The 922,746-nt window shown below is 61.7% G+C and carries 717 protein-coding genes, 17 tRNA genes, 48 other RNA genes, 93 pseudogenes, 1 riboswitch and 13 other annotated features (2 of these 889 running past the window's edge); of the genes and pseudogenes, 456 read left to right on the top strand and 419 right to left on the bottom strand.

The features are described from left to right. The 3 genes in view from minD to J5I97_RS05270 are tightly spaced (at most 36 nt apart) and all read right to left on the bottom strand, a layout consistent with a single transcriptional unit that may run on beyond the window. Nucleotides 1-65, bottom strand: partial view of a septum site-determining protein MinD gene (gene minD / locus J5I97_RS05260; protein ID WP_046964730.1) — the start only. The gene continues 745 nt to the left of window position 1, outside the view; 65 of the gene's 810 nt are visible here — the first part of the coding sequence; the start codon lies at nucleotides 63-65; its stop codon lies beyond the left edge, outside the window. Between the two features lie 36 nt (nucleotides 66-101). After that, nucleotides 102-836 (bottom strand): septum site-determining protein MinC, encoded by a 735-nt coding sequence (minC, locus tag J5I97_RS05265; RefSeq protein WP_208589760.1) that lies wholly within the window; start codon nucleotides 834-836, stop codon nucleotides 102-104. 3 nt (nucleotides 837-839) lie between these two features. After that, on the bottom strand, nucleotides 840-1,439 hold the full coding sequence (locus J5I97_RS05270) for a GNAT family N-acetyltransferase (RefSeq protein WP_208589767.1): 600 nt from the start codon (nucleotides 1,437-1,439) through the stop codon (nucleotides 840-842). A 310-nt stretch (nucleotides 1,440-1,749) separates the two neighbouring features. Here J5I97_RS05270 and J5I97_RS05275 point away from each other — a divergent pair. The 6 genes from J5I97_RS05275 (at nucleotide 1,750) to J5I97_RS05300 (ending at nucleotide 6,372) form a co-directional block, all read left to right on the top strand. Beyond that, nucleotides 1,750-1,828, top strand: a non-coding RNA gene (locus J5I97_RS05275) — sX9 sRNA. 16 nt (nucleotides 1,829-1,844) lie between these two features. Beyond that, the gene (locus J5I97_RS05280) at nucleotides 1,845-3,041 is read left to right on the top strand and encodes a sensor histidine kinase (RefSeq protein ID WP_208589769.1); all 1,197 of its coding nucleotides are present in this window, start codon (nucleotides 1,845-1,847) and stop codon (nucleotides 3,039-3,041) included. After that, a complete protein-coding gene (locus tag J5I97_RS05285; RefSeq protein WP_002807809.1) occupies nucleotides 3,041-3,682 on the top strand; it encodes a response regulator in 642 nt (213 codons plus the stop codon). Before J5I97_RS05280 ends, J5I97_RS05285 begins: the two co-directional genes overlap by 1 nt. 364 nt (nucleotides 3,683-4,046) lie before the next feature. After that, entirely contained in the window at nucleotides 4,047-5,228 is a 1,182-nt protein-coding gene (locus J5I97_RS05290; RefSeq protein WP_208589771.1) for a polyketide cyclase, read from the top strand. Nucleotides 5,229-5,308: 80 nt separating this feature from the next. Next, nucleotides 5,309-5,695, top strand: coding sequence for a DUF423 domain-containing protein (locus J5I97_RS05295; RefSeq protein WP_208589773.1), 387 nt, complete (start codon nucleotides 5,309-5,311; stop codon nucleotides 5,693-5,695). Nucleotides 5,696-5,697: 2 nt separating this feature from the next. Further along, on the top strand, nucleotides 5,698-6,372 hold the full coding sequence (locus J5I97_RS05300) for a DNA-3-methyladenine glycosylase family protein (protein WP_208589774.1): 675 nt from the start codon (nucleotides 5,698-5,700) through the stop codon (nucleotides 6,370-6,372). 37 nt (nucleotides 6,373-6,409) lie between these two features. On the opposite strand, the gene J5I97_RS05305 is transcribed toward J5I97_RS05300, so the two are convergent. The 4 genes from J5I97_RS05305 to J5I97_RS05320 all read right to left on the bottom strand — a co-directional run bounded on the left by J5I97_RS05305 (nucleotide 6,410) and on the right by J5I97_RS05320 (nucleotide 8,829). Continuing rightward, nucleotides 6,410-7,207 carry a M15 family metallopeptidase gene (locus J5I97_RS05305; RefSeq protein WP_208589781.1) on the bottom strand — a complete coding sequence of 266 codons (798 nt, stop codon included), beginning with the start codon at nucleotides 7,205-7,207 and terminating at the stop codon, nucleotides 6,410-6,412. Nucleotides 7,208-7,489: 282 nt separating this feature from the next. Further along, on the bottom strand, nucleotides 7,490-7,669 hold the full coding sequence (locus J5I97_RS05310) for an Arc family DNA binding domain-containing protein (protein WP_208589783.1): 180 nt from the start codon (nucleotides 7,667-7,669) through the stop codon (nucleotides 7,490-7,492). A 3-nt stretch (nucleotides 7,670-7,672) separates the two neighbouring features. Continuing rightward, the gene (locus J5I97_RS05315; RefSeq protein WP_208589790.1) at nucleotides 7,673-7,951 is read right to left on the bottom strand and encodes a hypothetical protein; all 279 of its coding nucleotides are present in this window, start codon (nucleotides 7,949-7,951) and stop codon (nucleotides 7,673-7,675) included. Between the two features lie 8 nt (nucleotides 7,952-7,959). Then, complete coding sequence (locus tag J5I97_RS05320) at nucleotides 7,960-8,829, bottom strand: SPFH domain-containing protein (RefSeq protein ID WP_208589792.1); 870 nt, start codon at nucleotides 8,827-8,829, stop codon at nucleotides 7,960-7,962. Nucleotides 8,830-8,958: 129 nt separating this feature from the next. On the opposite strand from J5I97_RS05320, the gene purT reads away from it, so the two are divergent. Beyond that, nucleotides 8,959-10,161, top strand: coding sequence for a formate-dependent phosphoribosylglycinamide formyltransferase (purT, locus tag J5I97_RS05325; RefSeq protein ID WP_208589793.1), 1,203 nt, complete (start codon nucleotides 8,959-8,961; stop codon nucleotides 10,159-10,161). A 315-nt stretch (nucleotides 10,162-10,476) separates the two neighbouring features. On the opposite strand, the gene J5I97_RS05330 is transcribed toward purT, so the two are convergent. The 6 genes and pseudogenes from J5I97_RS05330 to J5I97_RS05355 all read right to left on the bottom strand — a co-directional run bounded on the left by J5I97_RS05330 (nucleotide 10,477) and on the right by J5I97_RS05355 (nucleotide 17,555). Further along, entirely contained in the window at nucleotides 10,477-10,869 is a 393-nt protein-coding gene (locus J5I97_RS05330) for a hypothetical protein (RefSeq protein ID WP_208589799.1), read from the bottom strand. After that, on the bottom strand, nucleotides 10,850-12,547 hold the full coding sequence (locus tag J5I97_RS05335; protein ID WP_208589801.1) for a type IV secretory system conjugative DNA transfer family protein: 1,698 nt from the start codon (nucleotides 12,545-12,547) through the stop codon (nucleotides 10,850-10,852). Before J5I97_RS05335 ends, J5I97_RS05330 begins: the two co-directional genes overlap by 20 nt. 135 nt (nucleotides 12,548-12,682) lie before the next feature. Then, on the bottom strand, nucleotides 12,683-15,202 hold the full coding sequence (locus J5I97_RS19810) for a phospholipase effector Tle1 domain-containing protein (protein WP_238135646.1): 2,520 nt from the start codon (nucleotides 15,200-15,202) through the stop codon (nucleotides 12,683-12,685). Between the two features lie 25 nt (nucleotides 15,203-15,227). Further along, nucleotides 15,228-15,803, bottom strand: a complete 576-nt coding sequence (locus J5I97_RS05345; RefSeq protein WP_208591568.1) for a hypothetical protein — start codon at nucleotides 15,801-15,803, stop codon at nucleotides 15,228-15,230. A gap of 483 nt (nucleotides 15,804-16,286) precedes the next feature. Further along, nucleotides 16,287-16,684 (bottom strand): annotated as a pseudogene (locus tag J5I97_RS05350) (endonuclease/exonuclease/phosphatase family protein); the annotation flags it as partial. A 52-nt stretch (nucleotides 16,685-16,736) separates the two neighbouring features. Further along, a complete protein-coding gene (locus J5I97_RS05355; RefSeq protein WP_301951929.1) occupies nucleotides 16,737-17,555 on the bottom strand; it encodes an arginyltransferase in 819 nt (272 codons plus the stop codon). Between the two features lie 136 nt (nucleotides 17,556-17,691). Here J5I97_RS05355 and J5I97_RS05360 point away from each other — a divergent pair, with 136 nt between their 5' ends. Next, on the top strand, nucleotides 17,692-18,288 hold the full coding sequence (locus J5I97_RS05360; protein WP_208589804.1) for an EF-hand domain-containing protein: 597 nt from the start codon (nucleotides 17,692-17,694) through the stop codon (nucleotides 18,286-18,288). Nucleotides 18,289-18,477: 189 nt separating this feature from the next. Here J5I97_RS05360 and J5I97_RS20335 read toward each other — a convergent pair. From J5I97_RS20335 to J5I97_RS05375, 4 genes and pseudogenes are all read right to left on the bottom strand, one after another. Continuing rightward, nucleotides 18,478-18,617 (bottom strand): annotated as a pseudogene (locus J5I97_RS20335) (RNA polymerase subunit sigma-70); the annotation flags it as partial. A gap of 149 nt (nucleotides 18,618-18,766) precedes the next feature. Further along, nucleotides 18,767-19,279 carry a DUF2007 domain-containing protein gene (locus J5I97_RS05365; protein WP_208589806.1) on the bottom strand — a complete coding sequence of 171 codons (513 nt, stop codon included), beginning with the start codon at nucleotides 19,277-19,279 and terminating at the stop codon, nucleotides 18,767-18,769. 94 nt (nucleotides 19,280-19,373) lie between these two features. Further along, complete coding sequence (gene tesB / locus J5I97_RS05370; protein ID WP_208589808.1) at nucleotides 19,374-20,279, bottom strand: acyl-CoA thioesterase II; 906 nt, start codon at nucleotides 20,277-20,279, stop codon at nucleotides 19,374-19,376. Nucleotides 20,280-20,351: 72 nt separating this feature from the next. Further along, nucleotides 20,352-21,122 carry an enoyl-CoA hydratase/isomerase family protein gene (locus J5I97_RS05375; protein ID WP_208589810.1) on the bottom strand — a complete coding sequence of 257 codons (771 nt, stop codon included), beginning with the start codon at nucleotides 21,120-21,122 and terminating at the stop codon, nucleotides 20,352-20,354. Between the two features lie 65 nt (nucleotides 21,123-21,187). Between J5I97_RS05375 and J5I97_RS05380 the strand changes: the two genes are divergently transcribed. After that, the gene (locus J5I97_RS05380) at nucleotides 21,188-21,616 is read left to right on the top strand and encodes a copper chaperone PCu(A)C (RefSeq protein WP_208591569.1); all 429 of its coding nucleotides are present in this window, start codon (nucleotides 21,188-21,190) and stop codon (nucleotides 21,614-21,616) included. A 231-nt stretch (nucleotides 21,617-21,847) separates the two neighbouring features. Here the strand turns inward: J5I97_RS05380 and J5I97_RS05385 are convergent, their stop codons facing one another. Both J5I97_RS05385 and uvrA read right to left on the bottom strand, forming a co-directional pair. Next, nucleotides 21,848-22,252 (bottom strand): acyl-CoA thioesterase, encoded by a 405-nt coding sequence (locus tag J5I97_RS05385; RefSeq protein WP_208589812.1) that lies wholly within the window; start codon nucleotides 22,250-22,252, stop codon nucleotides 21,848-21,850. Next, on the bottom strand, nucleotides 22,252-25,218 hold the full coding sequence (uvrA, locus tag J5I97_RS05390) for an excinuclease ABC subunit UvrA (RefSeq protein WP_208589813.1): 2,967 nt from the start codon (nucleotides 25,216-25,218) through the stop codon (nucleotides 22,252-22,254). The genes J5I97_RS05385 and uvrA overlap by 1 nt, the downstream gene beginning before the upstream one ends. A 293-nt stretch (nucleotides 25,219-25,511) precedes the next feature. Between uvrA and rplU the strand changes: the two genes are divergently transcribed. The 3 genes from rplU to obgE all read left to right on the top strand — a co-directional run bounded on the left by rplU (nucleotide 25,512) and on the right by obgE (nucleotide 27,405). Further along, entirely contained in the window at nucleotides 25,512-25,832 is a 321-nt protein-coding gene (gene rplU, locus J5I97_RS05395; RefSeq protein ID WP_208589815.1) for a 50S ribosomal protein L21, read from the top strand. 12 nt (nucleotides 25,833-25,844) lie between these two features. Further along, nucleotides 25,845-26,105, top strand: coding sequence for a 50S ribosomal protein L27 (gene rpmA / locus J5I97_RS05400; RefSeq protein WP_104614141.1), 261 nt, complete (start codon nucleotides 25,845-25,847; stop codon nucleotides 26,103-26,105). A gap of 250 nt (nucleotides 26,106-26,355) precedes the next feature. Continuing rightward, on the top strand, nucleotides 26,356-27,405 hold the full coding sequence (obgE, locus tag J5I97_RS05405) for a GTPase ObgE (RefSeq protein ID WP_208589817.1): 1,050 nt from the start codon (nucleotides 26,356-26,358) through the stop codon (nucleotides 27,403-27,405). Nucleotides 27,406-27,496: 91 nt separating this feature from the next. Here the strand turns inward: obgE and rpsT are convergent, their stop codons facing one another. Continuing rightward, a complete protein-coding gene (gene rpsT, locus J5I97_RS05410; protein WP_002807888.1) occupies nucleotides 27,497-27,766 on the bottom strand; it encodes a 30S ribosomal protein S20 in 270 nt (89 codons plus the stop codon). A gap of 116 nt (nucleotides 27,767-27,882) precedes the next feature. Between rpsT and murJ the strand changes: the two genes are divergently transcribed. The 14 genes and pseudogenes from murJ (at nucleotide 27,883) to J5I97_RS05480 (ending at nucleotide 44,369) form a co-directional block, all read left to right on the top strand. Then, nucleotides 27,883-29,475 (top strand): murein biosynthesis integral membrane protein MurJ, encoded by a 1,593-nt coding sequence (murJ, locus tag J5I97_RS05415; protein WP_208591570.1) that lies wholly within the window; start codon nucleotides 27,883-27,885, stop codon nucleotides 29,473-29,475. A 218-nt stretch (nucleotides 29,476-29,693) separates the two neighbouring features. Continuing rightward, nucleotides 29,694-30,716, top strand: a complete 1,023-nt coding sequence (locus tag J5I97_RS05420) for a bifunctional riboflavin kinase/FAD synthetase (protein ID WP_208589819.1) — start codon at nucleotides 29,694-29,696, stop codon at nucleotides 30,714-30,716. A 6-nt stretch (nucleotides 30,717-30,722) separates the two neighbouring features. Next, complete coding sequence (ileS, locus tag J5I97_RS05425) at nucleotides 30,723-33,554, top strand: isoleucine--tRNA ligase (protein ID WP_208589825.1); 2,832 nt, start codon at nucleotides 30,723-30,725, stop codon at nucleotides 33,552-33,554. A gap of 145 nt (nucleotides 33,555-33,699) precedes the next feature. Continuing rightward, nucleotides 33,700-34,212, top strand: coding sequence for a signal peptidase II (gene lspA / locus J5I97_RS05430; RefSeq protein WP_208589826.1), 513 nt, complete (start codon nucleotides 33,700-33,702; stop codon nucleotides 34,210-34,212). A gap of 79 nt (nucleotides 34,213-34,291) precedes the next feature. Next, nucleotides 34,292-35,242: a 4-hydroxy-3-methylbut-2-enyl diphosphate reductase gene (gene ispH, locus J5I97_RS05435; RefSeq protein ID WP_208589828.1), complete on the top strand. Its 951-nt coding sequence runs from the start codon at nucleotides 34,292-34,294 to the stop codon at nucleotides 35,240-35,242. A 179-nt stretch (nucleotides 35,243-35,421) separates the two neighbouring features. Continuing rightward, a tRNA-Thr gene (locus J5I97_RS05440) sits at nucleotides 35,422-35,497 on the top strand. Nucleotides 35,498-35,862: 365 nt separating this feature from the next. Next, nucleotides 35,863-36,816 (top strand): ubiquinol oxidase subunit II, encoded by a 954-nt coding sequence (gene cyoA / locus J5I97_RS05445; protein WP_208591571.1) that lies wholly within the window; start codon nucleotides 35,863-35,865, stop codon nucleotides 36,814-36,816. Further along, on the top strand, nucleotides 36,816-38,816 hold the full coding sequence (cyoB, locus tag J5I97_RS05450; protein ID WP_208589830.1) for a cytochrome o ubiquinol oxidase subunit I: 2,001 nt from the start codon (nucleotides 36,816-36,818) through the stop codon (nucleotides 38,814-38,816). Before cyoA ends, cyoB begins: the two co-directional genes overlap by 1 nt. Next, a complete protein-coding gene (gene cyoC, locus J5I97_RS05455; RefSeq protein WP_208589831.1) occupies nucleotides 38,813-39,445 on the top strand; it encodes a cytochrome o ubiquinol oxidase subunit III in 633 nt (210 codons plus the stop codon). Before cyoB ends, cyoC begins: the two co-directional genes overlap by 4 nt. Continuing rightward, nucleotides 39,445-39,780 carry a cytochrome o ubiquinol oxidase subunit IV gene (gene cyoD / locus J5I97_RS05460; RefSeq protein WP_208589833.1) on the top strand — a complete coding sequence of 112 codons (336 nt, stop codon included), beginning with the start codon at nucleotides 39,445-39,447 and terminating at the stop codon, nucleotides 39,778-39,780. The genes cyoC and cyoD overlap by 1 nt, the downstream gene beginning before the upstream one ends. Before the next feature lie 77 nt (nucleotides 39,781-39,857). Beyond that, nucleotides 39,858-39,934, top strand: a non-coding RNA gene (locus J5I97_RS05465) — sX9 sRNA. A 158-nt stretch (nucleotides 39,935-40,092) separates the two neighbouring features. Continuing rightward, nucleotides 40,093-41,973, top strand: a complete 1,881-nt coding sequence (locus tag J5I97_RS05470; RefSeq protein WP_208589835.1) for a M61 family metallopeptidase — start codon at nucleotides 40,093-40,095, stop codon at nucleotides 41,971-41,973. Nucleotides 41,974-42,285: 312 nt separating this feature from the next. Further along, nucleotides 42,286-43,677, top strand: a complete 1,392-nt coding sequence (gene radA, locus J5I97_RS05475; RefSeq protein ID WP_208589842.1) for a DNA repair protein RadA — start codon at nucleotides 42,286-42,288, stop codon at nucleotides 43,675-43,677. Between the two features lie 361 nt (nucleotides 43,678-44,038). Beyond that, nucleotides 44,039-44,369: pseudogene (locus J5I97_RS05480) on the top strand (DUF805 domain-containing protein). 106 nt (nucleotides 44,370-44,475) lie between these two features. On the opposite strand, the gene J5I97_RS05485 reads toward J5I97_RS05480, so the two are convergent. The 3 genes from J5I97_RS05485 to J5I97_RS05495 form a co-directional block, all read right to left on the bottom strand. Then, a non-coding RNA gene (locus tag J5I97_RS05485) (sX9 sRNA) lies at nucleotides 44,476-44,551 on the bottom strand. 69 nt (nucleotides 44,552-44,620) lie between these two features. Continuing rightward, nucleotides 44,621-44,696: non-coding RNA, sX9 sRNA (locus tag J5I97_RS05490), on the bottom strand. Between the two features lie 344 nt (nucleotides 44,697-45,040). Further along, complete coding sequence (locus tag J5I97_RS05495) at nucleotides 45,041-45,826, bottom strand: response regulator transcription factor (RefSeq protein ID WP_208591573.1); 786 nt, start codon at nucleotides 45,824-45,826, stop codon at nucleotides 45,041-45,043. A 1,072-nt stretch (nucleotides 45,827-46,898) separates the two neighbouring features. On the opposite strand from J5I97_RS05495, the gene J5I97_RS05500 reads away from it, so the two are divergent. The 3 genes and pseudogenes from J5I97_RS05500 (at nucleotide 46,899) to J5I97_RS05510 (ending at nucleotide 52,250) form a co-directional block, all read left to right on the top strand. After that, complete coding sequence (locus J5I97_RS05500) at nucleotides 46,899-48,254, top strand: helix-turn-helix transcriptional regulator (RefSeq protein ID WP_208591575.1); 1,356 nt, start codon at nucleotides 46,899-46,901, stop codon at nucleotides 48,252-48,254. Between the two features lie 212 nt (nucleotides 48,255-48,466). Beyond that, nucleotides 48,467-49,554: pseudogene (locus tag J5I97_RS05505) on the top strand (ATP-binding protein); the annotation flags it as partial. Between the two features lie 332 nt (nucleotides 49,555-49,886). Next, nucleotides 49,887-52,250 carry a TonB-dependent receptor gene (locus J5I97_RS05510; protein WP_208589850.1) on the top strand — a complete coding sequence of 788 codons (2,364 nt, stop codon included), beginning with the start codon at nucleotides 49,887-49,889 and terminating at the stop codon, nucleotides 52,248-52,250. A 75-nt stretch (nucleotides 52,251-52,325) separates the two neighbouring features. Here J5I97_RS05510 and J5I97_RS05515 read toward each other — a convergent pair. The 3 genes and pseudogenes from J5I97_RS05515 to J5I97_RS05525 all read right to left on the bottom strand — a co-directional run. Further along, nucleotides 52,326-52,421, bottom strand: a pseudogene (locus tag J5I97_RS05515) (thiol reductase thioredoxin); the annotation flags it as partial. A gap of 174 nt (nucleotides 52,422-52,595) precedes the next feature. Continuing rightward, nucleotides 52,596-53,120 (bottom strand): annotated as a pseudogene (locus J5I97_RS05520) (histidine kinase); the annotation flags it as partial. Between the two features lie 25 nt (nucleotides 53,121-53,145). After that, a non-coding RNA gene (locus J5I97_RS05525) (sX9 sRNA) lies at nucleotides 53,146-53,223 on the bottom strand. Between the two features lie 203 nt (nucleotides 53,224-53,426). Between J5I97_RS05525 and J5I97_RS05530 the strand changes: the two genes are divergently transcribed. From J5I97_RS05530 to J5I97_RS05540, 3 genes are all read left to right on the top strand, one after another. After that, nucleotides 53,427-54,590 carry a PAS domain S-box protein gene (locus J5I97_RS05530; protein WP_208589852.1) on the top strand — a complete coding sequence of 388 codons (1,164 nt, stop codon included), beginning with the start codon at nucleotides 53,427-53,429 and terminating at the stop codon, nucleotides 54,588-54,590. Continuing rightward, a complete protein-coding gene (locus J5I97_RS05535) occupies nucleotides 54,583-54,951 on the top strand; it encodes a response regulator (RefSeq protein WP_208589854.1) in 369 nt (122 codons plus the stop codon). The genes J5I97_RS05530 and J5I97_RS05535 overlap by 8 nt, the downstream gene beginning before the upstream one ends. A 157-nt stretch (nucleotides 54,952-55,108) precedes the next feature. Continuing rightward, a protein-coding gene (locus J5I97_RS05540; RefSeq protein WP_208589860.1) for an IS5 family transposase occupies nucleotides 55,109-55,914 on the top strand; the annotation gives its coding sequence in 2 pieces (ribosomal slippage) (nucleotides 55,109-55,439 and nucleotides 55,439-55,914; 807 coding nt in all). 7 nt (nucleotides 55,915-55,921) lie between these two features. Here J5I97_RS05540 and J5I97_RS05545 read toward each other — a convergent pair. Beyond that, nucleotides 55,922-56,395: pseudogene (locus J5I97_RS05545) on the bottom strand (alpha-L-arabinofuranosidase C-terminal domain-containing protein); the annotation flags it as partial. 396 nt (nucleotides 56,396-56,791) lie between these two features. Here J5I97_RS05545 and J5I97_RS05550 point away from each other — a divergent pair. Together J5I97_RS05550 and J5I97_RS05555 are read left to right on the top strand one after the other, a co-directional pair. Beyond that, nucleotides 56,792-57,700 (top strand): annotated as a pseudogene (locus J5I97_RS05550) (ATP-binding response regulator); the annotation flags it as partial. Nucleotides 57,701-57,975: 275 nt separating this feature from the next. Beyond that, nucleotides 57,976-61,509, top strand: a complete 3,534-nt coding sequence (locus tag J5I97_RS05555) for a hybrid sensor histidine kinase/response regulator (protein ID WP_208591577.1) — start codon at nucleotides 57,976-57,978, stop codon at nucleotides 61,507-61,509. Nucleotides 61,510-61,800: 291 nt separating this feature from the next. Here J5I97_RS05555 and J5I97_RS05560 read toward each other — a convergent pair. The 6 genes and pseudogenes from J5I97_RS05560 to J5I97_RS05585 form a co-directional block, all read right to left on the bottom strand. Further along, a pseudogene (locus tag J5I97_RS05560) lies at nucleotides 61,801-62,421 on the bottom strand (MFS transporter); the annotation flags it as partial. A 51-nt stretch (nucleotides 62,422-62,472) separates the two neighbouring features. Continuing rightward, nucleotides 62,473-63,537, bottom strand: a complete 1,065-nt coding sequence (gene hemE / locus J5I97_RS05565; RefSeq protein ID WP_208589862.1) for a uroporphyrinogen decarboxylase — start codon at nucleotides 63,535-63,537, stop codon at nucleotides 62,473-62,475. Between the two features lie 9 nt (nucleotides 63,538-63,546). After that, nucleotides 63,547-63,798, bottom strand: coding sequence for a WGR domain-containing protein (locus J5I97_RS05570; protein ID WP_208589865.1), 252 nt, complete (start codon nucleotides 63,796-63,798; stop codon nucleotides 63,547-63,549). A gap of 194 nt (nucleotides 63,799-63,992) precedes the next feature. After that, nucleotides 63,993-65,120 (bottom strand): 3-dehydroquinate synthase, encoded by a 1,128-nt coding sequence (gene aroB / locus J5I97_RS05575; protein WP_208589867.1) that lies wholly within the window; start codon nucleotides 65,118-65,120, stop codon nucleotides 63,993-63,995. Continuing rightward, entirely contained in the window at nucleotides 65,117-65,659 is a 543-nt protein-coding gene (locus tag J5I97_RS05580; RefSeq protein ID WP_208589869.1) for a shikimate kinase, read from the bottom strand. Before J5I97_RS05580 ends, aroB begins: the two co-directional genes overlap by 4 nt. 152 nt (nucleotides 65,660-65,811) lie before the next feature. Next, nucleotides 65,812-65,888: non-coding RNA, sX9 sRNA (locus tag J5I97_RS05585), on the bottom strand. A 149-nt stretch (nucleotides 65,889-66,037) separates the two neighbouring features. On the opposite strand from J5I97_RS05585, the gene pdxH reads away from it, so the two are divergent. The 16 genes and pseudogenes from pdxH (at nucleotide 66,038) to J5I97_RS05665 (ending at nucleotide 83,100) form a co-directional block, all read left to right on the top strand. Further along, complete coding sequence (gene pdxH, locus J5I97_RS05590) at nucleotides 66,038-66,637, top strand: pyridoxamine 5'-phosphate oxidase (protein ID WP_208589871.1); 600 nt, start codon at nucleotides 66,038-66,040, stop codon at nucleotides 66,635-66,637. 286 nt (nucleotides 66,638-66,923) lie between these two features. Continuing rightward, nucleotides 66,924-67,340, top strand: coding sequence for a YjfI family protein (locus J5I97_RS05595; protein WP_208589878.1), 417 nt, complete (start codon nucleotides 66,924-66,926; stop codon nucleotides 67,338-67,340). A 12-nt stretch (nucleotides 67,341-67,352) separates the two neighbouring features. Then, nucleotides 67,353-68,126 carry a PspA/IM30 family protein gene (locus J5I97_RS05600; protein ID WP_208589885.1) on the top strand — a complete coding sequence of 258 codons (774 nt, stop codon included), beginning with the start codon at nucleotides 67,353-67,355 and terminating at the stop codon, nucleotides 68,124-68,126. 58 nt (nucleotides 68,127-68,184) lie between these two features. After that, nucleotides 68,185-68,474 (top strand): annotated as a pseudogene (locus J5I97_RS20340) (ion channel); the annotation flags it as partial. Nucleotides 68,475-68,650: 176 nt separating this feature from the next. Continuing rightward, the gene (locus J5I97_RS05610; RefSeq protein WP_208589887.1) at nucleotides 68,651-69,328 is read left to right on the top strand and encodes a YjfK family protein; all 678 of its coding nucleotides are present in this window, start codon (nucleotides 68,651-68,653) and stop codon (nucleotides 69,326-69,328) included. A gap of 38 nt (nucleotides 69,329-69,366) precedes the next feature. Further along, on the top strand, nucleotides 69,367-69,771 hold the full coding sequence (locus J5I97_RS05615) for a DUF350 domain-containing protein (protein WP_208589890.1): 405 nt from the start codon (nucleotides 69,367-69,369) through the stop codon (nucleotides 69,769-69,771). 12 nt (nucleotides 69,772-69,783) lie between these two features. Next, entirely contained in the window at nucleotides 69,784-70,353 is a 570-nt protein-coding gene (locus tag J5I97_RS05620) for a DUF1190 domain-containing protein (RefSeq protein WP_208589891.1), read from the top strand. A 1-nt stretch (nucleotide 70,354) separates the two neighbouring features. After that, the gene (locus J5I97_RS05625; protein WP_208589893.1) at nucleotides 70,355-71,521 is read left to right on the top strand and encodes a glutathionylspermidine synthase family protein; all 1,167 of its coding nucleotides are present in this window, start codon (nucleotides 70,355-70,357) and stop codon (nucleotides 71,519-71,521) included. Between the two features lie 143 nt (nucleotides 71,522-71,664). Then, nucleotides 71,665-72,276: a hypothetical protein gene (locus tag J5I97_RS05630; protein WP_208589894.1), complete on the top strand. Its 612-nt coding sequence runs from the start codon at nucleotides 71,665-71,667 to the stop codon at nucleotides 72,274-72,276. 141 nt (nucleotides 72,277-72,417) lie between these two features. Continuing rightward, a protein-coding gene (locus J5I97_RS05635) for an IS5 family transposase (protein ID WP_208589896.1) occupies nucleotides 72,418-73,223 on the top strand; the annotation gives its coding sequence in 2 pieces (ribosomal slippage) (nucleotides 72,418-72,748 and nucleotides 72,748-73,223; 807 coding nt in all). A gap of 16 nt (nucleotides 73,224-73,239) precedes the next feature. Then, a pseudogene (locus J5I97_RS05640) lies at nucleotides 73,240-75,081 on the top strand (zeta toxin family protein); the annotation flags it as partial. Nucleotides 75,082-75,218: 137 nt separating this feature from the next. Further along, on the top strand, nucleotides 75,219-75,863 hold the full coding sequence (locus tag J5I97_RS05645; protein ID WP_208589898.1) for a hypothetical protein: 645 nt from the start codon (nucleotides 75,219-75,221) through the stop codon (nucleotides 75,861-75,863). After that, nucleotides 75,860-77,695, top strand: coding sequence for a zeta toxin family protein (locus J5I97_RS05650; protein WP_208589899.1), 1,836 nt, complete (start codon nucleotides 75,860-75,862; stop codon nucleotides 77,693-77,695). Before J5I97_RS05645 ends, J5I97_RS05650 begins: the two co-directional genes overlap by 4 nt. Nucleotides 77,696-77,699: 4 nt before the next feature. Continuing rightward, on the top strand, nucleotides 77,700-78,332 hold the full coding sequence (locus J5I97_RS05655; RefSeq protein ID WP_208589901.1) for a hypothetical protein: 633 nt from the start codon (nucleotides 77,700-77,702) through the stop codon (nucleotides 78,330-78,332). A gap of 82 nt (nucleotides 78,333-78,414) precedes the next feature. Beyond that, nucleotides 78,415-81,288, top strand: a complete 2,874-nt coding sequence (locus J5I97_RS05660; RefSeq protein WP_208589909.1) for a zeta toxin family protein — start codon at nucleotides 78,415-78,417, stop codon at nucleotides 81,286-81,288. Between the two features lie 78 nt (nucleotides 81,289-81,366). Further along, nucleotides 81,367-83,100: a type IV secretory system conjugative DNA transfer family protein gene (locus J5I97_RS05665; protein WP_208589911.1), complete on the top strand. Its 1,734-nt coding sequence runs from the start codon at nucleotides 81,367-81,369 to the stop codon at nucleotides 83,098-83,100. A 105-nt stretch (nucleotides 83,101-83,205) separates the two neighbouring features. Here J5I97_RS05665 and J5I97_RS05670 read toward each other — a convergent pair. Then, nucleotides 83,206-83,501, bottom strand: a pseudogene (locus tag J5I97_RS05670) (hypothetical protein); the annotation flags it as partial. Nucleotides 83,502-83,528: 27 nt separating this feature from the next. After that, a complete protein-coding gene (locus J5I97_RS05675; RefSeq protein WP_208589919.1) occupies nucleotides 83,529-84,911 on the bottom strand; it encodes an APC family permease in 1,383 nt (460 codons plus the stop codon). Between the two features lie 193 nt (nucleotides 84,912-85,104). Here J5I97_RS05675 and J5I97_RS05680 point away from each other — a divergent pair, with 193 nt between their 5' ends. The 4 genes from J5I97_RS05680 (at nucleotide 85,105) to J5I97_RS05695 (ending at nucleotide 89,870) form a co-directional block, all read left to right on the top strand. After that, nucleotides 85,105-85,869: a LuxR family transcriptional regulator gene (locus J5I97_RS05680; protein ID WP_208589921.1), complete on the top strand. Its 765-nt coding sequence runs from the start codon at nucleotides 85,105-85,107 to the stop codon at nucleotides 85,867-85,869. A 241-nt stretch (nucleotides 85,870-86,110) separates the two neighbouring features. Beyond that, nucleotides 86,111-87,052, top strand: coding sequence for a proline iminopeptidase-family hydrolase (locus tag J5I97_RS05685; RefSeq protein WP_208589927.1), 942 nt, complete (start codon nucleotides 86,111-86,113; stop codon nucleotides 87,050-87,052). A 388-nt stretch (nucleotides 87,053-87,440) separates the two neighbouring features. After that, nucleotides 87,441-87,516, top strand: a non-coding RNA gene (locus J5I97_RS05690) — sX9 sRNA. 968 nt (nucleotides 87,517-88,484) lie between these two features. Beyond that, complete coding sequence (locus J5I97_RS05695; RefSeq protein WP_208589929.1) at nucleotides 88,485-89,870, top strand: amino acid permease; 1,386 nt, start codon at nucleotides 88,485-88,487, stop codon at nucleotides 89,868-89,870. 18 nt (nucleotides 89,871-89,888) lie between these two features. Here the strand turns inward: J5I97_RS05695 and J5I97_RS05700 are convergent. After that, nucleotides 89,889-89,964, bottom strand: a non-coding RNA gene (locus J5I97_RS05700) — sX9 sRNA. Nucleotides 89,965-90,536: 572 nt separating this feature from the next. Here J5I97_RS05700 and J5I97_RS05705 point away from each other — a divergent pair. Next, complete coding sequence (locus J5I97_RS05705; protein WP_208589930.1) at nucleotides 90,537-91,766, top strand: membrane dipeptidase; 1,230 nt, start codon at nucleotides 90,537-90,539, stop codon at nucleotides 91,764-91,766. 252 nt (nucleotides 91,767-92,018) lie between these two features. Next, nucleotides 92,019-92,085, top strand: a non-coding RNA gene (locus J5I97_RS05710) — sX9 sRNA. Between the two features lie 133 nt (nucleotides 92,086-92,218). Here J5I97_RS05710 and J5I97_RS05715 read toward each other — a convergent pair. The 17 genes and pseudogenes from J5I97_RS05715 to J5I97_RS05795 form a co-directional block, all read right to left on the bottom strand. After that, complete coding sequence (locus J5I97_RS05715; RefSeq protein ID WP_208589933.1) at nucleotides 92,219-94,099, bottom strand: hypothetical protein; 1,881 nt, start codon at nucleotides 94,097-94,099, stop codon at nucleotides 92,219-92,221. Nucleotides 94,100-94,300: 201 nt separating this feature from the next. Beyond that, entirely contained in the window at nucleotides 94,301-96,244 is a 1,944-nt protein-coding gene (locus J5I97_RS05720) for a hypothetical protein (protein ID WP_208589934.1), read from the bottom strand. Nucleotides 96,245-96,471: 227 nt separating this feature from the next. Continuing rightward, nucleotides 96,472-96,676, bottom strand: a pseudogene (locus J5I97_RS05725) (phospholipase); the annotation flags it as partial. 17 nt (nucleotides 96,677-96,693) lie between these two features. Further along, on the bottom strand, nucleotides 96,694-98,055 hold the full coding sequence (mgtE, locus tag J5I97_RS05730; protein WP_208589938.1) for a magnesium transporter: 1,362 nt from the start codon (nucleotides 98,053-98,055) through the stop codon (nucleotides 96,694-96,696). Nucleotides 98,056-98,197: 142 nt separating this feature from the next. Next, nucleotides 98,198-99,928, bottom strand: coding sequence for a phosphoenolpyruvate--protein phosphotransferase (ptsP, locus tag J5I97_RS05735; protein WP_208589940.1), 1,731 nt, complete (start codon nucleotides 99,926-99,928; stop codon nucleotides 98,198-98,200). Between the two features lie 58 nt (nucleotides 99,929-99,986). Beyond that, nucleotides 99,987-100,256: an HPr family phosphocarrier protein gene (locus J5I97_RS05740; RefSeq protein WP_005913389.1), complete on the bottom strand. Its 270-nt coding sequence runs from the start codon at nucleotides 100,254-100,256 to the stop codon at nucleotides 99,987-99,989. Next, a complete protein-coding gene (locus J5I97_RS05745) occupies nucleotides 100,249-100,641 on the bottom strand; it encodes a PTS sugar transporter subunit IIA (protein ID WP_208589942.1) in 393 nt (130 codons plus the stop codon). Before J5I97_RS05745 ends, J5I97_RS05740 begins: the two co-directional genes overlap by 8 nt. Before the next feature lie 171 nt (nucleotides 100,642-100,812). Continuing rightward, a complete protein-coding gene (gene rapZ, locus J5I97_RS05750; RefSeq protein ID WP_208589950.1) occupies nucleotides 100,813-101,685 on the bottom strand; it encodes an RNase adapter RapZ in 873 nt (290 codons plus the stop codon). Continuing rightward, nucleotides 101,682-102,632 carry an HPr(Ser) kinase/phosphatase gene (hprK, locus tag J5I97_RS05755; protein WP_208589952.1) on the bottom strand — a complete coding sequence of 317 codons (951 nt, stop codon included), beginning with the start codon at nucleotides 102,630-102,632 and terminating at the stop codon, nucleotides 101,682-101,684. The genes rapZ and hprK overlap by 4 nt, the downstream gene beginning before the upstream one ends. Continuing rightward, nucleotides 102,629-103,087, bottom strand: coding sequence for a PTS sugar transporter subunit IIA (locus tag J5I97_RS05760; protein ID WP_208589954.1), 459 nt, complete (start codon nucleotides 103,085-103,087; stop codon nucleotides 102,629-102,631). The genes hprK and J5I97_RS05760 overlap by 4 nt, the downstream gene beginning before the upstream one ends. A gap of 21 nt (nucleotides 103,088-103,108) precedes the next feature. Continuing rightward, on the bottom strand, nucleotides 103,109-103,426 hold the full coding sequence (gene hpf / locus J5I97_RS05765; protein WP_002802131.1) for a ribosome hibernation-promoting factor, HPF/YfiA family: 318 nt from the start codon (nucleotides 103,424-103,426) through the stop codon (nucleotides 103,109-103,111). A gap of 87 nt (nucleotides 103,427-103,513) precedes the next feature. Further along, entirely contained in the window at nucleotides 103,514-104,911 is a 1,398-nt protein-coding gene (locus J5I97_RS05770) for an RNA polymerase factor sigma-54 (RefSeq protein ID WP_238135721.1), read from the bottom strand. An 82-nt stretch (nucleotides 104,912-104,993) separates the two neighbouring features. Next, entirely contained in the window at nucleotides 104,994-105,713 is a 720-nt protein-coding gene (lptB, locus tag J5I97_RS05775) for an LPS export ABC transporter ATP-binding protein (RefSeq protein ID WP_208589967.1), read from the bottom strand. Continuing rightward, entirely contained in the window at nucleotides 105,713-106,273 is a 561-nt protein-coding gene (gene lptA / locus J5I97_RS05780) for a lipopolysaccharide transport periplasmic protein LptA (RefSeq protein ID WP_208589974.1), read from the bottom strand. The genes lptB and lptA overlap by 1 nt, the downstream gene beginning before the upstream one ends. Then, complete coding sequence (lptC, locus tag J5I97_RS05785; protein WP_088061755.1) at nucleotides 106,251-106,826, bottom strand: LPS export ABC transporter periplasmic protein LptC; 576 nt, start codon at nucleotides 106,824-106,826, stop codon at nucleotides 106,251-106,253. Before lptC ends, lptA begins: the two co-directional genes overlap by 23 nt. Continuing rightward, nucleotides 106,823-107,371: a KdsC family phosphatase gene (locus J5I97_RS05790; protein WP_208589976.1), complete on the bottom strand. Its 549-nt coding sequence runs from the start codon at nucleotides 107,369-107,371 to the stop codon at nucleotides 106,823-106,825. The genes lptC and J5I97_RS05790 overlap by 4 nt, the downstream gene beginning before the upstream one ends. A 48-nt stretch (nucleotides 107,372-107,419) precedes the next feature. Continuing rightward, a complete protein-coding gene (locus J5I97_RS05795) occupies nucleotides 107,420-108,421 on the bottom strand; it encodes a KpsF/GutQ family sugar-phosphate isomerase (protein ID WP_208589983.1) in 1,002 nt (333 codons plus the stop codon). Nucleotides 108,422-108,474: 53 nt separating this feature from the next. On the opposite strand from J5I97_RS05795, the gene J5I97_RS05800 reads away from it, so the two are divergent. The 5 genes and pseudogenes from J5I97_RS05800 to J5I97_RS05820 all read left to right on the top strand — a co-directional run bounded on the left by J5I97_RS05800 (nucleotide 108,475) and on the right by J5I97_RS05820 (nucleotide 111,581). After that, nucleotides 108,475-108,702: a BolA family protein gene (locus tag J5I97_RS05800; RefSeq protein ID WP_002802122.1), complete on the top strand. Its 228-nt coding sequence runs from the start codon at nucleotides 108,475-108,477 to the stop codon at nucleotides 108,700-108,702. A gap of 119 nt (nucleotides 108,703-108,821) precedes the next feature. Further along, nucleotides 108,822-110,096 carry a UDP-N-acetylglucosamine 1-carboxyvinyltransferase gene (gene murA, locus J5I97_RS05805; RefSeq protein WP_208589990.1) on the top strand — a complete coding sequence of 425 codons (1,275 nt, stop codon included), beginning with the start codon at nucleotides 108,822-108,824 and terminating at the stop codon, nucleotides 110,094-110,096. Beyond that, nucleotides 110,093-110,416 (top strand): EF-hand domain-containing protein, encoded by a 324-nt coding sequence (locus J5I97_RS05810; protein WP_208589992.1) that lies wholly within the window; start codon nucleotides 110,093-110,095, stop codon nucleotides 110,414-110,416. Before murA ends, J5I97_RS05810 begins: the two co-directional genes overlap by 4 nt. A 68-nt stretch (nucleotides 110,417-110,484) precedes the next feature. After that, nucleotides 110,485-110,561: non-coding RNA, sX9 sRNA (locus J5I97_RS05815), on the top strand. A 98-nt stretch (nucleotides 110,562-110,659) separates the two neighbouring features. Then, nucleotides 110,660-111,581: pseudogene (locus J5I97_RS05820) on the top strand (transposase domain-containing protein). A gap of 184 nt (nucleotides 111,582-111,765) precedes the next feature. Here J5I97_RS05820 and J5I97_RS05825 read toward each other — a convergent pair. The 4 genes from J5I97_RS05825 to purM all read right to left on the bottom strand — a co-directional run bounded on the left by J5I97_RS05825 (nucleotide 111,766) and on the right by purM (nucleotide 115,114). Further along, entirely contained in the window at nucleotides 111,766-112,449 is a 684-nt protein-coding gene (locus tag J5I97_RS05825; protein WP_208589993.1) for a DUF3108 domain-containing protein, read from the bottom strand. 3 nt (nucleotides 112,450-112,452) lie between these two features. Then, nucleotides 112,453-113,250 carry a DUF3108 domain-containing protein gene (locus J5I97_RS05830; RefSeq protein ID WP_208589995.1) on the bottom strand — a complete coding sequence of 266 codons (798 nt, stop codon included), beginning with the start codon at nucleotides 113,248-113,250 and terminating at the stop codon, nucleotides 112,453-112,455. A 65-nt stretch (nucleotides 113,251-113,315) separates the two neighbouring features. Continuing rightward, nucleotides 113,316-113,984 (bottom strand): phosphoribosylglycinamide formyltransferase, encoded by a 669-nt coding sequence (gene purN / locus J5I97_RS05835; protein WP_208589996.1) that lies wholly within the window; start codon nucleotides 113,982-113,984, stop codon nucleotides 113,316-113,318. A gap of 104 nt (nucleotides 113,985-114,088) precedes the next feature. Next, nucleotides 114,089-115,114 (bottom strand): phosphoribosylformylglycinamidine cyclo-ligase, encoded by a 1,026-nt coding sequence (purM, locus tag J5I97_RS05840; RefSeq protein WP_208589999.1) that lies wholly within the window; start codon nucleotides 115,112-115,114, stop codon nucleotides 114,089-114,091. Between the two features lie 129 nt (nucleotides 115,115-115,243). Here purM and J5I97_RS05845 point away from each other — a divergent pair, with 129 nt between their 5' ends. From J5I97_RS05845 to hda, 3 genes are read left to right on the top strand one after another with little or no spacing between them, the layout of a single operon-like run. Then, nucleotides 115,244-116,356, top strand: coding sequence for a DUF2066 domain-containing protein (locus J5I97_RS05845; RefSeq protein WP_208590001.1), 1,113 nt, complete (start codon nucleotides 115,244-115,246; stop codon nucleotides 116,354-116,356). Further along, nucleotides 116,353-117,519: an AI-2E family transporter gene (locus J5I97_RS05850; RefSeq protein ID WP_208590003.1), complete on the top strand. Its 1,167-nt coding sequence runs from the start codon at nucleotides 116,353-116,355 to the stop codon at nucleotides 117,517-117,519. Before J5I97_RS05845 ends, J5I97_RS05850 begins: the two co-directional genes overlap by 4 nt. After that, complete coding sequence (gene hda, locus J5I97_RS05855; protein WP_208590005.1) at nucleotides 117,516-118,217, top strand: DnaA regulatory inactivator Hda; 702 nt, start codon at nucleotides 117,516-117,518, stop codon at nucleotides 118,215-118,217. The genes J5I97_RS05850 and hda overlap by 4 nt, the downstream gene beginning before the upstream one ends. Nucleotides 118,218-118,221: 4 nt before the next feature. On the opposite strand, the gene J5I97_RS05860 is transcribed toward hda, so the two are convergent. The 5 genes and pseudogenes from J5I97_RS05860 to J5I97_RS05880 form a co-directional block, all read right to left on the bottom strand. After that, nucleotides 118,222-118,297, bottom strand: a non-coding RNA gene (locus J5I97_RS05860) — sX9 sRNA. A 248-nt stretch (nucleotides 118,298-118,545) separates the two neighbouring features. After that, nucleotides 118,546-119,256, bottom strand: coding sequence for an N-acetylmuramate alpha-1-phosphate uridylyltransferase MurU (gene murU, locus J5I97_RS05865; RefSeq protein WP_208590007.1), 711 nt, complete (start codon nucleotides 119,254-119,256; stop codon nucleotides 118,546-118,548). Further along, entirely contained in the window at nucleotides 119,253-120,272 is a 1,020-nt protein-coding gene (locus J5I97_RS05870) for an aminoglycoside phosphotransferase family protein (protein ID WP_208590019.1), read from the bottom strand. The genes murU and J5I97_RS05870 overlap by 4 nt, the downstream gene beginning before the upstream one ends. Before the next feature lie 57 nt (nucleotides 120,273-120,329). Further along, nucleotides 120,330-120,602, bottom strand: a complete 273-nt coding sequence (locus J5I97_RS05875; protein WP_208590021.1) for a GlsB/YeaQ/YmgE family stress response membrane protein — start codon at nucleotides 120,600-120,602, stop codon at nucleotides 120,330-120,332. Nucleotides 120,603-120,779: 177 nt separating this feature from the next. Beyond that, nucleotides 120,780-122,274, bottom strand: a pseudogene (locus J5I97_RS05880) (M20 family metallopeptidase). 157 nt (nucleotides 122,275-122,431) lie between these two features. Here J5I97_RS05880 and J5I97_RS05885 point away from each other — a divergent pair. Next, on the top strand, nucleotides 122,432-122,806 hold the full coding sequence (locus tag J5I97_RS05885; protein WP_345776698.1) for a ComEA family DNA-binding protein: 375 nt from the start codon (nucleotides 122,432-122,434) through the stop codon (nucleotides 122,804-122,806). Between the two features lie 286 nt (nucleotides 122,807-123,092). After that, complete coding sequence (locus J5I97_RS05890; protein WP_208590025.1) at nucleotides 123,093-123,770, top strand: HutD/Ves family protein; 678 nt, start codon at nucleotides 123,093-123,095, stop codon at nucleotides 123,768-123,770. A 129-nt stretch (nucleotides 123,771-123,899) separates the two neighbouring features. On the opposite strand, the gene J5I97_RS05895 is transcribed toward J5I97_RS05890, so the two are convergent. The 17 genes from J5I97_RS05895 to J5I97_RS05975 form a co-directional block, all read right to left on the bottom strand. Further along, nucleotides 123,900-123,975, bottom strand: a non-coding RNA gene (locus tag J5I97_RS05895) — sX9 sRNA. Nucleotides 123,976-124,238: 263 nt separating this feature from the next. Continuing rightward, nucleotides 124,239-125,891, bottom strand: a complete 1,653-nt coding sequence (locus J5I97_RS05900) for a sulfite reductase subunit alpha (RefSeq protein ID WP_208590032.1) — start codon at nucleotides 125,889-125,891, stop codon at nucleotides 124,239-124,241. Beyond that, on the bottom strand, nucleotides 125,888-126,862 hold the full coding sequence (locus J5I97_RS05905) for an FAD:protein FMN transferase (RefSeq protein WP_208590035.1): 975 nt from the start codon (nucleotides 126,860-126,862) through the stop codon (nucleotides 125,888-125,890). Before J5I97_RS05905 ends, J5I97_RS05900 begins: the two co-directional genes overlap by 4 nt. 68 nt (nucleotides 126,863-126,930) lie before the next feature. Next, nucleotides 126,931-127,734, bottom strand: coding sequence for a DUF4198 domain-containing protein (locus J5I97_RS05910; protein WP_208590037.1), 804 nt, complete (start codon nucleotides 127,732-127,734; stop codon nucleotides 126,931-126,933). 173 nt (nucleotides 127,735-127,907) lie between these two features. Beyond that, nucleotides 127,908-128,423, bottom strand: coding sequence for a DUF2271 domain-containing protein (locus J5I97_RS05915; protein WP_208590039.1), 516 nt, complete (start codon nucleotides 128,421-128,423; stop codon nucleotides 127,908-127,910). A gap of 21 nt (nucleotides 128,424-128,444) precedes the next feature. Then, on the bottom strand, nucleotides 128,445-129,086 hold the full coding sequence (locus J5I97_RS05920; protein ID WP_371885852.1) for a PepSY-associated TM helix domain-containing protein: 642 nt from the start codon (nucleotides 129,084-129,086) through the stop codon (nucleotides 128,445-128,447). 7 nt (nucleotides 129,087-129,093) lie between these two features. Next, nucleotides 129,094-129,861 (bottom strand): tetratricopeptide repeat protein, encoded by a 768-nt coding sequence (locus J5I97_RS05925; RefSeq protein ID WP_208590041.1) that lies wholly within the window; start codon nucleotides 129,859-129,861, stop codon nucleotides 129,094-129,096. Continuing rightward, entirely contained in the window at nucleotides 129,854-130,540 is a 687-nt protein-coding gene (locus tag J5I97_RS05930; protein ID WP_208590043.1) for a Fe2+-dependent dioxygenase, read from the bottom strand. Before J5I97_RS05930 ends, J5I97_RS05925 begins: the two co-directional genes overlap by 8 nt. Before the next feature lie 48 nt (nucleotides 130,541-130,588). Then, the gene (locus J5I97_RS05935) at nucleotides 130,589-132,907 is read right to left on the bottom strand and encodes a TonB-dependent receptor (protein WP_208590045.1); all 2,319 of its coding nucleotides are present in this window, start codon (nucleotides 132,905-132,907) and stop codon (nucleotides 130,589-130,591) included. A gap of 399 nt (nucleotides 132,908-133,306) precedes the next feature. Beyond that, nucleotides 133,307-133,636, bottom strand: a complete 330-nt coding sequence (locus tag J5I97_RS05940) for a non-heme iron oxygenase ferredoxin subunit (protein ID WP_208590047.1) — start codon at nucleotides 133,634-133,636, stop codon at nucleotides 133,307-133,309. After that, the gene (locus J5I97_RS05945; protein ID WP_208590049.1) at nucleotides 133,633-134,172 is read right to left on the bottom strand and encodes a GNAT family N-acetyltransferase; all 540 of its coding nucleotides are present in this window, start codon (nucleotides 134,170-134,172) and stop codon (nucleotides 133,633-133,635) included. The genes J5I97_RS05940 and J5I97_RS05945 overlap by 4 nt, the downstream gene beginning before the upstream one ends. A gap of 75 nt (nucleotides 134,173-134,247) precedes the next feature. Beyond that, nucleotides 134,248-134,323, bottom strand: a non-coding RNA gene (locus J5I97_RS05950) — sX9 sRNA. 290 nt (nucleotides 134,324-134,613) lie between these two features. After that, nucleotides 134,614-135,858, bottom strand: coding sequence for a cysteine desulfurase (locus J5I97_RS05955; RefSeq protein ID WP_208590051.1), 1,245 nt, complete (start codon nucleotides 135,856-135,858; stop codon nucleotides 134,614-134,616). Next, complete coding sequence (sufD, locus tag J5I97_RS05960; protein WP_208590058.1) at nucleotides 135,855-137,117, bottom strand: Fe-S cluster assembly protein SufD; 1,263 nt, start codon at nucleotides 137,115-137,117, stop codon at nucleotides 135,855-135,857. Before sufD ends, J5I97_RS05955 begins: the two co-directional genes overlap by 4 nt. Next, the gene (sufC, locus tag J5I97_RS05965) at nucleotides 137,117-137,881 is read right to left on the bottom strand and encodes a Fe-S cluster assembly ATPase SufC (RefSeq protein WP_208590060.1); all 765 of its coding nucleotides are present in this window, start codon (nucleotides 137,879-137,881) and stop codon (nucleotides 137,117-137,119) included. Before sufC ends, sufD begins: the two co-directional genes overlap by 1 nt. A gap of 111 nt (nucleotides 137,882-137,992) precedes the next feature. Next, entirely contained in the window at nucleotides 137,993-139,450 is a 1,458-nt protein-coding gene (gene sufB, locus J5I97_RS05970) for a Fe-S cluster assembly protein SufB (protein ID WP_208590062.1), read from the bottom strand. Between the two features lie 15 nt (nucleotides 139,451-139,465). Next, the gene (locus J5I97_RS05975) at nucleotides 139,466-139,924 is read right to left on the bottom strand and encodes an SUF system Fe-S cluster assembly regulator (RefSeq protein ID WP_208590064.1); all 459 of its coding nucleotides are present in this window, start codon (nucleotides 139,922-139,924) and stop codon (nucleotides 139,466-139,468) included. Nucleotides 139,925-140,097: 173 nt separating this feature from the next. Between J5I97_RS05975 and J5I97_RS05980 the strand changes: the two genes are divergently transcribed. After that, complete coding sequence (locus J5I97_RS05980) at nucleotides 140,098-140,565, top strand: SET domain-containing protein (RefSeq protein ID WP_002802070.1); 468 nt, start codon at nucleotides 140,098-140,100, stop codon at nucleotides 140,563-140,565. A 111-nt stretch (nucleotides 140,566-140,676) separates the two neighbouring features. Further along, nucleotides 140,677-140,832: pseudogene (locus tag J5I97_RS05985) on the top strand (DJ-1/PfpI family protein); the annotation flags it as partial. Nucleotides 140,833-140,950: 118 nt separating this feature from the next. On the opposite strand, the gene J5I97_RS05990 reads toward J5I97_RS05985, so the two are convergent. From J5I97_RS05990 to J5I97_RS06015, 6 genes and pseudogenes are all read right to left on the bottom strand, one after another. Then, nucleotides 140,951-141,547 (bottom strand): DUF1439 domain-containing protein, encoded by a 597-nt coding sequence (locus J5I97_RS05990; protein ID WP_208590066.1) that lies wholly within the window; start codon nucleotides 141,545-141,547, stop codon nucleotides 140,951-140,953. A gap of 112 nt (nucleotides 141,548-141,659) precedes the next feature. Beyond that, nucleotides 141,660-141,972: pseudogene (locus tag J5I97_RS05995) on the bottom strand (DUF3861 family protein). A 91-nt stretch (nucleotides 141,973-142,063) separates the two neighbouring features. Next, the gene (locus J5I97_RS06000) at nucleotides 142,064-142,705 is read right to left on the bottom strand and encodes a M23 family metallopeptidase (RefSeq protein ID WP_208591579.1); all 642 of its coding nucleotides are present in this window, start codon (nucleotides 142,703-142,705) and stop codon (nucleotides 142,064-142,066) included. 106 nt (nucleotides 142,706-142,811) lie between these two features. Further along, nucleotides 142,812-143,237, bottom strand: a complete 426-nt coding sequence (locus tag J5I97_RS06005; RefSeq protein WP_208590068.1) for an HU family DNA-binding protein — start codon at nucleotides 143,235-143,237, stop codon at nucleotides 142,812-142,814. Nucleotides 143,238-143,808: 571 nt separating this feature from the next. Further along, nucleotides 143,809-144,678, bottom strand: coding sequence for a pyrroline-5-carboxylate reductase (proC, locus tag J5I97_RS06010; protein ID WP_208590069.1), 870 nt, complete (start codon nucleotides 144,676-144,678; stop codon nucleotides 143,809-143,811). A 57-nt stretch (nucleotides 144,679-144,735) separates the two neighbouring features. After that, nucleotides 144,736-145,428, bottom strand: coding sequence for a YggS family pyridoxal phosphate-dependent enzyme (locus tag J5I97_RS06015; protein WP_208590076.1), 693 nt, complete (start codon nucleotides 145,426-145,428; stop codon nucleotides 144,736-144,738). A gap of 354 nt (nucleotides 145,429-145,782) precedes the next feature. Here J5I97_RS06015 and J5I97_RS06020 point away from each other — a divergent pair, with 354 nt between their 5' ends. Both J5I97_RS06020 and J5I97_RS06025 read left to right on the top strand, forming a co-directional pair. Beyond that, nucleotides 145,783-146,820, top strand: a complete 1,038-nt coding sequence (locus tag J5I97_RS06020) for a type IV pilus twitching motility protein PilT (RefSeq protein WP_208590078.1) — start codon at nucleotides 145,783-145,785, stop codon at nucleotides 146,818-146,820. Between the two features lie 121 nt (nucleotides 146,821-146,941). Further along, nucleotides 146,942-148,072, top strand: a complete 1,131-nt coding sequence (locus tag J5I97_RS06025; protein ID WP_208590080.1) for a PilT/PilU family type 4a pilus ATPase — start codon at nucleotides 146,942-146,944, stop codon at nucleotides 148,070-148,072. Nucleotides 148,073-148,341: 269 nt separating this feature from the next. Here the strand turns inward: J5I97_RS06025 and J5I97_RS06030 are convergent, their stop codons facing one another. Beyond that, nucleotides 148,342-148,899 (bottom strand): DNA-3-methyladenine glycosylase I, encoded by a 558-nt coding sequence (locus J5I97_RS06030; protein WP_208590082.1) that lies wholly within the window; start codon nucleotides 148,897-148,899, stop codon nucleotides 148,342-148,344. 294 nt (nucleotides 148,900-149,193) lie between these two features. Between J5I97_RS06030 and J5I97_RS06035 the strand changes: the two genes are divergently transcribed. From J5I97_RS06035 to J5I97_RS06060, 6 genes are all read left to right on the top strand, one after another. Continuing rightward, complete coding sequence (locus J5I97_RS06035) at nucleotides 149,194-149,760, top strand: YqgE/AlgH family protein (RefSeq protein WP_208590089.1); 567 nt, start codon at nucleotides 149,194-149,196, stop codon at nucleotides 149,758-149,760. Further along, nucleotides 149,753-150,220: a Holliday junction resolvase RuvX gene (ruvX, locus tag J5I97_RS06040; protein ID WP_208590097.1), complete on the top strand. Its 468-nt coding sequence runs from the start codon at nucleotides 149,753-149,755 to the stop codon at nucleotides 150,218-150,220. The genes J5I97_RS06035 and ruvX overlap by 8 nt, the downstream gene beginning before the upstream one ends. Nucleotides 150,221-150,233: 13 nt before the next feature. After that, complete coding sequence (locus J5I97_RS06045) at nucleotides 150,234-151,181, top strand: aspartate carbamoyltransferase catalytic subunit (RefSeq protein WP_208590099.1); 948 nt, start codon at nucleotides 150,234-150,236, stop codon at nucleotides 151,179-151,181. Nucleotides 151,182-151,415: 234 nt separating this feature from the next. Next, nucleotides 151,416-151,850: an OsmC family protein gene (locus J5I97_RS06050; RefSeq protein WP_208590101.1), complete on the top strand. Its 435-nt coding sequence runs from the start codon at nucleotides 151,416-151,418 to the stop codon at nucleotides 151,848-151,850. A 152-nt stretch (nucleotides 151,851-152,002) separates the two neighbouring features. Further along, nucleotides 152,003-152,605, top strand: a complete 603-nt coding sequence (locus tag J5I97_RS06055; RefSeq protein WP_208590108.1) for a glycine zipper 2TM domain-containing protein — start codon at nucleotides 152,003-152,005, stop codon at nucleotides 152,603-152,605. A gap of 177 nt (nucleotides 152,606-152,782) precedes the next feature. Next, a complete protein-coding gene (locus tag J5I97_RS06060) occupies nucleotides 152,783-153,799 on the top strand; it encodes an IS30 family transposase (RefSeq protein ID WP_208586408.1) in 1,017 nt (338 codons plus the stop codon). A 180-nt stretch (nucleotides 153,800-153,979) separates the two neighbouring features. On the opposite strand, the gene J5I97_RS06065 is transcribed toward J5I97_RS06060, so the two are convergent. Continuing rightward, entirely contained in the window at nucleotides 153,980-154,861 is an 882-nt protein-coding gene (locus tag J5I97_RS06065; protein ID WP_208590113.1) for a PhzF family phenazine biosynthesis protein, read from the bottom strand. Between the two features lie 31 nt (nucleotides 154,862-154,892). Continuing rightward, a pseudogene (locus tag J5I97_RS06070) lies at nucleotides 154,893-155,078 on the bottom strand (PhzF family phenazine biosynthesis protein); the annotation flags it as partial. Nucleotides 155,079-155,378: 300 nt separating this feature from the next. On the opposite strand from J5I97_RS06070, the gene J5I97_RS06075 reads away from it, so the two are divergent. The 5 genes from J5I97_RS06075 to J5I97_RS06095 all read left to right on the top strand — a co-directional run bounded on the left by J5I97_RS06075 (nucleotide 155,379) and on the right by J5I97_RS06095 (nucleotide 162,138). Next, a complete protein-coding gene (locus J5I97_RS06075) occupies nucleotides 155,379-157,988 on the top strand; it encodes a bifunctional aspartate kinase/diaminopimelate decarboxylase (RefSeq protein WP_208590115.1) in 2,610 nt (869 codons plus the stop codon). Then, nucleotides 157,972-158,430, top strand: coding sequence for a hypothetical protein (locus tag J5I97_RS06080; RefSeq protein ID WP_208590117.1), 459 nt, complete (start codon nucleotides 157,972-157,974; stop codon nucleotides 158,428-158,430). Before J5I97_RS06075 ends, J5I97_RS06080 begins: the two co-directional genes overlap by 17 nt. Further along, the gene (murL, locus tag J5I97_RS06085) at nucleotides 158,427-159,782 is read left to right on the top strand and encodes a UDP-N-acetyl-alpha-D-muramoyl-L-alanyl-L-glutamate epimerase (RefSeq protein ID WP_208590119.1); all 1,356 of its coding nucleotides are present in this window, start codon (nucleotides 158,427-158,429) and stop codon (nucleotides 159,780-159,782) included. Before J5I97_RS06080 ends, murL begins: the two co-directional genes overlap by 4 nt. Next, nucleotides 159,763-161,172 carry a UDP-N-acetylmuramoyl-L-alanine--D-glutamate ligase gene (murD, locus tag J5I97_RS06090; RefSeq protein ID WP_208590121.1) on the top strand — a complete coding sequence of 470 codons (1,410 nt, stop codon included), beginning with the start codon at nucleotides 159,763-159,765 and terminating at the stop codon, nucleotides 161,170-161,172. Before murL ends, murD begins: the two co-directional genes overlap by 20 nt. Before the next feature lie 165 nt (nucleotides 161,173-161,337). Beyond that, nucleotides 161,338-162,138, top strand: a complete 801-nt coding sequence (locus J5I97_RS06095; protein WP_208590123.1) for a dienelactone hydrolase family protein — start codon at nucleotides 161,338-161,340, stop codon at nucleotides 162,136-162,138. Nucleotides 162,139-162,326: 188 nt separating this feature from the next. Here J5I97_RS06095 and J5I97_RS06100 read toward each other — a convergent pair whose 3' ends face one another. Then, nucleotides 162,327-163,325 carry a polyprenyl synthetase family protein gene (locus J5I97_RS06100; protein ID WP_208590125.1) on the bottom strand — a complete coding sequence of 333 codons (999 nt, stop codon included), beginning with the start codon at nucleotides 163,323-163,325 and terminating at the stop codon, nucleotides 162,327-162,329. Between the two features lie 274 nt (nucleotides 163,326-163,599). On the opposite strand from J5I97_RS06100, the gene J5I97_RS06105 reads away from it, so the two are divergent. Beyond that, nucleotides 163,600-164,118, top strand: a complete 519-nt coding sequence (locus J5I97_RS06105; protein WP_208590127.1) for a single-stranded DNA-binding protein — start codon at nucleotides 163,600-163,602, stop codon at nucleotides 164,116-164,118. Nucleotides 164,119-164,273: 155 nt separating this feature from the next. Here the strand turns inward: J5I97_RS06105 and J5I97_RS06110 are convergent, their stop codons facing one another. Then, complete coding sequence (locus J5I97_RS06110; protein ID WP_371885836.1) at nucleotides 164,274-165,683, bottom strand: sensor domain-containing diguanylate cyclase; 1,410 nt, start codon at nucleotides 165,681-165,683, stop codon at nucleotides 164,274-164,276. Between the two features lie 370 nt (nucleotides 165,684-166,053). Between J5I97_RS06110 and J5I97_RS20345 the strand changes: the two are divergent. From J5I97_RS20345 to J5I97_RS06120, 3 genes and pseudogenes are all read left to right on the top strand, one after another. Further along, a pseudogene (locus tag J5I97_RS20345) lies at nucleotides 166,054-166,335 on the top strand (alcohol dehydrogenase catalytic domain-containing protein); the annotation flags it as partial. Beyond that, nucleotides 166,309-166,680, top strand: coding sequence for a hypothetical protein (locus J5I97_RS06115; protein WP_345776699.1), 372 nt, complete (start codon nucleotides 166,309-166,311; stop codon nucleotides 166,678-166,680). The pseudogene J5I97_RS20345 and the gene J5I97_RS06115, both read left to right, overlap by 27 nt. After that, nucleotides 166,677-167,726: an XdhC family protein gene (locus J5I97_RS06120; protein WP_208590130.1), complete on the top strand. Its 1,050-nt coding sequence runs from the start codon at nucleotides 166,677-166,679 to the stop codon at nucleotides 167,724-167,726. Before J5I97_RS06115 ends, J5I97_RS06120 begins: the two co-directional genes overlap by 4 nt. A gap of 188 nt (nucleotides 167,727-167,914) precedes the next feature. Here the strand turns inward: J5I97_RS06120 and J5I97_RS06125 are convergent, their stop codons facing one another. Further along, on the bottom strand, nucleotides 167,915-168,163 hold the full coding sequence (locus tag J5I97_RS06125; RefSeq protein WP_208590132.1) for a hypothetical protein: 249 nt from the start codon (nucleotides 168,161-168,163) through the stop codon (nucleotides 167,915-167,917). Between the two features lie 146 nt (nucleotides 168,164-168,309). On the opposite strand from J5I97_RS06125, the gene J5I97_RS06130 reads away from it, so the two are divergent. From J5I97_RS06130 to J5I97_RS06140, 3 genes are all read left to right on the top strand, one after another. Then, nucleotides 168,310-168,918: a nucleotidyltransferase family protein gene (locus tag J5I97_RS06130; protein ID WP_208590134.1), complete on the top strand. Its 609-nt coding sequence runs from the start codon at nucleotides 168,310-168,312 to the stop codon at nucleotides 168,916-168,918. A gap of 281 nt (nucleotides 168,919-169,199) precedes the next feature. Continuing rightward, nucleotides 169,200-170,447 carry a DUF819 domain-containing protein gene (locus J5I97_RS06135; protein WP_208590141.1) on the top strand — a complete coding sequence of 416 codons (1,248 nt, stop codon included), beginning with the start codon at nucleotides 169,200-169,202 and terminating at the stop codon, nucleotides 170,445-170,447. A 66-nt stretch (nucleotides 170,448-170,513) separates the two neighbouring features. After that, nucleotides 170,514-171,194, top strand: a complete 681-nt coding sequence (locus J5I97_RS06140) for an HAD family hydrolase (RefSeq protein ID WP_208590143.1) — start codon at nucleotides 170,514-170,516, stop codon at nucleotides 171,192-171,194. A 240-nt stretch (nucleotides 171,195-171,434) separates the two neighbouring features. On the opposite strand, the gene J5I97_RS06145 is transcribed toward J5I97_RS06140, so the two are convergent. From J5I97_RS06145 to J5I97_RS06155, 3 genes are all read right to left on the bottom strand, one after another. Further along, on the bottom strand, nucleotides 171,435-171,659 hold the full coding sequence (locus J5I97_RS06145) for a YbdD/YjiX family protein (RefSeq protein ID WP_208590150.1): 225 nt from the start codon (nucleotides 171,657-171,659) through the stop codon (nucleotides 171,435-171,437). Then, nucleotides 171,659-173,731 carry a carbon starvation CstA family protein gene (locus J5I97_RS06150; protein WP_208590152.1) on the bottom strand — a complete coding sequence of 691 codons (2,073 nt, stop codon included), beginning with the start codon at nucleotides 173,729-173,731 and terminating at the stop codon, nucleotides 171,659-171,661. Before J5I97_RS06150 ends, J5I97_RS06145 begins: the two co-directional genes overlap by 1 nt. Nucleotides 173,732-174,824: 1,093 nt before the next feature. Beyond that, a complete protein-coding gene (locus J5I97_RS06155; protein ID WP_208590154.1) occupies nucleotides 174,825-175,286 on the bottom strand; it encodes a hypothetical protein in 462 nt (153 codons plus the stop codon). Between the two features lie 253 nt (nucleotides 175,287-175,539). Here J5I97_RS06155 and J5I97_RS06160 point away from each other — a divergent pair. After that, nucleotides 175,540-175,687 (top strand): annotated as a pseudogene (locus J5I97_RS06160) (transposase); the annotation flags it as partial. 1 nt (nucleotide 175,688) lies between these two features. Here J5I97_RS06160 and J5I97_RS06165 read toward each other — a convergent pair. Further along, nucleotides 175,689-176,255 (bottom strand): annotated as a pseudogene (locus tag J5I97_RS06165) (pirin family protein); the annotation flags it as partial. A gap of 63 nt (nucleotides 176,256-176,318) precedes the next feature. On the opposite strand from J5I97_RS06165, the gene gpmA reads away from it, so the two are divergent. Next, nucleotides 176,319-177,068: a 2,3-diphosphoglycerate-dependent phosphoglycerate mutase gene (gene gpmA, locus J5I97_RS06170; protein ID WP_208590162.1), complete on the top strand. Its 750-nt coding sequence runs from the start codon at nucleotides 176,319-176,321 to the stop codon at nucleotides 177,066-177,068. Between the two features lie 657 nt (nucleotides 177,069-177,725). Further along, nucleotides 177,726-177,801: non-coding RNA, sX9 sRNA (locus J5I97_RS06175), on the top strand. Here J5I97_RS06175 and J5I97_RS06180 read toward each other — a convergent pair. Both J5I97_RS06180 and J5I97_RS06185 read right to left on the bottom strand, forming a co-directional pair. Continuing rightward, nucleotides 177,802-178,338: pseudogene (locus J5I97_RS06180) on the bottom strand (IS5 family transposase); the annotation flags it as partial. A gap of 48 nt (nucleotides 178,339-178,386) precedes the next feature. Next, nucleotides 178,387-179,334, bottom strand: a complete 948-nt coding sequence (locus tag J5I97_RS06185; protein ID WP_238135651.1) for a GGDEF domain-containing protein — start codon at nucleotides 179,332-179,334, stop codon at nucleotides 178,387-178,389. On the opposite strand from J5I97_RS06185, the gene J5I97_RS19820 reads away from it, so the two are divergent. Continuing rightward, nucleotides 179,296-179,454, top strand: a complete 159-nt coding sequence (locus J5I97_RS19820) for a hypothetical protein (protein WP_238135750.1) — start codon at nucleotides 179,296-179,298, stop codon at nucleotides 179,452-179,454. The two genes, J5I97_RS06185 and J5I97_RS19820, sit on opposite strands and share 39 nt — an antisense overlap. 19 nt (nucleotides 179,455-179,473) lie before the next feature. After that, nucleotides 179,474-179,680, top strand: a pseudogene (locus tag J5I97_RS06190) (hypothetical protein); the annotation flags it as partial. A 148-nt stretch (nucleotides 179,681-179,828) separates the two neighbouring features. On the opposite strand, the pseudogene J5I97_RS06195 reads toward J5I97_RS06190, so the two are convergent. Continuing rightward, nucleotides 179,829-180,806 (bottom strand): annotated as a pseudogene (locus J5I97_RS06195) (GGDEF domain-containing protein); the annotation flags it as partial. Between J5I97_RS06195 and J5I97_RS06200 the strand changes: the two are divergent. The 25 genes and pseudogenes from J5I97_RS06200 (at nucleotide 180,742) to J5I97_RS06320 (ending at nucleotide 205,412) form a co-directional block, all read left to right on the top strand. Next, the gene (locus J5I97_RS06200) at nucleotides 180,742-181,050 is read left to right on the top strand and encodes a hypothetical protein (protein WP_208590166.1); all 309 of its coding nucleotides are present in this window, start codon (nucleotides 180,742-180,744) and stop codon (nucleotides 181,048-181,050) included. The pseudogene J5I97_RS06195 and the gene J5I97_RS06200 overlap by 65 nt on opposite strands. Nucleotides 181,051-181,294: 244 nt before the next feature. After that, nucleotides 181,295-183,199: a threonine--tRNA ligase gene (gene thrS / locus J5I97_RS06205; RefSeq protein ID WP_208590176.1), complete on the top strand. Its 1,905-nt coding sequence runs from the start codon at nucleotides 181,295-181,297 to the stop codon at nucleotides 183,197-183,199. 51 nt (nucleotides 183,200-183,250) lie between these two features. After that, nucleotides 183,251-183,793 (top strand): translation initiation factor IF-3, encoded by a 543-nt coding sequence (infC, locus tag J5I97_RS06210; RefSeq protein ID WP_208591580.1) that lies wholly within the window; start codon nucleotides 183,251-183,253, stop codon nucleotides 183,791-183,793. Between the two features lie 240 nt (nucleotides 183,794-184,033). Next, the gene (gene rpmI, locus J5I97_RS06215) at nucleotides 184,034-184,231 is read left to right on the top strand and encodes a 50S ribosomal protein L35 (protein ID WP_002811096.1); all 198 of its coding nucleotides are present in this window, start codon (nucleotides 184,034-184,036) and stop codon (nucleotides 184,229-184,231) included. 10 nt (nucleotides 184,232-184,241) lie between these two features. Next, entirely contained in the window at nucleotides 184,242-184,601 is a 360-nt protein-coding gene (rplT, locus tag J5I97_RS06220) for a 50S ribosomal protein L20 (protein WP_002811081.1), read from the top strand. A gap of 296 nt (nucleotides 184,602-184,897) precedes the next feature. After that, entirely contained in the window at nucleotides 184,898-185,893 is a 996-nt protein-coding gene (gene pheS / locus J5I97_RS06225) for a phenylalanine--tRNA ligase subunit alpha (protein WP_208590183.1), read from the top strand. A 126-nt stretch (nucleotides 185,894-186,019) separates the two neighbouring features. Beyond that, nucleotides 186,020-188,398, top strand: a complete 2,379-nt coding sequence (gene pheT, locus J5I97_RS06230) for a phenylalanine--tRNA ligase subunit beta (RefSeq protein WP_208590195.1) — start codon at nucleotides 186,020-186,022, stop codon at nucleotides 188,396-188,398. Between the two features lie 21 nt (nucleotides 188,399-188,419). Next, on the top strand, nucleotides 188,420-188,719 hold the full coding sequence (locus J5I97_RS06235; protein ID WP_002811076.1) for an integration host factor subunit alpha: 300 nt from the start codon (nucleotides 188,420-188,422) through the stop codon (nucleotides 188,717-188,719). Further along, the gene (locus J5I97_RS06240; RefSeq protein ID WP_002811053.1) at nucleotides 188,700-189,056 is read left to right on the top strand and encodes a MerR family transcriptional regulator; all 357 of its coding nucleotides are present in this window, start codon (nucleotides 188,700-188,702) and stop codon (nucleotides 189,054-189,056) included. Before J5I97_RS06235 ends, J5I97_RS06240 begins: the two co-directional genes overlap by 20 nt. Nucleotides 189,057-189,117: 61 nt before the next feature. Further along, nucleotides 189,118-189,194 (top strand) — tRNA-Pro (locus J5I97_RS06245). Nucleotides 189,195-189,662: 468 nt separating this feature from the next. Beyond that, nucleotides 189,663-190,361 carry a polysaccharide biosynthesis/export family protein gene (locus J5I97_RS06250; protein ID WP_208590197.1) on the top strand — a complete coding sequence of 233 codons (699 nt, stop codon included), beginning with the start codon at nucleotides 189,663-189,665 and terminating at the stop codon, nucleotides 190,359-190,361. Next, nucleotides 190,343-191,782, top strand: a complete 1,440-nt coding sequence (locus tag J5I97_RS06255; RefSeq protein ID WP_208590199.1) for a GumC family protein — start codon at nucleotides 190,343-190,345, stop codon at nucleotides 191,780-191,782. The genes J5I97_RS06250 and J5I97_RS06255 overlap by 19 nt, the downstream gene beginning before the upstream one ends. 243 nt (nucleotides 191,783-192,025) lie before the next feature. Then, complete coding sequence (locus J5I97_RS06260; protein WP_208590206.1) at nucleotides 192,026-193,480, top strand: undecaprenyl-phosphate glucose phosphotransferase; 1,455 nt, start codon at nucleotides 192,026-192,028, stop codon at nucleotides 193,478-193,480. 94 nt (nucleotides 193,481-193,574) lie between these two features. Then, on the top strand, nucleotides 193,575-194,864 hold the full coding sequence (locus tag J5I97_RS06265) for a polysaccharide biosynthesis protein GumE (protein WP_208591581.1): 1,290 nt from the start codon (nucleotides 193,575-193,577) through the stop codon (nucleotides 194,862-194,864). Next, nucleotides 194,861-195,949: an acyltransferase family protein gene (locus J5I97_RS06270; RefSeq protein ID WP_208590212.1), complete on the top strand. Its 1,089-nt coding sequence runs from the start codon at nucleotides 194,861-194,863 to the stop codon at nucleotides 195,947-195,949. The genes J5I97_RS06265 and J5I97_RS06270 overlap by 4 nt, the downstream gene beginning before the upstream one ends. Before the next feature lie 13 nt (nucleotides 195,950-195,962). Next, complete coding sequence (locus J5I97_RS06275; RefSeq protein WP_208590214.1) at nucleotides 195,963-197,051, top strand: acyltransferase family protein; 1,089 nt, start codon at nucleotides 195,963-195,965, stop codon at nucleotides 197,049-197,051. A 67-nt stretch (nucleotides 197,052-197,118) separates the two neighbouring features. Continuing rightward, complete coding sequence (locus J5I97_RS06280) at nucleotides 197,119-198,261, top strand: glycosyltransferase family 4 protein (RefSeq protein ID WP_208590216.1); 1,143 nt, start codon at nucleotides 197,119-197,121, stop codon at nucleotides 198,259-198,261. Beyond that, nucleotides 198,258-199,307 carry a glycosyltransferase gene (locus J5I97_RS06285; protein WP_208590218.1) on the top strand — a complete coding sequence of 350 codons (1,050 nt, stop codon included), beginning with the start codon at nucleotides 198,258-198,260 and terminating at the stop codon, nucleotides 199,305-199,307. The genes J5I97_RS06280 and J5I97_RS06285 overlap by 4 nt, the downstream gene beginning before the upstream one ends. 17 nt (nucleotides 199,308-199,324) lie before the next feature. Further along, entirely contained in the window at nucleotides 199,325-200,809 is a 1,485-nt protein-coding gene (locus tag J5I97_RS06290; RefSeq protein ID WP_208590220.1) for a lipopolysaccharide biosynthesis protein, read from the top strand. A gap of 64 nt (nucleotides 200,810-200,873) precedes the next feature. Next, nucleotides 200,874-202,070: a glycosyltransferase gene (locus tag J5I97_RS06295; protein ID WP_208590222.1), complete on the top strand. Its 1,197-nt coding sequence runs from the start codon at nucleotides 200,874-200,876 to the stop codon at nucleotides 202,068-202,070. A 34-nt stretch (nucleotides 202,071-202,104) separates the two neighbouring features. Further along, nucleotides 202,105-202,899 (top strand): polysaccharide pyruvyl transferase family protein, encoded by a 795-nt coding sequence (locus tag J5I97_RS06300; protein WP_208590223.1) that lies wholly within the window; start codon nucleotides 202,105-202,107, stop codon nucleotides 202,897-202,899. 4 nt (nucleotides 202,900-202,903) lie between these two features. Beyond that, nucleotides 202,904-203,698: a WecB/TagA/CpsF family glycosyltransferase gene (locus tag J5I97_RS06305; RefSeq protein WP_208590225.1), complete on the top strand. Its 795-nt coding sequence runs from the start codon at nucleotides 202,904-202,906 to the stop codon at nucleotides 203,696-203,698. Between the two features lie 34 nt (nucleotides 203,699-203,732). Then, entirely contained in the window at nucleotides 203,733-204,194 is a 462-nt protein-coding gene (locus tag J5I97_RS06310; RefSeq protein ID WP_208590227.1) for a cupin domain-containing protein, read from the top strand. A gap of 143 nt (nucleotides 204,195-204,337) precedes the next feature. Continuing rightward, a pseudogene (locus J5I97_RS06315) lies at nucleotides 204,338-205,150 on the top strand (TraB/GumN family protein); the annotation flags it as partial. 186 nt (nucleotides 205,151-205,336) lie between these two features. Beyond that, nucleotides 205,337-205,412, top strand: a non-coding RNA gene (locus J5I97_RS06320) — sX9 sRNA. 4 nt (nucleotides 205,413-205,416) lie between these two features. Here J5I97_RS06320 and dxs read toward each other — a convergent pair. From dxs to J5I97_RS06345, 5 genes are all read right to left on the bottom strand, one after another. Beyond that, on the bottom strand, nucleotides 205,417-207,333 hold the full coding sequence (gene dxs, locus J5I97_RS06325; RefSeq protein WP_208591582.1) for a 1-deoxy-D-xylulose-5-phosphate synthase: 1,917 nt from the start codon (nucleotides 207,331-207,333) through the stop codon (nucleotides 205,417-205,419). Nucleotides 207,334-207,677: 344 nt separating this feature from the next. Beyond that, nucleotides 207,678-208,334, bottom strand: a complete 657-nt coding sequence (locus J5I97_RS06330) for an HNH endonuclease (RefSeq protein WP_208590229.1) — start codon at nucleotides 208,332-208,334, stop codon at nucleotides 207,678-207,680. Between the two features lie 174 nt (nucleotides 208,335-208,508). After that, nucleotides 208,509-210,302: an acyl-CoA dehydrogenase C-terminal domain-containing protein gene (locus J5I97_RS06335; protein WP_208590236.1), complete on the bottom strand. Its 1,794-nt coding sequence runs from the start codon at nucleotides 210,300-210,302 to the stop codon at nucleotides 208,509-208,511. A 39-nt stretch (nucleotides 210,303-210,341) separates the two neighbouring features. Further along, nucleotides 210,342-210,818, bottom strand: a complete 477-nt coding sequence (locus tag J5I97_RS06340; protein ID WP_208590238.1) for an LEA type 2 family protein — start codon at nucleotides 210,816-210,818, stop codon at nucleotides 210,342-210,344. A gap of 104 nt (nucleotides 210,819-210,922) precedes the next feature. Then, nucleotides 210,923-211,459: a lipocalin family protein gene (locus J5I97_RS06345; protein WP_208590240.1), complete on the bottom strand. Its 537-nt coding sequence runs from the start codon at nucleotides 211,457-211,459 to the stop codon at nucleotides 210,923-210,925. 182 nt (nucleotides 211,460-211,641) lie between these two features. Here J5I97_RS06345 and J5I97_RS06350 point away from each other — a divergent pair. Then, nucleotides 211,642-211,717 (top strand) — tRNA-Phe (locus J5I97_RS06350). Nucleotides 211,718-211,962: 245 nt separating this feature from the next. Then, nucleotides 211,963-212,238 carry a hypothetical protein gene (locus J5I97_RS06355; RefSeq protein WP_208590242.1) on the top strand — a complete coding sequence of 92 codons (276 nt, stop codon included), beginning with the start codon at nucleotides 211,963-211,965 and terminating at the stop codon, nucleotides 212,236-212,238. A gap of 452 nt (nucleotides 212,239-212,690) precedes the next feature. On the opposite strand, the gene J5I97_RS06360 is transcribed toward J5I97_RS06355, so the two are convergent. From J5I97_RS06360 to J5I97_RS06370, 3 genes and pseudogenes are all read right to left on the bottom strand, one after another. After that, nucleotides 212,691-213,662: an IS5 family transposase gene (locus J5I97_RS06360; protein ID WP_208590244.1), complete on the bottom strand. Its 972-nt coding sequence runs from the start codon at nucleotides 213,660-213,662 to the stop codon at nucleotides 212,691-212,693. A gap of 64 nt (nucleotides 213,663-213,726) precedes the next feature. Continuing rightward, nucleotides 213,727-213,894 (bottom strand): annotated as a pseudogene (locus tag J5I97_RS06365) (endonuclease); the annotation flags it as partial. A 74-nt stretch (nucleotides 213,895-213,968) separates the two neighbouring features. Further along, a non-coding RNA gene (locus tag J5I97_RS06370) (sX9 sRNA) lies at nucleotides 213,969-214,043 on the bottom strand. A gap of 93 nt (nucleotides 214,044-214,136) precedes the next feature. Between J5I97_RS06370 and J5I97_RS06375 the strand changes: the two genes are divergently transcribed. Next, a non-coding RNA gene (locus J5I97_RS06375) (sX9 sRNA) lies at nucleotides 214,137-214,212 on the top strand. A 310-nt stretch (nucleotides 214,213-214,522) separates the two neighbouring features. Here J5I97_RS06375 and J5I97_RS06380 read toward each other — a convergent pair. The 3 genes and pseudogenes from J5I97_RS06380 to J5I97_RS06390 all read right to left on the bottom strand — a co-directional run bounded on the left by J5I97_RS06380 (nucleotide 214,523) and on the right by J5I97_RS06390 (nucleotide 217,560). Next, nucleotides 214,523-214,723: a KGG domain-containing protein gene (locus J5I97_RS06380; RefSeq protein WP_208591583.1), complete on the bottom strand. Its 201-nt coding sequence runs from the start codon at nucleotides 214,721-214,723 to the stop codon at nucleotides 214,523-214,525. A 528-nt stretch (nucleotides 214,724-215,251) separates the two neighbouring features. Beyond that, nucleotides 215,252-215,911 carry a class I SAM-dependent methyltransferase gene (locus J5I97_RS06385; RefSeq protein WP_208590246.1) on the bottom strand — a complete coding sequence of 220 codons (660 nt, stop codon included), beginning with the start codon at nucleotides 215,909-215,911 and terminating at the stop codon, nucleotides 215,252-215,254. A gap of 295 nt (nucleotides 215,912-216,206) precedes the next feature. Then, nucleotides 216,207-217,560, bottom strand: a pseudogene (locus J5I97_RS06390) (IS701 family transposase). Between the two features lie 46 nt (nucleotides 217,561-217,606). On the opposite strand from J5I97_RS06390, the pseudogene J5I97_RS20510 reads away from it, so the two are divergent. The 3 genes and pseudogenes from J5I97_RS20510 to J5I97_RS06400 all read left to right on the top strand — a co-directional run. After that, a pseudogene (locus J5I97_RS20510) lies at nucleotides 217,607-217,748 on the top strand (IS1595 family transposase); the annotation flags it as partial. 5 nt (nucleotides 217,749-217,753) lie between these two features. Then, nucleotides 217,754-217,829: non-coding RNA, sX9 sRNA (locus tag J5I97_RS06395), on the top strand. Nucleotides 217,830-217,837: 8 nt separating this feature from the next. Continuing rightward, a pseudogene (locus tag J5I97_RS06400) lies at nucleotides 217,838-218,206 on the top strand (transposase); the annotation flags it as partial. A 110-nt stretch (nucleotides 218,207-218,316) separates the two neighbouring features. On the opposite strand, the gene htpG reads toward J5I97_RS06400, so the two are convergent. Beyond that, nucleotides 218,317-220,221: a molecular chaperone HtpG gene (htpG, locus tag J5I97_RS06405; RefSeq protein WP_208590248.1), complete on the bottom strand. Its 1,905-nt coding sequence runs from the start codon at nucleotides 220,219-220,221 to the stop codon at nucleotides 218,317-218,319. A 242-nt stretch (nucleotides 220,222-220,463) separates the two neighbouring features. Here htpG and rsmD point away from each other — a divergent pair, with 242 nt between their 5' ends. From rsmD to J5I97_RS06435, 6 genes are all read left to right on the top strand, one after another. Further along, on the top strand, nucleotides 220,464-221,087 hold the full coding sequence (gene rsmD, locus J5I97_RS06410; protein ID WP_208590257.1) for a 16S rRNA (guanine(966)-N(2))-methyltransferase RsmD: 624 nt from the start codon (nucleotides 220,464-220,466) through the stop codon (nucleotides 221,085-221,087). After that, nucleotides 221,084-221,590, top strand: coding sequence for a pantetheine-phosphate adenylyltransferase (coaD, locus tag J5I97_RS06415; RefSeq protein ID WP_208590264.1), 507 nt, complete (start codon nucleotides 221,084-221,086; stop codon nucleotides 221,588-221,590). Before rsmD ends, coaD begins: the two co-directional genes overlap by 4 nt. A 50-nt stretch (nucleotides 221,591-221,640) precedes the next feature. After that, nucleotides 221,641-222,138 carry a hypothetical protein gene (locus J5I97_RS06420; protein ID WP_208590267.1) on the top strand — a complete coding sequence of 166 codons (498 nt, stop codon included), beginning with the start codon at nucleotides 221,641-221,643 and terminating at the stop codon, nucleotides 222,136-222,138. 150 nt (nucleotides 222,139-222,288) lie between these two features. Further along, a complete protein-coding gene (locus tag J5I97_RS06425; RefSeq protein ID WP_238135653.1) occupies nucleotides 222,289-222,654 on the top strand; it encodes a YfhL family 4Fe-4S dicluster ferredoxin in 366 nt (121 codons plus the stop codon). After that, a complete protein-coding gene (gene ggt, locus J5I97_RS06430) occupies nucleotides 222,651-224,429 on the top strand; it encodes a gamma-glutamyltransferase (RefSeq protein WP_208590270.1) in 1,779 nt (592 codons plus the stop codon). The genes J5I97_RS06425 and ggt overlap by 4 nt, the downstream gene beginning before the upstream one ends. A 321-nt stretch (nucleotides 224,430-224,750) precedes the next feature. After that, entirely contained in the window at nucleotides 224,751-226,508 is a 1,758-nt protein-coding gene (locus tag J5I97_RS06435; RefSeq protein ID WP_208590272.1) for a glycoside hydrolase family 9 protein, read from the top strand. A gap of 127 nt (nucleotides 226,509-226,635) precedes the next feature. Here J5I97_RS06435 and upp read toward each other — a convergent pair whose 3' ends face one another. After that, nucleotides 226,636-227,268: a uracil phosphoribosyltransferase gene (gene upp / locus J5I97_RS06440; protein ID WP_208590274.1), complete on the bottom strand. Its 633-nt coding sequence runs from the start codon at nucleotides 227,266-227,268 to the stop codon at nucleotides 226,636-226,638. A 345-nt stretch (nucleotides 227,269-227,613) separates the two neighbouring features. Between upp and J5I97_RS19830 the strand changes: the two are divergent. Together J5I97_RS19830 and J5I97_RS06455 are read left to right on the top strand one after the other, a co-directional pair. After that, nucleotides 227,614-228,077, top strand: a pseudogene (locus J5I97_RS19830) (phosphoesterase); the annotation flags it as partial. Between the two features lie 135 nt (nucleotides 228,078-228,212). Then, nucleotides 228,213-228,920, top strand: a complete 708-nt coding sequence (locus J5I97_RS06455) for a glycosyltransferase family 32 protein (protein ID WP_208590286.1) — start codon at nucleotides 228,213-228,215, stop codon at nucleotides 228,918-228,920. 96 nt (nucleotides 228,921-229,016) lie between these two features. On the opposite strand, the gene J5I97_RS06460 is transcribed toward J5I97_RS06455, so the two are convergent. Next, nucleotides 229,017-230,513 carry an aminotransferase class III-fold pyridoxal phosphate-dependent enzyme gene (locus J5I97_RS06460; protein ID WP_208590293.1) on the bottom strand — a complete coding sequence of 499 codons (1,497 nt, stop codon included), beginning with the start codon at nucleotides 230,511-230,513 and terminating at the stop codon, nucleotides 229,017-229,019. Between the two features lie 121 nt (nucleotides 230,514-230,634). Between J5I97_RS06460 and J5I97_RS06465 the strand changes: the two genes are divergently transcribed. The 5 genes and pseudogenes from J5I97_RS06465 to J5I97_RS06485 form a co-directional block, all read left to right on the top strand. Next, nucleotides 230,635-231,066 carry an Lrp/AsnC family transcriptional regulator gene (locus tag J5I97_RS06465; RefSeq protein ID WP_208590296.1) on the top strand — a complete coding sequence of 144 codons (432 nt, stop codon included), beginning with the start codon at nucleotides 230,635-230,637 and terminating at the stop codon, nucleotides 231,064-231,066. Nucleotides 231,067-231,184: 118 nt separating this feature from the next. Beyond that, nucleotides 231,185-232,398, top strand: a protein-coding gene (locus J5I97_RS06470; RefSeq protein ID WP_208590298.1) for an IS3 family transposase whose coding sequence is annotated in 2 segments (ribosomal slippage) — nucleotides 231,185-231,470 and nucleotides 231,470-232,398 — 1,215 coding nt in all. Because the reading frame shifts where the segments join, the coding sequence is not laid out codon by codon here. Beyond that, nucleotides 231,460-231,576, top strand: a sequence feature (AL1L pseudoknot). (Overlaps the previous gene by 117 nt.) A gap of 267 nt (nucleotides 232,399-232,665) precedes the next feature. After that, nucleotides 232,666-232,950 (top strand): hypothetical protein, encoded by a 285-nt coding sequence (locus tag J5I97_RS06475; RefSeq protein ID WP_208590300.1) that lies wholly within the window; start codon nucleotides 232,666-232,668, stop codon nucleotides 232,948-232,950. A 50-nt stretch (nucleotides 232,951-233,000) separates the two neighbouring features. Next, nucleotides 233,001-233,972 (top strand): IS5 family transposase, encoded by a 972-nt coding sequence (locus J5I97_RS06480; RefSeq protein ID WP_208590244.1) that lies wholly within the window; start codon nucleotides 233,001-233,003, stop codon nucleotides 233,970-233,972. Nucleotides 233,973-234,158: 186 nt separating this feature from the next. Continuing rightward, nucleotides 234,159-235,211, top strand: a pseudogene (locus J5I97_RS06485) (IS701 family transposase); the annotation flags it as partial. Between the two features lie 121 nt (nucleotides 235,212-235,332). Here the strand turns inward: J5I97_RS06485 and J5I97_RS06490 are convergent. Beyond that, a non-coding RNA gene (locus J5I97_RS06490) (sX9 sRNA) lies at nucleotides 235,333-235,410 on the bottom strand. A gap of 116 nt (nucleotides 235,411-235,526) precedes the next feature. Here J5I97_RS06490 and J5I97_RS06495 point away from each other — a divergent pair. Next, nucleotides 235,527-236,261: a hypothetical protein gene (locus J5I97_RS06495; protein ID WP_238135654.1), complete on the top strand. Its 735-nt coding sequence runs from the start codon at nucleotides 235,527-235,529 to the stop codon at nucleotides 236,259-236,261. A gap of 156 nt (nucleotides 236,262-236,417) precedes the next feature. On the opposite strand, the gene J5I97_RS06500 is transcribed toward J5I97_RS06495, so the two are convergent. After that, nucleotides 236,418-237,631 (bottom strand): IS3 family transposase gene (locus J5I97_RS06500; protein WP_208586298.1). Its coding sequence is split into 2 segments (ribosomal slippage): nucleotides 236,418-237,349 and nucleotides 237,349-237,631, totalling 1,215 coding nucleotides; the frame shifts between segments, so codons are not numbered across the junction. Further along, nucleotides 237,240-237,356 (bottom strand) — a sequence feature (AL1L pseudoknot). Its footprint overlaps the gene before it by 117 nt. Before the next feature lie 308 nt (nucleotides 237,632-237,939). After that, nucleotides 237,940-238,230 carry a hypothetical protein gene (locus J5I97_RS19835; RefSeq protein ID WP_238135655.1) on the bottom strand — a complete coding sequence of 97 codons (291 nt, stop codon included), beginning with the start codon at nucleotides 238,228-238,230 and terminating at the stop codon, nucleotides 237,940-237,942. A gap of 435 nt (nucleotides 238,231-238,665) precedes the next feature. On the opposite strand from J5I97_RS19835, the gene J5I97_RS06510 reads away from it, so the two are divergent. From J5I97_RS06510 to J5I97_RS06520, 3 genes are all read left to right on the top strand, one after another. Continuing rightward, nucleotides 238,666-239,471, top strand: a protein-coding gene (locus J5I97_RS06510; protein WP_208591587.1) for an IS5 family transposase whose coding sequence is annotated in 2 segments (ribosomal slippage) — nucleotides 238,666-238,996 and nucleotides 238,996-239,471 — 807 coding nt in all. Because the reading frame shifts where the segments join, the coding sequence is not laid out codon by codon here. 24 nt (nucleotides 239,472-239,495) lie between these two features. Continuing rightward, on the top strand, nucleotides 239,496-239,810 hold the full coding sequence (locus J5I97_RS06515; RefSeq protein ID WP_238135656.1) for a hypothetical protein: 315 nt from the start codon (nucleotides 239,496-239,498) through the stop codon (nucleotides 239,808-239,810). Nucleotides 239,811-240,137: 327 nt separating this feature from the next. Beyond that, nucleotides 240,138-241,625, top strand: coding sequence for a site-specific integrase (locus tag J5I97_RS06520; RefSeq protein WP_208590304.1), 1,488 nt, complete (start codon nucleotides 240,138-240,140; stop codon nucleotides 241,623-241,625). 45 nt (nucleotides 241,626-241,670) lie between these two features. Here J5I97_RS06520 and J5I97_RS06525 read toward each other — a convergent pair whose 3' ends face one another. From J5I97_RS06525 to J5I97_RS06535, 3 genes are all read right to left on the bottom strand, one after another. After that, a complete protein-coding gene (locus J5I97_RS06525; RefSeq protein WP_208590306.1) occupies nucleotides 241,671-241,988 on the bottom strand; it encodes a helix-turn-helix domain-containing protein in 318 nt (105 codons plus the stop codon). Then, nucleotides 241,988-242,350: a type II toxin-antitoxin system RelE/ParE family toxin gene (locus J5I97_RS06530; RefSeq protein WP_208590308.1), complete on the bottom strand. Its 363-nt coding sequence runs from the start codon at nucleotides 242,348-242,350 to the stop codon at nucleotides 241,988-241,990. The genes J5I97_RS06525 and J5I97_RS06530 overlap by 1 nt, the downstream gene beginning before the upstream one ends. A 356-nt stretch (nucleotides 242,351-242,706) precedes the next feature. Continuing rightward, nucleotides 242,707-243,920, bottom strand: a protein-coding gene (locus tag J5I97_RS06535; RefSeq protein WP_208590310.1) for an IS3 family transposase whose coding sequence is annotated in 2 segments (ribosomal slippage) — nucleotides 242,707-243,635 and nucleotides 243,635-243,920 — 1,215 coding nt in all. Because the reading frame shifts where the segments join, the coding sequence is not laid out codon by codon here. Continuing rightward, nucleotides 243,529-243,645: a sequence feature (AL1L pseudoknot), on the bottom strand. It overlaps the preceding gene by 117 nt. Nucleotides 243,921-244,172: 252 nt before the next feature. On the opposite strand from J5I97_RS06535, the gene J5I97_RS06540 reads away from it, so the two are divergent. From J5I97_RS06540 to J5I97_RS19840, 6 genes are all read left to right on the top strand, one after another. Then, on the top strand, nucleotides 244,173-246,338 hold the full coding sequence (locus J5I97_RS06540; protein WP_208587611.1) for a type I secretion system permease/ATPase: 2,166 nt from the start codon (nucleotides 244,173-244,175) through the stop codon (nucleotides 246,336-246,338). Further along, nucleotides 246,335-247,756 (top strand): HlyD family type I secretion periplasmic adaptor subunit, encoded by a 1,422-nt coding sequence (locus J5I97_RS06545; protein ID WP_208590313.1) that lies wholly within the window; start codon nucleotides 246,335-246,337, stop codon nucleotides 247,754-247,756. Before J5I97_RS06540 ends, J5I97_RS06545 begins: the two co-directional genes overlap by 4 nt. A gap of 345 nt (nucleotides 247,757-248,101) precedes the next feature. Next, on the top strand, nucleotides 248,102-248,785 hold the full coding sequence (locus J5I97_RS06550) for a hypothetical protein (protein ID WP_208590314.1): 684 nt from the start codon (nucleotides 248,102-248,104) through the stop codon (nucleotides 248,783-248,785). Beyond that, on the top strand, nucleotides 248,778-248,996 hold the full coding sequence (locus tag J5I97_RS06555) for a hypothetical protein (protein ID WP_208590316.1): 219 nt from the start codon (nucleotides 248,778-248,780) through the stop codon (nucleotides 248,994-248,996). The genes J5I97_RS06550 and J5I97_RS06555 overlap by 8 nt, the downstream gene beginning before the upstream one ends. Before the next feature lie 37 nt (nucleotides 248,997-249,033). Then, nucleotides 249,034-249,861, top strand: a complete 828-nt coding sequence (locus tag J5I97_RS06560) for a hypothetical protein (RefSeq protein WP_208590318.1) — start codon at nucleotides 249,034-249,036, stop codon at nucleotides 249,859-249,861. Between the two features lie 232 nt (nucleotides 249,862-250,093). Beyond that, nucleotides 250,094-258,253 carry a putative Ig domain-containing protein gene (locus J5I97_RS19840; protein ID WP_238135658.1) on the top strand — a complete coding sequence of 2,720 codons (8,160 nt, stop codon included), beginning with the start codon at nucleotides 250,094-250,096 and terminating at the stop codon, nucleotides 258,251-258,253. Nucleotides 258,254-258,534: 281 nt separating this feature from the next. On the opposite strand, the pseudogene J5I97_RS20515 reads toward J5I97_RS19840, so the two are convergent. After that, nucleotides 258,535-258,624, bottom strand: a pseudogene (locus J5I97_RS20515) (transposase); the annotation flags it as partial. A 355-nt stretch (nucleotides 258,625-258,979) separates the two neighbouring features. Next, a protein-coding gene (locus J5I97_RS06640) for an IS5 family transposase (protein ID WP_208586475.1) occupies nucleotides 258,980-259,785 on the bottom strand; the annotation gives its coding sequence in 2 pieces (ribosomal slippage) (nucleotides 258,980-259,455 and nucleotides 259,455-259,785; 807 coding nt in all). Between the two features lie 378 nt (nucleotides 259,786-260,163). On the opposite strand from J5I97_RS06640, the gene J5I97_RS06645 reads away from it, so the two are divergent. Continuing rightward, on the top strand, nucleotides 260,164-260,328 hold the full coding sequence (locus tag J5I97_RS06645) for a hypothetical protein (RefSeq protein WP_208590327.1): 165 nt from the start codon (nucleotides 260,164-260,166) through the stop codon (nucleotides 260,326-260,328). Here J5I97_RS06645 and J5I97_RS06650 read toward each other — a convergent pair. The 5 genes and pseudogenes from J5I97_RS06650 to J5I97_RS06670 all read right to left on the bottom strand — a co-directional run. Continuing rightward, a protein-coding gene (locus J5I97_RS06650) for an IS3 family transposase (protein ID WP_208586298.1) occupies nucleotides 260,310-261,523 on the bottom strand; the annotation gives its coding sequence in 2 pieces (ribosomal slippage) (nucleotides 260,310-261,241 and nucleotides 261,241-261,523; 1,215 coding nt in all). The genes J5I97_RS06645 and J5I97_RS06650 overlap by 19 nt on opposite strands. After that, nucleotides 261,132-261,248: a sequence feature (AL1L pseudoknot), on the bottom strand. (Overlaps the previous gene by 117 nt.) Nucleotides 261,524-261,660: 137 nt before the next feature. After that, nucleotides 261,661-262,653: an HD-GYP domain-containing protein gene (locus J5I97_RS06655; protein WP_208590335.1), complete on the bottom strand. Its 993-nt coding sequence runs from the start codon at nucleotides 262,651-262,653 to the stop codon at nucleotides 261,661-261,663. A gap of 35 nt (nucleotides 262,654-262,688) precedes the next feature. After that, the gene (locus J5I97_RS06660; RefSeq protein WP_208590343.1) at nucleotides 262,689-266,783 is read right to left on the bottom strand and encodes a CHASE domain-containing hybrid sensor histidine kinase/response regulator; all 4,095 of its coding nucleotides are present in this window, start codon (nucleotides 266,781-266,783) and stop codon (nucleotides 262,689-262,691) included. Nucleotides 266,784-266,932: 149 nt separating this feature from the next. Further along, nucleotides 266,933-268,237: a DUF445 domain-containing protein gene (locus J5I97_RS06665; RefSeq protein ID WP_208590345.1), complete on the bottom strand. Its 1,305-nt coding sequence runs from the start codon at nucleotides 268,235-268,237 to the stop codon at nucleotides 266,933-266,935. A 187-nt stretch (nucleotides 268,238-268,424) separates the two neighbouring features. Beyond that, a pseudogene (locus J5I97_RS06670) lies at nucleotides 268,425-268,559 on the bottom strand (plasmid replication/partition related protein); the annotation flags it as partial. A gap of 244 nt (nucleotides 268,560-268,803) precedes the next feature. On the opposite strand from J5I97_RS06670, the gene J5I97_RS06675 reads away from it, so the two are divergent. Then, nucleotides 268,804-271,935, top strand: a complete 3,132-nt coding sequence (locus J5I97_RS06675) for an AAA domain-containing protein (RefSeq protein ID WP_208590347.1) — start codon at nucleotides 268,804-268,806, stop codon at nucleotides 271,933-271,935. Nucleotides 271,936-271,994: 59 nt separating this feature from the next. On the opposite strand, the gene J5I97_RS06680 is transcribed toward J5I97_RS06675, so the two are convergent. After that, nucleotides 271,995-273,359 carry an aspartate aminotransferase family protein gene (locus J5I97_RS06680; protein WP_208590354.1) on the bottom strand — a complete coding sequence of 455 codons (1,365 nt, stop codon included), beginning with the start codon at nucleotides 273,357-273,359 and terminating at the stop codon, nucleotides 271,995-271,997. A 458-nt stretch (nucleotides 273,360-273,817) separates the two neighbouring features. Here J5I97_RS06680 and J5I97_RS06685 point away from each other — a divergent pair. The 6 genes from J5I97_RS06685 (at nucleotide 273,818) to J5I97_RS06710 (ending at nucleotide 280,430) form a co-directional block, all read left to right on the top strand. After that, nucleotides 273,818-273,893: non-coding RNA, sX9 sRNA (locus tag J5I97_RS06685), on the top strand. 27 nt (nucleotides 273,894-273,920) lie between these two features. Then, entirely contained in the window at nucleotides 273,921-275,600 is a 1,680-nt protein-coding gene (locus tag J5I97_RS06690; protein WP_208590356.1) for an OFA family MFS transporter, read from the top strand. A gap of 1 nt (nucleotide 275,601) precedes the next feature. Then, a complete protein-coding gene (gene fdhD / locus J5I97_RS06695) occupies nucleotides 275,602-276,447 on the top strand; it encodes a formate dehydrogenase accessory sulfurtransferase FdhD (protein WP_208590358.1) in 846 nt (281 codons plus the stop codon). Then, nucleotides 276,444-278,792, top strand: a complete 2,349-nt coding sequence (locus J5I97_RS06700) for an FdhF/YdeP family oxidoreductase (RefSeq protein WP_208590364.1) — start codon at nucleotides 276,444-276,446, stop codon at nucleotides 278,790-278,792. Before fdhD ends, J5I97_RS06700 begins: the two co-directional genes overlap by 4 nt. Then, nucleotides 278,782-279,060, top strand: coding sequence for a hypothetical protein (locus J5I97_RS06705; RefSeq protein WP_208590365.1), 279 nt, complete (start codon nucleotides 278,782-278,784; stop codon nucleotides 279,058-279,060). The genes J5I97_RS06700 and J5I97_RS06705 overlap by 11 nt, the downstream gene beginning before the upstream one ends. 86 nt (nucleotides 279,061-279,146) lie before the next feature. Further along, complete coding sequence (locus J5I97_RS06710; protein WP_208590367.1) at nucleotides 279,147-280,430, top strand: MFS transporter; 1,284 nt, start codon at nucleotides 279,147-279,149, stop codon at nucleotides 280,428-280,430. A 333-nt stretch (nucleotides 280,431-280,763) separates the two neighbouring features. Here J5I97_RS06710 and J5I97_RS06715 read toward each other — a convergent pair whose 3' ends face one another. The 3 genes from J5I97_RS06715 to J5I97_RS06725 form a co-directional block, all read right to left on the bottom strand. Beyond that, nucleotides 280,764-282,062, bottom strand: coding sequence for a diguanylate cyclase (locus J5I97_RS06715; protein WP_208590376.1), 1,299 nt, complete (start codon nucleotides 282,060-282,062; stop codon nucleotides 280,764-280,766). A gap of 95 nt (nucleotides 282,063-282,157) precedes the next feature. After that, nucleotides 282,158-283,474: an NAD(P)/FAD-dependent oxidoreductase gene (locus J5I97_RS06720; protein WP_208590379.1), complete on the bottom strand. Its 1,317-nt coding sequence runs from the start codon at nucleotides 283,472-283,474 to the stop codon at nucleotides 282,158-282,160. Continuing rightward, on the bottom strand, nucleotides 283,474-284,853 hold the full coding sequence (locus J5I97_RS06725; protein WP_208590381.1) for a glutamine synthetase family protein: 1,380 nt from the start codon (nucleotides 284,851-284,853) through the stop codon (nucleotides 283,474-283,476). The genes J5I97_RS06720 and J5I97_RS06725 overlap by 1 nt, the downstream gene beginning before the upstream one ends. A gap of 188 nt (nucleotides 284,854-285,041) precedes the next feature. On the opposite strand from J5I97_RS06725, the pseudogene J5I97_RS06730 reads away from it, so the two are divergent. The 12 genes and pseudogenes from J5I97_RS06730 to J5I97_RS06785 form a co-directional block, all read left to right on the top strand. After that, a pseudogene (locus tag J5I97_RS06730) lies at nucleotides 285,042-285,197 on the top strand (gamma-glutamyl-gamma-aminobutyrate hydrolase family protein); the annotation flags it as partial. Nucleotides 285,198-285,227: 30 nt separating this feature from the next. Continuing rightward, complete coding sequence (locus J5I97_RS06735) at nucleotides 285,228-286,613, top strand: glutamine synthetase family protein (protein ID WP_208590383.1); 1,386 nt, start codon at nucleotides 285,228-285,230, stop codon at nucleotides 286,611-286,613. 225 nt (nucleotides 286,614-286,838) lie between these two features. After that, complete coding sequence (locus J5I97_RS06740; protein ID WP_208590385.1) at nucleotides 286,839-288,206, top strand: aspartate aminotransferase family protein; 1,368 nt, start codon at nucleotides 286,839-286,841, stop codon at nucleotides 288,204-288,206. Nucleotides 288,207-288,303: 97 nt separating this feature from the next. Next, complete coding sequence (locus J5I97_RS06745) at nucleotides 288,304-289,419, top strand: polyamine ABC transporter substrate-binding protein (protein ID WP_208590387.1); 1,116 nt, start codon at nucleotides 288,304-288,306, stop codon at nucleotides 289,417-289,419. Between the two features lie 215 nt (nucleotides 289,420-289,634). After that, on the top strand, nucleotides 289,635-290,837 hold the full coding sequence (locus J5I97_RS06750) for an HlyD family secretion protein (RefSeq protein ID WP_208590395.1): 1,203 nt from the start codon (nucleotides 289,635-289,637) through the stop codon (nucleotides 290,835-290,837). Continuing rightward, on the top strand, nucleotides 290,834-292,420 hold the full coding sequence (locus tag J5I97_RS06755; protein WP_208590404.1) for an MDR family MFS transporter: 1,587 nt from the start codon (nucleotides 290,834-290,836) through the stop codon (nucleotides 292,418-292,420). The genes J5I97_RS06750 and J5I97_RS06755 overlap by 4 nt, the downstream gene beginning before the upstream one ends. A gap of 4 nt (nucleotides 292,421-292,424) precedes the next feature. Further along, nucleotides 292,425-293,915: an efflux transporter outer membrane subunit gene (locus tag J5I97_RS06760; RefSeq protein WP_208590406.1), complete on the top strand. Its 1,491-nt coding sequence runs from the start codon at nucleotides 292,425-292,427 to the stop codon at nucleotides 293,913-293,915. A 256-nt stretch (nucleotides 293,916-294,171) separates the two neighbouring features. Further along, on the top strand, nucleotides 294,172-295,302 hold the full coding sequence (locus J5I97_RS06765; RefSeq protein ID WP_208590408.1) for an ABC transporter ATP-binding protein: 1,131 nt from the start codon (nucleotides 294,172-294,174) through the stop codon (nucleotides 295,300-295,302). Then, nucleotides 295,299-296,210: an ABC transporter permease subunit gene (locus J5I97_RS06770; protein WP_208590410.1), complete on the top strand. Its 912-nt coding sequence runs from the start codon at nucleotides 295,299-295,301 to the stop codon at nucleotides 296,208-296,210. The genes J5I97_RS06765 and J5I97_RS06770 overlap by 4 nt, the downstream gene beginning before the upstream one ends. Further along, a complete protein-coding gene (locus J5I97_RS06775; protein WP_208590411.1) occupies nucleotides 296,207-297,055 on the top strand; it encodes an ABC transporter permease subunit in 849 nt (282 codons plus the stop codon). Before J5I97_RS06770 ends, J5I97_RS06775 begins: the two co-directional genes overlap by 4 nt. Before the next feature lie 389 nt (nucleotides 297,056-297,444). Then, nucleotides 297,445-298,809, top strand: coding sequence for an NAD-dependent succinate-semialdehyde dehydrogenase (locus J5I97_RS06780; RefSeq protein WP_208590413.1), 1,365 nt, complete (start codon nucleotides 297,445-297,447; stop codon nucleotides 298,807-298,809). A gap of 26 nt (nucleotides 298,810-298,835) precedes the next feature. After that, nucleotides 298,836-299,588: a hypothetical protein gene (locus J5I97_RS06785; RefSeq protein WP_238135660.1), complete on the top strand. Its 753-nt coding sequence runs from the start codon at nucleotides 298,836-298,838 to the stop codon at nucleotides 299,586-299,588. Between the two features lie 332 nt (nucleotides 299,589-299,920). Here the strand turns inward: J5I97_RS06785 and J5I97_RS06790 are convergent. Continuing rightward, nucleotides 299,921-300,151, bottom strand: a pseudogene (locus J5I97_RS06790) (CorA family divalent cation transporter); the annotation flags it as partial. An 87-nt stretch (nucleotides 300,152-300,238) separates the two neighbouring features. Here J5I97_RS06790 and J5I97_RS06795 point away from each other — a divergent pair. Beyond that, nucleotides 300,239-300,314: non-coding RNA, sX9 sRNA (locus J5I97_RS06795), on the top strand. A gap of 60 nt (nucleotides 300,315-300,374) precedes the next feature. Here J5I97_RS06795 and J5I97_RS06800 read toward each other — a convergent pair. The 3 genes from J5I97_RS06800 to J5I97_RS06810 are packed head-to-tail and all read right to left on the bottom strand — an operon-like array spanning nucleotide 300,375 to nucleotide 305,500. Next, nucleotides 300,375-303,545: a multidrug efflux RND transporter permease subunit gene (locus J5I97_RS06800; protein ID WP_208590415.1), complete on the bottom strand. Its 3,171-nt coding sequence runs from the start codon at nucleotides 303,543-303,545 to the stop codon at nucleotides 300,375-300,377. Between the two features lie 12 nt (nucleotides 303,546-303,557). Beyond that, a complete protein-coding gene (locus tag J5I97_RS06805) occupies nucleotides 303,558-304,826 on the bottom strand; it encodes an efflux RND transporter periplasmic adaptor subunit (protein WP_208590417.1) in 1,269 nt (422 codons plus the stop codon). A gap of 14 nt (nucleotides 304,827-304,840) precedes the next feature. Then, on the bottom strand, nucleotides 304,841-305,500 hold the full coding sequence (locus J5I97_RS06810) for a TetR/AcrR family transcriptional regulator (RefSeq protein WP_208590419.1): 660 nt from the start codon (nucleotides 305,498-305,500) through the stop codon (nucleotides 304,841-304,843). Between the two features lie 274 nt (nucleotides 305,501-305,774). Here J5I97_RS06810 and J5I97_RS06815 point away from each other — a divergent pair, with 274 nt between their 5' ends. The 13 genes and pseudogenes from J5I97_RS06815 to J5I97_RS06875 form a co-directional block, all read left to right on the top strand. After that, complete coding sequence (locus J5I97_RS06815; protein ID WP_208590433.1) at nucleotides 305,775-310,784, top strand: NAD-glutamate dehydrogenase; 5,010 nt, start codon at nucleotides 305,775-305,777, stop codon at nucleotides 310,782-310,784. Between the two features lie 135 nt (nucleotides 310,785-310,919). Continuing rightward, nucleotides 310,920-311,534: pseudogene (locus tag J5I97_RS06820) on the top strand (hypothetical protein); the annotation flags it as partial. 76 nt (nucleotides 311,535-311,610) lie between these two features. Continuing rightward, nucleotides 311,611-312,240, top strand: a complete 630-nt coding sequence (locus tag J5I97_RS06825; protein WP_208590435.1) for an imm11 family protein — start codon at nucleotides 311,611-311,613, stop codon at nucleotides 312,238-312,240. 321 nt (nucleotides 312,241-312,561) lie between these two features. Further along, a complete protein-coding gene (locus J5I97_RS19845) occupies nucleotides 312,562-316,038 on the top strand; it encodes a hypothetical protein (protein WP_238135723.1) in 3,477 nt (1,158 codons plus the stop codon). Nucleotides 316,039-316,165: 127 nt separating this feature from the next. Further along, a complete protein-coding gene (locus tag J5I97_RS06835; RefSeq protein ID WP_208591590.1) occupies nucleotides 316,166-316,810 on the top strand; it encodes an imm11 family protein in 645 nt (214 codons plus the stop codon). Nucleotides 316,811-317,076: 266 nt separating this feature from the next. Beyond that, nucleotides 317,077-318,780: pseudogene (locus J5I97_RS06840) on the top strand (hypothetical protein); the annotation flags it as partial. A gap of 99 nt (nucleotides 318,781-318,879) precedes the next feature. After that, nucleotides 318,880-319,518 carry a DUF1629 domain-containing protein gene (locus J5I97_RS06845; protein ID WP_208590437.1) on the top strand — a complete coding sequence of 213 codons (639 nt, stop codon included), beginning with the start codon at nucleotides 318,880-318,882 and terminating at the stop codon, nucleotides 319,516-319,518. 32 nt (nucleotides 319,519-319,550) lie between these two features. Continuing rightward, nucleotides 319,551-321,128, top strand: a pseudogene (locus J5I97_RS06850) (AHH domain-containing protein); the annotation flags it as partial. A gap of 74 nt (nucleotides 321,129-321,202) precedes the next feature. Continuing rightward, the gene (locus J5I97_RS06855; protein ID WP_208590441.1) at nucleotides 321,203-321,832 is read left to right on the top strand and encodes an imm11 family protein; all 630 of its coding nucleotides are present in this window, start codon (nucleotides 321,203-321,205) and stop codon (nucleotides 321,830-321,832) included. A 321-nt stretch (nucleotides 321,833-322,153) separates the two neighbouring features. After that, on the top strand, nucleotides 322,154-325,939 hold the full coding sequence (locus J5I97_RS06860; protein ID WP_208591591.1) for a hypothetical protein: 3,786 nt from the start codon (nucleotides 322,154-322,156) through the stop codon (nucleotides 325,937-325,939). Beyond that, nucleotides 325,863-326,629 (top strand): annotated as a pseudogene (locus J5I97_RS06865) (hypothetical protein). Before J5I97_RS06860 ends, J5I97_RS06865 begins: the two are co-directional and overlap by 77 nt. Before the next feature lie 62 nt (nucleotides 326,630-326,691). Next, a complete protein-coding gene (locus J5I97_RS06870) occupies nucleotides 326,692-327,060 on the top strand; it encodes a hypothetical protein (RefSeq protein WP_208590444.1) in 369 nt (122 codons plus the stop codon). 268 nt (nucleotides 327,061-327,328) lie between these two features. Next, nucleotides 327,329-327,691: pseudogene (locus tag J5I97_RS06875) on the top strand (hypothetical protein); the annotation flags it as partial. Nucleotides 327,692-327,917: 226 nt separating this feature from the next. Here J5I97_RS06875 and J5I97_RS06880 read toward each other — a convergent pair. Both J5I97_RS06880 and metX read right to left on the bottom strand, forming a co-directional pair. Beyond that, nucleotides 327,918-330,314: an HrpF/NolX family T3SS translocon protein gene (locus tag J5I97_RS06880; RefSeq protein WP_208590446.1), complete on the bottom strand. Its 2,397-nt coding sequence runs from the start codon at nucleotides 330,312-330,314 to the stop codon at nucleotides 327,918-327,920. A 407-nt stretch (nucleotides 330,315-330,721) separates the two neighbouring features. Then, nucleotides 330,722-331,924, bottom strand: a complete 1,203-nt coding sequence (gene metX, locus J5I97_RS06885) for a homoserine O-acetyltransferase MetX (protein ID WP_208590460.1) — start codon at nucleotides 331,922-331,924, stop codon at nucleotides 330,722-330,724. 352 nt (nucleotides 331,925-332,276) lie between these two features. On the opposite strand from metX, the gene J5I97_RS06890 reads away from it, so the two are divergent. Further along, a non-coding RNA gene (locus tag J5I97_RS06890) (sX9 sRNA) lies at nucleotides 332,277-332,352 on the top strand. Nucleotides 332,353-332,517: 165 nt separating this feature from the next. On the opposite strand, the gene J5I97_RS06895 is transcribed toward J5I97_RS06890, so the two are convergent. The 9 genes from J5I97_RS06895 to ccmA all read right to left on the bottom strand — a co-directional run bounded on the left by J5I97_RS06895 (nucleotide 332,518) and on the right by ccmA (nucleotide 339,504). Further along, entirely contained in the window at nucleotides 332,518-333,531 is a 1,014-nt protein-coding gene (locus J5I97_RS06895) for a tetratricopeptide repeat protein (RefSeq protein WP_208590462.1), read from the bottom strand. Then, a complete protein-coding gene (locus tag J5I97_RS06900; RefSeq protein ID WP_208591592.1) occupies nucleotides 333,531-333,965 on the bottom strand; it encodes a cytochrome c-type biogenesis protein in 435 nt (144 codons plus the stop codon). The genes J5I97_RS06895 and J5I97_RS06900 overlap by 1 nt, the downstream gene beginning before the upstream one ends. Next, a complete protein-coding gene (locus tag J5I97_RS06905) occupies nucleotides 333,962-334,564 on the bottom strand; it encodes a DsbE family thiol:disulfide interchange protein (protein WP_208590464.1) in 603 nt (200 codons plus the stop codon). The genes J5I97_RS06900 and J5I97_RS06905 overlap by 4 nt, the downstream gene beginning before the upstream one ends. Continuing rightward, nucleotides 334,557-336,494 carry a heme lyase CcmF/NrfE family subunit gene (locus tag J5I97_RS06910; protein WP_208590466.1) on the bottom strand — a complete coding sequence of 646 codons (1,938 nt, stop codon included), beginning with the start codon at nucleotides 336,492-336,494 and terminating at the stop codon, nucleotides 334,557-334,559. The genes J5I97_RS06905 and J5I97_RS06910 overlap by 8 nt, the downstream gene beginning before the upstream one ends. A gap of 213 nt (nucleotides 336,495-336,707) precedes the next feature. Beyond that, on the bottom strand, nucleotides 336,708-337,157 hold the full coding sequence (ccmE, locus tag J5I97_RS06915) for a cytochrome c maturation protein CcmE (RefSeq protein ID WP_208590468.1): 450 nt from the start codon (nucleotides 337,155-337,157) through the stop codon (nucleotides 336,708-336,710). Further along, a complete protein-coding gene (gene ccmD, locus J5I97_RS06920; protein ID WP_208590470.1) occupies nucleotides 337,154-337,324 on the bottom strand; it encodes a heme exporter protein CcmD in 171 nt (56 codons plus the stop codon). Before ccmD ends, ccmE begins: the two co-directional genes overlap by 4 nt. Further along, the gene (ccmC, locus tag J5I97_RS06925; RefSeq protein ID WP_208590479.1) at nucleotides 337,321-338,073 is read right to left on the bottom strand and encodes a heme ABC transporter permease CcmC; all 753 of its coding nucleotides are present in this window, start codon (nucleotides 338,071-338,073) and stop codon (nucleotides 337,321-337,323) included. Before ccmC ends, ccmD begins: the two co-directional genes overlap by 4 nt. Nucleotides 338,074-338,167: 94 nt before the next feature. Next, nucleotides 338,168-338,863: a heme exporter protein CcmB gene (ccmB, locus tag J5I97_RS06930; RefSeq protein ID WP_208590482.1), complete on the bottom strand. Its 696-nt coding sequence runs from the start codon at nucleotides 338,861-338,863 to the stop codon at nucleotides 338,168-338,170. Then, entirely contained in the window at nucleotides 338,860-339,504 is a 645-nt protein-coding gene (gene ccmA / locus J5I97_RS06935; RefSeq protein ID WP_208590484.1) for a heme ABC exporter ATP-binding protein CcmA, read from the bottom strand. The genes ccmB and ccmA overlap by 4 nt, the downstream gene beginning before the upstream one ends. A 218-nt stretch (nucleotides 339,505-339,722) precedes the next feature. Between ccmA and J5I97_RS06940 the strand changes: the two genes are divergently transcribed. Together J5I97_RS06940 and J5I97_RS06945 are read left to right on the top strand one after the other, a co-directional pair. Beyond that, nucleotides 339,723-340,871, top strand: a complete 1,149-nt coding sequence (locus tag J5I97_RS06940) for a pyridoxal phosphate-dependent aminotransferase (protein WP_208590486.1) — start codon at nucleotides 339,723-339,725, stop codon at nucleotides 340,869-340,871. A gap of 150 nt (nucleotides 340,872-341,021) precedes the next feature. Then, nucleotides 341,022-341,822 (top strand): amidohydrolase, encoded by an 801-nt coding sequence (locus tag J5I97_RS06945; protein WP_208590488.1) that lies wholly within the window; start codon nucleotides 341,022-341,024, stop codon nucleotides 341,820-341,822. Nucleotides 341,823-341,826: 4 nt separating this feature from the next. Here J5I97_RS06945 and J5I97_RS06950 read toward each other — a convergent pair. Together J5I97_RS06950 and J5I97_RS06955 are read right to left on the bottom strand one after the other, a co-directional pair. Continuing rightward, a non-coding RNA gene (locus tag J5I97_RS06950) (sX9 sRNA) lies at nucleotides 341,827-341,902 on the bottom strand. 148 nt (nucleotides 341,903-342,050) lie between these two features. Continuing rightward, on the bottom strand, nucleotides 342,051-342,854 hold the full coding sequence (locus J5I97_RS06955; RefSeq protein WP_208590490.1) for a glutaminyl-peptide cyclotransferase: 804 nt from the start codon (nucleotides 342,852-342,854) through the stop codon (nucleotides 342,051-342,053). Between the two features lie 165 nt (nucleotides 342,855-343,019). Between J5I97_RS06955 and J5I97_RS06960 the strand changes: the two genes are divergently transcribed. Further along, nucleotides 343,020-343,457, top strand: coding sequence for a hypothetical protein (locus tag J5I97_RS06960; protein ID WP_208590492.1), 438 nt, complete (start codon nucleotides 343,020-343,022; stop codon nucleotides 343,455-343,457). A 203-nt stretch (nucleotides 343,458-343,660) separates the two neighbouring features. Here J5I97_RS06960 and J5I97_RS06965 read toward each other — a convergent pair whose 3' ends face one another. Genes J5I97_RS06965 through J5I97_RS06975 form a run of 3 tightly spaced genes read right to left on the bottom strand, consistent with a single transcriptional unit; the run spans nucleotide 343,661 to nucleotide 347,343 of the window. Beyond that, the gene (locus J5I97_RS06965; protein ID WP_208590494.1) at nucleotides 343,661-345,292 is read right to left on the bottom strand and encodes a pseudouridine synthase; all 1,632 of its coding nucleotides are present in this window, start codon (nucleotides 345,290-345,292) and stop codon (nucleotides 343,661-343,663) included. Continuing rightward, nucleotides 345,285-346,460: an SMC-Scp complex subunit ScpB gene (gene scpB, locus J5I97_RS06970; RefSeq protein WP_208590496.1), complete on the bottom strand. Its 1,176-nt coding sequence runs from the start codon at nucleotides 346,458-346,460 to the stop codon at nucleotides 345,285-345,287. Before scpB ends, J5I97_RS06965 begins: the two co-directional genes overlap by 8 nt. After that, complete coding sequence (locus tag J5I97_RS06975) at nucleotides 346,438-347,343, bottom strand: segregation and condensation protein A (protein WP_208590497.1); 906 nt, start codon at nucleotides 347,341-347,343, stop codon at nucleotides 346,438-346,440. The genes scpB and J5I97_RS06975 overlap by 23 nt, the downstream gene beginning before the upstream one ends. Before the next feature lie 352 nt (nucleotides 347,344-347,695). Between J5I97_RS06975 and J5I97_RS06980 the strand changes: the two genes are divergently transcribed. The 11 genes and pseudogenes from J5I97_RS06980 to J5I97_RS07030 all read left to right on the top strand — a co-directional run bounded on the left by J5I97_RS06980 (nucleotide 347,696) and on the right by J5I97_RS07030 (nucleotide 362,000). Then, entirely contained in the window at nucleotides 347,696-347,995 is a 300-nt protein-coding gene (locus J5I97_RS06980; protein ID WP_208590505.1) for a YciI family protein, read from the top strand. Further along, nucleotides 347,992-348,261, top strand: coding sequence for a BolA family protein (locus tag J5I97_RS06985; RefSeq protein ID WP_208590507.1), 270 nt, complete (start codon nucleotides 347,992-347,994; stop codon nucleotides 348,259-348,261). Before J5I97_RS06980 ends, J5I97_RS06985 begins: the two co-directional genes overlap by 4 nt. A 258-nt stretch (nucleotides 348,262-348,519) precedes the next feature. Further along, nucleotides 348,520-348,595: non-coding RNA, sX9 sRNA (locus tag J5I97_RS06990), on the top strand. A 501-nt stretch (nucleotides 348,596-349,096) separates the two neighbouring features. After that, a complete protein-coding gene (locus J5I97_RS06995; RefSeq protein ID WP_208590509.1) occupies nucleotides 349,097-350,119 on the top strand; it encodes a LacI family DNA-binding transcriptional regulator in 1,023 nt (340 codons plus the stop codon). A 112-nt stretch (nucleotides 350,120-350,231) separates the two neighbouring features. Next, nucleotides 350,232-353,209, top strand: a pseudogene (locus J5I97_RS07000) (TonB-dependent receptor). A 103-nt stretch (nucleotides 353,210-353,312) separates the two neighbouring features. Continuing rightward, a complete protein-coding gene (locus J5I97_RS07005; RefSeq protein ID WP_208591594.1) occupies nucleotides 353,313-354,932 on the top strand; it encodes a glucoamylase family protein in 1,620 nt (539 codons plus the stop codon). A gap of 3 nt (nucleotides 354,933-354,935) precedes the next feature. Next, entirely contained in the window at nucleotides 354,936-356,294 is a 1,359-nt protein-coding gene (locus J5I97_RS07010) for a sugar ABC transporter substrate-binding protein (protein WP_208590511.1), read from the top strand. Next, nucleotides 356,291-357,175, top strand: coding sequence for a carbohydrate ABC transporter permease (locus J5I97_RS07015; protein WP_208590513.1), 885 nt, complete (start codon nucleotides 356,291-356,293; stop codon nucleotides 357,173-357,175). Before J5I97_RS07010 ends, J5I97_RS07015 begins: the two co-directional genes overlap by 4 nt. Further along, nucleotides 357,172-358,008, top strand: coding sequence for a carbohydrate ABC transporter permease (locus J5I97_RS07020; RefSeq protein WP_208590515.1), 837 nt, complete (start codon nucleotides 357,172-357,174; stop codon nucleotides 358,006-358,008). The genes J5I97_RS07015 and J5I97_RS07020 overlap by 4 nt, the downstream gene beginning before the upstream one ends. A gap of 26 nt (nucleotides 358,009-358,034) precedes the next feature. Continuing rightward, nucleotides 358,035-361,178: a discoidin domain-containing protein gene (locus J5I97_RS07025; protein WP_208591596.1), complete on the top strand. Its 3,144-nt coding sequence runs from the start codon at nucleotides 358,035-358,037 to the stop codon at nucleotides 361,176-361,178. A gap of 45 nt (nucleotides 361,179-361,223) precedes the next feature. Beyond that, nucleotides 361,224-362,000 (top strand): annotated as a pseudogene (locus J5I97_RS07030) (transposase). A 10-nt stretch (nucleotides 362,001-362,010) separates the two neighbouring features. Here the strand turns inward: J5I97_RS07030 and J5I97_RS07035 are convergent. From J5I97_RS07035 to ykgO, 6 genes are all read right to left on the bottom strand, one after another. Further along, a complete protein-coding gene (locus J5I97_RS07035) occupies nucleotides 362,011-363,243 on the bottom strand; it encodes a TraB/GumN family protein (RefSeq protein WP_371885837.1) in 1,233 nt (410 codons plus the stop codon). After that, nucleotides 363,236-363,763, bottom strand: a complete 528-nt coding sequence (locus J5I97_RS07040) for a GNAT family N-acetyltransferase (RefSeq protein WP_208590518.1) — start codon at nucleotides 363,761-363,763, stop codon at nucleotides 363,236-363,238. Before J5I97_RS07040 ends, J5I97_RS07035 begins: the two co-directional genes overlap by 8 nt. 4 nt (nucleotides 363,764-363,767) lie before the next feature. Then, nucleotides 363,768-364,652: a carbon-nitrogen hydrolase gene (locus J5I97_RS07045; protein ID WP_208590527.1), complete on the bottom strand. Its 885-nt coding sequence runs from the start codon at nucleotides 364,650-364,652 to the stop codon at nucleotides 363,768-363,770. Between the two features lie 77 nt (nucleotides 364,653-364,729). Beyond that, nucleotides 364,730-365,764, bottom strand: a complete 1,035-nt coding sequence (locus J5I97_RS07050; RefSeq protein ID WP_208590529.1) for an agmatine deiminase family protein — start codon at nucleotides 365,762-365,764, stop codon at nucleotides 364,730-364,732. 198 nt (nucleotides 365,765-365,962) lie between these two features. Then, a complete protein-coding gene (locus J5I97_RS07055) occupies nucleotides 365,963-366,292 on the bottom strand; it encodes a hypothetical protein (RefSeq protein WP_208590531.1) in 330 nt (109 codons plus the stop codon). A gap of 248 nt (nucleotides 366,293-366,540) precedes the next feature. Beyond that, nucleotides 366,541-366,666: a type B 50S ribosomal protein L36 gene (ykgO, locus tag J5I97_RS07060; protein WP_208590546.1), complete on the bottom strand. Its 126-nt coding sequence runs from the start codon at nucleotides 366,664-366,666 to the stop codon at nucleotides 366,541-366,543. 181 nt (nucleotides 366,667-366,847) lie between these two features. Between ykgO and cmk the strand changes: the two genes are divergently transcribed. The 9 genes and pseudogenes from cmk to J5I97_RS07105 form a co-directional block, all read left to right on the top strand. Next, a complete protein-coding gene (cmk, locus tag J5I97_RS07065; protein WP_208590548.1) occupies nucleotides 366,848-367,531 on the top strand; it encodes a (d)CMP kinase in 684 nt (227 codons plus the stop codon). Nucleotides 367,532-367,715: 184 nt separating this feature from the next. Continuing rightward, complete coding sequence (gene rpsA, locus J5I97_RS07070; RefSeq protein WP_088061411.1) at nucleotides 367,716-369,401, top strand: 30S ribosomal protein S1; 1,686 nt, start codon at nucleotides 367,716-367,718, stop codon at nucleotides 369,399-369,401. An 88-nt stretch (nucleotides 369,402-369,489) separates the two neighbouring features. Continuing rightward, nucleotides 369,490-369,801, top strand: coding sequence for an integration host factor subunit beta (locus J5I97_RS07075; RefSeq protein ID WP_002805779.1), 312 nt, complete (start codon nucleotides 369,490-369,492; stop codon nucleotides 369,799-369,801). Nucleotides 369,802-369,869: 68 nt separating this feature from the next. After that, nucleotides 369,870-370,175, top strand: a complete 306-nt coding sequence (locus J5I97_RS07080; RefSeq protein ID WP_208590550.1) for a lipopolysaccharide assembly protein LapA domain-containing protein — start codon at nucleotides 369,870-369,872, stop codon at nucleotides 370,173-370,175. Between the two features lie 6 nt (nucleotides 370,176-370,181). Next, a complete protein-coding gene (gene lapB, locus J5I97_RS07085; protein ID WP_208590552.1) occupies nucleotides 370,182-371,360 on the top strand; it encodes a lipopolysaccharide assembly protein LapB in 1,179 nt (392 codons plus the stop codon). Then, the gene (locus J5I97_RS07090; protein ID WP_208590554.1) at nucleotides 371,360-372,328 is read left to right on the top strand and encodes an MraY family glycosyltransferase; all 969 of its coding nucleotides are present in this window, start codon (nucleotides 371,360-371,362) and stop codon (nucleotides 372,326-372,328) included. Before lapB ends, J5I97_RS07090 begins: the two co-directional genes overlap by 1 nt. A gap of 13 nt (nucleotides 372,329-372,341) precedes the next feature. Then, nucleotides 372,342-374,249 (top strand): polysaccharide biosynthesis protein, encoded by a 1,908-nt coding sequence (locus J5I97_RS07095; protein ID WP_208590555.1) that lies wholly within the window; start codon nucleotides 372,342-372,344, stop codon nucleotides 374,247-374,249. Beyond that, a complete protein-coding gene (galU, locus tag J5I97_RS07100; RefSeq protein ID WP_208590557.1) occupies nucleotides 374,249-375,142 on the top strand; it encodes a UTP--glucose-1-phosphate uridylyltransferase GalU in 894 nt (297 codons plus the stop codon). Before J5I97_RS07095 ends, galU begins: the two co-directional genes overlap by 1 nt. A 174-nt stretch (nucleotides 375,143-375,316) precedes the next feature. Next, nucleotides 375,317-376,390, top strand: a pseudogene (locus tag J5I97_RS07105) (cation:proton antiporter); the annotation flags it as partial. Between the two features lie 465 nt (nucleotides 376,391-376,855). Here J5I97_RS07105 and J5I97_RS07110 read toward each other — a convergent pair. Then, nucleotides 376,856-377,176 carry a DUF1244 domain-containing protein gene (locus tag J5I97_RS07110; RefSeq protein WP_208590559.1) on the bottom strand — a complete coding sequence of 107 codons (321 nt, stop codon included), beginning with the start codon at nucleotides 377,174-377,176 and terminating at the stop codon, nucleotides 376,856-376,858. Nucleotides 377,177-377,225: 49 nt separating this feature from the next. Between J5I97_RS07110 and folD the strand changes: the two genes are divergently transcribed. The 5 genes and pseudogenes from folD (at nucleotide 377,226) to J5I97_RS07135 (ending at nucleotide 384,353) form a co-directional block, all read left to right on the top strand. Next, nucleotides 377,226-378,110 (top strand): bifunctional methylenetetrahydrofolate dehydrogenase/methenyltetrahydrofolate cyclohydrolase FolD, encoded by an 885-nt coding sequence (gene folD, locus J5I97_RS07115; RefSeq protein ID WP_208590561.1) that lies wholly within the window; start codon nucleotides 377,226-377,228, stop codon nucleotides 378,108-378,110. Nucleotides 378,111-378,214: 104 nt separating this feature from the next. Beyond that, the gene (gene guaB / locus J5I97_RS07120; RefSeq protein ID WP_208591598.1) at nucleotides 378,215-379,672 is read left to right on the top strand and encodes an IMP dehydrogenase; all 1,458 of its coding nucleotides are present in this window, start codon (nucleotides 378,215-378,217) and stop codon (nucleotides 379,670-379,672) included. A 125-nt stretch (nucleotides 379,673-379,797) separates the two neighbouring features. Further along, entirely contained in the window at nucleotides 379,798-381,363 is a 1,566-nt protein-coding gene (guaA, locus tag J5I97_RS07125; protein ID WP_208590565.1) for a glutamine-hydrolyzing GMP synthase, read from the top strand. Nucleotides 381,364-381,669: 306 nt separating this feature from the next. Then, nucleotides 381,670-382,871: pseudogene (locus tag J5I97_RS07130) on the top strand (tyrosine-type recombinase/integrase). Nucleotides 382,872-383,139: 268 nt separating this feature from the next. Further along, a protein-coding gene (locus J5I97_RS07135; protein ID WP_208590567.1) for an IS3 family transposase occupies nucleotides 383,140-384,353 on the top strand; the annotation gives its coding sequence in 2 pieces (ribosomal slippage) (nucleotides 383,140-383,425 and nucleotides 383,425-384,353; 1,215 coding nt in all). Next, nucleotides 383,415-383,531: a sequence feature (AL1L pseudoknot), on the top strand. (Overlaps the previous gene by 117 nt.) Before the next feature lie 58 nt (nucleotides 384,354-384,411). On the opposite strand, the pseudogene J5I97_RS07140 reads toward J5I97_RS07135, so the two are convergent. Next, nucleotides 384,412-385,523 (bottom strand): annotated as a pseudogene (locus tag J5I97_RS07140) (IS3 family transposase). A 45-nt stretch (nucleotides 385,524-385,568) separates the two neighbouring features. Then, nucleotides 385,569-386,716 (bottom strand): IS3 family transposase gene (locus J5I97_RS07145; RefSeq protein ID WP_430541824.1). Its coding sequence is split into 2 segments (ribosomal slippage): nucleotides 385,569-386,470 and nucleotides 386,470-386,716, totalling 1,149 coding nucleotides; the frame shifts between segments, so codons are not numbered across the junction. A 51-nt stretch (nucleotides 386,717-386,767) separates the two neighbouring features. Here J5I97_RS07145 and J5I97_RS07150 point away from each other — a divergent pair. After that, nucleotides 386,768-387,310 (top strand): annotated as a pseudogene (locus J5I97_RS07150) (transposase); the annotation flags it as partial. An 83-nt stretch (nucleotides 387,311-387,393) separates the two neighbouring features. On the opposite strand, the gene J5I97_RS07155 reads toward J5I97_RS07150, so the two are convergent. Then, a complete protein-coding gene (locus tag J5I97_RS07155) occupies nucleotides 387,394-387,888 on the bottom strand; it encodes a hypothetical protein (protein ID WP_208590579.1) in 495 nt (164 codons plus the stop codon). 569 nt (nucleotides 387,889-388,457) lie between these two features. Here J5I97_RS07155 and J5I97_RS07160 point away from each other — a divergent pair. The 7 genes and pseudogenes from J5I97_RS07160 to J5I97_RS07190 all read left to right on the top strand — a co-directional run. After that, nucleotides 388,458-388,739 carry a TraK family protein gene (locus J5I97_RS07160; RefSeq protein WP_002805735.1) on the top strand — a complete coding sequence of 94 codons (282 nt, stop codon included), beginning with the start codon at nucleotides 388,458-388,460 and terminating at the stop codon, nucleotides 388,737-388,739. A 411-nt stretch (nucleotides 388,740-389,150) separates the two neighbouring features. Beyond that, on the top strand, nucleotides 389,151-389,405 hold the full coding sequence (locus J5I97_RS07165) for a FitA-like ribbon-helix-helix domain-containing protein (protein ID WP_208590581.1): 255 nt from the start codon (nucleotides 389,151-389,153) through the stop codon (nucleotides 389,403-389,405). Continuing rightward, nucleotides 389,402-389,821: a type II toxin-antitoxin system VapC family toxin gene (locus J5I97_RS07170; RefSeq protein ID WP_208590583.1), complete on the top strand. Its 420-nt coding sequence runs from the start codon at nucleotides 389,402-389,404 to the stop codon at nucleotides 389,819-389,821. Before J5I97_RS07165 ends, J5I97_RS07170 begins: the two co-directional genes overlap by 4 nt. A gap of 332 nt (nucleotides 389,822-390,153) precedes the next feature. Continuing rightward, nucleotides 390,154-390,710 (top strand): annotated as a pseudogene (locus J5I97_RS20520) (transposase). Between the two features lie 34 nt (nucleotides 390,711-390,744). Next, nucleotides 390,745-390,975, top strand: a pseudogene (locus J5I97_RS07180) (transposase); the annotation flags it as partial. Nucleotides 390,976-391,039: 64 nt separating this feature from the next. Continuing rightward, on the top strand, nucleotides 391,040-392,011 hold the full coding sequence (locus J5I97_RS07185) for an IS5 family transposase (protein WP_208590244.1): 972 nt from the start codon (nucleotides 391,040-391,042) through the stop codon (nucleotides 392,009-392,011). Between the two features lie 128 nt (nucleotides 392,012-392,139). Next, nucleotides 392,140-392,666, top strand: a pseudogene (locus tag J5I97_RS07190) (IS5-like element IS1478 family transposase); the annotation flags it as partial. A 146-nt stretch (nucleotides 392,667-392,812) separates the two neighbouring features. Here the strand turns inward: J5I97_RS07190 and J5I97_RS07195 are convergent. Both J5I97_RS07195 and yhbY read right to left on the bottom strand, forming a co-directional pair. Continuing rightward, entirely contained in the window at nucleotides 392,813-393,187 is a 375-nt protein-coding gene (locus J5I97_RS07195; RefSeq protein ID WP_208590590.1) for an Mth938-like domain-containing protein, read from the bottom strand. 16 nt (nucleotides 393,188-393,203) lie between these two features. Further along, a complete protein-coding gene (gene yhbY, locus J5I97_RS07200) occupies nucleotides 393,204-393,509 on the bottom strand; it encodes a ribosome assembly RNA-binding protein YhbY (RefSeq protein ID WP_208590591.1) in 306 nt (101 codons plus the stop codon). Between the two features lie 66 nt (nucleotides 393,510-393,575). Between yhbY and rlmE the strand changes: the two genes are divergently transcribed. The 12 genes and pseudogenes from rlmE to recA all read left to right on the top strand — a co-directional run bounded on the left by rlmE (nucleotide 393,576) and on the right by recA (nucleotide 405,634). Continuing rightward, on the top strand, nucleotides 393,576-394,208 hold the full coding sequence (gene rlmE, locus J5I97_RS07205) for a 23S rRNA (uridine(2552)-2'-O)-methyltransferase RlmE (protein WP_208590599.1): 633 nt from the start codon (nucleotides 393,576-393,578) through the stop codon (nucleotides 394,206-394,208). A gap of 61 nt (nucleotides 394,209-394,269) precedes the next feature. Continuing rightward, complete coding sequence (gene ftsH, locus J5I97_RS07210; protein ID WP_208590606.1) at nucleotides 394,270-396,210, top strand: ATP-dependent zinc metalloprotease FtsH; 1,941 nt, start codon at nucleotides 394,270-394,272, stop codon at nucleotides 396,208-396,210. 421 nt (nucleotides 396,211-396,631) lie between these two features. After that, nucleotides 396,632-397,534, top strand: coding sequence for a dihydropteroate synthase (gene folP, locus J5I97_RS07215; protein WP_208590608.1), 903 nt, complete (start codon nucleotides 396,632-396,634; stop codon nucleotides 397,532-397,534). Then, the gene (gene miaA, locus J5I97_RS07220; protein ID WP_208590610.1) at nucleotides 397,534-398,502 is read left to right on the top strand and encodes a tRNA (adenosine(37)-N6)-dimethylallyltransferase MiaA; all 969 of its coding nucleotides are present in this window, start codon (nucleotides 397,534-397,536) and stop codon (nucleotides 398,500-398,502) included. The genes folP and miaA overlap by 1 nt, the downstream gene beginning before the upstream one ends. Before the next feature lie 93 nt (nucleotides 398,503-398,595). After that, nucleotides 398,596-398,874, top strand: coding sequence for an RNA chaperone Hfq (hfq, locus tag J5I97_RS07225; protein ID WP_208590619.1), 279 nt, complete (start codon nucleotides 398,596-398,598; stop codon nucleotides 398,872-398,874). Nucleotides 398,875-398,885: 11 nt separating this feature from the next. Beyond that, nucleotides 398,886-400,205 carry a ribosome rescue GTPase HflX gene (hflX, locus tag J5I97_RS07230; protein ID WP_208590631.1) on the top strand — a complete coding sequence of 440 codons (1,320 nt, stop codon included), beginning with the start codon at nucleotides 398,886-398,888 and terminating at the stop codon, nucleotides 400,203-400,205. 373 nt (nucleotides 400,206-400,578) lie between these two features. Then, nucleotides 400,579-401,067, top strand: a complete 489-nt coding sequence (locus tag J5I97_RS07235; protein WP_208590633.1) for a CinA family protein — start codon at nucleotides 400,579-400,581, stop codon at nucleotides 401,065-401,067. A 142-nt stretch (nucleotides 401,068-401,209) separates the two neighbouring features. Next, nucleotides 401,210-401,524, top strand: a pseudogene (locus J5I97_RS07240) (TonB-dependent receptor domain-containing protein); the annotation flags it as partial. 212 nt (nucleotides 401,525-401,736) lie between these two features. Then, nucleotides 401,737-401,812, top strand: a non-coding RNA gene (locus J5I97_RS07245) — sX9 sRNA. Between the two features lie 191 nt (nucleotides 401,813-402,003). Further along, complete coding sequence (ubiB, locus tag J5I97_RS07250; RefSeq protein ID WP_208590638.1) at nucleotides 402,004-403,680, top strand: 2-polyprenylphenol 6-hydroxylase; 1,677 nt, start codon at nucleotides 402,004-402,006, stop codon at nucleotides 403,678-403,680. Nucleotides 403,681-403,775: 95 nt separating this feature from the next. After that, the gene (gene lexA / locus J5I97_RS07255) at nucleotides 403,776-404,417 is read left to right on the top strand and encodes a transcriptional repressor LexA (RefSeq protein WP_208590639.1); all 642 of its coding nucleotides are present in this window, start codon (nucleotides 403,776-403,778) and stop codon (nucleotides 404,415-404,417) included. A gap of 185 nt (nucleotides 404,418-404,602) precedes the next feature. Next, complete coding sequence (recA, locus tag J5I97_RS07260; protein ID WP_002813818.1) at nucleotides 404,603-405,634, top strand: recombinase RecA; 1,032 nt, start codon at nucleotides 404,603-404,605, stop codon at nucleotides 405,632-405,634. A 4-nt stretch (nucleotides 405,635-405,638) separates the two neighbouring features. Here the strand turns inward: recA and J5I97_RS07265 are convergent. Beyond that, a non-coding RNA gene (locus J5I97_RS07265) (sX9 sRNA) lies at nucleotides 405,639-405,714 on the bottom strand. A 366-nt stretch (nucleotides 405,715-406,080) separates the two neighbouring features. On the opposite strand from J5I97_RS07265, the gene recX reads away from it, so the two are divergent. From recX to J5I97_RS07290, 5 genes and pseudogenes are all read left to right on the top strand, one after another. Beyond that, nucleotides 406,081-406,569, top strand: a complete 489-nt coding sequence (gene recX, locus J5I97_RS07270) for a recombination regulator RecX (protein WP_208590640.1) — start codon at nucleotides 406,081-406,083, stop codon at nucleotides 406,567-406,569. A 101-nt stretch (nucleotides 406,570-406,670) separates the two neighbouring features. Beyond that, nucleotides 406,671-409,319 (top strand): alanine--tRNA ligase, encoded by a 2,649-nt coding sequence (gene alaS, locus J5I97_RS07275; RefSeq protein ID WP_208590647.1) that lies wholly within the window; start codon nucleotides 406,671-406,673, stop codon nucleotides 409,317-409,319. A 140-nt stretch (nucleotides 409,320-409,459) separates the two neighbouring features. Beyond that, nucleotides 409,460-409,672, top strand: a complete 213-nt coding sequence (csrA, locus tag J5I97_RS07280) for a carbon storage regulator CsrA (protein ID WP_002813814.1) — start codon at nucleotides 409,460-409,462, stop codon at nucleotides 409,670-409,672. Between the two features lie 83 nt (nucleotides 409,673-409,755). Beyond that, a tRNA-Ser gene (locus tag J5I97_RS07285) sits at nucleotides 409,756-409,848 on the top strand. Nucleotides 409,849-410,493: 645 nt separating this feature from the next. Then, a pseudogene (locus J5I97_RS07290) lies at nucleotides 410,494-411,439 on the top strand (PAS domain-containing protein); the annotation flags it as partial. Nucleotides 411,440-411,624: 185 nt separating this feature from the next. On the opposite strand, the gene J5I97_RS07295 reads toward J5I97_RS07290, so the two are convergent. Then, nucleotides 411,625-412,326, bottom strand: a complete 702-nt coding sequence (locus J5I97_RS07295; RefSeq protein WP_208590649.1) for a pirin family protein — start codon at nucleotides 412,324-412,326, stop codon at nucleotides 411,625-411,627. Nucleotides 412,327-412,462: 136 nt separating this feature from the next. On the opposite strand from J5I97_RS07295, the gene J5I97_RS07300 reads away from it, so the two are divergent. Together J5I97_RS07300 and J5I97_RS07305 are read left to right on the top strand one after the other, a co-directional pair. Next, nucleotides 412,463-413,407: a LysR family transcriptional regulator gene (locus tag J5I97_RS07300; RefSeq protein WP_208590650.1), complete on the top strand. Its 945-nt coding sequence runs from the start codon at nucleotides 412,463-412,465 to the stop codon at nucleotides 413,405-413,407. A 95-nt stretch (nucleotides 413,408-413,502) separates the two neighbouring features. Further along, nucleotides 413,503-413,918 (top strand): annotated as a pseudogene (locus J5I97_RS07305) (hypothetical protein); the annotation flags it as partial. Nucleotides 413,919-413,999: 81 nt separating this feature from the next. On the opposite strand, the gene J5I97_RS07310 reads toward J5I97_RS07305, so the two are convergent. The 9 genes from J5I97_RS07310 to J5I97_RS07350 all read right to left on the bottom strand — a co-directional run bounded on the left by J5I97_RS07310 (nucleotide 414,000) and on the right by J5I97_RS07350 (nucleotide 418,758). Beyond that, nucleotides 414,000-414,076: transfer RNA gene (locus tag J5I97_RS07310), tRNA-Arg, on the bottom strand. A 96-nt stretch (nucleotides 414,077-414,172) separates the two neighbouring features. Continuing rightward, a tRNA-Arg gene (locus tag J5I97_RS07315) sits at nucleotides 414,173-414,249 on the bottom strand. A 49-nt stretch (nucleotides 414,250-414,298) separates the two neighbouring features. Continuing rightward, a complete protein-coding gene (locus J5I97_RS07320; protein WP_208590652.1) occupies nucleotides 414,299-414,460 on the bottom strand; it encodes a hypothetical protein in 162 nt (53 codons plus the stop codon). Then, nucleotides 414,457-415,266, bottom strand: a complete 810-nt coding sequence (thiD, locus tag J5I97_RS07325) for a bifunctional hydroxymethylpyrimidine kinase/phosphomethylpyrimidine kinase (protein WP_208590660.1) — start codon at nucleotides 415,264-415,266, stop codon at nucleotides 414,457-414,459. Before thiD ends, J5I97_RS07320 begins: the two co-directional genes overlap by 4 nt. A 71-nt stretch (nucleotides 415,267-415,337) precedes the next feature. Continuing rightward, a complete protein-coding gene (locus tag J5I97_RS07330) occupies nucleotides 415,338-415,820 on the bottom strand; it encodes a hypothetical protein (RefSeq protein WP_208590662.1) in 483 nt (160 codons plus the stop codon). Then, nucleotides 415,820-417,217, bottom strand: coding sequence for a PhoH family protein (locus tag J5I97_RS07335; protein WP_208590664.1), 1,398 nt, complete (start codon nucleotides 417,215-417,217; stop codon nucleotides 415,820-415,822). Before J5I97_RS07335 ends, J5I97_RS07330 begins: the two co-directional genes overlap by 1 nt. An 81-nt stretch (nucleotides 417,218-417,298) precedes the next feature. Beyond that, entirely contained in the window at nucleotides 417,299-417,781 is a 483-nt protein-coding gene (locus J5I97_RS07340; protein ID WP_208590666.1) for a peroxiredoxin, read from the bottom strand. A 37-nt stretch (nucleotides 417,782-417,818) separates the two neighbouring features. Further along, nucleotides 417,819-418,169, bottom strand: a complete 351-nt coding sequence (locus tag J5I97_RS07345; RefSeq protein WP_208590668.1) for a ribonuclease E inhibitor RraB — start codon at nucleotides 418,167-418,169, stop codon at nucleotides 417,819-417,821. Between the two features lie 13 nt (nucleotides 418,170-418,182). Then, nucleotides 418,183-418,758: a glycine cleavage system protein R gene (locus J5I97_RS07350; protein ID WP_017118075.1), complete on the bottom strand. Its 576-nt coding sequence runs from the start codon at nucleotides 418,756-418,758 to the stop codon at nucleotides 418,183-418,185. A 161-nt stretch (nucleotides 418,759-418,919) separates the two neighbouring features. Here J5I97_RS07350 and dapA point away from each other — a divergent pair, with 161 nt between their 5' ends. Together dapA and J5I97_RS07360 are read left to right on the top strand one after the other, a co-directional pair. Further along, a complete protein-coding gene (gene dapA / locus J5I97_RS07355; protein ID WP_208590676.1) occupies nucleotides 418,920-419,828 on the top strand; it encodes a 4-hydroxy-tetrahydrodipicolinate synthase in 909 nt (302 codons plus the stop codon). A gap of 16 nt (nucleotides 419,829-419,844) precedes the next feature. Further along, nucleotides 419,845-420,360 carry a hypothetical protein gene (locus J5I97_RS07360; protein ID WP_208590678.1) on the top strand — a complete coding sequence of 172 codons (516 nt, stop codon included), beginning with the start codon at nucleotides 419,845-419,847 and terminating at the stop codon, nucleotides 420,358-420,360. A 122-nt stretch (nucleotides 420,361-420,482) separates the two neighbouring features. Here the strand turns inward: J5I97_RS07360 and fdxA are convergent, their stop codons facing one another. The 5 genes from fdxA to J5I97_RS07385 all read right to left on the bottom strand — a co-directional run bounded on the left by fdxA (nucleotide 420,483) and on the right by J5I97_RS07385 (nucleotide 424,532). Beyond that, on the bottom strand, nucleotides 420,483-420,806 hold the full coding sequence (fdxA, locus tag J5I97_RS07365; protein WP_002813779.1) for a ferredoxin FdxA: 324 nt from the start codon (nucleotides 420,804-420,806) through the stop codon (nucleotides 420,483-420,485). A gap of 168 nt (nucleotides 420,807-420,974) precedes the next feature. Continuing rightward, the gene (locus tag J5I97_RS07370) at nucleotides 420,975-421,853 is read right to left on the bottom strand and encodes a 2-dehydro-3-deoxygalactonokinase (RefSeq protein WP_208590680.1); all 879 of its coding nucleotides are present in this window, start codon (nucleotides 421,851-421,853) and stop codon (nucleotides 420,975-420,977) included. Continuing rightward, nucleotides 421,850-422,761 carry an SMP-30/gluconolactonase/LRE family protein gene (locus tag J5I97_RS07375; protein WP_208590682.1) on the bottom strand — a complete coding sequence of 304 codons (912 nt, stop codon included), beginning with the start codon at nucleotides 422,759-422,761 and terminating at the stop codon, nucleotides 421,850-421,852. The genes J5I97_RS07370 and J5I97_RS07375 overlap by 4 nt, the downstream gene beginning before the upstream one ends. Then, a complete protein-coding gene (gene dgoD, locus J5I97_RS07380) occupies nucleotides 422,755-423,903 on the bottom strand; it encodes a galactonate dehydratase (RefSeq protein WP_208590684.1) in 1,149 nt (382 codons plus the stop codon). Before dgoD ends, J5I97_RS07375 begins: the two co-directional genes overlap by 7 nt. Next, nucleotides 423,900-424,532 (bottom strand): 2-dehydro-3-deoxy-6-phosphogalactonate aldolase, encoded by a 633-nt coding sequence (locus J5I97_RS07385; RefSeq protein ID WP_208590686.1) that lies wholly within the window; start codon nucleotides 424,530-424,532, stop codon nucleotides 423,900-423,902. Before J5I97_RS07385 ends, dgoD begins: the two co-directional genes overlap by 4 nt. A gap of 181 nt (nucleotides 424,533-424,713) precedes the next feature. On the opposite strand from J5I97_RS07385, the gene J5I97_RS07390 reads away from it, so the two are divergent. Then, nucleotides 424,714-425,685 carry a LysR family transcriptional regulator gene (locus J5I97_RS07390; RefSeq protein ID WP_208590690.1) on the top strand — a complete coding sequence of 324 codons (972 nt, stop codon included), beginning with the start codon at nucleotides 424,714-424,716 and terminating at the stop codon, nucleotides 425,683-425,685. 204 nt (nucleotides 425,686-425,889) lie between these two features. On the opposite strand, the gene J5I97_RS07395 is transcribed toward J5I97_RS07390, so the two are convergent. Genes J5I97_RS07395 through J5I97_RS07405 form a run of 3 tightly spaced genes read right to left on the bottom strand, consistent with a single transcriptional unit; the run spans nucleotide 425,890 to nucleotide 428,664 of the window. Next, entirely contained in the window at nucleotides 425,890-426,459 is a 570-nt protein-coding gene (locus J5I97_RS07395) for a relaxation protein (protein ID WP_208590692.1), read from the bottom strand. A 29-nt stretch (nucleotides 426,460-426,488) separates the two neighbouring features. Then, complete coding sequence (locus J5I97_RS07400) at nucleotides 426,489-428,063, bottom strand: T6SS phospholipase effector Tle1-like catalytic domain-containing protein (RefSeq protein WP_238135663.1); 1,575 nt, start codon at nucleotides 428,061-428,063, stop codon at nucleotides 426,489-426,491. A gap of 25 nt (nucleotides 428,064-428,088) precedes the next feature. Beyond that, nucleotides 428,089-428,664, bottom strand: a complete 576-nt coding sequence (locus tag J5I97_RS07405) for a hypothetical protein (protein ID WP_208590694.1) — start codon at nucleotides 428,662-428,664, stop codon at nucleotides 428,089-428,091. Nucleotides 428,665-428,992: 328 nt separating this feature from the next. Between J5I97_RS07405 and J5I97_RS07410 the strand changes: the two are divergent. Beyond that, nucleotides 428,993-430,337 (top strand): annotated as a pseudogene (locus J5I97_RS07410) (IS701 family transposase). A 213-nt stretch (nucleotides 430,338-430,550) separates the two neighbouring features. Here J5I97_RS07410 and J5I97_RS07420 read toward each other — a convergent pair. Next, a pseudogene (locus J5I97_RS07420) lies at nucleotides 430,551-431,343 on the bottom strand (transposase); the annotation flags it as partial. Nucleotides 431,344-431,822: 479 nt separating this feature from the next. Between J5I97_RS07420 and J5I97_RS07425 the strand changes: the two are divergent. From J5I97_RS07425 to J5I97_RS07460, 8 genes are all read left to right on the top strand, one after another. Then, on the top strand, nucleotides 431,823-434,564 hold the full coding sequence (locus tag J5I97_RS07425; protein ID WP_208590696.1) for a TonB-dependent receptor: 2,742 nt from the start codon (nucleotides 431,823-431,825) through the stop codon (nucleotides 434,562-434,564). Between the two features lie 92 nt (nucleotides 434,565-434,656). After that, on the top strand, nucleotides 434,657-436,573 hold the full coding sequence (locus J5I97_RS07430; RefSeq protein ID WP_208590705.1) for a sialate O-acetylesterase: 1,917 nt from the start codon (nucleotides 434,657-434,659) through the stop codon (nucleotides 436,571-436,573). A gap of 11 nt (nucleotides 436,574-436,584) precedes the next feature. Next, nucleotides 436,585-438,327 (top strand): GH35 family beta-galactosidase GalD, encoded by a 1,743-nt coding sequence (gene galD / locus J5I97_RS07435; protein ID WP_208590712.1) that lies wholly within the window; start codon nucleotides 436,585-436,587, stop codon nucleotides 438,325-438,327. A 123-nt stretch (nucleotides 438,328-438,450) separates the two neighbouring features. Further along, entirely contained in the window at nucleotides 438,451-441,354 is a 2,904-nt protein-coding gene (locus J5I97_RS07440; protein ID WP_208590720.1) for a TIM-barrel domain-containing protein, read from the top strand. A 91-nt stretch (nucleotides 441,355-441,445) separates the two neighbouring features. Continuing rightward, the gene (locus J5I97_RS07445) at nucleotides 441,446-443,833 is read left to right on the top strand and encodes a glycoside hydrolase family 95 protein (protein WP_208590722.1); all 2,388 of its coding nucleotides are present in this window, start codon (nucleotides 441,446-441,448) and stop codon (nucleotides 443,831-443,833) included. Beyond that, complete coding sequence (gene xylB, locus J5I97_RS07450) at nucleotides 443,830-445,323, top strand: xylulokinase (RefSeq protein WP_208590730.1); 1,494 nt, start codon at nucleotides 443,830-443,832, stop codon at nucleotides 445,321-445,323. Before J5I97_RS07445 ends, xylB begins: the two co-directional genes overlap by 4 nt. 35 nt (nucleotides 445,324-445,358) lie before the next feature. Further along, the gene (xylA, locus tag J5I97_RS07455) at nucleotides 445,359-446,699 is read left to right on the top strand and encodes a xylose isomerase (protein WP_208590732.1); all 1,341 of its coding nucleotides are present in this window, start codon (nucleotides 445,359-445,361) and stop codon (nucleotides 446,697-446,699) included. A gap of 84 nt (nucleotides 446,700-446,783) precedes the next feature. Further along, nucleotides 446,784-448,211 carry a sugar porter family MFS transporter gene (locus tag J5I97_RS07460; protein WP_208590734.1) on the top strand — a complete coding sequence of 476 codons (1,428 nt, stop codon included), beginning with the start codon at nucleotides 446,784-446,786 and terminating at the stop codon, nucleotides 448,209-448,211. Nucleotides 448,212-448,276: 65 nt separating this feature from the next. On the opposite strand, the pseudogene J5I97_RS07465 reads toward J5I97_RS07460, so the two are convergent. Both J5I97_RS07465 and J5I97_RS07470 read right to left on the bottom strand, forming a co-directional pair. After that, nucleotides 448,277-449,467 (bottom strand): annotated as a pseudogene (locus tag J5I97_RS07465) (IS4 family transposase). A 113-nt stretch (nucleotides 449,468-449,580) separates the two neighbouring features. Continuing rightward, a tRNA-Glu gene (locus tag J5I97_RS07470) sits at nucleotides 449,581-449,655 on the bottom strand. Nucleotides 449,656-449,702: 47 nt separating this feature from the next. On the opposite strand from J5I97_RS07470, the gene pcnB reads away from it, so the two are divergent. From pcnB to pgi, 6 genes are all read left to right on the top strand, one after another. Then, nucleotides 449,703-451,067 carry a polynucleotide adenylyltransferase PcnB gene (pcnB, locus tag J5I97_RS07475; RefSeq protein WP_208590742.1) on the top strand — a complete coding sequence of 455 codons (1,365 nt, stop codon included), beginning with the start codon at nucleotides 449,703-449,705 and terminating at the stop codon, nucleotides 451,065-451,067. A gap of 3 nt (nucleotides 451,068-451,070) precedes the next feature. Beyond that, nucleotides 451,071-451,556, top strand: a complete 486-nt coding sequence (folK, locus tag J5I97_RS07480; protein WP_208590744.1) for a 2-amino-4-hydroxy-6-hydroxymethyldihydropteridine diphosphokinase — start codon at nucleotides 451,071-451,073, stop codon at nucleotides 451,554-451,556. A gap of 33 nt (nucleotides 451,557-451,589) precedes the next feature. Next, nucleotides 451,590-452,405, top strand: a complete 816-nt coding sequence (gene panB, locus J5I97_RS07485) for a 3-methyl-2-oxobutanoate hydroxymethyltransferase (protein WP_208590746.1) — start codon at nucleotides 451,590-451,592, stop codon at nucleotides 452,403-452,405. Continuing rightward, entirely contained in the window at nucleotides 452,402-453,244 is an 843-nt protein-coding gene (gene panC, locus J5I97_RS07490; RefSeq protein ID WP_208590754.1) for a pantoate--beta-alanine ligase, read from the top strand. Before panB ends, panC begins: the two co-directional genes overlap by 4 nt. A gap of 109 nt (nucleotides 453,245-453,353) precedes the next feature. Beyond that, a complete protein-coding gene (gene panD, locus J5I97_RS07495) occupies nucleotides 453,354-453,734 on the top strand; it encodes an aspartate 1-decarboxylase (protein ID WP_208590762.1) in 381 nt (126 codons plus the stop codon). Then, the gene (gene pgi / locus J5I97_RS07500; protein ID WP_208590770.1) at nucleotides 453,731-455,245 is read left to right on the top strand and encodes a glucose-6-phosphate isomerase; all 1,515 of its coding nucleotides are present in this window, start codon (nucleotides 453,731-453,733) and stop codon (nucleotides 455,243-455,245) included. Before panD ends, pgi begins: the two co-directional genes overlap by 4 nt. Before the next feature lie 117 nt (nucleotides 455,246-455,362). On the opposite strand, the gene J5I97_RS07505 is transcribed toward pgi, so the two are convergent. From J5I97_RS07505 to J5I97_RS07540, 8 genes are all read right to left on the bottom strand, one after another. Further along, entirely contained in the window at nucleotides 455,363-456,217 is an 855-nt protein-coding gene (locus tag J5I97_RS07505; protein WP_208588516.1) for a hypothetical protein, read from the bottom strand. Nucleotides 456,218-456,267: 50 nt separating this feature from the next. Continuing rightward, complete coding sequence (locus tag J5I97_RS07510) at nucleotides 456,268-458,460, bottom strand: peptidoglycan-binding domain-containing protein (RefSeq protein WP_208590772.1); 2,193 nt, start codon at nucleotides 458,458-458,460, stop codon at nucleotides 456,268-456,270. 9 nt (nucleotides 458,461-458,469) lie between these two features. Then, the gene (locus tag J5I97_RS07515) at nucleotides 458,470-459,315 is read right to left on the bottom strand and encodes a hypothetical protein (RefSeq protein WP_208590774.1); all 846 of its coding nucleotides are present in this window, start codon (nucleotides 459,313-459,315) and stop codon (nucleotides 458,470-458,472) included. Nucleotides 459,316-459,382: 67 nt separating this feature from the next. Continuing rightward, entirely contained in the window at nucleotides 459,383-461,188 is a 1,806-nt protein-coding gene (locus J5I97_RS07520) for a type IV secretory system conjugative DNA transfer family protein (protein ID WP_345776689.1), read from the bottom strand. Nucleotides 461,189-461,390: 202 nt separating this feature from the next. Continuing rightward, nucleotides 461,391-463,583, bottom strand: a complete 2,193-nt coding sequence (locus J5I97_RS07525; protein WP_208590776.1) for a peptidoglycan-binding domain-containing protein — start codon at nucleotides 463,581-463,583, stop codon at nucleotides 461,391-461,393. Nucleotides 463,584-463,586: 3 nt separating this feature from the next. Continuing rightward, a complete protein-coding gene (locus tag J5I97_RS07530) occupies nucleotides 463,587-464,441 on the bottom strand; it encodes a hypothetical protein (RefSeq protein WP_208590785.1) in 855 nt (284 codons plus the stop codon). A 67-nt stretch (nucleotides 464,442-464,508) separates the two neighbouring features. Beyond that, entirely contained in the window at nucleotides 464,509-466,314 is a 1,806-nt protein-coding gene (locus J5I97_RS07535) for a type IV secretory system conjugative DNA transfer family protein (protein ID WP_345776689.1), read from the bottom strand. A 335-nt stretch (nucleotides 466,315-466,649) separates the two neighbouring features. Beyond that, the gene (locus J5I97_RS07540; RefSeq protein WP_208590793.1) at nucleotides 466,650-468,605 is read right to left on the bottom strand and encodes a PhoX family protein; all 1,956 of its coding nucleotides are present in this window, start codon (nucleotides 468,603-468,605) and stop codon (nucleotides 466,650-466,652) included. 428 nt (nucleotides 468,606-469,033) lie between these two features. Between J5I97_RS07540 and J5I97_RS07545 the strand changes: the two genes are divergently transcribed. Together J5I97_RS07545 and J5I97_RS07550 are read left to right on the top strand one after the other, a co-directional pair. After that, nucleotides 469,034-471,646, top strand: coding sequence for a glycoside hydrolase family 3 protein (locus J5I97_RS07545; RefSeq protein ID WP_208590795.1), 2,613 nt, complete (start codon nucleotides 469,034-469,036; stop codon nucleotides 471,644-471,646). Nucleotides 471,647-471,903: 257 nt separating this feature from the next. Beyond that, nucleotides 471,904-473,466 (top strand): sodium/sugar symporter, encoded by a 1,563-nt coding sequence (locus J5I97_RS07550; RefSeq protein ID WP_208590797.1) that lies wholly within the window; start codon nucleotides 471,904-471,906, stop codon nucleotides 473,464-473,466. Between the two features lie 103 nt (nucleotides 473,467-473,569). Here the strand turns inward: J5I97_RS07550 and J5I97_RS07555 are convergent, their stop codons facing one another. Next, the gene (locus tag J5I97_RS07555; RefSeq protein WP_208590799.1) at nucleotides 473,570-473,824 is read right to left on the bottom strand and encodes a hypothetical protein; all 255 of its coding nucleotides are present in this window, start codon (nucleotides 473,822-473,824) and stop codon (nucleotides 473,570-473,572) included. A gap of 356 nt (nucleotides 473,825-474,180) precedes the next feature. Here J5I97_RS07555 and J5I97_RS07560 point away from each other — a divergent pair. From J5I97_RS07560 to J5I97_RS07580, 5 genes are all read left to right on the top strand, one after another. Further along, nucleotides 474,181-474,258, top strand: a non-coding RNA gene (locus J5I97_RS07560) — sX9 sRNA. A 19-nt stretch (nucleotides 474,259-474,277) separates the two neighbouring features. Continuing rightward, nucleotides 474,278-474,679, top strand: coding sequence for a hypothetical protein (locus J5I97_RS07565; protein WP_208590801.1), 402 nt, complete (start codon nucleotides 474,278-474,280; stop codon nucleotides 474,677-474,679). Nucleotides 474,680-474,700: 21 nt separating this feature from the next. Continuing rightward, nucleotides 474,701-475,549 (top strand): hypothetical protein, encoded by an 849-nt coding sequence (locus J5I97_RS19875; RefSeq protein WP_238135666.1) that lies wholly within the window; start codon nucleotides 474,701-474,703, stop codon nucleotides 475,547-475,549. A 21-nt stretch (nucleotides 475,550-475,570) separates the two neighbouring features. After that, nucleotides 475,571-477,538 carry an XVIPCD domain-containing protein gene (locus tag J5I97_RS19880; protein WP_238135667.1) on the top strand — a complete coding sequence of 656 codons (1,968 nt, stop codon included), beginning with the start codon at nucleotides 475,571-475,573 and terminating at the stop codon, nucleotides 477,536-477,538. Then, nucleotides 477,538-478,065, top strand: a complete 528-nt coding sequence (locus tag J5I97_RS07580) for a hypothetical protein (RefSeq protein ID WP_208591603.1) — start codon at nucleotides 477,538-477,540, stop codon at nucleotides 478,063-478,065. The genes J5I97_RS19880 and J5I97_RS07580 overlap by 1 nt, the downstream gene beginning before the upstream one ends. A 103-nt stretch (nucleotides 478,066-478,168) precedes the next feature. Here J5I97_RS07580 and J5I97_RS07585 read toward each other — a convergent pair whose 3' ends face one another. From J5I97_RS07585 to J5I97_RS07600, 4 genes are all read right to left on the bottom strand, one after another. After that, nucleotides 478,169-480,025, bottom strand: a complete 1,857-nt coding sequence (locus tag J5I97_RS07585; RefSeq protein WP_208590809.1) for a putative bifunctional diguanylate cyclase/phosphodiesterase — start codon at nucleotides 480,023-480,025, stop codon at nucleotides 478,169-478,171. 318 nt (nucleotides 480,026-480,343) lie between these two features. After that, a non-coding RNA gene (locus J5I97_RS07590) (sX9 sRNA) lies at nucleotides 480,344-480,410 on the bottom strand. 72 nt (nucleotides 480,411-480,482) lie between these two features. Next, nucleotides 480,483-481,061, bottom strand: a complete 579-nt coding sequence (locus J5I97_RS07595; RefSeq protein WP_208590811.1) for a response regulator transcription factor — start codon at nucleotides 481,059-481,061, stop codon at nucleotides 480,483-480,485. Then, a complete protein-coding gene (locus tag J5I97_RS07600) occupies nucleotides 481,058-482,287 on the bottom strand; it encodes an ATP-binding protein (protein WP_208590812.1) in 1,230 nt (409 codons plus the stop codon). The genes J5I97_RS07595 and J5I97_RS07600 overlap by 4 nt, the downstream gene beginning before the upstream one ends. Nucleotides 482,288-482,407: 120 nt before the next feature. Here J5I97_RS07600 and ispG point away from each other — a divergent pair, with 120 nt between their 5' ends. Both ispG and J5I97_RS07610 read left to right on the top strand, forming a co-directional pair. Next, nucleotides 482,408-483,673 carry a flavodoxin-dependent (E)-4-hydroxy-3-methylbut-2-enyl-diphosphate synthase gene (gene ispG, locus J5I97_RS07605; RefSeq protein WP_208590815.1) on the top strand — a complete coding sequence of 422 codons (1,266 nt, stop codon included), beginning with the start codon at nucleotides 482,408-482,410 and terminating at the stop codon, nucleotides 483,671-483,673. Beyond that, nucleotides 483,654-484,385: a phosphatase PAP2 family protein gene (locus J5I97_RS07610; RefSeq protein WP_208590816.1), complete on the top strand. Its 732-nt coding sequence runs from the start codon at nucleotides 483,654-483,656 to the stop codon at nucleotides 484,383-484,385. Before ispG ends, J5I97_RS07610 begins: the two co-directional genes overlap by 20 nt. 168 nt (nucleotides 484,386-484,553) lie before the next feature. Here J5I97_RS07610 and J5I97_RS07615 read toward each other — a convergent pair. The 7 genes from J5I97_RS07615 to amaB form a co-directional block, all read right to left on the bottom strand. Next, nucleotides 484,554-484,627: non-coding RNA, sX9 sRNA (locus tag J5I97_RS07615), on the bottom strand. A gap of 207 nt (nucleotides 484,628-484,834) precedes the next feature. Beyond that, complete coding sequence (locus J5I97_RS07620) at nucleotides 484,835-485,746, bottom strand: DMT family transporter (RefSeq protein ID WP_208590817.1); 912 nt, start codon at nucleotides 485,744-485,746, stop codon at nucleotides 484,835-484,837. Continuing rightward, on the bottom strand, nucleotides 485,740-486,792 hold the full coding sequence (gene murB / locus J5I97_RS07625; RefSeq protein ID WP_208590818.1) for a UDP-N-acetylmuramate dehydrogenase: 1,053 nt from the start codon (nucleotides 486,790-486,792) through the stop codon (nucleotides 485,740-485,742). Before murB ends, J5I97_RS07620 begins: the two co-directional genes overlap by 7 nt. Beyond that, nucleotides 486,789-487,844 carry a quinone-dependent dihydroorotate dehydrogenase gene (locus tag J5I97_RS07630; RefSeq protein ID WP_208590819.1) on the bottom strand — a complete coding sequence of 352 codons (1,056 nt, stop codon included), beginning with the start codon at nucleotides 487,842-487,844 and terminating at the stop codon, nucleotides 486,789-486,791. The genes murB and J5I97_RS07630 overlap by 4 nt, the downstream gene beginning before the upstream one ends. A gap of 5 nt (nucleotides 487,845-487,849) precedes the next feature. Beyond that, nucleotides 487,850-488,617, bottom strand: coding sequence for a class I SAM-dependent methyltransferase (locus J5I97_RS07635; protein WP_208590821.1), 768 nt, complete (start codon nucleotides 488,615-488,617; stop codon nucleotides 487,850-487,852). Nucleotides 488,618-488,619: 2 nt separating this feature from the next. Next, nucleotides 488,620-488,904: a DUF4190 domain-containing protein gene (locus J5I97_RS07640; protein WP_208590823.1), complete on the bottom strand. Its 285-nt coding sequence runs from the start codon at nucleotides 488,902-488,904 to the stop codon at nucleotides 488,620-488,622. 295 nt (nucleotides 488,905-489,199) lie between these two features. Further along, nucleotides 489,200-490,732, bottom strand: a complete 1,533-nt coding sequence (gene amaB, locus J5I97_RS07645; protein WP_208590825.1) for an L-piperidine-6-carboxylate dehydrogenase — start codon at nucleotides 490,730-490,732, stop codon at nucleotides 489,200-489,202. A 400-nt stretch (nucleotides 490,733-491,132) separates the two neighbouring features. On the opposite strand from amaB, the gene J5I97_RS07650 reads away from it, so the two are divergent. Next, a complete protein-coding gene (locus J5I97_RS07650; protein ID WP_208590826.1) occupies nucleotides 491,133-491,600 on the top strand; it encodes a hypothetical protein in 468 nt (155 codons plus the stop codon). Between the two features lie 231 nt (nucleotides 491,601-491,831). Here the strand turns inward: J5I97_RS07650 and J5I97_RS07655 are convergent, their stop codons facing one another. Next, complete coding sequence (locus J5I97_RS07655) at nucleotides 491,832-492,023, bottom strand: hypothetical protein (RefSeq protein WP_208590827.1); 192 nt, start codon at nucleotides 492,021-492,023, stop codon at nucleotides 491,832-491,834. A gap of 396 nt (nucleotides 492,024-492,419) precedes the next feature. Here J5I97_RS07655 and J5I97_RS07660 point away from each other — a divergent pair, with 396 nt between their 5' ends. Then, nucleotides 492,420-493,619 (top strand): lanthionine synthetase LanC family protein, encoded by a 1,200-nt coding sequence (locus J5I97_RS07660; protein ID WP_208590828.1) that lies wholly within the window; start codon nucleotides 492,420-492,422, stop codon nucleotides 493,617-493,619. A gap of 431 nt (nucleotides 493,620-494,050) precedes the next feature. Beyond that, on the top strand, nucleotides 494,051-494,827 hold the full coding sequence (locus tag J5I97_RS07665; protein ID WP_208590833.1) for a biotin/lipoyl-binding protein: 777 nt from the start codon (nucleotides 494,051-494,053) through the stop codon (nucleotides 494,825-494,827). Here J5I97_RS07665 and J5I97_RS07670 read toward each other — a convergent pair. Continuing rightward, a protein-coding gene (locus tag J5I97_RS07670; RefSeq protein ID WP_208586475.1) for an IS5 family transposase occupies nucleotides 494,824-495,629 on the bottom strand; the annotation gives its coding sequence in 2 pieces (ribosomal slippage) (nucleotides 494,824-495,299 and nucleotides 495,299-495,629; 807 coding nt in all). The two genes, J5I97_RS07665 and J5I97_RS07670, sit on opposite strands and share 4 nt — an antisense overlap. Here J5I97_RS07670 and J5I97_RS07675 point away from each other — a divergent pair. Both J5I97_RS07675 and J5I97_RS07680 read left to right on the top strand, forming a co-directional pair. Next, nucleotides 495,628-496,053 carry a hypothetical protein gene (locus J5I97_RS07675; protein WP_208590835.1) on the top strand — a complete coding sequence of 142 codons (426 nt, stop codon included), beginning with the start codon at nucleotides 495,628-495,630 and terminating at the stop codon, nucleotides 496,051-496,053. The genes J5I97_RS07670 and J5I97_RS07675 overlap by 2 nt on opposite strands. Beyond that, nucleotides 496,046-496,336, top strand: a complete 291-nt coding sequence (locus J5I97_RS07680; RefSeq protein WP_208590837.1) for a cysteine peptidase family C39 domain-containing protein — start codon at nucleotides 496,046-496,048, stop codon at nucleotides 496,334-496,336. The genes J5I97_RS07675 and J5I97_RS07680 overlap by 8 nt, the downstream gene beginning before the upstream one ends. On the opposite strand, the gene J5I97_RS07685 is transcribed toward J5I97_RS07680, so the two are convergent. Further along, nucleotides 496,318-497,531, bottom strand: a protein-coding gene (locus tag J5I97_RS07685) for an IS3 family transposase (protein ID WP_208586298.1) whose coding sequence is annotated in 2 segments (ribosomal slippage) — nucleotides 496,318-497,249 and nucleotides 497,249-497,531 — 1,215 coding nt in all. Because the reading frame shifts where the segments join, the coding sequence is not laid out codon by codon here. The two genes, J5I97_RS07680 and J5I97_RS07685, sit on opposite strands and share 19 nt — an antisense overlap. Further along, nucleotides 497,140-497,256: a sequence feature (AL1L pseudoknot), on the bottom strand. It overlaps the preceding gene by 117 nt. Here J5I97_RS07685 and J5I97_RS07690 point away from each other — a divergent pair. From J5I97_RS07690 to J5I97_RS07730, 9 genes are all read left to right on the top strand, one after another. After that, nucleotides 497,524-499,557 (top strand): peptidase domain-containing ABC transporter, encoded by a 2,034-nt coding sequence (locus J5I97_RS07690; protein WP_208590839.1) that lies wholly within the window; start codon nucleotides 497,524-497,526, stop codon nucleotides 499,555-499,557. The genes J5I97_RS07685 and J5I97_RS07690 overlap by 8 nt on opposite strands. Beyond that, a complete protein-coding gene (locus tag J5I97_RS07695; protein WP_208590844.1) occupies nucleotides 499,541-502,678 on the top strand; it encodes a lantibiotic dehydratase in 3,138 nt (1,045 codons plus the stop codon). The genes J5I97_RS07690 and J5I97_RS07695 overlap by 17 nt, the downstream gene beginning before the upstream one ends. After that, nucleotides 502,671-504,059 (top strand): S41 family peptidase, encoded by a 1,389-nt coding sequence (locus J5I97_RS07700; protein ID WP_208590845.1) that lies wholly within the window; start codon nucleotides 502,671-502,673, stop codon nucleotides 504,057-504,059. The genes J5I97_RS07695 and J5I97_RS07700 overlap by 8 nt, the downstream gene beginning before the upstream one ends. A gap of 20 nt (nucleotides 504,060-504,079) precedes the next feature. Then, nucleotides 504,080-504,832, top strand: a complete 753-nt coding sequence (locus tag J5I97_RS07705) for a Fic family protein (protein ID WP_208590846.1) — start codon at nucleotides 504,080-504,082, stop codon at nucleotides 504,830-504,832. A 723-nt stretch (nucleotides 504,833-505,555) separates the two neighbouring features. Continuing rightward, on the top strand, nucleotides 505,556-506,035 hold the full coding sequence (locus J5I97_RS07710) for a JAB domain-containing protein (RefSeq protein ID WP_208590847.1): 480 nt from the start codon (nucleotides 505,556-505,558) through the stop codon (nucleotides 506,033-506,035). A 234-nt stretch (nucleotides 506,036-506,269) separates the two neighbouring features. Next, a complete protein-coding gene (locus J5I97_RS07715; RefSeq protein WP_208591604.1) occupies nucleotides 506,270-506,908 on the top strand; it encodes a DUF6988 family protein in 639 nt (212 codons plus the stop codon). A 102-nt stretch (nucleotides 506,909-507,010) separates the two neighbouring features. Continuing rightward, nucleotides 507,011-507,661: a hypothetical protein gene (locus J5I97_RS07720; protein WP_208590848.1), complete on the top strand. Its 651-nt coding sequence runs from the start codon at nucleotides 507,011-507,013 to the stop codon at nucleotides 507,659-507,661. Nucleotides 507,662-507,824: 163 nt separating this feature from the next. After that, nucleotides 507,825-508,058 carry a hypothetical protein gene (locus J5I97_RS07725; protein ID WP_029996120.1) on the top strand — a complete coding sequence of 78 codons (234 nt, stop codon included), beginning with the start codon at nucleotides 507,825-507,827 and terminating at the stop codon, nucleotides 508,056-508,058. A 92-nt stretch (nucleotides 508,059-508,150) separates the two neighbouring features. After that, entirely contained in the window at nucleotides 508,151-509,218 is a 1,068-nt protein-coding gene (locus J5I97_RS07730; protein WP_208590850.1) for an ankyrin repeat domain-containing protein, read from the top strand. A 53-nt stretch (nucleotides 509,219-509,271) separates the two neighbouring features. Here J5I97_RS07730 and J5I97_RS07735 read toward each other — a convergent pair whose 3' ends face one another. The 4 genes from J5I97_RS07735 to J5I97_RS07750 form a co-directional block, all read right to left on the bottom strand. Further along, nucleotides 509,272-510,003 (bottom strand): hypothetical protein, encoded by a 732-nt coding sequence (locus tag J5I97_RS07735; protein ID WP_238135669.1) that lies wholly within the window; start codon nucleotides 510,001-510,003, stop codon nucleotides 509,272-509,274. A 23-nt stretch (nucleotides 510,004-510,026) separates the two neighbouring features. Next, nucleotides 510,027-510,626, bottom strand: a complete 600-nt coding sequence (locus tag J5I97_RS07740) for a hypothetical protein (protein ID WP_238135670.1) — start codon at nucleotides 510,624-510,626, stop codon at nucleotides 510,027-510,029. Between the two features lie 403 nt (nucleotides 510,627-511,029). Next, nucleotides 511,030-511,692 (bottom strand): DarT1-associated NADAR antitoxin family protein, encoded by a 663-nt coding sequence (locus J5I97_RS07745; RefSeq protein ID WP_200866425.1) that lies wholly within the window; start codon nucleotides 511,690-511,692, stop codon nucleotides 511,030-511,032. 44 nt (nucleotides 511,693-511,736) lie between these two features. Continuing rightward, nucleotides 511,737-512,378: a DarT ssDNA thymidine ADP-ribosyltransferase family protein gene (locus J5I97_RS07750; RefSeq protein WP_208590851.1), complete on the bottom strand. Its 642-nt coding sequence runs from the start codon at nucleotides 512,376-512,378 to the stop codon at nucleotides 511,737-511,739. Between J5I97_RS07750 and J5I97_RS07755 the strand changes: the two genes are divergently transcribed. Then, a protein-coding gene (locus tag J5I97_RS07755) for an IS5 family transposase (RefSeq protein WP_208586475.1) occupies nucleotides 512,377-513,182 on the top strand; the annotation gives its coding sequence in 2 pieces (ribosomal slippage) (nucleotides 512,377-512,707 and nucleotides 512,707-513,182; 807 coding nt in all). The two genes, J5I97_RS07750 and J5I97_RS07755, sit on opposite strands and share 2 nt — an antisense overlap. A gap of 234 nt (nucleotides 513,183-513,416) precedes the next feature. Then, complete coding sequence (locus tag J5I97_RS07760; protein WP_238135671.1) at nucleotides 513,417-515,162, top strand: ATP-dependent nuclease; 1,746 nt, start codon at nucleotides 513,417-513,419, stop codon at nucleotides 515,160-515,162. Between the two features lies 1 nt (nucleotide 515,163). Here J5I97_RS07760 and J5I97_RS07765 read toward each other — a convergent pair. Continuing rightward, nucleotides 515,164-516,377, bottom strand: a protein-coding gene (locus J5I97_RS07765) for an IS3 family transposase (RefSeq protein ID WP_208586298.1) whose coding sequence is annotated in 2 segments (ribosomal slippage) — nucleotides 515,164-516,095 and nucleotides 516,095-516,377 — 1,215 coding nt in all. Because the reading frame shifts where the segments join, the coding sequence is not laid out codon by codon here. Beyond that, nucleotides 515,986-516,102: a sequence feature (AL1L pseudoknot), on the bottom strand. (Overlaps the previous gene by 117 nt.) Nucleotides 516,378-516,439: 62 nt before the next feature. Here J5I97_RS07765 and J5I97_RS07770 point away from each other — a divergent pair. The 3 genes from J5I97_RS07770 (at nucleotide 516,440) to J5I97_RS07780 (ending at nucleotide 518,548) form a co-directional block, all read left to right on the top strand. Then, nucleotides 516,440-516,994 carry a 3'-5' exonuclease gene (locus tag J5I97_RS07770; protein WP_238135672.1) on the top strand — a complete coding sequence of 185 codons (555 nt, stop codon included), beginning with the start codon at nucleotides 516,440-516,442 and terminating at the stop codon, nucleotides 516,992-516,994. Nucleotides 516,995-517,256: 262 nt separating this feature from the next. Then, nucleotides 517,257-517,925, top strand: a complete 669-nt coding sequence (locus tag J5I97_RS07775) for a hypothetical protein (RefSeq protein WP_208590853.1) — start codon at nucleotides 517,257-517,259, stop codon at nucleotides 517,923-517,925. Nucleotides 517,926-518,047: 122 nt separating this feature from the next. Beyond that, nucleotides 518,048-518,548 carry a hypothetical protein gene (locus J5I97_RS07780; protein WP_208590855.1) on the top strand — a complete coding sequence of 167 codons (501 nt, stop codon included), beginning with the start codon at nucleotides 518,048-518,050 and terminating at the stop codon, nucleotides 518,546-518,548. Nucleotides 518,549-518,888: 340 nt separating this feature from the next. On the opposite strand, the gene J5I97_RS07785 is transcribed toward J5I97_RS07780, so the two are convergent. Continuing rightward, the gene (locus J5I97_RS07785) at nucleotides 518,889-520,280 is read right to left on the bottom strand and encodes a site-specific integrase (RefSeq protein WP_238135673.1); all 1,392 of its coding nucleotides are present in this window, start codon (nucleotides 520,278-520,280) and stop codon (nucleotides 518,889-518,891) included. Between the two features lie 82 nt (nucleotides 520,281-520,362). Here J5I97_RS07785 and J5I97_RS07790 point away from each other — a divergent pair. From J5I97_RS07790 to J5I97_RS07800, 3 genes are all read left to right on the top strand, one after another. Then, nucleotides 520,363-521,576 (top strand): IS3 family transposase gene (locus tag J5I97_RS07790; protein WP_208586298.1). Its coding sequence is split into 2 segments (ribosomal slippage): nucleotides 520,363-520,645 and nucleotides 520,645-521,576, totalling 1,215 coding nucleotides; the frame shifts between segments, so codons are not numbered across the junction. Continuing rightward, nucleotides 520,638-520,754: a sequence feature (AL1L pseudoknot), on the top strand. (Overlaps the previous gene by 117 nt.) Before the next feature lie 146 nt (nucleotides 521,577-521,722). After that, nucleotides 521,723-522,541, top strand: coding sequence for a pesticin C-terminus-like muramidase (locus J5I97_RS07795; protein WP_208590857.1), 819 nt, complete (start codon nucleotides 521,723-521,725; stop codon nucleotides 522,539-522,541). Nucleotides 522,542-522,570: 29 nt separating this feature from the next. Then, on the top strand, nucleotides 522,571-523,065 hold the full coding sequence (locus J5I97_RS07800; protein ID WP_208590859.1) for a hypothetical protein: 495 nt from the start codon (nucleotides 522,571-522,573) through the stop codon (nucleotides 523,063-523,065). 479 nt (nucleotides 523,066-523,544) lie between these two features. Here the strand turns inward: J5I97_RS07800 and J5I97_RS07805 are convergent. Continuing rightward, a protein-coding gene (locus J5I97_RS07805; RefSeq protein WP_208586298.1) for an IS3 family transposase occupies nucleotides 523,545-524,758 on the bottom strand; the annotation gives its coding sequence in 2 pieces (ribosomal slippage) (nucleotides 523,545-524,476 and nucleotides 524,476-524,758; 1,215 coding nt in all). Continuing rightward, nucleotides 524,367-524,483, bottom strand: a sequence feature (AL1L pseudoknot). (Overlaps the previous gene by 117 nt.) On the opposite strand from J5I97_RS07805, the gene J5I97_RS07810 reads away from it, so the two are divergent. Next, nucleotides 524,751-525,335, top strand: a complete 585-nt coding sequence (locus J5I97_RS07810; RefSeq protein ID WP_238135674.1) for a hypothetical protein — start codon at nucleotides 524,751-524,753, stop codon at nucleotides 525,333-525,335. The genes J5I97_RS07805 and J5I97_RS07810 overlap by 8 nt on opposite strands. Before the next feature lie 30 nt (nucleotides 525,336-525,365). Next, a complete protein-coding gene (locus J5I97_RS07815; protein WP_208590861.1) occupies nucleotides 525,366-526,040 on the top strand; it encodes a hypothetical protein in 675 nt (224 codons plus the stop codon). 141 nt (nucleotides 526,041-526,181) lie between these two features. On the opposite strand, the gene J5I97_RS07820 is transcribed toward J5I97_RS07815, so the two are convergent. From J5I97_RS07820 to J5I97_RS07835, 4 genes are all read right to left on the bottom strand, one after another. Continuing rightward, a protein-coding gene (locus J5I97_RS07820) for an IS3 family transposase (protein ID WP_208586298.1) occupies nucleotides 526,182-527,395 on the bottom strand; the annotation gives its coding sequence in 2 pieces (ribosomal slippage) (nucleotides 526,182-527,113 and nucleotides 527,113-527,395; 1,215 coding nt in all). Continuing rightward, nucleotides 527,004-527,120 (bottom strand) — a sequence feature (AL1L pseudoknot). Its footprint overlaps the gene before it by 117 nt. Nucleotides 527,396-527,660: 265 nt before the next feature. After that, nucleotides 527,661-528,938 carry an MFS transporter gene (locus J5I97_RS07825; protein ID WP_208590863.1) on the bottom strand — a complete coding sequence of 426 codons (1,278 nt, stop codon included), beginning with the start codon at nucleotides 528,936-528,938 and terminating at the stop codon, nucleotides 527,661-527,663. Between the two features lie 62 nt (nucleotides 528,939-529,000). Continuing rightward, the gene (locus J5I97_RS07830; protein WP_208590871.1) at nucleotides 529,001-529,432 is read right to left on the bottom strand and encodes a toxin-activating lysine-acyltransferase; all 432 of its coding nucleotides are present in this window, start codon (nucleotides 529,430-529,432) and stop codon (nucleotides 529,001-529,003) included. After that, nucleotides 529,422-531,236 carry a protein adenylyltransferase SelO family protein gene (locus J5I97_RS07835; protein ID WP_208590873.1) on the bottom strand — a complete coding sequence of 605 codons (1,815 nt, stop codon included), beginning with the start codon at nucleotides 531,234-531,236 and terminating at the stop codon, nucleotides 529,422-529,424. The genes J5I97_RS07830 and J5I97_RS07835 overlap by 11 nt, the downstream gene beginning before the upstream one ends. A 496-nt stretch (nucleotides 531,237-531,732) precedes the next feature. Here J5I97_RS07835 and J5I97_RS20525 point away from each other — a divergent pair, with 496 nt between their 5' ends. The 4 genes from J5I97_RS20525 (at nucleotide 531,733) to J5I97_RS07855 (ending at nucleotide 535,820) form a co-directional block, all read left to right on the top strand. Continuing rightward, on the top strand, nucleotides 531,733-533,376 hold the full coding sequence (locus J5I97_RS20525; RefSeq protein WP_208590875.1) for a MobA/MobL family protein: 1,644 nt from the start codon (nucleotides 531,733-531,735) through the stop codon (nucleotides 533,374-533,376). A gap of 448 nt (nucleotides 533,377-533,824) precedes the next feature. Beyond that, nucleotides 533,825-534,238 carry a hypothetical protein gene (locus J5I97_RS07845; protein ID WP_238135675.1) on the top strand — a complete coding sequence of 138 codons (414 nt, stop codon included), beginning with the start codon at nucleotides 533,825-533,827 and terminating at the stop codon, nucleotides 534,236-534,238. Nucleotides 534,239-534,250: 12 nt separating this feature from the next. Continuing rightward, nucleotides 534,251-535,464 (top strand): IS3 family transposase gene (locus J5I97_RS07850; RefSeq protein ID WP_208586298.1). Its coding sequence is split into 2 segments (ribosomal slippage): nucleotides 534,251-534,533 and nucleotides 534,533-535,464, totalling 1,215 coding nucleotides; the frame shifts between segments, so codons are not numbered across the junction. Further along, nucleotides 534,526-534,642: a sequence feature (AL1L pseudoknot), on the top strand. Its footprint overlaps the gene before it by 117 nt. Beyond that, complete coding sequence (locus tag J5I97_RS07855; RefSeq protein WP_238135676.1) at nucleotides 535,461-535,820, top strand: hypothetical protein; 360 nt, start codon at nucleotides 535,461-535,463, stop codon at nucleotides 535,818-535,820. Before J5I97_RS07850 ends, J5I97_RS07855 begins: the two co-directional genes overlap by 4 nt. Before the next feature lie 147 nt (nucleotides 535,821-535,967). Here J5I97_RS07855 and J5I97_RS07860 read toward each other — a convergent pair whose 3' ends face one another. Continuing rightward, nucleotides 535,968-537,323, bottom strand: a complete 1,356-nt coding sequence (locus J5I97_RS07860) for a hypothetical protein (protein ID WP_208590878.1) — start codon at nucleotides 537,321-537,323, stop codon at nucleotides 535,968-535,970. A gap of 367 nt (nucleotides 537,324-537,690) precedes the next feature. Next, entirely contained in the window at nucleotides 537,691-539,100 is a 1,410-nt protein-coding gene (locus J5I97_RS07865) for a site-specific integrase (protein ID WP_208590880.1), read from the bottom strand. Between the two features lie 29 nt (nucleotides 539,101-539,129). On the opposite strand from J5I97_RS07865, the gene J5I97_RS07870 reads away from it, so the two are divergent. From J5I97_RS07870 to J5I97_RS07910, 9 genes and pseudogenes are all read left to right on the top strand, one after another. Next, nucleotides 539,130-539,206 (top strand) — tRNA-Arg (locus J5I97_RS07870). 536 nt (nucleotides 539,207-539,742) lie between these two features. After that, nucleotides 539,743-540,691, top strand: a pseudogene (locus tag J5I97_RS07875) (IS3 family transposase). A gap of 43 nt (nucleotides 540,692-540,734) precedes the next feature. After that, nucleotides 540,735-540,950, top strand: a complete 216-nt coding sequence (locus J5I97_RS07880) for a primosomal replication protein PriB/PriC domain protein (RefSeq protein WP_208590888.1) — start codon at nucleotides 540,735-540,737, stop codon at nucleotides 540,948-540,950. Between the two features lie 615 nt (nucleotides 540,951-541,565). Continuing rightward, a complete protein-coding gene (gene thrA, locus J5I97_RS07885; protein WP_208590896.1) occupies nucleotides 541,566-544,073 on the top strand; it encodes a bifunctional aspartate kinase/homoserine dehydrogenase I in 2,508 nt (835 codons plus the stop codon). 14 nt (nucleotides 544,074-544,087) lie between these two features. After that, nucleotides 544,088-545,029 carry a homoserine kinase gene (locus tag J5I97_RS07890; protein WP_371885809.1) on the top strand — a complete coding sequence of 314 codons (942 nt, stop codon included), beginning with the start codon at nucleotides 544,088-544,090 and terminating at the stop codon, nucleotides 545,027-545,029. A gap of 46 nt (nucleotides 545,030-545,075) precedes the next feature. Next, nucleotides 545,076-545,420: pseudogene (locus J5I97_RS07895) on the top strand (tannase/feruloyl esterase family alpha/beta hydrolase); the annotation flags it as partial. A gap of 843 nt (nucleotides 545,421-546,263) precedes the next feature. After that, nucleotides 546,264-547,571, top strand: coding sequence for a threonine synthase (gene thrC / locus J5I97_RS07900; RefSeq protein WP_208590905.1), 1,308 nt, complete (start codon nucleotides 546,264-546,266; stop codon nucleotides 547,569-547,571). A 101-nt stretch (nucleotides 547,572-547,672) separates the two neighbouring features. After that, on the top strand, nucleotides 547,673-548,425 hold the full coding sequence (locus J5I97_RS07905) for a murein L,D-transpeptidase catalytic domain family protein (protein ID WP_208590908.1): 753 nt from the start codon (nucleotides 547,673-547,675) through the stop codon (nucleotides 548,423-548,425). 631 nt (nucleotides 548,426-549,056) lie between these two features. Then, complete coding sequence (locus tag J5I97_RS07910) at nucleotides 549,057-549,473, top strand: hypothetical protein (RefSeq protein ID WP_208590910.1); 417 nt, start codon at nucleotides 549,057-549,059, stop codon at nucleotides 549,471-549,473. 402 nt (nucleotides 549,474-549,875) lie between these two features. Here J5I97_RS07910 and J5I97_RS07915 read toward each other — a convergent pair. Continuing rightward, a pseudogene (locus J5I97_RS07915) lies at nucleotides 549,876-550,267 on the bottom strand (Crp/Fnr family transcriptional regulator); the annotation flags it as partial. A 178-nt stretch (nucleotides 550,268-550,445) separates the two neighbouring features. On the opposite strand from J5I97_RS07915, the gene hisS reads away from it, so the two are divergent. From hisS to J5I97_RS07970, 11 genes are all read left to right on the top strand, one after another. Beyond that, a complete protein-coding gene (gene hisS / locus J5I97_RS07920; RefSeq protein WP_208590917.1) occupies nucleotides 550,446-551,870 on the top strand; it encodes a histidine--tRNA ligase in 1,425 nt (474 codons plus the stop codon). A 222-nt stretch (nucleotides 551,871-552,092) separates the two neighbouring features. Beyond that, nucleotides 552,093-552,419 carry a YerC/YecD family TrpR-related protein gene (locus tag J5I97_RS07925; RefSeq protein WP_208590920.1) on the top strand — a complete coding sequence of 109 codons (327 nt, stop codon included), beginning with the start codon at nucleotides 552,093-552,095 and terminating at the stop codon, nucleotides 552,417-552,419. Between the two features lie 9 nt (nucleotides 552,420-552,428). Further along, nucleotides 552,429-553,343 (top strand): ATP phosphoribosyltransferase, encoded by a 915-nt coding sequence (gene hisG / locus J5I97_RS07930; protein ID WP_208590922.1) that lies wholly within the window; start codon nucleotides 552,429-552,431, stop codon nucleotides 553,341-553,343. Then, the gene (gene hisD, locus J5I97_RS07935) at nucleotides 553,340-554,635 is read left to right on the top strand and encodes a histidinol dehydrogenase (protein ID WP_208590924.1); all 1,296 of its coding nucleotides are present in this window, start codon (nucleotides 553,340-553,342) and stop codon (nucleotides 554,633-554,635) included. The genes hisG and hisD overlap by 4 nt, the downstream gene beginning before the upstream one ends. Continuing rightward, a complete protein-coding gene (gene hisC, locus J5I97_RS07940) occupies nucleotides 554,632-555,723 on the top strand; it encodes a histidinol-phosphate transaminase (RefSeq protein ID WP_208590926.1) in 1,092 nt (363 codons plus the stop codon). The genes hisD and hisC overlap by 4 nt, the downstream gene beginning before the upstream one ends. Further along, a complete protein-coding gene (hisB, locus tag J5I97_RS07945) occupies nucleotides 555,720-556,847 on the top strand; it encodes a bifunctional histidinol-phosphatase/imidazoleglycerol-phosphate dehydratase HisB (protein WP_208590928.1) in 1,128 nt (375 codons plus the stop codon). The genes hisC and hisB overlap by 4 nt, the downstream gene beginning before the upstream one ends. Beyond that, nucleotides 556,844-557,446, top strand: coding sequence for an imidazole glycerol phosphate synthase subunit HisH (gene hisH / locus J5I97_RS07950; RefSeq protein WP_208590930.1), 603 nt, complete (start codon nucleotides 556,844-556,846; stop codon nucleotides 557,444-557,446). The genes hisB and hisH overlap by 4 nt, the downstream gene beginning before the upstream one ends. Then, nucleotides 557,443-558,177, top strand: a complete 735-nt coding sequence (gene hisA / locus J5I97_RS07955) for a 1-(5-phosphoribosyl)-5-[(5-phosphoribosylamino)methylideneamino]imidazole-4-carboxamide isomerase (protein WP_208590938.1) — start codon at nucleotides 557,443-557,445, stop codon at nucleotides 558,175-558,177. Before hisH ends, hisA begins: the two co-directional genes overlap by 4 nt. After that, nucleotides 558,171-558,947, top strand: coding sequence for an imidazole glycerol phosphate synthase subunit HisF (gene hisF, locus J5I97_RS07960; RefSeq protein WP_208590940.1), 777 nt, complete (start codon nucleotides 558,171-558,173; stop codon nucleotides 558,945-558,947). Before hisA ends, hisF begins: the two co-directional genes overlap by 7 nt. Beyond that, a complete protein-coding gene (hisIE, locus tag J5I97_RS07965) occupies nucleotides 558,937-559,557 on the top strand; it encodes a bifunctional phosphoribosyl-AMP cyclohydrolase/phosphoribosyl-ATP diphosphatase HisIE (protein WP_208590949.1) in 621 nt (206 codons plus the stop codon). Before hisF ends, hisIE begins: the two co-directional genes overlap by 11 nt. A 184-nt stretch (nucleotides 559,558-559,741) precedes the next feature. After that, nucleotides 559,742-561,328, top strand: coding sequence for a calcineurin-like phosphoesterase C-terminal domain-containing protein (locus J5I97_RS07970; protein ID WP_208590951.1), 1,587 nt, complete (start codon nucleotides 559,742-559,744; stop codon nucleotides 561,326-561,328). Between the two features lie 159 nt (nucleotides 561,329-561,487). On the opposite strand, the pseudogene J5I97_RS07975 reads toward J5I97_RS07970, so the two are convergent. Next, nucleotides 561,488-561,796, bottom strand: a pseudogene (locus tag J5I97_RS07975) (transposase); the annotation flags it as partial. 44 nt (nucleotides 561,797-561,840) lie between these two features. Here J5I97_RS07975 and J5I97_RS07980 point away from each other — a divergent pair. From J5I97_RS07980 to J5I97_RS19885, 3 genes and pseudogenes are all read left to right on the top strand, one after another. Continuing rightward, entirely contained in the window at nucleotides 561,841-562,272 is a 432-nt protein-coding gene (locus J5I97_RS07980) for a hypothetical protein (protein ID WP_208590953.1), read from the top strand. Then, the gene (locus J5I97_RS07985; RefSeq protein ID WP_208590960.1) at nucleotides 562,269-563,759 is read left to right on the top strand and encodes a hypothetical protein; all 1,491 of its coding nucleotides are present in this window, start codon (nucleotides 562,269-562,271) and stop codon (nucleotides 563,757-563,759) included. The genes J5I97_RS07980 and J5I97_RS07985 overlap by 4 nt, the downstream gene beginning before the upstream one ends. 506 nt (nucleotides 563,760-564,265) lie before the next feature. Continuing rightward, a pseudogene (locus J5I97_RS19885) lies at nucleotides 564,266-564,742 on the top strand (XVIPCD domain-containing protein); the annotation flags it as partial. Nucleotides 564,743-565,036: 294 nt separating this feature from the next. Here J5I97_RS19885 and J5I97_RS07995 read toward each other — a convergent pair. The 6 genes from J5I97_RS07995 to J5I97_RS08020 all read right to left on the bottom strand — a co-directional run bounded on the left by J5I97_RS07995 (nucleotide 565,037) and on the right by J5I97_RS08020 (nucleotide 571,386). After that, nucleotides 565,037-566,113, bottom strand: coding sequence for a C13 family peptidase (locus J5I97_RS07995; RefSeq protein ID WP_208590965.1), 1,077 nt, complete (start codon nucleotides 566,111-566,113; stop codon nucleotides 565,037-565,039). 269 nt (nucleotides 566,114-566,382) lie between these two features. Beyond that, complete coding sequence (mtnC, locus tag J5I97_RS08000; protein WP_208590967.1) at nucleotides 566,383-567,081, bottom strand: acireductone synthase; 699 nt, start codon at nucleotides 567,079-567,081, stop codon at nucleotides 566,383-566,385. A gap of 2 nt (nucleotides 567,082-567,083) precedes the next feature. After that, entirely contained in the window at nucleotides 567,084-567,650 is a 567-nt protein-coding gene (locus J5I97_RS08005; RefSeq protein WP_208590975.1) for a 1,2-dihydroxy-3-keto-5-methylthiopentene dioxygenase, read from the bottom strand. Between the two features lie 34 nt (nucleotides 567,651-567,684). Next, on the bottom strand, nucleotides 567,685-568,338 hold the full coding sequence (locus J5I97_RS08010; RefSeq protein WP_208590977.1) for a methylthioribulose 1-phosphate dehydratase: 654 nt from the start codon (nucleotides 568,336-568,338) through the stop codon (nucleotides 567,685-567,687). A gap of 74 nt (nucleotides 568,339-568,412) precedes the next feature. Next, the gene (locus J5I97_RS08015) at nucleotides 568,413-569,843 is read right to left on the bottom strand and encodes an amino acid permease (RefSeq protein ID WP_208590979.1); all 1,431 of its coding nucleotides are present in this window, start codon (nucleotides 569,841-569,843) and stop codon (nucleotides 568,413-568,415) included. Between the two features lie 73 nt (nucleotides 569,844-569,916). Beyond that, complete coding sequence (locus tag J5I97_RS08020) at nucleotides 569,917-571,386, bottom strand: amino acid permease (protein WP_208590981.1); 1,470 nt, start codon at nucleotides 571,384-571,386, stop codon at nucleotides 569,917-569,919. Between the two features lie 180 nt (nucleotides 571,387-571,566). Between J5I97_RS08020 and J5I97_RS08025 the strand changes: the two genes are divergently transcribed. Next, complete coding sequence (locus J5I97_RS08025) at nucleotides 571,567-572,142, top strand: NUDIX hydrolase (protein ID WP_208590983.1); 576 nt, start codon at nucleotides 571,567-571,569, stop codon at nucleotides 572,140-572,142. 129 nt (nucleotides 572,143-572,271) lie between these two features. Here the strand turns inward: J5I97_RS08025 and serA are convergent, their stop codons facing one another. After that, complete coding sequence (serA, locus tag J5I97_RS08030) at nucleotides 572,272-573,513, bottom strand: phosphoglycerate dehydrogenase (protein WP_208590985.1); 1,242 nt, start codon at nucleotides 573,511-573,513, stop codon at nucleotides 572,272-572,274. 209 nt (nucleotides 573,514-573,722) lie between these two features. On the opposite strand from serA, the gene J5I97_RS08035 reads away from it, so the two are divergent. Genes J5I97_RS08035 through J5I97_RS08045 form a run of 3 tightly spaced genes read left to right on the top strand, consistent with a single transcriptional unit; the run spans nucleotide 573,723 to nucleotide 577,337 of the window. Further along, nucleotides 573,723-575,141 carry an FAD-binding oxidoreductase gene (locus J5I97_RS08035; RefSeq protein WP_208590987.1) on the top strand — a complete coding sequence of 473 codons (1,419 nt, stop codon included), beginning with the start codon at nucleotides 573,723-573,725 and terminating at the stop codon, nucleotides 575,139-575,141. A gap of 46 nt (nucleotides 575,142-575,187) precedes the next feature. After that, complete coding sequence (locus tag J5I97_RS08040) at nucleotides 575,188-575,481, top strand: DUF2388 domain-containing protein (protein WP_208590989.1); 294 nt, start codon at nucleotides 575,188-575,190, stop codon at nucleotides 575,479-575,481. Then, nucleotides 575,478-577,337, top strand: a complete 1,860-nt coding sequence (locus tag J5I97_RS08045) for a DUF4105 domain-containing protein (protein ID WP_208590998.1) — start codon at nucleotides 575,478-575,480, stop codon at nucleotides 577,335-577,337. The genes J5I97_RS08040 and J5I97_RS08045 overlap by 4 nt, the downstream gene beginning before the upstream one ends. A gap of 52 nt (nucleotides 577,338-577,389) precedes the next feature. Here J5I97_RS08045 and yeiP read toward each other — a convergent pair whose 3' ends face one another. The 4 genes from yeiP to J5I97_RS08065 form a co-directional block, all read right to left on the bottom strand. Further along, entirely contained in the window at nucleotides 577,390-577,956 is a 567-nt protein-coding gene (gene yeiP / locus J5I97_RS08050) for an elongation factor P-like protein YeiP (RefSeq protein ID WP_208591000.1), read from the bottom strand. 116 nt (nucleotides 577,957-578,072) lie between these two features. Continuing rightward, nucleotides 578,073-578,843, bottom strand: coding sequence for an SDR family oxidoreductase (locus tag J5I97_RS08055; RefSeq protein WP_208591002.1), 771 nt, complete (start codon nucleotides 578,841-578,843; stop codon nucleotides 578,073-578,075). 138 nt (nucleotides 578,844-578,981) lie between these two features. Further along, nucleotides 578,982-579,878: a hydroxymethylglutaryl-CoA lyase gene (locus tag J5I97_RS08060; RefSeq protein ID WP_208591004.1), complete on the bottom strand. Its 897-nt coding sequence runs from the start codon at nucleotides 579,876-579,878 to the stop codon at nucleotides 578,982-578,984. Next, nucleotides 579,875-580,672 carry an enoyl-CoA hydratase-related protein gene (locus tag J5I97_RS08065; RefSeq protein WP_208591610.1) on the bottom strand — a complete coding sequence of 266 codons (798 nt, stop codon included), beginning with the start codon at nucleotides 580,670-580,672 and terminating at the stop codon, nucleotides 579,875-579,877. Before J5I97_RS08065 ends, J5I97_RS08060 begins: the two co-directional genes overlap by 4 nt. Before the next feature lie 116 nt (nucleotides 580,673-580,788). Here J5I97_RS08065 and J5I97_RS08070 point away from each other — a divergent pair, with 116 nt between their 5' ends. From J5I97_RS08070 to J5I97_RS08090, 5 genes and pseudogenes are all read left to right on the top strand, one after another. Then, nucleotides 580,789-581,037: a FeoA family protein gene (locus J5I97_RS08070; protein WP_208591612.1), complete on the top strand. Its 249-nt coding sequence runs from the start codon at nucleotides 580,789-580,791 to the stop codon at nucleotides 581,035-581,037. Next, nucleotides 581,034-582,893, top strand: coding sequence for a ferrous iron transport protein B (feoB, locus tag J5I97_RS08075; RefSeq protein WP_208591006.1), 1,860 nt, complete (start codon nucleotides 581,034-581,036; stop codon nucleotides 582,891-582,893). Before J5I97_RS08070 ends, feoB begins: the two co-directional genes overlap by 4 nt. 1 nt (nucleotide 582,894) lies before the next feature. Then, nucleotides 582,895-583,149, top strand: coding sequence for a DUF6587 family protein (locus J5I97_RS08080; RefSeq protein WP_208591008.1), 255 nt, complete (start codon nucleotides 582,895-582,897; stop codon nucleotides 583,147-583,149). 67 nt (nucleotides 583,150-583,216) lie between these two features. Then, nucleotides 583,217-583,456 (top strand): annotated as a pseudogene (locus tag J5I97_RS19890) (nuclear transport factor 2 family protein); the annotation flags it as partial. Nucleotides 583,457-583,560: 104 nt separating this feature from the next. After that, nucleotides 583,561-583,718, top strand: a pseudogene (locus J5I97_RS08090) (PLP-dependent aminotransferase family protein); the annotation flags it as partial. A 75-nt stretch (nucleotides 583,719-583,793) separates the two neighbouring features. Here the strand turns inward: J5I97_RS08090 and J5I97_RS20530 are convergent. Beyond that, a complete protein-coding gene (locus J5I97_RS20530) occupies nucleotides 583,794-583,934 on the bottom strand; it encodes a hypothetical protein (protein WP_208591010.1) in 141 nt (46 codons plus the stop codon). Nucleotides 583,935-584,138: 204 nt separating this feature from the next. Here J5I97_RS20530 and dapB point away from each other — a divergent pair, with 204 nt between their 5' ends. The 15 genes from dapB (at nucleotide 584,139) to J5I97_RS08170 (ending at nucleotide 601,793) form a co-directional block, all read left to right on the top strand. Further along, nucleotides 584,139-584,855, top strand: coding sequence for a 4-hydroxy-tetrahydrodipicolinate reductase (dapB, locus tag J5I97_RS08100; protein WP_208591012.1), 717 nt, complete (start codon nucleotides 584,139-584,141; stop codon nucleotides 584,853-584,855). 239 nt (nucleotides 584,856-585,094) lie between these two features. Continuing rightward, nucleotides 585,095-586,273, top strand: a complete 1,179-nt coding sequence (carA, locus tag J5I97_RS08105; protein WP_208591027.1) for a glutamine-hydrolyzing carbamoyl-phosphate synthase small subunit — start codon at nucleotides 585,095-585,097, stop codon at nucleotides 586,271-586,273. Nucleotides 586,274-586,341: 68 nt separating this feature from the next. Continuing rightward, complete coding sequence (locus J5I97_RS19900; protein ID WP_238135679.1) at nucleotides 586,342-587,490, top strand: AAA family ATPase; 1,149 nt, start codon at nucleotides 586,342-586,344, stop codon at nucleotides 587,488-587,490. Beyond that, nucleotides 587,487-587,894 (top strand): PIN domain-containing protein, encoded by a 408-nt coding sequence (locus J5I97_RS08115; RefSeq protein ID WP_208591036.1) that lies wholly within the window; start codon nucleotides 587,487-587,489, stop codon nucleotides 587,892-587,894. Before J5I97_RS19900 ends, J5I97_RS08115 begins: the two co-directional genes overlap by 4 nt. Before the next feature lie 8 nt (nucleotides 587,895-587,902). After that, entirely contained in the window at nucleotides 587,903-591,145 is a 3,243-nt protein-coding gene (gene carB, locus J5I97_RS08120; RefSeq protein ID WP_208591043.1) for a carbamoyl-phosphate synthase large subunit, read from the top strand. Between the two features lie 8 nt (nucleotides 591,146-591,153). Beyond that, the gene (gene greA / locus J5I97_RS08125; RefSeq protein WP_208591616.1) at nucleotides 591,154-591,618 is read left to right on the top strand and encodes a transcription elongation factor GreA; all 465 of its coding nucleotides are present in this window, start codon (nucleotides 591,154-591,156) and stop codon (nucleotides 591,616-591,618) included. Between the two features lie 16 nt (nucleotides 591,619-591,634). Continuing rightward, the gene (locus J5I97_RS08130) at nucleotides 591,635-592,555 is read left to right on the top strand and encodes a phosphoglycerate mutase (protein ID WP_208591050.1); all 921 of its coding nucleotides are present in this window, start codon (nucleotides 591,635-591,637) and stop codon (nucleotides 592,553-592,555) included. Next, complete coding sequence (recJ, locus tag J5I97_RS08135) at nucleotides 592,552-594,291, top strand: single-stranded-DNA-specific exonuclease RecJ (RefSeq protein ID WP_208591052.1); 1,740 nt, start codon at nucleotides 592,552-592,554, stop codon at nucleotides 594,289-594,291. Before J5I97_RS08130 ends, recJ begins: the two co-directional genes overlap by 4 nt. A gap of 274 nt (nucleotides 594,292-594,565) precedes the next feature. Then, nucleotides 594,566-594,641: non-coding RNA, sX9 sRNA (locus J5I97_RS08140), on the top strand. A gap of 74 nt (nucleotides 594,642-594,715) precedes the next feature. Next, a protein-coding gene (gene prfB, locus J5I97_RS08145; RefSeq protein ID WP_208591054.1) for a peptide chain release factor 2 occupies nucleotides 594,716-595,841 on the top strand; the annotation gives its coding sequence in 2 pieces (ribosomal slippage) (nucleotides 594,716-594,790 and nucleotides 594,792-595,841; 1,125 coding nt in all). A gap of 61 nt (nucleotides 595,842-595,902) precedes the next feature. Next, a non-coding RNA gene (locus J5I97_RS08150) (sX9 sRNA) lies at nucleotides 595,903-595,978 on the top strand. A 216-nt stretch (nucleotides 595,979-596,194) separates the two neighbouring features. Further along, nucleotides 596,195-597,712 carry a lysine--tRNA ligase gene (lysS, locus tag J5I97_RS08155; protein WP_208591056.1) on the top strand — a complete coding sequence of 506 codons (1,518 nt, stop codon included), beginning with the start codon at nucleotides 596,195-596,197 and terminating at the stop codon, nucleotides 597,710-597,712. Between the two features lie 139 nt (nucleotides 597,713-597,851). Beyond that, complete coding sequence (locus tag J5I97_RS08160; protein ID WP_208591058.1) at nucleotides 597,852-598,988, top strand: HD-GYP domain-containing protein; 1,137 nt, start codon at nucleotides 597,852-597,854, stop codon at nucleotides 598,986-598,988. Next, entirely contained in the window at nucleotides 598,921-599,607 is a 687-nt protein-coding gene (locus tag J5I97_RS08165; protein WP_244241851.1) for an RpfH protein, read from the top strand. The genes J5I97_RS08160 and J5I97_RS08165 overlap by 68 nt, the downstream gene beginning before the upstream one ends. Continuing rightward, a complete protein-coding gene (locus J5I97_RS08170; RefSeq protein WP_208591059.1) occupies nucleotides 599,604-601,793 on the top strand; it encodes an ATP-binding protein in 2,190 nt (729 codons plus the stop codon). The genes J5I97_RS08165 and J5I97_RS08170 overlap by 4 nt, the downstream gene beginning before the upstream one ends. A gap of 13 nt (nucleotides 601,794-601,806) precedes the next feature. On the opposite strand, the gene J5I97_RS08175 is transcribed toward J5I97_RS08170, so the two are convergent. Next, nucleotides 601,807-602,676 (bottom strand): crotonase/enoyl-CoA hydratase family protein, encoded by an 870-nt coding sequence (locus J5I97_RS08175; RefSeq protein ID WP_208591061.1) that lies wholly within the window; start codon nucleotides 602,674-602,676, stop codon nucleotides 601,807-601,809. 244 nt (nucleotides 602,677-602,920) lie between these two features. On the opposite strand from J5I97_RS08175, the gene J5I97_RS08180 reads away from it, so the two are divergent. Beyond that, nucleotides 602,921-602,996: non-coding RNA, sX9 sRNA (locus J5I97_RS08180), on the top strand. A 4-nt stretch (nucleotides 602,997-603,000) separates the two neighbouring features. On the opposite strand, the gene J5I97_RS08185 is transcribed toward J5I97_RS08180, so the two are convergent. Next, on the bottom strand, nucleotides 603,001-604,686 hold the full coding sequence (locus tag J5I97_RS08185) for a long-chain fatty acid--CoA ligase (protein WP_208591063.1): 1,686 nt from the start codon (nucleotides 604,684-604,686) through the stop codon (nucleotides 603,001-603,003). A gap of 97 nt (nucleotides 604,687-604,783) precedes the next feature. Between J5I97_RS08185 and J5I97_RS08190 the strand changes: the two are divergent. Beyond that, nucleotides 604,784-605,009: pseudogene (locus tag J5I97_RS08190) on the top strand (hypothetical protein); the annotation flags it as partial. Between the two features lie 264 nt (nucleotides 605,010-605,273). Here J5I97_RS08190 and acnA read toward each other — a convergent pair. Further along, nucleotides 605,274-608,042, bottom strand: a complete 2,769-nt coding sequence (gene acnA / locus J5I97_RS08195) for an aconitate hydratase AcnA (RefSeq protein WP_208591087.1) — start codon at nucleotides 608,040-608,042, stop codon at nucleotides 605,274-605,276. Between the two features lie 152 nt (nucleotides 608,043-608,194). On the opposite strand from acnA, the gene J5I97_RS08200 reads away from it, so the two are divergent. From J5I97_RS08200 to J5I97_RS08215, 4 genes are all read left to right on the top strand, one after another. Then, nucleotides 608,195-608,443 (top strand): AbrB/MazE/SpoVT family DNA-binding domain-containing protein, encoded by a 249-nt coding sequence (locus J5I97_RS08200; protein WP_208591089.1) that lies wholly within the window; start codon nucleotides 608,195-608,197, stop codon nucleotides 608,441-608,443. Next, entirely contained in the window at nucleotides 608,440-608,850 is a 411-nt protein-coding gene (locus J5I97_RS08205; protein WP_002806475.1) for a type II toxin-antitoxin system VapC family toxin, read from the top strand. The genes J5I97_RS08200 and J5I97_RS08205 overlap by 4 nt, the downstream gene beginning before the upstream one ends. 49 nt (nucleotides 608,851-608,899) lie before the next feature. Next, complete coding sequence (locus tag J5I97_RS08210) at nucleotides 608,900-611,491, top strand: bifunctional aconitate hydratase 2/2-methylisocitrate dehydratase (RefSeq protein WP_208591090.1); 2,592 nt, start codon at nucleotides 608,900-608,902, stop codon at nucleotides 611,489-611,491. A 197-nt stretch (nucleotides 611,492-611,688) separates the two neighbouring features. After that, on the top strand, nucleotides 611,689-612,504 hold the full coding sequence (locus J5I97_RS08215) for an alpha/beta fold hydrolase (RefSeq protein WP_208591098.1): 816 nt from the start codon (nucleotides 611,689-611,691) through the stop codon (nucleotides 612,502-612,504). Between the two features lie 186 nt (nucleotides 612,505-612,690). Here the strand turns inward: J5I97_RS08215 and J5I97_RS08220 are convergent, their stop codons facing one another. From J5I97_RS08220 to J5I97_RS08235, 4 genes are read right to left on the bottom strand one after another with little or no spacing between them, the layout of a single operon-like run. Then, the gene (locus tag J5I97_RS08220; RefSeq protein ID WP_238135681.1) at nucleotides 612,691-615,051 is read right to left on the bottom strand and encodes an EAL domain-containing protein; all 2,361 of its coding nucleotides are present in this window, start codon (nucleotides 615,049-615,051) and stop codon (nucleotides 612,691-612,693) included. A gap of 6 nt (nucleotides 615,052-615,057) precedes the next feature. Further along, a complete protein-coding gene (locus J5I97_RS08225) occupies nucleotides 615,058-616,134 on the bottom strand; it encodes a protein-glutamate methylesterase/protein-glutamine glutaminase (RefSeq protein WP_208591100.1) in 1,077 nt (358 codons plus the stop codon). After that, a complete protein-coding gene (gene cheD / locus J5I97_RS08230) occupies nucleotides 616,131-616,721 on the bottom strand; it encodes a chemoreceptor glutamine deamidase CheD (RefSeq protein ID WP_208591102.1) in 591 nt (196 codons plus the stop codon). The genes J5I97_RS08225 and cheD overlap by 4 nt, the downstream gene beginning before the upstream one ends. After that, nucleotides 616,718-617,578: a CheR family methyltransferase gene (locus J5I97_RS08235; RefSeq protein ID WP_208591104.1), complete on the bottom strand. Its 861-nt coding sequence runs from the start codon at nucleotides 617,576-617,578 to the stop codon at nucleotides 616,718-616,720. The genes cheD and J5I97_RS08235 overlap by 4 nt, the downstream gene beginning before the upstream one ends. Before the next feature lie 441 nt (nucleotides 617,579-618,019). Between J5I97_RS08235 and J5I97_RS08240 the strand changes: the two genes are divergently transcribed. Continuing rightward, nucleotides 618,020-618,095, top strand: a non-coding RNA gene (locus J5I97_RS08240) — sX9 sRNA. 138 nt (nucleotides 618,096-618,233) lie between these two features. Here the strand turns inward: J5I97_RS08240 and J5I97_RS08245 are convergent. Continuing rightward, a complete protein-coding gene (locus tag J5I97_RS08245) occupies nucleotides 618,234-618,716 on the bottom strand; it encodes a chemotaxis protein CheW (RefSeq protein WP_002806488.1) in 483 nt (160 codons plus the stop codon). A gap of 129 nt (nucleotides 618,717-618,845) precedes the next feature. After that, a complete protein-coding gene (locus J5I97_RS08250) occupies nucleotides 618,846-619,625 on the bottom strand; it encodes a flagellar brake protein (protein ID WP_208591105.1) in 780 nt (259 codons plus the stop codon). Nucleotides 619,626-619,772: 147 nt separating this feature from the next. On the opposite strand from J5I97_RS08250, the gene J5I97_RS08255 reads away from it, so the two are divergent. Then, a non-coding RNA gene (locus J5I97_RS08255) (sX9 sRNA) lies at nucleotides 619,773-619,850 on the top strand. A 356-nt stretch (nucleotides 619,851-620,206) separates the two neighbouring features. Here J5I97_RS08255 and J5I97_RS08260 read toward each other — a convergent pair. The 5 genes and pseudogenes from J5I97_RS08260 to J5I97_RS08280 form a co-directional block, all read right to left on the bottom strand. Continuing rightward, nucleotides 620,207-622,468, bottom strand: coding sequence for a methyl-accepting chemotaxis protein (locus J5I97_RS08260; protein WP_208591113.1), 2,262 nt, complete (start codon nucleotides 622,466-622,468; stop codon nucleotides 620,207-620,209). 147 nt (nucleotides 622,469-622,615) lie between these two features. Then, nucleotides 622,616-622,885 carry a hypothetical protein gene (locus tag J5I97_RS08265; RefSeq protein WP_208591120.1) on the bottom strand — a complete coding sequence of 90 codons (270 nt, stop codon included), beginning with the start codon at nucleotides 622,883-622,885 and terminating at the stop codon, nucleotides 622,616-622,618. 121 nt (nucleotides 622,886-623,006) lie between these two features. Further along, complete coding sequence (locus tag J5I97_RS08270) at nucleotides 623,007-625,265, bottom strand: methyl-accepting chemotaxis protein (protein ID WP_208591122.1); 2,259 nt, start codon at nucleotides 625,263-625,265, stop codon at nucleotides 623,007-623,009. Nucleotides 625,266-625,827: 562 nt separating this feature from the next. Next, nucleotides 625,828-626,025 (bottom strand): annotated as a pseudogene (locus J5I97_RS08275) (hypothetical protein); the annotation flags it as partial. Nucleotides 626,026-626,140: 115 nt separating this feature from the next. Further along, nucleotides 626,141-628,390: a methyl-accepting chemotaxis protein gene (locus tag J5I97_RS08280; RefSeq protein WP_208591123.1), complete on the bottom strand. Its 2,250-nt coding sequence runs from the start codon at nucleotides 628,388-628,390 to the stop codon at nucleotides 626,141-626,143. Nucleotides 628,391-628,642: 252 nt separating this feature from the next. Here J5I97_RS08280 and J5I97_RS08285 point away from each other — a divergent pair. After that, nucleotides 628,643-628,718, top strand: a non-coding RNA gene (locus J5I97_RS08285) — sX9 sRNA. A 4-nt stretch (nucleotides 628,719-628,722) separates the two neighbouring features. Here J5I97_RS08285 and J5I97_RS08290 read toward each other — a convergent pair. The 4 genes from J5I97_RS08290 to J5I97_RS08305 form a co-directional block, all read right to left on the bottom strand. Beyond that, entirely contained in the window at nucleotides 628,723-630,978 is a 2,256-nt protein-coding gene (locus J5I97_RS08290; RefSeq protein WP_208591125.1) for a methyl-accepting chemotaxis protein, read from the bottom strand. A gap of 215 nt (nucleotides 630,979-631,193) precedes the next feature. Next, a complete protein-coding gene (locus tag J5I97_RS08295) occupies nucleotides 631,194-633,566 on the bottom strand; it encodes a methyl-accepting chemotaxis protein (protein ID WP_208591127.1) in 2,373 nt (790 codons plus the stop codon). 13 nt (nucleotides 633,567-633,579) lie between these two features. Then, complete coding sequence (locus J5I97_RS08300) at nucleotides 633,580-634,341, bottom strand: transporter (protein WP_208591129.1); 762 nt, start codon at nucleotides 634,339-634,341, stop codon at nucleotides 633,580-633,582. A 325-nt stretch (nucleotides 634,342-634,666) separates the two neighbouring features. Further along, on the bottom strand, nucleotides 634,667-635,200 hold the full coding sequence (locus J5I97_RS08305) for a hypothetical protein (protein WP_208591622.1): 534 nt from the start codon (nucleotides 635,198-635,200) through the stop codon (nucleotides 634,667-634,669). A gap of 426 nt (nucleotides 635,201-635,626) precedes the next feature. Between J5I97_RS08305 and J5I97_RS19905 the strand changes: the two are divergent. Continuing rightward, nucleotides 635,627-636,278: pseudogene (locus J5I97_RS19905) on the top strand (hypothetical protein). Next, a complete protein-coding gene (locus J5I97_RS08320; RefSeq protein WP_208591130.1) occupies nucleotides 636,278-636,874 on the top strand; it encodes a hypothetical protein in 597 nt (198 codons plus the stop codon). The pseudogene J5I97_RS19905 and the gene J5I97_RS08320 overlap by 1 nt, the downstream one beginning before the upstream one ends. 290 nt (nucleotides 636,875-637,164) lie before the next feature. Here J5I97_RS08320 and J5I97_RS08325 read toward each other — a convergent pair whose 3' ends face one another. The 7 genes from J5I97_RS08325 to J5I97_RS08355 form a co-directional block, all read right to left on the bottom strand. Further along, on the bottom strand, nucleotides 637,165-639,147 hold the full coding sequence (locus J5I97_RS08325) for a chemotaxis protein CheA (RefSeq protein ID WP_208591132.1): 1,983 nt from the start codon (nucleotides 639,145-639,147) through the stop codon (nucleotides 637,165-637,167). A 33-nt stretch (nucleotides 639,148-639,180) separates the two neighbouring features. Beyond that, the gene (locus tag J5I97_RS08330; RefSeq protein ID WP_002806565.1) at nucleotides 639,181-639,546 is read right to left on the bottom strand and encodes a response regulator; all 366 of its coding nucleotides are present in this window, start codon (nucleotides 639,544-639,546) and stop codon (nucleotides 639,181-639,183) included. Beyond that, nucleotides 639,543-639,851, bottom strand: coding sequence for an STAS domain-containing protein (locus J5I97_RS08335; protein WP_208591134.1), 309 nt, complete (start codon nucleotides 639,849-639,851; stop codon nucleotides 639,543-639,545). The genes J5I97_RS08330 and J5I97_RS08335 overlap by 4 nt, the downstream gene beginning before the upstream one ends. 98 nt (nucleotides 639,852-639,949) lie before the next feature. Next, a complete protein-coding gene (locus J5I97_RS08340) occupies nucleotides 639,950-641,110 on the bottom strand; it encodes a chemotaxis protein CheW (RefSeq protein ID WP_208591142.1) in 1,161 nt (386 codons plus the stop codon). Next, nucleotides 641,107-641,889 (bottom strand): ParA family protein, encoded by a 783-nt coding sequence (locus tag J5I97_RS08345; protein ID WP_208591144.1) that lies wholly within the window; start codon nucleotides 641,887-641,889, stop codon nucleotides 641,107-641,109. Before J5I97_RS08345 ends, J5I97_RS08340 begins: the two co-directional genes overlap by 4 nt. Nucleotide 641,890: 1 nt before the next feature. Further along, nucleotides 641,891-642,865: a flagellar motor protein MotD gene (motD, locus tag J5I97_RS08350; RefSeq protein ID WP_208591146.1), complete on the bottom strand. Its 975-nt coding sequence runs from the start codon at nucleotides 642,863-642,865 to the stop codon at nucleotides 641,891-641,893. Nucleotides 642,866-642,871: 6 nt separating this feature from the next. Further along, nucleotides 642,872-643,612 (bottom strand): flagellar motor protein, encoded by a 741-nt coding sequence (locus tag J5I97_RS08355; protein ID WP_208591148.1) that lies wholly within the window; start codon nucleotides 643,610-643,612, stop codon nucleotides 642,872-642,874. Nucleotides 643,613-643,793: 181 nt separating this feature from the next. Here J5I97_RS08355 and J5I97_RS08360 point away from each other — a divergent pair, with 181 nt between their 5' ends. From J5I97_RS08360 to J5I97_RS19910, 4 genes are read left to right on the top strand one after another with little or no spacing between them, the layout of a single operon-like run. Then, nucleotides 643,794-643,949 carry a hypothetical protein gene (locus J5I97_RS08360; RefSeq protein ID WP_208591150.1) on the top strand — a complete coding sequence of 52 codons (156 nt, stop codon included), beginning with the start codon at nucleotides 643,794-643,796 and terminating at the stop codon, nucleotides 643,947-643,949. A 49-nt stretch (nucleotides 643,950-643,998) separates the two neighbouring features. Next, the gene (locus J5I97_RS08365; protein WP_208591152.1) at nucleotides 643,999-644,964 is read left to right on the top strand and encodes a hypothetical protein; all 966 of its coding nucleotides are present in this window, start codon (nucleotides 643,999-644,001) and stop codon (nucleotides 644,962-644,964) included. 26 nt (nucleotides 644,965-644,990) lie between these two features. After that, nucleotides 644,991-646,868, top strand: coding sequence for a hypothetical protein (locus J5I97_RS08370; RefSeq protein WP_238135682.1), 1,878 nt, complete (start codon nucleotides 644,991-644,993; stop codon nucleotides 646,866-646,868). Beyond that, a complete protein-coding gene (locus J5I97_RS19910; protein WP_238135683.1) occupies nucleotides 646,795-647,178 on the top strand; it encodes an XVIPCD domain-containing protein in 384 nt (127 codons plus the stop codon). Before J5I97_RS08370 ends, J5I97_RS19910 begins: the two co-directional genes overlap by 74 nt. A gap of 91 nt (nucleotides 647,179-647,269) precedes the next feature. Here J5I97_RS19910 and J5I97_RS08375 read toward each other — a convergent pair whose 3' ends face one another. From J5I97_RS08375 to flhF, 6 genes are read right to left on the bottom strand one after another with little or no spacing between them, the layout of a single operon-like run. Further along, nucleotides 647,270-648,925, bottom strand: coding sequence for a chemotaxis protein CheA (locus J5I97_RS08375; protein ID WP_208591154.1), 1,656 nt, complete (start codon nucleotides 648,923-648,925; stop codon nucleotides 647,270-647,272). 2 nt (nucleotides 648,926-648,927) lie between these two features. Continuing rightward, a complete protein-coding gene (locus tag J5I97_RS08380) occupies nucleotides 648,928-649,554 on the bottom strand; it encodes a protein phosphatase CheZ (RefSeq protein WP_208591626.1) in 627 nt (208 codons plus the stop codon). After that, complete coding sequence (gene cheY / locus J5I97_RS08385; RefSeq protein ID WP_002813536.1) at nucleotides 649,554-649,946, bottom strand: chemotaxis response regulator CheY; 393 nt, start codon at nucleotides 649,944-649,946, stop codon at nucleotides 649,554-649,556. Before cheY ends, J5I97_RS08380 begins: the two co-directional genes overlap by 1 nt. Nucleotides 649,947-649,970: 24 nt before the next feature. Beyond that, nucleotides 649,971-650,738 (bottom strand): RNA polymerase sigma factor FliA, encoded by a 768-nt coding sequence (locus tag J5I97_RS08390; protein WP_002813531.1) that lies wholly within the window; start codon nucleotides 650,736-650,738, stop codon nucleotides 649,971-649,973. After that, nucleotides 650,735-651,619, bottom strand: a complete 885-nt coding sequence (locus J5I97_RS08395) for a MinD/ParA family protein (protein WP_208591155.1) — start codon at nucleotides 651,617-651,619, stop codon at nucleotides 650,735-650,737. The genes J5I97_RS08390 and J5I97_RS08395 overlap by 4 nt, the downstream gene beginning before the upstream one ends. Further along, nucleotides 651,606-653,249, bottom strand: coding sequence for a flagellar biosynthesis protein FlhF (gene flhF, locus J5I97_RS08400; protein ID WP_208591157.1), 1,644 nt, complete (start codon nucleotides 653,247-653,249; stop codon nucleotides 651,606-651,608). Before flhF ends, J5I97_RS08395 begins: the two co-directional genes overlap by 14 nt. Before the next feature lie 736 nt (nucleotides 653,250-653,985). Here flhF and J5I97_RS08405 point away from each other — a divergent pair. Then, nucleotides 653,986-654,264 carry a transposase family protein gene (locus J5I97_RS08405; RefSeq protein ID WP_208591159.1) on the top strand — a complete coding sequence of 93 codons (279 nt, stop codon included), beginning with the start codon at nucleotides 653,986-653,988 and terminating at the stop codon, nucleotides 654,262-654,264. A 98-nt stretch (nucleotides 654,265-654,362) separates the two neighbouring features. Here the strand turns inward: J5I97_RS08405 and J5I97_RS08410 are convergent, their stop codons facing one another. The 17 genes and pseudogenes from J5I97_RS08410 to J5I97_RS08485 all read right to left on the bottom strand — a co-directional run bounded on the left by J5I97_RS08410 (nucleotide 654,363) and on the right by J5I97_RS08485 (nucleotide 671,967). Further along, entirely contained in the window at nucleotides 654,363-654,605 is a 243-nt protein-coding gene (locus tag J5I97_RS08410) for a hypothetical protein (protein WP_238135685.1), read from the bottom strand. 618 nt (nucleotides 654,606-655,223) lie between these two features. Next, a pseudogene (locus tag J5I97_RS08415) lies at nucleotides 655,224-656,570 on the bottom strand (zeta toxin family protein); the annotation flags it as partial. A gap of 8 nt (nucleotides 656,571-656,578) precedes the next feature. After that, entirely contained in the window at nucleotides 656,579-657,595 is a 1,017-nt protein-coding gene (locus J5I97_RS08420; protein ID WP_208586408.1) for an IS30 family transposase, read from the bottom strand. A 50-nt stretch (nucleotides 657,596-657,645) separates the two neighbouring features. Beyond that, nucleotides 657,646-658,749 (bottom strand): annotated as a pseudogene (locus J5I97_RS08425) (zeta toxin family protein); the annotation flags it as partial. Beyond that, nucleotides 658,746-659,387 carry a hypothetical protein gene (locus J5I97_RS08430; RefSeq protein WP_208591161.1) on the bottom strand — a complete coding sequence of 214 codons (642 nt, stop codon included), beginning with the start codon at nucleotides 659,385-659,387 and terminating at the stop codon, nucleotides 658,746-658,748. The pseudogene J5I97_RS08425 and the gene J5I97_RS08430, both read right to left, overlap by 4 nt. A gap of 239 nt (nucleotides 659,388-659,626) precedes the next feature. Continuing rightward, nucleotides 659,627-661,357 (bottom strand): annotated as a pseudogene (locus tag J5I97_RS19915) (peptidoglycan-binding protein); the annotation flags it as partial. Beyond that, on the bottom strand, nucleotides 661,354-661,812 hold the full coding sequence (locus J5I97_RS08440) for a hypothetical protein (protein ID WP_208591163.1): 459 nt from the start codon (nucleotides 661,810-661,812) through the stop codon (nucleotides 661,354-661,356). The pseudogene J5I97_RS19915 and the gene J5I97_RS08440, both read right to left, overlap by 4 nt. Before the next feature lie 17 nt (nucleotides 661,813-661,829). Beyond that, nucleotides 661,830-662,051, bottom strand: a complete 222-nt coding sequence (locus J5I97_RS19920; protein WP_238135725.1) for a zeta toxin family protein — start codon at nucleotides 662,049-662,051, stop codon at nucleotides 661,830-661,832. After that, nucleotides 662,025-662,975 (bottom strand): annotated as a pseudogene (locus tag J5I97_RS08445) (zeta toxin family protein); the annotation flags it as partial. The gene J5I97_RS19920 and the pseudogene J5I97_RS08445, both read right to left, overlap by 27 nt. 5 nt (nucleotides 662,976-662,980) lie before the next feature. Then, a complete protein-coding gene (locus J5I97_RS08450) occupies nucleotides 662,981-663,601 on the bottom strand; it encodes a hypothetical protein (protein WP_208591166.1) in 621 nt (206 codons plus the stop codon). Between the two features lie 4 nt (nucleotides 663,602-663,605). Further along, nucleotides 663,606-663,899 carry a peptidoglycan-binding domain-containing protein gene (locus J5I97_RS08455; RefSeq protein ID WP_208591168.1) on the bottom strand — a complete coding sequence of 98 codons (294 nt, stop codon included), beginning with the start codon at nucleotides 663,897-663,899 and terminating at the stop codon, nucleotides 663,606-663,608. A gap of 51 nt (nucleotides 663,900-663,950) precedes the next feature. Beyond that, nucleotides 663,951-666,044 (bottom strand): flagellar biosynthesis protein FlhA, encoded by a 2,094-nt coding sequence (gene flhA / locus J5I97_RS08460; protein ID WP_208591170.1) that lies wholly within the window; start codon nucleotides 666,042-666,044, stop codon nucleotides 663,951-663,953. Beyond that, the gene (gene flhB / locus J5I97_RS08465; protein ID WP_208591172.1) at nucleotides 666,041-667,171 is read right to left on the bottom strand and encodes a flagellar biosynthesis protein FlhB; all 1,131 of its coding nucleotides are present in this window, start codon (nucleotides 667,169-667,171) and stop codon (nucleotides 666,041-666,043) included. The genes flhA and flhB overlap by 4 nt, the downstream gene beginning before the upstream one ends. Nucleotides 667,172-667,523: 352 nt before the next feature. Then, the gene (locus tag J5I97_RS08470) at nucleotides 667,524-670,445 is read right to left on the bottom strand and encodes a ligand-binding sensor domain-containing diguanylate cyclase (protein WP_208591184.1); all 2,922 of its coding nucleotides are present in this window, start codon (nucleotides 670,443-670,445) and stop codon (nucleotides 667,524-667,526) included. A gap of 215 nt (nucleotides 670,446-670,660) precedes the next feature. Then, nucleotides 670,661-670,801 (bottom strand): hypothetical protein, encoded by a 141-nt coding sequence (locus J5I97_RS08475; protein ID WP_208591186.1) that lies wholly within the window; start codon nucleotides 670,799-670,801, stop codon nucleotides 670,661-670,663. 91 nt (nucleotides 670,802-670,892) lie between these two features. After that, a complete protein-coding gene (gene fliR / locus J5I97_RS08480; RefSeq protein ID WP_208591188.1) occupies nucleotides 670,893-671,684 on the bottom strand; it encodes a flagellar biosynthetic protein FliR in 792 nt (263 codons plus the stop codon). Between the two features lie 13 nt (nucleotides 671,685-671,697). Beyond that, a complete protein-coding gene (locus J5I97_RS08485) occupies nucleotides 671,698-671,967 on the bottom strand; it encodes a flagellar biosynthetic protein FliQ (RefSeq protein ID WP_002813521.1) in 270 nt (89 codons plus the stop codon). A gap of 286 nt (nucleotides 671,968-672,253) precedes the next feature. On the opposite strand from J5I97_RS08485, the gene J5I97_RS08490 reads away from it, so the two are divergent. Further along, nucleotides 672,254-672,329, top strand: a non-coding RNA gene (locus J5I97_RS08490) — sX9 sRNA. A 75-nt stretch (nucleotides 672,330-672,404) separates the two neighbouring features. Next, nucleotides 672,405-672,482, top strand: a non-coding RNA gene (locus J5I97_RS08495) — sX9 sRNA. Nucleotides 672,483-672,551: 69 nt separating this feature from the next. Here the strand turns inward: J5I97_RS08495 and fliP are convergent. From fliP to fliE, 12 genes are all read right to left on the bottom strand, one after another. After that, nucleotides 672,552-673,385 (bottom strand): flagellar type III secretion system pore protein FliP, encoded by an 834-nt coding sequence (gene fliP, locus J5I97_RS08500; protein WP_208591195.1) that lies wholly within the window; start codon nucleotides 673,383-673,385, stop codon nucleotides 672,552-672,554. Nucleotide 673,386: 1 nt separating this feature from the next. Then, a complete protein-coding gene (fliO, locus tag J5I97_RS08505; RefSeq protein WP_208591197.1) occupies nucleotides 673,387-673,794 on the bottom strand; it encodes a flagellar biosynthetic protein FliO in 408 nt (135 codons plus the stop codon). After that, a complete protein-coding gene (gene fliN, locus J5I97_RS08510) occupies nucleotides 673,791-674,129 on the bottom strand; it encodes a flagellar motor switch protein FliN (protein ID WP_208591199.1) in 339 nt (112 codons plus the stop codon). The genes fliO and fliN overlap by 4 nt, the downstream gene beginning before the upstream one ends. After that, on the bottom strand, nucleotides 674,126-675,139 hold the full coding sequence (gene fliM / locus J5I97_RS08515) for a flagellar motor switch protein FliM (RefSeq protein WP_208591201.1): 1,014 nt from the start codon (nucleotides 675,137-675,139) through the stop codon (nucleotides 674,126-674,128). The genes fliN and fliM overlap by 4 nt, the downstream gene beginning before the upstream one ends. Nucleotides 675,140-675,149: 10 nt before the next feature. After that, nucleotides 675,150-675,698 carry a flagellar basal body-associated FliL family protein gene (locus tag J5I97_RS08520; RefSeq protein ID WP_208591203.1) on the bottom strand — a complete coding sequence of 183 codons (549 nt, stop codon included), beginning with the start codon at nucleotides 675,696-675,698 and terminating at the stop codon, nucleotides 675,150-675,152. Nucleotides 675,699-675,863: 165 nt separating this feature from the next. After that, nucleotides 675,864-677,168, bottom strand: a complete 1,305-nt coding sequence (locus tag J5I97_RS08525) for a flagellar hook-length control protein FliK (RefSeq protein ID WP_208591205.1) — start codon at nucleotides 677,166-677,168, stop codon at nucleotides 675,864-675,866. Then, nucleotides 677,165-677,620: a flagellar export protein FliJ gene (gene fliJ / locus J5I97_RS08530; protein WP_208591206.1), complete on the bottom strand. Its 456-nt coding sequence runs from the start codon at nucleotides 677,618-677,620 to the stop codon at nucleotides 677,165-677,167. The genes J5I97_RS08525 and fliJ overlap by 4 nt, the downstream gene beginning before the upstream one ends. Nucleotides 677,621-677,623: 3 nt before the next feature. Further along, a complete protein-coding gene (gene fliI, locus J5I97_RS08535; protein WP_208591208.1) occupies nucleotides 677,624-679,000 on the bottom strand; it encodes a flagellar protein export ATPase FliI in 1,377 nt (458 codons plus the stop codon). Next, nucleotides 678,997-679,617: a FliH/SctL family protein gene (locus tag J5I97_RS08540; RefSeq protein ID WP_208591210.1), complete on the bottom strand. Its 621-nt coding sequence runs from the start codon at nucleotides 679,615-679,617 to the stop codon at nucleotides 678,997-678,999. Before J5I97_RS08540 ends, fliI begins: the two co-directional genes overlap by 4 nt. Further along, on the bottom strand, nucleotides 679,614-680,603 hold the full coding sequence (gene fliG / locus J5I97_RS08545) for a flagellar motor switch protein FliG (protein WP_208591211.1): 990 nt from the start codon (nucleotides 680,601-680,603) through the stop codon (nucleotides 679,614-679,616). The genes J5I97_RS08540 and fliG overlap by 4 nt, the downstream gene beginning before the upstream one ends. A gap of 10 nt (nucleotides 680,604-680,613) precedes the next feature. Further along, on the bottom strand, nucleotides 680,614-682,347 hold the full coding sequence (gene fliF, locus J5I97_RS08550; RefSeq protein ID WP_208591213.1) for a flagellar basal-body MS-ring/collar protein FliF: 1,734 nt from the start codon (nucleotides 682,345-682,347) through the stop codon (nucleotides 680,614-680,616). A 16-nt stretch (nucleotides 682,348-682,363) separates the two neighbouring features. After that, nucleotides 682,364-682,735 carry a flagellar hook-basal body complex protein FliE gene (gene fliE / locus J5I97_RS08555; RefSeq protein ID WP_002813490.1) on the bottom strand — a complete coding sequence of 124 codons (372 nt, stop codon included), beginning with the start codon at nucleotides 682,733-682,735 and terminating at the stop codon, nucleotides 682,364-682,366. Between the two features lie 352 nt (nucleotides 682,736-683,087). Between fliE and J5I97_RS08560 the strand changes: the two genes are divergently transcribed. Next, nucleotides 683,088-683,163: non-coding RNA, sX9 sRNA (locus J5I97_RS08560), on the top strand. 7 nt (nucleotides 683,164-683,170) lie between these two features. On the opposite strand, the gene J5I97_RS08565 is transcribed toward J5I97_RS08560, so the two are convergent. The 22 genes and pseudogenes from J5I97_RS08565 to flgB all read right to left on the bottom strand — a co-directional run bounded on the left by J5I97_RS08565 (nucleotide 683,171) and on the right by flgB (nucleotide 706,887). Next, a complete protein-coding gene (locus tag J5I97_RS08565; RefSeq protein ID WP_208591215.1) occupies nucleotides 683,171-686,671 on the bottom strand; it encodes a glycosyltransferase family 2 protein in 3,501 nt (1,166 codons plus the stop codon). Between the two features lie 175 nt (nucleotides 686,672-686,846). Further along, a pseudogene (locus J5I97_RS19925) lies at nucleotides 686,847-686,945 on the bottom strand (DegT/DnrJ/EryC1/StrS family aminotransferase); the annotation flags it as partial. Nucleotides 686,946-687,079: 134 nt separating this feature from the next. Next, nucleotides 687,080-688,567, bottom strand: coding sequence for a sigma-54 dependent transcriptional regulator (locus J5I97_RS08575; RefSeq protein ID WP_208591217.1), 1,488 nt, complete (start codon nucleotides 688,565-688,567; stop codon nucleotides 687,080-687,082). Next, nucleotides 688,560-688,943: a response regulator gene (locus tag J5I97_RS08580; protein WP_208591218.1), complete on the bottom strand. Its 384-nt coding sequence runs from the start codon at nucleotides 688,941-688,943 to the stop codon at nucleotides 688,560-688,562. Before J5I97_RS08580 ends, J5I97_RS08575 begins: the two co-directional genes overlap by 8 nt. Nucleotides 688,944-688,951: 8 nt before the next feature. Beyond that, on the bottom strand, nucleotides 688,952-690,355 hold the full coding sequence (gene rpoN, locus J5I97_RS08585) for an RNA polymerase factor sigma-54 (protein ID WP_208591220.1): 1,404 nt from the start codon (nucleotides 690,353-690,355) through the stop codon (nucleotides 688,952-688,954). Between the two features lie 223 nt (nucleotides 690,356-690,578). After that, the gene (locus tag J5I97_RS08590) at nucleotides 690,579-691,211 is read right to left on the bottom strand and encodes a response regulator transcription factor (protein ID WP_002813484.1); all 633 of its coding nucleotides are present in this window, start codon (nucleotides 691,209-691,211) and stop codon (nucleotides 690,579-690,581) included. A gap of 69 nt (nucleotides 691,212-691,280) precedes the next feature. Then, nucleotides 691,281-691,847, bottom strand: a complete 567-nt coding sequence (locus J5I97_RS08595; RefSeq protein ID WP_208591227.1) for a PilZ domain-containing protein — start codon at nucleotides 691,845-691,847, stop codon at nucleotides 691,281-691,283. Continuing rightward, entirely contained in the window at nucleotides 691,847-692,140 is a 294-nt protein-coding gene (locus J5I97_RS08600; protein ID WP_208591228.1) for a hypothetical protein, read from the bottom strand. The genes J5I97_RS08595 and J5I97_RS08600 overlap by 1 nt, the downstream gene beginning before the upstream one ends. An 8-nt stretch (nucleotides 692,141-692,148) precedes the next feature. Next, the gene (fliS, locus tag J5I97_RS08605) at nucleotides 692,149-692,562 is read right to left on the bottom strand and encodes a flagellar export chaperone FliS (RefSeq protein WP_208591229.1); all 414 of its coding nucleotides are present in this window, start codon (nucleotides 692,560-692,562) and stop codon (nucleotides 692,149-692,151) included. A 149-nt stretch (nucleotides 692,563-692,711) separates the two neighbouring features. Beyond that, nucleotides 692,712-694,037, bottom strand: coding sequence for a flagellar filament capping protein FliD (fliD, locus tag J5I97_RS08610; RefSeq protein WP_208591232.1), 1,326 nt, complete (start codon nucleotides 694,035-694,037; stop codon nucleotides 692,712-692,714). 252 nt (nucleotides 694,038-694,289) lie between these two features. Next, a complete protein-coding gene (locus J5I97_RS08615; protein ID WP_208591234.1) occupies nucleotides 694,290-695,489 on the bottom strand; it encodes a flagellin in 1,200 nt (399 codons plus the stop codon). A gap of 318 nt (nucleotides 695,490-695,807) precedes the next feature. Next, nucleotides 695,808-697,013 carry a flagellar hook-associated protein FlgL gene (gene flgL, locus J5I97_RS08620; RefSeq protein ID WP_208591236.1) on the bottom strand — a complete coding sequence of 402 codons (1,206 nt, stop codon included), beginning with the start codon at nucleotides 697,011-697,013 and terminating at the stop codon, nucleotides 695,808-695,810. Next, on the bottom strand, nucleotides 697,013-698,887 hold the full coding sequence (gene flgK / locus J5I97_RS08625; RefSeq protein WP_208591238.1) for a flagellar hook-associated protein FlgK: 1,875 nt from the start codon (nucleotides 698,885-698,887) through the stop codon (nucleotides 697,013-697,015). The genes flgL and flgK overlap by 1 nt, the downstream gene beginning before the upstream one ends. A gap of 11 nt (nucleotides 698,888-698,898) precedes the next feature. Continuing rightward, complete coding sequence (gene flgJ / locus J5I97_RS08630; RefSeq protein WP_208591241.1) at nucleotides 698,899-700,083, bottom strand: flagellar assembly peptidoglycan hydrolase FlgJ; 1,185 nt, start codon at nucleotides 700,081-700,083, stop codon at nucleotides 698,899-698,901. A gap of 1 nt (nucleotide 700,084) precedes the next feature. Then, nucleotides 700,085-701,203 carry a flagellar basal body P-ring protein FlgI gene (locus J5I97_RS08635; RefSeq protein WP_208591242.1) on the bottom strand — a complete coding sequence of 373 codons (1,119 nt, stop codon included), beginning with the start codon at nucleotides 701,201-701,203 and terminating at the stop codon, nucleotides 700,085-700,087. Between the two features lie 10 nt (nucleotides 701,204-701,213). Then, entirely contained in the window at nucleotides 701,214-701,906 is a 693-nt protein-coding gene (gene flgH / locus J5I97_RS08640) for a flagellar basal body L-ring protein FlgH (RefSeq protein ID WP_208591243.1), read from the bottom strand. Nucleotides 701,907-701,944: 38 nt separating this feature from the next. Continuing rightward, nucleotides 701,945-702,730, bottom strand: coding sequence for a flagellar basal-body rod protein FlgG (flgG, locus tag J5I97_RS08645; RefSeq protein WP_116905582.1), 786 nt, complete (start codon nucleotides 702,728-702,730; stop codon nucleotides 701,945-701,947). Nucleotides 702,731-703,205: 475 nt separating this feature from the next. Further along, the gene (gene flgF, locus J5I97_RS08650; RefSeq protein WP_208591245.1) at nucleotides 703,206-703,961 is read right to left on the bottom strand and encodes a flagellar basal-body rod protein FlgF; all 756 of its coding nucleotides are present in this window, start codon (nucleotides 703,959-703,961) and stop codon (nucleotides 703,206-703,208) included. A 144-nt stretch (nucleotides 703,962-704,105) separates the two neighbouring features. Further along, nucleotides 704,106-705,329, bottom strand: a complete 1,224-nt coding sequence (gene flgE, locus J5I97_RS08655; protein ID WP_208591247.1) for a flagellar hook protein FlgE — start codon at nucleotides 705,327-705,329, stop codon at nucleotides 704,106-704,108. 31 nt (nucleotides 705,330-705,360) lie between these two features. Beyond that, nucleotides 705,361-706,026, bottom strand: a complete 666-nt coding sequence (locus tag J5I97_RS08660) for a flagellar hook capping FlgD N-terminal domain-containing protein (RefSeq protein ID WP_208591251.1) — start codon at nucleotides 706,024-706,026, stop codon at nucleotides 705,361-705,363. A 48-nt stretch (nucleotides 706,027-706,074) separates the two neighbouring features. Next, complete coding sequence (flgC, locus tag J5I97_RS08665; protein WP_023903962.1) at nucleotides 706,075-706,482, bottom strand: flagellar basal body rod protein FlgC; 408 nt, start codon at nucleotides 706,480-706,482, stop codon at nucleotides 706,075-706,077. 3 nt (nucleotides 706,483-706,485) lie between these two features. After that, on the bottom strand, nucleotides 706,486-706,887 hold the full coding sequence (gene flgB / locus J5I97_RS08670) for a flagellar basal body rod protein FlgB (RefSeq protein ID WP_208591252.1): 402 nt from the start codon (nucleotides 706,885-706,887) through the stop codon (nucleotides 706,486-706,488). Between the two features lie 311 nt (nucleotides 706,888-707,198). Between flgB and J5I97_RS08675 the strand changes: the two genes are divergently transcribed. Then, a protein-coding gene (locus J5I97_RS08675) for an IS5 family transposase (RefSeq protein WP_208586475.1) occupies nucleotides 707,199-708,004 on the top strand; the annotation gives its coding sequence in 2 pieces (ribosomal slippage) (nucleotides 707,199-707,529 and nucleotides 707,529-708,004; 807 coding nt in all). An 83-nt stretch (nucleotides 708,005-708,087) separates the two neighbouring features. Here J5I97_RS08675 and J5I97_RS08680 read toward each other — a convergent pair. Continuing rightward, entirely contained in the window at nucleotides 708,088-709,032 is a 945-nt protein-coding gene (locus tag J5I97_RS08680; RefSeq protein ID WP_208591254.1) for a chemotaxis protein CheV, read from the bottom strand. A gap of 302 nt (nucleotides 709,033-709,334) precedes the next feature. Between J5I97_RS08680 and flgA the strand changes: the two genes are divergently transcribed. From flgA to J5I97_RS08705, 5 genes are all read left to right on the top strand, one after another. Further along, nucleotides 709,335-709,979, top strand: a complete 645-nt coding sequence (gene flgA / locus J5I97_RS08685; RefSeq protein ID WP_208591630.1) for a flagellar basal body P-ring formation chaperone FlgA — start codon at nucleotides 709,335-709,337, stop codon at nucleotides 709,977-709,979. A gap of 66 nt (nucleotides 709,980-710,045) precedes the next feature. Next, nucleotides 710,046-710,357: a flagellar biosynthesis anti-sigma factor FlgM gene (flgM, locus tag J5I97_RS08690; RefSeq protein WP_208591262.1), complete on the top strand. Its 312-nt coding sequence runs from the start codon at nucleotides 710,046-710,048 to the stop codon at nucleotides 710,355-710,357. 13 nt (nucleotides 710,358-710,370) lie between these two features. Beyond that, nucleotides 710,371-710,703 (top strand): flagellar protein FlgN, encoded by a 333-nt coding sequence (locus J5I97_RS08695; RefSeq protein ID WP_208591264.1) that lies wholly within the window; start codon nucleotides 710,371-710,373, stop codon nucleotides 710,701-710,703. A gap of 164 nt (nucleotides 710,704-710,867) precedes the next feature. Further along, entirely contained in the window at nucleotides 710,868-712,094 is a 1,227-nt protein-coding gene (locus J5I97_RS08700; protein ID WP_208591265.1) for an ATP-binding protein, read from the top strand. A gap of 167 nt (nucleotides 712,095-712,261) precedes the next feature. Then, nucleotides 712,262-712,337, top strand: a non-coding RNA gene (locus tag J5I97_RS08705) — sX9 sRNA. A 29-nt stretch (nucleotides 712,338-712,366) separates the two neighbouring features. Here J5I97_RS08705 and J5I97_RS08710 read toward each other — a convergent pair. Both J5I97_RS08710 and J5I97_RS08715 read right to left on the bottom strand, forming a co-directional pair. After that, entirely contained in the window at nucleotides 712,367-714,088 is a 1,722-nt protein-coding gene (locus J5I97_RS08710) for an EAL domain-containing protein (RefSeq protein ID WP_208591267.1), read from the bottom strand. 3 nt (nucleotides 714,089-714,091) lie between these two features. Continuing rightward, nucleotides 714,092-716,221 carry a PAS domain S-box protein gene (locus J5I97_RS08715; protein ID WP_208591269.1) on the bottom strand — a complete coding sequence of 710 codons (2,130 nt, stop codon included), beginning with the start codon at nucleotides 716,219-716,221 and terminating at the stop codon, nucleotides 714,092-714,094. Between the two features lie 121 nt (nucleotides 716,222-716,342). Between J5I97_RS08715 and J5I97_RS08720 the strand changes: the two are divergent. Together J5I97_RS08720 and J5I97_RS08725 are read left to right on the top strand one after the other, a co-directional pair. Next, nucleotides 716,343-717,265 (top strand): annotated as a pseudogene (locus J5I97_RS08720) (PAS domain-containing protein); the annotation flags it as partial. 12 nt (nucleotides 717,266-717,277) lie between these two features. Then, nucleotides 717,278-717,354: non-coding RNA, sX9 sRNA (locus J5I97_RS08725), on the top strand. Between the two features lie 527 nt (nucleotides 717,355-717,881). Here J5I97_RS08725 and J5I97_RS08730 read toward each other — a convergent pair. The 6 genes from J5I97_RS08730 to J5I97_RS08755 form a co-directional block, all read right to left on the bottom strand. Beyond that, nucleotides 717,882-718,166, bottom strand: coding sequence for a hypothetical protein (locus J5I97_RS08730; RefSeq protein ID WP_208591271.1), 285 nt, complete (start codon nucleotides 718,164-718,166; stop codon nucleotides 717,882-717,884). A gap of 85 nt (nucleotides 718,167-718,251) precedes the next feature. Continuing rightward, nucleotides 718,252-719,529, bottom strand: coding sequence for a methyl-accepting chemotaxis protein (locus tag J5I97_RS08735; protein WP_208591631.1), 1,278 nt, complete (start codon nucleotides 719,527-719,529; stop codon nucleotides 718,252-718,254). 60 nt (nucleotides 719,530-719,589) lie between these two features. Beyond that, on the bottom strand, nucleotides 719,590-720,204 hold the full coding sequence (gene hflD, locus J5I97_RS08740; protein ID WP_208591273.1) for a high frequency lysogenization protein HflD: 615 nt from the start codon (nucleotides 720,202-720,204) through the stop codon (nucleotides 719,590-719,592). Beyond that, nucleotides 720,204-721,340 carry a tRNA 2-thiouridine(34) synthase MnmA gene (mnmA, locus tag J5I97_RS08745; protein WP_208591275.1) on the bottom strand — a complete coding sequence of 379 codons (1,137 nt, stop codon included), beginning with the start codon at nucleotides 721,338-721,340 and terminating at the stop codon, nucleotides 720,204-720,206. The genes hflD and mnmA overlap by 1 nt, the downstream gene beginning before the upstream one ends. Beyond that, a complete protein-coding gene (locus tag J5I97_RS08750; protein ID WP_208591277.1) occupies nucleotides 721,337-721,795 on the bottom strand; it encodes an NUDIX hydrolase in 459 nt (152 codons plus the stop codon). The genes mnmA and J5I97_RS08750 overlap by 4 nt, the downstream gene beginning before the upstream one ends. After that, entirely contained in the window at nucleotides 721,792-721,956 is a 165-nt protein-coding gene (locus J5I97_RS08755) for a hypothetical protein (RefSeq protein WP_208591278.1), read from the bottom strand. Before J5I97_RS08755 ends, J5I97_RS08750 begins: the two co-directional genes overlap by 4 nt. An 89-nt stretch (nucleotides 721,957-722,045) precedes the next feature. Between J5I97_RS08755 and clpS the strand changes: the two genes are divergently transcribed. Next, entirely contained in the window at nucleotides 722,046-722,366 is a 321-nt protein-coding gene (gene clpS / locus J5I97_RS08760) for an ATP-dependent Clp protease adapter ClpS (RefSeq protein ID WP_208591280.1), read from the top strand. A gap of 143 nt (nucleotides 722,367-722,509) precedes the next feature. After that, nucleotides 722,510-724,792, top strand: a complete 2,283-nt coding sequence (gene clpA, locus J5I97_RS08765; RefSeq protein WP_208591281.1) for an ATP-dependent Clp protease ATP-binding subunit ClpA — start codon at nucleotides 722,510-722,512, stop codon at nucleotides 724,790-724,792. Nucleotides 724,793-725,060: 268 nt separating this feature from the next. Here clpA and infA read toward each other — a convergent pair whose 3' ends face one another. The 4 genes from infA to trxB form a co-directional block, all read right to left on the bottom strand. Next, complete coding sequence (gene infA / locus J5I97_RS08770; protein ID WP_002813418.1) at nucleotides 725,061-725,279, bottom strand: translation initiation factor IF-1; 219 nt, start codon at nucleotides 725,277-725,279, stop codon at nucleotides 725,061-725,063. An 89-nt stretch (nucleotides 725,280-725,368) separates the two neighbouring features. Beyond that, nucleotides 725,369-726,118, bottom strand: a complete 750-nt coding sequence (aat, locus tag J5I97_RS08775; RefSeq protein ID WP_208591283.1) for a leucyl/phenylalanyl-tRNA--protein transferase — start codon at nucleotides 726,116-726,118, stop codon at nucleotides 725,369-725,371. 246 nt (nucleotides 726,119-726,364) lie between these two features. Beyond that, on the bottom strand, nucleotides 726,365-727,483 hold the full coding sequence (locus J5I97_RS08780; protein WP_208591285.1) for a GNAT family N-acetyltransferase: 1,119 nt from the start codon (nucleotides 727,481-727,483) through the stop codon (nucleotides 726,365-726,367). Between the two features lie 57 nt (nucleotides 727,484-727,540). Beyond that, nucleotides 727,541-728,509, bottom strand: coding sequence for a thioredoxin-disulfide reductase (gene trxB, locus J5I97_RS08785; protein WP_208591287.1), 969 nt, complete (start codon nucleotides 728,507-728,509; stop codon nucleotides 727,541-727,543). 284 nt (nucleotides 728,510-728,793) lie between these two features. Between trxB and J5I97_RS08790 the strand changes: the two genes are divergently transcribed. From J5I97_RS08790 to J5I97_RS08805, 4 genes are all read left to right on the top strand, one after another. Next, on the top strand, nucleotides 728,794-731,148 hold the full coding sequence (locus tag J5I97_RS08790; RefSeq protein WP_208591291.1) for a DNA translocase FtsK: 2,355 nt from the start codon (nucleotides 728,794-728,796) through the stop codon (nucleotides 731,146-731,148). 201 nt (nucleotides 731,149-731,349) lie between these two features. Then, complete coding sequence (locus J5I97_RS08795; protein ID WP_208591292.1) at nucleotides 731,350-733,275, top strand: DUF3857 domain-containing transglutaminase family protein; 1,926 nt, start codon at nucleotides 731,350-731,352, stop codon at nucleotides 733,273-733,275. A gap of 106 nt (nucleotides 733,276-733,381) precedes the next feature. Then, nucleotides 733,382-734,011: an outer membrane lipoprotein chaperone LolA gene (lolA, locus tag J5I97_RS08800; protein WP_371885843.1), complete on the top strand. Its 630-nt coding sequence runs from the start codon at nucleotides 733,382-733,384 to the stop codon at nucleotides 734,009-734,011. A gap of 160 nt (nucleotides 734,012-734,171) precedes the next feature. Continuing rightward, entirely contained in the window at nucleotides 734,172-735,464 is a 1,293-nt protein-coding gene (locus tag J5I97_RS08805; protein ID WP_238135726.1) for a replication-associated recombination protein A, read from the top strand. A 151-nt stretch (nucleotides 735,465-735,615) separates the two neighbouring features. Here the strand turns inward: J5I97_RS08805 and J5I97_RS08810 are convergent. From J5I97_RS08810 to J5I97_RS08825, 4 genes and pseudogenes are all read right to left on the bottom strand, one after another. After that, a pseudogene (locus J5I97_RS08810) lies at nucleotides 735,616-736,903 on the bottom strand (voltage-gated chloride channel family protein). An 85-nt stretch (nucleotides 736,904-736,988) separates the two neighbouring features. Then, a riboswitch (Fluoride riboswitch) is annotated at nucleotides 736,989-737,064 on the bottom strand. Nucleotides 737,065-737,209: 145 nt separating this feature from the next. Further along, a complete protein-coding gene (locus J5I97_RS08815) occupies nucleotides 737,210-738,415 on the bottom strand; it encodes an acetyl-CoA C-acyltransferase (protein WP_208591297.1) in 1,206 nt (401 codons plus the stop codon). A 228-nt stretch (nucleotides 738,416-738,643) separates the two neighbouring features. Beyond that, the gene (locus J5I97_RS08820) at nucleotides 738,644-741,016 is read right to left on the bottom strand and encodes a 3-hydroxyacyl-CoA dehydrogenase/enoyl-CoA hydratase family protein (RefSeq protein WP_208591299.1); all 2,373 of its coding nucleotides are present in this window, start codon (nucleotides 741,014-741,016) and stop codon (nucleotides 738,644-738,646) included. Nucleotides 741,017-741,042: 26 nt separating this feature from the next. Then, nucleotides 741,043-741,675, bottom strand: coding sequence for a TetR/AcrR family transcriptional regulator (locus J5I97_RS08825; protein WP_208591301.1), 633 nt, complete (start codon nucleotides 741,673-741,675; stop codon nucleotides 741,043-741,045). A gap of 219 nt (nucleotides 741,676-741,894) precedes the next feature. Here J5I97_RS08825 and ndk point away from each other — a divergent pair, with 219 nt between their 5' ends. The 8 genes from ndk to J5I97_RS08865 all read left to right on the top strand — a co-directional run bounded on the left by ndk (nucleotide 741,895) and on the right by J5I97_RS08865 (nucleotide 749,922). Continuing rightward, complete coding sequence (ndk, locus tag J5I97_RS08830; RefSeq protein WP_208591302.1) at nucleotides 741,895-742,320, top strand: nucleoside-diphosphate kinase; 426 nt, start codon at nucleotides 741,895-741,897, stop codon at nucleotides 742,318-742,320. An 18-nt stretch (nucleotides 742,321-742,338) separates the two neighbouring features. Further along, nucleotides 742,339-743,544, top strand: a complete 1,206-nt coding sequence (gene rlmN, locus J5I97_RS08835) for a 23S rRNA (adenine(2503)-C(2))-methyltransferase RlmN (RefSeq protein WP_371885844.1) — start codon at nucleotides 742,339-742,341, stop codon at nucleotides 743,542-743,544. Nucleotides 743,545-743,554: 10 nt separating this feature from the next. Continuing rightward, nucleotides 743,555-744,343, top strand: a complete 789-nt coding sequence (gene pilW / locus J5I97_RS08840) for a type IV pilus biogenesis/stability protein PilW (RefSeq protein ID WP_208591637.1) — start codon at nucleotides 743,555-743,557, stop codon at nucleotides 744,341-744,343. Beyond that, on the top strand, nucleotides 744,340-745,203 hold the full coding sequence (locus tag J5I97_RS08845) for a helix-turn-helix domain-containing protein (protein ID WP_208591304.1): 864 nt from the start codon (nucleotides 744,340-744,342) through the stop codon (nucleotides 745,201-745,203). Before pilW ends, J5I97_RS08845 begins: the two co-directional genes overlap by 4 nt. A gap of 70 nt (nucleotides 745,204-745,273) precedes the next feature. Continuing rightward, the gene (locus tag J5I97_RS08850) at nucleotides 745,274-745,912 is read left to right on the top strand and encodes a YfgM family protein (protein WP_208591306.1); all 639 of its coding nucleotides are present in this window, start codon (nucleotides 745,274-745,276) and stop codon (nucleotides 745,910-745,912) included. After that, entirely contained in the window at nucleotides 745,912-747,129 is a 1,218-nt protein-coding gene (bamB, locus tag J5I97_RS08855) for an outer membrane protein assembly factor BamB (protein WP_208591308.1), read from the top strand. Before J5I97_RS08850 ends, bamB begins: the two co-directional genes overlap by 1 nt. Before the next feature lie 10 nt (nucleotides 747,130-747,139). Beyond that, complete coding sequence (gene der, locus J5I97_RS08860; RefSeq protein ID WP_208591312.1) at nucleotides 747,140-748,537, top strand: ribosome biogenesis GTPase Der; 1,398 nt, start codon at nucleotides 747,140-747,142, stop codon at nucleotides 748,535-748,537. Between the two features lie 164 nt (nucleotides 748,538-748,701). Further along, nucleotides 748,702-749,922, top strand: coding sequence for a molybdopterin molybdotransferase MoeA (locus J5I97_RS08865; RefSeq protein WP_208591313.1), 1,221 nt, complete (start codon nucleotides 748,702-748,704; stop codon nucleotides 749,920-749,922). A gap of 171 nt (nucleotides 749,923-750,093) precedes the next feature. On the opposite strand, the gene moeB is transcribed toward J5I97_RS08865, so the two are convergent. Further along, nucleotides 750,094-751,236, bottom strand: coding sequence for a molybdopterin-synthase adenylyltransferase MoeB (gene moeB / locus J5I97_RS08870; RefSeq protein ID WP_345776692.1), 1,143 nt, complete (start codon nucleotides 751,234-751,236; stop codon nucleotides 750,094-750,096). A gap of 253 nt (nucleotides 751,237-751,489) precedes the next feature. Between moeB and J5I97_RS08875 the strand changes: the two genes are divergently transcribed. Further along, on the top strand, nucleotides 751,490-754,198 hold the full coding sequence (locus J5I97_RS08875; protein ID WP_208591315.1) for a TonB-dependent receptor: 2,709 nt from the start codon (nucleotides 751,490-751,492) through the stop codon (nucleotides 754,196-754,198). Between the two features lie 291 nt (nucleotides 754,199-754,489). On the opposite strand, the gene J5I97_RS08880 is transcribed toward J5I97_RS08875, so the two are convergent. Continuing rightward, entirely contained in the window at nucleotides 754,490-755,260 is a 771-nt protein-coding gene (locus J5I97_RS08880; protein ID WP_208591316.1) for an OBAP family protein, read from the bottom strand. Nucleotides 755,261-755,331: 71 nt separating this feature from the next. Then, nucleotides 755,332-755,505, bottom strand: a complete 174-nt coding sequence (locus J5I97_RS08885; RefSeq protein WP_208591870.1) for a hypothetical protein — start codon at nucleotides 755,503-755,505, stop codon at nucleotides 755,332-755,334. Between the two features lie 192 nt (nucleotides 755,506-755,697). Between J5I97_RS08885 and J5I97_RS08890 the strand changes: the two genes are divergently transcribed. The 3 genes from J5I97_RS08890 to J5I97_RS08900 are packed head-to-tail and all read left to right on the top strand — an operon-like array spanning nucleotide 755,698 to nucleotide 757,909. After that, nucleotides 755,698-756,951 (top strand): molybdopterin molybdotransferase MoeA, encoded by a 1,254-nt coding sequence (locus J5I97_RS08890; RefSeq protein WP_208591317.1) that lies wholly within the window; start codon nucleotides 755,698-755,700, stop codon nucleotides 756,949-756,951. Between the two features lie 42 nt (nucleotides 756,952-756,993). After that, complete coding sequence (mobA, locus tag J5I97_RS08895; RefSeq protein WP_208591319.1) at nucleotides 756,994-757,563, top strand: molybdenum cofactor guanylyltransferase; 570 nt, start codon at nucleotides 756,994-756,996, stop codon at nucleotides 757,561-757,563. Then, nucleotides 757,547-757,909 carry a hypothetical protein gene (locus J5I97_RS08900; RefSeq protein WP_208591321.1) on the top strand — a complete coding sequence of 121 codons (363 nt, stop codon included), beginning with the start codon at nucleotides 757,547-757,549 and terminating at the stop codon, nucleotides 757,907-757,909. The genes mobA and J5I97_RS08900 overlap by 17 nt, the downstream gene beginning before the upstream one ends. 27 nt (nucleotides 757,910-757,936) lie before the next feature. Here J5I97_RS08900 and J5I97_RS08905 read toward each other — a convergent pair whose 3' ends face one another. Both J5I97_RS08905 and J5I97_RS08910 read right to left on the bottom strand, forming a co-directional pair. Beyond that, nucleotides 757,937-758,935, bottom strand: coding sequence for an NAD(P)-dependent oxidoreductase (locus tag J5I97_RS08905; protein WP_208591322.1), 999 nt, complete (start codon nucleotides 758,933-758,935; stop codon nucleotides 757,937-757,939). 281 nt (nucleotides 758,936-759,216) lie between these two features. Continuing rightward, nucleotides 759,217-759,291, bottom strand: a non-coding RNA gene (locus J5I97_RS08910) — sX9 sRNA. 127 nt (nucleotides 759,292-759,418) lie between these two features. Here J5I97_RS08910 and J5I97_RS08915 point away from each other — a divergent pair. After that, a protein-coding gene (locus J5I97_RS08915) for an IS5 family transposase (protein ID WP_208591324.1) occupies nucleotides 759,419-760,223 on the top strand; the annotation gives its coding sequence in 2 pieces (ribosomal slippage) (nucleotides 759,419-759,750 and nucleotides 759,749-760,223; 807 coding nt in all). A gap of 167 nt (nucleotides 760,224-760,390) precedes the next feature. Here J5I97_RS08915 and J5I97_RS08920 read toward each other — a convergent pair. The 3 genes from J5I97_RS08920 to J5I97_RS08930 form a co-directional block, all read right to left on the bottom strand. Beyond that, the gene (locus J5I97_RS08920) at nucleotides 760,391-760,900 is read right to left on the bottom strand and encodes a ferritin-like domain-containing protein (RefSeq protein WP_208591326.1); all 510 of its coding nucleotides are present in this window, start codon (nucleotides 760,898-760,900) and stop codon (nucleotides 760,391-760,393) included. Nucleotides 760,901-761,164: 264 nt separating this feature from the next. Next, a non-coding RNA gene (locus J5I97_RS08925) (sX9 sRNA) lies at nucleotides 761,165-761,240 on the bottom strand. A gap of 455 nt (nucleotides 761,241-761,695) precedes the next feature. Next, nucleotides 761,696-761,953, bottom strand: coding sequence for a KGG domain-containing protein (locus tag J5I97_RS08930; RefSeq protein ID WP_002812907.1), 258 nt, complete (start codon nucleotides 761,951-761,953; stop codon nucleotides 761,696-761,698). Nucleotides 761,954-762,284: 331 nt separating this feature from the next. On the opposite strand from J5I97_RS08930, the pseudogene J5I97_RS08935 reads away from it, so the two are divergent. Further along, nucleotides 762,285-762,549: pseudogene (locus J5I97_RS08935) on the top strand (peptidase); the annotation flags it as partial. On the opposite strand, the pseudogene J5I97_RS08940 reads toward J5I97_RS08935, so the two are convergent. After that, nucleotides 762,529-762,726, bottom strand: a pseudogene (locus J5I97_RS08940) (EAL domain-containing protein); the annotation flags it as partial. The pseudogenes J5I97_RS08935 and J5I97_RS08940 sit on opposite strands and share 21 nt — an antisense overlap. A gap of 178 nt (nucleotides 762,727-762,904) precedes the next feature. Here J5I97_RS08940 and J5I97_RS08945 point away from each other — a divergent pair. From J5I97_RS08945 to J5I97_RS08955, 3 genes and pseudogenes are all read left to right on the top strand, one after another. Beyond that, nucleotides 762,905-762,980, top strand: a non-coding RNA gene (locus J5I97_RS08945) — sX9 sRNA. Between the two features lie 645 nt (nucleotides 762,981-763,625). Next, nucleotides 763,626-773,822, top strand: a complete 10,197-nt coding sequence (locus J5I97_RS08950) for an autotransporter-associated beta strand repeat-containing protein (protein ID WP_208591328.1) — start codon at nucleotides 763,626-763,628, stop codon at nucleotides 773,820-773,822. 57 nt (nucleotides 773,823-773,879) lie between these two features. Continuing rightward, nucleotides 773,880-774,801: pseudogene (locus tag J5I97_RS08955) on the top strand (transposase domain-containing protein). 196 nt (nucleotides 774,802-774,997) lie between these two features. Here the strand turns inward: J5I97_RS08955 and J5I97_RS08960 are convergent. From J5I97_RS08960 to xopAD, 3 genes are all read right to left on the bottom strand, one after another. Next, the gene (locus tag J5I97_RS08960) at nucleotides 774,998-777,742 is read right to left on the bottom strand and encodes a S8 family serine peptidase (protein ID WP_208591330.1); all 2,745 of its coding nucleotides are present in this window, start codon (nucleotides 777,740-777,742) and stop codon (nucleotides 774,998-775,000) included. A 908-nt stretch (nucleotides 777,743-778,650) separates the two neighbouring features. After that, the gene (locus J5I97_RS08965) at nucleotides 778,651-778,938 is read right to left on the bottom strand and encodes a hypothetical protein (protein ID WP_208591331.1); all 288 of its coding nucleotides are present in this window, start codon (nucleotides 778,936-778,938) and stop codon (nucleotides 778,651-778,653) included. A gap of 88 nt (nucleotides 778,939-779,026) precedes the next feature. Next, nucleotides 779,027-788,275: a XopAD/skwp family type III secretion system effector gene (gene xopAD / locus J5I97_RS08970; RefSeq protein WP_208591333.1), complete on the bottom strand. Its 9,249-nt coding sequence runs from the start codon at nucleotides 788,273-788,275 to the stop codon at nucleotides 779,027-779,029. Nucleotides 788,276-788,531: 256 nt separating this feature from the next. On the opposite strand from xopAD, the pseudogene J5I97_RS20535 reads away from it, so the two are divergent. From J5I97_RS20535 to J5I97_RS08990, 3 genes and pseudogenes are all read left to right on the top strand, one after another. Continuing rightward, a pseudogene (locus J5I97_RS20535) lies at nucleotides 788,532-789,464 on the top strand (alcohol dehydrogenase catalytic domain-containing protein). A gap of 22 nt (nucleotides 789,465-789,486) precedes the next feature. Then, nucleotides 789,487-789,903 (top strand): hypothetical protein, encoded by a 417-nt coding sequence (locus tag J5I97_RS08985; protein WP_208591641.1) that lies wholly within the window; start codon nucleotides 789,487-789,489, stop codon nucleotides 789,901-789,903. After that, complete coding sequence (locus J5I97_RS08990) at nucleotides 789,900-791,213, top strand: PQQ-dependent sugar dehydrogenase (protein ID WP_208591337.1); 1,314 nt, start codon at nucleotides 789,900-789,902, stop codon at nucleotides 791,211-791,213. The genes J5I97_RS08985 and J5I97_RS08990 overlap by 4 nt, the downstream gene beginning before the upstream one ends. Before the next feature lie 268 nt (nucleotides 791,214-791,481). Here J5I97_RS08990 and J5I97_RS08995 read toward each other — a convergent pair. The 3 genes and pseudogenes from J5I97_RS08995 to J5I97_RS09005 all read right to left on the bottom strand — a co-directional run bounded on the left by J5I97_RS08995 (nucleotide 791,482) and on the right by J5I97_RS09005 (nucleotide 793,498). After that, nucleotides 791,482-792,695, bottom strand: a protein-coding gene (locus tag J5I97_RS08995) for an IS3 family transposase (RefSeq protein ID WP_208586298.1) whose coding sequence is annotated in 2 segments (ribosomal slippage) — nucleotides 791,482-792,413 and nucleotides 792,413-792,695 — 1,215 coding nt in all. Because the reading frame shifts where the segments join, the coding sequence is not laid out codon by codon here. Further along, nucleotides 792,304-792,420, bottom strand: a sequence feature (AL1L pseudoknot). (Overlaps the previous gene by 117 nt.) A 198-nt stretch (nucleotides 792,696-792,893) precedes the next feature. Further along, a pseudogene (locus tag J5I97_RS09000) lies at nucleotides 792,894-793,128 on the bottom strand (hypothetical protein); the annotation flags it as partial. Then, a complete protein-coding gene (locus J5I97_RS09005; RefSeq protein WP_208591339.1) occupies nucleotides 793,058-793,498 on the bottom strand; it encodes a DUF3693 domain-containing protein in 441 nt (146 codons plus the stop codon). The pseudogene J5I97_RS09000 and the gene J5I97_RS09005, both read right to left, overlap by 71 nt. 126 nt (nucleotides 793,499-793,624) lie before the next feature. Here J5I97_RS09005 and J5I97_RS09010 point away from each other — a divergent pair, with 126 nt between their 5' ends. The 8 genes and pseudogenes from J5I97_RS09010 to J5I97_RS09045 form a co-directional block, all read left to right on the top strand. Then, nucleotides 793,625-793,849: a hypothetical protein gene (locus tag J5I97_RS09010; protein ID WP_208591341.1), complete on the top strand. Its 225-nt coding sequence runs from the start codon at nucleotides 793,625-793,627 to the stop codon at nucleotides 793,847-793,849. Further along, nucleotides 793,846-794,028 (top strand): hypothetical protein, encoded by a 183-nt coding sequence (locus tag J5I97_RS09015; RefSeq protein ID WP_208591342.1) that lies wholly within the window; start codon nucleotides 793,846-793,848, stop codon nucleotides 794,026-794,028. The genes J5I97_RS09010 and J5I97_RS09015 overlap by 4 nt, the downstream gene beginning before the upstream one ends. Further along, a complete protein-coding gene (locus J5I97_RS09020) occupies nucleotides 794,021-795,127 on the top strand; it encodes a replication initiation factor domain-containing protein (RefSeq protein WP_208591345.1) in 1,107 nt (368 codons plus the stop codon). Before J5I97_RS09015 ends, J5I97_RS09020 begins: the two co-directional genes overlap by 8 nt. Next, complete coding sequence (locus J5I97_RS09025; RefSeq protein ID WP_208591347.1) at nucleotides 795,124-795,420, top strand: single-stranded DNA-binding protein; 297 nt, start codon at nucleotides 795,124-795,126, stop codon at nucleotides 795,418-795,420. Before J5I97_RS09020 ends, J5I97_RS09025 begins: the two co-directional genes overlap by 4 nt. A gap of 3 nt (nucleotides 795,421-795,423) precedes the next feature. Continuing rightward, on the top strand, nucleotides 795,424-795,675 hold the full coding sequence (locus J5I97_RS09030) for a hypothetical protein (RefSeq protein ID WP_208591349.1): 252 nt from the start codon (nucleotides 795,424-795,426) through the stop codon (nucleotides 795,673-795,675). A gap of 30 nt (nucleotides 795,676-795,705) precedes the next feature. After that, entirely contained in the window at nucleotides 795,706-795,834 is a 129-nt protein-coding gene (locus J5I97_RS09035; RefSeq protein WP_208591350.1) for a capsid protein, read from the top strand. Nucleotides 795,835-796,301: 467 nt separating this feature from the next. Continuing rightward, the gene (locus J5I97_RS09040) at nucleotides 796,302-797,123 is read left to right on the top strand and encodes a hypothetical protein (protein WP_208591643.1); all 822 of its coding nucleotides are present in this window, start codon (nucleotides 796,302-796,304) and stop codon (nucleotides 797,121-797,123) included. A gap of 10 nt (nucleotides 797,124-797,133) precedes the next feature. Beyond that, nucleotides 797,134-797,307, top strand: a pseudogene (locus J5I97_RS09045) (phage coat protein); the annotation flags it as partial. A 39-nt stretch (nucleotides 797,308-797,346) separates the two neighbouring features. On the opposite strand, the gene J5I97_RS09050 reads toward J5I97_RS09045, so the two are convergent. After that, a protein-coding gene (locus J5I97_RS09050) for an IS3 family transposase (RefSeq protein WP_208586298.1) occupies nucleotides 797,347-798,560 on the bottom strand; the annotation gives its coding sequence in 2 pieces (ribosomal slippage) (nucleotides 797,347-798,278 and nucleotides 798,278-798,560; 1,215 coding nt in all). Continuing rightward, nucleotides 798,169-798,285, bottom strand: a sequence feature (AL1L pseudoknot). (Overlaps the previous gene by 117 nt.) 50 nt (nucleotides 798,561-798,610) lie before the next feature. Between J5I97_RS09050 and J5I97_RS09055 the strand changes: the two are divergent. Together J5I97_RS09055 and J5I97_RS09060 are read left to right on the top strand one after the other, a co-directional pair. After that, a pseudogene (locus J5I97_RS09055) lies at nucleotides 798,611-798,760 on the top strand (phage coat protein); the annotation flags it as partial. A gap of 1 nt (nucleotide 798,761) precedes the next feature. Continuing rightward, nucleotides 798,762-800,096, top strand: a complete 1,335-nt coding sequence (locus J5I97_RS09060) for a zonular occludens toxin family protein (RefSeq protein ID WP_208591351.1) — start codon at nucleotides 798,762-798,764, stop codon at nucleotides 800,094-800,096. Nucleotides 800,097-800,182: 86 nt separating this feature from the next. Here the strand turns inward: J5I97_RS09060 and J5I97_RS09065 are convergent, their stop codons facing one another. The 4 genes from J5I97_RS09065 to J5I97_RS20540 all read right to left on the bottom strand — a co-directional run bounded on the left by J5I97_RS09065 (nucleotide 800,183) and on the right by J5I97_RS20540 (nucleotide 803,014). Continuing rightward, nucleotides 800,183-800,494 carry a chloride channel protein gene (locus tag J5I97_RS09065; RefSeq protein ID WP_208591353.1) on the bottom strand — a complete coding sequence of 104 codons (312 nt, stop codon included), beginning with the start codon at nucleotides 800,492-800,494 and terminating at the stop codon, nucleotides 800,183-800,185. A gap of 208 nt (nucleotides 800,495-800,702) precedes the next feature. Further along, the gene (locus J5I97_RS09070) at nucleotides 800,703-801,311 is read right to left on the bottom strand and encodes a hypothetical protein (RefSeq protein WP_208591645.1); all 609 of its coding nucleotides are present in this window, start codon (nucleotides 801,309-801,311) and stop codon (nucleotides 800,703-800,705) included. Nucleotides 801,312-801,971: 660 nt separating this feature from the next. After that, the gene (locus J5I97_RS09075; protein WP_208591354.1) at nucleotides 801,972-802,355 is read right to left on the bottom strand and encodes a DUF3653 domain-containing protein; all 384 of its coding nucleotides are present in this window, start codon (nucleotides 802,353-802,355) and stop codon (nucleotides 801,972-801,974) included. Next, entirely contained in the window at nucleotides 802,352-803,014 is a 663-nt protein-coding gene (locus tag J5I97_RS20540) for a DUF3693 domain-containing protein (protein ID WP_371888331.1), read from the bottom strand. Before J5I97_RS20540 ends, J5I97_RS09075 begins: the two co-directional genes overlap by 4 nt. Between J5I97_RS20540 and J5I97_RS09085 the strand changes: the two genes are divergently transcribed. The 12 genes and pseudogenes from J5I97_RS09085 to J5I97_RS09135 all read left to right on the top strand — a co-directional run bounded on the left by J5I97_RS09085 (nucleotide 803,006) and on the right by J5I97_RS09135 (nucleotide 808,756). Then, a complete protein-coding gene (locus J5I97_RS09085) occupies nucleotides 803,006-803,179 on the top strand; it encodes a hypothetical protein (RefSeq protein WP_208591357.1) in 174 nt (57 codons plus the stop codon). The genes J5I97_RS20540 and J5I97_RS09085 overlap by 9 nt on opposite strands. Further along, a complete protein-coding gene (locus tag J5I97_RS09090) occupies nucleotides 803,172-803,324 on the top strand; it encodes a hypothetical protein (RefSeq protein ID WP_208591871.1) in 153 nt (50 codons plus the stop codon). The genes J5I97_RS09085 and J5I97_RS09090 overlap by 8 nt, the downstream gene beginning before the upstream one ends. Beyond that, a complete protein-coding gene (locus J5I97_RS09095) occupies nucleotides 803,321-804,379 on the top strand; it encodes a replication initiation factor domain-containing protein (RefSeq protein ID WP_208591364.1) in 1,059 nt (352 codons plus the stop codon). Before J5I97_RS09090 ends, J5I97_RS09095 begins: the two co-directional genes overlap by 4 nt. A gap of 41 nt (nucleotides 804,380-804,420) precedes the next feature. Then, nucleotides 804,421-804,531, top strand: a pseudogene (locus J5I97_RS20545) (replication initiation factor domain-containing protein); the annotation flags it as partial. Next, nucleotides 804,528-804,821 carry a single-stranded DNA-binding protein gene (locus J5I97_RS09100; protein ID WP_208591365.1) on the top strand — a complete coding sequence of 98 codons (294 nt, stop codon included), beginning with the start codon at nucleotides 804,528-804,530 and terminating at the stop codon, nucleotides 804,819-804,821. The pseudogene J5I97_RS20545 and the gene J5I97_RS09100, both read left to right, overlap by 4 nt. Before the next feature lie 3 nt (nucleotides 804,822-804,824). Continuing rightward, nucleotides 804,825-805,076 carry a hypothetical protein gene (locus J5I97_RS09105; protein WP_208591366.1) on the top strand — a complete coding sequence of 84 codons (252 nt, stop codon included), beginning with the start codon at nucleotides 804,825-804,827 and terminating at the stop codon, nucleotides 805,074-805,076. A gap of 30 nt (nucleotides 805,077-805,106) precedes the next feature. After that, nucleotides 805,107-805,235: a capsid protein gene (locus J5I97_RS09110; protein WP_208591368.1), complete on the top strand. Its 129-nt coding sequence runs from the start codon at nucleotides 805,107-805,109 to the stop codon at nucleotides 805,233-805,235. Nucleotides 805,236-805,702: 467 nt separating this feature from the next. Next, a complete protein-coding gene (locus J5I97_RS09115; protein ID WP_208591647.1) occupies nucleotides 805,703-806,533 on the top strand; it encodes a hypothetical protein in 831 nt (276 codons plus the stop codon). A gap of 10 nt (nucleotides 806,534-806,543) precedes the next feature. Continuing rightward, a complete protein-coding gene (locus tag J5I97_RS09120) occupies nucleotides 806,544-806,864 on the top strand; it encodes a phage coat protein (RefSeq protein ID WP_208591370.1) in 321 nt (106 codons plus the stop codon). A 1-nt stretch (nucleotide 806,865) separates the two neighbouring features. Beyond that, nucleotides 806,866-808,200: a zonular occludens toxin family protein gene (locus J5I97_RS09125; protein ID WP_208591372.1), complete on the top strand. Its 1,335-nt coding sequence runs from the start codon at nucleotides 806,866-806,868 to the stop codon at nucleotides 808,198-808,200. A gap of 88 nt (nucleotides 808,201-808,288) precedes the next feature. Continuing rightward, nucleotides 808,289-808,567 (top strand): hypothetical protein, encoded by a 279-nt coding sequence (locus J5I97_RS09130; protein ID WP_208591373.1) that lies wholly within the window; start codon nucleotides 808,289-808,291, stop codon nucleotides 808,565-808,567. Between the two features lie 27 nt (nucleotides 808,568-808,594). Then, nucleotides 808,595-808,756 carry a hypothetical protein gene (locus J5I97_RS09135; protein WP_208591374.1) on the top strand — a complete coding sequence of 54 codons (162 nt, stop codon included), beginning with the start codon at nucleotides 808,595-808,597 and terminating at the stop codon, nucleotides 808,754-808,756. Between the two features lie 256 nt (nucleotides 808,757-809,012). Here J5I97_RS09135 and J5I97_RS09140 read toward each other — a convergent pair whose 3' ends face one another. The 4 genes from J5I97_RS09140 to J5I97_RS09155 form a co-directional block, all read right to left on the bottom strand. Then, a complete protein-coding gene (locus J5I97_RS09140) occupies nucleotides 809,013-809,621 on the bottom strand; it encodes a hypothetical protein (protein WP_208591649.1) in 609 nt (202 codons plus the stop codon). A gap of 659 nt (nucleotides 809,622-810,280) precedes the next feature. Then, nucleotides 810,281-810,664 carry a DUF3653 domain-containing protein gene (locus J5I97_RS09145; protein WP_208591375.1) on the bottom strand — a complete coding sequence of 128 codons (384 nt, stop codon included), beginning with the start codon at nucleotides 810,662-810,664 and terminating at the stop codon, nucleotides 810,281-810,283. A 143-nt stretch (nucleotides 810,665-810,807) separates the two neighbouring features. Then, the gene (locus J5I97_RS09150) at nucleotides 810,808-812,574 is read right to left on the bottom strand and encodes a transmembrane repetitive protein (RefSeq protein WP_208591376.1); all 1,767 of its coding nucleotides are present in this window, start codon (nucleotides 812,572-812,574) and stop codon (nucleotides 810,808-810,810) included. A 13-nt stretch (nucleotides 812,575-812,587) separates the two neighbouring features. Further along, complete coding sequence (locus tag J5I97_RS09155; RefSeq protein WP_208591377.1) at nucleotides 812,588-813,187, bottom strand: NfuA family Fe-S biogenesis protein; 600 nt, start codon at nucleotides 813,185-813,187, stop codon at nucleotides 812,588-812,590. A 93-nt stretch (nucleotides 813,188-813,280) separates the two neighbouring features. Here J5I97_RS09155 and J5I97_RS09160 point away from each other — a divergent pair, with 93 nt between their 5' ends. The 4 genes and pseudogenes from J5I97_RS09160 to J5I97_RS20360 form a co-directional block, all read left to right on the top strand. After that, the gene (locus J5I97_RS09160; RefSeq protein ID WP_208591378.1) at nucleotides 813,281-813,637 is read left to right on the top strand and encodes a 4a-hydroxytetrahydrobiopterin dehydratase; all 357 of its coding nucleotides are present in this window, start codon (nucleotides 813,281-813,283) and stop codon (nucleotides 813,635-813,637) included. Then, the gene (locus J5I97_RS09165) at nucleotides 813,634-814,062 is read left to right on the top strand and encodes an energy transducer TonB (RefSeq protein WP_208591379.1); all 429 of its coding nucleotides are present in this window, start codon (nucleotides 813,634-813,636) and stop codon (nucleotides 814,060-814,062) included. Before J5I97_RS09160 ends, J5I97_RS09165 begins: the two co-directional genes overlap by 4 nt. A 58-nt stretch (nucleotides 814,063-814,120) precedes the next feature. Beyond that, a non-coding RNA gene (locus J5I97_RS09170) (sX9 sRNA) lies at nucleotides 814,121-814,196 on the top strand. A gap of 390 nt (nucleotides 814,197-814,586) precedes the next feature. Continuing rightward, nucleotides 814,587-814,790 (top strand): annotated as a pseudogene (locus tag J5I97_RS20360) (zinc transporter ZupT); the annotation flags it as partial. Nucleotide 814,791: 1 nt separating this feature from the next. Here J5I97_RS20360 and J5I97_RS09180 read toward each other — a convergent pair. Then, nucleotides 814,792-815,778, bottom strand: coding sequence for an RluA family pseudouridine synthase (locus J5I97_RS09180; RefSeq protein ID WP_208591380.1), 987 nt, complete (start codon nucleotides 815,776-815,778; stop codon nucleotides 814,792-814,794). A 411-nt stretch (nucleotides 815,779-816,189) separates the two neighbouring features. Here J5I97_RS09180 and J5I97_RS09185 point away from each other — a divergent pair, with 411 nt between their 5' ends. The 4 genes and pseudogenes from J5I97_RS09185 to J5I97_RS09200 all read left to right on the top strand — a co-directional run bounded on the left by J5I97_RS09185 (nucleotide 816,190) and on the right by J5I97_RS09200 (nucleotide 822,570). Further along, entirely contained in the window at nucleotides 816,190-819,774 is a 3,585-nt protein-coding gene (locus J5I97_RS09185; protein ID WP_208591651.1) for an Rne/Rng family ribonuclease, read from the top strand. A gap of 317 nt (nucleotides 819,775-820,091) precedes the next feature. Next, nucleotides 820,092-821,237: pseudogene (locus J5I97_RS09190) on the top strand (IS3 family transposase). Further along, nucleotides 821,238-821,756, top strand: coding sequence for a hypothetical protein (locus J5I97_RS09195; protein ID WP_208591381.1), 519 nt, complete (start codon nucleotides 821,238-821,240; stop codon nucleotides 821,754-821,756). Nucleotide 821,757: 1 nt separating this feature from the next. Beyond that, nucleotides 821,758-822,570, top strand: coding sequence for a hypothetical protein (locus J5I97_RS09200; protein WP_208591384.1), 813 nt, complete (start codon nucleotides 821,758-821,760; stop codon nucleotides 822,568-822,570). An 848-nt stretch (nucleotides 822,571-823,418) separates the two neighbouring features. On the opposite strand, the gene fni is transcribed toward J5I97_RS09200, so the two are convergent. The 12 genes and pseudogenes from fni to J5I97_RS09260 form a co-directional block, all read right to left on the bottom strand. Next, complete coding sequence (fni, locus tag J5I97_RS09205) at nucleotides 823,419-824,525, bottom strand: type 2 isopentenyl-diphosphate Delta-isomerase (RefSeq protein WP_208591386.1); 1,107 nt, start codon at nucleotides 824,523-824,525, stop codon at nucleotides 823,419-823,421. Then, nucleotides 824,512-825,414, bottom strand: a complete 903-nt coding sequence (locus J5I97_RS09210; RefSeq protein WP_208591387.1) for a terpene synthase family protein — start codon at nucleotides 825,412-825,414, stop codon at nucleotides 824,512-824,514. The genes fni and J5I97_RS09210 overlap by 14 nt, the downstream gene beginning before the upstream one ends. Further along, a complete protein-coding gene (locus J5I97_RS09215) occupies nucleotides 825,411-826,970 on the bottom strand; it encodes a prenyltransferase/squalene oxidase repeat-containing protein (protein WP_208591388.1) in 1,560 nt (519 codons plus the stop codon). Before J5I97_RS09215 ends, J5I97_RS09210 begins: the two co-directional genes overlap by 4 nt. After that, complete coding sequence (locus J5I97_RS09220) at nucleotides 826,967-827,881, bottom strand: polyprenyl synthetase family protein (protein ID WP_208591653.1); 915 nt, start codon at nucleotides 827,879-827,881, stop codon at nucleotides 826,967-826,969. The genes J5I97_RS09215 and J5I97_RS09220 overlap by 4 nt, the downstream gene beginning before the upstream one ends. 190 nt (nucleotides 827,882-828,071) lie before the next feature. Then, nucleotides 828,072-829,415, bottom strand: a complete 1,344-nt coding sequence (locus J5I97_RS09225) for a cytochrome P450 (protein ID WP_208591391.1) — start codon at nucleotides 829,413-829,415, stop codon at nucleotides 828,072-828,074. After that, nucleotides 829,415-830,260, bottom strand: coding sequence for a glucose 1-dehydrogenase (locus J5I97_RS09230; protein ID WP_208591392.1), 846 nt, complete (start codon nucleotides 830,258-830,260; stop codon nucleotides 829,415-829,417). Before J5I97_RS09230 ends, J5I97_RS09225 begins: the two co-directional genes overlap by 1 nt. Continuing rightward, a complete protein-coding gene (locus J5I97_RS09235; RefSeq protein WP_208591655.1) occupies nucleotides 830,247-830,552 on the bottom strand; it encodes a ferredoxin in 306 nt (101 codons plus the stop codon). Before J5I97_RS09235 ends, J5I97_RS09230 begins: the two co-directional genes overlap by 14 nt. 1 nt (nucleotide 830,553) lies before the next feature. Continuing rightward, nucleotides 830,554-831,759, bottom strand: coding sequence for a cytochrome P450 (locus J5I97_RS09240; RefSeq protein WP_244241854.1), 1,206 nt, complete (start codon nucleotides 831,757-831,759; stop codon nucleotides 830,554-830,556). Between the two features lie 181 nt (nucleotides 831,760-831,940). Then, entirely contained in the window at nucleotides 831,941-833,128 is a 1,188-nt protein-coding gene (locus J5I97_RS09245) for a cytochrome P450 (RefSeq protein WP_238135703.1), read from the bottom strand. A gap of 27 nt (nucleotides 833,129-833,155) precedes the next feature. Further along, entirely contained in the window at nucleotides 833,156-834,385 is a 1,230-nt protein-coding gene (locus J5I97_RS09250) for a cytochrome P450 family protein (RefSeq protein WP_244241855.1), read from the bottom strand. A gap of 101 nt (nucleotides 834,386-834,486) precedes the next feature. Then, nucleotides 834,487-834,603: pseudogene (locus tag J5I97_RS20550) on the bottom strand (XopE/AvrPphe family type III secretion system effector); the annotation flags it as partial. Nucleotides 834,604-834,710: 107 nt separating this feature from the next. Further along, nucleotides 834,711-834,983, bottom strand: a pseudogene (locus J5I97_RS09260) (integrase); the annotation flags it as partial. 67 nt (nucleotides 834,984-835,050) lie between these two features. On the opposite strand from J5I97_RS09260, the gene J5I97_RS09265 reads away from it, so the two are divergent. Together J5I97_RS09265 and J5I97_RS09270 are read left to right on the top strand one after the other, a co-directional pair. Then, nucleotides 835,051-836,328, top strand: a complete 1,278-nt coding sequence (locus J5I97_RS09265) for a lytic murein transglycosylase (protein ID WP_208591395.1) — start codon at nucleotides 835,051-835,053, stop codon at nucleotides 836,326-836,328. A 194-nt stretch (nucleotides 836,329-836,522) separates the two neighbouring features. After that, nucleotides 836,523-837,479 (top strand): avirulence protein, encoded by a 957-nt coding sequence (locus tag J5I97_RS09270; protein WP_238135705.1) that lies wholly within the window; start codon nucleotides 836,523-836,525, stop codon nucleotides 837,477-837,479. A 205-nt stretch (nucleotides 837,480-837,684) separates the two neighbouring features. Here the strand turns inward: J5I97_RS09270 and J5I97_RS09275 are convergent, their stop codons facing one another. The 3 genes from J5I97_RS09275 to J5I97_RS09285 all read right to left on the bottom strand — a co-directional run bounded on the left by J5I97_RS09275 (nucleotide 837,685) and on the right by J5I97_RS09285 (nucleotide 839,842). Further along, nucleotides 837,685-838,332: a response regulator gene (locus tag J5I97_RS09275; RefSeq protein ID WP_208591399.1), complete on the bottom strand. Its 648-nt coding sequence runs from the start codon at nucleotides 838,330-838,332 to the stop codon at nucleotides 837,685-837,687. Between the two features lie 211 nt (nucleotides 838,333-838,543). Then, a complete protein-coding gene (locus J5I97_RS09280; protein ID WP_208591401.1) occupies nucleotides 838,544-839,305 on the bottom strand; it encodes a sulfurtransferase in 762 nt (253 codons plus the stop codon). A 171-nt stretch (nucleotides 839,306-839,476) separates the two neighbouring features. After that, nucleotides 839,477-839,842: a DUF6164 family protein gene (locus J5I97_RS09285; protein WP_208591403.1), complete on the bottom strand. Its 366-nt coding sequence runs from the start codon at nucleotides 839,840-839,842 to the stop codon at nucleotides 839,477-839,479. A gap of 110 nt (nucleotides 839,843-839,952) precedes the next feature. Here J5I97_RS09285 and J5I97_RS09290 point away from each other — a divergent pair. The 3 genes from J5I97_RS09290 (at nucleotide 839,953) to J5I97_RS09300 (ending at nucleotide 841,753) form a co-directional block, all read left to right on the top strand. After that, nucleotides 839,953-840,028: non-coding RNA, sX9 sRNA (locus tag J5I97_RS09290), on the top strand. A gap of 19 nt (nucleotides 840,029-840,047) precedes the next feature. Further along, nucleotides 840,048-840,479 (top strand): FKBP-type peptidyl-prolyl cis-trans isomerase, encoded by a 432-nt coding sequence (locus J5I97_RS09295; protein ID WP_208591405.1) that lies wholly within the window; start codon nucleotides 840,048-840,050, stop codon nucleotides 840,477-840,479. Between the two features lie 11 nt (nucleotides 840,480-840,490). Continuing rightward, nucleotides 840,491-841,753, top strand: coding sequence for a TIGR03862 family flavoprotein (locus J5I97_RS09300; RefSeq protein ID WP_208591406.1), 1,263 nt, complete (start codon nucleotides 840,491-840,493; stop codon nucleotides 841,751-841,753). Here the strand turns inward: J5I97_RS09300 and J5I97_RS09305 are convergent. After that, nucleotides 841,737-843,029 carry a nucleotide sugar dehydrogenase gene (locus tag J5I97_RS09305; RefSeq protein WP_208591409.1) on the bottom strand — a complete coding sequence of 431 codons (1,293 nt, stop codon included), beginning with the start codon at nucleotides 843,027-843,029 and terminating at the stop codon, nucleotides 841,737-841,739. The genes J5I97_RS09300 and J5I97_RS09305 overlap by 17 nt on opposite strands. Nucleotides 843,030-843,169: 140 nt before the next feature. Between J5I97_RS09305 and J5I97_RS09310 the strand changes: the two genes are divergently transcribed. After that, nucleotides 843,170-843,253: transfer RNA gene (locus J5I97_RS09310), tRNA-Leu, on the top strand. A 90-nt stretch (nucleotides 843,254-843,343) separates the two neighbouring features. Further along, complete coding sequence (locus J5I97_RS19930; protein ID WP_238135706.1) at nucleotides 843,344-844,183, top strand: 4'-phosphopantetheinyl transferase family protein; 840 nt, start codon at nucleotides 843,344-843,346, stop codon at nucleotides 844,181-844,183. Between the two features lie 213 nt (nucleotides 844,184-844,396). On the opposite strand, the gene J5I97_RS09320 is transcribed toward J5I97_RS19930, so the two are convergent. The 4 genes from J5I97_RS09320 to J5I97_RS09335 form a co-directional block, all read right to left on the bottom strand. Continuing rightward, nucleotides 844,397-852,823: a non-ribosomal peptide synthetase gene (locus tag J5I97_RS09320; RefSeq protein ID WP_208591411.1), complete on the bottom strand. Its 8,427-nt coding sequence runs from the start codon at nucleotides 852,821-852,823 to the stop codon at nucleotides 844,397-844,399. Continuing rightward, nucleotides 852,820-862,446: a non-ribosomal peptide synthetase gene (locus tag J5I97_RS09325; protein WP_345776693.1), complete on the bottom strand. Its 9,627-nt coding sequence runs from the start codon at nucleotides 862,444-862,446 to the stop codon at nucleotides 852,820-852,822. Before J5I97_RS09325 ends, J5I97_RS09320 begins: the two co-directional genes overlap by 4 nt. Nucleotides 862,447-862,731: 285 nt before the next feature. Further along, a non-coding RNA gene (locus tag J5I97_RS09330) (sX9 sRNA) lies at nucleotides 862,732-862,807 on the bottom strand. Between the two features lie 357 nt (nucleotides 862,808-863,164). After that, a non-coding RNA gene (locus J5I97_RS09335) (sX9 sRNA) lies at nucleotides 863,165-863,239 on the bottom strand. 277 nt (nucleotides 863,240-863,516) lie between these two features. Between J5I97_RS09335 and J5I97_RS09340 the strand changes: the two are divergent. Then, nucleotides 863,517-864,224, top strand: a pseudogene (locus tag J5I97_RS09340) (transposase); the annotation flags it as partial. Between the two features lie 65 nt (nucleotides 864,225-864,289). Here J5I97_RS09340 and J5I97_RS09345 read toward each other — a convergent pair. The 13 genes and pseudogenes from J5I97_RS09345 to J5I97_RS09405 form a co-directional block, all read right to left on the bottom strand. After that, nucleotides 864,290-864,365: transfer RNA gene (locus J5I97_RS09345), tRNA-Gly, on the bottom strand. 82 nt (nucleotides 864,366-864,447) lie between these two features. Then, a tRNA-Cys gene (locus J5I97_RS09350) sits at nucleotides 864,448-864,521 on the bottom strand. A gap of 69 nt (nucleotides 864,522-864,590) precedes the next feature. Then, nucleotides 864,591-864,666 (bottom strand) — tRNA-Gly (locus J5I97_RS09355). Between the two features lie 46 nt (nucleotides 864,667-864,712). Then, nucleotides 864,713-865,345: a CDP-diacylglycerol--glycerol-3-phosphate 3-phosphatidyltransferase gene (pgsA, locus tag J5I97_RS09360; protein ID WP_208591412.1), complete on the bottom strand. Its 633-nt coding sequence runs from the start codon at nucleotides 865,343-865,345 to the stop codon at nucleotides 864,713-864,715. Next, the gene (gene uvrC / locus J5I97_RS09365) at nucleotides 865,345-867,201 is read right to left on the bottom strand and encodes an excinuclease ABC subunit UvrC (RefSeq protein WP_208591414.1); all 1,857 of its coding nucleotides are present in this window, start codon (nucleotides 867,199-867,201) and stop codon (nucleotides 865,345-865,347) included. The genes pgsA and uvrC overlap by 1 nt, the downstream gene beginning before the upstream one ends. Next, nucleotides 867,198-868,616, bottom strand: a complete 1,419-nt coding sequence (locus tag J5I97_RS09370; RefSeq protein WP_208591416.1) for a hypothetical protein — start codon at nucleotides 868,614-868,616, stop codon at nucleotides 867,198-867,200. The genes uvrC and J5I97_RS09370 overlap by 4 nt, the downstream gene beginning before the upstream one ends. 23 nt (nucleotides 868,617-868,639) lie before the next feature. Then, on the bottom strand, nucleotides 868,640-869,104 hold the full coding sequence (locus J5I97_RS09375) for a low molecular weight protein-tyrosine-phosphatase (RefSeq protein WP_208591418.1): 465 nt from the start codon (nucleotides 869,102-869,104) through the stop codon (nucleotides 868,640-868,642). Further along, entirely contained in the window at nucleotides 869,101-869,880 is a 780-nt protein-coding gene (gene kdsB, locus J5I97_RS09380; protein WP_208591419.1) for a 3-deoxy-manno-octulosonate cytidylyltransferase, read from the bottom strand. The genes J5I97_RS09375 and kdsB overlap by 4 nt, the downstream gene beginning before the upstream one ends. Nucleotides 869,881-870,228: 348 nt before the next feature. Beyond that, the gene (gene lpxK / locus J5I97_RS09385) at nucleotides 870,229-871,266 is read right to left on the bottom strand and encodes a tetraacyldisaccharide 4'-kinase (RefSeq protein WP_208591421.1); all 1,038 of its coding nucleotides are present in this window, start codon (nucleotides 871,264-871,266) and stop codon (nucleotides 870,229-870,231) included. Then, the gene (gene msbA, locus J5I97_RS09390) at nucleotides 871,263-873,032 is read right to left on the bottom strand and encodes a lipid A export permease/ATP-binding protein MsbA (RefSeq protein WP_208591423.1); all 1,770 of its coding nucleotides are present in this window, start codon (nucleotides 873,030-873,032) and stop codon (nucleotides 871,263-871,265) included. The genes lpxK and msbA overlap by 4 nt, the downstream gene beginning before the upstream one ends. Next, nucleotides 873,029-873,502 (bottom strand): ExbD/TolR family protein, encoded by a 474-nt coding sequence (locus tag J5I97_RS09395; RefSeq protein WP_208591426.1) that lies wholly within the window; start codon nucleotides 873,500-873,502, stop codon nucleotides 873,029-873,031. The genes msbA and J5I97_RS09395 overlap by 4 nt, the downstream gene beginning before the upstream one ends. A 3-nt stretch (nucleotides 873,503-873,505) precedes the next feature. Then, nucleotides 873,506-874,153: a MotA/TolQ/ExbB proton channel family protein gene (locus J5I97_RS09400; protein WP_208591428.1), complete on the bottom strand. Its 648-nt coding sequence runs from the start codon at nucleotides 874,151-874,153 to the stop codon at nucleotides 873,506-873,508. Further along, nucleotides 874,047-876,593, bottom strand: a pseudogene (locus tag J5I97_RS09405) (DNA internalization-related competence protein ComEC/Rec2); the annotation flags it as partial. The gene J5I97_RS09400 and the pseudogene J5I97_RS09405, both read right to left, overlap by 107 nt. 283 nt (nucleotides 876,594-876,876) lie before the next feature. Between J5I97_RS09405 and J5I97_RS09410 the strand changes: the two are divergent. Next, on the top strand, nucleotides 876,877-877,941 hold the full coding sequence (locus J5I97_RS09410; protein WP_208591432.1) for an SDR family oxidoreductase: 1,065 nt from the start codon (nucleotides 876,877-876,879) through the stop codon (nucleotides 877,939-877,941). A gap of 215 nt (nucleotides 877,942-878,156) precedes the next feature. Here the strand turns inward: J5I97_RS09410 and lolD are convergent, their stop codons facing one another. From lolD to J5I97_RS19940, 10 genes are all read right to left on the bottom strand, one after another. Continuing rightward, the gene (gene lolD, locus J5I97_RS09415; protein WP_208591434.1) at nucleotides 878,157-878,912 is read right to left on the bottom strand and encodes a lipoprotein-releasing ABC transporter ATP-binding protein LolD; all 756 of its coding nucleotides are present in this window, start codon (nucleotides 878,910-878,912) and stop codon (nucleotides 878,157-878,159) included. After that, nucleotides 878,905-880,146 (bottom strand): lipoprotein-releasing ABC transporter permease subunit, encoded by a 1,242-nt coding sequence (locus J5I97_RS09420; protein ID WP_208591445.1) that lies wholly within the window; start codon nucleotides 880,144-880,146, stop codon nucleotides 878,905-878,907. The genes lolD and J5I97_RS09420 overlap by 8 nt, the downstream gene beginning before the upstream one ends. A gap of 23 nt (nucleotides 880,147-880,169) precedes the next feature. Then, nucleotides 880,170-880,622: a hypothetical protein gene (locus J5I97_RS09425; RefSeq protein ID WP_208591447.1), complete on the bottom strand. Its 453-nt coding sequence runs from the start codon at nucleotides 880,620-880,622 to the stop codon at nucleotides 880,170-880,172. Beyond that, nucleotides 880,573-880,821 carry a succinate dehydrogenase assembly factor 2 gene (locus J5I97_RS09430; RefSeq protein WP_208591448.1) on the bottom strand — a complete coding sequence of 83 codons (249 nt, stop codon included), beginning with the start codon at nucleotides 880,819-880,821 and terminating at the stop codon, nucleotides 880,573-880,575. The genes J5I97_RS09425 and J5I97_RS09430 overlap by 50 nt, the downstream gene beginning before the upstream one ends. Before the next feature lie 112 nt (nucleotides 880,822-880,933). Beyond that, a complete protein-coding gene (locus J5I97_RS09435) occupies nucleotides 880,934-881,716 on the bottom strand; it encodes a succinate dehydrogenase iron-sulfur subunit (protein ID WP_002802217.1) in 783 nt (260 codons plus the stop codon). Between the two features lie 16 nt (nucleotides 881,717-881,732). Beyond that, nucleotides 881,733-881,936 carry a hypothetical protein gene (locus J5I97_RS19935; protein WP_238135707.1) on the bottom strand — a complete coding sequence of 68 codons (204 nt, stop codon included), beginning with the start codon at nucleotides 881,934-881,936 and terminating at the stop codon, nucleotides 881,733-881,735. A 9-nt stretch (nucleotides 881,937-881,945) separates the two neighbouring features. Then, nucleotides 881,946-883,736, bottom strand: coding sequence for a succinate dehydrogenase flavoprotein subunit (gene sdhA / locus J5I97_RS09440; protein ID WP_208591450.1), 1,791 nt, complete (start codon nucleotides 883,734-883,736; stop codon nucleotides 881,946-881,948). Nucleotides 883,737-883,770: 34 nt separating this feature from the next. Continuing rightward, nucleotides 883,771-884,157 (bottom strand): succinate dehydrogenase, hydrophobic membrane anchor protein, encoded by a 387-nt coding sequence (sdhD, locus tag J5I97_RS09445; RefSeq protein WP_208591452.1) that lies wholly within the window; start codon nucleotides 884,155-884,157, stop codon nucleotides 883,771-883,773. After that, nucleotides 884,154-884,549, bottom strand: coding sequence for a succinate dehydrogenase, cytochrome b556 subunit (gene sdhC, locus J5I97_RS09450; RefSeq protein WP_208591454.1), 396 nt, complete (start codon nucleotides 884,547-884,549; stop codon nucleotides 884,154-884,156). Before sdhC ends, sdhD begins: the two co-directional genes overlap by 4 nt. Nucleotides 884,550-884,605: 56 nt before the next feature. Further along, the gene (locus J5I97_RS19940; RefSeq protein ID WP_238135708.1) at nucleotides 884,606-884,776 is read right to left on the bottom strand and encodes a DUF1674 domain-containing protein; all 171 of its coding nucleotides are present in this window, start codon (nucleotides 884,774-884,776) and stop codon (nucleotides 884,606-884,608) included. 39 nt (nucleotides 884,777-884,815) lie between these two features. On the opposite strand from J5I97_RS19940, the gene J5I97_RS09460 reads away from it, so the two are divergent. After that, nucleotides 884,816-885,688 (top strand): YgfZ/GcvT domain-containing protein, encoded by an 873-nt coding sequence (locus J5I97_RS09460; protein WP_208591458.1) that lies wholly within the window; start codon nucleotides 884,816-884,818, stop codon nucleotides 885,686-885,688. On the opposite strand, the gene J5I97_RS09465 is transcribed toward J5I97_RS09460, so the two are convergent. Further along, nucleotides 885,685-886,773: an ABC transporter ATP-binding protein gene (locus tag J5I97_RS09465; RefSeq protein WP_208591459.1), complete on the bottom strand. Its 1,089-nt coding sequence runs from the start codon at nucleotides 886,771-886,773 to the stop codon at nucleotides 885,685-885,687. The genes J5I97_RS09460 and J5I97_RS09465 overlap by 4 nt on opposite strands. A 423-nt stretch (nucleotides 886,774-887,196) precedes the next feature. Between J5I97_RS09465 and zwf the strand changes: the two genes are divergently transcribed. The 5 genes from zwf (at nucleotide 887,197) to J5I97_RS09490 (ending at nucleotide 893,141) form a co-directional block, all read left to right on the top strand. Further along, nucleotides 887,197-888,627, top strand: coding sequence for a glucose-6-phosphate dehydrogenase (gene zwf, locus J5I97_RS09470; RefSeq protein WP_208591460.1), 1,431 nt, complete (start codon nucleotides 887,197-887,199; stop codon nucleotides 888,625-888,627). Then, the gene (gene glk / locus J5I97_RS09475; protein WP_208591461.1) at nucleotides 888,624-889,631 is read left to right on the top strand and encodes a glucokinase; all 1,008 of its coding nucleotides are present in this window, start codon (nucleotides 888,624-888,626) and stop codon (nucleotides 889,629-889,631) included. The genes zwf and glk overlap by 4 nt, the downstream gene beginning before the upstream one ends. After that, nucleotides 889,628-890,347: a 6-phosphogluconolactonase gene (gene pgl / locus J5I97_RS09480; RefSeq protein ID WP_208591466.1), complete on the top strand. Its 720-nt coding sequence runs from the start codon at nucleotides 889,628-889,630 to the stop codon at nucleotides 890,345-890,347. The genes glk and pgl overlap by 4 nt, the downstream gene beginning before the upstream one ends. Nucleotides 890,348-890,511: 164 nt before the next feature. Next, on the top strand, nucleotides 890,512-892,428 hold the full coding sequence (gene edd, locus J5I97_RS09485) for a phosphogluconate dehydratase (protein ID WP_208591467.1): 1,917 nt from the start codon (nucleotides 890,512-890,514) through the stop codon (nucleotides 892,426-892,428). A gap of 53 nt (nucleotides 892,429-892,481) precedes the next feature. After that, nucleotides 892,482-893,141 (top strand): bifunctional 4-hydroxy-2-oxoglutarate aldolase/2-dehydro-3-deoxy-phosphogluconate aldolase, encoded by a 660-nt coding sequence (locus J5I97_RS09490; RefSeq protein ID WP_208591468.1) that lies wholly within the window; start codon nucleotides 892,482-892,484, stop codon nucleotides 893,139-893,141. Nucleotides 893,142-893,360: 219 nt separating this feature from the next. Here the strand turns inward: J5I97_RS09490 and J5I97_RS09495 are convergent. Then, nucleotides 893,361-893,568: pseudogene (locus J5I97_RS09495) on the bottom strand (efflux RND transporter periplasmic adaptor subunit); the annotation flags it as partial. A 206-nt stretch (nucleotides 893,569-893,774) separates the two neighbouring features. Between J5I97_RS09495 and J5I97_RS09500 the strand changes: the two are divergent. The 4 genes from J5I97_RS09500 to J5I97_RS09515 all read left to right on the top strand — a co-directional run bounded on the left by J5I97_RS09500 (nucleotide 893,775) and on the right by J5I97_RS09515 (nucleotide 894,926). After that, the gene (locus tag J5I97_RS09500; RefSeq protein WP_208591469.1) at nucleotides 893,775-894,167 is read left to right on the top strand and encodes a c-type cytochrome; all 393 of its coding nucleotides are present in this window, start codon (nucleotides 893,775-893,777) and stop codon (nucleotides 894,165-894,167) included. An 8-nt stretch (nucleotides 894,168-894,175) separates the two neighbouring features. Further along, a complete protein-coding gene (locus tag J5I97_RS09505; RefSeq protein WP_208591470.1) occupies nucleotides 894,176-894,637 on the top strand; it encodes a c-type cytochrome in 462 nt (153 codons plus the stop codon). A 92-nt stretch (nucleotides 894,638-894,729) separates the two neighbouring features. Next, nucleotides 894,730-894,805, top strand: a tRNA-Ala gene (locus J5I97_RS09510). A gap of 45 nt (nucleotides 894,806-894,850) precedes the next feature. Then, nucleotides 894,851-894,926 (top strand) — tRNA-Glu (locus J5I97_RS09515). Between the two features lies 1 nt (nucleotide 894,927). Here the strand turns inward: J5I97_RS09515 and J5I97_RS20290 are convergent. After that, on the bottom strand, nucleotides 894,928-895,059 hold the full coding sequence (locus J5I97_RS20290; RefSeq protein ID WP_279631230.1) for a hypothetical protein: 132 nt from the start codon (nucleotides 895,057-895,059) through the stop codon (nucleotides 894,928-894,930). A gap of 277 nt (nucleotides 895,060-895,336) precedes the next feature. Between J5I97_RS20290 and J5I97_RS09520 the strand changes: the two genes are divergently transcribed. Together J5I97_RS09520 and J5I97_RS09525 are read left to right on the top strand one after the other, a co-directional pair. Next, a tRNA-Ala gene (locus tag J5I97_RS09520) sits at nucleotides 895,337-895,412 on the top strand. A 48-nt stretch (nucleotides 895,413-895,460) separates the two neighbouring features. After that, nucleotides 895,461-895,536, top strand: a tRNA-Glu gene (locus J5I97_RS09525). Nucleotides 895,537-895,558: 22 nt separating this feature from the next. Here J5I97_RS09525 and J5I97_RS09530 read toward each other — a convergent pair. Further along, nucleotides 895,559-896,251, bottom strand: a pseudogene (locus tag J5I97_RS09530) (hypothetical protein); the annotation flags it as partial. Nucleotides 896,252-896,301: 50 nt separating this feature from the next. Here J5I97_RS09530 and J5I97_RS09535 point away from each other — a divergent pair. Next, nucleotides 896,302-896,544 carry a hypothetical protein gene (locus J5I97_RS09535; protein ID WP_208591873.1) on the top strand — a complete coding sequence of 81 codons (243 nt, stop codon included), beginning with the start codon at nucleotides 896,302-896,304 and terminating at the stop codon, nucleotides 896,542-896,544. A 72-nt stretch (nucleotides 896,545-896,616) separates the two neighbouring features. After that, a non-coding RNA gene (locus J5I97_RS09540) (sX9 sRNA) lies at nucleotides 896,617-896,692 on the top strand. A 273-nt stretch (nucleotides 896,693-896,965) separates the two neighbouring features. Here J5I97_RS09540 and J5I97_RS09545 read toward each other — a convergent pair. Then, nucleotides 896,966-897,052 (bottom strand) — tRNA-Leu (locus tag J5I97_RS09545). 137 nt (nucleotides 897,053-897,189) lie between these two features. Here J5I97_RS09545 and J5I97_RS09550 point away from each other — a divergent pair. Then, nucleotides 897,190-897,570, top strand: a complete 381-nt coding sequence (locus tag J5I97_RS09550) for a response regulator (RefSeq protein WP_208591471.1) — start codon at nucleotides 897,190-897,192, stop codon at nucleotides 897,568-897,570. Between the two features lie 248 nt (nucleotides 897,571-897,818). Next, nucleotides 897,819-901,523: a PAS domain S-box protein gene (locus J5I97_RS09555; RefSeq protein WP_430542135.1), complete on the top strand. Its 3,705-nt coding sequence runs from the start codon at nucleotides 897,819-897,821 to the stop codon at nucleotides 901,521-901,523. A gap of 273 nt (nucleotides 901,524-901,796) precedes the next feature. On the opposite strand, the gene J5I97_RS09560 is transcribed toward J5I97_RS09555, so the two are convergent. Next, nucleotides 901,797-904,160 (bottom strand): Tex family protein, encoded by a 2,364-nt coding sequence (locus tag J5I97_RS09560; RefSeq protein WP_208586179.1) that lies wholly within the window; start codon nucleotides 904,158-904,160, stop codon nucleotides 901,797-901,799. A gap of 103 nt (nucleotides 904,161-904,263) precedes the next feature. Next, nucleotides 904,264-904,491, bottom strand: coding sequence for a hypothetical protein (locus tag J5I97_RS09565; RefSeq protein ID WP_208586181.1), 228 nt, complete (start codon nucleotides 904,489-904,491; stop codon nucleotides 904,264-904,266). Between the two features lie 185 nt (nucleotides 904,492-904,676). On the opposite strand from J5I97_RS09565, the pseudogene J5I97_RS09570 reads away from it, so the two are divergent. Further along, nucleotides 904,677-905,274: pseudogene (locus tag J5I97_RS09570) on the top strand (hypothetical protein). Here the strand turns inward: J5I97_RS09570 and J5I97_RS09575 are convergent. The 8 genes and pseudogenes from J5I97_RS09575 to ppsR all read right to left on the bottom strand — a co-directional run bounded on the left by J5I97_RS09575 (nucleotide 905,232) and on the right by ppsR (nucleotide 911,131). Then, the gene (locus J5I97_RS09575; protein WP_208591664.1) at nucleotides 905,232-905,720 is read right to left on the bottom strand and encodes a hypothetical protein; all 489 of its coding nucleotides are present in this window, start codon (nucleotides 905,718-905,720) and stop codon (nucleotides 905,232-905,234) included. The pseudogene J5I97_RS09570 and the gene J5I97_RS09575 overlap by 43 nt on opposite strands. Then, nucleotides 905,717-905,914: a PspC domain-containing protein gene (locus tag J5I97_RS09580; protein ID WP_208586182.1), complete on the bottom strand. Its 198-nt coding sequence runs from the start codon at nucleotides 905,912-905,914 to the stop codon at nucleotides 905,717-905,719. The genes J5I97_RS09575 and J5I97_RS09580 overlap by 4 nt, the downstream gene beginning before the upstream one ends. 115 nt (nucleotides 905,915-906,029) lie before the next feature. Beyond that, nucleotides 906,030-907,106 (bottom strand): class III poly(R)-hydroxyalkanoic acid synthase subunit PhaC, encoded by a 1,077-nt coding sequence (locus tag J5I97_RS09585; RefSeq protein WP_208586185.1) that lies wholly within the window; start codon nucleotides 907,104-907,106, stop codon nucleotides 906,030-906,032. After that, a complete protein-coding gene (gene phaE, locus J5I97_RS09590; protein WP_208586187.1) occupies nucleotides 907,103-908,290 on the bottom strand; it encodes a class III poly(R)-hydroxyalkanoic acid synthase subunit PhaE in 1,188 nt (395 codons plus the stop codon). The genes J5I97_RS09585 and phaE overlap by 4 nt, the downstream gene beginning before the upstream one ends. 55 nt (nucleotides 908,291-908,345) lie before the next feature. Next, nucleotides 908,346-908,959: pseudogene (locus tag J5I97_RS09595) on the bottom strand (CDP-alcohol phosphatidyltransferase family protein). 69 nt (nucleotides 908,960-909,028) lie between these two features. Then, nucleotides 909,029-909,517 (bottom strand): NUDIX hydrolase, encoded by a 489-nt coding sequence (locus J5I97_RS09600; RefSeq protein ID WP_208586189.1) that lies wholly within the window; start codon nucleotides 909,515-909,517, stop codon nucleotides 909,029-909,031. A gap of 70 nt (nucleotides 909,518-909,587) precedes the next feature. Next, complete coding sequence (locus J5I97_RS09605; protein WP_208586191.1) at nucleotides 909,588-910,097, bottom strand: DUF1249 domain-containing protein; 510 nt, start codon at nucleotides 910,095-910,097, stop codon at nucleotides 909,588-909,590. 212 nt (nucleotides 910,098-910,309) lie between these two features. Next, a complete protein-coding gene (gene ppsR / locus J5I97_RS09610; RefSeq protein WP_208586193.1) occupies nucleotides 910,310-911,131 on the bottom strand; it encodes a posphoenolpyruvate synthetase regulatory kinase/phosphorylase PpsR in 822 nt (273 codons plus the stop codon). A 143-nt stretch (nucleotides 911,132-911,274) separates the two neighbouring features. Here ppsR and ppsA point away from each other — a divergent pair, with 143 nt between their 5' ends. After that, entirely contained in the window at nucleotides 911,275-913,653 is a 2,379-nt protein-coding gene (gene ppsA / locus J5I97_RS09615) for a phosphoenolpyruvate synthase (protein WP_208586195.1), read from the top strand. A gap of 4 nt (nucleotides 913,654-913,657) precedes the next feature. After that, the gene (locus J5I97_RS09620; RefSeq protein WP_208586196.1) at nucleotides 913,658-914,617 is read left to right on the top strand and encodes a mechanosensitive ion channel family protein; all 960 of its coding nucleotides are present in this window, start codon (nucleotides 913,658-913,660) and stop codon (nucleotides 914,615-914,617) included. A gap of 185 nt (nucleotides 914,618-914,802) precedes the next feature. Here the strand turns inward: J5I97_RS09620 and orn are convergent, their stop codons facing one another. The 3 genes from orn to mntR form a co-directional block, all read right to left on the bottom strand. Further along, entirely contained in the window at nucleotides 914,803-915,387 is a 585-nt protein-coding gene (gene orn, locus J5I97_RS09625) for an oligoribonuclease (protein ID WP_208591665.1), read from the bottom strand. A gap of 70 nt (nucleotides 915,388-915,457) precedes the next feature. Next, on the bottom strand, nucleotides 915,458-915,973 hold the full coding sequence (gene tadA / locus J5I97_RS09630) for a tRNA adenosine(34) deaminase TadA (RefSeq protein ID WP_208586198.1): 516 nt from the start codon (nucleotides 915,971-915,973) through the stop codon (nucleotides 915,458-915,460). After that, entirely contained in the window at nucleotides 915,970-916,437 is a 468-nt protein-coding gene (gene mntR / locus J5I97_RS09635; protein ID WP_208586200.1) for a manganese-binding transcriptional regulator MntR, read from the bottom strand. Before mntR ends, tadA begins: the two co-directional genes overlap by 4 nt. A 145-nt stretch (nucleotides 916,438-916,582) precedes the next feature. Between mntR and J5I97_RS09640 the strand changes: the two genes are divergently transcribed. Further along, on the top strand, nucleotides 916,583-917,917 hold the full coding sequence (locus J5I97_RS09640; RefSeq protein ID WP_208586202.1) for an Nramp family divalent metal transporter: 1,335 nt from the start codon (nucleotides 916,583-916,585) through the stop codon (nucleotides 917,915-917,917). A 168-nt stretch (nucleotides 917,918-918,085) separates the two neighbouring features. After that, nucleotides 918,086-918,910 carry an alpha/beta fold hydrolase gene (locus tag J5I97_RS09645; RefSeq protein WP_208586204.1) on the top strand — a complete coding sequence of 275 codons (825 nt, stop codon included), beginning with the start codon at nucleotides 918,086-918,088 and terminating at the stop codon, nucleotides 918,908-918,910. 327 nt (nucleotides 918,911-919,237) lie between these two features. Here J5I97_RS09645 and J5I97_RS09650 read toward each other — a convergent pair. Further along, nucleotides 919,238-919,445 (bottom strand): annotated as a pseudogene (locus tag J5I97_RS09650) (xapx domain-containing protein). 151 nt (nucleotides 919,446-919,596) lie between these two features. Between J5I97_RS09650 and J5I97_RS09655 the strand changes: the two are divergent. The 4 genes and pseudogenes from J5I97_RS09655 to J5I97_RS09670 form a co-directional block, all read left to right on the top strand. Next, nucleotides 919,597-920,499, top strand: a pseudogene (locus J5I97_RS09655) (sensor histidine kinase); the annotation flags it as partial. Then, nucleotides 920,492-921,080 (top strand): annotated as a pseudogene (locus J5I97_RS09660) (response regulator transcription factor). The pseudogenes J5I97_RS09655 and J5I97_RS09660, both read left to right, overlap by 8 nt. Before the next feature lie 85 nt (nucleotides 921,081-921,165). Then, nucleotides 921,166-922,293 carry a Cache 3/Cache 2 fusion domain-containing protein gene (locus J5I97_RS09665; RefSeq protein WP_208586206.1) on the top strand — a complete coding sequence of 376 codons (1,128 nt, stop codon included), beginning with the start codon at nucleotides 921,166-921,168 and terminating at the stop codon, nucleotides 922,291-922,293. 43 nt (nucleotides 922,294-922,336) lie between these two features. Next, nucleotides 922,337-922,746, top strand: partial view of a hypothetical protein gene (locus tag J5I97_RS09670; protein WP_208586208.1) — the 5' portion only. 211 nt of this gene lie beyond the right edge of the window; the window shows 410 of its 621 coding nt (coding positions 1-410); the start codon lies at nucleotides 922,337-922,339; its stop codon lies beyond the right edge, outside the window.

Here is a 922,746-nt window from a genome sequence, read left to right on the forward strand (position 1 = left end):
CTAGCGCTGGTGGTGGTCTTGCCGACGCCGCCCTTGCCGGAGGTGACTACGATGATTTCAGCCAAAGGATTTCTCCGAAATATTTCTGTGGTTGGGCTGCGTCAGTCCAGCGCAGCGATCTTGATCTGATCCTGCTCCAGCCAGACCTGGACGGCCTTGCCACGCAGGTCCATGGGAACATCGTCCAGCACCTTGTAGTGGCCAGCGATGGCGACCAGTTCGGCGTGGAAGTCGCGGCAGAAGATGCGCGCGTCAGAGTTGCCCTGAGCGCCGGCCAAAGCGCGGCCGCGCAGAGTACCGTAGATATGGATGCTGCCGTCGGCGATGACCTCCGCCCCGGCACCTACCGTACTAAGTACGGTCAGGTCGCAGTTCTCCGCATACAGCTGCTGGCCCGAGCGCACCGCGTTGCGTTGCATGCGGCCAGGTGCCGGCCGCGCGGCCGGCGCTGCAGGTTCGGCAGGCGCGGGCGGCTGCGGGCTAACTGCAACCGGCTCGTATTGCGCACGGAACTTGGCCAGCAACGGCAGGCCGAGCTGCTGCGACAGCAGATCGATCTCGCTGGTGCCGTAGGCCAGTGCCACCGGCAGCAGACCGGCATCGCGCAGGCCATCCAGCAGTGCCTTGGCCGTGGCCACGTCCGGCACTTGCACCAGCCCGCCAAAGTCCAGGATCACCGCCGCACGTCCGAACAACTTCGGCGCGCGGGTCACGCGCTCGCGCATTTCGCGCACCAGGCGCGGCACGTCCAGCGTGCGCACACGCAGATTGGCGATGCCCACCTGGCCGATCTTCAGTTCGCCGGCCTGTTCAAAATCCACATTCACGCTTGACACTGCTCAGGTCCCCGTCGATGGGTGGTTGGTGGCGGAGGCATGGCGCGGCCTGCCAACCCACGGCAAGTATTCGGGCAACTTGCCGCCATAGGTCTCCTTGACCCACGGATAGCTGCACATGTCTTTCATCAGCATGCTAGCGCGCACTTCCGCGTCGGCCATGGTGTTCTGGCCAACCTCGCGGAAGCCGAAGCTGCCATGGAACAGCAACGCCGCATCGGCGCCGTGGTCCAGGAACACCTCGCAGGCCAACTGCGGGTAGCGCAGCTCGGTGTAGCTCTGCACATCGGCATAGAACGCACGTCCGACGCCACCGCCGCGACGGCGGCTGGCGACCACGATGCGGTCGATATAGAAGAATTCCGGATAACGGTCCCGGAACCAGGCGAAATTGCTGCTGTCATGGTCACTGCCACTACCGAACCCGACCAGAAACCCGGCCAGATTGCCGTCGCGCTCGGCGACGCGGAAATACTCGGCCTGCTCGTAGAAACGCTGCAGTTTGGTTGAATCCAGCGGCAGGATCGCCAGTCCGGCATTGTTGTTCAGGGCCAGGACGGAATCTAGCTCGTGCTCGCGCACGTCGCGGATGACGATCGACATTAGGACTCCGTGGGGGTAAAGCTTTCGATCCGAAATCGGATCTGCGTCGGATTATTACACGCGTGGCCCGAAGCGGCGACCTGAGGCGCGCGATCCCGGTGGCCACAGAGGCAAGCGAGCTGCCGACGCAGTGGCACACAACGCGGCTCCGCCGGGGTGGCGGGCGAACGCCCGGGCATGCAGGTAAGCAGGTAACAAGTCGCATGCATGACTTCCGGCAAGAGGGCCGCTGCGCGGGTTACGCCTAAGAGCGGCTAACAAAACGACTGCACTCACCGCCAGGCGGGCGCGGCCGGTGCTCGGAATCGGCATGTACCACGCGTACACTGCCGTTCCTGTGCTGCGCCGTCCGCACCCACCTGACGACTGCTCGCTACGTTTTGTTAGCCGCTCTAAGATGCCTCCATGTTGGGATACCTCAGTCATACGCGCGTCCTGCGCTTTGCCGGCCTGTTCACCTGGGCGATGATCGCCATGCCGTTGATTTATACCTACTGGCCGCCGGCCGAGGAGGGCGACCGCCGCAGCGTGACTGAAGCGCTGATGATGTCGGCCTTCTTCATCGGCTTCGGCGCCAGCTACTTCTGGCTGACCCGCGGTTTGAACAGTGGCGGCCATGCGTACTGGTACGACCGGCTGATCCTGTTGTTGCTGACCCTCTGCGCACTGGCGGTCAGCTATCTGAGCGGAACTGGGCTGGGCAGCATCCTGATGATGGTGGCGGCCGGAGTAATCCCGTGGTTGCTGCCGCTGCGTGTCGGTGTGGCTTGGCTGGTGCTCAGCCAGCTGGCGGTGCTGCCGGTGTTCTACTACCTGCGCCGGGACTTCACCCTGTTCGCTGCGCTGATGCAGTCGCTGTTGTACGGCGGCTTTTCGATGTTCATCTTCGTGACCAGCTTGGTCGCGCGCCAGCAGACCGATGCGCGCGAGGAGCAGCGCCGGCTCAATGCCGAACTGCGCGCCACCCGCGCGCTGCTGGCCGACAGCGCGCGCATCAACGAGCGCACCCGCATTTCGCGCGAGCTGCACGATCTGCTCGGCCACCACCTGACCGCACTGAGCCTCAACCTGGAAGTGGCCGGGCATATCACTGAAGGCCAGGCCCAGGAGCACGTGCGTCAGGCGCATAGCTTGGCCAAGTTGCTGCTCACCGACGTGCGCGAGGCGGTCAGCCAGTTGCGCGACAGCGGCGCGATCGATCTGGAAGCGGCGTTGCGCCCGCTGGTCACCCAGGTGCCATCGCTGGACATCCATCTGGACATCGCCCAGCCGCTGACCCTGGACGACCCCGAGCGCGCTCACGTGCTGCTGCGCTGTACCCAGGAAATCATCACTAATGCGGTGCGCCACGCCGGCGCGCGCAATCTATGGATTCAGGTCCGCCGCGATGCCCAGACCGTGCTGCTCGACGCGCGCGACGACGGCCACGGCGCCAATGCGGTGGCGCCCGGCAACGGGCTACGTGGCATGCGTGAACGGCTCAACCAGTATGGTGGCCAGCTCGAGATTCAAACCCGGCGGGGGGGCGGCTTCGGCCTGCGCATCGCCGTTCCAGGCGCGCCGGCATTGATGCCTGCGGCCGTTACTCAAGGAGTGTCGTGATGATCCGTGTGTGCCTGGTCGATGATCAAACCCTGGTACGTCAGGGCATCCGCTCGCTCTTGGCGCTGGATAACGGGATCGAAGTGGTGGCAGAGTCCGCGGATGGCAAGCAGGCGGTCGAGCAGATTCCGCAGATCCAGCCGGATGTTGTGCTGATGGATATGCGCATGCCGGTGATGTCCGGCCTGGAGGCGCTGCAGATGCTTTCGCGCAATGGCACGCTGCCGCCGACGATCATCCTGACCACCTTCGACGACGACCAGCTGGTGTTGGCCGGCCTCAAGGCTGGCGCCAAGGGCTACCTGCTTAAGGATGTCTCGCTGGAACAATTGGTCGGCGCGATCCGCACCGTCGCCGACGGCGGCTCGCTGGTGCAGCCGGCGGTCACCCAGCGTCTGCTGTCGGGCCTGGAACACATGCGCAACGCGTTCGTCAGCCTGGACCGGCCCGATCCGCTGACCGACCGTGAGACCGAAATCCTGCGGCTGATGGCCAGCGGTTTTTCGAACAAGGAGATCGCCAATTCGCTGGGCGTGGCCGAGGGCACCATCAAGAATCATGTCTCCAACATTCTGTCCAAGCTTGGCGTACGCGATCGCACCCGCGCGGTGCTGAAGGCCTTCGAATTGCAACTGGTTTGATCGGCATCGCCCGGCAGCGTGCAGGTTCGGGTGCGCTCCGCTACACCGGTGTGCGGGATTCGATTCACTGCGGCGCGGTCCGGGCGCCCCCACGCGATGGAGTCGTGGAAAACAGCGCAAGCGGCTCTTGCAGCAATCGCATCACACACACGCAGCGCGCGTAGCGCATGATAGCGGCGCGAAATCCGCTCAAACTCTTGTGCAGGTAGGGATTGCGCAGTCCCCCAACGCCGTGTTGCGCGCTGAATGACACTGTCAGACCGCGCTACCCGTCCCACAACTGACCATCTTTCTCGAAGCCTGCTACGATGACGGCTTGGCTTCACTCAACCCGGCCGTGGGATCGGCCCCGGAGACCTTCTGAATGACCCGTATTATCGAGTTCCTGATCGCCTTAGGGATTGTGGCTGGCCTGTTTGTCGTGGTGGGCTTGGTGTTGCCCTCGGAGCGGCAAATGTCCGAGAGTGTTGAGACAAACCGCAGAATGACGATTGTTTACGATACCGTGAACAGCTTCCGTCGTTTCAAGGATTGGAACCCGCTTGTACTGCGTGACCCGAAGATCCAGTTGAAGCTGGCCGGCCCGGAAGAGGGCAAGGGTGCACGCGTGGAATACAGTTCCGAAGAGGGCTATATCGGCAAGGGCAGCTGGGCAATCAAAAACACCGTCAAGAATCAGCGTGTCGAGATCGCGATCGAAGACCCCACCAAGGGCTACGACAAGGTCACCAATTTCACCCTGGCACCGACCGGCAAGAATAACAAGAACGTCAAGATCACCCAGGACTACAGCGTCAAGTACGGCTGGAACCTGCTCGGTCGCTATGCCGGCTTGTACGTCAGCCGCCACGTGGGCGACGACCTGAAGTTGGGTCTGGCGCGCCTGGCAACTGCACTGGCCACCGTGCCGAATTTCGATTACCGCGCCGAACTGGATGGCAAGCCGGTGTTGAGCGGTCTCAAGATCGTCGATGTGCCGGCCGAAGACCTGTTGGTCGTCACCGCAGGCAACATCGATCGTGACAACGAGACGATCAAGAAGTCGATCAAGGACAATCAGGAGTGGATCAAGCGTGTGATGGACTCCAACGGCCTTGAGGCTGCGGGTCCGGTTCGCATCGTGACCACCGACTTCGCCAGCGACAAGTACGCCTTCGACGTCGTGCAGCCGGTCCGCAAGCGTGCCGGTGGCGCGCCGAAGGCCGGTGGCAAGGCCGATACCGCCAAGGCTGACGCCAAGAAGGACGACGCAGCTGCTGTCGCACCCGTGGATGCGACCCCGGTGGCTGCAACGGGTGAAGAGTTGAAGTTAAACATCCCGTCCGAAGCACCGGTGAAGTACGAGCGGACCAAGGCACACCGTTCCGCCTTTGCGAGCTACGCAGGCCACATGGCCGGCCTGGATGCAGTGCGTAACTCCCTGCGCGCCTGGGCTGCCACCAGTGGCAACGATGTGACCGAGCGTCCGTACGAGTCGTGGAAGGGTGGCGTGGACAAGGCGTTTACGCCGGAAGGTACCTACGACGTCTACTGGGCCATCAAGTAATCGTTCCACAACGATGATGTGATCCAGACGAAAACGCGCCGCAGTCTTGCGGCGCGTTTTTTTTGCGCCGCTGCGCTGCAATGGAACCCGCCTTCATGCCTCTGCTCGAACGTCGTAAGAAACATCCCTCGCTGCTGGCATTCTGTGGCGCATTGCTGGCCGCCATCGCAGTGGGGTTGTCGGCCTATGCCTCGCATGGCGTGGCCGATGCGGTGATGCAATCGCGCCTGCAACTGGCGTCGCTGTACGCATTCGGGCATGGCGCCGTGTTGGCGATTGTCGGCACCACTGAAACGCGTGTGCTCGGTCGGATTGGTCTGTATCTGCTGTTGCTCGGCACGCTGCTGTTTGCCGGCAGTCTGGTTGGCGGCGCCTTGCTGCAGTGGCCGACCAGCCTGGCGCCGATCGGAGGGTTCAGCCTGATGCTGGGCTGGGTGGTGCTGGCGATCGGCGCATTGAGGCGTTGAGCATGCCGCGCCACGCCCGCGGATTCGATGTAGAGGCAGCATTCGCGCATCTGAACCGGCGCGATCGTGCACTGGGTGCGTGGATGAAACGCATCGGCCCGATCGCCCCGCAATCGGGCTGGCGCAAACCGTTCGACCCGGTGGATGCGCTGGCACGCGCGGTTTTGTTTCAGCAACTCAACGGCAAGGCGGCGTCGACGATCGTGGCGCGGGTGGAAGTGGCAATCGATGCGCAGCGGTTGCATGCCGACACGCTCGGCCGTATCGACGACGTGGCGTTGCGTGCGTGCGGCGTCTCAGGCAACAAAGCGCTTGCACTGCGCGATCTTGCGCGCCGCGCGCTGGAAGGAAAAATTCCCTCGTTGCGCAGACTTGCCTTCATGGAAGACGAGGCCATCGTCGATGCGCTGGTGCCGGTGCGCGGCATCGGTCGCTGGACGGTGGAAATGATGCTGATGTTTCGCCTGGGCCGCCCGGATCTGCTGCCCATCGACGACCTGGGCGTGCGCAAGGGTGCCCAACGCGTGGACAAGCAGGAACAGATGCCCACACCGAAGGAGCTGGCCGTGCGTGGCGAACGCTGGGGACCGTATCGCACCTACGCCGCATTCTATCTGTGGAAGATCGCCGACTTCAGCGTGGCGACCAAGGTGCCGACACCCCGCTCGCAAGAGTAGCCATTCGTGCCGATGTGCATGTGGGTTGCCACACGCATTATGCCGCCGACCAACGCCAATGCCACGGTTCGTAGATGATGCCGTACGGGTTGTCGCGTGGATAACTCAGGCGATAGCCGAATCGCTGCGCATTGGCGCTCAGCCAGGCAAAAGCGGGCGTGGCTTCGAACGATTCCTCCACCGGTGGCTGCCCCGGCGTGCCGATATCCAGCGCATCGCCGCTATGGTGTTCGCTGAAACCGGGCGCGGTGTTGACTGCCACTATCTGCGCCACCGTCATACCGCGCGCGAGCTTGCGTTCGAAGATCGCCAGTTGGTAATCGTGGCTGCGATAACCGGACAATGCATCGAGCAGGATGCTGGCGCGCGCGGCATCGGCGCGCATGTTTCGCCACGCACGGCTTGCGCCAGCGCTGAGCCACAGCGGCCGTGCGAAGCGATCGCGCCCGGCAAAGTGCAAGGCAGCAGGTTCGGGTACCAGGCTCAGTCCGGTCTGACGCGGATACGCGTCCATGTCGATAGCCAGTTGCGCCAATCGGTGTTGCACGCCATTGACGGGCAGCAGCGTATTCGCGCGATCCGGCCCACGCCTGTGGAGCGTCTCCAACAGCGTCAGGGCCTCATCCAGCCCAGACTCGTGCGCCAATCGCGGGATCAGCGGCATCATGCCCTGGGGCAGATGTGCAGCCAGATAGCGCCCGTCGCGCTTGCGTCGCAGCATCCAATCGGACTGCGCCAACACGCGCGCATCCGCGTTGCCACGCGCACGCAGCAGATCCGCGGGCCACAGTTCGATGTCGCGGGTATTGAACAGCAGGCGTGGTGAATTGCGCATGCATGCAGCTTAGCGGGCGCTGCGTGAGGGCTGCCAGTGCGGTGAGACGCGAATGCTTGCGTGCGCCTAGATGTCTTATGCACTTCGCATTCCCCCCAACGGACATAACACGCTCTAAGAGTGGCTAACAAAACCACTGCGCACCCACCTGGCGAATGCTCGCTACGTTTGTTAGCCATTCTAAATAGGCGACATGTTGATCAGCAATGGCGCGAACATATGCAAAACGATAATGGAACGGGCGCAGAGCCGTTCCGGCGATCAATCACACCTGCTTGTTGTTCAAGCATCTGGCTCTTTGTCTCCCTGAGGTTTCTGCAAGCGCCCTGCCTTGCGCAGTGCATCGCGCAAAACGTATTCGATCTGCGCGTTGAGGCTGCGCAGTTCGTCGTCGGCCCAACGTTGCGCGGCGGCCAGAACATCGGCGTTGATGCGCAGCGGGTAAGCCTTCTTCTCGCTCACGCGTTATTCCCCACGGCCGCTGTGGCCGCGCAGGTGCATGACCACCGAGACGATCAACACGTTGACGCCGATGATCATGCCACTCACCACCGCATAGATGCCGGCGCGGTTGTCGCCGGCCCAATACAGGCATGCGGCGCCGACTAGAATCACCAGGCTGATCAAGGCCCAGCGCAGGCCCAGGCCGCGTGCGCGGTCGTGATCGTCGGCCCCAATGGCGGCCGCGATCGCCAGCGCGGGCAAACCGGAAAGAGCGACGACCAGCGGCACCATGGCATTCATTGCTAGCCTCAATACAGCGAGCCGGCGTTGACCACCGGTTGAGTACCACGATCAGAACACAACACGGTGAGCAGGTTTGAGACCATGTGCGCTTTGCGCTCTTCGTCCAGTTGCACAACACCGTTCTTTTGCAGCTCGGCCAGCGCCATCTCGACCATGCCGACCGCACCGGCGACGATGCGCGTGCGTGCGGCGATCACCGCATTGGCCTGTTGACGTTGCAGCATGGCCTGGGCGATTTCCGGTGCATAGGCGAGGTGGCTGATGCGCGCTTCGATCACATCCACACCGGCCTGGGTCAGGCGCTCGTCCAGATGCCGCTTGAGCTGCTCACTGATTTCGACCGGATGGCTGCGCAGCGAGATCTGATCGTCCTTGTGCTGGTCGTAGGGGTAGCTGGTGGCCATCGCGCGCAGCGCCGCTTCGGACTGGATGTGCACGAAGCTTTCGTAATCGTCCACGTTGTACACGGCCTCCGAGGCATCCAACACCTGCCACACGATCACCGCAGCGATCTCGATCGGGCTGCCATCGAGTTCGTTGACCTTGAGCCGGCCACTTTCGAAATTACGTACGCGCTGGCTGACGCGGCGCTTGGCGTAGAAGGGGCTGTTCCAGCGCAGGCCCGGGTCCTTGACCGTGCCGACATACTTGCCGAACAGGCTCAGCACCGCGGCCTGATTCGGTTCCAGCGTGTACAGGCCGGCCAGCATAAAAATGCCCAGTGCCACCACCAGCAGCGAAGTGAGGAACCCACTCGGCGTCAAACTGATGGCGGCCATTGTGGCAAGCATGAACCAAGCTGTGACCGCGAACGCCGCGCCGGCGGCAAGAATGACAGGGATGCCCCGCAGTGAGCTGATCGGCTTCTCTTTCATGATGCGAGTGTCCTTGGGTAGGTTCAAAAAAGATATCAAAGTGATATCGGTTTTTGCAAGGCCTTTGGTCGGTGGTTGTGGAGAGGGCCCGTTAGAATGGCCGCCCCTTTCCGATCTGGACCGCGCTCAATGACTACTCTCGGCACGCCGTTGTCGCCTTCGGCCACTCGCGTGTTGTTGCTGGGCTCGGGAGAACTGGGCAAGGAAGTGGCGATCGAACTGCAGCGCTTCGGCGTGGAAGTGATCGCCGCCGATCGCTACGCCAACGCACCGGCAATGCAGGTCGCGCACCGCTCGCATGTGCTGGACATGCTCGACCCCGAGGCGTTGCGTGCGCTGATCGCCAAGGAACAGCCGCATCTGATCGTGCCGGAGATCGAGGCGATCCATACCCAGACCCTGGTTGCGCTGGAGCGTGAGCAGGGTCAGAAGGTCATCCCGACCGCACGCGCCACGCGCTTGACCATGGACCGCGAAGGCATCCGTCGCCTGGCTGCCGAAACGCTGGGCTTGCCGACCTCGCCGTATCGCTTTGTCGATAGTGCAGCCGAGTACCGCGATGCGATCGCCGCAGTCGGTCTGCCGTGCGTGGTCAAGCCGGTGATGTCGTCCTCGGGCAAGGGCCAGAGCACTTTGCGTAACGAAGCGGACATCGATGCGGCGTGGGAATATGCGCAGACCGGCGGGCGCGCCGGTGCGGGGCGCTGCATCGTCGAAGGCTTCATCGATTTCGAGTACGAAATCACCTTGCTGACCGTGCGGCATGCCGGCGGCACCTCCTTCTGCGACCCGATCGGGCATTGGCAAAAGGACGGCGACTACCGCGAGAGCTGGCAGCCGCAGCCGATGTCGCTGGCTGCATTGCAGGGTTCGCAAGAGATCGCGCAGGCCATCACCGATGAACTCGGCGGCTGGGGCTTGTTCGGTGTGGAGTTATTCGTCAAAGGCGACGAGGTGTGGTTCAGCGAGGTCTCGCCGCGCCCGCACGACACCGGCCTGGTCACGCTAGTGTCGCAGGAATTAAGCGAATTCGCGCTGCATGCCCGCGCTATTCTCGGCCTGCCGGTTGGCGCCGAACACGGTGGCGTGATTGGTCAGAGCGGCCCGTCCGCATCATGTGCGCTGCTCGCGCATGGTCACGGCGTCCCAGTGTTCGACAACGTCGCCGACGCATTGCGCGACCCGGACACCGCACTGCGATTGTTCGGCAAACCGCGCGTGGACGGTCACCGCCGTGTCGGCGTCACGCTGGCGCGCGCCGACAGCATCGATGCCGCGCGCGCGAAGGCGCGCATGGCCGCTGCGGCATTGCAGATTCAACTGAGCGCCTGAGCACAGCGATCGACATGGGTGCGCCCTAGGAGACAAACATGAACTCCCACTCCAGCGACATGGGCTTTGACGATGCACCTTCAGTCATGTGGCCGAACCGCACGACGGGGAGCCTGACTCTTTGCAGGACGCTTAGCTGGCCGGTGTGGGTAGATCATTTCGGCGACCAGGCAACAAACGAGTCGATGATCGTCAACATGAAAGAGCGTCGGATCGGTCTGGTCCTGCTTTCCAATGAAGAACAGCCAACCCTTCTAGCTCGCCAACGGATTCGATCATGTGTCGCAGCCATCAAGCTACTGCGGTGCCGCCGTTTCAGTCGTCACCTTCATGGCGTTGCGCATAGAAGTCTGCCGCCGCCTCGATCAGGTAGGTATAGCGCTTCACCATCCCTTGCCAGGCCAGCGCCTCCATTTGGTGTTCGGCGGGTAGATCGGGCGGCACCTCGCTGACCTCATCGATCAGCTGGGGCACTTCCTGATTCCACCAGCGCAGCATCAGGTCCGGCCGCGGATGGGTGCGAATCAAGGACTCCACCAGCGATTGCATGGCCGCGAACTGCCGCACCGTGCGGATGCGCTGGCCTTCCAGAAACTGCATGCTCTTCTGTTGCTCGGCCAGCGCCTTTTCCAGCCGAGCCAGCCGCTGGCCGAGGTCCGTGCGTCCTCTGCCGAAAAACCTCATGCGCTTAAGCCACGCCCAGCGCAAGCCGGGGCACTTGCGGCGCTTTCAGCAAGCGCTTTTTGAAGTAGCGGTCCTTGTAGTAAAAAATCTTGTCCGCCAGGATCGGATAGCCCACGCCTTCGATGAAAACGATGGCTTTGTCCGGCGCCAGCCCCTTGACCTCATCCGGATTCATCAACGGGCGCCGATCGAGCACCTCGGTATGGCTGCGGCTGTTGCCTTGGCCGTAGGACTGCGTGCGCTGCCGGCGGCGCACCGTGGTCTCGCCCAGCATCTTCGAATATTCCTCCGCATCGCGCTGTTCGCGCGGGGTGAACACGATTCGCACGCCAAGATTGGTAATCAAGCCGCGCGCCGTGTCGGCGCCATAGACCGATTCTAACTGCGTGATCGACTGGATCACGATCACGATGCGGATGCCGTAGCCGGCCACCCAGCCCACGGCCACCGGTACGATCTCCACCCGGCCCAGCGCCGTGAACTCATCGAGCATGAACATGCACTGGTATTTCAATTCCTTGTTGTGCTCGGGCAATTCGCGGCCATTGAGCTTGATCGCCTGCTCGATGAATAGATTCAACACCTCTTTGGCTTCGATCAGCTTGGCCGGGCTGACCCCCACGTAGATGGACTGGATGGTCTTGCGCAACTTGCTCAGGTCGAAATCGTTGCCGCTGGTGGCCGCGTCCACGATGGGGTTGCTGAAAATATTCAATGGCGCCAGCGCCGTTTCGATGGCGGAGGTGAAGGTCTCCGGCGCCAGGCCGACCAGATTGTTCAGGCTGGTACGCGCATGCGTCCCGAGCATGGACTGCTTGAGCAGTTCGCTCAAGTACTGTTGCAGCGACTGGCCGTGCTTGAGGTGTGCGCCGGCGAGCAGGCGATAGACGCTGCCCAGCGTAGGCAAGCCTGTGTCGAATCCCACGCTCTGATCGGCCACATACTTGTCGAACAGGCACTCACAGGCGGCGACAAAGGTCTTGCGGGCAATTGCCGGCCAGAATGGATTGTCGCCGCTCATGTCCTTGTAAAGCGTGGCAGCGATGGCGACGATGTCGCCGTTGCGGTGGTTCGGGTCCAGCCGCACGTACCACAGCGGATTCCAGCGGTGCGTGCTGCCGTCGTCGCTGAAGGGATCGAACAGATACACCGGGCCGTAGGTGGCACGCTGGCCGGCGGTCTCTTCCCACGCCTCGCGCTTGACGTCCAGGATCACCGCCGATTCCCGCCATTCCAGCAAATTGGGAATGACCACGCTCACGCCTTTGCCGCCACGGGTACTGGCCGCCAGCAACAAGTGCTTGGACTTGCCGATGCGGATGAAGCGGCGGCCGAAGCGACAGGCAATCAGACCATGCGGATCGTCCTTGAGCACATCGTGCCGGGACAAATCGCCGCTGTGCGCCCAGCGTGCATTGCCGTACAACGCCGGCACCTTCGTCCGCAACAGGGCATACACCAGCATGAAGTAGAGCAGGGCAGGCAGGCCGAAGCCGCCGATGCCCGCCAGCTTGATCTTCAGCGCATACGGATGCCATGCGGGCTGATCGACAACCTGCCAATAGCGCCAATAGGTCAGCAATTGGGCCTGCGTGTGTTCTCCGAGCAGGGCCAGCACCAGAAAGCCGGACAGAGACAGCCCGGCCACGGCAACGGGCAGCAACGCGACGACGGCAACAACGAATTTGGTGCGTGAATTCATAGGGAGGGTCTTCCTTGGGAAAGAGGGTGTGCGGGATGCTGCAACGCCTCGCGGTGGTGAACTCGTCGGGCGTGATGCGGTTCGGCGCATGGCTGTCCATGCGGTATTGCCTGGATGATCGTGGGTAACCGGTTACTACGCCATGGCCTGCCCCTGCATCTGCCCTTGCATTTGCGCGGCGCGTTGGGCCTGCATGGCCTGTTCGGCGAGGTTCTGCTGCTCCACCGTTTGCAATTGCTGGCTGGCCTGGGCGACGTCCGGCGCTTGCGTCAGTTGCGGCGCAGCGACTCTCGCCCATAGCTCCCCGTTGGATTGCACCCCGTAGTGCGGCGTTTGGGTCGCGTGGCCCTGCGGCATCCCCAGGTAGATCTTTTCCACTTCGGTCTGGCCCAACTTGCGTGTCTCCACAACGACTTGTGCGGCATGACGGTCCAACTGCGCCGCATCGGGCACGGGCCGGCCCCAGCGTTCATGGACATCGGCGATGGCCTCGCGGGCCTGTGCGAACAGCGCATGGCGCGGATGCGCGGGATGGCGCATGTCCTGGGCCGTGATCGCGACCGGGGCGATGGCGCGGCTTGGCGGCGCCGGTGCATGGGTCGCTTCGCGCGCTCGCCACGTGGCGGCATGTTGCTCGGGCGATTGCGCTAATGCGTGCTGGGGATCGATCCTGAGCACCTTGCCCTTTTGGTCGAACGAGGGCGGCTGCTCATAGGCCAGCAGTTGGCCTTGGTGCTGCTTGAACCCCCTGATGTCGTGGTTGAATCTCATCTCGGCGCCGAGCGCGTCGGTGAACCCGGCCGCCAGCCGTTCCTGCTGCGCGGGGCCGTAGGGCAATGTGTCGCCATTCCTGGGCAGGGTATGGGACTGTTCCAGCGCATTCTTGAACAGGGTATAGCGCCTGTGCAGCGGATGGTCCGGGTGACGGAAGTCGGTGAGGTGCTCGTCCGAACCCGGCGGACGCGTCGGCGGGGTGTAGAGCATCGGCTCGGCGGCTTGAGGTTGTGTGTGGGGGTGCGGCCGGGTGTCCTGGGTGTGGCGCTGTGCGTCGTCGCGTTGCTGCGCCTCCATGGCCTGACGGTGCAGCTGGGCATGCTGCTGCGCGAGGTGGTGTTGCTGCGCGCGCGCGGCCTGCGTGTGCGGTTCCTGCTGCTGCGGTTGCGCCATCCGCGTCTGTTGCTGCCTGTCCACGCTGGCCGGTTTTTCCGTGGCCGGGGCGGTATGGGAGGGCTGCGCCATTGTCTGCCGGTGAGAGGGCGCCAGTTGCGGTGCGTGCTGCTGCGCCTGTTGGATGCGCTGCTGGTGCTGTTGGGCGGCGTGGTCTTGCTGCATGCGCGTGTGCGCATCGACAGCCAGGGGCGGCGTGGAGGCGGCAGCGGAGGAAGAGGACGACGAAGACGTGTCGGCGTGTGTCGATCCGGTGTGGGTGGACGGTGCCGCCGGCAGCGGCGGTGCCACCACGGCATGAGGCGCATGAGGCGCTTGCCGGAAGAACGCTGGCAGCGTGGGGTCGGTCTGTTCGGCCGACACGTGCACCGGGCGCAGCGGATAATGCGCGCGCAGCGCCGCATCACCCAGCTCGGCGCCGGTGCGGCCTTCGCGCATCGCGATGCCGGCCAATGCATCCACATGCACGCGATGCCCAAGCGCCGCCGCCACGGCGGTGGTGTAGAAGGCCTGGTGCTGTTCGGAGCGGTGGATGACGTTCATTGCCGGTGCGCTGTGCACCGTGCGCGGTTGCAGGAAGGGTGTGTCGCTGAGGGTGTTGATGTAATCGGTGAGCAGGTTGCCGTTGCGCACGGCCAGGCCATCGAGCAGGTAGGAACCGCCGATGTCCGAATGCGCGCCGGGATGGACCAGATGGAGCAGGCGCCCGTCGTGCGATTGACCGGGGGGCACGATGTCCTTGACCGGGAACGTATCGCGACGCTCATCGCGGGCGGTGAGTTGCAAGCCCGACACCACCGAAGGCGGCAGGCGGACATCGTGCAGATTCATGTCGCCGGTGGCGACCGGGTCCAGCAAGCCGACGGTCTGCGCGGTGCGGCCGGGCGGCACCAGCGGGGGATGGGTGGGGGTGAGTTTGAGGATTTCGTGGTGCGGGCCCTGTGCGATTTTCATGTCAGTCGGATTCTGGATACCGCGCTCGTGGACCATGCGGGTGAACATGGCCGCAGTGACCGCGCCACGGCTGAAGCCTGTGGACACGATGCTGATTTCGGCCTGCGGGTCTTGTATCTTCCATTTGTTTGCCTGATTGATGAACTCCCAGTACATCTTTTCCATCCGTGGGCCATAGCTATAGCCCAAGGCGCCGTCGAGATTGCGTGTGAAAGCATCGTCCTGGGTGCCCACGCCGGGGACGTAGTAGCCTCTGATGTTGCGAACATTTGCTCTGTTAGCAGCGTACAACTGATCGCTCAAGATCCCGATATTGGTAATGTGCGTAGGGTCTTTGTACTTGTCGTTACCTGTGCCATCAAAACAAGCCACGAACAAACGTGTGTGCGGGTTGTGTTGACCAACCAGCAAGGGCACCTGGAACTGCGCCAACACATGGCGACTATGTGCATATGCGGCCAAGTCTTGCGCAGTCGCCGGGTAGGTTTCCACGTCATCCGGCCACGTCCTTCCATCGTTATGCTCGCTGCCCATTACATGCTCCCTGGCGAAAACGCCATCAGTAGGTTTTGGTGTATGCGAGGATCAGATCATCGCGGAAATTACTATATTCGTTGCCAGGCTTCTGCAACACAGTCGTCTGCACCATCGCCCGCATATACACATTAATGGTGCGGTCGTTCACTTCCAAAATAATGTGGGGGGAGACGTCTGCATGCAGGATCGGTGGCAACTGATCCTGCGGCACATGATGCAGGATCACCTTGTCCTTGAAGATGGCGTCGAGATCGACCAGGGCATGGTGTGCCTGGCCGTCCTTGGAGCGCCACGTCACCTCGGCGGAGGACGGAAAGTGCGGGAAATTGCGGATGCCGATCGTATGGGAATCAAGGTTGTCAGGATAACCATCACCTAGCGACGCCGAGGAGATTTGTTTGACATCGTCGGGATCGTGGGCCTCGTATCTCCCGTCGTACAGCACCTTGCAGCCATAGGTGTCATAACAAACTGCCCCGAACGCATGGTCGGCAAACGGTATCGGCTTGCGTGTATCGATATGCACGGTGTTATGGGCATCGACGGGCATATTGCCGATCAGGTGAATGCCGGACGGATCATTGCCAGGTGTATTCATGCGCGAACATCCAGTGAGAGAGTGGGCGAAGACGGCGGTCAGCAGGACAGGGAGCGCTGCACGGGACGGCGTAAAAAAAGAAAATCGCAAAGCCATGTTTCCACCTGTGGGAAGGGAAAGGCAGCCTACTGCCTGCGAGGTGATCAGGGTGGCGCGGTGCCGGCGTGGCGCCGCTCAAACGCCCTAGCCCGTGAGCGGCCGTTGGCGCCTCGCACAGGGTCGCCATCGTCGCGCATGCCGTTGGCCGTGGGCTTCGGTAATCTGCCCATTGTTTTGTAGGATTTTTCCTACCCTGCCGCGATGCAATCCGGCATCCAGCGCTTGGGCATCGTTGGAAACATGGGTCTCGACCATGCCAGACAGGGGATGCCATGCACGCGATGCCCAAGCGCCGCCGCCACGGCGGTGGTGTAGAAGGCCTGGTGCTGTTCGGAGCGGTGGATGACGTTCATTGCCGGTGCGCTGTGCACCGTGCGCGGTTGCAGGAACGGTGTGTCGCTGAGGGTGTTGATGTAATCGGTGAGCAGATAGCGCAGCGCTGCCGCCGTTTGGCTGTGCCACTTCTAGATAACGTTGCTGGAACAGATCGGCGGCGCGCTGCTGCGGGTCGAAGTCGAATTCGTTGAGCAGCACCAGATCCGGGCGCACACCCGCTGCAGCACTGCAGCGATTTTGCGCGCATGCGTGCTGTCGCCTTGCAGTTCGTGCACCAGGCCACCGGCTTGGTCGGAATAAAGCCAGGTGTTGTAGGTCGCGATGCGCAGCTGGGCCGGCGTGGGCGTGGTGGTGGAGGCGCCGGACGTGGTCTCGGACGAGGGCGCGCGATGGGCGCAAGCAGTGCATAAGGCAGTCAGCGCGAGCAGCAAGAGAGATTTGATCATCGCGGGATTTTTGCATGTGGGATGCGACAAACCGACGTTCCAATCCGGCGGTTCAAGGTGCCGGTGCGTGGGCGGGCAGCAGGCGCCACTGGCGGCCGTCGTAGGCCTCCAGTGCGTTGAAACGGCGCTTGTAATTCATCTTTGCATGGCCCTCGATCCAGTAGCCCAGATATACATGCGCGCGTCGCTCGCGTTGCGCCCATTGGATCTGCTGCAGGATCGCGAATGTGCCAAGACTGCGTGCGGCAGCTTCCGGCGCATAGAACGTGTAGACCGCCGACAAAGCATGCTCGGTGACGTCGGTGACTGCAACAGCGAGCAGGCGGCCAGGCGCGTGGGCGACGGCCGGTTCGCGGATTTCCAGAAAGCGTCCATGCGACCAACCGCCGATCAGGAACTGGTCGAACTCGGTAGCGCCATGCTCGTCCATGCCGCCGCCGGGGTGCCGATGCTTGAGGTACTGGCGATACAGCGCGAGTTGTTCGGCGTTGCGCTCGGCGGCGACCACGCGCACCACCAGGTCTTCGTTGCGCGCCAGACAACGGCGCTGACTGCGGTCGGGGCGGAACGCATCCACCGCAATGCGCACGGGCACGCAGGCGCGGCAATGTTCGCAATGCGGCCGGTAGACCAGATCGCCGGAGCGACGGAATCCCCACGCCAATGCTTGCGGATAGATCGCGCCCAGACGCGGGTCTTGCGGATCCAGCACCAGGTTGCGCGCCTGGCGGTCGGACCAGTAGCCACAGGCATGCTCGCCAGTCTGGAACAGGCGCAGGTCGTCGTGAGTGTCGGCATGGATGGCCATGGCCGCAGGATAACGCCTGCGCGTCGCAGCAGCGGCGACTGTCCGCCGGATGAATACGGCCAACGGTCACGTCAACGCGCGTGCCGGTGGCTCGTTGATGTGGGTGTTGGTGGCAGCGCACGGGGGATCCGGATGCACCACCCACGCGATGCGGCCCATGCAGGTGCCGCGTGTAGTTCTCACAGCTCAGGAGTTTCCCATGACGTCCCGCAAACCTTTCCTCGCATTGGCCGTGCTGGCTGCTCTGTCCAGCAGCGCGGTATTGGCAGCCCCGCCTGCCGTTGGCGATGCGCCGCGTCCTGCCAAGCTCGACAAAAATGGCGATGGCGCGATCGATCGCAGCGAAGCGGTGGCCGGCCCAATGCTGGCCGCGCAGTTCGACACGCTGGACACCGACAAGGACGGCAAGCTCGCGCGCGAGGAGCGCCCGCATCATCGCGGCCCGGGTCCTGACGAACACGGTGAACGCGGCGAATGGCTGAGCAAGCTCGATACCAACAAGGACGACCGCATCGGCCGCGAAGAAGCCAGGGCCGACCCGAAGTTCGCTGCGCGTTTCGATGAGATGGACGTCAACAAGGACGGCTTTGTCGATCGCGCCGACCGTGAACTGCGCATGCAGCAGCATCGCGATGCATGGTTTGCCAAGGCCGATACCGACAAGGACGGCAAGTTGAGCAAGGCCGAGTTCGATGCGGCATCCGAGCAACGTGGCGAACACGGCCCACGTGGCCCGGGCGATCACGGCGATCGCGGCAAGCGTACGATGCCGGCCAAGCCCGCTGCGGGCAAATGAGTTTTTCTAGTCGCTAGAGCACTCTCCGGTCGCACTGCTGCGGCCGGGGCAGCACTCTCGTCATACGCAGCAAGTAAATAGCAACATGCAACAAGGCGCCGATCGACTGACGGCCTCCCGCGCAAGTGGGAGGCCGTTTTTTATGGCTAGTTGCGCTTTTCGGTCGGAACTATTGCGTCAACCATCAGGTCACAGCATTGCCAGCTTCATGGAGCGATGAAGGATGGGCAGCATGACTGCCACCGTGTTCGCCAGCATCGCACCCGGAGCCAACATGCAGCGGTAAGCAACGGCGCACGCGTAGCGCCGTGTCGTTGCGCATCGCGTTCACAGATGGCGATGGCGCTCACTGTGTTCTGTCAGGCGCGCACTATGCGGTCATACCCCTGCTTGTAGCCGGTGCGTCTGCTATGCCCGCTGATGCCCAAAGGCAAGCGTGCGCGCACAGATGGTTGTGCGGCAGTGTTGTCAGCCGCGCTCAGCGCGCCGGCTGAATCCGCACACGCACTTCTTCATCTTCTGCCGCCGGCTGCGCTGAATTCTGCACGGGTGTTTGCTGCAAAGCCGGCTGGGTCGCCGGTGCAACCGGCGCAGGCGCACTGCGATGGCGCATCACCACGAACATGGCGACCGCGCCGATCACCGACAGCAACACCAGACGGATGCGCCAGGCCCAACTGCGCGCGCTGGCGCTCGAGCCTTTTTCGCCCTCGCGGAAGGTGTATTCCACGTTCGGCAGATCGCGACGGGTGGTGTCCAGCAGGCGTGCGTCACGCAGCAGATCGCGTGCGCGCGGCTGGTCGTCGGCATGCACGATCCACACGGTAGGATAGGCCTGCGCGTTGCCCTGTTCGAGATAGCTGAACTGGCCGGTGCGTTTGCTTTCGTAGGAGCGGCCATTGCTCATGCGCACGTCGATGCCGGCTTCGCGCAAGAGATTGGCCACGCCTTCGGCGGTTTCGATACGTTGACTGCTGAAGATCTTGCGCATGCTTAGGGTGTGCCAGCGATTCCCGAACCAGCTGCGCGGTGATTGCGCATGGTCGAGATAAAAAAGAAGAATGGCGAAGATGTCGGGCGCATGCCTAGTCCTTGGCTGGCGCGTGTATCGGGCTGCCGTCGGGCACCACACGGATCAATCCTTCCTGGGTGGTGCTGACGACCAACACGCCATCGCGAGTGAAGAACTGCCCGCGCGCCAGGCCGCGCGACCCTTGCGCGGTGGGGCTGTCAAGCGAATACAGCAGCCAATCGTCGGTGCGGAACGGGCGGTGGAACCACAGCGCATGATCGAGCGAGGCCATCTGCACGTTCGGCGTGTAATAGCTGATGCCATGCGGAAACGTCGACGTCCCCAGCAACTGGAAATCCGACGCGTATGCGAGCAGCACTTGATGCAGGCCGACATCGTCGCCAATCGGATCGTTAAAGCGCAGCCACATCTGCTGGAACGGAGGCCGCTTGGGCGGCTTGAGTTCGTCGCGCGGGAACACGTGACGAAATTCGAACGGGCCGCCGCGCGAGAGCCAGCGTTGTACCTTGGCCGGCAGGTTCGCCAACACCTCAGGAGCCAGCGGCGTGCCGGGTTCGATGTCTTCCGGCGGTGGCACCACCGGCATCGGCGACTGATGCTCCGCGCCGTCTTCGCGTTCCTGAAATGAGGCCGCGCAGAAAAAGATTACCTTGCCGTGCTGGATCGCGGTGACCCGGCGCACCGAAAAACTGCCGCCATCGCGGGTGCGATCGACCTCGTAGACGATCGGCTGATCGATATTGCCGGCGCGCAAAAAATACGCGTGCAACGAGTGCGCCTGCCGGCCGTTTTCGACCGTGGCCTGCGCTGCCGACAGCGCCTGACCAAGCACTTGTCCACCGAACACGTACTTGGTGCCGATGTCGCGGCTCTGGCCGCGAAACAGGTTGTCTTCCAGGCGCTCCAGCGACAGCAGGCTGATCAGTTCGGAGACAACGGGTTCGGCAGTGGCGGACAAGGGGCTGGCCTGAGCGTGCGACGGACCAGGATTATAGCGGTCCGCCCGGTGCTCACCGTGCCGACAGCGTGCTCAGGCCTTGTGCAGACGTGCGGCCAGACCATGCAGCGCGGCTTGCGCATCCGGCGCATACCAGCCGTCGATGAAGCGCTCCAGCTGGATCAGCTCGGGCGCCAGCGCCGCGCGCAGATCGGCGCGGGCAATCGCGCGCGTAGTCAGCATCGGCTGGTGCGGCAGCTGCTGCAGTTCCTGCAGCCACGCCACCGCACGCGCGGTGACCAAGCCGCCATCGACCAACTCATCGACCAGGCCTATTTTGACCGCTTGTTCGGCCGGCAGCAGCTGCCCGGAAATTAGCAAGCGCTCGGCACGGTGCGCACCGACCACGCGGCGCAGCAGGCGCTGGATGCCTTCCGGCGCGGCCAAGCCGACCCGCACTTCGTTCAAGCCGATCGCATAGGGTTCGGCGGTATCGGCACTGCGCGCCATCACCCGGTAGTCGCAGCACAGCGCCAGCACGCAGCCGCCGGCGGGGGCGTGCCCGCCGATGGCCGCAACCACCGGAACGCGGCTATTGGCCAGCGCTTGCGCGGCCTCGAAGAATACCGTCCAACTGGCGAGTAGTGCGGCGCGGTCGGTGCCGTGCGACAGCAGGTGCGGCACATCCATGCCACCGGAAAAAATCCGCTCGCTGCCCGACAGCACGATGCCATCTGTCTCATCGCCGGCCTGCTGCACCGCAACGCTCAACGCCTGGCACAACGCGTTGTCCAGCGCATTGACCGGCGGACGCGCCAGACGGATTTCTCGAAGACGGCCATGGTCTAAGATTTGGATGCTCATTCGGGGCTCCTGGAGGTCGGATCATGATAGAAGGCAGTCAAAGCAGGCGGCGTATGTGCGCACGCGTGGTGTTCGGTGTGTTGGCGGTGGTGGCAAGTACGAGTGTCCCGGCGCAATGCTTGCCGGATTTCAAGAATGGCTGGATCCGTATCCCACCACCCGGCGGCATGGGCATGGCCGCAGGATTCGGGCAGTTCCACAACGGCTGCGCGCAGCCGCTCAAGGTCACCGCGGTCCAGAGCAGCGCGTTCGCCGATGTGTCCTTCCACCAGACCACGCAGACCAATGGCGTCAGTGGCATGCGTGCGGTGCCCGAGCTGGCGTTGCCGGCGGGTAAGTCGGTGGCGCTGGTGCCGGGCGGCCTGCATCTGATGTTGATGGAGGCGAGCGCGCCGCTGCAGGAAGGCGCGCGAGTGCCCGTGACCTTCACCTTCCAGGATGGCCGTGAGATCAAGGCGAGGTTGGAAGCGCGCAAGCGCGCGCCCGGTTCTTGATGGAGAACCAGCTGCAGCGCTGTTTGATCCAACGATCCTGGCCAAGCAGTCGCCTGGCGCGCAGAAGGCGCTGCCGTATCATTCTGCGGTGTCCGGCTCATCATGCTGCAGGCGTGCAATAGTACGAAGTAGCGCAATCGCACCATCGTTCGAAACAAAAGCTGCGGCTCCCGAGAGAGCCGCAGCCGATCTTTAGCGCTGAGAAAAACGCAGCAGCCGGGTCGATAAAACTCAGCGACTGGCCGTGCGCACCGCATCCGGCAACGACGCGCTCTTGCCGGTTTGCGTATCGATCCACACCACCACAACGTTGCCATCCGAATACAGCACGCCCTCATCTTTCTGGTCGAGGATGCGATGGCCGATAGTAATACTGCTGCTGCCCAAACGCTCGACGAACAACTCTATTAATATGTCGTTCGGCCACACTAGCGGGCGTCTGTAGTTGACGTTGGTGGCGGCAACCACCGGTGCGATGCGATCGGTCATCGCCACACCTTCCACGCCGAGCATCCAGCGCACGCGCGCTTCTTCCAGATACGAAATGTATTTGGCGTTGTTGACGTGGCCCATGCTGTCCATATCACGCCAGCGCACGCTGATAGGAATGCGTGCCAGAATCTTGCGTTCGCTCATCAGCTTGCCTTCTTTTTTGCAGTTTTGTGGGTGGCTGACTTGGCGACCTTGGCCACCTTTTCCGGTTTGACCTTGCGCGGCGGGCGCGCATCGGGCTTGTTGGCCATCGCGGCCGGGCGCGTCTGGCGTGCTTGTACCGATGGCAGCATCTTGGCCAGGAATTGCCCGGTGTAGGACGCCTTGTGCGCGGCCACATCTTCCGGCGTGCCGGAGACCAGAATGCTGCCACCGCGATGGCCGCCTTCCGGGCCCAGATCCACGATCCAGTCGGCGGTCTTGATCACATCCAGATTGTGTTCGATCACCACCACCGTGTTGCCTTCGTCGCGCAGCTTGTGCAGCACGCCGAGCAGCGCCTCGATGTCGTGAAAGTGCAGGCCGGTAGTCGGCTCGTCGAGGATGTATAAGGTGCGCCCGGTATCGCGACGCGAGAGTTCCTTCGACAGCTTGACGCGCTGCGCTTCACCACCGGACAGCGTGGTCGCGCTCTGGCCTAGCTTGATGTAACTCAAGCCGACATCGATCAGAGTTTCCAACTTGCGCGCGATCGACGGCACCGGCTCGAACAAGCGCAGCGCATCTTCCACGGTCATCTGCAACACGTCGCTGATATTGAAGCCCTTATAGCGGATCTCCAGCGTTTCGCGGTTGTAGCGCTTGCCGTGGCAAACATCGCAGGGCACGTAGACGTCCGGCAGAAAGTGCATTTCCACCTTGATCAAGCCATCGCCCTGGCACGCCTCGCAGCGGCCACCGCGCACGTTGAAACTGAAACGTCCCGGCGAATAGCCGCGCGCACGCGATTCCGGTACCTGTGCGAACAGTTCGCGCAGCGGCGTAAACATGCCGGTGTAGGTCGCCGGGTTGGAGCGCGGCGTGCGCCCGATCGGCGACTGGTCGATATCCACGACCTTGTCGAACAGATCGAGATTGTGGACCTCGCGATGCGCGGCCACCGGATGCGATGCGCCATTGATTTCGTTGGCGGCCAACGAAAACAACGTGTCGTTGATCAGCGTGGATTTGCCCGACCCGGACACGCCGGTAATGCAGGTCAACAGGCCGGCGGGAATGTCCAGATCGACATTCTTCAAATTGTTGCCGGTCGCCCCGCGCAGATGCAGCATCATCTTCGGGTTGGGCTTGTGGCGCTGCTTGGGAATCTCGATGCGGCGCTTGCCCGACAGGTATTGACCGGTCAACGAGCGGGGCGCATTCAGGATGTCCTGCAGCGTACCTTGGGCGCAGATTTCGCCGCCATGCACACCGGCGCCGGGGCCGATATCCAGCACATAGTCGGCCAGACGGATCGCGTCTTCGTCATGCTCGACCACGATCACGGTGTTGCCCAGATCGCGCAGCCGCGTCAGCGTGCCGAGCAGGCGTTCGTTGTCGCGCTGATGCAGGCCTATCGACGGCTCGTCCAGCACGTACATCACACCGACCAGGCCGGCACCGATCTGGCTGGCCAGGCGAATGCGCTGCGCCTCACCGCCAGACAAGGTGTCGGCCTTGCGCTCCAGGGTCAGGTAATCCAGGCCCACATCGACCAGGAAGCCCAGCCGCTCGCCGATTTCCTTGACGATCTTGCCGGCTATCTCGCCGCGCCAACCTGGCAACGACAAACCACGGAAAAAGCGCAGTGCCTCGTTGACCGGCAACACCACCAACTCGGGCAGTGGGCGATCGGCTACGAACACGTTGCGCGCGGCCCGATTCAGACGCGTACCATTGCACGCAGGACAGGGCTGCTGGCTGACGTACTTGGTCAGCTCTTCGCGCACGGCTGGCGATTCGGTCTCGCGGTAGCGGCGTTCCAGATTCGGCAGGATGCCTTCGAAACGGTGCTTGCGCGAGGTGCGCCCGCCCGCATCGGTAAAGTAGGTGAAGCTGATCACCTCATCGCCGCTGCCGAACAACACGGCCTGACGCACCTTGGCCGGCAAGGTATTCCACCCTGCATCGACGTCGAATTTGTAGTGCTTGGCCAGCGAGGCGATCAGCTGGAAATAATAGGCATTGCGTCGATCCCAACCGCGTACCGCACCGGCCGACAACGACAGCTCCGGATGCACCACGACGCGATCGGGGTCGAAGAACTCGGCTACGCCCAGGCCATCGCAGCTTGGGCAGGCGCCTACCGGTGCGTTGAACGAAAACAGGCGCGGTTCCAGTTCGGGAAGCGAGTAATCGCAGACCGGGCAGCTGTACTTGGACGAGAACAACTGGGGCGCGGCGGCCGGATCGTCCAGCGACTGCACTACCACCATGCCTTCGCCGAGCTTGAGCGCTGTTTCGAAGCTTTCCGCCAATCGTTGCTTGATGTCTTCGCGCGGGCGGAAGCGATCGATCACCGCTTCGATGGTGTGCTTCTGACGCAGAGCCAATGTCGGCACCGCATCGATCTCGTACAACTCGCCATCCACGCGCACGCGCACGAAACCCTGTGCACGCAGTTGCTCGAACACCTGCCCATGCTCGCCCTTGCGGTCGCGGATCACCGGCGCCAGCAGCATGTAGCGCTGCTCGGCATCCAGCGTGAGCATGTGGTCGACCATCTGACTGACGGTCTGCGCTTCCAGCGGGAAGCCGTGGTCCGGGCAACGTGGTTGACCGACGCGCGCGTAAAGCAGACGCAGGTAGTCGTAAATCTCGGTGATCGTGCCGACCGTTGAGCGCGGGTTGTGCGAGGTGGATTTCTGTTCGATCGAAATGGCCGGCGACAAACCTTCGATGTGGTCCAGGTCGGGCTTTTCCATCACGCTGAGGAACTGGCGTGCATACGCCGACAGCGACTCGACGTAGCGACGCTGGCCTTCTGCATAAATGGTGTCGAACGCCAACGACGACTTGCCTGAACCGGACAGGCCGGTGATCACGATCAATTTGTCGCGAGGCAGGTCGAGGTCGATATTCTTTAGGTTGTGCGTCCGCGCGCCGCGGATGCGGATGAAATCCATCGCCATGGGGGATCCGGTGTCGGGCCGGCGAACCGGCGGTGGTGCGAGCGTGCTCAGCGGGAATGAGTTGCAGTCGACCAGCCTACCCGCCGACCCAGGCGAGGGCAATTGCCCCAAATGCCAGTCTGCCGGTGCCCTTGTGGCGGCCGGATGATGCGTTCCATATGGCCTGGTTCGGGGTGGGCCGGGTAATACAGCTTGCGACTTGACCCGAAACAGGCTAGGCCAGTACAATCCCGCCCCTGTTTGCCCCATGGGTAAGGCAGGCGACCATAATAACTACAGAGGAAAACCTGGTCATGTACGCAGTTCTGGTCACTGGCGGTAAGCAATACCGCGTCGCGCAGGGCGAAACGCTCCGCGTGGAAAAGCTCGAAGTCGAAGCCGGCAACGAGATCACGTTCGACACCGTCCTGATGTTGGGCGATAGCGACGGCATCAAGCTGGGCGATGCGCTGAATGGCGCTTCGGTCACCGCCAAGGTTGTGGCCCATGGCCGCGCCGACAAGGTGCGCATCATCAAGTTCCGTCGCCGCAAGCACCACATGAAGCGTCAGGGACACCGTCAGCACTACACCGAAATCGAGATCACCGGCATTGCCGGTGGCGATAAGAAGTAAGGAGAACCAGTCATGGCACATAAAAAGGGCGTAGGTTCCTCGCGCAACGGTCGCGATTCCAACCCGAAGTACCTCGGCGTGAAAATCTTCGGTGGCCAAGCCATCGGCGCCGGCAACATCATCGTGCGTCAGCGCGGCACCCAGTTTCACCCTGGCGCCGGTGTCGGCCTTGGCCGTGACCATACCCTGTTCGCTCTGGTGAACGGCAAAGTGGAGTTCTCGGTCAAGGGTGCGAAGAAGCGTCGTACCGTCAGTGTGGTTGCCGAGGCGTAATCGCCCGCTTCATGCAGGCCGTTCGCACGGTAGCAATGCCATGCGAACGATACGGAAAGCCCCGCTTTTGCGGGGTTTTTCATTTGACGGCCGGGAATCGGGAGTTGGGAATGGGGAATCGGAAAAGCCGGTTCTGCATCCCGTCGCGTTTTTCTGCTGTCGTGCTGGTGAGTGTTCTCGCCGGCAGGAATGGGCCGCTTTTGTTGGCCAATTCCCCATTGCCTATTTTCCAATTCCCGGTTGTAAGCCCATGAAGTTAGTCGACGAAGCAGAAATCTTGGTCACCGCCGGCAATGGCGGCAATGGCTGTGTCGGCTTTCGCCGCGAAAAGTTCATCCCGCTTGGTGGGCCCGATGGCGGTGATGGCGGTAGTGGCGGCAGTGTGTGGATCGTGGCCGACGAGAACGTCAATACGCTGGTCGATTTCCGGCATGAGCGCACCTTCAAGGCGCAGCGTGGCGAGAATGGCATGGGCCGCCAGGCCTACGGCAAGGGCGGCGAAGACCGCATCATCGTGGTGCCGGTCGGTACAGTGGTGATGAACGTGCAGACCGATGAAATCATCGGCGACCTCACCCAGCATGGCGATCGCCTGCTGGTGGCCAAGGGCGGCCAGGGTGGCCTGGGCAACATGCACTTCAAGAGCTCGATCAATCGCGCGCCGCGTCAGTCCACCACCGGCGAAGAAGGCGAGGAGCGTCTGCTCAAGCTGGAGCTGAAGCTGCTGGCCGACGTCGGCCTGCTGGGCTTCCCCAATGCCGGCAAGAGCACGCTGATCCGCGCGGTGTCCTCGGCAACACCGAAGGTGGCCGATTACCCGTTCACCACCTTGTATCCGAATTTGGGCGTGGTCAGTGTCGAGGCGTATCGCAGCTTCGTCATCGCCGACGTGCCGGGCCTGATTGAAGGTGCTGCCGACGGTGCCGGCCTGGGGACGCAATTCCTGCGCCATCTGCAGCGCACGCGTCTGCTGCTGCATCTTGTCGATATTTCGCCAATGGATGGTGGTGTGGAGGCGTCGCCGGTGGATCAGGTGCGCACCATCGAGCGCGAGCTGGAGCGGCATGATCCGGAGTTGCTGGCCAAGCCGCGTTGGCTGGTGCTCAACAAGGCCGACCTGATGTTCGAGGACGAGGCGCGCGCTGCGGCCGAGACGATTGTGGCCGAACTTGGCTGGACCTCGCCGTGGTACCTGGTGTCCGCATTGGGGCGCGATGGCACCTTGCCGATCATGAAGGACGTCATGGCCTTCTTCGACCGTCAGCGTGAGGACGAACTCGAGGCGCGCAATGCCGGCTGAGTGCAGTGGCAGGCACACAAAAAACCCGGCCGAGGCCGGGTTTTTCTATGCCGCTGGAAGCCAGACTTCCAGCGGTGCCGACACCGATGGCTTACGCGGCCTTGATGGCCTTGATGCGAGCGGTCAGGCGACTCTTGTGACGCGCCGCCTTGTTCTTGTGAATCAGGCCACGGGCGCTGAAACGGTCGAGGATAGGCTGAGCAACGGCGAAAGCAGCTTCGGCGCCTGCAGCATCATTGGCGTCAAGGGCCTTGATCACCTTCTTGACGGCGGTGCGCAGCATCGAACGCTGGCCGGTGTTGCGCTCGTTGCGCACGACGGTCTGCTTGGCGCGCTTCTTGGCGGACTTGATATTGGCCACGGTGGTGGTTTCCTGAAAAATCGGTATGGTGGAAAAAGCAAGCGCGAAAGTATGATGGGCCCGGATATGCACGTCAAGTCAGTTGTCAAGAGGGATGTAGCGTGAGCAAGCCCGCAATGTTGAGAGGCCTGCTCTCATTCAGCAGTATGACCATGGTTTCGCGGGTGTTGGGCCTGATCCGCGACCAAGCGATCTCCACTACCTTCGGTGCCAATGCGGTGACCGATGCATTCTGGGTGGCGTTCCGGATTCCCAATTTCCTGCGCCGGTTGTTCGCCGAGGGCTCGTTTGCCACTGCGTTCGTGCCGGTGTTCACCGAAGTCAAGGAAACCCGCCCGCATACCGATCTGCGCGAGCTGATGGCGCGCGTGTCCGGCACGCTCGGCGGCATGCTGCTGGTGATCACCGCACTTGGGCTGATCTTCACTCCGCAACTGGCGTCGGTGTTCTCAGATGGCGCGGCTACCAACCCCGAAAAGTACGGGTTGTTGGTCGATTTGTTGCGGTTGACCTTCCCGTTCCTGCTGTTCGTTTCGCTCACGGCCCTGGCCGGCGGCGCCCTCAATAGTTTCCAGCGCTTTGCGATTCCGGCACTGACGCCGGTGATTCTCAACCTGTGCATGATCGCCGGCGCTTTGTGGTTGGCGCCGCGACTGGAGGTGCCGATCCTGGCACTGGGCTGGGCGGTGCTGGTTGCCGGTGCTCTGCAACTGCTGTTCCAGTTGCCGGCGTTGAAGGGCATCGACCTGTTGACGTTGCCGCGCTGGGGCTGGAATCACCCGGACGTGCGCAAGGTGCTGACCTTGATGATCCCGACCTTGTTCGGTTCGTCGATCGCGCAGATCAACCTGATGCTTGACACGGTGATCGCCGCGCGGCTTGCCGACGGCTCGCAGTCGTGGCTGTCGCTGGCCGATAGATTCCTGGAATTGCCCTTGGGCGTGTTCGGCGTGGCGCTGGGCACGGTGATCCTGCCGGCGCTGGCCCGCCATCACGTCAAGACCGACCGCAGCGCATTCTCCGGTGCGCTGGATTGGGGTTTCCGCACCACGCTGCTGATCGCGATGCCGGCCATGCTGGGCCTGCTGTTGCTGGCCGAGCCGCTGGTGGCTACCTTGTTCCAGTATCGCAAGTTCACCGCGTTCGATACGCGCATGACCGCGATGTCGGTCTACGGCTTGAGCTTCGGCCTGCCGGCTTACGCCATGCTCAAGGTGCTTTTGCCGGCTTTCTACGCACGTCAGGACACGCGCACTCCGGTGCGTGCCGGCGTGGCCGCACTGATCGCCAACATGGTGTTCAACTTCGCGCTGCTGGCGGTGGTCTACCAGATCATGGTGCCGCCCGAGCTCAAGGCGCAGGGCATGATGCAGGCGCTGGGCAAGCAGCCGGGCCTGCATCTGGCACTGGGCATCGCCAGTGCGCTGTCGAGTTATCTCAACCTGGGAATGCTGTGGTACTGGCTGGGCAAGTCCGGCGTGTATCAGCGGCGGCCGGGCTGGGGCGGCTATGCGCTGCGCCTGCTGCTGGCCTGCGCGGTGATGGTGGTGGTGCTGTTGGGTCTGCTGTGGTGGTTGCCCTCGTTTACGCACATGGACAAGTGGGATCGCATTGGCTGGCTGGCAGTGCTGGTCGGCAGCGGTGGGCTGACCTATCTGGTGGCGCAGGTAGGATTGGGATTGCGACCGCGGCATTTGCGCGAGGGGTAAGGGATGGATAGGGCGCCTGCCGGACTTGGCAGAGTAAGTGGCAGAACCGCCTGCGCTGTACGGAGTTCTGCCTTCGCGCAGCCGAATGTTCGCTGCCACCTGCCAAGCGCTGCCCGCTCCTGAGCGCGCGCCCATGCGGGTTGACAGGCACGGCTATACTTGCAGGTTATGTATCAGTGAGGGTCGGCCGGCAGGCCGGCATCTGTTTGGATCGAGCAATGAGCAGGCTGTTTAGAGACGTCGAGGGCGGGACATTGTTCCCGCGCGGAAGCGTGGTCTGTATCGGCGCCTTCGATGGCCTGCATCTGGGGCATCGGACGTTGGTGCAACACGCAGTCGCGCGCGCGCGCGCGCTGGGCGTGCCGGCGGTGGCGGTGAGCTTCGAGCCGTTGCCGCGGGAGTTTTTTGCCTCGGTCGCGCCGCCGCCGCGGCTGACCCTGGCCCGCGCCAAGATCAAAGGGCTGTATGACTTCGGCGCCGACAGCGTTGGCATGATCCGTTTCGACGGCCGCTTGTCGGCGATGAGCGCGGAAGACTTTGTGCGATTGGCGCTGGTCGGTCGGCTGTGCGCGCGCGAAGTATGGATCGGCCCGGAGTTTCGCTTCGGCCATCGGCGCGGCGGCGATATTGCGTTGCTGCGTACCCTCGGCGATCAGCACGGCTTTGTGGCCGGCGAAATCGCGCCGGTGCATCTGTGGGGGGAGCGCATTTCTGCGACGCGGATTCGCGAGCTGCTGGGTGCCGGCGAGTTTGCGCATGCTGGCAAATTGCTCGGCCGCCCGTATGCCATCGGCGGACGAGTGGTGCGTGGCAAACAACTCGGCTGCACGCTGGGCTACCCGACTGCCAACTTGCGCTTTCAGCGCACCCCGGCTTTGTCTGGCATCTATGCGACCTGGGTGCACGGGATGGCCGAGCAGCCTTGGCCATCGGTATCGAGCTTTGGCACCCGGCCCACGGTCGCTGGTGTGGAGCCGCTGCTGGAAGCGCACCTGTTCGATTTCCAGGGCGATCTGTATGGCCGGCATATCGAAGTCGAATTCGTTGCCAAGCTGCGCGACGAAGAAAAGTTCGATGGCCTGGACGCGTTGACCGTGCAGATGCATCGCGATGCCGAGCAGGCACGTGCTGTACTTGATGCCGGTCCCTCGCAAGAGCCTGCACATAATAAAAATGCGAGCTCCTCGCAAACGTCTGCACACTTAAGTGCAGGCACTTCAGACAACGCAGCGCAACGGTAGAGACCTGTGACCCAAGACTACAAAGCCACTCTCCATCTGCCCGCGACGGAATTCCCGATGCGCGGCGACCTGCCCAAGCGCGAGCCGGCGATACTGGAGCGCTGGGAGCGTGAGGGCCTGTACGCGCAACTGCGCGCCAATGCCACAGGGCGCCCGCTGTTCGTGCTGCACGACGGCCCGCCGTATGCCAACGGCCAGATTCATCTGGGCCATGCAGTCAACAAGATCCTGAAGGACATCATCGTCAAGTCGAAGTATTTGGCTGGCTTCGATGCGCCCTACATTCCTGGCTGGGATTGCCATGGCCTGCCGATCGAAATCGCGATCGAGAAGAAGTACGGGAAGGTCGGGGTAAAGCTGGATGCGGCGGAATTTCGCCAGAAGTGCCGCCAATACGCGACCGAGCAGATCGATCTGCAGCGGCGCGATTTCAAGCGCCTAGGCGTGATCGGCGATTGGGACAACCCTTATAAGACGCTCGATTTCCGCTTCGAAGCCAATGAGATTCGCGCGCTCGCCAAGGTCGTCGACAACGGCCACCTGACCCGGGGCGTCAAGCCGGTGCACTGGTGTTTCGATTGCGGTTCGGCACTGGCTGAGGCCGAGATCGAATACGCCGACAAGGTGTCGCCGACGGCGGATATCGCCTACCCGGCGCGCGATCCGGCTGCCGTCGCTGCTGCGTTCGGCGCGATGCTACCGGCAGGCGTAAGCGTAGCGGTGCCGATCTGGACTACCACGCCGTGGACGCTGCCAGCCTCGCTGGCGGTGAGCGTGGGTGCGGAACTGGATTACGTGCTGGTCGAAGGCCCGGCCGACCGCGGCCAGCCGCGCTGGCTGGTGATCGCCGAGGCCTTGGCCGGCAAGGCGCTCGGGCGCTACGGTGTAGAGACGGTGGTGATGCACGGCCATGCCAAGGGCGCGGCGCTGGAGCAGATGCTGCTGAATCACCCGTTCTATGCCGAGCGCGAAATCCCGCTGCTGCTGGGCGATCACGTGTCGGCCGAAGACGGTACCGGCGCGGTGCATACCGCACCTGGTCACGGTCAGGAGGACTACCAGGTCTCCAGGCAGTACGGCCTGCTGGAGCGCTACGGTGCTGCGCAGATCAACCCGGTGGACGGACGCGGCGTGTATCTACCGTCGACGCCGCCGCTGGGCGACACCGTGCTGGCCGGGCTGCATATCTGGAAGGCCAACGACATCATCATCGAGGCGTTGCGCGACACCGGCGTGGTGTTGGCGGCCAGCAGGATGGAACACAGCTACCCGCATTGCTGGCGCCACAAGACGCCGATCGCGTTCCGCGCCACGCCGCAGTGGTTCATCTCGATGGAACAGGCCAATCTGCGCGCCGATGCGCTTAAGGCCATCGAAGGCGTGCACTGGTATCCTTCCTGGGGCCAGGCGCGCATCGCCGGAATGGTCGACGGGCGCCCGGACTGGACCGTCTCGCGGCAACGCACCTGGGGCGTGCCGATCGCCTTGTTCGTGCATCGCGAAACCGGCGAGCCGCATCCGCGCAGCACCGAGCTGCTGCGCCAGGTTGCCGACCGGGTGGAGCTGGGCGGCGTGGACGTGTGGTACACGCTGGATGCGGCCGAACTGCTGGGCGACGAAGCGGCCGATTACGACAAGATCACCGACATCCTGGATGTGTGGTTCGACTCGGGTGTAACGCACGAAGCGGTGCTGGTCGACCGCGGCCTGCCCAAGCCGGCCGACCTGTATCTGGAAGGTTCCGATCAGCATCGCGGCTGGTTCCAGTCCTCGCTGCTGACCGGCGTGGCGATGGACAAGGTGGCGCCGTACAAGCAGTGCCTCACCCACGGCTTTACCGTGGACGCGCATGGTCGCAAGATGTCCAAGTCGGATAAAAACGGCATCGAGCCGCAGGAGATCATGAAGACCCTGGGCGCGGACATCCTGCGCCTGTGGATCGCCTCGGCCGACTACAGCAACGAAATGTCGCTGTCGCAGGAGATCCTCAAGCGCAATGCCGATGCGTATCGCCGTCTGCGTAATACTGCGCGCTTTCTGCTCGGCAATCTGCATGGGTTCGATCCGCTGCAGCATCAGGTGGCGCTGGACGACATGGTGCCGCTGGATCGCTGGATCGTGCATCGTGCGCACGAACTGCAGGAGAAGATCGCCGCCGCGTATGCGCGCTACGACTTGGCCGAAATCATGCAGGCCCTGCTGAACTTCTGCAGCGTGGATCTGGGTTCGCTGTATCTGGACGTGACCAAGGACCGTCTGTACACGATGGCCGAGGATGCACGCGGCCGCCGTTCGGCGCAGAGCGCGATGTACCACGTGGCCGAAGCGTTCGTGCGCTGGATCGCGCCTGTGCTGAGCTTCACGGCCGAAGAACTTTGGGGCTACCTGCCGGGCAAGCATGCCGAAAATGTGCTGTTCGTGACATGGTACGACGGCCTTGCGCCGTTGCCAGCCAATGCCGCGCTGACCATTGCCGACTTCGACAAGCTGCTGGCCTTGCGCGAGCAGGTGGCCAAGGTGTTGGAGCCGATGCGTGCCAACGGCGCAATCGGCGCAGCACTGGAAGCGGAGATCACCGTGGCCGTCGATGCCCAGACCGCTGCACGCTGGCAGCCGTTGGCCGAAGAGCTGCGTTTTTTGTTCATCAGTGGCGACGTCAGCGTGATCGCAGCCAGCACCGACGACATCTTCGTCAGCGCGCAGCCGACCGCCAAGGCCAAGTGCGTACGCTGCTGGCACCACCAGGCCAGCGTGGGTAGCGATCTGCGTCATCGGGAACTGTGCAGCCGCTGCGTCAGCAACATCGAAGGCCCTGGCGAGGAGCGTCGCTGGTTCTGATCCTCTAATTTCTTCTCACGCGAGCGAGAGAAGATGGCGCGAAGTGCCGGATGAGGGCGTGCGATGGCGCATCCGGCTGTGCTTACCCATCCGCCCTTCGGGCAGCCTTTCCCGTCCCCGGAACAAGGAACAGCAAGGTGATTTCATGACCGCAAGACCCAAACCCTCCGCCCTGATCTGGCTGCTGTTGTCGGCGCTCGTGGTCGGGCTGGACCAGTGGAGCAAGGCCTGGGTGCTGTCCAGCCTGCCCGAGTACACCCCGGTTCCGGTCATCGGCGGGTTTTGGAACTGGTACCGCACCTACAACACCGGTGCAGCCTTCAGCTTTCTGAGCGATGCCGGTGGCTGGCAGTTGTGGTTCTTCACCGCTCTGGCGGTGGGCGTCAGCGGCTTGCTGGCGTTCTGGCTGTCGTGCACGGCGCGCGGTGAATGGCGCAGCGCGCTGCCGTACGCGCTGGTGATCGGCGGGGCGATCGGTAACGTGATCGACCGGCTGATGCACGGCCACGTGGTCGATTTCATCCAGTGGTACATCGGCAGCCACACCTGGCCGTCGTTCAATATCGCCGACTCGGCGATCGTGGGCGGCGCTATCGGCATTGCAGTGTTCAGTTTGTTCGATACGTCCGGAAAGCGGGAATCGGGGATTAGGAATTAGGAATCGACGCTGAAGTGGTCTAGCGGGCGATCGCCGCCCGGTCCGGTTCCTGTTTCCCCATTCCCGTAGAATGCCTGCCATGCATGTTCTGCTCGCTAATCCCCGTGGTTTTTGTGCCGGTGTCGACCGTGCGATCGAGATCGTCAAGCGCGCGATCGAGACGCTTGGCGCGCCGATCTATGTGCGCCACGAAGTCGTGCACAACCGCTTTGTGGTCGACGATCTCAAGCAGCGCGGCGCGATCTTCGTCGAGGAACTGGACGAGGTGCCCGACAAGGCAACGGTGATCTTCAGCGCGCATGGTGTCTCGCAAGCGGTGCGCCAGGAAGCCGAGCAGCGAGGGCTCAAGGTGTTCGATGCCACCTGTCCGTTGGTGACCAAGGTGCATTTCGAGGTCGCGCGGCATTGCCGGGCCGGTCGCGACGTGGTGCTGATCGGCCACGCGGGGCATCCGGAAGTGGAAGGCACAATGGGGCAGTGGAGCCGCGAGCGCGGCCCGGGCACGATCTATCTGGTCGAGGACATAGAGCAGGTGGCCACGTTGCAGATCCGCCAGCCTGACAACCTGGCCTACACCACCCAGACCACGCTGTCGGTGGACGACACCATGGGCATCATCGAGGTCTTGCGTGCGCGCTACCCGGCGATGCAGGGACCACGCCACGACGATATCTGCTACGCCACCCAGAATCGTCAGGACGCGGTGCGCGATCTGGCGCGCCAATGCGATCTGGTGTTGGTGGTCGGCTCGCCCAATAGCTCCAATTCCAACCGTCTCAGCGAGCTGGCCCGGCGCGACGGGGTGGAGTCCTACCTGATCGACAATGCCAGCGAGATCGACCCGGCCTGGATCGTCGGCAAGCAGCGCATCGGTCTGACCGCTGGCGCCTCCGCGCCGCAGGTGTTGGTAGATGGTGTGCTGGCGCGGCTGCGCGAACTGGGTGCCGAAGGCGTGTCCGAACTAGAAGGCGAGCCCGAATCGATGGTATTTGCGCTTCCCAGGGAACTGCGGCTGCGTCTGGTCAGCTGAAAACGGGCGCTCCGGGCTGGCTGAGTCAGTGTCGAGTGCATGCGGCAACTCTGGGCGTTCCGCAGCTGCAGGTGGCCATCATTCGCCGGCCGCAGCCACGGGCCCGAGGCCGGAACGCGCAGTTCGCCGCCTGGTGGCGATTGACCGGGCACCGGCTCCGCTCCTACAATTGACGGCTGGCCGGAATAGCTCAGTTGGTAGAGCGGCGCATTCGTAATGCGTAGGTCGTAGGTTCGATTCCTATTTCCGGCACCATCGGTTCAACACTGGGTCGACCATTGGTCGGCCCAGTTGCGTTTTGGGCCTGTGCACGCACACCTCGGCGCAGGCGCAGCCATGCCATATACGCCGCACATCACGCAGGCCGCAAACGATGGCTACAGCTGCATCTGCCCCGCCCCGCGCAGCGCTGCGACAACATGTCGCACAGTTTTGCGCGCATGAATTGCGACAGATCATTGCCGATGGGTTTCGTGCAGGTGCAGCAAAGTCTAAAATCAAGGAGCTAACTCGTGATCTTGTGTCTGCGTGGCCGCCTTCCTCCAAAAAGTGCGCCGTCAGGACGAGTCCACATGGATACGATGAACGAGGCTGGCGTTCCTTCGCATTTGGATCGACCGATGATTCCGCTGAAATATCTCAGGCGTTTACTTCGTCCAGGCCTGATGCTGCCGTCCCTACTGTTGGCAGGCTGCAACTCGGCCATTCTCAATCCGAAAGGCCAGGTCGGCCACGACGAGAAACAACTGCTGATCACCTCAGTGGTGTTGATGCTGATCGTGGTCATTCCTGTGATCGTGATGGCGATTACGTTCGCGTGGAAATATCGCGCATCGAACACGAAGGCGCGCTACGAACCGGACTGGTCGCACTCCACCGCCATTGAAGTTGTGGTGTGGTCGATCCCTTGCGTGATCATCCTGGTGCTGGCGGTGCTGACCTGGCGCTCCTCACACGCGCTGGACCCGTACCGGCCGCTGGATTCGCACGTCAAGCCCATCAACATCGAAGCGGTGTCGCTGGACTGGAAGTGGATGTTCATCTATCCAGATCAGGGCATTGCGACCGTCAACGAGATCGCGTTCCCGGTGCACACGCCGCTAAACTTCAAGATCACCTCCGATACAGTGATGAACACGTTCTTCATCCCGCAGCTGGGCACCATGATCTACGCGATGGCGGGCATGGAAACCAAGCTGCATCTGATCGCCAATGAGCCGGGCGAATACTTCGGCCTGTCGACCAATTACAGCGGTCACGGCTTTTCGAAGATGAGCTTCAAGGCGCATGCCACCGATCAGGCTGGCTTCGATGCATGGATCGCTCAGGTCAAGGCATCGCCGAAGGCATTGGACGCCACCGAGTACCAGATGCTGGCCGCCAATCGCAACGATAAAGAACAGTATCCGGTTACCTACTACGCGTCGGTGCAGGACGGTATGTTCCGATCGCTGATAGGCAAATACATGAACGGCCCGGGTCACCATCCGGAAGGCCACGGCGAAGAAGGCCACGGCGATCATCGGGCATCGGCTGTAGAGCCGGTTGCCATGTGCACTTCTGGAGAAAAGTGATGCTAGGCAAACTTACGCTCGAGGCGGTTCCTTACCACGAGCCGATCATTATGGCTGCTCTCGGTGGCGCCAGCCTGCTCGGCCTGATCGTCGCGGGCGCCGTCACCAAGTACAAGCTCTGGGGCTATCTGTGGAAGGAGTGGTTCACCTCGGTGGATCACAAGCGCATCGGTGTGATGTACATCATCGTGGCGCTAGTCATGTTGCTGCGCGGCTTCGCCGATGCGGCGATGATGCGCACCCAGCAGGCGATCGCCCACGGCGGCAACGAAGGCATCTTTCCGCCGCATCACTACGATCAGATCTTCACCGCGCACGGCGTGATCATGATCTTCTTCATGGCCATGCCGTTCATGACCGGCCTGTTGAACGTGATCGTGCCGCTGCAGATCGGCGCACGCGATGTGGCGTTCCCGTTCTTGAATTCGCTGAGCTTCTGGCTGTTCGTGGCCGGTGCGGCGTTGATCAACCTCTCGCTGGGCGTCGGTGAATTCGCGCAGACCGGTTGGTTGGCCTATCCGCCATTGTCGGGGCTGGAATACAGTCCAGGTGTCGGTGTGGACTACTACATCTGGGCGTTGCAGGTCTCAGGGTTAGGCACGTTGCTGACCGGCATCAACTTCTTCGTCACGATCATGCGGATGCGCGCACCTGGCATGACCCTGATGCGGATGCCGATCTTCACCTGGACCGCGTTGATCACCAACATCCTGATCATCGCGGCATTCCCGATCCTGACCGTGGCGCTGGCGCTGCTGGGTGCCGACCGTTATCTGGGTACGCACTTCTTCACTAACGACGGTGGCGGCAACGCCATGATGTACGTCAATCTGATCTGGATCTGGGGTCACCCGGAAGTGTATATCCTGATCCTGCCGGCGTTCGGCATCTTCTCCGAGCTGATCGCGACCTATAGCCGCAAGCGTCTGTTTGGCTACACCTCGATGGTGTACGCCACCTCGTGCATCGGCGTTCTGTCGTTCGTGGTGTGGTTGCACCACTTCTTCACCATGGGCTCGGGTGCCAACGTCAATGCCTTCTTCGGCATCACGACGATGATCATCTCGATCCCGACCGGGGTGAAGATCTTCAACTGGCTGTTCACCATGTTCCGCGGTCGCGTGCACATGACAGCGCCGGTGTTGTGGACGATCGGGTTCATCATCACCTTCAGCATCGGCGGCATGACCGGCGTGATGTTGGCGATTCCGGCCGTGGACTTCGTGCTGCACAACAGCCTGTTCCTGATCGCGCATTTCCATAACGTGATCATTGGTGGCGTGGTGTTCGGTTACCTGGCAGGTCTGACCTACTGGTTCCCGAAGGCGTTCGGTTTCAGGCTTAACGAGAAGCTGGGCAAGGCTTCGTTCTGGTGCTGGATCATCGGTTTCTTCGTGGCCTTCATGCCGCTGTACGTGCTCGGTTTCATGGGCATGACCCGCCGCATGAACACCTACAACCATCCAGAGTGGGCACCTTGGCTCATCGTGGCTGCGGTGGGTGCAGCGATCATCGGTACCGGTATCTTCCTTAATCTGGTGCAGATCGCTTACAGCGTCTGGAAGCGTAAGGAGCACGTGGATCACACCGGCGATCCGTGGGATGGCCGCACGCTGGAGTGGGCAACCTCTTCGCCGCCGCCGTTCTACAATTTCGCCGTGCTGCCGCACATCGACGACCGCGATCAGTTCTGGTCCGATAAGCAGAACGGCAAGGGTTGGGTGCGACCGTCCAGGTACGAGCCGATCCATATGCCGCGTAATACCGGTGCAGGTGTCTATATAGGTGCCTTCAGCGTGCTGCTGGGCTTCGGTCTGATCTGGCACATCTGGTGGCTGGCCATCATCGGCCTGGTGGGCATGATCGGCAGCTTCATCGCACGGACGTTCGATGACGACATCGATTACTGGGTGCCGGTCGACGAAGTGGAGCGCATCGAAAACGCACGTTTCGCCCTGCTCGAACGGCAACAGGCGGCGCAGGCCGCGAAGGTGGTATGACCATGGCTTCCTCGACCACGCTTGATCACGCCGCCCACGCGGGCGGCCACGATCACGATCACGAACATCACGATGCCGGTGGCAACACCGTCTTCGGGTTCTGGGTCTATCTGATGAGCGACTGCTTGCTGTTTGCCGGTCTGTTCGCCACTTACGCAGTGCTCTCAGGCGCCACGGTGGATGGACCGACCGCCAAGGAGCTGTTCGATCTGAAGTTCGTGCTGGTGGAAACCTTCCTGCTGTTGTTCAGCAGTTTGAGCTTCGGCGTTGCGATGATCTCGGCGCACAAGCGCAATATGACCGGGCTATATGCCTGGTTAGGCGTCACCGCGCTGCTGGGTATCGGCTTTCTGTGCATGGAAGTCTATGAGTTCAATCACCTGATCCACGAAGGTGCCGGTCCGGGGCGTAGTGCATTCCTGTCGGCCTTCTTCACCCTGGTGGGCACGCATGGATTGCACGTGACTTCCGGCCTGCTGTGGATGGCGGTGCTGGTGATCCAGATCTCCAAGAACGGCCTGACTTCGCGCAACAGCACGCGTCTGGCTTGCCTGAGCCTGTTCTGGCACTTCTTGGACATCATCTGGATCGGTGTGTTCACCGTCGTCTATCTGTTGGGAGCGCTGTAATGGCCAATTGCCACCACACCGAAACCGCTGCCGACGCGCATGCAGGCGGCTTGAAGTCCTATCTGACCGGCTTTGTGATGGCCGTGATACTCACTGCCATCCCATTTGCGATGGTGATGAGTGGAGCGTTCTCCAGGAGCGTTACCGTTATCGTGATCTCTCTGATGGCCGCCGTACAGATGCTGGTGCACATGGTGTATTTCCTGCATATGGATCGCTCGCCCGAGCAGCGTTCCAACGTGCAGGTGGGCCTGTTCTCGCTGCTGATCATCGGCATCGTGATCGTTGGCTCGCTGTGGGTCCTGCACAACATGAACGTCAACATGATGCATTGAGACGGGGCCACGCTAAGAGCGGCTAACAATAACGACTGCGCCGCCGCCAGGCGGACGCGCCGGTGCTCGGAATCGGCATGTACCACGCGTACACTCCGGTTTCCTCCGCGCCGTCCGCACCCAACTGACGACTGCTCGCTATGTTTTGTTAGCCGCTCTAAATCCAAGCATGCTGGATCAAAGAAGGCCGCCAAGTGAATGGCGGCTTTTTTGCGGATGAATCGCCTGCGACATGACCAATGGCATACGGGGAAGCACTGGCGGGCGCTTAGCATCATGGGCTTGCCTGTTCCAGGTCACTGCGGAGTTGCGATGAAAATGCCGACCTTGTTGTCCGTGTCGTTGCTGGCGGCGTTGTCGTTGCCCGCAGCCGCGCACACCGCACCGCCACAAGATGTGCCATTTGAAGGCACCTTGAAGATCGATGTCGATGCCACCGATCTGGCGCACCGCATCTTCAAGGTCAAGACCACCATGCCGGCCAAGCCGGGTCCGATGACACTGCTGTATCCACAGTGGATTCCCGGCGATCACTCGCCGACCGGGCCGATCGACAAGCTTGCCGGTCTGGTGATCAAGGTCGATGGCAAGGTGGTGCCATGGACTCGCGATCAGTTCGACGTGTACGCCTTCAAGATCGATGTGTCGCAGGGTGCCACCGAGCTGGTGGCCGAGTTCGAGTTTCTCTCGCCGCAGGCCCACAATCAGGGCCGGGTGATGATGACGCCGGAGATGCTCAACCTGCAGTGGAACACCGCTGCGCTCTATCCGGCCGGTTACTTGGCACGCAACATTAAGGCGCAGGCCAGCGTCACGCTGCCGGCCGGCTGGAGCTATGCCACCGCATTGGAAACCGACCACCGCGTCGGCGACACGGTGACCTTCAAGCCGATCGATTTCGACGACCTAGTCGACTCGCCGATGTTCGCCGGCAAGTACTACAAGCGAGTGGAGCTGAGCACCGCAAAGCAGCCTGTGTACCTCAACGTGTTCGCCGACGAAGCCAAGTCGCTGGAGGCCAAGCCCGAACAGATCAAGGCGCATGCGTCCCTGGTGCAGCAGATGGACAAGCTGTACGGCGCACGCCATTTCGACCATTACGAATTTCTGCTCGCGCTGACCAAGAGGTTGGGTGGCATCGGCCTGGAGCACCACCGTTCCAGCGAAAACAGTGGCCCGCCGAATTACTTCACCGAGTGGGACAAGAGCTGGACCGGGCGCGACCTGCTTGCACACGAGTTCAACCATTCCTGGAACGGCAAATACCGCCGTGGCACCGACCTGTATACGCCGAATTTCAACGTGCCGATGGGCGACAGCCTATTGTGGTTGTATGAAGGCCAGACCCAGTTCTGGGGTGAAGTGATGGCTGCGCGGTCGGGCCTGTGGACGCAGGACCAGGCACGCGAGATTTTGGCAGTCGTCGTTGCGACCTACGAGCGCGGTCGCCCCGGGATGGCCTGGCGCACTGTTCAGGACACTACCAACGACCCGGCTATGTCGATGCGCCGCCCGAAGGCGTATCGCAGCTACCAGATGAGCGAGGATTACTACGCCGGTGGCCAGATGATGTGGCTGGAAGTGGACAGCAAGCTGCGTCAGCTGACCAACAACAAGCGCTCCATCGACGACTTCGGCAAAGCGTTTTTCGGCATGAAGAACGGCGATTGGGGTGTCAATCCGTACACCTTCGACGACATCGTCGCCACGCTCAACGACGTGGCCGCGTACGACTGGGCGAGCCTGCTGCGCAGCCGCATGGGCGGGCACGGCTCCTTGAGCGGCGGCATCGAAGCCAACGGCTGGAAGCTGGTCTACAACGAGGAGCCGAACCTTGCCACCAAGGCCGACGAGAGCGACGACAACGACGCCAGCCTGACCTATTCGCTTGGCGTGTCTTTGAAAGCCTCGGGCGATATCAATGATGTGCTGTGGGACAGCCCGGCGTTCAATGCAGGCCTGATCAATGGCAATACGATCGTCGCAGTCAACGGTCGCGCCTTCAGTGTCGAAGTCATCAAGGACGCAATCAAAGCCGCCGAGGACACCACCACGCCGATCGAATTTCTGGTCAAACGTCTGGATCGCTACGACAACGTGCGCATCGATTACCACGGCGGGCTGTCGTATCCGCATCTAGAGCGTATTGCCGGCAAGCCGGATCGCTTGAGCGAATTGTACAAGGCACGTTGATGGATGATTCCCCCGTTCTTGAGAGGTGAGCGGTGAGTGTGTTGCATGGTCGGTCGTGATCGATCATGCAGCTTCCGATGCGTTGGTTGTCGTAGATAGCGATGTCGACTCATCCAACGAAAGGCATTGCGCTAGCCACGTGTTTCGACGTCGTTGATGTGTCCCACGTAGAGCGCCGTGGTTGAAGTGCACAGCTGCAAGTCATCCAGCAGCGCTGTCAGCCTGGACGAATCCCGGATCCCGCCAGCGTCGCGCATCCTGAGACCAACGGCGGCTATCCTGTCGTTCCAGAATCGATTTGGCTAGATGACGATGGCGAAGGCGAAAACGGCCTATGTCTGCGGCGAGTGCGGCGCCGAGTACAACAAATGGCAGGGCCAATGCACCGAATGCGGTGTATGGAACACGCTCAGCGAAATCGTGCTCGAAAGCGCGACGCCTGGCAGCAAGGCATCGCCAGCGGCATCGCGGCGTAGCGGCTGGGCCGGTAAGGCCGAGGCACCCAAGATCACCGCGCTCAAAGATGTGCAGCAGTCCGAGCAGGCGCGTGTGTCCACAGGCATCGGCGAGTTCGATCGGGTGCTGGGCGGTGGGCTGGTCGAAGGTGCGGTGGTGCTGATCGGTGGCGACCCCGGCATCGGCAAGTCGACGTTGTTGCTGCAGGCGTTGGCAAGCATGGCCGGCACGTTGCCGGTGTTGTACGTCACCGGCGAGGAATCGCTGGCGCAGGTCGCCGGGCGTGCGGTGCGCCTGGATCTGCCATTGGAAGGTTTGAATGCACTGGCCGAAACTGGAATCGAAAACATCCTGCAGCACGCCAGCGTGGCGCGGCCGAAGTTGATCGTGGCCGATTCGGTGCAGACGCTGTGGACCGAATCGCTGACCGCAGCGCCCGGTTCGGTCAGCCAGGTGCGCGAGAGCGCGGCACGGCTTGTGCGCTATGCCAAGGAGACCGGCACTGCCGTGTTTCTGGTCGGCCATGTCACCAAGGAAGGTGGTATCGCCGGCCCGCGCGTGCTCGAGCACATGGTCGATGCGGTGCTGTATTTCGAAGGTGAGAGTGGGAGCCGGTTTCGGTTGTTGCGCGCTTTCAAGAACCGCTTCGGTGCGGTCAACGAGCTGGGCGTATTCGCGATGGGCGAGAAGGGTCTCAAGGAGGTGTCCAACCCGTCGGCGATTTTCCTGTCCGGCGGCAGCACCCAGCAGCCCGGCAGTTGCGTGATGGTCACCCGCGAAGGCACTCGGCCTTTGATGGTGGAGGTACAGGCCTTGGTGGATGCCTCGCCGTTGTCCAATCCGCGTCGGGTTGCGGTGGGGTTGGAGCAGAACCGCCTTGCGATGTTGCTGGCGGTGCTGCATCGCCACGGCGGTATCGTGGTAGGCGATCAGGACGTGTTCGTCAACGTGGTGGGCGGCATCCGCGTGCAGGAAACCGCAGCCGATCTGCCGGTGTTGCTGGCGGTGCTGTCTTCGCTGCGCGACCGCCCGTTGTCCGAGAAGACCATTGCGTTTGGCGAAGTGGGGCTGTCCGGCGAAATCCGTCCGGTACCCAACGGCGAGGACCGCTTGAAGGAAGCCGCGACGCATGGTTTCAAGCGCGCGATCGTGCCTAGAGCCAATGCGCCCAAGACGGCCAGCATCAAGGGAATGGAGATCATCGCAGTGGAGCGGCTGAGTCAGGCGCTGGAAGCGGCGACCGACTGACGCGGATACGTCTGCCGGGCATTGCGACCGGTGCGCTCGGCGGCGTGCACCGCATGTCCGGCAGGGCGCCTCAGCCTGCCTGTGTCCGACAGTTGCATGCATATGCGATCAATCCGGATTCCCAAGCCGGCGCTCGCCTGCAGTATCGTCGAAACGCTACGGCGCATCGCGGCGTATGGGGCGCTCGTATCGGCAGCGGCTGGCCGCTGCCGACTGTTCGTCGCACAGCGCTTGGCGATATGCATTTGGCGGCAAAGAAACTATTTTCACCAGAGTGCGACTATGGCATCATGTGCGGCCCGTTGCGCAGTGCCGCCAGATCACATACACCGCTCACTGCTCATTACCAGAATGAGTCACGATGGAATGCATGCTGCTGCCGATCGAGCGCTGTGCCGACTTCAACGCTCGCTCGCGTCGCGAGGAATATTGGATGTTTGCGCTGATGCAGTTCTTGGTCCTGGCGGTGCTCGGTGGCTTGTTTGCCATCGCTGCAGCAGTGTTGGGCGGCGAAAATGGTCCCGGTCCGGTGGCCCGGGGTTGTTCGCCGTATTGACGATCTTGCTATTGGCATGATCAGCCTGGTGCCTTACGTCGGTTTTATCGTCTTGCTGGTCTTCATGTGCATCGAGGGCACGCCCGGCCCGAACGAATACGGCGAGAATCCGAGCAGTAATCTGCAATACACGTGATTGAAAGACGGCTCAGGGGTTTCCATGTGCCGTTGTCTTTCCGTCGTATCGTTACTACGTTGCGCTAGTGATCGCGGGGCGCGGGCCATCACGTGCGGTTTAGAGTGGCTAACAAAACGTAGCAATCGGTCGCCAGGTGGGTGCGGACGGTGCAGAGCAACCGCAAAGTGCACGTGGTACATGCCGATTTCGAGCACCGGCTGCGCCAGCGTGGCGGTGAGCGCAGTCGTTTTGTTAGCCGCTCTTAGAGCGGCTAACAAAACGTAGCGAGCAGTCGTCAAGTGGGTGCGGACGGCGCGCAGGAACCGGAGTGTACGCGTGGTACATGCCAATTCCGAGCACCGGCCGCGCCCGCCTGGCGGTGAGCGCAGTCGTTTTGTTAGCCGCTCTTAATCTGTTAGCGCACCATTTCAATGACGGCAAAGTGCGGACTTTAGCGGCGTCGCAACATCGAAATGGCGCGCAGCGAATGCACTTGGCGATGTGCAATGCATCTATGGAAGCTTTGAACAACTCCTCCATGGGCCTTCGATCAACAACCAAGGCGATTGCTGCTATGCGTAAGTGCTTAATTTTCAGTATGAACAATCGCCGCGTTTGAGCAATATTCCAAGTTCACTCGCTACGCCGTGAGTTGTTCAAAAGTTCCCTGGAGCCAGATCAACGCTCGCTCAGCAAGCCGCCGCGCGATGCGCCGGGCTGGAACTGACGGCCTTGATCATCGTCACTGCATCCTTGTCGTGCGCGGACAGTTCCAGCTTGTAGCCGTGCGAATACACAGTTCTGATGCGCACCGCTCCGCTGTGATTGCATAGCTGCAATTTCTTGCGCAGCTTGTAGATGTGCTGCTCCATGGTGCGGTCTGTGAACTCGGTGTGACTACCCCATACTGCCTTGGCCAGTTGGCAGCGGCGAAAGCACACGCCGGGGCTGGAAAACAGCAGCCATGCAATCGAGAACTCACGCGCAGTCAGGACGATCGGCTTGCCGTGCAGATACACGGTGTTTTCGTCACGTATCAACTGGTACGGACCAAGGCTGAGATGCTGTGTTTCCGGGCAAGCCTGCGCCACCGGCGAAATCGCCAAGGCTGCGCGCACATGCAGTTCGTGCGAATTGAATGGCAGCGCGAGCACGTCCTGCGCGCCTGCGCGATACCAAGCCAGAATGTCGTTGGCGCAATCGAAACGTCCCAGCACGATCAGCGGCGTGGGATGACCACTATGGCAGTGCTGCCAAGCCAGCACAGAGCTGTCGTCGGATGCAACACAGGTCGCATCGAAGATCAGCAGCTCGCAAGCCGAATGCCGCAGCGAGCGCAGGAGCTCAAGTTCATCGGAGAACACCGAAAAACTCGGTGGAAGCGGTGCAAGGCTGGCGTTGACCTGCGATGCCAGACGCGCGTCCTGCGTCAACAGGAAAGCAGATCCGTGCTGGTTGGGCGGATTGCCGTACATCAGCCGGCCTTCCCATGACGGCATACACACCAGTCGTAGGTCGGATGCCTATGACCGGCGACCGGTGCCAATACAAAACCTATATGTAGAGATAAGTGCATTGCCAGACCTTTCGGCTGCCGGGGGGGGGGGTGACCATTATCATGACGAATGGTATGTACCATTGCAGAGCCAGAAAGTTGCATCGTTGCGCACGTTTCTTCGGATTTGCGTAGGTTGGCTTTAACCTGCGCTCATCTAGGCGTAACAGAGCTCTTACAGTTCAAGCATGCATGTCTGTGACAGCAGCATAGGGACTGCCACGGGCACACACGGCCCTGATGACCCAGGGAAGCTCTGAACAACTCATGACGTGGCGAGTGAACTTGGAATGTTGCTCAAACGCAACGATCTTCCATTCTGAAAATCAAGCACTTAGGCATATCGGCGATTGCCTCAATTGTTGCTCGAAAGCGCATGGAAGAGTTGTTCAAAGCTTTCCTTGTGCTACATCGTTACGCGCACGGAGCCAATGGGTAGAGAGGTCTAGACCAATCTATTGCGATTCATGTCTGTATGGATCGCGCTTGGAATATGTCGATCAGAATGAACGGCGCGCTATGCCTGCGATTACAGGGCTGAAGAAATGGGGGTAGCTCTCATGACGTTCAGGCAGTCAGTCCCATGACAGAGGTCGACAACGGTCAATGTGCGGGGAAGCTGCGCGTTCGCAGACGTTGCCCGATTGCACCAGTGCTTTTGCGGAAATCGCTTAGATCAATACTCAATCGAATGGCGTGGTGTGTCCTGCGCATGACAACGCCGACGGTATGCAAAAACTTCCCTCGATGCACGCAACGTACGATGCGCACGTTTGAGGGCAGAGTGAGATTTTTTGATTTTCTCAGTGTCTTAAAGTGAGAAATTCCATTGGATCGGCTGCATACAATCATTCACGCCAGCCAGAACGGCGTTTGTTGTCTTTTGCTCCGCCCCTCATTAAAGAGAGAGACCTGGCATGATCCTTTCCACCTACTTCGCAGCGATCTCTGCGTTGTCGTACGCAGAACATCTCCCTATCTATACGAGCAGGATGTTGGTTGGTGCTTGGCCTCAAGGACTGCAGCATCTCCAACAGCGTCGAGACGGGCAGGGCGCCTCGGATGCCGCTGACGACGGGGTCAGCCTGTTCGGCGCAAGCGGCGATGCGCTGCTGATCCTGGAGTATCAAGAAGAGGCTGAAGATGCATACCGGCATGCCTTGAAGGCGATGCGCGGGCATCAGCGGCAATTGCGTTTGCTGTCGTGCCGTAATACCGCTTGGTTGATGCTGAGTCAGCGGCGGCTGAGCGCCGCGTTGAACTGCTTTGCGCAGTTGGCAATGGATCGCGAGACGCCGCCCACCCTCTGCGGCGAAAGTCTGTTGGGCAAGGCGCTGACTCACTTCCACCTGGGCCAGAGCACGCTCGCGTTGCAGACCTTGGAGCGTGCCAACGAAGTGCTGGCCGAATTGGAGAGCGGTGCCGCCGACTGGCTGCGGATCGCTACGGCGCTGCGCCTGGACATGATTGCGCAGCTGCGCATCCGCCGCACTGACCGCATGAGCGACCACGTGTTCTGGCAGGCCACGCTGCGCCAGGAAGATACAGCGCATGCGTTTGAGCCCAACGAGCTGCGCGCCTGTATCGCCGATCTGGCTGAGAGCATGCCGGTGGTTGCACAGCGCATGCGGCACGTGCGCAATCTGCTGCGGATTGCCGGCGGCGATACCTTCGGCTTCGATGCGCAGATCGATGCGCTGCCGGCCGCGGCGACCGGCTGCCCGCCGTGCGCCCGACAGGACGCGCAGGTGGAACTGGCGCTCGCCGCGTTGGCGGTGGGACGTGCCGATCTGGCCGAGCGCGCCCTGGCCGGTGCCGGCCGGCATCATGCGCCGCGCTGGAATCTGGAATTCGAGTATTGCCAGGCCAAGATCAGCCAAGCGATGGGGCGTACCGAACAGGCGCTGTTGCTCTACAACCGTTATGCGCTGGGCGCCGTGCAGTGTCTGCGCAGCGAGGTGCAGGCGCCGCGCCTGCTGGAAAGTGGCACTCCGGCGCATGTCAGCGACGACATTTCTGCACGGTTGCCGGCCAAGTACCGGCGTGCTTACAGCTACATGATCACTAACGCGCACCGCTCGGATCTGTCGATCAATGAAGTGGCCGCGCAGATCGGGGTCACCGGGCGCGCGCTGCAGCAGGCGTTCAAGTCCGCTACCGGGCTGTCGCCGACCCAGGTGCTGCGCCGTTACCGGATGCAGAGCATCCGCGACGAGCTGCTGGCCGAAGGCGGCTGCGGCAGCGTGTTGCAGGCGGCCAGCCGTTGGGGCGTCGGGAGCCGCTCGGCGCTGGCCAAGGGTTACCGCCAACACTTTAACGAGGCGCCGATGGAAACCTTGCAGCGCTAGCCGTTTCGCGCCACGGCCCCGCAGTGACGTCGTCGTGGCGTATCGTTGTTCAGTGAAGTGACTCAGTCGTCGGCTTCCTCCAGCGCAGGGCAGGATTCCAAGAGTGCGAGGTGCGTGCGAGGTGGCTTGCGGCTATCCTCTTCTGCCCGCACTGCCGCGCGGAAGGCGCGTTCCGAAGATCGGCATGGCCGCCGAGGAAACGACGACCGATCATGCAAGAGCATATCCCCTGGGACGCGGATGCTTCGCAGGTCCGCCGCGCAGGCGTCGTCTGAATGGATTGATGTCCGCCCTCAGTAAACATCCGTAACCCACACCGGTGGTCGCGTTGCGCGAGTTGGTGCAGAACACGCACGACTCGATCCTGCGTCTCCGCATGGAGCAACCAGATTGGCAGGGCGAATCGCGCATCCAAGTGCACGCCGATTCCGTCCAGGGCATCGTGCGGATCATCGACACCGGCGCCGGGCTGACCCAGCAGGAAATCCACAATTACCTGGCGACCGTGGACGCGGGCCTACCCCCGTGGGCTGCGTCAGCGCGAGCACGAAGACAGTGGCCTCATCGGCATGTTCGGGCTGGGGTTTTTTCTGCCTTTGTGCTGGCGTGGCAGGTGACGGTGCGTACCAGGTCGTGCCAGACGCCCGCGCCGGGCCTGCTACATCTCCAGCAATGCCGAGCACTACACGGTCAGCCCGATCCCGGCGCGTGCCCAGATGGGCACCGAAGTGGTACTGGAACACTGCACAACGGTTAGCTGTCGTTGGCGCAGGAAGGGCGGCTGCGCGAGATTCTGTCGCGCTACTGCGCGAGCCGATCTGGATCGGCGCCGACGCGCAGCCGATCAACCCCGTGCCTCCGCCGTGGCGCATGCACGATACGGTGCCATTGCACCCGCTGCAGGCGCGGCATGGCATGGCGTGGCGCGGCGCGGCAGCGCGAGTCCGCCGTGCGTTTCGAGCGCAACTTCGAACCGCTGTGCTGCATGCCTTGTCCGAAGCCCTGGTGCAGGGTCTGGCGGATGTCTCACGTCAGCAGCCCGAGGCATGGCGATGCATTCTGCTGCGCCATAACGAGGCGTTGCCGGGCGCTGTGCTGTGCGATGAGCGTTTGTTCGTGTTGCTGACGAAACACGTGCGGGTGCCGACCTCGCAGGGCGATCTTCCGGCGCAGCAGTTGCCGGCGCGTGGTGCGGTGCATGTGATCGCTGGATAGCGACAGCGGTTTCGAACCAATGCTGTTCCGCGCGATGGGCGTGCCGGTGGCCTACGGAAAGCGCTATGCGGTGGTGCCGTTCCTAATGCCGTTGGCCAACAGCTCAGTGCGACCGGCACGCCCACTATCCATCCAAGTCGTTTCAAGAGAGTTCCCTATGGTCACGGCCTGGCGCAGCACCAGCGGGGACAGCACATCGCGACACGTTGGCATGACGTGTTGCCATGCCAACGGTGCGTCGCGGCATGGCTGTGCGCACTCTGGCGAATTTGCGGGCCGGCGCGTCTGCCACCGCGCTGCAACATTGCGGACATATCGTGCGCGCGAGGTCACGCTGCGCCGACCGACAGCATGCCTATGCCGAACGGATTCGACCTCGCGTCATCACCTCGCATCACCACCCAAGGATCAACCTGTATGTCGTTGTACTTGCCTGCCTCTCCATCGCTGATGTCAACCACGCAGGTCATTCGCCGGCGCACTGCGCCGCTGCGCACGCCGCTCGCACACGCCTGTGCCTGCCTGTTGCTTGCCTCGATGGCTGCAACGGCATCTGCGCAGCAAGCGCCGACGACTCAGGGCGAGGGCAGCCCGATCGCGCTGGATACCGTCACTGTCACCGCCGAACATCGCGAGCAAAACCTGCAGGACGTGCCGGTCTCGGTGGGTGTGGTGCAGGGCGCTGCGATGCGCAAATACACCGCTGGCGGCGACGACACACTGCTGGCCCTATCCGGTCGCGTGCCGGGCTTTTACGCCGAGACCACCACCGGGCGAATCTTCCCGCGCTTTTATATCCGTGGCCTGGGCAATATCGACTTCTATCTCGGTGCCTCGCAGCCGGTATCCATCATCCAGGACGATGTGGTGCTGGAACACGTGGTGCTCAAGTCCAACCCGGTTTACGACGTGGATCAGGTCGAAGTGTTGCGTGGCCCGCAGGGCACCTTGTTCGGCCGCAACACCACTGCGGGCATCGTCAAGTTCGACACCGTCAAGCCCAGCGACACCTACACCGGTCGCGTCGATGCCAGCTACGGCAACGACAACACGGTGTCGTTGGATGGTGGCTTCGGTGGCCCGATCAACGAGGTGCTGTCGTTGCGTGTGTCGGCTTTGTATCAGCATCGCGACGACTGGGTGGACAACACCTTCGCCGGCACCAGTGCCGATGGCACGCAGACCCCGCGCAAAAATGCGATGGGCGGTTACAACGACCGTAATGCGCGCCTGCAGGTACTGTTGAAGCCCAACGATGCGTTCTCGCTGCTGGGCTCGGTGCATACGCGCGATTACGATGGCACCTCCACCTTGTTCCTGCGCAATGCGGTGACGCGCGGCAGCGACAAGGTCGACGTACCGCGCGACCGCGTGGCCTACGATGAGGCGCACGACAACCCGCAGGCGTATCAGACCGACGGCGGTTCGATCAAGGCGATCTACGACTTCGGCGGCGTGTCGCTGACCTCCATCACCGCCTACGAAACCACCTCCGGCTACAGCCGTGGCGATACCGATGGCGGCGCGGCGGCCAATGCCCCGGTCAATGGTGTGCCGAATGGCTTTGGCCAGTCGATGGGCCAGATCCGCGACCTGGATCAGTACACGCAGGAACTGCGCCTGACCAGCGAAGGCGACGACGCACTGCAATGGCAGGTGGGCGCATTCTACTTCGATGGCCGCGACACCACCGATTTCTATCAGCGTGCGTATTTCCTGCAGACCGCCGGGCGCAATCCGAACAACTGGGTGCGCCTGCGCAATACCAATACTTCGTGGGCCGGCTTCGGCCAGCTCAGCTACAAGGCCACCGACGCGCTCACCTTGACCGCCGGCATCCGCCAGACCAAGGACACCAAGGAAACCCGTCTGCTCAAGACCGCCGACACCGCCGCTGGTGCGGTGACCTATCGCGGACGCCGCGACGTGCGCATGTCCGACACCCAGCCCAGTTGGGATCTCAGCGCGATGTACGAAATCAATCCCGAGCTGAGCATGTATGCACGCCTGGCGCGTGGCTTTCGCGGCCCGACCATCCAGGGCCGCAGCGCGGTATTCAATTCGGATTTCACCACCGCCAATTCGGAAACCATCCTGTCATGGGAGGCCGGTATCAAGAGCAGCCTGTTCGACAATCGCCTGCGCCTGAATGTCAGTGGCTTCACCTACACGGTCGATGACATCCAGCTCAACGGCAACGATTCGGATGGCAACGGCGTACTGTTCAATGCCGACAAGGCCAAGGCCTACGGCATGGAGGCCGATCTGGATTGGCGCCCTATCTCCAATCTGTCGCTGACCGCCGGCCTCAGCCTTTTGCACAGCCAAATCCATGACGATCGCGTCTATGCGCAGGCCTGCTCGCTCAATGGCGTGGTGGTGTGCACGGTCAACGACCCCACCATCCGCGTCGGTGCCAACACCTTTGCGCAGATTGACGGCAACCCACTGCCCAACGCACCCAAGTACAACCTCAATCTGGCGGTGCGTTATGACATCCCGCTGGGTAACGACGGTGCGTTCTTCGTTTCTACCGATTGGAACAAGCAGGGCGAAACCAGCTTCGTGCTGTACGACTCCACCGAGTTCCGCGCAAACGGCAATTTCGAATGTGGCTTCAAACTCGGTTACACCGGCGGCTATGGTGCGTGGGAAGTGGCGGCATTCGCACGCAACATCACCAACCAGAAGAACGTCAAGGGTGTGATCGAAAACTACATGGCGGCGGTCTACAACGAACCGCGCGTTATCGGCGTGTCGGTCAACGTCAACTGGCAGTAAGCGGCTGCATTACTGCAGCATGTGCGTCGTAGCGATGGTCGCATGGTCGGTCTGAGCCAGGTGCGTGGTTGTGGCAGTTGCCGCCTTGGGCCGATCGCGCAGGCGCTTCTGCTCGACACAATTCATCGCAGCGTAGCTGGGGCAGGCGATCAGCAGCGGTGCGTCGGTCATGCGGCGGTGATCGCACAACATCCGCGCGATAACGCGACTTGGCATTGCTGTGACGATATTCGAGTGCTGCGCTTACGACGCTAGATGATGGCGTCGCAGTTTCGCTTCGAACACCACATCGCCGTCTTCGTTGCATGCCTGCAGTGTGCCGCAGTGCGCCTTGACGAAGTGGTCCGTCCTCGGTGTGTCGGTCGGCAACGCGGCGCAGCCGATACAAGCGCAGGCGCTCGCCGTCGATGCGATACAGCGCACCCACCTGCGCATCCAGCGTGTCGCACAGTGCGCACATCGCGGCATCGGCCAGATCTTCAGGGATTTGATCGCCACGCAGACTGCTATCTATGGCGTTTTCCGTCTGCTGCATCCACAGCGCAGACTCTGCTTGGCGACGCGCGCTGACCGCCTGCGTCACCGCTAGCGCCACTGCCAGAAACCACACGTCGCTAATACTGCGATTAACCGATTAGAAACTCGAATTGGTGCTCGGCGGCGCAAGATGAAATCCAATCGCCAGCAGTACGCAAGACAGCGCGCCCACCACCATCTGTCCTTGCGGACGGTTTTGAAAGACCGTCACGCCCACCGCCACGAACTAGGTCAACCACACCGCATAGCGGCGTCGAGTGACCAATTCCATCCCCAGGGGGCCCCTGCGATGACCCGGATTCAGCAGTCGCGTGCGGTCGAGATGTTCTGCATAAGGTGCGCAGGCCGAACTTAGAGCGGCTAACAAAACGTAGCGAGCAGTCGCCAGGTGTGAGTGCGGACGGCCCGGAGGAACCGCAGTGTACGAGTGGTACATGCCGGTTCCGAGCACCGGCCGCGCCCGCCTGGCGGTGAGCGTGGTAGTTTTGTTAGCCTCTCTTAGAGGGAAGTCATGGTAGCCGATAAGATTCACGCAAAAATCGCCTGGATTTTGACGCTTTTCCGGCCGGGTTGGCTTCCACGTTGCCTTCACGCACTCTTCACTATGGTCGCGCGCTTTCAAGGGGGAAACATCGCGCGATGGATGCGGAAACTGCCGTCGACAGTGCAGGGCCGTTTTCTTACGACAGCCGGCAGTGTCAGTTGTTGGTGCAGAGCGTGGCCGATTACGCGGTCTGTCTGCTCGATACGGGCGGTTATGTGCGTGGCTGGAACCCGGGCAGCGAACGCATCAAGGGTTACAGCGCAGGCGAAGTGTTAGACGTGCATTTTTCGCGCTTTTATCTTCCCGAGGATGTGCAACGCGACGAGCCGACCCACAACCTGGAAATCGCCGCACGCGAAGGGCGCTTTGCTGCCGAAGGCTGGCGCGTGTGTAAGGACGGCAGCCGTTTCTGGGCCAGTGTGGTGATCGAGCCGGTGCTGGAACTCGGTGTGCTGGTCGGCTTTGCCACGGTCACCCGCGACGTGACCGAGCGGCATGAAGCGCAGCGTCTGCTGCAACAGGCGCAGCATGCGTTGCTGGGTTCGCAGAAAGTTGAAGCGCTAGGCAAGTTGACGCTGGGTGTAGCGCACGATTTCAACAACCTGTTGACGGTGATGTTAACCAGCCTGGATCTGATCGCGCTGCGCAGCGGCGACGATGCGCGAATCCGCATGTTGATAAACGCGGCGCAAACTGCGGTGGATCGCGGCACCTTGCTGACGCGTCAACTTCTGGCCTTTGCGCGCGGGCAGCGGCTGGTCCCAGAGCGTCATGCCGCTAATGATGTGTTGGCAGGTTCGCTGGAATTGCTGCGGCGCGCGTGCCCGGCCGGCGTCGGCCTGTCGTTGGAATTGGCCGAAGCATTGCCGGACGTGTGCATAGACCCCGGTCAGCTGGAAGCGGCATTGCTCAATTTGATTTTCAACAGCTGCGATGCAATGCCTACGGGCGGTGCCATCGTCGTGGCGACCGACGCAACGCTGCGCGTTGCGCTGTCTGATCCGCATGGCCCGCAGCGCCGCTACGTCGGTATTGCAGTGCGCGACAACGGCCTTGGTATGTCCGCGCCTGTGGCGCAACGCGCCAGCGAACCGTTTTTCACCACCAAAGATGTGGGCAAGAGCTCCGGCCTGGGATTGAGCCAGGTGTTCGGCTTTGCGTCCCAGTCCGGCGGTTTTGTCGAGCTTGAGACCGCACCCGGACGCGGCACCACCGTTATCCTGTATCTTTCGGCCATCGAGGAGGGCGAGCATGGCTGAAACCCTGCGCTTGCTGATGGTTGAAGATCAAGAAGAACTGCGCGAATTGATCGGCGAGGCGCTGCGCGATGCAGGCATCACCGTCGATACCGCCGAAGATGGCCACAGCGCGCTGCGTATGCTGCGCGAGAACGGCCCGTACGATGTGGTGTTCAGCGACATCCGCATGCCCAACGGCATGTCGGGCATCGAATTGAGCGAGCAGGTGGCGCAGCTGCTGCCGCAGGCACGCGTCATTCTGGCATCCGGATTTGCGAAGACGGAGCTGCCGCCGCTACCGGCACAGGTCGATTTTCTGCCCAAGCCCTATCGCTTGCGTCAGCTTATCGACATGCTGAAAGGCGCTGCCGCCAACGCGTAAACGTTGCTTCGCGTTTTCAGGCGGTGCGTGCGCGTTCGATGCCGCTTGCCTGCATTCGCTCACAGCGCAGCGCTTTGGGCATGAAAACGGTTTGCCGGTCTAAGAGCGTCTAACAAAACCCCTTGAATCTTGTCTCGCCGGTGGCAAAATTGCGGACATGACACGTCGCAAAGAGATCCCCATTGCGCTGTGGAAGCGCATCGAGCCGCTGATTCCCCAAGTGAAGCGTTCGCCCAAAGGTGGACGGCCGCGCATCAGTGATCAGCAAGCCCTCAACGGCATCGTCTATGTCTTGCGCACGGGCATGCCATGGGAAGACCTGCCTGTGGAACTGGGCTATGGCAGCGGCATGACCTGCTGGCGCCGGTTGCGTGATTGGCAAGCCGCCGGTGTGTGGCATCGTCTGCACCATGTGTTGCTGACCGAACTGCGTCGCGCCCAGAGGCTGGATCTGAGCCGAGCCAGTCTGGACGCCGCCAGTGTGGCCTCCCCCCGGGGGGCGCCTACACCGGGCCAAACCCGACCGATCGCGGCAAACTCGGCAGCAAACGGCATCTGATCGTGGACCGCAACGGCGTGCCCTTGGCAGTGTGCGTCACCGGCGCCAATCGGCACGACTCGGTCGTGTTCGAGGAGTTGATCGACGCCTTGCCGCCAATTGGTGGCAAACCAGGGCGCCCGCGACGTTGGCCAGACAAATTGCACGCCGACAAGGCTTACGACATCGACCGCTGTCGCGCCTTCCTCAAGCAGCGCGGCATCATTGCGCGGATCGCACGCAAGGGGATCGCGCGCAACGACCGGTTGGGCCGTCATCGCTGGGTCGTCGAGCGCACGCATGCCTGGTTCGCAGGCCTGGGCAAACTGCGCATCCGCTTTGAACGCCGCATCGATCTCCACTTGGCGTTGCTCTCGCTTGCATGCTCCATCATCTGCTTACGGCTTCTTCCTGGGTTTTGTTAGCCGCTCTAAATGTGTTGTGTGCGGTGATCGCCGGTGCCGTCAGGATCTTCCATCGATACCGTGTGGGGCGGACCTTCTACTTGCACGCTGACGTTCGTCGCCGCGTTCGCATCCAGGTTGGTCAAGGCGACATAAACGTGTCCGTCCTTGGCCTTGACGGTCGAGCGGTGCACGACGGTCACATGCACATCGCCGTAGCGATACTCGGGCAATTGCAATTGCAGGTGGTTGGCGTCCTGGTGGGGCTTGTATAGCGCGAACACGTGCCACGTGGGCGTCAGTACCATCTTGTCGCCATCGGTGAGGGTCACCGCCTGCGGCATGTTGACCATCTGCGCGATGTTGGCCATGCGCATGCGCTCGGCATGCGCTCGGCATGCGCACGGAAGATGTCGATATTCAAAGAGGCCGCCAACGCATTGCGCAGGTTGTTCCGCTGATGCAGAAAGCCCGGGTTTGAACCCGGCAAGCCGCCGTACCAGGCGCGTTGGATTCACTCGCGAAGTGCAACGCAGTGTCGTCGCGCCACAGCCCACTTCCCGGACGGGTTGGTGGTCAGCGGCACGTAGCATTTGCCGCGCTGCTTGCCTTGGCGCCAGCCAGGTCGGCGCCATGCAGCACCGGCTCCGCACCGTTGACCACCTACCCATCTCATCCCAAAGTGCACAACACGCTCTAGGGTCAGCCCTCGCGGAGCAGGTACAGTGCACCGTGCGGGGCAGGCGCTGCCGCGCAGCCGGCGATTGGGACAAGGATGAAGATGCAGAACGTGTTGTTGTCGTTGTTCGCTGGGTTAGTCCTGCTGATCGGCGCGGATGCAGCGGGGGTGAACCAGATCGAGACCCCGCGCATGCGCCGGTTCGGACCGGCTGAAGGTTTGCCCTCCGGCAAACTGGAGTTGGTGCAGCAGTCGTTCGACCCATCGCAGCTTGCTCAGGAGCTGGCCGATTTCATGCATCCCATCGCCGAAGCGCGCGGCTTGCGTTTCCACTACCGCAATCAACTGCTTGCCCATCTGGTGGTGCTGGGCGATGCCACGCGGGTGCGCCAGATCTTGATCAATCTGCTCGGCAACGCGATCAAATTTGCCGAACGCGGCGAGGTCGCGCTCTTGATCAGTCAGCATGGCGGCAACCTCCGCTTCAAGGTGCGCGATTCGGGGCCCGGCATCCGGCATCGGGCCGGAGCAGCACAAACGCTTGTTTCAGCGCTTCGAACAGGGCGAAGGCGCGCGCACCAGTTCGCGCTACCGCGGCAGCGGTTTGGCGCTGGCGATCTGCCAGGAGCTCACCGTGGCGATGAAGGGCAAGATTCGCATGCGTAGCCGGCTTGGCATGGGTACTCGGTTCACCGTGGACCTGCCGTTGCCGCTCGACCGCTCCGGCGTGCGCATCGCCAGTGGGCAGGTACAGACGGTGGCGGGCGAGTCGCTTCGCATTTTGTTGGTGGAAGACGACCCCACCGTGGCCGAAGTGATCTGCGGCCTGCTGATCGGCCGTGGCCATCGCGTGGTGCAGGCCGCGCATGGGTTGGCGGCGTTGTCGGAAGCCGTAGATGGCGGTTTCGACGTGGCGCTGCTGGATCTGGATCTACCGGGCCTGGACGGGTTCGCACTGGCATCGCAGCTGCGCCAGCTTGGCCACGGGTGGCAATTACCGCACGTACCGATCGCAGCGCCAAGACGCAAGCGCAGGCCGCAGGCTTCGATGGATTCCTGCGCAAGCCGGTGACGGCTGATTTGCTTGTACAGGCGATCGCGGCCGCGCGGGTACGCGCTGACACCCAGCCGATACCCTTGCATGGGCGAGGGCGCTGGTTGATGGTCGACCATCTTCGACCAACGCTGGCGCCGCGCCTTGAAGTAACGGAAGTAACGCGCGCACGCGATGGCTGTCCAATGCGCTCGATCGCCAAGATCGCAGCCGCACGTGTTGCCAGCACCGGGCGCGGTCCGCACTATGCGTCCAAAGGAAACAAGAACGCATGCTGCAACCCAAATGCCTCGCCTCACGCGTGCTGGCGACTACTGTAATCGCGCGTTGCACATTGCTGGTCCTAGTCATGCTGTGCGGTTGGCCAACGCTGGTGCTGGGCGGTGTGCCGGTGTTGCCGCAGCCGCGCCAGTTGACGGTGGCCGATGGGCTGCCGTCCAACATGGTGTACGGGTTCGATGAGGACGAAAACGGCTATCTGTGGTTGGCCAGCAGCGATGGGCTGGCCCGCTACGACGGCCGCAATTACCGCATCTGGCGCATCGAAGAGGGACTACGCGACAACCAGGTCTGGGCTGTCCATGTCGACAAGCGTAACCGCGTCTGGATCGGGACCGGCATGGCTGGTCTGGCCATGCTGGATACCGCGCGTCGCACCTTCACGTTTTACGATGGCGCCCGTTATCCGCAGCTGCGTGGCGCTGCGATTTGGAACATCACATCCACCGAAGATGGCAGCATCTGGTTCGGTACCGAAATCAACGGGCTGTATCGGTTGCGACCGGATGGATCTTTGGATCATTTCACCCACCGTGCCGACGATCCGCACAGCCTGCCCAACGATGCCATCTACCGACTCGACGTCGACACAGAAGGCAACGTGTGGGTCGGCACTGCCGATGGCGCCGCACATTGGACCGGCAAGGATTTCGAACGGCAGGTCTTTCCGGACGGTACTGCGCAAATCATTACCCGGCTCACTGCAGATCACGATGGCAGTGTGTGGATCGGCACCAGCGACGACAAGCTGTTCCGGCGTGATTCCAATGGTGGCCTGAGTCCGCATTCGTGGAACACGCCTGCGCAATACCCTGTCCTTGGCGTGCTGTTACGCGACCACGATGGCAGTTATTGGCTCGATACATTGGCCGGGCTGGGCCATGCGATTGGCAAGGACGTGCAGAACGTGCCGTTGTACAGTCTCTCGGCGCATGGTCGGATCCGCCCCAACTGGGAGTCCGCCTATCAGGACCGCGAAGGTGGTGTGTGGTTTGCCAGCCCCAACGGAGGACTCTGGCATTTGCCGTCGAACTGGCGCCGTTTTACGGTCGTGTTCAACCTCATCGACGATGGTGGCCAGGGCGGAAATCTGGCGACGCAAGCTGCGGCCAAGTCACGCGATGGCCGGTTGTGGCTGGTGGGCACATCCGGCGTGCTCGAGCGTGTCGATCCGGGCATCGGCAAGATCGAGCGAGTGCTATCGACCCTTGGCACGGCGAGTTGGGCCAACAGCGTGCTTGAAGATCGCAAGGGCAGGGTCTGGGTTGGTCAATACGCCGAACTGCTGCGCTTCGATCCGGCTAACGGCCAATTGCTAAGCTGGAACGACGGTGCCAGCCGGTCGAGCTCCGCTCATCAGGATGCTGCGTTGGATGCCTCGCAAGACAGCTTGCAGCAGACCGGCGACGGACACATATGGATCAACACCGCAGTAGGGTTGCAGGAGCGCGACGAGGAGGGGCATGTGATACGGACCGTGCTGCGTGGCAGTCACGGACTGGATCGCGACCAGGTCGTGCACGAACTGCAGACCGGCCCGGAAGGAAACCTGTGGCTGGCGACCAATCGTGGGGTGCTGCAGTGGAATGCGGACAGCACGCGCTTCGAACCGATTCCCGGCGCACCCAACGAGCAAATTTTCACTCTTCGCTTCAGCGACAGCCAGGTCGCCTGGTTCGCCGGCCTGGGGGAGCTGCATCGCTATCTATGGAAAAACGGCGTGCTGCAGCATTTGGACACTGTTGGTGCCGAGCAGGAATTCCCGGCATTGGCGCCGAACGGTTTGGTGATCGATCGAGATGGCGTTGCGTGGTTGTCGAGCATGCGCGGACTAATTCGGGTGGATCCTGCGACCCGTGGCGTGCGTGTGTATGGAGTGCACGACGGCTTACCTGATCCGCAGTTCGTGCCGCGGTCTTTGGTGCAGTCGGCTAAAGGTTTGATCGTCGGAGCAACGCCGGACGGCCTGGTGATTTTCGATCCGGCCGAACTCAAACCCAACGACCGCCGTTTACCGCTGGTGATCGAACGGGTGGGACTGCGCCGCGGCGAGCGTGGGCTGGATCTCAGCCATGTCGAGCCGCTGGTGGTTGAGGATGGCGATCGCGATTTACATTTCGTTGCGCGCCTGCTCAGCTTTGCCGACTCCGAATCCAACGGTTACCGCTTCCGCCTCAGCGGTTACGACCCGGACTGGATCGACGTCGGGCCCAGTGGCGAGCGGCTTTTCTCGCGTCTGCCAGCAGGTCGTTACACGTTGGAAGTGCAGGGCCGTACCGGCGACGGCATCTGGTCGGCGACCCAGACGGTGCGCTTTCAGGTGCTGCCGCCCTGGTGGCTGGCGCCATGGGGCCTGGTCTTGTTGGGCCTGCTTGCGCTATGCGTCATCGCCGCGGCGGTGTTGTTGTATCGCCGCCGCCTGCGTCGTTTGAATGCCTGGCAATTGGCCGTGCACAAACAGGAACTGGCCGAGCAAGCCTCGCTCGCCAAAACACGTTTCCTGGCCACGCTCGGACACGAAGTGCGAACGCCGATGACCGGGGTGTTGGGCATGAGCGAGTTGCTGCTCAAGACCTCGCTGGACAATAAGCAGCGCAGCTATACCGAATCGATCCGCCGCGCTGGCGCGCATCTGCTGCGGCTGGTCAACGATGCGCTGGACCTGGCGCGGATCGAATCCGGGCGCCTGGAACTGGACCTGGAGCCATTTTCGGTACGCCAACTCGTGGCCGAAGTCGAAGCGTTGATGGCACCGCTGGCGCGAGAGCGCGGCCTGCGTTTCAGCCTTGAAGTGGGCCTGCTCGGCGACATCACCGCCAGCGGCGATTCCACCCGCATTCGGCAGATTTTGCTCAATCTGCTCAGCAACGCGATCAAATTCACCGAGCGCGGTGTGGTCGGTTTGAAGTTGACCACGCTCGGTTCCTATCAGGGCTTGCGCTTTGAAGTGGCCGACACCGGGCCGGGCATCAATGCCGAACAAAAGGCGCGACTATTCCAGCGCTTTGAACAAGGCGACGGTGCCAAGACCACTTCGCGCTATGGCGGCAGTGGCCTGGGACTGGCGATTTGTCAGGAACTGGCGATGGCGATGGACGGACATATCGAGGTGATCAGTCGTCTCGGCGCCGGTACGCGTTTTGTGGTGGATCTGCCGCTGCGCTGGGTGGCCTCCAACGCAACGTTTGGCGGCGAAGTCGCGCGTGCCGGCGCGGCGGTTGCACCGCAGCGCATCCTATTGGTGGAAGACGACCCTACCATCGCTGAGGTCATCCTCGGCCTGCTGCGTTCGCAGGGCCACTCGGTAGTGCATGCGCCGCATGGCCTGGCCGCGTTGACCGAAGCGGCCGACAACAGCTTTGACCTGGCCTTGCTGGATCTGGATTTGCCTGGCCTGGATGGATTCGCACTTGCGCGGCAGTTGCGCGTGTTTGGCTACGACATGCCGCTGATTGCGGTGACCGCGCGCTCCGATGAAGCGGCCGAACCCACTGCGCAGGAGGCGGGGTTCGACAGTTTCCTGCGCAAGCCGCTCACTGGAGACATGCTGGCCGACATCATTGCCGATACATTGCGAAGGGCGCGTCCGCGCGAGGATGGTTAGGCTTTGATAACCCGCGAGTGCGAGCGGGCGATGCCGCCCGATCTGCGCTAGCGCACAGGTGTCGCTTCAATGCCTGCAAACAGGTCAGGTCGCGACAGCGGCCATCGAGCCTGAGTCGCGAACGGCCAGGTCAGTGCAGGCGTACGTCTTGAAGCGATTCTGCAAACGCCAGCTGTCTCTGAAACGCTTGGAAAGCTCTATGTGATGCGCTTTTCGCAAATCGCTCACTCCCTGAGTAGTCATTGCCTCGCAATGCGCGTCTATTCCGCTACCTCTTCGACAGGGTGTGGGGTAGCCGAAGCGGCCGACCAGCTTCACCGCTCCACGTTTGGTGGCCATGCCGGCCAGCGCCACCGGTACCATCATCAGCCCGGGGCATTCATCGGGCTCATCCCTAAGCCCACTTGCAGCAACAACGGAATCGGCAACGGCATCGAGCTGCTACCCACGCGTGCGAACAGATTGCCCAGAATGCCGATGCGATAACTGGCCACCTTGAACAAGGCCAGCGGAAACACAGTGTTGGTGGTGTTGCCTGCATGCAGCCCATAGCCGGCCAACGCCGTCAGCCCGCCGATCGCCAGCAGCATCACAAACCCGTGGCGCAGGCCGAGTTCGGAAATGCCGCCCAAGGCCAGCGACAGCGCCACCACGCCGAACGCCAGCATCAGATATCCGAACCGTCTTGAGCACCGCCAATCTGCCTACCGGCAGCAGCATTGCGCCGCCGACCCCTTGTACCACGCGCGCTGCCACCAACTGCGGCAATCGCTGCGCGGCTGCGCACAGCAACGAGCCCAGCGTGAACACGATGATCGCCGCCAGAAAGGTGCGTCGCGTGCCGAAGCGGTCTGCAATCCAGCCCGAGGCCGGGATGAACATCGCCACCGCCAGCGCATAACTGAAGACCACCGGAGGTCTGTTGATCGATAGAGCGCCCGCGCGCTATCGATCGCGCCTGGCTCAACGCTTGCTCAACGTCTGCACTGCTTCGACTAGCACACCGACGTGGTCCGGATTCATATCCGGCGACATGCCGTGGCCGAGGTTGAAGACGTGACCCTCGCGCGAGCCGCCGTTGCCTTTGGCGTAGCTGTCCAGGGTCTTGCCGACTTCAGCGCGGATCGCCTCCGGCGAGCCGTACAGGGTGGCCGGGTCCAGGTTGCCTTGCAGTGCGACGCGGCCGCCGCCGCGCTGGGCGGCATCTGCCAGCGAGATGGTCCAGTCCACGCCTATGGCTTCGGCGCCGCTGGCGGCCAGGTCGGCCACATACGCGCCATTGCCTTTGCCGAACAAGACCAGCGGGGTGCGCTCGGCACCGTCGCCACGTTCCAGCTCACGCGCGATGCGGGTGAGGTAGGGCAGCGAGAATTCGCGGTACATCGCAGGCGACAGCACGCCGCCCCAGGTGTCGAAAACCTGTAGCGCCTGTGCACCGGCTGCGCGTTGTGCGGACAGGTAGGCGATCACCGCATCGGTGACGGTGCCGAGCAAGTGGTGCAGCACGTCGGGCGCATTGAAGGCCATCGCCTTGATGCGCGCGTATTCCTTGCTGCCGGCGCCTTCGATCATGTAGCAGGCCAGTGTCCATGGGCTGCCGGAGAAGCCGATCAGCGGCACCGCGCCGTCGAGCTCGCGGCGGATCAGGCGCACCGCATCCATCACGTAACGCAGCTCGGTTTCCATGTCCGGCACGCCCAGGCGATGGATCGCGGCGGCATCGCGCACCGGATGGCGAAACTTCGGGCCTTCGCCTTCGACGAAGTAAAGCTCAAGGCCCATCGCATCGGGAATGGTCAGGATGTCGGAGAACAGGATCGCCGCATCCAGCGGAAAGCGCTGCAGCGGCTGCAGCGTCACTTCGCAGGCAATGTCCGGGTTCTTGGCCATGCCCAAGAAGCTGCCGGCGCGTGCGCGGGTGGCGCGGTATTCCGGCAGATAGCGGCCGGCCTGACGCATCAGCCACACGGGCGTGCGGTCCACAGGCTGGCGGTCCAGGGCCCGCAACAGGCGATCGTTCTTGAGCATTGGTGATCCTCAGCGCGGCGCGTCGGCGCCGCCGGTAATAAGTTGGAAGCCGCGTTTGAGATGGGTGTCGCGCACCTTGTCGAAGGCGCGGTCGGCTTCATGCTGCTGCAGGTATTGGTCGCGTCGCAACTGGGTGCGTCCACCGATCTGGCCGCTCTCGCGCAGCAGTTGCCAACCGCCGAACAGATCCGGTTGCAGGGTCAGCTGGACGTAGCGGAGCGGCGCGTTGCCGCCAGGATCGTGTTGCAGAAGAATGCGCATAGGGCCGATTGTAGCTGGGCGCTGTTCAAAGCTGGGGGAGGCAAGGAGTGGGGCGTTGCGATTCGGGTCGACCGGCTGCCGGTCCGCACATAAAAGCGCACCGCGCACGGCATTGCGTCAGACCACCGCGCACACGGCAGCCATCCGAATTGTCAGAACGGCTGCCGACGACTTCAGCCGTCACGCTTCAGCGATCAGCGCGGTGCCCCTCCGCTCGCCAGAATCTGCAGCACCGCTGTTTCCTCGACATCGGGCACGACTTGGGCCTTGCCGATGCCGCGCCACAACACCAGACGCAAGCGGCCGGAGATGTTCTTCTTGTCCAGCCGCATGCGCCCCAGCAGGGCCTCCGGCGACAGGCCGGCCGGGATCTCGGTTGGCAGCTCGAAGTCGTGCAGCAGGGCGCGCAGCGCCTCGGTGTCCTGCGCATCGCTCATGCCCAGCGCGGTCGACAAACGGGCCGCCAGCACCATGCCGACCGCGACCGCTTCGCCATGGTTGAGGTTGTCGTTGCCGGACGCGCCGTAGCCTTGTTCGGTCTCGATCGCGTGGCCGAAGGTGTGGCCCAGATTGAGCAAGGCGCGCTCGCCTTTTTCCAGCGGATCGCGCGCGACGATCTCGGCCTTGTGTTCGCAGCTGCGCGCGATGGCCTGCGCCAGCGCGGCGGCTTCACTGTCCAGCAAGGCGCGGCGTTCGGCGTGCAGCCACTGGAAAAACAGCGGGTCGCCGATGGCGCCGTACTTGATCACCTCGGCCAGGCCGGCGCGTAGCTCGCGCCCGGGCAGGGTGCGCAAGGTGTCGGTATCGGCGATTACTGCGCGCGGCGGGTGGAACGCGCCGACCAGATTCTTGCCCTGCGGGATGTCCACCGCAGTCTTGCCGCCGACCGACGAGTCCACCATCGCCAGCAGGCTGGTGGGCAGTTGCACGCAATCTACCCCGCGCATCCAGCAGGCCGCTGCGAAGCCGGCCAGATCGCCCACTACGCCGCCGCCCAGTGCGAACACGCAGGCGTCGCGGGTGGCGCCCAACTCGGCCAACGCGGTGATCGCAGCGCCGAAGTTGTCCAGCGTCTTGGAAGCTTCACCGGCTGCGATGACCAACTCGCCGATCTGCAGATCCGTGCGCGCCTGCAGCAGCGCGCCGCGCACGCCGGCTGCGTAATGCGGGGCAACTTGCGAATCGCTGAGCAGCAGCACGTGGCGCCCGCGCACATGGCTGGCCAGGCGCGCGCCGTCGGCAAGCAGGCCTGGGGCAATGGTGATGGTGTAAGGCTGCGCGCCGTCGACATCGACGCTGCGCCAGGAACGTGGAAGTATCATGCGGGGGTACTCGACATGCGCCATTGCGCCGCCAGGCGCGACACCAGCTGCGCGGTGGCCTCGGCGGGGGAAAGATGATCGGTTTCCAGGCTGAGGTCGGCGACCTCCTGGTACAGCGGTGTGCGCTGCGCGGCCATCGCGTGCAGCACCTGCTCGCGGTCGGCGCGATACAGCAGCGGGCGATTGCGATCGCGCGCCAGCCGCGTCAACTGCGCCGGCACGCCGACGTGCAGATACACCACAAAACCGCGCTCGCGGATGCGTTGGCGGTTGAGCGGATCCAGCACTGCGCCGCCACCGGTGGAAATCAGCTTGTTATGCTGTTCCAGTAGCGCCCGCAGGATCTCGACTTCATGCTGCCGAAACCGCGCTTCGCCGTGCTTTTCGAAGATGGCCGGGATGCTGCTGCCGACGTGTTCGACGATGGCCTGATCCACGTCGACGAAGTCCAGCCCGAAGCGCTCGGCCAAGCGACGACCGACGCAGCTTTTTCCGGCGCCCATCGGGCCGACCATCACGAGATTGGGTGCGGGGTTCATGCGCAGGGATCGTAGCATTCACGCCATCGGGCTGGGCCGATCAGGGGTAGTTGAAACCATTTCCGGGCGTGACTGTCCGTTGCACGCTTCGGCAGGGCCACAGGCCGCCGCTGTGTGGAGATCGACAGCGGCGACAGCGGCAGCGGATCAGTGACTGACACAACGTAGCGAGCAATCGTCATGTGGGTGCAAACGGCCCACTCAGACCCGGAGCGTTAAAGCGTTACATGCCGCACCACGCACCACGCACCACGCACCACGCACCACGCACTTGCCACGCCCACCTTGCGGTGAGCGCAGGCCTTTGACGGTCGCGCATAGGCCAAATGCAGGAGATGCGTCCACAATAGCCGCCAATCTTGCTGCCCACGCACCGTCATGACCGATCTGTACGCAGAAGCCCTTGCCACCTTTACCGCGCTGTACGCCGAGGCACGTAACAGCGCCGAACTCGAAGCCAGTGCAATGACCGTAGCCACTGCCAACCTGGATGGCCGGCCGAGCGCGCGCACCGTGTTGCTCAAGGGCTTCGATGCACGCGGGTTCGTTTTCTACACCCATCTGGACAGCGCCAAGGGCCGCGATCTGCAGATCCATCCGCAGGCGGCGCTGCTGTTTCTGTGGCGCAGCCTGCGCGAGGCCGGCGTGCAGGTGCGCATCGAAGGCGGCGTGCAGTTGGTGAGCGCGGAAGAATCCGATGCCTACTTCGCTTCGCGCCCGCGCATGAGCCAGATCGGCGCCTGGGCCTCGCTGCAGTCGCAGACGCTGGGCTCGCGCGAGGAGTTCGACGCGGCCATCGCCAAGGTCGAAGCCACCTTCGCGGGCCGCGACGTGCCTCGCCCTGATGGCTGGGGCGGCTTCAGGGTGGTGCCGCAGGCGTTCGAGTTCTGGTACGGCGCCAAGTTTCGCCTGCACGAGCGTTGGCGTTATGAAGCCGATGCGGCAAGCCATTGGAGCAAGCGGATGCTGTATCCGTAAGCCTGCTGGCCTGCTGGTGGGTGCGCGCGGCGCTTGACGCAGATCTGCCGGCATTGTTGGCATTGCGCCTGACCTTGCCGCCGGACGCCGAAGACAGCGCCGCCCAGGTTGCGCATGCGGCGTGTGGCTTGAGTCAGCTGAACGGCGGTCTGCGTCCCCCTGGCGCTTGCCTGACCAGCCGCCGGGCAGCCTTTCTGCCGGTCGCGAACAGTCTGTAGTATGTCCGCCCATCGCATGACTATTGCTGCATAACCACCGCTGCATGACCATAAGGACAGGACATCGTATGACGCAGTACACCACTGTCGAATTGCACGGCCTGCTGGCCGAGCGCTACCGCGACCAGCCGATCGAGATCGAACTGATCGACGGGCTGGAGCCAGCCATCAACCTCACCCTGGCCGACCACGGCGACATGCAGATCCAGGTCGCCGCGTCCGGCTCGCAGGTGTTTGTTTCCACGCTGCTGGCCAATGCCGACCAAGTGAGCGATCGCGCGGCCTTCAACGACGCCTGCCTGCGGCTCAATCCGCTCAATCCGTTGTCCAACCTGGGTCTGGTGCAGGTCGACGGCAAAGATTGCTACGTGGTCTTCGGCGAATTGTCGGCGTCTTCCACGCTCGATCAGATCGATGAAGAAATCCAGACCCTGGCGGCCAATACGCTGGATGCCGCCGAATCTCTCAAGCCGTTCTTTTCCTAAAGGCGTGTTGTCATGAGTATTTTTTCCAAGCTGATCACGCTGCTGCGTGGCACTGCACACGAAACCGGCCAGAAAGCGGTCGACGCCAACGCGCTGCGCATCCTGGATCAGGAAATGCGCGATGCCGGCGCCCAGCTCACGCGCTCGCGCGAGGAGCTGACCAAGCTGATGGCGCAGAGTAAACTGGCCCAGCAGAAGATCGACGCCCGCGCCGGCAAGATGGCCGAGTACACGCGCTATATCGAAGGTGCGCTGGCCAAGAACGACGAGGCGCTGGCGCACGATGTGGCGGCCAAGCTGGCTGCGCTGGAAAGCGAAGATGCAGGCGACAAGGCGTCCAAGACCGCGCTCGACCAGTCGGTGGTGACGCTCAAGGCCACAATCCAGAAGACCGAAAACCAGCTGCGCGGCATGCGTCAGCAGATCGATACGGTCAAGGCCACCGACGCGGTGCAGAAGGCACAGGCAGCAATTGCTGCGCGGCATTCCGGTGCCAGCAGCAAGATGGGCTCGGCACTGGAATCGCTGGAGCGTATCAAGGCGCGTCAGGCCGAAACCTCTGCGCGCATCGAGTCGGCCGAAGAGCTGGAATCGTCCACCGGCGATGGCGATCTGAATCGGCGTCTGGCCGCGGCTGGACTGATGGAAGGCGAATCCAACGCCGCCGCGGTGCTGGCACGCTTCAAGAAGCCGGCAGCCCAGCTTGGCCATGACGCTGTCAGCGGCAATGCGCCGCTGCTCGGCCAGGTGCGCGACGTGCAGCAGGTTCCGCGCAGCGACAACTGATCCACCGCACGGCACAGGACGCGCCATGATTATCGTCGGACGGTTTTCCAAGTAATGATTGCGGCGCCATGTGCGCCGCGTCAGCCGGATCTTGGTGGCGCTGGCGCACATGGTGCTGAGTCGCACGCTGTTGATGGCTGGCGAGCACGAGCGCGTCCGCCTGCACGCGTTTGCGCACTATTCCATGACCACCGTCACCCCCATCGGCTACGGCGGCCTGTGACCTGGGTTGCTGGCCGGGCGTTATCTTGCCGTGTTCGTGTTGATGCCGTGCGCGGTGGTGCCGTTGGCCACGGTGCTGGCCAGACCAGCTGCATGCGCATTACTTTCTGGAGGCGGCACCATATGGCTGCTGGGCTTGCGCCCGACCGATGGCGCGTTGCGGTTGAACCCGCCAGCACATACCGCTGGGTCGGTCGGCGCCATGCTGTATTACTTGGCCGAGCAGCGCGCGACTGCGCATGCCATCGCATGGCAAGCTCTGCGCACTGCGGTCGTTTCCACTTCCCCATGCCACAAGGCGCATGACGATGAGTTTTTTCAGCAAGTTGTTCGGTCAACCGCAACCGCTGCCGCTGCCTACTTCCGGCACCGGTGCGATCGGTCACACCCTGCCTCTTGGCCTGCGTATCGGCGGCCAGGTGGAGATCGACACCACCCTGTACCGCATGGCGCCCGACGCCATGACCGCCGAGTTGCCGGGGGGGCATCAAGGCATTCCGTGCTATGGCCATGTCGATCTGGGCGACGGCTATTGCTTGCACCGCTTCTATCTGGATGACGACGCCTTGCTGCAGGTCACCACGGTGGGCGGCGATCTGGAAGCGATGAAGGCGTTCGTGTATTGCGAGACGGTCAACCCGCCCAGCAAGCAGGCGTTTCAGGAGTTCGTGATGCAGCATCCGCATCTGGGTGCGGCACAGATCGAGTACGCCGGCAAGCGCTGGCAGCGTGCCACGCAGTCCACCGATGACATGGCCCGAATTCCGCCGATCGCCTACGACGAGGTGCTGTACCGCTATCAGCCGCCGCGTCGCGATGGCGATCTGACCCACTACGCCATGCTGTATAGCCGCGACGTGCCCGAGTTGCAGCGCGAAGAATTCTTGCTGGTCACTGGCGAGGATTCCGGCCCCAACGAATTCTGCGTCACCTATGCGGTCGGCATCGATGTCACCGTGGCCGATCTCGATATCACCTGAGCGTGCGCGCTCGTCTTCCACTTAACCTTGGCGCTGTCATGAACCCGATCAACCTGCAGAGTTTCGTCGCGTTTGTTTCCTATTTCGCCACTGGCCTGGGCGTGTTGGTCGCCTCGGTGGTGCTGGTGACCCTGGTCACCCCGCACAAGGACTTCGCCTTGCTGCGTCAGGGCAATGTGGCCGCTGCCACCGCGCTGGCCGGCAATCTGATCGGTGTGGCGCTGCCGCTGCATTCGGCCATCACCCATTCGGTGAGCCTGGTCGATGCGCTGATCTGGGGCATGGTCGCCTGCGGCATCCAGATCGTGGCGTATATGTTGGCCAATCTCGTAGCCGGGCGCATCTCGCGGCAGATCACCGACAACGTCACCGCGGCGGGCATCTTTTCGGCCGGCGTGTCGATCGCGGTCGGCCTGATCAACGCCGCGGCGATCACGCCGTAACGGAGCGCAGGCATGAAGCGATCAGGCAATCTCAAACTCACCTTGATGGCCGCATTGCCGGCCGCCTTCGTCACCGGTTGCGGCTCCGAGCCGGAAACCGGTGTGGTGTTGCAGTCGGCCTCCGACTGCTACCAGATCAAGCAGGAACAGACCGACATCCAGCAGTGCCTCAAGGCCTACGATGAGGCGGTGGCCAAGCATCAACAGGCTGCGCCGCGCTTCGCCTCGCGCGACGAGTGCGATGCGCAATTCGGCAGCTGCACCGAAGCGCAGGGCCAGGGCCAGCACAGCTGGATCCCGCCGATGGGCGGGTTTTTGCTGGGTTACGCACTGGGCAATATGAGCGGCGGCGGCTATCGCTATGGCGGCGCGATGCCGCTGTATCGCGATTACCGCAGCGGCGGTTACTACAAGCCCAACGGCGATCTGGCCAGTAACCGCATCGGCACCGTGCGCGGGGGCAACGGCGCGATCGACATGCCATCACGTGCGATCACTGTCTCGCGTTCGGGTTTCGGCTCCAGTGCGGCGGCGCGTAGTTCGTTCGGCAGCGGCGGGCGTAGCTCCGGATACGGCGGCTAATATGCAACGGATCGCGATTGCCGAACGCCCGGATTGGCGCGAACACGCCGAGTCGCTCGGCTTCCATTTCCACACCATCGACGGCGAACCGTACTGGGACGAGCGTACTTATTACGCGTTTTCGCTAAGGCAGATCGAAGACGACATCGAAGCGCCTACGCAAGAACTGCACGACATGGCGATGCACTTGGTGAACGAGGTGGTGAGCTCCGAAGCGTTGATGACGCAGCTGGCGATTCCACGGTTCTACTGGGACTGGATTGCCAACGCGTGGAAGAACCGCGACCCGCATCTGTATGGCCGCATGGACCTGGCCTATGCCGGCGACGGCCCGGCCAAGTTGTACGAACTCAATTACGACACGCCGACCTCTCTATACGAATCGGCATATTTCCAGTGGGTGTGGCTTGAACAACAGATCGCCGCTGGCTTGCTGCCCAAAGGTACCGATCAGTACAACCTGATCCAGGATCTGCTGTGCGAAACCCTGGGCGCGCTGGCGGTGGATGGTGCGATCGGAGCGCAGATGCATTTTTCTGCAGTGCGCGACTCGCTGGAAGATCGCGCCACAGTGCGTTATCTGCGCGATTGCGCGCATCAGGTGGGCATCAGCACCGAGGAAGTGGCCATCGAAGACATCGGTCTGAGCGCCGATGGCTGGTTCACCGATGAGCAGGACCGGGTGATCCACACGCTGTTCAAACTGTATCCGCTGGAATTCATGATGGAAGAGCGCTTCGGTCCGGCGCTGTGCGCCAACCGCGTGCGTCTGATCGAGCCGGCGTGGAAATCGGTGCTGAGCAACAAGGGCATCCTGCCGCTGCTTTGGGAGCGTCATCAAGGCCATCCGAATCTACTGCCGGCGCGTTTTGCGCAAGCAGGCGAAGCGCCGACAGCCGGCTGGGTGCGCAAGCCACTGCTATCGCGCGAAGGTGCCAACATCGCGCTGGTTACTGCACAGGGTGACGCTGCGCAGACCGACGGGCCGTACGTGGATGGGCCGGCGATTCTGCAGGCGCACCATCCGTTGCCGGTGTTCGACGGCCGGCACGCGCTGGTGGGAAGTTGGGTGGTGGCTGATCGCCCGGCCGGGCTGGGCATGCGCGACGACGATGGCCCGATCACCCGCGACACCTCGCGTTTCGTGCCGCACGTCATCGTCGATTGATGTGTTGTCTATATGCGATCGGATAGGTTGACCACGCATCTTGTCGATCCAGACCATTTGTCGATCCAGACCATGATCCGCTCAAGAAGATCAATCAGCCGCTCTCATAAGCCGGATATACGTCGGAGTCACGTTACGCTGCATTGGCGCGCCGCGTTGTGGAGGCGCATGCAGCGCAGCTGCTGCGCGACCTGCAAATCATCAACGAGCGCACGGTGCGCGAGCTTGGTCCACTGCCACACGGCGGGCTGCCGGTGCAGGTCAAGCGCAAGCCGAAGCGCGCGCCGTGGGAGCAGCCGGTGCTGGAGACGTCTACACTCGATGCCGATGCGCCTGCTCCGCCGCAAGCTCCCCTCTCCGATATGGGCGACTCCGACATGTTCAAGCTCAATCATCCATTCAAGGAAAAACCGATTCCACCGCCGCCCGTGCCGCACAAATTGCGGGAAATTCTGAAGGACTATCCAGAGCTTATTGAACGGCTTCAGCAGGAATTAAATAATGTCATGCAACGCCCTTCAAAGGTTCCCCCTATATTTGAGTGGGCAATATGGATGTTGGAGGATGAGCTTAGCTCCTTCGTCTCCGAAGCCCGTGAGGAGCTACAGATCGCAGAGGAAAGCGGTGAATCGATAGCTATTATGAAGGCCGAAAAAAAAGAATTTCTAATGCTTCATGCATACTCAAAAAATGGGGGGATGTCCGACCTTGATGCGCTATGGGAATACATCGAAGAAAATAAGGGGCTTCTGTAATGAATATTCACCATTCATCACTCGATGAAGCTACTCATCGGAAGGTTTTTGAGAAAAAAATAATTATCGATGCAGCATTGGATCTAAGAGCGTCTAACAAAACCCCTTGAATCTTGTCTCGCCGGTGGCAAAATTGCGGACATGACACGTCGCAAAGAGATCCCCATTGCGCTGTGGAAGCGCATCGAGCCGCTGATTCCCCAAGTGAAGCGTTCGCCCAAAGGTGGACGGCCGCGCATCAGTGATCAGCAAGCCCTCAACGGCATCGTCTATGTCTTGCGCACGGGCATGCCATGGGAAGACCTGCCTGTGGAACTGGGCTATGGCAGCGGCATGACCTGCTGGCGCCGGTTGCGTGATTGGCAAGCCGCCGGTGTGTGGCATCGTCTGCATCAGGTGTTGCTGACCGAGCTGCGTCGCGCCCAGAGGCTGGATCTGAGCCGAGCCAGTCTGGACGCCGCCAGTGTGGCCTCCCCCCGGGGGGCGCCTACACCGGGCCAAACCCGACCGATCGCGGCAAACTCGGCAGCAAACGGCATCTGATCGTGGACCGCAACGGCGTGCCCTTGGCAGTGTGCGTCACCGGCGCCAATCGGCACGACTCGGTCGTGTTCGAGGAGTTGATCGACGCCTTGCCGCCAATTGGTGGCAAACCAGGGCGCCCGCGACGTTGGCCAGACAAATTGCACGCCGACAAGGCTTACGACATCGACCGCTGTCGCGCCTTCCTCAAGCAGCGCGGCATCATTGCGCGGATCGCACGCAAGGGGATCGCGCGCAACGACCGGTTGGGCCGTCATCGCTGGGTCGTCGAGCGCACGCATGCCTGGTTCGCAGGCCTGGGCAAACTGCGCATCCGCTTTGAACGCCGCATCGATCTCCACTTGGCGTTGCTCTCGCTTGCATGCTCCATCATCTGCTTACGGCTTCTTCCTGGGTTTTGTTAGCCGCTCTTAGTCATCATTGAAATATCCAAAGGCGATTATTCTGGGAGGACAGCCTGGCTCAGGAAAAGGCAGCCTTGCTCGCGCTGCACGAGCCGAATTAAAAAAAGATGTTGTACTTATTGATCCGGATGCACTGCGCGAATTCCACACCCAAGTCGCAACTTTCCGCAACGCCCACCCCTACACATGGTCAGGCTACACCCACCCCGATGCCAGCCGCTGGGCCGACGAGCTATTGCAGGCAACCATCGACGGCAAGAAGAACCTGATCTTCGACACCACGCTCAGCAATGGCGAATGGAGCGCAAATCTGATCAAGGATTTGCAAGCACGCGGCTATGATGTGGAAGTGCGTGCAATGGCCGCGCACAAGCTGGAAAGCGAACATGGCGTCGATGAGCGCTTTTCAACATCGCTGGATCGACGCGGCTACGGCCGCTACGTCCCCGCAGGCGCACGCGAAGCCATCTACACCAAACTGCCGATCAGCCTGGACACCGTACACGCGCAGACCAGCGCGCCAATCCGTATTTTCAATCGCCAGGGCGCAGAGCTCTACGACAGCCGTACCGACGCGCGTGCCCCCGCACAGGCATTGGAGCAAGCGCGCAATGCGTGGTTCAAGGATCCTGCCGTCACACAGCAGCTGCGCGAGAAATGGCAGCAACAAGCCGATTGGCATCGCGATCTGCCAGCACATGCGCAAGACATTCCCAATTCCGATCCTGCCATCAGCGCGAAATTGCTCGCCGAGCACGCGGAGCTCAACGTCAGCGACGGGGTTGCCAGTCGGCTGGAAGGCATCGCCACCATCGACGAACTCGTGCGCCCGGGCGCTCCGCCCGCGCGTATTCCCGTGCCCGAGCCTGCAATCCCCGGCCTGCACCGCGCAGGAATGACCGCAGGCCTGGCGGGTTTGGGAGTCGCGGCAAGCGCCTACGATGCGGTGCAAACCGGCGAGCGCGTGAGCACGCTGCTGTCGCAGGACAACCTCACCGCTGCACGTTCGGAAGCATTGCACTTCGGCGCCCGCGGCGCGGGTGGTTGGGCAGGCGGAACCGCCGCCGCTGCCGTGGTGGGCACAACAGGTGCCGGCCCAGTCGCGCTGGTGCTGGCCGATGGGTACCTGTTCAGTGCAGCTGCCGACAAGGCCGCGACACGTTGGGATAACCGTCGGATCTATACGCAGACCGACAACGAGGGCGTGAGCTGGGAGTTCAACGGCACTCAGTGGCTGCGGCAACAAAAAGCCGATCTGCAAAATGATGGCGTGGATACATTGCAAAAGCAGGCCATGTTCGCGCTGCCAGAAAAAGCACGCGAGCTGAATTATCACGCCAGTCGCGCAGCGACGGAACAGGCGCTGGGCAAGGTGCAGCCCAGTCATCCATATGTGCAGCGATCCAGCGAGACGGACGCCTCGCATCTTTATCAAAGGGATTGGCGACATGATCCTGCGAATGGCCAGTGGTCGCGGATGGTGGCCGACGAAGTAGACCAGAACGATCGGCCGATATGGACGGTTGATCCGGCAAGCCCCGAGCGCAATGCCGCATTGGACCAACAAGCGGCTCAAGTGGTGGAAGCCAACATCGCCCGTGGGCCAGCGGTGATTGCAGCGACCTATCAAGCGGCACACCAGCGCAACGGCTGGGACGACATTGGGCCCATGCCTGCCGCTGTGCAAACCGCATTGAACCCGGACTCGCTGCAAGCATCGAACGGCGGACACTATCAGCGTGATGCGCAAGGCCGGTGGCACCACCAAGGTGATGTTGCCCAAGGCAATGTCGCATTGGAAGACGAAAATCCCCGCGATGCGCAACGCGACAAGGAACAGTCGGCCACCGCTGCTGCGGCCAATGACAACAACGCCCGGTTGCGTACTCGTCCGATCACACTTAAGCTCGACCGTATTCATAAGACGCAGCGCAGATGGAAAAATGCGCGTCGCTGCATTCGATCAGGGCCATTGCGAAAGAGGGCGATAAGCAGATGAGCGATAAACCGGAGTCACGTTACGCTGCATTGGCGCGCCGCGTTGTGGAGGCGCATGCAGCGCAGCTGCTGCGCGACCTGCAAATCATCAACGAGCGCACGGTGCGCGAGCTTGGTCCACTCCCACACGGCGGGCTGCCGGTGCAGGTCAAGCGCAAGCCGAAGCGCGCGCCGTGGGAGCAGCCGGTGCTGGAGACGCCTGCACTCGATGCCGATGCGCCTGCTCCGCCGCAAGCTCCCCTCTCCGATATCGGCGACTCCGACATGTTCAAGTTCAATCATCCATTCAAGGAAAAACCGATTCCACCGCCGTCCGTGCCGCAGAAAATACGAGAGATACTAAAGGAATATCCTGATTATATTCAGCGACTTCAATGTGCGTTGGGTCGCTACGCTAAAAATCCCGATCTTCTTATGCCGTTTGATGCGGCAATCTGGATACTCGAGGCACATTTGGAGTCCTTCATCTCTGAAGCCCGTGAGGAGCTTCGCGTAGCGCAGACGGACGGTGCACCCAGTGCAATAATCAAAGCTGAAGAAAAAGAGCGTGCCATGCGTCATGCCAGGTCAAGAAATCGTGGCATGTCAGACCTAAACGAACTTTGGCATTACATCGAAGCGCATAAGGAGTCTCTGACATGACTGAACAGGAATCTCGTCTCAATGATGCCGAGCATCGCAAGGTGTTTGAGCAAAAGATTCTTGATGATGCCTCACTAGAGACAAAGTCATCTTTTGAAAAACCAAGAGCAATCATCCTCGCGGGTCAGCCCGGCTCAGGAAAAGGAAACCTTGCAAGAGCCGCAGATAATGAACTGCACGGGGATGTCGTTCTGATCGATCCCGACGAATTGCGTGAAGCGCACCCTCAAGTAAAAGCCCTCCGCAACGCCCACCCCTATACATGGTCAGGCTACACCCACCCGGATGCCAGCCAATGGGCCGACGAGCTATTGCAGGCCACCATCGAAGGCAAGAAGAACCTGATCTTCGACACCACGCTCAGCAATGGCGAATGGAGCGCAAATCTGATCAAGGATTTGCAAGCACGCGGTTACGATGTCGAGGTACGCGCAATGGCCGCGCACAAGCTGGAAAGCGAACTTGGGGTCGATAACAGATTCTCTCGTCAGCTGGACGAGGTCGGCCACGGTCGCTACGTCCCCGCAGGCGCACGCGAAGCCATCTACACCAAACTGCCGATCAGTCTGGATACCGTACACGCGCAAACCACCGCGCCGATCCGTATCTTCGACCGCAGCGGCGTGGAGCGCTACGACAGCCGCACCGACCCGCGCCCGGCCGGGGAGGTATTGCAGGAACTGCGCGCAGCGCGCTTGCAAGATCCCTCGGTCACTCGCAGCCTCAATGCCCGTTGGCAGGCGCAGCGCAGGTGGCATGAGGCGCTCCCTTACACCCTGCCTCACAATCAGAACCTGGCGCCGCAGGTCGCCGGGCAATTGCTGCACGACCGCGCCGACCTTCACGTGGTCGAGGGCGCGCAAGACCGCATCGCCAACATCCACACCGTGGACTTCAACGTGCGGGTCAAGCCAGTGGCGATCCGCGGGCTGGGAGTGGCCGGTGCCGCAGCCACCGTTTACGACGTAGCCGCTACCGGGCATCAGGTCGATCAGCTGCGCGCGCAAGGCAATGCGGTGGGTGCGCAGGCGCAGCTGCTGCAGTTTGGCGCGCGTAATATCGGTGGTTGGGCCGGCGGTGTGGTGGGCGTGCAGATCGGTGCAACGGCAGGTGTGGAGACCGGGCCAGGACTTGTGCTGACCGGTCTGGCTGGCGGGGCACTCGGCGCGATCGCCGGCAGCGAGGCCATCCAGTGGCTGGAGCAGCGCAAGATCTACAACCAGACCGATCGCAGCGGCGTCGCCTGGCACTTGGACCCCAATGCGCCGGACAACGGCTGGACCCGTCAGGTTGTGGATGCCGGCGGCGATCACGCTCTGTCGATCAGCCACTGCGAAACTGCACCGCCGCAGGTCGCCGACGAACTGACCTACAAAGCGGCCAGCCGCGCGGTGCAACTGCGCCTTGCCACGCCAGACGTGCCAGCGGATCCCTACCGCATCCCGGCCGACGCCAGCGATACCCAAAGCCTGCGCGACAGCCCCTGGGAGCGCAATGCACGCAGCGGTCAATGGCAACGGGAAGTGGCAGATGGCATGCTCGATCACCTCATGCGTACCCATACGGAAACTGCCACGCCGCAAAAAAAAGCGGAATTGGACGACTACGCGCACAGTGTGATGGCGTACAACGCCGCGCGCAGTTCTGCGGCAATCGCGATGCACAACGCGACACGGAACTATCGGCCACGGCGACTGCGGCCAATGACAACAACGCCCGGTTGCGTACTCGTCCGATCACACCTAAGCTCGACCGTATTCATAAGACGCAGCGCAAATGGAAAAATGCGCGCCGCTGCATTCGATCAGCCCCGTTGCGAAGGAGGGCAATAAGCAGATGAGCGATAAACCGGAGTCACGTTACGCTGCATTGGCGCGCCGCGTTGTGGAGGCGCATGCAGCGCAGCTGCTGCGCGACCTGCAAATCATCAACGAGCGCACGGTGCGTGAGCTTGGTCCACTCCCACACGGCGAGCTGCCGGTGCAGGTCAAGCGCAAGCCGAAGCGCGCGCCGTGGGAGCAGCCGGTGCTGGAGACGTCTACACTCGATGCCGATGCGCCTGCTCAGCCGCAAGCTCCCCTCTCCGATATCGGCGACTCCGACATGTTCAAGTTCAATCATCCATTCAAGGAAAAACCGATTCCACCGCCGCCCGTGCCGCAGAAAATACGAGAGATACTAAAGGAATATCCTGATTATATTCAGCGACTTCAATGTGCGTTGGATCGCTACGCCAAAAATCCCGATCTTCTTATGCCGTTTGATGCGGCAATCTGGATACTCGAGGCGCATTTTGACTCCTTCTTCTCCGAAGCCCGTGAGGAACTCAACGCTGCCAAATCCAGTGGTGATCCGGAGGCGATTGAGAAGGCCAATAAAAAGTACTCTGCAGTTGGATACGCTAGTTTGAATATGGGTGCAATGTCCGACCTGCGCGCCTACCTTGAAGGAATGACAAACCATGCCTGATTATAAACTCAGCCAATTTTATAACAATAAAATATTCAGTGAAGATATTATTGAAGCAGCTGGTTTATTGAAAAAGTCATCATTGGAAAACCCCAAAGCCATTATCCTTGCAGGCCAGCCGGGCGCTGGTAAGGGGAGGCTTGCCGAAGTAGCCGAACTTGAACTCAACCAAGATGTAGTAAAGATCGATCCAGACGAATTAAGAAAATTCCACCCTCAAGTAGAAGCCCTCCGCAACGCCCACCCCTACACATGGTCCGGCTACACCCACCCCGATGCCAGCCAATGGGCCGACGAACTATTGCAGGCGACCATCGACGGCAAGAAGAACCTGATCTTCGACACCACGCTCAGCAATGGCGAATGGAGCGCAAATCTGATCAAGGATTTGCAAGCACGCGGTTACGATGTCGAGGTACGCGCAATGGCCGCGCACAAGCTGGAAAGCGAACTTGGGGTCGATAACAGATTCTCTCGTCAGCTGGACGAGGTCGGCCACGGTCGCTACGTCCCCGCAGGCGCACGCGAAGCCATCTACACCAAACTGCCGATCAGTCTGGATACCGTACACGCGCAAACCACCGCGCCGATCCGTATCTTCGACCGCAGCGGCGTGGAGCGCTACGACAGCCGCACCGACCCGCGCCCGGCCGGGGAGGTATTGCAGGAACTGCGCGCAGCGCGCTTGCAAGATCCCTCGGTCACTCGCAGCCTCAATGCCCGTTGGCAGGCGCAGCGCAGGTGGCATGAGGCGCTCCCTTACACCCTGCCTCACAATCAGAACCTGGCGCCGCAGGTCGCCGGGCAATTGCTGCACGACCGCGCCGACCTTCACGTGGTCGAGGGCGCGCAAGACCGCATCGCCAACATCCACACCGTGGACTTCAACGTGCGGGTCAAGCCAGTGGCGATCCGCGGGCTGGGAGTGGCCGGTGCCGCAGCCACCGTTTACGACGTAGCCGCTACCGGGCATCAGGTCGATCAGCTGCGCGCGCAAGGCAATGCGGTGGGTGCGCAGGCGCAGCTGCTGCAGTTTGGCGCGCGTAATATCGGTGGTTGGGCCGGCGGTGTGGTGGGCGTGCAGATCGGTGCAACGGCAGGTGTGGAGACCGGGCCAGGACTTGTGCTGACCGGTCTGGCTGGCGGGGCACTCGGCGCGATCGCCGGCAGCGAGGCCATCCAGTGGCTGGAGCAGCGCAAGATCTACAACCAGACCGATCGCAGCGGCGTCGCCTGGCACTTGGACCCCAATGCGCCGGACAACGGCTGGACCCGTCAGGTTGTGGATGCCGGCGGCGATCACGCTCTGTCGATCAGCCACTGCGAAACTGCACCGCCGCAGGTCGCCGACGAACTGACCTACAAAGCGGCCAGCCGCGCGGTGCAACTGCGCCTTGCCACGCCAGACGTGCCAGCGGATCCCTACCGCATCCCGGCCGACGCCAGCGATACCCAAAGCCTGCGCGACAGCCCCTGGGAGCGCAATGCACGCAGCGGTCAATGGCAACGGGAAGTGGCAGATGGCATGCTCGATCACCTCATGCGTACCCATACGGAAACTGCCACGCCGCAAAAAAAAGCGGAATTGGACGACTACGCGCACAGTGTGATGGCGTACAACGCCGCGCGCAGTTCTGCGGCAATCGCTGCCCAATACGCCACCGTGCACGCCCAGGCCGGATGGGACCGCTACGGTCCGATGCCCGAGGCAATCAACCACGCTCGCGCCACGCCGGAAACCTTGCTTGGCTCCGATGGCGACACATACACGCGCGATGCCGCAGGCACGTGGACACATGACGGGTGGCTGGGCAAGCGGCAGGCCGAGGGCAACCTGCGTGCCGAACTGGATCAGACCTATTCCCAAGTGCAGGTATTGACCTCAGCGCATGCGCGCGCGCAGCAGATGCACGAACGGCAACAGATGCCGATGCAGGATGCGCCCTCCCCGGCGCGGATGCACGAGCACACCCTGCGCCCGGGCGACCGCGGCACCGAGGTGCTAGCGCTACAGGCCAGCCTGATCCAGCTGGGCATCAACGCGAGCGTCAAGACGCCAGTGGAAACCACCGGCATCTACGACCAGCCCACCGAACGCGGCGTGCAGGCGTTTCAGCTGCTGCACGGCATGCACGCGGTCGACGGCATTGCCGACCCCGGCACACGCGCGGCAGTGCAGCAGCAGGTGGAGACGGTGATTGCCCGGCGCGACATCGCCCAGGAACGGGATATTGCCGCAGCAGCGACTGCGCCAGCGCCAGCGCACTCCAAAGACCTACCAGGATTGGCGGCAATGCACCGAGCGCCGCCCCCAGCGCCAGCGCCTTCGAGCCCGCCCGTCAGCGCACAGTCCGGGCAGCAGCAGGACATGCACGCGCAAGCGCTAGAACAGCAACGCCAGTGGCAATTGCAGCAGGACCAGCAGCTGCAATTGCAGCAACAGCAGCAACAGCAGCAGCAGCAAAAACAGGAGCAGCAGCGCGAGCACGAGCGACGCGCCGAAGACGAAAAAACCCGCGATGCGCAACGCGACAAGGAACAGCCGGCCACCGCTGCTGCAGCCCAGGGCGAACGCACGCAGCCGTTGCCTGGGTTGCTGCCCTACAGCGACCCCGCCCATCCCCGACATGCGCTGTATGCGGACGTACAGGAGCGGATGCAGGCGCAAGGCCATCGGTTTTCAGAAGAGCGCCTGACCCAGATCACCGCGGCGCTGAACGAGTCCTACTTCAAGCCCGGCTGGAAGGGCGAATTCTATGTGGCGCGCAATACGGTGTATGCGTCTAATAACGACCACCCGCTCGGTTGCGCATGCGTGCCGATGCACGCGCCGGCGCCGTCGATCCAGGCCTCGATGCAGGTGGCGCAGGAAGGCGATCTGCAGCATGCACAGATCGCCCAGCGCATCGCCCAAGACCGCCTGCAATCACAATCACAGCCCGGCATGACCCTCTGACGCGATGCGTGGTGGGAGCTGCCGAGTCCGGCGTGCGCCGTGCACGTGTCGGACGCAACGATATAGGGAGATGGATGCATGAGTAATAAGGGAAAAGTGGGCGTTGCAGCGATCGTGTCGATCCTTGCATTGGTTGCCGGGATGTACCTGTCCGGTTTCATCGCCTTGGCGCTGCTGAAGGTGCAGGTGCCGCTGAAAGCCACGACGTATCTGGACTATTGGAAGGCGCTCGATCTGCCGCAGGTCAAGCCTTATGTCCTGCGCATCAAGATCAGCGGCATCCTCGGCTTCGGCTTGCCCCTGCTGGGTTGGGCGCTGCTGCTGATCCCGATGCTCAAGAGCAAACAGCAATCCCTGCACGGAGACGCCAGCTTCGCCACCGTCGCCGATCTGAAAAAAGCCGGAATGCTGGACAAAAAGCCGGAAAGCATCCTGGTCGGCAAACTCAAGGGCCGCTATATCTACATCAACGGTGCGCTGCACGTCATCGTGGTGGCACCCACGCGTTCGGGCAAAACCACCTCCATTGCCATCCCCGTGCTGCTGACCTACCAACAGTCCATGGTGGTGCTCGACCTGAAAGGCGAATTGTTCAAGGCCACCAGCGGGTGGCGCGCCTCGCAAGGTCAACAGATCTACGTCTGGGCGCCGTATGCCACCGATGGCAGGACCCACCGCTTCAATCCACTCACGCTGGTGCCGGACGATCCACGCGAGCGTATCGCCTCCATCCAGACCATGGCCGCGATTCTGTATCCGGACGAACCAGGGAAAGACAGCTTCTGGGTCACCCAGCCACGCGCTGCGTTCGTGGCGTTCGCTTGTTTCATGTTCGAGCGATGGGACCACAGGCGCAACCTGGGCTTCGATGGCGTGGACGATCCCAACCAGAGCCCGCTCTTTCCCAGTCTGGAGCGCATCCTGCGCTTCTCCAGCGGCGGTGACGGTGGCGAGAGCACCGCCGACCTGTTGAAAAATATTCTCACCAATAAAAACTACAGTTACATCAGCCCGCAGACGCGCTCGACCTTCAACGCACTGGCCGGCTTGGCCGAGCAGACCTTCTCCTCGGTCATAGCCACCATGCAGGCGCCGCTGCAGCAGTTTCTGAGCCCGATCCTGGCAGCGGCCACCAATGCCACCGACATCGACGTCGCTGCGATCCGCAAACGCCTCACCACTGTGTACGTCATTATCCCGACTCAGAAACTGGACGAAAGCAGCAAGCTGCTGAATATCTTTTTCAGTTCGGTGATCGGCAACAATCTCGACAAACAGCTCCACGAAGACCCCGAGCTCAAGTACCAGATGCTGATGCTGATGGACGAATTCACCGCCATGGGCCGGGTCGATGTATGGGCCAAGCGCATCTCGATCTCGGCCAGCTATGGCGTGCGCGATTTGTGCATCATCCAGAGCCAATCGCAATTGCGTGCCACCTATGGCGCCGACGACGCTCAGAATTTCATGACCAACCACGCCGCCAGCATCGCGTTCCCACCCCGCGAGCAGGAAGACGCCAACGCCTACAGCGATATGCTGGGCTACCGAACGATCCGCAAGCACAATCGCTCCACCAGCCGCGGCGGCGGCACAAGCAACGTGTCCTACAGCTACACCGAAGAACGCCGCGCCTTGATGCTGCCGCAGGAAATCAAGGAGCTGCCCGGCGACAACGAGCTGCTGTTCTTCGAAGGCAGCAAGCCGATCCTGTGCGAGAAGAACTGGTTCTTCAAGGACAAGGTGCTGAAGAACCGCATCATGGACCCGGTGACGGTGCCTGCACTGGCACGGGATCAGGCGGCGAAGTAACGCCAGGCCTGTCGATCCTGGATGCCGTTTTTTCCACAGTCCCTGTGGATGGACATTGCGTAAGGCTGTGCATATCTGCGCGCGAGCCACGGCGCATCACGCTGTCGAGATGGGTGGCGAAAAAATCGCCACTGGGTTGCGGTGGCGTATCGGGTCTGTTCGTTTGACCTGCGCAATGCGGCGCTCACGCACACGACTGATTTCGGTGCTGGTGGGCGCATTGAGTTGCGCCATGCGTGTAGGCAAGATGCCGCCACGTAAACTTGCCGACTGCAATGTCGCCGCGCCGAGCTTGGCCGTTTGCGGCGCGGTGCTGACCGGCGCTGCGTCCATCTCCGTTGGGAGGGGCGCGCGGTGAGTGCAGAGTCTGAAACAGCGGAAAATAGCGCCAAATACAGCATATCGCTGGGTACCGAGGGATGTCGGCATTATTTCAACGCATCGCTCGCGCGGAACTCGGTCGAGCGACCGCTGATTTTCAGGAAGGCCAGCACCGCCAGGCCCACCGCCATCCACGTGGTGCCACCGAATTGCGCGTGCCGATCGGCATTGATCAGCACATAAGCCAGGATGACGATGCCGATCAATGGCACCACACCGTGCAGCACCAGACGGCCCTGCGCGCGGAAATGCCACAGCACCGCGATATGCAGGAGGATAAATGCGGTCAGTGCGCCGACGTTGCACAGCGAAGACAGCAGCGCGATCTGGCCAACGAACACTTCGCCCAACACCATGCTCAAGCCGGCAACCAGCAAGATGGCGCGCTGCGGCACGCCGGTGCGTGGATGGATGTAGCGCAAAAACCCCGGCAGCTGGCGGTCGCGCGCCATGGCGAACAACAGGCGCGATGTGGCGGCCTGCGCGACCAACGAATTGGCGATCGCAGCGCTGATCGCCACAGTGAGCGCAATGACGATCTGCAGCCAAGGCCCCGCGATCAGCCGCCCGATCTCGAAGAACGCATCGTTGGACGCCTGCGCGCTGGGGTAGCGCTGTAAGTCCGGCTGCAGCAGCGCCGCTAGCCATGTCTGCAGCACGAACAGACCCGCCACGATCAGCAGCGCCAACAAGGTGGCGCGCCCAACGACACGATTGCCGCCGCGCGCTTCTTCCGACAAGGTGGAAATCGCATCAAAGCCGAGGAACGACACCACTGCCACCGACAACGCACTGAAGATCAATTGCGGCGAAAATGCCTGCCGATTGTAGAACGGATGCGAGCTCCAGTGCGCGCCATTGACGCCGCGCTGGATCGCCAACGTCGCCAGCGCCAGGAACACCGCCAGCACTATCAGCTGCGCGAACAGAAAAAAGCGATTGGCACGCGCGGTGGTTTCGATGCCGCGCAGATTGACCAAAGTATTGAGCACGACGAAAAACGCGATCCACGCCGGTTGCGGCACCGCCGGCAACACGTTGTGCATCGCATTGGCGCCGACCACGTACAACAGCGTCGGCACCAGCAAATAGTCGAGCAGGATCGCCCAGCCAGCCAAAAACCCCATGCCGCTGCTCAATCCTCGCCCCACATAGGCGTACACCGAGCCAGCCACCGGAAACGCCTGCGACATCTGCTGATAGCTCAAGGCGGTGAACAGCATCGTCACGAAGCCGACCAGATAGATCAGCGGCACCATCCCGGAGCTGATGTCGAACACGCCGCCAAAGATGGAGAACGGCGCCGTCGGCACCATGAACACCAGCCCGTAAATCAGCAGATCCTTGAGCGTGAGCTGCCGCTTGAGCTCTTGCGCGTAGCCAAAGCATTCCAGCGTGGCCGTATCGTCGCGGTGTGGTGTGTCGGTCATGCATGTGTCCGCTGAGAGGATTGCCTGGTCGTAAGCAGGCGCGGGGAGGCGCTTGCGCGCTGATGTTGCGTTGCAGCTACCTGACCGGCATTGTGACGGTAATGCGGCCGGCAAGCCTATCCATTGGTAAAAGTGCTAGGTTTTCCATGCTGGATGTCACCCAGTGGCAAGTGCTGGCACCGAAGGAGCCACCATGTTCGACACTTTGGCCAGCCTGGGCCGCGATCTGCAGGCGCTGCATACGCTCAATGGCTGCCTGGATCGGGTATTTCGCGATGTCTGTGCGCTTGGTTTCCAGTCGCTTGTCTACGACTACGCGCCGGTACCGCTGAGCATGGAAGGCGCGCTGATTACGCCAACGGTGTTCATACAACGCAACGCGCCGGGCGACATGCAGCATGTCTGGTGCGAGCATGGGTATTACCAACATGACCCCGTTCAGCAGCGTGCGACGCGGCGCACCACGCCTTTCGTGTGGTCGTACCGCACCGATGGCGACCGAGCGGGGGTTGAATACGTCGGTGGACAGCATCGCCAGGTGACGCAATATCTGTGCGACAGCGGCATGGGCACCGGTGTCACCGTCCCGCTGCATCTGCCCGGCGGCGCATTCGCAACGTTCAGTGGCGCAGTCGATGCCGTCGCCGCCGAGGCGCCACGGCTGGCCGTGGCGCAGCTGTCGCCGTTCCTGTTGCTGGCCCACACCTTCCAGGCGCGCGCGCAGGAGTTGCTGGATCCGCACGAGCGCCGCTGCCACCACATCGTCTTGACCCGTCGCGAGCGCGAGTGCCTGCAGTACTCGGCCAAGGGGCTGACTGCGAAGAGCATTGCAGCTGCGCTGAATCGTTCCACCGCCACGGTGAACCTGCATCTGAACTCCGCCGCGCGCAAGCTGGGTGCGCGCAATCGCGTCGAAGCGGTCGTGCGCGGTATGCACTACCGGTTGCTGGAGCCATAACACTGGAAATATTTATTGCGATAGATGCACTGAGTTGAACCGAGCAGCTCGATCGGAATCCGCCTCAAGCTCGCCCAAAATCCTGCTCAATTCGGCAGGGCAGCACATTTGGCTGAACCGATCGTCCGCCAGCGCCACCGGGCCTCCGAAAACACGTCAAACCTGTGAGATTTGCCAGTTAACGCCAGTCAGCCTGATCGCTAGGCTCGGGGTTAATCATTGCCGTAAGCAGGCGCAGGTCATGCAGTCCACTGAGGGTTACGTCAAATTCCGCGGCTACCGCACCTGGTACCGCATTACCGGCGACCTGCGCCCGGATGCCTGCCCGCTGCTGGTCCTGCACGGCGGCCCGGGTTGCACCCACGACTATGTAGATAGCTTCAAGGATCTGGCAGCCAGCGGGCGCGCGGTGATCCACTACGACCAGCTCGGCAATGGCAACTCCACACATCTGCCGAATGCCGATCCCGGCTTCTGGACGGTCGGGTTGTTTCTGGACGAGCTGCACACCCTGATCACGCACCTGGGGCTATCGCAATACGCGTTGCTGGGCCAGTCGTGGGGCGGGATGCTGGCCGCCGAGCATGCGGTGCGCAGGCCGGTCGGCCTGCGCACATTGGTCATTGCCAATTCGCCGGCGTCTATGGGTCTGTGGCGTGCCGCTGCGCTACGTCTGCGTGCACGCCTGCCCGACGATATTCAGGCCGCCCTGGACGAGCACGAAGCTGCCGGCACCCTGGACCATCCGGCCTACCGTGCCGCAAGCCAAGCGTTCTACGCGCAGCATGTGTGCCGCGTACTGCCGTGGCCTGCTGAAGTGGCGCGCACCTTCGCCGCCATCGATGCCGACCCCACCGTGTATCACGCTATGAACGGCCCTACCGAATTCCATGTGATAGGCAGCTTGCGCAACTGGAGCATCATCGAGCGCCTGCACCTCATTACCGCGCCCACGCTGGTGCTATCGGGCAAGTACGACGAGGCCACACCGGAAACCGTCGAACCGTATGCGCGCCTGATTCCGGACGCACGCTGGCATGTGTTCGCCAATTCCAGCCATATGCCGCACGTGGAAGAGCGCGCTGCCTGCATGCGCCTGGTCGGCAACTTCCTGGACGATCAAATGCCCTGGTCCGGTGGACAGCTGGTGCGTTCCTCGGCCCTGGCCGATCGCGCCGTGTGAGTGACTGGTGGCGTGCGCATGTGAGAGGTGTGCGTTCTGCCGATTGGTTTGCTTGGCGCAGGTACCCGCTGAGGCATCTGTTGCTTCGATCGACCTTTACGCAGTCGCTGGTGCACCGCTCTGATGCCTTGCAGTAACGTTTGCACGTGCTGTGCAGCAGCACGTAGCAACGCCGACTGCGTACTGACCTGCACATCCGTTGAGATGCCTGCGTCTTATCGGGAGCGCCCAAAGTGCCTTCCAACCCAGTAACGATCGCTACGCAAGCTGTCATCTGCATAGACACACACGCATCGCCAGTGCCTGTGTGCATCGATCCAAACTAGGAGCGGCTAACAAAACGACTGCGCTCACCGTCAGGCGGGCGCGGCCGGTGCTCGGAATTGGGATCTACCAGGCGTACACTCCGGTTCCTTCGCGACGTCCGCACCAACCTGACGACTGCTCGCTACGTTTTGTTAGCCGCTCTAAATCTGATTGGATTCATAAATATAATAAGTGGCTATCTAAATGCAGACTTTGTGATTTACACGGAGGAGACGCACGACAAAGCCGCGTCCTTGCGGCATCCGCAAGCGATCGTGCGTTTGCGTCGGCCTTGGCGTATCCCAGTGGTGCGATCACGCCGCGCTCGAATGCCTGGTCCGGCGTGCTCGCATCGGATAGTGGGAAATCTCGGTGCCGGACGCCGCGCGGCTGTCTCCGCTGCGCAGCTGCCGCGTCCGTTTCACAGCGATGACGCGCGTCGCCGCCGATAAGTCGTGCGCCTGCACATTCGCGGGCGATGTCGGTCGCAGCAGCAAGGTGTGTAGCCCTGCGCCGGGATGTCCCATAATTCGGCGTCGGCGGCGGAAGGAGCCACGTCGTATGTTCGACGCTACCTCTGCGGCGCTGTGCGCTCGCTTCAAAATAGTTGCATCGCGAGGGCGTATCGAGCGACGAGCAAACTGGAGCGGCGCCTGCAGCAGGTGGATGCCCGCGATCCGGCGTTGCTGCCGTGCGGACGGTACCTTGGTAGGTGGAATCAGGGGAATCATCGTGTCTCACCTTGGATATGCAGGTTGTGTATCTGCGTACATCCGGCGTCGCCGACGCCTGGGCAAGGCGCGCCTTGCTTGCGCGTACGCAGGGCTGCGAAGGAAAGGACGGGCGCGATGCAGCGGACAGGCGTCCACATCCACTTTCGAGCGACGACGCGGCCTTCGACGGCTCGCGGCGGTAGAGGGCTGCCGGCTGCCAACTGCAGGGTCGGGTGCTTGGCCATGCGTTCGGTGCTGCTGAGCAGATGCGGCTGTCGTCCAAGGGCGGCAGCACCGTCCAGTGGTCGAAACGACCCGGCACGACCCGCTACCAAGCGTGCGTCGTGCCTAGGCCATTACTGCGCCATCGCGACGCGGTATCGTGTCGCGATTCCTGCCAATCGACCAACCCTATGCCGCACCCGTCCCTGCCTCCCGGTCCCGCCGCTCCGTCCACCCCTGCATTGGGCCACGCGCTGAAACCGCGGCAATTGATGATGATGGGCCTGGGCACGGCGATCGGCGCCGGGCTGTTTCTCGGCTCCGGCGTGGGCATCCACGCGGCCGGGCCGGCGGTGCTGGTGTCGTATCTGATCGCCGGCGCGCTGGTGATCATCGTGATGAACGCGCTGGGCGAGATGGCGGCTGCCAAGCCGGCCAGCGGTGCGTTTTCGGTGTACGCGGCCGATGCGATGGGGCCGACCGCCGGTGCGACGGTCGGCTGGTTGTGGTGGCTGCAGATCGTGGTGGTGATCGCGGCCGAAGCGGTCGGCGCGGCAGGCTTGCTCTCCTCGGTATGGCCGGTGTTGCCGGTGCCGTTGCTGGCTCTGGTGTTCATGGCCACCTTTACTGCGATCAATCTGCTGGGAGTGCGCAACTTCGGCGAGTTCGAATTCTGGTTCGCCATCCTCAAGGTCATGGCGATCATCGTGTTCCTGCTGATCGGTATGGCCTTGCTGGCAGGCTGGTTGCCGGGCGTGACCTCGCCCGGGCTGTCCAACGTCACCCAGAACGGCGGCTTCGCGCCCAACGGCCTGGCCGGCATCGGCGCGGCCTTACTGGTGGTGGTGTTCGCCTTCGGCGGCACCGAGATCGTGGCGGTGGCCGCGGCGGAAACCGCCGACCCCGGCCGCAGCCTGGCACGTACCATTCGTACCGTGGCCTGGCGCATCCTGGTGTTTTACATCGGCTCGATCAGTGTGATCGTGGCGGTGGTGCCGTGGACCAGCAAAGCGCTCAGCTCGCCGTTCGCCGCCGTGCTGGACGTGGCCCGCATTCCCGGTGCGTCCACCGCCATCACGCTGGTCGCGGTGGTGGCGTTGCTGTCTGCGCTCAATGCCAATCTGTATGGCGCGTCGCGGATGATCTTCTCGCTGGCACAGCGTGGGGAAGCGCCGCGGCTGCTGGGCAAGACCAGCGGCGAGCAGGTGCCGCTGGCGGCGGTGATCGCCAGCGTGTTGTTCGGCTTCGCAGCAGCAGCGCTGGAGTTGCTGTATCCCAACAAGGTGCTGCCGATGCTGCTCAACATCGTTGGCGCCACCTGTCTGCTGGTATGGACGATCTCGCTGTTGTCGCAGCTGATCCTGCGCGCACGCGCGGACCGCGCCGGCATCACGCTACCGTTCCGCATGCGTGGTTACCCGTTCTTGACGGTGCTGGCTCTGGTGATCCTGGCAGTGATTTTCGTATTGCTGGCGTCCTCGGCCGATACGCGCGGGCAGTTCCTGTCGATGGTCGGTTTGACCGCTGCTATTGCCGTGATCAGCGAAGTGGCGCGACGCTTACATGGCCGGACGTGAACGTGTGGGTCCAAGAGCGGCTAACAAAACGTAGCGAGCAGTCGTCAGGTGGGTGTTCACGGCGCGCAGGAACCGGAGTGTACGCGTGGTACATGCCAATTCCGCGCACCGGCCGCGCCCGCCTGGCGGTGAGCGCAGTCGTTTTGTTAGCCGCTCCAAGTGGGGAAGCGGGCGCGTCGGGTGTGTCGTCGATCGCGCTGCGCGCCGTCCAGGCACGCAGCGTCGTGGCGATCGAGGCGGACGCGTTGTGCAATCTACCGGCACCAGAGCAGCTGCGAACGAACATTCGGGCATTGGCGGCGAATATCATGTGTGTCGGGTCAATTCCATCGCGGCTTGCGGCATCGCGTCGGAGTGGGTCGACCGCGTCATCGCCTGAGAGCAGTCGAGCACGTTGACTGGAGCTACATGGCGAATGGTCATACAGCGGCGAAAACAGGCTGCAGTGAGCTTCTGCACACCGTCGAAGCGAGAACGTGCGCGCAGTCTTGCGGTTTGCTTCCCATCAGACGGGAGAGTTTATGGATCTGTCGATTTTGTTCAGTTACTATAATTTGGTAGATTATGCTCGTCCCATCAAGTAGCTCAGATAATATCTGATTATTATCAGATAATTAAAAAAGCGCATTATTTAATTTTTTCAGAATTCATTGCCGGATTTCCTCCATGAATGCCGTTTCGCCTGAGAGTTCGGTTGTCTTGCCTGCCGCCCACACGCTGGATGCATTGCATGCGTTGGCTTATCCTATCGACACGCATCTCGACTCTCTTTATCTGTCGCGGTTGGTCGGTTGCGACTTCTGGAAAGGCGATTGGAAGGCGCATCGACGCTCTCTGATAATCTGGCTGATCAACAAGACCTCGCCGAGAGGTCGCAATCAACCGCTGATGTACCATGTGAGCGGTCCAGACTTTCTCGCGGGTGGTTACGGCGGCGCCTGTTTCAGCGCTCACGCGCTATGGGAGAACCTCATTGCCCTGCCTTTTCTCGATCCTTGGAAAAACTGGGTGGATCATCAGCGCTATGTCGAGGCGGTGGTGGCGGCAAGCGAGGGTCGGATGCGGCTGGCACGCAGCGCCGCTGAGGTGCGCGCGATTCGAGCCGAAGGTCTCTGCTGCGCCATTCTGTCGTTGGAAGGCGCGCATATGCTTGGTCCACGCGGTATCAGCAGCCAGGCGCTGCGGCTGAAACGCCTGGAAATCGCTGCGAAGGCCGGCGCCGCTTATTTGACGCTCAACCATTTCAGCCATACCGACATATCCCAGGCCGGCTATGCGCCGCTCAATCCGTGGCGCAGTATCGAGGGCGGGGGGCTCTCGGAGTTCGGTAAGGAGGTCGTGGAGCGCTGCATCGATGTTGGGCTTCTGTTGGATCTCTCCCATACGTCGAGCCAAGGGATTATCGACGCCTGCGGCATCTGCGCGCGGCGCAATGTGCCCGCCTTCGCCTCGCATGGCGCATCGCGCAGCGTCACCCGTGGCGACGAGACGCGGCCGTCGCGTCATCTCGACCGGGGACTCGACGACGAGGCGATCCGCGCCATCGTTCAGACCGGTGGCTGCATCAGCGTCATTTTGGCGCCGTACTTTCTGCAACATTCCTATCTAGCTGACGGCAAGCCGAATATGGATGCCGATCTGGCTTTTGTCATTCGCTATTATGAAGCCTTCGCCCGACAGATCGCCGACATGGGTATGGTTGCAGATCCGTGGAAACACTTGAGTTTCGGCAGCGATTTCGATGGCGGCATTTCCAGCCTGCCGACGGGTATGCGCAGCGGCGCGGATTTGCCCAAGCTCACGCAGGCGATGATCGATGCCGGCTGGCCTGCCCAACGCATTGTCGATGTTTATAGCGGCAATTTCCTACGGGTCTGGGAGCGGGTGCGGCCGTAGCGTTGCCCAGCAAACCTGCGTCCGAATTGGAGAGTGGCGCGTTGGGCAGTCAATCGCGCGCCGGCACGTTCTTACCAGAGCCGGGCGCGTCGATGCTGCAGCCTTGTTCCGACCTCGTTCGCCTCCAAAAAATGCGTGCTGCATTGCGCGCTGGGCGTAATATCGCGTTGCAGTGCAAGCGAGGCAGTTAGAGCGGCTAATAAAACGACTGCGCTCACCGCCAAGCGGGCGTGGCCGGTGCTCGGAGTCGGCATGTACTAGGCGTACACTCCGATTCCTCCGCGCCCACCTGACGACTGCTCGCTACGTTTTGTTAGCCGCTCTTAATGATTGCGGAGAGCGATTAAAGTTGGGGCTGGTTTCACGTGTCGGCCTTGCCCGGGATAGAGCGACGCACTACTCCACCTTGCGGAGACGAACATCTGCCGTTCGTAAACCCCATGATGCAATAGTCATTTGGGAACACGCTGTTCACCATCGTTCCAGTCGAGCCCAGTGTCATTCTGGTCAAAGGTCGGTATCGACGCTGGCGGCATAGCGGTGGAGTGCTGCCGCTCTATGGCTTCTGGCTGCAGTGCATCCGGGTCGAACGCAAAGCTGGAAATCGACGCCCCGGGCTGGGCGGACAACGAATGCCCCATGAACTGCTCAGACCCCATGAACTGATCAGAAAAGTTATCGAGATCCCAATTGCTTGGATGCGTTTGCGACAAATGCGACAAATTTTGATGCCCCTGCAACAAAACATCTGTTTGATGAAGTGCGCCCTCCCAGTCGAATTCAAAGGGGGAACTCGACGCCTCGGGCTGTGCTGGCCACGCAGGTCCCGTCACCTCCTGCTCGGGCGTATCGGGAATCCAGACGCCTTCAGCCGCCTGCGGCCAACCACCCTCAGGAGTGAGTGGAAACATGTAGGAATAAGAAGGCTCCGCCGATTCAGCTCTGCTTCCCAGGTCGGGCAACTGCTCGTTAGAAGGACGCATCTGGCGCACTTGCGTCAGCATGTGTTTCATACAATTGTGATAATTTGGTGTCCGGCCATAGGTGAAGATTTTCAAATCGTCATCCAACGTTTGGTCGTGCAAACGCGATGCCATTGGACCCTTTTGGTTCTCCTTTAGCCAAACACTGAATTGTATCAGACGTTCTGATATCTTACTGCCGTAGGATCTCCCGTCAGCGTATTGGTTATCGAGGCCGGACGCCGAAAAAGCAGCTTTAAATTGCTCGCTGAGTTGGTGGTCGACTTCGTGGATATTACGCCTTGTACGCCTTGCCACGATATCCGTCGCTCCGGGAGGGTAAAAGGACTGCAGGTGCTTCAGCGCCGACACTGACCTGCTACTGTTCGCCATACGCGTGTTTACGAAGGCATTGGCGTCATCCATCAAGCTCTGGGAGTGCAGTCTGCCGGTTTCGCACAATCCCTTTTTACCCTGGGCATGCAGCCATGCACTGAACGCGCGCAACGCGCTTGCCTCCCGGTGTTTAGCAGAAAGCGCAGCATTGATGAATTGTGTATCCTCGTCGGGAACCTGATGGCGGGGGTAACCCCCGACCTTTACCGTTCCGTCGGTGGCAACTGCCATGGTACGCAGATAATTCAGTGCTGAGGTCACAAGATTGCGTTTGTTTCCTTGTTGAAAATTCGATGCATCCTGTTCCAGCGCTTCTTTGTCTTTGAAAAGTCGTTCCTCCACACTACCTTTGTTCTGCTGTCTGAGCCAATCGCTAAAACGTATCAATGCGTGGCTGTAAATTCTTGTGGTGGTGAAGTTGCTATCTCCCTTCTCGGCGCCATCTACAAACCGCGCGATGAGTGCCCTGTCGTCTTCATAGGGTGTGTTGGAGCCTGACAACACGGTCCCGTCTCGAATGTCGCCGCTTAGCTTGGCGAACGGGGCTGGCCCACGGGGCAAGGTTGATGGACGATTGGCTGCCGCCCGAGGTGCTTCATGAACTGCGGCGTCTTCAAAAACACGCTGCTGCGCTGTTGCGCCCTGGAGCTCAGGCGCATCAGCAGGCCAAAGCCGAAGATGATGAAAATGACTGTTAGGTTGCAGGTCGTCGCAATCCAACGCGAAGGGAAACCGTATCGATGTGCCGTTCGGGGCCAGAGGTGCGCCCGATGCCGGCGTCGAACGCACAGCAGATGCCTCGGCGCGATGGCGCTTAGTCGGTCGAGCTGCCAGTTCGTTGAGGACGCCGGAGGGCGTTGAGGAAGACGATACTCCGGACGCAACGTTGCCCGCGCCAGCCGGCCGGACAGTGGCCTGCTCTGGCGTGCTTTGATTGGTATGCGTCCAAGGATTGCTGCTCTTGTGGATCTGCATTTTCTTCGCTCCGTTTCGTGATGAAAAAGACGCCTTGTTCCTGGATCTCGCCAAGCTGATGCGGCTCAGGGATATCCGTTGAATACCGACAGCTAAAGTTGGGGCTGGTTTCACGTGTCGGCCGTGCCCGGGATAGCGCGACGCACTACTCCACCTTGCGGAGACGAACATCTGCCGATCGTAAACTCCATGATGCAATAGTCATTCGGGAACACGCCGTTCACCATCGTTCCAGTCGAGCCCAGTGTGATTCTCGTCGAGGGTCAATATCGACGCTTGCGGCATAGCGGTGGAGTGATGCGGCTCTGTCGCTGCTGGATGCATTGCCTGCCAGTCGAATGGAATGTTGGAAATCGACGCCCCGGGCTGGGCGGACAACGAATGCCCCATGAACTGATCAGAAAAGTCATCGAGATCCCAATTGCTTGGATGCTTTTGCGACAAATTTTGATGCCCCTGCAACAAAACATTCGCTTGACGCAGTGCGCCCCCCCCATCGAATTCAAGAGGGGGACTCGACGCAGCGGGCTGGGCTGGCCACGCAGGTCCCGTCACCTCCTGCTCTGGCGTATCGGGAATCCAGACGCCTTCAGCCGCCTGCGGCCAACCACCCTCAGGAGTGAGTGGAAACATGTAGGAATAAGAAGGCTCCGCCGGTTCAGCTCTGCTTCCCAGGCCGGGCAACTGCTCGTCAGGAGGCAACATCGTGCGCACTTGCGTCAGCATGCCTTTCATACACTTGTGGTGATTTGGTGTCTGGCCATAGGTGAAGAGTTTCAAATCGTCATCCAACGTTTGGTCGTGCAAACGCGATGCCATCGGACCCTTTTGGTTCTCCTTTAGCCAAGCGCTGAATCGCATCAGACGCTCTGACAGTATAATGCCATAGGATCTCCCTTTAGCGTATTTTTTATCGCGGCCGGACGCCGAAAAAGCAGCTTTAAATTGCTCGCTGAGTTGGTAGTCGACTTCGTGGATATTACGCCTTTTACGCCTTTTACGCATTTCCACGATATCCGTTGCTCCGGCACAGTAAAAGGCCTGCAGGTAATCCAGCGCCAACACTGACCTGTTACTGCCTGCCATGCCGGTTTTTGAGAAGGCGTGGGCGTCATCCATCAAGGTTTGGGAGTACAGTCTGTCCGTTTCGCACAATCCCTTTTTACCCTGGGCATGAAGCCATGCACTGAACGCCCGCAATCTGGATAAATATTGGTGAGAGATACCAGAACGTGCATCATTGATGAGTTTTTTATCACCTTCAGGAATCACATATCGGTGTTGAGCGGAGATCGTTACCGTTCCGTGGGATTCCACGGAACGCAGATGTTTCAGTGCTGCGATCATATTAGTGCTGCCAGTCTGTTCTTGGAATTTCCTGGCATCGAGTATTAGCTCGTCTTTGAAGAGCCGATCTTGCAGACCACCCTTGTCCTGCTGCTTGAGCCAGGCGCTAAAAACTTCAAAAAGTCTGGAGTAAATTTTTACGGTATTGACGCTGTATTCCCCCTTGGCACCGTCTGAAAATCGCTTGATGAGTGACGTGTCGTCTCGATAAGGCAGACTGGAGTCTGACGACCCGGTCACGCCTTTAATCACGCCTTTGCGCTTACGGCCCGAGGTCGATGGACGATTATCTAGCGCCCGACGTTGTTCATGAACTACGACGTCTTCAAAAGCAGGCTGCTGCGCTGTTGTCCCCTGGGGCCCATGCGCATCCGCGCGCCGAAGTTGGGGATGAGGAACATGCCTGTTGGGGGGCAGGTCGTCGTAATGCAGCGCGAAGGGAAACGGTATCGATGTGCCGTTCGGCGCCAGAAGCTCACCCGATCCCGGCACCGAACGCGCAGCAGATGCCTCGGTGCGACGGAGTTTAGTCGGTCGAGCTGTCAGTTCGCCGAGGACGCCAGAGGGCGCTGCCGACGACGGCATTCCGGCCGGAGCATCGCCCGGGCTCGCCGGCCGGCCAGTCGACTGCTCTGGCAGGCTTTGGTAGGTGCTCTGGGCATGCGTCCGACGATTGCTGCTCTTTGGCCTCACCATTTTTTCGCTCCGCTTCATGATGAAAAAGACGGCTCGTTGCTGGATCTTGTCAAGCTGATGCGGCGCAGGCATAGCCGCTGAACACCGCCAGCTCTCGCGCATTTGCCCCACGCACGAGCTTGCTTTCCATCTGGTCGGAGCGCTGCCGATCCAGCTCTCAAGTAATTATCAAGCATCGTGATCGATCGATCGCACACCCGGTGCGCAGATGGCGAAGCCGTAGCGGGTTTGCCGAACACTAACGTGAGTGTTCAAGGCGCGCGCTGGCACCGTGTGTCGAGCGACGGCTCGGGGTTTGAAGTCATCGGCATGACGACCACACCCGCCCGAACCGGCCCGACCGCGGCAAGACACTGCGGCTGCATCAACCCAACTTCCCAGGCGCAATAGCCGTCAATCCGATGCCAGTGCGATAGGTGCGTTGCGGATCGGCATTGAAGGCGGCACTGGCCGCGTCCAACGCAGAGATCGCCATGCGCGCATTGATGCCAACCACTCTTCTTCGTTTGGCGCTTGCGGCAGCATGCTCAGCGCGATGGCCAACCCGATGGCTAGTGCAGCAGAATTAGCGTGGCCAGGCCAAGGAAGCTCAGGAAGCCCATCACGTCGGTCAGCGTGGTCAATATCACGCCACCGGCCAATGCCGGATCGAAGCCCAGCCGTTTCAAGGTCACCGGCACCAGCACACCGCCAAACGCGGCAGTGAGCATGTTCAAGGTCAGCGCGGTGCCGATCACCAGCGACAGCATCGGTTGTCGGAACCAAGCCAGCACGATCAGGCCCAGTCCCACGCCGAGCACGACGCCGTTGATCAGCGCCACGGTCAGCTCTTTCTTGAGCAGGGTCATCACGTTGGACGAGCCGATCTGGCCCAGCGCCAGACCGCGCACCATCAGCGCCAACACCTGGGTGCCGGCGTTGCCGCCCATGCCGGCGACAATCGGCATCAGCGCCGCAAGCGCCACCAATTTCTCGATCGTGCCTTCGAATCGGCTGACCACGCTGGAGGCAAGGAACGCAGTGCACAGGTTGATGCTCAGCCAGATCAGGCGGCGCCGGAACGCGCGCCGCGCCGGGCTGAACATGTCCTCGTCTTCGTCCAGACCAGCCGCACTCATGGCCTGATGTTCGGCCTGCTCGCGGATGATGTCGACCACGTCATCGATGGTGATGCGGCCGAGCAGGATGTTGTTGTCGTCCACCACCGGCGCGGAGATCCAGTCGTGATCCGAGAAGCGCCGTGCGACTTCGTCGGAGCCATCGCCGACATCGATCGCCGGTTGTTCGTCGTCGATCAATCGATTGACCGGCGTGTTGTCCTCATGCGTGACCAACGCGGCCAGCGACACGCGGCCCAGGTATTGATGACGTCGGCTCACCACGTACAGGTGGTCGGTGTGATCGGGCAACTCGCCGCGCAGCCGCAGATACCGCAGCACCACATCGACATTGACGTCTGCGCGCACAGTGACCACGTCCGGGTTCATCAAGCGGCCGGCGGTGTCCTCCGGGTACGACAGCACCTGCTCGAGCCGCTCGCGGTTCTCGCGGTCCATCGACTTGAGCACTTCGTCGATGACGGTGTCGGGTAGGTCTTCGACCAGATTGGCCAGATCATCGATGTCCAGGTCTTCGACCGCAGCCACGATCTCGTCGGTGTCCATGTCGGCCAGTAGGCTTTCGCGCACTTCATCGCCGACGTGCAGCAGCACTTCACCGTCGTCTTCCGGGTCGACCAGCCCCCACACTACTTCGCGTTTGCCGGGCGGCAGCGATTCGAGCAAGTTGCCGATCTCCGCCGGCGCCAGCGTATTGACCAGCCGTCGTACCGGCCCTAAGCGTCCGCTATCCAGCGCGTCGGACAGCAATCGCAGCTGGCGCGCGGTCTTGTCGTGGCGGACGGCTTCGGCCATGCGCGGCTCTCCGGAAAAATGGACGCGCCCTGGGGCAAGACGCGGTGCTGGATCAGCACGCCATTATCGCTTGCGCATGGTGACGAAACATACAGTGACATCGCTCGACGCTTGAACATCATCTGTGCGATGACGCATCCACTCAGCGCAGCAGACCCTGCGCGACGCCGGCCAACCACTTCTCGATGCCCTTGCGATCGCGTGCGCGCAGCAGTTTTTCGCCTTGCACACGCAGCTCGCCCAGGTGGATGTCGCGCACTGCACGGCGAACTTCCAGCAATGTCGCCGGATGCAGACTGAACTCGGTAAGCCCCAATGCCAGCAGCATCGGAACAAAGCGCGGGTCGCCCGCGATCTCGCCACATACCGCCACCGGTTTGCCGTACGCACGGCCGGTGGCGATCACATGCGCGATCAGTCGCAGCACGGCCGGATGCAACGGCGAATACAGCTCGCCCAGTGCCTCGTTGTTGCGATCCACCGCCAGCAGGTATTGCACCAGATCGTTGGTGCCGATCGACAGGAAGTCGATATCGTCGATGAAGCAATCCAACGCCAACGCCGCGGCAGGCACTTCGATCATCGCGCCGAGCGGAATGTGCTCGGCGATCTCGTGGCCTTGTTCGCGCAATTGCGCGGCCAGCTTCTTGATCTGTCGCCGCAGCAGCTGGATTTCCTCGCGGCCGCTGATCATCGGCACCAGGATGCGTACCGGGCCGTAGCCGGATGCACGCAGGATTGCGCGCAACTGCGTCTTCGCCACCGCAGGGCGCGCCAACGACAGGCGCACGCCGCGCAAGCCCAGCGCCGGGTTGTCTTCGTCGCTTAAGGTCAGCCCGGTGCGGTCGGCCTTGTCGGCGCCCAGATCGAGCGTGCGCACGGTGACCGGGCGGCCGCTCATGCCCAGCACGGTGTCGCGATAGGTGTGGAACTGTTCGTCTTCGTCCGGTAGCTCGTTGCGCTGCAGGAAAAGGAATTCGGTGCGATACAAGCCCAAGCCACTGGCGCCGAGCGCGTGTGCCTTGGCCACGTCTTCCAGCGACTCGGCGTTGGCCAGCAGCGTGATATCGACGTCATCGCGCGTGCGCGTGGGCTTGGAACGCAGTCGGCCCAGCTCGCGTTGTTCCTTGGCCAGCGCGCGCAGACGCGCGCGGTAGTCGCGCAGATGCTCGGGGGTGGGGTCGACGATCACCTGGCCTGAGCCTGCATCGACGATCAGCACATCCCCATCGTCGATCCGCTGCACCGCATCGCTGACCCCGACCACCAACGGCAGGTGCAGGCTGCGCGCCAAAATCGCGCTATGCGACAGTGCGCTGCCGGCAGTCGTGACGATGCCGACCACGCCCTGCGCCTGCAGCTGCGCCAGCTCTGACGGTGCCACGTTGTCGCACACCAGGATCTCGCCGGCCACGCCCTTGAGGTCGGGCGCGCGCTTGTGCAAAAACGCATGGATGCGGCCGATGACGTGATCCAGATCGTCCATGCGGCTTCTAAGGTAGGCATCTTCCATACCATCGAACACCGCTGCCAAACGGTCGCGCTGCACGCGTAAGGCATAATCGGCGCTGTAACGGTGGGTGCGGATCAACTCATCCAAACCTTGCAGCAGTTCCGGGTCGTCGAGCAAGAGCGCGTGCAGCTCGAGAAATTCGCCGACTTCGCGCGCGAGTGCGCCATGCAGGCGATCGCGCAATTGCTGCATTTCGGTACGCGCCGCTTCGATGGCCACGTGCAGACGCTGCAGCTGCGTTTCCACCTGGTTGGCCGGCACACGTTGTTCGGCAACTTCCAGCGTGTGACTTTGACGCACGCGCGCACGCCCGAGTGCGTTACCGCGCGACGCACCGTGTCCGCGCAAGCGCAGACTCATGCGCGGCCTTGGTGCAGCCGCGTCCGGTCGCTCGTGGCTGCACCGACGCCGCACATGCTCAGCTGTCCTCGTCGAAACGACGCTCGAACAGATCCACCAACGCCTGCAAGGCCTCGGCTTCGTCTTCGCCATCCAGCCGCACCACTACACTGGTGCCTTGACCTGCGGCCAGCAGCATCACGCCCATGATGCTCTTGGCATTCACCTCGCGGCCCTTGGCCGCCAGGGTGGCGTTGCTGCGATAGGACGACAGCGTCTGCACCAGCTTGGCGGTTGCCCGTGCATGCAGTCCCAGTCGGTTGGAAACTATGAGTTCGCGTTCAAGCATCGTCGATGATCGCTCCGTTGCGGGTGCCTGCTGCCGCGGTGGCGGGCAGCTCCTGCAATCCTTGTTCGGGGTAGTTCATCACCCGCAACAGCATCGGCAGGCTCAGCGCGGACACCCGGCGAACCGGCGTGCCCAGCTTTGCCAACCGGTCGGCGAGATTGCTGGGGCTGGCGCCATACAGGTCGGTCATGACCAGTACGCCGTCACCGCTGTCGACCCGGCGCATCGCCGATGAGGCCCGGGGCAGCAATGCGTCCAGGTCTGCATCGAACGGCACATCGAATGCTTCGGTCTTCAGCGGCAAGTGCCGCAACAGCCCCGTCGTCACGTTCAACAACGCCGCGCCGATGCCGGGATGAGTCATGAGGAGAATGCCACAGGCCATGTCGAAACGTTAACAGGTCGGGATGACAGGGGGGAAGAAGCAACGTGACCGGGGAACCGGGACCTGGGAACCGGGAGAGCGGCTTTATCGCATGCTTGTCGCAATAGCTGAGGTGGTCACCGCGTTGTGCGCTTTGCGCTTTTCCCGGGTCCCCGGTTTTGGCGCTCCAAATCAATCCTGTTCGCGATGGAACGTCGCCACTTCCGGCCAGCCTTGCTCGCGCGCATGTCGTGCCATGCGTTCGGCCAGATACACCGAGCGATGCTTGCCGCCGGTGCAGCCGAAGGCGATGGTCACGTAGCTGCGGGTATCGTTGCGCAGCCGCGGCAGCCAAGTGTCCAGCAGATCCACGATCTGCGCGCTGTAGCGCACCACGTCCGGTTGTTTATCCAGATAGTCGCGCACGCCGGCATCGCGGCCGGTGAGCGGGCGCAGCTCCGGGTCCCAGTGCGGATTGGGCAGCACGCGCGCGTCGAACACGAAGTCGGCCTCGGCCGGCACGCCGCGTTTGTAGGCGAACGATTCGAACAGCAGCGACAAGCGATCGTTGCTGCCGAGCGCGAATTCGGTGACCACACGGCGACGCAACTGATGCACGTTGAGCGCGCTGGTGTCGATGATGGCGTGGGCCTGCGACCGCAACGGATCGGTCAACTGACGCTCGCGGGTGATCGCTTCCGGTAGCGCCAGGCCGAGATGGCTCAACGGATGACGGCGACGGGTGTCGGCGTAGCGTTTGATCAGGGCCTCGTCGCTGGCTTCGAAAAACAATAGCCGCGCTTCGATGCCGTATTCCTGCGCGGCCTGACGCCATTGCGCAAGCTGGGTCAGATCACTGCGGCTGCGCACATCGATGCCGACCGCCATGCGCTGGTCGCCGAGCGGGTTGCCACGCAGGCGGCTGCGCACGAAATCCGGCAGTAGCTCCACCGGCAGATTGTCCGAGCAGTAGTAGTCAAGATCTTCGAAGGTCTTCAACGCGACCGACTTGCCCGAGCCGGACAGCCCGCTCACGATCACCAGCGTAGAGGGCGCAATACTCATGGCGTGCGTCGCTCGAGCAGGTTGCTGTGGCGGGCAATGAACATCGCGGCCGGGTCGATGCCCTTGGTGCGCAGGATATGCAGCCGCGTGGCCGCTTCGGTCAACACTGCCAGGTTGCGGCCGGGCATGACCGGCAGGGTGATCAGCGGCACATCCAGATCCAGTACATGGCGGCTGCCGGAATCGCCGGTCAGACGCTCATAACCGGACGGCATGGGCTCGGTCATCGGGCGGGTCAGGTGCACGATCAGGCGCAGGTATTTGTTCTTCTTCACGGCGGTGTCGCCGAACATGTCGCGCACGTTCAACACGCCCAGACCGCGTACCTCCAGCAAGTCCTGCAGTAGCTCCGGGCAGGTGCCATCGAGCACATCGGGCGCAATCTGGGTGAACTCCGGCGCGTCATCAGCCACCAGGCGGTGGCCGCGGCTCAACAGTTCCAGCGCCAGCTCGCTCTTGCCCGAGCCGGCTTCGCCGGTAATCAGCACGCCGATCGAATAGATCTCCATGAACACGCCATGCAGCGTGACCCGTGGGGCCAGCGTGCGCGCCAGGTGGTAGGAGAGGTGGTTGAGCAGTTCGTGGCCGCGCTTGGGCGAGATCCACAACGGCGTATTGGATTCGTCCGCAGCCGCGCGCAGGTCTTCAGGGCACGACTGATTCTTGCTGATCGCCAGCGCCAGCGGCTGCACCTGAATAATCTTTTCGATGGTCTCCCAGCGCTGCCGCGCATCCAGCGAGTCCAGCCAGGCCAGTTCTTCGGTGCCCAGAATCTGCACCTTGTTAGGGTAGATCACATTGAGGTAGCCGGCCAGAGATGGGCGGCGCGCATTGTTGCTGCCGGCCTCGATTTCGCGGTGCTCGCCGTGCTGGCCGGCGACCCAGCGCAGTGCCAATTTGTCGCGCTGCTGATCGAACAATTCGCGTGCGGTAATGCTGGTATTCATGCCGCGCTGGCCTGTGGGGGCGGTGCGTCGGCGAGTAGCGCCATCAAGGCATCTGTGTTGGGCGCGGCGCGCAACTGCTGGCGAAATTCGGCATCGGAGAACCGCTCAGCCAGTTCCCACAGCAGCATCAGGTGTTGATGGGTGTAATGCGCAGGCACGGCCATTGCGAAGACCAGATCCACCGGTTCACCGCTGCCGAAGGCCACTGGCGTGTCCAGCCGCAGCAGTGCGCCGCGCGGTTCGGTGAGGCTCGGACAGCGCCCATGCGCAATGGCGATGCCGTGGCCGATGGGGGTACTGCCCAGGGCCTGGCGCTCGCACAGACCGACATAAAGTTGATCGGCACCGGCCCGGCGACAGGACAGCAGATAGGCGGCGGTATGCAGAACGGTGTCGTGATCGGCGGCCGGCGACACCATGGTGCGCACGGCCGCCATCAGGTCGGTTAAAGGCATGAGGGCATCAAGCGGGAAGCGTCATGCGAGATTGTCGCGCACCTCGCGGGCGTGGTGGTCACATTTCTTTTCTTTGTGCTTGAGCACCAGGCGGTCGAGCTTGTCGACCAACAGGTCGATGGCTGCATACATGGTGGAACCGCTGGCATCTGCGTGCAGGGTGCGACCGGGAAGGTTGACGGTGGCGACCACGTGGTGGTCTGGCTTGCGGACGGCCAGCTGCGTTCGAACTTCACAGTGCTGGTCGAAATGGCGCTGCAGTCGCTGCAGCTTGCTTGCTACGTAATCCCGCAGGGCGGGGGTCACTTCAAGCTGGTGGCCATACGTCTCGATACGCATCGGATACCTCCATTGGTCGGTGGGCCAATGAACCTTTCCGGTGATCCGACTTACCCGGCGCAGGCCGGCGTTGCGGTGGTTGCAACGTCAGGCGATGCGTACGCGTTCGTGGGAGGCGGAAATGTTCATGGCCTCACGATACTTCGCAACGGTGCGCCGCGCCACTGGTACGCCGGAAGTTTTCAACAGATCGGCCAGCTTGGCGTCGGACAACGGTTTGCGCGGGTTTTCCGCCTCGATCAGGCGCCGGATCATTGCCTGAATGGCGGTGCTGGAAGCCTCGCCGCCGCTGTCGGTATCGATGCCGGAGGCGAAGAACGAGCGCAACGGGATGGTGCCGCGAGGGGTGCGCACGTATTTACGGGCGATCGCGCGGGAAATGGTCGACTCATGCAGGCCGAGCTCGCCTGCGATCTCGCGTAGGGTGAGCGGGCGCAGCGCCTGTGCGCCGAATTCCAGAAATCCGGCCTGGTGCTGCAACAGGCAGCGCACCACCCGCAGCAAGGTTTCGCCCCGCGCTTCCAGGCTCTTGAGCAGCCATCGCGCCTCCTGCAACTGGCCGCGCAGGTAACCAGCATCGGATTCTCCGCAGCTGCGGATCAGATTTTCGTAACCGCGATGGATAGTGACCCTGGGCTGCGCGCAGCCGGCCAGTGAGGCCCGCCAGACGCCACGCTGGCGCCAGATCACGCAGTCCGGCACCACATAGGTGTCCTGTGCCAGTTCGCCGATCTGCTTGCCTGGACGTGGGTCCAGCGAGCGCACCAGCTGCACGGCCTGGTCGACGTCGGCGGTGGAGCGCTTGAGTTCGTGCGCCAGACCAGCCACGCCGCTGCGCGGCAGGCGCTCTAACGGGCCAGCGACGATCTTAAGCGCCAGCTCGCGTCCCGGAGGAACGGGATCGAGCATGGCCAACTGCAGCGCCAGGCATTCGCCCAAGGTGCGCGCACCGACGCCGACCGGGTCAAAGCTCTGGATATGGTGCAGTACGGTGAGCACTTCGGCTTCGTCCACCGCGCGGCCGAGTGCCAGTGTTTCTAGAATGGCCGACAGCGGTTCGCGCAGGTAGCCGTCTTCGTCCAGCGCATCGATCAACAACGCGCCGATCTGTCGGTCGCGCGGCGATAGCGGCGACAGATGCAGTTGCCACAACAGGTGGTCGGCGAGGGTTTCGGACTCGGCCACCCGCTCGGCGGCATCGCCGGATTCGTCGTCGTCGAAACTGCCGCCGCGACCCGAGCCGGTCCACTGCAATTGGTCTTGCGACCAGTCGTCGTCGCGCTCGACAGGCGCAGCTTGGTCGCTTTGGGTGCCGTCGATGGAGGACGGCGATGCCATCTCGGCCGGTGCGTCGCCGGCCGCATGCAAGGCTTCGTCGGCCCACTCCAGCAGCGGATTTGTCTCCACTGCTTCGGCGATTTCCGCTTCCAGTTCGGTGGTGGACATCTGCAACAGCTTGATCGCCTGACGCAATTGCGGCGTCATGACCAGCTGCTGTCCTAGCGATGTCTGGAGCCGGGCTTTCATGCAGGCACTGACTGGAAAAATCGATGGCGCGGCGACGCGCTCAAAGGCGGAAAGTTTCCCCCAGATACACGCGACGAACGTCGAGATTGGATAGCAACGCGTCTGGTGCCCCCTGTGCCAGCACGCCTCCCTCGGCGAGGATATACGCGCGGTCGCAGATTCCCAAGGTCTCGCGCACGTTGTGATCGGTGATCAACACACCGATACCGCGTTTCTTGAGGTGGATGACGATGCGCTGGATCTCGCCGACTGAAATCGGATCCACGCCAGCGAAGGGTTCGTCGAGCAGCATCATGCGCGGCCTGGCCGCCAGCGCGCGCGCGATCTCGCAACGGCGCCGCTCGCCGCCGGAGAGGCTGGCGCCGAGCTGATCGGCCACGTGGGCGATCTGCAGTTCCTCCAGTAGCGAGGTCAGTTCTTTCTCACGGCCGGTCCTGTCCAGCTCGTCGCGCAGTTCCAGCACCAGTCGAATGTTGTCGGCCACGGTGAGCTTGCGGAACACCGACGGCTCCTGCGGCAGATAACCCAGGCCGAGTTTTGCGCGTGCATACATCGGCTCGGCGGTCAGGTCGCGGCCGTCCAGCTCGATACGGCCCGCATCGGCCTCGACCAGGCCGACGATCATGTAGAAGCAGGTCGTCTTGCCCGCGCCGTTGGGGCCGAGCAGGCCGACCACTTCGCCGGCTTCGAGCGTCAGGCTGAATTCCTTGACCACTTCGCGTTGCTTGTACTTCTTGCGCAGACCGGTAGCGACCAGCATTACTTCTTCCCCTGCGGCTTTGCGGCGGGCCTGGCTGCCGGTGCCGCTGCCGGCGTAGCCGCAGCGGGCGCTGCGTTCTTCGGCTGGATGATCGTACGCACGCGGCTGCCATCGCCGCCACTTTGCATATTGCCGGTCTTGGTGTTGTAGACCATGCGCTGGCCGGCGTTGGTGCCCTTGGGCGAATCGACCTTGTAATTGCCGGTCAGTACGATGATTTCGTCGGCCACTTGGTATTCGATGGTGTCGGCCTTGCCGTTCATCATGGCGCCGTCGTCCATCTGCTGCTTGAGCGTGGCCTGCTTGCCGTTGAGCACCACACGGTCGGTCTGGCCGTTCTTCTGGAAGATGTCGGCGCTGTCGGCGTGGATCTCGAGCGTGCCCTGGGTGATCACCACATTGCCGCTGAAGCGGCACTTGCCGCTGTCGTCGAGCATGTTGCAATCGTTGGCATTTGAATCGATCGCCATCGGCTGGTTGCGATCGCTGGTCTTGGCCATTGCCATCGCGGGCAACAGCAGCGCGGCAAACGCCAGTTTAGCGGGCAGCATTCGGTTCATATCGGGTCTTGACCTGAGAAAGGAGCTTGTACTGGCGTGATTTGAGATCGGCCTCGAAGCCGATGCCGCTTTGCATGATACCCGGCCGGCTCATGCTCACCGGGGCAGCGGTCTTGGCGATGTTTTGCTGCGGGAACACGTCCAGGCTTTGAGTACGAAACGTCGTCGGCGGGGTATTGCCGGTGGTCGGGCTGTCGCCGGACACATCGCCGTGCAGGCGCAGTTCGTCGCCCTTGGGGCTGATCCAGCCGGTTTTGGAGCGCAGCGTCCAGGGTTGATTGGCGTTGTCGGGCAGCAGAAACACCGGCGTGGTGATTTCCGAAGTCTGGTCGGCACGGTTGCGGTGCATTTCCGGCGCGCGCAGCGTCATCGACTCCTTACCGCTCTGCTTGTCCAGCGCGATCAACTCAAAATCGCGCAGCACGTAATCGGCGCGCGAGTCGTCGACCGCCGCTGCGACCGGGCGGGCGCGCTGTTGCCACGCCGACCAGCCGGAGATGACGGCGGCGGCAAACAGCACAACGCCCAGAGTGGTGCGCCAATTCCAGCTCATGCGGAAAACCTTTCGATGATGCGTTCGACCTGGCCCTGCGCGGCAAGCACCACATCGCAGACCTCGCGCGCGGCGCCTTCGCCACCACGGGCGCGGGTATGCCACTGCACGCGCTCGGCGATCCACGGGTGCGCGTTGGCGGGCGCAACCGGCAGGCCGACCGCCAGCAGGGCCGGCAGGTCGGGCAGGTCGTCGCCCATGAACAACACCTGGTCCAGCGACAAGCCGTGCTCCTGGCACAAGGCCAGCACCGCGAGCCGCTTGTTCTTGACCCCGATCTGCACATGCAGACCCAGATCCTGGCCGCGTTTTTCTGCCGACAGGCTGGCGCGCGCGGTGATCAGTGCGACATGGATGCCGGCTTGGTCGAGCTGCTTGAGGCCCTGGCCGTCGAGCACATTGAAGGATTTGCTCTCGTTGCCGGCATGGTCGTAATACAGGCGGCCGTCGGTCAGGGTGCCATCGATGTCGAAGCACGCCAGGCGAATGTGCGCAGCGCGGTCGATCAAGTCGGCGGGCAGGTGTTGCAGAGGGGAATAGGGCATCGGCACAAATCGGTAAGAACGGGGTTCCAGTGATGGAAGCTGAATCTGTTAGACCACCTTGGCGCGCAACAGGTCGTGAATGTTCAATGCGCCGACCGCGCGCTGCTGCGCATCGACCACGATCAGGCCATTGATCTTGTAATCTTCCATCAGCCGCGCAGCTTCGGCGGCCAGCTGGTCGGCGCCGATGGTCTTGGGGTTGCGCGTCATCACCTCGGCGATGCCGGCGCTGCGCACGTCGATATCGCTGTCCAGCGCGCGGCGCAGATCGCCGTCGGTGAACAGGCCGATCAGCCGCCCGTCGTTGTCGACCACTGCAGTCATGCCGAGGCGTTTGCGGCTCATTTCCATCAGCGCCTCGCTCAGGCTGGCGTTTTCGGGTACCCGCGGCAGGTCGTCGCCGCCGTGCATCACGTCGGTGATATGCAGCAGCAGGCGGCGGCCCAGGCTGCCGGCCGGATGCGAGCGCGCGAAATCGTCGGCAGTGAAGCCGCGCGCGTCGAGCAACGCGACCGCCAGTGCATCGCCCATCGCCAGCGAGGCGGTGGTACTGGAGGTGGGCGCCAGATGCAGCGGGCAGGCTTCGGTGCAGACGCTGACATCAAGATGCACGTCGGCTGCCTGGGCCAGGGTGGAGCTCGGGTAGCCGGTCATGGCGATGATCGGGTTGCCCTGGCGCTTGAGCACCGGCAGCAGCATGCGCACTTCGTCCGATTCGCCGGAATAAGACAATGCCAGCACGATGTCGGCCTCGGTAATCATGCCCAGATCGCCGTGGCCGGCTTCGCCTGGATGCACGAAGAACGCCGGGGTGCCGGTGGAAGCCAGGGTGGCGGCGATCTTGCGCGCGATATGTCCGGATTTGCCCATGCCGGTAGCCACCACGCGCCCGCGCGAGGCCAGCACCAGCCGGCACGCCGCAGCGAATTCGCTGCCGATCCGCGCACCTACGCTGGTCAGCGCCTCGCGCTCGATCTCCAGCACGCGCTGCCCGCTGGCGACCAGGCTGGCGTCGCTGACGGTGGCGGAGGGCAGGTGCGAGACGACCATGCAGGACTCGGGTGAAGAGTAGAATGTGCGCTCATTTTATGAGGAAACGCCCTTTGGACGCCGAAACCATCCGTAAACTCATCGAATCCGGCTTGCCCGAAGCCCGCGTCGACGTGCACGGCGACGACGGCGTGCACTTCGAGGCGACCGTGATCAGCCCCACATTTGCCGGCAAGGCCCCGTTGGCGCGCCACCGCATGGTCTACGCGACCCTGGGCGAATTGATGGGCGGAGCGATCCACGCGCTGCAGCTCAAGACGCTGACCCCCGACGAAGGCTGAGCGTCCGTCCGACCTGGCTTGACTGCGCTGCGCAAGTGTCCAGGCCACCGATACGCGACAGGCTTCCGGCAGTTTCCTTCATTTCCCCCGACGTACTTTTTCGGATTCCCCAAGCTCCCATGGCAAAAATCGTAGTGACCGGCGGCCAAGCGCTGCATGGCGAAGTCAATATTTCCGGCGCCAAAAACGCAGTGCTGCCGATCCTGTGCGCGACCCTTCTGGCTGATGCGCCGGTGGAAATCAGCAACGTGCCGCACCTGCACGACGTGATCACCAGCGTAAAGCTGCTCAGCGAGCTAGGCGCCGAAGTCACCATCGACGAAGGCACCCTGGCCAAGGGTCGCTCGATCCTGGTCGACCCGCGCTCGGTCACGCACCAGGTCGCGCCCTACGAACTGGTCAAGACCATGCGCGCCTCGATCCTGGTACTCGGCCCGCTGCTGGCGCGCTACGGCAGCGCCGAAGTGTCGTTGCCCGGCGGCTGCGCGATCGGTTCGCGCCCCGTGGATCAGCACATCAAGGGCCTGCAGGCGTTGGGTGCTGATATCAACGTGGAAAACGGCTACATCAAGGCCACCAGCAATGGACGCCTGAAGGGTGCCCGCTACGTGTTCGACATGGTCAGTGTCACCGGTACCGAGAACGTGCTGATGGCGGCGGTACTGGCCGAAGGCACCACCGTGTTGGAAAACGCGGCGATGGAGCCGGAAGTCACCGACCTGGCCGACTGCCTGATCGCACTCGGTGCGCAGATCGAAGGCGCGGGAACGCCGCGCATCGTGGTGCAGGGTGTCCAGCATCTGGGTGGTGGGCATCATGCGGTGCTGCCTGATCGCATCGAAACCGGTACCTTCCTGGTCGCTGCTGCGATGACCGGCGGCAGCGTCACCGTGCGTCGCGCGCGTCCGGAAACTCTTGATGCGGTGCTGGACAAGCTCACCGAAGCCGGTGCGTCCATCACCACCACCGCCGATAGCATCACCCTGGACATGCACGGCAAGCGTCCGCGTGCGGTGAGTCTGACCACCGCGCCGTACCCGGCATTTCCGACCGACATGCAGGCGCAATTCATGGCGCTCAACTGCGTGGCCGATGGCGTGGGCGTGATCAACGAAACCATCTTCGAAAACCGCTTCATGCACGTCAACGAATTACTGCGCCTGGGTGCGGACATCCAGGTCGAAGGCCATACCGCGATTGTGCGTGGGGCCGAACGCCTCAGCGGCGCGCCGGTCATGGCGACCGATCTGCGCGCATCGGCGTCGCTGATTTTGGCCGGTCTGGTAGCCGACGGCGACACTACCATCGATCGCATCTACCATCTGGACCGTGGTTACGAAAACATCGAGGAGAAGCTGGGGGCGCTGGGCGCGACCATCCAGCGCACCGCATGATCCTGCGTGGCCGTTTCACCACCCGCCGCAAGATCCTGCTCGGCGTGATCGTGCTGATTCTGGCGTGGCTGGCTTATGCATGGTCGGTCGGCATGGCCATCACCCACGGCGTCGAGTTCAAGGACATGGACTGGAACGGCGACGGCACCGCCAGCCGCGACGAGATCGCGCAATCGTTCTACGCGGTGGCGGTCAAGAGGACGGTCGAAGGCAAGCGCCATTGCGATCTGTTCTATTGGCGCAGCAGTGGCGAGCAGATCCGCGTGGATTGCCGCACGGTGTTCACAACCGGCGACGATAAGGCCACTCACAGGCCTTGATTCTTAAGAGCGGCTAACAAAACGACTGCGCCGCCGCCAGACGGGCGCGGCCGGTGCTGGGAATCGGCATGTAGCACGCGTACACTGCGGTTCCTGCGCGCCGTCCGCACCCAACCTGACGACTGCTCGCTACGTTTTGTTAGCCGCTCTTAGCATTTCCACGCGTGTTACGGAGATTTCGCTGCGTGCAACACGGAACGAAAAAGCCCGGCATGCAGCCGTAATGCTGTTCACTTAAGCATAATGAGTCACCGAAAATCCGATACCAGACCTCTGGTATCGGATTTTTTTGTGTCCCTTCAACAGCAGCTGTTCGACCTTGGCGACCTGTTCAACTTCTCCGATCTGAGCACTTTTACGCAGAATATTCCGGTGGAGGGGGTGGCCAGCGCGCTGGAACTGTCTTCTCAGGCCAGCATCCGACGTCGGCGCCTTCCCAGTGATCAGGTGTTGTGGCTTGTCCTGGGCATGGCGTTGTTCCGTGACGAACCGGTGCACGGGCTCGCACGTCGTTTGAACATCTGCGCACAAGGGCTGGCCTCAGAAGATCTGTTGGCGCGCAGTGGCGTCAGTCAGGCGCGCGCGACTGGGTGCCGATCCGGTCCACCATCTCTCGCCACAGGCCAGAAAACGCAATCCAGCGCTTCCCACGCACTGGGAAGTACGTGAAGTGAGCTATCTGCATCAGGGGAAGAGAAAGTCGGTACTGACCTCGCTGCCTGCCACCACTTACAGCGCCAAGTCTGTCGCAACGCTTTACCAGCAGCGATGGGAAATCGAACTGGGTTTGCGCGACATCAAAAGCTCGATGCAGCACAACGCGACGACCTTACGCAGCAAGAAGATCGACTTGGTGTACCAGGAGGTCTGGGGGTTGCTGCTGGCTTACAACATCATTGGACGTGAAGCCGGTCAGGCAGCTGTGGCGTTTGGCACAACGCCTGCGGACATCCGATTCACACCGGTCTGCCAGTACATCGCAGTGCAACTCATCGTGATGGCCGCAGCCAATCCGGCTTCCGCCACAGGAAGACGCCTATCCCAGCTTCGCTCAGGCATCGCGAGCCTGTTCCTCGATCACCGTCCAAGGCCTACGCGGCCAAGGACGGTGAAGATCTCGAAGACCCGCTATCCGGTAGATCGAAAGGCTGCTCCGCTTGAGTGAACAGCATTACCGGCAGTGCCGGGGCTTTTTCGTGATCGATTGTCAAAGTATCGCACCGACCAACCGAGCAGACATCGTATCTTGGATCGTATGTTGGTAGGAGCGTGCTGCCGCGCGATGAAGCTTTACCGGCAACGCCTCATCGCGCACCAATGCGGCTTCTACGATGGCCGGCGTGCATCGTTCAGCGCAGCGTTTTGATGGTCAGATCCAGCGCGTCCTGGCCTTTTTCCTTCTGTAGTAAACGCGCCGGCACCGGCAGGTCCTTGACCACCCACGCGATCAATTCCTTGTCGCCGTCCACGCGCGACACCTTGGTCGCCTGTTCCTGCCTGCCGTTGACGGTGATGGTTTCCTTGCCGATCACCTTGTAGCTCATCGGCTTGATGCGGCCTTCGTCCACCATGCGGTAGTTCAAGGGCTTGCCGGCGACCAGATCGCGGGTGATCGCCAGGTTGATCAGTAGCGCGTCCATGTCGCCGGGCTGCAGCTTGACCGGGCCACGGCGGTCCGGCTTGATGTCGCCGTTCCAGGTGGCTTGGCTGGTCTTCCAGTCATAGTTGGCAGTAACGTTGCGGCGCTTGACCATCATCGACGAGGTGTCGTTGCTGCTGATCGGGCGCAGCCGACCGTTGCTCTCTTCGAACACGGTGCTCTGGGTCAGGTTGGCCAGCTGGTTCTGGATGTTGAGCGTGTAGCGCCACTGATTGGAGCCGGCTGCGGCCAGGGTCATGGTGCCGTCAGCCTGCATGCCCATGTAGTTGGCCGAATAATCGGCCTGGAACGGCTGCATGGCGAAGGCGGGTAGGCTGGCCATGGTCAATGCGGCCGCAGCAATCAGCCAATACGTGTAGGAAATGGTCTTCATGGGTCAGGCTCCTTGGTATTCGACCAGGCGCAGATCGACCTGATCCTCACCTTTGTCACGTTGCAGGATACGCACTGGAGTGGGAACTCCGTTGGCGATCCACAGGATGGTTTCGTTGTCGCCGCTGTTGACGCGATGCACGCGCAACGCGTCGTAACTCAGGTCGCCGACCTGCACCACTTCGGTAGCATCGGCGGCGCGGTAATCGTATTGGCGCACCCGACCGACATCGACGTAGCGATAGCTCAGGCTGCGTCCGGGCTTGGCGTCGCGCATCAGCGACAGATTCAGCGACAGCGCGCTCTGGTCGCCGCGCTGCAGTGGAATCGACTGTTGGCGCTCTTTCTTCAAGTCGCCCTCCCACTGCGCGGTGCCAGCTTGCCAGTTGTATATGCCGGTGACCTTCTTGCCGAAGAATACCGCCTTGCGCACCGTGCTTTGGCTCAGCGGCACATATGTGTGGCCGTCGACACGCAATACCGTGCTCTGTTCCAGATTCAGTCCGAGAATGCTGGCGAACCCTTTGCGCCCACGCACCGACATGTCGATGCGCCACTGGCTGCCTTCGCCGTGGCTCACCTGCATGGTGGCATCGCCGGCCTCATTGCCCCGGTAGAACGCCTGATAGGTCGCCACGAATGGCTCAAGCGGCGGTGGCGTCCAGGTGCTGGGGTGAAGGGCCGGCGTCGCTGGCGTTGCCGTTGGTACAGGCGCCGGTGCTGTCTCTTGGGCACGGCCGGTGCCTGCCTGGCAGAGCAGGGCAGTGATCAACAACGTTGCGGCGATGGGGAGGACTTTCATGCGCTGAGAGCGAGCACGTGGGCCGCAAGGATGTCCGAGATAGGATGAGGAGAGCGTATCCGCGCTCAGACGAGCGCGGTGTCAGCGGACTCTAGTCGCAGTGGCGTAAACAGGCACTGACCGTCGATGTGGACGCGGTCGCCTTGGACGACGACGCGACCGCTGGCGAGCAAGTCCAGCGTGGCCAGCAGCAGCGGATGCTCGCGGGCCAGCACGCGCGCGGCCAGCTGCCCGGCGCTGTCCTCGGGCAGCACCGGCACGCGGGCCTGCGCGATCACCGTGCCCGCATCCAGTTCCGGCACTACCAGATGCACGCTGGCGCCATGTTCGACATCGCCGGCTTCCAGCGCGCGGGCGTGCGTGTGCAGGCCGCGGTATTTGGGAAGCAGTGATGGGTGGATATTGAGTATGCGCCCGGCGAAGCGCCGCACCAGCGGCTCGCCGAGGATGCGCATGTAGCCGGCGCAGATCACCCAATCCGGCTGCACTGCGGCAATCGCATCGCCCAGCGCGGCATCGAAGGCAGCGCGATCGGCGAAATCGCGCGGGCTGGCGCTCCAGCGGCGTGCTTGGTCCACTTTCTGCAAGGCCGGCGCCCGCGGGCGATCGGAAAACACCCCGACCACCTCGGCCTGCAGCCGACCGCTGGCGGTCGCATCGACAATGGCCTGCAGATTGCTGCCGCGGCCCGAGGCCAGAACGGCCAGGCGCAGGTGGGAGTCAGCGGAGCGCATTGAACACAATCCTCACAATGGGATAGTCGGCCAGCCAGCCGATATAGTCAGCGCTGGCCGATGCCGGCAGTGCAAGTGGGGTAGCGTCCATGCAGATTCCTCGATCAACCGATGCGCACGCGCTCATCGCCCTGCGCCGGTATCACTTGGCCGATGCGCCAATGCGCCAGCGACTGCGCATCCAGCGCCTGTTCCAGCGCGGCTGCCTGCTCGGACGCGGCGATCAGCACGAAGCCGATGCCGCAGTTGAAGGTGCGCCACATTTCGGCATCGGCCACCGCGCCTTCGCGTTGCAGCCAAGCGAACACCAGCGGCAGTGTCCAGGCTTTTGCGTCGATGTCCAGGCCCAGCCCGTCGGGGATCACGCGGATGATGTTTTCGGTCAGCCCGCCGCCGGTGATATGCGCCATGGCGTGAATCGTCTCGCCATGCGATTTGAGCAGTGCCAGGATCGGCTTGACGTACAGCGCGGTCGGCGCCATGAGCGCGTCGATCAGCTTGACGCCGTCCTCCAGCACCAATTCGGCCGGGGCGCCGGCACGCGCGTAGATCTTGCGGATCAGCGAATAGCCATTGGAATGGGGGCCGGACGACGCAATGCCGATCAGCACGTCGCCATCGCGCACCTGCGCGCCATCCAGCAGCTGCGATTTTTCGACCGCCCCGACGGTAAAGCCGGCCAAGTCGTACTCGCCGGGCGGATACATGTCGGGCATTTCGGCGGTTTCGCCACCGATCAGAGCGCAACCGGAGAGCTCGCAGCCGCGCGCGATGCCACCGACCACGGCCGTAGCGGTGTCCACGTCCAGTTTGCCGGTGGCGAAGTAGTCCAGAAAAAACAGCGGCTCGGCGCCCTGCACCAGCACATCGTTGACGCACATGCCCACCAGATCGATACCGATGGTGTCGTGCCGGCCCAATTGCTGGGCGAGCTTGAGCTTGGTGCCCACGCCGTCGGTGCCAGACACCAGCACCGGCTCCTGGTACTTGCCCGACAGATCGAACAACGCGCCAAAGCCGCCCAGGCCACCCATCACCTCAGGCCGGAAGCTGCGCTTGACCAGCGGCTTGATACGTTCGACCAACGCGTTGCCGGCATCGATGTCGACACCCGCGTCACGGTAGGTCATAGGCGAGGAGGTGGAAGGCGTTGGGCTGGTCACAGGCGGTGGAGCTCGGCAGTAAAGGCGCCGATTTTAGCAGCCGCGTTGGCGCTAGCGCCCCATTCGGGCAACAATTCACCCGGATACGCTCAAGTCATGGAACCGTCGATGCGCCGCAGTCTCGCTTTTTTTCTCGCCCTCATGGTCGTCGCCCCCATGTTGCCGGCCTTTGCGCAGGCCGATCTGCGTACCGAAGGCGAGGTCGCCAAGGCGCAAAGTGCCTATGAGGCCGAAGTGCCGGTCAACAGCCAGAGCGAGTCCGATCGCCCCGGCGCCCTGGCGCGCGCGCTGGGTGCGGTGCTGGGCAAGGTCTCCGGCGATCGCAGCGTGATGAGCCGCCCCGGCGTGCCGCAGGCGCTGCGCAATGCGCCCGACTACGTTGAAAACTCCGATTACCGCCAGGACCAGGGTACCTCGCGCACCGGAGCGCCGACCTTCGGCACCACGCTGGTGGTGCGCTTCCGTCAGTCGGATGTGGACGACCTGATCGCCGCATTGGGCTTGCCGGTGTGGCCGCTGCCGCGGCCCAAGCCGGTGCTGTGGCTGGCCATCGACGACGGCAGCGGCCCGCGCCTGGTGAGTGTGGCGCAGGCCAATGCCGCACGCAGTGTGCTGGACCGCGCCATCGAGCGCGGCTACCGGCTCGGCCTGCCGGGCGGTGCGGCTGCGGAGCAGGCGTTGGCCGGCGCGATCTGGCGCAAGGACACCGCTGCGGTATCGCGCGCATCGGCCAAATACAGCCCGCCGATGCAACTGATCGGCAAGCTCTACCGTAATGCGACCGGCTGGACTGCCGATTGGGTGTTCGTCGACAACGGCAATGTGCTGTCCAGCTGGACCAGCAGCGACGGCGATGCACGCCGCGCGATCGCCGCCGGTGCCGACGGTGCAGCCGATGCGCTGGTCAAGCGCTATGCCAAACGAGTGGATTCGGGCGTGCCCGGTGTCTATCGCGCCGTGATCACCGGCATCAGCAGCGCCGACGACTATCTGCGTGTCGCGGCTGCGCTGCAGGGCGTTTCGGTGGTGCGCAGTATTCGCCCGGTGAGCGTCAATGGCGACCGCATGGAAGTGGACCTGGAGTTGCTCACGGGCATTTCCGGTCTCAACCGTATGCTTGGCGACAACAGTCCGTTGATTTCGCTTTCGGTACCGACCGAAGGTCCGATCATTCTTCAAAACGAGCACGCAGAGTACCGCTTGAGATGACTTTGACTCCCGAAGCCGAAATCGCCTTGTTCCTGCGTCGTCTTAAATGGACGACGGTGATGGTGGGCGTACTTTGGGTGATATGGATGCTGGCGCCGATCCTGACGCCCTTCGTGCTTGCCCTGCTGCTGGCTTGGCTGGGCGACCCGCTGGTAGACCGCATCGAGCGTGCCGGGCGCTCGCGTAACATCGCCGTGGTGTTGGTATTCGTGCTGGCGCTGCTACTGTTCGTGCTGGCACTGATGATTCTGGTGCCGATGATCGAGCGCCAGATCATGACCTTGATCGACGCGCTGCCGCAGATGCGCAACTGGGCGATCAGTACCGCCATTCCATGGCTGGAAGCAAAGACCGGCGTCGAGCTGATTGGCTGGCTGGACCCGGAGCGGCTGATCAACTGGATCCGCAGCCACTGGGAACAGGCCGGCGGCGCCGCCAAGACCTTTTTCGGTTATGTGCAGCGTTCGGGCTTTGCGATGGTGACCTGGGTGATCAACCTGGCGCTGCTGCCGATCCTGGCGTTCTACTTCCTGCGCGACTGGGACCGCCTGGTCGAGTGTGTAGCTGCGGTTGTCCCGCGGGGCTGCATCGGCACCGTGAGCCGGCTGGCACAAGAGTCCAACGACGTGCTCGGCGGCTTCATCCGCGGCCAGTTCCTGGTGATGCTGGCCCTGGGTGCGATCTACGCGACCGGCCTGTCCATCATCGGCCTCAACCTGGGGCTGTTGATCGGCATCATTGCCGGCTTCATCAGCTTCATTCCTTATCTGGGGGCGACCACCGGCATCGTGCTCGCGCTGCTGGCTGCGGTCGTGCAGGCGCAAGGGTTGGATCTGAAGCTGCTGATCGGTGTGGGCGTGGTGTTTACGGTGGGGCAGTTGCTGGAAAGCTATGTGCTCACCCCACGCATCGTCGGCGACAAGATCGGCCTGCATCCGGTGGCAGTGATCTTTGCAGTGATGGCTGGTGGCCAGTTGTTCGGCTTCCTCGGCATGTTGCTGGCGTTGCCGGTGGCGGCGGTGGGCAACGTGCTGCTGCGTTATGCGCATGAGCAGTACACCCAAAGCGATCTTTATGCAGGCGAACGTGCCGGTATCGTGATGCAGTCCAATAACGAGCGCAGCGTGATCATCGAGCCCGGCAAGGACGCGGATCGGTTGTGACCGTTCCGCAGTTGCCGCTGGCGTTGCGCTCGCCCTCCGATCAGCGTTTCGATAGTTACATTGATGCGCCTGAGGGCCTGCTCGCACAATTGCAGGCCTTGGCCACCGGGCAGGTGAGCGACTGGCTGTATCTGTCCGGCCCGGCCGGTACCGGCAAGACGCATCTGGCGTTGGCGTTGTGCGCAGCGGCCGAGCAGGCCGGACGCACGCCGGCGTATCTGCCGCTGTATGCTGCGGTAGGCCGATTGCGCGATGCACTCCAAGCGCTGGAAGGTCGCAGTCTGGTTGCACTGGATGGCGTGGAACGCATTGCCGGGCAGCGCGACGATGAAGTCGCCTTGTTCGACTTCCATAACCGCGCTCGCGCCGCCGACATTACTTTGTTGTACACCGCATGTCAGATGCCCGACGGGCTTGCCTTAGTGTTGCCGGACCTGCGCTCGCGGCTGTCGCAGTGCATCCGCATCAGCTTGCCGGTGCTGGACGATGCGGCGCGCGCCGCCGTATTGCGCGACCGCGCGCAGCGGCGTGGGTTGGCCTTGGACGAAGCGGCAATCGTCTGGCTGCTGACCCACAGCGAGCGCGAACTGGCCGCACTGGTGACCTTGTTGGATCGATTGGATCGCGAGTCGCTTGCCGCAAAACGCCGCATCACCGTGCCGTTCTTGCGGCGCGTGCTAGAGGGTCGTGGGTCTTAAGTGTGGCTAACGAAACGTAGCGAGCATTCGCCAGGTGGATGCAGACTGCGCGGAGAAACCGCAGAATACGCGTGGTATATCCCGATTCCGAGCACCGGCCGTGCTCGCCTGGCGGTGAGGGCAATAGTTTTGCTAGCCACTTTTAGGGTTGCGCATCTTGCAGCGTAGTGGCTTGATGCGGATCGGCTGCTGGATCTGCTCTGCGCGAGCGCTGCGAACATGCCGACTGGTGCTTCATGAGGTGCGCTCGAAGATTTGACAGTCGATCTGGCGCGGCGAGACGCAACATCGACGGTGGAGTCGGGCTGCGCTCGATACACGCTCGGCGTCAGCGGCGTGCGCCAAGTAACTGCATGTCCAGCTCCGCCAGTCGCTTCGGTGTGCCTACATCAGTCCAGCGGCCAGCATGGTGGATGCCCTCGATCAAGCCCGCCGCCATCTGCGCGCGCAAGATCGGTGCCAGCGGAAATCGTGGCGGTGTGATGTTCTGCTCTGGCAGTGGGCCAATCGCCGAGTGCCAATCGCGCAGCAACCCGGGCCGATAGATACCGATGCCAGCGTAGGTGTGCGTGGCAGGCAGATCGGCGCGGACTGTGCCATCGGCGTCCAGCGCAAAGTCTGCGCGCGCTGCGTATGCAGGGCAATCGACCAGCACCAGTTGCGCCAAACCTGCCGGCGCGCTGGACAGATGCGCGAAATCGAAGTCTGTCCAGATATCGCCATTGACCAACAGAAACGGCGCATCGCCCAGCAGCTGCAACGCATGCAACATACCGCCGCCGGTTTCCAATGGCGCGGCGCCTTCGTAGGAATAGGTCAGGCGCAGGCCGAACGTACTGCCGTCTCCCAGCACCTGCGGAAACTGCTCCGCCAGCCACGAGGTGTTGATCACCACCTCGTCCACGCCCAGTGCCGCCAGTTTGCGCAGATGCCAGACGATCAGCGGCGTGCCGCCGACCGGCAACAAGGGCTTGGGCGTGTGTTCGGTCAACGGACGCATGCGCTCGCCAAACCCGGCTGCGAAGATCAGCGCCTTCATACGCCCGCCTGTGCCTGGCATGCGTTCAAGGCAGGTTTGACCAGGTCATCCAGTAGACCTGTCAGTGGCGCCAGCTCGGTGTAGCGCGGCAACACTTCATCCAGATAAGCGATAAAGCGCGGCACGTTATCAAGATACCAATGCTTGCCATCGCGATGGCTTAGCCGCGAGAAGATGCCGAGATTTTTGAGATGCCGCTGCACGCCCATCCAGTCCGCATCGCGCAGGAATTGTGCCAGCGGCAGTACCGGCAATCCGGCCGCTGCGGCACGTGCGTGATAGCGCTTCAGCCAACCATCCACACGTGCGATCGGCCAGCTCACCGAGGTGTCCTTGAACAAGCTGATCGGGTCGTAGGCGATCGGGCCGATCGCGCAATCCTGAAAATCCAGCACCGCTGGCCCGTCGCTCACTGGCATCAGATTGCGCGGCATGAAATCGCGATGGGTGAACACGCGCGGCTGCGCCAACGCGTTGTCCATCAAACGGCGCTGCACCAGCTGCAGTTGCTCGGCATCCTCGCATTCCAGCTGCAGGCCAAGGTGGCGACCAAGAAACCATTCTTCGAACAGACTCGCATCGCGTTGCAGCAGCGCCTTGCCAAACACGCTGCTGTCGGCAGGTGGTGGAATGCGCTGCAGCAGCAGCAATTGACCGATCGCGCCATCCAGAAGTTCGTCGGCATTGGCGTCGGTCAGCACCTGGGCTAACGTCGGCACGCCGAGGTCTTCCAGTAGCAGAAATCCTGTTTCAAGATTTTGTGCAAGCACCTGCGGCACACGTACGCCGTGCTCGCCCAACAATGCATGCATGCGCAACCACGGCAGGACGTTTTCCAGCTCCGGCGGGGCATCCATCAAGATGCGATCCGCGCCGTGCCCTTGAGTACGCCAATAGCTGCGAAACCCGGCGTCGACGGAAGCGCGTTGCAGCGTGGCCTGGGGATTATTGAGGGAGTCCCGCGCCCACTGCAGGCGAAGCGCGTCGCGCGCGGTCTCTGGAAGCAATGACGTCATGAGCCGATGGTGCGTCGTGAAGTGATGGCCAAACAGGCCAGGAGCGCAGCGTAGGGCTCAGCGCTTGCTGCCGCTGAACAATCGCAGCAGCGCGAGGATGGCGATTGCACCCAATAGTGCACCCAGGAAACCGGCGGGTTCGCCTGCGTGGTACCAACCCATGTAGCGGCCGAACCAACTGGCGACCACCGCGCCGGCGATGCCGAGAACACTGGTCAGCAGACAGCCCAGGCGCTGCGTGCCAGGGGTGATGAAGCGGGCCAGCAGCCCGACCGCGAAACCGACCAGAATGATATACAACCAGCTGTCGCTACCGAAGAGATGGGTCATCGCAAGCACTGAGGCAAGTGGGATCGGCAGACTAGCATTGGCGGCCGCTGTAATCGTGTGTGCAGCGGGGGTGGCAACGATGGCGTTTGGGATTCAGCCACCTCGCACCGCAGTTGATGGCAATAAAACGCGGACCGCCCGGCACGCAGCATGGCTGCCCGTCGGCATCAACGTGCCTCAGCAGCAACCATGCCCGCCATGTCGCGTACCGCTGTCGGCAGCCACCGGCGAGCCGCTGGTTTCGCCGCGCAGGCAGGCTGCGTGATGTTCGGCGATCACCTTGGACACGCACGCAGTCACGCGCTTGCCCATCGGGATGTGCAGAAATTCGTTCGGGCCGTGCGCATTGGAATGCGGGCCGAGCACGCCGGTGATCATGAACTGCGCGCCGGGGAATTTCTCGCCGAGCATGCCCATGAACGGGATCGAGCCACCTTCGCCCATATACATCGCCGGCTTGTCGAAGAAGGCCTGGCTGGCGTCGTCGACGGCTTTTTCCAGCCACGGCGTCATTGCCGGCGCATTCCAACCGGAGGATGCCTTCTCCAGGTCCAGCGTCACCTGCGCACCGTTCGGTGGGTCACGCAGCAGCGCTTCTTTGAGCAGCTCGCCACAGGCCTTGCCATCGGCGCTGGGCGGCAGACGCAGCGATAGCTTCATCGCAGTCTGCGGACGCAGCACATTGCCGGCCGAAGCCAATGGCGGCATGCCGTCCACACCGGTGATAGACAATGCCGGGCGCCAGGTGCGATTCAACACCAGCTCGGTAAGGTCTTCGTGCATCGGGACCAGGCCGTCGACCATCGGGAACTTGTCGAAGATGGCGGTATCCAGCGTCGCCGCCGCTGCCTTGGCTTGCGTCAGCCGCTCGGCCGGCACCTTCACGCTACAGCCCCTCCAGCAGGATGCGCCCGCTGGCCTCGTCCTCGATCCGCGACAGCAACTGGCGCAGCAGCCGGAAGCTGGACGGCACCACGCTCGAGGCATCGCCGGAATGCACACCTTCCTCCAGCACCTTCACGCTCAAATTGCCGCCGGTCAGACCGCGCAGCGAGGTCGTGCACCACAGTTGTTCGTAGTTGCCGCAGCCCGAATCCAGACATACCACCAGCGACGGCTTGCCGATACGCGCGGCCAAGTGGTCCACATAGGCGGGCAGGTCGTCGCTGCCGGATTCCTCGCAGGCTTCGATCAACATCACGCAACGCGCATGCGGCAGGCCCTGGGTGCGCAGCGCCAGCACTGCCGTCAGCGAGCCGAAGATCGCGTAGCCGTCGTCTGCGCCACCGCGCCCATACAACTTGTCGTCGCGCAGCACCGGCTCCCAGGGACCTAGATCGGCGTCCCAGCCGGTCATCTCCGGCTGCTTGTCCAGGTGGCCGTAGAGCAACACAGTGTCGTCGCCCGATTCCGGGCCGATGGCCGGGATCTCGATAAAGATCAGCGGCGTGCGGCCGTCCAGGCTCACCACGTCGACCTGCATGCCGTCGATGGCCTGCGCGCGCGCCCAGGTCTCCATCAACACGACCGCCTGTTCCATGTAGCCGTGTGCCACCCAATCGGCGTCGAACATCGGCGACTTGTTGGGAATGCGGATGTAATCGACCAATTTCGGGACGATCTCGCGGTCCCAGGTGTCGCTGATGAATTGCTCGATTTTGGCGCTGTCCATGAAGGCTCCGAAGGCGTCACGTAATCAAATATTCTACGCCCGCATTAGGGGGTAGGTATTTCCCTACAAGTTGGCGCGCAGTTCACTTGCTGTGTAAAAAGTTCGTTGACGATAGGATTGCTGCATGTGGCGCGGGACACTGGCTCCGCCGGCAGGAATGCTGGCTAGGACCATCACCCAAGTCACAAGGAGCGTTGCAATGAAGTCATTTACCGTAGTCCTGAAGTCCCTGCTACTGGCGTTGCTGTTGTCCTCGAATGCGTATGCACTCGACAAGGTCGATATCAACACCGCGTCTGCTGAGGAATTGGACAAGGTGCTGATAAATGTCGGGCTATCAAAAGCCGAGGCAATTGTCGAGCACCGTCAGGCAAACGGTCCCTTCAAAAGTGCCGAGGAACTGGCATTGGTCAAGGGCATCGGACTCAAAACGGTCGAACGGAATCGTGACCTGATCGAAGTAGGAGCCACGATGGCTCCCGCCAAGAAGGCTGCCAAGGGGGCGGCGGTGAAACCGGTGGGACGGCGTTAAAGGGAAGGGATCCGAGAGACGGTTCGACGCGAGGATGCGTGGCCGCAACCTAACTGGACAGGATGTCCGGGGGATGGCTGGAAGCCGACAAGGATGTGGAATCGTCCGGTGTTGCACTTGGATGTGCAGCCGGGCGTTTTTCGTTTGGGGTCGCGTGAGTTGCGAGCGCCGAAAGCGTAGGAACTGCAGGAAAGCGCCGGTCGCCGCACGAATGCATGGGTCACTGCAAGAAGGCGCCAGTTACAATACGACTGCCTAAGCGCAACGCTTCGGGCACAATGCGCTGATGCAGCTGACAGACCTGAACAGCCAGGTGATCCCGGCTACCGACTACCTGCGCGAACGATGGCGCAATCAATTGGGCTGGACGCGCGAGATCCTGAAGCTTGGCAATCCAGAGTCGTGGGCGCTGCGCTTGTCGATCGCCGAGATTGAGCAGGACGCGGCGTTTTCTGCTTTTCCGGGCATCGACCGCGAGCTGGTGCTATTGCATGGCAATGGTATGCGGCTGCGGTTTGGCCATGCTGACAGCAATAGCAGTGGCAGTGGCGGTAATAGCGATAGTGGTGCCAGGGATGTCGGCGACGGAAATACCAATGGAAGCAGCCGTGATCGCACTTGCCAGTTGCTGCCGCCCTATCAACGGGTCCGGTTCGCTGGCGAAGAAACGGTCACTGCGACGCTGCTCGACGGGCCGACCCAGGATTTCAATCTGATGTGGCGGCGCGACACGCTGCACACTGAACTGCTGCATCGCCCTCTGGTCGGCACCATGCTGTTTTTCGCGGATCCGGGAAGCGCCTGGGTGATCCATCTGCTTACAGGCCAGGCCGACTTTGGCCGCGATGCTGATCTGCCGTTGTTGGCGGCCGGCGATACCGCGTGGTTGAGTGCGTCGAAGCGAACCCGATACGCGCTCGATGGCGGTGGCGAGTTGCTGGCGATCAGGGTGAGTCCTCTCTAGCTGGTACATGCGCGCGATCGCGCAGTGCCCGCGCGTTGATCCAGGTTCGGGTTGCCAGTGAAGAGGTGGCAATGGCCTGCGATTGTGTGAATGACTGGCACACGATCACGCGGCCAACCGGCTAAGAGCGGCTGACAAAACGTAGCGAGCAGTCGTCAGGTGGGTGCGGACGGCGCGCAGGAACCGGAGTGTAGGCGTGATACATGCCGATTCTGAGCACCGGCCGCGCCCGCCTGGCGGCGGCGCAGTCGTTTTGTTAGCCGCTCTAAAGTAAATGGTGATCGGGATGCGCATGCGCTCGCTCGATCACTGCGGCTCCTGCAAGCGGTGTGCGCGCATCTGACGAACGCCCGAATCTCCAACCCACGCCTCAAATCACTTCGCTCGCCGGGCAGGAACCATCCCGGACGCCCAGAATCTCGACTGATGCTTCTTTGGTGGCCCTTCGTCAGGTTGTGTCAGCGGCACTCAATACACGTCGCGGCGATAACGTCCCGTGCGTAGCAGCAGCTGTCTGACATCTGCACCGAGAATGCTATCGAGCGTGTGGTCCACCTCCGGTGCCATGCCGCGCAGGCTGCCGCAGACGTAAAGGCAGGCACCTTGATCGATCCAGAGTCGCAAGGTGTCGGCCGCAGCAGCCAGTGTGTGTTGTACGTAACGCACTGACTGATTCTGGTCGCGCGAGTAAGCGAGATCCAGGCGTTCGAGCCAGCCATTGTGGTGCCACTGCTGCAGCTCATCGGCATAGAGCGCGTCGTGCGCGGCGTTGCGTTCGCCGAAGAGCAGCCAGTTGCGATGCGCGCCAACGGCGATGCGCGCGCGCAGATGCGCGCGCAGCCCGGCGATGCCGGTTCCGTTACCGATCAGCAGCATCTGCTGGTCGGGTGCGGGCGGGTGGAAGCCGGGATTGCTGCGTAGGCGCAGTGCGATGGGCGCGCCGACCGGTGCGTGGACGCATAGCCAGCCGCTGCCCAGACCGAGGCTGCCGTCGGTGTGGCGGTGTTCGCGCACCAGCAGTTCGGCGTGGCCTTCGTCGGGGATGGATGCAAGCGAATAGTCGCGATGGGGCAGGGTGGCCAGGCTGCGCACCAACGCATCTGCGTCTAGTGGTGAAGGCGTGCCTGCATCTGCAGGTACTTCGGCACCAGCACCAGGACTAGCAGCTACACCGGCAGGAAGTCGCGCGCCGCTGAGCCATTCGCGCAGGGTGCGGCCGTCGATGCGCTGTGCGCCATCGGCGCGGTGTCGCTGCAACCAGGCTTCCACGACATCAGGCGCATGTAGAGGCGCGATCTCGGCGATGTCGCCGGCCGTCCAGTACGGCAATTGACCATCGCAGGGCGTCAAGCGCAGCCGATAGATCGGTGCGCCAGCGCTGCCGGGATTGAGGTGGACACGTTCGCGTAGCTGCCAGGTGGCGTAGGTCGGCAGGTTCCAATCCGGCTGGGTCGCGAGCGCAGGGACAAGTTCGGTCAGCTGTCGCTGCCACTGTCGTAATGCCCGCGGGTCGGCATTGTCGACCTCGATGCGCTCGAACAGGCGGGTGGCGCCGCATGCTTGCAGGCGCCCGTCGATGCGGCGACCGAACGCGCAGAATTGATCGTAACGATGATCGCCCAGCGCCAGGACGGCGTACTGCACGGCAGCCAGATCCTGCATGTCACGCGCACGCCAGTCGTGCTCGACAGCCTGCACGTGATCGGGTGCATCGCCTTCGCCAGTGGTGCTGACGATGCACAACAGCCGCGGCACACGCGTGAGTTGATCGCCATCCACTGCGTCCAGTGGCAGCGCGTAAGCGCCAACGCCTGCCGATTGCAGCGCGGCAACGCTGCGTTCGGCCAGTTCGCGTGCAAACCCGGTCTGGCTCGCCCAGGCGATCAACACGCCGCTCGTGTCTCCGCGTTGTGCGCTGAAGCGCTTGCGCGCGCGCCAGACGACAATCGCACACAGCGCTGCGTACAGCGCCACGCCGGCAGCAGCCAATTGCCAGCGATGCGGCGTCGGTGTGCTCCACCATGCGCCGTTATGCAGGCTGCTAAACCATCCGACAAGCACTGCCAGTGCAACTAAAACCAGGCCGTTGCCAAGCCATACGCGTGTCGTTGCAGCGCTCATGTCGCAGCCAGATAGTGCTCGAATGCAGGGCTCATGAATTCGTGCAGAGCGCCGTCCTCGCGCAGCACAAAGCGCACCGCCAGTGTTGCGTTGCGTGCGTAGGCAAGCCCGTCATCGACGCCGAGCACGGTCATCGCAGTAGCCCAGGCATCGGCCTGCATGGCCTCGGATGCGAGCACGGTGACTGCTGCGGGAGCGTGTGGGACCGGCGCGCCGGTGCGCGGATCGAAGGTGTGTGCATAACGCGTGCCGTCGGTGTCGAATCGGTGCCAGCGATCGCCCGAGGTGGCGGCTGCCAACCCGTCCAGCGCGAGCACGCGCTGCGGCAAGGCAGTGCAGGCATCTTCGTCGGGTATGGATTCGACCAGCACGCGCCATGCGCTGCCATCGGGCTTGCGTCCGTAACCGAATAGTTCGCCGCCGACCTCGATCAATGCGCTGGCGATGTCGGCCTGCACGAGCGCGCGATGCACGCAGTCCACACCGAATCCTTTGGCGATTCCCGACAGGTCCAGCGCCACTGCGCCGGGCTGCTGCGCGCGCCTGCCATCCAGATCCACGCGCTGCCACCCGCAACGCAGGCTTGCAAGCGCGATTTGCTCGGGAGACGGCACGCATCGCCGGCCGCCGGAAGCACCAAAGCCCCACAGCTCGACCATGGGGCCCACGGTCGGATCAAACGCGCCATTGCTGTCCTGCGCAATCTGCAGCGCCGCGCTCAGCACCGCGTAGAAATCATCAGGCAGCGTTTGCCAGTGACCGGACGGCGCTCGGTTGTAGCGGCTGATGTCCGAATCGGCTTCCCAGGTGCTCATCTGTGCGACAACGCGATCGAGTGCGGCCTGGATGCACGCGTGCAGCGGATGCAGGTCGCGTCCGCGCGGCGCCACCAACTTCACGCTCCAGGTGGTGCCCATGCTGCGACCGCCAAGAGTGGCGATGTCGTGGTCGGCGGAAGACGATACAGGCATGGCGTGAGTGTATGAGTGCAGAGGACGGCAGGATGTACTGAACGTGCGCTCCTGCCGCGTCTGGCAGATTACTGCGGCAATACTTCCAATGTGGCGACATAGCCCAGGCGACGTTGTTTGGCTTGCGGCAACGAGGTTTTGGTGTCTTCAGTGGTGGTTTCCAGCCAGTACATTCCGGGTTCCGGCCAAGTCACGCTGAAGCCGCCCTTGGCATCGGTCTTGCGCTTGATCTCGTTCTGCGCATTACGATAGCGGGTGCCGCCGCGCACGATTTCTATCTCAAGCCACGCCGCCGGCTTGCCATCCAGTTGCAAGGTGAACTGCGCGGCTTCGCCGGCGACCAGATCGTTGGGATGCGTCACCGGAATCAACTCGATGCCCTTGCCGCTGGGTTTGAGGGCTGTGTTGGTGGGTGCGCCGCGGGTCACGAAGGTTTCCACGCGATTGAGTGACTGCGATACCTGCAAATCCTGCGCGTTCTTCGGCACTTCAGTAGCGAAGCGGGTTGCGTCGCCGCGCCAACGTTTGGGCTTGCCATCTTCCTTCCAGCTGGCGAACAGACCGGCGTTGACGATGCTGAGCTTGTAGGTGCCGGGTTGGGTGAGTTGCAGATCGAACACGCTGCGGTACTTGCCGGTGGCCGGATTCTCCGGTGTGAGCGCGCTGCCATCCGGTGCGGTGATGCTCAGGTTGTCCAGGCGCAGTGGCATGTGGTTGAAGTAGAACAGGTCGTTGGACACTGCAGCATCGACGGTGATCCATGGCGCTTCACCGGCGATGACGGTCTGCGATGGCAGCAACCAGGCTTTGTGGGCGAGTGCGCTGACCGGAAATGCAGCGAGTATGGCGATCAGGACGAGCGAACGTATCATGACAACTCCTTGAAGGACGATGAGGCCGGTGGGTCGCGTGTCTGATCGGCGCGACGGTGCTGCGCTGCGTGGATGCGTGCAAAGCGATGTGTCTTTGGCGAAACGATGATGCGCGTGTTGCACGATTGCTGGCAGCTCACGTGGTGTGTCGCTGCGAAACTGCAGTGCAGCGCTCAGGGTTTTGCGATCAGGCTGACAGCACCGAGTTCGCTGCTGCCGCTGGCCTTGGTGGTCTGCGCGGATGTCGCCGGCCAAGTGAAAGGCACTTTGACCAGTTCGCGGCCGCCCACTTCGCGCGCGGCTTCCACCACCAGCGTGTAATGACCGGCCGGTAGCGATTTCAATGCACCCTTGGTGTCGGTAAACGACAGCGCATGCACGCCAACTGGACGGGTCGGGCCGGTGACGCCATCGACCGGCATATCCAGAGTGCGCCCACTCTTGCGCCACCACTGGCGCAGATCCGGCAACCACTTGGTGCCATGGCCTTCGGCGGTGTCTTTGGACTGGTACCAGACCGCCAGATTGGCAGCCACCTTCTGGTCTGCACCTTCCAGCCAGATCGCCACATACGGTCGGTGATATTCGGCAACGTTGAGCTTGGGAATTTCGACATTGATATCGAGCGTGGCTGCGTACGCCGGCATGGCGAGCAGGCCGCTCAGGGCGATGGTCAGGGTGGCGCGCATGGTCGTTTCCGGTGAGAAAAGTCAGTGGATCAACAACAGGGCTAGCAGCAGCGGGATCAGCATACCCAGGCCCACCAGCGGCCAGGTCATGCGGCGCTGGCGCGCATGCAGATGCAGCAGGAACAAGCCGGTGATGCAGAACACCAGGCAGGCGATCGCGAATACGTCGATAAACCAGCCCCAGGCCGGCCCGGCATTGCGCCCTTTATGCAGATCGTTGAGATAGGCGATTGCACCACGCCCGGTACATTCGTATTCGATCGCGCCGGTGTTGCGGTCCAGGCTCAGCCAGGCGTCGGCACCAGGGCGGGGCAGCGCGACATACACCTCATCGGCCGACCATTGGCCTGCACGCGTGCCGATGCTGATATCGAGCTCGCGCCCCAGCCATTGCGCGATGCGCGGCGGCAGCGGGGCATCGCCTTCCTGCCGGTTGCCCAGGGTCTTGAGCAGCGCGGGCGGCAGTGTGAGCGTGCGTTGTTCGGTCGATGGGCTGGCTTCGATGCGCGCGGCGTGATTCAAGGTCAGCCCGGTGATCGTAAACAGCAGCATGCCGATCAGGCACAGCGCAGAACTGATCCAGTGCCATTGATGCAGCATGCGCAGCCAGAAACCGCGGCGTCGCTGCGAGGTGGAGAGCGTGGTGTCCATGGGCGGCGGCATGCTGCGCTCAGGCCACATCCGCAGGGACATGCGGATGCAGTTGCGATTGCCGTGCAGTCACCTCACGCAGCAAGGCACGCAGGCGCGGCTGATTCGCATTGGTCAGCAGCGGCACGAGTTGTTGCAGGAAGCCGGCGTGTCCGCTTGCGATTGCACGCCGCATCCATCGCTCGGCCTGATCGAGATCGCCAGCATCTGCAAGCAAGGTGGCATAGCTAGCCTGGCCGCGAAAATCGCCCGCTTCTGCGGAGCGGCGATACCAATCGCGCGCAGCAGCTGGATCGGCATCGCAGGCCAGGCCTTGGTCGAGATAGCGCGCCAGCAAGTTCATCGACTTGGCATGCCCGCGTTCGGCGGCGCTGCGATACAAGGCCAACGCCTGCGCGTGGTCTTGCGCGAGGCCGCGCCCGGAGGCGTAGAGATGTGCAAGGTTGTACATGCCCCAGTCCAGCCCATGCTCGGCGGCGCGGCGATACCAAAGCACTGCCAGCATTTCGTTGCATACGGTGCCGAAGCCGAGTTCGTGGCAACGCCCGAGCTGATTCATCGCTTCCGGATGCCCGGCATTGGCGGCAACTTCGTACCACAGCATCGCCGTGGCCGGATCTACGGGAATGCCGCGTCCTTCTGCGTAGATCTGCGCGAGCAGCAGTTGTGCATCCACATTTGGATCAGTCTGGCCCGCAGCAGCCTTGTGCAGCACTGCGAGTGCTTGCTCGGGTTGCGTGCGCAGCAAGTCGATCAGCTGTGCGGTGTCCCTTGCTTGCTCAGACATCGGCCCACTGCCGCAACAGGTTGTGATACACGCCGGTGAGCTGGATCAACGAGGGATGCCCGGGCGTGTCGTGTGTGAGCTGTCGAATAGAGACATCCAGCTCAAACAACAGGCGGCGCTGCGCATCGTCGCGCAGCATGCTTTGGGTCCAGAAAAAGCACGCCACACGCGTGCCGCGGGTCACCGGCATCACCCGATGCAGGCTGGTGCCCGGGTAGATCACCAGGTGCCCGGCCGGCAGCTTGATCGACTGGGTGCCGTAGGTGTCTTCGATCACCAGCTCGCCACCGTCGTAACTGTCCGGGTCGCTGAGGAACAGCGTGGTAGAAACGTCGGTGCGCACCGGGTCCATCCCGCCGCGGCTGCGGTCGTAGCGGACCGCGTTGTCGACGTGATACCCGAATGATTGCCCGCCGCTGTAGCGATTGAACAGTGGCGGATAGATGCGCCGCGGCAATGCCGCCGAGAAGAACGTGCTGCTGCGCGACAGCGCCTCCAGCACCGATGCGCTGGCTTCGCGTGCGATGGCGCTGTCTTCGGGCAATTGTGCGTTGTCCTTGGCCTGTGCGGATTGATGGCCGGCGGTGATGCGGCCGTCTGCCCAGTCGGCCGCATCCAGCCGCGCGCGCAACTCGATGAGCTGTGCGGGTGTCAGAACATCGGGAATGGGCAGCAACATGGGGCGGTCTCCACGCCGCCGGCACTGGGCGGACGGCGTGTAAAAAGATCAGAAGCTAAACGTGGCGCTCAACACCGCCGAACGGCCTTCGCCAGGCAGCGCCCAGCCATTGCCGGCAGTGACGGTACCTGCGGCATTGACGGTGAGGTTGTTGCGGATGCTGGTGTAGTACACCTGGTCGAACAGATTGTTGAGGTTTAATTGCAGCCTGAGCCAGTCGTTGACGCGCAGACCGACCATCGCACGATGCACCCAATAGTCGTCGGTCTTGACGTACGCAGCCGACGAGGAGTTGTTCGCATAGAAACCGCCCTGGTAAGTGAGGCCGTAGCCGAAGGTCCACTGGTTGAGTGTGTAGGAGGTCCAGATATTGCCGGCATTGCGCGGCGTCTGCACCAGTTCGCGTCCGGCCACCGGGTCGCCGGTTAGGCGTTCGGTGCGGTTGGACACGCTCTGCAGCACTTCGCTATCGAGGAAGGTGTAGTTGGCGAAGATCGACCAGCGGTCGGTCAGGTAGCCGGCCGCGCCGAGTGCGATGCCGTCTACGCGTGCCTTGCCGTCCAGCACCTGTTCGGGGATCGACGGATCGCCGCTGTTGACCTTGTAGTTTTCGCGCTCGTTGCGGAATATCGCAGCGGTCAGCGCCAGACGTTCGTTCAGCACATCCCACTTGCCGCCCAACTCTATATTGACCGCGCTTTCCGGTTCGACATTGCAGTTGGAGCCCGCCGTGGCGGTGGCGACCGGCGTGCAAGAACCGTTGACCGAAGCCTTGGATGGCGTCTTGCTGTTGGCGTAGGACAGATACAGGCTGGCGTTTTCGACCGGCTTGAACACCAGCCCGGCGCGGTAGGAGAACAGATCTTCCTTGCTGCCCGCCGGGAAGCCTGCAGTCATGCCGGTGATACCGCCAGTGGCGTTGACGGTGTAGGTGGTGGTGTCGCCCTCGTTGTGCTCGTAGCGGCCGCCCAGGTTGAGCATCCATTGCGCGTTGAACTGCAGCGTGTCGAACAGGTACACCGCCTGGTTGGTCAGGCTGCCCCTGCTGCGGCCGGTACGGAAGTAGCTCTGTGGGCCGGTCCAGATGTTGTATGGATTGTCGAACGACTGCAGCGGATAGGTGATGCCGGTGGTGGAGCCGTCGGCATTGCGGAAGATCGTACCGCTATCGAGTTCGAAATCTTCCTTGCTGAAAGCCACACCGGCGACCACGCGATGTTCGATCGCGCCGGTATGCAGGGTCGCGGTCAGATCGGTCTGGCTATGTGCGATGAAGTTTTCGGTATCGCGCACCAGCCCGCGCGGGCCGCTGTCGGGATTCCAGGTGGCCGGCGGCTGGCCCACGCAGACGCGGCCGGTATATGCGTTGGTGTTGTTGGGCAGGCACCAGGTGCCTTCCGGCGCGGTTGCGGTGGTGGTTTGATCCACACGTTGCAGACGCGCCAGGCTGCGCAGTGTGACGTTGTCGTCGAAGTCCATTTCCAGCACGCCGGTCAACATGTCCACATCGATTTCCTGACGCGACACATTGCGATACCCGTAATAAGTCTCGCGGTCCACGCCTGGCAGCGGGCCATCGTTGAACGGGCTTAGCGCGAACGGCACGCCGTACTGCGGCAGATTGTTGTCGTGCTGGTGCAGGTAGCTCAGGGTGAAGCGGGTATCGGAGCCCAGGCCGAATGCTACCGACGGCGCAAAGCCCCAGCGGTGACGGAATTCTTCATTGCGGCCCGGTACATCCTGGGTGTGGCCCATTGCGTTCAGGCGCACCGCGATGCCGTTTTCAAAGTCGTGATTGCTGTCGGCAGTGAGCCGGCCGAAGCGGTCGCTGCCGCCACCGATCATGACGTTGGTGAAGTCGCCCTGGCCGGCGGTCTTGGTGACCAGATTGATGTTGCCGCCAACCGAGCCGGCGCCGGACATCGCCGAGTTGGCGCCGTTGACCAGCTCCACCGCTTCCAGGTTGAAGGTGTCGCTGCGACTGTACTGCGCGCTGTCGCGCACGCCGTCGGTGGTGATGTCGCTGCTGGCGGTGAAGCCGCGCAGATTGATGCTGTCGCCGTAACCGCCGCCGCCTTCGCCCGCGCCGAAGGTGATGCCGGGCAAGGTGCTGAGCACGTCGCGCAGCGACAGCAAATTTTGCTGGTCCATGGTCTGCTTGGTGACCACGGTGATCGTCTGTGGCGTATCGCGCAGAACCTCGGTGTACTTGGGCGAGGACGGCTTCTGCGCGCGTTCCTGCTGCACCCGGATCGCATCCAGATCCACTGCGCCCGGCGGTGCCGGCGCGTCGCCGGGCTGAGCGAAGGCAGGAGCGGACAGCGTCAGCAATACGGCTGAGGTGAGCGGGGAAATCCTGGGAGTCATGGGGTGTCTCAATAGGAAAGCGAGGCTCCGGTCTGGCGATGGCTGGTCGGATGCGGAATGCGATTCGAAAGTGCGCCAGTTAGCCCGGTGCGATCCGTTTCCACGGCTGTTCAGCATCTTCGCCCAGACCCCGCGGGAGTGCACGCAGGCCGGACGGATGTGGGGAACTGATGTCGAGCAAGGCTGGGCGCATGGGATAGCAGGGAGGCCAGCTGTTAAGAAGGCCTTGGGGGATGCAATATTAAATGCAAATCATTCTTCTTTGCAATATTTTTTGCGAACCTACACCGGCGCGGTCACGTGGCGGGCTGAAGCGCTACCGCAAGTTGTATTGCGCGGCGATTGAAAGCGGGCGGAAGCCCACGGAAAGTACTGCTGGCCGCTGATTGCGGGCTGCACTCAGCGGTCGTCGCGGGTCCAGATGCCGTTGTGTTCGCGCTTGACCGGGAACCTGGGCACGGCGGTGTAGGCGGGCGCGCACAATGGGCGACCGTCGCGGATATCGAAGCGTGCGCTGTGCAGCTGGCATTCGATGGTGCCGCTTGCCGGGTCGAAGGTGCCGGACGACAGTTCGTAGTCTTCGTGGCTACAGCGGTCTTCCAGCGCGTACAGCTCCCCGTCGAGGTTGAAGACCACGATCGGGATATCGGTGACTTCGTCCCAGACGGTCTGCAATTCACCGGGCAGCAGTGCCTCGCTGGCGCAGACGAAGGTCCAGGTCTCGCTCACAGCGCTGCGCCGCCCAGCGGTTTTTCCAGCACTTCGAAGCGCAGGTCCTGGCGCAGCGGCACGCCGAAACGTTCGTCGCCATACGGAAACGGCTTGGTGATGCCGGTGCGTCGATACCCGCGTCGCTCATAAAACGCGATCAATTCGGCGCGCACGTCGATCACCGTCATGCGCATCACCGGCAGCTGCCACTCGCTGAAGGCGATGCGTTCGGCTTCGGCCAGCAGCGTCTTGCCGAGCCCGCTACCCTGCAACGAGGGGTCTACCGCAAACATGCCGAAATACCCGGCGCCATGGTCGTCGGCGACATGCGCGCAGGCAAGCAGGCTCCCGTCCTGTTCGACCAGCAGCACCAGGCTACGCTCACGCAACAAGTCCTCGTGCAGCACGGCATGATCGATACGCGCGCCGTCGAGGATATCGGCCTCGGTGGTCCAGCCGATGCGACTGACATTGCCGCGGTAGGCCGAGGTCACCAGCTGGACGATGGCATCGATGTCATCGACGGTGGCGGTGCGGAAGGTGGTGATCTGCATGGGGAGCAGTTTAGCGGGAGTCGGGATTGGGGATTCGTAAAAGTGCAAGAACGATGTTTCTTAACGCCTTAGAGCGGCTAACAAAACGTAGCGAGCAGTCGTCGGGTGGGTGCGGACGGCGCGGAGGAACCGGAGTGTAGGCGTGGTACATGCCGATTCCGAGCACCGACCGCGCCCTCCTGGCGGCGCAGTCATTTTGTTAGCCGCTCTTAGTCGGATACATGGATTGGGGCGTTGGTCTGAGTCTTATCGTGTGGCACGTGCACCAGCGTACGGACGTCTGGCGCAAGCGCCGTAGTTCGGCGAAAGGCTTTTCCGAATCCCGAATCCCGAATCCCGAATCCCGAATCCCGAATTCCCGCCCTCAGCCCTCAGCCCTCAGCCCTCAGCCCTCAGCCCTCAGCCCTCAGCCCTCAGCCCTCAGCCCTCAGCCCTCAGCCCTCAGCCCAGCAGCCGACTCACCTTCACCAGCGCAGCAACAAAGCGCTCGATCTCGTCATGCGTGTTGTAGAACGCCAGCGAGGCGCGGCAGGTTGCGGCGACGCCGTAGTACTGCAGCAGCGGATGCGCGCAATGCTGGCCGGAGCGGATCGCGACGCCTTCCAGGTCGAGCAGGGTGGCCAGATCGTGTGCGTGTGCGCCTTCGATCAGGAACGACACCACCGCCGCCTTGTCCGGTGTGGTGCCGAAGATGCGCAAGCCATCGATGCGCTGCAGCTCTTCGGTGAAATGCGCGAGCAGTTCGGCTTCGTGTGCCTCCACGTTCGTCAGACCGACCGACTCCAGGTAATCCACTGCTGCACCCAAACCGATGAAACCGGCAATATTCGGCGTGCCCGCTTCGAACTTGTGCGGGGCATCGTTGAACACGGTGCCGTCGAAGCTGACTTCCTTGATCATCTCGCCGCCGCCCAGAAATGGCGGCATCGCCTGCAAGTGTTCGCGACGTGCCCACAGCGCGCCGGTGCCGGTCGGGCCGCACATCTTGTGGCCGGTGATGGCATAAAAGTCGCAGCCAATGGCGGCCACGTCGATGCGCCGATGCGGCGCGGCCTGCGAGCCGTCCACCACGGTGACGATGCCGCGCTTGCGCGCGTCGCGGCAGATCTCGCGGACTGGATTGACCGTGCCCAGCACGTTGGACACGTGCGTGATTGCGAGCAGCTTGACCTCCGGCGTCATCGCCTTGCGCAATGCGTCCAGATCCAGTGCGCCATCGGGCGTGATTTCCGCCACGCGAATGGTCGCGCCGGTGCGTTGCGCCACCAGCTGCCACGGCACGATGTTGGCGTGGTGCTCCATGCGCGAGATCAGGATCACATCGCCAGCGTCCAGGCGCGGCAACGCCCACGAATACGCCACCAGATTGATCGCAAACGTGGTCCCGCTGCACAGCACCAGTTCGTTAGCGCGCACATTGAGCAAGCGCGCCAGTTTGCTGCGCGCGCCTTCGAAGGCGTCGGTGGCTTCGGTCCCCAAGGCATGCACGGCGCGGCTGACGTTTGCGTTCTGACGCCGGTAGAACTCGTCGGTTGCGGCAATCACCTGCAACGGCTTTTGGGCGGTGTTGGCGTTGTCGAAATAGATCAGCGGCTTGCCATGCACCTGCCGCATCAGCAACGGAAAATCCAGACGTACGCGGCCCCAATCGGACGCGTCGCTCTGCGGGATGGCCGGTGCGTTCATGCCACGCCTGCCAAGGTCAACGCGCTGCGCAGCTGCGCTGCCAGTACCGTGCTCAGCGCAGTTGGCAGTCTGCGCAAGGGCTCGTGGCAGAACGCGGCGCTGAGCAAGCGCTGCGCGTCGGCTTGCGGCAAGCCGCGCGAGCGCAGATAGAACAATGCGTTGTCGTCGAGCTGGCCGACGGTGGCGCCATGCGCGGCCTGTACTTCGTCGGCATCGATCACCAGCACAGGCTGGGTGTCGATTTCGGCATTGGCCGATAGCAGCAGATTCTTGTTGGACAACCGCGCATCGGTGCCGTCGGCGCCCTGGTGGATATGGATGCCGCCATGGAACACCACGCGGCTGCGATCGGCGCCCACGCCACGCCAGACCAGCTCGCAGGCAGTGTCGCGGGCGATATGCTCGATGCCAAGGCGTGTGTCGACATGCCGGCGTCCATTGCCGAGCAGCACGCCATTGGCGGTGAGCTGGGCATTGTTGCCTTCCAGGCGCACGTTGAGCTCGTGCCGCGACAGACCGGCGCCCAGTTCCAGGTCCACACGCTGGTAGCGCGCATTGCGTGCCAGCACTGCATCGGTGCGCAGCAGTGAAGTCGCATACGCACTATCGGCCTGCACGCGCGCGTGCGACAACCTCGCATCCTGCGCCAGATTCACATGCATCACGCTGTTATCCAGATGCGCGGCGTCGCCGACATGCAGGTGATGTTCGACCACATTCAGTGCAGCACCGACATGCAACTCGATCAGATGCCGGTGATGCCAGTACAGATCGTGCTCGCCGGCAACGCTAACAAAAACTAGGTGTAACGCAAGCTCGATCTGCGCGCCTTCCTGCACACGTACCAGCACGCCCTCGTCGGCAAGCGCGGCATTGAGGCGGGCGAAGATTTCATCGCTGCGTTCGAAACAGCGGCCGAGCAGTTGCTGTGCATCGTCGTTGGCCACCAGGGACGCGGAGAAAGTCTCCAGATGCAAGCCTTCAGGCAGCGTCGAAAGATCGCTCAATGCCTCGGACGGACGCCCGTTGACGAACACCATTCGCGGCACCGGGATATCGTCCAGCACGGCGGCATCGACCAACGTCGGCACCAGCGGCGCGGTCTGAAAACTGCGCCGCTCCAGCTGCCGTAGCGAGGTGTATTTCCAGGCTTCGGCACGTGGGCCGGGCAGGCCGGTCTGCAGCGCAGCATCGAGTTCGGCCCGGCGCGCGTCGTTGCCGCAGAAGCCGCGGGCGAGGGATTCCAGCAAGGCGCTCATCAGGCAGCCGCCTCAGGCACCACACGGTCCTTCAGGAAGTGGTAACCGTGCTTTTCCAGTTCCAACGCCAACTCCGGGCCGCCGCTCTGCACGATGCGGCCTTCGGCCAGCACATGCACCACGTCCGGCTTGATGTAGTCGAGCAGGCGCTGATAGTGCGTGATCACCAGGAACGAGCGTTCCGGCGAACGTAGCGCATTGACGCCGTCGGCCACGCTTTTGAGCGCGTCGATGTCCAGGCCGGAGTCGGTTTCATCCAGAATGGCGAGCTTGGGCTCTAGCACGGCCAGTTGAAAGATCTCGTTGCGCTTTTTTTCGCCACCGGAGAAACCTTCATTGACGCCGCGATGCAGCAGCTCGTCCTTCAGATGCAGCACGGCGAGCTTCTGGCGCACCAGCTTGAGGAACTGCATCGAATCCAGCGCGTCTTCACCACGCGCCTTGCGCTGCGCATTGAGTGCCGCACGAAGGAAGTAGGTGTTGTTGACGCCGGGGATTTCCACCGGGTACTGAAACGCCAGGAACAGGCCAGCAGCAGCGCGCGCTTCCGGCGCCAGATCGAGCAGATCGGCGCCTTCGAACTGCACAGTGCCCGCGCCGACCTCATACCCGTCGCGGCCGGCCAACACATAGCCTAACGTGGATTTACCCGCGCCATTGGGCCCCATGATGGCGTGCACCTGGCCGGGTTGGATGTCCAGCGACAGGCCTTTGAGGATTTCTTTGCCGGCGATGCTGGCGTGGAGGTTGTTGATCTTCAGCATGGGATGTGTAATTCGAGATTCGGGATTGGTAAAAGCAGGCAGCTCGGACGGCACTCGGAGCGGGGGCTTTGCCAATCCCCGATCCCCAATGCCTATTGCCTGAAGGCAGCGTCAGCCCACGCTGCCTTCCAGCGAGACTTCCAGCAGCTTCTTGGCTTCCACTGCGAACTCCATCGGCAGTTCGCGGAACACCTGCTTGCAGAAGCCGTCTACGATCAACGACACCGCGTCTTCCTGGCTGATACCGCGTGCGCGGCAATAGAACAGCTGATCGTCGCTGATCTTGGAGGTGGTGGCCTCGTGCTCGACGGTGGCGCCCGGATTTTTCACCTCGATATAGGGAAAAGTGTGCGCGCCGCACTGCTTGCCGATCAATAGCGAATCGCACTGCGTATGATTGCGTGCGCCATCGGCATTGCGGTCTACCTTGACCAGACCGCGATAGGTATTTTGCCCAAGCCCGGCGCTGATTCCCTTGCTGACGATCTTGCTCTTGGTGCGCTTGCCGATGTGGATCATCTTGGTGCCAGTATCGGCCTGCTGACGATGGTGGGTCAGAGCGACCGAATGGAACTCGCCCGCCGAGTCGTCGCCGAGCAGCACGCAGGACGGATACTTCCAGGTGATCGCCGAACCGGTTTCGACCTGGGTCCAGGTAACCTTGCTGCGCGCGCCACGGCATTCGGCACGCTTGGTGACGAAGTTGTAGATGCCGCCGCGGCCTTGTTCATCGCCCGGGTACCAGTTCTGCACGGTCGAATACTTGATCTGGGCATCTTCCAGCGCGACCAGCTCGACCACTGCGGCGTGCAGCTGGTTTTCATCGCGCATCGGCGCGGTACAGCCTTCCAGGTACGACACGTATGCCTTGTCCTCACACACAATCAAGGTGCGCTCGAACTGCCCGGTGTGGCCGGCATTGATGCGGAAATAGGTGCTCAATTCCATTGGGCAACGCACGCCTGCCGGAATGAACACGAAGCTGCCATCGGAGAACACCGCCGAATTGAGCGCGGCGAAATAGTTGTCGCAGACCGGCACCACGCTGCCCAGATACTGTTTGACGATCTCCGGATGTTCCTTGATCGCTTCGGACATCGAGCAGAAGATCACGCCCTTTTCGGCCAGTTCCTTGCGGAAGGTAGTGCCGACCGAGACCGAATCGAACACCGCATCCACGGCCACGCCGGCTAGCCTGGCGCGCTCGTGCAACGGCACGCCGAGTTTGTCATAGGTGTCGATCAGCTCTTTGGGTACGTCATCCAGCGAGGCGTACTTCGGCCCCTTTGGTGCGGAGTAGTAGCTCAACGCCTGGAAATCGATCGGCGCGATATTCAACTTCGCCCACTCCGGCATCGGCATCTTCAACCAATGGCGGTATGCCTCAAGACGCCAGTCGGTCATCCATTGCGGCTCGTCTTTCTTAGCCGACACCGCACGGATGACGTCTTCGTCCAGACCGGGCGGGAGCGAGTCGGATTCGATCTCGGTGATAAAGCCGGCGTCGTAGCGTCGGCCCAGCCGTTCGAGGATCTCGGCGTTCTGCGGAGGAGCAAGTTCGGTGGCCATCGGGCTGCCTACAGGTCAGGTGGTCGCGACGCGTGCGGCGATGGAACGCCGACGGCTGTCGCCAGGGAAAGAAAGAGGCTGCAACATTTGCGCAAGTGTGACGCGACGCAGCGCATCGCCGACTACGTCGTTGATCAACCGCCAGTTCGAGCGCACGCCGCATTTCTGCGCGATGCCGCACTGGCTGTGATCCTGGCTGCATTCGGTGATTGCCAACGGGCCTTCCATTGCTTCGACGATTTCCACCAAAGTGATTTCACTGGCCATGCGTGCAAGCCGGTAGCCGCCATGCACGCCACGCAGCCCTTCGACCAGGCCCGCTTGCGACAACGGTTTTAGGATCTTGCTCACGGTTGGCGCTTCCAGCCCTGCGTGTTCGGCCAATTCGCTTGCGCTGAGCACCTGATCGCTGTGTGCGGCCAATACGGTCAGCACGACGGTGGCATAATCGGTGAGTTTGGTGACGCGCAACATGAGGAGAGCGGAAATCCTAAAGCGGACCGAAATTGTACTCTTTACAGAAGGGCAGGGCCAACAGCCGGGTTCAGCCAGCGGCAAGCGCAGGGCGTTGCAGGCCAGGGCACGCTTGTGCTTGGCGCATCGACGCGCTGCAGTCACAATGAACGGCCCCATCACCGGACCCCTTCATGTCGCGCAAAGTTGCCGCCCGCAAGTCACGTATCCACGGCAATGGCATGTTTGCCCTCGTCCCGCTCCGCAAGGGCGAGCGCATCATTCAATATAAGGGGCGTTTGCGCACGCACGCAGAAGTGGATGCCGATGACAGCGGCGGTGTGGAGAGCGGGCACACGTTCCTGTTCACGCTCAACGACGATTATGTGCTGGATGCCAACTACGAAGGCAATGTCGCGCGCTGGATCAACCACAGCTGCAATCCCAATTGCGAAGCGGTCATCGAAGAGGCCGAAGGCGACGACCGCAGCAAGGACAAGATCTTCATCGAGGCCAAGCGCGCGATAAAGGCCGGCCAAGAGCTCACCTACAACTACGGCATCACCCTGAGCGAGCGCCACACACCGCGCTTGAAGAAGATCTGGGAATGCCGTTGCGGCTCGAAAAATTGCACCGGCACTATCTTGCAGCCCAAGCGCTGAGCACTCGCACATTGTCGTCGCACTAATGCGACGACGCACACATCGGTTCACCGATGCGCAACAGACGCCTGCCTAAGGTCCGGGCTTCTTTGCAGTATGGAGGCCACTCTTACGATCAAAACCGATCTAAGCAATGCCGGCGCACGCTGGCAGGATTCAGAGCTGGTGGTGGATGTGCACCTGATCACCAGCCGCAAGCCCGATGACATTCCAGCCTTCAGCGCTGCAGTGGCGAAGGCCTTGGCAGGGTCATTGGCGTATCAGTAGATGGAATCGCGAAGGCTCGGCATTGAGACGTCGGGCCTTTGTCTGAATGCAGCATCCGATGCGTTGTACGTCGCTATCAGTGCACCAACCATGATCCAGATAGCGAGACTGCGGATGCTTATTTCCCGGACAGCGCCGCCGCCGGTACCAGTTGTTCGATGTTCTGATTGAAGTTCACCGCCACACGTCCGTTCTGGATGCCAACCGATTCCACCTGCACATTCCCCATCACCGCAGCGATTGCCGGGTCGATGCGATAGATCGGTTCCTTGCGCGCGTAATCGGCCAGCCAAGCGTTGAGTAGCTGGCGCGTGCTGTTGTCGAGTTGCGCACCGGCATTGGCAGGGCGAAAATCGTCGATGGTGGGTTGATCGAGATAGAAGCCCTGCTTGGCGGTGTCGTAGCGCAACGCACTGGTCAAGGTTACGTTGCCGACCGGCGCCGGGTCGCCGCCGGCAGTTGCCAGCGCCAGATCGAACGCCATTTTGAGCCGATCGCCCGGCGGCAGGGACAATGCCGGATTACTGACCGTCATTTCGACCAATCCACCCAATGCATCATGTGTCTTCGGAAAGCGGCCACCCAGGAATTGCTGCAGGTCGCTGGCTTGCACGCTGATCTGATGTCCCTGGATCTGCGGCGCGGCCCATGCGCTGGCGATGGGCATTGCCAGGGCGAGGGCAAGCATGGAACCGGCAAGCGAACGCAGTTTCATCGGGTGACTCCGGCAACAGGTAGCATCACATTAGTCAGTGCCGGTGAACCACGGGTTAGCGCAGCACCGGCTTGGGTGCGCAGTGTAGCGGCTACGTGCGGCGGGGTAGCTCTCAGGCGCCAGGCGTCGGCTGCACGCGCTGCAGACGTTCCAGCCAGCAGCAATTGCAATTTTGGCCGTAAGGCATCCAATGCATCGCTGGATTGTGCGCGCGGGCGGGCGGCCAGATCTTCCAGCAATTGGGAGCCAACCGTCAGCGCGGCGCATTCGTCGCTGCTCAGGTCGCGGCGCAGGTGCAGCTCTTCGAGCAAGCGCATCCAGTCGACGCGCGCGCGTTGTTCGAATTCGATGGTGCAGCGATCGTTGCAAGGGCGCCCGTCGCTTTCGATGGGCGTGACCGTAATGCGATAGCGTTTGCGGGGCATGGAGGTCGCGTCTTTTCCGGGCTGGCTCCACCATAGGCGCAGGACGCAGTAGCCTCGATAGGTCAGGCCATGACGCAGTGTTCCAGCGCGCTCAGTTTGCGGGCTGTGGCGCGGGTTTGCGCAGCAACGGCAGCGGATCGTACGCACCGTTGCGTCCATAGACACCATAGTGCAGATGCGGCGGCGTACCGCGCGCATTGCCGGTGGTGCCGACCATGCCAAGCTGCGTGCCGGGCTCGACCACATCGCCGACTTCCAGGCCTGCAGCCCAGTCGTCCAGATGCGCATAGTAATGCCGCTCCATTGCCGGACCCAGCAGCCAGACCTGCTTGCCGCCCAAGCCTTGATCCCTGATGGCGCTGACTACCCCGCGCGTTGCGGCCACCACTGGCGTGCCGCGTGGCGCGAAAATATCCACGCCTGCATGCGTGCGGTCGCGACCACGGGGCGCGCCAAAGGTGCCCGTAATCTGCCGCGCCCGCACGCCTTCGACCGGGATGCGCAACCGCGTAGGCGGTGGCGTCTGCGACAACTTCCACTTGGTGCGCAGTTGATCGGCAATCGGCAGCTGCCAGGCCCAGCGCGCTGCCACGCCCAGGGCGCACAGCAGCGCGATCGAAACCAGAACGCTGCGCACCCGGCGTGCAGGGCTACGGGGCGATGATGGACGTGCTGTTGATGGAGGCGTGGTCGATGAATCGCTCACAAGCACCTGCGCGTTGCGAATCGACAGGCAGGGTAGGGCAGCGGCGATGAGCGGCATGTGCTGTGCGCGCTGCAACGCGAGTGTAAAAAAGGCGGCCCGGAGGCCGCCTTGATGCCACTGGATGCGTGCTCGATTAGAGCGCGGCGTCCTTCAACTTCTTCAGCAGGCGAGCCTTGACCTTGAAGCTGGCCGGCTTGGCGGCGAAGGTCTGCTCTTCCTTGGTGAAGGGGTTGATGCCCTTGCGCTTCGGTTTGGCCGGCACGTGGACGCTGGTCAGCTTGAGCATGCCCGGCAGGGTGAACGAGCCGGCGCCCTTCTTGTTCAACGATGCGTGTGCAACGGCTTCCAGCGTAGACAGCACGGCGCGGACGTCCTTCGGAGCCAGCTCGGTGGTTTCGGCGATGTGCGCGACCAGGCCTGTCTTGCTCAGTGCCTCTTTGATCGGCTTGGGCGCGGCGGACTTTGCAGCAGCGGCCTTGGCCGGTTTCGCAGTCTTGGTGGCGGCGACCTTTTTCACTGCCTTTTTGGGGGCAGCCTTCTTAGCGGCAGTTTTTGCCATGAGTTGTGTATTCCGTGATCGTTGGTGGTGATGGGTCTGCCGACCCAGTCGGCAACGCAAAATGTAGGGCAACTGCTACGCGCCGCCAATAGGCAAACGATGAAACGACACGAAAAAAGCTTCTTTCGACGGGAATTCGTTCACCAGCGGCGGAAAACGTGCACAAAAAGCAGTGATTCGCGCGCGCAGTGCGCGCATTCGCGCAGTGTCTGACGCACAGCAGCAGGTCGTTTGCGCGAGAAGTTGTGCACGTTCGCGTCTGCGTTGCGGTGTTGCAGGCCACCAAGACTGCCGGCGTTATCGCATGGACGTGTGTAGGAGACGACATGTGTTGCTGGTACTGCCAGCGGTTGCAAAAATGCGAGTGCGCTGCATTTGCCAGGAAATCCGTTAACTTCCTTCCGGCGGGCTGCGGCGTTTTATCTGTTCTGCGCGCCGGCTTTGGCTGGCGACAGGCGCAGGCTCATCGTTGTAGCCACGTTCCGGCTTTACCGTCTCGTTGCGTTGAGCTCGGTTCTGACCGCTCGCGCGCAGTAGTCAAGAACGCCGCACGCAACTGTGCATCTCCTAATCATTGGCAGCCGACAAAATCATTGGCAGCCGACAAACAACGGCCGCGTTCGGTAGCCGCAGCGATCGCTTTGGCGGTGAGCGCTTCGAAGCCGCCAGCCTGGAATGCCTCGATGGCCGCGTGCGTGGTGCCGTTGGGCGAGGTCACGCGGCGGCGCAGCACATCCGGTGCCTCGCCCGATTCAGTGAGCATGCGCGAGGCGCCGAGCAGCGTTTGCAGCACCAGCGTACGTGCGGTGTCGGCGGGCAAGCCCTGCGCTTGCGCTGCAGCTTCCATCGCTTCGGCCAGCAGAAAGACATACGCCGGGCCGCTACCGGAAACGGCAGTCACCGCATCCATCTGCACTTCGTCCTCGATCCACACGGTCACGCCCGCGCTGTCCAGTAGTTGGGTCGCCTGCGCGCGTTGCGCAGCGGAAACCTGGGGATTGGCGTACAAGCCGGTGACGCCGGCACCCAGCAGGGCGGGCGTGTTGGGCATCGCGCGCACCACTGCAGTATTGCCACCCGACCAGCGCTGCAGTTGCGTGGCGGTGATGCCGGCAGCGATGGAAACCAACAGCGGCTGCTGTGCCTGCGCAAGGTCGGCCAGCTGCGCGCACACCGATGGCAATACCTGCGGCTTGACCGCCAATACCCAGATGTCCGCAGCTTCGACTGCGGCGCGCGCATCTTCTACGGCATGCACGCCGAAGTCGCGTGACAGCGTCTCGCGCAAATCGGCGACCGGCTCGGCCACACGGATGTTGGCGGCGGGCACGCCTTGCCGGATCAGCCCGGCAATCAGGCTGCGCGCCATATTGCCGCCGCCGACGAAGGCGATCAGCGCAGCGATGGAATGCGAAGACGTGGACGAAGCAGGTGTGGTCATTACAGCACCTTCAGAACTTTGCTAAGAGGAATTGGCTTCGCGGACGTGCGATGCCGATCAGGCGGATGCGGCAGACGAGCAATCGCGTGCACCGAACAAGGCTGTGCCGACGCGCACCATGGTGGCGCCGGCCGCGATCGCTTCGGCGAAGTCCGAGCTCATGCCCATCGACAAGGTGTCCACCTGCCGGTAGCGGCCTTTGAGTTGCTCCAACAGCGCCTGCATGCGGGTAAAAGCGGCGGTGCGAGGTGTCTGTTCGGGGAACGGTGCGGGGATTGCCATCAACCCGCGCAGTTGCAATCGCGGCTGCAGCGCAATGGCCTCGGCCAGGCTGTCGATCGCATCCGGAGCGCACCCGTGCTTGCTATCCTCGTCGTCGATATTGACCTGGATCAGCACATTCAACGGCGCGCGGTCATCCGGGCGATAGCGCGCCAGCAACGGGATCAGTTTGGCGCGGTCCACCGTCTGCACCCAATCGAAGCACCGGCTGGCCAGTTCGGCCTTATTGGATTGCAGGTGGCCGATCAGATGCCATTCCAGCCCCAACGTGCGCAGGGCTACGATCTTGGCTTCTGCTTCCTGCACGTAATTTTCGCCAAATGCGCGCTGGCCCTGGGCCGCCAGGGCGGCGACGGCGTCGGCCGGCTTTGTCTTGGACACCGCAAGCAGGCGCACCTCGGCACGCGCGTGCTCGGCAGCTGCCGCATGGATGGCATCGAGAATCTGCTGCAGCGACGAAGCCGGCACGTGGCACTCCCAAAAGGACGGGAGCGCTATAGTGCCGCCCGCCGATGCTTCCTTCCAGCCGGCCATGCGTTGCGTACCGCCATTGATGCGCCAAAAGCGCTGCCAGATCGCGATTGCACCTGTCTTTGGTGTGGTGTGGGCAGCACGACCCGATGCGACCCAACCTGGCCATCGATGCCGAAATCTGCGTCAGGGCAAGCGCCGTGCCTGCGCCACGGCCGAAAACCATCACATTCAGCCCGGCGCGCCACTGCCAGCCTGAACCGGCCGGACCGCTTCCTGCCAGCAGCCAGAACGCTATACTGCCGGCCAGGGGAGTACATTCCAATCGCAGCCTAGGGGAAAAAGCAGCGCATGGATATCGCTGAACTATTGGCGTTTTCTGTCAAGAACAAGGCGTCGGACCTGCACCTGTCTGCAGGCCTGCCGCCGATGATCCGAGTTGATGGCGATGTCCGCCGCATCAATATTCCGGCCCTGGACCATAAACAGGTGCACGCGCTGGTCTACGACATCATGTCGGACAAGCAGCGCCGCGATTACGAGGAATTCCTCGAGGTCGACTTCTCGTTCGAAATTCCGTCGCTGGCGCGCTTCCGCGTCAATGCGTTCAACCAGAACCGCGGTGCCGGTGCGGTGTTCCGTACCATTCCCTCCGAAGTGCTGACGCTGGAAGACCTTGGCTGCCCACCGATCTTCCGGCAGCTGATCGATCAGCCGCAGGGCTTGATCCTGGTCACCGGGCCGACCGGTTCAGGCAAGTCGACCACGCTCGCCGGCATGATCGACTACATCAACAAGAACGAATACGGCCACATCCTCACTGTCGAGGATCCGATCGAATTCGTGCACACCTCGCAGAAGTGCCTGATCAATCAGCGCGAAGTGCACCGCGACACGCACGGCTTCAACGAAGCGTTGCGCTCGGCATTGCGTGAAGATCCGGATATCATCCTGGTCGGCGAGTTGCGCGATCTTGAAACCATCCGCTTGGCACTCACCGCTGCGGAAACCGGCCATCTGGTGTTCGGTACCCTGCACACCAGCTCGGCGGCCAAGACCATCGACCGCATCATCGACGTTTTCCCGGCCGGCGAAAAACCGATGGTGCGCTCGATGCTGTCCGAATCCTTGCGCGCGGTGATTTCGCAGGCGCTGCTGAAGAAGGTCGGCGGTGGACGCACCGCCGCCTGGGAAATCATGGTCGGCACCCCGGCCATCCGTAACCTGATCCGGGAGGACAAGGTGGCGCAGATGTATTCGTCGATCCAGACCGGCCAGCAGTACGGCATGCAGACGCTGGATCAGCATTTACAGGACCTGATCAAACGCAGCCTGATCACGCGCAACCAAGCACGCGAATACGCCAAGGACAAGCGGATATTCGAGTAGACGGGATTCGGGAGACGGGATTGGGGATTCGCAAAAGCGGATCTCCTACTGATCTCAGGACAGTCCGCTCTTACGAATCCCCAATCCCGATTCTCCATTCCCGGCTCCGAAGGAGCACGCTATGAGTACCATCGACTTCACCTCCTTCCTCAAGCTGATGGCGCATCAGAAGGCGTCGGACCTGTTTATCACTTCGGGAATGCCGCCGGCGATCAAGGTTAATGGGAAGATCAGTCCGATCACCCAGACCCCGTTGACCGCGCAGCAGAGCCGCGACCTTGTGTTGAATGTGATGACCACATTGCAGCGCGAAGAGTTCGAAAAGACCCACGAGTGCAATTTCGCCATTGGCGTGTCCGGGGTGGGGCGTTTTCGTGTGAGCTGTTTTTATCAGCGCAACCAGGTCGGCATGGTGCTGCGGCGGATTGAAACGCGTATTCCCACCGTCGACGAATTGAGTCTGCCGCCGGTGATCAAGACGCTGGCAATGACCAAGCGCGGCATCATCGTTTTTGTCGGTGCCACCGGTACCGGTAAGTCGACCTCGCTGGCAGCGATGATCGGCTACCGCAACCAGAATTCCACCGGGCACATCATCACCATCGAAGACCCGATCGAATTCGTGCACAAGCACGAGGGTTGCATCATCACCCAGCGTGAAGTCGGAATCGACACCGATAGCTGGGAAAATGCTCTGAAAAATACCCTGCGCCAGGCACCGGATGTGATCATGATCGGCGAGGTGCGCACCCGCGAAGGCATGGACCACGCGATTGCCTTCGCCGAAACCGGTCATCTGGTGCTGTGCACGCTGCATGCCAATAACGCCAACCAGGCGATGGACCGCATCGTCAACTTCTTCCCGGACGAGCGCCGCAACCAGCTGCTGATGGATCTGTCGCTGAATCTCAAGGGCGTGATCGCGCAGCAGTTGATTCCGACCCCGGATGGACGCAGCCGTCGCGTGGCGATGGAAATCCTGCTGGGCACGCCGTTGGTGCAGGACTACATCCGCGACGGCGAGATCCACAAGCTCAAGGAGATCATGAAGGAGTCCACAAACCTGGGCATGCGCACCTTCGATCAGAGCCTGTTCGAGCTCTACCAGGCCGGTGAAATCAGCTACGAAGACGCGCTGCGCTACGCCGACTCGCAGAACGAGGTTCGCCTGCGCATCAAGCTCTCGCAGGGTGGTGATGCCAAGACGCTGTCGCAGGGCCTGGACGGCGTGGAAATTGCCGAAGTTCGGTGAGGCCGACAGCGGTCATGCATTCGGGGTGGTGTTTGTGCTGGTCAATCCCGTTCTATTTTTACAGCCGCTACTAGAGCGCCGCTAGCATTGGCCAGGCCGGCATGGACGGCAAGCAGTCGTTGTTCGTTGCTCTTAGAGCGGCTAACAAAACTACTGAGCCGCTGCCAGGCGGGCGCAGCCGGTGCTCGTAATCTGCATTACCCCCCTTACACGCGCTGCGTTCACTCAGCGCCGCCCGCACCCACCTGGCGATTGCTTGTCAGGTTTTGTTAGCCACTCCTGGAAGGCTGCTGCGCTTGCATCCACGGCGGCAAAAGCGCCTGGATCCGCGCAAACGCCGGGCAGTCGGCATGGTGCGCGCCGGACAGGTAGCCCAGGCTCATCAGGAACTCGCCGGTGATTTCGCCGCCAGTGAAGCAGAAGGTCTTCCTAAACAGCTTGATCCAGTCCGGCTTGTCGAGCGGATGGTGCGCGTCCAGCCATTGCGCAAAGCTGCCATGCGAGCTGCGCAGGCTCTGGATGGCTTGAGCGTTGTGGATCGCCGCCAAGACCTTTAGTCGGTTGCGGATGATGCCGGCGTCGCCTATCAGCCGGGCAAGGTCGGTTTCGCCGTACGCTGCCACCGTGTCCACATCGAAACCGTCGTAGGCGCGTTGGAAGTTGCTGCGTTTACGCAGGATGGTTTCCCAGCTCAGTCCTGCCTGATTGATCTCCAGCACCAGCCGCTCGAGCAGCTTGCGCTCGTCGCGTTGCGGAAAACCGTATTCGTGGTCGTGGTAGTGGCCGTGGACCGGATGGCCTGGCGCGATGCTGCAATAGCTACTCATGGGATTGCCTTTGATCGGTATGCGGCGTTGGTGGGCGCGACGTCGCAGCGGGTCGTTCCTGACGCCCGCACGGCCTGCCAGCTGCGCGTTGGAAAGTTCGCCGCGCGCCGGCGCAATGCATCGCGTGCGGTATGGGGCAGCGTTGGTCCCTACAATCTGAACGCGCAGGACCGGCGTGGCAGGGGCACAGCGGCGTGGCAATCGATCGGCAACTTATGCAGTCCATTGGCGCCAGCAAGTGTCATGTATGGCAGCGGCTCTGCGCGCGGCGGAGCGAACGGCTAGAATACGCTCATGTCCGTTTTGCCCACGCCTCTGGCCAACCAACTGCTGATCGCGCTTCCGGCGCTGTCCGATCCCACCTTTTCGCGCAGCGTCGCGCTGATCTGTCAGCACGACGAAAACGGCGCGATGGGAGTGCTGGTCAACCGGCCCTCCGAATACACCCTGGGCGAAGTGCTGTCGCAGATGGGCATCGACACCGCCGACGAGCATCTGCGCGAGCAGATCGTGCTCAGCGGCGGGCCTGTGCACCCGGAGCGCGGCTTCGTGATCCACGACGATGCGCGCGAGTGGGATTCCAGTCTGGAAGTGGGGCAGGGCGTCTATCTGACCACCTCGCGTGACATTCTTGAGGCCATGGCGGCTGGCGAAGGCCCGCACAACGCGCTGGTGGCGCTGGGCTGCGCCGGCTGGGGCGCGGGGCAACTGGAGTTCGAACTGGGCGAGAACAGTTGGCTCACTGCGCCGTCGGATGCCAACGTCTTGTTCGCCACCGCGCTGGCAGACCGCTGGCAGACCGCTGCCGGGCGCATCGGCGTGGACCTGTTTCGGCTGACGGATTATTCCGGGCATGCCTGAGACGGGCGCGATCCGCCCTGATGGCACGGTGCTGGGCTTCGACGTGGGGTCGCGACGTATCGGTGTGGCCGTTGGCACTGCGCTGGGCGCCGGCGCGCGCGCGGTTGCCGTCATCAATGTGCATGCCAGCGGCCCCGACTGGGTCGCGCTGGACCGGGTGCAGAAGCAATGGCGCCCCAACGGTCTGTTGGTCGGCGACCCCCTGACCCTGGATGACAAAAACCAACCCGCACGCAAGCGTGCGCATGCATTTGCACGCGAACTGCGTGAGCGCTATGCGCTGCCTGTGGTGTTGATCGACGAGCGGTCCAGTTCGGTCGAAGCTGCGCAGCGTTTCGCGCGCGAGCGCGCCGGTGGCCGCAAGCGCCGCCGCGATGCCGAAGCGCTGGACGCGATGGCAGCTGCGGTGATCGTCGAACGCTGGTTGGCCGCGCCCGACCAAGCCACTTCTCTTCCTTAACTCCCGACCTGCGATGACCACCATGCAACTCGATTCGGATGGACGCCTGCGCCACCTGCTCACCCTGGAAGGACTGCCGCGCGCCACGCTGCTGCAGCTGCTCGATCGTGCCGGCCAGATCCGCGACGCGGCAGTGGGGCGCGTCGGCAAGCGCAGCGTGCTGGCCGGCACTGCGGTGTGCACGCTGTTCTTTGAACCGTCCACACGCACGCGCAGCTCGTTTCATCTCGCCGCGCAGCGGCTGGGCGCGGACGTAATCAATTTCGATGCGTCCACGTCATCGACCCGCAAAGGCGAGACCGCGCGCGACACCTTAAAGAATCTTGAGGCGATGGGCGTGCGTGGCTTTGTGGTGCGCCATCCCGACGACGGCGCAGTAGAAGCGCTGGCCGAGGCCGCAGGCGAGGGTACTGCGCTGATCAATGCCGGCGACGGAAGCAGCGCGCATCCCACCCAGGGCCTGCTCGACATGCTCACCCTGCGCCAGGCCAAGGGCACCGATTTTTCCAAGCTCAAGGTGGTAATCGTCGGCGACGTGAAGCACTCGCGTGTTGCACGCTCGGACCTGCACGCATTGCGCACGCTGGGCGCCGGCGAGATCCGTGTCTGTGGCCCGGGCAGCCTGCTGCCCGACGACGACATGCTGGACGGCTGCGTTGTCGGTCAGGATTTCGACTCCATGCTCGAAGGCGTCGACGCACTGATGATGCTGCGCCTGCAGCGCGAGCGCATGGAAGAAGGCCTGGTGCCTTCGCTGGAGCACTACCACGCCCAATACGGGCTCACCCGCGAGCGCCTGGCGCGTGCCGGCCGCGATGCAGCGGTGCTACACCCGGGCCCGATCAACCGCGGCGTTGAAATCACCGACGAAGTCGCCGATGGCGCGCAATCGTGCGTGTTGCGCCAGGTCGCCAACGGCGTCGCCGTGCGCATGGCGGTGCTGGAAACCCTGCTCGGGTAAGCGAGCCCAGCAACACGACCGCGTACACAGCGTGCACAACCGCGTACACAGGAAGTGGCGCGGTCGTTCTCCAAGTAATGTGTCTCCCACGCACACAGCAGAAGCCACCTTGCTTAGCGAAATCCGCGGATGATCTGCTTTTACGATGCCCGATGCCCGATGCCCGATGCCCGGCACCACGTCGTAACAAGCGCCCGCCTATCGTGGTTGTCCCTTTCATCGCAGGAGACCGCAATGGGTATTTCACGTCACGCCACCGCGCACTGGGAAGGCGACCTCAAGACCGGCAAAGGCCAGCTCAACACGCCGCAAAGCGGGCTGCTGGACAACACCCGCTATGCCTTCAGCAGCCGCTTCGGTGACGAGAAGGGCACCAATCCTGAAGAGCTTATTGCTGCTGCGCATGCCGGCTGCTTCACTATGGCGCTGTCTGCGCAGTTGACCGAAGCAGGTTTTCCGCCGATCTCGCTGGACACGCGCGCCGACGTGGATCTGTCGATGGAAGGTGGCCCACAGCTGTCGCAGATCCGGCTCAAGCTCAAGGCCGTGGTGCCGGGTATCGACGAAGCTAGGTTCCGCGAACTGGCCAATACCGCCAAGAAGAATTGCCCGGTGTCCAAGGCACTGAGCGCGGTGCCGATGAGCCTGGAGACCGAATTTTCCAGCTGATTCTGACAAGGCTGAAGCGCGCCGGTGCAACATGCCGGCGCGCGCAGCTGGCGGCTACCTTAATAGGGCTTTGTGCGGGCGGTGTGGTTCAGGGCGGTTTCACTGGCGCAAGCCGAGCATCGGCAGCGTGTTCTCCCTATGAAGCTGCTGCAATGAAAACTCTCGTGCTTGGTGCTTTGATGATCGGTCTGGTCGTGGCAGGCAATGCAACGGCACAGCGCTATGACAGCGGCTACCGCGACAACGGCCGTGGCAGCTATGAGGAGGGTCGTTACGAATATGCGCGCGTGGTGCGCGTTGAACCGATCATCGTGTCCGACTCCTACAACGAGCGCACCAGCGAACGTTGCTACACCCGTCCCGCCGACGGTTACTACACCAGCAACGACGGCGATTACCGCGATGGCGGCAATTACGGCCAGCCGGGTGTGTCTAATCGCGGTGTGGCCAGCGTGATCGGCGGTATCGCCGGTGCGGTGCTCGGCAGCCAGGTTGGCGGCGGCAATGGCCGTCTGGTCGGCACTGCAGTTGGCACTATGGCCGGCGTGGCGGCAGGTCGCTCGATCTACCAAGCCAATAATCGCAATTACCAGGGCAATGTCAGGGTGTGCGAGCCGGTGTCCTACCGCCGCGAGCGCGACCGCGTCGCTGGCTATGATGTGACCTATGAATATGCGGGCCGCGCTTATCACACGCGTAGCGATTACAACCCGGGCGACCGCATCCGCGTACGCGTGGATGTGAATCCTGACTGATCGTTACGATGTCGCGTGCGGCTTTGGTCAAGCGGTCGAGATCAGGTTGTTGAACGAAGAAAACGCTGCGGGCGACCGCAGCGTTTTTTGTTTCTGGCCCGTAGCAATTCATGCGCAGCAGTGCTGCTTAGACTCAACTTCCAAGTGCAACACCCTCATAGCAAGTAAGGTGTTCACATGTCAAAAAGCTATCTCCATCTGAGTGCAGAAGAGCGCGCGGTGCTGCAAATCGAAACACGGCGTGGTCAAAGCTTGCGCTCGATCTCCAGACTTCTGTGCAGAAGCCCATCGACATTGAGCAGGGAGCTGGTCAGGCAGGGCGCCACGAGCTACTGTGCGGCAGATGCGGCCAGGCGTTACAAAGCGCGGCGTCAGCGCAGTGTTCGGCGGCGTAGGCTGACCCCGGGGACGGATTTGTTCCAGCTGGTGCGTGATCATCTTGTGCTGTGGCGCTGGTCGCCCCAGCAGATTGCTGCCAAGCTCTTGATCATGCATCCGGATGATTCTGCCCAGCGCGTCAGCCACGAAACCATCTACGCAACGATCTATGCGCACCCGCGCGGTGGCCTGAAAAAGGAGCTGGTGGAGGCTTTACGCCAGGGCAAGCCTACTCGGGGATTGCGGCGTACGACCGCTGCCAAACGCACCTGGGTGCCGGAGGAACTACGCATCGTGCACCGGCCCGAAGACGTGCGACAGCGCCTGATTCCAGGTCATTGGGAAGGCGATCTGATCAAGGGCGCGTTCAATCGTTCCTGCGTTGGCACGTTGGTGGAGCGCAAGACGCGCTTTGTGGTGCTGTGCCGAATGGACGGCTGCACGGCTGCCGATGCGCTGGAAGGGTTTACCCGCCAGATGAAAAGGCTTCCCGCTTCGATGCGAACGAGCTTGACCTATGATCGCGGGACCGAACTGACGTGTTATGCCGAGCTGATGCAGGGACTGAACATCAATGTGTGGTTTGCCGATCCACACGCGCCTTGGCAGCGCGGAAGCAACGAAAACACCAATGGCCTACTTCGCCAGTTCTTGCCCAAGGGTGCGGATCTGTCCACCGTCAGTCAGGAGTACCTCAATCACATCGCATTACTGATGAACACCCGTCCACGCGAGACGTTGGGATGGAAAACGCCGAGCGAGGCGATGGAGCATGAACTGGCAACTTTCAAATCACGTGTTGCACTTGAATCTTGAGACCACCCTGTGTTGGTATCGCTGCGATCTCGATCAATGCGATGTGCTGCGCTGGATACAAAGCGTTTGAATGACTGGTGCATCGACAGTGGCATTTGATCCAGCAGCACAGGCACCGCGCGCGTCGCTGCGTTTGGGGTTCTGCAATCCGGTGTCGTTAGACCGCGGAATCAGGTTCGATTACGCCCAATCCAGCGTCCCGCGAATCACCGTCTGCACCTGGCCGCCCGACCACACGTCGCCGTTGGCATCGATACACAGTTCCAGCAACGCGTCGAAACCGATTTCGCGGCCCTGACTGACCACGTAGCGTCGCTCCTTGCCAGGCAATGCGTGACGGCTGTCCAGCCATGCGGCGAGCACCGCATTGGCCGCGCCGGAGGCGGCATCTTCGAAGCGCCGACCATTGCCGACAAAAGCGCGCACCGCCAGATCGTAGACACCCGGCGCTGCGGCGCGTGCATAGGCGAACACGCCCATGCTGCCGGTGGATTCGGCCAGCGCAGCGACCGCTTCCCAATTCGGCTGCAGGCTGCGCAGTGCCGTTTCGCTGGCCAGTTCCACCACCCACCAGGTGCGGCCGCCGTCCATCAGTGCGGGTGGCAGGCTGCCGAGCGGCCAGCCGTGCAACGCATCGCTCAGGCGCGGGTCGTCGGCGTCCACTTGCTCGGCCACGCGCGCGCGCGGCGTGCGGATGGCGATGCTGCGGTGGCCATCGATCTGCTCCACGCGCAGCGGCAACTGGCCGGCGATGCCGTGCTGTATCAGCACGCCCTCGTTCGGCGCGGCCAGCCCGGCGTCGAGTACCGCATGTGCCGTGCCCACGCTCGGGTGGCCAGCGAATGGCACTTCTTTTTGCGGCGAAAACATCCGTAGCCGATAACTACTTTGCACATCTAGCGCCGGAAACACGAAGGTGGTTTCCGGCAGCTTGGTCCAACGTGCAATGGACTGCATCGCCGTATCGTCCAGATCGGCGGCGTCCAGCACCACCGCCAGCGGATTGCCGCTGCCGGGGCGGGCGGAGAACACATCCAGTTGCAGGAAGCGGCGGGTGGTCATGGCGGCGGTTCCGCGATAAGGGCGTGGCAGCTTACCAATCGATACGGCCCTCGATCACTTGCTTCCTCATTCCGCCAATCCAGACGTCGGCTTCGGCATCCACCTCCACGTGAAAGCGACCATCGCGCCCGACCTCGCGTCACTGGTTGGCGACGTAGCGCGAATCGGTGCCCGGCAATCGGCGTTCGCTGTGCAAACGTTCGGCAATGCAGGCCTTGTCTCGACGTGCCACAGGCCACTTCGCACTCGCTCCAAAGTGCATGACACGCTCTAGTGGATTGCCGTTGCCGTATCTGTCATCGAAGACATCCAGTTGCAGATAACGGTGCTTGCTTGTGATGAGTGAATCTGGATCGCAGGAAGGCGCGCCGATGGTTGCAGCGCAAACCGATGTGGCGATGGTGGCGGCCACCGGTGCGCTGTGATCGCACGTGGGGTCAGGCGAGCGGCATTGGCAGTAGAATCGCAGGCTCCGCCCGGCATACCGGGTATCTTCCCATTCTAAACGCCTATCTCAATGTCAGCTCCTCACTCTACCGATCGTTGGATCGTCCTCAAGTTCGGCGGCACCTCGGTGTCGCGTCGTCATCGCTGGGAGACGATTGGAAAATTGGCGAGCAAACGGGCCAACGAGACCGGCGGGCGCGTGCTGGTAGTGGTGTCTGCGCTGTCGGGCGTGACCAACGAACTCACCGCGATCGCCGATGGCGCTGCCGACAGCGCGCAGCGCGTTGCGTCGCTGGAACAACGCCATCGCGCGTTCCTGGCGGAGCTGGAACTGGATGCCGATGCCGTGCTTGGTGAGCGACTTGCCGCATTGCATGCATTGTTGGGCGATGCGCGCGCGACAACGCGCACGCTGGATTGGCAGGCCGAAGTAATGGGGCAGGGCGAGCTGTTGTCCTCGGCCATCGGTGCGGCTTATCTGCACGCCAATGGTCTGGATATGGGCTGGCTGGACGCGCGCCAGTGGCTGTCTGCGTTGCCGCCTCAGCCCAATCAGAGCGAATGGTCCAAGCGGTTGTCGGTGTCCTGCCAGTGGCAGTCCGACGCCGACTGGCGCACGCGCTTCGATGCGCAGCCCACGCGGCTGCTGATCACGCAAGGTTTCATTTCGCGGCATGCCGATGGTGGCACCGCAATTCTGGGGCGTGGCGGTTCGGACACCTCGGCGGCGTATTTCGGTGCGCTGCTTGGCGCCAGTCGTGTGGAAATCTGGACCGACGTGCCCGGCATGTTCAGCGCCAATCCCAAAGAAGTGCCGGACGCGCGCTTGCTGACCCGTCTGGATTATTACGAAGCACAGGAGATTGCCACCACCGGCGCCAAGGTGTTGCATCCGCGCTCGATCAAACCATGCCGCGATTCCGGCGTGCCGATGGCGATTCTGGACACCGAGCGCCCCGACTTGCCGGGCACCAGCATCGACGGCAATGCCGAGCCGGTGTTGGGCGTCAAGGCGATCAGCCGCCGCAACGGCATCGTGCTGGTGTCGATGGAAGGTATCGGCATGTGGCAGCAGGTCGGCTTTCTTGCCGATGTGTTCGCCCTGTTCAAGAAGCACGGCTTGTCGGTGGACCTGATCGGTTCGGCCGAGACCAATGTCACCGTGTCGCTGGATCCGTCCGAGAATCTGGTCGACACCGATGTGCTGGCGGCGTTGTCGGCCGATCTGTCGCAGATCTGCAAGGTCAAGATCATCGTTCCCTGCGCGGCAGTCACGCTGGTCGGGCGCGGTATGCGCTCGCTGCTGCACAAGCTCTCCAATGTGTGGGCCACGTTCGGGCAGGAACGCGTGCACATGATTTCGCAGTCGTCCAACGACTTGAATCTGACCTTCGTCATCGACGAATCCGATGCCGATGGTTTGCTGCCGATTCTCCACGCCGAACTGATCGACAGCGGTGCGATGCCGGTCAGCGAAGGCGAGGTGTTCGGCCCGCGCTGGCGGCAGATCATCGGCTCGGTGCGCCCGCGGCCCACGCCGTGGTGGCATGCCGAGCGGGAGCATCTGCTGTCGCTATCCCGGGCCGGTACGCCGCGCTACGTGTATCACCTGCCAACCGTGCGTGCGCGTGCGCATGCCTTGGCCCAGATTGCTGCGGTGGATCAGCGTTATTACGCGATCAAGGCCAATGCGCATCCGGCCATATTGATGGCGCTGGAACAGGCAGGTTTCGGCCTGGAATGCGTCTCGCACGGCGAGTTGCGGCGCGTGTTCCAGACGCTGCCCGAGCTGTCGCCGCGGCGTGTGCTGTTCACGCCGAGCTTTGCGCCCATAGCCGAATACGAAGCTGCATTTGCGCTGGGCGTGACCGTCACTGTGGACAACCTCGAAGCGCTGCGTCGCTGGCCGGAGGTGTTCCGCGGCCGTAATGTGTGGCTGCGCATCGATCTTGGTCACGGCGATGGGCACCACGAGAAGGTCAATACCGGCGGCAAGGCGTCCAAGTTCGGGTTGTCGTCCACGCGGGTGAATGAGTTCGTCGAGTTCGCGCGCACCCTCGAAGTCACCATCACCGGTGTGCACGCGCACCTGGGCAGTGGCGTGGAGACCGGCGAGCACTGGCGGATGATGTACGACGAGCTGGCCGGTTTTGCGCGTCGTATCGGCACGGTGGAGACCATCGACATCGGTGGCGGCTTGCCGATTCCGTATAGCGCCGACGACGAGCCGTTCGATCTGGATGTCTGGGCCAAGGGCCTGGCCGAGGTCAAGGCTGTGCATCCGGGATACCGTCTGGCGATCGAGCCGGGCCGCTATCTGGTGGCCGAGGCCGGCGTGTTGCTGGCGCAGCTCACCCAGGTGATCGAAAAGGATGGCGTGCAGCGTGTCGGTCTGGATGCCGGCATGAACACCTTGGTCCGCCCGGCGCTGTACGACGCCTGGCACGACATCGAAAACCTCAGCCGGCTCGACGCGCCCGCCGATGGTGCGTTCGATATCGTCGGACCGATCTGCGAGTCGTCGGATGTGTTCGGCACGCGCCGTCGGTTGCCTGCCGACACCGCGCCGGGCGATGTCATGCTGATCGCCGACACCGGCGCCTATGGCTATTCGATGGTCAGCACTTATAACCAGCGCGCATTGCCGCGCGAAGAGGTGATCGATGCGCCCGCAAGTTGAGTTCGTTGCGCTCAGCACGCTGGCCGGCGGTGGTGCGATGACATTGGCCACCGCCATCGACCAGATGAACCTGCGCATGCCGTGGACCGAAAGCTTCAAGTGGGCGCTGCCGGCGTTGGTCGCCGCCGGCAGCGGTGCTTGGTTGGCCGGGCGCTGGCAGCGTCGCCGCGATGCACGGGTACCTGCACGCAGTAGTGGTGGCATGGCGGTGCGCACGGTGCTGTTGAGTACGCTGAGTTATGTGCCGGTGGTGGCGCTGTATGTGGCGCTTGCCTTCGCTGTATCTGGCGATGTGAAGGCCGGCAACAGCGATTTTCTGTTGTTGGCGATGCTGTTCGGTTGCCTGCCGCTGCTGTGGGCGGCAGTGCCGTTTTCCATGATTGAATATGTCCTATGCCGACGTTATCTGCGTCGCGTACGTGTTCTTGCAGGTAGTCCATGAGCGCTTTCGACAAACACCAGATGTCCACCTTCCGTTTCGTGCGTTGCGCACTCGACGCGCAGACCGGCGTGGCGACGCTGGTGTATGCCTTCGATCAAGGGCCGGAGTTGGTCGAGACCGTCGCGGTGCCAGGCGCACCGTTCGAATTGGACGGCCCGCATGCGGCTGCTGTGCAGCAGGCGTTGCGCTTGCTGCATCTCATCGCAGGTGTCAGTTACTTCAAGGCCGCAGTGCCGCCGAACATCCAGATCGACGATTACGCCATCGACGCGCAGACCGCTGCGCTGGTGGAAAACGTCTACCTGCATGGCCTGGGTGAGTTCGCCTATCGCAATGGCTTGAACCTGCACGGCAAGATCAACTTTCCTGTCGCTGCACAGCCGGCTGGCGCTGCACCGGTACTGGGTCTGCGCGAGCATGCGTTGGTCGCGATCGGTGGCGGCAAGGATTCGCTGGTGAGTATCGAAGTCTTGCGTCATGCCGGAGTGGATCAGACCGTCAGCTGGATCGGCGGCTCGCAGCTAATCCGCGCCTGCGCCGAGCGCACCGGTCTACCGGTGCTCACTATCGACCGCGTGCTGGCGCCGGAATTGTTCGAACTCAATCGCCAGGGCGCGTGGAACGGGCATATCCCGGTCACTGCGGTGAACTCGGCCATTCTGGTGTTGGCCGCATTGCTCAATGGCGTGGACCAAGTGGTGTTTTCCAACGAACGTTCGGCCAGTTACGGCAGCCAGATTCCCGGCACCGGCGAGGTCAATCACCAGTGGTCCAAGGGCTGGGCATTCGAGCAGACCTTCGGTGACTACGTGCAGCGGCATGTGGCGGCCGATCTGCGTTATTACTCGTTGCTGCGGCCGTTGTCGGAGCTGGCAGTGGCGCGGCAGTTCGCCAGGACCGATCGCTACGACGGGCATTTTTCCAGCTGCAATCGCAACTTCCACATTATGGGCGAACGCCCGGTGCATCGCTGGTGCGGGGTCTGCCCTAAGTGCCATTTCGTGTTCCTGGCGCTGGCGCCGTTCATGCCGAAGACGCGTTTGGTCAACATCTTCGGCCGCAACCTGCTCGACGATGCGGCGCAAGCCGGCGGCTACGATGCGCTGCTGGAATTCCAGGACCACAAGCCATTCGAATGCGTCGGCGAAGGCCGCGAATCGCGTGCGGCAATGGCGATGCTGGCCAGCCGCGCCGAATGGAAGGAAGACGCGTTGGTGAAGCGCTTTGTCCGCGACATCCAGCCGCAGCTGGACCGGCAGGAGCTACAGCTGGAGCCGTTGATGGCCATCGATGGCGAGCACCGTATTCCATCGGCGCTGTGGGAGCGCGTGCGTGCGAATTTCGCAGTTTGAAGGCAAGGCGGTTGCGTTATGGGGTTGGGGGCGCGAAGGACGCGCGGCGTATCGCGCGCTACGCGCCTTGTTGCCCACGCAAGTGCTGACGATCTTCTGCAATGCCGAAGAAGCGCGCGAGCTCGATGCGCTGGCCGATGTCGCGTTGCATGTAGAAACCGAGGCTGGCGCGCAGGCGCTGGGCCGATTCGAGATCGTGGTGAAGTCGCCCGGCATCAGCCCGTATCGCAGTGAGGTGCAAACCGCCAACGCCGAGCACGGCACGCAGTTCATCGGTGGCACCGCGTTGTGGTTTGCCGAGCGCGCGGGGCCCGACGGCAGCGTGCCTGGCGCTATCTGCGTCACCGGCACCAAGGGCAAGAGCACCACCACCGCGTTGCTAGCGCATCTGTTGCGCGCGGCCGGACATCGCACTGCATTGGTCGGCAATATCGGCCAACCGTTGCTGGAGGTGCTGGCGCCGCAACCGCTGCCAGCGTATTGGGCGATCGAGTTGTCGAGCTATCAAACCGGTGAAGTAGGGCGCAGTGGCGCGCGTCCCGAATTGGCGGTGGTGTTGAACCTGTTTCCCGAGCACCTGGACTGGCATGGCGACGAGGCGCGCTACGTGCGCGACAAGCTGTCGTTGGTCACCGAGGGCCGCCCGCGTATGGCCTTGCTCAATGCTGCCGATGCGCATCTGACGCAGCTTCAGTTGCCGGACAGCGAGGTGCGTTGGTTCAACCATCCCGATGGCTGGCACTTGCGTGGCGATATGGTGTATCGCGGCGAGCAGGCCGTGTTCGATACTGCCAACGTGCCGCTGCCTGGCGAACACAATCGCCGCAATCTGTGCGCGGTGCTGGCGGCGGTGGAAGCGCTGGGCCTTGATGCGGCGGCGCTGGCACCGGCTACGCTGAGCTTTCGCCCATTGCCGAACCGCCTGCAACTGCTGGGCAGCGTGGACGGCATCAGCTACGTCAACGATTCGATCAGCACCACGCCACATGCCTCATTGGCGGCGCTTGCCTGCTTCGCGCAGCGTCGTGTTGCCTTGCTGGTCGGCGGACATGATCGTGGGCTGGACTGGCACGATTTTGCCGAGCACATGGCGCAGCATGCCCCGCTGGAAATCGTCACCATGGGAGCCAACGGGCCGCGCATTCATGCGCTGCTGGCCCCGTTGGCCGAAGCCGGTCGCTTCGGTCTGCATGCCAGCACCGATCTGGAACACGCAATGCGGCTGGCGCGTGAGGCGCTGGGCGAGCAGGGCGGTGTGGTGTTGCTGTCGCCGGGTGCGCCCAGCTTTGGCGTCTACAGCGACTACGTTGCACGCGGCCGACATTTCGCCCAACTGGCCGGGTTCGATCCGGCGGCGATCAGCGCGATTCCCGGTTTGGGCGTGCAGTAGCTCTGCACCGATCCACTGCCACTTGGCGTGTGCATTCGATTGGAGTTCCGACGGTTGTGCCCTGACGCACAAAACGCCATCGCGCTCTGTCCGCTGTCACCCATGACGACCCGCCTTGCACGGCAGCAGCCCCTACACTTGCTGTACCTTCCCGGGAGCAAGCACATGCACAAGCAATTCACATGGCGTGGCGCTGGATTGGTTGGTCTTTTGGCGTCGTTGGCATTTCCTGCGGCGGCGGCGATGCAGACCAAACCGCTGGAATGGAAAATCGGCAAAGACACCTTCAGCGGCGTGCTGGTGTACGACGATGCCGGCGATGGCAAGCGTCCGGGCCTGGTGATGGTGCCCAACTGGCGCGGCGTCAACGACTCGGCGGTGACCAAGGCCAAGCAACTTGCTGGCGACGACTATGTGGTGCTGTTGGCCGACGTGTATGGCAAGGGCGTCCGGCCTAAGGACGATGCCGAGGCCGGGGTGCAGGCCAAGAAGCTGCGTGACGACCGTGCCACGTTGCAGGCGCGTGCGCTCAAGGCGGTGGATGTGCTCAAGGTGCAGTCCGGCAAGGCGCCGTTGGACGCAACACGCATCGGTGCGGTGGGCTTCTGCTTCGGCGGCACCACGGTGCTGGAACTGGTACGCGCGGGCGCGCAGCTGGCCGGTGTGGTCAGTTTGCACGGTGGCATCGCGACAACCAGTCCGGCGGCCGCCGGCTCGGCCAAGACGCCGCTGCTGGTGCTCAACGGTGCCGACGACAAGAGTGTGACCAAGGCGGACATCGCCGCATTCGAAACCGAGATGGATGCAGCTGGTGCAGATTGGCAGTTCGTCAACTTCAGCGGCGCGGTGCATTGCTTCGCCGAGGCCGATGCCAACAGCCCGCCGGGCTGCCTGTACAACCCACGCGCGGCGAAACGTGCGTACCGCATGCTGGGCGATTTCTTCGACGAACGTTTCGGCGATTGATGTGGCCGCTAAGAGCGGCGAATAAAATGTTGCAAGCGGTCGCCGGGTCGGTGCGACCGAAGTGGACAAAGGCGGTGTACCAGCGGTGCATGCCGATACCGCACAGGCTGCGCCTGCCTGGCGGACGCGCAATAGTTCGTTATTGGCTCTAAGGTCGCAACCAAGGCAGGCAACATCTGCCGTTTGAATCAATGCGTCCGTTCCACTGCATAACGCGCCAAACCGCGCAGCGCGGCAACCGCGGGGCTGGCCGGCAATGTGTCCAACGCCTGTTCGGCGGCGGCGGCATATTCGGCAGCACGTTGACGGCTGTAATCCAATCCGCCAGTAGCGTGGATCGCCGCCAACACCTCGGGCATTGCGCCTGCATCGCCTTGTTCGACGATCTGCCGAAGGCGCTGGCGCGTGGTCGCATCCGAGTGTGCCATGGCGTGGATCAGCGGCAGCGTGGCCTTGCCTTCGGCCAGATCGTCGCCCAGGTTCTTGCCCAGGTCGGATGCCTTGGCGGCGTAGTCGAGCACGTCGTCGGCAATCTGGAAGGCGAAGCCCAACTGCATTCCGTAATCGTACAGACGCTGCTGCATATCGGCATCCGCGCCCGAGGCCAGCGCGCCCAGGCGTGTGCCGGCAGCGAACAGCACCGCAGTCTTGCGCTCGATCACGCGCAGATAGGCGGCTTCATCGGTGTCGGGGTTGTGCACGTGCAACAGCTGCAGCACCTCGCCCTCGGCGATGCGGTTGGTGGTGTCTGCCAGGAGCTGCATGACTTCCATGCGATCGAGCTCGACCATCAACTGGAAGCTGCGCGAGTAAAGAAAGTCGCCGACCAGCACGCTGGGCGCATTGCCCCATAGCGCATTGGCGGTGCTGCGCCCGCGGCGCAGGTCCGACTCGTCCACCACGTCGTCGTGCAGTAGCGTGGAGGTGTGGATGAACTCGATGATCGCCGCCAGCTGATGGTGCTCCGGGCCGGAGCCGCCAGCGGCGCGACCGGCCAGCATGACCAGCATCGGACGCAGGCGTTTGCCACCGGCGGAGATGATGTGATCGGCAATCTGGCTGATCAGCACGACGTCCGAGGCCAGGCGGCGGCGGATCAGCGCGTCGACCGCGGCCATGTCGGGCGCGGCGAGCGACTGGATCTGGGGCAGGCCCGGGACGGTGGGGATGTCTTCGGCGATGGTCATGCGCAGGAGTTCGTGATGTGCGTCGATTATAAGTGCCTGGGCCAAATCCGTCCCGTCGAGGCTGTTTCAGACCTTCACATCGTCCCAAACCCCTGCGGCGATTGATGCAGGGGTCAGTGGGAGCGCGCAGATTTCCGAGCTGCCAGCGCGGCATTCCCCGGCCCATTGGCGCGGCGACCCGCCGGTACCGGGGGCGGGCAGGTACGGTAATATCGGCCCCAAGACATTCACCGCCGCGCCCCATTGGCGCTGGCGCACCATCTCGGAAGCATCTATGGCCCGCGGCATCAACAAAGTCATCCTCGTCGGCAACCTCGGCAACGATCCCGACACCAAGTACACCCAGGCCGGCATGGCGATCACCCGCGTCAGTCTCGCCACCAGCAGCATGCGCAAAGACCGCGAGGGCAACAACCAAGAGCGCACCGAGTGGCACCGCGTGGTGTTCTTCGGAAAGCTGGGCGAGATCGCCGGTGAGTACCTGCGCAAGGGTTCGCAGGTGTATGTCGAAGGCGAGCTGCGCTACGACAAGTACACCGGCCAGGATGGTGTGGAAAAGTACAGCACCGACATCGTCGCCAACGAGATGCAGATGCTCGGCGGCCGTGGTGAAGGCGGCGGCATGGGCGGCGATCGCCCGCAGCGCTCGCAGGCCCCGCGCCAGCAGCAGGGCGGCGGTGGCGGCGGTCAGGGTGGCGGCGGTCAGGATTACGCTCCGCGTCGTCAGCAGCCGGCCCAGCAGCAATCGGCACCGCCGATGGACGATTTTGCCGACGATGACATCCCCTTCTGAGCTAGGTTCAGTCGCTGCCTCATCCATGGAGGCCCGCATTGCGCGGGCCTTCTGCGTTGTCGCCACGGTCGCTTTGACGCAAGCAGGGCGTTCCGAAGATTCCAGCGCGCGGAGGTCAACCTTGCAGCACAACGGCGCCGACAACTTTGTCAGCGCTACACCGACGTACGATCCCGGCCGTTCTGCTTGGCGCGATACAGCGCCGAATCGGCGTCGTGCACGAAGGCGTCGGGTGTGAGTGGGGCGTCGCCCGGTTCGAAGGTGGCTGCGCCGACGCTGACGGTGACGTGCGTGCAGGTTGGGCTGGACAGGTGCATCAGGCCGAGTTCGGCGACAGCGCTGCGGACCGCATCGGCCAATCGTAATGCGCCGGCAGCGTCGGTCTGCGGCAGGATCATGCCGAACTCTTCGCCGCCATAACGTGCGGCGATGTCCTGGCTGCGTCGCGAGCATCCGGCAATCGCGCGGGCGACCAACCGCAGGCAGGCATCGCCATTCACATGACCATAGGTGTCGTTGTAGAGCTTGAAGTGGTCGACATCGATCATCAGCACCGACAACGGCGCCTGCAGGCGCATGGCTTCCTGCAATGCGCGCGATAGGCGATGGTCGAATGCGCGCCGGTTGGCGATGCCGGTCAACGCATCCACCCAGGCTTCGGTGCTCAGCCTGGCTTCGTTGCGATGCATGCGGCGCAATTGCAGGTCCAGCCAAATGCCAACCCACAGCAGCAGCGCAAAGCCGAGTGTGGCGATCACAATCCGCTGGCCTGCGGATTGCCGCCAGTTGGCCAGTGCATCGTCCACCGAAACGCCGGTCAGCACGGTCAACGGATATGGCCGCGCCGGTGCGAAACTGGAGATGCGCTCCACACCGTCGATCGGCGACCGATACGTTGCGGTGCCATGTTTGCGCGCGTGAATGGTGACGTAGATCAATGTGCCTGCGATCGAAGTACCGATCACGCCCGGCTTGTCGGGCCGGCGCACTAGCACGATGCCATCGTCGTTAGTCATGCCAATCGTGCCGTTCGGGCCAATCTCGAAGGTGTTGTAGTAGTTCTGGAAATACTTCAGTGGCAGGGTGACCAGCACCACACCGGCAAAGTCCCCGCTGGGTGTGTTGAGTCGGCGGCTCAGCGTCAGTACCCAACTGCCGTCGGAGCGGCTTTGCACCGGTGGGCCGACCAGCGACATGGCATCGGGATGGTCGCGATGATACTTGAAGTAAGCGCGGTCGGCGTTGTTATGGGTTCTGGGGGTGCTGTCCAGCGATGAGCTCACCCAGCTGCCATCCGCTGCACAGATGAAGATGCCATGCAGCCGATCCGAGCGCTGTGCTTCGCGTACCAGAAAATCGTGCATCGCCGATCGCGCAATTATCGAAGCCTGATCGTGTTCGACGCGCGACACCAGCCCGGACAGCACCGCCTCGGCGATCGCCATGGTGTCGCTGGCATGTTGCGCCAGCGAATTGGCGAGGTTCAGCGACTGCGCTTCGGCAGTGCGCAGCGCGGTCGCGCGTTCTTCGTGGATGGACCAATATTCCGAACCGAGCAATAGCATCCACGAGATGGTCAACACGAAATGCAATGCGATGCGTTGTGCACGTTGTTGCCATCGCTTGGTTATTGATGTCACTGTGGCTACCTGTCCGGACACCAAGGCGATGCAACCGCTGTGCCAGCGTAAGCGTCCACTCGCGCGCGGCTGCGTGCATTTGTAAAGACACAGTGCTGATCTGTGATTCGCGCCTCATGCAGTGAGCAACAGTCCGCTTTCACGCATGACTGCAGGCGTTGTCCGTTCTGCTTGGGTCCGATTCGTAAAGCACCAAAGGTCATCCATCGCTGCGCGCGATGCAAGCCGGCTCGACTGCGACCTCATCACGTTGCGCGTGTTATCCCGAAGACTGATTTGAAGTCGGGAGGTATCCATGCGCACCATGCGTTTGCGTCATTCCGCAGGAATCGCGTCGCTGCGACCTGTTGACTTACCTGATCCAGAACAGCCTGCATGTGGTCAGATCCGCGTGCGCTTGCATGCGAGCTCTCATGATTTTCATGACTTAGGGATCGTGCTGGGTCAGATGCCGGCTGCGGACGGACATATTCCGATGTCAGACGGTGCCGGTTTAGTCGAGGCGGTCGGGCCGCAGGTCAGTGAGCGCCTGGAGCAGGGCGGGCGTGTGGTGGAGCAAACCGACATCACCGATATCGGTACCGGCTCCTACACCATCATTGCGCAGACCGCTGCGGAGATAATGGGCGTTCCGTCGAACTGGGTGCACGTGCGGTTGGGCGATGCCAGCGTCAATCACGACCTGGCAGGTTACGAAGTGCCTGTGCATGCGGATATCCCGCATCAGAAAGTGGTATTCCTGGAAGAAAGCGACCCACTGTCGTCGCCGATGAAGGCCAAGGGCGTAGGCGAGCTCGGCATCTGCGGTGTGGCTGCGGCGATCGCTAATGCGGGCTTCAACGCCACCGGCGTGCGCGTAGGCGATTACCCGGTCACGCTCGACAAGCTGCGTGCCCACCTGCCCGAGCTACAGCGCGCGTGAGTGAAGCCGTAGCCACGGTCACGCATGCCGCGCCGGCGTGGCCGGCATGGCCGAGCTACGCACTGCACGATGATCTGCTGCCGACGCTGACAGCCTGGTATCGGGCTGGGCAGCGTGTAGCGATTGCCACGTTGATCGACATTCGGGGCTCGTCACCGCGCCCCCTGGGCAGCGAGATGGCGATCAGCGCAGACGGCCGGGTCGCCGGTTACGTGTCCGGGGGGTGCGTGGAGGCAGCGGTGGCGCATCAAGCCATGGCAGCACTGCGCGATGGTCGGTCGCGCTGGCTGGATTACGGCCAGGGCAGCGAAGTGCTGGACATCCAGCTCAGCTGCGGCGGCCGCATCGGCGTGCTGGTGTGGCCGGTGCCGGATCTGGGCGAGCATCTGGAACGTTGGCGCAACGCGCGCCAACACCATCGGGCGTTTCATGTGGCGCTGAATCGCGATTCCGGCGCGGTGCGTTATCCGGTCACTGCGCAGGATGCACGTCCCGGTGAATTCTTGCGCACGCATCGTCCACCGTTGCGACTGGTGCTGGTCGGCGCCGATCCTGCGCTGCTGGTGTTGGTCTCATTGGCCAGCCAGATGGGTATCGAGGTGCGCGTGCTGCGACCGCATGGGCCCAGTGAACCACCGCCGCGACTGGCTCCGGAGCATTACGACCGTCGCGGTTTGAGCCAGGCACTGAAGGATCTGCATCTGGATGCAGACACCGCGCTTTATAGCCTGGCGCACGATGGCGATATCGATCTGCAGGTCGCATGTCGCGGGCTTGCGTCCAACGTTGCCTGCGTCGGCATCCTGGGCAGCCGACACAAGCGCGAAGGTCGTCTACAAACGCTGCGTGCACTCGGACACGACGATACCGCGCTTGCGCGCTTGCGACTTCCCGCCGGCTGGCGCATGGGGCGCTCGTCGCCGCACACCATCGCACTTGGCATCATTGCCGAGGCGACACAGGCGGTGGCGGACACGCAGTCTGTTGCGGTGGGTGGCTACGACCTCAGCACTTGGCGTGCTATGCCACCTGGCAGATCGTCGTGACCGCAGCACCGCCCAGACGTCGCCTGTCTGTTCTCCAGCGCAAAGCAGCAGCTGCGACCGTTGAAGCATTCGTTTGAATCAATCATTTGAAGCAGTCGTTACGCTGCGAGCTTTTCGATTATCAGCAACTCCAATTCCAGCCAGGCGGATATGTCTGTGGGGCGCACAGGAGGCAGCGAGATACAGATTCACTGCTGAGCTGCCAAGACGTCTTCGACGCGCGGCGTCACGCTGCTTGCTGCGGGTATTGAACCAACGCCGTGCGTCGAACTGACGCAGCACTTGGGAAACAAGGAAATATGGCCGAAAGCGGACTTGCGCACGGACAGCGCGGCCACGCGCAACACGCAGTCACCTCGCACGCACAGTCGGCTCTTTACGCTGAGCTCGTCTTCATTATGCACGACGTCGCCATGACCATTTTTTTCGATCGCCACCACAACGCACCTCGCGACAAGATGCCTCGTCGGCTTTTCGCAACATCAGATCGCCCGCGCAATGCACACCTGGCAGCACTTGACGCTTTATCAATACCGCAACTGGCTATGCGCCATCTTTCATCCATCTCTGCCGGCTGCAGCGCGTGAGCAGCGATCACGCCGCGCTGGTCTTGGCCGCCGGCGCGGGGCGCCGGCTGGGCCGTTGGAAGCAACTGTTGATGCGCGATGGCGAGCCCCTGCTACGCCGCGCCGCACGCATTGCGCTACAAACGTCGCCGCGCCGTTGTGTGGTGGCGTTGGGTGCCGAAGCCGACGCATTGGCCGAGGTCTTGCACGGCCTGGATGTGGAAATACTTCGGCATGCCGACTGGTGTGTAGGCATGGGTTCCAGCTTGGCGGTGTTGCGCCAACATGTGCAGGACGACACGCCGTTGCGCCGCAGCTTGATCCTGGGCTGCGATCAACCTGCACTGGACGCACCGCACCTGCGCGCGCTGCTCCAAGAGGCCGGGCACGCCGCTTCGGGCTGTGCCATCAGTGGTTATGCCGGGGTCCGCGGCATTCCTGCAGTGGTCACCCACGCCGTCTGGGCAGACGTCCCGCTGCAGGCCGATAGCGGCTTGCGCGGCCTGTTTGCCAGCCTGGATGTGCAGACACTGGGCTGCGTAAGCGCACCGGCGCTGGCCTTGGATATCGACACGCCTGCCGATCTGGCGGCGGCGCAGCGGCGCGGCTGGGTGGATCTGGACTGAGACGCCGTAACGGGCGCGGGTCGGCGATCTCCGTCAGCCTCAGCCTTCAAGCGGCCAGGGAAGCGGACTGCACGGCTGGCAAATGACGTGTCGTCATCGGCATATCCACACGTGCGAGACGCATTGCGCGCAGGCCGCACTGCACGGCGACCGCATGCCAGGCAGGCTCCGAATCGATGGCGGGGTTTGCGCAGACGTCCAGGTCGGCTAGATTCATTACCATCGGCCGCTATTGGCCCGATCCGCACGCTGGCGGCTACTTTTCTGGATGTTCGCCCGTCGTGAATGCCGCCGGTTTTGCGCTGATTCAAAACGATATCATCGTCTTCGGCCTGATCGCCGCCACCCTGGGGGCGGTGTTCTGGACCTCCTCGCGCGAGCAGGGCGTGTGGCGGCGCTTTTATGCCGTGGTACCGGCCTTGTTGCTGTGTTATCTGCTGCCAGGCATCTACAACACGGTCGGTCTGATCGACGGCACCAACACCCGCCTGTACAACCCGATCGCGCGCGACGTTTTGCTACCGGCAGCGCTGATCCTGCTCACATTGAGTATCGACCTGCGCGCGATTCTGGGGCTGGGGCCAACGTTGGTCGCGATGTATCTGGGCGCATCGCTGAGCATCATGCTGGGCGCGGTGGTCGCGTTCTGGGTGATGCACTGGCTGCATCCGGCCACAGTGGCCGGCGACACCTGGGCCGGAATGGCGACGTTGGCCGGCAGTTGGATCGGCGGCGGTGCCAACATGCTGGCGATGCGTGAGGTCTTCGATGTGGATGCCACCACCTTCGGCCAGTTCGCCGTAGTCGATGTCGGCGTAGGTTACGTATGGATGGCTGCGCTGATTTTCATGGCCGTGTACGCCCGCAAGATCGATGCGCGCAGCGGCGCGGATAGGCGTGCGCTGGATGCCTTGCAGGAGCGCATGGCGCTCTTCCAAGCCGAACATGCGCGCATTCCCAGCCTGGCCGATTTGATGGTGATCGTAGCGGTGGCATTTGGCGGGGTCGGCTTGGCGCATGCGCTCGCCAACCCGCTCGCTGCATGGTGCAAGACGCATTCGAGTTGGGCCAGTCAGTTCAGTCTGGATACGCCGTTTGTGTGGGTAGTGGTGTTGGCGACCAGTCTGGGCCTGCTGCTGAGCTTGACCCGCGCACGCACGCTCGAAGGCGCGGGCGCCTCCAGGATCGGCACGCTGCTGCTGTATTTCCTGATCGCCTGCATCGGCATGCAGATGGATCTGTTGGCGCTGCTGGACCGGCCGTGGCTGTTCCTGCTCGGCCTGATCTGGATCGCTGCCCACATCGCGCTGCTGTGGGGTCTGGGCCGCTTGTTGCGGGTGCCATTTTTCTATTTCGCGATCGGCTCGCAATCCAACATCGGTGGCCCGGCCTCCGCGCCGGTGGTCGCTGCCGCTTTCCATCCGGCATTGGCACCGGTCGGGGTGTTGCTGGGCACGATGGGCTACGCCACCGGCACCTGTCTGGCGTATCTGGTCGGCATTACCTTGCGCGCGATGGCGGGTGCATAGCGCGCCTCACAAAGATGTTGCGTTTCAGCAGTCATAATTGCGCCTCTTTGCGGAGGCCGCTTACAGATGCAGCGATTCGAGCTACTGATCAGTGACTGCGATGGCGTTCTTGTCGACAGCGAGATATTGGCCGACCGGGTGATGTGTGAGGCGCTGGCGGGATTCGTTCCGGTCCAGGCGTTGGAGCATCTGCTGGGAACGACCTTCGGGCAAACCACGCGTGACATGTTGCGGCTGGTCCAAGAGCGCTTCGCGCTGCAGTTGCCGGACACCTTGCTGGCGCAGATCCAGGCGCGTAGCGAAGCGCTTATCGAGGCCGAGGTACAGCCGATTCCAGGCGTGCGCCAGGCACTGGAACAGATTCCGTTGCCGTTGGCAGTGGCCTCCAATAGCCGCTGCCATAATGTGATTGCATCGGTGGAGCGGGTTGGGCTCAGCGCCCGGGCTGCTGGACGTATCTTCGGTGCCGATATGGTGGAGCGGCCAAAGCCTGCACCGGATGTCTATCTGCTAGCCGCACGTACAGCCGGTGTGGCGCCGGAGCGTTGTCTGGTGATCGAGGACAGCCTCACCGGTGCGAGCGCGGCATTGGCCGCAGGAATGCAAGTGCTGGGTTTTACCGGTGCCAGCCATATTCCACATGGGCACGATGAGAGGTTGCGTCGTATCGGCGTGCTTGAGGTGTTCGACGCCATGCGCGACTTGCCGGAATTGTTCGAATGCCTCGTACGGAAGCAAGCTGGCTGAACGCGCATTGAGCGGCGCGGCGATGCAGCGTGGGGCGCGTGCTCAAGACATAACAAGCTCCAGGGTGTTATTTCGTCGCAGCTGATTCGAGGCGCGGGCTCAACATCCCGCCGCGTCAGTGCAGTTTCAACAATGTCTTTCAGGCCAGCTTTCGGAAGCTATCGATTTTTCGGAACGCATCGACGCAACAGGGCGCGATTCGCATCGCGCCCTGTTGCGTTTCAACCCGTCAATCTCATCTCAACAGCAGCGAAATCCGCTCTTGCCGCCATAGCGCGCGTCCTGGCGTTCGCGGAAAAAGGCGGGGTAGTCCATCACCGATTTGTCGGGATGTTTTTCCAGCATGTGGCGTACGTAGTTGTCGTAGTCGGGAATGCCGCAACACAGGCGTGCGGTCTGTATCAGGCGCCGCCAGATGCGGCGATGCACCTGATATTGGCTGGCCACAACGAGTTGGGTGCCCATTACATGTCCGCCATCTGGTGTGGCTGCAACGCCACGTACGGAGTTTGGCGATCGCTACGTTGCGGGTTGCGGCGCGCAACGATGATCGTCTTGACCGCGTAAATCAGGATCGAGCACACCACGAACAGAAACAGCACGGTCAGACCGGCGTTGACGTAGGCATTGGTGACGATCTGCTGCATCTGCGCCACCGTCTTGGCCGGTGCGGTGACGGTGTTGCTGGCGATAGCGGCCTGAAACTTGTGCGCCTGCGCCAGGAAGCCCTGGGCCGGGTTGCTGTCGAAGATCTTGATCAGCCCGGCGTAGGTCGTGCACAACAGCAGCCACAGCGCCGGCATGATGGTGACCCAGGCGTAGCGATCGCGCTTCATCTTGAACAGCACCACCGTGCCCAGCATCAATGCAATACCTGCCAGCATCTGGTTGGAGATGCCGAACAACGGCCACAGCGTCTGGATGCCGCCGAATGGATCGATCACGCCGGTGTAGAGCAGATAGCCCCACAGCGCCACGCAACCGGCGGTGGCGATTATGTTGGCAGTCCACGAGTCGGTCTTCTTCAGCGCCGGGATGAAGTTGCCCAGCAGGTCCTGCAGCATGAAGCGGCCCGCACGCGTGCCGGCGTCCACTGCAGTCAGAATGAACAGGGCTTCGAACAGGATGGCGAAGTGGTACCAGAACGCCATGGTGTCTTCGCCGGGCAGCAGCTGGTGCAGGATCTGCGCAATGCCGACTGCCAGCGTGGGGGCGCCGCCGGCACGTGCCAGGATGCTGTGCTCGCCGATGTCGCGCGCGGTGGCTTCCAGGACCTCGGGCGTGATCGCAAAGCCCCATTCGGACAGCTTGGCCGCGACCGCCACCGTGTCGGTGCCGACCAGTGAGGCCGGGCTGTTCATCGCGAAATAGATGCCAGGCTCGATGATCGAGGCCGCCACCAGGGCCATGATCGCCACGAACGATTCCATCAACATGCCGCCGTAGCCGATGTAACGCATGTGGCCCTCGTTGGCGAGCAACTTTGGCGTGGTACCGGAGGCGATCAACGCGTGGAAACCGGACACCGCCCCGCAGGCGATGGTGATGAACAGAAACGGGAAAATGCCGCCTTTCCACACCGGGCCGTCGCCGGTGGAAGCGAACCGCGTCAGCGCCGGCATTTGCAGATCCGGCATCACGACCAGAATGCCGATCGCAAGTGCCATGATCGTGCCGATCTTGAGAAAGGTTGACAGGTAGTCGCGCGGCGCCAGCAGCAGCCACACCGGCAACACTGCGGCGACGAAGCCATAGCCGATCAACATCCAGGTGATCTGCCTGGCGGTGAAGGTGAAGGCCGGACCCCAGCTTGGATCGGCGGCGACCTTGCCGCCCAACCAGATCGCGCCTAGCAACAGCACCAGGCCGACCACCGAGATCTCGCCGATCTTGCCGACACGGATATAGCGCATGTACACCCCCATCATCAGCGCGATCGGCATCGTCGCGATCACCGTGAACATGCCCCACGGGCTTTCGGCCAGCGCCTTGACCACCACCATCGCCAGCACCGCCAGGATGATGATCATGATCAGGAATGCACCGAACAAGGCGATTGTGCCGGGCACCTGACCCATTTCCTCGCGCACCAGATCGCCCAGCGAGCGGCCGTTGCGACGGCTTGAGAGAAATAGCACCACGAAGTCCTGCACCGCACCGGCAAACACCACGCCCACCACCAGCCACAGCAAGCCTGGCAGGTAGCCCATTTGCGCGGCGAGCACCGGGCCGACCAAGGGCCCGGCGCCAGCGATCGCGGCAAAATGATGGCCAAACAGCACGTGCTTGTTGGTGGGTACGTAGTCCAGGCCGTCGTTGTTGGCGACGGCGGGCGTGGCGCGGGTGGGATCCAACTGCAGCACGTTGTCGGCGATGAACAGGCTGTAGAACCGGTAGGCGATCAGATAGATCGACACCGCAGCCACCACGATCCACAACGCGTTGATGTGTTCGCCACGCCGCAGCGCCACGGTACCCAGGCAGAACGCAGCCAGCAGCGCCAGCGCGCTCCAGGCCAGCTTCGAGAACCCTTTCATGCATGCCCCTCAGTAACGATTCACCTAAGGGTCGCCTCGTAGCCTGCCTGCGGTCAATGGTGCCGTTCCGGGTCGAGGTAAAACGTTGGTTGTAGAGCGTCTTGTTGCGGTGTGCCCGGTTGCACTGGTGCGGCGATGGCTTTTGGAAAGATCGGTTGCGCAGGTCACCATTGGGCCACGTGCCTGGGACATCCATTGTGTAATCCACATAACCTTGAACAGGGAGAGCCCGATGAGCGCAACCACCACCGCAGCGACGCATGTGCTGGGTACGATTCGCGGCATCTCCACCTCCAATGGGTCAGGTGTCAGCTGACCCGCGCGATCGGCATGCCGCAACTGCCCGAGCTTGACTCCTTCAGGAAGGCCGATTTTGACGTTCGTTGACCGGTGAGATGTAGCAATGTTGAATTTTTCTTATTTTCGAGACCAACGGCATTTGCGGCGTGATGGTGACTCTAGTGGATGATATTGCTCAAATCGAGACCGCTATTTATGTCAAGTTCGCGAGGATTGTGTGGCGTATTTGCCTAATTTTCTTGAATTCTAGATGGTCCGCAGCAGCGAATTGCGCGCGCTGCATATCGTATGTCCAATGAAGTCGCGTGCTGCAAATGCAGCACGCATCACCGACATCGGCTATCCACTGAAGTTCAGGAGGCGAAATGCGTAAAATTTCTCGTAATTCTTATGTGCTTATAGGGTTTTCTTTGAGCCTGATCTGCGCGTTCGCACATGCGAAGAACCTTGTCGGGTCAGCGATTGTCAATAATTCGTCGACGGCCGTTGCGTTGATGTACTCCTACGGCAGGTCGGTAGATTGCTATGTCATTCCACGACCTAATAAAGCCGGTCAGGGCGTCGGAGGACCTACGCTGGTTCCTAATCGGGCGTACAAAGTGGTTGCAATGAGAACCTCCGATTGCTTGAACGGTACCGGCATCGCCGGATTGACTGCCATAGTCAGAACATCAAAAAGCCCAACGATCCATATCGAGACTGATTACATAAATGTCACCTATAGATAGTCAGTCAAGCTCACAACTATCCACGCGCGTCGCTGCATTACGACGCTGGGCGCGCGTTGGTTGAGTCAGCGCTGCAACGCCAAGCTGGCCGGCTGCAGATCCATGTTCTGCACCAGCGACTGCATGGAGGCGAGTTCTTCGGTGTTCTCACCATCGATCCATAGCTGTGCGTAACGCTTCTTGCCCAGCTCAACCACCGTGACGCGGCGGGATTCTATGCCCGGTATTTCACGGCCGCCCAGGTCGAGCTTGTACCAGTAGAAATCTTCCTGCTGGATCTGGCCCTTCTCGGCGCGGCGGTCGCGTGCCAGTGCAATGGCCGGGTCGCGGGTGGTGAGCATGAGGCCCAATATTTGCCGACCATCGGCGGTCACGGCTTTGCAGACCAGATAATCGGCGCCTGCGAGCGTGTTCCATTGCAGGCCGGAGGCCGGCGGCAACGGCGGGCAGACTGGCGAGGTTTGCGCATGAGCGGTGACGGCAGCCAATAGCAAGCTCAGGCCAACAAGACAGGATGCGGACTTCATTCAAGGATTCCCCGGCGATGGATGACTGCGCAGAGACAACCCCGTCTAGCGTGTCGTTGCAGCAGCCGTGCGCTTCCCGCCTCCAGCTGTGCTTCGCACGCAACGTGCCTCCAATCTACAGCCTCATCACTATCACAGTGGCGGCTGCAAGCTCAAGCGGGGTCGCAAAGGTTGGCGCAATCGGCTGTGCGCCAAGGTACTTCCGTTATGAGATCTGTGAGGAACCTCTGAACAAATCCCTGGATGGACGACGCTGCAGCAGTGGCATGCGCTGCGATCCGTCAATGGAAGAGCCCTTGCACGAGATTCCGAGGTTGCTCCGTTTTGTTCAGCTCGGTGGCCTGGACACGATTCCCGACGCGACCACGATTCTCAACGTTCGCCGCTTGCTGGAGACGCACATCAAAAGCGCTGATTGAATTCGTAAGACGCTGGTCGATTGTTCAAACCTTCCCATGTTTGCAATAAGCAAGGATGGATGAATTCCTTGTCGTCGCCGGGAATGCTGCCGAAACCACCGGCCTGCCAGTCGTCCTTGGTCTGTTCGATACGCTCTTTGGAACTGGACACGAAGTTCCACCATTGGGGGTGCGGGCCATCCAGCGGCTCGCCGCCGAGCAGTATCGCCTTGAGCGGCGTCTTGGCGCGCAGGCGCCCGCGGGTGCCGGGCGAGGGCACGATCAGGTGGCGGGCCGGTACGTCGGCGCCATCGAGTTGTGCTTGGCCTTCCAGGATGTACAGCGCACGCTCGGCGTGGCTGGGGTCCGGATCGATCTCGGCATACGGCTCCAGGTCCAGCGCCACACTGAGCGTGCCGCTAAACACTTGCACCGGCGATTCTTCGCCATAGGCGCAGCCGGCCATCACGCGCAGCCACACGCCATCGCGGCGTTGCTGCGGCAGGCTGGGGGTGGCGTGGGCGATGCCGCAGCCGACGGTCATCCAATTGAGGTCGTCGGCGCGGATCATTAGGCATGCCGCTACAATCCAGGGCCGCATGACCCATGCATTCCCCCAACCGAGACCGTCGCAATGACCCGCAAACTCGTACTGCTGCGCCATGGCCAGAGCAAATGGAACCTGGACAACCGTTTCACCGGCTGGGTGGATGTGGAACTTACCGAACAAGGCCGCCAGGAGGCCGCTGCGGCCGGCAAGCTGATGAAGGATGAAGGGCTGCAGTTCGATGTCGCCCACACCTCGGTGCTCAAGCGCGCCATCCACACGCTGCAGGGTGCGTTGAAGGAACTCGATCAGGATTGGCTGCCGGTGTCCAAGAGCTGGCGCCTCAACGAGCGCCACTACGGCGGCCTGCAGGGCCTGGACAAGGCCGAGACGGCGGCCAAGCACGGCGAAGAACAGGTCAAGAGCTGGCGCCGCTCGTACGACATTCCGCCGCCGGCGATAGACGTCAACGACCCCGGTCACCCGTGCCACGACCGTCGCTACGCCACGCTGGATCGCAACGCATTGCCGGGCACCGAGTCGCTGGCGACCACGCTGGTGCGCGTGCTGCCGTATTGGCACGACGCGATCGCGCCGCAGTTGAAGGCCAGGCAGACCGTGCTGGTGACCGCGCATGGCAACTCGCTGCGCGCGCTGTACAAGTATCTCAACGACGTGTCGAACGAGCAGATCCTGGAGCTCAACATTCCAACCGGCATCCCGCTGTTGTTCGAGCTGGACGACAATCTGCAGGTGCAAAGTTTCCGTTACCTGGGCGACCCGGAAGCGGCCAAGCGCGCCGCCGAAGCGGTGGCCAATCAGGGCAAGGCGAAGTGATCGATGCGTTCGGTTGATGCGCTGCGCGCGTTGCGTGTGGCGCATGCGGGTGTTCGCACCATGCGGTCGAAAAACCCGCAGTGTGTTGAATGAAAGCGCTGCGTATTCATGAGCCGAGCATGCATCGCAATGTGGTGTGTCGGCGGGACATGATGTCCGGACAAGCGTAGAAGTCAGCAGATGAGTGCCACGCATTGCCGCACGTCTGTAGCGACCTTGGGATTGCTGCTTGCAGGTGGCAGCGTTGCGTTTGCTGCGCTGGCCAATGGCAGTGTCTCCAGTTCGGCGATGATATTGGCTTGCTCATCTGGGTGCTCGGTGTGCTGATGCTGGCGTTCAGTCTGTGCGGAGCTGTGCTACAGATGGAAGCGTCGGCCGATGCAGCGTCCGGGCATAAGGCCGCGCTGGTGCTCATGTTGTAGGCGTTTCCGGCTATACCTGTTGATGGCACCGTTTTACGAGCGCAAATAACCGCAGTCTGATGGCGCGTTGTTGCGTCGGGTTGCAGGGTGGCTGGTTGAGCGGCAAACAGATTGTGAAGCGTCTATGCGGTAGGCGCGTATGTGCTCCGTAAGTCGCAGCGTCTTTTTCGATAAGAGCGGCTAACAAAACGACTGCCCCGCCGCCAGGCGGGCGCGGCCGATGCTCGGAATCGGCATATACCACGCGTACACTCCGGTTCCTGCGCGCCGTCCGCACCCACCTGACGACTGCTCGCTACGTTTTGTTAGCCGCTCTTACGCTTGAGGACAATGGCGGTGAGCACCTCATCAAGCCGCTTGCAATCAGGGAAGTTGGCCCCGGTCACGACGATCAACAACGGGACGCTACGGCCGTCCACCAGCAGGTGGCGCTTGCTGCCTTTTTTCCCCGATCCGTTGGGTTAGGCCCCGCAGCTTGCTGTGCCAGCGGCGCCTTCATCATCGCGCCGTCCACGCTCTCCCAGCGCCAGGCAATGCCCTGCATCTGGTCGTACTTCGGCAAGGCCAGCCTTCCTACAGCGCCCCAAAGAAGCCCGCAGCTTCCCATTCCAGCAAGCGCTTACGGATGGCGCTTGCGCTGCCGAAGCGTTCCTTGGGCAGCGCCTTGCACTGGCAGCCGGTGCGCAGCACGTAGACGATGGCCTCCAACACCCGTCGAGCCGGCTTCGCGGGCCCGCACCGGGCTTGCGTACGTATACCCTGTCGGCCATTGCACGCGCAGGAACCAGCGGTTCTACCTGCTGCCAGAACGCATCGGTTATCACCCATGACGCTACACGTTTGGCCATGATTTCGATCCAGCGCCGCGTATCATGCGGTTCGAATCGATAGGTTACCTATTTGCGGATAAATTCTTGGTCAGCAACCCGCACGCTGTCGCGCCCGCCGTTCTTGGCCAGATATAGCGCAGCATCGGCGCGCGAAAACCAGTCTTGCCAATGGGTCTCGCCATCATGGCGCGCAGCACCCAGCGAAACGGTGATGCGACCCCCCGGACCGCGCAAGCCATTGCGGATCACCTTGCGCAAACGTTCGGTGGCCGCCTCCAGTTCCGCAAGCGAACCGGCGCGCAGCAGCACCACAAATTCTTCGCCGCCAAAGCGGAAGACCTGATGCGGCTCGCGCACTTCGAAACGCAGGATCGTCGCCAGATCCGACAATGCCGCATCGCCTGCGGCATGCCCGTACAGATCGTTGACCTCTTTGAAATGATCCAGATCCAAAATGATCAAGCTGTTGAGCCGATCTTGCGGATGACGCTGATCGATCTGATAGGTGAGCGCACGTTCGAGCATGCGGCGGTTAGGCAAGCCGGTCAGCGCATCCAGTGAGGCCAGCTCTTCCAGATGCACGCGGTCGTTTTGCATGCGCAGCGAGAACGCGTAGCCTACCGCCAGCGTCACCAAGGTTACCGCCACAGTCGATGCACCCTGACCCGCACTGACGATCAAGCCAGGCAAAAACAACAATGCCGCCAACAGCGGCAAGCTCAACAACACCGCACGTGGTGGTTCGCACAGAAAATAATTCGTGGCCAATACCGGAAACAACCAGGGCAGGGCGCCATCGCCACCGGTCCAACACGCCACCAGACAACCGCCGACATTGATTGAGGCCAGCCAGACCCCTCCAGCACCAGTATGTTCGGCACTGCGCATCTGCCAGCCGCGCCACACCGCGAGCAGGCCCAACAAGGCAGTGATGATGCACGCAACCGCTTGACCGGTCATGGCCAGGTAGACCGCATGGATGCAAAGCAGCAGCGCGGTGATTGGTCCAAGCATCTTGACGATGCCGAGGCGGAAATCTCGCCGCAGGTGGAGGATCACAGGGAAGGTTCTGTCGAAGTCGGCATTATTATCGGCCGGGCGTTGTCAAATTTGAGCATGTACGCATCGCCGTAACGTGTAGGAAAATGAAGCGTTGCAGTGCAGGACTTCGCACATCCTTGACGCCCCTGCCGCGACCGTATCTTTTTTGCCATCGGAGTTTGCCATGCCCACCCGGAAAGAACTCGATCCGCGCCTGGGTGCGCTGCAGGACCGACTACCGCAGCTGTTGGCCGATGAAGATGCGGATCTCGATTACCTCGATTTTCAGGCGCATGCCGAAGCGGTGCTGAGTAGCGCCTAGCCGGACGACGCAGCCTATGTGCGCACGCGCATCAATGGCATGCTGGCTGGTGCCTGACTGATTCCAAACCAAACGACGACGATGGCTGTGCCTGTCGGTAATGTCTTGATATAATTAAAATTGCATACATCCGATGGATCATCTATGCTAAAGCGCACACGCTGATCGCTGCCAGCACGCGGTCGCCGCCACCATGTCCATGCAGATCGTTGAGCTCCACATCCAGCATCGGCACCGGTAACGGTAAGGGTAAGGGTTGCATCTGGCGCACGCAGCGCACCGGTTCGTGATTGAGTGCTTCTTCAAGATTGCGGCGGTTGTACAGGCCGGTCAGTGGACCGCAGATCGATTGCTGACGCAGCGTTTCCCGCAAACACAAGTTTTGCAGCGCCAGCGATAATTTCTCTGCTACTGCCTCTGCCATGGTCGATGAGGCAAGATCGCGTGGATCGTCGCTGCGCGGCACCAACATTTCCAACTGCCTGCCTTGCGCGGACAGCCGAATGCAGGCGGTACCCGCATGTGCCGGGAGATCGACGCCAGCATGCTGACACAGCACGCCCTGGCTGGCGTCCGTCACCACATGCGTGCGATCACGACGCAGCGCCCAAAAGATGTCCGTCGCGATGCTGGTTCTGTCGGCGGCGTCGGCCATCGTGCCCCAGGCGACCACCTCCTTGGTGCGATCGCGCGACGCACACGGCAGACGCATCGCGCCCGCGGCACGGGATATCAACGATGCAACAGTCAGTGCAGTGATTTCCACTGCTTCTCGGGCATCGCGACAGTTCTGCAGCAGACCGAAATAGCGCGCGCGCCTCTAGCGAGGTAGAGGTGCGTTCGAGCGCGGCAAACGACTCGATCAGGCGTTCGCTGGTATTGGCTGGCTTGGTGGCCGGCGTGCGCGCCGTTCCAGCTCGCGCGACAACAAGCGGTAAGCAAACAGCATCACCAGCAAGCCGCTGACGATGCCGATCGACTGCACCCAAAGCATCCACTGCGCACGGTGCGTGTCGGCTTCATGGCGCCTCACCAGCAGCTGCCGCTACGGTTTCGTCATGGCTTGTACCAGGCGACGCAGCGAAGAGGCAATTTGGAAAACGCCGCGCGCGATCAACGAGCGCTACGTTTTGTTAGCCGCCCTAAACACGAAAATCAATCTGCCGAGCAGCAAGGCCGAGGCGGCAAGGCGCTGCGCGCCCGACATGCTGGGCGTGCGACACGCCGGCCGGCTAGTCGATATCCGGCGAAGTGGCTTTACATTTGATAATTATGGTCGGCAACTGATGATCATGGTCGGCAACGACAGGACAAGTGGCCGACATGTGCCCGCCGGCCCCGTGCCGCCACGCACAGTGGCCGGCTGATTGGTTTACCATTCCTGTCCAAGATCACTTGCCAGAAGGTGGCCCGCGTCCCTCGCCGGCCCAGCGTGCGACATGAGCACTACCACCTCCTATTGCTGATTCGGCCTGCGTCAGCGGGCAAAGCGCCTGCTTGGCGCTGTGGTTGCCTCACCTTTTGCACCTTCTCTTTCCGAGCCTGTCCAGCAATGGGCAGATCTCCCTTGCAGCCGTGAGCTGCAGCCAGCACAGACCTTAATTCTTGCCCATGATCAACATCACGCTCCCCGACGGCAGCCGTCGCCAATTCGAATCGCCCGTCTCGGTCATCCAGGTCGCCCAGTCGATCGGCGCCGGCCTGGCCAAGGCCACCATCGCCGGTCAGGTCGACGGCCAGTTGGTCGATGCCAGCGACTTCATCGTCCACGACGCCAGCCTGCGCATCATCACTGCCAAGGACTCCGAAGGCGTGGAGATCATTCGCCACTCCTGCGCGCATCTGGTCGGGCATGCGGTCAAGCAGTTGTACCCCGAGGTCAAGATGGTGATCGGCCCGGTTATCGCCGAAGGCTTCTATTACGACATCTACAGCGAGCGCCCGTTCACGCCGGACGACATGACCGCGATTGAGCAGCGCATGCAGGAGTTGATCGCGCAGGACTACGACGTGATCAAGAAGGTCACCCCGCGCGCCGAGGTGATCGAGGTGTTCGCCCAGCGCGGCGAGGAGTACAAGCTGCGCCTGATCGAGGACATGCCCGACGACATCACCGCGATGGGCCTGTACTACCACCAGGAATACGTGGACATGTGCCGCGGCCCGCATGTGCCCAATACGCGCTTTCTCAAGGCGTTCAAGTTGACCCGCATTTCCGGCGCCTATTGGCGTGGCGATGCCAAGAACGAGCAGCTGCAGCGCATATACGGCACCGCCTGGGCCGACAAGAAGCAGTTGGACGCCTACATCCTGCGCATGGAAGAAGCCGACAAGCGCGACCACCGCCGCATCGGCAAGCAGCAGGACCTGTTCCATCTGCAGGAGGAGGCGCCCGGCCTAGTGTTCTGGCACCCCAAGGGCTGGTCGCTGTGGCAGGTGGTCGAGCAATACATGCGCAAGGTCTACCGCGATAGCGGCTACGGCGAAGTGCGCTGCCCGCAGATACTGGACGTGTCTTTGTGGCAGAAGTCCGGCCACTGGGACAACTACCAGGACGCGATGTTCTTTACCGAGTCTGAGAAGCGCACCTACGCGGTCAAGCCGATGAATTGTCCCGGTCATGTGCAGGTGTTCAATCAGGGCCTGCACAGCTATCGCGACCTGCCGATACGCTACGGCGAGTTTGGCGCCTGCCACCGCAACGAGCCCTCAGGCGCGCTGCACGGCATCCTGCGCGTGCGCGGCTTCACCCAGGACGACGGGCACGTGTTCTGTCTGGAATCGCAGATCGAATCGGAAGTCACCGCGTTCCATCGGCAGGCGCTGGCGGTCTACACCGCGTTCGGCTTCGACGACATCCAGATCAAGATCGCATTGCGTCCGGAAAAGCGCCTGGGCGATGACGCCACCTGGGACAAGGCCGAAGCCGCGCTACGCGGCGCGCTGGGCGTGTGTGGGGTGGGGTGGCAGGAACTGCCGGGCGAGGGCGCTTTCTACGGCCCCAAGATCGAATACCACCTCAAGGACGCCATCGGCCGCACCTGGCAGCTGGGCACCATGCAAGTCGATTTCATGATGCCCGGTCGCCTCGGCGCCGAGTACGTGGACGAGCACAGCCAGAAGAAGCATCCGGTCATGCTGCACCGGGCGATCGTCGGGTCGATGGAGCGTTTCATCGGCATTTTGATCGAACATCACGCCGGTGCGTTCCCCGCTTGGCTGGCGCCGGTCCAGGTCGTTGTCGCCAACATCACCGACGCTCAGGCCGAATATGTGGACTCGGTTCGGAAAACCCTTGCAAATCAAGGCTTCCGTGTGAGCGTCGATTTGCGCAATGAGAAGATCGGTTATAAGATTCGCGAGCATACGCTGCAACGCGTGCCATATCTGCTCGTGGTCGGTGACCGTGAGAAGGAAAATGGCGCTGTCGCCGTAAGGGCGCGTTCGGGAGAGGATCTTGGGACTATGACGGTCTCGGCCTTCATCGAGCGCCTGCAGGCAGAGCAGGTAGCGTAGGCCAACCCCGGCCGGTCTGGATAATAATCCGGATGCGCCGGTTCGATTCCCCTGGGAGATTGCAATATCAGTACCCCTGACAACAAACAGAACCGCAAGAACCAAGAAATCCGTGTGCCGCGCGTTCGCGTGATCGGCAGCGAGGGTGAGATGGTCGGCGTGTTGTCGCGCGACGAAGCGCTCGCCAAGGCCGAGGAAGAAGGCCTGGATCTGGTCGAAATCCAGCCGCAGGCAGATCCGCCGGTCTGCAAGATCATGGATTTCGGCAAGTTCAAGTTCGAGCAGCAGAAAAAGGCCAACGAGGCCAAGAAAAAGACTAAGCAGGTCGAGATCAAGGAGCTCAAGTTCCGTCCGGTCACCGACGAGGGCGACTATCAGATCAAGCTGCGCAATATGCGCCGCTTCCTGGAAGATGGCGACAAGGTCAAGGTCAACATCCGCTTCCGTGGCCGTGAAATGAGCCACCAGGAGCTGGGTCGCGAGATGGCGACTCGAATCGAGGCCGATCTGGGAGAAGATATCGTCATTGAATCCCGTCCGCGCCTGGAAGGGCGGCAGATGGTCATGATGATCGCGCCGAAGAAGAAGATCTGATCCGACGTTGCGACGGGCCCCGGTGGATCCGTCCCGGTTGCAAGCTCAACGATTTGCAAGAATTTCCGGCAACGGGCATACTGCTCGGCCCGGTTTTGCCGGGGAGCCGTGCAAGCGGCACCAGGACCTGTCCGGATCGTGTTCGATCAAGGGCTTACAAGCAGGCAAGGGCAAGGATGGAAAGCGTGGTCGCAAGATTGCCGCCCCTGTCAGTGACAAAACACCATCAAGGACATAGCAATGCCCAAGATCAAAACCAACCGGGCGGCGGCCAAGCGTTTCCGCAAGACCGCCTCCGGCAAGTACAAGTGTGGCCACGCAAACCGTAGCCATATCCTCACGAAGAAAGCGACCAAGCGGAAGCGCAACCTGCGGCAGACCAATCATGTCCGTGCCGAGGACGCAGGCCGTCTTGACCGTATGCTTCCCTACCTCTGAGGACTGAATCATGGCACGAGTAAAGCGTGGTGTGCAGGCGCGCCGCCGCCACAAAAAAGTTTTGAATCTGGCGAAGGGCTACTACAACGCCCGTCGTAAAGTCTTTCGCGTCGCCAAGCAGGCGGTCATCAAGGCCCAGCAGTACGCTTACATCGGTCGTAAGCAGAAGAAGCGCGTGTTCCGTGCGCTTTGGATCACCCGCATCAATGCGGCAGCCCGCATCAACGGTCTTAGCTACAGTCGTTTCATGAATGGCATGCTCAAGGCTGGCATCACTCTGGATCGCAAGGTGTTGGCTGACATCGCCGTGCACGATGCGGCCGGCTTTGCCGCGCTAGCTGAGAAAGCAAAGGGCGCACTGGCTGCTTAAGTGCAGGTCCCTCTGCAAGAGCCCCACGGCGTATAGGTGCGAGTCCCTCGCAAGAGTCCGCACATCCATGTGCTGGCTGTTGAAACGGCAGATCATCGCGAGCAACCGTGCATTTAGTGTGCAGGTCTTCGGTGAGAGAGACGCAGATATGCAGGGGGAAGGGCGCGAGTCCTTCCCCTTTTGCATTTAAGACAACCGGCATCGGTTGATTCTATGACTGGCAGGATTTGGGTGGCAATGCGTTCCGGTGTATCCGGAAAACACCGTTCGGCTGAGCAGTTGAGGCGCGAGTGCTAATGAGTGAGATTCAATCCCTGACTGCGCGCGCGCTGGCCGATGTCGCCGCCGCGCAGGCGCCGGAACAACTGGAGGCATTGCGTGTCGCATTGCTCGGCAAGAGCGGCAGCATCACCGCCCAGCTCAAGCAGCTCGGCACTTTGCCTGCTGAGCAGCGCAAAGCTGCTGGCGAAGCGATCAATCTGTCGCGCGATACACTGACCGCTGCGCTGTCCGAGCGCAAACACACGCTGGAAACCGCCGCACTGGATGCACGTCTGGCCGGTGAGCGCATCGACGTCACGTTGCCGGGTCGTCGAAGTGAGCGCGGCGGCTTGCACCCGGTCACGCGTACGCTCGAGCGCATCGTCGAGATCTTTGCGCGGCTTGGTTACGAGTTGTCGGACGGCCCAGAAATCGAGGACGACTGGCACAACTTCGAAGCCTTGAATTTTCCGCCGCACCATCCGGCGCGCGCGATGCACGACACGTTCTATTTCGGCGATGGCCGCCTGCTGCGGACACACACCTCCGGCGTGCAGGTGCGTTACATGGAGACGCACAAACCGCCACTGCGCATGATCGCCGCCGGCAAGGTGTATCGCTCCGATTCGGACCAGACCCATTCGCCGATGTTCCATCAGGTCGAAGGCCTGCTGGTGGACGAGCATTCCAGCTTCGCCGACCTCAAGGGCACCTTGTCCGAGTTCGTGCGCGCGTTCTTCGAACGCGATTTCGAAATGCGTTTCCGCCCCAGCTATTTCCCGTTTGTGGAGCCTGGCGCGGAAGTGGATATCGCTTGGCAGCAGCCCGATGGCGGCACCCGCTGGCTGGAAGTACTTGGCTGCGGCATGGTGCACCCGAACGTGTTACGCAGCGTCGGTGTCGACTCCGAGCGCTACACCGGCTTCGCGTTCGGTTTGGGCGTGGAGCGCTTCGCCATGCTGCGCTACGGCGTCAACGACCTGCGCGCGTTCTTCGAGAACGATGTGCGTTTCCTCAGGCAGTTTGCTTGATGGTGGGGAATCGGGGGTCGGCAATGGTGCATGGCAAGAGCCGCGCGGCTCTACTGGTTTCCTTCCGAAGGCCCGGCGCCCACGCTTTTGCGATTCCCCATTTCCGACTCCCGATTCTGGCTCTCCATGAAATTCTCTGAAAATTGGCTGCGCAGCCACGTGCCCATCCAGACGACCCGTGACGAACTTGCCGCGACGCTGACTGCGATCGGTCTGGAGGTCGAAGAGGTCACGCCGTTGGGCGAGGCCTTGGGGCAGGTGGTAGTAGCGCGCATTGTCGCGGCGGTTCGGCATCCTGAAGCCGATCGTCTGCAGGTCTGCAGCGTCGATGCAGGGCAGGGCGAGTTGCTGCAGATCGTGTGTGGCGCGCCCAATGCGCGCACCGGTCTGGTGGCGCCGTTGGCGCTGGTCGGTGCGCAGATCGGTGCGTTGACTATCACCGCAGCCGAGCTGCGTGGCGTGGTGTCCAACGGCATGCTGTGTTCGGCCAAGGAACTGAGTCTGGACAGCGATGCGTCCGGCTTGTTCGAGCTGCCGGACGATGCGCCGGTGGGACAGGCCTTGGCCGAGTATCTGGGGCTTCCCGATGCCAGCATCGAGATCAAACTCACGCCTAATCGCGCGGACTGTTTCAGCCTGCGCGGGATCGCGTTCGACGTGGCTGCAGCCTGCGCCAGCGAAGTCGTGGCGTTCGATGCGAGCGCGGTGGCGCCGGTGTCGACTCGCACGCTGGTGGTGGAACTGGATGCCGGCAACGAGGCGCCGCGCTATTGCGGGCGTGTGATCGAAGGCATCGACCCGGCTGCGAAGACGCCGGTTTGGTTGGCCGAGCGGCTGCGCCGCAGTGGCGTGCGTCCGGTGTCATTGCTGGTGGATATCACTCAGTACGTAATGCTGGAACTGGGTCAGCCGATGCATGTCTTCGACCTGGATACCTTGCAGGGTCCGATCGGCGTGCGGCGATCCCGCAGTGGTGAGCAGCTGGCGTTGCTGGATGGGCGGCAGGTTACGTTGGACGACAGCTTCCTGACCATTACCGACGCTGGTCGGCCGGTGGCATTGGCCGGCTTGATGGGTGGGTTAGACACGTGCGTCACCAATACCACGCGCAATGTGTTTCTGGAATCGGCGTATTTCGATCCGGCCGCGATCATGGGCCGTGGCCGCAGGCTTGGCCTGCATACCGATGCCGGACATCGCTTCGAGCGTGGCGTGGATCCGGCGTTGCCGCCGCAAGCGGTCGAAGTGGCCACGCGGTTGGTGCTGGAACTGGCTGGTGGCACGCCGGGCCCGGTGGTGCATGCACAATTGCCGCAGCATTTGCCCCAACCATCGCGCATTTTGCTGCGTCGTGCGCGGATTGCGCGCGTGCTCGGCATCCAGATCGAAGATGTCGATGTTGTACGCATTCTGAGTGCGCTCGGTATGCAACTCGAAGCGTTCGCCGAGGGCTGGCAGGTCGTGGCGCCGAGCCGTCGCTTCGACATCGCCATCGAAGAAGACTTGATCGAAGAATTGGCGCGCATCCATGGTTATGATCGCGTGCCGGCCACGTTGCCCGGCGGTGCAAGCCGCATCGCGATGCCGAGCGAAACCCAACTGGACGAGCTCAGCGTGCGTCGCCAACTGGTCGCGCGCGAACTGCAGGAAACTATCAATTACGCTTTCGTCGACGCCGCGTTGTTGAAGCGCTGGCAGCTGACTGACGGCTTGATGCCGTTGGCAAATCCGCTCAGCGCCGAGCTGGCAATCATGCGTCCGTGCTTGTTGCCAGGCCTTGTGGCAACGTTGGGCCGCAACGCTGCCCGTCAGGTCGGGCGCGTGCGCCTGTTCGAGCTGGGCAAGGTGTTTGCCGCTGCCGACGAAACTGGCGCAGCTCCGCAGGAGTCGCAGCATGTCGCCGCAGCGGTGTGCGGTGATGCCTTGGCACTGCAGTGGGGCGAGTCCGCGCGCAAGGTGGACTTTCACGACTTGAAAGGCGATCTGGTGGCACTGGCTGCGGCCAGTGGCGCGGTGCTGGAGTTCCAGCCGTCGACGCAACCGTTCGGGCATCCGGGTCGGTCCGCCGATATTTACCGCGATGGCGCCTGTATCGGCTGGATCGGGCAGGTGCATCCGCGTCTTGCCAAGGTGTTGGATATCGATATGGACGTGATTGCGTTCGAGCTGCAGCTGACGCCGTTGGTGCAACGCGCGCTGCCGCGTGCCGGCGAGTTGTCGCGATTCCCTTCGGTGCGGCGCGATCTGGCTTTCGTGGTGCCGGAAGAGGTGACCTGGGCAGCGCTGTCGACCACCGTACGGGCCACGGTCGGGCCGCTGTTGCGCGAGGTGCAGTTGTTCGACCGTTATGTCGGGCAAGGGGTCGAGCCAGGTTTCAAGAGTCTGGCTATGGGCTTGATTTTGCAGGATAACTCGCGCACTCTCACCGACAGGGATGTGGATGCGGTCGTTACCGCTGTGGTCGCTGTGATCGAGCGCGAGCATCGCGCCCGGATTCGGAGTTGAGGCGGTAACCAGGGGATTGGCATGGCATTGACGAAAGCGGAAATGGCCGAACGTCTGTTCGACGAAGTCGGCCTGAACAAGCGCGAGGCAAAGGAATTTGTCGATGCGTTCTTCGACGTGCTGCGCGATGCGCTGGAGCAGGGCCGTCAGGTGAAGCTGTCCGGTTTCGGCAATTTTGATTTACGACGCAAGAATCAACGGCCCGGCCGCAATCCCAAGACCGGTGAGGAAATTCCGATCTCGGCACGTACGGTAGTGACCTTCCGTCCGGGCCAGAAGCTCAAGGAGCGGGTGGAGGCTTATGCTGGATCCGGGCAGTAATCGCGAGCTACCGCCGATCCCGGCGAAGCGCTACTTCACCATCGGCGAAGTCAGCGAGCTGTGCGACGTCAAACCGCATGTGCTGCGGTATTGGGAGACGGAATTTCCGAGCCTGGAGCCGGTCAAGCGGCGCGGCAATCGACGTTATTACCAGCGTCATGACGTGCTGATGGTGCGCCAGATTCGGGGCCTGCTGTATGAGCAGGGCTATACCATTGGCGGTGCGCGCCTGCGCCTGGAAGGTGACGGTGCCAAGAGCGAGTCGGCGCTGAGCAACCAGATCATTAAGCAGGTGCTGATGGAACTGGAAGAAGTCCTGCAACTGCTGCGGCGCTAGGAAAACGTTTCACAAAGCCGCTATAATTGCAGGCCGTCTTGGTGGCGGGATGCAGTATTTTCGGGGTATAGCGCAGCCTGGTAGCGCACTAGTCTGGGGGACTAGTGGTCGTCGGTTCGAATCCGGCTACCCCGACCAAACATCAAGCCCATGTCTGGTGACATGGGCTTTTTGCTGCGCTGCAGCTTGCAATTTGCTGTTGTCATATCGGTGACACGATACGTAGATCGGCATACTGGAGAACCTCAAAATTGAATGGCAGAGTCCGTTTAGAACAATCCGGCCATCCTATGGATCTCGTTCACAGAACGGCGCTAAGTACCCGAAAACGCTCTAAATCAGTAACGCACTGGCAGTACGTAAGTCACGTTTTGTTAATGTTGTAACGGCGAACTTGAATCAATAGTCCAACGTCGTCAAAAAAATGGCGTGCAGCATCTTGCGATGTGTTGGTTCTATGCCATAGTGCAGTGCAGCACGCCATGCCTGTCGTGCTCCCGATGCGTTCGGGAAAAATTTCTCTGTCGTACGTTCGTGCTGGCGCGTTGGCCGGTTGAATGTTGCGCGAGGTCCTGTGCCAACCAAACGAGGCTGCCAGCCACACGCATGAAGAAACTGATCGGACGATTCTGCCAAAGCATCAGCTTGGCGTTGATCTGCTCGATGACACTGGGCGCTTGCAGCACTGGTAAGGATATGGCTTCCTCATTGCCGCTCCCTGACCCGCTCGTAATGTCGGAAGTGCAGCCAGAGTATCGACTCTCTCCGGGCGACTTGCTGCTGGTCAAGGTATTCCAAGTCGACGATCTGGAGCGGCAGGTTCGCATCGACCAGAATGGTCACATCTCGTTGCCTTTGATAGGCGACGTTGTGGCCACCGGCATGGGTGTGGGTGAACTCGAAAAAATGGTGGCCGACCGGTACCGCGCCGGCTATCTGCAGAATCCGCAGGTGTCGGTCTTCGTGCAGGAGTCCAATGGCCGTCGCGTCACGGTGACCGGTGCGGTCGACGAGCCTGGTATTTACCCGGTCATCGGCGCCAACCTGACCCTGCAGCAGGCGATTGCGCAGGCCAAAGGTGTGAGTACGGTCGCCAGCCGCAGCAACGTCATCGTGTTCCGCATGGTCAACGGGCAAAAGATGATCGCGCGATTCGACCTGACCGCGATCGAGAAGGGGGCCAATCCGGATCCTGAGATCTACGGCGGCGACATCGTCGTGGTGTATCGCTCGGATGCGCGCATCTTGTTGCGCACCATGCTGGAACTGACCCCTCTTATGATGGTTTGGCGCGCTTACCGATGAGCATGAATTCCGACAATGGTTCCTCTTCGTCTCATCGCCACGGACATCTCGCGCTGGCGGAGGTGGGTCTGATTGACTACTGGCGCGCGCTGGTGTCGCAGTGTTGGCTGATCGTCCTGATCACCCTTGGCGCAGTGTTGCTGGCCCTTGGCATCACCTTTCTGATGCCCGAGAAGTATCGTGCGACCAGCACGCTGCAGATCGAGAGAGACTCGCTCAACGTGGTGAATGTCGACAATCTGATGCCGGTGGAGTCGCCGCAGGATCGCGATTTCTATCAGACCCAGTACCAGTTGCTGCAAAGCCGTTCGCTGGCGCGTGCAGTGATCCGCGAAGCTAAGCTCGATCAGGAGCCTGCGTTCAAGGCGCAGGTCGACAAGGCATTGGAAAAGGCGGCTGCCAAGAACCCGGAAGCCGGCAAATCGATTGATTCGCGTCGGGCGATCGTCGACCGCAGCTTGACAGACACCTTGCTGGCCGGCCTAGTGGTCGAGCCGATCCTCAATTCGCGTCTGGTCTACGTCAATTACGATTCGTCGGACCCGGTGCTGGCCGCCAAGATCGCCAATACGTATCCCAAGGTGTTCATCGTCAGCACGCAGGAGCGCCGCATAAAGGCGTCTTCGTTCGCGAGCCAGTTCCTGTCCGAACGTCTGGAGCAGCTGCGCGCAAAGGTGGAAGACTCGGAGAAGGATCTGGTCTCGTATTCGACCGATGAGCAGATCGTGTCGTTGGGCGATGACAAGCCGTCGCTGCCCGCACAGAATCTGACCGACCTCAACGCGCTGCTGGCATCGGCGCAGGACCTTCGTATCAAGACTGAGGCCTCCTGGCGTCAGGCCGCGAGCGGCGATGCCATGTCGCTGCCGCAGGTGCTCAGCAATCCGCTGATCCAGAGCTTGCGTGGCGAGCAGATCCGCCTGACGAGCGAATATCAGCAGAAGCTGTCGACCTTCAAGCCTGACTACCCGGAAATGCAGCGCCTCAAGGCGCAGATCGAAGAGTCGCGTCGTCAGATCAATGGCGAGGTGATTAACATCCGTCAGTCGTTGAAGGCGACCTATGACGCGTCGGTTCATCAGGAAGAACTGCTTAACCAGCGCATTGCAGGTTTGCGTAACAGCGAGCTGGATCTGCAGCGCCGCAGCATCCGTTACAACATGCTTAAGCGCGACGTCGATACCAACCGCCAGCTCTACGATGCGCTCTTGCAGCGCTACAAAGAGATCGGTGTTGCCAGCAACGTTGGCGTCAACAACGTGACCATTGTCGACACCGCAGACGTGCCTACGTCGAAGACTTCGCCGAAACTCAAATTGAACCTCGCTTTAGGCCTCATCTTTGGCATATTTCTGGGCGTGGCTGTGGCCCTCGTGCGGTACTTCTTGGGCGGCAATGGGCCGGAGACACGGTTGAACTGACATCGTGATGTTGCAAAACGATGGTTAATTGAAGTGACAACTGATTCAGCGTGGAAAAGGTGGGATCCCGTATGTTTCGGGCTCCTTCGTTTGAAGGTTTGTCTCTGTTGAAACAAAGGGCTGTCGAGTGATCTGGGGTCGGTAGGCATCACCGCAGTGATTGCTCGACGGAGATGATTAAAAGCTCGCGTGCGATTCGTATGTTTCCCCGCATGCGCCGTATCGAGTTTGGAGGACATCCCCATGCTTTTGGCAGACTTGAGTAGCGCGACTTACACGACATCCTCTCCGCGATTGTTGTCCAAATATTCGGCTGCAGCCGACTTGGTTTTGCGTGTATTCGACCTGACCATGGTCGTGGTTTCCGGTCTGGTGGCGTATCGCATCGTCTTTGGCTCCTGGGTGCCGGCGGCACCGTATCGGGTCGCGATCGCCACCACCCTGTTGTATTCGGTGATCTGCTTTGCCCTGTTCCCGCTCTATCGAAGCTGGCGCGGTCGTGGCCTGCTGAGCGAGTTGATGGTGCTGGGTGGGGCATTTGGCGGCGTGTTTGCGCTATTCGCGGTGCATGCACTGATCGTGCAGGTGGGCGAGCAGGTGTCGCGTGGATGGATCGGACTGTGGTTCGTCGGCGGCTTGGTTTCGCTGGTGGCTGCACGTACCTTGTTGCGCGGCTTCTTGAATCATTTGCGCACCCAAGGTGTGGACGTGCAGCGGGTGGTGGTGATCGGTCTGCGCCACCCGGTGATGAAGATCAATCATTACCTAAGCCGCAATCCGTGGGTCGGTATGAATCTGGTCGGCTATTTCCGTACTCCGTACGACATCGCCATGACCGAACAGCGTCATTCCCTGCCATGCTTGGGCGACCCGGACGCGTTGATCGAATATCTGAAGGACAATCAGGTCGAGCAGGTCTGGATCTCGCTGCCGCTGGGCGAGCGTGATCATATCAAGCAGCTGCTGCAGCGTCTGGATCGTTATCCGATCAACGTAAAGCTGGTGCCTGATCTGTTCGACTTCGGTTTGTTGAACCAGTCCGGCGAGCAAATTGGCAACGTTCCGGTAATCAACCTGCGCCAGGGCGGCGTGGATCGCGACAACTACTTCGTGGTTGCCAAGGCCTTGCAGGACAAGATCCTGGCCGTGATCGCCCTGATGGGCTTGTGGCCGCTAATGGCTGCGATTGCAGTTGGCGTCAAGATGAGCTCGCCGGGTCCGGTGTTCTTCCGCCAGCGCCGCCATGGCCTGGGCGGTCGCGAGTTCTATATGTACAAATTCCGCTCAATGCGCGTGCATGACGACCATGGCATAACCATCCAGCAGGCGACTAAGAACGACACTCGCATCACCCGTTTCGGTGCGTTTCTGCGCCGCAGCAGCCTGGATGAGTTGCCGCAAATCTTCAACGTGCTCGGTGGCAGCATGTCGATCGTTGGTCCGCGTCCGCATGCCGCGCAGCACAACACACACTACGAAAAGTTGATTAATCACTATATGCAGCGCCACTACGTCAAGCCGGGCATCACTGGCTGGGCGCAGGTGAACGGCTTCCGCGGCGAAACCCCGGAGCTGCGCACGATGAAGAAGCGCATTCAGTACGACCTCGACTACATCCGTCGTTGGTCGCTGTGGTTGGATATCCGCATCATCGTGCTGACCGCAGTGCGTGTGTTCGGACAGAAGACCGCGTACTGATTGTGGCTGGGAGTATGCGACCTGGCGCGTATAGCGCCGCGGGCGGCTGCATCGCAGCCGCCTATTTCGAGCAGGCGTCTGCATGCTGATCCGAATGAGCGATGAGACCCGCGTCCGCTGGCACAACTCATTGATCGAGCTCACGCTATTGGTCGGCGTGGGTTACAATCTGGTGCTGGCCTTGATCAACGCCAACGTGTTCGCAGTGCGCCCGGCGGTCACCTATGTGGTCGAGTTCATGGTCTACGCGGCCTGTTTTGTGCTTGGTCTGGGTTCAATGAGCCGCAAGCGCATCGCATTGGTCATCAGTGGCTTGGGGCTGATTGTTACTTTGATGTTCGTGCGCTTTTTGGTGAACTGGCAGATCGACCCAAAGTTTTTTCGCGATGCGCTTGTAGCGTTCGCTTTCGTCGTGTTAGGTTCAGGCTACACCGGTTCGCTGCCAAAGTTGTTCATTCGCATGACCATCATCGTCTCGCTGGTTGCGGCCTTCGAACTGGCGATGCCGAGCGCGTACGGTGATCTGGTTAATCCAAAGAGCTTCTTCGTCAATGCGCGTGGCATGAGCGCCGAAGGGTTCTGGAACGAAGACAGCAATCTGTTCGTCAGTGCGACGCGACCGGGCGAGCGCAACTTTCTGCCGGGCTCCAATCTGCCGCGTGCCTCCTCGATATTCATCGAGCCGGTGACGATGGGCAATTACATTTGCTTCTTCACTGCGATCGTGCTCGTGTTCTGGCGCTGGATGCGGCCCTCGATGCTGATCCTGTCGGTGGGCTTGATCGGCTTCATGATCGTGGCCTCGGATGGAAGATTAGCCGCTGGTACCTGCGTGCTGATGGTCTTGCTGTCGCCGTTGTTGAAACGCCTGGATCAGCGATTAGCATTCCTGGTGTTCCTGGTGGTAATCATGACGGCGTGGTTGCTGGTTTGGTTCACCGGAATCACGGCGTATCAGGACACCACAATGGGGCGGGTGTTCTTCACGGTTCACTCGATGAATAACCTGTCGTTCAAGTCATGGATGGGCCTGGATTTTGCGCAGGCATATCGTTATTTCGACAGCGGAATTTCGTACTTCATTGCATCGCAATCGATCGTGGGCGTGCTGGCGTTTCTGTTGTCGTATTCGTTCTTGCTATTAATGCCGAGCAAGGAAGGCCAGCTGTTCAAGAACCTGGCCATTTTCGCGTTCGCGCTGAGTCTACTGGTGTCCAACGGCTACTTCTCAATCAAGACTTCGGCCCTGTGGTGGTTCGTCTGCGGTTGCCTGTGGCACATGCTGCCGACCTGGTCTGCGCCTATGACGCCCAACGATCCGATCAATGATGATTCAACGGCGAATGGCGGGCAGTTGCCATTGCGTGCGGGAGCGGCGCGATGAGTGTGACGGCAACGCCTGCGTCGCTGTCGGCATGGCCTGCGGCTGGCGCGCACGCTGCAAACACCGGGCGCGCACGCGATCCGCGCATCGATGCCGCCAAGGCGATCGCCATCCTGTTGGTGGTGTTCTGCCAAGCCAAGGGTGTCCCGCAGGGCATGACGTTGTTCGCTTACAGTTTCCATGTGCCGCTGTTTTTCATGGTGTCGGGATGGCTGGCGGCTGGCTATGCGTCGCGGACGGGGTTGTCGCAGACGGTCGGCAAGCAGGCGCGCAGTCTGCTGTTGACGTATGTCACGTTCTATCTGCTGGGCTATGTGTATTGGTTGCTGACACGCAACATCGGCGAAAAAGCTGCGCGCTGGGGAAGTCACCCGTGGTGGGAGCCGATCGTCTCGATGTTTACCGGCATCGGCCCGGACCTGTACGTGCAGCCCCCGCTGTGGTTTCTGCCGGTGATGCTGGTCACCGTAGTGGGTTACGTTGTGCTACGCCGCTGGATGTCGCCGATGCTGATCGCGGTGGCGTCGTTGATCGTGGCGTGGTTCTGGATGAACTGGTTTCCTGCGCAGCGCGTGCGGATTTTTTTCGGCTTGGATGTTCTACCGGTGTCGCTGTGCTTCTATGCACTGGGTGCATTGCTGATCTACTTTTCGCCGCGCCTGCCGAAGTCCTTGCCTGGCAGCGCGCTTGCGACGCTGTTGCTGGCAGTGCCGGTGGCTTGGCTTGCGGACGCGAACGGGCGGATCGATCTCAATATGCTGGAATTCGGGCGTAACCACGTGTTGTTCCTGGTGAGTGCGGTGCTGGGCGCGTTGATGGTGATGTGTGCAGCACGGCTGGTGCAGAGCTGGGCCTGGGTGCAGTGGATCGGCCGCAACACGCTTTTGATTCTTTGCACCCATATGCTGGTGTTCTTTGCGCTGTCCGGGGTTGCGGCCTTGTCCGGTGGGTTCGGCGCGTCGCGCCCAGGGTTGGGTTGGGCGGTGTTTGTTACGCTCTTCGCCTTGGTCGCGTGTGTACCGCTGCGCTGGGTGTTGATGCGTTTTGCTCCCTGGACGTTGGGTGCCCGTCCGGTGGTGGCATGACAGGGGCTGCGGCATGACAACTGCACCGTATTCCACGAATGCTGGGCACAAGAATACCCTGGCAAATGCCAAGCCGGCACCTGCCGTGACGCGTGATTGGCAGATCGATGCAGCAAAAGCGCTGGCGATCGTTCTGGTCGTGTTGGGACACGCTAGCGGAATGCCTCTGGCGTACAAGCTGTTCGCTTACAGCTTTCATGTTCCGCTGTTCTTTGTGCTCTCCGGTTGGGTGGGTGAGCGCTTCGGTCGCCGTGCCTTGAATGTAGCGACGCTAGCGAAGTTGGGGCGCACGCTATTGGTTCCCTACCTTGCTTTTTTCCTGGTTGCCTATGCGTTGTGGGTGCTGACGGCCCTGTTTGATAAGCCAGCGCCGCATGCGCAGGCTCGCCCGTGGTGGGACCCGTTTTTTGGCTTGTTATGGGCCAATGGGTCCAGTTTGTATGTGCTTCCGGCGCTGTGGTTTTTGCCCGCGTTGGCTGCCACAACGCTAGCCTACATTGCACTGCGTGAGCGCCTGAATACGACCGTGGTGGCTGCGCTCAGTCTGCCGCTTGCATTGGCATGGGCCGTTTGGTTTCCGTCGCTGCATCTGCGTCTGCCTTTTGTGCTGGATGTCTTGCCTGTTGCACTATTCTTCATTGCAGTAGGCGGCTGGCTGTCGCGCTTTGCCGATGCGCTGCGCTCGTTTGGGTTACTGGTTTGGGCATTGGCACTGCCAGTGATCTCAGCGGCATGGTGGTTGCTGGCCGGCTTGAATGGGCAGGTGGACGTGAACAACCTGCAGTTCGGGCATTCGGCGGCGCTGTTTTTGCTGGTCAGCTTGCTGGGGACTGCGATGACGCTGTGCGTGGCTTACTTCATCCGGCGCTGGCGGTGGGTGCAGTGGATCGGTACCAATACCTTGCTGATTCTGTGTACGCACACGATGGTATTCCTGGTGGTCACCAGCGTGGTGGCACGAACGGGAGTGATTGCACGTAGCACGATCGGTACACCTGCTTGGGCGATGGGGCTGTGTATGTTTGCGATCGCTGCATGTGTGCCGATGCGCGCTGTGCTGGTGCGTGCGGCGCCCTGGATGTTGGGGTTGAAACGTAAATGACGAGTTTTCAAAATCATCAGCCGTCGCAGCAAATGATTGCGCGTTGCTGGCACAGGAGATTGGCGTAATGAAAGTGGTACATGTCGTCCGCCAATTCCATCCTTCGATCGGAGGTATGGAGGAAGTCGTTCTCAATGTTGCCCGCCAACATCAAGCCAACAGTGCCGACACGGTGGAGATCGTTACTCTGGACCGTGTATTTACCGATCCGGACGTGCACCTCGCGGCGCAGGAAATGCATCAGGGTCTTCCGATCCGTCGTATCGGCTATCACGGATCGTCGCGCTATCCGTTGGCACCGTCAGTACTCAGCGCAATTCGCTCGGCGGATCTGGTGCATCTGCACGGCATCGATTTCTTCTACGACTATCTGGCGCTGACCAAGCCGCTACACGGCAAGCCGATGGTGGTGTCCACGCACGGTGGATTTTTCCACACCGCGTACGCATCGGGCATGAAGCAACTTTGGTTCCAAACGCTCACCCGCACCTCGGCGCTGGCCTATGCGCGTGTGATCGCGACCAGCGAGAACGATGGCGATCTATTCGCCAAAGTCGTGTCGCGGGCGCGGCTGCGGGTGATCGAAAACGGTGTGGATGTGGAGAAATACGCAGGGCAGGGCGCAGCGACGCCAGGGCGGACGATGCTTTATTTCGGACGTTGGTCGGTGAACAAGGGGCTGATCGAAACGCTGGAGTTGCTGCAGGCCGCACTCAAGCGCGACACGCAGTGGCGGCTGATCATTGCCGGTCGCGAATACGATCTGAAGGAGGCCGACTTGCGCAAGGCGATCGCTGAGCGTGGGCTGCAAGACAAGGTGCAGTTGAGCATGTCGCCGTCGCAGCAGCAGCTGTGCGCCTTGATGCGCCAGGCGCAGTTCTTTGTGTGCCTGTCGGGGCATGAGGGGTTTGGTATTGCCGCGGTAGAGGCGATGAGCGCGGGCCTGATTCCGATTCTCAGTGATATACCGCCGTTCGTGCGGCTTGCCAGCGAGTCGGGTCAGGGCGTGATCGTCAATCGCGACAAGATCGAGGCTGCGGCCGATCAAGTGCAGGCGCTCGCGCTCCAAGCCGATGTCGACTTCGACACGCGTCGTGTTGCGTCGATGGCCTACGTCAGTCGCTACGATTGGAAACATGTGGTTGGGCGCTACATCGACGAATACCACATTGCATTGGGCGCAGCTCGCGTGCAGGAGGTGGTGCGATGAGCGCGCTTGCGTCCCCATCGATGACGCGTGCAGCCGTCCAGCCGAAGGTCACGGTGTTGTTCTCCACCCCCAAGCCCGATGCCAGCACCAACCCGTATCTGACCCAGCTCTACGACGCGCTGCCCGCTGCGGTGCAGCCGCGCTTCTTTTCGATGCGCGATGCGTTGCTGTCGCGCTATGACGTGCTGCATCTGCATTGGCCCGAGTACCTGCTGCGCCACCCTTCCGCTGCGGGCACCTTGGCCAAGCAAGTCTGCGCAGCGTTGTTGTTGCTCAAGCTGCAGCTGACCGGCACGCCGGTCGTGCGCACTTTGCACAACCTGGCGCCGCATGAGGACCGTGGATGGCGCGAGCGCAGCCTGTTGCGCTGGATCGATCGTTTGACGCGTCGCTGGATCCGTATCAATGCGACCACGCCGCCGCGTCCGCCGTTCACCGACACCATCCTGCACGGTCACTATCGCGACTGGTTTGCGACAATGGATCAGGGCATCGCAGTTCCGGGGCGCTTGCTGCACTTCGGTCTGATTCGCCCATACAAAGGCGTCGAAACGCTGCTGGAGGTCATGCGCGAGGTGAACGATTCGCGCGTGCATCTGCGCATCGTCGGCAATCCCGCGACGCCGCAGATGCGTAAGTTGGTCGAAAACGCCTGCGCGCAGGACTCGCGTATCAGCGCACTGCTGGCCTATGTCGAAGAGCCGGTGCTCGCGCGTGAAGTCAGCGAGGCCGAGTTGGTGGTGTTGCCGTATCGACAGATGCACAACTCCGGCACGTTGTTACTGGCGTTGTCGCTGGCGCGCCCGGTACTGGCGCCGTGGAGCGAGTCGAATGCGGCCATCGCCGAGGAAGTCGGCCCGGGCTGGGTGTTCTTGTATGAGGGCGACTTCGATTCGGCGCTGCTGACCGGCATGCTGGACAAGGTACGTGCTGCGCCGCGCAGTCCGGTACCGGATCTTTCGCAACGCGATTGGCCGCGGATCGGGCAGTTGCATTACCGCACGTATCTGGAAGCGCTGGGCAAAGATGGAGACGCAGCGCTGTGACCGCAGAGACCTCGACGATGCCACCTCATACGCCGCCACCGCAGCGCAGCCTGGGTTCGCGCGCTGCCGGTGGCGCAGCGGTGACCATGCTTGGGCAGTCGGCCAAGATGGTCGTGCAGTTCGGCGGCATCATTCTGCTGGCGCGGTTACTGACACCATACGACTACGGTTTGATGGCGATGGTGACCGCCATCGTTGGCGCTGCCGAAATCCTGCGTGATTTCGGTCTGTCTGCCGCTGCGGTACAGGCCAAGCATGTCAGTCGCGAGCAACGTGACAATCTGTTCTGGATCAACAGCGGCATTGGTTTGTCGCTGTCGGTAGTGGTGTACGCATCGGCGCATCTGATCGCGAACTTCTACAAAGAACCGGTCCTGATGACGATTTCCCAGGCGCTGGCGGTGACCTTCCTGATCAACGGCATGACCACGCAGTACCGCGCGCATTTGAGCCGTGGTCTGCGCTTTGGCCAGGTTGCGCTCAGCGACGTTGGCTCGCAGGTGCTGGGTTTGGTCGCGGCGGTTGCTGCCGCATTGCTGGGCTGGGGGTATTGGGCCTTGGTGATTCAGCAGGTCGTGCAAGCCATCGTCAATTTCATCATCGCCGCGAGCTGCGCACGTTGGTTGCCGGGCGGGTATCAGCGTTCCGCGCCGATGCGCGATTTCATGAGCTTCGGCTGGAATCTGATGGCCGCGCAGTTGCTGGGTTACGCCAGTCGCAATGTGGGCCAGGTCATCATCGGTTGGCGGACCGGTCCGGACGCGTTGGGTCTGTACAACCGCGCGTTCCAGTTGCTGATGATGCCGTTGAACCAGATCAATGCGCCTGCCACCAGTGTCGCGTTGCCGGTGTTGTCGCAACTGCAGGACGATCGCGAGCGCTTCAGCGCATTCCTGCTGCGCGGGCAGACGGTGATGGCGCACCTGATCTTTGCACTGTTCTCCTTCGCCTGCGCGCTGGCCATGCCGTTGATCGTTCTGGTGCTTGGCAAACAGTGGCGCGAGGCAGTGCCGCTGTTCCAGGTACTGACGCTGGGCGGTATTTTCCAGACGGCGTCCTACGCGACATACTGGGTGTTCCTCGCCAGGGGTTTGATGCGCGCGCAGTTGATGTTCTCGCTGGTCAGCCGCATCGTGCTGATTGGCTGCATCTTTGTCGGTTCGCGCTGGGGTGCGATGGGCGTGGCGATCGGTTATTCGTTCGGTTTGCTGTTGATCTGGCCGTTGTCGCTGGTCTGGGTCGGCAAGATTTCCGACGCGCCGGTAGCCGCACTGTTCACCAATGCCGTGCGCGCGATGACGGCGTATGGCCTGGCAGGCGTCTGCGCTTACTACGCATCCACCACGGTCAGTGGCCCGCTGTGGCAGCAACTGGTCGTTGGCGCGGTCGCGATGTCCGCAGTTTGTCTGCTCGCTTTTGCGATCTGGCCCGCATTCCGCCGCGACGTGATTTCCATCGTTAACATCCGCAAGTTGCTGACACAGGCCAAGGCACGTCGATGAGATCGATAGTGTCTTCGCCCGCAGTCGGTCATGCTCTTTCCTACTCATTTATAGGATACGGCCCATGAGCGATACACCCGCCGCCGCTTCCGGCATTCGCCGGCCTTGCTATCTGGTCTTGTCCGCCCACGATTACCGCACACCACGGCGCGCCAATATTCATTTCATTACCGATCAGCTCGCGTTACGTGGTACGACACGGTTTTTCTCGCTGCGTTACAGCAGATTGTCTCGCATGAAAGGCGATATGCGACTGCCGCTGGATGACACCGCGAACACCGTTGTGTCGCATAAGGGCGTGGATTGCTATCTGTGGCGCACGACGGTGCATCCGTTCAATACGCGTCGTGGATGGTTACGTTCGGTCGAAGATGCCATGTTTCGCTGGTATGCCGCGCACCCGCCACGTCAGTTGCTCGACTGGATGCGCGAGGCGGATGTGATCGTGTTCGAGAGCGGCATTGCGGTCGCTTTCGTCGAACTTGCCAAGCGTGTCAATCCGGCAGCGAAGTTGGTGTATCGCGCATCCGATGGGTTGAGCACGATCAATGTTGCGTCCTACATCGAACGTGAGTTCGACCGGGTGGCGCCCAAGCTCGACGTGATTGCGCTCGTGTCGCCAGCGATGGCAGACGAGGTGGCAAGTCGCGATAACGTCTATCACGTAGGCCATGGTGTGGATCACAACCTGGACCAGTTAGGCGATCCATCGCCGTACGGCGATGGCATCCACGCTGTGGCTGTAGGTTCGATGTTGTTCGATCCGGAATTTTTTGTCGTTGCCGGCAAGGCTTTTCCCCAGGTCACCTTTCATGTGATCGGTTCTGGCATGGGCCGTCATTCTGGATACGGCGACAACGTGGTCGTCTATGGCGAGATGAAGCACGCCGAGACGATTGGCTACATCAAGCATGCGCGTTTCGGGATCGCACCCTATGCGTCCGAGCAAGTGCCTATCTATCTGGCCGATAGCTCGATGAAGCTATTGCAGTACGACTTTTTTGGCCTGCCTGCGGTCTGCCCGAACGCTGTCGTTGGGCCGTATCAGTCACGTTTCGGCTACACTCCCGGCAACGCTGACTCTGTCATTGCGGCAGTTAGCCGGGCCTTGGAAGCACCGCGTGTGCGTTATCGCCAGTGCCTGAATTGGTCCGACACTACCGATCGCGTGTTGGATCCCGGTGCGTATCCGGAAACCCGCCTGTATCCGCATCAGAACGCAGCTGTGCAAGTTTCTTCGACGACCGCGCTCTCGCATTAAGTAGAAACTCACTATTTAGGACACTCAATTCGTTATGGCCAAAGTCTTGCTGCAGAAGTGGGTAGAGTATGCAGAACGTCGCGCACTGTTCTGGTGGCAGCCCAAGACCTCTGGCGTAAACATGGGGGATTACCTGTCCAAGGTGATCGTCTCCTGTGTCCTTTCCTTGCAGGACAAGACGCTTATTGAAAAGCGCGATCTCAGCAAGAAATTGATCGCGATCGGGTCGGTGCTGCATTTCGCCAAAGATGGCGACACCGTCTGGGGCAGCGGCATCAACGGCAAGATTGCTGCCGAGAAAAATACCTTCAGCGCGCTCGATGTACGTGCGGTGCGTGGGCCGAAGACGCGCAAGTTTCTCGTCGATCGTGGCATCGCCGTCCCTGAGGTGTATGGCGACCCTGGTCTGCTGACGCCGATGTTCTTCCCCGCCGACGCGCTTGGCGCTGTGAAGAAGCGTCCTTTCGCCATCGTGCCGCACTTTAACGAGCCAGTCGAGAAATACAGCGCGTACGCAGATCACCTGGTGTTTCCCAACGTCAAGCCGGCAACCTTCATGGGTGCATTGCTGGGCGCCGAGCTGGTGATCAGCAGTTCGTTGCACGGGTTGATTCTTGCTGAGGCCTACGGGATCCCGGCGGTATATTTGGACTGGTGCAATGGCGAAGATCGCTTCAAGTACGACGATTACTACAACGGCACCGGGCGCATGGAGTGGCACTCCGGCAACAGTTTGGAAGAGTGTCTGGATCTGGGCGGTAACGGCGATTTCGATCTGAAAAAAATACAGGCCGGGCTGCTGGCCGCATTTCCTTACGACCTTTGGTGATTCGATGATGCAGAGCCAGCGCGTGGATGTGGAAACAACGACAGTCGCCAACGGCACGACACCGCCAGGTGTGGTGATTCCTCTGGGCGGATTTCCGGTGTTGTCTACAACGCAAGAAGCCTTTGCGCTCGACTTGTTCCATGCGCTGGCGGCCCATCAGCCGCGTCGGGTTTTCTTTGCCAATACCAACTTCATCGTGCAGTGCCAGGCGCTGCGGATGCGCATGCGCGAGCCCAGCGTGCGCATTGTCAACGATGGAATCGGGATGGACTTGGCGGCGCGGCTGATCCACGGTCGCCGCTTCGCCGGCAATCTCAACGGCACCGACCTGATTCCCTATCTGTGCCGCGAAAGCGCGCAGCCACTGAAGTTCTTCCTGTTGGGCGGGCGCCCCGGCGTGGGCAAGACTGCAGCGGCGACCTTGACTGGCACGCTCGGGCAACAGGTAGTTGGCATGTGCGACGGCTATGGTGAGTTTGCCGCAGCAGGCGAGGGCCTGGCCGAGCGCATCAATCGCTCGGGTGCCGATGTGCTGCTGGTGGCGTTCGGCAATCCGTTGCAGGAGCGCTGGATCCTCGATCACAGCCATGCGCTGAATGTGCCGCTGGTGTTCGGTGTTGGTGCATTGCTCGACTTTTTGTCCGGCACCGCCAAGCGCGCTCCTAATTGGGTGCGTCGCCTGCATCTGGAATGGATGTATCGGTTGCTCAACGAGCCGCGCCGTCTGCTTAAGCGTTATAGCTGGGATCTGCTGGTGTTCTTCCGTACCTGTCTGCGCGCGGGCAAGCACTTGCCGTGATGCGTGGCAGCGGAGTCTGGCCTAGCATGTACGCATGCATCCGACCGCCGCTGCCCTGATCCGTTCGCTCGACCTCGACCCGCATCCGGAAGGCGGGCATTATCGTCGCACGTATGCTTCTGCACGCCGGGTCACAGATAACGCGCAGGCACGCCCGGCGCTGACGGCGATCCGCTTTCTGCTCAGTGCTGGCGATTGCAGCGCATGGCACCGCGTGGACGCGGAAGAAAGTTGGCATTGGCAACAAGGCGACGCGTTGGAACTGCTGATCTACGATGAATCCAACCGGCACTTGCAGCGCTTGATTCTGGATGCTGCCGAGCGTGGCGAACCGATGCAGGTGGTGCCTGCCGGATGCTGGCAGGCGGCGCGTTCGCTCGGCGACTTTACCCTGGTCGGCTGCACGGTATCGCCAGGATTCGTCTGGGAAGGATTTGCGCTGCTCGACCTTACGTCCCCACTGGCTGCGCACCTGGCAACGCTCGTCCCACGCTGAGCCACCGCTGCAAGCGCGCGACCGAACGCTTCCCGAACGTGGCGGTCGCCGGCTTGGCGTAGTGTCCGTGTCAAACACAGGGTGCGGCACGTGATGCGACGCAAGGCAGCGTATCGGGAGCGGCTTGATGCTGGTGTCGCTGTTTGTGGAAGGTCAACAAGGGCGATCTATGGATCTTGGGCAATCTGTCGCCATTGCCCAAGCGGCTGTAGTGGCAATCGACCGACGTGGAGACGAGTCCCAGCAGTTGCTGATGGTGCCGACCGTGCAGGTGGATGCGAATATGGGGTTTTTCGGCAAACTAACCTTGTTGCCTTCCGCCCTGAGTCCATGCAGGACCAAGACGGTCGCGAACTGCACGAGGTATTGCCGGCTGATCTGATGGGCGCTGGAGCCTGGTCAAGGCGCGCTATATCGGCAGCGATCGCGGCCTTAGAGCGCAAGCGTCCGTGACTGCTGCCGGTGAGTTGTATCGGGCAGCGATCAAGCGCTCCGGTCTGGCCCGCTAGCCCGTAATCTGGTCGGTGATGGATCGCGCCGCCAAGCGTGCGGGCATCAAGCCGATACCGACGGCGCTGGATTACAAGATCAAGGATCCGCGCCAGAGCATCAAGGAGTTCCGCGCTGGCGGTATGGATGATACCGCATGCTTCCGCAGTATCCTGATCACAGTGGAGCGCGATTTGCCCACGATTGTCGAACAAACGCGCCAATGCCTGGGATCGGTTGGCGATAGCGAGGCATTGCGTCGGCTGCCGCGCGAAGATCCGCAGGCAGCCTGCACGATTGCAATGGCTAGGTCTGGCGCAGCCCAAAAGCGCGGCATCGACGATCTGGAACGCCGCATGCGCCAGCGCTGGTTAAGCATCGCCACCACCACGCTGCAACGCAATCGCAGCATCTTCGCCGTCTTGCCGATCAGCCGGGTAACGGCGCCGGACGGGTATCTGGCGCGTGGGGCTATGAAGGGGTGGATGCACCTTGAGGACACGGCCATGAATCAGCCCGCTGCGGCCTTTTGGGAGCGAGCCACTGCGAGCAGAGCTGGGTCCGCTTGGCGTTCAGCGCAGTTGCCCTTTAGAGCGGTTAACAAAACGACTGCGCTCACCGCCAGGCGGGAGCGGCCGGTGCTCGGAATCGTCATGTACCACGCGTACACTCCGGTTCCTCCGCGCCGTGAGCACCCACCTGACGACTGCTCGCTACGTTTTGTTAGCCGCTCTCAGCCCGCAGCAGTGTTCAACGACGGCTTGCTGCCAAGCATCAGCTGCGGCCAGCGCTTGAGCACGGCGGCACGAATGCCGGCATGGTCGATGCCGGCCTCGGCCAGCAGATCTTCGCGGCTGGCGTGGTGCTGGAAGCTGTCGGGCAGGCCCAGGTGCAGCATCGGCAGGGTGATGCCCTGGGCATTGAGCAGTTCCGACACGCCCGAGCCGGCGCCACCGGCGATGACGTTGTCTTCGATGGTGACAAAGCCTTCGTGGGTCTTGGCTAGTTCCAGCAGCATCGCCTTGTCGAGCGGTTTGACGAAGCGCATGTTGACCACGGTCAGGCCCAGTTCGCGTCCCACCGCTTCTGCTGCTTCCACAGTCGCGCCGAAGCCGAGAAGAGCGATGCCTGCGCCGCTGTGGCGCAGCTGTGCCTTGCCGATCGGCAGGGTGGCAAGCGAAGTGTCGAGTGCAATACCGGGGCCGGTGCCGCGCGGGTAGCGCACCGCGGCCGGGCCTTCGTAACGCACGCCGGTGGTCAGCATCTGACGGCACTCGGCTTCGTCGGCCGGCGCCATCACCACCATATGCGGCACGCAGCGCAGGAAGCTCAGATCCAGATTGCCGGCGTGGGTGGCACCGTCCGGGCCCACCACGCCACCGCGATCGATCGCAAACAGCACGTCCAGCTGCTGCACCGCCACGTCGTGCACCAACTGGTCGTAGCCGCGCTGTAGGAAGGTGGAATAGATCGCCACCACCGGTTTGGCACCCTGGGTCGCCATGCCCGCCGCCAGCGTAACTGCGTGCTGCTCGGCGATCGCCACGTCGAAATAGCGCTGCGGGTATTCCTTGCTGAAACGCACCAGGCCCGAGCCTTCGCGCATCGCCGGGGTGATCACTAACAGCGTGGGCTCGGCTGCGGCCATGTCGCAGACCCAGTCGCTGAAGACATCGGTGTAGGTCGGCTTCCTGGCGCCGGCATTGGCCACCAGACCCGTGCTCGGATCGAACGGACCGACCGCGTGGTAGCCGATCTGATCTCCTTCGGCCAGTTCGTAACCCTTGCCCTTGGTGGTGATGACGTGCAGTAACTGCGGGCCCTTGAGTGTCTTCAAGGTCTTCAGTGCGCCGACCAGGCCGGGCAGGTCGTGTCCGTCGATCGGGCCGGTGTAGTGGAAGCCCATTTCTTCGAACAACGTGGACGGCACGAACATGCCTTTCCAGTGTTCTTCCCAACGCCGCACGAAGCGCGCCGTGGGATTGTTCTTCTTGTTGCCGAGGATCTTTTTGCCGCCCTCGCGGATGGCGTTGAGGGTGCGGCTGCCGCTGGCACGGCCGAGCATCTTGGTCAGCCCGCCGACCGCTTCGGAGATCGACATGCGGTTGTCGTTGAGGATCACCAGCAGGTTCGGCTCCGGGTCCATGCCGCCGGCGTGGTTGAGTGCTTCATAGACCATGCCGGCGGTCATGGCGCCATCGCCGATCACTGCCACTACTTTGCGATCGTCGCCGTTGCGCTGGGTGGCGATCGCCATGCCGAGCGCGGCCGAGATCGAGGTGGACGAATGGCCGACGCCAAAGGTGTCGTAGATGCTTTCTTCGCGCTTGGGGAACGGCGCAACGCCGTCCTTCTGCTTGACCGTGTGGATCTGGTCGCGCCGGCCGGTAAGGATCTTGTGCGGATAGGTCTGATGACCGACGTCCCACACCAGTTGATCGACCGGAGTCTGATACAGGTAATGCAGGGCGACAGTGAGTTCGATTACGCCCAGGCCGGCCGCGAAGTGCCCACCGCTCTTGCCCACCGACTCGATCAGGTAGGACCGCAGCTCTTCGGCGATCGCCGTGAGCTCGGCCTCATCGAAGCGACGCAGATCGTCGGGAGTCTGGATGCGGGACAGGCGCGGATAGCGGGTGGAGTCGATCATCATCGCGTCAATATTCTGAAGCCGCATTGTCCTCCCCATGCGAAGGCCCGGCAAGTAAATCGGTTCAGCTATCAGCGGGAAGTGATGGCGGCGCATACCGTCAACGCTCAGACGCGCAGCGATCGTATGCGCCTGCGGCAATCTGCCGCACCCAGGCGCGGTGCGGACTACGCGACGTCCGTGCGGATGTCCACATTATTGCTGGGTCGTTATCCGAATCCGAGCACCACGATGCGCTGGACGGACAACGCGTTGAATCGTTGCGCTCAAATCACGCATGTTTGTTTGCGGCGATCAGACCATCGCTTACAGCGATGGACAGGCCGGACAATGGATCAGCTGCCTTAAAGCGACAGCTTCGAGCGCTTAGGCAGCTGCGCCCGCAGAAAGGCCATTTGATCGGAGAGGATGTTGCGGTTGGACAGGATCAGATGCTCGATCCAGCTCGGTCGGTAGGGCACCGCCAGCAGCGGCATATGCGCCTGCTGCGGGGTGCGATTGGCCTTGCGCGAGTTGCACTGGAAGCAGGCGGTTACCACGTTTTCCCAGCTGTCGCGGCCGCCCTTGGACACCGGCATCACGTGATCGCGAGTCAGATGGGGGCGGCTGAAATGCTGGCCGCAATACATGCACAGCTGCAAGTCGCGCGCGAACAAGGCAGAGTTGCTGAGCGTCGGGGTCGGGTCCAGCGCACGCGAGCGGGCATGGCCGCGCGCGGCAATGATGGGGTGCAATTCCAGCGTGCTGCGCTCGCCGGTCAGGCGCGAGGTGCCGCCATGAATCTGCATGCAGGGCTCGCCCAGCGTCCACGACACCGCGTCGCGCGCATACAAACAGGCGGCATCTTGCCAGTTGATCCAGTCAAGTACGCGGCCATGCGCATCGAGCGAGAGCAGTCGCAGGGTAGAAAGCCGCTGGACCGCAGCGACAGCGCTGCCCGTGACCGGAGCGCAATTGCCTCCGAGGACGATCACATCACCTGTGTTCGTGTCTGTCTCCATCGGTAAAACAGCTTATACCTGATCGTTGACAATTTGTGTATCGCAGTTGGGTGGATCGGTTCGTCCATGTGCGCTTGTGTGTGCCGGTGATCTTGGCGGAGCGTGGTCGCGGTCAAGCGCTTGTCGCTGCGCCTGCATTTTACGCGGCGCTGCAGCAGACAAGGGCAGGCGTGCTCAGCCTTCGCCGAACAGCTCCGCCTCCAGCGTCATCAGCGGTGCGGCGCCGCTGCGGATGGTGGAGGCGTGAGTCAGCGTGCGCGGCAGGACGCGTGCGAAATAGAAGCGTGCGGTCTCGCGCTTGGAGCGCTTGAAATCTTCGCTGTGCGTGGAGGCGTCGGCAGCGGCCACGCTGCGCGCCCACCAGTACGCCAGCACCACGTAGCCGGAATAAAACAGATAGTCGTAGCTGGCAGCGCCGAGTTCGTCCGGGTTGCGGGCGGAGCGATCGAGCACCTCGCGGGTCAGCATTGCCCACTCGCTGCACTTGTCGCGCAGTGGCTTGATGAACTCCGCCAGCGCGGCATTGCCGTCCTGCGCATTGGCGAAGGTTTCGACATCGGCCAGGAACAACTTCAACCCGGCAGCTTGGCTGGCGGCGGTCTTGCGGCCGATCAGGTCCAGCGCCTGGATGCCGGTAGTGCCTTCGTAGATGGTGGTGATGCGCGCATCGCGGGCCAGCTGTTCCATGCCGTATTCGCGGATGTAGCCATGGCCGCCGAAGCACTGCAGCGCGTGGTAGGTATTCTCGATCGACCACTCGGTCTGGCAGGCCTTGGAAATCGGGGTGAGAAAGCTCACCAGCGTCTCGGCATCGGCACGTTCCCGCTCGCTTTGCCCGCGGTGGCTGACGTCGACCAAGCTGGCAGCGTGCAACGCTAGCAGCCGGCTACCTTCGGTCAGCGACTTGATGGTCAGCAGCATGCGGCGCACGTCCGGATGCACGATGATCGGGTCGGCCGGCTTATGGGGGAACTTGGCGCCGCTGAGCGCGCGCGATTGCAGACGCTCGCGGGTGTAACGCAGCGCGTTCTGGTAGGCGCGCTCCGACAGGCCGATGCCTTGCAGGCCCACGCCCAGGCGGGCGGTGTTCATCATGGTAAACATGGCCTGCAAGCCTTTGTGCGGTTGGCCGACCAGATAGCCCTGTGCGCCCTCGAAGTTCATCACGCAGGTCACCGAGCCCTTGATGCCCATCTTGTGCTCGATCGAGCCGCAGTACAGGGCATTGCGCCCGCCCACGGTGCCGTCACGGTCTACCTTGAACTTGGGGGTGACGAACAGCGAGATGCCCTTGGCGCCGGCCGGTGCATCCGGCAGCTTGGCGAGCACCAGATGTACAATGTTGTCGGTGAGGTCGTGCTCGCCGGCGGTGATGAAGATCTTGGTACCGGTGATGGCGTAGCTGCCGTCGGCACTGGGTTCGGCGCGGGTCTTGAGCAGGCCCAGATCGGTGCCGCAATGCGGCTCGGTCAGGCACATGGTGGCGGTCCAGCGGCCGTCGATCAGCGGCTTGAGGAAAATGTCCTTTTGCCAGTTCTGGCCGTGCTGGCGCAGCGCTTCCATCGCGCCGTGCGAGAGCAGCGGGAAATTACCCCAGGCCAGGTTGGCGGCGTTGATCATTTCGCTCAGCGGTACGCCCAGCGTGTGCGGCATGCCCTGACCACCGAACTGCGTCTGGGCGGTCAGCCCGTTCCAGCCGCCTTCGACAAACTGGTCGTAAGCCGTACGGAAGCCGGGTGGGGTGGTCACCGCATGGGTGCTCTTGTCGAACGCGCAGCCGATTTCATCGCCGATGCTGTTGAGCGGCGCCAGCACCTGTGAGGTGAAGCGGCCGGCCTCTTCGAGCACGGCGTCGATGATGTCGGCGCTGGCGTCGGTATAGCCGAGCCGTGCGAACAGGGCGTCGGCGCCGAGCACGTCGTGCAGGGCGAAGCGGAAATCGGTCAGTGGGGCGGTGTAGTTGCTCATGCGGGATCCTTAAGAAGCGGATGCGGGGAGGCATGCGCGTCAGCGCAGCACGCCGTTGAGGCCGGGGGCCGGGCTGAGCGTATTGCGTGACTCGACGCTGAAATCGCGCTGCTTTTTGTCCTGCGGGGTCGCCCACACCGTGCCCTTGAGCGTGTACGGCAGCGAGCGTCCGCCAGCGAGCACGTCGGCCACAGTGATGCGCCCCAATGAGGTTGGTTGCAGGTCGACGGTCACCACGTCGGCGGTTTCCGGCCCGATCGAAATGCCTACGGCCTGGTCGAGCTTGCCGGCCACCTGTTCGCCTGCGGAGATCTCCAGCGCCACACGCTCGAACTGCATCGGGATGCTGCTGTAGTTCTGCAGCCGCAGGTCGACCGACCACGCGCCATCGGGAAGTACGGTGAGCTGCTGGATGCTGGCCGCAGGTTCGGAGACCCGGCGCACCGCGCCACCGCAGGCGCTCAGCAGCAGGCTGCAGGCCAGCCAAACGAGAAGAAGGCGATAGGCACGACGCATGTACTCGGTTCCTTGGCGGGATGAGACGGCGTCAAGAATACTACGCAGTACGGTCGCTACCTTGCGGCTTGCGCGCGTCGCAGGTGGCTGGGCAGGCAGTGAGGTCAGAACAACGGTGCGGCCACGATCAGTGGCGACAGGTCGTAACCCATCTGCGTGGCCTGGGTCTTGAGTTGTTCGAACTGTGTGCGCTGCATGTGCGGCGAGCGCGACAAGATCCACAGGTACTCGCGATCCGGCTCGCCGATCACCGCCCATTGGTAATCCGGGTCGAGCGCGATTACCCAGTAGTCGGCCCACACCAACGGCAGCCAACTCAGCCATTCCGGGGCGAAGCGCACCTGCAATTGTCCAGGCTGGCCATCAACCGGGCGGGCCATGCCTTCGGCCTGGGTCAAGCCGCCATCGGCGGTGCGGCAGCGGTTGCGCACACCGATCAAGCCATCGTCGCGCAAGGTGTAGCTGGCGGTGATGTCGCTGCGGCACTTCTTCTGAAACGACACCGGTAGGTGTGCGATTTCGTGCCACTGCCCGGCGTAGCGTGAGATGTCCAGCTGCGGCACCGCACGCACCGGCTGTTGCGCGAACGTAGTCAGCGGCAGCAAAGCGACGAACGACAACAGCAGGCGGGGCAGGCGCATGACAATCTCCGATGGACGCGCGCAGGCTAGGCCATCCACCCCGCTGCGCGGCGTGAACCGGTGCAAGAAACCCGAGAGTGCCGACGCCGTCCTGCGCCAAAGTTCGTCACAACGCTTGCCCAAACTGCGCCTGCTCGCTATGATTCGCGTCCTCGCAACGCAGGCAGGCATGTTGCGATAGTGGCCGAGTAGCTCAGTTGGTAGAGCAGGGGATTGAAAATCCCCGTGTCGGCGGTTCGATTCCGTCCTCGGCCACCATTTCCAAGCCTTGATTCGCAGGCTTTCCGGTTATTATCAAGACCGGTTCGGTTTTTTAGTTTTGCTCGATTGCGCCAGACATGCTCCATTTCGTGTGGGCGGTTTTCTTGGGCATGTCCGTAGCTCAGTCTTGGTCGCGCAGGTACGCGTGGTTTCGCGGCTTGCGAGCGCGGCAGTGGTACAGCCTGCGAAACGAGGGCGGTTTTCCACGCGGTCTTCAAATGCGCGTAGCGATACTTGCGCACATGACGCATAAGACACTTCGACGCACATTGATCCACGGCTACTGCGGTGAATTCCGCGTAGAGACATTGGAAAGCCAAGCCTCCTGCGCGACCCTGTGGCTCTCGACCGCCTTCGTCTACCACCGCGATCGTGCGTCGCCCGTAGCCACGATCGAGGGCGCGGGGCAGGGCGAGTATCGCGGCGATGCACGCGAGCAAGCGCTGCGTGTCGGCTCCTGTCTGGCGGAGTTTCTGGACCCGAAGGAATACCGAAGTTGCCAGATCCAGAGCAGCTAACGAGGCGCTGCGAATGATCAGAAGGCGGATGCGTCGGTCACTCAGGAAAGCCCAGGATGATGCGTCATGCAGGAAGGCTCCGCACACCTGTCACCTCCGGCGCATGTTTCATACAGCGCCACAGCCTGGTGTCGTTATCGTCACGCAAAAAAGATCCTCGATTTCAAGTCATCTGGCTTCTTACGTGTGTGATCCGTTCTTGCTACATACGTGCGCGCCTTGCAGCGGCGTCGCGGGTCGAAACCACTGCACTGTGTCTTCCTGTCGCTTACAGAAGCGCCACGCAATGCAAATGCGTTTCCAACGATTTCAGCAGCTGCGCGCCTAGGGAAGGTCTGAACAACTCTCAACACCTAAAAATATCAGCATAGAGAGCGCCAGTAACGCGTAAATTGGGTATGTAAGACGAGATTTTGCGCTTATCTGGCGGCTTCAGCTGCCGCCGGACAGCATTATGCCTTGGCCGGCAATAACTGCCGGCGCACCATCCATAGATTGGATAGCGCAAACAGCGTCAGCACCTGCGCGGTATTCTTCGCTAGGCCGCGATAGCGGATCTTGACGTAACCAAACTGGCGTTTGATCACCCGAAATGGATGTTCCACCTTCGCCCGCAGGCTGGCCTTGGTGTGCTCCCAGCGCTGGGCCCACTGCAACTCGCGCGCGTTCTTGATCTGCTTGAGCTTGGACGGCTTCTCTGCAATCAGGTAGCGCAACTTGCGCTTGCGCGCCATCTCCGCGCGCTTGTCCAGCCCCGTGTAACCGCTATCCCCGCTGAGCGTGTCTTCCTTGCCATGCAGCAGCTTGTGCGCCTGCGTGATATCGGCAACGTTGGCCGCCGTGCATTCCACGTGGTGCACCAACCCGGACACATCGTCTACTCCAATGTGCGCTTTCATCCCGAAGTAATATTGCTTGCCTTTCTTGGTCTGGTGCATCTCAGGATCGCGCGCGTGGTCAGCGTTCTTGGTCGAACTGGGCGCAGCGATCAGGGTTGCATCGACGATCGTGCCCGAGCGCAGACTTTGACCCTTGCGCGCCAGATGCGCGTTGACCGCTTCCAGCATCCGCGCGGCCAGGCCATGGGTCTCCAGCAAACGACGAAAATTGAGAATCGTGGTCTCGTCAGGAACGTTGTCCAACCCACCGAGCTGGGCAAAACGCCGCAAGCTCGGGATCTCATGCAACGCTTCTTCCATCGCCGGATCGCTCAGCGCGTACCACTGTTGCAGTAGATGAATCCGCAACATCGTGGCCAGTGCGTACGGCTGCCGACCTGGCCGTCCCGACGCCGGATAGTGCGGTGCGATCAGCGCAAGCAACCGCTGCCACGGAACGACCTGCTCCATCTCGGCTAGGAAGATTTCCCGGCGGGTCTGCTTGCGCTTACCCAGGCCCTCGGCGTCACCAAACGTCAGTTGCATGGATCACTCCTCAACGTAGGTGTGTAGTGTCGCGCATCTGGGGGCGTTGTTCAGAGCTTCCCTAGATTTCGACAACGCTGACGCGACGGGTCTGACGCAACAACGATGCTTCGCGCAGCGTACGAAAATGATCCATCACCCGCACCCGCAGATTGACGCTCTTGCCGATATATAGCGGCAGCTCGCGGCCGTCTTCTTGGAAGAGATAGACACCGGGCGTGGTTGGCAATATCTTCAGCGCGCTGTGCAGGTACTCGTGATAGGCGTAGTTGACAGAACTGAGGCCGCGGCGGGTTCATTTAGAGCGGCTAACAAAACGTAGCGAGCAGTCGTCAGGTGGATGCGGACGGGCAGAGCAACCGCAGTGTACGAGTGGTAAATGCAAATTCCGAGCACCGGCCGCGCCCGCTTAGAGCGGCTAACAAAACGACTGCGCTCACCGCCAGGCGGGCGCGGCCGGTGCCCGGCATCTGCATTTACCACGTGCACTCTGCGGTTGCTCAGCCCCGTCCGCACCCACCTGACGACTGCTTGCTACGTTTTGTTAGCCGCTCTTAATGGCTGCGCAGTGGTTTTGTTAGCCACTCTTAGTACGTGCCACGAGTACATGCTACGGCTCGCCTTGAAATGCTGCCGCAGCGTATCGAGTTGTGTGAATATGTTTGCCTCGTGCAGCACAGACGCATGCACGCTTAATCGTGATCGGGCAATCGGGCTCGGAGCGAAATTTCTCATCGGGCGCGATCGTGCCGGGGTGGTGTCTGATGAGATGAAACGCCGTGCAGCCTGCATAAAAAATGCGCTTCCGGAAGAGTTGAAGCCCTTCCGAAAGCGCCGCATTACTTGAAGCGTTGCGTTAGTTAGCGGTTATTGCCGCCGCCGCTTGCTTGGCCGCCTTTCTTGCCGGCTTCGCGCGCTTCTTTCGACGTGAATTCATGCGCGTTGCCACTTTCATGCGCTGCCTTGCCGCCCTTTGCGGCGATTTCGCGCTGCTTTTCTTCGTCCATCGAAGCAAAACCGCGGTTACTGGTGCCACCTTTGTTGTCGTTCTGATTTGCCATTGGAATTTCTCGTTTTCGTTGGCTGGGGAGTGCGCCACTGGAGTAGGTGGTGCGAGGCCAGCATCGCCCCGAACGCATCAATCTGACGTAGGCGTTGCGACAATCACGCGTGAGCCGCCAAGCTGCTTGATGATTTGTTTTCACGACCGAAAAACGCGCCGGGGCGAACGAATGCCGCTGTCGCTCGACAGTATGTTGGCCACCGAGGTGCTTGCGATGAGGCACTGTACGTTGACGGCGCGACGTTGCGCGAATTTCATGGCCCAAACGGCGTATCGTGCGGCGAGCATTGGACCGACTACATCACCTTCCGCTACGACCGCCGCCGCACGTTTCTGTTCCACGCGTCTGTTCCACACGCGCATGCTCGAAAGCTGGGAAATGCATGCTCGAGATATCCCGACGGCGATGCGTATGAGTGAGCACAGGGATACAGCGATACAGCGGCCGATCCACACATGCCGATCGCGTTGTTTGCTTACGCGCCTGCGCCATGACGAGGCGGCAGCGCGATCAGTCGCTTGCCGGCTACCAGTTGTCCAGGTTGCGGCGATACACGAACAGACGTGGGGCCTTGGCCACTTGTGCCGATGCTTGAGGTTCGCCGGCGATCAATGAAAACCCGATATTCGCCAGCATGCGCGACAGCGCGTTGGCATTGCCACGGCCGGGATCGCTGATGACGATCTCGCACGAGGGTTTGGCGAGCTCGGGGATCAGCTTGGCCAGCATGGTGGCATGGCGGGTTTCGTAGAGCACGTCGCTGGCGATCATCATGTCGAACTGGCCCATATTGGGCGCGCCGGTGTCCCAGTCGAGACGGCGATACGGCACCGATTCCAGCCCGTTGAGTGCCGCGTTGTAGGCCAGAAACACTTCCGCCAACGGATGGTGGTCGCTGGCGACCACATCGGCGCCGCGTCTGCGCAACACCAGACTCGCAAGACCCAGGCCGCAGCCAAGCTCGAGGATGCGCTTGTCATCGATCGGTCGCGTGGCCATCGCTTCGGCCAACAACTGGCCGGCGGGCCAGACCTGGCCGAACAAGCTCCACTGCGCCGATGAGATGCCGGCCTCGGCGGCGCTCTCATCGGGGTCCGCGTATTGCTGCTTGTCCGCCAGCGCGCGGATGACGTAGGTCAGCTGCCCGAAGGTCAACTGGTGGATCTGGGTCTGGTAGCCCGGCATGGTGACATCGCATGGTCGCCAGACAGATGCGCTGGCGTGGAAAGAACGCGCGCAACGGCGCCAGAACGGCCGCAAGGTGCGCAAGAGCTGCTTGCTGCCCGCGCATGCTACGGCAAAACAGCGCGTACGCACGCCTGCGCGCGTCGGTGTGCAGCGTGGCGTTTAGCCGCTCTTAGGCAAGGCCAGGATGCAGGAACGTGAGGCGCAAGCTGATCAATAGCCGCACAGCTCTTTAGCGCTCTTAAAGCGGCTAATCCTACTATGTCATTAAATCCGCAGATGCGGAGGCATCACGTCAAGTAGTGCCGCTGCGATGTCCATGGCGATTGTCCAGCGCAGCGTCGCGATCGAGTCGCTCGCGTGGCGCTGGGCGCGCGATTGCCTTGCCGCGCGGTCGGTAATTCTCGGGTAAGGGAGATTCCGCGCATTCCGAGGGTTTTTTTTGATGCGCCCCGCGCAAGCGTTCAGCAACCAGGTACCCATAGGCAGCGATGCATAACCTCGCGTGATGATGGAAGCCCCGCCAGCCACGGCCTTCGTAGTGATCCAGGCCAAATTCCTGTTTCAGATCCTGATAATCGCGTTCAATCCGCCAGCGCGCCTTGACCGTCCTTACCAGATCCTTGCGCGGCGTGTTTGCCGGCAGGTTGGACAGAAAGTATCGGGTCGGCCTGTCTTGGCCTTTGGGCCATTCGATCAATAGCCATTCCTCCTGACGCAAGCGATCACCTTGTGCTGCGTGCTGCACGTACGCGTACGGCGGCGAAACGTCCCGACAACGGTGCGTTGCTGCCTTCCCGCCACGCGACTGTCCTGAAGGCGCGGCAGGGTAACGACAGCGCCAGCGCTTGCACCGACTGTGGCTGATGGTCGGCTGTACGACGATGGCGAACCGGAGGTCGGCCTTGGCCTTTCCACGCCGCCGGCGATTCGGGCCTTTGTCCGGGCGGCCAGACTTTCACGCTCGACACGATTCCCACCGCATAGTTCAGTTCCAGGCAAGCCAGCGCGTCACGCCAGGCCGTATTGCTGCCATAGGCTGCATCGGCCAATACCGTGCCGCGCGCCACTCCCGTGGCATGGGCTGCTTTCATCTGCGCCAGTGCGATCTGCGGTTTGGTCGCGAACTCAATCTCGTGGGGAATTCCCGCTTTTCCCCGGCGTGCTGCATCGCTGGCCCAGTCTTCAGGCAGATACAGCCTGAAAGCGATCGGAATGCTCGCTGCCGGCGTCGCCAACGATACGCTCACGGCCACCTGGCAATTGTCCTGCTTGCCGATCTCGCCGCAGTCCTGTCGGGCCACACCGACCGAATGCCTGCCCTTCTTGCGAAAACCCGTGTCGTCCACGATCCAGTACACCTCGTCTTTCAAATCCAGCAGCGACGAAACGTACTGACGAACCCGCTCCAACATGGCCGCATCGGACCACTCTGATTTGGCCACGAAGTGGTGCAAGGCTTGATGGCGAGCCCTGGTTCGAAGCGGATCCAGATGAGCAGCCAGGGGCTCAACACTCTTGCGCTCCAAAGGCAGCATCAACGCACTGCAATCGCCTCGCAGGCCCGCAGTGCGGTCAGCATGACCGAGCGCGGCGGAGAGTTCATCGAGATAAGCGGAGAAACGCGCTTTGTTGCTGACTGCGGCCATCACGATCCCGCCGTGGGAGAGACTGCCTGCAGGATAACCTATTTATGACACAGTAGGACTAGGCGGTGAGCGTAACGTCGGCAAGGCCGGACGCGGATCGGAGAACAAACAAACGTTCCTGATTGCGGTGCAGACCGATGCCATATTCACCGCGCCGAGTTATGTGGTGATCGAGCCGGTGCGCGGAATCGGCATGTACCACGCGTACATTCCGGTTCCTGCGCGCCGTCCGCACCCACCTGACGACTGCTCGCTACGTTTTGTTAGCCGCTCTAAGGACTGGACTGCGCGTCGCCTGATTCCCGAATGCGAGGTCTATACCGACGGGCTGGCCTGCTTCCGTCGCCTGGAAGATGCCGGCCACGCGCACACCACGCTGGACACCGGTGGCGGACGTGCCGCGACCGAAACGGCTGGCGCCCCCTGGGTCAACGTGGTGCTCGGCAACCTCAAACGCGCCATCAGCGGCGTGTATCACGCGATTGCGCAAGGCAAATACGCAAGGCGTTATCTGGCCGAAGCCGCCCACCGCTTCGATCGAAGATTCCAATTGCGCGAGCTGCTGCCACGACTTGCTACTGTCATGAAGCAACGCAAACCTTGTCCGGAGCCGGTTCTGCCTGCGGCGAGCAATTTCCACAATTGAGAGTCAGGGCCAAGCAGAACGATGTAGTGATGAAGGCGGCTGGCGCCCAAACACAAAGACCGGCGCATGCGCCGGTCTTTGTCTGCATCACTGCCAAATCACCGGCACTCTCAGGCCGACAGTTCCAGCAACAACTTATTCAACCGCCTTACATACCCAGCCGGGTCCTTAAGACTATCGCCCGCCGCCAAAGCAGCCTGATCGAACAACACCCGGCTCAAATCGCCGAAGCGGTCCATGTCGGCTTCGGCGTCGAGTTTTTCGATCAGTGGGTGGGCCGGGTTGAATTCGAACACCGGCTTGCTTTCCGGTACGGCCTGGCCGCTGGCTTCCAATAGCTGACGCATCTGCAGGCCCAGGTCGCCCTGGCCGATGGCGAGAATGGCCGGGGAGTCGGTCAGGCGGTGCGAGACGCGCACTTCCGCCACGTCGTCGCCGAGGGCGGCCTTGATGCGCGAGGCCAAGCCTTCCTTGGACTTGGCGACTTCTTCCTGCGCCTTCTTGTCTTCTTCCGAATCCAGATTGCCCAGATCCAGATCGCCGCGTGCCACGTCCACGAACGACTTGCCGTCGAACTCGGTGAGGTAGCTCATCAACCATTCGTCGATGCGGTCTGTGAGCAGCAGCACTTCGATGCCTTTCTTGCGGAACACTTCCAGATGCGGGCTGTCCTTGATCTGCGCGTAGCTTTCGCCGGTGAGGTAATACAGCTTGTCCTGACCTTCGGCCAGACGGCTGACGTAATCGGCCAGACCAACGCTCTGCGCGCCGGTGGTGTCGTGCGTGGAGGAGAATCGAAGCAGGCCGGCGATCTTTTCGCGGTTGGCATAATCTTCGGCCGGGCCTTCCTTCAACGCTTGGCCGAAGTTGCGCCAGAACGTCGCATAGTCGTCCGGCTTGTCCTTGGCCAGCTTTTCCAGCATGTCCAACGAGCGCTTGGTCAGTGCGGACTTCATCGAATCCACCACCGGGCCGGATTGCAGGATCTCGCGCGAGACGTTGAGCGACAGGTCGGACGAATCCACCACGCCCTTGATGAAGCGCAGGTACAGCGGCAGGAACTGCTCGGCCTGATCCATGATGAAAACGCGCTGCACATACAGCTTCAGGCCCTTGGCCGAATCGCGGTGATACAGGTCGAATGGGGCCCGGCCGGGGACGAACAGCAGCGAGGTGTATTCCAGCTTGCCTTCGACCTTGTTGTGGCTCCATGCCAGCGGGTTGCCCGCGTCATGGGCCACGTGCTTGTAGAACTCCTGATACTCCTCGTTCTTGATCTCGGACTTGGGCCGCGTCCACAGCGCGCTGGCGCGGTTGACTGCTTCCCATTCCGGCTCGGCCGGCGGGTCGGCCTGTTCCCCGTAATGCTCTTTGCGCATTTCGATCGGCAGGCCGATGTGGTCGGAGTATTTCTTTAGGATGCCGCGCAGCGTCCAGCCATCGGCGAAGCTGTCTTCGCCTTCCTTCAGATGCAGCACGATGCGGGTGCCGCGCTCGGGCTTGTCGACGCTGGCAACTTCGAATTCGCCTTCGCCACGCGAGGACCAATGCACGCCTTCCTCGGCGGGCAGGCCGGCACGACGCGAATACACGTCCACTTGGTCGGCCACGATGAAGGCGCTATAGAAGCCCACGCCGAACTGGCCGATCAGGTTGGCGTCCTTCTTTTGATCGCCGCTCAGGTGCTTGAGGAAGTCGGCGGTGCCGGACTTGGCGATGGTGCCCAGATGCGACACCGCATCTTCGCGGCTCATGCCGATGCCGTTATCGTCGATGGTGATGGTGCGCGCGTCCTTGTCGTAGTCCACGCGGATGCGTAGATCGCTGCCGCCTTCCAGCAGCTCGGGCTTGACCAATGCTTCGAAACGTAGTTTGTCGGCGGCGTCGGCGGCATTGGAAACCAGCTCGCGCAGGAAGATTTCCTTGTTCGAGTACAACGAATGAATCATCAGCTGCAGAAGCTGCTTGACCTCGGTCTGGAAGCCAAGCGTCTGCTTGTCGGTGTCAACGGTCATGGTGGTGGTGCTCCGTGGTGGCCCAGGCCGCAGCGCGGCCGATGGCCAGGGGGATGAGGCCGCATGCGGATTTTTCAAGGCGAGCGTGCGCGAATGTGTCGTCACGTCGATAGGGGCTCGGGTGAGGGCGGCTGAGGCAATCGTGGCGCTATCATGGCCGACCAGTTCGTCTTGCTCCGAGCCATGTCGCCATTTGCGCCGCTGCTGTGCTGCACCCGTTCGCCTTTAAAAGGCGCGCTGCAATGAGTCGCCCGGCACGGTCGGCGCCACGCGGCGCGGAAGGGCAGGTGCGCATCGTCGGCGGACGCTGGCGCAACACACGGCTGGCTGTGCCCGAGTTGCCCGGCCTGCGCCCGAGCAGCGACCGCGTCCGCGAGACGGTGTTCAATTGGCTGATGCCGCGTCTGCCTGGTGCGCGCGTGCTGGATCTGTTCGCCGGGTCCGGCGCGCTGGGGCTGGAGGCGGTGTCGCGCGGCGCTGCGCAGGCAACGCTGATCGAACGCGACCCTGGTCTGGTGCAACGGCTACGCGAGCACGTGACCAGACTCGATGCGGCCGCCCAGGTCCAAGTGCTGCAGGAAGACGCGCTGCGGTGGATGGAACGCGCGCCTGCGGCCCAAGCCAACATCGTGTTCGTCGATCCGCCGTTCGCCGCCGGCCTGTGGCCCAGCGTGCTGGAACGGCTGCCCGTACATCTGGCCGCCGATGCCTGGCTGTACCTGGAAGCGCCGGCCGATGTGCCGCCGCAGGTTCCGGCCGGCTGGCACGTGTATCGTGAGGGCGCCACCCGGCAGGTGCGCTATGCGCTGTACCGCCAGCCCGCTGCTACACTGAAGAGCGATCAGACCCCGGTAGTTTCCGTATGAGCGTTGCCAGTAGCCGCACCGCCGTCTATCCCGGTACCTTCGACCCGATCACCAATGGTCATATCGATCTGGTGAACCGCGCCGCGCCGTTGTTCGAGCGTGTGGTGGTCGGCGTGGCCTACAGCCCGTCCAAAGGCCCTGCATTGTCGTTGGAACGCCGTGTCGAGCTGGCCCAGGAAGCGCTGGCCGCGCATACCAATGTGGAAGTGCGCGGCTTCGATATCTTGCTGGCTCACTTCGTGCGCGACATGGGCGCCGGCGTGCTGCTGCGCGGCCTGCGCGCCGTGTCCGACTTCGAATACGAATTCCAGATGGCCAGCATGAATCGCCATCTGATTCCGGAGGTGGAAACGCTGTTTCTCACACCGGCCGAGCAGTACAGCTTCATCTCGTCCTCGCTGGTGCGCGAAATCGCGCGGCTGGGCGGGGACGTGTCCGGTTTCGTTCCGGCTTCAGTCGTCGAGGCGTTGCGGCAGGTGCGCCAATCCCGCGCGCAGGCTTGATCTCATCAGCAGTCACATCACCACATCCTTTTCAAACGGGAGGAGTTTTTATGAAACACACCATGCGCGCTCTGGCGCTCGCTTCGATCGCCGCTCTTGCGGTTACTGCCTGTAAGAAGGAAGCGCCGGCTCCGACCGCTGCCGCGGCTCCGGCTGCGCTGACCGCACCGGCCAAGGACGACAACGCCGGCTGGAAGAAGTACCTGCAGGAAGTGGTCGGCCAGAACCTGGGCACCACCACCAACAGCCCGTTCCTGTACTACTTGCCGCCGGAGTCAGATGCCGAGTTCGCCGGCAGCTACGAGCGTCAGCTGGAAAGCGTCAAGACCGCGCTCGCTCGTGGCGTGCAGCCGGGCAACATGCTGGCCTTCGGCTCGTCGGCATCGACCAAGATGGCCGACCTGATCGATGCGGCGTTCAAGGACGTGGCACCGGACTCGATGAAGGGCGTGCGCGTGCTGTTCATCGGCAATGCTGCCGACAACGCGCGCGTGCAGACCATCGTCCAGCCCAAGGGCGCAGAATACATTTTCGTTGAAGCCAAGTAATGCCGTACCAGGCCGGATGCGCGGGAGGGCGCATCCGGTCGCGGCGTGCAAACGCACCATGCTGCCGAGTTTGCACTCCACCGAGGCCGGCCGTCTCAGGCCGGTGTCCAACAATGCTCACGGCGTTGTCCGTTCTTTACTCTCCGCGATGTGCGCCCGTCTGCAGCAGTACGTTGCGTTCCAGCGCCTGCAGTTGAATCGCGCTGGGCTACATCGCATGGTGTCGTCGACATGTCGCTGAAGATCAACGAGCTCTGCGTCAACTGCGATGTCTGCGAGCCGGCGTGCCCGAATCAGGCCATTTCGATGGGCGAAACCATCTACGTGATCGACCCGGCACGGTGTACCGAGTGCGTGGGCCATTTCGACGAAGCGCAATGCGTGGTGGTGTGCCCGGTCGAATGCATCGACCAGGATCCGGCCATCCCGGAAACCCATGATCAATTGCTTGCCAAGCTCATGCAGCTGCAGCGTGATCATCCCGAATTGTACGAACAGGAGCCTCCCGCGGCGTGAGCATTTTCTCCCGACGTCTTTCTTCGCGCGGCCTCGTGTTGCTGGCTTTCGTGCTGGCACCGCAAGCCTGGCCTGCCGATGGCGCCAAACCTGCGGCGGTTGCGACCTCGCCGTTGGCAGCGCATCCGCCCGGTGCGGCGATCGCCAGCGGTCACGCGCTGGCGACCGATGCCGGCCTGCAGATCCTGCGTGAAGGCGGTAATGCGTTCGATGCGGCGATTGCGGTGTCGTCCACGTTGGCGGTGGTCGAGCCGATCAGCTCGGGTCTGGGCGGCGGTGGTTTCTTCCTGTTGCACGACGCCAAGACCGGCAAGGACGTGATGCTGGACGCGCGCGAATATGCGCCGGAGTCGGCGAGCGAGTCGCAGTTCCTCGACAAGAAAGGTGAGCTTGACCGCGACCGCCCGGTCAACGGCCCGTGGTCGGCCGGTATTCCGGGCCTGCCTGCCGCGCTGGTGGAGCTGGCGTCCAAGCACGGCCGGCTGCCGCTGAAGCAGTCGTTGGCTCCATCGATCCGCATCGCCACCGAGGGCTTCCCGGTGTACGCGCGAATGGCCAAGGGCTACGCATCGCGTCGCGAGGTGATGGAGCGCTACCCAGGGACGCGCCAGGTGTATCTGCGCGGCGGAAAACCCATTGCCGAAGGCGACATCTTCAAGCAACCCGAGCTGGCGCACACGTTGCAGCTGCTCAGCGCCAACGGCTTGGACGGCTTCTACAAGGGCGAAACCGCCAAGAAGCTGCTGGCCGGGGTCGAACAGGCCGGTGGGCGGTGGAAAGCGTCCGAGTTGGCCGGGTATCGGGTCAAGGAGCGCACGCCGATCCAGTTCGATTACCGCGGCTGGAAGATCACCACCGCGCCGCCGCCGTCCTCCGGCGGCATCGCTCTGGCGGCGATGCTGCAGATACTGGAAGGCTGGGATCTGGACAAACTCGACGATGCGCACCGCACCCATCTGGTGGTGGAGGCGATGCGCCGCGCCTACCGCGACCGCACGTTTTTTCTTGGCGACCCGGACTTCGTCGCCGTGCCGCAGCGCGTGCTGACCAGCAAAGATTACGCGCAAGGTCTGCGTGCCACGATCAACCCCGAAAAAGCCACGCCCAGCGATCTGCTGTCAGCCAACCCCACCCCGCTGGAAGACGACGAGACCACGCATTTTTCCATCATCGATGGCGAAGGCAACCGCGTTGGCGCCACCCAGACCGTCAACCTGCTGTATGGCTCCGGGCTAATCCCCAAGGGCACCGGTGTGCTGCTCAACGACGAGATGGACGACTTCGCGCTCAAGCCGGGCACCCCGAATGCCTTTGGCGTGATGGGTTACGCCGCCAATGCGCCGAAGCCGGGCAAGCGCATGCTCAGCTCGATGACACCGACCTTCATGGAATCGTTGGACAAAGTTGCGGTGATCGGTACCCCGGGTGGCAGCCGCATTATCACCATGGTGCTGCTCGGCATCCTGGGCTACGACGCCGGCCTGGACGCACAGCAGGTCAGCGCCTTGCCGCGGTATCACCACCAGTGGCTGCCGGACGTGATCGACGCCGAGAGCAACGCGTTCTCGCCACAGACCGCCAAGGCACTGGAAGCGATGGGCCACGCGCTCAAGCTGCCCGGCGACACCGCCGAGGGCGGCCGCGGTTCCAGCCATGTGTGGGGCAACCTGCAGACGGTGGAATGGGACAAGCGCAGCAACGCGCTCAGCGGCGGTAGCGACCCGCGCAATCCGGTAGGCAAGGCCGACGTGCAGCTGGAGGCAGCGGCGCGCTGAGCGCTGAGCCAGGTCGACTGAGAGCGCCTGGTTTCGTGCTATGGAGCAAGGCGCTTTTCGTTTTTGGCTGTCAGTGTGTTGTTGCCATGACGCCCGTGCGGGCAGCAAGCAGACGTGGCCGTTACGGCGATTGGTGTCTGCAGCACACATCGCGCATTGCTGGTTGAAGCGCATACCTACCGATGTGTCGGAGCCGCGCGACAGCGCCGCGTCGCTGGTGCTTGTCGCAGCGTGGACGCCGCCGCAGTAATGCGCATTGCCGCAGCGGGCGATGTCTGGATTGTACTTGTGGCTGTCATCCAATGCAGCGACCATCGCGGCATGACTGTTTTCCAGACTCTGCTCACCAGCATGGTGATCGCATCGCCTATCGCCGCTTGCACGACCGATACCACCGGCAACCAGGCCGCATTGGCATCTGGCGCTGCCATCCACGTCAACCAGCTCGGCTACCTGCCGGGCTCGGCCAAGCTTGCGGTGGTCGGGTTGCCGCAAGGCACGGCGACCGATTCGGACCGCTTCACAGTCGAAGATGCGCAAGGCCGCCGTGTGCTCCAGGGCACTTTGCAACCCGCTGCGCTGTGGTCACCGGCGGGGCAACAGGCGCGGGTGGCGGATTTTTCCAGTGTGCGCGCCGCAGGAACGTATCGATTGAAGATCGAGGGGCTGCCGGCATCCGATCCGTTCCGGATCGCGGCGGGGGCGTATCAGCCAGTCGTCGATGCATCGCTCAAGGCGTTCTATTTCAATCGTGCCAGCACCGCGTTACCGACGCAGTTTGCCGGGCGTTATGCGCGTGCGGCCGGGCATCCGGATACGCAGGTGCGCATCCATCCGTCGGCGGCATCGGCAACGCGGTCGGCGGACAGCGTGATCAGCGCGCCCAAGGGCTGGTATGACGCCGGCGACTACAACAAATACATCGTCAATTCCGGCATCAGCACCTACACCTTGCTGGCGGCCTACGAGCAGTATCCGGCGTTGTTCGAGGCGCAGGCACTGACCATTCCCAACGATGCGCCAGGCGTGCCCGGCATCCTGCAGGAGACTTGGTGGAATCTGGAATGGATGCTGGCCATGCAGGATCCTGCCGATGGCGGCGTGTATCACAAGCTCACCGACAAACAGTTCGATGGTCTGGTGATGCCCGATCAAGCCAAACAGCAACGCTATGTGGTGATGAAGGCGACTGCCGCCACGCTGGACTTTGCTGCAGTGATGGCCGCGGCCAGTCGCGTGTATGCGCCGTTCGACAAGCAATATCCAGGTGTCTCGGCGCGCATGTTGAAAGCTTCACGCAGTGCCTGGGCATGGGCGCAGCTGCATCCGGATGTGATCTATCGCCAGCCCGACGATGTGCGCACCGGCGGTTACGACGATGCGCATGTCGACGATGAATTCGCTTGGGCCGCGGCGGAGTTGTACCTCACCACGCGCGAGGATGGTTTCTACGATGCAATGACCGCGCAGAATGTGCCAGCGACGGTGCCGTCGTGGGGCAATGTCGGTGGGTTGGCCTGGATGTCGCTGGCCGGGCATCGCGACCAGCTCACCTCGCATGCCGATCGCATGCGCATCGAGCGTGAGGTCGCCGGTCTGGCGCAACGGTTGGCCGACCAATGGCGAGCCTCGTCGTGGCGCTTGGCGATGACCGACAAGGACTTTGTCTGGGGCAGCAATGCGGCGGTACTCAACCGCGCGATGATGTTGATGCAGGGCTATCGGCTCACGCAGCAGCGCCAGTACCTGGATGCTGCGCAGTCGCACTTGGACTACATTTTGGGGCGTAATCCGCTGGGGTTGTCGTTCGTTACCGGAGTCGGGCAGCGCACGCCGATGCATATCCATCATCGCCCCTCCGAGGCCGACGGTATCGATGCACCGGTGCCCGGTTGGTTGGCCGGTGGCCCGCAACCAGGCCAGCAGGATGCCAAGGACTGCAAAGTGGCGTATCCCTCAAAACTGCCGGCGCTGTCGTACCTGGACAACAGCTGCAGCTACGCCACCAACGAAGTGGCGATCAACTGGAATGCACCGCTGGTGTATGTGAGTGCGGCGATCGAGGCGTCGACGCGGTGAGGGGCATGCGACCTCGAGGCTCTCCCTCTCCCATCTGACGTCGTCCTCCGTCTAGACATATCGGTTTTCTCGTCCGGACACGCTGCGCTCGCTTCCTGTCTCTCGTTGGAAGAGTGGCTTTAGTCGTTCACTCCACCCGCGTACCAAAAATCAGGTCACCGGCATCGCCTAGGCCGGGCAGGATGTAGCCCTTCTCGTTGAGATGGCCGTCGATTGCCGCAGTGTAGACCTCTACGTCCGGATGCACTGCCTCTAGCGCTTTCAGACCTTCCGGTGCGGCGACCAGAAAGATGCCCTTGATGCGCCGCGCGCCGGCGCGTTTGAGCATGTCGATGGTGGCGATCAGGGTGCCGCCGGTCGCCAGCATCGGATCCAGAATCAGCGCATCGCGCTCTTCGAGGCGTCCGGTGAGGCGTTCGAAGTACGGTACCGGCTGCAAGGTTTCTTCGTCGCGTTGCAGGCCAATGACGCTCACGCGTGCGGCGGGGATCAGCGCCAGTACGCCGGGCAACATGCCCAAGCCTGCGCGCAGGATCGGCACCAACGTGATCTTGGCGCCGGCGATGCGCTGCACTTCGACCGGACCGGCCCAGCCCGGTTGCACGTGCGTTTCGGTATCCAGATTCGCGGTGGCCTCGTATGCCAACAATGTGCCCAGTTCGGTGACCAACTCGCGAAAGCCCTTGGTGCTCAAGGCGGCATCGCGCAGCAGGCCGATTTTATGCTGGACGAGAGGGTGGCGGACTTCGACGATTTTCATGGCCAACGACAGGCGTGAGAAGCGCACAGTGTGCCGCAGCGACCGGTGACGTCGCCACACATCGGATGTGATTGCGCTTGCATATGTCATGGCGGTGAAAAGTCATGAACATAGCGTGCCCGCCAAGTTTTGACCGATTGGGGAAACCCCGTGTTGAACAACACGCTGCGCTGCCTTGGGATCACGCCGACGTTGTGGCTGCGGCCATGTGGGCACCCGCTGGCGCATGCGGCTGAGGGCCCGCCGTTGCGGCGCCGCCAGTGCTGCAGCAATCGATCTGGAACGTCTAGACCACCGCCTCGCTGCAATACCGTGGCGGCATGTTGGGCGAAGGCATCGGCTCGGATTGTATTGATTCATCAGCTGTTCTTTTGGCCGCGTGCCAATCACGAAAACGAAAAGCTGGTGGAGCAGGTGTTGCCGGTGATCGGCCGGCACAAGATCGATCTGGTGCTTCAGGGACAAGGTCACACCGACGGCCGACGCGGCAATGAGGCCGGGCAGGCGACCCCGGTGTTCTTGGTCTCGGTGGACGGGCCCAAGCAGTACCGTCTTTCGGATAGGCGCGCAAGACCATGCGCCCAGTGAGTGAAGACACCCAGCTGTATCAGGTGCTACGTATCGACAACCAGCAGCTTGTTGACGAGTCGCGCACCGCGACCGGTCGCCTTTTGTATGACGCGTTCGAACTGCGGCGCGATAGCGCCGGTGGCAAGCGACTGATTGAACACGAGGCAGGACCCATCGCGCCGCGCGATTGTCCACGGAGTGCAACCCTCAAGGGTCGGGCGGATCGCTGCTTGGAGTGATGCTGTTGCGGCCCACTTCAATAACGATAGTAATGATAGTACTGTGGGGTCAGCCGGACCTAAGACCGGGTAACCCGCTTCAGGGCGGTGCCGCGTTGGAGGGCCTGGTTCTTCCCCCGTCCGTCGAGAAGCTGCATGATTCCCCACGTATTCCATATGACTGCGCCGACCAAGCATCTGCTCTGGGAAGAGCGCAGAATTCAGGCCCGTTTGCAGCGGTTGTTATCGGGCTGGACCTGCTATGTCTGGGACGATGCTGACAATGCGGAGTTGATGCGCCGTGCATTTCCGGAGTTTGCCGAGCGTTACGAAAAGATCCGCTTCGGAGTGATGAAAGCCGACATCGCGCGTTGTGCCTACATGCACGCGTACGGCGGCTTCTACTTCGACACTGACTACAAATTGTTGCGTCCGCTTGACGCCGAACTCACATCACAGCAATGCGTATTGCCGATCGAAGAGGGCGCGCCCGGTCATGAGGACTTCAAGATCGGCAACGCCGTGTTGGGTTCCGAGGCCGGGCATCCGTTCTGGCGCGCATTTATCGAGCACATCTTCAACGTGCACACGCCGGAAACGCTGGAAGATCACCGGCAGATCCCGATGATCTCCGGTCCACGCGGATTGACGCGTTTTTATAACGCGCATTCCGGGGAGTTCGCCGGCATCACATTTCCGGCCCGCGATGCGTTCCACCCGGATCGCACCTGGTTTGGACTCGGTCACCGCGGTGGCAAGGTCGCGGTGGGTTCGCATCTATGTTGGGCGTCCTGGCGCGGCAAGTCGCCACGTCGGGCGGTGACTAACTATCTAAGGCGCAAGTTGAGTGCTGTGACGATTTGATCGGCTGATGGTCGTGCAGATCCGCTGTAAAACCTTGAAAGTAGAGGGCTGCCTACATTCAGCAGGTGCGCAATCGACGCGTCACCTGCTGTCAGCTCAGGCCGCCTTAGCTTGCGCCCGACGTGGACCTTCCCTCAGTGCACGTGCGATCAACCCGACCAGCAGATCGAGCTCGTCCTCGTCCATCGCAAAGTGCGGGGTGAAGCGCAGCGAATTTTCGCCGCCATGAATCACGTTAACGCCGCGATGACGCAGCCACTCTTCGGTGGAACCTGCGCCGTGGCATTTGAATTGAGGTGCCAGCTCGCACGAGAACAGCAACCCGGTGCCTTGCACTTTGGTAATCAAATCGCCTAGCTCGGACTGCAGCGCTTCGAGTTTGCTGATCGCTTGCGCGCCGCGAGTGCGGATGTTTTCGCGCACTCGCGGCGTAAACAACGCCAGCGTGGCGCAGGCCACATCGAGGGCGCGTGGATTGGTGGTCATGGTGTTGCCGTAGGTGCCTTCGCGATACACCCGCGCGGCCTGTTCGGTCACCGCCAGCACCGACAGCGGGTACTGCGCGGCGTTGAGCGCCTTGGAATAGGTTTCCAGATCCGGTGGGTCGAGTTGCTCGAAGCCGGGGTAGTCGACCACCGACAGCACGCCATGCGCACGCAGGCCGGCCTGGACCGAATCCACCAGCAGCAAGCTGCCATGTGTGCGGGTCAGCTCGCGCGCGGCTGCGTAGAACGCGGCCGGCAATGCACGCCCTGGGTCGCCTTCGCCCATCACCGGCTCCAGAAACACCGCCTCGATAAACCAGTGATTGCGCGCGGCCTCGTCGAATGCGCGTTGCAGCGCCGCCACGTCGTACGGCGCGATCGCGATCACCGAATCTTCGTCGCGGTAACTGGCCAGATACTTGATGTAGGTCTTGCGGCTGGAATCGGAATACAGGCCGGGGCGATCGGTGCGGCCGTGGAAGCTGCCCTTGACCACCACGCGCTTGATGGCGCCGCCGGCATGGCGCGCACCTGGATCGGTTTGCAGCTTGGCGTTGGTGTCGACAATACGCGCGGCCAGGCCCACCGCCTCAGAGCCGGAATTGAGGCACATGAAGCGTGCGAACGGACAACCGCCGCGACTGTGGCCGATCTCCGCACGCAGAGCGCGGTCGAGCCGGCGCTGCGCCAGGCTGGGGGTCATTACGTTTGCCATCACCTGCGGCCGCGCCATCGCCTCGAGCACCGACTTGGGGGTGTGGCCGAAGCCGAGCATGCCGTAGCCGCCGGCGTCGTACAGCACCGCACCCTTGAGCGTGACCACCCACGGGCCGCGCGCGACCAGCGCCACGTACGGAGTCAACGCATCGTCTGCGTAGAAATTGATGAAGCCTTCCTGCACCGTGCCGATCTGCGCGTCTTCGTCCAGATCCAGCAGGTCGGCCGCCTCCTCGCGCATCAGCGCGTATTCGGCGGCGGCAGCGCCGATTGCCTGTTGCAGGTCGGGATGATTACCTGCCAGGCGCACGATGCTGGCATCGTCCAGGCCAACAGTTAGGCGGCGGCCTGCACGGGCGCGCAGCGGGGCTAGCGGGGCAAGGACGGACATGGCGCATCTCCTACGAGGTGTCGTTGCCTATCTATTATCGGCAGAAGATCGGCGTTTAGCAGCGTGAATCTGGGCAGGAAGTGCGGTATTTTCGTCGATTCGCCGACGCAGATGGGCAAAAGTGAAAATTACCGCCTCCGACGAACGCCTGTTGTCGCTGCTGCGCGAGGATGCACGGGCCTCCACCGCGCAGATCGCGCGCCGGCTCGGGCTGTCGCGCACCACCGTGCAGAGCCGCATCGAGAAGCTCGAACGCGACGGGGTGATCATCGGCTATACCGTACGCACCCACGACAGCTACGAGCAGGGCCGCATCCGCGCGCACATCCTGATCACCGTGCTGCCCAAGAAAATGCCGGCCGTGGTCAAGGCGTTACGCGACATCCCCCAAGTGCGCCTGCTGCACTCGGTCAGTGGCGCCTACGACCTGATCGCTCTCGGTGTTGTTGGCGGCGTCAACGAAATGGACGTGCTCACCGACGCCATCGGCGCCATCGACGGTGTGGAGCGCACCACCAGCTCGATCATCCTGTCGACCAAGTTCGAGCGGTGAATGGGGAATCGGAAATGGGGAATCGCAACAGCAACAGTGTTTCACTGCCAATACCGTCCTCGACTCACTGAACCGCCCCGGGATTTCGGGAGGCTCCAACTCTTGAGAAGATGGGGCCATGAACAAGACGAAGTATTCCTTGGAAGTGCGAGAGCGCGCGGTTCGGCTGGTGCGGGAGCATCAGGGCGCGTACGGCTCGCAGTGGGCGGCGATCGAGTCGATTGCCGGGAAGATCGGCTGTTCGGCGCAGACGCTGTGCAATTGGGTGCGGCAGGCCGAGCGTGATGCTGGCGAGCGTTCGGGATTGAGCACGGACGAGCGGGCGCAGTTGAAGGATCTGTTGCGGGAGAACCGGCAGCTGCGGCAGGCCAACGAGATCCTGCGCAAGGCCAGCGCATATTTCGCCCAGGCGGAGCTCGACCGCCGCTTCAAGCCCTGACCACGTTCGTGACCGAACATCGCGATGTCCACGGGGTCGAGCCGATCTGCCAGGTGCTGCAGGTTGCCCCGTCGACGTATTACCGCCACGCGGGGCGGGAAGCGGACGCGAACTTGCGCCCGAACCGCTGGTGGAAGGACCAGGCGCTGCGCCCGCAGATCCGGCGGGTATGGGAGCAGAACCGACAGGTGTACGGCGTGCGCAAGGTCTGGCGGCAGCTCAAGCGCGAGGGCTATCAAGTGGCCCGCTGCACGGTGGAGCGGCTGATGGGCGAGCTGGGCCTGCACGGGGTGGTGCGCGGAAAGGTGGTCAAGACCACGATCAGCGACAAGCGGCCGTGCCCGCTGGACAAGGTGAACCGGCAGTTCCATGCGCCGTCGCCAAACCGACTGTGGGTCAGCGACTTCACCTACGTCTCGACCTGGGCCGGGTTCGTGTACGTGGCTTTCGTGATCGACGTGTACGCACGGCGGATCGTGGGCTGGAAGGTGTCGCAGACGGCGCACACGGACTTCGTGCTGGACGCACTGGAGCAAGCGTTGCATGCGCGGCGGCCCACCGAAGGCGGCCTGATCCACCACTGCGACCGCGGCGTGCAGTATGTGTCGATCCGCTACACCGAGCGGCTGGCCGACGCCGGGATCGAGCCGTCGGTGGGCAGCGTGGGCGATAGCTACGACAACGCGCTGGCCGAGACGATCAACGGGTTGTACAAGGCTGAGGTGATCCACCGGCGCTCATGGCGCAATCGCCAGGACGTCGAACTGGCCACCCTGGATTGGGTGGACTGGTACAACCACAAGCGATTGCTGGGGTCGATCGGGAACATTCCGCCAGCAGAAGCCGAAGAGGCTTACTATCGACAACAGGCCGGTTACGTCAAAGCGGCGTGACTCAAACCAAACGGCCTCCCAACTTCCCGGGGCGGTTCATCCTGGCTATTCGTGCTGATTCTGATTGCTCTCATCGGCAAGCTGGTGAATTTGGTGATCTACGTGTGTGCAGTAAGAAGCGGTGTGTGCAATCCGAAGCATTACAGGTTGCAAAACTACCTGGCAATGCTATTTACTGTCTGATGCCTACCTAAGAATGCTAAGGCATATTGAAAAATAATCGGATGTATCTAATTTGGGGTGAAGGAAAAAATGCGAGCGCTTAAAATGGAAGAAATGCGTTTGGTGTCGGGTGGTGGCACTTATACGACGCCCGGAAATAATAGTTACGCTACCGGTGCCAATTTATCTCAAGCTCAGAGCAATACAGCTGCCTCTATTGTTGACTATGGATTGTCCCACGGTTTTCTTTTTAGTGACGTTAAAATTGCCGTCAATCAAGCATTTTATGAAAGCTCTCTTGGTACGATGGAGTCGAATCCTTCGAATTCATCTGTTCAAGGGCTCTATCAATACAATGCAGCTACTTGGAGCGACTTAGGGAAGCTCTGAACAACGCCCCCAGATGCGCGACACTACACACCTACGTTGAGGAGTGATCCATGCAACTGACGTTTGGTGACGCCGAGGGCCTGGGTAAGCGCAAGCAGACCCGCCGGGAAATCTTCCTGGCCGAGATGGAGCAGGTCGTTCCGTGGCAGCGGTTGCTTGCGCTGATCGCACCGCACTATCCGGCGTCGGGACGGCCAGGTCGGCAGCCGTACGCACTGGCCACGATGTTGCGGATTCATCTACTGCAACAGTGGTACGCGCTGAGCGATCCGGCGATGGAAGAAGCGTTGCATGAGATCCCGAGCTTGCGGCGTTTTGCCCAGCTCGGTGGGTTGGACAACGTTCCTGACGAGACCACGATTCTCAATTTTCGTCGTTTGCTGGAGACCCATGGCCTGGCCGCGCGGATGCTGGAAGCGGTCAACGCGCATCTGGCGCGCAAGGGTCAAAGTCTGCGCTCGGGCACGATCGTCGATGCAACCCTGATCGCTGCGCCCAGTTCGACCAAGAACGCTGACCACGCGCGCGATCCTGAGATGCACCAGACCAAGAAAGGCAAGCAATATTACTTCGGGATGAAAGCGCACATTGGAGTAGACGATGTGTCCGGGTTGGTGCACCACGTGGAATGCACGGCGGCCAACGTTGCCGATATCACGCAGGCGCACAAGCTGCTGCATGGCAAGGAAGACACGCTCAGCGGGGATAGCGGTTACACGGGGCTGGACAAGCGCGCGGAGATGGCGCGCAAGCGCAAGTTGCGCTACCTGATTGCAGAGAAGCCGTCCAAGCTCAAGCAGATCAAGAACGCGCGCGAGTTGCAGTGGGCCCAGCGCTGGGAGCACACCAAGGCCAGCCTGCGGGCGAAGGTGGAACATCCATTTCGGGTGATCAAACGCCAGTTTGGTTACGTCAAGATCCGCTATCGCGGCCTAGCGAAGAATACCGCGCAGGTGCTGACGCTGTTTGCGCTATCCAATCTATGGATGGTGCGCCGGCAGTTATTGCCGGCCAAGGCATAATGCTGTCCGGCGGCAGCTGAAGCCGCCAGATAAGCGCAAAATCTCGTCTTACATACCCAATTTACGCGTTACTGGCGCTCTCTATGCTGATATTTTTAGGTGTTGAGAGTTGTTCAGACCTTCCCTAATCCTACTGTGTCATAAATAGGTTATCCTGCAGGTAGTCTCTCCCACGGCGGGATCGTGATGGCCGCAGTCAGCAACAAAGCGCGTTTCTCCGCTTATCTCGATGAACTCTCCGCCGCGCTCGGTCATGCTGACCGCACTGCGGGCCTGCGAGGCGATTGCAGTGCGTTGATGCTGCCTTTGGAGCGCAAGAGTGTTGAGCCCCTGGATGCTCATCTGGATCCGCTTCGAACCAAGGCTCGCCATCAAGCCTTGCACCACTTCGTGGCCAAATCAGAGTGGTCCGATGCGGCCATGTTGGAGCGGGTTCGTCAGTACGTTTCGTCGCTGCTGGATTTGAAAGACGAGGTGTACTGGATCGTGGACGACACGGGTTTTCGCAAGAAGGGCAGGCATTCGGTCGGTGTGGCCCGACAGGACTGCGGCGAGATCGGCAAGCAGGACAATTGCCAGGTGGCCGTGAGCGTATCGTTGGCGACGCCGGCAGCGAGCATTCCGATCGCTTTCAGGCTGTATCTGCCTGAAGACTGGGCCAGCGATGCAGCACGCCGGGGAAAAGCGGGAATTCCCCACGAGATTGAGTTCGCGACCAAACCGCAGATCGCACTGGCGCAGATGAAAGCAGCCCATGCCACGGGAGTGGCGCGCGGCACGGTGTTGGCCGATGCAGCCTATGGCAGCAATACGGCCTGGCGTGACGCGCTGGCTTGCCTGGAACTGAACTATGCGGTGGGAATCGTGTCGAGCGTGAAAGTCTGGCCGCCCGGACAAAGGCCCGAATCGCCGGCGGCGTGGAAAGGCCAAGGCCGACCTCCGGTTCGCCATCGTCGTACAGCCGACCATCAGCCACAGTCGGTGCAAGCGCTGGCGCTGTCGTTACCCTCCCGCGCCTTCAGGACAGTCGCGTGGCGGGAAGGCGGCAACGCACCGTTGTCGGGACGTTTCGCCGCCGTACGCGTACGTGCAGCACAAGGTGATCGCTTGCGTCAGGAGGAATGGCTGTTGATCGAATGGCCCAAAGGCCAAGACAGGCCGACCCGATACTTTCTGTCCAACCTGCCGGTAAACACGCCGCGCAAGGATCTGGTAAGGACGGTCAAGGCGCGCTGGCGGAAGGCAATCGCGCGCCCAGCGCCACGCGAGCGACTCGATCGCGACGCTGCGCTGGACAATCGCCATGGACATCGCAGCGGCACTACTTGACGGGATGCCTCCGTATCTGCGGATTTAGAGCGGCTAACAAAACGTAGCGAGCAGTCGCCAGGTGTGAGTGCGGACGGCCCGGAGGAACCGCAGTGTACGAGTGGTACATGCCGGTTCCGAGCACCGGCCGCGCCCGCCTGGCGGTGAGCGTGGTAGTTTTGTTAGCCTCTCTAAAGTTCAGGCCAGCGCTGCCGCCAACGATGTGAGACCAGGAGTATTCACAAGATGGAGTTTGATAGGATCAGAACGGTTATTCGGCTCGCGGAACACGCGGTCGTAAAGAGCACACCATTTGGAAAGCGGGATGATGCGTTTCGCGCGCTATCGGAAGAGCTTTTAGTCGGCCCATGGCTAATCCTCAGCGGTCTTGGGATCCTTTGGAAGCGTCTGGTCTGGGCCTTGGTTCTGGCGCTTATCATCGCTGTATACCTTCGATTGTTCGAGCATGCGTTCAGCGCCGCGATGGGATTCGCGGCGCTGACGATTGCGATGCTTTGTGTCTACTTTGGACTTCCAAGTCGCACAGTGTTGGCAGGAGTCAGCGGTAAGGCCATCGATGCGCTTGCTGCGGCTATCGTTGAACAAACTGGTGACAAGGACGGGTTGGAAAGGCTTTCCTCTGGCGTGCAGCTGGTAAAAGTTCAAGCTATGGAGCGTTTAGCACGCTTCAATGTGTTCGCTGGAATCTTGTGGGGTGCGCTGTTCTGGTTTGCCGGCGCTCGCTTGCTCTCACCAACAGTCACACCAGAGGTGTTCGAGGCCAGTCTCTGGCCAACGATCGCTGGGGTGCTCGTGTTCCTAATCGTCTTCACGGTCGCAGTGGGCTACGCCACGGCGGTGCGTGTGGTTTACCAGACGCTGGACTTTGCTTTGATCGAGGTGAAGGCTAGGCTTGCCTTGTGCCTAGTGGACCAAGCTCATCAAGGTGCGCTTGCCGCAGATGCGTCGAGGGGGCGGTAGTGGTTTGCGCGCGCTTTGCTTTTAGGGGATTAGCGCGCGAAGTGATCTTTCTCACACGGAGAGACGCGGGCGGGTGAGCATATGGTGACCGCTTACAATGGCGCCGTTCGATGGTTCTGAACCGCCCCGGGATTTCGGGAGGCTGTTTGGTTTGAGTCACGCCGCTTTGGCGTAACCGGCCTGTTGTCGATAGTAAGCCTCTTCGGCTTCCGCTGGCGGAATGTTCCCGATCGACCCCAGCAAGCGTTTGTGGTTGTACCAGTCCACCCAATCCAGCGTGGCCAGTTCCACATCCTGGCGGTTGCGCCACGCGCGCCGGTGGATCACCTCGGCCTTGTACAACCCGTTGATCGTCTCGGCCAACGCGTTGTCATAGCTATCGCCCACGCTGCCCACCGACGGCTCGATCCCGGCGTCGGCCAGCCGCTCGGTGTAGCGGATCGACACATACTGCACGCCGCGGTCGGAGTGGTGGATCAGGCCGCCTTCGGTTGGACGACGCGCATGCAGCGCCTGCTCCAGCGCGTCCAGCACGAAGTCCGTGTGCGCCGTCTGCGACACCTTCCAGCCCACGATCCGCCGTGCGTACACGTCGATCACGAAGGCCACGTACACGAACCCGGCCCAGGTCGAGACATACGTGAAGTCGCTGACCCACAGTCGGTTCGGCGACGGCGCATGGAACTGTCGGTTCACCTTGTCCAGCGGGCACGGCCGCTTGTCGCTGATCGTGGTCTTGACCACCTTCCCGCGTACCACGCCGCGCAGGCCAAGTGCGCCCATCAGTCGCTCCACCGTGCAGCGGGCCACCGCATAGCCCTCGCGCTTGAGCTGCCGCCAGACCTTGCGCACGCCGTACACCTGTCGGTTCTGCTCCCATACCCGCCGGATCTGCGGGCGCAGCGCCTGGTCCTTCCACCAGCGGTTCGGGCGCAAGTTCGCGTCCGCTTCCCGCTGCGCGTGGCGGTAATACGTCGACGGGGCAACCTGCAGCACCTTGCAGATTGGCTCGACCCCGTGAACATCGCAATGTTCGGTCACGAACGTGGTCAGGGCTTGAAGCGGCGGTCGAGCTCCGCCTGGGCAAAATACGCGCTGGCCTTGCGCAGGATCTCGTTGGCTTGCCTCAGCTCGCGCACTTCGCGTTCCAGCGCTTTCATCCGCGTCCGCTCGTCCGTCGTCAGCCCCTGACGCTTGCCGGCATCACGCTCGGCCTGACGCACCCAGTTGCACAGCGTCTGCGACGAACAGCCAATCTTCCCGGCAATCGATTCGATCGCCGCCCACTGCGAGCCGTACTCGCCCTGATGCTCCCGCACCAGCCGAACCGCGCGCTCTCGCACTTCCGGTGAATATTTCGTCTTGCTCATCGCCCCATCTTCTCAAGAGTTGGAGCCTCCCGAAATCCCGGGGCGGTTCATGGCGAGCTTCCCTGATGTTTGCGGATGTTGTCGCGCTCTATCGTCTGGCTGATCGGCCTGCCTTGCAGGGGCACCGCTTTTCTTATCAAGGGCCGCTTAGTGCGGAGCTAGTGGCTGTCATTGATCGCTGCAAGCTGCTCCCCCCGGATCTGGGACGCTTTGACGATGGTCCTGATGTTGAGAACGATGAGGTGGATTTCACCTGGGCATTGGCAGCCAATGACTCTGGGCGTTTCTATCGCTCGTTCGATGAATTTTTAACCGATTGCGAGTCCATCCATCGGGGCGAATTCCCGAGCAATTTTTACCTGCTCGATAGCGATTTCCTTAGCAACGGTGACGAGGGTCACAAGCAGCCACCTGAGCTGGTGAGGCTTCAATCGATCTGCGAACTTATCCGGCTCCTCAAACGCCTGAGTCTTAGCGGTGATCTCGCCGCCATTCCTGGCCGCCCTGCACATCTCATCTTCGTCAAGGCAGCTTCTGGTGGATCTGGGCCCGAAACGCTGGATCTGACCACCGTCGTGACAAGTCAGATGCTCGATCACGCGGCGCCCGATCTGGGGCTACTCAAAGGCCTCCTGGAAGATGATGCCAAGGGCAAGGTCAGGACTGAGGAATACAAGGCACTGTTTCGACTGGGTGTGGCCGATGTCCTGGCGACTGAGCCTGACATTGAGGGCCGGTTTGCTGGGTTGGTAGCGCGCTGGCCAAAGGTGTTGGAGCGTTTTGCCTATGATGTCCAATGCGTGGTCGATCGACTTTCGTTCGATGGCATTCTTCGTGACATCGCCGATGCTGAATTGAACTTCTTCGGTAAGCTCAATGGACTGGTTGTCGATAACGCAACGAAATTCCTAGGAATTCCGATATCACTTGCTGCCATTGCAGCGCTTGTGTCCAGGCAATCTTTAACGCAAGACCTCTTAGAGCGTCTAACAAAACCCCTTGAATCTTGTCTCGCCGGTGGCAAAATTGCGGACATGACACGTCGCAAAGAGATCCCCATTGCGCTGTGGAAGCGCATCGAGCCGCTGATTCCCCAAGTGAAGCGTTCGCCCAAAGGTGGACGGCCGCGTATCAGTGATCAGCAAGCCCTCAACGGCATCGTCTATGTCCTGCGCACGGGCGTGCCATGGGAAGACCTGCCTATGGAGCTGGGCTATGGCAGCGGCATGACCTGCTGGCGCCGGTTGCGTGATTGGCAAGCCGCCGGTGTGCGGCATCGTCTGCATCAGGTGTTGCTGACCGAGCTGCGTCGCGCCCAGAGGCTGGATCTGAGCCGAGCCAGTCTGGACGCCGCCAGTGTGGCCTCCCCCCGGGGGGCGCCTACACCGGGCCAAACCCGACCGATCGCGGCAAACTCGGCAGCAAACGGCATCTGATCGTGGACCGCAACGGCGTGCCCTTGGCAGTGTGCGTCACCGGCGCCAATCGGCACGACTCGGTCGTGTTCGAGGAGTTGATCGACGCCTTGCCGCCAATTGGTGGCAAACCAGGGCGCCCGCGACGTTGGCCAGACAAATTGCACGCCGACAAGGCTTACGACATCGACCGCTGTCGCGCCTTCCTCAAGCAGCGCGGCATCATTGCGCGGATCGCACGCAAGGGGATCGCGCGCAACGACCGGTTGGGCCGTCATCGCTGGGTCGTCGAGCGCACGCATGCCTGGTTCGCAGGCGTGGGCAAACTGCGCATCCGCTTTGAACGCCGCATCGATCTCCACTTGGCGTTGCTCTCGCTTGCATGCTCCATCATCTGCTTACGGCTTCTTCCTGGGTTTTGTTAGCCGCTCTTAATTTGCCTTGGTGCTTTGATCGTTGCACTGGTGATCAGTGGCGTTGCAAGGTCGAGTCGTTTTCAACTCGAAAGCACCACGAAGGCATTTGACGGTCTTGCCAAGCGTCTGAGCGGAAGAGCTAAGCCAGAAGGTGAGGTCGCCGAGCGCATTGGGGAGTTCAAGCGCGCCTATGGAAGGAGGAAGCGGTTTGCTCGGCGAGTCATCATGGCTTTCCATGTCTTAGGATGGACGCCGATTGTCCTTGCCGCCCTTGTCTTCATGGCGAGCTACCCGCCTTCTTGGCTTGGGAAGCTTTGCGAGGGGTGTGCTCTTTTTCCAGCGCCGTGATTGCTTACCCGAAGGCGGCAGTGGGGTTCGGGCGGGGCGGCTACGTGTGTGCCGTGGAGACAATCCTTCACCGGCCAAGGTGCGGAGTCCTACGAATGTCGAGCACGGAGGCCCAACCTTGCTGGTGATTCGCAATGGTGGCCTCTATAATCCTGGGGCACTCACTAGGACACAATCCGGTTTGTGTTTTGCTTGCAGATCAGAGGGTTAGGGGGCGTTACTTCGAATCCCACTCTCTCCGCCAGTCACTCCTAAATTATTGATTTCACTCATTAATTTCTTGGGTAGGTTGATTGGAGGCAGGAAGCATGCAGAGGAAACACTCGCATGCGCATCCCTCATCATCTGAGCCGTTCCCCGACTGGCCGCTGGTCGTTCGTCCAACGTGTGCCCATCGATTTGCAAACCGTGATGGGCTGCCGGCTTATCAAACGCACCCTGCAAACGAAGGATTTGGCGCAGGCCCACGTGCGTGCGGTCGTGCTTGGGGCGGGCTATGCTCGGCTCTTCGCACAGTTGAAGGATCAACGCGTGGCCAAGCTCAACAAGTCGGACGCTGACCTGCTCATTGCTCGCTTGACGAGCGCCGAGAACCTCCAAGAGCTGACGCTCAACCGCACCCGCCAGCCGGATGGGACGGTGACCGAACAGTGGCAGATCGACAGCCCAAAAGACCTGGAGTTGTATCGGCAGTTGATGGAGCTGGAAGCAAGGGGTGGGGCAACCGTCCAAGCATCGCGGCTCCCGGTGGCGGCCTTCAACGCATTCGGAGCGTCGCACCAGGCCAGTCCTGTGAGGCAAGCCTCTGTGCCAGCACTCGAGACGATGACGTTGGGAAAGGCCCGAGACGCATTCCTGGCCACCCTCAAGGGCTCGACGCTGCCCAAGACCTACACGATCAAAAAAACGGCCATCGAGGCGCTGGTGGCATTCTTGGGTCCGAAGGCCAAGGTCCATGCCATCACCCGGTCCGATCTGGCGCGGTGGTATCAAGACATGCGCGAGAAGGGCGCTTCCACGCCAACGCTCACGAACAAGCAGAGCTATATCGGCGGGCGGGGAGGCTTTTTCGAATGGGCCATGGCGTCGGGGCACTATCCCCGTGGCGACAATCCTGCCTCCGGTCATGTGAGCTACTCGCAGCGCGAGAAGCGGGCCCGCAAGAAGCTGGGGTTCAAAGCCTACGACCGTGCCCAGATCCAGGCGCTTTTCGCGCCTGAGGCGCTGGCCAAGTTGTCCGAGGCCGCTCGCTGGGCGTCGCTCATTGGACTCTATACCGGCGCCAGAGCGTCGGAGGTCGGCCAGCTTTTGATCAAGGACGTATGCGAGGAGGAGGGTATCCCTTGCATTCGCATCTCAGACGAAGGCGAGCACCAAAAAGTCAAAACCGAGGTCAGCCTTCGCACCGTGCCTCTCCATCCCGAGCTCCTCAAGATGGGTTTCCTGGAATGGGTCGATGCAAAGCGCAAAGCGGGTGATACAAGACTATTCCCGGCGGCCAAAGCCACGGCGGTCAATGGGCAAGGCAACTGGATCACTAAGGCCTTCAGTCGACACCTGGCCGAGGTTGGGAAAGGCTGGGCGCCGGCCAAGCGCGGTTTCCACTCGCTTCGAAAGACGTTCATCCAAGAGCTTCAGGGGGCTGGTGTCGTGTCAGAACTTCGAGCGCAAATTGTTGGGCACGAGCTGGATGATGAGCATCATTCAACTTATAGCCGGGATTTTACTGTCAGTGAAAAGCTCGGCGGGTTACGGGGCCACTCGCCGGGCCTCAGTGCAATCCGCTACTCTCTAGTAAAACGCCGAGCTATTTAGACTTGGCGTTTCAAGTTCTAAGTTGAAACAGAACTTAAAAATCTTTTAGGCAGCAACAGAAATCTCCGCCTCGTCAGGAACTTCAGCCGGTGTGACGCTTATTGTAACGTTCTGACCAAAGCTCTTAAGGCATTCCATCATCTTAGCCTCGGAGATTCCGCGAAAGCGACCCCGGAGCATTTCGGACACTTTTGCTTGAGAGATGCCCATGTGGGCAGCTGCTTGAGCCTGAGTGAGATGTGCGTCCGCAATGAATGCGCTAATCTTTCCAGCAAGCGCAGCTTTAATTTTCATTTCCTCGGCATTTGAATAGCCAAGATCTGAGTAAATGTTACCGCTGCTGACTTCGATTTCAATGCTCATTAAATTTTTACCTTTTTTGCATCCAATAAGGCGGTTTGATACCGAGATTCGATCAAGTCGATGTCTGATTTTGGAGTTTCTCTGCCGTTCTTAGATTTCTTTTGGAAGCAGTGCAAGGCATAAATGGCATCCTCTATTTCCACCGTATAGACGGCCCTAAAAGTGTCACCATCATAGTCGTCCACCACCTCGTAAATGCCCTTACCCTTCAGTGATCCCTTAGCCATAAGCTTTGCTCCCACATGGGTGCGTCCGTTCTGAGCTTCGGACAGTGCAAATCCAAAGGTATCCTTAACGTCTTCAGGTAGCTCTGCCAAGTCACGTCTACTTGATCCAACCCATATCAGAGGCTTTTCAGGCATTTGTTCCTCCTTGAGTGGGTAATTTATACCAAAATTGGTATTTGTCAACCCCCCGTGCGCAATGTCGCCACGACCAGCCCGTAGTGACAGGGATGAGTGCATGCGGCCTCGCGTGATTCAACTTAGTCGAGTGAGCAAAGATGGGGAAGAGCAATCACCAGCTGAAAGCTGCTTACTCCGCAAAGATCTACCGCATCATCGCGTCATCTGCGTATGCATCACAAAGATGAACGTCCGCAGCCCGCTCCATATTGCGAAGGCTCCACCGCGCCCAGTGGGGCCAGCAGCTTCGTAATCCACCAGGCGAACGGGTGTCATGAACCGCCCCGGGAAGTTGGGAGGCCGTTTGGTTTGAGTCACGCCGCTTTGACGTAACCGGCCTGTTGTCGATAGTCAGCCTCTTCGGCTTCCGCTGGCGCAATGTTCCCGATCGACCCCAGCAATCGCTTGTGGTTGTACCAGTCCACCCAATCCAGGGTGGCCAGTTCGACGTCCTGGCGATTGCGCCATGAGCGCCGGTGGATCACCTCAGCCTTGTACAACCCGTTGATCGTCTCGGCCAGCGCGTTGTCGTAGCTATCGCCCACGCTGCCCACCGACGGCTCGATCCCGGCGTCGGCCAGCCGCTCGGTGTAGCGGATCGACACATACTGCACGCCGCGGTCGCAGTGGTGGATCAGGCCGCCTTCGGTGGGCCGCCGCGCATGCAACGCTTGCTCCAGTGCGTCCAGCACGAAGTCCGTGTGCGCCGTCTGCGACACCTTCCAGCCCACGATCCGCCGTGCGTACACGTCGATCACGAAAGCCACGTACACGAACCCGGCCCAGGTCGAGACGTAGGTGAAGTCGCTGACCCACAGTCGGTTTGGCGACGGCGCATGGAACTGCCGGTTCACCTTGTCCAGCGGGCACGGCCGCTTGTCGCTGATCGTGGTCTTGACCACCTTTCCGCGCACCACCCCGTGCAGGCCCAGCTCGCCCATCAGCCGCTCCACCGTGCAGCGGGCCACTTGATAGCCCTCGCGCTTGAGCTGCCGCCAGACCTTGCGCACGCCGTACACCTGTCGGTTCTGCTCCCATACCCGCCGGATCTGCGGGCGCAGCGCCTGGTCCTTCCACCAGCGGTTCGGGCGCAAGTTCGCGTCCGCTTCCCGCCCCGCGTGGCGGTAATACGTCGACGGGGCAACCTGCAGCACCTGGCAGATCGGCTCGACCCCGTGGACATCGCGATGTTCGGTCACGAACGTGGTCAGGGCTTGAAGCGGCGGTCGAGCTCCGCCTGGGCGAAATATGCGCTGGCCTTGCGCAGGATCTCGTTGGCCTGCCGCAGCTGCCGGTTCTCCCGCAACAGATCCTTCAACTGCGCCCGCTCGTCCGTGCTCAATCCCGAACGCTCGCCAGCATCACGCTCGGCCTGCCGCACCCAATTGCACAGCGTCTGCGCCGAACAGCCGATCTTCCCGGCAATCGACTCGATCGCCGCCCACTGCGAGCCGTACTCCCCCTGATGCTCCCGCACCAGCCGAACCGCCCGCGCTCGCACTTCCGGTGAATATTTCGTCTTGCTCATGGCTCCATCTTCTCAAGAGTTGGAGCCTCCCGAAATCCCGGGGCGGTTCAATCCAGGTGCACGGACCGCCAGATATCGCCCTCATAACTCGTCGATACTAGAGTCGTTATATGAGGGTGTTGACGTGCACGTGGCTCTAGTGCTTCAGGATTCAATCGCAAAGCAGAGATGCCGGCGGTTGACAGCTTCTTAACGTCCCCTGATTCTATTCCACCATTTGAGCCCGGCTTGGGCTCTCAGCAAGGAACGCGTATGTCAGGGGAAAGTGCGTCGCTCTCGTTGCTCGAGGGAGGATCGTCGTTGCAAGACCGACCGGATCTGGGGCTGCAGGGGTTGGTTCTGCTGGCGCAATTTCATGGCGTTGCCGCCGACGCGTTGCAGCTGGCGCATGGTTTTGGCCGAGGCGGCGAGCCATTCGATGAAACCACGCTGCTGTTGGCCGCCAAGCAATTGGAGCTTAAAGCCAAAGTCGTGGCCCAACCAGCCGCGCGGATCGGCATGGCCGCGTTACCGGCCCTGGCCCTGGTGCCGGATGGCGACGCCTTCATCGTTGCCAAGGTCGGCGCGGACCAGATCCTGATCCACGATCTGGTCGAAAAGCGGCCGCGCTCCATCTCGCCCGCTGAGTTCGAAGCGCGTTACCAAGGGCGATTGTTGCAGGTGGCCTCGCGGGCTTCGGTACTCGGCGACCTCGCCAAGTTCGACTTCAGCTGGTTCATTCCGGCAGTGGTCAAGTACCGCAAGCTGATGCTTGAGGTCTTCCTCGTCTCGTTCTTCATCCAGCTGTTCGCGCTGATCACGCCACTGTTCTATCAAGTAGTAATGGACAAGGTGCTGGTGCATAACGGCCTGACTACTTTGGACGTCATCGCAATCGGGCTGGTCTCGATGGCGGTGTTCGATGTGTTGCTATCGGGCCTGCGCACCTACGTCTTCGCACACACCACCAGCAAGATCGACGTGGAGCTGGGTGCGCGTTTGTTCCGGCACGTGTTGTCGCTGCCGCTGGCGTATTTCGAGTCGCGGCGGGTCGGCGACACCATTGCGCGCGTCCGCGAGCTGGAGAACATCCGCAACTTCCTGACCGGGCAGGCGCTGACTTCGGTACTGGACCTGTTCTTTACGGTGGTTTTTCTGTCGGTGATGTTCTGGTACAGCGGTTGGCTGACCTTGATCGTGGTGCTGTCGTTGCCGCTGTACGCCACGATTTCCGGTTTGATCACCCCGGTGCTGCGCCAGCGTTTGAACGAGAAGTTCGCGCGTGGCGCAGACAACCAATCCTTTTTGGTCGAGACGGTCAGCGGTATCGGCACGGTCAAGGCGATGGCGGTGGATCCGCGCGTGACCCGCACCTGGGACAACCAGCTGGCCGGCTATGTCAGTGCCGGTTTCAACGTCACCCGCATCGCAACGCTGGGCCAGCAGGGCGTGCAGCTGGTGCAGAAGCTCACTGCCGTCGCAGTGCTGTTCTGGGGCGCCAAGCTGGTGATGGAAGGCAAGCTGTCGATCGGTCAGTTGATTGCCTTCAACATGTTGTCCGGCCAGGTTACCGCACCGATCATCCGGCTGGCTCAGTTGTGGCAGGACTTCCAGCAGGTCGGTATTTCGGTCGAGCGCTTGGGCGACATTCTCAATACGCGCACCGAGGTTCCAGGCAGCCGCCTGGCATTGCCGCCGATTCGCGGACAGGTAACGTTCGACCGGGTGACGTTTCGCTATCGGCCGGATGCACCCGAGGTGCTCAACCGGATCGAGCTGGATATCCGCCCAGGTGAAATCATCGGCATCGTCGGTCGTTCCGGATCCGGCAAGAGCACGCTGACCAAGCTGGTGCAGCGGCTTTACACGCCCGAGCGGGGGCGGGTGCTGATCGATGGCCAGGATCTGGCGCTGGCCGATCCTGCCTGGCTGCGTCGTCAGCTAGGTGTGGTGTTGCAGGAAAACTTCCTGTTCAACCGCAGCGTGCGCGAGAACATCGCCTTGACCGATCCCGGCATGCCGCTGGAGCGGGTGATCCATGCCGCCAAGCTGGCAGGCGCCCACGAATTCATTCTAGAGCTGCCCGAAGGCTACGACACCAAGGTTGGTGAGCACGGCACCGGTTTGTCTGGCGGGCAGCGCCAGCGCATTGCGATCGCGCGCGCACTGATCGGCGACCCACGCATTCTGATTCTCGATGAGGCCACCAGCGCCCTGGATTACGAATCGGAACACGCGGTGATGAGCAATATGCGCGCCATCTGCAAGGGACGCACCGTGCTGATCATCGCCCATCGTCTGTTCACCGTACGGCAGGCCAATCGCATCGTCGTGGTGGAGAAGGGGCGCATCATCGAGAGCGGCTCGCACGCCGAGTTGGTCGACCGGCCGGAAGGCCAGTACGCGCATCTATACAGATTGCAACAGGGGACACCATGAAGCACCTGCTTCAGGGATGGCGCGATTTCTTTCTTCGCTATTTCAAGATCTTCAAATCCGCCTGGGTCGTGCGACGTCAGCTCGACCCGCCCGAGCGTAGCGCGGACGAGCGCGCGTTCCTGCCGGCGCATCTTGAACTGACCGAAACGCCTGTCTCGCCAACCGCACGCTGGACGATGCGCATCATCATCGGCTTCTTCTGTGTCGCGCTTCTGTGGGCGTGCCTGGGAAAGCTCGACATCGTCGCCGTGGCACCAGGCAAGACCGTGGTCGATTCGCGGACCAAGGTGGTGCAGGCCGCAGAAACCGCGGTGGTGCGCAGGATCCTGGTGCGCGATGGACAAGCGGTGAAGAAAGGCCAGTTGCTGGTCGAACTCGATGCCACCGCCACCGGCGCCGAGTTCGCCCAGGCAGGCGACGCTTTGGTCAACGCACGTCTCGCTGGACTTCGCCAGGCAGCGCTAGCAAACGCTATTGCGACCGGGCAGCCGCCACGGCTGGATCCGGCTCCCGATCTGCCCATGGAGCGCGTAGCCAACGAACAGCAATTGGTCAGCAGCCAATTCGACGCATTCCAGGCGCGCCGACACAATCTGCAAGCCAGCATCGCCCAGCGCCAGGCCGAACTGCAGACCACCCAGGACGCGATCGAACCGCTGGCTGAATCCGCACGCATTTCGAAAGTGCGCGCAGAAGACTACGCCCGCCTGGTCGAAGGCAAGTACGTCGGCCGCCATGACTACCTGTTGCGCGAACAGGAACGCATCGCCGCGGAAAGCCAGCTCGCCACCCAGCGCAATCGCCTGCAGGAAATCCGCTCGGCGATCAGCGCGGCGCAGGAAGAGTTGCGCGTGCTTGTGACCGACACACGCCAGCAGGCACTGGATGCCTTGCGCCAGGCAAGTGAGCAAGCTGGCCAACTGACCCAGAACGTCGCCAAAACCGGGCAACGAGACAAACTCATGGCCCTGCACGCACCCGTCGACGGCACGATCCAGCAGCTCGCCGTCCACACCGTGGGCGGTGTAGTCACGCCCGCACAGCCGTTACTGGTCGTAGTGCCGGCCGAAGAAGCACTGGAGGTCGAAGTCACCGTCTTGAACAAGGACATCGGCTTCATGCGCGCCGGCCAACCCGTCACCGTCAAGGTCGACAGCTTCCCCTACACCCGCTACGGCTATCTGACCGGCACGGTCGCCAGTGTGTCCCACGATGCCGCGCAGGACGAAAAACTAGGTTTGGTATTCCCCGCACGCATTAAATTGAACGGCATCACGCTGGAGATCGATGGGGTCAAGGTGCGGATGAGTGCCGGGATGAGCTTGAGTGCGGAAGTGAAGACAGGGAAGCGGCGGGTGATTGATTACCTGTTGAGTCCCTTGCGAACGCATGTGTCAGAATCTTTGAGAGAGAGATAAGCCAATGGGGGGCTGCACCGGCGTAGCTATACTCGGCATTTTTTATTGTGGAATTCTTTGGCGGAACGGCCTTTAAAAATTCTACCGTCTACATGTGCTTGCAAAAAGCGGTTGCCTAATATTCTTAACAGCAGAAAACCCAGGAACAGCTTGGCCATGTCTGAAACCATAAGCGCGCACTGTTTGATACAAGCGCAAGCACTGCAAACGTGTCCGAAGCGTCGTGCTGCATACACACACGTCCAGATAGGGGCCGTCATGCGTGGGTGTGTCCTATTGCTATTGTCGGTGCTCGCGGCCGCCTGCTCCAGGACCAGTCCGTCGGACAGGGCCAATCGTCCGGACTTGGTCGGTACTATCGGCCCCAACGTCATTCGTGTGCCAGCACGGGATCTTCTGTTCTACGAATCCGAGCCGGGCACGAAGGAGCTGAAAGGCAAATGTGAACGTCCATTGCGCAGTCTGGTCATTCGTTTGCACTGGCCGGGCATGGAGCCACTTAATGAGAATAATGCCCAGGACTACCAAGTTCATCACCGGCAATCGGTCGGCGACTCTCAATGGATCGAAATTGGCATGACTCGCCTCACTCCTACCGAGAAGGTCACGCTTTCCGGGACGAGGGATTTCTTGCTCTATCGAAAACGGATCGTCTCCAGCTATCCGGATGGACTTCCGCTCACTTATGGTTATTCCACGGATGCAGGTCTGAAATTTGCACATCTGAGCACCCCCTTGCCCCATGAAGTCAATTCAATCGTGTACTCCGATCAAATTGAAAACGGGCAGGATTCAAATGTATTGATCGACTGCACTCATGGCGCAAAATATGACCCGCCACGCTGGACGCCTTTATGTGATCAGTTGATCATTGAGCCAAGCTTTCCACAAGTGAAAGTTAGCGTCTCTTGTCGCGCTAATCTCTTGCCGGAATGGCCGCAAATAACCTCCGCGGTTCATTCCTATCTACAGAAAGCACGTGCCCAATGCCCCTCAAACAAGGAATTAAAGGGAATTAATCATGGTTGATGCGATGAATTTAGAAAATGTTGATCAGGTTTGTGCACATCTGGAAGTAGGTCGGATCGAAGAAATGTACGTCTATATCAAACCATTCGGTCGTCGTTATTGCAGGCTGCCTATCGGCGTTGATGTTTATGCTGTCTCTTGGATGTCTCAACGGAAGATCGTTAATCCATATCCCGTACAACAGAAAGCAAAGGGGCTCGCTCGTGCATGAGGCGATAAATAAAGATGCTTTGCCTCATGGGCGAACAATGAAAGATACGCTAAATCGGCCTGCCGCATATAAGCATACGCAGATGAAATTTTGCATGGGACGATGCATCCTGCTGCTTCTTTCTGTGCTAGTTGCCGCTTGTTCGAGGACCAGTCCCGCCGACAAGGCCAACCGTCCAGACCTGGTCGGCACGATCGGTCCCAACGTCATTCGTGTACCGGCACAGGATCTCCTGTTCTACGAATCCGAGCCGGGCACGAAGGAGCTGAAAGGCAAGTGTGAGCGTCCATTGCGCAGCTTGGTCATACGGCTGCGCTGGCCTGAGATGGAACCGCTCAGTGAAAAGAACGCTGAGGATTACCGCGTGCATCACAGTCGATCGACGGGAAATTCCCAGTGGATCGAAATCGGCATGAGCCGCCTTGCGTCTACTGAGAAGGTTACGCTCTCTGGTAGGAGAGATTTCATGCTTTATCGAAATCGAGAGGTTGCCGATTATCCTTGGGGTGTCCCGCTGGTATACGGGGAGGACCCAGCGTTGCAATTAAAGTTTGGGCATCTGCGCACTCCATTGCCAAATAGAACAAATTTTATTGTGTACTCCGATCAGATGGAGGCTGGGCAGGAGCCAACGACACTAATAACATGCTTGCATGGTGAAAAATTCGATCCCCCGCGCTGGACTTCTCTATGTAATCAGCTAGTTCCGGAGCCGGGGCTGGCGCAGGTGAGGGTAAGAATCTCTTATCGCGCTAATCTCTTGCCGGAATGGCCACAAATAACCTCCGCCGTTCATTCCTATTTACAGAAAACACGTGCCCAATGCCCTTCAAAACAGGGAATAGAGGTAATTAATCATGGTTAACAAAATGAATCTAGAAAATCTGTCCCAGGCCCGCGCACTTCTGGAGGCGGGACGGATCGAAGATATGTATGCGTACATAGCGACATTCGGGCATCGTTATTCACGGCTTGCTAGTGGTGTCGCGCGTGGAAACATGTTTTCTGGGCTGTCGGCGCTCGAATTTCTTGAAGAAACTGCCAGCGCTGCGGGAACCCCTGTAGATTCTGCCGACATCCAAGATGTAAGAAGGCGAATGGCTGAAGCTTTCCTGGGGCAGTTGGATATTATCGCTAGGGACAACGGCGGAAGCGTGGTGCGAGAGATCACCGCCGACGAGGCATGGGCCTTTCACAGCGATGTCTTCCTCGGCCTCAACCTGCCCACCGACTCCTGGACCATGAACACCCCATTCGAACTGCTGGACGAAGACCAGCGAAACGAACTGTGGGATGTTTTGCTCGACAGCAACGGGCGTTGGCCCTTCGACAGCGCATCCGGAATCCGGCTGGCCCTGACTGTCTGGCAGAACAGCGACGGCAGCGGCAAGGCTGCCTCCTGGTTCGACCGGCTGGGCTATAACCCGGACATCTTCTCCGCCTGGTTGGCGCGCGTCGGTACCGAGAGTCTGGAGGACAACCCGCTATCGTTACTTAATCCGTCCGCTGCGCTGGCCGAGTTCCTTGTCGCCATGGGGCTGGACAGCACTGACGGCGAGATCAACCAGGATCAGCTACGCGAATTCATGGCGGCGCTGAGCGCCCCCTTGCGCATCTTCACCGGCCCCGACAAGGGCGCCGCGGTCTATGGCAGCGTCCAGAACGACATGCTGGCCGGTACCGACACCGGCGACCTGCTGTACGGCATGGACGGGAGCGACACATTGGAGGGCCGCGCGGGCGACGATATCCTGGCCGGGGGAATCGGTAACGATGTGCTGCGTGGCGGCGTCGGCAACGACACGATATTCGGCGAGGACGGCAACGACATCCTTGATGGTGGAACCGGTAGCGACCGCTTGCGCGGTGGCGCGGGCATGGATACCTATGTGCTCTATGCGGGGGCGCCAGGCGACATCGACCGCATCACCGACGCCGACGGCATTGGCGTGCTGGAGATCGATGGCAACAGCAACTGGGCAGTCGGGTTGGTGGCCACCTCAGAGAACACCTGGGAAGCCGCAGACGGATATATCCGCGTCACGGTGGCCTCGGCGGGCGACAGCAAGCAACTGGTGATCCGTCTGGGAACCACGGGCGGGACCACGATTGTCGAAAACTGGACGCCCGGCACGTTCGGTATCCTGCTTCCTGGGTATCGGCCGCCGAGCGATCCAACCGTTGGCACGGACCAATCCGACTATTTGAATCCCTACATCGACGCCCTTCCGAGCACGCCGGTCCATCTTGCCGGAGGGGCCGGGCGGGACATGATCCTGGGAACCGACAACGATGCCGCCGATCTGCTGGAAGGCGGGGACGGCAGCGACATCATCAATGCCAATGGCGGCAGTGACCTGATCCTGGCAGGCGGCGGTAATGATTTCGTTTCCGGTTTTGGCGACGAGGCGACCGCTTATGGCGGAAAGGGCGATGACGTCCTGAGCGCCAGGCATGCATTCGGCTTCAACTTCCGGGTGTCGCCAGAGTTGCCAATGGACGAAACCACCGTCTGGCGCGACATCGAGTCGTACTTCAGCTGGCAGGGCGCCAAGCAGATGACTACTGATGGGACTGGGGGATTGGTGGGTTACGCCACTTTCACACTTGGGGATGCTTTCGACTTCAGCGGTAAGTCAGGAGTTGCTGGCTGGACTTACCGTTTTCAAAGGATCGACACATCACGCTATTCCCTGCAGTACTTCAGCGCTGCTGAACCCGATGGTGTTACCGGTACAAACGGCGTGTTTGCGTTCGGGGGAGGCGTCGGTGACACTCATACCATCGGCGTTTCACTCTACGGCGAGGAGGGAGATGACGTGCTGATCGGCGGTGCCGGCAGCGATTTGCTCGATGGCGGCACCGGCGACGACGTGATCTCCGGCAGCGCGGGGCAGGATATGGTCTTTGGCGGCGATGGTAATGACCTGCTGTCCGGCGGCACCGGTAATGACCGTCTGGACGGTGGCGAAGGTACGGACGAAATATACGGAGAGGCTGGCGCGGACGTAATTGACGGCGGCACCGGCAATGACCTGCTCTGGGGTGACGGCCAGTCCGACCAACTCACAGGTGGCGACGACATTTTGCACGGAGGCGCGGGCAACGATCAGCTGGTTGGGCAGGCTGGCGATGACATTCTTTCCGGTGGGGCCGACGACGATCTGCTGGCCGGTGGAACGGGACAGGATCGCCTGCTCGGCGATGGCGGCAACGACGAACTGCAGGGCGGCGATGGCGACGATCTGCTCGATGGTGGCGTCGGTGACGATGTACTGCACGGGCAGGCCGGCAAGGATGTGCTGTTTGGCGGCGACGGGGCGGACCAGATGGCTGGCGGCGATGACGATGACCGGCTCGATGGCGGATCCGGTGACGATCTCCTGCTGGGTCAGCAGGGCAACGACATTCTGCTCGGCGGCGCGGGATACGACGAGTTGCAAGGTGGCGAAGGCGACGACAGGCTCACTGGTGGTACCGGAAATGACCGCCTGTTCGGCGAAGCCGGCAGTGACGTACTCGACGGTGGAGATGGCAACGACTTCTTGAATGGCGGCAGCGACAGCGACAAGCTCAGTGGTGGCGTCGGCGCGGATACTCTGAATGGCGGCGACGGCGACGACCTTCTGGATAGTGGCGACTCCAACGATATTCTCGACGGCGAGGCTGGCAACGATACGATCTACGGCGGGGCTGGCAACGACACCATCGATGGTGACGACGGCGACGATCTGATTCAGGCCGGCATCGGCGACGACAGTGTCTACGGTGGCGCAGGCAACGACGTCATCGATGCCGAGGACGGCAATGACAATGTCACCGCTGCGCAGGGCAACGACCGTGTCCACGGTGGAGCCGGCAACGATTATCTGGAGGGCGGTGAGGGGGACGACGTCCTCGCGGGCGACGAGGGCAACGACATCCTGCTCGGCGATGCCGGCAACGACACCCTCGACGGTGGCGACGGCCAGAACCAGTATCGTTTCCGCCGGGGATTCGGCACCGATACCGTGCTGGTGAAACAGGGCAGCACCGATCTTCTGTATTTTCTCGATGGCATCACCGCGGACGAGCTGCGGTACGTCCGCGAGGGACAGGATCTGGTCGTCTCGCTCGAGAGCGGCGACAGCGTTCGCGTCGTCGGCTACTTCGCCGCCGCCACGGCGGTGCGGATCCAGACCGACGACCTTAAGGTGGTGACGCGTTCCCAGTTCGACACCGGCATCATGTATGGAACACCGATCCGTGGTGGCACCGACGCAGATACCTTGAATGGCACCAAGGACAACGAACGCCTATACGGCCTGCACGGCAACGACACGATCGACGGAGGTGACGGCAACGACCTCATCGAAGGCGGGGCTGGCGATGACACACTGACCGATGGACGCGGCGGCGACGTGCTGCTGGGCGGCGATGGCAACGACACCATCCATCTGGTAGCCGATGGCATGGCGGACGAGGACCTCGTAGACGGTGGAAGCGGTGACGATACCTATCACGTGGCCTTGGGATCCGGTTACGACGTGATCGGCCGACTCGATGCCGCCGATGCAGGGAGCGACGTGATCCACATGGTCGGGGTGAACTCCGACGCGGTCACTAATTTCCAGATCAGCGGAACCACGCTGGGCGTCATGATCGCCAGCGGCGGTTGGTCCAACGCCAGTGTTTCCAACGCGTTGATGCTGGAAGGCTTCCTTGCCAACAACAATCACCGCATCGTTTTTGCCGACGGCGTGGAGTTCACCGCCGCCAACTTCGAGGCACGCTGGTGGAGCGGCACCAGTGGCGACGACTTGCAAACCGGTACCTTCGCACCGGACTCCATGGATGGCGGTGCCGGCAACGACACCCTGTCCGGCATGGGCGGCAGCGACACGCTGCAGGGCGGGGACGGCGACGACATCCTGGATGGTGGTGAAGACAACGACACGTTGTACGACGGTGCGGGCGCGGACATCGTACGGGGAGGCGCGGGCAATGACCGGATCTATGCCAGCGTGGACAGTTCAATCGACCGCTTCGTTGGTGGCAGTGGCGACGACAGGTACTGCTACAACCATACGTTCTACTCGTCCACTTGGAGGACAACCGTCAACTCCAGCGAGATCGAGGAGCTGGAAAACGGTGGCATCGACACGATCTACTCTAATTACCACGACGTGATCCTGGGTGCGAACATCGAGAACGCCGTGATCACGCCTTCCAACTATTGGTGGCCGGGTGAGCCCAACCGCATTACCGGCAATGCGCTGGACAATGTCATCCAGATAGTGCTGAACAGCACGTCAGACACGCAGGAATATATTCTCGACGGTGCCGGAGGCAAGGACACACTGATCGGTGGCTTTACGCGCGACACCTATATCGTCGACGGCCTGGACGATGTGATCGTCGAGAACGGATTTTCGGACAGCAGCGACACCGTGCAGGCGAGCATCGATTACTCGATCGAGGGCCGCGAAGAGCTTGAGAATCTGCGCCTGACCGGAAACGCCGTCCGCGGTACCGGCAACAGCGACAACAACATCATCGAAGGCCATCTGGTCGATGCGGTGAACCGGCTGGCTGGATTAGATGGCAACGACACCTACTTGATCACCCGGAAGGACCAAGTGATCGAACAGGCCGGCGGCGGCAACGATACGGTGGTCATCGCCGGCTGGGATGAGCTGACCTCGCAGGCGATGTGGGTCTCGGTGGCCGACTATGCGAATGTAGAGAATCTGCGTCTCTACAACATTGGAACTCAAGGTCCTAACGGCACCATCGCGCTGCGCGCCAACCTGCAGGGCGACCTTGGCGACAATGTGCTCACCGGCAACATGTATGCCAACGAGATCCGTGGTGGAGCCGGCAACGATGTCATCCGCGGAAACCATTTCCTGACAGAGTTCAACCTTGCTATCAGCAGCAACGAGGCCGATACGCTGTATGGCGAAGAGGGAGACGACACCATTCACGCGGCCTTGTACGGCGCCGACATCCACGGTGGCCGCGGCAACGACGTGCTGTACGGCACGGTCGGGTTCAACGGCGATGGCAGGACCTACGGCACGCGCGCAGGAAGCGACAACTTCTTTTATGAAGCCGGCGACGGTACCGACCGCATCATTTCCGTCAACGGAAGTCGCGATACTGATCGGGTGATCTTCGGTGAGGGCATCATCGCCGAACAGGCGACCTGGACCCGTGACGGGTTCGATCTGATCGTCCAGCTTGGCACCGCTGCCGACGATCGCTTGATTATCGAGGGTTATTGGCGCGAGGACTGGAACAATCCCGGCGAGCTGGTGCTGGTGCGGACCATCGACGAGTTCGTGTTCGCCGACGGCACCATTCGCCGTGGCGATCTTGCGCAACTGCAGATCACCAACGATCCGCCGGTGGCCAACTGGTTCCAGTACGATGTCAGCCCTCGCACAGGCCAGGCTTTCAGCTTGGCGCTTCCTGCCGGCAGCTTCGTCGACGATGCAGACGAAACGCTCACCTATGCGGTGGATGGGCCAGAATGGCTGCAGATCGATTCCGCCACCGGTACCATCAGCGGCACGCCGCCCTTGGGTTTGGAGTGGTTCGGCTTCAATCTGATCGCGACCGATCAACACGGCGCCTCAACCGCGATGTACCTGGAGTTGCGCACTGTCGCGGTGATCGAGGGAACCGCAGACGACGACAGTCTTGTCGGTACCTGGCAGCGTGAAGAACTGTTGGGGTTTGGCGGCAACGATCGCCTCGCCGGCAATGGCGGCGGCGATGTGCTGCGGGGTGGGGCTGGCGACGACACCTATGTCTTGGATAGTCAGGACATGACCACTATCGTCGAACTGGAGGGAGAAGGCACCGATACCGTCGAAAGCAGCCTGTCTGCCTATACCGCAGACGAGAATATCGAGCGCGTTGTATTGGTCGAGGGCAGCAGTGCCCAGGCAGCCTATGGACGCGACGGCCGTCAGACCCTGATTGGCAACAGCCAGAACAATACGCTGGATGGCGGCAGTGGTGCCGACGACATGCGTGGCGGCGCGGGCAACGATATCTATTATCTCGACGACGTCGGCGATACCGTGGTGGAGTTGTCAGCCCAGGGGACCGATACGGTCTACGCCATGGTGTCTGCCACGCTCTCAGCCAATGTCGAGAACGGTTATCTGGATGGACAAGGAAACCTGTCGCTGATCGGCAACGCATCGGCCAATCGGCTCTACGGCAGTAGCGGCCATAACGTGCTCGACGGTGGTCAGGGCAATGACATCATGGAAGGTTACGGCGGTGACGATAACTACTACGTCGATACCGATTCGGACCGGGTCACCGAGTCCGCCAACGCGGGCATCGATACCGTCGTGCGCTCCGCCGGTTCGCAGGTGCAGTTAGCCGGCAATGTCGAGAACCTGCGCTTGACCGGCAGTGGGCAAGCCACGGGCAACGCACTGGACAATCTCATCGAAGGCAGCGAAGCGGCCAATACCCTGCTTGGCCTTGCCGGTAACGACACGTTGAACGGACGCGGTGGTAACGACCAGCTGGCCGGTGGCGCCGGCAATGACCGGCTGATTGGCGGCGCCGGCGACGATACCTATGTCATCGATGGCAGCTCTGGCAGCGACATCATCAACAACACCGGTGGCGGCAACGACACCTTGCTGGTGAATGGCGTGGCCAGCAGCCGGCTGTCGTTCAAGCGCGACGGCAACGACCTCCTGGTGCACATCGATGGCGCTACGATCGCAGCGGCACGCGTCAGCGGCCACTTCCTGGGCGGTGATGCCGGCATGGATGTCGTGCAAGCCAGCAACGCACGCTATACCGCAACGCAGATCGCACAGCTGATCAACAGCAGCAGTCCCGACCGGACCATCAATGGCACCGCCTCCGGAGAGCAACTGACTGGCGGGACTGGCAGGGATCTGATCGACGGACTGGGCGGTAACGACACCTTGTTGGGCATGGGCGGCAACGATACCTTGCGAGGTGGCGCCGGCAACGACACATTGTCCGGTGGCAGCGGCAATGGCACCGGCAGCGGTGACGACACGTTGGAGGGTGGCGCTGGCAACGACACATTGCGCGGTGAGGATGGCGATGACCTCATGCTGGGCGGCGCCAACGACGATACCTATGTATTCGGCAGCGGCCGCGATGTGATTGACAATACCGGAGGCGGTATCGACCGTCTGCAATTCCAGGATGGACAACCGGTCAGCAACCTACGATTCACCCGCGATGGGGATGACCTGGTGATTGCATTGGCCAGCGGCGCTAATAGCAGTGTGCGTGTGACCAAGCACTTCCTTGGCGGCGATTTCGCGTTGGATGTCCTGCAGCCCGGCAGCGGCACCCAGTTGGATACCGCAGCGATCAATGCCCGTGTGTCCAGCAGTGACGGCGAGGCCAATCCGGCCGACTATGCGCGCGTGCTGACCGGTACCGCCGCGAACGATCAGCTGAGCGGCAATACAAGCAAGGAACTGCTCCGCGGCCTGGCCGGCAACGACACCCTATTTGGCATGCTCGGTGACGACCGCATCGAAGGCGGTGATGGCGATGATTTTCTGTGGGGTGGCAGCGGTTCTTTCGGCGGATCGGGCAACGACATGCTCTACGGTGGCGCGGGCAACGACACTCTCGTTGGCGAGGACGGCAACGACCTGTTGTTCGGTGGTACGGGTGACGATGTCTACACCTATCGTGAGGGCAATGGCGTGGACACCGTGAGTGTCGGTGGCGGCAGCGATTCCATCTTCATGACTGGTATCGAGCGGACGCGTTTGAGCTTCCACCGCAACGGCGACGACCTGATCGTGCGAGTGGACGGCGACGCCAATCAGCAGGTGAGCGTGCTCAAGCACTTCCTGGGCAGCGACAACGCTCTATGGATGATCCAGCCCGAAGATGGTGGGCACGGCATTTCAGCGGCGGAGTTCGAAACATTGCTGACACCGATGCAAGCTGGCAATACCACGGCATCGGCTAGCCGCACCTCAGGCAGTAATCGTTTGATGGCTTCTGTGTCGACCGAGATTGTGGCCGTTGACCACACCAAGGATCCGCTGGCCACCACTGCGTCCCGACGTCCGGTGCAGCGTGCGGTATTGGCTGAGGTCAATCAGTTGGTCGATGCAATGGGCGTGTTTCAAACCGGCGCTGCGAATCTCGACGTCGGCTTGGCGCCTGACGTAGAGGCTGGAATTCTGGGCGGAGCAAGATCTTGGGTGGCGCAAAATGCCAGTAGTCGTTATCAGATCCAATAATTGGGCTGGGTCGTCGATGGCATTTTGGGGGGGCAGCACGCGCATGCGTGCTGCCCCCCCCTCCTCGCAGTGAAGAAACGGTGTATGGCTTCTGGAAGCGCAGGTCCAGAAGTAGGTCGCAAAGTACGGCGCATGCCAGGCGCTGTACCAAGATGATCTCAGCGGAGATCAGTACCAGCCGCGGGCCTGTGATGGTGATGACCTTAACCGAGTTTGCTAAGGGGCCGATGCAGCGCAGTTTCCAAGGGAGAGGGTGGATACGGTGATGGGAGGGGGCGGTGGTGGCGCCGGCACATGTCCTTGATGGCAATGCCGGCCTCCGCTTCGCGCAGTAAGCGGACGATCTGCTCTTCGGTAAAACGCTTCTTCACGTCCAATCTCCTTGGAGTAGGGAATTGGACTCCAAACTGAGGTGCTACTCAAAATTGGGGGGGCGTCGAGTGGGTGAAAGATCATTTTCACCCTGCGCTGCGTTGGCGCAGCGTCCTGCCGGCACTCATATAGCTTCCGCTAGCTCCTTGCTTTCAGGGGATGCGTCACGTGTCTCAGACGCTGCGACAGCGCTGCCGATACTCTGGGCTATGGACAGAGCCAAGCTGCGTATCCACCTCGAACACTTAGATGCAGCAGTGCGAGCACTACGGGCGTCGAGTCCGGATCGCCGCCACTTCTTGCGGGCGTTCGCGGATATGGTTCGGGTCATCGAGGCGAAGGCACTTAGAGCGGCTAACAAAACCCAGGAAGAAGCCGTAAGCAGATGATGGAGCATGCAAGCGAGAGCAACGCCAAGTGGAGATCGATGCGGCGTTCAAAGCGGATGCGCAGTTTGCCCATGCCTGCGAACCAGGCATGCGTGCGCTCGACGACCCAGCGATGACGGCCCAACCGGTCGTTGCGCTCGATTCCCTTGCGTGCGATCCGCGCAATGATGCCGCGCTGCTTGAGGAAGGCGCGACAGCGGTCGATGTCGTAAGCCTTGTCGGCGTGCAATTTGTCTGGCCAACGTCGCGGGCGCCCTGGTTTGCCACCAATTGGCGGCAAGGCGTCGATCAACTCCTCGAACACGACCGAGTCGTGCCGATTGGCGCCGGTGACGCACACTGCCAAGGGCACGCCGTTGCGGTCCACGATCAGATGCCGTTTGCTGCCGAGTTTGCCGCGATCGGTCGGGTTTGGCCCGGTGTAGGCGCCCCCCGGGGGGAGGCCACACTGGCGGCGTCCAGACTGGCTCGGCTCAGATCCAGCCTCTGGGCGCGACGCAGCTCGGTCAGCAACACCTGATGCAGACGATGCCACACACCGGCGGCTTGCCAATCACGCAACCGGCGCCAGCAGGTCATGCCGCTGCCATAGCCCAGTTCCACAGGCAGGTCTTCCCATGGCATGCCCGTGCGCAAGACATAGACGATGCCGTTGAGGGCTTGCTGATCACTGATGCGCGGCCGTCCACCTTTGGGCGAACGCTTCACTTGGGGAATCAGCGGCTCGATGCGCTTCCACAGCGCAATGGGGATCTCTTTGCGACGTGTCATGTCCGCAATTTTGCCACCGGCGAGACAAGATTCAAGGGGTTTTGTTAGACGCTCTTAGTTCGAACAATGCCAAGTTGGTTGAGCGTCGGGTTGACGAGATCCTGGCCTGGCATGGCCTCAAAGGCACGGACGAACAAAGCTGAGGTAGCGTCGATTACCGCCAGCATCCCGCTCGAGCAGTGAAACCGCCGGTGCAACTATGTCCATAAAGGCTACCGCTCAGCGAAACCTGAGCAGCTCTACTTAGAAGGAGCCATGCCTCACGGAACGCTATTGGTCGATCAAAATATTTTCAAACCCATACTACCTAAACGAAGCAGTACGCAACTGCTTCGCGTCCGGCGCTCCGCATTGCAGTGCCAGCTTAGGATGCACGTAATGATGAAGAGCAAGGTCGAGTTGATCTACTGCATCATGGTGGTGGCCACAGCCGTCATGGCGGGCATCGTCAAATGCACGGTGGCGGCTACCTGCCCTAACTGTAGTGAACCGCCCCGGGATTTCGGGAGGCTGTTTGGTTTGAGTCACGCCGCTTTGGCGTAACCGGCCTGTTGTCGATAGTAAGCCTCTTCGGCTTCCGCTGGCGGAATGTTCCCGATCGACCCCAGCAAGCGTTTGTGGTTGTACCAGTCCACCCAATCCAGCGTGGCCAGTTCCACATCCTGGCGGTTGCGCCACGCGCGCCGGTGGATCACCTCGGCCTTGTACAACCCGTTGATCGTCTCGGCCAACGCGTTGTCATAGCTATCGCCCACGCTGCCCACCGACGGCTCGATCCCGGCGTCGGCCAGCCGCTCGGTGTAGCGGATCGACACATACTGCACGCCGCGGTCGGAGTGGTGGATCAGGCCGCCTTCGGTTGGACGACGCGCATGCAGCGCCTGCTCCAGCGCGTCCAGCACGAAGTCCGTGTGCGCCGTCTGCGACACCTTCCAGCCCACGATCCGCCGTGCGTACACGTCGATCACGAAGGCCACGTACACGAACCCGGCCCAGGTCGAGACATACGTGAAGTCGCTGACCCACAGTCGGTTCGGCGACGGCGCATGGAACTGTCGGTTCACCTTGTCCAGCGGGCACGGCCGCTTGTCGCTGATCGTGGTCTTGACCACCTTCCCGCGTACCACGCCGCGCAGGCCAAGTGCGCCCATCAGTCGCTCCACCGTGCAGCGGGCCACCGCATAGCCCTCGCGCTTGAGCTGCCGCCAGACCTTGCGCACGCCGTACACCTGTCGGTTCTGCTCCCATACCCGCCGGATCTGCGGGCGCAGCGCCTGGTCCTTCCACCAGCGGTTCGGGCGCAAGTTCGCGTCCGCTTCCCGCTGCGCGTGGCGGTAATACGTCGACGGGGCAACCTGCAGCACCTTGCAGATTGGCTCGACCCCGTGAACATCGCAATGTTCGGTCACGAACGTGGTCAGGGCTTGAAGCGGCGGTCGAGCTCCGCCTGGGCAAAATACGCGCTGGCCTTGCGCAGGATCTCGTTGGCTTGCCTCAGCTCGCGCACTTCGCGTTCCAGCGCTTTCATCCGCGTCCGCTCGTCCGTCGTCAGCCCCTGACGCTTGCCGGCATCACGCTCGGCCTGACGCACCCAGTTGCACAGCGTCTGCGACGAACAGCCAATCTTCCCGGCAATCGATTCGATCGCCGCCCACTGCGAGCCGTACTCGCCCTGATGCTCCCGCACCAGCCGAACCGCGCGCTCTCGCACTTCCGGTGAATATTTCGTCTTGCTCATCGCCCCATCTTCTCAAGAGTTGGAGCCTCCCGAAATCCCGGGGCGGTTCATGGTTCAACTGGCGACCTGTCGCCTGTAGAGTTCGAGCGGCGCTACGCGCAACGAGGGTCTTGAGTGTCTACGGAACCCTGGGCGTATCAGCGCGGCGCGGCCGGGCTCTCCCAGGCGTCCTTGATCTGCAGGATCTGCGGTAATGCTTGGCGGAAATGCTGCACTAGGCGTGGTTCCAGCTGCTTGCCGGACATGCTGTCGAGCTTGCGCATGGCGTCTTCCACCGTCCACGCTGACTTCGATGCGCGCCGCCCGCACAGTGCATCGAACACATCGGCCACCGCGACGATGCGCGCTGACTCGGGGATGGCGTCGCCGACCAATCCCTTCGGATAGCCGCTGCCGTCCCAGCATTCGTGGTGATGCAGTGCGATTTCCGCGGCAAGTTGGAAGACCGGTCCGCGTCCGTGGCGCAGCAGGTCGTGGCCGACCTGGGGGTGCTGGCGCACCACAGAGCGTTCGTGTTCGTCCAGCGAATCGGGCTTTTGCAAAATGCTGCCGGGCACTGCAATTTTGCCGGCGTCGTGCAAGGGTGCGGCGTCTTGCAGGGTTTGAGCCTGCTGCGGCGACCAACCTACCGCCTCGGCCAGGATGCGTGCATACACGGCCATGCGCCAGATATGCGCGCCGGTGTCGGCGTCTTGACCTTGGCCGGCGGTACCGAGCAGATGGATCGCGTCGCGGTATTGCTGCGCCAGGCGCGCGTTTTCGGCCAGCTTCAACTGGGTGGCGATACGCGCCTTGAGCAGCGCAGGCGAATAGGGCTTGTTCACATAATCGGCCGCGCCCGCTTCCAGCCCGGCGCGTTCGTCGTGCTCGCTGTTGCGCGAGGTCACGAACAAGATCGGGATGGCATTGCTGGACGGCTGCTGTTTGAGCGTGCGCGCCACCGCGTAGCCGTCCATGTCCGGCAATTCGACATCCAGCAGGATCAGTGCCGGCGTGTGGCGCGTCACTGCGTCCAGCGCTTCACCACCGGATTTGGCGAACACCAGCGCGAAATCGTCGCGCAGCAGCTGGCGCAGGGTCGCCAGATTGCTGGATTCGTCGTCGACACAGAGCAGGGGACGGGGGGGCATGGGTCGATCCTTGCCAATCGGCTCGGGGAGCGCGGTCAGCGGGGGTGAGTGGCTTGCCAGTCTCGTAGCGAGGCTTCGGCGCGACGGAAGTCGAAATCTTCGATTGCGCGTTGCAGTGCTTCCTGCAAGTTGCGCGATAAACGGGGCGCGCAGATCAGCAGCGCTTGGTCGATCTTGTCGGCATCGTCGCTGGCGAGGGCCGCTTCGAGAATCTGCAGGCTGTCGGCGTCCAGCGCGATGCCATCGTCATCGGTTGCCTGGTCACTGTCGCTGCTGTGCACAAACGCGTGGATTGCCTCGGCGGTGCGCTGCATGGTGTCCTTCAGCGCAATCAACGAGCTGGTGATGTCCTGGCCTTCGTCGATACGTGTTTCCAGATCGCCGGCCGCACCAGCCAGCGCCGGTAGCGCCAGCGTGCCGGCGCCACCACGCAGCTTATGCGCCATGGCGCCGATGGCCGATAGTTCGTTATTGCGTAGATGCTCGGCCGCCACCTCGGCCGGGTCCGGATTGTCGCGCAGCAACTTGAGCAGATAACGCGCGTAAGGCTCGCGTTCGCGCCACAGGCTGCGCGCACGTGTGGCATCCAGAAGTTCCGGATCGCTGTGCTCCCACTCCGGGCCGGCGTATCCCTCGGTCTCGTGGGGGAGCGACGGAATACGCCGCATGCCGGGCTGCAAAAAGTGGCGAATGACGCTCACCAGTTCCTCGACGTTGAATGGCTTGGCGATAAAACCATTCATGCCGGCTTCCAGCGCTTTTTCTTGCTGCGGCCGGAACGCACCGGCGGTCAACGCGATCACCGGAAGGCTGGCCAGGGCAGGGATCTGCCGCAGACGGCGCGTGGCCTCGTAACCATCCACCACCGGCATTTGTACGTCCATCAACACCAAATGGAACAGGTCCGGCGCGCGTTTTAGCGTGCTGACCGCCTGTTCGCCATCGTGCGCGACGGTGACCATGGCACCTTCGCCTTCGAGAATGCGCTGTGCTACTTCGCAGTTGATCTCGCTGTCGTCGACCAACAGCAGATGCGCGCCTTCCAGGCGACGCGCGACAAAGGTGGGCGTGGCCAGTCGCGCGCCGTGGCGCTCGTCGACCAGTTGTTCGACCAGGCGATGCAACGCGGCGCTGGTCACCGGCTTGGTCATCACCGCATCCAGATCCTGTTGCTCGGGATGCTGTTCCAGCAGGCGGCGCTCGTAGGCAGTGACCATCACGATCACCGGATGCGGCCCCGGTACGGCACGTGCGCGGATCTGGCGCGCAATCGCCACGCCGTCGATGTCCGGCATGCGCCAGTCGAGCAGGAAGATGTCGTAGGGCTGGCTGGCCTGTTCGATCGCCTGCAACGCGGCCTGGCCGCTGGCCACTGCATCCACGCGCCAGCCGAGTTCGGTGGCGATCCTCACCAAGTTGTGGAGCGCGGCATCGTGGTCGTCGGCAATCAGCACACGTGGCATCGCTTCGGGCGGCAGCGCGGGCAGGTCGCGTTGTGCCTGCGGCGGCGCGGATTTTTCCAGCGTCACTACAAAATAGAACTCGCTGCCGCGGCCGGGCACGCTTTCCACTTCCAGCTCGCCGCCCATCAATTCGATCAGGCGCCGGCTGATGGTCAAGCCCAATCCGCTGCCGCCGTAGCGCCGGCTGGTGGAGGTATCGGCCTGAAGAAACGGCGAGAAGATCAAGCTCTGCTTTTCCTTGGAGATGCCGATGCCGGTGTCGCGCACCGAGAACAGCAGCTTGAGTTTGTTGGTATCGCCACTGGGGAAACGCCGCACCGACACCACCACTTCGCCTTGCTCGGTGAATTTGATCGCGTTGCCGACCAGGTTGACCAGCACCTGATTGATGCGCAGCGCATCGCCAAGCAGCCAGCGGCTATCGCGCGGCAACGGTTCGACGATCATCTCCACCGGCTTGGCGCTGAGCGAGGAACGCATCAGGTCGGCGATGTTGTCGAACAGTTGATTGAGATCGAACGGTGCACGTTCCAGATCGATGCGGCCAGCTTCGATCTTGGAGAAGTCCAGGATGTCGTTGATGATTTCCAGCAGCGTGCGCGCGGAGCGATCGATCTTGGTGACCATATCCTGGGCGGCGCCGGGCAGTTCGCTACGCTGAAGTAGATACAACATGCCCAGGATGGCGTTCATCGGCGTGCGGATCTCGTGGCTCATATTGGCCAGGAAATCGGACTTGGACTGGTTGGCGCTCTTTGCCGCATCCATCGCCAGACGCAGCTGTTTTTCGTGCAGCTTCTGCTCGGTGAGATCCACTGCCATGCCCAGGTAGCCGATTACCTGGTCGTGATCGTCGCGCAAGGTGCTCAAGGTCAGCAGTACCGGCAGGCGGCGACCGTCCTGGCTGACATACGTCCACTCGCTGGTGTCGCTGCGGCCCAGGCTGGTCAGCGCGGCGACCGCTTCCAACGTATGTGCCACCGGCGTGCCGGTCTGGTCGGAGAGCATATGCGCGCGCTTTTGCAATTCTTCCGGTTCGACAAACTGGCTGGCCTTGCGCCGGCCAATGACGTCTTGGGCGTTGTAGCCCAGCAGTTTTTCTGCAGCGGGATTGAACAGTGTGACAAAGCCGCTGGAGTCGGTGGCGATGATGGCGTAACCGGCATGCGCCAGAATCGCGCGCTGCAGCACCGAAAACTTCACCAGCTCGCTGGTGCGTTCGGCCACCTGGTGTTCGAGTGAGGCGTTGAGATCGATGATGCGCTGATGCGAGTGCAGGCGCTCGGAGATGTCGCGGAAGAAATGCGAGTGCCCGCTAAGCGTGCCTTCGCGTTCGATGATCGGCGCTTTGCTGGCCAGCACGTAGACCTGGTGGCCATTGCGATGACGCATGCTCTGCGCGGCAGCCACAGCCGCCGGACGCGCATCGTCGGCGTTGTCGATCTCCGGCACTGCATACGGTTGCGGCCAGAGCAGCGTCGTCAGGTCCTGGCCGATCGCTTCCTCGGACGTGTAACCGAACATTGCCTCGGCAGCCGGGTTCCAATGTGTGATGCGCCCGTCCGGGGTTTCGGCAACGATCGCCTCGCTGGAATGGCTGACCAGTGCGGCCAGTTCCATCTGCTTGCGCAGCACTTCTTCGCGGCGCAGTCCGTTACTGAAATACAGCACCAGCAAAGCGGCAAACAGCACCGATAAGGCCATCACCAATCCGCCGATCAGCCAGGGCGAAGTTTGATTGAGCGAGGCGACGAAGCTGGCGGTGGGGTGGGCGGTGATGACCCAGGTACGGCCGTAGATCCGCAACAACCGCACCACCGGAGGACGCCGTGCACTGTCGCTTGCCGGGATGCCGCTACGATAGAAATTGTGGGTCGGCTCGTTGCGGTCGGACAGATCCAGCGCCACATCATTGCGATCGCCCAGCGCGCTGTGCACCATCTGCTCGACGCTGAAAGGCGCATATACCCAGCCGGTGGTGGCGACCATGTGCTGTTGCGGCGTCTGCAGCGGCATACCTTCGCGGTAGACCGCCAGCAACACCAGAAAGCCGGTCTCGCTGGGAACGCGGTAGCTAGACAGCGAGATCGGCGAGGTCATGATCGGCTCGCCGCTACGTGAGGCCTGCAAGGCCGCAGCACGACGTCGGGGTTCGGAGGCGATATCCAGACCGAGCGGGTGGTTGCCCGAAGATTCCGGCTCGAAATACAACACAATGTAGCGCTCGCCATCCCACGGCGCCAACGCACGCCGATGGATGTCCGGCGCGCCGTCGGCACGCGCGGCCTTCAGAAACTCGGCTTCGTCGGCGGGTGCGACACGATGGATATAGCCGTAACCCAGCACCCCGGGAAACTCGCGCGGATAATCCCGCGAGCGACTGTACAAGGTGAAGCGCTCTCGACTGATGACCCCACTGCCGGCACCGATCACTGCACCGCGTGCGCCGCGCAAGCCGTGCTCGAACGTATACATGCGCTCGCTGATATTACGCGCCAGAGTGAGCACGACATGTTGAAAACGTTGCTCGCGCTCGAGCTCGTTATGCCGCTGCAGCGAAACCCCGGTGACGATGGCGGCAATCAAGCCTGCGGTCAGGATCAGCAGTGCGCCAACAAACGCCCGGCGCCCATACTTCCTGCGCAGATCCCAGCTGCCATTCGGCATGTTCGATCCTTTGCCTTGCCTGTTGCGTGCCCAGTGCCTTGGCCGACAGCAATGTCGGCCTCGTGGTACCGCTCGACGATGATCTGGATGTGCGCAGCTTCCCCTATGCCTGCACACTAACCCGGTATGCGATCAACGTCTTCAGTGAATCAGAACGAGAGCCAGATCGACAGTGCGTGAAGAACAAGGCCAATCAATCCACCGACCAACGTTCCATTGAAGCGAATGTATTGCAGATCGCGTCCGACACCCAATTCCAATTGTTCGACGAGGTGACGTTCGTCCCAACTTTTCATCGTCGATGCAATGTGTTTGGTCACCGATGCACGCAATCGTGCAGTGAGTTTGTCTGCGGCCTGCAACATATGCTGGTTAAGTGCTTCACGTAGCGACGGATCCTGCGACAAGGCCTGACCGAGCGATTGCATGGAGCGCTCCATGTGCGCGGCCATCGACGATTGTTCGCGCGCCAGGTCATTGCGCAGTGCGTCGCGAATCTCGCCCCACAGTCCTTGCACATACTCCTGCAGTGCCGGATGTTCGATCGCGCGTTGCTTGAGCTCTTCCACGCGCACGGCCATTTCCGGTTCGTCGCGCAGGCGCGCGATGTAGCGCTGCAACCACGCTTCATAGTCGAGCCTGATCGGATGCTCGGGCGTTTTAAGGATGTCCTGCAGCTCTTCGATCGCAGCGCGCGCCATGCGATCGGCCAGGCTGTCGCCGATCTCTTCGATCGGCTTGACCCAGTTCACCGTGCCGACCAACTTGGGCCACTCGCGCCGCGCGTAACGTACGATCAGCGCAGAGGCGCGCGTCTTGACCTGTTCCTGGTCCAGCCATTCGCCCAGGCGCAGCAACACTTCGTCCAGCAGTTTCTGATGGCGCCCGTCAGTGGTGAGTAACGCCATGACATCGCCGATGGTGGCGGCAGCATTCCATTTGCGCAGACGGTCGACCACGAAGCCCTGAATGGCGCGCCGCACCGCAGCTTCGTCCAGCAGCTCCAGTGCCTGCAACATCCAGCTGCGTGCCATCTGTGCGAGCATGCGCGCCTGCTCGGGCTTTGCCAGCCATTCGCCCAAGCGGCTGGCTGGATCGAAGATGCGCAGCTTTTCCATCAGTGAAGCCGGCGCCAGGAACTGGTCACGCACGAACACGGCCAGGCCATCGGCAAGACGGTCCTTGCCACGTGGCAGGATCGCGGTATGCGGAATCGGCAAGCCCATCGGCCGGCGGAACAGCGCCACGACCGCAAACCAGTCGGCCAGTGCGCCGACCGTGGCCGCCTCGCAGAAGGCCGACACCCATGCCCACACGCCTTGTTCACCCATCAGGTGACTGACGACAAAGCCGGAGAACATGGCCAGCAGCAGAGCGACCGCCAACCGCTTCATGCGCTGCAGCTGGGCGCGACGGGGATCGATGGGACTGGGAGTGCTAACGCTTGGTTCCATGCGCTAAGTGTACCTAGTCGCGTGCGGGCGGTATGTCCACGGCAGCGCGTTGCGCTGCGGGCAATACCCAACGCAAGCATGCTGTTGCCTCGCAGGAGCGCCTGTGGCGCGATGGGACGACCGAGTAGGTCAGGTGCGCTCCTACGAGCAGCTGCGTTGCTTGCGCCAGGCAGGCGATCGGTCGTGCCTAGCTGCGCAAACGCTCCAACTGCGATTGCAGTGCGGCGACGTTGGATTGCAGTGCAGCGTTTTCATCTTCCAGCTCGGTGATGCGGCGCTGCAGGGCTTTCACGTCACCGCGTTCGGCTTGGCCACCGTCGGCCTAGTCCGGCTTGTCAGCGCCTCGTGCTCGTCGGGCGTCAGCGGGTCCATGCAGGCTTTGAGTTCTTCATTTGACAACGATGTTCATGCGGAAACTGCGGGGCGGGCATTGTAGTGAGCCACTCTTAAATCCTGTCCGCTTCGGCGCGCATGCCGTTTGCGATGCGGTGTCGTCGGAGCCAAGCGGCGGTTCGGCTAGACTGGCGCCGGAACGTTCCATTGCGTTGCGCGAGGATGATGTTGGTATGGCAGACCCGTTCGATCAGGCAGTTCTCGACTATTGGCACAGCGTCGAATTCTTCAACGTCTACGATCTCGACGAACAATTGGAGGAAGCCCGCAAAAGAGGGCCTGTGCATCTGCTTGGACCGGAACAAATGGTTGACGGCACGTGGCAATCGGCGAGCGATGCGCCACGGCTGCTGTATCTGCTGCCTTTCCGCGCGACGGAAGCAACCCGGATTGTCGCAGCACAGCTTTCGGGGCCGGCATCGTCGTCCATTGCCCATGCACGCGATAGTGAACTGTCTGCGGATGGCTTCACATGCTTTGCGAAACTCAAGCTCAGTGCCGATGGGCGTCCGGACGTTGACAGAATCAGCTTTTCTGCATTGCCATGGGCCATGGGCCAGTTGCAGGCAGGGTCGCTGGATCGTCTGTCGATGGCTCAGTTCGAGGCCGACGCTGGCGCGCTTTCGTTCGAGCTGAAGCAGGCGCTCTGTGCCGACACGGCGGTATTCGATGCGGCTGCGCTGTCGGCGTTGGTGGAGCGGCTGGTGCAGTGGGCGGGCTACCGGCCGCCCGCCGACAGAGCATGGGCGTGGATGGAGGTGTTGCAGAAGCCGGCCCCGCCGGCCTCGTCCGCATCTCAGGCCGACTCCGCCGCTAACGACGAAGAGGCCTCGGGCGAAGACGAAGGCAAGGATCTGCCGATACTCAACAGTTTCTTCGTCCACGACCTCAATCAAGCCATGCAGGCGCTCAGGCAACCGGCGCCGCCGCGTGCATTGCAGGCCTATCTGGCCGATACCGATGTGCAAAAGCTGGATCTGGACAGTCCACAGGGGCAGTCGCACGTTCTGGAAACGCTGCGGCCGGGCAATGCCATCGGCGGCCGTTGGCCATCGCTGCCTGGCCAATGCCAGTCGCTGATGCAGCAGTTCGCCTTGAACAAAATGAAGGCGCTCGAACCCGGCCAGATTCTGGCGGTCAACGGGCCGCCGGGAACCGGCAAGACTACGTTGCTGCGCGATCTGGTCGCGCATTTGGTGGTGGAGCGCGCCGGTGTGCTGGCAGGGCTGAGCAATGCCCGGCAGGGATTGTCGACCGAGACGTTGGAGATGGATGTGTTGGGTAAGCGCGCGTACAAACTGGCGCCCGCGTTGACCGGCTATGAAATCGTGGTCGCCTCCACCAACAACGGCGCGGTCGAGAATCTATCGTTGGAGCTGCCGCAATGCAGCGGCATCGATCCGGCGTTGCGCGATTCCTTGCGCTATTTTCAGCCGGTTGCCACCAAATATGCCGGCAGTCATGCCAGCAAGTGCTGGAAGGTTCCGCAGCCGCCGGTGTGGGGCCTGATTTCCGCTGCGCTGGGCAAAAAAGCCAACTGCACGCGCTTCGAGGATATTTTCAATTACCGCTCGGTCAAGCCTGAGGAACGCCCGGAAAAGTATCTAGCAAAAGCCAAGGTAGACCATGCTGCCTGGGAGAAAGCCGATGCCCAGACCTATTGGCGCTACCGCGAAACGCTCAGTGCGCCAACGAGCTTCAAGACTGCGCAAGAGACATTCATCGAGGCGCGGGCTGCATATGAAAAAGAACATGCAGCGCTCGTGCGACTGGAAGCGGCACTGCGTCAGGTGCATGCCGACTGGGAGCGCGTGCGCGTCTTGTGCGACGGTCTGCCACGGTTCGATTCACTGCACTTGACCGAACTCGCAGCAGCGGCAGGCGGTCTGGCGCAACGCGCGCAGGAAGACGCAGACAGTCTTGAGCGCCGCATGCCGCCGAAATGGTTGCGCTGGTTGTTGCAGGTCTTCAACGCCAAGCGCTACCGGCAGTGGTGCGCGTATTGCGATCTTGCGGTGGCGCTGCGCCGGCTTGCGCAGGACACCGAAGTAGTGGCGCAGCAATGCGCAGCTGCCGATGTGGCGATCTGGGATGGCAATGCCCTGGACAGTCATGCCAATCAGGCCAACGCGTTCTGGCAAGGGCCGCGCCTGAATCGGTCGCGCAATGCACTGTTCGCTGCTGCCATGGCCTTGCATGAAGCGTTCTTCCTGGAGGCGCAGCCGAACATCGCCTCCGCGATTTCCAATTTTCCGTCACACCCGGCCGCATCCGGCAACGATGCAAAGGCGCTGTGGCAATGGTTGTTCATGCTGACACCGGTGGTGTCGACCACGTTTGCCTCGGTGCGTCGCCAGTTCGCCGGCATCGGCAGCGAAGACCTGGGCTGGCTGATCGTCGATGAGGCAGGCCAGGCGCCACCGCAGGCTGCGGTGGGCGCCATCATGCGGTCGCAGCGTGTGGTGGTGGTGGGCGATCCGCTGCAAATTCCGCCAGTGGTGACCCACGGCACGCGTTTGTTGCAGGTGCTTGGCGATCATTGGCTCAAGCAGCGGCATGCGCGGTATGCGATGGACAAACATTCGGTGCAGACCTTGGCCGATCGAGGCTATGCCTTTGGCGTACGCCATCCCAACAGTCCGGAGAGTTTCATCGGCGTGCCGTTGGTGATGCATCGTCGCTGCGACGCGCCGATGTTCGGGATCGCCAATCAGATCGCCTATGCCAATCGGATGAAGCATGCCAAGAACGGCGGTGCCGCCGTCCATCCGACGTTGGGGCCGAGCAGTTGGTGGCATGTCGATGCAATGAGCGAGGACGGCAGCAAATTCGTGCCTGCGCAGGCGCAACGATTGTTCGCTGCGCTGGTGGATCTGTACATCAGTCAGGCGACCACGCGCGATCGGCGCATACCGGATGTCTTCGTGATTACACCATTTCGGGAGGTCAAGCGAGGCTTGTGCGCGCTGCTCTGCGAGCGGGCCAACTGGGTCCAGGCGCTTGCCGGCAGATCGCTGCCGGTGCCGACGAAGGCAAATCTGGAGCAGCTGGCCTCTAACATCGGCACTGTGCACACGTTCCAGGGCAAGGAGCGCGACATCGTGTTCTTCGTGCTCGGCTGCGATTCAAGCCATTCCGGTGCGATCGATTGGGTCAGCAACGAGCCCAATATCCTCAATGTCGCAGTCACCCGGGCCAAGCAACATTTGTATGTGATCGGCGATCGCAAGCTTTGGGGCAATAAACGCTATTTCGATACCGCACTGGCCCTGTTGAAGGACTTCCATGCTGGGTGTGCCGCTTGATTGCGGCATGCTGCACAGCAGGATCTGTTCGTAATCAAGTCGCTGCAATCGGAGCAGATTCAAACGGTGCTGCGCAGGATGGTGCTCAGCGTCTGGACCATCTGCCCGATCTGTTCGGGGGTGACGATCAGCGGGGGCGACAGCGCGATGACATCGCCAGTGATGCGCACCAGCAGGCCGCCGTCGTGGAAGCAGCGCTCGAACACCTCGTAGCCGCGTGCACCGGGTGCGCCGTCGCGTGGGGCCAGTTCGATCGCACCGATCAGGCCGATGTTGCGGATGTCGATGACGTGCGGCAGGCCGCGCAGGCTGTGCAGCGCATCTTCCCACTGCGGGCCGAGCGAGATCGCGCGCGCGAACAGATCCTCTTCGGCATAGGTGTCCAGCGCGGCGATCGCCGCAGCGCAGGCCAGCGGGTGACCGGAATAGGTGTAGCCGTGGAATAGCTCGATTGCGTTCTGCGGCCCGTGCATGAAGGCATCGTGGATCGCATCGGCCACCAGCACCGCGCCCATCGGCACGGTGCCGCTGGTCAGCCCCTTGGCGGCGGTGATCAGGTCCGGCGTGACGCCGAAACGCTGCGCGGCGAAGGCCTCGCCAACCCGGCCGAAACCGGTGATCACCTCATCGAACACCAGTACGATGCCGTGGCGGTCGCAGATGGCGCGTAGCCGCTGCAAATAACCCTCCGGCGGCAGGATCACCCCGGCCGAGCCAGACACCGGTTCGACGAACACCGCCGCGATGGTGGACGCATCGTGCAGGGTGATCAGCCGTTCCAGATCCTCGGCCAGTTCCGCGCCATGGGTGGGCAGGCCGCGTGAGTAGGCATTGCGTTCGATATCCAGGGTGTGGCGCAGATGGTCGGTGCCGGCCAGCAACGGGCCGAACCACTTGCGGTTGTTGGGCAGCCCGCCGATCGACATGCCGCCAAATCCTACTCCGTGATAGGCCTTCTCACGGCCGATGAAGCGGGTGCGTTGCACCTCGCCGCGCAAACGGTGATAGGCGAGCACGATCTTCATCGCGCTATCCACCGCCTCCGAGCCGGAGTTGGTGAAGAACACATGGCCCAGATCGGGTGGTGCGATCGCGGCCAGCCGCTGCGCCAGCACGAACGGCAACGGTGAGCCCATCTGGAAGGTCGGGGCGAAATCCAGCGTGCCGGCCTGCGCGCGGATCGCCGCCACGATGCGTTCGCGGGCATGCCCGGCGTTGCAGCACCATAGCCCGGCGGTGCCATCCAGAATCTGGCGGCCGTCGACATCGCGGTAGTACATGCCGGCGGCCGAGGCCAGCAGGCGAGGGCGCGCCTTGAACTGGCGGTTGGCGGTAAATGGCATCCAGAACGCATCCAATTGCGCAGGTGTCTGCAGCGCGTGCGCGTCATCGTTGGGAAGGTGGTCGTGCATTGCAGACTCCATCGCTTGGGATGGCCCGACTGTACGGCAGCCGTCGTGTCGGCTGTCACCCCGGTGGACGCCGATTGCAGATGCCGGTTTCGAGACGTGTCTGGCGGGGTATGCGAGAACCCGTCAATGCGTCGCAGCGTCGGCCGCTAACCTCAAGGAACGTTTGTGTAACGTGGGCTGTGGCGGTGCGTGCAACGCTGCGAAGCGGTGCCGAGCATTGCAAAGATGCGGGGATCGCCGATGATGCGCCAGACCGCTGCCGGTCGGGTCTTGTAGTCGCCGCTGCCGACGCGCAACACCTCGTTCGATCGCAGCCGTCAATCGTATCTGGAGCGGCTGACAGCCCGTTGCCAGCGCCCGTGGGGCGATCGCGCAGCCGGGGTGTCAGTTGCGATTATCGAAGTTTATTTTAGAGCGGCCAACAAAACTGCTGCGCCGCCAGGCGGGCGCGGCCGGTGCTCGGAATCGGCGTGTACCACGCGTACACTGCGATTCCTCCGCGCCGTCCGCACTTACCTGACGACTGCTCGCTACGTTTTGTTAGTCGCTCTTAAGTTTTTTGGGGAATCGCGAATGACGCAAGGGTCCACTGTGGCGACAGCCAACGGCACAGACGCCGGTCTGCTGTCCAAGGAGCGCATCATCGCGCGGCCGGGGTTCAATCGGTGGTTGATTCCGCCGGCAGCGCTGGCGATCCACCTGTGTATCGGCATGGCCTATGGCTTCAGCGTGTTCTGGCTGCCGTTGTCCAAGGCGCTGGGCATCACCAAGGCGATTGCCTGCCCGGTCGATATGGGTTTGTTCGCGCGCATGGTCGCTACCACTTGCGACTGGAAGATCAGCGAGTTGCAGTGGATGTACACGCTGTTCTTCGTGCTGCTTGGCTGCTCGGCGGCGATCTGGGGCGGTTGGTTGGAACGTGCCGGCCCGCGCAAGGCCGGTGTGGTTTCGGCGATGTGCTGGTGCGGCGGTCTGGTGATTTCGGCGGCAGGCATCCACTTCCATCAGATCTGGATGCTGTGGCTGGGCTCGGGCGTGATCGGCGGCATTGGCCTGGGCCTGGGCTACATCTCGCCGGTGTCCACGTTGATCAAGTGGTTCCCCGACCGTCGCGGCATGGCGACCGGCATGGCGATCATGGGCTTCGGTGGCGGCGCGATGATCGGTAGCCCTTTGGCCGATGCGCTGATGCGCCACTTCGCTACGCCGAGCTCGGTGGGCGTGATGGAAACCTTTCTGGTCATGGCGGCGCTGTATTTGGTTTTCATGATGGCCGGCGCGTTCGGTTATCGCGTGCCGCCAAGTGGTTGGACGCCGGCTGGCTGGACCGCGCCGGTGGCCAGTGGCAACGCAATGATCACCGCCAACCATGTGCATGCGAGCAAGGTCTGGGGCATTCCGCAGTTCTGGTTGCTGTGGGGCGTGCTGTGCTTGAACGTCTCGGCCGGTATCGGCGTGATCGGCATGTCCTCACCGATGTTGCAGGAAGTGTTCGGTGGCCGTTTGATCGGTGTGGATGTGGGCTTCGGTAGCCTGGATCCGACCCAGCTGGCCAGCATCGCGGCGATTGCGGCCGGCTTCACCGGCCTGCTCAGCCTGTTCAACATCGGTGGCCGCTTCTTGTGGGCCAGCATCTCCGACAAGCTCGGTCGCAAGAACACCTACACGCTGTTTTTTATGCTCGGCATCTGCCTGTACGCAGCGGCGCCGTCGACTGGTGGCGTGGGCGGCATTGCGCTGTTCGCGTGCATCTTCTGCATCATCCTGTCGATGTACGGCGGCGGCTTCGCCACCATTCCGGCGTATCTGGCCGACCTGTTCGGCACCCAGATGGTCGGCGCCATCCACGGCCGCCTGCTGACCGCCTGGGCCACCGCCGGCATGCTCGGCCCGGTGGTGGTGGGCTACATGCGCGAGTACCAGCTTGCTCAAGGTAGCTCGCCGTCACAGGTCTACAACACCACCATGTACATCCTCGCCGGCATGTTGGTGCTCGGTCTGATCTGCAATCTGTTGGTGCGCCCGGTGGCTGCGCGCCACTTCATGACGCCCGATGAACTGGCACGCGAAAAGCAGCTGGCGCACGAGAAAGTCGACCGCAGCGGGCATGGCGTGTTGCCACCGGAACAACTGGCACGCATCGGGCACGGCGGCAATCCCGCATTGGTCGCGTTCGCTTGGTTGGCGGTGGGCATCCCCATGTTGTTCGGTATCTGGGTGACGCTGCAGAAATCCTTCGTGCTGTTCCATTGAGATGACCAGTCCGTCTTCCTGCTCCATGCGTCCCGGTAGTGTGGTGCGCACGGTTCGCCGCCATCGCGCAGGCCGTAGCACCACGGTGCAAGACATGGTGGCGGTCGAAATGCCGGTCGCCTTCCTCTACAACGGTGTACCGTTCGCGGTAATGATGGCCACCCCGGAGGACCTGGAGGATTTTGCGCTGGGGTTCTCGTTGAGCGAGGGTATCGTCGATCACCCGCAGGACGTGCGTGTGATCGCGGTGGAGACGTTTCTGGAAGGTGCTTGGTTGCGGATCGAGATTCCACCCGAGCGTGCCGCCGCGTTGGACCAGCGGCGGCGCAATCTGGACGGACGCAGCGGCTGCGGGGTGTGCGGTAACGAATCGATCGAAGCGGTGCTGCGTGTGCCGCCGGTGGTGCGGTCGTCGCTGCAGATCGATGCGGATGCCTTGGCGCGTGCGCTGGATGCCTTGCACGCGCAGCAGCCGATTGCTGCGCAGACCGGCGCGGTGCATGCCGCCGGCTGGGCCGATGCGCGTGGTGTGGTGCAATTGGTGCGCGAAGACGTCGGTCGGCATAACGCGCTGGATAAATTGATTGGTGCATTGGCACGCGAACGTGTCGATGCATCGCAAGGGTTTGCGGTGGTGACCAGCCGCGCCAGTTACGAAATGGCCATGAAAGCCGCGCAGGCCAGGATTCCGCTGCTTGCAGCGATTTCGGCACCGACCGCGCTGGCGATCAGCCTGGCCGACAGTGCGGGACTGACCCTGATCGGGTTTGCCCGCGATCGCGATTGTGTTGTTTACAGCCATCCGCAACGCCTGGATCTGGGTGTTGCCGTGGGAGAGCCCGCATGAGCAAGAAAACCATCGAGCAGTACGACAATCCTGCGGGCGGCTGGGGCGCATTGCGCTCGGTGGCAAAGCACCTGATGGAACAGGACATCGCCGTGCAGGGCGCCAAGACGCTGCTGCACGCCAACCAGCCGGACGGCTTCGATTGCCCCGGTTGCGCATGGCCGGATCGCGATCACACCTCCACCTTCGAATTCTGCGAGAACGGCGCCAAGGCCGTGGCGGCCGAATCCACCGCGCGCCGCGCCGGGCTGGAACTGTTCGCCTCGCACAGCGTCAGCCTGTTGTCGCAATACAGCGATTACTGGCTGGAGGGGCAGGGTCGCCTGACTCACCCGATGCGTTACGACGCAGCCACCGACCATTACGTGCCGGTGAGTTGGGATGACGCATTTGCGCAGATTGCCGGGCATCTCAACGCACTGGCGTCGCCGGACGAGGCGATCTTCTACACGTCCGGACGCACCAGCAACGAAGCGGCGTTTCTGTATCAATTGTTCGTGCGCGCTTTTGGCACCAACAACTTTCCCGACTGTTCCAACATGTGCCACGAGCCGTCCGGCATCGCGCTGCGTTCGCAGATCGGCGTCGGCAAGGGCACCGTGTCGCTGCACGATTTCGAACTGGCCGATGCGATTTTCATCTTCGGTCAGAACCCGGGCACCAATCACCCGCGCATGCTCGGCGAGTTGCGTCAGGCTTCCAGGCGCGGTGCGGCGATTGCCGCGTTCAATCCGCTGCGCGAGCGCGGCCTGGAGAAGTTCGCCGATCCGCAGGACACGCTGGAGATGTTGCATAACGGCTCCACGCGCATCGCTTCGGATTATTTTCAGCTCAAGATCGGCGGCGATCTGGCAGCGGTCAAGGGCATCATCAAGCACGTGCTGGAGCGCGAAGTGCAGGCGCAGCGCGACGGTACGCCGCGGCTGCTGGATCTGGAATTCATCGACGCGCACACCGCCAATTTCAAGGCGTTTGCCGCCGATGTTCAGGCCGAAGCCTGGGACACCATCGTCGAGGAATCCGGTCTGGACGAAGCGGTATTGCGCAAGGCCGGCGAACTCTATCTCAACGCCGAGCGTGTGATCGCCTGTTGGGGCATGGGCATTACCCAGCACAAGCATTCGGTGGCCACCATCCACATGATCACCAACTTGCTACTGCTGCGCGGCCATCTGGGCCGGCCGGGCGCGGGCGTGTGTCCGGTGCGCGGTCATAGCAACGTGCAGGGCGACCGCACGATGATGATCTGCGAAAAACCGCCGGCTGCGTTTCTGGACAAGCTGCAGGCGGTGTTCGGTTTTGCACCGCCACGCATCGATGGCTTGGATACCGTCGGAGCGATACAAGCGATGCTGGACGGGCGCGGCAAGGTGTTCTTCGCGATGGGCGGCAACTTCGCCGCGGCAACGCCGGATACCGATGCCACCCACCGCGCGCTGCGCAATTGCGAACTCACCGTGCATGTCACCACCAAGCTCAATCGCAGCCATCTGGTGCACGGGCGCGATGCGTTGATCCTGCCGTGCCTTGGGCGCACCGAAATCGACATCCAGGACGCCGGCTCGCAAGCGGTGACGGTCGAAGATTCGATGAGCATGGTGCACCTGTCGGCCGGCATCAATCCGCCGGCCTCGCCGTACCTGTTGTCCGAACCGGCGATCGTGGCACGCTTGGCCGAGGCGACGTTGGGCGCACGCAGTGCGATCCGCTGGCGTTGGCTGGTGGGCGATTACGACCGGGTGCGCGATCTGATCGCGCAGGTGTTCCCTGACTTTGCCGACTTCAACGAGCGCGTGCGCACGCGGGGGGGCTTTCGTCTCTCCAACACCGCCAGCGATCGTCAATGGGTGACGCCGGAGCAACGCGCGGTGTTCAAACCGCATGCGGTGCCGACCGACAACCCGATTCACCGCGCGCGTCGCAGCCGCGCCGATCAAATGGTGTTCACGCTGGCCACCACGCGTTCGCACGATCAGTACAACACCACCATCTACGGCCTGGACGACCGCTACCGCGGCGTGTTCGGCGAGCGCCGCGTGCTGTTCATCAATGGCGCCGACATCGCGGCATTGAACATGAAGGCAGGCGATTGGGTGGACCTGCAAAGCCTGTGCGAGGACGGCGTGCACCGCAAGGCGCGGCGCTTCCTGCTTGTGGACTACAACATCCCGCGTGGCTGTCTGGCGGCGTATTACCCGGAAACCAACGCGCTGGTGCCGTTGTCCAGCTTCGCCGACCAAGCGCGCACGCCGACCTCCAAGTCGATTCCGGTGATCGTGCTGCCGCATCGCGCCGAAACCGCCGACGCGGCGCCGCGCGACATCGGAGCGGTGCTTGTCCGCTGACCCGCAACTCACCGCGCAGCTGCTACGCGCGCTGGCCGACGCGCCCGCTGGCGTGTCGCTGGCGCGGTTGTGCAAGCAATTGGGCGTGCGCATGAGCCTGTTGCTGCGCACGTTGGCCTGGCTGGGCGATGCAAACCTGGATGGCCAACCTGGCCTGGGCTGGATCAGGGTGGAAGATCGCAGCGATCGGCAATTTGCGCTGCTGACGCTTGCCGGCGTGGCGGCGCATGTGCAGCGTATGGCGAGATCGGAGCAGTCGCGCGGCTGAGTGACGCGTGCCGGCTGCGTGGTGCGCGCAAACCGCTGCGGCGATCTGCCAAAATCAGCAGCCTTGTTCCTGGATGCCGACCAACGATGACTGCTGCCGCGCCGCTCGTTACCCCCATAAATTCGCCTGCGCGCGTGCTGTTCGCCAGTCTGATCGGCACCACCATCGAGTTCTTCGATTTCTATATCTACGCCACTGCCGCGGTGTTGGTATTCCCCACGTTGTTCTTTCCCGCCGGCGCTGGCAGTGCAGCGATGCTGCAGTCGTTGGCGACGTTTGCGGTGGCCTTTATCGCGCGGCCGGTCGGCTCGGCGGTATTCGGTCACTTCGGCGATCGTGTCGGACGCAAGGCCACGCTGGTAGCGGCGCTGCTGACAATGGGCGTGTCCACGGTGGCGATCGGGCTGCTACCCAGCTACGCACAGATCGGCGTGTTTGCCCCTGCGTTGTTGGCGTTGTGCCGCTTTGGCCAGGGTCTGGGGTTGGGCGGCGAATGGGGCGGTGCGGTGTTGCTGGCCACCGAAAACGCGCCGCCCGGCAAACGGGTCTGGTACGGCATGTTTCCGCAATTGGGCGCGCCGTTGGGCTTTTTGCTGTCTACCGGCACCTTTCTGGGCATGGGCGCGGTGCTTGACGATACTCAGTTCATGCAGTGGGGCTGGCGGGTGCCGTTTCTGGCCAGCGCATTGCTGGTGCTGACCGGTCTGTGGGTGCGCCTGAGCATCACCGAAACACCGGATTTCCAAAAAGCCCTGGACCGCAAGACGCGCGTGCGGCTGCCATTGGGTACGGTGATTGCGCAACACTGGCCGGCATTGATCATCGGCACCTTGGGTGCATTCGCCACCTTCGTGCTGTTCTATCTGATGACGGTGTTCGCGCTGGGTTATGGCACCAAGACCCTGGGCTACGACAAGGAACAATTTCTGCTGCTGCAGATGGCCGGTATCGTCTTTTTCGCAATCGGCATCCCGCTCTCGGCCAGGTTCGGCGACCGCCACGGCGCGCCGCTGGCGATGATGCTGGCCAGTATTGCGATCATTGCGTTCGGGCTGGCGTTCGCGCCGTTGTTTCAGGCCGATCACCCGTTGCAGGTGCTGATCTTTCTGGCGTTGGGTTTCTTCTTCATGGGTCTGACCTACGGCCCCTGCGGCACGCTGCTGGCCGAGCTCTATCCCACCGAGGTGCGTTACACCGGTGCCTCGCTGTCGTTCAATCTGGCCAGCATTTTGGGGGCGGCTCCGGCGCCGTATGTCGCCACGCAATTGGCGGCAAACTACGGCGTGCAGGCGGTCGGTCGATATCTGGGCGCTGCGGCGGTGCTGAGTCTGTTGGCGCTGATCGCGGCGCGTGCGCTGCAACGGCGATGATATTCCGCAATGAGGTGCTTTTGCGAAAGCTCCGCTTGAGCGTGCGCCCCAGCCAACTGCCGTGCTGATGAGTGCGCAGGAAAAGCGAAGTGAAACAGCGCGTCGTCGATCAGTTCGTCGGTCGTCTTGATCCCGGTGTCGAGGTCGTCCTGCCAGATCAGCGATGCCATCGACATATCTTGCCCACTGCGATGGGCAAACGATAGGCCGCATATGCGCGTAGCGCCTTGATCCGGATCAAGGCATCGATCTGGAGCGAGCCATCTGTAAGGCCCTGTAAGGCTCTGTAAGGCTCTTGTAAGGCTCGGCGGGCCTGCCATCAGTGCGGCTGGCTCAGCTTGCCACACGTATCTGGTTGCGACCGCCGGCCTTGGCCAGATACAGGTGCTTGTCGGCCTCGTTCAACAGGTGATGCAGCGACTGGTCGCCTTCGCTGGCGATGTATACTCCAATGCTTACCGTCATGCTTAGTATTTCGTCGCCGACGCGCACGCGCAAGGCGCTGATGCGCTCGCGCAAGGTTTCGAAATAGTCGCTGACGTTGGCCACATCCAGACCCGGTACCAGCAGGCAGAACTCTTCGCCGCCGAACCGCGCCACCAGATCCTGCGGCCGCGCATGCCCGTATACCGAGGCGGCGACCGCACGCAGCGCCTGGTCGCCTGCTTCGTGGCCCCAGGTGTCGTTGATGTGCTTGAAGTGATCGATATCCACCATGGCCGCGGTGACCGTCTGGTCCTGCGACAGCAATGCGGGGATCACCCGCTGGCTTTGCTCCAGAAAGTAACGCCGATTCGGCAGGCCGGTGAGGAAATCGCGGGTGGCCAGATCCTGCAGCGTGCCGATCAACTCCAACTGGTCCACGTTTTGCGAGACGCGGCAGAAAAATTCTTCGCGCGAGAAGGGCTTGCGCAGGAAGTCGTTGGCGCCGTTCTTCAAAAAGCGCGGGATCAGCGACGAGTCGCTGCTGCCGGAAATCCCGATCACCGCAACCTTGTCGCGTGAGCGAATCGCACGCAGCCGGCGGGTGAATTCCAGGCCTTCCATGCCAGGCATTTCCTGATCGACGAGGGTCAGGCGGATGTCGGGGTCGCCTTCGATCGCCTGCAATCCGGCGGCACCATCGGCGGCGAGCACTACGCGGTAGCCATACATCGACAACAACGCCGCGGCATAGTTACGTGCAGACAGCGAGTCGTCCACCACCAGTGCAGCGATACTGCGATTGCGTTCCAGACGCTGTACCAGCCAGGCCAGATATTCGAAGCTGCCCGGCGCGTTCTTGAGCACGTAGTCGATGATTTGTTGATGCAACACGCGCTGGCGCAGATTTTCGTCGTAGACGCCGCTGACCACCACGGTGGGCAGTTTGCGCGCCAGGAAAAATTCGATCACCTTATCGCGGTCGCCGTCGATCAGGACCAGGCCAGTCAGGACCAGGAACCAGCCATCTTCTTCGTCCAGCACGCGCGCCGCTTCGGCCAGGGTCGAAACGACCGTGACCGGCAATGTCACGCGTTGCTCGATGGCTTCGCGCAGCATGCTGGTGAACGTGCGCGAGTTCTCCACCAGTAATATGCGTTGCGGCAGGACTGCGCTTTCACTGTCGCGATGTAGAGGACCTGGGGGCATCGGCTGGCCGTCTGGATCGATCTGTCAGGAGACCTAACGGCTCTGCTCGCCAAAGCTTGAGCACTTCATGCCAACCTGCGCAGAGCACGCATCGCTCACCACAGCGCATCACGCAGCCGATACCAGCTCATCGCGGCCACCAACAGCGGCATGCGCAGCCGCCGCCCGCCTGGGAACGGCCGGTGCGGGATGCGCTCGAATACGTCCAGCCTCCGGCTCTGGCCGCTGATGGCCTCGGCGATGACATGGCCGGCCAGCCCGGTGGCGGCGACGCCGTGGCCGGAAAATCCTTGTGCGAAATAGAGATTGGACGCCAGCCGGCCCCAATGCGGAGCCCGGTTGCGCGAGATATCGACATAACCGCCCCATAGCGTTTCCAGCGGCACCTCGTGCAATTGCGGGAATACGCTGTGCATGCGCCGGGCCATCAACCGGTCCAGGCCGAGCGGCGGACGCGATGAGTAGCTGGCGCGGCCACCGAACAGCAGCCGGTGGTCGGCGCTGAGCCGGTAATAATCCAGCGCCCAATTGGTGTCGGCGACCGCCATGTCGTTGGCGATCAACGCGCGTGCGCAGGACTCGCCCAACGGCGGCGTGGCGCCGACATAGGTGCCGACCGGCATGATGCGCTGCTCCAGCGGCGCGGCGATGCCCTGCAACAAGGCGTTGCCGGCGATCACCCCGAAGTCGGCCGCGACACTGCCCTGGGCGGTGTGCATCACCACCCGCGTGCCGTCCTGCAGCCGGGTTACCGCCGAGTCTTCATGGATGCGCACGCCGGCCGCCAGTGCTGCACGTGCCAGGCCCAGTGCATAGGCCAGCGGATGCAGGTGGCCGCTGGCCGGGTCGAACATCGCGCCCAGATACAGCGGGCTGTTCAGTACTTGCCGGGTGCGCGTGCGGTCCCACCATTCCAGAGGGTAGTCGTAGCGCTCGGCCATGCGCACGATGCCGTGCTGCAAGGCCTGCACCTGGCGCTGTTTCAACGGCACGTGCGCGTGCCCGTCGCGCCAATCGCAGGCGATGGCGTGGCGCTCGATGCGCGCACGCAGCAGGCGCATGCCGTCGCGCGAGAAGTCGAACAGCAGGCGTGCGTCGTCATTGCCCACCAGTGCTTCCAGCGTTTGCTGCTCGCAGCCGTAGCCGACGATGGCCTGGCCGCCGTTGCGCCCGGAAGCGCCCCAGCCGACGCGTCTTGCTTCCAGCACGATGACCTTGTAGCCGGCCTCGGCCAGGGCGAGCGCGGCGGTCAGTCCGGTGTAACCGGCACCGAGGATGCAGACGTCGGCTTGCTCGACGCCTTGCAGACGCGGCTGCTTCGGCAAGGCGGGCGTGCTGCGCGCGTACCAGCTGTCGGGATAATCGTTGGCCGGCGCTTCGGTCTGCGGCATGGGCGTGGCTGGGGTGCCCATCACACGGTCCGCAGGTACCGCGCGTAATCCAGATCCGGTACCAGCGCCTGGTAGTCGAGCAACTCGCGCTGTTTCTGCTGGCCAAACACATGCTGGAACTGCGCGCCGAACTGCGCGCCGATGAAGTCGCTGCCGAGCAACGCATCGACTGCGCCTTGCCAGGTGCGCTGCTGGAACACCGATTGCGCGTAGGCATTACCGGTAACTGGCGCAGTGGGCTCGTTGGGGTGTTGCAGGCCGTCCAGCATGGCGGCAAGCACGGCGGCAGCGGCAAGATACGGGTTGGCATCGGCGCCGGCAATGCGGTGTTCGATGCGGGTATTGCGCGCATCGCCATGCGGGATACGCAGCGCCACGGTGCGATTGTTGAAGCCCCAGCTCGCATCCAGCGGCACGAAGGCGTTGCTGACGAAGCGGCGATAGCTGTTGGCGTGCGGGGCAAACAACAACAGCGACGCTTCCGCATGCCGCTGTAGGCCGGCGATGGCGTGGCGCAAGCTGTCTGCCGGCGTATCGGCAGTGCTGGCAAGCACGTTGTGCCCGTCGACATCGAGCAGGCTCACATGCAGATGCAGCCCGCTGCCGGCCTGACCGGGGAATGGCTTGGCCATGAAGCTGGCAAGCTTGCCCTGCTGTTGCGCAATCGCCTTGATGGTGCGCTTGAGCAGGATTGCCTCGTCGCAGGCCGCCAGCGCATCGGCGCGATGTTGCAGATTGATCTCGAACTGGCCGGGCGCGTATTCGGCCACGGCGGTATCGGCCGGGATGCCTTGCTGGCGGCATGCAGCGGTGACCGTCTCGGTAAAGCCGCGTTGGTCGTCCAGATCCTGCAGCGAATACACCTGGGTGCTCTGGCTGCGCTCGCCGGTGACCGGGTCGCGCGGCGTCTGCGGTCGCCCCTGTGCATCGGGCACCGCATCGAACAGATAGAACTCCAGTTCCACCGCCATCACCGGGGTCAGGCCGAGTACGGCAAAGCCGTGCAGCACGCGTTGCAGCACCGCGCGTGGCGCGACCTCCAACAGGCTGCCATCCGGGTTGTGCATCGCCAGCAACAGCTGCGCCATCGGTTGCGGCGCCCAAGGCACCGGGCGCAGCGACCCCTCGATCGGCCGACAGATGCGGTCGGCATCGCCGATGGCATATCCCAGCCCGGTCTCTTCCACGGTATTGCCGGTGATGTCGGTGGCGATCAGCGACATCGGCAGGCACACGCCATCGTGGTAGACCTTGCTCAGCGCCTCTCCAGTGATGCGCTTGCCGCGCAGCACGCCGTTGGTGTCGGGCAATAACAGATCGACCGATTCGCAGCCGGCGATGCGCGCCAGCGTGGCGGCATCGGCAGCGGGCAGGGACGCGACAGAGTTCTCGGAAGCCATGGGCAGCACCTGCAAAGTCGCCGCGCAGATTAGCAAAGTGCGCGTGAGCAATCGCACTTGGCAACGCGTGCGTCTGCACGGTAAGTTCGAGCGTATCGAGGTTCAACGCAACCCATCGGGATGTCTGCATGGCTGCCGTTCCGCTGGTCGGATTACCGACTGATCGCATCCTGCAAAGGCCGCAACCGGTGGTCGAAGCCACCGCGCCGGAAGGCCTGATCGAAGCTTTTGGCGGCACCGGGCCCGGCTTTCTGCGCGCGGTGCAATGGCATCGGCAGTGGCGTGTCACACCGCATCCGTTCTACCGTGGCATCTTTCAGTCCTTCGGCGAGGCCTGTCGCTAATACGCCGCTCAACGCGGCCAGTGAGGTTGCATGTCCATCCGTACACGTTCGCGTCAATCCACGCCCAAGCAGCCGGAGAGCGCGCTGCGCCGCTGGCTCAAGGAGCGCAACATCACCGAGGTCGAGTGTCTGGTGCCGGACATCACCGGCAACGCGCGCGGCAAGATCATTCCGGCCGACAAGTTTTCGCACGATTACGGCACACGGCTACCAGAAGGCATCTTCGCTACCACGGTTACCGGCGATTTCCCAGACGATTATTACGAGCTGACCTCCCCGTCGGATTCGGACATGCACCTGCGCCCGGATGCCACCACCGTGCGCATGGTGCCGTGGGCGGTCGACCCCACCGCGCAGGTCATCCACGATTGCTACACCAAGGACGGGCAGCCGCATGAGCTTGCCCCGCGCAACGTGTTGCGCCGCGTGCTGGACGCGTACGCCGAGGTCAAGCTGCAACCGGTGGTGGCACCGGAGCTGGAATTCTTTCTGGTGCAGAAGAACACCGACCCGGACTTCCCGTTGTTGCCGCCGGCGGGCCGCTCGGGGCGGCCTGAAACAGCACGCCAGTCGTATTCGATCGATGCGGTCAACGAGTTCGATCCGATTCTGGATCTGATGTACGACTATTGCGACGCGATGGAGCTGGACGTGGATACCTTGATTCACGAATCCGGTGCCGCCCAGCTGGAGGTCAACTTTACTCACGCCGATGCGTTGTCGCGCGCCGATCAGGTCTTCCTGTTCAAGCGCACTATGCGCGAGGCAGCGCTGCGGCATGGCGTCTATGCGACGTTTCTGGCCAAACCGATGGAAACCGAGCCGGGCAGCGCGATGCATATCCATCAAAGCCTGCTGCATGCAGGCACCGGCAAAAATGTATTCAGCGGCAAGCGCGAAGGCGGCTTCAGCGACACCTTCGCGCATTATCTGGGCGGTCTTCAGAAGTACATTCCGATGGCGATGGGGCTGCTGGCGCCCAACGTCAATTCGTATCGACGGCTGATGTTCGGCGAGGTGTCGCCAAGCAATGTGCTGTGGGGTTTCGACAATCGCACCTGCGGTCTACGCGTGCCGATCGATGCGCCACAGAACATGCGGGTGGAAAGCCGGTTTGCCGGTTCCGATGCCAATCCGTATCTGGCGATGGCGGCAACGTTGGCATGCGGGTTGTTGGGCATCCGCGAGAAGCTGGAGCCGACGGCGCCGATCACCAGTAACGGTAAGGAGCAGGGCTACGATCTGCCGCGGTCGCTGGGCGAGGCGTTGGACGGGTTGGAGGGCTGCGAGGCGTTGCAGCAGATATTGGGCCGGCGGTTTGTGCGGGCCTACATATCGGTGAAACGGAAGGAGTATGAGACTTTTTTTCGAGTGATAAGTTCGTGGGAACGGGAGTTTTTGTTGTTGAATGTGTGAGCAGTTTGCGCCCCGCAGCGTGCTGCTTTGTTTCCTTCTGTCTACCGGTAAAAATTACCCGAAGGGCGGATGAGGCGACGCAGCTCCATCGTTGCATGTCTTGTCGAGATCTACGCTTGGCCTCCAGGCATCGCCACGCATCTGCTACAACAACTCTCTACACCCTCCACATCACGCTCTACAGCCGCAGGTATGCTCTTGACTCCTCACCATCTGGAGCAAGCCGTGGACTCTTCTGTGCTGAGTGCGTTGCAGCAACTCGATGCCGCCCATCATCTGCATCCGTTCAACGACAACGCTGCATTGGCCGAGAAGGGCACGCGCATCCTGACGCGCGGTGAAGGCGTGTATGTCTGGGACGCGCAGGGCAACAAGTTGCTGGATGCGTTTGCTGGCTTGTGGTGCGTCAATGCGGGCTATGGACGCAAAGAACTTGCGCAGGCGGCGGCCCGGCAGATGGAGCAGTTGGCTTACTACAACAGCTTTTTCCACTGCACGACCGAGCCCACCATCCATCTTGCCGCCAAGTTGGCGGAGTTGACGCCTGGTGACCTGAATCATGCGTTTTTCGCCAATTCCGGGTCCGAAGCCAACGACACCATCCTGCGCTTGGTGCGGCATTTCTGGGCAGTGCAGGGGCAGCCGGAAAAACGCATCTTCATCGGCCGTCACGATGGTTATCACGGCACCACCATGGCCGGCGCCAGCCTGGGTGGTATCAAAGGGATGCATAAGCAGGGTGGGTTGCCGATTCCGGATATCCACCACATCGCGCCGCCGTATCATTTCGGCGATGGTGGGGAGGTGGATCCTGAGGAATACGGGTTGCTCGCAGCGCGCCGCTTGGAAGACAGGATTCTTGAGCTCGGGCCGCAATACGTGGCGGCATTTATCGGTGAGCCGATCATGGGCGCGATCGGGGTGTATATCCCGCCGCGCAGTTACTGGCCGCAGATCGAGCGCATCTGTCGGCGCTACGACGTGCTGCTGGTCGCCGACGAGGTGATCTGCGGGTTCGGGCGGACCGGTGCATGGTTCGGTGCGGATTACTTCGGCTTTCAGCCCGACGCCATGACGCTGGCCAAAGGCATCACATCCGGCTATATCCCGTTGGCGGCAGCGATGTTCAACGATCGCGTTGCCGGGGTGCTCAAAGCGCAAGGTGGCGAATTGGCGCACGGCGGAACCTATTCCGGGCATCCGGTCTGCGCGGCGGTCGCGCTGGAGAATCTGCGCCTGTTGCAGGACGAGGGCATCGTGGAGACCGCACGCACGCAGATCGCGCCGTATCTGGCGCAGCGCTGGGCCGAGCTGGGCGAACACCGCTTGGTTGGCGAGGCACGCATCGCCGGGTTGGTCGGGGCGCTGGAGCTGGTGCCCGACAAACGCCAGCGGGGCGCGTATTTCTCCGAACGCGGGCGGGTAGGCGCCATGTGCCGCGACGCTGCGCTCAAGCGCGGGCTGATCCTGCGTGCGACCTACGATGCCATGCTGCTGTCGCCGCCGTTGATCATCACCCGGGAACAGGTCGACGAGTTGTTCGACAAAGCTTGGGCGGCGCTGGACGACACCGCGCATGCGCTGGGCAAATAGCTGGGCAAACACAACCCCGATGGGTAGGCTGGACGCTCGACCCGCCGCAACACCGACCCGCACCCACTCGCCCCCACTGCGTTCTCTGGAGACCCGCATGACGCTGCGACTGCTCGCCCCGACGCTGTTCACCACCTTGCTGGCCGCCTGCGGTGGCGGCAACGCGCCAGGTAATGCCGAGGCGCAGGCCAAGGTGCTCAACGTCTACAACTATTCGGACTACATCGCCGAGAACACGGTGCCCGCGTTCGAAAAGAGCACCGGCATCAAGGTCACCTACGATGTGTTCGACAGCGACGAGATGGTGGAAACCAAATTGCTGGCCGGTGGCAGCGATTACGACGTTGTAGTGCCTACGCTCAATTTCTTCGGCCGACAGATCCAGGCAGGCGTTTTCCTGCCATTGGACAAGAGCAAAATCCCCAACCTGGTCAATCTGGATCCAGATGTGATGCGCCGCATTGCCGCTCAGGACCCTAACAACACCTACGGTGTGCCGTACATGATCGGCACCACCGGCATCGGCTACAACGTGGACAAGCTCAAGGCGATCTTCGGTAGCACCGAGGTCGCCAACAGTTGGGATCTGGTGTTCAAGCCGGAGAATCTGTCCAGGCTCAAGGACTGCGGCGTGACCATTCTGGACACGCCCTCGGACATGATTCCGATCGCGCTCAACTATCTTGGGCTGGATCCGCGTAGCAGCGTGCCGGCCGAGATCGAAAAAGCGGCCGCGCTGATCAAGACCATTCGCCCTTATGTGCAGAATTTCCACTCCAGCCAGTATGTGATCTCGCTGGCCAACGGTAATACCTGTCTGGCGGTGGGGTGGTCGGGCGACATCATCCAGGCGCGCGACCGCGCGGCGGAAGCCGGTAACACCATCAAGGTGGCTTATTCGATTCCCAAAGAAGGCGCCCCGCAATGGTTCGACATGCTAGCCATTCCCAAGGATGCCAAACACCCGGACAACGCTTACGCCTTCATCAATTATCTGCTGAAGCCGGAGGTGGCTGCGGCCAATACCAACTTCATCCATTACGCCAATCCAGTGCGCACCGCCACGCCGCTGGTGGATGCGGCGATTCGCAACGACCCCACCATCTACCCGCCGCCGGAAGTGACCGCCAAGATGTTCACCTACGCGATCAATCCGCCGGAAGTGGATCGGCTGTATACCCGGCTGTGGACAGAGATCAAGACCGGTCGTTGATGGCCAGCGCGATGATGGGGCGCGTAGCCAGGTTGCCGTGCATCAGGCCATGCGCTGCTCATAAAGCGCCAATAAGCCCAAGTGGCGGCTGACCAGCCTCGTCACGTAATCTGTACTGGACGGTTCAAATAATTGTATGGTTGCGCCGCCTTCGCCGGAGCCGCTGACGCGGTACGTGGTTGGCACGCCTAGCCCACGACACAGGACGCCTCATTTTGAGCAACCAAGACCACCGGTCCAACGACGGCCACGTTTCGGCGACGGATGCGCAGTGCGTAGATGTGCGCGAGGAGCAGCAGCAAGCCAGGCCCTCACCGTTGAAAAACCCCAAGGTGAAGTGGACGCTGGTCCTGGTCGGCGTGCTGGTGGCGATCCTGCTGGTGGTGTGGCTGGCCGATTACCTGATCAGGGGTCGCTACATGCAAGACACCAATAACGCCTATCTGCAGGCCGATTCGGTGGCGGTGGCGCCTCGCGTCAGCGGCTATGTGACCAAGGTGATGGTAGGCGACAACCAGATCGTGGGTGCCGGCCAGCCGCTGTTGCAGATCGACGACCGCACCTACCAGGCGACCCTGCAGCAGGCCGATGCCGCGATCGCCGCGCGCCAGGCCGACATCGCCGCCGCCACTGCCAACGTCTCGGCGCAGGAGTCGTCGCTGGTGCAAGCGCGCACCCAGGTGAGGTCTGCCGCCGCCAGCCTGATGTTTGCCCAGGCCGAAGTGAAGCGCTTCGCGCCGCTGGCCGCCTCCGGCGCCGACACGCACGAACACCAGGAAAGCCTGCAGCACGATCTGCAGCGCGCACGTGCCCAGTACGAGGCTGCACAGGCGCAGGCCAAGGGCGCACAGAGCCAGATCCAGGCCAGCAGCGCGCAGCTGGAACAGGCGCGCGCTGGCGTGAAGCAGGCCACCGCCGACGCCGATCAGGCGCGCGTAGCGGTGGAAGACACCCGTCTGACCAGCCGCATCCACGGCCGGGTTGGCGACAAGACCGTGCAGGTGGGCCAGTTTCTGGCCGCCGGCACCCGCACCATGACCATCGTGCCGCAGGAATCGCTATACCTGGTCGCCAACTTCAAAGAAACCCAGGTCGGCCTGATGCGTCCTGGTCAGCCGGCCGAGATCCATGTCGATGCGTTGTCTGGCGTCAAGCTGCACGGCAAGGTCGAAAGCCTGTCGCCGGGTACCGGTTCGCAGTTCGCGTTATTGCCGCCGGAAAACGCCACCGGTAACTTCACCAAGGTGGTGCAGCGCGTGCCGGTGCGCATCCGGGTGCTGGCTGGTGAAGAGGCGCGCAAGGTGCTGGTGCCGGGCATGTCGGTCGAAGTCACTGTAGATACGCGCTCGGCCAGGGACGCCAAGCAACGCGCCAAGGAGCAATCCGATCGCGTGCAAGCGCAGGAGCGCGCGCGATGACTGCAGCGGCAGCCACCGGGCAGGGTGCCGGCGGCAGCGTCCAACGCGAGAAAGCCGAGCCGGGCGCCTGGCTGGCGGTGCTGGCCGGCACCATCGGCTCGTTCATGGCGACGCTGGATATTTCCATCGTCAATGCGGCACTGCCCACCATCCAGGGCGAGGTGGGCGCCAGCGGCACCGAAGGTACCTGGATTTCCACCGCGTATCTGGTCGCCGAGATCATCATGATCCCGCTGACCGGCTGGTTCGTGCGCACGCTGGGTTTGCGCAACTTCCTGCTGATCTGCGCGGTGATGTTCACCGCGTTTTCGGTGGTGTGCGGGCTATCGACCTCGTTGACGATGATGATCATCGGCCGCGTCGGGCAGGGCTTGGCCGGTGGTGCGTTGATTCCGACCGCGCTGACCATCGTCGCCACGCGGCTGCCGCCGAGCCAGCAGACCACGGGCACCGCCTTGTTCGGCATGACCGTGATCATGGGCCCGGTGATCGGCCCGCTGCTGGGCGGTTGGTTGACCGAAAACGTTAGCTGGCACTACGCGTTTTTCATCAACCTGCCGATCTGTGTCGGCTTGGTGGCCTTGTTGCTGCTTGGCCTCAGGCATGAAAAAGGCGATTGGGCCGGCCTGCTCAACGCCGATTGGCTGGGCATCTACGGCCTGACCGCCGGCCTGGGCGGGCTCACCGTGGTGCTGGAAGAAGGCCAGCGCCAACGCTGGTTCGAGTCCAGCCAGATCAACATGCTGAGCCTGATCTCCTTGAGCGGATTCATCGCCTTGGTAATTGGCCAGTTTCGCCGACGCGCGCCGGTGATCCGCTTGTCGTTATTGCTGCATCGTAGTTTCGGTGCGGTATTCATCATGATTATGGCGGTGGGCATGATTCTGTTCGGGGTCATGTACATGATTCCGCAGTTTCTGGCGGTGATTTCCGGCTACAACACCGAGCAGGCCGGCTATGTGCTGCTGTTGTCGGGCCTGCCGACCATGTTGCTGATGCCGGTGATGCCCAAGTTGCTGGAAGCGGTGGACGTGCGCATCCTGGTGATCGCCGGCCTGATCTGTTTTGCCGCGGCCTGCTTTGTCAATCTATCGCTGACCGCCGATACCGTCGGCACGCATTTTGTCGCCGGCCAGTTGCTGCAGGGCTGCGGCTTGGCGCTGGCGATGATGTCGCTCAACCAGGCGGCGATTTCATCGGTGCCGCCGGAGCTGGCCGGCGACGCATCGGGTCTGTTCAACGCTGGCCGCAACCTAGGCGGATCGGTCGGTCTGGCGCTGATTTCCACCTTCCAGGAGCGTCGCATGACCTTCCACACCGACACCATCGGCAGCGCGATTACCGCCAACTCCTCGCGCGCGCAGGAGTTTCTTTCTGGCTTGGCTGCGCAGGTGCAAGGCAGTGCCGGTGGCGAGGCGGCCATTCGCTCGGTCGCGCAACTGGCGCAGTCGGTGCAGCAGCAGGCCCTGGTAATGACCTATAGCGATCTGTTCTGGATCTTCGGCCTGATCGTGGTTTGCACGATTCCGTTGGCCTTTTTGCTCAAGCCGTTACCCAAGGGGGCGCACCTTGCAATGCACTGATTCCATGCGCCTGATCCGCATGCCGCTGGCTGCGGCGTTGAGCACGTTGTTGCTCGGCGGCTGCATGCTCGGCCCCAACTACACCAAGCCGCCGGCAGTGGCTGATGCGGCGATTCGAGCGCCCGCATTGCATCGCGCCAGTGGCGCCGATGTGGTCGCTGCTGCGCCGCTGAACCACTGGTGGGAGGAACTGCATGATCCGACCCTCACCCAACTGGTTACCCAGGCGCTGGCCGACAGCCCCAATCTGCGTGCCGCGCAAGCGCGGCTGCACGCTAATCGCGCACTGGCCCGGCAACGCCGCGCCGAGCGCCTGCCCAAGCTCAATGCCAGTGCGGTGTACGCGTATGCCGAACCTCCGCAAACCATTGTCGATACGTTGGGTGGATTGCAGCAGGGTCAGCAAGGCCAGTCGCCTGCAGCGGGCAGCCAGGCGCTAGATCTGGAAAATACCGAGATCTATACCGTCGGGTTCGACGCAAGCTGGGAGCTGGATGTCTTCGGCCGCCGCCGTCGCGCCGCCGAAGGTGCCTTGGCACAGGCGCAAGCCTCCGAAGCCGAGCTGGCCGATGCGCAGGTGCAACTGGCCGCTGAAGTGGGGCAGGTCTATCTCAATTACCGTGGGTTGCAGGCGCGCCTGGCCATTGCCGATGCCAATCTGGACAAGATTCGTCAGACCCTGAGCCTGACCCAGCAGCGCCGTGAGCGTGGTGCGGCATCGGATCTCCAGGTCGAGCAGATCGTCACCCAAGTGCAGCAGCAGCAAGCGCAACGCCTGCCGCTGGACATGCAATCGCAGGAAGCGCTCGACCAATTGGCACTGATGGTAGGGCGCGAGCCTGGCGCGCTGGATGCGCAGCTGAGCACCCCGCAAGCGTTGCCGATGTTGCCCACGCAGGTACGCGTAGACGATGCCGGTGCCTTGATCCGCCGCCGCCCCGACGTGCGCAAGGCCGAGCGCGAGCTGGCCGCCTCCAGCGCGCAGATCGGTGAGGCATTGAACGGCTACTTTCCGCAGGTGACCTTGCTCGGTGGTCTGAGTTGGGTGGCGGGCTCGCCAAGCGACTTCAATTCCGACGCGTTGACCACGCTGGCGGTGCCGATGTTGCGTTGGTCGATCTTCGATTTCGGTCGCACCAAAGCACAGGTGGAGCAGGCGCGTGCCGGCAATGCCGGTCGCCAGGCCGCTTACGAAGGCGCTGTACTGGCTGCGTTGCAGGATGCCAATTCCGCATTGGCGCGTTTCGGCTCGGCGCGCAGACAGTTGGTGGTGGCGCGGCAGGCCGAAGCCTCGGCCACGCATTCGGCCGGGCTCATGCAGCAGCGTCGCGATGCCGGCGCCACGTCGTCGATCGATCTGCTCGACGTGCAGCGCCAGCAATTGTCTGCGCAGGACGCCGCCGCCCAGGCGCAGGCGCAACTGCTGGTGAACTACGTCGCATTGCAAAAGAGTCTGGGATTGGGTTGGAGCGAGCCGGCGCAGCAAGCGCGCTGACGTCTCGCTGCGGCGGGCGCCAGTGCTGCGCAGTCGCGGTCGCTGTTTGCCATGATGCATGATGACGTGGGCGATCGCTGCTGCAGCGCCCGCCATCAGGTCGCCGACAGAGGTAGCGAGTCCTCGTCAGGGTAGTGCGGACGACGTGCTCCAAATTGAAATCTACCAGTGGTACCCGTCGCATCGAGCACTGGCCGCGCTGGCCTGTCGGCCACTGCAATGGCTGCTTCGCCACTTTTCGCAATTGAGAGGTTCCATGGCACTTTCCGAGGCTGCACCGTCGCAGCTCTACGCGGACGACCATGCTTATCTGAGCATCCGCGAGGTCCGCAAGGAATTCGACGGTTTCGTTGCGGTCGACGAGGTCAGCTTGCAGATTCGCAAAGGCGAAATTTTTGCGCTGCTGGGCGGCTCGGGTAGCGGCAAGTCCACGCTGTTGCGCTGCCTGGCCGGTTTCGAGCGGCCGACAAAAGGAAGCATCGTGCTCGATGGGCAACCGATCGACGCGCTGCCGCCGTACGAGCGCCCGATCAACATGATGTTCCAGTCGTATGCGTTGTTCCCGCACATGAGCGTGGAGCAGAACATCGCATTCGGATTGAAGCAGGAAGCGTTGTCCAGGGCCGCCATTGCCACGCGTGTGGGCGAGATGCTCGAATTGGTGCAGCTGCGCGCGCTGGCCAAACGCAAACCGCATCAACTGTCCGGTGGGCAGCAGCAGCGCGTGGCGTTGGCGCGCTCGCTGGCCAAGCGGCCCAAGCTGCTGTTGCTGGATGAACCGATGGGTGCGCTGGACAAGAAACTGCGCTCCCAGATGCAGCTGGAACTGGTCAACATCATCGAGACCTCCGGCGTCACCTGCGTGATGGTCACCCACGACCAGGAGGAGGCCATGACCATGGCCACCCGCATTGCGTTGATGGACCAGGGCTGGATCCAGCAGGTTGGCACGCCCGACGAAATTTACGAACAGCCGGCCACCCGCTTCGCTGCCGAATTCATCGGCTCGGTCAATCTGATCGATGCGGCCATCGTCGAAGACGCGCCTGATTACGTCAGCCTCAAAACCGCTGCGTTCGATGCCAGCATCCGCATCGGCCACGGCATCACCGGCTTCCAAGGGCAGGCAGTCGCGTTCGCATTGCGTCCGGAAAAACTCGCCATCGGCAAGGACGAGCCCACACAGGCCTGCAACAAGGCGCGGGGTGTGATCGAGGACATCGCCTATTTCGGCAGCCACTCGGTGTATCACGTGCGCCTGCCCAGCGGCTTCAAGCTGATGGCCAACTTCGCCAACCGCCAACGCTGGGCCAGCGAAGCACTCACCTGGGGCGATACGGTATGGGTGGGCTGGGGCGAGCACGATGGCGTGGTAATCAGCGCATGAGGCGGCGCCTGCTCCGCGCACTGCCAGGCGCGCGCTGGGGCGTGATCGCCGCACCGTTTCTGTGGCTGCTGGTGTTCTTCGCGATCCCGTTCCTGATCGTGCTGAAGATCTCGTTTGCCGAGCGCGTCACCGCGATCCCACCGTACACGCCGCTATTTGCGTACGCCGCCGATGGCGCGGTGAGCATCAGATTGCATCTGGGCAATTATCTGGCCTTGCTCCGCGATAGCCAATATGTCGCCGCTTACCTGAGTTCGATCAAAATCGCGTCAATCTCCACTGCGTTAGCGCTGTCGATCGGCTATCCGATGGCGTACGTGATTGCGCGTCTGCCGCTGGCCACGCGCAATGTGGCGATGATGCTGGTGGTGCTGCCCTCGTGGACCTCGTTCCTGATTCGCGTGTACGCCTGGATCGGAATTCTCGATGGCAACGGATTGCTCAACCAGGCACTGCTGGCGCTAGGTGTGATCCAGCAGCCGCTGCAGCTGTTGTATAGACCGATCGCCGCCTATATCGGCATCGTGTACTGCTATCTACCGTTCATGGTGTTGCCCCTGTATGCCAACTTGGTCAAGCACGACCAGCGCTTGCTCGAAGCTGCGTATGACCTGGGCGCGCGACCGTGGCGGGCATTTGTGCGCATCACCTTCCCGTTGTCGCATAACGGGATTGTGGCCGGCTGCATGCTGGTGATGATCCCGGCGGTGGGCGAATTCGTGATTCCGGAAATGCTGGGCGGCCCCGACACCTTGATGATCGGCCGCGTGCTCTGGGGCGAGTTCTTCAACAATCGCGACTGGCCGGTGGCCGCTGCAGTAGCGACAGTGATGCTCGTCTTGTTGCTGGTGCCGATCGTGATCTTCCACCGCTATCAACAGCGCGAGCTGGAAGGGCGGCTGACATGATGCGTGCCTCTCGCGGCGGACGCATGCTGGGCGGCAGCGTATTCGCGCTGGGCTTCGGATTTTTGTATCTGCCGATTCTGTTGCTGATGGTGTACTCGTTCAACGCCTCGCGCCTGGTCACGGTGTGGGGTGGCTTTTCGACACGGTGGTATGGCGAGTTGCTGCGCGATCGGCAACTGCTGGACGCGACCTGGATCAGCCTGGACGTGGCGTTCTGGACCGCCTGTGCATCGACCGTATTGGGCACGATGGCGGCGATGGCGATGGTGCGCATGCGGCGTTTCCCCGGCAAAACGCTGTTCGGCGCGCTGATCACCGCGCCGCTGGTGATGCCGGAGGTGATCATCGGCTTGTCGATCCTGCTGTTGCTGGTGTCGATGGGCGGCGTGCTCGGCATTGCGCCGCGCGGGGCCGTTGCCATTTGGGTTGCGCACGTCACCTTCACCGTCTCCTTCGTCACGGTGGTGATTTGCTCGCGCCTGCAGGAACTGGATCGCTCGCTGGAAGACGCGGCAATGGATCTGGGCGCGACACCGCTGAAGGTGTTCTTCCTGATCACCTTGCCGATCATTGCGCCGGCACTGGCATCGGGCTGGCTGCTTGCATTCACGCTATCGCTGGACGATGTGGTGATTGCCAGCTTCCTGGCCGGACCCAGTTCCACCACGCTACCGATCAAGGTGTTTTCATCGGTACGGCTCGGCATCAGCCCCAAGATCAACGCACTCGCCACCGTGATGGTGCTGGCGGTATCGGGCGCTGCGGCGATCGGTTGGTGGCTGCTCGCACGCAGCGAAAAACGCAGGCAGCGTGACATGCAGTTGGCGGCGCAGCGCGAGGGCTGAGCGCGGTTGGCTGCGTCATGGCTGGCCAGCGATTAGCAGACGATGCTGCATCGTCAGATGGGTCGGTCGTCCTGTCGGATCGAAACGCCACGCATCGCTGCGATAGGACTGCTCAGTCGTAATGATAGTGATTGGAGCTGACGCGCGTGCTGTGCGCTGCCGGTGCCTCGCGCAATGACAGCTTAGCGAGCAGTCCGACTGCGACCACCTGGCGCGGCTGCCTGGTGGCCGCGCCGTCGTTTTGTTGGTCGTTCCTGGGCGAAAGCGCTGGTCATTGCGACGTCTGGTCGGGCTGCAATTAAACACAGCGTTGCACGGAGTTGAAGCGGTTGTGACGCAGCTGCAACTCCCCGGCGACTAGCATGGCGAGCCTGTAACAGGAGACCGTCATGCCCTACGACACCGTCAACCCGGCCAACGGCCAAATCGAGCACACCCAGCAAACCCTGGACACCGCCGCCATCGAAGTGCGTCTGGCGGCTTCCGCCAACGCATTCCCCAACTGGGCAGTACTGCCGTTGGCCGAGCGGGGCGCGCTGCTGCGCCGGGTCGGCGAAGAACTGACCAAGCGACGCGACGACCTTCAGCGCATCATGACCGCCGAGATGGGCAAGCTGCGCCACGAGGCGCTGGCCGAGATCGACAAGTGCGCGCAGGGCTGCAGCTATTACGCCGAGCATGCGACCGACTATCTGGCGCCGCGCGACATTCCAACCGAAGCGCGATCCAGCTATGTGCGCTACGAGCCGCTGGGCTGCGTGTTCGCGGTGATGCCGTGGAATTTCCCGCTATGGCAGGCATTCCGGTTTCTCGCCCCGGCTTTGATGGCCGGCAATGTCGCGCTGCTAAAGCACGCCAGCAATGTGCCGCGCTGCGCCGATGCGATGAAGGACGTGCTGGATACAGCCGGCATTCCGCCCGGCGTATTCGACGTGCTGCATATCGACAACGACCAAGCCGCCGGTGTGTTGCGCGACGGTCGCATTGCCGCAGTGACGCTGACCGGCAGCGAACGCGCTGGCCGCTCGCTGGCTGCAAATGCTGGCGATCAGTTGAAGAAGTGCGTCATGGAACTCGGCGGCAGCGATGCCTTCGTGGTGTTGGAAGATGCCGATCTGGAGTACGCCGTGCAGTGCGCGGTGCAGTCGCGCTTCGACAACAGTGGGCAGACCTGCATCGCCGCCAAGCGCTTCATCGTGGTGGACGCGATCGCCGATCAATTCATCGAACGCTTCGTCGCCGCAGCGTCCAAGCGCGTGCTCGGCGACCCACAACAAGACAGCACCACACTGGCACCGATGGCACGCGCCGATCTGCGCGACGAACTGCACAAGCAGGTGCAGACCAGCGTGGAAAAAGGCGCAAAGGTGCTGCTCGGTGGCGAACCGGTTCCGGGCTCACACGCCGGCTATCCGGCTACCATTCTCGACCAGGTCGCCCCCGGCATGCCTGCCTACGACGAAGAGTTGTTCGGCCCGGTCGCCTCGGTCGTTCGTGTAGCGGACCAAGCGCAAGCCATACGCGTGGCCAACGACACCACCTTCGGTCTGGGTGGCAGCGTATGGACGGCAGACGCCAAACGCGGCGAGCGCGTGGCGCAGCAGTTGCAATGCGGTGCAGCCTTCGTCAATTCGGTGGTCAAGAGCGATGTGCGCTTGCCATTCGGTGGCATCAAACGCTCGGGGTTCGGCCGCGAATTGGCCGAGCATGGCATCCACGAGTTCATGAACATCAAGACGATCTATATCGCCTGACGGTTGGTCGCGCAGGAGCACAAAACATGCGAAAGACGCTGATTTTTGGCAACGGCCTGGGCATGGCACTGGACCCGGAGTTCTATTCCCTGGACAGCGCTATCGGCTGTGCATGGGACGGGGAAGACAGCTTCGACGAAGCTACGCGTGAATTGGTCCGATGCTGTCTCGTCGATCCTGCAAAAGAGCGTCCACATGGCGAAGACGATATGGACGCTCTGCAACTGGTGATCTCCTCGTGTGACTTCCTGGCCAGTATGCGCCGCGGAGGCGCTAACTGGCTCAGTGACCACGGTCAGCAGTTCCCGGCAGCGGTTCGCAAGTTTCTCTATCAAACGGCTCTGCATTTCCATCAGGGGGAAAAACTTTTGCCGCTCCATTTTGTCGATCCACTGGCAGCGTTTTTGCTCGATACAAAGTCCCATGTCGCCACGCTCAACTACGACAACCTGCTCTACCAGCGGATGATAGAGAAGGGTGTATTGGATGGATATAGTGGAGCACTGGTCGATGGAATGCTGTCCTGCGGATTTGCACCAGATAACTTGGAGCGAAAGTACGGGCGCAATTTTGGCTATTATATGCATCTCCATGGACCGCCTTTATTTGTCGACCAGGATGGGGCGGTAAAAAAACTGCCCCAGGGTAAGCTTGGCGGTGATGGCGACGTGGTAGGGTCACATATCGTTCTGACCCACGTTAAGCACAAGCCCACTGTCATTGCCGCATCTGCTCTGTTGCAGAGCTATTGGGAGCACCTCGAAAGAGCCCTTTCGTAATCCGATGAAGTTGTATTGTTTGGATATTCCGGCTGCGATCTCCACCTCAACGAACTGCTCGGGCGCCACGCTCGCAGTGTAATCCGCGTTGTAGAGTGGGAGGGAGCAGGCGCTCAAGATGAAAGAGCCGCTTTTTGGAAGCAGAGCAAGCTAGGAAAGACTACCAATCTCACAAGGACGGAAAACATTCTTCATTTCACCGATTGGTAGGGCGGCCAACGCTGAAGGCTGATCGCCAATCCCGAATCCCGAATCTCCAATCCCGGCCGCAAAGCGGCCTTACAGCCACCGTGCGCGCTTGAACAGGCGATACAACACCAGGCAGGAACTCAGCTGACGCTCAGCGCGGTGCCCAGCATCTCGCGCAAGGTGTCGATGGCATCGTTGATGCGCACGACGTGATCGAGCACGTCGCGCAGGTAGATGCCGACTTCGTCGTGGATCAGCGCCCCGGGGTTGCGCTTGAGGTGCGAGAGCACGTTCTGCAGCGGCGCGACTACCAAGCGCATCTTGTTGAGTTCGCGCTTGAGTTCTTACGGGTGCACCAAGGTGTCGCGCTTGTAGGCTTACTTCGAATGGATAGGCTTAGAGTGGCTAACAAAACTAATACGCTCACCGCCAGGCGGGCGCGGCCGGTGCTCGGAATCGGCATGTACCACGCGTACACTGCGGTTCCTGCGCGCCGTCCGCACACACCCGACGACCGCTCGCTACGTTTTGTTAGCCGCTCTAAGTGAACAGCATTACCGCATTGCCGGGCTTTTCGGTTTGCAAACAACGCCTGACTCAGCGATCCGGACGATGGCTTCCGGCGTCGCCCTGGTTGGCCAGGTATTGCTTGGATTGTTCGTCCAGTTTGTCGCCCAGCATGCGGCGCACCACCACGAAGAACAGTGGGATGAAGATCACGCCGAGCACCGTGGCGAACACCATGCCGCCGATCACGCCGGTACCGATGGAGTGACGCGAGTTGGCGCCGGCACCGGTCGAGATGGCCAGCGGCAATACACCCAAGATGAAGGCGAACGAGGTCATCAGAATCGGACGGAAACGCAGATGCGCCGCTTCTAATGTCGCCTCGCGCAGGGTCTTGCCAGCCGCCCGCTGCTCTACCGCGAACTCCACGATCAAGATCGCGTTCTTCGCCGCCAGACCAATGACCGTGATCATGCCGATCTTGAAGTACAGATCGTTCGGCAGGCCACGCAGCATCGAGAAAGTGATTGCACCCAGTACACCGATCGGCACCACCATCAGCACCGCGACCGGTATCGACCAGCTCTCGTACAGCGCGGCCAGGCAGAGGAACACCACCATCACCGACAACGCCAGCAACAGCGTGGCCGCATTACCGGCAATGATCTCCTGGTACGACATGCCGCTCCAGTCGAAACCGAAGCCCGGCGGCAGATCGTTATTGACGATGTCTTCCATCGCGGTCATCGCTTGGCCGGAGCTGCCGCCCGGTGCCGGGTTGCCGACGATGTTCACCGCAGAATAGCCGTTGTAGCGATTCAGTGCCGGCGAAGCGTAGGTCCATTCGGCCTTGACCACATTGCTCAGCGGAATCATCCCCGGCTGACCATCGGCACCGGTGGCGGTGGTGCTTGGGCTGAAGAAGTTGCGCAGCGATTCGGGTCCGGTGCGGAACTGGTCGTCGGCACGGATGTTGACGCGCTTGATACGGCCTTCGGCGAAGTAGTCGTTGACGTAGACCGGCGCCAACATCAGCTGGATCGAACTGTAGATGTCGCTGACGTCCAGGCCCATCGATTGCGCCTGCACGCGGTCCACGTGCAACTGCAGCTGCGGCGAGTTTTCCAGGCCGTTCGGGCGCACGCCCGTCAGGGTGTCCTGCTTTTCCGCTGCCTTGCCGAGCACGATGTTGCGCGCCTGGGTCAACGCTTCCTGGCCGGCACCGGAACGGTCCTGCAGCCACATGTCGAAGCCGCCGAACTGGCCCAGGCCCTGCACGGTGGGCAAGTTGACCGCGAAGATCTGCGCACTCTTGATGCCGTAGAAAGCACCGTTGAGTTGCTGGATCAGCTGGTCTGCAGTGACGTCGCGCTCTTCCCACGGCTTGAGCCGGATGAAGCCCATGCCGACGTTTTCGCCCGATCCAAGGAAGCTGAAACCGGCGATCTGCAACATGCCTTCCACGGCCGGCTGCTTCTCCAGCACCGCACGCATCTGCGCGAATGCTGCGTTGGTCCGGATCTTGGTCGCGCCCGGCGGCAGCTGCACGATAGCCACGGCGAAGCCCTGGTCTTCTGCCGGCAGAAAACTGCCCGGCATGCGCGTAAACAGGAAACCGCACAGTGCCACCAGCACCACGAACACGATCATCCAAGGCGGCGAGCGCTTGAGGGTGTGGCCGACCACGCCGACATAGCGATGCGCCAACTTGTCGTAGTACTTGTCGAAGGTGCGGTAGACCCAGTTCTTCTTGGTCGAATGGGTCGACTTCAGGAACGCGCCGCACAACGCCGGGGTGAAGCTCAACGCCAGGAACGCAGAGAAGCCCATCGACATGGCGATGGTCAGCGCGAACTGCTTGTAGATCGCGCCCGAGGCGCCGGGTTGCAGCGAGGAAGGAATGAACACTGCCGCCAGCACAACGGTGATGGCCACCACCGCGCCGGTGATCTGGGTCATCGCCTTCTGCGTGGCCGCCTTCGGCTCAAGGTGCTCCTCGCTCATGATGCGTTCGACGTTCTCGATCACCACGATCGCGTCATCCACCACGATGCCGATCGCCAGCACCATCGCAAACAGCGTCAGCTGGTTGATGGTGAAGCCGATCAAGTACATGCCGAAGAACGTACCCAGCAGCGCGACCGGAATCACCAGCGTGGGGATCACGGTGGCGCGGAAGTTCTGCAGGAACAGCAGCATCACAAGGAACACCAGCACGACGGCTTCCACCAGCGTGTGAATCACTTCCTTGATGGAGATGCGCACGAAAGTGGTCGATTCGTACGGCGCGAACCAGGTCACGCCCTGCGGGAAGGTCGGCTGTAGTTCGTCAAGCTTGGCGCCGACCCCCTCGGACACGTTCAGTGCGTTGGCGCCGGGCAACAGCTGGATACCGAACGCACCGGTCGGCTTGCCGTTGTATCGGGTATCGAAGCCGTAATTGCTCGGCCCGACGGTGACGCGTGCGACATCCTTCAACCGCACCGTGGCGCCGTTGCCGTTGGTGCGTAGGATGATGTTCTCAAACTGGTCCGGCGAGCTGAAGCGCCCTTCCGCCGAGACCGTGGCGGTGAAGCTGATGCCTTCGGGTGTCGGGTCGGCACCGACCGAACCGGCGGCGAACTGCACGTTCTGGTTACGTATCGCAGTCAGCACCTGTGTGGCCGACAGGTTGTAGCCCTGCAGCTTCTCTGGGTTCAACCAGATGTTCATCGCGTACTCGGCGCCGAACTGGTTGGTGCTGCCCACGCCGGGTACGCGCGAGATCTGCTCGAGCACGCGCGTACCGACGATGTCGTTGAGCGCGTCGCGGTCGATCGACGGGTTGTCCGAGCGCAGCGCGGCCACCATCAGGAAGCCGGCGTTGGCCTTGGCCACCACCACACCCTGCTGGGTGACTTCCGACGGCAGACGCGGCGTGGCCAGCGACACCTTGTTTTGCACCTGCACCTGCGCGATATCCGCATCGGTGCCGGTTTCGAAGGTCAGCGTAATGGTCACGCGGCCATTGGCAGCCGACGACGAGTTGAAGTACAGCAGATGGTCGATACCGGTGAGCTGCTGCTCGATGACCTGGGTGACCGCTTTTTCGGCGGTATCGGCGCTGGCGCCAGGAAAGTTGGCGGTGACGGTGACCTGCGGCGGGGCGATCGTCGGGTAGGACTCGATACCCAGATTCAGGATCGAGATCACGCCCGCAAGCGAGATCAGGATCGCCACCACCCAGGCAAAGATCGGGTGTTCGATAAAAAATTTAGGCATGTCCGGGTTCCGTCACTGCTGCTTGGACTGGGAGTCGGCCGGCTGCGCTGCCGCATCCTGCTTGGGCTGTTGCTGCGCAGCCTGCGCGTTACCGGCCTGACCTGCTGCCGGAGCCGCGTTCGGTTCACCTGGCTGGCCGTCTTGCGCCGGCTGGTTCGGATTCCACGGCACGCCCTTGGCCGGCTGCCCTTCCTTGGCCTTCTGCACGCCATCGACGATGACCTGGTCGCCCGGAGCCACGCCGCCGGTCACGATCCAGTGGCCCTTCTGCTGGCCATCGACGGTGAGATTCTTGCGCACCACCTTGCCGTCCTTGCCCAGCACCAGCGCGTAGGCGCCAGTGGCATCGCGCTGCACCGCTTGCTGCGGCACCAGATAGGCATGATTGCGCTGGCCCAGGCTGGCCTTGAAGGTCACGAATGCGCCTGGCAGCAGTGCCTGTTCGGGATTGGGCAGGGTGGCCCGCAGCGACACCGCACCGGTGCTCGGGTCCACCGTCACTGCAGAGACGTCCAGCGTGCCGGGGTGCGGGTACTGCGTGCCGTTGCCCAGTTCCACCTTGATGGTGGACTTGCCGTCGCCACTGAGCTGCACGTTGCCGCTGGTCTGCGCTTGCCGCATCGCGGCCAGCTCTTCGCTGCTCATGGCGAAATTCACGTACAGCGGGTCGATCTGATCCACCGTGGTCAGCAAGGTGGCTTCACCGGAGCCGACCAGAGCGCCTTCGGTCACGCGCTGGATTCCGGCGCGGCCGGTGATGGGCGAGGTGACGCTGGCAAAACCGAGCTGGATACGGGCGGACTCGACCGTGCCACGCGCCTGCTGCACGTTCGCACTGGACGAGCGCTCGTTCGCTTCGGCGGTGTCGATGTCGGCGCGCGAGACGTACTGCTGCGGCGCCAGGCTGCGCGCACGCGTCGCGGCGATTTTGGCGTTGGCGTAGGTCGCCTCTGCGGCGGCCAACTGGCCCTGTGCCTGCAGCAGCGTGGCCTTCAGCGGCGCCGGGTCGATCTCGAACAGACGCTGGCCTTGCTTGACTTCGGTGCCTTCGGTGTACAAGCGCTTGAGCAGTACGCCGTCCACGCGCGCGCGCACGTCGGCCGAGCGGAACGCCGACAGGCGGCCGACCAGGTCGCGTTCCAGCGGCAGCGTCTGCGGCTTCATTTCCAGCACCGACACTTCCGGCGGCGGCGGAGCCTGCTGTTGTTCCGGCTTGCTGCAGGCAGCGAGCGCCACAGTGATGGCACAGGCCAGGCCGAATGTGCGGAGTGGGGCAATCATCAGGAGGAACTCCGTTAGGGTCTTGAGGTGAGGCGAGAAAGCGGGGCCAGCGCAGGCGCGGCAGCAGCCGCAGCGAACGCACGCAAGAAGGTGTCGATAGCGAACTGCGCCCACCGCTGCCTGGCGGGAAGGCCGGCACGATGGGGAACCTGAAACCGTTGGCGATCAAAATCCAGCCCGACGATCATGCTCAGCAGCAGCTCGGCCATGAAGTGCGGATCGTCACTGCGCAGCTGGCCGGCTTCGATCGCCTGTTCAAAGCGCTGCGCCAGGCGCTGCTGCATGCCGACTACGCCGTCGTTGAAGATCTGCTGCGACTGATCGGGGAACCGGTGCGATTCGGCTTCGACCAGACGGCAGATCTGTAACACATCGGGGCGATTGAGACGGTCAAGGTGGGCCAGCGCAAATGCCAGCAGATCCCCGCGCAGATCGTCCGAGACGGTGGCTAAGGGAACGGTGGCCAGATGCGCGTGATCCTGGAGCACACCGCGCAGCAGGTTTTCTTTACACCCGTAATAACTGTAGAGCGTCTGCTTGGAACAGCCGGCACGCTCGGCCACCGCGTCCATGCTCAGCCGCATACCGCGCTCGGCAAGCAATGCATGCACCGCCGCATGGATGCGGCGGTCGCAGTCTGCGCGCCGGGTAGCACGGTGGGAACGAATGGCCATGCCGGTAGACTATACCGTCCAGTTTAGTTTTTAAACAGGCTTGAAGATCCCGGTTCGGTCTGCGCAACGCCTTATATGTCAAGCATCCGGCCAGACTTTTCCGGTGATGGCGATCCATCCGTGGCATTACGCGACCTCCTGTAGAGAAACCGCATAGCGGTAACGCCTTTGCCCAGTGTCCAGACCGGTTGGGCTGAGCGTTTGCGCTATGCAGCACTGCGCTATCGTCGCACCGGTACAATTCAGGTTTTCCACCGAGCATCCCAGCTCTCTCATGACAGCCAAGAAAGCCGCTTCGAAATCGCCCACGACGCCGGTCAAACCGGTCGCCGAACGTGCAGTCCCCGTGCTTGCCACCGAACCGCAGGCGGTCACCCTGGAGCAGGTGTTTGCGGCCTTGCGCAAACGCTACCCGGCTGCCCGACAGTCCGAAGTGCAGCTGTTTGCGGCCGACTTTTACCGGCGTATGGAAGAAGACGAGTTTCCCAACCATCCGCCGGAGCAGTGGGCGGCGCTGGTGGCCGACATGTTGGAATTTGCGCGTACGCGCAAGGCCGGCACGGTCAACGTACGGGTGTTCAACCCGACCTTGAAGAGCCAAGGCTACGAGTCGCCGCACACGCTGCTGCAGATCGTCAACGACGACATGCCGTTCCTGGTCGATTCGGTGAGCATGACGTTGTCGAATCTGGGCATCGGCGTGCACGTGCTTGGCCACCCGGTGCTGCGCATCGCGCGCGACAAGGCGGGCAAGCTGACCGCAGTCGGCGAGGGCAAGAGCGAATCGCTGATGGTGCTGGAGATCGACCGCCAGCCGCCCGAAGAAATGCCCAAGGTGGAAGCGGCGGTGCGCCAAGTGCTGGCAGAGGTGCGCGCCATCGTGCACGACTGGGCGTCGATGCGCGAAAAGATGGTGATGCTGGCCGACGACCTGGCCACCCGCTGCCTGCCGATGGATGACATCAGCCGCCACGAGACGCAGGAATTCCTGCGCTGGGCGGCGGCCGACCACTTCACCTTTTTCGGCTATCGCCAATACCGCGTGGAGAAGCAGGACGGCCAGGATATGCTGGCGCCGGTAGAGGAAACCGGCCTGGGCTTGATGCGCGGCCACGACACCTCGCCGGCGCGCCCGGTGACCACGCTGGCGGCGCATGGCTTGAACACCGCGGCCAAGCTCAAGGACGCGCTGATTCTGACCAAGACCAATGCACGTTCGCGCGTGCATCGCGTTGGCTACATGGATTACATCGGCGTTCTGGAATTCGATGCCAAGGGCCGCATTGTCGGCGAGCAGCGCTTCCTGGGTCTGTTCACCTCCAGCGCATACAACCGCCGTCCGTGGGAAATTCCGCTGGTGCGTCAGCGCCACGAATACGTGATGAGCAAGTCCGGGCTGACCCCGAACAGCTATAGCGGCAAGGCGCTAAGCCACATCCTTGAAACGCTGCCGCGCGAGGAGCTGTTCCAATCCAACGAAGAAGAGCTGTATCGCACCGCGATCGGCATTCTTGGTTTGCAGGAGCGTGTGCGTAGCCGCATGTTCCTGCGTCGCGACAAGTACAGCCGTTTTATCTCGGCGCTGGTCTATATCCCGCGCGAGCGTTTCAACACCGATGTTCGGCTGCGCATCGAAGCCCTGTTGAAGGACGCCCTGCACGGCGAGTACATCGACTCCAGCGTGGTGCTGGGCGAATCGCCGCTGGCGCAGCTGCATCTGATCGTGCGCCCAAAGAGCGGCGAGGCGCTGGAATTGGACACCACCGAACTCGAATCGCGCCTGGCGCATCTGCTGCGCAACTGGCGCGATGCCTTGCGCGAAGCGCTGGTGGCGCGGCATGGCGAGGCCAACGGTCTGCGCCTGGCCGCCAACTTCGGTCGTGCGTTGCCGGCTGGCTATATCGAAGATTCGTCGATCGAATCGGCGGTGTCCGACGTCGAACATCTGGCCGCGCTGGATGGCCCGGACGATCTGCATCTGAGCCTGCAGGAAATCCGTCGCGACGATGGCATGCGTCTGGACGCCGGTAAAGGCTTGCGCTTGAAGCTGTATCGCCAGCTCGACGACATCTCGTTGTCGGATGCGCTGCCGATGATGGAGAACATGGGCCTGCGCGTGATCTCCGAGCGGCCATATCGGCTGCAGGTGGGCGAAACGCCGGTCTATATTCAGGACTTCGAGGTCGAATCGACGTCCGGCAAGATCAATGCGGCCAATGCCGATGCAAGCTTCGGCGAAGCCTTCGAGCGTATTTGGAACGGCGATGCCGAGAACGACGGCTTCAACCGTCTGATCCTGGCCGCCGGCCTGCATTGGCGCCAGGTCGCGCTGCTGCGCGGTTATTGCAAGTATCTGCTGCAGACGGCAGTACCGTTTTCGCAAGCGTATGTCGAAGCCACATTTACCCGTTATCCGCTGCTGGCACGCTTGTTGGTGGAATTGTTCGAAGCACGCTTCGACCCATCCACCGGCAACGAAACCAAGGCGCAGATCTTTGCTGGGCAGGAGCGTCTGCGGGAAGAGTTGTCTGCGCTGGCAGGTGGCGACGAAGCGAGCCTCAAAGCGCTGCAGCCTGTGCTGCAGGCACGCGGCGGCGATCGCGATGCGCAGCAGGAGGCTACCCGCGCCGCATTGTTGAAGTTGATGGATCGCGTCTCCAGCCTGGACCAGGACCGCATCTTGCGCAGTTTCATCGATGTGATCGATGCGACGCTGCGCACCAGCTATTACCAGACCGACAAGAACGGCAAATACCGCCATTGCATCAGCTTCAAGCTGGATTCGTCGATCGTTCCGGACCTGCCCAAGCCGCGTCCGTACCGCGAAATTTTTGTTTACGGACCGCGTGTAGAAGGCGTACATCTGCGCTTTGGCGCGGTGGCGCGCGGTGGCCTGCGCTGGTCGGACCGTCGCGAAGATTTCCGCACCGAGGTGCTGGGTCTGGTCAAGGCGCAGATGGTCAAGAACACCGTCATCGTGCCGGTCGGCGCCAAGGGCGGTTTCTACGTCAAGCGCTCGCCGGTGGGCAGCGACCGCGATGCGATCCAGGCCGAAGGCATCGCCTGCTACAAGCTGTTTATCCAGAGCCTGCTCGACATCACCGACAACATCGTCGGCGGCAAGATCGTGCCCCCGCCGCAGGTGGTGCGCCACGACCAAGACGACCCGTATCTGGTGGTCGCGGCCGATAAGGGCACTGCGACGTTCTCCGATATCGCCAACGGGTTGGCGCTGGATCACGGCTTCTGGCTGGGCGATGCGTTCGCTTCCGGCGGCTCGGTCGGTTACGACCACAAGGGCATGGGCATTACGGCGCGCGGTGCGTGGGAGTCGGTCAAGCGCCACTTCCGTGCGATAGGGCGCGATTGCCAGAGCCAGGACTTCAGCGTAGCCGGAATCGGCGACATGTCCGGCGACGTATTCGGCAACGGCATGCTGTTGTCGCGCCATATCCGCCTGCTGGCCGCGTTCGACCATCGGCACATCTTCCTCGACCCGAATCCGGATGCAGCCGCATCGTTCGCCGAGCGCGAGCGTCTGTTCAAGCTGCCGCGTTCCAGTTGGGCCGATTACGAGACCAAGCTGATCAGCGTCGGCGGCGGCATCTACCCGCGTACTTTGAAGTCGATCGACATCAGCGCGCCGGTGCGCGAGGCATTGGGTCTGGAATCTAACGTCAAGCAGCTCTCGCCCCACGCGCTGATGAACGCCATCCTCAAGGCGCCGGTAGATCTGTTCTGGAATGGCGGCATCGGCACCTACGTCAAAGCGTCCAGTGAATCGCATGGCGACGTGGGCGATCGCGCCAACAACGGTCTGCGCGTCAATGGCGGCGAGTTGCGCTGCAAGGTGGTGGGCGAGGGCGGCAATCTGGGCCTGACCCAGCTTGGTCGTATCGAAGCTGCGCAGACCGGCGTGCTGCTCAACACCGACTTTATCGATAACTCCGCTGGAGTGGACACCTCCGATCACGAAGTGAACATCAAGATCCTGCTCAACGATATGGTGCAGGCCAAGAAGCTCACCTACGACGCGCGCAACACGCTGCTGGCGTCAATGACCGACGAAGTGGCCGATCTGGTGTTGTGGGACAACTATCGCCAGAACCAGGCGATCAGTCTGATGGAGCGGATGAGCGTCAAGCGCCTGGGCTCCAAGCAGCACTTCATCCGCACACTGGAACTGCAGGGCCTGCTCGATCGTCAGATCGAATTCCTGCCCTCCGATGCAGAACTGTCTGCGCGCAAGGCGCGCGGGCAGGGGTTGTCGCGTCCGGAACTATCGGTGTTGTTGTCGTACTCCAAGCTGGTGGCGTTTCAGCAGTTGCTGGAATCGGATATTCCCGAAGACCCGTATCTGTCCAAGGAATTGCAGCGCTATTTCCCCAAGCCGCTGCAGAAAAAGTACGCCGATGCGATGGAGCGTCACCGGCTCAAGCGCGAAATCATCGCCACTGCGGTGACCAACACCACTATTAACCGCATGGGCGCCACCTTCCTGATGCGCATGCAGGAAGACACCGGCCGCAGCATCGGTGAGGTGGCCAAGGCCTACACCATCAGCCGCGAAACGTTGGACGCGCGGGCGCTGTGGACGCAGATCGATGCGCTGGACGGCAAAGTGCCCGAGTCGGTGCAGATCGATGCGCTGGAAGTGATCTGGCGCCTGCAACGCTCGTTCGTGCGGTGGCTGCTGTTCCGCCCCGGCCCGATGCCCGGCATTACTGCCGCGGTGGAGCGTTACCGCGGCCCGTTCAACGACATCCGCGTGGCCTCGGGTGTACTCTCCGACACGCAGCGCCCGCAGTACGAGGCCAGCGTGCAGGAGTGGCATGACAAGGGCTTGACCCCGGCCTTGGCGCAGCAGTTGTCCGAACTGCGCTATCTGGAACCGGCATTCGACATCATCGAAACCGCACGCACGCGCAAGCTCAAGTTGGTGGAGGTGTCCAAAGTGCATTTCCGCCTGGGCGAAGCGCTGCGCCTGCCATGGTTGTTGGAGCAGATCGACGCGCTGGAGGTCGCCGGCCGCTGGCACGCGGTGGCGCGTGGCGTGCTGCGCGATGAACTGGCCGCGCATCAGCGTGCGCTGGTGGGCCAGGTGCTGACCATGCCCGGCAGCAACGCCGAGGACAAAGTGGCCAATTGGCTGGCACGCGACGATTCCGGTCTGCGCTTCACCCTGTCCATGCTCACCGACGTGGCCGAGCAGAAGACGCTCGATTACCCGACGGTTTCAGTTGCAGTGCAACGGCTGGGACAGTTGGCTGCGCACGGGTTGTAAGTGCGGATCGAAGCGCGAGGGCGGGGCTGAGAATCCGTCATCGCGCTTCATCTACCGATTGCAATTGCTTCCAGCCAATAGGCTGCCCGTGGGCAGCCTTTTTTATCGTGTCCCAACATTCACCGATTCACCAGAAGCGCCGGTGCCGGGCCGATGGTATTGATCACGGCCGATGCGTATTTCATGAGCGAGGCAGGCGAGAAGGCGGCCGAGTTGCTCGACAACCGCCAGATCTATCAACAGACCGATCGCGATGGCACACAGTGGTCGTTCGATGGCCGCGCCTTGGCGCGCGACGGTATGGCAGACACCACGCGCGACGGGGTGAATAACCCCACCGCCACGCCGATCATTGCCAGTTACGACAAGGCGCGCGAACTCAATTACCACGCCACCAATGCCGCGGCAGCGCTGGCGTTAAAGCATGCCCCGAAGCCAGAAGACCCCTATCGCCAGCGGGCCAATGCGACCGACCGCCCTAGCCTGAGCACGGCCGACTGGAAGCGCGATGCGGCCGACGGCCAGTGGCATCGCTTGGTCAAGACCGACGTTACCGGTGCCAACGAACGCGGCACTTATGTGCAGGAAATCGCATTGCCGCCACGCGCGGCAGAACTGGAGGCGCAGGCGCACGCCGTCATCGCCCGCAACATCGCCAACAGCCCCGGCGCCATCGCCGCGCGCTACGAACTGGCCTATCACCGTAGCGGTTGGGCGGCCGATGGACTGCCGATGTCGCCAGCAGTGCAGCTTGGAAATCTTGAACGTCACGCTATCGCTGGTGCATAGTGAAAAGAGTGAAAAAAATGAATCAATGGAAGCTTAAATGACCAGTCAAAACGTGCCGCGAAAGGGCGAGATTTATATTCTTCAACCTGACATGCGAGGTGGAGGGCGTGGGCATGGTGTGGAGTTCGAGAATGAAAAAGTCGTTCCGTTTCCAGCCTATCTGAGCAGTCCACCGGAAAGCGGCGGACTTGCTGCGTTACAGGAAACGCCGCGCCTGCGCTATGACAGTCGTATAGGCGATATGCCGAACGACCTCGATAGTGGTTTCAAGGACTACTGGCTGGTGTCGGGGCCGCTGAAACAGCTGTTTCAATCTGTGGACCCCGAAGGTTTCGTGTTCGTGCGCTGTGCATTCCTTCTGGAAGATGGCTCGGAAGCACCGCCGCATTACCTGTGCGAGGTTGTCAGGATATTGGATGCGATCGATGAAGCGGCATCAACGGTCAAGGTGCTGACAGGATATCCGAACGGGAAGTACTACAGCATCACTGGCGGCGCTAACTTGGCGTTCAGGAAAGAGATTATCGGGTCGGCACACGTTTTTCGAACACCTTATACAGCAGATGCATTCTGCGACCGCGTCTTGCGCGATACTTTGATCGAGCATGGATTCGGTAAGTCACCAAGAACGCGCGGCGTTCGGCTCATAGACGCCGCGGGCTGCTGATTTTTTCTCTCTTTAGATAACCTTGAGCCGAGGCATATGCCGACCAGTAATGTCATTTTTCATAGTCATCACATCATTGAAAAGAGCATTTTCCGTCGAAGCCCCTTGCTCAAGAAGCTTATCGAACATGGCTTTATTGACCAGGACATATCGACCAATCGTTTATATCTCCCGGTAGAGGGAAGTCTGGCGGACGAACTTGAAACCTCGCCACATCGGGGACGTACGCGAGGTTCCTATACAGATGGAATCAGCCGCGTACTGGACGATATTCGTAATTCCCCTGACGGTCGCGACGCCTTGAAAAACGACCCCGTCGCACTGAAGCGCGTCGCCGAGCACATCAACGAACTACAAGACACCCTCAAAGTCGCCCTCATCAACGGCGATGTCTACGCCACCACTCCAGATCGATTAACCAAGGAGGAGGCAAACGCGCAGAACCGCAAGACGTTTTCCGACATCGAGCACTACCGAGTTACCCATGCTGAGCAGTTGAAGGCCTTGCGCTCGATGGGCGCAGTCGAGTCCGAATGGGCCGCAATCACGCACTCTGAGCACCGGATCACTGCAGTGATCGGCGCCGCCCAGAACACCTCATCCAATCTGGTGGCTGCGCCAGGTGAACCTGCTACCAGAGAAGTCGTCGGAAGAGCAGAGTTTCGTCTGGCTGTGGCGCACGCCGAGGATGCCGGTCGCATCAGGTTGTCCGAGGCCAGTGCTGCGTTGGTCAAGCAGGTGCTGGATGACACTCCATCGACCATCGGCAGTGCTTCTCGAAGTACTCACCACCTTGCAGGCGGCGAAGCTCACTCATACACGCCGCTATCGCAACGCGGCTTCGCCACTGCCGAGCTGCTAGCCGGCGACCTTTCAGTAAACCAGGCGCTACGCAGCGCCGGCCTGTTCGCCACTGCTGCCGACACCGTCATCACCGGTCAACGCGCCACGCAGTTCCTCGGCCAGGACAACCCGCTCGCCGCGCAGTCGGAGCTGGCGCACTTCGCCGGTCGCAACGTCGGTGGCTGGGCGGGCGGCACCACCGCTGCCTACGCGTTGGGAAGCGCCGGTGCCGGGCCGATGGTATTGATCGCGGCAGATGCGTATTTCATGAGCGAGGCCGGCGAGAAGGCGGCCGAGTTGCTCGACAACCGCCAGATCTATCAACAGACCGATCGCGATGGCACACAGTGGTCGTTCGATGGCCGCGCCTGGGCGCGCGACGGTATGGCAGACACCACGCGCGACGGGGTGGATAACCCCACCGCCACGCCGATTATTGCCAGTTACGACAAGGCGCGCGAACTCAATTACCACGCCACCAATGCCGCGGCAGCGCTGGCGTTAAAGCATGCCCCGAAGCCAGAAGACCCCTATCGCCAGCGGGCCAATGCGACCGACCGCCCTAGCCTGAGCACGGCCGACTGGAAGCGCGATGCGGCCGACGGCCACTGGCATCGCCTGGTCAAGACCGAAGTCACTGGGGCCAACGAACGCGGCACTTATGTGCAGGAAATCGCATTGCCGCCACGCGCGGCAGAACTGGATGCACAAGCCGAGGCGGTCATTGCACGCAACATTGTCAACAGCCCCGGCGCGATTGCTGCACGCTATGAGCTGGCCTATCACCGCAGCGGCTGGGCGGCCGATGGATTGCCGATATCGCCAGCGGTGCAGCAGGCGTTGCCAGATCCGGATGCATTCACCGCCTCGAACGGCCAGCGCTACTACCGCAACATTGATGGTCAATGGACCAGCAACGGCGTCGCCGCCGATGGCAATCGGGCGCTGGAACTGGAGACCATGCGCGCGATGCTGCAGCCGGCGCTTGCCGCGCATGCCGAAACGATTGCCACCATCCAGCAGTCGCCGATGTCGCCGCAGGATCTGCAGCGCGAGCAGACGCTGTACCGCTATCGCATCGTCGGCACGGAGTTGCAGCCGGATTGGCGCGAGGCGATCGAGTTGGCGACGCAACGCACGCGCCAAGCGCACGGGCTGTCCGGTCATGGCGCGCTGCAAGTGCAGCGCGGCCCCAGTGGCGTGTTTGGCGCTGATAGCCCCGTCGCGCATCTTCAGCGCGGCGCGGATGGGGTGGATCGCATCGTTGCCGTGACCAGTGCCGAGGAGATCGGCCAGGCGCTGCAGGAAGTGCGAGGGCGCCAGCAGACGCTACCGCCCTCGCTCGAACCGCCAACTCGCCACCTCATGACGACGGCGCTCGCATCGAACGACTCGGCCGACACCGACACCTCGAGCCCTGCCTCATCGTCATCATCGTCATCTTCCAGCCCGCAACGCGTTCTGGACATGCAGACACGGATGCAGGTGGACAGCGCCGCGCAGGTGCAGCAGGAACGTGAGCAGCAAGCACGCCAGGCGCAGCAGGCATCACAGATGCGCGAGCACATGGTGCAAGTGCAGTTGGCACACGAAGAACAAGCACGTGCCGCGCAGGCGCTGCACATACACGTCACGCTTGAGCAGCAACGCCAAGCGATGCAGCAGCGCGAGCAAGAGGAACGTCAAGCACAACAAACCCAGCAGCGCGAGCAGCAGCGCGAAGCGCACGACGCACAGCAACGCGAACAAGAACAGCGTCAGGCGCAGGAGTCTCAACAGCGCGAGCAGGACACACGCCAAGCCCATGAAGCCCAACAGCGCGACCAAGAGCAGCATCAGGCGCAGGAGTCGCAGCAGCGCGAACAGCAGACACGCCAAGCCCAGGAAGACCAACAGTACGAGCAAGAGCAGCACCAAGCGCAGCAGACTCAGCAGCATGAGCACGCGATACGCCAATCCCAGCAGCGCCAGCAGGACCACCACCAGGCGCAAGAGGTTCACTGGCGTGAGCAGCAGTCAGCGCAGGACCTTGCGGTCGCACATGCATCGCCGCTAGCCCCGCAGTACCCGCAACACGATGCGCTGGCACACAGCCCACAGCAGCTGCCCACAGCGCATGCCGTGGCCGTGCGCCACGACGCCTCAGATGCATCTGGTGCAGGTACATCGACGCAACAGCAACAAGCGCCGGCACACCCGCAGATAGCCCAGGCGCCGATTGCGAGATCCGAGCCGCCGCTCGCTGGGTCATTCGCCGCAGCGCGCAGCAACGATCAGCACACGCAGACGCCAAAGACGCCTGTGATGGACGTGCCAAGTGCCCCTGCAGCTTCGCCGTCGTCTACGCACCTCACGCAAACGACTGGTCAACCCTTGGGAGCGGCCAGCGCTGCGCGCTCTACCGATGTGCCCACAGGTATGGAAGATGCAAGTCAGCCGCCTGTCGGCTCCTCGGCGGGAGCGCAGAGCACGCATGCCGCCGCCGAGCCTGGCAGCCTCGCCTCGTGGCAAGAAACGCTGCACACCATGCGTACGCTACGGATAAAACTCGAGCAAGAGTTTCAAGAAGAGCAGCGTCTGTCACAGCTCACGCACGCGCAACGGGAGCATGAGGACAACTTCCCTTTCCCTTTGACGGATATCGACATCAACCACAGGCACAACGTCTACGCGCCTGCGCCGGATGGCGATGCAGCGTTTAGGTCCCAGCACGCGATGGAACGCACTGCCCCGCCTACAACGGCTCAAGGCTCAGATGCGCTAGACGATGCCCGGCAACCCAAGCGCAGGGATATCAGCAACAACCCGGATGTGAACGATCTGCTGTATGCCATCCAATCCAAGAACGATCTGGCGATCGATGAAGCGTTGCAACGGATCGCCGAGAGCGCGGCCGCTAGCGCCCTAGGCTTCGGACTTTTCTACTGTGCCCACCGAAGAAGGCTGGCAACATGAGGGCGATGCCCAGATGCCGTTGGACCGCCGCGAGGCTGGCTTGAATGCGGCTCCGCGCAGCAGTAGCTTCCTACCTGACAGTGCGCCCATGAGTGGCCGGATGGATGAGAAAATCGAACCCATGGATATGAACGAAGTTGAAAAATTTGCAGAAAACACGCCTCGCAAGGGCGAGTTCTATGTTCTCACCCCAGATATGCGCGGTAACGGTCCGGGACATGGGATAATCCTTGAAAACAAGATGGCTATCCCGCTTCCCGAATATATGAGCCTTGATAAAGCTGCTGCCGGATTGAAGGATTTAAAAGAAGTGCCCCGCCTGCGCCAAGTTCGTGCTGCTTCTATGCCAAACGATTTAGATTCTAGCTTTCGAGGGTATTGGCTAGTTTCAGAAGCTCTCAAAAAAATATTCGAGTCGATTGATTCTGTGGCATTTTCTTTCGCGAAATGCGATTTCATTCTGCATGGCGGATCCCAAGCTCCACCACATTACCTCTGCGAAGTCACAAGAGAAATAGATGCAATCGATGAGCAGGCTTCACAAGTAAAGATACTCACCGAAGGTTATCCAAAAGGAAAGTTTTACAGCCTTGCAGGCGGGGCTAAACTTGCCTTTAGGAAAGAATTGGTGGGTTCGTCGCATATCTTTCGCACACCTTATACGGCGGACTCTTTCTGTGATCGAGTATTTAGAGATGCGTTAGTCGATAATGGCTTTGGAAAATCGCGAAATTCGCGCGGAGTCTGGTTAATTGATGCTGCGGACTACTGACCATGCCAGAAACCAGGACTGCTCTGCAGAGCCATCACGTTATCGAGAAAAGTTTTTTCGATAGCGATATCTTGCTTAAAGAACTTGCCGAAAACGGGCTAATCGACCAACACGCTTCATCAAATCGCCTCTACTTGCCAGTTGACGGAAATCTTGCAGAAGAGCTTGAAATATCGCCACATAGAGGAAGAACTCGGAGTTCCTATACGCAAGGTATTAGGGATGTTCTGATCGAGATACAGCTATCTTCGGATGGTATTTTCGCATTGAATGGAGACGAGGTCGCTCTTAAAAGAATCTCTGTTCAAGTAGCCGAACTACAAGACACCCTCAAAGTCGCCCTCATCAACGGCGATGTCTACGCCACCACTCCAGATCGATTAACCAAGGAGGAGGCAAACGCGCAGAACCGCAAGACGTTTTCCGACATCGAGCAATACCGAGTTACCCATGCTGAGCAGTTGAAGGCCTTGCGCTCCATGGACGCAGTCGAGTCCGAATGGGCCGCAATCACGCACTCTGAGCACCGGATCACTGCAGTGATCGGCGCCGCCCAGAACACCTCATCCAATCTGGTGGCTGCGCCAGGTGAACCTGCTACCAGAGAAGTCGTCGGAAGAGCAGAGTTTCGTCTGGCTGTGGCGCACGCCGAGGATGCCGGTCGCATCAGGTTGTCCGAGGCCAGTGCTGCGTTGGTCAAGCAGGTGTTGGATGACACTCCACCGACCATCGGCAGTGCTTCTCGAAGTACTCATCACCTTGCAGGCGGCGAAGCTCCCCCGTACAAGCCGCTATCGCAACGCGGCTTCGCCACTGCCGAGCTGCTAGCCGGCGACCTTTCAGTAAACCAGGCGCTACGCAGCGCCGGCCTGTTCGCCACTGCTGCCGACACCGTCATCACCGGTCAACGCGCCACGCAGTTCCTCGGCCAGGACAACCCGCTCGCCGCGCAGTCGGAGCTGGCGCATTTCGCCGGTCGCAATGTCGGTGGCTGGGCGGGTGGCACCACCGCTGCCTATGCGTTGGGAAGCGCCGGTGCCGGGCCGATGGTATTGATTGCCGCCGATGCGTATTTCATGAGCGAGGCCGGCGAGAAGGCGGCCGAGTTGCTCGACAACCGCCAGATCTATCAACAGACCGATCGCGATAGCACACAGTGGTCGTTCGATGGCCGCGCCTGGGCGCGCGACGGTATGGCAGACACCACGCGCGACGGGTTGAACAATCCCACTTCAACGCCGATCGTCGCCAGTTACGACAAGGCCCGCGAACTCAACTACCAAGCCACGAATGCAGCCGCCGCGTTGGCATTGAAGGATGCGCCCGCGCCTGCTGATCCCTACCGCCAGCCAGCCAATGCCACCGATCGGCCCAGTCTGAGTAGTGCCGACTGGCGGCGCGATGCATCGGACGGCCAGTGGCATCGCTTGGTCAAGACCGAAGTCACTGGGGCCAACGAGCGTGGCAGCTACGTGCAGGAAACCGCCTTGCCGCCACGCGCGGCAGAACTGGAGGCGCAGGCGCACGCCGTCATCGCCCGCAACATCTCCAACAGTCCCGGCGCGATTGCTGCACGCTATGAGCTGGCCTATCACCGTAGCGGTTGGGCGGCCGATGGATTGCCGATATCGCCAGCGGTGCAGCAGGCGTTGCCGGATCCGGATGCATTCACCGCCTCGAACGGCCAGCGGTATGACCGCGACATCGAGGGCCGGTGGACCAGCAACGGTGTCGCCGCCGATGGCAATCGGGCGCTGGAACTGGAGACCACGCGCGCGATGCTGCAGCCGGCGCTTGCCGCGCATGCAGAAACGCTTGCCACCATCCAGCAGTCGCCGATGTCGCCGCAGGATCTGCAGCGCGAGCAAACGCTGTACCGCTATCGCATCGTCGGCACGGAGTTGCAGCCGGATTGGCGCGAGGCGATCGGCAGCGGACGCGCGAAACAGAATGACTTGTTGGCTCTGGCGCTATTGTAGCTGTAGCTTGATCGGGAAAATCTGATCGCGCACTTCCGATATCTTACTTTTGCTAATCTTATCTACTTTGCATGCCCGGAGAAATTAGGGATGACAACTGGAAACAAACCGAAAAAAGGCGAATTTTACATTCTTGAACCGGACATGCGGCGAGGAGGACCGGGGCACGGGGTCGTGTTCGAGAATATCGACCAACTGCTGACTCCTCCAAGACTCATTCTCTGGCCTGAGGAGGGTGGATTTCCACCTTTGAGTGAGCCCCCCCGTCTCTCCTATGACCCCAAGCGTGGGCCGCCCCCTGAAGATCTAGAAGGAGGGATGAGTGGTTATTGGCTGGTGTCTGAGCGGCTTAAGAACGTTTTTCAGGATGTCGATCCAGAAGGCTTCGAGTTTGTCGAATGCGATTACAAATTGGAAGACGGCTCCCAAGGGCCGCGCTATTTCCTTTGCGATGTGGTGCGGACCATCGATGCACTGGATGAGAGTGCATCGAAATTAAATATAAAGATAAGCGACGATTATCCCGGAGGAAAGCTATACAGATTTTCTGGTGGAATTAGTCTTGCTTTTCGCAAAGAGCTTGTCGGCAACTATCACGTATTCCTAACGCCGTATTCGGGGAATTATGTTATTTGCGATCGAACTCTTCGAGAGGCGGTGCTTGCAGCTGGAATTGGCGCAGGTAGGAAATCAGACGGACTTTGGTTTGAAGATGCTGCCGATTACTAGGCCGAAACAGTCGCAAGCAAGGAGAAAATTGCATGTTACGTAATGGCCCAATATTTCAAGATCACCATAGCATTGAGCAAAAAACGCTTAAGAACAGCAGGTTGCTTGCTGCTTTGGATAGAGCAGGACTGTTTGATATGGATGCGCCAGCTAATCGCATCTTTTTGCCTAATGATCCACGACTGGCCTCTTCATTGGGAATCACTGCACATAGCGGCGGTCCAATCCGTGATTATCAGCTTGGCGTGCTTGCCGAACTGAGGGACATAGAGCTTACTGCCGATGGGCGAACAGCCCTGGCTGGCGACTCTGAAGCATTGGCTCGTGTAGCGGCGCGTGTAGAAAATTTGCGCGACACCATGAGGGTAGGTTTGATCAATGGTGACCTTCATACTAATGCGCCGCTCGGTATGGTTGCTGACGACATTAGGCCACGCGTGCAGGCGTTCTTAGCGAATTCGCAGAACTACGGCAAAGCTCACACACAACAGATAGATGGCTTCAAAAGCTTGCCTCAAACAGAATTGCGATGGACATCGATTGCACATTCCGAAGTGCGTGTTCTTTCGACGCTTCAATACGTGATGCAATCCGGCAACAACCTCACGCGGGGCGGCGATCCGGCGATTGGAAGAAATTCACTTTCCCGAGCCATCGCACAAGCCCATGCAAATGGCCGCCTGACGCTTTCCGACCAAAGCATTCTGCAGGTCGAAAACGTTCTCGGCGAAGAAGCAGCGCGACCATTACGCATTTCGCCAAGCCAACGCGGCTTCGCCACTGCCGAGCTGCTAGCCGGCGACCTTTCAGCAAACCAAGTGCTACGCAGCGCCGGCCTGTTCGCCACTGCTGCCGACACCGTCATCACCGGTCAACGTGCCACGCAGTTCCTCGGCCAGGACAACCCGCTCGCCGCGCAGTCGGAGCTGGCGCATTTCGCCGGTCGCAATGTCGGTGGCTGGGCGGGTGGCACCACCGCTGCCTACGCGTTGGGAAGCGCCGGTGCCGGGCCGATGGTATTGATCGCGGCCGATGCTTATTTCATGAGCGAGGCCGGCGAGAAGGCGGCCGAGTTGCTCGACAACCGTCAGATCTATCAACAGACCGATCGCGATGGCACACAGTGGTCGTTCGATGGCCGCGCCTGGGCGCGCGAGGGCATGGCAGACACCACGCGCGACGGGGTGGATAACCCCACCGCCACACCGATCATTGCCAGTTACGACAAGGCCCGCGAACTCAATTACCACGCCACCGATGCCGCAGCAGCGATGGCGTTAAAGCATGCTCCAACGCCGGAGGATCCCTATCGCCAGCCGGCCAATGCCACCGACCGCCCCAGCTTGAGCGCAGCCGACTGGACGCGCGATGCGGCCGACGGCCAGTGGCATCGCTTGGTCAAGACCGACGTTACCGGCGCCAACGAACGCGGCACTTATGTGCAGGAAATCGCATTGCCGCCACGCGCGGCAGAACTGGATGCACAAGCCGAGTCGGTCATTGCATGCAACATCGTCAATAGCCCCGGCGCCATCGCCGCGCGCTACGAACTGGCCTATCACCGCAGCGGCTGGGCCGCCGATGGATTGCCGATGTCGCCAGCAGTGCAGCTTGGAAATCTTGAACGTCACGCTATCGCTGGTGCATAGTGAAAGAGTGAAAAAATGAATCAATGGAAGCTTAAATGACCAGTCAAAACGCGCCGCGAAAGGGCGAGATTTATATCCTTCAACCTGACATGCGAGGGGGGGGGCGTGGGCATGGTGTGGAGTTCGACAATGAAAAGGCCGTGCCGTTACCAACCTATCTGAGCAGTCCATCGGAAAGCGGTGGACTTGCTGCGTTACAGGAAACGCCGCGTCTGCGCTATGACAGCCGTATAGGCGATATGCCGAACGACCTCGATAGTGGTTTCAAGGGCTACTGGCTGGTGTCAGAGCCGTTGAAACAGGTGTTTCAATCTGTGGATCCTGACGGATTTGCCTTCCTGCGTTGTGCGTTCCTGTTGGAAAATGGCTCTGAAGCATTACCGCACTACCTGTGCGAGGTGGTGAGAATACTAGATGCGATCGATGAGGCAGCATCCACCGTCAAGGTGCTGACAGGGCATCCAAATGGCAAATATTACAGAATTGCTGGCGGCGCCGATCTGGCATTCAAGAGGGATATGATCGGTTCTGCCCACGTCTTCCGTACTCCCTATACATCGGATGCGTTTTGCGACCGGATGTTGCGCGATACTTTGATCGAGCATGGATTTGGCAAGTCACCAAGAACGCGCGGCGTTCGGCTCATAGACGCTGCCGGCTGCTGATTTCGTCTATCTTTAGATAACCTTGAGTCGAGGCATATGCCGGCTAGTAATGTCATCCTTCATAGTCATCACGTCATTGAACAGAGCATTTTCCGTCGAAATCCCTTGCTCAAGAAGCTTGTCGAACATGGCTTTATTGACCAGGACATATCGACCAATCGTTTATATCTCCCGGTAGAGGGCAGTCTGGCGGACGAACTTGAAACCTCGCCACACCGGGGACGCACGCGAACTTCTTATACGGATGGAATCACCCTCACCCTAGATGAAATCCTTGATGGTCCTGACGGTCGAGCCGCACTGACCAACGACCCCGTCGCACTGAAGCGCGTCGCCGAGCAGATCAACGAACTACAAGACACCCTCAAAGTCGCCCTCATCAACGGCGATGTCTACGCCACCACTCCAGATCGATTAACCAAGGAGGAGGCAAACGCGCAGAACCGCAAGACGTTTTCCGACATCGAGCACTACCGAGTTACCCATGCTGAGCAGTTGAAGGCCTTGCGCTCCATGGGCGCAGTCGAGTCCGAATGGGCCGCAATCACGCACTCTGAGCACCGGATCACTGCAGTGATCGGCGCCGCCCAGAACACCTCATCCAATCTGGTGGCTGCGCCAGGTGAACCTGCTACCAGAGAAGTCGTCGGAAGAGCAGAGTTTCGTCTGGCTGTGGCGCACGCCGAGGATGCCGGTCGCATCAGGTTGTCCGAGGCCAGTGCTGCGTTGGTCAAGCAGGTGCTGGATGACACTCCATCGACCATCGGCAGTGCTTCTCGAAGTACTCATCACCTTGCAGGCGGCGAAGCTCACTCATACACGCCGCTATCGCAACGCGGCTTCGCCACTGCCGAGCTGCTAGCCGGCGACCTTTCAGTAAACCAGGCGCTACGCAGCGCCGGCCTGTTCGCCACTGCTGCCGACACCGTCATCACCGGTCAACGTGCCACGCAGTTCCTCGGCCAGGACAACCCGCTCGCCGCGCAGTCGGAGCTAGCGCATTTCGCCGGTCGCAACGTCGGTGGCTGGGCGGGCGGCACCACCGCTGCCTACGCGTTGGGAAGCTCCGGTGCCGGGCCGATGGTATTGATCGCGGCCGATGCGTATTTCATGAGCAAGGCCGGCGAGAAGGCGGCCGAGTTACTCGACAACCGCCAGATCTATCAACAGACCGATCGCGATGGCACACAGTGGTCGTTCGATGGCCGCGCCTGGGCGCGCGACGGTATGGCAGACACCACGCGCGACGGGGTGGATAACCCCACCGCCACGCCGATCATTGCCAGTTACGACAAGGCCCGCGAACTCAATTACCAAGCCACGAATGCAGCCGCCGCGTTGGCATTGAAGGATGCGCCCGCGCCTGCTGATCCCTACCGCCAGCCAGCCAATGCCACCGATCGGCCCAGCCTGAGTAGTGCCGACTGGCGGCGCGATGCATCGGACGGCCACTGGCATCGCCTGGTCAAGACCGAAGTCACTGGGGCCAACGAACGCGGCACTTATGTGCAGGAAATCGCATTGCCGCCACGCGCGGCGGAACTGGAGGCGCAGGCGCACGCCGTCATCGCCCGCAACATCGCCAACAGCCCCGGCGCCATCGCCGCGCGCTACGAACTGGCCTATCACCGTAGCGGTTGGGCGGCCGATGGATTGCCGATATCGCCAGCGGTGCAGCAGGCGCTGGCGGATCCGGATGCGTTGACGGCATCGAACGGCCAGCGCTACTACCGCAACATTGATGGTCAATGGACCAGCAACGGCGTCGCCGCCGATGGCAATCGGGCGCTGGAACTGGAGACCATGCGCGCGATGCTGCAGCCGGCGCTTGCCGCGCATGCCGAAACGATTGCCACCATCCAGCAGTCGCCGATGTCGCCGCAGGATCTGCAGCGCGAGCAAACGCTGTACCGCTATCGCATCGTCGGCACGGAGTTGCAGCCGGATTGGCGCGAGGCGATCGAGTTGGCGACGCAACGCACGCGCCAAGCGCACGGGCTGTCCGGTCATGGCGCGCTGCAAGTGCAGCGCGGCCCCAGTGGCGTGTTTGGCGCTGATAGCCCCGTCGCGCATCTTCAGCGCGGCGCGGATGGGGTGGATCGCATCGTTGCCGTGACCAGTGCCGAGGAGATCGGCCAGGCGCTGCAGGAAGTGCGAGGGCGCCAGCAGACGCTACCGCCCTCGCTCGAACCGCCAACTCGCCACCTCATGACGACGGCGCTCGCATCGAACGACTCGGCCGACACCGACACCTCGAGCCCTGCCTCATCGTCATCATCGTCATCTTCCAGCCCGCAACGCGTTCTGGACATGCAGACACGGATGCAGGTGGACAGCGCCGCGCAGGTGCAGCAGGAACGTGAGCAGCAAGCACGCCAGGCGCAGCAGGCATCACAGATGCGCGAGCACATGGTGCAAGTGCAGTTGGCACACGAAGAACAAGCACGTGCCGCGCAGGCGCTGCACATACACGTCACGCTTGAGCAGCAACGCCAAGCGATGCAGCAGCGCGAGCAAGAGGAACGTCAAGCGCAACAAACCCAGCAGCGCGAGCAGCAGCGCGAAGCGCAGGACGCACAGCAACGCGAACAAGAACAGCGTCAAGCGCAGGAGTCTCAACAGCGCGAGCAGGACACACGCCAGGCCCATGAAGCCCAACAGCGCGACCAAGAGCAGCATCAGGCGCAGGAGTCGCAGCAGCGCGAACAGCAGACACGTCAAGCCCAGGAAATCCAACAGCGCGACCGGGAGCAGCATCAGGCGCAGGAGTCGCAGCAGCGCGATCAGCAGACACGTCAAGCCCAGGAAATCCAACAGCGCGACCGGGAGCAGCACCAAGCGCAGCAGACTCAGCAGCACGAGCACGCGATACGCCAATCCCAGCAGCGCCAGCAGGATCACCACCAGGCGCAAGAGGTTCACTGGCGTGAGCAGCAGTCAGCGCAGGACGTTGCCATCGCACATGCACCGCCGCTAGCCCCGCAGTACCCGCAACACGATGCGAGCCCACAGCAGCTGCCCACAGCGCACGCCGCGGCTGTGCGCCACGACGCATCAGATGCATCTAGTGCAGGTACATCGACGCAACAGCAACAAGCGCCGGCACACCCGCAGATAGCCCAGGCGCCGATTGCGAGATCCGAGCCGCCGCTCGCTGGGTCATTCGCCGCAGCGCGCAGCAACGATCAGCACACGCAGACGCCAAAGACGCCTGCGATGGACCTGCCAAGTGCCCCTGCAGCTTGGCCATCGTCTACGCACCTCACGCAAACGACTGGGCAACCCTTGGGAGCGGCCAGCGCTGCGCGCTCTACCGATATGCCCACAGGGATGGAAGATGCAAGTCAGCCGCCTGTCGGCTCCTCGGCGGGAGCGCAGAGCACGCATGCCGCCGCCGAGCCTGGCAGCCTCGCCTCGTGGCAAGAAACGCTGCACACCATGCGTACGCTACGGATAAAACTCGAGCAAGAGTTTCAAGAAGAGCAGCGTCTGTCACAGCTCACGCACGCGCAACGGGAGCATGAGGACAACTTCCCTTTCCCTTTGACGGATATCGACATCAACCACAGGCACAACGTCTACGCGCCTGCGCCGGATGGCGATGCAGCGTTTACGTCCCAGCACGCCATGGAACGCACTGCCCCGCCTACAACGGCTCAAGGCTCAGATGCGCTAGACGATGCCCGGCAACCCAAACGCAGGGATATCAGCAACAACCCGGATGTGAACGATCTGCTGTATGCCATCCAATCCAAGAACGATCTGGCGATCGATGAAGCGTTGCAACGGATCGCCGAGAGCGCGGCCGCTAGCGCCCTCATACAACGAGGCCGCGAACACTTGGAAGCCAAAGCCATGCAGGAAGCAAAGGACGAGTTAGCCGCTCGCCAACTGTTGGGATTGGATACGCCGGCAGAGATCCACACCAGTCGAGGCCCGGTGATGGTGATGACACTGCCGGAGTTCGCCAACGGGCCGATGATGCAAAATGGCCCGCAAGGCGGAGGCGGTGGAGGCGGCGGCGGGGGAGATGGCGGTGGCGGTGGCGGTGGCGGAAGCGGCGGTGGTGGAGGGGGAGGGGGAGGGGGAGGAGGTGGCGGTGGTTGATCGAAATAGCGTGGGGCTCATTCAATTCTTGGTAGGTGCAAAGTGGAAAAGCAATACACATCCGCGCTGGCGGAGAACGACGTCGCGTTGAGGGCGTCCAGGCAAACGTTGCAAGAAACAATCGAGGCCATCGCGATACTGAGCGCAACGCTGCAACAGCGCGAAGGCAGCCTGCACAAGCTCGTCCAGCAACAGCTTCAGCTGCTGCAGGAGGCGGTCACCAACGCCGATCAGAGAATCAATCGGGTAGTGGAAAACGCACTCCCCCGACTGACGCAGTTGACCAATCAGGCGTTGGCGCAGACGCTGGGGCCGGCAGCTGAGCGATTCAATCGCAAGCTGGCAATTGCAGACCAGACACTGCATCAAGCCACTCAGCGCTATGCACAGGCACAGCAATCCCTGGAAACAACGGCCACGCGACGCATGTGGATGGCATCGATTGCGATGCTGGCAGCGGGCGTCATAGGTTTGGGTGTTGCCGGCTATGCGCTTTACAGCAGCAAGGCGACTCTGGCACAGGCCGCACAGCGCCGGTCGGAAATCGCCTACCTGGATCGTATCGGCCGCGCCGACCTCGCTCCCTGCGGTGAGGACAGGCTCTGCGCCAACGTCGAGAAGAAGGGAAAGCGCTATGGCGATCAGGGCCAATATCGCGTGATCGGATTGCGTCGGCCCTCGCCACCGTAGAAATTCTGCCAGGGCAATACCCCGACACATTCGATTGTTTCCAACAACTAAGGAAAAAGGGAATGCATCCTGTCATCGCGAAGACCTTCGGCGGCCTGTCTGCCCAATACTACGTTCGCCAGTTCCTCTTCGGTTTGATCTTTCCGGCGTTTATCCTGTTCGCGCTGAGTCACGGCACCACGCCCCATCCGGTGGCGTTCAGCACCTATGCCTTCCTTGTCGTGAACACGCTGCTCTACCCGTATGCCCGCTGCGTCTACGAGAGCATCGTCTGCTACATCATGGGTGGGAACGTCTTCTTCGTGGACGCTATCCCCATGCTGTTCGTGAAATTGATGACGATGATGATCTGCTGGTGCTGCGCGATTTTCATTGCGCCGATCGGCTTGCTGTATCTGTACGTTCACCTCAGCCGACGCTCCGCAAGCTGAAACGCAAAGCGTCGGCGAAGGACGATCACGCCATCATTTTTTCTGGATCCCGTCCCTGGCGCCGGCCGGCGGAACGTTCCCAGCCGGCGGCGTAAGACGCGCCAGCATTGCCGCATTCTGCGCCTGCATCGCCTCCAATTAGCCAGCCAACTTGGCCGCGTTCTCGCGAGCAAGGGCGGCTGTTTTCCCCGCCTCATCGCGCTCTGCCTGAATCTTGGTAAAAAGCTACGCTTGCCGCGACGCTTCTTGTCCCGTCTGCTTGCGATGCTATCGCGGGCGCGAGGTCGGTGGCGTGCAGGTGGTCGATCGTGGCAAGGCCAAGATGCTGACGCGACGGTAATGGCGCTGGATCAAACGACGTCAGGTAGTGGAACCGGTGATCGGATATCCGAAAGAAGACTGCCGGCTGCGTCGTCGCAGGCGCAAAGCCGCTCAAGGCGATGCGCTGCATGTACTCGGCTAAGCCGCCGGCTACCAACTGTAAGCCGCCGGCTACTAACTGCGTTGGCTGATGCGCTGGATTGGGTTTTTGCGCGCCTGGATCCGGGCGATGGGATGGCCATCCTTGAGCGCCCTGCACCGATCACCGCTGGCAATTGGTGCTTCAAAGAGGTTCTTCAGGGATGACTGAATACTCAACGACCTCATTGCCATGCAACGATTCTAGACGAATATCGCAGCTATCTATAGCTCAACCGCACTGGAAGTCAGGCGAATGCGGCCGGTGCTTGGAACCGGGCCTGATCATTACAAATCCGGTTAAGGCTATACATTTGCCCTCCGCATTTGCCTGGTGAATGAGCGATGCCGTTGATCGCATTTCCGATCTTGCGCAAGACTGTCGCTCGATAACATCCCTACCTACGCAGCCCTCTCAAATTTCTGAGGTTTTGTTTTATGTCTGCCTGGAAACTGTCGGAAACTGTCGTCGGGATAGTCAGTCTCCCCGCCGGCACTCCGCCCGAGGCTTCCATATTCTGGCGGATATCGCCTTTTTTTGCCTTCTCGTCCAATTGCTTCTCTTCATAAGCCAAGCCTCCGAGCACCGGCGTTTTGAGGATTTCAACCGATCTGCTAATGCCAGTGCCTGCTACATAACCTTTAAGCAAACCACTGGCATCTGGCCTCCTGGTTGCCCCCTTGGTTGTCCCCTCGGTTACCCCCTTGGTTGTCCCTTCGGTTGTCCCCTTGGTTACCCCCTTGGTTATCCCCTTAGTTGCCCCCTCGGTTACTCCCTTAGCTACCCCCTTGGCTGCGAGTCTGCCCGTAGGTCCACCGACGCAACCAACCATCGCCCCGGCCATGTTTATGCCAGCTAATTTTAGTGCGAGTGACATGTCGCCACCGGTGAGTGCGGTGTCGACAAGCTTTGCTGCCTGCGCTTCGCTCTCAAGTGCTACTGCTACCGCGTCGGCAGCCTCGCCCAACACGGGGATGAAGTTGAGTGAACTGACTGCGACCGAGGCCCAATCCAGGATCTGAGAGTCCAACTTGAGGAACTCATGCAATACTTTGCCGGCGGTACCGATGTCCTTTTTTTTCTTCTTGATCTCGGGTTGATCGGCTTTGCCCATCAACATGTCCTCGACAGCACTCTTCTGGTCGGGCGATGTGACCGCGTGCTTGGACGATTTCTTCACGGTCTTATTTGCCGCCGTCATATGATCGTAGAACTGATGAAAATCCTTATTGCTCATGTTGCCCGAGTCGACGACGTGGCCACCGCCGAAGAAGCTGTGGGGCTTCTTATAGCCAGTGATCGAGTTGTTCAATAAGCCGAACAGCAGCGGATCCTGCAGTAGTTGTTTGGCGGCTTCGCGAACTGCGGGGTCGGTTTTTTTGTCTTTGACGATCTTGTCGAGTTTGTCGCGTGTCACCTCTTTGCCGTCACCGAAGAATGCGTCTTGGTGCTTGTTGATGGTATCGAGCGTTTTCAGTTCGGGCGCGGTCAGATTCATCGACGATGAGGATTTCTGCAGGAAATCCGGGGTGCTCATCGAGCCCGAGTCTCCCGCCAGCGCCTTCCACTGATCGGGGTGCTCACGAAAATACTGTGCGGCGGCGATGACCTGCGGCGGGCGCTTTTGGGTCTTGTCGTCGCCTTCGACCAAGTGTTTGAACGCGTCCTGGTTCAGATCCTTCGGCAAATAGTCCGAGTAGCGATAGAACTCGCGCATCGCGTCGCTTTCGGTCATGACCGTTGGCTGGGTCTTGTCCGGGCTGTCCGACGCCACATAGTTTTGCGTGTAGCCCTTGGCTTTCTTGGTGCTGTACTCCGCCACCTGCGAGTGGCTGGCCGAGAACTTGGTGAGATCGCCTGCCTTGATCTTGCCGCCACACTTGCCATCGCCCTGCGAGCCGATGGCGAAGAACAGGCGCGGATCTTTTTGTAGTTCTGTCAATGCTTTCTTCAGATCCGGCGGTGTCGCGGGATCGTTGATTTTGGCATCGAGATCGGTCCAGGCGACCGGGAGCTTGTCCTTGTGGCGATCGAGCGTGGTGACGGTCTCCAATTCATTCTGCGTGAGCGTTCCGGCGTTCCAGGTGACCGATGAGCCGTCCACAGCGGGAGGCGGGGTCGATCCCTTCAACTTTTCGGGATTGTAGGTCGCGTTCTTCCCGCCCAGCTCGGTCACCTGCGAATGGCGGTCGGCAAAGTCATAAAGATTGGCGGCGGTTAGCTTGCCGTTGCACTTGCCCTGGTCGTCGTGGTGGTTCTTGCCATGCCCCTGAGCGGCCATGGCGAAGAACAGGCCAGGATCTTTTTGCAGGCCTTGCAGCGCTTTTTTCAGGTCGGGCGGGGTGGCCGGATCTTTGATCTTTTCGTCGAGCTTGGCGAACTCGATCGGCATCTTGTCTCGATGCTGATTGAGCGTGGAGACGATCTCAAGCTGGGACTTATTGAGCGTGCCACCGTCCCAGGTAACCGAGGAACCCTCCACAGCGGGTGGGGCGACAGACCCCTTGATGTCCTTGGGGTCGAACGTGCTCTGCGGTTTCGGCCCCGAGCCGTGCTCATTGCTCGGCTGAGTGGCTGGTTCTTCATTGCTCGGCTGAGCGGCTGGTGCGTTGCCGTAGTTGGCAGCGATCAAGCGGTAAATCTGCTGGAGAAACAAGGCGTCGATCGCCAGTAAGATGTTGGATTCATCCAGGGAGGAACCAGACTGCTGCAACTCCGAGGACGGCGACCCATCTGCTGGAGTGGTCAGAAACAGACTTGTATTGCTTCTGGTGGAAAGCGTGTTAAGCGACATATAGGCAGCCTCGCGGTGACAGAGCAGCGGCGTATAAGTGGGTGCTCATACGGCCGCACGGGCATCATCTTATGCGGCCAGCGTAATTTCGCCAATCCGACCGTTGGATGCGTGTACCAACGAACTATTTTGGCGAAAAAAACGCAAAAACCGACTCGCCCTACACGTTATTTTTCATGTTGGTGAAGCGATTGCCACTAGCTCCGAAAGCGCTGACAGTGCATGGACATAAGTTTCGAATCTGCACCAGGTATTCGTTCAATGCCCGCCAGTGATGGGCGACGTAAGGTCCTTCGACTGACCCGCTGGATCGATACACGTCAGTCGCTTAGTGCAGCATACGGCGCCAGAATGGCTACCGCGTATCTGGAGCATCGTTCGCCCGCACGGACTCAGCGCAGCATCGGTCACAGCGCGTCGAGGAAGGTCCGCACTGCCGGCCCGAAACGAGCGAAATCGACCAAAAAGGCGTCGTGGCCTTGGGGCGAATCCAGTCCGAGGAAGCGCGCGTCGGCACCGCCAGCGCGCAGGCCTTCGGCGATCTGTTCCTGCTGCTGCACCGGAAACAGGATGTCGGTGTTGGCGCCGATTGCCAGCGCACGCGCGATGCGGATCTGCGCCAGGCCAGCCAGTACGGCGGCTTCGGTCGAAACGCCGGTGTCTTGCCGGACGGCGATACACGAGCCGTCGGCCTGCTTGTCATCGACACTCGCATCAGTGGCCGGCGTCTTATCGACATGCTCGGCCACATCGAACCAGTCCATCGAGCGACTCAGATACAAATAGCAATTGGGATCGAAGAAGCGCACGAAGCGGCGCGCATGCCCCTCCAGATAGCTTTCGACCTGAAATTCCAGGCCGAACGGATCATCGGCGGCTTGTTCGGAATCCAGGCGCACGCGACCGAAGCGGCCATCCCATTCCAGTGCCGAGCGATAGGTGATCACGCCGAGCTTGCGGGCCATGCGCATGCCCGATTCCGGGTAACGGGAATCGTCGTAATGGCCACCGTTCCAATGCGGATCCAGTCGGATCGCTTCGCGCTGCAGCGAGCGGATCGCGATCGAAAACGGCAACGCCTGTGCGCTGCCGGAAATGTTGATGTGGCTACGCGCAATGCCGGGATGACGCAGCAACAGTGCCAACGCGGTCATGCCGCCCATCGAGTTGCCGATCAGGCAGGCCAGTTGTTCAATACCCGAGGCGCGCACGACATCGGCCGCGGCATCGGCGATATCTTCGATCGACAGCTCCGGGAATGTGAGGCGATACAGCTTGCCGGTGGACGGATCCACCGAGGCCGGCCCGGTCGAGCCTTTGCAACTGCCCAGCGAGTTGACGCAGACCACGAACCAGCGGCTCGTATCGATCGGCTTGCCCGGCCCGACCATCGCCTCCCACCAACCTGGCTCGGGATTGGCCTGATTTGCAGCGGCATGCGCATCGGGCGACAAGCCGGTGACGATCAGCACCGCATTGCTGCGATCGGCGGCCAGCCTGCCCCAGGTTTCATAGGCGAGGTGCGCTTGGTGCAGCACGCCGCCACGTTTCATCGGGAACGGCGAGCGCAGGGCATGGAACAGCGTGCCGGTGGGGATGAATTCGGTCATGTCGCAATTCTATCCGGCGTGGCGGTGGGTGGCGTGGTGAATCGGCGGGAATGGGGGATCGGTTTGAGCCCTTGCGTTGTGTGATGCCCCCTTTGAAAGCTGCTGATCTGCGGCTTGGTTGCAGGGCCCTTGCCCGCCAACCATCGCGGGACACGCTGCAAGTACGTCCTTGTAAGCTCTTACGCGGCATCCATGCCGCGTAAGGTCCCGCGATGGTGGGCGGGCAAGGACCCGTCGAGATGGTCGATGTGCATGGTTTTCAACAACGCAACCGACTAAGAGCGGCTAACAAAACGACTGCGCTCACTGTCAGGCGGGCGCGACTGGTGCTCGGAATCGGCATGTACCACGCGTATACCCGTCGTAAACTGCGGTTCCTCCGCGCCGTCCGTACCCACCTGACGACTGCTCGCTACGTTTTGTCAGCCGCTCTAACTCTCTGGTGCGGCGAGGGCATCGGTCCCGCGACCAACGTGGCTTGGGATCATCCAGATGACGCTGATAGCGGCTAACAAAACGATGGCGCGGGCTGCGTTTTGTCAGCCGCTCTTAGGCCATTGGCCCCAAGCGTAGCAAGGCAACGTGGCAAGCAATCAGCGCCCAATCATCAACTCCACCGGCGCATTTGCCGGCAGCGTCACCGTCACCGGTGTACTTTCCACATCGTCGGCCTGGTGCATCGCATTGCCGCTGCGCGACAGCCGGGCGATCACCTGCACCTTGTCCAGCGACGACAGCGTGCGGGTGGGCATCGGGCTGTCGCCATCGTCCAGGGCGATGGTCAAGGGCAACTCGCTCAGTGCGTGTTTTTCCACGGCGACCGGCATCGGTGTGTCGGCCGCGCGGGCGATCACGAAGACACTGGTGTCGGCGGGCAATCCGGCGCGCTTGGCGAACTCGGCATCCAGCGTGACGCGGACCTGGATGCGTTTGCCGTCTGCAGCACTGGCGGCAGGTGCAGGCGGTGCCTGGATCGGCGCCAGCTTGGCTTCCTGTCGCGCGGCGTTGATCTGTTCGAGCAGGCTGGGGCGGGTATTGGCGTCGACCACGCTCAGTAACGGCGTCCAGGTTTCGCTGGCCTTGGCCGGCTGACCGGCCTGACGCTGCACCACGCCCAGAAACCAGCGTGCGCGCTGATGTTCCGGTTGCACCACCAGCGCATGTTCGAGCAAGCGCATGGCCTCCGGATCCGGGCGCCCGTTGTTGTCGGCGAGCATGCGCGACTGCGCCGCAGCCACCAACACGTCCGGCTCGTCCGGACGCAAGGCGACAGCGCGTCCGAACGCGTCGCGGGCCTCGGCGAATTTCTGCTGGCTGGACAACGAGCGTCCCAGCAACACCCAACCTTCGGGCTGATTGGGATTGCTTGCCAGCGCAGTGCGTAATTGCACGATGGCTTCGTCCAACGAGCGTGGCGTGGATGGGCGATTGGCCGGCTGTTGAATCGCACTCGGGGTGCCGACCAACCCATACAGCGCCGCACTCGCGGCCAGCAGCAATACCGCGGCGCTGGCGGCAAGGCTGCGCGTGTCGCGCCATAACGGCCGCAGTGCGACGCCGAAGGCGAGCAGCGCGACCACGACCACCGAAATGACGAAGCCGACCATCACCACTCCTGCTCATCGGCGGGCAAGGCGGGCGCAGCGACGCTGTGTCGGCGCACCACGAACATAACGGCAGCACCACCCAGCAGCAGCACCAGTAGCGGCCCGAACCACAACAACCAGGTGCGTGATTCGACGCGTGGGCGATACAGCACGAACTCGCCATAGCGCGCGACCAGGAACTGGCGGATCTGCGCATCGCTGCGGCCTTCGTGCATCAGCGCCAGCACTTCGCCACGCAGATCCTGGGCGATCTGCGCATTGGAATCGGCCAGCGACTGGTTCTGGCACCGCACGCAACGCAGTTCGGCGGTCAACGCATGGAAGCGCGCTTCCTCTTCGGCTGACGCGTAGCGCAGCGGCGCCGGGTCGCCGACCGGCTGGGCCAATGCCAGCCAGGGCGACAACAGCAGCGTCAGCAGCCAGGCGCGCATCAGTGTTTGGCGTGCAGTTCCGGTGCGGCGGTAGGCGAGCGTTCGATCTTTGCCAGTGCTGGAATCAGCTGCGTGTCGATGATGGTTTGAGTGAGCATGCCGCTGTACTTCCAGCGCACCACGCCGCGCCCGTCGATCAGAAAAGTCTCCGGCGCCGCGGCGATACCGAAGTCGATCGCGGTGCGGCCATCTTTATCGGCCACCACCAGCAGATACGGGTTGCCGAGTTGTTCGAGCCAGCGCAGTGCATCGGCGCGCTCGTCCTTCCAGTTGTAGCCGATCACGCGCACCCGCTTGGTCAGCGCAAAGCGGCTCAGAACTGGATGTTCTTCGCGGCAGGCCGGGCACCAGCTGCCCCACACATTGATGATGTACGGCGCGCCGCGCAGCTCGCGTGCATGCACCACGATGCTGGGGTCGTGCAGCAGCGGTAGCGCGAATTCCGGCGCAGGTTTGCCGATCAGCGCGGAGGGCAGGGCGTCGCGATCGGCCTGACCCGAGCGCACCACCGCATAGACCAACAGCGCTGCAAGTGCGAGCAGCAGCGCGATGGCGCCCACGAGTACCGCAGTGGGCAGGCGGGGTGAACGTGACTCAGACATTTTGGATCTCCGGAGAACGACGAAAACGCCGGTCGACCGCAGTGACCAGACCACCAAGCGCCATCAGCAGCGCTCCGAGCCAGATCCAGCGGACAAACGGTTTGAGGTGAACGCGCACCGCCCAGGCCTGATTACCCAGCGGTTCGCCAAGAGCGACATACAGATCGCCGAACGGACCGGGGCGGATCGCCGCCTCGGTCAAGGTCTGCCCGCCGCTGGCGTAGCGGCGTTTTTCTGCGTGCAACATGTCGACCGGCGCATCGTCCTTGAACACCTGCAGGTTGGCACGATCGGAGACGTAATTGGGCCCGCGCAGTTCTTCGACATTCTCGAAGTGCAGCGCATAACGGCCGATCTGCACCTGCTCACCGGGCGCCAGCGCGACCTCGCGTTGCAGGCTCAGCGATTCCACCAACAACGCACCGGTCAGGAACACCGCCACGCCAAGATGCGCGAGCACCATGCCCAGCATTTCGGCAGTGAGGCGCCGTCCCTTGGCCGCGCGCCGTGTCCATAGGAAGCGCAACGTGCCGAACATTACCCAGGCCGCGCCCGCCACCCCAATGGCCGCTTTCAACTGCCCTTGCGGTGCAGCGAACCACGCCAGCAAACCTGCAGCAATCGCCAAGCCAACCCAGGGCGCCAGCATCGCCAGCGGACGCGATGCATGCTCGCGTTGCCAGCGGGTGAGCGGGCCGAACGGCAGCAGCGCCACCAGCGGCGCCATCAACACCACGAACAGCGTGCCGAAGTAGGGCGGGCCAACCGACAACTTGCCCAGACCCAACGCGTCGGCCAGCAGCGGATACAGCGTGCCCAGCAACACCATCGCGCAGGCGCAGGTGAGCAGCAGGTTGTTCAACAGCAACAGCGTCTCGCGCGAGCTGCCGGCAAACGCGCGGAGCGGGTCATCGACCAGCGACAGGTGCGGCGCACGGATTGCGTATAGCAGCAGCGAACCACCGACGACCGTCAGCAGGAATACCAGAATGAACAGACCGCGCGATGGATCGGCGGCAAACGAATGCACGCTGGTCAGCACGCCCGAGCGCACCAGGAAGGTACCGAGCAGCGACAATGCAAACGCGGCAATCGCCAGCAACAAGGTCCAGCTCGCCAAACTGCCGCGCTTTTCGGTAACCGCCTGCGAATGCAGCAACGCGGTGCCCACCAGCCAGGGCATGAAGCTGGCGTTTTCCACCGGATCCCAGAACCACCAACCGCCCCAGCCCAGTTCGTAATACGCCCACCAACTGCCGAGCGCGATGCCGACGGTGAGCATCGACCAGGCGATGTTGGTCCACGGCCGCGTCCAACGCAGCCAGCGTGCATCCATCCGCCCTTCCAGCAACGCGGCGATGGCGAACGCGAATGGCACCGCAAAGCCGACATAGCCGACATACAACATCGGCGGATGGATGATCAGGCCGGGGTCCTGCAGCAGCGGATTGAGATCGGCGCCTTCCAGCGGCACCGGAAACAAGCGCGCAAACGGATTGGAGGTGAACAATAAAAAGGCCAGAAAGCCGATGCTCACCAGCGCCATCACCCCGAGCACGCGCGCAATGACTTGCGCAGGCAACTGCCGCGACCAGATCGCCACCGCGCCTGTCCACAAAGCGAGTATCAAGGTCCACAGCAGTAACGAGCCTTCGTGGGCTCCCCATACCGCCGAGTAGCGATACATCGCCGGCAGCAGGCTGTTGGAATTTTCGGCGACGTAGCGCACCGAAAAGTCCTGCACCAAAAATGCATGCGCCAACAGCGCGAATGCCGCTGCGATCAGGGCCAATTGCACTAGTGCCGCCGGCCGTGCGACCGCCATCCAGCTGCTGCGCCCGCGCTGGGCGCCGGCCAGCGGTAACGCGGCTTGCACCAGCGTCACCAGCAAGGCCAGGACCAGTAGAAAGGTGCCCAGTTCAGGCAGCATTGGCGAGCCGGGAGCGGGCATCCGGGATCTGGGATCCGGGAAAAGCGAAAGGCCGGAACCCTGGAAAAGTAAAAGATCGGGTCCCAAAACACATTATCCGGTGCCGCCCGGTCGCACGCTTCCTGGCGGCTACGTCCCGCTTCCCGGCCCTGGCAAAAAACCCAGCACTCCGCTGTGCCTGGGTTCTCGGTCGGCCGTTCCTGGTCCCGATTTTCATTGGGTCTGCTCCACCCGATGCTTGCGATGCGCGCTGCCCATCTTGTCGGCGATTTCCTTCGGCATATAGGTTTCGTCATGTTTGGCAAGCACATCTTCGGCCATGAACACGCCTTGCTGCATGCGACCGGTCGCGACCACGGCCTGCCCCTCGCGGAACAGATCCGGCAGGATGCGGCCGTAGCGCACCGGCAGCTGTGCGTCGCCATCGGTGACGCGGAACTGGGCTTCCAGCGAGCCGGACGCACGTTTGAACGAGCCTTTTTCCACCATGCCGCCAAGGCGGAACCGCGCATGCTCGCCGGCATCGCCGCGCAGCACTTCCGATGGCGTGTACAGATAGGCCACGTTGCGCTGCAACGCCATTGCCACCAGCGTGGTCGCCAACCCGCCCGCCAGCACCAATGCAATCACCAGCCACATCCGGCGGCGGCGTTGCGGGTTCACCGAATCAACTCCGCATCCGTGGGCACCGCGCGCTTGCGCTCACGCAAACGGTGCGCCTGCGCCATCTTTAATGCGCGACGCACCTGCCAACGAGCGGCGATCAGATCCCACAGCAGCACCAGCACGAACACCGCATAGGCAGCTATGACATAGGGCAGGTAATTCATGCCGCGCCCTCCTGCGCGTTGCGCACGATCCAGGCCTTGCCGGCCTCGCGGTGCAGATTGTCGGCGCGCGCGCGCGTCAACAGCGAACCGGCGAACCAGAACTTGGTGCCGATCAGCATCAACCACAGCGGCAGCAACATGCTGGCGTCGATGGTCGAGGGGCCGAGCAAGCGAATGCTCTGGCCTTGATGCAGCGAGTTCCACCACACCACCGAATAGCGGATCACCGGCAGCAGCGCCACCCCGACGATCGCCAGCAGCGCGGCCGCGCGCGCAGCCTGACGGCGGTCATCGATGGCGTGATACAGACCGATCACGCCCAGGTACAAAAACAGCAGGATCAACTCGGCGGTCAGGCGCGGATCCCAATCCCACCAGGCGCCCCACATCGGCTTGCCCCAGATGCTGCCGGTCAGCAGGGTGATCACGGTGAACGCGGCACCGATTGGCGCGCAGGCCATCGCCAGGATCTCGCAGATTTTAATGCGCCAGATCAGCGCGATCGCCGCATACAACGCCATCAGCCCGAACACGAACAGGCTCATCCACGCGCTCGGCACATGGATGTAAAGAATGCGGAAACTATCGCCTTGCTGGTAGTCGGCCGGCACTGCAAACAAGGCCTGCCAGATGCCGACTCCCAGCAACAGCGCAGCCAGCGCGTAGCACCACGGCGCCCAGCGCGCAGTGAAACGGTCGAAGATCGGGGGCGAGGCGAGTTGGTGGAACCAGCGGACGACAACGTTCATGCGATGGCAGTAGCCTTTGGAATGGCATTGGCTCTCGAAACAGCAACGACGCGCTGAGCGGAGCGTCCTATCGACAGCGTATCGACTGCACGGCTCAACTCAACGAAATGCGGATCGCGGTAGCTGCCGCCAGCGGTGCCAGGACCACGCCGATCACCAATCCGGCGCCCAACAACAACAACGCGCCCACCGCGTCCTGGCCTTGCCCGCTTGCCGCCACGCTACCGGCACCGAACACCAACACCGGCACATACAGCGGCAACGCCAGCAACGCTACGAGAATACCAGAGCGTTTCATTGTCACCGTCAGCGCTGCAACCACCGCGCCGAGCAGGCTTAGAAGCGGTGTTCCCAGCGCCAACGATGCCAGCAATACCGGGAGTTGGTCATGTGGCAGGTGCAGCAATTCGCCCAGCAGCGGCGTCACCGCGATCAACGGCAACGCACTGGTGGCCCAATGCAGTAGCACGCGCACCGCGATCAGCCACGCCAGCGGCACCGGTGCCAGCAGCCATTGCTCCATCGAGCCGTCTTCCACATCGCTACGGAACAGCGCATCCAGCGACAGCAAACCGGCCAGCAGCACCGACAACCACAGCACCGCCGGCGCAGCCTGCGCGAGCAGGTCCGGGCGCCCGCCCAGGCCCAGCGCGAACAAGACTACGATCAGCAGCGCGAACAGGGCCGGCTGCAAGGCACTGCTGCGACGGCGCCACAGCAGTTGCAGGTCGCGACTCAGTAATGCGCGCGTCGCCTGCCAGAGCGAGGGCTGTGGCGAATAGGTGCTCATGCCGCAGCCTCCAACGTGAGCATGCGGGTGCGCACCGGCGGCGCTGCGTAGGCGCCGTGAGTGGTCACCAGCGCCGCACCGCCGCTGCGCAGATGCGCGGAGATCATCCGGTTGACCAGGGTGATGCCGTCCAGATCCAGGTTGGCGTAGGGCTCGTCCAGCAGCCACAGTGGCGCCGGCGACAACCAGAGCCGGGCAAGCGCCAGGCGCTTGCGTTGGCCGGCCGACAACTGCCGCACCAGTGCATCTTCATAACCGGCCAGACCGACGATCGCCAGCGCGTTGCCAGGCATCTGCTTGGCCCGGCGGCCATGCAGGCCACACAGGAAATGCAGGTTCTCCAGCGTGCTGAGGTCGGCCTTCAAACCGGGTAGGTGACCTAGATAGACAATGAAGCGGCTGCGGTCGCCGCGCCGTGCGGTCTTGCCGTCGATCTGGATCTCGCCACGGTCCACATGCAGCAAGCCGGCCAGCACGCGCAATAGCGTGGTCTTGCCGGCGCCGTTGTCGCCTTGTACCAGCAACGCCTCGCCCGCATCGACATGGAAATCCAGCGGGCCGAACACCGGCTCCTCGTTGCGGCTGAAAGCCAGGGCGCGTGCCGCCAGCAGCGGTGGCGCAGTGAGCAGCGGTTCGATCATCGGTGCAGCGGGCTCCCGTCGCCGGACGGTAGTAGGGGGAAAGGCTGGCGCATGACGCGCTCCACACAGGGCGCGCATTGTAGCGACGATGGCCGCGTGCCGGGAGCGCGTCGCGCGGGGTGATGTGTGCGGGAACGCCGTTTTGCACCGACCGGGCGCATCGGCATGGCGGCTTTGCGTACACTGGCGGTCTTGCGTTTTTTGTCCGGACAGGCTCGATGCTCCTCACGACCAAGCTGCCCAAGGTGGGCACCACCATCTTCACCGTCATGTCGCAGCTGGCGGTCGAGCACGGCGCGGTCAACCTGGGCCAGGGCTTTCCCGATTTCGCTGTGCCGTCGCGGCTGGTCGAAGAGCTCGAACGCGCCATGCGCGCCGGCCACAATCAATACCCGCCGATGACCGGGGTGGCGGCGTTGCGTCAGGCCATCGCCGGCAAGGCGCAGCGTTGCTATGGCGCGCAGGTCGATGCCGATGCCGAGATCACCGTCACCAGCGGCGCCACCGAAGCGATCTTCAACGCCATCCACGCGGTGGTGCGGGCGGGCGAAGAGGTCATCGTGCTGGACCCGGCATACGACTGCTACGAGCCGGCGATCGATCTGGCCGGCGCGCGTGCAGTGCACGTGGCGCTGGAGCCGCAGACTTTCGCTGTCGACTGGGATGCATTGCGCGCAGCAATCACACCGAACACGCGCTTGCTGATGATCAATTCCCCGCATAACCCGTCCGGCGCGATGCTGTCGGCCGACGACATGCACACGCTGACTGAGCTGTTGCGCGGCACCGACATTTTCCTGCTCTCGGACGAGGTGTACGAGCACATCGTGTTCGACGGTCGCCGTCACGAATCGGTATTGCGCTGGCCGGAACTGCGCGAACGCGCATTCGTGATTTCCAGCTTCGGCAAGACCTATCACTGCACTGGCTGGAAGATCGGTTACGCCATCGCACCGCCGGCACTGAGCGCCGAATTCCGCAAGGTGCATCAGTACAACACCTTCACCAGCTTCGGCCCGGCCCAGCATGCCTTTGCTGCGATGATCCGCGACGAACCCGAACACGACCAACACCTCGGCGCTTTTTATCAAGCCAAGCGCGACCGTTTCCGCGAGCAGTTGCTGACCACGCGCTTGACGCCATTGCCAGTGCCCGGCGGTTATTTCCAGTTGGTGGACTATTCGGCGATTAGCGATCTGCCCGATACCGAGTTCGTGAAGTGGCTGACGGTGGAGAAGGGCGTGGCTGCGATTCCGTTGTCGCCGTTTTACAAGACGGCCCCCGCCAGCCAGCATTTGGCCAGGCTGTGCTTCGCCAAAAACGATGCGACATTGGATGCGGCGATCGCGCGGTTGCACAAGCTCTGACGCGCTGGGATTAGGGAGTCGGGATATGGGATTCGAAACGGCGGTTGGTCATTTTTTGATTTGAATCCGCAGAAAGCACGATGACTTGAAGCCGCACCAAAACCTGCTGTCCGAATCTCCATTCTCTATTCTCTATTTCTTGAGCATCCCATGCACGAGCTCCGCATCTCGCTCATCCAAGGCGACACCCGCTGGCATGACCCGGTTGGCAATCGCGACTATTACGGCGCCCTGCTGGAGCCATTGGCGGGGCAGACCGATCTGGTGATCCTGCCGGAGACCTTTACCAGCGGGTTCTCCAACGATGCCATTGACAAAGCCGAGCGGATGGACGGGCCGACCGTAGCCTGGGTGCGTGCGCAAGCCGCCCATCTGGGCGCGGCGGTGACCGGCAGCGTGCAGCTGAGCACCGAGCAGGGCGTATTCAATCGGCTGCTGTGGGCCACACCCGATGGTGCGCTAGAGTATTACGACAAGCGCCATCTGTTCCGCTTTGGCAATGAGCATCTGCGCTATGCGGCCGGGCGAGGTCGTCTGACGGTGCAGTGGAAGGGCTGGCGGATCAATCCGCAGGTCTGCTACGACCTGCGTTTTCCAGTGTTCTGCCGCAACCGCTTCGATGTCGAGCGACCGGGTGAGCTGGATTTCGATCTGCAGTTGTTCGTGGCCAACTGGCCGTCTGCCCGTGCGTATGCGTGGAAGACGCTGCTACGCGCACGGGCGATCGAAAACCTGTGCTTTGTCGCGGCGGTCAATCGCGTCGGCGTCGATAGCAACCAGCTGCACTACGCCGGAGATAGCGCAGTGATCGATTTCCTCGGCCAGACGCAGGTGGAGATCCGCCAGCAGCCGCAAGTGGTTACCACCACCATCAGTGCAGCGGCATTGGTAGAACATCGCGCGCGTTTCCCGGCAATGCTGGATGCCGATGCTTTTGCACTGACGGAATAAGAGTGGCTAACAAAACGTAGCGAGCAGTCGCCAGGTGGGTGTGGACGGCGTGGAGGAACCGCAGTGTACGCGTGGCACATGCCGATTCCGAGCGCCGGCCGCGCCCGCCTGGCGGCGGCGCAGTCGTTTTGTTAGTCATTCTAACTCGGGAGTCGGGATTGAGGATTCGCAATAAGCGAGCACACTGCCGCCTGTGCCAATAACACTTGCACTGATCCCTAATCACGGCTACTCAGAGCCCGAGTTGCCCGCAGCCGGCAACAAAGGCTCCAGCTGGATTTCGTAAACCTTCGGCCAGCGCTTGCCGGTCACGAATAGTCGATCGTGCTCGGTGTCGTAGGCGATGCCGTTGAGCACATCGTTAGTTGGGTTCGTCAGCGTGTCGGCATCCGGTACCAGCGCCTTCAGATCGATCCATGCAACCACTTTGCCGCTGGCCGGGTCGATGCGTGCGATGCGCGTGGTCAGCCAAACGTTTGCCAATAACTCGCCTTTGACCCATTCCAACTCGTTGAGATTATCCAGCGGTTTGCCGCACGCTGTGACCTTGAGGCTGCCGACCTGCTGCAACGTCTGCGGATCCAGCCGGCGGATGCTGGCGGTTCCATCGCTCATGTACAGGCTGTTGGTGTCGCGTGTCAGCGCCCAGCCTTCGCCGGAATAGGCGAACTGCGATCGCGGCTTTAGCGTGGCCAGGTCGTAGAGAAAGCCACGCTGATTGCGCCAGGTCAGCTGGATCAGCCGGTCGTGCCAGGCTACGATACCTTCGCCGTAATAGGGCGGCGGTGTCGTGGCCTGTTGCAGCACGCGGCCACTCTCTAGGTCGACCTTGCGCACGCTGGAGCGGCCCAGTTCACCGGTGCTCTCGTAGAGGTGGCCGTCCAGATAGAACAGGCCCTCGGTGAAAGCGGTGCTGTCGTGTGGATAGGTCTTCACCACGGTGTAGCCCTGGGTCGGAATTGCCTGGCCGGCAATGGCGAGAGACGGCAACAGCAGGGCGCTCAGCAGAGCGATTTGAGCGGTACGCGACATGCCGCGATCATCCCATGCGTAAGGCGGTTACTGCAGCAACGAGCATGCGCGGCGCACGTGGCAATCATTCGCTGAACGGTCGCCTGCGCAGTGCCGACACGTTGTCGCGACTGCCACACCGGCGCTGCTAGTCTCGGCGCCACGTTCACCAACCGGAATGCCCACATGATCAAGTCGCTTTCTCTCTTCGCGCTGCTGGGCGCTGCCGCACTCGCACCGCAGGCTCAGGCCGCAGGCAACATCGACTGCAAACTGTCGTTCAATCTGGAAGGCTGGTCGGTGTTCTACAAGACCGCCAGCGGCACCGGCACCATCACCTGCGACAACGGTGCGGTGATTCCGGTCAAGATTTCCAGCAAGGGCGGTGGCCTGACGGTGGGTAAGTCGAAGATCGTCGGCGGCCGCGGTACCTTCAGCGGCGCCTACAGCCTCAATGATCTGCTCGGCACCTACGCGGCTGCCGAAGCGCATGCCGGCATCGTCAAATCCAGCACCGCACAAGTGGTCACCAAGGGTGATATCTCGCTGGCCCTGGCCGGTACGGGTGAGGGCGTCGATCTGGGCATCAACGTCGGCAACTTCGTGATCGAGCGTCGCAAGTAAGGCACGGCTTGCCGCATGTCCTCGCCCCATGTCGCAGAGGTTGCAGCCTGGGTGCGAGACGCTTGCGATACAGCCTCATCCCACCCTGGTCTGCTCGGTCCGGGTAGCTGTCGATGCGCTTGCATATATGCGCTTCGCAACACGAGCTCAGCACCACTAAAAACGGCCCTATGCAGGGCCGTTTTTAGTGCGCGTGTCGCAGCTTAGCGCCCGCGATTGCCACCGCCACCGGGCGGTCGACGGTTGCCGCCTGGCGGACGGCCACCCGGGCCACCTGGACTGCTGGGTGCACCACCCGGACCACCTGGACCGCGATTATCGCCAAGGCCACGTTTGCCACCAGGGCCGCCAGGACGCGCACCGGTCGGACGACCGTCTGCCGGGCGTGCCGTACCGTACGGGCTGAATCCCGGATTGGCGTGATCGGACGGGAAGCTCGGTGCATTGCCCGGGTGACCGTAGGGGTGCTTGCGCTGACCCTGGCCTTGACCCTGCGACTGACCCTGGCCGCCACCGGCGCCGCCACGACCTGGGCCGCCCGCACCGGAACGTGGGTTGCCCTGACCGCTGGCGCCTGGACCCTTCTTCGCATACGGGCGTGCCTGGCCTGTGCCCGGGCCGCTGGGGCCGGCATTGCGGTGGCCACTTGGGCCGGTACTCACGCCATCAGGCACATACCAGCTACGGAACGCGGCCGGGTTGCCATCCGGCAGCGCGCGGTCGCCCTTGCCGGGCGCGCGGGGCTTGAACGGCCGCTGCTGCGACTGTCGGGCGGCGGCTTCGCCGCTGACGGTGAGGCCACCGTTGTAACCGCCGGGCTTACCGCGACCACGGCCGCCGCGCTCTTCGCGCAGGTTGTCGAAACGGCGCAGCTCGCGGCCTTCGTCGGCGCCGGAGGTCTGGCCGTTGACATAAGCGTTGCTGCGGCCCTCGCGCGAGACATGCACGGTGGACTTGGCCGCGCGACGCTGGCCGATCACCGGCTGCAACGTCAGTGCCGACGGTGCGCCTTCTTCCAGTTTGAGTTCGGCGCGTAGCGCGTCGACCTTTTCCTGCGGCACTTCGACCGATTTGCCACGCAGCAGTTCGCGCGGCAGCGAGATCTTGCCGTAGCGGCTGCGCTTGAGGCGACTAACCTGGCAGCCTTGTGACTCCCACAAGCGGCGCACTTCGCGGTTGCGGCCTTCCTTGACCACCACACGGAACCAGTCGTGCGAGTCGGTACCGCCGATGCGTTCGATCTGGTCGAACTTGGCGCCGCCGTCTTCCAGCAGTACGCCGCGCGACAGGCGCTCGATGATGGCGTCGGAGACTTTTTCTTCGCCTTCCGGGGCGCGCACGCGTACCACGTACTCGCGCTCGATCTCGTAGGAGGGATGCATCATCGCGTTGGCCAACTCGCCGTCGGTGGTCAGCAGCAGCAGGCCGGTGGTGTTGATGTCCAGGCGACCGATCGCGATCCAGCGCGAGCCTTTCAATGCCGGCAGCGACTCGAACACGGTCGGGCGGCCTTCGGGGTCTTCGCGCGTGGTCACTTCGCCCTCGGGCTTGTTGTAGATCAGCACGCGCGAAGGTTCGGTCAGCGCGCTGGCTACGAAACTGCGGCCGTCCAGCTCGATCTTGTCGCCGCTGCGCACCGACATGCCGGTCTGCGCAACAGCGCCATTGACCTTGATCAGGCCATCGGCAATGCGCTGTTCCAGCGCGCGACGCGAACCCAAGCCGGCCTGGGCCAGCACCTTGTGCAGGCGCTCTTCCAGCTTCGGCACTTCGGACGCGCTGTCGCGCTTGAGGGAAAGCTTGTTCAACGACAGCTTGCGGGGGGTGTCACTCATGTGTCTGGCTCCGGCCGACGCGTTCTGCGTCGGCCTTTGGGTCGGAATCGGCTTCGTCAACAGTCAAGGTCGTCGTTGCGACTGCGTTGTCTTCGTCTTCGTTCACTGCATCCGCGCACGTTCCCGGCGCGGTGTCGGGCTCGCCCTCACAGGCGTCATCTGGGTCCTGCGTGTTGGGGTCTTGCGCCGAGACATCCTCGGAGCGCTGCGGTGTTTCGTCGATCAACCCTTCGGCGTCAGTGGCATTGTCTGCATCGCCGGAGTCGTGGTGGTCTTCATCGGCATCGGTGCTGGATGCCCGGTCGCTCTGCTCAGCCTCGGCATCGACCGCCGCCTGTGCATCAAGATCAACGTTGGTCTCATGATCGGTGTCGTTCGCTGCGTCGGCGCTGCTGTTCGGCTCTGGCAAGGTGTCGGCCTCGCGGTCTTCCGGACCGTTGTCGTTTTCGTCAGTGTTGGTGCCGACAGCTGCATCAGCGCCCGCATCCGTCGCGTCGCCAGCAACTGCATCGGCCTGACCCTGCGCTGCATCCATCGCCGCCGACGCCTGCACTGCGCCGTCCAGTTGGCCGTCGCGGTCCAGCGGCAATTGCGGTTCCAGCTCGGCAATGTCCTTCAGCTCAGACAGTGGTGGCAACTCGTCCAATCGCTTGAGTCCGAAGTAATCCAGAAAGCCTTTGGTGGTGCCGAACAAAGCTGGCTTGCCGGGTACGTCGCGATGGCCCACCACGCGGATCCACTCGCGCTCTTCCAGTGCCTGGATGATGTTGCTGCTGACCGCCACGCCGCGCACCTGTTCGATCTCGCCGCGGGTGATCGGCTGGCGATAGGCGATCAGCGCCAGGGTTTCCAGCGTGGCGCGGGTGTACTTGGTGCGGCGCTCGGTCCACAGGCGTGCGACCCAGCCATGCACATCGGCCTTGACCTGGAAGCGGAAGCCCGACGCCACCTCGACCAATTCCACGCCGCGCTCGGTGCAGCCATCGCGCAGTAGTTCCAGCGCGCGCTCGACGCCGCCTGGCGGTGCCGGCTCTTCTTCGGAAAACAAACCCTGCAGCTGCGCCAGCGTCAGCGGCTGGCTGCTCGCCAACAGAGCGGCTTCGAGAATGCGGGTGATCAGCGCTTGATCCATTCGGTGATCGGCTTCAGATAGGTTCGTTGGCTGCATCGCTGTCGTCGAATTCGCTGGAGAATTGCAACGGCGCGTTGGTATTGCCCAACGCAAGCGACTTCACGTAGATCGGCGCCAGCGGCGCTTCCTGCACGATGTCCAGCAACTGCTCTTTGGCTAATTCGAGCAGCGCCAGGAAAGTGACCAGCACGCCGAGCTTGCCTTCTTCGGCAGTAAACAGCGATTCGAATCGACAGAACTTGCCATCGTCCAGACGGCTCAGCACATCGCCCATGCGCTGGCGCACACTCAGCGCCTCGCGCTTGATCGCATGGCCGGTGAAAAGCTCGGCGCGCTTGAGCACGTCGTACAGCGCTATCAGCATTTCTTTCAATTCCACCGGCGGCGGCAGCTTGACCGCGGCCCGCTCGGGCAGATGCACCTGCACCGGCGCGCTGTCGCGGCCCATGCGGGGCAGGGCGTCCAGATGCTCGGCCGCTTGCTTGAAGCGTTCGTATTCCTGCAGGCGGCGCACCAACTCGGCGCGCGGGTCGTCCTCTTCGCCTTCCTGGCTGGGGGGGCGCGGCAACAGCATGCGCGACTTGATCTCGGCCAAAATCGCGGCCATGACCAGATATTCGGCTGCCAGTTCGAAGCGCAGCTCCTGCATCACATTGATGTAGTCCACGTACTGCCGGGTGATCTCGGCGACAGGGATGTCCAGAATGTCCAGATTCTGGCGGCGGATCAGATACAGCAGCAGATCCAGTGGACCTTCGAAGGCATCCAGTATGACTTCCAGCGCGTCCGGTGGAATGTACAGATCCCGCGGGATCTGCAGCACCGGTTGCCCATGCACAACCGCCAGCGGCATTTCCTGCTGCTGTGGCGGCGCGCTCGTGGCTGGCGGATTCGCGTCGTGCGCGAGTTCGGAATTCATCAGGTCGACATCAGGTCTTACGGTCGCTGGCCGCGGTCTGACGCCGCGCCTGCAGGGCTTTGCTTTGAGTTATTGCGATCAATGTCGTGCCTGTGCCGGCACGATCCCATAAATCCACATACCAACGTGCGCCGCGTGGCATGCGGCGACGGAACAGCGAGGAGGTCGTCTACGCGAGCCGGCGGTAGGCAGCGAATCAGTCGTCGAGTGAGGCGTGGGACCAGAGCCGACGTGCCGCTGCGTCCGGTTGCGCGTTCAATGGTCTTAAGATTAATGCGTGTGCGGGGGCGGTGTCCAGCGCTGGCGCGGCTAGAATCCCTGTGGTGATCTTCAACTCTTGGCGAGGTGGCGTGTGTGGTACGTAATCGAAGGGTATGACCGGGCCGAGGCGTTGGCTGCGCGGCAGCAGGCGCGACCGGCGCATCTGGCGCGTTTGCAGGCGCTTGTGGCGGCCGGCCGTTTGCTGGTGGCGGGGCCATGTCCGGCCATCGATTCGGAAGATCCGGGCCCGTCTGGTTTCAGCGGCAGCGTGGTAATTGCCGAGTTCGACGCGCTGGAAGACGCGCGCGCCTGGGCCGATGCCGATCCATATGTCCATGCGGGCGTGTATGTGCGCACCGACGTCCGCCCGTTCCGCCGGGCGTTGCCATGAGCCGGGTCGAGCGGATCCGTATCGCATTGCAGACCGCGTTGGCGCCGAGCGAGCTGGAAGTGGTTGACGACAGCCATCGACATGCCGGCCACGCCGGTGCGCGTGATGGTCGCGGACATTTCAACGTGCGCATGGTCAGCGCCGTCTTCGCCGACAAGCCGCAGCTCGCGCGCCATCGTGCGATCTATGCCGCGGTCGGCGAGATGATGCAGACCGATATCCATGCTTTGTCGATCGAAGCACTCGCGCCGGGCGAGGCTGGATAGGCCGGAGGGCAGAAAGGCCGGAATGGCATGTCTGGTGGAGGGAAGGCGCGCGATGCGGGCTTTTATCGGCGTGGATCTTGTTGGATATGCGCTCGTGCTTGGGTGGTTCGCTGGTCGCTCCCTCCGTGCCGCAGCACTTAGGGAACACCTGAACAACTCACGACGTAGCGAGTGAACCAAGAGTAGGTTCGCTTAAGAGCGGCTAACAAAACGACTGCGCTCACCGCCAGGCGGGCGCGGCCGGTGCTCGGAATCGGCATGTACCACGCCTACGCTCCGGTTCCTGCGCGCCGTCCGCACCCACCTGACGAGTGCTCGCTAGGTTTTGTTAGTTGCTCTAAGTTGGACCTCGATTGTTCGTTGCGATCGCCGGAAACGGGTGGCCCTCTATATCGTTATCGTTTGCGTGAACATTAAGCGTCCGCGCCAGCCGCTCAGCTTGGAGACCAGCGACGTGCGCTGCCCAGGCAATCCGCTCATGCACCGACGCCGTCTACTTTGACCGCAGACACGCCGGCGGTCGCTCGCTTTCAGCAGCTCATCGGCCAAGCCAGTGTCAGAGAGTCCCGAACTACCGCAGAAAGCTATCCATTCTTGTCCAGCCGTCAGCGTGTGAGCCATCCAACTCAACGAGTGTGACGCCGATTCTTCTTCACTCGTCGATGAGTTGGCAAGTGATTGTTGCGACGCAGCACACTCATTCACGTATCCATCACTTGCAGGTGCTTGATCTGTAAGTGTTTCCATGGCGGCCGCGACAGGGGTTTACGCTTCTGTGTGAAAACGCTTACAGTCCGCGCCAGTTGTGAGAACTCGGTCGCGGAGGGCGACACGAATGGCCAAGGGTGCGGTGACCATCAAAGATGTTGCTCGGGAAGCACAGGTCTCTGTTGCAACGGTGTCGCGTGCGCTCAATGGGCACGACAACGTTGCCGTGCCTGTGCGCCAGCAGGTGCTCGAAGTGGCTCAGCGGCTGCGTTACAGCCCGCATGCGGCCGCACGCAGTTTGAGCAGCCGGCGCACGCAGACCCTGGGCGTGGTACTGCCCGACCTGTACGGCGAGTTCTTTTCCGAATTGATCCGCGGCATCGATGGCGCCGCGCGTGCCGCCGGTCAGTATTTGTTGGTGTCCAGTTATCACGGCGACCCGGAAGCGCAGGGCAGGGCGCTACGCGCGATGCGCGGACGCGTAGATGGACTGCTGGTGTTGTCGCCGTACGCCGAGCAGCCGGGGTTTCTCACCGACAACCTGCCGCAGGCGTTGCCGACGGTGCTGATCAATGCGCATCTGCCAGGCGCGGATTACCCGGTGTTGAGCATCGACGACCATTCTGGCGCAATGACCATGACCGAGCACCTGCTGCGTGCCGGCCACCAGCGTATCGCCTTCATCGGTGGCCCCGCGCTCAATTTCGATGCGCGCGAACGCCTGCGCGGTTTTCGCGATGCGCTCGCTGCGCACGGCAACCAGGCGCAAGGCATCGAATATCCGGGCGACTTCGATGAAGCCTCCGGTCACCGCGCCGGGCTGGCGATCCTAGCCGGTGGCGCGCTGCCCGATGCGGTGTTCGCTGCCAACGACATGACCGCGCTGGGTTGTCTGTACGCGTTTGCTCAGGCCAACGTGTCGGTGCCCGGCGACGTGGCTCTGGCCGGTTTCGACGATATTCCATTGGCCCGTTTCGTCCATCCGGCACTGACCACGATGCGGGTCAGCATTGCGCGCCTGGGCGAGCAGGCGATGACCCGGCTGATGCGGCTGGTGGACCAGCCCGGCTGCGACGACGGCATCCGCCAATTGCTCGCACCCGAGCTGGTGATTCGTGCCTCCTGCGGTACCGGCGAGCCAGGCCCCTGACCCTGACCCTTTTCGCGGGCGGTCTGTCCGCTCCCGTCGCCCCCGAAGCGGTCGTTTCTACAAGACCGCAACGCTACAACACAACACACTGTACCGATCCCTGGAGGGACCAATGCGCCACCACCACCCCCATGCCGCCAGTCCGGCGCGCAAGCTGCTCAGCTGCGCCTTGGCCAGTTGCCTTGTCCTTGGCGCCGCACCCGTGTTCGCGCAGAGCACGGTCGCGACCATCCGTGGTCAAGTCACCGTCGACTCGGCACCTGCGGCCCAGGCCCAGGTCACCGCGACCAATCTGGCCACCGGCCTGACCCGCACCGTGCAGGTCAGCAACGGCGGCTATTCGGTCGGTGGCCTGCCGCCGGGCGCGTACCGCATCGATGTCACGGCCGACGGCCAGACCAGCTCGCAAAACGTCACTGTGCAGGTCGGCCAGACGGCAACCTTGAACCTCGGCGTCGGCGGCACCCCGGACACGGCCGACGGTGGTAAAGCCACCACGTTGGACGCGGTGCAGGTAAAGGCGCCGCCGGTGCTGGTCGAAACGCGTACCTCCGAAAATGCCACCTATATTTCCAACGTACAGATCCAGAACCTGCCGCGTGCCACGCGCAACTTCCTGGAACTGGCCGACACCGTGCCGAACGTGCAATTCACCCGCGAAGCCAACGGCACCACCAAGGTGCGCTCGGGCGCCACCCCGGCCGAAGGCACCAACGTCTACATCGACGGCGTAAGCCAGAAGAATTACGTGCTGACCGGCGGCGTCAGCGGCCAAGATTCCAGCCGCGGCAACCCGTTCCCGCAGTCGGCGATTGGCGAGTACAAGGTCATCACCTCCAACTACAAGGCCGAGTTCGACCAAGTCAGCGGTGCGGCTATCGTGGCCTCGTCCAAGTCCGGCACCAACGATTTCCACGGCAGCTTCTTCTGGGACACCAGCAACGACGGCTGGCGCGAAGAGAGCCCTCTGGAGAAGAAGGCCGGCGTGCGCGACGACTTCGAGGAAACCCAGTACGGCGCCACCTTCAGCGGCCCGATCCTCAAGGACAAGGCGCACTTCTTCATCGCCTACGAGGCCAAGGAATACACCACCCCCAACGTGGTGATCCCCGGCTCGATCTATTCCGACCGCGTCGACCGCTGCCCGCACAGTTGCAGCCGCTGCTGGTCACTTCCAGCACGCCGTTCAAGGAAGACCTGTATTTCGGCAAGATCGACTGGACCATCGGCGAGAACAGCCTGTTCGAGCTGACCGGCAAGTACCGCAAGGAAGACGAGCTCAACGACGTCGGCGGCACCTCGACCTACGAACACGGCAGCATCAACGGCCAGGAAGAAAAACGCGCAAATCTGCATTGGCAGTACAGCGGCGCCAACTTCCTCAACCAAGCCAACCTGAGCTACGAAAGCGCGTTCTGGAATCAGGCGCCGCTCAATAACGGCAGCGGTTACGTTCTGAGTTACGCACCAGTGCCCGGGATCGAAGATGAAGTGCTGTCTGCAGGTGCCGGCAGCAGCTTCCAGCGCAAGGGCCAGAAAGGCTGGACTTTCCAGGACGACCTGACCTTGAACAGCCTGCAGTGGCACGGTGCGCACACCGTCAAGATGGGTGTGAAGTTCAAGAGCATCGATCTGGATTCCACCCAGTTCAACCCGGCCAATCCGCAGTATTACTACAACATCCTCACCGACGTAGAAACGCCGTACCGGGTGCGCTTCGGTGCGCCGCTGGTCGAAGGCGGCGGTTCGGCGGTGTCCAAGAACAAGCAGTACGGTATCTACCTGCAGGACGACTGGGAGGTCAACGAGCACTGGACCTTGAACCTGGGCGCGCGCTACGACTACGAAGAAACCCCCTCGTTCCTGGACTTCGTGACTCCGTCCGACATCGCCGGTGCGCTGCAGAACTGGACCAATCTGCGCAACGCCAACTACGACATCGACAACTTCATCAGCACCGGCAATAACCGCAAGGCGTTCAAGAATGCCTGGCAGCCGCGCCTGGGCGCCTCCTATGACCTGTTCGGGAATCAGGCTCATGTGATCTACGGCGGCGCCGGCCGTGCCTACGACCGCAACATCTTCGACTACCTGGCGCTGGAGCAGCTCAATAGTTCGTTCAATTCCTATAGCTACTATTTCACCAGCGCCAACAACCCAAGCTGCCTGGGAGATCCGTGCATCGCATGGAGTCCGGCCTACACCACCCAGGAAGGCCTTGATGCACTGGCGGCGACCAGCGCTGGCGGCGGCGGTCGCGAGATCTACCTGATCGACAACAAGATCAAGACCCCGTACTCGGACCAATTCAGCATCGGCATGCGCAACATGATGCCACTGTGGGGCCAGGACTGGTTTACCGACGTGACCCTGAGCCGCATCGAAAGCCATGACGGTTTTGCGTTCGTGCGCGGCAACCGCCTGCCGGACGGCTCTTTCTTCCAGCCGGGCACCACCTCGGGCGTGCCGACCGACAGTCCGGATGGTTACAGCGCCATCGTGCTGGGCATCAATGGCGTGGAAACCCGCAACAATCAGCTTGCCTTGCAGGTCGAAAAGCCCTATGACGAAGAGTCCGGTTGGGGGCTGACCGTGGCCTACACGTACTCCGACGCCAAGGAAAACCGTCAGTTCGGCGAGCACTACGCCCTGGATCGCGAACGTATCGAAGACTACGGTTGGCGCGAGGCCGGCGGCATTCCGAAGAACCGCCTAGTGGTCACCGGGATTTACGAGTTGCCTTACGAGATCAAACTGTCCGGCAAGCTGTCGCTGGCCAGCCAGACCGCGCGTTACGGCCAGAACTGTCTGGCCGGCAACGATCAGTGCGACATCATCCAGTTCAAGCCGCAAGGCACGCTGGGCTACAAGGAATTTAGCATCGCAGCCAACAAAGAATGGGACACCGGCGGAGGTGTCAAATTCAACGTACGTGCGGATATCCTCAATGTCTTCAATTGGGTGAATTACGCCGACTTCGACGGTGAGACCGGGACACTCGGAGACTTGAACACGGCTTACGGCACACCGACCGGTGTGCTGGCGTCGCCGATGCGTACCTTCCGTCTGGCCTTCGGTCTGAACTGGTGAGGTGCTCGACCGCCCTGGCAGCGATGTCAGGGCGGTCGAACTCGGCGCTTGGATAAGGTACGTTGGCGTGCGAGATGTAATCGATTACACAGTTGGGGGGCGGATGGACAGGGGCAACACGTCAGGTTGGTTGACGATTCCATTATTGCTGGGCGCGCTGATGCTAGCGTCGTGTAAACAGGCCGAGGAACCCAAGTTGGCCGCAAAGAAGGCGCCGGTAAAAGTCATCCTGGTGGAGGCGCAACTGCCGCCCAAGCCGGTCAAGCCGCCGCTGTCACCGCTGTTTTCGGATATCGAACGCCGCACCTTCCAGTTTTTCTGGGATACCGCCAACGAACTCAACGGACTGTCGCCGGATCGGTTTCCGTCGCGCCCGTTCGCCAGCATCGCCTCGGTCGGATTTGCGCTCACCGCGTATCCGATCGGTATCGAAAACGGCTGGATCAGCCGCAATCAGGGGATCGACCGCACCTTGGCCACATTGAGGTTCTTTCGCGATGCGCCGATGGGGCCGCAGCGGACCGGTAGGGCCGGTTACAAGGGCTTCTACTACCACTTTCTGGACATGCAGCAGGGCAACCGGTACGACAGCTGGGTCGAGCTGTCGAGCGTGGACACCGCAATGCTGATGATGGGTGTGTTGTTCACACAGTCGTATTACGACGGCGACGACCTGCGCGAAAAACAAATCCGCCAGATCGCCGACACGCTGTACAAGCGCGTGGACTGGCGCTGGCTGCAGCAGCGTGCGCCGTTGATCTCGATGGGCTGGTTTCCCGAGAGCGGTTTCATCGATCACGACTGGATGGGCTACAACGAGGCGATGATGCTGTACATCCTTGCGCTCGGCTCGCCCACCCACGGCGTCGATCCGGACGCGTGGACCAGCTGGACCCGCACCTACAACAACGACTGGGGCGTGTACCAGGGACAGGAATACCTGTCGTTCGGCCCGCTGTTCGGTCACCAATACAGCCATGTCTGGATCGACTTCCGCGATATCCAGGACCAGTACATGCGCGAACGCGGCATCGACTACTTCCTCAACAGCCGCCGCGCGACGCTGGCACATCGCGACTACGCAATCGACAACCCGATGAAGTGGAAGGACTACGGCGAGAACGTCTGGGGCCTTACCGCCGGCGACGGCCCGCAGAACACTAGTCAGGACTACCGCGGCGAACAGCGTCAGTTCCGGCATTACTCTTCGCGCGGCGCCGGCCTGCGCGAGAACTTCGACGACGGCACCATCGTGCCGTCTGCGGCGATTTCCTCGATCGTGTTCGCGCCTGAAGTGGTGATCCCTGCCACCGAGGAAATGCACAAGCGCTACGGCGACTTCCTGTATTCGAGTTACGGCTTTCTGGATTCGTTCAACCCCAGCTTCAACTACGATATCCCGCTCAAGACCGGGCGGATGGTGCCCGATCGCGGTTGGGTAGCCAGCGACTATATCGCCATCGATCAGGGTCCGATTCTGGCGATGATTTCCAACTATCAGAACGAATTCGTCTGGAACGTAATGAAGAAAAACCCTTACATCCGTTCCGGTCTGGAACGCGCCGGTTTTACCGGCGGCTGGCTGACGCCCGAAGGCGAGCCGCAGCCGTTGCCCAAGAAAGACGAGCAGGCCGCCACTGCGCGCTCGCTGGGCATTGCCGAGTCGCGTGCGGCCGCTGCCCAGGCTCAGCACGACCCCTCGCAACACCTAAAACCCGAGTAATCCGTGCGCCTTTTAAAACTGTTGGTGATGGCCGCCGCTCTGTGTGCAGGTGCGGCAGGATGTGGACGTTCCGACCCCGCCGAGACCACCGTGCGCTTCTGGGCGATGGGCAAGGAAGCCGAAGTGGTCGCCGAGCTGGTGCAGGACTTCGAAAAGCAGAACCCCGGCATCCAGGTCGATGTGCAGAACATCCCGATGACCGCCGCACACGAGAAACTGCTGACCGCATTCGCCGCCGATGGCCTGCCAGACGTGTGCCAGCTGGGCAATACCTGGCTGCCGGAGTTTGCATTGCTGGGCACGCTGGAGCCGATGCAGCCGTACGTGGCGCGCTCCAGGGTCGTCGACCCACAGGATTATTTCCCCGGCGTGTGGGACACCAATCTGGTCGACGGCACGCTGTACGGAGTGCCGTGGTATGTGGATACGCGGCTGCTGTTCTATCGCAAGGATCTGCTGCGCGAGGCCGGCTATAGCCAGATGCCCAAGACCTGGGCCGAGATGGAGCAGGTGATGGCGGCGATCAAGCGCAAGGTCGGGCCGGGCCGTTACGCCATCTTGATGCTGGTCAACGAGTTCGAGCAGCAGTTGTCATTTGCGCTGCAACAGGACGATCGTTTGCTGCGCAACCACGACAACTATGGCAACTTCCGCAGCGAAGGTTTCCGCAAGGCGCTGGGCTTCTACGACAACATGTATCAAAAAGATTGGGCGCCGAAGGTTTCCGATACCGAGTTGTCCAACGTCTGGTACGAATTCTTCAACGGCTATTACGCGTTCTATCTGTCCGGGCCGTGGAACGTGCGCGAATTCAAGCTGCGCCAGCCGCCGGGCATGGAAGGCAAGTGGGGCACGGCACCTTTGCCGGGTCCCGATGGGTTGGGCGCCGGTATTGCCGGCGGTTCGAGCCTGGTGATCTTCAAATCGTCCCAGCACCAGGACGCCAGCTGGAAGCTGATCGAATATCTGTCGCAGCCGCGGGTGCAGGCGCGCTTCCACGCCATCATCGGCGACTTGCCCCCGCGTCGCAGTACCTGGAAGTTGCCGTCGCTGGCCAACGACGAATTGGCGCATGCCTTCGGCGATCAGCTGGAGCGGGTCAAGGCAACGCCCAAGGTGCTGGAGTGGGAGCGCATCGTGCAGGAAATGCGCCTGGTGACCGAGCGCGTAGTGCGTGGCGGCCAATCGCACGAAGCCGCCGTGCAGGAACTGGACAAACGCGTGGACGAGATTCTGGCCAAGCGCCGCTGGATTTTTGAGCAGGAGGGCGGGCATGTCGGTCCGGCTGTTGAATTGGCCAGGCCTGCTGCCGCGCCGTCCGCTGCGCCAGCCGCAGTAGCGGGCGAGGGAGCTGCACAATGATGAAGCGTAACTCCGTCGCCGGCTGGGTGTTCGTCGCGCCGTCGATCATGGTGCTGGGCATGTTCTTCGGCGTGCCGGTGTTGGCCGCGCTAGTGCTCAGCGTCACCGACTTCGACCTGTACGCGCTGGCAGACAGCAGCTATCTGCGCTTCGTCGGCCTGGGCAACTACATCGAATTGTTGCAGACGCCGTTGTTCTGGAAGTCGCTGTGGAATACCACCTACTTCGTGCTGCTGGGCGTGCCTATGTCGATCGGCGTGTCGTTGAGTGCCGCATTGCTGCTCAATGCCAAGGCCTCGCGCTTCAAAGCGTTGTTCCGCACCGCCTTGTTCGCGCCGGTGGTCACTACGTTGGTGGCGGTGGCGGTGATCTGGCGCTACTTGTTGCATATCAAGTACGGCCTGGTGAACTTCGGCCTGAGCCATCTGGGGATTCAGCCGATCGACTGGCTGGGCGATCCGCGTTGGGCGATGCCGTCCATCATGCTGTTCGCGGTGTGGAAGAACTTAGGCTACAACATGGTGATCTTTCTGGCTGGCCTGCAGGCGATTCCACAAGACCTGTATGAGGCTGCGCGCATCGATGGTGCGTCGCGCTGGAAGCAATTCCTGCACATCACTTTGCCGATGCTCGGGCCGGTGCTGATGGTGGTCGGTGTGATCACCATCTCCGGCTATTTCCAGCTGTTTGCCGAGCCGTACGTGATGACCCGCGGCGACCCGCTGCAAAGCACCGTGAGCGTGCTGTATTTCATGTTCGAGGAGGGCTTCAAGTGGTGGAACCTGGGCCGCGCCTCGGCGGTAGCGTTCCTGTTGTTCCTGATCATTCTGGCGGTAACCACCGTGATGCTGCGCTTTGGCCGCAAGAAGGACCTGATATGAGTCGTGATGTTGGCCAATCGCGCTGGCATGCCTTGCTGATCAACGGCGGCTTGCTGGTGCTGGCACTGATCAGCCTGGTGCCGCTGCTGTGGATGCTGTCGGTATCGTTCATGCAGACCGGCGAAGCCAGCCGTTTCCCGCCGCCGATGCTGCCCTCGGCGTTCACGCTGGCCAATTACCACGAACTGTTCGCGCGTACCGGCATGGCGCGCAACTTCGCCAACAGCCTGATGGTATCCGGGCTGATCACGCTCGGCTCGCTACTGATCAACACCATGGCCGGTTATGCGTTCGCCAAGCTGCAGTTCGTCGGCCGCGAGCGCATCTTCAAGATCCTGATGGCCGCGTTGGTGATCCCGGCACAGGTGGCGATGTTGCCGCTGTTCCTGCTGATGAAGCAGTTGCATCTGGTCAACAACATCGGCGGGGTGGTGGTGCCGGCGCTGGCGACGGTGTTCGGCATCTTTCTGGTACGTCAGTACGCCCGAAGCATTCCCGATGAGCTGATCGAAGCTGCGCGCATCGACGGCGCAAGCGAGATGCGGATCTTCTTTCAGATCGTGCTGCCGATGCTCAAGCCGGTGCTGGTCACCTTGACCATATTCACCTTCATGGGTTCGTGGAACGACTTCATGTGGCCGCTGATCGTGCTGACCGACCAGGAGCAATACACTTTGCCGGTGGCGCTGGCGGCGCTGTCGCGCGAGCACATCATGGACGTGGAATTGATGATGGCCGGCGCAGTGGTGACGGTGATTCCGGTGCTGCTGTTGTTCCTGGCGCTGCAGCGTTACTACATTCAAGGTCTTCTGCTGGGGAGTGTGAAGGGGTGACGCCGATGATCCGGGCAGTGCTTGCCATGGCCGCGATCGCTAGCGTTGCGGGTGTGGCGCAGGCGCAGGAGCGCATGCTCGACGGCCTCGACGACATCGGCGCCTGGCGCTTGGTGGTCTCCAATCAGGTCAGCGGCTCGCTGCGTCCGGTGGCCACCACTTCTGGCGGACATGCGCTGTGCCTGGACTACAACTTCAACGGCGTGTCCGGCTATGTCGGCATCCGCCGCAATTTGCCGATCGAGTACCCCGAAAACTACCGCATCGGCTTCGCGCTGCGCGGCGAGTCTCCGTCCAACGATCTGCAGCTCAAGCTGATCGATGCCAGCGGCGACAACGTGTGGTGGGTCAACCGGCCGGGCTTCAACTTTCCGAAGAACTGGACCACCGTCAGTTACCGCAAGCGCAGCATCGGAAAGGCCTGGGGCCCGGGCCAGGACAAGCAACTGCGCAGCAGCGCGGATGTGGAATTCACCATTTACAACAAGGTCGGTGGCAAGGGCACGGTTTGCTTCGACCGCCTGACCCTGACCCCGCTAGCGCCGGAAGACACCTCGCCGCTCAAGGCCGAGGCCATCACCGATACCGCACCCGCATTGGAACAACGGCTGGCCGATGGCAAAACGGACACCTTCTGGCTCAGCGGCGCGGTCAAGCAACAGACGGTGACGCTGGATCTGGGCAAGGTGCGCGAATTCGGCGGCGCGGTGGTGCAGTGGGTGCCGGGCCTGCAGGCCTCCCAGTACACGGTGCGTGCGTCCAGCGACGGACGCGGCTGGCGCGATCTGCGCACCATTACCGCCGGTGCAGGTGCCGGCGGCACCGATTGGCTGGCGCTGCCGGATACCGAAGCGCGCTATCTGCGTTTCGATCTCAAGGACGGCCCCAACTGGCGTTACGGCATCAAGGAAGTGCAGCTGCAGCCGCTGGCGTTTGCGGCAACGCCCAACGATTTCATCAAGTCGCTGGCCGCGCAGATGCCGCGTGGCAGTTATCCGCGTGGCTTCGCCGGCGAGCAGCCGTACTGGACTATTCTGGGTCTGGACGGCGGCACCGAACATGGCCTGATCAGTGAAGACGGCGCGGTGGAAGTGGGCAAGGGCGGTTTCAGCATTGAGCCGTTCGTGGTGACCGGCGGCAAGCTGCTGCATTGGTCCGACGTCAGCAGCGAGCAAAGCCTGCAGGAAGATTACTTGCCGATTCCCAGCGTCGATTGGCATCACGACCTGCTGAATCTGCGTGTCACCGCGTTCGTGCAGGGCACACCCGATCAGGCACAACTGGTCGCACGTTATCAACTGCATAACACCGGCAAGCAAGCGCGCGACTTCACCCTGGCACTGGCGGTGCGCCCGTTCCAGGTCAACCCGCCAGCGCAGTTCCTGAACACCTTGGGCGGCGTCAGTCGTATCGAGCAACTGGCCGTGGATGGCGCGCAGGTCAGCGTCAACGGCAAGCCGCGCGTGTTTGCCGCGCAGCGTCCGGATGGCGGTTTCGCCAGCGCTTTCGACAGCGGTATGGATGTCAGTCATCTCACCGCCGCCACACCGCCCACGATCACCCAGGTCAATGACGAAACCGGCCTGGCATCGGGCGTGCTGTTGTATCGCTGGAAGTTGCAGCCCGGGCAGCGTCGCGAAGTGGCGCTGGTGATTCCGCAGACCGGCACGGCGCAGTTGCCAGCAGGTTTCGATGCCGATACGGCACAGCAACAGGTTGCCCAGCAGTGGCGCAGCAAGCTCGATCGCGTGCGCATCAGCGTGCCGGCCGAAGGCAAGCCGATGGTCGATACGCTGCGTACTGCCCTGGCGCATATGTTGATCTCGCGCATCGGCCCGCGCTTGCAGCCCGGCACGCGCTCGTACTCGCGCAGCTGGATCCGCGATGGCGCGATGATTTCCGAAGGTCTGTTGCGGCTCGGCCATGAGGATGTGGTGCGCGAGTACATGGACTGGTTCGCGCCGTATCAGTTTGCCGATGGCATGGTGCCGTGCTGCGTGGACGATCGCGGCAGCGACCCGGTGCCGGAAAACGATAGCCATGGCGAGCTGATCTTCAACATCGCCGAGTACTACCGCTACACCGGCGACAAGGCGTTCCTGGAAAAGATGTGGCCGCACGTCACCGGCGCCTACGAATACATGGAAAAGCTGCGCGCCAGCGAACGCACCGAAGACAACTTCATGCGCAACCCGGCCTTCTACGGAATGATGCCGGTATCGATCAGTCACGAAGGCTATTCGGCCAAGCCGGTGCATTCGTATTGGGACAACTTTTGGGCGTTGCGCGGCTACAAGGACGCGGTGATTCTGGCCGGCGCGCTCGACAAGCCCGACGACGTTACCCGTTTCACTGCCGCACGCGATGAGTTCAGCGGCGATCTGATCGCTTCGCTAGGTGCGGCCGTGCGTCAGCACAACCTCGCTTTTCTGCCCGGTTCGGCCGAGTTCGGCGATTTCGACGCGACCTCCACGACCATTGCATTGGCCCCAGGTGGCGAGCAGCAACGTCTGCCGCAAGACCTGCTGACCAACACCTTCGAGCGCTATTGGAAAGAGTTTTCCGACCGCCGCGACAGCAAGCGCGAATGGAAGGACTACACGCCCTATGAATGGCGCAACGTGGCCGCATTCGTGCGCCTGGGCTGGCGCGACCGCGCCTGGGACGCCACAGCGTTTTTCTTCAAGGACCGCGCGCCGCAACCCTGGAACCAATGGGCCGAAGTGGTCTCGCGCACGCCGCGCACGCCGTTCTTCGTCGGCGATCTGCCGCACGCCTGGGTCGCTTCGGACTTCGTGCGCTCGGTACTGGACATGTTTGCCTACGGACGCGAACCCGACGCCAGCCTGGTCATCGCTGCCGGCACGCCGACACGCTGGTTCGAAGGCAAGGGCATCGGCATTGCCGAACTGCGCACCCCGTACGGGCGCCTCAATTACACCCTGCAACGCACCGACAAGCAACTGCTGCTGCAACTGCAGCCAGGCTTGATCTTGCCGCCGGGCGGCGTGGTGTTTCCTTGGCCATACCAAGGCGCGCCGGGCAAGGCCAGCATCAACGGTGAGTCGGCTGAGTGGCATAACGGTGAGTTACGCATCCAGCAACTGCCGGCCAATGTGCAGATCGATGTGCCCAGCGCGGTGCGGCGCGCCGAGCGCGCCACGCAATGAGTGATGTGGCGTGTGGCCGAGCCGTCCGCACGACGTGTTGCGCCCATGCGTACACGCCGTCCTGCTGCTGAGTGCGTCTGTGCCGACGAGTTGTTTGGTTCGCGACTGGAGAAGCAGATCGACCTGCGTTATCCGCTGGCGCAATTGAGCCAACGGCTGCCATGGGCTGCGTAGGAACAGGCGCTTTTGCCGCGCTTGCCGGCCACTGCGGCCGCTGGCGGTCGTCCCGCACTGCCAGTGTGTTTGATGGCAGGTTTGCTGTATCTCAAGCATGCCTACGACCTGTCCGATGAAGCGGTCTGCGAACGGTGCCTGGAAAATCCGTATCGGCAGTTCTTCGCATGCGCTGGAAGTGGGCTGCATCGGCAAGGGCAAAGCACCTCAGCCGTACGCATTCGGCGTCAAGGTCGGGATTGCGGTCAGCGCCTGCAAGGGCTCGATCGTGTGAGCGCGCAGTTTTCCGGGCAACCCGAGCAACTGGAGCAGACGCGCGGTTTGCTGCGGGATCTGGGCATCCAACCAACCGTGGCGATCGTGGATCTGGGCGATCGCGGGCGCTAGGTCGGTGGCGTGCAGGTGCTCGATCATGGCAAGGCCAAGACCCTGACGCGACGGCCATGGCGCTGGATCAAACGATGTCAGGTAGTGGAACCGGTGATCGGACATCTGAAAGAAGACTGCCGGCTGCGTCGTTGCAGGCTCAAAGGCGCTCAAGGCGATGTGCTGCACGTGCTTGGTTGCGCCGCCGGCTACAAGCTGCGTTGGCCAGGGCGAAAGTTACGAGCGTGCATCGCAACAGCGACAGCAAGGTCAGCGCCTTGAACGTGCGCACTCACCCATGCAAGCGCTGAAAAATCTGCACGCCTGCCAACCCCACACCGGCCATGCTGCCGAAGTTGGTCAACAGGAACGTCAGCACCACACGCGACACGCGATTGCGGTACCAACCGCGCAGCGTCTGCGCATCGTCGCGTAGCGACAGGAAGTCGCCATAGGCCGGCTTGCGCATATGCACCTCGACCAGCGCGGCGAACGCGCCGGTCGGCACGCTCAAGCGGAATGGTTTGAATGGCGCCACCGCGGCGGCGGTAAGAATGCTCAGCGGGTGGCTGCCGGCCAATAAACAGCCCAGCGCGGCCAGGCCGCCGGTATACATCGCCCACTGCAACAGCAGGTCAGTGCCCATGCTCATGCCGCCGCGCCAGAAGCCAATCGCGATGCCGGCGATGACGACGGTCAGAATGCCCAGCGTGATCCACGGAACGCGTTTGCGCTGCTGCACGTATTCCAACGACTCGCGCAGCGGGCCGGGTGCATCGGTGTCCTGTTCCAGATGCTGCGCCAGGCCGGCCAGATGCCCGGCACCAACGACCGCTAATACTTCGTGCTGGCCGGCAGTGGCTTCTTCGCGCAGACGCGTGGCCATGTATTGATCGCGCTCGGTAATCACGGTCTCGTACAACTCCGGGCTTTCGCTGGCGAAGTCGCCGAAGCTCGCTTCCAGCATGTCGCCTTGCTTGAGCTTTTCGATTTCTTCCTCGCCCACCTCATCGGCCGCAAACAGGCCGCCGAGCAAGCCGCCGGCCAACTTCATCTTGCCGAAGAACCCAAGCCGCCCGGACGCACGCTTGAAGGTCAGGCCGACCTCGCGATCGATCAGGTGCACCGGCAAGCCTTGCGCGCGTGCCATATTCACCGCTTCCTTCAACTCCGCGCCCGGCTCGATACCGAGCTGCTTGGCCAGGCGGCGCTGATAGGCAGCCAGTGCCAGGTTCGCGGCAAACAAGGCCACGCGGCCCTTGCGGATCACCTGCACCAGATCCAGGCGGGCGAGGGCGTCCGGGTCGCTTAGCGCTTGTAGACGTTGCGCATCCAGCTCGACCGCCACCGCGTCGTAGCGTCCGCTGCCGATTGCCCGTTGCACTGCGGCCACACTGGCCAGCGACACGTGCGCAGTGCCGAGCAAGGTATAGCGCACGCCATCGCGTTCGACGATGCGGTGCGGCTGGCCGGACAGCGCATCGTCCAGAACGTAGGTGGTCTGCTCAGTCATGGGGTCATTCATCAGAAGAAGGGGCGGTGTCACCTGGGCCTAGCGGGCGTTGCATTTGCACGCTGTCCAACCAGCGGCCATGCTTGCGGTCGATTCCGGTGAACACTCCGACCGTGCGAAAACCAAAACGTTCATGCAGCCGTCGCGATGCCTGATTACCGGCATCGCCGATCACCGCAATCATCTGCCGATAGCCGCGCTGCTCACACTGCGCAATCAGCTCGCCCAGCAAGGCCTTGCCGATGCCACGGCCTTGCATGTCGGCTGCAAGATAGATCGAGTTCTCGACGGTGAAGCGATAACCCGTGCGCGCTCGAAACGCACTGGCATAGGCGTAGCCAACCACCGCAACATCGTATTCGGCGACCAGATACGGGTAACCAGCCTCTACGATCGTACGCACGCGGGCGCGCATCTTATCGCTCGACGGCGCACTGTATTCGTAGGTGTTCACCCCGGCGATCTGCTCCGCATAGATCGCGGTGATCGCCGGGATGTCCGCATCGCGGACTTCGCGCACGTCGACAGGCATGCGGTTAGTCGATGTAGCGCTTGAGCAGATCGCCGTACGCATCGATGCGGCGATCGCGCAGGAACGGCCAGATGCGGCGCACATGCTCGCTGCGCTGCAGATCGACATCGCAGACCAGCACGGTCGGGTCCTGCCCGGCTTCGGCAATGAACTCGCCCTGCGGCCCCACCACATGGCTGTTGCCCCAGAACTGGATGCCCGATGCACCCATCGGTGACGGTTCGTGGCCCACGCGGTTGCACGACAGCACCGGCACACCGTTGGCAATGGCATGGCCGCGGTGGCTAAGCACCCACGCATCGCGCTGCCGTTCCTGCTCGGGCTGCTCGTCGTCGGGATCCCAGCCGATTGCGGTGGGGTAAATCAACAGTTCCGCACCGGCCAGCGCCATCAGGCGCGCAGCTTCGGGGTACCACTGATCCCAGCACACCAGCACGCCGAGACGACCGACCGATGTATCGATCGGCGTGAAGCCCAGATCGCCCGGCGTAAAATAGAACTTCTCGTAGAAGCCCGGATCGTCGGGGATATGCATCTTGCGGTATTTGCCGAGCAGGCGGCCGTCCTTCTCCAATACCACCGCCGTGTTGTGATACAGGCCGGCGGCGCGTCGCTCGAATAACGACGCCACCAGCACCACGCCGTGCTGTTTGGCCAGTGCGCCCAGACGCTCGGTGCTTGGGCCAGGAATCGGTTCGGCCAGGTCGAATTCGTCCACCGACTCGTGCTGACAGAAATACGCGCCGTTGTGCAGTTCCTGCAGCAATACCAACTTGGCGCCCTGCGCGGCGGCTTCGGCCACGCGCGAGGCGATGACGGCCAGATTGGCCGTAGCGTCGCCGTGGTTGCGCTCCTGGATCAGCGCGACGGGAAGGAGAGGACGGGTCATGGCAGCATCCGACTAGGTGGCACGCAGGTTAGCGTGCCATGGCATAACACCGGCCTGCCGGCCGGAACAGAAGCGGCTCATGCGGCCAGCAGGCCGGCGGGCAATTGCATGGTCAGGCAGTGCAGGCTGCCGTTCTGCCAGATCAGTGGACGGCACGGCACCGGCACGATTTCGTGCTGCGGAAACGCCTCGGCCAGCACGGCCTGGGCGGCCGCATCGGCGGGATCGCCGTAGGCCGGCATCAGCACCGCACCGTTGACGATCAGGAAGTTGGCATACGACGCCGCCAGACGACGGCCGTGGTCGAGAATCGGCTCGGCCCACGGCAGCACGAACAGGCGGTACGGCTGCCCATCGGCCTTGCGCAGCGCAGCCAGCTCGGCACCCATCGCCTGCAATTCGCTGTAATGCGAATCGGTAGGCACATCGCAGCCCTGATAGACGATCGCCTCCGGGCCGGCAAAGCGCGCCAGCGTATCGATATGCGCGTCGGTGTCGTCGCCTTCCAGATAGCCATGATCCAGCCACAACACCCGTTCCTGCGACAACCACGCCGCAAGATCTGCGCTAAGCGATTCGCGCGTGCGCTGCGGATGCCTCTCGTGCAGGCACTTCCAGGTGGTCAGCAGCGTGCCTGCACCATCTGTCTCGATCGCACCGCCTTCAAGCGCAAAGTCGATGGTCTGCACCGACGCCGGCACGAACACCTGCGCCGCCTCCAGCGAGGCCACCAATTGGTCGTCCAGGCTCGCTTCGAACTTGCCGCCCCAACCGGTGAAACGGAAATCCATCAGCCGGAAGCCACCATCCTGACGCAGCGTGATCGGGCCGGAGTCGCGCAGCCAAGTGTCGTTGTAGGCCGCGACAACGAAGTGCACGCGCTCCATGTTCACCCGCGCTGAACGCAGCCGCGCCTCGGCATAGATTTGCAGATCGTCATCGGCCACGCAGATGATCACCGGCTCGAAACGGGAGATTGCCATCATCAGCGCGATGTAGGTCTCTTCCACCTCGGCCAGACGCTCGGCCCAATCGGTGCCCGCATGTGGCCACGCAATCAACACGGCGGCTTGAGGTTCCCACTCGGCGGGAAAGCGAACACTGTCGGTCATAACGAGCAACTACCTATCAATGCCAAGATAACGCCAGGCTGTTAACCAAATCCCCGCACATGGGTGTGCAGGCTTTACAGAAGGTCCCGCATTGAATTGGATTCAGCGAGGGACTAGTAGTGAACCGGCTCTCACGAATCCAGTGCGTCAAACCCCTGTTGCAAGAACCTAATTAAATAAACCGCTCAAATACCCAACTCACCTGATCGGCGGCTTCGGCCCGATCTCGTTGGCATCGGCCTGATTGGCCACCACGTCGATCACCCGGCTTTTTTCGAAGTACACGGTGAATGCCGGATACACCCAGCGATGGATCGTTGGCCACTGGCGCTTTTGACCACCGCGCGGATCGAGTTTTTCCTGTGGCGCGCCGTAACGGCCTTCGACCTGACTCATGCTGTCGCCGCGGAAGGGCAGGGCAGCGGCGGGCTTCTGCTGTGCACGATCGACCAACAGCGTCTCGGCCGAAGCAACGGCACTGATCCCCATCAGCGCGATCAGCGATAGGACAAACAATCGGTTGCGCATGTCATCTACTCTCCAGCGGACAAGATTTGGAAGGTGATTACAGCAAAAAACCAAGACAGACGTGGCCGCCAAGTCCGTTTATCGAAGCGGTGTTGGGCTTCCGCCAGGTCGGCCTACTCAGAGCGGGCCAAGCCATGGCTAGTAGCCCAAGCGCACCACAGCCTGCATGCAGCAATAGCCGGCGTGAAGCATCGACCAAGAAAAAACCGCCCGGAGGCGGCTTTCTCGGGTCTTGCCACGGCGCCGGCTTAGCGCTGACGTGCCTTGAAGCGAGGGTTCGACTTGCAGATAACGAAGATCTTACCGTGGCGGGTGACCACCTTGCAGTCAGGGTGACGGGTCTTTGCAGATTTTAGTGAAGACAGAACTTTCATGGCATACCTCGGCGTAAACAGCTTGGATTAGATGAGTATAGAGTGCCCACGGTCGAGGGCGCACCAGTAAGCTTGTAAGCAGGAAATTTTAACCGGCTTTTCGTCATGCTTTCAAGTGGTTGCATCTGAATCGCAGCGGGCGGCGCTACACTACGGCTTGATGACCTTACCGGAAACCTGAATGACCGACCTTTCGCCCGTCCTCACCATCGATGGTCCATCCGGTGCCGGCAAGGGGACCGTGAGCCGGATCGTGGCTGCACGGTTGGGCTGGCACTACCTCGATTCGGGCGCACTGTATCGCGCGGTCGGCGTGTCGGCGAGCTGGGCCAATCTGGACGTGTCCGACCCGGCGGCGCTGGTGCGCTGCACCTTCGATACCAAAGTGGAGTTCGACGATGCGGGCGATGCCGGGCTGCGGGTATTGGTCAACGGAGTGGATGCAACCAGGGAATTGCGCCTGGAAACCACCGGTGCGCTGGCTTCGGCGATTGCCGCCATTCCAGAGGTGCGCAGCGCCCTGAAAGAGCGTCAACGTGCATTCAGACGGGCGCCCGGATTGGTCGCGGATGGCCGCGACATGGGTACGGTGATCTTCCCCGACGCTGCCCTCAAGGTGTTTTTAACCGCCAGTGCCGAAGAACGTGCGGGCCGTCGCCATAAACAGTTGATGGAAAAGGGTGTTTCGGTTACCTTTGGCGATGTGCTACGCGAGACTATGGCCCGCGATGCACGTGATGCGCAGCGGGTGGTGGCGCCATTACGGGCGGCCCAAGAAGCCGTGCTGATCGATACTAGTGGAATGGGAATCGAGGATGTCGTCAAGCGTGTGGTTGGGTTGTTGACAGACCGCACGCCGTCGTAAGCGTTCCGCAAGCGGGCCTGTCCCGCCGACCGCAATGCGTTCCAAAGCTCCGTTGCACATCCCGTGTGGCGGTTCTATGACTATTTAACCGACTCGCTTTCCGGAGTCGATCAACAGGCTGGGCGGTTGCCATCTGTCGCAATCCGACGATCAACGCCCGTGTGTTCAACTGAGTAAAATTCAAATGACAGAATCTTTTGCTGAACTGTTCGAAGCCAGTCAAACCAATCTGGCGAAGTTGAAGCCGGGCTCGATCGTCACTGGCACCGTGGTGGAAGTACGCGGCGACGTGGTGGTGATCAACGCTGGCTTGAAGTCCGAAGGCATCGTGCCGATCGAGCAGTTCCGTAATGACGCTGGCGAGATCGATGTTGGCGTAGGCGACCAGGTCAAGGTTGCCCTCGATTCCATCGAGAATGGCTTTGGCGAGACCGTGCTGTCGCGCGAGAAAGCCAAGCGCGCAATGGTGTGGGACGAGCTGGAAGAGGCGTTGGAAAAGAACGAAACCATCACCGGCCGCATCAGTGGCAAGGTCAAGGGTGGTTTCACCGTGGATATCAAGGATGTCCGCGCGTTCCTGCCTGGTTCGCTGGTGGATGTGCGCCCGGTGCGCGACCCGGCCTACCTGGAAGGCAAGGAACTTGAGTTCAAGCTGATCAAGCTGGACCGCAAGCGCAACAACGTGGTGGTTTCGCGTCGCGCAGTGGTCGAGAGCGAGCATTCGGAAGAGCGCGAGCAGCTGATGGACAAGCTGCAGGAAGGCGCGATCCTGAAGGGTGTCGTCAAGAACCTGACCGACTACGGCGCATTCGTGGACCTGGGCGGTATCGACGGCCTGCTGCACATCACCGACATGGCCTGGAAGCGCGTGCGCCATCCGTCCGAAGTCGTCAACGTTGGCGATGAGCTGGACGTTCGCGTGCTGAAGTTCGATCGCGAGCGTAACCGCGTCAGCCTCGGCCTGAAGCAGCTGGGCGAAGATCCGTGGGACAACATCGCTCGTCGTTACCCGGCCAATAGCCGCGTGTTCGGCAAGGTCTCCAACGTTACCGATTACGGCGCATTCGTCGAGATCGAGCCGGGCGTCGAAGGTCTGGTGCACGTCTCCGAGATGGATTGGACCAACAAGAACGTCAACCCGTCCAAGGTTGTGCAGGTGGGTGACGAAGTCGAAGTGATGGTGCTGGATGTCGACGAGGAGCGTCGCCGCATCTCGCTGGGCATGAAGCAGGTTGCCGCCAATCCGTGGGAAACCTTCGCCGCTACCCACAAGAAGAACGACAAGGTGTCCGGTCAGATCAAGTCGATCACCGACTTCGGCATCTTCATCGGTCTGGACGGCGGCATCGACGGTCTGGTTCACCTGTCAGACATCAGCTGGAACACCACCGGCGAAGATGTTGTGCGCAACTATAAGAAGGGCGACACGCTGGAAGCTGTGGTGCTGGCAGTCGATCCGGAACGTGAGCGTATCAGTCTGGGCGTCAAGCAGCTGGAGCAGGATCCGTTCGGCCAGTACATGGCTTCCAACCCGAAGGGTTCGAAGGTCGAAGGCGTGGTCCGTGAAGTCGATGCCAAGGGCGCCATGATCGACTTGGCCGATGGCATAGAAGGCTACGTCGCTGCACGCGACATCGCCAACGAGCGTGTGGACGATGCGACCCAGCACCTGAAGGTCGGCGACAAGATCGAAGCCAAGTTCGTGGGCATGGACCGTAAGGGCCGCACCCTGCAGCTGTCGATCAAGGCCAAGGACGACGCCGAAATGCGCGAAACGCTGGAGGAATACCAGTCCTCCGCCGCATCCGGTGGCATGACTCAGTTGGGCGCGCTGCTGCGTGCACAGTTGAACAGCAACAAGTCCGAGTAAGCGCGTAGCGCTCGCAAGAGCGTGATGGATCGGCCCGGGCTTGCCCGGGCCGATTCCGATGTGTCAGTCGAAAAAAGCAAGTCTTCCCATGACAAAGTCCGAATTAATTGAAATCCTGGCGCGACGCCAAGCGCATCTGAAGTCGGACGACGTGGATCTGGCAGTGAAGTCGCTGCTGGAAATGATGGGGCAGGCGCTCTCAGATGGTGATCGGATCGAAATCCGCGGGTTCGGCAGTTTCTCGCTGCATTACCGTCCACCACGCCTGGGCCGTAATCCAAAGACCGGCGAGTCGGTCGCCTTGCCGGGCAAGCATGTTCCGCACTTCAAGCCGGGCAAGGAATTGCGTGAGCGCGTGAGTTCCGTGGTCCCTGTCGATCTGGCCGATGCAGCGGATTGAAGGCCGTTCTGGCGCTGCGTTTATGTTGTCTCGGTTAAGCTAAGCACCTCCCCGACGGAGTCCTCGCCATGAAGGTGTTTCGTTTGCTGGTGATGTTGGCCTTCCTGCTGGTCGGTCTGATCATCGGTGCGGTCAATTCCCAGGACGTCACTCTCGATTTCCTATTCTCTAATGTGCATACCACCTCCGGGATTGCGATCATCGTCGCGTTGCTGGTTGGCGTGTTGATTGGTGCCGGCATGGTGCTGGTCAGCGTGGTCATTCCCATTTACTCCAAACTGCGCCAGGCCAACAAGGCTGTTGCTGTCAGTCGCGTTGACGCCAGGTCCATTCCGCCTGGCTCAGCCGAGCCCCGCCCCTTTGATGGGATGTAAGTACGTATGGATTTTCTGACCGAATGGATCTGGTTCTTCCTGTTTGTGCCGCTGGCAGCACTGGGCGGCTGGATCGTCGGTCGCCGCGGTGGTCAGCGCCACGGCGATACTCAGGTCAGTCGCTTGTCCAGTACCTACTTTCGCGGCCTGAACTATCTGCTCAACGAGCAGCCGGACAAGGCGATCGAGCTATTTCTGCATATCGCCGAATTGGATAAAGAAACCTTCGAGACGCAGGTCGCGTTGGGCCATCTGTTCCGTCGTCGCGGTGAAGTCGATCGTGCGATCCGTTTGCACCAGGGGCTGGTGCAACGCGCCGACCTGACCGATCAGCAGCGCGTCCAGGCCTTGCTGGCACTAGGCGAGGATTACATGAAGTCCGGTCTGCTGGATCGTGCCGAAACCGTGTTCACCGAACTGGCGCAACTCGATCAACGCGCACCGCAGGCGCTGCGTCATCTGATCGGTATTTATCAGGCCGAGCGCGATTGGGAAAAGGCGATCGACAACGCGACTCGCTACGAAGAGGTGACCGGCGAGCCGATGGGCAAGCTGATCTCGCAATTCGAATGCGAATTGGCCGATCGCTATCGCAGTCTGAACAAGAGCGATGAAGCGCTGCAGGCGATCTCACGCGCTTATCAGGCCGATGGCACTTCAGTGCGTGCAGGCATCCTGGAAGGGCGTATCGAAGCCGAGCGCGGACACGACGAAGCGGCGGTACGCGCGTTCGAACGTGCGGCCCGGCATGACCCCGAATACTTGCCGGAGATTATTCCGGCATTGATGGCGGCGTATCGCCGGGTCGGCGATATCGCAGGTGCGTGCAATTTCCTGTCGGAGATGACCGAGCACTATCGCGGCATTGCGCCGGTGTTGGCGCTGACCCAGTTGATGGAAACGCAAGACGGTGTGGCGCCTGCGCTGGCCTACCTGGGGCGTCAGCTCAAGGATCGGCCGTCGGTACGCGGCGAGTCGGCATTGATCGATCTCGCCCTGGCCGAAGGCAGCGATCCGGTTGGCACGTTGCAGGATCTCAAACACATTACCGATCAGTTGCTGGTGCGCAACCCGAGCTACCGTTGCACCCGTTGCGGCTTCGGTGCCAAAACGCACCATTGGCAATGCCCGAGCTGCAAGGAATGGGGTTCGGTCAAGCCGTTGTTGAACTATGCGGTGGTGTGATGGTTTGGTTGTGGTGCGTGCTGCATCTGGTAGCAGCGGCGCTGGGGACGTGGTTGTTGCGGCGTTATGCGTTGCACCGCCGCTTGCTCGACCAACCCGGTGAACGACGCAGCCATGTGGTCGCAACGCCGCGGGGCGGCGGTATGGCCATCGTGTCGGCCATCTTGCTCGGTTGCTTTGCCGCAAGCGCGTTATGGCCGGCGGCAAACTTGGTCGTCGGTTGGTTCGCTGCAGGGTTGGTGTTGGTAGCTGCTGTGGGTTGGTGGGACGATCATCGTCCGCTCTCAGCCAAGCTGCGTTTTGCGATCCATCTGGCTGCCTCGGCGTCGCTAGGCTGGTTGGTCAGCCACTACACGGGCAATGTGTGGGATGGCGTTCTTACCGCAGCGGCGTCCGTGGTGCTGATCAACGTCTGGAATTTCATGGATGGCATCAACGGTTTGGCAAGCAGCCAGGCTGCGCTGGCTGCATTGGCATTTGCGGCCGTGGCGCCAGTTGCATGGTCTTGGGCGGGTCTGGCGATTGCCGCCTCCTGTCTGGGATTTCTTCCATTCAATTTTCCGCGGGCGCGCATTTTCTTGGGGGATGGCGGCAGCGGTGCGCTTGGATATGTGCTGGCCGCGTTGCTGGCGGTCAACGTGGCGAGCGGGCAGGTGAGCTGGTGGATCAGCTGGTTGCCGCTCACGGCATTTCTGGTAGATGCCGGTTTTACGCTACTGGCTCGCATGCTTGCCGGGCAACGCTGGTGGGAGCCGCATGCCCAGCACGTCTATCAGCGTCTGGCACGCCGGCTTGAGACACACGTTCCGGTAACGGGTGTTTACTTCGCTTTCAGCCTTGCTGCGGTCTGCTTGTATGTGTTGAGTCGTCATGATCTGTTTTGGCTGCAGGTGTCGGAGGCTCTGGCATGGGGTGTAGGCGCTATCGCGATTTGGCATTTTCTGCGCGATGGACTGCGCAATTCCTGAGTAATGGACTTTTATGATTTCCTTGCGTGATCGTTTGACTAAAGCATTGCCGCAGATGGCAGTAGTAGTGCACGACCTGCTGATGGTGTGGGTGTGTTGGCAGCTACTGCATGCCGGCCGCTATTCCATGCTGCGTGAGGCGCCCGATCTGCCGCTATCGGACTGGCGCACCTTAGTAGTACTGGTGGCGCAGGGATTGGTATTCTGGAAGATGGGCCTGTATCGCGGGCTGTGGCGGTTCGCCTCGGTACCGGATCTGTGGAACATCTTCAAGTCGAGTTTTCTCGGCTTGGTCGCGATCGTGTTGGCGCTGTCTTACGACCGCCTGGACGGTGTGCCGCTCTCGGTGCTGGTCGTTTACCCGTTCGCGCTGTCGGCATTGCTGGGTACGCCGCGCCTGCTGTATCGCGCCTGGAAGGATTATCAGATCGCACACTCCGGCGTTGCTGCGCAGCGCGTGCTGATCCTGGGCGCCGGTCGCGCCGCCGAAGGATTGGTGCGCGATCTTCGTCGTAACGGTGCGTTTGTGCCGGTTGGTTATCTGGATGACGCCAGCAATCTGCATGGCGCCAAGATCCAGGGTCTCAACGTGCTTGGCAGTCTGGATCAGGCCGCAGCCATCGCTAAAGAGACAGCGGCCAAGTTGCTGGTGATCGCGATTCCGTCTTTGGATGCCTCCGGCATGCAGCGCGTGGTGGCGATCTGCGAAAGTACCGGCTTGCCGTTTCGGATGGTGCCCAAGCTGATCAACGTGCTGGAAGGGCGCTCGTTGCCGGGCGAGTTGAAAGAGGTCGCGATCGAGGACCTGCTCAATCGCAAGCCGGTCACGCCCGACTGGCGCTTGATTCGCGACTGGCTGACCAACAAGACGGTGATGGTGACTGGCGCTGGTGGTTCGATCGGCTCGGAGGTTTGCCGCCAGTGTGCGCGTCACGGTGCGCGTCGGATCGTGCTGCTGGAAATCGACGAGCTGGCGTTGCTGACCATCGACTCGGATCTGCGCCGGTTGTTCCCCGATATCGAAGTGGTGCGCGTACTGGGCGATTGCGGCGACCCGGCCGTCGTTGCTTATGCGCTCAACACCGCAACGCCGGATGCGGTGTTCCATGCGGCCGCCTATAAGCAGGTGCCGTTGCTGGAAGAACAGTTGCGTGAGGCGGTGCGCAACAACGTGTTGGCGACCGAGAATGTGGCGCGTGCCTGCCAGCTTGCGCGGATCGAGACCTTCGTCTTCATCTCCACCGACAAAGCGGTCGAGCCGGTCAACGTCTTGGGCGCGAGCAAGCGCTACGCCGAGATGATCTGCCAGAGTCTTGACGCACGCGATGCGCCGACCCGCTTTATCACCGTGCGCTTCGGCAATGTGCTCGATTCGGCCGGTAGCGTGGTGCCGTTGTTCCGCGAACAGATTCGTCAGGGCGGCCCGGTCACGGTGACGCATCCGGATGTGACGCGTTACTTTATGACGATTCCGGAAGCCTGCCAGCTGGTGGTGCAGGCTGCTGCATCCGCCTCGCATGGCGCGATCTACACGTTGGACATGGGCGAGCCGGTGCCGATTCGCTTGTTGGCCGAACAGATGATTCGCCTTGCCGGCAAACAGCCAGGCAAGGACGTGGCAATTCTCTATACTGGCCTGCGTCCCGGCGAAAAGCTGCATGAGACGCTGTTCTATTCCGACGAAGACTATCGCCCCACCGCGCATCCCAAGATCCTGGAAGCCGGTGTGCGCGATTTCTCGCACGAGCAGGTATTGCAGTTGGTGACGCGCCTGCGTGAGGCAGTTAACCGCTATGACATCAAGGTGATGGAGACTGTGCTGGGCAGTCTGATGCCGGATTTCGCGGCTGCTCGACGGAAAGTCGACGCGCGATCTGATACGGTCGTGCCATTCCCCGCACGTGAGGTCAGAAGACTTTAATGAGTAAGCGTATTCGCAAGGCCGTTTTCCCCGTTGCAGGTCTTGGGACCCGCTTTCTTCCGGCAACCAAAACGGTTCCGAAAGAAATGCTGCCAATCATCGACAAACCGCTGATCCAGTACGCTGTCGACGAAGCCATCCAGGCTGGTTGCGATACCCTGATCTTCGTCACCAACCGCTACAAGCACTCGATCGCGGACTACTTCGACAAGGCCTACGAGCTAGAGCATAAACTCGAGCGTGCAGGCAAGCTGGAGCAACTGGAACTGGTGCGTCATGCGTTGCCGGAAGGCGTTAGCGCCATTTTTGTGACGCAGGCTGAAGCACTGGGTCTGGGCCACGCAGTTCTTTGCGCCAAGGCGGTGGTGGGTGATGAGCCGTTCGCCGTGTTGCTGCCAGACGATCTTATCTGGAATCGCGGCGCTGGTGCGCTGACGCAGATGGCTGATGTGGCAGAAGCCTCCGGCGGCAGTGTTATTGCGGTCGAAGATGTGCCGCACGACATGACCGCCAGCTATGGCATCGTGGCTACCGACGTGTTCGATGGCCACAAAGGTCGCATCACCGCCATTGTTGAAAAGCCCAAGCCGGAAGTGGCGCCTAGCACTCTGGCCGTGGTCGGGCGCTATGTGCTCAGCCCGAAGATCTTCGAACTGCTCGAACAGACCGGCGCAGGAGCGGGTGGAGAAATTCAATTGACTGATGCGATTGCTGGGCTGCTGCAGCAGGAAACCGTCGATGCGTATCGTTTCGAGGGCCGTCGCTTCGATTGCGGCGCGCATATTGGTCTGATCGAGGCTACCGTGCACTTCGCGCTTGAGCACAAGAAGCATGGGGGACCTGCTAAGGAAATCCTGCGCGCTGCGCTGGCCGAGGCGGATGCTCGCAGCTGATTGCCTCGCACCGTTTGCATCCACGAACGACGCCACCTGGCGTCGTTCGTCGTTTGGGGCGTCACTGATCAAGGCCGATCTGCTGTTTGGGATCGATCCAGCAGGGACGACTGATCGACAGACGCGCATCCAGGTGCAGGCCAGTGCAGAGCGTGTGCGACTGGGATCCCTAGCATGAGCAAGCCTGCCGAATACTAGTGAATTGATCAACCTGGTGGCCCTGCTGGGCGCTGCCGTGGTTGCGATTCTGCTATTTCGTCGCCTCGGCCTGGACTCGGTGCTCGGTCACCTGGTCGCCGGATTGGCTATTGGCTCATTCGGGCTGGGTCTGTTCGATGAGCCGCAGGCGATCTTGCATGCTGCCGAATTGGACGTGTTGATGTTCCTGTTCCTGTTCGGGCTGCAAATGCAGCCGTCGCATCTGTGGAGTTTTTGCAGAGAGATCTTCGGTCTGGGCACTGGTACTGACGGGCATCGGCATCCTGCTCTGCTTTGCGCCGCCGGTAGCGATCGTTGCCACGTCCGGCTTCGTGTCGAGTTCGACCGTGCTGGTGATGCAATTTCTGGCCGAGCGCGGCGACGTGGCCTTGCCGGCCGGTCAGTAGCTCGTCGCGATCTTGTTGTTCGGGGATCTGTTGATCGTGCTGCTGCTTGCGATCGTGGTCTGGATGGGCGCCAGAGGCGACCCGCAAGCGGCGTCGCAGAGGTGGCAGCACATCAGCATCGGTCTGGCCTGCATCGTCGGATTACTGGTAGCGGGGCGGTCTTAGAGCGGCTCTTTTTAGTGAGCATCGCCAGGCATGGGATCGGGGCGTACTGATAGCGCAGGGCGGTCAGTTTGCTTGCGTGCTGTTCGCTGCGGCACTGGCCTGAAGTGCCCATCGATGTGCAGGTCAATGCCAGCCTGACCGCGATCGTGGTGCTGTCGACGGCGCCTTTGTTCGACCTGCTGCAGCACCGGCTGACATCGGCGGTCAAAGTGCTGTTGGATGGCGTGGGATCGGTCGGCGGCCAGACCGGTAGCGTGTTGGTCATCGTGTTTGGGCGCTTCGGCCAAGTGGCCAGCCAGTGGCGGTGTGGATACCAGATCCGCGGGAGCTTCGAGTCTACGGTGGCGTTCGGCCAGATTGCCTTGGTCGAGCTGGAGTGAACGAGGGCGAAGCCAGTACGATCTCGCGCGAGATCCGGCGTCGCGATGCCGAGCGTTTCGAACTGGAGATCGCTGCCTGCGACACGCGTGCTGGTGCCGGGGTAGGGCTGATGTGCGGCAACATCGCGTCCGCCGCGCCCAAGCCCACACCGTTACGCCGCCCCGGCGCGAGAGCCGCACCCTCAATCCCAATGCGGTGCAGCAGGCCAACCAGGCAGAGAAAGCGCCCCGCGACTGAGTCACCTATGTAGTGTGGGTGCCGGAGCATGCTCAGTACGGCTGCTGTGCCGGCTGGTCGCGCCAACTTTTTCGCATACGCGCTGCGCCGGGGTGTTGCCTGCCGCAATCCACGAGATACGAGCGCTGAAGCTTTCGCTGTGGTGCGCACCGCATCTGCCGCAGCCTCGTTTCGTATTCGTGCGTAAGAGCGCTGGCACAGACGCTTGCGCCGGTGGACTGCGGCCACGCAGCAACATTGCTTGGTGCCGGCCGTGCGCAGGTTGGCAACGATGTAACGAATAATAAAAAAGCCGGCGCCGATAAGCGCGCTGGCGCCTATCCAGTCAGCCGTGTTTGCGTTGAGCCGCGGCAAAGGCTTCCAGCTGCTCGGGCGTGGCGTCTTTCTGATGTTGCTGCTTCCAGTCGGCGAACGGCATGCCATAGACCGCTTCGCGTGCCTGGTCCTTGCTCATCGTTTGACCTTGCGCTTCTGCCGCTTCGCGGTACCAGTCGCCCAGGCAATTGCGGCAGAAGCCAGCGAGGATCATCAGATCTATGTTCTGCACATCGGTGCGATCCTGGTTTAGATGCTGCAACAGACGGCGAAATGCGGCCGCTTCGATGGATGTCGTGATTGAATTGGGCGTTGAGGTGGTGTCGGTCATGACAGAATCGGGGACAATGGAAGGCTTCCGACTCTACACCTGACGCCAAATGACCGCTTCCGCGCCAGCTGCATCTGCTCCGGCCCGCCTTCTCGATGGTCGCCGCATTGCCGAGGACCTGCTCGACGGATTGAAGCTGCGGGTGGACGCGCGTCTGGCGGCCGGCAGGGTACGCCCCGGATTGGCGGTGGTGCTGGTCGGCGGTGATCCAGCCTCGTCGGTGTATGTGCGCAACAAGCGGCGTGCGGCCGAAAAAGTCGGCATCGAAGCCTTCGATTACGACTTGCCGCAAGGCACCAGCGAAATCGAATTGGCGAAGCTAGTCGACCAACTCAATGCAGACACCAAGATCCACGGCATCCTGATTCAACTGCCGTTGCCGGGGATATGCGATGCCAATCGTTTGATCCAGTGCATCGACCCGCGCAAGGACGTGGATGGTTTCCATCCGCAGAATGTCGGGCATCTTGCGTTGCGCGAATTCGGCCTGCGTCCATGCACGCCGCGCGGCATCGTGACTTTGCTCGGTCACACCGATCAGCCGGTGCGTGGCCGCAACGCGACCATTGTTGGCGTGAGCAACCACGTCGGTAGGCCGATGGGTCTAGAGTTGCTGATCGCCGGTTGCACGGTCACCAGCTGCCACAAATTCACCCCGCCCGAGGTGCTGGAAGCTAGCGTGCGCAATGCCGATATTTTAGTGGTGGCGGTGGGCCGTCCTGGCCTGATTCCTGGCGAATGGGTCAAGCCGGGCGCAGTGGTGATCGATGTAGGCATCAATCGGTTGGAAGACGGGCGTTTGGTGGGCGATGTCGGTTTCGACGCCGCAGCGCAGCGCGCGTCCTGGATCACGCCGGTGCCGGGTGGGGTAGGGCCGATGACGGTGGCTACGCTGATGCAGAACACGTTTGAAGCCGCCGATGCGTCTGATTGAGGCGCAGTCGTAACGCAAGCATTGCGGCGGTAGCCACGCACCGCAGTGTCTTCGTGACGTCTTTCAGGGTAAAATATCGCGCTTCCCCAAACTCTGGTCCGCCGATGCTGCGCATCCAGGCTGAAGCTCTTACCTACGACGACGTTTCGCTCGTCCCTGCTCATTCGCTCGTCCTGCCCAAGGACGTCAGTCTGGAAACTCGGCTGACGCGCGATCTGCGCCTGAAACTGCCAATTCTCTCGGCTGCCATGGACACAGTGACAGAGCACCGTCTGGCGGTGGCCATGGCCCAGCTGGGCGGAATTGGCATCATCCACAAGAACCTCACGCCGGCCCAGCAGGCTGCCGAAGTGGCCAAGGTCAAGAAGTTCGAGTCAGGCGTGATCACTGAGCCGTTTACCGTCAGGCCGGACACGACGATTGGCGAGGTGCTTGCGCTGACCCGGGCGCGCAATATCTCCGGTGTGCCGGTGGTGGATGGTACCGAACTGGTCGGCATCGTCACCAGCCGCGACATGCGCTTCGAAAAGAAGCTCGACGATCCTGTCCGGCACATCATGACCAAGAAGGATCGCCTGATCACAGTGCACGAAGGTGCTAGCGATGAGGAAGTGCTTGAGCTGCTGCATCGCAACCGCATCGAAAAGATCCTGGTGGTCAACGACAGCTTCGAGCTGCGCGGCCTGATCACGGTCAAGGACATCCAGAAAAAGACCGACAACCCGAACGCGGCCAAAGACAACGCCAAGCGATTGCTGGTAGGTGCGGCGGTGGGAGTGGGCGGCGATACCGAGCAGCGCATTGAGCTGCTCGCCGCAGCTGGCGTTGACGTAGTGATCGTAGATACCGCGCATGGCCATTCGCAAGGTGTGATCGACCGCGTGGCCTGGGTCAAGAAGGCCTATGCACAGCTGCAGGTGATCGGCGGCAACATCGTCACCGGCGATGCTGCGCTGGCCTTGATGGATGCCGGCGCCGATGCGGTCAAGGTCGGCGTCGGTCCGGGCTCGATCTGTACCACGCGTATCGTTGCCGGTGTCGGCGTGCCGCAGATCACTGCGGTCGATATGGTGGCCGAAGCCCTGCAGGACCGCATTCCACTGATTGCCGATGGTGGCATCCGCTATTCCGGCGATATCGGCAAGGCGCTTGTTGCCGGTGCGTCCACAGTGATGGTCGGCGGCCTGTTGGCTGGTACCGAAGAAGCGCCGGGCGAGGTCGAACTGTTCCAAGGTCGCAGCTACAAGAGCTACCGCGGCATGGGCAGCCTGGGTGCGATGGAAAAGGGGTCCAAGGATCGCTATTTTCAGGACGCCAGCGACGCCGACAAACTGGTGCCGGAAGGCATTGAAGGGCGCGTGCCGTATCGCGGCCCGGTCGGCGGCATCGTCCATCAGCTGATCGGTGGTCTGCGCGCGACCATGGGTTATGTGGGCTGCGCCACCATCGAAGACATGCGCACCAAGCCGAAGCTCGTCAAGATCACCGGCGCCGGCCAGCGGGAGAGCCACGTCCACGACGTGCAGATCACCAAGGAACCGCCGAACTACCGCGCTGGGTGAAACAGCGAGCGGGATCGGGGGATATGGCATTCGGGCTTCGTAAGAGCCTACCGCTTCCTCATCCGGCAGCGGTCGCCGCCTCCGCTTTTGCGAATCCCCAATCCCAACTCACGATTCCCGGCCCAATGACCAATATCCATAACGACAAGATCCTTATCCTCGATTTCGGCGCCCAGTACACCCAGCTGATTGCGCGGCGTATCCGTGAGATCGGGGTCTATTGCGAGATCTGGGCGTGGGATCATGAACCGTCGGAGATCTTCGGCTTCGGTGCCAAGGGCATCATCCTGTCTGGTGGTCCTGAGTCGACCACGTTGCCGGGTGCGCCGTTCGCGCCGCAGGAAATCTTCGACAGTGGCTTGCCGGTGTTCGGCATCTGCTACGGCATGCAGACGCTTGCCGCGCAGTTGGGTGGTGCAACCGAGGCGGCGAATCAGCGCGAATTCGGTCATGCCGAAGTCGATGTGGTTGCCGCTGACGCCTTGTTTTCCGGGCTGACCGATCACGCTGGATCGTCGCGTTTGAACGTGTGGATGAGCCACGGCGACCACGTCTCGCAGGTGCCACCTGGCTTCACCGTCACTGCGGTGACCGACCGGATTCCGGTGGCGGCGATGTCCAACGAGGACAAGCGCTGGTACGGCGTGCAGTTCCACCCGGAAGTGACGCACACGCTGCAGGGCCAGACCTTGTTGCGTCGCTTCGTGGTCGATGTCTGCGGCTGCCAGACGCTGTGGACCGCGGCCAACATCATCGACGACCAGATCGCGCGCGTACGCGCGCAGGTGGGCGATGACGAACTGATTCTGGGCCTGTCCGGTGGCGTCGATTCGTCGGTGGTCGCCGCACTGCTGCACAAGGCGATCGGCGACAAGCTGACCTGCGTGTTCGTCGATACCGGCCTGCTGCGCTGGCAGGAAGGCGATCAGGTGATGGCGATGTTTGCCGAGCACATGGGCGTCAAGGTGATCCGCGTCAATGCGGCCGACCGCTATTTCGTCAAGCTCGAAGGCGTCAGCGACCCGGAAGCCAAACGCAAGATCATCGGCAATTTGTTCGTGGATATCTTCGACGAAGAATCCAACAAATTGGCCAATGCCAAATGGTTGGCGCAGGGCACGATCTACCCGGACGTGATCGAGTCGGCCGGCAGTAAGACCGGCAAGGCGCACGTGATCAAGAGTCACCACAATGTCGGCGGCCTGCCCGAGCACATGAAGCTGGGGCTGGTCGAGCCGTTGCGCGAATTGTTCAAGGACGAAGTGCGTCGCCTCGGCGTCGAACTCGGCCTGCCACGCACAATGGTGTATCGCCATCCGTTCCCGGGCCCCGGCCTGGGCGTGCGCATCCTGGGCGAAGTGAAGCGCGAATACGCCGAACTGCTAGCCAAGGCCGATGCGATCTTCATCGACGAACTGCGCAAGGCCGATCTGTACGACAAGACCAGCCAGGCGTTTGCGGTCTTCCTGCCGGTCAAGTCGGTGGGCGTGGTCGGCGATGCACGCGCCTACGAATGGGTGATTGCGCTGCGTGCGGTGGAAACCATCGACTTCATGACCGCGCACTGGGCGCATTTGCCGTACGACTTCCTCGGTACCGTCTCCAATCGCATCATCAACGAATTGCGCGGCGTCTCGCGCGTGGTCTACGACATCTCCGGCAAGCCGCCTGCGACGATTGAGTGGGAATGATCCGGCGTCTGGCACCGGCTGGTATTGAGTAGCACTAGATCACAGCTAAGCCCTTGTCAATGCGAGCTTTTTTATGATTTTGTCCGGTACCGGCTGGCAATTTTTGGCATCGCCAAGCACCGTTTTTTCATGGCATGATGGATGGTATTGAGTACTTCATATGCGATGAGAAGTCACCGATACCATGTAACCACCTTGCGGATTTTCATGGTATCGAAATTGCGTAACATGATGATTTAGTTGTTTTTTATGCAAGGATTGGCCGGTTTCTGGATCATGGTATTGAGTTGAATCAGGGCGAGAACCATGTTGACCGATACCAAGCTGCGCAACCTCAAGCCGAAGGACAAGCTCTACAAGGCGAATGATCGCGACGGCCTCTATGTAGCCGTCACGGCCGCCGGAGCGATTTCGTTCCGCTACAACTACTCGATCCACGGTAGGCAGGAGACCATCACCTTCGGTCGCTACGGTGTCGGCGGCATCACCCTGGCGGAAGCCCGCGACTGGTTGTGCGAGGCAAAAAAGATGATCGCGTCCGGGAAGTCACCGGCCAAGGAAAAGGCGCGGGACAAGGTCCGCGTCAAGGACGCGGAGACGTTCGGGGCCTGGGCGGAAAAGTAGCTACGTGGCTACCAGATGGCCGATTCCACCCGCGACATGCGCCGCTCAGTCTACGAACGCGAGCTAAAGCCGAAATTCAGCAATCAGAAACTTGTGGAGATCACCCACGAAGACTTGCGCGCACTGACCGATGCCATCGTGGAGCGCGGAGCACCGGCGACCGCTGCGCATGCTCGCGAGGTGGTGTTGCAGGTCTTTCGCTGGGCCATTGAGTGCGGCCAGAAGGTGGAGAATCCGGCAGAACTGGTGCGGCCGACCACTATCGCCAAGTTCGAGCCGCGCGACCGTGCGCTGACGCCCGACGAGATCGGACTGATGTACCAGTACATGGAGCGCATCGGCACAACGCCATCCATCCGAGCAGCCGCCAAATTGCTGCTGCTGACGATAGTGCGCAAGAGCGAGCTGACCAACGCGACATGGAGCGAGATCAGCTTCAGTGAGGCGTTTTGGACCATCCCGAAGGAGCGCATGAAGCGACGCAATCCGCACCTTGTTTTCCTGTCACGGCAGGCGCTGGACATCTTCATTGCCCTCAAGACTTTTGCCGGCTGATCGGACTACGTGTTGCCGTCGCGATACGACTCCGACTTGCCCATGAGCAGTGCCACGCTTAACCAAGTGCTGACGCTGACGTATCGGCTGGCGCAGAAGGAAGAGAAGTTACTCGCCAAGTTCGGGCCACATGACTTGCGGCGCACTGCAAGCACGCTGCTACATGAGGCCGGCTAAACACGGACTGGATTGAGAAATGCCTGGCGCACGAACAGCGAGGCGTCAGGGCCGTCTACAACAAGGCCGAGTACCGCGAGCAGCGGACGGCGATGTTGCAGGACTGGGCGGACATGATTGACGAATGGACACTGAAGCGGTCGAAGGCGTAAGCCAGAGGATGAGAGTTCGCTCACCTGCCCGAACGTCGAGGCTTCGCCCCCCTGGAGAAGGACGCAAGCGCCCCTCTCCCACCGGCACTGCGCCAACCATGGCGCGGCCTGATCAAGGCCCCAGGCGCAGTGCCGGCGTCTCCCTCACCCCCAAAATCAGGTCAGCAGGGAGTGATATGGCAAGCGTGGCGACGACAAGGCCCTGGCCAGGCCGAGGGTGAACCGCCCCGGGAAGTTGGGAGGCTCCAACTCTTGAGAAGATGGGGCGATGAGCAAGACGAAGTATTCACCAGAAGTACGAGAGCGTGCGGTTCGGCTGGTGCGGGAGCACCAAGGGGAGTACGGCTCGCAGTGGGCGGCGATCGAGTCGATTGCCGGGAAGATCGGCTGTTCGGCGCAGACGCTGTGCAATTGGGTGCGGCAGGCCGAACGTGATGCTGGCGAGCGTTCGGGTTTGAGCACGGACGAGCGTGCGCAGTTGAAGACACTGCTGCGGGAGAACCGCGAGCTGCGGCAGGCCAACGAGATCCTGCGCAAGGCCAGCGCATATTTCGCCCAGGCGGAGCTCGACCGCCGCTTCAAGCCCTGACCACGTTCGTGACCGAACATCGCGATGTCCACGGGGTCGAGCCGATCTGCCAGGTGCTGCAGGTTGCCCCGTCGAGGTATTACCGCCACGCGGGGCGGGAAGCGGACGCGAACTTGCGCCCGAACCGCTGGTGGAAGGACCAGGCGCTGCGCCCGCAGATCCGGCGGGTATGGGAGCAGAACCGACAGGTGTACGGCGTGCGCAAGGTCTGGCGGCAGCTCAAGCGCGAGGGCTATCAAGTGGCCCGCTGCACGGTGGAGCGGCTGATGGGCGAGCTGGGCCTGCACGGGGTGGTGCGCGGAAAGGTGGTCAAGACCACGATCAGCGACAAGCGGCCGTGCCCGCTGGACAAGGTGAACCGGCAGTTCCATGCGCCGTCGCCAAACCGACTGTGGGTCAGCGACTTCACCTACGTCTCGACCTGGGCCGGGTTCGTGTACGTGGCTTTCGTGATCGACGTGTACGCACGGCGGATCGTGGGCTGGAAGGTGTCGCAGACGGCGCACACGGACTTCGTGCTGGACGCACTGGAGCAAGCGTTGCATGCGCGGCGGCCCACCGAAGGCGGCCTGATCCACCACTGCGACCGCGGCGTGCAGTATGTGTCGATCCGCTACACCGAGCGGCTGGCCGACGCCGGGATCGAGCCGTCGGTGGGCAGCGTGGGCGATAGCTACGACAACGCGCTGGCCGAGACGATCAACGGGTTGTACAAGGCTGAGGTGATCCACCGGCGCTCATGGCGCAATCGCCAGGACGTCGAACTGGCCACCCTGGATTGGGTGGACTGGTACAACCACAAGCGATTGCTGGGGTCGATCGGGAACATTCCGCCAGCAGAAGCCGAAGAGGCTGACTATCGACAACAGGCCGGTTACGTCAAAGCGGCGTGACTCAAACCAAACGGCCTCTCAACTTCCCGGGGCGGTTCACCCTGAGTAGCGGTCGGGTTTAGAGTCCGGGGTTGATGATATCGGTGTTGGCCAGATGTTGGGCATAAGCAGCTGGTGTCATGCCGCCGATCGCCTTCTTGGGTCGGTCCTCGTTGTATTCGCGTCGCCAGCATTCGATCTCGGTGCGCGCGTGCAGCAGTGTTGGGAACCAGTGCTCGTTGAGGCATTCGTCGCGTAGTCGGCCGTTGAACGATTCGACATAGGCGTTTTGATTTGGCTTGCCGGGTTGGATTAGCCGTAGTTGCACACCACGGGCATGTGCCCAGGCGACCATTGCCTTGCCGCAAAACTCCTTGCCGTTATCGGTGCGGATCACCTGCGGCAAACCGCGACTGTGCGCGAGCCGATCCAGCACGCGCGTCGCGCCATGGCCCGAGATTGCGCGCTCCACCTCGATGGCGACCGCTTCGTGCGTGGCGTCGTCCACGATCACCAGACACTTGATCACCCGGCCTTCGGCGGTGCGGTCGAACACGAAGTCCATCGACCACACCTGGTTGGCCTGGCCTGCGCTGGCCGCAGCAGCGGTTGACGCTCGCCCACCGCTACTTTTTTGCGCTTGCGGCGCCGGACCTGCAGCTGCTGCTCGCGGTACAACCGCTCCACCCGCTTGTAGTTCACGATGCGCCCTTCCTGTCGCAGTTTGAGATAGATCATGCCCACGCCATAACGGCGATGGCGATGCGCCAACGCCAGGATGCGCTCGCGTAATTCGACATTGCGGTCTTCGCGCGGGCAATAGCGCAGCGCACTGGCGCTCATGCCGATCGCCGCCAAGGCGCGGCGCTCGCTGGCGCCACACCCAATCCACTCGCGCAGCGCACCAGCGCACGACGCGCCGGTGCGCTCACCACTTTTTCGCAGCGCATCCTTGATCAGGTCGTTCTCGAATAGCTGCTCGGCCAGCAACTTCTTCAGCCGGCTGTTCTCGGCTTCCAGATCCTTGAGCCGTTTGGCATCGGGCACGCTCATCCCGCCGAACTTGCTGCGCCACAGGTAGTAGGAGGCCTCGCTGAAGCCATGGCGCCGGCACAGGTCCTTGATCGCCACGCCCGCTTCGGCTTCGCGCAGAAAGCCGATGACCTGCTCGTCGGTAAAACGCTTCTTCACGTCCAATCTCCTTGGGGGTAGGGAATTGGACTCCAAACTGGGGGGCTACTCAAAATCGGGGGGACGTCGGCGCCGCTCGAACTCTACAGGCGACAGGTCGCCAGTTGAACCATGACGGCGTTTTGGGTTGTAGAACATTTCGATGTAGTCGAACACCTCGGTGCGTGCGGCCTCTTTGGTGGAATAGATCCGCCGCCTGATCCGCTCGCGTTTGAGCAGGCCGAAGAAGCTCTCCACGGGTGCATTGTCGTGGCAGTTGCCACGCCGACTCATGCTGCACACCAAGCCATGGGACGCCAGGAAACTCTGCCAGTCATCGCTGGTGTAGACCGACCCTTGGTCCGAATGAACCAGGCAACCAGCGTTGGGTTTGCGCCGCCAGACCGCAGACAACAAGGCCTGCACGACCAACTCGGTATCGGCCCGATCGCGCATTGCCCAGCCGACGACCTGCCTGGAAAACAGATCGATCACAACAGCCAGATACATCCAGCCTTCCTGCGTGCGGATGAAGGTGAAATCGCTCGCCCAGGCCGTGTCCGGCTTCGTCACGTCGAACTGTCGGTCCAGCAGGTTGGCCGCTGCCTTGCACTGCATTCCTCCATGGAAGCGCGGTTTGCGACCATAGCCCACCTGGGCACGCAGTCCCTCGGTGCGCATCAGCCGATACACCCGATGGCGACTGCAACGTTCCCCCAGATCGCGCAGATCCTGGGCGATCTTGCGATGCCCATAGACGCTGCCGCTGGCCAGCCAGTGGTGCTTGATCAGTCCCAGCAAGCGCTCATCTTCCTTGGCGCGCTCACTGTCGGGCGAGCGTAACCAGGCGTCATAACCCGCCCGGTTGACGCGCAACACCCGACACATCGCGCACAGCCTGAATTCGCTGCGATGGGCCTGCATGAACGCGTACTTTGCCTTCACCCCTTGGCAAAGTACGCGGCGGCCTTTTTTAGGATGTCGCGCTCCTCGGTCACTCGACGCAACTCTGCCTTCAGACGCCGAACCTCGGCGCTCTGGTCCACCTCGGCGCGCTGCATCACGCCAGGCTTGCCGAACGCACGCAGCCAGGCGTACAGGCTATGTGTGGTGACACCCAGCCGCTCTGCGACTTCTGCCACCTTGAACCCACGATCGGTCACTTGTCGGACCGCTTCGATCTTGAACTCATCCGTATACCGCTTGCTGCTCATGGACACCTCCGAATCTGCCATTTTCCATGGCCTTGAGATGTCTACGGAACCCTGGGCGTATCATTACCCTCCCGCGCCTTCAGGACAGTCGCGTGGCGGGAAGGCAGCAACGCACCGTTGTCGGGACGTTTCGCCGCCGTACGCGTACGTGCAGCACAAGGTGATCGCTTGCGTCAGGAGGAATGGCTGTTGATCGAATGGCCCAAAGGCCAAGACAGGCCGACCCGATACTTTCTGTCCAACCTGCCGGCAAACACGCCGCGCAAGGATCTGGTAAGGACGGTCAAGGCGCGCTGGCGGATTGAACGCGATTATCAGGATCTGAAACAGGAATTTGGCCTGGATCACTACCAAGGCCGTGGCTGGCGGGGCTTCCATCATCACGCGAGGTTATGCATCGCTGCCTATGGGTACCTGGTTGCTGAACGCTTGCGCGGGGCGCATCAAAAAAAACCCTCGGAATGCGCGGAATCTCCCTTACCCGAGAATTACCGACCGCGCGGCAAGGCAATCGCGCGCCCAGCGCCACGCGAGCGACTCGATCGCGACGCTGCGCTGGACAATCGCCATGGACATCGCAGCGGCACTATTTGACGGGATGCCTCCGCATCTGCAGATTTAATGACACAGTAGGATTAGGGGCGTTAACCACATATAATGTCTGACGCGTCAGAGGACTAGGCTTGTTCTTGTTGCTCCTGCACCCAGTTTAGGACCGCATGCATTTCTTCTTGATCGTAATAGGACGGCGCGGAGCGCGGCTCAAATACCCCGTTAGCAATCGCGGCCTCAAAGTGATGGCGGGCGGCTTCGTAGTTCGGCACATGCAAACGTTTGATTAGCTCCAGAACCTCGCTCTCTTCTGAGAAGCGCTTATCATCTAGAAACGACAGAAACGTAATCAGGCCATTGGAACCTACAAAACTGGACAGCGGAAGGTCGGCAACGGTATATCGCTTGGCGGCAAACCACTGGTCCTCATCGTGATAGCACGCGTTCTTCCTGTCTGCGTTTGGGGATGCGTGCCGATGATGAACAAGGCGAAGATGGTGCGCACTCCGCTGAATGTTATCGGGTCCGTTTCGTCCATTTAGCCACTCTACCCAGCCGTCATCAACGCTGAGAATCGGCTTGCCGCACTGGTCACATGTCCACGGTGGATTGACTTCCATACTGCATCCTTGTCGTTAGTTGAGCGTCTACTTGTATTGTGTTGTATCGTAGTCGAAGGCCCGCGGCAAGTGGCGTCTGCGGCGTACGCACGCGCGTGGAAGCGCATGCCGCTTATGCAATTCCACACTTCTCCCTACATGAGTGGCAGCCAACCATGCCTTAAAAACGAAGCGCCCCCCAAGTGTCAATGGATCAGTGTTTTATGTTGTAGCGCGCTAAAACATACAACAAGCGCCATTCGCGGCCTGGTCGCGAACGTTGGACCCGTCTTTGGCGGTGCTTCAGGATAGTCATCCCAGGCAAGGCTTGCGTCTAACGCCGCTTTCGACGATGGCAGCCGAACGGTTCATTGACACTTTAGGGGCTACCTCGCCGCCGATTATCTATGGACCAACTCCCTTCTTGGCGTTCAACTTGTCGGTGATGCTGAATGGCTGCCGTCGCTGTCTTGGGGCACGCTAGTGGCACCAGCTTCATGTCAACCATTTCGGCCAATTATTGGAATGTTGCGCAGGCCGGCACTTCGTAAGCTTCGCAGTAGTTCAGTTGATAACGGAGGTTTACGGACATGGCGACGACAGACAGCAGCTACCCTGCCGAGTTGGCCGCACGGCTCGCTCTTGAGCAGCAGACCTCGCAGATCAAGCGCCGGGACTACCTGGCCGCTTTCATGGCGGCGCGCTCAGACGTTAAGAAAGCGATGGAGGCCGGCTACACGCTCAAGATCATCTGGGAGCACATGCGCGATATCGGGCGCATCCCTTTTCGATATGAGACGTTCCTGAAATACGTTCGCCAGCACATCACCAATGCGCCGCCTGGGTCCATGAGTCACGGCAGCGCGAAGTAAGGAAAGCCCCGTGTTCAATCGCTGCAAGTGCGTGGCTGAAACACTGCTATCGGTTGTTGGATCGCTGCAAACGGGCGGAAATGGGGCGTTTTTGTCGATCCTCGCGCTGCTGGTGCGCTGTTGCGAAACAACGGTGCGCTTACAGCGCGAAATTCGATGAGTCATACGAGGCAAAAACAACTCCGTAAGTCGGGCAGGATAGGTGAAGTAGGCCCACCGGCACGCGGGTGTTCCTACTTTACTGTCCCTTATTCGCACCTGCTGTGCTCAACGGAAATCCTGTTCTGCGAGGCCGGGCCGGCTACCGCCGAAGACTTGGAACGCAAGAGAGAAAGGCCGCAGCCGCCCTTGCCTTGATGATGGCATTTGTGCAATATTGAAGTCAATGAAGTCACATATGAGGTTCTGACTATGGCAATCTTGACAGTGCGGAATGTGCCCGACGAGGTGCATCGCGCTCTGCGCTTACGGGCCGCCGAGCATGGCCGCAGTACAGAGGCGGAGGTCCGCGAGATTCTGGAGAGTGCAGTTAAGTCAGAAAAGCGCGTCCGCATGGGCGACGCGTTGGCGGAGCTTGGCCGCCAAGTAGGGCTGACAAACGATGATTTCGCAGTGTTGGACCAGGTGCGCGACAAGGTGCCGGCAGAACCGATGAGGTTTGAATGATTGTCTTGGATACGAATGTCGTCTCCGAGGCGATGAAACCCGAACCCAACCCGGCCGTGCGAGCTTGGTTGAATGAGCAGGTAGCGGAAACCCTCTACCTGTCCAGCGTGACGCTTGCCGAACTGCTGTTCGGCATCGGCGCGCTGCCGAACGGGAAACGTAAAAAAGGCCTGGGCGAAGCCCTGGACGGATTGCTCGAACTGTTCAGCGAGCGGGTGCTGATGTTCGACACCGAAGCAGCTCGCAATTATGCCGAGCTGGCGGTGAAGGCCCGCACAGCCGGGAAGGGTTTTCCAACACCTGACGGATATATTGGGGCTATTGCGGCCTCCAAGGGATTTATCGTAGCAACACGCGACACCAGCCCTTTCGAAGCGGCCGGGCTTACTGTTATCAATCCTTGGAATAATCAGTAAATTAACTCACTACTTGACACCGTGATCTGATCAAAAAGGCCGGGCTTCGGTGTCGCCCAGGTCAATTACCGGTAGCTCCGTGGCGCAGCTGTGCGATGACCCCTTGAACAAGCGCGCTTGTTCAAGGATGCAGCCATTCATCGCGAGGTAATGACCATGAAGCAGCACGTTTTAGCGGCGGCAGCTTCAACTTCGTATCGCACCATCAACGGTTGTGAAGTGGTCCAGGCGACCTGGCCTGAGCGACTTCACCGCCAAGTGGAGTCGCTCAGGTCATCAGCCGTCTGGACCTGTCAGGACGATACCGTCTGCATGCGTTGTATAAAACCGGCATGTCGATGCGTGCCATCGCCAGTGCATTGGAGCGCGCGCCCAGCACGATCAGCCGCGAACTGCGCCGCAACCAGCACGCTCGGCAGTCTCGGCCAGATCACCCGTAGCGCATCTGTAGCGCATCTAGTGAGCGACGGCGCACCCAGGCCAGCCAGCGTCCACGCATCGACACTGAGCGCATCGCCCGGATCGAGGTCTTGCTTGGTAAGGACTTCAGTCCGTAACAGAATTTCCGGTCGCACCGGATCGGCCAGTCACGAATGAATCTATCGGCACATTGATGCCGACAACGTTAAGCAGTTCGCCGATCATCGGCTCATTGCTGCTTGCTTGCAGAGCGATTTCTATTTTGCAGATCCGTTCTGCGCATGGCAGCGTGGCAGCAACGAAAATGCCCCAGGATTGACCCGCCAGTACTTGCCACGACAGACCGATTTCAGCACCATCACCCACGCGCACCTGCGATGGATCGAACAGCGACTCTATACTCGGATTCAAAACGCTCCTCGACGTTTTCTCCGAGGAGATCCTCAACAGCGTTGCGAATTGGAATTGAATCCGCCATACATTTTCCGGCCACTGCGGCCAGTCAGCTGATGGCTGGCCTGCTGTATCTTAAGCATGCCTACGACTTGTTCGATGAAGCGGTCTGCGAACGGTGGCTGGAAAATCCGTACTGGCGAGGTCGTTTTCCAGACGCGTTTGTCGTGCGATCCGAGTTCGCTGACGCGTTGGCGGCATCGCTTGTGTGAGGTCGGGATGAAGAGCTGCTGGCGCACACGATCAATGCCGCCCATGCGATGAAGGCGGTGGATGCGCGTTAGGGAAGCTCTGAACAACGCCCCCAGATGCGCGACACTACACACCTACGTTGAGGAGTGATCCATGCAACTGACGTTTGGTGACGCCGAGGGCCTGGGTAAGCGCAAGCAGACCCGCCGGGAAATCTTCCTGGCCGAGATGGAGCAGGTCGTTCCGTGGCAGCGGTTGCTTGCGCTGATCGCACCGCACTATCCGGCGTCGGGACGGCCAGGTCGGCAGCCGTACGCACTGGCCACGATGTTGCGGATTCATCTACTGCAACAGTGGTACGCGCTGAGCGATCCGGCGATGGAAGAAGCGTTGCATGAGATCCCGAGCTTGCGGCGTTTTGCCCAGCTCGGTGGGTTGGACAACGTTCCTGACGAGACCACGATTCTCAATTTTCGTCGTTTGCTGGAGACCCATGGCCTGGCCGCGCGGATGCTGGAAGCGGTCAACGCGCATCTGGCGCGCAAGGGTCAAAGTCTGCGCTCGGGCACGATCGTCGATGCAACCCTGATCGCTGCGCCCAGTTCGACCAAGAACGCTGACCACGCGCGCGATCCTGAGATGCACCAGACCAAGAAAGGCAAGCAATATTACTTCGGGATGAAAGCGCACATTGGAGTAGACGATGTGTCCGGGTTGGTGCACCACGTGGAATGCACGGCGGCCAACGTTGCCGATATCACGCAGGCGCACAAGCTGCTGCATGGCAAGGAAGACACGCTCAGCGGGGATAGCGGTTACACGGGGCTGGACAAGCGCGCGGAGATGGCGCGCAAGCGCAAGTTGCGCTACCTGATTGCAGAGAAGCCGTCCAAGCTCAAGCAGATCAAGAACGCGCGCGAGTTGCAGTGGGCCCAGCGCTGGGAGCACACCAAGGCCAGCCTGCGGGCGAAGGTGGAACATCCATTTCGGGTGATCAAACGCCAGTTTGGTTACGTCAAGATCCGCTATCGCGGCCTAGCGAAGAATACCGCGCAGGTGCTGACGCTGTTTGCGCTATCCAATCTATGGATGGTGCGCCGGCAGTTATTGCCGGCCAAGGCATAATGCTGTCCGGCGGCAGCTGAAGCCGCCAGATAAGCGCAAAATCTCGTCTTACATACCCAATTTACGCGTTACTGGCGCTCTCTATGCTGATATTTTTAGGTGTTGAGAGTTGTTCAGACCTTCCTTAGGTCTCGCGCGTGATCGTAGGCACCACGGTGCAAGAAAAGGCGATCGCGTATCCAACGACAATCGTTTGCTTGAAGTGGCATCCAAAAAGCTGGTGCTGCTGGCCAAGCGCCATGGCATTAGCTCTACGACAGAGCTATGCACGCCAAGGGCCGGCGTTGAGCCGCAAGGCCGGGCGCTATGCCCATGTACGCCAGTTCAAGCCGGATGCGGCGCATCCTGCGACGTCAACGCACAGTGCTGGGGCGGGTCGTGCGCGACATCGAACGCAAGCTCGATCAGGTAGATACCGGCGTGCGCGAGCGTATCGCCGTCTGGTTGCCGTGAGGCCGATGGCGTGCAGGTGTTCATCGTGGCGAGGCCAAAGACCCTGACGCGACGGCAATGGCGCTGGATCAAACGACCTCAGGCAGTGAAACCGGCGATCGGACATCTGAAAGAAGACTGCCGGTTGCGTCGTTGCAGGCTCCAAGGCGCCCAAGTCTATGCGCTGCACGTGCTCGGCTGGGCCGCCGGCTACAACCTGCGTTGACTGATGCGCTGGAACGCGTTTTTGCCTGCCTGTATCCGGGCGATGCTATAGCCATTCTTGAGTGCCGTGCACTGATCACCGCTGACGATTGGTGCTTGAAGCGGGATTTTCAGGGACGACTCTTAACACTTTCTCGATTCCCATCAGCCCGGCAAAATCATCGCCAGCGCCACCCTGCGACCTTCGCTGGCCAGCACATTGTAGGTGCGCGCTGCGGCCGCGTTGGTCATCGCTTCCAGGCCGATGCCACGGGTGAGGCAGGCAGCCAACACATCCGCCGCCGGGAACTGCTGTCGCTCGCCGGTGCCGAGCAGGATCACCGCCGGAGTCAGCGCCAGTACCGCTTCCATATAGCCGACCTGGATCTGTTGCAGGCGTTGCACCGGCCAGCGCTCCACCAGCTCGTTCGGCATCAGGATGAAGCTTTGCTGCAGAATCTGATTGTTCACCTTGGCATGGCGGCCATCGGCCGCGCGAAGCGCATAGGTATAGTCGGGGTGTTGCTGGCTTAGCGGCATAACAAATCTCGTCGGGTCAGCCGCGCGGTAGCACGATCTGGCGCTTTTCCTTGCTGGGACGGTAGAGGATGGCGAGGTGACCAATCCGCTGCACCAGCGCGCCCCCGGTCTGCTCGATCAGCTCGGCAATTAGAGTATCGCGGGTTTCGCGATCCTCGGCAGCCACCTTCACCTTGACCAGTTCATGGCGCTCAAGCACTTCCTCGAGTTCGGCCAGAAATGCTGGCGTGACCCCTTTGCCGCCGGTCTGCAGCAGTGCTTTGAGATCGTGGGCCTGGCCGCGCAGGAAACGGTTCTGGGCGGAGGTGAGAACAATGGACATGCAGGATCGAACAGAAGCTAAAGGGTCTTCAGGGTATCATGGCGACCCGTTCGGACCTCTTCGCTAATGCCTTCCCGCAGTAAAAGCAGCCAGCGCTGGCTTAAGGAACACTTCGCCGACCCTTACGTAAAAAAGGCCCAGGCAGAAGGTATGCGCTCGCGTGCGGCCTACAAGCTGGAGGAATTGCTACAGCGCGACCGCCTACTCAAACCAGGCATGGTGGTAGTCGATCTGGGCGCGGCGCCGGGCGGCTGGTCCCAGCAGGTGCGCAAGTCCATGGGCGCCAGTGGCCGGGTGGTGGCGCTGGATATCCTGGATATGCCGGCCCTGGCAGGGGTGGAGTTCCTTCATGGCGACTTCAGGGAGCAAGCCGTTCTATCGCAATTCGACGCGATGTTGGGCGATGTGTCGGTGGACCTTGTTCTGTCCGATATGGCCCCCAATAAGAGTGGCATGGATGCGGTCGACCAACCGAGGATGATGCACTTGGCGGAACTGGCGATGGAATTTGCCGACAGCCACCTCAAACCGGGTGGGGCGTTCCTGATCAAGCTGTTCCAGGGTGTTGGGTCCGACGACTACATTCGCGAGCTTCGCTGCCGCTATAGCAAGGTGACGATTCGTAAGCCGGCGGCCTCGCGCAAGCGCTCCCCGGAAGTTTATGCACTCGGTCAGGGTAAGCGTGTCCAGATCAAGTAAGCTGCGCAAGACCGCCGTACTTTCAAAAATAGAAGAGTAGAGGGCACCGGAGCCAATGAGGATGAACGACTTGACCAAGAATTTGCTGCTGTGGGTGGTCGTCGCAGTTGTGCTGATGGTTGTCTTCCAGAGCTTTTCGCCGCGGATTGCAGGCGGCGTCGGCCCTGACTCGATCACTTACACCCAGTTCCTGAAGGAAGTGGACTCCGGGCGCGTTAAATCGGTGGATTACACCGACGAAACCAACCTGGCCGTCAACGCGATCCGCTTCAAGCGCACCGACGGCAGCGAAGGGGCCGTTTACGGTCCGCGCGACGACAAGCTGGTCGACGTGCTGTACAGCAAGAACATCGAAATGACTCGGCAGAAGCCCTCGACCGGCCCCGGTTTCTGGTCGTTGTTACTGAATTTTCTGCCGGTCATCCTGATCATTGGCTTCTGGCTGTTCATCATGCGCCAGATGCAGGGCGGTGGCGGCGGTGCCAAGGGCGCCATGAGCTTCGGCAAGTCGCGTGCCAAGCTGCAGGGCGAAGACCAGATCAAGATCACATTTGCCGACGTTGCCGGTTGCGACGAGGCCAAGGAAGAGGTGAGCGAGCTGGTCGACTTCCTGCGCGATCCGACCAAGTTCACCAAGCTGGGCGGAAAGATTCCGCGCGGTGTTTTGATGGTTGGCCCGCCGGGTACCGGCAAGACGCTGCTCGCCAAGGCAATTGCTGGCGAGGCCAAGGTGCCGTTCTTCAGTATCTCAGGCTCGGATTTTGTCGAAATGTTTGTCGGCGTCGGCGCCAGTCGTGTGCGCGACATGTTCGAGCAGGCCAAGAAGCACGCGCCGTGCATCATTTTCATCGACGAAATCGATGCGGTGGGCCGTCATCGTGGTGCCGGTCTCGGCGGTGGCCACGATGAACGCGAACAGACCTTGAACCAGTTGCTGGTTGAAATGGACGGCTTTGAAGGCGGCGAAGGCGTAATCGTGATCGCGGCGACCAACCGCCCCGACGTGCTGGACCCGGCGCTGCTGCGCCCGGGTCGGTTTGATCGTCAGGTTGTGGTTGGGCTGCCGGACGTCAAGGGTCGCGAGCAGATCCTGCGCGTGCACATGCGCAAGCTGCCGCTGGCCGACGATGTGGTACCGATGGTGATTGCACGTGGTACGCCGGGTTTTTCGGGAGCCGATCTGGCCAACCTGTGTAATGAGGCGGCATTGTTCGCGGCGCGTGGTAGTGAGAAGGAAGTCCGCATGGACCACTTCGACCGTGCCCGCGACAAGATCCTAATGGGTGCCGAGCGTCGCTCGATGGCCATGAGCGAGGACGAGAAGACCTTGACTGCGTATCACGAGGCAGGTCACGCAATCGTCGGTCGCCTAGTGCCGGAGCATGACCCGGTCTACAAGGTGACCATCATTCCGCGCGGCCGCGCGCTCGGCGTAACGATGTATCTGCCGGAAGGCGATCGTTATTCGATGAACCGCGTGGCGATCGAATCGCAGCTGTGCTCGCTGTACGGCGGTCGTGTTGCGGAAGAGCTGATCTTCGGCGGCGACAAGGTCACTACCGGTGCTTCCAACGACATAGAGCGTGCAACCAAGATGGCGCGCAACATGGTCACCAAGTGGGGCTTGTCCGACGAGCTCGGCCCGGTGGCGTATGGCGAGGAAGAGGATGAAGTATTCCTGGGTCGTTCGGTGACTCAGCACAAGAATGTCTCCGACGAAACCGCGCGCATGATCGACGAAGTGGTTCGGTCGATCCTCGACAAGGCGTACAGCAAGACCAAAACCATCCTCACCGAGAACCTGGACAAGCTGCACGCGATGTCGCAGCTGCTGTTGCAGTACGAGACCATTGACGTGCCGCAGATCGACGCCATCATGGAAGGCCGTGAGCCGCCGCCGCCGGCGGGTTGGACCAAGTCGGACAAGGACGGCGGTAACAACAACGACAAGGGTAGCCCGCGTCCGTTGCCGCCGATTGCAGGACCCGCCGAGCAGATCTAAGCCGAGCTCTCCGTCATCTGCAGAGGTATCCGTCGGGGCTAGGGAGCGATTCCTGGCCCCGATGCGTTGTAGGGCCGATTCAATTGCAGGGCTAAAGTCGATGATGGGCGGAACCGTGCGGTGCAGCTCCGTGGCGCGCAGCAAAAGGGTAGCGGTAGTCGACGTCCTCCGCGCTGATCCAGCGCTAGCGACCTAGCATCTTGAGAGCCAGACCTTACTACATCGTTGCGGGCAAGGATGCGAGGCGTTGCGGGCTGCGCGACAATGGCAGCCGCAACATCTCCTCCAACAATCTATTAGGCAAATCCGATGCCCGCGCTGCGTGATGCGTTGGCAGCCCATGTCGACACACATCGATGCGCAAGCCTCTGCCGCGCCTCCCTATCAACTTCAATACACCTAAGTCCAGGAGACACCACCGATGTTCGACACTGCTCTCAAGCTGGATTGCGCCGGTCGCAGCGTGCGACTGGATGCGCCACAGGTGATGGGCATCGTCAACGTCACGCCAGACTCGTTTTCCGATGGTGGCCAGCACGCGACGCGCAATGCGGCGATCGCTCATGGTTTGAAGCTAGTGGAGGAGGGCGCTGCCGTCCTGGATATCGGCGGCGAATCCACCCGCCCCGGCGCAACGCCGGTGTCGCTGGAAGAAGAACTACTGCGTGTGATTCCGGTGGTTGAAGCGCTAGCGCAACGGACTAGCGTTCCGATCAGCGTGGACACGTTCAAACCTGAAGTCATGCGCGCCGCGGTCGCTGCAGGCGCCGGCATGATCAACGACGTTTACGCACTGCGTGAGCCAGGTGCAATGGAGGCTGCGTGCGAGTTGCGTGTGCCGGTGGTGCTGATGCATGCACGCAGCGCGCCGCATGCCATGCAGGACGCGCTTTACTACGACGACGTGGTAGGCGAGGTGCATCGCTTTCTGGCCGAACGCATTTTCGCTGCTGAAATGGCTGGTATCGACAAGCGCCGGCTGATTTTGGACCCAGGTTTTGGCTTCGACAAGACCACTACCCACAACTTCACTGTACTTGCGCAGCTGCAGCGCCTGCAGGAATTCGGCTTGCCGGTATTGGCAGGCTTGTCGCGCAAGCGCAGCATCGGCGAACTGACCGGGCGCCAGATCGCGAGCGAACGCGTGCACGGCTCGGTGGCAGCGCATCTGATCGCTGCGCAGCAAGGCGCCTTGTTGCTGCGTGTGCACGATGTGGCTGCAACAGTGGATGCGTTGAAGGTCTGGAGCGCGGTGGCGGCGATTCCCGCGCCACGTGTCGGTGCGCCGGCCGCACCGATCACTCGCTGGCCGGCCGAGGACTGATGCCGGCCGACCGACGCCCGCTCGCGATCGCGCTGATGGGCCCAACTGCCAGCGGCAAGACCGCGTTGGCATTGAACATGGCAGAACGCTGGAACGGAGAGATCGTCAGCGTCGACTCGGCGCTGGTCTATCGCGGCCTGGAGATCGGTGCGGCCAAACCGGACGCTGCGATGCGCGCGGCGGTGCGGCATCACTTGATCGATCTGCGCGATCCCTGGCAGATCTATTCGGCTGCGGAATTCGCCACCGAGGCGCGGCAGGCGATCGAGCAGATCGTTGCGCGCGGCAAGCTGCCGATTCTGGTTGGCGGAACCGGGTTCTACTTCCGCGCCTTGCTGGACGGGCTGTCGCAACTGCCGGAAGCCGATCCGGCTGTGCGCGCGGCGATCGCTGCCGAAGCCGAACAGGTGGGTTGGGCTGCATTGCATACCCAGTTAGCGCAATTCGACTCGATCGCGGCTGCACGCATCCATGCCACCGACCCGCAGCGCATCCAGCGAGCGTTGGAGGTGTATCGCATCAGCGGGTGCCCGATCAGCTACTGGCAGGCGCTACCGCCCGGGCCGCGCCTGCCGGTGCGGGTGTTGAAGTTGGTGTTGGCCCCACGCGAGCGTGCGGTGTTGCATGCCCGCATCGCACACCGGCTGGACGCGATGCTGGCGCAGGATTTTCTTGCCGAAGTGCAACGTTTGCGAGAGCTGCCGCAGATGCGGGCGGTGCCCGCGCCGCTGGATCTGCCTGCGGTGCGCGCAGTCGGGTATCGCCAGGCCTGGGAGTATCTGGACGGGGCCGGCAGCTTGGCCGACTGCCGCGACAAGGCGGTGCAGGCGACTCGGCAATTGGCCAAGCGTCAACTGACCTGGCTGCGTGGCGAGCTTGACGCACGCTGGTTCGATCCGGAGAGTGACCGGCATCGATTGGAAAGCGCACTTGTCGGCTTCCTCGGTCATCGCCCCGGTGTGCGGTAGGCTTCAGGCGTGTAACATCCCGCTTCCGGGGCCGGCTGGGGATGGCAGGTGTCGACCGGGACAATAAGAACAATAATGGAAGAGGATTTTTCGATGGCTAAGGGGCAATCTCTACAGGACCCATTCCTCAATGCGCTGCGGCGCGAGCGGGTCCCGGTTTCTGTGTATCTGGTCAACGGCATCAAGCTGCAGGGCACGATCGAGTCGTTCGACCAATTCGTGGTCTTGTTGCGCAATACCGTCAGTCAGATGGTTTACAAGCACGCCATCTCCACGGTGGTGCCGGCGCGCAATGTGCGGGTGGGGCAAGGTGGCGGGTATGTGCAATCCAATGAAGGCACTCAGGCGGAAGATGACGACGTCGAGCAGTAACGGAGCAGTGCGTGTTTGATCGTTCCCGCAAGGGTGAGCACGCGTTGTTGATTCAGACCCACTCCGGTGGGCCTGCCGAAGAAGATGTGATGGACGAGTTCGCCGACCTTGCAAAGTCGGCGGGCGCCACGGTTGCGGCTACGCTCACTGCGCGCATCGACAAACCGAGCCCGTCGACCTTGATCGGCAGCGGCAAGCTGGAAGAGATCAAGGCGGCTGCCGAGGCTACCGGCGCGGATCTGGTGTTGGTCAACCACACCTTGTCACCGGGCCAGGAGCGCAATCTGGAGCGCTATCTGGAGCGGCGCGTGATCGACCGCACCGGGTTGATCCTGGACATCTTCGCGCAACGTGCGCGCAGCCACGAAGGCAAGCTGCAGGTCGAACTGGCGCAGTTGCGGCATATGGCCACGCGGCTGGTGCGCGGCTGGACCCACCTGGAGCGTCAGCGCGGCGGTGCGATCGGTCTGCGCGGCCCCGGCGAAACCCAGCTGGAAACCGACCGCCGCCTGCTGCAAAAGCGTGTGGAGCAGTTGCAGCAGCGGCTGGAAAAAGTCGAGGTGCAGCGTAGCCAGATGCGTCGCGCGCGTCTGCGCAGCGAGCTGCCGCGGATCGCGCTGGTTGGCTATACCAACGCCGGCAAGTCGACGCTGTTCAATGCGTTGACCGGTGCGCAGGCATATGTGGCCGATCAATTGTTCGCCACCCTGGACCCCACCGTGCGCCGCATCGCGTTGCCGGGCGGCAGCGCGATTCTTGCCGATACGGTCGGCTTCGTGCGCGACCTGCCGCACCAACTGGTCGCCGCGTTCCGTTCGACCTTGTCCGAAGCGCGTGACGCCGATCTGTTGTTGCACATCGTCGATGCGGCCGACCTGCTGCGCGAAGAACGCATCTTGCAGGTCGACGAGGTGTTGCAAGCCGTCGGTGCCGGCGATCTGCCGCAGCTGCTGGTGTTCAACAAGATTGACAAGATCGAGGGTGCCGAAGTGCGCCACGATGCGCAGGACGGCATCCCTGACCAGGCACGACGCGAACGCGTGTGGGTCTCCGCGCGCGACGGGCGTGGATTGGAAGAACTGCAAAATGCGCTCGGTCAGCGGCTGGATCTGCGTCATCTGACCGGAAAGCTGCGACTGCCGTCGTCGGCCGGTCGCCTGCGTTCCAAGCTGCATCAGCTGGCAGTGGTGCGCAACGAGCAGTCCGACGAGGACGGTTGGTTGCTGGATGTCGACCTACCGATGGTCGAGGCCGAAAGGCTTGCCGCAGGCGAAGACGGTGCGCCATTGCGCGCGATGCTGCCGGATCGTCGCGAAGACTGGGAGTCGTGATCGATGCTGCACAGTTGGGTTGGCCCAACTGTGCAGCCGGTTTGTCTGATCGGGAAGGCCGCACGTGCAGTGTCGCCGTGGCGATGTGCGACATTGCACATGTCGCGTTTTGCGTATTGCCCATGAACTTATCGCCGCAGACGCTGTGCGTGGCTTATCCAGGTGCAGCAGCGATGCAATTCCAATCGCGCATTGCAAGCAAGCCACTGGCGACCTATTCGCGGATTTGGACCAGGACACGACATTGGTTGGTTGCGCATCGCCTCCAAACCTGCCCCACGTTGCGGCCAACTGGAATGTGCGTTGACCGCAGACAGACGGGGTAAATTGGGCTAAAACGTCGGCTGCCCCTTTTGTTGCCGTGCCCAGGTCCATGTCCGCCGATTCCGAACTGCAGCAGTTAGCCGAAACCCTTGGTCAGCAATTGCTTGACGCGCGCGAGCGTTTGGTCACTGCCGAGAGCTGTACCGGTGGCTGGATCGCCAAGGCGATGACCGATGTCGCCGGCTCCTCGCACTGGTTCGACTGCGGCATGGCTGCCTACAGTTACGAGGCCAAGCAGGCATTGCTCGGGGTGCGGCCACAGACGCTGGAAGTGCACGGTGCGGTCAGCCGCGAAACCGTGATTGAAATGGTGTCCGGTGCGCTGGTCAATTCCGGCGCCAGCATCGCCGTAGCGGTGACTGGTATCGCCGGACCCGGTGGCGGCAGCGAAGACAAGCCGGTCGGCACGGTGTGGATCGGCTGGAAGCGTCGCGGCGGTTACGCCACTGCGCAAGTATTCCAGTTCAATGGCAATCGTGATGCGGTGCGTCGTCAGGCCGTTGTCGCGGCATTGCGTGGGCTGAGCGCACTGCTGTAAGTCACGCGGAAGAACAGCGTGTCGGCACTTGGTGTGCTGCGCAGAGCGTGACCTTTAAGAGCGGCTACAAGTCAGGTGGTTTCAATCTGATCGCGTGCAGTCATCCTACGGCTTGTCCAGCGGCGTACAAGGCATCTTGCCGGTGGACGACACTGCATTTGCTGGCGAGTTCGTCGACAGTGACGAGTTTGGCGCCAAGACCACCTGGCTCGGCGGCAATCTGCTGTTAAACGCGACACTGTTCTATCAGGATTTCAGCGATTTTCAGCTCAACAATTTCCTTGGCACGAGTTTTGTGGTGCGCGCCATTCCCACCGTGGTGTTGCGCGGAATCGATACGGAAATTCTGTGGCAACGCGCAGTGCCGGGCCTGATGTTGAAGGACGGGCTCAGCTATACCGACACCGCGTATGGCGATGGCCTATTACCGGATGCGGATCTGGCGCCGCTTCCTGGCAGCGGTTTGAGCTTTGCGCCGCGCTGGTCGGCCAATCTGTCGCTGACTTACGAACATGCGCTTGGCAACTGCGCTATTGAGGTGTTTGCACTGGACTGCGGTGCTGCATGTTCGACAGGCGGCTGTGCGGGCCCAACGCAACCTGCGCTAAGATTGGCTAACAAAACGGCTGCGCAGCCGCCAGGCGGGCGCGGGCCGCGCTCGGAATCGGCATATACCCCTCGTATACTGCGGTTCCTCCGCGCCGTCCGCACCCACCTGTCGACTGTTCGCTACGTTTTGTTAGTTAATCTAAGCGCGCAGCCGACGAGGGCGCGACAGCGGCGGGCAGATCGGTTACAAACTAAGGTCCCATTGCTGACCCGCGTGCCGATGCGTTCGCTTTCTGCTCCTGCCTCTTTTTTCTCGACACTGCATAACATCGCGCGGCGTGGTTTTACGCAGCGCCTGACGGTTCCGCAAGTGCAGGCGCTACGCTGATGTGGGAAGCACTTAGCACCGTTCGTGATCTCGGGCGTTTGCAGGAAATCGCCTCGGTCCTGATGCGTTACGGCTTTGGCGACGTAGTGCGCCGCATCGGGCTTGCCGATGTGCTCGAACGCGCCGGCAGGCTGTTGCATTGGCATAACGCCGAGGGCCGCCTGCGCATGTCCGCCGCGATGCGCGTGCGACGTGCCTTGGAAGAACTCGGACCGACCTTCGTCAAATTCGGGCAGGTGCTGGCCACACGCGTGGATCTGTTGGCACCGGAATGGATCCAAGAGTTGAGCGAGCTGCAGAACGCGGCGCCGGCGCTGCCTTTCGAGCAAATCCGTCCGCAACTTGTCGCAGCGCTGGGCATGGAGCCGGAAAGCGTGTTCGCACGCCTGGACGAGCAACCGCTGGCTGCCGCATCGCTGGCACAGACGCACCGCGCCTGGCTGGCCGATGGCACACCGGTGGTGTTGAAGATCCGTCGCCCCGGCATCGGCGATATCATCGATGCGGACCTGCGCCTGCTCGCGCGGCTCGCCGAAATCGTCGAAAACCGCGCGCCCGATTTGAAGCGGTATCGCCCTGCCGAAGTAGTGCAGCAATTCACCATCTCGCTGCGGCGCGAACTGGACTTCGCTGCCGAATGCCGCAATGCCGAACGTATCGCAGCCAACTTTGCGCATGATCCGCAGGTCGTGGTGCCGGACGTGTATTGGGAGTGGACGTGCGAATCGCTCAACGTGCAGGAGTTCATCGACGGCATTCCGGGGCGGGATCTGATCGCTGTCGATGCGGCCGGCCTGGACCGCAAGGCGCTCGCGCGCAGCGGTGCCGGCATCGTGCTGAAGATGGTGCTGCAGGACGGTTGCTTCCATGCCGATCCGCATCCGGGCAACATTTTCTATCTGCGCGACGGCCGCATCGCTCTCATCGATTTCGGCATGGTCGGGCGCGTCTCCGAGCAGCGCCGGTTCCAGGTCGCGCAACTGCTGCACGGCATGGTGAGCTACGACGCCGAAGCGGTGATCGACGTATTGCTGGAATGGGCCGGAACCAGCCTGGATATCGACGAATCGCGCTTGCAGCAGGACATCGGCGCGTTCGTCGATGAATATCGTGGCGTTCCGCTGAAGGAATTGCGCATCGGCGCAATGCTTGGCGATGTAACCTCCATCCTGCGCGATCATGGGCTGACGCTGCCGTCGGATCTGGCGCTGATGATCAAGGCCTTTCTCACGCTCGAAGGCATGGGGCGTCAGCTCGATCCGGATTTCGACATGGCTACCGAGGCGCGCCCGTATCTCGAACGCGTGGTGATGCAGCGCTATGCACCACGTGCGATGTTGCGACGTAGCCGTCGCACCGTGACCGGCGCGATCGATCTGATTGGCGATCTGCCCCGTGACCTAAAGCGGCTGCTGCAGGCCGCCCGTCGCGGCAAGCTGCAACTGCACGTCGAAACACGCGCGTTGCGTGAGTTCGGCGAGCAGGTCGACCGTGCTGCCAATCGGCTCACGATGGGCATCGTCACCGCCGCACTGGTGATCGGCTCGTCTATCGTCATGAACAGTGTCGGCGGCAGCGCCAGCCGCTGGTTACTCGCATTAGGTGTGAGCGGCTTCATCAGCGCGGCGCTCTGCGGTATCTGGATTTTGTTCTCGATCTGGCGCAGTCGGCGTTAGAGCGCTGCCAGGCTCCTGACACCCTCCGCCGCCGCTGCGGGCACGCAGCCACGGGGGTATTGTGCGGGCGGCAATTAGTAGTAATACTACTAACTATGGACCTGACCGAAACCCAGCAAGCTATCCTGGCCTTGATCGCCAAGCACATCGATGCAGACGGCGTTCCGCCTTCCCAGACTGAGATCGCGCGTGCATTTGGCTTCAAGGGCGTGCGCGCGGCACAGTACCATTTGGAGGCACTGGAGCAGGCCGGCGCAATTCGTCGTGTGCCTGGCCAAGCCCGTAGCATCCGTCTAGCCGGGCAGGGCGCGCAGTCGCGCACGCCGCCAGTGGGCGAGCCCTTCCGCGACAACGTTTTGCGTCTGCCGGTGCTGGGCCGCGTGGCGGCAGGTTTGCCGATCGGCGCCGATATCGGTTCGGATGACTTTGTGGTGCTGGATCGAGTGTTCTTCTCGCCGTCGCCGGACTATCTGCTCAAGGTGCAGGGCGATTCGATGCGCGACGAAGGCATCTTCGATGGCGACCTGATCGGTGTGCATCGCACCCGCGATGCGCGCTCGGGGCAGATCGTGGTGGCGCGGATCGATGAAGAGATCACGGTCAAATTGCTGAAGATCGGCAAGGATCGCATCCGGCTGCTGCCGCGCAATCCAGATTATGCACCGATCGAAGTGCTGCCGGACCAGGATTTCGCGATCGAGGGCCTGTATTGCGGACTGTTGAGGCCAAATCGCTGAGCACTGTGCCGATGGCTGTGCTGGCTTTTTCCCGATCCGGTACTGCAGGATTCCCGGCTGCCACCGTAGTTATCGCATCCCTAATCTAAGTGTGTCGCCTCCAGTCTCAGCTTGTGCGATACACAGCCGCTACATTAGCCCCATACCGAAGCCCCATAGCGAAATCACTGACAAGGATCACCCAGATGGATGAGAACAAGAAGCGCGCCCTTTCTGCTGCACTGAGCCAGATCGAAAAGCAATTCGGCAAGGGCTCGGTGATGCGCATGGGCGACCGCGTGATCGAGGCGGTCGAAGTTATTCCGACCGGCTCGCTGATGCTGGACATCGCACTGGGGATCGGTGGTCTGCCGAAGGGCCGCGTGGTTGAAATTTACGGCCCGGAATCCTCGGGCAAAACCACCCTGACCCTGCAGGCGATTGCCGAGTGCCAGAAAAAGGGCGGCACTGCGGCCTTCATCGACGCCGAGCACGCACTGGACCCGATCTATGCAGCCAAGCTGGGCGTCAACGTTGACGACCTGCTGCTGTCGCAACCGGATACCGGTGAGCAGGCGCTGGAAATCGCCGACATGCTGGTGCGTTCCAGCTCGGTGGACATTGTGGTGATCGACTCGGTTGCCGCACTGACCCCGAAGGCAGAAATCGAAGGCGAAATGGGCGACCAGCTGCCAGGTCTGCAGGCTCGTCTGATGAGCCAGGCGCTGCGTAAGCTGACCGGCAACATCAAGCGTTCCAACACGCTGGTGGTCTTCATCAACCAATTGCGCATGAAGATCGGTGTCATGATGCCGGGCCAGAGCCCGGAAGTGACCACTGGCGGCAATGCGCTGAAGTTCTACGCCTCGGTGCGTCTTGATATCCGTCGTATCGGCGCGATCAAGAAGGGCGACGAGATCATCGGCAACCAGACGAAGATCAAGGTAGTCAAGAACAAGCTGGCGCCCCCGTTCAAGCAGGTCGTGACCGAAATCCTCTACGGCGAGGGCATCAGCCGCGAAGGCGAGTTGATCGACATGGGCGTGGAAGCCAAATTGGTCGATAAGGCCGGCGCCTGGTACAGCTACGGCGAGGAGCGCATCGGGCAAGGTAAGGACAATGCCCGCACTTACCTGCGCGATAACCCGCAGGTTGCCGTCCGGCTGGAAGCCGAGCTGCGCGAGAAGTTCCAGCCTGCCGAAGCGCCGCGCGAAGCAGACGACGCCGAGAAAGAATAAGAGCAGCTAACAAAACCTAGCGAGCAGTCGTCAGGTGGGTGCGGACGGCGCGGAGGAACCAGAGTGTACGCGTGGTGCATGCCGATTCCGAGCACCGGCCGCGCCCGCCTGGCGGCGCAGTTGTTTTGTTGGCCGCTCTAAGTGTCGCCGAAGCGGCCGGTGCTCGGAAACGGCACCGCTGGTAACCAGGGGCCAGTGTCGGTCATGCACGGAAACCGTCATGTACACATGGTACTTGGCGGTTCAAAGCATCGCCTGCACCCGGCTGCTGGCTACGTAACAGTGGTATGCGGCAATTGTGATCATGCTGCAAGTTTTTCTATCGCGGGGACGGTGGAGTCAGTGCCGTTGCTCTTCGCGGTAGATCTATCGAAGGCCAGGAGGGCAGGTGCCACGGACGGCGCATTGATTTAGCAATTGATTTTGTCGATTCAGGACACCTCACGATGGACGAGCAAGAGCCCGCGCTAAAGCGGGGACGTGGTTTAAAGGAACAGACACCGGTCCAGCGCGCACTTGGTCTGCTGGTGCGTCGCGAGCATTCGCGCAAGGAATTGAATCGGAAGCTGATAGCACGGGGGATCGAGCCGGAAGCTGCGCAAGCCGCCGTCGATCGCCTTACAGGCGAAGGTTGGCAGGATGACACCCGGTTTGCGGCCGCTGTAGTGCGTAATCGTGCGGGCTTGGGCTACGGCCCCCTGCATATTCGTGCTGAACTCGGAACCCATGGCCTGGATAGCAATGCCATCAGTGCTGCTATGTCCACCTTTGAAGGCGATTGGACAGAGAATGCACGCGATCTGATCCTTAGTCGGTTCGGTGAGGAGGGGCCTGTTGATCTGCCGCAGCGGCGTAAGGCCGCCGATTTGCTGGCCCGGCGTGGTTTTGATTGCAATAGCATTCGCAGTGCCACGCGCTTCGACTTTGACGACTGAGGACGTCAGGGCTGCTACTCTTCGCGGTTTAAGGTTGTTCCGCTCATCTGCGCCCACATCTCATTGGGTGACCGGGACTGCCGCCCGCCTAATGCCAGCCCATGAACGCACCTGCCAAATTCAGCACTTCTCAGATCCGTCGTGACTTCCTTGCGTTCTTCGAGGGGAAGGGCCATACCATCGTGCCATCCGCGCCCCTGGTGCCGGGCAACGACCCGACCTTGCTGTTCACCAATTCCGGCATGGTCCAGTTCAAAGATATCTTTCTTGGCGCGGAAAAGCGCAGCTACGTGCGCGCCGCGGACGTGCAACGCTGCCTGCGTGCGGGCGGCAAGCACAACGATCTGGATTCGGTGGGCTATACCGCACGTCACCACACCTTCTTTGAAATGCTGGGCAATTGGTCGTTTGGCGACTATTTCAAGGAAGACGCCATCGCATGGGCATGGGAGCTGCTGACCCAGGTCTGGAAGCTGCCGGCCGACCGCTTGCTGGTCACGGTCTATCACACTGACGAAGAAGCCTTCGAACTGTGGCGCGACATGATCGGAATTCCGGAAAGTCGCATCGTACGCATCGGCGACAACAAGGGTGCGCCGTACGCATCGGACAATTTCTGGCAAATGGCCGACACCGGCCCGTGCGGCCCGTGCACTGAGATCTTCTTCGATCATGGCGATCACATCGCCGGTGGTCCGCCCGGTTCGCTGGACGAAGATGGCGATCGCTTTATCGAGATCTGGAATCTGGTCTTCATGCAGTTCGACCGCCGGCCCGATGGCACCTTGGTACCGCTGCCGGCCCCCTGCGTGGACACCGGCATGGGGCTGGAACGTCTAGCCGCGATCCTGCAGCACGTCCACACCAATTACGAAATCGACCTGTTCCAGGCGCTGATCGGTAATGCCGGCGCACTGACAGGCATCACCGACCTGGAGACCAAGTCGCTGCGGGTGATCGCCGATCATATCCGCGCGTGTTCGTTCCTCATCGTAGACGGAGTGCTGCCGTCCAATGAAGGTCGCGGCTACGTGCTTCGCCGGATCATCCGGCGTGCGCTGCGGCATGGCTGGATGCTGGGCGTACGCCAGCCGTTCTTCAGCAAGATGGTGCCGACCCTGGTCGAGCTCATGGGCGAAGCCTATCCGGAGCTGGCGGCGGCGCAGGAGACGGTTGCGCGTGCCTTGCTGGCCGAAGAGGAGCGCTTTGCCGAGACGCTGGACGCCGGCATGAAGATCTTCGACGACGTCGCTTCGCGCTCGCAGGACGTCATTCCCGGTGCCGATGCCTTCCGTCTCTACGACACTTACGGCTTCCCGGTCGATCTGACTGCCGATATCGCGCGCGAGCGCGGCATGCGCGTGGACATGGAGGGCTTCGAGTTCGCCATGGAGCGTCAGCGCGAGACCGCGCGTGCGGCAGGCAAGTTTGGCGGTGGCGTCGCATTGCCGGCCGATCTGGTCGCAACCATGTCGCCGACGGTGTTCCTCGGCTATGAATCGCACGATGCCGATGCGCTCAAAGTCGTCGCGTTGCTCAAGCATGGCCGTCCGGTCGGACGTGCAGAAGCGGGCGATGAGGTCATCGTGTTTACCGACCGCACGCCGTTCTACGCCGAGTCCGGTGGCCAGATCGGTGATAGTGGGCAGCTGAGCGGTACCGACGTCTCCATCGACATCGTCGACACACAGAAGTTCGCCGGGCAGTTCCACGGCCATATCGGACGCATCACCGAAGGCGCGCTTGCGCTGGGCGATGTGCTTGCAGGTGGCATCGACGTGCAGCGTCGCGGCAAGACCATCCTCAACCACTCGGCAACGCATCTCTTGCACGCCGCATTGCGCGAAGTGTTGGGAACCCATGTGCAGCAGAAAGGCTCGCTGGTTGCGCCTGATCGCCTGCGTTTCGACTTCTCCCACTTCCAGCCAATCACCGCTGAAGAGCTCGCTGTCATCGAGCGCAAAGTCAATGCCGAGGTGCGAACCAACCACTGCGTTGAAGTGCACAACATGGCCATGCAAGAAGCGCTGGACTTCGGTGCAATGGCTTTGTTCGGTGAAAAATATGGCGAGAACGTTCGCGTGCTCAAAATGGGCGGCTACTCAACCGAGCTCTGCGGTGGCACGCATGTCACTCGCACCGGCGACATCGGCTTGTTCAAGATCACCTCCGAAGGTGGAGTGTCCTCGGGTGTGCGCCGCATCGAAGCGGTTACTGGACAGGGTGCACTGGATTATGTGGCCAACGAAAAGCGCCGCTTGCTCGAGGTAGCCAGTCTGGTTGGCGGCAATACCTCCGAAGTGGTCGACAAGGTACGTGCACTCACCGAGCGTCAGAAGCGACTGGAGCGTGAGCTGGAATCGCTCAAGGCCAAGCTGGCTTACGGTGCGACAGCAGATCTGGGTTCCCGTGCAGTCGATGTGGCAGGCGTCAAGGTCGTCGCAGTGCGTCTGGAAGGCTTCGATGCCAAGGCGCTGCGCGATGCGATGGATCGTTTGAAGCAGCAATTGGGCGATTCGGTGATCGTGCTGGCGGGTGCCGCTGACGGCAAAATCGCCCTCGTCGCTGGTGTGAATGGCAGCCCAACTGGCAAGGTGAAGGCAGGGGAACTCCTCGGCCATATCGCCACTCAGATCGGGGGCAAGGGCGGTGGCCGTCCGGATCTCGCCCAGGGTGGTGGCGAGGACGGGCCCGCCCTTGCGACCGCACTCGACGGTGTGCCATCCTGGGTCAAGCAACACTTGGGCTGAACACTTAGCCTGCTATGCCTTGCTGGCTAGCGGGATCTCACGCTACTATTTTCTGTCTATTCCCTTTACCCAGGGCGCGTCTCATTCTAGGAGGCCGTCGATGCTGGTGGGAAATCCACCGGTTCAAGGAGATTTGCAAAATGTTGATCCTCACTCGCCGGGTATGCGAAACCTTGATGATCGGCGACTCGGTTACTGTTACCGTGCTCGGCGTCAAGGGTAATCAGGTGCGCATTGGTATCACCGCACCCAAGGATGTAGCTGTACACCGCGAAGAAATCTATCAGCGCATCCAGCGTGGGGATGAGCCGGTCGCCTCGGGCGCGCATCGTAGCGACGATTCTTCGAATTGATCCTTGCAAAGGGTTTACGTTAGCCCCTCTTACCCGGTATTCTTCGCGGCCTGCCACGGAAATCGCGGCAGGCAGCAAAAATTGGAGCGATGCCCGAGCGGCTGAAGGGGCTCCCCTGCTAAGGGAGTATAGGGTCAAAAGCTCTATCGAGGGTTCGAATCCCTCTCGCTCCGCCAGTGTTTCAAACGCCCGCAAATCAATGATTTGCGGGTGTTTTCATTTTGCTTGGGTCCTTTGTTAAGATATTTGAGCGCGGTACCAGCGCCTCTACAGCGACCAGAATCCGTTGTTTTGCAATAGCTAATTGAAGTGCGTGCCGGCATTGAGTCAAAACGCATCGATCAATGCTTCATCGATCCCCGCTTCCAAGTCATGGCTGGCAGGCCTCTCCTTTCTAAGGCGGGTCGTCTATTTGCCTGATGTTGTCGCATGCATGCGATGGCCATGTGGCGCCGCGCCTGTGTACATCGCGGCGCCTGCGAAAGTCATTGTCAAAATCTTTGAGAGACCTCGCTCCGGTTGTCTCGTGCTTGTCGGGTGGCCCGGTAAGTGCCGCACGCACTGCAGTCATGCTCAGCCTCGCGGTGAGGCTGCGCTTCGACTGCTATCAAGTTGGCCGTGGATGCATGCGACGCGATGTGCAGGTAACTTCTTGATCGATGCCGTCTTCTCGCGCGTCAATTGTTGCCACCGCAGATGAGGGATGGGCTGCTGCTGGTATCACACGAGTGGTCGCGTGCGCCTGATGCGTGACGGCTCGATCGATGCAGTGACGGATCGTCATGTCGGTGAGTGGCTACTTCTGCAGACTCCCATGTCTTATCCATGGTATGCCGGATTTTGACGTGATGCGCCTATCGCATCTGCTTGAACGCCTATTTTCTATTCTATGATCGTGGGCTATAGCGCAGGGCCGATGCAGTGGACCGGATGATGGCGGTGATCCAGTTCGATCTGGATGGCCACATTGTGGATGCGAACCAGAACTTCCTGTGCCTGATGGATTATCGGCTGGACGACGTGCTCAGCCAACATCACCGCATGTTCATGACGCTCACTGACCGCGGCAGCGACAGCTATCGCCAGTTTTGGGAGGCGCTGCATCGTGGGGACTTCAATGCCAGACGTTTCTGCTGCTTGGACAAGCACGGGCGCGAGGTGTGGATCAACGCATCGTACAACCCGCTGCTGGATCGATCCGGCAGGACGTATCGCGTGGCGAAGCGAGCACCGTGTCATCGAGCGAAACTCGAAGACCGCCATCACCCTGTCGATCGCGTCGATCTGCCTCTCAAAATCGGCGGTCTGGCGCACCTGCGAGGTGATGTCGGTAGCTCGATGCCAACCAGAAACTTTTGCAGGTGAGGGGCTATGGGCTCGATGGGATCCGTGGCAAGCACCACGAATGAGACCGATCAGGTGCGCTCGGCCGAACGCATGCGCGATATGATGCGGCAGACCGTGCGCATTGCGTAGAACGTGCAGCACGAAGCGCACCATATTTCGGCCAGTAATCAGGAACTGATCAGTTGCGTGTCCATGCAGTCCACGGCGGTGGTGCAGACTTCGACCACTATCGATCAACTAGCCGCGACCGTGCGTATCAATTCCAAGAACGCGGGATCGGCGCGGCGCATGGTCGAAGACTCGGCCACGGTGGCGCGGTGCGGTGCAGATGGCATTGCCGAGGTTATCAACGCCACTGTAGGTATCGGTGTGCAAGCAAGCGATCAGGCACAGATGGTCGATGATCTGGAGCGTTTTGCACGCATCTTGGAGGCCGAGCCTTATTGAGGCAGCTACGCAAAAGCTTGCAGCGATAGCGGCGCCACTCACCCACAGGTCCGCGTAAAACAAAGCCCACCGAAGCGGGCTTGTCTGTTTCAACGAGTGGCTGGCGTGCTGCAGCACGCGAACATGTCGCAACCCGTTACAAGACCCACGTCCGCTGCTTACTTGGGCAGATCGAACACCAGCACTTCCGCATCGCGTGCATCGGCCAGCACGATCTCCGGCTCGCCGGTGACCTGCAGCGCATCACCGGCCGACAGCACTTGGCCGTTGACGCTCAGGCTGCCGCGTGCCACCTGCACGTAGCCGATGCGGCCTTCAGCCAGTGGCTGCTGCAGGCGCACGCCGCCGTCGAGGATCGAGGCATACAGGCGCGCGTCCTGGTGCAGGCGTAGCGAGCCGTCCTCGCCATGGGGCGAGGCGATCAGGCGCAACTGGTTGCGCTTGCTGTCTGCGTCGAAGTGTTTCTCTTCGTAGCTCGGTTCGATACCGTTGCGCTTGGGCACCACCCAGATCTGTAGAAAATGCACCGGCTCGCTGGACGAGTGATTGAACTCGCTGTGGTTGACGCCGCTGCCGGCGCTCATCCGCTGCACATCGCCGTAATGCAGCACCGAACCGGTGCCCATGCTGTCCTTGTGCTCCAGCGCGCCGCCCAAGACGTAGGAAATGATCTCCATGTCGCGGTGTGCGTGGGTGCCGAAGCCTTCGCCCGGCTGCACCTTGTCTTCGTTGATCACCCGCAGCGGGCCGATGCCCATATGGTGCGGATCGCGATAGCTGGCGAAGGAAAAGGTATGGTGCGAGGACAGCCAGCCATGCTCGGCGCGGCCACGTGTTTCACTCTTGCGGACTTTCAACATGGCGCTTCTCCTTGAAAGATTCGAATGACGCCGGAGGCGTGAATTGGTGTCCCAGCGGATTGATACGTAGTTTCGGCCTCCGCGCCGGGGAGAAAAAGCGAGTAGATTTGGTCGGTATCATCGAAAAAATCGAACAATGAAAATCAGCTTGGAAGCCTTGCAAATCCTGGATGCGATCGACCGTCGCGGGTCGTTTACAGCCGCGGCCAAGGTGTTGTTTAAGGTGCCGTCAACGATTTCCTACATGGTGTCCAAGCTGGAGGACGATCTGGGGGTGCAGCTGTTCGAGCGAGTGGGGCCAAAGGCAACGCCGACTCAGGCCGGGTGCGAGCTGTTGCGCGAAGGGCGTCATCTGTTGCGTGCCGCGCAGGAGCTGGAAGTGCGGGTACGACGGGTGGCGTCGGGCTGGGAATCGGACTTTGCGATTGGGCTGGATGCGATCCTGCCGGTCGCCTTGCTGCAGGCGCAGATCCTGGACTTCTACACGGTGGCCGACAGCACACGCTTGCGTGTGTTGAGCGAGTCGCTATCGGGCAATTGGGAGGCGTTGCTGGACCGTCGCGTGGACCTGATCGTTGCGGCGGGGGAGGGGCCAAGTGGCGGCGGGTATGTCGCTGAGCTGATCGGTATGCTGCGCTTCGTGTTCGCAGTGGCGTCCACGCATCCGCTGGCGGGCGCCGGCACGTTGGGTGCAGCCGAGCTGGCCGAGCACCGCGCGATCGCAGTGGCGGATTCTGGGCGGCGTCTGCTGCCACGCACCGTCGGCTTGTTGCCCGGCCGCGATGTGCTCACCGTTCCGGACATGCAGACCAAGCTGCTGCTGCAACTTGCCGGTGCCGGCTACGGCTTCCTGCCCGAGCCATATGCGCGCGGCGCGTTGCAGGATGGCCGGCTGCGTGAAGTGCAGGTGGAAACCCACAAACCCGACGAAACCTTTTATCTGGCGTGGCGACCGGGCGAGGAAGGCGAAGCGTTGGGATGGTGGCGTCGCGCATTGCGCAGCGAAGGCCTGTTCCACGGCTGGTTGCAGTCGCTTGCCGAAACGTATCGTTCCGTCGCCCACAGGCAGTTGCACGTGTGACGAATGGCGGATAAGGGTCGCTCGCCGTCGCGCAGGGGCGTCGCATGCAAGGCTTGATCTAACTACTGTACGGATTGGCGCTGTTGCTCGCCAAGGTGCAGTCGTTGTGCTGGTTGTCGATGTCGCGCGATACCTGCGTGAAAAAGACCGAGCGTTTCCTTTCGCGCTGTGGCTTGCGGGTGTTGGCGGTGGCCAAGTTCTACCCAGGTTGTCGATGGTGCCGATGGCCGGCGCACTGTGGTGCTGGCGGCGATGTTGGCCGGCTACGTCGATTAGCGTTGGCGGCGGTGTCACAGCCTGCTGCAATCGCTGGAGCACGCGCGCATCGTAGTGGCCGAGTTGGTTTCGTTGCGCGATGGCGACAAAAGCCTGTGGCTCACTGTGCGCCGGGCTATCGGGAGACGAGCATCAGTTGGCCCAGATCCTGGCCGGCGTGCCGCGCGATCGCAGCGTGGTGATCTATTGCGCGTGTTCGTACGAAGTATCCGCGGCGTGGTCGGCGAGGCGGATGCTCTCGGCGCGACAGCTTGATCGCACCATCAAGTGACAGGCAAAAAAAAAAGACCAGTAAGCTGGTCGTTTTCTTCAAGATTGGTGCGCCCGGAGAGATTCGAACTCCCGACCGCCTGGTTCGTAGCCAGGTACTCTATCCAACTGAGCTACGGGCGCATATCTTGTTTTGGCTTGCAGATTTGACGCGAAAGGATCGAACCTTTCTCACTAAAAAGACAGCGATTTACAGCTGTCTTTTTCATATTCTGAAGATGGTGCGCCCGGAGAGATTCGAACTCCCGACCGCCTGGTTCGTAGCCAGGTACTCTATCCAACTGAGCTACGGGCGCTTCGTCAGCAGCGGAATTATGCGGATGCCTTTCGTACTCGTCAATCCCTTTATGAAATTCGATCGCCGTCGACCTCATCGGCAAGACCGCGCCGCTCCCCGAACGCCGGCAGACGCAGCAGCGTGGCGATCAGCCGCGCCAGCGCGCAGCGGATCACTTGCCACCTGTGTCCGTCGGCGGCGCTCACGGCGAGCGTGCTGTTTCCGCTCATGTGCTGGGTGCGGCACCGAAATGGTCGAGCACCAGCACGTCGCTATGACCGGGCGACTGGCCGAGGCGGATGGCGCGCGCAACATAGTCGATCGCCGCTTCGCAGGCATTGAGCAACGACAAGCCCTGGCAAAGCTGCGCAGCGATTGCCGCCGACAGGCTGCAGCCGGTGCCGTGTGCATCGACCTGCAGACGAGGATGCATGAACACGTTCTGGGTGCCGCCGTCGTCGAAGCGGTCGATCACACGCGCGCCTTCGTGCAGATGGCCGCCCTTGAGCAGCACGGCATTGGCGCCAAGTTCGAGCAAGGCGGCGGTGGCGTGCTCGGCGGCGTCGGCATCGTCGATATGGCGACCGGTCAACAGCTCGGCTTCAGGCGTGTTGGGCGTGATCAGGGTGGCCAGCGGCAGCAGGCGCGTGCGCAGCGCATCCAGTGCGGCGTCTTCGAGCAAGCGCGCGCCGCTGGTGGATACCATCACCGGGTCGAGCACCACGAACGGCGGGCGATGTTTTTCGAGCAGGTCGGCCACGCAATGGATGACCTCGGGGTTGGCGAGCATGCCGAGCTTGACGGCCTGGATCCGGAAATCGGCAAAGCAAGCATCGATCTGCGCCTGCAAAAACGCGATCGGTGGGATATGCACGGCAGTGACTGCGCGGGTGTTTTGCGCGGTCAAGGCGGCGATCGCCGATAGGCCGTGCACGCGATGTGCGGCGAAGGTCTTGAGATCGGCTTGAATGCCGGCACCACCGCCGGAATCGGAGCCGGCGATGGTCATGGCGGACAGTGTGCTGGGCGTGGTCATGCGCCGATTCTGCACTGCTGCGGTTGCGGCTGTGCAGAGTGTTTGCGTGCGCGATGCCGGCACCTACGTCGTCACGGCGTTCCGTTCACCGCAATGTGGGAAAACGCACCGGTCTGCGGGTCGTACAGCGCGCCCCAGAATGTGCTGCCACCGCCGCAGACCTGAATCGCCTTCCTGGCCGGTTTCACTGGTGGATCGTTCGGTAGCTTGAACGCGTTGATGTAAATTAGCTGTTGGCCCTGGATCACCACGCCCACGTATTGCCGGTCGAAATCGCGTGGCTCGGGGATGGCGGGCGTCAGTGCGTCCTGTCGGGATTCGAGCTGTTCGATCTGTTGTCGGCTGGGTGTCCAATAGCTGGTGGTCTGGTCGGGATGGCGCGCCGGGCTTTCGCGCGAGCAGGTGTTCAGCACCTGCTCGGCAACGCTCCGGCGAGTGACGATCCACGACTGCCCGTTCTTGATGTTGGTCGGCACGCTGGATGGCGGCTGCGTGGTGGCGCAGCCGGCCAGCATGACCACAGCGAGCGCCGCAGCGCCGCCTAGCGCCTGCATCACAGCACCTCTGAGGCGAAGTCGGCCAGGCGCGAACGTTCGCCACGCCGCAGTGTGATGTGCGTGCTGTGCGGCCAGGCCTTGAAGCGATCCACCGCGTAGGTCAGGCCGGAGGTGGTTTCGGTGAGGTAGGGCGTATCGATCTGTTCGACGTTGCCCAGGCACACGATCTTGGTGCCGGGGCCGGCACGGGTGATCAGCGTCTTCATCTGTTTCGGGGTGAGGTTCTGCGCCTCGTCCAAAATCAGATAACGCGACAGGAAAGTGCGCCCGCGCATGAAGTTCATCGAACGGATCTTGATGCGGCTGGCGAGCAGATCGTTGGTCGCCGCACGCCCCCAGGCGCCGCCTTCCTGGTTGTGCGTTAGCACTTCCAGGTTGTCGGTCAGTGCGCCCATCCAGGGGGTCATCTTTTCTTCTTCGGTGCCGGGCAAAAAGCCGATGTCTTCGCCCACGCTGACGGTGGCGCGGGTCATGATGATTTCGCGATAGCGCTGCTGGTCCATCGTCTGCGCTAGGCCGGCGGCGAGCGCGAGCAGGGTTTTGCCGGTGCCGGCGGTGCCGAGCAGGGTGACGAAGTCGATCTCCGAGTCCATCAAGGCATTGAGCGCGAAATTCTGCTCGCGGTTGCGCGCCACGATGCCCCACACCGCGTGCTGGCCGCTGCGGAAATCGTCGACCAGGCACAGGGTGGCCTTGCCGCCTCCGATCTTGGCAACGCGCAGTTCGACCTCGTCCTCGCCCGGCAAATACAGGTACTGGTTCGGATACCAGTCTTCATCGTCGGTCAGCACGATCTCGTAATGCGTGCGGCCGCGCTCGTTCCAGCTGCGCAGGTCTTCGTTGTGCTTCTGCCAGAAGTCTTCCGGCAGCTCGACGGCACCGGTGAACAGCAGGCTGAAATCGTCCAGCGCGCGATCGTTCTGGTAGTCCTCCGCATTCAAGCCGCTGATGTAGGCCTTGATGCGCAGGTTGATGTCCTTGGACACCAGGATGACCGGCACATCCTGATTTTCTTCGCGCAGCGCCAGCACGGCGGCCAGGATCTTGTTGTCCGGAATCAGCGCGCCGAAGGTGCGGCCCGCGTCGGTTGGATGAATCTGGAAATACAGCCGGCCGATTGCGGCCTGCCCCTTGAGCTGGATGCCTTGTGGATGGCTGAGCAGAATGCCGGCCTGGATCTGCTCGGTATTGGCGTTCTCCAGCAACTCGTCCAGAAAGCGGCTGACCTGGCGCGCGTTGCGGCTGACTTCGGAGGTGCCCTTCTTGGCGTTGTCGAGCTCCTCGATCACCTGCATCGGCAGGAACACGTCGTGTTCCTCGAATTTGAACAGCGCGGTGGGATCGTGCATCAGCACGTTGGTGTCCAGCACGTAGATGCGCTTGCCTCGGGTCATTGGGTTTTCCAAGTGATGGAGCAGGGGCTAGCCATCACGCCTGCGGGGCAGGGTGATGGAGGATGCGGGAAACGAGGGGCGTCACTGTTTGGCGTGCGCCTTCAACGCGGCCAGCACGGCGTCGGCGTGGCCGGCGACCTTAACCTTGCGCCAGGCCTGTACCACCACACCCTCGGGCGAGAGCAGGAAGGTGCTGCGCTCGATACCGAGCACCTGCTTGCCGTACATGTTCTTTTCCTTGATCACGTCGAAGGCGCGGCACAGGGCCTGCTCGCTATCGCTGATCAGCGGGAAGGCGAATCCCTGCTTGGCGCAGAAATTGTCGTGCGACTTCACCGAGTCGCGCGAGACGCCCAGCACGACCGCGCCGGTCTGCTTGAACTGCGGCAGCAGCGCGTTGAAATCCAGGCCTTCGGTGGTGCAGCCGGGCGTGCTGTCCTTCGGATAGAAATACAGCACCACCCATTTGCCGGCATAACCGCCCAATGTGGTCCGGGTGCCGCCGGACAGCGACAGCGTCAGGTCGAAGGTTGCAGCGGGTAATTCCAGTACAGCGTCGGTCATCGTTGCTCAGCCCTAAGTGGAGGGGCGTACGGCGCGGTCATGCCGGGCCGACCTCTATCCCATCATAAGCAGCCACATGGAAACGTTTGGCAAGCGCATCGAACTGCGCATTGCGCTGATTCAGCGACTCGATGGTGTGCTGTTCCAGCTTGTCCACGTGCAGGAAGTACGACTCTTCGTCGTCGCCATCGTCTTCGTCGCGTTCGCCGAGGAAGATGTCGATGACGCGATAGCCGTTCTGGGTCAGTTGCTCGGCAAGTTGTTGCAGCGGTTGTTGCGCCGGGTCGGCGAAGAAATATTCCCAGCGCAACGGCCCGTCGAGATTCCAGTCGGTCTCGGAGCGGATGTGGTCGAACATCTGTTTCAGCGCGCAGATCGCGATGGCCATCGGTATTGCTGCCTTAGAACTTCATCGGGTCCATGATCGCGTCGAGATTGAGGTGATCACAGAATTCCAGGAAATCATCGCGCAATGCGGCGATGTGCATATTGGCCGGCACGCCGATCGTCACCTGCGCAGAGAACATCTCCGCGCCGGTCTGCATGGCGCGGTAGCGCGTGCTCTGCAGGTTCTCGATAGTGATGCCCTGGCGGTCGAAGAAGTCGGCCAGTTGGAACAGGATGCCCGGTTTGTCGGCGGCGATGACCTCGACGATGTAGGGCAGCAGGTTGGACTGGGTCTGCTTGGGGCCGGTGCGATACCACACCAGCTTGAGGCCTTCCTCGCGTTCCAGCCGGGTCAGCATGGCTTCGAGCTTGGCGACCGAATCCCAGGAGCCAGTTGCCAGGGCGGTGACCGAGACGTCGCGCCCCACCGTGGCCAGGCGGGCGTCCACGAGATTGCAGCCGCTGTCGGCGATGCGGCGGGTGACGGGCAACAGAGGAGACTCCGGATGCGTCGTGTAGGCATTGATCAGGAGGTGATTTTCGGTCGGCGAAGGCCGGGGTGTAGAGTCGGTCAAAGGGGCTTCCGGCATTGCATAAGGCTGAATGGCCGCCCGGGCAGGCGGCCGCCCGGGCAGGCGCCCTGGCGGTTATCAGCATACTTGCCCGTGGTTTCGCGCCGCAAGTAACATGCAGGTCGTCGCAACCCGCGCGTGCGCGGGCCTTTTCCTGTCACGTTAAGAGCAACAGAATCTTGTCCCTTTCCGGCATCATCACCGCGCTGGCGACACCTTTCGGTCCGGACGGCGCACTCGACCTGGATGCCTGGCGGCGGCTGCTGGAGCAGCAGCTGCACGGCGGCGTGCAGGGAATTGTGGTTGCCGGCTCCACCGGCGAAGCCGCTGCGCTGAGCGACGATGAGTACGACATGCTGTTGCGCGCCGCCGTTACGCAGGTGGTCGGTCGTGTGCCGGTGCTGGCCGGTACCGGGCTGTCGGGCACTGCCAAGACCATCGCACAGACGCGCCGCGCCGCCGCACTGGGTGCGCAGTACGCGCTGGTAGTCACGCCGCCGTACGTACGTCCCACCCAGGCCGGTTTGAAAGCGCACTTCCTGGCGGTCGCCGACAGCGGCGGGTTGCCGGTGGTGCTGTACAACGTGCCCGGACGTACCGGCTGCGATCTGCTGCCGGCGACGGTTGCCGAGCTGGTCGACCATCCGAATATCGTCGCCATCAAGGAGGCGCGTAGCGAACCTGAGCGCGTTGCCGCGCTGGTTGCGTTGCGTAGCGACACCTTCGCGTTGCTCAGTGGCGACGACGGCAGCGCTGCGCAGTCGATGCTGTCCGGCGCCACGGGGCTGATTTCGGTGGCGTCCAATGTCTTGCCGGCAGCGTACCGGCGCTTGTGCGATCTGGCCTGCGATGGCCAGCGCGAGGCCGCCATTGCCTGGGACGCGCGCCTGAGCGAGTACCACAGTTTCTGCGGTATCGAATCCAATCCCATCCCGGTCAAGGCGCTGCTGCAGCGCGTCGGGATCGGGTACGGCGTACGTTTGCCGTTACTGCCACTTTCTGCGGCGCACCAGCCTGCCGCCGACCGCCTTGCCGCCGACGCGATTGCGTTGGAAGCGCTTTCCAGCCGCGAAATGCTCGCGGCCTGACCCAGGAGATCTATCGATGCGTCATTCCGTTTCCCCCGTCCGCGTGCTTTCGCTCGCGTTGCTGGCGACCGCCACCGTCGCCGCCACGAGTGGCTGCAGCTGGTTTCACAAGGGCGCACGCGGTGACTACGCGCTGGCCCCGGAAGCCCGCCCGCTGGAAGTGCCGCCGGATCTGAACCTGCCCGACACCTCCGGTGCGATGAAGGTGCCGACGCTGGCGTCGACCACCCAGCAGAACACCTCGGCACCGTCGGCGAGCGCCAACAGCGGGTTCACCGTGCCGGGCGAGCGCGATGAAGTGTTTGCCAAGGTCGGCGCGGCATTGGCCGACATTCCGGGCCTGACCATCGCCAGCAAGGCGCAGATGCTCGGTTCCTACGACGTGACTTACGAGGGCTCCAGCTTCCTGGTGCGCGTGGTCAAGACCGATGCCGGCAGCTATGTGTCGGCCGTGGATCCGCGTGGTATGCCGGCAACGGCCGCAGCGCCGTTGGCGGTGATCACTGCGCTCAAGGGCAAGCTGGGCAGCTGAGGTCGTAGCGGCATGTTTGACAGTAAAACGGGCGCTTTGGGCGCCCGTTTTGCGTTTCGGTGCGGTGTCTCAGTGCTGCGTCGTCGACAAGTGCCTCGCCGGGTATCGCGCACCGCGCTGCTTCAGCGCTGCAGCAGCGGCAACTTGTTCGGCTTGCCATCCCATTGGGCGGCATCGGGTAGCGGTTCCTGACGCACGGTGAGAACCGGCCAGGCCTTGGCAAGTTCGGCATTGAGCGCGACGAAGGCTTCCTGGCCGGCTGGGACGTCGTCTTCCGGGTAGATTGCGTTGGCCGGGCATTCCGGTTCGCACAAAGTGCAGTCGATGCACTCGTCCGGGTCGATGACCAGGAAGTTCGGGCCGACGTGGAAGCAATCCACTGGACAGACCTCGACGCAGTCGGTGTATTTGCACTTGATGCAGTTCTCGGTGACAACAAAAGGCATGGCGGAATCCGGCGTTTAGCCCGTCAATTCTAAAGCAGTCCGGTAGTGGGTGTGGGGTTGCTGGACTTCAAGTCTAGTCCGTTCGGTGGCTGCCTTCAGTTTTATCTCAGGCCAATCCTTTTCCCCGGGGAGAGGGGCTTTGTTTGCTTTTCCCTGCGGAGTTTCCGGTCAGACCAACTTGCGCTGCTTGGCCAGTGCGAACAATCCGGCGGCCGCCAGTTGTTCCGAATACAGCTGGGTCTTGACACCTAGATGCGCCAGCGCCAGCGCATAGCGTTTAGTCAGGGCGGGGCTGCCGACCAGGTAGACGGTGGCGTGGTCGCCGCGGTGGTCACGCAGTTCGTGGCCGATCAGCAGGCCCGAGAGGTAGGACGGCAGTGCTTGTGTGGACAGCCGGTCGAACAGGCCGAGCGTGCGGGTGCCGAACAGGTGGTGGCTAAGGCCGCCAGGTTCGGCGCTGCGGTCCACACCCTGCAAGAACGCGCCGCTGTCCAGGTCGGCATGATCGTCCTGCATCAGCTTGCCCAGGATGCTGTGCTGGCGTAGCACGGCGTACAGCTCGCCGGTCATGACGGTGGCGAAACCGGTCAGCTGGCCGTTGGCGATGCGCGCCCATTTGCTGTGCGTGCCGGGCAGGCAGGCAACGTGCTTGCCGTCGCCGAGTGCGGCGATCAGGCCGACCAGTTGGGTTTCTTCGCCACGCATGACATCGGGCACGCCGCCGCGTTCGCCAGTACTTACGCCGGGAACGAACCACAGCGTGCGTTCGGCCAGCAGGTCGTCGTTGCTGCGCAGTGCCTGGGCAAGCGCGGCGGTATCGACCGGGCAGGGCAGATACGGCTGTTCGACCCAGCCGTTGCGGCTGCCGATCATGCCCGAGAGCAGCACAGGGCCTTGCCAGCCGTCGATCAGCTTGCTCAGCACCTCGGCAAAGCGGTTCTGGCAGGCCAGGATGCCGTCGCTGCCGCGGCGTTGCTCACGCACCTTGCCGTGGGCGTCGAGCAGATAGCCACGCAGGCTGCTGGTGCCCCAGTCGATGGCGATCATGCGCTTGCCACCCGGCTCTCGGGCAGGCCGTTGATCGGCAGGTCGCAGATGTACAGGCCGCCGGCTTCGGGGGTGCGGGCCAGCTCTTCGGCGCTGTGGTCCAGGCGCGAGCTGATCACGTGCAGGCGATCCAGCGCGGCGCCACCGAAGGCGCTGCAGGTGGGGTGCTTGACTGGCAGTTGCACGATGCGCTCCACGCTGCCATCGGGGCGATAGCGCACCACGCGCCAGGCACGCCATTGCGCGTTCCAGAGATGACCTTCGCTGTCCACGATGGAGCCGTCCGGCTCGGCATCGTCGCGGTCCAGCGTGGCGAACACGCGGGTGTTGCTGGTCTGCGCGCTATCGGCATCGTAATCGCAGCACAAGATGTGCGGGCGCACCGAATCGCAGTAATACAAGGTGCGGCCGTCGGGGCTGAAGCAGATCGAGTTGGGGATCGACACGCCGGGCAGCGGCAACGCACGCAAACCATGGCGCAGCGAGAACTGATACATCGCCCCGCGGGCGGCCTTGTCGTCGTGCTCGTCCATGGTGCCGAACACGAAGTTGCCATTGCGATCGGCGCGGCCATCGTTGCTGCGCGTGAGCGGGTTGTCGATTTCGACGTCGACGCGTTTTTCGAGCGGCAACTCATCGCCATCGGCATTGTCCGGGTCGGCGATGCACAGCGACTTGGCCAGCGCGATCAGCACGCGGCCGTCGTCCATCAAGCCGATGCAGCCGGGGCGATCGGGCAGCGTCCAGTAGCGCGTATGCGCGCTAGCCGGATGGTGCTGCCACATGCGTTTTTCGCTGATGTCGACCCAGTAAAGCGCTTCGCGCTGCGCGCACCACAGCACGCCTTCGCCATGCGTGCAGCGGCTGTCGACCGCCAGCACGGCGGTGTGTTCGGGCGTGCTCACCATTCGGCGATGCTGCCGTCGGCATGACGCCACACCGGGTTGCGCCAATCCGGCGGATTTTCGTTTGCGCGCTTGAGCATCTTTTCGTCGATCTCCACACCGAGCCCGGGTTTGGGCAGGGCGGCAATGCTGCCATCGACGCAGTGAAAATCTTCTTTGTTGATGACGTAATCGAGCAGGTCGGCGCCTTCGTTGTAGTGAATGCCGATGCTCTGTTCCTGCAGCACCGCGTTGTGCGAAACGAAGTCCACGTGCAGGCACGCGGCGAGCGCGATCGGGCCGAGCGGGCAGTGCGGTGCGAAGCCGACATCGTATGCTTCGGCCATCGCGGCGATCTTGACGCACTCGGTGATGCCGCCGGCATGCGACAGATCCGGCTGCACCATCCCGAGACCGCCGGCGCACAGCACGTTCTTGAATTCGAAGCGCGAAAACATGCGCTCGCCGGCGGCCAGCGGAATCGAGGTGCTCGCGGCCAGACGCGGGTAATACTCGGCCTGTTCGGCCAGCACCGGTTCTTCGACGAACAGCGGTTTGAACGGCTCCAGTTCGCGCAGCAGCGCCTTGGCCATCGGCGCGCCGACGCGGCCGTGGAAGTCGATGCCGAAGTCGATGGTGCTGCCGAAGGTCTCGCGGATTTCGGCGACCTTGACCACTGCGGCATCGACGGCCCGCGCACTGTCGATCAGCTTCATTTCCTCGGTGCCGTTGAACTTAAACGTATCAAAGCCCAGCGCGCGGTAATCGGCGATTTGCTGGATGATCGCGCCGGGGCGGTCGCCGCCGACCCAGCGATACGTCTTCATCCGGTCGCGCACCAGGCCGCCCAGCAACGCGTACACCGGCACCCCCAGCGCCTTGCCCTTGATGTCCCACAAGGCCTGGTCGATACCGGCAATAGCGCTCATCAAAATAGCGCCACCGCGGTAGAAACCGGCGCGGTACATGGTCTGCCACAGGTCGTTGATGCGCGCCGGATCCTTGCCGACGAGGTAACTGGCCAGTTCGTGTACGGCGGCCTCCACGGAACGTGCGCGGCCTTCGATGACCGGCTCTCCCCAGCCGGTGATGCCCTCGTCGGTCTCGACCTTGAGGAACAGCCAGCGCGGTGCAGCGTGGAAAGTGCTGAGGCGGGTGATCTTCATCCTTGCAGTTCCTGGTAGGCCTGCACGAAGGCGCGTGCATGCGTTCGTGTCGTTTCGAGTGATTGCGCGGGTTTATACAGTTCGCCACCGATGCCGGCGCCATCAGCGCCCTGCGCGCTGAAGCCGGCCAGGCTCTGCAGGCTGACGCCGCCGACCACATAGACTGGAATGTGCTTGGGCAGCACCGAACGCAGCGCGCGCACATGCGCTGCGCCGTACGTGGCTGCGGGGAACAACTTCAAGATCGTCGCGCCGGCATCGATGGCGTCGAACGCCTCGCTGGCGGTCGCAAAGCCGGCCACCACGGTGAGCCCGCGCGCGACTGCATGGCGGATCAGCGAGGGGCGCGTATTCGGGGTGACGATGAAGCGCGCGCCGATCTCTGCCAGGGTGTCGACGTCTTCGTTACGCAGCACGGTGCCGGCGCCGATCCAGGCGCGCTCGCCATAGGTCTGCTGGGCAAGGGCAATGCTCTGGGCCCAGCGCAGCGAGTTGAGCGGAATCTCGATCGCGTCGAAGCCGGCGTCGATCAGCGCACCGACATGGTCGAGCGTTTCTTCCGGCGTGATGCCACGCAGGATGGCGATCAGCGGCAGGGCGAACGGGCTGGCGGTGGTCTCTGAGGTCATGGTGTCATTGGCGATGGAGCGGGAAAGCGGCCGCTGGCGACCGACTGGTCGGCAACATCGGGAGAGCTGTGGGGCTCATGCTGCGGCGTCCGATAGCCTCGCGCGAGGGAGATATGCGCGGCAAATGAAATTTTCGGAATATTCTATTCCTCCGACGAATACACGGCTTCGAGGGCGCTCCATGGCACATTCCGGTACCCCCTGGTTCAACGCAGCCCGGCTCAAGACGCGCCAGCTGTTGCTACTGCTGCATTTGCACGAGCAGCGCTCGGTATTGCGTGCGGCCGAGGCCGCCAGCATGACCCAGCCGGCAGCCTCCAAGCTGCTGGCGGAAATGGAAGACATGCTGGGGGTGAAGTTATTCGAGCGACACGCCCGTGGCGTCGAGCCAACTTGGTATGGTCAAGTGCTGATCCGTCGTGCCCGTGCAGCGATGTCGGAGATCGGCCGGGCGCAGGAAGAAATCGCAGCGCTGCGCGCGGGCCGCATGGGCCAGGCCTCGATCGGGACCGTGCTCAATCCGGGCACTAACCTGGTGCCGCAGTCGATCGCCGAGGTCAAACGCGAGTTTCCGGACATCCTGGTGCGGGTGGAGATGGACTACAGCCGTACGCTGGTTGCCAAGTTACTGGATGGCCAGCTGGATATCGTGATCGGCCGCATCCTGGGGCCGGAAGGCGTGGGCGAGTTGGAATTCGAGCCGTTGGCCGACGAGCCGCATTCGGTGATTGCGCGCGCCGGTCACCCGCTGGCTAGCCGGGCCGGTCTGCAGCATGCGGATCTGGTGCGACATGGCTGGATCCTGCCGCCGGCCGACAGCATGCTGCGCGCGCGGCTGGATTCGATGTTCTTGGAGCACGGCGTGCAGACGCCGACCAATGCGATCGAGACCTCGTCCTTGCCAGTCACCTCGACGCTGTTACGCGGCACCGACATGCTCACCGCTTTGCCGGTGGAATCGGTGACGCCGCTGATCCAGGCCAAGCTGCTGACCGTGTTGCCGATCGAATTGGGTGTGCGGATGGAGTCGTTCGGTATCATTCGTCGGCGCAATTACATTTTGCCGCCTGGGGCCGAGCGCATTTTGCAGGCGCTGCGCACTACCGCGCGGCGCTTGTATCCCGGTTTGCGGGCGCCGGAGTCGTCGGTCTAGCCGGTCCTGAAAATCAGCTTCGTCGGGGGACGACGGCAACCGGTGCTGCTGTTTGCACCGTGGGCCGCACCATGATCGGTCGGAGCCAGACTAACAGGAATGCGATCCAGCGCAGGGTGTCGCCGACAGTCACATTATGGCGCGCAACACATCGTCCTGGCCGTTAAGACGGCAGGGGGTGCCATCGTGTACTTGCCGCCGGAATCAGCGCGGTTTGACCTGTCGATATTGCCGGCGATCGCCGTAGGCCTGGCCCTTGGTCTCGACGTTGGCGTATAGCCGGCCGTTGCACAGGGTCACGTCGGCAGCGTTGTAGGCGCGCAACAACTCCGCACGCAACTGGTTGTCTTCGATTTGCTGGCGATAGTGGGCCAGCAACCATCCGCCGCCGCCCAGCAACACCAGCAGACTTCCGACCACGACCGCCGCGCCTTTCCACAGCAGCAGGCGCTGCGCCCGCTCGATGCGTTTGAGTTGATCGGACAGGGACTGCGCACCGCCCCCGATCAAGCTACCGGCGTGCTGCAGCCGCTTCTCGAAACCGGCGACCGACTGGTCCATCCCCTGCTGGACATCTCTCACCAACGTGTCGGGCACACGCTGCAAGGTCTGCTCGGCCGAACGGGTCATCACCCCGGGCAACGACTGCGCCACCTGCTCCAGCTGCTGCGCAAGCTGGCGTTGCCGCTGCTCCATTTCATTGCAGCGGCGCTCGAACTGCTCCATGAGCGCGGCGGTCTTGCTGACCAACGTCAGCGGGTCTTTTGCATTCATTGTGCATCTTCCTTTGCTGCTGACGACCTTTACATGCTGCGCCCACCGATGCGCATCGTTTCTTGCTGTTGTTGCTGTTGTTGCTGTTGTTGCTGCGCCTGCATCGCCTGCTGCGCTGCCTGCTGTTCCTGCTGGTTCACCGTGTCGATGGCCTCGGCGCGCAACGCACGGCCGGGTGGTTCATCGGCCAGGATCTGCGTCATCTGACGGAATTGATCGCGCTCGCCGCTCTGTGCGGCGGCCAGCATGCGGTCCAGGAATGCGTCCGGGTCCTCATGCAAGGAGGGCAGCTTGCCGGCCGCTGCCCGCGCCTCCTGCTGCGCATCGGCCTTCATCGGCACCTGCCACTGCTGCGGCGCATGGCTGCGCTCGCGCGCGTGCTGGAGTTGCTGCATCTGCTGCTGCCAGCTTGGCGCGTCGGCAGCACCATTGTGCAGCGCGAACGCCGGCACCGAGGAATCGGTACGTTCCTGCGGCACGGCCACCGGGCGCAAGGGGAACTGCGCACGCAAGCCGGTATCCAGATCCTGGGCACCGGTGCGGTTGAGGCTGGTCGCGGTACCCGCCAGGTCCTTCACGTGCACGCGGCTGCCCAGGGTGGCCGCGATGGCGGTGGTGTAGAAAGTCTGGTGCTGCTCGGAACGGTGGATGACGTTCATTTCCGGCGCGGTGGACACCGCGCGCGGTTTCAGGAACGGGGTGTCACTGAGGGTGTTGACGTAATCGGTGAGCAGGTTGCCGTTGCGCACGGACAGGCCATCGAGCCGGTAGGAACCGCCGATGTCCGAATGCGCGCCCGGATTGACCAGATTGAGCAGGCGCCCATCCTGGGTGCGGCCTGGATCGATGATGTCCTTGGCCGGGAAGAGATCGCGGCGCTCGTCGCGGGCGGTGAGTTGCAGGCCCGACACCACCGACGGCGGCAGGCGCGTGTCGCGCAGGTTCATGTCGCCGGTGGCCACCGGGTCGAGCAGGCCCACCACCTGCGCGGTGCGGCCGGGCGGCACCAGCGGCGGGTGGGTTGGGGTGAGTTTTAGGATTTCGCCGTGAGGCCCTCTTTCGATGTTCATGTCCTTGGGATTCTGGATGCCGCGCTCGTGGACCATGCGGGTAAACATGGCCGCAGTGACCGCACCACGGCTGAAGCCGGTGGAGACAATGCTGATCTGGGCTTGTGGATCTTGGTCGCGCCATTGCTTGGCTTGATTGATGAACTTGAAGTACATCTCTTCCATCCGTGGTCCATAGCTATAGCCCACGGCACCGTCTAGGTTGCGGGTGAAGCCGTCATTCTGGGTGCCTACGCCGGGGAGATAGTGACCATTGACATTCTGGAAACCGGCGAAGTTGGCTGCCTGTACTTGATCGTACATGACGCCGATATTGGTAATGTGCTCTGGGTCCTTATACTTGTCATTGCCGGTGCCATCGAAGCAGGCCACGAATAAACGGGTGTGCGGATTCTGCTGGCTGACCAGCAGCGGTGCCTGGAACTGCGCCAACGTTTGACGGCTACGTTCGTAGTCTGCCAAATCCCGCGCAGTTGCCGGATAGGTTGCCACGCCATCGGCCCAGGTCTTTGCAGTATCACGATCACTACCCACTGTATGCTCCCTGGCGATGACGCCATCAATAGGTTTTGGTGTAGGCGAGAATCAGGTCGTTGCGGAAGTCGCTGTTTGGGTTGTCGGGCTTCTGCAGCACAGTCGTCTGCACCATCGCCTTCATATATACATTGATGGTGCGGTCGTTCACTTCCAGGATGATATCTGGAGAGATATCGGCCTTCAGGATCGGCGGAAGTTGCTCCTGCGGCACATGATGCAGCACCACCTTGTCCTTGAAGATGGCATTCAGATCCACCAGAGCATGGTGCGACTGGCCGTCCTTGGAGCGCCACGTCACTTCCGCTGGGGGCGGGAAGTTCGGGAAATTGCGGATTCCAATCGTGCCCGCGTGCATATTGCCGGGGTAGATATCTCCGAGGGACGCTGAGGAAATCTGTTTGACATCGGCAGGATAATTGGCCTCGTACCTGCCGTTGTAAAGCACCTTGCAGCCGTAGGTGTCATAGCAGCCCGCCCCGAACGCATGGTTGCTAAACGGAATCGGCTTTCGGGTATCGATATGCACGATGTTATGCGCATCGACCGGGATATTCTCAATCAGATGGGTGGCGGATGGATCGTTGGCAGGTGCGTTCATGCGTGAACATCCAGTCAGAGGGTAGGCGAAGACGGCGCACAGCAGCAAGGGGAGCGTTGCACGGTGCTGCGGGATGCAATGAGGTCGCACAGCCATGGGGCCACCTTTGGAAAGGGGAGGAAAGCCTACTATAGTCCACTACCTGCAATGTGCTCACGGCATTGCCCGCGTCGTCCTGTGACCTGCCCGGTGTGATGTGGGAGTTTTTCTACCTCTCTTCCATTCGTGGCCCATAGCTGTAGCTTACTGCACCATCGAGGCTACGGTTAGTCCTACTGTGTCATAAATAGGTTATCCTGCAGGCAGTCTCTCCCACGGCGGGATCGTGATGGCCGCAGTCAGCAACAAAGCGCGTTTCTCCGCTTATCTCGAGAACTCTCCGCTGCGCTCGGTCATGCTGACCGCACTGCGGGCCTGCGAGGCGATTGCAGTGCGTTGATGCTGCCTTTGGAGCGCAAGAGTGTTGAGCCCCTGGCTGCTCATCTGGATCCGCTTCGAACCAGGGCTCGCCATCAAGCCTTGCACCACTTCGTGGCCAAATCAGAGTGGTCCGATGCGGCCATGTTGGAGCGGGTTCGTCAGTACGTTTCGTCGCTGCTGGATTTGAAAGACGAGGTGTACTGGATCGTGGACGACACGGGTTTTCGCAAGAAGGGCAGGCATTCGGTCGGTGTGGCCCGACAGGACTGCGGCGAGATCGGCAAGCAGGACAATTGCCAGGTGGCCGTGAGCGTATCGTTGGCGACGCCGGCAGCGAGCATTCCGATCGCTTTCAGGCTGTATCTGCCTGAAGACTGGGCCAGCGATGCAGCACGCCGGGGAAAAGCGGGAATTCCCCACGAGATTGAGTTCGCGACCAAACCGCAGATCGCACTGGCGCAGATGAAAGCAGCCCATGCCACGGGAGTGGCGCGCGGCACGGTGTTGGCCGATGCAGCCTATGGCAGCAATACGGCCTGGCGTGACGCGCTGGCTTGCCTGGAACTGAACTATGCGGTGGGAATCGTGTCGAGCGTGAAAGTCTGGCCGCCCGGACAAAGGCCCGAATCGCCGGCGGCGTGGAAAGGCCAAGGCCGACCTCCGGTTCGCCATCGTCGTACAGCCGACCATCAGCCACAGTCGGTGCAAGCGCTGGCGCTGTCGTTACCCTCCCGCGCCTTCAGGACAGTCGCGTGGCGGGAAGGCGGCAACGCACCGTTGTCGGGACGTTTCGCCGCCGTACGCGTACGTGCAGCACAAGGTGATCGCTTGCGTCAGGAGGAATGGCTGTTGATCGAATGGCCCAAAGGCCAAGACAGGCCGACCCGATACTTTCTGTCCAACCTGCCGGTAAACACGCCGCGCAAGGATCTGGTAAGGACGGTCAAGGCGCGCTGGCGGATTGAACGCGATTATCAGGATCTGAAACAGGAATTTGGCCTGGATCACTACCAAGGCCGTGGCTGGCGGGGCTTCCATCATCACGCGAGGTTATGCATCGCTGCCTATGGGTACCTGGTTGCTGAACGCTTGCGCGGGGCGCATCAAAAAAACCCTCGGAATGCGCGGAATCTCCCTTACCCGAGAATTACCGACCGCTCGGCAAGGCAATCGCGCGCCCAGCGCCACGCGAGCGACTCGATCGCGACGCTGCGCTGGACAATCGCCATGGACATCGCAGCGGCACTACTTGACGGGATGCCTCCGCATCTGCGGATTTAATGACACAGTAGGATTATGGAAGCTCTGAACAACGCACCGGACCTCTAAAATTCCAGCCTGCTGCGTGCCAATAGCGCACAAATTTGACGCATACGATGCGATTTCTACGGTTATCTGGCGACTTTGGCTGCCGCCAGACAGCATTATCCCCTGGCCGGTAGCAACTGCCGGCGTACAATCCACAGATTGGTGGGCGCAGCGATGAGAGTCGCATCGACGATTATGCCGGAACGCAGGCTCTGACCCTTGCGCACCAGATGCGCGTTGACGGCCTCCAGCATCCGCGCAGCAAGGCCATGGGTTTCCAGCAAGCGGCGAAAGTTGAGAATCGTGGTCTCGTCGGGAACGTTGTCCAAACCGCCGAGCCGGGCAAAACGGCTCAACGCCGGCCCTTGGCGTGCGTCGCTCTGTCGTAGTGCAATGCCGTAACGCTTGGCCAGCAGCACCAGCTTCTTGCGAGCCACTTCAAGCAAACGGCTGTCGGTCGAATACGCGATCGCCTTTTCCTGCACCTTGGTATCCACGATCACGTGCGACACCTCACGCGCATCTACCGCTTTCATTGATCGTGTGCGCGAGTAGCTCTTCCATGCCGGCCTCACCCAAGCGCTGCCGCCAGCGTGTCAGCGAGCTCGGATCGCACGTCAAACGCGTCTGGAAAACGATCTTACCGGTGAAGAACTGCCAGTACGAATTTTCCAGCCACCGTTCGCAGACCGCTTCATCGGAAAGGTCGTAAGCGTGTTTGAGATACAACAAACCGGCGATCAAACGCACCGGCAGTGCGGGACGACCGCCAGCGGCCGCAGTGGCCGCAGTGGCCGGAAAATGTCGTGAAAGCGCCTGTTCCAATGCGGCCCACGGCATCCGTTGGCTCAATTGCGCCAACGGATGCTGCAGATCGATCTGGTTCTCCAGCCGTGAACGAAACAACGCGTCGGCAGGTACGTGCTCAGTAGCAGGACGGCGTGTACGCATGGGCAGAAATTGCCAGAAACCAGACCTCAGCGTAGCGAAAACTGGTCGTTCTGGCACGCCTGTGCGGCCTATAAAACGTTGTGGTGATTGGGTAGTGGGGGTTTTTCAGGGGCGACTGGCTAGTGCTGCGCATGAACTGGTAAGTGGGGGCAATCACGCAGCAAGTGTGGGCGGGCTTGCAGAGTTGAGCCCGCCATGGCGAATCCGGCGGTCTGGCTCCGCGATGTCAGACAGGCCGGGTTTCTTGGTGTTGCTATTTTTATATTGAATACCTTTCCAGGAATATTTCATTGGTATGGCCTGACAAGCGCACCCTATGCTGCCTCCGCAGCCGTACGGTAAACCCGATCACGATTACCACGCATCCACCAGCCCCGGCCCTTGTCGCGGCCGGATGTCGGGCCAGCACAACGACGGGCAGGGCGTTCGCGCACCGGCCTGCGAAAACTAGCGGTACATGCGTCCTGGGAGGGAACACCATGTCAGTGCACCATCGCCACATGCCGGCAGGCCGGATTGTGGGTCAACGTTCGATCCGTGATTTCCGCCGCTCCGTGATGGCCATCAGTGTGGCCACGCTGTTGAGCGCGCAGGCGTATGCGCAGGACGCGACCATCACTGCCGCTCCGGCTCAGGACCCGACTACCCAACAGCTCGACACCGTGCAGGTCACCGGCACGCGCAGCAGCGTCACCAAAGCGCAGCTGGTCAAGCAGAACGCCGAGCAGATCGTCGATTCGATCGTTGCCGAAGACATCGGCAAGCTGCCCGACAACAACGTGGCCGAGGCGCTGCAGCGCATCTCCGGTATCCAGATCACGCGCAACTACGGCGAAGGCAGCTCGATCGCGATCCGCGGCCTGACCCAGGTGCGTACCGAACTCAATGGCCGCGACATCTTCACCGCCAACGACGGCCGTGGCCTGAGCTTCGAAGACGTCTCTGCCGAATTGCTTGGCGGCGTCAACGTCTACAAGAATCCCTCGGCCGACATGATCGAAGGTGGCCTGGGCGGCACTGTGGATCTGCGTACGCGTCTGCCGTTCGACTATGACGGCCGCAAGATCGCCGGCAGCGTCCAGTACAACTATTACGATCTGGCCGACGACGGCAAGCCGGCGTTCTCGGGCATGTACAGCGACCGCTGGCAGACCGGCATCGGCGAGATTGGCGTGCTGGTGAATTATTCGCAGCAGACCAGCCCGTTCCGTCAGGACACCATCTCGATCGAGCCGTGGTACACCCAGACCGATCTGCCGGGCTATGAAGGCCAGGAAGTTTCGGTGCCGCATGGTGCCGGTATCAACACCACCGTCGGTGAGCGCGAGCGCAAGACCGGTGCATTTGCGATGCAATGGCGCCCGAACGATGCGGTCGAGGTCTACACGCAGGTGCTGCGTTCGGAATACGACTTCAGCTGGCAGGATTATTCGTTCTTCGCACTGACGCAGCAAAATCCCATAGAAGGGTTGCCCGGTATCCAGGTCAATGACCGCAACGAGTTCGTCAACGGCGCGTTCCAGAACGTGCCGACCGAATCCAACACCAGCCTGACCGAGCGGCATTCGGTGACCACCGATTACTCGCTGGGCGCTAAATGGCGGGTCAACGACACATTGAATGTCAGCATCGACTTCCAGTACGTCGATGCCACCACTACCGGTACGCGCTACATCCTGGCCACCGGGCAAGACACCAGCCCGCAGTTCAACGTCGATTTCCGTGGCGACCTGCCGCGTTTGTCGGTGACCGATGCCAGTGGCGCGGAAGGCTATCTGGCCGACGTCAATAACTACGACGGCTGGCGTTACCACCTGGACAACAAGGACGACAACAAGGGCACCGAGTTCGCTTGGCGCGCCGATATGGAGCTGGCGTTCGATAGCGATTTTGCACGCAGCTTCAAGGCAGGTGTGCGTTATACCGACCGTGATGCCGAGACCAAGGGCAATATTTACCGCTTTATGTGCATCAACAATTGCGACGGCGCGCCGTTCCCGCAATACCCGACGGTAGGCGTGGTGACCAATCCGATCACCGACTTCTTCCGTGGTCAGAGCCACACGTTCGGTCCGACCCTGACCGCAGCCAATTCCGCAGTGGCCAACTATGCGCAGACCCTGGCCACTTTCGGTGCCAGCCCGCTGGAATTTGCGCCCAACAACATCAATACGCAAACCGAGCAGACCTATGCAGCTTATGGCGTGCTGCGCTTTGGCGTGGACAGCGACGCGATTCCGTTCGACGGCAATATCGGCGTGCGCGTGGTGCGCACCGAGGTCGGGTCGCAGGGTGTTCGCACGGGTACAGCGGGCGAGGGCGGCGGGCTCATTCCGGTGGCTGCACAGCAGACCTATACCGATGTGCTGCCGAGCTTGAACCTGCGTTGGATGCTGAGCGACCAGTTGCAGTGGCGTTTTGCGGCCTCGCGCGGCATTTCGCGTCCGACGTTTGATCGATTGAACCCCAATCTGAGTTTGAGTACTGGCACAAGCAGTTCTGGTGCTTCGACCCGCACTGGTACGGCCGGTAATCCAGAGCTTGAGCCGGTCAAGGCTGATCAGTTCGACACCGCGTTGGAGTGGTACTTCGGCCAGGGCTCGATGATGTACGGCACTGTGTTCTACAAAAAAGTCGAAGGCTTCATCGCCAATGCAGTCTTCAATGAGCTATACCTTGACGAAAATGGTCAGCCCGTTCCTTGGCAGATCACCCGCCCGGTCAACGGCGATACCGGCAGGATCCGCGGTGCGGAACTGGGCTACACGCAGTTCTTCGACTTTCTGCCTGGGTGGCTGAGCGGCTTCGGCCTGCAGACCAACTACACCTATGTCGATAGCGAGGCGCCGAGCCCCACCGCCACCGATACCAATGGGCAAGCGTTGACAGTACCGCTGGAAGGGCTGTCCAAGAACAGCTACAACGCGATCCTCAGCTACGAAACTTCGCGCTTCCAGGGCCGCGTGGCCTATAACTGGCGCAGCGACTGGCTGGTGACCACCGCAGGCAACGGCACCGGCAATCTGCCGGTCTACAACAAGGGCTTCGGCCAGCTGGATGCCTCGTTGCGTTTCAACATCAATGCTGTCTGGTCGATCTCGCTCGATGGCGTGAATCTGCTCGATACCCGGCGCGAGAGCTACCTGGGCAGCGAGTCGCGTTACCGCGACTTCGTTATCAACGATCGTCGGTATGGCCTGACGTTGCGGGCCAGCCTGTAGAACGCGCCGTAGCAAGTGCGTGTCCGGTCCGGCGATATGCGCCGTTGCATCACTGCGCGCCGAGTGGCCGCACCGACCTTCGAGATCACTGCATGACCGCTTCTTTCGTTCGCCGCAGTTGCCTGTTGGGCCTGATGCTGGCCAGCCCCGGCGCCTGGGCGCTGCCGACGCTGCCGCTGCTGTTTGCCGATGGCGCGGTGGTGCAGCGCGACCAGCCGATGCCGGTATGGGGCTGGGCGGCGCCCAATGCTGCAATCACGGTCGGCTTCGACGGCAAGCGTGCTACCGCCAAGGCCGATGCAACAGGACAGTGGAAAGTCGGTTTGCCCGCCCACAACGCAGGCGGACCGTACGAGCTGAGCGTGCAGGGCGATGGCGGCCAGTTGCAGGTGCGCGATGTGCTGGTCGGCGATGTCTGGCTGGCCAGCGGGCAATCGAATATGGAATTCGCACTTGCGCAGGCTAGCGGCGGCCCGCAAGCGGTGGCGGCCGCCAACGACACGCAATTGCGGCATTTCAAGGTGCCCAAGTCGTGGTCGGTGCAGCCGCAGGCACGTCTGACCGGTGGCGACTGGAAGGCTGCGACGCCAGAGAACGCTGGTGAATTCACCGCAGTCGGTTACTTCTTCGCCAAGGAGCTGCGCGCCAGCACCGGCGTGCCGATCGGCATCGTCAACAGCACCTGGGGCGGTAGTTCCATCGAGGCGTGGATGGATGCGGCCTCGCAGGGCTTGACTGCCGATCAGAACCAGGGCGCGATCGAGGCGAGTAAGCAGCGCGATGCCGCCGCGCAGGCTGCCACCGACAAGCGCATCGCGCGCTGGTCCAAGGTGGAAGGCGATACCCCGCAATGGCGCGCAGCGGATTTCGACGACAGCGACTGGGACAGCATCCCGGTCACCCAGCAATGGGAATCCAGCGGTTATAAAGGCATGGACGGCATTGCCTGGTACCGCACCACAGTCAGCTTGAGTGAAGCCGAGGCCAGGGCCGGCATTGCGCTGGGCGTTGGCCAGATCGACGAATCGGACATCACTTACGTCAACGGCACCCAGGTCGGCGAGACCGTCAAGCAGTGGAACCTGCCGCGCGTCTACACCGTGCCTGCCTCGGCATTGCATGCCGGTGTGAATCACATCGCAGTGCGCGTGGAAGACCTCAGTGGCGGCGGCGGCATGCATGGCCCGGACGAGCAGCGCTTCGTACGGTCCAAGGCTGGCGCCAAGCGTGCATTGGGCGGCTGGAAATTCCGCCCGGCCGCGGTGCGCGTATCATTTGCCGACAACAAGAATCAGCTGCCCACGCTGCTGTACAACCAGATGATTCGCCCGCTGCAGCCGTTCCCGGTCAAGGGCGTGATCTGGTACCAGGGCGAAACCAATGCCAGCGATACCGGTGCGGTGAAATACCGCGAACAGTTCGCTGCGATGATCCAGCAATGGCGCGGCGAACGCGGCGCAAAGACGCTGCCGTTTCTGTGGGTGCAGCTGGCCAACTTCAAAGCCGGCGGCGACAAGGGCGACTTCAGCCCGTGGGCGCTGTTGCGTGAGTCGCAGTCCAAGACGCTGGCGCTGCCGGCAACCGGGCAGGCGGTGATCATCGATATCGGCAACCCCACCGATATCCATCCCACCAACAAGCGCGATGTCGGCCATCGCTTGGCGCTGGCAGCGCGGCATGTCGCCTATGGCGAAACTCTGGTGTACAGCGCGCCGGTGTTCAAGCGCGCAAGCTTCGCCGATGGTCAGGCAGTGCTGAGCTTGGATCTGCAAGCCAGCGCGTTGCAGGTGCGTGGCGGCGGTGCGGCGCAGGGCTTGCGCATTGCTGGCGCCGACCAGCACTTTTATCCGGCCACCGCGCAGATCGACGGCGACCGGGTGATCGTGCGTAGCGATGCGGTGCGTGCACCGGTGGCAGTGCGTTACGGCTGGAGCGAAAACCCGGACGATGCCAATCTGGTCAATCGCCAGAACCTTCCTGTTTCCCCCTTCCGCACCGATACCTGGTGACACGGAGCCTTATGTCCATGCATACCCCCGTTGTGCGTGTGACTTGCCACTCCGGCGCGCGTAGGTGTCTGCGTCCGCTGCTGCCGACTGCGTTGACGCTTGCCTTGGCCGCGTGTCAGTCCGGCGAGCAGCACGACACATCCCAATCGGCCGCCGTCGCACCGGCTGCCAACACTGCAGCAACGCGCCCGGCGACCGTACACGCGCCGGCCGCGCAGACGCCGATGCCGCAGTTCGTCAGCACCGACGGCAAACACGCGTTGATGGTCGATGGCGCGCCGTTCCTGATTCTGGGCGCTCAGGTCAATAACTCCAGCAATTACCCTGGCGTCATGGATAAAGTGTGGCCGGCGATCCAGGTGCTCGGCCCCAACACCGTGCAGGTGCCGATCGCCTGGGAACAGGTCGAGCCGGAAGAAGGCAAGTTCGATTTCTCCTTCGTCGATACGCTGCTCGCGCAGGCGCGCGAGCACAAGGTGCGGCTGGTGCTGCTGTGGTTTGCGACCTGGAAGAACAACGGCCCGGCGTATGCGCCGCATTGGGTCAAGACCGACAACCAGCGCTTCCCGCGGGTGGTGACGCGCGAAGGCAAGGCGATCGGGTCGCTGTCGCCGCATGCGCAGGCCACGCTGGATGCCGATCGCAAGGCGTTCGTGGCCTTCATGCAGCATCTGAAGAAAGTCGATCCGCAGCACACCGTGATCATGATCCAGCCGGAGAACGAGGCGGGCACCTACGGCAGCGTGCGCGACTTCTCGCCGATGGCGCAGAAACTGTTCGACGGCCCGGTGCCGGATGAACTGCTCACGCGTTTGAACAAGCGACCGGGCAGCTGGGCGCAGGTGTTCGGTGCCGACGCGGACGAGATCTTCCATGCATGGTCGATCGGCCGTTACATCGACCAGGTCGCCGCAGCCGGCAAGGCCGAGTATCCGTTGCCGATGTACGTCAACGCTGCATTGCGCGGCCCGTTCAATCCCGGCCAACCCGGTCAGTACGCCAGCGGTGGCCCCACCGACAACGTGCTCGATGTGTGGAAGGCCGCCGGCCCGCATATCGATCTGCTGGCACCGGACATCTACATGCCCGAGTACCGCATGTACACCACGGTGCTGGAGCGTTATGCGCGTGCGGACAATGCCTTGTTCGTTGCCGAAACCGGCAATCGGCCGGAATACGCGCGTTATCTGTTCCCCACGCTGGGCCATGACGGCATCGGCTGGTCGGCGTTCGGCATGGATTACACCCGCTATTCCAACTATCCATTGGGCGCCAAGCACGTCAACGAACAAACCCTGGCGCCGTTCGCGCTGGGCTTTGAGTTGGTCAAGCACGGCATGCGTCCGTTCGCCAAGGCGGCTTGGGAGGGCAAGCTGCACGGCACTGCCGAAGAACCCGGCCAGGCAGTGCAGGAGCTGCAACTCAACGAGCGTTGGAGCGCCACGATCACCTATGGCGTGCCGCAGTTCTGGTTCCATGGCAAGCCGCCGGGCAACCCCGAGCCGATCGGCGCAGCCTTGATCGCCGAGCTGGGCGCGGACGAATTTCTGGTCACCGGTTACCACGTGCGCGTGAACTTGCACCCGGCCAGCGAAGCGACCGCCAACATGCTCTACGACCGCGTCGAAGAAGGCGTCTACGAAGGCACCGACTGGAAATTCGAGCGCAACTGGAACGGCGACCAGACCGACTATGGCGTCAATTTTTCCAGCGCGCCGCAATTACTCAAGATCAAGCTGGCGACCTACAAATAAGCGTGTCGACCAGCGCTGCTGCGCAGCCTGACATCTGCGCAGCGCGCTTTCCGCCACGTTGCATACATCGAACTCATGCGCCCCGCCCCCGCGGCAGCGTTTCGCAAATCCAAGGGAGTGAACATGCAAACCACCATCCGTTCGGCCGGCCCCGCGCCTGCACATCGGCGCACACCGCTGGCCCATTGTCTGGCTTTGTCGCTGGCCTTATTGGCCAATGCTGCGCATGCGCAGGAGCTACGCAAGGCCGCTGATGGCGTCACCGTGGTGCCGAGCGCCAAGGGCGCCGCACCGGTGCGCCTGCAAGTGGTCGATGCCGGCATCATCCGGGTCAGTGCCGACCCGGACGGCGACTTCGCGCGCAGCCCCAGCCTGATGCGTGTGCCGGTGCAGGGCGATGCGGCCTTCCAGCTGGCCGAGCAGAGCGACAGCGTGCAGCTGAAGACCGGCAAGATCACCGCCACCGTCTCCACCGTCGATGGCCATGTCAGCTTCGCCGATGCCACTGGCAAGCCGGTGTTGTCGGAGGTGGCTGGCGGGCGCAGCTTTGCCCCGCTAAAGGTCGAGGGCAAGCAGTATCTGAGCGTGCGTCAGCGCTTTCAGTCGCCCGATGACGAAGCGTTGTACGGCTTCGGCCAGCATCAGCAGGGCTGGATGAATCAGAAGGGCCGCAACATCGAGTTGCAGCAGAACAATCTCGACATGGCAGTGCCGTATCTGGTGTCCAGCCGCAAGTACGGTCTGCTGTGGGACAACAATTCGATCAGCCGCCTGGGCGACCCGCGCGGCCTGCAGCCGCTGCCCAAGACGCTCAAGCTCTACGACGCCAAAGGCAAGGCCGGTGCGTTGACCGCGCGCTATGCGATCAACGGCAAGCAGGTTCTCGAACGTCGCGAGAGCGAGGTGAACTATCAGTACCTCAGCGACCTGACCACGTTCCCCAACAAGGCGATCACCAAGGACAAGAACAGCCGCATGCAGGTCACCTGGGAGGGCCAGATCGAAGCGCTCACCAGTGGCGAGCACACCTTCTCGCTGTATTCGAGCGAGTACGCCAAGGTGTACGTCGATGGCAAGCTGGTCATCGATCGCTGGCGCCAGAACTGGAATCCGTGGAATCATGAGTTCAAGCTCGATCTGGAGCCAGGCAAGCGCCACACCGTCAAGGTCGAGTGGGACCTGATCGACCCCAGCTACATCGCGCTGCTGCATCGCGACCCGCTGCCGGCCGCCGAAGCCCGCGATCTGTCGCTGTGGTCCGAAGCCGGGCAGATGATCGACTACTATTTCGTCTTGGCCGATTCGTACGACCGGGCGGTTGCCGGCTATCGCGAACTCACCGGCAAGTCGGTAATGCTGCCCAAATGGGCGTATGGCTTCTGGCAGAGCCGCGAGCGTTACAAAAGCCAGGACGAGCTGGTCGGCGCCGTGGCCGAATACCGCAAGCGCAAGCTGTCGCTGGACAATATCGTGCTGGATTGGTCGTACTGGCCGGAAAACGCCTGGGGTTCGCATGATTTCGATCCGCAGCACTTCCCGGATCCGGACAGCATGGTCAAGGCCGTGCACGACATGCACGCGCAGATCATGATTTCGATCTGGCCAAAGTTCTATCCCACCACTGCCAACTACAAGGAACTGGACGCTGCCGGTTTTATCTTCAAGCGCAACGTGGCAGTGGGTGAGCTGGACTGGATCGGCAAGGGCTACAAGAACGCGTTCTACGATCCGTATTCGGAAAAAGCGCAGGCGATCTACTGGCGCCAGATCAACGAAAAGCTCAACAGCAAGGGCTTCGATGCGTGGTGGATGGATGCCGACGAGCCGGATGTGCATTCCAACCTGGACATCGGCGAGCGCAAGGCACGTACCACGCCCAACGCGCTGGGTTCGTCCACCGAATACTTCAACTCCTACCCGTTGCCGCACACGCATGGCGTGTACGTGGGCGACCGTGCGGCCGACGACAAACGCGTGTTCATCCTCTCGCGCAAGGGCTATGCCGGTACCCAGCGCAATGCGGTGGCGGTGTGGAGCGGCGATATCGTCTCGCGCTGGGACGACATGCGCGACCAGATCTCCGGTGGCGTGAACATGGCATTGTCCGGCCTGCCCAACTGGACGTTCGACATCGGCGGTTTTGCGGTGGAGAAGCGCTACGAGAACCAGGACCCGGCGCATCTGCCGGAATGGCGTGAGCTCAACACGCGTTGGTTCCAGTTCGGCGCCTTCGTGCCCATCTTCCGATCGCATGGCCAGTTCCCGTACCGCGAGATCTGGAACATCGCCCCGGAAGGGACGCCGTTCTACGACAGCATGGTCTATTACAACCGTCTGCGTTATGCGCTGCTGCCGTACATCTACAGCCTGGCTGGCGATATCTATCAACGCGACGGCGTGATCATGCGCGGCATGATGATGGACTTCCCGAACGACCCCAAGGTTCGCGACATCGACGACCAGTATCTGTTCGGGCCGGCGTTCCTGGTCGCACCGGTGACCAGCTTCGGCGCGACCTCGCGTCAGGTGTATCTGCCGGCCGGCAGCAGCTGGCTGGAGTTCGCCACCGGCAAGCGTTACGCAGGTGGCCAGACCATCGAAGCGGCCGCGCCGATCGAGCGTATGCCGTTGTTCGTGCGTGCCGGTTCCATCGTACCCACCGGCCCGGTGCAGGAATACGTGGACCAAAAGCCGGATGCACCGCTCACCGTGGTGGTCTACACCGGTGCCGACGGACAGTTCTCGCTGTATGAGGACGACGGCAAGGGCTACGGCTACGAGAAGGGCGAGTTCAGCCGCATTCCGCTGGTCTGGAACCAGGCCAAGGGCGAGCTGAGCATCGGCCAGCGCCAGGGCAGCTGGATCGGCATGCAGACCAAGCGCACCGTCAACGTACGCTTCGTCGACGGTCCGCGTGAGGACGCCGGTGCGCTCGCGCCCAAGACCGACGTCAGCATCCAGTACGATGGCAAGCCGGTCAGCGTGTTGCAGCGCAAGATTGCCTCCGGCAAAGCGCGTCGTCGATGATCCCGGGCCGTTGTCAGTCAGTGAGTGCGCAGATGCCGGATCGCCGCAAGGCTCGGGCGTGCAGGTCCGGTCATGCAGCGCGCTGGTCCACGTGCTGACCCGCAGGGAAGTCTGCAAGGCAAGCGGCGCCGCACTCGCGGTGCTGGGTGCTGCACCGGCTGCTTGCGCGGTTGCTACGTCGGTCACTGCGCAGGCAGCGGATAAACCATCGCTGCCTGAGGTTGCCGCCGCCGATGCCGTGCAGTTGTGGTATCGCGAACCGGCCAACCAATGGGTGCAGGCGTTGCCGGTCGGCAACGGCCGGCTGGGCGCGATGGTGTGGGGCGGCATTGCCCACGAGCGCCTGCAACTCAACGAAGACACGCTGTATGCAGGCGGCCCGTACGACGCCACCAGCCCCGAGGCATTGGCGACGTTGCCGCAGGTGCGCGCTCTGATTTTTTCCGGCCGCTATGCAGAGGCCGAAACGCTGGCCGACGCCAAGCTGCTTTCGCGTCCGCTCAAGCAGATGCCGTATCAACCGTTGGGTGATCTGTTGCTGGATTTCGATCGCGCCGACGGCATCAGCGACTATCGTCGCCAGCTCGATCTCGATACCGCGATGGCGACTACCACGTTCCGTTCCTGCGGTGCATTGCATCGGCGCGAAGTGTTCGTGTCGGCACAATCGCAATGCATCGTGGTGCGCCTGTCGTGCGATCGTGCGCGCGCCATCTCGTTGCGCGTGGGCATCGATAGTTCACAGAGCGGCGAGGTCACGGTGGAGCGGGACGGCCTGTTGTTCAGCGGTCGCAACGGCAGCTTTGCGGGCATCGACGGCAAGCTGCGCTTCGCATTGCGCGTGTTGCCGCAGATCAAGGGCGGCACGGTCGGCTATTTACGCGACCGTCTGCGTATCGAAGGCGCCGATGAAGTGGTGCTGCTGCTTACGGCCGCTACCAGCTACCGACGCTACGACGCGGTCGATGGCGATCCGCTTGCGCTGACCGCAGCAAGCATGCAGAAGGCCGGCAAGCTTGACTACGCCGCAGTGCTGCGCGCGCACCTGGCCGATCACCAGCGGTTGTTCCGGCGCGTGGCGATCGACCTGGGCACCAGCGAAGCAGCGCAGCTGCCCACCGACGAACGCGTGCAGCGTTTTGCTCAGGCAAACGATCCGGCGCTGGCTGCGCTGTATCACCAGTTCGGTCGGTATTTGCTGATCTGCAGCTCGCGGCCTGGTACTCAGCCGGCCAATCTGCAGGGCATCTGGAACGACCTGATGCAGCCGCCGTGGGAAAGCAAGTACACCATCAACATCAACACCGAGATGAACTACTGGCCTAGCGAAGCCAACGCGCTGCACGAGTGCGTCGAACCGCTTGAATCCATGTTGTTCGATCTGGCCAAAACCGGCGCGCGCACCGCACGCGCGATGTACGACGCACCCGGCTGGGTGGTGCACAACAACACCGATCTGTGGCGCCAGGCCGGCCCGATCGATGGCGCGAAGTGGAGCCTGTGGCCGATGGGCGGCGTGTGGCTGCTGCAGCAGCTGTGGGACCGCTGGGATTACGGCCGCGACCGTGCTTATCTGGGCAAGATCTATCCCCTGTTCAAGGGCGCTGCGGAGTTCTTCGTCGCCACGTTGGTAAAGGATCCGCAGACCGGTGCGATGGTGACCAATCCCTCGATGTCGCCGGAAAATCAGCATCCGTTCAATGCCGCGCTGTGCGCTGGCCCCACCATGGATGCGCAACTGCTGCGCGATCTATTCGCGCAATGCATCGCGATGAGCAAGTTGCTCAAGGTGGACGATGCCTTTGCACAACACCTGAGCACGCTGCGCGAACAATTGCCGCCCAACCGCATCGGCAAGGCGGGGCAGTTGCAGGAATGGCAACAGGACTGGGACATGGACGCGCCGCAGATCCATCACCGTCATCTCTCGCATCTGTACGCGCTGCATCCCTCCAGCCAGATCAATCTGCGCGATACGCCAGAGCTTGCCGCCGCGGCAAAGCGCACGCTGGAAATCCGTGGCGATAACACCACCGGCTGGGGCATCGGCTGGCGCTTGAATCTGTGGGCACGTCTGGCCGATGGCGAGCATGCGTATCGCATCCTGCAACTGCTGATTTCCCCAGAGCGCACCTACCCGAATCTGTTCGACGCGCATCCGCCGTTCCAGATCGATGGCAACTTTGGCGGCACTGCCGGCATCACCGAGATGTTGCTGCAGAGCTGGGGCGGCAGTGTGTTTCTATTGCCCGCGTTGCCCAAAGTATGGCCGCGCGGCAGCGTGCGCGGTTTGCGCGTGCGCGGCGCTGCCAGCGTGGACCTGGAATGGGATGCAGGTCGCTTGCAGCAGGCACGCGTGCACAGCGACCGTGGCGGGCGCTATCAACTATCTTACGCAGGGCAGACCCTGGACCTGGAACTGAGTGCAGGCCGCACCCAGCAGGTTGGCTTCGACAACGACCGATTGGTGACGCAATGAGCTTGTACGTAGGATTGGATGTGGGCACGCAGAGCGTCAAGCTGGTGGCCTACGATCCGCAAGAGCGCGAGGTGGTCGCCACGATCGCCGCACCCATGGAACTGATCAGCCGCGCCGACGGCACTCGCGAGCAACAGGCCCAGTGGTGGATCCACGGTATCGTGCATTGCTTCGCGCAGCTCGATGGCGAGCAGCGTGCACAGGTGCGTGGCATCTCCGTCTCCGGCCAGCAGCACGGCTTTGTGCCGGTGGCCGCCGATGGCAGCGTCACCGCACCGGTGAAGCTGTGGTGCGACACCAGCACTGCGCTGGAATGCGACCAGATCATGGACGCGGTGGGCGGGGTGGCTGGCAGTGTGGCCACCGCAGGCAACCCGATCATGGCCGGCTACACCGCCTCCAAATTGCCGTGGACGCGCAAGCATCGCCCCGAGGCGTATGCGGCAATGACCACGGTGATGCTGCCGCACGATTACGTCAACTTCTGGCTCACCGGCGAGCGTTTCGCCGAAGTCGGCGATGCCTCCGGCACCGGTTGGCTGGACGTGCGCACGCGGCAGTGGTCCGAGCGCATGCTCGGCGCCGTCGATGCACAGCGCGACCTGCGCGATGCACTGCCGCCGCTGGTCGAAACGGGTGCAGTGTATGCGTTGTCCGACGCAGCTGCCGAAGCGCTGAGTCTTCCTGCCGGCGTGCGGGTTACCACCGGCGGTGGGGACAACATGATGGCCGCGATCGGCACCGGCAACGTGGTGCCTGGTCGCCTGACCATGAGCCTGGGCACCTCCGGCACATTGTTCGCTTACGCCGACCACCCGGTGGTGGACGACGACGCACGCTGGGCCGCGTTCTGCTCCTCCAGCGGCGGCTGGTTGCCGCTGATCTGCACCATGAACTGCACCGTCGCCACCGAGGCGGTGATGCGCATGTTCTCCATCACCCGCGAACAGACCGAAGCGCTGATTGCCAGCACCACACCGGGTGCCGATGGCTTGGTGTTGCTGCCGTTCTTCAACGGCGAGCGCACCCCGGATTTGCCGGCCGCACGCGGCTGCCTGTTCGGTATGGATCTTCACAACACCAGCCCGGCGCACTTCTATCGCGCCGCGATGGAAGGCGCGACCTACAGCTTGCGCAATGGCTTCGATGCCTTCGTTGCCGCAGGCCTGCAGTTCGACACCATCCTGCTCACCGGCGGCGGCGGCAAGAGCGCGCAGTGGCGGCAGATGGTGGCCGATGTCTTCAATTTGCAGGTCGTGGTGCCGACCCAGCCCGAAGGCGCCGCATTCGGTGCCGCGTTGCAGGCCCTGTGGGCCTGCGATCGCGATGACGGCGGTGCGGACGCATTGTCGGATGTGGTGCTGGAGCATTTGCAGATCGACCACGCGCTATCGGCGCGTCCGGATTCGCAGCGCGTGGCCCAGTATCAGCAGCATTATCAGAACTTTCTCAAGCACCTGCATGTCGTCACCCCGCTCTACGCCGGCTGACTTTTACTCCCCAGAACCGAAGGACATCTCACCCCATGAGCAACACCGTTTACATCGGCGCGAAAGAATATTTTCCCGGCATCGGCAAGATCGGCTTCGAAGGCCGCGACTCGGACAACCCGCTTGCGTTCAAGTTCTACGACGCCGACAAAAAGATTGGCGACAAAACCATGGCCGAGCATCTGCGCTTTGCAGTGGCCTACTGGCACAGTTTCTGCGGCAACGGCGCCGATCCGTTCGGCCCGGGCACGCGCGCCTATCCGTGGGACGTTGGCAATACCGCATTGAACCGTGCCGAAGCCAAGGTCGATGCTGCGTTCGAGTTCTTCACCAAGCTCGGCGTGCCGTACTACTGCTTCCACGACATCGATCTGTCGCCCGATGCCGACGACATCGTTGAGTACGAAAGCAATCTCAAGCACATGGTGGCCATCGCCAAGCAGCGCCAGGCCGATACCGGCGTCAAGCTGTTGTGGGGCACCGCAAACCTGTTCTCGCACCCGCGCTACATGAATGGTGCCGCGACCAATCCGGACTTCAATGCGGTGGCGCGCGCTGCGGTGCAGGTCAAGGCCGCCATCGAGGCAACCGTGGAATTGGGCGGCGAAAACTACGTGTTCTGGGGCGGCCGCGAAGGCTATGCCTGCCTGCATAACACGCAGATGAAGCGCGAGCAGGACAACATGGCGCGCTTCCTCACACTGGCGCGCGACTACGGCCGCGCCATTGGGTTCAAGGGCAATTTCCTGATCGAGCCCAAGCCGATGGAGCCGATGAAGCACCAGTACGACTTCGACAGCGCCACGGTGATCGGCTTCCTGCGTCAGCACGGACTGGATCAGGATTTCAAGCTCAATATCGAAGCCAACCACGCCACGCTTTCTGGTCACAGCTTCGAGCATGACCTGCAGGTCGCCTCTGATGCCGGTTTGCTCGGCAGCATCGATGCCAACCGCGGCAATCCCCAGAACGGCTGGGACACCGACCAGTTCCCGACCGATCTGTACGACACCGTCGGCGCGATGCTCGTGGTGCTGCGTCAGGGCGGGCTGGCACCGGGCGGCCTGAATTTCGATGCCAAGGTGCGGCGTGAATCCTCCGACCCGCAGGATCTGTTCCTAGCCCACATCGGCGGCATGGATGCATTCGCACGCGGGCTGGAAGTGGCCCATGCGCTGCTCACTTCGTCGCCGTTGGAACGCTGGCGTGCCGAGCGTTACGCCAGCTTCGACAGCGCTGCCGGTGCGGCGTTTGCCGATGGCACCAGCACATTGGTGGACCTGGCCAACTATGCTGCGAGCAGCGGTGAGCCGAAGCAGATCAGCGGCCACCAGGAAGCGTATGAAAATCTGATCAATCAGTATCTGACCCGTTGATGTCCCGTGGCCGGCGGCGCACTGCCTCGCCGGCCGATGTCGGCCAACTCGTGGCCGCTCCTTTGCATGCTTCCAGGTGAACCCATGTCCAGTGTCTTCATAGACGGTGCCCCCGATGCCGGCGAGAACACCCGTTTCATCATCCTGATCAGTTGCGTGGCCACGATCGGCGGCTTTTTGTTCGGTTTCGACAGTGGCGTGATCAATGGCACGGTCGATGGCCTGAAGCAGACCTTCCAGTCCAGCGCCGCCGAGACCGGGTTCGAAGTCGCCTCGATGCTGCTGGGTTGCGCCATCGGCGCCTTCTTCGCCGGCCGGCTGGCCGACCGCTGGGGTCGCCGCGCCGTCCTGATCATTTCTGCGGCGCTGTTCCTGCTCTCGGCCATTGGCGCCGGTGCTTCGCACAATTCCGGCTTTTTCATCCTCGCCCGTGTGATGGGCGGCTTTGCGGTGGGCGCGGCCAGCGTCATCTCGCCGGCCTATATCGCTGAGGTCGCCTCTGCGCGCTATCGCGGCCGGCTCGCCACGCTGCAGCAGATCGCCATCATCAGCGGGCTGTTCTGCGCGTTTCTGAGCAACTATCTGCTTGCCAATGCCGCCGGTGCCTCCACCGAGCCGCTGTGGGGCGGGCAGGCCGCATGGCGCTGGATGTTCTGGATGCAGGCGGTCCCGTCGTTGCTGTTCCTGGTGCTGTTGCTGGTCATCCCGGAGAGCCCGCGCTTTCTGGTGGTCAAGGGCCGCCGCGAGCAGGCGCTGGTGGTGTTGAAGCGTCTGTACGGCAACGCCGCCGCGCAGACCAAGTTGACCGAGATCTCGGGCTCGATGTCGGCAGACCAGCACAAGCCCAAGTTCTCCGACCTGATCAACAAGGCCACCGGCAAGGTCCGCCCGATCGTCTGGATCGCTGTGGGCCTGGCGGTGTTCCAGCAATTGGTCGGCATCAACGTGGTGTTCTACTACGGTGCGGTGCTGTGGCAGGCGGTAGGCTTCTCCGAGCAGGACGCACTGCTGATCAACGTGCTCTCTGGCGGCCTCAGCATCGGCGCCTGCCTGGTCACGGTGATGCTGGTCGACAAGATCGGCCGCAAGCCGTTGCTGTGGATCGGCTCGGCGGGCATGGCGGTGTCGCTGGCCCTGGTGACCTACGCCTTCGCCACGGCTTCGCTGGATCCCAACGGCAAGCTCGCCATGTCCGACGCCATGGGCATGCTCGCGCTGGTGGCCGCCAACGTCTATGTGGTGTTCTTCAACGCCTCGTGGGGCCCGGTGATGTGGGTGATGCTGGGCGAGATGTTCCCCAACCAGATCCGCGGCTCGGGCCTGGCGATTGCCGGAGCTGCGCAGTGGACGGCCAACTTCGCCATCACCGTCAGCTTCCCGATCCTGCTCGGCAGCATCGGCCTGGCCGGCGCCTATGGCATCTATACGGTTGCCGCGCTTATCTCGGTATTCTTTGTGCTTAAGTACGTCCACGAGACCAAGGGCAAGGAGCTTGAGCAAATGGAAGGCTGATTTGTCTGTTATTCCTGCTATCTGCATGAAAAGCAAAAAAGGCCGCGCATTGCGCGTAATGCTGTTCACTTAAGCGGAGCAGCCTTTCGATCTACCGGATAGCGGGTCTTCGAGATCTTCACCGTCCTTGGCCGCGTAGGCCTTGGACGGTGATCGAGGAACAGGCTCGCGATGCCTGAGCGAAGCTGGGATAGGCGTCTTCCTGTGGCGGAAGCCGGATTGGCTGCGGCCATCACGATGAGTTGCACTGCGATGTACTGGCAGACCGGTGTGAATCGGATGTCCGCAGGCGTTGTGCCAAACGCCACAGCTGCCTGACCGGCTTCACGTCCAATGATGTTGTAAGCCAGCAGCAACCCCCAGACTTCCTGGTACACCAAGTCGATCTTCTTGCTGCGTAAGGTCGTTGCGTTGTGCTGCATCGAGCTTTTGATGTCGCGCAAACCCAGTTCGATTTCCCATCGCTGCTGGTAAAGCGTTGCGACAGACTTGGCGCTGTAAGTGGTGGCAGGCAGCGAGGTCAGTACCGCCACCAAGTCCTTGCGTGCTGGTGTCAGCCAGTGGCGTGCAGTGCCAGTATTGGCGAGCGACAGCAACAGATCAGCGCTCCAGAACCCTTTGTCGAACCAGGTGACCGAATGGTCGGGAATGAAGTGTAAAAACGGCTCGCTCAAGCGAATTTGGCTGCGGCGGTAGAGACCGAGCTGAGCATTGAGCAAGACATGCGAGCGTACGTTCATCAGTGCAACCAATCGCAGCATGGGAAATGGCGTCTGACGGTCCGTGCTGGGATTGCCGGAACCAAAATGTTCGCGCAGTGCTTCGGTGTCTGGCGTACGCAGCAGCGCGCCATCCAGGGTAAAGACCTGCAATCCCTGCCATCCATCGCCTTGGTAGCGTTCGCCGCCCTATTGCGCCCCAATCGTTGCAAACAGGTGGTGGACCGGATCGGCACCCAGTCGCGCGCGCGCCTGACTGACGCCGCTGCGCGCCAACAGATCTTCTGAGGCCAGCCCTTGTGCGCAGATGTTCAAACGACGTGCGAACTCGTGCACCGGTTCGTCACGGAACAACGCCATGCCCAGAACAAGCCACAACACCTGATCACTGGGAAGGCGCCGACGTCGGATACTGGCCTGAGAAGACAGTTCCAGCGCGCTGGCCACCCACTCCACCGGAATATTCTGCGTAAAAGTGCTCAGGTCGGAGAAGTTGAACAGGTCGCCAAGGTCGAACAGCTGCTGTTGAAGGGACACAAAAAAATCCGATACCAGGAGGTCTGGTATCGGATTTTCGGTGACTCATTTGCTTAAGTGAACAGCATTACCGCAATGCGGGGGCTTTGGCGTGTTCTGCGGCAGGACGACGGTGGTGCTCCCTAGGGGACTCGAACCCCTGTTTTAGCCTTGAGAGGGCCACGTCCTGACCATTAGACGAAGGGAGCGTTTGGTGCGTCTTGTGTAGCACGCTAGTATAGTGGGCTAAAAGCCGTTGGGCAATCCTGAAACACAAGACGGAAGCGCCATCATCGAATCCTCAGTTCCATCTCCGTTCACGCTGCGTGTCATCCCCCGCGATCAGCACACCATCTCGCGCAAGGACATCAGCCCTAACGCGCTACGCGTACTGTATCGTCTGCGCGAATCCGGCTTCGGTGCCTACCTGGTCGGCGGCGCAGTCCGCGATTTGTTGGTGGGCGGCCATCCCAAGGATTTCGATGTCGCCACCAGCGCCACCCCGGAAGAAGTCAAAGCGCTGTTTCGCAACTGTCGTCTGATCGGCCGCCGTTTCCGTCTGGCGCACGTAGTGTTCGGTCGCGAGATCATCGAAGTGGCGACATTCCGCGCCAACATCGACGACGGCAGTGGCGACCGTGAGCTGGATAATGGGCGGCTGGTACGCGACAACGTCTACGGCACCATCGAAGACGACGCGATCCGTCGCGACTTCACCTGCAACGCCTTGTACTACGCCATCGAAGATTTTTCGGTGCGCGATTACTGCGGCGGCTTCGAAGACGTGCAGGCGCGCCTGATGAAAATGATCGGCGACCCGGAGCTGCGTTATCGGGAAGATCCGGTGCGCATGCTGCGTGCGGTGCGTCTGGCGGCCAAATTGAATTTCGATATTGAAGCAAGCACTGCCGAGCCGATTCCGCGTCTGGCCGGGTTGTTGTCTGAAGCCGCGCCAGCGCGGTTGTTCGAAGAAATTCTCAAGCTGTTCCTGTCCGGGCACGGCGTGGCCAGTTTCGAAGGCCTGGAGCGTTATGGCCTGCTCGGCGTGCTGTTCCCGGAAAGTGCGGCTGCGCTGCGTTCCAACCGCAGCGGCGCGCTGCGCGCCATGGTGCTGGAAGGTCTGCGCAATACCGATGCGCGTGTGGCCAACGATGAAACGGTGTCGCCCGCGTTCCTGTTCGCGTTGTTGCTGTGGCCAGCGTTCTGCCGCACCTTGATGGGCTTGCAGGCGCAGGGCGTGCTGCCGGAAGACGCGCAGCGTCGCGCAGCCGACCGGGTCACCTTGCATCAGCTGGAACGTGTAGCGTTGCCGCGCCGTTTTTCGCTGCCGATGCAGGAAATCTGGCTGTTGCAGACGCGGTTCTCCTCGCGTCAGCGCAAGCGCGTGTTGCGCAGCTTGTCGCATCCGCGCTTCCGTGCGGCGTTCGATTTCCTGGTGCTGCGTCAATTTGCGTCAGCTGATCACGCGACCGATGTCGAATTCTGGCGCGAGGCACAGAAGTCTTCCGGCCCGGAACTGGCTGATGTGATCGAAACCGCGCAGACCGATCACGAGGGCGAAGAGGGCGCGCCGCGCAAGCGTCGCCGCCACCGCCGCAACGGCGCGCCTGCAGGCGAGTAGGGCATGCACACTGCCTTTGTCGGCCTGGGTGCCAACCTGGGCCAGGCCGACGCCAGCGTGCGTGCGGCCATCGCCGCCCTTGGGGTGTTGCCGCAATCCAAGTTGATTTCGGCGTCGCGCCTGTACCACACGCCGGCCTGGGGCCGCGAAGACCAGCCCGATTTCATCAACGCCGTGGCGCAGCTGCACACCGTGCTGGCGCCGCTGCAACTGCTGGATGCCTTGCTCGGTATCGAGCAGGACTTCGGTCGCGAGCGTCTGGTCGGCGAGCGCTGGGGCCCCCGCACGTTGGATCTGGATCTGCTGCTGTATGCCGATCAGGTGATTGATCTGCCGCGCCTGCAGGTGCCGCACCCACATCTGCAGGCGCGTGGGTTTGCGCTGTTGCCGCTGTCAGAACTCGCGCCCGAGGCAATCATTCCGGGCCATGGAACAGTGCGGCACGCCCTGCAAACCATCGATGTCTGCGGGCTGGAGCCGATTGGGTAGATAATGGCCGCTTATCACCCACGTAATGAGTTTATGAGCAGCCATACCGACAGCAAGCCCTGGACCGTGCCCGCCTTGGCGCGGGCCAAGCGCGAGGGTCGAAAACTGGTCATGTTGACCGCGTACGACGCCGGCTTTGCGCGGACCTTCGATGCCAACGGCGTGGACCTGATCCTGGTCGGCGACTCGTTGGGCATGGTGGTGCAGGGGCACGATTCCACCTTGCCGGTGACCACCGCCGACATGGTCTACCACACCGCTTCGGTGTCGCGTGCGCTGGAGCGCGCGTTGCTGGTGGCCGATCTGTCGTTCCAGGCCGATGCCACGCCGGAGCGCGCACTCGACGCCGCCACGCAGCTGCTGCAGGCCGGTGCGGAAATGGTTAAGATCGAAGGCGCCGGCCACAAGCTCGAGGTCATTCGCTATCTGGTCGAGCGCGAGATCCCGGTCTGCTCGCACCTTGGGTTGACTCCGCAATCGGTGCTGCGTTTCGGCGGTTACATGGTGCAGGGGCGTGGAGAAGCCGGCGAGCAGTTGCGCCGCGACGCGCAGGCGGTAGTCGACGCCGGTGCCAACTTGATCGTGCTGGAGTGCGTGCCCACGCCGATCTCCGCACAGATCAGCGCCGAGCTCAGCGTTCCCACCATCGGTATTGGTGCCGGCCCTGGTTGCGACGGCCAGGTGCTGGTGATGCACGACATGCTGGGCCTGGACAGTGGCCATCGCCGCCCCAAGTTCGTCAAGGATTTCCTGGCAGAAGGCGGCTCGGTGGCGGGCGCGGTGCGCGCCTACGCGCAGGCCGTGCGCGATGGCAGCTTTCCAGATGCGGAGCACGCGTACGCCGCATGATCCAGACCATTACCGATCTTTCCGCACTACGCTCACTGGTCACCGGGTGGAAGCGCGAAGGGTTGCGTGTGGCGTTGGTGCCGACCATGGGCAACCTGCATGCCGGCCACTATTCGCTGGCGATGCTGGCGCGGCAGTATGCCGACCGCGTGGTATCGAGCATATTCGTCAACCCGACCCAGTTTGGCCCGAATGAAGATTTCGCGCGTTATCCGCGGACGCCCGAGGCCGATGTACGCGGTCTGGAAGACGCCGGTTGCGATGCGCTGTGGTTGCCTGACGTGGACACCATGTATCCGCTCGGCACCGCACTGGCCACGCCGCTCCATGCGCCCGGCGTCAGCGACGTGCTAGAAGGCGTGTGCCGTCCTGGGCATTTTGATGGCGTGTGCACCGTGGTGGCGCGTCTGTTCAATCAGGTACAGCCGGACGTGGCCGCTTTCGGCAAGAAGGATTACCAACAGTTGGCGGTGATCCGGCAGATGGCGGCGGACCTGGCGTTTCCAATTGAGATCCTGGGCGGCAGCATCGTGCGCGAGGCCGACGGCCTGGCGATGAGCTCGCGCAACCAGTATCTGTTGGCCGAACAGCGCCGGCAGTCGACGCAGATCTGCAAGGTGCTGCTGCAGATGCGCGACAGTTACGCCGCCGGCGCACCGCGTACGCAGGTCGAAGAGATAGCCACCCAGGCGCTGGAACAGGCCGGTTTCCGTGTCGATTATGCGGTCGTGCGCCTGCCCGATCTGAGCGAGCCGGGCGACAGCCACGCTGGCGCGCGCGTGGCCTTGATCGCGGCCAGACTGGGCAATACGCGGTTGATCGACAACCTGGAATTCTGAAGGTCACTGCTGCGGCCGGGCTGAAGCCCGCACTACCGGCTGCACTGAGGGCCGATGGGCGTGGGCGCTTTCCGCTAAAATGGCGGCTCTCTTTTGTCGTTGCCTGTCAATGCACCTGTCCCTGCTGAAAGCCAAGATCCACCGCGCCACCGTCACCCACTCCGAGCTTAATTACGAGGGCTCGATCGCTATCGACGGACTGCTGCTGGAAGCGACCGGCATCCGCGAATTCGAACAGGTCCATATCTGGGACGTCACCAATGGCGCGCGTTTCAACACCTACGCCATCCGTGCCGAGGAAGGCAGCGGCATCATGTCGCTCAACGGTGGCGCTGCGCGTCACGTGCAGGTTGGCGATCTGATCATCGTTGCCGCATTCGCGAGCATGAGCGAAGACGAAGCCAAGACCTTTCAACCCAATCTGGTATATGTGGACGCGCACAATGCGATCTCCCACACCAACCACAGCATCCCCACGCAGGCCGCATGACACACACCAACGGATTCGACGCGCTTCACGCCCACGCTCAGCGCTTGCGCGGCGCTGCCATCCCCGCATTGCTTGCCGCCGAGCCGGAACGGCCGTCGCAATACGCCAGGCAAGTCGGTCCGTTGTATTTTAACTTCGCACGCCAGAAGTACGACCGCGCAGCGCTGGATGCCTTGTTCGCCATCGCGCGCGAGCGTGATCTGGTCGGCGCGTTCCAGCGCTTGTTCCGCGGCGAGCAGGTCAACGTCACCGAACAGCGCGCTGCACTGCATACCGCATTGCGTGGCGATCTGACCGATGCGCCAGTAGCCTCGGAAGCGTATGCCACTGCTGCGGAAGTGCGCCAACGCATGGGCGCTTTGATCCAGCAGCTGGAAGCCACCGATGTCACCGACATCGTCAGTGTGGGCATTGGCGGTTCTGATCTGGGGCCGCGCCTGGTCGCCGACGCACTGCGTGCGCCGTCCGGCGCGCGTTTTCGTGTGCATTTCGTTTCCAATGTCGATGGCGCGGCAATGCAGCGCACGTTGGCCACGTTGGACTCGGCACGCACCGCCGGCATCCTGATTTCCAAGACCTTCGGCACCCAGGAAACGCTACTTAATGGCAACATCCTGCACGCTTGGTTGGGCGGCAGCGAGCGCCTGTATGCCGTGAGCGCCAACCCCGAGCGCGCAGGCAAGGCCTTCGATATCGCGCCGCGCCGTTTGCTGCCGATGTGGGATTGGGTGGGGGGGCGTTATTCGTTGTGGTCGGCGGTCGGTTTCCCGATCGCATTGGCGATCGGCTTGGAGCGCTTCGAACACTTGCTCGAAGGCGCGGCGCAGTTCGATGCGCATGCGCTCAATACGCCGCTGGAAGAAAACGTCGCCGTGCTGCACGGACTGACTGCGGTATGGAACCGCAATCTGCTCGGCAGCGCGACGTACGCAGTGATGACCTACGACCAACGTCTGGCATTGCTGCCGGCCTATCTGCAGCAGTTGGTGATGGAGAGCCTGGGCAAGCGTGTCAAGCTCGATGGTTCGGCAGTGGACAGCGATACCGTGTCGGTGTGGTGGGGCGGTGCAGGCACCGATGTGCAGCACAGCTTTTTCCAGGCGCTTCATCAGGGCACCAGCGTGGTGCCGGCCGATTTCATCGGCACCGTGCACAACGACGACCCGTATGCGCAAAACCACGTTGCGCTGATGGCCAACGTGCTGGCGCAGACCGAAGCGCTGGCCAACGGCCAGGACAGCAGCGACCCACACCGCAGCTATCCGGGTGGCCGCCCGAGTACGGTGATCCTGCTCGATGCGCTCACCCCGCAGGCGCTGGGTGCACTGATCTCGATGTACGAGCACAGCGTGTACGTGCAGTCGGTGATGTGGGGCATCAATGCGTTCGATCAGTTCGGTGTGGAGTTGGGCAAGCAGTTGGCTAGCCAGTTGCTGCCGGCGCTGAAGGGCGAGTCGGTCGATGTGGCCGACCCGGTAACGCGCGAATTGCTGACCAAGCTGCGCGGCTGAGCCGCTGGTTTTTGTGGCGTGGGCATCGGCCCGGGGTTGGGCCGCATGCTCCCGCACCTGCGGCCGACGTCGAGAGCGGGCGATGCCTGGCCATCTCGGTTGTGGTTTCAACCGACGTTAGAAGAGCTTGATATACAGGTTGTCGTCGTTCTGCTGTGCCGCGACAGATGTCTGGTGTTCGGCCAATAGGGTGTCCATCTGCTCGACAGCCGATTGCGCGATAGTGAGCGCCACCTTATCGCCAAGGATCGTGGCGATGGCATGCAACGCCCGGGCGAACAAAGACAACGCGACGGCTTCCATGTAGGCCGTATCTGAGCCGATTCTCGCCGAGCGATAGGCGTGCGTGGCACTGCGCAGGGCCGGCGATCCCTGTTCGCAGAGCAGGTAATTCTGTGTGCCGGCAGCCAGTAGCTGCGTGGCATTTGCCGCCGACGCCATGACCGGATGAACCCAGCGCCCGACCCCTGCGGCATCGGCCCGGGCGCCCAGGCCCGGCCAGTGGGCGGCATCGGCGTACCAGGAGGTCTTGCGGCTGTCAGATGCCAATTTATCTGCCCATTGGCTGGCGACGGTCTCTTCCGGTTGCGCCACCTGCCATGCCTTGAAGCGGGCGATCTGGGCGTCGATATGGTGCCGTAATGCGGCCGCGATGCGATCTCCCTCCAGGTCGCCAAGCAGATAGAGAACGTCGACCGCCATCTCAATGGTGCCCTGTGCCAGCATCTGGGCACCCGAATCGTGTTCGTCAGTCAACGCACGCAGCGTTGCCGCATGGGCATCGGCCAATGTTTCGAGGCCATACCAGGCATAGATCAGGGTGGCCGTCATCTTCCCTTTGGTCTGTAACTGCCCTACGCCGTGTGCGAGTTCGGCTTGGCAAGTGTGCATCACCGGGAGTTGACGCTGGCGCAGCGCCGTCAGGGCTGCGGCATGCACGTGCAATTGGTCAGTCGGTTGTTTATTCAACAAGGCGCAGTGTCCGTGTGTGGGGTTGCGTTGCGATCATGCGATGCCTCTCACTACCGGCTATAGGACGGCGGCTCGCGCGTGCTGGTCAACTCTGCTTCCAGTGTCTGCTGCTGGGTCTGCACGTGCTGGAGGGTGGCCTGCATCGACGGCGCCGGTTCGCGCAGGTCTAGGCTGAAGCGGTTGTAGCAGGCATCGAGATCGATGACATAGAGCGTATCGCCCTTGACCGCGAACTGATTATTCCCCCCTGGGCTCATGTCATAGAGCGCCATCTGGCCGACGACCTGATGCAGGCGTTCCTCGGACATCGGCACGTCCTTGCCTTCCAGGGTGGTCTTGGTCTGGGCGTAGAGCGCGTGCAGTGGGGAATTGGGGTTGCTGTAGGGTTCCAGCGCCTTGGGCGCGGCTTGCTCTTGAGCCGGGGTCAGGTCGGGGCGCGGCGGGGCCGGGTGCTGGGCGAGGGCATCGGCCAAATGGGAAGAGGCAGGCTGGGCGTGATCGGCAAGATGGCGACCTGGGGCGAGGTCCTGCGCCTTCTGGCGGGTGGCGAACTGGGCATGCGTTTGCAGTGCTTCGAGTGTGCCTGGATCAGCGATGCCGGTGGTGTTGCGGCCGGTCCAGAGTTGGAAGTTCTCCACCGCCTGCTGAGTGCGTGGGCCGTAGTGCCTGTCGTCCTTGATGGCGTTGCCATCGCGGTCGGTGGCGCCGATGGTTTGCAAGTGTTGTTGCAAGGCGTGCACGGCGGCGCCGCGGTCGCCGGGCTCCAGGGGCTGTGTCGTCGTCAGCGGGAGGTGTGGTGGTTTCGCCGTCGGCGGGGTGAGCGGCACATGGCCCGTCGTTGGCCCGCCCACAATGGGATTGTCATGCCGTGTGGCGCTCTGCGAGTGCGCCGCTGATGGCATGCCGGGCATGTGCTGATCGAGGGTGGTCGCATGCGCATGCACGCTCTGGTGCAAGGTGCCAGCGTCATGGCCGTGGTGCGCGTGCGCTGATGCAGGGCTGTGGTGGTGAAGCGACGGATGCGTGACGTGCAGCAGGCTGTGGGTTTGGCCGTTGCGGTTGAGATTGACGTCGAGGGTGCCGTCTTGATTTTGAGCAAGGGCAAGTTCGCTGCGGGAGACCTCCGACCACTGGCCACCGACGAAGGCGCGCCCGTGTCCATCCCGATCCCATTGCACGAAGTCTTTGCCTTCGGCGTAGAAACCACGGGAGTTGGATTTGGCGGGATCGCCGTAATTGTGCGAATTGCCGTGTTCGAGCGCTTGCACAAAGGCGCGCCCTTGAACCGGATCGACAAAGACGGCTTTGACCGTGGCGTAGTGCTCGGCAAGGTGGGGATGTTTGGGGTCGGCGTGTAGTTGAGTGGGGTCGACCAGGGGATTGGCCATGACGGCCTGCCATGGGGCGTGCAGAGGGTTGGCTTCGCTTGCGTTGCGCAAGGCGTTGAAGGTCTCGGCGCCTCTCAGTGCGGCATCGCGGCCAGACTCCATGTAGGTGGGCTTATCCGGGTGCTTTGGGTCTCGTTTTACAAAACCGTTAATCTCTCTATTTATATCGTCAAAATTTTTTATGTTATTTAATCTTATGTCGCGCAATATGTGATTTCCAAGAATTTGGCTCTGATTATAGGATTTTCCAGTAATTGCAAATATTTTTGCCTGTTCTTGTGGGGTGGAATTCATGTAGAAATCCGCAGCATTCAAGGTGGGGGAAATTCTGGCTACTAGTTCATCAACTTGCGCGACATCTCTCTGGTGAATAAATGACTTTCCAGAATCTGTTGCAAGAAATTCGTTGAGATGTGATTTGAATGTTTGGTTAATATCTCGACCAGAGGGTGGCATTAGATTACTGGGGATAAGTTTTTTTGCGCCATATTTTTCCTTGTCCGAGTCAAAATTTGGATCGCGTATATTATTTCCATCTCTTCCGAGATCGAAAGAAAACTGGCTTTGTTGTTCAGGAGTTAATTGCCAGGTGGTGTGCTTTGTTTTGGCCCATTCATTAAAGCTATTTATCAGGGATGCGGCATCTTCTTTATGTGAGCCAAAATCTGTTTGAAGAGTTCCAATAGAGTAGCCGCTATTAGAGCCTTGGTAAGGCTCCAAACTCATGGATCCATCCTTTTCGTGAATTGTCTTTCCAGCATAGCTGAGATTGTAGGATAAGTCGCCACCCTCAGAACTAACCCCAATCCCGAAGTAGGCGACTGCACGCAATTCATCATTTTTTAAAATTGACATGGATTAATCCTATTTGCAGGATAGTTCAGCGGTGATGGGTAAATTCAGCGTTTTCACAAGGTAGCTGGTAGTATCTTCGATCCTGCTGACTTTTGCTTGGTCGAGTGCTGCCCGCACTTCATCTACGTCAATCACGCGTAGAGCTGGCGCTGAACCTACAGCTGATAGGTCAGATTTGCGTAAGCGGAACACGAAACAGTTCTCAACGGCAAGAAATGTGCCGTCGTTTAAATCAAGTGCAGATGTAATTTCTGATTCGAACATTCCATTTGGACATTTCGGAACTCCCATTACATGATGGATGGCGAATTTGTTCCAATAAAATTTGGAGCTTTCCTTGGTATTATTTTTATATTCTGGATGGGTTGCGGATAAGCTTGAAGAGCAATATGTCGCAGAAGATTTTATGAAAATATTATCTCCGCCGAAGTTAATTCCGGGTAGTTCTATTGGCATGGAAATACCAGAAAATGCATAATCCTGCCCTATGCTGGAATGAAATTTCCCCTCGGGGTCGGTAAAGGACTGTTCCTGATGGCCATCGTCTTCCCTGTCTACCTTGACTTTCATTTTCTGGCCACTGAAAAAATCCAATGCCTCGACATTCTCCTCCCCAGCAGGCTCCGACACGACCCATGCGCGGAGCTTGCCATGGTCGTTTTCAACAAACATCGTCATGGCGTTTGGAAGAATACGTTGTGCAATCCCGTTATCAGGCCATGCTGGCTTAGGCACGGCATGCCCGGCTGTTGGTTGGACGGCACTGGCGTTTGCAAGTGCAAACCCCAGTACCGATCCAACGATGGCGAAGCCGATTTTTCTGCGGATAAAATGGCGATTAATGCGTTTTTTCATGTGTGCTGTCCTCGCGATTAAATGGCCGACTCAAGTTCCAAGTGTAAATTGAATCAAATGAATTGCCTCAGTCCACGAAAGGGACGTCCTTGCCTGCCCCAGTCCGCTGATCACGTATCACGACCATCGGCGCAATCTCCACCGGCGGCAGGATGCGCTTGCTGAAGAAGGTATCCTTGAAAAACCAGTTCTTCTTGCAGCGGATCGGCTTGCATCCTTCGAGGAACAGCAACGCGTCGTCGTTGGGCAGTTCCTTGAGTTCCTGGGGCAGCATCAACGCCCGTTTTTCTTCGGTGTAGTTGATGTTGTAACTGCTCCCTTGCGCGCTGCGACCGTGAGAGCGGTGCTTGCGGCGGATGGTCTTGAACCCCAGCTGCTCGCTATAGGCGTTGGCGTCGGTCTGTTCGCGCGGGGTGTAGACCGCGCTGCCGGCGTGGTTGGTGGTGAAGTTCTGGGCGTCGTGCTCGCCGTAGACCGAGCGCAGTTGGGCGTTGCTCTGGATGATGCACAGGTCGCGCACTCCGTAGCTGGCCGAGATCGAAATCCGCTTGGCCCACACGTCCATCCGCCCCATGGCGGTGAATTCGTCCATCAGCATCAACATCTGGTACTTGAGCGATGGGTCATCGCCCAGTTGCCTGTCCAGATTGTTGCCGATCACGGTGCTGAAGAAAATGTTCAGCAACTTGCCGCTTTCGTCGAGTTTCTGGGCGGGAACGACCGTGTAGATGGTGGTCTTGCGCTTGCGGATGGCGGTCACGTCGAAGTCGGTGGCATTGGTGGCCGCTGCCAGGACCGGATTCAGGAACTGCTGCAACGGCGCCTGCAGGGTGGCGATGACGCTGGAGAAGGTCTGCTCGGCCATCCCTGCCAGGTTGCGCAGGGTGGTGCGGGTCTGCTCGCTGACGAAGGGAAACTGCTGTTGGCCCGAGGCCGACAGCCAGCGTTCGACCATGCGCTTGACGCCCTTGCTCCCTGCACCGGACGAGAGCCGCAGGATGCGTTCGAAGCTCGGAAACGCAGGGTGCACGTTGGGATCGAGAGGGGTTGGGGAGTCGGGCTTTCCTTGTGCGTTGGTTCCTGGGAAACCGGTACGTTCCATGTCGTTCCAGTTTTCGAACATGAACGAAGCGAAGGCGACAAAGATGGCACGGGCCTGGGTCGCCCAGAACGGGTCCTTTGCGGAGTCGTCCGGGTAGAGGATGGCGGCGATCGTTTGCAGGTCGGCGATGTACTGGCCCGGCCTGACAAAGGACAGCGGATTGAATCTATGGGTTTTGCCATCGGTGGCATAAGGGGCGAACTTGTAGATACGCTGTCCTTGCGAGGCCCGCCAGCCGCTGGTTTCCTTGAACAACTCGCCCTTGATGTCGAGCACGCACATCGAGTGCTCGTAGGTCAGCAGCACCGGAATGGCGATGCAGGTGGTCTTGCCGCTGCGGGTGGGCGCCACCACCATCACGTGGCGCGCACCGTTGATGTAGAGGTAACGCCCCCGGTACTTGCCGACGACGATGCTCTCGGGTTTTTTCTCCAACAAGTCGGCCCGCTTCATGTCGTGCAGGCTGGCAAAACCGGCATCGCCATGCACAGACGCATCGCGTTGACTCAGTCGCAAGAGCATCAGGGCCAACGGCAGCCAAAGCATGAACATCAGGCCGAAGCCCAGCATGCCGCCGATCCTGATCTTCATCGCGTACGGGCGGACCTGCGGCAGGTCCAGGGCGCGCACGTATTGGGTGTAGGTGCTCCACTCAAGCGGAATGTCGAGCTTGAGCAGTTGCAAGGTGATGTAACCGGACAGGTACAGGCCAGCGAATGCGGCAAGTAGAAGCAAGGCCAGTGCGGTTCCTAAGCGGGCTTTCATTCCCATGGTGACGATCCTTTGTAAATCCTTTCAAGGCGCAGTCTTCGTGGTGCAAGTTCGGCTTGGCAAGTGTGCATCACCGGGAGTTGACGCTGGCGCAGCGCCGTCAGGGCTGCGGCATGCACGTGCAATTGGTCAGTCGGTTGTTTATTCAACAAGGCGCAGTGTCCGTGTGTGGGGTTGCGTTGCGATCATGCGATGCCTCTCACTACCGGCTATAGGACGGCGGCTCGCGCGTGCTGGTCAACTCTGCTTCCAGTGTCTGCTGCTGGGTCTGCACGTGCTGGAGGGTGGCCTGCATCGACGGCGCCGGTTCGCGCAGGTCTAGGCTGAAGCGGTTGTAGCAGGCATCGAGATCGATGACATAGAGCGTATCGCCCTTGACCGCGAACTGATTATTCCCCCCTGGGCTCATGTCATAGAGCGCCATCTGGCCGACGACCTGATGCAGGCGTTCCTCGGACATCGGCACGTCCTTGCCTTCCAGGGTGGTCTTGGTCTGGGCGTAGAGCGCGTGCAGTGGGGAATTGGGGTTGCTGTAGGGTTCCAGCGCCTTGGGCGCGGCTTGCTCTTGAGCCGGGGTCAGGTCGGGGCGCGGCGGGGCCGGGTGCTGGGCGAGGGCATCGGCCAAATGGGAAGAGGCAGGCTGGGCGTGATCGGCAAGATGGCGACCTGGGGCGAGGTCCTGCGCCTTCTGGCGGGTGGCGAACTGGGCATGCGTTTGCAGTGCTTCGAGTGTGCCTGGATCAGCGATGCCGGTGGTGTTGCGGCCGGTCCAGAGTTGGAAGTTCTCCACCGCCTGCTGAGTGCGTGGGCCGTAGTGCCTGTCGTCCTTGATGGCGTTGCCATCGCGGTCGGTGGCGCCGATGGTTTGCAAGTGTTGTTGCAAGGCGTGCACGGCGGCGCCGCGGTCGCCGGGCTCCAGGGGCTGTGTCGTCGTCAGCGGGAGGTGTGGTGGTTTCGCCGTCGGCGGGGTGAGCGGCACATGGCCCGTCGTTGGCCCGCCCACAATGGGATTGTCATGCCGTGTGGCGCTCTGCGAGTGCGCCGCTGATGGCATGCCGGGCATGTGCTGATCGAGGGTGGTCGCATGCGCATGCACGCTCTGGTGCAAGGTGCCAGCGTCATGGCCGTGGTGCGCGTGCGCTGATGCAGGGCTGTGGTGGTGAAGCGACGGATGCGTGACGTGCAGCAGGCTGTGGGTTTGGCCGTTGCGGTTGAGATTGACGTCGAGGGTGCCGTCTTGATTTTGAGCAAGGGCAAGTTCGCTGCGGGAGACCTCCGACCACTGGCCACCGACGAAGGCGCGCCCGTGTCCATCCCGATCCCATTGCACGAAGTCTTTGCCTTCGGCGTAGAAACCACGGGAGTTGGATTTGGCGGGATCGCCGTAATTGTGCGAATTGCCGTGTTCGAGCGCTTGCACAAAGGCGCGCCCTTGAACCGGATCGACAAAGACGGCTTTGACCGTGGCGTATTGCTCGGCAAGGTGGGGATGTTTGGGGTCGGCGTGTAGTTGAGTGGGGTCGACCAGGGGATTGGCCATGACGGCCTGCCAGGGGGCGTGTAGGGGGTTGGCTTCGCTTGCGTTGCGCAAGGCGTTGAAGGTCTCGGCGCCTCTCAGTGCGGCATCGCGGCCAGACTCCATGTAGGTGGACTGGTCCGGGTGCTTTGGGTCTCGTTTTACAAAGCTGTCGATCTTATGATTTATTCCTTCAAGACTATTTATTTTTTGATGACTTACGTCTTTTAGGATGTCCTGACCAAGATCATCACTTTGATTGTATGCTTTTCCGACGATGGCGAATATTTTGGCTTGATCTTGTGGGTCGGAGTTTTTATAGAGGTCAGTGCTTTTTAAGATGGGTACAACGGATTTCATTAATTTATCGACTTGGGAAGTATCTCTTTGATGGATAAATGATATTCCTGCATTCGTTGTCAGATAATCGTTAAGTTTTGCTTTGAAGGTTTGATCAATATCTTGGCCAGACTTTGGCATGTGATCGGATGGAATATTTTTTTTACCGTGGTATGTTTTTTTATCTGCATCGAAATTTGGATCGCGAATATGATTTCCATCTCTGCCAAGATCTAAGGCAAACTTAGCCTGTTGCTGGGCGCTTAAAATCCAATCTGGATGGTGAGTCTTAGCCCAATCCTGAAAAGAATCCACAAGGGCCCTCGCATCCTTCGGATGCGCACCAAAGTCTGTTTGGAGCGTGCCTATCGAGTAACCACTATTCGAGCCGCCAGCAGGATCCAACATTACAGAGCCATCATTTTCATGGATAATACGGCCCGCATAACTGAGTTTGTAGGCTACATCGCCACCCTCTGAGCTGACGCCGATGCTGTAGTAGGCGACGGCACGAAGTTCGTTGTCGGTCAAGCTCGCCATGATTTAATACTCCTTGCAAGATAGTTCAATAGCGGTTGGCGGAACTAGTGTCTTAATTATATAAGCTGTGACATCCTGGATATTGTTTTTCTTCGCTTGGTTGATAGCCAGCCGCATTGCGCTTTCATCTATTAACCTCAATGCAGGCGCTGAACCCACAGGCGATAGATCCGATTTGCGTAGACGGAATACAAAACATCCCTCAATAGCTAAAAATGTTCCATCATTCAAATCAAGTGCAGAGGTGATCTTTGAATTAAAACTGCCGCCAGAGCATGCTTTAGGGTTTCCCATCTCATGATAAATGGCAAATTTGTTCCAGGTAGATGCAGGTTTTTCCCCTGTGACATAGTTGCGCTCTGAACTGGTCGCAATTAAGTTTGAAGAACAATAATTTTTAGATGGTTCTAGAAAAATATTATTTCCATCAAAGCTTATGCCTGGCAAATCAATTGGAGGAGAAGTTCCGGAAAATGCATAATCCTGCCCTATGCTGGAATGAAATTTCCCCTCGGGGTCGGTAAAGGACTGTTCCTGATGGCCATCGTCTTCCCTGTCTACCTTGACTTTCATTTTCTGGCCACTGAAAAAATCCAATGCCTCGACATTCTCCTCCCCAGCAGGCTCCGACACGACCCATGCGCGGAGCTTGCCATGGTCGTTTTCAACAAACATCGTCATGGCGTTTGGAAGAATACGTTGTGCAATTCCGTTATCAGGCCATGCTGGCTTAGGCACGGCATGCCCGGCTGTTGGTTGGACGGCACTGGCGTTTGCAAGTGCAAACCCCAGTACCGATCCAACGATGGCGAAGCCGATTTTTCTGCGGATAAAATGGCGATTAATGCGTTTTTTCATGTGTGCTGTCCTCGCGATTAAATGGCCGACTCAAGTTCCAAGTGTAAATTGAATCAAATGAATTGCCTCAGTCCACGAAAGGGACGTCCTTGCCTGCCCCAGTCCGCTGATCACGTATCACGACCATCGGCGCAATCTCCACCGGCGGCAGGATGCGCTTGCTGAAGAAGGTATCCTTGAAAAACCAGTTCTTCTTGCAGCGGATCGGCTTGCATCCTTCGAGGAACAGCAACGCGTCGTCGTTGGGCAGTTCCTTGAGTTCCTGGGGCAGCATCAACGCCCGTTTTTCTTCGGTGTAGTTGATGTTGTAACTGCTCCCTTGCGCGCTGCGACCGTGAGAGCGGTGCTTGCGGCGGATGGTCTTGAACCCCAGCTGCTCGCTATAGGCGTTGGCGTCGGTCTGTTCGCGCGGGGTGTAGACCGCGCTGCCGGCGTGGTTGGTGGTGAAGTTCTGGGCGTCGTGCTCGCCGTAGACCGAGCGCAGTTGGGCGTTGCTCTGGATGATGCACAGGTCGCGCACTCCGTAGCTGGCCGAGATCGAAATCCGCTTGGCCCACACGTCCATCCGCCCCATGGCGGTGAATTCGTCCATCAGCATCAACATCTGGTACTTGAGCGATGGGTCATCGCCCAGTTGCCTGTCCAGATTGTTGCCGATCACGGTGCTGAAGAAAATGTTCAGCAACTTGCCGCTTTCGTCGAGTTTCTGGGCGGGAACGACCGTGTAGATGGTGGTCTTGCGCTTGCGGATGGCGGTCACGTCGAAGTCGGTGGCATTGGTGGCCGCTGCCAGGACCGGATTCAGGAACTGCTGCAACGGCGCCTGCAGGGTGGCGATGACGCTGGAGAAGGTCTGCTCGGCCATCCCTGCCAGGTTGCGCAGGGTGGTGCGGGTCTGCTCGCTGACGAAGGGAAACTGCTGTTGGCCCGAGGCCGACAGCCAGCGTTCGACCATGCGCTTGACGCCCTTGCTCCCTGCACCGGACGAGAGCCGCAGGATGCGTTCGAAGCTCGGAAACGCAGGGTGCACGTTGGGATCGAGAGGGGTTGGGGAGTCGGGCTTTCCTTGTGCGTTGGTTCCTGGGAAACCGGTACGTTCCATGTCGTTCCAGTTTTCGAACATGAACGAAGCGAAGGCGACAAAGATGGCACGGGCCTGGGTCGCCCAGAACGGGTCCTTTGCGGAGTCGTCCGGGTAGAGGATGGCGGCGATCGTTTGCAGGTCGGCGATGTACTGGCCCGGCCTGACAAAGGACAGCGGATTGAATCTATGGGTTTTGCCATCGGTGGCATAAGGGGCGAACTTGTAGATACGCTGTCCTTGCGAGGCCCGCCAGCCGCTGGTTTCCTTGAACAACTCGCCCTTGATGTCGAGCACGCACATCGAGTGCTCGTAGGTCAGCAGCACCGGAATGGCGATGCAGGTGGTCTTGCCGCTGCGGGTGGGCGCCACCACCATCACGTGGCGCGCACCGTTGATGTAGAGGTAACGCCCCCGGTACTTGCCGACGACGATGCTCTCGGGTTTTTTCTCCAACAAGTCGGCCCGCTTCATGTCGTGCAGGCTGGCAAAACCGGCATCGCCATGCACAGACGCATCGCGTTGACTCAGTCGCAAGAGCATCAGGGCCAACGGCAGCCAAAGCATGAACATCAGGCCGAAGCCCAGCATGCCGCCGATCCTGATCTTCATCGCGTACGGGCGGACCTGCGGCAGGTCCAGGGCGCGCACGTATTGGGTGTAGGTGCTCCACTCAAGCGGAATGTCGAGCTTGAGCAGTTGCAAGGTGATGTAACCGGACAGGTACAGGCCAGCGAATGCGGCAAGTAGAAGCAAAGCCAGTGCGGTTCCTAGGCGGGCTTTCATTCCCATGGTGACGATCCTTTGTAAATCCTTTTTAGCGGTCGCACCCTACGTGTTGGCGTGTGGCGCACTCCATCCACCCAGGCAATTATCTCGCCTCGGTTCATGGTAGCGGGGCGGCGTTTAACTTTTCAAGCCATGAGCTGTCACGCCAGGGCCTTCGGGCCCTGTGTACTTTTGAACGTTCGATCATTCTGGACGCATCGCACGTGCAGACGCAGCGAGGCCATGGAGCCAAGCCATCGCCATGACGGGGTCCGAAACGCGTGGCCTGTTTTGAGTGGCTTGAAGCCTGCCGGTCAGACGCGCGCTAGGCGGCCCTGATGGTGGGCCACGACCAGCGCTTACGCCTTGCCTAACTTCACCGCCACCGGATCGCCGGTGAGATAGCCCACTGCGCCGCCGAAGCGGTTCTTGTAATTGGCGCGGATCAGCGGATCCAGCGTCGCCTTGACGGTGTCGTGCAGCGGGCTTTCCCAATCGCCCGGATGCTGGCAGTTGCTCATCACGTAAGTCCAGCCGTGGATCTCGTCGACTGCGTGCAAGCCGGTCGATTCGGCTCCGGCCGGCACCGACAACACACGCGTCAGCGCGCCGCTGTCCACGTTGTAGGCCCACAGGAAGTTGTTGACGTGCAGGCTGCTGTCTTCGCCGATGAACAAGGTGCGCAGCGATTCGGAGAACTTGAGGTTGTCCGGGTTGGCCAAGCGCTGCGGGTCGGCCAAGTTGCCCAGGGCATCGGCTTTGGCCAGGTCGTGGCCGGTAAGCGCGGCCGGGGCGGCCATGTCGATCGGAACCCAGTCGCTGTGGATCGGTGCGCCGCTGCTGTCGTGGCGGCCGCCGCGCAGATTCAAGGCGTACACCGCGCCCGATGCCGGGCCTTGCACTTTCACGTCGCCCGAGCCGTTGAGCATGCTGGTGACGATGTAGGACATCGCCATGTAGGCGATCTTGTCGCGGGCATTGACGGTCGTGCCTTCGAGCTTGGTGAAGCCCAGGCTGCCGCCGGCCAATGCTGCGTAGCGGTGGGTTTCCAGATACGTGGCGGCCTTTTCCATGCCGGGCTTGATGCGAATCCAGTTGAAGGTGCCGTTGAACGGGATCTTGGTGAAGGAGGCATCGCCCGGATCGCTCAAATGCACGTCGAGGATGTCGGCGGCGGTGAGGCGGTCGGCCATGGCTTTAATTTCGGCACTGGTGGCGTGGCCCAGCTTGATCCAGCTCAACGTGGCCGCGCCAGGTCCCACGCCGGAGGTCTGGTGCCACTTGCCGACATACAAGGTGCCGGCCGACAGGTCCGCTTTGCGGTCGGCGATGAACATGAATAGCCCACCGTTAGTGGCGTCGTCGCCCATCAGCACGGTGCGTTGGTCCGGCATCACCTGCACCAGCTCGTGCGAAATGCGGCCCAGGCAATAATGCTTGCGCACGCTCCCCGTGCCGTCCGGGTGCACGGTGATCTCGGGCAGGTGGCCGTAGTGGTACGGATTGGCCCGTTCCGGATCGCCGTACAGATGCGTGCTGTAGCTGCGGAACTGGGTGTTGCCGGCCAGCGCGGTGGCGTCGGGCTCATACTCTTCGCTGGACAGGTGGGTATTCCACGGCGACAGGCTGGCGCCGCAAGTGGTCCACAGCCCATGCACCGGCGCGGTATCGACGTTGTGGTACTTCACCAGCGACAACTTGCCGGTGGCCGGGTCCTGATCCAGCGTCAGCACCGCGATCGGCGCGGGCAGGTGGCGGTTGGTGTCGTTGCCGGCCAGGTCGCGGGTGGTGTATTCGAACTGCACCACCGCAAACACGTGATTGCCCTTGACCCCGGGCACCTTGGCGTCGGGCAGGGTCAGCAGCGAGGAGCCGTCCGGGCAGTCGGAAAAGAACTGGCGCTCGGCACCGGGTTTGGAACGGTCGATGATCGGGCGATGCCGAATGTCGTAATAGCCGCCTGCCAGCACGGTACCGCCATTGCCGTCGGGCACCTGGTCGCCGGTGACGAAGAACGGGTGATAGGCCAGGGCATAGCGCTGCGTGCTGCCGTCGCTGCGCGCCACCGTCAGCGACGAGCCGACCGTGGTGGTGGCCATTGCAGCCGGGTTGGCCAGGCTGGGTGCCGGCATGCCGTGGAAGGTGGCCGACACTAGGCGGACAGGGTTTTCCGATGGCCGCGATGGCCGCGCGGCCAAGGCTGCGCCACCGCGTTGCTGCAATGCTGCGGCGCTGGCGCTGCCAAGCGGCAACAGAGGGACGGACGCCAGCAACTGCATGAGGCGGCGGCGGGAGGGATCGGGGGAGGCAGACATCGAAACTCCAGGCAAAAGCAACGATCAACGATGGCCGATTGCGCATCGGCAAGCCGATTACCTTAGGCCGGCCTTATGACAGTTGGTTGACGGCGATCTCGACCGTTGGCGTACGTTTGGGGACGCCCTCGCAAGTGAGCGCTACAAAAGGAGGGTGGGCGGTGCGTGCGGGCTGCGTCGGTGGGTGGTGCGATGCAGCAAAGTGCGCGATTGCCAGTTGCCGTGCGTCACGCCGGATTCAACGGTTTTTACATGGCTTGATAGGTACTGCCGGTATTCCAAGGCTATAGCCGCGGCCAATAAGTTGGCTGTCATCTGGCATACGGACAGCCGTTGTTGACAGGGTGGGGGAATCACGCAAGCGTACGCCGCTTAATGGCCTGCGGCGCAACGCATCGCCGTGGGAGAATGACCTGGAGATCTGGATCTTGCACAAGCTGCTTCGTCGTACCGCCGCGCCTGTCGCGCGTCGCGCTCTCTCGCTGGCTACCGCTGCCGCGGTGCTGATGCTGGCCGCCTGCCAAGTTAAGGACACCACCACCGAGGCGAGCAAGACCGCGCCGGCTGCCACGCCCGCCGAATCGTCGACCACCATCCATCCGGACCAATGGCCGTCGCCAAAGTGGCCGTTCGCCCAGGACCAGGCCCTGGAGCAGCGCATCACCGATGTGATGGCCAAAATGAGCGTCGAGGAAAAGGTCGCCCAGACCATCCAGGGCGATATCGCCAGCATGACCCCTGACGACGTGCGCAAGTACCGCATCGGCTCGGTGCTGGCCGGCGGCAATTCCGATCCCGGCGGCAAATACAACGCCAGCCCGGCCGAATGGCTGAAGCTGGCCGACGCGTTCTATGAAGCGTCGATGGACACTTCCAAAGGCGGCAGCGCGATTCCGATCATCTTCGGCATCGATGCGGTGCACGGCCAGAGCAACATCGTCGGTGCCACCTTGTTCCCGCACAACATCGGCCTGGGCGCCACGCGCAACCCGGAGCTGATCGAGAAGATCGGCGAAGTCACCGCCTCCGAAACCCGCGTCACCGGCATGGAGTGGACCTTCGCGCCTACCGTCGCGGTACCGCAGGACGACCGTTGGGGTCGCAGCTACGAAGGCTATTCCGAGTCGCCGGATGTGGTGGCCAGCTTCGTCGGCAAGATGGTCGAAGGCGTGCAGGGCGTGCCAGGCACCCCGCAGTTCCTCGACGGCAGCCACGTGATTTCGTCGGTGAAGCATTTCGTCGGCGACGGCGGCACCACCGACGGCAAGGACCAGGGCGACACCAAGGTATCCCAAGCCACCATGCGCGACGTCCACGCTGCGGGTTATCCGGCGGCGATCGCGGCTGGTGCGCAGACGGTGATGGCCTCGTTCAATAGCTTCAACGGCGAAAAGATGCATGGCAACAAGGTCATGCTGACCGATGTGCTTAAGGGACGCATGAACTTCGGCGGTTTCGTGGTCGGCGACTGGAATGGCCACGGCCAGGTCAAGGGCTGCACCAACGAAAACTGCCCGGCTTCGTTCATTGCCGGTGTCGACATGGCGATGGCCTCCGACAGCTGGAAGGGCATCTACGAAACCGAACTGGCGGCAGTGAAGTCCGGGCAGATTTCGGCGCAGCGTCTTGACGATGCGGTGCGCCGCATCCTGCGCGTCAAGCTGCGCCTTGGCCTGTTCGAAGCCGGCAAGCCGTCCAAGCGTCCGCTCGGCGGCAAGTACGCATTGCTGGGTGCGCCGGAACACCGTGCGATCGCCCGTCAGGCGGTGCGTGAGTCCCTGGTACTGCTGAAGAACCAGGCCGGCATCCTGCCGCTGGATCCGAAAAAGCGCGTGCTGGTGCTGGGCGATGGCGCCGACGACATGGGCAAGCAGTCCGGTGGTTGGACCTTGAACTGGCAGGGCACCGGCACCAAGCGCAGCGACTACCCGAATGGCAACACCATCTGGGAAGGTTTGGACAAGCAGATCAAGGCCGCCGGCGGCAAGGCCGAGCTGGCAGTGGACGGCAGCTACAAGATCAAGCCGGATGTGGCAGTGGTGGTGTTTGGCGAAAACCCGTACGCCGAGTTCCAGGGCGACATCGCCACCTTGCTGTACAAGCCAGGCGATGAAAGCGAGCTGGCACTGATCCGCAAGCTCAAGGCCGACGGCATTCCAGTGGTGGCGGTGTTCCTGAGCGGGCGTGCGCTGTGGATGAATCAGTACATCAATGCGTCCGATGCATTCGTCGCTGCCTGGTTGCCGGGTTCGGAAGGCGAAGGCATTGCCGATGTGCTGCTGCGTAAGGCCGATGGCACGGTGCAAAACGACTTCAAGGGCAAGCTGAGCTTCTCCTGGCCGAAGACCGCAGCGCAGTTCGCCAATAACGTCGGGCAGAAGGATTACGACCCGCAGTTCAAGTTCGGCTTCGGCCTGACCTACGCCGACAAGGGCGATCTGGCCGCGCTGCCGGAAGACTCCGGCGTGTCCGGCGAGCAGTCGGTGGGCGGGGTGTACTTCGTGCGCGGCAAGCCGGCGCTGGGCATTGCGATGCAGCTGTCCAATGCCAGCCAGGCCAATATGCCGGCGACCACGCTGCCGGTGGGCTTGTCCGATGGCAGCCTGAAGATGACTGCGGTCGATCACAAGGCGCAGGAAGATGCGCGTCGCCTGGTGTGGTCCGGTGCCAAGGCCTCCAGCGTGTTGCTGGTGTCCGGCAAGCCGGTGGATGTATCGCGTGAGAGCAACGGCGATGTGCAGTTGCAGCTGACCGTGCGCCGCGACAGCGCGGTGACTGCGCCGGTGTGGTTGGGCGTGGGTTGTGGCGAGGGGTGCAGCGGGCGTGTCGATGCACAGAAGGCCCTGGCCGCGCTGCCGCAAGGTCGGTGGAAGGTGGTCGGCGTGCCGTTGAAGTGCTTCGCAGTGGCCGGCGCCGACGTGACCAAGCTGACCCAGTTGGCCGGCATCGAAAGTGGTGCGGCGCTGGATCTGTCGGTGTCGAAGATCGCGCTGGGCGCGCTTAACGAAGCCGAAGTTACGCTGGACTGCCCGGTCAAGTAGGTAGCAAGCGCGGAAGTGTGCTTCCGCGCTTGCGGTAGATCAACCGAAACAAGCGCGTCGCAGATCATGGCGGCGTTCATAGCGGCCACCCTCAGCGGTGGTGTCATCAGCCGCCGAGGGAGCGCGCGTCGATCGGCCCGGATGGCCTGCAGCTGCGGTTCGCCGCTCTGCCGCCACGCACGCTGTGCGGGGACGGCGGTCGTCTGCAGGCTCGCCTGGTGCACGGCGCACACCCCAGAGCCGGACAGGAGAGTGCAGTGGGTTTGGCAACGTTGGATATCGTGATCGTGCTGGTCTATCTGACCGGCATCTTCGTCCTTGCGCAGTGGGTCTCGCGCGAGAAGGCTGGCCACAGCAAGAGCGCCGAGGATTACTTCCTGGCGAGCAAGTCGTTGCCGTGGTGGGCGATCGGCGCCTCGCTGATTGCCGCCAACATTTCGGCCGAGCAGATCATCGGCATGGCTGGCTCCGGCTATGCGATCGGTCTGGCGATTGCGTCCTACGAGTGGATGGCGGCGCTGACCTTGTTGATCGTCGGCAAGTTCTTCCTGCCGATCTTCCTGCGCAACGGCATCTACACCATGCCGCAGTTCCTGGAACAGCGTTACGGCAAGTGGATCCGCACGCTGATGGCGGTGTTCTGGCTGCTGCTGTACGTGTTCGTGAATCTCACCTCGATCCTGTGGCTGGGGTCGATCGCGGTCAGCCAGGTCACCGGTATGGACCAGACGCTGGCGCTGGCGTTGATCGGCGTGTTTGCCCTGGTCTATCAGCTGTACGGCGGCCTCAAGGCAGTGGCGCTGACCGACATCGTGCAGGTCACGCTGCTGGTCTTGGGCGGCCTGCTGGTTGCGGGGTTGACCCTGGCGCGCATCGGCGACGGTGCCGGCGTGTTGGCCGGCTTCAAGCACCTATGGAGCGCGCACCCCGAGCACTTCCACATGATCCTGAGCAAGAACAACCCGTTTTATAAAGACCTGCCGGGCCTGAGCGTGCTGCTCGGCGGTCTGTGGGTGATGAACATCAGTTACTGGGGTTTCAACCAATACATCATCCAGCGCGCGCTGGCAGCCAAGAACATCGGCCAGGCGCAGAAGGGCATGGTGTTCGCCGCATTCCTGAAATTGCTGATGCCGCTGGTGATCGTGGTGCCGGGCATTGCCGCGGTAATGCTTGCGCCGGATCTGGCCAAGCCCGATCAGGCCTATCCGACCATGATGCAGTTGCTGCCGACCGGCATTCTGGGGCTGGTGTTTGCAGCACTGGTGGCGGCGATCGTGGCGTCGCTGGCATCGAAGATCAATTCGGTGGCGACGATTTTCACCCTGGATTTCTACGCCAAGTTCCGCCCGCAGACCGAGCAGAAGCAACTGGTGCGCGTGGGCCGCATCGTGGCCATCGTGGCGGTGGTCATCGGCATCCTCACCGCGCGGCCGCTGCTGGGCAACTTCGATCAGGGCTTCCAGTTCATCCAGGAATTCACCGGCTTCTTTACCCCAGGCGTGGTGGTGATCTTCATGCTAGGGCTGTTCTGGAAGCGCGCCAACGAAGCCGGCGCACTGACCGCGGCGATCGGCTCGGTGGTGCTGTCGTTCGCGCTCAAGTTCGCCTGGCCGGAACTGCCGTTCATGGACCGCATCGGCGTAGTGTTCGTGGCAGCGCTGGTGCTGGCGGTGATGGTGTCGTTGGTGACAGCGCCGACGCAGGCGCGCGATCTGATTCGCACCGACGATGTGGCCTACGGCACTACGTTGGGCTTCAAGATCGGTGCAATCGGTGTGGTGGCGATTCTGATCGCGCTGTACGCGGTGTTTTGGTAAGCACACGCAACACGACTGCGCGGTCGCGCCGATACGCGCGTCGCGCAATAGCCGGATCGGTGAGTTGCGACGTTGGCGCTATTACAAGAACGACATTACGATCTCAATCGTTCCACAGAATGTGGTGGCTCGGGAAGCTGGCAGGGTTTGCATGAAATCCATCGGCACCTTGAATTAAAAATGATCGTATAAAGGAGGCAGTTGCATGGCGAATCCAAATCCACAACGCGAAGCTGCCTTGGCGCAGTTCGCCGCGCAGCCTGGCACCACCCCAGCGCAGGAAGCGCAGCTGCGTGCTGCGGTGATTGCCGATGCCAGTCCGCTGGCCATGCTCAACCAGCAGGCCACGTTCGGCCATCTCAAGGGCTCCGTGTCGGAAGCGTTGGGCGGCTCGCTCGACCTGATCGATCGCCATGTCAAGCCGATGTGGCCGGTGAAAACCTCAGCTGCGCGATGGCTTGCGCTATCGTGCGTTCTGGCTATGACAGCCTGCGCGACCGCTGCCGAACGGCACCCACCCGCCAAGGAGACCACCACGATGCATCCGGTTGCCCCCACCCAGAATCCGAAACTCAGCGCCGAAGAGATCGGCAAGCGGTTCCTGACGCTGATCGAGGGGTTGAGCTCGCGCAGCGACCTCAACCTACACTTAGAGAGGCTAACAAAACTACCACGCTCACCGCCAGGCGGGCGCGGCCGGTGCTCGGAACCGGCATGTACCACTCGTACACTGCGGTTCCTCCGGGCCGTCCGCACTCACACCTGGCGACTGCTCGCTACGTTTTGTTAGCCGCTCTTAGTTCGAGCAATAATGAGACTGGAGTTCTCGACTGTTCCTGATGATAAAAATCATTATGTATCAGAAGCGCCTGTTGGTCATAATTGGAGCTATATTGTTGGCTTTCTTGAAGAAACCCAATCAAACGAAAAATCGGTGTACTTGGATTTCATCAACTCTGCGGCACGTTTCGCAGATATGACGCAGATATGTGGCTTAAATTTTGATTATTACCATAACGCTTTTAAAGAAATGGGGTTTGTTGATAATCCTACCTATGGCGAGATCGGCCAGCTGGAGGATTGGCGATACACAAAGTTCAAGAAGAGCGATGGCACGGTGGATATGACGTTCTTGATCATCCCGCAGAACGTGGTTGCCGGCGAGTCAGGTCGCCTCTGCGTCAGGTCAATTCGCATGTTGAACGGGCATTAATTGGCCCAGGAGAGCAATGACATGGCTAATCCAAATCCCCAACTCGAAGCTGCCTTTGCCAAGTTCGCCGCGCAGCCTGGCGCCACGCCAGCGCAGGAAGCGCAACTGCGTGCTGCGGTTATTGCCGATGCCGACCGGTTCAACCGGCAGGCCACGTCCGGCCAACTCAAGGGCTTTGCGTTGGAGGCGCCGGGCGGCTCGTCCAACCTGACCGGTCGCTATGACAAGCCGGTGTGGACCGTGAGAACATCAACTGCGCGATGGCTTGCGCTATTGTGCGTCTTGCTCTTGTCCGCCTGCGCGACCGCTGCCGAACGGCATCCACCCGCCAAGGAGACCACCACGATGCATCCGGTTGCTACCACCCAGAATCCGAAACTCAGCGCCGAAGAGATCGGCAAGCGGTTCCTGAAGCTGATCGAGGGGTTGAGCTCTCGGGAAGATTTGAGCCTAGTGCAGGTGCAAGATACTGTTGGAATTAGGCTTGCACCGGCAGTGCATGGCGGATTCTACGGTGCGGAGGGTGACGTCGGTGATGGATGGAAATACGTCCTAAATTTCTATGCAGAGTCTCGTTCCAACAGAGCCGGTGTCCAACTGCATTTCGTGCAGCAAAACGAGCGATTTGGTGATATGGGGCCAGTCTGCAAGTTGGACTTCGATGACTATCACCGCGCGCTCAAAGCTATGGGATTCGTGGATAACCCGACCTACGGTGAGATCGGTCAATTGGAGGATTGGCGCTACGCTAAATTCAAGGCCAGTGATGGTAGTGTTGATTTCGAGATTTCGATCATTCCGCAAAACGTAGTTGCCGGGGGAGCAGGCCGCTTGTGTGTCAAGTCCATCGGAACATTGAACGGTCGTTAATTGGCCCAGGAGAGCAATGGCATGGCGAATCCGAATCCGCAACTCGAAGCTGCCTTGGCGCAGTTCGCCGCGCAGCCTGGCGCCACGCCAGCGCAGGAAGCACAGCTGCGTGCCGCAGTCGTTGCCGATGCCGACCGGCTCAACCAGCAGGCCACCTCTGGCCAATTCAAGGGCTTTGCGTTGGAGATGCCGGGCGGCTCGCCCAACCTGACCGGCAGTTACGACAAGGCAACAGGTGTTGTGACGATTCCGGCCGCGAGTTTTCAGCCCGGCGGCAGCGCAGCGAGCGGCGATCTGAAGGCGGTGGTCGGGTTGCAGTGCATGAGCGTCGACTTTGCCCACAAGACCTGGCAGGACCCGGTCGGGCAGACGCACACCGTCGACCAGGACATGGTGACCAATCTGCAGGCCACTCTCAACGGTTCGCCGGTCCTGGCCGCGCAGATCAAGGACGCGGTAACCCAGGGGTATGTGCAGCATTTCAGCCTGCTGGGCAACAGCATGGCGGCCGGCGCCACCTATGACGGCAGCACCGTGCAGCAGGACGGTACGCCCAAGGGCATCAATCTGCCGCCGCTGGGATTGCAGAGCAAAACGGCTGCCAATCCCCAGGGCAGATACGACGCGCAGGACATGACTTTCGTGCTGGGCCATGAGATCCAGCATGGCTTCAACGATGCCGCCAAGGACCGGGCAACGCAGGCCTTCATGCAGAGCATCGGAGTGCAGGCCCGGGTGCAGGGGCCCGTGCACGACTACACGGACGAATTGCGGGCTTACATCCAGGCGGGCCGCGAAGATGAGGCCAAAGCAGAGATTGCGGGCTGGAATGCATTGCTGAGCCGCGAGCATCAGAGCAACCCTAGCACCACGCTTGTTGATATGGGGAAGATTCAAAATAGCCGGATATACGACTTTATTACACCTAATACACCATCATCTCCGTCCTCACCACTTCCCGGCCTCACCTTCAACCAAGACGCCAGCCTCCCGCAGACTCCGGCCAATATTGCCGCCATGGGGCAGCATTACTTCGACCGCCCCTCTGCGTTACATGCCCAGCCCAATCAACGCCCGGTGCATCTGGGCGAGCACAAACCCAACCCCACCGCCGACTACGCCAATTTCTACGGCACCTGGGCACTGGAGCAGATTGTCGCAGCCGAGGACCAGGCCACTGTGCGCTATCAGGGCGCCAAGCCGCAGATCGCCATCAATATGGCGGCTCTGGGCCTGAAGGAGGACCTGATCGAAATGGAAGGCCTGGACCTTGGCGCGAATAAGGCGCCGCGCCCCTATCTGGATACCAGCCAGACACCGGCGGCGCTCGGCCACTTTCACCACACCCAGGACGGCAGCCGGGGGCACGACCATCAGTATGTGCCGGTCGCTCCGGCATTCCCGCCGCCAGCCTCGCACTCGGTTTCGCCGCTCCCGGAGCAGGCGGTTTTGCGCCACCAGGACCCGCTGGTCGAACGCTTCTACGCTGCCTTGCAAGCCGGCGACGACCAAGGCGCGCGGGCGGCGTCGATGGCCTATGCAACCCCTGAGCGCTGGCAGCAGACACTTGCCGTCGCAGAGGAACGGGTGCTGGCGAAACACCAGCAATTGCCTGGCAGAGACAATCCGCTCTTCGATCAGGCGCTCGCCCAGCTGGAGCGGCTGGGACCGCAGGCCGGCGGCTATCTTGATCGGGTGCAGATGGAGCAGGTTGCCGGGGCCGTCGCTTATCAGGCCAGCTTGAATCAGCTGCCCCGCATCGATGCGCTGACACCGAGCCAGGACGGTCGGGTGCTGCTGGCAACCGCGACCAACCCGCACATGCCCTCGCTCATCGACCGCGCGGTCATCGATACGGCGCAGGCCACCGCCCAGCCGCTGGAGCAGAGCCTGCAGCAGCTGACTGCCGAAACGCAGCGACAGCAGGACCAGGCGTTGTTCCAGACCCAGCAGCAGCTACAGCCGCAGCAGCAAGGGTTTTCACTTTGATGCAGTCGCCGGGGCATGAGATGAATGAGCAAGCAGGCCAGATCCTGGCGCAGATGGCACTGGCCGTCGGGCGTGTGGACGGCTTGATTTCCACTATGGAGCAACAGGCCAGGACGGTGCAGGCGGCGATGCAGACCGCCAGGGAGCAGGAGGAGGCGAAGTTTAGACAGGCGATGGTGGCGCTGTTCCGGGAACAGCAGCAGCGAATGGAAGATGCGCTACAGCCCAGGATCGCCTGGGCCTGGAAGATTATCGTCACGCTGGTGGTGTTCTTTGCGCTGCTGCTTGGGGGATTTTTGCTGTTGCTCAAACACGCCAACGACCGGTTGCAGGCCGCATACGCCCGCGCCGATGCGGCGGAGGTAAGCGCGGAAGTGCAGCAGGCGTCCCGGCATGTCGAGATCACCTCGTGCGGTGGCCGGCCGTGCATCAGGCTCGACAACCAGACGCCGACTTGGAAGAGCAATGGTGGCGAGTACATCCTGGTGGATGCGCCATCCGGGAAACGGACGCGAACCCGGCAGTAAGCCGAATCCTTGTATCGGCAGTTCCGCCGAATATCGCGCAGCACGATCATCCCCACCATTTGATGCTTGCTTGCGAGCAGTTGCGTGCCGTTGCCGCGTGCGCTCAGATCCGCGCTGCCGCCAGGCTTGTGTCGAGCAGGGCGACCGGCGCCGCAGATTGCGCGTGCCACGGCGTCTGTAGCCAGATTTCCAATGCGGCCGCCGGCATCGGTTTGGCGATCCAGTAGCCCTGGCCTTCGTCGCAGCCCCAGGCGCGCAGCTGCGCATACGCTTCTGGCGATTCGATGCCTTCAGCAACCACGCGTTGGCCCAGGCCGTGGCCAAGATGGATCATTGCCGGCACCAAGGTGCGGTCGGTACGGCTGTCCGGCAGTGAGCGAATGAAGGATTGATCGATCTTCAACGCGTTGGCCGGCAGCTGCTTGAGGTAACTGAAATTGCTGTAGCCGGTGCCGAAATCGTCGATGGCGATATGCACGCCCAATGCAGCGATCGCGGCCAGTTGCTCGGCCAGATGTTCGGGGTGGCGGATCATCGCGCTTTCGGTGAATTCAATTTCCAGCCGGCGCGGATCCAGTTTGTAGCGCTCCAGACCACGCCGCAGCAGACCTGCAAAACCGGGGCGATCCAGATCGGCGGCCGACACGTTCAAGGCCAGATTGAAGTCCAGGCCTTGTTGCTGCCAGCGCGCTGCCTGGGCGATCCCCTTGTCGATCACCCAGGCAGTGATGCGATTGATCAGTGCGGTCTTCTCGGCCATCGGTATGAAGTCCGACGGCATCACCGGGCCGATCATTGGATGCTGCCAACGCAGCAGCGCTTCTACTCCCACGCAGCGGTGGTCGTGCAGATCCACACGCGGCTGGTATTGCAGGCTCAGCTGATTGGCGCTGTCCAACGCAGCGGGCAAAGCCGCGAGCAGGCGGAAGGTGTTGCGCTGCGCGACGTCGTGCTTGCGCTCGTACATGCTCCACGGCAGGCAACGCTCGCGCGAGACATCCACCGCAGTAGTGAGCGAGCGGATGGTGTCGGCGGCGCCGTAGCTGGTCTGCAGCGAGACCGCACCGATCGAGGCCACCGCAGTATGCGGGATGCCTTGATGCTCCAGCGGCTCGGCGAAGGCCTTCGAAATTTTGGTGCACAGCGTGGCCAGGCGCTGCGTTTCGGCCTGCGCCAGAAAGCCGAAGGTGGTCGGATCCAGCCGATACAGCGCAGTGCCGCCAGGCAGATACGCGGCCAGACGATGCTGGGCAAGCGCCACATAGCCGTCGGCGTAATCCCAGCCCAGTGCCTTGACCATGTCGCGGAAGTAATCGCTGCCGCAGATGTCGACCGCTACTGCCGTGCTCGCTGGTGCATTATCGGATTGCGACAGCCAAGCCTCCAGATCTTCGCCGAAACGCGAGCGGTTGGGCAGGCCGGTCGCGCCATCGCGATAGGTGATGCTACGCAGGTTTTCCACTCGCAACACGGCCAGATCGCGCAGGCCTTCCAACTGTGTGATCGCTTCGGGATCCAATTCCGCGCGCGGGCTGGTGCCAATCACGCATAAGGTACCGATGCTGTGGCCATCGCGCAGCTTCAGCGGCGCGCCGGCGTAGAAGCGGATAAATGGCGGCCCCAGCACCAGAGGGTTATCGGAGAAGCGCCGGTCAAGCTGCGCATCCAGCACTACCATCACCTCGTCCGAGCGGATCGCATGCGCGCAGAACGCCTGGTCGCGTGGGGTTTCTTGCGTTTCCAGGCCGGTGCGCGCCTTGAACCATTGGCGGTGTTCGTCCACCAGTGAAACCAGCGCGATCTCCGCGCCCAGGCTGCGCGCCGCCAGTGCGGCGATAGTCTCGAACACCGGGTCCACTGGCGAATCCAGCAAGCACAAGCCACGCAGGACGGCTAGCCGGGTGGACTCATCGACCACAGGCGGAACGGGGGATTGGACAGACGCGGGCAGGGGTAACATGTCCCAGTATCGGCCTAGAGCCTCATCCCTTGATGTGAGGCACCTGCTCTGTGTTCAGTTGATGGGGAGCTGTGACGCAGCCAAGCCAGGTGCCACGCGCGCTTCGGGGTCGACGCGAGTGACTTAGTGCAAGCGCATATCGCCGCAGTGCTCGATCGGTCTCTACGGGAATGTCTGATCCCTACGGAGCGCATAACGCGCACGGCGCGCTTCTTTGGTAGCCTTAAAGTGGTTGATGAGCAGCCTTGAGGGACCGGAGGTTGCCTCGCTGTTGGCACAGCGACAATCCGATGCTCAGTCGTCAAGACGGCTTAGAGTGGCTTACAAAACGTAGCGAGCAGTCGCCAGGTCGGTGCGGAGGAACCGGAGTGTACGCATGCTACATGCCGATTCCGAGCACCGGCCGCGCCCGCCTGGCGGCGAGCGCAGTAGTTTTGTTAGCCACTCTTAGCGCTCCTCAGCGCCCAGGCTCACGCAACGGCCCCGGGCTGGGCCGCTTGGTCAGCTTGCGCTGCAGCGAGCGCCGATGCATGCCGAGCAAACGCGCGGCGGCGGACACATTGCCGCCGGTTTCGTGTAGCGCTTGCTGGATATGCTCCCACTGTAGACGGCTGAGCGGTGTCATCATTTCCTGCGCAGTTTGTTCTTCGTCCGGCTCGGGCAGCTCGTCGTCTTCTCCGCCCAGTGCGCGCATGATGGTGGGGATATTGGCCGGCTTGGGCAGATAGTCATCGGCGCCAAGTTTGATCGCCTCCACAGCCGTGGCGATGCTCGCGTAACCGGTGACCAGCAGGATGCGCATGTCGGCGCGGATCTCACGCAGCGGCTGGATCAGGCTGAGCCCGGAATCGTGGCCGAGCTTGAGATCGATCAACGCAAAATCCGGCAACGCGCTACGCGCGATCGACAGCGCACTGGCCGCATCGGTGGCGGTCAGCGTCTCGACGCCGCGGCGGGCAAGGCTGCGTTGCAGCGTGCGCAGATATAAGCTGTCATCGTCGACCAGCAGGCCGGTGCAGATAGGGGGGCTTGTCATGCAAGTGCCTCGTGTTCGGAGAGCGGCAGGCGGAAACCGACGCGGGCGCCGCTGCCCTCGGCGGGCAGCATCCACAACTCGCCCTGCAGCCGCTCGACGGTGGCATGCGATAGCGCCAGTCCGACACCCATGCCGTCGTGCTTGCCGCTGTTGAACAAGGTGCCCGGCAGCATGGCTTGCGATGTGTCGAAGCCGGGGCCGTAGTCGCGCACTTCGCCGCTGAGATGATCGTGTTCCACTCGCAAGGTCAGATCGATCTGCGGGCGCCCGGCACGTTCGCCGGCGTCTGCCGCGTTGTTGAGCAGCACCATCAGCAAGTGACTGACGCCGGGCTGCAGCATCAGGCGCATCGGTGCATCCTCGTTGCGGCGCAGCTCGATGGTCGGGCGTACCAGCCGCCATTGTTCCAGCACCTCCTCGACCGCCACTTGGCGACTGAGATGGCCGTTGTCGGCGGGTGCGGCCAATGCCAGCACCCGCTCGTGGCACTGCACCAGCAGCTCGCGCAAGGTGTCCAGATCTTCACGCAATTCGGTCTGGTCGCATTGGTCGGCGATGTCGTCCACCAGCAGCGTCATCGTCGCCAGCGGGGTGTTGAGCTCGTGTGCAACAGACGCCGCATGCGTGGCCAGCGCGACGATGCCTTCGTTGCGTGCAAAGCGCTCGCGCAGCGTGGAAATTTCGCGCTCGCGCTCGCGGATCGACAAGGCCAGCCGCGTGGCGAACGCCAGCACAACCACGGTGGAAAGCAGGAAGTTGGCGGCCATGCCCCACATGTGCAGGCTCAGCGGGTCGAAGCTGCCATATGGCAGTGGCAATCCGAACGCCGCGCTGACCACGTAACCGGCCACGCACGATGCCGCCACCGCCATCGCCCAGCTCAACGGCAGGGCAAGCGCGGCCAGCGCGATCAACACCAGGAACAGCGAGCCGAACGGGTTGGCGATGCCGCCGCTCCAGCCCACCATCCAGGTCAGTACGGTCACATCGACCAAAATGTGGCCGAACTCGGTGGCCGGGATGACCGCGCCGCGGTGGTGGGCTACGCGCAGCTGCGCGTATAGATTGAACACCGCCAGGGCAGCGACGCCGGCCCATAACGGTCGCTGCGGCAGGTTCAGACCCATCAGCCCGGTGGCGATCAGGATGGTGGCAGCCTGGCCGGCGGTGGCCAGCCAACGCAGGCTGCATAGGGTCCGCAGGAAGGAAGCGTCGGAGCTGTTCATCACGGCAATGCTATGCGTTCATGGAAGTGGTGGCCTGCGACAAACCGTCGCGTCGCTATGGAGGGCGGCCCGCACGGCGCTTCAGCTGTGCGCGGACAGCGGACAGGCTAAAATACCGCGATGCATGACGCCGTGACTCGCCCAACCCCTCCCGCCGACGCCACCGCTTGGCCGCGCCGCATCACCCAAGCCGTCAAGATCGGCAGCGTGATCGTGGGCGGCGGGCACCCGGTGGTTGTCCAGTCGATGACCAACACCGACACCGCCGATATCGCTGGCAGCGTCAAGCAGGTGGCCGAGCTGTGGCGTGCCGGCTCGGAAATGGTGCGCCTGACCGTCAACAATGCCGAGTCCGCTGCCGCCATCCCGCGCATCGTCGACAAGCTGGGCATGATGGGGATCGAGGTCCCATTGATCGGCGACTTCCATTACAACGGTCACCAACTGCTTGCGGCCGAGCCGGCCTGCGCCGAAGCGCTGGCCAAATACCGCATCAATCCCGGCAACGTCGGTTTCGGCAAGAAGAAGGATCTGCAGTTCGCGCAACTGATCGAGTTCGCAATCAAGTACGACAAGCCGGTGCGCATCGGTGCCAATTGGGGCTCGCTGGACCAGTCGCTGGCGGCGCAGTTGATGGACGAAAACTCCAGGCGCGACACCCCGTGGGACGCAGGTCGCGTGCTGCGCGAGGCGCTGATCCGCTCGGCAGTGGATTCGGCCGAACGTGCGGTGGAGTTGGGCCTGGCGCGTGAGCGCATCATCTTGTCGGCCAAGGTGTCCGGGGTGCAGGAGCTGATCGCGGTCTATCGCGACATGGCGAGCCGGTGCGACTTCGCGCTGCATCTGGGCCTGACCGAAGCCGGTATCGGCAGCAAGGGCATCGTAGCGTCGGCCGCTGCGTTGAGCGTGCTGCTGCAGGAAGGTATCGGCGACACCATCCGCATCTCGCTGACACCGGAACCGGGCCAGTCACGCACGCAGGAAGTCATCGTTGCGCAGGAACTGCTGCAGACCACCGGCCAGCGTGCGTTTACGCCCATGGTGACCGCATGCCCCGGCTGCGGCCGCACCACTTCCGAGTTTTTCCAGGAGCTGGCCGGCGTGGTGCAAAACCATGTGCGCGCCAAAATGCCGGAGTGGAAGATCAGCAACCCTGGCGCCGAGAATATGACCCTGGCGGTGATGGGCTGCGTGGTCAACGGCCCCGGCGAATCGCGCCACGCCAATATCGGCATCTCGTTGCCGGGCACGGGCGAGGCGCCGTCTGCCCCGGTGTTCATCGATGGCGAAAAAAGCGTCACCTTGCGTGGCGAAAACATTGCCTACGAATTCATCGATTTGATCGATCAATACGTCGAACGTACCTATGTCCGCCGCGCCGGCTGAGTCGCCGGCTGGTTTTAGGATGTGGTTGCGCAACAATGCGTGGCGCATGGCGCTGTTGTTCGCCGGCGTGTTGTTGCCGCTGGGTCTGTTTGTGGATCTGGCCGATGAAGTGCACGCGCTTGAGAATTTCTACTTCGACGAGCCCTTGCTGTGGAGCATGCGCAGCATCGCCACGCCGGGGCTGAACGCGTTTTTCGACGTGATCTCCAAGGCCGGCTACCAATACGGCGTGATTCCTGCGGATATCGGCATCGTGCTGGTGTTATTGGTGTTGCGACGCTGGCGCGAGGGCAGCTTCGCCGCGTTGGGCTTCGGTGGTTCGGCGTTTTTGAACATGGGCGCCAAACAGTTCTTTCAACGCGACCGCCCCAGTTTGTGGGAATCCATCGCCCCGGAAAGCACGTTCAGTTTCCCCAGTGGCCACGCGATGGGCTCGATGACGCTTGCCGCGGTTGTCGTCGCGCTGGCCTGGAACACGCGCTGGCGCTGGCCGGTGACGATTGTGGCCAGCCTATTTGCGCTGCTGGTCGGTGTCTCGCGCATTTATCTGGGTGTGCATTACCCCAGCGACATTCTGGGAGGGTGGTCGGCCGCGCTGGTGTGGGTGGTCGGACTCTACCTGGTGATGTTCCGCGGCACACGGCGCCCGCATTGGCGCAAGCCCGGTGTGGCAGTTGTGCAGCAGCCGAAGCGCGCACCGTTGGGCGACTGAGCGCGGCGCAGTCACTGGGGGCGCTTTGGATCACCTCACTTTTACCCGTTCGCGACGCCATCGTCCCGCACCGATCAATGTGCCGATCAACGCCAACAAAACCACGCAGTAACTCGGTTCCATCGGGTGGTGCTTGAGCAACATCACCACCACCAACGGGGTCAGACCACCGAACACAGCGTAAGCCAGGCGCCAGGTGGGTGCGGACGGCGCGGAGGAACCGCATCGCACGCGTGGTACATGCCGATTTCGAGCACCGGCCGCGCCCGCCTGGCGGTGAGCGCAGTCGTTTTGTTAGCCGCTCTTAGTGGCAATCGGCATGCGCGCTCGGTGTCAGTGCAGCCAATGGAATACCGCGCTGCTCGCCGCGTAGAGCGGGCAGTGCACACTATCGAAGTGTACGTCGGCAGTACCGACGAGATGCATTCCTCCATCGCACAGGTCTTCGCTCACTCGCCCGGCTTGGCGCCTCCTACCGGCGCGTGCGTGGCGGCGCGGCGCGCCAGCACGCTTTCGCGATGCGCGATATAGACGTTGGCACCGATGATGATGGCGGCACCGATCATCGTGTGGCATGCGATCTCCTCGCCGAACAGCCACCAGCCCAGTAGCGCCACCAGCAGCAGCTGTATGAAGCTGATCGGCTGCAATGCCGAGACTTCGCCCAGCTTGAGTGCGCGCGTCCAGAACAACTGCCCGGCGGTGCCGAAGACGCCGGTCGCCACCAGCCATAGCCAGTCGATGCCGTGCGGCCAGGTCCACTGGAACAGCGCCGGAATCAGCGACATCGGCACCCAGAACGCATAGGTGTAGAACACCACGGTGTTCGAGTCGTCGCTGCGCGAGAGCTGCTTGATCTGGATCGCAACCACGGCGCTGATCACCGCCCCTAGCAGCGCGATCAGCAAGCCCGGCGCGAATGTGGACGAACCTGGCCGCAGGATCACCAACACACCGATAAAACCCGCTGCCACCGCCAGCCAGCGGCGCATGCGCACCTGCTCGTGCAGCCAGACCACCGCCAGCACGGTGACGAACAACGGCGTGGAATACGACAGCGAGATCGCCTGCGACAACGGCAGGTGGCCGATCGCCCAGAACCCGCACAGCATCGAGGCCAGGCCGATCGAGGTGCGTGCCAGATATTGCGGCAATTGTCGCGTACGCGGCAGCGGTTTGCCCGGCCGCACGATCAATAACAACAACGTCAACAATCCGAACGCATTACGAAAAAATGCGATTTCTGTGGTCGCGAGGTTGCTCGATGCCAGCCGAATGGTGATCGCCATCAGGCCGAATGCGAAGGTACTGATCAGCATCCACAGCGCTGCACGTCGCGATGCCTGCGTTGCAGTCACCAATGCACCCCTATGACGCGCGGTTCTGGTGCCAGGACGACCGAGTAACGCTCGCGCACCGATTCAGCGATGCGCCGCGCAAAGTCCAACAATTGCGCACCGCTGGCGGTGCCGTAATTGACCAGTACCAGCGCATGCTCCGGCGAAACACCCGTATCGCCCTCGCGCACGCCTTTCCAGCCGCATTGCTCGATCAACCAGGCGGCCGACAATTTGCCCTGGCGTGGGTGCTCGCCGGGATGCACCGGTAGGTCGGAAAACGCGGCCTGCAACGCGGTGATCTGCTCGCTTGGCAACAACGGATTCTTGAAAAAGCTGCCCGCATTGCCGAGCACATCCGGGTCTGGCAGCTTGCGCCGGCGGAGATTGATCACCGCCTGCGCCACATCGACAGCACCGGCTAGCTCGACGCCCATGCTCGCCAGTTCTTCGCGGATGCCGGCGTAGTCCAGCCGTAGCTCGTGCAGCAGTGGCAGATTGAATTCCACCGCGACGATCAAATAGCGGTCGGGCTGCCGCTTGAACACGCTGTCGCGGTAGCCGAATGCGCACTCGTCTGCAGTCAGCCTTACGAACTGCTGGGTCTGCCGATCGAAGGTTTCCACCACGCGGATGAAGTCGCCGACCTGCGCGCCGTACGCGCCGATGTTCTGGATTGGGCAAGCGCCCACGGTGCCAGGAATCAATGCCAGATTTTCCAGCCCCGACAGACCCTGCTGCAGCGAATACAACACCAACGCATGCCAGTTCACGCCTGCGTCTGCACGCACGACGGCGTGGTCGGCATGGTAGGCGATGATGGCGATTTGGCGATTGTCGAAACACAGCACGCAGCCCGGCGGGTCGCCAGCCAACAAGACGTTGCTGCCGCTGCCTAGCACCAGCAGCGGTTGCCCGGCGATCTCGGGAGCGGCCAGTGCCTGCGGCAATGCCTCGGGCGTGTGGATGCTGAGCAACCAGCGCGCCGTGGCATCCACATGGAAGGTGTTAAGCCCACGCAGTGGCACATGCTCCCTCAGGCTCCAGCCGGCCTGCACTGCATCGCTCATAGCGGCGACACCGCACCGCCGCTGGGCGCTTCGCGGCGGCGACGGATCGCATCCACGCATTCGCCGATCAGCGCTGGCCCGCGATACACCAGCCCGCTATAGCACTGCACCAAGGTCGCGCCAGCGGCCATCTTGGCTACCGCATCCGCACCGGAGTTGATGCCGCCCACGCCGATCAATGGGATCGACTCGGGCAGGCGCGCACGCAAGCGTCGCAGCACCAAGGTGGATTGCCCCAGCAGCGGGGCGCCCGACAAGCCGCCAGCCTCCACAGCTAGCGGATGGTGGGTGATCAAGGTGCGCATCACCGTGGTGTTGGTGGCAATCACGCCATCCACCGCCAGGTCGGCCAGCACGCGTGCGGCCGCATCGATGTCGCGGTCGTTGAGATCCGGCGCCACCTTCACCAGCATCGGCACGCGTTTGCCGTGTTGCGCAGCCAGCGCTTCCTGGGTATCGCGCAGATCGGCGATCAGCCGGCGCATTGCCTGTTCTTCCTGCAACTCACGCAAACCTGCGGTATTGGGCGAGGAAATGTTGACCGTTATGTAGTCGGCCAGCGGATACACGCGCTCCATGCAATAGCGATAGTCGCGGGTTGCTTCTTCGTTGGGCGTGTGCTTGTTCTTGCCGATATTGATGCCGAGCAAGCCACCACGGCGGCGCGCACGCTGCACGTTGGCCACCAGCGCATCCACACCAAGATTGTTGAAGCCCATGCGGTTGATCACTGCCTGGTATTCGGGCAGGCGGAACATGCGCGGCTTCGGATTGCCGTCCTGCGCGCGCGGCGTCACCGTGCCGATCTCGACGAAACCAAAACCCAGCGCAAGCAGCGCTTCGATGTGCTCGCCGTTCTTGTCCAGCCCGGCACCAAGCCCGACCGGATTGGGGAACATCAAACCGAAGGCCGGGGTCGGCAGCGGCACCGGGCGCCTGGCCAGCAGCGGCATGGTGCCGGTGCGGTAGGCGGTGTCGATGCAGCGCAACGCCAGCGCGTGGGCGCGCTCGGCATCGAGAGAAAACAGAAAAGGGCGGGCAAGCGAATACATGCGGGTCAGTTCAATCTTCCTGCGAAAACACGGGTCTGGTATTGGAAGTCGATCAGCCCGTCGTGCGCGTGCGCATCGAATAAGGCGCGTAGCGCGGCGAGCATCGGAGCATGGCGCCGGTCATGGGCGAGCGGGGCATACGAAGACGACAGCAATCGACCGCGCAAGGCATCCAAATCCAGCCGCTGCACATTCGGGAAACGCGCCATCGCGCGGAAGCCTTTGCCAAACCACGCCTGCATGGTTGCATCGTCCTGATAGCGCTCTGCCACTGCCGAGTAGTCGGTGCCGTAGTCCAGCAACAACTGCTCGTAACCGCGCAGGAATGCGGTGCTGTCCAGTTCGCGCGAGTTCCAGTAGACCATCGCCAACCCGTCTGGCTGCAGGATACGCGCCCATTCGGCGCGTACCGCCTGCATGTCGAACCAGTGGAAGGCTTGCGCGGCAGACACCAGGCCGACGCTGGCATCGGTCAGCCCGGTGGCTTCGGCAGTGCCGTCGATCGCCTGAAATTTCGGAAACCCTGCCAGCCACTGCTGCGCGGCTTGGCGCATGGCAGGGTTGGGTTCCACCGCCGTGACCGGGTAGCCGGCCTCCAGAAACAAGCGGCTGGAGATGCCGGTGCCGGCGCCGATATCGGCCACCGTCGTTGCCGGCGTGATGCCCAGTTCTTCATGCAACCAGCGCAACAACTGCGGCGGATAACTCGGCCGGTAGCGCACATAAGCGGCCACGCGGTCGTTGAAACGCTGGGCAGAGGAGGGCGCGGCCATGCTCAACTGTTTGCCGCCGCGAGCCAGGCCAAGCCGCCGAAGAACAGGATGAAGATCGCCACTCCCGCCACCCAGGCCGCCACTGCCAGCCAGCCCAGCACCAGCCCGCCGATCGCCAGGCCATCGCCTTCGAGTCCCTGTGGATTGCGGCGGATTTCGGCGCGCGCCAGATGGCCGGTGATGATGGCGCAGATGCTGCCTAGGAAGGGGATCAGGGTCCAGCCGAGAATGCCTGCGACCAGGCTGACGATCGCCATGGCGCTGGTCTGTCGAACGACAACGTTCATTATGAACTCCGGAGATTGAGCCGGCAGCCGACGGCTGGCGTCGTACGATTATCCCAGAGCGGGCGGCCAAAAGGCGTGCCGTTTGCGGCCAAGCGCAGTTGCGTGGTCGGGTTTGGTTGGATCGAAGCGGCTGAAATAACCGATCGTGCGAGCTTCAATCAGCGCAGCGACGCGGCAGTTCGTGTTGCCGGGCGTCGTCGCTGGGCTTGCGATGCCATGCCTATAACGATCGCTGGGTTGAGTGCGACACGTGCCATACAAGCGGCTGCTGCCCGGCGCGCCCTATGGCCATCGATCAAAGATCGAACTTGATGCCCTGCGCCAGCGGTAGCGAGTCGGAGTAGTTGATCGTGTTGGTCTGACGACGCATGTAGACTTTCCACGCATCCGAACCAGATTCGCGACCGCCGCCGGTTTCCTTTTCGCCGCCGAACGCACCGCCGATCTCCGCACCCGAGGTGCCGATGTTGACGTTGGCGATACCGCAGTCGCTGCCGGCCGCCGACAGGAACTTCTCGGCCGCCTTCAAGTTCTGGGTGAAGATCGACGACGACAGGCCCTGCGGCACGCCGTTTTGCAACTCGATCGCCTCGTCTAGCGTGCTGTACTTCATCACATACAGGATCGGCGCGAAGGTCTCGTGCTGCACAACCGTGGCGCTGTTCTGCAGCCCGGTAACGATGGCCGGCAGCACGAAATTGCCGGGGCGATCGATCGCAGTGCCGCCCACTTCGACCGTGCCGCCGGCCGTCTTGGCCTTGGCAATCGAGGCCAGGAACTGCTCCACCGCGCCGCGGCTGTTGAGCGGGCCCATCAGGTTTGCAGGGTCGGTGGGGTCGCCGATCTTGCTGTCGAGCTGTTTGTACGCCTTGACCAGCGTGGCCAACACATTGTCGTAGATGGACTCATGCACGATCAGGCGGCGCGTGGTGGTGCAGCGCTGCCCGGCAGTGCCCACCGCACCGAACACGATGCCCGGGATTGCCAGCTTCAGGTCGGCGGTTTCGTCCAGGATGATGGCGTTGTTGCCGCCCAGTTCCAGCAGGCAACGGCCCAAACGGTGCGCAACCTTTTCGGCGACCACACGGCCGATCTGGGTCGAGCCGGTGAAACTGATCAGCGGCACGCGGCCGTCTTCGACCAGCTTTTCCGACAGCGACGTACCGGCATCGTTGATCAGGAAGAAGATGTCCGGGAAACCGGCCTCTTTCAATGCCGCATTGCAGATCTTCATCGTCGCGATCGCCGTCAGCGGCGTCTTGTTGGACGGCTTCCAGATGCAGATATCGCCGCAAATCGCCGCCAGAAAAGCATTCCACGCCCACACCGCCACCGGGAAGTTGAACGCGCTGATGATGCCAACCAGGCCCAGCGGCTGGTACTGCTCATACATGCGGTGGCCCGGCCGTTCGGAGTGCATGGTGTAGCCGTAGAGCATGCGGCTCTGGCCGACCGCAAAGTCGGCGATGTCGATCATCTCCTGCACCTCGCCATCGCCCTCGGGCTTGCTTTTGCCCATTTCCAGCGCCACCAGCGACCCGAGCGCATCCTTGTGCGCACGTAGCGCCTCGCCACACAGGCGCACCGCCTCGCCACGCCGCGGTGCAGGCGTGGTCCGCCACACCTTGAAGGCCGCCTGCGCGCGCTGCAAGATCCGCTCGTAGTCGTCCGGTGTGGTCGCCTGCACATCGGCGATCACCTCGTTGGTGGTCGGATTGAGCGGCTGCAGCACCCCCGCGTCGGTGTCTTGCGACCAGCTCGCCTCGCCAAGATAGGTGCCGGAATTAGACGCGGCGAGGTCGAGCGCCTTGAGCAAGTCAGCGGACATGGGATCTCCAAAAAAGTCGGGACTGCCGCGTGGCAGCCAAGGCCACCCCACGACAACAGATAGCCGACGATTTTAGCAGGGTCCGCCGACCACCCACCGGCTTGGCAACCGCAACGATCGTGCGACAATGCCGCCCTTGGCCACGTAGCTCCGCTGGATAGAGCGTCCCCCTCCTAAGGAAGAGGGGAAATGGAGCACTTGCTTCCATCTGATCTAACCTGTTGTTTCGTAAAGCTCTGCATTTGACCGCCATAGAGCGCGATGCAGGGCTCGACACTTCAAAGCACCTCTAAGCAGCGCTTGTTCGCCACAGCATTGCCACAGCATTGCCACAGCTTCCAAGGCCTCCTCGACTGCGCTATAAGACACTTGTAGTTGGTCTAAGGACGGCCTATCGCACATGTCTGAAAGCGCGCTCCAAACGCTCCGTGAGCTGTATCCGCAGCGCTACGCCCTTCGGCCCGAAGAAGTGGCTCATGTGCTTCGTGGTCAAAGCAGCAGAGGCGTTGTGCAGCGCGTTCGCGAAGGGATGCAGTCGGGGCGTTATGCGGGTGCTCGGAAGATCGATGGATTGATCCAGATGCCGCTGGAAGCGCTAGCTGAAATATTGGATCCAGCGCCAGCACCGCAGCCGGTCGCCCCCATCATCTCGCCTTCGACCTCGCGACGCCGCTCAATGATCGGACCGCGCATTGCTTTTGTCCGACAAGGTGGATTTTGGGAGGAAGTGTTTAGAGCAATTGGCGAAGTTGATCAGGCCAATCTTTTGCGCTTACAGTGGGTTAGCGAATTGAATAAAATTCGCAAGGAGGGCGCGCAGGCGATCGCCGAAAGCCAGAAAAAAGAGTTGCAGCGATCTGCGTGTTAAAAAGGCAACAGGACGCGTGGCGTTAATCGACACGCTTACAAAGCGTCTACAACGTGGTGAAAGGCAGCCTTCACTGGATCACGATTTTCTCAAAGCCCACTGGGTTTGAAGTCGTTTTTAAGAATAGGAATCGATTAATTATTAATTGGATTGCCGAGGCCGCAGCGGTAGCAAGAGATTACGGGCGTCAGGCCACGACAGATCGCCAGATAGCCCAAGCCAGGGCTGATATCATTGGCTGGAATTTTTATTTTTCATGTCCTGATCGCCGATCGGGGGAGCGTGATCAAACACGAGCCGATCGGCCATGCCTGGTTGATATGTGCTGGTCGTAGCAATGTCTATTGCTCGCAGTTTCAGGTGGATCATTCCGATGCCATAGCGTTTTTTGCGGGAGCGCTTGCCATATTTCCCAGGGTGCATTCCCAATTAAATCGTTGTCAAAGACCTGCTCGGCCAGTAGCTTGTTCGAGCGAATTTTCTCCGGCTCCAGATCTTTGTTGGGCCGCTTGGCACCGGGAAGCTCATTTAAGCAAAAGCTCACTCACCCCTACGGGTTGATGTATCGAGACCTGAGAATTGAGCAAAGCGGCAAACGAGCAGGGTCCGTAAAATGTGACGCCCGTCACGATATGATGACTTGATTTTGTAACAAAAAAATGAAACCATTGAGCTTAGAGACTTTAACATAAAGTGTTGCTGGATTGTTGAAAAAGTAAGGAAGCCAGTAATGGTGTAACGGAAATTATTCTTAAAGTCATGAATGATCGGGTGGTTAAAACCTCCCGCTGCCTATGCGTTGCAGGATGAGATTTAATCATGGAAGATAGAGTTTTTCGAGAGAGTTCGCCATTATTTGCCTCTCTTGATTTCGTAAAATCCCTGCCAGCATTTGATTCATCTCCCTTTTTGGGGGACGGCTTGTCTTTAAGAGCTGTAATTGAGTTGGTTCAAGCTCGACAAACCAATCATCAATCCTATTGGCAAGGCATGGAGCAAGCGCTGGAAGAGGCACTCACTCTTCAAGACAAGTTGCCTCTCAGTAGCTCCTTATTTAGAGGTTTGCCTGGGATTGGGTGGGCTGTCCAACTCTGCCCGCTTTTGCTTGATAAAACATCTTCCCAACAGTTTCTTGTTGAGCTAGATGAGATTTTGCTTGACGGAATTTTGGAGACTCATCATCCAAATCTTGATATGGTTAATGGCATCGCTGGAATTATGGTTTACGCGATGCGAAGAGGATTGTCTGCCAGCTCAAGTTCGGATCTTTGGAGTGCAATTGAATTAGTTTGTTCTCGAGCAGTAAGAGAATGGCTAAACTTCAGCGATGCCTCAGATCTCGAGAGTCGGGGAACAGATTTTCAAAAAAACCTTGGTCTCGCGCACGGCATTCCAGGCCTGCTACTGATGATGGCTAACGCTTCTAGAAAAGGCCACATATCAAGAGCAGCCACTGAGCTTGCGCTTGACGGGTTCGACCACCTATGGATGCACGCGATCAAGGGAGATGATGACGGCGTGCTTTTCCCTTCTACCGCTGGATCACAGCGAGTGACTAGATTGGCATGGTGTTATGGCGGACTTGGTCTTGCTGATGCATACAGGCGCGCCAGTCTCTTAGACAGCTCCTACGGCGTGAGATTTTCTAGTCTGATTGAAGGATCCCTCAATCAGTTTAAATCAGGAAAGCATCAAATCACGGACGCTTCCCTATGCCATGGTGCAGCAGGGGTGCACCTTTACTTTGAAATCTTTGGGCGATGTGAATTTTTAAGCGCTCAGCTTCGAAATGAGTGCAAGAAAGCTTCGGTTGTCGCAGGCGAAAAGCTTTTGCATTTCAATGATGGAACCGTTGAAAAGCCATCGTATCTTTGGAGTCACAAAGGGAAGAATATCAAGACAGCTTCCTTGCTTGAAGGAACCACCGGAGTCGTGCTTGCGCAGAATGCGGTCGCTAGTCAATCTAATTGTTACCCTTGGGCAGAACTATTGGGTTTGCACCAAATTGATAACGAATAAGTCGGATTTATGTGCGGAGTGGAAAAGGAGGAAGCAGGCAGATAAGATGTGGAAGTAAATCAAATTAATTAACCAACCGAAGGAATGAACATGATCTCCCTTAAAAAGCGAAATATCACTATCCTGAGCAATGACGAACTCACTGTGGTGAGCGGCGGTTTCGATACGGATCTGACCACGCAATGCGGCGGTCCGGGGTATTCTACGGAACAAGACTCTTGCACTTGCCTTCCCGATACTGACGGTTGTAATGCCGGCTAATAGTAATTGAAGATGCTAGATGTGGCGATTAAAGAATGGACGCAAGAAGAAAATTATTTAGAGAACAAGCCACATCTCGTAGGCAGTCAAAGTGGCTGGGCGGAGTAACGATTGCGTCTCCGCCCAGTCATATTATATGGGCTATAAGCTTTACATCTCTTGGGTTGATCGTGTTGGCTGGGCTTTACTTTGGGGAATATACCAGGAGAGAGAGAGTTGTCGGGCAACTGGTCTCGCACGACGGTGTTGTGAAAATTTCAAGCGCGACAACTGGCTATGTCACTCGCGTGCTCTTAAATGAAACAAATTCAGCGCGTTCGGGAGAGCCTGTAGTCGAGATCGATGGTGAGGCCTATTCCGCTGGCGGCACAGGTGTGAAAGGAGGGGTGTCGCTGGCACTCGAGGCACAGCGGCGCGCTCTCCACGCGGAAATGTTGGTATCGCGAGATGCTTATACGCGTAATATAGAAAGCATAAAGATCCAAATTCCACTTTTGGAATCGCAACTGGCAGATGCCGTTGATGAGCTTAATATTTATCAACAAGAACAGGTCGATCAACAACTACTGTTGGATAAAATCGAGCCTTTGCTAAAATCAGGTTACATCGCTGCGACCCAAGTTCAACAGCAGCGTTCATCACTCGCTTCGGTCAAAGCTAACGTAAGATCACAGCGGTCCAAAATATCTAGCATAAGACTAGACTTGGAAGGACGGCGTGCCGACCTTGCGCGCGCACCACTAGACCTCGCGTCTCAGATCAATACCTCAGAGCGATTGTTAGCTAGTGCTGATGTTGAGGCTCAGTCTAACGCAGGCGATTTGAGTTCAGCACTCTTGTCCCCTGTCAACGGTATCGTGTCTTCGGTCTTGGTGAGTGAGGGGCAAGCCGTCAAGCCAGGTCAAATACTGATGACGATCATCAAGGACACTTCTAAGAGCGGCTAACAAAACCCAGGAAGAAGCCGTAAGCAGATGATGGAGCATGCAAGCGAGAGCAACGCCAAGTGGAGATCGATGCGGCGTTCAAAGCGGATGCGCAGTTTGCCCATGCCTGCGAACCAGGCATGCGTGCGCTCGACGACCCAGCGATGACGGCCCAACCGGTCGTTGCGCTCGATTCCCTTGCGTGCGATCCGCGCAATGATGCCGCGCTGCTTGAGGAAGGCGCGACAGCGGTCGATGTCGTAAGCCTTGTCGGCGTGCAATTTGTCTGGCCAACGTCGCGGGCGCCCTGGTTTGCCACCAATTGGCGGCAAGGCGTCGATCAACTCCTCGAACACGACCGAGTCGTGCCGATTGGCGCCGGTGACGCACACTGCCAAGGGCACGCCGTTGCGGTCCACGATCAGATGCCGTTTGCTGCCGAGTTTGCCGCGATCGGTCGGGTTTGGCCCGGTGTAGGCGCCCCCCGGGGGGAGGCCACACTGGCGGCGTCCAGACTGGCTCGGCTCAGATCCAGCCTCTGGGCGCGACGCAGCTCGGTCAGCAACACCTGATGCAGACGATGCCACACACCGGCGGCTTGCCAATCACGCAACCGGCGCCAGCAGGTCATGCCGCTGCCATAGCCCAGTTCCACAGGCAGGTCTTCCCATGGCATGCCCGTGCGCAAGACATAGACGATGCCGTTGAGGGCTTGCTGATCACTGATGCGCGGCCGTCCACCTTTGGGCGAACGCTTCACTTGGGGAATCAGCGGCTCGATGCGCTTCCACAGCGCAATGGGGATCTCTTTGCGACGTGTCATGTCCGCAATTTTGCCACCGGCGAGACAAGATTCAAGGGGTTTTGTTAGACGCTCTAAGACTGAGGCGCAACTACTGGTCGATTCTCAATCAATCGGATTTATTGAAATCGGAACCAAGGTGGCCCTTCGCTTACGTGCATATCCCTTCCAGAAATTCGGTGTGCTAATGGGCACAGTGAAGGCTAAATCATTGACAACTCTCTCCCCCAGTGAGGCTGCCGACCGTTTTGGCATTGCTTCAGTCACGGAGTCCATGTTCTTGGTAAGAGTGGAGCTTGAACGTCAATCCCTCGACGTTTACGGCAATTCCGTTAGGTTGACCCCGGGGATGTATGTCGATGCTGATGTTATGTTGGATCGCAGGAGGCTCTATGAATGGCTGTTTCAGCCTGCATACACCCTCCGGATGAAGACCAATGAGTGATGTAGAAGATGATCTCTCCACTGGTCCAGATAAAGGAGGAATTTGGACTTCGAGTCAATGGCAGTCATTGCTTCGTTTTGGCAGTCGCCGTTCAGTGCCGGTCATTATTCAGGCCGAGGCAGCCGAATGCGGACTTGCTTGCATAGCGATGGTCGCTGGCTATCATGATGCCAAGCATGAAATGCAATCGCTGCGGACGAAATTTCCTGGTTCGCTGAGGGGTATTGAACCGCCCCGGGATTTCGGGAGGCTGTTTGGTTTGAGTCACGCCGCTTTGGCGTAACCGGCCTGTTGTCGATAGTAAGCCTCTTCGGCTTCCGCTGGCGGAATGTTCCCGATCGACCCCAGCAAGCGTTTGTGGTTGTACCAGTCCACCCAATCCAGCGTGGCCAGTTCCACATCCTGGCGGTTGCGCCACGCGCGCCGGTGGATCACCTCGGCCTTGTACAACCCGTTGATCGTCTCGGCCAACGCGTTGTCATAGCTATCGCCCACGCTGCCCACCGACGGCTCGATCCCGGCGTCGGCCAGCCGCTCGGTGTAGCGGATCGACACATACTGCACGCCGCGGTCGGAGTGGTGGATCAGGCCGCCTTCGGTTGGACGACGCGCATGCAGCGCCTGCTCCAGCGCGTCCAGCACGAAGTCCGTGTGCGCCGTCTGCGACACCTTCCAGCCCACGATCCGCCGTGCGTACACGTCGATCACGAAGGCCACGTACACGAACCCGGCCCAGGTCGAGACATACGTGAAGTCGCTGACCCACAGTCGGTTCGGCGACGGCGCATGGAACTGTCGGTTCACCTTGTCCAGCGGGCACGGCCGCTTGTCGCTGATCGTGGTCTTGACCACCTTCCCGCGTACCACGCCGCGCAGGCCAAGTGCGCCCATCAGTCGCTCCACCGTGCAGCGGGCCACCGCATAGCCCTCGCGCTTGAGCTGCCGCCAGACCTTGCGCACGCCGTACACCTGTCGGTTCTGCTCCCATACCCGCCGGATCTGCGGGCGCAGCGCCTGGTCCTTCCACCAGCGGTTCGGGCGCAAGTTCGCGTCCGCTTCCCGCTGCGCGTGGCGGTAATACGTCGACGGGGCAACCTGCAGCACCTTGCAGATTGGCTCGACCCCGTGAACATCGCAATGTTCGGTCACGAACGTGGTCAGGGCTTGAAGCGGCGGTCGAGCTCCGCCTGGGCAAAATACGCGCTGGCCTTGCGCAGGATCTCGTTGGCTTGCCTCAGCTCGCGCACTTCGCGTTCCAGCGCTTTCATCCGCGTCCGCTCGTCCGTCGTCAGCCCCTGACGCTTGCCGGCATCACGCTCGGCCTGACGCACCCAGTTGCACAGCGTCTGCGACGAACAGCCAATCTTCCCGGCAATCGATTCGATCGCCGCCCACTGCGAGCCGTACTCGCCCTGATGCTCCCGCACCAGCCGAACCGCGCGCTCTCGCACTTCCGGTGAATATTTCGTCTTGCTCATCGCCCCATCTTCTCAAGAGTTGGAGCCTCCCGAAATCCCGGGGCGGTTCAGTATTCGGCTCGATCAGTTAGTTGAGATTGCGAACTCGCTTGGATTGGCATCAAGGCCTGTCAAGCTCGAGCTTGAAGACATTAGGCAACTTACTGTCCCCTGCATTTTGCACTGGAACATGAATCATTTCGTGGTCTTAGAGGGATTCAAGGGGAAAGATCTTCTTATCGTTGATCCTGCATATGGGCGACGTAGGGTCAAGGTCAATGATGTCGATTCTTCTTTTACCGGAGTTGCTCTTGAACTTGATGCAGGGCCAAATCTGGTCAAGCCTGAGAAAGTCACTGGTATATCGCTTGCTTCCGTAACTGGCTCGATTACAGGCTTAGGAAAGGGACTTCTTCAGGTTTTTGCCATTGCGGCATTTTTAGAGCTGCTTGGCCTGCTAGTTCCACAATTTCTACAGCTCGTAGTGGATCAGGTCTTGTCCACAAATGATGAGGAGCTTCTCACACTATTAGGCGTTGGGTTTTCTACATTGATTTTGGTGCGGACGGTTGCGGATTACATGAGATCTTGGCTTGTGATGTGGATCGGCGCAACATTAAATATGGGTTGGACCGGGACGGTTTTTAGTCACTTGTTGCGCCTGCCGTTGGACTATTTCCAAAAGCGAAACTTAGGTGATGTGGTTTCGCGCTTTGGAGCCATGAATACAATTCAGCAGACGCTTACGACCCAGTTTGTCGTCGTGATCATAGATGGAATTATGACGCTTATGATAGCGGTCATGCTGCTGATATATAATGAAAAGTTAGCGCTGGTCTCTTTTATAAGCGCTATTAGCTATTCATTGGCTAGGGTGATGTATTTTCGCTCGCTTGTAGAACTAACTTCAACGAACATCAATGTTTCCGCCCTGCAGCATGGGATGCTCATTGAGACGCTCAGAGGCATGCAAACCATCCGGCTTAACAATCGTAGTGCGGAACGATCGGCTAAGTTTGCAAACGCTACGGCAGAAGTGGTGAACACCAATACAAAAATTCAAAGACTAACTATCGCGTTCACGAGCGCAAGCGGCCTAGTCTCAGGCGGGCAGAAGATTGCAATTCTTTGGATCGGTGCTGCGCTCGCACTGAAAGGTGAGTTGACGGCAGGCATGCTCATGGCATTCGTCGCGTATTCTGAGCAATTCACGGTACGCTTTGCTGCAATGGTCGATTATATCGTTAACTTTCGGATGTTGCGGTTACACGGGGAGCGGCTTGCAGATATTGTGCTAACCGCTCCGGAAAAGTTCTTGGAAGGAACTCGCCTGGGAACTAGATCCAGCAACTCTATCGAGTTTAGAGAGGTCTCATTCCGCTATTCGCACAATACTGCCCACGTTCTAAAAAAATGTAGTTTCAATATTCAGGATGGGGAGGTTGTAGCAATTGTGGGGCCTTCCGGTTGTGGAAAAAGCACGCTTGCCAAAATCTTACTGGGAGTTTTGGATCAGTCGTCAGGTAGCATATTGATCGGCGGCGTTGATACGCATGTTCTCGGTAAACGGGAGGTTCGTAACATCGCGGCAAGCGTTCTCCAGGATGATGAGCTTTTCAGCGGTTCGGTGATGGATAACATCAGCTTCTTTGATCCTGTCGCTACGCTTGAAAAGTGTCAGCTAGCAGCAAGGAAAGCCAGTATTGACACTGAGATAGAAGCGATGACCATGGGATACCAGTCAATGATTGGAGACATGGGCGCCACTCTGTCTGGTGGGCAAAAGCAACGAATTCTGCTCGCGCGTGCTTTTTACCGTGAGCCAAAAATCTTAGTTTTGGACGAAGCTACAAGTAATCTTGACTTGAATAACGAAAGCCAGGTCTGCAACGCGGTGCGCGCAGCGGGGGTCACCACTCTGATCATTGCTCATCGCCCTCAGACAATTGCTTCGGCCGATCGTGCCATTTTACTGAAGCAAGGACAGATTGTTCCGGAAGACTCACAGGCAGAGGCTAGGGATTTTGAAAGTGAAAAAAATAACTAATCCAGCTAGTGATGTTGATGCGTTATCAAATGGAGTATCCACATTAGCGGTGTGCAGCAAAAGACGGAAAGCTGACTTGACAATCTACGCCCATGATCGAATGGGGATCATAAGAGTTCCGATCTACACTGTTGCGCTTTCGGCGTCGCTGATCAGAAGTGATCGGAAGCAACTGGCCGAGTTAATCTGTCAGCTTCTAACTGATCCGATTTTTCTAGAGGCGATCTACATCGCCTCGCCGTCCCTCTACGAAAAGGCTCTAAATTGGCTGAGTGGAGATCTCACACTTCCAGATATTGACCTTGCTATCGCCCGATATGCTTTGCGTATGGCGCATCGCTCAGTGCCGTTTGGCACATTCTCCTCAGTGGCAGCGGTAACAGTGGGTCCTGGCGAAAACAAGCTTCAGGCTACACCAGCAGAGGAAATTAAGAAGTCTGCTGCTATAGATTATGGTGTCCTTGTAGATCTCGTTAAGGTCATCGTGAGCAATGATCTCGGACATGTGGTTAGATATAGGCCAAACGATACCATCACGCCACACGCAGATTACATCAGCTACCTTAAATCGCATGTCCAAGGCTCTACAATAGTTCAGCATATCGAGCAGCTTGAAAGAAATGAAGTGCTTGATTCAGTGCTTGACGCAACTAGCACTTACGATGGCATGACTGTCGATGAAATTGCGTATTTTTTAGCGCGCAAATATCTCGGAGAATACACGCAGGAAGAAATACATCAATTTATCCAAGAGTTGAAGGTCCAGGATGTCTTGGTCGCAGACTCGCTAATTGACGCAACTTCTAGTGATCAGCTCGCTGGATTGCTTGGCCGCTTAGCGGCCGTTCCCCCTGAGATTGGAGGAATGAATGAAGTGGTTATGATTCTGCGCAACCTGGCTGATTCTCCACTGGGAACCGGACTGGATGATCTTAAGCGTATACGTGAATTGATTATAGAGGCAGGATCCAATACTGGGAAATCTACGCACGTTGTGGCGTTTTCTTCTGACCAGTCTGGATCGTTTTCAGAAATCCATGTACAGAAAGTCGAGGCTGCTATCGATGCTCTTGCCGAATTTATTCCAAAGAACGATCAACTTTCAACTTTTAGAGATTGCTTCGTCGAGCGATTTGGTGAAGCATCAGTCGCCTTGTCAGACTTACTTCCTTTTTTTGAAACAATGGGTTATCCGGACGGAGTTCGTCCCGTCGCGCCCCTAGCAGACTGTCTTGCGTCAAAAAAAGTTGGCAAGTCTCGCGCCGTTCCCAAGCCGCTCAATGCGCCTGAGTCATATGCCGTTGCGATGCTTGCGCTGTCCGGTTCTAATGAATTCATAGACATTTCAAAATTTCGACCAAGAGAAGGTAGCTCGGTTCCGTCCACGGATCGGCCATCTTGTCTCGTTGCGTGGTTAGCTCTTTGGGCTGGCGGCGGGGATGAAGTTAAAATTGAGTTGAAAAGTTGTGGCGCTCAAGAGCCTGGTCGATTGATGGGAAGGTTCTCCGGAGTGATACCGAAAATTCTCGAATATTTGAACGAGGTCGAGTCACCAAGTGAAGGTAAGATTTTTGCACAGATAGTTGGCGTGCCGATGACCCGAGCTGGAAACATTATTTCGCGTCCTGCGACCGCAGGTCCGGAAATTCGGGTGCGAGCCGGTGGTGGCGCTAACGATATATTAATTTCAGACCTAGAAGTTTTTGTCTCAAACAAAAAAGTTGTGCTCTGGTCTAGATCTCGGCAAGCAGAAGTTGTGCCGCGAATGAACTCGGCGCATGCGTTTGAAAATTGTAAAGGTTTTGCGGTTTATGTATTTTTGAATCACGTCGCAAACCAAGACTATATTTGTCGTATGCCCTCTATGAGGGATAAGCTTCCAGATGCTCCATTCCTCCCTGGGCTCACATACAACGGAATTATTATAGAGCGTCCTTCTTGGCGAGTGGCTTTTGATGAGTTGGGCCTGTCCAAGCTGTCTGATTCCGCAGCTATCGAAACACTTCGAGAGTGGGCGAAATCAATCCTGCTTCCTGAAATGCTCGAAGTTTATGGGAAACTTGATTCAACGATACTTTCGCTTTGCAGTGAATGGACGGCAAAGGATTTTCTGAAAGAGCTTAGAAAGAATGGCACGCTTACATTAACCTGTGCATTCCCTTTATCAATGGAGCCTGTCTTGCGCAGCGCATCTGGCGCTCATATGCACGAGATCCAGTTAGCACTGCGAAATGTTCAGGCTCCGAATGTGAGCGTGACTGCTCGTCACCCGTTCGACGGCCTGCATGGGCTGGAATGGGTATATGTATGCGTATACTGCAAGGCGGCAAATCAGAACGACGTAATTCTTGCATTGCACCGCGCCATGAAAATCACAATGGGGGATATGGTTCCGTTTTTCTTTATAAGATACAAAGACCCGGAAGGTGATCATGTCAGGATTAGGGTAAGGGTTAAGTCCCCACATGAGCGCACTGCGGTCATGAGCGTTTTAGAGGGCGAATGCAAGAAGCTGGAAGTTGCTGATGTTATTTGCAAGTTTATCTTTAAGCAGTACATTCAAGAGGTCGAGCGGTATTTAGGGCCGAGACTTATGAAGCTTGCAGAAAGTATTTTTATCCTTGACTCTCATGCGGTTATGCGGACATTCGGGAAAATTCCGGGTGGCCTATATGAGAACTGGCGTAGCGCAGCTGCTGCGGTAGACTCGCTGCTGAGAGCCTTAGGGGTTGAATCATTACAAGCGCGCCTTGAATTTGCAAAGGTCGCAGCGGCTGACTTTCAGAGGGAGATAAGCTTTGATCTGGCGCAGCGTAAGCTCATTGGTGAAGTGTTTAAAAAAAGCAAGCCGATATTCTTAGAGTCAGGAGAATGCAATCCCGATATTGCTTGCCTGAACGAGTTGGCCGGAGTTGAAGAAATAAGGCGTTTGATTTTCGAAAGTGAAGAGTTTAAGGCCTTGGGCCAGCGCGATGCTTACAAATACAGATGGAGCTTGATCCACATGCGCCTGAATAGAGTTTTCGCAAGGATGGCGCGGGTTCAAGAAGCAGCTTGCTGGGAGCTACTAAAGAGATCGTATTTGCTTTGCAAGAATAAAATGGCGGTGGAAATTGATTAAGAATAAATATTTGGCTCTAGCGGTTTTTGCGATTGGTCTCGGTATAACGTTTGGTGCACTAGCAGAAGAAGAAATCAAACACGCGACCGTCAATAGTAAGATGGGATATCAGAGTTTGTCCCTAGGTGACCCACTGAGTGATAATGGTGCCAAGGTCACAATCTCGGCCGAGCGCGCTGAAGCTGTGACTAGCGGTGGAATTATCTATCACGCCAGTTCCAAGCGCTGGATAGGCAAAGTGATACGATTATCTGCTTTAATTGATGCCGCGACGCCGGGGGTAAAGGCGACGATATGGGTGAGGGCGAGTGAGGGTTCTGGAAAACCTCTTAAGTTCGCTTCGTCAGCAAGCGCAGGTATCTTTGCTGATGGTCGCCACACCGTTGAGTTGCGAGTTCCGAGTGACGCGGCAAGTATTGCGTTCGGTGTCGTAATGCGCGGCTCGGGTAAAGTGACTGCGGAAGGCCTTAAGCTTATGGAGATTGATCGCTTACCTCTAAGCAGCGGAGCAAGCGCAAAACAGGTCTACGAGGAGGCGTTAAAAATTGTCTTAGAGAACGCCTATTGGTCAAGGAATCTCAAAGAAAATCAGCGGAACTTTGGACTAGAACTGTCAGGTGATGCTGGATCGGGCTATCAAGCCGAAGCCGCGATACGTGCGCTGTTGCGCGGACTTCAAGACTCTCATAGCGTTTATGTGGATGCCGAAGAGGCGAATAATTACTCTAAATCTGGCGGGAATGCTAATTCAGCAGAGGTGAGACTAATCAACGGGACGATGGGCTATCTTCTCGTCCCATCGGTGTATGGGTCAAACCCGGCTCTGGCGGCAGACTTCGCTGTTCAGGTTAGTAAAAAGTTGAATGACTTAAAAGAAGAGGCGCGTTGCGGTTGGATCGTGGATATTAGAAAGAACAGTGGTGGAAACATGTGGCCCATGGTTTCAGCGCTCAGTATTTTTTTCGGGAACGAGCGATTGGGAGGATTTAAGAGGTCGAATGGCAGTATCGACTGGTGGTCCATCCATTCTCCTTCGGTAACAGTAGTTCCGGGGACCTCAGAGGCGCAGGAAGTAAAGATTGCTGTTCTTTTGGGACAGGGGACAAGCAGTTCAGGCGAGGCTCTGGCTGTCGCGCTGATGGGGAGAAAAAACACGCGAAGTTTTGGTGCGCCGTCCGATGGGAGAGTAAGTGCGAATAGTAGATTTCAGCTGGCAGACGGAAGCGCAATTTACCTGACAACAGCCATCGATGTAGATCGATCTGGCCGGGAAGTGGGGGAACGAGTGTTTCCAGATACGCGCATTTCAGATGACGTAGTTTCAAGTAGCGAGATCCCCGGAGAGGCGTTAAATTGGCTTTCATCTTCATGCGCAAAGTAGAACGCTAGGAGTTAGTATCGATGCTCGTAAGTCAGTTTGTTCCTCCTAACAAGGTCGATGTTAATTTGCGACTTGGCAAACGGCTTGCGGGTTTGGAGTTGGCGCGGTCTGATCTGGTTGACCGGCGGTATGTATCGCAGGCGAACGAGGCGCTTCGAAAAGAAGCAGCCTACTGGCTAGCATTAAACCGCGACCTGCTTCACCCTCTCTCTGAAAAGTGGCTTCAAGGTCATGCCAACGAGAACGGTCGGGCTTTTAGGGATCCCGCTGACGAACAAGATCTGGCAGCATATGCAAAAAAAATACTTAGGGGCAGAAAAGCTCTTACTTCTGACGAGCTAATTGACTGGTTGAGTGAAGTAAATGGCCTGACGAAGATTGCCGGAAGCGGAAAAATTCGAAAGGTTAACGTGTTCACCAGTATCGATAAAAGTGGAAGACAGACCGCGTTTTCAAATCCTGGAGATTTGCACCGTCAGTTTGGCTTGCTAAGCCAAGCAATAAACGACTGGGAAGAACGCCCTGCTTTTCGTGCATTGCTAGTGCTTGTGGGAGTGCTGGCAATACATCCTTTTGTTGATGGGAATGGCAGGACTGCTCGAGCCTGCTTCAATGCCATGTTGTTTGATGAACCACCCATTACCTTTATTCCAGTGCGCTTGGTGTCTGATTGCTCGTGCGGTGGGTTTGAGATCAGATTGCGAGATGTGATTTTTAACGGAAGTTGGGGGTCTCTTATTGCATATTTTTCAATCGTTTTTGAGCTTTGTTAGGTTTCAACAGCTATCGCTTACAAAGTCATGTTTAATTTCTGCATGCTATTCTTGCACAGGTGCCGGCATCGTGTTTCAAACTCTAAGGCGTCAGCGGGCAGGCTAACCACCTCGAAGGCGACGGCCAGGGTTCTATGGAACCGTTGCTCGGTCGAGCGGATGAAAAGTGTGCCACGTTTCCACGCGCATCCATGGGTCCAGGGCAGCCTCTAGTCTTTTATTTCCCATGTCTCGGTGCCAGTCCGGAGATGCTGCCGAGTGTCCCACAGTTAGGCGGCATTTCGTTGAGATGAGCGCCCCAGCTCCTGCACTCGAAATATGTTGAACACGAGTGCTTTTTTTTCGGGGAGGGCGATGCTAAAGGCGCCCATCAACTGTCAGTAGATTGCGAACAATGGGATGCCGGCAGTCGGTGATAAGGCGATTGCAGCAATAGCAATAGCAATAGCAATAGCAGGCGGGCAGCATGCAGCCCTCTTGGCGCTTCAACCACAGGCATGGGAGTCGCACATCACCATTTTCCACCACCGCTGAGCTTCTCTCAAAGGGACCTTAGCTTCGCTGTCCCGACCGCAAAGGCGAGCCTCCTCCTCGACGCTGACGCTGTGTTGCGGCCCTCCGCTGTGCGCCGCTCGCGCGGTGCTCGCTCTCGGGTGCGGTAGGGCCGGACGCTTCGCCTGTCGGTTCCCACGAGGCGCACAACGCGCTGGTGGAGAAAAACCGATGAAGCGCACCCAAGACATCAAGGCTCAATACCAACTCCAGATGGACGAGGAGGGCATCTTGCTCGCCGCCGCGACCATCCTGGAACAACGTCTTCAACGCCAAGGCCGCATCCACAGCCCTGAGCAAGCTGGCGACTACCTCATTGCCCGCTGCGCTCACCTGCCGCACGAAGTCTTCGGTGTCGTCTTCCTGGACATCAAGCATCACATCCTGGCAACCGAGCATCTCTTCTTCGGCACAATCGACGGCTGCGAGGTGCACCCTCGGGTGGTCGCCAAGCGCGCCTTGGATTTGAACGCTGCTGCTGTCATCCTTTTCCACAACCACCCTTCGGGCAATCCGGAGCCAAGCAATGCAGACCAGCGGATCACCGGCCGCTTGACGCAGGCGTTGGCACTTCTCGACATCCGGGTGCTGGACCACCTGGTGATCGGCGGGCGTCAGCACACCAGCCTTGCAGCAAGAGGGTGGGCGTAGCCCTCCCTCTCTCTCATCGATTGTTGGCAGAGGGTCACCAGTGCGCCTGATCTTGCAAAAAATATGGCACTACGCTTGAGTCCGGTCTTCAAGTTTCTTTCGCCGCTTACGCCATTACGGCAAGATCCAAGAGAAAGAGAGGCAGCTGAAAATTTTTACGGCATCGAAAAAATTGAAGGAGGGGGTTGTTGATGAGCCATGATGCGATCCAACTGTTTCAATACTTGGGGAGGCATGATGTCTGAGCGGGTTCAGAAGCTCTTTGAAGGTTCTGATGAGCTATTGGAGGCGTTGGCGCCCATTACCGCGGCTCCGCCATTTGATCAAAGTGATCGACTGCAAGTTTGTCGCGCGCTATGCCTGCTTTCGATTGAGCATGCTGTTGTGAGTCGCTGCTTACTCGTAGTCGGTTCTGAGCCGTCCACCTTGGTCGTTCATCGGGCGCAGTTCGAAGCGCTGGTGCGCGCCGTGTGGGTCCTTTACTGCGCAAGCGACACCGACGTGGCTTGCTTGCAAGAAGAGCTGACGCCGATCAGTGAGTCCGTGGCGGCTCGTTTGCCCATGCTATCCAAGATGCTGATCGCTCTTGAAGCGGTGAAGCAGGCAGCCGAGCCACTGCGGGCGTTTTTGGAGTTCAAGAAATACTCTTGGGCGGCGCTCAATTCTTTTGTCCACGCAGGCGCACACGCGCTTCATCGGTTGCGAACGGGCTTCCCGCTCGAACTCGTTGAAGTTGTGGTCAAACAAAGCAACGCGCTGGTCGTGATGGCTCACATGCAACTCGCGATCACCATAGGTAGCAAAGACGCCGTGCACTGGGTCGCTACGACGGCGGATGGATTTCCCGCTGTGCTTCCTCCACGAATACGTTAGGATTTTCAGGCAAGCGCCATCGCCCACAGGCTGTCAGGCTGATGAGTGGCAAGCTTGCGGTGCAAGTTGCTTGCAGTGAGACTTGAACGAAGGACGGTTTGGATGACCAATATCAGCAAGGCGGAAAGCTTCGAAGACGGATTTTTCCGTGCAGCACTTGAAGTCATCGCGACGAGTGATGAGCGCAAGGCCATCATCGCCAGCCGTGATTTTGATGGCCTGAGGCAACGACTCGATCGATCCCCGGGCACAACGCGCTTCACCCAAGCCATGGCGGAGTTCTACCTCGGCATCCCGAGACGCCAATTCGACCAGTTCAAGCGTGAGCACGGAAATCCGTTTCTGATTAGCAAAAGCACTCCAAGATCCATTACCAAGGTGGAGCTTTTGACATGGTATGCCCAAGTCACCAAAGCCCGAGAGCAGATTCAAGAGCCCATTTCGGGCAACTTCGGTCGAACGGGGAAGGGCATTCCCTTCATTGTGATCCGCGCGTCAGCCGGCAAGATCAAGAGCGTGATCTCACATGCAGGCATCACGGGGCTCGACATGAGTGTGATCGAAGAAGCTTTCCAGCAAGGCGCAACGATTTTGGCCCTGACCATCGATCAAGCCTTGGCGCTGCCTTGGCGATCAAATGCCGAGAAAAAGCATTGGCGAAATGCCTACCGCTCTCATCTGATGACGGTCCATGCATCCAAGATGGCGTGGCTGGATCGCCAAGAGTTAGACGAAGACACGAAGCCCGTTTAGCGCCTACGTATTGGCTGCCTGGTGCATACATCCAGGCGCTGGCGTTATCGGCGGCGGATGAATGGATGTTCAGGGATCGTGGCGATTTCGTCCTTTAGCGATGCGGCTGCGATGCATAGATTGCGTTCCGAAGCTTGGCACGTCGCCAAGCACGGAGAGCAAGATGAAATACACCATCGAGATCAACGGCACCGTCCAAGTCGTCCACTGGGCAACGATTGAAGCAAATTCGCCCCAAGAAGCACTTTCCAAGTGCGATATCGATGCAGTGGCCGAGAGTGACTTCGAGTTCGAACAATGGATCAGTGACCTTGTGATCGAACGTATCGAAGATGAAACCGGCACGCTCATTGCGTGTGACTACGAGGACCATGTTCCTGACATCGACGATTTGTGATTTCAGTTTCGGCCTATCTAATCAAAGGGTGCCATCACGCTTTGATCTTGACGAAAGGCGTGATGGCCTTAGATTAAATAGAAGGAGACGAAATGGAACAGGCAATTAGAAATAGTATTAGACAGGCAGTGAAGCGGGGAAGCGACGCATATCTGCAGTCGCTTTGTCGGGCTCAGGATGATGCTGATGCTGCGGCACGCTACGCCGTTGAGGTAGCGATCAAGAGCGGCAAAGAAGGCTTGGTTGATCAACTGGTGCCACTGTTGTCGAAGTCGTTTGCGGTCTATCCGCTTGATGTCGCCGCCAAGGCGGGTTCGGTGCGGGCAGTTGAGCAGCTCATGGCGTTTTGCGACGCAGAGGATGACGAGGCATTGGTGCTTGCTGCCAGGCACGGGCACAAGGAGTGCGTCAAACGACTGCTCAAAGAGTGCAGCCCTCTGCAACACGACTCACTGGCGCTGTATGAGGCGGCGCGCCATGGTCATGCTGATGTGGTCTTTCAGCTAGTCGTTTTTTCAGATGCTAAAGCCCAGGACAGTCGAGCGCTGGTCGCCGCTTGTCGGGAAGGCCACTTGGAAGCGGTCAAGCATTTGCTGCCTTTTTCATCGAAGATCCAATGTGCGCTGCATGGCTTTGCGGCGGCTGCGGAGAACAATCATGCCGAGGTCGTTGAGTTCCTGATCGAAGCTGGTCTTCCAGATCCGGAAGACACGTTTTCGTTGGGTCTCAATGTTGCTGTTGCCAAAGGCCATGAACAGTTGGTGCGGACGATACTTTGGGCGATCGTCAGAACAGGCCATGCGCCGCGCGACTTTGGCGAGGAAGCACTGTTCGCTGCAGCAACGAAGGGCGATGCAGGAATGGTCAAGTCGATCTTGGAGTTCGCCCACAAGACCGCCTATCCAGAGGCCGGCTTGTTTGCTGCACTCCAAAATGACCATGATGAAGTGGCGGATGTTCTGGTTCGCCGAGTGAACTTAGATCACGTGCGTGAATTGATCTCGGACGAAGAGATCGAAGAAAAGCTAGACAATTTGATCGCCAAAGTCGAGGCTACGAAGCAGCACAGAGAGCTTCAATCCAACGAGCGCCAGAGATTTGCGCAGAGCAATACGTCAAGTTCAATAGAGAAGAGCCCTGCTCGCGGCGCACGCTTGTAGCGGGGGCTGTCGAAATGCGCCTGGATGTCACCAGCTTCCTCACGCCGCTGCTCCTAAAGACCCACTCTTCGTATCTCCCAATCGCCACGCGATAGGGTTCGGACCTGATGGAGGTCAGTGTCGTAGATGGCGATCAGGTCAGAGCTGCTGGCAATGATGTGGCCTCGGATCTTTCGCTCACCCTTTTCCCAGAGTTCTGTATCGCCTCGCGATACCGGACCAAGGAGGCGACGCTTCTCAGTAACTGCTTCCTTCTTTCCGTAACGCTCCCCAATCACGCCTGGGATTGTTGAAACGAGCAAGCCAACGGAATACAGCGTCAATGCTAGATAAATTCCCGAAAAGGCTATACCTCCTGAGGTGAGGCCAAGCTTTACTCGTGTATGACGCCGATAGAAATCTTGAAGGCGACCATTGCGAACCGATTGTGCGGGGAGGCGGTAAACCCAGATAGCTAGCCATAACGTAAAAAAAGCGATCGCTATTGAACCCCAAGGAAAAGCGCTGAACATTCCGAACCCTTGAAGCACAACGGCATAGTAGCCGCGAACAACCTTCCAGTCGGCCGATTGGGGAAATAGATCGGCTTGAACGCCCCAGGCTCTGAGATAGCTCGTGTAGGCAACATGTCCGCATCCGTGAAGCACGATTCCAGCCAGCGTCGTCATGGCAGCTAGGCTACCGACGAAGCGTGTGATGGACCACGACCGTCTGGAGGACGCACTATTCGGGTCTTCTGGTGAAGAGGTGGAACGCTTCGATCGGACAATTTTGATATGGCGCATGGTTGTCGTATTCGATGAGCTACTCAGCTACTTTGATCGTTCCGCAAGAATCCGATGTGATGCACCGAATTGACATCAGCCATAAAACGCCCTGAGCCTGACTCTCGGGCGTAATCGAAAAGGAGAAGATAGTGGCCAACCATCTCATCGATGCTCGATAGGCCATAACGTGCGAGGATCGGGGGGATCTTGTCCCGGTGAATGGCGATACGGAAGCTCTGGTGCGTGGGGCCGAAGTTGGAAAAGTAAGTGTTATGGCCCTGCCAGATGCTCCAAGATCTGACAAGGCCCCAGAACCCTAGCCAGCGACCGGTGTGCTGCGCCATGCTGGCCGATTCAAAACGCACAAAAGCGTCATGGACCGCCAACTCAGGTCGGTCATTGCCTGGCATGCGAATCATCATGGCGCTTGTCTTAAAGCTCGGCCAATGCACAAGCTGTTCAAGAAGCTTTTGAGGACCGCGCGATACCGACTTCGTCGATCGGGTCTGGTCGCCGCCGGCACGAGATCGGCTTTCGCTCTCCGTTGGTTCACCCGTTGAGGCGTTATCGGCCGAGCCTTCATCTTGATCGGTCAAAATCCGAACAATCAGCGTAGTGTTTCGCTGCTCCCAATGAGCCACAGTCCGATCGGTATCATCGTCTTCCCATGGATCACCATAGCTTCGGGTGATGTCGCACTCGTCACCGTGGGGTAGGGCATAGAAATGCGCGACCTTGCTTCGTCGCCCTGGGCTGGGCCTCGACGCTGACCTGAAATGAGCGGTTGCCTCGCAATAGGGGCAGCGCAGATGGGGCTTCAATGCCCGGCGAGCAGACGGATCCAAATCAGCTACCTGTTGGGCCGTGTAGTCCTGGTCACTCCGACGATCCCTTGCTTTGTCCATTAGACCCCCTGTCTTGCCTTGCATGCTTTCAGGGGTTACGCCGGCAGTCAAGTGGCCGTAACTTTGATGAAGGAGATCAGTTGGTGGGCTTCAAAGAATTGGAGAAAGGCGATGCCAATGGACGACGGGGTGAGAAAACTCAAATCAGTGGGCTTTGGATAGTATTGTCTTCGCGCGCGTTGCTGATGACGCCTGTCTTGACGGTCGACAGATATAACTCCTTGTCTTTGAGCATCGTTTCGCTCAACAAGCCTCGCTCTTGAAGCGAGACATAAAGCGCTGCGGCGTAGGCTTGGCAATTGACTGACTTGTCCGGGTTAAACGCGATGTCCGAAAATGCTCGGTATGTGAGCACTTGTTCGGAAAGGTCCGGCTGCTTGTGCAGGGCGTTCATGTAAAGCCAGTCATAGAATGCGGTTCTTGGTTCTAGTTCCCAATCAACATTGAAGAAATGGAACTTGATCAATCGGCCGCTTTCTTTCAAGCGCGGATCGCGCTTGGCGTCGAGGGATCGCGCGTTCAACAAATCTTTGTAGGGCCCGCCATTCTCGAAGACTTTACTTGCTTGAAAGGCACACTCCAAGCTAAATTCTCGCTCGTGCTTGACTGTCTTGATCATCAAGTTGAAAGCGCTCAGATCAACCCCAAGTGAATCGGGGGACTTGCTGGATATCTCTAAAACTCGATCAACGCCAAGCTGCCGTTTTGCTTGGTCGTGAAGTGATGCAATAGATTTCTGCGACTGGCTTATGGCCATGCCTGGGTGCCACTGGAACTCCACATGACGGGTGGAGACCAGCATGGGTCCATCGAAGCTCGGCATGAAGATGGGGCGAGTCGCCACGCTTAGGTCGCCTGTTTCCAATGTGCAAAATCCTGGCGACCACTGAAAAGAGCAGGTGCGTGGACTACATACGTGCCCGCATGCCTCGAAAGGATGCGGTTCTTGTCTTCGCTAGTGTGGGTGGCTAAGCCCATCAAGTATGTCGGTGGAATATCGTTCAGCACTAAAACTTCTGCCTGCGGATCAGTGGGATAATAGTTGGGAATGCCGAGCGAGCTTCTTGTCTTCCCACTACAATCACCATACATGTTCTGGAACGGCGCCAGGCCCATCCGTTGAGCCAAAGTGCTTGCTGTTACCGCATTTGATGCGGCATTGGTTGTGCAGAAAGCACATGGTAGCATCCAAAGCACCGAAGGCATAACCGCTATGACCACCCACTTCGTGTCAGGGTTCTTTATCCTGAGTGGGTAGAACATCTTATAGTTGGGAAAGCCAACTGAGAGGCAGATGGCGGAGGTGCGATCAAGACGAAAGTCGTCATTGAAGACCGCGCCTTCTGAGCTAGACAGCTGATCACGCCGCAACAACCCTCGACTAAGGATGGAAGCCAAATTCTCTTCGCGCGTGAAGTGGAAGAGGGCCTTAGAGCGTCTAACAAAACCCCTTGAATCTTGTCTCGCCGGTGGCAAAATTGCGGACATGACACGTCGCAAAGAGATCCCCATTGCGCTGTGGAAGCGCATCGAGCCGCTGATTCCCCAAGTGAAGCGTTCGCCCAAAGGTGGACGGCCGCGCATCAGTGATCAGCAAGCCCTCAACGGCATCGTCTATGTCTTGCGCACGGGCATGCCATGGGAAGACCTGCCTGTGGAACTGGGCTATGGCAGCGGCATGACCTGCTGGCGCCGGTTGCGTGATTGGCAAGCCGCCGGTGTGTGGCATCGTCTGCATCAGGTGTTGCTGACCGAGCTGCGTCGCGCCCAGAGGCTGGATCTGAGCCGAGCCAGTCTGGACGCCGCCAGTGTGGCCTCCCCCCGGGGGGCGCCTACACCGGGCCAAACCCGACCGATCGCGGCAAACTCGGCAGCAAACGGCATCTGATCGTGGACCGCAACGGCGTGCCCTTGGCAGTGTGCGTCACCGGCGCCAATCGGCACGACTCGGTCGTGTTCGAGGAGTTGATCGACGCCTTGCCGCCAATTGGTGGCAAACCAGGGCGCCCGCGACGTTGGCCAGACAAATTGCACGCCGACAAGGCTTACGACATCGACCGCTGTCGCGCCTTCCTCAAGCAGCGCGGCATCATTGCGCGGATCGCACGCAAGGGAATCGAGCGCAACGACCGGTTGGGCCGTCATCGCTGGGTCGTCGAGCGCACGCATGCCTGGTTCGCAGGCATGGGCAAACTGCGCATCCGCTTTGAACGCCGCATCGATCTCCACTTGGCGTTGCTCTCGCTTGCATGCTCCATCATCTGCTTACGGCTTCTTCCTGGGTTTTGTTAGCCGCTCTTAATGCCGCGCTCGGTGACAAACTGCTGGATATTTGCTGCCATATTGATTCCTTTCAATCTGCCTAACGATGCTTGAGGAGCGCGAGACCATGCCGTGCGCTTCCCTAGCACGACCTCACAGAGGCCTTATCGGCCGCAAGGTCAGAATCTTGAAGTCGAAGCGTTACGTTTCAGGCGGCAGGCAGTAGCGTTACGATAGGGAGGCCCATAGGGGGCGGAACAGGGGATGTTCATGCAGTTGGCAGTCGTCAGGATTAGTAATTTCTGGTCCTTCGGTCCAGAACCAGTTGAAGTTAAGCTGGATTCGATGACTTACCTTCTAGGCCCAAATGGGGCGGGTAAGACCGCCGTTCTAACGGCCTTGGCGCGTATGTTCGGCACCACAGGGGGCATGCGCGCTGTGCTCCCTTCCGATTTCCATGTGGCAATGGGCGAAGTTCCAGCGGAGGGGAAGGCCGCGAGTCTATGGATCGAGACAGACTTCACGTTTCCCGAGGTCGAGGAGGGCGAGGGCACCGCAGCTGTTCCGATCTTCTTCTCTCACATGCAGCTCCAAAGTGCGGGCGAAGTTCCCGGGGTGCGCATTCGCCTCACGGCTGAAATGGATGAAAGCGGAGAGATCGAGCAACGCCTGGAATACGTATTGGCAGCCGACGAGGACGGCGCGCCTACGCAGCTTCGAGGTATGCCAAAGCTGGATCGGCAAGCCATCCAGGTTCACTATCTTCCGGCCCGGCGTAACCCGGCTGATCACATCGCATACAGCGCAGCCTCACTGCTCGGAAGGGCCCTCCGAGCGGCAGACTGGACCGCTGAGCGCACCAAGGCAAACGATCTATCTGAGCAGCTCGGTGCAGCAGTCACCGAAAACGCGGGCGTCGCAGCCTTCGGTAAGGCACTTACGACAGGGTGGGGAAAGCTTCACAAGGGGAAGTTCTTCGCCTCCCCTAGCATTGCTTTTGGCACAGGCGGACTCGCTGAGGTGTTGAAGCAAGTCAGTGTTCGCTTCTCGCCCGGTCATGAAACGCCCTCAGTGGATTTCGAGCGCCTCAGTGACGGTCAGCAGTCATTGCTTTACATCTCGCTCGTGTTGGCAGCACATGCGGTTGATGTCGCGGCGCTGACCGACGCAGAGTCACCTTTTGACTTAGCTCGGCTAAGGCCGGCTGCTTTCACTTTGCTGGCGGTGGAAGAGCCTGAGAACAGCCTTTCGCCTCAGTATCTAGGTCGCGTCATCCAATCGCTTCGGGATCTCAAAGAAGAGTCAGGAGGGCAAGCGATTGTGGCCACGCACTCGCCTGCCATCTTGCGCAGAGCAACGCCTGATTTAATCCGCCATCTGCGGCTTGATGCTGATCGAACCACACAAGTCAGCCAAATCGTTCTTCCGGATGAGGCCGGAGAGGCAGGTAAGTTCGTTCGTCAGGCAGTAATGGCCTATCCGGAGGTCTACTTCGCCAAGCTCGTCGTGTTGGGTGAGGGCGACAGCGAGGACATCGTGCTGCATCGCATGCTCGGCGCAATGGGCGTCGAAGCGGACGCATCCAGTGTCTGCGTGGCGCCTCTGGGCGGTCGCCATGTCAATCATTTCTGGCGCTTACTATCCAGTTTGCGCGTGCCTTATATCACACTGCTTGACCTTGACTACGGGCGCCATGGCGGAGGATGGGGGCGCATCAAAGTCGCACATGGCTATTTGCGCCAGTTTCCAAACGGCCATCCAGTGCGCACCGCTGCTGAGGTGAATGCGCTTCCCGGATGGAAAACATCTTGTGGCGGAGAGGACTTCTTTGAAGAGCTGCGCTTTTTGAAACGTGCGGGTGTGTTCTTCTCGCTCCCCATTGATCTTGATTTCATCATGATGCGCAAGTTTCCAGACGCCTATGGTGCGATGGGGCAGCCATTGGGCGATGACGATGATTTAATAACTGCGGTGAACCGCCCCGGGATTTCGGGAGGCTGTTTGGTTTGAGTCACGCCGCTTTGGCGTAACCGGCCTGTTGTCGATAGTAAGCCTCTTCGGCTTCCGCTGGCGGAATGTTCCCGATCGACCCCAGCAAGCGTTTGTGGTTGTACCAGTCCACCCAATCCAGCGTGGCCAGTTCCACATCCTGGCGGTTGCGCCACGCGCGCCGGTGGATCACCTCGGCCTTGTACAACCCGTTGATCGTCTCGGCCAACGCGTTGTCATAGCTATCGCCCACGCTGCCCACCGACGGCTCGATCCCGGCGTCGGCCAGCCGCTCGGTGTAGCGGATCGACACATACTGCACGCCGCGGTCGGAGTGGTGGATCAGGCCGCCTTCGGTTGGACGACGCGCATGCAGCGCCTGCTCCAGCGCGTCCAGCACGAAGTCCGTGTGCGCCGTCTGCGACACCTTCCAGCCCACGATCCGCCGTGCGTACACGTCGATCACGAAGGCCACGTACACGAACCCGGCCCAGGTCGAGACATACGTGAAGTCGCTGACCCACAGTCGGTTCGGCGACGGCGCATGGAACTGTCGGTTCACCTTGTCCAGCGGGCACGGCCGCTTGTCGCTGATCGTGGTCTTGACCACCTTCCCGCGTACCACGCCGCGCAGGCCAAGTGCGCCCATCAGTCGCTCCACCGTGCAGCGGGCCACCGCATAGCCCTCGCGCTTGAGCTGCCGCCAGACCTTGCGCACGCCGTACACCTGTCGGTTCTGCTCCCATACCCGCCGGATCTGCGGGCGCAGCGCCTGGTCCTTCCACCAGCGGTTCGGGCGCAAGTTCGCGTCCGCTTCCCGCTGCGCGTGGCGGTAATACGTCGACGGGGCAACCTGCAGCACCTTGCAGATTGGCTCGACCCCGTGAACATCGCAATGTTCGGTCACGAACGTGGTCAGGGCTTGAAGCGGCGGTCGAGCTCCGCCTGGGCAAAATACGCGCTGGCCTTGCGCAGGATCTCGTTGGCTTGCCTCAGCTCGCGCACTTCGCGTTCCAGCGCTTTCATCCGCGTCCGCTCGTCCGTCGTCAGCCCCTGACGCTTGCCGGCATCACGCTCGGCCTGACGCACCCAGTTGCACAGCGTCTGCGACGAACAGCCAATCTTCCCGGCAATCGATTCGATCGCCGCCCACTGCGAGCCGTACTCGCCCTGATGCTCCCGCACCAGCCGAACCGCGCGCTCTCGCACTTCCGGTGAATATTTCGTCTTGCTCATCGCCCCATCTTCTCAAGAGTTGGAGCCTCCCGAAATCCCGGGGCGGTTCAGTTCTGTATGCTTTGACCGCACAGGACGATGACGAGCAAGGCGACTGGATCAGGCTGCTGAGTGCCGCTCGTGATCGTGTGGGTAAGGGGCTTTTCGCTGATCACGCGGAGCTTGCCTTCGAGCAGTTGCAGGAAGTCATGGCGTTGATTCCGATTCCAACACTGCTGTTGCTCTCTTCCGAATACGATCCCGGGCGCGTTGCCGAAATTTTGGGTCAGGTCTACGAGGTTCTCGGGAATTTTATTCATCAGCACCACGATCTGGACCAAGCTCTGGCAAGATTTCTGGACGAAGGGTCAGTCCGGGTGATGACGATCCACAAATGCAAGGGCATGGAGTTTGAGTGCGTCGTTTTACCGTGCACAGAGCAGGAGACTTGGTGGGGCGATCGAGACGAGAACCGAAATGCCTACTTCGTCGGTGTGAGTCGAGCCAAACAGAACCTTATCGTGACTTATGTGGACCGAAGGAGCAAGCCTGCTGGCGCTACATCACGCTGGGATATCGCACGACATCCACAGGAAGAATTCATCGGGTATGTTAACGCTGGGGCACTTGCTCTATAACGCTAGGTGACAACCGCTGCTGCGGATCGGATCGTGCCTGTATTGGCGACAAGGCTAGCTGGCCTCCCTTGATAGAAATAAATATGGGATGCCGCTGCCAAGTAGCTCATAGTAATATTTGGGAGGTGTTGCGAATGCCAGCTTTGCGGGGAATGGGCAAATAGAGAGGCTAGAACAGCGAGATCCGCGAAGCGAAGGCGTACAAGCTATTATTTTATTATATATTATTCTTTTTAAGAATTTAATTTAAGGTGGGGAACAGATGAAGATGATGCTCGCCAGCGAAATGCGTGCAGGTGACGTTTTGCTTTGTTATAAGGATGCGAAAATTGACCCGGTTGGTAAAGGCATCACTCACGTTACTGACAGCGAATACACACATGCTGCCATTTGCATCAGCTCTAGCGTTGCCGCAGAGGCAACGGTCTCGGCTGGCGTATCTAAGGTTCAGCTTGAAAGCCTTATCGAACGTTACGATCACGTTGCCGTATTTCGTCAACCTGATGCGTGGAAACCTGCATCGCGCATTCAAGTCATGAATGAATTTATAGATTACATCGTTGCATCCGAGGCAAAATACAACTTGCGCGATGTAGTCACTTTCAAAAATCGTAGAAAATTTCATCAGCTTTCAATTAGTGAGCAGCTTCACGCGTTTTTTAACGGAACTTACGTTCCTTCACCTATCGAAAAAGGAAGATATTTCTGTTCCGAACTTGTGGTGAGTTGCTTTGTCATCACCGGATTCATCGATGCAAGTGCGGAGGTCCTCTATAAGCCTAATGTCATATCGCCGGGAAAATTAGGGAGAGATTCTACGTTTGGTACATTTTTGGGATATGTTTCTTGCAAACCAAACTACTCGATCCCTGCCGCCGATGAATTTATCAATTACGCTACGTTGGATCAAATATTCGGCAGTGGAGTATAGCTGCGGGTTAATAGATGGCATGCGCAAGCCACGGTAGTCAAAGATGGAAGTCCAAAGATCTCGTTCAGCTGTTAAATGCAACAGCTTGACCGGCCAAAGGCTAGGGACGCAAAATATCGAGGATGGAAATGGTGCAAATTGCTATGGGCAGCGATCGGCAGGTATGGGCTAATTACCTTGGTCGAATTATTTTTTCCATGAATGAAATTGACTGGATTCTAAGTCGAATCCGTGTGGAAGTGTTCAAGGCCGAGCTGTCATCTATTTGGCTCAGCAAGACTTTCTCTGAACGCCTCGTTTCTATCGCAGAGAAGATAAAGCAAGTGCCAGGTTCTCCCGCAATGGATGAGTTGAAGCGGCTCATCGAGCGTACCGAGCCTCTTAATGAAGTCCGCAATCACGTTGCCCACGGGATGCTTGGGCTGGTCGGCGCGCCTGAAGGCGCACCACGCGGCGCTTCATTCGTCATGATTCGGTATAACAAGAATAAGATGCACGAAATAACGTTTAATGTGCTGGTGGAAAGAACGAAGGAGGCGATGAAGTTGGGTGATGATTACTCTCTATTCTTTGCCAAGTGTCAGTTGCACGCTGATTTCATTGCGCCGTATGCGCGCAACTAGATGGTCGCAGGAGTGTAGCAAAAAGGAAGGGATTCTCCTCATTCAGAATATTTTTTAATATTGGCCGGAGCGCTCGCTGCCCAGCACTAAATTGACATGCGCTCAGTTTCCCCACTAAGCGGACTCACATAACTTTTGTTCGAACTCCTTATCATCCGCAGCGAAGGTGAGGAAATAGCCATGGCGCACTATCGGTTGAGTTTCACGGGACCAATCTCACTAGCCTTGCCAGAGTAATACGATTGTGATTTTTAAAGGGGGCGGCGTGACCTGGGGCGCTGTTTCTTCCTAAAGTTACGTGTTATTCAACGACGCCCCGGCCACGCCTAGGTGCAACACTTTATGGATAAACCTTTGCCCCTTTTCTCAGTCGCTCTTTGAATTGACCGCGCACATAGCCAGGCAGCGTTACGGATGGCTGATAGTGGCTAAGCGCTTCAACTTGGATCTTCCGGATGTTCCCGGCCGACTTGTGGACATAGTTGTCTTGGAGCACAGGCGCCTTCTTGTTCAGCGCGTGGCCTGTGATCAAGGCAATGTGCTCTACCCGCACGCCCTTGGCATCTAACTCTGTCGCAAGCGTATGGCGAAAGGCGTGAGAGCCGATCCCCTTGCCAAAGCCTAGGCCCTTCAAATAGGCCGCAAACTGGTTGACGAAGCCTTGGCTGTAGCGCCCGTTTGGCTCACCGGTCTTGCGGCAGGTTCCTGCAGACAAGTTGGGGAAGAGGCGCGGGTGGCCGGACGCCTTGATATCGGCCAGGAAGTCGAGGAAGCCTACCTGGATGAGGCTTGGGTGGATCGGCACCTTACGGATCGCACTCTTGCCTTTGAGGCTTTGCCGGCTGCGTTTGCCTGCGCTTTGCGCCAAGTCCTCATCCACGGTCTTCTGGATCGAGAAGCACCATACACCTTGATCTTGGACGATGTCGGCCACTTTGAGTTGGGCGATCTCATTGATCCGGGCGCCCGTAAAAAGGGCAATGAGCGGGCACCACCAACGGTGCGGATATTTCTTGGCCCAAGGCAGGAAGGTCTCGGGGTTGAAGATCTTCTGAATTTCTTCTTGGGAAAGCAGCCGCTCGGGTTCGTCCTGATCAGCCAGTAGCTCTTCCCTGGCAGGCTTGAACGCATCCATCGGCGAATGCGGGATGGCACGTGCTTTGACTAAGGTGTTGAAGAAGGACGCGAGGAAGCGCCGGTGCAGTTCTAATGTGGCATTGGCAGGCTGCGCCCGGCCCAGACGTTGACCTTTGGCGATCAAGGCTTCGACGCTCAACCACTGATTCTTGGGGTTGGTCATGAAGTCTTCGGGTGCCCATCGCAGCAGATCCCACATCTGGTAGATATGCGTGTGATCAATCCGGGCAACGGACGTGTTGCCACTCACACGCTGCAAAATGGCAAGCGTTCGACGATAGGCCTCGATCGTGGTGGTGCGCAGGTTCTGCCGCTCCTTGTCTTTGAGGAAGTCGTCGACCTCTTCAGAGAGGAGTCGCGCCGGGGTGGCCAAGGGCAGGGGCTCAGGATAGCGAGTTCCGGATCGGCGAAGTCGTCGCAGCTTTTCATGATGGTCGTAGGTCGCTTGGACCAAGTCTTGAAGGTGAAGTGCGCCAGCGCGGTCTTGAACGACCATATCTGTAAATTCGACTTTGCCGATGCGAATGCTTCGGATGAATAACTGACCTTTGGGGTGCTGCAAATATTGATGAAGTTGAGAGTGTTTAAAGTGCATCTACGATCCAATTATGAGGAGGTAGACGTTTGTGAACCGCCCCGGGATTTCGGGAGGCTCCAACTCTTGAGAAGATGGGGCGATGAGCAAGACGAAATATTCACCGGAAGTGCGAGAGCGCGCGGTTCGGCTGGTGCGGGAGCATCAGGGCGAGTACGGCTCGCAGTGGGCGGCGATCGAATCGATTGCCGGGAAGATTGGCTGTTCGTCGCAGACGCTGTGCAACTGGGTGCGTCAGGCCGAGCGTGATGCCGGCAAGCGTCAGGGGCTGACGACGGACGAGCGGACGCGGATGAAAGCGCTGGAACGCGAAGTGCGCGAGCTGAGGCAAGCCAACGAGATCCTGCGCAAGGCCAGCGCGTATTTTGCCCAGGCGGAGCTCGACCGCCGCTTCAAGCCCTGACCACGTTCGTGACCGAACATTGCGATGTTCACGGGGTCGAGCCAATCTGCAAGGTGCTGCAGGTTGCCCCGTCGACGTATTACCGCCACGCGCAGCGGGAAGCGGACGCGAACTTGCGCCCGAACCGCTGGTGGAAGGACCAGGCGCTGCGCCCGCAGATCCGGCGGGTATGGGAGCAGAACCGACAGGTGTACGGCGTGCGCAAGGTCTGGCGGCAGCTCAAGCGCGAGGGCTATGCGGTGGCCCGCTGCACGGTGGAGCGACTGATGGGCGCACTTGGCCTGCGCGGCGTGGTACGCGGGAAGGTGGTCAAGACCACGATCAGCGACAAGCGGCCGTGCCCGCTGGACAAGGTGAACCGACAGTTCCATGCGCCGTCGCCGAACCGACTGTGGGTCAGCGACTTCACGTATGTCTCGACCTGGGCCGGGTTCGTGTACGTGGCCTTCGTGATCGACGTGTACGCACGGCGGATCGTGGGCTGGAAGGTGTCGCAGACGGCGCACACGGACTTCGTGCTGGACGCGCTGGAGCAGGCGCTGCATGCGCGTCGTCCAACCGAAGGCGGCCTGATCCACCACTCCGACCGCGGCGTGCAGTATGTGTCGATCCGCTACACCGAGCGGCTGGCCGACGCCGGGATCGAGCCGTCGGTGGGCAGCGTGGGCGATAGCTATGACAACGCGTTGGCCGAGACGATCAACGGGTTGTACAAGGCCGAGGTGATCCACCGGCGCGCGTGGCGCAACCGCCAGGATGTGGAACTGGCCACGCTGGATTGGGTGGACTGGTACAACCACAAACGCTTGCTGGGGTCGATCGGGAACATTCCGCCAGCGGAAGCCGAAGAGGCTTACTATCGACAACAGGCCGGTTACGCCAAAGCGGCGTGACTCAAACCAAACAGCCTCCCGAAATCCCGGGGCGGTTCAAGGAGTTACAACGCTTATCAAAATAAGTTCAAAGGAAAAAGAGATATGGAACATTCAATAGAAAAAACGATCAGGAAAAAAATCTACTCACAGGATGGAGCGCTGTAATGAGAGAATTGACAAACGAAGAGCTGTTCTTAGTCGCAGGTGCAGCGGCCGCTGCGGACGTCGATCCAAGCGAACCTCCCACTGAGGTTCCGCCAATTGTAGTGCACCCTCCATCAGACCCGCCGCCGACTATCCCGCCATCTCCGCCAGTCGAGCAGCCAACTCCGATCACGCCCCCTGGCGGCGGTGGAAATGGCGGTGGCGAAGATGTATTTGTTCCATTGGCTGCCGAGAACAGAGTCGATAATGCGTTCATTGACAGCGTGGAGGGTGGACAACAGCTAGATGCGTATGTCCCCAACAATAACGGTGTAGTCATAGATCAAAGCGGAGTGACCGTGGCAACTGGCGTCGATTTGGGTGGCCAGACTGTCGAAAGTCTCACAGCTCTCGGTGTAGACCAAGCACTTGTTACTACGTTAACGCCCTACCTTCATCTAACTGGCCAAGATGCTCTAAATGCTCTCCAAAGTAGCCCGCTCCATATCACCGAGGCACAGGCAGATGTGTTGGATAATGCAGTTAGGTCGAATATCTTAAACACCGTCGTCAATAGTTATAATAACTCATCCGATTATGCTGACTTTTATCAGCTGCCTGGTGGCGTCCAGACCGCTATCGCAAGCGTTGCTTACCAGTATGGGCCCGGCCTTGCCACAGCAACCCCCAATTTTTGGACTCAAGTAACAACGGGGCATTGGCAGGATGCTGTTACGAATCTGAACGACTTTGGCGATGCGTATGATACAAGGCGAGATAGGGAGGCCGCACTCATTCAGCAGGATATTACGAATGGCAGCGTGCCGGGTGGCGGTTAAATCTTGACTTATATAATGTGAGGTGCTAGATGAAGAATAATAAGAGAATTGTATTAATCACGCTAATGATCTTGGCGTTATTGGTAGGCATTGCGGCCACAGCTTCGCCGGCAAAAATTAATGCTGGTGTTTTGTCGACTTACTTTGGTCAGTCAGCGGGTGACTATATTGTTCCCGGAAAGCCTCTGGTTCAGCAGTTTGGAGAAGCTCTGAGTGGTCCGCCGAATAAAGATGTTGATGCCGGGAATGGCTTGACATTGATATCAGGCTGCCGATACAAGAGCTGCATCGAGAAAGGTGCGGTTGCGATTAAGAGCGATAACACGGTCGAAGCCGCTGGGCTCATACACTTTAGTTGCAGGGCCGACACTAAAAAGTCGGGCACCTCTTGCTCAAAAGATCCTACCTTCACATTGTTCGTGCCGAGGAGTAATAAGAACCTAGATGCAGAGATATCAGTCCTGAGGTGGGCGCATGAATACGCACCAGATGCTACTTTTGAAACAGTCACGTTAGAGAAATGACGGAAATATGCCAAAAATAAGGGCGGACAGAGCCATCATTGTCTTGACATGATTTGAATTCGCTATCCCTATCTCCGTGTGAGGCCGCTTCACACGGGGATATTTTACTGGGGGTTAATTGAGAGTGCTGTTTAGAAAGAAAAGAAAGCGAAATAGTGATTTTCTAATCCAAGTATTGCATGGAGCGCTGTGATGAGAGAGCTGACAAACGAAGAGCTGTTCCTAGTCGCAGGTGCGGCAGCCGCTGCGGACGTCGATCCAAGTGAGCCGCCCACTGAAATTCCTCCAATTGTGGTGAACCCACCCCCGAGTCCGCCTCCGACTATTCCTCCTTCACCGCCAGTTGAGCAGCCAGGGCCGATCAGTCCTCCAGGTGGGGGCGGCACTCCTCCTCCAACAGCGCCGGAATACGATCTCAACTTCACGCGTGCGTTGACAGCTGAACCGCCCCGGGATTTCGGGAGGCTGTTTGGTTTGAGTCACGCCGCTTTGGCGTAACCGGCCTGTTGTCGATAGTAAGCCTCTTCGGCTTCCGCTGGCGGAATGTTCCCGATCGACCCCAGCAAGCGTTTGTGGTTGTACCAGTCCACCCAATCCAGCGTGGCCAGTTCCACATCCTGGCGGTTGCGCCACGCGCGCCGGTGGATCACCTCGGCCTTGTACAACCCGTTGATCGTCTCGGCCAACGCGTTGTCATAGCTATCGCCCACGCTGCCCACCGACGGCTCGATCCCGGCGTCGGCCAGCCGCTCGGTGTAGCGGATCGACACATACTGCACGCCGCGGTCGGAGTGGTGGATCAGGCCGCCTTCGGTTGGACGACGCGCATGCAGCGCCTGCTCCAGCGCGTCCAGCACGAAGTCCGTGTGCGCCGTCTGCGACACCTTCCAGCCCACGATCCGCCGTGCGTACACGTCGATCACGAAGGCCACGTACACGAACCCGGCCCAGGTCGAGACATACGTGAAGTCGCTGACCCACAGTCGGTTCGGCGACGGCGCATGGAACTGTCGGTTCACCTTGTCCAGCGGGCACGGCCGCTTGTCGCTGATCGTGGTCTTGACCACCTTCCCGCGTACCACGCCGCGCAGGCCAAGTGCGCCCATCAGTCGCTCCACCGTGCAGCGGGCCACCGCATAGCCCTCGCGCTTGAGCTGCCGCCAGACCTTGCGCACGCCGTACACCTGTCGGTTCTGCTCCCATACCCGCCGGATCTGCGGGCGCAGCGCCTGGTCCTTCCACCAGCGGTTCGGGCGCAAGTTCGCGTCCGCTTCCCGCTGCGCGTGGCGGTAATACGTCGACGGGGCAACCTGCAGCACCTTGCAGATTGGCTCGACCCCGTGAACATCGCAATGTTCGGTCACGAACGTGGTCAGGGCTTGAAGCGGCGGTCGAGCTCCGCCTGGGCAAAATACGCGCTGGCCTTGCGCAGGATCTCGTTGGCTTGCCTCAGCTCGCGCACTTCGCGTTCCAGCGCTTTCATCCGCGTCCGCTCGTCCGTCGTCAGCCCCTGACGCTTGCCGGCATCACGCTCGGCCTGACGCACCCAGTTGCACAGCGTCTGCGACGAACAGCCAATCTTCCCGGCAATCGATTCGATCGCCGCCCACTGCGAGCCGTACTCGCCCTGATGCTCCCGCACCAGCCGAACCGCGCGCTCTCGCACTTCCGGTGAATATTTCGTCTTGCTCATCGCCCCATCTTCTCAAGAGTTGGAGCCTCCCGAAATCCCGGGGCGGTTCACAGCGGAAGAGTCTGCCGCTCTGGTTAAATTTGACGATGCAATTTACTTTGTTAAAGACTCTATCAGCTCGCTTCCTGATTACGCTTATATGCAAATGAGCGATGGTTCAACCGTGCAGATGTCTGAAATCAAGAGTCTGATGCTCAATGCAGACTATAAGGTAAACGAAGCGGGCACTAGCTATAGCAATGGGTTTGCGACTGGGCAGTCCGACTATAACAACGGCGACCCACAGATATCAATAAACATTGACACCATCAAGGGGTATTCTGATCTAATGGGAGGCGCGAATTTCTTGGTGATGCATGAGCTGGCACATAACGCAGCAGCTGCTCGAACCCTTTACCAGAACCTCTATCAAGATGGTTTTACCAATGCTGAGTTTAATCAAAGTGAGAAATTTGCCAATGATATTGTGAGGGGCGTTGCAAATTATCTCAGCATAGGCGTGCTTGGTCCCAGTGATACAAAGGTTGTTGGTGGGTATAGTGAGGTAACTCCGACTATCGTTGTTCCAAATCCTTGATTTTACATTCGCGTTAAAAAGGTGCTTTCGATGTCCATAGTTAGGGTTGCCTTAAATTCGATTTGCGTGCTTATGCTTGCCGGCCTAGCGGTCGGGCAGGCCCGCTCAAATGACCAGCGAGAGAGTGCTGCTAGGGCTCTATGTTCAGAAAAGTCTCAGCTTAAAGGCAATTTCTATGTGGAGGGTGGGAGTGCGAATTTGGTAGTCCCCCTAGCCAAGGTAAGTAAGGTTGACAATGTCCGAGTTCATGCGATCAAAGGCACGTGCGCTCAATTTGTTGACTATTATTCTGGTGATACCTACTACCTGTCCACCAACCTAAAAATTCAGGCGAAGCCAGGGATTATTGGTGATATAGATCCTCGTCCCGAGAAGATTGATAAGGGTAATTCTCTTGCAGCTAAAGATGGTGCGCTGTCAAAGGGCGTGTTGGTCGATTCAATTCTCGTATCGCCATCACACGATCACTTAGACGACAAATACGTGGGAGCCTGGGTCACTAATGGTAAAACGCGCCTCATGACATATTCAAAAAATAAAACAGGACTTCTGAAAAAAGGAGAAGCAATTGCGGAGATCGATGGTCAAGTAGTTTCACTGGCCAAAATCGGTGCGTTGCACAGGGTTGACCAAGGGACTCTTTATGCTTTGGTCAAAGGGGACTCTTCCTTGTTGTCGGTTGCTTTAGATATTTATCGCTTGTAGATCAGGTTGCAATTGAATTCTGTGCTTATTTGAGAGGCCAGTAATGTTGGGCGTGCACAAAGGTCTTGCGGTTACATTGCTGTTGGCTGTCTTCTGCACAAGTGAACCGCCCCGGGATTTCGGGAGGCTGTTTGGTTTGAGTCACGCCGCTTTGGCGTAACCGGCCTGTTGTCGATAGTAAGCCTCTTCGGCTTCCGCTGGCGGAATGTTCCCGATCGACCCCAGCAAGCGTTTGTGGTTGTACCAGTCCACCCAATCCAGCGTGGCCAGTTCCACATCCTGGCGGTTGCGCCACGCGCGCCGGTGGATCACCTCGGCCTTGTACAACCCGTTGATCGTCTCGGCCAACGCGTTGTCATAGCTATCGCCCACGCTGCCCACCGACGGCTCGATCCCGGCGTCGGCCAGCCGCTCGGTGTAGCGGATCGACACATACTGCACGCCGCGGTCGGAGTGGTGGATCAGGCCGCCTTCGGTTGGACGACGCGCATGCAGCGCCTGCTCCAGCGCGTCCAGCACGAAGTCCGTGTGCGCCGTCTGCGACACCTTCCAGCCCACGATCCGCCGTGCGTACACGTCGATCACGAAGGCCACGTACACGAACCCGGCCCAGGTCGAGACATACGTGAAGTCGCTGACCCACAGTCGGTTCGGCGACGGCGCATGGAACTGTCGGTTCACCTTGTCCAGCGGGCACGGCCGCTTGTCGCTGATCGTGGTCTTGACCACCTTCCCGCGTACCACGCCGCGCAGGCCAAGTGCGCCCATCAGTCGCTCCACCGTGCAGCGGGCCACCGCATAGCCCTCGCGCTTGAGCTGCCGCCAGACCTTGCGCACGCCGTACACCTGTCGGTTCTGCTCCCATACCCGCCGGATCTGCGGGCGCAGCGCCTGGTCCTTCCACCAGCGGTTCGGGCGCAAGTTCGCGTCCGCTTCCCGCTGCGCGTGGCGGTAATACGTCGACGGGGCAACCTGCAGCACCTTGCAGATTGGCTCGACCCCGTGAACATCGCAATGTTCGGTCACGAACGTGGTCAGGGCTTGAAGCGGCGGTCGAGCTCCGCCTGGGCAAAATACGCGCTGGCCTTGCGCAGGATCTCGTTGGCTTGCCTCAGCTCGCGCACTTCGCGTTCCAGCGCTTTCATCCGCGTCCGCTCGTCCGTCGTCAGCCCCTGACGCTTGCCGGCATCACGCTCGGCCTGACGCACCCAGTTGCACAGCGTCTGCGACGAACAGCCAATCTTCCCGGCAATCGATTCGATCGCCGCCCACTGCGAGCCGTACTCGCCCTGATGCTCCCGCACCAGCCGAACCGCGCGCTCTCGCACTTCCGGTGAATATTTCGTCTTGCTCATCGCCCCATCTTCTCAAGAGTTGGAGCCTCCCGAAATCCCGGGGCGGTTCATCAGTGTATATAAAGGCGAGTTTGAAGGGCGAGTGTTTGCTTGGCCTCACACGACGTCGAAACTGATGAGGCTTGCCGGCGCTAGCCAATTAGGCATCTAATTGGCTAGCGCTAAGGTGGATAGACATTGGGATCGGTGTGAAATAAATGAGCTCAGGCACTGCATGTCCGTAAGTAGCGGAGACAGTCATTGCAAGGCAGTAACGTGATGGCACTTACGGCTCGGGTTGCTCCTTTAAGTTGTTCCGAATGATGAGCGAGTAGACGAGGAGGGCGGGCACGCACGTCAGGCAGATGCCAATGAAAAACGTGCCATAGCCCTCGCTTTGTCCATAGCGCGTGGTGAGATAAGCCACTGCAAGGCCTGAAAAGCCGGCAAGCACCCTGCCGAAGATGGAGTAAAAGCTGGTTAGCCAAGCGTAGTGCTCACCTGCTCGTCCAAGCGTGACCAGCTTTGACATGTAAGCAACCAATGCGATGCCGGTGTAGCTACTGGCAAGGTTTTGAAGAATAACGCTAGCCCAAAGCAGTTCAGCAGACTGCTCGTTCGACGAAAGCAATGCAAGAACGAGGAGGGCAAGGACTTGGAGAGCTGCGCCAACAAGGATGGTCGTGCTCAAGGACATGCGCTTCAAGCTAGTGCCTGCAGCCAAAATTCCGAGGAAGGCTGCTGGGATACCAAGCCAGATATGCAGGGATCCGACCACGCTCTTTCCAATGCCAAGGGCATAGAAGAAAGGATTGATCATGGGACCCAGAAGAATATCCGGTAGGCGATAGCAGCCGATGAAGACGATGACCGCGATCCATCCTTGGAGCGTGGAGGGTCGAAGGGATATCAGCGGAGACCCCTGCTTCTTCGCACTCGCGCGATCTGGGGTGAGAACCCTATCGGGATGAGATCGCAGAAAGAGCGTTCCGCAGATGGGCACCAACATCAGGGGCAGCAGAAGTGCATAAGCAACTTGCCAGGACAGCCGCGCTGCGAGCAAGAACACCAGTCCGTCGCTCAGCAGCAGAGCAACGCGGTAGCCAAATTGATAGGCGGTGAGGAGCTTGGCTGGCTGCTGGTGCACTGCCTCTTGTTCGATCCGAAACGCATCGACTGAGGCATCCAGGGTCGCACCGCCAAACGCGGCTGCGATGCAGCTCAGTGCAATCAGCGGAAGGCTCCCGGAGACGACGCTCAGGACAAGGCCCAGGAGAGAGAGGGCGACCATGATCGAAGACAAGACAATCCAGCCTTGACGGTGCGACATGGTGCTTCCAACGACCGGCGCATGACGTTGGTCGAGATTGCGGGCCCATAGGAATTTGAGGGAGTAGGGAAGTGCGGTCCAAGCCAAGGCACCGATGACTGCGATCGAAAGCGACTTTTCGCTGAGCCAATAGCCTAAGGTGCTGCCGATCAGCGGATAAGGCAAACCAGAACCGAAGCCCAGGAACAAAAATCCAGTCCAGGCCTTGGTCGGCCTTGATGTCACTTCCTGCATGGGCTGCAACTGCCTTGTCGCTTCGGTTCGTCCATTCGTATCAAGGAAGCAACGTGTCTTCCTCAGCCATCTTTGCGAAGTGTGTGAGTCTTGGTTCCCAGCATAGCGCCCGTCTTATCTCGCACCAAGCGATGCGCTTGCTTGAAGTGAGGGCGCAAGCGGTGCCGTAGTGCTTTGGCCAGGCGTCGGTGATGCCCTGGCATAGCCACGAAATCCAGGATCCAGAGTTGATCACCTTCGTTCCAGTCACTAATCGGCAAGAACGGGGGATCTTGCAGAACCAAATGACTGGCGGTTTCAGGCGTCAGATAAGCCCATAAGGCGTAGCCGGTCCAGACTCCATCTTCGTCTTCGATCGTGACGAGCTGGCCTAGGCGAATCGCAGGCCATAGCCATACATAGGCAGCTGCGATAATGAACCTCTTGCGGTCAGTCTTGAACAGAAGTTGCATTGCCAGGCCAAGCGCCTGCGCATCAACGGCATTAGGTTGCATGGGCGGTGGTTGAGCTCAATGTCTGCGCTGCAACTGCAGCGTCCGGGAAGGTGAGCAGTGCGGCAGGGATTGATGCACGCCCGTTCAAGCTTAGACCTACCAGGTAGCTGGTGGGTTCGCAGTCGACCAGCACGACGGTTCGATGGCCAGAATTGGTGATGCCGAGTGTCTCATCTGCGACTTCGGCACCGAAAAGCAGTGTTCCGCCATGCACGCGTGGCCCCTCCGGCTGGACTGTATAGGCCATACGATGCGTATCAAAGAAATACAAGGCGGTGGACACGTGATCGCTTGCGTAGCCCAGGACAAGCCAGTGTGGCGGTAAGCCTTTCCAAACGCGGCGTGAGACCGCGACCTCGGTTGCGATAAAAGCCGAGACCCGCTTGGGTCCCGACGACCGATCGGCCAGGATCGACCGCACCAGCTTGATCGCCCGGCGTTTGGAGACGCGATAGGAAAGGCGTGGCCGTGGTCTCAGCCAGCGGTTGGCGGCACAAAGATGGAGAGCTGCGTTCGGAAGTGCGCGCAGGAGCGAGTTGATCTCCTCGCCTGTCTGAGAGCCCTGGGTTGCTTTGCCTTTGATGTGGTCAGAGAGCCAATCGTGGCGCTCGCCGTGCTTTGTGGGCTGATCGAACGCATAGTCAATGCGCTGTTGCTCGCGATAGTAGCGCGCAATGAGCGCTTTGAAATGCAACGCCTCTGGGCTTGACTGAGGCAAGGCACACGCTTTTGCACAGTGATGGAGAAACGCAGCTTCCATGTGATGCTCGATCTGGATAAGCAGCTGATCGATGTTGGCGATTGCCTTGTCAAAGCGGGAATACTTCTTGAAGAAATAGGCAAGCGAGGGAAGCGAGTGGCGAACATCACGCATCTCATCGCCGAAAAAGTGACGATGCCCATCGGTGCCACGCTTCCAGGTGGGAACTGCGCGGAAGCCGCCGAAATCCAGAAACTGCGCGTTCGATGTGATGTTGTCGCTTGTCGGGCGTCCGGTCCAGAGGCGATGCGCGCGGCTTGCGGCAATCTGCTCGGCAAGGCGGGGGTAGAGCGCAGACAAGTCAACGCCTAGGTCATTGGGTTTGCCGGCATCGCGCTGCGTGTGTTCGTCGGCAAAGTGGATGGCATCTTTGACCCGCAGGCTATCTTGAAATTGATCGCTGTTTGCACTGCCTGATGTCCCGAAATACAGGCTGCGCTCGAAATGCGCCAAGCGCAGGAAAGCAGGCCTGATCAGAATGGCGCACCGCTCCGGCTCGTCGGCATCGGTGCGCGCCAGGGAGAAGCCGGCATCGATGATGGCAACGATGGGGACTGTCCCGTGGGGGAGTTCTGCGTTGAGGATCTCGCTGGCGACTGCCTCGCGAATGGCGTCGTAAAGATAGAGACAGCCATGGGAGTGTGACCAATCATGGGCCTCGGAGACCAATGGCGTGGGGCCGGTTCCTTTGGCGATGAGCATGCCATCGGAGCCACAGCGGCCACTCCCTCCGTGGATTGCCCCACCGCTCCCACCATAGCGATCAGCGCCTAGTGTCTGTCCGCCGAAGCTGCCGGCGACGCAGTGAGCTTCGATAGATGTCACGGCAAAGCGCTCAAGCAAGGACGCTGAGATGCGGGCCCGAGTTGGCGCGTCGTGGATGGCCACGCCTAAGTCGTGAAACCAGCGCTCATTGAGCCAGAGCAAAGAAGCATCCGGCAGTCTTCCCACTGGAAAGGGCACGAGCATCGAGGTGCTCACGCTGGCAAGGTTCAACAGGTTGGGGTCGTTCTTGTCATCCATGTCCCAGTAGTCATTGGGCATTTCGCTTCCTTGTTTCCGCAGCTGCTGCGACTTCGCGTTCGATCGGCAGAGGTGATGCTACCAATCTGACGGCAATTCGTCCTGCTGCTTGGATTTTCTGAAAACCACGGGACATCACTCTGCATAGACAGTCAGCGTAAAAAGGGACACACGGCATTGCCATAATTAGATTCGTACAGGTCTTATTCATTATTACGTATAATTATTATTTATACGTAAAAAAGAGACATGGTTGATCCAACTTTGGCGAAAACAAATTCAAAGAAAATTAAAGAGCAAGAGCGCACTTATGGTTTCTGCTTTGCAGAAACCGTGCGCCAACGCTGCGCGTTGGTGCGGTGGCTTTCGCCACCTCGTTGCCTATGCTTCGCTAGGCAACACGGCCTCTTCAAAAGCTTGTGATCAAGGTCTCTTTGCTGTCGAGTTCGCTTAACTCTCGACAGGGAATGTTCTGTCGCTTCTTTGTGTGCTCCACAAACAAACAGGAGTTTCACAAATGGCGATTTATCACGCAACAATGAAGTCTTTCAGCCGAGGCAACGGCGACTCATCGGTCGCAGCAGCTGCTTACCGCGCAGGGTTTGATCTGCTCGATATGAGCACAGGGCTTGGCCACAATTATTCCCACCGAGGCGGTGTCGATTTCCATCAGATGCTTGCGCCAAATGGTGCGCCCGTGTGGTGTTTCGATGCGCAGTATTTTTGGAACGCGAACGAAGCGGCCGAAACCCGCAAGAACGCGCGCGTTTGCCGAGAAGTCGAAGTATCGCTTCCGCACCAACTCGATCCACAACAACGGAGAGTGCTCGCTTTGGCGCTTGGCCAATTGCTCGTCAATCGGTTCAAGGTCGCCGTATTGGTCGCTGTGCACACACCAAGCAAATATGGTGATCAGCGCAATCATCATGTGCATATGCTGATGTCAGCCAGACAGGTCGGGCCGGGAGGATTGGGTGAGCGCGCCTGCGCTGAGTTTGATGCGCGACAAGGCGGCGGCACACGAGCGCTGCGGCAAATCCGCAAAGACATCGCGATGGTCATCAATACGCACTTGAAAAATGCGGGCTACCCGGCTCGGGTGGATCATCGCAGTCTCCGAGCACAAGCACACGAAGCCGCGCGTAATGGAGAGTTTGAACGCGCCCGCGAACTCACGCGCCGGCCTGGCAAGCACTTGGGCAAAGCCAAAGTGGCGGTGATGCGCAAAACGAAGTTCACAGCAGAAGTGAGAGGGGCAGGTGGGCGAGAAGCAGCACTGGCGCTTTCAAAGCTTGTCGCTGAGCACATGAAAAAAAGCGGTGGTCTCGTGCACGAGGTGCCACCGTCTCATAGCCATGCGACAGCACTTCGGGATCGGGCCAACGCACAGGCTTCTGGATTGGACGGACGCACAGCGGTTGGGCAGACACGATTGTCAGGCGTAGAGCGGGTGCGGCAGATCAAAGAGCGCTTGGCGCGTGCGCCAGCGCCTCGCCCGGGTCTCTACACGCCTTACAGCGGTCAGACCCGACATCTTGGTCGCGTGACGCGTTTGGCTCGTTCCTCGGGCCGACAAGACGCTGAGTTGCTCAATGCGCAGGCGCAGCTGATCGAAGATTGGCTCGAAGCCCAGCGAGAGGTGGCTCAGCAGTCTCTCGAAGTATTGCGGCAGATCCCGGGTATCCAGATTGAACCCGAGTTTCAGCGCGCTCACTCGACATTGGTTTGTCGGCAAGTCGACAGCTACGCCACCAAGCCATTTCTCTTTGAAGACACCGAGATGCTTGCTCGCTCAATCAGCAAGTATGCCCATACGCTGGTGCGACCCTACAAGGCGCGCATGGCCGTGCTAGATGCGCAAGCCAAGCTCTATGAGCAAGAATACGATCCCGATACGAAAGTGGTGGCCAGAGCACAGCGGCGCTTGGCGCGAACGAAGAGGCATGTCTCCCCGCGCATCCAAGCGATCCAGCAGGGGCGGATCAAGCGGGCTCGAAAAGCGATGGTGGAGGCGGCTGAGGCCTTGGAGAAGAACTTCTCTCCGCAGCCGATTGAGGTGCTGACGCCTGAGGCATCTGGAGAGGATGCACATCCACCGCAGGCCGAGGGTGAGGCAGGGCATTGGGAGTTGAAGTTTCGGCCACCGAAGCCAGGTCTATGACGGCTCAAATGTTTCTGACCGTTGACCGCGCAGCAGACTGATGGTGCGCCTAGGCATTTGGCTGGAAGCTAGGGTCGTCGCAGAAGGTTCCCGCCAAGTGATCGGAACAACGCCGCCCGCCATTGGCACCCGGCGCCGAGACTGAGGCTTCAACGCCAGCGACACAGGAGCCCCGCATACGGGGCTCTTTTTTCGTGACCCAGATCTACTTCGCGCGTCTGGATGGGGTCAGGAGCGGTGCTATACAGATCTAGGCCATGGTCTTTGCTCTGGTAGAACTGCATCTGCCAGTTAACGCGTGCCTCCCGTCGATGGGCCCGTCATAATTGTTGCTCGGGTTGGCGGTGGTCAGAGTTGTTGAGATGCAACGACCTTGGATGATGCGAAATGAGGGCGGGGCGTTTTATGAGCTGTTTCGCGAACGGGGTGGTTGATGTCGGCTGGCGAGATGGAGTTTGACAAGATCAGGTCAGTTATTCGGCTGGCCGAACATGCAGTCGTCCAGAACACGCCCTTTGCAAAACGGGACGATCTACTCCGGGCGCTTTCTGATGAGCTTCTGGTTGGTCCTTGGCTGATCCTCAGCGGGCTTGGAATTCTCTGGAAGCGTTTTGTGTGGGTCCTGGGCTTGACGATCATCATCGCGGTTTATATCCGCTTGTTCGACCATGCTTTCAGTGCTTCGGCAGCGTTCGGAGCGCTGATGCTTGCGACTCTATGTGTCTATTTTGGACTCCCAAGTCGGACGGTTCTGGCAGGGGTCAACGGTAGGGCCATCGGTGCGCTTGCAGTAGCTATCGGTGAGCAGGTTCGCAGCAAGGATGTGAACCGCCCCGGGATTTCGGGAGGCTCCAACTCTTGAGAAGATGGGGCGATGAGCAAGACGAAATATTCACCGGAAGTGCGAGAGCGCGCGGTTCGGCTGGTGCGGGAGCATCAGGGCGAGTACGGCTCGCAGTGGGCGGCGATCGAATCGATTGCCGGGAAGATTGGCTGTTCGTCGCAGACGCTGTGCAACTGGGTGCGTCAGGCCGAGCGTGATGCCGGCAAGCGTCAGGGGCTGACGACGGACGAGCGGACGCGGATGAAAGCGCTGGAACGCGAAGTGCGCGAGCTGAGGCAAGCCAACGAGATCCTGCGCAAGGCCAGCGCGTATTTTGCCCAGGCGGAGCTCGACCGCCGCTTCAAGCCCTGACCACGTTCGTGACCGAACATTGCGATGTTCACGGGGTCGAGCCAATCTGCAAGGTGCTGCAGGTTGCCCCGTCGACGTATTACCGCCACGCGCAGCGGGAAGCGGACGCGAACTTGCGCCCGAACCGCTGGTGGAAGGACCAGGCGCTGCGCCCGCAGATCCGGCGGGTATGGGAGCAGAACCGACAGGTGTACGGCGTGCGCAAGGTCTGGCGGCAGCTCAAGCGCGAGGGCTATGCGGTGGCCCGCTGCACGGTGGAGCGACTGATGGGCGCACTTGGCCTGCGCGGCGTGGTACGCGGGAAGGTGGTCAAGACCACGATCAGCGACAAGCGGCCGTGCCCGCTGGACAAGGTGAACCGACAGTTCCATGCGCCGTCGCCGAACCGACTGTGGGTCAGCGACTTCACGTATGTCTCGACCTGGGCCGGGTTCGTGTACGTGGCCTTCGTGATCGACGTGTACGCACGGCGGATCGTGGGCTGGAAGGTGTCGCAGACGGCGCACACGGACTTCGTGCTGGACGCGCTGGAGCAGGCGCTGCATGCGCGTCGTCCAACCGAAGGCGGCCTGATCCACCACTCCGACCGCGGCGTGCAGTATGTGTCGATCCGCTACACCGAGCGGCTGGCCGACGCCGGGATCGAGCCGTCGGTGGGCAGCGTGGGCGATAGCTATGACAACGCGTTGGCCGAGACGATCAACGGGTTGTACAAGGCCGAGGTGATCCACCGGCGCGCGTGGCGCAACCGCCAGGATGTGGAACTGGCCACGCTGGATTGGGTGGACTGGTACAACCACAAACGCTTGCTGGGGTCGATCGGGAACATTCCGCCAGCGGAAGCCGAAGAGGCTTACTATCGACAACAGGCCGGTTACGCCAAAGCGGCGTGACTCAAACCAAACAGCCTCCCGAAATCCCGGGGCGGTTCAATGAGCTGGAAAGACTGTCCTCCGGCGTGCAGCTGGTCAAAGTTCAAACCACGGAGCGCTTGGCACGCTTCAATGTGTTCACGGGTATTGTGTGGGGTGCACTGTTTTGGTTTGCCGGTGCTCGCGTCTTTTCTCCGACAGTGCCGCCTGAGGTGGTTGAGTCGAGCATTTTTCCCCTCATTGCAGCTTCTGTGCTCTTCTCCGTTCTTTTCACTGCCGCAGTGGGCTATGCCACTGCCGTGCGAGTGGTTTATCAGACGCTAGATTTCGCCTTGATTGAGGTGAAGGCGGCACCTGCAGGCAAGGATGACGCCTAGGGAAGGGCGGTTGGGCCTCGCTCGATCGATATCTTAGCGCCGCCCTCGGGCGGCAAAGGCCATCTTCTTGCCTTATCCATGTGGCGATGTCGCTGTTAACAACACTCAAAGTGGCGGAACGATGGCCCACGTCATTGCGTAGAGCTGCTAATCCATAGGCATAAAGAAAGGCGCTATGGCCGGATCCATCTCGCCAAATTCGAAGTTTATTAGGTCATCGTCGCCATCCAGCTTGCTCAATGAGGCACCCTGGATCAAGCGACCCTGGGAGAGGGCAAGCGCAAAGGGATTGATGTGTTGGGCATCAAACCGATACGCCTTGCAGAAGTCTTCTTGCGACAATTGTCCAGACAGCAGTTGCAGCAGATCCCGAGAAGAAATGCTAACGCTCATGTTTCCTACTCCTCCGCTAGTCAAGCGATATCGGCCTTGGGCGATGTGCCTGGTCTCTTGTTCTAGGCAGCGACGGGCTGCGTTGTAAGGAGCTAAATACGGCCCGGGGAAGCGAATCAATGCACTTCTGATTAGTTCATCGAGTTCCGCGTAGGGCGATGTGAGGCGCTTGGGGTCGAAGGAACCACGAGCTCTGAGGTCAAAGCGCAGCTTTCTATTCGTCTGGGCGGAGAATAAGTCGCGCTTTTCCTCAACGCCAATAAGGAGGACGCCATCAATGCTTGAATGCTTGGTCAAGAAATGGTCGACGATCTGTTGGTCAGTAAAGGTGCCGCCCATTGATGCCATTGACGCATTGCTGCGAAACAACCCGCAGTCACCATCACAGGCTACCAAGAGTTTGAACGCGCACTCCGGGGCACCTTCTAATTGTCCTGTTTTCGCTTTGAGGGCTTTGTAAAGTGGGTTGACCTCCTTTGAAGGCGCGACATCGTAGCTGGTGTAGCTTCCCATCGTGCTCGTTTGAGCAGGATCGTAAGTAATTGAGAAGTCAAACTTCTCGTCAGAAGGCCGAAATGTGTCTTTTTGGTGCGGCTTCGTGTTGATCGCTTTGAGCCAAGGGACGACCTCGCTATGCAAGAGCGCAATCATCTGGCCTCTGTTCGGAAGGGCGAGCTGAACTTTGACCTGACCTCGCTTTCCGGTTCGCCCGCCATTAATCTTATAAGCGAGCTTTACAGGATCAACACCATGCTTTTTCGCAATGACAGGCGTTAGCTCAAACAGCACGTCGACCGGGTTGTTCTCATCCAAGCCCTTGTCAGAAACGGTAAGGATGTCGCCAACAACCACAAGCTTTATCCCCGCTGCTGATTGGTAATCGACGAGTAAATCGGGGCGCTTCCCCGAGGGAAGAGGAACTTCATGACGAACCGAGGCTACCTGTGTGAACGCGTCTAAGACAACGAGTTCCCACATAGTAGGAAGGCGCTGTTCGTTGGGCGTATTGAGCTTCTTGACTAGCCCTGAGAGTTGCTCGTGAGAAAGAGCGCCATGCAGGCGTTTGATGCTCATCTGCAAATCACGACGTGAGAAGACGAATTGGGTCATCAGAGTCGGTGAGACCTGGGAGTAGTGGAGTGGTCGCTCATGTCATACAAATTCGAGGTGCGCTCTGGCTTTGCTTCTGCTCCAAGGTCTGCTGCTGAGCTGGCTTAAAGATTAGAAACGAGCACTGTTGGTGAGGTCTTTACCTCATTAATCTGGCGAGATCGACCTGGAAGAAAGTAGGGGGCGTATCTTTCCAAGGCTATCGATGTTTTTCCTGCCTTGGTCTAAAAAGTCATCGAAATTGTTAGCGAAAGTGAGGGATTACGCAAAGGCTGATCTATGAATGGCATGCCATACCCTATCCATAGGCCAACTGAGCGATGCGATTCAATGAGAAGCCTGTGTTGAGATGATCGATCAGGTTTGATCATTGTGCTTTTGCCCGCTCCCGGAAAGCTAGTGCCACTGCCGATGCCATATCCTCAGTGCTCAGTCCCAGGAGTTGCTTCACGACATCGTCGACATCAGTGCCAGCGCCGCCCTGGCGTTCAAGCTGTTCCAGCTTTTTGCCCAGTGCCACGGGATCCGGGTTGAAGTAGCGCATGAAGGTTTTAAGATCCTTATGCCCTGAGATCCTGGCTGCTTCGGCCGGATTGAGGCGGTGTCCCATTTCGGTGATGCGCGTATGGCGAAGATCGTGCATGCGCGCCGTCAGGATCTCTGGATCACCAAGCTTCTCGGCTACCTGCTCACGCACTCGATCCCAGGCCTGAGTGACTGTGTCTGCCCGAATACGCTTGCCGCGCGAACTCACAAAGACCGCTCCCTTCTTTGTTTCGCTGGCCTCGAAGCGCGCGGCGATCAAGGCCATGGGCTCTGAGATCAGCGGAATCACGCGCTCGTTGTATTTGCCATTCTTGGCCTTGGTCTCGCGAAGTCGCGCGGTCTTCTTCTTGAAGTTGATGTCCGCCCAATCAAGCTTGACGCATTCGGAGCGGCGGGCTGCGGTCATGCGCGCAAAGCGAATGACATCGGCCGTTGCCGGGTCGGTCCGCCCAGCATCAAGCTGCGCAACGATGGCGTTCCATTCCTCCTCGGTGAGCGTCCGGTCGCGCGAGTCGTCAGAGTTGAGGGATTTCAAGCTCTTGATCGGCGAGCGAAGGTCAATCTGCCAGGTCTCGTGCGCAATCCGGAAAAGGTTCCGGATCGTGGTCAGGGCTCGCTTTTTGCTCCCCTGGGCCATTGGGAGCGTGGTGCCGTCTCGCTTGACCTTGATGTAGGCGTTCACGAACGAGCCTGCATGGCGCCCCAGGAAGTCATCCTGAGTCAAATCCTTGGCCAGCTTGCGGGTGAGGCGAGGCATGCCGGTCTGGCTCAACCCAAGACCTTTGCCGCCTCCCAAGAAGAGATAGGCATTGGAATGGTCGGTCCTGACCGACGCATGCTTGATGAGCCCATCATCGATTTCTTGGACAAACCGGCGCAGCAGATCCCCGAAGGTCCAAGCCTCGGCAGTGTGCGCGTAGGGCGTTTGCCGAAGCTCCAAGGAGGCGTGTTCTCGGCGGACATAGGCCTCGGCCATGAGCCGAGCAGCATCAATGTGATGCTCGGTATTCGGGGACGCCTTCGGGTCGATGGGGTAGCGCACCAGCGGGAACTTCAAGGCTTGCCCGTTGAGGGACCTTCGGATGCGCGCCTCCCACCTGAGTTGCCCATCCGTCCTGAGCGTGACACCCGCCACCGAGCTAACGGCCTGGGAGACCTTGATGCCGCGCGGAAGCGTGCCATTGAAGGCCTTGGTGCGCCCAGGCTTGACGGCTGTTTTGGCTTTGCTCACTTAGCGTCTCCCTGTATCCTTAGACAGATGGCCCCGTGGCACAATTGGATAGCGCGCGTCCCTCCTAAGGACGAGGTTGCTGGTTCGAACCCAGCCGGGGTCACCACTTTTTTGACAATCGGCATGATTAGGCCGGTCGTTACCACAGACTTGCCACAGTCAGGCTGGACTTCCACGCAAAGCCTTGTCCCGCTTGGGTCTTAGTCTAGCGACGTTGTCCCTCCTAAGGGGAAGGTCGCCCGTTCGAATCGGGCCGGGGTCACCAGGATCGATTGGATGGACGCTTGCTCTCGGTGCATTGCTGAGCGAGGTCATCGATTGCCTGAGCGATCATTTGCCGCCTGATGGGCCTGTATGAAGTCCACATAGATCCGCGTCACTGAGACCGGCATTACCTGGACTGGTGACGTCGTCGATCGCGGCGAGGATTCGCTGATCGTGGCGTCGCCGGTAAAGAATCTGGCACGCAGCAGGAGACTGCGCTCTTAATGTAGTGCAGCGCCCTCCAGGTGACGTAGAGACGCTGGACATCGAGCGGCTGCAGCCGGATGTCATCTTCGCCTGCCTAGTGAGCGGTTTTGATACGCCCAGGGTTCCGTAGACATCTCAAGGCCATGGAAAATGGCAGATTCGGAGGTGTCCATGAGCAGCAAGCGGTATAAGGATGAGTTCAAGATCGAAGCGGTCCGACAAGTGACCGATCGTGGGTTCAAGGTGGCAGAAGTCGCCGAGCGACTGGGTGTGACCACGCACAGCCTCTACGCCTGGCTACGCAAGTTCGGCAAGCCTGGCGTGGTGCAGCGCGCCGAGGCGGACCAGAGCGCCGAGGTTCGGCGTCTGAAGGCAGAGTTGCGTCGAGTGACCGATGAGCGCGACATCCTAAAAGGCCGCCGCGTACTTTGCCAAGGGGTAAAGGCAAAGTACGCGTTCATGCAGGCCCATCGCAGCGAATTCAGGCTGTGCGCGATGTGTCGGGTGTTGCGCGTCAACCGGGCGGGTTACTACGCCTGGTTACGCTCGCCCGACAGTGAGCGCGCCAAGGAAGATGAGCGCTTGCTGGGATTGATCAAGCACCACTGGCTGGCCAGCGGCAGCGTCTATGGGCATCGCAAGATCGCCCAGGATCTGCGCGATCTGGGGGAACGTTGCAGTCGCCATCGGGTGCATCGGCTGATGCGCACCGAGGGACTGCGTGCCCAGGTGGGCTATGGTCGCAAACCGCGCTTCCATGGAGGAATGCAGTGCAAGGCGGCGGCCAACCTGCTGGACCGACAGTTCGACGTGACGAAGCCGGACACGGCCTGGGCGAGCGATTTCACCCGATGACTGGCAGAGTTTCCTGGCTTCCCATGGCTTGGTGTGCAGCATGAGTCGGCGTGGCAACTGCCACGACAATGCACCCGTGGAGAGCTTCTTCGGCCTGCTCAAACGCGAGCGGATCAGGCGGCGGATCTATTCCACCAAAGAGGCCGCACGCACCGAGGTGTTCGACTACATCGAAATGTTCTACAACCCAAAACGCCGTCATGGTTCAACTGGCGACCTGTCGCCTGTAGAGTTCGAGCGGCGCTACGCGCAACGAGGGTCATGAGTGTCTACGGAACCCTGAGCGTATCAGACTAGCCTGACTCGTCATGAAAACGGCTCAGGAAATGCTCACCACTTACCAGCAGGCAGAGATTGCCGTGCTGCAGGGGCAGAGCTTCCGTTTCGGCGAGCGCATGCTCACCCGCGCGGATCTGGCTGAGATTCGGAAGGGACACCACGAATGGCAGGCCGCCGTGGATCGAGCGGCTGGGGCAGGTCGTAGTGCTCGCTGGGCTACCGTCGATTTCGGTGGCCGGACTTGATGGCCTCCGCATGCATCGCCCGCGACCGCCTTGGCGTCGCTCGCCTCATCATTCCTGCTGACCTTGTGACTCGCATCGACCACCTCGGCGATGGCGACGATCTGTTGCCTGATGCGAAGTGACGCCAGCAGTGTATGACGCCTCGCGCAGAGCGATCCCATCAACTGAGTGGCATCTGTCGATGCAGCATGACGCACTGAGCACTGTCGAAACTTGCGCATGGCACCCCCCCAAGGTCGCTGCAAAAGTTTCCATGGCAATCAATTGCTTGCGGGCATACCGCTTAAATCCCTGAGCGGCAAGGTTTTCTGTTCCGTGTGTTGAGCGCGCGTGTCCGCTCATTCACGCAGTGCTTGACAGCCTTCGCCCCGGTGATGTCTTTTGCACACATGCGTAACGCCTCCGCCACCGCTTCGCTTCTCTGCCAGCCGCACCTGCGGCAGTGCGCGCGCGTTGCCGACATTAGCATCAACATTACCACCGCCACCATTCGCCCGGTGCGGCCCGTCGTCTTCGCGTAACTTCCGAAAACAACGGCCCCGCACCCGGATCAGGATGCGGAGGTCTCCCTCTCTCACCTGAAGCGGACGGGGCCTCCCCAAATGAGGTCTGTCGATGTCATCGCTTGCTGTTTCGTTCGAACCTGCTGCTGTTTTGGCGTCCTCTACGCGCGCTGTCGTACACAAGTTTGGCGGCACCTCTGTGGCCGATGCCGAGCGTTATCGGCACGTTGCGCAGTTGTTGCTGGCCCGCGACGAGACGGTACAGGTCACCGTGGTGTCGGCGATGAAGGGCGTGACCGATGCATTGATCGAACTGGCCGAACTGGCGGCGCAGAACCGCCCCGAGTGGCGCGAGCGCTGGCATGAAACGCGTGCACGCCATCGGGGTGCAGCGGTGGCCTTGCTGGGCGAGCAGTCCGGGCCGACGGTGGAATGGTTGGATGAGCACTTCGAGCATCTATCGCAGATCCTCGGCGCGCTGGCAGTGATCGGCGAGCTGCCGCGCGAGGTGCTTGATCGCGTGCAAGGCCTGGGCGAGGTGTATTCGGCGCAATTGCTCGGCGATCACTTTCGCGCGATTGGCGAGGATTGCGCGGTGCTGGACGCGCGCGATGTGCTGGTGGTCAATCGCGGCGAGTTGGGCGTGGATGTGGATTGGGAAGTGAGTGCGCAGCGCCTGGCAACCTGGCGCCAGACGCATCCGCAGACGCGCGTGGTGGTCACCGGCTTTGTGGCGCGCGATCGCGCCGACCGCATGACCACGTTGGGGCGCAACGGCAGCGATTATTCCGGTGCGATCTTCGCGGCGCTGTTCGATGCCGATGAACTGCATATCTGGACCGATGTGGATGGTGTGCTGTCGGCCGATCCGCGCGTGGTGCCAGAAGCGGTGCAGCTGGAAACATTGAGCTACGACGAGGCCTGCGAGCTGGCGTATTTCGGCGCGAAGGTGGTGCATCCGCAGACCATGTCGCCGGCGATTGAACGCGGGTTGCCGATCATCATCCGCAATACGTTTCAGCCGGAACATCCGGGCACGCGCATCACCGCGCGCAGCGCGGTGAGCGGGCCGATCAAGGGGCTGACCTTGAGCCCGGATCTGGCGGTACTGAATCTGGAAGGTACCGGTCTGATCGGTGTGCCGGGCACGGCCGAGCGCGTGTTTGCCGCCTTGCGCACGGCGCAGGTATCGGTGGTGATGATCTCGCAGGGATCGTCCGAGCATTCGATCTGCTGCGTGGTCAAACAGCGCGAATCCGAGTGTGCGCGCAATGCGTTGTTGCAGACGTTTGCGCATGAACTCGCGGTCGGTCAGGTGCAGCGAGTGCAGCTGACCAGCGGCGTCAGCGTGCTGGCCGCGGTCGGCGATGGCATGGCCGGGCAGCCCGGCGTGGCGGCGCGTTTGTTCGAATCGTTGGGGCGCGCGCAGGTCAATATTCTGGCGATCGCGCAGGGTTCGTCGGAGCGCAATATCTCGGTGGCGATCGATGCGGCACATGCGACCAAGGCGTTGCGTGCGGCGCATGCGGGCTTCTGGTTGTCGCCGCAGACGTTTTCGGTGGGCGTGATCGGGCCGGGCAACGTGGGCGCTGCGTTATTGGATCAGCTGCGCATTGCGCAACCGCAATTGTTGAGCAAAGCCAACCTGGATCTGCGCTTGCGTGCGATGGTGTCGCGCAGCCGCATGTTGCTCGATGAGCGTGGCCTGGTCGGCAACTGGCGCGATGCGTTCGCCTCCTCGGCCACTGCTACCGATCTGGAGCGCTTCACCGCGCATCTTCTGTCTGCGCATCTGCCGCATACGGTGATCATCGATTGCAGCGGCAGCGCCGAGGTGGCCGACCGTTATGCGGGTTGGTTGGCGGCTGGCATTCATGTGGTAACGCCGAACAAACAGGCCGGCTCAGGCTCGTTGGAACGCTACCAGGCGATCCGTGCTGCAGCCGATGCCAGCGGCGCACGCTTTCGCTATGAGGCCACGGTAGGTGCGGGGCTGCCGGTGATCACTACGCTGCGCGATCTGGTCGACACTGGTGACACGGTGACTTCGATCGAAGGCATTTTCTCCGGCACCCTAGCCTGGCTGTTCAATAAGTACGACGGCAGCGTGCCGTTCGCCCAACTGGTCACGCAGGCACGTGGCATGGGCTATACCGAGCCAGATCCGCGCGATGATCTGTCCGGTGTGGACGTTGCGCGCAAGCTGGTGATCCTGGCACGCGAAGCCGGGCGAGAAATCAGTCTGGAAGATGTGCGGGTGGAAAGCTTGGTGCCCGACACGCTGCGTCAGGCCAGCGTGGACGATTTCATGGCGCGCCTGCATGAAGTGGATGCGGCATTGGCGCAGCGTCTGGCCGATGCACATGCGCGCGGCAACGTGTTGCGTTATGTCGCGCAGTTGCCGCCTGATTGCGCGCCCAGTGTCGGTCTTGTCGAACTGCCTGCCGATCATGCGTTCGCTAATTTGCGCTTGACCGACAACGTAGTGCAGTTCACTACGCGCCGTTACTGCGAGAACCCACTGGTGGTGCAAGGCCCAGGTGCAGGGCCCGAGGTCACTGCGGCGGGTGTGTTTGCCGATCTGCTGCGGGTGGCGGCGGGCGAGGGAGCTCGGCTGTGAGCGAGGCGCAGGTAGTGCTGGCGCCAAGTGGTGCAGTGCGCCAAGCGCGCGCGTTCGCACCGGCGTCGGTGGCCAATGTTGCGGTGGGTTTCGATTTGCTCGGTTACGCGCTGGAAGGCGTTGGCGACACCGTGACCGTGCGCCGTCTCGATGCGCCGCAGGTGCGTATCGCTGCGATCCGCGGTACGACCGTGGAGTTGCCTCTGGAGGCCGAGCGCAACACCGCTGGCACGGCGCTGATCGCATTGCGCACAGCATTGGCGTTGCCGTTCGGCTTCGAGTTGGAGATCGACAAAGGCATCCCGCTCAGTTCCGGCATGGGCGGTTCGGCGGCCTCATGCGTCGCGGCGTTGGTGGCAGCCAATGCGTTGCTGGACACCCCGTTGTCGCGCGATCAGCTATACCTGTATGCGTTAGAAGGCGAGGCAGTCGCCAGCGGCAGCCGTCACGGCGACAACCTCGGTCCGATGTTGCTGGGCGGGTTGGTGCTGTCAACGCTGGAGCGGATGGTGCCGGTGCCGGTGCCGGAGACCTGGCACAGCTTGCTGGTGCATCCGGATGCGGTGTTGGAGACGCGCCGCGCGCGCGCCGCGCTGGCTGGCGACTACAGGCTTGCCGACTTCGTCGCGCAGAGCGCCAACCTTGGCCTAGTTCTGGCAGGATGCCACGCCGGGGACGAGGCGCTGGTGCGATCGGGCTTGCGCGATGTGCTGATCGAGCCGCGGCGTGCGCCGCTGATCGTCGGCTTCGCTGCAGTCAAAGCTGCGGCACTGGCAGCAGGCGCCATGGGAGCAAGTATTTCCGGCGCCGGCCCCAGCGTGTTCGCGTGGTTCGCCACGCGTGCAGCGGCGGAGTCAGCCGCTCCTGCGCTGCAGGCGGCATTCGCCGATGCCGGTTTCGACAGCCAGAGTTGGGTGTCGGCATTGAACTGCCCAGGTGCCAGACTGCTGCAATGAATTCCGGAGAGTGCTGCTCTGGTTTCTCCGATTTTAAGGGAGCGGGCTGTTTGTGATTCCCGGTATGAGCCATTTTACCGGCGGGCCCGGCACCTCGGCCTTTGGCGGGCTCTACGGCGCGCCCGGCTTGGCTAACGATCGCCAGCACGATGTGCTGTCCGCCATGGAGGCATGGGTTGAGCAAAGCATCGCGCCAGACCGCATCGTCGCAGCAAAATATGTCAAAGACGACCCGGCTCAGGGTGTCGTCCGCAAGCGACCGCTCTGTTCGTATCCGCAATCGGCGAAATGGACGGGCCAGGGCAATTCGGACAATGCACAGAACTTCGGGTGTATCGATGGTCCGCGTAGTGCCTATTGCGGCGGTGTGGAGCCTGCACGGTTGAGCTGAGCATGCACGTGCAGATCTATTGATGTCAGCGGTCGTGCGTTTGATTGGGCGTGCGTCCGCTGGCTTTCTACCTAGCACTCCAGGCGAACGTTCGCCTGGAGTGCTCTGGATCCGGCGCGTACGGGCGGGCGATGCGAGCGTGTTTCCGATACATGCCCCCACGCCGCAGCGTGGCGCAGCGATCTTCGCCATCTGCGATCTTGGTCGCGATCGCCTTGCCATCCCGTTTGCTGATGTTTGCGTTGTGTTGTGTTGCCGGCTTGGCAGTGGTCTAGGCGCCATTGACCGTGTGGCCGATCGCACGCGACCGGCCTTCTTTCTTCATTGCGATTTGGATCAGCCGCACCGGCTGGCCCTGATTGCTCGCGCGGGCACCAGCTTGCTCTCATGCGCGAGCGTGTGCCTGCGGTGTCGTACCATCTGTTGTCTGGTTGCGCGCATGCCGTGCCGTGCCGTGCCGCGCGGCATTCGGCGCTCAGCCCACCGCAACTCAGGTGATCTGCACCACCGGCGTCAGAGCAGTGCAATTGGCAATGCCGGCCTGGAGTTACGCCACACGCAGTAGGCAGGGATATTGAATGCTTCCTGCGAATCTCAGAAAATACGGCACATCGTGAGAAGCGGCACGTGCGTGTCGCGATACTGGGTTTGATCGAATTGGGCGCTATCTAGGCTCAGCTGCATTACGCCGACCTTGAGCAATGGCCGACTCCACTGGAAAGTGCGCGTGGCGCCGCGACCGGTGATCGAGTGCTCAGCGGGGGGGGGGCATGGCGGGCCGCTGAACGCCGTGTTCTCATACTCGTTTGGCATTTGCCTGTTTTTGATCTGTCTGGAGTTTGCATGATTTTTATCTCCACCCGTGGCGGTGCGCCCGCCGCCAGCCTGAGCCAAGCCATCGCCAGCGGCTTGGCGCCGGACGGCGGCCTGTATGTGCCGCAGATGCTGCCGCGTGCACGCACGCTGGAAGCTGGCGCCTGTCTGGCCAAGACCGCCGCCACGTTACTGCAGCCGTTCTTCGACGGCGACGCGCTGTCGGCGGCGTTGCCGGCGATCTGCGCCGAGGCCTTCGACTTTCCCGCGCCATTGGTGTCTCTGTCCACACCCGGAGACTATGCGTTGGAGCTATTTCATGGGCCGACGGCTGCGTTTAAGGATTTCGGTGCCCGCTTTTTGGTGGCCTGCCTGACCCGCTTGCGCCGTGCCGAGGACCGGCCGCTCACCATTCTGGTTGCCACCTCAGGTGATACCGGCGCTGCCGTGGCAGCTGCGTTTCACCGTCAACCGGGCTTGCGTGTGGTTGTGCTCTATCCCGATGGCCGTGTGTCGCCGCGGCAGGCGCATCAGTTGGGCTGCTTCGGCGACAACATCCAGGCCTTGCGCGTAGCCGGCTCGTTCGACGATTGCCAGGCAATGGTCAAGCAGGCCTTGAACGATGCCGCGTTGCAGACGCAAGTGCCGCTGAGTTCGGCCAACAGCATCAGCCTGGGGCGCTTGCTGCCGCAGATGAGCTACTACGCGCATGCCGCCCTGCAGCATCATGCCGCGTCGGGTGGCGTGCTGAATCTGGTGGTGCCCACTGGCAACCTGGGCAACGGGCTGGCGGCGATCCTGGCGCGCGCGCTCGGCGTGCCGCTGGGCCGTATCGCGCTGGCCTCCAACGCCAATCATGTGTTGCCGGATTACTTCGCCGGCAACCAATACACGCCGCAGCCCAGCGTAGCCACGCTGGCCAATGCGATGGACGTGGGCGCACCCAGCAACTTCGAACGGCTGCGCTGGCTATACGAAGGCGACGATGCCGCGCTGCGCGAAGCATTCCGTGCGTTGTCGGTGGACGATGCGGCGATCCGCCACACCGTGCATCAACGCTTTGCGCGCTATGGCGAGGTGCATTGCCCACACACCGCCACCGCCGTGCATGTGCTCGAACAACTGCGCGCAGAAGGGGGCGAGGGTGGGACGGGCGACTGGGCGGTGGCAGCTACCGCCCATCCAGCCAAGTTCGAGGGCGTAGTGGAGCCGTTGATCGGGCGTGAGGTGCAAGTGCCGCCCGCGCTGGCCGCACTGCTGCAGCGTCCCGCACACGCCGAAACGCTTGCGCCGGACTACGCCGTTTTCCGGCAGCGTCTGCTTGCGGATGCTGCCTGACCGAACGTGTTCAGTCGTCAGGGGTTGGAAAGTGCGGCGCATGCGGTTATTTCTAGGCGGTGCGGCCCCGCTGTGGCGCCGCGTTCGATGTGGGTTGTTGCATGTCTTATCGAGTGATCGCCGTTGCCGCCGCGTTCTGCGGGCTGGCAGCGGCAGCGGCAGCGCCGGCCGGTGCGGCTGATGCTATTTCCGCCTCCACCGTGTCGCCGCAAAGCGCGCCGCGCGTGGGATTGGTCGATGCGCTGGCGCGCCAGGCGCCCTCGCTGGACCGCCAGGTGCTGGCGCTGGCCGCCGGGGCGCTGCAATGCGCCCGTCAGTACCAACAGGTGGGCGAGGAGCGCGTGCTCAGCGTGATCGACTACAGTCGGCCGTCGACCGAGCGTCGCTTGTGGGTGTTCGATCTGGCGCGGCAGCGATTGTTGTTCCAGGAATGGGTGGCGCACGGGCGCAACACCGGCAACAACCTTGCGGCGAAGTTCTCCAACGACGATGGCAGTTTTCAATCGAGCCTCGGCGCGTTCAGTGCGCAGGAGTCCTATACCGGCCACAACGGCTATTCGTTGCGACTCAACGGACTGGAACCCGGCTTCAACGACCATGCGCGCGACCGCGCAATCGTGATTCACGGTGCGCCATACGTCAGCGAGGCGGTGATTCGCACCAAGGGGCGGCTTGGTCGCAGCCAGGGTTGCCCGGCAGTGCGGCCGGCTGTGGCCAAGCAGTTGATCGATACCTTGCGCGAAGGCGCCTTCGTCTTCGCGTACTACCCGGACCGTTCCTGGCTGCGGCAATCGCGGTTGCTGGGTGGCGGATGTGCCGCGTCGGTGGCGGGTGCGACTGTAGGTGGGCGTTGAGTGGTTGCGTGCAAGGTGTCACACGCAGGTGTCTTGCGATCAGCTTGAAGCCTCGGTGCTTCTGTCGAATCGATAAGCGAGCCGCTGAGCGATACCCGCAGTTCGGGCGGCTTGCGACACGTCGCGAGCGGTGTTGAGCCAAGCGGTCAGCAAAACCCGTGAACGAGGGGCGGCAGGAAATCGTGCTAAACACGGCCACCAATCCCACGTCGCCAGCGCATCAGGTACCGCGACTTTGAACCTGACTGCGAGCCGAGACAGTGATGTCAATTCCCTTGCAGAACTTGCTATCACGTTCGCATTTAATGGGGTGCCGGAGAAATGGCGGTTTTCGCACGATTTCCTACCTGTCCTCAACTTCACCCGTGACCTGGCATATTCCTGTTGATGCACAAGCGCGCTGCGGAGTCTCGAACACAGCGGTATTCGTTTTCGTTCACCATGGTTCGCTCATGCGAGGTTGCACACACCGCTGACGGCTAATCTGGGTACATTCCATTCAGAGAAGCTTGCAATGCCAATGCGCCCCAATTCAATCAGCTCTTCTCATTCTGCCCCTCCCTCGGACGACGACTACAGTTCATCCGATGAGTCTGAGTCATCTCAGAGAACACAGGAGAGCACCGCTCGGTTGAACGCGCAGGCCGATAGCATCTTTGACGATCTTCCCACCCGGCGAGGAAGCAACCCACCACGCCACACGAATTTAACGCATCGCCGCGCTTCGACATTACTAGGCATTTACGAAAATCGAGCAAATGCCAGCGCTATTACGCAAGCGCAATACATGGAAGCCGCAAGTTATTTGCAGCGGCTATCGGTGACGCCAGAAGCAGAAGTCATCAGCGATCTGCAGCCAACGCTTACTCCTGAACAACAGGCCTTGATTGAAAGCAGATTTCCCACAAATCTTTATCAACATCACTTACGCATGGATGGGCAGATCGAAATTACTTCCTATACCGGCCAAGGATCGATGCTCTACGATCCAGACACATCGCAATTTAGTCCATTACACGATGTAGATCAAAGCTTGCGTCCACGTTAAGGAAGATCTGCACAAAGCGCGCTTAGGGGCAGCCGAGTTGCGCAGAAAATTCGAAGCCATTGAAGTAAGCGGACATGAGGGCCTGCAGGGGATTGTGCTGCACGCGGTCACCGATCCCGTGCAGCCAGCGCATCCTGAGAGCGGCTAACAAAAACACTTGGCAGCCGCCAGGTGGGCGTGCCCGGTACTCGGACTCGGCATGGACCACTCTACACTGCGGCTCTAAGTGCGCCTGCCGCGCCCACATGGCGACTGCTTGCTACGTTTATTGGTCACTTTGAATTGAGTGGGGCGGGCTGGCAGCAGCCCATGACATCCCCATACGGACTTCCGCACCGACTCCGCCTGTGGGCAATCTTGCAGTGGCGCGTCAGTCAGTTCCAGTCAATCAACCACGACACCTCAAACCGTGTCGCCCGCCAAGCTGTGTAGCGCGGCGTAATCCAGGAGCTGCACCAGATGCAGTTGCGGCAGCGCGATCAGTTGCTGTTGCGTGAGCTTGGTGAAGGTGCGGTTCACCGTTTTCATGGTCGGCCCGAGATGGTCTGCAATATCGCTGCGGCTCATCGGCAGTGCCACGGTATCGCTGCTGGCATAGGATTGGGCGCAGCGCGCCGTCAAGCGCAGCAGCAAATGTGCGAGTCGTTCGCTGGGCTGCAGGCGCGCCAGCAAAGCCCAGTATCCTGCGCGGCGGCCAGCTCGATGCTGGTGCGCTGCAGCAGCATGCATTCTAGTTGCGGGTAGCGCTCGCGCAGTTGGCGCATCTGTGCCATCGGCATGCGGCAGACCCGGCTGGGTTTGCCACTGCCGGATGCCGCGATTGGCGCCGGGCAGGTCACGCTGGGGTCTGAAAGCTGTCCGTGCATGAGCCACGCACTGCTGAGACGCGTTGGATGACACACCATGCGGTCAGCGCGGCCGGCAGCCGGTAGAATTGTGCGTTCGCCACATTGCCTCGCAGGAGTTTCGCTCGTGATCAAGCCCCGTACGCCGCCCGGCATCATGGAATTGCTGCCGCGCGAGCAGATCGCGTTCCAGCGCATGCTGGACGTCATCCGCCGCAACTACGAGCGGTTCGGGTTTCTGCCGGTCGAAACCCCGGTGTTCGAGCTGTCCGATGTGTTGCTGACTAAATCCGGCGGCGAGACCGAGCGCCAAGTGTACTTCGTGCAATCCACCGGCACGTTGGCCAATGCTGCTGCGGCCGCTGACGAGGGGGGCTTGCCGGAGCTGGCGCTGCGCTTCGACCTGACCGTGCCGCTGGCACGCTATGTGGCCGAGCACGAGCACGCGTTGAGCTTCCCGTTCCGCCGCTATCAGATGCAGCGCGTGTATCGCGGCGAGCGCGCCCAGCGCGGCCGCTTCCGCGAGTTCTATCAGTGCGATATCGACGTGATCGGCAAGGATGCGTTGAGCATCCGCTACGACGCCGAAGTGCTGGCGGTGATCCACGCGGTGTTCGCCGAGCTGGGCATCGGCGAGTTCAAGGTGCAGTTGAACAATCGCAAGCTGCTGCGCGGCTTCTTCGAAAGCCTGGGCGTTGCTGAAGGCGAGTTGCAGCTGGCGGTGCTGCGTGAGATCGACAAGATCGACAAGCGCGGCGCCGATCATGTGCGCGATACGCTGGTTGGCGAAGGCTTCGGCATCGCCGCCGAGCAGGTCGACAAGATCCTGGCCTTCGTGGCGGTGCGCTCGAACGGGCATGCCGATGCGCTGGCGCAGCTGCAGGCGCTGGACGCCTCGGTCGGTGCAAGTGCGACCCTGGGCGAGGGCATCGCCGAACTGCGCGAGGTGCTGGAGCTGGTCAAGGCGCTGGGCGTGCCCGAGAGCGCGTATTGCCTGAACTTCTCGATCGCGCGCGGGCTGGACTACTACACCGGCACCGTTTACGAGACTACGCTGACCGACCACCCGCAGATCGGCTCGATCTGTTCGGGCGGCCGTTACGAAAGCCTGGCCAGCCACTACACCAAGTCCAGGTTGCCGGGCGTGGGTATTTCAATCGGCCTGACCCGCCTGTTCTGGCAGCTGCGCGAGGCCGGGTTGATCCAGGGCATCGCCGAAAGCAGCGTGCATGCGATGGTGGCGCTGATGGACGAGTCGCGCCTGGACGATGCGCTGGATATCGCACGCCGGCTGCGCATCGGCGGCATCAACACTGAAGTGCAGATGGAGCCAAAGAAGGTCGGTAAGCAATTTCAGTACGCCGCACGCGCCGGAATCCGCTTTGTAGTGCTGGCCGGTGACGACGAACTGGCGCGCGGGGTTGTGGCGGTCAAGGACTTGGTGCGCGAGCAGCAGTTCGAGGTGGCCCGCGACGAGCTGGCCAGCACCTTGCTGGTGGAGCTTGAGCAGGCCAAGGCAATGCTGGTGGCTGGCGGCGTCAAGGGCGGCTGAGGTCTGCCGGCCGGCAGGTGATCGCTCGCCGTGTCGGTCGCAATGCGCTGGCCGGACGCCTGCATCCGCTTTAAACCTGATCCACAGACGCATCGATGTCTGTGGTCTTCCGCTTGTGTCGGTGGAACATAACCGTGCGCTTCTCTGAACCCATTGGGCCGGCACGCTTGATTCGCCGACTCTGTTTGCGTTAATGTACTAACACGCTATTACGTTAACCCAATGAAACACCTACCAGCTCCGCGCGAAATTACAGAAGTCGTCGCCGCCCTCAAGAGGCTGGCCGACGCGTTGGCATGCCTGGACGAGCCGGGATCAGTCGAGGCGTTCCTGCGCGATCTGTGCACCCCGGCCGAGCTGGAAGCGATGGCCGATCGCTGGCGGGTGGTGCCGCTGCTGGTCAAAGGCGTGCCGTATCGCGAAATTCACGAGCTGACCCAGGTCAGCGTGACCACTATCGGGCGCGTTGCGCGCACCCTGGACCACGGTGCTGGCGGCTATGCCGCAGCCCTGCGCGAGCAGTCCTCACGCCCTGTCGAATCCCACTGAGAGATCAAGATGAGTGCTTCCACGGCAGCGCCGGCACGTGACCGGTTGCGTATCGCCATTCAGAAAAGCGGCCGTCTGGCCGAACCGGCGCGCAGCCTGCTGGCCGCCTGCGGGCTGAGCTGGCGGCAGAGCCGCGACAAGCTGTTCTGCTACGGCGAATCGTTGCCGGTGGATCTGCTACTGGTGCGCGACGATGACATCCCCGGCCTGATCGCCGATGGTGTCTGCGACCTTGGCATCGTTGGCCAGAACGAGCTGGAAGAACAGGCCGCAGAGCGCCGCCGCAACGGCTTGCCGGCCGCGTATCACGCGGTGCGTGGGGTCGGTTTCGGCCAATGCCGGTTGATGCTCGCAGTGCCGGAAGAATGGGAGTGGCAGGGTATGGCGCAGCTGGCCGGCAAGCGCATCGCCACCAGCTATCCGGCAATCCTGGCCGATTGGCTGGAGCGCCAGGGAATCGATGCGTCAGTGGTGGAGCTGTCCGGCTCGGTGGAAATCGCCCCGCGCCTGGGCACTGCCGATCTGATCTGCGATCTGGTCTCCAGCGGCGCCACCCTTGCCGCCAATCAGCTCAAGCCGGTCGAACTGGTGATGGAAAGCGAAGCGGTGCTGGCCGGTGCACTGCGCGAGCCGGCCGATGCACGCGCGGCGTTGTTGGCGATGCTGCTGCGGCGCATGGACGGCGTGCTCAAGTTGCGCGACAGCAAGTTGCTGATGTTCTGTGCCGAGCAGGACAACGTGGATGCGCTGCGCCGTCTGCTGCTCGACGCCGACCCGCTGGTGCAGCTGCCCGACGACGGCAACGGCGCATTGCGGCTGCAGACCATGTGTCATGGCGCGGTGACCTGGCAACGCCTGGAAGAACTCGAACGCGCAGGTGCGCAAGGTTTGATGGTGTTGACAGTGGAGCGCTCGCTGGCATGAACATTCTCGATTGGTCTCAACTCGATGCCGCTGCGCGCAGCCAGGCATTGACCCGCCCGGTGCAGACCGTGGCCACGCAGACCCGCGACGCGGTGGCTGCATTGATGACCGATGTGCGCGCACGCGGCGATGCGGCGTTGCGCGAGATCACCGCGCGTTTCGACGGCGTGTCTCTGGACAGCTTTGCAGTGAGCGAGGCCGAATTCGCTGCCGCCGAAGCCGCGGTGGCACCGGAACTGCGCCAGGCCATGCAAGACGCTTTAGCGCGGATCGATACCTTCCACCGTGCCGGCATGAGCGAAGGCTATACGGTGGAAACCGCGCCGGGCGTGGTGTGCGAAAAGATCGTAAGGCCGATTGGCCGGGTGGGTTTGTACGTGCCGGCCGGTAGCGCGCCGTTGCCGTCGACCGCCTTGATGCTCGGTGTGCCGGCGCGCTTGGCCGGGTGTCGTCAAGTCGTGCTGTGTACGCCGCCGCGCAAGGATGGCAGCGTGGATCCTGCGGTGCTGGTCGCAGCGCAGCTGACCGGCGTGCGCCGCGTGTTCAAGCTCGGTGGCGCACAGGCGATCGCGGCAATGGCTTACGGCACTGAATCGGTTCCGAGTTGCGACAAGGTGTTCGGTCCGGGCAATAGCTATGTCACCGAAGCCAAGCAGCAGGTGGCGCAGTCGGGTGCTGCAGCGATCGACATGCCGGCTGGCCCGTCGGAAGTGCTGGTGATCGCCGATGCCGGCGCGCAGCCGGCCTTCGTTGCCGCCGATCTGTTGTCGCAGGCCGAACATGGCCCGGATTCGCAGGTGTTGCTGCTGTCCGACAGCGATGCGTTGATCGCGGCGGTGCATGTGCAGTTGGATGCGCAGCTGGCGCAACTTTCGCGTGCCGACATCGCGCGTCAGGCGTGGGCACAGTCGCGCCTGATCAAGGTGCAGACGCTGGAGGAGGCGTTTGCGATCAGCAACCGCTATGCACCGGAACATCTGATCCTCGCGTTGCGCGAACCGCGCGCGTGGTTGAACCAGGTCGAGGCGGCAGGCTCGGTGTTTCTCGGCGATTACACGCCCGAAGCGCTCGGCGATTACTGCAGCGGCACCAACCACGTGTTGCCGACCAGCGGCGCGGCGCGCGCCTACAGCGGCGTCAGCGTGGCCAGCTTTCAGAACATGCTCAGCGTACAGGCGGCGAGCAAGGCCGGCATCGAGGGCATCGGCGAATGCGCATTGATTCTGGCCCGCGCCGAAGGCCTGGACGCGCACGCAAATGCAGTGGCATTGCGCATGGGAGCGGCAGTATGAGTGGGACATCGATTCTGGATCTCGTGCGCGAAGATCTGCGCACCTTCGCCGGCTATTCGTCGGCACGGTCAAGTGGGTTGCAAGGCGACGTGTGGCTCAACGCCAACGAGTCGGCATGGGCAAATCCGGCCGACCCGGGCGCGAGCACGCGGCGTTACCCGGATCCGCAACCCAAGGGTCTGCGCAGCGCGTTTGCGCAGTTGTACGGTTGCGCGCCCGAGCAGCTGCTGATCGGCCGCGGCAGCGACGAGGCGATCGATCTGCTGGTGCGCGGCCTGTGCGTGCCCGAACGCGATGCGGTGGTGGTGACGCCGCCGGTGTTCGGCATGTATGCGGTGTGCGCGCGGCTGCAGAACGCACCGCTGGTTGAAGTGCCGCTGGTGGACGGGCTTGAGGGTTTCCACGCGGACATTCCGGCGATTGTGGACGCTGCGCTGGCCTCGCATGCCAAGCTGGTATTCCTGTGCTCACCGTCGAATCCAGCCGGCTCGGCAATCCCGTTGCAAGCCGTCGAGGAGACTTTGCAGGCATTGCAGGGCAAGGCGTTGGTGGTCGTCGACGAAGCCTACGGCGAGTTCTCCGACGTGCCATCGGCGGTCGGTTTGCTTGCGCATTACGACAATCTCGCTGTGCTGCGCACGTTGTCCAAGGCGCATGCACTGGCCGCAGTACGCATCGGCAGCCTGATCGCCAATGCCGATTTGATCGCTCTGCTGCGCCGCTGCCAGGCGCCATACCCGGTGCCGACGCCGTGCGCGGCGATGGCCGAACAGGCCTTGTCTGCGCCAGCGCTGGAAGTCACCCGTCGACGCATTGCAGAGGTTCGCAGCGAGCGCGAGCGTTTACACAAGGCGCTCGCACAACTTGCCGGTGTGCGTCGGGTGTATTCCTCGCAGGGCAACTTTTTGCTGGTGCGTTTCGATGATGCCGAAGCTGCGTTCCAGTCGCTGCTGCAGGCCGGTGTGGTGGTACGCGATCAACGCGCGGTACCCCGTCTATCCGATGCGTTGCGCATCACTTTGGGCACGCACGAGCAGAACCAATGCGTGCTGAGCGTGCTGCAACGCAATCAGGAGGCCGCGGCATGACCCCGATTCTTTTCGTCGATCGCGATGGCACGTTGATCACCGAGCCGGTCGATTACCAGATCGATGCGTATGAAAAGTTGCGTTTCGTCGACAACGTGATTCCGGCGATGCTCAAGTTGCGCGATGCCGGCTATCAGTTCGTCATCGTCAGCAATCAGGATGGGCTGGGCAGCGAAAGCTATCCGCACGCGTCTTTCGATGGCCCCAACAATCTGATGCTGCAGATCTTCGCCAGCCAGGGCATCGAGTTCCGCGAAGTGTTGATCGATTGCAGCTGGCCGGACGATAACGCGCCCACGCGCAAACCGGGCGTCGGTCTGGTGGTGCCGTATCTGCAAGACCGCACCATCGACTGGACACGCTCGGCGATGGTGGGCGACCGCATCACCGACATCCAGTTCGCGCAGAACCTCAATATCCGCGGCTTCCAGCTGCGCACCGAAGAGTTCGGAGGCCAGTGGGATTGGCCCGGTATCGCACACGAGCTGGCCGATGCGCCGCGACGTGCGGTGGTCCAACGCAACACCAAGGAAACCAGAATCCGCGTCGAACTGGATCTGGACCGCGTGGCCGAACCGAAGACCGCCACCGGTCTGCCGTTCTTCGACCATATGCTGGAACAGATCGGCAAGCACGGCGGATTTGCGCTGGATATCAGAGCTGAAGGCGATCTGCATATCGACGAGCACCACACCATCGAGGACACCGGTCTGGCCCTGGGCCAGGCATTGCGCGAAGCCTTGGGCGACAAACGCGGCATCGGCCGTTATGGCTTGGATCCGATCGAAAGCCCGTGGCGTGTCGCCGGCGACACCGCTCAGCATGGCTTTACGTTGCCGATGGACGAAGCCATCGCCAGCGCCGCACTGGATTTCAGTGGCCGGCCGTACTTTGTGTTTGAAGGCGATTTCAAGCGCGAACGCGTGGGCGACATGCCTACCGAACTAGTGCCGCATTTCTTCCGCTCTATCTGCGATGCGTCCGGCTTGAATCTGCACCTGAGCGTGCGCGGCGACAACGATCACCACAAAGTCGAAGCCTGCTTCAAGGCCTTGGCACGTGCGCTGCGTCAGGCGATTCGCCGCGAAGGCACCGCGTTGCCGTCCACCAAAGGTGCGTTATGACCGACGTTGCGCTGATCGATGCCGGTGGCGCCAACCTCGGGTCGGTGCGTTATGCATTGGAACGGCTGGGCGTGGAAGCACGTGTGGTGCGCGATGCGGAAGAATTGCAAGGCGCGCAGCGCGTGATTCTTCCCGGCGTCGGCGCCGCGCCCGAAGCGATGTCGCGCTTGCGCGCGCAGGGCTTGGTGGAACCGCTGCGACAGCTGCAAGTACCGCTGATCGGTATCTGTCTGGGCATGCAGCTGTTGTTCGAACATTCCGAAGAAGGCGATGTCGATTGTCTTGGCTTGTTGCCTGGCATCGTGCGCCGCATGACGCCTGCGCTGGGCATTCGTGTGCCGCATATGGGCTGGAATCAACTGGTGCCGATGCGTGACTCAGCGCTGCTGGCCGGTCTTCCAGAGCGTGCCAGCGCCTATTTCGTGCATGGCTATGCCGCGCCTGTCACGGCCGATACCGTGGCCGCCTGCGATCACGGCGGTTTATTTACCGCAGTGGTGCAGCAAGGCCTGCGCTGCGGCGCGCAGTTCCATCCCGAGCGTTCGGCCGAGACCGGTGCACGCATCCTGCGCAATTTTCTTGAGATGAGCTTCCCATGAGTTTCACCGTTTACCCGGCGCTGGATATCCGCAACGGCCGCGTGGTGCGTTTGCTGCAGGGCGATTACGCGCGCGAAACCCAGTACGGCGACGACGTGCTGCCGCGCGCGCAGGCGTTTGCCGATGCCGGCGCGCAGTGGATGCATCTGGTGGATCTGGATGCTGCAAAAGCAGGCGGCTACACGCTGACGACCACACTGGGCGAGATCGCGCGTACAACCGGCTTGCATGTGCAGACCGGCGGCGGCGTGCGTTCGCGCGACGATGTGGCGCGCATTCTCGATGCCGGTGCCGCCCGCGTGGTGATCGGCTCGTTGGCGGTGCGCGACAGCCAGGCCGTGATCGGTTGGCTGCAGGAATTCGGTGCCGATCGGCTGACCATCGCGCTGGACACGCGTCAGGACGCGAATGGTGTGTGGCAATTGCCGGTGCATGGATGGACCGAATCTGCCGAGGCCACGTTGGACCAGTTGGCAGTGCGTTACGCGCAAGCCGGTCTGCAGCATCTGTTGTGCACCGACATCGCCCGCGACGGCATGCTGTCCGGCCCGAACATGGACCTGTACGCGCACCTGTGCACGCTGGCACCGCAGGTGCAGGTGCAGGTTTCCGGCGGCGCGCGCAATCTGGCCGATGTCGCTGCCGCCAAGGCCGCAGGCTGCGCCGGCATCGTGCTCGGCAAGGCCTTGCTGGAAGGGCATCTGCAGTTGAAGGATGCACTGGCATGCTGAGCCGCCGCATCATTCCGTGCCTGGACGTGCGCGATGGCCGCGTGGTCAAGGGCGTCAAATTCCGCGACCACGTCGACATGGGCGACATCGTCGAACTGGCGCTGCGTTATCGCGCACAAGGTGCCGACGAGCTGGTGTTCTACGACATCGGTGCCAGCCCGGAAGGGCGCTCGGTCGATTACACCTGGGTCGAGCGAGTCGCGCGCCTGATCGATATTCCGTTCTGCGTCGCTGGTGGTATCCGCGATGTGGAAACCGCGCGCGCAGTGCTGCATGCTGGCGCCGACAAGATTTCGATCAACTCGCCGGCGCTTGGCAGGCCGCAGTTGATCTCCGAGCTGGCCGATGCCTTCGGCGTGCAATGCGTGGTGGTCGGTGTCGACTCGATTCGTGAGGACGATGGACAGTGGCGCGTGCGGCGCTATACCGGCGACCCGAGCAAGACCCAGGCCTTGCCGATGCGCACGCTGGATTGGGTGACCGAAGCGCAGCGCCTGGGTGCCGGTGAGATCGTACTCAACTGCATGGACAACGATGGCGTGCGGCGTGGTTACGACATCGCGCAATTGTGTCAGGTGCGTGCGCTGTGCAGCGTGCCATTGATCGCCTCGGGCGGCGCCGGCGAGATGCAGCATTTCGCCGACGTGTTCGAGCAGACCGATGTCGATGGCGCATTGGCGGCGAGCGTGTTTCATAGCGGCGCGATTCCGATCCCGGAACTCAAGCAATTTTTGCGCGCGCAACAGATCGAGGTACGTGATGGGCAGTAATGAAGCAGCAGCGAGCGACGCACTCGCAGCGCTGGACTGGAGCAAGGGCGAGGGGTTGTTGCCGGTGATCGTGCAGGACGCCGAAAATCTGCGCGTGCTGATGCTGGGCTATATGAATGCCCAAGCGTTGGCGGTCACGCAGCAACGCGGTGAGGTCACCTTTTTCAGTCGCAGCAAGCAGCGTTTGTGGACCAAAGGCGAAAGCTCGGGCAATGTCTTGCGCGTGGTGTCGATCGAGACCGATTGCGATGCCGACACGCTCCTGATACAGGCACGCCCGCATGGCCCGACCTGTCACCTTGGCCGTACCAGCTGTTTCCCGACCGCACCTGGTCAGTTTCTCGGCACGCTGGATGCCTTGATCGCCGCACGCGAACACGATCGCCCATACGGCAGTTACACTACTAAACTATTCGAGCAAGGTATCCGCCGCATCGCGCAGAAAGTGGGCGAGGAGGGCGTGGAAACAGCACTGGCCGGTGTGGCGCAAGGCGATGCCGAGTTGCTCGGCGAGTCGGCCGATTTGCTGTATCACCTGATCGTGCTGTTGCGCGCGCGTGGCCTTGGCTTAGGCGATGCGGTGGCTTTGTTGGAGTCGCGGCACAAATAGCATGGTTGGCAGGAGCGGCCTAGGGCGCGACGGGAATGACCGATAACGCCTCATCGCGCCCAAGGCCGCTCCTGCAACGATGTGTCGTTGTTATGTGTCTACGTCTTTCCGTTTCCAGGCCTGCGCCGTGCGGCTTGCCAGTACGGTTACAATTTCCGCTGATCTTGCGCAGGGGAAAAAACGTATGCAGCTTCGCTTCGCTCTTCTGGTACTGGGCTTGCTCGCGGGAAGCGCACGCGCAAGCGACGCCGTGGTCAATGGCATCGTCTACGAAGAGCGCGACGGGCGTGCCGGACGCAGCGCCGATGAGCCCGGCATTGCCGATGTGACGGTTTCCAACGGCGAGCAATTGGTGCGCACCGATGCGCAAGGCCGCTACCGCTTGCCGGTGCGCGACGGGCAGACGGTATTCGTGATCAAGCCGGGCGACCGCAGTTTTGTGCCTGCCGCCGATGGCTTGCCCGGGTTTTGGCGCCACTACGCGCCAAGCGGTTCGGCCAAACGCAACTACAGAGGAATCGCTGCGACCGGTCGTAACACGCATCACTGGGATTTCGCGCTGACCGTGCGTGCCGGCGCCGCGGCTGACGGCTTCCAGATGCTGGTGTTCGCCGACAGCCAGACCGCCAGCCTCACTGATGTGGGCTACTACCAGCGCGACATCGTGGCGCCGATCGTCGGTAAGATCTCGGCGAAGCTGGGCACCACGCTGGGCGATGTCGTCAGCGACGATCTGAGCCTGTATCCGGCGTTGAACAAGGTCACCACGCAGTTGGGAGTGCCGTGGTTCCATGTGCCGGGCAATCACGATCTCAATTTCGATGCGGGCGACGATGCGCATTCGTTAGACAGCTGGCGCGCGATCTATGGCCCGGACACCTATGCGGTGGAAGAGGCCAATGCCAGCTTCGTGTTCCTGGACGATGTGATCTACACGCCAGGCGGCAAACCAGCCTATGTCGGTGGCCTGCGCGAGGATCAATTCGTGTTCTTGCAGGCGTATCTGGCGCAGCTGCCGCGCGATCGGCTGCTGGTATTGGGGATGCATATTCCGCTGTTCGATGCAGCGCCGGGGCAGGAAACCTTCCGGCATGCCGATCGCAGCCGCCTGTTTGCATTGCTGAAAGAGTTCCCGCATGCGCTAGTGCTCAGTGGGCACAGCCATACGCAGAGGCAGGTGGATCACGGCGCGGACGAAGGCTGGCAGGGCGCGCGCCCGTTGCACGAATACAGCGTGGGCGCGGTCTGCGGCGCGTTCTGGTCGGGCGCCAAGGATGCGGCGGGCATTCCCGATGCGACGATGAGCGACGGCACGCCCAATGGCTACGCGGTGTTGCAGGTCGCGCCGAGCGGCGATTATACGTTGGCGTATCACGCTGCGCGTGCGGCAGATGATGCGCAACTGTTGCTGCACGCGCCCAAGGTGCTGCGTCAGGGTGCGTATGCTGCGTGGGGCATCTACGCCAATGTGTTCATGGGCCAGGACGGCACTGTGGTTGAGATGCGTATCGACAATGGCTCCTGGCAGCCGATGACGCGGGTGGAGCGCGCCGACCCGCGTCTGCTTGCCGAGAATGTGCGCGATGATGCGGCCGAGCAATTGCGCGGCTATGACCGCTCGCCGGAGGCCACGCCGTCCACGCATCTGTGGCGTGGCGCTTTGCCGACAACGCTCAGTGTCGGCAAGCACACTGTCGAGGTGCGCGCTTGGTTGCCCAACGGGCAGTACAACGCACGCACGGTGTATCGCTTGCAGCGTGCCGATCCTTGATGGTGGGCTTGCATGCGCGTGGGGTATGTGTCCTTCCGGTGAAGCCCGGCGCGCATAGGCTGGCCCTCACGCTCTTGTTTGCCTTTGCGATGTCCTGGCATCTCTCATTCGCCTACGTATACGTGTGCAGTCGTACGAGCAATTACTGGCTTAGAGCCGCTAACAAAACTCAGGAAGAAGCCGTAAGCAGATGATCGAGCAAGCAAGCGATAGCAACGCCATGTGGGTATCGATGCGGCGTTCGAAGCGAATGCGCAGTTTGCCCATGCCAGCGAACCAGGCATGTGTGCGCTCCACGACCCAGCGATGACGTCCCAACCTGTCGTTACGTTCGGTGCCCTTGCGTGCGATCCGTGCAAGGATGCCGCGCTGCTTGAGAACGGTGCGACACCGTTGGATGTCGTAGGCCTTGTCGGCATGCAGTGTGTCTGGCCAGCGTCGCGGGCGCCCTGGTCTTCCGGAGATTGGAGCGGCAGGCCATACAACCTGAATCCAACAAGAAAGAGATTAAGATGTCATCGACATTTGAATGGATAAATTTGCCAGCAGGTCGGGCGCGTTTTTCGGGGGGTATCCGGGGTGCTGACGAGCTTGGTCACGAAACCTTCGCCATTGAAATCGATGGCAGGGAGTATTTTGGAGAGCTAAAGAATGATTGGCTTCCAGACCAAACCCATTATGACGTAGCGGTTGTCTCCTTTGGATTTTCGGTAGAGCTTCAGGTTGGGATGCCAATTACCGCCTGGTCAGTCCGTCCCTTCACCGATGACGAGCTTGAGTCCATAAAGACTATCGTCATCCAACTAATACAGGCTGGAACTACCTTTACGAAAAAGCCGCTGATCATCAGTGAAAGTGGAGGGGCGATCTTCACGGGAAAGGTAATTTTTAATGAGAACTGGGCGCTGACCAAGCGCAACGATCAACCCGGAGTTCAACAATGAGCGACCACGCCGCCTCGATCTCTCTGATAGAGAAAGCAGAATCTCTGGATGAAATATCTCAAATAGCGAGGTCGTTTTCGGCAAAGTCGGTTGATCAGGGTGGAATTCTTTACAGTCGTTGGGTCTGGAATGTCTCGTCTGAAGTCATGGCGGTTGAGCTTTCTGACAGGACTGGACTTCCCATCATCAACGATACGCCGCGCGCCAATTTTCTCATGGAAGCCCGGACCGCCATCGAGGATAAGGCTTCCGAGATTTTCAGGTCGCAGGGATTGCCTCCGAAGATGGCCAGGGAGTCTGCTGCTTCGTTCTTGTTCGGCGACCCGGCGGTCCCATCGCAGAACCCCACCTCCTTATCAAAATGCCTCTGGGGCGAAGCCTCCCACGAGTTCGCAAGCTCACTGCGCGGCGATATCAAAGTCGTTGCTTCCGTTGCCAACCTCGAACGTGTCTTCGGCCAGGTTGAAGTGCCGGCTGTGCTGAACAACCCCAACGTCACTTCGCTGGGTGGGCAACCGATTCCCAAGTTGCAGGCGCTGTACGCGCAAGGTGGCGCAGGCGCTGTGCTGCCGGAAGTACAAACGCACTTTATCCAGACTGCGCCAAAAGGCATCTTTGTAACGCCCGAGAGCATCGCGACGAAAATCAAGAATGTCACGTTCTCACGTGAGTTCGCTGGAAGCTTTGAATTACAGGAAACACACTTCCGGCCCTCAGCAGAACTCAGTGCATCGGACATGGTCCGTGCGCCGACCGGGCTCGATGCGCCAGCCGCGAGCATTGCGGAAACAGCGCTTACCGCGGAAGCAGCGGCATCACGCAGGCTCGCTCCCGGCACAGTCCGTGGGCTAGGTGTGGTGGGTGCAGCGGCGGCGGTGTACGACCTGGGCCTCACCACAAAAAACACCCAACGACTCGACGCGCAGGGCAATAGCACCGCGGCCGATGCACAGGTCACTCGCTACGCCACACGCAATCTGGGCGCGGCCGGTGGAGCCGCGCTTGGCGGCACCATGGGCGCAGCGCTAGGCGTGGAGTCTGGCCCAGGCTTGCTGGTCACAGGTGCGATTGGCGGCATCGTTGGCGCAGTGGGTGGCGACAAACTTGCCGATGCCATCAACGATCACCGGATTTCCCACCAACAAGACGCCCAAGGCAACACGTGGCGCCTTGAAACTCATCAAACCGGAGCGCGGTGGGCGCGAGACGTCAGCACTGGCGAAGTCGATCCAGCCGCTGTGGCCTTCGGCGAAGCCGGCATGCCGCTCTACAAGACACTTACCGAAGTTGCCACGCCGGAAGTCGCCGATTTACTGACGTTCAAAGCATCCCGTACGTCCATCGAGCTGGCACTGGGCTCGCCACCACAAAACAAAGATCCTATACCCAACCCGCCAACGCGCACGACACCCGAAGCCTGCGCGAGGCGCCGTGGGTACACAACCCGGGTACGCAGAAGTGGACGCGCCAGGTGGCTGATGGGCTGATCGATCGCACAATGAGCACGCACACCGAAACGGCGAACCCCCAGCGCGCCTTGCAACTCGATGAAGCCTCGCAGCAAATCATCAAGCAGAACGCAATGCAGACGCCAGCGGCGATGGCCGCGCATTACAAGGATGCGTACGAGCAGAACGGCTGGACGCGTCACGCCGAGCTGCCTGCCGCAGTCCAAGACGCACTGAAACACCCGGGGCGCATCGTTGCCTCGGACGGTGATCTCTACGAGCGCAACGAGGACGGTCAATGGACGCACGACGGAATGCTCTGGGACAGCCAGGCCAAAGGAAATCTAAAGCAGGAGCTTGACCGAACCTATGCTGCACAGACCGCTGCTGGTCAGCGTGCGACCGCACAACCGACATTCCAGGCTGCCGCCGTACCGATCACAACGCTGGACACAATCCATGTCACTGCGCCGCGTATGCAAGATCATGACAACGCAGGCGCCTCTACGAAAAAAGCTCAGGAAGACACAGAGACACGCGGCCATAGCGCGCCGGCAAGACCGCAAGCTTCGGGCCCGCAGAATCCGGATCATTCCGATCACGCCATGTTGAAGCAGATCTGCGAAGGCGTAGCCAAGATCGATGAGAGCGTGGGCAAACCGTATGACGCCATGAGCGAGCGCGTCAGCCGCTGCCTGCTGGCGGCATGCAAGGACAATCGCGAGCGCTACCCAGACGCTGGCAATATCTCACTGGCTGCGAACGCGCTGCAACGCGTGGATCACGTATTGATGGGTAAGAAAGGCAACCTCGTCGCGATCGAAGGGCACATCGACGACCCAATGCACAAGCGCGCAGTCATCTCTACCGACCAGGCAATTCATATGCCTTTGGAAGTATCGGATGCAAAGCTACAAGCGGCCAACCAAGCCATCGCCCAGGAACAAACGCAGACACGACAGCAGGAATTGACGCGAAACCAACAGCAAGATGCTCAGCAGGCGCCGCTTATGAGCATCTAATAAGGTTCTTCCTGCCTTCGATAGTGGCCTGCAGCTCGTCGGCCAAGCGGCTGGCATCGGCGTGGGTGCGGCATCGCCGGGTTGGATTGTCCGCGTCTCGGGTACGCTGCATAAACCTTATTACCAGACACACAAACGCCTCCACAGGGGAGGCATTTTGGGATCCGGACTGGCTGGCGGTGGCGCGCTGGCGGGGATCGGTGCTGGCTGAGGTGATGTTTGCTGGCTGCGCGAGTATAGCGATGCCGCGCCAGCGCTGAAGAAATAAGAATTAGTCTCAGCTAGTTTCCGCTGTCAGGGTCTGAAGGACCCAGGCAAAGAGGAGGGCATAGATGCCGAATTCGCTGGCGTCGGCACTCTTGCGCGTGTCGAATCGTCCGCTGGCCCATCACCCGCGTTGGCTTTCAGCTCAACTTCTGAATCCGCATCAGGATCCGCGTCCACCGCCGGATACGGATAGGCAACCGCAGGACCCATATGTAGCCCGGCGCGCCAGCGTGCCAACAAATGCGTAATGCGCTTGCCGAGAGATTGCTGCGGCAACGAGGGCAGTTCGCCGTCGTGTTTTTCGCGCGCGGTGATCGCTGCCTTGGCGATGTCGAACGCGGCTAACGGGTCATCGCTCTCATTCATGGCATCGACCAACCACGCCTTGCCAAAGTAGGTTGCGTTAGAGGTGTTGCCGCAGCCGAACGATGGCCGATCGGCGCGCGCAGCGGTGAGGATCAGCGTATCCGGCGAGCGCAGCGCGGGGATGAAGCCACCCGAATAGCAGGCAGACAACACGATGATGCGATTGCCGATGCCGGCATCTTGCAGCGCCTTGCGCAGATCTTGCGGGCTGATGAAATCTTCTTCGTTCTGGTCCACCTGCACGTACAGCGTGTGGTCTTCGGTGCCGTGCGTGGTGACGAACAGCAGCAACGCGTCTTCTTTGCGGTCCATGCGCTTGCCGATCGCGGTGAGCGTGTCGTAGAGATTGTCGTAAGTCGCCAGCGGCGCGTACGGTTGCTCGCCGAGATTGTCCGGGTTGTTGACCAGTGTGATCACGCGGCCACGTGCATCGAAGCGTTGTTCGAACAGCTGCTTGAGGTAGAGCGTCTCGTTACGGAATACATCGTCGCTGGCATCACCGGCAAAGCCAACCACGTACAGATCGGTGACGCCTGGACGTTGCGGCTGCAGCGCTTCGATTGCTTGCGCGAGCGCGACCTGATCGGCCGGATCGACTTCATCCTGGCTCGCAGCTGCTTTGATCGGCAGCGCGGCGCCGGCATCCGGATGACAGCCGGCTATCAGCGCAGCGATGACGATCAGCAGCAAGAGTCGCCGCAGCAAAGCATTTGGTCCGAATCTGGAATGAAGCGACATGAAGAACGCCGAAGGCTGAAAAATGCAGGGGGAGCGCAGCAGCTCGATCATTGCAACCAGCCCGAGTTGCATTGTGTCTTCCATAAATATCATTGACCGGATGAGCCGCATGCCATGTCGCTGCGTTGGTCTGCCATCACGGCACATGTTGGCGTCTGCCAGGTGGAACGCATCTTCGATCTTGGCGTGTATGCCCATACGCGGCAGGGCTTGCAGAAAGCAACAACCTGGAGCAGGCGCCGCTGTCATATCGGCGACGCTTTCTTGCCTTACAGCGCCAACTGGGCAAAGCTCTCCACGCGCTGATGACTGCCGACATCGTCCGCCGAACGGGGAGTGGGGTAGTCCTCCAGCCGGTCCAGCAGTGCGGTGCGCATGCCGGCGCGCTTGGCCGCGTCGAGTTCTTCGATCACATCCGACAGAAACAGAATCTCGGGCCCCGGCACACCAATGCGCTCGGCGATGCGGCGGTAGCTGGCGCTCTCGCGCTTGGGGCCGACCTCGGTATCGAACCAGTCGGTGATCAGCCCGCTCAGATCGCCTGCATCGCTATGCGCGAAGAACAGCTTCTGCGCTGGCACCGAGCCGGATGAGTACACGTACAGCGGAATGCCTTGGGCGTGCCAGGCCTGCAACTGGATCGCGGCATCGGCGTAGATATGCGCGGTGAAGTCGGCAGTTTTGTAGCCGTCTGCCCAGATCAGCCCCTGCAGCGCCTTGAGCGCAGTGTGCTTGCGATCTTCGTCGATCCAGGTCTGCAGCGTGCTGATCAAGATTTCGTCCGGCACGTCCTCGCCGATCTCGTCGGCTACCTGGTTGAGCCAGTGCCGCACCTGCGGGTGGCTGCCGTGCTCGCGCACGTATGCCGGCATGGCGCGACGCGCATACGGGAACAACACGTCCTTGACGAACGAGATGCTGCTGGTCGTACCTTCGATATCGGTGAGGATCGCTTGCGGTCGTGTCATCGTCAGCTGGCCTTGTGAGGTTTCTCGGGGGCGTAGCGGGGGAATTGTCGGGCGATTTCGGTGCCGGTGAAGTGGCCGACCCAGCCGTCCGGCTCTGTGAAGAAACGGATCGCCACGAAGTGCGGTTCCGGCCCCATGTCGAACCAGTGCAGGGTGCTGTCGGGCACGGCAATCAGATCGTCCTTGACGCATTCGATCTCATAGACCTTGTCGTCCACGTGCAGCGTAAACTGGCCCGAGCCGGCGACGAAGAAGCGCACTTCGTCTTCCTTGTGGAAGTGCTCGTCAAGGAACTTGGCACGCATCTCTTCGCGCTTGGGGTTATCCGGAGCAATGCTGACCACATCCACGGTCTTCAGACCGCGCTCGGCGCTCAAGCGCTCGATGTCGTTCCGGTAGGCAGCCATCACCTGCTCGGGCGTGGCACCCGGTTCGATCGGCTGATTGGCCTGCCAGCGTTCGAAGGTCACGCCGATCTTGACCAGCTCGGCGGCGATCTGATCGCCATCGCGGCTATCGAATTCCGGCGTGGTGGGATTGGTGTCGGCAAAGATACGCAGTCGGCTCATGGCGGTCTGGCTCACGAATGGGGTCGGGCGGTACTCAGCGCGTGCTGCGCAGTTTCAGCAGCTCGAGTTCGCAATGCAGCACGAATTCGAAGGCCTCAAGGTGACGGCGTGCCTCGGCCATGTTGCGGCCCCAGGCATACAGACCATGTCCTTCGATGAGATACCCCCACATGCTCTGTTTGTCCAGCAAGGTCTCGACCTGCGCGGCCAGCACCTGCATGTCCTGGGTGTTGGCGAACACCGGCACCTCCACCGCAGTCTCATGGGTGGTGTTGCCTTCAAAGGCTTTCAACAGTTCATAGCCTTCCAGCCGGATCACGCCGTTGCCGGCATACAGGCGCGAAGCGATGGTCTGCACTGGCGAGTGCGTGTGCAGCACGCAGCCGATCTCCGGGAACCGGCGATACAACTGGGTATGCAGCAGCGTTTCTGCGGACGGCCGCAACAGGCGACCGACGGCCAGGCCATCGAAGTCCACCACCATGATGTCTTCTTCGACCAGACGACCCTTGTCGCGACCGGACACGGTGATCGCGGCGTGCTGTTCGTCCAGACGATGGGAAAAATTGCTACTGGTGGCAGGCGTCCAGCCGGCCTGGGCAAGCTCGCGGATGTTGCCGATCAGCAACTGCGCCAACTCGTGCAGACGCGTGGTGCTATAGGGCAGGGGGGCAGTGGTCGCGTTCATGGGCCTATTCTACTGCCCCACTCGATGACGGTCAGGCGCGGCGCAGTGGGTTGTGTTCTCTGCCACGCGCGTGCTCAGCAACCGTCGCGCAGGCGGCTGTGGCGATAGCCGTAACCGAAATAGATCACCAGCCCGACCAGCGTCCACAGGCCCATCAGCATCCAGTTGTGCAGGGTCATCGCCGACAGCAATGCCAGGCAGCTCGACACGCCGGCGCTGCAGATCAGCCAGGCCACCGGCATGCGGAACGGACGCGGCAGTTCCGGGTGGGTGCGGCGCAGGATCAGCACGCCAGCGCACACTGCCGCGAAGGCGATCAGCGTGCCCATCGAGGTCAGCTCGCCCAGCACATCCAACGGGAACACCGCCGCCAGCAAGGCGATGCCGATGCCGGTGACGACGGTATTGATATGCGGGGTGCGGTACTTGGGGTGGACGCGAGTGAAGATCGACGGCAGCAAGCCATCGCGCGCGATGATCATGAAGATGCGCGGCTGCCCGATGATCATCACCAGCACCACCGACGACAACCCGATCAATGCACCCACTTCCACGATCACGCGCAACCAGGCCAGTTGCGGATGCGCCGCCACGGCGGTCACCACCGGCTCGTCGGTGCCAAGCAAGGTGTAGGGCACCAGGCCGGTCATCACTGCGGCCATCGCGATGTAGAGCACAGTGCAGATGAGCAGCGACAGAGCCATGCCGATCGGCAGATCGCGCTGCGGGCGATGCGATTCCTGCGCCGCCACCGACACCGCCTCGAAACCGATGTAGGCGAAGAACACCATCGCCGCGCCGCGCAGCACGCCTTCCATGCCGTACTTGCCTGGGCCTTTGTTGGCCGGGATGAAGGGGTGCCAATTGGCGGTGTCCACATACTTCCAGCCCACCCCGATCACCAGCAAAATCAGTCCGGTCTTGAGGATCACCATGGCCATGTTCATCGCCGACGACTTGCGGATGCCCAAATAACACAGCCAGGTCAGCAGCAATACGATGCCGGCAGCGGGCAGGTTGGCTATCGCGCCGGTGCGCTGCAGCTTACCGTCCAACGGAGCGCTGACCAATGCGGCCGGCAAGTGGATGCCGAGGTGTTCGAGCAGGCTGAGGAAATAGCCGGTCCAGCTGACCGCCACTGCGGACGCCGAGACGCCGTATTCGAGCACCAGCATCCAGCCGATGAACCACGCCGCCAGTTCGCCGAAGGTGGCATATGTATAGGTGTAGGCGCTGCCAGACACCGGCACCATCGCGGCGAATTCGGCGTAGGCCATCGCGCAGAACGCGCAGCACACCGCGGCGAGCACGAACGAGAGCATGATCGCCGGCCCGGCATGGTCGGCTGCGGCCTGACCGGTGATGACGAAGATGCCGCCGCCGATCACTGCGCCGATGCCGAGGGCGGTCAGTCCCCATGGCCCTAGCGCCCGTTGCAGGCCCAGCTCATCGGCCGCCTCATGACTGGCGTGCGGGTGCTTGGTGGTCCACAGTTGTTTGAACATGGAGCGGTTCCGGCCTGGCGCTGCGCGCGATCATTGAACGAGAAGACCGGCGCGAACGCCGGTCTTGGAAGACTCAGGCCTTTGCCAGACGGCTGTGGCGGATGCCGTAGCCGAAATAGATAAACAGACCGATCACGGTCCAGCCCACGAACACCTTCCAGTGCTCCTGGAACGCCTGGAAGAACAGGAACACACAGGCCAATGCACCAAGCGGGCAGATCAGCATCGCCAGCGGCACCCGGAACGGACGTGGCAGATCCGGCTTGGTGAAGCGCAGCACCATCACGCCGGCACAGACGGTGGCGAAGGCGAGCAGAGTGCCCATCGACACCAGTTCGCCCAGCACGTTCAACGGAATCACCCCGGCCAGCAGCGCCGCGACCGCGCCCACAAAGATCGTGCCGACGTAGGGCGTGTGGAACTTGGGGTGCACCTTGCCGAACAGTGCGGGCATCAACCCATCCTTGGCCATGGTGTAGAAGATGCGTGGCTGCGCCATCAGCATCACCAGCACCACCGAGGACAGCCCGGCGATCGCGCCGATTTCCACCGCGGTCTTCAACCAGATCAGTTGTGGGTGGGCTTCCAGCGCAGTGGCCACCGGTTTGGCGGTGCCGAGCTGGGTGTAAGGCAGCAATCCGGTCAACACCGCGCAGACGATGATATAGATGACGGTGCACACCGCCAGAGACACCAGGATGCCGATCGGCATGTTCTTCTGCGGATCCTTGGTCTCACCGGCGGAGGTAGACACCGCGTCGAAGCCGATATACGAGAAGAACACGATGGAGGCCGCGCGAAACACCCCGCTCCAGCCGAACTGGCCCGGCCCGGTGTTCTCCGGGATGAAGGGGTGCCAATTCGCCGGGTCGATGTAGGCAATGCCGAAGCCGACGAACAGGCAAATCACCACCACCTTGATCGCCACCACAATTGCATTGGCGAACGCCGACTGGGTGAGGCCGATGTAGCACAGCATGCTCACCGCAGCGACGATCAGTACGGCCGGCAGGTTGACGATATTGCCGGAGCTGACAAAGCCATGGCCGTCCCAGTCCAACGGCGCACCCGCCAGCTCCGCCGGGAACGCAAATCCGAGCGTGCCGGTCAGGAAGCTGATCAGATATGCGGACCAACCGACTGCGACGCTGGAGCCGGCGAATAGGTATTCCAGCACCAAGCACCAGCCGATGAACCAGGCGATGCCTTCGCCGAGCGTGGCGTATGAATACGAATAGGCACTGCCGGAGACCGGCATCATCGCCGCGAATTCTGCATAGCACAGGCCGGCGAAGGCGCAGGCCACGCCGGCAAACACGAATGAGAGCATCACTGCCGGGCCTGCATGGTTGGCAGCGGCCTGGCCGGTCAGGACGAAGATACCGGCGCCGATTACCGCGCCGATGCCGAGCATGATCAGGTGTTTGGCGGTAAGGGTCCGTTGCAGCGTGGCCTCGCCTTGCAGGCTGCCTTCGACCGGTTCGCCCGCATCGACATGTCCAGCGGGTTCGATCGGTTTGACCCTCAACAGAGACTTCAACATTCTATATATCCCTAAATGACAACGCCAAGGCGCTGGCGCCCGGACCAAGGTAGTGCGCCGCATCCCGGTAGGACAGGCAAGCGGCCTACCTTGCCAAAGCTACACGCTCACGACAAGCACGTACGCAGCATGAATGGCGATAATGGCCGCCGTCCTACGACGAGCGACCGGGAACGACAGATGGCGGATGCAACTCTGCAGCAGCAATTGGCGGCCTACCGCGTGCGCTGGCCAGACGAGGCCCCGCTCGCCGAGCAGTTCGCGCAGCTGCTGGACGATGCCACCGATCCGTTCGTGCGCGAGCGTGTCGAAGGGCATTTCACCGGATCGGCATGGCTGGTCAGCGCCGACGGTACACGCACGCTGCTGACCCATCACCGTAAGCTGCAACGCTGGCTGCAACCGGGCGGACACGCCGACGGCGACCGCGATCTGGCGCAGGTCGCGTTGCGCGAAGCGGAAGAAGAATCAGGCTTGAACGGCTTGCGCCTGCTCGATGCGGACCTCTTCGATTTGGACCGCCACTGGATTCCAGTGCGTGGCGAGGTGGCCGGGCACTGGCATTACGACGCGCGCTATGTTGTGGTGGCCGGTGATAACGAGGCGTTCGAAGTCAGCGAGGAATCGCTGGCGTTGGCCTGGCGCCCGATCGCCGATTTACTCGCAGAGCCAGCGCTGGATCCATCAATCCGGCGCATGGCGGAGAAGTGGGTTGGGCGTGGGTGTCAAGCAGCTGGATTGAGCAAAACGTGCTGAATGCCCCAACCCCTCTTGTGCGGGGAGGGGGCTGGGGTGAGGGTATGGGCGACTGGAATTCTCGATGCGCCTCTACCTTCTTCTCCCCCATGAGGGGGACAATGTCCCCGCAGGAAAAGGGATTCGAATTCAAAACAAAATCCGCGTCCGCAACGTTCCCTTGATCAACGCCAGCGCTTGTTTCAATGCAATGGCTTGCGCCTCGCTGGCGCTGATGTCGATCACCACGTAGCCAACCTTGGGGTCGGTGCGCAGGAACTGGCCGTCGATGTTGACATTATGGCGCGAGAACAATTCGTTGATCTGCGACAGCACGCCCGGCACGTTGCGATGGATATGCAGCAAGCGCAGGCTGTCGGGGTGCTCGGGCAGGGTGACCTCGGGGAAATTCACCGCCGACAAGGTGCTGCCATTGTCGCTGTAACGCACCAACTTGGCGGCCACTTCGACACCGATATTGTCCTGCGCCTCCAACGTGCTGCCGCCCACGTGCGGGGTCAGGATCACGTTGTCGTGCGCGGTCAACGGCGATTCGAATGCATCTCCGTTGCCCTTGGGTTCGATTGGGAACACGTCCACCGCCGCGCCGCCGATCTGGCCCGAGGTCAGCGCCGCATCCAGCGCGTCGATGTCGATGACGGTGCCGCGCGAGGCGTTGATCAGATGCGCACCGTGCTTCATGCGCGCGATTTCCGCCGCGCCGATCATGTCCTTGGTCGACGGCGTTTCGGGCACGTGCAGGGTCACCACGTCCGAGCGTGCCAGCAGATCGTCCAGGTCGATCGCCGCGCGTGCGTTGCCCAGCGACAGCTTGGTTTCGATGTCGTGGAAGATCACCTGCATTCCCAACGATTCGGCCAGCACGCCGACCTGGGTGCCGATGTGTCCGTAACCGACGATGCCGAGCACTTTGCCGCGCGTTTCATGGCTGCCGGCGGCCGACTTCGACCATCCGCCGCGATGGCACTGCGCATTCTTCTGCGGGATGCCACGCAGCAACAGAATCGCCTCGGCGATGACCAGTTCGGCCACGCTGCGGGTGTTTGAGTAGGGCGCATTGAACACCGGAATGCCGGCCAGTTCGACCGCATCCAGATCGACCTGATTGGTGCCGATGCAGAAGCAACCCACCGCAATCAACCGCTTGGCATGCGCCAGCACCTCGGCGCTCAACTGCGTACGCGAGCGGATGCCGACGATGTGCGCGTCGGCGATGCGCGCCTTGAGTTCGTCTTCCGGCAACGACTTGGCGTGCAGTTCGATCTGCGAATAACCGGCGGCGCGGAACACGTCCACGGCGGTCTGGCTGATGCCTTCCAGCAACAGAACGCGGATGTCCTGCTTGGGAAACGAGGTTCTTTTCGGCGACATGAGGAACGCGCATTGCAGCAATCGGGTCGGCAACTATGCCAGATGGGGTGCCCGATTGGGCGGCCACACTGCCGTGTCTGCGCAGGCAGAGTCCTTGCGGTGCAACGGTTTCAGCTGAATCCAACCCCGCTTCGGTACCACGCACCGCAACTGGACGAGGCTGGCGCACACTGGCACGCTGTGCGGTTCCTCCTGCAGCGCCGCGTGCCATGATCGATCCCCGCATTCTTTCCTTGCAACAGGCCGTGCCCGCGTTGCGTTTGAAGACCGAGCCGGCCGACCTGGAGCATTACGGCCGCGACTGGACGCGGCGCTGGACGCCGAACCCGCTCGCCATCGCGCTGCCTGGTTCGGTGGACGAAGTCCAAGCGGTGATGCGCTGGGCAAATGCGCAAGGCGTGGCGGTGGTGCCATCGGGCGGACGCACCGGCCTGTCCGGCGGTGCAGTGGCCGCCAACGGCGAGCTGGTGCTGAGCCTGGAGCGCTTGAACAAGCCGCTGGATTTCAATGCCGTGGATCGCACCCTCACCGTGCAGGCTGGCATGCCGCTGGAAGCGGTACACAATGCCGCACGCGAGCATGGTCTGGTCTATCCGGTGGACTTCGCAGCGCGAGGTTCGTGTTCGATCGGCGGCAATATCGCCACCAATGCAGGCGGCATCCGCGTGATCCGCTATGGCAATACGCGCGAATGGGTGGCCGGGTTGAAAGTGGTCACCGGTGCCGGCGAGCTGCTAGAACTCAACAATGCGTTGTTGAAAAACTCCAGCGGCTACGATTTCCGCCATCTGATAATCGGCTCCGAGGGCACGCTCGGTATCGTGGTCGAAGCGACGTTGCGGCTGACCGACCCGCCGCCGCCAAGCAACGTGATGCTGCTGGCGCTGCCCTCGTTCGAGATGTTGATGCAGGTGTTTGCCGCGTTCCGCGCGCAGCTGCGTCTGGAGGCGTTCGAATTCTTCACCGACCGCGCGCTGGAGCACGTGCTGGCGCACGGGGCGCAAGCGCCTTTTGCCGAGCTGCATCCGTATTACGTGGTCACCGAATTCGCTGCAGGCGATGAGGCGCAGGAAGCCGCTGCGATGGCCGCGTTCGAGACCTGCATGGATCAAGGCTGGGTCAGCGATGGAGTGATCAGCCAGAGCGATGCGCAGGCAGCGCAACTATGGCGGCTGCGCGAAGGCATCACCGAGGCGCTGGCGCGCTACACGCCATACAAGAACGATGTGTCTGTGCGCATCTCTGCGATGCCGGCATTTTTGGCCGAAACGCATGCGTTATTGCACGATGCGTATCCGCACTTCGATGTGGTGTGGTTCGGCCATATCGGCGATGGCAACTTGCATATCAACGTGCTCAAGCCCGACGACACGACGCAAGCCGATTTTGTGGCTGCCTGCGATCAGGTGACCAAGTTGCTGGCGCAAGCCTTGCAGCGTTTCGATGGCAGCATCTCCGCCGAACATGGCATTGGCCTGGTCAAGAAGGCATACCTGTGGAGTACGCGCTCTGCAGCCGAAATTGCGTTGATGCGTGGGATCAAACATGTGCTTGATCCTCATCTTTTGCTGAATCCCGGCAAGCTGTTCGAGATGTACGACGCGCCCGTTACCATGCCTGCCGGTTAGTCTCTCAATACCTTCACACGGAATCGATACGCCAATGATTACGCCAATGATGCGCTCTCTCGTGTTTTGCGCTCTGACGCTGCTGCCGCTGGCAGTATTCGCATCCAGTCTGGCCGGTACCTCGGCGGGGGCATCGTCGGCCGGTTCGTCCGATAGCAGCAGTTCCGGTGACGATAAAGTGGTTGCCGACGCACGCGAAGACGCGGCCGGTTTTGTCGCCAGCGATGGCGTGATCCGCGGCGCGCGTCTGGAAGCGGCGCTGTTGCAGTTGCGCAGCCGTAGCGATGCAGCGCGGCTGTCCAGTGACCTGGAACTGGCGCAGTCCATCCTGGCCCAGTGAACCTGCGCTGGCGATGCGGTTGGGTGTTGCTGGCCGCAATGATCGCACCGCAAGCGCATGCCCAATTGCTGATTGAAGTTGCGCCGCTGGACCTGACTCCGGCGGAGATCGATTCTACTCACGCGCTAGTGCGACAGGTCGCACAGCGTCTGCCGCAGGGCTGGACGCAGCGGCTTACGACGCCGATCCAGCTGCAATGGCGCACCGATCTGCCGGCGCAGGTGCATGGTCGTGCGATCGGTCAGCGCATTCTGCTCGATCGTAGATTGCTGCAGGCATGGAGCGCGCAGCCCGAACGCGCGCGCACCGATATCAATACGCCAGCCACGCGTGCAGCGATGGCAGCGCTGGTGCACGAGCTGGCGCATGTTCTCGATCGCGGCGCGCACAGTGCATTCTCACGCGATGGGCGCTTGCGCGATCTTGCCGGTTGGCAGGTGCGGCCCTGGCGGATCGGACGCAGCGCAAACCAGTTCAGCGACCGCATTCCCGACGATTACGAGCGTCGCAGTCCTGCCGAGTTCGTTGCGGTCAATCTCGAACATTACGTATTGGATGCCGACTATCCCTGCCGACGCCCCGCGCTGGGTGCGTGGTTTGCCGAGCACATCGGCGCACCACGTGAGGTGTTGCCGTGTGGGACGACACTGCCGTATCTGCAGGCCGACAACGATGCCGGTGCGATGTCGCTGCTGACGTTGGACCCGTCGCGCGTGTACGCGGTGGACTATCTGCTCGCCGAGGGCAACGAACAGCCAATGAGTCGCTGGGGCCACAGCATGTTGCGTCTGGTGATCTGCGCGCCCGGTCGCACGCCTGGGCCGGAATGTCGCCTGGATCTGCAATATCACCGCGTGCTGTCGTTCCGCGCCTTCGTCGGCGATGTGCAGATTTCCAGCTGGCGCGGGCTCACCGGCTCTTATCCATCGCGATTGTTCGTGCTGCCGTTGAATCAAGTCGTCGACGAATACACCAAGGTGGAATTGCGCGCGCTGTCGTCGGTGCCGCTGAAGCTGACGCCCGACGAGATCGCCGCATTGCTCGCACGCGCCGCGCAAGTGCATTGGAGTTACGACGGGCGTTACTACTTCATCGGCAATAACTGTGCGGTGGAAACCTTCAAGCTGCTGCACGACGGTGTGCCACGGCTGGCTGGGGCCGGATTGTCGTCGATCACCCCGCGCGGGGTGCGCCATCGCTTGCAACGCGCCGGCATTGCCGACATGCAGGTGTTGGACGACCCGACGCAGGCGATCCGGCAAGGTTATTACTTCGAATCGGCGGCCGCGCATTACCAGGCCATGTTCGCGGTGATTCGGCGCAGCATCCCGGTGCCGCAAACGCGCGTGGCGCAATGGCTGGACGCGCAGCCCGCAGCCCGCGCACAGTGGTTCGAGCAAGGCGACTTGCGCGAAACAGCGGCGGCGTTGTTGCTGGAGCGGGCGGCATTACGACGCCAGGAATTGCTGACACGCGATGCGCTCAAGCGGTTGTTGCGCCCCGGCGTGGCCGAGCGTGAGACGGTACAGGACCAGCTGCAATCGCTGTTCGCACGGCAGGCGCAGCTCAGTCACCCGGCGAGGTTGCTAGGTATCTCTAGTTACGGACTACCGCAGGCAGAGGAGCAGCGACAATTGACCGCGCGCGTGGCGCAGGAAAGCGCAGTGTTGGTGGACGGTTGGAAACAACTACAAGCGCTGGGTCGGCAGCAATTACCGGCCGAAGTGCGTAACGGGTTGGAGCAGGTCGAAGCTAACATCGCGCAGTTGCAGGCCCGGCTGCGCATGCTCGCGCGTCGTGCCGCGGCCGCCGACAAAATGCAGTTGGACCTGCGCATACCCTTGCGGGCGCAATAGCGGACCGAACCCACGCGGATAGGTGAGCGGTGCGGAGGGGTCAGCTGACGCCTCAGTCGGCGCGACCGGCAAATTCGCCCGTGGTGGTGTTGACCAGCACGCGCTCACCGTTGGTGATGTACTCGGGCACCATGATTTCCATGCCTGTAGTGAGCTTGGCCGGCTTGGGGCGCTTGGTGGCGGTGCCGCCCTTCAATTCCGGCGGAGTTTCGACCACTTCCAGCGTCACCGTTTGTGGTAGTTGCACGGCCACCGGCTGGTCGTCGATGACTTGCACGTAGATGCCGGTCAGGCCGTCGGTAATGTAGCCTGCATCGGTGCCGATCACATCCGCGTCCAGCGTGTAGGGCGTGAAGTCTTCGTCGTCCATGAATACGAACGCCTCGCCATCCTTGTACGAAAACGTAGACAGACGACGCAGCAGTTCCACTTCCGGCAGGTTGTCGTCGGCATCGAAGCTAGCGTCGGTTTTCACGCCGCCCGGCACGCTGTACATGATGAAGCGGAAGCGCACATTGCCACCGCGGCCCTGCGGCGAGCTGCGCTCGATGTCGCGGATCTGGTAAATGCCGCCGTTGTATTCGACGACGTTGCCTTTCTTGATGTCGTTAGCTTTCATGGATTAAGTCAGAGATGGATTAAGTTAGAGATTGGGGATTAGGGGATTGGCAAAAGCGGGTGGGGCACGGCAGCATTCGCTGCTACCAATCCCCAATCCCGACGTACCAATCCCGGCTACTTCGGTGCCAATCGCACGCCGCCGTCCAGACGAATCACTTCGCCATTGAGGTAGCGATTTCGCAGGATGAATGCGACGGTATCGGCGTATTCGTCCGGCTTGCCGAGGCGTGAGGGGAACGGGATCGAGGCGGCTAGCGATTGCTGCACGGTGTCGGACATGCCGTCGACCATCGGGGTCCAGAACACGCCAGGCGCAATCGTCATCACGCGGATGCCGAAGCGTGCCAGTTCGCGGGCCATCGGTAGGGTCATGCCGACCACGCCGCCCTTGCTTGCGGCATACGCGGCCTGGCCGATCTGGCCCTCGAAGGCGGCGACCGAAGCGGTATTGATGATCACGCCGCGCTCGCCGTCGTCACCGACCGCGTTGTGCTGCATCACCTCAGCCGCTGCCTTTGCGACATTGAAGCTGCCGACCAGGTTGACCAGCACGGTGTGACGAAAGCTCGCCAGCGGCATCGTCGCTTCCTTACCCAGCATCCGGCCCGAACCCAGGATGCCGGCGCAATTCACCGCAAGGTTGAGCCCGCCCAGTGCCTGCGCGGCCTGCGCCACATTGGCGGCGACTTGTGCCTCATCGGTGACATCGGTGGCGAAATAATGCGCGTTGCCGGCACCCAGCAGCGCGAGCGCGGCCTCAGCCTTGTCGGGGTTGACGTCGAACAACGCGACCTTGCCGCCGTCGGCCACGATGCGTTGCGCCACGGCCAGGCCCAGGCCGGAAACGCCGCCGGTGACGATGGTGAGGACAGAAGATGGCTGCATGCGGTGGTTCCCTGACTAGCGTTGGAGGCCGATGGACACCGGCGAGCGAGCGAGCGGCCAAACAATCGGCAATTCTAGCCGAAGCCTCTACGTGATCGCGGTGGCGGATGATGCGGGCGTGGGGAATGCAGTGACGTGTCAGCCTGCAGCCGCCAACGCCTTACCGACCTTGCTGCCGGTCTCGCGACCGAGCAACTGCGCCAACCAGCGGCCGGTGCGGGCAAGGGCAGATAGGTCGATGCCGGTTTGCATGCCCGATCCATGCAGCAGATAGACCACGTCTTCGCTGGCGACGTTGCCGCTGGCACTCTTGGCGTACGGGCAACCGCCAGCGCCGGACACCGCCGAATCGACCACGCGCACGCCTTGTTCCAGGCAGGCGGCGATGTTGGCCAGCGCCTGGCCATAGGTGTCGTGAAAATGCACGGCCAACGCCGACATCGGCACCGCCTGCGCCACAGCGGCCAGCATCTGGCGCGCCTTGATCGGCGTGCCGACACCAATAGTGTCGCCCAGCGAAATTTCGTAGCAGCCCAGCGCGTACAGCCGCTGCGCGACATCGACCACGTCGGCCACCGGCACCTCGCCTTGATACGGGCAACCCAACACGGTGGAGACATAGCCGCGCACGCGCACGCCATCGAGGGCGGCTTGTTCCAGGATCGGGCGAAACCGCTCGATCGATTCCTCGATGCCCGCATTGGTATTGGTGCGATTGAACGCCTCCGACGCCGCAGTGAACACCGCCACTTCCTGCGCACCGGCCGCGCGTGCACGCGTATACCCCCGCAAATTCGGCACCAGCACCGGATAGGCGATGCCCGGCACTTGCGCGATGCCGGCGAACACCTCGGCCGCATCGGCCAGTTGTGGCACCCAGCGTGGGCTGACGAAACTGGTTGCCTCGATGGTGCGCAAGCCGGTGGCCGACAGCTGATCGATCAGCGCGATCTTGTCGGCAGTAGCGATCTGCTGGGCCTCGTTCTGCAAGCCGTCGCGCGGGCCGACTTCGATAATACGGACGAAGTCGCTCACGCCACACTCTCCGGCACCCAGGCCGGCGTGCGTTTGTCCAGGAACGCGCTCAAGCCCTCTTGGCCCTCGGGCGAGACGCGCAAGCGTGCGATCCACGCTGCGTTAGCCGCATCGATGGCGTCACGGTCGGCTGCCGGCAGCACCGAACGCACCAGGGACTTGGCGTTGCTGGCTGCCAGCGGGGCGGCAGCCAGCAGCAACCGAATCTGCCGGTCCACTGCGATGTTCAGCTGATCGGTAGCGACCAGTTGATGCAACAGCCCCAGCAGCTGCGCGGTGCCGGCGTCGAAGATCTCGGCGGTGGCGAACCAGCGCCGCGCCTGGCGCGCGCCGATCGCCGCGACCACGTAGGGCGAAATGACCGCTGGCAGCAGGCCAAGCTTGCTCTCGGTCAGCCCGAAGCGCGCTTGGGTGCAGCCGATGGCGATATCGCAGCACGCCACCAAGCCCACACCGCCGCCGAACGCCGCGCCGTTGACGCGCGCGATGGTGGGCTTGGGCAATTCGTCGAGGGTACGCATCAGTCGCGCCAGCGCCAGCGCATCGGCAGCGTTCTCGGCCTGCCTGGCAGTGGCCATACCGCGCATCCAGTGCAGGTCGGCGCCGGCCGAAAAGGCGCTACCAGCGCCGGTCAGCACGACTACACGAACATGCGTTGCCTGGCCGGCCTGCTGCAAGGCTTCGGTGAGCGCGGCAATCAGGGGTGCGTCGAAAGCGTTGTGCACCGCCGGGCGGTCCAGTCGCAAGGTGCGGACCGGTCCCTGGTTCTCGACGATCAAGCCGGTGTCGTGCATTGCGCATACGTCCATGAATGGGATACGAATCATGATAGCGGGCCGGGTTGCCAGAGGCATGACGCGGTGCGTCGATGCTAGAATTGAGAACCATTCCTAACAATCAGGCCGTCTTTGTGACGCTGTCCGACATGCCTTTGCATCGCGCCGCCATCGTGGACTCGGTGGAGGATCGCCTCCCCAACGACACGATCGCCCGGCGCCTGCGGGAACTGGGCTTTGTCGCGGGCGAGGAAGTCACCGTGTTGGCGACCGGGCCGGTCGGGCGCGAGCCGTTGCTGGTGCAAGTGGGCTATACGCGGTTCGCTCTGCGTCGCAGCGAGGCTGCGCGCGTGCAGGTGCGCGAAGACGGAGCGCAGACATGAACGCTGTAAGCGTTCCGCTGCGCCTTGCGCTGGTCGGCAATCCCAACAGCGGCAAGACCGCACTGTTCAACCAGCTGACCGGCAGCCGCCAGAAGGTGGCCAATTACACCGGCGTCACCGTCGAGCGTAAAGAGGGACATTTCCGCGCACCGTCCGGGCGCGATTTCGCGGTGCTGGATTTGCCCGGCGCCTACAGCCTGCAGCCGGCCAGTCTGGACGAGGCGATCACCCGCGACCTGTGCCGCGGCTTCTATCCTGGCGAACCCCCACCGGACGTGCTTGTCTGCGTGATCGACGCGACCAATTTGCGCCTGCACCTGCGCTTTGCGCTGGAGCTGCGCGAGCTGGGCCGGCCGATGATCGTGGCGCTAAACATGGCCGATGCAGCGCAGCGCCGCGGCATCGTCATCGACCTGACGGCACTGGAGCAGGCGCTCGGGGTGCCGGTGGTCGAAACAGTGGCGGTGCGGCGCGGTGGTGCCAAGGCCCTGGTCGAGAGGCTCGATGCACAGGCCGCCAATCTTGTTGCGGCCAATGCCACGCCGCCGGTCGACGGCAACCATCACGCTCAGGTGCGGCAGATCCTGAGCGTGGCGGTCACCATGCCGACTCGCACCTCACGCGTGGACGACACGCTGGACCGCTGGCTGCTGCATCCGATCTGGGGCCTGGTCACGCTGGCGGTGGTGATGTTCCTGATCTTCCAGGCGGTGTACGCCTGGGCCAAGCCGGTAATGGACCTGATCGATGGGGGTACCTCGGCGCTGGGCGAGTGGGTCGGCGCCACCTTGCCGGAAGGCCCGCTCAACAGCCTTCTCAAGGACGGCATCATCGCCGGCCTGGGCGGGGTGGTGATCTTCCTGCCGCAGATCCTGATCCTGTTCGCCTTCATTCTGGTATTGGAAGAATCCGGCTATCTGCCGCGTGCGGCGTTTCTGCTTGATCGCATGATGGCCGCAGCCGGCTTGTCTGGTCGTTCGTTCATCCCGTTGTTGTCGAGCTTTGCGTGTGCGGTGCCGGGCATCATGTCCACGCGCAGCATTCAGGACCCGCGCGACCGGCTCGCCACCATCATGGTCGCGCCGCTGATGACGTGTTCGGCGCGGTTGCCGGTGTACGCCTTGCTGATCGGTGCTTTCATTCCGCAGAAGACCGTGTGGGGAATCTTCAATCAGCAAGGGCTGGTGTTGTTCGCGTTGTATGCCGCAGCCATCGTCAGCGCGCTGCTGGTATCGTGGACGATGAAAAAGTGGCGTCGCGACAAAAGCGAGCATCCGCTGATGTTGGAGCTGCCGTCCTATCGCGTTCCGCATCTGCGCGACCTGGCCTTGGGTCTGTGGGAGCGTGCGCTGATCTTCCTCAAGCGCGTGGGGGGCATCATTCTCGCGCTGACCATTTTGCTGTGGTTCCTGCTTTCGTTTCCGGCTGCGCCCGCCGATGCAACCTTGCCGGCGATCGACTACAGCTTCGCTGGCCGCATCGGGCATGCCCTGGCGATTTTCTTCGCGCCGCTGGGCTTCAATTGGCAGATCTGTATCGCGCTGATCCCCGGCCTGGCCGCGCGCGAAGTGGCGGTGGCGTCGCTGGCCACCGTATACGCACTGTCGGCCGCCGATGACGATGCCGCCGCGCAGGCGTTGTCGCCATTGATCAGCGATGGCTGGTCGCTGGCTACCGCACTGTCGTTGCTGGTCTGGTACATCTATGCACCGATGTGCATCTCCACGCTGGCCACCATCAAGCGCGAAACCAACTCGTGGAAGCAGATGACCATGAGCGCGGTGTATCTGTTCGCGCTGGCTTACCTGGCCTCGCTGGTGACCTGTCAGCTGGCCGTGCTGCTGGGAGCCGGCTGAGGTGGATCTCTCGCTCACGCTGCAATACGTGGTCATCGCGCTTGCGGTGTCGCTTAGCTTATGGGTAGTGATGAAGACGCAATTTCCCGGCACCTTGCGGCGCCTGCGCGGTGCGCTTGCGCTTGGTCTGGTGCGCGATGGGTGGCCTGCCTGGATGCAGTCGTTGGGGCGCCGCGTGGCACCGCCAGCGGCGCAAAATGCCTCGGCTTGCGGCGGTTGCCAGAGCTGCGGCCCGACACCTCCGCCTAGTCACTGACCCCAGCGGCGTCGGCTACACCTGCGCGGGCGCAGGATGCGGCGGTTCAATAGACAGGTAATGCGTTTTCTATGTCGCACACGACAAGGCGATGCTGAGCCACAATGGCGAGGCGCTGTGCACGATGACCGCGCCGGAATTGGAGATCGTGGTGGTGTACCGCATGGAGTCGCACCAGAAGCGGTAGACCAACATGCGCCCGATATACTGCAAATTCACGGGCGAATGGGCGCAGGTCGTGCGTCAGATGCGCCATGTGGCCACTCCGGAAGCCTTGATCGAGGACAAGCATTCGATCACCAAGATCCAGAACGTAGGGATGACCGCGTGTGCAGACAGGCTCGGCGCACGCCGAACATCTGTCACGCAACGCAGCCGCCAGGCACGCTGCAGTGCAATGCGTGTCGGCCGTTCGTGCCGGGCGCGCCGTTCTTCGCCAGCTTGCCGCAGGCCAATACGCTGCGGCTATCGTTAGTCATCGTGCCGGGCGAGAAGATCGATGCCGGTACCAGGTGCTCGGCGAGGTGTTGCGCGAGGTGCTGGGCCAGTTGCCAGGGCAGTGCGCCTAACCACGTCGACCTCAGCGCAGGATGCGTCGATCGCAATACGGATTGACAGCGTCGCGATCGGTATCGCACTCGACGTCACTCGCCCCCGGCAGCCGCAGTGCGATTGACAAACGTGCGGTGCAAGGCCCGGTGCGCGTCGGCATCAAAGGCCTGGACGGCGACGAGCAGGGTGCCACCGTGTGCATAGCGCGCCGGACAAACAAGGCGATCCATCATTGCCCAGACCGACCTTACGGCTGCTCGCGATGTTGTGTCCGCCGCTGAGCAGCGATCAATCGCTGCGCAGCCACCACGCAGACGCTGCAAGACGCAGCACATCTGGAAAATGCCCAGCCGCACGTCGCTTTTGCGATTCCTCAATCCCGATTCCCCATTCCCGGCTATCTTGTACAACCGACACAGCCTAGCGAGCCTGCAGCCATGACAACCTCTCCTGTGAAAGTTCTGATCTACGGTGCCTCCGGGCGGATGGGCAAGGCATTGCTGCGATTGGCTGCCGAAGACGAGGCCTTGCACGTCGTCGGGGCGGTGGTAGGGCGCTCGCCGTCGCAACGCGTCGTGGAAGGTGTGCCTTACTTCGCCGCGAGCGAACTGGGCGGTGCGCCGGCCTTCGATGTGGCGATCGACTTCAGCTTGCCGCAGGGCTTCGCACCGATCCTGGCGTTATGCGCGCAGCGCGGCAAACCGTTTGTGTCCGGCACCACCGGATTGGATGAAGCGCAACGCGCGGCGTTGCGCGATGCAGCGCGGCATATCCCATTGCTGTGGGCGTCCAATTTCAGTCTTGGCGTTGCGGTGTTGACCGAGTTGGTGGAACGTGCCGCCGGCAGCTTGCCGGGCTGGGATTGCGACATCCTCGAAGCGCATCACGTGCACAAGCAGGACGCGCCCTCCGGTACCGCACTGACGCTGGGCGAAGCGGCCACCGGCAGCGGCGCGCAGCCGCGCTACGCCAGCTTGCGTGCCGGCGACATCGTCGGCGAACACACGGTGCAGCTCACCGGGCTGGGCGAGCGGCTCGAGTTGGTCCACCGCGCCACCAATCGCGACATCTTCGCGCGCGGTGCCTTGCATGCGGCCAAGCGACTGATCGGCAAGCCGCCCGGTAGCTACCGAGTGCGCGACCTGGTGCTGTAACCCGGCGCGCCACCGCGCATGAACGGCAGCTAGCAGTAGCGGCCGATTCATGCCGCCGCTGCGATGCCGGCGCGGCATCTGCCATTCTTCAGGCTGGCATGCAGGCGCACTTGCCTTTACAATTCTCGCTTGCCCGAACCAGCGTCGGACCGGTCCTCAACACCGCGTCCGCGCTTTGCTGCAACCGGAATTTGGCCGGAAGCGCATCGGAGTCCCAGGCAGCCAGAGCGAGACCCCACGTGACCCAACCCGCAATCCTTGTCCTCGAAGACGGCACCGTGTTCGAGGGCGAATCCGTAGGCGCCAACGGGCTTTCCGTCGGTGAAGTGGTGTTCAACACCGCCATGACCGGCTATCAGGAAGTACTGACCGATCCCTCCTACGCCCGCCAGATGGTCACGCTGACCTATCCGCATATCGGCAATACCGGTTTTACCGATCAGGATGACGAAGCCGGCAAGATCTGGGCCGCCGGCTTGATCGTGCGCGATGTGCCGCGTCGCCCCAGCAGCTGGCGCAGCCAGGTGGCCTTGCCAGAGTGGCTGCAGGCCCGCGGTGTGGTCGCCATTTCCGGCATCGACACCCGCAAGCTGACTCGCCTGCTGCGTCAGAAGGGCGCCCAGAACGGCGCGTTGATGGCCGGCGAGATCGACCTCGAAAAGGCGCTGCAATCCGCACGCAATTTCCCCGGCTTGAAGGGCATGGATCTGGCCAAGGTGGTCTCCACCAAGGCGACTTACGGTTGGCAGGAAGGTCAGCTGGATCTCAACTCCGACACCTTTCTTGGCCTGGGTGCGTTGAATGTTGGAAAGTCCGCACATGGAAGTGCGGGCTCTGGCGAGGGACTCGCATTCAAAGTTGTTGCTTACGATTACGGTGTCAAGCTCAACATCCTGCGCATGCTGGCCGAGCGTGGTTGCGACGTCACCGTGGTGCCGGCGCAGACGCCGGTGGCCGAGGTGCTGGCAATGCAGCCTGACGGCGTGTTCTTGTCCAATGGCCCGGGCGATCCGGAGCCGTGCGATTACGCCATCAGCGCGATCCAGGAATTGATTGCCAAGAAGGTGCCGACCTTCGGCATCTGCCTGGGCCATCAGCTGCTGGCGCTGGCCGCTGGCGCCAGGACGGTCAAGATGAGCACCGGCCACCACGGCGCCAATCATCCGGTGCAGGATCTGGACGGTGGGCGGGTGATGATTACCTCGCAGAACCACGGCTTTGCGGTCGACGAAAGCACGCTACCGGCCAATGTGCGGGTGACCCATCGTTCGTTGTTCGATGGCACCAATCAGGGCATCGCGCTGACCGATGCACCGGCGTTCTCGTTCCAGGGCCACCCGGAAGCCTCGCCGGGGCCGCGCGATGTGGGGCCGTTGTTTGATCGCTTCGTGGCGCTAATGGCTGAAGCGAAAGCTTGAACCCCGTCCCGGGCCACATGCTCGCTCCGATGACTGCATCGCATACCGTCGCCCCAGCTGAGATCCCAATGCTTGATCGCATCGACATCGAAGGTTTGAAGGGAGTTGGCAAGGTAGAGCTGCGGTTCGACGCCTCCAGCCGGGCGCGCGTGCTTTTTGGTGTCAACGGCGTTGGCAAGACTAAATCGTTAGAGGCCATCTATGGTGTATTGCTATTCACCAATGAGGAGTTCTTGCGGGTCAAGGGTGATCGGGGAGTCCATCCAGAGAAATGCGTGCCCGCATCCAACGTCCTTATCGACGATGCGCAGTACCTTCTTGATAGGCCTTCGCAGCAGATCGTACAAGTAAGAAGTGTTGCTTCACAGTCAGTGCATCACTGGCGTCCCTTGGTTTACATCGGAGCGGGTGGGCGGTCGTCGGTGGGACGTCAACCCACATCTATTGCAGCACTGGGAAACTTTGAGGAACGTAAGTCTCAGCATTTTGAAGTGTTGTTACAGGAGTGCGAGAGCGGCTCGTTGCGCTCTGCCGGCATGGATGCTGACATCCGCGTGTGGTTCATACAGCGTGCGCAGTCGGTCAATCCTTTTCAGGTTGAAAAGGACAACCTGCGTAACGAGATCGAGTCGGTGTTGAAGCTGTTGCATCGCATCGATCAGCGCGTGCATGCGGAGCGCTTGCAGATTGACGGCTCGCAGCGCGTTTATCTGAGTGTTGAAGGCCGGATGGTCGAGCTGGGAGAGCTCAGTTCGGGTTTTGCCTCGGTGGTGAAGCTTTTCCAGGCGATCATCTCCGGGTATGCCGGTTTCAGCAATTCCAAGGATCTCCAAAACCAGCCAGGCGTGGTTCTAATCGATGAAATCGAAAGTCATCTCCACGTTGGTTGGCAGGTAAGTATCGTCAGACATTTGAAAGCGCTTTTCCCGAATACCCAGTTCTTCATCAGCACCCACTCGCCGCTCGTGTTGACCCAACTGGAGCAGGGAGAGGCCTATCTGCTAGAACGCGACGCGGCAGACGGAGTCGTCAGATCGTGTATTGTCGACTCGCCCAACATGAAGGCATTTGCGGATGTGCTTGAAGAGACCTTTGGGGTCGATCTCAATGCACTCAATCGCGATGCGCTCGTTAGCGAAGACCACTCCGCCACCAAACGTGCATTGCTGGATCTGATCAGGCAGCGCCGCGATCGCCAGGGTGGGGAGCAAGCATGACCCGTCTAGTACTACTGGGTGCCAACCTGCTGATCGGCGCACTGGACGGGGAGGAGGGCAACACGGCTCACGAAGCTTCGCTGTCGACGTTTGAGGCGCGGGTCGCCGATCCGGACGTCAAGAGAGCGATCTCCCCGCTGATTCGATACGAAGTGCCGTGCGGTATGCACGAGGCGGATGTCGAGGCGGTGAACGCCATCCTCAACGATATGAAGGAGTTCGAGGTACGGGGCCAAGAGGCCATACGTGCTGCTGAAGTATTCCGGAAAGCTCGCCAGACCAATGTAAAGCTGGATAAGCGCAAGTTCGACGTATTCCATTGCCTCTGCGCGGAAATCAATGAACTCGAGATGCTCAGCAAGGATGAGGATATCGAGACGATTCAAAAACTTATGAAGGCCTGAAGAAGAAAATGCCCAAGCGCAGCGATCTCAAGACCATCCTCATCATCGGCGCCGGCCCGATCGTCATCGGCCAGGCCTGCGAGTTCGATTACTCCGGCGCGCAGGCGTGCAAGGCGCTGCGCGACGAGGGCTATCGCGTGGTGCTGGTCAACAGCAATCCGGCCACGATCATGACCGACCCGGACATGGCCGATGCGGTGTACATCGAGCCGATTAACTGGCAGACGGTCGAGAAGATCATCGCCAAGGAAAAGCCCGATGCGCTGCTGCCGACCATGGGCGGGCAGACCGCGCTCAATTGCGCGCTGGATCTTGCCGACCACGGCGTGCTGGAGAAGTACAACGTCGAGCTGATCGGTGCCAAGCGCGAAGCGATCCGCATGGCCGAAGACCGCGAGTTGTTCCGCGTGGCAATGGGCGAGATCGGCCTGGATTGCCCCAGGGCCGAAGTGGCGCACACGCTGGAAGAAGCGCTGGATATCCAGACCCGCGTCGGCTACCCGACCATCATCCGCCCCAGCTTTACCCTGGGCGGCAGCGGCGGCGGCATCGCCTACAACCGCGAAGAGCTGATCGAGATCGTCGGGCGTGGCCTGGAGCTGTCGCCGACCACGGAAGTGCTGGTGGAAGAGTCGGTGCTGGGCTGGAAGGAATTCGAGATGGAAGTGGTCCGCGACACCGCCGACAACTGCATCATCGTCTGCGCGATCGAAAACCTCGACCCGATGGGCGTGCACACCGGCGACTCGATCACCGTGGCGCCGGCACAGACGCTTACCGACAAGGAATATCAGCGCCTGCGCGATGCCTCGATCGCGGTACTGCGCAAGATTGGTGTGGATACCGGCGGCTCCAACGTGCAGTTCGGCATCAGTCCGACCACCGGCCGGGTGGTGGTGATCGAAATGAATCCGCGCGTGTCGCGCTCGTCGGCGCTGGCGTCCAAGGCCACCGGCTTTCCGATCGCCAAGGTCGCCGCCAAGCTGGCGGTGGGTTACACGCTGGACGAATTGAAGAACGAGATCACCGGCGGTCTGACCCCGGCCTCGTTCGAGCCGTCGATCGACTACGTGGTCACCAAGATTCCGCGTTTTGCGTTCGAGAAATTCCCGCAGGCCGATGCGCGTTTGACTACGCAGATGAAGTCGGTGGGCGAGGTGATGGCAATGGGTCGCACCTTCCAGGAATCGCTGCAGAAAGCGCTGCGTGGCCTGGAAATCGGCAAGATCGGCCTAGACCCGACCGGCCTGGATCTGAGTAGCGAAGACGATATCGCCGCTCTCAAGCGCGAGCTCAAGGCACCGGGCCCGGAACGCCTGTTCTACGTGGCCGATGCGTTCCGCGCCGGGATGACGGTGGCCGACGTCTACGCGCTGTCGTTCATCGATCCGTGGTTCCTGGATCAGATCGAAGAACTGATTAGCCACGAGCAGCAGCTGGCCGACGACGGCATGGCGTCGCTGGATGCGGCGCGGCTGCGCACGCTCAAGCGCGCCGGTTTCTCCGATGCGCGTCTGGCCGAGTTGACCGGCACCAACGAAGAGTCGTTACGCACGCTGCGTCGCGCGCTGAAAGTGCGCCCGGTCTACAAGCGCGTGGACTCGTGCGCTGCCGAGTTCGCCACCAGCACCGCCTATCTGTATTCGACCTACGAGGACGAGTGCGAAGCGCTGCCAAGCGATCGCGACAAGATCATGATCCTCGGCGGTGGCCCCAACCGTATCGGCCAGGGCATCGAGTTCGATTACTGCTGCGTGCACGCGGCGCTGGCGCTGCGCGATGACGGTTACGAAACCATCATGGTCAACTGCAATCCGGAGACCGTCTCCACCGATTACGACACCTCCGACCGTCTGTATTTCGAGCCGCTGACGCTGGAAGACGTGCTGGAAATCGTCGAGTTGGAGCAGCCCAAGGGCGTGATCGTGCAGTATGGCGGCCAAACCCCGCTGAAACTGGCGCGTGCGCTGGAAGCCAACGGCGTGCCGGTGATCGGCACCTCTCCCGATTCGATCGATCTGGCCGAAGACCGCGAGCGTTTCCAGCAGCTGGTCGACAAATTGGGCCTGAAGCAGCCGCCGAACCGCATCGCCCGCAATGCCGAAGAGGCGTTGGTGCTGGCGCGCGAGATCGGCTACCCGCTGGTGGTGCGCCCGAGCTATGTGCTGGGCGGTCGCGCGATGGAAATCGTGTATGGCGAATCCGACCTCGCGCGCTATGTGCGCGATGCGGTCAAGGTCTCCAACGATTCGCCGGTGCTGCTGGACCGCTTCCTCGACAACGCGGTGGAAGTGGACGTGGACATCATTGCCGACAAGGACGGCAAGGTGCTGATCGGCGGGCTGATGGAACACATCGAAGAAGCCGGCGTGCATTCGGGCGATTCGTCCTGCTCGCTGCCGCCGTACTCGCTTTCGCCAAAGACCCAGGCCGAGCTGCGCCGCCAGGTGGTGATGCTGGCCGAAGGATTGAACGTGGTCGGCCTGATGAACACCCAGTTCGCAGTGCAGGTCGACGAGGCCGGCGACGATGTGGTGTTTCTGCTGGAAGTGAACCCGCGCGCCTCGCGCACCGTGCCGTTCGTCTCCAAGGCAATCGGCATTCCGTTGGCCAAGATCGCCGCGCGCTGCATGGCCGGCAAGACGTTGGCCGAGCAGGGCGCCACCAAGGAAATCGTGCCCGACTACTACTCGGTGAAGGAGGCGATCTTCCCGTTCGCCAAGTTCCAGGGCGTGGACCCGATTCTCGGGCCGGAGATGCGTTCCACCGGTGAAGTGATGGGCGTGGGCCGCAGCTTCAGCGCCGCGTTCGCACGCGCGCAGGAAGCCGGTGGCATCAAGGCGCCGCCGGTGGGCAAGGCATTCGTGTCGGTACGCGACCCGGACAAGCATCGCGTGCTGCCGGTGGCGCAGGCGTTGGTGGAGCGTGGCTTCACTCTGGTTGCCACCCGCGGCACCGGCGCCTGGCTGCAGCAGAACGGGCTGAGCTGCGAAATTGTCAACAAGGTGGCCGAAGGTCGCCCGCATATCGTCGATTCGATCAAGAATGGCGAGATTGTGTATATCGTCAACACCACTGAAGGTCGCGCCGCCATCTCGGATTCGTTCTCGATCCGGCGCGAAGCGCTGCAGCATCGCGTGACCTATTCGACCACTGTCGCCGGCGCCAAGGCGCTGGTGCATTCGCTGGAATTCCGCGGCACCGGCCCCGTCTGGTCGCTGCAGGAACTGCACAAGGAGCTGGAAGCATGAGAGCACCCATGACCTCGAAGGGCGCGCAACGTCTGCGCGAGGAACTTGATCAGTTGAAGTCGGTCAAGCGTCCGGAAGTGATCGCGGCGATCGCCGAAGCGCGTGCGCATGGCGATCTGAAGGAGAACGCCGAATATCACGCCGCGCGCGAGCAGCAGAGCTTTATCGAAGGCCGCATCAAGCAGCTGGAAGGCGAGCTCTCGCATGCCGAGATCATCGACATCACCAAGCTGTCGGCCGGCAGCAAAATCGTGTTCGGTGCGACGGTGACGCTGGCCGATACCGAGACCGATGAGGAAAAATGCTACCAGATCGTTGGCGATCTGGAAGCCGACATCAAAATGGGCCTGATCGCGATTTCCTCGCCACTGGCACGTGCGTTGATCGGCAAGCTGGAAGGCGATTCGGTCACCATCGATGCACCGGCCGGCCAGCGCGAGTACGAAGTCGTCAGCGTCGCGTATTTAGATTGATCGGCGCGATCGACCGATGACCACTGCAACGCTGCTGCTGCCGGAAAAACGCCGTCTGCCCGGAACATTGGGCGACACTGTGGTGGCGCGTGCACTTGCGCGCGCGGCGCAGCACAGCGCGCAGGCTGGTGAAGTGGCGCAATTGCAGCGCCATTTCACCTTGACGCCTGCGCATTGGCCGGTCGCCGCACTGACCCGTCAGCTGGATGCCGGCGATGCGGCCGGCGCAACCTGGGTGCGTGCCGATCCGGCCTATGTGGTGCCGGATATGCAGGGCGCACGCTTGATGGGCTACGGCGAGGCGCTAGGCTCCACAGCGGAAGACCTGGCGATGCTGTTGCCGATCCTCAAGCCGATGTTCGGCGATGCGGGGTTTTTGCTGGATGCGCCGACGCCGTCGCGCTGGTATCTGCGCCTGTCGCCGGATGCCAAGCTGCCGGACTTTGCCCCTCCGGATGTTGCGATCGGCGATGACTTGTTCGAGCATCTGCCCGCTGGCGATCTCGGTCGGCGCTGGCGTGCGTTGTTGACCGAAGCGCAGGTGCTGCTGCATCAGCATCCGTGGAATGCGGGCCGCGTTGCCAGCGGCAAACCGGCGATCAATTCGCTGTGGTTCTGGGGTGGTGGTGTGTTGCCGCATGCGGTGACTTCGCCACATCGCCAGGTGCGTAGCCGCGAGTCGCTATTGCGTGCGCTGGCCTTGGCGGCCGGTGCCGATGCGCAGGGCGAACAACGCGTCGATGCGCTGGTCGATCTGCGTCATTTGCGTTCGCTGCAGCAGTTCAGCGACGACGCGGTGGCGCCGCTGCTTGCGGCAATGGCACGCGGCGAACTGGATCGGTTGGTGCTGGATTTTCAGGACGGCGAAACCGTGTCGCTCACGCACGCGCAGCGCTGGCGGTTCTGGCGTAAGCCGCGGTTGCAGCTGGCGCAATGACGTCGAGCCTGCGGATCGTCCGGCGCCCGTCTGGGCAGGCCGGAAGTTGGCCCGATACCATGTTGCCGCTGCTGCGCCGCATTTACGCTGCGCGCGGTGTCACCGATGCGCAGGGCGCGCAACCGCGGCTGGGTCAGTTGCTGTCGCCGGATCTGCTGCACAACAGTGGCGTTGCCGCCAACTTGCTGGCCGATGCGATCGTACAGCAGCGACGCATCCTGGTGGTAGGCGATTTCGATTGCGATGGCGCCACTGCCTGCGCGGTCGGCGTGCGCGGTTTGCGCATGCTCGGTGCGCTGGACGTGCATCACGCGGTGCCCAATCGTATGGTGCACGGGTATGGTCTGTCGCCGGCGCTGGTCGACGAACTGGCTGCGCTGCAGCCGGATGTGCTGGTCACCGTCGATCACGGCATCGCCTGTCATGCGGGTGTCGCCGCAGCCAAGGCGCATGGCTGGACGGTGCTGGTCACCGACCACCATCTGCCGGGCAAAGTATTGCCGCCGGCCGATGCGATCGTCGATCCGAATCTGGCCGACGATCCCTTCCCGAGCAAGACCTTGGCCGGCGTCGGCGTGATCTTTTACGTGCTGCTGGCATTGCGCGGCGTGTTGCGCGCGCGCGGCGCATTTGTCGGGCATGCCGAACCGGATCTGTCGGTGTTGCTGGATCTGGTTGCCGTCGGCACCGTCGCCGATCTGGTGCCGCTGGACACCAATAACCGTGCGCTGGTGTCGGCTGGTCTGCGTCGCTTGCGCGAAGGCAAAGGGTGTATCGGTCTGCGTGCCTTGATCGATGCCAGCGGTCGCGATGTGGCGCGTTTATGCGCCAGCGATATCGGGTTCGCACTTGGTCCGCGTCTCAACGCGGCCGGTCGGCTCGAAGACATGGCTTTGGGAGTCGAGTTGTTGCTCAGCGACGACTGGAGCCAGGCGCGCGCGATTGCCGGCACCCTGGAAGAGATCAATGCCGAGCGCCGAGCGTTACAGCAGTTGATGACCGACGATGCCGAGCAAGCAGTCACCAAGGTGATGTTGGATGCCGACGGCGAACTGCCGATCGCCGCGTGCCTGTTCGATGCCGAATGGCATCCGGGCGTGATCGGCCTGGTGGCGTCCAAACTCAAGGACCGGCTGCATCGTCCAGTGATTGCGCTGGCGCCAGCGGAGCCGGGCAGCAGCCAATTGCGCGGCTCGGCGCGGTCAATTCCCGGTCTGCATATTCGCGATGTGCTGGCCGCAGTGGATGCGCGTCATCCCGGCGTGATCCAGAAGTTCGGCGGCCACGCGATGGCGGCCGGCCTGAGTCTGGATCACGCCGCGCTGGCCACGTTTGAACAGGCGTTCCGTTCGCAAGTGCAAACCATGGTGGATGCCTCGCTGCTGCATGCCCAATTGCATAGCGATGGCGAACTGGCTGCGCACGAACTCGATCATGTGCATGCCGAGGCGCTGCGGGTGGCCGGGCCGTGGGGGCAGGGCTTTCCCGAGCCGCTGTTCGATGGCCACTTCGAGGTGCTGCAGTGTCGTGTGCTCAAGGAACGCCACCTCAAGTTGACGCTGCGTTGCCCCGGTCGCGCCGAACCGCTCAACGCCATTCACTTCAATGGTTGGCGCGGCAGCGAACCGGGACGCGTGGTGCGGCTGGCCTATCGTCTGGTCAGCGACGATTATCGCGGCGGCAATGCGGTGCAATTGATCGTCGAGCACTGCGAACCGGCGATGGCGACTGCTTGATCGACGCGTCGGTGGGTTGGGTTACTTGCAGTTGGCGGTCAATCGGCCGCGTGAGGTGAGGGCCTTAGATCACCAGCGTCGGCAATTTCCACGCAACATCTTGCCGCTGTCCGGCACGGGCCAGGCGTCATGCAGTCGTCGCTATTTGTCGCCGCTCCGCCCGGCTGCCGCGGCCACGCCGAGGCGTCGGCGATGCTGAGAGTGGCGGGCTTAGAGCGGCTAACAAAACGACTGCGCCGCCGCCAGACGGGCGCGGCCGGTGCTCGGAATCGGCATGTAGCACGCGTACACTGCGGTTCCTGCGCGCCGTCCGCACCCACCTGACGACTGCACGCTACGTTTTGTTAGCCGCTCTTAACAGTGCCGCCACCGCGTTCCGCCGTGCGCTTGCTAAACTAATGCGCTCGTTCGCCGGAAGTCCTTCATGATCGAAACCAATCCGATCCGCCAGCGCATCACCGATCTCAGCGATCGCGTGCTCTCGCTCAGGGGGTATCTTTGACTACGACGTCAAGAAAGAGCGTCTAGAGGAAGTTGGCCGGGAGCTTGAAAGTCCCGAGGTGTGGAACGATGCCGAGCGCGCGCAGGCGTTGGGCCGCGAGCGCTCCATGTTGGAGAAGACCGTCATCGGCATTGCCGATGCGCTGTCTGGTCTGGCGGACGCGGGCGATCTGCTCGAACTGGCCGAGAGCGAACAGGACGAAGACACCGCAGTGGCGGTGATCGCCGATCTGGATGCATATCAGGCGCATGTCGAAAAGCTGGAATTCCAGCGCATGTTCTCCGGCCAGATGGACGGCGCAAACGCGTTCGTCGACATCCAGGCTGGCGCGGGCGGCACCGAAGCGCAAGACTGGGCTGAGATTTTGCTGCGCATGTATCTGCGCTGGGCCGAGTCGCGCGGCTGGAAAACCGAGTTGATGGAAGTGTCCGGCGGCGACGTGGCGGGCATCAAGTCGGCCACGATCCGGGTCGAAGGCGAGTTCGCCTATGGTTGGTTGAAGACCGAAATCGGCGTGCACCGGCTGGTGCGCAAGTCGCCATTCGACTCGGACAATCGCCGGCATACCAGTTTCACCTCGGTGTTCGTGTCGCCGGAAGTGGACGACAACATCAAGATCGACATCAATCCGGCCGATCTGCGTACCGACGTGTATCGCTCCTCCGGCGCCGGTGGCCAGCACGTCAACAAGACCGAGTCGGCGGTGCGTATCACGCACATTCCGACCAATACCGTGGTCGCCTGTCAGACCGGGCGTAGTCAGCACCAGAACCGCGAGAACGCGATGAAAATGCTGGCCGCCAAGCTATACGAACTGGAAGTGCAAAAGCGCAACGTCGAGCGCGACGCGCTTGAAGCCACCAAGTCCGACATCGGTTGGGGTAGCCAGATCCGTAACTACGTGCTCGATCAGAGCCGCATCAAGGATCTGCGCACCGGTGTCGAACGCAGCGATACGCAGAAAGTGCTCGATGGCGATCTGGACGAATTCGTCGAGGCCAGCCTGAAAGCAGGTCTGGCGGCAGGCTCCAAACGCCTGGATGCCTAAGAGCGGCTAACAAAACGACGCCGCCGCCGCCAGGCGGGCGCGGCCGGTGCTCGGAATCGGCATGTACCACGCGTACACTGCGGTTCCTCCCCGCCGTCCGCACTCACCTGACGGCTGCTCGCTACGTTGTGTTAGCCGCTCTAAATCGCGGCACGACGTGTAGGTGTCTGCATCGACGTCGCGCAGCGCACTGCGGCGATGCTGGCTTCGCACAGGCTGCAGACAGCGCGGCAATCAGGCATACCGCTGACCGCCTCCCGATCCCAGTTCCATCGTAAGAGCAGGGGCCGGCAACGCAGGTTCCTCATCCCCCACCGGGCACGCGCCCGACCCACAGCAGATCGATTCCCGCCATGACCGAGCAGACCCCCGCGCCGCAGATCCCCGCCGACGAGAACAGCCTCATCGCCGAGCGTCGCGCGAAACTGGGCGCGTTGCGCAGCCAGGGCATCGCCTATCCCAACGATTTCGTGCGCGAACAGTTCGCCGGCGATTTGCAGGCCGAATTCGCCGATGCCCAGACCTGGACCCCCGAGGCGCTGGAAGCCAGCGAACGCACAGTCAAGATGGCCGGCCGTTTGATGGCCAAGCGGGTGATGGGCAAGGCCAGCTTTGCGCAAATCCAGGACGAATCCGGACGCGTGCAACTGTTCTTGCAGGGCAGTGTGCTCGGCGATGCCTACGCTGCGTTCAAGGGTTGGGATGTGGGCGACATCGTGGCCGTGGAGGGTGGCTTGACCCGCACCAAGACCGGCGAACTGTCGATAAAGGCCACGGCGCTGCGGCTGCTGACCAAGTCGCTGCGCCCGCTGCCGGACAAGTGGCACGGGTTGTCGGACGTGGAGCAGCGTTATCGCCAGCGCTATGTCGATCTGATCGTGACCCCGGAAGCGCGCGAGGTCTTCATCAAGCGCTCCAAGATTATCCGTGCGATACGCGCCTGGCTGGATGCACGCCGTTTCCTGGAAGTGGAAACGCCGATGATGCATTACATCCCCGGCGGCGCCACCGCCAAGCCGTTCACCACTCACCACAACGCGCTGAATCTGGATCTGTACCTGCGCGTGGCCCCGGAGTTGTATCTCAAGCGCCTGGTCGTCGGTGGGCTGGAGCGTGTCTACGAGATCAACCGCAATTTCCGCAATGAAGGCGTGTCGACCCGGCACAACCCCGAGTTCACCATGCTTGAGCTCTACGAGGCGTATGCCACCTATTACGAGATCATGGAGCTGACCGAGCAGGTGATCCGCGACACCGCACAGTCGGTGCTCGGCGCCACTCAGGTGAGCTGGGAAGGTGCCGACATCGATTTGGCGCCGGCTTTCCGGCGCTGGCGTATGGATGAGGCCGTTCGGCATCACAATCCGGAGATCAGTGCGGCCGATTGCACCGATCGCGAGGCACTGCTGCGGCATTGCGATCGGCTGAGGATCCGGGTCAAGCCGTCGTACGGCTGGGGCAAGCTGTTGCTGGAAATCTTCGAAGCCACGGTGGAACACACCTTGGTGCAACCGACCTTCATTACCGACCATCCGATCGAAGTGTCGCCATTAGCGCGTTCCAGCGATACCGAGCCGGGTTACACCGATCGCTTCGAGCTTTTCATCAACGGCAAAGAGCTGGCCAACGGCTTCTCCGAGCTCAATGACCCCGAAGATCAGGCTGCGCGCTTCCAGGCGCAGGTGCAGGCCAAGGACGGTGGCGACGACGAAGCGATGCATTACGACGCCGACTACATCCGTGCGTTGGAGTACGGCATGGCGCCGACCGGCGGCTTGGGTATTGGCATCGACCGTCTGGTGATGCTGCTGACCGGCAGCACCTCGATACGCGACGTCCTGCTGTTCCCGTACATGCGTCCGGAAGCCTGACTTTTTTGTGCTGTCGGCGTGCCGACGGCACAGTTACTGCATATGCTAGGGCAGAGCCGCGAACAGCGTACCGTTCGGGGAGTCGGCACAGGGGGCGGCGTCACCGCTTTTCCGTTCTCGAGATAGAGGAGCAACGGCTATGCAGGATGTTTTAGGGACTCCGGGCGGCGTCTCGTCGACGGTTAGATGGGAAAGCTGGTCGGAAAAGGCGGATCTGGGATTGAACATCGTCATTGTCGATGACCAGATGTCTGCGCGGACGATGCTGCGCCATGTCATCGAGGACATTGCGCCGGAATTGAAGGTTTACGACTTCGGTGATCCGCTCGACGCGCTGGCGTGGTGCGAAGCCGGGCGCGTGGATCTGTTGCTGCTCGACTACCGCATGCCCGGCATGGATGGCCTGGAGTTCGCACGCCGTCTGCGCCGTCTGCCCAGCCACCGCGATATTCCGATCATCCTGATCACCATCGTCGGCGACGAGCCGGTTCGCCAGGCCGCATTGGAAGCCGGTGTTATCGATTTCCTGGTCAAGCCGATCCGCCCGCGCGAACTGCGCGCACGTTGCTCCAATCTGCTGCAGCTGCGTCAGCAGAGCGAGAGCGTCAAGCAACGCGCGCTGTCGTTGGAACAGCGACTGCTAGCCAGCATGAACGAGGTCGAAGAACGCGAACGCGAAACGCTGTCACGGCTGGCGCGCGCGATCGAATATCGGGACTCCGGTACCAACGCGTTTTTGGAGCGCATGTCGCATGTCGCTGGCCTGATCGCCGAGCAACTGGGGCTGCCGGAAGAAGAAGTGCGCATCATCGAGATGGCTGCACCGCTGCACGACATGGGCAAGATCGCCATTCCCGATTCGGTGCTGCTCAAGCCGGGCAAGCTCACCGAAGACGAGATGAGCATCATGAAGCGCCATCCGCGCATCGGCTATGAGCTGCTCAGCGGTAGCCAGAACCGTTTTATCCAGGTCGGTGCGTTGATCGCACTGCGTCACCATGAGCGCTACGACGGCACTGGCTATCCGGACGGCCTATTCGGCGAAGCGATTCCGCTGGAAGCGCGCATCGTGGCGGTGGCCGACGTGTTCGACGCCCTGCTGTCGCAGCGCCCGTACAAGGAGGCTTGGACGATGGATGCCGCGCTGGCCTATCTGTATGCACAACGCGGCCGCCTGTTCGACCCTCGCTGTGTGGACGCGCTGTTGCGTGGCCGCGCGCAGCTGGATCAGATCTGCGGGGAGTTCTCGACCGCATCGGCGCGGCCCGGGGTGTGAGGTGAGGGTGGCGCTTGGTCGACTGCCTGATCAACTCGCCAAGCGTACCGACAGCGAGCACGGCCAGGTGTCGGTGCGCATCGCGATGATCTTGGTAATCGTCGCGTACAGCGTGCGGTCTGCTGCCAGCCAGTGGCAGGTCGTCTTCCGGCACCAATTGCATCAGCTGTGCTGGCTGATCGCGATCGGGCAGAGGGTGGCGCTGCTGATCGCTGTGTGGAGTGTTGCTATGCAAAATATATTATACCTGAGTCGCACGCTGGGGATGCTGTCGGACGACGGTCTGGTTGCGCTGGCGATGACCTGGCTGGGTGCGCCCATAGCCTGTCTGTCTGTCGTCCTGCCGTGGGTGAGGCTCGGCGATGGCTTGCACGTTGGTCGCCAGACCCTGCACACGGCCATCGCCATGGCCGCAAGTGCCTATTGGCAACAGCAGCTCGGGCTGGCGATCGCACTTTTCAGTGCGCTGATCGTCATTCCCATGTCATTGTTGTGCCTGCTGAGCGAACAGGCCAACGATCCTGCCGCGCCGCATCCCGTTGGCGACGACGACGCTGCGTCAGCGCACTGCCGAAATCCCTCATCCATCGACGCGACCGCACGTCTGAGGCGCCTATGAAGTCTCCATTGCCATGGTTGAAGCGGCGCCTCTCGGAGCGGGCGGATACGGAACACAAGCAAAATCTGATCCGTATCATCATCACTACATTGTTTATTTCCTACCTGGGCTGGCGCTATCAGCACACCCATGGCGACACGCTGATGGCCACCTGGTTCATTCTGGTCGGTGAGCTGTTGGTGTCGCTGGGCCTGATGATGGCAATCCTGGTGCGGCCGCAGGTGTCGCATGTGCGGCGACTGATCGGCATGCTGCTGGATTACACCTGCACCGGCGCGATCATGGCGATCCAGGGCGAACCGGCGTCGCCGCTGTACGCGGTCTGCATGTGGGTGACTATCGGTAACGGGCTGCGTTACGGCAGCAACTACCTGCGTGCCGCCACTGCCATGGGCAGCCTGTGTTTTCTCGGCGCCATCCTGATTTCGCCCTATTGGAAGGCCAATCCCTACTTGAGCTGGGGCTTGTGGCTGGGCCTGATCGCAGTGCCGCTTTACTTCGATTCGTTGCTGCGCGCAATGACGCGGGCAGTGCGCGAGGCGCGGCATGCCAACCAGGCCAAGAGTCGCTTCCTGGCCAATATGAGTCATGAGTTCCGCACGCCGCTCAACGGTCTGTCGGGCATGACCGAAGTATTGGCGACCACGCGCCTGGACGCGGAGCAGAGGGAGTGCCTCAACACCATCCAGGCTTCTTCGCGCACGCTGCTGTCGCTGGTCGAAGAGGTGCTGGACATCTCAGCGATCGAGGCCGGCAAGATCCGCATCGAGCATCGCGACTTCTCGCTGTGCGAGCTGATCGACTCGGTCAACATGATCTTGCAGCCCCAGTCCAGGGCGCGGGGGCTGGAGTACGTCACCCAGGTCGGCACCGACGTACCGGATGTGCTGAAGGGCGATACCAGCCATGTGCGTCAGGTGCTGCTGAATATCCTCGGCAATGCGGTCAAATTCACCGAATACGGGCATGTGCTGCTGCGGATCACCAGGATGTCCGGCGGTAAGGGCAAGACGGTACGGCTGCGCTTCGTGGTGGAAGATACCGGTATCGGCGTGCCGATGGACATGCGGTCGCGGTTGTTCGAAGCCTTCGAGCAGGCTGATGTCGGCTTGTCGCGTCGTTACGAAGGAACCGGGCTGGGCACCACGATCGCCAAGGGTCTGGTCGAGGCGATGGGCGGCAGCATCGGCTTCAAGGAAAGTCAGTCTGGCGGCAGTGTGTTCTGGTTCGAGCTACCGTTTGCAATCGGTGAACCGGTGCAGACGGCAAAGACGGCGCTGGCGCGTGTGCCGACCGGTGCGCTGCTGGACACGTCCGACGAGTTGGAGGCCTCCAACGTCATCGCTTTCTCCAACCCGTTCCTGCGTCACCGCGCGCGCGTGCGCAGCATGCGCATGCTGGTGGCCGACGACCACGAAGCCAACCGCATGGTGTTGCAGCGCCTGCTGGAAAAGGCCGGACACAAGGTTCTTTGCGTCAATGGCGGCGAACAGGTGCTGGATGCGATGGCCGAGGAGGATTTCGATGCGGTGATCGTGGATCTGCATATGCCGGGCATGAACGGACTGGACATGCTCAAGCACTTGCGCGTGATGCACGCCAGCGGCATGCGGTACACCCCGGTGGTCGTGCTTAGCGCCGATGTCACGCCGGAAGCGATTCGCAGTTGCGAACAGGCGGGCGCACGCGCGTTTCTGGCTAAACCGGTAGTGGCTGCCAAACTGCTGGATACCCTGGCGGATCTGGCCCTCAGCACACGGCCGCTGGCCACGCCGGCGGCCAGCGTACAGATTCCTGCCGGCTTCGAGGGTGTGCTCGATTTCAGCGTGCTCGATGAACTTGCGTCACTTGGGATGGGCGACGAGTTCGAACGTCAATTCGTGCGGCAATGCCTGGAAGATGCGCAGAACTGCATCGACGCAATCGAGCGCGCCGGCACTCGTTCGGAGTGGGAGCAGTTGCGCGAAAGCTCGCATGCGCTGCGTGGGGTCGCCAGCAACCTGGGCCTGGCCCAGGTCGCTGCCAATGGCGCTGAGCTGATGCGCATGGCCGACCGGCAATTGCAGTCGGAATGGCGACAGCGGCTGTCTGCGTTGCGCGAGCAATTGACGTCCGGAAAGGACGCACTTGACGCACGTATGCAGCGTGTCGGGCACGGCGAGCGCTCCCCGCAGAGTAGCGAATAAGCCCCCATGCACATCAGATTGCGTCGCGTCCAGAACGGCGTGACTGCGCGCGTAGCAGGCGGCCCATGGTGCGCAGCGATTTTTCGCCGAGCTGCATCGCAGTGTCAACCCAGATTTCGGTGATGCGCATCATTTCCTGAAGCGGCACGGCGGTGGTCATTTCACGCATTTTCTGCATCGCCGCCCACGCGTGCGGGGTGCGCTTGCTCTCGCGGATCACCTGTTCCACCGCAGCCACACCCTGACCACGCGGTACGACGAGATCGACCAGGCCCATCCCCAGCAGATCTTCGGCCGAATACAGATTGCCTTCGAGCATGATCTTTTGGGCCAGTTGTGGGCTGACGCGCTGGCACATGAAGGAGTAGGCACCCATGCCAGGGAACAGATCGAACAACACCTCGGGCAAGCCCATCATCACGCCTTCCTCTGCGACGATGGTGTTGCAGCTCAGTGCCGCCTCGAAACCGCCGCCGAGCGCATTTCCCTGGACCAACGCGATGCTGTGCGCGCCGGCCCCGAGGCCGACATGGAAGGCATGCACGCCACGCACGCAGCGCTGCGCATAATCCAGCAGGCTCGCACGGTCGCCTTTGCGGATCAGCTGGCAAAACAATGCCAGATCGCCACCCAGATTGAACACATCGCTGTCCGAGGCCAGCACCACGTGCGGAGACAGTACGCCGGCGCAGTTCAAGCGCCGCCCCAGGTTGACCTGATAGCCGGTGATGTCGTCGACCAGGCGCGATGAGAAGCAGGCACGTCCCGGATTGACGGCCAGGTCGGCATGCATGTGGATCCAGTACACCTCACGCTGCGGTTCTTCGATGATGCGCAGGGTTGAGCCGACGTTGGTGCGAATGAAAGGTTGAACTGCAGACATGGTAATTCTCCGTGAAGACCGTCCGGCCGGCCGCCTTACGGACGGAGATGAGTGAACGAGTAGCGTTGCGCCGACTTCCGATTCTATGCGCACCAAAGCGAACACCCACAAGGCCTTGCGGCATTGCCGGTGCTGGATGACGGCCGGATGGCACTTACTTTGCAGGGGCGCCGGAGGACTTAGAGCGGCCAACAAAACGACTGCGCTCACCGCCAGGCGGGCGCGGCCGGTACTCTGAATCGGCATGTACCACGCGTACACTCCGGTTCTTACGCGTCGTACGCACCCACCTGACGACTGCTCGCTACGTTTTGTTAGCCGCTCTTACTCCTTGGGCGCATCCCGCAATTCGCGGCGCAGGATCTTGCCGACGTTGGTTTTCGGTAGTTCCTTGCGGAATTCGATCACTCGCGGCTGCTTGTAACCGGTCAGGTTGGCGCGGCAGTACGCCTTCACATCCTCGGCGGTCAGGGCCGGGTCCTTCTTTACGACCACGGCCTTGACGATCTCGCCGGATCTTTCGTCCGGTACGCCCACGGCAGCGACTTCCAGCACGCCGGGCAACTCGGCGATCACGTCTTCGATCTCGTTGGGATACACGTTGAAGCCGGACACCAGGATCATATCCTTCTTGCGATCGACGATGTAAACGAAGCCTTGTTCGTCCATGCGTGCGATATCGCCGGTGTGCAGCCAGCCCTCGGCGTCCATGACCTTGGCGGTTTCTTCGGGCTTCTTCCAATAGCCCTTCATCACCTGCGGACCCTTGATGCACAGCTCGCCGATTTCGCCCTGCGGCAGCACGGCGCCGGCGTCGTCCTTGATGCAGGCATCGGTGGACGGAATCGGCAGGCCGATCGAGCCGTTGTAGTCCTTCAGATCCATCGGGTTGATGCAGGCGGCCGGCGAAGTCTCGGTCAGGCCGTAGGCCTCGACCAGGGTCAGGCCGGTGACCTTCTTCCAGCGTTCGGCGACCGAACGTTGCACCGCCATGCCGCCGCCGAGGGTCATCTTGAGCGTGGAGAAATCGACCTGGTCGAACCCCGGCGTATTGAGCAAGCCATTGAACAAGGTGTTGACGCCGGTGAAGGCAGTGAAGCGTGTCTTCTTCAGTTCCTTGACGAAGCCCGGCATGTCGCGCGGGTTGCTGATCAGATGATTGCAGCCGCCGATCTTCATGAAGACCAGGCCATTCGCCGTCAACGCGAAGATGTGATACAGCGGCAGCGCGGTGATCACCACCTCGTTGCCTTCTTCCAACTTGCCAGTGCCCGCGAGCCACTGGTGCGCCTGTTGCATGTTGGCCACCAGATTGCGGTGCGTCAGCATCGCGCCTTTGGCCACACCGGTGGTGCCCCCGGTGTATTGCAGAAAAGCGATGTCGTCGGGCTCGATCTGCAGCGTCGGCACCGTGTGCTTGCGGCCCAGTGCGAGCGCTTCACGAAAACGGACTGCGCCCTTGAGGCGGTATTCCGGCACCAGCTTCTTGACGTACTTGACGACGAAGTTGACCACGGCCGCTTTGGGGAACCCGAGCATGTCGCCCAGGCCGGTGGTGATCACCTGCTTGACCGGCGTGTCGGCAATGACTTGCTGCACGGTAGTGCCGAAGTTGTCGATGACCACCAGCACAGTGGCGCCGGAGTCGACCAGCTGATGCTTTAGCTCGCGCGGGGTGTAGAGCGGATTGACGTTCACCACGGTCAAGCCGGCACGCAAAATGCCGAACGTGGCGATCGGATATTGCAGGCAGTTGGGCATCATCAAAGCGACGCGGTCGCCTTTCTTCAAATGCAGTTCGCCGAGCAGATACGCGGCGAATTGCTCGGCCACCTGATCCGCTTGGCGATAGGTAATGGTCTTGCCGAAGCTGTGGTACGCGGGGCGGTCGGCAAAACGCGCGACCGAGGTGGCGAACACCTCTGTCACGGTGCGGAACTGCTCCAGATCGATCTCGGCGGCGACGCCGGACGGATAGCTTTGCAACCAAGGACGTGCCTGCTGATTCATCTGCCCCCCTCCGGGATATTCGGTACGTGACGCAGTATGTTCGACGGCACTACATCAGCTGGCAGCATACCGTCATGCATGGAAAAGGCGAAGCGCGCTGCAGAGCAGCATTCAAGCGCGCAGACGTGTCTGGTCGTTTGCAGTTTGTGTTGTAAGTCTTGGTCGGTTGCACGCCTGCTGCGCCGGCACAACGTCTGTGCGCGAGGTTGGCGCAGATGCCTCGCGCGATCGAAGCACGCGACATCGGCGATGTGATGACGCCAGTGGCGGTGGCGGAAGATTTCGTCGGCGAAAACGGCCTGGATGCGGCCGGCGCAGGGCGGCAACTGGCAGCTGTACCACGCGCAATGGGCGCCAGCTGGGCGATAGAGAGGCCATCAAAGGTGCTGCGCCCTGGGCCTATCGGCGGAGGAGCGCGACCGATGCACGGTGCAGCATTTACCGCTCGTGCACTGCGATGCTAAGCGAGCCGCAAGCGCCGAACGACTTTCGTTACGTGTTGTCAGCCTCTCCTGGCGAGCGCCCAAAACCACTCTCCCGCCAAGCGGCGGCAGGGTGGTTACACAGGTAAAACGCGATGCGCGCGATCAGGCCGCCTTGCGCGCGGCCAGTTGGCGCAGCACGTATTGCAGCAGACCGCCGTGCTTGAAGTATTCCACTTCCTTGGGCGTCAGCAGCAGCACCTTGACCTGGAATTGCGTGACGCTGCCGTCGGATTTCTTTGCATCGACCGTGGCGCGGCGGCTGGCACCGTCCTGCAGGCCGGTGATGTCCAGCACTTCCGAGCCATCCAGGCCCAGGGTCTGCGCGTTTTCGTTTTCGAAGAACTGCAACGGCAGCACGCCCATGCCGACCAGATTGGAGCGGTGGATACGCTCGAAGCTTTCGGCGATCACGGCTTTGACGCCGAGCAGGTTGGTGCCCTTTGCCGCCCAGTCACGCGAGGAGCCGGTGCCGTATTCCTTACCGGCCAGCACCACCAACGGCACGCCATCGGCCTTGTACTTCACTGCGGCATCGTAGATCGCCAACTTTTCCGGCGCAGCGCCTTGCTTACCGTAATACAGCGTGTTGCCGCCTTCTTCGCCGCCGAACATCAGGTTCTTGATGCGGATGTTGGCGAAGGTGCCGCGCACCATCACATCGTCGTTGCCGCGGCGGCTGCCGTAGCTGTTGAAGTCGGCCGGCTGCACGCCGCGTTCCTGCAGGAAACGGCCTGCTGGCGAATCCTTCTTGATATTGCCGGCCGGCGAAATGTGGTCGGTGGTGATCGAGTCGCCGAACAAGCCCATGATGCGCGCGCCATGCACGTCATCCACATGGCCGACCTGCATGGTCATGCCGTCGAAGTAGGGCGGGTTCTTGATGTAGGTAGAGGCCGCATCCCATTCGTACAGCGCGCCATCCGGCGAGGCGATGGTGTTCCAGCGCGAATCGCCCTTGAACACGTCGGCATAGTTCTGCTTGAACATCTCCGGGCCAACGGTGGCCGCGATTTTGTCGCCGATTTCCTTGTTGCTCGGCCAGATCTCGCGCAGGTAGACCGGCTGTCCATCACTGCCGGTGCCGAGCGGCTCAGTGGTGAGGTCGATGTCGGTGGTGCCGGCGATTGCATAGGCCACTACCAGCGGCGGCGAGGCGAGATAGTTCATCTTTACTTCGGGGTGCACGCGGCCCTCGAAGTTGCGGTTGCCCGACAACACCGAGGCGACCACCAGATCGTCCTTGGCGATTGCGGCAGACACGTCTTCCGGCAGTGGGCCGGAATTGCCGATGCAGGTGGTGCAGCCGTAGCCGACCACGTAGAAACCGAGCTCTTCTAGATCGGCCATCACGCCGGCCTTGGTCAGATAATCGGTGACCACGCGCGAGCCCGGACCGAGCGAGGTCTTCACCCACGGCTGCGCCTTCAGGCCCCTGGCCGCCGCATTGCGTGCGAGCAGGCCGGCGCCCAGCATCACGGCCGGATTGGAGGTATTGGTGCACGAGGTGATCGCGGCGATCACCACCGAGCCATCGCGCAGCCGCCAGCCGGCACCGCTGTCGTCGGCGCTTTTCGCCTGCGAAGCCTTGGCGCCCACTGCAGTGCCGCCGCCGCCTTCGTTCTTCAGGCGGTCTTCCTGCTTGAGATCGGTGATGCGCTTGCTGCGCGCCTCGACGAACGGCTTGAGACTTTCGCGGACGTTGGCCTGCATGTCTTCCAGCAACACGCGATCCTGCGGACGCTTGGGGCCGGCCAGCGAGGGCTTGACCTCGCCCATGTCCAGCTCCAGCGTGGCGCTGTAGTGCGCTGGCGGGGTGTTGGCGTCGTGCCACAGACCCTGTGCCTTTGCATAAGCCTCGACCAGCGCGATCTGCTCTTCGCTGCGGCCGGACAGGCGCAGATAGGTCAGCGATTCTTCGTCGACCGGGAAGATGCCGCAGGTGGCGCCGTATTCCGGTGCCATGTTGCCGATGGTGGCGCGGTCGGCCAGCGGCAGATGCTGCAAGCCTTCGCCATAGAACTCGACGAACTTGCCGACCACGCCGGCCTGGCGCAGCATCTGGGTGACGGTGAGCACCAGATCGGTGGCGGTGGCGCCTTCGGGCATCTTGCCGCTCAACTTGAAGCCGACCACCTGCGGAATCAGCATGGACGAAGGCTGGCCCAGCATCGCGGCCTCGGCCTCAATTCCCCCCACGCCCCAGCCCAGCACGCCAATGCCGTTGATCATGGTGGTGTGGCTGTCAGTGCCGAACACGGTGTCCGGGTAGGCGATCCGGGTACCGTCCTGGTCCGCGCTCATGACCACGCGCGCCAGGTTTTCCAGGTTCACCTGATGGACGATGCCGGTATTGGGCGGCACCACCTTGAAGTTTTCGAACGCCTTCTGACCCCAGCGCAGGAAGCCGTAGCGTTCCTGGTTGCGCTGGAATTCGATCTTGCCGTTGAGGTCGAGCGCATCGGGCTTGCCGAACACATCCACCTGCACCGAGTGGTCGATGACCAGTTCGGACGGAATCTGCGGGTTGATCTGGTCGGCGTTGCCACCCAACTTGACCACTGCATCGCGCATCGCAGCCAGATCGACCACGCAGGGCACGCCGGTGAAATCCTGCAGCACCACGCGTGCCGGCATGAAGGCGATTTCGATATCGGGCTCGGCCTTTGGGTCCCACTTGGCGACTGCTCCGATATGGTCCTTGCCGACGGTGACACCGCCGTCCTCGTGCCGGAGCAGGTTCTCCAGCAGGATCTTCATCGAATAGGGCAGATGGCCGATATCGAAGCGCTCGCCCAGCTTCGGCAGGCTGTAGTACGCGTAGCGCTTGCCGTGGACCTCAAGCGAGGTGCGGGTGGAAAAAGAATCGCTCATGCATCACTCCTATGGCTGCAGGCTTTAGGTCTCTTGCGAACAGTGTGACCAATTCAGTGTGTACGTTCGGTTGCAGGACAGGGTATGTGGCCTTGAGTACGACAAGTCAAGTATGTAGAATCGCTGCATACTTTATGCATGGGGCCACCTTCATGGAAGCCACAGTTGCCGAACGCGGGCAGATCACGCTGCCCAAGCCTGTGCGCGATGCCCTGGGCCTGACCAAGGGCACCACGCTCAAGATCGAGCTCGACGGCGGGCGCATTATCCTGCGCAAAGATGTCAGCGAGGCGCTGCGCAAAGTGCGCGGCAAGTTCAAGCTGGTCGATGGCCTGACCAGTACCGACGAGGCCATGCGCGCCATCCGCGGCCGTGCCCCCGGCGATCCGTTCGACCCATGATCGCACTGGATTCCTCGGTGCTGCTCGACATCCTGATCGGCGACCCGATGTACGGTGAAGTGTCGGAGATCTGCATCGGCGACGCCTTGGCGCGTGACGAAGTCGTGGTCTGCGACGCCGTTGTGGCCGAAGTGCTGGCCATGCTGGACACCCAGGTCGATCTGATGGAAACGCTGGCTTCGATCGGGGTGCGCTACGAAGCCACCCAGGAAGCGGCGGCAGCGCGCGCCGGCCATATGAACAAGCGTTTCCGCGCACGCGGCGGCAAGCGCGAGCGGGTGGTCGCCGACTTTCTGATCGGTGCCCACGCGATGCTCCAGTGCGACGGGTTGATCACCCGCGACGAGGGCTTCTTCCGCGATTACTTCAAGGGTTTGAAGATCGTCGTTCCTACACCCGCACCCTAATTCAGGTTACGCGTTTACACATTCACTGCTGTCCTTATGGAGAATCCGCATGTTGGAAGCCTATCGCCACCACGTTGCAGAGCGCGCCGCGCTCGGTATCCCGCCGCTGCCGCTGACTGCGCAGCAGACCGCCGAGGTCATCGAGCTGCTGAAGAACCCGCCCGCGGGCGAAGAAACATATCTGGTCGAACTGCTCAGCCAGCGCGTGCCGGCCGGCGTGGATGACGCCGCCAAGGTCAAGGCCTCGTACCTGGCCGCAGTGGCCTTTGACGCCGAAAAAACCGCACTGATCAGCCCCAAGCGCGCGACCGAGCTGCTCGGCACCATGCTGGGCGGCTACAACATCCAGCCGCTGATCGATCTGCTGGATAACGCCGAGCTGGGCGCCACTGCCGCCGAAGCGCTCAAGCACACCTTGCTGGTGTTCGATGCCTTCCACGATGTGCAGGAAAAGGCGCAAGCCGGTAATGCGCATGCCAAGGCCGTGCTACAGAGCTGGGCCGATGCCGAGTGGTTCACCAGCAAGCCGGAAGTGCCGCGGAGCATGACCGTCACCGTGTTCAAGGTGCCGGGCGAAACCAACACCGACGACCTGTCGCCGGCACCGGATGCGACCACGCGCCCGGACATCCCGCTGCATGCGCTGGCGATGCTCAAGAACGCCCGCGACGGCGCGGCGTTCGTGCCGGAAGAAGACGGCAAGCGCGGCCCGATCCAGGCCATTGCCGATCTCAAGGACAAGGGCCACCTGGTCGCCTATGTAGGCGATGTGGTCGGTACCGGTTCTTCGCGCAAGTCGGCCACCAACTCGGTGCTGTGGTGGACCGGCGAGGACATTCCGTACATCCCCAACAAGCGCTTCGGTGGCGTGTGCCTGGGCTCGAAGATCGCGCCGATCTTCTACAACACGATGGAAGACGCCGGTGCGTTGCCGATCGAACTGGACGTGTCGCAGATGGAGCACGGCGATGTGGTCGAGCTGCGTCCGTATGACGGCAAGGCGTTGAAGAACGGGCAGGTGATCGCCGAGTTCGCGATGAAGTCGGACGTGCTGTTCGATGAAGTGCGCGCCGGTGGCCGCATTCCGTTGATCGTCGGCCGTGGCCTGACCGCCAAGGCGCGCGAGTTCCTGGGCCTGCCGGCGTCGGACCTGTTCCGTCTGCCGATGGACCCGCCGGATACCGGCAAGGGCTTCTCGCTGGCGCAGAAGATGGTCGGCCGCGCCTGCGGTCTGCCGGAAGGCCAGGGCATGCGACCGGGCACCTATTGCGAGCCGAAGATGACCTCGGTGGGCTCGCAGGACACCACCGGCCCGATGACCCGCGACGAGCTGAAGGACCTTGCCTGCCTGGGCTTCTCCGCTGATCTGGTGATGCAGTCGTTCTGCCACACCGCGGCCTATCCGAAGCCGGTCGACGTCAAGACCCACCACACCCTGCCGGAGTTCATCTCCACCCGCGGCGGCGTGTCGCTGCGTCCGGGCGATGGCGTGATCCACAGCTGGCTCAACCGCATGCTGCTGCCCGACACCGTGGGCACCGGTGGCGACTCGCACACCCGTTTCCCGATCGGCATTTCGTTCCCGGCCGGCTCGGGTCTGGTGGCGTTTGCCGCCGCCACCGGGGTGATGCCGTTGGACATGCCCGAGAGCGTGCTGGTGCGCTTCAAGGGGCAGATGCAGCCGGGCGTGACCTTGCGTGACCTAGTCAATGCGATCCCACTGTACGCGATCAAGGACGGTCTGCTGACCGTGGCCAAGCAGGGCAAGAAGAACATCTTCTCCGGCCGCATTCTGGAAATCGAAGGTCTGCCGAATCTGAAAGTGGAGCAGGCATTCGAGCTGTCCGATGCCTCGGCCGAGCGTTCCGCAGCCGGTTGCACCGTGCACTTGGATAAAGCACCGATCATCGAATATCTGACCAGCAACATCACCCTGCTGCGCTGGATGATTGCCGAAGGCTACGCCGATGCGCGCACGCTGGGCCGCCGCATCAAGAAGATGGAAGAGTGGCTGGCCGATCCGCAGCTGCTGCAGCCCGATGCCGACGCCGAATACGCCGCCGTCATCGAGATCGATCTGGCAGACATCCATGAGCCGATCGTGGCGTGCCCGAACGACCCGGACGACGTCAAGACGCTGTCCGACGTGGCCGGCGCCAAGATCGACGAAGTGTTTATCGGTTCGTGCATGACCAACATCGGTCACTTCCGTGCCGCCGCCAAGTTGCTGGAAGGCAAGCGCGATATCCCCACACGTTTGTGGGTTGCGCCGCCGACCAAGATGGATGCTTCCGAACTGACCAAGGAAGGCCATTACGGCACCTTCGGCGCAGCCGGTGCGCGCATGGAAATGCCGGGCTGCTCGTTGTGCATGGGCAACCAGGCGCAGGCACGCGAGGGCGCCACGGTGTTCTCCACCTCCACGCGTAACTTCCCGAATCGTCTGGGCCGCAACACCAACGTGTATCTGGGGTCGGCGGAGTTGGCGGCGATCTGTTCGCGTCTGGGCCGCATCCCGACCAAGGACGAATACATGGCCGATGTAGGCGTGATCAAGACCAGTGGCGATCAGATTTATCGCTACATGAACTTCGATCAGATCCAGGAATATCAGGATGTCGCGGATACCGTCGCGGCCTGATTTAGCGGTTGGTTGACTGTGTTTCGAAATGCCCGGCACTGCCGGGCATTTCGCTTTTTGAGCAATTATTTCGCATTCTGTCCCTGCGCGTGCACACCAGGACGAATCGCAGTTAACTCAGCTGCTGCATTGCAACGAAAATCTGGAGTGCGCAGGACTAGAGTGACCCCGCTTCCTTCACTCAAGTTCGATGTCCGATGCCCACTTGCACGATCGCTGGTCAAACGCTGCACTACATGCGACACGGTGAAGGTTTTCCGGTTCTGCTTGGCCACAGTTATCTTTGGGATGCGGCCATGTGGGAGCCGCAGATTCAGGCCCTTTGGCCGCATTACCAGGTCATCGTTCCCGAGTTGTGGGGACATGGGCAATCGTCGGCGTTGCCCGCAGACACACGACAAGTCGGTGATCTTGCACGGCAGATGCTGATGCTGCTGGATGCGCTGGAATTGCCGCAGTGCGCCGTGGTCGGTCTGTCGGTCGGTGGCATGTGGGGTGCGGAGCTTGCGTTGCTTGCACCGGAGCGCGTGCGCAGCTTGGTGTTGATGAACACGTTTCTGGGGGCCGAGCCGCAGGCGACGCGGACGCATTACTTCGGTCTGCTCGATGCGATCGAAGCGGCAGGGCAGGTGACGCCTGCGTTGATCGAGGCGATCGTGCCGATCTTCTTCCGTCCTGGTATCGATCTGAGCTCTGCGTTGCCGGCTGCGTTTGCGCAGCGCCTGGCGGCAATGTCGGCCGAACAGTTGCGCGCATCGGTTGTGCCGCTGGGCCGGTTGATCTTCGGGCGTGCGGATCGGTTGGAGGCGTTATCTGCGCTGGATCCGGCAAACACCTTCTTGCTGGGTGGCGAATACGATATTCCGCGGCCGCCGGAAGAGTTGTGGCTGATGGCCGAAGTGATCGGTTGCGATTACGAGTCGGTGCCGGACGCCGGGCATATCGCATCGCTGGAGAATCCTGCGTTTGTTACTGCGCAGTTGTTGGGTTGGTTGAAGCGTACGATCGGGTGATCTTTGGCGCGAGCTTTGGGTAGAGCGCCCGCGAGTTGACGATTGCAAGGGTGAGGGCCCGTATCCTCATCCCAGCCCCTCTGCTGTATTGCAGGCAGAGGGGCTTTGCTTCCAACTCCGAGTGCCGCCAACAATTCAGGCGCTACGCGCGGGCAAATACATTTCAAGGCGGAACACGCCGGTAGGCTACGGCTGCGCACCCAGCCACGCTTCCAGTTCCGCAGCCGGCAACGGGCGTGAGAACAGATAGCCTTGCAGGACTTCGCAGCCGAGATCGGCGAGAAACAACCGCTGCGCTTCGTTTTCCACACCTTCGGCAACCACATGCTTGCGCAGATGCGCGCCGATGCGTAGAACCGAGGTGGTGAGCGCGCGTGCGTCTTCGCTGTGTTCGATATCGCGTACGAAGCTCATGTCCAGTTTGAGTTCGTCGATCGGCAGGCGATGCAGATGGCTCAGGCTGGAGTAGCCGGTGCCGAAGTCGTCCAACGATAACGAGATGCCGGCTTCGCGAATGGCGTGCAGATTTTCCAGTACGTCGGGTTGCCCGGAAAGCATCACGCTCTCGGTCATTTCCAGAGTCAGGTCGGACGGCAGCATGCCCATGTCGGAGATCAACCGGAGCAGATCGGCGAGCATGCGCGGGCTTTCGAAACTGCTGGCCGACAAGTTCACCGAGATGCGCGCTACCGGAACGCCGCGCCGGCGCCAATCGGCGATCTGCCGACACGCACTGCGCAGCACCCAATCGTTTAGCTGCGGCATCATGCCTTGTTCTTCGGCCACGGGCAGAAACCGGGCCGGCGAAATGGTGCCAAGCTGCGGATGATTCCAGCGCAGCAACGCTTCAACGCCATACAGCGCGTGTGGCGCGGCGCTAAGCAATTGCGGTTGGTAATGCAGTTGCAGCTGATTGCGACCGATCGCCTGGCGCAGTTCCGCTTCCAGCGCGACGCGCTCCTGCGCCATACGGTTCATGTCGGAGCTGAAAAAACGGAAACGTCCGCCGCCTTCCTTCTTGGCGCGATTCATTGCCAGATCGGCATGCCGCAGCAGGATGTTGATGTCGCGCCCGTCTTCGGGAAACATCGCCACGCCGATGCTGGCCGACGGATGCACGGTCATATGGCCGACCGGCAGCGGGCCTGCGATGGTGCCAAGCAGGCGCTCGGCTACGGCAACGGCCTGCTCTGCACTGCACTGCGGCAGTGCAAGTGCGAATTCGTCGCCGACCAGGCGCGCCAGCATTGCGGTGGCAGTAAGTTGGTCGCCGATACGCAGCGCGATGTCGCGTAACAAACCATCGCCTACGGAGTGGCCCTGACTATCGTTGACCAGCTTGAAGCGATCGATATTGATGAACATCAACGCGGCCGGTTCGCCTGCGTATTCGGCCTGTGTCAGTGCCTGTTCGGCGCGCGCACTGAACATGAGGCGGTTGGGCAGGCCTGTGAGCGTGTCGTAGAACGCCAATTGATGCACGCGTTGGCGGATCTGCTCGCGTTCCAGTGCCAGTGTGCACAGCTGCTGGCATAAATCGGTGAGTCGCACATGCCAGGCGTCGGCGCGCTGCGGCTTGCGGTAGTACAGCGCGAAGGTACCGAGCACGCGCGAGCTGTTGGAGCGGATCGGGGTGCTCCAGCAGGCGCGCAATCCCATCTGTAACAGGGTGTCGCGATACGGCGCGAACAACGGGTCGGTGGCGATGTCTTCCACCATCACCGCACGGCCGCGCCAGGCGGCAGTCCCGCAGGCGCTGGCGCCAGGGCCGATCTTCAACCGGTTGACCGCATCGGCATATTCGGGCGGCAGGCTGGGGGCAGCCAGCGATTGCAGGCAGCCCTGATTATCCGCACTCATCACCATGGCAAGCACGTCCGGTGCGATGCGTTCGACCTCGGTGCAGATCAGCGTCATCACTTCGATCAGCGGCCGCTCCTGTACCAGCGCTTCCAGCACGCGGTGCTGCAACACCTCATGCACCTTGGTATAGGTGATGTCGGTCAGCACCGTAACGTAATGCGATGGATTATGGTCGGCGTCGTAGATCGGATTGAAGTTGAGCGAAATCCATAGCGGTGTGCCGTCCTTGCGATAGACCAGCAAGTCGGCCTGAGTCTGCTGCAACGCATCGGCGCGTTCGCGGATGCGCGCCACTTCGCTCTGGTCGCTCTGCGCACGGGTCAACACATGCGATGGAATCTGACCGACCAGTTCGGCTTCGGTGTAGCCGAACATGCGCTGGAAACCGTCGTTGGCGTAGAGCAGACGCGATTGCAGATCGCAGACGACGATGGCGCTACTGCTGCCATCCAACGCTTCGGCCAGCAGGCGCGAACGGCATTCTTGGGGCTGCTCGCCGGCCTTGGCCACGCCGGCAGTGAAGGTGCCCGGCTTGATTGCGCCAGCAGTGATCGGGTCGGTCTTGATCGGGCCGGTGGTTGCTGCTGCGTGATCGGCCAGCACGTCCGCAGCGATAACCGAGACGGTCCCCCGTATGCCGGGAACCTCCGCCGGGTCGGTCGGGTGCGGGGGCCGGGCGGTCATGCGGGATCAGCGCGCCTGCGCCGACAGCGCGATCAGGCGTTCTGCAACGCGATCCAACGGCACAACTTCCTGTGCGGCACCAAGTTTGTAGGCAGCGCCGGGCATGCCCCAGACCACGCTGCTGGCTTCGTCCTGCACCAGCGTAGGTGCACCGGCCTGCAGCATTTCCAGCAGGCCGCGTGCGCCGTCGTCGCCCATGCCGGTCAGGATGGCACCGACCGCGTTGGGGCCGGCGTTGGCGGCCACGGAACGGAACAGCACGTCCACCGCCGGCTTGTGGCGATTGACCGGCGGGCCGTCGTCGATGCGGCAGCGCCAGCGGGCACCGTCGCGGATAATGCGCAGATGCTGGCCGCCTGGTGGCAGATAGGCGTGGCCTGGCAGGATCGCTTCGCCGTCGCTGGCTTCGCGCACCGACATCGCCGAATGACGATTCAGGCGTTCGGCAAAGGCGGTACTGAAGCTGGCCGGCAGATGCTGGGTCATCACCACCGCCGGGGCATCGGCAGGCATGTGTTCGAGCACCACGCGCAACGCTTCGGTGCCACCGGCAGAGGCGCCAATCGCAATCAGGCGATCGGTGGTGCGGAAGCGCAGCGCGCTGCCGGGCACCGGTGCGGAGTGCATGTCCAAGATGACCTTGGGCGCACTTGGGCGATTCAGCGCGCTGACCTTGGCCTTGGCGGCCATCTTGACCTTGCTGACGATCTCTTCGGCATAGTCTTCCAGCCCGCGCGCGAGGTCGATCTTGGGCTTGGAAACGAAGTCCACTGCGCCCAGCGACAAGGCTTGCAAGGTGGTGTCGGCGCCGCGTTCGGTCAGCGATGAAATCATCACTACCGGGGTTGGGCGCAGGCGCATGAGATTTTCCAGAAACACCAGACCGTCCATGCGCGGCATTTCCACATCCAGCGTGATCACGTCCGGATTGAGGCGTTTGATTTTTTCGCGTGCCAGGATCGGGTCGGCGGCCGAGCCGATGACTTCGATGCCGGGGTCGCGCGAAAGAATTTCGGTGAGCATCTGGCGCACGACCGCCGAGTCGTCGACGATCAATACGCGCACAGGGGTTTCCAGCGTCATTCGAACAACTCCACTCCACCGGTGATCGGTGCTTTGGACAGACGGGCACGCACGGCCGATTCGGCGACGGCGACTTCGTGTGCGTGCGGCAAACGCTGCACGACGACGCGGCCGGTCGTCGGGAAGAACCACACCTTACGCGGATGGATGCCACACAGATCTTCGGCAATGATGGGAATGTGTTCGGCCTGCAGATACTGGCGCACGAATTCAGCGTTGCGCGTGCCCACCGGGTTGCTGGTGAAACCCTTGAGCACGTTGGCGCCACCGAAAACTTTTGCTTCGATCCGATTGCGATGCGCGCCGCGCTTGAGCATGTCGTTGATCAGCAACTCCATCGCATAACTGCCATAGCGCGCAGGTGCGCCATCGCCAACCTGGCCTTCCGGCAGCAGGAAGTGGTTCATACCGCCGATCTTCAGCACCGGGTCGCGAAGGCAAGCGGCAACACACGATCCCAAGGTGGTCGTCAATGCGGTGTCGTCGTCGACCACCAGATATTGGGTGGGCAGCAGCTTGGCGGTAATGGTCTTGAAGCGCGAATCGCGGTAGCGCATGACATCGTCGACCTGCACGGCAGTACTCATGCAGACGCTCCCCCGCGCGGGGCGCGCCGATACAGCGTGCGTCCGCACGGCTGGATCAGATCGGCCGCGTGCAGGTAGTTCTCCGAGTGCCCGGTATACAGCAGGCCGTCGTCGCCCATGTGGCTGACCAGACGCGACAAGATGCCGCGCTGTGTGGGCTTGTCGAAATAGATCATCACGTTGCGGCAGAACAGCGCCGCGTACGGGCCGCCGACGTCGTACCGCGGCGAGAGCAGGTTCAATTGCCGGAATTGGATGAGCTGGCGCAGCGCCGGAATGACCCGGCACTTGCCGTCGTTGGGGCCGCTGCCGCGTTGGAAGTACTTGCGCTTGATCGAAGCATCCAGCGAGGCGAGGCGATCGATGGCGTAGACGCCGCGCGAGGCGGTTTCCAGCACCTGGGTATCGACGTCGGTGGCCACGATGCTCACCGGCGGGGTCAGCGAACCGAAAGCTTCGCACGCGGTGATGGCAATCGAATAGGGCTCCTCACCGGTGGATGCCGCGCACGACCAGATATTGAGCGGTGCTTGCGAAGCGCGCTTTTGCAGTTCTTCGCGCAGCTTGTCGAAGTGGTGCGGCTCACGGAAGAACGAGGTCAGGTTGGTGGTCAGCGCGTTGGTGAACGCCTGCCATTCTTCTTCGTCGTGGCCTACTTCCAGTTGGTCGAGGTAATCGCGGAAGGAGCGCAGGCCAAGCACGCGCAAACGACGCGACAGACGGCCATACACCATGTCGCGCTTGGCCGGAGCCAGCGCGATGCCGACACGCTGATAAATCAGGTCGCAGACGCGCTTGAAGTCGCGGTCGTCGAAATCAAATTCGCGTGTGTCTGAAGCGGAAGTCGTAGTCGTCATATCCGTACGCGTCGTTAGCTATCACCCGGTATCGGCCATGTGGTCGCGCAACTGAAGGGCCAATGCATCGACCGACTCGGTTGGGTCCAGTTCTGCCGTGAGACGCGGCAACGCTGGTATAAGTCGGCCCGCATCGGCGCATCGGCGCATCGCCACGCGCCTGGGCATGGCGATGTGCGAGGCGATTACTTGATGGTGACGAACTTCAGGTTGGCCGGGGAACCGACTTCGATTTCGGCACGCGGGCTGTCGCGCTGTATCTTGCAGAGTATGCAGACGTCTTGAATCCGAAAAAGGTGATTCATGCAGCACTTCAATCTGGTTGTGCCTGGCGTGTCGGGAGCTTCCTGACACGCGATGATCGTGGAGCAACCGCTAAGAGCGGCTAACAAAACGACTGCGCTCACCGCCAGGGGCGCGCGGCCGGTGCTCGGAATCGGCATGTACCACGCGTACACTGCGGTTCCTGCGCGCCGTCCGCACCCACCTGACGACTGCTCGCTACGTTCTGTTAGCCGCTCTTAAAAGTGATGCCGCCGCCAGATGCGTGTGGTCGGCGTCGGCGGTCGCGATATGCATGTTGTACATAGCAGCTTCTGCACGCCCTCAACACCTCCGTCGCGACCGCTGGCGATGTTGAAGTCAGCCGTTCGAATCAGGCTGCTTCTTCAACCAGCTGCTGACCAAGCTCGGTGCTGTCCAGCAAGGTTTCGATATCCAACAGGATCAACATGCGATCGTCCTGGGTGCCGATACCGGAGATGAAACGGGTGTCGACCGCAGCGCCGAACTCGGGCGTCGGGCGGATCTGATCGTCGTTGAGCGGAATCACGTCCGAGACGCTATCCACCACGATGCCAACCACACGGTCTTCGACGTTGAGCACGATCATCACAGTAAAGGCGTCGTAGCGCGCTTCTTTCAGCCGCAGCTTCAGGCGCAGATCGATCACCGGCACGATGGTGCCGCGCAGGTTGATCACACCCTTGATGTAGTCGGGAGCGTCGGGCAGGCGAGTGACCGAATCATAGCCGCGGATTTCCTGCACTTTCAGGATGTCTACGCCGTAGTGTTCTTCGCCCAAAGCGAAGCTGAGGAATTCACCACCGGTGCCGGTGGCAGTGCTTTTGTCGTTCATGGAAACTCCGGGCGTTGCGGCTGAGTGTCAGGTTGCGTCAGAAGATTGCGGCAGCAATAGGGTTGCCCTAGCAACATCGGCGCAGCGGGCAGCAACTTTAGGTGCGTGCTCCGCGCCGTGCGGGCAGGTTCAGAACGTGCTGCTCTTGTGGGCATTGCGCTGGCGGTCCACCCGGAGGATGTAGCGCTGGATGGTTTCGTCGGCGCCGCGCGGCAAGTCGCTGAACTGCATACTGGCGCGGACGCTCTCGCTGCCGTTGGGCAGTGTCTGCTTGTACTGGCTGCATACTGTGAGCGGCAGCGTGATCGGCGCGGCGTCGGGCAGCTGCAGGGTGCAGTTGCGGTAGGTATGCTGCGGTTCGAGCAACGGCATGCCGTCGGTGAGCGACACCGCAACGCCGCCGCTGCTGATGTCGATCACGCGTAGCTGCAGATCGAATGCGCCGCCCTGGGCCTGGTGGATGATGCAGATGGGCGATTCGGTGATCGGCGTTTCCAGCCTGTACGATTCGCGCCGCTGCATGTGGTGCATCGCGTCGGGCAGGTCGACGCGGAAAGCGACATGGATGTCGTGCTCCCTCCGCTCGGCTTTTTTCAGCCTGAAACGGATGTCGACCCGTTTCAGCTGCGCGTAGCACAGCAGGTAGTCGGCGCCTTCGATAGCGCGATTGGAGGCGTCGCTGTGGCTGCCGTCAAGAATCACGCAGTTGTCGTCTTCGTCCACTTCCAGCACGGCGGTGGCCACGACCATGTCGCGGCCGGCCACATGCATGGTCACCACGGCGCGTTGGTCGAGCAGCTGGCGCAGCAATCCACGGATCTGCCGCTTGTTGCGCAGCACATAGCGCTCGTCACCTTCGGCCAGGTGGTCGGCGTCGTGGTCCAGCTCCGGGGTATCGCCTTGGGACATGGGTATAAGCACAGTGAAAGCGGGAGTGCGCCAGGACGGATGTCTCGGTGTTGCTTTGATATCGGCGGTCAGGCCGAATCTTTAAGAGCGGCTAACAAAACGACTGCGCGCTCCGCCAAGCGGGCGTGGCCGGTGCTCGGAATCGGCATGTACCACGCGTACATTCCGGTTCCTCCGCGCCGTCCCCACTCACCTGACGACTGCTCGCTACGTTAAGGCGATGCCGTCGATGGACGCGGATGATCTGGGCGATCTTCTTGGAAGAGGTGTCGATGTCGGCCATGGTGGTGACCACACGGCCGACCATATGGTCACGGTGCTCCAGTGGGCGTGCAAAAAAAAGGGCCGCTTTCCCCTCGCAAGGGAAGCGACCCGGAAGACCCGCGCACAACGAATCGAACCACTTTCGAATGATGAGGGTTGCCAACTGCGGTATTGCTTGAAAAGGTGATCTGGGCGCTTGCGCAGGCAGAAGGCGGGGGTGCGGCCGATCCAAAATGGCGCATCGGCCGCGCCCACTGCGATTCCTGCGCGCCGTTCCTACCTGCTCGGCAACTGCCCGTTACGTGCTGCAGCCGCGCTTAAAACTCACGCCAGTCGCCTGGTCCTGCAGCCGATGTCAATGGACCGGTCGTGCTGCGACGTGGCACTGCCAAGGCGGCAGTTGCACGTGCCGCCGGACGCGCCACCGAGCGTGCATTGGTCGGTGCATTGGCAATCGCCGATAACTGCCGCGCCACTGGTGCCTGCGCGGCGACCTTGAACACCGCAACCGTTTCGGTAAGTTGCTGGGCCTGTTCCTCCATCGCGCGTGCGGCGGCGGTGGCTTCTTCCACCAGCGCGGCGTTTTGCTGCGTCGTTTCGTCCATCTGGGTGACGGTCTGGTTGACCTGTTCGATGCTGGCCGATTGCTCCTGCGAGGCGGCGGAGATTTCGCCCATGATGTCGGTGACGCGTTGCACCGACGACACGATCTCGGCCATGGTCTTGCCGGCTTGGTCCACCAGCTGCGAGCCGTCGGCCACGCGTTGCACCGAGTCGCCGATCAGGTCCTTTATCTCCTTCGCTGCGGCGGAGGAGCGCTGCGCCAGCGTGCGGACTTCGGACGCCACCACCGCAAATCCGCGGCCTTGTTCGCCGGCACGTGCAGCTTCCACCGCTGCGTTCAAGGCCAGGATATTGGTCTGGAAGGCGATGCCATCGATGACGCTGATGATATCGGCGATTTTCTTGGACGAGGTTTCGATCCCGGCCATGGTCTCGACCACCTTGCCAACGACTGCGCCGCCCTGCGAGGCCACGCTGGCTGCGCCGATCGCCAGTTGATTGGCCTGACGCGCGCCCTCGGCGTTCTGCTTGACTGTGGAGGTAAGCTCTTCCATCGATGCAGCGGTTTCTTCGAGATTGGCGGCTTGTTGTTCGGTGCGCTGCGATAGGTCCTGATTGCCCGCTGCAATCTCGGTGGCCGCAGCATTGATCGAGACCGCCGAGTGCTGGATATGCCCGACGATGCCGGCCAATTGCGTAACGGTGGCATTGGCATCGTCGCGCATCTGTGCAAAAACGCCCTTGAACTCGCCCTCCATGCGTGCGGTCAGGTCGCCTGCGGCAATCGCCTGCAACATGCCCGACAGCGACTGCAGGCTGCCGTCGGCGGTGGCCATCAATTGGTTCAGGCTGTCCACCATCACCCGGAAGTCGTACTGGAACTGAGCCGCGTCGCCGCGAGCGCTGAAGTCGCCATTGGCGGCGGCTTGCGCCAGGTGCTTGATCTGCTGATTCATCGACGCCAGATTGGCCTTGACCTGCGCCATTGTGTCGGTGAGCTTTGCTTTTTCGCCGGGCAGGGTGTCCATGTCCTCGCTGAGGTCGCCGATTGCATAGCGGCCCATGATCTGCGCCAGGCGCAGCGTGACCTGGATGTGGCTGTCGACCAAGGAATTGGTGTCGTCGGCCATGCGGCCATAATCGCCGGGGAATGCGCTGGCATCCATGCGGAAACTGACTTGGCCTTCATCGTGGCGCCTGGCCATGTCCAACTGTGCGGTAATCAGGTTGCGCACCTGCAACTGCATCTTGTCCATAGCCTGCAACAAGCGGCCGGTTTCGTCGTTGGCGTCGGTATGCACTGCGTTATCGAGCCGGCCCTCGGCGATTGCTTCAGCCGCGCGGGTGGCACGGCTCAGCGGTTGGGTCAGACTGCGGGTGATCAGCAAGCCCAGTGTGCCGCTCAGCACCACCACCAGCAGCGACCCACCGATCAGCAGCTTGCGCGAGTCGTCCATCGACTCCAGTGCCACGGTGGCTACTTCGAGGGCCAGCTTGTCTTGCAGCGCAATGTTCTCGCCGATCTTGTTCTGCCATTGCTCCAGCGCCGGTGCGGCCTTGGTCAGCAGCAACGGGAGCGCCTGGTCGCGATGGCCCGCCTTCACCAGTTCGATGACTTTATTGTTCAACTCTCTCACCGCGGCAGTGCGCCGATCGATGTCGTCGCGGATGGCTTGGCCCTGCGCCGACGTCGGCATCGCATACAAGGCTTCGCGTGCTTTGCCGTAGTCGGCACGCCCAGACTTGATCGCCTCGATAAATTTCAGGTTTTCTTCGTTACTTGTGGGCAGCACGATGTTGCGCACTTGCGCGGCGATGGTGTAATTGGCATTCATCATGTCGTTGGAGAGTCGGATCTTCACCATATTCTGGTGCACCAGATCGTCGACGAGTGCGCGTGCCGAGATCAGCCCGCGGTAACCGATGAAGGTGATAAAACCTGACAACAGAATCAGCACGGTGAATGCCGCAGCCAACCGTGGCCCGACCTTGAAACGTAGCAAAAGAGAGTTCATTGGATCGCTAGACTCGATGAGGATGGGCAGGGAAGGCCGACTGATAGCCACGCTTTTTGCGCTCGCGTCTGCTTGTCGTACGTCAATCGGTAACGGCACAGCATGTAGCCAATTGAGTTGGCACCGATCTATTGGTAAAGCGCGGTTTCACACAGGTGACGAACAGGTGCCGATGGCATCGGCAGTCGGTCCGTGACTGTGCGGCTTTGTTCGATCGAGACGCTGGAATACGCCTTTTTTCCGAAATCTTCGAATTTGCAGCAGTCGCGAGCTTGCCCAGGGTTTCACGTGCTGTGCGCTGATCGAGCGGGTGCGCATGCAGGCATAGCGCAATGCGTACGCTGCACGCGGCAGCGCATATCGGCTGCCAGGCGCAACGACGAATGCGTGCTCAAAAATGCCCTGCACCTGATCCATCTGCAGTAGGTCTTGCCTGCCAGAGGAACTCAAGGCTGGTCCGATGACGCCGGGCCAGCCTTGCTTTCATACGGCGCGTTGTAGAAGGGCGCTGGCGCACGCGCGGCACGTTCAGCCGCCCTCAGAATTGCTTGAACTCCCTCAGGTCGGCGGTCGATGCCGATTTGCCGACGGCACTGCGCCGTTGCGGCGCGACCGTCGTGGTGCGTGCTGCCGTACGCGGCACCAAGCGCGCGTTGGCCGGTGCACCGGCCATGGCCGGCAACTGACGTGCCACCGGTGCATTTGCGGAGACCTTGAACACCGCCACCGCTTCGGTGAGCTGCTGCGCCTGCTCTTCCATCGCACGTGCGGCAGCGGTGGCTTCTTCCACCAACGCGGCATTTTGCTGGGTGGTTTCGTCCATCTGGGTCACGGTCTGATTGACCTGTTCGATGCCTGAATATTGTTCCTGCGACGCCGACGAAATCTCGCCCATGATATTGGTGACTCGCTGCACGCTGGCGACGATCTCGGCCATGGTGGTGCCAGCCTGATCGACCAGCGTTGTGCCTTGGGTGACCTTGTCGACCGAGTCGTCGATCAGGCGCTTGATCTCTTTGGCGGCGCTGGCCGAACGTTGTGCCAATGTGCGCACCTCGGAGGCGACGACCGCAAAACCTCGGCCTTGTTCGCCGGCACGCGCCGCTTCCACCGCAGCGTTCAAGGCAAGGATATTGGTCTGGAACGCAATACCGTCGATGACGCTGCTGATCTCGGAAATCTTCTTCGACGAGCTCTGGATGTCCGACATGGTGGTAACCACTTTGGCCACCACATCGCCGCCCTGCGAGGCCACCGCAGCCGCGCCGATGGCGAGCTGGTTGGCCTGGCTGGCGTGTTCGGCATTCTGCTTGACGGTGGAGGTGAGCTCTTCCATCGAGGCTGCGGTTTCTTCCAGATTTGCAGCCTGTTGCTCGGTGCGCTGCGATAAATCCTGATTGCCGGAGGCGATTTCGCCCGATGCCAACCCGATCGCATCGGCGGCGGTCTGGATGCGGCCCACGATGTCGGCCAGCTGTTCGGCGGTGGCGTTGGCGTCGTCGCGCATCTGCGCAAACACGCCTTGGTACTGGCCGCTCATGCGTGCGGTGAGATCGCCGGCAGCGACCGACTGCAACAGCCCCGACAGCGACTGCAGGTTGCCATCGGCGGTGGACATCAGGTGGTTGAGGCTTTCCACCATCACGCGGAAGTCGTACTGGAAACGCTCGGCATCGCCGCGTGCGCTGAAGTCGCCATTGGCGGCCGATTGCGCCAGCTGCTTGATCTCCGAGTTCATCGTGGACAGATTCGCTTTGACCTGGTCCATCGCCGCGGTGATGGCGGCTTTTTCGCCTGGCAGACGCGGCATGTCCTCGCTCAGGTCGCCGATGGCATAACGCTCCACCAAGCGGATGGTCTGCATCTTGACTTTGATGTGTGCGGCAACCAGCTCGTTGGTGTCCGTAGCCATGCGGCCGAAGTCGCCGGGGAAGGCACCGGCATCCATGCGGAAGCTGATCTGGCCTTCGTCGTGGCGCTTGGCCATGTCCAGCTGCGCGGTGATGAGATTGCGCATTTGGTCCTGCATACGGTCCATAGCTTGCAATAAACGGCCGGTTTCATCGTTGGACTGCGTGCGTACATCGTTGTCGAGATTGCCTTTGGCAATTGCCTCGGCAGCGCGCGTGGCCTGCGTCAAGGGGCGCACCAGGCTGCGGGTGATCAACAAGCCCAGCAGGCCACTGATCAGCACTACGGCCACACCGCCTGCGATTAACAGGCTACGGCCGCGTACCATAGCCGCGTTGGACTCTGCATAGGCCTCCTGGCTGCGCTTGCGCTGCAGTTCGGAGTAGCTGGCGAGCGCGTCCTGCCACTTCTGGGTTGCCGGTCCCGCCTGTGTCAGCAGCAGTGCCTGAGCCTGGTCGAGCTCGCCGGCGATGTCGAGTGCGATCACTTTTTCATTGGTCGCACGCGCAACCGCATTGGCGGCATCGATGTCGTTGCGGATGGCGGTGGCGGTCGGCGATGACGAGAACTGATACAGCGCGTTGCGCGTCTCTTCGTAGCGGGCGCGTTGCTGTTTGATCAGTGCGATAAAGCCCTGATCGTCTTCTCTGGTATCGGCCAGGACCAGGTTACGCAGCTGCACGGCGATGCTGGCGCTGGCGTTGGTCATGTCCTGCGACAGCTGGATGATCTTGATCTGGCGATTGACCACCGCGTCCATGCGCTCGCGTGCCTGCGCCAGCGTGTGAAGGCCGGTGGCGACCAGTCCGCACGACAGCAGAATCAGCGTGCCGAAGGCAAAGGTCAGGCGCTTGCCGACGTTATACCGTTGTAGAAGAGCGATCATGTTGGGTCTCGTGCGAAGGGCAGGAAGGGCAATGCGCAGTGGTTCGCGCGCGGTGGCGGTGTGTTGGCGAACCGGAGGCAGGCATGCAGCAAGCCGATCCATCGCCGCGCGTGAGGTCTGCTCACCGTGCAAGCGATTACAAGGCGGGTATGTGTACTTGGAACCTATAACGGCCGCTGTCGCTACGACTGAAGCCGCCGTGCCGACTTCGGACGGATGACCGTTACCGAGGTGACGGCGGTGTGTACAGGTAGCACGAAGACCCGTGTAAAGCGCTACCAGACCGCCTGGCAGGAGGCGCAGGTCACGGCTTGCCCACGCGCCCGGAGCCGGACTCAGACGGGTGACAGGGTGTGCAGCCAGAAGCCGGGCACCGGCTGCAACGCATGGTTTCAACCAAAGCCAGCCGATGTTCGGGATGCATGGATGTGTCGGTGTTCTGGAGCGTGTTATGGACTTCGGGAGCAGGTGCGTCGGTCGTCAGCGGTGCAGAGCGGGTGCTGCGTGGCGCCGGCCGGGCACGCCACGACCTTGCCGCGCTGCAGGCACGTATGCGGGGGCATCAGGCAGCACGCCCCAGTCGGGCCGGCGTCGAGCTGGCTTGCAACCGGATCACCGACACCGCAGCGCGCAGCTGATGCGCCTGTTCTTCCATCCTGCGTGCGGCGGTGGTTTCTTCCACCAGCGCGGCGTTCTGTAGGGTGGACTGATCCATCTGCGTGATGGTCTGGCCGACTTGCTCGATGCCTTGCCACTGTTGCGGCAACCGCGCGGGCGAGGTGGTCATAGGTGCTTCTCGAAGGCGTACGCGGCTGCCGGCCATGTACGCTTTAGTCTTGAGCCGGCCGGCACCGCTGTTAGCTGGCGCGGCTCAGTCAGAACTCCTGCCAGCTGCTATCGTTGCTCGGTGCGGTCACCACAGCGCGCGGCTTGGAAGCCGATGCACGTCCGGCGGCGGCGACTTTTGCCTTGAGCGCAGAGCTCACCACCGGCCGTGGCGCTGCCACCCGCAGTGCCGGCTGCGTATCCGCCGCGTCGGTCTTGAACACCGCTACCGCATCGGTGAGCTGGATGGCCTGCTCTTCCATCGCACGCGCTGCGGCGGTGGCTTCTTCCACCAGTGCGGCGTTCTGCTGGGTGGTTTCGTCCATCTGGGTGACGGTCTGGTTGACCTGCTCGATGCCGGAAGACTGCTCCTGCGAGGCGGCGGAGATCTCGCCCATGATATCGGTCACCCGCTGCACGCTGGAGACGATCTCGCCCATGGTCTTGCCGGCGCTGTGCACCAGCAACGAGCCGTCCGAGACGCGCTGCACTGAGTCGTCGATCAAGCTCTTGATCTCTTTTGCCGCAGCCGATGAACGCTGGGCGAGGGTGCGCACCTCACTGGCGACCACCGCAAATCCACGGCCTTGCTCGCCGGCACGTGCCGCTTCCACCGCAGCGTTCAAGGCAAGGATATTGGTCTGGAACGAGATGCCGTCGATGACGCTGATGATATCGGCGATCTTCTTGGAGGAGGCTTCGATCCCGCTCATGGTCTCGACCACCTTGTTGACGATCTCGCCACCTTGCGCGGCCACACCGGCCGCGCCAATGGCGAGCTGATTGGCCTGGCGTGCGCTTTCGGCATTCTGCTTGACGGTAGAGGTGAGCTCTTCCATCGAGGCAGCGGTTTCTTCGAGGTTGGCCGCCTGTTGCTCGGTGCGCTGCGACAGATCCTGATTGCCGGCAGCGATCTCGCTGGCAGCGCCCTTGATCGAAATCGCCGACTCCTTTATGCCGCTAACGATCTCGGCCAACTGCGTGGCAGTGGCGTTGGCATCGTCGCGCATCTGCGCGAATACGCCGCGAAACTCGCCGCTCATGCGTACGGTGAGATCGCCGGCAGCGATCGACTGCAACAGCCCCGACAGCGACTGCAGGTTGCCATCGGCGGTGGACATCAGGTGGTTGAGGCTTTCTACCATCACGCGGAAGTCGTACTGGAAACGCTCGGCATCGCCGCGTGCGCTGAAGTCGCCATTGGCGGCCGATTGCGCCAGCTGCTTGATCTCCGAGTTCATCGTGGACAGATTCGCTTTGACCTGGTCCATCGCCGCGGTGATGGCGGCTTTTTCGCCTGGCAGACGCGGCATGTCCTCGCTCAGGTCGCCGATGGCATAACGCTCCACCAAGCGGATGGTCTGCATCTTGACTTTGATGTGTGCGGCAACCAGCTCGTTGGTGTCCGTAGCCATGCGGCCGAAGTCGCCGGGGAAGGCGCTGGCGTCCATGCGGAAGCTGATCTGGCCTGCGTCGTGACGCTTGGCCATATCCAGCTGCGCGGCAATCAGGTTACGCAGCTGCATCTGCATCTTGCTCATCGCCTTGAGCAGGCGGCCCGCCTCGTCGTTGGCGTGGGTTTCGACGTCGTTGTCGAGATTGCCGCCAGCGATGGATTCGGCAGCGCGGGTGGCACGGCTCAGCGGCTGGGTAAGGCTGCGGGTGATCAGCAGGCCCAGGGTGCCACTGAGCAAAACCACCAGCAACGAGCCGCCGATCAGCAGCTTGCGCGAGTCGTCCATCGATTCCAGCGCGGCGTCCGATGCAGCGCTTGCCGTCTTATCTTGCAACGCGATGTTCTCGGCAATCTTGTCTTGCCAGCCTTGCATCGCCGGTGCGGCTTTGGTCAGCAAATAGGGCAACGCTTGATCGCTGTGCCCGGTCATCACCAGATCGATCACTTTGTCGTTCAACGCCTTGACCTTGACGCGGCGTGCATCCAAGTCTGCGCGCAACTGTTTCTCCTGCTCGGACGGCGGCATGGCGTACAAATCATCGCGTGCCTTGACGTAATCGGCGCGTGCAGACTGGATCTGCGCGATGAACTTGCGATTGTCTTCATCGGAAGTTGGCAGCACCACATTGCGCAACTGCTGGCCGATGATGAAGTTGGCATTCATCATGTCGTTGGACAGACGGATTTTTGCCATATTCTCATGTACCAGCTGTTCCAGAAGCGAACGCGCCGAACTCAGGCCGCGGTAGCCGATAAAGGCGATGACGCCGGCCAACACGATCAGCACAGCAAAGGCAGCTGCCAGTCGTGGGCCGATGTTGTAACGCTGGAGAAGTGCAGTCATGACAGAGTCCTTAAAGGCGTTGTAATAAAAATGGTGCGACCTGTGCGCCGCTCCGCACTGCGTGACATGTCGCTGATAAGGAGTAACGGCGGCGTATCGCGATCACTTGACTCATCGATACAAAAAATCTGTAAATCAAATCATTTTTGTGAACTGGATACGCACTCGGTGCGGACGTATTCTTACTTTTGGATCGGCTAACAAAACTACTGCACAGTCGTCAGGCGGGCGCGGCCGGTGCTCGGAATCGGCATGTACCACGCGTACATTCCGGTTCCTCCGCGCCGTCCGCACCCACCTGACGACTGCTCGCTACGGTTTGTTGGCCACTCTTAGAACTCTGCCCAATCCGATTCATTGGACGTTGCTGCTGTAACGGCAGTGCGTGCTGCGGGTCGAGCCGGCAGCTTGGCAACGTTAGTACTGGCCGGAGCCGTCGGTTTGGCAGCGATACGACGCACCAACGGCTTGGCACGCGTCGCTGTTTCCAGCTCGGCGGACAGGCGGAACAACGCCACCGCTTCGGTGAGCTGCTGCGCCTGCTCTTCCATCGAACGGGCAGCGGCAGTGGCTTCTTCGACCAACGCGGCGTTTTGCTGGGTGGCCTCGTCCATCTGCGTGACGGTCTGGTTGACCTGCTCGATGCCGGACGACTGCTCCTGCGAGGCGGCGGAAATCTCGCTCATGATGTCGGTGACGCGCTGCACCGAGGAGACGATCTCGCTCATGGTGCTGCCGGCCTGATTCACCAGCGCCGAGCCTTCGGCGACCTTGCTCACCGAGTCGTCGATCAGGCTCTTGATCTCTTTCGCTGCGCCGGCCGAACGCTGTGCCAGCGTACGCACTTCCGAGGCGACCACGGCAAAGCCGCGCCCCTGCTCACCGGCACGTGCGGCTTCCACCGCGGCGTTCAAGGCCAGGATATTGGTCTGGAATGCAATTCCGTCGATGACACTGATGATTTCGGCAATCTTCTTGGACGAGGTCTCGATGCCGGACATGGTGGTGACCACCTTGCCTACCACGTTGCCGCCGTGCGATGCCACACCTGCCGCGCCGATGGCCAGCTGGTTGGCCTGGCGTGCGCTTTCGGCATTTTGCTTGACGGTGGAGGTGAGCTCTTCCATCGAGGCGGCGGTTTCTTCCAGATTGGCGGCCTGCTGTTCGGTACGCTGCGACAGATCATTGTTGCCGGCCGCAATTTCGCTCGCGGCAGTGTGGATCGCCAAGGTGGAGTGCTTGATGCGGCCGACAATATCGGTCAGCCGCTGCGTCGTCGCATTGGCATCGTCACTTAGACGCGCGAATACGCCGTGGAATTCGCCATCCATGCGGGCGGTCAGGTCGCCGTCGGCGACTGCGCCGAGCAATTGCGACAACTTGCCCAGGTTGCGATCGCTGACTTCCATCATCGAGTTCAGATCCGACACCATTATTGCGAAGTCGTACTTGAAGCGCGTCGCGTCGCCGCGCGCACTGAAGTCGCCCGCCGCTGCGGCTTGTGCCAGCTGCTTGATCTCGGTGTTGATCGACGACAGGCCGGCCTTGGCCGCATCCATCGCCTCGTGCAGGATCGCGCGGCTGGCCGGCAGACGACGTGCGTCCTGGCTCAGGTCGCCCTGGGCATACTGGTTGAGGATGCGCACCGAATCGGTAATGGCATCCAGATGCTCGAAAATCATCGTATTGATGCCGCCGGCAAGCGTGCCATACACGCCGGGGAAATCTTCCGGCATGCGATGGGTGATGTCTTCGGCGGCGTGCAGGTGAGACATGCGCACAGTCTCGTCGGAGAAGCGGCGCAGCATCTGGGTCATGCCGCCGGTAGCCTCCAGCATCTGGCCGATCTCATCCTTGCTGGTCTTCCCGATCTGCAGGCTCAGATCGCCACGTGAGACCGCCTGGATGGCGCCCAATGCCTTGGACAGCGGCGTCGTAATGCTGCGTGCGATCATCCAGCCAAAGGTCATCGACAAGGCAGCCATCAACAGCGTGCCGAGCAGTAGCACGGCGCTGGTCACTTTGAACGAGGAGCTGCTTGCGTCCACCAGGTCGCCCAGCGCTTTGGACTGCTGTGCGTACAACTTATCGACCGAGGCGAACAGTTCCTTGCGGATCTCGCCGGACTGCTTGCGCGAAAATTCCATCGCCGCGGTGCGGTCGGGTTTTGCATAGAGCTTGCGCAGCTGCTGGTTGGCGGCGAAGTAACGCGCACTGGCATCGGTCAGTTTGGCGTATTCGGCTTTCAACGGTGATGCGGCGCCGATCTTGGTATCCAGGGTTTTCTGCGTTTGGACATACTTGGTCTGGATCTCGTCCATGCGTTTGAAGAAGTACGCAAAGCGTTCCGGGTCGTCTAGATTGACGAACTGGCCCACTTCGTAGACGCGGAATTCGCCAGCGAAACCACGCAGCTCGGACAGACGACTCAGCACCGGCACCACGTCCTGGTTGATCAGGGTGGTTTCCTGCTGCATCTGCTTCATGCGCGAAAAACCCAATCCGCCCAGCAAGGCGGTTAGCACTGCACTCAGGCAGAAAGCACACATCAGTTTTCGGCGGATCGGCCAGTCGTTGAACTTGTTCATCACTTACTCCGAATGTTGTGTCTTGACGCTGTCATGCAAGCTAACGGCTGAAGGCCGTGATTCTTTATCCTTGGACGATGAACGCTGCGGCGAGTGGTCCTGGCATGGAGCGATCAACCAGCTCGACAGACAGTCGTGCCTGCCAGGGCGACCAAGGCCGCTGAACGATATCCACCAGGGTACGCAGCGTGGGCCGCATGCATTGCGCGCCTAGTTCAACCGTCTTGCCACTGTCTGTCGTTGCCAGCGGCGAGCGCAGGCGCGCTGGCCAAGGGACGGCGCGTAGCCGGTACGGGCATGCTGATCTTGGCGACACGGCGGACCGTAGCGACAGCCGGTTTCCTGCCGGCAGGCGTCATGTCGCTGGAATGCGGCGCATCGGCAAGCCTGAAGCGCGACACCGCCTGCGCCAACCGACTGGCTTGGTCTTCCATCGTGCGGGCAGCGGCGGTGGCTTCTTCCACCAGTGCGGCATTCTGCTGGGTGGCTTCATCCATCTGGGTGATGGTGAGATTGACCTGTTCGATACCTGACGACTGCTCCTGCGAAGCGGCGGCGATCTCGCCCATGATGTCGGTAACGCGCTGCACGCTGGCCACGATCTCGGCCATGGTGGTGCCGGCCTGATGCACCAGCTGCGAGCCTTCGGCAACCTTGCTGACCGAGTCGTCGATCAGGTGCTTGATTTCTTTCGCCGCAGCGGCCGAGCGTTGCGCCAATGCGCGGACCTCGGTGGCGACCACGGCAAAGCCAAGGCCTTGCTCGCCGGCACGCGCGGCTTCCACCGCTGCGTTCAAAGCCAAAATATTGGTCTGAAACGCAATGCCGTCGATGACGCTGATGATCTCGGCGATCTTTTTCGAAGACACTTCGATGCCGGACATGGTGATGACTACGTGCGCCACAACCGCACCACCTTGCGAAGCGACACCGGCTGCGCCGATGGCCAGTTGATTGGCCTGGCGTGCGCCCTGCGCATTCTGTTTGACCGTGGAAGTCAGTTCTTCCATCGAGGCGGCGGTTTCTTCCAGATTGGCGGCTTGTTGCTCGGTGCGCTGCGACAGATCGTTGTTGCCGGCGGCGATCTCGCTGGACGCGGTGTGGATACTGCCGGCCGCCTGCTGGATGTGCCCGATCACCAGCGCCAGCTGCTCGGCGGTGGTGTTGGCATCGTCGCGCATGTTGGCGAACACACCATGGAAGTCGCCGTGCATGCGCGCGCTCAGATCGCCTTCGGCCAGCGCACTGAGCAGGCGCGAGACCTCTGCGATGCTGCCTGCGTTCGCATCGAGCAATGCATTGAGCTGTTGCGCAAGTTGCAGGAAAAAGCCCTGCTTGCCGTTGCTGTCGATGCGCTTGGAAAGGTCGCCGGCAGCTGCGCTGCGGACCACATCGGCCACGTCGACTTCGACCCGCGCTTCGGCGGTGCGGTCGCGCCATTCGCAGACAAAACCCAGATGTGCACCGGCGCCATCGCGAATGGCCGAGACGTCTTGGGTAATGCAAGCGGCGCGATACTGCACCTCACGCTGGGCAGAGCCTTGGCGGTCGAGGCGTTGATAGATTTCCGCGTCCTGCGCGTTGCCCACTTCCAGTAGCGACACCGATTGGCCGATCAGCCGCTTCGAGCTGTCGAATGCCGGTGCGCAGGCGTGGATGTCGTCGGCGTAGGTCTGCAACAGCGTCTGAAATGCGTTGTTGGTGTAGATGATGGTCAGGTCCGGGTCGGCGATGTACATCCCAGTGGAGGCGTTGTCGAGCGCGGTGCGGATGCGCAGGTTTTCGGCGGCGATGCCGCGCTCGCGCTCCAGGCGTTCGCGCAGGTCGCGCTGCATGTGCGCCAACGCCGCCATCAGGCTGCGTGCGTGATTTGCCGCAACCGGAATCGGTTGGTCCAGGCGGCCTTCGGCAATGTGTTGTGCGGCGGCCATGGCCAGCTTCGGCTCGCCGCCAAGCAGGCCGAACACCGAGCGCAGGATCCAGCCGGCGGCTAGCGCAAGGCATACCAAGGCCAGTACCATGGTGCTGCCCTGCTGCCACATCACGCGTTTGCTGTATTGCTCGGCTTGGCTGCGCGCGGCTGCGCTCAAGGCCAGGATGTGCTCGCTGATCGCGCCCATGCGGGTTTCTAGCTGGTCGAATTTGTCGGTGAAATCGGCGTAGCCCGCGCCGCTGTCGGCGTGCGATTCGGCCAGCGTGATCACCTGCTCGGCGGATGCGATATAGGCCTGCAGTGTGGGAGTTACCGCGTCCAGCTCGCTGCGCAATGCCGGGTCCAGTGGCAATTTGCGGTTGGCCTGCAGGGATTTGCGGAACTCGCTGGCATGTTCGCCCAGTGCGGTGCGCGCTGTGGCAATGCCGGCATCGTCGTGCCTGGAGGCGGCGAGCAGCGCGGCAGTGACATCGCCGCGCAGGGCATCGTGCATCATGTCGGCCTGCATGTGGTTGCGCAGTGCATCGGAGGAGGTGACCTGTGCGGCAATCGCGTCGAGCAAACCGCGTTGGCCGTTGTAGCCGACGCCGCCCAGGGTGAGCAAGGCCAGCGCCGCCACCACCACTAGAATTGCCAGCATGTGCATGATCTTCATGGTGCGGCCTGTATCAGAAGCGGAAGGACAGACCGACGCCGAGCGCGTGATCCAGTGAGCGGTCGTTGAGTCCGCGGCTGTACGCCGCATCCAGTTGCACATCGTTGCTCAGCAGCCAGGCCGAGCCGACATCGAGCAGCGCGACCGTGCCGCCGTCGTCGCGTTTGGCGATCTGCGGCAGCGCCACTTCCACGAAGGAGCGCACCCGGTCGTTCCACGCCTTGCCGAGTACCGCACCGAAAATGCCGGCGGTGTAGCGATGGCCTTGCCCATCGTCGTCCCGGATTACGCCGGGCATCATGCCGGCCGAGACACTGTCGCTGAGATCCCACTCGGCCACCAGCCGGAACGATGGCCTTGCGCCATGACCGCGCACGGCATGCGCGCCGCTAGGCAGATCCAAGTGCAGCAGCCAAGCCAGCGAGGTCTTGCCGTCGTCGGAGCTGGCTAGGTGGTGTTTGAGGCCGAGCGACACATCGGCCATGCCGCCGACTTTGGCTTGGCCGGGTGCATCGATGCGCTGCCAGCCATCGGTTTCCAGACGCAACTCCCATGTCTGGCCAAGGCCGTAGCGAAACAGCGTGGGCGTGGAATAAGTAGCCACAGACCCATCGCGTTCCCACGCGACGCTAGTTTCCACCTGCAACCGATGGTTGCCTACAGTGAGGCTGGACTCGACAAAATCAGGACGATCGGTCGCGATCGTATCTTGGGCGCAGGCATGGCCGGCGACTCCGAACAGAACAAGACAACTGGCGAGAACACGTGATTTCATAGCGACCCCTGGAACGACCGAACATCCGAACGCACGCGGTTGTCTGGCGACGGTGCCCATGCGGTGTTGAATCGGCGACCGCCGCGGGGAGCGCAGTCGGCCGATCTCATCCTGGCTAACGGCAACGGCGCATGAATCTTGATGCGCGCCCGATGGACGGCGCGTGGGGGCACGAGGTTGGAAGTCATGCACCGTGTGCACAGTCAAACTGTAGTGCACGACGCACGACTGCCTGGGTGGCAGGCCGCGCGATCGGGGTACTGGGAACTGATCGAACGGCTGTGGCTAGCCGATGCAACTGTAGCGCCGCAGCGCCAGCGTTCGCTCAGCGACGTTGCGGGCCGCTAACGTTGGCGACCGACTGCTGCAGGTTCTGCAGTTCGGTCCACAGCACGTGCCGCGTGTCGCCGGAGTGGCCTAGCGACAAGTCTTGTGCGTACTGCAGATCGCCGGCGTGCAGGGCACGATTGGCTTCGCGGTGCTGTGCCAAGTACTGGCCCAACTGCTGCTGCACCCGAGCAAACTGCTGGGCCGGTTGACCCTGCGGCGCGGTGGCCTGGAAGTAACCCGCATGGCGGGCGATGCGTTGACGCAGATTGCCCAGACGCTCGTCGTAGGCAGCGACGCGTGCGGGGTCATGTGACACCGCCAGCTGCGCACGCTGTTCGTCGCGCAACTGCACCAGATCGATGGCAAGCGACTGCAACGCGGTGACCGGCACGCTGTCCAGAAGAACGGAGAAGGGCGCGGTCGGTGCGGCGAAGGAGGGCGGCAACGACACGCCGGCGGCCAGCAGCGCGACGACGAACACAGCGCCCAGCGTATGGCGGGCAAAGCGTGTGGAGTTGGCGGTAGGCATGCGGGCTTCCTTGGACATGGCGCGGGCAAGGTTGCCCTCGTTGCTGTGTGTATCGGCCGCAGAAGCTTGCGCTTGATCACCTTTCGACCAACGGCGCTATTGGGTGGAAATCGCGGGGCAGGGTGGGTTGTATCTGCGGGTGACTGCCAGACAGCAAAACGCTCCGACAGGATCGGGGCGTTTTGAAGAGCGATGGCAACGTGCGCGCAGGTGGCCTGGTTGAGGGAGCTGTCGAGTCGCTCAGCTGCCGTATCCTCGCCCCAACCCCCGCTCCGCGCCCCGCACTTCTGTGATTCTTGTACGCAGGCACAGCGAGCAGCTCTTGCAAATCAGCTGACATCTGGTCTCGGTCAAGCCTACATAGGCGACCGCACGACTGGCGTTCCCTACCTCTACACGGTCAACACGGTAAACGGACCTGTCTCGGTGGCCCCACCTGAGATTCAGGAGCACCCTGTTGCTCAAGCAGATGTCGATCAATTCGCCATCTACTCGTCCGTTTATCGGAGCTACGGAAACATCGGCACGCTCAACGTGAAAATCGATCTGGCCAATGGAACTGTCGCACCCAGTTCAGTCAGGAAAATGGCCACGCCTGCGGCGGACGAATCAGCAGCTTTCGCAAATGCATTTGACGTGCGCCGGGAAGGTGCATGCAACGCGTCAACAGGTCATACAGTGGCTGGAGGCACACGATTGGCAAGTGCCTAACACCGGTGAGAATTTCATCTTTTTCATCCAACAGGTTCTGTCCAACGCCTACAAGTGGAGGAGCTCGGAGGATTACAGCATCCGCAGCGACACCACGTTCAACGATAAAAGCAGGGCGATTTTCGCCTATGATTCCGCCAAGCGCGCCATTGTTTACGTTGAAGCCTACGATCTCATTGGGACTTCTAGCAACGAGCCTATCAACGTCGATTATAGCTCTTACGAAAGCCCGGACGCAGCGTCTCGACCTGACTACCAGCGCGGGATAGACTGGCTTACGTCAAGCGGCGCAGCGACCATTTCTGGAGGCACAGTGAGCGTAGGCAGCGGAACCGTCCTCGTCGGCGATGTGGTCCAAGTCAAGTAATGAGCACAGTCCGTATCAGGGAGCGCAGGCTAAGCCTGCGCTCCCGTGAAGTAGCTCTGCTCGGTGGTACGCCGGCGTGCTCAGGGCTGTTTTTGGTGACTCAAAACCAAGTAGGGCTGCTTGGCTACGCAGTAGCCCCCATTCTGCTGTTAGGATTTTTTGTGCTGCAGGCCGACTTGGCTTGGCGTGGACACAGGACAGCAAGGGCAGCCTTCACGATTGCTGCGGCTGCCTGGCTGACATTTTCAATCCTTGCCACCTACGCCTTTTCCGGTCTCGGGCGAACCCCGATTTTCGTAGACACTTGGCTTAAAGCTCTTCTGGGAGCTGGCTTGTTTGCCGCGCTCTTCTCCTTGTCCGTGCTGCTCGCCAGAAAGCGATCGGTAAACCTTTACTGGTATCTGGCTGGAAGCCTGGCGGTAGCAATAGCAGCGGCAGCCATCCACCCAGGGAACTCGGGGAAAATCGAAGTCCGATGCGAGAGAGGCAGCTGTGCTACTGGCGCTATTGCCTTTTGGCCTGGCGCATTCCAGGCCTCGGATGGCAAGCGGCCTGTTTCCGTTGTCCTTCCTAAGTCCGACGGCGATTGGCGGTAGGCACTTCTGGTCAAGCCGAAACGCTTACCTTCCTGACATTGTGCGAGAGCCGTCGCCACTTGCTGAGTGTTCTGCGACTTCGCAGTTGGTCTTCTCCGGGAGAACTCGGCCTGGACTGGCGCAGGGCGATGGCCATCTGCAACGCGCTGCACACACCAACTCGGCGGGCATGCCCGGCGCCATCGCCTAGCCCACGACCTTGCGCGTGATACAGGTCCAGCGATGATCGTCCCCTATCGAGGTTTCGACAAAATTATAGCAGGGCAGCTTTGTAGTCGCCTCCTTCAATTTTACGCCGCCTGCGGCACCTTCAACGAACGCACCAGCCCACCGATGTCCACGATCAGCGACACCCGACCATCGCCGAGAATGGTGGCGCCGGAAACGCCCGGGATACGGCGATAGTTATTTTCGATGTTCTTGACCACGACCTGTTGCTGGCCGAGCAATTCGTCCACTTCCAGCGCGATCTTTTGGCCGTCGCCTTCGACCACCACCACCAGCGGTTCCTGCGAGGACTGCTGCCCGCCGAAGCCGTAGTAGTTGGTGAGCGAGAGAATCGGCAGATACTCGCCACGCACCCGCAACACACGGCCGTCGCCAGTCATCGAGCGGATGTCTTCCGGCGCAGGCTGCAGCGCTTCGAGCACGTAGGCCAGCGGCAGAATCAAGGTTTCGCCAGCCACCGACACGGTCATGCCGTCGAGAATCGCCAGCGTCAGTGGCAGACGGATCAGCACGCGGGTTCCGCTACCGGCGTTGCTTTCCAGCTGCACTTCGCCGCCCAGCCCCTGGATATTGCGGCGGACCACGTCCATGCCCACGCCACGACCGGAGAGATCGGTCACCGCATCGGCGGTGGAGAAGCCCGGTGCGAAGATCAGGTCCCACACCTGCGCATCGGTCGGGTTGTCCGGCACTGCAATGCCGCGTTCGGCCGCCTTTTCCAGGATCTTGGCGCGATTGAGACCACGGCCGTCGTCGCTGACTTCGATCACGATGTGACCGCCCTGATGCGATGCCGCCAGGGTGATGGTACCGGTCTCGTCCTTGCCTGATGCGCGGCGCGCGTCGGGCATTTCCAGACCATGGTCGATCGAGTTGCGCACCAAGTGCACCAACGGATCGGCAATCTTTTCGATCAAGCCCTTGTCCAACTCGGTGCTTTCGCCGATGGTGCGCAGACGCACCTGCTTGCCGAGACGGCTGGAGAGATCGCGGACCAGGCGCGGGAAGCGGCGGAACACCGCATCGACGGGCAACATGCGCACGCCGATGACCGCTTCCTGCAGATCGCGGGTGTTGCGCTCAAGCAGATCCAGGCCGGCAAACAGACGCTCGGCATGTGACGGGTCCAGATCGGCGGAAACCTGCTTGAGCATGGCCTGCGTGATCACCAATTCGCCGACCAGATTGATCAACGCATCGACCTTGTCGACGCTGACGCGGATCGAGCTCTCGGCTTCGGCAGTAGCGGCCTTGGCAGGCTTGGCAGCGGCGGCGGTAGCAGTCGCCGCAACAGGTGCGGCTGCGCCGGCGTCGACCGCCAGGCTGGCCGGCGGGCCGGGGATCGCCATCGGGCGGATGTCCAGTTCGCAATCGTCTACCACCCAGGCAAAGGTGTCTTCGATCTTGCTGCGCGGAATCTTGCCGATCAGGCCCAGATCCCACGCCAAATAGGCTTCCAGTGGGTCGATGTTTTCAAAGCCCGGCATGCGCTCCAGACGTGCGGCAATCTGCAATGGGCCCAGATGTTCGAGCTCGCGAATGATGCGCAGCGGGTCGTTGCCGCTCATGAACAGCGACGGGGTGGGCGTAAAGCCGATGCGCCAGGCGTCGGGTTCTTCTTCCTTGGGCATGGCGACCACGGCGGCCACCGGCGCTTGGCCAGCTAACACTGCGTTTAAACGAACGTGCACGGCCTTGACCGCAGCCGGGTCCGCCGGAGTGCCGTGTTCGGCTTCGCGCAGCAAGGCGCGCAGCACATCGACCGAGCCGAGCATGGCATCGACTGCATTGGGTTCGAGCTGGCGCTTGTTGGAGCGCAGTTCGTCCAGCAGCGTCTCCAGCACGTGAGTCAGGCCGGCGACGGCCTCGAAACCGAAAGTGGCAGCGCCACCTTTGATCGAGTGCGCGGCGCGGAACACCGAGTTGATGATTTCCGGGTCGCGGTTGCCCTCTTCAAGGGACAGCAACCCGGCCTCCATCGCGTCGAGCCCTTCACGGCTTTCCTCGAAAAAGGTCGCGTGGAAACGTTGCAGGTCCATGCTCATGGGCGTGAGATCCGATGGTGAAGCGAAAAAGAATTAACCCAGAACTTTCTGGACGGTGGCGATCAGCTGTTCTGGATTGAACGGCTTCACCAGCCAACCGGTCGCACCCGCCGCCTTGCCTTCGGACTTTTTATCGGCTGCCGACTCGGTGGTCAGCATGAGCATCGGGGTGAACTTGTAGTCCGGCAGCTGGCGCAGTTCGCGGATCAGAGAAATGCCATCCATATTGGGCATGTTCACGTCGGTCACCACCGCATTGAAGCGCTGGCCCTTCGCGCGGCCCAGCGCAACGGCGCCGTCTTCGGCTTCTTCGACGGCAAAGCCGGCCGAGGTGAGGGCGAAAGAGACCATCTGGCGCATCGACGCCGAATCGTCCACCACCAAGATACGTGCGCTCATGCGGCGTTCTCCACAGATTTCAGGTTGTCATTGGATGCGGAAAGTCCGAGCGCGTCGGTGACGCCGAGCAGACGAGCCGCATCTCTAAAGGTGTCGTTGCAGACATCGAATTCGATGTGCAGGCCGGCTTGGCGGCGCGCCTGCACAAAGGCGCAGAGCACCTGCACGCTAGCGGTGTGGATACGCCGGACGTCGCCGGCATCAAGCAACAGCTCGCCGTCCTGCACGAGGAATCCGGCAAGTTTTTGCTTGAGGTCGGCGCTGGTCTCGATGCCGAGATCCTCGCCCAATGTCACTGTGCTCATGGTTGCTCCGAACGGATTGTTCTATGCGTACTAACGGCGGGGTGCGAAAAAGCTTTAACGCTGAATCGTTGTGCGTGCAGGTGCGCGTCGGCTGCCCATCAATGCAGCAGATGGCTGGCGTCTAGCAGGATCATCGGCTGGTGGCCCAGACGTGCCACACCACGGAACAGGTTGTTGGAAATGCGGCACAGGCGTGCGTTGTCCGGTGGCTCGATCTGCTGATCGGTGAGGCTTGTGACGTCTTCCACCGCCGACACACGCAAGCCCATGGTTTCGCCATTTTCTTCCAGCACCACCACACGCGTCTGCAGATCCATGTCCACCGGCGACGAACCCAGATGCACGCCCAGATCGATCACCGGCACCACCTGGCCACGCAGGTTCATGATGCCAAGCATCGCGCTGGCGGTGCCGCGCAATGGCAGTAGCGGCACAGGCAACACCACTTCCTGCACCTTGAGCAATTCCAGCGCATAGGTCTGCTCGCCGCAGCGCAGGCGCAACCAACGTGTGCTGCGTTCGCTTATACGGCGTTCGGCATGGATGCGTTCGGCCTGGCCAGGTGCCAACAGTGCTTGCAGGCCTTGCGGATAGGCCGGTGCCGGTGGCGCGCGGTGCGGCGCTGGCATCGGTGCCGGCGCAGCGCGTGCAGGTGCAGGTGCAGGTGCTGTTGCTGCCGGTTCGGCAAGACCGAAGGCCGGGTCCGCGTCCATTTCGGCCATCAGATCGACCGTGCTCATAAACGGGCTGGGTGCGGCCGTTGCGAAGGCCGGGTCGACATCCATTTCGGCCAGGAAATCGGCAGCGATGTCTACGGCCTTCGGTGCGGCAACCACTGGCGCACCGAAGGCCGGGTCGGCATCCATTTCGGCCAGGAAATCGGCGGCGATGTCTACGGCACTCGGTGCGGCAACCACTGGCGCACCGAAGGCCGGGTCGGCATCCATTTCGGCCAGGAAATCGGCGGCGATGTCTACGGCACTCGGTGCGGCAACCACTGGCGCACCGAAGGCCGGGTCGGCGTCCATTTCGGCCAGGAAATCGGCGGCGATGTCTACGGCATTGAGGACGGTGGCAGCGACCTGCGGTGCGGCGGCGATCCGCACAGGTGATTCGGCTAGTGCGACGTCTGCATCGGCAAGCACCGTTGCAGCGGCGATGTCTGCAGTCGCGGCGTGGGAAGGGATCTCGACACCAGCATCGTGTAGCAGCCCTTCCAGATAATCGTCCATCTCACCGTTGGCGCTATGGTTGCTCATGCGGCTTGCTCCATGCGCATCGCGTCTTCTGCCATCACCCATTCCAGCGCACGTCGATAGGCGGACAGGCCGCGGCCCTGATAGTCACCACCGGTGGCGGGCAGGGTCAGTGCAGCGGCATTGCAAATTCGGGTATCCACCGGCACTGCGTCTTCCCAGACCAAGGCGCCGTAGGTGGCCTGCATTTCCTTGAGCGTGTCGGTGCCGGCGCGCGTACGGCGGTCGAACAAGGTCGGCAGGATCGACACCGGGAGTTCGCGTCGACGCGAACGCTGCACCATGTCTGCGGTGCGCACCATGCTGGCCAGGCCATGCAGCGCGAGCGGCTCGGCCTGGGTCGGTACTACCACGCGGTCGCAGGCGGCCAATGCATTGATCATCAACAGTCCGAGCGTGGGCGGGCAGTCGAGCAAGATGTAGTCGTGCTGGCCGGCATGGCGGCTCATGGCGTTCTGAAGGGCCAAGCCCAGACCTGGCTGCGTAGCGCTGCGACGTTCCAGCGTGGCCAGTGCGGCTTGCGCGCAGACATAGGACAAGCCAGGAATGGCGCTTTCGTGCAGCAGGCTGGCCAGATCGCTCGGCGGAGTGCCGAACAGGTCCAGCACCCCGCGCGGCGGCGGGTCCACCGCCACGCCGAACGCACGGGTGAGCGAGGAGTGCGGGTCGAGGTCGATCAGCAACACCCGATGGCCGAGCGCGGCCAGACCGCGACCCAATGCCAGCGTCGTAGTGGTCTTGCCTACACCGCCCTTTTGGTTGGCGATTGCCCAGATACGCATCTCACTGCACTCCTTGAATTACGGCGGGGACGGAATTTGTGCCGCTTACGGTGGTAACGGCTGTTTGGCCGCCGCCAGACTTGGGAAGCTTGGGCGCCCCGGCGGCGGTCGCATGCATCTGCGATGGCGGATCGGGAGCGAGTGAGCCAGCCGAGTCAGCGAGGATGATCAACACCACGCGCCGGTTCGCATTCCGTCCCGCCTCAGTACTGTTATCGGCACGTGCGCGGAATTCTCCATAGCCCACCATCGCCAATCGCTGCGGGGCGATGCCGTCGTCGGCAAACAAGTGCACAACGCTGGCTGCGCGCGCGGCCGATAGCTCCCAATTGGAAGGGAACTGCGCGGTTGCGATCGGCTGGTTATCGGTATAACCCTCCACGCGCACGCCGTTGGGCGCATCGCGCAGCACCGAAGCCAGCGTGGACAGGGTGGCGCGCGCCGTGCTGGCCAGCGCAGCCGAACCGGTGCCGAACAGGATGTCGCTGTTGATCTCCACCTCGATCCACAGATCGTTGCGGCGGATGGTGATGAGTTTTTTGTCGATCAGCGGCGACAACGTTTTGCTCAGCTGTTGCGCCACCGCATCCATCTGTCGCTGCGCGCGCGCCAGCTGCGCTTGGTTGCGCAACGACACCGGCATGCGCATCTGCGCGGCTATGGAAGGTAACAGGGTGGTGTCGGTCGGCCCGTTGGGATAGGCCATCGGCGCGCCGGCCTTGATCACCGACGGGCGGTCGTAGTCTGCGCCCTGCGTCTGGGCCTTGCCGATCTGCACCGGGCTGGCCGCATTGGATGAGCCACCGAACGCAGTGGTGAACGCCTGTGCCACGACTTTGTACTTGCCTTCGTTGAGCGAGGAGATGGCGTACATCACCACGAAGAACGCCAGCAGTAAGGTCATCAGATCGGCATACGGAATCGCCCACGCTTCGTGGTTGCCATGTTCTTCGTGATGTTTGCGACGACGTGCCATGGCGGGCTAATGCAAGTATCCGGCCAGTTTCGATTCGATGTTGCGCGGGTTCTCGCCCTGGGCGATCGCGATCAAGCCTTCGATCGCCATTTCGCGCTCGTTGGTGCTGCACTGGATGACGCTCTTCAGCTTGGCAGCGACTGGGAGAAACAACAGGTTGGCCGAGGCGATTCCGTAGATGGTGGCGGTGAACGCTGCAGCGATGCCGTGCCCGAGCATGGCCGGGTCGGCCAGATTCTTCATCACCGCCATCAATCCCAGCACCGCACCGATGATGCCCAGCGTGGGCGCGTAGATGCCCATGCCTTCGAACACCTTGGCGGCGGCAAGATCCTTGCGCTCCTGATTGTCCACTTCGATCTCGAGCATATGCCGCATGGATTCCGGCTCCACGCCATCGACCAGCATCTGCAGGCCTTTGCGCAGGAAGGCGTCGTTCTGCCGCGGCAGCTGGTCTTCCAGGCCCAGCAGGCCCTGGCGACGGGCAATGTTGCTCCACTCCACGATGCGGGCCAGCAGCTGCGGCCGATCGCTGGCCGGCGGCTGGATCACCCAGCGCAGGATCCTGAACGCGCGCCGGAAAACTGCCGGCGAGGTGTGCAGCAGGATCGCCGCCACAGTACCGACAATCACGATCAAGAAGGCAGCCGGCGACCACAGCGACGAAATGCCGGCACCTTTCAAAACGCTGCCGCCCACGATCGCCACGATCGCGAGCACTAGTCCGATTACGCTAAGTCTGTCCATGCAAGCGGTATCGGCCCAAGCACGGCAGACTTGATAGAAACACACGCGTGCTGCGCCAGAAAGTTGTCGTGGGCAGTCCCAAAGACCCTTTTTCTCTGTGCGACAAAAAGGCCCGTTTTTTCCCCATGGTCGTTAGCTCTTCAATCGGGTCTTTCCAGCAGAGCTTCGCGCCGTCCAGGCAATGCGCCGTCGAAAAGGTCTGCCGGAGTTTGCAATCGACCATCTATTGATCGATACGCCGTGGACGTTGGTGCGTGATCTCCCCCCTGTGGAACCGCATCCGCTTGCCGCTGCCGTGGAAGCACGCCTGATCAAGGATTACCCGCAATTCCGTTAAATAATTGACCTGGGCAAGTCGAAAGCGGTACATAAGACGCCTATATCGCATGAGCGATGTCGACGCCGGAACAACTCACGGCGTGTTTGAATTGCTACAAATAGGACTACCGCTTCGTATGCAAATCACGCCTTACCCCTCTTTGAAGAAGTTGACCCAGGGATGCCGCGAGTGGTTGGAACGCGTTCAAAAGAGGGGCGACTATGAGAGGTTCTCCATCGCTGTCCAAGGTTTTCTTGACACTACTGGGCCATTGGATGCGAAGGCCGGGCTTTATCTAAGTCGTCTTGCTCTCTACTATGATGTGACCAGCTGTGACGCATTTCTTCGCTCCGATGTGGAAACACTCAGGCGTTCGCTCCAACACGTTGTCTCATTGCGTGCGCTGGTGTTTCGTTGGGATGGTATGTACAGCGACATGCGTCAGGACCTGGGCAACTGGCCTGCAGAATTCTCCGATGGAATGGCCGCGGCTGGCGCGGCCATGCTGTCGTGGTGGGATAACGCCGAGACCTGTGCGCAACTGTTTATCGAGATGGCCGAAAAGGACCAGCGGCTCAATACACTGCACGAAATGCGCAGAATCAAGCATGGCACCAGCGACGCCTTTCTGGTCGGGTTGTTTTCCCAGGCGTTCAAGATGGAAACCGATTTCGTTGCGCCGGTAGAGCTCATCCCGGAGTATCAAGCGGTGCTGGATCATTGGCATAGCGAAGAGGAGGACGTGTTTAGATCGGTAATGCAGAAAGCGGCCGACTTCCATATCACGCGCAGCAAGGACGGTACGGATCGGACCAAGTACGAGTTTGAAGAAACCCTGGATCGAGTCTTTCCCGCAGAACTTCTTGCCGTCCAGGCAATGCGCCGTCGAAAAGGACTGCCGGAGTTCGTTATCGACCATCTGTTGATCGATACGCCGTGGGCGTTGGTGCGTGATCTCCCCCCTGTGGAACCGCATCCGCTGGCGGCTGCCGTGGAAGTACGCCTGATCGAGGATTACCCGCAGTTCCGTTAGACCACCCATTAAATAAGGACCTGGGCATGCACGACACGACCCGCTCGACCCGCACATCCGATCTGGCTGCGCTGGCGCAAGCCACCGACGCGACCGGACAGGTGGATCTCACCGCGTATCAGGCCTACCGGTTGATCAACGCGCATCAGACCTTGGACGGCTTGGATGCGCGGGGTGTGGTCGCTGCGATCGTGAGTTCGCCTGTCTATGCCGATGCGCGCGGCAGAGCGCAGGTGGGTTTGTTGATCGAGGCCATTTCCAGTCGGTTGCCCGCCTCCGATGCGAAGCGGTTCGATGCGGCGCTGGATGCGGCAAATGTCGGTGAATCATGGGTCGAGCGAGACTACGAGCGTTATGTGGAAGAGCCGATGGGCGCTGCTGCGCGGGATGCATCGGCACGTGCAGGCCAAGCGCTAGCGTGGACCGATCGGCAGATCAGCGACAACCTGGCCGCGACGCGGCGGTGGGCGGAAACCGCGCGCGAAACGCCGCACAACCGCTATCTCGACCATGCTGCCGGTGAAGTGGCTGGTGGTGCGCAGGAAAGCTATGGCGCCCTCAAAGGTGCCACCCGGCATGGCCTTGGCATGCTGGGCGAGACGGTGGATCTGGCCAAGTTTGCGCATCAGTTCAGTACGGATCGGGATTTTCGCAATCTGGTCATCGGGGCGGCGTCGGTCTATGCATCCGAGGCCATCGAAGACCCCGCCAAGCTGCCGCGCGATTTGCGCCATGCCGCCGTTGGCGCCTGGAACACCTGGAAAGCAGGCCTGGAGCAGGCCACCCGCGAGGGCAAGGAGCACGAGTATCTGGGGGATGCCAAAGGCGCGGCAGCGGTCGAAATCATCGCGACCTTTGTGCCCACCACCAAGCTGACCAAGCTGGCACGCGTGGCGGCGGTTGCCGATGCTGGCGAAGAACTTGCGCCTGCCGCAGGAAGGGCATTAGGCAGCCTCGAACATCGCCAAGCCGGTGCGCTGAGCGAAACGCTCGCCGAGCTGGTGCAGGATGCGCGGCGGGTGCAAGGCAAGGGTGGATTGGAGGCCGATGGCGCCAATCTGATGTTTCATGGCCTGGCGGGGGTAAAGCGCAGCCAGGGCGAACTTGGCGCCCTGGTCGATGAGTTGCGTGGCTCGGGCAACCTGGACGGGCTGTTGCAAAGTGGCGCGTTGTTTCCCAAGGAATTGGCGCACCTTGCACGCTCCGATGTCAGCCTGTTCGATGGACCGGTGTCGTTTCACGCTGCGCTCGATGCGGCTATCGGCAAACGTGAGTTGGCGTCTCTCAAGAACCACGAGGTCGGCGCCATCGGCGAGGCGTTGGTGTCGTACGAACTGGCGGCGAAGGGCTATAGGGATCTGGTGCCGATCCAGAATAACTCGGGACACGGTATCGACTTGGTTGGTATCAATCCCGAGACGAATCGCTGGGAGATCTTTGAGATCAAGGCGTCCGTGCAGGGGATTGCACGCAGGCAGGGTGGCGATCCGGAAGATTTCCTAACTGTTCGTCTCAATCGAGCGGCCAGTGAAAGAGGCCTGGAACAAGGTCTATGGGCGCCCAAAAATATGTGGGAAGAGCAGGCACAGGCAACCGCCGCAAGAATTATTGAAGAAACTCGGGATCGAACCACCGGCAAACTCGATATCGAAGCAAACTGGGTGCGGGTCAATATCGATCGCGACCCTACCACTGGCACGATCACCGGCATGCCAGAGATCGAAAAGTGGATGAGCCCTGCGGAACGGCGCCATGAGCGATCCTTGCGCGATCAGGAGGTGCCGCCCGCCCGCGCGCTCGCCCGCCGATGCCGCGCACCCGGATCATGCGTTGTACCAGCAGATCAAGGGCAAGGTGGCCGAGCTCGATCAACAGGTCGGCCGCAGCTTCGATGCCACCAGTGAGCGCATGACGGCGAGCTTGCTGGTGCTGGCCAAGGAAAAAGAGCTGACACGCGTCGATCATGTGGTGCTGAGCAGGCAAACCGATGATTTCGAGGCCGCGCGGACCGTTTTCTTGGTTCAGGGTTCGCCGACGGATCACGGCATGATACGGACCTCCATGCTGACGGTGCAGGCTGCACACACGCCTGTCGAACAGTCTCACCAGCAACTCGAAGCGATCAATGAGCGTGTGGCGCAAGAGCAACTGCAGCAACAGACCCTTGCCCAAACGCAGACACGACCACAATCCGGGCCGGAGATGACGATGTGATCGTCAACGTCGGTCAATCCAGGCTCACAACGTCCCCTGCTGCATCGGATATAGAGCCTTCATACCGCAGATTGATCCGTCGCCGCGCCGGTCAATGATCGCTGGACCGCAACCCATCCACATCCAGGATCAGCGCCATGCGGCCATCGCCGATCAAGGTGGCGCCGGAGTAGCCGGGCAGGCCACGCAGGGCGCGGGGCAGGGGTTTGATCACCACTTCCTCGCGGCCGCGCACCTGATCTACCACCAGCCCGAAGCGGGTTTCGCCGGCCTGCAGCAGCACCACCGTCAATAGCGGCGGTTGCTCGGCGGGCACGCCCAGCCAGCGGCGCAGGTCGATCAGCGGCAAAGTGTGCGAGCGGCGGTCTAGCACGGCGCGGCCGTCGAACCAACCCAACGAGGTCTGCGGTGCATGCAGTACTTCGACCACGCGGGCCAGCGGTAATGCGTACACCGCTTCGCCGGCCTGCACCAGCAGGGTCGGCAAGATCGCCAACGTCAGCGGTACACGGATCATGAAGCGGCTGCCGCGGCCCAGTTCGGACTGGATCTGGATCTGCCCGCTGAGTTCGCGGATGCGCGATTGCACCACATCCATGCCGACACCGCGGCCGGAGATGTCGGTGACTTCGGCCTTGGTCGAAAAACCCGGCATGAAGATCAGATGCAGGCATTCGTCGGTGCTCAGACGGGCGGCAGCTTCGGCGTCGATCAGGCCCTTGTTGCGGGCGATTTCGCGCAGCCGTTCCGGGTCGATGCCGGCGCCATCGTCCTGAATTTCGATACTGACGTAGTCGCCTTCCTGCTGGGCGGACAGACGCACATGGCCGCTACGCGGTTTGCCGGTGGCTTCGCGCAATGCAGGCAATTCGATGCCGTGGTCGATGGCGTTGCGCACCAGGTGTACCAGCGGATCGGCCAGGGCTTCGACCAGGTTGCGGTCCAGTTCGGTCTCGGCGCCGATCAATTCCAGTTCCACTTCCTTGGACAAGGTGCGCGCGACATCGCGAGCCACTTTGGGAAAGCGCGAAAACACCTTGCTGACCGGCTGCATGCGGGTGCGCATGACCGCGGTCTGCAGGCGGGCGGTGGCGATGTCCAGCACGCTGACGGCGCGATCGAGTTCTTCATCGCGCAAACGGGTGCGAAGGGTCTTCAAACGATTGCGCGAGAGCACCAGTTCACCGATCAAATTGACAATGGCGTCCAGGCGCTTGGTGTCCACGCGCACAGTCTGTTCGGCGTCGGCACCCTTTGCCGCCGCCTTGGGTGCGGCCTTGGTACCGGGCGCAGCAGCGGCGTGGCCATTATCGTGCGCCGGTGCGGCTGCGGCAGCGGCCTTGGGCACTGCCTTGATGGCCGGCGGGCCGCTTTTGGCATCGAATTGTGCGATCAGTGCGGCCGGTGCATGCGGCACGGGCGCACCGGAGCCCATCGCATCCAGCATGGCCTGCAAATAGTCCAGCGACTGCTGCGCGGCATCGAAGTGATGCGGCTGCAGCACTGCCTGGCCGGAGCGCGCCATGCCGAGGGTTTCCTCAGCAGCGTGACATAGCTCGACCATGGGCTTGATCGCCAGAAAGCCGGCGCCGCCCTTGAGCGTGTGGAAACCGCGGAACACCGCGTTGAGCTGGTCGGCTTCGTCCGGTGCCTGTTCCAGCGACACCAGTTGTTCGCCAAGGCGATCCAGGATTTCCTGGGCCTCGACGATGAAATCGGCTGCAATATCGTCAGCAACAGCACTCATGGCTACAACCCCAATCCGGACAGCAGGTCATCGGCGTCGTCCTGCGACACCGCGTGACGGTCCAGGCCCTTGACTGCGGGACCGGCAAGACCGCCGTCGTCTTTTTTCGGTTCGGTGCTCTTCGGCGGCAGACCGAGTGCGCCGAAGCCTTCATGCACGCGCCGTACGATGCTGGCCACGCGCCGGATGATCTGGCCGCTCAGATCCTGGTAGCTCTGTGCCAACGATAGTTCGGTCAGGCTGCTGCGCATCCTGTCCAGCAACACGCCCTGGTCGGCACTCAAGCCGCCCGAGCGCAATTGCTCGGCCAGCTCGCGGCATTCCTCGACCAGATCCAGCGTGCGATGGCTGGCCTTTTCGGTCATTTCCACCACGTGGTCCAGGCGCGAACACGCATCGTCCAGTTCGCCGGCTTCTTCGGGCACGGTGGGCAGTTCGCCCAGCGCCTGACCGAGTTCGCGTGCGAGCCGGCTCAGGCCCTGCATCATCGGACGGGTGCGCAAGGCGGCGAGGTGATCCACCTCAAGACGCCACGCAGCTTCGTCGCCGCTTTCCAGTGCATCGAGCGCGCCCTGCAGGCGGTCGATCAATGCGGCGCGTTCGGCATTGGTTTCCACTGTGGCGTCCATCATGCGGTCGCCGCCAGACGTTCGAACACCTTGCCGAGCTTTTCTTCAAGCGTCTGCGCGGTGAATGGCTTGATGATGTAGCCATTCACGCCGCACTGTGCGGCTTCGATAATCTGCTCGCGCTTGGCTTCTGCGGTCACCATCATCACTGGCAAATGTTTGAGCTTGGCGTCGGCGCGGATGTTACGCAGCAGGTCGATGCCGGTCATGCCGGGCATGTTCCAGTCGGTGACCACGAAATCGAACGGGCCAGCGCGCAATGCCGCCAATGCGCTGTTTCCGTCTTCGGCCTCTGCGGTGTTGGTAAAGCCGAGATCGCCCAATAGATTCTTGACGATACGCCGCATCGTCGAAAAATCGTCCACGATCAGGATCCGCATGTTCTTATTCACAATCAAGCTCCTAACACGAAAAAATTATTCGTCAATTTCGACACCGGCATCGGCCAGCTCGAAGACTTTGAGGCGGCCGCGCAGACGCACCACCGCCTGTCCATGGATCTGGCAGACGCGCGATTCGCTGACACCGAGCACGGCGCCAATTTCCTTCAGGTTCAATTCCTGTTCGTAGTAAAGCGACAGCACCAACTGTTCGCGCTCGGGCAACAGGCCGATGGCCTTGCCCAGCTCGCGGCCGAATTCGCCACGCTCCATCATTTGCTGCGGGTTGGGGCCACCCTTGGCGGTGGTGTCCAGCTCCCCGTGATCTTCGATCCGCGACTCCAGACTCAGCACCTGGCCGCGGGAGGCATCTTCCATCAGACGCAGGTAATCGGGCAGCGGCATTTCCATCGCGGCTGCCACTTCGGTGGCGGCGGCGGCGCGGCCGGTGTTCTGCTCGATCTTTCGCACGGCGGCAGCAGCGTCGCGAGCGCGACGGTGCACCGAACGCGGCACCCAGTCGCCACGGCGGATCTCATCGATCATCGAGCCGCGGATGCGTATGGAAGCGTAAGTTTCGAACGAGGCGCCCTGTTCGGAGTCGTAACTGCGCGAGGCTTCGATCAGGCCGATCATGCCGGCCTGAATCAAGTCGTCCACTTCCACGCTCGCCGGCAGTCGCGCGGCCAGGTGGTGGGCGATGCGACGGACAAGATCGGCATGCTGGGTAACGATGTCGTTGGCGGTGTGGCGCTGCACGGCACGGTACTGCGCGGTTGCGGTATTCACAGCTGCGGTATTCATGCGGCCACTCCCCGTTGGATGATGCGTTCGACAAAGAACTCGACGTTGCCGCCCGGCACCGTAGGGGCCTGCCAGCGCGAGGTACGTCGAGCGATTTCCAAGATGGCCTGCGCCGATGGGCTGGCGGGATAAGCCTTGATGACCGGTTGCTGGCGCTGCACCGATAGGCGCAGCCAGTCGTCCTGAGGCACGTGGCCGAGGTAGTTCAGCGACACGTCGCCGAGAAACTTTTCGCAGACCCGCGACAGCTTGTCGTACAGCAGGCGGCCCTCGTTGGGGTTGCGCACCATGTTGGCGATGACCTGTAAACGGTCCAGACCGCGTTCGCGCGAAAGCACCTTGATCAGCGCGTAGGCATCGGTGATCGAGGCCGGTTCGTCGCAGACCACCACCACGGTGTCCTGGGCGGCCTGGCAAAAGGTCAGCACGCTGTCGGTGATGCCGGCGGCGGTGTCGATGACCATCATGTCCAGGTCGCGTTCCAGTTCGGAGAACACGTTGACCAGGCCGATGTGCTGCGCCGGGGCCAGCTCCGCCATGTGGCGGCGACCGGAAGCGGCCGGAACCACCAACACGCCGCCGGGGCCTTCGATGATCACCTCGTCCAACGTGCAACGGCCGGCGATCAGGTCGGCCAGGGTGTACTTGGGCGACAGGCCCAGGACCACGTCCAGATTAGCCAGGCCAAGGTCGGCGTCGAGCAGCAAGGTGCGCTTGCCCATGTCGGCCAACGCCACCGCCAGGTTGGCGGAGATGTTGGTTTTACCCACGCCGCCCTTGCCACCGGTGATGGCGATGGTGCGCACTGGGCCCAAGGGCTCGGGACGGGTCGTCGACAAGGGGAAGGCGTCGGTCAGTTTTGCGTATTCACGCGACTGCATGTTGGTGCTCCGGAGTACAGGGCTTATCGGCAGCGCGCCGTAAATCTTCAAGGCGAAGAACGAGACTGGCGGCATTGGCGCGGTGCAGGTCGTCAGGGACCCGCTGTCCGTCAGTCACCCAGGTGATGGGCATTTGGTGGTCGACCACCACCGACAAGGCACTGCCGAAGCGGCCGGTCTCGTCGAGTTTGGTCAGCACCACACCTTGGGGTTTGGCATGGGCGAAGCGGCGCACGACCTCGTCGAGGTCGGAAAAATGGGCGTTGGCGGGCAGCACCAGCAGCGAGGTGACCTGGTGCGCGGCGCGCAGCCAGTTCAACTGCGCGGCCAGGGCGCGGTCGCGCTGGCCCATGCCGGCGGTGTCGATCAACACCAGCTTGTAGTCGCGCAGGCGCTCGAGCAGTTCCAGCAGGCTCTCGGCGCTGTCGGCCTCGTGCACCGCGATGCCAAGCTGACGGCCGTAACTGTGCAGCTGCTCGCGGCCGCCGACACGCTGGGTGTCGGTGGTAACAAGGGCCACGTCGCGCGGGGCGTGCTGGGCGGCGAAGCGTTGCGCAAGCTTGGCGATGGTGGTGGTCTTGCCGGCGCCGGTTGGGCCGACCAGAGCGATCACGCCGCCGCGTTCCAGCGGGTCGATCGGGGCAACCGGCAGGCGCTTGGAAAGCAGACCCAGCATCAGCCCGCGGCCACGGTGTAATTCGGTATCGGCCGGAATCTGCTGGACCACGTCACGGATCAGACCGGCATCGAAGCCGTAGTCGTCCATCAGCTCCAGAGCCTGCGCACGCACCGGTGAGCCACGCAGGCGCTCGTCGGTGAGGCGGTTCATTTCGCGCTCGATCATCTGACGCATCAGCGACAGCTCACCGCGCAACTGCTTGAGTTCTTCATCGTTCTGCGGCGTTGGGGCGGCGGCGACCAGCGCAACCGGAGCCACCACCAGCTGCGGCAACGCGGCCGGCGGCAGGATCTGCGGCAGGGCGTCATCCATGTCGAAGTCGGCCTCGTCGTCGCGGTCGTCCTCGTCTTGGCCGTAGCCGGCGTGGGCGGCGACCGCAAGGGCGGCAGCCATGACCGGCGTCGGTGCGGTGACAGCCTGCACGGCTGCGCGCTGCACCGGGGCGGTGGTCAGAAAGTCGGCGAACAGTTGTTCCGGCATTGCCGACAGCGCGTGTTCCCGGCACGGCGCGGCCGCCACTGCAACCGCATGGGCTAGTGCCTGGGCGGTGGACGACGGGGCGTCGCTATGTAGCGATGCGGCGACCGGCTTCTGGCGCAGCAGGTTGATCGGCTGGCGCAGCGCCATGGCGGCGATCATGTCGTTGGCGGCGCTGGCAACGCGTTGGCGCATGCCGGTCTCGGCCGTCGGCTTGAGCGGTGCATGAACTAGGGCGGGAGCTTGTTGCACAGGCGCCTGCTGGATCTGGGCCGACTCAGCGGTCGGCGGCTCGGAGCGCGCCGTTTCCAGGGCGCGCTGCACGAGTTCTTCGTCGTAATTGCTGGCCGCGACGATCTCGATGCCTTCGGCTGTACGACGGTTGGACAGGATCACTGCATCCGGGCCATGTTCTTCACGCACCATGCGGAATGCGGTGCGCATGTCCGGGGCAACGAAGCGTTTGATTTTCATGCGAAGTGCCTCAAGGAACGGGACCCGCCGGACGCCGGACGGGTGCGCGATGAATGTGGGTGTGTTGCCAGCGTCATGAGTTGCCTGTCCCGTTCGTTTGTTCCAATTTCTGCTCTCGCCCCGCAGCGGTGATGCTGTCTGCGGTCCCGCTAGAGCCAATGCACGCGACGTGCCAAAAACGCGGTGCTGGGTTTTTGACGGGCAGAACGGGGGTTTACGCGCTCCCGTTTGCTGGGTATGCGGGTCGCTGGGTCGAGTTGCGCCAATTTTCTGTCGCGTGCTAACCAACCACCCGCACGCGCTGAGCAGTTGTGCTGTCTTTAGGGCCGGCGACGGTAACGGGTGTGGGGTAGGCGGGGGATTGGAAGATCCCCGATGGCCATCGGTCCTGGTTGCGCTGCGCGCCAGAAGACATCCCTGATCGACCTCGGGGGAGAGGTGGTTGAGGCTTCGCAGGTCAACGCAGCTTGGAAGACCTGTGCGAGTTGGGAGGGCTACTGCCGGCCACTTTAAGAGCGGCCAACAAAACGACTGCGCCGCCGCCAGGCGGGCGCGGCCGGTGCTCGGAATCGGCATATACCACGCGTACCGCACTCACCTGGCGACTGCTCGCTACATTTTGTTAGCCACTCTAAAACCTCGGCACTCTGCCATCCCGACGACTCAGTAGTACGCAATTGGCATGACGCCGCGTCCGCGGACGTGCACGACAGTCGATATTTCGAGAGTTTGCTGGATGCGGGCAATCCATCGCGCACGCTTCGCGCCGATGGAGATCCAGCATAAGGGCACGCGTAGCAAGCCTTTGAGTCCAGCGCAGCAGCGGCGCAATCATCGCATCGCCAAGAATCGGGTATTTGTCGAGCACGCGTTCGCACGCTTGACCCAGCAAGGTGGCAAGTGTCTACGCACACTCGGCCTGGCACGTGCAAAGGTGGTGATCGGCTTGAAGGTAGCCGGTCATCACCTGCTGCGTCTGGCGCGATTGCAGCAGGCTGGAATGCGACCGGTATGAAGACCGCAAGCGGGCAAAGTGCTACATCCGTTGCATAAGCAAGCTACGAACGTGGACCAATACGTCAGATCGCTGATCTTTTGAAAGCATGATACGCATCAAGCGTGTGTCACTGCGGCCATGACTTGATTATTCGAGATGCCGCTGATCTTGATGCGCAGGACATAAGGCTTTACCTGCGGCAGGTCGAGCGCCTTCCAATAGTCCAGATACGTTGTGGCTTTCAGCGGCACCTGCACCTTCAGCAGCGCCAAGGCGATGAAACCGGACAGGTACATCCCGGCAACCAATGCAAGGATCGACACGATCGCTGCAACGCCCACTTTTCCCTTATTACTCATGCATCCATCTCCATGTATCGTTGCGTTCGGCATGTGCACGGCGCACGCCGGACTCGGCAGCTCCCACCACCCGTCGCGTCAGAGGGTCATGCCGGGCTGTGATTGTGATTGCAGGCGGTCTTGGGCGATGCGCTGGGCGATCTGCGCATGCTGCAGATCGCCCTCCTGCGCCACCTGCATCGAGTCTTGGATCGACGGTGCCGGCGCGTGCATCGGCACGCACGCGCAACCGAGCGGGTGGTCGTTATTGGACGCGTACACCGTATTGCGCGCCACATAGAATTCGCCCTTCCAGCCGGGCTTGAAGTAGGACTCGTTCAGCGCCGCGGTGATCTGGGTCAGGCGCTCTTCTGAAAACCGATGGCCTTGCGCCTGCATCCGCTCCTGTACGTCCGCATACAGTGCATGCCGGGGATGGGCGGGGTCGCTGTAGGGCAGCAACCCAGGCAACGCCTGCGTGCGTTCGCCCTGGGCCGCAGCAGCGGTGGCCGGCTGTTCCGTGTCGCGTTGCGCATCGCGGGTTTTTTCGTCTTCGGCGCGTCGCTCGTGCTCGCGCTGCTGCTCCTGTTTTTGCTGCTGTTGCTGCTCCTGTTGCTGTTGGTGCTGCTGCAATTGCAGCTGCTGGTCCTGTTGCAATTGCCACTGGCGTTGCTGTTCTAGCGCTTGCGCGTGCATGTTCTGCTGCTGCCCGGACTGTGCGCTGGCGCGCGGGCTCGGCGCTGCTTGCATCGCTGCGGTCTGGTGAGGTTGTGGAGGTTGCTGCGGTTGCACGGTCATCGTAGGCAGCGTTGTTGCAGCCTGCGCCTGATGGCGTGCCTGCACCTCGCTCATTGCCTGGCGGATGTCTTCGCTGCTGGTGGTTGCTGCGACGCGTACCACGGCATCGGCATCGCGACGCAGATGCTGGATCGGGCTATCTAGCGAATAATGCCCCAATGCATCGCGTTGCAAGGCCAGCGAGGTGGTTGCTGCATCGATCCCGTGCGCATCGCGGGTGCGTTGCACGGCAAGCTGGATCGCATCTGCGGTCGCGGGGTTGGGCGCAACGCCATAAGCGATATAAGTTGCCTGGGTGTTGGCTTGGTCCTGCTGTTGCAGCGTTTGTCTCTGCCGCGCGGGCATCTGCGCCATCGCCTGTGCATGCTGCTCCAACGCAGGTTGCAGCCGCGTGCGCGTGGCTTCCAGTTCCAATGCCACATTGCCTTGTGCAACCTCCCCTTGGTGCCGCCACTGGCCTTGCGCATCACGCTGATAATGTCCGCCGTTCGATGCTTGCAGCGTGTCCGGGTTCAATGCGGTTTGTACAGCGGCAGGCATGGGCCCAATGTCGTCCCAGCCGTTGCGCTGGTGTGCCGCTTGATAGGTCGCTGCAATCACCGCTGGCCCACGGGCGATGTTGGCTTCCACCACTTGCGCCGCTTGTTGGTCCAATGCGGCATTGCGTTCGGGGCTTGCAGGATCAACCGTCCATATCGGCCGATCGTTCTGGTCTAATGCGTCGGCCACCATCCGTGACCACTGGCCGCTCGCAGGATCATGTCGCCAATCCCTTTGATAAAGATGGGAGGTATCCGTCTCGCTGGATCGCTGCACATACGGATTACTGGGCTGCACCTTGCCGAGCGCCTGCTCGGTCGCTTCGCGACTGGCGTGATAATTCAGCTCGCGTGCTTTTTCTGGCAGCGCGAACATGGCCTGCTTTTGCGATGTATCCACGCCATCATTTTGCAGATCGGCTTTTTGTTGCCGCAGCCACTGATGACCGTTGAACTCCCAGCTCACGCCCTCGTTGTCGGTCTGCGTATAGATGCGACGGTTATCCCAACGTGTCGCGGCCTGGTCGGCAGCTGCACTGAACAGATACCCATCGGCCAGCACCAGCGCGACTGGGCCGGCACCTGTTGTGCCCACCACGGCAGCGGCGGCGGTTCCGCCTGCCCAACCGCCCACGCCGCGAGCGCCGAAGGGTGGTCTCAAGATTCAAGTGCAACACGTGATTTGAAAGTTGCCAGTTCATGCTCCATCGCCTCGCTCGGCGTTTTCCATCCCAACGTCTCGCGTGGACGGGTGTTCATCAGTAATGCGATGTGATTGAGGTACTCCTGACTGACGGTGGACAGATCCGCACCCTTGGGCAAGAACTGGCGAAGTAGGCCATTGGTGTTTTCGTTGCTTCCGCGCTGCCAAGGCGCGTGTGGATCGGCAAACCACACATTGATGTTCAGTCCCTGCATCAGCTCGGCATAACACGTCAGTTCGGTCCCGCGATCATAGGTCAAGCTCGTTCGCATCGAAGCGGGAAGCCTTTTCATCTGGCGGGTAAACCCTTCCAGCGCATCGGCAGCCGTGCAGCCGTCCATTCGGCACAGCACCACAAAGCGCGTCTTGCGCTCCACCAACGTGCCAACGCAGGAACGATTGAACGCGCCCTTGATCAGATCGCCTTCCCAATGACCTGGAATCAGGCGCTGTCGCACGTCTTCGGGCCGGTGCACGATGCGTAGTTCCTCCGGCACCCAGGTGCGTTTGGCAGCGGTCGTACGCCGCAATCCCCGAGTAGGCTTGCCCTGGCGTAAAGCCTCCACCAGCTCCTTTTTCAGGCCACCGCGCGGGTGCGCATAGATCGTTGCGTAGATGGTTTCGTGGCTGACGCGCTGGGCAGAATCATCCGGATGCATGATCAAGAGCTTGGCAGCAATCTGCTGGGGCGACCAGCGCCACAGCACAAGATGATCACGCACCAGCTGGAACAAATCCGTCCCCGGGGTCAGCCTACGCCGCCGAACACTGCGCTGACGCCGCGCTTTGTAACGCCTGGCCGCATCTGCCGCACAGTAGCTCGTGGCGCCCTGCCTGACCAGCTCCCTGCTCAATGTCGATGGGCTTCTGCACAGAAGTCTGGAGATCGAGCGCAAGCTTTGACCACGCCGTGTTTCGATTTGCAGCACCGCGCGCTCTTCTGCACTCAGATGGAGATAGCTTTTTGACATGTGAACACCTTACTTGCTATGAGGGTGTTGCACTTGGAAGTTGAGTCTAAGAAGTGCAATGCTTCCGAGCGTGCAGCGGTGAGGTTGTCCTGCGACAGCAGCGTGCTCACGCGCTCGCCGGTTTGCACCGCATCGTAGGCGCTTGCCGCGACTCCCAAACCTGCCAGGCCTGCGGTCATTCCTGCGCGGTGCAGGCCGGGGATTGCAGGCTCGGGCACGGGAATGCGCGCGGGCGGAGCGCCCGGGCGCACGAGTTCGTCGATGGTGGCCATGCCTTCCAGCCGACTGGCAACCCCGTCGCTGACGTTGAGCTCCGCGTGCTCGGCGAGCAATTTCGCGCTGATGGCAGGATCGGAATTGGGAATTGCTTGCGCATGTGCTGGCAGATCGCGATGCCAATCGGCTTGTTGCTGCCATTTCTCGCGCAGCTGCTGTGTGACGGCAGGATCCTTGAACCACGCATTGCGCGCTTGCTCCAATGCCTGTGCGGGGGCACGCGCGTCGGTACGGCTGTCGTAGAGCTCTGCGCCCTGGCGATTGAAGATGCGGATTGGCGCGTTGGTCTGCGCGTGTACGGTGTCCAGGCTGATCGGCAGTTTGGTGTAGATGGCTTCGCGTGCGCCTGCGGGGACGTAGCGACCGTAGCCTTCTTGATCCAGCGATGTTGAAAAGCGTTCATCGACCCCAAGCTCGCTTTCCAGCTTGTGCGCGGCCATTGCGCGTACCTCGACATCGTAACCGCGTGCTTGCAAATCCTTGATCAGATTTGCGCTCCATTCGCCATTGCTGAGCGTGGTGTCGAAGATCAGGTTCTTCTTGCCTTCGATGGTGGTCTGCAGCAGCTCGTCGGCCCAGCGGCTGGCATCGGGGTGGGTGTAGCCTGACCATGTGTAGGGGTGGGCGTTGCGGAGGGCTTCTACTTGAGGGTGGAATTTTCTTAATTCGTCTGGATCTACTGGAACTACATCGCCCTGGAGTTCAAGTGCTGCTGCCTTGGCTAGCCTACCTTTTCCTGCCCCGGGCTGCCCTGCCAAAATAATTGCTCTAGGTTTAAAATGAGCATTGGCATCATTTAAGCCGCTATTGGGGATAATATTTTCAGAGAAAATTCGGGCATGCGCTTCATCATCAATTTTATCAGGATAGCCACTCATTCAATATCACCATTTAATTGATTGAAGTACATTTCGAATTTATCATCGGTAATCCATCTGTACTTGGAACTGGCGCGAAACATTAGAAGCTCTTTTTCTTGCGCCTTCCCGATTGCCGCTGCGTCGCCGCTTGACTTTGCGCTTTCGAGTTCCTCCCGTGCTTCGGAGATGAAGGACCCTAATCTCCCTTCAAGGGCCCAAATAGCACCATCAAATGGCATCAATTTAAACGGCCTTTGGACATAAGCATCGAGGACGTCCTGAAGACGTTGGATCAGCTCGGGGTAGTCCTTGAGTATTTCCCGCAATTTCTGCGGCACGGGCGGCGGTGGAATCGGTTTTTCCTTGAATGGATGATTGAACTTGAGCATGTCGGAGTCGCCGATATCGGAGAGGGGAGCTTGCGGCTGAGCAGGCGCATCGGTATCGAGTGTAGACGTCTCCAGCACCGGCTGCTCCCACGGCGCGCGCTTCGGCTTGCGCTTGACCTGCACCGGCAGCCCGCCGTGTGGGAGTGGACCAAGCTCGCGCACCGTGCGCTCATTGATGATTTGCAGGTCGCGCAGCAGCTGCGCTGCATGCGCCTCCACAACGCGGCGCGCCAATGCAGCGTAACGTGACTCCGGTTTATCGCTCATCTGCTTATCGCCCTCTTTCGCAATGGCCCTGATCGAATGCAGCGACGCGCATTCTTCCATCTGCGCTGCGTCTTATGAATACGGTCGAGCTTAAGTGTGATCGGACGAGTACGCAACCGGGCGTTGTTGTGATTGGCCGCAGCAGCGATGGCCGACTGTTCCTTGTCGCGCTGCGCATCGCGGGTCTTTTCGGCTTCGGCGCGTCGCTGCTGCTCCCGTTTTTGTTTTTGTTGCTGCAATTGCCACCGGCCTTGCGCATCACGCTGATAATGTCCGCCGTTCGATGCTTGCAGCGTGTTCGGGTTCAATGCGGTTTGTACAGCGGCAGGCATGGGCCCGATGTCGTCCCAGCCGTTGCGCTGGTGTGCCGCTTGATAGGTCGCTGCAATCACCGCTGGTCCACGGGCGATGTTCGCTTCCACCACTTGCGCCGCTTGTTGGTCCAATGCGGCATTGCGTTCGGGGCTTGCAGGATCAACCGTCCATATCGGCCGATCGTTCTGGTCTACTGCGTCGGCCATCATCCGCGACCACTGGCCATTCGCAGGATCATGTCGCCAATCCCTTTGATAAAGATGCGAGGCGTCCGTCTGGCTGGATCGCTGCACATACGGATTGCTGGGCTGCACCTTGCCCAGCGCCTGTTCCGTCGCTGTGCGACTGGCGTGATAATTCAGCTCGCGTGCTTTTTCTGGCAGCGCGAACATGGCCTGCTTTTGCGATGTATCCACGCCATCATTTTGCAGATCGGCTTTTTGTTGCCGCAGCCACTGATGACCGTTGAACTCCCAGCTCACGCCCTCGTTGTCGGTCTGCGTATAGATCCGACGGTTATCCCAACGTGTCGCGGCCTTGTCGGCAACTGCACTGAACAGATACCCATCGGCCAGCACCAGCGCGACTGGGCCGGCACCTGTTGTGCCCACCACGGCAGAGGCGGCGGTTCCGCCTGCCCAACCGCCCACGCCGCGGGCGCCGAAGTGCAATGCTTCCGAGCGTGCAGCGGTGAGGTTGTCCTGCGACAGCAGCGTGCTCACGCGCTCGCCGGTTTGCACCGCATCGTAGGCGCTTGCCGCGACTCCCAAACCTGCCAGGCCTGCAGTCATTCCTGCGCGGTGGAGGCCCGGGATTTCAGGCTCTGGCACCGTCTGAATATTGCGTCCCTGCCATTCATCCCAGAGCTGCTGCCCAGCCTGGGCATGTTCGGACGGCGGATTCATTTGCTGACTGAGCGGAAGGGTGCTCTCGCCTAGTGCAGTCGAACTTCCCGCAATAGAAGTCCCGCGAAAATACTCTCTGTTATCAAGGCGTAGGATTTCATTCTCATTTCGTAGCGCATCATCACTGACCGGAATGCGCAGCATGCCTTCGTGTTCACGCGCACGCGCTACGATCAACTCGAATGCTGCCTGCTGACCGAGCCGCTCTTTGACACCTGCCAGGGCTTCACGCGGAAGGCCCTCAATCGAGGTGACATTGGGATTTGCAAGAATGCGAGGCACTTCAATTTCGCCAAAGACGCGGCTTGGTTGAGCATCGCCTACTATCGCACGGACTTCACCGACAGTTGCATCCGCAAACCTACCCGAAGCATCTGCCCAAGGACCTTGGGTGGGGTGATAAAGCCATTCCGTAGCGGGGCCTCGATAGCTACCATCAATCAGTCGATCAAGATCATCAACACCATAGGCATCAGCAAGTGCGTTGTAGAAGTCTCGAGACTCCAAAAACTTTGCCGCTTGGCTTCCATTGATCACTCTGATGTCTTCGCCCATATCCATCATCGCGTTAATAACGTCTGTAGACCAGATTCCCCTTGCAGCGGGTCCGCTATAAAGAACAGTGATACGCCCCGAAGCATCTGCATTCACCCGTGCCGCAAGTTCACGAAGTTGCTCGGCGGTCACATAATTACCTGGCCGCGTGCGCAACTCAGCAGTAGCCTGCTCAAAGCTAATTGACGTTTTCATATTAAACAACCCTCCGACACGTCAATTTCAGCAGAGTAATCTGTATACTTCGAGTAAGCTCCCCCAAATCCATTATGTGCTGTTAGCGCACTTTTTAGGTCCTCGATAAATGAAGCGCAATTTATTTTTAGATGGGGCGGCAGGCCCTTTCCTTCGTTAATCCATACCAGCTTCCAGTGCGACCAGCCGGCACCTTTACTTTCCCCGCCACTCTCCATTAAATCTAGCCGTAATATTACTAATTCTCCTCGCCAGTAAAATGACCATTTTGTTTGATTGCGAACTTCTGGTTCTGCTGCACCTCCATGTGCGACATTGCGTAAATACATCTCTCTTTCGCGATCGATAACCCAGTCTCTCGAACTGGATCCACCAAAAATAAACTTTTTATCTATCGATTCTAGTTCGTATTTTTCTATGTCTTCTGATGTGATGAATTCATTAATAAAAGCCATTTTTAATCCAATTCCAGTCAAAATGTGCAGGAGTGAGCGCTTCGAAGATTTCCCGCCTGAGGGTGAAATTCGCGTGGTGCATCCGCCGGGTCAATAATTACAACATCTTTTTTCAATTCGTCTCGTGCAGCGCTAGCAAGGCTGCCTTTTCCCCAGCCAGGCTGTCCTCCCAGAGTAATCGCCTTTGCCCAAGGACTTTGGGTGGGATGATCTGGAATCTCCGGCTCCGGGACAGACACGCGCGCGGGCGGAGCGCCCGGGCGCACGAGTTCGTCGATGGTGGCGATGCCTTCCAGCCGACTGGCAACCCCGTCGCTGACGTTGAGCTCCGCGTGCTCGGCGAGCAATTTCGCGCTGATGGCAGGATCGGAATTGGGAATGTCTTGCGCATGTGCTGGCAGATCGCGATGCCAATCGGCTTGTTGCTGCCATTTCTCGCGCAGCTGCTGTGTGACGGCAGGATCTTTGAACCACGCATTGCGCGCTTGCTCCAATGCCTGCCCGGGGGAACGCGCGTCGGTACGGCTGTCGTAGAGCTCTGCGCCCTGGCGATTGAAAATACGGATTGGCGCGCTGGTTTGCGCGTGTACGGTGTCCAGGCTGATCGGCAGTTTGGTGTAGATGGCTTCGCGTGCGCCTGCGGGAACGTAGCGGCCGTAGCCTTCTCGATCCAGTTGCTGAGCAAATCTGGCGTCAACACCATGTTCGCTTTCCAGCTTGTGCGCGGCCATTGCACGCACTTCGACATCGTAACCGCGTGCTTGCAGATTCTTGATCAGATCCGAACTCCACTGGCCATTGCTGAGCGTAGTGTCGAATATCAGGTTCTTCTTGCCGTCGATGGTGGCCTGCAATAGCTCGTCGGCCCAGCGGCTGGCATCGGGGTGGGTGTAGCCTGACCATGTGTAGGGGTGGGCGTTGCGGAGGGCTTCTACTTGAGGATGGAACTCTCGCAATTCGTCGGGATCGATCTTTATTGCATCTTCGTTGAGTTCAAGTGCTGCTGCGTTGGCAAGCCTCCCCTTACCCGCGCCCGGCTGGCCGGCCAAGATGATGGCCATAGGACGATCCAATGATGATTTTTGCAAAAAGCCCGCTTTCGGAAGAATTTGCTCATCAAAAATTTCTTTGTGCTCGCCATGGGAAAGCTGATAATTTTTCATGGTCTTTACATGCCTCCAAAATAAGAGAGCAAGTCAGACATTGCACCCATATTCAAACGACTGTATCCAACAGCAAAGTCTTTCTTCTTGGCCTTCTCAATCGCCTCAGGATCACCGCTGGCCTTGGCGGCTTTGAGTTCCTCCCGGGCTTCAGAGATGAAGGACCCTAACCTCCCTTCAAGGGCCCAAATAGCACCCTCAAATGGCATCAATTTATACGGCTTTTGGACATAAGCATCTAGGACGTCCTGAAGACGTTGGATCAGCTCGGGGTAGTCCTTGAGTATTTCCCGCAATTTCTGCGGCACGGGCGGCGGTGGAATCTGTTTTTCCTTGAATGGATGATTGAGCTTGAACATGTCGGAGTCGCCGATATCAGAGAGGGGAGCTTGCGGCGGAGCAGGCGCATCGGTATCGAGTGTAGGCGTCTCCAGCACTGGCTGCTCCCACGGCGCCCGCTTCGGCTTGCGCTTGACCTGCACCGGCAGCCCGCCGTGTGAGAGTGGACCAAGCTCGCGCACCGTGCGCTCGTTGATGATTTGCAGGTCGCGCAGCAGCTGCGCTGCATGCGCCTCCACAACGCGGCGCGCCAATGCAGCGTAACGTGACTCCGGTTTATCGCTCATCTGCTTATCGCCCTCCTTCGCAATGGGCCTGATCGAATGCAGCGAAGCGCATTCTTCCATCTGTGCGCTGCGTCTTATGCACTGCCGCGCGCGTGCCGGGGTTGGCAATGCCGTCGACTGCGTGCATGCCGTGCAGCAGCTGAAACGCCTGCACGCCGCGTTCGGTGGGCTGGTCGTAGATGCCGGTGGTTTCCACTGGCGTCTTGACGCTCGCGTTGATGCCCAGCTGGATCAGGCTGGCCTGTAGCGCCAGCACCTCGGTGCCGCGGTCGCCCGGGCGCAGGGTGTGCTCGTGCATCCGTGCCCGGGAGGGCGCATCCCGCGTCTCCAATTCCGCTTTTTCAAGCCCTCAGCTGATCGTGCCCAACAATTTTAAACGCTTGTCTTCGGGCACTTCGCTGTAAGCCAGCACCGATAGGGTCGGCACGCTGTGGCGCACCAGGCGGGCGAGGGCGGCGCGGACCTGGCCGGGCACCAGCACCACCGCCGGTTCGTTGCGCGCTTCCTGCTTGCCGACGCAATCGGCCAGGCTTTGATGCAGGCGCTCGGCCAAGCCGGGTTCCAGCGCCACGCCGTTGCCGTGGGTGGATTCTTGCAGCACGCGTTCCAGCTGCGGGGCCAGCGTGTAGACCGGCAGCTCGGCCGACATGCCGGCGATTTCCTGCACGATGAAGCGACCCAACGAGGTGCGCACCGCGGCGGTGAGGGTAGTCGGGTCCTGGCTGTGCGGGGCGTGTTCGACCAAGGCTTCGACGATCTTGCGCAGCTGGCGCACCGGGATGCGCTCGATCAGCAGGTTTTGCAGCACGCGCACCACCACCGATAGCGGGAGTGCCTTCGGGGTGAGGTCTTCGACCATCTTCGGTGCGGTCTTGGCCAGGGTCGCCAGTAGTTGCTGCACTTCTTCGTGGCCGAGCAGTTCCGGGGCGTGTTCGCGGATCAGGTGCGATAAATGCGTGGCGACCACGGTGGCCGGGTCGACCACGGTGTAGCCCATCGATTCGGCATAGGCGCGCTGATGCGGCTGGATCCAGGTGGCATCCAGGCCGAAGGCGGGGTCCTTGCCGGGGATTCCGTCCAGCTGGCCGATCGCACCGCCCGGGTCCAATGCCAGTTCGCGGTCGGAATAAATTTCCGCCGTGGCCACCGGCACGCCATGTACTAGCAGACGGTAGGCATTGGCCGACAGCTCCAGATTGTCGCGGATATGCACCGGCGGCACCAGGAAGCCGATGTCCTGGGTGAGCTTACGGCGCACGCCCTTGATGCGCGCCATGAGTTCGCCTCCTTGGGTCTTGTCCACCAGCGGGATCAGCCGGTAGCCCACTTCCAGGCCCAGTGGGTCGATCGGGCGTAATTCGTCCCAGCTCAATTCGGAACTTGCCTGGGCGGCGGTGGCGGCCGCGGCGGCCTTGGGGTCGGTAGCGGGGTCGCCGGTTGGCGGGATGACCAGGCTGCGCTTGTACATTTTCCAGGCGACCACGCCCAGGATCAGGCCAAGCGTCAAAAACGCGACGTTCGGCATGCCCGGCACCAGCCCGACCAGGCCCAGGATGGCCGCCGCCACTGCGAGGGCGCGGTGCTGGCCGAACACCTGGCTGATCATGGCGCCGCGCATATCCTGCGCACGCGAGGCGCGGGTCACTAGCAATGCGACCGAAGACGACACCAGCAAAGCCGGCAGCTGCGCCACCAGACCGTCGCCGATCGACAGCAGTGTGTAGGTGGAGGCGGCATCCATAAAGCTCATGTCGTGCTGGAACATGCCTACCGCCATGCCGCCGATGAGGTTGATGAACAGGATCATGATGGCGGCGATGGCGTCGCCGCGGATGAACTTGTTGGCACCGTCCATTGCGCCGTAGAAATCGGCTTCCTCGCGGACTTCTTCGCGGCGGGCCTTGGCTTCCTCACGCGTCAGCAAACCGGCGTTGAGATCGGCGTCGATGGCCATCTGCTTGCCGGGCATCGCGTCCAGGATGAAGCGCGCGGTCACTTCCGACACACGCCCAGCGCCTTTGGTGATGACCACGAAGTTGATGATGGTCAGGATCGCGAACACCACGATGCCGACCGCGTAATTGCCGCCGATGACGAACTGGCCGAACGCCTCGATGACCTTGCCGGCCGCAGCGTGGCCGTCCTGGCCGTTGATCAGGATCACGCGGCTGGAGGCGACGTTCAGCGCCAGGCGCAGCATCGTGGTCATCAGCAACACGATCGGGAAGATGGTGAATTCCAGCGGGCGCTGCACGTAGATCACCGCCAGCAGCACCATCAGCGAGATGGCGATGTTGAAGGTGAACAATGCATCCAGCACCGGTGCGGCCAGCGGCACCATCAGCATGGACAGCATGGCTATCAGCGCCAGCGGGGCACCCAGGCCGTTGCGCAGCAACTCCATGATGCGACGGGCATTCAACGGGGCCGGTTGGGCGCTCATGCGCTGCCTGCCTTGCCTGACTCATCCACGTCCAGCGAGGGCAATTCCGGCATCGGGCCACCGTTCCATCCGCGCAACTGGTAGACGTAGGAAAGTACCTGGGCCACGACCGAATAGAGTCTCACGGGAATTTCCTTGCCGATTTGAGCTTCCCTATACAAGGCGCGTGCCAAAGGCGGTGCGGTGACGATCGCCACCCGGTGTTGTTGGCAGGCTTCGCGGATGCGGAAGGCCATTTCGTCCACGCCTTTGGCCACCACGATCGGGGCGCGCATCTTGCCGCCTTCGTATTTGAGCGCCACCGCGTAGTGGGTCGGGTTCACCAGCACCACGTCGGCCTTGGGCACCGCTTCCATCATCTGGCGCTGCGACATCTGCATCTGCATCTGGCGGACGCGGCCCTTCACCTCCGGGTTGCCCTCGCTTTCCTTCATCTCGCGCTTGATCTCTTCGCGGGTCATCTTCAGCTTCCGCATCCAGTTCCACTTCTGGTACGGCGCGTCGATGGCGGCCAGCAGCACAAGTGCGCCAGCGGTGTAGAACAGCAGGCTCTTGGTGAAGTCCAGGCCGTTGCCGACAGCTTGTTCCAGCGGCTGGTTCGCCAGCGAGCGCAGGCCATGCAGGCCCTTGGAGATGCATAGGCTGGCAGCCAGGCCGACGAACAGCAGCCGCAGCACCGACTTGACCAGCTCGGCCAGGGCGTGGCTGCCCCACATGCGCTTTATCCCGTTCATCGGGTTGAGTTTGGTGAGGTCGGGCATGATCGCCTTGCTGGAAAAATGCAGGCCGCTCATCAGCAGCGGGCCGACCACGCCAGCGGCCAGGCAGATACCGATCAGCGGCAGCATCACCCACAGCAGTTGCAGCAAGAGGTCGCCGAAGTGGCCGAACAGCGCCATCGGGTTTTCGCGCATCTTCGGGTCCGGGCTGAGTGCGGTTCTCATCCAGACCGTGGCGCTGTCGCCAATGCCGCGTGCCAGGGCCATCAGTGCGAACACGCCGGCACCGAACACCGCGGCGTTGGACAGCTCGCGCGACTGCGGGATGTTGCCCTGCTCGCGGGCTTCACGCAGACGTTTTTCGGTGGGAAGTTCTGTACGTTCGCCGTCGTCTTCGGACTCGGACATTACGGTGCCGGTGACTTGTCAGCCCTGTGTGATGCAAGCCGCGTTCCAGTCCGCCGACATGACCTTATTGGCGTGGATCTCCACGCGGTTGGGCGTGGGCTGATCGACTTGCCGGCTCAACGGGCTCATAGAGTGTTGCCCACTCGCCGGATTCAACCCGCCAAGCGGCGCTAGCCGTCGCGCTGGGCGACCACCGTTGCATGAAGCGCCCGGCTTCCAGCGGCCGGCCCACAGATAGCCTTGCGCTCGAAGACGGCTGAAGGATGGCTGGGCGTGATGCAGCGTCGATGTCGCCGATATCCTGCTGCGCCACTGCAACGCCGGCGCGCGTGCCTGCTGTCGCTTGCGCGTCTTAAGCCACCGACGATTCGGGTTCCTCCGGTTCGATGCGATTGCGTCCGTAGCGCTTGGCCCGATACAGCGCTTCGTCCGCACGCGCCAACAGCGTGGCAGCGGTGTCGCCGTTGCGAAACCAGGACACGCCGATCGAACAGGTCACCCGCAGCGGATGCGCGGCGCCCACCTCGTACGGAGCCACGCCGATCGCCTCGTGGATAGCGCGCAGCCGGTGCTGGCTCTGGCGCGTCATGCCGGGTAGCAACACCAGCAATTCCTCGCCGCCGTAACGGCCCACTCTGTCCGAATCTCGCAGGCACGCAGTCAGCCGTACGCCCACTTTGGCCAGCACCGCGTCGCCAGCAAGATGTCCGTGTTCGTCGTTGATCAGTTTGAAGTGATCCAGATCGATCAACACCACCGCCAGCGGATGCTCGCCGTGCGCGCATGCTTGCAGTGCTTCGGTCATGGCTTCAAGGATGCCGGCGCGATTGAGCAGGCCGGTCAGCGCATCGTGGCTAGCCTTCAGCACCAACGCTGCACGCGCGCTTTCCAGCTCGTGTTTTTCGCGTTCCAGCTGATAGGTGCGCTCGGCCACCAGCTTGGCAAGCATGCGTTCGCGCGCGACCAGATGGCGGTGCCGCCAGCGCCATAATCCAGCCAGCAGGCCGCTACCGATCAGAAGATACAGCGCGAATGCCGGCGGGCTGCGCCACCACAACGGCGCCACCGCAAACGGCAGATCGGCGATCGGCGAGGCGGTGCTTCGGTACCGATCCAGCACTTGCACCTGTAGGCGAAAATGCCCGGGCGGCAGTGGCGATTGGTCGATCGACAGATCGTCGCTCTGGATCCATTCGTCGTGCAGACCGAGCAGGCGATAGCGCACCGTCAGCCGGCTAGGGTCGTCGTAGACCTCCATCGTCGACAGCTCTATATGCAGCGGTTTATCGCTCCAGCCGAGCAGTTGCCCGCGCTGCACCGGCACGCCCCCGCGGCTGACACTGTCGATGCGCACGCTGGGCTTGCGCTCGTCGAACAAGCGCGCCGGATCGCGCAGATGACTCACCCCGCGTGCGGTCCCGATCCACACCGAACCATCCGGGTCTTCGGCAAACGCGGCGTCGGACACGTCATCCCAGATCAGCCCTTGCGACTGCGACAGATGCGCCCAGCGTTCGCCGTCGTAGACCTCCACGCCACGCGCATGGCCAACCCAGACACGGCCGAGGCTGTCGCCGCGTAGCAGATACACCAAGACATCGCGCAGTGCCTCGTCGCTGATTTCATGCAGATCCAGGCCATCGTTCAGCAACATGCCGTGCCACAGCCCGGGGCGATAAAACGCCAGCCACACCTTGCCGCTGTCGTTGATGTGGAATTTGCTGATCCACGGCTCGGACGCACCACCGTTGACCTTGACTTGGACCTTCGACCAGCGCGCACCCTGCAAACGAAACAGGCCGTTGGCGCTGGACACCCATAGCGTGCCGTCGGCGGTCTGTTGAATATCGGTGTAGGTGATTGCCGGCATGTCGACTGCCGCTTGCAGTGTGCCGCCTTCCAGCGGACGTTCGATCACAAACAAGCCGCCGGCACTGAGCATCCACAACCGCCCCTGACGATCGCTAAGCAAACGCAGCCCTGTGTGCGGCAGTTTGGCGATTTGGGCGCTGCGCCCATCCGGCCAGGTGCGGCGCAGGAATCCGGCCGAATTAAGCGTCCACAGGCTACCGTCGGCGCTGCGCACCATGCCCACGATCTGAATGCCGGATTTCGGCAGGGCAGGGGTAAAGCGCCCGCCGGTGTTGGCTTGGCGACCTATGCCGTGTTCGTTGCCGACCAGCAGCGCTCCGCGCGCGTCGCGGGCGATCGACCAGGTCGGCGCGGCCGGCATGCCTTGCGAGGCGTCCCAATTTTCGATCCATTCGTAGCCGGCCCAACGCACCAGACCTTCGCCATCGACGGTCATCCAAAGATCGCCATCGCGGTCCACCACGATCGCGACGCTACTGCCGGGCGGCAAACCGTTGTCTGTACCGAAACTGCGCCATCGACCATCTTCCCAGCGCGCCAGGCCGTCGTTGCGGCGCACCAGCACATGCCCTTCGTGATCGAGCACCAATGGCGCCGGTCGCCCGACCGTGCTGCCATCCAGCAGCGGCAATGGCCGCACACTGAACCTGGTTGCGCCCGCCGCGCGATAGAGCAGGGTGCCGGTGCCGCGCACCCACAGCGCGCCGTCGTGGTCGCGCAAGACGCTGTGCCAGCGGTCTTCCGGCACACCTTGCTCAGGCCCGTAGACCTGCACCTTGCGCTGCGCATCGATGGCGCAAAGCTTGCGCGCACAGCCCACCCACAGCGTGTCGCCTTCCACCGACAAGCTCAGTACCCGCGATAGCTCGGGCACGCGCACCCGGGTGGCGGTGTCCAGCAAGGGTTCGCTATGCCAGCGGCCATTGCCGCGTGCGCGCAGCTTTTCCAGGGTGCCGCCGTTGGCCAGCACTGTGCCCCACGAAAGGCTGGCGAGCAGCAGGCCTTCCTGCAGATGCTCGGCCTCATCGGGCGCCAGTTTGCGAAAGCCGTTTTCGTTGCCGACGAACAGTGCCTGGAACCCGGCAACCCATAGCCGCCCATTGACAGTTTCGGTCATCGCATTGATCGGCTCGTTGCGCAGGCCATCCAACGCCATCTGCTGAAAAATACGCCCGTTGTAGCGATACAGCCCGCTTTCGGTGCAGACCCACAGCAAAGTGGCGCGGGTCTGCAGCAGGCAGGTACCGGCTAGCCCAAGCAGCCCCTGGTCGTGGGCGTAGCGGCGAATGCTAGCGCTCTGCGCGCCAGCCAGATCGGCCAACGATAGCAATGCCAGCAGTAACACCGCAGCAAACGGTGTGCGCCGGCTCGACGAGCTCCACTGGCGGTACTGAAACCCCACAGGCGTTGCGATCTCCCATGCATCGGCACGTGCAGTCCGCGCCCCTCGCGCGGTGTCTCACGTTTGCCATGGGCGGCCCCCTAGCAGGCCGCGTTGAGTCGACTAGCGGCTGTTCACGCGGGTTTCTTTAATGCTTATGTCAATTGGATGGCGTAGTTGCTTAGCGATCGATGCAGCCATTGCTCGATTGCGTCGTGTCGCTGCTGACGCATTGGTCACGTGGATTGCTTGAAGCGCGTTTCAAAACCGGCGGTGTGATGGTCGAGCATGTGCGATTCCGATGCACTGAGCCGGCTGGCAATCTGCGTGCAGTTGCTCCAGCTCGCGCTTGCGCGCAGCAATTTGCGCATGCGCATGCGCATGCGCCGGTGCTCGGGCTGCTGCTACGTTGGAAGGGCAAGGCACACGCGATACTTCGGTTGCTGATTCGGTCTACCTCAGAAGTTGTCAGGCAGTCAATTTTCTGGCGGCATCGAACGCGGTATCGAACATGCGCTGCACGGGCGGCGCGAATTCGCTGGCGAAACTGAACAGCAGAAACAGCCCCAGCAATACCGTCAGCGGTAAGCCCAACTGCACCGGGTTCAAAGCCGGCGCCGCCTTGGCCAAGGCGCCAAGGGCCAAGTTAACCGCCAACATCGCCACCATCATCGGCAACGCCAGAGTCAGACCGCCGCGCAGGATCTGCAGAAACAGCGTGGGCGCCACTTCGGCGAATGCGGCCGCATCCGGCACCGCAGTGCCGATCGGCAAGGCCTTATAGCTGTCCACCAGCAATGCGATGACTGCCAGATGCCCATTGGCCGCGAAGAACAGCATCCCGAACCCGATATAGAACCACTGCGCAATCACGCCCGACGTTACCCCACGCATGGGGTCGGACATCTGCGCAAACGACAGACCGGTGGACTGCGACACCAGCTCGCCCGCCAGTGCTCCTGCCTCGAATATCAACTTCAGCATGAAGCCCATGCTGGCCCCGACTGCCAGCTCGCGCGCGACGCTCAGCACCGCCTGTGCGGTGAATCCATCCCACTGCGGGACCGGCGGCAGAATCGGCGCCAGCACCATTGCCAAGGTCCCGGCCAGCATCACCCGCACTCGCCCCGGCACCGCGCGCGTGCCGATCAACGGCATCGCGGTCAGCAACGCACCGGTCCGCAGCATCGTCCACATGATCGCCCCCACCATCGCAAACGCGCGCTGGCCATCGATCACCATTTGGGTTGCAGCATCCATCCGCGCTATCCCGCTAACCGATCAGATGCGGAATGCGCTGAAACAGCGCGATGGTGAACTCCACCAGATGCCCCAGCAGCATGCTGCCGGTAGCAAACAAGGTGGCCGTCAACGCGACCGCCTTGGCCACGAAGGCGATGGTCGGTTCGTTCAACTGGGTGGCGGCCTGCACCACACCGATGACAACACCGACGATCAGCACGGCCAGCAACATCGGTCCGGCAATCCATAACACGGTGACCAGACCACCGCGCAATTCGGTCAATGCGATTTCAGGGCTCATGGGAGATGATGATGCAAGTGGAATGCCAAAGGACGATGTGGGGGGGGAGCTGGAATCGGGAGTTCATTGGGTATATCCATGCTGTTGCACTTGGAACTTGAGTCGGCCAACCATTAAAGAAATAACGCCCCGTCCGTGCGCCCTACGGGTTGTGCATCTGCCGGCCTTGCCGTTGCGGTATGGGGCCCCGGTAGCAAAGGTCAGAGCACAAGCGAAAGCTTAAGAGCGGCTAACAAAACGGCTGCTCTCAACCGCCAGGCGGGCGCGGTCGGTGCTCGGAATCGGCATGTACCACGCGTACACTGCGGTTCCTGCGCGTCGTCCGCACCCACCTGACGACTGCTCGCTACGTTGTGTTAGCCGCTCTAAAACTAAGAGAGGCTAACAAAACTACCACGCTCACCGCCAGGCGGGCGCGGCCGGTGCTCGGAACCGGCATGTACCACTCGTACACTGCGGTTCCTCCGGGCCGTCCGCACTCACACCTGGCGACTGCTCGCTACGTTTTGTTAGCCGCTCTAAAGCCACAGCGAGAACAACGGCCACGGCCGATCATCAGCAAGAGCGAAAGCCTCGCTTTGCGACTACGAGGCGTTAAAACTTGCTGCCAACGTCCCCACCACCAATACCCATCCATCCACCAGGATGAATAGCAGAATCTTGAACGGCGCCGAGATCAACATCGGCGACAGCATCATCATGCCCATCGACATCAATACGCTGGCCACCACCAGATCGATGATCACGAACGGAATGAAGATCAAGAAACCTATCTCGAAAGCCGTCTTCAACTCGCTGGTCACAAACGACGCTACCAACACCGGGAACGGCACCGCGTCCGGGCCCGCGTATTTGCCATCGCCGGCCATGCCCGCGAAGGTCATCAGATCGCTCTCGCGGATCTGCGCCAGCATGAAGGCGCGCAACGGCTGCGTGGTCAGCGTCCAGGCGGTCTGGAAGTCGATCTGGTTGTTGAGGTACGGCGACAGGCCGGCGCCCCACATCTTTTGCCACACAGGCATCATCACCAGCCCTGTCAAGAACATCGACAAGCCCAGCAGCACCTGATTGGACGGGGTCTGCCCGGTGCCCAGCGCCTGGCGCAGCAGGCCCAGCACGATGGTGATACGGGTGAAGGCGGTCAGCACCAGCAGCATCGAGGGCAGCAGGGTAATGGCCGTCATCAGCAGCAAGGTCTGCAGCGGCAGGCTTACCGGTTGGTCGCCGATGCGGCCAACGCTCACAGTTGGCAATGACGGCAACTGGTTGGAACCGACCGCAGTGGCAGCGGGTGCAGCGGCCTGGGCCATCGCCGGCAAGGCGGCGGGTGTGGCGACCGCCAACAGCGGGCAGCTCATCACCAGCAGTATCGATACCAGGCGCATGCTGCGCCCCCAGCGATTCCAGAAACTGAACATGTCACGGGTCCTTGCGGAGCTTCTGTGCGAGCAGCTGGGCGAAATTGGGGAGTTGCTTGAAATTGGGCAGGCTGGGAGCCGGCGTGGGCGGTAGCGGTTCGGGCAAGGTATGCAAGGTGCTGATGCCGCCGGCGGTAACGCCGAGCAACAACTGCTGGCCGTTCACTTCCACCACCACCACGCGCTCCTTGGCACCGACCGCCAGGCTGGTCACCACACGCAGGCCCTCGCTGCTGCGCAAACCGCTGCCGGGCATGCGTTTGAGCAACCAACCCAGGCCAACGATCAGCGCGAGCACGAACAATAATGCAGAGACTGCGCCAAACAGGCCGGGCGAGGCCGGTGCCTGCGCGCCGACCTGGGTTGCCTTGGCCGCGACCGGCGCGGCGGTGGCCAGCAGGCCGATCACCGCAGCCTCCGGATCCGTTCGCTGGGGCTGACCACGTCGGTCAGGCGGATGCCGAAGCGGTCGTTGATGACCACCACTTCGCCATGCGCGATCAGGGTGCCATTGACGTACACGTCCAGCGGTTCGCCTGCGCCGCGTTCCAGTTCCACCACCGAGCCCTGGTTGAGCTGCAACAGGTTGCGGATCGGGATGCGCGCACGGCCCACTTCCAGCGACAAGGTCACCGGTACGTCCAGAATCACGTCCAGATTGAGGTCGATGGCATTCAGGTCGCGCTCGGCCTGCAGGCTTTCGAAGGTGGCGGGCGCGGCGTTGAGGATGTCGGAATTCATCATTTGCTGGGGTCCTGGGATGGAACGGCGCGCGGGGCTTGCACGCCAGGCGGGCGTACCGCGGTGATCTTGACGGCGTTGTTGCCATTGGAAACGCCGAATTCGCCGGTGAATAACGGGATTTCTTCCACGCACAGCGGCACCTGGGCGGGCAGGTCGATCGGCAGGATGTCGCCGACCTTCAAACCTGTGAGCTGACGCAGACTCATGCGCTTGCTGGCCAGCACGCTGGACAGGGTCACCTCGGCGGTCTCCAGTTGCTCGCGCAGCATCACGTTCCAGGTATCGTCGCGGTCGTTGCGGTCGCTCTGGATGCCGGCATCGAGCAATTCGCGGATCGGCTCCAGCATCGAATACGGCAGGGTGATGTGGATCTCGCCGCCGCCGCCTTCAAGTTCCACATGGAAACGGCACACCACCACGTACTCGCGCGGGGTGACGATGTTGGCGAAGTGCGGGTTGATCTCCGAGTTGATGTACTCAAAGTCCACTTCCATCACCGGCGCCCAGGCTTCCTTCAAGTCGGCGAAGGTCTGCTTGAGCATCAGCTGGACCACGCGCATCTCGGTGGCGGTGAATTCGCGACCTTCGATACGGGTGTGATAACGGCCGTCGCCGCCGAAGAAGTTGTCGACCACGGTGAACACCAGCGTGGGTTCGAATACGATCAGGCCGGTGCCGCGTAGTGGTTTGAAGCGGATCAGGTTGAGGTTGGTCGGCACGTACAGCGAGTGCATGTACTCGTTGAACTTGACCAGGTCGATGCCGCGCACCGACAGGTCGGCCGAGCGCCGAATCAGATTGAACAGGCCGATGCGCCACAGCCGCGCGAAGCGCTCGTTGACCATCTCCAGGGTCGGCATGCGGCCACGGATGATGCGGTCCTGGCTGGACAGGTCGTATTGGCGAGCCTCGCCGGGCAGGGCCTCCGGCTCGGTGTTGACCACGCCCGAATCGACGCCGTGCAGCAGCGCATCGATCTCGTCCTGGGAAAGCAGATCACTGACGCTCATGGGGCAGGCCTTACTGTGTAACGAAACTGGTGAACAACAATTCTTCGACGCACTTCTTGCCGGTCTCGCTGGTCATGACCTTCTGCGTTTCGACCAGCGCGGCCTTTTGCAGCTTCTGCTTGCCGGCCAGGTCGGCCACGTCGGTGGCCTTGGTCTGCGACAGCAACATCAGCAGATGTGCGCGGATGGCCGGGGCGTTTTCGGTGATGAGCTTGAGTTCTTCCGGGTCGCGGGTGACCAGTTGCACTTCGACCTGCAGGTACTGCGGGCCGTCGCCGGGGTCGGCCAGGTTGACCACGATCGCCGGGTCCATCGGGAAGTACTGGGCGGGTTTTGGCACATCGGCGACCGTGGGTGCAGCGTGTTTGCCGCCTTTTTCATCGTCCTTGTGGCCGAAGAAGAACCAGGCGCCGCCGCCAGCGGCCGCTAGCACCACTACCGCAATAGCGATCAGTAGGAGCTTCTTGCCGCCCTTCTTCTTCTCGCCTTTGTCGTCTTTGTCTTCGGTATTCTTGGATTTTTCGGCCGCTGCCACAATGTGCTCCAGGGGAATGCTCAACCTGACGGTGCAATTGGCGTGCCAAAACCGCGACGGTTTTCTGGCGCGGGTTGCGCGCAAGCGGCAAAACCCCCGCAAGCTCTACGCGGCGGGGGTAGGCGAGCTGCATCGGCATCACGCCAATGTGCGATTTTCAGTCGCGCCGGGTCGTCCCTGCGCAGAATTTCATGCGTAGGCGTCCAGCAATCCACGCTGGCGTAACACCACCGACGGAATTCCGACGGGCGGGCTGTCGTCCAGACTGAGGCCATTGCCGTCGGTGCCGCCGCCGTTGCGATTGCCCGACTGGCTCTGTTGCTGCTGGCCGACATCGGCCTGACCGAGCTGGAAGCCGTTCTGGCCGAGCATTTCGCGCAGGCGCGGCAGGCTCTGTTCCAATGCCTGACGCACGTCGGCGTTGGCGGAGGTGAAACTGGCGTTGACCTTGTCGCCGTCCAGATGCAGACGGACTTCGACCGGGCCCATTTCGTTCGGGGTCACCTTGATATGCGCGTGGCCGATCTTCTGGTCGGCCAGCCAGCTCATGCGCGCGCCGATGGCATCGTCGAAATTGTCGCTGCCCATTTCCGGAGTCGGGGTAGGCGAGGCGCTGAACACCGGCGCGGGATCCTGCAGGCGGCTGAGTGCTGCGGCCGTCGTGGTCGGTAGTGCGAACGCCGGGGTATCCAGGGGTGCTGGCGCGGCACTGTCGTCGGTGGCCGGCTCCAGCGCCTTGGCGGCCATGCTCATCAGCGCGGCAGTCTGGACATCGCCGCTCACCGCAGTGGTCGATATGGGCTTGGCGCCCGCTGCAACGGCCGGTGCCAGCGCGCCCAGCGAGGTGTTGGCAGTTGCCGTTGCGGTGGGAGCGGTCGCATCGGTCGGCAGGGCGGTTGCAGTCGGCGTGGCGCCTGCTGCGCCGGCCATGCTGGCGGTCAACGCCGCGGCTGCAGCAGCCAGTACATCGCCGCCCGGCAATGCCTGGGCCAGCAGACCCATGCCGAAACCGCCCAGCCCCGGCGGCGGCCAGGCGGCGTCGGTCGTTATGGCCGCTTCGGCAGGGGTGTCTGCGCTCCCGGTCGCAGTCGCGGTCTTGGTCTTGGTGTTCTTGCCGGTCTTTGCGGCAGTGCTGCTGTCGGCTGCAGCCGGCTCCTTGTCCTTGGTGGAGGCGGACTTGGCCGGCTTGGTGTCGCCGTCCTGCGCACGCGCACGTGCGGTGGCATCGCTAGTGGCATCGCCGGTCGCATCGTCCCGGTTGTCGTCATCGGCACGGTTTTTGTCGGATTGGTTGGGCTTGGGCGCAGCCTGCTTGGCGGGCACGCGTTCGGGCGCCTGCGGCGGCGCCTGGTTCGGCGTGTTGGCCGGATTGAGCATGCGTGCGAACTGGTCCTGGCCCTGGTCCTGCTCGGACGAGGGGTCGCTGTAACTGGATTTTTTGCCGGTGCTGGCGAGCGCGCCGAGACCTGCTGAGAAGGCGGACAAGGGGTTCATGCGGAGTCTCCGTGGGTGTCTGCGCTGTGGGCCAGGCGCGAGCGGCGTGCACCGAGGTCGTCCATCTCGCGCTGGTCGCGGCGTTCGATCACTTTGTTTTCCTGGGCGCGGTAGCTGGCCGCCAACTGCTCCAGCACTTGTGTTTCGCGGCTGGCCAGCAACAGGCGGGTGCGCTCGGCTTCCACTTTGGTGTGGTTGCTTTTCACGGTCTGCGCTTGCTGCAGCACGGCACTGTCGAGGCGGTCCAGAAACGCGCGGCGGTTGGTCAGCGCGGCAGCGCTGGTGCCGGCCATGCGGCTGTCGGCGTATTCCTCGGCATAGCGGCGCAGTTCTTCCAGGCGCGACTGGTGGGTTTCCAGGGCGCGCTGGCGCTCGGCCAGATCGCGGGCGACCTTGTCTTGCTGCTCCTGCGCGCGGCGCAGCAATGGGTCGATCCGTTTGGACTGCATCATGGATTAGTTCTCGGGTTCGACCAGCCGCTGTAATGCGGACAGGCTATCGGTCAAGTGGGCGGCTTTGTGGACGTCCTGTCCAAGGAATTCGACGATGTCCGGCCAGCGCATCAATGCTTCGTCGGTGGCCGGGTCGCTGCCGCGCTGGTAGGCGCCGATGGCGATCAGGTCGCGGTTGGCGGTGTAGGCCGAAAGCAGCTGCTTGAGCTTGCGGATGCGCAGGCGCCAGGGTTCATCGGCGATGTCCTGCACCACGCGGCTGACCGAGGATTCGACGTCGATGGCCGGGTACAGGCCGCTGTCGGCAACCCGGCGCGAGAGCAGAATGTGGCCGTCGAGGATGGCGCGTGCGGCGTCGGCGATCGGGTCCTGCGGGTCGTCGCCTTCAGTCAGCACTGTGTAGAAGGCCGTGATCGAGCCGCCGCCCTTTGCACCGTTGCCGGCGCGTTCGACCAACGCCGGCAATTTGGCGAACACCGACGGCGGGTAGCCGCGGGTGGTCGGCGGCTCGCCCACAGACAGGCCGATCTCGCGCTGCGCCTGGGCGAAACGGGTCAGCGAATCCATCAGTAGCAGCACGTTCAGGCCCTGGTCGCGGAACCACTCGGCAATGGCGGTGGCGCGATAGGCGCCGTGCAGACGCGCCAACGGCGGTCGGTCGGCCGGGGCGGCGACCACCACCGCGCGGCGTAGGCCTTCTTCGCCCAGGGTGGTCTGGACAAAGTCGCGCACTTCGCGGCCACGTTCGCCGATCAGCCCCACCACGATCACGTCGGCCGAGGTGAAGCGGGTCATCATGCCCAGCAGTGTCGATTTACCGACGCCGGAGCCGGCGAACAAGCCGACACGTTGGCCGCGGCCGATCGGCAGCAGTGCGTTGATGGCGCGCACGCCGACATCCAACGAGGTGGTGATGGGTTCGCGTGACAGCGGGTTGATCGACATGCCGGCCATGCTGACGCTGCTTTCGCCGCGGATCGGGCCCTTGCCGTCCAGCGGAGTGCCGTCGCTGTCGATAACGCGGCCGAGCAGGCCTTCGCCCACTTCCACGCCGCCGCGGCGCCGCGAGGGCACCACGCGGGCGTTCGGCAACAGGCCATGCAACTCGGCGCTGGGCATCAGGTATGTGCGTTCTCCGGCAAAACCGACCACTTCGGCATCGACCCAGCCGCCGTCGACTTCGACCTTGCAGGTGGCGCCCATCGGCGCTTCGCAGCCGATGGCTTCCAGGGTCAGGCCGACCGCGCGGCGCAGGATGCCTTCGCGGATCAGGCTGCGGCCTGCACTCGGCTCCAGGCCGAGCGCGCCCAAGCGCGTGGCCAGGCGCAGATTGCGTGCGTCCAGCCAATCGGCCGGCGTGGCGCCGAACAAGGCGCTCACAGGTTCGTTCCGGATTTGCGCATGACTGTCTCCAGCGCGGCCCGCAGGCGCGCCTCCAGGGTGCCGTCCACGCGCACGCTTTCGGCATGCACGCGCAGGTCGCCACGGCTCAGGCTCACGTCCGGGGTTACGCGGGTGGTGCTGCTGGGCGCCAGATGCTGCAGCAGCGCGGTGATGTCGTCCGGGTGCAGACGCACTTCGACTTCGCGACCGGCACTGCCCACCGTATCGATCGCTTCGTGCACCAAATCGGCCAGCAGCTGGGGGTCGGCCTGATAGGCACGCCCGACCAGCGAGCCGGCAATGCGCACGGCCAGTTCGCCGAGCGCGCCGACCACTTCGTTCTCCAGCCGCGCCAGCGGGCGGGTGAAGTTGTCCAGGATGCCGTCGATCTGCGCGGTCAACCGGCGCACTTCCGCCTGACCCTGCGCAAAGCCTTCTGCATGCCCGCGTGCAAAGCCTTCCTGATGGGCGGCGTCTTCGATGGCCTGGATCTCTTCCAGGGTCGGCGGACGCAGCACCGGCTCGTACACGGCCGGTTCGTCGAATTCGGTTTCCGGCAACGCCGACGTCATATGCAGGTCGGGGGCCAGCCAGCGGGTGACGATGTCGTTCATACCATCGCCTCCGCACCGGCGCCGCCGAGGGTAATGGCGCCTTCGTCAGCCAGACGGCGGACGATGGTGAGGATTTCCTTCTGCGCCGCTTCCACGTCGGCCAGGCGCACTGGGCCGCGCGCTTCCATGTCCTCGATCAGGATCTCGGCGGCGCGCTGGGACATGTTGCGGGTGATCTTTTCGCGCACCTTGACATCGGCGCCACGCAGGGCCAAGCCAAGGCGCTCGCCGGAGACTTCGCGCAGCAGCGTCTGCAGGCCGCGGTCGTCCAGATCCACCAGGTTGTCGAACACGAACATCAGGTCCTGGATCTTGCTGGCCAGGTCGGCGTCGATCTTGCCGATCTCGCCCAGCACGCCCTGATCGGGGCCGGTGTCGAGGAAGTTGAGGATATTGGCGGCGACCTTGATGCCACCCACGTTTGAAGACTTGAGGTTCTGGTTGCCAGAAAACTGGCGTTCCATGATGTCGTTGAGCTCGCTCAGGGCGTTCGGCGGGATGCCGTCCAGGGTGGCGATGCGCAGCAGCACGTCGGCGCGGGTGCGCTCGGGCAGCAGCTTCAGCGCCTCAGCGGCTTGGTCGCTGTCTAGATGCGCCATGACAATCGCGATGATCTGCGGGTGCTCGTTGCGCACCAGATCGGCGACCGCGCGCGGGTCCATCCACTTCAAGGTGTCCAGACCGGTGGTGTTGCGGCCGAGCAGGATGCGGTCGATCAGGCCACCGGCCTTGTCGGCGCCCAGCGCCTGGATCAGCACGTTGCGGATGTAGTCGTCGGCGCCCACGCCCAGTGAGGTCTTGCCGGCCAATTCGCCGTTGAAGTCGTCCATCACTTGCTCGACCTGATCGCGCGAGATGCCGGTCATGGTGGCCATGGCGATGCCGATCTTCTGCACCTCTTTCGGCTCCATGTGTTTGAGCACTTCGGCAGCGTCGGTTTCCCCAAGCGACAGCAACAACACCGCAGCACGCTGCACGCCACTCATTGGTTGTGTTTCAGGCTTCACTGGCGACCCATCCCTTCACGACTTGTGCGACCCGTTTTGAATCGGCTTTCACTGCCTCGCGCGCCACGCGCATGCGCTCTTCGTAAGCGTCCGGCAGGGCGATCGGAACCTTGCGATCCTGACCGAGCTGGGCGGTATCCTCTTCCAGGCGGGGAATCAGGTCATCGTCTTTATCGAGCATCCGCACGCCGGCGCTCTGGGGAGCGCCATCCTTGCCAACCTTGCCTTGCTTGTCTTTGACCGCGGTCACACTGGTGAGCTGACGCAGAGTGGGGCGCACCACACCGAACAGCAGCGCCAGCACCACCACCGCACCGATCAGCAGACGCAGACCGCTCTGCACACGCGGGTCTTCCCACCACTTCGGGCCTTCTTCGCCGGCCACCGCTTCACGTACGAAGGGGGCATTCATCACCGACACCGTGTCGCCACGTGCCGCGTCGAACCCCACTGCCTGCTTGACAAGTCCCTCGATGCGAGTGAGCTCGGCGGCGGTGAGCGGTTGTTCGACCATCTTGCCCTTGGCACCGGGGCGCGGCACGTTGTCCAGCAGCACCGCCACCGATACCCGCTTGATCCGGCCGGCCGGCTGACGGGTATGTTGCAAGGTGCGGTCCAATTCGTAATTGCGCGTGGCGCTCTTGGAGCTCTCGGTCGGCGTGGCGGGTGCGGTGGCCTGGCCGTTGGCGGCCGGCGTGCCCGGTGTGCCAGCGGTGGCATTGGCAGCCGGAGCCGGGGGCTGGCCGGGGCTATTGCTGGTGGCGCCGGGGGGCCCCTGCGGGCCGCCGCCGGCACTGGTGCTGCTATCGTTGACCTGCTCGCTGCGCAGCTTGGCCGGCTCGCCGTTGTACAGCTCGCGGGCTTCCTCGATTACGGAGAAATCCATGTCCACGCTGACTTCCGGATTGACCCGACCGGACCCGGTCATCGGCTCGAGCAGCTCGCGGATACGTTGGTTGTAGGAGCTTTCCTGGCGGCGCACCTGTTCGAACTGGGCGGCGTGCTGGGCGGCATCGCTGTTGGGGTCGGCGATCGAGAGCATGCGACCGCTCTGGTCCACCACGGTGACGCGCTCGGGGGTCATGTCCGGGATGCTGGAGGCGACCAGATTGACGATCGCATCGACCTGGTTGCGCTCCAGGCCCTGGCCGCCACGCAGCTCCAGCACCACCGAGGCGCTGGCAACATCGCGCTGGCGGGTGAAAGCGCTGGGCTTGGGAATGGCCAGATGCACACGGGCCTCTCGCACCGGACGCAAGGTGCTGATGGTGCGAGCCAGCTCGGTTTCCAGTGCGTGCTGGTAGCGGGCGTTTTCCACGAACTGGCTGACGCCGAAACCCGGGTCTTTTTCCATCAGTTCGAAGCCGCCGCCGGTCTCCTTGCCGGTCAGGCCGGAGCCGGCCAGCTTCAGGCGGGCGTCGTACAGCCGGTCCTGCGGCACGGTAATGGCACCGGTGCTCTGGTCGATCTTGAACGGGATTTGCGCGGTGCGTAGCAGGTCGGCCGCTTCGGCATTGCCCTTTTCGTCCAGGCCGGTGTACAGGGCCTGGTAGCCAGGCTGCTGCGACCAAAAGAACACCGCCAGACCGGCCGCCACCGCCAGGGCGATCATCGCCATCATGGTCAGCTTGCGGGTGATTTGCAGGCTTCGGACACGGTCGAACCATTGCCCCGCCTTTTCGGCGCTCTGGTTCATGTTTTCTTTGGTGATCGCGAGAGCCATGTGTCGTCAACCTTCTTTACAGCGGCATGTTCATGACGTCCTGATAAGCCTGGACGAGACGGTTGCGCACTTCCACGGTGGCGCGGAAGGCCACCTGGGATTGCTGGGAGGCGACCATCACCCGTGCCAGATCGGCGCTGGGGTCGCCCATTTCGAATGCTTTGGCCAGTGCGCCGGACTTTTGCTGGGCCTCGTTGACGCCGCCGATGGCACCGCGCAAGGTCTCGCTGAAGCTGGGCGCCTGCGTGGCCGGCGTTCCCTGCGTGCCGGCCAGTCCCTGGATCTGATTGCCGCGCGCCGCATCGCCCACCGTGCGCATCGGGCCTTGGCCCATCTGCGTCTGGTAGCTGCGGATCTGCGAGAGGATGGAGGTAACGGAGTCGCTCATGGGTACGGTCAGCCAGGGAGGCATGCACACCATTGCAAGCGGCGTGCCGAAATCGCGCCGGGATTCCGGCGCCAGGGCGAGGGGTTGCTACAGCGCGGCTGCGAGCGGGTCGGGCACCGGTGTCGGCGCGCGGGATCAGCTGCGATAGGCGGCTGGCGACGGCAGGCACTATGCCATCGACTGAACTAGCTCGGTGACAGCCCACCGACGTCAAGAATCGAGTTCGGGTCGGCTTGGATGGACCGACAGCATGTCCCGAAAGCGGACAAGTGCGCCGCACCTTCGATTAAGAGTGGCTAACAAAACGACTGCGCTCACCATCAGGCGGACGCGGCCGGTGCCCGGAATCGGCATGTCTCATTCGTGCACTAAGGTTCCTCCGCGCCGTTCGCACCCACCTGGCGACTGCTCGCTACGTTTCGTTAGCCACTCTAACTACCCCGGCATCCAAGCCCCATGCCAGCGCTCCAGATTATGGCCGGTCAGCATCCAATCGCGGCGAACCACCTCCCGCAGCGCCGCACCTTTCGCCGCCGCCGCGTCCGGGTCGGCCAAGTGATCACGGATCGCGCCGATCCAATCGCGGTAACGGTTCTTTACCAGGGTCACCGGCAGGTTGCCTTGGTAGCAGCGCACGTCGCTGGCGATTACCGGGTAGCCGCAGGCGCCGTATTCCAGAAGGCGCAGATTGCTCTTGCACGCGTTGAATAGGTTTTGCTCCACCGGCGCCAGGGCCAGATCCAGATCCAACGCAGATAATGCTGCCGGGTAGCGATCGATCCGCACTCCGGGCTGGAACTGGTGGATATGCTGGCGCAGTGCGAACGGGTACATGCCCATGAATACCCATTCGACCTCGTTAGCCAGTTCGCGCACGACATCGGCAATCACTTCCAGATCGCCAGTGTGGCTGGCACCCCCTGCCCAGCCGATGCGCGGACGCCGACCACGGTGCGCCGAACGTTCCGGCAGGGCCTCCCACCAATGCGCGGGCAGGCGGTTTTCGGCCACGCGGATATCGCTGTGCAACCCGGCAAACGCTTCGGCCAGCGCGGATGTGGACACCACGAAGCGATCCACAAAACTCAGCCCGCGGCGCACCGTCTTGAGAATGTCCTTGGGCATATGCTCGCGGTGGACATTTTTCAGCGGCAGGTTGGGCAGGTAGTCGTCCAGCTCGTAGACCTTGAACGCGCGCGACAATGTCTTCATCCGCCGCATCGCTTCCAGCCGCGGCTCGCCGACCTGGCGCTGGAGGATGACCACGTCGGGATCCTGGCGCGCCAGCTCGCTGATCTCCAGATAGCCGTTGAACAGCACGCCCTCGACTATCCCGGCCTCGCGCAATGCCCGCAGCGGCTGGATCACCCGATAGTGCCCGCAGCCTTCGATGTCGGCGGGCAAGGCGATGATCATCGGCAGCGGCCGCCACGATTGCAGCGGCCGCCAACTGGCACGCGGGTCGGCTAGGGCGAAGCCCGCACCGGGGTCCAGCGAAAAGCCCGGGTTATAGGCCGGGTCGTTGGCCATCACCGGCAGCCAACGCGCATACATCGCTTCTTCGTCGAGCGCGCTGGCCGGTGCGGGTTCCGGCGGGTCGATCACCAGCTGCGCGCGCGCTGCAAACACATTGAGATAGCCGGCCTGTTGCAGACGTAGGCACAGGTCGACATCGCTCCACTGCGCCAGCGCTGGTTCCTGCTCAAAGCCACCGGCATCCAGAAACAACTGACGTGGCAGCATCAGGCATTGGCCACTGAGCGCGCTGTAGTTCTGATCGAGTTGCAGGCGCTGCAGATAGCCGGATTCGTCGAACGCAGCGCCTTCGAACGCGCGCGCTGCCGGTGCCCCCAGGCCCAGCAGCAAGCCGGCGTGATGCACGGTCCCATCGCCCCGCAGCAGCTTGCCGGCCACCGCACCGACCTCCGGGCGCAGCGCGTGGTTGAGCAGTTGCGCCAGCCAATCGGGCTTTATGACTGCCGCACCCGCCGCCAGCCACAGCAGCATGTCCCCACGTGCTTGCTCAGCCGCCGCATTGCAGGCCGCCTCGCGCGAAGGCTCATCGTGCAAGCGCAGCACGCGGATCTGCTGCATGCCCAAGTTGTCGATGCCCGCCAGCCAGTCGCGCAGTTCCCGCTGGGTGCTGTCTGCGCGGTCCAGTAGCAGCAATTCGTAATGCGGATAGGCCGTGTTGGCCAGCACGCTTTCCAGGCAGCGCTGCACCTGCGGCAGGCGGCCATCGACCAGCACCAGAATGCTGACCATGGGTTGATGCGTATGGCGATAGTCCACCGCATACCGGCCCGGTCCGGCACTGTGCACCACCGCGTTCACGTAGCCACGCGCAGCGAGATGGCGCGAGATGGCCTGCTGTTCGTCCTCGTCGCCGTGCCGCGTGTTGGCGGATGCGACCAGTAATGGTTCGGCGATATGTCGAACGCATGCCAGGCCGTAACGTTCGACCAGACCAAGCTGGTAGCCGAGCTCGAAGGCCTCGCCCTGGCCGGCTGGAAAACCGCCATCGGCCAACAACGTGCGGTGCCGGAACAACCAGTGCCGCGACATCGTGGATGGCGCGCTCACCAACATGTCCAGATACAGCGTCGGCCGCATCGCCAGCCCCAGCTGTGCGTTGTCCAACACCACCACTTCGTCCGCATAGACCGCCTGGCAATCGTCCGGCAGCACGAGTATCTCCAGTGCCAGCATCAGCAAGCCGCTGGCGGTGAAAAGGGTGCCAGCGTCGACCAGCAGCACCCAGTCGATCGACTCCTGTGTGGCGAGGAACTGGTTGAGCGTTGCCGCCAAGCCGTCTGCGCCGATCAGTACGCCGCGCTCGCCATGGTCGGAAACCTGCTGCGGACAGGCGCTAACCAACCAGGTCTGCTGGTTCTGATAACACGCCACCGCCGTCGAGCTAGCTTGTGTGGCAGCCACCGCTGCCGCATCGCAGTTGCTGTCGATCAGCATCAGCGCAATGCGCGGGCCGCCGGAATGCGCCTGCAAGCGTGCTTCGATCAACCTGCGCTGGATCGCTGTCGGATGGCGTACGCCCAACCAGGTGGGCAGCGACACACGCTCGGCCGTCCCGGCGCTTTGCATCAACGCATTGACCAGATCCACCGACTTGAACACCCGCGCCTTGTGCGAGCCAAGCGGTGCGACGCTCACTTGGCGGTTGTCGCCACTCTCGCGTCGCCACCCGAGCTGGCAGATGCCCTGGCGTAAATCTTCATGGCCCCGATCGCCGCTGCCTGGCTGATCGCGATCGGCCTGACTGCACTGCGCGCCGGACGCGCGGAAGTGCGTGAGCGGACTGGACAGCAAGACCAGATTGCCGTGGCGCAGCAGCTTGACGTAGATCGCCAAGCCGCCGCCCCGATAGATCGGCTTGCCGTTCATCGACATCAGCTCGCTGCCCAGCGCGACCAAGTCGGCACGCCGACACAGCACACAGCTCGGCTCGCCGATGAGGTTGATGGTGTGGTCGGCCAGAAACGACACCAACTCAGGCCCGTCGATCACTACATCCTCGGCAAACGGGAAGCAGGTGGCCAGGATGTCCGGCAACGGCGCACTGTCATCGTCGATGCGCCGCCGCCGCGAGGACGCCAGCGTGGCGTCAGGGCTGCGCTCCATCGCCGCAACCAACTGCGCAACGCAGTCCGGCTGCAGCACGTCGTCGTCGTGCAGGAATTTGACGTACTCGCCCTGTGCCAACCCGATGCCTTTGATGGTGCTACCGAGTTCGCCGAGCCGGGATGTATTGTGGTGGTAGCGGATCGGGAACGGCGCGTCCGCCAGCCTGGACGCTAACACCGCCTCGATGGCGCCATTGGCGTTGTCGTCGCAGATCACCAACTCCAATGCGGTGTAGGTCTGCGCCAACACGCTGTCGAGCGCCTGCGCGAAGTAGCGCGGCTTGTAGGTCGGCATGACTATGCTCACGAGGGCGTTGGCAGTCATCGGCGATCGATCGTCTTGAACAGTCAAGATGCATCCACGGCGAGGCATCGGGGGAGGGCGATGCACTCCATCATGCACCGGAAGTCGGTGCACCTGGGCGGTGCTCGGCCTGGCCGCAGATGCAACAAGCGTGCCGTTGGCGTGAGGCATGCGCCGCGTCGCAGTTCACCTTGAGGGTGTAGATATCGGCGATACGCGTGATCGTGCTGGTGTCGCAGGCGGTGCCGGAACAATGCACCGGTATGACCAAGGCGCTCTGGGGGATGGCCGCGCCGACGCTGGTGGATGCCGGGGTTCTACCGTAGCCGATAGCCGCGAACAGAGTGATCTTGATGAAGCAAGCCTATGCCAGGGAGCGGAGACGGTGCGCTGGTCCGCTCAGTGCGCAAGCTCGGTTTGCTCGCGATCGATGCCGTACTTGCGCAGCTTTTCCACCAGCGTAGTGCGCCGCAGGCCCAGTAACTGGGCGGCGTGCGCAACCACTCCCTGGGTGCGTTCCAGTGCTTCGTTGATCAGCGCCAGTTCGATGTTGGCCATGTGACCGCGCAGATCTATTCCGTCGTCGGGCAGGCTAGAGGTGGCGGCCGATTCGGTATCGGCAGTGTTGGGCTGCAGCGGCACCACACTGCTCGGCACGCTGGTGTCCACCGCCGGCGCGGCCACCACCAGTGCCGGTTCCGGCGGCAACTCGACCAGAACGGCCGAGGCGAAATCGCCGCGGTAGCGCGCCGGCAGATCCTGCACGTGCACCATCCCGCCTGGATGCAACACTGCCAGGCGCTCCACCAGGTTGGTCAGCTCGCGCACATTGCCGGGCCAGTCGTAACTGCGCAGCGCCTGCAAGGCTTCATCGGCAAAGCGCACTTCGCCGCGCCCGGTGCGCGCCAGTTGCCCGGCGATGGTTTGCACCAGCACGGCCAAGTCGTCGACGCGCTCGCGTAGTGCCGGCATCTCGATCGGAAACACGTTCAGGCGATAGAACAGATCCTCGCGGAACTGGCCATCGCTGATGCGGGTTTCCAGATTGCGGTGAGTGGCAGCGATCACGCGCACGTTGCAGCGGATGGTCTGACCACCGCCAACGCGCTCGAAGCTGCGCTCCTGCAGCACGCGCAGCAATTTCACCTGCATCGGTAGGCTCATGTCGCCGATCTCGTCCAGCAACAGCGTGCCGCCTTCGGCCATTTCAAAGCGGCCCTTGCGGGTGCTCAGCGCACCGGTGAAGGCGCCTTTTTCGTGGCCGAACAATTCGCTTTCCAACAGATCCGGTGGGATCGCGCCGCAGTTGATGGCCACAAACGGCCCATCGCGACGCGGCGAGTGCTGGTGAATGGCACGTGCGACGACCTCTTTGCCGGTGCCGGATTCGCCCAGCACCAGCACCGTGGTGTCGAATGCTGCGACCTGATCGATCAGGCGGCGCAGACGGGTCACCGCTTCACTGTTGCCTGTAGGGCCGGTGTCTTGCTGCACGCCGGCCTGATGCTCGGCATCCAGCCGCTTGAGGCTTGCGCGACGCAGCAAGGCTTCCAGTTGCGCATGGCGCAGCGGCGTATCCAGTGTCCAGACACTGGCTTCGTGCAGGCCATGGGTCTGCGCAAACGCGCTCGGGCTGCCTTCCATCAGCAACACCGGCGGCGGCAGCTTGGCATCGGCCAGCCAGTCGAAGAATGTGTTGGCCTGTGCAGCGTCCTGCGCCGAGCCCACCATGACCGCCATCCACTCATCGTGGCGATGACGGCCAGGATTGATGTCGGCGCCGTCGGTGACCCAGCGGGGATTGAAGTCCATGAACTCGAGCAACGACACGGTGCGCTCGGCGCGCACGGCATCGCTGTCGATCAGCAGAATCCGGGACTCACTCATTCCTCGCTCCTTCCGTCAGGCCCTCCAGGATTGGCATGACTTCCTGGATGTAGGACAGCTTGCTGACAAAATTGTCGGCACCCGCGCGAAGAGCGTGTTCTCGATGCTCGGCATCGTCGAAGTGGCTCGCGATGACAATATACGGCGGATCGTCCTGCGTCTTGATCAGACGCGTCGCCTGCAAGCCGCCCATCTCGGGCATGGCCAGGTCCATCAGCACGACATTGGGGCGCAGCGACTCCGAACGCTCGATCGCTTCCAGTCCATTGGTGGCACTGCCCACCATATTGAGCCATTCGACTTTACGAAAATGGCGCATCGCAGCGTTGATGAAGCCCTCGTGGTCGTCGACCAGCAGCACGGTGAGTTTGCTCATAGTAATCCTTATCCCGCTCGTGCAAGCAGCGGTTTGTTGATGCGGCGGCGCTCGCGGGCCGGGGCGATGTCCAGTTGCTCGCGGTACTTGGCCACGGTCCGGCGCGCAATATTAACGCCTTGACGCGACAGTAGTCCGGCAATGGCTTCGTCGGCCAGTGGCCGACCTGCCGGCTCGCTCTCGATCAGCCGGCGCACCATCGCCTTGACCGCCTGGCCGGAAACGCTGGCGCCCTCCAGGCGCACCGCGAAGAAATGCTTGAGTTCGAACGTGCCGCGCGGGGTTTGTATGTATTTTCCGGTGGTAATGCGCGAAATCGTCGATTCGTGCATGCCGATCTCGTCGGCGATTTCCTTCAAGATCAGCGGTGCCATCGCTTCTTCGCCGCGCGCCAGGAAGGCGGCCTGACGTTCGACGATGGCGCGCGTTGCGCGCAGCAAGGTTTCGTAGCGCATCGACAACCCACGGGTCAGCCAGCGCGCTTCCTGCAGCATGTCGCGTAGCGGCTGCGCAGCGTCGCCAGCCTCGGCCAGTGCGCGCTCGTGCATCGGGTTGATGCTGACCCGATGGGTGGTGGCCGGATTCAATGCCACCCGCCAGCTGCCATCGGCGTGCCAGGCGAGCACATCCGGAATCACGCTGGCGTTGCTTTCCTGCAGCAGGTCGTCGCCCGGACGTGGCTGCAGCGACAGGATCAGCCGCACCGCCTCGCGGGCGTCTCCGACCTCGGTGTCGTGCGCACGTGCCAGCACCGCGTAGTCGTGGCTGGCCAGCAATTCCAGATCGCCGCCAAGGATGCGCTCGGCCAGATGACGGGCCGGCACGCGACCGGGCAGCGCGCTCAGCTGGGCCTGCAGACACTCGCGCAGATCACAGGCGGCTAGGCCGGCAGGGTCACCGTGCAGCAGGCGCTGACGGATCGCTTCCACTCCCTCCACGGTCATGCCCAGGCGCGTGGCGCCTAGCTGCTGCAGCGTCGACAGCGCCTCGCGCAGATAGCCGGCATCGTCGGTTTGCTCCAGCCAGAACGCGGCGGCCCCCAATGTGGCCTCGTCCAGGTCCAGCGCCAGCTCGCGCAGGATGCGCACGTGCGGGTCGGTGGATTCGCCAGCCGCCACGCGTTGCATGCGGTCGTCGTCGCCATCGTTCCAGCTGCTGCTCTGCACGTCCCACATCGTGCTTTCCGGCAACTCGTCGAATGCGGCGATATCGGCGGCGCCATCATCGCTGGCAGCGGCGTCGTCGCTGCTGTCAGCAAGCTCTTCCAGTTCCAGCAGCGGGTTGGTTTCCAAAGCGCGGCGAATCTCCAGTTCCAGCTGCATGCCGTCCAATTGCAACAGACGGATCGACTGAAGCAACTGCGGGGTGAGGTGCAGTTGCTGGCCAAGCTGGGCGGCGATAATCGTCTTCATGGAGGCGCTTCCGGAGGGCGCCGCATGTAGCGGCCATGGAACGCATCTTGCAATGTAATGCGACTGATTTTTAATCGGGGATTGGTGTGAGGCGACTCATGATTTTCCTGACAACATGTCAGGGACCCCCTGACATCACATGCGAACTCAAGCGTGCCCGCCGCAATTTCGTCACTAGTTTTGATCGTCGGTAGTGTGAAAGCAATCCGCCGACATCGGCGCCTCAGACCAGCTCGTTGTGGTGTTTGGCTGCTAGCAGCACCAAATCGTTGGCGCGGCGGCAGCCGAGCGATTCCATCATGCGCGCGCGATGGGTTTCGACGGTTTTGACGCTGATGCCAAGGTCGGCGGCGATTTCCTTGTTGCTCTGGCCGCGACCGATTTCGCGCAGGATTTCGCGTTGGCGTGGCGACAGTGCGGCAATACCGACCGGTTTTTCGCGGCCCAGCATCGGCGCGATCATCTTGGAAGAAATCTGCGGGCTCAGGAACACCTGGCCGGCGGCGGCGGCACGCAATGCCAATTCCAGTTCCAGCGGTGCGGCGTCTTTGACCACGAAGCCGACCGCGCCGCGATCCAGTGCGTCGCGCACATGCACCGCGTCGTCGTGCATCGACATTATCACCACATGCGTGCGCGGCGCGGCGCGCAGCACGTCGGTCATGGCATCCAGGCCGCTGCGGCCGGGCAAGGACAGATCCATCAGCACCAAATCGGGGCGGTGCAGGGATGTCATATCCAAGGCTTGCTGCGCGTTGCTTGCCTCGCCCACGACATCAATGCCGGCGAAGGTTTGCAGCAGCCTGGACAGGCCGGCGCGGACAAGGGTGTGATCGTCGACGATGATGACTCGCACGGCGCAGAAGAAACCTTTTTCAGTAAACAGCACATTAGCCGACCCGGAGCCTGGCGCCAACCATCGGCGTCAGCGCTGGCGGCGGGCGTCGGCAATTTGACGGCGATGCAGACGGAACAAGTGCCGTTCCAGCGCGTCATGCAAGCCTGTGGAAAGCGGGGCAAACCTCAGCCACAGCCAGTCATCGTGGTCGTCGCTGGCGCTTGTCAGCACTTCGGCAGGAAGTTTTACCAATTCAGGCAGCCAGTCGGATGGCTGCAAACAGACGCTGCCCTTCGTGCCCGGCACGTGACCAGTTGCGCCACTCAGGCAGATGCCGCGCACCGACCAGCGCACCGTACCGTGGATCAGGCCGTTCTCGCCCTGACGTACCAGGCGGCCGATCAACGCGAGCATCAGATCGAGCTTGGCGTCCATGCGCTGCACCAGCAGCGGCAGTTCGCCACGGTCTTCGCTGGTTTCGTCGCTGCGCAGGTCTTCGACTTGGCCGAGACTGCGCAGCAAGGTTTCTGCAGCGCTATGCGAGCCGGCATCGCTACCTGCGCAGAAGCCGGCCGGTAGACGCAGTTGGCAACTCAGCGTATCGGCAAACAGCTCGGCATCGGCCGATGGCGCCAGTGCGCCGAGCGCGGTCATCAAATCCGTCCGACCCGTGCGTAAGCGCGGCTGGCCGATGAGCAAGTGCGTTGCGCGCGGATCATGTCAGCCAACTTGCGTTGACGCTCGCGCATCAGGCGCATCAGATCGTGGTGCATCGTCAGCAAGGTCTGCAACGCGTCGCGGTCCTGGTTCAGGTCTACATGTTGCGCATATTCGCGCAAGTGCAGGTCGTGGTTATCCAGCATCTGCGGCATCGCTTCGAATTCCTCGTGCGCCATGGCGATGCGAAGGTCGGCGATTTCGGCTTGGAGACTTTGCACGTTATGCATGAGTGAACTCACGAGACGGCAGCAATGCCGCGTTGATCCAGGGGAATGGAATTCCAAGCCGAGTCGATTTCGCTCAGCAGATCCAGCGCTTCGACCAATTCGGACTCGTCGTTGTGCAGGTTGGCTGCGGTCAGCCGCTGCATCACATAGTCGTACAGGGCCGAGAGGTTGCTTGCGATCTCCCCACCGACTTCGTGATCGAGCGAACCGTTCAAATGACCGACGATCGCACAGGCTTCGCCGATGGCCTTGCCCTTGCGCGCCTGATCGCCCTGCGCCAGGCAGGCCTGGGCCAGACGAATGCGTTGGCAGGCGCCGGCAAACAGCAGCGACACCAGCTTGTGCGGGCCGGCTTCGGTCACGCTGGTGGATACACCGACCTTGCGGTATTGCTCGGCATACTGGAGATTGGAACCGTACATGGATGACTCCTCAATGGGCTGACCTTCGCTGGTTCCGGAGCGCTGTGCTCCTGCGACGACGCTCTTGCCAGAATGCAAGGCCTAATCACGATAGGCTCTTTATGTATCGGCAAGATCCTTGCAGGACTTGAGGACCCGCAGCACGGAAATTAGCTTGTCAGCAGGCTGCTGAGCGAGCCGGTACTGCTCTGCAGCTTGCTGACCAAGGCTTCCATCGCGGTGAACTGCGCGGTCAAACGGTCGCTGAACTTCGTCATGCGTGCATCGAGGTCGTCCAGATCGGTCTCGTAGCCCTTGATCTGCTTGTTAAGGCTTTCCGAGCGCAAGCTCAGGGTGCCGGTGGTGGCGTTGACGTTGCTTTCCAGCAACTTGGTCATCCCGGAGCTGAACTTGCTGTCCTTGCCCAACGCGTCGGTGGCGGCACCGCCGTCGGCGGCAATGGCGGTATCGAACTTGGCGTTGTCAAAGCTCATTACGCCATCCTTGTCGATGCTCAGGCCCAACGCCTTGAGTTCATTGACGTTGCCGCTGACCTGGCCACGCAACTGCTGCTGCAGGCCGCGCACCAGCGAGTCGCCGGTCAATGCCGAGGCCGTCTTGGTGGTGGCGTTATAGCTGCTGCTGTTCTTCAACAGCGTATTGGCGGTGTTGTAGGCGGCGGCGAACGCGGTGAGATTGCCCTTGATGCCACTGGTGTCGGCGGCGATACCCAGATTGAATTTGGTGCCTTCGGCAGCCTTGGTGAGGTTGAGTACTACGCCGGGCACGATGTCGGTGATCGTGTTGGAACTGGAGGTTCGCTCGAAGCCATCCACGCGTACCCGCGCGTCGGCGGCGGCCACGGATTGTGTCAAGCCGCCAGTCACGCCGGCGCCGAAGGTGAGGCTGCTCAAGCTCGGGTCGCTGGCACTGACGGTCAATGCGCCCTTGACGCCGGTATCGACTGCATTGAACACCAGATGTTGACCATCGTTGGCGGTCACCACGCTGGCGGTGACGCCCTTGCCACCTGCTGCCTTGTTGATAGCAGCGGCGATGTCGGTGAGCTTGTCGGTGCCGCTGATGTCCACGGTGACGCTGTTGTCGCCGTAGCCGATCGTCAGCGTCCCGCTGCCGACCGTGGCATCGGTGGTAAACGCACCAGAGGCCAGTTTCTGAGCAGCGGACAGCGAGACCACTTCCACCGAATAGTTGCCGGGAGCAGCGGTGCTGGTAGTGGTGGCGGTAAAGCCGGCATCGGTCGGCACCGTGGCCTTGTAGGCGTTGGTGTCGGCGCTGCTGACGACCTTGTCCAGCGCAGATTTGAGCGTGGTCATGCTGCTCTTGATCTGGCTGATCGCCGACAGTTGGGTCGTTGCCGCAGTGCCGGCCTTGTTGATGCGGGCCTGCTCAGGATCCTTGCGCTGGGCAACAAGCGTGGAGACCACGGTAGGGACATCCAGTCCGGAGCCGGAAGTGCTGATCAACGATGCCATGGTGCATTCCTCATCTAGGCGTCCGGCGAAAGCGGATGCATTGGATTACGAGTTGGGTATCGGCCGCATCCAGCGGGACTTTAGCGGCAACGCCCGTTCTCGGTCGCGACGCTTGGTCGGTGCAATTTCCATGCCCAGGATGCGTCAGGAAAACTGCGTCAAAAAACCGCAGCAGCAGTCGCGTCAGATCTGCAGTAAAAAAAAAAGCCCCTCCGAGGAGGGGCTTTGGACTTACTGCAAAGCGCTTAACGATTACTGCAGCAGGCTCAGCACGTTCTGCGGAACCGACTTGGCCTGGGCCAGCATCGCGGTGCCGGCCTGCTGCAGGATCTGCGTGCGGGTCAGCTCGGCGGTGGTTTTGGCGTAGTCGGTATCGGCGATCCGGCTGCGCGAGGCCGACAGGTTCTCCGAGGTGGCGGCCAGGTTGGCGATGGTGGAGGTGAAGCGGTTCTGCACCGCACCCATGTCGGCGCGCGAGGAGTTGACCGTGGTCAGCGCCTTGTCGACGATTTCCAGTGCTTTCTGTGCGCCCGAGAACGTGGAGATATCCAGGTTGCCCAGAGTCGAGGCGGTGGCGCCGGAAGCGGCCGAGGCGGTGGTAATGCCGGCGCCCACGGTGATGCCGGTGGCGCTGGAGGTGCCGGCCGACAGCGAGGTGAAGTCCTGGCCGGCTTTCAGCGATTCGATCTGCACCGTACCGTCGGCTTTGATCGAGGCATACATGCCGGTCTGGTCCAGCTTGTCGTTGATCGCCGAAGCGACCTTCTTGTTCACGTCAGCCGCAGTGTCGCCGGCCCCGACCTTGATGTCGGCGATGGTGACGCTCTTGGCTGAACCGCTGGCGTCGTTGAACGACAGACTGATGCCGGACACCGAGCCAGAAGCGGTGGCGGTGCCGCTCACGCCGGCACCGGAGACTGCGGCGGCGAAGTTGGCCTTGCCCAGCGAATCGACATTGGCATCGACGATGGTGTTGATGCCGATGGTCTGGCCAGCGTCGGCGCCGACCTGGAACAGCGCGCCGGCGAAGTCGCCGTTCAACAGTTTGGTGCCATTGAAGCTGGTCTGGTTGGCAACACGATCGATTTCCGAGGTGAGCTGCTTGACTTCCGAGTTAAGCGCCTCACGGTCGGTGTTCGAGTTGGTGGCATTGGCGGACTGCACCGACAGCTCGCGGATGCGCTGCAGGTTGTTACCGATTTCGACCATCGCGCCTTCGGCGGTCTGGGCCAGCGAGATACCGTCGTTGGCGTTGCGCGAAGCGACGTCCAGGCCGCGGATCTGCGTGGTGAAGCGCTCGGCAATTGCACCGCCGGCCGCATCGACCGAGAAACTGGTGATGCGCTTGCCCGAGGACAGCTGCTGAATGCTCAGCGCCAGGCTCGTGCTGTTGGTGTTGAGGTTACGCTGAGCATTCAGCGACATTACGTTGGTGTTGATTACCTGTGCCATTTTTGATCTCTCCTAAGCGATTTTTCCGGCAAGGGGGACTTGCCTGGAGCCTCCGCAGGGGGGCCATCAAGTTGGCCGTTGCCGCTGCTGAGATGGATAACGGCGTTGCGTCGGGAACCTTTAGCGAAATCCAGTATTTTTTACTGTTTTTCTGCATCGGGACGAAATAATGAAACGTTGTGTATCAAGGGGTTCGGTTTATTCGGCAGCACCCCCGTAGATCTTTAGAATTCGTATAATTTTTTAAAAATAAATTCCGTCTGTCTGCGCAGGTGCGCACGCGCAGGAGCGGAGAAAACGCTGGTTTTCTGCTGCAAATCAGCGGATCAGGTCGAACAACGACAACGACTGCATCTGCTGAAAAATCGTTTGAGCGGCCTGCAACGAGGCCTTTTCGAGTTGGTACTGCCCAATCGCCGAGGCATAGTCCAGATCGCGGATAGACGACAAGGTGGTCTTGAGCGTGACTTCGTTGGATTCGAGCAGCGCATTGACGTTGTCGATGGCCGATAATTGCGCACCGCCCGAGGCGCGCGCATCGATCACCTTCGACGAGGCCTGCGCAATGTCGCGCATCGAGGTCTGCAGCGTGTTGATCATCGCCGCCTTCTGCGGCAGGGTCACCGTGTCGGCGTTGAGCGCGCCGACCAGATCGTCGATGGTGGAGAACACGTCCTTGGTGGCGGAAGCACCGATCTGGAAACTGTCGCCCGCCGCAGGTGCGCCGCTGATGCGCATACGCAAGCCGGCCGCGTTGATGTCTTCGCCATCTTTGTAAGTGCCGGTGCTGACTACCGCATTGGCACTGTCGCGCACCTCGTAGGTGTTGGCGGCGGTGAACTGCACACTGTAGCTGCTGCCATTCCAGCTGCCGGTACTGGCATCGCGGCTGAAATCCAGCAGCAGCCCGGTGCCGGTATTGGCGCCATTTGCGAGCGCGTCCACGTTGCCGTCGCCGGTACGGATGCGCATGAAGATTTCGCTGCCGGGCAGGGTGTCGCTGACAAACGTATCCGGCGCCACTTCAACCTGCTTCTGGGTCTGGTCGCCGTTGTAGGTGACCCCGCCATTGCTCTTGACGAAGGGCGCGCTGCCGTCGGCGGCGCCGCCAAACAGGTAGCGCCCGGTGCCGTCTGTACTGTTGGCCAGGCTCACCATGCTGTCGCGTAGTGCGGTCAGTTCCGAGGCGATCGCCTTGCGGTCGCTGGGCGCGAGCGCCGAGCTGTTGGCCTGGATCGTCAATTCGTTGACGCGCGTCATGGCGTCGCCGGCCTGCGCCAACACGGTTTCCTGCAGGCCGAGCCGGTTCTTTACGTTGTTGGCATTTTCGCCAAACTGGGTGATCGCAGCCAGGGCGCGATCCAGACCGAGAGCGGTGCCGGCGGCGACCGGGTCGTCCTTGGCGGTTACCAGGCGCTGCCCGCTGGCGAGCTGGGCTTCGAGTTGGTTCAGCCGCGACTGCTTGGCCGTCATCGACGACACCGACTGGCTGTACATCATGCTGGTGGAGATACGGTCGTTCATCAGCGTACGGCGCCCAGGATGGCTTGGAAGATGGTGTCGGCGGTGGAAATCATCTGTGCGGCGGCTTGATAGGCCTGCTGCAGTTTCAGCATGTTGGCGGCTTCCTCATCGAGGTTGACGCCGGAAATCGAATCGCGGCTGGCCTGCGCCTGGTCGTTGATGACCTTTTGCGCATCGGCCGAATAATTGGCCGCACGCGCGGCCGAGCCGACCGAGGTGGTCAGGCCCGACAACGCGCCGTTAAGCGTGACGGTGCCGCCGTTGAGCGCCTTGGCGTCTTCGACCTTGGCCAGTAACTTGGCGTTGCCGTTGTCGCTGGAGCCGGCACCCATCGGGCCGACGCCAAAGGTGTCGCCGGCCTTGGGCGCGCCATCCAGCGCAAAGCTCCAGCCGTTGGCGCTGATGGTCTGGCCGGCGGTGTAAGCAAACGGGCCGGTGCCATCGATGGTGTATTGGTTGGCGTCGATGAACTCCACCGACGAGGGCGTCAGCAGCGCGGGATTTTGCGCATTGGTCACTTTGACGTCGCTGATCTTGCCGGTGCCCAGGTTGGCGACCGTGGCGGTGGCCTTGACCGGGGTGGCGGCGGCGATGCGCGAGGGGTCGGTGATGGCCACCGACAAGGTACCAGCCAGCCCGGCGGTGGGCTGCAACAGGAACTTGTCGCCGCTGGCCGGGGTACCGCCAACCACCATGCTGACGCCGTTGAGCACCAGCGGATTGGCCGCAGTGCCGGTGCCGGTCATGGGCACGGCCGAACCGGTGCTGGCGTTGGTGGCTTTCCAGGCGGCGCCGTCGAAGCTGAGCGTGACGTTCTGGCCGTTCACTGCAGACATGTTGCTGAAACTTGCGCTCAGCGACGCGCTGCCGGTGTTGTTCGGGTTGGCGGCGGTGGTGGGCGAGTCGATATTGAAGAAGTTGCCGCCCATCGCGCCATACAGGTCCATACCCTGGCTGTGACCTGCGTTGAAGGTGCTGGCCATGCCCACGGCAAGACGGCCGAGTTCGGCCTGGGTCGGTTCGAGCACGCTGGTGCGGAATTCCAGCAGGCCGCCGATCTGCCCGCCCAGCGAGTTGGCACTGAGGCTGACATTCTGGCCTTGGGTCTGCATCGCCACCTGCAGCTTGGTCGGCTGATACGGATCGGCGACGGTGGTCAGCTTGGATGAAGTGGTACCTACCACCAGCGCTTGGCCACCAGCGGTGAAAACATTCATGAAGCCGCCGTCCTGGATCACAGCGGTCCCACCGGTGTAGCCGACCAGTTTGGAGACCAGCGCATCGCGTTGATCGAGCAGGTCTGGCGCGGCGTTGTCGATATTGTTGCCGATGGTGCCGTTGATCTTGGCGATCTGCTGCGTCAGGCGATTGACCTCGTCCACCGACCCGGTCAAGCCGCTGTTGACCTCATTGCTCAGGCTGTCCATTTGCCCGTTGAGCTGCTTGAAACGCGTGGCCAGGCTATTGCCGCTGTCGAGCATGCTCTGCCGCTCGGCGGTGGAAGAAGCATTGGACGAGACCGCACTTGTGGAGTCGAAGAAGTTCGACCACAGCCCTGCCACGCTGGTGGCGGTATTGGAGTACAGGCTGTCCACGCGATCGGACAACGACGACAACTGCTGCAGCCGCGACAGTTCGCCGCCGCTGTCGAGCAGACGCGAGATGGCCAGCTGGTCGGCCACGCGGCTCACGTCGGTGATCTTGGCGCCATTGCCCACGTACGCGTAGCCCATGTCGGTCGGCGTGCGCGTTGCGAATTCCACACGCTGGCGGCTGTAGCCTTCGGTATTGATGTTGGCGACGTTATGACTGACGGTCGACAACGCCCGTTGGAAGGCGATCAGCGCACTGGTCCCGGTGGACATGATGGACATGGGCGTTTACCTCAACGACGGGTGGTGCCAAGCCCGGCAGGCTCGGCGTTGCTGGCATAGCGGTTGGACAGGTCCGCCGCTGCGTTGCCAATTGCGGCGACCGCACGGTCGATGGTCGGACCGTTGGCGATCGCCGCGATCTTGGCTGCGTAGCCCGGATCGGTGGCGTACCCGGCCTGTTGCAAGCCGCGTGCAAAACCCTTGATATCGGTTCCGGCCTGCAGTGCGGGCTGGTAGCGACTGTTGTTCTTCAGCAGCCGCACGTAGTCGGCAAAGCTCTCTTCGGCCGAGCCGTAAGCGCGGAAATCTGCGGTTTCGGTGACTTTGACGCCATTGACGTATTCGTGGGTGCCGGTGGTGACCTTGTCGCCACTCCAGCCAGTGGCCTTGATGCCGAACAGGTTGTTGGAATCGCCGCCATTACCGATGCCACGCCGGCCCCAGCCGGTTTCCAGCGCGGCCTGTGCCACCAGCGCTCGCGGATCCACGCCCAGTTCGCGCGCAGCTTTCTGCGCATGCGTCCAGATCTTGGCGACGAAGCCTTCCGGAGTGCGCTCGCCCAGACTGGCGGCAGCACTGCTGGCGGCGCTCGCATTGACCGCGGCATTGGCATCGGCGACATCGCTGACAGCCACATCGCTCCAGCGGTCGTTGGCCGCCGGCCAGCTCAGCGCGGCCGTATCGTCGCTGCCGGAGTCGCTGCCGCCGGTACGCCCGGCGATCAGATCCAGCACCTGGCTCACGCCGATGCCGATGCCGCTCAGGCTACCTGCACTGGTTCCGCTACCCGTGCCGGTGCTGGCAACGATGCCGGTTGCCGCGCCATCGCGGGCGGGCAGCGGCAAGGAGGCATCGCGCCTGCCGGCCACCAGCGAATAGGCCTTGGCGGCATCGGCGGTGCTCAGCGATGTGTTCAACGCCGGGCCGCCGGTATCGCCGCTCAGCTGCTTGGAGATCATCGCCGACAGGCCCAGACCCTTGCCTTCGGTCAATGCCTTGGCCATCTGCTGGTCGTACATCTCGCGGAACATCTGGTTTTCGCCAGGAAACATCGGGTCCCCGGAGCTCGCATCGCGCATGCTCTTGACCAGCATCTGAGCGAACTGTCCTTCGAGCTGACGTGACACCTTGTCGATCTTTGCGGGATCGGCCTTGGTGCTCGGATTGAGATCAATGGGCGAGGCTGCGATACGCATGTCAGATCACCTCCAGCTCCGCCGTGAGCGCACCGGCTTGCTTCAGCGCTTCCAGAATAGCCACCAGGTCGCCGGGAGCGGCGCCCACTTCGTTGACTGCACGTACGATCTGATCGAGCGTGGTGCCGCCTTGGAACTTGAACATGCGGCTGCCTTCGGAGGTGGCCGTGATCGTCGATTGCGGTGTCACCGCCGTGCGACCGCCACTGAAGGCACCTGGCTGGCTGACGTTGGTGTTCTCGCTGATGGTCACGGTGAGCGAGCCATGCGCGATTGCCGCCGGCATCACCCGCACCAACTGGCCGATCACTACCGTGCCGGTGCGTGCGTTGACTACGATCTTGGCCGGCGCGTCGCCCGGAGAGAGTTCGACGTTTTCCAACCGCGACAGCAAGCCGATACGGGCGCCAGGATCGGTCGGCGAGCGCACCGCCACGGTCACGCCATCGACCGCACGCGCAGTACCGGAGCCGAAGCTGCTGTCGATCGCCGCGACCATGCGCGAGACAGTGGTGAAATCGTTCTCATGCAGGTTGAGGGTGATCTCGCCGTTGCCGGCAAACACGTCCGGCAGTGCGCGTTCAACCGTGGCCCCGTTGGGGATGCGACCGACGCTGGGAATGTTGACCGACACCCGCGAGCCGTCCTTGCCTTGCGCGCCGAAGCCACCGACCACCAAGTTGCCCTGGGCCATCGCATAGACCTGGCCGTCGGCGCCTTTCAGTGGTGCCATGAGCAGCGAGCCGCCGCGCAGCGACACTGCATTGGCGATCGAAGAGACGGTGATGTCGATCGGCTGGCCGGGCTTGGCGAACGGCGGCAATTCGGCGTGGATCGCCACGGCCGCGACGTTTTTCAGCTGCGGGTTGACGTTCGCCGGAACATTGACGCCCAGCTCGCCGAGCAGGTTCTTCAAGCTCTGCACGGTGAAGGGCGCCTGGCTGGTGCGGTCGCCGCTGCCATCCAGACCAACCACCAGGCCGTAACCGACCAGCGCGTTGCCGCGTACGCCGCCGACCTGGGCAAGATCCTTGATGCGCTCGGCCGACGCCGGCGCGGCGATCGCGCAGACGGCGACAGCGGCAGCAAGGAGACGGAAGGGCAGGGCAGACAGATTCATGGTCGCAGGCTCAGTAGGGCGACAAACGGGAATTGAAGAAGCGGCTCAGCCAGCCCATCGCATTGGACTGCGCAACTGCGCCGCGGCCGCCGTAGGCGATGCGTGCATCGGCCACCTTGCTCGACGGCACGGTGTTGTCCGGGGCGATGTCGGCGGCGCGCACGATGCCTTGCACCTGCACCAGCTCGTCGCCCTGGTTCAGGCGCAGATTCTTCTGCCCCTGGATCACCAGATTGCCGTTGGGCAGGCGCTGCATTACGGTGACGGTCACGCTGCCCTGCATGCGGTTGCTCTGCGCGGTGTTGCCCTTGCCGTCGAAGCTGCGATCGCCGCTGGTGGAATTACGCAGCACATCGACGCCGTTGACGGTGAGCGGCATGCCGAGCAGTGTGGGTGTGCTCATGTCCACCGTGTCGGCCTTACTGATGGTGGTGTTGGCGGTGGACGAGGCGGTGGTGCTTTCCACCAGGGTCACCGTCAGCAGATCGCCGACATCGCGTGCGCGGCGGTCGCCGTACAGGTTCAGGCCCGGGCCGGCTGCATAGATCGCGCCAGAAGTGGGCTGCGCCACCGGCGCAACCACCGGCACGATCGGCGGCAGCGAGGCGAACGGCCGCACATCGCCAGCTGCCACGCAACCACCCAGCAGTGCGCTGCAGGCGATGGCAAAACCCAGTGAGGAGAGAGAAGGCAGGCGTGACATGGCGTGGATTCCTGAGAGGGCAGCGACCGGCGAGCCGATCAGACGTTGTTGTTCAAGTAACCGAGCATCGAGTCGGTGGTGGAGATCGCCTTGGCATTCATTTCGTAGGCGCGCTGCGTCTCGATCATGCTCACCAGCTCTTCCACCGTATTGACGTTGCTGCCTTCCAGCGCGCCCTGCACGGTACTGCCCAGACCATTGAGGCCAGGGGTGCCGTTCTGCGCGGGGCCGGAAGCGGTGGTTTCGACGAACAGGTTTTCGCCCTTGGATTGCAGGCCCGAGGGATTGATGAAGTCGGTCAGCGTCAACGCACCGATTTCCTGCGCGGCGGCCTGGCCGGCCAGCGTTACGCTAATGGTGCCGTCGTTGCCGATGGTCAGCGACTGCGCACCTTCCGGCACCTGGATGCCTGGCTGCAGCGGGTAGCCGCTGTTGGTGACCAGCTCGCCCTGCGCATTGATCTGGAACGTGCCGTCGCGGGTGTAGGCGGAGGTGCCGTCGGGCATCTGCACTTCGAAGAAACCGCGACCGTTGACCATCACGTCGAGCGCGCGGCCGGTCTGCTGCTGGCTGCCTTGGTCGAAGCCCTTGAAGGTGGACACCACGCGCACGCCGGTACCCAGTTGCAAGCCGGTCGGCAGTTGCGTCTGCGCCGAGGTCGAACCGCCGGGCGCACGCACTTGTTGATACAACAGGTCTTCGAACGCAGCACGATCGCGCTTGAAGCCGGTGGTATTGGTATTGGCCAGGTTGTTGGAAATGACCGACATGCGCGTCTGCTGCGCATCCAGTCCGGTTTTGGCGACCCACAAAGCCTGATTCATGACCCGATTCCTCGTTAGACCCGGGAATATGTTCCGGGCACGGCTGGGTATATGCACGTGCTGTGCCAAAGCTGCGACGGATTTTTGCCGCCCGTGCTTTGGATCAAGCGCAACGGTGTGTGTTGGCCATGCAGACAGCGTGGCGAGCGCCATGCGGACAGCTTCGCGTGCATGTGGAAGCATGCGATTCTGGTCGATGCAGGCATTGGCCACGACCGGTAAGGGTAAGTACCGCGATTGTCCCTGCAGACTCGACCGCCGGCTTCGCGCAAGCGAAAAGGCACGCTTGCTTGCTTCAGTGGCGGGCGTGTGTAACGTGTTTCGGGCCGCGCGGCGGCATCGCAACGATGCAATCGGCGGGGAAATCCAAAAACCGAATTGCAAATACGCGACAGGCGCGCGGCATCGTCTGCAGCGCTATCCCCTATTTGCTATGCCGGAACCGCTAACCGCGCAGGAGCCAGCTTGGTCGTTGTTAGCCACTGACACGCAACAGCGAATTGGCCGACTGCGCGTTGTCGTCGCCGTTCTTGATGATCTTGACCTGCATTTCGAATTGCCGCTGCAGCTGGATCATCTCCACCAGAGCGCCAGCGGCATCCACGTTGCTGCCCTCCAGCATGCCGCTGTTGATGGTCTTGCCGGTGGCGATCTGAAACGCCTGCGCCGGGTCGGTGCTGCTATTGCGCATCAACCCGTCCGGGCGCCGCGTCAAACGGTCGGCGGGGGCATCCACCACCTTCATCTTGCCGACGATGGCCATGGTCTGCGGGCCTTCGCCCTGCGGGATGATCGAGATACTACCGTCGCTGCCGATCTCCATCGCCTGGTGCGGCGGGATCGTCATCGGGTTGCCGCCTTCATCCAGCACCGCGTGGCCATTGGCGGTGACCAGCTGGCCATTGGCGGTCAGCGCCAGCTCGCCGTTGCGGGTGTAGGCCTCGCTGCCATCGGGCGACTGTACAGATAACCAACGGTCCTGCTGCAGCGACACGTCCAGCGGGTTGCCGGTCACCTTCTGATGGCCTTGGCTGCGATCGAAACCCTGGTCCACATGCAGCGCATCGATCCGCGACGGATACCCCTTGCCCTGGATCTTGAACGCTTCGGTGTTGGCCAGCGCAGCCTTGAACCCCACCGTATCGACGTTGGCGAGATTGTGCGACACGGTACCCTGCGCCTGCAGGGAGGCGCGGGCGCCGGTCATCGCGACGTAGAGAGCTTTGTCCATTAGGCACCAGAATTGGGAAGTCGGGATTGGGGAGTCTTAAAAGCGTGATTGCCGTGAGCGGAGAGAGCAGCGGCAGGGCCGTTATCCGATTGACGGAGTACCGGCTCTTGCCAATCCCTAATTCCGAATCACCAATCCCGGTTCTTAACGAATATTGATGATCGTCTGGGTGACCTGGTCCTGGGTCGAGATCATCTGCGAGTTGGCCTGGAAGTTGCGCTGGGCCACGATCATGTTCACCAACTGCTCGGTCAGATCTACCGTGGACGCTTCCAGCGAGCCGGATTCGATCTGGCCCAGGTCCGAGGTGTCCGGTGCGCCGGTGCGGGCGGCGCCGGAAGTGTAGCTTTCGGCCCACATATTGTTGCCCTGCGACTGCAGACCCTGCGGGTTGACGAAGCTGCTCAGTGCGACCTGGCCCAGCGGCTTGTCGGCGCCGTTGGAGTAGCGCGCGAACACCACGCCGCTGGTGTCGATGCTGATCTCGTTGAGCTTGCCGCTGGCGTAGCCGTCCTGGCGGGTGTCGCGCAGTGCGAAGGCTTCGCCGTACTGGGTCGAGCCGCTGACATTGAGCTGCATGTTCAGCACGCCGGCACCGGTGCTGGGGGTGAACGGGTCCATCGCGATGATGCCGTTGGCCGGGGTGGTCAGCGAACCGGTATCGGAGAACTGCAGCGTGGTCGGCGCACCGACCGCAGTACCGTCAACGTAGTTGTGCACCTGCCACTCGTTCGGGTTGGCGGTTTTGACGAAGTAGGAGGTCTGCACGTGGCTGACCCCCAGCGAATCGTAGACGTTGATGCCGCCGGTGGAATGGCTGTAGCTCTTGTCGTCGGCCGGGTCGAATGGGCTCACTGTCGGAGCGGTGGCATTACCGGGCAAGGTAAAGGCCAGGTTGACCGTGGAGGTCGACTTGGGCGGGCTGTCGGTGGTCAGCAACTGCAGGTCCGACAGGCGGCCGACGTCGAAACCGTTACCGCTCGTGTTGGGCGCGAACACCTGCAGGCGGGCGCCCTCCGGGTTGATCACATAGCCGTTGGCGTCGGTCTGGAAGTTGCCGGCGCGGGTGTACATTTTGGCGCCGTTGGACGTTACGGTGAAGAAGCCTTCGCCGGAAACCGCTAGATCCAAGCTGCGTCCGGTCGGGTCGATATTGCCCTGCGAGAACTGCTGCGCCACGTTGCTGACGCGCACGCCCGAACCCACCGCATTGCGCGACAGTCCGTAGCTGGTGCTCTGGAACATGTCGGCAAACTCGGCGCGCGATTCCTTGAAGCCGGTGGTGTTGACGTTGGCGATGTTGTTGGAGGTTACGTTCAGATCGGCATTGGCTGCGTTGATGCCGGACAACGAGGTATTGAAAGCCATGGATGAGTTCCTTTAATTGTCGGTTGTCGGCTCAGCTGACGCGGAGCACGTTGGCGAGCGGGGAGGTGCCGAGCCCGGTCAGATTGAGATACAGGCCGTCCGAGCCGATCGTGACGCTGTCCACCGGTGCATCGACGTAGGTGGACAACTTGCTCTTGGCACCGGCGGTGTCGGTTTGGGTGGCGGTGACGCCGTATTTGCCGGCCACCATGCGGTTGCCATTGGCATCGGTGCCATCCCAGGCAAACGCCACTTCACCGGCGGCGCTGGCGGGCACGCTGAGCTGTTTGACGAATGTGCCATTGGCGTCGGTGATTTCGAAGTTGACTGTGCCGGCCGAGGTCGCGGCGACCACGCCATTGGCCGAGCCAGCGGCATCGATGGCGACCTGCGCCGACGGCACCAACACGTTGTGCCCGACCAGCGAAGCGCCCTTCAGCACCTGATCGCTGTTCTGCGATGCGGAGAAACTGCCGAACTTGGTATTGAGGTCGCCAATGCCCTGGACGGTGGAGAACTGCGCCAACTGCCCTAGAAATGCGCTGTTTTCCATCGGTTTGAGCGGGTCCTGGTGCTGCAGCTGCTCGGTCATCAACTTGAGAAAGTCGGCCTGGCCGAGCGCATCTTCTTTCTTTGCAACGGTGCTGCTGGTGGTCAGCCCAAGGCTGGTGTAAAGGTCACTGCCGATTGTGCTCATCTGGAATGGTCCGTAAAGTTTAAGGGTCAGCTAATCAGCTAAAACAGGTCAGCGACCCATGGTCAGGGTCGCGAGCGCCAGTTCCTTGGCGGTATTGAGCATTTCCACGCCTGCCTGGTAATTGCGCGAGGCGGAAATCATGTTGACCATCTGCGCCACCGGGTCCACGTCGGGCGAGAACACGTAGCCATCGGCATCGGCCAGCGGATGGCCGGGCTCGTAGCGACGGATCGGTGGCGCGTTGGTGGTGGTGATCTCCTTGACGTTCACCGAGGTCAGGCTGGGGTCTTGACGGTTCTGCTGAGCCTGGAAGATCGGCTCGATCGGCTTATATGTCGCCTCTGCCGAACCCGCGACAGAATCCGCATTGGCCAGATTGGAGGCGATCGTGCTCAGGCGCACCGACTGCGCATGCAGCGCCGAGCCAGCCACATCGAAGATGGGAAGGTTGCTCATGATTTATTGGCCCGTGATCGCGGTGAGCATTGAACGCACCTTGGATTCGAGGAAGCTCAGCGACGCGCGGTATTCCAGCGCTGCGCGGCCGTAGGCAGCGCGTTCGGCGTCCGGATCGACGGTATTGCCGTCCAGACTGGGCTGGTCGGATTCGCGGCTGATCTGGAAAGGGTTGAGCCCGGCACTGCCGCCGATTTCGTAATGCTTAGCGTCGGTAGTCTGCAGCAGTGTGCCGTCACGCACGCCTTCGGCCGACTTAAGCGCCGCTTCGAAATTCAGGTCCTTGGCCTTGTAACCAGGGGTGTCCACATTGCTCAGATTGCTGGCAATAAACTTCATGCGCTGCTCGCGCAGCGGCAATGCATCGCCGTGGATGCCAAGGAAGGACGAGATGGGATTGGACACGGTGCTCTCCCGCGAAGTGTTGCAAGGGAGAAAGCAATGTTTGTGCCAGATCCGGGGTGTTGTGGTCCCACTGAGCGGGTAGGACGCTTTGAGCCGATGATAATAAGTGGTAGCTGGGCCGTCAGAGAATCGCCATAGGCGGCTGCCGCTAGCGTGAAGGTAGGCAGCTTGCCGGGTAATCCGGCATTATCTGGCTAGGGTGGGATATGTGTACTCATAACCCACCCCGATTCTTTTATTAAACGCGCGTGTATTAAGAGCGTCTAACAAAACCCCTTGAATCTTGTCTCGCCGGTGGCAAAATTGCGGACATGACACGTCGCAAAGAGATCCCCATTGCGCTGTGGAAGCGCATCGAGCCGCTGATTCCCCAAGTGAAGCGTTCGCCCAAAGGTGGACGGCCGCGTATCAGTGATCAGCAAGCCCTCAACGGCATCGTCTATGTCTTGCGCACGGGCATGCCATGGGAAGACCTGCCTGTGGAACTGGGCTATGGCAGCGGCATGACCTGCTGGCGCCGGTTGCGTGATTGGCAAGCCGCCGGTGTGTGGCATCGTCTGCATCAGGTGTTGCTGACCGAGCTGCGTCGCGCCCAGAGGCTGGATCTGAGCCGAGCCAGTCTGGACGCCGCCAGTGTGGCCTCCCCCCGGGGGGCGCCTACACCGGGCCAAACCCGACCGATCGCGGCAAACTCGGCAGCAAACGGCATCTGATCGTGGACCGCAACGGCGTGCCCTTGGCAGTGTGCGTCACCGGCGCCAATCGGCACGACTCGGTCGTGTTCGAGGAGTTGATCGACGCCTTGCCGCCAATTGGTGGCAAACCAGGGCGCCCGCGACGTTGGCCAGACAAATTGCACGCCGACAAGGCTTACGACATCGACCGCTGTCGCGCCTTCCTCAAGCAGCGCGGCATCATTGCGCGGATCGCACGCAAGGGAATCGAGCGCAACGACCGGTTGGGCCGTCATCGCTGGGTCGTCGAGCGCACGCATGCCTGGTTCGCAGGCATGGGCAAACTGCGCATCCGCTTTGAACGCCGCATCGATCTCCACTTGGCGTTGCTCTCGCTTGCATGCTCCATCATCTGCTTACGGCTTCTTCCTGGGTTTTGTTAGCCGCTCTAAACGCATGCGCTGAAGTACGGGCCCTGCATGCTGCCGGCTACTGCCCGCCGGGTCAGAACGGCCGAGCAGTCAGATCAGGCCGCTTCGGCGACCACTTTAAGGCGGGCGAGTACGTAATCGGCTAATTCGTGGGCACTGTACTTGGCCACGAACGCATTGGCGCCGACCTGCTCGACCATGGCATTGTTGAACACGCCAGATAACGAGGTGTGCAGCAGCACGTACAAGCCCTGCAACCCAGGCGTTCGCCGGATTTCCGTCGTCAGCGTGTAGCCGTCCATCGCCGGCATTTCGATATCGGAGATCACCATGGCATAGCGATCGGCCGGGTTTTCGCCAGATGCAGCCACCTGCAAGAGATGGTCCAGTGCCTGGCGTCCATCCGACAGCAGGGTCGCCGAAACGCCGAGCTGGTCGAGCACGCTACGAATTTGCTGGCGCGCCACCCGCGAATCGTCCACCACCAGCACCTGAAACTGCCGGTCGTAAGCGACCAGCTGCAGCGACGGATCCAGTTGCACGTCCTTGCTGACCTTGGCGATATCGGCGAGCACACTTTCCACGTCGATTACCTGTATCAACTCGCCCTGGAACCGCGTCACCGCCGTCAAATAAGTGGCTTCTGCACCCAGTTCCGGCGGCGGATGGATATCTTCCACCGCAATATTGACGATGCGCTCCACCCCGCTGACCAAAAAGCCCTGGACCGAGCGATTGAACTCGGCCACGACCAGATAGCCGGGGCCGGTTCCGGAGAGCGAATCGCGCTCCGGGTGGCCGATCGCCAGGCCCAGGTCCAGCACTGGCACCGAGCGCCCGCGCACGTCGGCCACTCCGGCGAACTCGGTCGGCAGGCCTGGCACCTGAAACAATTCCGGGCGGCGCAGCACTTCCTGCACCTTGAAGACGTTAACGCCAAAAAGTTGGCGCCCACCCAGCCGGAATAGCAGCAGGGCCAGTCGATTGTGGCCAGCCAGGCGCGTACGCTGGTCGATGCGGTTGAGCAGATCGTGAGTCATGTGGCAGATATCGACAGCGCCATTAGAAAACTTGAGGGGTTTTGCGGCTGGCTTGGGCGCTGTCGGGATTGAGGAGTAGGGATCTGGGATTCGCTAGAGATCCCAGCTGCTTTTTGCATCTGGAGAACGCAATAAGAGGGGTGTCATTGGCCCATTGCCGCGAATGATTGGCCCATTGCCGCGGATGGATGAATCATCAGCAAAGCCGCTTTGCCGATCCCCGAATTCTGAAGTTCGCAATCCAGGCAAAAACAGGCACACCTCTTGCAAGGTCTTCTCGGTCTTCTTCCGAATCTGGTCCCATGCGCCTGCTCCTGCTTGTCATTTTTTTGGTGGCCGCTCCGGCCTGGGCCGAGGGGTACCAGTCTGTCGATTCCATCCGTGCTGCGGCGCTGGCCACCGTTAGCCCGGACGCCGAGGCCGAAGCCACGCTCGATCCGGGTCTGCGCATGCCAGCCTGTCCGATCGCGCTGCAGGCGCAGCCCACCGCCACCAATACGGTGGAAGTGGCATGCCCGCAGCCGGCCGGCTGGCGCTTGTTCGTACCGCTGAAGGTGCGTCGCAACCAGGATGTGCTGGTATTGCGCCGCGGTATCAGCGCTGGAGAAATCATTTCACTGGCCGATATCAGCATCGAGAAGCGCGATGCCGCGCGCATCGTCGGCGCGGTGCTCGCCGATCCGATAGCCGCTGTGGGTAAGACCGCCAGGCGCGTCTTGCCGGCCGGGTCGCTGCTGTCGTCCAACGATCTGGTGACCGCGCGGCTGGTGCGGCGCGGCGACACGGTACCACTGGTGTCGCGTAACGGCAGTCTGGAGGTGCGCATGAGCGGTCGCGCGCTGTCCGATGCCGGCGAGAACGAGCGCGTTTCGGTTGAGAATTCATCCTCTCGCCGGGTAGTGCAGGGGATTGTGGAAGCGAGCGGGACCGTTGTGGTGTCCAGATAGAAAATCGTCATAAAGTTTTTTTTTGTCCTGCCGTTACTCCTTACGACCTGTAGAGGAGTTCCCGACATGAGCCAGAAAATTGAAGCCAATCTACCGACGGCTGCAACCGTTCGCACCGCGGCCCCGAGCAGCAGGATCGCTTCGGCCGGCGAAGACCGGGCGTCCCCGATCGCCGCATTACCGTCGACCGACAGCATCAAGCTGACCGGTGAGGCGACTAACTTGCAGAACCTGCAGCGCGAGCTTTCGCAGTCCTCGGCGATCGACACCGGTCGCGTCCAGGCAGTGAAGAGTGCGTTGCAGAACGGCAGCTATTCCATCAACCCGGATGCCATCGCCAGCCGTATGATGGATCTGAATCAACAACTGGCGGGTTGAACCCCGACAAAGGATGAACGTGAACGAGTTGCTGCAACGTCTCAGCGATGCGCTGGCCGGCGAACGCCAGGCATTGCTTGAGAACGACATCGATGGCTTGATGCAGCACACGCAGGACAAGCTGTCGGTGCTGCGTGCGCTCGAAGCGGCAATGCCCGAAGGCCAAGAAGAGCGTCTGCGCGAACTGGCCGAAGCCAATCGCGCCAACGGCGCGCTGCTGGCGCGCCGGCGTCGCGAAGTGAATTGGGCACTGCGTCACCTGGGCCGCACCGAAAGTGCCCCGTCCTACGACGCCAGGGGCCAATCGAGCATGTTGCGCGGCGGACGTTCGTTGGCAGTAGCCTGAGCGAGCCTCTTGGTGCTCGATGCCTGCGCAGCCAACATGGCATGCAGGCATGAGCCAGCAAAGTTGCTGGGTACGCAAATTGCCGTGGCCGTTAGTACCAAACGGCAATACGGTGCGTCAACGGTTCGGCGTATATTGAGGTTTCATCTACGCCGCCTTGTCCCGTGACCGCCAAGTTTTTTCTCAATCAAACCTTATTGCCGTCCTCGGACATGCTGCGCGCCTTCGGCGACCAGATGCTTGAAGGCGTTCTGCTGTTCCGCGCAGACGGAAAGCTGATCCTGGCCAATGCCGTCGCACGCCAGAGCCTGTGCAATGAAGACCCTGCTGACGATTGCAATCTCGGTGAGCGGATTTCGCAGGTCTTGCCTTCGGACGCACTCAATCAAGCGCGCATCAAGGGCAGCTGGACCGGCAGCCTGCCGGTCGCCGATCGCGTGGTCATCGCGCATTTGTACTACAATGAAGAGCGGGGCGTCGGGCATTTTCTCGCGCTGTTCCACAACATCGAAGGCCAGCAGGATTACGAGCGCGAGCTGCAACAACGCCACGCCGAATTGCGCCAGGCTTATCTACGTTTGAACGGTGCGCAAGACAAACTGCTGCAGTCGGAAAAAATGGCTTCCATCGGCCAGTTGGCTGCCGGAGTGGCGCATGAAATCAATAATCCGATCGGCTACGTGCACTCCAATCTTGGCAGCTTGCAGGAATATCTGCGCAGCCTGTTCACGCTGATCGAAGCCTACGAGCGCGCGCTGCAGGCGCCCGATCCGAAGGCATTGATTCCAGAGATCGACGAGATCCGTAACCGCGCCGACATTGATTTCATCAGCCGCGATCTGCCGCAGCTCATGGCCGAATCGCGCGAAGGCATCGAGCGGGTGACCCGTATCGTTCGCGACCTCAAGGATTTCTCGTATTCGGACCGTTCCGAGTCGTGGAAGATGGCGGACCTGCACGCCGGTCTCGAATCCACGATCAATATCATCTGGAACGAGCTCAAGTACAAGGTGACGCTGGAGCGCAATTACGCCGAGCTGCCATTGGTGGAATGCCTTCCCTCCGAGCTCAACCAGGTCTACATGAACATGCTGCTCAACGCCGGCCAGGCGATGGTCGAGCGCGGCACGATCACCGTGACTACTGGTCGCGATGACGCCGAAAACGTTTGGATCCAGTTCCAGGACACCGGCGCCGGCATCGCCCCGGACCTGCTGCAACGCATTTTCGACCCGTTCTTCACCACCAAGCCTGTCGGCAGCGGCACCGGCTTAGGACTGTCGATTTCCTACGGCATCATCAACAAACATCACGGCCGAATCGACGTCGAAAGCACACCGGGGCAGGGTGCCAGCTTCAGGATTGTGTTGCCGGTGCGGCAGCCGCGCTGAATCGCCGGGATTGGTTATTCAAGATCAGGTATTCGGAAGAGCGGGCTTGGCGGGTGATTATCTTTGATGCGCTAGCTGACACGACGGTGCGGCGCTCTGCTTTTAGAGCGGCTAACAAAACGACTGCGCTCACCGCCAGGCGGGCGCGGCCGGTGCTCGGAATCGGCATGTACCACGCGTACACTCCGGTTCCTCCGCGTCGTCCGCACCCAACTGACGACTGCTGGCTACGTTTTGTTAGCCGCTCTTAAACAATTCCCAATCCCGAATCTCTACTCCCTGCCGTTGCGCAGCTCATCATGCGTGCGGAAGGCCTGGCGAATGTGTTCGCGCAGTTCGTCGTCGTTCCAGGGTTTTGTGAGGAATCGGTAGATCGCGCCGCGGTTGATCGCTTCGGTCACGGTGGCAAGGTCCGTGTAGCCGGAGAGCACCAGACGTACGGTGTCGGGGTAGAGCATCTTGACCCGGCCGAGGAACTCGGTGCCGCTCATGTCGGACATGCGCTGGTCGGACAGAATCACCTGCACGTCGTTGGTGGCGAGCAGGTCGAAGGCATCGCGCACGTTGCCTGCCGCCAGAATGCGGTAGCCGTCGCGACGGAACAGCCGCACGAGCGAGCGCAGTACGTTTTCTTCGTCGTCCAGCAGCAGCAAGGTGCGATCGGGGCGGCTTTCGGCGAACGATTCCGGGCGCAGATAGCGGCGCCGCAGCGCCATGCCGGCCGACTCGGCCGACATCGGTTCGCCGAACAGATAACCCTGGAAAATGTCGCAATCGTTGCGGCGCAAAAAGCCCAACTGCGCCTGCGATTCCACCCCGTTGGCGATCACGGTCATGCCAAGCTGGTGACCCATCGCGATGATCGCGCGGGCAATAGCCGCTTCGCGACTGCCCGCCGGCGCGCTCTTGATGAAGCTGCGATCGATCTTCAACCGATCGACCGGATAACGCACCAGCGCGCTGAGGCTGGAATCGCCGGTGCCGAAGTTGTCCAGGCTCAGGCTGATGCCTTCGTTGCGCAGGTTGGCCATCGTCTCGTGGACGAAGTTGACATTGTTGGTCAGCGCGCTTTCGTTGATCTCCAGCGTGACGAATTGCGCCGGCACGCCAGCGGTTTGCAATATTTCCATCACTTCGTTGAAGAAGCCGGGGCGCAGCAATTGCAGCGTTGAGACATTCATCGCAATGCTGAAATCGTCGAAGCCCTGGTCACGCCACAGCCGCGCCTGGCGGACCGCGTTCTGCAGTACCCATTCGCCGATCTGCACGATCACGCCAAGGCGCTCGGCGGTGCGCATGAAGCGTTCCGGCACCAACATGCCCAGGGTAGGCGACTGCCAACGCAGCAACGCTTCCATGCCGACGATGCGGCCGTCGCGCGCGCTCACCAATGGCTGATAACGCAGACGCAGTTCGCCATGTGGGATAGCATCGACGATCTGCCGCGCAATGATGCTTTCGCTATGCGTGTTGGTAGCCGAGTTACGCGTGTATAGCCGCACCGTATTGCCGCCTTCGCGCGCGGCCTGGTAACTGGCTTCTTCGGCGTAATCGAGAAGGATGGACAGCGAGGTCGAGTGTTCCGGACACAGACTGATGCCGACCTTGCCGGTCATGAACAAGGTGTAAGGCAGCACCGACAGCGGCAGTTCCAACTGCTGGCGGATCTGTTCTGCAAAATCTTCCGGTAGCGGCGTGTCCTCGCGACGCACCGCCACTACCACCATTTCATCGCTGCCATGGCGCCACAGCTTGCCGCGCGTGCCGAGAAATTCCTGCAACCGGCGCGCCGCCAAGGTGAGTGCCTGATCGCCGACCTCGCCACTCATGTTCTCGTTGATCGAGGCGAAGTGATCGATATCGACATGAAAGATCATCAGCGGCGGGCCACCGGAAGCGGCCGCGTCTACAAGGTGCAGTAATTCGGGATGACCTGCACCGAGGCGTGTCGGCTTGACGATTTCCAGTCCAGGCAGGATGACAGGGCTCCACATGACTCAACGTCCACCATCGTCATGGACGGACTCGCCGACCGCGTGATAGGGCAGGCACAACGTCACGCGCGTGCCTGCTCCGGGGGCCGATTCTATCGCGAGCGTCCCGCCGACGGTTTGCGCACGCTCACGCATCACGATCAGTCCAAGCCCGCGCGGGCCTTCCGGTTCGAAGCCATCGCCGTCATCGCTCACTTCCAGGTGGAAACTCTTGCTGTCGATCGATTGCAGACGCATGCGCACTTCACCCGCGCAGGCGTGCCGCAATGCATTGGTCAGGCTTTCCTGTGCAATACGGAAGCAGGCTTGCTCGATCTCGTTGCCTGGCCGTACATCGAGCGCTTGAATATCCAATTCCAGCCGCACCTGCGAGGCGCGGAACAGCATCGACGCCTGCCAGCGCAGCGCCGCTTCCAGGCCCAACGCATCGAGCTGCGGCGGACGCAACAGCATCGACAAGTTACGCAGTTTGGTCACCGTGCTATCGGCCAGCGACACCACTTCCAGCAGGTCCTCGCGACGCGCGTCCGGGTCCAGCTCATCCAATGCGGCATGCGCGGATAACTTCATCGCGGTGATCGCCTGGCCGATGTCGTCGTGCAGATCGCGCGAGATGGCGCGGCGCTCGTCTTCCTGCAACGAGAACAGCCGCTTGGCCATCGCCTGCAATTCGGCATTGCTCTCGGCCAACGCATCGCGCATGCGCTCGGGCTCGCTCAGGTCGCGTACCACCAGCAACTTGCAGCTGCGCCCGCCATAGCGGATATCGCCGGCCGACAGACCGGCATAGAAGGTGCTGCCGTCGCGACGGCGCATCGCCCGTGCGCTGGACACCGGCTCAGTGCGTTCGCTGCCAGCACGCAGATACTCGCGTACCACCGGCAGGTCGTTGTCGTCGACCAGTATCTGCAACGGTTCGCCCAGGATGGTCTCGCCCTGAAAGCCGAACTGCGCCGAGCCCGCCGCATTGGCATACATCACGTGTTCGTCGATCAGGATCAACACACCATCGGGCAGTACCCGCACCAGCTCACGAAATTGTTCTTCGCGTTCGCGCAGCAGGCACCGCGATTGCTCGCGCTCGCTCACGTCCTGCAAGGTGCCGTGGACATGGCGCGAGCCGCTGGGCGTGGTCACGCTTTCGGCACGCAGGTGCACGGTACGCGGCTGCGAATCGCCACCGGTCAGTGGCAACAGCACATCGATCTGCACCTCGCCGTTGCACATGTCCTCGATCATGCGTTCGATGCGCGCCTGGGTAGCAGTGTCGGAGGCGGTCAGCAGTTCTTCCAGGCGATGTTCGCGACGATGCATTGGCACACTACGCCCCAGCAACCGATATACCGCCGGCGAATAGCGGCCCAGACCGGTGGCGCGATCCAATTGCCACGACCCCAGCCGTGCGATGCCTTGCGCCTCTTCCAGACGCTCAAGTGCTTCATCGCGCAAATGCTGCGCTTGGCGTTCTTCGCTGCGGTCCACCGTGACCACCAGGCGAGCAGGGCCGCTGGCAAGATGCAGCTGATTGCTGCGGATTTCGACATGGCGCGGCCCGCTGCGGGTGAGCAGATCTTCATGCAGGGCGCAGGTGTCGTCGCTCTTGGCACGGATGTGCGCGATGATTTCCTCCAGCCGGGTGCCATCGGCATTGGGCCAGATCGCGTGCAGGGTCTGCTGCAGAAACGCATCGCGCTCCCAACCGAAAAATTCCAGCGCCGCCGGATTGGCATCGAGGATGCGCAGCGTGGCTAGGTCATAGATCAAGGCCGGGCTGGGCAGCGCCAGAAACTTGGCCTGCAACAGGGCCTCGGACTGCGCCAGCTGTGCGTGTTCGTCCACGATCGAGGTCGCAAAGCGCCGCAGCACCAGATGGATGACGATGCTCGAAACCACCAGGAAGCTCGCATCCGACCAGCGTTCGGGCATGGCGGCACCGGACGGGTTCAGCAGCCGGTTGCCGAGTAACAGCCAGACCATGCCGATCAGCAGATACAGGCCGGTCAACGTCCACAGGCCTTGCCGAAGGCGCTCGGCGAGGCGCAGGCGGGAAACCTGAGCGGACGAAAACGCGGGCGCTGCGACAGGATGATGCATGGGTCCGCGGACGACCTTGTGTGCTGGCGATGCAGCCATCTTAGCCGTAACTCGGCCGGCTTCGGCCGAGCTCGAAACAGGCGCCTCAACTAATCCGCAAAACGGCCGTCATACGTTGCGACTCCGAACGCCGGGGTCGATTCTTGGGGAGTGCTCCAGAGTGGACTCAGGCTTCATTGCAAGCATGCTGCAGCACCCGCTCTTACCTCAGCGATGGTGTCGCTGGACGCGCATAGCCAGCGTCTGGCGGCCAACAGCGTTGCGCAATCGCTTGGATTACCGGCAACCCTTGGTGCGTATGCCGAAGTCCTGGAAAGCAGTCGCGCCCAGGTGGCCAATAGCGGCGGCATGGCCGCGTGCGTGTTGCCAAGGACAGGCGGCGGGCTGGATGGCTGCGCGCGGTCTGCGACGAGCATGGCAAGGTCATGGCCTTCACCTTTTAGCATTTCCGAGCCTATGGGCGCCGATGGCACCAGTCGCTGGGAAATGGGTCTGGACAGTGCCGACCAAGGATTGTGGGACTGGGATATTTCGGCCGACGTGATGTATCGCTCGGAGCGCTGGACCCGCATGCTTGGGTATTGCGAGCTGCGAGCAGCCTCTACCCAATAATCTCGCCGCGTTGTCCGGGTTGATCCATCCCGACGATCACGCGCAGGTCAGCGCGGCGGTGCAGGCGCATCTGGACGGGCGCACGGATACCTAATGTGGCCGAATTCCGGCTGCGTCAGCACGATGGTCAGTGGCGCTGGATCCTCGATCGCGGTCGCGTGGTAGCACGCACTGCCGACGACCGCCCGCTGCGCATGGTCGGCACACATACCGATGTGCATCACCGCAAATCGCTCGAGCAGCAATTGCGCGAGCAGCAGGCCCAGCTCGAAGAAGCCCAGCGCATCGCAAGTATGGGCAGTTGGAGTTGGGACACGCTCAAAGACGCGATGTGGGTGCCGTCCGATTTCCTGCAGCAGCTCGGCATCACCCAACTGCATCTGCACGGCATTCGCGACATCCTGCGTCTGCTGGGTCGGCCCTCGGCTGCGCAGCGCCTGGCGCAAAATCAAGCACGAACGCATGCCGTTGCTCGGAATCGGCATGTACCACGCGTACACTCCGGTTCCTCCGCGTCGTCCGCACCCACCTTGAAGACTGCTTGCTACGTTTTGTTAGCCGATCTTAAGCTTATCGCCTCTGGCCACTGCAAGGTCGCTTCCAACGTCTCGACGGCCTGCAGAAGCGACGCCGCGCTACCGCGATAAACGTCGTGGTCACCGATCTTTTGCCCGGCGCGCAGGCATGCGCCAGCGTGTGGCAGATGCGGGGTGGAGTGCGTGCTGTCTGGCAGGCCAATGCCTCGCCTGCATCCGAATCGCTGCGCGGGCTCGGTCGCGCCGACACACTGACAGCGTCGAGCAGCGGATCGTGCGAAACCTGCATCAAGGCGCATGTCGGTACGCACGGCGCAGCGTCTGGCCGCGTAGCGTTCCCGCGGCATTGGGTTAGATCGGCACCAACAGGGCAGCAGCGATCTGACAGCGTGGTGGCCAAGCGGGCAGGGACAGGATCGAATCTGAGCGTTCTGCATGACGCATCGCACGTCAGCTTGCCGACGCTGGCCAGCGAAAGTCACAATATCAGGCAACCCTCACAACGCTGGAGAGGCGCCTGCCGAGGTACGTCTCGCCGTCGTTGTGCAGCCTCAGCGTCCCGAAGCGCCGACTGCGGCACCATCCAGGCCGAGGTCCCAGGCCACCGTGGCGAACAACAGTTCCTCTTCGCTGCAGCCGCGTCGCGGGTTAATCAATGCATGGACTTGCGCACGTGCGGCTTTCTTCAGCCGTTCCAGCGCGGTCGGCATGCGCATGCGGCGAGTCGCGGGTCGGGCGGCAGCGCTCTGCGCGATCCGCTCGGCCTGTGCGGCAGCCACGACGGCGGATTCCCGCACAGCGGTGGGTACATCGAGGGTCGGGGCGAGAAGCGTCATGAGCGCAACACTCAAGTCGTTGCGGAACGACAAATCCCCGGAAGGCCGGGGAATGTCGGAAGTCAGAGCCTGCGTGACATCGGTCTTAGAACAGCTCGACCGTGCCGGCACCCATGCCTTGCTGGGCCACCGGCTTATGCGGTGGGCGTTCCCACTCCACACGCATGTCGCGCAGACGATTGGACACCTTCTGCAAGGCGGCGACCAGATCGCTGTCGTATACGCCGCCATTGCGATGCAGCAGTTCCTGTAGGTCCACCGCTTCACGGTTGATCGCGGTGAGGCGATCGAGGTGAGTGTGGATACCGCTCAAAGTCTGCGTCGCAATGTCTTCGAACTGCAGAGCGCGGACGGCTTCGGCCACGCTACCGTCGATCGAGCGAGCGCACTCGGAGATTTCGCGCATGCCATCGCCCAATGAGGCGTTGATTTGAGCGACGTTCTCCAGCATCGCGGCAGATTCATGGCGCGCTTCGCGGGAGCGGTCCATGTGACGTGAGGCCAGCTGCGAGACCGTTTCACGCACCTTGGCGATCGATTCCTTGGAGCTGTGAGCCAGCTTGCGGATCTGTTCGTTGAAGGTGGTGGAACGCTCGGACAGATTGCGCACCTCGTCGGCGACCACTGCGAAGCCGCGACCGGCTTCACCGGCACGTGCTGCTTCGATGGCGGCGTTCAAGGCCAGCAGGTTGGTCTGGTCAGCGATCGATTTGACGTCTTCCAGCAGCGCAAAGATGCCATCCAGATGCTGCGCCATCTCGTCGATGTGATGCACAGTGTTGGTGCTTTGGCCGCTCACCTGTTCCAGCGCCTCCACCAACTGCTCCATGCGTGAGCTGGCGTGCTGGGCGAAGCGGGCGACATCGACGCCGGCGCTGCCATCGTCACCGGCACGGTCGACGATGCGGGCCAGTGCCTGGCTTTGCTGACGCGACTTGCGATTCATCGCTTCGAAGCTGCCGCCAAGACCTGACACGGCCTGGCGGATCAGTTCGCGGGCACGCTCGACTTCCGAACGCGAACCGTCGACTTCGTTGCTGACGAACGTACGCAATTCGTTAAGCAGTTGGTCCTGCTCGCGCAGGATGCGGGTCTGGTCCGGATTGCGTCGGAACTGGGAATAAGTCACCCAGGCAGCGAAACCCAACCAACTAAGGGTCATGGTCGCCAGGATTGCCCAGCGCACCGAGGCAGGCCAGTCGAATCCGACAGCGAAGGGAAACAGCAAGGTCAGAGCCAAGGGAGCGGCTAGACGGATGAGTGGACGTGAATACATGGGCGTTCTCGGCAGAGTCACGGTTGCTGTATCGGCCATACCCCCTTTGTCTTTAGCGAAGATCGCCACATCGTCTTGCCCATTCACCGCCATTGACGCGCGCCAGCAACCGCTAGCGTGCTTCTGACATCAGGTTGGTTGCGCCGATCAGCGCAGTGCGCGATCCACCGCTTCGATCATCCCCCGCTTGGCGAACAGAAAATCCCACAGGCTTCCTCCCATCTGCCGCCACAACACCGCCGAGCGCACCGCCGCCAGCAAGAGCGCGCGGATTTCCGCCACCACACCAGCCTGGCCCAGATAATGCGGGTTGCCTTGCACCATGACCTTGGGCCGCAAATGGCTGATGGTCTGCGCGTACAGCCCGCCCAGCGCACTCAGCACGTCGGGGTGACTGCTGTCGCCAAGGATCTGCGCCTGGCGTGCCGCCGCCTCGATGCCGTTGGACACGATGGCGACGGTGGAAGTATCGCGCACGAAGCGGCGCTCCAGCTGCAGTACTGCCAGCGCCAGCCGCGGCAGCACCTCGTCCTGGCCCTGATTGCGAAAATAGTTATGCAGCAGCCGCAGGCCAGGCGCCAGCGCCACCGCAGAGCCGTACACGGCCTCCGGCGAAGAGGCGTCCACCCGGAACACGCTGTCCATGGCGGTGCGCACCGTCGCGGCCTCCGAATGCCCGGTCTCGGCAATCCGCCGCACCTGTTGCAGGGCCTGGGCGACGCCGGCCAGCGCCAGCACACGGTGATCCATGGAAGAACTCATCAAGCTACTACCTCCGAGGAAAAAGAAGATCCCGCCAACCGACATTCCAACGGTGCATCGGTGGCGGCAATGACGGCGCCGCCCAGGCACTCTTCGCCGTCGTACAGCACCAGCGACTGCCCCGGCGTCACCGCCCGCTGCGGCCGTGCGAAACGCACCTGCACACTGCCATCGTCCTGCACATCCACTCTGCATGGCTCGTCCGGCTGCCTGTAACGCGTCTGTGCGGTGCAGCTGAAGCTGCGTGCCGGCGGCGCCCCGGTGACCCAATGGGCCTGCTCGGACTGCAGCCAGTACGATTGCAGCAGCGGGCTGTCGCGGTCCTGATCCACATACAACACGTTGCTCGCCACATCCTTGCCGACCACGTACCACGGCGCGGCAGCACGCCCGCGCACGCCACCGATGTTCAGGCCTTCGCGCTGACCCAGCGTGAAATAGAACACCCCTGGGTGCTCGGCAATGCGCTGCCCCTGCGGGTCGTGGATTTCGCCGGTACGCGCGGGCAGGTAGCGGCCCAGAAACTCGCGGAAATCACGCTCGCCGATGAAGCAGATGCCAGTGGAATCCTTCTTGGCATGGGTCGGCAAGCCAGCGTCCTGAGCGATACGCCGCAGCACGCTTTTTTCCAGATCGCCGATCGGAAACAGCGTCGCAGCCAGCTGGATCTGCCCCAACTGGTGCAGGAAATAACTCTGGTCCTTGCCGTGGTCTGCACCGCGCAGCAACCGCCAACGACCGCCGCTGTGCGCGACCCGCGCGTAGTGACCGGTAGCGATGCGCTCAGCGCCCAGTGCCTGAGCTGCATCCAGGAAATGTTTGAACTTCACTTCGCGATTGCACAGCACATCCGGATTGGGCGTGCGGCCTGCTGCGTACTCGGCCAGGAAGTGCTCGAACACGCCGCTCCAGTACTCACAGGAGAAATCGCGGAAGTGAAACGGGATGCCCAATACGCCACAGACCGCCACCGCATCGCGGCGATCGTCTTCGGCGCGGCAATCGCCGCTGCCGTCGTCGGCCCAGTTCTGCATGAACAGCCCGGCGATCGACGCGCCTTGCTGCGCCAGCCGCCACGCCGCCACCGACGAATCCACGCCGCCAGATACACCAACCACGATGCGCGGCGTACTCATTCGACGTGGCGCACCAACGACAGCGGATAGCGCTGGCCAGCCAGATAATCGGCCACTACCTCCCACACCAGCGGGCTACGCAAACGCTCGGTCGAGGTGCGTAGTTCTTCCGGCGTCATCCACAACGCACGCACCACGCCGGTGTCCAGGCTGCGTTCGGGATGGTAGGTGAGGGCATCGGCGACAAACGCAAAGCGCACAAAACACTGCCCGCTCGGCGCCACCCACTGGTAAGTGCCGATGAACTGGGTCAGACGCACGTCCCAGCCGGTTTCTTCCAGTGTTTCGCGTACTGCCGCGTCCAGCAGACTTTCGTCAGGCTCCAAATGCCCGGCCGGTTGATTCAGTAGCAGTCGGCTGCCGATGGCTTCTTCGACCTGCAGAAAGCGCCCGTTGCGCACTACCACGGTGGCGACCGTCACATCGGGGTGCCAGCGTTGTGCGGATCTGCTCATCGGCATCGGCCCAGCACACTCGAAAGCCAGATCGCTGCGCCAGTGGTTGCTTCGGCGTCACCGCGGTAAGCGTGGCCGCGCACACCAATCGTCGATACGAATACAGGCACGAAGGCGGTGGACAACGGCGCCAGCAGCAGCGCGGTCATGAAATCGGTCATCAAAGGCGAGCCAGGAAGTTGAAGACAAATTGTGCGGGGCGCAACGCAAATCGTCCAATGCGCGCAACGATGAACCGTATAATGCCCAGATGCCCCGTAATACCTCACACGACCACGACCACGGCCTGACGGTCGAAGCCAGCAAGCCTGAAGTGGCGCCGCCGCCGCGTTATCAGGTGCTCTTGCTGAACGATGACTACACCCCGATGGACTTCGTGGTAACTGTTCTGGAACAGTTTTTCAATCTGAGCCTGGAACAGGCGACCCAGGTCATGCTGCATGTCCATACACGTGGGCGTGGCGTTTGCGGGGTGTACAGCCGCGAAGTCGCAGAGTCCAAAGTGGCGCAGGTCAACGAGTTTTCGCGCATGAACCAGCATCCGCTGCTCTGCACGATGGAACAGGCCTAGAGGCACCTACCTGATCATTCTAGCAGCGCAACAGTGTAGCTGCGATCACGTGCTAACGTCGTCTGAACATTCCTATCCGATAGGGGTGTGGAAAATTCCAACAAAAGCCGCATATTGTCGGCAACAGCCGTTCGGAGTTATCAATGTTCAGCAAAGACCTAGAGCAAACAATCGGCCAGTGCTACAAGCGAGCACGCGAGGCGCGTCATGAGTTCATGACCGTTGAGCACCTGCTGCTCTCGCTGCTGGACAACCCCTCCGCACAGGCGGTGCTCAAAGCTTGCGGCGCAGATCAGGTACGTCTGCACAACGATCTGGAACAGGCAATCGAGGCGTCGGTCTCGCGTCTGGCTGAAGACGATGGTCGCGACACGCAGCCCACGCTGGGCTTCCAGCGCGTGTTGCAGCGTGCTGTCTATCACGTGCAGTCTTCGGGCAAGAAGGAAGTTACCGGCGCCAATGTGCTGGTTGCGATCTTCGGCGAAAAGGACTCGCATGCGGTGTACTTCCTGAATCAGCAGGACATCACCCGTCTGGATATCGTCAACTACCTGTCACACGGCATCGCCAAGCTGGGCGACGACAGTGAGCAGTCGTCTGCGCCGGACGGCGAGTCCAAGAGCGAAGCTGGGGAGAGCGAGACTAAGGGCGATGCGCTGGCCGAGTTCGCCACCAACCTGAACGAGCAGGCCCGTAACGGCAGGATCGATCCGCTGGTCGGTCGCGCCGATGAGATCGAACGCACCATCCAGGTCCTGTGCCGTCGTCGCAAGAACAACCCGTTGTACGTGGGCGAGGCTGGCGTGGGCAAGACCGCCATCGCCGAAGGTCTGGCCAAGCGCATCGTCGACAACGCCGTTCCGGAAGTGCTGGCCGATTCAGTGATCTTTTCGCTGGACCTGGGCGCGCTGGTCGCTGGCACCAAGTACCGCGGCGATTTCGAAAAGCGCCTGAAGGGCGTGCTGAGTGCGCTGAAGAGGGTGCCCAACGCGGTGCTGTTCATCGATGAGATCCACACCATCATCGGTGCCGGTTCCGCTTCAGGTGGGACCATGGACGCCTCCAACCTGATCAAGCCGGCACTGTCGTCGGGCGAACTGCGCTGCATTGGCTCGACGACGTTCCAGGAATACCGCGGCATCTTCGAGAAGGACCGTGCGCTCGCACGCCGCTTCCAGAAGATCGACATCGTCGAGCCAACTGTCGGTGAGACGTTCGAGATTCTGCAGGGCCTCAAGCCCAAGTACGAAGCGCACCACGGCGTGACTTACGCCGACGACGCGCTGCAAGCGGCGGTGGATCTGTCGGTCAAGCACATCGGCGATCGGTTGCTGCCGGACAAGGCGATCGACGTGATCGACGAAGCCGGTGCGCGTCAGCGTCTGTTGCCGGAAGACAAGCGCAAGGAGCTGATCGACATCGAGGAAATCGAAACCATTGTCGCCAAGATGGCGCGGATTCCGGCCAAGCAGGTCAGCGCGACCGATAAGGACGTGCTGCAGCATCTGGAGCGCAATCTGAAGATGGTTATCTTCGGGCAGAACCCGGCGATCGAGACGCTGGCCGGGTCGATCAAGCTGGCGCGTTCGGGTCTGGCCAATCCGGAAAAGCCGATCGGCAACTTCCTGTTTGCAGGCCCGACCGGGGTGGGCAAGACCGAAGTCACCAAGCAGCTCGCACTGCAGTTGGGTATTGAACTGGTGCGGTTCGACATGTCCGAGTACATGGAAGCGCATTCGATCAGCCGCTTGATCGGTGCGCCTCCGGGCTATGTCGGCTTCGATCAGGGGGGCTTGTTGACCGAGAAGATCGTCAAGACGCCGCACTGCGTGTTGCTGCTGGACGAGGTGGAGAAGGCGCATCCGGATATCTTCAACATCCTGTTGCAGGTCATGGACCGCGGCATCCTCACCGACACCAACGGCCGCGAAGCGAACTTCAAGAACGTGATCCTTGTGATGACGACCAATGCCGGTGCCACCCAGGCCTCGCGGCGTTCAATCGGCTTCACCAAGCAGGATCATTCCACCGATGCGATGGAGTCGATCCGTCGCGGCTTTACCCCGGAGTTCCGCAATCGCCTGGATGCGATCGTGCAGTTCCAGCCGCTGGCCTTCGACCACATCCTGCGGGTGGTGGACAAGTTCATCATCGAACTGGAAATGCTGTTGCAGGAAAAGCACGTCTCTCTGTCGGCCACTCCGACTGCGCGCGATTGGCTGGCCCAGCATGGTTTCGATCCGCTGATGGGTGCCCGCCCGATGTCGCGTGTGATCCAGGAGAAGATCAAGCGTCCGCTGGCCGACGAGCTACTGTTCGGCAAGTTGGTGGAGGGCGGTCGGGTCAATATCGACGTCAAGGATGGCGAGCTGGTGGTGGAGGCGCATCCAGAACCGGAACGTCTGCTACCTGCAACCGTCGACTGATCGCCCCGAGTTCCTGAAACGAAAAAACCGCTCGCAAGAGCGGTTTTTTGATGGCGTGAGAGGTGGTCTGGCTTTCGCGAAAGCTGCCTACGTGACCAATTCACATCGGTACTTTTCGACAGTACCGAGACCTGCGTATCTGCTGGCAGCCTTGATGTCGATGAGTAGAAACGGTAAGGAAGGGATACGGTCACTCGCTATCACCGACGCAAATCGCAGAAACGATAAAAAGCGGCCGTGGCCGCCTTGCTTCTCAGCAACGAACCGCTTACTTCATGCGGTAGGTAATACGGCCCTTGGTCAGGTCGTAGGGAGTCATCTCAACTTTGACCCGGTCGCCGGTGAGGATGCGGATGTAGTTCTTGCGCATACGGCCGGAGATGTGGGCGATGATCTCGTGCCCGTTTTCCAGTTTGACCCGGAACGTGGTGTTGGGGAGCGTCTCGCTGACGCTGCCTTCGAATTCAATGGAGTCGTCTTTCGACATGTAATCCTGTGCAATCAGGGCTGGGAGGGCTGGGCCGGCAGGGCCGTTAAGGAGCGGTATTTTACGCGGCATCTCCCCGCGGCGCAAATTTATGTTAAGCGGACTTCACCGAGCGCACTTGCAGGCCGCTCGCCGTAGCGTTTGGCCCAATTCCCGGGGGGCGCCGGTTGGGCGACTTGCAGCTGAACTTGCTGCAGAAACTGCGCGCGCGGCCAGCGTTGCGCACCCAGGCGCAGCAGATGCGGGTTTTCAACTTGCGCGTCGAGCAGTGGCCATTTGCATGCATGCAGATATGTTGCCAGCGCCGCCAGGGCCACCTTGGAGCCGCCGCTTTCGGCACTGAACATGCTTTCGCCGAAAAACATCTGGCCGATCGCCACACCGTAGATACCGCCGACCAGACGCGTGCCATCGAACACTTCGAGCGAATGCGCATGGCCCAGACGGTGCAGCTCGATATATGCCTGTCGCATCGGCGTGCTGATCCAGGTGCCGTCCTGACCGGCACGTGGAATCGACGCGCAGGCAGCGATCACCTGTGCGAAGTCGGTGTCGGCACGCAACGTCCAGCTGCTGCTGCGCAGTTGGCGCTTGAAGCGCGAAGACAGGCGTACGTCGTCGGTGCGAAACACCATACGTGGGTCCGGGCTCCACCACAGGATCGGTTGGTCATCGGAAAACCATGGGAAGACGCCGTGCGCATAGGCATTGAGCAGTCGCTGCGGCGAGAGATCGCCGCCGATGGCGAGCAGGCCGTCCGGCTCGCGTAACGCGTGCTCGACCGGCGGGAAGGGCGCGTTAGGATCGGCAGCGAGCAGGTAGGGAGAGTGGTGCGACATGCGTGAAGTGTAGAGCGTGTCGTGCAGGTCGCTTCTAGAGCAGATGAAAAGGATCACTGTGCCGCCGGACGCTGGACGCGATCGGTACCTGGATTTCATTTGCCCGCTTGCACTGCGGCTTCTACGCGCTGTTTGCACCCACCAAGCGGTTGCCAGCTGAGCTTTGTGAACCGCTTCGTTGCCAAGTCTGCGGCTCGCTCGATCTGTGATCAGCCAGTGCACGCCGCTTGCGTCGGCCACGCTGCGTCAATCGCGAAACGGGCTGTGCTCGGACAGGTCGCGTGCGTGTTGGGTCACCGCCTTGCGCTCGTCTGCGCACCACAGCGCCAGCGGCTCGCGGAAGCCGGGGTCGGCAATCCAATGGCGGCTGCGCACAAGAGTGGGCAGAAAGCCGCGCGCGATCTTGTGTTCCCCTTGTGCGCCCGGCTCAAAGCGGGTCAAGCCCTCGCGCAGGCAATAGTCGATGCCTTGGTAGTAACAGGTCTCGAAATGCAGACCTGGCAGGGCTTCGCCGCCCCAGTAGCGCCCGTACAACGTGCCATGTCCACGCAGGCAGAGCGCGCCAGCGATCGGTTGCCCATTGAGTTCGGCCAGGAACATCACCAGCTGACGCGGTAGATGCTGTGCGAGATGATGCAGAAATTCGGAGGTCAGCGCGGGCGAGTTGCCGTATTCGTTGAACGTCTTGAGGTAGAAGCCGTACATCGCGTCCAGGTCCGCATCGCTGGCTTCGTCGCCATGCACCACGCGTAGCTGCACGCCAGCGCGTTGCACCTTTGCGCGCTCCTGACGGATGTTCTTGCGTCGCTTGTGGTCCATCGCTGCCAGGAATGTATCGAAATCGCTCCAGCCGCTGGTGTTATGCCAGTGGTATTGCAGATCGTTGCGCTCCAACCAGTCGTCATCGAAGGCGGCGTCTTCGTCGGCAGGGTGGAAGTTCACGTGAGCCGAAGACAGCCCGCTGCGCTCCACCAGCTCACGCATTGCCGCAAGCAATTGAGGGCGCCACTGTGGCGCACCCAGTAGACGTGGGCCGGTCACCGGCGAGTAGGGCACACCGCATAGCCACTTCGGGAAGTACTTCTGCCCGTAACGCGCATAGGCGTGCGCCCAGGCGTGGTCGAATACGAACTCGCCGTGCGAATTGTTCTTCAGATACCCCGGCGCAGCGGCCACCAGCGTGTCGCCGTCCCACAGGGTCAGGTGCAGCGGGTCCCAGCCCCAGTCCGGGCGCAAGCAACCCTCACGTTCGAGACCTTGCAGAAATGCGTAGGAAACAAAGGGATGCGTGCCGTCGTGCAACCCATCCCAGGCGTCAGCCGGAATCTGGTCAAGTCGGCGACACCAGCGCGTAGTGACGCTCATGCGCGCGACCCGCTGGCGATGCTGCCCGCGCGGCGCTGCCAGCGGTCAGCGACCACCTCAGGCGCTCTTGTCGAGGTAACGCTCGGCATCCAGCGCAGCCATGCAGCCGAAGCCGGCCGAGGTGATCGCCTGCCGGTAGTGCTGATCGGCGACATCGCCTGCGGCGAAGACGCCGTTGATCGAGGTTTCGGTCGCCGCCCCGTTCAGGCCGGAACGGATTTCCAGGTAGCCGTTGTTCATCGCCAGCTGGCCCTCGAACAACTGCGTGTTGGGGTGATGGCCGATGGCGACGAAGAAGCCGTGCGCAGGGATCTCGCGGGTGCTGCCGTCCAGGGTCGACTTGACCCGCACGCCAGTGACACCGGCATCGTTGCCCAGCACATCGTCGATGCCGTGATGCCAGACAGGTTCGATCTTGCCGGATGCGACCTTGGCGAACAGCTTGTCTTGCATGATCTTTTCGGCGCGCAGGGTGTCGCGGCGGTGCACCAGGTAGACCTTGCGGGCGATGTTGGACAGATACAGCGCTTCTTCGACCGCGGTGTTGCCGCCGCCGACCACCACCACGTCCTGGTCTTTGTAGAAGAACCCGTCGCAGGTGGCGCAGGCGGAGACACCGCGACCCTTGAAGGCTTCTTCGCTAGGGAGGCCCAGGTACTTGGCAGTAGCGCCGGTCGCGATGATCAGCGCATCGCAGGTGTACTCGGCACCATCGCCGAACAGGCGCAATGGGCGCTGCGACAGGTCGGCAGTGTGGATGTGATCGAAGATGACCTCGGTCTCGAAGCGCTCGGCATGCGCCTGCATGCGGCTCATCAGGTCCGGCCCCATCAGGCCGTGGGGGTCGCCTGGCCAGTTATCCACCTCGGTGGTGGTCATTAGCTGACCGCCTTGCTGCAGGCCGGTGATCACCACCGGCTTGAGGTTGGCTCGTGCGGCGTAAACCGCGGCGGTCCAGCCGGCCGGGCCGGAGCCGAGGATCAGCAGGCGGGAATGCTTGGCGGGACTGGCAGAAGAGGCGCTCATGTATACTCGTGATCAAGGAATTGGTAGGGATGCCGAATGCATTGGCTACCCCTGTGGCGGCATAGAGTGGCGGTCCCCACCCGGCGAATCAAGGCGGCGCGATGGAACTGCTTGAACCGCAGATGAGATGGTCAATCTAGTAGACGTCCGCGACGCCGCCTTGTGCGGCGTTTCTCGTTGACCGCCGCGTGCCCTGGCGACCGGTGCTCATCCAACAGCTGAAACCGTGGCCTCAGTCGTTTATTATCAATCACTAACAGCATTTTCTTAAGGTCTGGCTACAGGTGGCAAAGCAGGTTCCCGAACGCAGCAAGCCCGCAGAGGGCAAATCGTCGTCGCGCAAGACGGCGGTGGCTGACAATCCGCGTCGGCAAAAGCTCTGGCGCGATCTGGCATTGATCGCGGTGGCGCCGTTGCTGCTGTATCTGCTGGCCAGCCTGTTCACCTATTCGGCGGCCGACCCTGGCTGGTCGCGGACCGGCAACTTGGTTGCGCCGATCCACAATATGGGCGGCAAGTTTGGTGCTATGGCAGCAGACGTTCTGCTCCAATTGTTCGGTTATGTGGCCTTTCTGTTACCTGTGATTTTGGGGGCGGTAGCCTGGATTGCGCTGATCGGCGAACGCGAAGAGCAAAGCCAGAGTGACCTCGGGCCAGCGTTGCGCTTGGTCGGCATGGTCGGCTTCTTGATTTCCTCGACCGGCTTCTTGCACCTGCGCTTGTTTCATGCCGAGGTTGCGGAGGCCGGCGGCATTCTCGGCAAGTCGGTTAGCGAACCGCTCAGCTCTGGCTTTGGTGCGTTGGGCGCGAATTTGTTCGTTGTGGTGCTTTTGCTGGTATCGATCACGCTAGCCACCGGCCTGTCTTGGTTCGCGGTGATGGAACGTATCGGCAAGTTGGTGCTGGCGTTAGGCCCGCTGATGCAGCGCAAGACCCATCAGGCTACCGAGTGGCAGCAGACTTGGGTGATGCGCGAAGAACGCCAGGAAGTGCGCAAGGTCGATGCGGTCAAGCAGGCCAAACGCGAGCCGGTCAAGATCGAGCCACCGCCGGCACCGGTGGTGGAAAAAAGCGAGCGCGCCAAGCGCGATACCCAGATCCCGATGTTCCAGGGAGTGAGTACCGACGGATCAGACTTGCCGCCGCTCGCGCTGCTGGACGACCCAAAGCCGCAGGCCAAGGGCTATTCGGAAGAGACGCTGGAAACGTTGTCGCGGCAGATCGAGTTCAAGCTCAAGGATTTCCGCATCGATGCGCAAGTGGTCGGGGCCTATCCCGGTCCGGTGATCACGCGCTTCGAGATCGAGCCGGCGCCGGGCATCAAGGTTAGCCAGATCAGCTCGCTGGACAAGGACATTGCGCGCGGGCTGTCGGTCAAATCGGTGCGTGTGGTGGACGTGATTCCGGGCAAGTCGGTGGTGGGTCTGGAGATCCCCAACGTCACCCGCGAGATGATTTTCTTGTCCGAGCTGCTGCGTTCAAAAGAATACGACAAGTCGCCCAGCCCGCTGACGCTCGCGCTGGGCAAGGACATCGCCGGGCGCCCGACGGTGGCCGATCTGGCGCGCATGCCGCACTTGCTGGTGGCCGGGACCACCGGCTCGGGCAAGTCGGTGGCAGTCAACGCGATGGTGTTGAGCCTGTTGTTCAAGGCCTCGCACAAGGAACTGCGGATGCTGATGATCGACCCGAAGATGCTCGAGCTAAGTGTCTACCAGGGCATCCCGCATCTGCTGGCGCCAGTAGTCACCGATATGAAGGAAGCCGCCAACGGCCTGCGTTGGTGCGTGGCCGAGATGGAGCGCCGTTACAAGCTGATGAGTGCGGTGGGCGTGCGTAACTTGGCCGGCTTCAACAAGAAGATCAGGGACGCCGAAGACGCCGGCCAGCCGATGATGGACCCGCTGTTCAAGCCGAATCCGGAGCTGGGCGAGGCGCCGCGGCCGCTGGAAACGCTGCCGTTCATCGTGATCTTCATCGATGAATTCGCCGACATGATGATGATCGTCGGCAAGAAGGTCGAAGAACTCATCGCACGTCTGGCGCAGAAGGCGCGTGCGGCCGGCATCCACTTGATTCTAGCTACGCAGCGCCCGTCGGTGGACGTCATCACCGGCCTGATCAAGGCCAATATTCCGACCCGCGTGGCGTTCCAGGTCAGCTCCAAGATCGATTCGCGCACCATCCTGGATCAGTCCGGCGCCGAAGCGCTGCTCGGCAACGGCGACATGCTGTATCTGCCGCCGGGCACGGCGCTACCGGATCGCGTGCATGGCGCCTTCGTCAGCGACGAAGAAGTGCACCGTGTGGTCGAACATCTCAAGGCCAGCGGGCCTGTGTCCTACGTCGAAGGCGTGCTGGACGAAGTGCAAACCATGGGCGATGGCACCGTGGTCGGCGCGACCGGCTTACCGGAAAGCAGCGGCGGTGGCGGCGACGAATCCGACCCGCTCTACGACGAGGCCCTGCGCATCGTCACCGAGACCCGGCGTGCGTCGATCTCGGGCGTGCAGCGGCGCTTGAAGATCGGCTACAACCGGGCCGCACGCTTGATCGAAGCGATGGAAGCGGCCGGCGTGGTCAGCCAGCCAGAGCACAATGGCGACCGCACCGTGTTGGCACCGCCGCCACCCAAGTAAGGCCAGCTCCAAGCGCCAGTGGCAAACGCTGCCCGGGAGCGAGCGACAGACAGAGCGAACGCCTACCCGGCGTTTGCGCGGTGGTTGTCAGCCGCTTTCACGCATGGCGCGGCGTTTGTTGGAATCAGGTGCCTGGCATTGCCGGTCGCAACGGCTACCCTGTTGAGCAAGAGCCGCCCCGGCTCGCTGCGATCGAGACCCATGTTGCGTCGTCTCCTGTTGTTGCTCGTGCTGCTGACCTCCCTGCCGCTGCTGGTCCAGGCCCGGCAGCAGGCCGCGCCCGCTGCAGCCGCGGCGCGCACGCAGGCCGACACCAACTACAGCTTCGTGCGCTATCGCGCCGACTACGAAGTGGGAGCCGATGCCAGCAGCGTGGAGACCGACGAATACGAGATACTGCTCAAAACCAAGTCGGCGGTGGAGCGGTTCAGCCAGGTACGGCTGAGCTATAGCGAGAAGATGGAAACCCTCGACGTGCTGGAGGCCTACGCGGTGACCGCTGAGGGACTGCGCCAGGACGTGGCGACCGACAAGATCTATACCCAGGAAAGCTACTCCAGCGCGTCGGCGGCGATGTATGCCGACCGCAAGGTCAAAGTCGTGGTGTTGCCGAATCTGGCGCCGGGCGCGCGCATCGTCTACCGCGTGCGTCGGGCGCAGAACACGCCGTATTTCCCTGGCTATTTCAGTCTGTGGGAAACCTTCAGCGTATTCGCGCAATACGACGACGCTGTGGTCACGCTGGTGGCGCCAAAGTCGCTGCCGATGCATCTGTACGCACGCGGGCTGCAAGGCAGCGTCAAGCCGGTGGTGCGTGGCGATCAAGCGCGCTGGGAATGGCGCTACCAGCGCACCACGCCGATGAAGAACCAGAACTGGAGCGCGGCGACCTGGGAATTTAGCCCCACCTTGATGGCCAGCACCTTCGACAGCTGGTCGCAGATGGGCTTGGCATATCACCTCAAAGGCGGACGCGCCGCTGCGGTGACTGCCGCGATACAGTCGCTGGCCGATGAAGTCACCAAGGGCACCGACGACCCTCGCGCGCAGGCGGCAGCTTTGTACGCCTGGGTAGCGCGCAATATCCGCTACGTGGCGGTGTACCTGGGCAACGGCGGGCTGGAGCCCAATAGCGCCGACAGCATTCTGGCCAACCATTACGGCGACTGCAAAGATCACACTGTGATTCTGGAAGCCCTGCTGGCGGCCAAGGGCATCGACAGCACGCCGGTGTTGATCGGCGCCGAGGGCGGCCCGACGCTGCCGGAGATTCCGGTGCTCGGTCGCTTCAATCACGCCATCACCTATATTCCGGCGTTCGATTTGTACGTCGATTCGACCAACCCTTACGCACGCTTCGGCCAGCTGCCGGCGGGCGACCTCGGCGCGCCGGTGGTGCACACGCGCGACGGCAAGCTCACGCAGACGCCGCCGAACGATCGCAAGCTCAATCGCTATGTGGCGCGCACCGAATATCGCTTCACGCCGCAGGGCGGGCTGCAAGGGTTGACCTCGCTGGACAGCGGACAGACCGGTGAAGTCGGCTTGCGTGCGATGTTCGTGCAGCTCAATGCGCAGAATCGTCATCGCATCGAGGAGTCGATCGTTGCGCAATCTGGTTTCGACGGCACCGGCGATCTGTTAATCCAGGGCGATCCGCTGGATCTGGATGCGCCGTTCAACTATCGCTACACGTTTGAGGCCAAGGACGCGGTAGATTTTTCGGTGGTTGGGGGGATGACCTTGCCGGATATGCCGGGTGCCGAGTCGACGCGCGCGATCTATACGACGACATCGGCCGAAAACAATCTGACCCCGTTCTACTGCAACGACAGCGTGCACGAGGAAACCTACGTGGTGACCTTTCCGGACACGGTGCCGATCATCGCAATTCCGCGCAGCACCAGGTTTCGCAATACGGCTGGCGAATACGCAGTGGGTTGGACGCGCCAGGGGCAGACCGTGACCGCCGTGCATCGTCTGCAACGCACTGCGGTCCGCGGGCCGCAGGCGCTGTGTCAGCCGCAGGACTACCGCGCATTCCGCGAGCTCTACCAGCGGGTGCGGCGCGGTTTTCGCGGTCAGATCGTCTATGGCGATCTGAGCAAGGTACAAACTGCGCGGTAAGCTTACTCGTTGCGTGAAAGTCGCCATCTGAACGCGTCGTGCGATAGCGCTCGCCCATTCATCAATGAAGCATCAGAATCGATGCAGCCCTTTCTGGAAGACCGCGATGCATTGCCAGCTCCGTTATGCCGTCCTTGCCACTGCTCTGTTCGCCAGCACCGCGTTTGCAGGTGCGCGCCAGGAGCTGGACACATTCACGCGTGGCTTGAAAGCCCTGGATGGTGAATTCAGTCAGCAGGTATCCGACGCCAACGGCCGGGTCAAGGAGCGCTCAAACGGGCGGGTGGCATTGTCGGCACCGCGCCAATTCCGTTGGGAATACGCCAAACCCTACAAGCAGCTCATCGTCGCCGATGGCAAGAAGGTGTGGGTATTCGATCCCGACCTGCAACAGGTGACCGTGCGCGCGCAAGGCAGCGAAGAACAAAACAGCCCACTGGTTGCATTGATCGACCCGGCACGTCTGGACAAGCAGTACGACGTCAGCGAAGAAGCCGCGCCGCGTGACGGGCTGCAGTGGTTGTCGTTGACGCCGAAAGTCGACACCGAAGCCAGCTTCCAGATAGCCTTGCTTGGTTTCGGCAAGGACGGCCTGGCCAGGATGGAAGTGGTGGATGCGGTGGGCCAGCGCACTGCGATCAGCTTCAGCGGCTGGAAGCGTAATCCGGCGTTTGCTGCAGACACCTTTCGCTACACCCCGAGCAAAGGCGTGGACGTGGTCGGCGAGGCGCAATAAACAGTCGCTCGCCGGCATCCGCACTGATGATGGCCTTTTTGGCAGAAGGCCGTTTGCTGACGCGATACAATGATGCGTGGCACGAACCAAGCTCCCCGTTGCTCCCGAAGCCGATCTGCTCAGCGTAGACGGCGAGCATCTGCGCCCGTTGGCCGAGCGCATGCGCCCGCGTACCCTCGACGAAATGGTCGGGCAAAAACGTCTGCTCGCGCCCGACAGCGCATTGCGACGCGCGGTGGAATCCGGCCGCGTGCACTCGATGATCCTCTGGGGGCCGCCAGGCTGCGGCAAGACCACGCTTGCGCTCTTGCTGGCGCATTACGCCGATGCCGAGTTCAAAGCGATTTCGGCGGTGTTGTCGGGCTTGCCGGAGGTGCGTCAGGTGCTGGCCGAGGCCGCGCAGCGCTTCGCCAGCGGGCGCCGTACGGTGTTGTTCGTCGATGAGGTGCATCGCTTCAACAAGGCGCAGCAGGATGCGTTTCTGCCGCATATCGAGCGCGGCACGATTCTGTTCGTCGGCGCGACTACCGAAAATCCGTCCTTCGAATTGAACTCTGCGTTGCTCTCGCGTTGTCGTGTGCACGTGCTGGAAGGCGTCTCGCCGCAGGATATCGTCCAAGCATTGCAGCGGGCCTTGCATGATTCGGAGCGCGGGCTGGGGCAGGAGACGATTCAGGTCACTGATGCATCGCTGCTGGAAATCGCCAGCGCCGCCGATGGCGACGTGCGCCGCGCATTGACGCTGCTGGAGATCGCTGCGGAACTGGCGACGGGCGAGGGCGGCGAGATCACTCCGCAGACGCTATTGCAGGTGCTGGCCGACCGTACGCGCCGTTTCGACAAGAATGGCGAGCAGTTCTACGACCAGATTTCGGCGCTGCATAAATCCGTGCGCAGTTCCAATCCAGATGCGGCGCTGTACTGGCTGACGCGCATGCTCGACGGCGGTTGCGACCCAGCCTATCTGGCGCGGCGACTCACCCGTATGGCGATCGAGGACATCGGCTTGGCCGATCCACGCGCGCAAAGCATGGCGCTGGAAGCCTGGGATATTTACGAGCGTCTCGGTAGCCCGGAAGGCGAGCTGGCGTTCGCGCAACTGGTGCTGTATCTGGCCAGCACGGCCAAGTCCAACGCAGGCTATGTCGCCTTCAATCAGGCCAAGGCCGAGGTGCGCGCCACCGGCACCCAAGAGGTACCGTTGCATCTGCGCAATGCGCCGACCAAGCTGATGAAGACGCTCAATTATGGACAGGACTATCAGTACGACCATGATGCCGAAGACGGGATAGCGCTGGACCAGACCGGTTTTCCGGATGCGATGGGCGAGCGGGTGTATTACGACCCGGTCCCGCGCGGACTTGAGATCAAGCTCAAGGAAAAGCTCGACCGGCTACGCCAGGCCAGGGAACAAGCGCGCGCGGAAAAGCACGGATCCAAGAGTCAGGCTTAAAGCGGCCAGCAAACGCAGTGCGGTCGTCAGACGCTGTGGTCGCGGCACGCGCCGTAAAGTGGGGGCGCCGCACCGAGCAGCACACCGGTGCGATGCGGCAGGATCATGATCGCTCCTGGCTGGGAGCGCTGCTGCGTGTATCGGCACTGGGTTATCGCCGCCGCGCGGGTAGGTCGGCAAGGCGTATGGTTTCGGACGGCCCGGCGCTATGTCGATCGGTGCTTGCCGTGACCGATGCGCTGCGCGTGGTAGATCCCGGTATAGCCTGAAAATAGATAGGCGGTGATGCAACCGAGTGCGGCGAGCGGTGCGATATCGGCACCGAACAGTTCGATCGCCATGAGCGTGGACGCGATCGGGGTGTTGGATGCACCGGCGAATACCGCCACCAAGCCGATCCCGGCTAGCATCGGAAAGGGCAAGTGCAGCATCGGTGCAAGCGCGTTACCAAGCGTGGCACCGATGTAGAACAGCGGCGTAACCTCGCCACCCTTGAAACCGGCCCCCAGTGAGACTGTCGTAAAGCACAGCTTGCCCAGAAAATCCCATGGCGCCGTCGGCGCGTGGAAGGCGCGGACGATCTCCGGAATCCCCAAACCGATATAGCGCTGCGTGCCGAGCACCCACACCGCCAGCGCGATGACGCATCCCCCGAGCAACGGACGCAATGGAGCGTAGCCGATGGCGCTTTTGCTCAAGCTGCCAAGGCGATGCGTGACGGTGGCAAACAGCATGCCGACCAGACCAAACAGCATGCCGGCCGCCAGCACGGCCAGCACGCTGCTGATCCCGACCGGAACGATGGGGCCGATTGCATACTGGGTGTGGTGAATGCCCCAGGCCAAACAGACCTGATCGGCCACGATGGCGGCCACCGCGCAGGGCAGCAGCGCGTCGTAGCGCAATCGACCGATGGCCAATACCTCCAGCCCGAAGATCGCGCCGGCTAACGGAGTGCCGAACACTGAGGCAAAGCCGGCACTGATGCCTGCCATCAGCAGAATGCGCCGGTCTTCGTTGCACAAGCGCAGCAGACGCGTGAGTTGGTCGGCAAGCGCGGCGCCCATCTGCACGGCGGTGCCCTCGCGGCCGACCGAGGCGCCGAACATATGAGAGATCACCGTGCCCCCCAGCACCAGCGGCGCCATGCGCAGCGGGACCAGGTTCTTGGGGTCGTGGATTTCTTCGATGATCAAGTTGTTGCCGGCGTCCACCTGTTTGCCCAGCAGGTGATACACCAGGCCGACTGCAAAGCCGGCTAGCGGCAGCAGCCAGATCGCGCGCGGATGCGCCAGGCGCCAGCTGGTGGCCCAATCCAGAGCCCACAAGAGAAATGCAGAAGCAGTGCCGGCCAATACGGCGGCAAGGCTGGCAGTCACCAGCCACTTGGCAAGATGGGCGAAAAGGTCGAGATGTTCGGAGCGGCAAAATCGTGACATGGCAGCCTGTCGCTTAGTGACATGATGGCTGGCACGGCAGGGAGATGTGAGCAGTACAAGCCTACAATTCCTGGGCTGGGCCAGAGTTTTTGTAGGCGTCATCAGTAGCGATCGCTACGGTTGATGGAACAACGCGGAGGAACGCCATCTCCGAGCTTCTAGATTAATCCCGCTCCGCCCCCCTGTCCAGACCGTCGGCCCATCCCGCCCGATACATCAAGCCTGCAAAAAGGCCGGCGAGCCTTTGCTCTCTGACCTTCATAGGTTTTGCCCTGGCTGCCGGCAGGGCTGGCAACCATGTGGCATTTACAGCGCTTCGATAATGCCCGCCGCGCCCATGCCGGTGCCGATGCACATGGTGACCATGCCGTACTTATGCTGACGACGACGCAGGCCGTGCACCAGCGTTGCAGCACGGATCGCGCCGGTCGCACCCAGCGGGTGACCGAGTGCGATTGCGCCGCCGAGTGGGTTGACCTTGGACGGATCCAATTCGCTGTCGCGGATCACTGCCAATGCCTGCGCGGCGAATGCTTCGTTGAGCTCGATCCAGTCGAGCTGGTCTTTGCTCAGGCCGGCCTGCTTGAGCGCTTTGGGAATCGCCGCGACCGGGCCGATGCCCATCACTGCCGGGCGCACGCCTGCTACCGAGAAGCTGACCAAACGCGCAAGCGGGGTCAGGCCGTAGTCCTTGATCGCCTGCTCGGAGGCCAATAGCACTGCACCGGCGCCATCGCTCATCTGCGAGGAATTGCCGGCGGTGACGCTGCCGCCGAACTGTCCGTTGCGGAACACTGGGCGCAGCTTGGCCAAGCCTTCGATCGAGCTATCCGGCCGCGGCCCCTCGTCGGTATCGACTAGACGCTTGCGCAACGCAATCACATTGCCGGCCAAATCGGGCTGGTGCGACAGAATCTCGTACGGGGTGATCTCCTCGCGGAACTCGCCGGCAGCAATGGCGGCAATCGCTTTCTCATGCGAGGCGAGGGCGAACGCGTCTTGATCCTCGCGCGAGACCTTCCATTCCTCGGCGACCTTCTCGGCGGTGATGCCCATGCCGTATGCAATGGCGACATGGTCTTCGGCAAACACGCTAGGCGAGATGGCGACCTTGTTGCCCATCATCGGCACCATCGACATCGACTCGGTACCGCCGGCCAGCATCAGGTCGGCGTTGCCAAGACGGATCTGGTCGGCGGCCATCGCCACGGCCTGGATGCCGGACGAACAGAAACGGTTGATGGTCTGACCGGTTACGGTATTCGGCAGGCCAGCCAACAGCACGCCGATGCGCGCCACGTTCATGCCTTGCTCGGCCTCTGGCATCGCGCAACCGATAATGGCGTCGTCGATCCGCGATAGATCGATGCCCGGCGCCTGCGCAACCACTGCACGCAGCACGTGCGCCAGCATGTCATCGGGACGGGTATTGCGGAACACGCCCTTCGGCGCCTTGCCGACCGGGGTGCGGGTGGCGGCGACGATGTAGGCTTCTTGAATCTGCTTGCTCATGGCTATCTCCGATAGCCGGGAGTGGGGATTCGGGAGTGGGAATTGGCAGAGCCAGTCCCGGTGTCCGAATGTTCCCGCCCGGCGGGATGGAATGTTTGGAGGCAGAGGAAACGCCGTTGCGCGTGCCCAATCCCCGATCGCGAATGCCGGCGCTGACTATCCGGCGAAACAAATCGTTGGAGAGACGGGAAATCGTTGTTGCCAATCCCCAATCCCCAATCACACATCTCAGTTCCTCAACGGCTTGCCCGTCTTGAGCATGTGCCCAATCCGTGCCTGGGTCTTTTCCTGCTGGGCCAGTTCGACGAAGTGCTTGCGCTCCAGCTTGAGCAACCATTCTTCGTCGACCAGCGCGCCGCGATCGACTTCGCCGCCGCACACCACGGTGGCAATGCGGGTGGCGATTTCATAGTCGTATTCGCTGATGAAGCGGCCTTCCAGCATGTTGACCAGCAGCATCTTGAAGGTGGCAATACCGACGTCGCCGGCGACCTGGATGCGGCGTGCCGGCAGCGGTGCGCGGTAGCCGCCTTCGGCCAACGCGCGCGCTTCGGCCTTAGCGATGTGCAGCGCTTCGAAGCTGTTGAACACGATCTTGTCCGTGGCGCGCAGCAGGCCCAGTTCCTGAGCGTTGACCGCCGAGTTGGACACCTTGGCCATCGCAATGGTTTCGAAGGTCTTCTTCAGTTCCGCGAACACATCGCCATCTGGACCTGCGGTCTGCGAGGCACGCACCGCGATTTCCTTCAGGCCGCCACCGGCAGGCAGCAGGCCGACCCCGGTTTCCACCAAGCCGATATAGCTTTCCAGCGATGCCACGGTCTTGGCACTGTGCATCTGGAACTCGCAGCCGCCACCCAGTGCCAGGCCGCGCACTGCCGAAATCACCGGCACCTGCGCGTACTTGATTCGCTGACTGGTAGCCTGGAAATTGGCGACCATGGCATCGAATGCATCGACCTTGCCGGCCTGCAGCAGACCCAACGCGCCGGCCAGATCGGCGCCGGCGGAGAAGGGCTCTTTCTGCTGCCAGATCACCACGCCGGCGAAGTCTTTCTCGGCGCGTCCGACGACTTCCTGCAAGCCGTTGAGCACGTGATCGGAGACGGTGTTCATCTTGGTCTTGAAGTTGACCACCGCGATGTCGTCGCCGTCATGCCACATGCGCACGCCATCGTTTTCGAATACGGTCTCGCCCGGTGAGAACTGTTCGCCCAACAGCGGATCGGGGAAGCGCTGACGCTTGTACACCGGCAGCGCCGAGCGCGGCAGCTGGGCATCACGCGCGGGGCTGTAGGAGCCTTCGGCGGCGTGCACGCCATCACGGCCGTCGAACACCCAGTTAGGCAACGGCGTGCTGCTCATGCTCTTGCCGCTGGAAATATCCTCGGCAATCCACTGCGCAACCTGCTTCCAGCCTGCGGCCTGCCAGGTTTCGAACGGGCCCAGCGACCAGCCGTAGCCCCAGCGAATCGCCAGGTCCACATCGCGCGCAGTTTCTGCGATATCGGCCAGATGGAAGGCGCTATAGTGGAACAGGTCGCGAAATGTGGCCCATAGGAACTGTGCCTGCGGATACTGGCTTTCGCGCAGTTTGGCGAACTTTTCTGCCGGGTTCTTGATCTTGAGGATTTCGACCACGTCCGGTGCAGCGCTGCGATCGGCGGTTCTGTAATCCTGCTTTTCCAGATCCAGCACCAAGATGTCCTTGCCGTCCTTGCGGAAGATGCCGGCGCCGACCTTCTGGCCTAGCGCGCCTTTGGCGATCAGCGCGTCCAGCCACTTCGGGGATTTGAAATACTGGTGCCACGGATCGTTGGGCAGGGTGTCGCCCATGGTCTTGATCACATGCGCCATGGTGTCCAGACCGACCACGTCCGAAGTACGGTAGGTTGCCGACTTCGGGCGCCCGACCAGCGGGCCGGTCAGCGCATCGACTTCATCGAAGCCCAAACCGAACTCGGCGGTGTGATGGATGGTGGACAGGATCGAGAATACGCCGATACGGTTGCCGATGAAGTTCGGCGTGTCCTTCGCATAGACGACGCCCTTGCCGAGCGTGGTGACCAGGAAGCTCTCCAGGCCCCCCAGCACCGCCTTGTCGGTGCCCTTGGCCGGGATCAGCTCGGCCAGGTGCATATAGCGCGGCGGATTGAAGAAATGCACGCCGCAGAAACGATGGCGCAATTGCTCGGGTAGCACGTCGGAGAGCTTGTTGATGCCCAGGCCCGAGGTGTTTGATGCCAGCACGGCATGATCGGCCACGAACGGAGCGATCTTCTTGTACAGGTCCTGCTTCCAGTCCATGCGCTCGGCGATCGCTTCGATGATCAGATCGCAGTCGCGCAGTTGTTCCAGACCGCCCTGGTAATTGGCCGGCGTGATCGCCTGGGCCAACGCCTTGCTGGCGAGCGGGGCAGGGCGGAGCTTGCCGAGGTTGGCGATGGCATTGAGCACGACACCGTCGGTAGGACCTTCCTTGGCAGGCAAGTCGAAAAGCACGGTGTCGACACCGGCATTGGTGAGGTGCGCGGCGATCTGCGCACCCATGACGCCGGCACCGAGCACGGCGGCACGACGGACTAGCAACGGATTGGACATAGCGATGAGCCTTTGGTGTGAGCGACTTACAGTGTGGAACGGGTACGGAAACCGGGTTCTGCAAAACGAATCAGTTCGCGCGCGGCATGCGCACTGTGGTCGGCCTCGCTGACGCCCACAGGGCGCTTTTTGAGGCCGAAATCGGCCATGGCATAGGTCAGCGCGCCGGCCAGAAAGTCCAGGCGCCAGTAAAGCTCTTCCTTGCTCAGACCCGGCACGCAGGCGGCGATAGCCTTGCCGAATTCGCGCAGCACGTGTCCGTAGTGGTCGGACAGAAACTTGCGCAGGTTGTCGTTCTTTTCGGCGTAGGCACGTGCGATCACCCGCACAAAGGCACCGCCGCTCTGTCGGTCTTGCGCCATCGCTAGGGCCGGCTCGACGAATGCGGCGAGCACGGCAGTGAGCTCACCCGGCTGCGACTTCTTTGCCACCTCCAGCTGCTGCAGACGTGCGGCGGTCATTTCGTCCATGCGGCGGCGGAACACTTCGTTGACCAGATTTTCCTTGGAGCCGAAGTGATAGTTGACCGCAGCGATGTTGACATCGGCCTGGGTGGTTAATTGACGCAGCGAAGTCCCAGCGAACCCGTGCTGGGCGAACAGCTCCTCGGCCGCGCCGAGGATGCGGTCCTTGGTGGAGAAGTGAGCGGGCTTGGGCATGCGCGGAGATGGAGCTCAATCAAACGATTGTTTGAGCTTATGGGCTCGGCGTCGCGCGGGTCATGCGGCAACGCAGCACGATTCAAGAGGGCGGTATGCAAATGAAACGGCGAAGAGATAGACTTGAGCATCGAAAAGAAGCCTAAGCCCGCGTTTTGTCGTGGGTTTTTTTCATGATAACCTCGGGCCTTCAGTGGCCCGCCCAACGGAGATTTTCCCATGGCGCTGGAGCGCACCTTATCCATCATCAAGCCTGACGCCGTCGCCAAGAACGTCATCGGCGAAATTTACAGTCGCTTCGAGAAGGCTGGCATGAAGGTTGTGGCGGCCAAATACAAGCAGCTGTCGCGTCGCGAAGCTGAAGGTTTCTATGCGGTGCACCGCGAGCGTCCGTTCTTCAACGCGTTGGTCGAGTTCATGATCTCCGGCCCGGTGATGATCCAGGCGCTTGAAGGCGAGAATGCCGTTGCCGCACATCGTGACCTGCTCGGTGCGACCAATCCCAAGGACGCTGCGCCGGGCACCATCCGCGCCGACTTCGCCGACTCCATCGATGCCAATGCCGCCCACGGCTCGGACTCGGTCGAAAACGCTGCCAACGAAGTCGCGTATTTCTTTGCCGCTACTGAAGTGGTCTCGCGCTGAGGCCGAGAGAGTCGAATCGTGAATGAGGTCGTGATCCCCTCCGTGCTGCAGAACGTTCCTGTCCGTATCCCGGAACTACGCAAGCAGAACCTGCTCGACCTCGACCGCGAGGGACTGGAGCGCTTCTTCGCCGACACGCTCGGCGAAGCACGTTACCGTGCCCATCAGGTGATGAAGTGGATTCACCATCGCTACGTCACCGACTTCGACCAGATGACCGATCTCGGCAAGGCGCTGCGTGCGAAGTTGCACCGGCACGCCGAGGTCCTCGTCCCGACTGTCGTGTTCGACAAGCCTTCCACCGATGGCACCCACAAGTGGCTGCTGGCCATGGGCACCGACGGCAAGAACGCGATCGAGACGGTCTACATCCCCGACAAGGGGCGCGGTACGTTGTGCGTGTCCTCCCAGGTCGGCTGCGGCTTGAACTGCACCTTTTGTTCGACCGCTACCCAGGGCTTCAACCGTAACCTCACCACCGCCGAGATCGTCGGGCAGGTGTGGGTGGCGGCGCGCCATCTGGGCAACGTGCCGCACCAGCAGCGCCGTCTCACCAACGTGGTGATGATGGGCATGGGCGAGCCGTTGATGAATTTCGACAACGTCGTGCGCTCGATGAACGTAATGCGCGACGATCTGGGATACGGGTTGGCCAGCAAGCGGGTCACGCTGTCGACCTCGGGTCTGGTGCCGATGATTGACAGGTTGTCGAGCGAAAGCGATGTCTCGCTGGCGGTCTCGCTGCATGCTGCCAACGACACGCTACGCCAGAGCCTGGTGCCGTTAAACAAGAAATATCCGATTGCGGAGTTGATGGAATCGTGCGCGCGCTATTTGCGCAGCAGCAAGAAGCGCGATTCGGTCACCTTTGAATACACCTTGATGAAAGGAATCAACGACCAGCCGGAGCATGCGCGCCAGCTGGCCAGATTGATGCGGCAGTTTGACAATGCGGTGCAGTCCAAGGACGCTGGCAAGGTGAATCTGATCCCATTCAATCCGTTCCCGGGTACGCGCTACGAGCGCTCGGGCGAGGCGCAGATTCGCGCATTCCAGAAGATCCTGCTCGACGCGCAGGTGCTGACGATGGTTCGCCGCACCCGTGGCGACGACATCGATGCAGCGTGCGGGCAGCTTAAAGGGCAGGTCATGGACCGTACCCGTCGCCAGGCGGAGTTCCGCCGCATATTGGAAGGGCAGGCCGATCGAGATGCGGCAGCGTGATATCGCGTTAATGGTGGCCATGGCAATTGCGCTGGGCGCGGTCGGTTGCGGTGGCCGCAATGCCAAGGCCGGGTTGGCCAAGACCGTGGAAGAAGTCGCTCCGGTGTATTCGTTCCGCGACAACAAGGCGACCAAGAGCCGCCTGGCTGTGCAGGAAAAGCTTGGGTTGGCCGGCAATCGACTGCAGACCGGCGATTATGCCGGTGCCGAAGAGCAGGTCCGTGCAGCATTGAAGAAGGACGCGCAGTCGGTGGATGCCATCGGTATGCTGGCGTTGATCCAAGGAGCCAAGGGCGATGTGACTGGTTCTGGCGCCTCCTACCGCCGGGCTGCCGAACTCGCGCCGCAGCGCGGCGATGTATTGAACAACTACGGTGCATGGCTGTGTGCGAATGGGTCGCCTGCCGAATCGTTGATCTGGTTCGATCGCGCGTTGACCGACAGAACCTACGCATCTCCTGCTTCTGCACTAGGCAACGCGGGCGGTTGCGCACTTGAGGCTGGTCAGCCCGAGCGTGCAGTCAGCGATCTGCGCAAAGCGCTCGATCTGGATCCGAATAACCCGTACGCGCTTGAGTCGATGGCACGGTTGGAAGCAGGGCGTCGCAATTATTTCGAAGCCCGCGCTTTTATCGAAAGACGTTTGGCGGCTGCACCGGCAACAGCTTCCGTGTTACAACTCGCCATTCAGATTGAGCGAGGGCTAGGCGACAAGGTAGCCGCCGGCCGTTACCAACAGCGGTTGGTCAAGGAATTCCCTGACGCAGCGACCGCTACTCCCGGGGCCAATGCATTGTGATCAGTGATTCCAATTCGAACCTTTTCGAGCAGGAAAAGGGCTGCGGACAGCATTTGCGCGAAGCGCGCCAAGCAGCAGGTCTGAGCGTGGACGATGTCGCCGGCAAGCTGCGTATGCCGGCGCATGTGGTGCGCTCATTGGAGCAGGAAGAATGGCAGCGCCTCGGTGCGCCGGTCTTCGTGCGAGGTCAGTTAAGCAGTTATGCGCGCTTGCTGCAGGTCGACCTGGAGTCGCTGCTGCAGCAGGCAAACATCGCACCGATCGAACCGGTCAAGCTGGTCAGCCACACTCACACCCCGCGTGCGCGTCGCATTCTCGAAAGCACCACGCGCAAGGCGATGTACGTCGTCATAACCGGCGTGTTCGCGGTGCCGGTCTGGTACGCGACCCGCTCGCATCTGGATGGCAAAGCGGCGCCGACTATGGTGTCGCTGGACAGCATGCCGGAGTCCGCAAGGGCTGGCAGGCCGGGCAATGCTGCAGCTCAACCGGCCAGCGCGCCGCGCGAGCAGCCGGCGCCATATATCGCGTCGATGACGCCAGTGCCGCGCGCCACTGCTGAGGCCGAGGCTACTGCGGTTAGTACTACAAGTGGCGGCAGTTTGTCGTTGAGTTTCAGCGGCGACAGTTGGGTGCAGATTCTGGCACCGGATGGCAGCGCAGTCGAAAAAGCACTCGTGCGTGCCGGGGAACGTCGCAGCTATTCGCCGGGTCAGGTAGGCCGCGTCGTGCTGGGCAATGCGTCGGCGGTACAGGTTCAGCAAGGCGGCAGTATCGTCGATGTGAAACCGTTCCAGCGCGCTAACGTGGCGCGTTTTGCGGTATCCTCCGACGGCTCCGTAGTACCTGCTTCTGAGTGAAGCGGACTGCGGTTTTTCATTTTTCCCTATAGATGTTCCGCGCCTCCTGGATGACGGAGCGAGAGTAAGCATGGCGATCGACGATCTGCTGGACGAACACGAACAAGGCGAACGCGTTCGTTCCTGGTTGAGAAAAAATGGCGCGGGCCTGGTAGGCGGCGTCGTGATTGGCCTGGCCCTGATTCTAGGCTGGCAGTGGTGGCAGAAGCTCACCAACACCGAATTGGTCGAAGCCAACGCCCGTTACGAGGCGGTGGTGAAATCCATCCAGGGCAAGGACCTGGACAAGGCAGCCGAGGACATCGTGGTGCTCGATAACGGCAAGGGCGGTATTTACGCCGAGCTGGCCGCGCTGCGTTTGGCCAAGGCCCAGTTGGACGCCGGCAAGAATGCCGAAGCAATCAAGACCCTGCGTGAGGTACATGCAGAAGGGGAGCTCAAGCAGATCGTGCGGCAGCGCCTTGCGCGCGTGCTGACCGAGAGCGGCAAGCCGGATGAGGCGATCAAGCTGCTGGCCGATGCGCAGGACCACACCAGCCTGGAGATCCGGGCCGATGCGCTGGTCGTGCAGGGCAAGCCGGATGAAGCGCGTGCGCTTTACACCAAGGCCCTGACCACGGTGGATGTGGCTTCGCCGCAGCGCCGTTTGCTGGAAACCAAGTTGATGGATGTGGGCGGCAAAGTGCCCGATCCGGCGGAGCAGATTTGATGAAGCGGGTTGACATGTATAAGCGCGTTGCATTGATTGCCCTGATGGGCATGTCGTTGGCTGGCTGCAGCACTGTCAAGGGCTGGTTTGCTGGTAAAGATGCTGCTGCCAAGAAGGCGCAGGAACCTGCCGAACTGGTCGAGTTCGAGCCGTCCGTCAAAGTGGACAAAATCTGGTCCACCGGCATCGGTAAGGGCGAAGGACACATCGGTGTGCGTCAGCGTCCGGCGGTGGCTGACGGCAAGGTATACGCCTCGGCGATTACTGGTGGCGTGCAGGCGCTGGACCTGCAGACCGGCAAGCGCGTGTGGGAATACAAACCCAAGAAGGAAGAGCGCAACGATCACAAGTTCAAGCAGCGCTTGTCCGGTGGACCCGGCGTTGGCGAAAGTCTGGTAGTGATCGGTACGCTGTCTGGCGATGTGATTGCGTTGAACCAGGCCGACGGTACCGAAAAATGGCGCGCCAAGGTGCCCAACGAAGTGATCGCCGCGCCAGCCATCGCGCAGAATCTGGTGCTGGTGCGTAGCAACGATGGCCGCGTGACTGCATTCGATTCGGCAACCGGCGAGCGCCGCTGGTTCCATGCCGAAGAAGGTCCGACCTTGTCGGTGCGCGGCAACGCACCGATCGTGACTGGCCCGGGCGTGGTGTTTGTCGGCAACGACAGCGGCACCTTGAGCGCGCTGGCACTGCAGGATGGTCGCCCCTTGTGGGAGCAGGCCATCGGGGTGCCGGAAGGCCGCACCGAGCTGGAGCGGATGTCCGACGTGGACGGTGCATCGGTACTGGACGGCACCACGCTGTATGCGACCAGCTTCAAGAACGAAACCCTGGCACTGGAAGGCCCGAGCGGCCGGCCGCTGTGGACGCGCGATCACGGCGGCGCTGGTGGTGTTGGCGTGTCGTCCAGCGTGGTGGTGGTCTCGGACAACGCCGGTTCGGTTTGGGGCTTGGACAAGAGCAGCGGTGCGGCGATGTGGTCGCAGGCTGCCTTGGCTCGCCGCTCGCTCACTGGTGTCGCCATTCAGGGCGATTACGCCGTGGTTGGCGATTACAAGGGCTATCTGCACTGGCTGAAACTCAGCGACGGTGCATTGGCCGCGCGCGCGCGCGCCGGACGCGACACGCTGCTGGCGCAGCCGGTGGTCGTGGATGGCATTCTGCTGGTACAAAACACCGATGGCGATCTGACCGCCTTCCGGTTGGCACAATAAGGACTTCGTAATGCTGCCCCTGGTCGCCCTGGTTGGACGGCCCAATGTCGGCAAGTCCACCATTTTTAACGCGCTGACGCGTACCCGTGACGCGCTGGTCCACGACCAGCCTGGGGTTACCCGCGACCGCAATTACGGGGTCTGCCGTCTCGACGGGGAGCGCCCCTTCATTGTCGTCGACACCGGCGGTATCGCCGGCGACGAGGAAGGCCTTGCCGGCGCCACCGCACGTCAGGCACGTGCTGCCGCTGGCGAAGCCGATCTGGTGCTGTTCGTGGTCGATGGCCGCGAAGGCGCGTCCTCACTCGATGACGAGATCCTGGCCTGGCTGCGTAAGCTGGCACGGCCGACCGTGCTGGTCGTCAACAAAATCGACGGCACCGACGAAGAAACCGTGCGCTCGGAATTCGCACGTTACGGCTTCTCCGATGTGGTGGCGTTGTCTGCCGCGCATCGGCAGGGTATTGACGAATTGCTCGAAGAAGTCGGTGCACGTCTGCCTGAGGAAGGTGCTGGCGAGTTGCTCGATACCGATCCGGCGCGTGTGCGCATCGCCTTTGTTGGCCGTCCAAATGTGGGCAAGTCGACCCTGGTCAACCGTCTGCTCGGCGAAGAACGCATGATCGCCTCCGAAGTGCCGGGCACCACGCGCGACTCGATCGCCGTGGACATGGATCGCGATGGTCGCCAATACCGACTGATCGACACGGCGGGTCTGCGCCGTCGGGGCAAGGTCGAAGAGGCGGTGGAGAAGTTCAGCGCGTTCAAGACCCTGCAGGCAATCGAGCAATGCCAGGTTGCGGTGTTGATGCTCGATGCGGGCGAAGGCGTGACCGACCAGGATGCAACCATTCTTGGCGCGATTCTGGACGCTGGTCGTGCCTTGGTCGTGGCGATCAACAAGTGGGACGGGCAGACCGACTACCAGCGTGCGCAGGCCGAAGATCTGCTGTCGCGCAAGCTGGGTTTTGTCAGCTGGGCCGAGGCGGTGCGGATTTCTGCGCTGCATGGCTCGGGCATGCGCGAGTTGTTCCAGGCGATCCATCGTGCACACGCATCGGCCACGCATGAATTCAGCACCAGTGAAGTCAATCAGGCACTGGAAATCGCCTACGAGACCAATCCGCCGCCGAGCATCCGTGGACATGTTTCCAAGCTGCGCTACGTTCATCCGGGCGGCGCCAATCCGCCGACTTTCATCGTGCATGGCACGCGGTTGAAGGTGTTGCCGGAGTCGTACAAGCGCTACCTGGAAAACTTCTTCCGCAAGCGCTTCAAGCTGGTTGGTACGCCCGTGCGTTTTATCTTCCGCGAAGGTGCCAATCCCTACGAAGGCAAGAGGAACACGCTCTCCGACCGGCAGGTCGCGCGCAAGCGGCGCTTGATGCGGCACGTCAAGGGCAAGTAAGCGTGCCCCCGGGAGCCCTGGCAATCAGTTGTCAGGTGTTGGTGGGGGAGGCGCGTAGGGATCGGATGTGCGCGTCGGGCAGGTCGCTGCCCGCAAGGGCCGCGCGGTTGTTGCGTTTTGGCGATCACTCTTGGCTGTCGTGGCGCGCTGGTATCCTGCGCGCCATGACTGACTATCCCTCACGCATTCCCTATGCACAGGCGCTGCAGATTCTGCAGGCCGTCGCGGCCAATCGCCGTCCGCCCGATGAAAACATCGCTGCCTCGCTTGCCGATGGGCGGATTTGCGCCGCCGATCTGATTGCTCCACTCGCGCTGCCGCCGTTCGCCAATAGCGCGATGGATGGCTTTGCTTTGCGACATGCCGATGTTGCTGGCGGCGATGCGTCGTTGCAATTGGTCGGCGAACAATTTGCTGGTGATCGCTGGACCGGCGCGCTGAGTGCTGGGCAGTGCCTGCGCATTACCACCGGTGCGCCGCTGCCGGATGGCGCCGACACCGTGATCCCCAAAGAAGACGCCGACGAGCGCGATGGTGCGGTGCGCTGTCGCACCATGCCTGCGTCGGGGGCCGCAGTGCGGCTTGCCGGTAGCGATGTGCGTGCTGGCGATCTGGTGATCCAGAGCGGGCAGGTGCTGACCCCCGCCCGCATCGGCCTGGCCGCTGCGCTTGGTGTATCGCGGCTGGCGGTAGCACCGCGGCCGACCATTGCGGTCCTGGCTACCGGCGATGAGTTGGTCGAGCCGGGCATGCCGCTCGGTCCCGGGCAAATTTACAACAGCAACCGCAACATGTTGATGGCGCAGCTGCGGGCATTGGGCTACGCGCCGACGGCGTGGCCGACCTTGCCCGACGATCCGCAGCGCATCCGCACTATGCTGGAAGATGCGGCAGCGGCGTTCGATGTGGTGATCACCTGCGGCGGTGTGTCGGCGGGCGAAAAGGATTATCTGCCGCAGTTGATCGGCGAACTGGGCCGTATCCATTTCTGGCGCGTGCGCATGCGCCCGGGGATGCCGGCGTTGCTAGGTCAGATCGGCCGCTGTCTGGTGTTGAGTCTTCCGGGCAACCCGGTGTCGGTACTGGCGACCTTGATCGCTTACGGCGTGCCGTTGCTGGATAGCTTGCAGGGACGTAGCGAGCCGCGTCCGGTATGGCATGCAGCCTTGGCAAGCCCGTGGGAAAAGCGCCACGAGCGCCTGGAGTTTCTGCGTGGGCGATTGGAGTGCGGCGAAGACGGACGTCTGACGGCGCTGCCGCATCGTGGCGATGCCTCGCATCTGCTCCGTGGCGCGGCAGATAGCAATGCCTTGATCGTGTTGCCGGAGCAGGCGCGACGGTTTGAGGCGGGCGAGATCGTACGGGTGATTCCTTACGCGCTTTGATCGCTCAACGAATCACGTGGCCACCGACGCGTAGCGAATAGACCTCAGGTGTGTTTGCAGCAAGTGTGTGTGGCAGCAAGTCGGAGTACAGCGGTCGAACGGTGTGCCACACAACGGGGGCCCGGTCAGGCCGGGCTGGTTGACGCTGCGCAGTCGATTTGAGCACCGCCCTCAGCCGGTTGCGCTGCCGCACAACGCGGCGTAGTCGGCATACCCGGGGAATGCGACGCCGGGCGCGCACACCGGGCACTGCGGATCGGGCGGCAGGCGGATTTCGCGAAAGCGCATGGCCAGCGCATCGAAGCTGAGCAAGCGTCCGGCCAGGCTGTCGCCGATGCCAAGCAGCAATTTCAACGCCTCCGTGGCCTGCAACAGCCCGATCACGCCGGGCAACACGCCGAGTACGCCGGCCTCGGCACAGCTGGGTGCGAACTCCGGCGGTGGCGGCTCGGGGAACAGGCAGCGATAGCAGGGCGCACGGCCGCGGTTGCGGCCGGCATCGAACACGCTCAACTGGCCTTCGAACTGTTGTACCGCGCCGTACACCAGCGGCTTACCGAGTTTGACGCAGGCATCGTTGAGCAGATAGCGCGCAGGAAAGTTGTCAGCGCCATCGACCACCACATCCACGTCCTGTAGCAGTGCTTCGATATTGCTGGCATTGACGCGCGCCTGCACTGCATCGATCTGCACACGTGGATTGAGCGCGGCGATGCGCTGCTCAGCCGATTTGACCTTGGCGCTACCGACACTGTCTTCGGTGTGCAGAATCTGGCGCTGCAGGTTGCTGCGATCCACCACATCGTCGTCGGCGAGACGCAAGTGACCGACGCCTGCCGCAGCGAGATAGAACGCCGCTGGCGAGCCCAGTCCACCAGCGCCGATCAGTAGCACGCGCGAACGCGCCAGGCGCTGCTGTCCTTCGAGACCGACCTGCGGCAAGTGCAGATGGCGCGAGTAGCGCTCGAGAAAATCCTGTTCGTCCGGTAGCAGCGCCGGGCGCACCAACGGTAGGCCGTTAGTCGACCACGCGCTGGTGCCACCAACCACCGACGAGACGTGCGCATATCCCTGGGCACGCAAAACCTCGGCCGTGTGCGCGGAGCGCTTGCCGCTCTGGCAGATCAACACGATCTCGCGCGTTTGCTCGGGCAGATGCTGTGCGGGCGCAGTTTCCAACGCGTTTTGCGTAATCGCTAACGCGCCTTCGGCCTGGCCGCCGGCACGCTCGTGCAGTTGCCGGATATCGATCAGCAAGGCGCCCTGCAGAGCAAGGGCGCGGGCGTCGGTGGGGGAGATGTGTTGGCTGCTCATGCAGCTATTGTCGCGCAAACGCTAGAGCGCTTCGATGTGCAGTGTCCTTGTGGCAGCCGGGCGAAACGGTCGGCCGATGAAAGACGCGTCACGGTCGCGGCAATGTCGCGTTTGCGATCACGCCGTATTGCGAGCGGCACCGCTGTAATTCGGCGTCGTCACACACGGCACCGCGGCTGGTTCGGCCCGGTTTGCCGTCTTGCGCAGCGCGCCCAGCCGCGCGTTATCGCAGCGACCGACTCAGGAGAAACACATGTTCGTCTCATCCAAGCATGCGCCCTTCGTGCGCCGTGCCGTCGCGCATCGACCGCTGACCTTGTGGATCGGTCTGGCTTTGAGCTGCAGCGCGCAGGCGCTGCAAGCCGCGCCCAATCAAGCCGCGCCCAATCAAGCCGCGCCCAATGCCGACGACGCGGCCCGGCCCGCCGCCGTGCAGCCTACCTCCACGTTGGATGCGGTGCAGGTCAAAGGCATGCGCAGCAGCGTGCAAAGCGCGATTGCGACCAAGCAGTCGAATTCTGAAATCAGCGATTCAATCGTGGCTGAAGACATCGGCAAATTGCCCGACAACAGCGTGGCGGCCGCATTGCAGCGCGTGACCGGTGTGCAGGTGGCGCGTGCGGGCGGCGAGGTGGGGCAAGTGCTGGTGCGCGGTTTGCCGAATGTCATCACCACTCTGGATGGGCGCAACGTGTTTACCACTGTGGGCCGCGACGTGGAACTGGCCGATGTACCGGCCGAGTTGCTGCGCAGCGTGGATGTGTACAAAACCACCGGCGCACAATTCCAGGAAGGCGGCATTGCCGGTGTGGTGGACGTGCATCTGCGGCGACCGTTCGACTTCGTGGAAGACAGCACGATCGCCGGCAGCGTGAGTGCGTTGCGTGGCGATCAGTCCGAGAAGACCGTTCCCAACGGCAGCCTCACCATGAGCCAGCGCAGGGATACCGATGTTGGCCGCATGGGCTGGATGGGCAGCGTGTCTTATCAGCGTCGTCCGTATCAGGAATCCAACACGCTGTACGGCACCTACGATCTCAAACCGAATCCGGTCGATACGGGTCAGCAACTCTATGTGCCGTACAGCGCAGGAGGGCTGATGGCGCGCGGCGACCGCAAGCGTAAGTCGGCGAATTTTTCGTTTCAGTGGGCACCGAGCGAGAACAGCGAAGTCTATTTCGACACGTTGTATATCGGTTACGACAACCGGCCGCAGGTGAATTACTGGTTGCCGTTCCCGGGCCTGGCAACGGCTGAAAACACCGAGTCGGTGAGTATGCGTCCGGGCACCAATGTGCTGGATGGCCTAGTGGCGCGCGACATGCGTACGCTATCGAGCACGCAGGCGCACAAGAACGCATCGGACACCTATCAGGCCGCGCTGGGCGGGCGTTGGACCGGTGAGCACATGCGTTTGAGGAGCGAGTTGGCCTATACCTATAGCAGCGCCAGGAATCGTTCGTTTACGCTCGATATGAATACGCAGGCGCCGTTGCTCAACATGCGTTCGGGCGGCGGTGCGGCCGATATCTGGATCACCCAGGCAGACGGCAGTGCGTACGACATCACGGCTCCCGGCAATTGGGAGTTGAGCCAGTACTATGACAGCTGGAACAAACAAAAAGGCCAGGAGTGGGCCTGGCGAGGCGATGCGAATATCGATCTGGATGTCGGGCCGCTGCGCTCGTTGGATGTCGGTGCACGTGCGAGCCGGCGCACCGCGACGAACCATTCCGGCGATACCGGCGCACGTGACAACATCACTGGTACGCCAATTTATTTGAGCGATGTGCAGGGTCTGGCATCGGTGACGCCGGGCAACATGATCGATGGCGCGCGTGCGTTCACCAGCGACCGCTGGGCGTCGGCCAATCAGGATTTTTTGCTGCAGCAAAGCACGCAGGTGCGCACCTTGATGGGCCAGACACCGGACTTGCCAGATGAGAATCCTGCGCTTTTCTTCGATGATCGCGAAGACAACTATGCCGTCTATGCGCAGCTCAACTACGGATTCTCGCTTGGGTCGATTCCTGTCGATGGACGCTTGGGCGCGCGTGCGACGCGGTTGGATTCCAGTCTGCAGGGCAGCCAGTCACTGGATGGCATACTGAGCCCGGTCGGCATCGATCGCCGCATCGACAAAGTGTTGCCCAATTACAGCGCCAACCTGGCCTTGCAAGAGAACCTGATGCTGCGGCTGGCCGGCAGCACCACGATCACGCGGCCGGAATTTGCCGATCTGAACCCGCAGTTGGCCTTGTATCAATCCACCGAGTCGTTGCCGGCGCGTGGCAATGGCGGCAACCCGCAGCTGCGCGCAGTGGAATCGCGCAATGCCGATGTGTCGTTGGAATGGTATTTCCGTCCCGGCTCGTTGCTGTCGGTCGCCGCTTTCCATCGCAAGATCGACGGATACATCCAGAACTACGCGGCCGACGAGGCCATCGGCGGCATCGTCTATTCGATCAGCCGGCCACGCAATGCAGACGAGGGCACACTGAAGGGTGTGGAAGTGGGCTATGCGCAGTTCTACGATTTCCTGCCGGGCTGGTGGTCCGGCTTCGGTAGCCAGCTCAATTACACCTATATTTCAGCCGAAGCCGATTCGCCGGAAGGGATCAGCCAGCCATTGACCAATGTTTCGAAGAACTCCTGCAACGCGATCCTGATGTACGAGTACGCACGCTTTTCTGCGAGGGTGGCTTATAACTGGCGCGGTGATTATGCGGTGAGTTTCAATAGTTCCGGCGATCAACCCGAACAGATCAACCAGGGACGCGAGAAGTGGCTGGATGTGGCGTTCAACTACGAGCTCAGCAAGAAACTGACGCTGTTTGCAGAGGCAACCAATCTGCTGGGGACGACGACCAACAACTACTTCGGTCAACGTAATGGCGATTTCCCACGTGAGATCGCATCGCCCGAGCGTACCTATACGCTGGGCTTTCGCTTCCGTCTGTGATGTGGGCAACGCGGCCTGCGCGCAGCGCTGGCATCAGGCTCACTGGCGCTGCGGTAGCGATGGATTTTTGGCACGTTTGGTGCTGCGGCCGGTGGTGTTCGCACGCCGGCCGACCGTGGTTGCCACAAGATGCCATTAGAAAATGCGGTGCGTGGCAACGACATGTTCAAGCACAAGCACGCCGGCTGCGTGCGCGCAGGAGCTGTTCCGTAGCTCGGGCGCATTGCCGCGCTTTGAGCAAACTGTCGCCCTGCTGCACCGTTGCGGCAGTGCTTTTTTCGTCCTGGCGAGTCAGGGTTGGGTGGCGTTTGCGTCGACCACACCGGGGATGGGTTTGGCATCGGCAAAATGCGCGTGCAACGCGTCCACACCGTGTTGCGGCTTTGCCAGCGGTGTAAGGTCCTGGCGGTTGGTGCGACGTTCGGCGGTGGAGATGGACATAGCCTGATCGCGCTGCGCGATCAGCGGCTGCTGCAGTTCGCCATCGCGGTTGAACGACCATGCCAGCATCGGCTCGCCTAGCGGCAGCGCATCGCCTGGCGTAGCGCCTTTGCGCGAATGCCAGGTGTGCCAAGTCTTGCCGTAAGTGTTGATCTTGCTGCGCATCAATTCCTTTTCGGCCACCAATGGCAGATTGGGAGCCGACAGCTGGCCGGATAGAATCTCGCCGTTGTGCGGATGCCAGAAGTCGCGCTCGTGTTCTGGCAGTTGCGCGAACAACTTCTCCGAGATGATGTACTCGATGCCGGTGAGGTTGGCGCTATCGGTATTGGCGTCGTAAAGCGCGCATTGCGCGAGGTCTTCGTTGACCTGTTGGCAATAGTGATGCGCTTCCATCTGTTCGTCCGGCGCGTCTTTCATCGGATGGAAGCCGACCAGATAGATGTCTAGCTTGCCGACCGGGCCGCTGGGTTGCAGCACCTTGGCGCCGGCTTCCAGTACATTGGTTTTGGCGCTTTCCGGTGCGCCGGGCGGGGTGACCGATGGCGGGCTGCGCGAGCAGCTGACGCACAACGCAATGCCAATCAATAATGCGGAATATCGCATGCCAGTTCCAAACATCAGGGTGCTACAAGCTAAGAACGCCAGCGGTCTGCGAAACGTGAGTATGTGCAGGCGCACGCAGCGCAGCTTCACCTCGCTTGAGCATCGGCTCTATCCAGCCGCCAGCGCTTGATCGGTTGCAGCCCATCGCACGTGATGGCGGTTGCCAGCATCAGCAAGTTGCTGGCGATAAACACCGCGTTGCCGATCACAGCGCTGTAGAGGATGAACAGCACCGAGGCGTTGATCTGGCCAGGTGTCATGCCGTGGCGCCAGCCAAGCCAGTGTCACGCTGCACTCGCTCCGCACCGCTGACCACCAACGCATCTCATCCCAAAGTGCATAACACGCCCTACGGAAGTGCGATGTAGCGCCGCATCGCCGCGCCTGTACCTGTTGCGCTGGGGGCCAGTATCCTGGCCAGCCAGGTCATCCAACGGTTGGCAGTGCCTTTCATGATCAGCTACGCCCAAGCACTCGCGCTTGTCCATCGGCAGGTCGCCACGCTAACCAGCGAGTGGGTGGATAGCGCCGCTGCGGAAGGCCGCGTGCTCGCCGAGGCATTGTCGAGCCCGGCCGAGTTGCCAGCCTTCGATAACAGTGCGATGGATGGCGTTGCGCTGGCCACCGCCGGGCGTGGCGCATCGGCAGGCAGCGAACACGTCGTGATCGGTAGCGTTGCAGCTGGCCAAGATGCTGGCGCTGCAGCGACGGGCACGGCATGGGAAATCACGACCGGTGCCGGCATACCACCAGGTGCCGATGCGGTGGTGCCGATCGAGCAAGTCGAGATCCTCGCGTATGAGCACACGCGACTCAGCCGCATTCGTCTGCGCGCCGAGGTGCGTGCCGGGCAGCATATTCGTCGTCGCGGTGAAGACGTGACCTTGAATGATCGGGCGATCAATGCCGGTACCGTGTTGCGTGGTGCGCATCTGATGCTGCTTGCTGGTTTGGGATGTGGGCGGGTGCAGGTAGTACGTCGCCCGCGCGTGGCCTTGATCGTCACCGGGCGCGAGTTGGTCAGTGATCCCTTGCAATCATTGCAGCCGGGCCAGATTCGCGATGGCACCAGCAGTTATCTGCTCAGTCAGTTGCAGGCAGCCGGCGCAGAACTGGTATGGCGGGGGCAGGTTGGCGACGACGATGCGGCATTCGATGGAGCGCTCGCGCGGGCGCGCCAAGCCGGTGCCGATGTGATCTTAAGCACGGGTGCGGTGTCGCGTGGTCGCTACGACATCGTGCCGGATGCGCTGACGCGGCACGCTGCCGCGTTTATTTTTCATAAGGTCGCCGTGCGGCCGGGCAAACCGATGCTGCTGGCACGCTTTGCCGATGGCGTCTTGTACGTCGGTTTGCCAGGCAATCCGATGGCGAGCGCTGCGGGGTTACGTTTCTTCGTTGAACCAGCGTTGCGCGGTTTGCTGGGCATGCCAGCGGAGCGCGGCTTGCGTGTTGCATTGGAGGCGCCGCTGCAGGCTCGGCCGATCTGGCGACAACATCTGCGTGCCCGTCTGCGCTGCAGCGACGCTGGCGTGCTGTCGGTGCACATCCTGCCGCAGCAAGAGTCCTTTCGCGTGGCGCCATTGCTGCAGGCCAATGTCTGGGCGGTGCTGGAACCGCAAGACGTTGGCGCAGCGCCGAGCACGATGGCGGAGGTGTTCGGGTTGGGCCATCTGCAACCGGCTGCGCCGGCAACAACGCAATGATATGACCATGTACCCGCACTGCATTACGTGTGAGTGCGCTGCATGAGTGCCGCACACCCGTGGACAGGTGTGGTGCTGGCCGGCGGGCGTTCCTCGCGCATGGGGTACGACAAGGCGCTGCTGCTGTGGCGCGGGCGTCCGTTGATCGCGCATATGCAGCTGCTGCTGCGCGACGCCGGCGCGCAGGAGGTGCTGATCAGCGGTGATCGTGCCGGTCACCCCGGCATTGCCGATATCCAACCCGATCTGGGTCCGCTCGGTGGTCTTGCGAGCGTAATCAACCATGTGGCCGATGCGAGCATCCTGGTGGTGGTGCCGGTGGATATGCCGTTGCTGTCCACAGCATTGCTGCAAAAGCTGCTGGCTCCATCGCCGTACTGCTGTGTGAGCTTCGAGGACCACATGCTGCCGATGCGCCTGCGCATCGATACCACCTTGCGTGAGGTATTGTCGGTGCTGATGGTTGGCGATGCATCGTCACGCTCGCTGCGCGCCTTGCAGCGTTCACTGCAGTGCCATCGCGTTGCTGTCACCGCCAGCGAAGGTGCCGCGTTCGTCAATTGCAATACGCCCGAGCAATGGAGTCGGCTCATTCATGAAAATACAGATTGAAGGTCAGTACCTGCGGTTCCGCATCGACGAGGCCGAACTGGCCGAACTGCTCGACGGGCGCAGCGTCGACAATTTGAGTCGTTTGCCGAGCGGGCAGGGCGCGCGGTTAGTGCGGCATAGCGTGCGTCTTACCAGCGGTCATCCAGCGTGCAATTGCGCTACCGATCATTGGCAGCTATCGGTGTCGCGCGATGCGCTCGAAGAACATGCGCGGCAGCTGCCCAGCCGCGACGGATTGAGCTTCAGCTTCGATGCGGGCGCCGGCCATGCCGAGCACATGACGCTGCGCGTGACTTTGGATATCGATGTACGCGACAGTGCACGCAAGCGATTTGCGAAAGCGTGAGCTTGCGGCAGCGAGTGTTGGCACCACTCAGGCAGTCGTCTGGGTGTTCGCTGGAATGCCTTGCACGCGGTCGCAGGCAAGGCCGTGCGCCCGCAGGATTGCTTCGATCGCTTCGGCGGCAGTGTCGTCGTAGCCTGCGCCACTGCGTAACGCCACCACATGCAGGCCGTCGCTGGCCAGCTCCAGCAATAAAGCCTGTTGTGTATCGGGCGCTTGCGGCAGAGCGCGGCGCGAAGCATCGCGCCGTGCCAGTTCGAGCACTGCATCCGGGATGTCTTCGCCGATCAACAAGACATCGGCCAGATTCATCGCACGCAACGCCTTCAAGGTAAGCAGGCCCGGATCGCCGGGGCCGATGCCGACCAACTGCACGCTGCCACGCGCCGGTACCGTGTCTGTATTGTCCAACGCGGCAGTGAATGCGGCTTCGGCAGCGTCATCGTTGCCGGCTTGCAGCAACAGCGGTACCGCGCCATCGATGACGCGGTCGAACCAGCGCCGACGCCGATTCATATCCGGGAACTGGCTGCGGATCCGCTCGCGGTGACGCGCGAATAGTGCGGCGAATCGGCCCACCGATGCATCCAGTTCGCGCTCCAGCCGCTCGCGCAGGCGCCGTGCCAGCATCGGGGCGGCACCCGCAGACGAAATGGCGATGACCAATGGGTCGCGGTCCACGATGGCCGGCACTTGGTACGTCGACAGCTCCGCATCGTCCACCACATTGACCAAGCGCTGACGCGCGCCGGCTGCAGCGGCGACGCGTTGATTCAAGTCGGCATCGTCGGTGGCGGCGACCACCAGCCACACCGTATCGATCCAGGCCGGGTCGAATTCATCGCCGAGTTGCTCGAAGCGGCCGGCTTGCATCAGTACCGCCAGCTCCGGCGACAGCGCATGTGCGTACAGACGGATATGCGCGCCGGCCTTGAGCAGGGCGAGCACCTTGCGCGTGGCGACTTCGCCGCCGCCGATAACCAGCACGGCGCGTCCCTGCAGATTCGCGAACAACGGAAACAACGGCATCAGACGTACTCCAAAAGATGGCATGCACCGGCGGCATACTGCATGGCACCATCAGGCCACGTCTACGCCTCGCTGCGCCACTGCGTGTTTCGCTCACTGGGCATGCATTATCGTGCCTTGTCTGTGCATGAGCGCGAGTTCGTGGAAGCGATGAGCTCCGCCTGGACCTTGGTCATTCATCAATTTGGAAGTTGCTATGAAATTGGGCACAAAGCCCCGCCAGATGCGCGCGTTCGGATTGGCACTGGCTGCTTTAACAGGGTTGTCTTTTAGCTAAGAGCGGCTAACAAAACGTAGCAGCAGTCGTCAGGCGGGCGCGGCCGGCGCGCAGGAACCGGAGTGTACGGGTGGTACATGCCGATTCCGAGCACCGGCCGCGCCCGCCTGGCGGTGAGCGCAGTCGTTTTGTTAGCCGCTCTTAATGCCTTAGAGCGTCTAACAAAACCCCTTGAATCTTGTCTCGCCGGTGGCAAAATTGCGGACATGACACGTCGCAAAGAGATCCCCATTGCGCTGTGGAAGCGCATCGAGCCGCTGATTCCCCAAGTGAAGCGTTCGCCCAAAGGTGGACGGCCGCGCATCAGTGATCAGCAAGCCCTCAACGGCATCGTCTATGTCTTGCGCACGGGCATGCCATGGGAAGACCTGCCTGTGGAACTGGGCTATGGCAGCGGCATGACCTGCTGGCGCCGGTTGCGTGATTGGCAAGCCGCCGGTGTGTGGCATCGTCTGCATCAGGTGTTGCTGACCGAGCTGCGTCGCGCCCAGAGGCTGGATCTGAGCCGAGCCAGTCTGGACGCCGCCAGTGTGGCCTCCCCCGGGGGGCGCCTACACCGGGCCAAACCCGACCGATCGCGGCAAACTCGGCAGCAAACGGCATCTGATCGTGGACCGCAACGGCGTGCCCTTGGCAGTGTGCGTCACCGGCGCCAATCGGCACGACTCGGTCGTGTTCGAGGAGTTGATCGACGCCTTGCCGCCAATTGGTGGCAAACCAGGGCGCCCGCGACGTTGGCCAGACAAATTGCACGCCGACAAGGCTTACGACATCGACCGCTGTCGCGCCTTCCTCAAGCAGCGCGGCATCATTGCGCGGATCGCACGCAAGGGAATCGAGCGCAACGACCGGTTGGGCCGTCATCGCTGGGTCGTCGAGCGCACGCATGCCTGGTTCGCAGGCCTGGGCAAACTGCGCATCCGCTTTGAACGCCGCATCGATCTCCACTTGGCGTTGCTCTCGCTTGCATGCTCCATCATCTGCTTACGGCTTCTTCCTGGGTTTTGTTAGCCGCTCTTAATGACTGGACTGAACACCTAACGTGGGTCAACGCATCGACATGTGCGCGATGTGCTTAGCCGGTCATGCCACGCTGCAGCAGCAGCGACCATGCCGATGCGGTTGGCCCCGCACCGCAGGGCCCTTCAACATGCCTGCTAGATACTGGCAGCAGCCGGTTACTTCTTTGCGGTGACGCCTGGGGTTGCATCGCGCACCAGGAATTCCTCGGTCAGCGCCGGCAGATGGGCAAGCAGCCAATCGGCCATCGCCTGCTCCTGCGGCAGTATCTGCTCGCACACGCGCTGCGTTTGGATGTCGCCAACGGTCTTGGCAGCACCCAGCAACGCGGTATAAGTGGCGATCTCCAGGTTTTCGAATACATAGCTGGCCATCGCACCCTTGACGATTTCGTCGGAGGTGGTCATGCCGCCCATGGCCTGACCAAACGCAGCCACCTTGCCTATGGTGTCCTTGAGCACCGACGGTGAACCGCCCAGACGTTCGATACACGAATCGACCAGGCGCTGTTGGCTCAACGTCTCTTCCAGATGCTGTTCGATGCGTGCCTTGAGCTGCGGATAGTGCTCGATGCGGGCCGCCTGGGCCTTGAGCATCTGCTCGGCCTGCTGCTCCATCGCGTGCGCATCGCGCAACCAGTCCATCAAATTTTCTTGGGGTTCGGCCATGCGGATTCTCCTGTTGTGTGCGATGCGTCCAGGCTGCCGTGCCGCGCATGAAAGCCACGGCTGTTTCAGGTGAGCGGGGTGTGCGGTATCCACATGGTATTGACACAGCGACACCGGAGGCAGGCCCGCTGCACCTGGATCGATTGGCGCACGTAGCGGACGCGTGGGTGACTCATCGGTCATCGGCAGGCCGTGCTACAAGCGCGTAACATCTACAAACACTGTTTCATTGGCGCTGACTGGACGAAGCAGATCGCTAAGAGCGACTAACAAAACGTAGCGAGCAGTCGTCAGGTAGGTGTGGACGGCGCGCAGGAACCGGAGTGTACGGGTGGTACATGCCGATTCCGAGCACCGGCCGCGCCCGCCTGGCGGTGAGCGCAGTCGTTTTGTCAGTCGCTCTAAGGCTCAGCCACAGCGGCCCCAGACATATACGCGACAACATGGCGATCGGGCGAAGGATCGGGTGGTGCCTGCACATCCAGCCGCCGACCGATGTTGCATCGCGGCAAGGGTGTAAATGTTCTCTGCAATCGACGACGCACGTCGCCAGAGCTGCAAAAATTTCCTGTTCGTCCATGATCGTTGCGGATCAAGATTTTATCGAAACTTCAGGCGTGCCAGTCGGTCTGCGCCGATGCATCAACCACATGCGTGTGCAACCGATCGCTCCGCCCGGCGTACAACTGCAACACCCAATTCCTAGCAAAACGACGCAGGCCCTGCGCCGCATTGGCGCAGAGCCTGCATCCCAGCTCATCAAGACCGGCACGTCATCGGCGTGCCAATACCAGATTACGCGGATTCTTCCTGCGGCTTGGTCTGCTTGGAGCGCCCACCCTTGCTGCCGATACGCGACATATGATCGCGATCGCGGCTCACTGCCTGGCCACCCTTGCGGCCAGCTTCACGTGCTTCGTCGCTGGTAAATTCGTGCGCATTGCCGCTGGCATGCGCTGCCTTTCCTCCGCTGCTAGCCAGCACACGGCGCTTTTCGGGATCCAATGCGGCAAAGCCGCGCCGGCTACGAGTACTGTTTTGTAGGTCTTCCACTGTGCCTCCTCTCGATGCTTCGGTTACGACGTTGGTAATGGGCTCAACGCAACAATCGTGCCAACCCGCAAAGCGAGGCCATACGGTGCAGAACAAGCAGATGCAGGAAAAAACAGCTGCGCTCGCTGCGCAAATCTTGCACTCCTGCCTTACCTCATGTGATGGCATCGCTCCGGCTTTTGGATAGCGCTATCAACACATGGAGCAGAGCCACTCAGCCGATCACCCGCGCCGCACGATTACAGCAGCGTGATCGCTTGCGCACGCACGCTCGGTTACTCCTGCAGGAAGCGCCGCTCCAAACCGGCACGGTAGGTTTGCCAGCAGCCGGGATACCACGCTGCGGTGTGCATTGGTCACAGGCGGCGTACATGGTTAAGAAACCGGTGGCGTGCAAGGCGCGCTGAAGTTCTTGCAGCAACGCGCTGCAGACAATGCCGGCAGACTCAATCTGTTGGTCGCAGCCGCAGAGATAGGCCGCACTGATGCAACTGGTCGCCGCAACCGCGGGCCAGATGCTGGTGCATATCGATCCGCACGAAATCAACGACAGCGACGAATACCAATTCCGTCCGGCTCTGGATGCCACGTGTGGCCGGTACGCGCAAGCGGCCGCACTGGATCATGGTCAGCGCCGCGACGGGTGCAACCAACGCGTGGCACAGCGAGCGCGCACTGTGTTCGAGCAGCTCCATCCCACCAAGATCGGTGGGCACCACGCCCGACCAGTCGAAGTGGCGTTCCTGCGTTTTGTCGTCCGGAGCAAGCCGCATGCCGTAAGGTGCCGTGTGGAAGATCACACTGCACCGCTACCAGAAACAAACCGAGCTTATCGATGGATGACGAGCATCAGAGATATGGCCTTACCGAGAACCGCCTGCCACGCTAAGAGCTGCTAACAAAACGACTGCGCTCACTGCCAGGCGAGCGCGGTCGGTGCTCGGAATCGGCATGTGCCACGCATACACTCCGGTTCCTGCGCGCCGTTCGCACCCACCTGACGACTGCTCGCTACGTTTTGTTAGCCGCTCTAAATACCGTGTCGCAGCAACGAACCCGACAATAATTCCCCTGATGAGACCGCGACAGAAAAATGCCGCGGTCCATCGACCGATGTCGACAGTAAGCGGTGGTCTTAATCGCGAAAGCGAGCTCATTAAAGCGATGGAAAAGCCGAAAATTTCGCGTTTCGATTTCATTAAATTCACCAAAATCCGGTGATTATTCTCTTTCATTGTTGGGCTCGCCAGCTGTCAAAAAGCATGGCATCAGTCCGCTTTGAACAATTCGGACTCATCCAATCGTATTCCGCATAAAATCTTGAAAAACCCGTTTTTTCGGTGAATAAAGCCATATCTACGGTGTTCTCTGCTACGGATGAGGCGGGATGGGATAATATGGCGAGCACAAGTAATATGGTTCGCATATTCTGTCTGTGTCACTAGTAATTCTCAGGTTGGTGATATTCAGCACGGTTTCACTTTTGTCGCTTCGCCTATTAATCGTCCAGGGGATTAATCAGGTAATGGGATTAAACGCTTTCAGCCTGAAACGGTCAGGCTGACGTTACCCCGCTGGTCTAAAAAAAATCGATCGTCATTTCCAATCCCGTCTTTGAAGGCACGTGCATGGGTGCGCGTCTGTCTCTGTGCGGCAATCAGGGGTAATCAAAATGAATCGTGCATTTGCGCTGGTCTGGAACGCAGCGATCGGTAATTGGGTCGTAACGCACGAGCTGGTGCGTCGGCGGCGCAAATCCGGAGCGACCCGTCGTAGTTTGCCGAGCCTGGTTATCTTGGCGGTGGGGGCCGCCGCGCCCGCGCTGGCCTGGGGAGCATGCACGCCTGCGTTGCCGGCAGCCGGCGCAACCGTTAACTGCACGGGAGTGCCGATCACCAGCAATAGTTTCTCAAGCAGCGCGAATAATTTAACCGTGAATGTTGCAGCCGGCACGCAGATGACCGCCGGATTGCTGGGCGGCACCGCCATCGCGCTGAGCGGCACCAACTCCACGCTCAACAACGCCGGCACGGTCGATCCCTCCGTGCTCGGGCTGCTCTCGGTGCTGAGCACCGGCGTCACCATGGGTAATGCCAGTTCCACCGCGGTCACCGTTAACAATCTTGCCTCCGGCACGATTTACGGCACCGGCGGTTTGCTTGGTGCCAACCTGCTCAATCTCGATGGCATGGCGCTTGGCATCACCTCGGCCAGCAATGGCACTGTGCAAATCAACAACGCTGGCACGATCGATAGCCGTGCGTTGTTGGGCTTGTCGGTACTGGGCTCGGACACACCGGTAATCGCAGTGAGCGGTGGCGGCACCGTCAATGCCGTCAATACCGGCACCATCAATGGGCGAGTGGGCTTCCAGAGTTCGGCCACCGGCAACACCTTCGTCAACGCGGGCACCATCAACGGCAGCGTGTCGATGGGTGTAGGCAGCACCAACAGCTTTACTGCAGTGACCGGTGGCAGCGTCAACAGTGCTGGTGGACTTGCACTGGAGTTGCTTGGTCCTGGCGGTTTGCTGCGCTTCGCCCAGACCGGTGTGGTCGACGGGGGGGCAGGGGGCACCAATACGTTGATCCTGCAGAACTCGGCCACGGGTACCGGCAGCGGCAGCACCGGTGTCGGATCGCTGAGCACCGCGCAGTACATCAATTTCGGCAGTTTGCGCGTCAATAGCGGCACCTGGTCGATGGGCGGCGCAAGCAACTTCGGCAACAGCGCGCTCAATGGTGGCGTATTGCAATTCGCCAACCCTGCGCAGCTCGGCACCGCCATCACGGCCAACGGCGGTGCGCTCGAAGCCACTGCTGCGGGCCTGAACTTGGTACCTGCCAGCGGCATCGCGCTGGGCCCAGGTGGCATGACCTTGCAGGGCGCCAATGGGTTAACCATCGGCAGTGCGATCACCGGCACCGGTGCGCTAACCAAAACAGGTACCGGTGGATTAGAGCTGACCGGCGCCAACACCTTCACAGGTGGCGTCAATCTGATCAATGGCGCGCTGACGGTCGGCACCGACAGCGCGTTGGGAAGTGGCACTGTCACCGCATCTGGCGGCAGCGTGCTGGCAGGTGCTGCCGTCAACCTGCCCAATGCATTTGCGCTGAGCAACACCATCGGCATCGGCGGCGCAAATAATCTGCGGATCGGCGGTGCAGTGACAGGAACCGGTGTACTGAACAAGATCGGTACCGGCACGCTCACACTTGGGGGCGCAAACACGTATAGCGGTGGCACAACGCTGGGTGCGGGTAGCGTCGTGCTGGAAACCTCCGGTGCGCTCGGCACCGGCACGGTGACTGCAGCAGGCGGATTGCTGGATACCACCGCGCCGCTGACGCTAGGCAATGCTTTCGCGCTGACCAACACCCTTGGCCTGGGTGCAAGCGGCAACGCGCTCACCTTGACCGGAAATCTCGCGGGCGTTGGTGGCATCAACAAGACCGGCACCGGCACGTTGGCCCTCAACGGCACCAACACCTTTACTGGCGGAACCACGCTTGCATCAGGCACGCTGCAATTGGGCACGGCTTCGGCACTGGGCACCGCCGCATTGAATGTCACCGGCGCCTCCAACCTCAGCACCAGTGCGCCGTTGACGGTAACCAACGGCGTCAGCCTTGCCGGTCCGTTGAACTGGACCGGTGCGCAGGCACTTACGCTCAGCGGTGCCATCAATGGCGGCGGCAGCCTGATCAAGAGCGGTGCAGGCGATCTCACCCTGACCAACACCAATGCCTACACAGGCGGCACCACGCTGAGCACCGGGCGTCTGGTGGTGGGCTCGAACGCAGCATTGGGCACCGGCACGCTGACTGCCAGCGGCGGTGAGCTCGATGCGACCACTGCAGCAACCCTGGGCAACACGATTGCACTCACCGGCACCTTGGGCGTCGGCAGCAGCGGTAACGCCTTGAATGTAGCCGGCACGATCGGCGGCACCGGTGGATTGAACAAACTCGGTACCGGCACACTGACGTTGAGCGGCTTGAACACCTACACCGGTGGTACCAGCCTCAACGCCGGCACCTTGCAGGTGACCAACGGCACTGCACTGGGCACGGGTGCGTTGAACGTCACCGGCAATGCGGTGCTGCAAAACACTGCAGCTACCTCGCTGACCAATGCGATTGCGCTGACTCCAGGTGCACTGACGCTCAACGGGGCGCAAGCACTGACGTTGAGCGGCGCTATCAGCGGTACCGGTAGCCTGGTCAAATCCGGCAGCGGCGATGTCACGTTGAGCGGTAACAATCTGTATAGCGGCGGTACTACGCTCAGCGCGGGCACGCTGACGGTGGGCAGCAATACCGCGCTCGGCGTCGGTGCATTGACCGCAGCAGCAGGCACCACGCTGGACAACGCAACGGTCAGCACGCTCGCCAATGCGATCGCACTGGCGGGGCTGGTCAACGTGGGCGGCAGCAATGCGCTCACGCTCACTGGCGATATCACCGGCGCCGGCAGCCTGGACAAACTCGGCCCCGCCAGTCTGACCCTGGCCGGCAACAACACGTATGCCGGTGGCACGCGTTTGACCGCAGGTAGCGTGATCCTGGGCAGCGACACCGCATTGGGTGCCGGGACCTTGAGTGTGAGCGGCGGCTTGCTCGACAGCAACGCGGCACGCGTTCTCGCCAATGCCCTCGTACTGGATGCGGACCTGCAACTCGGTGGTAGCCAGGATCTCACCCTCAATGGCGGTATCAGTGGCGTAGGTGGCTTGATCAAGGGCGGCACCGCGGCGCTGACGCTGGGTGGACCCAATACGTTCGCCGGTGGTGTGGATCTGAATGCAGGCAGTTTGCTGATCGGCAACGGCGCTGCATTGGGGAGCGGCGCGTTGACGGCTGCCGACGGCACGCAACTGCAAGCCACCACGGCGACCACCACAGGCAACGATGTCATCCTGAATGGCGCGCTGTCGCTCACCGGCAACAACGACCTGAGCGTGACCGGCACCGTGAGCGGCGCGGGCAGTCTGGTCAAACAGGGCACAGGCGCGCTTTCGCTCAGCGGCAATAATGTCTATACCGGCGGCACGCTATTGAACGACGGTGCGTTGGCAGTGGGCAGCAACACAGCGCTCGGTAGCGGTGCGCTTACCGCCGCCGATGACACGCTGCTCACTGCCAGCACTGCAGCGACGTTGCAGAACGCGGTCACAGTGGATGGTCAGCTCAGCATCGATGGACAGAACCTCACGCTCGATGGCGTGATCGACGGTGCCGGCAGTCTGGTCAAGAACGGTACGCAGACCCTCACGCTCAACGGCAACAACACGTGGGGGGGCGGCCTGCAATTGCAGAGCGGGGCATTGCTGGCGGGCAGCGACACCGCGTTGGGCGTTGGCACGCTGACTGCGGCCGGCGGCACCACGTTGGATGCGACCACCGCAGTGGCATTGGGCAATGCGCTTGCATTGGACGGTGCGTTGACGCTGCCAGGCACGCAGGACATCGCGCTCAATGGCGTGATCAGCGGGATCGGCAGCCTCGATAAACAGGGCACCGCGACGCTGACCTTGGGCAGCGCCAATAGCTTCAGCGGCGGCGTGGCAGTGGATGCAGGCCGCCTGGTGCTCGGCAACGACGCTGCGCTGGGCGTGGGCGGTTTGCTGGTCGGCGGTGCTGCCGAACTGGATGCCAATGCAGCGCTGACGATCGGCAACACAGTGCAGTTGAACGATCAACTGACGCTGGTCGGCAGCAACGATCTGGTCGTGAACGGCGCCATCAGCGGCGTTGGTAACTTGATCAAGAACGGCACCACCACGTTGTCGCTCACTGCAAGCAACAGTTATAGCGGCGGCACCACGCTGACGGCAGGCACCATTGCGGTGGGCGCGAACGATGCGCTAGGCACCGGCAACCTGTCGGTGGTCGGTAATTCGGTACTGAGCAATGCGGTTGCGGTGGCCTTGGGCAACGACATCGCGCTTGGCGCGGCGCTCACCGTCGACAACGCGGCCGACATGCTGGCCAGCGGCGCCATCAGCGGTACGGGCGATCTGATCAAGATCGGTGCGGGCACCTTGACCTTGAGCGGCAACAATAACTACACCGGGCCGCTGGCGATTCAGGCTGGCACCGTGGTGGCCAGCACCGCTGCGTCGCTGGGCAACGCCAGCAACGTCGATGTCGCTGCAGGCGCGGTGTTGAATCTGACCAACGGTGGGCTAATCAACGCGCTCAGCGGCGCAGGCAATATCGACACCGATGCCGGCGCCACCTTGCAGCTGGGCGGCGGCGATTTTGCCGGCAGCCTGGGCGGTGGCGGCAACCTGGATAAGGTCGGTGCGGGCACGGTGCGCTTGCTCGGCAACAGTGCGATCGGCGGCGCCACGCAAGTCAGTGGCGGCACCTTGGATGTGATCGGCAGCCTCGGCACCAGCGCGTTGAATGTCGGGCTCGGCGGCACATTGACCGGCACCGGCACCAACGGCAGTGTGGCCAGTGGCGTGACCATCGGCGATGGCGGCCGGCTCGCATTGACCAGTGGCTCTTCACTCAGCGTGGCTGGTTTGACGCTGGCGCAGGGCGCCTTTATCGATGTGGCGCTGGCAGCGCCGAGCAACACGCGTCTGCTGGCGGTCAATGGCGATCTCACCCTGGACGGCACCCTCAACATCACCGACATCGGTGGCTTCGGCACCGGCGTGTATCGCCTGATCGACTACACAGGCGCGCTGACCAATAACGGCTTGGGCATCGGCCTGTTTCCCGGCAGCGTGGATATCAGCCAGCTCGCCCTGCAAACCGCAATCGGCCAGCAACTCAATCTGGTAGTCACTGCGCCGGGCAGCATCGTGCAGTTCTGGGATGGCGTGCAGACCACCGCCAACGGCACCGTCGATGGCGCCGCCGGCACCTGGGGTGCGGCCACCAACTGGACCGGCCAGGACGGCAGCGCCAACAGCACCTGGCAAGGCGATTTTGCGGTGTTTGCCGGTACCGCCGGCACGGTGAGCGTGCAGGGCACGCAGAGCATCGGTGGCCTGCAGTTCGTCACCGATGGCTATCAGTTGACCGATGCCGGCGCCGGTGCATTGGCCGTGACCGACCCATTGACCGCGATCCGTGTGGACCCGGGTGCAACCGCCACCGTCGATGTCGCCATCTCGGGCATCGGCGGCGTGCAGAAACTCGACACCGGCACCTTGGTGCTGAGTGCAGCCAACACCTACACCGGCGGCACTGCACTGGGCGGCGGCAGCTTGATCCTGGGCGATGCGCAGGCATTGGGCACCGGCACCTTGACCGCAGCAACCGGCACCACGCTGGATACCGATCAGGCACTGGCAGTGGGCAATGCGGTGGTGCTCGATGGTGCGCTGAGTCTGGCCGGCAGCAACGATCTGAGCCTGACCGGCGCAATCGGCGGCGCCGGCAGCCTGATCAAGAACGGTGCGTCCACGCTCACGCTCAGCGGCACCAACAGCTATGTCGGCGGCAGCGTGTTGAACGCAGGCACCTTGGCGGTTGGCAGCAACACCGCGTTAGGTGTCGGCAGCCTGTCTGTGCTGGGCAATTCCACCTTGAGCAATGCAATTGCGTTGGCACTGGGCAACAACGTCAACCTTGGCGCCGATCTGACCATCGCCAGTGCGGACGACCTGGCACTGACCGGCACGCTCAGCGGCGCGGGCGCCTTGATCAAGACCGGGCTCGGCATCTTGACGCTGTCCAACAGCAACACCTTCACCGGCCCGGTGTCGGTGCAGACCGGCGTACTGGCCATCGCAGCGCCCGGTGCATTGGGGACCACCAGCGCAGTGGATGTCGCGGCAGGCGCCGGGCTCTCGCTCGGCAGCAATACGGCGTTGGGCGCAGTGACCGGGCTGGGCAATGTGGCAGTCCTGAGCGGCAACACGCTGCAGCTCGGCATCGATAACGTCGGCAGCACCTTTGCCGGCAGCCTGAGCGATGCGGGCAATCTGGACAAGGTGGGCACCGGCACGCTACAGCTCATCGGCACCAGCACGCTGGGCGGCACCACGCAGGTGACTGCGGGTACCCTGGACGTCGATGGCACGTTGACCAGTGCAGGCGGCTTGACCGTGGGCACCGGTGGCAGCTTGAGCGGCAGCGGCGTGGTCGATGCGCCGGTCACGGTGAACGACGGCGGGCGTCTGGTAGTGACCAGTGGGGCATTGTTGACCACCGGCAACATGAGCCTTGCCCCCAATGCCACGCTCGATGCGTTCCTGGGAGTGCCCAGCCAGACCGGCGTGCTGGCGGTCAATGGCGATCTCACCCTGGACGGCACCCTCAACATCACCGACATCGGTGGCTTCGGCACCGGCGTGTATCGCCTGATCGACTACACAGGCGCGCTGACCAATAACGGCTTGGACATCGGCACGCTCTCCGGCAGCATCGATCCGACTCAGCTGACGCTGCAAACCGCCCTGGCCCAGCAAGTCAACGTGGTGGTGGCTTTGCCCGGCAGCAATGTGCAGTTCTGGGATGGTGCGCAGACGCTGGCCAATGGCAGCATCGATGGCGGCGCAGGAGTGTGGAGCGCAGGCTCCACCAACTGGACCTCGATCGATGGGCTGAGCAATAGCGATTGGCAGAACAGCTTCGCCGTGTTCGCCGGCACCGCAGGCAACGTGGGCGTGCAGGGCACCCAAGGCATTACCGGTATCCAGTTCGCCAGCAACGGCTATGTGCTGAGCGATGCCGGCGCCGGTGCGCTGAGCGCCGATGCGGCAACTACCATCGTCCGGGTCGATCCCGGCGTCACCGGCACCATCGATGTGACCATCGGCGGGACCGGCACGCTGCAGAAACTCGACACCGGCACCTTGGTACTGAGTGCAGCCAACACCTACACCGGTGGCACTGCACTGGGCGGCGGCAGCTTGATCCTTGGCGATGCGCAGGCATTGGGCACCGGCACCTTGACCGCAGCAACCGGCACCACGCTGGATACCGATCAGGCACTGGCAGTGGGCAATGCGGTGGTGCTCGATGGTGCGCTGAGTCTGGCCGGCAGCAACGATCTGAGCCTGACCGGCGCAATCGGCGGCGCCGGCAGCCTGATCAAGAACGGTGCGTCCACGCTCACGCTCAGCGGCACCAACAGCTATATCGGCGGCACGGTCCTCAGGGATGGCACGCTGGCGGTCGGCAGCGATAACGCACTGGGCACCGGCACGTTGGCGGTGACCGGTGATTCGGTGCTGAGCAACGCCATTGCCACCGCTCTGGGCAATGCAGTCACGCTGGGCGCTGCGCTCACCGTCGACAACCTGGCAAACCTGACCCTTGCCGGCGACATCAGTGGCAGCGGTGCATTGATCAAGACCAATACCGGCACGCTGACGCTGGACGGCAGCAACAGCTACACCGGTGGCACCACGCTCAACGCCGGCACGCTGGTGGGCGACAGCGCTAGCTTGCAAGGTACGATCGTCGACAACGCCACCTTGGTGTTCAATCAGGCGGCCAATGGCGTGTTCACCGGCTCGATCACCGGCACCGGTAGCGTGATCAAGGACGGCGCAGGCGTGCTACAGCTCAACGGCGCCAACGGTTACACCGGCGGCACCAGCATCGCTGCCGGTACGTTGATCGGCGACATCACCAGCCTGCAGGGCGACATCGCCAACAACGCAGCATTGGTGTTCAACCAGGCCACCGGCGGCGTTTATGCCGGCACGGTCAGCGGCACCGGTTCGCTGGAAAAAGCCGGCACCGGCGTCTTGCAGTTGGTGGGTGCCAATACCTACACCGGCGGCACCGTGGTCAGCGCCGGCAGCTTGATCGGCAACACCACCAGCCTGCAAGGCAACGTGGTGGATAACGCCACTCTGGTATTCGATCAGGCCACCGACGGCGTGTTTGCCGGAGCGGTGAGTGGCACGGGCAGTGTGATCAAGCAGGGTGCGGGTGCGTTGACCCTGGTCGCCCCCAACACCTACAGCGGTGGCACCACGATTGCCAGCGGCAGCCTGATCGGCAATACCACCAGCCTGCAAGGCAGCATCGTCGACAACGCGACAATAGTGTTCGATCAGGCGGACGATGGCACGTTTGCCGGCAACGTTACCGGTAGCGGTACGTTGGTCAAGAACGGTGCGGGTGCGTTGACCCTGGATGGCGCCAATGTCTATCTGGACGGCACCATCATCAACGCGGGCACGCTGATCGGCGATACCGACAGCCTGCAGGGCGATATCGCCAACAACAGCGCGCTGGTGTTCCAGCAGACCACCAATGGCACCTACGCAGGGACGTTGTCTGGCACCGGCAGCCTGCTCAAGGATGGCGTGGGCACCTTGTTGGTCACTGCAAACAGCGGTGGCTTCACCGGGCCAACTACGGTCGCTGCAGGTACATTGAGCGTGGGCAATCCGGCTAACCCGGGCGCCGCGTTGGGTGGACCGGTGACGGTGGGTCCGGGCGGCACGCTCACCGGCAGCGGCAGTATCGGTGGCCTGACCTCCGGCGGCACCGTGGTGATCGGCAGCACCAGCGGCACGATCAGTGTCGGCGGCAATGCCACGCTCGGGAATGGTTCCACCTTGCAGGTCACGCCTGGCGCAGGCGGTGCGGTCACACCCATCAGCGTGGGCGGTGCGGCTACGCTGGCACCGGGCAGCACCCTGCAGTTGGTGCGTGCGACCGATCTGCCGTTGTTCACCGAAATTCCGGTGATCAATGCGGCTGGTGGGCTCACCGGGCAGTTCAGCAACGTCGTCTCCGACTATGCGTTCGTCGAGCCGAATGTGAGCACCAGCGCCACTGCGTTGTCGGTCTCGTTTGGGCGCAACGCTGTGGGTATGGTCGATGCGGTCACCGTGCCAAACCAGCAAGCTGCCGCAGCTGCCGTAGATGGCTTGCCGACCACTAACCCGGTCTACCAGGCAGTGGTGCGCCTGCCCAACGATCCGCAAGCGATCAGCACCGCGTTCGCTTCGCTGTCTGGCGAAAGCCATGCCAGCACCGCCACTGCGTTGCTGGATAGCCGCTTCCTGCTGAGCGGTGTCGGCAACCATCTGCGTGGCGACAGTCAGGACACGCGCGTGGGCGACGCCACGGTATGGATCACCGGCCGTAGCCTGCCCAATCGTGTCGATGGAGACGCCAACACCGCATCGGTGCGACGCGAAGACAACGGCATCATGGCCGGTGCAGAACGCCGCATCGGCGAGCGCAGTGTGGTCGGTATAGCGGTCGGTAATCAGGATATCGAAACCCGCTCGCGCGAGTCCTTCGATCGCTCCGATATCGATGGCACCCATGCCGGAATCTACGGCCAGGCCGATTGGTCTGCGTTCGCGCTGCAAGCGTCGGTCGACTATGCGCACTACAGCGTGGACAGCACGCGTCGGGTGATGTTGCCCGGCGTGCTCGAAGAGCGGCTGAGCAGCAACTACGATGCGAAGGCGATCACCGTGTCGCTGGAAGCGGCCTGGAATCTGCTCACCGGCAATGCGGTGTACAGCCCCTTCATCGCGGCCGACTACACGCATCTGAAGACCGATGGTTTCAATGAGCGCGGCGGCATTGCCGGGCTGTCGATGGACAGTGCCAAGGACAAATACACCACCAGCACGGTGGGTGCGCGTGGGCGTTGGCAGCTGGGCCCGGCGGCAGGGTTGTCTGCATCGGTGGGTTGGCGGCATGCGTTCGGCGACCGCGCTGTGGAGCGTTCGGCTGGCTTCATCGGCACCGGCTCGCAGTTCTCCGTGCAGAGCGTCACCCTGGCGAAGAATGCGGTGGTCGGAGAATTGGGCGTCAGTTTGATCACCTCGCCTGCCAGTCGCATGTCTTTGTCGTTGCAAGGACTCAACGGCGATGGCCAGACCGCGTACGGCGGCCAGGTCACCTGGGGTTGGAACTTCTGATCCAGTGCAGGATATGAAAAAGCCCAGACACTGCCGTAATGCTGTTCACTTAAGCAAATGAGTCACCGAAAATCCGATACCAGACCTCTGGTATCGGATTTTTTTGTGTCCCTTCAACAGCAGCTGTTCGACCTTGGCGACCTGTTCAACTTCTCCGACCTGAGCACTTTTACGCAGAATATTCCGGTGGAGGGGGTGGCCAGCGCGCTGGAACTGTCTTCTCAGGCCAGCATCCGACGTCGGCGCCTTCCCAGTGATCAGGTGTTGTGGCTTGTCCTGGGCATGGCGTTGTTCCGTGACGAACCGGTGCACGGGCTCGCACGTCGTTTGAACATCTGCGCACAAGGGCTGGCCTCAGAAGATCTGTTGGCGCGCAGTGGCGTCAGTCAGGCGCGCGCGACTGGGTGCCGATCCGGTCCACCATCTCTCGCCACAGGCCAGAAAACGCAATCCAGCGCTTCCCACGCACTGGGACGTGCGTGAAGTGAGCTATCTGCATCAGGGGAAGAGAAAGTCGGTACTGACCTCGCTGCCTGCCACCACTTACAGCGCCAAGTCTGTCGCAACGCTTTACCAGCAGCGATGGGAAATCGAACTGGGTTTGCGCGACATCAAAAGCTCGATGCAGCACAACGCAACGACCTTACGCAGCAAGAAGATCGACTTGGTGTACCAGGAAGTCTGGGGGTTGCTGCTGGCCTACAACATCATTGGACGTGAAGCCAGCCAGGCAGCTGTGGCGTTTGGCACAACGCCTGCGGACATCCGATTCACACCGGTCTGCCAGTACATCGCAGTGCAACTCATCGTGATGGCCGCAGCCAATCCGGCTTCCGCCACAGGAAGACGCCTATCCCAGCTTCGCTCAGGCATCGCGAGCCTGTTCCTCGATCACCGTCCAAGGCCTACGCGGCCAAGGACGGTGAAGATCTCGAAGACCCGCTATCCGGTAGATCGAAAGGCTGCTCCGCTTGAGTGAACAGCATTACCGGCAGTGCCGGGGCTTTTTTGGGACCGATACAAAGGCACGCACGTACAGCGTGATGCTTGCACTTGCAGCGCACCCGCACTCGCTTGTCGCCAGCGTCGGCAACCGCAGCGCGGGCGTGGTGTATGCCGACTCCGCGTACCGGCCATGCAGCCTTGCGGCCACATTGCCGGTATGCAGACGGCGCTTAGAACTGCCAGCGCAAACCGACATTGGCGTTGATGCTGTTGGCATCCGAACGACCGCGCTCGGCGCCCACATTGCCGTAGATGGAGAACGCATCGTTGAGCTGGTAACGCACGCCGACCGAAGCACGCACCGACTGCTTGGACACCGGCTCGCCGGCAACGTCGAAGCGCGCTTCCGGCAGACCGGTGAACCACGCGGTGAAGTCGGAGTTCGGGTTGCCAAGCAACGAGCGGTAGGCGATCAAGCCATCCAAGCCCCACTTGCCGCGTGCCAGATGACCGCGCACACCCACCTCACCGTAACCGGCGCGCAGCGTATCGCTGTTGGCGCTCAAGCCCAGACCAGTGACCGATGCTTCACTGAAGGCGTCCTGGGTCTGGCTGACCACACCTGCGGCAACGAATGGCGAAAGACCCGCGTGCGGCATCAGACCGACTTCAGCGCGCAGCGACCAGTTGGTGTCGTGGCGACGATCCTGCAAGCGCTCGCCGACGCTGCCGGCCTGCACAGTGCGTTCGGTTTCCACGTTGCTCATGCCGTACGAACCGATCCCCGACACATACGCCCGACCGACCGGCTGATACAGATACGCAGTCATTGCATAGCGGTCCGAGCGCAGGCGGCTGGCCGATGCAGCAATGTTTGCGCGGTCCTGACCGGAGGTCAGTGACGCACCGACAATCGTGCCGGCGCTGCCCATCGGCAGATCCACACCGACGGTTGTCGCTTGCTGGGTGTAATCGGCCGAGTCAAAGCCAATACGGCTGAGGTCACCATCCAGGTAGCTGCCCTGCATCCAGGTGGTCAGCGTGGTTGTGTCGGCCAGGTAGGGCAGGCGATCGGCAGCAACACGCGCATCGTTGAGTGCGGACTGAAAGCCCAGCGTGCGCTCGACACCATGCACCTGGCCAGCCAGGGTGGGCAGCGATGCGGCAACCTGAGCGTCGGAAGCCGCCAGCAGCGAACCGGTGGCACTGATCAAGCCGCCCAGATTGTCGGTATCGCCCGAGGCCACACGCATATCCAACACCTTGACTAGCATATCGGCCTGCGTCGCACCGTTGACCACCGACTGCGGGGCACCGGCTGCTTGCGCTTTGGCAGCGGAGGCATTGCGGGTCAGCGTTGCGGTGACGGTGGTTGGATCGTAGGCCAGTGCAGCGGTCCAGAAGAAGTTGTTGGCGTACTGCACGCTGTCGAAGGTGCCCTGCAGGTTGCCGGCCTTGACGATTTTCTCGCTGCTGCCGACGCTGTAGCCAGCCGCTTCCGGCAGTAACAGCAGGTTGCCCTTCAAGCTGGCTTGGCCGGTGACGGTCAAGCCCTTGCCCAATTCGAGAGCGGTGGTACCGGTGGTGTTGACCAGGCTGTAATTACCGTTGATGACGCCGCCGCGCGATTCGAACGTGGCAGAGTTGAGTACGGTGACGTCAGAGCGCAGGCTGCCGGACAGTGCAAGCACGCCGTCGATGACACTGGTTCCGCCGGTGTAAGTATTGTTGCCGCTCAGCGTGAGCTTGCCGGCGCCGCTCTTGGTCAGATCGCCCGTGCCGGAGATATCGTTGCTGAAGGTGCTGTCATAGCCAGCGCCGACGTTGGCCGCCCAAGCGCTGGCAAACTGCCCCGGGCCCTTGATCGCCTTGGCCGCATTGACCAGGCCCCAGCCGTACAGCGCATCCACGCCTGGGTCGCCCAGATCGGTCGCAGTGGTCAGCAAGGTCTGCTGCAGGTTGGAGGCGCTCATCCAGGGATACACGCCCAGCACCTGCGCCGCGACGCCGCTCACTGCGGCAGTGGAGAACGAGGTACCGGCGATCTGGCCCTGAAACTCGGTACTCGCCAAGGCCGGCACGGTGTAACTGCCCGGTGCCACCAGGCACCACTGCGCAGCGGCGCCGCAATGGTTGGAATAGCTGGTCAGACCGGCCGCATTGCCGACGCTGTCGATATTGATCGCACCCACGGCCAGCCAGTTGTTACGCAGGCTGGTTTCCTGCACCGGCGCCGCCGCCGGGTAAGAGGCTTCGGCCGCGCCCTCATTGCCGGTGGAAGCCACGATCAATGCATCGGCCTGCACCAGCGGGGTCAGCGCGTATTTCCACGCCAACGCAGCGTTCGCACTGCTGGCCGCATCCGCATACGAGGCACCGATCGACAAGTTGGCAATCCGCACGCCGGCTGCCGCCAGATCCACCGCTGCGCTGCGGGTCTGCTGCGTGCCGCAGGAATTTTCGGCACAGATGCGCGCATAGAACAGGTCTGCATCCGGGGCGATGCCACCGGCGAAGCCTTCCTGTGCCGAACCCAGTACCAGTGCCGAGACCACCGTGCCGTGGCCGCGCAAGGGATTGGACGACGACTCGGGCGTGCCTGGGCTGGCGGTGTAATCGGTAAATCCATCGACCTTGCCAGCAAGCGGCGCGTAGCTGGTGACCAGGTTGTCGTCCAGCACTGCAAGCTTCACCCCCTGGCCCCTGGCACCGGCCTGTTGCGCTAGATCGGCATTGGTCGACACCAGCAGATTGCTGCCCACGCCCTGGTAGCGAGGCGGCGCAGGCGTCGGAACCGGCGTGGTCGGAGTCGTAGGTGCAGGCGTAGTCGGAGTCGTAGGTGCAGGTGTGATCGGAGTCGGCGCGATCACGGTGGTCTGTGGCGCGTCGCTGCGGACGTTGCCGCCGCCACCGCCGCCACAAGCGGTCAGGACAAGGCAGGATGCGATGGTGGTTGCGAGTAGCGAGCGATTCATAAATTTAGTCAATTCCGGTTTAATTGGCGCAGAGGGCCCTAGCGCCGGCGATTGCCAGCGAGGCATTTTATTTCACGCGTTATTCATTTAAACCGGCGTGGCTGAATCTCCTAGGAGATGCCCTACGGTTAGCGCGGAAAGTATTTTTATGGATGGATTGATTGCTTGCGAGATCAAATAACGGCGCTATCTACAAACTCTAAAACATGAATGGACAGTTGCTCTTCAGGAAGAAACTCAATCCATAGGCATTTGCAATTCAATTCATAGCCAAATCGGATTAGAAAGCCCTCAACAGGTCCGGCAACAGAAAAATGTGATAGCTAACTCTACAATAATCCATCACATTTCTCACGGATCGGAAATCCTGAATGCGACAAAATTCCCAGGGGATCAGGGATTCCTGTTCCGGATGTCGGAAAATCCCTCACATTTTGTAGCGAATTCAAGCGCAAGTTAGTCGTTCTAACGGACTCTGCCGCATGAGCGACTGCTTGCCCTTCCTTATACAAAACGGTCGTGTATATTCGCGACTCCCCATTCCGGGTGTCTTGTATTTACAAGGAGCGTTATGCTAAGCGAGCTTGAGCGCTACTGCGCATTGTGCGTCATTCATCGCTTCTGGCATTGCGATGACGCAAATTAATTATCGGCGAATTAATTCGACCTTCGGGACTTTGGAAAAGAGCATGCTGCACCCCTGGCAACTAGGGGTGGTCGCAGCCGGCCAGCACTCGGTGAGTTATTCAATCCGATTTGAACGGGCGGGCGTGGAATCAATACCCGACAATGTGGGCCGATCGTTTCAAGCCCTGGCTGCTGCTTGGGCACGAAAGCGCGGTGTTCCAACCATACCGATGCAAGCCAGGCGCGCATGCAAAAGGCGCCTCTACCGACGTAAGCTCGCGTTAGATGTGCGTCATGGCCGTCGCCAACTGCGCATGCAGCACACGCAGCGCTGATTGCCGGTTCGCGCTACACACGGATTGATGAAGCGCGCTCACAAGCGCATCCGTTCCGACGCGCTTGATTGGCCAGTGCCCGTCGCCTGAACGCGTTGTCCGGCCAACCGTTCCCGCCCACGTGCACACGCAATCCCATTCCGAGGGTCGGCAGGGATTCGTGCGAAAAACAGACAATTCGTAGGCAACCGATTGACTGCTAAAGGCATTCTTCTCGATTTTTTTGGAAGTCACTGCCGACCCTTCGCCTGATTGGTCCTGGGCTTATGCCGGTTTGCCGTTCCACTGCGCCTCACACCGCTTGTACTGCCGCGTGCGCCACTTATTCCCAATCGTCGATCTCCTCGCAGCCCGGCGGCGCATTCACGCCGCTGAAGGCCGCCTGCGCAGGCGCCTGCAGTTCGCGCTGCCTGGCCTGTGAGGCGGCGTCCTTAAGCTGCAGCGCAAAGCTGCGCTTGTACAGGTCGTGGAATTGCTCCTTGAGCTTGAAGGTGTCCGGCGTGTGGAACTGGATCTCCCAGAGCGCGCCTTCGGGGCTGCGCAGCGTGACGTTGACTGCCTTGAATGCCTGCCGGTACCGCATGAACAAGTTGACCAGCTTGACGCGCACATGGCCCTGATCGTCCAGCGAAGCCAGCACGCCGCGCAGGCCGGCGGTGAAGTGCCGCGGCTCCAGTACCACGCTATAGCGCAGGGCGTCGTTCATGCCAGCGGCCGCTTCTTCCAGGGTCTTGTGTTTCAAAGCCATTTGCCGCTCGAATTTTTCCACCAGCGAGCCGGGCGATTTGAATTGATGGCGCATTCCCTCCAGTCGCCCACCATGGAGCTCGGCGGCGCGCGTCAGCATGTCGGTGACCACGGGCTCCATCTCTCTGGCGCGTGTGAGCAGGGCCTCGGTCGCACGCACGATGTCCTCGTGTTTCACGGCGCGCAGGCGCTCGGCCGGCGGTGGCGGCGAGTCGATCAGGCCTGCCTGCTGCAGCGCGTGCAGCGCGTCTTGCATGACGCCCGCCGCCATCGTCGGCATGTTCTGCAGGAGCACCTTGGTCTGCTCGGCGTCGAAGCGGCCCTCGTGCATGGCCCGGGCAGTCGTCTTGCCGTACGGCACGCTGCGTACCCGCTCGGCGAACGCTCGCTCGGATCGTTCGCAAGACTCCACGATCTTGGCGAACAGCGCTGTGCCGGTGTCGGATTTCAGCGCATCGGTTCCTACCTTAATGGCGATAGTGAACAGGTTGCGCATGCTCAGTTCCGGCTCGTCGGGGATGAGCCCTGGTTGCCCCTCCGGGAACTGCGCATGCGACAACAGGCACACCGGGTAGTTGTCGAGGATGGCGCGCAGACGTGCGTCGGCATCGGGCGCGGCCATGTAGGCACGGGCGAGCGTTGGGAACGCTTCAGCCAGCGCGTCGGGCAGGTGCGGCGCCTCGGCTGAGCGAGCCGTCGCCGGTTCGAGCTCAAGCAGCTGCGCGTGCAGCAGTTCGGCCGCTTCACGCGCCTCTGGCATATGGGCGCGTCCGATCGCTTCGTGCGCCTGGGCGCGCAGTTGCCCCAACAACACCCGGGGATCTGTGGTCTCGCCGTCGAGCACCTGGCGCAAGCCGTCGCGCAGGTCGCGCTCGATGCCGTCGTAAGTACCGAACATCATCTTGCGCGCCATTGCCTCGCGCAGCTGGTCGGGCTGCGCCATGAAGCGCGCCGCCAGGGTGCTGGCCGTGCCCATGACCTGGCCGCCACGCTGCAGCGACATGATCTCGGACAGCCGCCCGGGCTGGTAGTGGCCGGTGTCTGGGTCGATGGCCGGCGTGGCGGTCTTCGGCGGTTTGAAGGAGCGTGGCTGGCCGCGCCGCACCTCACGATCGGCCATCTCGCGCGCGATCAGCTCCGCCAGCCTGGGGTAGCCCGCGTACACGAACGCATCGTCACCGTCGGTGTCCATGTTGCGCTTGCGCAGCTCCGGGATCGGCAGGGCGCCCATGCGCCCGGGTTCTACGATGTCCTTGAGCCGCAGGCTGCCGGTGCTGAGCATGTCCTGCGGCACGGCACTGCGGTCGCGTCCGGCCGTCCAGCGCGACAGGGTCTTGAGATCTTCCTTGGAGCAGGCCAGGTCCACGTCGGCGAACTGCGCCGGCCAGTTCCGCGCCGGCACCACGATGAGCATGCCCTTGCTGTGCAGCATCGCCGGGCCGCTGCCGGCTGCGTCGCCCGAGCTGTCGTCGAAGCCGGTGTAGCTGTACTGGATGCCGAAGGACTGCGCAAGGAACTCGGCCGTGGCATCGCCCTGCGCTGCGGTAGCGACATGCGCCTGCGGCACCGGCAGCAGGTTCTCCTTGTCGTAAGGCGGCTTGCCGACCAGCAAGGCGCCGCCGGCGGCATCGAAGGCGCCGCTGCGCTCGCGCGGCAGGTGCACCTTATTGTCGGCGGAGGGCACCGCCCGGATTCTCTGGCCCTCGTAGCCGCCGCTGGTGGCCAGCTCGTACAGCGCCAGTTGGCTCAGCTTGGGCGGCAGCGCCTGCAGCCTGCGCCGCATCGCCTCGTGCGCCTCTTGCAGCGCCGCCTGGTCGCGCGGGAAGTGCTGCAGCGCCTGCGGTGCCAGCCGCGTGGGTCCCTTGTCCTTGGCCAGAAGGTCGCGCTGGGCTTGGCTGGCCCGGCCGGCCTGCACCGCTTCCCAGGCACAGACGCGCTCACGGAAGGCCGGGATGCGCAGGGCCACCTCCAGCTTCAGAAAGCCGCAGCCATCGTTGGGGCACAGCGCCAGGGGGCGCCCGTCGGGGGCTGTGAGCTTGAACGGGTGCGCAGGGCCGCTGACGTCGTCGAAAAAGCCCAGGCGCAGCGTGCCCTCCACGACGTGGTCGCTCGGCACCATCTCCAGCAGCGAGCGCTGCATGCGCGACCAGTCCTCGCGCTGCGGGGCCAGCTTGGCGATGAGCTTCATCAGGCTGCTGCCCGGGACGGTGTCGGCATAGCGGATCGCCGGCAGCAGCGACGGCGATGCAGAGGCGCCGGACAGCAGATCGGCGGGGCGGCTCATGTTGCCGCGCGTGGCGCGGCTGCCGCCGAACATGTCGAAGCGCCAGGGCTCGTCCTGGTAGGTGAGCGTGCGCGCGAGCATGAACGTCGAAATCGATCCCGGCAGCTGAACCTCCACCAGCGGCAGGCCCGTCAGCCGCGTGAACAGCGAGTAAGGCTTGTCCGTCTCGGCCGCGTTGGTCGACACTTGCTTGCCACGCAGATCGACCACGATGTGGGTGGTGCTGCCAATGCCGGGTGCCGGCACGACGGGCTGGCCGGGTGCCGAACGCATGCCCAGGCGCCCGGCGCCCAGGTCGAAGCGGCTCGGTGGATGGGCCTGCGCGATCCTTGGCGCCTCCTTGGCCATGCGCCGGTCCAGGGCGTCGAACACCTGGTCGCCCGCCTCGATCTGCGCGATCAGGTTCCAGCTCATCTCGCCGAGGTCCGCCTCGATGGCCTCGCGCGTGCGCTCGAGCGTCTGGTCGACCCATTGCGCCAGCTGCTCGCGGCGCTGGCGCAATTGCTGGCGCGCGCCTTCGAGGTGGCGCGGCTTCCATTGCCGGCTCACCACCGCGTAGGTCTTGAGCACCTGGAAGAACGTCAACGCCGGGCAACGCGTGGCGTGCTGTTCGGTCTGGGCCGATGCACGTGAGCCACCGACTGTGAGGTACGAGTCGATCTTGCGCGCTACGATCGGCTGCAAGGTGTTGAATACGCGCAGGGCGTGACCGCGATGGCGAGGGGTCAGCTCCGGACTGCGGATCAGCGGCAGCAGGCCCATGCACAGGCTGCCTAGCCCCTCGAGGTTCGTTTCGCGTAATCCATCGTCGTGCATGAGCGCTGCGACCCGCTCCAGCGCTGGTCGTGCCAGGGGGCGCATCTGGCGATGAAGCTGCGCCGATGAAAGGGCCTTGAAGATCAGCCCGATCTCCGAGACCGAAGCGGACGCGAAGCGCTCGCGACGCAGCTCCAGGTGCCCGGCCAGCGCCTGCAGTTTGTCGCTACCCAAGGTTTGGAATTGTTCATCGTCCAGGTGCCGCAGACGGGACATCGCGTTGGCCAGCATGGCGAGCCCAATCATCTCGAACTGTTGCCATGGCAGCTCTGTCGAGCCTAAGCACTCGGCGAGCAGCAATGCTGTCTGGCGACAAGCAGCCCCTCCAAGCGATTTGCTTAGCGCATTGAGCGACAAGACCACGTCCTGCGCTTCCAGTGCGTGTCGCAAATCGTGGTCCGTAGCCAGCCGCCCGGCCAAGGCGTCGATGGCCTTCTCGCAGCTCGCGCGTCCGGGCCATTTGCTCAGGGCGTTGAGCGCTTGGCTCACGCCAATAGGGCGTAGAGCGTTGCGCAAACCGGCATCGTCGGCCAGCCGCGAGGCCAGTGCGCTGGTGGCCTCGCGGCAGTCCGGCGTGTCGGGCCATTTGCTCAGGGCGTTCAACGCGTTGGCCACGCCTTGCGGATTGAGAGCGTTGCGCAAATCGGGATCGTCGTCGGCCAGCCGCGAGGCCAGTGCGCTGGTGGCCTTTTGGCAGTCCGGCGTGTCGGGCCATTTGCTCAGTGCGTTCAACGCGTTGGCCACTTCTTGAGGTTTGAGGGCGTTGCGCAAACCGGCATCCTCGGCTAGCCGAAGGGCCAGAGTGCTGGCGGCCTTCTTGCACGCCGGCGTATCGGGCCATTTGCTCAGGGCGTTCAACACTTGGGCCACGTCTAGCGGTTTGAGGGCGTTGCGCAAATCGTGGTCTGCAGCCAGCCGCCCGGCCAAGGCGTCGATGGCCTTCGTGCATGCAGGCGTGTCGGGCCATTTGCTCAAGGCGTTGAGCACGTTGGCCAGGCCTTGCGGGTCGAGGTCTTTGAACAACTCGGGCTCGTTGGCCAGCCGCAAGGCCAGTACGTTGGCGGCGGTCTTGCAGTCCGGTGTGTCGGGCCATTTGCTCAGGGCGTTCAACGCATTGGCCACGTGTTGCGGGTCGAGGTCGTTGCGCAATTTGGGCTCGTCGGCCAACCGCAAAGCCAGCGCGCTGGCGGCGGTTTCGCAGTGTGGCGTGTCGGGCCATTTGCTCAGGGCGTTCAACACCTGGGCCACGTCTAGCGGTTTGAGGGCGTTGCGCAAACCGGGCTCGTTGGCCAGCCGCAAGGCCAGTACGTTGGCGGCGGTCTTGCAATGCGGTGTGTCGGGCCATTTACTCAGGGCGTTCAACGCGTTGGCCACGCCTTGCGGATTGAGAGCGTTGCGCAAATCGGGATTGTCGTCGGCCAGCCGCGGAGCCAGAGCGCTGGCGGCCGCCTCGCAGTCCGGCGTGTCGGGCCATTTGCTCAGGGCGTTGAGCACATTGGCCACGCCTTGCGGGTCGAGGTCGTTGCGCAATTTGGGCTCGGCGGCCAGCCGCGAGGCCAGCGCGTTGGCAGCGGTCTTGCAGTCAGGCATGTCGGGCCATTTACTCAGGGCGTTCAACACGTGGGCCACGTCTAGCCGATTGAGGGCGTTGCGCAAACCGGCATCGTCGGCCAGCCGCGAGGCCAGCGCGTTGGCGGCATCTTTGCAATCTGGCGTGTCAGGCCATTTGCTCAGGGCGTTCAACGCGTTGGCCACGCCTTGCGGATTGAGAGCGTTGCGCAAATCGGGATCGTCGTCGGCCAGCCGCGGGGCCAGCTCGCTGGCGGCGGCCTTGCAGAACGGCGTGTCGGGCCATTTACTCAGTGCGTTAAACACCTGGGCCACGTCTAGCGGTTTGAGGGTGTTGCGCAAACCGGGCTCGTTGGCCAGCCGCAAGGCCAGCGCGTTGGCGGCATCTTGGCAGTCTGGCGTGTCAGGCCATTTGCTCAGGGCGTTCAACGCGTTGGCCACGCCTTGCGGATTGAGAGCGTTGCGCAAATCGGGATTGTCGTCGGCCAGCCGCGGGGCCAACTCGCTGGCGGCGGCCTTGCAGTCAGGCATGTCGGGCCATTTGCTCAGGGCGTTGAGCACATTGGCCACGCCTTGCGGGTCGAGGTCGTTGCGCAATTTGGGCTCGGCGGCCAGCCGCGAGGCCAGCGCGTTGGCGGCGGTCTTGCAGTCAGGCATGTCGGGCCATTTGCTCAGGGCGTTGAGCGCTTGGGTCACGTCAATAGGACGTAGGGCGTTGCACGACCCTGGCTCATCGTCGGCTAGCTGTAGCTCGTCGGCCAGCCGCAAGGCCAGCGCCTTAACGGCGACGGCGCAGAGCGGTGTGTCAGGCCATTTGCTCAGAGCGTTGAGCGCGTTCGCGATGTGTTGCCGTTTGAGGGCGTTGCGCAACTCGGGTTCTTTGGCCAGTCGCGAGATCAGTGCGTTGGCGACATCTTTGCAGACTGGCGTATCGGGCCATTTGCTCAGGGCGTTGAGCGCGTTCGCTACTTCTTGCGGTTTGAGGGCGTTGCGCAAACCGGGATCGTCGTCGGTCAGCCGCGAGGCCAGCACGTTGGCGACATCTTTGCAGACCGGCGTGTCGGACCATTTGCCCAGGGCGTTGAGCACGTTGGCCACGCCTTGCTGGTCGAGGTCGTTGCGCAATTTGGGCTCGTTGGCCAGCCGCAAGGCCAGTACGTTGGCGGCAGTCTTGCAGACCAGCGTGTCGGGCCATTTACTCAGGGCGTTCAACACGTGGGCCACGTCTAGCGGATTGAGGGCGTTGCGCAAACCGGGATCGTCGGCCAGCCGCAAGGACAGTACGTTGGCGGCCTTCTTGCAGACCGGCGTGTCGGGCCATTTGCTCAGGGCGTTCAATACGTGGGCCACGTCTAGCGGATTGAGGGCGTTGCGCAAACCGGGATCGTCGTCGGCCATCCGCGAGGCCAGCGCGTTGGCGGCATCTTTGCAATCTGGCGTGTCGGGCCATTTACTCAGGGCGTTAAGCGCATTGGCCACGCCTTGCGGGTCGAGGTCTTTGCGCAATTTGGGCTCGGCGGCCAGCCGCAAGGACAGCGCGTCGGCGACATCTTTGCAGACCTGCGTGTCGGGCCATTTGCTCAGGGCGTTGAGCGCTTGGGTCACGTCAATAGGGCGGAGGGCGTTGCACGACCCTGGCTCGTCGGCCAGCCGGAGCTCGTCGGCCAGCCGCAAGGCCAGCGCCTTAACGGCAACAGCGCAGAGCGGTATGTCGGGCCATTTGCTCAGAGCGTTGAGTGCGTTGGCAATGTGTTGCCGTTTGAGGGCGTTGCGCAATTCGGGCTCGGCGGCCAGTCGCGAGGTCAGTGCGTTGGCGACATCTTTGCAGACCTGCGTGTTGGGCCATTTGCTCAGGGCGTTGAGCACGTTGGCCACGCCTTGCGGGTCGAGGTCTTTGCGCAACTCGGGCTCGGCGGCCAGCCGCAAGGACAGCGCGTCGGCGACATCTTTGCAGACCTGCGTGTCGGGCCATTTGCTCAGGGCATTCAGTGCAATGCCCACTTCTTGCGGGTCGAGGTCTTTGCGCAACTCAGGCTCGGCGGCCAGCCGCGAAGCCAGCGCCTTAACGGCGACGGCGCAGAGCGGTATGTCAGGCCATTTGCTCAGAGCGTTGAGCGCGTTTGCGATGTATTGCCGTTTGAGGGCGTTGCACAACTCGGGTTCTTCGGCCAGTCGCGAGGCCAGTGCGTTGGCGGCATCTTTGCAGACCGGCGTGTCGGGCCATTTGCTCAAAGCGTTCAACGCGCTGGCCACGCCTTGCGGGTCAAGGTCCTTGTACAACTCGGGCTCGTCGGCCAGCCGCAAGGCCAGCGCGTTGGCGGCTACTTTGCAGTCAGGCGTGTCGGGCCATTTGCTCAGAGCGTTCAACGCGCTGGCCACGCCTTGCGGGTCGAGGTCTTTGCACAACTCGGGCTCGTCGGCCAGCCGCAAGGCCAGCGCGTTGGCGGCTACTTTGCAGTCAGGCGTGTCGGGCCATTTGCTCAGAGCGTTCAACGCGTTGGCCACGCCTTGGGGGTAGAAGTCTTTGCACAACTCGGGCTCGTCGACCAGCCGCGCGGCCAGCGCGTTGGCGGCCTTCTCGCAGTCAGGCGTGTCGGGCCATTTACTCAGGGCGTTCAACGCGTTGGCCACGCCTTGCGGGTCGAGGTCTTTGCACAACTCGGGCTCGTCGGCCAGCCGCAAGGCCAGCGCGTTGGCGGCTACTTTGCAGTCAGGCGTGTCGGGCCATTTGCTCAGAGCGTTGAGCGCGTTGGCTACTTCTTGCGGTTTGAGGGCGTTGCGCAAATCGGCATGGTTGTCTGCCAGCCGCGAGGCCAGCGCGTTGGCGGCATTTTTGCAAACCAGCGCGTCGGGCCATTTGCTCAGGGCGTTGAGCGTATTGGCGATGCTCTGCGCATCCATCGCATAACGCAAGCGGCTGTTGCTGGCGAGCAACTCGGCGAGCGAGTGCGCCATGGACCGGCAGTCCGGGTGATCGAACCACTTGCTGAAGGCATTGAGTGCCAGGCCGATGCCCTTCGCTTCCAGACACTGCCGGGCCTGGTGGCCACGGTGCAGGTGACGTGCCAGACGAGCCACTGCGTGTTCGCACCTGCCGCTGTTGGTGTTCTTGGCGAAGGCGTTCAGGAGTAGGACTGACAGGTGGTCATCCAGCCCCAATGGACCATTGGCCTGATCCACCTGTCTGGCGATCCACGCGATTGCATCCATGCACGCTGGCTGGTTCGGATGCTTGCTCAGCTTGTTGCCTACATGGGCTAGTTGTTTCAGAGATGCACCGTTGAACCACTCGGTCTTATATAGATACTGCGCCGCAAGCTCGGTGCAACGATCGAGATCGCTGTGCGTTAGGTCTGCGGCCGGCCTTGCATTGCCAATCATCTGAAGATATTTGTCGAGCCACTTCGCGTTGGTTTGCGCGTGGAAGTTCGAAGCCAGGAAGGGCAAGGCCAGCTTGCAATCCATACGACGCGCCAGCTCGTTGTCCCGTGCCATGGCGACGCACAGGTAAGCGTTGTGCGTCTGATCTATCCGGCTGTGTGCTTCCAACTGTCGCCGATACCGCTCTCGTTCAGCCTGCAGCCGTTTTTTTGCCGCCGAGTCGAGCCGATGTTCGGCCCGATGAAGATCGGCCGTCGTCAGCTCCAAGCCATACCTTGGCCGCTTTGGCTGCCGATACGGCTCTCGCTCTTCCCGCGGTCGTTTTCCTGCCGCCCGTTCGGACTTTTGCTCAGTCAGACGAAGATCCGCAGTCGCCTCCAAACCATGCGTTGCTCGTTGTGGCCTACGATGCGACGAAGAGGCGCCGACGTAAGCGGACACTCTGTCCGAGCGTCGCTCGGGCGGGGTACCGCGTCGGTCGGTAGGATCATCGCGCCGGTGCGAGTGAGTGGCTGGCTGTTGCTGAGCGTGCCTGTCCCATGCGCAGCCACTGGCTCCAGTTTGCGCATTCACAGACAAAGGAACCCTACGTTGCGTCGCCGTCCCAGGCTCATCCTGTTCTACCCGCCGCCGTTTGGACGGTGGCCGCACGAGCAGCGGCTGACTGTCGCGGGAGCTGGCTGCAGCCTGCTCCCCGGCCGGCCTGGGCTGGTCCTCTCGAGGGAAAGGCCAGTTTGTGCCCGATGCGTTTAGATTGACTTTGGAGGTTTTCATGCTTGCAACTTATTTAGTGGGTCCGCCTGCCAGCGGTTTGCGACGCTCGTTGCGGGTTGGGCAATCCATGCCCCATCCGCAGTAGACATCTCCCGATTTTATCCGGACAACAGATCATCGGCTTCCCGACGTGGCGCCGGATGAAATTGAGGGGCGGCAGGGATTCATACGAAATCCAGCCAATTTATTTCGTTCGGTCATGCTCATCGAGCTTGAAGGGCAGCGGGCATACCGAGGCGGCACAGACAGCGGAGTTATAAATCGCAAATTTTTTCAGTCTGTTAGGCCTGATTTGGCTGTTTTTTCACGAATCCTGCCGGCTCTCATTCATCCTCACGACGTCGCGATGGAAATCCTGTATTTGCAACGTCCGCCACTGCGACCTGCACACAGCGCGCAACGATTGGGGTCGGATCTACTACCCGATCGTGCCGGGCCACGAGATTGTCGGCCGTGTGATCGAGGTCGGTGCGGAGGTCTCGCGCTATCGCGTTGGCGACCATGTCGCGGTGGGATGTATGATCGACAGCTGTCAGCAGTGCGATCAATGTCACTGCGGCGAAGAACAGCTGTGCCGCGAGGGCAATACCGGCATTTACGCTGGCCGGCAGGGTGGCTATTCCAAACATCTGGTCGTGCGCGAAGAGTTCTGCCTGCAGATCCCCAAGGGACTTGACCCGACGCGTGCGCAGCGCCGTTGCTGTGCGCGGGCATCACCAGCTATTGGGCGTTGTGCACTTGCAAATGTCGGCCCCGGCAGTCGCGTCGGCGTGATCGGGCTGGGCGGGCTAGGGCATATGGCGGCCAAACTCGCCGCCGGCATGGGCGCCGACGTCACGGTACTCAGCCGCAGCTCACCGTCTCTGCCGATGCTCGACGTGGATGGCATGCTGGTGATCGTCGGCTAGGTCGGGCCGATGGAAGGCGCCAACACGGTGCCGCTGTTGCTCGGTCGCCGCCGCATTGCCGGCTCGCCGATGATGGCATCCGCGAAACCCAGGAGATGTTGGGTTTCTGCTCCAAGAAAGATATTTTTCCCGACTGCGAACTGATCCGGATGGATCAGATAAACGACGCCCTTCATCGATGCCTACGTCGTCGGTCGCAAGCTCAACACCTTATATCGGCAATCGCACCGACATCACGTTCCTCATCACATGCATGCTGGCAGCATCGGGGCCACGTTTAAACGCCGTCCGAATGAGTCCGCTATGAATTCAATTGCCGTCCCGGCCCGCACATGGGCCATCCACCCGTTCCACGCAGCCGTTCTCGGTGGTGTGTGGCCGCTGTTTCTCGGTGCTCTGATGAGCGATTACGCGTATTGGAGCAGCTATCAGATTCAATGGAGCAACTTTGCGTCCTGGCTGCTGGTGGGGGCGATGGTGCTGACCACCATTGCGCTGGTGTGTGCAATCGTCGGGCTCGTGCGCGGAAGCCGCAACTTCATCTACGTGATCGCACTTGGCGCCGCTTGGATCGTTGGCTTCTTCGACGCCTTGCATCACGCCCGTGATGCGTGGGCCATCATGCCGGCAGCGTTGGTGTTGTCGGCGATCGCGACGCTGTTTGCACTGGTTGCAACCTGGGCGGGATTGTCCGCTCTGCGCGTGGGAGGTGCACGATGAAGCGTCAGGCAACCACACTCATCACGGCTTCCATTCTTGCCGCAGCGTTGGCCGCATGCGGTAAGGCACCTGAGCTCAATCAGCACGGTGCAACGCCAGAACTGCCTACGCCCGATCGTGGTTTATTGCCCGACATGACCATCGCCGAGCCGGCCGCTTGGAATGAGCGTAAACCGACCGTGCCCGCAGGTTACCGGATCACTGCGATTGCCACCGATCTAGGCATTCCGCGCCAGACCCTGGTGCTGCCGAATGGCGACATTCTGGTGGCCGAAGGCCGTGGCGGCTCCGCACCGAATCTCAAGCCCAAGGACGTCATTGCCGGCGCGATCAAGGCAAAGGGTACGTCGCCGGTCAAAAGCGGCAATCGCTTGACCTTGTTGCGCGATGCCAACGGCGATGGCACCTATGAGTTGAAGACCGTGTTCGCCGACAAGCTCAACGCGCCGTACGGACTTGCGCTGATCGGCAACGCGCTCTACGTCGCCAATCAGGATGCGCTAGTGCGTTTTGCGTATCGCGATGGCCAGACGCAAGCGACCGGCGCGCCGGGCAAGGTCACCGACTTGCCATCGGCGATCAATCACCACTGGACCAAAGCGCTGACCGCCAGCGCCGACGGTCGCTATCTTTATGTGGCGATCGGCTCCAACAGCAATATCACCGAGCGCGGCATGATTGCCGAAGTGGAGCGTGCTCGAGTGTGGCAAGTGGATGCGGCGACCGGCGCGCACAAGCCGTACGCCACCGGCCTGCGCAATCCCACTGCGCTCGCTATCCAGCCGGGGACCGGCGCATTGTGGGCCGTGGTCAACGAGCGCGACGAAATCGGCCCGAATCTGGTGCCCGATTATCTGACCTCGGTGCGCAAAGACGGATTCTACGGCTGGCCCTACAGCTATTGGGGCAAAAACGTTGACAAGCGCGTGATGCCGCAGGATCCGCAGAAAATTGCATCGGCTATCGTTCCTGACTACGCGTTGGGCTCGCATGTGGCCGCACTTGGTGTGGCGTTTTCGTCTACAGCGATGGGCTCAAAATTCGCGGACGGCGTGTTCGTCGGCGAGCACGGCAGTTGGAATCGCGACCCGCCAGCAGGCTACAAGGTGGTGTTCGTGCCGTTCCGTGAAGGTCACCCGGCAGGCGACCCGATCGACTTCGTTTCTGGCTTCCATGGCGAAGACGGCAAGACCCGCGGCCGACCGGTCGGTGTCACCGTCGACCCACGTGGTGCATTGATCGTCGCCGATGACTTGGCCAACATCATCTGGCGTGTCACGCCTGAGACGACCACTGCTTCGCCGCAGTAACACGCTGATGAGGCAGTGGCCGCTGATCATGCCTCCCTCCAGGACGCCCAAGAAACCTTGGAGCGAGACCGACAAACTATGCAGGCCACGCGGAGGTCGATCGGGCACATCAGCCAAGCAAGCGGCTAGCTACCAGCCAGAGAGAGCAGCCGTCGACTTGAGGAAGCAATAGAGCGCGCACAGGGCAATGCGAGCTCCGCCAAGACCTCACGATCCAGCAGGCACGTGCTGAACCGCCCCGGGATTTCGGGAGGCTGTTTGGTTTGAGTCACGCCGCTTTGGCGTAACCGGCCTGTTGTCGATAGTAAGCCTCTTCGGCTTCCGCTGGCGGAATGTTCCCGATCGACCCCAGCAAGCGTTTGTGGTTGTACCAGTCCACCCAATCCAGCGTGGCCAGTTCCACATCCTGGCGGTTGCGCCACGCGCGCCGGTGGATCACCTCGGCCTTGTACAACCCGTTGATCGTCTCGGCCAACGCGTTGTCATAGCTATCGCCCACGCTGCCCACCGACGGCTCGATCCCGGCGTCGGCCAGCCGCTCGGTGTAGCGGATCGACACATACTGCACGCCGCGGTCGGAGTGGTGGATCAGGCCGCCTTCGGTTGGACGACGCGCATGCAGCGCCTGCTCCAGCGCGTCCAGCACGAAGTCCGTGTGCGCCGTCTGCGACACCTTCCAGCCCACGATCCGCCGTGCGTACACGTCGATCACGAAGGCCACGTACACGAACCCGGCCCAGGTCGAGACATACGTGAAGTCGCTGACCCACAGTCGGTTCGGCGACGGCGCATGGAACTGTCGGTTCACCTTGTCCAGCGGGCACGGCCGCTTGTCGCTGATCGTGGTCTTGACCACCTTCCCGCGTACCACGCCGCGCAGGCCAAGTGCGCCCATCAGTCGCTCCACCGTGCAGCGGGCCACCGCATAGCCCTCGCGCTTGAGCTGCCGCCAGACCTTGCGCACGCCGTACACCTGTCGGTTCTGCTCCCATACCCGCCGGATCTGCGGGCGCAGCGCCTGGTCCTTCCACCAGCGGTTCGGGCGCAAGTTCGCGTCCGCTTCCCGCTGCGCGTGGCGGTAATACGTCGACGGGGCAACCTGCAGCACCTTGCAGATTGGCTCGACCCCGTGAACATCGCAATGTTCGGTCACGAACGTGGTCAGGGCTTGAAGCGGCGGTCGAGCTCCGCCTGGGCAAAATACGCGCTGGCCTTGCGCAGGATCTCGTTGGCTTGCCTCAGCTCGCGCACTTCGCGTTCCAGCGCTTTCATCCGCGTCCGCTCGTCCGTCGTCAGCCCCTGACGCTTGCCGGCATCACGCTCGGCCTGACGCACCCAGTTGCACAGCGTCTGCGACGAACAGCCAATCTTCCCGGCAATCGATTCGATCGCCGCCCACTGCGAGCCGTACTCGCCCTGATGCTCCCGCACCAGCCGAACCGCGCGCTCTCGCACTTCCGGTGAATATTTCGTCTTGCTCATCGCCCCATCTTCTCAAGAGTTGGAGCCTCCCGAAATCCCGGGGCGGTTCACAACTCAACTCCGGGGCGGTTTTTCCGTCGTTCCATCAGAGCTGGGGCGACTTGTCCGGGGTTTCGCGAAATGTGGGGCGCGCTTCCGCGGCGAATGGGGTGTATGTCTGCGGGGACGGGGGCATTTCCTCCGCGGCAATGCGGTGAACATCAGGCGCACCGGCAGCACGGGACGACCGCCACCGGCTGGCGTGGCCGGAAAATGTGGCAAAAAAGCGCCTGATCCAACGCGGCCCACGGCATGCGTTGCTCAATTGCACCAACGGATGACGCAGATCGATCTGGTTCTCCAGGCGCGAACGAAACAATTCGTCAGCGGGTCTGTCTTCGGCAGCTTGAGCGTCCCGACCCTTGATTTCGCATAATGTATAGAGTGTGCGCATTATCAGACTGGAATACGAGCGGCGAAAGGGCCGTCACCAGCGCTTCATGAGCTCCTGCGTGGACCCCTATTGCGACCAGGCCCAGCGCCCCGATCACCGTAGTGACCGGGGACAGTCTGTCCCACAACGCACTCCACGCCTTTCTCTCGACCGCAGATCCCGCTTCCTCTTCGCGAACCTTTACCGCGAGTGCAGGGTCTGCCTGCGCCAGGTCGATCAGTGCCATCAGATGCGCATCTGTGATCTTCCCGCCTTTGCGCCATACGAACACTGAGTTCGCTGACACCTTGAGCCTTTGAGATACCGCGCGGTCGCTATCGCGCTCGCATACTTTGCGCGCACTGTCAATCAATTTATTTAGCGTGTTCATATCACATACCGTTTGATATCGGGCATCACATGTGATTGTATACGTCCGTGTATCACACGCGGTGTGACACCCCGCCCCCCCGGTACCCCCCGGGGGCTACGGGTCAGGGTAGGGGATAGGGGCTTCATGGACACCAACACATTCGCATTGCTCGGCGCCTCCGCGTTGACCGTCATCGTAGGCCTTGCCCGATTGGCCGCTTGGATTCTGGATCGTCGCGCCGAATCTGCGCTGCGCGCGCACCGCGAACAGGTCTTCATCATTGAAAGCTATGTCGGCCTCGTCGCTGCGTCGATTGAGCGCCGCGTGACCATTTCCAGCGCGCAAATCGAAATGGATTTCGTCGCATGACCGCCTCCGTTGTCTCGCACATTGACACCTATCACATTGTGATCGGTGGCCGTCGCATCCGCCGCTTCCGCCTGACCGTGCGCCTTGCTGGCCGCTTGGTTGAGCAGAGCGTGCACGCCTCGCGCGGTGCTGCTCGTGCCTGTGAAACCGCTGCTGTGGAGTTTTATGCGCATGGCTGACGGTTCGCAGGATGTGAGACTCCCCTCGTCTAACAGGGGAGTCAGTGAATTCAGGAACAGTGATGGCACCCTCACTGTGATCATCGATTGGTTTTCAGCTTCGGTAGATCTATTCGCTGTGTTGCGCCATGTCGGCTACCTCGACCGCGACGACGCCGAAGAGGTCCGCCAGTGGTCTGACGCATGCGCCGAAAACGCCATGGTCATCGCGATCAACCTGTTTACGTTCTTCTTCGCCGGCCTGGGCATGGAACTGGACAAGCAGGCAGGCCCCGGCAGCTTTTACACCTGGCGTGTGCGTGTTCTCGATCGCGAAGGCAAGCACGTCGGGATCATCGAGTTTGGTGGCGAAGATTGCCGCCGCAAGGATGGCACCTACACCGCCCGCATTGAATTGACCGGTGCCGGCTGCGCTATGGTGAGCGCAGCGCGCTGCGGCCATGCGAAGCGGTGGCTGGAGCTTCGAGCGAAGCTCGAAAGCTGCGCAGGACGGTTGACCCGTGTGGACACTGCTGCCGACGATCTGCTGGGGAAATACCCGCTCAAACTCGCGCAGACGTGGTACTCGGATGGCGAGTTCGATAATCGTGGTCAGCGCCCCAAGGCGCAGCTGATCGACGACTACGACAGCGGCGACGGCAAGACGCTGTATGTCGGGACCAAGAAGTCCGAAAAGCAGCTGCGCGTGTATGAGAAGGGCAGGGAACAGGGAGACAAGGAATCGCCCTGGGTGCGCTACGAGGCGCAATTTAAGGCATCCAACCGCAAGGATCTGTCGCTAGACATTCTCCGCGATCCTGCTGGCTATCTGCTTGGCGCGTATCCGGTGCTGCACTTCCTCAACTGCGTAGCGCTGCGCATGGACATCACCAAGGCGGCGGTCGATGCCACGTGGAAAAGTGCGCGTCGCCACATTAAACGCCAGTACGGCGCAACCCTCAATTTCATCGTGCGGCATTGCCCAACGCCAGACGCGTTGCATGCCGTGATCAGTACCTGCACGTCGCATCGGCTACCGGCGTGGGCAACAGCAGACGTAGCCAACCAATGGCCCGAAATCGCGGGCATCAATCAAACCTTAGAAGGGGTTACACCATGAGCGGAATCAAAGTCACTGTGTTGAGCGCGGAAGTCGATGAGCGTGGCGGCACGTTCAAGGATGACGAGGGCAAGGATCGGGAATACACGACGCGCAAGCAGAAAGCCAAGCTCGAAGCAGGCGGCTTCGCGTATCCCCTTGATGTGCGCTTGGAGAAGGGTCAGTCGGCCTATCAGCCCGGTGAGTACGAGCTGGATCTGGAAGCCATGGTGACCGTCAACAAGGGCGCCATCAATTACAGCAAATTTCATGTGCTGCGCCCGCTCAAGGCGCCTGCTCGCGTCGCTGCCTAAGACATGGCCCTGTGCGTAGCCCTGCAAGCAGATGGCACGTTGGTTCCCACCGGCCAATCGGTTAGCGAGTGCAGCGGCTATGTGCTGGTCACTGGTAGCGAATACAGCGTGTATGCGCTGGTGCAAGAAGCGTTCGCCATGCCCAGCAAGGAGGATGCCGTGGCGTGGTCCACCGGCTGTTGTGGTCTGGTGATCGTGTGGTTCGTCTTGGGGCGCCTTGCCGGCAGCGTCGCGGGCATGTTCAACAACCGGTAAACCAATCATCAATTAACTAGGAGATAAAACATGGGCGACATTTTGTCGGGTTTGAGCGCAGCTGAGGCTGTGACTGCTGTAATCGGTGCAGCCGCGCTGATCGCGTTGGTCGGTTTCACCAAGTGGGGTGCAAAGAAGGTGGCCGGCTTCTTCGGCTAACGGTGGTGAGGGTAGGGCGGCGCTTTGGTGTCGCCCTCTCTCTTTCTGGGGGTCATGATGATCGTTCTATTGTTTTGTGCATGCATGGGCGCGCTGTGTGGGTGGGCGGCTGTCAAGGGGCTTGACGCGTGAGGCTTGTATATGCAGCCCTGGTTTTTCTTTGCTGTTTTATCAGTCCTCATGTCTTGCATGCACAGACGATGGATGACGGCCAGGCAAAGCAGGCTTGTATTCAGGAAGGCAAGCGTCTTGTTTCCAGTTTTCCCAATCAGTTTCGAAATTCCTCATGTAGCTTGGCTGCCGGTAGGAATCTCTATCGCTGTTTTATCGAGCAAAAATTTACGTCTGGTTGGGAGGCGACCACGTGTGGAGAGTGGCCGTTTTCTAGCTCGTGCGCTTCTCGGCCCGTATCTACTTCCGGTTGGTCAGCGCTTGGCAGTGGTGCCAGTTGTGATGCTGGTTGCGCGATGGGGCCTGCCACCTCGGCAGACACCTTTACGGCTGGCGGCAAGACGTATTTTAGTTTGGCCGGCGCAAAGCCTACCGGTGCCACCTGCACGTATGGCGACGGCTCAGGGCAGGTGGTCAAAGATCAAGATTGTGTGCAGTCCGGCACGCTGACGATGTGCATTCGCAGCGATGGCAAGAATTGCGCGACCGCATCGACCGGAAAACAGTTCTGTTGGTCGCCCGGGGAATCGGGCGTTAAGAAAGCCGACAACAACAATCAGTCTGCTACCAAGTCACCGGAGAGTGCGTCCATCAACGCTCCCAGTGATGCCCCTGCTAACGGCGGCGATTGGAAGGTGACCGGGCAGGGCACCTCGTCTGAAACCAGGGGCGGTGTCACGACCAATTCCAACGTGACCACCTTCGATAGCACTTATGGCAAGGACGGCACCGGCAAGGGTGACGGTACTGGAACCGGCTCTGGCGGTGGTTCTGGCGGCGATGGCGATGGCGATGGCGATGGCGATGATGGCGATGATCCTGGCGAAGGTGCAGCTATCGGAGACCTCTACACCAAGAGCGACAAGACGGTGGAGTCGGTCGTGTCGAAGTTCGCAACGCAGGTGCGTGCGACGCCTATTGCGGGCGGCATCCTTAGCTTTATGCAGGTCCCGTCTGGTGGCTCGTGCCCAGTGTTCAGTCTGGGTGCCTCGAAGTTCTGGGATGCCATGACAATCGATTTCCACTGTAGCGGCACCTTCCTTGCGTTCTTGCGTGCGTGTGGGTGGGTCATTCTCGCGATTGCCGGCTATGCCGCCATCCGCATTGCGGTGACATAAGGGGTAGGGCATGCAAGCTGGTTGGTTGAGTGATTTGACGGCATGGATTTGGAAGGCTGTCAAAACGGTGTGGCAGGCGTTTGCCGACTTCTTTAGCGATCTGTTCGTTCTTTTTCTCGATAAGGCCCTGTCGGCGGTGCTTTATGTCATGAACCTGCTACCAATGCCCGACTTCATGAAGGGTTGAACCGCCCCGGGATTTCGGGAGGCTGTTTGGTTTGAGTCACGCCGCTTTGGCGTAACCGGCCTGTTGTCGATAGTAAGCCTCTTCGGCTTCCGCTGGCGGAATGTTCCCGATCGACCCCAGCAAGCGTTTGTGGTTGTACCAGTCCACCCAATCCAGCGTGGCCAGTTCCACATCCTGGCGGTTGCGCCACGCGCGCCGGTGGATCACCTCGGCCTTGTACAACCCGTTGATCGTCTCGGCCAACGCGTTGTCATAGCTATCGCCCACGCTGCCCACCGACGGCTCGATCCCGGCGTCGGCCAGCCGCTCGGTGTAGCGGATCGACACATACTGCACGCCGCGGTCGGAGTGGTGGATCAGGCCGCCTTCGGTTGGACGACGCGCATGCAGCGCCTGCTCCAGCGCGTCCAGCACGAAGTCCGTGTGCGCCGTCTGCGACACCTTCCAGCCCACGATCCGCCGTGCGTACACGTCGATCACGAAGGCCACGTACACGAACCCGGCCCAGGTCGAGACATACGTGAAGTCGCTGACCCACAGTCGGTTCGGCGACGGCGCATGGAACTGTCGGTTCACCTTGTCCAGCGGGCACGGCCGCTTGTCGCTGATCGTGGTCTTGACCACCTTCCCGCGTACCACGCCGCGCAGGCCAAGTGCGCCCATCAGTCGCTCCACCGTGCAGCGGGCCACCGCATAGCCCTCGCGCTTGAGCTGCCGCCAGACCTTGCGCACGCCGTACACCTGTCGGTTCTGCTCCCATACCCGCCGGATCTGCGGGCGCAGCGCCTGGTCCTTCCACCAGCGGTTCGGGCGCAAGTTCGCGTCCGCTTCCCGCTGCGCGTGGCGGTAATACGTCGACGGGGCAACCTGCAGCACCTTGCAGATTGGCTCGACCCCGTGAACATCGCAATGTTCGGTCACGAACGTGGTCAGGGCTTGAAGCGGCGGTCGAGCTCCGCCTGGGCAAAATACGCGCTGGCCTTGCGCAGGATCTCGTTGGCTTGCCTCAGCTCGCGCACTTCGCGTTCCAGCGCTTTCATCCGCGTCCGCTCGTCCGTCGTCAGCCCCTGACGCTTGCCGGCATCACGCTCGGCCTGACGCACCCAGTTGCACAGCGTCTGCGACGAACAGCCAATCTTCCCGGCAATCGATTCGATCGCCGCCCACTGCGAGCCGTACTCGCCCTGATGCTCCCGCACCAGCCGAACCGCGCGCTCTCGCACTTCCGGTGAATATTTCGTCTTGCTCATCGCCCCATCTTCTCAAGAGTTGGAGCCTCCCGAAATCCCGGGGCGGTTCAGGTCATAGCATTGGTGAGATGCTCGGCAATGCCGGTAGCACAATATTGTGGTTCGCTGATGTTTTTATGATTGGTCCATCGCTCGTTGCCATTGGCGCGGCGATGATTTTCTACGTGCTGCGTCGGGTGCTGACGCTGGGGATTTGGTGACATGCTCGTTTTCAACGAAGGTGTGCCGCGCGCCGGCAAGAGCTATGACGCGGTGAAGAACCATATTTTGCCTGCCATCAAGAAAGGTCGGCGCGTGTTCGCTCGTCTCAATGGTCTACGTCATGACCGCATCGCCAAGCATCTTGGGATGGAGGAAAAAGACGTGCAGCACTGGCTGGTGCTGGTGGACACCAAGGACGTGGCCAAGCTGTTTGCGTGCACGCAGGATGCGTCGGGCAAATGGTGCATTCCGGACGAGTTCAAAGATGCTTTGGTCGTGATCGATGAAGTGCACGAGTTCTATGTCAACGAGCGTAAGCCCCTTGAACCGGCCGTCGAAAATTTCTGGGCGTTGCTTGGCCAGAACGGCGGCGATGCGGTCATCATGACGCAGTGGATCAACCGCCTGCACTCGGCGGTCAAGGCGCGCATCGAGAAGAAAAACACGTTCCAGAAGCTCACGGCAGTCGGCATGAAAAGCCGCTATCGCGTCACGTATTTCCACACGACCTCGCCCGGTAAATTCGAGAAGGTCGGCGGCCAGACGCTCAAGTACGATTCCGCGATTTTCCCGCTCTATGACGGCTATGCGCCGGGCGCAGAGAACACTGAGGTCTATGAAGAGGGCGGCAAGAACGTGTGGGCCGCGATGGCGGTGCGTGCCGTCATTTTTCTGGTTATTGGTGGGGTCGGCCTCTATTTCTTTGTCAGCTATTTCAATAAGGGCAAGCAGCCCCCGCATGCCGCTGCCGCTGGCCCGTCAGCGACGCCAGCGGTCGGGCAGGTGTTCAAGCCTGGTCAGCTGGTCTCTGCACCTGGGCAGCAAGGCATGCCAAACGCCGTTGTCGATCCGCTCGCCGATCTGACTTCGGAGCAGCGCTACGTCATCCAGTTGGCCGAAAAGGGCCGCATCCGCGTTGCGGCCATCGCTCAGTTCGATGGCCGGGATCGCGCGTGGGTGCAGTGGATCGACACGTCTAATATCGTCTTGGAGCAACTGGATTTGGGCCAGCTGCGCGCACTCGGTTTCGATGCCACGGTGCAGGCATATGGCGTGCGTTTGGTGGCTGGTAAACACATCGTGGTGGCCACCGCGTGGCCGTGGCATGAGCCCGTCCGCGAGCAGGACCCACGCCTTTACAATACCTCGCCTGATGGCAAGAGCGATGGCGCTGCTGGCGTTGCGACCGCAGGGAGTGACGCCGGCCGCGCTGATCGCGACCACATTGCAGGTGGCGCAGTGATCGAGTATCGAACGCGCGCTTTGGGTACGTTTCCGGAGAACAAGCCATATACGTCGAACACGTACACCCCACAGACCACGCGCGACATGTAGTTATCTAACGCGTTAGATAATTCAACGACAGCCCCGCCAGGGGCGCAGTCACAGGGGCGTCGGCTTTTCGCCTACGCCCAACCGATCTAACATGGGTCGTTAGTCAGTTCTTGCCATCCGTTGGATAGCCGGCCAAAGCGCTTGCCTTGAATGCATCGTTCGTCCGATTCTAGGGGGCGTAGCTTGGGTGCTTCTGATTGGTGTCGCTGGGCGCTTGGCGTGTATAGGTCTCGCGCATTTGGTTGAGGCACCGAACCTGCAATGCTGCGCACGGTCAAGTAGCCTAGGCATAGTGCTACCACGCCTGCGAATGCGGCGGTCATTAGTTGTCCTACGAAGATGCCCAGGGCGATTTCCCACCAAAGCCCATCGTGGTTGTTTTGCGGTCGGTAGCTCATATGGTTTCCTACGACGATGAGCGGGCATTGTAGGGGTGTAGGGGCAGCGCCCCTACGGATAACGCTTCACGCCTCACCCGCGCCGTGGACGTCTCGGCCCCCGCGTTCTATGCACAACCTGTGCTCTGTCGGCGAACTCCGCGCCAGCCACCACTGATGACCGCTTTTCTAGCTGCGGAGCTATAGTCAGTCGCATATCGTTGAGGGCTTAGGGCTTGGCGGCAATGATGGCTGTGGCGGTCTGGTTGTTGTCCATCCATGCCGCTGTAACCGTGCAGCGGTACGTCACGAGTGCCAGTATGGTCTGGTAGTCATTTGCCAACGCTCGGGCAAATATTGGCTCATGGTGGGCGATGCGATTGCGCAGCAAACGCACCCTCTCTAAGTCACGATAGATCGACATCCGCAAGTCGGCAACCGGTTTGGCCGGGTCAAGGTGCAGCATAATGCGCCGCAGGTGTCGATCCCAAATGCGGGTGTCGTAGCGGCTTGTGAACATCTTCTGCCAAAAAACGAACTTCAATTCCGGGATCACCTTGCCCGTTGTCGGCGCTGCCCGTCTAGCTTTTTGCAAATCATGGCGCGGGCTGTAGCCCTGCGTCGGATCGGGCAAGCTACGCTCGAACGTTATTGACCACGGCCAGCGCGGCCCATAGAGCGCTTCCAGCGCGTCGGCCACAGCGTTACGAATGACTACCTCACATAGATGCAGGGGGGCTAAGAACGCACCTGACACCGCAGCATTCCACGCGTAGAGCAACAGTGCCGCAGGGTCATCATCTGCTTGCACCCCGGCTGCGACCTCGAAGGTTCCCATGCGAGCCGCTGACAGCGCGGCCTTTACTGCATCAATGGTCGTTTTCTGGCTGTTTGACATACCCACCCGAAGGCCTTATATTTGAGCGACTAGCCACGGGACTAGCGGGCGCAAGCCTCCCCCCGAGGACATACGATAGTACAAAGACGAAACCCGCCGACGCTGGCGGGTTTTTTCTTTTCTGAGGGTCGGCAGGGATCACGCACCCCTCGGCGGCGGGGTGGTTTCGAAAAATTCGGAGGGTGCCAATTGCGGAAGCTCTTCCGGAGAACCGAGCACAGCAATTGTGCTCTGCCATGGTTTGCTATTAGGGCCTTCCGTTGTTTCGTTACCAACGTGAAGTAAGGCGCACCCGTGCACCGATATGAGATGGTTGACCACATCCTGAAATTCGTTAAACGAGCGTGTTTGGGCACCTTCACAGTCAAATGGGCAGTGGTGCGAAAGGCTATTCGAGACAGTAATGATGGCTTTGGATTCTTGGATGTTCACGGTGATTCTCGCTATCTATCGCTTTCGCATTCAATGGGTTGTCGACTAATTGGCTGTTTTTTTTACACGAATCGTTGCCGACTCTCGGGTCTGGCTTTTCGCTTAAGCCTAAGCGATTGCGGGGTTCTGGGTGTAGGGGCAGCGCCCCTACGGATAACGCTTCACGCCTCACCCGCGCCGTGGACGTCTCGGCCCCCGCGTTCTATGCACAACCTGTGCTCTGTCGGCGAACTCCGCGCCAGCCACCACTGATGACCGCTTTTCGCGTCTGTGCCGGAGCACGTCCCGCAGGTAGATGATCTTGCATGTCTCGGAGATCCTCGCTCCCGGAGTCCTTGTTGCCACAGGCTCTCCGGGCAGGTCCCGCCTGCAGTGCCGTTCCTCGGCCATCATCAATGACCACTCCCGCGCGATGCAGCAGGTCAGCGACCAGAACCGCATGTCTGCTGGGTGTAGGTCTCGGCCCTCGGGAGTGAACATCCGGTTTCCCTGAAAACCAAAACCGGCCCAAGGGCCGGTCAGGTCCACGCGACCGTAGGTGTCTAGCTTCATTGTCCAGTCCGCTTCCTGTGGAGTGGCGGGCAGTAATAGGCCATCAGCATGCACAGCAGCGTCAAGACAGCATCATTTCGCATAATGTATAGAGCGTGCGCATTATCAGACTTGAAAGTGTGACCCGCGTTTCTGTCGGTCGACGCTTCAGCACGGCCGGGTAGAGCGAGCGACACCCCTATAGCTATGGTCATGGCAGTCGCGGCTAACCGGCGCCAAACCGCCTTTTCGTCTGAGCTTATAGCCCGAGCTTCTCCGACAACGCCTATCACTTTTGCCAGCGGTTCTCCTGTCAAACCAGCTAGCGTTGCGCACACTACGGCGTTTGGAAGGGATACGCCCCTTCGGTAGTTGCTTACAGCTGCCGGCTTGATTCCCAGCGCTTTTGCCAACTCTGTGTCGTTCTTCGCGTGCACTGCCTTCATTGCCGCGTCGAGCAATGCATCGATTGTTGACATGATTTTCAAAGCCCCTTGACATTTGACTACAAGGGGCATTGAATCACGTCTGGATTCAAAGGGTCTTTGAATCTCCCGCCCCCCGGCACCCCCCGGGGGGAGCCCGGGCTGGGTAGGGTAGCCGTCACCGTCCCGAGAGGGACTACTGCCAGAAGCAGGTGATTGCGAAACAACTGCAATAGGGGACATTTCGTGACGCATCACAATATCTTGGCCGTCTGGCTGATCCTGATCGCGTTCGCCTTCCTGCGCGCCGTGATCGCGTTGATCGCCTATCACCGCCAGGCGGATTTCAACCGCCTCGATTCCGACTATCGCGCCGCCGCCCTTGTGGCCAACGCTAAGCGGGAGCTGCGTCGTGGTTGATCTGCCTGGCATGAAGTTGCACACCCTTTATGACCTGGTCAACTTCTCTCGCCAGTCCGGTAACGCCGACTTGCTCGAAGCCTACGAGCTGATGATCGAGCAGCGCATCCAGCTGATCGGCAACACCCCGGCGGTCGCTCTGTGAGGCTTCTGGTGGTTCCTTGCGTACCCTTTTCACCGGCGCAGCTGTGCAATATGCCGACGCACCCGGTTGGCCCGAGCAGTAACACGGGCCAAAAGTCTCAGACCCTGGAAGGTCTCTCGAAGCCGATCATCGATTTCTGCACCCTGGTTTTTGACTCTGACAAGGCCGTCAATTTCTTCAAGCGCATGAACGCTCAGCAGATGGTCGCGTACGTCTTTGGCACCTCTGGCAGCATCGTTGCTGGCCCCCTGCAGGAGCGCTTGTGGAATTTCAGCTATCAGCGTAGCGCCATGCTGATAGATGAGACCTCTAGCGTGTGCGGCCGCATTGGTGTGGCTGACACCGGCGAGGTCTGCATCAGCCTGACAGGGCAGGGGTGCAGCCACGTCACCAGCTGGCCGTATGCCGAGCGCATCGCACAGGATCTTGGTGGCCACCTCACGCGCGTCGATATCGCCATCGATGACCACACTGGCAAGTGGTTCGACGTGGAGCAGTTCCGCGAGGCCTACCACGAAGGCTTGTTCACCAATAACGGTCGCCCTCCGCACGCGAAGCACATCAGCGATGAGGGCAACGATAAGGGTTGCAGCTTCTATGTCGGCCAGAAGGGCCACAAAGAGCTGTGCATCTACGAGAAGGGTAAGCAGCTCGGCGATCCAGAGAGCGATTGGACGCGCTGCGAATTGCGTCTTTACGCCAAGCGCATCGATCTGCCTCTGGGCGCGCTGGTCGATCCGGGCAAGTACTTCGCCAGCGCCTATACTGTCCTCGCTGATCTGGTCATTGGTGAGTTGACCAGGCTGGAATTGAAGGAGCGCATGGTCAATCCATCGGTCAAGGCGATGATAGATTTTATCCACACGCAGGCGGGTAGCGCCCTCCGCGTCCTCTGGAATGCCATCAAAACGCGCGGCATCGAGTACGCCGAATCTGTGCTTGATCAGTATCTATCGCACGACGGTGTACCCAATCGTTTTAAGAACTTGCAGCAGCTCGATTTAGAGATCCGCATCGGTAACCAGCTGGATGAACTCTTTCCCGACTGCGCCTAACACCAGTGCACCGTGTCGCTTGCGGCGTGCGCCCCACCAACATCAGTACCTGCACGTCGAACAAGCTGCCGGCGTGGGCAACACAGGAAGCAGCAGACCATTGGCCGGAAATTGCCGGCGTCAACCAAACCACAGAAGGGGTTACACCATGAGCGATATCAAAGTCACCGTTTTGAATGCTGAAGTCGATGAGCGTGGCGGCACGTTCAAGGACGACAAGGGCGAGGACCGCAGCTATACCACCCGCAAGCAGCGCGCCAAGCTGGAAGTGGGCGGTTTTTCCTACCCCTTCGATGTGCGCCTGGAAGACGGGCAAAAACCGTATCCGCTCGGTGTGTATACCTTGGATATGGAGAAGATGCTGACCGTCAACAAGGGCGTCGTGTCCATCAGCAAATACACCTCACTCAAGACCACCGCCCCCGCGCGGGCGGCGGCCTGATTTATGGCCATGTGCGTAGTTCTGCAAGGCGATGGCACGTTGGTGCCAACCGGCCAATCGGTCGGCCAGTGCAGTGGCTATGTGCTGGTTAGTGGTAGCGAATACAGCGTATATGCGCTGGTGCAAGAAGCGTTTGCGATGCCGAGTCAGCATGATGCGGTGGCGTGGTCCACCGGGTGTTGCGGCATAGTGATCGTGTGGTTTGTTCTGGGGCGTATGGCCGGTAGCGTCGCGGCGATGTTCAATAACCGGTAAACCAATCATCAATTAACTAGGAGATAAAACATGGGCGACATTTTGTCGGGTTTGAGCGCAGCTGATGCTGTGACTGCTGTAATCGGTGCTGCCGCGCTGATCGCGTTGGTCGGTTTCACCAAGTGGGGTGCAAAGAAGGTGGCCGGCTTCTTCGGCTAATGTCGGTGAGGGTAGGGCGGCGCTTTGGTGTCGCCCTCTCTCTTTCTGGGGGTCATGATGATCGTTCTATTGTTTTGTGCATGCATGGGCGCGCTGTGTGGGTGGGCGGCTGTCAAGGGGCTTGACGCGTGAGGCTTGTATATGCAGCCCTGGTTTTTTTTTGCTGTTTTATCAGTCCTCATGTCTTGCATGCACAGACGATGGATGACGGCCAGGCAAAGCAGGCTTGTATTCAGGAAGGCAAGCGTCTTGTTTCCAGTTTTCCCAATCAGTTTCGAAATTCCTCATGTAGCTTGGCTGCCGGTAGGAATCTCTATCGCTGTTTTATCGAGCAAAAATTTACGTCTGGTTGGGAGGCGACCACGTGTGGAGAGTGGCCGTTTTCTAGCTCGTGCGCTTCTCGGCCCGTATCTACTTCCGGTTGGTCAGCGCTTGGCAGTGGTGCCAGTTGTGATGCTGGTTGCGCGATGGGGCCTGCCACCTCGGCAGACACCTTTACGGCTGGCGGCAAGACATATTTTAGTTTGGTCGGCGCCAAGCCTACCGGTGCCACTTGCACGTATGGCGACGGCTCAGGGCAGGCGGTCAAAGATCAGGACTGCGTGCAGTCTGGCACGCTGACGATGTGTATTCGCAGTGATGGCAAGAATTGCGCGACCGCATCGACCGGAAAACAGTTCTGTTGGTCGCCCGGCGAATCGGGCGTGAAGAAAGCCGACAACAACAATCAGTCTGCTACCAAGTCACCGGAGAGTGCGGCCATCAACGCTCCCAGTGATGCCCCTGCTAACGGCGGCGATTGGAAGGTGACCGGGCAGGGCACCTCGTCTGAAACCAGGGGCGGCGTCACGACGAATTCCACCGTGACCACCTTCGATAGCACCTATGGCAAGGACGGCACCGGCAAGGGTGACGGTACTGGAACTGGCAGTGATGGTGGTTCTGGCGGCGGTGGCGATGATGATGATGATGATGATGATGATGATGATGATGATGACCCGGGCGAAGGTGCAGCCATCGGAGACCTCTACACCAAGAGCGACAAGACGGTGGAGTCGGTCGTGTCGAAGTTCGCAACGCAGGTGCGTGCGACGCCTATTGCGGGCGGCATCGTTAGCTTTATGCAGGTCCCGTCTGGTGGCTCGTGCCCAGTGTTCAGTCTGGGTGCCTCGAAGTTCTGGGATGCCATGACAATCGATTTCCACTGTAGCGGCACCTTTCTTGCGTTCTTGCGCGCGTGTGGGTGGGTCATTCTCGCGATTGCCTGCTATGCCGCCATCCGCATTGCGGTGACATAAGGGGTAGGGTATGCAAGCTGGTTGGTTGAGTGATTTGACGGCATGGATTTGGAAGGCTGTCAAAACGGTGTGGCAGGCGTTTGCCGACTTCTTTAGCGATCTGTTCGTTCTTTTTCTCGATAAGGCCCTGTCGGCGGTGCTTTATGTCATGAACCTGCTACCAATGCCCGACTTCATGAAGGGTCATAGCATTGGTGAGATGCTCGGCAATGCCGGTAGCACAATATTGTGGTTCGCTGATGTTTTTATGATTGGTCCATCGCTCGTTGCCATTGGCGCGGCGATGATTTTCTACGTGCTGCGTCGGGTGCTGACGCTGGGGATTTGGTGACATGCTCGTTTTTAACGAAGGCGTGCCGCGCGCCGGCAAGAGCTATGACGCGGTGAAGAACCACATTTTGCCTGCCATCAAGAAAGGTCGGCGCGTGTTCGCTCGTCTCAATGGTCTACGTCATGACCGCATCGCCAAGCATCTTGGGATGGAGGAAAAAGACGTGCAGCACTGGCTGGTGCTGGTGGACACCAAGGACGTGGCCAAGCTGTTTGCGTGCACGCAGGATGCGTCGGGCAAATGGTGCATTCCGGACGAGTTCAAAGATGCTTTGGTCGTGATCGATGAAGTGCACGAGTTCTATGTCAACGAGCGTAAGCCCCTTGAACCGGCCGTCGAAAATTTCTGGGCGTTGCTTGGCCAGAACGGCGGCGATGCGGTCATCATGACGCAGTGGATCAACCGCCTGCACTCGGCGGTCAAGGCGCGTATCGAGAAGAAAAACACGTTTCAGAAGCTCACCGCAGTCGGCATGAAAAGCCGGTACCGGGTGACGTATTTCCACACGACCTCGCCCGGCAAATTCGAGAAGGTCGGCGGCCAGACGCTCAAGTACGATTCCGCGATTTTCCCGCTCTATGACGGCTATGCGCCGGGCGCAGAGAACACTGAGGTCTATGAAGAGGGCGGCAAGAACGTGTGGGCCGCGATGGCGGTGCGTGCCGTCATTTTTCTGGTTATCGGTGGGGTCGGCCTCTATTTCTTTGTCAGCTATTTCAACAAGGGCAAGCAGCCCCCGCATGCCGCTGCCGCTGGCCCGTCAGCGACGCCAGCGGTCGGGCAGGTGTTCAAGCCTGGTCAGCTGGTCTCTGCACCTGGGCAGCAAGGCATGCCAAACGCCGTTGTCGATCCGCTCGCCGATCTGACTTCGGAACAGCGTTACGTCATCCAGCTGGCTGAAAAGGGCCGCATCCGCGTTGCGGCCATCGCTCAGTTCGATGGCCGGGATCGCGCGTGGGTGCAGTGGATCGACACGTCTAATATCGTCTTGGAGCAACTGGATTTGGGCCAGCTGCGCGCACTCGGTTTCGATGCCACGGTGCAGGCATATGGCGTGCGTTTGGTGGCTGGTAAACACATCGTGGTGGCCACCGCGTGGCCGTGGCATGAGCCCGTCCGCGAGCAGGACCCACGCCTTTACAATACGTCGCCTGATGGCAAGAGCGATGGCGCTGCTGGTGTTGCGACCGCAGGGAGTGACGCCGGCCGCGCTGATCGCGACCACATTGCAGGTGGCGCAGTAATCGAGTATCGAACGCGCGTTTTGGGTACGTTTCCGGAGAACAAGCCATATACGTCGAACACGTACACCCCACAGACCACGCGCGACATGTAGTTATCTAACGCGTTAGATAATCAATCATCATTAGACTTATCTAACGCGTTAGATTAATATATCTACATCGACACAGCGGAACACGAACATGCGCGACGACAAGGACCCCGGCACTATCGAAATGCAGCTTCCCAAGCGTCGCGGTCGTCCGCCCAAGAACGGCGTGTGCGCACAGACCCCCGCCGACTACATGCGCCAATACCGCATTAATCGCAAGATTGCAGCGCAATCCGCCTATCGCATGGAAGTCTCAGACGCGGCGATGATCGATGCGTTGCGCGATGCCATGCGCCGTGGTGAAGCGAAGTACGCACTGGATCTGCTTGCGGATCTGCGCATGCGCGTGCATGAATCTATGGCAGATTAACTAACGCGTTAGGTAAAAGGAGTTGAAATGATCAACGAAGACGCTGTGACGCTTGTTGCACTAGTTGCTTTGGCTCCTTGCATCATCGGCATTGTTTGGGCCGAAATTGAAAGTGAGATTAGACATCGTCGCCGTAAACGTGACGCAGCAGGCGCCGATGACAAACAGCGCTTATACCTAACGCGTTAGGTAATTCAATGACAGCCCCGCCAGGGGCGCAGTCACAGGGGTGTCGGCTTTTCGCTTACGCCCAACCGATTGCGGGGTCCGGGGTGTAGGGGCAGGGCCCCTACGGATAACGCTTCACGCTTCACGCCTCACCCGCGCCGTGGACGTCTCGGCCCCCGCGTTCTATGCACAACCTGTGCTCTGTCGGCGAACTCCGCGCCAGCCACCACTGATGACCGCTTTTCTAGCTGCGGAGCTGTCGCATATCGTTGAGGGCTTAGGGCTTGGCGGCAATGATGGCTGTGGCGGTCTGGTTGTTGTCCATCCATGCCGCTGTAACCGTGCAGCGGTACGTCACGAGTGCCAGTATGGTCTGGTAGTCATTTGCCAACGCTCGGGCAAATATTGGCTCATGGTGGGCGATGCGATTGCGCAGCAAACGCACCCTCTCTAAGTCACGATAGATCGACATCCGCAAGTCGGCAACCGGTTTGGCCGGGTCAAGGTTCAGCATAATGCGCCGCAGGTGTCGATCCCAAATGCGGGTGTCGTAGCGGCTTGTGAACATCTTTTGCCAAAAAACGAACTTCAATTCCGGGATCACCTTGCCCGTTGTCGGCGCTGCCCGTCTAGCTTTTTGCAAATCATGGCGCGGGCTGTAGCCCTGCGTCGGATCGGGCAAGCTACGCTCGAACGTTATTGACCACGGCCAGCGCGGCCCATAGAGCGCTTCCAGCGCGTCGGCCACAGCGTTGCGAATGACTACCTCACATAGATGCAGGGGGGCTAAGAACGCACCTGACACCGCAGCATTCCACGCGTAGAGCAACAGTGCCGCAGGGTCATCATCTGCTTGCACCCCGGCTGCGACCTCGAAGGTTCCCATGCGAGCCGCTGACAGCGCGGCCTTTACTGCATCAATGGTCGTTTTCTGGCTGTTTGACATACCCACCCGAAGGCCTTATATTTGAGCGACTAGCCACGGGACTAGCGGGCGCAAGCCTCCCCCCGAGGACATACGATAGTACAAAGACGAAACCCGCCGACGCTGGCGGGTTTTTTCTTTTCTGAGGGTCGGCAGGGATCACGCACCCCTCGGCGGCGGGGTGGTTTCGAAAAATTCGGAGGGTGCCAATTGCGGAAGCTCTTCCGGAGAACCGAGCACAGCAATTGTGCTCTGCCATGGTTTGCTATTAGGGCCTTCCGTTGTTTCGCTACCAACGTGAAGTAAGGCGCACCCGTGCACCGATATGAGATGGTTGACCACATCCTGAAATTCGTTAAACGAGCGTGTTTGGGCACCTTCACAGTCAAATGGGCAGTGGTGCGAAAGGCTATTCGAGACAGTAATGATGGCTTTGGATTCTTGGATGTTCACGGTCATTCTCGCTATCTATCGCTTTCGCATTCAATGGGTTGTCGACTAATTGGCTGTTTTTTTACACGAATCGTTGCCGACTCTCGGGTCTGGCTTTTCGCTTAAGCCTAAGCGATTGCGGGGTTCTGGGTGTAGGGGCAGCGCCCCTACGGATAACGCTTCACGTTTCACCCGCGCCGTGGACGTCTCGGCCCCCGCGTTCTATGCACAACCTGTGCTCTGTCGGCGAACTCCGCGCCAGCCACCACTGATGACCGCTTTTCGCGTCTGTGCCGGAGCACGTCCCGCAGGTAGATGATCTGGCATGTCTCGGAGATCCTCGCTCCCGGAGTCCTTGTTGCCACAGGCTCTCCGGGCAGGTCCCGCCTGCAGTGCCGTTCCTCGGCCATCATTAATGACCACTCCCGCGCGATGCAGCACGTCAGCGACCAGAACCGCATGTCTGCGGCGTGCAGGTCTCGTCCCTCGGGAGTGAACATCCGGTCTCCCTGAAAACCAAAACCGGCCCAAGGGCCGGTCAGGTCTACGCGATCGTAGGTGTCAAGCTTCATGCAGCGATTTCCGTATCAGAAGGACCCCGCGAGGGTAGCAGCGATGTAAGCCACAGCCACAGCCAGCGGGCCCGCAATTGCGCTGCACGCCACACGCCATTTCGCATAATGTATATTATGTCCAAATCCTGGCTGAGGATAAACTATTTTTTAGTCCCATTGTCTTCCTGCAGCTCCCGCTTGAACGGCACATCAGGTGGCGGTCTTGCAGTCGCCGGTTGATCGTTTAGATTTGGGTCGCTCAGGCCGCAACCACCGCCGAACTGCAGTAACGAAACTACGCAGCTGATCGTGGTGGTCGTTCCCGGGATTGGGATCTCGATCTTCTTCAAGCCGCGGCGTACCCATTCCTGCAGCAGCGACTGGTTGGGTATCCAGTATTTGTCCAGCGATGTCGGCTTGTAGTCGTACGGCGGCCGCTTGAGCCAAGTGCCGCCTTGGGCGATCTGATCGCGGGTCCAGGTGTCGGTTTGGCTGCCTGGTGGTCCGCGGTCGCTGGTGCCGCTACCTGCATCGCCGGTTCCGGCGGCCACTTGGATACTGCCATCGGCATCGAACATGCCGTTGCGCTGCCCGTTGGCGCTGGCTGATTCACCGTCACGGTTGCGACTGGATTTGCTCCAGTCGTCGGCACTGGCTGCAACATCCCATCCGCCGCTTCGGTCGGTAGGTTTCGGGCCCACATTGCTGCTGGTGGTCGGTTTGGACGATAAAGACGTGGCTGCTGCCGTTCTGTTGGATTGCTCGGATTTAGATGGGTTGGCCTGCGCTTGGATGGATGGAGCAGCAGTTGCCGCCGGCTGCGCGGCGGCGACAGACGAAGACGGCGCAGGCGCTGGATTCGCCGGCACTGGCACGCTCGGCAGCTCTGCGGTGCGGACCGCTACCTCGGGCATGCGAACGATTGGCGTGATATCGCGAACGCGTGCGCTCGGCGCAGCGACTTGAGGCCGATTCGGTACAACGATTTCGCGCTCACGAACCGCTGGCGCATTGGCAGACCGCACCGCAACCGTTGCGTCGGGACGTTGCACCTCGCGAACTTGCGGGCTTTCACTCATGGTCTGGATGTCGCGTTGACGTACCTCGATCTGTGGCGCTGCCGGCTCGATCGGCCGCAGCGCCACCGTGATCGTTGGTGGTGTGGGCACGACGAAGTCATTGGTTGCGACCGGCGTTTCGGTCACCTGCAACGGCGATTCGATCGTCACTGTCGGCACCTGCACCGTCACTTGCGGAACATTCGGTTTCATCGGTTCGCTGGCGGCCGCGATCACTTGCTCGGGCGCGATGTCCTGCGCCTGCGTAGCACTGGAACTGTCGACAGGATCAGCAGTTGGCTGTGGCGACATCGGCGGCGATCTTTTCGGCTTGCCGGTCTCAGGCGATGCACTGGACTGCGTTGAAGACCTCGCGTCACTTGAAGCCGCCTGCGCTGACGTTGCAGCAGCAGGTTGCCCTTCGCCACCACCCTGCTTTGCCGCACCTTCACCAATAAAGGTCATGCGCACTCGCGATTCGTCGTCCGGCTTCGTTTCATCCGGTGCCCAACGTACCGTCACCACCCAGATCAGCATTGCAATGAGACCAAGATGGATCAGAAAACTGCCGAGCAACGCCAGCCAATGCTGCGAACGTTGATCTTTTGGACGCGGTTCCCAGTGCTGCCACCAGAGGCTGCAAAATGCCTGAAATGGCGACAACACCGCAGCAGTGCCGACACGGTGCAGCGGCACCGGTCGTGCTAGCAGCACATCCACCACCTGATCGTCGTTGAACGGCGCAGCTGAGTTATCGCGATTGCGCAGCCAGATCGCCCAACCATAAGGCAAGCCGGTGTGCCGATCCAGAACAAGCTGGCCCGGCATGCGCGCGCGCAGCGCATGCAGCAGATCGGCGGCGGTTGTCACCGGTGACGCGGAATCAGGCCGCGCTGTCGCGCGGGATATAAGGTGCGTCGCCTGTGGCGTGATCGGTCGCATCGCGTACCGCGATCACGCCGGGCACACGGCCCATCAAGGTTTTTTCTATGCCCTGCTTCAGGGTGACATCGGCCATGCCGCAGCCGTGGCAACCGCCGCCAAAACGCAGCAGCACCACGCCCTCGGCCGAGACCTCTTGAACCGCCACACGTCCGCCATGCGAGGCCAGCTGCGGATTGATCTCGTTTTCCACCACCCAGCGCACGCGCTCCACCATCGATGCCGAATCTGTCGGCGCTTCGCCCTTGATCTTAGGCGCCTTGATGGTGAGCTGCTGGTTGCCGGTGGATTGGGTGACGTAGTCGATTTCGGCACCATCCATCCACGGCACGCTGGCAGCGACGACGTATAAGGTAAAGCCGTCGCAGTCGATCGCCCATTCGTCACCGCTCAACTCCGCCGGTTCGGCGAACTCGAGCCGAGCATCAGCGCGCGGCGTGCCTGCATCTGCCGCGCTCAGGCGCACGCCCATACCGGGCACGCCCTCGCGTTCGATGAGCTTGCGGAAATAGGTTTGGGCTTTGTCGGATATCTGGATCATGCGGGTTATTCTACCGCTCAATGCGCCCTCGCTCATGGAACACCGTGATGCTGGTAGGTGCGCTGTCCGCCCCCCCCCCCCTGCGAGACCGTCATGACCGATCTGATTCCCCTGGAACAGGCCCATTGCCTTCCGCGTAAAGGCAGCGACCACAAGCTTGGCGAAGCGCGCCTGGCCGAACTGCTGCCGCAGGTACCCGGCTGGGAGCTGACCGAGGCCGGTACGGCGATTACGCGCACGTTCCGCTTTGTCGACTATTACCGCACCCTCGCCTTCGTCAATGCACTGGCCTGGATCGCCCACTGCGAGGACCATCATCCAGACCTGGGCGTGCACTACGACCGCGTGGTGGTGCGCTATTCCACACACGACGTCGGCGGACTGAGCGAAAACGACTTCATCTGCGCAGCCAAGACCGCGCAACTCTACGATCAGGGAGCCACTGCATGACCATCTATCGCGCCACCCTCGCCGGCTTGTTTATCGCCGCCGGCATCAGCGGGTGTGGCAAGTCGCCGCAGCAGGCATCCGCGCCCGCGCCCGCGTTCGCGCCGACCGAACTTGCTGCATTGAAAACGCCACCGCCGGAGTATTCGCCGCAACTGGCCTGCGCTGGCATTGGCGGGACAACGGTGCTGCGTGTCGTGATCGGCGTCGAGGGCGCGCCCAGCGATGTGTCGGTGTCGCAGAGCAGCGGCCAACCGGTGTTGGACGAAGCGGCGCAGAAGCGCGTGCGCGAATGGAAGTTCAAGGCCGCCACGCGCAACGGCCAGGCTGTGCCGCAGACCATCCAGGTTCCGGTCGCGTTCAAGCCGCCGGTGCCGCGTCCGGACGAATGCTTCGCCATCGAAGAACACGCGCGTCGCGGCGGCTAAGAGCGGCTGACAAAACTACTCCGCCGCCAGGCGGGCGCAGCCGGTGCTCGGAATCGGCATGTACCACACGTACACTCCGGTTCCTCAGCGCCGTGAGCACCCACCTGACGACTGCTCGCTACGTTTTGTTAGCCGCTCTAAGCACGGCTGATAAAAGGTCACGGTCATCTTCGGCCAACGGGGGCGGCGAACAGGATCACGCTGCCCAAGCACTACACGCAGATCCTGGCACCGACCGCGCTCGCTTGCTGATCGCGCAACCACCTTCATCGTCGCTGCAAATACCACGCGTTCGTCATCTATGCATGGCCATCCTGCACCCGCGGATGGTCGTGCGCATGTCGCGCAGCTGTAATCGCGACGCTCTCCGCAGGATAGCTTTCAATCCCACGAGGTCGTCGCGTCACATGCTTGAAGTGTCCATCACACAACGTCTGGACCGCGCTTGCGGTCACCCTAGCCGCCGGACTTGCGACCGGGCTCGGCGTCTAAATGGTGGTGTTCGCCAAGAAGCCCAATCCGCAGTTGCGTTCGCGATTGCAATTTACAACATTCCCGAGGGCATCGCGATTGCGGTGCCGGTGTACTTTGCTACGCGCAACAAGTTCTATGCATTCGGCGCCATTTTGTTGAGCGGATTGGCCGAGCCGATCGGTGCGGGCGTCGGCTATCTTGTCTTGTCCAGCCTGCTGTCCGAAGCCGTGTTCGGCACGGTATTCGGACTGATTTTCAGCGCGCCAGGCGCTCAAATGCCTCTGCCAGCTTCGGCGCTAGCGGTGCACTCAACGCGTACGGTGTTTTGCCGGCATCCAGCGTGAACTCCAGCGATGCCGCGTGCAGAAATAGCCGCTTCAAACCGAGCTGATCGCGCAGGCGCTTGTTCACTTCTGCCTGGCCGTATTTGTCGTCGCCCGCCACCGGATGACCCAGATGTTGGGCATGCACGCGGATCTGGTGCGTGCGGCCGGTTTCGATGCGGACTTCGCAATACGAATGCCCGCCGCGCCTTTCCAGCAACGTGAAGTGGGTCAACGACGGCTTGCCGATCGCATTCACCTGTACATGCCGCTCGCCGCCCTGACGCAGCCCGATATGCAGCGGCGCATCAACGGTCATCACCCTGTCCGGCAAACGGCCGACCAACAAGGTCAGGTAGCGCTTGGTGATGCCGCGGCCTTCGACACGGTCGTCTTCGCGCATCAGCGCCTGCATCTCGGTCAGCGCCGAGCGCTTTTTGGCCACGATCAATAGACCGGAGGTATCGCGGTCGAGCCGGTGTACCAGCTCCAGGCTCTGGTTCGGCCGCAGCGCTCGCAAGGTTTCGATGGCGCCGAAGCTAATCCCGCTACCGCCATGGCTGGCGACCCCGGACGGTTTGTTGAGCGCGAGCAGGCGCGCGTCCTCGAACACGATCGCCGCTTCCAGCCGCGCCAGGAAAGACGACGGTGGCGCTGCCTTGTCGCCCTCGTGGTTGACATGTACTGGCGGGATACGTACTTCTTCGCCACCCTCGAGCTTGCGCTCGGCCTTTGCCCGCCCGCCGTTCACCCGCACCTGACCACTGCGGACCAGCTTGTAGATCAGGCTGCGCGGCGTGCCCTTGAGCTGACCAAGCAGGAAATTGTCCAGCCGCTGCCCAGTACGGTCTTCCGGAACTTTGAGAATGCGCACGCCCACACGGTCGGCGGGCGGCTTGGGGGACTGTGGGTCGGTCATCCGGCTGTTTAATTCTGTTACACTCGGCGAGCGAGATAAGGGTCTGATTTCGTTGGAAGTTGATTGGCCAGAAGCCTGCCTTCCGATGATTCCGGCACAGTGCGCGACCACCGTCCCCGGGGCGGCCATGTTAGCGGCTCACCGGCCTACCCAGCCATCGCCTGCGGTCTTTGGCCGTTGTGCTGAACATGTCCCGCGCGCTGCCCCGGTTTGTCCGGACGCGGCTGCCGGCCCTGAAACACCTAGAAAACTTAAGACAAGCGCTCCCGCGGCCTGCCGTGGTGTTGCAGCGCTGGAAACCCTGGTCAGGCCTGTCCGCGCGCTGCGCGAAGGGCCGACAAGCTGTTCCAGAGGCGAAACGTCACGGCGTTCCGCGCGGTAGAGCGCGTGAGGAACCCAACAATGAAGCGAATGCTGATCAACGCAACGCAGGCCGAAGAGCTGCGCGTAGCGATTGTGGACGGCCAGACCCTGTACGACATCGACATCGAACAGCCGTCCAAGGAACAAAAGAAGTCCAACATCTATAAGGGCCGTATCACCCGGCTCGAGCCCTCTCTCGAGGCGGCGTTCGTGGACTATGGCGCTGAGCGTCATGGCTTCCTGCCGTTGAAGGAGATCTCCCGCGATTATTTCCAGGCTGGCGTCGACCACACCAAGTCGACCATCCGCGAGCTGTTGCGCGAAGGTCAGGAAATCGTGGTGCAGGTCGATAAGGAAGAGCGAGGCAGCAAGGGCGCTGCCCTTACCACGTTCATCTCGCTGGCCGGCCGCTACATGGTCTTGATGCCCAATTCACCGAGCGCCGGTGGCGTCTCGCGCCGGATTGAAGGCGAAGACCGCGCGGCGCTGAAGGAAGCGCTCGACAAGCTCGACATTCCGGACGACATGGGCGTGATCATTCGCACCGCCGGTGTCGGTCGTGACGCCGAAGAACTGCAATGGGATCTGGATTATCTGCTGCAGACCTGGAAGGCGATTGCCGAGGCTGCGCTGAGCAAGCCGGCCGCATTCCTGATTTACCAGGAATCGCGTCTGATCATCCGCGCCCTGCGCGACTACCTGCGCGCCGACGTCGGCGAGATCTTGGTCGATACGCCAGAGCTGTATGCAGACGCCCAGGAGTTCATAAAGCAAGTGATGCCGCAGAGCTTGCGCAAGCTCAAGCACTACACCGATGACATTCCGCTGTTCAATCGCTTCCAAATCGAATCGCAAATCGAAGGCGCCTACGAACGCAATGTCCGCCTGCCCTCGGGTGGCTCGATCGTGGTCGACCAGACCGAGGCGCTGACCGCCGTCGACGTGAACTCATCGCGCGCCACCAAGGGCAGCGATATCGAAGAAACCGCCTTCCAGACCAACTTGGAAGCAGCCGAAGAAGTCGCACGTCAGCTGCGCCTGCGCGATCTTGGCGGCTTGGTGGTGATCGACTTCATCGACATGGCGTCGACCAAGCACCAGCGCGAAGTCGAAAACAAACTGCAGAACGCGCTCAAGTACGATCGCGCACGCGTGCAGCTGGGCCGTATTTCGCGCTTCGGCCTGATGGAAATGAGCCGCCAGCGCCTGCGCCCAAGTCTGGGTGAATCCAGCCAGATCGTGTGCCCGCGTTGCGACGGCCATGGCCGCATGCGCAGCGTCGAATCGCTGTCGCTGTCGATCATCCGCGTGGCCGAAGAGCACGCCATGAAGGAAAATACCGGACAAGTGCTGGTCCAGGCACCGGTGGAGATCGCCAACTATCTACTCAACGAAAAGCGCAGCGCGCTGCGTGAGATCGAAAATCGGCATGCCTCGCCGATTATCATCGTCGCCGACGAGCAACTGCACACCCCGCACTACGAAGTCACGCGCTTGCGTGAAAACGAGCTGGGCGAGGACAGCGGCAAGCCTAGCTACCAACGCGGCACCCCGCGCAAGTTGCCGGTGCACGCGCTGACCAACGCGCAGTTGAATATTCCGGTTGCCCCGGCGGTGACTTCGATCAAGCCGAACCAGCCGGCTCCGGTGCGTGAGGAGGCACCTGCCTCGGTCGCTGCAGCACCTGCGCCGGCTGGGGTCGTCGCATTGCCATTGCCTGCGCCGGTGACCGGCGTGGTCAGTTGGCTGAAGCGCATCTTCGGTGGTATCGAGCAGGTCGCTCCCGCGCCTGAACCGACCCAGCGCCCGCGCCAGAACGATGCCGGCCGTGGCAACCGTAACGAGCGAGGCGGTCAGCGTCGCGATGTACGCAATAGCGGCAATAGTGGCAATCAGCAGCGCGGCAATAGCGGTAACGGCGGCAATGGCAACGGTGCCAACAAGGAGCGTCGTGACGAGCGTCGCCAGCCGAGCAACAACCAGAGTGCGCAAAATGGCGCCCAGACACAGCAGCAGGTGCAGGTCGCCAAGCCACCGCGCAATGAGGTGCAGGCACCAAAGCAGCAGCAACAGCAAACTCAGAAGCAGAAGCAGGCGCCGCGTTCTCTGCGTGCACCTGCACAGCACGATGGCGCGTCGTCCGATAAGCAGCAGCGTCCTGCGCGCCAGGACGAAGGCACTGCAGCGGCACAGATGCCGACCTCGACTGCTGCAACGGCAACAACATCCAGCTTGGTTGGTGCAATAGCCGAGACTGCGGCTACGGTGACGACGCAAGTTCCAGCGAACGAAGCGACCCAGGTGCATCCGGCTGATGTGATCGTGAGCGAATCTCCTGCCGATCGCGGCATCGACGCGACTGCGGATGGTCAGACCACGGATGCCCAGGGCGATGATTCGGCCAATGGCGAAGGTGGAAGCCGTCGTCGTCGCGGTCGTCGTGGCGGTCGTCGTCGTCGTCGCGGTGCTGGCACACATGGTGAAGGCGGTACCGGCGTCGATGGTCTGGAAACGGACGATCTGGACGGCGATGCCGAAGGCGATCTCGACGGCGAGAACGAGAACGCCGGTGATGCCGCCACGCAGACACAGAAGCCTGCAGCACCGCGCGTCGGCCAGCCGGAGTTCGACTTCGACGACGAGGCGCCTGCCCCGCGTGCCAAGCCCGAGCCCAGCGCTTCGTCAGCGGTGAAGCCGCGTCCGGTTCCGAAGGAACGTGTGGAGACGCAAACCGATGCCGACACGTACTCGACCACCGCACCGGTCTCCAACGCCACGCCGTCTTTCGAACAGCAGGCTGCAATTCAGGGTACCGCAGCAGCTGATAGGGCACGTAGCGATGCGACAGTACCAGCTGCAGCATCTGCTGCATCGACGCCTGTTACTTCCCCCGTGTCGAATACGACTCCGGCTCCGGCAGCCGTGTCGAGTCCAGCACCTTCGACTCCAGCGGCAGCACATGATGCGGCAGCGACGTTGGCTCCTGCTGCCGTGCCTGCAACTCCCCTTCCTGCCACCAAGCCAGTCGAGCATACTGGTACAGCTGCAACTGCGGCGGAACCGGCTGCAGTTAGTCAGGAACGCGCTGTACATGCCACTGCTTCGACGTCTGCAGCGCAAGCCGAGCCGGTAAAAGCCGACACGGCGCCGATTGCCGTTGACGTGCAAAGGCCTGCAGCAACGTCGTCGAATGTCCCGGTTGCGCAGGCCACCGTGATGACCGTCAATGCTTCGCATGCAAAGCCCATCAGCGCTGCGAGCCCTGCCGCGGATATCGCAGTGATGTCTACAACAACCGAGCCGCAGCGTACCCAGGCTGCGGATACTGTACCGATTGCACAGGTGCGCAAGCCAGACGCACCTGTGCAAACGAAGTTGCTCGATGTGCTGGCTACGGAAACCGCGGCAGCCCCAACCTTGGCACCTGCCGAGACGCTGTCGCCTTTCAAGGCTCCCGAGCAGTCGGCAACGGTGGCACCTGTCACGCCCGCAAGCGTCCAGGAACAGGCAGCCGACAAGCCGACGTCCACAGTCGTCGTCTCCGAAGTAGTCAAACCGGCGGACCCGGCAATTCTTGCGGTCGACACTCAAACGCAAGAAGAAGACGTCAATAAGCCGCGTCACGATCACTGATCGTGAACGCCTAGCCTGCGAATAGTCCGGGCTAGGGCAGTGTCAAACAAAGCGGCCTTCAGGCCGCTTTGTTTTTGCGCACGGTGTGCTTGAGCAAAAGTGGTTGCGATATGCTCAACAATAGCGGGACATAGCTATTGGGTAGTCAAACAAACGAGGGACACGCGCTACGCCTTACGTTCCGGCCATCTTGAGGGTTGGCAGGGATTCGTGTAAAAAATAGCCATAAATGAGCTAATTTATTGTCAGGAAAGTGATACGCTCAGAGTTCCGTAGACATCTCAAGGCCATGGAAAATGGCAGATTCGGAGGTGTCCATGAGCAGCAAGCGGTATACGGATGAGTTCAAGTTCGAAGCGGTCCGACAAGTGACCGATCGTGGGTTCAAGGTGGCAGAAGTCGCCGAGCGACTGGGTGTGACCACGCACAGCCTCTACGCCCGGCTGCGCAAGTTCGGCAAGCCCGGCGTCGTGCAGCGCGCCGAGTTGGACCAGAACTCCGAGGTTCGGCGCCTGAAGACCGAATTGCGCCGAGTCACCGAGGAGCGCGACATCCTAAAAAAGGCCGCCGCGTACTTTGCCAAGGAGTGAAGGCAAAGTACGCGTTCATGCAAGACCATCGCAGGGAGTTCAGGCTGTGCGCGATGTGCCCGGGTGTTGCGGGTGAACCGGGCGGGTTATTACGCGTGGTTACGCTCGCCCGACAGTGAGCGCGCAAAGCAAGACCAACTCCTGCTGGGAGTGATCAAGCACCACTGGTTGGCGAGCGGCAGTGTGTATGGGCATCGCAAGATCGCCAAGGATCTGCGCGATCTGGGGGAGCGTTGCAGTCGCCATCGGGTGCATCGGCTGATGCGCACCGAGGGACTGCGTGCCCAGGTGGGCTATGGTCGCAAACCGCGCTTCCATGGTGGGACGCAGGGAAAGGCGGCGGCCAACCTGATTGATCGGCAGTTCGACGTGACGAAGCCGGACACGGCCTGGGCGAGCGATTTCACCTTCATCCGCACGCAGGAAGGCTGGATGTATCTGGCTGTGGTGATCGATCTGTTTTCCAGGCAGGTCGTCGGCTGGGCAATGCGCGATCGGGCCGATACCGAGTTGGTCGTGCAGGCCTTGTTGTCTGCGGTCTGGCGGCGCAAACCCAACGCTCGTTGCCTGGTTCATTCGGACCAAGGGTCGGTCTACACCAGCGATGACTGGCAGAGTTTCCTGGCGTCCCATGGCTTGGTGTGCAGCATGAGTCGGCGTGGCAACTGCCACGACAACGCACCCGTGGAGAGCTTCTTCGGCCTGCTCAAACGCGAGCGGATCAGGCGGCGGATCTATTCCACCAAAGAGGCCGCACTCACCGAGGTGTTCGACTACATCGAAATGTTCTACAACCCAAAACGCCGTCATGGTTCAACTGGCGACCTGTCGCCTGTAGAGTTCGAGCGGCGCTACGCGCAACGAGGGTCTTGAGTGTCTACGGAACACTGGGCGTATCAGTTCGTCGTCCTGGTCGTGCAAAGTGACTTCAGCGGAACGGCGATGGAGAAGATCTACGATGGAAATCCGCCGCCGCATGTGCGAGGCCGTTTCCTGATCCGCAAACATGAGTTCGGTGGACTGGATGGCATCGAAGAGATCGACCACGCGCTGGGCCGCATGGATGACCATACCGAGTGGCCGCTTGGCTCAGGACGCAGCTACTCGCACCACTTTGCTCAGGACGCTTTTGAGAGCGGCTGGCGGTTTCGCCAGCACGCCGCTCAGTTGCATCAGCGTGCCGAGAAGCTCCGCCTGCAGTCCGGATTGCCGGGCATCTGGACGTGGGCGATGAAGAGCTTCGAGGTGTGCATCAACTTTCTGTTGACGACCATTGCCGCGCGACGTGCCGACTTCAGCGGGTTCACCGATGCGGACATCGATGCCGCCCTGGAGGCATCGGGCTTCATTGAGCTCGAACGCTCTCGCGGCACCGGCCTGGTGGAGGACTAACATGCCAGCTGTCGATGTAGTTTCAAATGGCTTGGTCAGTGCGCGCCTAGAGCACCAGCAGGGACTCTCTGCATTCGGAACGCTGCTGCACGTGGCCCGTCTGAACCACTTCCACGGCCCGGACTTCCGGGCGGCCTTCGGCCTGCACTTCCAATACCGCGACGACCTCTCCCACGTCCTGGCCTTTTCCGAACGGAATCAGGCTCGACTGGCCGCCACCGCGGGCATTTCGCAGGAATTACAAAGCCTGTGGTCTGTCGAACCGTGGCATCCCTTTGCTGGTGAGGGCCTCTGGTCCACCTTGCCGTGGTCGCTTCGCGCCTGCCCTTCGTGCCTGCGCGCAGGCTATCACTCCAATCTTTTCCAGATGCCTTGGATGGCGCAGTGTCCCTGGCACCGCACGAAGCTGATCCATCACTGCCGAAAATGCAATCGGCCACTGCTTGAAGGGTTTCGGCAAGGGCTGGACCTGATGTGTTGCCCTTGTGGGACCGATCTGGTCAATGAGCGGGCCGTCCTCAAGGGCGATCCTCATGAAGGTGAGCGTGGAGATTTCCTGGCAGCCTATCTAGGTTGGACGGCGGTCGAGCGTGGGTGCAACACCTTATTTCTCCCGCCGTTGTTGAGCATTACTCGCCAGATCGCATCCCCCCTTCCTACGACGAGTCTTACGACCCGGGAACGCGAAGCCCTGGCGCTTGAACCGGTAGTTAGTGCTCCATCCACATCATCACGGCAGGATCTCCTATCCAACGCGTGGCCAGCGGCATCTACTTGGACGTACGCGTCCTGCATCACGCCGCCTACCGGGTAATCGCCAACTTGAGCGCGCTTCTCGCTTTTCCTGAACGCGAGCCGGCACCGAACAACTCGCCTCGATTGCTGCTGACGGCCACCCTGCGGACGCTTTCTCGGGCGTATGCCGACGGTTTCAGGCACGTGCTGGGCCGGTACGTCCCTGCACTATATGACCAGGCGCGACACAGAGCCGGCCCTCGGCTACCGTGGGTCAGACTTACACGGAACTCTGAGCATTCACTGGACCTCATGATCGCCTGGTCCCGTCGACAACCCTGGGATGCGGACATTGAGCCCTGCGCTCGCAGGGGCGAGCCTGCGTTGAGTAAAGGCAAAGCTGGCACGTGGCGCAAACCCAAGAAGCGGCGCTAGCACTCCCAGGTATACCGTCTTGGTCGGGAGAGCTGACGTCTCCGCCTTTGGCCAGAAGGGACAACGATAACGGAAGGCGCCATGCGCCCCGGCCCGCTCCCTGCTATGCCCCCATGCGTGTTGTCTGGTGGCAAACATCTTCGTCTCGGCCCCCAACATGCATGTCTTAGTCGTCAGGGGAGTGACGGGCGCTCCACGGCCAATGGTGCTGCGAAATGTCTACGTTGCGTCCATCGTTGAGCAAGAAATGGCGCGCTGTCGAACGTTGCTGTAAATCTTACGCTTGTGGGGAGCTCGAAGTTGAGGCTCCGAGGCAAGGGTGGTCCAAATAAAATCAGTCACTTAGCTAAAATATTAACTTGTGCGGTGAACACCTGATCGCCGGCCTGCTGTACCTCAAACAGAGGGTCGGCAGGGATTTGTGAAAAATTCTTTTCTGACGGCCAGTTAGCTCACTTTTGGCTGTTTTTTACACGAATCCCTGCCGACCCTCTAATCCGGCGGTATCAGGCGTGCCTGACGCAGCGCTGCCAGATCGGCCGAGCCGGTACAGAAGCAGGCCACCGCTAACTGGCGGATAACGATCTCGAAATGCGCGACGACCGCCTCGGTCGATACTGTTGCCGCGCGCAACACGCCGGCGGCCTGCCCGGCGATGTCGGCGCCCAGGCGGATTGCCTTGGCCACATCGACGCCATCGCGGATTCCCCCGGACGCGATGAGCTTCACCGCAGGCAGCGTACGGCGGATGGCCTGCACGCTGGTCGGGGTCGGAATGCCCCAGTCGGCAAACGCCATCGCCACGGCGCGGTCGGCAAGATCAAGGGCACGCTCGCCCTCCACCGCCGCCCAACTGGTGCCGCCGGCACCGGCGACGTCGATCACCGCCACGCCGGCCTCGACCAGCGCACAGGCCACCGCAGCCGACAGGCCCGATCCCACTTCCTTGACCACGATCGGTACACCGATACTGCGCGCGGTGCGGGCGATCTGCGCCAGCACGCCACGCCAATCGCGGTCGCCCTCCGGTTGCACCGCTTCCTGCAGCGGATTGAGATGAATGATGAGTCCGTCAGCCTCCAGCGCATCCACAGCTCGGCGCGCCAGATCCAGGCCATCTGCCTCGCATAGTTGCGCAGCGCCGATGTTCGCCAGCAGGGGAATGTCTGGTGCGTTGCGGCGCAGCGCGCGGGTCAGTCCCTGGGCACTGTGCGATTGCAGACTCACGCGCTGAGAACCGACGCCCATGGCGATGCGCAGGATCTGCGCTGCCTCGCTCAGATGGCGATTGATCGCATCGGCGCGCGGCATACCGCCGGTCATCGAACTGATCAGCAGCGGCGCACGCAGGGTCTTGCCCAACAACGTTGCCCGCAGGTCGATTTGCGCCAGATTCAGTTCGGGCAACGCGCAGTGTTCAAAGCGGATGCGTTCCCAGCCAGGCACGACCGCGGCCGACGTGGCTTGCGTAGCCAGCACGATGTCCAGATGGTCGTCCTTGCGCCGGCTCAGCGCCTCGTCCCCGCTTGCTCCGGCGCTCGCGGCGGCACCGGGCAGCGCGTGCGGATCCGCGCCTGGTGCGCGTTCAGACCGGCGCATGCTGGCCTCCCTCCGCCGCATCACTGCGGTAGCGGTTGATCGACGTCTGGTAGTACTGCGTGCCGATGGCCGCCATGGCTTCGAACAACGCGGGCCACGGCGTGGGAAAGCGTTCTTCGGTAAGAATCTGTTGCAGCATGCGAATCAAGCCGGCCAGTTCGTCGTGGAGGAAGGCGACCACAGGCATGGTCGGGTAGCGCTGCTGCAGTATGATCGCTGCGTTGGCGGTTTCGCCGGTTACCTGGTCTCTGTCGCGCCCGTGCAGGTCGTTGTGCAGGCGTCCAATCGCGCAGATCAGCCGCAGGGCCTGGCGGAATGCCGGACGCTCGCGCAGGGCCGACATCTCCAGGCCCCACAGCAGCGACAGGCAGCAGAACACGTTGGCGTAAGCAATCGAATTGATGCCGGTGTGAAGGTACTCGGCATAGGACCAGGCGTGCGCCGTTGCCGCATGCGCGGGGCCGACGCGCAGCGCAGCGCAATAGCGCCGTGTGTCGTCGAGCAGTTGCACATAGTCGCCATGCTCGTAGGCGAGCCCGGCCAGCGAAGCACGCAGCACGGCACAGGCCTCGAAGCCGGGCAGCGCGCACGGCACGCCTTGCCCCAGCGCCTGTTCAACCGCGTCAAGCTGCGCCGGTGCGATCAGGCCCAGGTCGTTGCAGTCATCGAGCCAGAACAACAGCGCCAGTTCGCAGTAAAACGCCACGGTCAGCGCGTCGTCCTGCGGATCGCGACCGGTGCGGGCGCTGGTCTCGCGTAATCCCGGCTGGATGCACTGCAAGATGTAACTCCCGCCCCTGACCGCTTCGGCGGCATGCTGGTCGGCGAAGCCCGTCAGTGAGCGCCCCCAGTCCCGCACCTTCTGCAGTGCGTGTTCGCTCCCGATCATGGCGCCGCTCCTGCATGCGTGGACCCGACCGGCGCGCCCTGCTCCCAGTGCAACGCCAACCACAGCCCGGCAAGTTCGGCCACACGCACAACCAGGGTCGGGCAATACAGTTCCTTGCCGATCCACAGCGGGGTTTGCGGCAGCGCGTGCGGCACATACCGGGCGAGCATCCACGCCCGCGCCCGCGTCACCGCCTGCGCGATACGCCTGCGTGCTGCCGGTTCCTCGCTCCGGTCCATCGCGTGCAGCGCGAACAGGGCATAGGCGGTTTCCTCGAACGTGGGCGCCCTGCCGGCGCCCCAGCCACCGTCCTCGCGTTGGGCCTGCAGCAACGCCACCAGCGCGCGTTCGTCCCGCCATTGTGGCTGGCCGTGCGCCAGTGCGGCGACCGCGTGCGCGGTGGGATATAACCACGACACATGCCATTTCTCGTTGCTCCAGACGCCATCGGGGTTGCGGTTTGCTTCGACGTAGGCGCGTGTGGCGACGGCCGGCTCGCCCAGCAGGCACAATGCATGCAGCGCATGGATATTGGTCGACACCGAGGCATTGCGTTCGCCGGGGAAGGTGACGAACAGCGCGCCACTTTCGAACTGGCGCAATGCATCGGCCGCCGGGGCGCGGCCGGCCAGATGCAGGACGCTCAATGCGACGGCGGTGTCGTCCGCGTCGGCCGCGAAATGCAAGGCTGGCCCCAACCCGCGCGCGCTCATGCGCGTCTCGAGCGGTGCGACAGTCGCGCGCACGGCCTCGGATAGCGCGGGATGCGTGAACAGCCCGGCCAGGTGCAGGGTATACAGCGACCAGGCTGGCTCGAACACATTGATCGGCCAGACGTTGGGCACGATGCCCTCGATACCGCTGCGGGTCGCCCGCGCGGCCGCCTGCAGATACGCGGCCGCGCGCCCGGCCTGCAGTGTGTCGCCTTGCAGCAGTGCCTGCGCACGCCAGGCGGCGGTGGCCGCCGGACTGATGCCAATGCTGCCGTCCTCGTCCGGGCATGCGCTGGCCTGCTGGGCTAGGCCCCATGCCTCCCAGGAATGCAACAGCGGATGCCCGCTGGGCAAGGTCGCCACCTTTGCCAGCCTGTCCAGGCGTGCATGGCGCAGCGGCCACAGCGCCGGGTGGCGCGGAAATGCCGCGTTGTTCGACAACGCTGCGGCCTCGCTGGACAGCGGCGGCAGGATCAGTTCTGCGCCGATCGGTGCATCGTCCGGTACGGCGTGCGCATAGGGATCGGGCTGTCGCTCCAGAAAGCGCGTCGCGGCATGGAGCGCCTCGGTCGCGCCGGGAAGCGCCCCGGCGCGCTGCAACGCCAGCCATGCCGCCCACGTGGGGGCATGCCGGAACAGCGGGAAATCCACACTTCCCCACCCGCCATCGACCTGCTGTTGCGCGATGAGCCATGCGTAAGCATCGTGCCGGTCAGCGAGACCGTCGTGGAACCGTAGCGCGCGCGCCGTGTCGTAGACCGACGGGCCAACGGCGCCACCGTCGCGCGTCTCACCAAGCAGATGGCACAGTTCCGAGAGAATCTGTTCGTACAGCGCGCTCATGTGGATGGCTCCTCCTGCCGCAACGCGCACGGCACGTGCTGGGACAGATACGCGCCGGCCCGCCGCAACATCTGCTCCAGCCGCTGCGCGCGCGGCCCCAGCGGGGTGATGGCCTCGCCAGCGTCGCGCAACAGGTTCAATGCGAACTGACGTGCGGCCGGCAGGCCCATGATCGAGGCACAGGTCGGCTTGTGCGACGCCGCGTCCTTGCCGGGGGTCTTGCCCAGTGTCGCGACATCCGCCGTCGCGTCGAGAATGTCGTCCACCACCTGTAACGCCAGGCCGAAGCAGGCGCTGTAACGATCGAGCGCGGTGTACAGTTCGGCGTGCTCGGCATCTTCGGCGACAGCGCACAGTGCGCCCATGCGGACCGACGCGCGGACCAGCGCGCCGCTCTTCATCCGGTGCATCGCCATGATCGTATCCAATGATACGTGCTTGCCGACCAGTGCCAGATCCATGGCCTGCCCGCCGGCCGCACCGTCGGCGGATACCGCCTGTGCCAGTTCGCGCACCAAGGCGATGCGGTTGTCGCCGGGCGCCTCCACCCTGGCCAGGGTCAGGAACGCGTGCGCCTGCAGCGCATCGCCGACCAGGATCGCGGTGGCCTCGCCGAACTTGACGTGCACGGTCGGCAGGCCGCGACGCAGCACGTCGTCGTCCATGGCGGGCAAGTCGTCATGGACCAGAGTGCAGGCGTGCATCATCTCGATGGCGGCGCAGACGTCGTCGAGCACGTGCGCCGGCGTGTCGGCCAGGTCGCCGGCCGCCAGGCAAAGCAAGGCGCGGGTACGCTTACCGCCATGCAGGGTGGCGTAGTGCATCGCCGCCATCAGCTCGGTGGTGCCGTCCTCCTCGGCGTGGAGAAGACGCTCCAGCGCCTGCTCGACCCTTTTTGCGCCAGCCTGCATCCAGACTTCCGGCAGCAGATGGCCGGACGTGGCATCCGCCTGGTGCACCGATCCGCCGAGCGCGGAAACGCCTACGCGGTCGTCGTGTGCCGTGGATCCGATCTGCATGTTGTTCATGTGGTTGTTCCTGCAAGAGGACGGCCGCACCGCCTCGGTGGTAACGGTGCCAGTTCCGGCATGCGTTGCCCGCTCATGCGAAGCCGATGCGGATGGCCATGGACGGATGCGCGGTCGGGTAATAGCGCCGGCCTTTGTCGACGTCGTTCAACAAGCGCGGCCGCAACCCCGCCTTGTGCATGGTCGATGCCAGGACGATGCAGAACTGCACCAGCTCCAGCCAGACCAGGTGGTAGCCGATGCATACGTGCGGACCGGTACCGAACTGCAGCATGTCCAGCGGCCGGATCGGCTCGCTGCGTTGCAGCCAACGCGCCAGGCGAAACTGCTCCGGCGCTTCGTGCAGCAGGGCCGAGTTCGAGAAATGCAGCAGCGGGATGCACAGAGGGGTACCTACCGGAATGTGCCGGTCACCGAGTTGCAGATCCTGCATGGCGCGACGCGGCAGCAGCGTGGTCGCCGGGTGCACGCGCAGGGTCTCGCGGAACAGCGCCTCGGCGACCGGGCACGCCGCCAGGTCCGCAGGCTCGGTCGGCACTGCGCCCAGCCGCTGCGCCTCGTCGACCAGCGCCTCCCACAGCATCGGCTGTCGCGCCAGCTCGATCACTATCCAGGCCATTGTCGAGGCGGTGGTGTCGTGGCCAGCCAGCAGCAGCAATCGAATGTTGGCAACCAGCACATCGTCGGCGAGCGCCTCGTCGCTGCCATCGAAAACGTTCACCATGTCGTTGATCAAGCCGGTGCGTGCGGCATGCGCGCGCGCGTCGCGGACGAACTGGCGCAACTGGGCGTCGATCCAGTCGCGGGCGGCGCGACCGCGACGCAACGGTAGCCCGGGCAGATCCAGCGGCGGCGCAACGATCAGTTGCAGCAGTTGCCGGTACTTGCGCTGCCACCCCGGCAGATCCTGCGCGGGGATGCCCATCAGGCTGAAGATGAGGGTAAGCATCAGGCCACCGGTTTCACGCAGAATGGACACCTCGCCGCGCTCGCGCCACGCCTGTACGCGCGCCTGGATGACCGGCGCGAACAGCGCGCCGATGCCGGCCTGGGTCAGTCCCTTCGGCAGGAACGCCGCCTTGATCGCATCGCGTGTCTGCCGATGCGCGCTGCCGTCCTGCGCGACCAGCGTCCCTCCCAGCAACTCCGGGGCGATCTCCTCGATCAGCGCGGAGGATACGTCCTTGTGCCGGAGCAGCGCGAACGCGTCCGGATCCACGCAGGTCATGAGTTGCCCGGCGGGGCCGAAATCAAGCCAGAAGTGTCTGCCTAGCGTGTGTTCGGCCTGCAGCAGCAGCCGCGGCAAATCGCAGACGATGGCAGGAAGATGCCCGACCAGGGGAAACGCACCGGGCACCACCGGGATGCCCTGCCGTAACCGTAGCCGTCGGTTAAGCGGGTTGCGCAGCAAATCCATCAGCGATCCGCCGCGGCGACGGTTTCGATGGCGTCGACGCCGGGGGACGCAGTGCGACTGTTGCCGCCGTCGGCGTAAGTCGGCACGTGCGCCAGCATGCCGCCATCGATGCACATCACCTGGCCGGTGATGAAGGCGGCCTCGTCGGAAAGCAGGAAGGTCACCAGCGCCGCCACGTCCTCGGGGCGACCGACGCGCGGCAGCAATTGGTGCCGACGCAAGTGCGCCTGCATGGACGCATCCAGCTTGGCCAGCAGGCGTTCGGTCATGATGAGTCCGGGTGCGACCGCATTGCAGCGAATCTGCGCATGCCCGTACTGGGTGGCCAGCGACGCCGACAGCATGTTCATCGCCGCCTTCGACGCGGCATAGGCGGTCTGCGCGGTGTCGCCGCTGAGCCCCTGGCACGAGGACATGTTGACGATCGCGCCGCCGCCGCGGGCGATCATCCTTGCAATGCCCTCACGGCAGCACAACAGCGTGCCGCGCAGATTGGTCGCCATGGTCTGGTCCCAGATCGCCAGGTCGAGATCGAGGATCGCGCGGTCGTGCGGTGTCAACTGCATCGCGCTGGCGTTGTTGACCAGTAGGTCCACGCCACCGAAGTGCCGCGTCGCCGTCTCGAACAGCGCGGCCACCGCCTGCGCATCGGCGATGTCGGTCGCCACGGCCAGCGCGTCGCCCGCGTCGTCCACGATCTGCGCGGCGCAGACGATGGCCGCCGGAGCATCGATGTCGGCCACCACCACGCAGCCGCCCGCGCGTGCGATGGCCAGCGCGCAGGCCTTGCCGATGCCGGCACCGGCGCCGGTCACCACGGCCACCTTGCCTTCAAACCGTCCCATCGTGGCCTCCTGGGTTTCGTGACGCTGAGGCGATACGGCGTTCGGCCTGCGAAGACGCAGGCACGGCACTGCTACCTGCGGCGTCGGCGTCTGCTGCGGCTTCGATGACCCGGATCGCGGCGACCGGACACTGGCTGGCCGCCAGCCGCGCCGCAGCGTGCAGCGCCGGCGGAACCTCCGACACGCACACTTCGGCGACGCCGTCAGGCTCGCGCTGGCGGAACACGCCCGGCAAAGTCAGCGCGCACTGACCGGTGGTCGCACACAGCGCCTGATCGACCACGACACGCATTTCAGCCACCGTGCACCTCCTCCAGCCGTACCGGCAGGGCGCGGAACGTGCGCAGGAAACCGGAGGGTTCACGGGTCGGCGGCGCGGCCAATGCCAGCGTGGGAAAGCGCGCGTGAATCTGCGGCAGGCTCTCGGCCAACTGTACCCGGGCCAGTTGCGCGCCCAGGCAGAAGTGAATGCCGTGGCCGAAACTCAGCATCACCTTGCCGTCCGTCGACATGCCTGGGCTGGTGCCATGGAAACGCGCCGGATCGAAGCGATCCGGATCGGCGAAGGCGTCCGGGTCGCGATTGCCCGCCGCGATCAGCACGCGCACATCCGAGTCCTTCGGAATCACCACGCCACCCAATTCGATATCGTGCTGGGCGATGCGCGGGATGGAGCTAAACATGGCCGGCGCGTCGCAGCGCAGCACTTCCTCGACGAAGGCCTTTACCCCCGCGGCGTCGCCTTGCAGCCAGTGCAACTGTTCGGGATGCGCAAGCATCGCCAGAACCGCATGGTCGAGGGTGGCGGCGGTGGTGGCGAAGCCGCCCAGCAGCATGCCCCAGAGCATGCTGATCAGCTCCGCGTCCGAGAGCGCGTCGGCATCGTCGTCGTGCGCCCCAACCAGCATCGAGACGATGTCCTGCTGGGGGGTAGCGCGCTTACGTTCGATCAGGTCGCCGAAGTAGCGCTGGACCCCGGCGCTGGCAGCATCGGCCGCAGCGAGTTGAAGATCGCTGGCGTGCGGGCTCAAGCCTTCCAGAATCGTCCCGATGCCGGTGGCCAGCCCGAATATGTCGTCCTGCGGCATGCCGAACAGTTCGGCGAACACCAACATTGGTAGCGCCAGCGCGAACTCACGATGGAGATCCACCGTCTCCCCGCGCTGCAACGCCGGCGCCATGGCATCCAGGCGCGCGGCGACGGTGCGCGCGATACACGGTCGCAGCGCGTCGATCTGGCGCATGGTGAAATCGCGCGAGATCAGCCGGCGCAGGCGCGTATGCGTCGGCGGCTCCTTCATCGCCAGCGTGGAAGCCAGCAGTTGCATCGACAGGCTGGTCGCCGCACGCGGAAAGTAGCGCGCCAGCTCGCCCTGCGCCGGGCCGCGGAACGCGTCGCCGGTGGCCTTGAGCGCCCAGTAGATGTCGGCGTGGCGGCTCAGCAGGAACAGGCCCGAGGCTCCGCGATGCACCGGATCGTGCTCGCGCAGCCAACGCATGAACGGATACGGGTCATCGATGCATGCCGGCGACCCCAGTTCGGCGAAGGCATCGCGGCAGATTGCGGTGTTTGATGCTTGTACTTCCATCTTGCTTACCTGTCGGCTGACGAATGGGCCTGGCATGGCGAAGGCGCCAGGCCTGAGCGGAAGAGCGCCACTCTGGCGCGGCATGCGTATGTCACCAGCGCACCGGAAACGCCTCGAAACCGCCGGTGATGATTTCCTTTCGGAGCGTCAGTTCTTCCGGCGCCACCGCCAGGCGCAGTGCCGGAAAGCGCTGGAAGATCGAACCGAACACCACCTTCAGTTCCAGCCTGGCCAGCGCTACGCCGATGCAGTAATGCGGACCGTAGGAAAACGCCAGGTGCGGCTTGGCATCGCGGCCGATGTCGAAGACCTTGGGGTCGTCGAAATGGCGCGGGTCGAACGAGGTCGCCGGCAGTCCCACCAACACCTTGCTTTCGGCAGGGATGTGCATGCCAGCGATGCACACCTCGACCCGTGGGTAACGCATGATGCCATCCCAGCCCGCGCCCGGCGGATACATGCGCAGGATTTCCTCGACGGCACTCTCCACCAGCGACGGATCGGCGACCAGGCGCTCACGCTGTTGCGTATGGCGCAGCAGTGCCAGCAGGCCGAACTCGATCTGTGCGACGGTGCTCTCGTGCCCCGCCACCAGCATGCCCGCCGCCAGACCGATCGCCTCTTCCTCGCTGGCCTTGCCCTGATCGACCGCCGTGAGCAGATCGGTCAGCAGGTCGTCGCCCGGTTCCTCGCGCTTGCCGCGCATCTTGCCGCGGATGTAGGCGCGCAGTTGTTCCCAGGCCACCCGCGACGCGCTGCGTGGACCGCTCTCGTGTTGGTGTGTCATCACCTCGTCGGACAGCCCCGCGAAGAAGGCGTGGTCTTCGTAGGGCACACCCATCAGCGCGCTGATGACCATCGCCGGAAGCGGAAACGAAAGATGCCTCCGCAGGTCGGCAGGCTGCGCCTGGGCCGCCAGCGTCTCGAACAACTGCGCGGCGATCGTCTCGACCTGTTGCGCGAGCAGCTTCACCCTGCGATTGCTGAAGGCCGGCGCCACGATCATGCGCAACCGGGCATGCTCGATCCCCTCGTGCGAAACCAGCCACCCAGGCGACCCAAGAATCACCGAGTCCGGCGTGAACTCCGCCGGCGGCATGCCAGCTGGCCGGAACGCCGCATCGGACAGCACCTGCTTGGCCTCGTCGTAACCGGTCACCCACCAGCCTTCGTGTCCGGACGGGAACCGCACGCGGTGGATCGGACCGTTGGCGAGCAACGCCAGCATGTCGGGCGAAGGTTCGATGTGATTGACGCGCCACATCGGCAGCGTCGGCAACGAATGGTCTGACATGGCGCTCATTCTCTAGTCGACGGAAGGGCGAAAGGTGACCGGCAGGCGTTGCGGGCAGCGAATGACGTAGGACGGCATGTAGGTTACGTCTTCGGCGGCGATGCCCAGCGCCAGGTCATCCAACCGTTCAAACAGCGCAGGAAAGGCGCAGCGCAGTTCCAGGCGCGCCAGCGCAGCGCCCAGGCAGAAGTGCGGGCCCTGACCGAACGACAGATGGGGGTTATGGCGGCGAGTGACATCGAACCTGTCGGCGCCTGGACCGAAGGCCTCCTCGTCGCGATTGGCCGCATGGAACGCCATCAGCACGGCATCGCCGCGGCGCACGGGGCAGCCTTCGATATCCATATCCTGCGTGGCATAGCGGAACGGAAGATTCGCCACGCTGCTGCACCAGCGCAATATCTCCTCGATCGCCTGCGGCCACGGCACTTGGCCGCTGCGTACCAAGTGCAATTGCTGCGGATGGGTCAGCAAGGCCAGCACGCCATTGCCGATGACCCCGGTGGTAGTCACGAAACCCGCAGAGAGCACCATGAACAGCATGTCGATGAGTTCGGTATCGGACACCAGTTCGCCGTTGTCGCGCCCGGCGATCAGCGCCGAGGCCAGATCGTCGCCTGGCTCGCGCCGCTTGCGCGCGATCAGCCGATGGAAGAACTCCGGAATGCGCTGGCGCGTCTGTTGAACCTCCTCCGCGGTGGCGGAGGTGTTGGCCAGGCTATTGGTGAGTGCGACGCTCTCCTCGCGCTGGTCGTCCGGTAGACCGAACAGGTCGGCGATCACGCTGGTGGGAAGCGGAATGGCGAATTCGCGCATCAACTCGGCGCTGCCATGCCCCGCCATCCCTGCCAGCAGACTATCGACGCAGTGTTCTATACGCGGCGCCAGCAGGGCGATACGGCTGGGTGCGAAACTCCTGGCGAGCAGACCGCGCAAGCGCTGGTGGTCGGCACCATGCGCGGTGACCATGTTGTCCAGCTTGCACATCCCGATCAGCGGATGATTTTCAGGAATCTCGCCGTCCTGCAGTGCCCGCCACTGCCGCCAATCCCGGTTGAAGCGCTGGTTGGCGAGTAGCCGTCCGAGCGTGCCGTGATGGCCTGCAGCCCAGGTCACTACATTGCCGGGAAGCGCTACCCGCGCCATCCCCGGCCGCTGCAGAATCGTGGAAGACAAAGAATCCAGTTGCGTGGGAGCGACCGAAACATCGATCACGTCGCAATGATCGTTTTCTGGGCACATGCCAAAATTCCTTGAATGACAGCGGGACAATCTCAGGATTAAGGCAAAGCCTTGCGCAGTGCACTGGTCGAAGAAGAAGTCGACTCCCTGCGCTATGCCGGCGACGACTCAGATGGCGCGGCCTGCTCTGTGGTGATTGCATAATGCTCAGGTGAGCCTGCAACGCTCGGCTTTGAACTGCATAGCCCCATGTTGATCTCCTGCAGCGACTGTAGAATCAAGTTTGGCAAGTAGTTCTCCGATTCGCGTTGGCTCACCGAAGTCCTGGCTTGGACGACGAAGGCATTGACGCGGAGGATGACCGAGCCTTCCCCAAACAGGCTGATCATCTGCCTGCCGGCATTGCACAGGCTGAGATGGCCTGCTCGTGTTCGCCGACGCAGTGCGCTGGACGCAGCTGCTCAAGGAGCTGTTCCAGGGTGCTCAGACGTACCGTGGCCCGCAAGGTGTCCGCCTCGGCGTGCTCCCGGCGCTGGCGTTCTTCGACCACATCGGTCCGCGCCGCAGCCAGTTCGGCGCGCACGCCTTCCAGCGCTTGGACATCGTCGGTCCAGCGCGCCTGCAGACATTGGTGATCGGCGGTCGTCAAACGCATAGCTGCAATAATTACATCCAGGGAACAGGAGGACTAGATTGGCCGCTCAACCACCCACCTCCGGTATCTCATGATCATGCCTTCGCGCCTTTTGCGTTTATCGCTCGGTGTCAGCGTCTGTGTGGCCGCAACCAGCGTAGCAGCGCAAGCAATCGCTCCCGAAACAACCACATCCTCCGCAACCGGCGCCGGTGCGCAGCAGCAGAATTCCGCATCTACTACAAGCTTCGAGCAGTGGCTGGCCGACTTCCGCCAGCGTGCGCTTGCCGCCGGCATTGAAGCCACCACGCTGGATAACGCATTGGCTGGTGTCACACCCGATCCATCGGTGCAGACACTGGGTCAGCAGCAACCCGAATTCACCCGCTATCTGTGGGACTATCTCGACGCGCGTGTCACACCTTCCGCCATTCAGGAAGGACAGCAGCTGCTGATCAGTCAGCACGCCCTCTTTCAGAAGTTGCGGCAGCAATACGGTGCGGATCCGGGCATCCTGACCGCCATCTGGAGCATGGAAAGCGGGTACGGCAAACAGATCGGGGACTTCTATGTAATTCGCTCGCTGGCGACACTGGCCCATGAGGGGCGGCGCACCACGTATGGCAACACGCAGCTGCTTGCGGCCTTGCAGATCCTGCAGGCGGAAAAAAGCATTGATCGCTCGCAGTTGGTGGGCTCGTGGGCCGGCGCCATGGGACAGACGCAATTCATTCCGAGCACCTATCGCGACTACGCCGTCGACGAGGATGGCGACCAGAAGCGGGATGTCTGGAATTCCAATGCGGACGCTTTGGGCTCTGCGGCGAATTATCTCAAGCAGAGCAGTTGGACCAGCGCTATTCCCTGGGGCCAGGAAGTCCATCTGTCAGCCGGCTTCGACTACGCGCAAGCCGACCTGACGATCAAAAAAACCGTCGCCGAATGGCAGCGCCTGGGCGTGGCGCCCCGCAAGCCGATTGCGCCCGCACTGGCTCAGCAGCCGGCATCGGTGTTGTTGCCCACCGGATACCGCGGCCCGGCGTTCCTGGTGTTCGATAATTTCCGCAGTATTCTGCGCTACAACAATTCCACCGCCTATGCCCTGGCGGTCGGCTTGCTGGCCGATGGTTATGCGGGCGGTGCCGGGGTCGAGCAGCCTTGGCCCAAAGATGATCCGCCGCTCAATAGCGCTGCCCAGATCACCGAGCTGCAGCAGAGGCTGACCAACAAGGGATTCGACGTGGGCGGCATCGACGGTGTGCTGGGGGCGCGAACTCGCCAGGGAATTCGTGCGTTCCAGCGTAGCCAGCAATTGCCCCAGGACGGTTACGCCAGTACTTCGTTGCTGGCGCGTCTGCGGGCTCATTGATCGGGGGATGTACGCCGGAGACTGCAATTCTTCATCCACTCTCAGTACTGCAAGGCCATCGACAATGCTGCTGGAATCTTAAAATGGGTTGCACTATCTCAAAGACAAACAGCGCCCAGCACTCGCCGCGCCAGGAGGAAACGCCCCTTCCGCCGCAGACGCGGCAATTCTTTGTGGGTGCTCTAAACGGGCTGTTGAGCGATTTGCCCAAGCGTCGGCTTCAGGGCGAGTCGCTCTCCGATCCTGATATCTCCCTCGCCGGCTACTTGCTGAGCAAAGCCGTCATCGGGGATCCAGTCGAGTCCCATGACATCGCTCGGCTGCACAAGGCTAACAGCACGGTGCAGGAGACGCGGGCTCGCTTCCCATACGGACGCGGCAACGTCGCCACCGACATTGCCGTCAGCGATCACGCATCCAGTCAACATGCGCAGGCCGCGCATGATGTGTTTGTCGATCTGGTGCGCGGCAGGGCGCCGGAGTCAATGCTCACGAATCCGACGCTGGGGCATGCGGTCGTGTCCGAATTCGTCCAGGGCGGTCATTGCGCCGGATATTCTGCCGTGGCAACCATGCTGCATGTGCAGAAGCTCCAGCCAGAAGAAAGCATCCACTATGTCCAGCACAACCATCATGGCCATGACTGGGCTGAGTGGCGCGTGCCGGACGGACATCACAAGACCATCGTCGTAGACCCTTGGGCTCAAGGACCGGCGGTGTTTGCGCCCGACAGCAGATTTGCGGCAAATGATCAACACACTCAAGAACGCTTGGCCTTGAATGCCAAGGACGCAGATGATATGGCTGCCAAGATGGCCGCAGGCGCGCAGTATCTTCAGGAAAACTGTCTCCCCCTGGCTGGGACACACCTCAAGAGACTGAAAGCCCAGAAGTTCCATTGCGCGCCTAAGGAAGTCTGGCAACCGCAACCTGTGGTGAGCGATGCGTTTCGTATACGGGTCCGGCAAGGTCTGGCTGCATTGGCTACCACTCCAGAGCTCGGCTTGTCGTCATCGGCGCACGGCAGCAATGTTTTGAATAAGATGTCCATCGAATCGGCCTGCGCACTGGGTTTCGGCAAGAAAGCGGCAAGCGCAGCTGCCGAAAGCATTGCAGCTGCCGCATATCAACTGGGCGAGCAGACCGAATAACCGGTGCTGGACCCAAACATGGGCTCGGCAGGGATTCGCAAAAAATCCTTTACTGACAGTAATTTAGCTCACGCTTGGCTGTTTTTTACATGAATCCCTGCCGACCCTCTGGCTCGCCTGCATGGAAACCCAGGCACGGTCAGCCGACCAGCTCAAACGCCAATAGCGTGCTGCACACAGAAATCGGACAAGCCCGAATCGCGCATCACAGCGTTCGAGCAGGATCCGTAAGCCCATACTGATTGGCAAGACGCGCCAACGCGATATTGTCCTGGATGCCGACCTTCTCGAACAGACGCGCCTTGTGCGTGTTGATTGTCTTAGCGCTGAGATTCAAGCGCTTGGCGATGTCTTCCTGGCGCAGACCCTGGGTCAGCAGCAAGGCGACCTCCAGCTCGCGCGGGGACAACGCATCGAATGGCGAACCGCCGCCTTCAAGACTGGACAGTGCCATGTTCTGTGCGATCGTATTGCCCAGGTAACGGCGACCCAGTGCGACCTCGCGCACCGCACGCAACATCTCGTGCGCATTGCCGCCCTTGCCCACATAGCCAGATGCGCCAGCTTCTAGCAGACGCTTCGGCAGTGGGCCATCTTCTAGCACCGACACGATGATGACGCGCGTGCCGTAATCGCCCTTGACGATGCGCTCTGTTATTTCCAGGCCGCTAACACCGGGCAGATGCAGATCGCATAACACGATCTCGGGCTTGATCTGACGAATCTGCGGTAATGCCGCTTCGCCGCTCTCTGCTTCGCCCACCACATCGATGTCTACTTCCTTGGACAGGATCATCTTCATGCCTGTACGCACGAGTGCATGATCGTCAATCAGAAAAACTCTGATGGTCATCCTTGTTGTCCTCGCTATGCTGCTGGCTGGTGCAGCCTATCTCCGTGAATAATTCAGGGCAAGCTCGATGCCACGTATTACATTTAAGTTAGAGCGAAAAACGCCTTGTTACACGGCACTTCATGACGCGCGCTCGGTGCAATATCGCGACGTGTTCCGATGATGCAGGCACCGCAGTATCTGCTGTATCAGGCAATCCAGTCGCACTCGGTCAGATTTTCCCTGCCTCGACGGCACGCTCGGCGTTCACCAAAGGGCGCAGTTCGGGATCCAGCGCGACGCGTTCGTCGAAGACGAAGCACCGGCCATCGTAGCCTTCGCCACCGACTTCTTCGAAGTAGCCAAGAATCCCGCCCTCGAGTTGCAGTACGTTGTCCATGCCATCGGCTTGCATCCACACTGCAGCCTTCTCGCAACGGATACCACCAGTGCAAAAGCTCACCACCGTGGCATCGGCCAACGTGGCGCGATGCGGCTCGAGCGCGCCTGGCAAGTCGGTGAACTTGTCGATCGGCAGCGTCAATGCGCCATGGAAGGTGCCGTGGACCACTTCCTGTGCATTGCGGGTGTCCAGCAATACCAGCGGGCGACCACGGTCGTCTTGCCCGTTGCGCATCCACTCGCGCAGCACGGCGGGCGTCACCGCCAGCGCACGGCCTTGCAAGGGCGATGCATCGTCGCGACGGAAACTGATGATCTCCGGCTTGACCTTGACCTTGAGCCGCGCGAACGGCCGCTGCGCGCTGAGGCTGAACTTGATGCGCATCTGCGCGAAGCGCGGATCGGCCTGCAACCAGGCGTAAAACGCGTCGATCTGCTCGGCCTCACCAGCCAGAAACAGATTGATGCCCTCCTCGGCCACCAGCACCGAGCCCTTGAGCACTTGCTGCTCAGCGTGAGCCAGTACGCTGTCGGCAAGCTGCTGCGGGTCCGGGATGGTGACGAATTGGTAGGCGGCGGTATTGGTAATCATCCGGCTATTTTAGCTGCTGGCAGAACGTAGCAAGCATGATCAGATGAGGTTCGGCGCGCAGCCCCTCAGGCGCGAGTGAATGCATGTCGATTTCGAGCAACGGCCGCATCCTCTTGGCAACCGCGCAGTGAAGGCACGGCACCTTTTAACACCGATACGGCCACGGGTAGGTCAGCCGCGCAGCAGCAAAAACGGCAGCAATACCAACGACGCGACAACCAACATGCCGATCAGCGTGGCGATCACAAACATCGGTCGCTTGCGCAGCAGCGCGCTGAAGGTTTCCGCAGTGCCCGCAGCGAGCGCGCCCTGACGCTGCGCGCGTGCGATGGCGCCGCGCTGGGCCTGATAGGCATCCATTACGGCCTTGGCGCGCAGGTAGTCGACATCGTCGCTAAGCCAGATACCTCCAGCAGAAATGCCCCAGTTGCTTGGTCGCGTTTCGTAGACCTGCAAGAGGTGCTCGCGCATCAACGCCCGCACCTCGTCGGCTTCGTCATCGGGAACATTGCGCAGATTGAGCAGCAGCTTGGCCATGCGCACGATGATACAGGGAGCTCAGGTGCGATAATGGCGCATCATCTTAGAGAGGCCAACAAAACAACTGCGCCGCCGCCAGGCGGGCGCGGCCGGTGCTCGGAATCGGCATGTACCACGCGTACACTGCGGTTCCTGCGCGCCGTCCGTACCCACCTGACGACTGCTCGCTAGGTTTTGTTAGCGGCTCTTAGTGGACTATCTCATGCGCCTTCTATTGACGCTCTATGCTGCCCTATTGCTCGCAAGTTGCGCTCCTGCCCTGCCGCCGTCTGGTGGCACCATGGCCAGCTTCGAGCGGATCGACCGCACCGTCGGCACAGGCGCAAAAGCCACAGCGGGCTCGATGGTCGCCGTGCACTACAGCGGCTGGCTGTACGACGAAAAAGCAGCCGACAAGCACGGCAAGAAGTTCGATAGCTCGTTGGATCGTGCCGAACCATTCCAGTTCGTGCTGGGGGGCCATCAGGTCATCCGCGGCTGGGACGATGGCGTCACCGGCATGCGCGTGGGCGGCAAGCGCACCTTGATGCTACCGCCGGACTACGGCTATGGCGACAACGGCGCAGGCGGCGTGATTCCGCCGGGCGCCTCGTTGGTGCTCGATGTGGAATTGCTCGGCGTGCAGCCGCGCTGAGTGCCTGAGCGATGACCGACCTGAGCATGCGGCGGCTGACCGTCATTGGCGGTGGGCCGGCCGGTTTGATGGCAGCAGAAGTCGCATGCGCGGCAGGTCTTGCGGTGGATCTGTACGAGGCGAAGGGTTCGGTGGGACGTAAGTTTCTAATCGCAGGCAAAGGCGGTTTGAATCTCACCCATTCCGATCCGATGCCACTGTTTGCGCAGCGCTACCGCGAGCGCACAGAGCCGGTTGCGTCGTGGTTGCAGGACTTCGACGCAGATGCGCTGCGCGCATGGGCGCGTGGGTTGGGCGTCGAAACCTATGTCGGCACTTCGGGGCGTGTGTTCCCGATGGATCGCAAGGCTGCGCCATTGCTGCGCGGCTGGGTGCGACGACTCAAGGACCAGGGCGCAGCGTTTCATATGCAGCATCGCTGGCTGGGTTGGAACGAGAACGGCGCATTGCGCTTCGATACACCATGCGGCGCAATCGAGCGCACTGCAGGTGCCGTGGTGCTGGCGCTCGGCGGCGCCAGCTGGCCGCAGCTCGGCTCCGATGGGCTATGGCAAGGCCTGTTGCAAGAACGCGGCATTGCGGTTGCGCCATTGGTACCGGCGAACTGCGGTTTCGATATCGATTGGAGTGCGCACTTCGTGCAGCGGCACGCTGGCGCGCCGCTTAAACCGGTGGTCGCATATTGGCATGATCGAGATGGCGTGCAACACGAATTGCAGGGCGAATGCGTCGCCACGGCCACCGGCATCGAGGGCAGCCTGATCTATACTGCGGCCGCCGATTTGCGCGAGCAGATCGATACCCATGGCGTAGCCGAACTCGGCCTGGACTTGGTGCCTGGACGTTCGTTGGAACGGGTGAGCGCCGAGCTGGACAAAGCACGCAAGGGACGCAGTTTCAGCGAGCATTTGCGGCGCCAGGTCGGTATTGGTGGCGTCAAGGCCGCATTGCTGTACGAACACCTAGGCAAGCAGCCCGGCGACGATCTTGCACTTGTGGCACGCACGCTCAAGTATTTGCCATTGCACTTGTTGAGGCCGCGCCCGATTGCCGAAGCGATTAGCTCAGCAGGCGGCGTGCGGCTGGAGGCGCTGGACGCGCATCTGATGGCGCTCGCGCAACCGGGCGTGTTCTGCACAGGCGAAATGCTCGACTGGGAAGCGCCAACAGGTGGGTATCTGCTCACCGCCTGCTTCGCCAGCGGCTTACGTGCAGCGAACGGCGCGCTACGCTGGCTGGAGCGCCAGAGTGCTCGCGTTATAAGCGATCGTTGACCGCTGCACGCGGCCACACCGATTTGACGTCGTAAACCACTGCGCCAGGCTTGCCGAGTGCGGCGATGCGCTCCGCGTCGTAGTCGCGATATTGCGCGTGCGCCACCGCCAGCACGACGGCATCATATGCACCTTCGTCTGGCGCCTCGCACAACTGCACGCTGGCATGTTGCAGCGCTTCGCCAGGGTCGGCCCATGGGTCGCAGGTGTCGACCTGCACACCCACGGCCTGCAGCAGCTGCACCAGCTCCAGCGCACGGCTATTGCGCAGGTCCGGGCAGTTCTCCTTGAAGGTAGCGCCAAGCACCAGCACCCTGGCCTGCGCGAGCACCACACCACGCATGGCCAGCATGCCGCATACCCGCTCGGCGACATGCTGGCCGACACGATTGTTGACCTGACGCGCGGTGTGGATCAGGTCCGGGTGATAGCCCACGCTTTCGGACTTGTGCATCAGGTAATATGGGTCCACCCCGATGCAATGACCACCGACCAAGCCAGGTCGGAATGGCAGGAAATTCCACTTCGTTCCAGCCGCTTCCAGTACATCGAGGGTGTCGATGCCCAGCTTGTCGAAGATCAGCGCAAGCTCGTTGACCAGAGCGATATTGACGTCACGCTGGATGTTTTCCACGACCTTCGCCGCTTCGGCCACACGCATCGATGAAGCGCGCCAGGTGCCGGCAGTGATGATACCGGTGTAGAGCGCATCGACGGCGTCGGCCGCCTCTGCCGTCGAGCCGGAAGTGATCTTGCGGATATCGCGCAGACGCCGCTGACGGTCGCCCGGGTTGACCCGCTCAGGACTGTAGCCGCAGAAGAAATCTGCGTTGAAACGTAGTCCGGATGCTGCTTCAAGCAAGGGGACGCAGACTTCTTCTGTGGTGCCCGGATACACGGTGGACTCGTAAATCACCAGGTCGCCTGGTTTGAGCGCGGCGGCGATCAACGTAGTGGCGTTGCGCAGCGGCTCCAGGTCCGGTTGCTCGAAGCTGTCGATCGGCGTCGGTACGGTGACGATGAAGATGCTGCACGCGGCCAGGTCCGCAGCGTTGGCCGTGTAGCGCAAGTGCGTCGCAGCGGCCAACTCAGCGTCGTCCAGTTCCAGCGTCGTATCGTGGCCATCGCGCAATTGCCCTACCCGCGTCGCATCGATGTCGAAGCCCAAGGTGTCGCGCTGCTGACCGAATGCAACTGCCAGCGGCAGGCCGACATAGCCCAGCCCGATGACAGCGATGTGCGCCTGGAGCGGTTCGAAGAGCGTATTGCCGGACATGCAGTTCCTTGAGATTGTGCGCGTTTGGTCGCCGCGCGCCTGTGCGGCGGCAGCATAGCGCAGCTGCACGTGACCGGCGGCGCACAGCACCGTCGAACAGAGATTCACAATCGCCGCGCAATCAGGCACGCTATCGCAATGCCCGGGTGGCGAAATTGGTAGACGCAAGGGACTTAAAATCCCTCAGCTGCAAGGCTATGCGGGTTCGACCCCCGCCCCGGGCACATTTTCGATCAATCGGCATCCACCCAGGTGCGCTCCTTGCCTGTGTCGCTGTATCGGCAGCGCTAGCTCAGACAGGAAGGTTCGAGGAATTGAAGACCTCCATGATGTCCGATACGCGAGACGATGAAGGCGTTGACAAGCAAGCCTGCGCCTCTTTTTTGCCCAGGGGCGCGCTAGCGTCCTTCGATCCGAAGACCGATGCAATGGCTGCCATCCGCTTGCGTTGGCAATACTGCCTGCCCTGCCCGGATGCCAGTACGCTGATCGTGCAGGTGATCGCATTCGAGCTCGAGCGCTTCTCACTCGATGCGTTTAGCCTCTACGATATTGCGCGCCCTGACACGATTGCCCGCAGCGTTCGCAAGCGTCAGGCGGAATTTTTCTTTGGCCGGCTGGCTGCGCGAGAGGCCTTGCGCCAGCAGTCGCTGATTCCTGCCGACAGCTCACTGCAGATCGCCATCGGCGGCTCGCGCGAACCGATCTGGCCGGCTACGGCGATCGGCAGCATTTCGCACACTCCCCATCTTGCTGCGGCTGCGGTAGCGCCACTTGGCACCTGGCGTGGTATCGGGATCGATCTTGAGCATGTTATCGATGCTGGCTCACGCGAGGCCTTGCTGGGTACCGTTGTCGATTGCTCGGAACTGTCACTAATTCAGTCGACCTGCACATCCACCGATTACCCATTGGATACCTTACTGACCATCGTTTTTTCTGCAAAAGAAAGTTTATTCAAGGCGAGTTTTTGTGCTGTCGGACGCTATTTCGATTTTTCGAGCGCGCATCTGGTCGCACTGAACCTTCACGCTGGATGGGTTCGCCTGCGGATTTGCGAGCACCTGTCCCCTGAGCTGTCAGTGGGACAGCTATGCCACATCGGTATCGGCTTCGTCGATCCGCAAACAGTCATAACTTATCGCGTCTGGTGAGCCGCAACGCGCTGACAGCTGTCAAACCTTTAAACCATTGAACAGAGGTCGTGAAGACGAACCCCGATGGCTGCGCACGGCGTTGGCGAGGAGTTTGCGTTCCTGGGTCACGCCACAGTGATTTTTGCTTACTACCTTGCGTTTCGGACCCATCGCCGCAAAGCAGAAGCCCGCTGCGATTCGGCGCACCGGGGGGGGCGCCGAATGTCCTAGTCACGGCCGCAGCAGCTCTGTCTGGCTCTGGTCCTGACGCTCAACCTCCATCGTCTTCTTCCACCATGTCACAAAGTGCTGCACATGCGGAGCACGCAGCGCCGTGAAGTGATCGCCGGGCCCGCGCCAGACGCGCAACTGTGGTGCGAGCGCTTTCCAGGCAGCGCTCTTGGCGTGATGCTCCAGCCGGTTCTGCTCAGCATCCAGCAGCGGATCATCGGCCAGCACCAACCGCAACGGTCCGCCGAACCGTGCAGCCGGCGTGTATGCGGTTCGCAAGGCCATCCCGAACACCTGCACCATGCCGCGAATGGCTTCGGGTACCGAGCGTCGCGGCAGCAAGCCAGCCCGGACCATTCCAGCATGTACGGCCTGCAGCTGCGCTGCGTTGTCCATGTATCGAAATGTTTCCAGTGAAATACCGAAGTCGACGCCACTGTCCACCTGTAACAACTTGATCAAACACTCCAGTACGGCAGTGGCCGTGTACGGTTTGCCGGCCATACCATCGCCGCCAAGCACTTCGCAATCGATCAGTGTCAGTGATGCCACTGCGAACCCTCGCGCACTCAGCATGCAGGCCATCTCGTAGGCAACCCAGCCGCCAAACGAATGCCCGAGCAGATGTACCGTTCGATCCGGTAAGGCCTGTGCCAACGCACGTACATACGCTTGCGCCGCAACCTCGACACTGCCATAGGGAAGCTGCTCCCCTTCCAGCCCGCGCGGTTGCAGGCCGTATACCGGCCACGATTCGCCCAGCGCTGACGACAAATCGACAAATCCAGCCACATTGGCGCCCGCGCCTGGCACACAGATCACCGGGGTCTGCGTGGGCAGGCCTTTGTGGATGCAGGTCAAAGGAAGATGCTTGTGCTGACGGTGTGCCGGTAGGCGGCTTGCCGTGTCCATCGCGCTGCTGAGTGCCGCGCCCAACGCGGCAACATGTGGCTGCTCAAGCATCGTGTGGTGGTCGCCTGGCACCACCACAAGCTTCAGCATCGGCGCCGGCAACAGGCTTTGCCAACCGAGCGGGGCATCGCTGGACGCTCGCGTTGGCAACACATCGTTAGCAGTAAACAGATGTATTGGCGTTGTGACCGGCATCGGCACGTAGTGACGATGCGCATGACCATGTCCGGCTTCGCGCGCTAGATAGTTAAGCAGTGCGGTGTCGCTATGGCCTGCCCATTGCTTGGGCAACCAGTTACGCAGATGACAGAAGGCAATCAGCGCCTCCAGCGTCCATTGTTGCACCTGTTCGATCAACGCAGTCAGACAGTGCGTCGACGATTGTGGGTCGTCGTGCTCGGACGTTGCGGCCAGGCAGTGCTGCAGCAATAGGTAGCGCTGGGTGAGTTCCGGCTCCCGGAAGGCAGGGCCCAGATCGACCTGCGTGGGGTAATAAGTATCGATCAAGCCGACAAATTCCACTTGCTCATCGCAAGACACCAGTTGCGTGACCATTTCATACGCAAGCAGGCCACCGAATGACCAACCGGCAATGCGATACGGCCCGTGTGCCTGCACTGTGCGCAGGTTTGCAAGCAGGCGCGTTGCAAGCTCCTCCACAGTGCACGGCTGAAACTCGCCTAATGGAATCGCCGATAATCCATAGACCGGTACATCAGGTTCTATGTGCTGACCCAGTGCTGAAAAGTACAGATCCAGACCGGTGAAGTCATGCACCAGAAACAGTGGGCGCTGCGTGCCGGCGGCGCGCACGGCGACCACCGCAGATGTACGCGGAGTATGAAGGTCAGGCCGATCATGCTGATAGCGCTGGATCGCCGCCGCCATTGCAGCAAGCGTGGAATGCTGCAGCAACTCGCCTAGCGGGATCGTCAACTGCGCCTGTTCCAACAAGCCGCTGAGGCGAACGACCAGCAACGAATGCCCGCCCAGCTGGAAGAAATTATCGTGCCGCCCCACTCGCTCCACGCCCAACACCGACTGCCAGATCTCGGCCAAGGTCTGCTCCAATGCATCGGCCGGCGGCTCATAGCACTGCAGGCTGCGCGCAGCAGCATCGGGCATTGGCAGCGCCTTGCGATCGAGTTTGCCGTTGGGCGTCAGCGGCCAAGCATCCAGGAACACAAATGCCTCGGGCACCATGTAGTCGGCCAGCACACTGCGCAGGTCCTCGCTCAAGACCTCAGCCATCGGTACCTGTTGTGCATCTTGCGCGATGACATAGGCCACCAGGCGCTTGTCACCCGCCACATCTTCGCGCGCCAGTACCACTGCCTCACGTACTTGTGCGTGCGCAAGCAGGTGCACCTCGATCTCGCCCAACTCGATGCGCCTGCCTCGGATCTTGACCTGCGCATCGTTGCGGCCGACGTAGTCGAGGCTGCCGTCTTCCAACCACCGACACAGGTCGCCGGTGCGGTACATACGTTCGCCTGGATGCAACGGGTCATCGATAAAGCGCTCGGCAGTCAACGCCTCGCGCCCGAGGTAACCTCGCGCCACGGCCGTACCGCCGAGATACAACTCGCCAACCACCCTCAAGGGTGTCAATTGCCGTTGCGCATCCAGCACATAGGCACGCAGGTGTGGCAGTGGTTTACCGATCGAAGGATGCAGCGTCTCCGGCACCACCTCGCTACTGGTCGCCACCACGGTGGTCTCGGTCGGCCCGTAATTGTTATGGACAGCAAACGGCAGCCCTGCCGGAACCTGGCGCAAGCGATCACCGCCAACCAGCAGATGCGTCAACCGCTTCGGCATGATGCCGGATGCAAATGCATGCTCGGCAATGGGCGTCGGCAGGAAGCTCACGTCCAGTTCCTGTGCATGCCACCAACGCAGCAAGGCATCCACATCGTTATCGCCAGCCGGCACGAGTAGGCAGCCACCGGCACACAGGGTCGGCCAGATTTCCCAGGCGGCCGCATCAAAGCTCAGGCCCGCCACGCTGGAGGTGCGCGATCCTGCCTGCACACCAAATTTAGTGCAATGCCAATCGATCAACTGCGCCAGCTGCCGATGCTCGACCATCACACCCTTGGGCTGCCCGGTGGAGCCGGAGGTGTAGATCACGTAGGCCAGGTGTGCAGGGTCTAGTCCCGCAACCACGGGATTGGGCGTGCCAAGATCCGATGCATTTACAAAGTCGATATCGATCGCTGGCAATGGCAGTGCGCTCAGTACGTCACCGCTGAGCACCTCGCGCGTGGCCGCATGTCGCAGCACCGCACGCGGCGCACTGTCTTGCAGCAGATAACGCAAGCGCTCCGATGGATAGCTTGGATCCAGCGGCACATAGGCAGCGCCCGCCTTGAGAATCGCCAACAAGCCCACCAGCAATTCGGGGCTGCGCTGGACGCAAATCGCCACCCGATCGTCTGGTACGACACCCAGCGTGATCAATTGATCTGCAAGCGCATTGGCGCGTGCATTGAGCTCGGCATAACGCAGCTGCTTGTCCCCACACTCCACCGCAATCGCATCAGGCGTGCTGGCAGCCTGTCGCTCGACCATCGCCGGGATGGTGCGGTGCGACTCCGCAGGCATCTGTGTGGCGTTGAAGCCGAGCAGCCGCTGGCGTTCGTCGCACGGCACCACGCAGAGTTGGCCGATCGGGCGATCCGGTGTTTGCTCCAAGGCATCGACCAGTTGCGTCAAAGCCACCTGCATGTAGGTGCACAGCCGCTTCGCATCGTAGCCGGCGGGCAGATGCCCCGTCAGCTGTACGGTATCTTCCATCTCCTCCACATCAAGCAGTACCGGATAATGGCTTCCACGCTGCGTTTGCAGTATTTCAATACCCGGCCAAGGCATGGATCGCTCAGATGACAACGGCGCCTGCCGATATGATCGGTAGTTGAGCAGTGCGCTGAACAATGGCGACGGTGGCGCCACACCACTGCAACGTTGGGCCTCGCTCAGCGCAGCATGTTCGTGCAACAACAACGCACTCAGTTGTGCATGAACTGCATGGACCATTTCGCGCACTGGTTGCTTGGTCAAGCGCACGCGTAAGGGCAATGTATTGATGAACATCCCCATCGCGCGATCCGCGCCCGCGCCTGCCTGCATTCGTCCCAGTAATACGGTTCCGAACACCACATCATTTGTTGCCGCAACCTGTCCCAGCACGTGCGCCCAGGCGAGGTGATACAGACTGGATGGTGTCACCCCCAGTTGCGCTGCGCATGCACGTAACCTTCCATGCAGATGAGTCTCAAGCAAGCTCACTGACTGCTCGGCAGAACAACCATCCCCGCGGATGTCCTGCAGACCATAAGGCAGCGTGGGCGCTTCGAAATCTCCCAGCGATCGCCGGAAAAATGCCTCCCGCTCTGCTCGATGTTCTTGGCGGCGCGCCTGTGCCACGTAGTTGCGATATGGAATTGATGCAGCAAGCTGATCGCCATTGCCGGACAAATATGCATGTAGCTCTGCATGCAAGACATGCATCGTGGCCGCATCGTCTACCAGATGATGGATCAGCAGCATCGCGACCCAACAGGCACGCATTGTGTCGTAGACGTAGTGGAGCTGGAGCAACGGCGCAGTTGATAGATCCAGACGATACAATAGCGGATCAAAGGTCGAATGCAGTTGTTGTACTGAATCCTCATAGCTCCAATCCACTACTAGCTGCGAAACGACCAGCGTCGCTTTCCGCCATACCACCTGTATTGGGGCATGCAAACCCTCCCAAATCACGCTGGTACGCAAAACATCGTGGCGGTCGATCACTTGCTGCAAGGCTTGCGCAAACTGATCCAGACGATCGCGGCTGTCGAAAGACAGTTGGGCAGACTGCAGATACGGATCGCCCTGTCTTGCAGCTAAATAGTGATACAGCACACCCTCCTGCAACGGCGCGAGCGGATAGATGTCCTGCACGTTCGCAGCTCCGCCGGGCACGGTGGCCACGATGCGGTCGATCGCGTCCTGTGACAACTGCACCAGCGTCAACAGCTCGGGGGTGATGCGCTGACAGTCCTGTGGGATCAGGTTCGCAGGCACTTCCACTTCAAGTTCATTGCCAACTGCTGCGGCAAGAGCCACCAGCGTCGATTGCCCGAACAGCACCCGTACATCGGCGCTTAGGCCATGTTGGCGCATCCGCTCCACCAGCGTCACCGCAAGCAATGAGTGGCCGCCCAACGCAAAAAAGTTATCGTGTCGGCCGACCTGCTCCACCTGCAATACGTCCGACCACAACTTCGCCAGCAACTGCTCTACTTCTCCTTGCGGCGCCGCATAGTCCTGGCGCGCGTGCGCGTCCGCATCGGGTGCGGGCAGCGCTTTAAGGTCGAGCTTGCCGTTAAGCGTCAGCGGCCAGCTTTCAAGCATGACGAAAGCGCTTGGCACCATGTAGTCCGCCAGCACAGTGAGCAGATGCTGACGCAGCACATCAGCTGACGGTACCGACAGTGGGTCGGTTGCGATCGCATAGGCCACCAGTTGTTTGTGCCCGTGGTCATCTGCACGCGCCACGATGATCGCGTCACGGATGTCCTGGTGTTCAGTGAGCCGAACCTGGATTTCGCCAAGCTCGATGCGAAACCCACGGATCTTGACCTGTTCGTCGTTGCGGCCCAGGTACTCCAGGTTGCCATCAGGCCGCCAACGAGCGAGGTCGCCACTCTTGTAGAGTCTTGCACCTGGATGAAACGGATCGTCAATGAACCGCTCGGCCGTCAGCTCTGGCCTATTCAAATAGCCACGCGCAACGCCAGCACCACCTACATAAAGTTCACCCATCACACCGCTGGGTACCGGTCGGCGCTGCGCGTCCAGCACATAGAGTCGCAGGTCTGGAATGCGCCGCCCGATCGGACTGACACCGCTACTGTGCGCATCTGTCGGCGACAGCGAGTAATAGGTGACATGCACTGTCGTTTCGGTGATTCCATACATATTGACCAACTGAGTGGCAGCGTTTTGCGGCATGCCATACCACGGCTTGAGCATGCCCGGCTCCAATGCTTCCCCACCGAAGATCACGACCCGCAGGCAATGTGCTTGCGTCTGCGTTTCCTGCGCGGCGATCAACTGACGGAACGCGCTGGGCGTCTGGTTGAGTACGGTCACACCAACCTGACAGAGCAATGCATAGCACTCCTTCGGCGAACGTGTGATCTGCTGCGGCACCACCAATAAACGCCCCCCGTGCAGCAATGCGCCCCAGATCTCCCACACTGAAAAATCGAATGCGAAGGAATGGAACAGCGCCCAGGTATCGTGCGCATTGAAATCGAACCAAGCGTGGGTCGCGGTGAATAGGCGGGTCACATTGCGATGCTCCACCAACACGCCCTTGGACTTGCCGCTGGAGCCTGAGGTGTAGATCACGTACGCCAGATGCTCCGGCGCGAGCCCTGCAATCTGCGGATTGTGCAAGGGCTGTGCTGTCAGCGGATTGTTTTCGGATGCGTCAATACACAGCTTTGGGCAAGTGACCTGCGGCAGCACCTCGTTGGAACGTGTATCGGTCACCAGTGCAACTGGCGCACTGTCGGACAACGTGAAAGTCAATCGGTCCTGTGGCGAAGCAGGATCCAGGGGCACATACGCAGCACCAACCTTGAGGATACCAAGCATGCCGATCAGCAACTCGCATCCGCGTTCTATGCACAACGCTACCCGATCGTCCGGGCGCACGCCGAGCTCTAGCAGGCAATGCGCAAGTTGATTGGCCCGCTGATTAAGCTGGGCATAACTCAGCTGAGTCTGCTCGAACTCTACCGCCACCGCATCGGGCCGCACAGCGGCCTGCGATTCGAAGATCTGATGCAAAAGAGGTCCCGTCGCAGGCTCCATGCACGGCGTATTGCACTCGACTACCAGTTGCTTGAATTCGGCATCCGACAGGATGGGAAGTTCGCATACGCGTTGATACGGTGTGCGTTCCAGTGCGTCGACTACGCTGGCCAATGCTGTATGCATATAGCTGCACACACGCGCCGCGCCGACTGCCGGGCTAACCTGCGCCGTCAGGCGAAAGCCTACGCCAAGGTCATCCACATTCAGCGTCAACGCATAATTGGTGCGTTCTTCCGCATGCAGAACGTCGATGCCTTGCCACACAGCGTCTTCAGCGAATTCGTCAGTGGGAGAAGTATGTCGATAGTTCAGCAGTGCGCTAAACAAGGGGGCCGGCGCTGCGACACCACTGCAACGCTGCGCCAGCGCCAAGGACACATGCTCATGCGCCAGCAATGCGATCAGTTCTTCATGCATCTTGCGTGCAGCAGCAAGCACCGGTCGATCCAGCTGAACTCTCAACGGTAATGTATTGATGAACATTCCCAATCCCAGGGTGGTCTCGGCATTGCCCTGCATACGGCCTAGCAATACGGTGCCGAACACCACATCGTCGCGCGTGCAGGTACATCCAAGCACGTGTGCCCAGGCCAGATGATGCAGACTCGCCGCGCTGATCCCCAACAGTCGCGCCTGTCGTCGTAACCGTCTGCTGAGGTCAGGCATGACTGACAAACTCGACTCTTCGATCGTGTTCCCATCACTTTGCTGATCGCGCAAGCCAAACGGTAAAGTCGGTTCATCCACGTCACGCAAGCGCTGCTCGAAAAAATCGCGATGTTCTTGGTCCCTCGAACCCAAACGCGCCTGCATCACATAAGCGCGATATGGCTTCTGCGCAGGCAATGTGTGGGCATTGCCAAGCAGGCACACCTGCAGTTCATATCTCAAGGTCTGCAATGCAAAATGGTCAAGCACCAAGTGGTGAAATAACAACATTCCCACCCAGCGCAGGTTGGCAGGATCATGGGCATAAACTAGTTTGAGTAAGGGTGCGCACTGCAGATTCAATGCATGTTTGCGCGCACCGAATCGCTGCTGCAACTGTTCGATGATCGCACCGTTTTCCGGATCGCAGTCGACCTGTTCCATCGGTAGCGTGGCCTGCCGCCACACCACCTGCACCGGTGTATCCAGCTCCTCCCAGACGATGCTGGAACGCAGAATATCGTGGCGATCGATCACCTGCTGCAAGGCGGTGATGAAGGCATGCAGCCGCTGCTGATCCGAGAATGCAAACTGTGCCTGTAACAGATAGGGGTCACCCTGTGCCGCGGATAAATGGTGATAAAGCACGCCTTCCTGCAATGGCGCTAGCGGGTAGATATCCTGCACGTTTGACACACCGCCCGGCACCGTTGCCACGATGCGATCGATCTGTTGCTGGGTCAACTCGACTAAAGGCAGCATGGAGGGGGTAATGCTGGCCGTTGTGTGCGCAAGACCGGAATGATCCGGATCTGCAACTGCTGGCGCATGTTGCAGCAGTTCGATCAGCAGCGCCTTATGTTCGCGTAGTGCCGCAATCATCGACGCGTCACCGAGTGAAGCCTTATTGCCACGGACGACTAATTGTCCGTCCTTGAGCGAGAGCTCGACACCTTTCTGCTTCAGCGATTCAATGAACTCTGATGTGATCACAGCACAATCTCCACCCGCTCAATCGCAGCCGCGTAATCAGATAGCTTGGGTTGATCGAATAAGGTGCGGACATCAGCCTCAATGCCTTCCTGCCTGATCCGCTCCACCAGCGTGACGGCAAGCAACGAATGCCCGCCCAGCTGGAAGAAATTATCGTGCCGCCCCACTCGCTCCACGCCCAACACCGACTGCCAGATCTCGGCCAAGGTCTGCTCCAATGCATCGGCCGGCGGCTCATAGCACTGCAGGCTGCGCGCAGCAGCATCGGGCATTGGCAGCGCCTTGCGATCGAGTTTGCCGTTGGGCGTCAGCGGCCAAGCATCCAGGAACACAAATGCCTCGGGCACCATGTAGTCGGCCAGCACACTGCGCAGGTCCTCGCTCAAGACCTCAGCCATCGGTACCTGTTGTGCATCTTGCGCGATGACATAGGCCACCAGGCGCTTGTCACCCGCCACATCTTCGCGCGCCAGTACCACTGCCTCACGTACTTGTGCGTGCGCAAGCAGGTGCACCTCGATCTCGCCCAACTCGATGCGCCTGCCTCGGATCTTGACCTGCGCATCGTTGCGGCCGACGTAGTCGAGGCTGCCGTCTTCCAACCACCGACACAGGTCGCCGGTGCGGTACATACGTTCGCCTGGATGCAACGGGTCATCGATAAAGCGCTCGGCAGTCAACGCCTCGCGCCCGAGGTAACCTCGCGCCACGGCCGTACCGCCGAGATACAACTCGCCAACCACCCTCAAGGGTGTCAATTGCCGTTGCGCATCCAGCACATAGGCACGCAGGTGTGGCAGTGGTTTACCGATCGAAGGATGCAGCGTCTCCGGCACCACCTCGCTACTGGTCGCCACCACGGTGGTCTCGGTCGGCCCGTAATTGTTATGGACAGCAAACGGCAGCCCTGCCGGAACCTGGCGCAAGCGATCACCGCCAACCAGCAGATGCGTCAACCGCTTCGGCATGATGCCGGATGCAAATGCATGCTCGGCAATGGGCGTCGGCAGGAAGCTCACGTCCAGTTCCTGTGCATGCCACCAACGCAGCAAGGCATCCACATCGTTATCGCCAGCCGGCACGAGTAGGCAGCCACCGGCACACAGGGTCGGCCAGATTTCCCAGGCGGCCGCATCAAAGCTCAGGCCCGCCACGCTGGAGGTGCGCGATCCTGCCTGCACACCAAATTTAGTGCAATGCCAATCGATCAACTGCGCCAGCTGCCGATGCTCGACCATCACACCCTTGGGCTGCCCGGTGGAGCCGGAGGTGTAGATCACGTAGGCCAGGTGTGCAGGGTCTAGTCCCGCAACCACGGGATTGGGCGTGCCAAGATCCGATGCATTTACAAAGTCGATATCGATCGCTGGCAATGGCAGTGCGCTCAGTACGTCACCGCTGAGCACCTCGCGCGTGGCCGCATGTCGCAGCACCGCACGCGGCGCACTGTCTTGCAGCAGATAACGCAAGCGCTCCGATGGATAGCTTGGATCCAGCGGCACATAGGCAGCGCCCGCCTTGAGAATCGCCAACAAGCCCACCAGCAATTCGGGGCTGCGCTGGACGCAAATCGCCACCCGATCGTCTGGTACGACACCCAGCGTGATCAATTGATCTGCAAGCGCATTGGCGCGTGCATTGAGCTCGGCATAACGCAGCTGCTTGTCCCCACACTCCACCGCAATCGCATCAGGCGTGCTGGCAGCCTGTCGCTCGACCATCGCCGGGATGGTGCGGTGCGACTCCGCAGGCATCTGTGTGGCGTTGAAGCCGAGCAGCCGCTGGCGTTCGTCGCACGGCACCACGCAGAGTTGGCCGATCGGGCGATCCGGTGTTTGCTCCAAGGCATCGACCAGTTGCGTCAAAGCCACCTGCATGTAGGTGCACAGCCGCTTCGCATCGTAGCCGGCGGGCAGATGCCCCGTCAGCTGTACGGTATCTTCCATCTCCTCCACATCAAGCAGTACCGGATAATGGCTTCCACGCTGCGTTTGCAGTATTTCAATACCCGGCCAAGGCATGGATCGCTCAGATGACAACGGCGCCTGCCGATATGATCGGTAGTTGAGCAGTGCGCTGAACAATGGCGACGGTGGCGCCACACCACTGCAACGTTGGGCCTCGCTCAGCGCAGCATGTTCGTGCAACAACAACGCACTCAGTTGTGCATGAACTGCATGGACCATTTCGCGCACTGGTTGCTTGGTCAAGCGCACGCGTAAGGGCAATGTATTGATGAACATCCCCATCGCGCGATCCGCGCCCGCGCCTGCCTGCATTCGTCCCAGTAATACGGTTCCGAACACCACATCATTTGTTGCCGCAACCTGTCCCAGCACGTGCGCCCAGGCGAGGTGATACAGACTGGATGGTGTCACCCCCAGTTGCGCTGCGCATGCACGTAACCTTCCATGCAGATGAGTCTCAAGCAAGCTCACTGACTGCTCGGCAGAACAACCATCCCCGCGGATGTCCTGCAGACCATAAGGCAGCGTGGGCGCTTCGAAATCTCCCAGCGATCGCCGGAAAAATGCCTCCCGCTCTGCTCGATGTTCTTGGCGGCGCGCCTGTGCCACGTAGTTGCGATATGGAATTGATGCAGCAAGCTGATCGCCATTGCCGGACAAATATGCATGTAGCTCTGCATGCAAGACATGCATCGTGGCCGCATCGTCTACCAGATGATGGATCAGCAGCATCGCGACCCAACAGGCACGCATTGTGTCGTAGACGTAGTGGAGCTGGAGCAACGGCGCAGTTGATAGATCCAGACGATACAATAGCGGATCAAAGGTCGAATGCAGTTGTTGTACTGAATCCTCATAGCTCCAATCCACTACTAGCTGCGAAACGACCAGCGTCGCTTTCCGCCATACCACCTGTATTGGGGCATGCAAACCCTCCCAAATCACGCTGGTACGCAAAACATCGTGGCGGTCGATCACTTGCTGCAAGGCTTGCGCAAACTGATCCAGACGATCGCGGCTGTCGAAAGACAGTTGGGCAGACTGCAGATACGGATCGCCCTGTCTTGCAGCTAAATAGTGATACAGCACACCCTCCTGCAACGGCGCGAGCGGATAGATGTCCTGCACGTTCGCAGCTCCGCCGGGCACGGTGGCCACGATGCGGTCGATCGCGTCCTGTGACAACTGCACCAGCGTCAACAGCTCGGGGGTGATGCGCTGACAGTCCTGTGGGATCAGGTTCGCAGGCACTTCCACTTCAAGTTCATTGCCAACTGCTGCGGCAAGAGCCACCAGCGTCGATTGCCCGAACAGCACCCGTACATCGGCGCTTAGGCCATGTTGGCGCATCCGCTCCACCAGCGTCACCGCAAGCAATGAGTGGCCGCCCAGCTGGAAGAAATTATCGTGCCGCCCCACTCGCTCCACGCCCAACACCGACTGCCAGATCTCGGCCAAGGTCTGCTCCAATGCATCGGTCGGCGGCTCATAGCACTGCAGGCTGCGCGCAGCAGCATCGGGCATTGGCAGCGCCTTGCGATCGAGTTTGCCGTTGGGCGTCAGCGGCCAAGCATCCAGGAACACAAATGCCTCGGGCACCATGTAGTCGGCCAGCACACTGCGCAGGTCCTCGCTCAAGACCTCAGCCATCGGTACCTGTTGTGCATCTTGCGCGATGACATAGGCCACCAGGCGCTTGTCACCCGCCACATCTTCGCGCGCCAGTACCACTGCCTCACGTACTTGTGCGTGCGCAAGCAGGTGCACCTCGATCTCGCCCAACTCGATGCGCCTGCCTCGGATCTTGACCTGCGCATCGTTGCGGCCGACGTAGTCGAGGCTGCCGTCTTCCAACCACCGACACAGGTCGCCGGTGCGGTACATACGTTCGCCTGGATGCAACGGGTCATCGATAAAGCGCTCGGCAGTCAACGCCTCGCGCCCGAGGTAACCTCGCGCCACGGCCGTACCGCCGAGATACAACTCGCCAACCACCCTCAAGGGTGTCAATTGCCGTTGCGCATCCAGCACATAGGCACGCAGGTGTGGCAGTGGTTTACCGATCGAAGGATGCAGCGTCTCCGGCACCACCTCGCTACTGGTCGCCACCACGGTGGTCTCGGTCGGCCCGTAATTGTTATGGACAGCAAACGGCAGCCCTGCCGGAACCTGGCGCAAGCGATCACCGCCAACCAGCAGATGCGTCAACCGCTTCGGCATGATGCCGGATGCAAATGCATGCTCGGCAATGGGCGTCGGCAGGAAGCTCACGTCCAGTTCCTGTGCATGCCACCAACGCAGCAAGGCATCCACATCGTTATCGCCAGCCGGCACGAGTAGGCAGCCACCGGCACACAGGGTCGGCCAGATTTCCCAGGCGGCCGCATCAAAGCTCAGGCCCGCCACGCTGGAGGTGCGCGATCCTGCCTGCACACCAAATTTAGTGCAATGCCAATCGATCAACTGCGCCAGCTGCCGATGCTCGACCATCACACCCTTGGGCTGCCCGGTGGAGCCGGAGGTGTAGATCACGTAGGCCAGGTGTGCAGGGTCTAGTCCCGCAACCACGGGATTGGGCGTGCCAAGATCCGATGCATTTACAAAGTCGATATCGATCGCTGGCAATGGCAGTGCGCTCAGTACGTCACCGCTGAGCACCTCGCGCGTGGCCGCATGTCGCAGCACCGCACGCGGCGCACTGTCTTGCAGCAGATAACGCAAGCGCTCCGATGGATAGCTTGGATCCAGCGGCACATAGGCAGCGCCCGCCTTGAGAATCGCCAACAAGCCCACCAGCAATTCGGGGCTGCGCTGGACGCAAATCGCCACCCGATCGTCTGGCACGACACCCAGCGTGATCAATTGATCTGCAAGCGCATTGGCGCGTGCATTGAGCTCGGCATAACGCAGCTGCTTGTGCCCACACTCCACCGCAATCGCATCAGGCGTGCTGGCAGCCTGTCGCTCGACCATCGCCGGGATGGTGCGGTGCGACTCCGCAGGCATCTGTGTGGCGTTGAAGCCGAGCAGCCGCTGGCGTTCGTCGCACGGCACCACGCAGAGTTGGCCGATCGGGCGATCCGGTGTTTGCTCCAAGGCATCGACCAGTTGCGTCAAAGCCACCTGCATGTAGGTGCACAGGCGATCTGCGTCGAACGCAACAGCGGCAAGCAATGTCAACTGCGAACCGTCGCCCAGGTCATCCACTGACAGACTCAATGGATACGTGCTGCGCTCTTCCCCGCCCAGGATGTCGATACCCGGCCAGGCATCCAGCACGGTGCCGCCAAGCCTTTCTCTGCTTGTCCTGCGATAGTTCAGCAACGTGTTGAACAAGGGGCGCGAGGCGGTGATACCGCTGCAACGTTGAGCCACTGTCAGCGAAGTATGCTCGTGCGACAGCATGGCGCTCAGTCGTGCATGCGTCTGCTCGATGGTCGCACGGACAGCTACAGGCCCCAGACTGACCCGTATCGGCAGCGTGTTGATAAACATCCCAATGGCACGCTCGATGTCTCTCCCGTGGGTCCTGCCAAGCAACACCGTGCCGAATACCACGTCCTGCTGTCCAGCCACCGCACCCAGCACCTGCGCCCAGGCGACATGATAAAGGCTGGCCTCTCTCACCCCCAATTGCCTCGCCTGCATGCGCAGTCGTCGATCCACCGATGGATCAACCGACTTCACTACCTTGCACATGGTGGAGTGATCGGTATCCGGTGCTTCGATCCCAAATGGCAACGTCGGCTCGCTCACGTCGCCTAGCATTTCCGTAAAGAATGCGGTGTGCTCTTGCGACTGCTGACTCAATCGTGCCTGCATCGTGTAATCACGATAAGGGAACAATGGCGGCAGCGCGTCATCATCCCCACGTATATGGCATCCCATCTCTTGTAGCAGGCTCTCCACCGACGCCGCATCACCGATCAGATGATGAAAAAGCAATACGCCAACCCAGCGCTTACCAACGGCGTCGTGCGCGTAACCTAGGCGCAGTAAAGGGGCCATACGCAGATCGAGATGCTGCCTGTCCGGATTCAGCTGTGCCTGGAGTTGCTGCAGGACATCGCCATTTGCAGCATCCAGTACCATCTCCATCAGAGGAACCGTCGCGCGCCGCCAGACGACCTGCACAGGTGCATCCAGGTACTCCCAAACAATGGCGGTGCGCAGGATATCGTGTCGCGCCACAACCCGCTGCAGCGCGTCGGCAAACGAGTCAAGGCGTCCACGATCAGCAAAAGTAAAACTTGCGTATTGCAGATACGGATCGCCTTGCTTTGCCCACAGATGGTGATAGACGATGCCTTCCTGCAACGGTGCCAATGGATAGATATCCTGCACATTGCGCGCACCGCCGGGCACCGTCGCCACAATGCGATCAATCGACTCCTGGCTCAGATCAATCAATGACAAGAGTTCGGGCACGATGCGATCGCACTCTGCCGGAATCCTGTTTTCCGGCACTGCCACGTCGTTGCTGACACCGACCACTGCCGCCATTGCCATCAATGTCGGCTTGCTGAGCAGCGATTTGACGTCAGCACTCAGACCGCGCCGACGCATCCGTTGCAACAAAGCGACAACCAGCAAGGAGTGCCCGCCGAGTTCGAAGAAGTGATCGTGGCGTCCCACCCGATCGATTTTGAGTACCTCGCTCCACAACTCCGCCAACACCTCCTCCATCTGCCCATCGGGTGCCACGTATCCATGTTGCACGTAAGCCTGTGCCTGCGGTGCCGGCAAGGCCTTGTGATCGAGCTTTCCGTTGGGTGTCAGAGGTAATGCACCAATCTGTACGTAGACCGCAGGCACCATGTACTCTGGCAATTGATCTTGCAGATATGTCCGCAACTTTTCAGGAGCCACCTCGCACCCATCGGCTGGCACGTAATAGGCCACCAGCGATTTCTGCCCGGTTGCATCGTCACGGGTAACCACGGTCACCTCGCGCACCTGCGCATGCTCCTGTAGCCTGGACGCAATCTCTGCAGGCTCGATCCGGAAACCGCGAATCTTGACCTGTTCGTCGTTGCGGCCCAGGTACTCAAGGTTGCCATCAGGTAGCCAACGAGCGAGGTCGCCGGTGCGATACATCCGTGCGCCCGGCACTGCACTTAAAGGATCGGCAACAAAACATTGATCGGTCAGCACAGCACGATTGAGGTAGCCGCGCGTGACCTGCGCGCCGGCGATGCATACTTCACCTGCGACACCGATCGGCATCCGCTGTCCGTGTGCGTCCAGAATATGAACACCCATGTTCGCAATCGGCCGTCCGATCGGCACACTGGCTGCCGCACCAGACTCCCATCCCAGTGGAATCTCGTACACGACGCAACCCACCACCGTCTCGGTAGGGCCATACTCGTTCACCAAACGCACTTGTGGCGCAAGCGCCCGTAGATGTTTGACGGTAGAGGCTGGTAGCGCTTCGCCGCCGATCACAAACAGCGCTGCTGCAGGGGTTGCACCACGGGCAGCAAGTTGTTGCGTCAGTACTTCCAGATGGGCCGGGGTAATTTTGACCAGACCCAGCGGCTTGTCCGAGCTAAGACGTTGCTGCAAGGCATCGATTTCATCGTATTCCGGCAGCAGCTCGGTCGTTCCACCGCACAGTAGCGGCAGATACAGGCTGGTCACGGTGGCATCGAAGGATAGCGATGACGACACCACCGCACCTTGCTGTGGCTTGTAATAGTCCACGGCCCAGTCAAGATAACTGACCAGTGCCGCGTGCGGCACCATGACGCCCTTGGGCCGACCGCTGGAGCCTGAGGTGTAGATCACATAGGCAAGATGTGACGAGGTCAGGCCTATCACTGTCGGATCGGTGCACGGAGCTGATTGCCAAGCAGGAGCGTCCAGATCAAGACGCGGCACATCTGCATCGCCCAAGCGCGCAAAGGTTGGACTGTGCAGTAACAACGCACGGGGCGAACTGTCGGCCAGCATGTACGAAAGGCGGTCAGCCGGATACCGCGGATCCAGTGGTACATACGCGCCGCCGGCTTTCAGTATCGCCAGCAAGGCCACGACCAGTTCCACACTGCGCTCCATGCATAGCGCGACGCGGTCGTCAGGTTGTAGACCCATATCTATCAAATGGTGGGCAAGTTGATTGGCACGCGCATTGAGTTGCGTATAAGTCAGCTGCCGGTAGCCACAGATCACTGCAATCGCATCCGGCGTGCGTGTAGCCTGCGCCTGAAACAATGCCTGGAACGTGGCGTCAGGCACCTCCGTTTTCTTACCGCGGCTCCACGCATCCACCAACGCCAACTCACTTGGAACCAGCATTTCGAACGCGCGTAAGCGCCGCTCGGGATGCGCTATGCCTTGCTCGATCAGCTGGATCAGGCGCTCTGTCAGCAGCTCTATCTGGTCCGCGTCGAAGTACGCCCTATTGTAGATGGCATGAAACCAAGCTACACCATCGTTGGCATTGCTTCTTACATACATCAACAGCGCGTTGTATTCCTGATTGTTGGAACATTTGATCAAACGCGAATGCGTGCTACCGAAACGGTGGACATGCTCTCCTTGTTCGAAAGAGAACACCACATCGAAAAGCCGGGTTGCTCCACTCTTCATCATTCCACATCCACGCCCGATTTCACTGAGCGGGAAGCTCTGGTGGCGGTAGTCCCGGCGAATATCCTTGGACAAGCTCAACACCATCTCCAGAAACGTCGACTCTGAATCGAAGCACATGCGTACTGGAGTGACTTGAGCAAACATCCCGATGGACGACTTGAATTGATGGCCAGATCGATTAAGGATTGGGACCCCTATTACGACGTCGTCACGCTGCAAAGTTCGGGAAAAATAGATGTACAACGCTGCCAGACTGACCTGAAACGGCGAGATGCCATGCATCTCCGCGAACACCGTCATCCGATCCAGCAGCGCTAGCGGAAACTCACGCATGAAATTAATGCTGCAGCCGCTTTCGACGCTATTGGCATGATGAAAATTTTCTGCAAACATCGGTTCGGGCAGCGTTGCGTATTTCTCCAGCCAATACTCACGATCTTTCTTATAGCGCGTCGAACGCTGATAACTCAAGTCCTGGTCAATGAAGTCCAGATACGACCTTACCTCCACCCGCGGAACGCGTTCAGCCCTTAGATCGTTATAGATCTCGCTCAAAGTTTGGATGGTCAGATACATCGACCAGCCATCTAGCAGGATGTGGTGAGCACTCACCACACAATACCACCTCCTGGTTTCGAAGCGGCACAGCGCGATTCGCCACAGCGGCGTTCCATCGAACTTGAAAGGCATTTCCATCTGCTCCTGTATCCACGTGTCCCGCCATTGTTCGCGGTTCGGCAGCATGGACGCATCGACTACGGTCACCGGCATATCAAGCTGGCCGGCGAACGCCTGCAGTGGAATTCCATCGCTATCCACTTCCTGCAAGATGCAGGTCCGTAGTACCTCGCACTGATCGACCGTCAACTGCGCGGCGCGTCGGAAACACTCAATATCGATCTCATCTTCGATCTCCAGATAGACCCCGATGATTGAGGAAATGGAATGGCCGATCATCAGCTGCTCCAACCAGATCTCTCGTTGCGGACTACTGAGGGGAAAGGTGGAGCGCTCATTGGTGTGCATGACGTGTTCCCTACAAAAATAATATGTTCTCAAGGCAAGTCGCGCACGAGAACGCCTAGGACGGTTACCGATTTTTTCAGTACATGGATAACGCAATTAATCGCTAAAAGGCGCCACCTGTCCGTTCGCTTTGAAGCAATGTGTTATCAGCCAACCGGCCATGTATTGAGACAATCGAACTGAGATTCCGATCGCAATTTATTTTTTATTTTTACTATAAGGAACGCAACCTCAATTTTTTATTGATATTTACAATATTTTTATTTATTTTAGGTAATTATAAAAGGTAATAGTGAATCCTAAGGTGCAACTAATAGTGGCTAACAAAAAGTAGCGAGCAGTTGCCAGGTGAGTGGCGGCGGCGCAGAGGAACCGCAGTATACGAGTGATATATGCCGATCTCCGATTACCGGCCGCGGAAATATGGCGACTGCTCACTACGTTTTGTTAGCCGCTTTAAGTCTCCTCCTACGCTCATTCTTCCGCTTCATTCACACCATCGATACTCCTATATCTTCGTTGCAGAATCATCTATATCCCTAACTATTTTTTTTATGGAAAATGGGATAGCCACTCTGCCTGATCAATCAAAGTGCGAAGAAATTCTTCGGGCAAGAAAAATTTGCAAAGAACAACACACAGATTGAGTGATTCTTATCACTTAAATTATTTTCCAATATTTTTAAATCAATAAGAAAAAATTAGAATTAATATACCCTGCGAAAAATAACTCATACATATGCTTTAGAGCGGCCAACAAACGTAGCGAGCAGTCGCCAGGTGGGTGCGGACGGCGCGGAATAACCGTAGTGTACGAGTGGTACATGCATGCTGATTCCGAGAATCGGCGGCTCCCGCCTTGCGGCTGCGCAGTAGTTTTGTTATCCACTCTTAGGCATAGCTATTTTCTTGCCTCTTGGGGATGTCGAGCCACATCGAGAAGATTTGACGGCAGAGCTCCCCCTTGCTTGGGTAAAACAGTATCAAATTGATTCCGGCACACCAATCCTGGCGGCTCTTGCCGAGAAAGGCGTTAGGGAACCTCTGCCCCCCCCCCCCCCCAAGATGCGCAACACTATCAACTCGGAGAAGAAGAGGCATCCATGCAACTGACGTTCAGTGACGCGAAAGGGTTAGGCAAGCGCAAGCAAACCCGCCGAGAGATCTTTCTGGCCGAGATGGAGCAGGTGGTGCCGTGGAAACAACTGCTCGGGCTGATTGAGCCGCACCATACGATGTCGCGACGGCCTGGGCGGCAGCTCTACGCATTGGCCACGATGTTACGGATTCATCTGTTGCAGGCGCTGAGCGATCCGGAAATGGAAGAGGCGTTGCACGAGATCTGGACCTTGCCACGCGGATGTTGGGCGTAGTCGCGCCCGGCTCGACCAAGAATGCCGATCGCGCGCGACCCTTGAAATGCATCAGACCAAAGAAGGGCAATCAGTGATATTTCGGTATGAAAGCGCACAGTGGCGTGGATGCGTGCTCCGGGCTGGTTCACCATGTGCATTGCACAGTCGCCGATGTCACGATGACGCAGGCCTTGTTGCACGAAGACAGCGTGTTCGGCGAAAGCGGCGACACCGGTGCGGACAAACGCGACGCATTCCAGACCTGCAAGGCCGCATTTTTCATTGCTGCCAAACGCTCGACGATTCAAGCCATTAGCAACACGCGGATGCGTGCTTGGGTGGAGCGCTGGGAACACCTCAAAGCCAGCGTGCGTGCGAGGGTGGAGCATCCGTTACAAGTCATCAAACGCCAGTTCGGTTACGCCAAGGTCCGGCTAGCGCGGCTTGGCCAAGAACAACAAAAAAGGACCTTACGGCCCTTTTTTATGATCGACTGGATTTTACAATTCGTCGTTCTGAGTTGGAGCGGGAAACGAGACTCGAACTCGCGACCTCAACCTTGGCAAGGTTGCGCTCTACCAACTGAGCTATTCCCGCGTGGAGCTAAATTGTACAGCTTGTTTACTTCGTTGCGCTAGCCCTGTCATCGTTGCCTATGATGGAAACGATGCATGCAACGTGGAGGCCTGGGCCGGAATTGAACCGGCGTACGCGGATTTGCAGTCCGCTGCATAACCACTCTACCACCAGGCCGAAATATCAAACCCAAAGCTTCCTGCCTTGAAACCAAGGAGACCACTGACACGGGGCTCTGTTTGTATCTGGAGCGGGAAACGAGACTCGAACTCGCGACCTCAACCTTGGCAAGGTTGCGCTCTACCAACTGAGCTATTCCCGCTTGGGAGGCAGAATTTTACAGCGAACAGGATAGCTGTCAATAGCTGTCAACTGTTGCTTTCAATTTTTTTCGGCTTGTTGCCGATTGCTGCTTTTTCATCGGCGCGCAGACTAGGCCATGCTGCCTGCAAATACTGGAATCCAGACCACAGCGTCAGCAGTGCGGCAATCGCCAGCGTCCAATAACCGGCCCGGAAGACCAGATTGCCGAGCCAGATCTCATGCGTAGGCATTTGCCCTGGCGTGACCGAATACAGCAGACAAAGCAACGCGACCATTTGCGCGGTGGTTTTGACCTTGCCGATCGCCGCAACGCGCACCTTGGCGCGCTGTCCGATCTCGGCCATCCACTCGCGCAGCGCGGAGACGGCGATTTCGCGACCGACGATGACTGCGGCCCAGAACGCCATCCACGGCGTCGGATGGCCTTGTACGATCAGGAATAGCGCCACTGCGACCATCAGCTTGTCGGCCACCGGGTCCAGGAATGCGCCAAACGCAGAATATTGGTGATAACGCCGCGCGACCCACCCATCCAGCCAGTCGGTGACGGCAGCCAGCGCGAACACGCCGGCGGACGCAACGTTCGTCCACGTATACGGCAGGTAGAACACCACGACCAACACCGGGATCATCAAGATCCTCAGCAGTGTCAGCCACGTGGGGACGGTCAACTTCATTACGGACTCGACTCGCCTGCCGCATCGGGAAGCGCCAGCCCGTGCAGGTTAGCGTAGATTCGCGCGGCAAGTGCGGCATTGACCCCCTCCACCCGCGCAATCTCGGCCTCGCCAGCGGCCTTGAGCCCGACCAAGCCGCCGAAATGTTTGAGCAGACTTGCCCGACGGCGTGGGCCGATGCCGGGGATATCCTCGAGCTTGCTGGTCATGCGCGCCTTTTGCCGGCGACCGCGGTGCCCGGTGATCGCAAAGCGGTGCGCTTCGTCACGCACCTGCTGGATGAACTGCAGCGCCGGCGATGCCACGCCCGGGCGCAGTTCGCGGCCATCGGCCATGATCAGCGCCTCGTGCCCTGCCCTGCGCTCCTCCCCCTTGGCCACGCCGACCAGCGAAATGTTCTCGATCCCGAGGTCGGCGAGCGCGGCTTGCGCTTGTGCCAACTGACCAGCGCCGCCGTCGATCAGCAGCACATCGGGTAGCACGCCGCTCTCTTCCACCGCACGTCGAAACCGGCGTTCGATGGCCTGACGCATCGCGGCGTAGTCGTCGCCCGGGGCGATGCCAGAAATATTGAAACGCCGATACTGCCCGCGCACAGGTCCGCTGGCATCGAATACAACGCACGAGGCCACCGTCGCCTCGCCCATGGTGTGGCTGATGTCGAAGCACTCCACCCGTTTGACTTGCTCAGCAAGCCCGAGCATCTCGCGCAGCGCCTCGCTGCGAGCGTGCTGCGCGCTCTGGCTGGTGAGCTCGGACAGCAAAGTCAGCTGCGCGTTGCGGGTGGCAAGCAGCAGATAGCCAGCACGCTCGCCACGCACGTTCCACTTCAGCGCCACCTTGTGTTCGGCCGCGGCGCTGAGCGCGGCCTCGATCAATTCGGACTCCGGAATCTCGCGATCAAGCAAAATCTCGCGCGGCGGCGAGTGTTCAGCGTAGTACTGCGACACGAAGGCGCCCAGGATTTCGTCGGCGCTGTCTTCTCCATTGGTCTTGGGGAAAAACGAACGTGTGCCGAGATTGCGGCCGTCGCGGAAGCTCAGCAGCAACACGCAGGCCTGACTGGATTGTGTGGCGCACGCCAGCACATCCAGATCGGCGGCGCGGCCGTCCACGTATTGACGGTTCTGCATGCTGCGCAACGACGAGAGCAGGTCGCGCAGGCGCGCGGCGCGCTCGAATTCGAGGGCTTCGCTGGCTTGTTGCATCGATTGCATGATCTCTTCGCCGAGTTGGTCGCTCTTGCCTTCGAGAAACATCGTGGCGCGTCGTACCGACTCGGCATAGTCGGGCGCGACAACCAAGTTCACACACGGCGCGCTGCAGCGGCCGATTTGGTGTTGCAGGCACGGCCGCGAGCGGTTGCGAAATACGCTGTCTTCGCAGCTGCGCAGCTTGAACAGCTTGTGCATCAGGCTCAGCGTCTCGCGCACGCCGGTGACGCCGGTATACGGGCCGAAATAACGCCCTTGCACGGCACGCGGGCCACGGTGCAGCGCAATCCGCGGCCATTCTTCGCGCGTCAGTAGCACATAGGGATAACTTTTGTCGTCGCGCAGCGACACGTTGTAGCGCGGCGACAATGATTTGATCAGCTGGTTTTCCAGCAGCAACGCCTCGGCTTCGCTGCGGGTGACGGTCACGTCCATGCGCGCGACCTGCGACAGCATCGAGGTCAGCCGCGCATTCTTCGGGGTGCCGTTGAAATAGCTGCCAACGCGCTTGCGCAGCGCGCCAGCTTTGCCGACGTACAGTAAGGTGTCGTCGCCCGCATACATGCGATAGACGCCGGGCGCGGTGCTCAATTGCGCAGCAAACGCTTTCCCATCGAAATCGACTTGTGGCCTTGCGCTCATTCTTCTATCGGAACATCACTAAGTGCGCCGCTTGCGAGGTCGTATCGCAACACAGCATGGGCGTCGGTCTCGGCGATCCAGACCGCGCCAGCGGTCACTGCGAGTCCCGCCGGGCCGTGCAGGCGCCGCGGCAGCTCGACCGTGGTCAATTGGCCGCCACCCAGACGCAGGCAGCGCAAGCGGCCGTTGCCGGTGTCGGCGATCCACAGCATCGGCGAATCGGTGGCCAAGGCAATCGCTTGCGGAAATTGCAGGCGCGCGGTGTCACGTGGACCGTCCTGGTCGCCGAACTGCCAAAGGCCCTGGCCGCCGACCAGGGTCTGCACCAGGTCGCCGCGCAATTGCATGGTGCGAATCGAGGACCCCAGTGCATCGCAGACATAGGCCACCTGCTGCACCGCCGCCAATCCGGCCGGTTGCGCGAACGCCGCAAGATGGCCGCTCCCGTCGCGAATCTCGAGCGCGCCGGTGCCAGCACGTGCGCTCAATGCGGCGCGGCCAAGGTGATAACTCCAGATGCGGTTGTCGCCGGCCATGGCGATCAACACCTGGTTGTCGGCAACGGCGAGGCCTTGCGGATAGTTCAACGCAGATGCGCCGGCCGAGGCCAGCGGGCCTTCGACCAGCTCGCCGGAGCGCCCGGTGCCGCACAGCGTGTCGACGTGGCCATTGCGCAAGCTGATGCACCGCAAGGCATGATTTCCGGTATCGGCGACATACAGCCGGTCGCGCTCCAATGCCAGACCTTGCGGACGCCGGAATGCCGCTTCGCCGACGCCGCCATCGATGAGATCGGCATTACCGTGACCGAACTGGCGCAGCACGCGGCCACCATGCGTGCATTCGAGCACGCGGTGATGCCCGGTATCGGCGACGTACAAGCGATCTTCGGTGGCGGCCAAGCTGGTTGGAAACCGCAGCGCCAGATGTGGTTCGGGTCCGCGCTCGGCCACGCCATGCAGATCGGCATCAGACGGAGGCTGCTGGCCATCGCACAAGGCGGTCAACGCCTTGTCGAGATCCTCGGTCACGCCCACCAGACGCTGGCGCTCGCGACCGTAAGCATCCAGCAGCACGAGCGTAGGCCAGGACACGATGCCGAAACGGCGCCAGGTTTCCCAATCCTTGTCGAGCAGGATCGGCGCACTGACGCCATGCCCGCGCAGCTGCTTGAGCGAGCGTTGCGGCAAGCGTTCACTGTCGAAACGCGGCACCTGCACCACGATCACCTGCAGGCGACCGGGGCTGCGCGCCTGCCAATGCGCAAGCTCGGCCAGGCGCTCGGCGCACCACACCGAGCTGGCATTGACGAACGCCAGCACAAGCGCGCGGCCGCGATGCTCCTGCAAGGTGGATGGCCTGGCGTTGAGCCAAGTAGGAAATTCCGGCAGTTCCTGAATCAGCTGGGCATTCATCCAGTAATTATGCCCAAGCCCGATTAGCTGCGGGTGAGCCTGGCCACGGTCTGGCGCGCAGCGGTGTCGACCAGCTGCCAGACACGTTCAAAATCGTCCATGACGCCGGTGTAGGGATCCGGAATTTGATCGCGCTCCTCAACGCCTGCCCATGGCAGCCACAACGCGACCTTGTCGCGCACTGGCGCTGGGGCGAGCCGCTGCAGATCGCGCAGATTGCTGCTGTCGGCGCATAAAACCCAATCGAAGTGCTCGACGTCCGCTGGCCGCACCTGACGGGCGCTTAAGCCGGAAATATCCACGCCATGGCCGCGTGCACACCGTATGGCACGCAGGTCTGGTGGATCGCCGACATGCCAGTCGCCGGTGCCGGCCGAATCGACCTCGATGCGCCGCGATAGCCGAGCTTCGTCCAGCCTTGCACGCAAAGCGCCCTCGCCCATCGGTGAGCGACAGATATTGCCCAGGCATACGATCAAGACCTTCATGTCCAGGCCACACGCGTCTGCGCCCGTGCAAGATCGTCCGGCGTATCGATACCCGGCGGAAACTGCTCGGGCGTCAGTGTCACTGCGATGCGGTAACCGGCTTCCATCACGCGTAGTTGTTCCAGCGACTCGATGCGCTCCAGCATGCCGGGCGGCATCGCGGCAAAGCGCTGCAGGAACCCTGCGCGGTACGCATAGATGCCGATGTGGCGCAGCCAATGGCCGTCATTGGGCAAGCTGTCGCGGTGGCTGGGGAAGCTGTCGCGGTGCCAAGGAATCGGCGCACGGCTGAAATACAACGCGTCGCCGCCTGCGCTAAGCACCAGCTTCACCACGTTGGGATCCAACAGCGCGTGTGCGCTATCTACCTGCGCAGCCAGCGTAGCCATTTCGGCGCCGGAGTGCATTAGCAGATCGGCGACTGCGCGAATGCCGGCAGCAGGCGCGAACGGTTCGTCGCCTTGCAGATTGACCACGCAGGTGTCGGCATTCCAGCCCGCGATCCGTGCGCATTCGGCGAGACGATCGGTGCCCGACATATGTTCGCTGCCAGTCATCGCGACATGCACGCCAGGCAGGCTTTCGATCGCCTCGGCAATCCGCGCATCGTCTGTCGCCACCCAGACCTCGCGTGCACCCGCCAACAACGCCCGCTCGGCCACATGCTGGATCATCGGGCGATCGCCGATCAGTTGCAGCGGCTTACCTGGCAGACGCGTGGAGGCGTAACGCGCGGGAATGGCGACGACGAAATCGGCAGGCGTTGGGTTGGTCATGCGAGTGTGCTCTGAAGGTGCAAAAATAGTCGAAGAAACGAGAGGCCGAAATCGCACAAAGTCCTTGCGCGATGGAACGCGGCTACAGCGCCTGACCCGTGTGCCGATACGGAACTGCATCGACAAAGGAGCCTCGTCATCGAGCTACATCGGTGCAGTGTATCGGCTGATGCGAGCAGGTCTTTGCGATGACACGCGTTCGTCGTGCAGTCATTGCGATGCGCGTTCTCGAGCTCGACAGGCAGGTGCGACGTTCGGCAGCAGGGGTGCTGAGTCTGTCCGATAAGCGCGCCACGCCCAGGACCGATCCAGGCGGACACGAATCATCGCGCACTCCACATATCAGAGTTACACGCCTTGCCGGCTCGCCAATTTGTCCAGTCGATCCAGCAAACTTACCCAGAACGCCGCCGGCAACTCGGCTCTGAGCGGCACGCTATACAGCCACTCGTCGGCGAATGGACGGCATTTCACCGCGTCTTTTTCGGTCATCAGCACCGGCAAGCGACTGCCGAAACTGAAATCTGCGGCGCGATACATGTGATGATCGGGAAATGCATGCGGCACCACGCCAATACCGTGCACACGCAGCATTGCGAAGAAGCGCTCCGGGTGCGCGATGCCGGCCACCGCATGCACGCGCCGCCCGGCGAGCATGCTCAAGGGCTGGGCGCGCTTGCCATCCATCGGTTGCACGCTGTCGATGCTCAACCGCATCTGCCATTCGCCAAGGCCTGCGGCCTCAGGTGCTTGAGACGCTATTGCAGCGCTCGCCTGACCAAGATTGACCACGCGGAAATCGCAATCGCTTGCACGTGCAGCCGGTTCGCGCAGCGGCCCGGCAGGCAGCAGGCGTCCGTTGCCGTAGCGACGCTGACCGTCGACCACTTCGATTTCCACGTCGCGCGCGAGTCGGTAATGCTGCAAGCCGTCGTCGCAGACCACAATGTCGCAGCCCGCCTCGACCAGGGCACGTGCTGCGGCCAGCCGATCGCTGTCCACGCGTACGCGCGTGCCGGTCTTCCAGGCGATCAGCACTGGCTCGTCGCCGCCGAGTTCGACGGGCGTGTCCGCTTCAACCCACCGTGCCGTGCCCGATTCGTCACGGCCGTAGCCGCGACTGGCCACGCCCGGCGTCCAGCCGGCTTCTTGCAATTTGCTGACCAGGGCAATCGTCAGTGGCGTCTTGCCAGTGCCGCCGGCGGTGACGTTGCCCACCACGATCACCGGCACCGGCACACCGTGGCGCTTGCGCCAGCCGCGTCGATACACGGCGCGTCGCAACGCGATGGCGGCGCCGTAGACCGGCGAGAGGATGCGCGCCGATAGTGGAATCGGCGCATTGTCGTACCAGTAACCCGGCGTGCGGGTGCCGCGCTTGCTCATGCCTGGCGTTCGCGAAACTGCATGCCATGCAGGTGCGAATACAACCCGCCCTGCGCCAGCAGCTCGCTATGCGTGCCGCGCTCGACGATGCGGCCCTGATCCATCACCAGCACCTGGTCGGCATGCTCGATGGTGGACAACCGATGCGCGATCACCAGCGTGGTGCGGTCCGGCATCAACTTGTGCAAGGCGTCCTGGACCAGACGTTCGGATTCATTGTCCAGCGCCGCGGTGGCTTCGTCCAGAATCAGGATCGGCGCATCCTTGAGCATCGCGCGCGCGATCGCCAGACGCTGCCGCTGGCCGCCCGACAAGCGCCCGCCTTTGGTGCCGACAGGCGACTGCAAGCCTTCGGGCAGTTGCGCCACAAACTCCATCGCATTTGCGCCTAGAATCGCGCGCTCCAGTTGAGCTGCGTCGGCGGTGCGCATTTCGCCATAGGCGACGTTGTCGGCGATGCTGCCGTCGAACAGCATTACATGCTGGCCGACCAGGGCGATCTGGCGACGTAGATCAGCCAACGAATACACCTGCACCGGATGCCCGTCGAGCAGGATTTGCCCGGCCTCGGCTTCGTAGAAACGCGGAATCAGTTTGATCAGGCTTGATTTACCGCTGCCCGAACGACCGACGATCGCGGTCACCGTGCCCGGTTGCGCGACGAAACTGACATCGGCCAACGCCGGATTGACCTGGCCTGGGTAGCGCGCAGTGACGTCGCGGAATTCGATCAAGCCCTTGGCGCGCGTCAGCGGCGCGGCGCCTTGATCCGGCTCATCCGGGCTATCGAGCACTGAAAAAAGACGCTCGGCCGATGCCAAGCCACGCTGCACCATGTTCTGCACATTCGTGAGTTGCTTGAGCCCGGGAATGATCGTCAGCATCGAGGTCATCAGCACCACGAAGTCGCCAGCGGTCAGGCGCCCGGCCAATGCCTGCGCACCGGCCACGAACAACAGCGCCGACAAACCAATCGCACCGATCATCTGCACCGTAGCGGTGGAAATGCCGCGCGTGGATTCGACCTTCATCGCCAGACGTAAATTACGATCGGCCAGCGCGCCATAACGCTCCATTTCGGTCTGCTGGGCGCCGTAGATCTTGACCTCCTGGTGGCTGGACAAGGTCTGATCGGCAGCCTGCAACAAATGCGCGCCGCTCTCCTGGATGCTGTGGCTGATGCGCCGATAGCGCCGCGCCACCTTGTCCATCACCCAGGCCAGCACCGGTGCGAGCACCAGGATGGTCAGTGTCACCTGCCAGCTATGCCACAGCATCAGCGCCAACGCGCCGATCACCTGCAGCGACTGCTGGATCATCACCTTGACCGCATCCACTGCCGCCTGCGCGACCTGGTCCGAATCCGAGCCCAGGCGGATCAGCATCGACGGCACCGGCTCGGAATCGAAACGCGAGCCCGGCAGGCGCAAATACTTGGACATCACCTTGACGCGCAGGTCGCGCGCGATGCTGCGTGCGGATTTGCCCATCGCCATGTCGGTGATGTAACCGGCGACGCCGCGCACCACGAACAGCACGATGATCTGCACCGGCAGCCAGCGACTGACTTCGGCGTTCTTGTAGATGAAGGTCTCATCGGTGATCGGCTTCATCAACGCCAGAAAACCGGTGGTGCCGGCCGCTTCGACCAACGCGGCAATCAGCGCGGCGATCAGCAGCAGCCGGTACGGCTTGGCGAAGGCCAGCAGGCGACGGTACGTGCGCCAGGACGACACTGGCGCCGGGCGGTCGTTGGAGGTGGTCACGGGCGGGTTCCGTTGTTGCGTGTCTTGTCGGCAGGGCCGGTGATACCAGGATTGTCGGCTTGAGGCGCAGTTGCGATCGCGATGCGCCGGAAACCGAGTTGCCCCAAGGCATCTTGCGCGGTGACGACAGCCTGATACGGCGTACGCGCATCGGCGCGCATCAACACCGTCTGCTCGCGGTCGTCACCGGCAATCTGCGCAATTGTCTGCTTCAGCGAATCCACCTCCGGGCGCAGCACTTCCTGATCGTTGATGAAATAACGCCCCTCGGCATTGACCAGCACGCTCAGCGAACGCGGTGGCACGCTGGCGTGCTGGTCGCTAGCGGTCGGCAGCTGCAATTGCAGCGTAGAGCGTGCATCAAAGGTCGTGGTCACCACGAAGAAGATGATGAGGACGAGAATGACGTCGATCAACGGCACCAGGTCGATATGCGGCTCGTCCTGGCTTCGGTCGCTACCGATGCGCATCCGTCAGCCCTTTGTCGTGACAGGCTTGGCGCCTGCCGCAACCGGCGCCACGCGGCCATCCATGGTATCAAGCAGCAACGTGGCTTCCTGCTCCATCTCGATGATGTAACCGGCAATGCGCCCCTTGAAAAAGCGATGCGCCATCAGCGCCGGCACTGCGATGATCATGCCGGTGGCTGTGCACACCAGCGCCTTGCCGATGCCGCCGGCCAGTTGGTTCACGTTGCCCACGCCGTAATCGAGGATGCCCATGAACATCTGAATCATGCCGACCACGGTGCCCAGCAGGCCCAGCAACGGCCCGGCTGAGGCGATCGTGCCTAGCGCATTCAGATAGCGCTCCATGCGGTGCACCACATGCCGGCCCGTGTCTTCGATGCGCTCGCGGATCAACTCGCGTGGGCAACCACGCACGTCAAGCGCAGCGGCGAGCAAGGCACCGAGCGGCGAATTGCGACGCAGCGACTCGATATGGGCGCAATCCAGATTGCCGCGCGCGGCCCAGTGACGAACTTCTTCGCCCAGACCTGGCGGCGTCACCTCGTTGCGGCGTAGGCCCCATAGACGCTCCAGCATGATCGCCAAGGCGACCACGCCCAGCAACAGCAACGGCACCATCGGCCAACCGCCTGCCTTGACCAGCTCCAACACTATTTGATTCCTCCGGCAACGCGGCCGCCTATTCGCTGGGCGATAGGATAGCAGCCGACCGCCGCCGTTCCGCGGCATCCCACAGCCGCGGCTGCCAGCGCCGTCGCTCGCGTACCTGCAAACCTTCGGCGCCCAGCCAGACCCTGATCGCACCGGCCTCAGCGGTGTCGATCACCTCCGCCCCACTTCCCTGCCAGCGTTGTACCACCTCTACGCGCGGATGCCCGAAGCGATTGCCGTGCCCTGACGACACCAAAGCCAGCCGTGCGCCGGTCGCTGCGATAAATCCGGCATGCGAGCCATCGGCACTGCCGTGGTGCGGGACGACCACTAGATCAGCGCGCAACTCCGACGACTGCCCATCAAGCAACCGACGCTCGACGATCCCGTCGATGTCGCCCGGCAACAGTGCGCTCGCATGCGGCGTTTCGACCCGTAGCACGCAGCTGGATTGATTGCGCAGATACGGAAAACCGGGACTTGGATGCAGGAAGCGAAAGCGCACGCCGTCCCACTCCCACTGCTGGCCGGCACGGCAGCGCGTGCTCACGTCCAGCGGCGCCTGCGGCGGCGCGGACGTCATTGCAACGGGCAGCCCAGCGCGAACAGCGGCATAGCCTCCGGCGTGATCGGCATCGGCATGACTGAGCACGATCGCATCCAGTCGGCGCACACCGAGTGCATGCAAGGCCGGGAGAACGACGCGCTCGCCAGCGTCGAAGCCGTCGCGCACTGCAGGGCCGGTATCGAACAACAGCGCGTGACGTTGCGTGCGCACCAGCACTGCCAAGCCCTGCCCCACGTCCAGCACCTGCACATCCGCCTCACCGGCCGCAGGCAGCTCGCGGTCCGGCCATAGCAGCGGCAGCCATAGCAATACGGCTATCGATTTGCCTGGCGTGCCACGCGGCAATAGCAGCCAGAACGCACCGAGCAAGGCGGCAATCAACGCGATGGCATCTGACTCCGGCACCCACCACAACGCCACCGAAGTCTGCCCGAGCCAAACGAAGCCGGACCACGTCAGCTCGAAACACCATCCCGCCGATCGCCACACCCAAACGCCAGCACCGGGATGAATCGCTTCGAGTGCGGTGCCCAGCAGGCACAGCGGCACCACGACGAAAGTCCACCAGGGAATGGCGATGAGATTAGCGAGCGGCCCCACCAACGATGCCTGCCCGAACAAGCTCACTGTCAAGGGCAGCAGACCAATGGTGGCGACGGTTTGCGCCGACAGGAAGCCGCGCAAGATCGCGCGGTCGTTCGACGGCAAGCACCACACCAGCCAGGCAACGCCTGCAAAGCTGAGCCAGAAGCCCGCGACCAAGACGCTCAACGGATCCCACAGCAGCACTGCCAGCAAGGCGTGCGCGAGGATCTGAGTGGTCGTTGCACGTCGCCGCAGCACCCGCGCCAGGGCTACTACTGCAATCATCAATACGGTGCGCACCGTGGGCAGTGCCAAACCTACCAGCACCGCATAGGCGGCGGCGCCGAGAAGCGCGGCGATTGCAGCGGCGTGGAGGCGCGGAAGTACCCTACCCAAGCCGGGCCACCAGCGCCATAGACCGGCGACCACCATCGCGAAGAATGCCGCGACCAGCCCGACATGGGATCCCGAGATCGCGATCAGATGGCTGAGCCCTGTTGCGCGCAACGTTGCCCATGCGGCGGCGTCGAGCCCGCGCGTATCGCCGAGCGCGAGTGCGCGCAGATAGGGCGCAGAGGGTCCGGGCACCGATTCGGCGATGCGTTGCGACATACTTTCGCGCCAGGCATCAACACCACGCGGCATAGCGACTTGTCGTGCGGCGGCCGGCACGCGCACATAGCCGGTCGCTGCAATCCGTTGTGCCAACGCCTGACGCTCAGCATCGAAACCGCCGGGATTGCGCAAGCCGCGTGGCGCCCGCAGCTTGAGCTGTAATCGCCAACTCGCACCCGCATGCAATGCGGCACGCGGGCCCATGTGTTCGGCACCGAAATCGTCGTACCAAGCCAGTTGCATCAGCTTGCCGCGCAGTGCTGCTGGTTGCGCCTGATCGTCATCGACACGTAGCTGAAAGCGCGTGCGGCGTTGCTCGGCCACCGGCAGCCCGACAATCTGGCCGCGCACACCCACGTCGCGCGCTTCGTCTTGAGGGAGCAGTTGCAGTTGCAAGGCACTGGCGACCTGCCATCCCATCAGACCGAAGCCGAATAATGCCGTTGCGATTGCAATTGGCAGCGTGAACCCTTGCGGACGCAGCCACAGGGTCACGCCCACACCCGACGCACCAATGCACATGCACATCGCGTAGAGCGCCCGCGGCAACACCGTAGGCGACCACGCGCACACCACTACGCCCAGCAGCAATGCCGATGCCCCGGCGACCGCCGCTCCCATCTGCGGCGATGGCGTTGCCTGCGCTGACACATCCATGCTGCCGGTCGCCATCCATCCTGACCCTATTCGATCAATGTATCCAAGTTAGGTCATGGCGAACTCCAGGCACAGCGGTGGTTGGCGCATCGTCAGGTAGGAAGAAAGCTGCTTTTGTTGTAGCGCACCGCAGGGCGCGGCCGCGGCTCAATGCGATATGTGACCGAGCGCACGCAGGCTGCGCGCGCACCAAGACCCCATCACCGACCAGCGATGCAAGCAGGCCCCAGAGAAACGCATTCGCCTCGATTTCATGGCAACGGCGCTATGTTTGACAGGCTTTCAAGGAGTTCCCCACATGCGTAAAGGCACTGCATTGATTGTCGGCGTGACCGGCATCTCCGGTTACAACCTCGCCAAGGTGATGCTCGCTGACGGCTGGACCGTCTACGGCCTCGCACGCCAGCCATTGCCGCATGACGGCGTCATTCCTGTCGCGGCCGATCTGCTGGACGCACAGAGCACTACCAACGCGTTGTCCGGTTTGCCGATCACCCATGTGTTCTTCTGCACCTGGACGCGTCGCGATACCGAACGCGAGAATAGCGAGGCCAATGGCGCGATGATGCGACATCTGTGCGAGGCGCTCAGCGAGGCGCCGCTGCAGCACATTGCGCTGGTTACTGGCACCAAGCACTATCTGGGCGCTTTCGAAAACTACGGCAGCGGCAAGGCCGAAACGCCATTCCGCGAAAGCGAGCCACGGCAGCCGGGCGAGAATTTCTACTACACACTCGAAGACCTGTTGTTCGCACACGCCGAGCAACATGACTTTGGGTGGAGCGTGCATCGCTCGCACACCATGATCGGAATGGCTAACGGCAGCAATGCGATGAACATGGGTGTGACGTTGGCGATCTATGCATCGCTGTGCAAGCACACCGGTCAGCCGTTCGTGTTCCCCGGCTCGCAAGCACAGTGGAACAGTCTCACCGATCTGACCGACGCCGGCCTGCTCGGTCGGCAACTGGCGTGGGCCAGCCTCAGCCCGGCGGCACGCAATCAGGCTTTCAATACCGTCAATGGCGATGTATTTCGCTGGCGCTGGATGTGGGGCGAAATTGCTGCGTTCTTCGAACTTGAGGCCGTGCCCTGCCCCGACACGCCCGCACCGCTGGAAACACGCTTTAGCAAAGCAGCCCCAGCACTATGGAATGAGCTGGCGAAGCAGCATGGATTGGTGGAGGCAGACGTCAATCGCCTGGCTTCCTGGTGGCACACCGACGCCGATCTAGGGCGCGAGATCGAATGCGTCAATGACATGACCAAGAGCCGCGAACTGGGCTTCCTAGACTTCTACGATAGCCGCGCCTCGTTCTTCGAGCTATTCACCAGACTGCGGGCGCTGCGCATCATTCCCTGATCGACAGCAGTCGATGGATGCGGGTCTGCAATAGGCCCGCAAACTCAAGGTAACGGGTTGAATCGACGGCAGCGAGCTCGTCGTTAGGCTGATTTCTTCATCACCATGATGCCGTTAGCGGCCAAGCCCCACGAAACACTTCCCGCATCCTTCTGAGTTGTTCGATCGTCAGGCTACTCAAGGCGCCGCGGAGATGTCGACGGCGCCATGAGCAATCACACCGCAGACGGCGCTAACTCACGCAGCTTGCCTTGATGCAACTCCAGCACGCGGTCCAGACGCCGCGCCAGGCTGCGATCGTGGGTGACCAATACCAGGCTGGTGCGCTGGGCGCAGTTGAGTTCCAACATCAGCTCAAACACGGTCTCCGCAGTCCTGTCGTCCAGGTTACCGGTCGGCTCGTCACCTAATACGCAGCCCGGCTTGTTCACCAGCGCACGCGCAACCGCCGCACGTTGACGCTCGCCACCGGACAATTCACTGGGCTTGTGTTCGATGCGATGTCCGAGGCCTACCGACTCCAGCAATTGCAGTGCTTGCTTTCTGGCGACCGCGACCGCTTTGCCGGACAGCAGCACCGGCATCATCACGTTTTCCAATGCGGTGAATTCCGGCAACAAATGATGAAATTGGTACACGAAGCCCAGCGCGTGATTGCGCAGCTTGCCGCGCTCGCCATCGGACAACGCAGACATGCGACGACCGGCGACATACACCTCGCCCGATGTAGGAGTATCCAACCCACCAAGCAGATGCAAAAGCGTGCTCTTGCCTGCGCCGGAAGCGCCGACGATCGCAACCGTTTCACCGGTCGCCACCGACAAATCCAAACCACTGAATACCGGCGTGCGCATCTTGCCTTCGGCATACGTCTTAGCCAGCGCCTCGGCCCGGATCACCGCATCTGCTTGGTTTGGTTTCTGCACTGCCGATTCCCGATTCTCGAATCCCGATTCGCGGATCTCATTCATAACGCAGCGCTTCAGCGGGCTGAGTAGATGACGCGCGCCATGCCGGGTACAGGGTCGCCAGAAAACTCATCACCAACGCGACTACAGTGATCACCGCCACGTCCTGGGTCTGCATATCGGTCGGCAGCCCTGTGATGTAGTACACGTCTTCCGGCAGCAGCTTGACGCTGAAAATCGTCTCAATCACACCAAGGATGCGCTCCAAGTTCAGCGTCAGCACAATGCCGCCGATCACGCCCATTATCGTGCCCATGAAGCCAATCAACGAACCCTGCACCATAAATACTTGCATTACCCCGCCCGGCGACAAGCCAAGCGTGCGCAAAATTGCGATGTCGGCCTGTTTATCGGTCACCAGCATCACCTGCGAGGACACCAGATTGAATGCGCCCATCGCCACGATCAGCGACAGCAGGATGCCCATCACGGTCTTTTCCATCTTCAACGAGTGGTAGAGATTGGCGTTCTCCTGCGTCCAGTCGCTGACGCGGTAAGGCCCGTGCAACTTGATAGCCAGGTCACGCGCCACGTTCCAGGCCTGATCCATATCGTGCAAGCGCAGTCGCACGCCGGTGACACCATCCATGCGCAACAAGCGCGCCAGATCTTCCATGTTAGCCACCGCCAGACCACGGTCGATCTCGTTGTATCCGGCCTCGAAAATACCGCTGACAGTAAAACGCTTGAGCCGCGGCATCGCGCCCAGCGGTGTGGACTGGGTATCGCTGAGCAAGACAACAATACTGTCGCCCACATCCACCCCCAGCCAGAGCGCCAGTTCCTTGCCGATGACGATGTTGTAGGAACCCGGCGTCAAACTGTCGACCGAGCCCTTCTGCATCTTCTTGGCCAGCACCGAGACCTTGCCTTCTTCGCCAGGAATCACGCCCCGCACGATCGCCGGTTGTTTCCGCGGACCCTGCAACAGCGATTCGGTTTCGATGTATGGCGCGGCACCGGCAACGCGCGGATCGGACATGGCGACCTCGACCGCATGCTGCCAATCACGCATCGGCGCGCCTTCTGCGCTGACCGTGGCGTGCGCGGCCATCTGCAACAGCCGATCGCGGATTTCCTTCTGGAAACCGCTCATCACCGCCAGCGTAGTGATCAGCACGGTCACACCCAAGGCGATACCCAGGATCGATGCCATCGAGATAAACGAGATGAAGCCATTACGACGCTTGGCACGCAAGTAGCGCAAGCCGATGGCAATCGGGATAGGTTTGAACATGCGGTTCAACCAGGAAAGGGACGCTATGGTGCCACTAGCGGTCGCCGGGAAGAAATGGCATGTGCCTGAGCGGCCAGACGCAGTTCACGTCGTTGCACCGGCGGCAAGGTATCCGGCCAAAAATGCAGGCGTTCGCGACGTCCATCCACCCGCATCCACGCCACCACCGCAATCGGTCCACGCCACGTCACTTGCAAGCTCTGCACCTGCGCGCCGTCAACGCTGGCGGGCGCGTTGGCCCAGGGCACGACCAATTGCCGCACTGGCGAACGCAACAGCTGGCGCAGCGATCGCGCACCTGCGGTAAGTGCGTAAGCAGACAGCAGCCCCGCCAGCCATAGAGGCACCCCGCTACGCCAGACCGCCCACAGCGCGAGCGCGACCAGAACGCTTAGTGCGCAAAAAAGCCAGCGCGAGGGCTGCCAGTCAAGCCTGCAAGACGCGAATATCGGTAATGAGCGCGGCGTTGGCAGCATCCGGGCAAGCCTCGTATCCCATGAACCAGCGCCACAACTTATCGTCTTCGCAATCCAGAAGCTGTAGGAAAACCGCGCGCTCGGACTCGGAAGCCTGCGCCCAACGTTGGTCAAGATAGCGCCCGAACAACTGGTCGAGTTCGCGCATACCACGCCGGCAGCGCCAACGCAGTTTTTTCAGCAGGGTGTCTTCGTCCATCTCATCTCTCCACCCCGCCTCGCAGCGAGCCGAAAGCGACAGCGGCACCTGACCTCGGCCCAGTGCCGCTGCGAACCACGTCCCGCCGCGGCGGGGCATCATTGCCTGACAATCAGGCGCGACGCGCCATCATCAACTTTTTGATCTCGGCAATCGCAAGCGCCGGATTCAGGCCTTTCGGGCAGGTTCGCGCGCAGTTCATGATGGTGTGGCAGCGATACAGTTTGAACGGATCTTCCAGATCGTCCAGACGCGCACCGGTATCTTCATCGCGCGAATCGATGATCCAGCGATACGCCTGCAGCAGGATCGCCGGTCCCAGGTAGCGCTCGCCGTTCCACCAGTAGCTCGGGCAGCTGGTCGAGCAGCAGGCGCACAGGATGCACTCGTACAAACCGTCGAGCTTGCGACGATCTTCCGGCGACTGCAGGCGCTCGCGATCCGGCGGCGGCGGGGTCTGGGTGCGGATCCACGGCTTGATCGACGCGTACTGGGCGTAGAAGTGAGTCAGATCCGGTACTAGATCCTTGATCACGCTCATGTGCGGCAGCGGATAGATCGGCACTTCGGCCTTTCCGCAAGCAGCGATCGCCTTGGTGCAGGCCAGCGTATTGGTGCCGTCGATGTTCATCGCGCACGAACCGCAGATACCTTCGCGGCACGAACGACGGAATGCCAATGTCGGGTCGATCTCGTTCTTGATCTTGATCAGCGCGTCCAACACCATTGGGCCGCACTTGTCGAGATCGATCTCGTAGCTGTCGGTGCGCGGGTTGGCGTCGACATCCGGATCCCAGCGGTAGACCTTGAAGGTGCGCGTGTTCTTGGCGCCCTGTGCAGGGTAATGCTTGCCCTTGCCGATTTTTGAATTCTTGGGGAGGGTGAACTCTGCCATAGCTGCTCTCGTTGGCTCAGGCGATGCGCGGTGCGAACGACAACCGCACCGTGCGCATGAAGGTAAAGATGACGGACGCCACCACCGAAACAGTGGCGCAGCGGTCGGCACTGTACCGGCGCTGCTCCCGCGTCGCGAAGCGATTCCGCTGTATCGATTCCCTGCTACCGCACCCGGACGAGCCGGCGAGCAGAGAAATGGCAACAGCAGATCGCTCCATGCGCATCGGTCAGTAAACGCGCGGCTTCGGAGGGACCACATCCACATCCTTGCTCAGCGTGTACATATGAACAGGACGATACTCGAACTCGCACTTGCCCTTATCGTCGACGGTTACCAGCGTGTGCTTCTGCCAGTTGACGTCATCGCGATCCGGGAAATCTTCGTGCGAATGCGCGCCACGGCTTTCCTTGCGCTGTTCGGCAGAGTTGATCGTCGCTACTGCGTTGAGCAGCAGGTTGTTCAATTCGTAGGTCTCGATCAGATCCGAGTTCCACACCAGCGAGCGGTCCGAGACTTTGACGTCTTCGAAAGTGGCGAAGATCTCGGCCATCTTGTCGACACCCTCTTTGAGGGTCTTGCTGGTGCGAAACACTGCAGCGTCCGACTGCATGGTGCGCTGCATGTTGTCGCGGATCACCGAGGTCGGCGTCGAGCCATTCGCGTGACGCAACTTGTCCAGCATGCCCAACGCCTTGTCGCAAGCATCGGAAGGCAACGTCTTGTGCGGCTGATTGATCTTGACCGTCTCGGCGCAGCGATTGGCCACCGCACGGCCGAACACCACCAAATCCAGAAGCGAATTGGAGCCCAGACGGTTGGCGCCGTGCACCGACACGCAGGCGGCTTCGCCGATCGCATACAAGCCCGGAACGACCGCATCCGGGTTATCGCCCTGCTTGCGCACGACTTCGCCGTAGAAGTTGGTCGGAATGCCGCCCATGTTGTAGTGCACGGTCGGCAGGACCGGGATCGGCTGCTTGGTCACGTCCACACCGGCAAAGATATGTGCGCTTTCGGCAATACCGGGCAGCTTCTCGTTGATGACTTCCGGGCCGAGGTGGGTCAGGTCGAGCAGGATGTGATCCTTGTGCTCGCCCACGCCGCGACCTTCGCGGATCTCGACGGTCATCGAACGCGACACCACGTCGCGCGATGCAAGATCCTTGTAATGCGGTGCGTAGCGCTCCATGAAGCGTTCGCCTTTGCTGTTGCGCAGGATGCCGCCCTCGCCACGTACGCCTTCGGTGATCAGGCAGCCCGCACCATAGATACCGGTGGGATGGAACTGCACGAACTCCATGTCCTGCACCGGCAGGCCGGCACGCATCACCAAGCCACCGCCGTCGCCGGTACAGGTGTGGGCGGAGGTGGCGCTGAAGTAGGCACGGCCGTAGCCGCCGGTGGCCAATACCACACCATGGGCGCGAAACAGATGCAACGAGCCTTCTGCCATATCCAACGCGAGCACACCGCGACAGACGCCTTCTTCGTCGAAGATCAGATCGAGCGCAAAGTACTCAATCATGAAGCGCGCGTTGTGCGCCAGCGACTGCTGATACAGCGTGTGCAGCATGGCGTGACCTGTACGGTCAGCAGCCGCGCAGGTGCGCTGCGCGGATGGGCCCTCGCCGTATCTAGTGGTCATGCCACCAAACGGACGCTGGTAGATCTTGCCCTCTTCGGTACGCGAAAACGGCACGCCGTAGTGCTCGAGTTCAATGATGGCCGGGATCGCTTCGCGACACATGTACTCGATCGCGTCCTGGTCGCCCAACCAATCGGAGCCTTTAATAGTGTCGTAAAAGTGATAGCGCCAATCGTCTTCGCCCATGTTGCCGAGGGCTGCAGAAATACCGCCCTGCGCCGCCACGGTGTGCGAACGGGTCGGGAAAACCTTGGTCAGGCAAACCGTCTGCAGGCCCTTCTGGGCCAGACCGAACGTGGCGCGCAGGCCGGCACCGCCGGCACCCACCACGACCATGTCGTACTTGTGTTCTGTGATCTTGTAGGCGGACATCGAATTTATGGATTCCTGTTTGATCGCTGACGACTCAGCTAATGCCCAGCGCGATACGCGCCACGGCAAACACGCTGACGATGCCACCCAGCACGGCGACGAAGCGCACCAAGGTCTGCGCTGCAAGCGCAAGCAGCGAGTTGTGCACGTAATCTTCCAGCACCACTTGCATGCCCAATTGAGCATGCCAGAACGACGCGATGAGGAATCCGACTAGCAGAATCGCATTCCACGGCTTGGCCACTGCGGCGCTGGCGGTGGCGTGATCGGTACCGATCAGGCTCAGCACGAAAATCAGGAACCAAATCGATAACGGCACCAATGCGGTGGCGGTCAGACGCTGGATCACGAAGTGTTCGGTACCGGTCTTAGCAGCACCCAGGCCGCGCACATTTTTTAGCGGGGTACGGTAGCGATTCATACGGCACCTCCGGACAGCAGCACATATGCCCAGATGGCGGCAGTGAGCGCAAAACTCAAGATCACCGACAGCCAGCCAAGGCTGACGAACGAGCGCACGGCGTAGCCCTGCCCAAAGTCCTGCAGCATGTGGCGCAATCCGCCAAACAGGTGGAAGGCAAAGGACCAGGTCCAGCCGAACAGAAAAGCCTGCCCGTACCAAGTCGCAGCCTGATCGCGGAAACAATTCCAGTGATCTGGGCCAAGCATTAATGTCAGCAAGGCGGCGGCAATCACCAAAGCGCCAATGGACAGTACGATACCGGTGGCTCGATTGAGAATCGAGGTCACCATCTGTATCTGCCAGCGGTACACCTGGAGATGCGGGGAAAGAGGACGTTCGCGGATCGCCATTCGCTGGGCTCGTTATCTCGGCTGGGCGGCACTGTGCCGCTGTGGCTAAAAGCTGCTCAAAAATCGATGCAGCGTCCATTTTTTTCCCAGTCACCGTAGCGCGTTGGCTCAGGGCCGTCGCGCCCACCGATCTCCTTGGGCGGTGGCTGCTTCTCGGGAATGTGCTCCTGAGGAGAAGCCTGCGTCTCGGAATCCTGCGCTGGCGTGGGGGGTGAATGGCGTATCATAGTGGTCTCACAACGTTGCGATTTTAGTCCTCCTCTTCCGTGGCTGACAACCTGAATCTTACTCCGCAGGGTTTTTGCTCCCTGCGCGACATGCAATACGTCCGATTAGTCGGTACGGATGCAGTGGCATTCGCGCACGCACAATTTGCCAATGACGTACAGGCGTTGGCGGTTGGGCGCTGGCAGTGGAATACGTGGTTGACCGCGAAGGGGCGCGTGAAGGCCATCTTCGCACTCCTGCGTGAGGACGATGCGCATTTGCTGATGCTGCTGCCCGATGGGAATGCGGCCGAGATCGCCGCGCAACTCGACCGTTTCGTGTTCCGACGCAAGCTGACAATCAGCGTCGCTGCGCTATTTGCGCACGCCGGGTTTGTAACGCCGCAACGTGCTGGCGGTGCGCAAGCGGATATTGGGACGCAGCGTATCGAACTGGATATGGGCACCGTTGTCCTGCCGCGCACGTTGCTGCTGCACACCGACGATGCATTGGCCGCGCCTATCGAATTACCGAGCGTAGATGCCGAATGGCGTCGTGCGGATCTGCGACTGGGGTTGGTCCGCTTGCTCGATGGGCAACGCGAGCAATGGACACCGCAACAGTTGGCGCTCGACCGTCTGCGTGCTTTCAGTGTCAAAAAGGGTTGTTATCCAGGCCAGGAGATCGTTGCGCGTACGCATTTTCTGGGCAAGGCCAAGCGGGCATTGCAGTTACTGCAGACCGATGGCGTCATCGATGCGGGCGATGCCGTCGCGTTGGATGGAGCCGAAATCGGCAAAGTGGTGAGCGTGGCCGGCAACCTCGCGCTGGCGGTGCTGCCGTTGGAATTGACGTTGGATGCCGACGCCACTTTGCAAGCTGGCGCGCATGTCGTACGCCTGCTCGCGATCGTGCCGGGGTTGGAGCGTTAGGTCGGTTCCAGACGCTCGCCGGTGGCCGGGTCGAAGAAGTGCAGCGCTTCGCTGCGTAGCGCCAGACGCAACGGCTGACCCACGGCCGGCAACACCTGCGGTGCGACGCGAATTACCAGCGGCTGACCGCCATGATCGAGGTTGAGGAAGATCTCGTTGCCGACTGGCTCAATCACTTCGACCTTCGCATCGAAGCCCGGCAGCGCATCGTTAGACAACTGCAGATGCTCCGGGCGGGCGCCGACGATAACGTCTCCGCCAAACCATTTACGATCGATCCGAGCAGCGCCCAGCGGTACTCGCCAGCCATCGGCCATGACCAGATGCAGACCGTCTTGCTCATCCAGATGTCCCTGCAGCATGTTCATCGCCGGGCTGCCCAGGAAGCCGGCAACGAACAGATTAGACGGGCGGTTGTACAGCGCCATCGGGCTATCGATCTGCTGGATCAAGCCATCCTTTAGCACCACGATGCGTTGGCCGAGCGTCATCGCTTCGACCTGGTCGTGGGTGACGTAGATCATCGTGGTGCCGAGCTTACGGTGCAGTTGCGCAATCTCGGTACGCACGCTGTGGCGCAGCTGGGCATCCAGATTGGAGAGCGGTTCGTCGAGCAGGAACACCGACGACTCGCGTACCATCGCCCGCCCCAATGCCACGCGTTGACGCTGGCCGCCGGACATCGCCTTGGGTAACTTGTCGAGCATCGGCGTCAGGCCCAACAGCTCGGCGGCATTGTTGACGCGCTCGGCAATGATGTGCTTTGGATGGCCACGCAGCTTGAGTCCAAACGCCAGGTTCTCGGCCACGGTCATATGCGGGTACAGCGCATAGCTCTGAAACACCATCGCGATGTCGCGGTCCTTCGGTGCCACATCGTTAACCACGCGCTCGCCGATCTTGAGCGTGCCGGCGCTGATGTCTTCGAGCCCGGCGATCATGCGCAGCACGGTCGACTTGCCGCAGCCCGACGGCCCGACCAGCACCATCAGCTCGCCGTCGGCGACTTCGAAGCTTGCACCCTGCACCGCGACATGACCGTTCTCGTAGACCTTGCGGACACCTTCCAACTGCACTTTCGCCATCGTTCGGCCTCAACGTAAAGTTGTGCGCCCTGCCCTCGGCCCTCCCGACGGCGGTGACGCCACACGCGTTTGCAAGGAAATCTCGTGCAAACGAATGCATTGGTTTATTCTGACATGTAATCGTTTTCACATGGCAACAGCGATCTTGGGAGGGACCATGCCGCCACGTATCCATACCGCTGTTGCAGATGGCGCAGACTGCCGTGCAAGAACAGGCATTGCACTGCGCATGCGCAGCTATACCGCTGCGACGCTAACCCTCGGTAGCCACTTGCTGCAACAATCGGGGATGGGGCGTGCACGTCCATCCCCCGCTGCGCGCACGCAAGTGTCGCTCAGGAACAGACGTAATGACCGCCGGCTGTCCGGCGCCTTTCCGACAAGCTGCTGATAACGATGTCTCCAGAATCTGAAATTCGGTCCATGCACAACACGCTGATCCTGTTCGGCGCCACCGGCGATCTCGCCCAGCGCTATCTCTTTCCTTCGCTGCTGCGATTGTTCGTCGATGGCCTGCTGCCGGAGGATTTCCGTATCCGCGCGCTGGCCTTGTCGCCGCACGACACCGAGGCGTTTCGCGAGGTGCTGCGCCCGCGCCTGACCGATGCCTTGCCGATCGCAGCGCCCGAACAGATAGAGACGCTGCTGCAGCGGGTCGACTATCGCTCGGTGGATCTGCGCGATGCCGAGTCGGTTGCCAACGCAGTGCGCGAGCTCGCAAGCCGCCAGTGTGTGAGCTATCTGGCGATCCCGCCGGGTCTGTACATCAGCACTTGTCAGGGTCTGGCCCTGGGCGGTGCATTGGCGACACCGCATCGATTGATGCTGGAAAAACCGATCGGCCACGATTCGGACAGCGCTCGCGAGATTTTGCAGTTGATCGGCGCATTGATCGACGAAGACCGCGTATTCCGTCTTGACCATTACCTGGGCAAGGCGGCGGTTCAGAATCTGATCGCACTGCGCTTTGGCAATACGCTTCTGGAGGCGGTATGGAACCGCACCTACATCGAGTCGGTGCAGATTCTGGTCGCCGAAAGTGAAGGCGTGGACGGGCGCGATGCATATTATGGCCGTTCCGGTGCACTGCGCGACATGGTGCAGAGTCATATCCTTCAGCTGCTGTGCCTAGTAGCAATGGAGCCGCCGGCCTCATTGGAAGCCGACCGCATCCGCGACGAGAAGGTCAAAGTGCTGCGCTCACTGCGCCCGATGAGCGCCGAGCATGCCGCCCACGACAGCGTGCGCGGCCGCTACACCGCTGGCACCATCAACGGTCAGCCGGCGCAGGCCTATCACCCGCCGGAAGGCATCGATGTGGAAACCTTCGTCGCGGTGACCGCGCATATCGACAATTGGCGCTGGGCCGGCGTGCCGTTCCATCTGTGTACCGGCAAGCGTCTGGCCGAACGCTCCACCCGGATCGTGGTGACGCTCAAGCCGGTAACGCATTGGTTGTTCGAGCGCCCGGACCGGCAGAACGCGGTGCCCAACCGCCTGACCTTCCAGTTGCAGCCGCAAGAAAACATCGAGCTCGGCCTGATGAGCAGTTTGGCCGGCCCGGAATGGGGCGCGATCGAACTGCAGCCGCTGGAACTGGAACTCTCGATGCCGACCGGTCTGCACCGCCGCATCGCTTACGAGCGACTGTTTGTCGATGCCTTCAACGGCAATCCGGCGCTGTTCGTGCGCGACGACGAGGTCAAGGCCGCCTGGGCCTGGATCGACAGCGTCAGCAATGCGTGGAAAGACGCGCAACTACCACTGCAGCCCTACCCGGCCGGCAGTTGGGGCCCGGAATCGGCCACCCATTTCCTGCCTCCGGCAACCGACGCACAGGGAAACAACGCATGACCGCTCCTTCCAAGCCGGTGCTGGTTGCCGATATCGGCGGAACCAACGCGCGCTTTGCGCTGGCCGATGTCGACGCCTCGGTGCCACTGCTGGATGACACCTCGCGCGAATTCGCGGTGGTCGACTTCGGTTCGCTCGGCGAAGCCGCACGCTACTACCTCGACCAGATCGGCGTACAGGCCACCCAGGGAGTATTCGCCGTGGCCGGCCGCGTAGATGGCGACGAAGCTCGGATCACCAACCATCCGTGGGTGATCTCGCGCTCGCGCACCGCCAGCATGCTGGGTTTCAGCACCCTGCACCTGATCAACGACTTTGCCGCTCAGGCGATGGCGATCAGCCTGCTACGTCCGCAGGACGTGGTGCAGGTCGGTGGCGCCAGCTGGCGTCCGGCGTCGATGGATCAACCACGCAACTACGGCGTGATCGGCCCCGGCACCGGCCTGGGCGCGGGTGGCCTGATTATTCGCAATGGGCGCTGTTTTCCGTTGGAAACCGAAGGTGGCCATGTCAGCTTCCCGCCCGGTACTCCGGAGGAGATCCGTATTCTGGAAATCCTCTCCGAGCAGTTTGGCCGGGTTTCCAACGAGCGGCTGATCTGTGGCCCGGGCCTGGTCAACATCCACCGTGCGTTGAGCGAGATTGCCGGGGTCGACCCCGGTCCGCTGCAGCCCAAGGACATCACTGCGCGTGCGGCTGCGGGCGACCCGCGGTCGTCGCGCACGATCGATCTGTTCTGCGCCATCTTTGGCGCGATTGCCGGGGACATGGTGTTGATGCAAGGCGCGTGGGATGGCGTGTTCCTCACCGGCGGGCTGGTGCCCAAGGTGCTGGATTCGCTGCAGCATTCCGGATTCCGTCAGCGCTTCGAACACAAGGGCCGCTTCTCCGCCATCATGTCGCGGGTACCGTCGCTGGCGGTCATGCATCCGCATGCCGGCCTGCTCGGTGCCGCGGCATATGCGGTGGATGCGCAACGTCAGCAGCCCGGAGAGCAGCGATGAATCTGCAAGACAACCCGCGCATCACCCTGGTGCGCCACGACGACCCTGCCGCATGGACCGAGGCTGTGGCCAGCGAGATGGCCGATCTGCTGGAACAGGAAATTTCACGTCGTGGCCAGGCGCGCATGCTGCTGTCCGGCGGCACCACGCCGGCGCCGGTATACGAATCCCTCGCCCACCGTTCGCTAGACTGGTCACGGGTGGAAGTCGGCCTGGTCGATGAGCGTTGGCTATCGCCGCAGGATCAGGACAGCAATGCGTGGCTGGTGAATCACAGCTTCCTGACCCACGCGCCGGCCGCGACCTTCATTCCGCTGGTGCGCCCGGGCAAGCAATTGCCCGAGTGCGTGCACACCGCGAATCTGCAGGCCACGCATGCCGAACCGGCCTGTCTGGCGGTGCTGGGGATGGGTGGCGACGGACATACCGCGTCGCTTTTTCCGGGATCGACGGAGCTGACCAAGGCGCTTGCCAGCCCGCAGCCCTACGCGTCGCTGGATGCCACCGGCTGCCCTGGATCAAATCAATGGCCGTTGCGTATCACCTTGACGCCGGCCGGACTCGTTGCAATCCCGACCCGCCTGCTATTGCTGCGCGGCAAGCAAAAGCTCGACGTGTTGCAAGCTGCGTTGGCCGGCGACGACGTCAGCGAGTACCCGATCCGGGTGGCATTGCGGCAGCCTGGTCCACAGTTGCGGGTACATTGGTGTAATTAAATGCGTCTTTCGTGAATGCGTCTCTCGCAAGAGCCGATTTAATGCGAGTGATCGCAAAACCTGCACATCCGTGCGCGGGTATTCAAAGATGCAAGTCCCTTCGCAACAAACCGCACCTCCCTGTGGGGGATTTAAATTCCTCCGTTTCTCGTAGCCGGTAGCCAATGATCCTGCATCCGAACATCCAAGCTGTCACCGACCGTATCCGCAAGCGCAGCGCTCAGTCGCGCGCGGCTTATTTGGCCGGTCTCGATGCCGCCCTGCGCGAGGGCCCGTTCCGCAGTCGTTTGAGCTGCGGCAACCTTGCGCACGGATTCGCGGCCTCCGAGCCGACCGACAAATCGCGTCTGCGCGCTGCGACCACGCCCAACCTCGGCATCATCACCGCCTACAACGACATGCTGTCGGCGCATCAGCCGTTCGAGCATTACCCGCAGCTGATCCGCGATACCGCGCGCATGCTCGGCGCCACTGCGCAGGTTGCCGGTGGCGTGCCGGCGATGTGCGATGGCGTGACCCAGGGCCGCGCCGGCATGGAGTTGTCGCTGTTCTCGCGCGACAACATCGCCCAGGCCGCAGCGATCGGCCTCAGCCACGACATGTTCGACAGCGTGGTCTACCTGGGCGTGTGCGACAAGATCGTGCCGGGTCTACTGATCGGCGCGCTGGCGTTCGGCCATTTGCCGGCGCTGTTCATGCCGGCCGGGCCGATGACGCCGGGCATCCCGAACAAGCAGAAGGCCGAAGTACGCGAGCGCTACGCCGCTGGCGAAGCCACCCGTGCCGAGCTGCTGGAAGCCGAGTCGTCGTCCTATCACTCGCCCGGCACCTGCACCTTCTACGGCACTGCCAATTCCAACCAGGTATTGCTCGAAGCGATGGGCGTGCAGTTGCCCGGCGCCTCGTTCGTCAACCCGGAACTGCCGTTGCGGGATGCATTGACGCGTGAGGGTACCGCTCGGGCGCTGGCGATTTCTGCATTGGGCGAGGATTTCCGCCCATTCGGTCGCTTGATCGACGAGCGCGCCATCGTCAATGCGGTGGTCGCCTTGATGGCAACCGGCGGCTCGACCAACCACACCATCCACTGGATCGCCGTGGCGCGTGCGGCAGGCATCGTGCTGACCTGGGACGACATGGATCTGATCTCGCGGACCGTGCCGTTGTTGACCCGCATCTACCCCAACGGCGAGGCGGATGTGAACCGCTTCCAGGCCGCTGGCGGCACCGCATTCGTGTTCCGCGAACTGATGGACGCCGGCATGATGCACGACGACATTCCCACCGTGGTCGAGGGCGGCATGCGTGACTACGCCAACGAGCCGCGCCTGCAGGACGGCAAGGTCGTGTATGTGCCCGGCATCGCGACCACTGCCGACGACAGCGTCGCGCGCCCGGTCAGCGATGCATTCGAATCCCAAGGCGGCCTGCGACTGCTGCGCGGCAACCTTGGCCGCTCGCTGATCAAACTGTCGGCGGTCAAGCCGCAGCACCGCACCATCGAAGCCCCGGCAGTGGTGATCGACACCCCGCAGGTGCTCAACAAGCTGCACGCAGCTGGCGTGCTGCCGCACGATTTTGTGGTGGTGTTGCGCTACCAGGGCCCACGCGCAAACGGCATGCCGGAGTTGCACTCGATGGCGCCGCTGCTGGGCCTGCTACAGAACCAGGGTCGGCGCGTGGCGCTGGTCACCGACGGTCGTTTGTCGGGCGCCTCGGGCAAGTTCCCCGCAGCGATCCACATGACGCCCGAAGCGGCACGCGGTGGGCCGATCGGGCGCGTGCGCGAAGGCGACATCGTGCGCCTGGACGGCGAAGCCGGCACGCTCGAGGTACTGGTGTCGGCCGAAGAATGGGCATCGCGCGAGGTCGCACCGAACACCGCGGTGGCCGGCAACGATCTGGGTCGCAACCTGTTCGCCATCAATCGCCAAGTGGTTGGCCCGGCCGACCAGGGTGCCATTTCGATTTCCTGCGGCCCGGCCCATCCGGACGGCGCGCTGTGGAACTACGACGCCGAATACGAACTCGGCGCCAATGCGAACGCCGCAGCGGCACCGCACGAGTCCAAAGACGCCTGACCCCTTCCCTCTCTCTGCGACCGCACGGGCGGTCGCCGTCTAACGGAGTTGCAATGACGATTGCCCAGACCCAGAACACCGCCGAACAGCTGCTGCGCGATGCCGGCATTCTGCCGGTGGTTACTGTCGATACGCTGGACCAGGCCCGCCGCGTCGCCGATGCGCTGCTTGAGGGCGGCCTATCCGCAATAGAGCTGACCCTGCGCACGCCGATCGCGATCGAAGCGCTGGCAATGCTCAAGCGCGAACTGCCGAATATCGTGATCGGCGCCGGCACCGTGCTGAGCGAGCTACAGCTGCGTCAGTCGGTGGATGCAGGCGTGGATTTCCTGGTTACCCCGGGCACCCCCGCGCAGCTGGCCCGCCTGCTCGCCGATGCGCCGATCCCCGCAGTGCCTGGCGCGTCCACGCCGACCGAACTGCTGACCCTGATGGGCCTGGGTTTCCGCGTCTGCAAGCTGTTCCCGGCCACCGCCGTGGGCGGCCTGCAGATGCTCAAGGGCCTGGCGGGTCCGTTGTCCGAACTCATGCTCTGCCCTACCGGCGGCATCAGCGAGGCCAATGCGGCCGAGTTCCTGTCGCAGCCTAACGTGCTTTGCATCGGCGGCTCGTGGATGGTGCCCAAGGACTGGCTGGCTCAGGGTCAATGGGACAAAGTCAAGGAAAGCTCGGCCAAGGCTGCTGCGATCGTTCGGCAGGTACGCGCTGCCTGATTCATTGAGTGCTACGTCGCAATGGATTGGAAGGCCTGAAAAAGCGAACTTACTGGCACCTTAAACAACCGCTGAACAACTCACGACGTGGCGAGTGAAATTAGAATTTTGCTCGAACGCGACGATCCTTACTGATGAAAATCAAGCGCTTACGCATAGCGGCGGTTGCCTGGATTGTTGATCGAATGCGCATGGAAGAGTTGTTCAGCGCATCCATGGTGACGCGGTGCCGGTATAGCTGGCAGCGACCGCGCGACGAGCCGCGTTGGTAGTTTCCACCGGCACTGCAGTCACCGAATTCTTTATCTTCTGCGGCCATGGCCTCGCCATCTCCTGCCTTGCAGCCGCCCAACAACAGGCTCGTGGTGATCAACAGCGCGGCGGCGCAGGTTCGGCTACGACCAGGCAAAACGGAGAGTGGCAACATCGTCGTGTCCTGGTGGATGCGTTGACAGGTGTTGTAGGTAAGCAAACCACCTCCATGCGAATGTCGCGAACGCGCCAAGGTCATGGTCTGCATATCAAGTTCGCGTATTCACCCCGTTTGCGTGACGCCAAATCACAGGCATACTCGGTCCAGCGTCCTCACGCCCCCACGTGCCGACGCTCAATCAGTCTTCCGGATACGAAACCATGCGCCCGCAGCCGCTCGCCGCTTGTCTCGCTCTGGTCGTCTTCCTGCCGTTTGGGAGCGCATCAGCAACACCGTCAGCTACGCCTGCAGCACCGGCCACGCCGGCTGCCGCTGCGGCGACTCCGGCACCCGCGGCGCCGACCGGCAATCTTTCCAATGGTCGCCTGCTTGCCTATACCTGCCAGGGCTGCCACGGCGTCACCGGCTACAAGAACGCCTACCCTAGCTACCGCGTCCCCAAGATCGGCGGCCAGTCCAGCCAGTATCTGACCCAGGCGTTGACCGAGTACCGGCAGGGCAAGCGCAAACACCCGACCATGCAGGCGCAGGCGCAGAGTTTCTCCGAACAGGACATCGCCGACATCTCCGCCTTCCTGTCCACCCTCAAGTAAGCGCCCACATGCCGAACGCCCTGCACGCTCCGCGTCTAGCCATCGTCCTGGTCGCCGCACTGATGATGGCGGCCTGCTCCCAATCCCAGGTGGAATCCACCGACCATTCCGCCGGCGATACCGGCCACGCTAGCGGCGAACATGGCTCAGGTTCGTCGGCCGGCCTGCCCGCCGGTCGCGCTGCAGCCGGCGACAAACTGGCAAACGCAAAAGGCAAAGCCACTGGCCAGAGCTGCGTGGATTGCCACGGCGCTGACGGCAATGCGCCTATCGATCCCGGCTATCCCAAACTCGGCGGCCAGTACGGCGACTATCTTGCGCATGCCTTGCAGGCCTATCGCAGCGGCGATCGCCAGCACCCGCTGATGACCGCGCAGGCCGCCACGCTGAGCGACCAGGATATTGCCGATCTCGCTGCGTATTTCGGCGCACGGCAGACGAAGCTGCACGATCTGCACGGTGTCAACTGAGCCGACGGCGCAAGCTGCGCCTGTCTCATGTAGAATGAAAAATCACTTGTGCAAACATTAACAGGCCGCTATAGTTTCCCTCTCAGCTCCGTGGGGCCATAGCTCAGCTGGGAGAGCGCCTGCATGGCATGCAGGAGGTCGGCGGTTCGATCCCGCCTGGCTCCACCAATCCTGGCTTAGGCCGTCAGGAAGACAACTTAGGTTTTGATATGCGTCCCCATCGTCTAGAGGCCTAGGACACCACCCTTTCACGGTGGACACCGGGGTTCGAATCCCCGTGGGGACGCCAATCATCTAAAAGCCTCGGCACTGCCGGGGCTTTTTTTCGAGTAGTCTTTTGCGTTGATCTCTGGTGATGTCATTTGCAGCCATCGGACTTTTTTCTGCAGCATGGCGGCACCGAGGATGCGATGAACGCGCATCACGAAAATCGTGATTCCAGTGACCGCACCTCGTTTTCTGTCGCGCCTTGTTCCCATGGTCGACCGTAGTTGCAACCACGGAAACCGCGCTCGCTATCGCTCGAACACAACAACATTAACATCGATGACTGCTGGAGGCAGATAGCCTGTGGATGGACGCGTAGGCGTACGCAGTCCGGCGACCGTCCACCAGCGAACGCACTGTGCAAATGTTGCGCACTGACTACTTCTCAAGTACTGCCAATACTGCTATAATCTTTGGCTGTAGCAGCTATGTGGGGCCATAGCTCAGCTGGGAGAGCGCCTGCATGGCATGCAGGAGGTCGGCGGTTCGATCCCGCCTGGCTCCACCAATGTTTTGTGCTTAGGCCGTCTGAAATTAACAATCAGGTTCGATACGCGTCCCCATCGTCTAGAGGCCTAGGACACCACCTTTTCACGGTGGACACCGGGGTTCGAATCCCCGTGGGGACGCCAATTAAGACGCTCCGCAGTGCGTTAATGCCATTAACCTATCCAGTTGCTCGGCAAAGGTGTCCCCCCGTCATACGGGCTGCCCGAAAAACTGCGCGCTCCCATGATCGAGCTCTTTGAGGCGCTCACCGCAATACCGACCTTGGCGCCGAATGCGTAGGCGCCGAATGCGTACGGCTGACGCGCTTTGCCCTTGCCGATGCAGTCCACTTCCGGCGCATGCAATGCGTCGAGTTTTCGCTTGTCTTTGGGAGCTTGCGCACGCACCTGCTGTGCGTGTTGCAACCACACAGCGATGCGCTCGCGCACGTCGATGCCTACCTGATCGAGCTTGTGTTCGATGTCGCGCACGACTCGTCCCTGCACTGTGCGTTGACGTCGCAGGATGCGTCGCATCCGCTTGAACTGGCCTGCATGCGCATAACGCCCAGCCTTACGGCTCAACGCCGGACCTTGCCGCGCGTCGCTCTGCGGCAGCGTAATGCCATAGCGCTTGGCCAGCAGCACCAGCTTTTTGCGTGCCACTTCAAGCAAACGATTGTCGCACGCGCATTCACCGCCTTCATCGCATGGGCAGCATTGATCATGTTGCACTAGCAGCTCTTCCACCACGGCCTCCAGTACGGATTTTTCAGCCAACGTTCGCAGCACCAGACAGGTCGTAGGCATGCTTGAGATACAGCAGGCCAGCCGTCGAACGCACTGGCAGTGCTGGCCGGATTATCTGCAAGGATGCACACGGCATGATGTCAATGTACCGGATGGCACATGCAGGCACGCAACTATCACGTCTTGTCCGTAACGTGGAAGTCTCTTTGCAAACAGGTGACTCTCATGGACTTTGACTCTTCACAACAACTGCGAATTCTTCGCGATATCCACGACACTAAGCCCGTTTCTGAAGAAGAAGCGAACTGGGCAGTGCGTGCTGGCTATGCGACGCAAGCGGAAGATGGCGATATAGATCTTACGCACGAAGGCCGCAAAGCGTTTGATGACGGACAAGCCTGAGTTCAGTCTTAGAGCGGCTAACAAAACGACCGCACAGCCGCAAGGCGGGCGCGGCCATTGCGCGGAATTGGCATGTACCACGCGTACACTCCGGTTCCTCCGCGCCGTGAGCACCCACCTGGCGACTGCTCGCTACGTTTTGTTAGCCACTCTTATTGTAACGAAATGTGCGATATGCGTGATCTTATCGGTAGCCATCGCAGAGCATTTCGCTCAGAGTGTCGCGCAGAAGGCTCTGGCACTGCCGAGAATTTAGAATGACTGGCATCCCACAGGCTCCCGGCTGAGCTATGGCGTGATGCTGTCAAGATGGCCTGCCACCGAGTGGGAGAGCAACCGGTCAGGAAGTGGACCGCTGCGCGGCAACGGAAAAAAACCATGTGTTGAATGAAGAAGCGGCAACCTAGGCTGCCGCTACTTTTGGTGCCGAAGGTGGGACTCGAACCCACACGCTTTTAAGGGCGGCGGATTTTGAGTCCGCTGCGTCTACCGATTCCGCCACTTCGGCGTGGCCGCCAAGTATAGCGACTTGTTGATGAAACGAACAGTGCCAGGATGTGCCTGACGAACTCAGGTGCAAGCGACGTCGACAGCACGCGTCAAACCAGTGTCGATATACTGGCCGGCTTGGTGAAGGAGTAAGCAATGTCGGCATTGCGTGGAGTTCGGGTACTCGTGGTAGAAAACGATGACATGAATGCCATGCTGCTCGACCTGCAGCTTGTTCGGGCGGGCGCCGCTGTGGTCGGCCCGGTCGGTGAAGTTCAAGAAGCGTTGCAGCTAATCAATGCCAACGCCCCGGACATCGCAGTCCTGGACTATCGTCTGGGCAATGGCGAAACCAGCGAGCCGGTCGCACGGTTGTTGGCAAAGCGCGGAATTCCGTTCGTTCTTGCCACAGGTGTTGCCAGCGCCAGCATCCCAAGCGGTTTCGAGCGCGGCGTGATGCTGACAAAGCCCTACCTGTCCGAAGAATTGGTCGGCGCGCTGTCCAGAGCACGCCAGCTGAGCGGCGCCAACAGCTAAGAGCGGCTAATCGGCCGACGCGCCTGGCATCCGATTGGCATGTATCCGCTCGCTTAAGCTCCAGATGCGCGCGCTTTGCGCCCCCACCTGACGACGCTCGTTAAATCGCCAGTCGCTATACGTCGCCGTTAACGGCTCGGTTGCTACTAAAATTGGGCATCGAAGAATGACAGGCGGGTCGCTAGATGGATATCGCCGTGTCGCGGTTCGCCGGCTTGTTGCCGGAGACGAGCGAAACTGCAGCGTTGGTGTTGGCGTCTGCATGCGCCGCAGACCCACTACTGCGCGGCGCCCAGGCGTTGCGCACCACGCTGTCGGTCTGCCTGCATGCGCAGGTTCCGATGCTGATGGTCTGGGGCAGCGAGACGCGCTGCATTTACAACGATGCCTGTATCGCGCTGTTGGGGGAGCGACATCCGGCCGCGTTCGCGCAGCCACTCGCAGAACTTACGAACACGTCTGCCTTTGACAGCATGCAGACCGATGCACCTGCGCTGGATCTGGCGACATGGTCGTGTAGCCCGGTGCTGCAGGCCGGAGAACGGTTGGGTGCGTTGTACGTGGCAGGGACCGTTGCCGCTACGGCGCGCGATGTTGGTCGCAATGCGGAGTTGCCCCAGATGTTCGCTGCGCTCGATCAATCGCCTGCGTTCATGGCAGTGCTGCGCGGGCCCAACTACATCATCCAGAGCGTCAGCCAACGCTTTAACGAACTGGTCGGTGAGCGGCCGCTGCTCGGTCGCCCCTTGCTCGACGCCATGCCGGAGATCGTTAACCAGGGCTATCTTGAATTGCTCGATAAGGTACGACGCAGCGGCCAACCTTTCATCGGCAAATCGATGACGGCCTACCTGCAACGCACACCAGGCAGCGCACCCGGTGAAACGTTTGTGGACTTCCTTTACCAGCCGATGCCCGATAGCGATGGCCGCAACGATGCGATTGTGGTGCATGGGTTCGACGTCACCGAGCAACGCCGTGGCAAGAGTCGCGACAGCTTCCTGTTGACGCTGGAAGACGCACTGCAGCACGTCTCCGATCCGCGGCAGATCATCGACACCAGCGTGCGCTTGCTTGGCGAACATCTGCAGGCCAATCGCTGTGCGTTTGGTCTGCCAGGTGCCGATGGCCGGACCCTGCATGTGATCAGCGACCACGTGCAGGACATGCCGAGCCTGCAAGGCGATTTCCCGCTGGAAGTGGCGCAAGGGCTACGCGATGCGCTGCTGGACAACCGCCCCTGGTTCACCACCGACGCCATGGCTCCTGGTGCGCCGGATTATGTAGTGGAGCAATATCGCCGCTCCGGCCTGCGGGCATCGCTAGTCATTCCATTGCACAAGCACGGAAGCCTGGTTGCGGCGATCGGCGTGCATCAGCGCGCACCGCGGCGTTGGTTGTCGACCGAGATCGAGCTGGTGCGATTGGTAGCGGCGCGCTGTTGGGAATCGATGCAACGGGCCAAGGCGCAGCAGCAACTGGCCGCCAACGAAGCGCGCCTGCGTGGCCTTGCAGACACGCTGCCACAGATCATCTTCATTGCTGGACCGGATGGACAGCCGCACTACTTCAATCAGCGGTGGTACGAATACACCGGGCTGGCTCCTGACAACAACGACGCTGCCGCTTGGCAGCAGGCGCACACCGCCGATGGTCTGCGCTTGTCCGCGCAGGCGTGGACACTGGCGTTGAGCGGCGAGCGCGCCTACGAAGTCGAATGCGAGCTGCACCGTCACGACGGCCACTCGCGCTGGCACCTGGCGCGCGCCCTGCCCGTGCGCGGTGACGATGGCAGCATCAGCGAATGGATCGGCACGTATACCGACATCCATGATCGGCGCGCGTTCGAGCAACAATTGCGCGAGAGCGAAGTGCGCTTCCGTGCACTGTGCGAGACCGTGCCGGCAATGATCTGGATGGCTGACGCGCAAGGTGATTGCGTGTACTGGAATCCGCGCTGGTACAACTTCACTGGCCAGGGCGAAGACCAGGCCCTGGATCAAGGCTGGTGGGATGTGATGCATTCCGACGATGCCGCACGCGTACGACATGCCTTCGAGCAAGCGTTGGAGCAACGCGGCGAATTCCTGGCCGAATATCGCGTGCGTCGCCACGACGGGCGATACCGCTGGTGCATCGACACCGCCTCGCCGCATTTCGCCAGCGACGGACGTTTTCTCGGCCATATCGGCTCGCTGACCGACATTTCCGAACGCAAGCACATCGAAGATGCCACCGCATCCGATCGCGCGATCTTGAGCTTGATCACCACTGGCGCAGCGTTGCCTGTGGTGCTGGATGCCATCGCATTGAGCGTGGAGGCGCGTGGCGAGATTGCGTTGTACTGCTCGGTGATGGTGCTGGACGAAGTAAGCCACACCTTGAGCCTCGGTTCGGCACCGCACTTTCCGATCGATTATAGCGGGCACTTCCAAGAGGTGCCGATCGGCGCAGACGGGCCACCCTGTGCGCGCTCAGCCTCTATCGGCTGCCAGATCATCTGCCAGGACATCCAGGCCGACCCGAATTTCAGCCGGCATCACGCGATCTTGGCCGCGATGGGCATCGCGGCATGTTGCGTGACCCCGATCCTGGCCAGCAATGGCCAAGTGCTGGGCACGCTCAATATCTATTACGACCGCCCTCACCTGCCCTCGCTGCGCGAGCGGGCGATGGCGCGCTCGGCATCGCATCTGGCAGGCATCGTCATCGAACGCACGCGCGTGGATGCCAAGCTCAAGTTGTCGCTGCATGCCGAAACCGCTGCGCGTGGTCAGGCAGAACATGCCAGCCGGGTCAAGGACGAGTTTCTAGCCACGCTCAGTCACGAATTGCGGACGCCGCTCAACGCCATCCTGGGGTGGTCGCGACTGATGCAGTCCGAGGTCTTCGAGCCGGCCAATCTGGCCAGGGGTCTGGTCATCATCGAGCGTAGTGCGCGCGCGCAGACACAGATCATCGACGACTTGCTGGACATGAGCGCGATTTTATCGGGCAAGATCCGCCTGCAAGCCGAGCATTTCGACATCGCCGGGCTGGCGCGCAGCACGGTGGAATTGATGCAACCGACTGCACTGGCAAGCGAGATCTCGCTGGAACTAGATGCACTTGGCGAAGGCGAATTGTGGTTCTTCGGCGATGCCGGACGCTTGCAGCAAGTGCTGACCAATTTGCTCAGCAACGCGCTCAAATTCACCGCTGCTGGCGGGACGGTACGGGTGACACTGGACATCGAGGACGAGCGCTTGCGCTTCTGCGTGCAGGACACCGGCATTGGTATTGCACCGGACTTCCTGCCGCATGTGTTCGACCGTTTTCGGCAGGCCGATGCCGGCACGACGCGGCGCGTCGGCGGGCTGGGGCTGGGCTTGTCGATCTCGCGCCAGTTGGTCGATCTGCATGGCGGCAGCCTGGGTGCGTCCAGCGCTGGCGAAGGCCGGGGATCGATGTTCACTGTCGTGCTGCCGTTACAGCACGGCGTCAGCGATCTGCCCCCTGCTTCGGCAGACACCACGCAAGTGGGTACATTGCCGGCCTACTGCGACGGTCGCCTGGACGGCGTGCGCTTGTTGCTGGTCGACGACGATCAGGATTCGCGCGAAGCGGTCATGCATTTCCTGATGCTTGCCGGCGCGCAGGTGCAGGCAGCCGGCTCGGTGGACGCGGCCGAACAGTACCTGGCCGCCGCGCCATTCGATGTCCTGCTCAGCGATATCGCCATGCCGCTCCGCGATGGCTATGACCTGATCCGCGCCGTGCGTTCGGGCCGTGCCGACCTGCCGCGGCACATCCCGGCCATCGCGCTCACCGCCTATGTGCGCGAAGAAGACCGCGACCGCGCCGTGGTCGCCGGCTTCGATGCGCATATGGGCAAGCCGGTGGAGCCGCCCGGCCTGGTCGATCTGATCGAACGTTTGATATTGCCACCGCGCGCGCGACGGGACGAGGCGTGAGGCTGCTCTGGCGCGGCTCACAAGGCTCACAAAGCGACCCTTTATTGTCAGGAGCACTGACGGTGCCCGACGGTCTCACGTTTGACTCGACTATTTCGGTGCTGAGCGAGCAGTTATCACCCAAATGCGTGCGCGGGACGGAAGTCGCAGCGATTGGCTCGCACGCACAGGATTTCTTGCACAAGCACACTTTCCAACCCGGCAGCCATCCCATCCTCCCCACCTAACCGGCGCGCCGCAAGCTGCCCCAACCAGTCACCGGGGCAGCATGACTCAGGTGCGTTTTGCGCGTGCGAACGCAGCGGCGAGCGCGTTGTCGGCCGGGGGAACAGTAGTCCGCGGCTTGGTGCTGCCTTGCGCCGGACCACGCCCGCCACCCTCGCGACGGCCCTGCCCCGGGCCACCGTTGCCGCGTATCTCGCGCAATTGGGAAGCACCATCGGCCGGTGGTGGCGTGTCGGACAGCCGGCACGTCAGTGCGATGCGCTTGCGCGCCACATCCACTTCCAGCACCTTGACCTTGACGATATCGCCGGCCTTGACCACGTCGCGCGGATCTTTGACGAAGGTGTCCGAGAGCGCGGAGATGTGCACTAGGCCATCCTGGTGCACGCCGATATCGACGAAGGCGCCGAACGCTGCGACGTTGCTGACCACACCTTCGAGCACCATGCCTGGCTTGAGGTGCCTGATATCTTCGATGCCTTCGGCAAACTGCGCCGCCTTGAACTCGGGACGCGGATCGCGACCGGGTTTTTCCAGTTCCTTGAGGATGTCGCACACCGTCGGCACACCGAACTGTTCGTCGGTGAACAACTCCGGCTTCAGGCCCCGCAAAAAACTGCCGTCGCCCAGCAGTGCCTTGATCGGCTTGCCGGTCGCGCCAACGATGCGCTGGACCACAGGGTAGGCTTCCGGGTGCACCGCCGACACGTCCAGTGGCTCGTCGCCATCGGCAATGCGCAGAAAACCGGCACATTGTTCAAAGGTTTTGTCGCCTAACCGCGGCACTTTAAGCAGGTCCTTGCGGCGCTTGAACGGGCCGTTGTTGTCGCGATGACGCACGATGTTTTCCGCCACCGTGCTCGACAGCCCGGATACGCGCGACAGCAATGCCGCCGAGGCAGTGTTGACGTACACCCCGACTGCATTGACGCAGTCTTCTACGCGCGCTTCCAGCGCCTTGGCCAGGCGGTACTGATCCACGTCGTGCTGGTACTGGCCTACGCCGATCGCCTTGGGCTCGATCTTGACCAACTCGGCCAACGGGTCCTGCAGACGACGCGCGATCGACACGGCGCCACGCAGCGACACGTCCAGATCGGGGAATTCCTTGGCCGCGATCTCGGACGCCGAATACACCGACGCGCCAGCTTCGCTGACCACGATCTTCTGCAGCTTGGTCGCACCGCATAGCGCAATTGCCTCACCGGCGAGCTTGTCGGTCTCGCGACTTGCGGTGCCGTTGCCGATCGCAATCAGCTCCACGTTGTGCTGCAGACACAACTTCTTGATCGTCTGCAGCGACTGCTCCCACTGCCGCCTGGGCTCGTGCGGATAAATCGTCTCGGTCGCCACCACCTTGCCGGTGGCATCGACCACCGCGATCTTGCAGCCGGTGCGGATACCCGGGTCCAGCCCGAGCACCACGCGTGGACCGGCAGGTGCGGCCAGCATCAGGTCCTTGAGGTTGTCGCCAAACACCGCGATCGCCTCGGCCTCGGCCTTTTCACGCGCCTGGTTGAACAGGTCCAGTTGCAGATGCATCTGCAGCTTGGCACGCCAGGTTAGACGGCACGCGTCCAGTAACCAGCGGTCGGCGGGACGGCCTGCATTGGAAATGCCGGCGCTGCGTGCCACGCGCCCTTCGGCGTACTGGTGGCCGGCGTCGACATCGTTGCCCGGGTCTAGGTCCAGATACAGAAATTCCTCACGGCGGGCACGGAACAAGGCCAGCAACCGGTGCGAAGGAATCTTGGCCAAGGACTCGGCATGGTCGAAGTAATCGCGGTACTTGGCACCGGCTTCTTCCTTGCCCTCGGCAACGCGCGCGCGAATGATGCCGTTGTCATTGAGCCAGCTGCGCAGCTCGCCGACCAGCGCGGCGTCTTCGCCCCAGCGCTCCATCAGGATTGCGCGCGCGCCTTCCAGTGCCGCTTTGATGTCGGTGACGCCCTTCTCGGCATCGATGAACACCGCGGCGGCCACTTCCGGCGCCTGACTTGGATCAGACAGCAGACCATCGGCCAACGGTTCCAGCCCGGCTTCGCGCGCAATCTGGGCACGGGTGCGGCGCTTGGGCTTGTAAGGCAGGTACAGATCTTCCAACCGCGACTTGGTATCGGCAGCGGCGATCTCGTTGCGCAATTGGTCGCTGAGTTTGCCCTGCTCGCCAATGCTGGACAGGATCGCCGCGCGGCGCTCTTCCAGCTCGCGCAGATAGGTCAGCCGCGTTTCGAGGTTGCGAAGTTGGGTATCGTCCAGGCCGCCGGTGACTTCCTTACGGTAGCGGGCGATGAACGGAACGCTGGCGCCTTCATCCAAAAGGCTGATGGCGGCGCGCGCCTGGGCGGGCTGGGCACCGATCTCGTCGGCGATGGTGCGAGCAATCTGCTGGGCAAGCTGGCTATCGTGCATGGCGGTGCGGCCGGAACCGCTTCACTGAAAAAAACCATTTTCGCAGTGCAAGCCCACTGCGGAAACCCGTTGACAGGACCGTCGTAAACCTATGCCGCCGCGATCAGCTGACGCGACGGGCGTAATGGGTGGCTGCGCGCTCGACCAGGATGCTTTCCTGCAGCGACTCCAGCGCCATTACGCGGATCTTGCCAACATTCTTTACCGGCACCATGCGCTCGACATACACCTCCGGGCCAGCATCGGTCATCGCACGCGACTTGCTTAATCCATAAGGCATCACGCCCTTGTCGCCATCTTTGCTGCCACCGACGTACAGGACAATCGACATGCCACACCTCCTGTTGCTGCATTGGTGGCGCCAGGATAACGAGCGCGCCGTGAGGAGCTCTCCACACAGGTTAACGCCGGCTGTTTGCGGTTTGGTGACCGTGGCTAGGCCGGGCTCGCTTTTCATGGCCGCTTCACCCCGCTTGGCCGGCAAATTGCGCACCGCCCGCTCTCTCATGACAACGCATGGACCTTAAAAGCGGCTACCCATTCTGGTCGATCCGCAACGGATTGATGCGCACCTACCCGTGCCTTGAGCAAGACACTCAATACGAGGTCGCCATCGTCGGTGGGAGAGTCACCACCGCGCTGATCGCGCATGAATTGTCGTGCCACGCCGCAAGGTTGTGGCGATCGAGCAATGCGACATCGGTTGGGGCAGCACCTCGGCCAGCACGTCCTTACTGCAGTAAGAAATCGATACGCCGATGATAGAGCTGGCCAGGCAATGCGGCATGCCGGGCGCCGCGCTGGCATATGGTGCGTGTGCGCAAGCCATCCTCGACGTGCAAGTCCTGTGCAATACCCTCGGCCGCTACGACTTCAAATGCCGGATGCGAGGCTGCGCCCGGCATCCTCTTGGGGCGGCACCTTCGCAGAAACCGCTGACGGGCTGCCGTTCTTCGGCCCGCATCCTGAGCGAGGCCGACGCATGTCGTTTGCGATGGCCTAATGCGGCAATGGCATCACCTACGGCGCGATTGGCGCCGGGCTATTGCGGGCGCAACTGGAAGGCCCGCCTCACCCGCTGTCCGAGTTGTTCGGTTTTTCGCGATCGCGTTGAAAGCCCCACGGCCACCAACCGTAGCCGTGCATCGCATACATATCCGCAGCCCGCTCCAACGGGTTGCGCACATGGATGCCGCCGCACAAGAAATACACCGGTAAAAACAGCGGGCCTAGCAGCATATATTGGTAGACATGCGCACGCTCGTGATCGCCTAAGCGCACCGGCGGATGCTGACAGCGGCCAGCGGCATGCGCGTATGTGCTGCACTGCAAGTCGAGCGAGCGACCTTTCAACACAATCACATTGCCCAACGTCATTGCCCCACCCGGCCCCCATGGCCATGCATGGAAGACCAGTGCGCGTTCGCGGTTGGACCAGCGCGGCCTGGCGCCAAAACAACTGCCGATCGCACCGATCACAAGCCCAAGCACGGTATTGGGCAGCGTCCACAGCACGCCAAAGGCCTGCAACGCAGCCAGCCTGCGCTGTGCAGCGCTCAGTCGGCCTGATTGGGGAGCAGCAGCCACAGAACCAGATAGACCAGAATGCCCGGGAACGCGGCCGAGGCGATCGAGACGATGACGAACAACACGCGCAGCAGCGTGGAACTCCAGCCGAGACGGCGTGCGATACCACCGACGACGCCAGCGATCATGCGATCGTTAAGGGAACGGGACAGTGTGGTGGTGGACACGGCAAGACTCCTGCAAATGTAGGAGACAGTTTAAAGAGTCCGACGACAGCACATCGTGATGGCTGCGGGGGGTTTCTCAGCATAGCTGTAGGCGAGGTGCCGCATGCCGACAGCATCAGGTGGTGCCGCCACGCTCCTGTAACCAGCGATGGATAGCCACCGGCACTTCGCGCTGGGCACGTCCGGAAACGTAGATGCCGATATGCCCGCCGCGAAAACTCAGCTCGCTGTAATCGTCGCTGCCGACCAGACTACGCAGCGCGCGCGAGGCATCCGGCGGCACCAGATGATCGTGTTCGGCATAGATATTCAACACCGGCATGTCGATTGCCTTCAGATCCACCGCCTGCCCGCCGATGCTCACTTGGCCGGTGACCAGCCCATTGCGCTGATAGAACAACGTGACGAACTCGCGGAAGGCCTCGCCAGCCAGATCGGGCGAATCGAAGATCCACTTTTCCATACGCAGGAAATCTTCCAGCGCCTGCTTGTCGTCGAGGATGTCGAGCAGGCTCACGTACTTTTGCAGATTGAGCCGGAACGGCTTGAGCATCAGGTAAATGACGTTCATCAGATCCGCCGGCACATTGCCCATCGTATCGACGAACAGATCCACATCGACCATGCGCGCCCAATTGGACAGCATGTTGTCGGGAGTGTGGAAATCCACCGGCGTGACCATGGTGATCAGGTTGCGCACCTTGGACCGCTGCAACGCGGCGTAGCACAACGAGAACGTGCCGCCCTGGCAGATGCCGAGCAGATCGACCGCATCCAGCCCCGACTGCGCGCGTAAGTGATCTACCGCGCCATCGATATAGCGCAGCAGATAATCTTCGAGGGTGAGGTAACGCTCAGAGCGATCTGGATAGCCCCAATCCAGCACGTAAACGTCCTGACCGTGACTGAGCAGGCCCTTGACCAGCGAGCGATCGGCCTGCAGGTCGACCATGTACGGGCGATTGACCAGCGCGTAGACGATCAACAACGGCGTCTTCGCCACTGGCGCTTGCTCGCCGACAAAGCGATACAGCAACACCTTGCCATCGCGCCAGACTTCTTCGCGCTCGGTGGCGCCGTAATCCACATCCTCAACGTCAGGCAGCAGCTTGAGCCCCTCGCGCAGCTTGCGCTGCATCGACAGGGTTTCCTGCATCAGGTCTTCGGCGCTGAATCCCAACGGGCCTTTCATGCCTGCGCTCCACGTGGCTTGCGTGTAATCGGCTTGCCGGCGGGCTTGCCAGTGGATGGCTTGGATACGGTCTTTGAATCGGTGGTCTTTTTAGCTGGAGACTTTTTAGCTGCTTTAGCTGCAGTCTTTTTCGCTGCGGTTTTTTTGACGGCGCTGGTTGCAGTTGTTGGCTTGGGCGCAGCACTCGCCTTGGATGCGGCCGCACGCTTGGCCGTGGCCGGCGCGACCGGATCGGCAGTCGACGCTGCCGCAGGTTTGCTTGCGGGGCTTGCCGCCGTACGCAGCATGCGCTGCACCAAACGCTCCAGCTCGGCAATACGGCGATGGGCAGCATCCATTTCCGAACGGGTCGGCATTCCGAAGCGTTCGCTGAGTTCTTCGACTTGCTCTTGCAGCGCAGCGCGCATGCGCATGTGCGCGTTGGCGAAGCCGCCGTACACTTGACGAAACTGGTCCGACAACGCAACGTCGGCATAGGATTCTTCAGCCGCTTCGATCCACAGATCGAACAAGGCGCGCGCGCTGGTCAGCTGGCTACCGCTGCTCTCGTGCTCGCTCAGCTTGGACGCAAAGCGCGTGAACGCCTGCTCGATGGCGGCCTTGAGTTGCTCGCCATAGGCCTGCGACTGCTCCTGATAGTCTTGCTGCGCGCGTGCCAGTTTCTGCAGGCGGGCCTGATGATTACGGTTCAATCCGAACGCCGGCATGTCCAACCACGACGCATTTTCCTGCCGCCATTTTTCCCAAGTCTGCGCCGCTTCCTGCAGCCACGGGTCGAAGCCGACCTGGCTGCCACCGCGCAACGAACCGAGCGTCCATTGCATCAATTGCCCGCCCTGCCCTTGCACGGCCTTCCGCCACGCATCGGAGACTTCGTTGGCAGAGGTGTCCCGCCCGGCAAATTGCGCGGCCACCTCTTGCATGGTGCCGAACCAAGCGCCGGCCTGATTGAGGAAGCGGTCGATCGCTTCCTGCGCCTGCGGTGCTGCCTGCGTGGTCAACAACTGAGACCACCAGTCCACCGCCTTGCGCCAGTCTTGCGGTACGTCGCTATCGGGAGCCGGTGGCGGCCGCGCAGCGGAGCCGGCGGCCTGACCGTGGCGCATGGCATCTTCCCAGGCACTCCAATACTGGCGCGCCTTGTCCTCGAAGTTGCCGTTGTCCGAACCGCTACCTGCCATCATCCCTTCCCGTGACTGTCCACCCAGCCATCCTACCGCGTGTGTCCCGGCATACCGGTCAGGGTTTGAGGATCCGCAGCGTCTTGCCGATCATTAGCGAGCCCGACAACGCAAACAGCAGCACCAGCGGGTGGAACTGCCACGGCCCGAGCTGCCACTGGCCCCACCACAGGGTGTCGCCATACGGCCACTGCTGGCGGCGACCGCGAGCAGAATCACCAACAGCAGGCTGGTGGGAATCGAGGTGCCTTCGAATTACGGCACCTTGTCGGCCTCGCCGGCGATCCCTTCGGCAGTGACGTTGTAACGCGCCAACCGGCTTACGCCGCAGCAGACAAAATAGCTCGGCACCAGCCAATCCCAGCCACCGCGCATGCCGCAGGCATAGCCCAGCGAGGCCGGCGCCGCCCCGAACGAAATCACGTCGGCCAGCGAATCCAGCTCGCGGCCCAAGATTGAGAACGCTTTGCGCCAGCGCGCCACATGCCCGTCCAGCGCATCGAACACGAACGCCAGCGGAATCAGCGCCATGCCCAGCAAGAGATCGCCACGATGGCCTTCCTGCAAAAACCGCATCACCGCGAAGATCACCCCGATGCCGCAGAAGCCATTGGCCAACGTGAACAAGTCCGCGAGGTGGAAATCGCGCAACCTCGAGAAATGGCGTTTCATGCGGAGCCTGGGGTGAGCAGGACGCAAAGGGTAACGCGCGCTCTACGCAGGCGACCGTTCTGATATCGCTTAGATCCGCGAATACGTCCACGACTGCATGCGCCCGTCGCGATACGGCATGACGCCATGGAACGGACGCGGGTCGCCGTCGAACACCAACGGTAGGAAGTTCCGGTCGCCTTCCCACATCGGCACTTGGTCCATCTGGTCGATTGCCACCCATTTCAGTGTGCCCTCCGGGTTCGAGGTCTGCGGCGTGCCTTCGAAGCTTCCGATCAGGAACACAAAGCACAGCCAGTCCTCACCGTGCTTGCCGAAGCCCGGCCAGCTGATGGTGCCGCGCAATTGCATTTCACCGCACTCCACGCCAGCTTCTTCGCGAATCTCGCGGCGCATGCCGGCCAGCACGTCTTCGTCCGGTTCCACCTTGCCGCCGAGCCCGTTGTACTTGCCCAGGTGTTGATCGCCGGGACGGGCAGTGCGATGGATCATCAACACCTGCGTGCCGTCCGGCGATAACAGGTAGCCAAGCGTGGCGACAATGGGGGTATAGGGCATGGCATACGATCTGACGCACGTAGCGCATCATTATGCTCGATGCCGCGCATCGGACGCAGCAACACACGCATCAGTCGACGGCGGCCTGCAAGCTGGAACGCGGCCGCGCGACGTAATCGGTATCCAGACGCAAGGTAGCAACGCCATGGCCACGCTCGGCCAGGTACTCCAACCACTTGCCCAGGAACGTATTCATGCGCATACGATGGCTGATCAGCTCGGCTGGCGGCGGGAACATGCCCATAACGTCCTGCCAGCGGCGGCCGACATAGCAATGCGTGGTTTCGGCCTGGCGTGCGTCGCGGTACAAGCGCACATAGGCCGACGGATCCGGTTCGCCGGTCACCGGGTCGCACAGATCGTAGGTCAGTCGCAGTTCCACCGTGTAGCGGTGGCACTCGATCACGTCCAGCCGCAGATTCAAGCCATCGCCGATCGAGGAGGCGTAGGAACCAGGTGCGAGATCGGCCGGTGCGAACAGCCGGGTCAGATGCTGGAAGTTTTCTGCATACAAGCCCATCAGCCAGCCGAACCGGCTCAGCTTGGGAATGCGTTCGAGTTTGCTCAGTGCTTGCGCCATGAACCGAATCCTACACGCTGCGCTGCCGCACGGGCAGCGTTGACGAATGCTCAACAGCAGGCATACTCTTGACGGAGTACTGCCCCGCCCGCTTCGTTTCCCCCGAGCGGCCCACAGCAATCATAAGCAGCAGTTCCAGGCATCCGGTAGATGCACGCACCAATCGCGCGTCCCACCTACCAAATCACGAACTTCGAATCCCCAATCCCAGCTCAGAACATCTCGCGCTGCAGCCCCAACGTGGACAACACCTTACTGGAGATTTCCTCGATCGAGGTATTGGTGGTGCTAAGCGACGGAATGCGCTCCATCTGGAACATTCGCTCGGCGATCGCCACTTCGCGCCGACAGGTCTCTGCCGCGCTGTAACGCGAGTTCGCGCGTCGCTCCTGTCGAATTTGTTGCAGGCGCTCCGGGTCGATGGTCAGGCCGAACAACTTGCTGCGGTAGTTGCGCAACCGCAGCGGCAGATTCTCGTTTTCCAGGTCTTCTTCGGTCAACGGGTAATTTGCGGCGCGAATGCCGTAATGCAAGGCCAGATAGATGCAGGTCGGCGTCTTGCCTGCGCGCGACACCGCAACCAGAATGACATCCGCCTCGTCGTAGTTGAGTGCGATGCCATCGTCGTGGCTCAACGCGAAGTTCATCGCATTGATACGGCGGTGGTAAGTCTCGAAATCCACCAGGCCATGCGCACGCCCCACACGCGAATGTCGCGGTGCGTTGAGTTCGCGTTCCAGCGGCTCTATGAAGGGCGCGAACACATCCAGCATCAGCGCGCCGCTCTCGGCCAGGATCATGCTCAGTTGTGGATCGACGCAGGAATTGACCACCACCGGGCGCACTTGGTACCGCTCGCCCGCAGCGCGCACACGCATCGCGGCGGCGCGCGCTTTTTCTGCATCGTCGATGAACGACATGCGGTCGGTCACGAAATTGAATCCGCTGAACTGTGTGAGCAGGCTATGCCCAATCGTTTCAGCGGTGATACCGGTTCCATCGGACACGTAAAACACCGGCCGAATCGTTGACATCAAGGCCACCTCATTTGAACTGATGCCCAAAACTTACGGGCTCATGCTTGTGCAGGTTCCGCCGTGCACTGCATCATAGCGGCTTCTTCCTATGGACGCGGCCATACAGCCCGCTCGGGCGATGGCCTTACGGAGCATCGCGCTTGAACGAGAATATCCTGTGGTTGCATGAGCTACGCCTGGTCGATCTGGCCCGCGTAGGCGGTAAAAATTCCTCGCTTGGCGAGATGATTGGCAACTTGGCCGGGTTGGGCGTTTCGGTTCCCGGTGGATATGCGACCACTGCGGAAGCTTTCAAGGACTTCATCGCGCACAACAATCTGTCCAAGCGCATCTTCGACAAGCTCGCAACACTGGACGTCGAAGACGTCAACGCTCTCACCGTCGCCGGCAAGGAGATCCGCGGCTGGGTGATCGATGCACCGCTGCAACCCCAATTGGACCGGGACATCCGCACTGCATACGAACATCTATGTGCGGAAAACGGTGGCGGCGAAGTGGCGGTAGCAGTACGATCGTCGGCAACCGCTGAAGATCTGCCGGACGCCTCGTTCGCAGGTCAGCAGGAAACCTTCCTCAATGTGACCGGCGCCGACGATGTCGTGCACAAGGTCAAGGAGGTGTTCGCCAGCCTCTATAACGATCGCGCGATTGCGTATCGCGTGCATCACGGTTTCAAGCACGAAGACGTGTTCCTGTCGGCCGGCGTGCAGTTGATGGTGCGCTCGGGGGTTGGTGCCGCCGGCGTGCTGTTTACGCTGGACACCGAGTCGGGCTTTCGTGATGTGGTGTTCGTTACCTCGAGCTTCGGTCTGGGCGAAATGGTCGTGCAGGGCGCGGTCAACCCGGACGAGTTCTATGTCTACAAGCCCACGCTCACTGCAGGCAAGCCGGCAATCCTGCGCCGCTCGCTCGGCAGCAAAGCGATCCGCATGGTGTACTCGGATGTGCCAGGCGAGCGCGTGCGCATCGAAGACACACCGGTCGAACTGCGCAGCACCTTCTCGATCAGCGACGAAGACGTGCAGGAGCTTTCCAGGCAGGCGCTGGTGATCGAAAAGCATTACGGTCGCCCAATGGACATCGAGTGGGCGAAGGACGGTGTCAGCGGCAAGCTGTTCATCGTGCAGGCGCGCCCTGAAACGGTGAAGTCGCGCAGCCACGCTACCCAGATCGAGCGTTTTTCGCTGGAAGCCAAGGGCGCCAAAATCCTGGTCGAAGGACGCGCGGTGGGTGCCAAGATCGGCAGCGGCGTGGCGCGCGTGGTGCGCTCGCTGGAGGACATGAACCGCGTGCAGGCCGGCGACGTGCTGATCGCCGACATGACCGACCCCGATTGGGAGCCGGTGATGAAACGCGCATCGGCGATCGTCACCAACCGTGGCGGCCGTACCTGCCATGCGGCGATCATCGCGCGTGAACTCGGCGTGCCGGCCGTGGTCGGTTCGGGTAACGCCACTGATGTGCTCAGCGACGGCCAGGAAGTGACGGTGAGCTGTGCCGAAGGCGATACCGGCTTCATCTACGACGGTCTGCTGCCGTTCGAGCGCATCACCACCGATCTGGGCAACATGCCGCCTGCGCCGCTCAAGATCATGATGAATGTGGCCAACCCGGAGCGCGCATTCGACTTCGGTCAGCTGCCCAACGCTGGTATTGGTCTGGCGCGCCTGGAAATGATCATTGCCGCGCATATCGGCATCCATCCCAATGCGCTGCTGGAATACGACAAGCAGGACGCCGACGTGCGCAAGAAGATCGACACCAAGATTGCCGGTTATGGCGATCCGGTGAGCTTCTACGTCAACCGTCTGGCCGAAGGCATCGCCACGCTGACCGCATCGGTGGCGCCGAACACGGTGATCGTGCGCTTGTCGGACTTCAAGTCGAACGAGTACGCCAACCTGATCGGCGGCTCGCGTTACGAACCGCATGAAGAGAACCCGATGATCGGCTTCCGTGGCGCCAGCCGTTATGTCGATCCTTCTTTTACCAAGGCGTTTTCGCTGGAATGCAAGGCGGTGTTGAAGGTGCGCAACGAAATGGGCCTGGATAACCTCTGGGTCATGATTCCGTTCGTGCGGACGCTGGAAGAAGGCCGCAAGGTGATCGAGGTGCTGGAGCAGAACGGGCTCAAGCGAGGCGAGAACGGCCTCAAGATCATCATGATGTGCGAGCTGCCGTCCAACGCGTTGCTTGCAGACGAGTTCCTGGAAATCTTCGATGGTTTTTCGATCGGTTCCAACGATCTGACCCAGCTGACGCTGGGCCTGGATCGCGATTCGTCGATCGTGGCGCATCTGTTCGACGAGCGGAATCCGGCGGTTAAAAAACTGCTGTCGATGGCGATCAAGTCGGCGCGTGCCAAGGGCAAGTACGTCGGCATCTGCGGCCAGGGGCCGTCGGATCATCCGGAACTGGCCGAATGGCTCATGCAGGAAGGCATCGAATCGGTATCGTTGAATCCTGACACGGTGGTCGACACCTGGTTGCGTCTGGCCAAGCTCAAGAGCGAGAGCTGATGGCATGATGGGTGCAATGTTGGCGACGACTGCCAGAGCAGTCGTTGCGAAGCCGGCGGTGGCCAAGGCCGCAGAGCCGGCGTTCAACTGGGCGAACATCCCGTGGGCCCTGTATGCGCTCAATTGGGGGCTCGCGCTGCTGATCGTGGTGGCGGGCATGTGGCTTGCCAAGCAACTGAGCCAGTGGTTGCACCGTGCCCTGACCCGCGCCCGCATCGAGATAACGCTGACCAACTTCCTGCGCAACGTGCTGTACGCGTTGTTGCTGGTGTTGGTGTTCGTGAGCGCGTTGAGCCAGATCGGCGTACCGCCGACCTCGCTGATCGCCGTACTCGGTGCGGCAGGCCTGGCCGTTGGTCTGGCGTTGAAGGATTCGCTATCCAACATTGCCGCAGGCGTGATGCTGATCGTGCTGCGGCCGATGCGCGATGGCGACCATGTCGTGATTGCCGGCCAGGAAGGCATCGTGGACGAGATACGGATTTTCCAGACCCGGCTTCGCTCGTTCGACGAACGCATGATCACACTGCCCAACAGCACGATCACCACCACCCCGATCGTCAATTACAGCACCCTGCCCAACCGGCGTCTGGAAGTGGCCGTGGGCGTGGGCTATGAAGACGATCTGAAAAAAGCCCAGCAGTTGTTGTTGCAGATCGCCAAAGAGAATCCGAACGTTCTGGATTCGCCGGCACCGTTCGTGCAGGTCACCAACCTGGGCGAAAGCACGGTGGATATGATGTTGTTTGCGTATGCGACCAACGGCAATTTCGGCGCGGCCAAGAGCACTACGCTGGAACAGATCCGCAATCAGCTGCTGGAGAACGGGCTCAATATTCCGTATCCGCAGCGCGATCTGCATGTGTATCACCACGATGCCGACGGCAAGCCGATGTCGGAGCTGTTGTTGAGAGGCATCACAGACGATGGGGATTTGACCAAAGGACCGTCGCTGGCGCGTTGATGTGCTAATGGCGTCATGGCGAAAAGCAAAAAGGTCGCATCGAGTGATGCGGCCTTTTTGTTGAATTTGCTAAAACCGCACGGTGTCTGGCGCGCCGTCCTTAATCGAGCCGCCTGACGCACGCGCACTTCGCAACTCAGCGCCCGCAAGACTTCAACGGTATTCAGCCAAGCGATGAGTAAGGCTCAGCTGTGCACGTCAGCCTGCGTATCGCCACCCAGCGCACCCATGAACTGCCGGTAGTGGCGCAGCTCGTCGATCGAATCGCGCACATCGCTCAGCGCAGTGTGTGCCGAACTCTTGGCAAAACCGTTGGCCACCGTCGGCGCCCAGCGTCGCGCCAATTCCTTGAGGGTGGACACGTCCAGGTTGCGGTAGTGGAAGTAGCGCTCCAGGCGCGACATCTGGCGGTGTAGAAAGCGGCGATCCTGGCAGATCGAGTTGCCGCACATTGGCGAGGCGCCGGCGCGGATCCACTCGCCCAGGAACGTGACTGTCTGCGCCTCAGCTTGAGCGTGGGTGACCCGACTGTCGAGCACGCGCTGCCACAGACCCGAACGGCGATGCTGATTGCGGTTCCATTCGTCCATCGCTTCCAGCGTTGCCAGCGGGTGGGCGATGGCCAGTTCCGGTCCCTCGGCAAGCACGTTCAACTGCGCATCGGTCACGATGGTGGCGATCTCGATGATGGAATCGCGATCGGTATCCAGACCTGTCATTTCCAGATCGATCCAAATCAGTCGGTCGTTGCCTGCAAAGGTGTCTGCCATATCGCCGTCCTGTGGAGGGCCGTCGCCGGCCAGATGCTGAAGGGCGCGCATCATACCGCGGCCGCGCCGCTCAGGGTGCGAGTGGCGGCTTGCCACGTTTGGCCCTGAAGTAATTGGTCAGCCGCAGGCTGGCCTCGGCGGCCAGTACGCCGCCGCTGACCTGCACGCGATGGTTGTGGCGCGGGTCGGCCAACAGATCGAAGACACTGCCGCAGGCGCCGGTCTTGGGGTCGCTGGCAGCGAATACCACCCGCGCGATGCGTGCATGGATCATCGCCATGGCGCACATCGCGCACGGCTCCAGGGTGACATACAGCGTGCAGTCGATCAGCCGATGGTTGGCCAGGCGGCGGCCGCCTTCGCGCATGGCCATGATCTCGGCATGTGCGCTGGGATCGTGGCTGGCGATGTTGAAGTTCCAGCCCTCGCCCAGCACGGTGCTATCGGCATCGATCAGCAATGCACCGACCGGGATCTCGTCATAGTCGCGCTCGGCACGTTCGGCCAGTTGCAGGGCGTGCTGCATCCATCGCCGGTCGGTCAGCGACCGCGCAACGTCGGCCGGGGCTTCCAGCTGCTTGCTCACGCGGCGCTGCCGCCCTGGCGACCAAGGAAGGCGGCAAACGCGGCGACGGTCGCTTCACTGACGTGATGTTCGATGCCCTCGGCATCGCGGCGCGCGGTGGCCTCGTCGATGCCCAGGGCGAGCAGAAAGCGTTCGACGATCTGATGGCGTTGGCGGCTGGACGCGGCCAGTGACTCGCCGGCCGGGGTCAGGAACACGCCGCGGTACGGGCGCTGAACCACCCAGCCATCGCGTACCAGCCGCTTGAGCATCTTGGCCACGGTGGGCTGGGCCACGCCCAGACGCGCGGCGATATCGACCTGGCGCGCCTCGCCGCCGTCGGCCAGCAGATCGGAGATCAGCTCCACATAGTCCTCAACCAGCTCGGCGCGGCGCGCTTCGCGCACCTGACGGAAGCTCTCCATATGCGCCTGCGCATCGATCAGGACCGGCGCGGCCGCCTCCAGCTTTTCGCTCTTGCCCACACCACGTCCTCGTCATCACGTCCGGCCTCGGTGCCGGGATAGGTAGTTTGAGGCACGCAGCCGATCAATACGATTGAGATTTCCAATGCTCAATAGAATAGCAATTGCTATATCATGCATTCAATCCATGTTTGACTCGCGCCGTATGTCCGCCGAAACCATTGCTTCCGCGCGTTCGCCAGCCTCCACCAACGGTGGCCTGGGCGATCACCACGCCAGCGTCGCCGTGCCCAAGAGCGGCCATTGGTGGTTCAAATTGCTGGCGTTCCTGGGGCCGGGCTACATGGTGTCGGTCGGTTACATGGATCCGGGCAACTGGGCCACCGATCTGGCCGGCGGCTCGCAGTTCGGATATCTGCTGCTGTCGGTGATTTTGCTGTCCAACGGGATGGCGATCGTCCTTCAGGGCTTGTCGGCGCGGCTGGGCGTCGCCACCGGTATGGATCTGGCGCAGGCCTGCCGCGCACGCTATCCACGCAGCGTGAATCTGGCGCTGTGGGGAGTGTGCGAGCTGGCCATCATCGCCTGCGACCTGGCCGAAGTGATCGGCACCGCGATTGCGCTGAAGCTGTTGTTCGGCATCCCGCTGACCATGGGCGCGATCATCACCGCAGTGGATGTGGTGCTTGTACTGCTGCTGCTGAATCGCGGCTTCCGTGCGCTGGAAGCTTTCGTGATGGCCCTGCTGCTGATCATCTTCGTGTGCTTCGGCATCCAGATCGCGCTGGCCGCACCGCCAATTGCGGCGGTGTTGGGGGGCTTCATTCCACGTGCGCAAGTGGTCACCGACCCGCAGGCGCTATATCTGGCGATCGGCATCATCGGTGCGACGGTGATGCCGCATAACCTGTACCTGCATTCGTCCATCGTGCAGACGCGTGCGTATCCGCGTACCGATGTCGGCCGCAAGTCGGCGCTGCGCTGGGCCGTCGCCGACAGCACCGTGGCGTTGATGTTTGCGTTGTTCATCAACGCATCGATCCTAATCCTGGCGGCGGCGGCATTCCATGCGCAGGGCCGTACCGATGTGCAGGAGATCGAGCAGGCGCATGCGTTGCTGGCGCCGATGCTGGGCGCTGGCCTGGCCTCGACCCTGTTTGCGGTCGCCCTGCTCGCCTCCGGTGTCAATTCCACCGTGACAGCCACGCTGGCCGGGCAGATCGTGATGGAAGGCTTTCTGCAACTGCGGTTGCCACCGTGGGTGCGCCGCTTGCTGACACGCGGCATCGCCATCGTGCCGGTGGTGATCGTGACCTGGCTGTATGGCGAGGCCGGCACTGCACGGCTGTTGGTGCTTAGCCAGGTGGTGCTGTCGATGCAGTTGCCGTTTGCGGTAATTCCGCTGTTGCGTTTCGTGTCCGATCGTCAGTTGATGGGCGCGTTGGTGGCACCGGCGTGGCTGTTGCGCCTCGCCTGGGTGATCGCGGCAGTGATCGTCGGTTTGAATGTGAAGCTGCTGTGGGGTACCGCGCTGCAGTGATACGCGATCTGCCAAGCGCATCCGCCCGACGCCGGACGCCGCCGCTTTCTCATCTCCGGCACGGCAGCCGTGGCAGCGTTGTCGCCGCCTAACTTTGCCAGTGCCGTCGCAGCCACGCGCCTACCGCCCACCACACTGCCCCACCCGACCAATAACGGAGTCAAACCAATGTCCAATTTCGTCACCCGCCCCGATGGCGCCAACATTTTTTACAAGGACTGGGGCAAGGGCCAGCCGGTCGTGTTCTCGCACGGTTGGCCGCTCAGCGCCGATACCTGGGACGTGCAGATGCTGTTTATGGGCCAACACGGCTTCCGCGTGATTGCGCATGACCGTCGCAGCCACGGTCGCTCGTCGCAGACCTGGGACGGCAACGATATGGACACCTATGCCGACGATCTGGCTGCGGTGATCGAGAAACTGGACCTTAAAGACGCGATCCTGGTCGGCCATTCCACCGGTGGAGGTGAAGTGGCGCATTACGTGGGCCGTCATGGCAGCAAGCGGGTGGCCAAGGTGGTGCTGGTCGGGGCGGTGCCGCCGCAGATGGTCAAGAGCCCGACCAATCCGGGCGGCCTGCCGCTGAGCGTGTTCGACGGCATTCGCGATGGCGTGGCCAAGGACCGTTCGCAGTTCTATCACGACCTGACCACAGCATTCTTCGGAGCCAATCGGGATGGCAACACTGTCACCCAGGGCATGCGCCATGCGTTCTGGCTGCAGGGCATGCTCGGCGGTCACAAGGGCCAGTACGACTGCATCAAGCAATTCTCCGAAGTCGACTACACCGCCGACTTGAAGAAGATCGATGTGCCGGCACTGGTGGTGCATGGCGATGACGACCAGATCGTGCCGATCGATGCATCGGGCAAGCTGTCGGCCAAGATCATCAAGAACGCCGAACTGAAGATTTATGCCGGTGCGCCGCATGGCCTGACCGTGACCCACGCCGATCAGTTCAACAAGGATCTGCTGGCGTTCGCCAAGGCCTGATCACGTTGAATGGATAAGAAAAAAGGCCGGCTCCTGGGAGTCGACCTTTTTAGAATCGGCCTTTTTTGCGTGTCGTTGTTGCTGAACAATGCGCGACCTCACTTCGATACGTCGCGGTTGGCCGCTGCTTGCAAGAATGGCTCTCATCAATACAGGTCCCCCACCGTGCTCGGCAATCTGTTGGTGTCTCAATCTGTGCAGCGTGGCGCTGTGCATCAGCGGCTGGTCGCACAGTGCGCAAAACTGAGGTGCACGCATGTATCGCTCAGAGCATGACGACGCTCACCATCGGTGCGCAGTCCGTTGGGTCACCGGTTGACGCAGTCATCAGTCGGCCAGCAAAAACCCGCCAGGCGCCAGCTTGCGTACGGCACGTCGAGCCAGAAAGCAATCGGCCAGCGCATACGCAGGTCATCGCCAGAACCAGCAAGGCGCCGACAAATGCGGTGGGCGCAAGCGACGGGATACCGGCGCCGCGGCGATCGACATCGATCGCCACGCCCAGCGCGAGGCCGGCCATGAATTTCCGGTCCACTGCCATAGCAGATATCCGAATGCGCATGCAGTGCCACCGCGCCGTCGCCGCCGACAAAATGCCGCACTATCGACACGCGCTTGCCTTGATGCAGGGCGCGGATCTGCTCCTGCAATTGACGGTTGTCGCCAGTGACGCGTTCGTGCTGTCGGGCTCTTACCGCTTCCACATTGCCGCTGCTAAGGACGATGGCGTCTGGAACGCGCGCTGCAACCCCCCGGATTTCGTCATCGATGCGGCTTTCGTGCAGACCTGGCAGTTCAAGGCGCGCGGCGCGCTGGCCCTGCTGCTGGCGCTCGGCATCGCCTGGCACATGCGTATGCGTCACGTTGCCGGCAGCTTAAGGGCGCGCCTGGAAGAGCGCTATCGCGAACGCGAACGCATTGCCCGCGGACTGCACGACACTTTGCTGCAGGGCACGCAGGAGCTGATTCTGCGTCTGCACGCCGCCAGCCGCTCGCTTCACCCGGGACGACCCGCGCCGACGTAACTCGAACAAGCAGTGGATCTGGCAGAAAACGTACTCATCGAAGGCGGCGACCGCGTCAATGCGCTGCGCGATAGTCGATCCCTGCACGAAGACATGGACGCCGCCGTGCAGCGCGCACGTAACGCGGCAATGCCGCCGCCAACGGCCGAACTGCAAGTCTTCGTCGATGGCCCGCCCATGCGTTTACGTCCATTGGTTGGTTATCGACGAACTGTTGCAGCTCGGCCAAGAAGCGCTGTCCACTGCCGACCGCCACGCCAACCCCGCGAGTATCGGGCTGGAACTGCGTTACGGTTCACGTGACTTCGTGCTGCGCATTCGCGACGATAGCTGCGGTCTCGCCCCGGACATGCTGCACGGACACGCCCGCACCGGGCACTGAGGACTGACCGACATGCAGGAACGCGCTCCCAACGCATCGGCGCCAAGATGCAACTTTGGTCGTGCCCGGGCAGCAGTACCGAAATCCAGATCGCGTTACCTGCAGGTACTGCCTATGAACCACCACCGCGTTGGTGGCGGCCATTGCAAAAAGCGACATCCACGGAGAGCTCCAATGGCTGAGATGGTCCGACCAACCGACGTGCTGGCGGTACACGATCATCCGCTGCTGCGCGATGGGCTCAACGCGATGCTCGCTAACGAACACGATATGCGTGTCGTCGGCGAGGCTGAAGACGGCGAGCGGCCTTGGCCTGCTTCACCAGCCTGCGCCCGGAAGTGGTGCTGATGGATCTGCAGATGCCGCACGTGGATGGCGTCGAAGCGATCCAGCGCATCCGCCGCCTCGATCCGGCCGCCAAGGTCATCTTACTGAACACCTATACCGGCGACGTGCGTGCAGCTCGCGCGCTGCAGGACGGCGCCGGCATGTCCTGGCATCGGTGGCCGAAAATATCGCCGCACATGTGCTCGACGATGCGCGCTCCACACGCGAGACCGAAGTGCTGAGCCTGGTCGCCATCGGCTGCTCCAACAAGCAGATCGGCAGCGCGTTGACGATCTCCGCAGAAACCGTCAAGGCGCGTATCAAAAACATCCTGTGCAAGCTAGGCGTGCGCGATCGCACCCATGCGGTGACGGCTTACGCTTGTTATCGTCTGCACCGCCAAGCGGCACAGGGGCCGCTTCAGTATCTTGTGTGACCGCCGATAAATGCTGCGTCCGATGGCAGCATTGCGCTGCGGCGGCACTCGACTCAATCATTTAAACGCTTTCGGGGAAATTGCGATGCTTCGTCACTCTTTGCGGATGCGCCTGCTGCTGCCGGTGCTGGCCTTGGTGCTGGTCGTGGTGATGGCACTGACGGCCATTCTGGCCATTACCGAAGCGAACCGAGTCAAGTTCGAGGCCAGCGGCCTTATTGAGCGCCAGTCGGCGTCCTTGCAGACCTTGTTTGCGGTCACCCGCTCGATGATGCTCGACCGCGTCAATTCATCCATGCGCCAGCTGCGCAAGGAAGCTAGCGCACAGGGCATGGCAAGCGTCGGCAACCAGGTGCGCGTCGCCGACCGCTACGCCAACGACCTCTTGCTGGGCCAGAAAGCACAGGCCAACGTGTTCGGCATGCTCGACGACATCACTGCCATACATGAAGGCACCGCCACGCTGTTCTCGCTCACCGGCGACGATTTCGTGGGCATCTCCACCAACGTCAAGAAGGATGACGGCAGCCGCGCCATCGGCATCGTGCTTGATCCGAACGGCCAAGCCGCCGCCAAGCTGCGCAACGGCGAAAGCTTCTACGGCGTGGTCGACATCCTCGGCAACCCGTACGTTAGCGGCTACGAGCCTATCTTCGCCGGCAACGACAAGCGCGTCATCGGTGCTTGGTACGTCAGCTACAAGGCCGACACGCAGCCGCTGGCGAACGTGGTCAGCAGCCGTCGCGTGCTCGACTCCGGCTTCATCGCCGTGTTCGACAACAAGAACAAGCTGCGCTTCCAGTCGACCACCGGTGCCACAACCGACGCCGCCACTATCGAGCGGATCGTCAAGGAAAGTCCCGACGACTGGGTCGTGATCAAGCAGGAAGTGCCCGATTGGGGCTTCACCCTGGTCTCTGCGTATCCCAAGAGCGATGTCAATGGCGTGATCGTGCGCCAGTCGCTGTGGATCGCCGGCATCGGCTTGCTGGTCTGCGCCTTGCTGCTCGGCCTGCAGTGGGCGTTGATCTGGAACCGCGTGTTGCGCCCGATCCAGCACTTGACCACCGTGGCCGAAGAACTAAGCCTGGGCAAATGGAACCACACCATCGCCGAGGTCGATCTCAAAGATGAAATCGGTACTTTGGCACGCGCTATCTCTCGCCTGTCCAACAGCGTCCGGTTAGCCATGGAGCGCCTCAGCAAACGCTGAGTCGCTATCCCCATTCCGCACTAGATGATGCAAGGAAGATGCTATGTCCACTGAATTCCGTCCGCTGATCGACATCCTGCGCGAGCTCAACGCGCTGGCATTGAAGAAGGCGTCCGGCTTTCTGTTCATCGTCACCGAGGAGAACCATTCCTGCATCGTCCGCATTAACGCCGGGCAGATCGAAGAAGTGGTGTTTCGCATGCTGCGCAACGATGAGGCGGTGCAACGCCTCACTATGGTCAATGCTGCAAAGGCCCGCTTTCAGGTCGATCCCGGCGCCGGCATGGGCAAGCCTTCGCTGCTGAGCGATGACTCGCGTCAGTGGCTGATGGGCGGTTTCGAACAGGATCTGGGCGGCGCTTCGGCCGCGCGGCGTGCACCGATCGGGCCAGTATTGGCAGCAGCAGTGCGTGTCGAGGCACCGAGCGCAGCGCTTGCATCCGCTGGCGGTGG

The organism is Xanthomonas fragariae (genome assembly GCF_017603965.1).
Taxonomy (GTDB): domain Bacteria; phylum Pseudomonadota; class Gammaproteobacteria; order Xanthomonadales; family Xanthomonadaceae; genus Xanthomonas; species Xanthomonas fragariae_A.

Excerpts from the sequence above, each read along its gene's own strand:
- J5I97_RS06945 (WP_208590488.1), top strand. The coding sequence starts at position 341,022 with ATGCACGAGCTCCGCATCTCGCTCATCCAAGGCGACACCCGCTGGCAT.
- J5I97_RS05280 (WP_208589769.1), top strand. The coding sequence starts at position 1,845 with ATGTTGGGATACCTCAGTCATACGCGCGTCCTGCGCTTTGCCGGCCTG.
- J5I97_RS07160 (WP_002805735.1), top strand. The coding sequence starts at position 388,458 with ATGGCGACGACAGACAGCAGCTACCCTGCCGAGTTGGCCGCACGGCTC.
- J5I97_RS05885 (WP_345776698.1), top strand. The coding sequence starts at position 122,432 with ATGCTGGCTAGGACCATCACCCAAGTCACAAGGAGCGTTGCAATGAAG.
- J5I97_RS05745 (WP_208589942.1), bottom strand. The coding sequence starts at position 100,641 with ATGGCCTGTGGCATTCTCCTCATGACTCATCCCGGCATCGGCGCGGCG.
- J5I97_RS09060 (WP_208591351.1), top strand. The coding sequence starts at position 798,762 with ATGCTCGTTTTCAACGAAGGTGTGCCGCGCGCCGGCAAGAGCTATGAC.
- J5I97_RS09225 (WP_208591391.1), bottom strand. The coding sequence starts at position 829,415 with ATGGATTTGCTGCGCAACCCGCTTAACCGACGGCTACGGTTACGGCAG.
- J5I97_RS09300 (WP_208591406.1), top strand. The coding sequence starts at position 840,491 with ATGACCGACCTGAGCATGCGGCGGCTGACCGTCATTGGCGGTGGGCCG.
- J5I97_RS05620 (WP_208589891.1), top strand. The coding sequence starts at position 69,784 with ATGAAGCGATCAGGCAATCTCAAACTCACCTTGATGGCCGCATTGCCG.
- J5I97_RS06525 (WP_208590306.1), bottom strand. The coding sequence starts at position 241,988 with ATGAGCATTGAAATCGAAGTCAGCAGCGGTAACATTTACTCAGATCTT.
- J5I97_RS07660 (WP_208590828.1), top strand. The coding sequence starts at position 492,420 with ATGGAAGATAGAGTTTTTCGAGAGAGTTCGCCATTATTTGCCTCTCTT.
- J5I97_RS05795 (WP_208589983.1), bottom strand. The coding sequence starts at position 108,421 with ATGGTCGTCTCGCACCTGCCCTCCGCCACCGTCAGCGACGCCAGCCTG.
- J5I97_RS09395 (WP_208591426.1), bottom strand. The coding sequence starts at position 873,502 with ATGCGCATCGGTAGCGACCGAAGCCAGGACGAGCCGCATATCGACCTG.
- J5I97_RS06335 (WP_208590236.1), bottom strand. The coding sequence starts at position 210,302 with ATGAGCAACTACACCGCCCCACTGACCGATTTCCGCTTCGCCCTGCAC.
- panC (WP_208590754.1), top strand. The coding sequence starts at position 452,402 with ATGATCCAGACCATTACCGATCTTTCCGCACTACGCTCACTGGTCACC.
- J5I97_RS05935 (WP_208590045.1), bottom strand. The coding sequence starts at position 132,907 with ATGACTCCCAGGATTTCCCCGCTCACCTCAGCCGTATTGCTGACGCTG.
- J5I97_RS05470 (WP_208589835.1), top strand. The coding sequence starts at position 40,093 with ATGAAAATGCCGACCTTGTTGTCCGTGTCGTTGCTGGCGGCGTTGTCG.
- J5I97_RS09020 (WP_208591345.1), top strand. The coding sequence starts at position 794,021 with ATGGCTGACGGTTCGCAGGATGTGAGACTCCCCTCGTCTAACAGGGGA.
- J5I97_RS06145 (WP_208590150.1), bottom strand. The coding sequence starts at position 171,659 with ATGGGCACCCAACTCGTTGTGGCCAGCCAATATCAGGTGCATCGCCGC.
- J5I97_RS06035 (WP_208590089.1), top strand. The coding sequence starts at position 149,194 with ATGTCCGTTTTGCCCACGCCTCTGGCCAACCAACTGCTGATCGCGCTT.
- J5I97_RS07185 (WP_208590244.1), top strand. The coding sequence starts at position 391,040 with ATGCAACTGACGTTTGGTGACGCCGAGGGCCTGGGTAAGCGCAAGCAG.
- J5I97_RS05615 (WP_208589890.1), top strand. The coding sequence starts at position 69,367 with ATGAACCCGATCAACCTGCAGAGTTTCGTCGCGTTTGTTTCCTATTTC.
- J5I97_RS08440 (WP_208591163.1), bottom strand. The coding sequence starts at position 661,812 with ATGGCTTTTATTAATGAATTCATCACATCAGAAGACATAGAAAAATAC.
- trxB (WP_208591287.1), bottom strand. The coding sequence starts at position 728,509 with ATGAGCGCCTCTTCTGCCAGTCCCGCCAAGCATTCCCGCCTGCTGATC.
- J5I97_RS08355 (WP_208591148.1), bottom strand. The coding sequence starts at position 643,612 with ATGGACAGACTTAGCGTAATCGGACTAGTGCTCGCGATCGTGGCGATC.
- fliP (WP_208591195.1), bottom strand. The coding sequence starts at position 673,385 with ATGTTCAGTTTCTGGAATCGCTGGGGGCGCAGCATGCGCCTGGTATCG.
- J5I97_RS05975 (WP_208590064.1), bottom strand. The coding sequence starts at position 139,924 with ATGTTGCGCGTCACCAAACTCACCGATTATGCCACCGTCGTGCTGACC.
- J5I97_RS07815 (WP_208590861.1), top strand. The coding sequence starts at position 525,366 with ATGTCCATAGTTAGGGTTGCCTTAAATTCGATTTGCGTGCTTATGCTT.
- dxs (WP_208591582.1), bottom strand. The coding sequence starts at position 207,333 with ATGATCGACTCCACCCGCTATCCGCGCCTGTCCCGCATCCAGACTCCC.
- mtnC (WP_208590967.1), bottom strand. The coding sequence starts at position 567,081 with ATGACACGACCGCAAGCGATCCTCACCGATATCGAAGGTACGACCAGC.
- rlmE (WP_208590599.1), top strand. The coding sequence starts at position 393,576 with ATGCCTTCCCGCAGTAAAAGCAGCCAGCGCTGGCTTAAGGAACACTTC.
- fliJ (WP_208591206.1), bottom strand. The coding sequence starts at position 677,620 with ATGATGCAGTCCAAACGGATCGACCCATTGCTGCGCCGCGCGCAGGAG.
- J5I97_RS07905 (WP_208590908.1), top strand. The coding sequence starts at position 547,673 with ATGTCTTATCGAGTGATCGCCGTTGCCGCCGCGTTCTGCGGGCTGGCA.
- J5I97_RS07075 (WP_002805779.1), top strand. The coding sequence starts at position 369,490 with ATGACAAAGTCCGAATTAATTGAAATCCTGGCGCGACGCCAAGCGCAT.
- obgE (WP_208589817.1), top strand. The coding sequence starts at position 26,356 with ATGAAGTTAGTCGACGAAGCAGAAATCTTGGTCACCGCCGGCAATGGC.
- J5I97_RS09230 (WP_208591392.1), bottom strand. The coding sequence starts at position 830,260 with ATGGGACGGTTTGAAGGCAAGGTGGCCGTGGTGACCGGCGCCGGTGCC.
- J5I97_RS05810 (WP_208589992.1), top strand. The coding sequence starts at position 110,093 with ATGATCCTGCGTGGCCGTTTCACCACCCGCCGCAAGATCCTGCTCGGC.
- uvrA (WP_208589813.1), bottom strand. The coding sequence starts at position 25,218 with ATGGCGATGGATTTCATCCGCATCCGCGGCGCGCGGACGCACAACCTA.
- J5I97_RS06645 (WP_208590327.1), top strand. The coding sequence starts at position 260,164 with ATGATGAAGAGCAAGGTCGAGTTGATCTACTGCATCATGGTGGTGGCC.
- J5I97_RS06825 (WP_208590435.1), top strand. The coding sequence starts at position 311,611 with ATGACCAGTCAAAACGTGCCGCGAAAGGGCGAGATTTATATTCTTCAA.
- J5I97_RS07535 (WP_345776689.1), bottom strand. The coding sequence starts at position 466,314 with ATGGGAATGAAAGCCCGCCTAGGAACCGCACTGGCTTTGCTTCTACTT.
- thrS (WP_208590176.1), top strand. The coding sequence starts at position 181,295 with ATGATCAACATCACGCTCCCCGACGGCAGCCGTCGCCAATTCGAATCG.
- gpmA (WP_208590162.1), top strand. The coding sequence starts at position 176,319 with ATGACCCGCAAACTCGTACTGCTGCGCCATGGCCAGAGCAAATGGAAC.
- J5I97_RS07525 (WP_208590776.1), bottom strand. The coding sequence starts at position 463,583 with ATGGCGAGCTTGACCGACAACGAACTTCGTGCCGTCGCCTACTACAGC.
- J5I97_RS08185 (WP_208591063.1), bottom strand. The coding sequence starts at position 604,686 with ATGAATCAGCAGGCACGTCCTTGGTTGCAAAGCTATCCGTCCGGCGTC.
- J5I97_RS05320 (WP_208589792.1), bottom strand. The coding sequence starts at position 8,829 with ATGAAAGAGAAGCCGATCAGCTCACTGCGGGGCATCCCTGTCATTCTT.
- J5I97_RS19900 (WP_238135679.1), top strand. The coding sequence starts at position 586,342 with ATGCTTGATCGCATCGACATCGAAGGTTTGAAGGGAGTTGGCAAGGTA.
- ccmC (WP_208590479.1), bottom strand. The coding sequence starts at position 338,073 with ATGAACGTTGTCGTCCGCTGGTTCCACCAACTCGCCTCGCCCCCGATC.
- hfq (WP_208590619.1), top strand. The coding sequence starts at position 398,596 with ATGGCTAAGGGGCAATCTCTACAGGACCCATTCCTCAATGCGCTGCGG.
- J5I97_RS05695 (WP_208589929.1), top strand. The coding sequence starts at position 88,485 with ATGCCGCACCCGTCCCTGCCTCCCGGTCCCGCCGCTCCGTCCACCCCT.
- J5I97_RS07680 (WP_208590837.1), top strand. The coding sequence starts at position 496,046 with ATGAGTGATGTAGAAGATGATCTCTCCACTGGTCCAGATAAAGGAGGA.
- J5I97_RS08885 (WP_208591870.1), bottom strand. The coding sequence starts at position 755,505 with ATGACACCTGGCCAGATCAACGCCTCGGTGCTGTTCATCCTCTACAGC.
- J5I97_RS06025 (WP_208590080.1), top strand. The coding sequence starts at position 146,942 with ATGAGTACCATCGACTTCACCTCCTTCCTCAAGCTGATGGCGCATCAG.
- fliD (WP_208591232.1), bottom strand. The coding sequence starts at position 694,037 with ATGGCATCGTTGATCAGCACTTCCGGCTCCGGACTGGATGTCCCTACC.
- J5I97_RS06775 (WP_208590411.1), top strand. The coding sequence starts at position 296,207 with ATGATGCGTGCCTCTCGCGGCGGACGCATGCTGGGCGGCAGCGTATTC.
- J5I97_RS09430 (WP_208591448.1), bottom strand. The coding sequence starts at position 880,821 with ATGGACGAAGACACCCTGCTGAAAAAACTGCGTTGGCGCTGCCGGCGT.
- J5I97_RS08175 (WP_208591061.1), bottom strand. The coding sequence starts at position 602,676 with ATGTCTGCAGTTCAACCTTTCATTCGCACCAACGTCGGCTCAACCCTG.
- J5I97_RS20525 (WP_208590875.1), top strand. The coding sequence starts at position 531,733 with ATGGCGATTTATCACGCAACAATGAAGTCTTTCAGCCGAGGCAACGGC.
- rapZ (WP_208589950.1), bottom strand. The coding sequence starts at position 101,685 with ATGAGTATTGCGCCCTCTACGCTGGTGATCGTGAGCGGGCTGTCCGGC.
- J5I97_RS07340 (WP_208590666.1), bottom strand. The coding sequence starts at position 417,781 with ATGACCGACGCTGTACTGGAATTACCCGCTGCAACCTTCGACCTGACG.
- J5I97_RS07170 (WP_208590583.1), top strand. The coding sequence starts at position 389,402 with ATGATTGTCTTGGATACGAATGTCGTCTCCGAGGCGATGAAACCCGAA.
- flgG (WP_116905582.1), bottom strand. The coding sequence starts at position 702,730 with ATGAATCAGGCTTTGTGGGTCGCCAAAACCGGACTGGATGCGCAGCAG.
- hisIE (WP_208590949.1), top strand. The coding sequence starts at position 558,937 with ATGGGCAGTAATGAAGCAGCAGCGAGCGACGCACTCGCAGCGCTGGAC.
- J5I97_RS05595 (WP_208589878.1), top strand. The coding sequence starts at position 66,924 with ATGACGCAGTACACCACTGTCGAATTGCACGGCCTGCTGGCCGAGCGC.
- J5I97_RS06020 (WP_208590078.1), top strand. The coding sequence starts at position 145,783 with ATGGATATCGCTGAACTATTGGCGTTTTCTGTCAAGAACAAGGCGTCG.
- J5I97_RS07555 (WP_208590799.1), bottom strand. The coding sequence starts at position 473,824 with ATGGCCGAACGTGGCCTGCTGGTTGAGCATGGCCAGCGGACTGGCATC.
- J5I97_RS09535 (WP_208591873.1), top strand. The coding sequence starts at position 896,302 with ATGCAGGCACGCAACTATCACGTCTTGTCCGTAACGTGGAAGTCTCTT.
- J5I97_RS05295 (WP_208589773.1), top strand. The coding sequence starts at position 5,309 with ATGGAACCCGCCTTCATGCCTCTGCTCGAACGTCGTAAGAAACATCCC.
- J5I97_RS08715 (WP_208591269.1), bottom strand. The coding sequence starts at position 716,221 with ATGGCTGCATCGCCAGCACACAAGGTCGTCCGCGGACCCATGCATCAT.
- aat (WP_208591283.1), bottom strand. The coding sequence starts at position 726,118 with ATGTCGCACCACTCTCCCTACCTGCTCGCTGCCGATCCTAACGCGCCC.
- J5I97_RS07710 (WP_208590847.1), top strand. The coding sequence starts at position 505,556 with ATGAAGCGCACCCAAGACATCAAGGCTCAATACCAACTCCAGATGGAC.
- J5I97_RS05790 (WP_208589976.1), bottom strand. The coding sequence starts at position 107,371 with ATGCCCTATTCCCCTCTGCAACACCTGCCCGCCGACTTGATCGACCGC.
- flgC (WP_023903962.1), bottom strand. The coding sequence starts at position 706,482 with ATGAGCAACCTTCCCATCTTCGATGTGGCTGGCTCGGCGCTGCATGCG.
- J5I97_RS07635 (WP_208590821.1), bottom strand. The coding sequence starts at position 488,617 with ATGGCCGCGCCCTCCTCTGCCCAGCGTTTCAACGACCGCGTGGCCGCT.
- J5I97_RS07715 (WP_208591604.1), top strand. The coding sequence starts at position 506,270 with ATGATGTCTGAGCGGGTTCAGAAGCTCTTTGAAGGTTCTGATGAGCTA.
- J5I97_RS19820 (WP_238135750.1), top strand. The coding sequence starts at position 179,296 with ATGGATGCAAAGCAGCAGCGCGGTGATTGGTCCAAGCATCTTGACGAT.
- J5I97_RS08660 (WP_208591251.1), bottom strand. The coding sequence starts at position 706,026 with ATGAGCACAATCGGCAGTGACCTTTACACCAGCCTTGGGCTGACCACC.
- sufC (WP_208590060.1), bottom strand. The coding sequence starts at position 137,881 with ATGCTGAAGATCAACAACCTCCACGCCAGCATCGCCGGCAAAGAAATC.
- J5I97_RS07775 (WP_208590853.1), top strand. The coding sequence starts at position 517,257 with ATGAAGATGATGCTCGCCAGCGAAATGCGTGCAGGTGACGTTTTGCTT.
- J5I97_RS08730 (WP_208591271.1), bottom strand. The coding sequence starts at position 718,166 with ATGACGCTTCTCGCCCCGACCCTCGATGTACCCACCGCTGTGCGGGAA.
- lpxK (WP_208591421.1), bottom strand. The coding sequence starts at position 871,266 with ATGAGCAAGCGCGGCACCCGCACGCCGGGTTACTGGTACGACAATGCG.
- J5I97_RS09160 (WP_208591378.1), top strand. The coding sequence starts at position 813,281 with ATGACCGATCTGATTCCCCTGGAACAGGCCCATTGCCTTCCGCGTAAA.
- cyoA (WP_208591571.1), top strand. The coding sequence starts at position 35,863 with ATGATTCCGCTGAAATATCTCAGGCGTTTACTTCGTCCAGGCCTGATG.
- J5I97_RS06385 (WP_208590246.1), bottom strand. The coding sequence starts at position 215,911 with ATGCCGGGCTACCAGACCCAGATCCACCAGTTGACCTTCGGGCAGCTG.
- J5I97_RS05305 (WP_208589781.1), bottom strand. The coding sequence starts at position 7,207 with ATGCGCAATTCACCACGCCTGCTGTTCAATACCCGCGACATCGAACTG.
- J5I97_RS08755 (WP_208591278.1), bottom strand. The coding sequence starts at position 721,956 with ATGACCGATTTCATGACCGCGCTGCTGCTGGCGCCGTTGTCCACCGCC.
- hisA (WP_208590938.1), top strand. The coding sequence starts at position 557,443 with ATGAGTTTCACCGTTTACCCGGCGCTGGATATCCGCAACGGCCGCGTG.
- hisH (WP_208590930.1), top strand. The coding sequence starts at position 556,844 with ATGACCGACGTTGCGCTGATCGATGCCGGTGGCGCCAACCTCGGGTCG.
- J5I97_RS06380 (WP_208591583.1), bottom strand. The coding sequence starts at position 214,723 with ATGGCAAATCAGAACGACAACAAAGGTGGCACCAGTAACCGCGGTTTT.
- hpf (WP_002802131.1), bottom strand. The coding sequence starts at position 103,426 with ATGCGTATCGAGACGTATGGCCACCAGCTTGAAGTGACCCCCGCCCTG.
- J5I97_RS07785 (WP_238135673.1), bottom strand. The coding sequence starts at position 520,280 with ATGCACTTTAAACACTCTCAACTTCATCAATATTTGCAGCACCCCAAA.
- J5I97_RS07460 (WP_208590734.1), top strand. The coding sequence starts at position 446,784 with ATGTCCAGTGTCTTCATAGACGGTGCCCCCGATGCCGGCGAGAACACC.
- J5I97_RS06765 (WP_208590408.1), top strand. The coding sequence starts at position 294,172 with ATGGCACTTTCCGAGGCTGCACCGTCGCAGCTCTACGCGGACGACCAT.
- mobA (WP_208591319.1), top strand. The coding sequence starts at position 756,994 with ATGAGTGCCGCACACCCGTGGACAGGTGTGGTGCTGGCCGGCGGGCGT.
- J5I97_RS08235 (WP_208591104.1), bottom strand. The coding sequence starts at position 617,578 with ATGACGACTACGACTTCCGCTTCAGACACACGCGAATTTGATTTCGAC.
- cyoC (WP_208589831.1), top strand. The coding sequence starts at position 38,813 with ATGACCATGGCTTCCTCGACCACGCTTGATCACGCCGCCCACGCGGGC.
- J5I97_RS08065 (WP_208591610.1), bottom strand. The coding sequence starts at position 580,672 with ATGCACGACACCGGCTTGATCGTCGAGAACCAGGGACCGGTCCGCACC.
- J5I97_RS08805 (WP_238135726.1), top strand. The coding sequence starts at position 734,172 with ATGCGCCCGCGTACCCTCGACGAAATGGTCGGGCAAAAACGTCTGCTC.
- J5I97_RS06100 (WP_208590125.1), bottom strand. The coding sequence starts at position 163,325 with ATGACCATCGCCGAAGACATCCCCACCGTCCCGGGCCTGCCCCAGATC.
- J5I97_RS06290 (WP_208590220.1), top strand. The coding sequence starts at position 199,325 with ATGCCACCTCATACGCCGCCACCGCAGCGCAGCCTGGGTTCGCGCGCT.
- J5I97_RS09375 (WP_208591418.1), bottom strand. The coding sequence starts at position 869,104 with ATGAAGGTCTTGATCGTATGCCTGGGCAATATCTGTCGCTCACCGATG.
- J5I97_RS06080 (WP_208590117.1), top strand. The coding sequence starts at position 157,972 with ATGCGCCCGCAAGTTGAGTTCGTTGCGCTCAGCACGCTGGCCGGCGGT.
- J5I97_RS05990 (WP_208590066.1), bottom strand. The coding sequence starts at position 141,547 with ATGAAACTGCGTTCGCTTGCCGGTTCCATGCTTGCCCTCGCCCTGGCA.
- J5I97_RS09215 (WP_208591388.1), bottom strand. The coding sequence starts at position 826,970 with ATGAGCGCGCTGTACGAACAGATTCTCTCGGAACTGTGCCATCTGCTT.
- J5I97_RS06780 (WP_208590413.1), top strand. The coding sequence starts at position 297,445 with ATGCCCTACGACACCGTCAACCCGGCCAACGGCCAAATCGAGCACACC.
- J5I97_RS08280 (WP_208591123.1), bottom strand. The coding sequence starts at position 628,390 with ATGACTGCACTTCTCCAGCGTTACAACATCGGCCCACGACTGGCAGCT.
- galD (WP_208590712.1), top strand. The coding sequence starts at position 436,585 with ATGTCCATGCATACCCCCGTTGTGCGTGTGACTTGCCACTCCGGCGCG.
- J5I97_RS07595 (WP_208590811.1), bottom strand. The coding sequence starts at position 481,061 with ATGACAAGCCCCCCTATCTGCACCGGCCTGCTGGTCGACGATGACAGC.
- J5I97_RS07580 (WP_208591603.1), top strand. The coding sequence starts at position 477,538 with ATGCAGTCGCCGGGGCATGAGATGAATGAGCAAGCAGGCCAGATCCTG.
- J5I97_RS06960 (WP_208590492.1), top strand. The coding sequence starts at position 343,020 with ATGATCAAGTCGCTTTCTCTCTTCGCGCTGCTGGGCGCTGCCGCACTC.
- J5I97_RS06855 (WP_208590441.1), top strand. The coding sequence starts at position 321,203 with ATGACCAGTCAAAACGCGCCGCGAAAGGGCGAGATTTATATCCTTCAA.
- J5I97_RS08820 (WP_208591299.1), bottom strand. The coding sequence starts at position 741,016 with ATGTCCAATCCGTTGCTAGTCCGTCGTGCCGCCGTGCTCGGTGCCGGC.
- J5I97_RS05625 (WP_208589893.1), top strand. The coding sequence starts at position 70,355 with ATGCAACGGATCGCGATTGCCGAACGCCCGGATTGGCGCGAACACGCC.
- J5I97_RS08020 (WP_208590981.1), bottom strand. The coding sequence starts at position 571,386 with ATGTTGAAGTCTCTGTTGAGGGTCAAACCGATCGAACCCGCTGGACAT.
- J5I97_RS05680 (WP_208589921.1), top strand. The coding sequence starts at position 85,105 with ATGTTCGACACTTTGGCCAGCCTGGGCCGCGATCTGCAGGCGCTGCAT.
- J5I97_RS06880 (WP_208590446.1), bottom strand. The coding sequence starts at position 330,314 with ATGTCGCTTAACACGCTTTCCACCAGAAGCAATACAAGTCTGTTTCTG.
- J5I97_RS09040 (WP_208591643.1), top strand. The coding sequence starts at position 796,302 with ATGGGGCCTGCCACCTCGGCAGACACCTTTACGGCTGGCGGCAAGACG.
- flgH (WP_208591243.1), bottom strand. The coding sequence starts at position 701,906 with ATGTCACGCCTGCCTTCTCTCTCCTCACTGGGTTTTGCCATCGCCTGC.
- J5I97_RS06755 (WP_208590404.1), top strand. The coding sequence starts at position 290,834 with ATGACTGCAGCGGCAGCCACCGGGCAGGGTGCCGGCGGCAGCGTCCAA.
- J5I97_RS06495 (WP_238135654.1), top strand. The coding sequence starts at position 235,527 with ATGGAGTTTGATAGGATCAGAACGGTTATTCGGCTCGCGGAACACGCG.
- J5I97_RS06975 (WP_208590497.1), bottom strand. The coding sequence starts at position 347,343 with ATGAATTCCGAACTCGCGCACGACGCGAATCCGCCAGCCACGAGCGCG.
- J5I97_RS19935 (WP_238135707.1), bottom strand. The coding sequence starts at position 881,936 with ATGGAGCGATCTGCTGTTGCCATTTCTCTGCTCGCCGGCTCGTCCGGG.
- csrA (WP_002813814.1), top strand. The coding sequence starts at position 409,460 with ATGTTGATCCTCACTCGCCGGGTATGCGAAACCTTGATGATCGGCGAC.
- hisB (WP_208590928.1), top strand. The coding sequence starts at position 555,720 with ATGACCCCGATTCTTTTCGTCGATCGCGATGGCACGTTGATCACCGAG.
- J5I97_RS06030 (WP_208590082.1), bottom strand. The coding sequence starts at position 148,899 with ATGAGTAGCTATTGCAGCATCGCGCCAGGCCATCCGGTCCACGGCCAC.
- J5I97_RS07395 (WP_208590692.1), bottom strand. The coding sequence starts at position 426,459 with ATGAATGCAAAAGACCCGCTGACGTTGGTCAGCAAGACCGCCGCGCTC.
- J5I97_RS08205 (WP_002806475.1), top strand. The coding sequence starts at position 608,440 with ATGATCGCACTGGATTCCTCGGTGCTGCTCGACATCCTGATCGGCGAC.
- J5I97_RS07735 (WP_238135669.1), bottom strand. The coding sequence starts at position 510,003 with ATGCGCCATATCAAAATTGTCCGATCGAAGCGTTCCACCTCTTCACCA.
- hisG (WP_208590922.1), top strand. The coding sequence starts at position 552,429 with ATGAGTGCTTCCACGGCAGCGCCGGCACGTGACCGGTTGCGTATCGCC.
- J5I97_RS08215 (WP_208591098.1), top strand. The coding sequence starts at position 611,689 with ATGCCCACTTGCACGATCGCTGGTCAAACGCTGCACTACATGCGACAC.
- J5I97_RS09505 (WP_208591470.1), top strand. The coding sequence starts at position 894,176 with ATGCCGAACGCCCTGCACGCTCCGCGTCTAGCCATCGTCCTGGTCGCC.
- J5I97_RS07390 (WP_208590690.1), top strand. The coding sequence starts at position 424,714 with ATGGCACATTCCGGTACCCCCTGGTTCAACGCAGCCCGGCTCAAGACG.
- pgi (WP_208590770.1), top strand. The coding sequence starts at position 453,731 with ATGACACACACCAACGGATTCGACGCGCTTCACGCCCACGCTCAGCGC.
- J5I97_RS06545 (WP_208590313.1), top strand. The coding sequence starts at position 246,335 with ATGAAGCACCTGCTTCAGGGATGGCGCGATTTCTTTCTTCGCTATTTC.
- J5I97_RS08010 (WP_208590977.1), bottom strand. The coding sequence starts at position 568,338 with ATGAACGCGACCACTGCCCCCCTGCCCTATAGCACCACGCGTCTGCAC.
- J5I97_RS07195 (WP_208590590.1), bottom strand. The coding sequence starts at position 393,187 with ATGCCGCTAAGCCAGCAACACCCCGACTATACCTATGCGCTTCGCGCG.
- lysS (WP_208591056.1), top strand. The coding sequence starts at position 596,195 with ATGACCGAGCAGACCCCCGCGCCGCAGATCCCCGCCGACGAGAACAGC.
- yhbY (WP_208590591.1), bottom strand. The coding sequence starts at position 393,509 with ATGTCCATTGTTCTCACCTCCGCCCAGAACCGTTTCCTGCGCGGCCAG.
- J5I97_RS07425 (WP_208590696.1), top strand. The coding sequence starts at position 431,823 with ATGTCAGTGCACCATCGCCACATGCCGGCAGGCCGGATTGTGGGTCAA.
- J5I97_RS07040 (WP_208590518.1), bottom strand. The coding sequence starts at position 363,763 with ATGCCTGTCGACGTGCGCGAAGTCCGCGATGCGGACATCCCGGCGATC.
- ykgO (WP_208590546.1), bottom strand. The coding sequence starts at position 366,666 with ATGAAAGTTCTGTCTTCACTAAAATCTGCAAAGACCCGTCACCCTGAC.
- J5I97_RS08160 (WP_208591058.1), top strand. The coding sequence starts at position 597,852 with ATGCAGGATGTTTTAGGGACTCCGGGCGGCGTCTCGTCGACGGTTAGA.
- J5I97_RS06910 (WP_208590466.1), bottom strand. The coding sequence starts at position 336,494 with ATGCTGCCTGAACTGGGCACCTTTCTACTGGTCCTGGCCTTGCTGGTG.
- cmk (WP_208590548.1), top strand. The coding sequence starts at position 366,848 with ATGACCGACCTTTCGCCCGTCCTCACCATCGATGGTCCATCCGGTGCC.
- xylB (WP_208590730.1), top strand. The coding sequence starts at position 443,830 with ATGAGCTTGTACGTAGGATTGGATGTGGGCACGCAGAGCGTCAAGCTG.
- J5I97_RS09105 (WP_208591366.1), top strand. The coding sequence starts at position 804,825 with ATGGCCATGTGCGTAGTTCTGCAAGGCGATGGCACGTTGGTGCCAACC.
- greA (WP_208591616.1), top strand. The coding sequence starts at position 591,154 with ATGACCTCGAAGGGCGCGCAACGTCTGCGCGAGGAACTTGATCAGTTG.
- lolD (WP_208591434.1), bottom strand. The coding sequence starts at position 878,912 with ATGAATGAGATCCGCGAATCGGGATTCGAGAATCGGGAATCGGCAGTG.
- J5I97_RS08960 (WP_208591330.1), bottom strand. The coding sequence starts at position 777,742 with ATGAATCGCTCGCTACTCGCAACCACCATCGCATCCTGCCTTGTCCTG.
- J5I97_RS07235 (WP_208590633.1), top strand. The coding sequence starts at position 400,579 with ATGTCCGCCGATTCCGAACTGCAGCAGTTAGCCGAAACCCTTGGTCAG.
- J5I97_RS06660 (WP_208590343.1), bottom strand. The coding sequence starts at position 266,783 with ATGCCGAATGGCAGCTGGGATCTGCGCAGGAAGTATGGGCGCCGGGCG.
- J5I97_RS05905 (WP_208590035.1), bottom strand. The coding sequence starts at position 126,862 with ATGCCTGTATCGTCTTCCGCCGACCACGACATCGCCACTCTTGGCGGT.
- J5I97_RS08345 (WP_208591144.1), bottom strand. The coding sequence starts at position 641,889 with ATGCGTATCTGGGCAATCGCCAACCAAAAGGGCGGTGTAGGCAAGACC.
- J5I97_RS08890 (WP_208591317.1), top strand. The coding sequence starts at position 755,698 with ATGATCAGCTACGCCCAAGCACTCGCGCTTGTCCATCGGCAGGTCGCC.
- J5I97_RS08325 (WP_208591132.1), bottom strand. The coding sequence starts at position 639,147 with ATGAGCATGGACCTGCAACGTTTCCACGCGACCTTTTTCGAGGAAAGC.
- J5I97_RS09275 (WP_208591399.1), bottom strand. The coding sequence starts at position 838,332 with ATGACCATCAGAGTTTTTCTGATTGACGATCATGCACTCGTGCGTACA.
- J5I97_RS05665 (WP_208589911.1), top strand. The coding sequence starts at position 81,367 with ATGAGTAATAAGGGAAAAGTGGGCGTTGCAGCGATCGTGTCGATCCTT.
- pgl (WP_208591466.1), top strand. The coding sequence starts at position 889,628 with ATGAATCTGCAAGACAACCCGCGCATCACCCTGGTGCGCCACGACGAC.
- J5I97_RS08210 (WP_208591090.1), top strand. The coding sequence starts at position 608,900 with ATGTTGGAAGCCTATCGCCACCACGTTGCAGAGCGCGCCGCGCTCGGT.
- J5I97_RS08200 (WP_208591089.1), top strand. The coding sequence starts at position 608,195 with ATGGAAGCCACAGTTGCCGAACGCGGGCAGATCACGCTGCCCAAGCCT.
- J5I97_RS06530 (WP_208590308.1), bottom strand. The coding sequence starts at position 242,350 with ATGCCTGAAAAGCCTCTGATATGGGTTGGATCAAGTAGACGTGACTTG.
- rplT (WP_002811081.1), top strand. The coding sequence starts at position 184,242 with ATGGCACGAGTAAAGCGTGGTGTGCAGGCGCGCCGCCGCCACAAAAAA.
- J5I97_RS09075 (WP_208591354.1), bottom strand. The coding sequence starts at position 802,355 with ATGAAGCTAGACACCTACGGTCGCGTGGACCTGACCGGCCCTTGGGCC.
- J5I97_RS09280 (WP_208591401.1), bottom strand. The coding sequence starts at position 839,305 with ATGATTACCAATACCGCCGCCTACCAATTCGTCACCATCCCGGACCCG.
- J5I97_RS08525 (WP_208591205.1), bottom strand. The coding sequence starts at position 677,168 with ATGAACCCCTTGTCCGCCTTCTCAGCAGGTCTCGGCGCGCTCGCCAGC.
- J5I97_RS20530 (WP_208591010.1), bottom strand. The coding sequence starts at position 583,934 with ATGATGGATCGCCTTGTTTGTCCGGCGCGCTATGCACACGGTGGCACC.
- J5I97_RS09665 (WP_208586206.1), top strand. The coding sequence starts at position 921,166 with ATGCTTCGTCACTCTTTGCGGATGCGCCTGCTGCTGCCGGTGCTGGCC.
- J5I97_RS09370 (WP_208591416.1), bottom strand. The coding sequence starts at position 868,616 with ATGAATGCCCAGCTGATTCAGGAACTGCCGGAATTTCCTACTTGGCTC.
- J5I97_RS08750 (WP_208591277.1), bottom strand. The coding sequence starts at position 721,795 with ATGAGCAGATCCGCACAACGCTGGCACCCCGATGTGACGGTCGCCACC.
- J5I97_RS08985 (WP_208591641.1), top strand. The coding sequence starts at position 789,487 with ATGAATTCAATTGCCGTCCCGGCCCGCACATGGGCCATCCACCCGTTC.
- rpmA (WP_104614141.1), top strand. The coding sequence starts at position 25,845 with ATGGCACATAAAAAGGGCGTAGGTTCCTCGCGCAACGGTCGCGATTCC.
- J5I97_RS05945 (WP_208590049.1), bottom strand. The coding sequence starts at position 134,172 with ATGCAGATCACCACCTTCCGCACCGCCACCGTCGATGACATCGATGCC.
- J5I97_RS05850 (WP_208590003.1), top strand. The coding sequence starts at position 116,353 with ATGACTTTGACTCCCGAAGCCGAAATCGCCTTGTTCCTGCGTCGTCTT.
- metX (WP_208590460.1), bottom strand. The coding sequence starts at position 331,924 with ATGACCGAATTCATCCCCACCGGCACGCTGTTCCATGCCCTGCGCTCG.
- J5I97_RS06745 (WP_208590387.1), top strand. The coding sequence starts at position 288,304 with ATGACGCTGCGACTGCTCGCCCCGACGCTGTTCACCACCTTGCTGGCC.
- J5I97_RS05555 (WP_208591577.1), top strand. The coding sequence starts at position 57,976 with ATGCTGTGCGGTTGGCCAACGCTGGTGCTGGGCGGTGTGCCGGTGTTG.
- J5I97_RS09220 (WP_208591653.1), bottom strand. The coding sequence starts at position 827,881 with ATGCAGGCTGGCGCAAAAAGGGTCGAGCAGGCGCTGGAGCGTCTTCTC.
- J5I97_RS07600 (WP_208590812.1), bottom strand. The coding sequence starts at position 482,287 with ATGAACAGCTCCGACGCTTCCTTCCTGCGGACCCTATGCAGCCTGCGT.
- J5I97_RS06760 (WP_208590406.1), top strand. The coding sequence starts at position 292,425 with ATGCGCCTGATCCGCATGCCGCTGGCTGCGGCGTTGAGCACGTTGTTG.
- J5I97_RS07165 (WP_208590581.1), top strand. The coding sequence starts at position 389,151 with ATGGCAATCTTGACAGTGCGGAATGTGCCCGACGAGGTGCATCGCGCT.
- J5I97_RS06140 (WP_208590143.1), top strand. The coding sequence starts at position 170,514 with ATGCAGCGATTCGAGCTACTGATCAGTGACTGCGATGGCGTTCTTGTC.
- pilW (WP_208591637.1), top strand. The coding sequence starts at position 743,555 with ATGGTGGCCATGGCAATTGCGCTGGGCGCGGTCGGTTGCGGTGGCCGC.
- ndk (WP_208591302.1), top strand. The coding sequence starts at position 741,895 with ATGGCGCTGGAGCGCACCTTATCCATCATCAAGCCTGACGCCGTCGCC.
- J5I97_RS08225 (WP_208591100.1), bottom strand. The coding sequence starts at position 616,134 with ATGACGCTGGAAACCCCTGTGCGCGTATTGATCGTCGACGACTCGGCG.
- lexA (WP_208590639.1), top strand. The coding sequence starts at position 403,776 with ATGGACCTGACCGAAACCCAGCAAGCTATCCTGGCCTTGATCGCCAAG.
- J5I97_RS08250 (WP_208591105.1), bottom strand. The coding sequence starts at position 619,625 with ATGTCCCAAGGCGATACCCCGGAGCTGGACCACGACGCCGACCACCTG.
- rpsA (WP_088061411.1), top strand. The coding sequence starts at position 367,716 with ATGACAGAATCTTTTGCTGAACTGTTCGAAGCCAGTCAAACCAATCTG.
- J5I97_RS08300 (WP_208591129.1), bottom strand. The coding sequence starts at position 634,341 with ATGAAATCACGTGTTCTCGCCAGTTGTCTTGTTCTGTTCGGAGTCGCC.
- ppsR (WP_208586193.1), bottom strand. The coding sequence starts at position 911,131 with ATGTCAACGATTCGGCCGGTGTTTTACGTGTCCGATGGAACCGGTATC.
- J5I97_RS08290 (WP_208591125.1), bottom strand. The coding sequence starts at position 630,978 with ATGAACAAGTTCAACGACTGGCCGATCCGCCGAAAACTGATGTGTGCT.
- hprK (WP_208589952.1), bottom strand. The coding sequence starts at position 102,632 with ATGAATACCAGCATTACCGCACGCGAATTGTTCGATCAGCAGCGCGAC.
- ubiB (WP_208590638.1), top strand. The coding sequence starts at position 402,004 with ATGTGGGAAGCACTTAGCACCGTTCGTGATCTCGGGCGTTTGCAGGAA.
- J5I97_RS08170 (WP_208591059.1), top strand. The coding sequence starts at position 599,604 with ATGAAGTCTCCATTGCCATGGTTGAAGCGGCGCCTCTCGGAGCGGGCG.
- J5I97_RS07675 (WP_208590835.1), top strand. The coding sequence starts at position 495,628 with ATGTCCGCAATTTTGCCACCGGCGAGACAAGATTCAAGGGGTTTTGTT.
- purM (WP_208589999.1), bottom strand. The coding sequence starts at position 115,114 with ATGACCTACCGTGACGCGGGTGTCGACATCGATGCCGGCAACGCGTTG.
- J5I97_RS08405 (WP_208591159.1), top strand. The coding sequence starts at position 653,986 with ATGCGGGCAATCCATCGCGCACGCTTCGCGCCGATGGAGATCCAGCAT.
- J5I97_RS06540 (WP_208587611.1), top strand. The coding sequence starts at position 244,173 with ATGTCAGGGGAAAGTGCGTCGCTCTCGTTGCTCGAGGGAGGATCGTCG.
- J5I97_RS05500 (WP_208591575.1), top strand. The coding sequence starts at position 46,899 with ATGTTGGTTGGTGCTTGGCCTCAAGGACTGCAGCATCTCCAACAGCGT.
- alaS (WP_208590647.1), top strand. The coding sequence starts at position 406,671 with ATGAACGCACCTGCCAAATTCAGCACTTCTCAGATCCGTCGTGACTTC.
- J5I97_RS07585 (WP_208590809.1), bottom strand. The coding sequence starts at position 480,025 with ATGTTACCCCTGCCCGCGTCTGTCCAATCCCCCGTTCCGCCTGTGGTC.
- J5I97_RS09130 (WP_208591373.1), top strand. The coding sequence starts at position 808,289 with ATGCGCGACGACAAGGACCCCGGCACTATCGAAATGCAGCTTCCCAAG.
- J5I97_RS06285 (WP_208590218.1), top strand. The coding sequence starts at position 198,258 with ATGAGCGCGCTTGCGTCCCCATCGATGACGCGTGCAGCCGTCCAGCCG.
- purN (WP_208589996.1), bottom strand. The coding sequence starts at position 113,984 with ATGCGCTCCGCTGACTCCCACCTGCGCCTGGCCGTTCTGGCCTCGGGC.
- J5I97_RS09600 (WP_208586189.1), bottom strand. The coding sequence starts at position 909,517 with ATGCCCTATACCCCCATTGTCGCCACGCTTGGCTACCTGTTATCGCCG.
- flgK (WP_208591238.1), bottom strand. The coding sequence starts at position 698,887 with ATGTCCATCATGTCCACCGGGACCAGTGCGCTGATCGCCTTCCAACGG.
- J5I97_RS07985 (WP_208590960.1), top strand. The coding sequence starts at position 562,269 with ATGAGCGACCACGCCGCCTCGATCTCTCTGATAGAGAAAGCAGAATCT.
- J5I97_RS05610 (WP_208589887.1), top strand. The coding sequence starts at position 68,651 with ATGACGATGAGTTTTTTCAGCAAGTTGTTCGGTCAACCGCAACCGCTG.
- glk (WP_208591461.1), top strand. The coding sequence starts at position 888,624 with ATGACCGCTCCTTCCAAGCCGGTGCTGGTTGCCGATATCGGCGGAACC.
- J5I97_RS06480 (WP_208590244.1), top strand. The coding sequence starts at position 233,001 with ATGCAACTGACGTTTGGTGACGCCGAGGGCCTGGGTAAGCGCAAGCAG.
- phaE (WP_208586187.1), bottom strand. The coding sequence starts at position 908,290 with ATGATGGCAGGTAGCGGTTCGGACAACGGCAACTTCGAGGACAAGGCG.
- J5I97_RS06965 (WP_208590494.1), bottom strand. The coding sequence starts at position 345,292 with ATGAGTGACACCCCCCGCAAGCTGTCGTTGAACAAGCTTTCCCTCAAG.
- J5I97_RS07640 (WP_208590823.1), bottom strand. The coding sequence starts at position 488,904 with ATGAACGTTGTCGTTCGACAGACCAGCGCCATGGCGATCGTCAGCCTG.
- J5I97_RS09155 (WP_208591377.1), bottom strand. The coding sequence starts at position 813,187 with ATGATCCAGATATCCGACAAAGCCCAAACCTATTTCCGCAAGCTCATC.
- J5I97_RS07335 (WP_208590664.1), bottom strand. The coding sequence starts at position 417,217 with ATGACCCGAGGCAAGCGCATCTACGTGCTGGACACCAACGTGCTGATG.
- J5I97_RS05580 (WP_208589869.1), bottom strand. The coding sequence starts at position 65,659 with ATGAACCCCGCACCCAATCTCGTGATGGTCGGCCCGATGGGCGCCGGA.
- J5I97_RS07860 (WP_208590878.1), bottom strand. The coding sequence starts at position 537,323 with ATGACCCAATTCGTCTTCTCACGTCGTGATTTGCAGATGAGCATCAAA.
- murA (WP_208589990.1), top strand. The coding sequence starts at position 108,822 with ATGGCAAAAATCGTAGTGACCGGCGGCCAAGCGCTGCATGGCGAAGTC.
- J5I97_RS08565 (WP_208591215.1), bottom strand. The coding sequence starts at position 686,671 with ATGCCGACCTACAAGCCGCGCTACTTCGCGCAGGCGCTCGACAGCGTG.
- proC (WP_208590069.1), bottom strand. The coding sequence starts at position 144,678 with ATGACCACACCTGCTTCGTCCACGTCTTCGCATTCCATCGCTGCGCTG.
- J5I97_RS05650 (WP_208589899.1), top strand. The coding sequence starts at position 75,860 with ATGACTGAACAGGAATCTCGTCTCAATGATGCCGAGCATCGCAAGGTG.
- J5I97_RS06265 (WP_208591581.1), top strand. The coding sequence starts at position 193,575 with ATGAGCGATGAGACCCGCGTCCGCTGGCACAACTCATTGATCGAGCTC.
- J5I97_RS06555 (WP_208590316.1), top strand. The coding sequence starts at position 248,778 with ATGGTTGATGCGATGAATTTAGAAAATGTTGATCAGGTTTGTGCACAT.
- J5I97_RS06045 (WP_208590099.1), top strand. The coding sequence starts at position 150,234 with ATGACCACCATGCAACTCGATTCGGATGGACGCCTGCGCCACCTGCTC.
- rpoN (WP_208591220.1), bottom strand. The coding sequence starts at position 690,355 with ATGAAGACGATTATCGCCGCCCAGCTTGGCCAGCAACTGCACCTCACC.
- moeB (WP_345776692.1), bottom strand. The coding sequence starts at position 751,236 with ATGAGCAGCCAACACATCTCCCCCACCGACGCCCGCGCCCTTGCTCTG.
- ccmD (WP_208590470.1), bottom strand. The coding sequence starts at position 337,324 with ATGAATTACCTGCCCTATGTCATAGCTGCCTATGCGGTGTTCGTGCTG.
- J5I97_RS08260 (WP_208591113.1), bottom strand. The coding sequence starts at position 622,468 with ATGAACTCTCTTTTGCTACGTTTCAAGGTCGGGCCACGGTTGGCTGCG.
- J5I97_RS06690 (WP_208590356.1), top strand. The coding sequence starts at position 273,921 with ATGACGCAAGGGTCCACTGTGGCGACAGCCAACGGCACAGACGCCGGT.
- hisD (WP_208590924.1), top strand. The coding sequence starts at position 553,340 with ATGAACATTCTCGATTGGTCTCAACTCGATGCCGCTGCGCGCAGCCAG.
- pdxH (WP_208589871.1), top strand. The coding sequence starts at position 66,038 with ATGACCGATCTGTACGCAGAAGCCCTTGCCACCTTTACCGCGCTGTAC.
- J5I97_RS08420 (WP_208586408.1), bottom strand. The coding sequence starts at position 657,595 with ATGTCAAAAAGCTATCTCCATCTGAGTGCAGAAGAGCGCGCGGTGCTG.
- J5I97_RS07830 (WP_208590871.1), bottom strand. The coding sequence starts at position 529,432 with ATGCAACCTAATGCCGTTGATGCGCAGGCGCTTGGCCTGGCAATGCAA.
- J5I97_RS06345 (WP_208590240.1), bottom strand. The coding sequence starts at position 211,459 with ATGCGCCTGCCCCGCCTGCTGTTGTCGTTCGTCGCTTTGCTGCCGCTG.
- J5I97_RS07020 (WP_208590515.1), top strand. The coding sequence starts at position 357,172 with ATGAGTCGTGATGTTGGCCAATCGCGCTGGCATGCCTTGCTGATCAAC.
- J5I97_RS05830 (WP_208589995.1), bottom strand. The coding sequence starts at position 113,250 with ATGAAAGTCCTCCCCATCGCCGCAACGTTGTTGATCACTGCCCTGCTC.
- J5I97_RS09305 (WP_208591409.1), bottom strand. The coding sequence starts at position 843,029 with ATGTCCGGCAATACGCTCTTCGAACCGCTCCAGGCGCACATCGCTGTC.
- J5I97_RS07705 (WP_208590846.1), top strand. The coding sequence starts at position 504,080 with ATGCTCGTAAGTCAGTTTGTTCCTCCTAACAAGGTCGATGTTAATTTG.
- J5I97_RS06675 (WP_208590347.1), top strand. The coding sequence starts at position 268,804 with ATGGCAGACCCGTTCGATCAGGCAGTTCTCGACTATTGGCACAGCGTC.
- J5I97_RS09620 (WP_208586196.1), top strand. The coding sequence starts at position 913,658 with ATGATGGGTGCAATGTTGGCGACGACTGCCAGAGCAGTCGTTGCGAAG.
- J5I97_RS09490 (WP_208591468.1), top strand. The coding sequence starts at position 892,482 with ATGACGATTGCCCAGACCCAGAACACCGCCGAACAGCTGCTGCGCGAT.
- J5I97_RS06105 (WP_208590127.1), top strand. The coding sequence starts at position 163,600 with ATGGCCCGCGGCATCAACAAAGTCATCCTCGTCGGCAACCTCGGCAAC.
- J5I97_RS09180 (WP_208591380.1), bottom strand. The coding sequence starts at position 815,778 with ATGACCGACCCACAGTCCCCCAAGCCGCCCGCCGACCGTGTGGGCGTG.
- J5I97_RS07825 (WP_208590863.1), bottom strand. The coding sequence starts at position 528,938 with ATGCAGGAAGTGACATCAAGGCCGACCAAGGCCTGGACTGGATTTTTG.
- J5I97_RS05955 (WP_208590051.1), bottom strand. The coding sequence starts at position 135,858 with ATGAACGCACCGGCCATCCCGCAGAGCGACGCGTCCGATTGGGGCCGC.
- murU (WP_208590007.1), bottom strand. The coding sequence starts at position 119,256 with ATGAAGGCGCTGATCTTCGCAGCCGGGTTTGGCGAGCGCATGCGTCCG.
- J5I97_RS05845 (WP_208590001.1), top strand. The coding sequence starts at position 115,244 with ATGGAACCGTCGATGCGCCGCAGTCTCGCTTTTTTTCTCGCCCTCATG.
- J5I97_RS08360 (WP_208591150.1), top strand. The coding sequence starts at position 643,794 with ATGCGCCGTCGAAAAGGTCTGCCGGAGTTTGCAATCGACCATCTATTG.
- J5I97_RS08680 (WP_208591254.1), bottom strand. The coding sequence starts at position 709,032 with ATGACTCACGATCTGCTCAACCGCATCGACCAGCGTACGCGCCTGGCT.
- J5I97_RS07760 (WP_238135671.1), top strand. The coding sequence starts at position 513,417 with ATGTTCATGCAGTTGGCAGTCGTCAGGATTAGTAATTTCTGGTCCTTC.
- yeiP (WP_208591000.1), bottom strand. The coding sequence starts at position 577,956 with ATGAAAGCTAACGACATCAAGAAAGGCAACGTCGTCGAATACAACGGC.
- J5I97_RS05915 (WP_208590039.1), bottom strand. The coding sequence starts at position 128,423 with ATGCGCGCCACCCTGACCATCGCCCTGAGCGGCCTGCTCGCCATGCCG.
- folD (WP_208590561.1), top strand. The coding sequence starts at position 377,226 with ATGACCGCTTCCGCGCCAGCTGCATCTGCTCCGGCCCGCCTTCTCGAT.
- panB (WP_208590746.1), top strand. The coding sequence starts at position 451,590 with ATGAGCAGCCATACCGACAGCAAGCCCTGGACCGTGCCCGCCTTGGCG.
- flgM (WP_208591262.1), top strand. The coding sequence starts at position 710,046 with ATGAGCCAGAAAATTGAAGCCAATCTACCGACGGCTGCAACCGTTCGC.
- J5I97_RS05720 (WP_208589934.1), bottom strand. The coding sequence starts at position 96,244 with ATGCGCGAGAGCTGGCGGTGTTCAGCGGCTATGCCTGCGCCGCATCAG.
- J5I97_RS07095 (WP_208590555.1), top strand. The coding sequence starts at position 372,342 with ATGATTTCCTTGCGTGATCGTTTGACTAAAGCATTGCCGCAGATGGCA.
- ruvX (WP_208590097.1), top strand. The coding sequence starts at position 149,753 with ATGCCTGAGACGGGCGCGATCCGCCCTGATGGCACGGTGCTGGGCTTC.
- J5I97_RS06940 (WP_208590486.1), top strand. The coding sequence starts at position 339,723 with ATGCTCCTCACGACCAAGCTGCCCAAGGTGGGCACCACCATCTTCACC.
- J5I97_RS05385 (WP_208589812.1), bottom strand. The coding sequence starts at position 22,252 with ATGAGCGAACGCAAGATTCTGGCACGCATTCCTATCAGCGTGCGCTGG.
- fliR (WP_208591188.1), bottom strand. The coding sequence starts at position 671,684 with ATGGATGCTGCAACCCAAATGGTGATCGATGGCCAGCGCGCGTTTGCG.
- J5I97_RS05365 (WP_208589806.1), bottom strand. The coding sequence starts at position 19,279 with ATGCGCAAGATCTTCAGCAGTCAACGTATCGAAACCGCCGAAGGCGTG.
- J5I97_RS07980 (WP_208590953.1), top strand. The coding sequence starts at position 561,841 with ATGTCATCGACATTTGAATGGATAAATTTGCCAGCAGGTCGGGCGCGT.
- pheS (WP_208590183.1), top strand. The coding sequence starts at position 184,898 with ATGAGTGAGATTCAATCCCTGACTGCGCGCGCGCTGGCCGATGTCGCC.
- J5I97_RS08485 (WP_002813521.1), bottom strand. The coding sequence starts at position 671,967 with ATGAGCCCTGAAATCGCATTGACCGAATTGCGCGGTGGTCTGGTCACC.
- J5I97_RS08880 (WP_208591316.1), bottom strand. The coding sequence starts at position 755,260 with ATGTTTGGAACTGGCATGCGATATTCCGCATTATTGATTGGCATTGCG.
- rplU (WP_208589815.1), top strand. The coding sequence starts at position 25,512 with ATGTACGCAGTTCTGGTCACTGGCGGTAAGCAATACCGCGTCGCGCAG.
- J5I97_RS06270 (WP_208590212.1), top strand. The coding sequence starts at position 194,861 with ATGAGTGTGACGGCAACGCCTGCGTCGCTGTCGGCATGGCCTGCGGCT.
- J5I97_RS08600 (WP_208591228.1), bottom strand. The coding sequence starts at position 692,140 with ATGCATAACGTGCAAAGTCTCCAAGCCGAAATCGCCGACCTTCGCATC.
- bamB (WP_208591308.1), top strand. The coding sequence starts at position 745,912 with ATGAAGCGGGTTGACATGTATAAGCGCGTTGCATTGATTGCCCTGATG.
- J5I97_RS08245 (WP_002806488.1), bottom strand. The coding sequence starts at position 618,716 with ATGAACGACAAAAGCACTGCCACCGGCACCGGTGGTGAATTCCTCAGC.
- J5I97_RS06665 (WP_208590345.1), bottom strand. The coding sequence starts at position 268,237 with ATGGAACCAAGCGTTAGCACTCCCAGTCCCATCGATCCCCGTCGCGCC.
- J5I97_RS09145 (WP_208591375.1), bottom strand. The coding sequence starts at position 810,664 with ATGAAGCTTGACACCTACGATCGCGTAGACCTGACCGGCCCTTGGGCC.
- J5I97_RS07745 (WP_200866425.1), bottom strand. The coding sequence starts at position 511,692 with ATGCTGGTCTCCACCCGTCATGTGGAGTTCCAGTGGCACCCAGGCATG.
- flhF (WP_208591157.1), bottom strand. The coding sequence starts at position 653,249 with ATGAAAATCAAACGCTTCGTTGCCCCGGACATGCGCACCGCATTCCGC.
- J5I97_RS09465 (WP_208591459.1), bottom strand. The coding sequence starts at position 886,773 with ATGGCGAAAGTGCAGTTGGAAGGTGTCCGCAAGGTCTACGAGAACGGT.
- J5I97_RS06055 (WP_208590108.1), top strand. The coding sequence starts at position 152,003 with ATGAAAACTCTCGTGCTTGGTGCTTTGATGATCGGTCTGGTCGTGGCA.
- J5I97_RS07630 (WP_208590819.1), bottom strand. The coding sequence starts at position 487,844 with ATGTATTCGCTTGCCCGCCCTTTTCTGTTTTCTCTCGATGCCGAGCGC.
- J5I97_RS07750 (WP_208590851.1), bottom strand. The coding sequence starts at position 512,378 with ATGTCCGCAATTTTGCCACCGGCGAGACAAGATTCAAGGGGTTTTGTT.
- J5I97_RS06800 (WP_208590415.1), bottom strand. The coding sequence starts at position 303,545 with ATGCCTAAATTTTTTATCGAACACCCGATCTTTGCCTGGGTGGTGGCG.
- J5I97_RS05420 (WP_208589819.1), top strand. The coding sequence starts at position 29,694 with ATGAGCAGGCTGTTTAGAGACGTCGAGGGCGGGACATTGTTCCCGCGC.
- J5I97_RS06250 (WP_208590197.1), top strand. The coding sequence starts at position 189,663 with ATGAAGAAACTGATCGGACGATTCTGCCAAAGCATCAGCTTGGCGTTG.
- J5I97_RS06150 (WP_208590152.1), bottom strand. The coding sequence starts at position 173,731 with ATGAAAGGGTTCTCGAAGCTGGCCTGGAGCGCGCTGGCGCTGCTGGCT.
- J5I97_RS06655 (WP_208590335.1), bottom strand. The coding sequence starts at position 262,653 with ATGCCCCCCCGTCCCCTGCTCTGTGTCGACGACGAATCCAGCAATCTG.
- edd (WP_208591467.1), top strand. The coding sequence starts at position 890,512 with ATGATCCTGCATCCGAACATCCAAGCTGTCACCGACCGTATCCGCAAG.
- J5I97_RS08710 (WP_208591267.1), bottom strand. The coding sequence starts at position 714,088 with ATGTGGAGCCCTGTCATCCTGCCTGGACTGGAAATCGTCAAGCCGACA.
- recX (WP_208590640.1), top strand. The coding sequence starts at position 406,081 with ATGGACGAGCAAGAGCCCGCGCTAAAGCGGGGACGTGGTTTAAAGGAA.
- J5I97_RS09210 (WP_208591387.1), bottom strand. The coding sequence starts at position 825,414 with ATGATCGGGAGCGAACACGCACTGCAGAAGGTGCGGGACTGGGGGCGC.
- clpA (WP_208591281.1), top strand. The coding sequence starts at position 722,510 with ATGTTCAGCAAAGACCTAGAGCAAACAATCGGCCAGTGCTACAAGCGA.
- J5I97_RS08130 (WP_208591050.1), top strand. The coding sequence starts at position 591,635 with ATGACCACTGCAACGCTGCTGCTGCCGGAAAAACGCCGTCTGCCCGGA.
- J5I97_RS06355 (WP_208590242.1), top strand. The coding sequence starts at position 211,963 with ATGACGCATAAGACACTTCGACGCACATTGATCCACGGCTACTGCGGT.
- J5I97_RS05335 (WP_208589801.1), bottom strand. The coding sequence starts at position 12,547 with ATGAATTCACGCACCAAATTCGTTGTTGCCGTCGTCGCGTTGCTGCCC.
- J5I97_RS05570 (WP_208589865.1), bottom strand. The coding sequence starts at position 63,798 with ATGCGCATTCTTCTGCAACACGATCCTGGCGGCAACGCGCCGCTCCGC.
- J5I97_RS09560 (WP_208586179.1), bottom strand. The coding sequence starts at position 904,160 with ATGCACGATAGCCAGCTTGCCCAGCAGATTGCTCGCACCATCGCCGAC.
- carB (WP_208591043.1), top strand. The coding sequence starts at position 587,903 with ATGCCCAAGCGCAGCGATCTCAAGACCATCCTCATCATCGGCGCCGGC.
- J5I97_RS05685 (WP_208589927.1), top strand. The coding sequence starts at position 86,111 with ATGCAGTCCACTGAGGGTTACGTCAAATTCCGCGGCTACCGCACCTGG.
- pheT (WP_208590195.1), top strand. The coding sequence starts at position 186,020 with ATGAAATTCTCTGAAAATTGGCTGCGCAGCCACGTGCCCATCCAGACG.
- J5I97_RS06895 (WP_208590462.1), bottom strand. The coding sequence starts at position 333,531 with ATGGTCGGCTTCGTCATTTCGGTGGTCGTGGTCGCGCTGCTCGCCTTC.
- J5I97_RS09410 (WP_208591432.1), top strand. The coding sequence starts at position 876,877 with ATGCGTAAAGGCACTGCATTGATTGTCGGCGTGACCGGCATCTCCGGT.
- J5I97_RS08220 (WP_238135681.1), bottom strand. The coding sequence starts at position 615,051 with ATGACCGCCCGGCCCCCGCACCCGACCGACCCGGCGGAGGTTCCCGGC.
- J5I97_RS08005 (WP_208590975.1), bottom strand. The coding sequence starts at position 567,650 with ATGAGCCGACTGCGTATCTTTGCCGACACCAATCCCACCACGCCGGAA.
- amaB (WP_208590825.1), bottom strand. The coding sequence starts at position 490,732 with ATGTCCGCTGACTTGCTCAAGGCGCTCGACCTCGCCGCGTCTAATTCC.
- J5I97_RS08950 (WP_208591328.1), top strand. The coding sequence starts at position 763,626 with ATGAATCGTGCATTTGCGCTGGTCTGGAACGCAGCGATCGGTAATTGG.
- J5I97_RS07795 (WP_208590857.1), top strand. The coding sequence starts at position 521,723 with ATGAGAGAATTGACAAACGAAGAGCTGTTCTTAGTCGCAGGTGCAGCG.
- J5I97_RS06475 (WP_208590300.1), top strand. The coding sequence starts at position 232,666 with ATGGAAGAAATGCGTTTGGTGTCGGGTGGTGGCACTTATACGACGCCC.
- J5I97_RS08635 (WP_208591242.1), bottom strand. The coding sequence starts at position 701,203 with ATGAATCTGTCTGCCCTGCCCTTCCGTCTCCTTGCTGCCGCTGTCGCC.
- J5I97_RS08795 (WP_208591292.1), top strand. The coding sequence starts at position 731,350 with ATGTTGCGTCGTCTCCTGTTGTTGCTCGTGCTGCTGACCTCCCTGCCG.
- J5I97_RS06185 (WP_238135651.1), bottom strand. The coding sequence starts at position 179,334 with ATGCTTGGACCAATCACCGCGCTGCTGCTTTGCATCCATGCGGTCTAC.
- aroB (WP_208589867.1), bottom strand. The coding sequence starts at position 65,120 with ATGATACTTCCACGTTCCTGGCGCAGCGTCGATGTCGACGGCGCGCAG.
- J5I97_RS07360 (WP_208590678.1), top strand. The coding sequence starts at position 419,845 with ATGCGTCATTCCGTTTCCCCCGTCCGCGTGCTTTCGCTCGCGTTGCTG.
- J5I97_RS08455 (WP_208591168.1), bottom strand. The coding sequence starts at position 663,899 with ATGCACGAGCACACCCTGCGCCCGGGCGACCGCGGCACCGAGGTGCTG.
- J5I97_RS07650 (WP_208590826.1), top strand. The coding sequence starts at position 491,133 with ATGTCTGAAAGCGCGCTCCAAACGCTCCGTGAGCTGTATCCGCAGCGC.
- J5I97_RS09070 (WP_208591645.1), bottom strand. The coding sequence starts at position 801,311 with ATGGGAACCTTCGAGGTCGCAGCCGGGGTGCAAGCAGATGATGACCCT.
- J5I97_RS06075 (WP_208590115.1), top strand. The coding sequence starts at position 155,379 with ATGTCAGCTCCTCACTCTACCGATCGTTGGATCGTCCTCAAGTTCGGC.
- J5I97_RS07440 (WP_208590720.1), top strand. The coding sequence starts at position 438,451 with ATGCAAACCACCATCCGTTCGGCCGGCCCCGCGCCTGCACATCGGCGC.
- J5I97_RS06275 (WP_208590214.1), top strand. The coding sequence starts at position 195,963 with ATGACAACTGCACCGTATTCCACGAATGCTGGGCACAAGAATACCCTG.
- J5I97_RS06300 (WP_208590223.1), top strand. The coding sequence starts at position 202,105 with ATGGCCAAAGTCTTGCTGCAGAAGTGGGTAGAGTATGCAGAACGTCGC.
- J5I97_RS07090 (WP_208590554.1), top strand. The coding sequence starts at position 371,360 with ATGGTTTGGTTGTGGTGCGTGCTGCATCTGGTAGCAGCGGCGCTGGGG.
- flgL (WP_208591236.1), bottom strand. The coding sequence starts at position 697,013 with ATGAACGACCGTATCTCCACCAGCATGATGTACAGCCAGTCGGTGTCG.
- fliF (WP_208591213.1), bottom strand. The coding sequence starts at position 682,347 with ATGGCTCTCGCGATCACCAAAGAAAACATGAACCAGAGCGCCGAAAAG.
- J5I97_RS06720 (WP_208590379.1), bottom strand. The coding sequence starts at position 283,474 with ATGGGCACCCCAGCCACGCCCATGCCGCAGACCGAAGCGCCGGCCAAC.
- fliS (WP_208591229.1), bottom strand. The coding sequence starts at position 692,562 with ATGTACGGTTCCAATCTCCAGTATGCCGAGCAATACCGCAAGGTCGGT.
- J5I97_RS06240 (WP_002811053.1), top strand. The coding sequence starts at position 188,700 with ATGCTGGATCCGGGCAGTAATCGCGAGCTACCGCCGATCCCGGCGAAG.
- zwf (WP_208591460.1), top strand. The coding sequence starts at position 887,197 with ATGCACAACACGCTGATCCTGTTCGGCGCCACCGGCGATCTCGCCCAG.
- J5I97_RS05315 (WP_208589790.1), bottom strand. The coding sequence starts at position 7,951 with ATGAATGCCATGGTGCCGCTGGTCGTCGCTCTTTCCGGTTTGCCCGCG.
- J5I97_RS08540 (WP_208591210.1), bottom strand. The coding sequence starts at position 679,617 with ATGAACGACATCGTCACCCGCTGGCTGGCCCCCGACCTGCATATGACG.
- J5I97_RS08450 (WP_208591166.1), bottom strand. The coding sequence starts at position 663,601 with ATGAGCGATAAACCGGAGTCACGTTACGCTGCATTGGCGCGCCGCGTT.
- J5I97_RS06420 (WP_208590267.1), top strand. The coding sequence starts at position 221,641 with ATGAAACACACCATGCGCGCTCTGGCGCTCGCTTCGATCGCCGCTCTT.
- J5I97_RS09285 (WP_208591403.1), bottom strand. The coding sequence starts at position 839,842 with ATGGCCAAGCTGCTGCTCAATCTGCGCAATGTTCCCGATGACGAAGCC.
- J5I97_RS09605 (WP_208586191.1), bottom strand. The coding sequence starts at position 910,097 with ATGGCGCAAGCACTGAGCAAACTCGAACGCATTCCCAAGCTGAGCCGG.
- fliN (WP_208591199.1), bottom strand. The coding sequence starts at position 674,129 with ATGATGAATTCCGACATCCTCAACGCCGCGCCCGCCACCTTCGAAAGC.
- rsmD (WP_208590257.1), top strand. The coding sequence starts at position 220,464 with ATGAGTCGCCCGGCACGGTCGGCGCCACGCGGCGCGGAAGGGCAGGTG.
- J5I97_RS05870 (WP_208590019.1), bottom strand. The coding sequence starts at position 120,272 with ATGACGTCATTGCTTCCAGAGACCGCGCGCGACGCGCTTCGCCTGCAG.
- upp (WP_208590274.1), bottom strand. The coding sequence starts at position 227,268 with ATGAAAATCGTCGAAGTCCGCCACCCTCTCGTCCAGCATAAAATCGGC.
- J5I97_RS06340 (WP_208590238.1), bottom strand. The coding sequence starts at position 210,818 with ATGCGTCGTGCCTATCGCCTTCTTCTCGTTTGGCTGGCCTGCAGCCTG.
- J5I97_RS08595 (WP_208591227.1), bottom strand. The coding sequence starts at position 691,847 with ATGACCGCGCTCGGCGCACTGGCGCCATCGGCCGATGCCGAGCTGTTT.
- J5I97_RS07300 (WP_208590650.1), top strand. The coding sequence starts at position 412,463 with ATGAAAATCAGCTTGGAAGCCTTGCAAATCCTGGATGCGATCGACCGT.
- J5I97_RS05715 (WP_208589933.1), bottom strand. The coding sequence starts at position 94,099 with ATGCAGATCCACAAGAGCAGCAATCCTTGGACGCATACCAATCAAAGC.
- J5I97_RS07970 (WP_208590951.1), top strand. The coding sequence starts at position 559,742 with ATGCAGCTTCGCTTCGCTCTTCTGGTACTGGGCTTGCTCGCGGGAAGC.
- J5I97_RS07080 (WP_208590550.1), top strand. The coding sequence starts at position 369,870 with ATGAAGGTGTTTCGTTTGCTGGTGATGTTGGCCTTCCTGCTGGTCGGT.
- recA (WP_002813818.1), top strand. The coding sequence starts at position 404,603 with ATGGATGAGAACAAGAAGCGCGCCCTTTCTGCTGCACTGAGCCAGATC.
- J5I97_RS05270 (WP_208589767.1), bottom strand. The coding sequence starts at position 1,439 with ATGTCGATCGTCATCCGCGACGTGCGCGAGCACGAGCTAGATTCCGTC.
- J5I97_RS05910 (WP_208590037.1), bottom strand. The coding sequence starts at position 127,734 with ATGATACGTTCGCTCGTCCTGATCGCCATACTCGCTGCATTTCCGGTC.
- J5I97_RS07050 (WP_208590529.1), bottom strand. The coding sequence starts at position 365,764 with ATGACCGACAGTGTTCGCTTTCCCGCCGAGTGGGAACCTCAAGCCGCC.
- J5I97_RS05875 (WP_208590021.1), bottom strand. The coding sequence starts at position 120,602 with ATGACCCATCTCTTCGGTAGCGACAGCTGGTTGTATATCATTCTGGTC.
- lolA (WP_371885843.1), top strand. The coding sequence starts at position 733,382 with ATGCATTGCCAGCTCCGTTATGCCGTCCTTGCCACTGCTCTGTTCGCC.
- J5I97_RS07055 (WP_208590531.1), bottom strand. The coding sequence starts at position 366,292 with ATGCGCAACCGATTGTTTGTCCTATCGCTGATCGCGCTGATGGGGATC.
- J5I97_RS06360 (WP_208590244.1), bottom strand. The coding sequence starts at position 213,662 with ATGCAACTGACGTTTGGTGACGCCGAGGGCCTGGGTAAGCGCAAGCAG.
- J5I97_RS06810 (WP_208590419.1), bottom strand. The coding sequence starts at position 305,500 with ATGGCCATTCGTTCCCACCGTGCTACCCGGCGCGCAGACTGCGACCGC.
- J5I97_RS07520 (WP_345776689.1), bottom strand. The coding sequence starts at position 461,188 with ATGGGAATGAAAGCCCGCTTAGGAACCGCACTGGCCTTGCTTCTACTT.
- J5I97_RS07530 (WP_208590785.1), bottom strand. The coding sequence starts at position 464,441 with ATGAAAAAACGCATTAATCGCCATTTTATCCGCAGAAAAATCGGCTTC.
- ccmB (WP_208590482.1), bottom strand. The coding sequence starts at position 338,863 with ATGAGCACCTATTCGCCACAGCCCTCGCTCTGGCAGGCGACGCGCGCA.
- J5I97_RS08305 (WP_208591622.1), bottom strand. The coding sequence starts at position 635,200 with ATGCCTACCGCCAACTCCACACGCTTTGCCCGCCATACGCTGGGCGCT.
- J5I97_RS05345 (WP_208591568.1), bottom strand. The coding sequence starts at position 15,803 with ATGAATACACCTGGCAATGATCCGTCCGGCATTCACCTGATCGGCAAT.
- mnmA (WP_208591275.1), bottom strand. The coding sequence starts at position 721,340 with ATGAGTACGCCGCGCATCGTGGTTGGTGTATCTGGCGGCGTGGATTCG.
- J5I97_RS09015 (WP_208591342.1), top strand. The coding sequence starts at position 793,846 with ATGACCGCCTCCGTTGTCTCGCACATTGACACCTATCACATTGTGATC.
- fliM (WP_208591201.1), bottom strand. The coding sequence starts at position 675,139 with ATGAGCGTCAGTGATCTGCTTTCCCAGGACGAGATCGATGCGCTGCTG.
- J5I97_RS09585 (WP_208586185.1), bottom strand. The coding sequence starts at position 907,106 with ATGAAAGGCCCGTTGGGATTCAGCGCCGAAGACCTGATGCAGGAAACC.
- J5I97_RS19840 (WP_238135658.1), top strand. The coding sequence starts at position 250,094 with ATGGCTGAAGCTTTCCTGGGGCAGTTGGATATTATCGCTAGGGACAAC.
- kdsB (WP_208591419.1), bottom strand. The coding sequence starts at position 869,880 with ATGACCAACCCAACGCCTGCCGATTTCGTCGTCGCCATTCCCGCGCGT.
- ftsH (WP_208590606.1), top strand. The coding sequence starts at position 394,270 with ATGAACGACTTGACCAAGAATTTGCTGCTGTGGGTGGTCGTCGCAGTT.
- hflD (WP_208591273.1), bottom strand. The coding sequence starts at position 720,204 with ATGAGTTCTTCCATGGATCACCGTGTGCTGGCGCTGGCCGGCGTCGCC.
- thrC (WP_208590905.1), top strand. The coding sequence starts at position 546,264 with ATGATTTTTATCTCCACCCGTGGCGGTGCGCCCGCCGCCAGCCTGAGC.
- J5I97_RS08900 (WP_208591321.1), top strand. The coding sequence starts at position 757,547 with ATGAAAATACAGATTGAAGGTCAGTACCTGCGGTTCCGCATCGACGAG.
- J5I97_RS05360 (WP_208589804.1), top strand. The coding sequence starts at position 17,692 with ATGACGTCCCGCAAACCTTTCCTCGCATTGGCCGTGCTGGCTGCTCTG.
- J5I97_RS05290 (WP_208589771.1), top strand. The coding sequence starts at position 4,047 with ATGACCCGTATTATCGAGTTCCTGATCGCCTTAGGGATTGTGGCTGGC.
- J5I97_RS06905 (WP_208590464.1), bottom strand. The coding sequence starts at position 334,564 with ATGTCTGAGTCACGTTCACCCCGCCTGCCCACTGCGGTACTCGTGGGC.
- J5I97_RS06110 (WP_371885836.1), bottom strand. The coding sequence starts at position 165,683 with ATGCTATTGCTCGGTTCGGAATATTGGTCCATCCACGAAGAACGCGCG.
- xylA (WP_208590732.1), top strand. The coding sequence starts at position 445,359 with ATGAGCAACACCGTTTACATCGGCGCGAAAGAATATTTTCCCGGCATC.
- J5I97_RS07005 (WP_208591594.1), top strand. The coding sequence starts at position 353,313 with ATGGACAGGGGCAACACGTCAGGTTGGTTGACGATTCCATTATTGCTG.
- J5I97_RS20290 (WP_279631230.1), bottom strand. The coding sequence starts at position 895,059 with ATGCGCGTTCATCGCATCCTCGGTGCCGCCATGCTGCAGAAAAAAGTC.
- J5I97_RS05890 (WP_208590025.1), top strand. The coding sequence starts at position 123,093 with ATGCAGCTGACAGACCTGAACAGCCAGGTGATCCCGGCTACCGACTAC.
- J5I97_RS06235 (WP_002811076.1), top strand. The coding sequence starts at position 188,420 with ATGGCATTGACGAAAGCGGAAATGGCCGAACGTCTGTTCGACGAAGTC.
- uvrC (WP_208591414.1), bottom strand. The coding sequence starts at position 867,201 with ATGAGCGCAAGGCCACAAGTCGATTTCGATGGGAAAGCGTTTGCTGCG.
- J5I97_RS08335 (WP_208591134.1), bottom strand. The coding sequence starts at position 639,851 with ATGAGCACAGTGACATTGGGCGAGGATCTCGGCATCGAGACCAGCGCC.
- flhA (WP_208591170.1), bottom strand. The coding sequence starts at position 666,044 with ATGAGCGCCCAACCGGCCCCGTTGAATGCCCGTCGCATCATGGAGTTG.
- J5I97_RS07155 (WP_208590579.1), bottom strand. The coding sequence starts at position 387,888 with ATGGAAGTCAATCCACCGTGGACATGTGACCAGTGCGGCAAGCCGATT.
- panD (WP_208590762.1), top strand. The coding sequence starts at position 453,354 with ATGCACCTGTCCCTGCTGAAAGCCAAGATCCACCGCGCCACCGTCACC.
- J5I97_RS05655 (WP_208589901.1), top strand. The coding sequence starts at position 77,700 with ATGAGCGATAAACCGGAGTCACGTTACGCTGCATTGGCGCGCCGCGTT.
- J5I97_RS09135 (WP_208591374.1), top strand. The coding sequence starts at position 808,595 with ATGATCAACGAAGACGCTGTGACGCTTGTTGCACTAGTTGCTTTGGCT.
- J5I97_RS05900 (WP_208590032.1), bottom strand. The coding sequence starts at position 125,891 with ATGAGCGCTGCAACGACACGCGTATGGCTTGGCAACGGCCTGGTTTTA.
- J5I97_RS06845 (WP_208590437.1), top strand. The coding sequence starts at position 318,880 with ATGACAACTGGAAACAAACCGAAAAAAGGCGAATTTTACATTCTTGAA.
- ispH (WP_208589828.1), top strand. The coding sequence starts at position 34,292 with ATGCATGTTCTGCTCGCTAATCCCCGTGGTTTTTGTGCCGGTGTCGAC.
- folK (WP_208590744.1), top strand. The coding sequence starts at position 451,071 with ATGCACACTGCCTTTGTCGGCCTGGGTGCCAACCTGGGCCAGGCCGAC.
- J5I97_RS07925 (WP_208590920.1), top strand. The coding sequence starts at position 552,093 with ATGAAACACCTACCAGCTCCGCGCGAAATTACAGAAGTCGTCGCCGCC.
- folP (WP_208590608.1), top strand. The coding sequence starts at position 396,632 with ATGTTCGACACTGCTCTCAAGCTGGATTGCGCCGGTCGCAGCGTGCGA.
- J5I97_RS06560 (WP_208590318.1), top strand. The coding sequence starts at position 249,034 with ATGAAAGATACGCTAAATCGGCCTGCCGCATATAAGCATACGCAGATG.
- J5I97_RS07845 (WP_238135675.1), top strand. The coding sequence starts at position 533,825 with ATGGAGTTTGACAAGATCAGGTCAGTTATTCGGCTGGCCGAACATGCA.
- lptC (WP_088061755.1), bottom strand. The coding sequence starts at position 106,826 with ATGAGCTGGAATTGGCGCACCACTCTGGGCGTTGTGCTGTTTGCCGCC.
- murJ (WP_208591570.1), top strand. The coding sequence starts at position 27,883 with ATGTTGAGAGGCCTGCTCTCATTCAGCAGTATGACCATGGTTTCGCGG.
- J5I97_RS06995 (WP_208590509.1), top strand. The coding sequence starts at position 349,097 with ATGGCCAAGGGTGCGGTGACCATCAAAGATGTTGCTCGGGAAGCACAG.
- galU (WP_208590557.1), top strand. The coding sequence starts at position 374,249 with ATGAGTAAGCGTATTCGCAAGGCCGTTTTCCCCGTTGCAGGTCTTGGG.
- hisC (WP_208590926.1), top strand. The coding sequence starts at position 554,632 with ATGAGTGGGACATCGATTCTGGATCTCGTGCGCGAAGATCTGCGCACC.
- fliG (WP_208591211.1), bottom strand. The coding sequence starts at position 680,603 with ATGAGTGGCGTGCAGCGTGCTGCGGTGTTGTTGCTGTCGCTTGGGGAA.
- J5I97_RS08815 (WP_208591297.1), bottom strand. The coding sequence starts at position 738,415 with ATGAGCAAGCAGATTCAAGAAGCCTACATCGTCGCCGCCACCCGCACC.
- J5I97_RS07515 (WP_208590774.1), bottom strand. The coding sequence starts at position 459,315 with ATGAAAAAACGCATTAATCGCCATTTTATCCGCAGAAAAATCGGCTTC.
- J5I97_RS06330 (WP_208590229.1), bottom strand. The coding sequence starts at position 208,334 with ATGGAGACAGACACGAACACAGGTGATGTGATCGTCCTCGGAGGCAAT.
- J5I97_RS07320 (WP_208590652.1), bottom strand. The coding sequence starts at position 414,460 with ATGAGCGGAAACAGCACGCTCGCCGTGAGCGCCGCCGACGGACACAGG.
- recJ (WP_208591052.1), top strand. The coding sequence starts at position 592,552 with ATGACGTCGAGCCTGCGGATCGTCCGGCGCCCGTCTGGGCAGGCCGGA.
- guaB (WP_208591598.1), top strand. The coding sequence starts at position 378,215 with ATGCTGCGCATCCAGGCTGAAGCTCTTACCTACGACGACGTTTCGCTC.
- J5I97_RS09110 (WP_208591368.1), top strand. The coding sequence starts at position 805,107 with ATGGGCGACATTTTGTCGGGTTTGAGCGCAGCTGATGCTGTGACTGCT.
- J5I97_RS05930 (WP_208590043.1), bottom strand. The coding sequence starts at position 130,540 with ATGTTGCTGCCCATTCCCGATGTTCTGACACCCGCACAGCTCATCGAG.
- J5I97_RS08040 (WP_208590989.1), top strand. The coding sequence starts at position 575,188 with ATGATGCGCTCTCTCGTGTTTTGCGCTCTGACGCTGCTGCCGCTGGCA.
- J5I97_RS19810 (WP_238135646.1), bottom strand. The coding sequence starts at position 15,202 with ATGGGCAGCGAGCATAACGATGGAAGGACGTGGCCGGATGACGTGGAA.
- J5I97_RS07730 (WP_208590850.1), top strand. The coding sequence starts at position 508,151 with ATGGAACAGGCAATTAGAAATAGTATTAGACAGGCAGTGAAGCGGGGA.
- ispG (WP_208590815.1), top strand. The coding sequence starts at position 482,408 with ATGCATGACGCCGTGACTCGCCCAACCCCTCCCGCCGACGCCACCGCT.
- J5I97_RS06680 (WP_208590354.1), bottom strand. The coding sequence starts at position 273,359 with ATGGAGTCTGCAATGCACGACCACCTTCCCAACGATGACGCGCACGCG.
- fliE (WP_002813490.1), bottom strand. The coding sequence starts at position 682,735 with ATGAGCGACTCCGTTACCTCCATCCTCTCGCAGATCCGCAGCTACCAG.
- sdhC (WP_208591454.1), bottom strand. The coding sequence starts at position 884,549 with ATGGCGATCCGCGAACGTCCTCTTTCCCCGCATCTCCAGGTGTACCGC.
- J5I97_RS06835 (WP_208591590.1), top strand. The coding sequence starts at position 316,166 with ATGAACGAAGTTGAAAAATTTGCAGAAAACACGCCTCGCAAGGGCGAG.
- J5I97_RS08395 (WP_208591155.1), bottom strand. The coding sequence starts at position 651,619 with ATGCAGTCGCGTGAATACGCAAAACTGACCGACGCCTTCCCCTTGTCG.
- J5I97_RS08015 (WP_208590979.1), bottom strand. The coding sequence starts at position 569,843 with ATGTTCAAACAACTGTGGACCACCAAGCACCCGCACGCCAGTCATGAG.
- J5I97_RS09125 (WP_208591372.1), top strand. The coding sequence starts at position 806,866 with ATGCTCGTTTTTAACGAAGGCGTGCCGCGCGCCGGCAAGAGCTATGAC.
- flgF (WP_208591245.1), bottom strand. The coding sequence starts at position 703,961 with ATGGACAAAGCTCTCTACGTCGCGATGACCGGCGCCCGCGCCTCCCTG.
- J5I97_RS05495 (WP_208591573.1), bottom strand. The coding sequence starts at position 45,826 with ATGTACGGCAATCCGCCCAACCAGCACGGATCTGCTTTCCTGTTGACG.
- dgoD (WP_208590684.1), bottom strand. The coding sequence starts at position 423,903 with ATGAAGATCACCCGCCTCAGCACTTTCCACGCTGCACCGCGCTGGCTG.
- J5I97_RS06700 (WP_208590364.1), top strand. The coding sequence starts at position 276,444 with ATGAGCAAGAAAACCATCGAGCAGTACGACAATCCTGCGGGCGGCTGG.
- J5I97_RS07725 (WP_029996120.1), top strand. The coding sequence starts at position 507,825 with ATGAAATACACCATCGAGATCAACGGCACCGTCCAAGTCGTCCACTGG.
- J5I97_RS08780 (WP_208591285.1), bottom strand. The coding sequence starts at position 727,483 with ATGAGCGTCACTACGCGCTGGTGTCGCCGACTTGACCAGATTCCGGCT.
- J5I97_RS08320 (WP_208591130.1), top strand. The coding sequence starts at position 636,278 with ATGAGCACAGTCCGTATCAGGGAGCGCAGGCTAAGCCTGCGCTCCCGT.
- J5I97_RS05535 (WP_208589854.1), top strand. The coding sequence starts at position 54,583 with ATGGCTGAAACCCTGCGCTTGCTGATGGTTGAAGATCAAGAAGAACTG.
- pgsA (WP_208591412.1), bottom strand. The coding sequence starts at position 865,345 with ATGAAGTTGACCGTCCCCACGTGGCTGACACTGCTGAGGATCTTGATG.
- J5I97_RS07370 (WP_208590680.1), bottom strand. The coding sequence starts at position 421,853 with ATGATCGCCATCGACTGGGGCACCAGCAGCCTGCGTGGCTATCTGCTC.
- lapB (WP_208590552.1), top strand. The coding sequence starts at position 370,182 with ATGGATTTTCTGACCGAATGGATCTGGTTCTTCCTGTTTGTGCCGCTG.
- J5I97_RS05705 (WP_208589930.1), top strand. The coding sequence starts at position 90,537 with ATGAATGCCGTTTCGCCTGAGAGTTCGGTTGTCTTGCCTGCCGCCCAC.
- J5I97_RS05920 (WP_371885852.1), bottom strand. The coding sequence starts at position 129,086 with ATGCCGCCGCCCATGGACACCACGCTCTCCACCTCGCAGCGACGCCGC.
- J5I97_RS07610 (WP_208590816.1), top strand. The coding sequence starts at position 483,654 with ATGTCCGCCGCGCCGGCTGAGTCGCCGGCTGGTTTTAGGATGTGGTTG.
- J5I97_RS08370 (WP_238135682.1), top strand. The coding sequence starts at position 644,991 with ATGCACGACACGACCCGCTCGACCCGCACATCCGATCTGGCTGCGCTG.
- J5I97_RS08270 (WP_208591122.1), bottom strand. The coding sequence starts at position 625,265 with ATGATCGCTCTTCTACAACGGTATAACGTCGGCAAGCGCCTGACCTTT.
- J5I97_RS07015 (WP_208590513.1), top strand. The coding sequence starts at position 356,291 with ATGATGAAGCGTAACTCCGTCGCCGGCTGGGTGTTCGTCGCGCCGTCG.
- J5I97_RS19940 (WP_238135708.1), bottom strand. The coding sequence starts at position 884,776 with ATGATACGCCATTCACCCCCCACGCCAGCGCAGGATTCCGAGACGCAG.
- J5I97_RS06785 (WP_238135660.1), top strand. The coding sequence starts at position 298,836 with ATGCGAAAGACGCTGATTTTTGGCAACGGCCTGGGCATGGCACTGGAC.
- J5I97_RS09295 (WP_208591405.1), top strand. The coding sequence starts at position 840,048 with ATGCGCCTTCTATTGACGCTCTATGCTGCCCTATTGCTCGCAAGTTGC.
- J5I97_RS08865 (WP_208591313.1), top strand. The coding sequence starts at position 748,702 with ATGACTGACTATCCCTCACGCATTCCCTATGCACAGGCGCTGCAGATT.
- J5I97_RS07035 (WP_371885837.1), bottom strand. The coding sequence starts at position 363,243 with ATGAATGACCCCATGACTGAGCAGACCACCTACGTTCTGGACGATGCG.
- J5I97_RS05375 (WP_208589810.1), bottom strand. The coding sequence starts at position 21,122 with ATGAGCATCCAAATCTTAGACCATGGCCGTCTTCGAGAAATCCGTCTG.
- J5I97_RS08295 (WP_208591127.1), bottom strand. The coding sequence starts at position 633,566 with ATGAAGATCATGCACATGCTGGCAATTCTAGTGGTGGTGGCGGCGCTG.
- J5I97_RS06715 (WP_208590376.1), bottom strand. The coding sequence starts at position 282,062 with ATGCCCCCAGGTCCTCTACATCGCGACAGTGAAAGCGCAGTCCTGCCG.
- motD (WP_208591146.1), bottom strand. The coding sequence starts at position 642,865 with ATGGCACGTCGTCGCAAACATCACGAAGAACATGGCAACCACGAAGCG.
- J5I97_RS05740 (WP_005913389.1), bottom strand. The coding sequence starts at position 100,256 with ATGCTTGAACGCGAACTCATAGTTTCCAACCGACTGGGACTGCATGCA.
- clpS (WP_208591280.1), top strand. The coding sequence starts at position 722,046 with ATGCCCCGTAATACCTCACACGACCACGACCACGGCCTGACGGTCGAA.
- J5I97_RS19880 (WP_238135667.1), top strand. The coding sequence starts at position 475,571 with ATGGCGAATCCGAATCCGCAACTCGAAGCTGCCTTGGCGCAGTTCGCC.
- J5I97_RS09250 (WP_244241855.1), bottom strand. The coding sequence starts at position 834,385 with ATGTGCCCAGAAAACGATCATTGCGACGTGATCGATGTTTCGGTCGCT.
- J5I97_RS07430 (WP_208590705.1), top strand. The coding sequence starts at position 434,657 with ATGACCGCTTCTTTCGTTCGCCGCAGTTGCCTGTTGGGCCTGATGCTG.
- J5I97_RS06985 (WP_208590507.1), top strand. The coding sequence starts at position 347,992 with ATGAGCCGGGTCGAGCGGATCCGTATCGCATTGCAGACCGCGTTGGCG.
- J5I97_RS08115 (WP_208591036.1), top strand. The coding sequence starts at position 587,487 with ATGACCCGTCTAGTACTACTGGGTGCCAACCTGCTGATCGGCGCACTG.
- J5I97_RS06050 (WP_208590101.1), top strand. The coding sequence starts at position 151,416 with ATGGGTATTTCACGTCACGCCACCGCGCACTGGGAAGGCGACCTCAAG.
- J5I97_RS08430 (WP_208591161.1), bottom strand. The coding sequence starts at position 659,387 with ATGAGCGATAAACCGGAGTCACGTTACGCTGCATTGGCGCGCCGCGTT.
- J5I97_RS06065 (WP_208590113.1), bottom strand. The coding sequence starts at position 154,861 with ATGACCACCCGCCGCTTCCTGCAACTGGATGTGTTCTCCGCCCGCCCC.
- orn (WP_208591665.1), bottom strand. The coding sequence starts at position 915,387 with ATGGCAGACACCTTTGCAGGCAACGACCGACTGATTTGGATCGATCTG.
- J5I97_RS09185 (WP_208591651.1), top strand. The coding sequence starts at position 816,190 with ATGCTGATCAACGCAACGCAGGCCGAAGAGCTGCGCGTAGCGATTGTG.
- htpG (WP_208590248.1), bottom strand. The coding sequence starts at position 220,221 with ATGACCGTTGACACCGACAAGCAGACGCTTGGCTTCCAGACCGAGGTC.
- feoB (WP_208591006.1), top strand. The coding sequence starts at position 581,034 with ATGAACGCTGTAAGCGTTCCGCTGCGCCTTGCGCTGGTCGGCAATCCC.
- J5I97_RS08265 (WP_208591120.1), bottom strand. The coding sequence starts at position 622,885 with ATGGATCAGGTGCAGGGCATTTTTGAGCACGCATTCGTCGTTGCGCCT.
- J5I97_RS09235 (WP_208591655.1), bottom strand. The coding sequence starts at position 830,552 with ATGCGTGTCGTGGTCGATCAGGCGCTGTGTGCGACCACCGGTCAGTGC.
- fdxA (WP_002813779.1), bottom strand. The coding sequence starts at position 420,806 with ATGCCTTTTGTTGTCACCGAGAACTGCATCAAGTGCAAATACACCGAC.
- hemE (WP_208589862.1), bottom strand. The coding sequence starts at position 63,537 with ATGCTCAAGAACGATCGCCTGTTGCGGGCCCTGGACCGCCAGCCTGTG.
- cyoD (WP_208589833.1), top strand. The coding sequence starts at position 39,445 with ATGGCCAATTGCCACCACACCGAAACCGCTGCCGACGCGCATGCAGGC.
- guaA (WP_208590565.1), top strand. The coding sequence starts at position 379,798 with ATGACCAATATCCATAACGACAAGATCCTTATCCTCGATTTCGGCGCC.
- murL (WP_208590119.1), top strand. The coding sequence starts at position 158,427 with ATGAGCGCTTTCGACAAACACCAGATGTCCACCTTCCGTTTCGTGCGT.
- J5I97_RS08330 (WP_002806565.1), bottom strand. The coding sequence starts at position 639,546 with ATGAGCGCACGTATCTTGGTGGTGGACGATTCGGCGTCGATGCGCCAG.
- scpB (WP_208590496.1), bottom strand. The coding sequence starts at position 346,460 with ATGCAGCCAACGAACCTATCTGAAGCCGATCACCGAATGGATCAAGCG.
- J5I97_RS08410 (WP_238135685.1), bottom strand. The coding sequence starts at position 654,605 with ATGAGTAATAAGGGAAAAGTGGGCGTTGCAGCGATCGTGTCGATCCTT.
- murB (WP_208590818.1), bottom strand. The coding sequence starts at position 486,792 with ATGAGCGATGCAGTGCAGGCCGGCTGGAGCCTGAGGGAGCATGTGCCA.
- J5I97_RS09025 (WP_208591347.1), top strand. The coding sequence starts at position 795,124 with ATGAGCGGAATCAAAGTCACTGTGTTGAGCGCGGAAGTCGATGAGCGT.
- J5I97_RS09240 (WP_244241854.1), bottom strand. The coding sequence starts at position 831,759 with ATGCGTTGGCTGCGCGAGCACGATCCGGTGCATCGCGGAGCCTCGGGC.
- J5I97_RS07295 (WP_208590649.1), bottom strand. The coding sequence starts at position 412,326 with ATGTTGAAAGTCCGCAAGAGTGAAACACGTGGCCGCGCCGAGCATGGC.
- J5I97_RS07565 (WP_208590801.1), top strand. The coding sequence starts at position 474,278 with ATGAGACTGGAGTTCTCGACTGTTCCTGATGATAAAAATCATTATGTA.
- J5I97_RS07540 (WP_208590793.1), bottom strand. The coding sequence starts at position 468,605 with ATGTCTGCCTCCCCCGATCCCTCCCGCCGCCGCCTCATGCAGTTGCTG.
- cheD (WP_208591102.1), bottom strand. The coding sequence starts at position 616,721 with ATGAGTACTGCCGTGCAGGTCGACGATGTCATGCGCTACCGCGATTCG.
- J5I97_RS08695 (WP_208591264.1), top strand. The coding sequence starts at position 710,371 with ATGAACGTGAACGAGTTGCTGCAACGTCTCAGCGATGCGCTGGCCGGC.
- J5I97_RS05600 (WP_208589885.1), top strand. The coding sequence starts at position 67,353 with ATGAGTATTTTTTCCAAGCTGATCACGCTGCTGCGTGGCACTGCACAC.
- J5I97_RS08920 (WP_208591326.1), bottom strand. The coding sequence starts at position 760,900 with ATGGCCGAACCCCAAGAAAATTTGATGGACTGGTTGCGCGATGCGCAC.
- J5I97_RS08035 (WP_208590987.1), top strand. The coding sequence starts at position 573,723 with ATGATCGATCCCCGCATTCTTTCCTTGCAACAGGCCGTGCCCGCGTTG.
- J5I97_RS06310 (WP_208590227.1), top strand. The coding sequence starts at position 203,733 with ATGCATCCGACCGCCGCTGCCCTGATCCGTTCGCTCGACCTCGACCCG.
- J5I97_RS07995 (WP_208590965.1), bottom strand. The coding sequence starts at position 566,113 with ATGTCGCTTCATTCCAGATTCGGACCAAATGCTTTGCTGCGGCGACTC.
- purT (WP_208589793.1), top strand. The coding sequence starts at position 8,959 with ATGACTACTCTCGGCACGCCGTTGTCGCCTTCGGCCACTCGCGTGTTG.
- J5I97_RS05925 (WP_208590041.1), bottom strand. The coding sequence starts at position 129,861 with ATGTCTGAGCAAGCAAGGGACACCGCACAGCTGATCGACTTGCTGCGC.
- J5I97_RS07405 (WP_208590694.1), bottom strand. The coding sequence starts at position 428,664 with ATGAACGCACCTGCCAACGATCCATCCGCCACCCATCTGATTGAGAAT.
- J5I97_RS06435 (WP_208590272.1), top strand. The coding sequence starts at position 224,751 with ATGACTGTTTTCCAGACTCTGCTCACCAGCATGGTGATCGCATCGCCT.
- thrA (WP_208590896.1), top strand. The coding sequence starts at position 541,566 with ATGTCATCGCTTGCTGTTTCGTTCGAACCTGCTGCTGTTTTGGCGTCC.
- rpmI (WP_002811096.1), top strand. The coding sequence starts at position 184,034 with ATGCCCAAGATCAAAACCAACCGGGCGGCGGCCAAGCGTTTCCGCAAG.
- J5I97_RS08875 (WP_208591315.1), top strand. The coding sequence starts at position 751,490 with ATGTTCGTCTCATCCAAGCATGCGCCCTTCGTGCGCCGTGCCGTCGCG.
- J5I97_RS07655 (WP_208590827.1), bottom strand. The coding sequence starts at position 492,023 with ATGCACCCTGGGAAATATGGCAAGCGCTCCCGCAAAAAACGCTATGGC.
- J5I97_RS09140 (WP_208591649.1), bottom strand. The coding sequence starts at position 809,621 with ATGGGAACCTTCGAGGTCGCAGCCGGGGTGCAAGCAGATGATGACCCT.
- coaD (WP_208590264.1), top strand. The coding sequence starts at position 221,084 with ATGAGCGTTGCCAGTAGCCGCACCGCCGTCTATCCCGGTACCTTCGAC.
- J5I97_RS09640 (WP_208586202.1), top strand. The coding sequence starts at position 916,583 with ATGTCCGCCGAAACCATTGCTTCCGCGCGTTCGCCAGCCTCCACCAAC.
- J5I97_RS09425 (WP_208591447.1), bottom strand. The coding sequence starts at position 880,622 with ATGCTGCCAACGCCGCGCTCATTACCGATATTCGCGTCTTGCAGGCTT.
- J5I97_RS05510 (WP_208589850.1), top strand. The coding sequence starts at position 49,887 with ATGTCGTTGTACTTGCCTGCCTCTCCATCGCTGATGTCAACCACGCAG.
- J5I97_RS05645 (WP_208589898.1), top strand. The coding sequence starts at position 75,219 with ATGAGCGATAAACCGGAGTCACGTTACGCTGCATTGGCGCGCCGCGTT.
- J5I97_RS08375 (WP_208591154.1), bottom strand. The coding sequence starts at position 648,925 with ATGAGTGCTGTTGCTGACGATATTGCAGCCGATTTCATCGTCGAGGCC.
- J5I97_RS06060 (WP_208586408.1), top strand. The coding sequence starts at position 152,783 with ATGTCAAAAAGCTATCTCCATCTGAGTGCAGAAGAGCGCGCGGTGCTG.
- sdhD (WP_208591452.1), bottom strand. The coding sequence starts at position 884,157 with ATGAATCGCTACCGTACCCCGCTAAAAAATGTGCGCGGCCTGGGTGCT.
- J5I97_RS05770 (WP_238135721.1), bottom strand. The coding sequence starts at position 104,911 with ATGACGCCGCAATTGCGTCAGGCGATCAAGCTGTTGCAGATGTCCACC.
- J5I97_RS09010 (WP_208591341.1), top strand. The coding sequence starts at position 793,625 with ATGGACACCAACACATTCGCATTGCTCGGCGCCTCCGCGTTGACCGTC.
- J5I97_RS07780 (WP_208590855.1), top strand. The coding sequence starts at position 518,048 with ATGGAAATGGTGCAAATTGCTATGGGCAGCGATCGGCAGGTATGGGCT.
- J5I97_RS06870 (WP_208590444.1), top strand. The coding sequence starts at position 326,692 with ATGCATCCTGTCATCGCGAAGACCTTCGGCGGCCTGTCTGCCCAATAC.
- acnA (WP_208591087.1), bottom strand. The coding sequence starts at position 608,042 with ATGAGCGATTCTTTTTCCACCCGCACCTCGCTTGAGGTCCACGGCAAG.
- J5I97_RS07510 (WP_208590772.1), bottom strand. The coding sequence starts at position 458,460 with ATGTCAATTTTAAAAAATGATGAATTGCGTGCAGTCGCCTACTTCGGG.
- lspA (WP_208589826.1), top strand. The coding sequence starts at position 33,700 with ATGACCGCAAGACCCAAACCCTCCGCCCTGATCTGGCTGCTGTTGTCG.
- J5I97_RS20540 (WP_371888331.1), bottom strand. The coding sequence starts at position 803,014 with ATGCGTCACGAAATGTCCCCTATTGCAGTTGTTTCGCAATCACCTGCT.
- sufD (WP_208590058.1), bottom strand. The coding sequence starts at position 137,117 with ATGAGCGCCTTGCTGGAATCCCTCGCCCGCGGCTTCTGCGGCAACGAC.
- J5I97_RS07880 (WP_208590888.1), top strand. The coding sequence starts at position 540,735 with ATGAAAACGGCTCAGGAAATGCTCACCACTTACCAGCAGGCAGAGATT.
- J5I97_RS05530 (WP_208589852.1), top strand. The coding sequence starts at position 53,427 with ATGGATGCGGAAACTGCCGTCGACAGTGCAGGGCCGTTTTCTTACGAC.
- J5I97_RS07345 (WP_208590668.1), bottom strand. The coding sequence starts at position 418,169 with ATGGCCATCGCGATCTGCGCGCTGAAACAGATGTTCGACCACATCCGC.
- J5I97_RS09645 (WP_208586204.1), top strand. The coding sequence starts at position 918,086 with ATGTCCAATTTCGTCACCCGCCCCGATGGCGCCAACATTTTTTACAAG.
- J5I97_RS19875 (WP_238135666.1), top strand. The coding sequence starts at position 474,701 with ATGGCTAATCCAAATCCCCAACTCGAAGCTGCCTTTGCCAAGTTCGCC.
- J5I97_RS06155 (WP_208590154.1), bottom strand. The coding sequence starts at position 175,286 with ATGAAGTCCGCATCCTGTCTTGTTGGCCTGAGCTTGCTATTGGCTGCC.
- sdhA (WP_208591450.1), bottom strand. The coding sequence starts at position 883,736 with ATGTCCGCCTACAAGATCACAGAACACAAGTACGACATGGTCGTGGTG.
- J5I97_RS06710 (WP_208590367.1), top strand. The coding sequence starts at position 279,147 with ATGACTGCTGCCGCGCCGCTCGTTACCCCCATAAATTCGCCTGCGCGC.
- J5I97_RS09005 (WP_208591339.1), bottom strand. The coding sequence starts at position 793,498 with ATGAACACGCTAAATAAATTGATTGACAGTGCGCGCAAAGTATGCGAG.
- flgA (WP_208591630.1), top strand. The coding sequence starts at position 709,335 with ATGCGCCTGCTCCTGCTTGTCATTTTTTTGGTGGCCGCTCCGGCCTGG.
- J5I97_RS05825 (WP_208589993.1), bottom strand. The coding sequence starts at position 112,449 with ATGAAGACCATTTCCTACACGTATTGGCTGATTGCTGCGGCCGCATTG.
- J5I97_RS05285 (WP_002807809.1), top strand. The coding sequence starts at position 3,041 with ATGATCCGTGTGTGCCTGGTCGATGATCAAACCCTGGTACGTCAGGGC.
- J5I97_RS06095 (WP_208590123.1), top strand. The coding sequence starts at position 161,338 with ATGCACAAGCAATTCACATGGCGTGGCGCTGGATTGGTTGGTCTTTTG.
- J5I97_RS07110 (WP_208590559.1), bottom strand. The coding sequence starts at position 377,176 with ATGACCGACACCACCTCAACGCCCAATTCAATCACGACATCCATCGAA.
- J5I97_RS08025 (WP_208590983.1), top strand. The coding sequence starts at position 571,567 with ATGGCGGATGCAACTCTGCAGCAGCAATTGGCGGCCTACCGCGTGCGC.
- J5I97_RS09030 (WP_208591349.1), top strand. The coding sequence starts at position 795,424 with ATGGCCCTGTGCGTAGCCCTGCAAGCAGATGGCACGTTGGTTCCCACC.
- J5I97_RS05980 (WP_002802070.1), top strand. The coding sequence starts at position 140,098 with ATGTCGCGCAAAGTTGCCGCCCGCAAGTCACGTATCCACGGCAATGGC.
- J5I97_RS08055 (WP_208591002.1), bottom strand. The coding sequence starts at position 578,843 with ATGCAGCCATCTTCTGTCCTCACCATCGTCACCGGCGGCGTTTCCGGC.
- J5I97_RS06005 (WP_208590068.1), bottom strand. The coding sequence starts at position 143,237 with ATGGCAAAAACTGCCGCTAAGAAGGCTGCCCCCAAAAAGGCAGTGAAA.
- J5I97_RS09500 (WP_208591469.1), top strand. The coding sequence starts at position 893,775 with ATGCGCCCGCAGCCGCTCGCCGCTTGTCTCGCTCTGGTCGTCTTCCTG.
- radA (WP_208589842.1), top strand. The coding sequence starts at position 42,286 with ATGGCGAAGGCGAAAACGGCCTATGTCTGCGGCGAGTGCGGCGCCGAG.
- J5I97_RS06955 (WP_208590490.1), bottom strand. The coding sequence starts at position 342,854 with ATGTCGCGTACCGCTCAAATCGCTCTGCTGAGCGCCCTGCTGTTGCCG.
- J5I97_RS07835 (WP_208590873.1), bottom strand. The coding sequence starts at position 531,236 with ATGCCCAATGACTACTGGGACATGGATGACAAGAACGACCCCAACCTG.
- serA (WP_208590985.1), bottom strand. The coding sequence starts at position 573,513 with ATGTCGCCGAAAAGAACCTCGTTTCCCAAGCAGGACATCCGCGTTCTG.
- J5I97_RS09565 (WP_208586181.1), bottom strand. The coding sequence starts at position 904,491 with ATGTCGATTGTCCTGTACGTCGGTGGCAGCAAAGATGGCGACAAGGGC.
- J5I97_RS06735 (WP_208590383.1), top strand. The coding sequence starts at position 285,228 with ATGTCCATCCGTACACGTTCGCGTCAATCCACGCCCAAGCAGCCGGAG.
- J5I97_RS08615 (WP_208591234.1), bottom strand. The coding sequence starts at position 695,489 with ATGGCACAGGTAATCAACACCAACGTAATGTCGCTGAATGCTCAGCGT.
- lptA (WP_208589974.1), bottom strand. The coding sequence starts at position 106,273 with ATGAACCGAATGCTGCCCGCTAAACTGGCGTTTGCCGCGCTGCTGTTG.
- J5I97_RS08580 (WP_208591218.1), bottom strand. The coding sequence starts at position 688,943 with ATGAGCAAACTCACCGTGCTGCTGGTCGACGACCACGAGGGCTTCATC.
- J5I97_RS09550 (WP_208591471.1), top strand. The coding sequence starts at position 897,190 with ATGTCGGCATTGCGTGGAGTTCGGGTACTCGTGGTAGAAAACGATGAC.
- J5I97_RS08340 (WP_208591142.1), bottom strand. The coding sequence starts at position 641,110 with ATGAGCAACCATAGCGCCAACGGTGAGATGGACGATTATCTGGAAGGG.
- cyoB (WP_208589830.1), top strand. The coding sequence starts at position 36,816 with ATGCTAGGCAAACTTACGCTCGAGGCGGTTCCTTACCACGAGCCGATC.
- der (WP_208591312.1), top strand. The coding sequence starts at position 747,140 with ATGCTGCCCCTGGTCGCCCTGGTTGGACGGCCCAATGTCGGCAAGTCC.
- fni (WP_208591386.1), bottom strand. The coding sequence starts at position 824,525 with ATGCGCCGGTCTGAACGCGCACCAGGCGCGGATCCGCACGCGCTGCCC.
- J5I97_RS09200 (WP_208591384.1), top strand. The coding sequence starts at position 821,758 with ATGCCAGCTGTCGATGTAGTTTCAAATGGCTTGGTCAGTGCGCGCCTA.
- J5I97_RS07045 (WP_208590527.1), bottom strand. The coding sequence starts at position 364,652 with ATGACCCGTCCTCTCCTTCCCGTCGCGCTGATCCAGGAGCGCAACCAC.
- lptB (WP_208589967.1), bottom strand. The coding sequence starts at position 105,713 with ATGCTGGTCGCTACCGGTCTGCGCAAGAAGTACAAGCAACGCGAAGTG.
- J5I97_RS06725 (WP_208590381.1), bottom strand. The coding sequence starts at position 284,853 with ATGGCTTCCGAGAACTCTGTCGCGTCCCTGCCCGCTGCCGATGCCGCC.
- J5I97_RS08905 (WP_208591322.1), bottom strand. The coding sequence starts at position 758,935 with ATGCCGTTGTTTCCGTTGTTCGCGAATCTGCAGGGACGCGCCGTGCTG.
- J5I97_RS07025 (WP_208591596.1), top strand. The coding sequence starts at position 358,035 with ATGGCCGCGATCGCTAGCGTTGCGGGTGTGGCGCAGGCGCAGGAGCGC.
- J5I97_RS06805 (WP_208590417.1), bottom strand. The coding sequence starts at position 304,826 with ATGATTGCCCCACTCCGCACATTCGGCCTGGCCTGTGCCATCACTGTG.
- J5I97_RS07800 (WP_208590859.1), top strand. The coding sequence starts at position 522,571 with ATGAAGAATAATAAGAGAATTGTATTAATCACGCTAATGATCTTGGCG.
- J5I97_RS06295 (WP_208590222.1), top strand. The coding sequence starts at position 200,874 with ATGAGCGATACACCCGCCGCCGCTTCCGGCATTCGCCGGCCTTGCTAT.
- xopAD (WP_208591333.1), bottom strand. The coding sequence starts at position 788,275 with ATGAAAACCTCCAAAGTCAATCTAAACGCATCGGGCACAAACTGGCCT.
- J5I97_RS09265 (WP_208591395.1), top strand. The coding sequence starts at position 835,051 with ATGATCATGCCTTCGCGCCTTTTGCGTTTATCGCTCGGTGTCAGCGTC.
- J5I97_RS07720 (WP_208590848.1), top strand. The coding sequence starts at position 507,011 with ATGACCAATATCAGCAAGGCGGAAAGCTTCGAAGACGGATTTTTCCGT.
- infA (WP_002813418.1), bottom strand. The coding sequence starts at position 725,279 with ATGTCGAAAGACGACTCCATTGAATTCGAAGGCAGCGTCAGCGAGACG.
- J5I97_RS08990 (WP_208591337.1), top strand. The coding sequence starts at position 789,900 with ATGAAGCGTCAGGCAACCACACTCATCACGGCTTCCATTCTTGCCGCA.
- J5I97_RS09065 (WP_208591353.1), bottom strand. The coding sequence starts at position 800,494 with ATGAGCTACCGACCGCAAAACAACCACGATGGGCTTTGGTGGGAAATC.
- hisF (WP_208590940.1), top strand. The coding sequence starts at position 558,171 with ATGCTGAGCCGCCGCATCATTCCGTGCCTGGACGTGCGCGATGGCCGC.
- J5I97_RS06280 (WP_208590216.1), top strand. The coding sequence starts at position 197,119 with ATGAAAGTGGTACATGTCGTCCGCCAATTCCATCCTTCGATCGGAGGT.
- flgJ (WP_208591241.1), bottom strand. The coding sequence starts at position 700,083 with ATGCGTATCGCAGCCTCGCCCATTGATCTCAATCCGAGCACCAAGGCC.
- J5I97_RS06815 (WP_208590433.1), top strand. The coding sequence starts at position 305,775 with ATGACAGCCAAGAAAGCCGCTTCGAAATCGCCCACGACGCCGGTCAAA.
- J5I97_RS09435 (WP_002802217.1), bottom strand. The coding sequence starts at position 881,716 with ATGGCAGAGTTCACCCTCCCCAAGAATTCAAAAATCGGCAAGGGCAAG.
- J5I97_RS08365 (WP_208591152.1), top strand. The coding sequence starts at position 643,999 with ATGAGCGATGTCGACGCCGGAACAACTCACGGCGTGTTTGAATTGCTA.
- J5I97_RS07330 (WP_208590662.1), bottom strand. The coding sequence starts at position 415,820 with ATGCAGGCGCTAGGCGGCGCTGCGGCGCTCGCTGTGGTCATGCTGGCC.
- J5I97_RS08850 (WP_208591306.1), top strand. The coding sequence starts at position 745,274 with ATGGCGATCGACGATCTGCTGGACGAACACGAACAAGGCGAACGCGTT.
- J5I97_RS06305 (WP_208590225.1), top strand. The coding sequence starts at position 202,904 with ATGATGCAGAGCCAGCGCGTGGATGTGGAAACAACGACAGTCGCCAAC.
- J5I97_RS06455 (WP_208590286.1), top strand. The coding sequence starts at position 228,213 with ATGATTCCCCACGTATTCCATATGACTGCGCCGACCAAGCATCTGCTC.
- J5I97_RS07385 (WP_208590686.1), bottom strand. The coding sequence starts at position 424,532 with ATGACCTCAGAGACCACCGCCAGCCCGTTCGCCCTGCCGCTGATCGCC.
- J5I97_RS07375 (WP_208590682.1), bottom strand. The coding sequence starts at position 422,761 with ATGGTGAGCACGCCCGAACACACCGCCGTGCTGGCGGTCGACAGCCGC.
- ccmA (WP_208590484.1), bottom strand. The coding sequence starts at position 339,504 with ATGATCGAACCGCTGCTCACTGCGCCACCGCTGCTGGCGGCACGCGCC.
- sufB (WP_208590062.1), bottom strand. The coding sequence starts at position 139,450 with ATGGCCACCGAACTTGCTCCTCCGCAGAACGCCGAGATCCTCGAACGG.
- ptsP (WP_208589940.1), bottom strand. The coding sequence starts at position 99,928 with ATGAGTCTGCGCTTGCGCGGACACGGTGCGTCGCGCGGTAACGCACTC.
- J5I97_RS06520 (WP_208590304.1), top strand. The coding sequence starts at position 240,138 with ATGCGCATCCCTCATCATCTGAGCCGTTCCCCGACTGGCCGCTGGTCG.
- J5I97_RS06260 (WP_208590206.1), top strand. The coding sequence starts at position 192,026 with ATGCTTTTGGCAGACTTGAGTAGCGCGACTTACACGACATCCTCTCCG.
- J5I97_RS09165 (WP_208591379.1), top strand. The coding sequence starts at position 813,634 with ATGACCATCTATCGCGCCACCCTCGCCGGCTTGTTTATCGCCGCCGGC.
- J5I97_RS09115 (WP_208591647.1), top strand. The coding sequence starts at position 805,703 with ATGGGGCCTGCCACCTCGGCAGACACCTTTACGGCTGGCGGCAAGACA.
- J5I97_RS09420 (WP_208591445.1), bottom strand. The coding sequence starts at position 880,146 with ATGTTCAAACCTATCCCGATTGCCATCGGCTTGCGCTACTTGCGTGCC.
- miaA (WP_208590610.1), top strand. The coding sequence starts at position 397,534 with ATGCCGGCCGACCGACGCCCGCTCGCGATCGCGCTGATGGGCCCAACT.
- flgE (WP_208591247.1), bottom strand. The coding sequence starts at position 705,329 with ATGGCTTTCAATACCTCGTTGTCCGGCATCAACGCAGCCAATGCCGAT.
- J5I97_RS06770 (WP_208590410.1), top strand. The coding sequence starts at position 295,299 with ATGAGGCGGCGCCTGCTCCGCGCACTGCCAGGCGCGCGCTGGGGCGTG.
- J5I97_RS09120 (WP_208591370.1), top strand. The coding sequence starts at position 806,544 with ATGCAAGCTGGTTGGTTGAGTGATTTGACGGCATGGATTTGGAAGGCT.
- mgtE (WP_208589938.1), bottom strand. The coding sequence starts at position 98,055 with ATGGCCGAAGCCGTCCGCCACGACAAGACCGCGCGCCAGCTGCGATTG.
- J5I97_RS08475 (WP_208591186.1), bottom strand. The coding sequence starts at position 670,801 with ATGCGCATGCGCAAATTGCTGCGCGCAAGCGCGAGCTGGAGCAACTGC.
- J5I97_RS08380 (WP_208591626.1), bottom strand. The coding sequence starts at position 649,554 with ATGGACGCCACAGTGGAAACCAATGCCGAACGCGCCGCATTGATCGAC.
- J5I97_RS09100 (WP_208591365.1), top strand. The coding sequence starts at position 804,528 with ATGAGCGATATCAAAGTCACCGTTTTGAATGCTGAAGTCGATGAGCGT.
- J5I97_RS08390 (WP_002813531.1), bottom strand. The coding sequence starts at position 650,738 with ATGAATACCGCAGCTGTGAATACCGCAACCGCGCAGTACCGTGCCGTG.
- J5I97_RS09035 (WP_208591350.1), top strand. The coding sequence starts at position 795,706 with ATGGGCGACATTTTGTCGGGTTTGAGCGCAGCTGAGGCTGTGACTGCT.
- dapB (WP_208591012.1), top strand. The coding sequence starts at position 584,139 with ATGACAACCTCTCCTGTGAAAGTTCTGATCTACGGTGCCTCCGGGCGG.
- J5I97_RS06200 (WP_208590166.1), top strand. The coding sequence starts at position 180,742 with ATGGCTTGTACCAGGCGACGCAGCGAAGAGGCAATTTGGAAAACGCCG.
- J5I97_RS05760 (WP_208589954.1), bottom strand. The coding sequence starts at position 103,087 with ATGCCTTTAACCGACCTGATGGCGGCCGTGCGCACCATGGTGTCGCCG.
- thiD (WP_208590660.1), bottom strand. The coding sequence starts at position 415,266 with ATGACCACGCCCAGCACACTGTCCGCCATGACCATCGCCGGCTCCGAT.
- J5I97_RS08575 (WP_208591217.1), bottom strand. The coding sequence starts at position 688,567 with ATGAGTGAGTCCCGGATTCTGCTGATCGACAGCGATGCCGTGCGCGCC.
- fdhD (WP_208590358.1), top strand. The coding sequence starts at position 275,602 with ATGACCAGTCCGTCTTCCTGCTCCATGCGTCCCGGTAGTGTGGTGCGC.
- J5I97_RS07350 (WP_017118075.1), bottom strand. The coding sequence starts at position 418,758 with ATGCCGGAAGCCCCTTTGACCGACTCTACACCCCGGCCTTCGCCGACC.
- J5I97_RS05300 (WP_208589774.1), top strand. The coding sequence starts at position 5,698 with ATGCCGCGCCACGCCCGCGGATTCGATGTAGAGGCAGCATTCGCGCAT.
- J5I97_RS08825 (WP_208591301.1), bottom strand. The coding sequence starts at position 741,675 with ATGCCCAAGCCCGCTCACTTCTCCACCAAGGACCGCATCCTCGGCGCG.
- J5I97_RS05675 (WP_208589919.1), bottom strand. The coding sequence starts at position 84,911 with ATGACCGACACACCACACCGCGACGATACGGCCACGCTGGAATGCTTT.
- flhB (WP_208591172.1), bottom strand. The coding sequence starts at position 667,171 with ATGTCCGAGTCCGAAGACGACGGCGAACGTACAGAACTTCCCACCGAA.
- J5I97_RS06460 (WP_208590293.1), bottom strand. The coding sequence starts at position 230,513 with ATGTCCGTCCTTGCCCCGCTAGCCCCGCTGCGCGCCCGTGCAGGCCGC.